General features: G+C 65.7%; 799 protein-coding genes, 23 pseudogenes and 1 riboswitch (2 of these 823 only partly in view). Of the genes and pseudogenes, 390 read left to right on the top strand and 432 right to left on the bottom strand.

Annotated elements, in window-relative coordinates; genetic code table 11:
- On the bottom strand, nucleotides 1-594 hold the 5' portion of the coding sequence (locus ACQPZ2_RS22470; protein ID WP_433520245.1) for a winged helix-turn-helix transcriptional regulator. Its footprint begins 30 nt before the window's first position; 594 of the gene's 624 nt are visible here — the first part of the coding sequence; it begins with the start codon at nucleotides 592-594; its stop codon lies beyond the left edge, outside the window.
- A gap of 68 nt (nucleotides 595-662) precedes the next feature.
- On the opposite strand from ACQPZ2_RS22470, the gene ACQPZ2_RS22465 reads away from it, so the two are divergent.
- Nucleotides 663-1,541 (top strand): alpha/beta fold hydrolase, encoded by an 879-nt coding sequence (locus ACQPZ2_RS22465; protein WP_433520244.1) that lies wholly within the window; start codon nucleotides 663-665, stop codon nucleotides 1,539-1,541.
- A complete protein-coding gene (locus ACQPZ2_RS22460; protein WP_433520243.1) occupies nucleotides 1,541-1,852 on the top strand; it encodes a hypothetical protein in 312 nt (103 codons plus the stop codon). The genes ACQPZ2_RS22465 and ACQPZ2_RS22460 overlap by 1 nt, the downstream gene beginning before the upstream one ends.
- Nucleotides 1,853-1,904: 52 nt before the next feature.
- Here the strand turns inward: ACQPZ2_RS22460 and ACQPZ2_RS22455 are convergent, their stop codons facing one another.
- The 12 genes and pseudogenes from ACQPZ2_RS22455 to ACQPZ2_RS22400 form a co-directional block, all read right to left on the bottom strand.
- Nucleotides 1,905-2,582 (bottom strand): nitroreductase family deazaflavin-dependent oxidoreductase, encoded by a 678-nt coding sequence (locus ACQPZ2_RS22455; RefSeq protein WP_433520242.1) that lies wholly within the window; start codon nucleotides 2,580-2,582, stop codon nucleotides 1,905-1,907.
- On the bottom strand, nucleotides 2,551-2,940 hold the full coding sequence (locus ACQPZ2_RS22450; protein WP_433520241.1) for a hypothetical protein: 390 nt from the start codon (nucleotides 2,938-2,940) through the stop codon (nucleotides 2,551-2,553). The genes ACQPZ2_RS22455 and ACQPZ2_RS22450 overlap by 32 nt, the downstream gene beginning before the upstream one ends.
- Nucleotides 2,941-3,085: 145 nt before the next feature.
- Entirely contained in the window at nucleotides 3,086-4,222 is a 1,137-nt protein-coding gene (locus tag ACQPZ2_RS22445) for an Mrp/NBP35 family ATP-binding protein (protein WP_433520240.1), read from the bottom strand.
- 63 nt (nucleotides 4,223-4,285) lie between these two features.
- Nucleotides 4,286-5,668, bottom strand: coding sequence for an FAD-dependent oxidoreductase (locus ACQPZ2_RS22440; RefSeq protein WP_433520239.1), 1,383 nt, complete (start codon nucleotides 5,666-5,668; stop codon nucleotides 4,286-4,288).
- A complete protein-coding gene (gene fdxA / locus ACQPZ2_RS22435) occupies nucleotides 5,665-6,000 on the bottom strand; it encodes a ferredoxin (RefSeq protein ID WP_433520238.1) in 336 nt (111 codons plus the stop codon). The genes ACQPZ2_RS22440 and fdxA overlap by 4 nt, the downstream gene beginning before the upstream one ends.
- Nucleotides 5,997-6,764: an ABC transporter ATP-binding protein gene (locus ACQPZ2_RS22430; RefSeq protein ID WP_433520237.1), complete on the bottom strand. Its 768-nt coding sequence runs from the start codon at nucleotides 6,762-6,764 to the stop codon at nucleotides 5,997-5,999. The genes fdxA and ACQPZ2_RS22430 overlap by 4 nt, the downstream gene beginning before the upstream one ends.
- A complete protein-coding gene (locus ACQPZ2_RS22425) occupies nucleotides 6,761-7,633 on the bottom strand; it encodes an ABC transporter permease (protein ID WP_433520236.1) in 873 nt (290 codons plus the stop codon). Before ACQPZ2_RS22425 ends, ACQPZ2_RS22430 begins: the two co-directional genes overlap by 4 nt.
- Nucleotides 7,634-7,667: 34 nt before the next feature.
- On the bottom strand, nucleotides 7,668-9,098 hold the full coding sequence (locus ACQPZ2_RS22420) for an ABC transporter substrate-binding protein (protein ID WP_433520235.1): 1,431 nt from the start codon (nucleotides 9,096-9,098) through the stop codon (nucleotides 7,668-7,670).
- A gap of 21 nt (nucleotides 9,099-9,119) precedes the next feature.
- A complete protein-coding gene (locus tag ACQPZ2_RS22415; protein WP_433520234.1) occupies nucleotides 9,120-9,347 on the bottom strand; it encodes a 4Fe-4S dicluster domain-containing protein in 228 nt (75 codons plus the stop codon).
- A pseudogene (locus tag ACQPZ2_RS22410) lies at nucleotides 9,347-12,012 on the bottom strand (fumarate reductase/succinate dehydrogenase flavoprotein subunit). The gene ACQPZ2_RS22415 and the pseudogene ACQPZ2_RS22410 overlap by 1 nt, the downstream one beginning before the upstream one ends.
- A gap of 12 nt (nucleotides 12,013-12,024) precedes the next feature.
- The gene (locus tag ACQPZ2_RS22405) at nucleotides 12,025-12,879 is read right to left on the bottom strand and encodes a GntR family transcriptional regulator (protein WP_433520233.1); all 855 of its coding nucleotides are present in this window, start codon (nucleotides 12,877-12,879) and stop codon (nucleotides 12,025-12,027) included.
- Between the two features lie 122 nt (nucleotides 12,880-13,001).
- Nucleotides 13,002-13,931 (bottom strand): LysR family transcriptional regulator, encoded by a 930-nt coding sequence (locus ACQPZ2_RS22400; RefSeq protein ID WP_433520232.1) that lies wholly within the window; start codon nucleotides 13,929-13,931, stop codon nucleotides 13,002-13,004.
- 58 nt (nucleotides 13,932-13,989) lie between these two features.
- Here ACQPZ2_RS22400 and ACQPZ2_RS22395 point away from each other — a divergent pair, with 58 nt between their 5' ends.
- Nucleotides 13,990-15,045 carry a YeiH family protein gene (locus tag ACQPZ2_RS22395; RefSeq protein WP_433520231.1) on the top strand — a complete coding sequence of 352 codons (1,056 nt, stop codon included), beginning with the start codon at nucleotides 13,990-13,992 and terminating at the stop codon, nucleotides 15,043-15,045.
- 507 nt (nucleotides 15,046-15,552) lie between these two features.
- On the opposite strand, the gene ACQPZ2_RS22390 is transcribed toward ACQPZ2_RS22395, so the two are convergent.
- The 5 genes from ACQPZ2_RS22390 to ACQPZ2_RS22370 all read right to left on the bottom strand — a co-directional run bounded on the left by ACQPZ2_RS22390 (nucleotide 15,553) and on the right by ACQPZ2_RS22370 (nucleotide 21,140).
- Nucleotides 15,553-16,080 (bottom strand): hypothetical protein, encoded by a 528-nt coding sequence (locus ACQPZ2_RS22390; RefSeq protein ID WP_433520230.1) that lies wholly within the window; start codon nucleotides 16,078-16,080, stop codon nucleotides 15,553-15,555.
- Between the two features lie 89 nt (nucleotides 16,081-16,169).
- Entirely contained in the window at nucleotides 16,170-17,402 is a 1,233-nt protein-coding gene (locus ACQPZ2_RS22385) for a sensor histidine kinase (RefSeq protein WP_433520229.1), read from the bottom strand.
- The gene (locus tag ACQPZ2_RS22380) at nucleotides 17,399-18,073 is read right to left on the bottom strand and encodes a response regulator transcription factor (protein WP_433520228.1); all 675 of its coding nucleotides are present in this window, start codon (nucleotides 18,071-18,073) and stop codon (nucleotides 17,399-17,401) included. The genes ACQPZ2_RS22385 and ACQPZ2_RS22380 overlap by 4 nt, the downstream gene beginning before the upstream one ends.
- A gap of 700 nt (nucleotides 18,074-18,773) precedes the next feature.
- On the bottom strand, nucleotides 18,774-20,612 hold the full coding sequence (locus ACQPZ2_RS22375; protein ID WP_433527493.1) for an AMP-dependent synthetase/ligase: 1,839 nt from the start codon (nucleotides 20,610-20,612) through the stop codon (nucleotides 18,774-18,776).
- A 300-nt stretch (nucleotides 20,613-20,912) separates the two neighbouring features.
- A complete protein-coding gene (locus ACQPZ2_RS22370; RefSeq protein WP_433520227.1) occupies nucleotides 20,913-21,140 on the bottom strand; it encodes a hypothetical protein in 228 nt (75 codons plus the stop codon).
- A gap of 323 nt (nucleotides 21,141-21,463) precedes the next feature.
- On the opposite strand from ACQPZ2_RS22370, the gene ACQPZ2_RS22365 reads away from it, so the two are divergent.
- From ACQPZ2_RS22365 to ACQPZ2_RS22320, 10 genes are all read left to right on the top strand, one after another.
- A complete protein-coding gene (locus tag ACQPZ2_RS22365; RefSeq protein WP_433520226.1) occupies nucleotides 21,464-22,888 on the top strand; it encodes a wax ester/triacylglycerol synthase domain-containing protein in 1,425 nt (474 codons plus the stop codon).
- A gap of 283 nt (nucleotides 22,889-23,171) precedes the next feature.
- Nucleotides 23,172-24,293, top strand: a complete 1,122-nt coding sequence (locus tag ACQPZ2_RS22360; RefSeq protein ID WP_433520225.1) for a 4Fe-4S dicluster domain-containing protein — start codon at nucleotides 23,172-23,174, stop codon at nucleotides 24,291-24,293.
- Nucleotides 24,280-24,792: a Crp/Fnr family transcriptional regulator gene (locus ACQPZ2_RS22355; RefSeq protein ID WP_433520224.1), complete on the top strand. Its 513-nt coding sequence runs from the start codon at nucleotides 24,280-24,282 to the stop codon at nucleotides 24,790-24,792. The genes ACQPZ2_RS22360 and ACQPZ2_RS22355 overlap by 14 nt, the downstream gene beginning before the upstream one ends.
- On the top strand, nucleotides 24,789-25,664 hold the full coding sequence (locus ACQPZ2_RS22350; RefSeq protein ID WP_433520223.1) for an FAD/NAD(P)-binding protein: 876 nt from the start codon (nucleotides 24,789-24,791) through the stop codon (nucleotides 25,662-25,664). The genes ACQPZ2_RS22355 and ACQPZ2_RS22350 overlap by 4 nt, the downstream gene beginning before the upstream one ends.
- The gene (locus ACQPZ2_RS22345; RefSeq protein WP_433520222.1) at nucleotides 25,664-26,452 is read left to right on the top strand and encodes an oxidoreductase; all 789 of its coding nucleotides are present in this window, start codon (nucleotides 25,664-25,666) and stop codon (nucleotides 26,450-26,452) included. Before ACQPZ2_RS22350 ends, ACQPZ2_RS22345 begins: the two co-directional genes overlap by 1 nt.
- Nucleotides 26,436-27,728 carry a Ni/Fe hydrogenase subunit alpha gene (locus ACQPZ2_RS22340; RefSeq protein ID WP_433520221.1) on the top strand — a complete coding sequence of 431 codons (1,293 nt, stop codon included), beginning with the start codon at nucleotides 26,436-26,438 and terminating at the stop codon, nucleotides 27,726-27,728. The genes ACQPZ2_RS22345 and ACQPZ2_RS22340 overlap by 17 nt, the downstream gene beginning before the upstream one ends.
- Before the next feature lie 2 nt (nucleotides 27,729-27,730).
- Nucleotides 27,731-28,219: a hydrogenase maturation protease gene (locus tag ACQPZ2_RS22335; protein WP_433527492.1), complete on the top strand. Its 489-nt coding sequence runs from the start codon at nucleotides 27,731-27,733 to the stop codon at nucleotides 28,217-28,219.
- Between the two features lie 292 nt (nucleotides 28,220-28,511).
- The gene (locus ACQPZ2_RS22330; protein ID WP_433520220.1) at nucleotides 28,512-30,812 is read left to right on the top strand and encodes a nitric-oxide reductase large subunit; all 2,301 of its coding nucleotides are present in this window, start codon (nucleotides 28,512-28,514) and stop codon (nucleotides 30,810-30,812) included.
- Nucleotides 30,809-31,360: a hypothetical protein gene (locus ACQPZ2_RS22325; protein WP_433520219.1), complete on the top strand. Its 552-nt coding sequence runs from the start codon at nucleotides 30,809-30,811 to the stop codon at nucleotides 31,358-31,360. The genes ACQPZ2_RS22330 and ACQPZ2_RS22325 overlap by 4 nt, the downstream gene beginning before the upstream one ends.
- Nucleotides 31,357-32,109, top strand: a complete 753-nt coding sequence (locus ACQPZ2_RS22320; RefSeq protein WP_433520218.1) for a slipin family protein — start codon at nucleotides 31,357-31,359, stop codon at nucleotides 32,107-32,109. The genes ACQPZ2_RS22325 and ACQPZ2_RS22320 overlap by 4 nt, the downstream gene beginning before the upstream one ends.
- Nucleotides 32,110-32,160: 51 nt before the next feature.
- Here the strand turns inward: ACQPZ2_RS22320 and otsB are convergent, their stop codons facing one another.
- Both otsB and ACQPZ2_RS22310 read right to left on the bottom strand, forming a co-directional pair.
- The gene (gene otsB, locus ACQPZ2_RS22315; RefSeq protein WP_433520217.1) at nucleotides 32,161-36,165 is read right to left on the bottom strand and encodes a trehalose-phosphatase; all 4,005 of its coding nucleotides are present in this window, start codon (nucleotides 36,163-36,165) and stop codon (nucleotides 32,161-32,163) included.
- A gap of 325 nt (nucleotides 36,166-36,490) precedes the next feature.
- Nucleotides 36,491-36,748, bottom strand: coding sequence for a hypothetical protein (locus tag ACQPZ2_RS22310; protein ID WP_433520216.1), 258 nt, complete (start codon nucleotides 36,746-36,748; stop codon nucleotides 36,491-36,493).
- Nucleotides 36,749-37,090: 342 nt separating this feature from the next.
- Here ACQPZ2_RS22310 and ACQPZ2_RS22305 point away from each other — a divergent pair, with 342 nt between their 5' ends.
- The 10 genes from ACQPZ2_RS22305 (at nucleotide 37,091) to ACQPZ2_RS22260 (ending at nucleotide 47,579) form a co-directional block, all read left to right on the top strand.
- Nucleotides 37,091-38,062, top strand: a complete 972-nt coding sequence (locus ACQPZ2_RS22305) for an Acg family FMN-binding oxidoreductase (protein ID WP_433520215.1) — start codon at nucleotides 37,091-37,093, stop codon at nucleotides 38,060-38,062.
- Nucleotides 38,063-38,086: 24 nt separating this feature from the next.
- Complete coding sequence (locus tag ACQPZ2_RS22300; RefSeq protein WP_433520214.1) at nucleotides 38,087-38,977, top strand: ABC transporter ATP-binding protein; 891 nt, start codon at nucleotides 38,087-38,089, stop codon at nucleotides 38,975-38,977.
- 6 nt (nucleotides 38,978-38,983) lie between these two features.
- A complete protein-coding gene (locus ACQPZ2_RS22295; RefSeq protein WP_433520213.1) occupies nucleotides 38,984-39,778 on the top strand; it encodes an ABC transporter permease subunit in 795 nt (264 codons plus the stop codon).
- A 201-nt stretch (nucleotides 39,779-39,979) separates the two neighbouring features.
- Nucleotides 39,980-40,603, top strand: a complete 624-nt coding sequence (locus ACQPZ2_RS22290) for a hypothetical protein (protein ID WP_433520212.1) — start codon at nucleotides 39,980-39,982, stop codon at nucleotides 40,601-40,603.
- Between the two features lie 19 nt (nucleotides 40,604-40,622).
- Nucleotides 40,623-40,922, top strand: a complete 300-nt coding sequence (locus tag ACQPZ2_RS22285) for a DUF1918 domain-containing protein (protein WP_433520211.1) — start codon at nucleotides 40,623-40,625, stop codon at nucleotides 40,920-40,922.
- Nucleotides 40,923-40,927: 5 nt separating this feature from the next.
- Complete coding sequence (locus ACQPZ2_RS22280; protein ID WP_433520210.1) at nucleotides 40,928-41,527, top strand: Rv1733c family protein; 600 nt, start codon at nucleotides 40,928-40,930, stop codon at nucleotides 41,525-41,527.
- Between the two features lie 21 nt (nucleotides 41,528-41,548).
- Nucleotides 41,549-42,952, top strand: a complete 1,404-nt coding sequence (locus ACQPZ2_RS22275) for a wax ester/triacylglycerol synthase family O-acyltransferase (RefSeq protein ID WP_433520209.1) — start codon at nucleotides 41,549-41,551, stop codon at nucleotides 42,950-42,952.
- 134 nt (nucleotides 42,953-43,086) lie between these two features.
- Nucleotides 43,087-43,716, top strand: a complete 630-nt coding sequence (gene prs, locus ACQPZ2_RS22270; RefSeq protein WP_433520208.1) for a ribose-phosphate diphosphokinase — start codon at nucleotides 43,087-43,089, stop codon at nucleotides 43,714-43,716.
- A gap of 141 nt (nucleotides 43,717-43,857) precedes the next feature.
- Nucleotides 43,858-46,644, top strand: coding sequence for a cation-translocating P-type ATPase (locus tag ACQPZ2_RS22265; RefSeq protein WP_433520207.1), 2,787 nt, complete (start codon nucleotides 43,858-43,860; stop codon nucleotides 46,642-46,644).
- 455 nt (nucleotides 46,645-47,099) lie between these two features.
- On the top strand, nucleotides 47,100-47,579 hold the full coding sequence (locus tag ACQPZ2_RS22260) for a nitroreductase family deazaflavin-dependent oxidoreductase (RefSeq protein ID WP_433520206.1): 480 nt from the start codon (nucleotides 47,100-47,102) through the stop codon (nucleotides 47,577-47,579).
- A 374-nt stretch (nucleotides 47,580-47,953) separates the two neighbouring features.
- Here the strand turns inward: ACQPZ2_RS22260 and ACQPZ2_RS22255 are convergent.
- From ACQPZ2_RS22255 to ACQPZ2_RS22240, 4 genes and pseudogenes are all read right to left on the bottom strand, one after another.
- Nucleotides 47,954-48,388: pseudogene (locus tag ACQPZ2_RS22255) on the bottom strand (Hsp20/alpha crystallin family protein); the annotation flags it as partial.
- A 60-nt stretch (nucleotides 48,389-48,448) separates the two neighbouring features.
- Nucleotides 48,449-49,474, bottom strand: coding sequence for a 1-phosphofructokinase family hexose kinase (locus ACQPZ2_RS22250; protein ID WP_433520205.1), 1,026 nt, complete (start codon nucleotides 49,472-49,474; stop codon nucleotides 48,449-48,451).
- A gap of 320 nt (nucleotides 49,475-49,794) precedes the next feature.
- On the bottom strand, nucleotides 49,795-50,274 hold the full coding sequence (locus ACQPZ2_RS22245) for a hypothetical protein (RefSeq protein WP_433520204.1): 480 nt from the start codon (nucleotides 50,272-50,274) through the stop codon (nucleotides 49,795-49,797).
- A complete protein-coding gene (locus ACQPZ2_RS22240) occupies nucleotides 50,219-50,419 on the bottom strand; it encodes a DUF2933 domain-containing protein (RefSeq protein WP_433520203.1) in 201 nt (66 codons plus the stop codon). The genes ACQPZ2_RS22245 and ACQPZ2_RS22240 overlap by 56 nt, the downstream gene beginning before the upstream one ends.
- A gap of 78 nt (nucleotides 50,420-50,497) precedes the next feature.
- Between ACQPZ2_RS22240 and ACQPZ2_RS22235 the strand changes: the two genes are divergently transcribed.
- Nucleotides 50,498-50,710: a hypothetical protein gene (locus ACQPZ2_RS22235; protein WP_433520202.1), complete on the top strand. Its 213-nt coding sequence runs from the start codon at nucleotides 50,498-50,500 to the stop codon at nucleotides 50,708-50,710.
- A gap of 125 nt (nucleotides 50,711-50,835) precedes the next feature.
- Here the strand turns inward: ACQPZ2_RS22235 and ACQPZ2_RS22230 are convergent, their stop codons facing one another.
- Nucleotides 50,836-51,279, bottom strand: coding sequence for a pyridoxamine 5'-phosphate oxidase family protein (locus ACQPZ2_RS22230; RefSeq protein ID WP_433520201.1), 444 nt, complete (start codon nucleotides 51,277-51,279; stop codon nucleotides 50,836-50,838).
- Nucleotides 51,276-52,043, bottom strand: coding sequence for a sigma 54 modulation/S30EA ribosomal C-terminal domain-containing protein (locus ACQPZ2_RS22225; RefSeq protein WP_433520200.1), 768 nt, complete (start codon nucleotides 52,041-52,043; stop codon nucleotides 51,276-51,278). Before ACQPZ2_RS22225 ends, ACQPZ2_RS22230 begins: the two co-directional genes overlap by 4 nt.
- Nucleotides 52,044-52,284: 241 nt before the next feature.
- Here ACQPZ2_RS22225 and ACQPZ2_RS22220 point away from each other — a divergent pair, with 241 nt between their 5' ends.
- Complete coding sequence (locus ACQPZ2_RS22220; RefSeq protein ID WP_433520199.1) at nucleotides 52,285-52,737, top strand: CBS domain-containing protein; 453 nt, start codon at nucleotides 52,285-52,287, stop codon at nucleotides 52,735-52,737.
- 98 nt (nucleotides 52,738-52,835) lie between these two features.
- Here the strand turns inward: ACQPZ2_RS22220 and ACQPZ2_RS22215 are convergent.
- Nucleotides 52,836-53,201, bottom strand: a pseudogene (locus ACQPZ2_RS22215) (DUF4389 domain-containing protein); the annotation flags it as partial.
- A gap of 310 nt (nucleotides 53,202-53,511) precedes the next feature.
- Here ACQPZ2_RS22215 and ACQPZ2_RS22210 point away from each other — a divergent pair.
- Together ACQPZ2_RS22210 and ACQPZ2_RS22205 are read left to right on the top strand one after the other, a co-directional pair.
- Nucleotides 53,512-54,366: a universal stress protein gene (locus ACQPZ2_RS22210; RefSeq protein ID WP_433520198.1), complete on the top strand. Its 855-nt coding sequence runs from the start codon at nucleotides 53,512-53,514 to the stop codon at nucleotides 54,364-54,366.
- Between the two features lie 120 nt (nucleotides 54,367-54,486).
- Entirely contained in the window at nucleotides 54,487-54,750 is a 264-nt protein-coding gene (locus ACQPZ2_RS22205) for a hypothetical protein (protein ID WP_433520197.1), read from the top strand.
- 109 nt (nucleotides 54,751-54,859) lie between these two features.
- Here the strand turns inward: ACQPZ2_RS22205 and ACQPZ2_RS22200 are convergent, their stop codons facing one another.
- Together ACQPZ2_RS22200 and ACQPZ2_RS22195 are read right to left on the bottom strand one after the other, a co-directional pair.
- Nucleotides 54,860-56,323, bottom strand: coding sequence for a multicopper oxidase family protein (locus tag ACQPZ2_RS22200; RefSeq protein ID WP_433527491.1), 1,464 nt, complete (start codon nucleotides 56,321-56,323; stop codon nucleotides 54,860-54,862).
- 69 nt (nucleotides 56,324-56,392) lie between these two features.
- Nucleotides 56,393-56,644 (bottom strand): annotated as a pseudogene (locus tag ACQPZ2_RS22195) (Tn3 family transposase); the annotation flags it as partial.
- A gap of 106 nt (nucleotides 56,645-56,750) precedes the next feature.
- On the opposite strand from ACQPZ2_RS22195, the gene ACQPZ2_RS22190 reads away from it, so the two are divergent.
- A complete protein-coding gene (locus ACQPZ2_RS22190; protein WP_433520196.1) occupies nucleotides 56,751-57,755 on the top strand; it encodes an Acg family FMN-binding oxidoreductase in 1,005 nt (334 codons plus the stop codon).
- Between the two features lie 154 nt (nucleotides 57,756-57,909).
- Here ACQPZ2_RS22190 and ACQPZ2_RS22185 read toward each other — a convergent pair whose 3' ends face one another.
- Nucleotides 57,910-58,176 carry an SHOCT domain-containing protein gene (locus ACQPZ2_RS22185; RefSeq protein WP_433520195.1) on the bottom strand — a complete coding sequence of 89 codons (267 nt, stop codon included), beginning with the start codon at nucleotides 58,174-58,176 and terminating at the stop codon, nucleotides 57,910-57,912.
- Nucleotides 58,177-58,418: 242 nt separating this feature from the next.
- On the opposite strand from ACQPZ2_RS22185, the gene ACQPZ2_RS22180 reads away from it, so the two are divergent.
- On the top strand, nucleotides 58,419-59,411 hold the full coding sequence (locus ACQPZ2_RS22180) for an Acg family FMN-binding oxidoreductase (protein ID WP_433520194.1): 993 nt from the start codon (nucleotides 58,419-58,421) through the stop codon (nucleotides 59,409-59,411).
- Nucleotides 59,412-59,548: 137 nt separating this feature from the next.
- Here ACQPZ2_RS22180 and ACQPZ2_RS22175 read toward each other — a convergent pair whose 3' ends face one another.
- From ACQPZ2_RS22175 to acsA, 5 genes are read right to left on the bottom strand one after another with little or no spacing between them, the layout of a single operon-like run.
- Nucleotides 59,549-59,803, bottom strand: coding sequence for a phosphopantetheine-binding protein (locus ACQPZ2_RS22175; RefSeq protein ID WP_433520193.1), 255 nt, complete (start codon nucleotides 59,801-59,803; stop codon nucleotides 59,549-59,551).
- A gap of 23 nt (nucleotides 59,804-59,826) precedes the next feature.
- Nucleotides 59,827-61,818, bottom strand: coding sequence for a 2-oxo acid dehydrogenase subunit E2 (locus tag ACQPZ2_RS22170; RefSeq protein ID WP_433520192.1), 1,992 nt, complete (start codon nucleotides 61,816-61,818; stop codon nucleotides 59,827-59,829).
- Entirely contained in the window at nucleotides 61,819-62,787 is a 969-nt protein-coding gene (locus ACQPZ2_RS22165) for an alpha-ketoacid dehydrogenase subunit beta (protein ID WP_433520191.1), read from the bottom strand. It abuts the gene before it with no gap.
- Entirely contained in the window at nucleotides 62,784-63,761 is a 978-nt protein-coding gene (pdhA, locus tag ACQPZ2_RS22160; RefSeq protein ID WP_433520190.1) for a pyruvate dehydrogenase (acetyl-transferring) E1 component subunit alpha, read from the bottom strand. The genes ACQPZ2_RS22165 and pdhA (ACQPZ2_RS22160) overlap by 4 nt, the downstream gene beginning before the upstream one ends.
- Nucleotides 63,758-65,572, bottom strand: coding sequence for an acetate--CoA ligase (acsA, locus tag ACQPZ2_RS22155; protein WP_433520189.1), 1,815 nt, complete (start codon nucleotides 65,570-65,572; stop codon nucleotides 63,758-63,760). The genes pdhA (ACQPZ2_RS22160) and acsA overlap by 4 nt, the downstream gene beginning before the upstream one ends.
- A 252-nt stretch (nucleotides 65,573-65,824) precedes the next feature.
- On the opposite strand from acsA, the gene ACQPZ2_RS22150 reads away from it, so the two are divergent.
- The 5 genes from ACQPZ2_RS22150 (at nucleotide 65,825) to ppsA (ending at nucleotide 72,685) form a co-directional block, all read left to right on the top strand.
- The gene (locus tag ACQPZ2_RS22150) at nucleotides 65,825-66,490 is read left to right on the top strand and encodes a DUF2267 domain-containing protein (protein WP_433520188.1); all 666 of its coding nucleotides are present in this window, start codon (nucleotides 65,825-65,827) and stop codon (nucleotides 66,488-66,490) included.
- A gap of 1 nt (nucleotide 66,491) precedes the next feature.
- Nucleotides 66,492-67,658: a site-2 protease family protein gene (locus ACQPZ2_RS22145; RefSeq protein WP_433520187.1), complete on the top strand. Its 1,167-nt coding sequence runs from the start codon at nucleotides 66,492-66,494 to the stop codon at nucleotides 67,656-67,658.
- A gap of 45 nt (nucleotides 67,659-67,703) precedes the next feature.
- Nucleotides 67,704-69,731, top strand: a complete 2,028-nt coding sequence (locus ACQPZ2_RS22140) for an erythromycin esterase family protein (protein ID WP_433520186.1) — start codon at nucleotides 67,704-67,706, stop codon at nucleotides 69,729-69,731.
- Nucleotides 69,732-69,811: 80 nt separating this feature from the next.
- Nucleotides 69,812-70,366, top strand: coding sequence for a flavodoxin domain-containing protein (locus ACQPZ2_RS22135; protein WP_433520185.1), 555 nt, complete (start codon nucleotides 69,812-69,814; stop codon nucleotides 70,364-70,366).
- A 21-nt stretch (nucleotides 70,367-70,387) separates the two neighbouring features.
- Complete coding sequence (gene ppsA / locus ACQPZ2_RS22130) at nucleotides 70,388-72,685, top strand: phosphoenolpyruvate synthase (protein WP_433520184.1); 2,298 nt, start codon at nucleotides 70,388-70,390, stop codon at nucleotides 72,683-72,685.
- A gap of 248 nt (nucleotides 72,686-72,933) precedes the next feature.
- Here the strand turns inward: ppsA and ACQPZ2_RS22125 are convergent, their stop codons facing one another.
- The 3 genes from ACQPZ2_RS22125 to ACQPZ2_RS22115 form a co-directional block, all read right to left on the bottom strand.
- Nucleotides 72,934-73,812 carry a universal stress protein gene (locus tag ACQPZ2_RS22125; RefSeq protein ID WP_433520183.1) on the bottom strand — a complete coding sequence of 293 codons (879 nt, stop codon included), beginning with the start codon at nucleotides 73,810-73,812 and terminating at the stop codon, nucleotides 72,934-72,936.
- Between the two features lie 48 nt (nucleotides 73,813-73,860).
- Nucleotides 73,861-74,481 (bottom strand): Rv1733c family protein, encoded by a 621-nt coding sequence (locus tag ACQPZ2_RS22120; protein WP_433520182.1) that lies wholly within the window; start codon nucleotides 74,479-74,481, stop codon nucleotides 73,861-73,863.
- A gap of 78 nt (nucleotides 74,482-74,559) precedes the next feature.
- A complete protein-coding gene (locus ACQPZ2_RS22115) occupies nucleotides 74,560-76,263 on the bottom strand; it encodes a SulP family inorganic anion transporter (protein WP_433520181.1) in 1,704 nt (567 codons plus the stop codon).
- A gap of 137 nt (nucleotides 76,264-76,400) precedes the next feature.
- Between ACQPZ2_RS22115 and ACQPZ2_RS22110 the strand changes: the two genes are divergently transcribed.
- Nucleotides 76,401-76,928, top strand: a complete 528-nt coding sequence (locus tag ACQPZ2_RS22110) for a flavodoxin family protein (protein WP_433520180.1) — start codon at nucleotides 76,401-76,403, stop codon at nucleotides 76,926-76,928.
- A gap of 16 nt (nucleotides 76,929-76,944) precedes the next feature.
- Nucleotides 76,945-77,856, top strand: a complete 912-nt coding sequence (locus ACQPZ2_RS22105) for a DUF302 domain-containing protein (protein ID WP_433520179.1) — start codon at nucleotides 76,945-76,947, stop codon at nucleotides 77,854-77,856.
- Nucleotides 77,857-77,905: 49 nt separating this feature from the next.
- Here ACQPZ2_RS22105 and ACQPZ2_RS22100 read toward each other — a convergent pair whose 3' ends face one another.
- Entirely contained in the window at nucleotides 77,906-78,904 is a 999-nt protein-coding gene (locus ACQPZ2_RS22100; RefSeq protein WP_433520178.1) for an Acg family FMN-binding oxidoreductase, read from the bottom strand.
- Between the two features lie 226 nt (nucleotides 78,905-79,130).
- Here ACQPZ2_RS22100 and ACQPZ2_RS22095 point away from each other — a divergent pair, with 226 nt between their 5' ends.
- The 14 genes from ACQPZ2_RS22095 (at nucleotide 79,131) to ACQPZ2_RS22030 (ending at nucleotide 90,685) form a co-directional block, all read left to right on the top strand.
- Nucleotides 79,131-79,895: an SDR family NAD(P)-dependent oxidoreductase gene (locus ACQPZ2_RS22095; protein WP_433520177.1), complete on the top strand. Its 765-nt coding sequence runs from the start codon at nucleotides 79,131-79,133 to the stop codon at nucleotides 79,893-79,895.
- On the top strand, nucleotides 79,892-81,415 hold the full coding sequence (locus ACQPZ2_RS22090) for an AAA family ATPase (protein ID WP_433527295.1): 1,524 nt from the start codon (nucleotides 79,892-79,894) through the stop codon (nucleotides 81,413-81,415). The genes ACQPZ2_RS22095 and ACQPZ2_RS22090 overlap by 4 nt, the downstream gene beginning before the upstream one ends.
- A gap of 26 nt (nucleotides 81,416-81,441) precedes the next feature.
- Nucleotides 81,442-82,092, top strand: a complete 651-nt coding sequence (locus ACQPZ2_RS22085; protein ID WP_433527294.1) for a response regulator — start codon at nucleotides 81,442-81,444, stop codon at nucleotides 82,090-82,092.
- A 59-nt stretch (nucleotides 82,093-82,151) separates the two neighbouring features.
- On the top strand, nucleotides 82,152-83,876 hold the full coding sequence (locus ACQPZ2_RS22080) for a GAF domain-containing protein (protein WP_433527293.1): 1,725 nt from the start codon (nucleotides 82,152-82,154) through the stop codon (nucleotides 83,874-83,876).
- A 128-nt stretch (nucleotides 83,877-84,004) separates the two neighbouring features.
- Entirely contained in the window at nucleotides 84,005-84,922 is a 918-nt protein-coding gene (locus ACQPZ2_RS22075) for a universal stress protein (protein ID WP_433527292.1), read from the top strand.
- Between the two features lie 39 nt (nucleotides 84,923-84,961).
- Nucleotides 84,962-85,840: a universal stress protein gene (locus ACQPZ2_RS22070; RefSeq protein WP_433527291.1), complete on the top strand. Its 879-nt coding sequence runs from the start codon at nucleotides 84,962-84,964 to the stop codon at nucleotides 85,838-85,840.
- 15 nt (nucleotides 85,841-85,855) lie between these two features.
- Nucleotides 85,856-86,776 carry a universal stress protein gene (locus ACQPZ2_RS22065; protein ID WP_433527290.1) on the top strand — a complete coding sequence of 307 codons (921 nt, stop codon included), beginning with the start codon at nucleotides 85,856-85,858 and terminating at the stop codon, nucleotides 86,774-86,776.
- A 129-nt stretch (nucleotides 86,777-86,905) separates the two neighbouring features.
- A complete protein-coding gene (locus tag ACQPZ2_RS22060; protein WP_433527289.1) occupies nucleotides 86,906-87,211 on the top strand; it encodes a hypothetical protein in 306 nt (101 codons plus the stop codon).
- A 701-nt stretch (nucleotides 87,212-87,912) separates the two neighbouring features.
- Nucleotides 87,913-88,131 carry a hypothetical protein gene (locus tag ACQPZ2_RS22055; protein WP_433527288.1) on the top strand — a complete coding sequence of 73 codons (219 nt, stop codon included), beginning with the start codon at nucleotides 87,913-87,915 and terminating at the stop codon, nucleotides 88,129-88,131.
- 44 nt (nucleotides 88,132-88,175) lie between these two features.
- A complete protein-coding gene (locus tag ACQPZ2_RS22050; protein ID WP_433527287.1) occupies nucleotides 88,176-88,325 on the top strand; it encodes a GNAT family N-acetyltransferase in 150 nt (49 codons plus the stop codon).
- A gap of 143 nt (nucleotides 88,326-88,468) precedes the next feature.
- Nucleotides 88,469-88,864 (top strand): carboxymuconolactone decarboxylase family protein, encoded by a 396-nt coding sequence (locus tag ACQPZ2_RS22045; protein WP_433527286.1) that lies wholly within the window; start codon nucleotides 88,469-88,471, stop codon nucleotides 88,862-88,864.
- Between the two features lie 70 nt (nucleotides 88,865-88,934).
- Nucleotides 88,935-89,849 carry a universal stress protein gene (locus tag ACQPZ2_RS22040; RefSeq protein WP_433527285.1) on the top strand — a complete coding sequence of 305 codons (915 nt, stop codon included), beginning with the start codon at nucleotides 88,935-88,937 and terminating at the stop codon, nucleotides 89,847-89,849.
- A 68-nt stretch (nucleotides 89,850-89,917) separates the two neighbouring features.
- A complete protein-coding gene (locus ACQPZ2_RS22035; protein ID WP_433527284.1) occupies nucleotides 89,918-90,100 on the top strand; it encodes a hypothetical protein in 183 nt (60 codons plus the stop codon).
- A 225-nt stretch (nucleotides 90,101-90,325) separates the two neighbouring features.
- On the top strand, nucleotides 90,326-90,685 hold the full coding sequence (locus ACQPZ2_RS22030; protein WP_433527283.1) for an ArsR/SmtB family transcription factor: 360 nt from the start codon (nucleotides 90,326-90,328) through the stop codon (nucleotides 90,683-90,685).
- A 189-nt stretch (nucleotides 90,686-90,874) separates the two neighbouring features.
- Here ACQPZ2_RS22030 and ACQPZ2_RS22025 read toward each other — a convergent pair whose 3' ends face one another.
- The 3 genes from ACQPZ2_RS22025 to ACQPZ2_RS22015 form a co-directional block, all read right to left on the bottom strand.
- Nucleotides 90,875-91,381 carry a hypothetical protein gene (locus ACQPZ2_RS22025; protein ID WP_433527282.1) on the bottom strand — a complete coding sequence of 169 codons (507 nt, stop codon included), beginning with the start codon at nucleotides 91,379-91,381 and terminating at the stop codon, nucleotides 90,875-90,877.
- 161 nt (nucleotides 91,382-91,542) lie between these two features.
- Complete coding sequence (locus ACQPZ2_RS22020; RefSeq protein WP_433527281.1) at nucleotides 91,543-93,240, bottom strand: SulP family inorganic anion transporter; 1,698 nt, start codon at nucleotides 93,238-93,240, stop codon at nucleotides 91,543-91,545.
- 2 nt (nucleotides 93,241-93,242) lie between these two features.
- A complete protein-coding gene (locus tag ACQPZ2_RS22015; RefSeq protein ID WP_433527280.1) occupies nucleotides 93,243-95,075 on the bottom strand; it encodes a phosphoenolpyruvate carboxykinase (GTP) in 1,833 nt (610 codons plus the stop codon).
- A 261-nt stretch (nucleotides 95,076-95,336) separates the two neighbouring features.
- Between ACQPZ2_RS22015 and ACQPZ2_RS22010 the strand changes: the two genes are divergently transcribed.
- The 7 genes and pseudogenes from ACQPZ2_RS22010 to ACQPZ2_RS21980 form a co-directional block, all read left to right on the top strand.
- Nucleotides 95,337-95,717, top strand: coding sequence for a DUF5313 family protein (locus ACQPZ2_RS22010; protein WP_433527279.1), 381 nt, complete (start codon nucleotides 95,337-95,339; stop codon nucleotides 95,715-95,717).
- A 262-nt stretch (nucleotides 95,718-95,979) separates the two neighbouring features.
- A complete protein-coding gene (locus tag ACQPZ2_RS22005) occupies nucleotides 95,980-96,387 on the top strand; it encodes a DUF302 domain-containing protein (protein WP_433527278.1) in 408 nt (135 codons plus the stop codon).
- Nucleotides 96,388-96,698: 311 nt separating this feature from the next.
- On the top strand, nucleotides 96,699-99,047 hold the full coding sequence (locus ACQPZ2_RS22000; RefSeq protein ID WP_433527277.1) for a heavy metal translocating P-type ATPase: 2,349 nt from the start codon (nucleotides 96,699-96,701) through the stop codon (nucleotides 99,045-99,047).
- A gap of 635 nt (nucleotides 99,048-99,682) precedes the next feature.
- Nucleotides 99,683-101,005, top strand: a complete 1,323-nt coding sequence (locus tag ACQPZ2_RS21995; protein WP_433527276.1) for a TetR/AcrR family transcriptional regulator — start codon at nucleotides 99,683-99,685, stop codon at nucleotides 101,003-101,005.
- Complete coding sequence (locus ACQPZ2_RS21990; protein WP_433527275.1) at nucleotides 101,005-101,943, top strand: SDR family NAD(P)-dependent oxidoreductase; 939 nt, start codon at nucleotides 101,005-101,007, stop codon at nucleotides 101,941-101,943. The genes ACQPZ2_RS21995 and ACQPZ2_RS21990 overlap by 1 nt, the downstream gene beginning before the upstream one ends.
- A complete protein-coding gene (locus ACQPZ2_RS21985) occupies nucleotides 101,933-103,564 on the top strand; it encodes an AMP-binding protein (protein WP_433527274.1) in 1,632 nt (543 codons plus the stop codon). Before ACQPZ2_RS21990 ends, ACQPZ2_RS21985 begins: the two co-directional genes overlap by 11 nt.
- A 24-nt stretch (nucleotides 103,565-103,588) precedes the next feature.
- Nucleotides 103,589-103,930 (top strand): annotated as a pseudogene (locus ACQPZ2_RS21980) (FAD-dependent oxidoreductase); the annotation flags it as partial.
- 314 nt (nucleotides 103,931-104,244) lie between these two features.
- On the opposite strand, the gene ACQPZ2_RS21975 reads toward ACQPZ2_RS21980, so the two are convergent.
- Nucleotides 104,245-104,685 carry a hypothetical protein gene (locus tag ACQPZ2_RS21975; RefSeq protein WP_433527273.1) on the bottom strand — a complete coding sequence of 147 codons (441 nt, stop codon included), beginning with the start codon at nucleotides 104,683-104,685 and terminating at the stop codon, nucleotides 104,245-104,247.
- A gap of 225 nt (nucleotides 104,686-104,910) precedes the next feature.
- On the opposite strand from ACQPZ2_RS21975, the pseudogene ACQPZ2_RS21970 reads away from it, so the two are divergent.
- A pseudogene (locus tag ACQPZ2_RS21970) lies at nucleotides 104,911-105,045 on the top strand (site-specific integrase); the annotation flags it as partial.
- A gap of 40 nt (nucleotides 105,046-105,085) precedes the next feature.
- On the opposite strand, the gene ACQPZ2_RS21965 reads toward ACQPZ2_RS21970, so the two are convergent.
- Nucleotides 105,086-106,822, bottom strand: coding sequence for an aminotransferase class V-fold PLP-dependent enzyme (locus tag ACQPZ2_RS21965; protein ID WP_433527272.1), 1,737 nt, complete (start codon nucleotides 106,820-106,822; stop codon nucleotides 105,086-105,088).
- Between the two features lie 294 nt (nucleotides 106,823-107,116).
- Nucleotides 107,117-108,115 carry a helix-turn-helix transcriptional regulator gene (locus tag ACQPZ2_RS21960; protein ID WP_433527271.1) on the bottom strand — a complete coding sequence of 333 codons (999 nt, stop codon included), beginning with the start codon at nucleotides 108,113-108,115 and terminating at the stop codon, nucleotides 107,117-107,119.
- Nucleotides 108,116-108,228: 113 nt separating this feature from the next.
- Between ACQPZ2_RS21960 and ACQPZ2_RS21955 the strand changes: the two genes are divergently transcribed.
- On the top strand, nucleotides 108,229-108,696 hold the full coding sequence (locus ACQPZ2_RS21955) for a VOC family protein (protein WP_433527270.1): 468 nt from the start codon (nucleotides 108,229-108,231) through the stop codon (nucleotides 108,694-108,696).
- 1,113 nt (nucleotides 108,697-109,809) lie between these two features.
- Here ACQPZ2_RS21955 and ACQPZ2_RS21950 read toward each other — a convergent pair.
- Together ACQPZ2_RS21950 and ACQPZ2_RS21945 are read right to left on the bottom strand one after the other, a co-directional pair.
- A complete protein-coding gene (locus ACQPZ2_RS21950; RefSeq protein ID WP_433527269.1) occupies nucleotides 109,810-110,196 on the bottom strand; it encodes a hypothetical protein in 387 nt (128 codons plus the stop codon).
- A gap of 168 nt (nucleotides 110,197-110,364) precedes the next feature.
- Nucleotides 110,365-111,630, bottom strand: a complete 1,266-nt coding sequence (locus tag ACQPZ2_RS21945; RefSeq protein ID WP_433527268.1) for a PucR family transcriptional regulator — start codon at nucleotides 111,628-111,630, stop codon at nucleotides 110,365-110,367.
- A 236-nt stretch (nucleotides 111,631-111,866) separates the two neighbouring features.
- On the opposite strand from ACQPZ2_RS21945, the pseudogene ACQPZ2_RS21940 reads away from it, so the two are divergent.
- Nucleotides 111,867-112,973 (top strand): annotated as a pseudogene (locus ACQPZ2_RS21940) (IS3 family transposase); the annotation flags it as partial.
- Between the two features lie 246 nt (nucleotides 112,974-113,219).
- Nucleotides 113,220-113,597: a hypothetical protein gene (locus ACQPZ2_RS21935; protein WP_433527267.1), complete on the top strand. Its 378-nt coding sequence runs from the start codon at nucleotides 113,220-113,222 to the stop codon at nucleotides 113,595-113,597.
- Between the two features lie 329 nt (nucleotides 113,598-113,926).
- On the opposite strand, the gene ACQPZ2_RS21930 is transcribed toward ACQPZ2_RS21935, so the two are convergent.
- Nucleotides 113,927-114,283, bottom strand: a complete 357-nt coding sequence (locus tag ACQPZ2_RS21930) for a serine hydrolase (RefSeq protein ID WP_433527490.1) — start codon at nucleotides 114,281-114,283, stop codon at nucleotides 113,927-113,929.
- A gap of 264 nt (nucleotides 114,284-114,547) precedes the next feature.
- On the opposite strand from ACQPZ2_RS21930, the gene ACQPZ2_RS21925 reads away from it, so the two are divergent.
- From ACQPZ2_RS21925 to ACQPZ2_RS21915, 3 genes are all read left to right on the top strand, one after another.
- A complete protein-coding gene (locus ACQPZ2_RS21925) occupies nucleotides 114,548-116,542 on the top strand; it encodes a polyprenyl synthetase family protein (protein ID WP_433527266.1) in 1,995 nt (664 codons plus the stop codon).
- A 573-nt stretch (nucleotides 116,543-117,115) separates the two neighbouring features.
- Nucleotides 117,116-117,712, top strand: coding sequence for an ATP-binding cassette domain-containing protein (locus ACQPZ2_RS21920; RefSeq protein WP_433527265.1), 597 nt, complete (start codon nucleotides 117,116-117,118; stop codon nucleotides 117,710-117,712).
- A gap of 5 nt (nucleotides 117,713-117,717) precedes the next feature.
- Nucleotides 117,718-118,521: a hypothetical protein gene (locus ACQPZ2_RS21915; protein ID WP_433527264.1), complete on the top strand. Its 804-nt coding sequence runs from the start codon at nucleotides 117,718-117,720 to the stop codon at nucleotides 118,519-118,521.
- 1,047 nt (nucleotides 118,522-119,568) lie between these two features.
- Here the strand turns inward: ACQPZ2_RS21915 and ACQPZ2_RS21910 are convergent.
- From ACQPZ2_RS21910 to ACQPZ2_RS21890, 5 genes are all read right to left on the bottom strand, one after another.
- Nucleotides 119,569-119,895, bottom strand: a complete 327-nt coding sequence (locus ACQPZ2_RS21910; RefSeq protein WP_433527263.1) for a hypothetical protein — start codon at nucleotides 119,893-119,895, stop codon at nucleotides 119,569-119,571.
- A gap of 466 nt (nucleotides 119,896-120,361) precedes the next feature.
- Nucleotides 120,362-122,920, bottom strand: a complete 2,559-nt coding sequence (locus tag ACQPZ2_RS21905) for an AAA family ATPase (RefSeq protein WP_433527262.1) — start codon at nucleotides 122,918-122,920, stop codon at nucleotides 120,362-120,364.
- A 511-nt stretch (nucleotides 122,921-123,431) separates the two neighbouring features.
- Nucleotides 123,432-125,726, bottom strand: coding sequence for a hypothetical protein (locus ACQPZ2_RS21900; RefSeq protein ID WP_433527261.1), 2,295 nt, complete (start codon nucleotides 125,724-125,726; stop codon nucleotides 123,432-123,434).
- Between the two features lie 59 nt (nucleotides 125,727-125,785).
- Nucleotides 125,786-127,372, bottom strand: coding sequence for a sulfatase-like hydrolase/transferase (locus tag ACQPZ2_RS21895; protein ID WP_433527260.1), 1,587 nt, complete (start codon nucleotides 127,370-127,372; stop codon nucleotides 125,786-125,788).
- A 60-nt stretch (nucleotides 127,373-127,432) separates the two neighbouring features.
- The gene (locus ACQPZ2_RS21890) at nucleotides 127,433-128,371 is read right to left on the bottom strand and encodes a haloalkane dehalogenase (protein WP_433527259.1); all 939 of its coding nucleotides are present in this window, start codon (nucleotides 128,369-128,371) and stop codon (nucleotides 127,433-127,435) included.
- A gap of 68 nt (nucleotides 128,372-128,439) precedes the next feature.
- Here ACQPZ2_RS21890 and ACQPZ2_RS21885 point away from each other — a divergent pair, with 68 nt between their 5' ends.
- From ACQPZ2_RS21885 to ACQPZ2_RS21870, 4 genes are all read left to right on the top strand, one after another.
- Nucleotides 128,440-129,039: a TetR/AcrR family transcriptional regulator gene (locus tag ACQPZ2_RS21885; protein ID WP_433527258.1), complete on the top strand. Its 600-nt coding sequence runs from the start codon at nucleotides 128,440-128,442 to the stop codon at nucleotides 129,037-129,039.
- A 345-nt stretch (nucleotides 129,040-129,384) separates the two neighbouring features.
- Complete coding sequence (phoU, locus tag ACQPZ2_RS21880) at nucleotides 129,385-130,053, top strand: phosphate signaling complex protein PhoU (protein WP_433527257.1); 669 nt, start codon at nucleotides 129,385-129,387, stop codon at nucleotides 130,051-130,053.
- Nucleotides 130,054-130,257: 204 nt separating this feature from the next.
- Nucleotides 130,258-130,935: a phosphodiesterase gene (locus ACQPZ2_RS21875; RefSeq protein WP_433527256.1), complete on the top strand. Its 678-nt coding sequence runs from the start codon at nucleotides 130,258-130,260 to the stop codon at nucleotides 130,933-130,935.
- A gap of 108 nt (nucleotides 130,936-131,043) precedes the next feature.
- On the top strand, nucleotides 131,044-132,273 hold the full coding sequence (locus ACQPZ2_RS21870) for an NAD(P)/FAD-dependent oxidoreductase (protein WP_433527489.1): 1,230 nt from the start codon (nucleotides 131,044-131,046) through the stop codon (nucleotides 132,271-132,273).
- A gap of 158 nt (nucleotides 132,274-132,431) precedes the next feature.
- Here ACQPZ2_RS21870 and ACQPZ2_RS21865 read toward each other — a convergent pair whose 3' ends face one another.
- The 4 genes from ACQPZ2_RS21865 to ACQPZ2_RS21850 are packed head-to-tail and all read right to left on the bottom strand — an operon-like array spanning nucleotide 132,432 to nucleotide 133,791.
- Nucleotides 132,432-132,836, bottom strand: a complete 405-nt coding sequence (locus ACQPZ2_RS21865) for a DUF302 domain-containing protein (protein ID WP_433527488.1) — start codon at nucleotides 132,834-132,836, stop codon at nucleotides 132,432-132,434.
- Between the two features lie 2 nt (nucleotides 132,837-132,838).
- The gene (locus tag ACQPZ2_RS21860; RefSeq protein WP_433527255.1) at nucleotides 132,839-133,126 is read right to left on the bottom strand and encodes a YgaP family membrane protein; all 288 of its coding nucleotides are present in this window, start codon (nucleotides 133,124-133,126) and stop codon (nucleotides 132,839-132,841) included.
- 35 nt (nucleotides 133,127-133,161) lie between these two features.
- Nucleotides 133,162-133,428 carry a metal-sensing transcriptional repressor gene (locus ACQPZ2_RS21855; protein ID WP_433527254.1) on the bottom strand — a complete coding sequence of 89 codons (267 nt, stop codon included), beginning with the start codon at nucleotides 133,426-133,428 and terminating at the stop codon, nucleotides 133,162-133,164.
- Nucleotides 133,429-133,467: 39 nt separating this feature from the next.
- Nucleotides 133,468-133,791 carry a hypothetical protein gene (locus tag ACQPZ2_RS21850; protein ID WP_433527735.1) on the bottom strand — a complete coding sequence of 108 codons (324 nt, stop codon included), beginning with the start codon at nucleotides 133,789-133,791 and terminating at the stop codon, nucleotides 133,468-133,470.
- A gap of 382 nt (nucleotides 133,792-134,173) precedes the next feature.
- Between ACQPZ2_RS21850 and ACQPZ2_RS21845 the strand changes: the two genes are divergently transcribed.
- Entirely contained in the window at nucleotides 134,174-135,040 is an 867-nt protein-coding gene (locus tag ACQPZ2_RS21845; protein WP_433527253.1) for an SAM-dependent methyltransferase, read from the top strand.
- Between the two features lie 222 nt (nucleotides 135,041-135,262).
- A complete protein-coding gene (locus tag ACQPZ2_RS21840) occupies nucleotides 135,263-136,456 on the top strand; it encodes an Ig-like domain-containing protein (protein ID WP_433527252.1) in 1,194 nt (397 codons plus the stop codon).
- 47 nt (nucleotides 136,457-136,503) lie between these two features.
- On the opposite strand, the gene ACQPZ2_RS21835 is transcribed toward ACQPZ2_RS21840, so the two are convergent.
- Together ACQPZ2_RS21835 and ACQPZ2_RS21830 are read right to left on the bottom strand one after the other, a co-directional pair.
- Nucleotides 136,504-136,761, bottom strand: coding sequence for a hypothetical protein (locus ACQPZ2_RS21835; RefSeq protein WP_433527251.1), 258 nt, complete (start codon nucleotides 136,759-136,761; stop codon nucleotides 136,504-136,506).
- A 170-nt stretch (nucleotides 136,762-136,931) separates the two neighbouring features.
- Nucleotides 136,932-138,104 carry an alpha/beta hydrolase family protein gene (locus ACQPZ2_RS21830; RefSeq protein ID WP_433527250.1) on the bottom strand — a complete coding sequence of 391 codons (1,173 nt, stop codon included), beginning with the start codon at nucleotides 138,102-138,104 and terminating at the stop codon, nucleotides 136,932-136,934.
- A gap of 114 nt (nucleotides 138,105-138,218) precedes the next feature.
- Here ACQPZ2_RS21830 and ACQPZ2_RS21825 point away from each other — a divergent pair, with 114 nt between their 5' ends.
- The 3 genes and pseudogenes from ACQPZ2_RS21825 to ACQPZ2_RS21815 all read left to right on the top strand — a co-directional run bounded on the left by ACQPZ2_RS21825 (nucleotide 138,219) and on the right by ACQPZ2_RS21815 (nucleotide 141,283).
- Entirely contained in the window at nucleotides 138,219-138,998 is a 780-nt protein-coding gene (locus ACQPZ2_RS21825; RefSeq protein ID WP_433527249.1) for an enoyl-CoA hydratase-related protein, read from the top strand.
- Nucleotides 138,999-139,343: 345 nt separating this feature from the next.
- Nucleotides 139,344-139,615, top strand: a pseudogene (locus tag ACQPZ2_RS21820) (LLM class F420-dependent oxidoreductase); the annotation flags it as partial.
- A gap of 222 nt (nucleotides 139,616-139,837) precedes the next feature.
- Nucleotides 139,838-141,283, top strand: a complete 1,446-nt coding sequence (locus tag ACQPZ2_RS21815) for a M6 family metalloprotease domain-containing protein (RefSeq protein ID WP_433527248.1) — start codon at nucleotides 139,838-139,840, stop codon at nucleotides 141,281-141,283.
- Nucleotides 141,284-141,287: 4 nt separating this feature from the next.
- Here ACQPZ2_RS21815 and ACQPZ2_RS21810 read toward each other — a convergent pair whose 3' ends face one another.
- Together ACQPZ2_RS21810 and ACQPZ2_RS21805 are read right to left on the bottom strand one after the other, a co-directional pair.
- The gene (locus ACQPZ2_RS21810; protein WP_433527247.1) at nucleotides 141,288-142,172 is read right to left on the bottom strand and encodes a DUF4231 domain-containing protein; all 885 of its coding nucleotides are present in this window, start codon (nucleotides 142,170-142,172) and stop codon (nucleotides 141,288-141,290) included.
- Nucleotides 142,169-146,341: a TIR domain-containing protein gene (locus ACQPZ2_RS21805; RefSeq protein WP_433527246.1), complete on the bottom strand. Its 4,173-nt coding sequence runs from the start codon at nucleotides 146,339-146,341 to the stop codon at nucleotides 142,169-142,171. The genes ACQPZ2_RS21810 and ACQPZ2_RS21805 overlap by 4 nt, the downstream gene beginning before the upstream one ends.
- A gap of 143 nt (nucleotides 146,342-146,484) precedes the next feature.
- Here ACQPZ2_RS21805 and ACQPZ2_RS21800 point away from each other — a divergent pair, with 143 nt between their 5' ends.
- Together ACQPZ2_RS21800 and ACQPZ2_RS21795 are read left to right on the top strand one after the other, a co-directional pair.
- Complete coding sequence (locus tag ACQPZ2_RS21800; protein WP_433527245.1) at nucleotides 146,485-146,646, top strand: hypothetical protein; 162 nt, start codon at nucleotides 146,485-146,487, stop codon at nucleotides 146,644-146,646.
- A 38-nt stretch (nucleotides 146,647-146,684) separates the two neighbouring features.
- The gene (locus ACQPZ2_RS21795; RefSeq protein ID WP_433527244.1) at nucleotides 146,685-147,167 is read left to right on the top strand and encodes a hypothetical protein; all 483 of its coding nucleotides are present in this window, start codon (nucleotides 146,685-146,687) and stop codon (nucleotides 147,165-147,167) included.
- 66 nt (nucleotides 147,168-147,233) lie between these two features.
- Here the strand turns inward: ACQPZ2_RS21795 and ACQPZ2_RS21790 are convergent, their stop codons facing one another.
- A complete protein-coding gene (locus ACQPZ2_RS21790; RefSeq protein WP_433527243.1) occupies nucleotides 147,234-149,447 on the bottom strand; it encodes a glycoside hydrolase domain-containing protein in 2,214 nt (737 codons plus the stop codon).
- A 237-nt stretch (nucleotides 149,448-149,684) separates the two neighbouring features.
- Between ACQPZ2_RS21790 and ACQPZ2_RS21785 the strand changes: the two genes are divergently transcribed.
- Nucleotides 149,685-150,821, top strand: coding sequence for a helix-turn-helix transcriptional regulator (locus tag ACQPZ2_RS21785; RefSeq protein WP_433527242.1), 1,137 nt, complete (start codon nucleotides 149,685-149,687; stop codon nucleotides 150,819-150,821).
- On the opposite strand, the gene ACQPZ2_RS21780 is transcribed toward ACQPZ2_RS21785, so the two are convergent.
- The 3 genes from ACQPZ2_RS21780 to ACQPZ2_RS21770 form a co-directional block, all read right to left on the bottom strand.
- Nucleotides 150,818-151,858, bottom strand: a complete 1,041-nt coding sequence (locus tag ACQPZ2_RS21780; RefSeq protein WP_433527241.1) for a fatty acid desaturase family protein — start codon at nucleotides 151,856-151,858, stop codon at nucleotides 150,818-150,820. The genes ACQPZ2_RS21785 and ACQPZ2_RS21780 overlap by 4 nt on opposite strands.
- Nucleotides 151,859-151,969: 111 nt before the next feature.
- On the bottom strand, nucleotides 151,970-153,349 hold the full coding sequence (locus ACQPZ2_RS21775; protein WP_433527240.1) for an aldehyde dehydrogenase family protein: 1,380 nt from the start codon (nucleotides 153,347-153,349) through the stop codon (nucleotides 151,970-151,972).
- Nucleotides 153,349-154,440, bottom strand: coding sequence for a phenazine antibiotic biosynthesis protein (locus ACQPZ2_RS21770; RefSeq protein WP_433527239.1), 1,092 nt, complete (start codon nucleotides 154,438-154,440; stop codon nucleotides 153,349-153,351). The genes ACQPZ2_RS21775 and ACQPZ2_RS21770 overlap by 1 nt, the downstream gene beginning before the upstream one ends.
- Before the next feature lie 414 nt (nucleotides 154,441-154,854).
- On the opposite strand from ACQPZ2_RS21770, the gene ACQPZ2_RS21765 reads away from it, so the two are divergent.
- On the top strand, nucleotides 154,855-155,805 hold the full coding sequence (locus ACQPZ2_RS21765; RefSeq protein WP_433527238.1) for an FkbM family methyltransferase: 951 nt from the start codon (nucleotides 154,855-154,857) through the stop codon (nucleotides 155,803-155,805).
- 38 nt (nucleotides 155,806-155,843) lie between these two features.
- On the opposite strand, the gene ACQPZ2_RS21760 is transcribed toward ACQPZ2_RS21765, so the two are convergent.
- From ACQPZ2_RS21760 to ACQPZ2_RS21750, 3 genes are all read right to left on the bottom strand, one after another.
- On the bottom strand, nucleotides 155,844-156,128 hold the full coding sequence (locus ACQPZ2_RS21760) for a GNAT family N-acetyltransferase (RefSeq protein ID WP_433527237.1): 285 nt from the start codon (nucleotides 156,126-156,128) through the stop codon (nucleotides 155,844-155,846).
- A gap of 243 nt (nucleotides 156,129-156,371) precedes the next feature.
- Nucleotides 156,372-157,082: a cation transporter gene (locus tag ACQPZ2_RS21755; RefSeq protein ID WP_433527236.1), complete on the bottom strand. Its 711-nt coding sequence runs from the start codon at nucleotides 157,080-157,082 to the stop codon at nucleotides 156,372-156,374.
- Nucleotides 157,082-157,411 carry an ArsR/SmtB family transcription factor gene (locus ACQPZ2_RS21750; protein ID WP_433527487.1) on the bottom strand — a complete coding sequence of 110 codons (330 nt, stop codon included), beginning with the start codon at nucleotides 157,409-157,411 and terminating at the stop codon, nucleotides 157,082-157,084. Before ACQPZ2_RS21750 ends, ACQPZ2_RS21755 begins: the two co-directional genes overlap by 1 nt.
- Before the next feature lie 594 nt (nucleotides 157,412-158,005).
- Between ACQPZ2_RS21750 and ACQPZ2_RS21745 the strand changes: the two genes are divergently transcribed.
- The gene (locus tag ACQPZ2_RS21745; protein ID WP_433527235.1) at nucleotides 158,006-158,170 is read left to right on the top strand and encodes a hypothetical protein; all 165 of its coding nucleotides are present in this window, start codon (nucleotides 158,006-158,008) and stop codon (nucleotides 158,168-158,170) included.
- 45 nt (nucleotides 158,171-158,215) lie between these two features.
- Here the strand turns inward: ACQPZ2_RS21745 and ACQPZ2_RS21740 are convergent, their stop codons facing one another.
- From ACQPZ2_RS21740 to ACQPZ2_RS21730, 3 genes and pseudogenes are all read right to left on the bottom strand, one after another.
- Nucleotides 158,216-159,160 carry a formylglycine-generating enzyme family protein gene (locus ACQPZ2_RS21740; protein ID WP_433527234.1) on the bottom strand — a complete coding sequence of 315 codons (945 nt, stop codon included), beginning with the start codon at nucleotides 159,158-159,160 and terminating at the stop codon, nucleotides 158,216-158,218.
- A 12-nt stretch (nucleotides 159,161-159,172) separates the two neighbouring features.
- A complete protein-coding gene (locus ACQPZ2_RS21735) occupies nucleotides 159,173-161,524 on the bottom strand; it encodes a sulfatase-like hydrolase/transferase (protein WP_433527486.1) in 2,352 nt (783 codons plus the stop codon).
- Nucleotides 161,525-161,910: 386 nt separating this feature from the next.
- A pseudogene (locus ACQPZ2_RS21730) lies at nucleotides 161,911-163,118 on the bottom strand (FAD-dependent monooxygenase).
- On the opposite strand from ACQPZ2_RS21730, the gene ACQPZ2_RS21725 reads away from it, so the two are divergent.
- Nucleotides 163,050-163,445 (top strand): TetR/AcrR family transcriptional regulator C-terminal domain-containing protein, encoded by a 396-nt coding sequence (locus ACQPZ2_RS21725; protein ID WP_433527233.1) that lies wholly within the window; start codon nucleotides 163,050-163,052, stop codon nucleotides 163,443-163,445. The pseudogene ACQPZ2_RS21730 and the gene ACQPZ2_RS21725 sit on opposite strands and share 69 nt — an antisense overlap.
- A 36-nt stretch (nucleotides 163,446-163,481) precedes the next feature.
- Here the strand turns inward: ACQPZ2_RS21725 and ACQPZ2_RS21720 are convergent, their stop codons facing one another.
- Complete coding sequence (locus ACQPZ2_RS21720) at nucleotides 163,482-163,691, bottom strand: TOBE domain-containing protein (protein ID WP_433527232.1); 210 nt, start codon at nucleotides 163,689-163,691, stop codon at nucleotides 163,482-163,484.
- Nucleotides 163,692-164,057: 366 nt separating this feature from the next.
- Between ACQPZ2_RS21720 and ACQPZ2_RS21715 the strand changes: the two genes are divergently transcribed.
- Nucleotides 164,058-164,291: a hypothetical protein gene (locus tag ACQPZ2_RS21715; RefSeq protein ID WP_433527231.1), complete on the top strand. Its 234-nt coding sequence runs from the start codon at nucleotides 164,058-164,060 to the stop codon at nucleotides 164,289-164,291.
- A 2-nt stretch (nucleotides 164,292-164,293) separates the two neighbouring features.
- Here the strand turns inward: ACQPZ2_RS21715 and ACQPZ2_RS21710 are convergent, their stop codons facing one another.
- The 3 genes from ACQPZ2_RS21710 to ACQPZ2_RS21700 form a co-directional block, all read right to left on the bottom strand.
- Complete coding sequence (locus ACQPZ2_RS21710; protein WP_433527230.1) at nucleotides 164,294-165,124, bottom strand: mycofactocin-coupled SDR family oxidoreductase; 831 nt, start codon at nucleotides 165,122-165,124, stop codon at nucleotides 164,294-164,296.
- A gap of 99 nt (nucleotides 165,125-165,223) precedes the next feature.
- Complete coding sequence (locus ACQPZ2_RS21705; RefSeq protein ID WP_433527485.1) at nucleotides 165,224-165,631, bottom strand: TIGR03668 family PPOX class F420-dependent oxidoreductase; 408 nt, start codon at nucleotides 165,629-165,631, stop codon at nucleotides 165,224-165,226.
- Between the two features lie 57 nt (nucleotides 165,632-165,688).
- Nucleotides 165,689-166,288: a hypothetical protein gene (locus ACQPZ2_RS21700; RefSeq protein ID WP_433527229.1), complete on the bottom strand. Its 600-nt coding sequence runs from the start codon at nucleotides 166,286-166,288 to the stop codon at nucleotides 165,689-165,691.
- Between the two features lie 198 nt (nucleotides 166,289-166,486).
- Between ACQPZ2_RS21700 and ACQPZ2_RS21695 the strand changes: the two genes are divergently transcribed.
- Nucleotides 166,487-167,146, top strand: coding sequence for an RraA family protein (locus ACQPZ2_RS21695; RefSeq protein WP_433527228.1), 660 nt, complete (start codon nucleotides 166,487-166,489; stop codon nucleotides 167,144-167,146).
- A gap of 29 nt (nucleotides 167,147-167,175) precedes the next feature.
- On the opposite strand, the gene ACQPZ2_RS21690 is transcribed toward ACQPZ2_RS21695, so the two are convergent.
- Nucleotides 167,176-167,676 (bottom strand): DUF1992 domain-containing protein, encoded by a 501-nt coding sequence (locus ACQPZ2_RS21690; protein ID WP_433527227.1) that lies wholly within the window; start codon nucleotides 167,674-167,676, stop codon nucleotides 167,176-167,178.
- A 58-nt stretch (nucleotides 167,677-167,734) separates the two neighbouring features.
- Between ACQPZ2_RS21690 and ACQPZ2_RS21685 the strand changes: the two genes are divergently transcribed.
- From ACQPZ2_RS21685 to ACQPZ2_RS21645, 9 genes are all read left to right on the top strand, one after another.
- A complete protein-coding gene (locus ACQPZ2_RS21685; protein WP_433527226.1) occupies nucleotides 167,735-168,664 on the top strand; it encodes a BadF/BadG/BcrA/BcrD ATPase family protein in 930 nt (309 codons plus the stop codon).
- A gap of 63 nt (nucleotides 168,665-168,727) precedes the next feature.
- The gene (locus tag ACQPZ2_RS21680) at nucleotides 168,728-170,257 is read left to right on the top strand and encodes a sodium:solute symporter (RefSeq protein WP_433527225.1); all 1,530 of its coding nucleotides are present in this window, start codon (nucleotides 168,728-168,730) and stop codon (nucleotides 170,255-170,257) included.
- The gene (locus ACQPZ2_RS21675; protein WP_433527224.1) at nucleotides 170,257-171,417 is read left to right on the top strand and encodes an anhydro-N-acetylmuramic acid kinase; all 1,161 of its coding nucleotides are present in this window, start codon (nucleotides 170,257-170,259) and stop codon (nucleotides 171,415-171,417) included. The genes ACQPZ2_RS21680 and ACQPZ2_RS21675 overlap by 1 nt, the downstream gene beginning before the upstream one ends.
- A gap of 3 nt (nucleotides 171,418-171,420) precedes the next feature.
- Nucleotides 171,421-172,284, top strand: coding sequence for a MurR/RpiR family transcriptional regulator (locus ACQPZ2_RS21670; RefSeq protein WP_063045086.1), 864 nt, complete (start codon nucleotides 171,421-171,423; stop codon nucleotides 172,282-172,284).
- A gap of 16 nt (nucleotides 172,285-172,300) precedes the next feature.
- Nucleotides 172,301-173,197: an N-acetylmuramic acid 6-phosphate etherase gene (murQ, locus tag ACQPZ2_RS21665; RefSeq protein ID WP_433527223.1), complete on the top strand. Its 897-nt coding sequence runs from the start codon at nucleotides 172,301-172,303 to the stop codon at nucleotides 173,195-173,197.
- A gap of 94 nt (nucleotides 173,198-173,291) precedes the next feature.
- On the top strand, nucleotides 173,292-173,729 hold the full coding sequence (locus tag ACQPZ2_RS21660) for a nuclear transport factor 2 family protein (protein WP_433527222.1): 438 nt from the start codon (nucleotides 173,292-173,294) through the stop codon (nucleotides 173,727-173,729).
- Between the two features lie 109 nt (nucleotides 173,730-173,838).
- Nucleotides 173,839-174,633: a transposase gene (locus tag ACQPZ2_RS21655; protein ID WP_433527221.1), complete on the top strand. Its 795-nt coding sequence runs from the start codon at nucleotides 173,839-173,841 to the stop codon at nucleotides 174,631-174,633.
- Nucleotides 174,566-174,964, top strand: coding sequence for an RNA-guided endonuclease InsQ/TnpB family protein (locus ACQPZ2_RS21650; RefSeq protein ID WP_433527220.1), 399 nt, complete (start codon nucleotides 174,566-174,568; stop codon nucleotides 174,962-174,964). The genes ACQPZ2_RS21655 and ACQPZ2_RS21650 overlap by 68 nt, the downstream gene beginning before the upstream one ends.
- Before the next feature lie 62 nt (nucleotides 174,965-175,026).
- Nucleotides 175,027-175,356: a nitroreductase family deazaflavin-dependent oxidoreductase gene (locus ACQPZ2_RS21645; RefSeq protein WP_433527219.1), complete on the top strand. Its 330-nt coding sequence runs from the start codon at nucleotides 175,027-175,029 to the stop codon at nucleotides 175,354-175,356.
- Nucleotides 175,357-175,399: 43 nt separating this feature from the next.
- On the opposite strand, the gene ACQPZ2_RS21640 is transcribed toward ACQPZ2_RS21645, so the two are convergent.
- Complete coding sequence (locus ACQPZ2_RS21640) at nucleotides 175,400-176,917, bottom strand: FAD-dependent monooxygenase (protein ID WP_433527218.1); 1,518 nt, start codon at nucleotides 176,915-176,917, stop codon at nucleotides 175,400-175,402.
- A gap of 146 nt (nucleotides 176,918-177,063) precedes the next feature.
- Here ACQPZ2_RS21640 and ACQPZ2_RS21635 point away from each other — a divergent pair, with 146 nt between their 5' ends.
- Nucleotides 177,064-178,554: a carboxylesterase/lipase family protein gene (locus tag ACQPZ2_RS21635; RefSeq protein ID WP_433527217.1), complete on the top strand. Its 1,491-nt coding sequence runs from the start codon at nucleotides 177,064-177,066 to the stop codon at nucleotides 178,552-178,554.
- A 43-nt stretch (nucleotides 178,555-178,597) separates the two neighbouring features.
- Here ACQPZ2_RS21635 and ACQPZ2_RS21630 read toward each other — a convergent pair whose 3' ends face one another.
- Complete coding sequence (locus ACQPZ2_RS21630) at nucleotides 178,598-179,485, bottom strand: LysR family transcriptional regulator (RefSeq protein ID WP_433527216.1); 888 nt, start codon at nucleotides 179,483-179,485, stop codon at nucleotides 178,598-178,600.
- A gap of 72 nt (nucleotides 179,486-179,557) precedes the next feature.
- Between ACQPZ2_RS21630 and dapA the strand changes: the two genes are divergently transcribed.
- The gene (gene dapA, locus ACQPZ2_RS21625) at nucleotides 179,558-180,451 is read left to right on the top strand and encodes a 4-hydroxy-tetrahydrodipicolinate synthase (protein ID WP_433527215.1); all 894 of its coding nucleotides are present in this window, start codon (nucleotides 179,558-179,560) and stop codon (nucleotides 180,449-180,451) included.
- A gap of 55 nt (nucleotides 180,452-180,506) precedes the next feature.
- On the opposite strand, the gene ACQPZ2_RS21620 is transcribed toward dapA, so the two are convergent.
- Together ACQPZ2_RS21620 and ACQPZ2_RS21615 are read right to left on the bottom strand one after the other, a co-directional pair.
- Nucleotides 180,507-181,109 carry an AAA family ATPase gene (locus tag ACQPZ2_RS21620; protein ID WP_433527214.1) on the bottom strand — a complete coding sequence of 201 codons (603 nt, stop codon included), beginning with the start codon at nucleotides 181,107-181,109 and terminating at the stop codon, nucleotides 180,507-180,509.
- Between the two features lie 19 nt (nucleotides 181,110-181,128).
- On the bottom strand, nucleotides 181,129-182,331 hold the full coding sequence (locus ACQPZ2_RS21615; RefSeq protein ID WP_433527213.1) for a DUF418 domain-containing protein: 1,203 nt from the start codon (nucleotides 182,329-182,331) through the stop codon (nucleotides 181,129-181,131).
- Nucleotides 182,332-182,437: 106 nt separating this feature from the next.
- On the opposite strand from ACQPZ2_RS21615, the gene ACQPZ2_RS21610 reads away from it, so the two are divergent.
- Nucleotides 182,438-183,190 carry a TetR/AcrR family transcriptional regulator gene (locus ACQPZ2_RS21610; RefSeq protein ID WP_433527212.1) on the top strand — a complete coding sequence of 251 codons (753 nt, stop codon included), beginning with the start codon at nucleotides 182,438-182,440 and terminating at the stop codon, nucleotides 183,188-183,190.
- 3 nt (nucleotides 183,191-183,193) lie between these two features.
- On the opposite strand, the gene ACQPZ2_RS21605 is transcribed toward ACQPZ2_RS21610, so the two are convergent.
- Nucleotides 183,194-183,997, bottom strand: coding sequence for an aldose 1-epimerase (locus ACQPZ2_RS21605; RefSeq protein WP_433527211.1), 804 nt, complete (start codon nucleotides 183,995-183,997; stop codon nucleotides 183,194-183,196).
- Between the two features lie 191 nt (nucleotides 183,998-184,188).
- Here ACQPZ2_RS21605 and ACQPZ2_RS21600 point away from each other — a divergent pair, with 191 nt between their 5' ends.
- Both ACQPZ2_RS21600 and ACQPZ2_RS21595 read left to right on the top strand, forming a co-directional pair.
- Nucleotides 184,189-184,698: a GtrA family protein gene (locus ACQPZ2_RS21600; RefSeq protein ID WP_040690789.1), complete on the top strand. Its 510-nt coding sequence runs from the start codon at nucleotides 184,189-184,191 to the stop codon at nucleotides 184,696-184,698.
- Nucleotides 184,699-184,755: 57 nt separating this feature from the next.
- Nucleotides 184,756-185,676 (top strand): LLM class flavin-dependent oxidoreductase, encoded by a 921-nt coding sequence (locus tag ACQPZ2_RS21595; protein ID WP_433527210.1) that lies wholly within the window; start codon nucleotides 184,756-184,758, stop codon nucleotides 185,674-185,676.
- A gap of 3 nt (nucleotides 185,677-185,679) precedes the next feature.
- Here ACQPZ2_RS21595 and ACQPZ2_RS21590 read toward each other — a convergent pair whose 3' ends face one another.
- A complete protein-coding gene (locus ACQPZ2_RS21590; protein WP_433527484.1) occupies nucleotides 185,680-186,069 on the bottom strand; it encodes a VOC family protein in 390 nt (129 codons plus the stop codon).
- Nucleotides 186,069-186,359 carry an ArsR/SmtB family transcription factor gene (locus ACQPZ2_RS21585; protein WP_433527483.1) on the bottom strand — a complete coding sequence of 97 codons (291 nt, stop codon included), beginning with the start codon at nucleotides 186,357-186,359 and terminating at the stop codon, nucleotides 186,069-186,071. Before ACQPZ2_RS21585 ends, ACQPZ2_RS21590 begins: the two co-directional genes overlap by 1 nt.
- An 87-nt stretch (nucleotides 186,360-186,446) precedes the next feature.
- On the opposite strand from ACQPZ2_RS21585, the gene ACQPZ2_RS21580 reads away from it, so the two are divergent.
- Nucleotides 186,447-187,133, top strand: a complete 687-nt coding sequence (locus tag ACQPZ2_RS21580; RefSeq protein WP_433527209.1) for a hypothetical protein — start codon at nucleotides 186,447-186,449, stop codon at nucleotides 187,131-187,133.
- Between the two features lie 224 nt (nucleotides 187,134-187,357).
- Here ACQPZ2_RS21580 and ACQPZ2_RS21575 read toward each other — a convergent pair.
- The 4 genes from ACQPZ2_RS21575 to ACQPZ2_RS21560 form a co-directional block, all read right to left on the bottom strand.
- Nucleotides 187,358-188,184, bottom strand: a protein-coding gene (locus ACQPZ2_RS21575; protein WP_433520531.1) for an IS5 family transposase whose coding sequence is annotated in 2 segments (ribosomal slippage) — nucleotides 187,358-187,834 and nucleotides 187,837-188,184 — 825 coding nt in all. Because the reading frame shifts where the segments join, the coding sequence is not laid out codon by codon here.
- A 99-nt stretch (nucleotides 188,185-188,283) separates the two neighbouring features.
- Complete coding sequence (locus ACQPZ2_RS21570) at nucleotides 188,284-188,769, bottom strand: carboxymuconolactone decarboxylase family protein (RefSeq protein WP_433527208.1); 486 nt, start codon at nucleotides 188,767-188,769, stop codon at nucleotides 188,284-188,286.
- The gene (locus ACQPZ2_RS21565; protein WP_433527207.1) at nucleotides 188,766-189,845 is read right to left on the bottom strand and encodes an NAD(P)H-dependent amine dehydrogenase family protein; all 1,080 of its coding nucleotides are present in this window, start codon (nucleotides 189,843-189,845) and stop codon (nucleotides 188,766-188,768) included. Before ACQPZ2_RS21565 ends, ACQPZ2_RS21570 begins: the two co-directional genes overlap by 4 nt.
- Before the next feature lie 77 nt (nucleotides 189,846-189,922).
- Complete coding sequence (locus ACQPZ2_RS21560; RefSeq protein WP_433527206.1) at nucleotides 189,923-190,351, bottom strand: MarR family winged helix-turn-helix transcriptional regulator; 429 nt, start codon at nucleotides 190,349-190,351, stop codon at nucleotides 189,923-189,925.
- Between the two features lie 72 nt (nucleotides 190,352-190,423).
- Between ACQPZ2_RS21560 and ACQPZ2_RS21555 the strand changes: the two genes are divergently transcribed.
- The 3 genes from ACQPZ2_RS21555 (at nucleotide 190,424) to ACQPZ2_RS21545 (ending at nucleotide 193,745) form a co-directional block, all read left to right on the top strand.
- Nucleotides 190,424-191,461, top strand: a complete 1,038-nt coding sequence (locus tag ACQPZ2_RS21555; RefSeq protein ID WP_433527205.1) for a hypothetical protein — start codon at nucleotides 190,424-190,426, stop codon at nucleotides 191,459-191,461.
- Between the two features lie 444 nt (nucleotides 191,462-191,905).
- A complete protein-coding gene (locus ACQPZ2_RS21550) occupies nucleotides 191,906-192,415 on the top strand; it encodes a hemerythrin domain-containing protein (RefSeq protein WP_433527204.1) in 510 nt (169 codons plus the stop codon).
- 91 nt (nucleotides 192,416-192,506) lie between these two features.
- Nucleotides 192,507-193,745 (top strand): hypothetical protein, encoded by a 1,239-nt coding sequence (locus ACQPZ2_RS21545; RefSeq protein WP_433527203.1) that lies wholly within the window; start codon nucleotides 192,507-192,509, stop codon nucleotides 193,743-193,745.
- Here the strand turns inward: ACQPZ2_RS21545 and ACQPZ2_RS21540 are convergent.
- Nucleotides 193,724-194,107 carry an NADAR family protein gene (locus ACQPZ2_RS21540; protein WP_433527202.1) on the bottom strand — a complete coding sequence of 128 codons (384 nt, stop codon included), beginning with the start codon at nucleotides 194,105-194,107 and terminating at the stop codon, nucleotides 193,724-193,726. The two genes, ACQPZ2_RS21545 and ACQPZ2_RS21540, sit on opposite strands and share 22 nt — an antisense overlap.
- A 66-nt stretch (nucleotides 194,108-194,173) precedes the next feature.
- On the opposite strand from ACQPZ2_RS21540, the gene erm reads away from it, so the two are divergent.
- From erm to ACQPZ2_RS21520, 4 genes are all read left to right on the top strand, one after another.
- Nucleotides 194,174-194,974, top strand: a complete 801-nt coding sequence (erm, locus tag ACQPZ2_RS21535; RefSeq protein ID WP_433527201.1) for a 23S ribosomal RNA methyltransferase Erm — start codon at nucleotides 194,174-194,176, stop codon at nucleotides 194,972-194,974.
- A gap of 57 nt (nucleotides 194,975-195,031) precedes the next feature.
- A complete protein-coding gene (locus ACQPZ2_RS21530; RefSeq protein ID WP_433527200.1) occupies nucleotides 195,032-197,281 on the top strand; it encodes a serine/threonine-protein kinase in 2,250 nt (749 codons plus the stop codon).
- Between the two features lie 167 nt (nucleotides 197,282-197,448).
- Nucleotides 197,449-197,670, top strand: coding sequence for a hypothetical protein (locus tag ACQPZ2_RS21525; RefSeq protein ID WP_063045065.1), 222 nt, complete (start codon nucleotides 197,449-197,451; stop codon nucleotides 197,668-197,670).
- Nucleotides 197,670-198,893: a hypothetical protein gene (locus ACQPZ2_RS21520; protein WP_433527199.1), complete on the top strand. Its 1,224-nt coding sequence runs from the start codon at nucleotides 197,670-197,672 to the stop codon at nucleotides 198,891-198,893. The genes ACQPZ2_RS21525 and ACQPZ2_RS21520 overlap by 1 nt, the downstream gene beginning before the upstream one ends.
- Before the next feature lie 73 nt (nucleotides 198,894-198,966).
- Here the strand turns inward: ACQPZ2_RS21520 and thpD are convergent, their stop codons facing one another.
- The 11 genes from thpD to ACQPZ2_RS21465 form a co-directional block, all read right to left on the bottom strand.
- The gene (thpD, locus tag ACQPZ2_RS21515) at nucleotides 198,967-199,842 is read right to left on the bottom strand and encodes an ectoine hydroxylase (RefSeq protein WP_433527198.1); all 876 of its coding nucleotides are present in this window, start codon (nucleotides 199,840-199,842) and stop codon (nucleotides 198,967-198,969) included.
- Nucleotides 199,843-199,850: 8 nt separating this feature from the next.
- Nucleotides 199,851-200,249 carry an ectoine synthase gene (locus tag ACQPZ2_RS21510; RefSeq protein WP_040690649.1) on the bottom strand — a complete coding sequence of 133 codons (399 nt, stop codon included), beginning with the start codon at nucleotides 200,247-200,249 and terminating at the stop codon, nucleotides 199,851-199,853.
- Nucleotide 200,250: 1 nt separating this feature from the next.
- Nucleotides 200,251-201,519 (bottom strand): diaminobutyrate--2-oxoglutarate transaminase, encoded by a 1,269-nt coding sequence (gene ectB / locus ACQPZ2_RS21505; protein ID WP_433527197.1) that lies wholly within the window; start codon nucleotides 201,517-201,519, stop codon nucleotides 200,251-200,253.
- The gene (gene ectA / locus ACQPZ2_RS21500) at nucleotides 201,516-202,100 is read right to left on the bottom strand and encodes a diaminobutyrate acetyltransferase (protein ID WP_433527196.1); all 585 of its coding nucleotides are present in this window, start codon (nucleotides 202,098-202,100) and stop codon (nucleotides 201,516-201,518) included. Before ectA ends, ectB begins: the two co-directional genes overlap by 4 nt.
- Before the next feature lie 149 nt (nucleotides 202,101-202,249).
- Nucleotides 202,250-202,960 (bottom strand): response regulator, encoded by a 711-nt coding sequence (locus ACQPZ2_RS21495; RefSeq protein WP_433527195.1) that lies wholly within the window; start codon nucleotides 202,958-202,960, stop codon nucleotides 202,250-202,252.
- Nucleotides 202,961-203,192: 232 nt separating this feature from the next.
- A complete protein-coding gene (locus ACQPZ2_RS21490) occupies nucleotides 203,193-203,591 on the bottom strand; it encodes a hypothetical protein (RefSeq protein WP_433527194.1) in 399 nt (132 codons plus the stop codon).
- A gap of 126 nt (nucleotides 203,592-203,717) precedes the next feature.
- Entirely contained in the window at nucleotides 203,718-204,503 is a 786-nt protein-coding gene (locus ACQPZ2_RS21485) for an RNA polymerase sigma factor SigF (RefSeq protein WP_327099227.1), read from the bottom strand.
- Nucleotides 204,493-204,984 (bottom strand): anti-sigma factor, encoded by a 492-nt coding sequence (locus ACQPZ2_RS21480; protein WP_433527193.1) that lies wholly within the window; start codon nucleotides 204,982-204,984, stop codon nucleotides 204,493-204,495. The genes ACQPZ2_RS21485 and ACQPZ2_RS21480 overlap by 11 nt, the downstream gene beginning before the upstream one ends.
- A gap of 55 nt (nucleotides 204,985-205,039) precedes the next feature.
- Complete coding sequence (locus tag ACQPZ2_RS21475) at nucleotides 205,040-205,720, bottom strand: PAS and ANTAR domain-containing protein (protein ID WP_433527482.1); 681 nt, start codon at nucleotides 205,718-205,720, stop codon at nucleotides 205,040-205,042.
- Nucleotides 205,721-205,791: 71 nt separating this feature from the next.
- On the bottom strand, nucleotides 205,792-206,190 hold the full coding sequence (locus ACQPZ2_RS21470) for an STAS domain-containing protein (RefSeq protein ID WP_063045702.1): 399 nt from the start codon (nucleotides 206,188-206,190) through the stop codon (nucleotides 205,792-205,794).
- A 223-nt stretch (nucleotides 206,191-206,413) separates the two neighbouring features.
- Nucleotides 206,414-206,944 (bottom strand): DUF6328 family protein, encoded by a 531-nt coding sequence (locus ACQPZ2_RS21465; protein WP_433527192.1) that lies wholly within the window; start codon nucleotides 206,942-206,944, stop codon nucleotides 206,414-206,416.
- 167 nt (nucleotides 206,945-207,111) lie between these two features.
- Between ACQPZ2_RS21465 and ACQPZ2_RS21460 the strand changes: the two genes are divergently transcribed.
- Entirely contained in the window at nucleotides 207,112-207,444 is a 333-nt protein-coding gene (locus ACQPZ2_RS21460) for a hypothetical protein (protein ID WP_433527191.1), read from the top strand.
- A 78-nt stretch (nucleotides 207,445-207,522) separates the two neighbouring features.
- Here ACQPZ2_RS21460 and mbp1 read toward each other — a convergent pair whose 3' ends face one another.
- The gene (mbp1, locus tag ACQPZ2_RS21455; protein ID WP_433527190.1) at nucleotides 207,523-207,768 is read right to left on the bottom strand and encodes a microaggregate-binding protein 1; all 246 of its coding nucleotides are present in this window, start codon (nucleotides 207,766-207,768) and stop codon (nucleotides 207,523-207,525) included.
- A gap of 157 nt (nucleotides 207,769-207,925) precedes the next feature.
- Between mbp1 and ACQPZ2_RS21450 the strand changes: the two genes are divergently transcribed.
- The 3 genes from ACQPZ2_RS21450 (at nucleotide 207,926) to ACQPZ2_RS21440 (ending at nucleotide 213,940) form a co-directional block, all read left to right on the top strand.
- A complete protein-coding gene (locus tag ACQPZ2_RS21450) occupies nucleotides 207,926-209,443 on the top strand; it encodes an FAD-dependent oxidoreductase (RefSeq protein ID WP_433527189.1) in 1,518 nt (505 codons plus the stop codon).
- 467 nt (nucleotides 209,444-209,910) lie between these two features.
- Nucleotides 209,911-210,756 (top strand): alpha/beta fold hydrolase, encoded by an 846-nt coding sequence (locus tag ACQPZ2_RS21445; RefSeq protein WP_433527188.1) that lies wholly within the window; start codon nucleotides 209,911-209,913, stop codon nucleotides 210,754-210,756.
- Nucleotides 210,757-211,126: 370 nt separating this feature from the next.
- On the top strand, nucleotides 211,127-213,940 hold the full coding sequence (locus ACQPZ2_RS21440) for an aminotransferase class I/II-fold pyridoxal phosphate-dependent enzyme (protein WP_433527187.1): 2,814 nt from the start codon (nucleotides 211,127-211,129) through the stop codon (nucleotides 213,938-213,940).
- Nucleotides 213,941-213,989: 49 nt separating this feature from the next.
- On the opposite strand, the gene ACQPZ2_RS21435 is transcribed toward ACQPZ2_RS21440, so the two are convergent.
- Nucleotides 213,990-214,652 carry an ESX secretion-associated protein EspG gene (locus ACQPZ2_RS21435; RefSeq protein WP_433527186.1) on the bottom strand — a complete coding sequence of 221 codons (663 nt, stop codon included), beginning with the start codon at nucleotides 214,650-214,652 and terminating at the stop codon, nucleotides 213,990-213,992.
- A 21-nt stretch (nucleotides 214,653-214,673) separates the two neighbouring features.
- Between ACQPZ2_RS21435 and ACQPZ2_RS21430 the strand changes: the two genes are divergently transcribed.
- A complete protein-coding gene (locus ACQPZ2_RS21430) occupies nucleotides 214,674-215,030 on the top strand; it encodes a DUF2871 family protein (protein ID WP_433527185.1) in 357 nt (118 codons plus the stop codon).
- A 448-nt stretch (nucleotides 215,031-215,478) separates the two neighbouring features.
- Here ACQPZ2_RS21430 and ACQPZ2_RS21425 read toward each other — a convergent pair whose 3' ends face one another.
- Nucleotides 215,479-215,808 carry a hypothetical protein gene (locus ACQPZ2_RS21425; RefSeq protein WP_433527184.1) on the bottom strand — a complete coding sequence of 110 codons (330 nt, stop codon included), beginning with the start codon at nucleotides 215,806-215,808 and terminating at the stop codon, nucleotides 215,479-215,481.
- Nucleotides 215,808-216,083, bottom strand: a complete 276-nt coding sequence (locus ACQPZ2_RS21420) for a hypothetical protein (RefSeq protein ID WP_397054089.1) — start codon at nucleotides 216,081-216,083, stop codon at nucleotides 215,808-215,810. Before ACQPZ2_RS21420 ends, ACQPZ2_RS21425 begins: the two co-directional genes overlap by 1 nt.
- On the opposite strand from ACQPZ2_RS21420, the gene ACQPZ2_RS21415 reads away from it, so the two are divergent.
- Both ACQPZ2_RS21415 and ACQPZ2_RS21410 read left to right on the top strand, forming a co-directional pair.
- Nucleotides 216,082-216,432: an ArsR/SmtB family transcription factor gene (locus ACQPZ2_RS21415; protein ID WP_433527183.1), complete on the top strand. Its 351-nt coding sequence runs from the start codon at nucleotides 216,082-216,084 to the stop codon at nucleotides 216,430-216,432. The genes ACQPZ2_RS21420 and ACQPZ2_RS21415 overlap by 2 nt on opposite strands.
- Nucleotides 216,433-216,456: 24 nt before the next feature.
- Nucleotides 216,457-216,903 carry an SRPBCC family protein gene (locus tag ACQPZ2_RS21410; protein ID WP_433527182.1) on the top strand — a complete coding sequence of 149 codons (447 nt, stop codon included), beginning with the start codon at nucleotides 216,457-216,459 and terminating at the stop codon, nucleotides 216,901-216,903.
- Nucleotides 216,904-217,116: 213 nt separating this feature from the next.
- Here ACQPZ2_RS21410 and infA read toward each other — a convergent pair whose 3' ends face one another.
- The 10 genes from infA to ACQPZ2_RS21360 all read right to left on the bottom strand — a co-directional run bounded on the left by infA (nucleotide 217,117) and on the right by ACQPZ2_RS21360 (nucleotide 228,381).
- Complete coding sequence (infA, locus tag ACQPZ2_RS21405; protein WP_433527181.1) at nucleotides 217,117-217,350, bottom strand: translation initiation factor IF-1; 234 nt, start codon at nucleotides 217,348-217,350, stop codon at nucleotides 217,117-217,119.
- Nucleotides 217,347-218,147 (bottom strand): N-acetyltransferase family protein, encoded by an 801-nt coding sequence (locus tag ACQPZ2_RS21400; protein ID WP_433527180.1) that lies wholly within the window; start codon nucleotides 218,145-218,147, stop codon nucleotides 217,347-217,349. The genes infA and ACQPZ2_RS21400 overlap by 4 nt, the downstream gene beginning before the upstream one ends.
- 386 nt (nucleotides 218,148-218,533) lie before the next feature.
- On the bottom strand, nucleotides 218,534-219,205 hold the full coding sequence (locus tag ACQPZ2_RS21395; protein ID WP_433527179.1) for an FHA domain-containing protein: 672 nt from the start codon (nucleotides 219,203-219,205) through the stop codon (nucleotides 218,534-218,536).
- A complete protein-coding gene (locus ACQPZ2_RS21390) occupies nucleotides 219,205-220,491 on the bottom strand; it encodes a vWA domain-containing protein (RefSeq protein WP_433527178.1) in 1,287 nt (428 codons plus the stop codon). The genes ACQPZ2_RS21395 and ACQPZ2_RS21390 overlap by 1 nt, the downstream gene beginning before the upstream one ends.
- A complete protein-coding gene (locus ACQPZ2_RS21385) occupies nucleotides 220,488-221,552 on the bottom strand; it encodes a PP2C family protein-serine/threonine phosphatase (protein ID WP_433527177.1) in 1,065 nt (354 codons plus the stop codon). Before ACQPZ2_RS21385 ends, ACQPZ2_RS21390 begins: the two co-directional genes overlap by 4 nt.
- Complete coding sequence (locus tag ACQPZ2_RS21380; protein WP_433527176.1) at nucleotides 221,549-223,972, bottom strand: tetratricopeptide repeat protein; 2,424 nt, start codon at nucleotides 223,970-223,972, stop codon at nucleotides 221,549-221,551. Before ACQPZ2_RS21380 ends, ACQPZ2_RS21385 begins: the two co-directional genes overlap by 4 nt.
- Entirely contained in the window at nucleotides 223,969-225,147 is a 1,179-nt protein-coding gene (locus ACQPZ2_RS21375) for a hypothetical protein (protein ID WP_433527175.1), read from the bottom strand. Before ACQPZ2_RS21375 ends, ACQPZ2_RS21380 begins: the two co-directional genes overlap by 4 nt.
- A 4-nt stretch (nucleotides 225,148-225,151) precedes the next feature.
- On the bottom strand, nucleotides 225,152-226,141 hold the full coding sequence (locus ACQPZ2_RS21370; protein WP_433527174.1) for a glutamate ABC transporter substrate-binding protein: 990 nt from the start codon (nucleotides 226,139-226,141) through the stop codon (nucleotides 225,152-225,154).
- A complete protein-coding gene (locus tag ACQPZ2_RS21365) occupies nucleotides 226,138-227,412 on the bottom strand; it encodes a hypothetical protein (protein WP_433527173.1) in 1,275 nt (424 codons plus the stop codon). Before ACQPZ2_RS21365 ends, ACQPZ2_RS21370 begins: the two co-directional genes overlap by 4 nt.
- A gap of 99 nt (nucleotides 227,413-227,511) precedes the next feature.
- On the bottom strand, nucleotides 227,512-228,381 hold the full coding sequence (locus tag ACQPZ2_RS21360) for an IclR family transcriptional regulator (protein ID WP_433527172.1): 870 nt from the start codon (nucleotides 228,379-228,381) through the stop codon (nucleotides 227,512-227,514).
- A 406-nt stretch (nucleotides 228,382-228,787) separates the two neighbouring features.
- Here ACQPZ2_RS21360 and ACQPZ2_RS21355 point away from each other — a divergent pair, with 406 nt between their 5' ends.
- Genes ACQPZ2_RS21355 through ACQPZ2_RS21325 form a run of 7 tightly spaced genes read left to right on the top strand, consistent with a single transcriptional unit; the run spans nucleotide 228,788 to nucleotide 235,616 of the window.
- The gene (locus tag ACQPZ2_RS21355; RefSeq protein WP_433527171.1) at nucleotides 228,788-229,306 is read left to right on the top strand and encodes a hypothetical protein; all 519 of its coding nucleotides are present in this window, start codon (nucleotides 228,788-228,790) and stop codon (nucleotides 229,304-229,306) included.
- Nucleotides 229,307-229,318: 12 nt separating this feature from the next.
- Nucleotides 229,319-230,053: a vWA domain-containing protein gene (locus ACQPZ2_RS21350; RefSeq protein WP_433527170.1), complete on the top strand. Its 735-nt coding sequence runs from the start codon at nucleotides 229,319-229,321 to the stop codon at nucleotides 230,051-230,053.
- Nucleotides 230,054-230,059: 6 nt separating this feature from the next.
- The gene (locus tag ACQPZ2_RS21345) at nucleotides 230,060-231,529 is read left to right on the top strand and encodes a protein phosphatase 2C domain-containing protein (protein WP_433527169.1); all 1,470 of its coding nucleotides are present in this window, start codon (nucleotides 230,060-230,062) and stop codon (nucleotides 231,527-231,529) included.
- Between the two features lie 9 nt (nucleotides 231,530-231,538).
- Nucleotides 231,539-232,627, top strand: coding sequence for a hypothetical protein (locus ACQPZ2_RS21340; protein WP_433527168.1), 1,089 nt, complete (start codon nucleotides 231,539-231,541; stop codon nucleotides 232,625-232,627).
- A 14-nt stretch (nucleotides 232,628-232,641) separates the two neighbouring features.
- The gene (locus ACQPZ2_RS21335; protein WP_433527167.1) at nucleotides 232,642-235,107 is read left to right on the top strand and encodes an ATP-binding cassette domain-containing protein; all 2,466 of its coding nucleotides are present in this window, start codon (nucleotides 232,642-232,644) and stop codon (nucleotides 235,105-235,107) included.
- Between the two features lie 9 nt (nucleotides 235,108-235,116).
- Complete coding sequence (locus tag ACQPZ2_RS21330; RefSeq protein ID WP_433527166.1) at nucleotides 235,117-235,377, top strand: hypothetical protein; 261 nt, start codon at nucleotides 235,117-235,119, stop codon at nucleotides 235,375-235,377.
- A 50-nt stretch (nucleotides 235,378-235,427) separates the two neighbouring features.
- The gene (locus ACQPZ2_RS21325; RefSeq protein WP_433527165.1) at nucleotides 235,428-235,616 is read left to right on the top strand and encodes a hypothetical protein; all 189 of its coding nucleotides are present in this window, start codon (nucleotides 235,428-235,430) and stop codon (nucleotides 235,614-235,616) included.
- A gap of 18 nt (nucleotides 235,617-235,634) precedes the next feature.
- Here the strand turns inward: ACQPZ2_RS21325 and ACQPZ2_RS21320 are convergent, their stop codons facing one another.
- Complete coding sequence (locus ACQPZ2_RS21320) at nucleotides 235,635-236,969, bottom strand: serine/threonine-protein kinase (RefSeq protein WP_433527164.1); 1,335 nt, start codon at nucleotides 236,967-236,969, stop codon at nucleotides 235,635-235,637.
- A gap of 123 nt (nucleotides 236,970-237,092) precedes the next feature.
- On the opposite strand from ACQPZ2_RS21320, the gene ACQPZ2_RS21315 reads away from it, so the two are divergent.
- Nucleotides 237,093-237,815 (top strand): CAP domain-containing protein, encoded by a 723-nt coding sequence (locus tag ACQPZ2_RS21315; RefSeq protein ID WP_433527163.1) that lies wholly within the window; start codon nucleotides 237,093-237,095, stop codon nucleotides 237,813-237,815.
- Nucleotides 237,816-237,820: 5 nt separating this feature from the next.
- Here ACQPZ2_RS21315 and ACQPZ2_RS21310 read toward each other — a convergent pair whose 3' ends face one another.
- Nucleotides 237,821-238,204, bottom strand: coding sequence for a winged helix-turn-helix transcriptional regulator (locus ACQPZ2_RS21310; RefSeq protein ID WP_433527162.1), 384 nt, complete (start codon nucleotides 238,202-238,204; stop codon nucleotides 237,821-237,823).
- A gap of 77 nt (nucleotides 238,205-238,281) precedes the next feature.
- On the opposite strand from ACQPZ2_RS21310, the gene ACQPZ2_RS21305 reads away from it, so the two are divergent.
- Nucleotides 238,282-239,100, top strand: coding sequence for an NAD(P)H-binding protein (locus ACQPZ2_RS21305; RefSeq protein WP_433527161.1), 819 nt, complete (start codon nucleotides 238,282-238,284; stop codon nucleotides 239,098-239,100).
- 138 nt (nucleotides 239,101-239,238) lie between these two features.
- On the opposite strand, the gene ACQPZ2_RS21300 is transcribed toward ACQPZ2_RS21305, so the two are convergent.
- Nucleotides 239,239-240,099, bottom strand: coding sequence for an SDR family oxidoreductase (locus ACQPZ2_RS21300; protein WP_433527160.1), 861 nt, complete (start codon nucleotides 240,097-240,099; stop codon nucleotides 239,239-239,241).
- A gap of 531 nt (nucleotides 240,100-240,630) precedes the next feature.
- On the opposite strand from ACQPZ2_RS21300, the gene ACQPZ2_RS21295 reads away from it, so the two are divergent.
- On the top strand, nucleotides 240,631-242,010 hold the full coding sequence (locus ACQPZ2_RS21295; RefSeq protein ID WP_433527159.1) for a bifunctional lysylphosphatidylglycerol flippase/synthetase MprF: 1,380 nt from the start codon (nucleotides 240,631-240,633) through the stop codon (nucleotides 242,008-242,010).
- Here the strand turns inward: ACQPZ2_RS21295 and ACQPZ2_RS21290 are convergent.
- From ACQPZ2_RS21290 to ACQPZ2_RS21275, 4 genes are read right to left on the bottom strand one after another with little or no spacing between them, the layout of a single operon-like run.
- A complete protein-coding gene (locus tag ACQPZ2_RS21290; RefSeq protein ID WP_433527158.1) occupies nucleotides 242,007-242,651 on the bottom strand; it encodes a pentapeptide repeat-containing protein in 645 nt (214 codons plus the stop codon). The two genes, ACQPZ2_RS21295 and ACQPZ2_RS21290, sit on opposite strands and share 4 nt — an antisense overlap.
- Nucleotides 242,652-242,707: 56 nt before the next feature.
- Nucleotides 242,708-243,091 carry an NYN domain-containing protein gene (locus tag ACQPZ2_RS21285; protein WP_433527157.1) on the bottom strand — a complete coding sequence of 128 codons (384 nt, stop codon included), beginning with the start codon at nucleotides 243,089-243,091 and terminating at the stop codon, nucleotides 242,708-242,710.
- Nucleotides 243,084-244,328 (bottom strand): RNA polymerase sigma factor, encoded by a 1,245-nt coding sequence (locus ACQPZ2_RS21280; protein ID WP_433527156.1) that lies wholly within the window; start codon nucleotides 244,326-244,328, stop codon nucleotides 243,084-243,086. The genes ACQPZ2_RS21285 and ACQPZ2_RS21280 overlap by 8 nt, the downstream gene beginning before the upstream one ends.
- A 10-nt stretch (nucleotides 244,329-244,338) precedes the next feature.
- Complete coding sequence (locus ACQPZ2_RS21275) at nucleotides 244,339-244,743, bottom strand: YciI family protein (RefSeq protein WP_245721211.1); 405 nt, start codon at nucleotides 244,741-244,743, stop codon at nucleotides 244,339-244,341.
- A gap of 209 nt (nucleotides 244,744-244,952) precedes the next feature.
- On the opposite strand from ACQPZ2_RS21275, the gene ACQPZ2_RS21270 reads away from it, so the two are divergent.
- Nucleotides 244,953-246,119 (top strand): serine hydrolase domain-containing protein, encoded by a 1,167-nt coding sequence (locus ACQPZ2_RS21270; protein WP_433527155.1) that lies wholly within the window; start codon nucleotides 244,953-244,955, stop codon nucleotides 246,117-246,119.
- 21 nt (nucleotides 246,120-246,140) lie between these two features.
- Here ACQPZ2_RS21270 and ACQPZ2_RS21265 read toward each other — a convergent pair whose 3' ends face one another.
- A complete protein-coding gene (locus ACQPZ2_RS21265; protein WP_433527481.1) occupies nucleotides 246,141-249,404 on the bottom strand; it encodes a carboxyl transferase domain-containing protein in 3,264 nt (1,087 codons plus the stop codon).
- 49 nt (nucleotides 249,405-249,453) lie between these two features.
- Between ACQPZ2_RS21265 and ACQPZ2_RS21260 the strand changes: the two genes are divergently transcribed.
- From ACQPZ2_RS21260 to ACQPZ2_RS21250, 3 genes are all read left to right on the top strand, one after another.
- The gene (locus ACQPZ2_RS21260) at nucleotides 249,454-250,065 is read left to right on the top strand and encodes a TetR/AcrR family transcriptional regulator (protein WP_433527154.1); all 612 of its coding nucleotides are present in this window, start codon (nucleotides 249,454-249,456) and stop codon (nucleotides 250,063-250,065) included.
- 140 nt (nucleotides 250,066-250,205) lie between these two features.
- Nucleotides 250,206-250,487 (top strand): YdeI/OmpD-associated family protein, encoded by a 282-nt coding sequence (locus tag ACQPZ2_RS21255; RefSeq protein ID WP_433527153.1) that lies wholly within the window; start codon nucleotides 250,206-250,208, stop codon nucleotides 250,485-250,487.
- A 226-nt stretch (nucleotides 250,488-250,713) separates the two neighbouring features.
- A complete protein-coding gene (locus tag ACQPZ2_RS21250; RefSeq protein WP_433527152.1) occupies nucleotides 250,714-251,145 on the top strand; it encodes a nitroreductase/quinone reductase family protein in 432 nt (143 codons plus the stop codon).
- Between the two features lie 91 nt (nucleotides 251,146-251,236).
- Here ACQPZ2_RS21250 and ACQPZ2_RS21245 read toward each other — a convergent pair whose 3' ends face one another.
- On the bottom strand, nucleotides 251,237-251,362 hold the full coding sequence (locus ACQPZ2_RS21245; RefSeq protein ID WP_433527151.1) for a hypothetical protein: 126 nt from the start codon (nucleotides 251,360-251,362) through the stop codon (nucleotides 251,237-251,239).
- Nucleotides 251,363-251,368: 6 nt separating this feature from the next.
- Nucleotides 251,369-252,055, bottom strand: coding sequence for a TetR/AcrR family transcriptional regulator (locus ACQPZ2_RS21240; RefSeq protein WP_433527150.1), 687 nt, complete (start codon nucleotides 252,053-252,055; stop codon nucleotides 251,369-251,371).
- A gap of 35 nt (nucleotides 252,056-252,090) precedes the next feature.
- Here ACQPZ2_RS21240 and ACQPZ2_RS21235 point away from each other — a divergent pair, with 35 nt between their 5' ends.
- The 4 genes from ACQPZ2_RS21235 to ACQPZ2_RS21220 all read left to right on the top strand — a co-directional run bounded on the left by ACQPZ2_RS21235 (nucleotide 252,091) and on the right by ACQPZ2_RS21220 (nucleotide 257,355).
- Complete coding sequence (locus ACQPZ2_RS21235; protein ID WP_433527149.1) at nucleotides 252,091-253,464, top strand: FAD-dependent monooxygenase; 1,374 nt, start codon at nucleotides 252,091-252,093, stop codon at nucleotides 253,462-253,464.
- 420 nt (nucleotides 253,465-253,884) lie between these two features.
- Nucleotides 253,885-254,442 carry an ArsR/SmtB family transcription factor gene (locus tag ACQPZ2_RS21230; RefSeq protein ID WP_433527148.1) on the top strand — a complete coding sequence of 186 codons (558 nt, stop codon included), beginning with the start codon at nucleotides 253,885-253,887 and terminating at the stop codon, nucleotides 254,440-254,442.
- A gap of 35 nt (nucleotides 254,443-254,477) precedes the next feature.
- Nucleotides 254,478-255,932, top strand: coding sequence for an alpha/beta hydrolase family protein (locus ACQPZ2_RS21225; protein WP_433527147.1), 1,455 nt, complete (start codon nucleotides 254,478-254,480; stop codon nucleotides 255,930-255,932).
- A gap of 460 nt (nucleotides 255,933-256,392) precedes the next feature.
- Entirely contained in the window at nucleotides 256,393-257,355 is a 963-nt protein-coding gene (locus ACQPZ2_RS21220) for an NADP-dependent oxidoreductase (RefSeq protein WP_433527146.1), read from the top strand.
- Between the two features lie 23 nt (nucleotides 257,356-257,378).
- Here the strand turns inward: ACQPZ2_RS21220 and ACQPZ2_RS21215 are convergent, their stop codons facing one another.
- A complete protein-coding gene (locus tag ACQPZ2_RS21215) occupies nucleotides 257,379-258,890 on the bottom strand; it encodes a flavin-containing monooxygenase (RefSeq protein ID WP_433527145.1) in 1,512 nt (503 codons plus the stop codon).
- A gap of 365 nt (nucleotides 258,891-259,255) precedes the next feature.
- Between ACQPZ2_RS21215 and ACQPZ2_RS21210 the strand changes: the two genes are divergently transcribed.
- The 3 genes from ACQPZ2_RS21210 (at nucleotide 259,256) to ACQPZ2_RS21200 (ending at nucleotide 262,382) form a co-directional block, all read left to right on the top strand.
- Complete coding sequence (locus tag ACQPZ2_RS21210; protein WP_433527144.1) at nucleotides 259,256-260,680, top strand: APC family permease; 1,425 nt, start codon at nucleotides 259,256-259,258, stop codon at nucleotides 260,678-260,680.
- A gap of 139 nt (nucleotides 260,681-260,819) precedes the next feature.
- A complete protein-coding gene (locus ACQPZ2_RS21205; RefSeq protein WP_433527143.1) occupies nucleotides 260,820-261,233 on the top strand; it encodes a YybH family protein in 414 nt (137 codons plus the stop codon).
- 108 nt (nucleotides 261,234-261,341) lie between these two features.
- Nucleotides 261,342-262,382, top strand: coding sequence for a crotonase/enoyl-CoA hydratase family protein (locus ACQPZ2_RS21200; RefSeq protein WP_433527142.1), 1,041 nt, complete (start codon nucleotides 261,342-261,344; stop codon nucleotides 262,380-262,382).
- A 5-nt stretch (nucleotides 262,383-262,387) separates the two neighbouring features.
- On the opposite strand, the gene ACQPZ2_RS21195 is transcribed toward ACQPZ2_RS21200, so the two are convergent.
- The gene (locus ACQPZ2_RS21195; protein ID WP_433527141.1) at nucleotides 262,388-262,801 is read right to left on the bottom strand and encodes a hypothetical protein; all 414 of its coding nucleotides are present in this window, start codon (nucleotides 262,799-262,801) and stop codon (nucleotides 262,388-262,390) included.
- Between the two features lie 44 nt (nucleotides 262,802-262,845).
- Here ACQPZ2_RS21195 and ACQPZ2_RS21190 point away from each other — a divergent pair, with 44 nt between their 5' ends.
- The gene (locus ACQPZ2_RS21190) at nucleotides 262,846-264,036 is read left to right on the top strand and encodes an RNA-guided endonuclease InsQ/TnpB family protein (RefSeq protein ID WP_433527140.1); all 1,191 of its coding nucleotides are present in this window, start codon (nucleotides 262,846-262,848) and stop codon (nucleotides 264,034-264,036) included.
- A 74-nt stretch (nucleotides 264,037-264,110) separates the two neighbouring features.
- Nucleotides 264,111-265,235 (top strand): BTAD domain-containing putative transcriptional regulator, encoded by a 1,125-nt coding sequence (locus ACQPZ2_RS21185; protein ID WP_433527139.1) that lies wholly within the window; start codon nucleotides 264,111-264,113, stop codon nucleotides 265,233-265,235.
- Here the strand turns inward: ACQPZ2_RS21185 and ACQPZ2_RS21180 are convergent.
- Nucleotides 265,232-267,325, bottom strand: a complete 2,094-nt coding sequence (locus ACQPZ2_RS21180; protein ID WP_433527138.1) for a serine/threonine-protein kinase — start codon at nucleotides 267,323-267,325, stop codon at nucleotides 265,232-265,234. The genes ACQPZ2_RS21185 and ACQPZ2_RS21180 overlap by 4 nt on opposite strands.
- Before the next feature lie 176 nt (nucleotides 267,326-267,501).
- Here ACQPZ2_RS21180 and ACQPZ2_RS21175 point away from each other — a divergent pair, with 176 nt between their 5' ends.
- A complete protein-coding gene (locus ACQPZ2_RS21175; protein ID WP_433527137.1) occupies nucleotides 267,502-268,101 on the top strand; it encodes an HAD family hydrolase in 600 nt (199 codons plus the stop codon).
- Here the strand turns inward: ACQPZ2_RS21175 and ACQPZ2_RS21170 are convergent.
- Nucleotides 268,098-268,745, bottom strand: coding sequence for a TetR/AcrR family transcriptional regulator (locus tag ACQPZ2_RS21170; RefSeq protein WP_433527136.1), 648 nt, complete (start codon nucleotides 268,743-268,745; stop codon nucleotides 268,098-268,100). The genes ACQPZ2_RS21175 and ACQPZ2_RS21170 overlap by 4 nt on opposite strands.
- Nucleotides 268,746-268,874: 129 nt before the next feature.
- Between ACQPZ2_RS21170 and ACQPZ2_RS21165 the strand changes: the two genes are divergently transcribed.
- A complete protein-coding gene (locus tag ACQPZ2_RS21165) occupies nucleotides 268,875-270,026 on the top strand; it encodes an acyl-CoA dehydrogenase family protein (protein WP_433527135.1) in 1,152 nt (383 codons plus the stop codon).
- 14 nt (nucleotides 270,027-270,040) lie between these two features.
- Here the strand turns inward: ACQPZ2_RS21165 and ACQPZ2_RS21160 are convergent, their stop codons facing one another.
- Nucleotides 270,041-271,249, bottom strand: a complete 1,209-nt coding sequence (locus ACQPZ2_RS21160; protein WP_433527134.1) for an RNA-guided endonuclease InsQ/TnpB family protein — start codon at nucleotides 271,247-271,249, stop codon at nucleotides 270,041-270,043.
- Nucleotides 271,250-271,428: 179 nt separating this feature from the next.
- Between ACQPZ2_RS21160 and fabG the strand changes: the two genes are divergently transcribed.
- Complete coding sequence (fabG, locus tag ACQPZ2_RS21155; RefSeq protein ID WP_433527133.1) at nucleotides 271,429-272,181, top strand: 3-oxoacyl-ACP reductase FabG; 753 nt, start codon at nucleotides 271,429-271,431, stop codon at nucleotides 272,179-272,181.
- 138 nt (nucleotides 272,182-272,319) lie between these two features.
- Here the strand turns inward: fabG and ACQPZ2_RS21150 are convergent, their stop codons facing one another.
- Nucleotides 272,320-273,039 carry an SDR family oxidoreductase gene (locus tag ACQPZ2_RS21150; RefSeq protein ID WP_433527132.1) on the bottom strand — a complete coding sequence of 240 codons (720 nt, stop codon included), beginning with the start codon at nucleotides 273,037-273,039 and terminating at the stop codon, nucleotides 272,320-272,322.
- A gap of 248 nt (nucleotides 273,040-273,287) precedes the next feature.
- Between ACQPZ2_RS21150 and ACQPZ2_RS21145 the strand changes: the two genes are divergently transcribed.
- From ACQPZ2_RS21145 to ACQPZ2_RS21135, 3 genes are all read left to right on the top strand, one after another.
- Entirely contained in the window at nucleotides 273,288-274,526 is a 1,239-nt protein-coding gene (locus tag ACQPZ2_RS21145) for an IS110 family transposase (RefSeq protein ID WP_433527131.1), read from the top strand.
- 134 nt (nucleotides 274,527-274,660) lie between these two features.
- Nucleotides 274,661-275,509, top strand: coding sequence for a helix-turn-helix transcriptional regulator (locus tag ACQPZ2_RS21140; protein ID WP_433527130.1), 849 nt, complete (start codon nucleotides 274,661-274,663; stop codon nucleotides 275,507-275,509).
- Nucleotides 275,510-275,762: 253 nt separating this feature from the next.
- Nucleotides 275,763-276,338, top strand: coding sequence for a dihydrofolate reductase family protein (locus tag ACQPZ2_RS21135; RefSeq protein WP_433527129.1), 576 nt, complete (start codon nucleotides 275,763-275,765; stop codon nucleotides 276,336-276,338).
- Here ACQPZ2_RS21135 and ACQPZ2_RS21130 read toward each other — a convergent pair.
- The 3 genes from ACQPZ2_RS21130 to ACQPZ2_RS21120 all read right to left on the bottom strand — a co-directional run bounded on the left by ACQPZ2_RS21130 (nucleotide 276,320) and on the right by ACQPZ2_RS21120 (nucleotide 278,332).
- Nucleotides 276,320-276,946, bottom strand: a complete 627-nt coding sequence (locus ACQPZ2_RS21130) for a helix-turn-helix domain-containing protein (RefSeq protein WP_433527128.1) — start codon at nucleotides 276,944-276,946, stop codon at nucleotides 276,320-276,322. The two genes, ACQPZ2_RS21135 and ACQPZ2_RS21130, sit on opposite strands and share 19 nt — an antisense overlap.
- A gap of 258 nt (nucleotides 276,947-277,204) precedes the next feature.
- Nucleotides 277,205-277,861, bottom strand: coding sequence for a hypothetical protein (locus tag ACQPZ2_RS21125; protein WP_433527127.1), 657 nt, complete (start codon nucleotides 277,859-277,861; stop codon nucleotides 277,205-277,207).
- Between the two features lie 60 nt (nucleotides 277,862-277,921).
- On the bottom strand, nucleotides 277,922-278,332 hold the full coding sequence (locus ACQPZ2_RS21120) for a winged helix-turn-helix transcriptional regulator (protein ID WP_433527126.1): 411 nt from the start codon (nucleotides 278,330-278,332) through the stop codon (nucleotides 277,922-277,924).
- Between the two features lie 81 nt (nucleotides 278,333-278,413).
- Here ACQPZ2_RS21120 and ACQPZ2_RS21115 point away from each other — a divergent pair, with 81 nt between their 5' ends.
- Nucleotides 278,414-279,322, top strand: a complete 909-nt coding sequence (locus tag ACQPZ2_RS21115; RefSeq protein WP_433527125.1) for an NmrA family NAD(P)-binding protein — start codon at nucleotides 278,414-278,416, stop codon at nucleotides 279,320-279,322.
- A gap of 480 nt (nucleotides 279,323-279,802) precedes the next feature.
- Nucleotides 279,803-280,417 carry an arginase family protein gene (locus tag ACQPZ2_RS21110; protein ID WP_433527124.1) on the top strand — a complete coding sequence of 205 codons (615 nt, stop codon included), beginning with the start codon at nucleotides 279,803-279,805 and terminating at the stop codon, nucleotides 280,415-280,417.
- A 3-nt stretch (nucleotides 280,418-280,420) separates the two neighbouring features.
- Here ACQPZ2_RS21110 and ACQPZ2_RS21105 read toward each other — a convergent pair whose 3' ends face one another.
- From ACQPZ2_RS21105 to ACQPZ2_RS21095, 3 genes are all read right to left on the bottom strand, one after another.
- Nucleotides 280,421-282,706, bottom strand: a complete 2,286-nt coding sequence (locus tag ACQPZ2_RS21105; protein ID WP_433527123.1) for an ATP-binding cassette domain-containing protein — start codon at nucleotides 282,704-282,706, stop codon at nucleotides 280,421-280,423.
- Nucleotides 282,707-282,891: 185 nt separating this feature from the next.
- Nucleotides 282,892-283,128, bottom strand: a complete 237-nt coding sequence (locus tag ACQPZ2_RS21100) for a hypothetical protein (protein ID WP_433527122.1) — start codon at nucleotides 283,126-283,128, stop codon at nucleotides 282,892-282,894.
- Nucleotides 283,125-283,475, bottom strand: a complete 351-nt coding sequence (locus ACQPZ2_RS21095) for a hypothetical protein (protein WP_433527121.1) — start codon at nucleotides 283,473-283,475, stop codon at nucleotides 283,125-283,127. Before ACQPZ2_RS21095 ends, ACQPZ2_RS21100 begins: the two co-directional genes overlap by 4 nt.
- 155 nt (nucleotides 283,476-283,630) lie before the next feature.
- Between ACQPZ2_RS21095 and ACQPZ2_RS21090 the strand changes: the two genes are divergently transcribed.
- Both ACQPZ2_RS21090 and ACQPZ2_RS21085 read left to right on the top strand, forming a co-directional pair.
- Nucleotides 283,631-284,539, top strand: a complete 909-nt coding sequence (locus tag ACQPZ2_RS21090; RefSeq protein ID WP_433527120.1) for a helix-turn-helix domain-containing protein — start codon at nucleotides 283,631-283,633, stop codon at nucleotides 284,537-284,539.
- On the top strand, nucleotides 284,529-284,744 hold the full coding sequence (locus ACQPZ2_RS21085) for a DUF397 domain-containing protein (RefSeq protein ID WP_387283371.1): 216 nt from the start codon (nucleotides 284,529-284,531) through the stop codon (nucleotides 284,742-284,744). The genes ACQPZ2_RS21090 and ACQPZ2_RS21085 overlap by 11 nt, the downstream gene beginning before the upstream one ends.
- Nucleotides 284,745-284,820: 76 nt before the next feature.
- On the opposite strand, the gene ACQPZ2_RS21080 is transcribed toward ACQPZ2_RS21085, so the two are convergent.
- The 4 genes from ACQPZ2_RS21080 to ACQPZ2_RS21065 form a co-directional block, all read right to left on the bottom strand.
- Nucleotides 284,821-285,135, bottom strand: coding sequence for a hypothetical protein (locus tag ACQPZ2_RS21080; protein ID WP_433527119.1), 315 nt, complete (start codon nucleotides 285,133-285,135; stop codon nucleotides 284,821-284,823).
- A gap of 70 nt (nucleotides 285,136-285,205) precedes the next feature.
- Nucleotides 285,206-286,399: an alkaline phosphatase family protein gene (locus ACQPZ2_RS21075; protein WP_433527118.1), complete on the bottom strand. Its 1,194-nt coding sequence runs from the start codon at nucleotides 286,397-286,399 to the stop codon at nucleotides 285,206-285,208.
- Between the two features lie 13 nt (nucleotides 286,400-286,412).
- Complete coding sequence (locus tag ACQPZ2_RS21070; RefSeq protein WP_433527117.1) at nucleotides 286,413-286,724, bottom strand: nuclear transport factor 2 family protein; 312 nt, start codon at nucleotides 286,722-286,724, stop codon at nucleotides 286,413-286,415.
- A gap of 85 nt (nucleotides 286,725-286,809) precedes the next feature.
- A complete protein-coding gene (locus tag ACQPZ2_RS21065) occupies nucleotides 286,810-287,424 on the bottom strand; it encodes a TetR/AcrR family transcriptional regulator (RefSeq protein WP_063047713.1) in 615 nt (204 codons plus the stop codon).
- A 111-nt stretch (nucleotides 287,425-287,535) separates the two neighbouring features.
- Here ACQPZ2_RS21065 and ACQPZ2_RS21060 point away from each other — a divergent pair, with 111 nt between their 5' ends.
- Genes ACQPZ2_RS21060 through ACQPZ2_RS21050 form a run of 3 tightly spaced genes read left to right on the top strand, consistent with a single transcriptional unit; the run spans nucleotide 287,536 to nucleotide 289,724 of the window.
- Complete coding sequence (locus ACQPZ2_RS21060; RefSeq protein WP_433527116.1) at nucleotides 287,536-288,585, top strand: NAD-dependent epimerase/dehydratase family protein; 1,050 nt, start codon at nucleotides 287,536-287,538, stop codon at nucleotides 288,583-288,585.
- A 9-nt stretch (nucleotides 288,586-288,594) separates the two neighbouring features.
- Nucleotides 288,595-288,810, top strand: a complete 216-nt coding sequence (locus tag ACQPZ2_RS21055) for a hypothetical protein (protein ID WP_433527115.1) — start codon at nucleotides 288,595-288,597, stop codon at nucleotides 288,808-288,810.
- Between the two features lie 26 nt (nucleotides 288,811-288,836).
- A complete protein-coding gene (locus ACQPZ2_RS21050; protein ID WP_433527114.1) occupies nucleotides 288,837-289,724 on the top strand; it encodes a TIGR03621 family F420-dependent LLM class oxidoreductase in 888 nt (295 codons plus the stop codon).
- A 22-nt stretch (nucleotides 289,725-289,746) separates the two neighbouring features.
- Here the strand turns inward: ACQPZ2_RS21050 and ACQPZ2_RS21045 are convergent, their stop codons facing one another.
- Nucleotides 289,747-290,172 carry an MmcQ/YjbR family DNA-binding protein gene (locus tag ACQPZ2_RS21045; protein ID WP_433527113.1) on the bottom strand — a complete coding sequence of 142 codons (426 nt, stop codon included), beginning with the start codon at nucleotides 290,170-290,172 and terminating at the stop codon, nucleotides 289,747-289,749.
- A gap of 146 nt (nucleotides 290,173-290,318) precedes the next feature.
- Here ACQPZ2_RS21045 and ACQPZ2_RS21040 point away from each other — a divergent pair, with 146 nt between their 5' ends.
- The 3 genes from ACQPZ2_RS21040 (at nucleotide 290,319) to ACQPZ2_RS21030 (ending at nucleotide 293,550) form a co-directional block, all read left to right on the top strand.
- Nucleotides 290,319-291,539 carry a transcriptional regulator gene (locus tag ACQPZ2_RS21040; RefSeq protein WP_433527112.1) on the top strand — a complete coding sequence of 407 codons (1,221 nt, stop codon included), beginning with the start codon at nucleotides 290,319-290,321 and terminating at the stop codon, nucleotides 291,537-291,539.
- Nucleotides 291,540-291,628: 89 nt separating this feature from the next.
- Nucleotides 291,629-293,146 (top strand): acetaldehyde dehydrogenase ExaC, encoded by a 1,518-nt coding sequence (gene exaC, locus ACQPZ2_RS21035; RefSeq protein ID WP_433527111.1) that lies wholly within the window; start codon nucleotides 291,629-291,631, stop codon nucleotides 293,144-293,146.
- Nucleotides 293,146-293,550, top strand: coding sequence for a DUF779 domain-containing protein (locus tag ACQPZ2_RS21030; RefSeq protein ID WP_040690510.1), 405 nt, complete (start codon nucleotides 293,146-293,148; stop codon nucleotides 293,548-293,550). The genes exaC and ACQPZ2_RS21030 overlap by 1 nt, the downstream gene beginning before the upstream one ends.
- A 150-nt stretch (nucleotides 293,551-293,700) precedes the next feature.
- On the opposite strand, the gene ACQPZ2_RS21025 is transcribed toward ACQPZ2_RS21030, so the two are convergent.
- Nucleotides 293,701-295,254, bottom strand: a complete 1,554-nt coding sequence (locus tag ACQPZ2_RS21025) for a succinic semialdehyde dehydrogenase (protein WP_433527110.1) — start codon at nucleotides 295,252-295,254, stop codon at nucleotides 293,701-293,703.
- A 174-nt stretch (nucleotides 295,255-295,428) separates the two neighbouring features.
- Between ACQPZ2_RS21025 and ACQPZ2_RS21020 the strand changes: the two genes are divergently transcribed.
- Nucleotides 295,429-295,797 (top strand): DoxX family protein, encoded by a 369-nt coding sequence (locus ACQPZ2_RS21020; protein ID WP_433527109.1) that lies wholly within the window; start codon nucleotides 295,429-295,431, stop codon nucleotides 295,795-295,797.
- Nucleotides 295,798-295,866: 69 nt separating this feature from the next.
- Here ACQPZ2_RS21020 and ACQPZ2_RS21015 read toward each other — a convergent pair whose 3' ends face one another.
- Nucleotides 295,867-296,457 (bottom strand): GNAT family N-acetyltransferase, encoded by a 591-nt coding sequence (locus ACQPZ2_RS21015; RefSeq protein ID WP_433527108.1) that lies wholly within the window; start codon nucleotides 296,455-296,457, stop codon nucleotides 295,867-295,869.
- 104 nt (nucleotides 296,458-296,561) lie between these two features.
- Complete coding sequence (locus ACQPZ2_RS21010; protein WP_433527107.1) at nucleotides 296,562-296,780, bottom strand: hypothetical protein; 219 nt, start codon at nucleotides 296,778-296,780, stop codon at nucleotides 296,562-296,564.
- Between the two features lie 124 nt (nucleotides 296,781-296,904).
- Between ACQPZ2_RS21010 and ACQPZ2_RS21005 the strand changes: the two genes are divergently transcribed.
- From ACQPZ2_RS21005 to ACQPZ2_RS20990, 4 genes are read left to right on the top strand one after another with little or no spacing between them, the layout of a single operon-like run.
- Nucleotides 296,905-299,370 (top strand): sensor histidine kinase, encoded by a 2,466-nt coding sequence (locus ACQPZ2_RS21005; RefSeq protein WP_433527106.1) that lies wholly within the window; start codon nucleotides 296,905-296,907, stop codon nucleotides 299,368-299,370.
- A complete protein-coding gene (locus tag ACQPZ2_RS21000; protein ID WP_040690503.1) occupies nucleotides 299,348-299,743 on the top strand; it encodes a roadblock/LC7 domain-containing protein in 396 nt (131 codons plus the stop codon). The genes ACQPZ2_RS21005 and ACQPZ2_RS21000 overlap by 23 nt, the downstream gene beginning before the upstream one ends.
- A complete protein-coding gene (locus ACQPZ2_RS20995; RefSeq protein WP_433527105.1) occupies nucleotides 299,740-300,114 on the top strand; it encodes a DUF742 domain-containing protein in 375 nt (124 codons plus the stop codon). The genes ACQPZ2_RS21000 and ACQPZ2_RS20995 overlap by 4 nt, the downstream gene beginning before the upstream one ends.
- Complete coding sequence (locus tag ACQPZ2_RS20990; RefSeq protein ID WP_433527104.1) at nucleotides 300,095-300,703, top strand: GTP-binding protein; 609 nt, start codon at nucleotides 300,095-300,097, stop codon at nucleotides 300,701-300,703. The genes ACQPZ2_RS20995 and ACQPZ2_RS20990 overlap by 20 nt, the downstream gene beginning before the upstream one ends.
- A gap of 17 nt (nucleotides 300,704-300,720) precedes the next feature.
- Here the strand turns inward: ACQPZ2_RS20990 and ACQPZ2_RS20985 are convergent, their stop codons facing one another.
- The 9 genes from ACQPZ2_RS20985 to ACQPZ2_RS20945 form a co-directional block, all read right to left on the bottom strand.
- Nucleotides 300,721-301,008 (bottom strand): hypothetical protein, encoded by a 288-nt coding sequence (locus ACQPZ2_RS20985; protein WP_433527103.1) that lies wholly within the window; start codon nucleotides 301,006-301,008, stop codon nucleotides 300,721-300,723.
- Nucleotides 301,009-301,112: 104 nt separating this feature from the next.
- Entirely contained in the window at nucleotides 301,113-301,610 is a 498-nt protein-coding gene (locus tag ACQPZ2_RS20980; RefSeq protein ID WP_433527102.1) for a hypothetical protein, read from the bottom strand.
- A gap of 39 nt (nucleotides 301,611-301,649) precedes the next feature.
- A complete protein-coding gene (locus tag ACQPZ2_RS20975) occupies nucleotides 301,650-302,066 on the bottom strand; it encodes an NUDIX hydrolase (protein ID WP_433527101.1) in 417 nt (138 codons plus the stop codon).
- 25 nt (nucleotides 302,067-302,091) lie between these two features.
- The gene (locus ACQPZ2_RS20970) at nucleotides 302,092-302,583 is read right to left on the bottom strand and encodes a winged helix-turn-helix transcriptional regulator (RefSeq protein WP_433527100.1); all 492 of its coding nucleotides are present in this window, start codon (nucleotides 302,581-302,583) and stop codon (nucleotides 302,092-302,094) included.
- A gap of 217 nt (nucleotides 302,584-302,800) precedes the next feature.
- Nucleotides 302,801-303,361 carry a GNAT family N-acetyltransferase gene (locus tag ACQPZ2_RS20965; protein ID WP_433527099.1) on the bottom strand — a complete coding sequence of 187 codons (561 nt, stop codon included), beginning with the start codon at nucleotides 303,359-303,361 and terminating at the stop codon, nucleotides 302,801-302,803.
- A 145-nt stretch (nucleotides 303,362-303,506) separates the two neighbouring features.
- Complete coding sequence (locus ACQPZ2_RS20960; protein WP_433527098.1) at nucleotides 303,507-304,619, bottom strand: winged helix DNA-binding domain-containing protein; 1,113 nt, start codon at nucleotides 304,617-304,619, stop codon at nucleotides 303,507-303,509.
- A 70-nt stretch (nucleotides 304,620-304,689) separates the two neighbouring features.
- On the bottom strand, nucleotides 304,690-305,637 hold the full coding sequence (locus tag ACQPZ2_RS20955) for a M56 family metallopeptidase (RefSeq protein WP_433527097.1): 948 nt from the start codon (nucleotides 305,635-305,637) through the stop codon (nucleotides 304,690-304,692).
- Nucleotides 305,634-306,014 carry a BlaI/MecI/CopY family transcriptional regulator gene (locus ACQPZ2_RS20950; RefSeq protein ID WP_040690485.1) on the bottom strand — a complete coding sequence of 127 codons (381 nt, stop codon included), beginning with the start codon at nucleotides 306,012-306,014 and terminating at the stop codon, nucleotides 305,634-305,636. Before ACQPZ2_RS20950 ends, ACQPZ2_RS20955 begins: the two co-directional genes overlap by 4 nt.
- Nucleotides 306,015-306,088: 74 nt before the next feature.
- On the bottom strand, nucleotides 306,089-306,223 hold the full coding sequence (locus tag ACQPZ2_RS20945) for a BBE domain-containing protein (RefSeq protein WP_433527096.1): 135 nt from the start codon (nucleotides 306,221-306,223) through the stop codon (nucleotides 306,089-306,091).
- A 320-nt stretch (nucleotides 306,224-306,543) separates the two neighbouring features.
- Here ACQPZ2_RS20945 and ACQPZ2_RS20940 point away from each other — a divergent pair, with 320 nt between their 5' ends.
- A complete protein-coding gene (locus tag ACQPZ2_RS20940) occupies nucleotides 306,544-307,761 on the top strand; it encodes a metallophosphoesterase (protein WP_433527095.1) in 1,218 nt (405 codons plus the stop codon).
- A gap of 39 nt (nucleotides 307,762-307,800) precedes the next feature.
- On the opposite strand, the gene katG is transcribed toward ACQPZ2_RS20940, so the two are convergent.
- Both katG and ACQPZ2_RS20930 read right to left on the bottom strand, forming a co-directional pair.
- Nucleotides 307,801-310,032, bottom strand: coding sequence for a catalase/peroxidase HPI (gene katG, locus ACQPZ2_RS20935; RefSeq protein ID WP_433527094.1), 2,232 nt, complete (start codon nucleotides 310,030-310,032; stop codon nucleotides 307,801-307,803).
- Between the two features lie 45 nt (nucleotides 310,033-310,077).
- Nucleotides 310,078-310,482 carry a Fur family transcriptional regulator gene (locus ACQPZ2_RS20930; protein WP_433527480.1) on the bottom strand — a complete coding sequence of 135 codons (405 nt, stop codon included), beginning with the start codon at nucleotides 310,480-310,482 and terminating at the stop codon, nucleotides 310,078-310,080.
- 398 nt (nucleotides 310,483-310,880) lie between these two features.
- On the opposite strand from ACQPZ2_RS20930, the gene ACQPZ2_RS20925 reads away from it, so the two are divergent.
- Nucleotides 310,881-311,261: an LLM class flavin-dependent oxidoreductase gene (locus ACQPZ2_RS20925; protein ID WP_433527093.1), complete on the top strand. Its 381-nt coding sequence runs from the start codon at nucleotides 310,881-310,883 to the stop codon at nucleotides 311,259-311,261.
- A 55-nt stretch (nucleotides 311,262-311,316) separates the two neighbouring features.
- On the top strand, nucleotides 311,317-311,688 hold the full coding sequence (locus tag ACQPZ2_RS20920; RefSeq protein WP_433527092.1) for a hypothetical protein: 372 nt from the start codon (nucleotides 311,317-311,319) through the stop codon (nucleotides 311,686-311,688).
- 410 nt (nucleotides 311,689-312,098) lie between these two features.
- On the opposite strand, the gene ACQPZ2_RS20915 is transcribed toward ACQPZ2_RS20920, so the two are convergent.
- On the bottom strand, nucleotides 312,099-312,833 hold the full coding sequence (locus ACQPZ2_RS20915) for a dienelactone hydrolase family protein (RefSeq protein ID WP_433527091.1): 735 nt from the start codon (nucleotides 312,831-312,833) through the stop codon (nucleotides 312,099-312,101).
- Nucleotides 312,834-313,094: 261 nt separating this feature from the next.
- On the opposite strand from ACQPZ2_RS20915, the gene ACQPZ2_RS20910 reads away from it, so the two are divergent.
- From ACQPZ2_RS20910 to ACQPZ2_RS20890, 5 genes are all read left to right on the top strand, one after another.
- Nucleotides 313,095-313,646, top strand: a complete 552-nt coding sequence (locus ACQPZ2_RS20910; protein ID WP_433527090.1) for a dihydrofolate reductase family protein — start codon at nucleotides 313,095-313,097, stop codon at nucleotides 313,644-313,646.
- A 249-nt stretch (nucleotides 313,647-313,895) separates the two neighbouring features.
- Nucleotides 313,896-314,657, top strand: a complete 762-nt coding sequence (locus tag ACQPZ2_RS20905; protein ID WP_433527089.1) for an SDR family NAD(P)-dependent oxidoreductase — start codon at nucleotides 313,896-313,898, stop codon at nucleotides 314,655-314,657.
- Nucleotides 314,658-314,679: 22 nt separating this feature from the next.
- Complete coding sequence (locus ACQPZ2_RS20900; protein ID WP_433527088.1) at nucleotides 314,680-315,600, top strand: AraC family transcriptional regulator N-terminal domain-containing protein; 921 nt, start codon at nucleotides 314,680-314,682, stop codon at nucleotides 315,598-315,600.
- 55 nt (nucleotides 315,601-315,655) lie between these two features.
- The gene (locus ACQPZ2_RS20895; protein WP_433527087.1) at nucleotides 315,656-316,348 is read left to right on the top strand and encodes a type 1 glutamine amidotransferase domain-containing protein; all 693 of its coding nucleotides are present in this window, start codon (nucleotides 315,656-315,658) and stop codon (nucleotides 316,346-316,348) included.
- A gap of 13 nt (nucleotides 316,349-316,361) precedes the next feature.
- Nucleotides 316,362-316,748 carry a PPOX class F420-dependent oxidoreductase gene (locus tag ACQPZ2_RS20890; RefSeq protein ID WP_433527086.1) on the top strand — a complete coding sequence of 129 codons (387 nt, stop codon included), beginning with the start codon at nucleotides 316,362-316,364 and terminating at the stop codon, nucleotides 316,746-316,748.
- A 158-nt stretch (nucleotides 316,749-316,906) separates the two neighbouring features.
- Here ACQPZ2_RS20890 and ACQPZ2_RS20885 read toward each other — a convergent pair whose 3' ends face one another.
- Entirely contained in the window at nucleotides 316,907-317,035 is a 129-nt protein-coding gene (locus ACQPZ2_RS20885) for a hypothetical protein (protein ID WP_433527085.1), read from the bottom strand.
- Nucleotides 317,036-317,128: 93 nt separating this feature from the next.
- On the opposite strand from ACQPZ2_RS20885, the gene dinB reads away from it, so the two are divergent.
- Together dinB and ACQPZ2_RS20875 are read left to right on the top strand one after the other, a co-directional pair.
- Nucleotides 317,129-318,382, top strand: coding sequence for a DNA polymerase IV (gene dinB, locus ACQPZ2_RS20880; RefSeq protein ID WP_433527084.1), 1,254 nt, complete (start codon nucleotides 317,129-317,131; stop codon nucleotides 318,380-318,382).
- Between the two features lie 121 nt (nucleotides 318,383-318,503).
- The gene (locus tag ACQPZ2_RS20875; RefSeq protein WP_433527083.1) at nucleotides 318,504-318,881 is read left to right on the top strand and encodes a PLD nuclease N-terminal domain-containing protein; all 378 of its coding nucleotides are present in this window, start codon (nucleotides 318,504-318,506) and stop codon (nucleotides 318,879-318,881) included.
- Between the two features lie 162 nt (nucleotides 318,882-319,043).
- Here ACQPZ2_RS20875 and ACQPZ2_RS20870 read toward each other — a convergent pair whose 3' ends face one another.
- From ACQPZ2_RS20870 to ACQPZ2_RS20835, 8 genes are all read right to left on the bottom strand, one after another.
- Complete coding sequence (locus ACQPZ2_RS20870) at nucleotides 319,044-320,615, bottom strand: IS1182 family transposase (protein ID WP_433526439.1); 1,572 nt, start codon at nucleotides 320,613-320,615, stop codon at nucleotides 319,044-319,046.
- A gap of 74 nt (nucleotides 320,616-320,689) precedes the next feature.
- Nucleotides 320,690-321,271 (bottom strand): Uma2 family endonuclease, encoded by a 582-nt coding sequence (locus tag ACQPZ2_RS20865; protein WP_433527082.1) that lies wholly within the window; start codon nucleotides 321,269-321,271, stop codon nucleotides 320,690-320,692.
- 101 nt (nucleotides 321,272-321,372) lie between these two features.
- Nucleotides 321,373-322,539, bottom strand: coding sequence for a thiolase family protein (locus ACQPZ2_RS20860; protein ID WP_433527081.1), 1,167 nt, complete (start codon nucleotides 322,537-322,539; stop codon nucleotides 321,373-321,375).
- Nucleotides 322,540-322,660: 121 nt separating this feature from the next.
- A complete protein-coding gene (locus ACQPZ2_RS20855) occupies nucleotides 322,661-323,539 on the bottom strand; it encodes a phosphoribulokinase (RefSeq protein WP_433527080.1) in 879 nt (292 codons plus the stop codon).
- 107 nt (nucleotides 323,540-323,646) lie between these two features.
- On the bottom strand, nucleotides 323,647-324,711 hold the full coding sequence (locus tag ACQPZ2_RS20850) for a class 1 fructose-bisphosphatase (protein WP_433527079.1): 1,065 nt from the start codon (nucleotides 324,709-324,711) through the stop codon (nucleotides 323,647-323,649).
- 15 nt (nucleotides 324,712-324,726) lie between these two features.
- A complete protein-coding gene (locus ACQPZ2_RS20845) occupies nucleotides 324,727-325,668 on the bottom strand; it encodes an AAA family ATPase (protein ID WP_433527078.1) in 942 nt (313 codons plus the stop codon).
- Between the two features lie 70 nt (nucleotides 325,669-325,738).
- Nucleotides 325,739-326,161, bottom strand: coding sequence for a ribulose bisphosphate carboxylase small subunit (locus tag ACQPZ2_RS20840; RefSeq protein WP_433527077.1), 423 nt, complete (start codon nucleotides 326,159-326,161; stop codon nucleotides 325,739-325,741).
- 17 nt (nucleotides 326,162-326,178) lie between these two features.
- The gene (locus tag ACQPZ2_RS20835; protein ID WP_063046110.1) at nucleotides 326,179-327,621 is read right to left on the bottom strand and encodes a form I ribulose bisphosphate carboxylase large subunit; all 1,443 of its coding nucleotides are present in this window, start codon (nucleotides 327,619-327,621) and stop codon (nucleotides 326,179-326,181) included.
- A 236-nt stretch (nucleotides 327,622-327,857) separates the two neighbouring features.
- Here ACQPZ2_RS20835 and ACQPZ2_RS20830 point away from each other — a divergent pair, with 236 nt between their 5' ends.
- From ACQPZ2_RS20830 to ACQPZ2_RS20815, 4 genes are all read left to right on the top strand, one after another.
- On the top strand, nucleotides 327,858-328,724 hold the full coding sequence (locus tag ACQPZ2_RS20830) for a LysR family transcriptional regulator (RefSeq protein ID WP_433527479.1): 867 nt from the start codon (nucleotides 327,858-327,860) through the stop codon (nucleotides 328,722-328,724).
- A 270-nt stretch (nucleotides 328,725-328,994) separates the two neighbouring features.
- Complete coding sequence (locus ACQPZ2_RS20825) at nucleotides 328,995-329,852, top strand: class I SAM-dependent methyltransferase (RefSeq protein WP_433527076.1); 858 nt, start codon at nucleotides 328,995-328,997, stop codon at nucleotides 329,850-329,852.
- Nucleotides 329,853-330,082: 230 nt separating this feature from the next.
- Entirely contained in the window at nucleotides 330,083-330,478 is a 396-nt protein-coding gene (locus ACQPZ2_RS20820) for a tautomerase family protein (protein ID WP_433527075.1), read from the top strand.
- A 68-nt stretch (nucleotides 330,479-330,546) separates the two neighbouring features.
- Entirely contained in the window at nucleotides 330,547-331,395 is an 849-nt protein-coding gene (locus tag ACQPZ2_RS20815) for a LysR family transcriptional regulator (protein ID WP_433527074.1), read from the top strand.
- A gap of 6 nt (nucleotides 331,396-331,401) precedes the next feature.
- On the opposite strand, the gene ACQPZ2_RS20810 is transcribed toward ACQPZ2_RS20815, so the two are convergent.
- Genes ACQPZ2_RS20810 through ACQPZ2_RS20800 form a run of 3 tightly spaced genes read right to left on the bottom strand, consistent with a single transcriptional unit; the run spans nucleotide 331,402 to nucleotide 334,802 of the window.
- A complete protein-coding gene (locus ACQPZ2_RS20810) occupies nucleotides 331,402-332,817 on the bottom strand; it encodes a hypothetical protein (protein WP_433527073.1) in 1,416 nt (471 codons plus the stop codon).
- Nucleotides 332,814-333,257: a hypothetical protein gene (locus ACQPZ2_RS20805; protein ID WP_433527072.1), complete on the bottom strand. Its 444-nt coding sequence runs from the start codon at nucleotides 333,255-333,257 to the stop codon at nucleotides 332,814-332,816. The genes ACQPZ2_RS20810 and ACQPZ2_RS20805 overlap by 4 nt, the downstream gene beginning before the upstream one ends.
- A 3-nt stretch (nucleotides 333,258-333,260) precedes the next feature.
- Entirely contained in the window at nucleotides 333,261-334,802 is a 1,542-nt protein-coding gene (locus ACQPZ2_RS20800) for a hypothetical protein (RefSeq protein WP_433527071.1), read from the bottom strand.
- A gap of 115 nt (nucleotides 334,803-334,917) precedes the next feature.
- On the opposite strand from ACQPZ2_RS20800, the gene ACQPZ2_RS20795 reads away from it, so the two are divergent.
- From ACQPZ2_RS20795 to nuoN, 14 genes are all read left to right on the top strand, one after another.
- Nucleotides 334,918-335,367 (top strand): Rv3143 family two-component system response regulator, encoded by a 450-nt coding sequence (locus ACQPZ2_RS20795; RefSeq protein WP_433527070.1) that lies wholly within the window; start codon nucleotides 334,918-334,920, stop codon nucleotides 335,365-335,367.
- Nucleotides 335,368-335,784: 417 nt separating this feature from the next.
- Nucleotides 335,785-336,153, top strand: coding sequence for an NADH-quinone oxidoreductase subunit A (locus tag ACQPZ2_RS20790; RefSeq protein WP_371856371.1), 369 nt, complete (start codon nucleotides 335,785-335,787; stop codon nucleotides 336,151-336,153).
- Nucleotides 336,154-336,230: 77 nt separating this feature from the next.
- The gene (locus ACQPZ2_RS20785; RefSeq protein ID WP_040690435.1) at nucleotides 336,231-336,785 is read left to right on the top strand and encodes a NuoB/complex I 20 kDa subunit family protein; all 555 of its coding nucleotides are present in this window, start codon (nucleotides 336,231-336,233) and stop codon (nucleotides 336,783-336,785) included.
- A complete protein-coding gene (locus tag ACQPZ2_RS20780; protein ID WP_433527069.1) occupies nucleotides 336,782-337,552 on the top strand; it encodes an NADH-quinone oxidoreductase subunit C in 771 nt (256 codons plus the stop codon). The genes ACQPZ2_RS20785 and ACQPZ2_RS20780 overlap by 4 nt, the downstream gene beginning before the upstream one ends.
- Nucleotides 337,552-338,886: an NADH-quinone oxidoreductase subunit D gene (locus ACQPZ2_RS20775; protein WP_433527068.1), complete on the top strand. Its 1,335-nt coding sequence runs from the start codon at nucleotides 337,552-337,554 to the stop codon at nucleotides 338,884-338,886. Before ACQPZ2_RS20780 ends, ACQPZ2_RS20775 begins: the two co-directional genes overlap by 1 nt.
- Nucleotides 338,883-339,590, top strand: a complete 708-nt coding sequence (nuoE, locus tag ACQPZ2_RS20770; protein ID WP_433527067.1) for an NADH-quinone oxidoreductase subunit NuoE — start codon at nucleotides 338,883-338,885, stop codon at nucleotides 339,588-339,590. Before ACQPZ2_RS20775 ends, nuoE begins: the two co-directional genes overlap by 4 nt.
- A complete protein-coding gene (gene nuoF, locus ACQPZ2_RS20765) occupies nucleotides 339,590-340,903 on the top strand; it encodes an NADH-quinone oxidoreductase subunit NuoF (RefSeq protein ID WP_433527066.1) in 1,314 nt (437 codons plus the stop codon). Before nuoE ends, nuoF begins: the two co-directional genes overlap by 1 nt.
- Nucleotides 340,900-343,422 (top strand): NADH-quinone oxidoreductase subunit G, encoded by a 2,523-nt coding sequence (locus ACQPZ2_RS20760; protein WP_433527065.1) that lies wholly within the window; start codon nucleotides 340,900-340,902, stop codon nucleotides 343,420-343,422. The genes nuoF and ACQPZ2_RS20760 overlap by 4 nt, the downstream gene beginning before the upstream one ends.
- The gene (gene nuoH, locus ACQPZ2_RS20755) at nucleotides 343,415-345,223 is read left to right on the top strand and encodes an NADH-quinone oxidoreductase subunit NuoH (protein ID WP_433527064.1); all 1,809 of its coding nucleotides are present in this window, start codon (nucleotides 343,415-343,417) and stop codon (nucleotides 345,221-345,223) included. Before ACQPZ2_RS20760 ends, nuoH begins: the two co-directional genes overlap by 8 nt.
- Nucleotides 345,220-346,089: an NADH-quinone oxidoreductase subunit J gene (locus tag ACQPZ2_RS20750; RefSeq protein WP_433527063.1), complete on the top strand. Its 870-nt coding sequence runs from the start codon at nucleotides 345,220-345,222 to the stop codon at nucleotides 346,087-346,089. Before nuoH ends, ACQPZ2_RS20750 begins: the two co-directional genes overlap by 4 nt.
- Complete coding sequence (gene nuoK / locus ACQPZ2_RS20745; RefSeq protein WP_062982135.1) at nucleotides 346,086-346,385, top strand: NADH-quinone oxidoreductase subunit NuoK; 300 nt, start codon at nucleotides 346,086-346,088, stop codon at nucleotides 346,383-346,385. The genes ACQPZ2_RS20750 and nuoK overlap by 4 nt, the downstream gene beginning before the upstream one ends.
- 1 nt (nucleotide 346,386) lies before the next feature.
- Entirely contained in the window at nucleotides 346,387-348,273 is a 1,887-nt protein-coding gene (gene nuoL / locus ACQPZ2_RS20740) for an NADH-quinone oxidoreductase subunit L (RefSeq protein ID WP_433527062.1), read from the top strand.
- Entirely contained in the window at nucleotides 348,270-349,889 is a 1,620-nt protein-coding gene (locus tag ACQPZ2_RS20735; RefSeq protein ID WP_433527061.1) for an NADH-quinone oxidoreductase subunit M, read from the top strand. Before nuoL ends, ACQPZ2_RS20735 begins: the two co-directional genes overlap by 4 nt.
- Nucleotides 349,886-351,496 (top strand): NADH-quinone oxidoreductase subunit NuoN, encoded by a 1,611-nt coding sequence (gene nuoN / locus ACQPZ2_RS20730; protein ID WP_433527060.1) that lies wholly within the window; start codon nucleotides 349,886-349,888, stop codon nucleotides 351,494-351,496. The genes ACQPZ2_RS20735 and nuoN overlap by 4 nt, the downstream gene beginning before the upstream one ends.
- A gap of 49 nt (nucleotides 351,497-351,545) precedes the next feature.
- Here nuoN and ACQPZ2_RS20725 read toward each other — a convergent pair whose 3' ends face one another.
- The 3 genes from ACQPZ2_RS20725 to ACQPZ2_RS20715 all read right to left on the bottom strand — a co-directional run bounded on the left by ACQPZ2_RS20725 (nucleotide 351,546) and on the right by ACQPZ2_RS20715 (nucleotide 353,284).
- Complete coding sequence (locus ACQPZ2_RS20725; protein WP_433527059.1) at nucleotides 351,546-352,109, bottom strand: GNAT family N-acetyltransferase; 564 nt, start codon at nucleotides 352,107-352,109, stop codon at nucleotides 351,546-351,548.
- A 16-nt stretch (nucleotides 352,110-352,125) separates the two neighbouring features.
- Nucleotides 352,126-352,863 (bottom strand): SDR family NAD(P)-dependent oxidoreductase, encoded by a 738-nt coding sequence (locus ACQPZ2_RS20720; protein WP_433527058.1) that lies wholly within the window; start codon nucleotides 352,861-352,863, stop codon nucleotides 352,126-352,128.
- Between the two features lie 100 nt (nucleotides 352,864-352,963).
- Nucleotides 352,964-353,284 carry a cupin domain-containing protein gene (locus ACQPZ2_RS20715; protein ID WP_063046121.1) on the bottom strand — a complete coding sequence of 107 codons (321 nt, stop codon included), beginning with the start codon at nucleotides 353,282-353,284 and terminating at the stop codon, nucleotides 352,964-352,966.
- 64 nt (nucleotides 353,285-353,348) lie between these two features.
- Between ACQPZ2_RS20715 and ACQPZ2_RS20710 the strand changes: the two genes are divergently transcribed.
- Nucleotides 353,349-354,758, top strand: coding sequence for a PLP-dependent aminotransferase family protein (locus ACQPZ2_RS20710; RefSeq protein WP_433527057.1), 1,410 nt, complete (start codon nucleotides 353,349-353,351; stop codon nucleotides 354,756-354,758).
- Between the two features lie 133 nt (nucleotides 354,759-354,891).
- Here the strand turns inward: ACQPZ2_RS20710 and ACQPZ2_RS20705 are convergent, their stop codons facing one another.
- Nucleotides 354,892-355,722, bottom strand: coding sequence for an alpha/beta fold hydrolase (locus ACQPZ2_RS20705; protein WP_433527056.1), 831 nt, complete (start codon nucleotides 355,720-355,722; stop codon nucleotides 354,892-354,894).
- 115 nt (nucleotides 355,723-355,837) lie between these two features.
- Between ACQPZ2_RS20705 and ACQPZ2_RS20700 the strand changes: the two genes are divergently transcribed.
- The 3 genes from ACQPZ2_RS20700 to ACQPZ2_RS20690 all read left to right on the top strand — a co-directional run bounded on the left by ACQPZ2_RS20700 (nucleotide 355,838) and on the right by ACQPZ2_RS20690 (nucleotide 357,760).
- Entirely contained in the window at nucleotides 355,838-356,158 is a 321-nt protein-coding gene (locus ACQPZ2_RS20700) for a DUF3887 domain-containing protein (RefSeq protein ID WP_433527055.1), read from the top strand.
- A gap of 175 nt (nucleotides 356,159-356,333) precedes the next feature.
- The gene (locus ACQPZ2_RS20695) at nucleotides 356,334-356,921 is read left to right on the top strand and encodes a TetR/AcrR family transcriptional regulator (protein ID WP_433527054.1); all 588 of its coding nucleotides are present in this window, start codon (nucleotides 356,334-356,336) and stop codon (nucleotides 356,919-356,921) included.
- Nucleotides 356,921-357,760 (top strand): alpha/beta fold hydrolase, encoded by an 840-nt coding sequence (locus ACQPZ2_RS20690; RefSeq protein WP_433527053.1) that lies wholly within the window; start codon nucleotides 356,921-356,923, stop codon nucleotides 357,758-357,760. The genes ACQPZ2_RS20695 and ACQPZ2_RS20690 overlap by 1 nt, the downstream gene beginning before the upstream one ends.
- Nucleotides 357,761-357,845: 85 nt before the next feature.
- Here ACQPZ2_RS20690 and ACQPZ2_RS20685 read toward each other — a convergent pair whose 3' ends face one another.
- The 8 genes from ACQPZ2_RS20685 to ACQPZ2_RS20650 all read right to left on the bottom strand — a co-directional run bounded on the left by ACQPZ2_RS20685 (nucleotide 357,846) and on the right by ACQPZ2_RS20650 (nucleotide 365,922).
- Nucleotides 357,846-359,060: a DUF418 domain-containing protein gene (locus ACQPZ2_RS20685; RefSeq protein WP_433527052.1), complete on the bottom strand. Its 1,215-nt coding sequence runs from the start codon at nucleotides 359,058-359,060 to the stop codon at nucleotides 357,846-357,848.
- A 102-nt stretch (nucleotides 359,061-359,162) separates the two neighbouring features.
- Nucleotides 359,163-359,942, bottom strand: coding sequence for a hypothetical protein (locus ACQPZ2_RS20680; RefSeq protein WP_433527051.1), 780 nt, complete (start codon nucleotides 359,940-359,942; stop codon nucleotides 359,163-359,165).
- 291 nt (nucleotides 359,943-360,233) lie between these two features.
- Nucleotides 360,234-361,622, bottom strand: a complete 1,389-nt coding sequence (locus tag ACQPZ2_RS20675) for a three-helix bundle dimerization domain-containing protein (RefSeq protein ID WP_433527050.1) — start codon at nucleotides 361,620-361,622, stop codon at nucleotides 360,234-360,236.
- A 285-nt stretch (nucleotides 361,623-361,907) separates the two neighbouring features.
- Entirely contained in the window at nucleotides 361,908-362,387 is a 480-nt protein-coding gene (locus tag ACQPZ2_RS20670) for a DUF4158 domain-containing protein (protein WP_433527049.1), read from the bottom strand.
- A 50-nt stretch (nucleotides 362,388-362,437) separates the two neighbouring features.
- Nucleotides 362,438-363,856 carry a S8 family serine peptidase gene (locus ACQPZ2_RS20665; RefSeq protein WP_433527048.1) on the bottom strand — a complete coding sequence of 473 codons (1,419 nt, stop codon included), beginning with the start codon at nucleotides 363,854-363,856 and terminating at the stop codon, nucleotides 362,438-362,440.
- 70 nt (nucleotides 363,857-363,926) lie between these two features.
- Nucleotides 363,927-364,523: an HdeD family acid-resistance protein gene (locus ACQPZ2_RS20660; RefSeq protein ID WP_433527047.1), complete on the bottom strand. Its 597-nt coding sequence runs from the start codon at nucleotides 364,521-364,523 to the stop codon at nucleotides 363,927-363,929.
- 62 nt (nucleotides 364,524-364,585) lie between these two features.
- Entirely contained in the window at nucleotides 364,586-365,284 is a 699-nt protein-coding gene (locus ACQPZ2_RS20655; RefSeq protein ID WP_433527046.1) for a hypothetical protein, read from the bottom strand.
- Nucleotides 365,281-365,922, bottom strand: a complete 642-nt coding sequence (locus tag ACQPZ2_RS20650; RefSeq protein ID WP_433527045.1) for a maltokinase N-terminal cap-like domain-containing protein — start codon at nucleotides 365,920-365,922, stop codon at nucleotides 365,281-365,283. Before ACQPZ2_RS20650 ends, ACQPZ2_RS20655 begins: the two co-directional genes overlap by 4 nt.
- Nucleotides 365,923-366,116: 194 nt before the next feature.
- Here ACQPZ2_RS20650 and ACQPZ2_RS20645 point away from each other — a divergent pair, with 194 nt between their 5' ends.
- From ACQPZ2_RS20645 to ACQPZ2_RS20635, 3 genes are all read left to right on the top strand, one after another.
- Nucleotides 366,117-366,614 (top strand): pyridoxamine 5'-phosphate oxidase family protein, encoded by a 498-nt coding sequence (locus ACQPZ2_RS20645; RefSeq protein WP_433527044.1) that lies wholly within the window; start codon nucleotides 366,117-366,119, stop codon nucleotides 366,612-366,614.
- A 122-nt stretch (nucleotides 366,615-366,736) separates the two neighbouring features.
- Entirely contained in the window at nucleotides 366,737-367,144 is a 408-nt protein-coding gene (locus tag ACQPZ2_RS20640) for a YciI family protein (RefSeq protein WP_433527043.1), read from the top strand.
- A 6-nt stretch (nucleotides 367,145-367,150) separates the two neighbouring features.
- Nucleotides 367,151-368,341, top strand: a complete 1,191-nt coding sequence (locus tag ACQPZ2_RS20635) for an RNA polymerase sigma factor (protein ID WP_433527042.1) — start codon at nucleotides 367,151-367,153, stop codon at nucleotides 368,339-368,341.
- Between the two features lie 126 nt (nucleotides 368,342-368,467).
- Here the strand turns inward: ACQPZ2_RS20635 and ACQPZ2_RS20630 are convergent, their stop codons facing one another.
- Entirely contained in the window at nucleotides 368,468-369,400 is a 933-nt protein-coding gene (locus ACQPZ2_RS20630) for a hypothetical protein (RefSeq protein ID WP_433527041.1), read from the bottom strand.
- 438 nt (nucleotides 369,401-369,838) lie between these two features.
- Here ACQPZ2_RS20630 and ACQPZ2_RS20625 point away from each other — a divergent pair, with 438 nt between their 5' ends.
- Nucleotides 369,839-370,027: a hypothetical protein gene (locus ACQPZ2_RS20625; protein WP_433527040.1), complete on the top strand. Its 189-nt coding sequence runs from the start codon at nucleotides 369,839-369,841 to the stop codon at nucleotides 370,025-370,027.
- A 373-nt stretch (nucleotides 370,028-370,400) separates the two neighbouring features.
- Here ACQPZ2_RS20625 and ACQPZ2_RS20620 read toward each other — a convergent pair whose 3' ends face one another.
- The gene (locus ACQPZ2_RS20620) at nucleotides 370,401-370,724 is read right to left on the bottom strand and encodes a winged helix-turn-helix transcriptional regulator (protein WP_433527039.1); all 324 of its coding nucleotides are present in this window, start codon (nucleotides 370,722-370,724) and stop codon (nucleotides 370,401-370,403) included.
- Between the two features lie 75 nt (nucleotides 370,725-370,799).
- On the opposite strand from ACQPZ2_RS20620, the gene ACQPZ2_RS20615 reads away from it, so the two are divergent.
- Nucleotides 370,800-371,399 (top strand): carboxymuconolactone decarboxylase family protein, encoded by a 600-nt coding sequence (locus ACQPZ2_RS20615; protein ID WP_433527038.1) that lies wholly within the window; start codon nucleotides 370,800-370,802, stop codon nucleotides 371,397-371,399.
- On the opposite strand, the gene ACQPZ2_RS20610 is transcribed toward ACQPZ2_RS20615, so the two are convergent.
- Both ACQPZ2_RS20610 and ACQPZ2_RS20605 read right to left on the bottom strand, forming a co-directional pair.
- On the bottom strand, nucleotides 371,396-371,722 hold the full coding sequence (locus ACQPZ2_RS20610; RefSeq protein WP_433527734.1) for a hypothetical protein: 327 nt from the start codon (nucleotides 371,720-371,722) through the stop codon (nucleotides 371,396-371,398). The two genes, ACQPZ2_RS20615 and ACQPZ2_RS20610, sit on opposite strands and share 4 nt — an antisense overlap.
- Before the next feature lie 18 nt (nucleotides 371,723-371,740).
- Nucleotides 371,741-372,716 (bottom strand): annotated as a pseudogene (locus ACQPZ2_RS20605) (helix-turn-helix transcriptional regulator).
- Nucleotides 372,717-372,778: 62 nt separating this feature from the next.
- Between ACQPZ2_RS20605 and ACQPZ2_RS20600 the strand changes: the two are divergent.
- The 4 genes from ACQPZ2_RS20600 to rox all read left to right on the top strand — a co-directional run bounded on the left by ACQPZ2_RS20600 (nucleotide 372,779) and on the right by rox (nucleotide 376,056).
- Nucleotides 372,779-373,366 (top strand): DinB family protein, encoded by a 588-nt coding sequence (locus ACQPZ2_RS20600; RefSeq protein WP_433527037.1) that lies wholly within the window; start codon nucleotides 372,779-372,781, stop codon nucleotides 373,364-373,366.
- Nucleotides 373,363-373,824 carry a VOC family protein gene (locus ACQPZ2_RS20595; RefSeq protein WP_433527036.1) on the top strand — a complete coding sequence of 154 codons (462 nt, stop codon included), beginning with the start codon at nucleotides 373,363-373,365 and terminating at the stop codon, nucleotides 373,822-373,824. The genes ACQPZ2_RS20600 and ACQPZ2_RS20595 overlap by 4 nt, the downstream gene beginning before the upstream one ends.
- Before the next feature lie 131 nt (nucleotides 373,825-373,955).
- The gene (locus tag ACQPZ2_RS20590; protein WP_433527035.1) at nucleotides 373,956-374,234 is read left to right on the top strand and encodes a TetR/AcrR family transcriptional regulator C-terminal domain-containing protein; all 279 of its coding nucleotides are present in this window, start codon (nucleotides 373,956-373,958) and stop codon (nucleotides 374,232-374,234) included.
- Nucleotides 374,235-374,628: 394 nt separating this feature from the next.
- On the top strand, nucleotides 374,629-376,056 hold the full coding sequence (gene rox, locus ACQPZ2_RS20585) for a rifampin monooxygenase (RefSeq protein ID WP_433527034.1): 1,428 nt from the start codon (nucleotides 374,629-374,631) through the stop codon (nucleotides 376,054-376,056).
- Nucleotides 376,057-376,251: 195 nt separating this feature from the next.
- Here the strand turns inward: rox and ACQPZ2_RS20580 are convergent, their stop codons facing one another.
- Complete coding sequence (locus tag ACQPZ2_RS20580) at nucleotides 376,252-377,430, bottom strand: NAD(P)/FAD-dependent oxidoreductase (RefSeq protein WP_433527033.1); 1,179 nt, start codon at nucleotides 377,428-377,430, stop codon at nucleotides 376,252-376,254.
- Between the two features lie 81 nt (nucleotides 377,431-377,511).
- A complete protein-coding gene (gene sigJ / locus ACQPZ2_RS20575) occupies nucleotides 377,512-378,456 on the bottom strand; it encodes an RNA polymerase sigma factor SigJ (protein ID WP_433527032.1) in 945 nt (314 codons plus the stop codon).
- Between the two features lie 106 nt (nucleotides 378,457-378,562).
- On the opposite strand from sigJ, the gene ACQPZ2_RS20570 reads away from it, so the two are divergent.
- The 5 genes from ACQPZ2_RS20570 to ACQPZ2_RS20550 all read left to right on the top strand — a co-directional run bounded on the left by ACQPZ2_RS20570 (nucleotide 378,563) and on the right by ACQPZ2_RS20550 (nucleotide 381,928).
- Nucleotides 378,563-379,210 carry an ABC transporter ATP-binding protein gene (locus ACQPZ2_RS20570; protein ID WP_433527031.1) on the top strand — a complete coding sequence of 216 codons (648 nt, stop codon included), beginning with the start codon at nucleotides 378,563-378,565 and terminating at the stop codon, nucleotides 379,208-379,210.
- Nucleotides 379,207-379,983 (top strand): ABC transporter permease, encoded by a 777-nt coding sequence (locus tag ACQPZ2_RS20565; RefSeq protein ID WP_433527030.1) that lies wholly within the window; start codon nucleotides 379,207-379,209, stop codon nucleotides 379,981-379,983. The genes ACQPZ2_RS20570 and ACQPZ2_RS20565 overlap by 4 nt, the downstream gene beginning before the upstream one ends.
- Nucleotides 379,984-380,078: 95 nt before the next feature.
- Complete coding sequence (locus ACQPZ2_RS20560) at nucleotides 380,079-381,305, top strand: site-specific integrase (protein WP_433527029.1); 1,227 nt, start codon at nucleotides 380,079-380,081, stop codon at nucleotides 381,303-381,305.
- A 204-nt stretch (nucleotides 381,306-381,509) separates the two neighbouring features.
- Nucleotides 381,510-381,683 (top strand): hypothetical protein, encoded by a 174-nt coding sequence (locus tag ACQPZ2_RS20555; RefSeq protein ID WP_433527028.1) that lies wholly within the window; start codon nucleotides 381,510-381,512, stop codon nucleotides 381,681-381,683.
- A gap of 14 nt (nucleotides 381,684-381,697) precedes the next feature.
- Complete coding sequence (locus ACQPZ2_RS20550) at nucleotides 381,698-381,928, top strand: hypothetical protein (RefSeq protein ID WP_433527027.1); 231 nt, start codon at nucleotides 381,698-381,700, stop codon at nucleotides 381,926-381,928.
- A 14-nt stretch (nucleotides 381,929-381,942) separates the two neighbouring features.
- On the opposite strand, the gene ACQPZ2_RS20545 is transcribed toward ACQPZ2_RS20550, so the two are convergent.
- On the bottom strand, nucleotides 381,943-382,806 hold the full coding sequence (locus ACQPZ2_RS20545) for a class I SAM-dependent methyltransferase (protein ID WP_433527026.1): 864 nt from the start codon (nucleotides 382,804-382,806) through the stop codon (nucleotides 381,943-381,945).
- Nucleotides 382,807-383,177: 371 nt separating this feature from the next.
- Here ACQPZ2_RS20545 and ACQPZ2_RS20540 point away from each other — a divergent pair, with 371 nt between their 5' ends.
- The 4 genes from ACQPZ2_RS20540 (at nucleotide 383,178) to ACQPZ2_RS20525 (ending at nucleotide 385,861) form a co-directional block, all read left to right on the top strand.
- Nucleotides 383,178-384,626 (top strand): amidase, encoded by a 1,449-nt coding sequence (locus ACQPZ2_RS20540; protein ID WP_433527025.1) that lies wholly within the window; start codon nucleotides 383,178-383,180, stop codon nucleotides 384,624-384,626.
- Nucleotides 384,627-384,817: 191 nt separating this feature from the next.
- A complete protein-coding gene (locus ACQPZ2_RS20535) occupies nucleotides 384,818-384,982 on the top strand; it encodes a hypothetical protein (protein WP_433527024.1) in 165 nt (54 codons plus the stop codon).
- Nucleotides 384,983-385,056: 74 nt separating this feature from the next.
- Nucleotides 385,057-385,224 carry a DUF6183 family protein gene (locus ACQPZ2_RS20530; protein WP_433527478.1) on the top strand — a complete coding sequence of 56 codons (168 nt, stop codon included), beginning with the start codon at nucleotides 385,057-385,059 and terminating at the stop codon, nucleotides 385,222-385,224.
- Between the two features lie 43 nt (nucleotides 385,225-385,267).
- Nucleotides 385,268-385,861, top strand: a complete 594-nt coding sequence (locus ACQPZ2_RS20525; RefSeq protein WP_433527023.1) for a DUF402 domain-containing protein — start codon at nucleotides 385,268-385,270, stop codon at nucleotides 385,859-385,861.
- A gap of 6 nt (nucleotides 385,862-385,867) precedes the next feature.
- On the opposite strand, the gene ACQPZ2_RS20520 is transcribed toward ACQPZ2_RS20525, so the two are convergent.
- Nucleotides 385,868-387,259: an amidase gene (locus tag ACQPZ2_RS20520; RefSeq protein ID WP_433527022.1), complete on the bottom strand. Its 1,392-nt coding sequence runs from the start codon at nucleotides 387,257-387,259 to the stop codon at nucleotides 385,868-385,870.
- 121 nt (nucleotides 387,260-387,380) lie between these two features.
- Here ACQPZ2_RS20520 and ACQPZ2_RS20515 point away from each other — a divergent pair, with 121 nt between their 5' ends.
- Both ACQPZ2_RS20515 and ACQPZ2_RS20510 read left to right on the top strand, forming a co-directional pair.
- On the top strand, nucleotides 387,381-388,019 hold the full coding sequence (locus ACQPZ2_RS20515) for an MspA family porin (protein ID WP_433527021.1): 639 nt from the start codon (nucleotides 387,381-387,383) through the stop codon (nucleotides 388,017-388,019).
- Nucleotides 388,016-388,330, top strand: a complete 315-nt coding sequence (locus ACQPZ2_RS20510; protein WP_433527020.1) for a hypothetical protein — start codon at nucleotides 388,016-388,018, stop codon at nucleotides 388,328-388,330. Before ACQPZ2_RS20515 ends, ACQPZ2_RS20510 begins: the two co-directional genes overlap by 4 nt.
- 2 nt (nucleotides 388,331-388,332) lie before the next feature.
- On the opposite strand, the gene ACQPZ2_RS20505 is transcribed toward ACQPZ2_RS20510, so the two are convergent.
- Entirely contained in the window at nucleotides 388,333-388,809 is a 477-nt protein-coding gene (locus ACQPZ2_RS20505; RefSeq protein WP_433527019.1) for a nitroreductase family deazaflavin-dependent oxidoreductase, read from the bottom strand.
- Nucleotides 388,810-388,885: 76 nt separating this feature from the next.
- Entirely contained in the window at nucleotides 388,886-391,168 is a 2,283-nt protein-coding gene (locus tag ACQPZ2_RS20500) for a molybdopterin-dependent oxidoreductase (protein WP_433527018.1), read from the bottom strand.
- A gap of 94 nt (nucleotides 391,169-391,262) precedes the next feature.
- On the opposite strand from ACQPZ2_RS20500, the gene ACQPZ2_RS20495 reads away from it, so the two are divergent.
- A complete protein-coding gene (locus ACQPZ2_RS20495; protein ID WP_157124454.1) occupies nucleotides 391,263-391,442 on the top strand; it encodes a hypothetical protein in 180 nt (59 codons plus the stop codon).
- Between the two features lie 141 nt (nucleotides 391,443-391,583).
- On the opposite strand, the gene ACQPZ2_RS20490 is transcribed toward ACQPZ2_RS20495, so the two are convergent.
- Nucleotides 391,584-391,913: a rhodanese-like domain-containing protein gene (locus ACQPZ2_RS20490; RefSeq protein WP_433527017.1), complete on the bottom strand. Its 330-nt coding sequence runs from the start codon at nucleotides 391,911-391,913 to the stop codon at nucleotides 391,584-391,586.
- 92 nt (nucleotides 391,914-392,005) lie between these two features.
- Here ACQPZ2_RS20490 and ACQPZ2_RS20485 point away from each other — a divergent pair, with 92 nt between their 5' ends.
- The 3 genes and pseudogenes from ACQPZ2_RS20485 (at nucleotide 392,006) to ACQPZ2_RS20475 (ending at nucleotide 395,928) form a co-directional block, all read left to right on the top strand.
- On the top strand, nucleotides 392,006-392,479 hold the full coding sequence (locus ACQPZ2_RS20485; protein WP_433527016.1) for a MarR family winged helix-turn-helix transcriptional regulator: 474 nt from the start codon (nucleotides 392,006-392,008) through the stop codon (nucleotides 392,477-392,479).
- Between the two features lie 239 nt (nucleotides 392,480-392,718).
- Nucleotides 392,719-395,152: pseudogene (locus ACQPZ2_RS20480) on the top strand (MMPL family transporter).
- Nucleotides 395,104-395,928, top strand: coding sequence for a class I SAM-dependent methyltransferase (locus ACQPZ2_RS20475; protein ID WP_433527015.1), 825 nt, complete (start codon nucleotides 395,104-395,106; stop codon nucleotides 395,926-395,928). The pseudogene ACQPZ2_RS20480 and the gene ACQPZ2_RS20475 overlap by 49 nt, the downstream one beginning before the upstream one ends.
- Here ACQPZ2_RS20475 and ACQPZ2_RS20470 read toward each other — a convergent pair.
- Nucleotides 395,895-396,605 (bottom strand): SDR family oxidoreductase, encoded by a 711-nt coding sequence (locus tag ACQPZ2_RS20470; protein ID WP_433527014.1) that lies wholly within the window; start codon nucleotides 396,603-396,605, stop codon nucleotides 395,895-395,897. The genes ACQPZ2_RS20475 and ACQPZ2_RS20470 overlap by 34 nt on opposite strands.
- A gap of 498 nt (nucleotides 396,606-397,103) precedes the next feature.
- Between ACQPZ2_RS20470 and ACQPZ2_RS20465 the strand changes: the two genes are divergently transcribed.
- Entirely contained in the window at nucleotides 397,104-398,426 is a 1,323-nt protein-coding gene (locus ACQPZ2_RS20465) for a family 1 glycosylhydrolase (protein WP_433527013.1), read from the top strand.
- Nucleotides 398,427-398,470: 44 nt separating this feature from the next.
- Here the strand turns inward: ACQPZ2_RS20465 and ACQPZ2_RS20460 are convergent, their stop codons facing one another.
- From ACQPZ2_RS20460 to ACQPZ2_RS20435, 6 genes are all read right to left on the bottom strand, one after another.
- Entirely contained in the window at nucleotides 398,471-399,400 is a 930-nt protein-coding gene (locus tag ACQPZ2_RS20460) for a TauD/TfdA dioxygenase family protein (protein ID WP_433527012.1), read from the bottom strand.
- Nucleotides 399,401-399,509: 109 nt separating this feature from the next.
- Nucleotides 399,510-400,856 (bottom strand): LLM class flavin-dependent oxidoreductase, encoded by a 1,347-nt coding sequence (locus ACQPZ2_RS20455; protein ID WP_433527011.1) that lies wholly within the window; start codon nucleotides 400,854-400,856, stop codon nucleotides 399,510-399,512.
- Between the two features lie 8 nt (nucleotides 400,857-400,864).
- Nucleotides 400,865-401,734, bottom strand: a complete 870-nt coding sequence (locus ACQPZ2_RS20450; RefSeq protein WP_433527010.1) for an ABC transporter permease — start codon at nucleotides 401,732-401,734, stop codon at nucleotides 400,865-400,867.
- Entirely contained in the window at nucleotides 401,727-402,566 is an 840-nt protein-coding gene (locus ACQPZ2_RS20445; protein ID WP_433527009.1) for an ABC transporter ATP-binding protein, read from the bottom strand. The genes ACQPZ2_RS20450 and ACQPZ2_RS20445 overlap by 8 nt, the downstream gene beginning before the upstream one ends.
- Nucleotides 402,563-403,648, bottom strand: coding sequence for an ABC transporter substrate-binding protein (locus ACQPZ2_RS20440; RefSeq protein WP_433527008.1), 1,086 nt, complete (start codon nucleotides 403,646-403,648; stop codon nucleotides 402,563-402,565). Before ACQPZ2_RS20440 ends, ACQPZ2_RS20445 begins: the two co-directional genes overlap by 4 nt.
- Before the next feature lie 305 nt (nucleotides 403,649-403,953).
- Nucleotides 403,954-404,718 (bottom strand): IclR family transcriptional regulator, encoded by a 765-nt coding sequence (locus ACQPZ2_RS20435; protein ID WP_433527007.1) that lies wholly within the window; start codon nucleotides 404,716-404,718, stop codon nucleotides 403,954-403,956.
- 251 nt (nucleotides 404,719-404,969) lie between these two features.
- Here ACQPZ2_RS20435 and ACQPZ2_RS20430 point away from each other — a divergent pair, with 251 nt between their 5' ends.
- Both ACQPZ2_RS20430 and ACQPZ2_RS20425 read left to right on the top strand, forming a co-directional pair.
- Complete coding sequence (locus ACQPZ2_RS20430) at nucleotides 404,970-406,544, top strand: FAD-binding protein (RefSeq protein ID WP_433527006.1); 1,575 nt, start codon at nucleotides 404,970-404,972, stop codon at nucleotides 406,542-406,544.
- Entirely contained in the window at nucleotides 406,541-406,879 is a 339-nt protein-coding gene (locus tag ACQPZ2_RS20425; RefSeq protein ID WP_433527005.1) for a 4Fe-4S dicluster domain-containing protein, read from the top strand. The genes ACQPZ2_RS20430 and ACQPZ2_RS20425 overlap by 4 nt, the downstream gene beginning before the upstream one ends.
- Here the strand turns inward: ACQPZ2_RS20425 and ACQPZ2_RS20420 are convergent.
- A complete protein-coding gene (locus tag ACQPZ2_RS20420) occupies nucleotides 406,876-407,574 on the bottom strand; it encodes a TetR/AcrR family transcriptional regulator (protein ID WP_433527477.1) in 699 nt (232 codons plus the stop codon). The genes ACQPZ2_RS20425 and ACQPZ2_RS20420 overlap by 4 nt on opposite strands.
- A 130-nt stretch (nucleotides 407,575-407,704) precedes the next feature.
- On the opposite strand from ACQPZ2_RS20420, the gene ACQPZ2_RS20415 reads away from it, so the two are divergent.
- Both ACQPZ2_RS20415 and ACQPZ2_RS20410 read left to right on the top strand, forming a co-directional pair.
- On the top strand, nucleotides 407,705-408,634 hold the full coding sequence (locus ACQPZ2_RS20415) for an NAD-dependent epimerase/dehydratase family protein (RefSeq protein ID WP_433527004.1): 930 nt from the start codon (nucleotides 407,705-407,707) through the stop codon (nucleotides 408,632-408,634).
- Between the two features lie 63 nt (nucleotides 408,635-408,697).
- Nucleotides 408,698-410,422, top strand: a complete 1,725-nt coding sequence (locus ACQPZ2_RS20410) for a GMC oxidoreductase (protein ID WP_433527003.1) — start codon at nucleotides 408,698-408,700, stop codon at nucleotides 410,420-410,422.
- Nucleotides 410,423-410,429: 7 nt separating this feature from the next.
- Here ACQPZ2_RS20410 and ACQPZ2_RS20405 read toward each other — a convergent pair whose 3' ends face one another.
- Both ACQPZ2_RS20405 and ACQPZ2_RS20400 read right to left on the bottom strand, forming a co-directional pair.
- Nucleotides 410,430-410,669: a hypothetical protein gene (locus ACQPZ2_RS20405; protein WP_433527002.1), complete on the bottom strand. Its 240-nt coding sequence runs from the start codon at nucleotides 410,667-410,669 to the stop codon at nucleotides 410,430-410,432.
- 34 nt (nucleotides 410,670-410,703) lie between these two features.
- Nucleotides 410,704-415,410: an FHA domain-containing protein gene (locus ACQPZ2_RS20400; protein ID WP_433527001.1), complete on the bottom strand. Its 4,707-nt coding sequence runs from the start codon at nucleotides 415,408-415,410 to the stop codon at nucleotides 410,704-410,706.
- 189 nt (nucleotides 415,411-415,599) lie between these two features.
- On the opposite strand from ACQPZ2_RS20400, the gene ACQPZ2_RS20395 reads away from it, so the two are divergent.
- Together ACQPZ2_RS20395 and ACQPZ2_RS20390 are read left to right on the top strand one after the other, a co-directional pair.
- Nucleotides 415,600-417,183 (top strand): hypothetical protein, encoded by a 1,584-nt coding sequence (locus ACQPZ2_RS20395; protein WP_433527000.1) that lies wholly within the window; start codon nucleotides 415,600-415,602, stop codon nucleotides 417,181-417,183.
- 199 nt (nucleotides 417,184-417,382) lie between these two features.
- Entirely contained in the window at nucleotides 417,383-418,324 is a 942-nt protein-coding gene (locus ACQPZ2_RS20390) for an acyl-ACP desaturase (RefSeq protein WP_433526999.1), read from the top strand.
- A 97-nt stretch (nucleotides 418,325-418,421) separates the two neighbouring features.
- Here the strand turns inward: ACQPZ2_RS20390 and ACQPZ2_RS20385 are convergent, their stop codons facing one another.
- Together ACQPZ2_RS20385 and ACQPZ2_RS20380 are read right to left on the bottom strand one after the other, a co-directional pair.
- Nucleotides 418,422-418,958 carry a DoxX family protein gene (locus ACQPZ2_RS20385; RefSeq protein ID WP_433526998.1) on the bottom strand — a complete coding sequence of 179 codons (537 nt, stop codon included), beginning with the start codon at nucleotides 418,956-418,958 and terminating at the stop codon, nucleotides 418,422-418,424.
- 25 nt (nucleotides 418,959-418,983) lie between these two features.
- Nucleotides 418,984-419,748, bottom strand: a complete 765-nt coding sequence (locus tag ACQPZ2_RS20380; protein WP_433526997.1) for a dioxygenase family protein — start codon at nucleotides 419,746-419,748, stop codon at nucleotides 418,984-418,986.
- A 90-nt stretch (nucleotides 419,749-419,838) separates the two neighbouring features.
- Here ACQPZ2_RS20380 and ACQPZ2_RS20375 point away from each other — a divergent pair, with 90 nt between their 5' ends.
- Together ACQPZ2_RS20375 and ACQPZ2_RS20370 are read left to right on the top strand one after the other, a co-directional pair.
- Nucleotides 419,839-420,288, top strand: a complete 450-nt coding sequence (locus tag ACQPZ2_RS20375; RefSeq protein WP_433526996.1) for a MarR family winged helix-turn-helix transcriptional regulator — start codon at nucleotides 419,839-419,841, stop codon at nucleotides 420,286-420,288.
- A 483-nt stretch (nucleotides 420,289-420,771) separates the two neighbouring features.
- Nucleotides 420,772-421,251, top strand: coding sequence for a hypothetical protein (locus ACQPZ2_RS20370; RefSeq protein WP_433526995.1), 480 nt, complete (start codon nucleotides 420,772-420,774; stop codon nucleotides 421,249-421,251).
- 6 nt (nucleotides 421,252-421,257) lie between these two features.
- On the opposite strand, the gene ACQPZ2_RS20365 is transcribed toward ACQPZ2_RS20370, so the two are convergent.
- Nucleotides 421,258-423,492, bottom strand: a complete 2,235-nt coding sequence (locus tag ACQPZ2_RS20365; RefSeq protein WP_433526994.1) for an MMPL family transporter — start codon at nucleotides 423,490-423,492, stop codon at nucleotides 421,258-421,260.
- A 336-nt stretch (nucleotides 423,493-423,828) separates the two neighbouring features.
- On the opposite strand from ACQPZ2_RS20365, the gene ACQPZ2_RS20360 reads away from it, so the two are divergent.
- Nucleotides 423,829-430,242 carry a type I polyketide synthase gene (locus ACQPZ2_RS20360; RefSeq protein ID WP_433526993.1) on the top strand — a complete coding sequence of 2,138 codons (6,414 nt, stop codon included), beginning with the start codon at nucleotides 423,829-423,831 and terminating at the stop codon, nucleotides 430,240-430,242.
- A gap of 30 nt (nucleotides 430,243-430,272) precedes the next feature.
- Nucleotides 430,273-431,664 carry a condensation domain-containing protein gene (locus ACQPZ2_RS20355; protein WP_433526992.1) on the top strand — a complete coding sequence of 464 codons (1,392 nt, stop codon included), beginning with the start codon at nucleotides 430,273-430,275 and terminating at the stop codon, nucleotides 431,662-431,664.
- Here the strand turns inward: ACQPZ2_RS20355 and ACQPZ2_RS20350 are convergent.
- Together ACQPZ2_RS20350 and ACQPZ2_RS20345 are read right to left on the bottom strand one after the other, a co-directional pair.
- On the bottom strand, nucleotides 431,657-432,340 hold the full coding sequence (locus tag ACQPZ2_RS20350; RefSeq protein WP_433526991.1) for a hypothetical protein: 684 nt from the start codon (nucleotides 432,338-432,340) through the stop codon (nucleotides 431,657-431,659). The two genes, ACQPZ2_RS20355 and ACQPZ2_RS20350, sit on opposite strands and share 8 nt — an antisense overlap.
- Before the next feature lie 142 nt (nucleotides 432,341-432,482).
- Nucleotides 432,483-433,547, bottom strand: a complete 1,065-nt coding sequence (locus tag ACQPZ2_RS20345; RefSeq protein WP_433526990.1) for an alpha/beta hydrolase — start codon at nucleotides 433,545-433,547, stop codon at nucleotides 432,483-432,485.
- Nucleotides 433,548-433,962: 415 nt separating this feature from the next.
- On the opposite strand from ACQPZ2_RS20345, the gene ACQPZ2_RS20340 reads away from it, so the two are divergent.
- Nucleotides 433,963-435,081 carry a TetR/AcrR family transcriptional regulator gene (locus ACQPZ2_RS20340; RefSeq protein WP_433526989.1) on the top strand — a complete coding sequence of 373 codons (1,119 nt, stop codon included), beginning with the start codon at nucleotides 433,963-433,965 and terminating at the stop codon, nucleotides 435,079-435,081.
- On the opposite strand, the gene ACQPZ2_RS20335 is transcribed toward ACQPZ2_RS20340, so the two are convergent.
- On the bottom strand, nucleotides 435,058-436,185 hold the full coding sequence (locus ACQPZ2_RS20335; RefSeq protein WP_433526988.1) for a TetR/AcrR family transcriptional regulator: 1,128 nt from the start codon (nucleotides 436,183-436,185) through the stop codon (nucleotides 435,058-435,060). The two genes, ACQPZ2_RS20340 and ACQPZ2_RS20335, sit on opposite strands and share 24 nt — an antisense overlap.
- A gap of 74 nt (nucleotides 436,186-436,259) precedes the next feature.
- Between ACQPZ2_RS20335 and ACQPZ2_RS20330 the strand changes: the two genes are divergently transcribed.
- From ACQPZ2_RS20330 to ACQPZ2_RS20315, 4 genes are all read left to right on the top strand, one after another.
- The gene (locus ACQPZ2_RS20330; protein WP_433526987.1) at nucleotides 436,260-437,312 is read left to right on the top strand and encodes a polyprenyl synthetase family protein; all 1,053 of its coding nucleotides are present in this window, start codon (nucleotides 436,260-436,262) and stop codon (nucleotides 437,310-437,312) included.
- A complete protein-coding gene (locus ACQPZ2_RS20325) occupies nucleotides 437,309-438,688 on the top strand; it encodes a cytochrome P450 (RefSeq protein WP_433526986.1) in 1,380 nt (459 codons plus the stop codon). Before ACQPZ2_RS20330 ends, ACQPZ2_RS20325 begins: the two co-directional genes overlap by 4 nt.
- 2 nt (nucleotides 438,689-438,690) lie before the next feature.
- Nucleotides 438,691-439,599 carry a UbiA family prenyltransferase gene (locus ACQPZ2_RS20320; RefSeq protein WP_433526985.1) on the top strand — a complete coding sequence of 303 codons (909 nt, stop codon included), beginning with the start codon at nucleotides 438,691-438,693 and terminating at the stop codon, nucleotides 439,597-439,599.
- A 457-nt stretch (nucleotides 439,600-440,056) separates the two neighbouring features.
- Nucleotides 440,057-442,150 (top strand): AMP-binding protein, encoded by a 2,094-nt coding sequence (locus ACQPZ2_RS20315; protein ID WP_433527476.1) that lies wholly within the window; start codon nucleotides 440,057-440,059, stop codon nucleotides 442,148-442,150.
- 2 nt (nucleotides 442,151-442,152) lie between these two features.
- On the opposite strand, the gene ACQPZ2_RS20310 is transcribed toward ACQPZ2_RS20315, so the two are convergent.
- Nucleotides 442,153-443,574 carry an MFS transporter gene (locus ACQPZ2_RS20310; RefSeq protein WP_433526984.1) on the bottom strand — a complete coding sequence of 474 codons (1,422 nt, stop codon included), beginning with the start codon at nucleotides 443,572-443,574 and terminating at the stop codon, nucleotides 442,153-442,155.
- A gap of 155 nt (nucleotides 443,575-443,729) precedes the next feature.
- Nucleotides 443,730-445,622, bottom strand: coding sequence for a hypothetical protein (locus ACQPZ2_RS20305; RefSeq protein WP_433526983.1), 1,893 nt, complete (start codon nucleotides 445,620-445,622; stop codon nucleotides 443,730-443,732).
- An 889-nt stretch (nucleotides 445,623-446,511) separates the two neighbouring features.
- On the opposite strand from ACQPZ2_RS20305, the gene ACQPZ2_RS20300 reads away from it, so the two are divergent.
- Nucleotides 446,512-446,871 (top strand): hypothetical protein, encoded by a 360-nt coding sequence (locus ACQPZ2_RS20300; RefSeq protein ID WP_433526982.1) that lies wholly within the window; start codon nucleotides 446,512-446,514, stop codon nucleotides 446,869-446,871.
- Nucleotides 446,872-447,014: 143 nt separating this feature from the next.
- On the opposite strand, the gene ACQPZ2_RS20295 is transcribed toward ACQPZ2_RS20300, so the two are convergent.
- Nucleotides 447,015-448,151, bottom strand: a complete 1,137-nt coding sequence (locus ACQPZ2_RS20295) for an esterase/lipase family protein (protein WP_433526981.1) — start codon at nucleotides 448,149-448,151, stop codon at nucleotides 447,015-447,017.
- Nucleotides 448,152-448,402: 251 nt separating this feature from the next.
- Between ACQPZ2_RS20295 and ACQPZ2_RS20290 the strand changes: the two genes are divergently transcribed.
- A complete protein-coding gene (locus tag ACQPZ2_RS20290; RefSeq protein ID WP_433526980.1) occupies nucleotides 448,403-449,638 on the top strand; it encodes a PucR family transcriptional regulator in 1,236 nt (411 codons plus the stop codon).
- Nucleotides 449,639-449,643: 5 nt separating this feature from the next.
- Here the strand turns inward: ACQPZ2_RS20290 and ACQPZ2_RS20285 are convergent, their stop codons facing one another.
- Nucleotides 449,644-450,321: a FadR/GntR family transcriptional regulator gene (locus ACQPZ2_RS20285; protein ID WP_433526979.1), complete on the bottom strand. Its 678-nt coding sequence runs from the start codon at nucleotides 450,319-450,321 to the stop codon at nucleotides 449,644-449,646.
- 111 nt (nucleotides 450,322-450,432) lie between these two features.
- On the opposite strand from ACQPZ2_RS20285, the gene ACQPZ2_RS20280 reads away from it, so the two are divergent.
- From ACQPZ2_RS20280 to ACQPZ2_RS20260, 5 genes are all read left to right on the top strand, one after another.
- Nucleotides 450,433-451,896 carry an amino acid permease gene (locus tag ACQPZ2_RS20280; RefSeq protein WP_433526978.1) on the top strand — a complete coding sequence of 488 codons (1,464 nt, stop codon included), beginning with the start codon at nucleotides 450,433-450,435 and terminating at the stop codon, nucleotides 451,894-451,896.
- Nucleotides 451,893-452,945: an asparaginase domain-containing protein gene (locus ACQPZ2_RS20275; protein WP_433526977.1), complete on the top strand. Its 1,053-nt coding sequence runs from the start codon at nucleotides 451,893-451,895 to the stop codon at nucleotides 452,943-452,945. Before ACQPZ2_RS20280 ends, ACQPZ2_RS20275 begins: the two co-directional genes overlap by 4 nt.
- A gap of 11 nt (nucleotides 452,946-452,956) precedes the next feature.
- A complete protein-coding gene (locus ACQPZ2_RS20270; RefSeq protein WP_433526976.1) occupies nucleotides 452,957-454,384 on the top strand; it encodes an aspartate ammonia-lyase in 1,428 nt (475 codons plus the stop codon).
- Between the two features lie 647 nt (nucleotides 454,385-455,031).
- Nucleotides 455,032-455,946 (top strand): undecaprenyl-diphosphate phosphatase, encoded by a 915-nt coding sequence (locus ACQPZ2_RS20265; protein WP_433527475.1) that lies wholly within the window; start codon nucleotides 455,032-455,034, stop codon nucleotides 455,944-455,946.
- Nucleotides 455,947-455,979: 33 nt separating this feature from the next.
- Nucleotides 455,980-456,882: an alpha/beta fold hydrolase gene (locus ACQPZ2_RS20260; RefSeq protein WP_433526975.1), complete on the top strand. Its 903-nt coding sequence runs from the start codon at nucleotides 455,980-455,982 to the stop codon at nucleotides 456,880-456,882.
- Nucleotides 456,883-456,885: 3 nt separating this feature from the next.
- Here the strand turns inward: ACQPZ2_RS20260 and ACQPZ2_RS20255 are convergent, their stop codons facing one another.
- The 5 genes from ACQPZ2_RS20255 to ACQPZ2_RS20235 form a co-directional block, all read right to left on the bottom strand.
- Nucleotides 456,886-457,911: an ABC transporter substrate-binding protein gene (locus ACQPZ2_RS20255; RefSeq protein ID WP_433526974.1), complete on the bottom strand. Its 1,026-nt coding sequence runs from the start codon at nucleotides 457,909-457,911 to the stop codon at nucleotides 456,886-456,888.
- Nucleotides 457,908-458,141, bottom strand: a complete 234-nt coding sequence (locus ACQPZ2_RS20250) for a hypothetical protein (protein ID WP_433526973.1) — start codon at nucleotides 458,139-458,141, stop codon at nucleotides 457,908-457,910. Before ACQPZ2_RS20250 ends, ACQPZ2_RS20255 begins: the two co-directional genes overlap by 4 nt.
- A 322-nt stretch (nucleotides 458,142-458,463) precedes the next feature.
- Nucleotides 458,464-459,369: a serine/threonine-protein kinase gene (locus tag ACQPZ2_RS20245; RefSeq protein ID WP_433526972.1), complete on the bottom strand. Its 906-nt coding sequence runs from the start codon at nucleotides 459,367-459,369 to the stop codon at nucleotides 458,464-458,466.
- A 70-nt stretch (nucleotides 459,370-459,439) separates the two neighbouring features.
- Nucleotides 459,440-460,120: a PAS and ANTAR domain-containing protein gene (locus ACQPZ2_RS20240; RefSeq protein WP_433526971.1), complete on the bottom strand. Its 681-nt coding sequence runs from the start codon at nucleotides 460,118-460,120 to the stop codon at nucleotides 459,440-459,442.
- A gap of 72 nt (nucleotides 460,121-460,192) precedes the next feature.
- Nucleotides 460,193-461,233 (bottom strand): PucR family transcriptional regulator, encoded by a 1,041-nt coding sequence (locus ACQPZ2_RS20235; RefSeq protein WP_433526970.1) that lies wholly within the window; start codon nucleotides 461,231-461,233, stop codon nucleotides 460,193-460,195.
- 95 nt (nucleotides 461,234-461,328) lie between these two features.
- On the opposite strand from ACQPZ2_RS20235, the gene ACQPZ2_RS20230 reads away from it, so the two are divergent.
- Nucleotides 461,329-462,225, top strand: a complete 897-nt coding sequence (locus ACQPZ2_RS20230) for an alpha/beta hydrolase (RefSeq protein ID WP_433526969.1) — start codon at nucleotides 461,329-461,331, stop codon at nucleotides 462,223-462,225.
- 14 nt (nucleotides 462,226-462,239) lie between these two features.
- On the opposite strand, the gene ACQPZ2_RS20225 is transcribed toward ACQPZ2_RS20230, so the two are convergent.
- On the bottom strand, nucleotides 462,240-463,595 hold the full coding sequence (locus ACQPZ2_RS20225) for an NAD(P)/FAD-dependent oxidoreductase (RefSeq protein ID WP_433526968.1): 1,356 nt from the start codon (nucleotides 463,593-463,595) through the stop codon (nucleotides 462,240-462,242).
- Nucleotides 463,596-463,712: 117 nt separating this feature from the next.
- The gene (locus ACQPZ2_RS20220) at nucleotides 463,713-464,528 is read right to left on the bottom strand and encodes a ParA family protein (RefSeq protein WP_373864778.1); all 816 of its coding nucleotides are present in this window, start codon (nucleotides 464,526-464,528) and stop codon (nucleotides 463,713-463,715) included.
- Nucleotides 464,529-464,874: 346 nt separating this feature from the next.
- Between ACQPZ2_RS20220 and ACQPZ2_RS20215 the strand changes: the two genes are divergently transcribed.
- On the top strand, nucleotides 464,875-465,210 hold the full coding sequence (locus tag ACQPZ2_RS20215; RefSeq protein ID WP_433526967.1) for a histone-like nucleoid-structuring protein Lsr2: 336 nt from the start codon (nucleotides 464,875-464,877) through the stop codon (nucleotides 465,208-465,210).
- A 33-nt stretch (nucleotides 465,211-465,243) separates the two neighbouring features.
- Here ACQPZ2_RS20215 and ACQPZ2_RS20210 read toward each other — a convergent pair whose 3' ends face one another.
- From ACQPZ2_RS20210 to ACQPZ2_RS20200, 3 genes are read right to left on the bottom strand one after another with little or no spacing between them, the layout of a single operon-like run.
- Nucleotides 465,244-466,068: an FAS1-like dehydratase domain-containing protein gene (locus ACQPZ2_RS20210; protein ID WP_433526966.1), complete on the bottom strand. Its 825-nt coding sequence runs from the start codon at nucleotides 466,066-466,068 to the stop codon at nucleotides 465,244-465,246.
- Entirely contained in the window at nucleotides 466,065-467,228 is a 1,164-nt protein-coding gene (locus tag ACQPZ2_RS20205) for a CaiB/BaiF CoA transferase family protein (RefSeq protein ID WP_433526965.1), read from the bottom strand. The genes ACQPZ2_RS20210 and ACQPZ2_RS20205 overlap by 4 nt, the downstream gene beginning before the upstream one ends.
- A 34-nt stretch (nucleotides 467,229-467,262) precedes the next feature.
- A complete protein-coding gene (locus tag ACQPZ2_RS20200; protein ID WP_063043512.1) occupies nucleotides 467,263-468,417 on the bottom strand; it encodes an acyl-CoA dehydrogenase family protein in 1,155 nt (384 codons plus the stop codon).
- Nucleotides 468,418-468,540: 123 nt separating this feature from the next.
- Between ACQPZ2_RS20200 and ACQPZ2_RS20195 the strand changes: the two genes are divergently transcribed.
- Nucleotides 468,541-469,491 carry a LysR family transcriptional regulator gene (locus tag ACQPZ2_RS20195; RefSeq protein WP_433526964.1) on the top strand — a complete coding sequence of 317 codons (951 nt, stop codon included), beginning with the start codon at nucleotides 468,541-468,543 and terminating at the stop codon, nucleotides 469,489-469,491.
- A 165-nt stretch (nucleotides 469,492-469,656) separates the two neighbouring features.
- Entirely contained in the window at nucleotides 469,657-471,135 is a 1,479-nt protein-coding gene (locus ACQPZ2_RS20190; RefSeq protein ID WP_433526963.1) for an aldehyde dehydrogenase, read from the top strand.
- A gap of 185 nt (nucleotides 471,136-471,320) precedes the next feature.
- Here ACQPZ2_RS20190 and ACQPZ2_RS20185 read toward each other — a convergent pair whose 3' ends face one another.
- A complete protein-coding gene (locus ACQPZ2_RS20185; RefSeq protein ID WP_433526962.1) occupies nucleotides 471,321-472,787 on the bottom strand; it encodes an MDR family MFS transporter in 1,467 nt (488 codons plus the stop codon).
- 206 nt (nucleotides 472,788-472,993) lie between these two features.
- Here ACQPZ2_RS20185 and ACQPZ2_RS20180 point away from each other — a divergent pair, with 206 nt between their 5' ends.
- Both ACQPZ2_RS20180 and ACQPZ2_RS20175 read left to right on the top strand, forming a co-directional pair.
- The gene (locus ACQPZ2_RS20180; protein ID WP_433526961.1) at nucleotides 472,994-474,049 is read left to right on the top strand and encodes an alpha/beta hydrolase family esterase; all 1,056 of its coding nucleotides are present in this window, start codon (nucleotides 472,994-472,996) and stop codon (nucleotides 474,047-474,049) included.
- 178 nt (nucleotides 474,050-474,227) lie between these two features.
- Nucleotides 474,228-475,031 (top strand): hypothetical protein, encoded by an 804-nt coding sequence (locus ACQPZ2_RS20175; protein WP_433527733.1) that lies wholly within the window; start codon nucleotides 474,228-474,230, stop codon nucleotides 475,029-475,031.
- Between the two features lie 131 nt (nucleotides 475,032-475,162).
- Here the strand turns inward: ACQPZ2_RS20175 and ACQPZ2_RS20170 are convergent.
- From ACQPZ2_RS20170 to ACQPZ2_RS20155, 4 genes and pseudogenes are all read right to left on the bottom strand, one after another.
- Nucleotides 475,163-475,243, bottom strand: a pseudogene (locus tag ACQPZ2_RS20170) (ABC transporter permease); the annotation flags it as partial.
- Between the two features lie 275 nt (nucleotides 475,244-475,518).
- On the bottom strand, nucleotides 475,519-476,064 hold the full coding sequence (locus ACQPZ2_RS20165) for a hypothetical protein (RefSeq protein WP_433526960.1): 546 nt from the start codon (nucleotides 476,062-476,064) through the stop codon (nucleotides 475,519-475,521).
- Between the two features lie 219 nt (nucleotides 476,065-476,283).
- Nucleotides 476,284-476,682, bottom strand: coding sequence for a hypothetical protein (locus ACQPZ2_RS20160; protein ID WP_433526959.1), 399 nt, complete (start codon nucleotides 476,680-476,682; stop codon nucleotides 476,284-476,286).
- 2 nt (nucleotides 476,683-476,684) lie between these two features.
- Complete coding sequence (locus ACQPZ2_RS20155; RefSeq protein ID WP_433526958.1) at nucleotides 476,685-477,107, bottom strand: phage holin family protein; 423 nt, start codon at nucleotides 477,105-477,107, stop codon at nucleotides 476,685-476,687.
- A 502-nt stretch (nucleotides 477,108-477,609) separates the two neighbouring features.
- Here ACQPZ2_RS20155 and ACQPZ2_RS20150 point away from each other — a divergent pair.
- From ACQPZ2_RS20150 to ACQPZ2_RS20135, 4 genes and pseudogenes are all read left to right on the top strand, one after another.
- Nucleotides 477,610-477,732 carry a hypothetical protein gene (locus ACQPZ2_RS20150; protein WP_281006183.1) on the top strand — a complete coding sequence of 41 codons (123 nt, stop codon included), beginning with the start codon at nucleotides 477,610-477,612 and terminating at the stop codon, nucleotides 477,730-477,732.
- An 18-nt stretch (nucleotides 477,733-477,750) separates the two neighbouring features.
- Nucleotides 477,751-478,863 carry a HesA/MoeB/ThiF family protein gene (locus tag ACQPZ2_RS20145; RefSeq protein WP_433526957.1) on the top strand — a complete coding sequence of 371 codons (1,113 nt, stop codon included), beginning with the start codon at nucleotides 477,751-477,753 and terminating at the stop codon, nucleotides 478,861-478,863.
- Nucleotides 478,845-480,083 carry a site-2 protease family protein gene (locus tag ACQPZ2_RS20140; protein WP_433526956.1) on the top strand — a complete coding sequence of 413 codons (1,239 nt, stop codon included), beginning with the start codon at nucleotides 478,845-478,847 and terminating at the stop codon, nucleotides 480,081-480,083. Before ACQPZ2_RS20145 ends, ACQPZ2_RS20140 begins: the two co-directional genes overlap by 19 nt.
- 16 nt (nucleotides 480,084-480,099) lie before the next feature.
- Nucleotides 480,100-480,375 (top strand): annotated as a pseudogene (locus tag ACQPZ2_RS20135) (helix-turn-helix domain-containing protein); the annotation flags it as partial.
- A gap of 102 nt (nucleotides 480,376-480,477) precedes the next feature.
- Here the strand turns inward: ACQPZ2_RS20135 and ACQPZ2_RS20130 are convergent.
- Nucleotides 480,478-480,813: a winged helix-turn-helix transcriptional regulator gene (locus tag ACQPZ2_RS20130; RefSeq protein ID WP_433527474.1), complete on the bottom strand. Its 336-nt coding sequence runs from the start codon at nucleotides 480,811-480,813 to the stop codon at nucleotides 480,478-480,480.
- Nucleotides 480,814-480,987: 174 nt separating this feature from the next.
- Between ACQPZ2_RS20130 and ACQPZ2_RS20125 the strand changes: the two genes are divergently transcribed.
- Together ACQPZ2_RS20125 and ACQPZ2_RS20120 are read left to right on the top strand one after the other, a co-directional pair.
- The gene (locus tag ACQPZ2_RS20125; protein WP_433526955.1) at nucleotides 480,988-481,713 is read left to right on the top strand and encodes a DsbA family oxidoreductase; all 726 of its coding nucleotides are present in this window, start codon (nucleotides 480,988-480,990) and stop codon (nucleotides 481,711-481,713) included.
- A gap of 55 nt (nucleotides 481,714-481,768) precedes the next feature.
- Nucleotides 481,769-482,500, top strand: coding sequence for an SDR family NAD(P)-dependent oxidoreductase (locus ACQPZ2_RS20120; protein ID WP_433526954.1), 732 nt, complete (start codon nucleotides 481,769-481,771; stop codon nucleotides 482,498-482,500).
- Nucleotides 482,501-482,631: 131 nt separating this feature from the next.
- Here ACQPZ2_RS20120 and ACQPZ2_RS20115 read toward each other — a convergent pair whose 3' ends face one another.
- Nucleotides 482,632-483,117 (bottom strand): hypothetical protein, encoded by a 486-nt coding sequence (locus tag ACQPZ2_RS20115; RefSeq protein WP_433526953.1) that lies wholly within the window; start codon nucleotides 483,115-483,117, stop codon nucleotides 482,632-482,634.
- 291 nt (nucleotides 483,118-483,408) lie between these two features.
- Nucleotides 483,409-483,759, bottom strand: a complete 351-nt coding sequence (locus tag ACQPZ2_RS20110; RefSeq protein ID WP_433526952.1) for a histone-like nucleoid-structuring protein Lsr2 — start codon at nucleotides 483,757-483,759, stop codon at nucleotides 483,409-483,411.
- 673 nt (nucleotides 483,760-484,432) lie between these two features.
- Here ACQPZ2_RS20110 and ACQPZ2_RS20105 point away from each other — a divergent pair.
- Nucleotides 484,433-485,881, top strand: coding sequence for an aldehyde dehydrogenase family protein (locus ACQPZ2_RS20105; protein WP_433526951.1), 1,449 nt, complete (start codon nucleotides 484,433-484,435; stop codon nucleotides 485,879-485,881).
- 231 nt (nucleotides 485,882-486,112) lie between these two features.
- Here ACQPZ2_RS20105 and ACQPZ2_RS20100 read toward each other — a convergent pair whose 3' ends face one another.
- From ACQPZ2_RS20100 to ACQPZ2_RS20035, 14 genes are all read right to left on the bottom strand, one after another.
- Nucleotides 486,113-487,117 (bottom strand): LacI family DNA-binding transcriptional regulator, encoded by a 1,005-nt coding sequence (locus ACQPZ2_RS20100; protein WP_433526950.1) that lies wholly within the window; start codon nucleotides 487,115-487,117, stop codon nucleotides 486,113-486,115.
- 28 nt (nucleotides 487,118-487,145) lie between these two features.
- Nucleotides 487,146-488,147 carry an NAD-dependent epimerase/dehydratase family protein gene (locus ACQPZ2_RS20095; protein ID WP_433526949.1) on the bottom strand — a complete coding sequence of 334 codons (1,002 nt, stop codon included), beginning with the start codon at nucleotides 488,145-488,147 and terminating at the stop codon, nucleotides 487,146-487,148.
- Nucleotides 488,148-488,161: 14 nt separating this feature from the next.
- Nucleotides 488,162-488,998, bottom strand: coding sequence for a mycofactocin-coupled SDR family oxidoreductase (locus ACQPZ2_RS20090; protein WP_433526948.1), 837 nt, complete (start codon nucleotides 488,996-488,998; stop codon nucleotides 488,162-488,164).
- Nucleotides 488,999-489,030: 32 nt separating this feature from the next.
- The gene (locus ACQPZ2_RS20085; protein WP_433526947.1) at nucleotides 489,031-490,233 is read right to left on the bottom strand and encodes a cytochrome P450; all 1,203 of its coding nucleotides are present in this window, start codon (nucleotides 490,231-490,233) and stop codon (nucleotides 489,031-489,033) included.
- Nucleotides 490,234-490,299: 66 nt separating this feature from the next.
- The gene (locus ACQPZ2_RS20080; RefSeq protein WP_433526946.1) at nucleotides 490,300-491,016 is read right to left on the bottom strand and encodes a hypothetical protein; all 717 of its coding nucleotides are present in this window, start codon (nucleotides 491,014-491,016) and stop codon (nucleotides 490,300-490,302) included.
- Nucleotides 491,017-491,054: 38 nt separating this feature from the next.
- A complete protein-coding gene (locus ACQPZ2_RS20075) occupies nucleotides 491,055-492,317 on the bottom strand; it encodes an MlaD family protein (RefSeq protein ID WP_433526945.1) in 1,263 nt (420 codons plus the stop codon).
- On the bottom strand, nucleotides 492,314-493,435 hold the full coding sequence (locus ACQPZ2_RS20070; protein WP_433526944.1) for an MlaD family protein: 1,122 nt from the start codon (nucleotides 493,433-493,435) through the stop codon (nucleotides 492,314-492,316). Before ACQPZ2_RS20070 ends, ACQPZ2_RS20075 begins: the two co-directional genes overlap by 4 nt.
- A gap of 16 nt (nucleotides 493,436-493,451) precedes the next feature.
- Entirely contained in the window at nucleotides 493,452-494,567 is a 1,116-nt protein-coding gene (locus ACQPZ2_RS20065; RefSeq protein WP_433526943.1) for an MCE family protein, read from the bottom strand.
- A complete protein-coding gene (locus ACQPZ2_RS20060) occupies nucleotides 494,564-495,616 on the bottom strand; it encodes an MCE family protein (RefSeq protein WP_433526942.1) in 1,053 nt (350 codons plus the stop codon). Before ACQPZ2_RS20060 ends, ACQPZ2_RS20065 begins: the two co-directional genes overlap by 4 nt.
- Nucleotides 495,617-495,623: 7 nt before the next feature.
- On the bottom strand, nucleotides 495,624-496,661 hold the full coding sequence (locus ACQPZ2_RS20055) for an MCE family protein (protein ID WP_433526941.1): 1,038 nt from the start codon (nucleotides 496,659-496,661) through the stop codon (nucleotides 495,624-495,626).
- Complete coding sequence (locus ACQPZ2_RS20050) at nucleotides 496,658-497,965, bottom strand: MlaD family protein (protein WP_433526940.1); 1,308 nt, start codon at nucleotides 497,963-497,965, stop codon at nucleotides 496,658-496,660. The genes ACQPZ2_RS20055 and ACQPZ2_RS20050 overlap by 4 nt, the downstream gene beginning before the upstream one ends.
- A gap of 3 nt (nucleotides 497,966-497,968) precedes the next feature.
- Nucleotides 497,969-498,823 (bottom strand): ABC transporter permease, encoded by an 855-nt coding sequence (locus tag ACQPZ2_RS20045; protein ID WP_433527473.1) that lies wholly within the window; start codon nucleotides 498,821-498,823, stop codon nucleotides 497,969-497,971.
- Entirely contained in the window at nucleotides 498,823-499,680 is an 858-nt protein-coding gene (locus ACQPZ2_RS20040; protein WP_433526939.1) for an MlaE family ABC transporter permease, read from the bottom strand. The genes ACQPZ2_RS20045 and ACQPZ2_RS20040 overlap by 1 nt, the downstream gene beginning before the upstream one ends.
- 26 nt (nucleotides 499,681-499,706) lie before the next feature.
- Nucleotides 499,707-500,141, bottom strand: coding sequence for a nuclear transport factor 2 family protein (locus ACQPZ2_RS20035; protein ID WP_433526938.1), 435 nt, complete (start codon nucleotides 500,139-500,141; stop codon nucleotides 499,707-499,709).
- 116 nt (nucleotides 500,142-500,257) lie between these two features.
- Between ACQPZ2_RS20035 and ACQPZ2_RS20030 the strand changes: the two genes are divergently transcribed.
- Nucleotides 500,258-501,124: a helix-turn-helix domain-containing protein gene (locus ACQPZ2_RS20030; protein ID WP_433526937.1), complete on the top strand. Its 867-nt coding sequence runs from the start codon at nucleotides 500,258-500,260 to the stop codon at nucleotides 501,122-501,124.
- A gap of 16 nt (nucleotides 501,125-501,140) precedes the next feature.
- Here ACQPZ2_RS20030 and ACQPZ2_RS20025 read toward each other — a convergent pair whose 3' ends face one another.
- Nucleotides 501,141-501,689 carry a nuclear transport factor 2 family protein gene (locus ACQPZ2_RS20025; protein WP_433526936.1) on the bottom strand — a complete coding sequence of 183 codons (549 nt, stop codon included), beginning with the start codon at nucleotides 501,687-501,689 and terminating at the stop codon, nucleotides 501,141-501,143.
- Entirely contained in the window at nucleotides 501,686-502,099 is a 414-nt protein-coding gene (locus ACQPZ2_RS20020) for a nuclear transport factor 2 family protein (protein WP_433526935.1), read from the bottom strand. The genes ACQPZ2_RS20025 and ACQPZ2_RS20020 overlap by 4 nt, the downstream gene beginning before the upstream one ends.
- A gap of 367 nt (nucleotides 502,100-502,466) precedes the next feature.
- Between ACQPZ2_RS20020 and ACQPZ2_RS20015 the strand changes: the two genes are divergently transcribed.
- The 4 genes from ACQPZ2_RS20015 (at nucleotide 502,467) to ACQPZ2_RS20000 (ending at nucleotide 505,799) form a co-directional block, all read left to right on the top strand.
- A complete protein-coding gene (locus ACQPZ2_RS20015; RefSeq protein ID WP_433526934.1) occupies nucleotides 502,467-502,976 on the top strand; it encodes a nuclear transport factor 2 family protein in 510 nt (169 codons plus the stop codon).
- Entirely contained in the window at nucleotides 502,943-504,070 is a 1,128-nt protein-coding gene (locus ACQPZ2_RS20010; protein ID WP_433526933.1) for an NAD(P)H-dependent amine dehydrogenase family protein, read from the top strand. Before ACQPZ2_RS20015 ends, ACQPZ2_RS20010 begins: the two co-directional genes overlap by 34 nt.
- Before the next feature lie 326 nt (nucleotides 504,071-504,396).
- Nucleotides 504,397-504,807 carry a nuclear transport factor 2 family protein gene (locus tag ACQPZ2_RS20005; protein WP_433526932.1) on the top strand — a complete coding sequence of 137 codons (411 nt, stop codon included), beginning with the start codon at nucleotides 504,397-504,399 and terminating at the stop codon, nucleotides 504,805-504,807.
- A 92-nt stretch (nucleotides 504,808-504,899) separates the two neighbouring features.
- Nucleotides 504,900-505,799 (top strand): glycoside hydrolase, encoded by a 900-nt coding sequence (locus ACQPZ2_RS20000; RefSeq protein ID WP_433526931.1) that lies wholly within the window; start codon nucleotides 504,900-504,902, stop codon nucleotides 505,797-505,799.
- A gap of 27 nt (nucleotides 505,800-505,826) precedes the next feature.
- Here ACQPZ2_RS20000 and ACQPZ2_RS19995 read toward each other — a convergent pair whose 3' ends face one another.
- The 4 genes from ACQPZ2_RS19995 to ACQPZ2_RS19980 are packed head-to-tail and all read right to left on the bottom strand — an operon-like array spanning nucleotide 505,827 to nucleotide 509,905.
- Nucleotides 505,827-506,621 carry an MBL fold metallo-hydrolase gene (locus tag ACQPZ2_RS19995; RefSeq protein WP_433526930.1) on the bottom strand — a complete coding sequence of 265 codons (795 nt, stop codon included), beginning with the start codon at nucleotides 506,619-506,621 and terminating at the stop codon, nucleotides 505,827-505,829.
- Nucleotides 506,618-508,207 carry a zinc-binding dehydrogenase gene (locus ACQPZ2_RS19990; RefSeq protein WP_433526929.1) on the bottom strand — a complete coding sequence of 530 codons (1,590 nt, stop codon included), beginning with the start codon at nucleotides 508,205-508,207 and terminating at the stop codon, nucleotides 506,618-506,620. The genes ACQPZ2_RS19995 and ACQPZ2_RS19990 overlap by 4 nt, the downstream gene beginning before the upstream one ends.
- Before the next feature lie 20 nt (nucleotides 508,208-508,227).
- Nucleotides 508,228-508,788: an ester cyclase gene (locus tag ACQPZ2_RS19985; protein ID WP_433526928.1), complete on the bottom strand. Its 561-nt coding sequence runs from the start codon at nucleotides 508,786-508,788 to the stop codon at nucleotides 508,228-508,230.
- 16 nt (nucleotides 508,789-508,804) lie between these two features.
- Nucleotides 508,805-509,905, bottom strand: a complete 1,101-nt coding sequence (locus ACQPZ2_RS19980) for a hypothetical protein (RefSeq protein ID WP_433526927.1) — start codon at nucleotides 509,903-509,905, stop codon at nucleotides 508,805-508,807.
- Between the two features lie 84 nt (nucleotides 509,906-509,989).
- Between ACQPZ2_RS19980 and ACQPZ2_RS19975 the strand changes: the two genes are divergently transcribed.
- The 3 genes from ACQPZ2_RS19975 to ACQPZ2_RS19965 all read left to right on the top strand — a co-directional run bounded on the left by ACQPZ2_RS19975 (nucleotide 509,990) and on the right by ACQPZ2_RS19965 (nucleotide 515,321).
- Nucleotides 509,990-510,688: a TetR/AcrR family transcriptional regulator gene (locus tag ACQPZ2_RS19975; RefSeq protein ID WP_433526926.1), complete on the top strand. Its 699-nt coding sequence runs from the start codon at nucleotides 509,990-509,992 to the stop codon at nucleotides 510,686-510,688.
- 115 nt (nucleotides 510,689-510,803) lie between these two features.
- Nucleotides 510,804-514,217 carry a protein kinase domain-containing protein gene (locus ACQPZ2_RS19970; RefSeq protein ID WP_433526925.1) on the top strand — a complete coding sequence of 1,138 codons (3,414 nt, stop codon included), beginning with the start codon at nucleotides 510,804-510,806 and terminating at the stop codon, nucleotides 514,215-514,217.
- A 255-nt stretch (nucleotides 514,218-514,472) separates the two neighbouring features.
- Nucleotides 514,473-515,321 (top strand): alpha/beta fold hydrolase, encoded by an 849-nt coding sequence (locus ACQPZ2_RS19965; protein ID WP_433526924.1) that lies wholly within the window; start codon nucleotides 514,473-514,475, stop codon nucleotides 515,319-515,321.
- 316 nt (nucleotides 515,322-515,637) lie between these two features.
- On the opposite strand, the gene ACQPZ2_RS19960 is transcribed toward ACQPZ2_RS19965, so the two are convergent.
- Nucleotides 515,638-516,546, bottom strand: a complete 909-nt coding sequence (locus ACQPZ2_RS19960) for an alpha/beta fold hydrolase (protein ID WP_433526923.1) — start codon at nucleotides 516,544-516,546, stop codon at nucleotides 515,638-515,640.
- Nucleotides 516,546-516,974, bottom strand: a complete 429-nt coding sequence (locus ACQPZ2_RS19955) for a hypothetical protein (RefSeq protein ID WP_433526922.1) — start codon at nucleotides 516,972-516,974, stop codon at nucleotides 516,546-516,548. Before ACQPZ2_RS19955 ends, ACQPZ2_RS19960 begins: the two co-directional genes overlap by 1 nt.
- Before the next feature lie 132 nt (nucleotides 516,975-517,106).
- Between ACQPZ2_RS19955 and ACQPZ2_RS19950 the strand changes: the two genes are divergently transcribed.
- Both ACQPZ2_RS19950 and ACQPZ2_RS19945 read left to right on the top strand, forming a co-directional pair.
- Nucleotides 517,107-519,821: an ATP-binding protein gene (locus ACQPZ2_RS19950; protein WP_433526921.1), complete on the top strand. Its 2,715-nt coding sequence runs from the start codon at nucleotides 517,107-517,109 to the stop codon at nucleotides 519,819-519,821.
- A 130-nt stretch (nucleotides 519,822-519,951) separates the two neighbouring features.
- On the top strand, nucleotides 519,952-521,001 hold the full coding sequence (locus ACQPZ2_RS19945; RefSeq protein ID WP_433526920.1) for an alpha/beta fold hydrolase: 1,050 nt from the start codon (nucleotides 519,952-519,954) through the stop codon (nucleotides 520,999-521,001).
- A 49-nt stretch (nucleotides 521,002-521,050) separates the two neighbouring features.
- Here the strand turns inward: ACQPZ2_RS19945 and ACQPZ2_RS19940 are convergent, their stop codons facing one another.
- The gene (locus ACQPZ2_RS19940) at nucleotides 521,051-522,640 is read right to left on the bottom strand and encodes an ABC-F family ATP-binding cassette domain-containing protein (RefSeq protein ID WP_433526919.1); all 1,590 of its coding nucleotides are present in this window, start codon (nucleotides 522,638-522,640) and stop codon (nucleotides 521,051-521,053) included.
- A 323-nt stretch (nucleotides 522,641-522,963) separates the two neighbouring features.
- On the opposite strand from ACQPZ2_RS19940, the gene ACQPZ2_RS19935 reads away from it, so the two are divergent.
- On the top strand, nucleotides 522,964-524,067 hold the full coding sequence (locus tag ACQPZ2_RS19935; RefSeq protein ID WP_433526918.1) for a CapA family protein: 1,104 nt from the start codon (nucleotides 522,964-522,966) through the stop codon (nucleotides 524,065-524,067).
- Here the strand turns inward: ACQPZ2_RS19935 and ACQPZ2_RS19930 are convergent.
- A pseudogene (locus ACQPZ2_RS19930) lies at nucleotides 524,048-524,701 on the bottom strand (dienelactone hydrolase family protein); the annotation flags it as partial. The gene ACQPZ2_RS19935 and the pseudogene ACQPZ2_RS19930 overlap by 20 nt on opposite strands.
- 56 nt (nucleotides 524,702-524,757) lie before the next feature.
- Nucleotides 524,758-525,138 carry a hypothetical protein gene (locus tag ACQPZ2_RS19925; protein ID WP_433526917.1) on the bottom strand — a complete coding sequence of 127 codons (381 nt, stop codon included), beginning with the start codon at nucleotides 525,136-525,138 and terminating at the stop codon, nucleotides 524,758-524,760.
- 2 nt (nucleotides 525,139-525,140) lie between these two features.
- Here ACQPZ2_RS19925 and ACQPZ2_RS19920 point away from each other — a divergent pair, with 2 nt between their 5' ends.
- Nucleotides 525,141-526,325: an NAD(P)/FAD-dependent oxidoreductase gene (locus tag ACQPZ2_RS19920; RefSeq protein WP_433526916.1), complete on the top strand. Its 1,185-nt coding sequence runs from the start codon at nucleotides 525,141-525,143 to the stop codon at nucleotides 526,323-526,325.
- Here ACQPZ2_RS19920 and ACQPZ2_RS19915 read toward each other — a convergent pair.
- The 3 genes from ACQPZ2_RS19915 to ACQPZ2_RS19905 all read right to left on the bottom strand — a co-directional run bounded on the left by ACQPZ2_RS19915 (nucleotide 526,298) and on the right by ACQPZ2_RS19905 (nucleotide 533,730).
- Nucleotides 526,298-527,362, bottom strand: coding sequence for a sulfite oxidase (locus ACQPZ2_RS19915; RefSeq protein ID WP_433526915.1), 1,065 nt, complete (start codon nucleotides 527,360-527,362; stop codon nucleotides 526,298-526,300). The genes ACQPZ2_RS19920 and ACQPZ2_RS19915 overlap by 28 nt on opposite strands.
- A gap of 77 nt (nucleotides 527,363-527,439) precedes the next feature.
- Nucleotides 527,440-528,081, bottom strand: coding sequence for a cutinase family protein (locus ACQPZ2_RS19910; RefSeq protein WP_433526914.1), 642 nt, complete (start codon nucleotides 528,079-528,081; stop codon nucleotides 527,440-527,442).
- 186 nt (nucleotides 528,082-528,267) lie between these two features.
- A complete protein-coding gene (locus ACQPZ2_RS19905) occupies nucleotides 528,268-533,730 on the bottom strand; it encodes a carboxyl transferase domain-containing protein (RefSeq protein ID WP_433526913.1) in 5,463 nt (1,820 codons plus the stop codon).
- Nucleotides 533,731-534,069: 339 nt separating this feature from the next.
- Here ACQPZ2_RS19905 and ACQPZ2_RS19900 point away from each other — a divergent pair, with 339 nt between their 5' ends.
- The gene (locus ACQPZ2_RS19900; protein WP_433526912.1) at nucleotides 534,070-534,441 is read left to right on the top strand and encodes a hypothetical protein; all 372 of its coding nucleotides are present in this window, start codon (nucleotides 534,070-534,072) and stop codon (nucleotides 534,439-534,441) included.
- Nucleotides 534,442-534,782: 341 nt separating this feature from the next.
- Here the strand turns inward: ACQPZ2_RS19900 and ACQPZ2_RS19895 are convergent, their stop codons facing one another.
- Nucleotides 534,783-535,553: a transposase gene (locus tag ACQPZ2_RS19895; protein ID WP_433526911.1), complete on the bottom strand. Its 771-nt coding sequence runs from the start codon at nucleotides 535,551-535,553 to the stop codon at nucleotides 534,783-534,785.
- Nucleotides 535,554-535,581: 28 nt separating this feature from the next.
- Between ACQPZ2_RS19895 and ACQPZ2_RS19890 the strand changes: the two are divergent.
- A pseudogene (locus ACQPZ2_RS19890) lies at nucleotides 535,582-535,722 on the top strand (transposase); the annotation flags it as partial.
- A 128-nt stretch (nucleotides 535,723-535,850) separates the two neighbouring features.
- Here ACQPZ2_RS19890 and ACQPZ2_RS19885 read toward each other — a convergent pair.
- Nucleotides 535,851-537,188, bottom strand: coding sequence for a lipase family protein (locus ACQPZ2_RS19885; protein ID WP_433527472.1), 1,338 nt, complete (start codon nucleotides 537,186-537,188; stop codon nucleotides 535,851-535,853).
- A gap of 393 nt (nucleotides 537,189-537,581) precedes the next feature.
- Here ACQPZ2_RS19885 and ACQPZ2_RS19880 point away from each other — a divergent pair, with 393 nt between their 5' ends.
- The 14 genes from ACQPZ2_RS19880 (at nucleotide 537,582) to ACQPZ2_RS19815 (ending at nucleotide 550,693) form a co-directional block, all read left to right on the top strand.
- Nucleotides 537,582-537,890, top strand: coding sequence for a DUF1330 domain-containing protein (locus ACQPZ2_RS19880; protein WP_063043584.1), 309 nt, complete (start codon nucleotides 537,582-537,584; stop codon nucleotides 537,888-537,890).
- Complete coding sequence (locus ACQPZ2_RS19875; RefSeq protein ID WP_433526910.1) at nucleotides 537,883-538,848, top strand: LLM class flavin-dependent oxidoreductase; 966 nt, start codon at nucleotides 537,883-537,885, stop codon at nucleotides 538,846-538,848. The genes ACQPZ2_RS19880 and ACQPZ2_RS19875 overlap by 8 nt, the downstream gene beginning before the upstream one ends.
- An 18-nt stretch (nucleotides 538,849-538,866) precedes the next feature.
- Nucleotides 538,867-539,403, top strand: coding sequence for a VOC family protein (locus tag ACQPZ2_RS19870; RefSeq protein WP_433526909.1), 537 nt, complete (start codon nucleotides 538,867-538,869; stop codon nucleotides 539,401-539,403).
- A 24-nt stretch (nucleotides 539,404-539,427) separates the two neighbouring features.
- Nucleotides 539,428-540,243 (top strand): sugar phosphate isomerase/epimerase family protein, encoded by an 816-nt coding sequence (locus tag ACQPZ2_RS19865; protein ID WP_433526908.1) that lies wholly within the window; start codon nucleotides 539,428-539,430, stop codon nucleotides 540,241-540,243.
- Between the two features lie 217 nt (nucleotides 540,244-540,460).
- Nucleotides 540,461-542,032: an LVIVD repeat-containing protein gene (locus ACQPZ2_RS19860; RefSeq protein WP_433526907.1), complete on the top strand. Its 1,572-nt coding sequence runs from the start codon at nucleotides 540,461-540,463 to the stop codon at nucleotides 542,030-542,032.
- Entirely contained in the window at nucleotides 542,029-542,676 is a 648-nt protein-coding gene (locus tag ACQPZ2_RS19855; protein WP_433526906.1) for a DUF305 domain-containing protein, read from the top strand. The genes ACQPZ2_RS19860 and ACQPZ2_RS19855 overlap by 4 nt, the downstream gene beginning before the upstream one ends.
- A gap of 152 nt (nucleotides 542,677-542,828) precedes the next feature.
- The gene (locus tag ACQPZ2_RS19850; protein WP_433526905.1) at nucleotides 542,829-543,572 is read left to right on the top strand and encodes a hypothetical protein; all 744 of its coding nucleotides are present in this window, start codon (nucleotides 542,829-542,831) and stop codon (nucleotides 543,570-543,572) included.
- Nucleotides 543,569-544,318, top strand: a complete 750-nt coding sequence (locus ACQPZ2_RS19845) for a hypothetical protein (protein ID WP_433526904.1) — start codon at nucleotides 543,569-543,571, stop codon at nucleotides 544,316-544,318. The genes ACQPZ2_RS19850 and ACQPZ2_RS19845 overlap by 4 nt, the downstream gene beginning before the upstream one ends.
- A 31-nt stretch (nucleotides 544,319-544,349) precedes the next feature.
- Nucleotides 544,350-544,958, top strand: coding sequence for a cytochrome c oxidase subunit 3 (locus ACQPZ2_RS19840; protein ID WP_433526903.1), 609 nt, complete (start codon nucleotides 544,350-544,352; stop codon nucleotides 544,956-544,958).
- 4 nt (nucleotides 544,959-544,962) lie between these two features.
- Nucleotides 544,963-545,238: a cytochrome C oxidase subunit IV family protein gene (locus tag ACQPZ2_RS19835; RefSeq protein ID WP_433526902.1), complete on the top strand. Its 276-nt coding sequence runs from the start codon at nucleotides 544,963-544,965 to the stop codon at nucleotides 545,236-545,238.
- Nucleotides 545,239-545,493: 255 nt separating this feature from the next.
- Nucleotides 545,494-546,471: a DUF4344 domain-containing metallopeptidase gene (locus ACQPZ2_RS19830; RefSeq protein ID WP_433526901.1), complete on the top strand. Its 978-nt coding sequence runs from the start codon at nucleotides 545,494-545,496 to the stop codon at nucleotides 546,469-546,471.
- Between the two features lie 30 nt (nucleotides 546,472-546,501).
- Entirely contained in the window at nucleotides 546,502-547,293 is a 792-nt protein-coding gene (locus ACQPZ2_RS19825; protein WP_433526900.1) for a hypothetical protein, read from the top strand.
- Nucleotides 547,294-547,295: 2 nt separating this feature from the next.
- Nucleotides 547,296-549,137, top strand: a complete 1,842-nt coding sequence (locus tag ACQPZ2_RS19820) for a dynamin family protein (protein WP_433526899.1) — start codon at nucleotides 547,296-547,298, stop codon at nucleotides 549,135-549,137.
- A 134-nt stretch (nucleotides 549,138-549,271) separates the two neighbouring features.
- Nucleotides 549,272-550,693 (top strand): Hsp70 family protein, encoded by a 1,422-nt coding sequence (locus ACQPZ2_RS19815; protein ID WP_433526898.1) that lies wholly within the window; start codon nucleotides 549,272-549,274, stop codon nucleotides 550,691-550,693.
- 6 nt (nucleotides 550,694-550,699) lie between these two features.
- Here the strand turns inward: ACQPZ2_RS19815 and ACQPZ2_RS19810 are convergent, their stop codons facing one another.
- Nucleotides 550,700-552,178, bottom strand: coding sequence for a dynamin family protein (locus tag ACQPZ2_RS19810; RefSeq protein WP_433526897.1), 1,479 nt, complete (start codon nucleotides 552,176-552,178; stop codon nucleotides 550,700-550,702).
- Nucleotides 552,179-552,725: 547 nt separating this feature from the next.
- On the opposite strand from ACQPZ2_RS19810, the gene ACQPZ2_RS19805 reads away from it, so the two are divergent.
- A complete protein-coding gene (locus ACQPZ2_RS19805; RefSeq protein WP_433526896.1) occupies nucleotides 552,726-553,388 on the top strand; it encodes a S1 family peptidase in 663 nt (220 codons plus the stop codon).
- A gap of 21 nt (nucleotides 553,389-553,409) precedes the next feature.
- Here the strand turns inward: ACQPZ2_RS19805 and ACQPZ2_RS19800 are convergent, their stop codons facing one another.
- From ACQPZ2_RS19800 to ACQPZ2_RS19735, 14 genes are all read right to left on the bottom strand, one after another.
- Entirely contained in the window at nucleotides 553,410-554,102 is a 693-nt protein-coding gene (locus ACQPZ2_RS19800) for an FHA domain-containing protein (RefSeq protein ID WP_433526895.1), read from the bottom strand.
- A 254-nt stretch (nucleotides 554,103-554,356) separates the two neighbouring features.
- Nucleotides 554,357-555,988 (bottom strand): tetratricopeptide repeat protein, encoded by a 1,632-nt coding sequence (locus ACQPZ2_RS19795; RefSeq protein WP_433526894.1) that lies wholly within the window; start codon nucleotides 555,986-555,988, stop codon nucleotides 554,357-554,359.
- A complete protein-coding gene (locus ACQPZ2_RS19790; RefSeq protein WP_433526893.1) occupies nucleotides 555,985-557,805 on the bottom strand; it encodes a hypothetical protein in 1,821 nt (606 codons plus the stop codon). Before ACQPZ2_RS19790 ends, ACQPZ2_RS19795 begins: the two co-directional genes overlap by 4 nt.
- Entirely contained in the window at nucleotides 557,802-559,094 is a 1,293-nt protein-coding gene (locus ACQPZ2_RS19785; protein WP_433526892.1) for an ABC transporter substrate-binding protein, read from the bottom strand. Before ACQPZ2_RS19785 ends, ACQPZ2_RS19790 begins: the two co-directional genes overlap by 4 nt.
- A 52-nt stretch (nucleotides 559,095-559,146) precedes the next feature.
- A complete protein-coding gene (locus ACQPZ2_RS19780) occupies nucleotides 559,147-559,437 on the bottom strand; it encodes a gas vesicle protein K (RefSeq protein WP_433526891.1) in 291 nt (96 codons plus the stop codon).
- Nucleotides 559,430-559,666 (bottom strand): gas vesicle protein, encoded by a 237-nt coding sequence (locus ACQPZ2_RS19775; protein ID WP_433526890.1) that lies wholly within the window; start codon nucleotides 559,664-559,666, stop codon nucleotides 559,430-559,432. The genes ACQPZ2_RS19780 and ACQPZ2_RS19775 overlap by 8 nt, the downstream gene beginning before the upstream one ends.
- On the bottom strand, nucleotides 559,663-560,457 hold the full coding sequence (locus tag ACQPZ2_RS19770) for a GvpL/GvpF family gas vesicle protein (protein ID WP_433526889.1): 795 nt from the start codon (nucleotides 560,455-560,457) through the stop codon (nucleotides 559,663-559,665). The genes ACQPZ2_RS19775 and ACQPZ2_RS19770 overlap by 4 nt, the downstream gene beginning before the upstream one ends.
- Complete coding sequence (locus tag ACQPZ2_RS19765) at nucleotides 560,450-560,842, bottom strand: gas vesicle protein (RefSeq protein WP_433526888.1); 393 nt, start codon at nucleotides 560,840-560,842, stop codon at nucleotides 560,450-560,452. Before ACQPZ2_RS19765 ends, ACQPZ2_RS19770 begins: the two co-directional genes overlap by 8 nt.
- Nucleotides 560,839-561,165: a gas vesicle protein gene (locus tag ACQPZ2_RS19760; RefSeq protein WP_433526887.1), complete on the bottom strand. Its 327-nt coding sequence runs from the start codon at nucleotides 561,163-561,165 to the stop codon at nucleotides 560,839-560,841. The genes ACQPZ2_RS19765 and ACQPZ2_RS19760 overlap by 4 nt, the downstream gene beginning before the upstream one ends.
- 14 nt (nucleotides 561,166-561,179) lie before the next feature.
- Nucleotides 561,180-561,437, bottom strand: coding sequence for a gas vesicle protein GvpG (locus ACQPZ2_RS19755; protein WP_433526886.1), 258 nt, complete (start codon nucleotides 561,435-561,437; stop codon nucleotides 561,180-561,182).
- A gap of 3 nt (nucleotides 561,438-561,440) precedes the next feature.
- Complete coding sequence (locus ACQPZ2_RS19750; protein ID WP_433526885.1) at nucleotides 561,441-562,199, bottom strand: GvpL/GvpF family gas vesicle protein; 759 nt, start codon at nucleotides 562,197-562,199, stop codon at nucleotides 561,441-561,443.
- Complete coding sequence (gene gvpJ / locus ACQPZ2_RS19745; protein ID WP_433526884.1) at nucleotides 562,199-562,603, bottom strand: gas vesicle protein GvpJ; 405 nt, start codon at nucleotides 562,601-562,603, stop codon at nucleotides 562,199-562,201. The genes ACQPZ2_RS19750 and gvpJ overlap by 1 nt, the downstream gene beginning before the upstream one ends.
- Entirely contained in the window at nucleotides 562,600-563,745 is a 1,146-nt protein-coding gene (locus ACQPZ2_RS19740; protein WP_433526883.1) for an SRPBCC family protein, read from the bottom strand. Before ACQPZ2_RS19740 ends, gvpJ begins: the two co-directional genes overlap by 4 nt.
- A 5-nt stretch (nucleotides 563,746-563,750) precedes the next feature.
- Entirely contained in the window at nucleotides 563,751-564,395 is a 645-nt protein-coding gene (locus ACQPZ2_RS19735; protein ID WP_433526882.1) for a hypothetical protein, read from the bottom strand.
- Nucleotides 564,396-565,054: 659 nt separating this feature from the next.
- On the opposite strand from ACQPZ2_RS19735, the gene ACQPZ2_RS19730 reads away from it, so the two are divergent.
- From ACQPZ2_RS19730 to ACQPZ2_RS19705, 6 genes are all read left to right on the top strand, one after another.
- On the top strand, nucleotides 565,055-566,254 hold the full coding sequence (locus ACQPZ2_RS19730; RefSeq protein ID WP_433526881.1) for a PucR family transcriptional regulator: 1,200 nt from the start codon (nucleotides 565,055-565,057) through the stop codon (nucleotides 566,252-566,254).
- A 155-nt stretch (nucleotides 566,255-566,409) separates the two neighbouring features.
- On the top strand, nucleotides 566,410-567,864 hold the full coding sequence (gene lpdA / locus ACQPZ2_RS19725; RefSeq protein ID WP_433526880.1) for a dihydrolipoyl dehydrogenase: 1,455 nt from the start codon (nucleotides 566,410-566,412) through the stop codon (nucleotides 567,862-567,864).
- A gap of 9 nt (nucleotides 567,865-567,873) precedes the next feature.
- Nucleotides 567,874-568,941, top strand: a complete 1,068-nt coding sequence (gene pdhA, locus ACQPZ2_RS19720) for a pyruvate dehydrogenase (acetyl-transferring) E1 component subunit alpha (protein WP_433526879.1) — start codon at nucleotides 567,874-567,876, stop codon at nucleotides 568,939-568,941.
- Nucleotides 568,942-568,981: 40 nt separating this feature from the next.
- Nucleotides 568,982-569,965, top strand: a complete 984-nt coding sequence (locus tag ACQPZ2_RS19715; RefSeq protein WP_433526878.1) for an alpha-ketoacid dehydrogenase subunit beta — start codon at nucleotides 568,982-568,984, stop codon at nucleotides 569,963-569,965.
- 11 nt (nucleotides 569,966-569,976) lie between these two features.
- Nucleotides 569,977-571,245 carry a dihydrolipoamide acetyltransferase family protein gene (locus tag ACQPZ2_RS19710; protein ID WP_433526877.1) on the top strand — a complete coding sequence of 423 codons (1,269 nt, stop codon included), beginning with the start codon at nucleotides 569,977-569,979 and terminating at the stop codon, nucleotides 571,243-571,245.
- A gap of 94 nt (nucleotides 571,246-571,339) precedes the next feature.
- Nucleotides 571,340-572,248: a bile acid:sodium symporter family protein gene (locus tag ACQPZ2_RS19705; protein ID WP_433526876.1), complete on the top strand. Its 909-nt coding sequence runs from the start codon at nucleotides 571,340-571,342 to the stop codon at nucleotides 572,246-572,248.
- Here ACQPZ2_RS19705 and ACQPZ2_RS19700 read toward each other — a convergent pair.
- From ACQPZ2_RS19700 to ACQPZ2_RS19685, 4 genes are all read right to left on the bottom strand, one after another.
- Nucleotides 572,226-572,657 (bottom strand): MarR family winged helix-turn-helix transcriptional regulator, encoded by a 432-nt coding sequence (locus tag ACQPZ2_RS19700; protein ID WP_433526875.1) that lies wholly within the window; start codon nucleotides 572,655-572,657, stop codon nucleotides 572,226-572,228. The two genes, ACQPZ2_RS19705 and ACQPZ2_RS19700, sit on opposite strands and share 23 nt — an antisense overlap.
- Before the next feature lie 44 nt (nucleotides 572,658-572,701).
- Nucleotides 572,702-574,330 (bottom strand): MDR family MFS transporter, encoded by a 1,629-nt coding sequence (locus ACQPZ2_RS19695; protein WP_433526874.1) that lies wholly within the window; start codon nucleotides 574,328-574,330, stop codon nucleotides 572,702-572,704.
- Nucleotides 574,331-574,474: 144 nt separating this feature from the next.
- Complete coding sequence (locus tag ACQPZ2_RS19690) at nucleotides 574,475-574,975, bottom strand: hypothetical protein (protein ID WP_433526873.1); 501 nt, start codon at nucleotides 574,973-574,975, stop codon at nucleotides 574,475-574,477.
- Nucleotides 574,976-575,524: 549 nt separating this feature from the next.
- Nucleotides 575,525-576,652, bottom strand: a complete 1,128-nt coding sequence (locus ACQPZ2_RS19685) for a hypothetical protein (protein ID WP_433526872.1) — start codon at nucleotides 576,650-576,652, stop codon at nucleotides 575,525-575,527.
- A gap of 590 nt (nucleotides 576,653-577,242) precedes the next feature.
- On the opposite strand from ACQPZ2_RS19685, the gene ACQPZ2_RS19680 reads away from it, so the two are divergent.
- Nucleotides 577,243-578,667, top strand: a complete 1,425-nt coding sequence (locus ACQPZ2_RS19680) for a CHAD domain-containing protein (protein WP_433526871.1) — start codon at nucleotides 577,243-577,245, stop codon at nucleotides 578,665-578,667.
- Nucleotides 578,668-578,675: 8 nt separating this feature from the next.
- Here ACQPZ2_RS19680 and ACQPZ2_RS19675 read toward each other — a convergent pair whose 3' ends face one another.
- A complete protein-coding gene (locus tag ACQPZ2_RS19675) occupies nucleotides 578,676-581,969 on the bottom strand; it encodes a protein kinase domain-containing protein (RefSeq protein ID WP_433526870.1) in 3,294 nt (1,097 codons plus the stop codon).
- A 251-nt stretch (nucleotides 581,970-582,220) separates the two neighbouring features.
- Here ACQPZ2_RS19675 and ACQPZ2_RS19670 point away from each other — a divergent pair, with 251 nt between their 5' ends.
- Nucleotides 582,221-584,476, top strand: coding sequence for a serine/threonine-protein kinase (locus ACQPZ2_RS19670; protein ID WP_433526869.1), 2,256 nt, complete (start codon nucleotides 582,221-582,223; stop codon nucleotides 584,474-584,476).
- A 47-nt stretch (nucleotides 584,477-584,523) separates the two neighbouring features.
- A complete protein-coding gene (locus ACQPZ2_RS19665; RefSeq protein WP_433526868.1) occupies nucleotides 584,524-585,426 on the top strand; it encodes a class I SAM-dependent methyltransferase in 903 nt (300 codons plus the stop codon).
- A 21-nt stretch (nucleotides 585,427-585,447) separates the two neighbouring features.
- Here the strand turns inward: ACQPZ2_RS19665 and ACQPZ2_RS19660 are convergent, their stop codons facing one another.
- Nucleotides 585,448-587,604: an acyltransferase family protein gene (locus ACQPZ2_RS19660; protein ID WP_433526867.1), complete on the bottom strand. Its 2,157-nt coding sequence runs from the start codon at nucleotides 587,602-587,604 to the stop codon at nucleotides 585,448-585,450.
- Between the two features lie 218 nt (nucleotides 587,605-587,822).
- Here ACQPZ2_RS19660 and ACQPZ2_RS19655 point away from each other — a divergent pair, with 218 nt between their 5' ends.
- Together ACQPZ2_RS19655 and ACQPZ2_RS19650 are read left to right on the top strand one after the other, a co-directional pair.
- Nucleotides 587,823-588,233 (top strand): hypothetical protein, encoded by a 411-nt coding sequence (locus tag ACQPZ2_RS19655; protein WP_433526866.1) that lies wholly within the window; start codon nucleotides 587,823-587,825, stop codon nucleotides 588,231-588,233.
- A gap of 205 nt (nucleotides 588,234-588,438) precedes the next feature.
- Nucleotides 588,439-604,959: an amino acid adenylation domain-containing protein gene (locus ACQPZ2_RS19650; RefSeq protein WP_433526865.1), complete on the top strand. Its 16,521-nt coding sequence runs from the start codon at nucleotides 588,439-588,441 to the stop codon at nucleotides 604,957-604,959.
- Nucleotides 604,960-604,977: 18 nt separating this feature from the next.
- On the opposite strand, the gene ACQPZ2_RS19645 is transcribed toward ACQPZ2_RS19650, so the two are convergent.
- The gene (locus ACQPZ2_RS19645) at nucleotides 604,978-605,625 is read right to left on the bottom strand and encodes a TetR/AcrR family transcriptional regulator (protein ID WP_433526864.1); all 648 of its coding nucleotides are present in this window, start codon (nucleotides 605,623-605,625) and stop codon (nucleotides 604,978-604,980) included.
- Nucleotides 605,626-605,774: 149 nt separating this feature from the next.
- On the opposite strand from ACQPZ2_RS19645, the gene ACQPZ2_RS19640 reads away from it, so the two are divergent.
- The gene (locus ACQPZ2_RS19640) at nucleotides 605,775-606,440 is read left to right on the top strand and encodes an SRPBCC family protein (RefSeq protein ID WP_433526863.1); all 666 of its coding nucleotides are present in this window, start codon (nucleotides 605,775-605,777) and stop codon (nucleotides 606,438-606,440) included.
- 17 nt (nucleotides 606,441-606,457) lie between these two features.
- On the opposite strand, the gene ACQPZ2_RS19635 is transcribed toward ACQPZ2_RS19640, so the two are convergent.
- Nucleotides 606,458-607,063 (bottom strand): helix-turn-helix domain-containing protein, encoded by a 606-nt coding sequence (locus ACQPZ2_RS19635; protein WP_433526862.1) that lies wholly within the window; start codon nucleotides 607,061-607,063, stop codon nucleotides 606,458-606,460.
- 87 nt (nucleotides 607,064-607,150) lie between these two features.
- On the opposite strand from ACQPZ2_RS19635, the gene ACQPZ2_RS19630 reads away from it, so the two are divergent.
- Entirely contained in the window at nucleotides 607,151-607,651 is a 501-nt protein-coding gene (locus ACQPZ2_RS19630; RefSeq protein ID WP_433526861.1) for a DinB family protein, read from the top strand.
- A gap of 24 nt (nucleotides 607,652-607,675) precedes the next feature.
- Nucleotides 607,676-608,704: an alpha/beta fold hydrolase gene (locus ACQPZ2_RS19625; protein ID WP_433526860.1), complete on the top strand. Its 1,029-nt coding sequence runs from the start codon at nucleotides 607,676-607,678 to the stop codon at nucleotides 608,702-608,704.
- Here ACQPZ2_RS19625 and ACQPZ2_RS19620 read toward each other — a convergent pair.
- From ACQPZ2_RS19620 to ACQPZ2_RS19580, 9 genes are read right to left on the bottom strand one after another with little or no spacing between them, the layout of a single operon-like run.
- The gene (locus tag ACQPZ2_RS19620; protein ID WP_433526859.1) at nucleotides 608,670-616,286 is read right to left on the bottom strand and encodes an amino acid adenylation domain-containing protein; all 7,617 of its coding nucleotides are present in this window, start codon (nucleotides 616,284-616,286) and stop codon (nucleotides 608,670-608,672) included. The genes ACQPZ2_RS19625 and ACQPZ2_RS19620 overlap by 35 nt on opposite strands.
- A complete protein-coding gene (locus ACQPZ2_RS19615; RefSeq protein ID WP_433526858.1) occupies nucleotides 616,283-626,665 on the bottom strand; it encodes an amino acid adenylation domain-containing protein in 10,383 nt (3,460 codons plus the stop codon). The genes ACQPZ2_RS19620 and ACQPZ2_RS19615 overlap by 4 nt, the downstream gene beginning before the upstream one ends.
- Complete coding sequence (locus tag ACQPZ2_RS19610) at nucleotides 626,652-627,497, bottom strand: 3-hydroxyacyl-CoA dehydrogenase family protein (protein ID WP_433526857.1); 846 nt, start codon at nucleotides 627,495-627,497, stop codon at nucleotides 626,652-626,654. The genes ACQPZ2_RS19615 and ACQPZ2_RS19610 overlap by 14 nt, the downstream gene beginning before the upstream one ends.
- Nucleotides 627,494-631,801 (bottom strand): condensation domain-containing protein, encoded by a 4,308-nt coding sequence (locus ACQPZ2_RS19605; RefSeq protein ID WP_433526856.1) that lies wholly within the window; start codon nucleotides 631,799-631,801, stop codon nucleotides 627,494-627,496. Before ACQPZ2_RS19605 ends, ACQPZ2_RS19610 begins: the two co-directional genes overlap by 4 nt.
- 14 nt (nucleotides 631,802-631,815) lie before the next feature.
- Entirely contained in the window at nucleotides 631,816-633,672 is a 1,857-nt protein-coding gene (locus tag ACQPZ2_RS19600) for a non-ribosomal peptide synthetase (protein ID WP_433526855.1), read from the bottom strand.
- The gene (locus ACQPZ2_RS19595) at nucleotides 633,669-634,694 is read right to left on the bottom strand and encodes an HAD-IIIC family phosphatase (protein ID WP_433526854.1); all 1,026 of its coding nucleotides are present in this window, start codon (nucleotides 634,692-634,694) and stop codon (nucleotides 633,669-633,671) included. The genes ACQPZ2_RS19600 and ACQPZ2_RS19595 overlap by 4 nt, the downstream gene beginning before the upstream one ends.
- A 3-nt stretch (nucleotides 634,695-634,697) precedes the next feature.
- On the bottom strand, nucleotides 634,698-635,681 hold the full coding sequence (locus ACQPZ2_RS19590; protein WP_433526853.1) for a 3-oxoacyl-ACP synthase: 984 nt from the start codon (nucleotides 635,679-635,681) through the stop codon (nucleotides 634,698-634,700).
- Complete coding sequence (locus ACQPZ2_RS19585) at nucleotides 635,675-636,772, bottom strand: acyl-CoA dehydrogenase family protein (protein ID WP_433526852.1); 1,098 nt, start codon at nucleotides 636,770-636,772, stop codon at nucleotides 635,675-635,677. Before ACQPZ2_RS19585 ends, ACQPZ2_RS19590 begins: the two co-directional genes overlap by 7 nt.
- Nucleotides 636,769-637,047, bottom strand: a complete 279-nt coding sequence (locus tag ACQPZ2_RS19580) for an acyl carrier protein (protein ID WP_433526851.1) — start codon at nucleotides 637,045-637,047, stop codon at nucleotides 636,769-636,771. Before ACQPZ2_RS19580 ends, ACQPZ2_RS19585 begins: the two co-directional genes overlap by 4 nt.
- 173 nt (nucleotides 637,048-637,220) lie before the next feature.
- Here ACQPZ2_RS19580 and ACQPZ2_RS19575 point away from each other — a divergent pair, with 173 nt between their 5' ends.
- A complete protein-coding gene (locus ACQPZ2_RS19575; protein WP_433526850.1) occupies nucleotides 637,221-638,288 on the top strand; it encodes a serine hydrolase domain-containing protein in 1,068 nt (355 codons plus the stop codon).
- Nucleotides 638,289-638,350: 62 nt separating this feature from the next.
- Here ACQPZ2_RS19575 and ACQPZ2_RS19570 read toward each other — a convergent pair whose 3' ends face one another.
- The 13 genes from ACQPZ2_RS19570 to ACQPZ2_RS19510 form a co-directional block, all read right to left on the bottom strand.
- Nucleotides 638,351-638,773, bottom strand: a complete 423-nt coding sequence (locus tag ACQPZ2_RS19570) for a tautomerase family protein (RefSeq protein WP_063040003.1) — start codon at nucleotides 638,771-638,773, stop codon at nucleotides 638,351-638,353.
- 28 nt (nucleotides 638,774-638,801) lie between these two features.
- Complete coding sequence (locus ACQPZ2_RS19565) at nucleotides 638,802-639,503, bottom strand: SDR family oxidoreductase (RefSeq protein ID WP_433526849.1); 702 nt, start codon at nucleotides 639,501-639,503, stop codon at nucleotides 638,802-638,804.
- 213 nt (nucleotides 639,504-639,716) lie between these two features.
- On the bottom strand, nucleotides 639,717-639,938 hold the full coding sequence (locus ACQPZ2_RS19560) for a hypothetical protein (protein ID WP_063040008.1): 222 nt from the start codon (nucleotides 639,936-639,938) through the stop codon (nucleotides 639,717-639,719).
- 141 nt (nucleotides 639,939-640,079) lie between these two features.
- Entirely contained in the window at nucleotides 640,080-640,886 is an 807-nt protein-coding gene (locus tag ACQPZ2_RS19555) for an alpha/beta fold hydrolase (RefSeq protein ID WP_433526848.1), read from the bottom strand.
- Between the two features lie 39 nt (nucleotides 640,887-640,925).
- A complete protein-coding gene (locus ACQPZ2_RS19550) occupies nucleotides 640,926-642,134 on the bottom strand; it encodes a cytochrome P450 (RefSeq protein WP_433526847.1) in 1,209 nt (402 codons plus the stop codon).
- Nucleotides 642,135-642,139: 5 nt separating this feature from the next.
- Nucleotides 642,140-642,595, bottom strand: a complete 456-nt coding sequence (locus ACQPZ2_RS19545; RefSeq protein WP_063040011.1) for a PaaI family thioesterase — start codon at nucleotides 642,593-642,595, stop codon at nucleotides 642,140-642,142.
- Nucleotides 642,596-642,599: 4 nt separating this feature from the next.
- Nucleotides 642,600-644,330: a fatty acyl-AMP ligase gene (locus tag ACQPZ2_RS19540; RefSeq protein ID WP_433526846.1), complete on the bottom strand. Its 1,731-nt coding sequence runs from the start codon at nucleotides 644,328-644,330 to the stop codon at nucleotides 642,600-642,602.
- 8 nt (nucleotides 644,331-644,338) lie between these two features.
- A complete protein-coding gene (locus ACQPZ2_RS19535) occupies nucleotides 644,339-645,076 on the bottom strand; it encodes a thioesterase II family protein (RefSeq protein ID WP_433526845.1) in 738 nt (245 codons plus the stop codon).
- Nucleotides 645,073-646,332 carry a cytochrome P450 gene (locus ACQPZ2_RS19530; protein WP_433526844.1) on the bottom strand — a complete coding sequence of 420 codons (1,260 nt, stop codon included), beginning with the start codon at nucleotides 646,330-646,332 and terminating at the stop codon, nucleotides 645,073-645,075. The genes ACQPZ2_RS19535 and ACQPZ2_RS19530 overlap by 4 nt, the downstream gene beginning before the upstream one ends.
- On the bottom strand, nucleotides 646,329-647,228 hold the full coding sequence (locus ACQPZ2_RS19525) for a class I SAM-dependent methyltransferase (RefSeq protein ID WP_433526843.1): 900 nt from the start codon (nucleotides 647,226-647,228) through the stop codon (nucleotides 646,329-646,331). The genes ACQPZ2_RS19530 and ACQPZ2_RS19525 overlap by 4 nt, the downstream gene beginning before the upstream one ends.
- 2 nt (nucleotides 647,229-647,230) lie before the next feature.
- Nucleotides 647,231-647,488, bottom strand: a complete 258-nt coding sequence (locus tag ACQPZ2_RS19520) for an acyl carrier protein (protein WP_051182551.1) — start codon at nucleotides 647,486-647,488, stop codon at nucleotides 647,231-647,233.
- A gap of 12 nt (nucleotides 647,489-647,500) precedes the next feature.
- Nucleotides 647,501-648,478: an acyl-CoA desaturase gene (locus ACQPZ2_RS19515; RefSeq protein WP_433526842.1), complete on the bottom strand. Its 978-nt coding sequence runs from the start codon at nucleotides 648,476-648,478 to the stop codon at nucleotides 647,501-647,503.
- Nucleotides 648,479-648,620: 142 nt separating this feature from the next.
- Nucleotides 648,621-648,974, bottom strand: a complete 354-nt coding sequence (locus ACQPZ2_RS19510) for a hypothetical protein (RefSeq protein ID WP_433526841.1) — start codon at nucleotides 648,972-648,974, stop codon at nucleotides 648,621-648,623.
- A gap of 57 nt (nucleotides 648,975-649,031) precedes the next feature.
- On the opposite strand from ACQPZ2_RS19510, the gene ACQPZ2_RS19505 reads away from it, so the two are divergent.
- On the top strand, nucleotides 649,032-649,517 hold the full coding sequence (locus ACQPZ2_RS19505) for a cytochrome P450 (protein WP_433526840.1): 486 nt from the start codon (nucleotides 649,032-649,034) through the stop codon (nucleotides 649,515-649,517).
- 84 nt (nucleotides 649,518-649,601) lie between these two features.
- Here ACQPZ2_RS19505 and ACQPZ2_RS19500 read toward each other — a convergent pair whose 3' ends face one another.
- Nucleotides 649,602-651,005, bottom strand: coding sequence for a cellulase family glycosylhydrolase (locus ACQPZ2_RS19500; protein ID WP_433526839.1), 1,404 nt, complete (start codon nucleotides 651,003-651,005; stop codon nucleotides 649,602-649,604).
- Between the two features lie 564 nt (nucleotides 651,006-651,569).
- Here ACQPZ2_RS19500 and ACQPZ2_RS19495 point away from each other — a divergent pair.
- Together ACQPZ2_RS19495 and ACQPZ2_RS19490 are read left to right on the top strand one after the other, a co-directional pair.
- On the top strand, nucleotides 651,570-652,556 hold the full coding sequence (locus ACQPZ2_RS19495) for a hypothetical protein (protein ID WP_433526838.1): 987 nt from the start codon (nucleotides 651,570-651,572) through the stop codon (nucleotides 652,554-652,556).
- Between the two features lie 151 nt (nucleotides 652,557-652,707).
- Nucleotides 652,708-654,072, top strand: a complete 1,365-nt coding sequence (locus tag ACQPZ2_RS19490; protein ID WP_433526837.1) for a flavin monoamine oxidase family protein — start codon at nucleotides 652,708-652,710, stop codon at nucleotides 654,070-654,072.
- A gap of 197 nt (nucleotides 654,073-654,269) precedes the next feature.
- On the opposite strand, the gene ACQPZ2_RS19485 is transcribed toward ACQPZ2_RS19490, so the two are convergent.
- A complete protein-coding gene (locus tag ACQPZ2_RS19485; protein WP_433526836.1) occupies nucleotides 654,270-654,689 on the bottom strand; it encodes a hypothetical protein in 420 nt (139 codons plus the stop codon).
- A 340-nt stretch (nucleotides 654,690-655,029) separates the two neighbouring features.
- On the opposite strand from ACQPZ2_RS19485, the gene ACQPZ2_RS19480 reads away from it, so the two are divergent.
- From ACQPZ2_RS19480 to ACQPZ2_RS19470, 3 genes are all read left to right on the top strand, one after another.
- Nucleotides 655,030-655,434, top strand: a complete 405-nt coding sequence (locus ACQPZ2_RS19480) for a hypothetical protein (protein WP_433526835.1) — start codon at nucleotides 655,030-655,032, stop codon at nucleotides 655,432-655,434.
- Between the two features lie 153 nt (nucleotides 655,435-655,587).
- Nucleotides 655,588-658,404, top strand: a complete 2,817-nt coding sequence (locus ACQPZ2_RS19475) for a TIR domain-containing protein (RefSeq protein WP_433526834.1) — start codon at nucleotides 655,588-655,590, stop codon at nucleotides 658,402-658,404.
- Between the two features lie 117 nt (nucleotides 658,405-658,521).
- Nucleotides 658,522-659,040, top strand: coding sequence for a RipA family octameric membrane protein (locus ACQPZ2_RS19470; protein ID WP_433526833.1), 519 nt, complete (start codon nucleotides 658,522-658,524; stop codon nucleotides 659,038-659,040).
- 73 nt (nucleotides 659,041-659,113) lie between these two features.
- On the opposite strand, the gene ACQPZ2_RS19465 is transcribed toward ACQPZ2_RS19470, so the two are convergent.
- Genes ACQPZ2_RS19465 through ACQPZ2_RS19455 form a run of 3 tightly spaced genes read right to left on the bottom strand, consistent with a single transcriptional unit; the run spans nucleotide 659,114 to nucleotide 662,193 of the window.
- Nucleotides 659,114-659,884, bottom strand: coding sequence for an MBL fold metallo-hydrolase (locus ACQPZ2_RS19465; protein ID WP_433526832.1), 771 nt, complete (start codon nucleotides 659,882-659,884; stop codon nucleotides 659,114-659,116).
- A 12-nt stretch (nucleotides 659,885-659,896) separates the two neighbouring features.
- Nucleotides 659,897-660,853 carry a fumarylacetoacetate hydrolase family protein gene (locus ACQPZ2_RS19460; protein WP_433526831.1) on the bottom strand — a complete coding sequence of 319 codons (957 nt, stop codon included), beginning with the start codon at nucleotides 660,851-660,853 and terminating at the stop codon, nucleotides 659,897-659,899.
- Complete coding sequence (locus ACQPZ2_RS19455; RefSeq protein ID WP_433526830.1) at nucleotides 660,850-662,193, bottom strand: alpha/beta hydrolase family protein; 1,344 nt, start codon at nucleotides 662,191-662,193, stop codon at nucleotides 660,850-660,852. The genes ACQPZ2_RS19460 and ACQPZ2_RS19455 overlap by 4 nt, the downstream gene beginning before the upstream one ends.
- Nucleotides 662,194-662,298: 105 nt before the next feature.
- On the opposite strand from ACQPZ2_RS19455, the gene ACQPZ2_RS19450 reads away from it, so the two are divergent.
- Nucleotides 662,299-662,901, top strand: coding sequence for a TetR/AcrR family transcriptional regulator (locus ACQPZ2_RS19450; protein ID WP_433526829.1), 603 nt, complete (start codon nucleotides 662,299-662,301; stop codon nucleotides 662,899-662,901).
- 146 nt (nucleotides 662,902-663,047) lie between these two features.
- Here ACQPZ2_RS19450 and ACQPZ2_RS19445 read toward each other — a convergent pair whose 3' ends face one another.
- Nucleotides 663,048-663,203 (bottom strand): DUF6131 family protein, encoded by a 156-nt coding sequence (locus ACQPZ2_RS19445; RefSeq protein WP_433526828.1) that lies wholly within the window; start codon nucleotides 663,201-663,203, stop codon nucleotides 663,048-663,050.
- Nucleotides 663,204-663,363: 160 nt separating this feature from the next.
- Entirely contained in the window at nucleotides 663,364-664,419 is a 1,056-nt protein-coding gene (locus ACQPZ2_RS19440) for an endonuclease/exonuclease/phosphatase family protein (RefSeq protein ID WP_433526827.1), read from the bottom strand.
- A gap of 231 nt (nucleotides 664,420-664,650) precedes the next feature.
- Between ACQPZ2_RS19440 and ACQPZ2_RS19435 the strand changes: the two genes are divergently transcribed.
- Entirely contained in the window at nucleotides 664,651-666,489 is a 1,839-nt protein-coding gene (locus ACQPZ2_RS19435; protein WP_433526826.1) for a S8 family peptidase, read from the top strand.
- Between the two features lie 25 nt (nucleotides 666,490-666,514).
- Entirely contained in the window at nucleotides 666,515-667,873 is a 1,359-nt protein-coding gene (locus ACQPZ2_RS19430) for a serine-threonine protein kinase (RefSeq protein ID WP_433526825.1), read from the top strand.
- A gap of 172 nt (nucleotides 667,874-668,045) precedes the next feature.
- Here ACQPZ2_RS19430 and frdD read toward each other — a convergent pair whose 3' ends face one another.
- The 8 genes from frdD to ACQPZ2_RS19390 all read right to left on the bottom strand — a co-directional run bounded on the left by frdD (nucleotide 668,046) and on the right by ACQPZ2_RS19390 (nucleotide 675,780).
- On the bottom strand, nucleotides 668,046-668,399 hold the full coding sequence (frdD, locus tag ACQPZ2_RS19425; RefSeq protein ID WP_433526824.1) for a fumarate reductase subunit FrdD: 354 nt from the start codon (nucleotides 668,397-668,399) through the stop codon (nucleotides 668,046-668,048).
- The gene (locus tag ACQPZ2_RS19420) at nucleotides 668,396-668,788 is read right to left on the bottom strand and encodes a fumarate reductase subunit C (protein WP_433526823.1); all 393 of its coding nucleotides are present in this window, start codon (nucleotides 668,786-668,788) and stop codon (nucleotides 668,396-668,398) included. Before ACQPZ2_RS19420 ends, frdD begins: the two co-directional genes overlap by 4 nt.
- Nucleotides 668,785-669,528: a succinate dehydrogenase iron-sulfur subunit gene (sdhB, locus tag ACQPZ2_RS19415; RefSeq protein ID WP_433526822.1), complete on the bottom strand. Its 744-nt coding sequence runs from the start codon at nucleotides 669,526-669,528 to the stop codon at nucleotides 668,785-668,787. The genes ACQPZ2_RS19420 and sdhB overlap by 4 nt, the downstream gene beginning before the upstream one ends.
- Before the next feature lie 5 nt (nucleotides 669,529-669,533).
- A complete protein-coding gene (gene frdA / locus ACQPZ2_RS19410; RefSeq protein WP_433526821.1) occupies nucleotides 669,534-671,276 on the bottom strand; it encodes a fumarate reductase (quinol) flavoprotein subunit in 1,743 nt (580 codons plus the stop codon).
- A gap of 23 nt (nucleotides 671,277-671,299) precedes the next feature.
- A complete protein-coding gene (locus ACQPZ2_RS19405) occupies nucleotides 671,300-671,533 on the bottom strand; it encodes a hypothetical protein (RefSeq protein ID WP_433526820.1) in 234 nt (77 codons plus the stop codon).
- Between the two features lie 733 nt (nucleotides 671,534-672,266).
- The gene (locus ACQPZ2_RS19400) at nucleotides 672,267-673,985 is read right to left on the bottom strand and encodes a CocE/NonD family hydrolase (protein WP_433526819.1); all 1,719 of its coding nucleotides are present in this window, start codon (nucleotides 673,983-673,985) and stop codon (nucleotides 672,267-672,269) included.
- A gap of 280 nt (nucleotides 673,986-674,265) precedes the next feature.
- On the bottom strand, nucleotides 674,266-674,883 hold the full coding sequence (locus ACQPZ2_RS19395; protein WP_433526818.1) for a TetR family transcriptional regulator: 618 nt from the start codon (nucleotides 674,881-674,883) through the stop codon (nucleotides 674,266-674,268).
- A gap of 168 nt (nucleotides 674,884-675,051) precedes the next feature.
- Complete coding sequence (locus tag ACQPZ2_RS19390) at nucleotides 675,052-675,780, bottom strand: IclR family transcriptional regulator (protein WP_433527471.1); 729 nt, start codon at nucleotides 675,778-675,780, stop codon at nucleotides 675,052-675,054.
- A 240-nt stretch (nucleotides 675,781-676,020) separates the two neighbouring features.
- Here ACQPZ2_RS19390 and ACQPZ2_RS19385 point away from each other — a divergent pair, with 240 nt between their 5' ends.
- Entirely contained in the window at nucleotides 676,021-676,911 is an 891-nt protein-coding gene (locus ACQPZ2_RS19385) for a fumarylacetoacetate hydrolase family protein (protein WP_433526817.1), read from the top strand.
- Complete coding sequence (locus tag ACQPZ2_RS19380; protein WP_433526816.1) at nucleotides 676,908-677,672, top strand: IclR family transcriptional regulator; 765 nt, start codon at nucleotides 676,908-676,910, stop codon at nucleotides 677,670-677,672. Before ACQPZ2_RS19385 ends, ACQPZ2_RS19380 begins: the two co-directional genes overlap by 4 nt.
- A 134-nt stretch (nucleotides 677,673-677,806) precedes the next feature.
- On the opposite strand, the gene ACQPZ2_RS19375 is transcribed toward ACQPZ2_RS19380, so the two are convergent.
- Together ACQPZ2_RS19375 and ACQPZ2_RS19370 are read right to left on the bottom strand one after the other, a co-directional pair.
- Entirely contained in the window at nucleotides 677,807-677,956 is a 150-nt protein-coding gene (locus tag ACQPZ2_RS19375) for an SDR family NAD(P)-dependent oxidoreductase (protein WP_433526815.1), read from the bottom strand.
- Nucleotides 677,953-678,300, bottom strand: a complete 348-nt coding sequence (locus ACQPZ2_RS19370; protein WP_433526814.1) for a nuclear transport factor 2 family protein — start codon at nucleotides 678,298-678,300, stop codon at nucleotides 677,953-677,955. Before ACQPZ2_RS19370 ends, ACQPZ2_RS19375 begins: the two co-directional genes overlap by 4 nt.
- Before the next feature lie 177 nt (nucleotides 678,301-678,477).
- Here ACQPZ2_RS19370 and ACQPZ2_RS19365 point away from each other — a divergent pair, with 177 nt between their 5' ends.
- Nucleotides 678,478-679,155, top strand: a complete 678-nt coding sequence (locus ACQPZ2_RS19365) for a class II aldolase/adducin family protein (RefSeq protein ID WP_433526813.1) — start codon at nucleotides 678,478-678,480, stop codon at nucleotides 679,153-679,155.
- A 31-nt stretch (nucleotides 679,156-679,186) separates the two neighbouring features.
- On the opposite strand, the gene ACQPZ2_RS19360 is transcribed toward ACQPZ2_RS19365, so the two are convergent.
- Both ACQPZ2_RS19360 and ACQPZ2_RS19355 read right to left on the bottom strand, forming a co-directional pair.
- Nucleotides 679,187-679,666, bottom strand: coding sequence for an SRPBCC family protein (locus ACQPZ2_RS19360; protein WP_433526812.1), 480 nt, complete (start codon nucleotides 679,664-679,666; stop codon nucleotides 679,187-679,189).
- On the bottom strand, nucleotides 679,663-680,556 hold the full coding sequence (locus ACQPZ2_RS19355) for an NAD(P)-dependent oxidoreductase (protein ID WP_433526811.1): 894 nt from the start codon (nucleotides 680,554-680,556) through the stop codon (nucleotides 679,663-679,665). The genes ACQPZ2_RS19360 and ACQPZ2_RS19355 overlap by 4 nt, the downstream gene beginning before the upstream one ends.
- A gap of 134 nt (nucleotides 680,557-680,690) precedes the next feature.
- Between ACQPZ2_RS19355 and ACQPZ2_RS19350 the strand changes: the two genes are divergently transcribed.
- Complete coding sequence (locus ACQPZ2_RS19350; protein ID WP_433526810.1) at nucleotides 680,691-681,434, top strand: GntR family transcriptional regulator; 744 nt, start codon at nucleotides 680,691-680,693, stop codon at nucleotides 681,432-681,434.
- 16 nt (nucleotides 681,435-681,450) lie between these two features.
- Here ACQPZ2_RS19350 and ACQPZ2_RS19345 read toward each other — a convergent pair whose 3' ends face one another.
- The 4 genes from ACQPZ2_RS19345 to ACQPZ2_RS19330 form a co-directional block, all read right to left on the bottom strand.
- Nucleotides 681,451-683,091: a long-chain fatty acid--CoA ligase gene (locus tag ACQPZ2_RS19345; RefSeq protein WP_433526809.1), complete on the bottom strand. Its 1,641-nt coding sequence runs from the start codon at nucleotides 683,089-683,091 to the stop codon at nucleotides 681,451-681,453.
- 424 nt (nucleotides 683,092-683,515) lie between these two features.
- Nucleotides 683,516-684,364, bottom strand: a complete 849-nt coding sequence (locus ACQPZ2_RS19340; RefSeq protein WP_433526808.1) for an alpha/beta fold hydrolase — start codon at nucleotides 684,362-684,364, stop codon at nucleotides 683,516-683,518.
- Entirely contained in the window at nucleotides 684,361-685,275 is a 915-nt protein-coding gene (locus ACQPZ2_RS19335) for a VOC family protein (RefSeq protein WP_433526807.1), read from the bottom strand. The genes ACQPZ2_RS19340 and ACQPZ2_RS19335 overlap by 4 nt, the downstream gene beginning before the upstream one ends.
- A 39-nt stretch (nucleotides 685,276-685,314) precedes the next feature.
- Entirely contained in the window at nucleotides 685,315-685,857 is a 543-nt protein-coding gene (locus ACQPZ2_RS19330; RefSeq protein WP_433526806.1) for a VOC family protein, read from the bottom strand.
- A gap of 190 nt (nucleotides 685,858-686,047) precedes the next feature.
- Here ACQPZ2_RS19330 and ACQPZ2_RS19325 point away from each other — a divergent pair, with 190 nt between their 5' ends.
- Nucleotides 686,048-686,443 (top strand): YciI family protein, encoded by a 396-nt coding sequence (locus ACQPZ2_RS19325; RefSeq protein ID WP_433526805.1) that lies wholly within the window; start codon nucleotides 686,048-686,050, stop codon nucleotides 686,441-686,443.
- A 23-nt stretch (nucleotides 686,444-686,466) separates the two neighbouring features.
- Here the strand turns inward: ACQPZ2_RS19325 and dmpG are convergent, their stop codons facing one another.
- Genes dmpG through ACQPZ2_RS19310 form a run of 3 tightly spaced genes read right to left on the bottom strand, consistent with a single transcriptional unit; the run spans nucleotide 686,467 to nucleotide 689,296 of the window.
- Complete coding sequence (gene dmpG / locus ACQPZ2_RS19320; RefSeq protein ID WP_433526804.1) at nucleotides 686,467-687,483, bottom strand: 4-hydroxy-2-oxovalerate aldolase; 1,017 nt, start codon at nucleotides 687,481-687,483, stop codon at nucleotides 686,467-686,469.
- Nucleotides 687,480-688,439, bottom strand: a complete 960-nt coding sequence (locus ACQPZ2_RS19315) for an acetaldehyde dehydrogenase (acetylating) (protein WP_433526803.1) — start codon at nucleotides 688,437-688,439, stop codon at nucleotides 687,480-687,482. Before ACQPZ2_RS19315 ends, dmpG begins: the two co-directional genes overlap by 4 nt.
- The gene (locus tag ACQPZ2_RS19310; protein ID WP_433527470.1) at nucleotides 688,436-689,296 is read right to left on the bottom strand and encodes a 2-keto-4-pentenoate hydratase; all 861 of its coding nucleotides are present in this window, start codon (nucleotides 689,294-689,296) and stop codon (nucleotides 688,436-688,438) included. Before ACQPZ2_RS19310 ends, ACQPZ2_RS19315 begins: the two co-directional genes overlap by 4 nt.
- A gap of 276 nt (nucleotides 689,297-689,572) precedes the next feature.
- Here ACQPZ2_RS19310 and ACQPZ2_RS19305 point away from each other — a divergent pair, with 276 nt between their 5' ends.
- On the top strand, nucleotides 689,573-690,346 hold the full coding sequence (locus ACQPZ2_RS19305) for a TIGR03084 family metal-binding protein (RefSeq protein ID WP_433526802.1): 774 nt from the start codon (nucleotides 689,573-689,575) through the stop codon (nucleotides 690,344-690,346).
- Nucleotides 690,347-690,482: 136 nt separating this feature from the next.
- Here the strand turns inward: ACQPZ2_RS19305 and ACQPZ2_RS19300 are convergent, their stop codons facing one another.
- Nucleotides 690,483-691,889, bottom strand: a complete 1,407-nt coding sequence (locus ACQPZ2_RS19300) for a selenium-binding protein SBP56-related protein (protein ID WP_433526801.1) — start codon at nucleotides 691,887-691,889, stop codon at nucleotides 690,483-690,485.
- A 543-nt stretch (nucleotides 691,890-692,432) separates the two neighbouring features.
- Between ACQPZ2_RS19300 and ACQPZ2_RS19295 the strand changes: the two genes are divergently transcribed.
- Nucleotides 692,433-692,642, top strand: a complete 210-nt coding sequence (locus ACQPZ2_RS19295) for a hypothetical protein (protein ID WP_433526800.1) — start codon at nucleotides 692,433-692,435, stop codon at nucleotides 692,640-692,642.
- 346 nt (nucleotides 692,643-692,988) lie between these two features.
- On the opposite strand, the gene ACQPZ2_RS19290 is transcribed toward ACQPZ2_RS19295, so the two are convergent.
- From ACQPZ2_RS19290 to ACQPZ2_RS19275, 4 genes and pseudogenes are all read right to left on the bottom strand, one after another.
- Nucleotides 692,989-693,966, bottom strand: a complete 978-nt coding sequence (locus tag ACQPZ2_RS19290; RefSeq protein ID WP_433526799.1) for a hypothetical protein — start codon at nucleotides 693,964-693,966, stop codon at nucleotides 692,989-692,991.
- A 458-nt stretch (nucleotides 693,967-694,424) separates the two neighbouring features.
- A complete protein-coding gene (locus tag ACQPZ2_RS19285; RefSeq protein ID WP_433526798.1) occupies nucleotides 694,425-695,174 on the bottom strand; it encodes a hypothetical protein in 750 nt (249 codons plus the stop codon).
- A 5-nt stretch (nucleotides 695,175-695,179) separates the two neighbouring features.
- A pseudogene (locus ACQPZ2_RS19280) lies at nucleotides 695,180-695,536 on the bottom strand (peroxiredoxin).
- Between the two features lie 96 nt (nucleotides 695,537-695,632).
- On the bottom strand, nucleotides 695,633-697,204 hold the full coding sequence (locus ACQPZ2_RS19275; protein ID WP_433526797.1) for an HD domain-containing phosphohydrolase: 1,572 nt from the start codon (nucleotides 697,202-697,204) through the stop codon (nucleotides 695,633-695,635).
- A 396-nt stretch (nucleotides 697,205-697,600) separates the two neighbouring features.
- On the opposite strand from ACQPZ2_RS19275, the gene ACQPZ2_RS19270 reads away from it, so the two are divergent.
- Nucleotides 697,601-698,020 carry a hypothetical protein gene (locus ACQPZ2_RS19270; RefSeq protein ID WP_433526796.1) on the top strand — a complete coding sequence of 140 codons (420 nt, stop codon included), beginning with the start codon at nucleotides 697,601-697,603 and terminating at the stop codon, nucleotides 698,018-698,020.
- A gap of 709 nt (nucleotides 698,021-698,729) precedes the next feature.
- On the opposite strand, the gene ACQPZ2_RS19265 is transcribed toward ACQPZ2_RS19270, so the two are convergent.
- Nucleotides 698,730-699,344: a hypothetical protein gene (locus tag ACQPZ2_RS19265; RefSeq protein WP_433526795.1), complete on the bottom strand. Its 615-nt coding sequence runs from the start codon at nucleotides 699,342-699,344 to the stop codon at nucleotides 698,730-698,732.
- 919 nt (nucleotides 699,345-700,263) lie between these two features.
- A complete protein-coding gene (locus ACQPZ2_RS19260; RefSeq protein WP_433526794.1) occupies nucleotides 700,264-700,503 on the bottom strand; it encodes a hypothetical protein in 240 nt (79 codons plus the stop codon).
- Here ACQPZ2_RS19260 and ACQPZ2_RS19255 point away from each other — a divergent pair.
- The 3 genes and pseudogenes from ACQPZ2_RS19255 to ACQPZ2_RS19245 all read left to right on the top strand — a co-directional run.
- Nucleotides 700,396-700,815: a transposase gene (locus tag ACQPZ2_RS19255; RefSeq protein WP_433527469.1), complete on the top strand. Its 420-nt coding sequence runs from the start codon at nucleotides 700,396-700,398 to the stop codon at nucleotides 700,813-700,815. The genes ACQPZ2_RS19260 and ACQPZ2_RS19255 overlap by 108 nt on opposite strands.
- 262 nt (nucleotides 700,816-701,077) lie before the next feature.
- Entirely contained in the window at nucleotides 701,078-701,971 is an 894-nt protein-coding gene (locus tag ACQPZ2_RS19250; RefSeq protein WP_433521608.1) for a class I SAM-dependent methyltransferase, read from the top strand.
- Nucleotides 701,972-702,000: 29 nt separating this feature from the next.
- A pseudogene (locus tag ACQPZ2_RS19245) lies at nucleotides 702,001-702,870 on the top strand (phytanoyl-CoA dioxygenase family protein); the annotation flags it as partial.
- 523 nt (nucleotides 702,871-703,393) lie between these two features.
- On the opposite strand, the gene ACQPZ2_RS19240 reads toward ACQPZ2_RS19245, so the two are convergent.
- The 3 genes from ACQPZ2_RS19240 to ACQPZ2_RS19230 form a co-directional block, all read right to left on the bottom strand.
- A complete protein-coding gene (locus tag ACQPZ2_RS19240; RefSeq protein ID WP_433526793.1) occupies nucleotides 703,394-704,518 on the bottom strand; it encodes an MAB_1171c family putative transporter in 1,125 nt (374 codons plus the stop codon).
- A gap of 23 nt (nucleotides 704,519-704,541) precedes the next feature.
- Nucleotides 704,542-704,913 (bottom strand): hypothetical protein, encoded by a 372-nt coding sequence (locus ACQPZ2_RS19235; protein WP_433526792.1) that lies wholly within the window; start codon nucleotides 704,911-704,913, stop codon nucleotides 704,542-704,544.
- 164 nt (nucleotides 704,914-705,077) lie between these two features.
- A complete protein-coding gene (locus ACQPZ2_RS19230; RefSeq protein ID WP_433526788.1) occupies nucleotides 705,078-705,506 on the bottom strand; it encodes a helix-turn-helix domain-containing protein in 429 nt (142 codons plus the stop codon).
- A gap of 785 nt (nucleotides 705,507-706,291) precedes the next feature.
- Here ACQPZ2_RS19230 and ACQPZ2_RS19225 point away from each other — a divergent pair.
- From ACQPZ2_RS19225 to ACQPZ2_RS19215, 3 genes are all read left to right on the top strand, one after another.
- On the top strand, nucleotides 706,292-707,023 hold the full coding sequence (locus ACQPZ2_RS19225) for a tryptophan 2,3-dioxygenase family protein (protein ID WP_433526791.1): 732 nt from the start codon (nucleotides 706,292-706,294) through the stop codon (nucleotides 707,021-707,023).
- A 122-nt stretch (nucleotides 707,024-707,145) separates the two neighbouring features.
- Nucleotides 707,146-708,147 (top strand): aminotransferase class V-fold PLP-dependent enzyme, encoded by a 1,002-nt coding sequence (locus tag ACQPZ2_RS19220; RefSeq protein WP_433526790.1) that lies wholly within the window; start codon nucleotides 707,146-707,148, stop codon nucleotides 708,145-708,147.
- Between the two features lie 532 nt (nucleotides 708,148-708,679).
- Complete coding sequence (locus tag ACQPZ2_RS19215) at nucleotides 708,680-709,435, top strand: hypothetical protein (RefSeq protein WP_433526789.1); 756 nt, start codon at nucleotides 708,680-708,682, stop codon at nucleotides 709,433-709,435.
- Between the two features lie 67 nt (nucleotides 709,436-709,502).
- On the opposite strand, the gene ACQPZ2_RS19210 is transcribed toward ACQPZ2_RS19215, so the two are convergent.
- On the bottom strand, nucleotides 709,503-709,931 hold the full coding sequence (locus tag ACQPZ2_RS19210; protein WP_433526788.1) for a helix-turn-helix domain-containing protein: 429 nt from the start codon (nucleotides 709,929-709,931) through the stop codon (nucleotides 709,503-709,505).
- A 260-nt stretch (nucleotides 709,932-710,191) separates the two neighbouring features.
- Here ACQPZ2_RS19210 and ACQPZ2_RS19205 point away from each other — a divergent pair, with 260 nt between their 5' ends.
- The 3 genes from ACQPZ2_RS19205 to ACQPZ2_RS19195 are packed head-to-tail and all read left to right on the top strand — an operon-like array spanning nucleotide 710,192 to nucleotide 738,257.
- Nucleotides 710,192-711,589 (top strand): hypothetical protein, encoded by a 1,398-nt coding sequence (locus ACQPZ2_RS19205; protein ID WP_433526787.1) that lies wholly within the window; start codon nucleotides 710,192-710,194, stop codon nucleotides 711,587-711,589.
- 16 nt (nucleotides 711,590-711,605) lie between these two features.
- Entirely contained in the window at nucleotides 711,606-713,183 is a 1,578-nt protein-coding gene (locus ACQPZ2_RS19200; RefSeq protein ID WP_433526786.1) for a hypothetical protein, read from the top strand.
- 9 nt (nucleotides 713,184-713,192) lie between these two features.
- On the top strand, nucleotides 713,193-738,257 hold the full coding sequence (locus ACQPZ2_RS19195) for a helix-turn-helix domain-containing protein (protein ID WP_433526785.1): 25,065 nt from the start codon (nucleotides 713,193-713,195) through the stop codon (nucleotides 738,255-738,257).
- A 406-nt stretch (nucleotides 738,258-738,663) separates the two neighbouring features.
- Here ACQPZ2_RS19195 and ACQPZ2_RS19190 read toward each other — a convergent pair whose 3' ends face one another.
- Nucleotides 738,664-739,080 (bottom strand): hypothetical protein, encoded by a 417-nt coding sequence (locus tag ACQPZ2_RS19190; RefSeq protein ID WP_433526784.1) that lies wholly within the window; start codon nucleotides 739,078-739,080, stop codon nucleotides 738,664-738,666.
- 1,056 nt (nucleotides 739,081-740,136) lie between these two features.
- Between ACQPZ2_RS19190 and ACQPZ2_RS19185 the strand changes: the two genes are divergently transcribed.
- The 4 genes from ACQPZ2_RS19185 (at nucleotide 740,137) to ACQPZ2_RS19170 (ending at nucleotide 746,513) form a co-directional block, all read left to right on the top strand.
- Nucleotides 740,137-740,529 (top strand): hypothetical protein, encoded by a 393-nt coding sequence (locus tag ACQPZ2_RS19185; protein WP_433526783.1) that lies wholly within the window; start codon nucleotides 740,137-740,139, stop codon nucleotides 740,527-740,529.
- Between the two features lie 13 nt (nucleotides 740,530-740,542).
- Nucleotides 740,543-743,158: an ATP-binding protein gene (locus tag ACQPZ2_RS19180; RefSeq protein ID WP_433526782.1), complete on the top strand. Its 2,616-nt coding sequence runs from the start codon at nucleotides 740,543-740,545 to the stop codon at nucleotides 743,156-743,158.
- 659 nt (nucleotides 743,159-743,817) lie between these two features.
- The gene (locus ACQPZ2_RS19175; RefSeq protein ID WP_433526781.1) at nucleotides 743,818-746,103 is read left to right on the top strand and encodes a DUF4328 domain-containing protein; all 2,286 of its coding nucleotides are present in this window, start codon (nucleotides 743,818-743,820) and stop codon (nucleotides 746,101-746,103) included.
- A gap of 173 nt (nucleotides 746,104-746,276) precedes the next feature.
- The gene (locus tag ACQPZ2_RS19170; RefSeq protein WP_433526780.1) at nucleotides 746,277-746,513 is read left to right on the top strand and encodes a hypothetical protein; all 237 of its coding nucleotides are present in this window, start codon (nucleotides 746,277-746,279) and stop codon (nucleotides 746,511-746,513) included.
- Nucleotides 746,514-746,715: 202 nt separating this feature from the next.
- On the opposite strand, the gene ACQPZ2_RS19165 is transcribed toward ACQPZ2_RS19170, so the two are convergent.
- From ACQPZ2_RS19165 to ACQPZ2_RS19155, 3 genes are read right to left on the bottom strand one after another with little or no spacing between them, the layout of a single operon-like run.
- A complete protein-coding gene (locus tag ACQPZ2_RS19165; RefSeq protein WP_433526779.1) occupies nucleotides 746,716-747,123 on the bottom strand; it encodes an FAD-dependent oxidoreductase in 408 nt (135 codons plus the stop codon).
- Nucleotides 747,120-748,358 (bottom strand): MFS transporter, encoded by a 1,239-nt coding sequence (locus ACQPZ2_RS19160; protein WP_433526778.1) that lies wholly within the window; start codon nucleotides 748,356-748,358, stop codon nucleotides 747,120-747,122. Before ACQPZ2_RS19160 ends, ACQPZ2_RS19165 begins: the two co-directional genes overlap by 4 nt.
- 4 nt (nucleotides 748,359-748,362) lie before the next feature.
- The gene (locus tag ACQPZ2_RS19155; RefSeq protein ID WP_433526777.1) at nucleotides 748,363-749,721 is read right to left on the bottom strand and encodes an FAD-dependent oxidoreductase; all 1,359 of its coding nucleotides are present in this window, start codon (nucleotides 749,719-749,721) and stop codon (nucleotides 748,363-748,365) included.
- A 101-nt stretch (nucleotides 749,722-749,822) separates the two neighbouring features.
- On the opposite strand from ACQPZ2_RS19155, the gene ACQPZ2_RS19150 reads away from it, so the two are divergent.
- Nucleotides 749,823-750,689 (top strand): metalloregulator ArsR/SmtB family transcription factor, encoded by an 867-nt coding sequence (locus ACQPZ2_RS19150; protein WP_433526776.1) that lies wholly within the window; start codon nucleotides 749,823-749,825, stop codon nucleotides 750,687-750,689.
- A gap of 10 nt (nucleotides 750,690-750,699) precedes the next feature.
- Here the strand turns inward: ACQPZ2_RS19150 and ACQPZ2_RS19145 are convergent, their stop codons facing one another.
- From ACQPZ2_RS19145 to ACQPZ2_RS19120, 6 genes are all read right to left on the bottom strand, one after another.
- Nucleotides 750,700-751,236 (bottom strand): DinB family protein, encoded by a 537-nt coding sequence (locus tag ACQPZ2_RS19145; protein ID WP_433526775.1) that lies wholly within the window; start codon nucleotides 751,234-751,236, stop codon nucleotides 750,700-750,702.
- A gap of 535 nt (nucleotides 751,237-751,771) precedes the next feature.
- Complete coding sequence (locus tag ACQPZ2_RS19140) at nucleotides 751,772-752,425, bottom strand: sigma factor-like helix-turn-helix DNA-binding protein (protein WP_433526774.1); 654 nt, start codon at nucleotides 752,423-752,425, stop codon at nucleotides 751,772-751,774.
- A gap of 6 nt (nucleotides 752,426-752,431) precedes the next feature.
- On the bottom strand, nucleotides 752,432-753,838 hold the full coding sequence (locus ACQPZ2_RS19135) for a wax ester/triacylglycerol synthase family O-acyltransferase (RefSeq protein WP_433526773.1): 1,407 nt from the start codon (nucleotides 753,836-753,838) through the stop codon (nucleotides 752,432-752,434).
- 23 nt (nucleotides 753,839-753,861) lie between these two features.
- Nucleotides 753,862-754,236 carry a hypothetical protein gene (locus tag ACQPZ2_RS19130; RefSeq protein WP_433526772.1) on the bottom strand — a complete coding sequence of 125 codons (375 nt, stop codon included), beginning with the start codon at nucleotides 754,234-754,236 and terminating at the stop codon, nucleotides 753,862-753,864.
- Between the two features lie 49 nt (nucleotides 754,237-754,285).
- Nucleotides 754,286-754,459 carry a hypothetical protein gene (locus ACQPZ2_RS19125; protein WP_433526771.1) on the bottom strand — a complete coding sequence of 58 codons (174 nt, stop codon included), beginning with the start codon at nucleotides 754,457-754,459 and terminating at the stop codon, nucleotides 754,286-754,288.
- A gap of 116 nt (nucleotides 754,460-754,575) precedes the next feature.
- Nucleotides 754,576-754,842: a hypothetical protein gene (locus tag ACQPZ2_RS19120; protein WP_433526770.1), complete on the bottom strand. Its 267-nt coding sequence runs from the start codon at nucleotides 754,840-754,842 to the stop codon at nucleotides 754,576-754,578.
- A 222-nt stretch (nucleotides 754,843-755,064) separates the two neighbouring features.
- Here ACQPZ2_RS19120 and ACQPZ2_RS19115 point away from each other — a divergent pair.
- From ACQPZ2_RS19115 to ACQPZ2_RS19095, 5 genes and pseudogenes are all read left to right on the top strand, one after another.
- Nucleotides 755,065-755,367, top strand: a pseudogene (locus ACQPZ2_RS19115) (sulfatase/phosphatase domain-containing protein); the annotation flags it as partial.
- A gap of 65 nt (nucleotides 755,368-755,432) precedes the next feature.
- Nucleotides 755,433-756,785 (top strand): cytochrome P450, encoded by a 1,353-nt coding sequence (locus ACQPZ2_RS19110; protein WP_433526769.1) that lies wholly within the window; start codon nucleotides 755,433-755,435, stop codon nucleotides 756,783-756,785.
- Between the two features lie 48 nt (nucleotides 756,786-756,833).
- Nucleotides 756,834-758,078, top strand: coding sequence for a cytochrome P450 (locus tag ACQPZ2_RS19105; RefSeq protein ID WP_433526768.1), 1,245 nt, complete (start codon nucleotides 756,834-756,836; stop codon nucleotides 758,076-758,078).
- Nucleotides 758,079-758,122: 44 nt separating this feature from the next.
- The gene (locus tag ACQPZ2_RS19100) at nucleotides 758,123-758,257 is read left to right on the top strand and encodes a hypothetical protein (RefSeq protein WP_433526767.1); all 135 of its coding nucleotides are present in this window, start codon (nucleotides 758,123-758,125) and stop codon (nucleotides 758,255-758,257) included.
- Nucleotides 758,257-759,051: pseudogene (locus ACQPZ2_RS19095) on the top strand (glycosyltransferase family 4 protein); the annotation flags it as partial. The gene ACQPZ2_RS19100 and the pseudogene ACQPZ2_RS19095, both read left to right, overlap by 1 nt.
- A gap of 256 nt (nucleotides 759,052-759,307) precedes the next feature.
- Here ACQPZ2_RS19095 and ACQPZ2_RS19090 read toward each other — a convergent pair.
- Both ACQPZ2_RS19090 and ACQPZ2_RS19085 read right to left on the bottom strand, forming a co-directional pair.
- Complete coding sequence (locus tag ACQPZ2_RS19090) at nucleotides 759,308-759,718, bottom strand: IS3 family transposase (RefSeq protein ID WP_433526766.1); 411 nt, start codon at nucleotides 759,716-759,718, stop codon at nucleotides 759,308-759,310.
- A gap of 14 nt (nucleotides 759,719-759,732) precedes the next feature.
- A complete protein-coding gene (locus ACQPZ2_RS19085; protein WP_433526765.1) occupies nucleotides 759,733-760,089 on the bottom strand; it encodes a transposase in 357 nt (118 codons plus the stop codon).
- Nucleotides 760,090-760,347: 258 nt separating this feature from the next.
- On the opposite strand from ACQPZ2_RS19085, the gene ACQPZ2_RS19080 reads away from it, so the two are divergent.
- Nucleotides 760,348-760,566 carry a hypothetical protein gene (locus ACQPZ2_RS19080; RefSeq protein WP_433526764.1) on the top strand — a complete coding sequence of 73 codons (219 nt, stop codon included), beginning with the start codon at nucleotides 760,348-760,350 and terminating at the stop codon, nucleotides 760,564-760,566.
- 287 nt (nucleotides 760,567-760,853) lie between these two features.
- Nucleotides 760,854-762,044, top strand: a complete 1,191-nt coding sequence (locus ACQPZ2_RS19075) for an IS110 family transposase (protein ID WP_433526763.1) — start codon at nucleotides 760,854-760,856, stop codon at nucleotides 762,042-762,044.
- A gap of 766 nt (nucleotides 762,045-762,810) precedes the next feature.
- Here ACQPZ2_RS19075 and ACQPZ2_RS19070 read toward each other — a convergent pair.
- The 7 genes from ACQPZ2_RS19070 to ACQPZ2_RS19040 all read right to left on the bottom strand — a co-directional run bounded on the left by ACQPZ2_RS19070 (nucleotide 762,811) and on the right by ACQPZ2_RS19040 (nucleotide 770,248).
- A complete protein-coding gene (locus tag ACQPZ2_RS19070) occupies nucleotides 762,811-763,626 on the bottom strand; it encodes an ATP-binding protein (RefSeq protein WP_433526762.1) in 816 nt (271 codons plus the stop codon).
- Nucleotides 763,623-765,170: an IS21 family transposase gene (gene istA, locus ACQPZ2_RS19065; RefSeq protein WP_433526761.1), complete on the bottom strand. Its 1,548-nt coding sequence runs from the start codon at nucleotides 765,168-765,170 to the stop codon at nucleotides 763,623-763,625. The genes ACQPZ2_RS19070 and istA overlap by 4 nt, the downstream gene beginning before the upstream one ends.
- Nucleotides 765,171-765,246: 76 nt before the next feature.
- Nucleotides 765,247-765,702: a hypothetical protein gene (locus ACQPZ2_RS19060; protein WP_433527468.1), complete on the bottom strand. Its 456-nt coding sequence runs from the start codon at nucleotides 765,700-765,702 to the stop codon at nucleotides 765,247-765,249.
- 82 nt (nucleotides 765,703-765,784) lie between these two features.
- The gene (locus ACQPZ2_RS19055) at nucleotides 765,785-766,690 is read right to left on the bottom strand and encodes an IS3 family transposase (RefSeq protein WP_433527467.1); all 906 of its coding nucleotides are present in this window, start codon (nucleotides 766,688-766,690) and stop codon (nucleotides 765,785-765,787) included.
- An 81-nt stretch (nucleotides 766,691-766,771) separates the two neighbouring features.
- Entirely contained in the window at nucleotides 766,772-768,016 is a 1,245-nt protein-coding gene (ltrA, locus tag ACQPZ2_RS19050; protein WP_433523351.1) for a group II intron reverse transcriptase/maturase, read from the bottom strand.
- Nucleotides 768,017-768,585: 569 nt separating this feature from the next.
- The gene (locus ACQPZ2_RS19045) at nucleotides 768,586-768,894 is read right to left on the bottom strand and encodes a transposase (protein WP_433523352.1); all 309 of its coding nucleotides are present in this window, start codon (nucleotides 768,892-768,894) and stop codon (nucleotides 768,586-768,588) included.
- A gap of 79 nt (nucleotides 768,895-768,973) precedes the next feature.
- Entirely contained in the window at nucleotides 768,974-770,248 is a 1,275-nt protein-coding gene (locus tag ACQPZ2_RS19040; RefSeq protein ID WP_433526760.1) for an AlbA family DNA-binding domain-containing protein, read from the bottom strand.
- An 857-nt stretch (nucleotides 770,249-771,105) separates the two neighbouring features.
- Between ACQPZ2_RS19040 and ACQPZ2_RS19035 the strand changes: the two genes are divergently transcribed.
- Nucleotides 771,106-772,197: an IS630 family transposase gene (locus tag ACQPZ2_RS19035; protein ID WP_433520296.1), complete on the top strand. Its 1,092-nt coding sequence runs from the start codon at nucleotides 771,106-771,108 to the stop codon at nucleotides 772,195-772,197.
- Nucleotides 772,198-772,199: 2 nt separating this feature from the next.
- On the opposite strand, the gene ACQPZ2_RS19030 is transcribed toward ACQPZ2_RS19035, so the two are convergent.
- Nucleotides 772,200-772,751 (bottom strand): hypothetical protein, encoded by a 552-nt coding sequence (locus ACQPZ2_RS19030; RefSeq protein ID WP_433526759.1) that lies wholly within the window; start codon nucleotides 772,749-772,751, stop codon nucleotides 772,200-772,202.
- A 1,560-nt stretch (nucleotides 772,752-774,311) separates the two neighbouring features.
- Nucleotides 774,312-776,354 (bottom strand): pentapeptide repeat-containing protein, encoded by a 2,043-nt coding sequence (locus ACQPZ2_RS19025; protein ID WP_433526758.1) that lies wholly within the window; start codon nucleotides 776,352-776,354, stop codon nucleotides 774,312-774,314.
- Between the two features lie 194 nt (nucleotides 776,355-776,548).
- Here ACQPZ2_RS19025 and ACQPZ2_RS19020 point away from each other — a divergent pair, with 194 nt between their 5' ends.
- Together ACQPZ2_RS19020 and ACQPZ2_RS19015 are read left to right on the top strand one after the other, a co-directional pair.
- Nucleotides 776,549-777,319, top strand: coding sequence for a reverse transcriptase domain-containing protein (locus tag ACQPZ2_RS19020; RefSeq protein WP_433526757.1), 771 nt, complete (start codon nucleotides 776,549-776,551; stop codon nucleotides 777,317-777,319).
- Nucleotides 777,320-777,419: 100 nt separating this feature from the next.
- Nucleotides 777,420-778,802 carry an IS1380 family transposase gene (locus tag ACQPZ2_RS19015; protein ID WP_433526756.1) on the top strand — a complete coding sequence of 461 codons (1,383 nt, stop codon included), beginning with the start codon at nucleotides 777,420-777,422 and terminating at the stop codon, nucleotides 778,800-778,802.
- A gap of 223 nt (nucleotides 778,803-779,025) precedes the next feature.
- Here the strand turns inward: ACQPZ2_RS19015 and ACQPZ2_RS19010 are convergent, their stop codons facing one another.
- From ACQPZ2_RS19010 to ACQPZ2_RS18995, 4 genes and pseudogenes are all read right to left on the bottom strand, one after another.
- The gene (locus tag ACQPZ2_RS19010) at nucleotides 779,026-780,603 is read right to left on the bottom strand and encodes a recombinase family protein (protein ID WP_433526755.1); all 1,578 of its coding nucleotides are present in this window, start codon (nucleotides 780,601-780,603) and stop codon (nucleotides 779,026-779,028) included.
- A 44-nt stretch (nucleotides 780,604-780,647) separates the two neighbouring features.
- Nucleotides 780,648-780,839 (bottom strand): annotated as a pseudogene (locus ACQPZ2_RS19005) (transcriptional regulator); the annotation flags it as partial.
- A 426-nt stretch (nucleotides 780,840-781,265) separates the two neighbouring features.
- Nucleotides 781,266-781,991, bottom strand: coding sequence for a GNAT family N-acetyltransferase (locus ACQPZ2_RS19000; RefSeq protein ID WP_433526754.1), 726 nt, complete (start codon nucleotides 781,989-781,991; stop codon nucleotides 781,266-781,268).
- Between the two features lie 466 nt (nucleotides 781,992-782,457).
- Nucleotides 782,458-782,928, bottom strand: a complete 471-nt coding sequence (locus tag ACQPZ2_RS18995) for a nucleoside deaminase (protein ID WP_433526753.1) — start codon at nucleotides 782,926-782,928, stop codon at nucleotides 782,458-782,460.
- 165 nt (nucleotides 782,929-783,093) lie between these two features.
- On the opposite strand from ACQPZ2_RS18995, the gene cynR reads away from it, so the two are divergent.
- The 3 genes from cynR (at nucleotide 783,094) to ACQPZ2_RS18980 (ending at nucleotide 785,200) form a co-directional block, all read left to right on the top strand.
- The gene (cynR, locus tag ACQPZ2_RS18990) at nucleotides 783,094-783,990 is read left to right on the top strand and encodes a transcriptional regulator CynR (RefSeq protein WP_433526752.1); all 897 of its coding nucleotides are present in this window, start codon (nucleotides 783,094-783,096) and stop codon (nucleotides 783,988-783,990) included.
- Between the two features lie 129 nt (nucleotides 783,991-784,119).
- Complete coding sequence (cynS, locus tag ACQPZ2_RS18985; protein ID WP_433526751.1) at nucleotides 784,120-784,590, top strand: cyanase; 471 nt, start codon at nucleotides 784,120-784,122, stop codon at nucleotides 784,588-784,590.
- Between the two features lie 82 nt (nucleotides 784,591-784,672).
- Entirely contained in the window at nucleotides 784,673-785,200 is a 528-nt protein-coding gene (locus ACQPZ2_RS18980) for a DUF4822 domain-containing protein (protein ID WP_433526750.1), read from the top strand.
- 136 nt (nucleotides 785,201-785,336) lie between these two features.
- Here the strand turns inward: ACQPZ2_RS18980 and ACQPZ2_RS18975 are convergent, their stop codons facing one another.
- Both ACQPZ2_RS18975 and ACQPZ2_RS18970 read right to left on the bottom strand, forming a co-directional pair.
- The gene (locus ACQPZ2_RS18975; RefSeq protein WP_433526749.1) at nucleotides 785,337-785,516 is read right to left on the bottom strand and encodes a hypothetical protein; all 180 of its coding nucleotides are present in this window, start codon (nucleotides 785,514-785,516) and stop codon (nucleotides 785,337-785,339) included.
- A gap of 271 nt (nucleotides 785,517-785,787) precedes the next feature.
- Nucleotides 785,788-786,465 carry a hypothetical protein gene (locus tag ACQPZ2_RS18970; RefSeq protein ID WP_433526748.1) on the bottom strand — a complete coding sequence of 226 codons (678 nt, stop codon included), beginning with the start codon at nucleotides 786,463-786,465 and terminating at the stop codon, nucleotides 785,788-785,790.
- A gap of 410 nt (nucleotides 786,466-786,875) precedes the next feature.
- Here ACQPZ2_RS18970 and ACQPZ2_RS18965 point away from each other — a divergent pair, with 410 nt between their 5' ends.
- Together ACQPZ2_RS18965 and ACQPZ2_RS18960 are read left to right on the top strand one after the other, a co-directional pair.
- The gene (locus ACQPZ2_RS18965; RefSeq protein ID WP_433526747.1) at nucleotides 786,876-787,700 is read left to right on the top strand and encodes an alpha/beta fold hydrolase; all 825 of its coding nucleotides are present in this window, start codon (nucleotides 786,876-786,878) and stop codon (nucleotides 787,698-787,700) included.
- Nucleotides 787,697-788,239: a TetR/AcrR family transcriptional regulator gene (locus ACQPZ2_RS18960; protein WP_433526746.1), complete on the top strand. Its 543-nt coding sequence runs from the start codon at nucleotides 787,697-787,699 to the stop codon at nucleotides 788,237-788,239. The genes ACQPZ2_RS18965 and ACQPZ2_RS18960 overlap by 4 nt, the downstream gene beginning before the upstream one ends.
- 481 nt (nucleotides 788,240-788,720) lie before the next feature.
- Here the strand turns inward: ACQPZ2_RS18960 and ACQPZ2_RS18955 are convergent, their stop codons facing one another.
- The 8 genes and pseudogenes from ACQPZ2_RS18955 to ACQPZ2_RS18920 all read right to left on the bottom strand — a co-directional run bounded on the left by ACQPZ2_RS18955 (nucleotide 788,721) and on the right by ACQPZ2_RS18920 (nucleotide 795,483).
- The gene (locus ACQPZ2_RS18955; protein WP_433526745.1) at nucleotides 788,721-789,347 is read right to left on the bottom strand and encodes a TetR/AcrR family transcriptional regulator; all 627 of its coding nucleotides are present in this window, start codon (nucleotides 789,345-789,347) and stop codon (nucleotides 788,721-788,723) included.
- 15 nt (nucleotides 789,348-789,362) lie between these two features.
- Entirely contained in the window at nucleotides 789,363-790,364 is a 1,002-nt protein-coding gene (locus tag ACQPZ2_RS18950) for an NADP-dependent oxidoreductase (RefSeq protein ID WP_433526744.1), read from the bottom strand.
- A 33-nt stretch (nucleotides 790,365-790,397) separates the two neighbouring features.
- Nucleotides 790,398-790,721 carry a putative quinol monooxygenase gene (locus tag ACQPZ2_RS18945; protein ID WP_433526743.1) on the bottom strand — a complete coding sequence of 108 codons (324 nt, stop codon included), beginning with the start codon at nucleotides 790,719-790,721 and terminating at the stop codon, nucleotides 790,398-790,400.
- A 31-nt stretch (nucleotides 790,722-790,752) separates the two neighbouring features.
- The gene (locus ACQPZ2_RS18940) at nucleotides 790,753-791,871 is read right to left on the bottom strand and encodes an acyl-CoA dehydrogenase family protein (RefSeq protein ID WP_433526742.1); all 1,119 of its coding nucleotides are present in this window, start codon (nucleotides 791,869-791,871) and stop codon (nucleotides 790,753-790,755) included.
- Nucleotides 791,868-793,055, bottom strand: a complete 1,188-nt coding sequence (locus ACQPZ2_RS18935; RefSeq protein WP_433526741.1) for an acyl-CoA dehydrogenase family protein — start codon at nucleotides 793,053-793,055, stop codon at nucleotides 791,868-791,870. Before ACQPZ2_RS18935 ends, ACQPZ2_RS18940 begins: the two co-directional genes overlap by 4 nt.
- A 152-nt stretch (nucleotides 793,056-793,207) precedes the next feature.
- Nucleotides 793,208-793,474 (bottom strand): annotated as a pseudogene (locus ACQPZ2_RS18930) (alcohol dehydrogenase catalytic domain-containing protein); the annotation flags it as partial.
- Between the two features lie 10 nt (nucleotides 793,475-793,484).
- Complete coding sequence (locus ACQPZ2_RS18925) at nucleotides 793,485-794,240, bottom strand: SDR family oxidoreductase (protein ID WP_433527466.1); 756 nt, start codon at nucleotides 794,238-794,240, stop codon at nucleotides 793,485-793,487.
- A gap of 25 nt (nucleotides 794,241-794,265) precedes the next feature.
- Nucleotides 794,266-795,483 (bottom strand): acetyl-CoA C-acetyltransferase, encoded by a 1,218-nt coding sequence (locus ACQPZ2_RS18920; protein ID WP_433526740.1) that lies wholly within the window; start codon nucleotides 795,481-795,483, stop codon nucleotides 794,266-794,268.
- A gap of 488 nt (nucleotides 795,484-795,971) precedes the next feature.
- On the opposite strand from ACQPZ2_RS18920, the gene ACQPZ2_RS18915 reads away from it, so the two are divergent.
- From ACQPZ2_RS18915 to ACQPZ2_RS18900, 4 genes and pseudogenes are all read left to right on the top strand, one after another.
- On the top strand, nucleotides 795,972-796,895 hold the full coding sequence (locus tag ACQPZ2_RS18915) for an alpha/beta fold hydrolase (protein ID WP_433526739.1): 924 nt from the start codon (nucleotides 795,972-795,974) through the stop codon (nucleotides 796,893-796,895).
- 133 nt (nucleotides 796,896-797,028) lie between these two features.
- Nucleotides 797,029-797,727: pseudogene (locus ACQPZ2_RS18910) on the top strand (hypothetical protein).
- A 183-nt stretch (nucleotides 797,728-797,910) separates the two neighbouring features.
- On the top strand, nucleotides 797,911-798,591 hold the full coding sequence (locus ACQPZ2_RS18905; protein WP_433526738.1) for a TetR/AcrR family transcriptional regulator: 681 nt from the start codon (nucleotides 797,911-797,913) through the stop codon (nucleotides 798,589-798,591).
- 270 nt (nucleotides 798,592-798,861) lie between these two features.
- Complete coding sequence (locus ACQPZ2_RS18900) at nucleotides 798,862-799,521, top strand: TetR/AcrR family transcriptional regulator (protein WP_433526737.1); 660 nt, start codon at nucleotides 798,862-798,864, stop codon at nucleotides 799,519-799,521.
- Here the strand turns inward: ACQPZ2_RS18900 and ACQPZ2_RS18895 are convergent.
- Together ACQPZ2_RS18895 and ACQPZ2_RS18890 are read right to left on the bottom strand one after the other, a co-directional pair.
- A complete protein-coding gene (locus ACQPZ2_RS18895) occupies nucleotides 799,518-800,471 on the bottom strand; it encodes a hypothetical protein (protein ID WP_433526736.1) in 954 nt (317 codons plus the stop codon). The two genes, ACQPZ2_RS18900 and ACQPZ2_RS18895, sit on opposite strands and share 4 nt — an antisense overlap.
- Nucleotides 800,472-800,898: 427 nt before the next feature.
- Nucleotides 800,899-802,248, bottom strand: coding sequence for an MFS transporter (locus tag ACQPZ2_RS18890; protein ID WP_433526735.1), 1,350 nt, complete (start codon nucleotides 802,246-802,248; stop codon nucleotides 800,899-800,901).
- Between the two features lie 279 nt (nucleotides 802,249-802,527).
- Here ACQPZ2_RS18890 and ACQPZ2_RS18885 point away from each other — a divergent pair, with 279 nt between their 5' ends.
- Together ACQPZ2_RS18885 and ACQPZ2_RS18880 are read left to right on the top strand one after the other, a co-directional pair.
- Nucleotides 802,528-802,731 carry a hypothetical protein gene (locus ACQPZ2_RS18885; protein ID WP_433526734.1) on the top strand — a complete coding sequence of 68 codons (204 nt, stop codon included), beginning with the start codon at nucleotides 802,528-802,530 and terminating at the stop codon, nucleotides 802,729-802,731.
- A 309-nt stretch (nucleotides 802,732-803,040) separates the two neighbouring features.
- The gene (locus tag ACQPZ2_RS18880) at nucleotides 803,041-804,591 is read left to right on the top strand and encodes an alpha/beta fold hydrolase (protein WP_433527465.1); all 1,551 of its coding nucleotides are present in this window, start codon (nucleotides 803,041-803,043) and stop codon (nucleotides 804,589-804,591) included.
- Between the two features lie 174 nt (nucleotides 804,592-804,765).
- Here ACQPZ2_RS18880 and ACQPZ2_RS18875 read toward each other — a convergent pair whose 3' ends face one another.
- Nucleotides 804,766-805,320 carry a hemerythrin domain-containing protein gene (locus ACQPZ2_RS18875; protein WP_433526733.1) on the bottom strand — a complete coding sequence of 185 codons (555 nt, stop codon included), beginning with the start codon at nucleotides 805,318-805,320 and terminating at the stop codon, nucleotides 804,766-804,768.
- 120 nt (nucleotides 805,321-805,440) lie between these two features.
- Between ACQPZ2_RS18875 and ACQPZ2_RS18870 the strand changes: the two are divergent.
- Nucleotides 805,441-806,681: pseudogene (locus ACQPZ2_RS18870) on the top strand (aminotransferase class I/II-fold pyridoxal phosphate-dependent enzyme).
- Nucleotides 806,682-806,689: 8 nt separating this feature from the next.
- On the opposite strand, the gene ACQPZ2_RS18865 reads toward ACQPZ2_RS18870, so the two are convergent.
- Entirely contained in the window at nucleotides 806,690-808,156 is a 1,467-nt protein-coding gene (locus ACQPZ2_RS18865) for a bifunctional phosphatase PAP2/diacylglycerol kinase family protein (RefSeq protein WP_433526732.1), read from the bottom strand.
- Nucleotides 808,157-808,340: 184 nt separating this feature from the next.
- On the opposite strand from ACQPZ2_RS18865, the gene ACQPZ2_RS18860 reads away from it, so the two are divergent.
- Genes ACQPZ2_RS18860 through ACQPZ2_RS18850 form a run of 3 tightly spaced genes read left to right on the top strand, consistent with a single transcriptional unit; the run spans nucleotide 808,341 to nucleotide 811,336 of the window.
- Nucleotides 808,341-809,816 carry a flavin-containing monooxygenase gene (locus ACQPZ2_RS18860; RefSeq protein WP_433526731.1) on the top strand — a complete coding sequence of 492 codons (1,476 nt, stop codon included), beginning with the start codon at nucleotides 808,341-808,343 and terminating at the stop codon, nucleotides 809,814-809,816.
- A complete protein-coding gene (locus ACQPZ2_RS18855) occupies nucleotides 809,813-810,700 on the top strand; it encodes an SDR family oxidoreductase (protein WP_433526730.1) in 888 nt (295 codons plus the stop codon). The genes ACQPZ2_RS18860 and ACQPZ2_RS18855 overlap by 4 nt, the downstream gene beginning before the upstream one ends.
- 12 nt (nucleotides 810,701-810,712) lie before the next feature.
- Nucleotides 810,713-811,336 carry a TetR/AcrR family transcriptional regulator gene (locus ACQPZ2_RS18850; RefSeq protein WP_433526729.1) on the top strand — a complete coding sequence of 208 codons (624 nt, stop codon included), beginning with the start codon at nucleotides 810,713-810,715 and terminating at the stop codon, nucleotides 811,334-811,336.
- On the opposite strand, the gene car is transcribed toward ACQPZ2_RS18850, so the two are convergent.
- Nucleotides 811,337-814,816 carry a carboxylic acid reductase gene (car, locus tag ACQPZ2_RS18845; protein WP_433526728.1) on the bottom strand — a complete coding sequence of 1,160 codons (3,480 nt, stop codon included), beginning with the start codon at nucleotides 814,814-814,816 and terminating at the stop codon, nucleotides 811,337-811,339.
- Nucleotides 814,817-814,982: 166 nt separating this feature from the next.
- Between car and def the strand changes: the two genes are divergently transcribed.
- Nucleotides 814,983-815,606 (top strand): peptide deformylase, encoded by a 624-nt coding sequence (def, locus tag ACQPZ2_RS18840; protein ID WP_433526727.1) that lies wholly within the window; start codon nucleotides 814,983-814,985, stop codon nucleotides 815,604-815,606.
- Between the two features lie 121 nt (nucleotides 815,607-815,727).
- Here def and ACQPZ2_RS18835 read toward each other — a convergent pair whose 3' ends face one another.
- Nucleotides 815,728-816,243: a hypothetical protein gene (locus ACQPZ2_RS18835; protein ID WP_433526726.1), complete on the bottom strand. Its 516-nt coding sequence runs from the start codon at nucleotides 816,241-816,243 to the stop codon at nucleotides 815,728-815,730.
- Between the two features lie 106 nt (nucleotides 816,244-816,349).
- Here ACQPZ2_RS18835 and ACQPZ2_RS18830 point away from each other — a divergent pair, with 106 nt between their 5' ends.
- The gene (locus ACQPZ2_RS18830; protein WP_433526725.1) at nucleotides 816,350-817,015 is read left to right on the top strand and encodes an RNA polymerase sigma factor; all 666 of its coding nucleotides are present in this window, start codon (nucleotides 816,350-816,352) and stop codon (nucleotides 817,013-817,015) included.
- 27 nt (nucleotides 817,016-817,042) lie between these two features.
- On the opposite strand, the gene ACQPZ2_RS18825 is transcribed toward ACQPZ2_RS18830, so the two are convergent.
- Nucleotides 817,043-821,200, bottom strand: coding sequence for a trypsin-like peptidase domain-containing protein (locus ACQPZ2_RS18825; RefSeq protein ID WP_433526724.1), 4,158 nt, complete (start codon nucleotides 821,198-821,200; stop codon nucleotides 817,043-817,045).
- A gap of 192 nt (nucleotides 821,201-821,392) precedes the next feature.
- On the opposite strand from ACQPZ2_RS18825, the gene ACQPZ2_RS18820 reads away from it, so the two are divergent.
- The 5 genes from ACQPZ2_RS18820 (at nucleotide 821,393) to ACQPZ2_RS18800 (ending at nucleotide 827,707) form a co-directional block, all read left to right on the top strand.
- On the top strand, nucleotides 821,393-822,844 hold the full coding sequence (locus tag ACQPZ2_RS18820) for an MFS transporter (RefSeq protein WP_433526723.1): 1,452 nt from the start codon (nucleotides 821,393-821,395) through the stop codon (nucleotides 822,842-822,844).
- 133 nt (nucleotides 822,845-822,977) lie between these two features.
- Nucleotides 822,978-824,045 (top strand): LLM class flavin-dependent oxidoreductase, encoded by a 1,068-nt coding sequence (locus ACQPZ2_RS18815; protein WP_433526722.1) that lies wholly within the window; start codon nucleotides 822,978-822,980, stop codon nucleotides 824,043-824,045.
- Nucleotides 824,045-825,409: an NtaA/DmoA family FMN-dependent monooxygenase gene (locus ACQPZ2_RS18810; protein WP_433526721.1), complete on the top strand. Its 1,365-nt coding sequence runs from the start codon at nucleotides 824,045-824,047 to the stop codon at nucleotides 825,407-825,409. The genes ACQPZ2_RS18815 and ACQPZ2_RS18810 overlap by 1 nt, the downstream gene beginning before the upstream one ends.
- Nucleotides 825,410-825,512: 103 nt before the next feature.
- On the top strand, nucleotides 825,513-827,111 hold the full coding sequence (locus ACQPZ2_RS18805; protein WP_433526720.1) for a GMC family oxidoreductase: 1,599 nt from the start codon (nucleotides 825,513-825,515) through the stop codon (nucleotides 827,109-827,111).
- Between the two features lie 437 nt (nucleotides 827,112-827,548).
- On the top strand, nucleotides 827,549-827,707 hold the full coding sequence (locus tag ACQPZ2_RS18800) for a hypothetical protein (protein WP_433526719.1): 159 nt from the start codon (nucleotides 827,549-827,551) through the stop codon (nucleotides 827,705-827,707).
- Between the two features lie 246 nt (nucleotides 827,708-827,953).
- Here ACQPZ2_RS18800 and ACQPZ2_RS18795 read toward each other — a convergent pair whose 3' ends face one another.
- Nucleotides 827,954-828,301, bottom strand: a complete 348-nt coding sequence (locus ACQPZ2_RS18795; protein WP_433526718.1) for a DoxX family protein — start codon at nucleotides 828,299-828,301, stop codon at nucleotides 827,954-827,956.
- Nucleotides 828,302-828,404: 103 nt separating this feature from the next.
- Here ACQPZ2_RS18795 and ACQPZ2_RS18790 point away from each other — a divergent pair, with 103 nt between their 5' ends.
- A complete protein-coding gene (locus tag ACQPZ2_RS18790) occupies nucleotides 828,405-829,295 on the top strand; it encodes a sigma-70 family RNA polymerase sigma factor (protein WP_433526717.1) in 891 nt (296 codons plus the stop codon).
- A gap of 242 nt (nucleotides 829,296-829,537) precedes the next feature.
- On the opposite strand, the gene ilvD is transcribed toward ACQPZ2_RS18790, so the two are convergent.
- On the bottom strand, nucleotides 829,538-831,244 hold the full coding sequence (ilvD, locus tag ACQPZ2_RS18785; protein WP_433526716.1) for a dihydroxy-acid dehydratase: 1,707 nt from the start codon (nucleotides 831,242-831,244) through the stop codon (nucleotides 829,538-829,540).
- Between the two features lie 57 nt (nucleotides 831,245-831,301).
- Nucleotides 831,302-831,715, bottom strand: coding sequence for a MarR family winged helix-turn-helix transcriptional regulator (locus ACQPZ2_RS18780; RefSeq protein WP_433526715.1), 414 nt, complete (start codon nucleotides 831,713-831,715; stop codon nucleotides 831,302-831,304).
- A 73-nt stretch (nucleotides 831,716-831,788) separates the two neighbouring features.
- On the opposite strand from ACQPZ2_RS18780, the gene ACQPZ2_RS18775 reads away from it, so the two are divergent.
- Nucleotides 831,789-832,550 (top strand): alpha/beta fold hydrolase, encoded by a 762-nt coding sequence (locus ACQPZ2_RS18775; protein ID WP_433526714.1) that lies wholly within the window; start codon nucleotides 831,789-831,791, stop codon nucleotides 832,548-832,550.
- A gap of 8 nt (nucleotides 832,551-832,558) precedes the next feature.
- Here the strand turns inward: ACQPZ2_RS18775 and ACQPZ2_RS18770 are convergent, their stop codons facing one another.
- From ACQPZ2_RS18770 to ACQPZ2_RS18705, 14 genes are all read right to left on the bottom strand, one after another.
- The gene (locus tag ACQPZ2_RS18770; protein ID WP_433526713.1) at nucleotides 832,559-833,737 is read right to left on the bottom strand and encodes an MFS transporter; all 1,179 of its coding nucleotides are present in this window, start codon (nucleotides 833,735-833,737) and stop codon (nucleotides 832,559-832,561) included.
- Nucleotides 833,738-833,925: 188 nt separating this feature from the next.
- Nucleotides 833,926-834,399 (bottom strand): HAD-IIIC family phosphatase, encoded by a 474-nt coding sequence (locus ACQPZ2_RS18765; protein ID WP_433526712.1) that lies wholly within the window; start codon nucleotides 834,397-834,399, stop codon nucleotides 833,926-833,928.
- A 166-nt stretch (nucleotides 834,400-834,565) separates the two neighbouring features.
- A complete protein-coding gene (locus tag ACQPZ2_RS18760) occupies nucleotides 834,566-835,342 on the bottom strand; it encodes an SDR family NAD(P)-dependent oxidoreductase (protein WP_433526711.1) in 777 nt (258 codons plus the stop codon).
- A complete protein-coding gene (locus ACQPZ2_RS18755) occupies nucleotides 835,339-836,271 on the bottom strand; it encodes a diacylglycerol/lipid kinase family protein (protein ID WP_433526710.1) in 933 nt (310 codons plus the stop codon). Before ACQPZ2_RS18755 ends, ACQPZ2_RS18760 begins: the two co-directional genes overlap by 4 nt.
- A complete protein-coding gene (locus ACQPZ2_RS18750; protein ID WP_433526709.1) occupies nucleotides 836,256-836,978 on the bottom strand; it encodes an HAD family hydrolase in 723 nt (240 codons plus the stop codon). Before ACQPZ2_RS18750 ends, ACQPZ2_RS18755 begins: the two co-directional genes overlap by 16 nt.
- On the bottom strand, nucleotides 836,975-838,372 hold the full coding sequence (locus ACQPZ2_RS18745) for a nucleotidyltransferase domain-containing protein (protein WP_433526708.1): 1,398 nt from the start codon (nucleotides 838,370-838,372) through the stop codon (nucleotides 836,975-836,977). The genes ACQPZ2_RS18750 and ACQPZ2_RS18745 overlap by 4 nt, the downstream gene beginning before the upstream one ends.
- Nucleotide 838,373: 1 nt before the next feature.
- The gene (locus tag ACQPZ2_RS18740) at nucleotides 838,374-839,696 is read right to left on the bottom strand and encodes an aminotransferase class I/II-fold pyridoxal phosphate-dependent enzyme (RefSeq protein WP_433526707.1); all 1,323 of its coding nucleotides are present in this window, start codon (nucleotides 839,694-839,696) and stop codon (nucleotides 838,374-838,376) included.
- A complete protein-coding gene (locus tag ACQPZ2_RS18735) occupies nucleotides 839,693-842,416 on the bottom strand; it encodes a PEP/pyruvate-binding domain-containing protein (protein ID WP_433526706.1) in 2,724 nt (907 codons plus the stop codon). The genes ACQPZ2_RS18740 and ACQPZ2_RS18735 overlap by 4 nt, the downstream gene beginning before the upstream one ends.
- Nucleotides 842,413-843,816 carry a cytochrome P450 gene (locus tag ACQPZ2_RS18730; RefSeq protein WP_433526705.1) on the bottom strand — a complete coding sequence of 468 codons (1,404 nt, stop codon included), beginning with the start codon at nucleotides 843,814-843,816 and terminating at the stop codon, nucleotides 842,413-842,415. Before ACQPZ2_RS18730 ends, ACQPZ2_RS18735 begins: the two co-directional genes overlap by 4 nt.
- Nucleotides 843,813-845,528: a fatty acyl-AMP ligase gene (locus ACQPZ2_RS18725; protein ID WP_433526704.1), complete on the bottom strand. Its 1,716-nt coding sequence runs from the start codon at nucleotides 845,526-845,528 to the stop codon at nucleotides 843,813-843,815. The genes ACQPZ2_RS18730 and ACQPZ2_RS18725 overlap by 4 nt, the downstream gene beginning before the upstream one ends.
- Complete coding sequence (locus ACQPZ2_RS18720) at nucleotides 845,525-845,779, bottom strand: acyl carrier protein (protein WP_357479644.1); 255 nt, start codon at nucleotides 845,777-845,779, stop codon at nucleotides 845,525-845,527. The genes ACQPZ2_RS18725 and ACQPZ2_RS18720 overlap by 4 nt, the downstream gene beginning before the upstream one ends.
- A complete protein-coding gene (locus tag ACQPZ2_RS18715) occupies nucleotides 845,776-846,615 on the bottom strand; it encodes a hypothetical protein (RefSeq protein WP_433526703.1) in 840 nt (279 codons plus the stop codon). The genes ACQPZ2_RS18720 and ACQPZ2_RS18715 overlap by 4 nt, the downstream gene beginning before the upstream one ends.
- A complete protein-coding gene (locus tag ACQPZ2_RS18710) occupies nucleotides 846,612-852,644 on the bottom strand; it encodes an aminotransferase class III-fold pyridoxal phosphate-dependent enzyme (protein WP_433526702.1) in 6,033 nt (2,010 codons plus the stop codon). Before ACQPZ2_RS18710 ends, ACQPZ2_RS18715 begins: the two co-directional genes overlap by 4 nt.
- 3 nt (nucleotides 852,645-852,647) lie before the next feature.
- Nucleotides 852,648-852,911, bottom strand: coding sequence for an acyl carrier protein (locus tag ACQPZ2_RS18705; protein WP_433526701.1), 264 nt, complete (start codon nucleotides 852,909-852,911; stop codon nucleotides 852,648-852,650).
- An 828-nt stretch (nucleotides 852,912-853,739) separates the two neighbouring features.
- Here ACQPZ2_RS18705 and ACQPZ2_RS18700 point away from each other — a divergent pair.
- Nucleotides 853,740-854,957 (top strand): PucR family transcriptional regulator, encoded by a 1,218-nt coding sequence (locus ACQPZ2_RS18700; protein ID WP_433526700.1) that lies wholly within the window; start codon nucleotides 853,740-853,742, stop codon nucleotides 854,955-854,957.
- A 60-nt stretch (nucleotides 854,958-855,017) separates the two neighbouring features.
- On the opposite strand, the gene ACQPZ2_RS18695 is transcribed toward ACQPZ2_RS18700, so the two are convergent.
- The 6 genes from ACQPZ2_RS18695 to ACQPZ2_RS18670 form a co-directional block, all read right to left on the bottom strand.
- Nucleotides 855,018-855,974, bottom strand: a complete 957-nt coding sequence (locus tag ACQPZ2_RS18695; protein ID WP_433526699.1) for an alpha/beta hydrolase — start codon at nucleotides 855,972-855,974, stop codon at nucleotides 855,018-855,020.
- A 350-nt stretch (nucleotides 855,975-856,324) separates the two neighbouring features.
- Nucleotides 856,325-856,837: a DoxX family protein gene (locus tag ACQPZ2_RS18690; protein WP_433526698.1), complete on the bottom strand. Its 513-nt coding sequence runs from the start codon at nucleotides 856,835-856,837 to the stop codon at nucleotides 856,325-856,327.
- Entirely contained in the window at nucleotides 856,838-857,290 is a 453-nt protein-coding gene (locus ACQPZ2_RS18685) for an ABA4-like family protein (RefSeq protein WP_433526697.1), read from the bottom strand. It lies immediately after the preceding gene.
- Nucleotides 857,287-858,243 carry a hypothetical protein gene (locus tag ACQPZ2_RS18680; RefSeq protein ID WP_433526696.1) on the bottom strand — a complete coding sequence of 319 codons (957 nt, stop codon included), beginning with the start codon at nucleotides 858,241-858,243 and terminating at the stop codon, nucleotides 857,287-857,289. The genes ACQPZ2_RS18685 and ACQPZ2_RS18680 overlap by 4 nt, the downstream gene beginning before the upstream one ends.
- 24 nt (nucleotides 858,244-858,267) lie before the next feature.
- Nucleotides 858,268-859,482 (bottom strand): carboxylesterase/lipase family protein, encoded by a 1,215-nt coding sequence (locus tag ACQPZ2_RS18675; RefSeq protein WP_433526695.1) that lies wholly within the window; start codon nucleotides 859,480-859,482, stop codon nucleotides 858,268-858,270.
- Complete coding sequence (locus ACQPZ2_RS18670) at nucleotides 859,479-860,360, bottom strand: VOC family protein (RefSeq protein ID WP_433526694.1); 882 nt, start codon at nucleotides 860,358-860,360, stop codon at nucleotides 859,479-859,481. The genes ACQPZ2_RS18675 and ACQPZ2_RS18670 overlap by 4 nt, the downstream gene beginning before the upstream one ends.
- A gap of 85 nt (nucleotides 860,361-860,445) precedes the next feature.
- On the opposite strand from ACQPZ2_RS18670, the gene ACQPZ2_RS18665 reads away from it, so the two are divergent.
- Nucleotides 860,446-861,399 (top strand): AsnC family transcriptional regulator, encoded by a 954-nt coding sequence (locus tag ACQPZ2_RS18665; RefSeq protein ID WP_433526693.1) that lies wholly within the window; start codon nucleotides 860,446-860,448, stop codon nucleotides 861,397-861,399.
- Between the two features lie 18 nt (nucleotides 861,400-861,417).
- Here ACQPZ2_RS18665 and ACQPZ2_RS18660 read toward each other — a convergent pair whose 3' ends face one another.
- The gene (locus ACQPZ2_RS18660; RefSeq protein WP_433526692.1) at nucleotides 861,418-862,218 is read right to left on the bottom strand and encodes a VOC family protein; all 801 of its coding nucleotides are present in this window, start codon (nucleotides 862,216-862,218) and stop codon (nucleotides 861,418-861,420) included.
- 217 nt (nucleotides 862,219-862,435) lie between these two features.
- Nucleotides 862,436-863,644 carry an esterase/lipase family protein gene (locus tag ACQPZ2_RS18655; protein ID WP_433526691.1) on the bottom strand — a complete coding sequence of 403 codons (1,209 nt, stop codon included), beginning with the start codon at nucleotides 863,642-863,644 and terminating at the stop codon, nucleotides 862,436-862,438.
- A gap of 337 nt (nucleotides 863,645-863,981) precedes the next feature.
- Between ACQPZ2_RS18655 and ACQPZ2_RS18650 the strand changes: the two genes are divergently transcribed.
- Both ACQPZ2_RS18650 and ACQPZ2_RS18645 read left to right on the top strand, forming a co-directional pair.
- Nucleotides 863,982-864,632, top strand: coding sequence for a YdcF family protein (locus ACQPZ2_RS18650; protein ID WP_433526690.1), 651 nt, complete (start codon nucleotides 863,982-863,984; stop codon nucleotides 864,630-864,632).
- Between the two features lie 32 nt (nucleotides 864,633-864,664).
- A complete protein-coding gene (locus ACQPZ2_RS18645; RefSeq protein WP_433526689.1) occupies nucleotides 864,665-865,774 on the top strand; it encodes a fused (3R)-hydroxyacyl-ACP dehydratase subunits HadA/HadB in 1,110 nt (369 codons plus the stop codon).
- On the opposite strand, the gene ACQPZ2_RS18640 is transcribed toward ACQPZ2_RS18645, so the two are convergent.
- Nucleotides 865,678-866,709, bottom strand: a complete 1,032-nt coding sequence (locus ACQPZ2_RS18640) for an LLM class flavin-dependent oxidoreductase (RefSeq protein WP_433526688.1) — start codon at nucleotides 866,707-866,709, stop codon at nucleotides 865,678-865,680. The two genes, ACQPZ2_RS18645 and ACQPZ2_RS18640, sit on opposite strands and share 97 nt — an antisense overlap.
- A 53-nt stretch (nucleotides 866,710-866,762) precedes the next feature.
- Between ACQPZ2_RS18640 and ACQPZ2_RS18635 the strand changes: the two genes are divergently transcribed.
- Entirely contained in the window at nucleotides 866,763-869,600 is a 2,838-nt protein-coding gene (locus ACQPZ2_RS18635; RefSeq protein ID WP_433526687.1) for a discoidin domain-containing protein, read from the top strand.
- A gap of 71 nt (nucleotides 869,601-869,671) precedes the next feature.
- Complete coding sequence (locus ACQPZ2_RS18630) at nucleotides 869,672-870,148, top strand: hypothetical protein (protein WP_433526686.1); 477 nt, start codon at nucleotides 869,672-869,674, stop codon at nucleotides 870,146-870,148.
- Here ACQPZ2_RS18630 and ACQPZ2_RS18625 read toward each other — a convergent pair.
- Genes ACQPZ2_RS18625 through ACQPZ2_RS18610 form a run of 4 tightly spaced genes read right to left on the bottom strand, consistent with a single transcriptional unit; the run spans nucleotide 870,145 to nucleotide 873,319 of the window.
- Nucleotides 870,145-870,279 (bottom strand): hypothetical protein, encoded by a 135-nt coding sequence (locus ACQPZ2_RS18625; RefSeq protein WP_433526685.1) that lies wholly within the window; start codon nucleotides 870,277-870,279, stop codon nucleotides 870,145-870,147. The genes ACQPZ2_RS18630 and ACQPZ2_RS18625 overlap by 4 nt on opposite strands.
- A gap of 53 nt (nucleotides 870,280-870,332) precedes the next feature.
- A complete protein-coding gene (locus ACQPZ2_RS18620) occupies nucleotides 870,333-871,355 on the bottom strand; it encodes an alpha/beta hydrolase (protein WP_433526684.1) in 1,023 nt (340 codons plus the stop codon).
- A complete protein-coding gene (locus tag ACQPZ2_RS18615) occupies nucleotides 871,352-872,302 on the bottom strand; it encodes an acyl-ACP desaturase (RefSeq protein WP_433526683.1) in 951 nt (316 codons plus the stop codon). Before ACQPZ2_RS18615 ends, ACQPZ2_RS18620 begins: the two co-directional genes overlap by 4 nt.
- 45 nt (nucleotides 872,303-872,347) lie before the next feature.
- Nucleotides 872,348-873,319 (bottom strand): transcriptional regulator, encoded by a 972-nt coding sequence (locus tag ACQPZ2_RS18610; protein WP_433526682.1) that lies wholly within the window; start codon nucleotides 873,317-873,319, stop codon nucleotides 872,348-872,350.
- 403 nt (nucleotides 873,320-873,722) lie between these two features.
- Here ACQPZ2_RS18610 and ACQPZ2_RS18605 point away from each other — a divergent pair, with 403 nt between their 5' ends.
- Complete coding sequence (locus ACQPZ2_RS18605; protein WP_433526681.1) at nucleotides 873,723-875,273, top strand: acyl-CoA carboxylase subunit beta; 1,551 nt, start codon at nucleotides 873,723-873,725, stop codon at nucleotides 875,271-875,273.
- Nucleotides 875,274-875,479: 206 nt separating this feature from the next.
- Here ACQPZ2_RS18605 and ACQPZ2_RS18600 read toward each other — a convergent pair whose 3' ends face one another.
- From ACQPZ2_RS18600 to ACQPZ2_RS18570, 7 genes are all read right to left on the bottom strand, one after another.
- Nucleotides 875,480-876,088 (bottom strand): Rv1733c family protein, encoded by a 609-nt coding sequence (locus ACQPZ2_RS18600; RefSeq protein ID WP_433526680.1) that lies wholly within the window; start codon nucleotides 876,086-876,088, stop codon nucleotides 875,480-875,482.
- Nucleotides 876,085-876,732, bottom strand: coding sequence for a TetR/AcrR family transcriptional regulator (locus ACQPZ2_RS18595; RefSeq protein ID WP_433526679.1), 648 nt, complete (start codon nucleotides 876,730-876,732; stop codon nucleotides 876,085-876,087). Before ACQPZ2_RS18595 ends, ACQPZ2_RS18600 begins: the two co-directional genes overlap by 4 nt.
- Before the next feature lie 55 nt (nucleotides 876,733-876,787).
- Nucleotides 876,788-877,630: an SAM-dependent methyltransferase gene (locus ACQPZ2_RS18590; protein WP_433526678.1), complete on the bottom strand. Its 843-nt coding sequence runs from the start codon at nucleotides 877,628-877,630 to the stop codon at nucleotides 876,788-876,790.
- Between the two features lie 136 nt (nucleotides 877,631-877,766).
- Nucleotides 877,767-878,708 (bottom strand): helix-turn-helix domain-containing protein, encoded by a 942-nt coding sequence (locus tag ACQPZ2_RS18585; RefSeq protein ID WP_433526677.1) that lies wholly within the window; start codon nucleotides 878,706-878,708, stop codon nucleotides 877,767-877,769.
- Nucleotides 878,709-878,810: 102 nt separating this feature from the next.
- Nucleotides 878,811-879,836: a fused (3R)-hydroxyacyl-ACP dehydratase subunits HadA/HadB gene (locus ACQPZ2_RS18580; protein ID WP_433526676.1), complete on the bottom strand. Its 1,026-nt coding sequence runs from the start codon at nucleotides 879,834-879,836 to the stop codon at nucleotides 878,811-878,813.
- A gap of 97 nt (nucleotides 879,837-879,933) precedes the next feature.
- Nucleotides 879,934-881,337 (bottom strand): lipase family protein, encoded by a 1,404-nt coding sequence (locus tag ACQPZ2_RS18575; RefSeq protein ID WP_433527464.1) that lies wholly within the window; start codon nucleotides 881,335-881,337, stop codon nucleotides 879,934-879,936.
- 230 nt (nucleotides 881,338-881,567) lie between these two features.
- Entirely contained in the window at nucleotides 881,568-882,746 is a 1,179-nt protein-coding gene (locus ACQPZ2_RS18570; RefSeq protein WP_433527463.1) for a lipase family protein, read from the bottom strand.
- 355 nt (nucleotides 882,747-883,101) lie between these two features.
- Here ACQPZ2_RS18570 and ACQPZ2_RS18565 point away from each other — a divergent pair, with 355 nt between their 5' ends.
- The 5 genes from ACQPZ2_RS18565 (at nucleotide 883,102) to ACQPZ2_RS18545 (ending at nucleotide 885,621) form a co-directional block, all read left to right on the top strand.
- Nucleotides 883,102-883,368, top strand: coding sequence for a hypothetical protein (locus ACQPZ2_RS18565; protein ID WP_433526675.1), 267 nt, complete (start codon nucleotides 883,102-883,104; stop codon nucleotides 883,366-883,368).
- A gap of 131 nt (nucleotides 883,369-883,499) precedes the next feature.
- Nucleotides 883,500-884,000: a DUF2599 domain-containing protein gene (locus ACQPZ2_RS18560; RefSeq protein WP_433526674.1), complete on the top strand. Its 501-nt coding sequence runs from the start codon at nucleotides 883,500-883,502 to the stop codon at nucleotides 883,998-884,000.
- 50 nt (nucleotides 884,001-884,050) lie between these two features.
- Nucleotides 884,051-884,746: an SDR family oxidoreductase gene (locus ACQPZ2_RS18555; protein WP_433526673.1), complete on the top strand. Its 696-nt coding sequence runs from the start codon at nucleotides 884,051-884,053 to the stop codon at nucleotides 884,744-884,746.
- A gap of 32 nt (nucleotides 884,747-884,778) precedes the next feature.
- Nucleotides 884,779-885,081, top strand: coding sequence for a putative quinol monooxygenase (locus tag ACQPZ2_RS18550; RefSeq protein ID WP_040700936.1), 303 nt, complete (start codon nucleotides 884,779-884,781; stop codon nucleotides 885,079-885,081).
- 312 nt (nucleotides 885,082-885,393) lie between these two features.
- A complete protein-coding gene (locus tag ACQPZ2_RS18545) occupies nucleotides 885,394-885,621 on the top strand; it encodes a hypothetical protein (RefSeq protein ID WP_063040265.1) in 228 nt (75 codons plus the stop codon).
- Nucleotides 885,622-885,674: 53 nt separating this feature from the next.
- Here the strand turns inward: ACQPZ2_RS18545 and ACQPZ2_RS18540 are convergent, their stop codons facing one another.
- The gene (locus ACQPZ2_RS18540) at nucleotides 885,675-886,313 is read right to left on the bottom strand and encodes a TetR family transcriptional regulator (RefSeq protein WP_433526672.1); all 639 of its coding nucleotides are present in this window, start codon (nucleotides 886,311-886,313) and stop codon (nucleotides 885,675-885,677) included.
- 54 nt (nucleotides 886,314-886,367) lie between these two features.
- Here ACQPZ2_RS18540 and ACQPZ2_RS18535 point away from each other — a divergent pair, with 54 nt between their 5' ends.
- Nucleotides 886,368-887,036, top strand: a complete 669-nt coding sequence (locus ACQPZ2_RS18535) for a class II aldolase/adducin family protein (protein ID WP_433526671.1) — start codon at nucleotides 886,368-886,370, stop codon at nucleotides 887,034-887,036.
- Nucleotides 887,033-887,980: a carbohydrate kinase family protein gene (locus tag ACQPZ2_RS18530; RefSeq protein ID WP_433526670.1), complete on the top strand. Its 948-nt coding sequence runs from the start codon at nucleotides 887,033-887,035 to the stop codon at nucleotides 887,978-887,980. The genes ACQPZ2_RS18535 and ACQPZ2_RS18530 overlap by 4 nt, the downstream gene beginning before the upstream one ends.
- Before the next feature lie 6 nt (nucleotides 887,981-887,986).
- Here ACQPZ2_RS18530 and ACQPZ2_RS18525 read toward each other — a convergent pair whose 3' ends face one another.
- Together ACQPZ2_RS18525 and ACQPZ2_RS18520 are read right to left on the bottom strand one after the other, a co-directional pair.
- On the bottom strand, nucleotides 887,987-888,874 hold the full coding sequence (locus ACQPZ2_RS18525) for a helix-turn-helix domain-containing protein (protein ID WP_063040232.1): 888 nt from the start codon (nucleotides 888,872-888,874) through the stop codon (nucleotides 887,987-887,989).
- An 88-nt stretch (nucleotides 888,875-888,962) separates the two neighbouring features.
- Nucleotides 888,963-889,187, bottom strand: coding sequence for a DUF397 domain-containing protein (locus ACQPZ2_RS18520; protein ID WP_433526669.1), 225 nt, complete (start codon nucleotides 889,185-889,187; stop codon nucleotides 888,963-888,965).
- A 363-nt stretch (nucleotides 889,188-889,550) separates the two neighbouring features.
- Here ACQPZ2_RS18520 and ACQPZ2_RS18515 point away from each other — a divergent pair, with 363 nt between their 5' ends.
- The 11 genes from ACQPZ2_RS18515 (at nucleotide 889,551) to ACQPZ2_RS18465 (ending at nucleotide 900,955) form a co-directional block, all read left to right on the top strand.
- A complete protein-coding gene (locus tag ACQPZ2_RS18515; RefSeq protein WP_433526668.1) occupies nucleotides 889,551-890,348 on the top strand; it encodes an SAM-dependent methyltransferase in 798 nt (265 codons plus the stop codon).
- Between the two features lie 202 nt (nucleotides 890,349-890,550).
- Entirely contained in the window at nucleotides 890,551-890,787 is a 237-nt protein-coding gene (locus ACQPZ2_RS18510) for a hypothetical protein (protein WP_433526667.1), read from the top strand.
- A 191-nt stretch (nucleotides 890,788-890,978) separates the two neighbouring features.
- Nucleotides 890,979-891,176: a hypothetical protein gene (locus ACQPZ2_RS18505; protein ID WP_433526666.1), complete on the top strand. Its 198-nt coding sequence runs from the start codon at nucleotides 890,979-890,981 to the stop codon at nucleotides 891,174-891,176.
- A 450-nt stretch (nucleotides 891,177-891,626) separates the two neighbouring features.
- Nucleotides 891,627-892,886, top strand: a complete 1,260-nt coding sequence (locus ACQPZ2_RS18500) for a PucR family transcriptional regulator (RefSeq protein ID WP_433526665.1) — start codon at nucleotides 891,627-891,629, stop codon at nucleotides 892,884-892,886.
- An 84-nt stretch (nucleotides 892,887-892,970) separates the two neighbouring features.
- On the top strand, nucleotides 892,971-893,405 hold the full coding sequence (locus ACQPZ2_RS18495; protein ID WP_063040240.1) for a CBS domain-containing protein: 435 nt from the start codon (nucleotides 892,971-892,973) through the stop codon (nucleotides 893,403-893,405).
- Between the two features lie 139 nt (nucleotides 893,406-893,544).
- Nucleotides 893,545-894,843 carry an aminotransferase class V-fold PLP-dependent enzyme gene (locus tag ACQPZ2_RS18490; protein ID WP_433526664.1) on the top strand — a complete coding sequence of 433 codons (1,299 nt, stop codon included), beginning with the start codon at nucleotides 893,545-893,547 and terminating at the stop codon, nucleotides 894,841-894,843.
- Nucleotides 894,840-896,132: a heavy-metal-associated domain-containing protein gene (locus ACQPZ2_RS18485; RefSeq protein ID WP_433526663.1), complete on the top strand. Its 1,293-nt coding sequence runs from the start codon at nucleotides 894,840-894,842 to the stop codon at nucleotides 896,130-896,132. Before ACQPZ2_RS18490 ends, ACQPZ2_RS18485 begins: the two co-directional genes overlap by 4 nt.
- Entirely contained in the window at nucleotides 896,129-897,724 is a 1,596-nt protein-coding gene (locus tag ACQPZ2_RS18480) for a decarboxylase (RefSeq protein WP_433526662.1), read from the top strand. The genes ACQPZ2_RS18485 and ACQPZ2_RS18480 overlap by 4 nt, the downstream gene beginning before the upstream one ends.
- Nucleotides 897,724-899,043 carry a pyridoxal-phosphate dependent enzyme gene (locus tag ACQPZ2_RS18475; RefSeq protein WP_433526661.1) on the top strand — a complete coding sequence of 440 codons (1,320 nt, stop codon included), beginning with the start codon at nucleotides 897,724-897,726 and terminating at the stop codon, nucleotides 899,041-899,043. The genes ACQPZ2_RS18480 and ACQPZ2_RS18475 overlap by 1 nt, the downstream gene beginning before the upstream one ends.
- Before the next feature lie 61 nt (nucleotides 899,044-899,104).
- Nucleotides 899,105-899,731: a TetR/AcrR family transcriptional regulator gene (locus ACQPZ2_RS18470; protein ID WP_063040269.1), complete on the top strand. Its 627-nt coding sequence runs from the start codon at nucleotides 899,105-899,107 to the stop codon at nucleotides 899,729-899,731.
- Nucleotides 899,732-899,829: 98 nt separating this feature from the next.
- Nucleotides 899,830-900,001: riboswitch (M-box (ykoK) riboswitch) on the top strand.
- Nucleotides 900,002-900,235: 234 nt separating this feature from the next.
- On the top strand, nucleotides 900,236-900,955 hold the full coding sequence (locus ACQPZ2_RS18465; RefSeq protein WP_433526660.1) for an MgtC/SapB family protein: 720 nt from the start codon (nucleotides 900,236-900,238) through the stop codon (nucleotides 900,953-900,955).
- 73 nt (nucleotides 900,956-901,028) lie between these two features.
- Here the strand turns inward: ACQPZ2_RS18465 and ACQPZ2_RS18460 are convergent, their stop codons facing one another.
- Together ACQPZ2_RS18460 and ACQPZ2_RS18455 are read right to left on the bottom strand one after the other, a co-directional pair.
- A complete protein-coding gene (locus ACQPZ2_RS18460) occupies nucleotides 901,029-902,144 on the bottom strand; it encodes a BTAD domain-containing putative transcriptional regulator (RefSeq protein WP_433526659.1) in 1,116 nt (371 codons plus the stop codon).
- Nucleotides 902,145-902,210: 66 nt separating this feature from the next.
- Entirely contained in the window at nucleotides 902,211-905,147 is a 2,937-nt protein-coding gene (locus tag ACQPZ2_RS18455; RefSeq protein ID WP_433526658.1) for a tetratricopeptide repeat protein, read from the bottom strand.
- Nucleotides 905,148-905,267: 120 nt separating this feature from the next.
- Between ACQPZ2_RS18455 and ACQPZ2_RS18450 the strand changes: the two genes are divergently transcribed.
- From ACQPZ2_RS18450 to ACQPZ2_RS18435, 4 genes are all read left to right on the top strand, one after another.
- Nucleotides 905,268-906,188 carry a hypothetical protein gene (locus ACQPZ2_RS18450; RefSeq protein ID WP_433526657.1) on the top strand — a complete coding sequence of 307 codons (921 nt, stop codon included), beginning with the start codon at nucleotides 905,268-905,270 and terminating at the stop codon, nucleotides 906,186-906,188.
- 65 nt (nucleotides 906,189-906,253) lie between these two features.
- Entirely contained in the window at nucleotides 906,254-906,487 is a 234-nt protein-coding gene (locus ACQPZ2_RS18445) for a hypothetical protein (RefSeq protein WP_433526656.1), read from the top strand.
- 37 nt (nucleotides 906,488-906,524) lie between these two features.
- Complete coding sequence (locus tag ACQPZ2_RS18440) at nucleotides 906,525-907,625, top strand: SPFH domain-containing protein (RefSeq protein WP_433526655.1); 1,101 nt, start codon at nucleotides 906,525-906,527, stop codon at nucleotides 907,623-907,625.
- 31 nt (nucleotides 907,626-907,656) lie between these two features.
- On the top strand, nucleotides 907,657-908,055 hold the full coding sequence (locus ACQPZ2_RS18435) for a cold-shock protein (RefSeq protein WP_433526654.1): 399 nt from the start codon (nucleotides 907,657-907,659) through the stop codon (nucleotides 908,053-908,055).
- Between the two features lie 809 nt (nucleotides 908,056-908,864).
- On the opposite strand, the gene ACQPZ2_RS18430 is transcribed toward ACQPZ2_RS18435, so the two are convergent.
- The 4 genes from ACQPZ2_RS18430 to ACQPZ2_RS18415 all read right to left on the bottom strand — a co-directional run bounded on the left by ACQPZ2_RS18430 (nucleotide 908,865) and on the right by ACQPZ2_RS18415 (nucleotide 912,833).
- Complete coding sequence (locus ACQPZ2_RS18430; RefSeq protein WP_433526653.1) at nucleotides 908,865-909,839, bottom strand: carbohydrate kinase family protein; 975 nt, start codon at nucleotides 909,837-909,839, stop codon at nucleotides 908,865-908,867.
- Entirely contained in the window at nucleotides 909,826-910,668 is an 843-nt protein-coding gene (locus ACQPZ2_RS18425) for an ATP-binding cassette domain-containing protein (RefSeq protein ID WP_433526652.1), read from the bottom strand. Before ACQPZ2_RS18425 ends, ACQPZ2_RS18430 begins: the two co-directional genes overlap by 14 nt.
- Nucleotides 910,665-911,663: an ABC transporter permease gene (locus ACQPZ2_RS18420; RefSeq protein ID WP_433526651.1), complete on the bottom strand. Its 999-nt coding sequence runs from the start codon at nucleotides 911,661-911,663 to the stop codon at nucleotides 910,665-910,667. Before ACQPZ2_RS18420 ends, ACQPZ2_RS18425 begins: the two co-directional genes overlap by 4 nt.
- A gap of 141 nt (nucleotides 911,664-911,804) precedes the next feature.
- A complete protein-coding gene (locus ACQPZ2_RS18415) occupies nucleotides 911,805-912,833 on the bottom strand; it encodes a sugar ABC transporter substrate-binding protein (protein ID WP_433526650.1) in 1,029 nt (342 codons plus the stop codon).
- A 134-nt stretch (nucleotides 912,834-912,967) separates the two neighbouring features.
- Between ACQPZ2_RS18415 and ACQPZ2_RS18410 the strand changes: the two genes are divergently transcribed.
- The 3 genes from ACQPZ2_RS18410 to ligD all read left to right on the top strand — a co-directional run bounded on the left by ACQPZ2_RS18410 (nucleotide 912,968) and on the right by ligD (nucleotide 916,403).
- The gene (locus tag ACQPZ2_RS18410) at nucleotides 912,968-914,029 is read left to right on the top strand and encodes a LacI family DNA-binding transcriptional regulator (protein ID WP_433526649.1); all 1,062 of its coding nucleotides are present in this window, start codon (nucleotides 912,968-912,970) and stop codon (nucleotides 914,027-914,029) included.
- Between the two features lie 278 nt (nucleotides 914,030-914,307).
- A complete protein-coding gene (locus ACQPZ2_RS18405) occupies nucleotides 914,308-915,393 on the top strand; it encodes an ATP-dependent DNA ligase (protein WP_433526648.1) in 1,086 nt (361 codons plus the stop codon).
- On the top strand, nucleotides 915,393-916,403 hold the full coding sequence (ligD, locus tag ACQPZ2_RS18400; protein WP_433527462.1) for a non-homologous end-joining DNA ligase: 1,011 nt from the start codon (nucleotides 915,393-915,395) through the stop codon (nucleotides 916,401-916,403). Before ACQPZ2_RS18405 ends, ligD begins: the two co-directional genes overlap by 1 nt.
- Before the next feature lie 11 nt (nucleotides 916,404-916,414).
- On the opposite strand, the gene ACQPZ2_RS18395 is transcribed toward ligD, so the two are convergent.
- The gene (locus tag ACQPZ2_RS18395) at nucleotides 916,415-917,176 is read right to left on the bottom strand and encodes a DUF4190 domain-containing protein (protein WP_433526647.1); all 762 of its coding nucleotides are present in this window, start codon (nucleotides 917,174-917,176) and stop codon (nucleotides 916,415-916,417) included.
- 313 nt (nucleotides 917,177-917,489) lie between these two features.
- Here ACQPZ2_RS18395 and ACQPZ2_RS18390 point away from each other — a divergent pair, with 313 nt between their 5' ends.
- Nucleotides 917,490-917,858, top strand: a complete 369-nt coding sequence (locus ACQPZ2_RS18390; RefSeq protein WP_063040290.1) for a hypothetical protein — start codon at nucleotides 917,490-917,492, stop codon at nucleotides 917,856-917,858.
- A gap of 14 nt (nucleotides 917,859-917,872) precedes the next feature.
- Here ACQPZ2_RS18390 and ACQPZ2_RS18385 read toward each other — a convergent pair whose 3' ends face one another.
- From ACQPZ2_RS18385 to ACQPZ2_RS18375, 3 genes are all read right to left on the bottom strand, one after another.
- Nucleotides 917,873-918,544: a TetR/AcrR family transcriptional regulator gene (locus ACQPZ2_RS18385; protein ID WP_433526646.1), complete on the bottom strand. Its 672-nt coding sequence runs from the start codon at nucleotides 918,542-918,544 to the stop codon at nucleotides 917,873-917,875.
- The gene (locus ACQPZ2_RS18380) at nucleotides 918,528-919,673 is read right to left on the bottom strand and encodes an acyl-CoA dehydrogenase family protein (RefSeq protein ID WP_433526645.1); all 1,146 of its coding nucleotides are present in this window, start codon (nucleotides 919,671-919,673) and stop codon (nucleotides 918,528-918,530) included. The genes ACQPZ2_RS18385 and ACQPZ2_RS18380 overlap by 17 nt, the downstream gene beginning before the upstream one ends.
- A 133-nt stretch (nucleotides 919,674-919,806) precedes the next feature.
- Nucleotides 919,807-920,511 (bottom strand): TetR/AcrR family transcriptional regulator, encoded by a 705-nt coding sequence (locus ACQPZ2_RS18375; RefSeq protein ID WP_433526644.1) that lies wholly within the window; start codon nucleotides 920,509-920,511, stop codon nucleotides 919,807-919,809.
- Nucleotides 920,512-920,693: 182 nt separating this feature from the next.
- Here ACQPZ2_RS18375 and ACQPZ2_RS18370 point away from each other — a divergent pair, with 182 nt between their 5' ends.
- Nucleotides 920,694-921,629, top strand: a complete 936-nt coding sequence (locus ACQPZ2_RS18370) for an alpha/beta fold hydrolase (protein WP_433526643.1) — start codon at nucleotides 920,694-920,696, stop codon at nucleotides 921,627-921,629.
- A gap of 61 nt (nucleotides 921,630-921,690) precedes the next feature.
- On the top strand, nucleotides 921,691-922,746 hold the 5' portion of the coding sequence (locus tag ACQPZ2_RS18365) for a hypothetical protein (RefSeq protein WP_433526642.1). The gene runs 279 nt beyond the window's last position; the window shows 1,056 of its 1,335 coding nt (coding positions 1-1,056); its start codon is at nucleotides 921,691-921,693; the stop codon falls past the right edge of the window.

The raw sequence follows: 922,746 nt of genomic DNA, 5'->3' as shown, positions 1-922,746 counted from the left end.
CTCGTCACCTTCGATGTCGATGAGCGCACGGACGTCGTCGAGGTCGAGCATGCCTGCCGCCAGACCAAGAACGATCGCGGCCTCCGCGCGCACGACAGCATCGAGAACTCGACCATCGTGCGGGCTGACATCCAGGCCCGACCCGATCGCCCGCACCTGAAACAGCTGTCCGTCGATCGCAACGCCGACCGTCGACGACCGATCTGCCTTCACCCTGCTGGCCAGCAGCGCGGGCAGAGCCACGGCGAGCCACTCGGGGCGGAAGCGGTCGCCGACGGAGCCACGCACCATCAGCGGTGTCGACCATCGGATGAGCCCTTCGATCGGCTCCCGCAACTGGGCACCCCATTCGGTGAGTGCATAGGTCACAGCGTTGCCCTCTTCGGCCAGCCGTCGTTCGACGACGTCGGCGGCCTCGAGGTCGCGCAGCCGGTCGGTGAGGAGATTGGTGGCCACGCCAGGGAGTCCATCGAGCAGTTCGCGGTAGCGGGCGGGGGCCACCAGGAGCTGGCGGACGATGAGCAGATTCCACCGGTCGCCCACCACATCGAGCGCCCGGGCAAGACCGCAGTACTGGCCGTAACTTCGACTCATCTCCACCTACTTGACTTTCTAAAGTTCACGTGACTATATCAAGTTTAGTCGCGAAGTGAGGTGTAGTCATGACCAAAACGGAAAGACCGGCATGGGTCGACGATGAGCTGTTCCCGTTCCAGAGCAGGTTCGTCACCATCGACGGGCACACGATCCACTACGTCGACGAAGGTTCGGGGCCCACACTGCTATTCCTGCACGGCAACCCGACCTGGTCATTTGTCTATCGCGACGTGATTCGCACCTTGCGAGACGAATTCCGTTGCATCGCAGTCGACTACCCCGGCTTCGGCCTGTCCTCGGCCCGACCGGACTATCGCTATCTGCCCGAGGAACACATCCAAGTCGTCACTTCCTTCGTGGATGCCCTGGCATTGAGCGAGGTCACTCTCGTGGCTCACGATTGGGGCGGCCCCATCGGCCTCGCCACCGTCGGGCAGCGGCCCGCCGTATTCGAGCGTCTGGTGCTGACCAACACGTGGGGCTGGCCGATGAATGGTGATCCGAAGGCGCACATCGCATCTCACGTGATGGGCGGCCCAGTGGGGCGCCTGCTGATCAGGCAACTCAACCTGTTCGTCAATGCGACGATTCCCATCGGGCACCGGTTGCGGAAGCCGACCGCCGAGGAGATGGGCCACTACCGCAAGGCGCTCGCCACGCCCGATCGGCGCGAAGCGACCGCCGTGCTGCCTCGGCGTATTACCGCCAGCCGCGCCCTTCTCGCCGATATCGAAGCCAACCTTCCCACCCTCGCGTCACTCCCGACGCTCATCATCTGGGGCAACGCCGACGTCGTGTTCGGGGATAACGAGCGTCGGCGATGGGAGCAGCTGTTCTCCGATCATCACACCGTGATCGTCGACGGCGGTGGCCACTTCGTACAGTCCGACGCACCTGAGAAGTTCGCGGCCGCGATCCGCGACTGGCGGTCGAAGCAACTCTGATGGGCCGCAAGGCAGGGATCCTTGTATCGGTCTATGTCGCGGTGCTCGCCATCAACCTCGACGTCACGATCGTCAATGTCGCGCTGCCCCAGCATTGCGGGCGAACTCCACGCAGGCACCCCTTGGACTGCAACAGCTACAACCTCGCGTTCAGCGCATTGGTGCCAGCGGCAGGAAGCCTCTCGGATCGCCACGGACGACGACCGGCACTGCTGGTCGGGATCCTCGGATTCGCCGCCACCAGCGCGGTAGGAGCCATGGTCGACAGCACTGGTGCGGCGAAGCTCGAGCGGTTCGGTCACGCATTGTGAAGCAGGTGATCTCGAATGCACCGAACGCCGATGCCGTGGCTAGGGGCACAAGCTATCCGGTGACCAGTCGAACCATCGGGAGGGTATTCACCGGTGTGCCCGTGGCCGCTTCGATAGCGCCGCGCAACATGGTCCACGCCTTGGGATGATGGTCGATGTAGCGTTCGAGCGCCAGCGCGGATTCATCGGCTGTCATCGGTGTCGCGATCGCGGACACCTTGCGGCGGAATCCGATGGAGATCCGCACATGCGGGTTCGCGGTGATATTGCGGTACCACTGGGCGCCGACGCCGAATCCGGAGACCACAACGTACGTAGCGGATTCGGGATGATCGACCACCTCCAAGGTGACGTATCGGCGAACGCCGGTCCGTCGTCCTGTGTGCTCCAACATCAACAGCCGCGATCCGAACAGGAATCCGAGGCCGACCCGGTAGCGGATTATCGGTGCTCGGACCACCCATCGGGTCGCCTGCGCACGGGCACGCCCGCCGCGCGCAGGGCGCCGCTCGGCGAGCACGAGCCTGGTGATCAACACGTATTCCGCGACAGCCGCGGCCACGAGGAACAGCGCGGGGAAGGCGATCGCGAGTTCGGAGAAGCCACTGAGATCCTCGTGCAGGGCCGCGTTGGAGGGCTGATCGGCCCTGGTCTGCACGTCGAGGGCCCCGGTGTCGCACAGCAGCCGGGTGACCTGGTCACGCTCGGATGCCGTTGCCCCGGAATTCATTTCGACGAGGGTCTGATCGGGGCCGGGACGTCCGGACAAGCGCGTCACCTCGTTCTGGGGCGCAGAACGCGACCGCGAAGCCGTGCGGGTCGCCGAGCACTTCCTGGCGGCTGCGGGCTGGCCACAGGTGCTCCGATGACCAGGCGATGCCCGACACCGTGACGGTATGCCAGCTCGTACCGTCGAAGGTGCGCACCTGGCTGCCCGCGTGCAGGCCGAATGTCTGTGCCGCGTGATGCTCGACAACCACCTCGTCCGGATCGGGCAATCTCCCTGCGGCCAGGCTGATCTCGTTCACGCCCGCGGGCCCGATCAGGCCCACGATCCTGCCCAGCAGTTTCGTGCCGCCGATCGACATCGCCGTATGGGCTTGGGTGCGTACGGCGACGCGCGCCACACCGGGCGCGCGACGAGCGGCGCCCTACCTATGGGCCGGAGCGCGAATTGGCGGGCGTCTCATAGCGGGCGCGCCGGGAGGACCACCGGCTGGCCACGCGGTGTTGTCAGCTGGGCGCCATGGCCAGCCGTAAACCGACAATATCGCGGGGTCTGTGGGCCAACGACATCGCTATCGTGCGAAAAGCATTCGCCGCGTCGGTATTCGGATCGGCTTGCACGATCGGGGTGCCGAGGTCGCCGGTGGTGCACACTGCCGGATCGAACGGGATCTGGCCGAGCAGAGGACAGCTTGCGCCGAGGATCTCGGTGAGCCGTTCGGCGACCATGGCCCCACCGCCCGTGCCGAAGAGCGCCAGGCGTGCGCCATCCGGCGCGTCGAACCAGGACATATTCTCCACGACGCCGACGACCCGTTGTCTGGTCTGCGCCGCTACCGCGCCCGCTCGTTCGGCGATCCGGGCCGCCGTCTGCTGAGGTGTCGTGACGACCACCAGTTCCGCGGTGGGCAGGAGTTGTGCGAGCGAGATCGCGATATCGCCCGTACCGGGCGGCAGGTCGACCAGCAGGATGTCGAGATCGCCCCAGTAGACGTCGGCCAGGAACTGCTGCAGTGCGCGGTGCAGCATCGGGCCGCGCCAGACGACGGGCTCGTTGCCTTCGACGAACATACCGATCGATATCACCTTCACCCCATTCGCGATGGGTGGCATCAGCATGCGATCCACCTGGGTGGGACGAGCCGCCAAGCCGAGCATGGCAGGGATGGAGTGGCCGTGGATATCCGCGTCGAGGACGCCGACGCGGAGGCCGCGGTCGGCCATGGCGACAGCGAGATTGACTGTGACACTGGATTTTCCGACGCCCCCCTTGCCTGATATGACGCAATAGACGTGGGTGAGCGAACCGGGCCGAGCAAAGGGAATCGTCGGTTCGTCGCCGCGCACCTTCTTGCGCAACATGGTTCGCTGCTCGTCGGTCATGACACCGAATTCGACGGTGACCGCGCCGGCGCCCGGAATGTCGAGCACGGCATCTCGGACCTCGCGCGATATCCGGTCACGCAGTGGGCAGGCCGCGACAGTGAGCCGGATCTCGACGGTCACCCGGTTGTCGGTGTCGATGGTGAGATCGCCGACCATGTCGAGTTCGGTAATGGGACGGTGGATTTCGGGATCCTCGACCAGGCTCAACGCCTGCAGGATTCGCTCGGTGGTCAGTGGCTGGATCGATGTGGACGGCATAGCGCGACCTGGCTTTCATAATGAACACAATTCGGCAGCAGGACAATTCGGCGCTGGAGCGGTTCAGCGGCGTCCGAGACCGACGTGGAGCATGTCGGCGCGCTCCACAACCTTGACGCGCTCGCGCCCCTCGAGCTCGCCGAGGGCACGCTCATGCGCGTCGAGCCGGTACCAGCCCTGCCATGTCGTGAAGCTGATCGACTTGGACCGGAGGAACTCGACGACCGATGAGGGATCGGGATCGGTTGCTCCCGAGAGGTTCTCGCGATCATCAAGCAGGCACGCCACAGTCTCGTTGGCGTCACCTTTGGTGTGCCCGATCAGCCCGATCGGGCCGCGTTTGATCCAACCGGTGACATACACTCCGGACAGATGACGCGCGGTTTCGGCGGCATCCTGGTTGATCAGCACGCGCCCACCCTCGTTCGGTACCACGCCCGCCCGGTCGTCGAACGGCAACTCGGGGAGGCACTGCGAGAGGTAGCCGACGGCACGGTAAACAGCCTGGACGTGCCATTCCTTGAATACGCCTGTGCCTTCGACATTTCCGGTGCCGTCGAGCCGGGTGCGCTCGGTGCGCAGGCCGACGACCTTGCCGTCCGCCCCGAGGATCTCGGCGGGTGATTCGAAGAAATGCAGGAACAGCTTGTGCGGCCGGTCGCCGATATCGCGGATCGCCCACTGCTCCACCGTATTCGCCACCATGTCCACCTGTTTCGACTGTCGCCGGGCGGTCTCGGAACCCGCGTCGTAGTCGATGTCCTCGGGATCGACGATGACCTCGATGGTCGGCGAATGGTCGAGTTCACGTAGTTCCAGGGGGGTGAACTTGGCCTGGGCCGGTCCACGCCGTCCGAAGACGTGCACCTCGACGGCCTTGTTGGCCTTCAACCCGTGGTAGACGTTCGGCGGGATTTCGGTCGGCAGCAGTTCCCCGGCCGTCTTGGCGAGTATTCGCGCCACGTCCAGCGCCACATTCCCGACGCCGAGGACGGCGACTTTCTCAGCCTCCAGCGGCCAGTCCCGCGGCACATCCGGATGTCCGTCGTACCATGACACGAAGTCCGCCGCACCATAGGAGCCGTTCAGATCGATACCGGGAAGATCGGGCGCGCGATCGGTATCGGCCCCGGTCGCGAAGATCACGGCGTCGTAGAAGATCCGGAGGTCATCGAGGGTGACGTCGATGCCGTAGTCGACATTGCCGAACAGTCGAACCTGCGGCTTGTCGAGCACCTGGTGCAGAGCGGTGACGATGCCCTTGATCCGGGGGTGGTCCGGGGCGACGCCGTAGCGGATCAGCCCGAACGGTGCGGGCATGCGTTCGAAAAGGTCGATCGAGACGTCCGTATCCGACACCGACTTCATCAACGCGTCTGCGGCGTAGATACCGGCCGGTCCCGCGCCCACAATCGCCACGCGCAGTGGTCGTTTCGAACCGCTCATGGCTGATATGCCTGCACGAATGTCGTGTCGATGCCCACCGTGCCGAGTTTCGCCGCGCTCCCCGGCGATCCCAGCGCGGCGACACGGCCCGGCAGCGGCTCATCGAAGAACCTGGCGTTCTCGTCGATGAACGGCCGCTGCTCGACGGGTATGTCGGCATCGAGATAGATCGCCTCGACGGGGCAAACTGGTTCGCACGCACCGCAATCCACACATTCGGTGGGTTGGATATAGGCCATGCGCCCGCCGGTGTAGATGCAGTCGACCGGGCATTCCTCCACGCACGCCCGATCCATCACATCGACGCAGGCCGCGCCGATGACGAAAGTCATGATGCCTCCTCGGTATTCGCGGCGGCCAGTTCGGCGCATTCGCCGAGTGCCGCCAGGATTTCGTATCGCCTGCGGGCGAATTCGGGTTCGAATCGCGCACCGGGCGCGCGCGGGTTGTCGATCGTGACGATCCGTTGGATCCGCGCGGGGCGCGGGGTCAGCAGCACGATCCGGTCGGCGAGCAGCAATGCCTCGTCGACATCGTGGGTGACGAACAGGACAGTGGTGCGGTGCCGCTGCCACACCGAAATCAGCAGCCGCTGCATATCAGCTCGGGTCTGCGCGTCCAATGCCCCGAAGGGTTCGTCCATGAGCAGTACCCGTGGTTGGGTGGCCAGGGTGCGGGCCAATTGAACCCGCTGACGCATACCGCCGGATAACGCGCCGGGCAGGTGTTCGCCGAAACCATCGAGCCCCACCTGGTCAAGTAATTCGAGTGCTTCGGCGCGTCGTCGGCCGCGCTTCACCCCGCGCAGCTTCAAGGCGAATTCGACGTTCTTCCGAGCCGTACGCCACGGCAACAGTGCGTCCTCCTGAAAGACCATCGCGCATCGTTCGCCACTGCCGCCGTCCACCTCCGCGGTGCCGCCGACCGGCTGCAATAATCCGGCCATGGCCCGCAGGATGGTGGATTTACCGCATCCCGACGGGCCGAGCAGGACCACGATTTCGCCGCCGTCTATGTCGAGATCCACTTCGGCGGTGAGTATTTCGTCGTAGGCGATGCACAGTCCGCGCATGCGCACCGCCGCGCCCGCGTTCATCGCGCCGCCCTGGGCAGCCAACGGTTGACCCGGCGTCCGGTCATTTCGACCAGCCACGCCGTGGCCCAGCCGAGCAGTCCGATCGACAGCATGCCGACCACGACCCCCGGATAGTCGAGCAGGCCGTAAGACTGCCAGGTGAAGTATCCGATACCGAACTGTCCGGAAATCATCTCGGCGCTGATCACACAGATCCAGGCGACGCCCATCGCCACCGACAAACCGGAGAAGATGCCGGGTAGCGCACCGGGTAGGGCGATTCGGAACAGGATCTCCCACTGACCCGCGCCGAGGGTATGCGCGGCTTCCTCCCATACTCTCGGCAGCGCGTGCATGGCGTGGATCGTGCTGACCGCCACCGGGAAGAACGCCGCGAAGAAGGTGATGAACACGATCCCCTGTTCCCCCGTCGGAAACAGCAGAATCGCCAACGGCACCAGCGCGATCGCCGGAATCGGCCGGAATACCTCCAACAGCGGCCGGATCAACGCACTGACCAACCGCGAACGACCGATCGCCATACCGATCAGCACGCCGGCCACGGTCGCGAGTCCGAATCCGATCAGGATCCGGCGCATGCTGGAGATGATGTTGCTGTAGTAGGACCGGGTGCCCAGCTGGATCCGGAAGGAGTCGTAAACCTCTGCCGGGGTGGGGATCTTATCGAAGCGTAGCCAGAAAACCACGTGATTGGCAGTGAGCAGATACCACAGCAGTACCAGCGCGGCCAGCGGCACCATGGTCAGCGCTGCCGTACGCAGCCGCTCCTGGCGCCGACCGTAGCCGTACCAGCGGCGATACCGCGCTGCGCTGGTGATGTCGGAAGGTGTTGTCGGGATGAGGGATATCGGTTCCGCGGATACCGTCATGTCGAGCCTCCTGGTCTCGTGTTCGTGCTCGCTGCTATCGAGCGAGCAACGCCGCCTGGTAGTCGATGACGGCACTACCGGGATGGGCGTTGGCATAGGACTTGGCATCGGCCGCGATCGCGAACGGCCGCAGCCGTTCATCGGGCTCGACCGCCGGATCGCGCACCCAGGTGGCGGTGGCCGCGAAGATGCGGACGCCCGATGCGGTGTCGGGCACGTAGGCGGCGCGGGTTTCGCTGCCACGCTGGGCGATCAGGCGGAGCAGACAGGCTGGGGTCTTGGCGACCGCGGTGGCGTGCTCGCCCCTGAACCACACCTCCGACGCGGTCGCCGGGTTGTCGACGGCACCGCCGCAGACGGTGTCGGTACCGACCAGCGGGCTCGGTGCGGTCGTCGAAGCGCGCTGGGTGTCATAGTCCGCCCCGTACAGCGCCCGCACATAGGTGTCGTTGACGAACTCGCCGAGATCCAGATCAGCAAGGGCGCCGAGTCCCTTCAGGAACGGCAGCAGCGTGCCGAGCGCGTCGACCTCTTGTGACTTGATGGTGGGGTCGAAACTCACCAGCCCGTTGGGACCGTTGTAGAGGTAGACCACCTCCGCCGGTATCCCGGTGATCTCGGCGACGCGCTGCGCGGCGGCCAGCGGATTGTGGTTGAGATAGTCGGAGGTTTCGCGCTGGGCCGCCAGGAAGGCGTTGACGATATCCGGATTGTCCGTATCGAAGCGTTTGTTCGCGACCACCGCGTGGAAGGTCGGGATATTGGCGTTGCCTCCGTCATAGAGCAGTCGCGCCTTGCCGTCGAAGACGAGCTTCTGCGGCCAGGGCACGAATTGCGCCAACGCCGATACCTGGTCGCCCTGCAGTGCCGATGCTCCGACCGCGGGGTCCTGGCCGAGCAGCTTCACATCGTCCAAGGTCAGTCCCGCACCGGACAGACCGGTGGCGAGCATGCCGTGCGCGGCCGAACCGACGCTGGTCGAGACGACCTTGCCGCGCAGATCAGCCAGGGTGGCGGCGGGTGAATTCACTGGCACGACAATCTGATTCAGCGAACCGCGGAGGTTATAGCCGGTCACTGCGATCAGCTCGGACCTGATGTCGTCGTGGCCGCGGGTCTTCGATCCGTTGACGAGGATGGGTGCATCACCCATCGAGCCGATATCCACTTGGCCGGCGAGCATCTGCGCGGTCAGTGGCGGTCCGGCGGCGAAGTCCTTCCATTCGACCTTGTAGGTCACCCCTTTCGGCTTCCCGAGTTCGGCCAGCTTCGCTTCGAAGGTGCCCCGATCGCGCAGCAGCGTGCCCGCGGTGACGGTATTGATCGTCTTGGACTGGTAACCGATACTGATCGTGACGGTCTTGCCGTCATTCGCCGAGCCGCAGCCCGCGATGACCGTCGCGGCGGTCGCGACGCCGAGCAACAGTGCGACCGAACGCTGGATCTTCCCGCGTGGTGTCCTCATTGTGATGTCCTCCGCCCGCGGTCAGCGCAGCAAATAGGGGATGTTGACGGTCACGGCCCCGACCGGGCAGCGCGCCGCACACGGGCCGCAGTACCAGCATTCGTCGACGTGCATGTACGCCTTGCCGGAGTCGGGGTGGATCGCGAGTGAATCCAGCGGGCACATATCGACGCACAGCGTGCAGCCGTCGATACATTTGACTTGATCGATGGTGACGGGCACGTCGATTCGAGTGTTGACCTGGGCCATCAGATTTCCTTTCCAGAGTTGGCAATGCCGATGCGGGCGAAGGCGCGGACATCGGCGTCCGGGTCTTCCATGGCCGAGCGCAGCGCAGTGGCGACCTCGGGCCGTTCGGCGATCCGCTCGGCGAGCGCGCGCACGGCGGCCTTGCGGACATCGAGGTTGTCGTCGGTAACCACCGAGATCAGGTGCGGTGCGGCGATTTCCGGATCGGCGACGGCAAGTGCGATCGCCGCGCCCTGGCGGACCTGCCAGGCGGGATCGCCGATGCCAGCGGCGGCGATGGCCGCCGCCTCGTCACCGCAGCCGGTTTGCGCCAATCCGGTCAGCGCGGCGGCGCGGACCAATGGGTCGGTATCGCGGGCCAATCCGATCAGGGTGCTGGCGCCTCGTGGATCTCCCACTGCCGCTATACCTTTGGCGACTGCGATGCGGACCAGCTGGGCCGGGTCCGCGGCGGCCGCGTCGAGTTCACACAATGCGTCCACCGAGGTCAGTCCGCCGACGACGGTCCGACGCACTTCGGCATTCGGATCAGCGAACCACCCGAACAGTTCGGCCGCGTCGCTGCGACGGTGCCGCCACAGCGCCTCGATCGCCGCCGACCGCACCGCGGGTTCGGCAGCGAATACGCAATCACGCAGTGCCGCATCGAATTCCGCGCCGGGAACGAGTACCTCGAGCAGTTCGGTCAGCAAGCCGATGGCAGCGTGACGCACCGTCACGTCGGAATCGGACAACCCCGCCGCGATCAACGGCGAGGCCTGCTCCCACTCCTCGGTGGTCTCACTGAGCACCGAGAGTGCGGTACGCCTGACCTCCGGATCCGGGTCGGTGAGAAAGGGTTGCAGCTCTTCGAGTTCGGGCCACTCGTCGGCCATGTCCATCAGCCGCAACAGTCGCGTACTCATCTGCCGCCCCAGGCGTCGACCAGTACCGGAGCGGCTACATCGGCGACACCGTCCGGGCGGACGAAACCCGGCACCGGCACGATGTACGGCGCGACCGGCCGGGTGGTGAACTCCATCGCGCCGGACGCACCACGGAACAAGTTGAGATGGCAGAACCATTCGGCGTCATCGCGCTGCGGCCAGTCGGCGCGCTGATGGTAGAGACCCCACCGGCTTTCGGTGCGCCGCAGCGAGGCACGCGCGGCCATCTCGGCGCAATCGCGGATGAACGTCACCTCCGCACAGCGCATCAACTCGTGCGGCGTGTGTGCACCCATCTGCGCGATATCGCCATGCATGCGTTCGAACGACTCCAGGCCGAGGGTCAGATACCGCTGTGCCTTGGGCGGTTGCAGATAGTCGTTCACGAAGCGGCGGAGCTTGTATTCGACCTGCTGTTGCGGCGGCCCGTCCGGATTGCTCAGCGGCCGGTAGATGAGCGCGTGCGCGGCCTCGATCTGATCCTCGGGCAACTCCGGACGCACCGCGCCCCTGGCGTATTCGCTCGCACTCTGACCCGCGATATCGCCGAAGACGAAGGCCCCGATCATGTAGTTGTGTGGGACCAGCGCCATATCCCCGGCCGCGTACAGCCCAGGCACCGTCGTCGCGGCATACTCGTCCACCCATACCCCGGAAGCGGAATGTCCACTGCACAAACCGATCTCGGAAATGTGCATTTCGATATCGCTGGTCCGATAGTCGGTGCCGCGCCCGGCGTGGAAGGTGCCTCGGGTCGGGCGCTCGGTGGTGTGCAGGATCCCCTCGATCTGCTGGATCGTGGCATCCGGCAGATGGCTGAGCTTCAGATAGATGGGCCCGCGCGCACTGTCGAGTTCACGCTTGACCTCGGACATCATCTGCCCGGACCAGTAGTCGCAATCCACGAAACGGTTGCCCTCGGCATTGACCTGATAGCCGCCGAAGGGATTCGCGACGTACGCGCAGGCCGGGCCGTTGTAATCCTTGATCAGCGGATTGATCTGGAAGCATTCGATACCGGACAGTTCCGCACCCGCGTGATAGGCCATCGCGTAACCGTCGCCGGCATTGGTCGGATTCTCGTAGGTGCCGTATAAATAGCCGCTCGCGGGCAGGCCGAGCCTGCCGCAGGCGCCGGTGGCGAGGACAACGGAGCCCGCCGAGATCGTGACGAATTCACCGGTGCGCGTATCGAATCCGACCGCACCGACCGCGCGCCCACCGACCGTGAGCACCCGAACCGGCATCACTCGATTGCTGATCGTCACCTTGGCACGCACGTCGCGGGCGCGCAGCGTGCGGTAAAGCACCTTCTTCACATCGCGCCCCTCCGGCATCGGCAGCACATAACTGCCGGAGCGATGTACCTTGCGCACGGCGTATTCACCGTGCTCGTCCTTCTCGAACTTGACTCCATAGCTCTCCAGCCGCTGCACCATCGCGAAGCCGCGCGTGGCGGTCTGATAGACGGTGCGCTGGTTGACAATTCCGTCGTTCGCAACCGTGATGTCGGCGACATAGTCCTCGGGGCTGGCCTTGCCGGGGACCACCGCGTTGTTCACGCCGTCCATCCCCATGGCCAGCGCGCCGGAGTGACGCACATGCGCCTTCTCCAGCAGCAGGACATTCACGCCCTGTTTGGCCGCGGTGAGTGCGGCCATCGTGCCTGCGGTGCCGCCGCCGACAACGAGGACGTCGCAGGTCAACTCCCGGCGCTGCGCGACAGGTGGGATATCCATGGGCATCGGAGATCAACCCCTTTCGTTCGGTTCTGTCACACCGCGATTCGGTGTGACCGGGATGCGGTGCAGTCGGCCCGACAGCGAGAAGCGGTCACCGCGATAGCGGACGTATTCGAGGTCGATGGGCCGACCGGAGTCGGTGTAGGTGAGCCGTTCCAGGAACAGCAGCGGCGAGCCGGGCCGGACCTCGAGGAGTTCGGCGACGGTCGGGTCGGCCGCGACGGCTTCGATAGAGACCGCCGCGGAGCCGAGCGGCAGACCGAGTTCGGCTTCCAGCAAACCGAATACGTCACATCCGGTCAGGTCCAGATCCAGCAGCGGCGCACCGACATCGGCGGTCAGGTAAGAGGCGTCCAGGGATAGTGGGGCGCCGTCGAGGTAGCGAATTCGCTCCAACGCCACCACCGGTGTCGCCGGTTCGAGCTCGAGCCGCTCGGCCACGATCGGCGTCGCGGGCACGACCTCGGCGAGCAGTACCCGGTTGACGACGCGATCGCTGCCGGTTTCGAACGTCTCGGCCAGACCGCGCAACCGGTCCAGCCCCTGCACCGCCTTATCCGAGACGACGAAGGTGCCCGCGCCGGGAACCCGGTCGACCAAACCCTCATCGCGCAGCAACGCCAATGCGTCGCGCACGATATTGCGGCTGGTGGCGAAGTCCGCAGCCAACTGCGCCTCCGCGGGTAACGGACGATTGCCGTAGACGCCGCTCCGGATGCGCGCCCGCAGAATGTCGCTGATGCGGCGCGCCGGTGCCGAACGCCTACCGGCGCTGTTGCGCGTGACCGACGAATCACCGCCGGCGATGCGCCGATGCGGGATGCTCGCCTGGGGCTGATGCCCCGAGTACGTTCTGCCTGTCATGGCGCAAATGCTGGAAACGGATGATTACGCGCGATGCTCCCCGCGATTACCAGGTGGTTACGCCAGTTAGCGTCCGCGACGCAAGCGTGTCACCTGCGCAAATGCCGGCCGATCGCGGTGTATCACCAGCCGGTCGAGGTGACCGATCCCATCCGCACGGCACATTCGACCAGAATCTCGGCCGGGCCCGCGGGCGGAGTCCGGCGGCGCCAGATGGCGCGAAACTTGCGGGTCAAGATCACCGGGGGCGCCAGCTGGACCTCCACGAGCGCACCCGTCGACAAGGCGGGCGCGGCGATCAACCGGCTCAGCACCGCAGGCGCGACACCACTGCACGCGGCCGCAGTGATCGCCACCGCGGAGCCGAGTTCCGCCGCCGGCGCCGCCGGTTGACCTGCCGTGCTGAGTATTTCCCAGACGGTCTCCCTGGTCCCCGATCCCTGTTCACGCCACAGCAGCGCCGTGCCAGCGAGCTCACGCAGGGTCACCGGTCCGCGGCGCAGCGCCCACGGATGTTTCGGCGCGACGACCACCACCAAGTCATCCGCTCCGAGCACCCGACTGCCGAGACCGTGCGGCGGATGCGGCCCCTCCACGAAGCCGAGGTCCGCCTCGCCGTCGCGGACCAGTGCCACGACCTGCCGGGTGTTCTCCACCTCGAGCGCCACCAGCACATCCGGACACGCGGCACGCAACGCATTGAGCCACTGCGGAATCCGATGATCGGCGATCGTCTTCGAAGCCGCGACGCGCAGCCGCGGAACATCGATGGCCTGCAACGCGGCCATACCCGCGACCAGGGACCGGGCGGCAGCAAGCACCGGCAGGGCGTGACCGATGACAACCCGGCCCGCGTCGGTCGGTACCGAACCGGTCGGACCGCGGTCGAGCAATCGCACCCGCGCGCGGCGTTCCAGCGCGCTGATCCGCATACTCGCGGCAGGTTGGGTGATGCCGTGGCGTCGTGCGGCCGCCCCGAGACTGCCCAGCTCCGCAACGGAGACCAGCAGGTCGAGTACGTCCAGATCGGGCGTTCCCGGCGGCAAGGTCATTGCCCGATTATGAGCGGATCATCGGGTCGCGGCATGTCCAGACCCATCAGCATCGCTGATGAGCTGCTTCCGGATCGTGGTCTACCGGCAGGGCAACCGGGCCGTGATGGTGAGGAATATGACCTGGTTACGCCGAAATCTTCCCGGGATCCTGCTCGCCGCCGCGGTCGCCGGTGCCGCCACGGGGGCGGGCCGGGTGTTCCCGATGGTGGGCGCGCCGATCATCGCCTTGTTCGGCGGAGCCGTGATCGGTGCCCTCCGACGTCGATCGGTGATGGACACCGGGATGTTCGCGCCCGGTCTCGCACTGATACGTCAACGATTGCTCGGCATCGCGATCGTGCTGCTCGGTCTCGGGTTGCCCGTGGGGTCGGTGCTCACCGTGGGACGGCAGACCGCCACAGTGTTGGTCGGCACACTGATCGTCGGAGCAGTCGCCGCACTCGTCGTCGGCAGAATGCTTGCGCTGGACCGTGACTCGGCGACGCTGGTCGCAGTCGGGACGACGATCTGCGGCGCGTCCGCGATCGCCGCAGCCACCGCGGTCATCAAGCCGGACAAAGAGCGGGTCGCATACGCACTCGGCACGATCTTCGTCTTCAATATCGTTGCGGTACTCATGTATCCGCCTCTCGGGCGGTTGCTCGGATTGTCCCAAGAGGCATTCGGTCTCTGGGCGGGTACCGCCATCAACGACACCTCGTCGGTATTGGCGGCAGGCGTGATATTCGGCTCAGCGGCAGCGCATTTCGCGGTGATCGTCAAACTCGTCCGCAGTCTCATGATCGTCCCGATGTGCTTGGGCCTGCATCTCACCCGCCGCAGCTCAGGCAGCGCGAAAACCCCACTCCTGCAGAGCTTCCCGCTCTTTGTGGTGCTGTTCCTCGCCGCATCGGTCATCTCCGGTCTCGGCATCGTGCCTCGCTCCTGGACCGCACCACTCGGGCAGCTCAGTGCCTGGCTCGTCGCCGCCGTCCTCGCCGCGATCGGTCCATCCCTCACCTGGCGACAGCTCCGCACCGCCGGCGCACGACCACTACTGTTCGGCGGCACTCTCGCCGTGATACTGGCGGTCAGTAGTCTCGCACTCCTGACCGCCACCGGCTGGCGTTGATCCCGCCGATCAACCTTCACACGGCCTACGCACCGTAGGAAACCGCCGCTTCGTGCGTACCCGGCTCGGTCACCGGGTGATGACGTCGCCCAGTCTCGGCAGCCGGCGCAGCGGGTTGTGGTATTCGTCTTCCACGCCGTGTTCATCGCCGACTTCTTCTTCTCCACCGAACAGCCGCAGCGGCGAAGAGGATCCGAGCGTTACGGACTCGCGGCAGGCCGATGGATCACCAGCGCATCCGTCCCGATGCCCGGTGGCCTCGCTCGGATTTCATCGGCTACCCCATTGCGCTCCGCGATCTGCGTGGCCGGTCGGAAAAGATCTACAGCGTGGCCGCCTGTCTTGCGCGGCGCCGTCGCGCGTTCGATAACAGTGACGTCGAATCCGCACCGGTTGAGCCAGTAAACCGTCAGCGTTTCCTGGCCGAATACCCGCCGACGGTTCTTCCACTCGGTTAGGAGCATGGTGCAAATTGGGGCGGCAATCAGTACGGCGGTCGAGAACGGGCTATTTGTCCGGCGTCGAGGGGGCGGCTGTGCCGACCCGGTCGTGCCAGGCCGCTTTCGCGCCGCTGTCGCCGATGCGATAGACCTGTACTACCGAGCCGCCCGCCACCACCACGGCAAGCACAGCCAGCGCAGCAGCAACGACCTTGTTCGCGACCACTGTGTCGGCCCGTCGGGTCCGCGACCTCATCCAGTCGATGGCGCGCTCGCTGTGCACTGCCCACCAGACGAGCGACAGCACAAATACCGCCAGTGACCACAGCAGCATCTCGTCGCCCAAATGAGCATGGATGCGCACCAGCGGATCGCGGCTGGTGTGATGCTCCAGCCACTCCCCCGAATGGCTGGTCAGCGGCACCGACACCAATGTGACGAAGGCCGTCAACGGGGTGAGGATGCCGAGCCGCCGCCGCGCGGCGGGCCACAGCACACACGAAACCACCAGCAGTGCGGTCACCGGCACCATCACCACGACGATGTGAACGAGCAGAACGTGGGCGGGTAGCCCGTTGATCGTTGTCGGCCCCACGGCGACTCAACTCCTCGGTAGTGGCACTCGGTCGAGCGGAGTGTATGGACCGATTCTTGGAGCATTCTTGGAACAGACACCGCGACATCTCAATTCGTCGCGGTGGGAAGATGCAGGGTGAAGGCCGCACCGCGGCTGGGTGCGCCGTCGACGGAGATGCGCCCATGATGTGCCTCGACGACCTCACGGACCAGCGCCAGACCGATCCCGTGTGGGCGGGCGCCCGCGCTGTGCCCGTCGCCGTGGGCGAACCGCAAGAACAGTCGATCGACATCCTGCGGATCGAGTCCGACACCGGTGTCCGATACCGTGACGTCGATCCGGTCGGCAGCTCGAGCGACGCGCAATGTGATTGTGCCACCAGGATTTTCATGGCTGAGCGCATTGTCGACCAAGGCGAGGATCGCGCGCCGCAGTGCCGGGCGAGCGCCCTCGACGATCAGCTTGTCCGTCGGCGGCCCGCTGGTGACCTCGACGGCGATATCGCGGTCCGCGGCGTAGTCGCCGACACTGTCGCGCACCTCGTGACACAGCCGCAGCAGGTCGATGTGTTCAGCGCGGCCCGGTTCGTGCTGCGTGGAAGCCGCCAGCAGCAGATCGTCGACGATATCTGCGAGGGCACGGGTATCGGAGACCAGAGCGCGCAGCTGTGCGGTCAACGTCTCGTCGACCCGGTCGCGCTCGGCCCGCCGAGCGAGTAGTTGCGCACGGGTGTGCAGCACAGTCAACGGCGCCCGTAGTTCGTGGGAGGCGTCGGCGACGAAACGGCGTTGCAGCCCCAATGCGGCAGCCAGCGGGCGGATTGCACGCCGCGAGAGCAGCACGGCCACTCCGGCCGCAGCGGCCAGACCGGCCGCCTCGGCGGCCAGCAACGCCATCAGCAGCCGCAGCCGACCCTCCTGCCAGGGTGTCAGATCCACCAGCACCGCGATTCTGCGACCGGAACTGTCGGCCACCAGCGCCCGATAGTCCACACCGTCAGAACGCAAATTCCGATATCCGGCGGAAGCCGCCACAGCGGACGCGGTCGGTGTGGGCGCGTGATCACTCACCATGACCGCACCCTCGCGGTCGCGGATGGCGATGGCCATGCCGGGCGGCGGATCATCGACGTCGTCGACACGCGCGACCACCTGCGCCAGCTGAGTGTCGATCTGATCTTGCTGAATGTTCAGGTCGACGAGGTAAAGCACCACACCGACCAGCGCTAACACCACGCCGAGCGCCAGCGCACACTGCACCGCGGCCGTGCGCGTGGTGCGGCGCAGCACCGTCGACTCGGTGGGTATCGCGGCGGGGCGGCCCCGGCGGCGGATCCTCACTGTGTCCCGAGCCGATAGCCGATCCCGCGCACGGTGTCGATCACGTCGCGGCCGAGTTTGCGGCGCAGGTAATGCACGTAGGTGTCCACCGTCCCGACGGTATCGGCGCGGTCGAAAACGAACTCGAGCAGTTGGGACCGGGTGAACACCTGCCGCGGTGACCGGGCCAGGACCGCGAGTAGCGCGCACTCACGCGCGGACAGGACCACTTCGTCGCGCCCACCCACCACCGAGCGCGCCGAAAGATCCAACGTCCGAGCACCGATCGGCAACGACACCGTTGCCGCCCGGTGGCGACGGTGCAGTGCGCGCACTCGTGCCAGCAACTCCGGGATTTCGAACGGCTTGACCAAGTAGTCCTCGGCCCCGGCGTCGAGACCCTCGACCCGGTCGGCAAGGGCTCCACGGGCGGTCAGCACCAATGCGGGCGTGACGACGGCGCGGTCCCGCAGTGCCCGCAGTAGGTCCAAACCCTCCACGACGGGCAGCCCTCGGTCGATGATCATCACCTCGAATTGCTGGGTAAGCCCGCAGTGCAGTCCGCTCTGACCGTCCACGGCGGTCTGCACCCGATAGCCCTCCTCGACGAGCAGCGACGCCACCATCTCGGCCAGTCGGCGGTCGTCTTCGACCAGCAGCACCCGCGGGGCGGCGGTCTCGGAACTCGACATACCGACCAGCGTGCCACCGAATGTCGCCAGTCGTTTGCCTCGCGGTGATTGCTCACTGAATTCCCAGAGGCTGGCACCGTGACATCCTCGATAAGCCTGATCAGTGCCTGCGCGCCGAATGTGTAGGTCTGCGGCTGTATCGGCCAATCCCAATAGCGAGCGATGGCTGCCGCACCGGAGAGCAGAACTACGACAGTGCCGGTCGGCTGCCCAGTCCGACACAGCGTGCCCAACGGTGGCGGCCATGTCGTGGCCTCACAGGGTGCGGACTCGGAATCAGGTTGATCGGCGTGGGCTGCACCGAGTGCTGAACACAGCACAGCGATGACGGCTCCGATCAGCGCGATAACCCCGGTTCTGGCACGGGATTTCGCTTGGCGTTGATCATTGTCGATGCCCGCTGTCGTCGACAAGAGCATCGACACCCGCAGGTCGGCGCCCATACCCAGTACGCGGCGAGAATCACAACTGTCCACCAGAGGCTCACCGCGGTATCCCTTACCGGCGCCCGGTGCCGAGATGCCGCGTTCCAGGCTCACCCCGAACGCATCCTCGGTACGGTCGAGCGACTCCGGGATGCCGAGGCTGTCCGACCCGAGTTCGTGTTCCAACTCGCTGTCGCGCATCGCGTGCGGCGAGGTCCACAGTGCCGCTCGGCCACGAGATCCCGGAAGCCCGCGGCCGTAGGCAGCGGTCGACGTCAGTGATAGAGGGCGTCGATGCTGTCGGCGAGGTTCTCGACGACTATCTTGCGGCGCAGTTTCATACTCGGTGTGAGATCACCGGCCTCGACGGACAGTTCGTGGTCGATGATGTCGAATTTCTTGATCTGTTCCCAGCGATTGAGTTGGGCGTTCAGGTGGTCGACGTAGGCGGCGATCACGTCGTGGGTCTTCTCGTGCCGCGCGATTTCGGCGAGCGGTTTGTCTGCCAGACCGTGTTTGCCAGCCCATTCGGTGACGCTCTGGGCGTCGAGGCCGACCAGCGCGACGCAATAGGGTCGTGTCTCGCCGTAAACGATGAATTCCGATGCGTAGGGACATATTCCCTTGAACGTGGCGGCAATCGCGGAGGGCGCGACGTACTTGCCCTGCGAGGTCTTGAACAAGTCCTTCTTGCGGTCGGTGATGTGCAGGAATCCTTCCGGGTCGATCTCGCCGATGTCGCCGGTGCGGAACCAGCCGTCCACGTCCAGAGCCTCGGCGGTGGCATCGGGGCGGTCGTGATAGCCACTCATCACGCCCGGACTTCTGAGCAGGATTTCGCCGTCCTCGGCGATCTCGACCTCGGTGCCGGGGAACGGCTTGCCGACGGTTCCGAACCGGTATGCACCGGGGCGGTTGATGAACGAGGCGGCGGCGGTCTCGGTCAGGCCGTAGCCTTCGAGCACGATGATGCCGATCGCGTCGAACCACTGCGCGACATCGCGGTCTAAGGGGGCCGCTGCCGAAACGAAGTACCGCAGCCGACCACCGAAGCGTTCACGAACTTTGGAAAGCACCAGCCTGTCGGCGATTTCGTGCTGCAAGGACACCAGCAACGACGGTTGCTTGCCGGTCTGCCTGGCACGCGAGACCTTCAGGCCGACCCCGACCGCCCAGTCGAAGAGCTTCTTCTTGATCCCGCCTTCTTCGGCCATGATGCCCTCGATACGGGCATGCGCCTTTTCGAAGATGCGCGGGGCGGCCGCCACGATGGTGGGGTGCAGTATCGCCATGTTGTCCACGATCTTGTCCACCCGGCCGTCGATCGCCGTGGGAAAGCCGATCAGCGGTGACAATGCCAGCATCACCTTGCCGAACGCGTGGGACAGCGGCAGCCACAGAAAGTTCAGGTCGTCTGGGCTGAGAACGTTCAGGGCTTCGATCGCTGCGGCGCTGTAGGTCCATGCGGAATGCGGCAGCCGAACCCCCTTCGGGGTGCCGGTCGTGCCGGAGGTGTACATGATGCTGCCTAGATGCTCGGGCCGGATGCCGCGGACGCGGTCGGCGATCGCGTCGGGGAATTCGGCGAGCAGTCCGCGTCCGCGCTCTTCGAGGTCGTCGAGTGCGATCACCCAGTTCCCGTCGCCCTGGCCATCGAAGATCACCACCTGCTGCACGTCGGGCAAATCGGCGCGATGCTCGATCAACTTGTCGACCTGGTCCTGATTCTCGGCAACCACGATGCGGCTGCCCGAGTTGGCGATGATGAACGCGACGCCGGGGGCGTTGGTGGTGGGGTACACGGTGGTGGTGGCCGCACCGGCGCACATTACGGCGAAGTCGGCGAGCACCCATTCGTACCGCGTCGACGACACGAGCGCGACCCGGTCTTCGGCCTGGATTCCCAGTGCTATCAGCCCGGCTGCGAGGATGTCGACGCGATCACCGAACTGCTTCCAGGACACGCTGGTCCAGCCCTCGCCGTCAGGGATTCGGAACGCCTCCGCGTCTGGAGTCGCGGCGATGCGGTCGACCAGCATCTGGGCAACCGAGGGTGCCCGGTGCTCGATCTTGCCGAGATCGGGAGGTTCCTCGGATTCCCGGAGGAACGTCATCATTTGATCCTACGAACCCCCGGTCGATCGCTGGGGTTTTCGGACGAGAAAGATGGGCGCGAAGACTCGTCGCGGGGTCGCCGGCCTGGTTGCGCGCCAGCGTGAATAGCGCCTCGCCTCCAACGTGAAGTGCAGGCTGAGGACCGCGTCGAGCCGTAGAGGGTGGCTCGCGGATCGTCGATCCGGTCGGCACGGATCCCGTGGGGTGCGTCGTCTACGTGGCGGTAGATCCGGTCGACGAGGCGTTCGATCTCGGTGTGCTCGCGGCTCATCGTCATCATCGCCTCCTGGGTCGCGCAGTTAGTCGACCAGCACCGGATACAGCTGCGACTCCTCGGCATATTCGTGCGGCAGTATGTGCTCGACGAGAAGATCGAGTCCGCGGCGGACTGCCGCATCGGTGCTCGGGCCGGGGCTAGGGTACAGCGCATCGGCCTCTTGTCGAACCGAGGCGCGTACGGTCTGCAGGCGGTCGTGCTCCCACGCGAAGCGAGCGATCAGGGGGTCGATCCAGCAGTGCGGCGCCACGATGAATCCGCAGGGCCTGCAACCGCATGAGCACCCCGAAGGCGGCGGCGATCATCGCCGCCAGCGACGGGCCGAGGCGCACGGCCGAACAGCGCATTCCTGTAGCCGGTGATTCCTCGCCTGGCACCCGAGGATGGGGACGAAGGGCCTCGCCATAAGGGTCTTCGTGATCGGTTGCCTTCGGCCGGGACCGAGGAGGCTTAGTAGGTACGGATACCGCCGAGCATTTCGCCCTTCCGGCTCGCGAGATCGAACGCAGGCTGCTCGGCATATAGAGGTCTTAGAAGAGGCATGACGTACTACGGCGAAGACGGCAGCAGGTAATGGGCGCACGCGAAACCCACATGTCGCAGTCGGATCTGTTCTCGTGGAACATGGAGCGAGATCCGGCCCTGCGTTCGACCATCGTCTCGGTTCTGATCCTCGATACCGATCCGGACTGGGATCGTTTGGTGGAGACCATCGATCGCGGCACCCGCCTGGTGCCGCGGTTGCGGCATCGGCTGGTCACCGCGCCGTTCGGCCTCGCCCCGCCCAGGTGGGCGCTCGATCCGGGCTTCGACCTGTCCTGGCACTTGCGACGCGCCGCGCTGCCGGAACCGGCGACCATGTCCGCGGTACTCGAATTCGCGCGCACCGAGGCGATGACCGCCTTCGATCCGGCTCGTCCACTGTGGCGCTCGACGTTGCTCAGCGGCTTATCAGATGGAGGATGCGCGCTGGTGATGACAGTGCACCACAGCCTCACCGATGGTATCGGCGGCATTCAGATCGCCACCGCGCTGCTCGATCTCGATCGTGCGGGCACCGATCGCGGCCATCCGCCCGAGCCGCTGTACGACCATAACGGCGCGCTGCGCGATATCGTGGCATGGAACTGGTCGGTCGGCTCGGATCTCCTCCGCGGCAGTATCCGGGCAACGCCGCACACCGCGTGGCGAGCTGCCACTCATCCCGCGCGGGCGGTACGTGAGGGCGCCGCGCTCGCGACCTCGCTGGTCCGCCTGGCCAAGCCTGTTACCGCGACGCTGTCGCCGGTGATGATCGAACGCAGTCTCGGTCGCCGACTGGCGGTGTTGGATGCACCCGTCGAACAAATGCGTGGCGCCGCGCGGGCTGTGGGCTGCACGATGAACGATGCATTCCTGACCGCGGTGATCATCGGACTGCGCAAATATCACGAGCGGCACGGGGCGAAGGTCGACCATTTGCGGCTGACCATGCCGATCAGTCTTCGGACGGCTGATGATCCGCTCGGCGGCAACCGGATCACACTCGCTCGTTTCGCGTTGCCGGTCGATCTCGCCGAGACCGAAGACTTGATGCGCGCCGTGGACGCCACGGTCGACGGTTGGCGCCGTGAGCCGGCCGTACCGCTGTCCGGTGCTGTCGCCGCGGCGTTCAATCGGCTGCCGGTCGGCGTGGTCACCGAGATGCTCAAGCATGTCGACTTTGTCGCCTCCAACGTCCCGGGTTCCCCGGTGCCCCTCTTTATCGCCGGGGCGTGCATCGATCGTATGTACGCGTTCGGCCCCACCATCGGCACGGCCGTCAACGTGACATTGACCTCGCACACTGGAACCTGCTACGTCGCGATCAACGCGGACACCGCCGCGATCCCCGACCTCGCGACCCTGACCGAATGCCTCGCCGAAGGCTTCGCTACCGTGCTCCGCCTCGGCGGCGAGCGTGCACCACAAACCGCCGCCGATGCCATCGTCGAAGCATCTCGATCGACATCGGTCTGATCGGTTCCCGAGGGATCAGACAACGCGGCGTGCCGAGCCAGCCGACCGAATCTCCTGGGTACCGACGAAAGACCCTGGGGCATAAGAAATCCGGGCCCGATAACGTAGCGGTGCGAAGAGTCACCGGCCTACCGCGCAGCGACCCCGGGCAGCAGCCTGTAGACCGAGGACGGCCGCGAGGGCGGCGGAGGGCGGCGCGAGTAGTGACCTTCGGCCCTCGTCGCACCGGCATCCGCTTACAAGACTCGACATCGTAGGAATACTGCGATCAGCAGGAGGCCTCATGAAGCCTGGCGACACCGTGGTGATCGACCGCGCAGGACTGGACCGCCTCGTGGATGTGCTGCACGAGGCGCGGTATCGAGTGATCGGTCCGCAGGAACGTGACGGTGCGATCGTGCTGGACGATCTTGCGTCCGGAGCACAGTTGCCCGCAGGGTGGAGCGTGGATACCGAGCCCGGACGGTATCGGCTGCGGCGCCGCGATGATGCGGCTGTGTTCGCGCATTCGGCCGGGCCCGGCTCGTGGAAGCAGTTCCTGCATCCGCCACACCGCAAGGTGTGGGAGACGGGGCCTGACCTGAATGTGCAACGCGCCGAAGACTCCGCGCAACGGTTCGCGTTCCTCGGCGTACGTGGGTGTGATCTCGCCGCGATCGCGATCCTGAGCCGCGTACTCGGCGGTGGAGCCTATCCCGACACCGGATACACCGGTCGCCGCGCGGGCCTATTCGTGGTCGCGGTGAACTGCACCGAGCCCGGCGGGGTGTGCTTCTGCGTCTCGATGGGCACAGGGCCCGGCGTCTCCAAAGGATATGATCTCGCGCTCACCGAAACGATCGACGACGCCGGACACCGGTTCCTGGTCGACATCGGCAGCGAGGCCGGAGCAGATGTGCTCGCACACCTCACCACGCGTCCCGCCGAAACCACTGACGTCACCACCGCCCGCACGGCGGTCGACGCCGCTGCCGGACGGATGGGACGGTCGATGCCGAACGCCGACCTGCCCACCGTGCTTCGTGAATCCCACGAGTCGCCGCAGTGGCAGGACGTGGCATCTCGGTGCCTCACCTGTGGCAACTGCACGATGGTATGTCCCACCTGTTTCTGCACCTCCACCGAGGACGTCACCGATCTGACCGGCGAGCACGCCGAACGCTGGGAACGCTGGGTGTCCTGCTTCGAACTGGATTACTCCTACCAGCACGGCGGCAGCGTCCGGAAGTCCGGCGAGAGCCGATACCGGCAGTGGCTCACCCACAAACTCGGCACCTGGCACGACCAATTCGGCAGCTCCGGCTGCGTCGGCTGCGGACGCTGCATCGCCTGGTGCCCGGCCGGGATCGACATCACCGCCGAAATGGCGGCGCTCGCCGAAGGGGGTGCCAGTGACCACGGTTGACGAACTGGCACAGTTCGCACAGCTGGCGTCACTGACCGACACCGAACTCGCCGTACTCGCCGCCGCCGGTCGCGACGTCACCTACCCCGCCGGGCGGCAGCTGATCACCGAGGGACAACCGGCCGACCGGTGCTGGCTGATCCGCCACGGCCGGGTCGGGCTAGACGCACATGTCCCGGGCCGCGGCGATATCGTCGTCCAAACCCTGGGCAGTGGAGACCTGCTGGGCTGGTCGTGGCTGGTGCCGCCATACCGGTGGCAATTCAGCGCACACACAGTCGAATCGGTACTCGCGATCGAATTCGATTCCGCTCGACTGACCGAACTCGCCGACCTGGACCCGGTATTCGGCCGCGCACTGAACCGCATGCTGCTCGAGACTGTGCTGGAACGCCTGCAAGCCACCCGGGCGCGGCTGCTCGATCTGTACCGCAATCCCGGCGATACCTCCACGCCCTGGCCACTGAGCGGCACCGGCGACAGAGGAAGCAGGCGATGAGCCAGCACGGCGCCGCTACGAGCGCCACGATCGCGCGGGGTACACCGGCACCGGGCGACACCATGCTGCCCTACCGGGTCCTCGACCGTATCCCGCAGAACCGTGACACCGTGACTCTCCTGCTCGAACCGGTTCACCAGGCGGCGCAACGGTTTCGGGCGGGGCAGTTCATGATGCTCTACAGCTTCGGCATCGGCGAGATCGCGATATCGATCAGCGGCAGCCCCGCCGCCGACGACGATATTCTCGAGCACACGGTCCGGGCCGTGGGGGCGGTCAGCAAGGCCCTGCACGACACTGCGGTCGGCGGGTTGATCGGCGTACGTGGACCGTTCGGCACAGGCTGGGATCCGGAATCCGCGTCCGGGCGCGATCTGGTCATCGTCGGTGGCGGTGTCGGGTTGGCGCCGCTGCGATCGGTCGTCCTGGCGGCGATCACCGCCCGCGACCGCTATCGCCGGGTCGTGTTGATCACCGGCGCCCGCACTCCCACCGACATCCTGTTCCGCGGCGACCAAGACCATTGGGCCGCAACCGGTTCCGTCGAGCTGCTGCAGACAGTCGATCATCCCGCGCCCGGCTGGACCGGCCCGGTCGGCTTCGTCACCGAACCGCTGAGCAAACTGAGGCTGGATCCTGATCGCACGACGGCGTTTCTGTGCGGTCCCGAACCGATGATGCGGTTCTGCGCGCAAACCTTGCTGCGCAAGGGACTCGCCGCCACCGATATCCGGGTTGCGCTGGAACGCAACATGCAGTGCGGGACCGCTCGCTGCGGGCACTGCCAGCTGGGACCACTGCTGCTGTGCAGGGACGGCCCGGTCGTCGATTACGCGACGGCCCAACCGCTGCTATCCATCCGGGAGCTGTGATGAACACTTCCCAGACGAAGACCCCGACCTTGGCGGTGTGGAAATTCACCTCCTGCGATGGCTGCCAGCTCACCCTGCTCGACTGCGAGGACGAACTGCTGAGCCTCGCCGGACGCCTGCGCATCGTGCATTTCACCGAGGCGACCAGCACCGTCGAACCCGGACCCTACGACGTATCGCTGGTCGAAGGATCGATTACCACACCGGAGGAACAGCGCCGCATCACCGAGATCCGGGCGCAATCACGGATTCTCGTCACCATCGGTGCCTGCGCAACACACGGCGGCATCCAGGCACTGCGCAACTTCGCCGACGTCACCGAGTTCACCTCCGTGGTGTATGCCAGCCCGCAATACATTTCGACACTCGCCACCTCGACACCGATCTCGGCGCACGTGCCGGTGGATTTCGAGCTGCGCGGCTGCCCGATCGACCGTCGCCAACTGCTGGACACGCTGTGCGCCTTCCTCGCCGGACGCAAACCCGACCTGCCGAACACCAGCGTCTGCACCGAATGCAAGCGCCGCGGCACCACATGTGTGACCGTCGCACACGGCATTCCGTGCCTCGGCCCGGTCACCCAGGCCGGGTGTGGTGCGCTGTGCCCGGCATATCACCGCGGCTGCTACGGCTGCTTCGGCCCGATGGCGACTCCGAATATCCGTGCGCTGCTACCGATTCTCAGTGTCAATGGCATGTCGACCGACGATATCGACCGAGTGTTCCACACTGTCGCGGCGGCCGCCCCGGCCTTCGCGGACAGGAACCCCGATGAGTCATCGCAGTAGGCAGTTGCGGGTCAGCTCGCTCGCCCGCGTGGAGGGCGAAGGCGCGCTGCGCATCGTTGTTTCCGACGGTGCCGTCAAGCGGGCCGAACTGAACATCTACGAGCCGCCCCGCTTCTTCGAGGCGTTCCTGCGCGGTCGCGCCTACACCGAACCGCCCGACATCACCGCTCGCATCTGCGGCATCTGCCCGGTCGCCTACCAGACCAGCGCTTGCAACGCCATCGAGCAGCTGTGCGGCGTCGAGCTCGACCCGCCCCTTGCGCGGCTGCGCCGACTGCTGTACTGCGGCGAGTGGATCTCCAGCCATTCCCTACACATCTACCTGCTGCACCTACCCGATTTCCTGGGCTATCCCGATGCCATCACCCTCGCCGCCGATCACCGTGAGCTCGTCGAACAGGGCCTGGCGGTGAAAAAGGCCGGCAACGCTGTGCTCGAACTGATCGGCGGCCGATCCATCCATCCGATCAACGTGCGAGTCGGCGGCTTCTACTCCGTTCCGTCCCCCACCGACTTCGCGCCACTGGCCGAACAGTTGCGCCGTGCACTGGATTACGCCGTGCACACCGCACGCTGGGCTGGTGGCCTCGAATTTCCGGACGTGGAGCTGAACCACGACCTGCTCGCCGTCTCGGACCCACACCGGTATGCGATCGAATCCGGAGATATCCACAGCAGTACCGGACTGGCATTCTCCACAGCCGAATTCCCCGACCACATCGCCGAAGATCAGGTTCCGCACTCGACCGCCCTGCACGCGACCCTCGATGGCCGCCGCTACCTCACCGGACCGCTGGCCCGGTACACGCTCAACTCCACCCTGCTGTCGCCGATGGCCAGTCAGGTTGCCACCGAGATCGGACTGGGCAGTGAATGCCGCAACCCGTTCCGTAGCATCCTGGTTCGCGCCGTCGAGGTCGTCTATGCCATCGACGAGGCGCTACGACTGATCCAAGACTACGAAACACCCTCGCGCGCAGCGGTTCACGTCACTCCTCGGGCGGGTACCGGCCACGGTGTGAGTGAAGCACCACGGGGTCTGCTATATCACCGCTACGACGTCGACGCCGATGGAATCATCGGCTCCGCCGACATAGTTCCGCCCACCTCGCAGAACCAGGCCGCCATCGAAGACGACCTGCGGCGAGTCGTCACAGATCACCTCGACCTCGACGACGCGGCGCTCACCGCACTGTGCGAACGCACCATCCGAAACTACGACCCATGCATCTCGTGCTCGGCACACTTCCTCACACTCGACGTGGTGCGCCGGTGACCATGCCGCAGGCCGTCGTCATCGGCGTCGGCAACGAGTATCGCAGCGACGATGGCATCGGCCCCTGGGTGGCCCGAGACATCGAAAAGCTCAGGCTGCCAGGGGTTCTCGTCACCATATGCGACGGCGAACCGACCGGGCTGCTCGACGCGTGGGCCGGAGCCGACCTCGCCGTCGTGGTGGACGCAGTGCTGTGCGAGCCCTGCACACCGGGCCGGGTCTGGCGCACCACCGTCGATGCCCTGCGCGGCGTCACCACTGCCACCAGTTCCCACGCCCTCGGCATCCCAGATGCCCTGCCGCTGGGCCAGGTACTCGGACGAGTCCCCCGCGAACTCGTCGTGATCGCGGTGGAAGCGGCATGCCTCGACCTCGGCGTGGGGCTGTCCGAACCCGTCGCGGCCGCACGCCCGCACGTGGTGCAGGCGGTGCTGGCGGAACTGTCGCGCGTCCGGATTCCAACCGGCGTTCGGTCCTTCGATTTGCGCTGACAACAACCATCCACTGTCCTCCGACCGCCCGTGTCGGGACCACGCAACCGGCCGCCTGACCGGCGAACATTCACGGGCAACGCACCCCGATTCATCGGGGCATCGGTAGCGCGTGCCCGGTTGTCCGCAATGCCGCCTTCCCCGCGTGTCGATAACCGCCGATCCTCGTCGCTCCGACAAGGATGGGCCGTGGCGATAAAGGAGACCGGTCCGAAGAGCGGCTCCCCCGGTCGCCCCGGTTCGGCGGGTTCTGCGATTCACACGTGTTCGATGCGAGGACGGAGGATCGAGGGTGGGCCGACAATCCGAGCGGCAACTGCTCGTCGGCAAGGGATGGATCCAGGCGTGCGCACTCGTCGCGGTGTTCGGATTCTTCGTGATGGGACTGCTCGCCTTCCGCACCTACGAGGGCGGGCCGCCGATCCCGGAGCGGGTGCAGAGCCCCACCGGTGAGGTGTTGTTCACTGCCGACGACATCAAGCACGGCCAGCAGATCTTCCTGGCGGCCGGGCTGATGCAATACGGCTCGATCCTCGGGCACGGGGCATGGCTGGGACCCGACTACACCGCCGACTACCTGCGTCGCGCCGCCGATATCGCCCGCGAGGGCGCCTTCGGCGCGCAGGACGATGCGAGAGTGATCGCGGACTTCCAGGCCAACCGCTACGACAAGACCACCGGGGTGCTGGAGTACAGCGCCGCACAGACCCGGGCATTCGATCAGCTGGTCGGCCACTACGGCGAACTGTTCGGCCGCACCGACACGAAGATCGGTCTGCGGCCCGAGGTCGTGACCGATCCGAAGCACATCCACGACATGACCGCGTTCTTCTCCTGGACGGCCTGGATGTCGGCGGCACATCGGCCCGGAGTGGACTACTCCTACACCAACTCCTGGCCGTCCGAACCGCGAGTTGGAAACCAACCGACCGCGAATGTGGTTGTGTGGAGTGTTGTTTCGCTGATCGCGTTGCTGGGTGGCATCGGTGTACTGTTCGCGGCATTCGGGCGCTGGGGTGACCGGATCGGCTGGAAGGGCCGCGAGGCCGCGACACTGTCTTTCCATGAGCCAGGCGAGATCGCCCTGACACCCGGGCAGCGTTCCACCCGTTGGTATTTCGCGGTGATGGTGGTGCTGTTCGGTGCGCAGGCGTTGCTGGGTGCGGCATCCGAACATTACCGTGCGAACGTCACCGACTTCTTCGGGCTCGATCTCGCGAAAGTGCTGCCCTACAACCTGACCCGCACCTGGCATCTGCAGCTGGCCCTGTTCTGGGTGGTGGCGGCCTTCCTGGCCGCGGGAATCTTCCTGGCGCCGTTGATCGCCCGGCGCGAACCGCGCGGACAGGGCAAACTGTCCTACGTCCTGCTAGGCGCGGTCGCGGTCGTGGTGTTCGGCAGTCTGATCGGTGAGGCGCTGAGCATCCATGGCAAGGTGTCGTTCGGGAACTTCTTCGCCAGCCAGCAGTTCACCTTCCTGGATCTGGCCCGGTTCTGGCAGATACTGCTCGTGGTCGGCCTGGCGGTGTGGGTGGTGATCCTGTGGCGTGGGTTACGCGGGCGGCTCGTCAACGAATCCCTGGGCAATATGCCGTGGTTGTTCTTCCTTGCCGCGCTTGCCATTCCGGCGGTCTACGCCGTCGGCTTGCTGGCGCGGCCCGGTGACAACTTCACCCATACCGAGTTCTGGCGGTTCTGGGTGGTGCACCTGTGGGTGGAGGATTTCCTGGAGCTGTTCACCACGGTGATGGTCGCCTACATGTTCGTGCTGCTCGGGGTGGTGCGCGAACGGGTCGGCGTACTGGTCATCTATCTCGACATCATCCTGTACTCGGCTGGCGGTGTGATCGGCACCATGCACCACATGTACTTCAACGGAACTCCGGTGGAGCACATGGCACTCGGCGCGGTCTTCTCCGCCCTCGAGGTGGTGCCGCTGACCTTCCTCACCATCGAAGCGTGGAGCTTCCTGCAACTGGGGTCCCGGCAAGAGGCACGCTCGGCCACCGCATTCCCGCACCGGTGGGCAGTGATGTTCCTGGTCGCCGTCGGCTTCTGGAACTTCCTGGGCGCGGGCGTCTTCGGCTTTCTGATCAACCTGCCGATCGTGTCCTATTACGAGATCGGCACCACGCTCACCGCCAATCACTCACACGCCGCGATGATGGGCGTGTACGGGATGCTCGCCTGCGCGTTCGCGCTGTTCTGTGTGCGGTACATGATCCCGGCGGACAAATGGCCGGACCGACTGGCGAAGATCTCGTTCTGGTCGCTCAACATCGGGCTGGCGTGGATGGTGTTCGCGACCATGCTGCCGATCGGCATCCTGCAGCTGTACAAGGCCGTCGACAGCGGCTACTTCGAGGCCCGCGAACTGACTTATCTGCAAAACCACGCCAATTCGGTGCTGGAATGGTTACGCATGCCTGGCGACATCGTATTCATCCTCGGCGGCATCGCACCCTTGGTTTGGATCATGTGGCTGGCCGTCAAATACCGCGGACGCGGGGGCACGGCCCCCGCCGAGGAAGCGGTCGCGGCGTCGACCTCGGAGATTCCCGCGGCAGAGCTGGCCGAGGTGAGCGGGGAATGAGCCTCGGACCTGCCGTGGAGACCATCCTGATGGGTGGTTACGCGATCGCCCTCACCGTCGGCGCGTTCGGACTGGATCTGCTTGCGCGCCATGTCCATCGGCGCGCGGACCGGCATCGCACCGCCGGGTTCCGGTACCTGCCCGAGCACGACTGTTGGGTGTGCCCAGCGAACCAGCAGCTGTGGCCGCACACTGTCGACGACCAGGCCCGGCTGATCCGCTACCGCGGCCGTCCGGCGGTGTGCAATGCGTGCCCCGAGAAATACGATTGCACCACCTCGTCATCAGGCCGAGAGATCACGAAAGCCGTTGATCCGTGGCCTCATTCGGAGGCCGGACGGTTCCACCGCGGGATCGCCCTGGTCCTTGTGGTGCTCGCCGCGTTGTTCGTTGTGATCGCCGCGGTCCGGCATCCCGGTGATCTGCCGGTGCTGATTCCGGTCGCGGTGCTGTGGGCGGGCGCGGGCTGGGTGCTCACCGGCCACTTCCGCCACACCCCGGCCGAGTTCCCAGCAACGGTTGCCGACATCGAGAGGAGTCCTTGGTGACCACCGCCGTCATCGTCGCCGGTACCGCCATCGCGCTCGCCATCGCTGCATCGACGATCCGGATACTGCGGGAATACGAACGCGCCGTGGTGTTTCGGCTCGGCCGCCTGCGCCCGCTGCGCGGTCCGGGTCTGGTGGGACTGATCCCGTTCATCGACCGCATGGTGCGCGTGGATCTGCGCACCGTCGCCCTCACCATCCCGCCGCAGGAAGCGATCACCCGCGACAATGTGCCCGTCCGTGTGAATGCCGTTGCCTACTTCCGGGTGATCGACCCGGTGCGCAGCGTCGTGGAGGTGGAGAACCACGCCGTCGCCACATCCCAGATCGCACAAACCACACTGCGTTCGGTCCTGGGCCGCGAGGACCTCGACACCCTGCTGTCCGAACGCGATCAGCTCAACACCAACCTGCAGAAGATCATCGACGAGCAGACCGAGCCGTGGGGTGTGAAGGTCGGCCTCGTCGAAATCAAGGACGTCGAGATCCCGGAGGCCATGCAGCGCGCCATCGCCCGTCAGGCCGAGGCCGAACGCGAACGCCGCGCCCGTGTCATCCACTCCCGCGGCGAAGTCCAGGCCGCCGAAAACACCCGCGAGGCTGCCCAGATCCTCTCGGGCACCCCCGGCGCCCTGCAACTCCGCTACCTCCAAGCCCTCGGCGAACTCGGCCCCGAGGGCCGCTCCACTGTCGTGTTCCCCATGCCGATAGACCTCGCCGAACCGCTGACCCGCCTCCTCGGGCAATGAGCTCCGCTGATGACGAGAAACCAAAGCACCTTCGACTCTCTGCTTTCGGGGCTACCGACTGTCGTTGCCGTAGAGGCGGGGCCGTGCCGATTTCCGCTCCACTCGAAAGGTCCATCCGGGCGGGAGCTGCTCGATGTGGCCTCGGCATTCGATTTCGATCGGCGATAGCTCACCCGGCTCGGACCGCACTTGCACGCCGTCGCCGCTGATCCGGATGGTCAGCCGGTGGCCACGGTAGCTGATCGGGAACTCCAGCGAACCAAGGGATTCCGGCCAGTGTGGCGTGAATATCAAACGACCGCTGCGGATTTCCAGCCCGGTCAGGCACCGCTGCACCAGATCGATACTGCCCGCCATCGCACCCAGGTGGATACCTTCGGCGGTCGTTCCACCCTGGATGTCCCCGATATCGGATTCCAGGACACTGACGAAGAACTCCATGGCGCGGTCACGGTTGGCACGGGCCAGCACCCAGGTATGCACGACGCTGCTCAAGGTCGACCCGTGTGAGGTGCGGGCCAGGTAATAGTCGATGGTGCGTGGGATCATCTCCCCGGGCAGGTCGTATCCGAGTCGTTGCAGCAGTTCCCGGAGTTCGTCGGAGGACAGCAGATAGAACAGCATCAGGACGTCGGCCTGCTTCGCGGCCTGGTACCGGTTGACGTCGTCGCCCTCGGCCTCGAGGATCCGGTCCAGCCGACGGATGTCACCGTAGCGCTCCCGGTAGCGGTCCCAATCCAGTTCGGCCAGTTGGTCGTAGCCTTCGAATTGGCTGATGACACCGTCGTGGAACGGCACATACATGCGGCGGCTGACCTCGGCCCAGTGCGCCGGCTCCGAGGCTGCGACGCCGAGGGTCTCCATCAGTTCGGCGCGATCACGCGGCGCGAGCAGCTCCAATGCGTCGAGCGCCCGCAGAATCACCCATACCGCCATGACGTTGGTGTAGGCGTTGTCGTCTATCCCGTCGTGCGGAGTTGCCGGATAGCCGGAGTGGAATTCGTCCGGGCCGATCACGCCACGAATGCGGTAGCGGTCGCGCTCGGCGTCGTAGGTGGCGATACTCGCCCAGAACCGGGCGATCTCCACCAGCATTTCGGTGCCGTATTCGGTGAGGAATTCGCGGTCGCCGGTCGCCTGATAGTAGTGCCAGACGTTGTAGGCGATCGCGATGCCGATGTGGCGGGCCCGTTGGCTTGGGTCGGGGTTCCAACGTCCGGACCGGGGGTTGAGATGCAGCTGCTGGCTTTCCTCACGGCCGTCGCTGCCGGACTGCCACGGGAACATCGCACCTGCCCAACCGTTTTCAGTCGCGGCGCGGCGTGCTTCGGCCAATCGCCGGTAGCGGTAGCGCAACAGCGATCGGGTCAGGGCAGGAAAGCGCAGATTCAATACCGGGAATACGAACAGCTCATCCCAGAAAACATGTCCGCGATACGCCTCCCCGTGCAGGCCTCGCGCCGGGACACCCACGTCGAGGTCGGCGGTGTTGGGTGAGAGTGTCTGCAGCAGATGCAGCAGATGCAGACGCAGTATGCGCATCGCGTTCTCGCGGTCTTGGAGATCGATACGCAACCTGTCCCACAGGTGTTCCCATGCCGCGGCATGCCTGCGGAGCAGATCCGTGAACCCGGGCTGGCAGCTCAGCCAGCGGGCGGCTTCCTCTTCCGGAGTGGAGGTTGCGTGGTCGCGCCCGGTGAAGACGGTGACGACCTTCTCCAGGATCACCGCTGCTCCGGCGGTCATCTGCACGTCGATATCGTGTCCGATCATGCCGTCCTGGTCGAGGAGTTGTCCTGTGCCGGTGATCGTTTCCCCGTCCCGCAGAATTCTGTTGCGGGCCGCCATCGCCATCGGAATCCGGGATCGGCTGGTCTGCACGACGAGCAGCACCGAATCCGTGGACAGTTTCCTAGCCCGCACCGCAGTGAGATGGTCACCGGACAGGGCCCGATAGCGTCCCACCAACGAGTTCTGTACGGCGCCGTCGAGCGCCGAGCGGATCACCAGCCGTCCTGACCAGTTCTCGGCGACGATCGTCGTCTCCAAGGCGCATACGTGCGGCCGGTGCATTGCGGCGAACCGCCGCTGGGTGACTTCCGTGATCCGGTCCGCGGTGTCGCGGAATCGGAACCGGCGGGTGAGCACCGCTCGGCGAAGATCGAGTTCCTGCCGGTAGGACAGCAATTCGGCGGTGTCGATGTCGAACCATTCGCCGTCCTCGATCCGGAACGATACCGGCAGCCAGTTCGGCAGGTTCACCAAGCTCTCGTTGTCGACCGTGCGCCCCGAGAGCTTGTCGCTGCGACGGTCGTAGATTCCAGCCACGTAAGTGCCGGGATAGTGGTGCTCACCGGCCCGCGACTCGGGTGCGGCACCGCGCGTGGCGATATAGCCGTTGCCCACCGTGCACAATGCTTCGCGCAATTTCTCGGTGTGCGGGTCGTACCCGTCGAAGACGAGTGCCCAGGCATCAGGTGCCTCCGAATCGGTTTTGCGGCCCAGCGCCCTCGCCATACGGTCGAGGAGTTCGCGGACTCGACCGGGACCGTCCACCCCGAATCGTGCCGCCGTGCGTCGGTCCCCGTCCTCGCTGTGACGCACCACGATTGCGATGCCGTGCGAGGCGACGGCATCGAACCCGTCCTCGTCGGTGAGATCGTCGCCGAGGTAGATCGGCAGTTCCGGGCCCGGCAGATGGTCCAGGATCCAGTCCAGGGCCCGGCCCTTGTCCCAGTCCACATCCGGGCGCAACTCGCTGACCTTGCGGCCGTTCGTCACTCGCAGCCCGCCCTGCTGCGCGACCGCGTGCACCGCACCGATCGCTCGGGCGACGACCTCGGGCGCGGCGTTGCGATAGTGCATCGCGACGGCGAATCGCTTGTGCTCCACCCGAACTCCGGGAACATCGCCGACCCGGCGGCCGAGTTCCGTTGCCGCGGCAGCGATCGCCTTTTCCGCGGACGGGGCTGCATCGTGTACGTGATAGCTGCCATCGGGAGCGACCAGTTCGAAGCCGTGACTTCCCGCATACCAGATTCCCGGCAACCCCACCCGCTTTCGCATATCAGTCAGATCGCGGCCGCTGACGATCGCCACCGGGCATACGCCGGCGAGTGCGGTGATCGCCGCGGCGGCTCCGTCGACCAGGGCGGCGGTATCCGGGTCCGGAACGATCTCGGCGACCGTACCGTCGAAATCCATCAGTACGGCCACGTTCTCGGTATCGAGCAGAGCGGAGATCCGGGGCCAGGACTCCAGCGCACCCGCCACCTCCGACATACGCCGGAATCCGGCACGCACGCGAACCTCGGCCAGATCGGTGACCACCACATCAGCGCCATGAGAACGCAACTGATCGGCATGCCCGGTCCGGTCGATACCGATCACCAAGGCGAACCCGCCGCGGCGACCGGCGGTGACTCCCGCTTCGGCGTCCTCGACGACGACGGTCCGGCTCGGATCCGCACCCAGCCGGCGCGCCGCCTCGACCAGCATCGCCGGATCGGGTTTGCCGGCCAGCCGCAGCTCTTCGGCGACGATCCCATCGACGCGCACCGCGAACAGATCCCCCACACCGGCGGCCTCGAGCACTTGGGCACAGTGACAGCTGGCCGAGAAGATCGCCGTACCGAACCCCGCATCACGCAACTCACGCACGAGCGCGACCGTGGACTCGAAAACCGGGACTCCGTCGCGGGCCAGCCGATCCTGAAACAAATGATCCTTCCTCCTGCCCAGACCGCAGATGGTGGCGGCATTCTCCGGATCGGACGGATCACCCCAGGGCAGCAAAATCCCGCGTGACGCAAGGAAATCCACCACCCCGCCGTAGCGCGGTTTGCCGTCCACGAAACGCTGGTAATCCGCGTCGGTGAACGATGATCGGTCCTGCCCCGGCCCGGCGGGGAATTCGGCGAGAAACGCGTCGAACAGTTCGGTCCACGCGGCGGCATGCATCGACGCGCTGTCGGTGACTACCCCGTCCATATCGAAGATCACCGCGTCGTGCTTGCGTATGTCGATCACCGGCGCGGCCTGTCCGCTTGCTCTCACCTCTTCAGACTGGGGCGATCGGTCCCCTTGATCAAGGGCCGGAAGTCCCGGCGGGCGACCGCTTGTGATCGCGGCGGGCTGGCGCACCGTCATCGCCCGGATGCCCGAACCGACCGCCGCATCCAGCTGGTTTCCGGAATGCGCCGCACGCAGACGGCGCATTCTTGCGCGAGTTCACTCCTCGTCCACCGGGACGGGCCGCTGCGCGTGCCCGGCGCCATTGCGGCATCAGCCGCGACAGCGATGACGCCCGTCGAACGCATTGCACACCGGATCAGCATCCGAGTTGGTATCGACGCCGTGGCTGCAGGGATCGACACCGGCATTAGGAAGTCGTTGCGGCGGAATGGAGCGGACTCCATCGGCGGAACGCACCCGAAGCCGTCACGAGCCGCCACCACGCCAACCGCTCGGCGAGCTCGGGCAACCAACTCGCAGGCGCATTGCAGAGATCGTGGCGCGCGCGGGCAGCGGCGGCGTGCAGAACGTCGGCGGAAACCGCGGGAAAGTCGCGTCGGAGGTGCTCGATCGCATCGGCGACAACGACGTCGGGCGTAGCTCTATCCGATCTCACCGATGTCATCTCGTACCCTCTTGCCGACTCGTTCGTGGATGACTTTGTCGACCGACAGTATTTGCTCCATCGTGGCGGGGGCAGGGCCACTGGTCCCGCTGTGGTGGGCCGATGGGCACTACGACCCGGGGTTGGCTGGGAGAGGCCGAAAGACCTGGTCGCTGGACCTAATTCCCCTATTCGGCGACCAGGTACGCGACAGAGAGTGGGAGCACAAGCTGTCCGATCGAAGGAGCCGTCATGGACTGGCCCACCGCGACTGTCATTGTCGCCATCGTCATCGCGTTGATGATCATCGTGACCACCTATCTGTCCGCCAAGAAGTCATAGCCACTGAACAAGGACAAGGCAATGGCCCAAACGCATCCCGATCCCGAGACAGTGCGATCCGCGCTAGCGCTGGCCGTGCGCGCGCCGTCGATACACAACACCCAGCCGTGGCAGTGGCGCGTCGGCGACCGCACGGTGCACCTATACGCCGACGAGAGTCGACAGCTGACACTGACCGATCCGGACCGGCGCGATCTGCTGCTCAGCTGCGGGGCGGCACTGCATCACTTCCGGGTGGCGGCGCGCTCGTTCGGTTGGCACGCCGTGGTGCATCGGTTCCCGAATCCGGCCGAGCCGCAACACCTCGCATCCATCGAATTCACCACGACTATCCCCGCCGCCGACGTCATCACGGTGGCCAGGGCAATAACCCGTCGCCGTACCGATCGGCGACGCGTCACCTCATGGGAGGTCCCGCCCACACATACCAGCCACATCATCGAGGCGGGGGCCGCGGAGGGCGCGCTGGTCCATGAGATCGCCGGCGGTGGCACCCGGACGCGGCTGGTGCAGGCCTTCCACGAGGCCGCTCGCCTGCATCGCGACGACGCGAGGTACCAGACCGAACTCGCGCTGTGGAGCGGGCGCCATGTCACGCCGGAAGGCGTACCCGCCCGCAGCGCTGTCGCCGCGACGGATCCACTGACCCGCGAATTCCGCAGTCCCGAGCTGACCGAGGCGGTGACCCACGATCTCGATGACCGCGGCGTGCTGCTGTTGGTGCACACCACCGCCGACGATCCACTGTCCCGGTTGCGCGCGGGCGAGGCCACCAGCGCGGTGCTGTTGGCCGCCACCACCTTCGGTTTGGCCACCTGCCCGCTCACCGAACCGCTGGAACTGCCGGGCACTCGCGACCTGGTGCGCACCGATGTCCTGTCCGACAGCGGTTTCCCACAGTTGATCGTTCGAATCGGCTGGGCCTCGACCAGTGCCGCGCAGGTACCACTCACCCCGCGACGCCCACTCGATGACGTGGTGCGCCCGCTGTAGGCGGGCCCGATCGACGAGGTACCAATGCCACCAACCATTCGAACCGCAGGGTTGACCAAGCGCTATGGCAAAAAATCGGCGCTGGTGGACCTGAACCTCGAAGTCCCGGCCGGAGTCGTCTTCGGCTACCTGGGACCCAACGGCGCGGGTAAGACCACCACCATCCGGATATTGGCGGGTCTGCTGCGACCGACGCGTGGAACGGCCGCGATCTGCGGTGCGGACACCGCACGGAACCGGGCCGCGGCACAACGCCGGATCGGCTATCTCCCTGGCGAATTCGTCGCCTACCCGGATCTCACGGGCGAGCAGTATCTGAGCTATCTCGCGAACCTGCGCGGCGGGGTCGACCTCAAGGTGCGTGTCCGGCTCGCCGAACGCCTCGGATTGGATACCTCGACGCGGATCGGTGCGATGTCGCACGGCAACCGGCAGAAGGTCGGGATCGTGCAGGCGTTCATGGCCGAACCCGAACTACTCGTCCTCGACGAACCGACCGCGGGCCTGGATCCGCTGGTCCAGCACGAATTCCATACGCTGCTGCGCGAGGTCAGAGACGAAGGACGCACGGTCTTCCTGTCCTCGCATATGCTCTCGGAGGTCCAGGAAGTGGCCGATACCGTCGGCATCCTGCGACAAGGGCGGCTGGTGGAGGTGCGCTCGATCGCCGAACTCACCGCACGGCCGCTGCGTCGGCTGGATCTCATATTCGCGGGCACGCCGCCGGATCTGGATGTATTGCGCCACATCGATGGAGTGCGGGCGGTGCACGCCAACACCAAGGCGGTACACGTCGAACTCGAAGGGTCGACCGCACGATTACTACAGGCGGTCGCACCGTATGAGGTCACCGACATCATCAGTCGCGAACCTGATCTCGAAGAGGTCTTCCTCGCCTACTACGGACAGGATTGAGTCACCATGCTGGGTACGGTGTTCACGAAGTGCCTGCGCGATCAGCGGCGCGCACTGCTCGGCTGGAGCATCGGCATCGTCGCGCTGGTGGTACTGGAATCGGCTATCTGGCCATCGTTTTCGAATATGTCCGGTGTGCAGGAGTTCTTGAAGAACTACCCGGAGCCAATGCGCAAACTGTTCAACCTCGACCAATTCTTCACCGGCGCCGGATTTCTGAACGGCGAACTGTTCAGCATGCTGCTGCCGATCCTGTTCCTGGTGTTCGCCATCGGGCGCGGTGCGCGTGGCGTCGCCGGTGAAGAAGAACGTGGGACGCTGGAAGTGCTTCTGGTGAACGGGGTTTCACCGATTCGGTTGGCGCTCGAACAGGCAGCCGTGGTGATCGCGTCGGTGGGAACGCTCGCCACCGTGCTGTTCGGTTCGATCGTGGTGTCCTCGGCGATCTTCGGTCTCGGTGTGTCGATCGGCGCCGCCGCCACCGGGGCGCTGTCGATGGCGCTGCTCGGCATCGAGTTCGGTTTGATCGCCGCCGCGGTCGGCGCGGCGACAGGTCGGCGGATCATGGCATCGGTCGCCGCGGCGGTGCTCGCGGTCGCGGCCTATGTGCTGTACATGACGAGCAAGCTGGTCGCGGCGGTACAACCGTACGGACCGTGGTCACCGTTCCATCAGGCGATCGAGGGCGGCCCGCTCGGCGCCGGTCTGCCGTCGGCGTACATGTGGCTCGCGCTCGGAGGAATCGCGTGCCTGCTGGTCGCGTTGCCGATCTTCGATCGCCGCGATATCTCCAGCGCGTAAGCACCCTACCCGGCCGGACGCCGGGTAGGGGTGTGTGCCGCAGCAGCCGCACTACCAAGGGCCAAGGGCCGTCGCTGGTAGACCCCGGATCGTGCGGTCCCGGTTCCGGGACCGGCGGCGCAATTCTCAGGGGCCAACGGCTGCGCAGTTAGTGCCATTCGGTCCTGCCGCCGCACCACGCGCTGGCGTGACGATTGACACATGACGACCAGCGCGACTCGATACCGGGCACCGGGATTCGGCGCATCGGTGATGTTGTCGGCACTGCATTCCCCGCTTGTCAACGGACTGCGGCACAACCTGTGCGAGCTGCGATATCAGGCCCGGCGTTCGGGTCGTCCTATCGCCTTACCCGTGTCCTATGCCCGCATGGACCACACGGTGATCGTCCGGGTCGGTCGCCCCGAGTCGAAGACGTGGTGGCGCAACTTCCGCACACCTCGGCCGCTTTCGATATGGCTCGACGGCCAGTGGTATCGCGGAACCGGGCATGTGACACAACTGGATTCGCTGGAACGCGAGGAAGCGGCAGCGATCTATCAGGCGGCATTTCCTCGCGCGGAGGTATCGACGACCGATCCGATCGTGGTGATCGAGTTGTCTGGTACGCGCGAGCCGATGGTCGGCGCCATCTCGGAACTGCGCACGGAACCGCGGGGATTGTGGCGGTACTGGTTCACCAGCCCGCTGTGGCGGCCCGGACAGTCCACGACGCTCGTCGTGCTGATCGGCATCGCCGGTGGCCTGTTGATGGCCGCGACAATGGCCGCCGTCACCGGCTACTTCCTCATCCACATCCTGCGCACCCCACGCACGACAGCCTGAACTATTCGGAGGTCCGGTCATGCACGCACAACCAGGAGACTGGCTGATCGTCGAGGGCGGTGGCGACCACGGCCCGACTCGGCGCGGCCTCATCGAGGAGGTGCAATCGCCCGATGGCTCGCCACCGTACCTGGTGCATTGGTCCGATACCGGGCATCGCGCGCTGACCTTCCCGGGGCCCGACGCCTATGTACTGAGCAGCGCGCAACTACGCGAGCAGGAACTGCGCGCTGCGGCGCGCTTCACAGCACTGCCGCATGAGTTATCGCACCCGGGCTCGTTAACCGAGCCGGACACCAGGACGCAGGGTACGAGGTGATCGCTATGTCGGAGTACCCGTCCGTGTCGACCCGTTTGTGGCGGCGGCGGCCGTGGCGCACCAGTTCGCTGATGCGGGCATCGGATCGGGTGGAGGCGCTGGTGTGGCTGTTCGCGATCATTGTCATGCTCGTCGCGGTGCCGGTCGCGGGTGCGGCCGGCACCGCAGGTTACACCGCGGCCGCGAGCCGGATCCGGGTCGAGAATGCCACGAAAGTCGCTGTGCCCGCGACGATCACGACGAAACCGGAGCGGATCGTGACGGTGGACGCCTATGGGTCGACTACCGAACGGTTCGACGCGACCGTGCGTTGGGATCAGAACGGCCGCTCCGGGACGACGACCACCGAGGTTCCCGACAAGTCCGCAACGGGCGATGAGGTGCGGGTGTGGCTCGACCGCGGTGGCAATGTCACCACACCACCAGTTCGTGCCATCAATGCGGCCAGCAGCGGTATCGGCATCGGCCTGACGATTCTCGTCACCGTCTGGAGTTGCGCAGTGCTCCTGGGCTACGGGACCGGCGGGCTGCTGCGTGCGGGCCGCTACGCGGCGCTGGACCGGGAGTGGCGCGGGATGAGCCGCCCGGTCGGACAGGATTCGTGACGACCGAGATAGGTGCCCATCATGACCGAATTACGTCCACTGGATTCGGGATTCATCGAACTAGAGGATTCCGACCGGCACATCAGTCTCGGCATCGGTGCGGTCGCGATCATTTCCGGTGTGGCGCCGAAGCGAGCCGAATTCACCGAGGCGCTGGCTGAGCGGCTCGCGCACAACACCCGCCTACGGCAGCGGGTCCGGCGCGCGCCGCTGGATCTCGTTGCACCGGTGTGGGAGGACGATCCGAATTTCGAGGTGGCGCGTCATATCCGGTGGGCCGCGCTGCCCGAGCCGGGCGATGAGCAGACGTTGTTCGAGCTGATCGCGACCGAACTCGCGGAGCGGCTCGACCGGGACCACCCGCTGTGGCAGTGCACTGTGGTCGAGCATCTGGCCGACGACCGCTGGGCGCTGATTGTGCGGGCACACCACAGTCTCGTCGACGGCGTCTCGGGGATCTCGCTGCTCGAGAGCTTCTGCGATCTGAGCCCCGAGGACGGACCGACCCGCAAGCCACCGCAGAATCACGAAACCCGCACTGCGGCAGATTGGTTCGGGTTGGCGGTCAAGGGCTTGCGCATGCCGCTGGCGGCGCCGCGCTTCGTGGTCAGCACGCTGCGCAGCCTCGCACCGGTCGTGCTGGCGACCATCACCCCGGCCGCCGGTTCCTCGCTCAACGGCCCCATCGGGCTCCAGCGCCGCTATGTCGCCGTGCGCACGTCGCTGTCCGACGTACGCGAGGTCGGCTCGGCATTCGGTGTAACCGTCAACGACATCGTGCTCGCCGCGGTCGCCGCGGCCTACCGCAGTCTGCTCTTGCGCCGGGGCGAGGAACCCACCGGCGATAAGCTGCGCATACTGGTACCGGTATCGATGCGTCCGACGGACGCGAAATACGTACTCGACAACCGAGTTTCGGCGATGCTGCCGCACCTGCCGATCGATATCGCCGACCCGGTCGAACGACTCGGCCGAATCCATGACCGGATGACCACACACAAGTCCAGCGGCGCGGCCCAGGCCGAAAACTCGCTGCTGTCGATGGCCGGGCGGCTCCCGTTCGCCCCGGTCGCGTGGACCGTCCGGCTGGCGGCGCATTTCCCGCAGCGCGGCGTCGGCGCGCTCGCGACCAACGTCGCAGGCCCGCGGCGCGAACTGACCGTGCACGGTGCAAAGGTGCTGGAGCTGCTGCCATGCGTGCCGATAGCGATGCGGCTGCGCACCGCTATCGCCATCCTCAGCTACGGCGACCACTTGGCCTTCGGCATCACCGGCGACTACGACACCACACCCGATATCGACGTGATAGCCGACGGGATCCGGGAAGGGATTGCCGAGCTGGTGGCCCATGCTCACTCGATGCGCCGGAACGGAACCTTCCCGCTTGCGATGTGCAGCGACCGAGATGTATCCACCCGTGGCTGATCATTGCTCGCGAATGCAACACACCAGGGACTGTGGCCCAGCACGTGCGTCGGGTCGTATGCGGGGACCAACGGCTCTCCAGCAGGCGACGACCGGATCTGATATTCCCCACCCACGCGTCGGAAGCTGAAGACATGACCGCACTGCGTATCGTGTCCGGAAGTGCCAACCCGGAGTTGGCCGCCGCGGTCGCCGATCGGTTGGACGTGGACTCCCTCGAATGTGTGCTGGAACGATTTCCCGACGGTGAGATCTGCCCGGTCGTCGACCATGTCTGCGGCAGCGATGTCCACGTCGGACAACCGACGGCCCCACCAGTCAACGACCACCTCGTCGAGTTGTTGCGGCTACTCGATGCGTGTCGGCCGGAACGCGCCGAACGGGTGACCGCCGTGGCCCCGTATTTCGGCTATGCGCGCCAGGATCGGCGTACCCGGTCGGGTCAGGCGCTCGGCCTGCGAGTGGTGGTGGAAGCCATCGCGCGGGCGGGCGCGGATCGGCTGGTCGTCGTCGACCCACATACCGAGGCGTTGGAGGCGATATCGCCAGTGCCCGTCGAAATATTGACCGCGGTGCCGCTGGTGCCCCCGGCCGCGACCTGGCTACGCGCACTACCGCTGCGCCGCGTCATCGTCACCGACACTGTCGCACAACACGATTCGGCCGCACCGTTCGAAGTGCGCTCGGTCGCAGCGCTGTTGGCCGACGCGATCGCCCGAATGCACCACAACCAGCCGCTGCGGGAGTTGCTCGCCCATACATGAGATCGACCGAAGGAGCCGTTATGCGCTGGTATGACCACGATCTCGGTGGGCCTCGGATCCGAGGGCAAACGGCGGCGGACAGACCATCGGGTCGCTCCGACAGGACGGCCGAAGCTGGTTGCGACGACAGTGGGGTGTGCCGTGCCGGAAAATGTTGGTAACGACGACGGCGCCACCAGCGGCGGTGTAGAGGTCGAGCCGGGTGTTCGGTTGGATCCGACCGAGCGGGTGGATCTGCTGTTGCGTGATCTGCGCAGTTCCCGGTCGGGGTTGACTGCCCGGGAAGCCCAGCGGCGGTTGATCCACGTCGGACCGAACCTGCTGCAACGACGACGTGGCCGGAGATGGCCGCGGGAGCTGGCGCGGCAGTTCACCCATCCGCTGGCGCTGTTGCTGTGGGCCGCGGCGGGGTTGGCGTGGGCGGTGGGCATCGTGCCGGTGGCGATCGCGATCGTGGTGGTGATCGTGATCAACGCCGCGTTCGCGTTCGTGCAGGAACAACACGCCGAGAAGGCGGTAGAGGCGCTGGCCGCGTATTTGCCGATGCGGGCAACGGTGCTGCGGGACGGGACCGTCGGCGACATCGCGGCCACTCAGCTGGTGCCCGGCGACGTGCTCGTGGTCAGCGAAGGCGACCGGATCTCGGCGGATGCCCGCCTGCTCGACGGCGGTATCGAGGTGGATTTGTCCGCGCTGACCGGGGAATCGATGCCGGAATTTCGTGCAGCCGAGCTGGTCGACACCGATGTCTCGCTGCTGCAGGCCCGGGATCTGGTGTTCAGCGGCACGACCTGCACCGAGGGCGAAGCCCGCGCGGTCGTCTACGGCACCGGCATGCACACCGAGCTGGGCCGCATCGCGGCACTGTCGGAGCGAGTGGAGCGTGAGGAGAGTCCCCTCGAGCACCAGGTGCGGCGGGTGGCCTGGCTGATCGCCGGGGTGTCGGTGCTGCTCGGCGCGGCGTTCATCCCGGTGGCGACCCTGGCCGCGGGACTGTCGTTCCTCAACGCGGTCGTCTTCGCTGTCGGCTTGCTGGTCGGAAATGTACCCGAGGGATTGTTGCCGGTGATCACGTTGGCGCTGGCGATCGGGGTGCGTGACCTGGCGCGTCGCGGCGCGGTCGTGAAACGGCTCAGCGCGGTGGAAACCCTCGGTTCCACCGACGTGATCTGCACCGACAAGACCGGCACGCTCACCGAGAACACGATGCGGGCAACCCTGGTCCGCACCGCTACCGGAACCCACGATATGACCGCGACTCTGCCGCCGTCCGTGGACGTAACCCTTGCTCGCTTGGCCGCCGCGATGACCGCCTGCAACAACGCCCACAGCACCGCCGCCGGGCAAGCCGCGGCCGGTGATCCGACCGAGATCGCGCTGATCGATGCCGCGGCAGCACTCGGTGCCCAGTTGGATCCGGACGTGCGGCAGCGGCAGCGGCGTCAGCAGTTCCACTTCGATCCGGGCCGCAAGCGCATGTCCACCCTCGACCAGGACGACACCGGCCGCCTGTGGGTTCACGCCAAAGGCGCCCCGGAAACGATGCTGCCACTGTGTGCCACTGAACTCGGGCCGTATGCCGACCAGCAACCGCTCACCCCAGCGCGTCGGCACATGCTGGGCCAACAGGTCGATGGTCTGGCCCGTCGAGGCTTGCGTGTACTCGCCGTCGCCGACCTCGGCATCGAACCAGGCACACCGCTACCGCAGAACAGCGAGCAGGCCGAGCGGGACATGACTCTGCTCGGGCTGGTGGCGATGGCCGACCCGCCGCGGCGGGAGGTCGCCGACGCTGTCGCTGCCTGCCACACCGCTGGCATCCGCATCATCGTCATCACCGGCGACCACGGCCTCACCGCAGCTGCCGTGGCTGCCCAGGTCGGCATCACCCGCGGTCAGCCCGTCGTCGTGACCGGTGCAGAGCTGGACCGGATGAGCGAGTTCGACCTCGACAAGCTTCTCGACAGCGACGCCGAGCTGATCTTCGCCCGCTCCGCACCAGAAGCGAAACTCCGCATTGCCGACGCCCTGCGCGACACCGGGCACGTCGTGGCGATGACCGGCGACGGCGTCAACGACGCTCCCGCGTTGCGACGCGCCGATATCGGCATCGCCATGGGCCGCTCCGGCACCGACGTCGCGCGGGAAGCCTCGACCATGGTGCTCACCGACGACAACTTCGCCACCATCACCGCCGCCGTGCAGGCCGGGCGCCGCGTCTACGACAACATCCGCAAATTCATCTTCTACATCTTCGCCCACGCCACCCCCGAAATCACGCCGTTCCTGGTGTTCGCGCTCACCGGCGGCGCCGTCCCACTGCCGCTGACCGTGCTGCAACTGCTCGCCATCGACGTCGGCACCGAAACCCTGCCCGCCCTCGCGCTCGGCCGCGAACCCGCCGAACCCGGCATCATGCGCAAACCACCTCGATCCCGCAACGAACCGGTTATCCGCACCCCCATGCTGCTCCGCGCCTGGCTGTTCCTCGGCGTCATCTGCGCGGCACTGGCAATGGCCGGATTCTTCTACGTGCTCATGCGGGCAGGATGGCATCCCGGCGACGCCACCGGCTCCGGACAACCACTACACCACGCCTACCAGCAGGCCACCACCATGACCTTCCTCGGTTTGGTCATGGGACAGATCGGTACCGCCTTCGCCGCCCGCACCGAACACGCATCCCTCCGCTCGATCGGCGTCCTCTCCAACCCCCTGCTGCTGTGGGGCATCGCTTTCGAACTCGCCCTTACCGCCGCCATCATCTACCTGCCGCTCCTGCAAACCGCCCTCGGTACCGCCTCCCTCACCCCCGGCATGCTCGCCTTCACCGCCCCCTATCCGATCATCGTCTGGGGCGCCGACGAACTGCGCCGATGGCTGCTGCGAAACAAGAACCGACCCAACCACACTGCCGTCGGCGCATAGCCACACAAGGCGGGAGTGGCACCGCAGCAGCACCGACCGAGTCTTCAACCGCGACAACGCATCCTCGGCGAGCCACTCCTGCGCCCACCGGCAGCCACACGCACTGTGCAGGGCGGCCAGGCGCTCGATGAAACGTCTGGGCGGACTTCCTGCCCCACATCTCGCCGAAGTCGCCATGCTCGCCGCGTTCCTCTACCGCCCACCGATCACCCACCTTCTCGACCGGACCGCCGCCGGCGCGCTCGTCACACTGTTAGCGGTCCCTGCGCTCCTGCTGGCTGACACAATCTACAAGTGCTTTTCGCGAGGACATTCCCCCGCGTTCGGCAGTGACTACTGTGGCGGGTCGTGGTGCCGGAAGACCCTCGTGGACAAGGCCTTTCAGCCCTGGACGGCATTTGTCGAATGGGGCAGGTTGAGGGTGTACCGATATCGCGACACCCGAGGAGTGCGTCATGCGCGGTTATGGCAATTATTTGCGGTGGCTGTATCGCGGGGGTCGGCCGAATCTATTCGCTCGATGGCAGAATCGTTTGTCGGCATGGGTTTTCGCGGCAGGTATCGCACCTCGGCGGGTTGCCTCACTCGGTATCCGTGGGCGGCGCAGCGGGCAGCTGGTCTGGTTCCCGATTGTGCTGACGGACTTCGACGGAGAACGCTACGTGGTGTCCATGCTCGGGAAGAACGTGAACTGGGTGCGCAACCTTACCGCCGCCGACGGACATGCCGAGTTGCGCCACGGAGTCCGTGAGCTCGTGCGTCTCACCGAGGTAGAGCCCGATCGGCGTGCGCCGATCCTGCGGAACTACCTGCGGGTCGCACCCGGGGCCCGTCCCCACATTCCGGTCACCCAGGACGCGCCGGTGGCCGATTACGAGCGGATTGCCTCGGACTATCCGGTGTTCCGTGTCGAATCCGAGCCCGCGCGCCACTGACCTGCGAGCCAGTCGACTCTTTTCGGGCCTCTGCAACCGCACTGCGAGTCTCGAAGGAGCAGATCCACCCGTCGGCCATTTTGCTGAGGGCGAACGGCCAGCGCGCGGGCGCTCTGCTCAGGGGTGGCAAAGAGTTGGCGGCGGTCAGCGCTGCCCGCGTTCGCGCCGCGCCGCGGTTTCGGCGGCCCAGCGCACCGCGAGGTCCGCGCCCTCGGTGCCGTCGACGCCGACGACCACCATTGCCGAGGCCACCCTGTGCGGGTCGGTGGTGCTCGGATTGTTGCTGTTGGGCATGGATTTCGCGCCTCTCCGGTGCGGATGGATCGGGCAGATCCGGGGCAGCCGTCGAGCGACCACCCCGGATCCGGTTGTCGCTGGGACGATTTGATCGCTATGTGTTTTTCGGCGGGCACCGCGACCTCGGCGACGGGCACCGAAATGGTGAGTATGCCCTTGTCGTAGGACGCGGCGATATCGTCTTCCTCGGCACCCGCGGGGAGTGCGACCGAGCGGACGAACGAGCCATAGCTGAACTCCGAACGTCCCGTGGTCTCCTGCCGTTCACTGCGCTCGGCCTTGATGGTGAGTACGCCGTCGCGGACCGTGACGGTGACGTCCTTATCCGGATCCAGGCCCGGCATTTCGGCGCGCACCAGGTATTTGCCGTCGGCGATCTCGTCCTCGACGCGCAGCAGACGGCCCTCCACGAACGGGCGTACGTTCTCGATGGTCGGGAAACCGGCCAGCCAGTCGGTCAGTTCGGGAAACAGCGAGTGCGTGCGGCGATGTACCGGAAGCATACTCCTGATTAGCTCCATTTTCGTTGGGAGACTGACACTTTCGATTCGACCACCACCCGATGCGCCGGACTAGGGACCCCGGTCCCCATCGGCACGGGCCGTTTGTCGTCGCTGCCCGGGCGCAAAGACAGGTGGCGTGGCGATCTCACGCATCACCGTCTGGGTGCGGACCTCGGCGACGAGCGCGTCGACGGTCGAGCGCTGGAACACCTCGGTACCCGGCAGCAACACCGTGGCGGCAGCGGCAGCCACGCCGTATTCGCAGGCACGCAGACACGAATCCCCTTCGGTTAGCCGATAGGTCAGCGCGCCGATCAGGCTGTCGCCCGCGCAGGCGTCGCTGCGCGGCGGCAGCGGTGGTGGTGGCGCCGAAAGCTGGTGGTGCGCTTCGTGATCGGAATAGACCGCGCCGAGCGCGCCGACGGTGGTGACGGCGTGGTCGGCCGCGCCGAGGCCGAGCAGGTGATCGTTGGCGGCACGGGCCGCCGGGAACCCGTCGATCGGCCTGCCCACCAGTGCGGCCGCCTCCTGCCGATCCAGCCGGATCAAAAATACACGTTCTCGCAGTACCGCCTGCAGTTGCGCGCCCGCGATATCCAACACGATCCGGGTGCCGTACGGCCGCAGCCGGCGTACTACCTCGGCACAGAAGTCCTCGGGCAGTCCGGGCGGCACACTGCCGGAAAAGGCCAAATATGAAAAGTGCTGTGCCGCATCGAGAATAGCGTCCATGCAGCGTCCGGTCTCGGCCGCCGTCAGGGGGGTGCCCGCGGGCACGATGTGGAAGCTGTGGCCGGTCTGTGCCTCGCCGACCACGAAGGACTCCCTGGTTTCGGCATCCACCACGATGCGCCGGTGCGCCATCCCCTCTTCGTCGAGCAGCCGATCGAGCCGTGCGCCGACCTCTCGCCCGCAGGTGTGCAGCGCCAGAGCAGTACCACCGAGTCGGGCGACACACCGCGCCACATTGATACCGCCGCCACCGCCCTGCACCGAGCACAGCCGAGCGCGGTTCTTGCCCTCGCTGATCAGCCGATCCGCCTCCAAGGCCAGGTCTACGGTCGGATTCAGCGTGACGGTCAATATCGCTGGCACAGGGTTCCCTTCGTAATCGGAGTGGCTCGACGTGTCGGATCCGCGTAGAACGTGGCGGAGCCGGCCACCGTGGCCGTGGGCAGGTGCGTGTCAGCGGCGACGGCGCGCATATCCGTCCGTCGAATCACGGCGTGGTCGTCGATCGCCATACGCGGTTCGTCCGCCGCCTGCACGGCACCGGCGAGTGGACTCGCCCGCGCCGTGATCCGATCTCGCGGTTGGCCGTCCATGCCGCCTCGCTTCTGCCCGGGAATCGGTGACCGGCTCCGACTCCAACTGTGCCCGGGGTGGCAGCGTCGTCGACAGAGCCGGGATGCCCCCTATCCCAGGGACGTTGGTCCCGGGATTGGGTTGTCCGTGAGAGCCCACCGCGGCCACGGCACAGGTTGTCGGACCCGATGGTCTTCGCGCCGAGCGCTCGCTGCGGCCGGCGCGCAGGAGACCGACACCGCCACGCAGGCGAGTGCCGTGCCAGCGGCGGTGGCCAGCACCCAGCCGCGCATTCCGAGCCTGGTCAACAGCGAGCGCAATGCCACGGCCTGGAAACCGCCGAGCACGGTCCCGGCGATGGCACCGGCGATCGGCAGCGCCGCCGTCACATCGGGCAGCGTCGCCGAGACCAGCGCGGGCAGCGCGAAACCGAGGCTCCCGCCGAGCGGCCACCGACCGCGAACAGCACCGCCGAGCAGCAGGCCGACCGATCCCGAGATCAGCAGCGGCAGGCGGCCGGTCTTGACCCATCGCTCAGATCGAACCGCGGTTGTGCCGGGAACTCGGATCGGGCGGCTTGATGCCGCCACGCTGATCCTGACCATCCGTCATCAGCATCACCACCAGCGGACACGACAGCAGCACCAACGCCACCATCGGAACTCCGACCACGGCGAGGCCGACGATCACCACGGCCAATGCGAGTGCGTACCACCGAAGATGCCGACTGTGCACGGGGATCGCCCTGTCTCTCGGAATAGCTCGACTCTCCGCTCTCGCACCAGTGGCTGGAACGGGAGGAGGGCGCACGAAATGGCTCCGAAGGGCCTGCACTCGACCATCGAAGGTCCCTACCGCTGCCGATGCCGGTATCGCAGGATCGACTCCATCACAACACCATTGGCCGTGCTCGCACCGGACTCGGTCCCGCAGAAAGGAATCGACGAGATGAACCCCATGCAGATGTTCTGTCGCTGGATGTGCACTCTGATGGGCGGTTGCCCGATGATGGGCGGCATGATGTGACATCTGGATCCCAGGGGTGCCTCAACCCGCAGCGAGATGCCCTGGTGCCGAAGCTGGTCAGATGGCGGTTGTCCAAGCCGGACTGCGCACCCGTCCGTGGATTTCACCGTTCGGCAGGGCGGCGACTACGCAGCCTTGTCGACGAGCCGGATGCCGGTGACGATCGACGGCTCGATCTCGATAACCGTATTCATGACGTGGTCGACCCACGGGTGCAGCAAACTCTCGTAACGGGCGATGCGCTCGGGATCGGTGACCGGGCGCGCGAGCCCGGTCACCACGACCGACCAGCCAGTGCGCTGGTGCGGGTCGATCTCGTCGGCCTCGTAGGCGACCACCACATCGGAATTGCCGCGCACCGCAGAGGTGAGCCTGGATGTGAGGCGCGTGCGCACGATGATGCGGCCGTCCTCCTCGACGAAATGGTTGACCGGGCGGATCGCCGGTAATGCGTTGCGGCTGAAAACCACTCGACCGATCGGGACGGTCGCGAGCAGGGTCAATGCCACCGCGCGATCGAGTTGGACGATCGCGCGCGCGGAGTGGCCGTCGACGGCGAAGCCGGTCACGATCGAGCGCTCTGCGCCGCAGGCAGCACGATCGCCAACGCCCCGTCGTACCGGCGATACAGCAACCGCCCTCGTCTACTGCTCGGATCGGTGAAAAACAGGAACGGCAGGCCGTACCGGCACAGCCGGGCCGCGGCCTCAGCCTCGGTCAGGCGCGGCGTGGGATGCGGATTCATGGTGAGCGGCGATGCCGAAGCCGACTCGGGCGGCTGCTGCCGATGCTGTCGGGACAGGCGAACCCCCAGCGGGCCAGCCCAGTAGACGATCGCGTCCTCGCCGGTCTCCGCGTCGGTGTAGAGGTAGGCGTCATAGTCCATCGCATCCATCGCCCGTACCGCCTCGTCCGGGGTTCCGGTCAGCAATGCGCAGTGCTTTCGACGCACGATCGGCTTTTCGTCGGTCGGCCCCGCCAACGGCGGACGCGCCGGATCGGGCCAATATCTGAGCACCGCTTCGGCATTGAGCCGCGAGAGCTGGCGGTCGAGCCGGTCGGCGAGGAAGGTGGCGATGAATTCGCCGGGACCGGGAACCTGGACTCGCACAGGAACATTCCCGAACACTACATTCGCCTGTGCCAGGGTCGGCCCTTCCCCGCACGGCGGGCCGGTGAGCCGCACTCGCGCCGGTACATCGGCATGCTGACAGCGCAGCGCTCTATCGATCGCCCGTATCGTACGGTTGATGAGAACGGGATCTACCGCACCTTCGATGGTGCACTCCCCTTCCGCGGATTTCCTGGTCGACCACAGCTCGGTTGTACTCATTCGGCAACCCCTTCTCCGCAGCCCTGCCACACACAACCCAGGCAGTGTGATCCGGACGCGGCGGCGCCGAACAGGGCAGAAGGTCCCATGAATCGAGGACGTTGGGGCAATCACACCCGTGGCGCGGGCCGCCACCACCGTCGAATCCTCGGCCACAGTGACTTTCGGCCCTCGCTACCCCGTCACGACCAGTCGATGATGAGTGCCACCAGCGCACGACCAATACGACAAGGAGCCAGCTATGACTACCGCACAGGCCATCATGCAGCCCGATGTCGCGAGCATTACGGTCCGCGACACCATGGAGACCGCGGCGCAGCGAATGCGTCAGCTCGATGTCGGCGCATTGCCGATCTGCGACGGTGAGGGACATCCGGTCGGCATCGTCACCGACCGCGACATCGTCGTCAAATGCATCGCCGCCGGGGCAAATCCGCGCAAGACCACCGCAGGCGAAATGGCCCAGGGCGACGACCTGCTCACCGTCGATACCAGCACCGACATCGACGCCGCGCTTACTCTGATGGAGCAGCATCAGATCCGACGACTTCCGGTGACCGAGGCGGGCAAGCTGGTCGGCATCATCACCGAGGCCGACCTGTCCCGGCGTCTTCCCGAGTCCACCGTCGGTGAATTCGTGGAAGCGGTATGCGCACAACATCTTCCGGCGGCCACCGCCGAGGGCTCGCAATAGCGTCACCGGTGACACAACGCGGTAATCGCCGAGAATCGACCGCTACCTGCGTCTCCCGTCTGCTACGCCGACGCGCTCCTGACGAACGGGGCGCGATGGTAGTCGATCTGCAGGTCCGCGGGATAGTCGGTGGATTGCAAGCTGAACGGCGGGTATTTATCGGTGCCGAGTGCCGCGAAGGCGTAGAAGTGTACGCGCCACGTCCAGCGCAGTACGCCGACATTGAAGTCGAACAGCGAGCGCGAAAACCGGCCGGTGAACAGGATGGAGAACCCGGCGACCACGGTCAGCACGACGAACGCTATCCACAAAAAGAACAGCACGATGTAATGCGGTATCGCGAGAATCCATTTCAACAGCCACAGCCAGCGCGATAAGGGTTCGTCGAGATCGCCACGAACACGCACTGGATAAACGGGTTCGACATGCTCGGGATTTATGATCGGCTCCTCACCGGGGCACAACGCAATCCGCGTATCGCAAAAGACGCGCACGCAGTCGTCCACTAAGCATCGCGACAATCGGCAGTCCGCCAGTGGGCCGAAATGACCGCCATCTCAGGGGCATTGGACCCCTCTCGATTGCTTGCGGCAGCGCCGGTACCGCCCGGGCGCCCGTCCGGGCGGGGTAGTCGGCTCCGTGCTTCGGTTGACCGATGACCTCGCCATTGAGCACCAATGCCCCTACCGCGAGGGACCTCCGAGGACGAGGGTGGGATGTATTGGTAGTCGCTGTGACGCAACCGGAAGATCTCGCGGCAAGGAGTGCGGATCGATGAGTACCAGGGCCGATCGCACCTCGATCGTCGTCGGCGTGGACGATTCGCCGACGGCCCTCAACGCCGCACGCTGGGCCGCATATCTGGCCGGTGCCATGCACTCACCGCTGTTGCTCACCTATGCGCAACAGCGTTCAGCCACGTCCGCACAGCAGTTGGCCGAGTATATCCATGCGCCACAGTCCGCCGACGCTGCCCACGCGAGCCTCGAGCGCGCACGCCAGCTCGTGTACACCTGCGATCCGGAGCTGACCGTCAATGCGGTACGCCCCGAGGGCCCGCCCGCCGACGCGCTCGTGGCATTGAGCGCGCACGCCCGCATCGTCGTGGTCGGTGCACGGACCGCCTACGGGGACCGGTTGGTAGGCCCCACCACCATGCAGGTCGCACAGCACGCGCACTGCCCGGTCGGGGTCTGGCGCGGCGCGAACGGCAAGCCTATTCCGCGCGGTAAGCCGGTGGCGGTCGGTATCGACGGCACCGAACTCAGCATTCCGGCCATCGACCACGCCTTCGAAATCGCCTCCGCGCTCGAGGTGCCCCTGACCGCCGTGCACTGCTGGCCCTCACGCATCGAACCGGTGGGCCACCATCTCGAGCACGGTGAGCAGCAGCGCGCGCTGCTGGCCGAGTCACTGGCAGGCTGGCGCACGGAGTATCCGGATGTCGAGGTCATCGAGGTGCCGGTCCCTGGCTCGGCTCGCTCGGTGTTGAACGAGATGGCGCGAGATGTGCAGTTGCTGGTCGTCGGCAGTCACGGTCACCCCACCGCCACAGCGCTGCTGTTCGGGTCGACCAGCCGAGACCTGCTCCACCGAACCACATGCCCGGTGCTCGTCTGCCGGAGCTGAACCGGGGAGCCGAACCGCGGGGCCACAAGATAATCGCCATCACCCGCAGAATCCGTCAGTCATCCCGCACGGCCCGCCGCGGCTGGCTGGCGGTCGGGTCGCTGCGCCTGATCGGCCCGGGTGCCGTTCTCACTGATCAACTACTGCGCTGGTCTGTCCTCGGTCCGGCTCGTGCCCTACCTGGCCGCCACCATCGCCGAGGTCCTGCCCGGCACGATCGCGGTCGTCGCGCTAGCTGACGCCCTTACCGGGCACACCAGTCCCGCCTTGATCGCGGTCACCGTGGCCTGTGCCGCGATCGGAGTAACCGGACTGCTGGTCGACGCCCGCCTCGGCGTCGGCGAACCCGAAACGAACCCACCAACGACACAGCTCCCGGCGTGATACCGGAGGCAGACCCACCACGGCGCGAGACAGGTGGTGGACGGAACCTCCTGCCGCGCATCACCTTCCAGACGACCAGCGGTCCTGCCCAGCTCCACGGCAGGACGGCTCAAGCCGTCCGCAGCAATGTCATGAACCCGTAGTCCATGTGCAGCTGCTGATGACAGTGCAGCAGCGACAATCCGGGCTGATCGGCGACGACATCGATGTCCATCTCCTGATAGCCACCCAGCATCACCACATCCTTGCGCAACCCGGCGACGGGTGTGCCGGCGATGCGGGTGACCTCGAAGGTGTTGCGGTGCAGATGAATCGGGTGAATATCGTCGGTCGCGTTGCGCAACCGCAACCGGTACCGGCGGCCCCGAGCCAGGTCGAAAGCGGGTGTGCCGGTGTTCATGTCGAAAGCGGTGCCGTTGAGGGTCCACAGGTTGTACCCGTCGCGGTCGGCGCTGCGTTTCTCGATCAGCAGCTCGATCTGTTCGTCCGGCGCCGCCGCGGTCGCGCCGGATCGGGTGAATAGCCGATAGTCCCACGTGAACGGCGGCGGCGGAGCCCAGTGCGGGTCACCGGCGCGGCCGGCGTATTCGACGACGATGCCCATGCCGTTGCCGCGATCATCGTCGGAGAGGTCACCGAGCACCCATACGCCCGGGGTGGTCATCTCCACCACCGCCGAAATCCGCTCGGCGGTGCCGAGCCACAACACCGGAACCCGCGCCGGGTTCGGCACGGGGTTGCCGTCCAACGCCAGCACGGTAAAAGTGTGACCGGGCAATGCGAGGCTGCGGTTCTCGGTCGCGCTGCCGTTGACCACATGTAGCAGCACTCGCTCCCCCTCGCGGACCCGGATCGGGTCGCCGTGGCCGAGCATGCGGCCATTGATGGTGAAGGTGTCGTAGCCGACCTCGTAGCCGTGCGGTTTGCCCGACGCGAGCGAGGCCGCCATCGCCGCCTCACCGTTGTCCCGCAACTCCGCAACCGGCTCCCCGGCCAAGAATTCGGCATCCATATCCCCACCCTGGCTCAGCGACGGCCCGAACTCCTTGAGGGTAAGAAACACCTCCTGGTCGTAGGCGCCGGGATTGTGCTTCGGCTCGATGTAGACGGGTCCGACCTGCCCGTTGTACTGGCCCAGGTTCAAGTCCGCGCCGGCGACTAGATGGGTGTGATAGAAGCGCAATCCCGATGGGCCCGGTGTGAACGACAATCGCCGCATCCCGTGCGCGGGAATGAACGGGGTGCCTTCCTCGGCCGAACCGTCCACCTCCACCGGCACCGTCTGCCCGTGCCAATGCAACTGCTCAGGTGTGCCGGTGTCGTTGTGGACGTCCACTACCACCGGTGTGCCCTCGGTAAACCGCAACAGCGGGCCCGGGAACTGCCCGTCGTACAGCTTGGTCGACACCCCCCGCCCCGGCGCCACCTCCACTTGCCCCCGCCCGATATGCAGTGTGTAATCGGCTTCCGCGGATGATGGCGACCGGCCGCACCCCGCCGTCAGGGCAGCCGCACCACCGGCAACCACCGCCGAGCCGGCCATTCCGAGGAACTCGCGCCGATTCACCCGCATCACCCGCAGACACCTTCCCCGGATATCGGAGGCAGCTATCGCACCACGATATCGTTGTCCATCGGGGCAGAACAGAGTGTCGTGCACCCGTAACGGCCGGTAGCCGACAAGGCCGAACGGGGCCGAGTTCGGCATTCATGTCGACCTCGTTGGCGCCGAAGACGTCGATGTTCTCGCTGCGTGTCGGCGAGATGTGGGCCAGCTCCTCGTCATCGGTGCGGCGGCCCTGCCGTCGCAACTGCTGGACGGTCAATCTTCCCTTGTCGTCCAGGCGATCACCGCATTCGTAGCCAAGTCCAGGCACCACGCCTGCTCTGTCTGGGACTAGGGCCCGTCCGGATCATCCCGTCGGCGGGTGACCATGGACCTTCGAGAACGGTCGCAAGTCCCGTATCGTGCCGCTGCGTGCGGGACGACACTCGACGGTATGACCGATACCAGCGCTTCTCCCGTACTTTCGGTGCCGGACCACCAGACGGTGCTGTCGGCCATGCGGTTGGCCGCCCGGGCACCGTCGCTGCACAACAGCCAGCCGTGGCGCTGGGTGTTCGACGGGGTCGGATTGCATTTGTACCGCGACGCCGACCGCCTCCTGGCCTCGGCCGATCCACTCGGCAGACAGTTGGTGATCAGCTGTGGCGCGATGCTGCACCATGTGCGCACCGCATTCGCCGCCATGGGCTGGCACACCGATACCACCCGGTTGCCCGTTTCCGATCGCACCGACTATCTGGCGGTCATCGGGTTCCGGCCGTGGCCCGAGCCCCCGGCCGGCGTGCTGGCCCGGGCTCGCGCCATCGATCGGCGCCGCACCGACCGACTGCCGATGTTCGCACCGACGGATCTTTCACAGTTCTTGCACACCGCGCGAATGCTGGTGACCCCCCACGACATCGAGCTCGATCTCCTCGACGACAGCGCCCGTGCGAAGCTCGCGGCGGCATCCGACCACGCCACTGCGGTCCGCCGCTACGACATGGAATACCAGACCGAATTGCATTGGTGGGCGGGGCATTCCGGCGACCCCGAAGGCGTCCCGCGTGAGGCCCTGGCCTCGGATGCCGAATTCGCCCGCGTCAGTGTAGGGCGCACCTTTCCGTCGGCGCCGCATTCGGCCCGCCGCGGCGATCTCGAGGACCGCGCGCGACTGTTGGTGCTCAGCTCGCCTCGTGAGTCCGCCACGGCGTGGTTGCACACCGGCGAAGCGCTCTCGGCTGTGCTCCTGGAGTGCACGACCGCCGGTCTGGCGAGTTGCTCGATGACCCACATCACCGAAATGCCTTCGGCCCGAAAGATTATCGCGGCTATGCTCCCCCATCCCGGTATCCCTCAGGTGATCATCCGGGTCGGCACCGTACCCGACGATGAACCCGAAACCGCACCGACACCGCGCCGCCCGCTGACCGACTTCCTGACGATGCGACACGAATAGGCCGATCACACCAGCCGCGCCGAAACGGATCCACGGCGCTGGCTGCGCCGCAGTACCTCTTCGAGATGCTGGACGGTGATATCGGCGGATCCACGACCTGGACACACTGGGTGACGGGCCGCAAACCTGCCGAAATCCACCGCTGCGGACAACATTACGAATGTCCCGCTGTCAGGTGGCGACGCAGCGTCGCTAGCCGATCTGTGTATTCCTTCTCGTCGATCTCGCCGCGCGCGAACCGTTCGGCCAGTAACTGTTCGGCCACCAGCTCGCGCCGGTTCATCGATGACGGATCGGGTCGCATAGCGAGGCGAACCAGAATCACGAAGCCTGCGATGAGCAGCCCCCAGAACAGCACCATTCCGATGCTCATCCACGCATACCCCCACCCATCGAGATCGTGGTCGTACCAGTACATCATCTCGGCATCTCCTCAGCTCACAACTGATGCCACCGACCATTTCGCCAGCTCACATCAAACTGTGCCCCACCCCCGCCACCAGCAGCAGAGCCGATCGCCCCCTCCAGCAGGTACAAACGACCTCGACGCTCATCGCTGTCAGCGCATGGTGATCACCCGACCGAGTGCGGGTGACTATCGGCCCTGGGATCGGTGCGCAATGCCTGTCGCGCCGACGGTCGCGGTGGAGTGAGAGTCAGGGTATGAATGCAAGCGACCATGGGAGCACACCCGATCTGCGGACCGTGCGAATGGCACTGATGCTCGCCTGCCGAGCCCCATCTGTGCACAACACCCAGCCATGGCGCTGGGTGTACGACGGGACGCGCCTGAATCTCTACCGCGACACCAGCCGACTGTTGCGCTCGGCCGACCCACAAGGCAGACAGTTGGTGATCAGCTGCGGCGCGGTGCTCGACCACGCGCGCCTGGCCTTTGTGTCGATGGGCTGGTTCGCCGATGTCATCCGGCTCCCCGACCCCGATGTGCTCGATCACTTGGCCATGCTCGAGTTCCGCCCGTGGCCCGGCGCGCTGAATACCACGGCGGCTCGCGTGCGCGCCATCCACCGCCGCTACACCGACCGATTGCCGATGCTGGCACCGGAAGGTTGGTTCGATGTATTCGACGCTGCGCGCGAACTGGCGAGACCACATCATGTTTCCGTCGATGAGATCGCCGAAACCAGCCGGCCCCGGTTGGCCGCGGCCACCGAACACGCCGCCGCATTGCGCCGGTACGACATGCCGTATCAGACCGAATTACATTGGTGGACCGGGCATTCGGATGTTGAGCAGGGTGTCCCTGCTGCCGCGCTGGTATCGGATGCCGAGGCGGCCAGGGTGGACGTCGGGCGCGGCTTCCCGCCCGCACCGTATTCGGTTCGCCGCGCCGCGATCGAGGATCGGTCCCGGCTGATAGTGCTCAGCACCCTCGGTGAGACGCCCGCGCACTGGTTGCATACCGGTGAGGCATTGTCGGAAGTACTGCTCGAATGCACCGCACGCGGCCTGGCCACCTGCTCGCTGACCCACATCACCGAACTCGCCACCAGCCGTTCGGTTATCGCTGACCTGATCCCGCATCCTAACCTGCCGCAAGTGCTGATCCGTATCGGCGTGGCACCCGAGGACACTGAACCCGCCTCTACACCACGACGTCCGCTCGATGAGGTACTCGAGCTCCGCACCGGTTGAGTCTTACCGTTGATCTCGCTGAGCGCGAAGTGTAGATGCGCGAAGTAGCGAATCGCGCGTCGTGGTCGGCCCACACGTGAGGCATCATCAGGATGGCTGCACGACTGGTCGGTGCGGCTTACCTCTATTGCTGAGCGCTAATCGGCTGCAGTCAGGAACTCCACGCAGGAGTCGATCGATGCCAGCCGTGGGTAGTCGGATTCATCGATGCGTACTCCGGTTGCGCGATTGAGCTTTTCGACGAAGCTGAGGAAGTCGAGGGAGTCGAGGTCCAGTGCGGTACGCAGGGGTTCGGTGCGCGCCAGCGCCGCAAGTTCCGCATCGGAGGCGAAGCCGCGCAGCGCGGTTCGGATGACGGTATCCGCGTCGTCGCGAGACAGGGTGTGGGACATGGTCGTTCACGACCTTTCGTGGTTCACAGTTGTTCCGGATGCTGCAGCAGTTCGGCGATGGTGTTGAGAAATCGCGCGCCGACCGCGCCGTCGCTGGCCCGGTGATCGGCCGCCAGCGTGGTGGTCACCTGTGGCCGTACGCCGAGCAATCCGCCGACCGCGCAGGGGCGTTCGATGGCCGCGCCGAAGCCGACGATCGCCACCTGCGGTGGCGGGATCACGCCGAACACCGATTCCACGCCGAGCTCACCGAGATTGGTCACGGTAATGCTGGCCGGGGCGGTATCCGAGGAGCGCAGCCGACCGGACCTGGCCCGGGTGACCGCTTCGCGCAGCCGGACCATCAACTCCGGTAGGGGCGTCGTGTCCGCGTGTGCCAGGGTGGGCGCGATGATGCCACCGCCGCGCAGCGAAACGATCATGCCGAGATCGACGGTGTCGGCCGGACGGAAGCCATCGTCGATCCAGTGCCCGTTCATCGCGGGTACGGTGCGTGCGGCCAGTGCGACCGCACGTAAGAGCAAGACCGCGAGCACGATTCGATCCGGCACCGGCGCGGCCTTGTTGATCTCGCGCAGCCATTCGGTGGCGGCGGCGACGTCGATGGTGGTCGATAAGTAGTAGTGCGGGATGGTCTGTTTCGAGCGGGTCATGGCCGCCGCGATGGCCAGGCGCATCGCCGCCGGATCGTGCTGTGGCGAGGCAACCTGTGCCGGTTCACGTCGGGTCACCGCGCCGTCCGGCGGGACCTGCTCGTGTCCAGGCATTTTCGTGGCGGGCTCGTGCACATCGAGTTCTTGCGACGCCCGGACATCCGCTGCCCGGACCGCTCCGCCTGGACCGCCGCCGTGCACCACCGACAGATCCACGCCGAGCTCCTGGGCCAGCCTTCTGGCATATCCTGACGCCGGCACCCGGCCGGGCGCGACAGCGGCATCGGCGCGGGTTGTCGATTGCGCGCCAGGGGTTTCCGCCACCCTCCTACCGGTCTCCGCCGCCGCGCGCTCACTGCCGGGCGGGAATACCGGCCGCACGCCAACGGCTTCCGCCGCAGAGTCCTCGATGCTCGATACGGTTGGTGGCCGCGCGCCGCCGGTTTCCGGCGCCACACCCGCACCGTGAGGATGAGATACCGGCGGCACGCCGACGGCTCCCGCGGCCACACCACCGCTGTCAGACGAGGACGCCGGCCGTGCGCCAACGGATCGCGTCGCGGAGTCGTCGACGTCTGGGACGGTTCTCCGCTGCGTGCCAGCGGTTTTCGTACCCGCAGCGCGGGTGGTATCGAGGCGGGCGGCGATAACGCGCTCCACGTCGGCGCGAACGATACGGCCGTCGGGTCCTGACCCTTGGACGGCGGCCAGGTCGATACCGGCTTCCTGGGCCAAGCGCCGAACCAATGGGGTCGCGTGCACGTCGGAACCCGCGGATGCCAATGCGGCCGCGCGTCGACCGCCGGTCTTGGCTGACTTGTCCGCCGAGCGCCGAGTGCGCTTGGTTTTCGACCGAGCGCGCGACCGGAGTTTGCCGACACCCAGCGGCGGTTGCACCGCACCGGACTCCAGCGGAACCGGTTGGGCCGCAGCCGCCTCCCCCACCGTCGACCCGACCGGAACCGGTTGGGCCGCCGCCGCTTCCATCACAGTCGGCTCGATCGAGGCCGATTCTGCCGCAGCCGCTGCCACCGCGCTCGACTCGACTACAAACGGTTGTGCCGCACCGGCTTCGGCCGCAATCGATTCGACCGGCATCGGTTCAACCGAAGCAATCGCGCTGGCGCCGTTCGGCTCGATCGTGGCAAGCACGGTGCCGACCGGAACGGTGGCACCCTCCGGCACCAGGAGCTTACCGATCGTGCCATCGTCGAAGCATTCGACTTCGATTGCCGCCTTGGCCGTATCGACCTCGGCCACGATATCGCCGACGTGCACGACGTCGCCGGGATGCACCCGCCAGGTGAGCAGGGTGCCTTCCTCCATATCCGCGCCGAGAGAGGGCATCCGGAATTCGGTCATTCAGCTCACCACCCGGCGCGCCGCCGCGACCACATCGGCGGCCTGTGGCAGCGCCGCCTCCTCCAGATGTTTGGCGTAGGGAACCGGCACCTCGGCGGTGCATACCCGCTGTATCGGAGCGTCGAGCTCGTAGTAGCCGTATTCGGCTGCGCGCGCGGCGATTTCGGCGGCGATACCCACGCTGCGCCAGCCCTCGTCGACTACGACGAGACGATGGGTGCGCGTCACCGAGTCGAGCAGCGTCTGCTCATCCAGTGGGCGCAGTGTGCGCAGATCGATGACCTCGGCCTCGATACCGTCGGTGACCAGCGCGCCCGCGGCCGCCTGCGCCACTCGCAGCGTGCCACCATAGGCCACGAGGGTCACGTCGGTGCCCACACGCCGGATCACCGCGTGATCGATATCGATCGTGTGCGCGTCGGCGGGCAGCTCCGATTCGGCGTTGTACAGCGCGAAGGGCTCGAAGATCAGCACCGGATCCGGATCCTGCAGCGCGGGCCAGAGCATGCCGCGGGCGTCTTCGACCGTGGCGGCCGAGAGCACACGCAGACCGGGGATATGCGCGTAGAACGCCTCCAAGCTGTGTGAATGCTGGGCGCCGAGCTGCCGCCCCGCGCCGGTGGCCATCCGGATCACCAGCGGCACCGATAGCTGTCCGCCGGACATATGCCGCAGTGTCGCGGCATTGTTGAGGATCTGATCCAGCGCGAGCAGACTGAAGTTGACGGTCATGATTTCGACGATCGGGCGCATCCCGCCGAGCGCGGCGCCGATGCCCGCGCCGACGAAGGCCGACTCGCTCAGCGGCGTATCACGGATCCGGTCCGGCCCGAATTCGTCGAGCAGACCGCGGCTCACGCCGAAACAACCTCCGTACGCGCCGACATCCTCACCCATGAGGAAGACCCGATCATCGCGAATCAACGCCTCGCGCAACGCTTCTCGCATCGCGTCCCGATAGGTCGTCATGTCTGCTCCGTGTACACGTAGCGGGTGAGCTCACCCACCGGTTCGAACGGGGCGTTCTCGGCAGCGGCGATGGCGGCATCGACTTCGGCATCGGCGTCGGCGCGCAGCACGTCCAGTCCGTCTTCGGGCAGTTCCCCGGACGCGCGCAGCCCTGCGAACAGCCGGGGGATCGGGTCGTGTTCCTGCCACCCCGCGATCTCGGCTTTGTCGCGGTAGCGGTCCGCGTCGTACATCGAGTGCGCGCGGAACCGGTAGGTCCGCAACTCCAAAAAGCACGGACCGCCACCACCGCGAATCGACTCCACCGCGCGACGCGCCCCATCGACAACGGCGAGCGCGTCCATGCCATCGACCGGCCAGGCGGCCATGCCGTAGGACGAGGCGCGCAGCGCCAGATCGGTCGCCGCGTGCTCGCGGGCCAGCGCAGTCCCCATCGCGTACTGGTTGTTCTCGCAGGCGAACAGCACCGGAAGTCGCCACAGCGCGGCCAGATTCAGGCATTCGTGGAATTCGCCCTCGGCCACCGCGCCATCGCCGAACAGGCATACCGTCACGATCGGCCGCTCCCGCATGGCGTCGGCCAGGGCCAGCCCGACCGCGATCGGCAACCCGCCGCCGACGATGGCATTGCCGCCGTAGAAGCGCCGTTCGGCATCGAACAAGTGCATCGACCCGCCGTGCCCACGGCTGCAACCCGTTGCGCGACCGTACATTTCGGACAGCAGCGCGTCCATCGGGAGACCGCGGGCCATGGCGTGCCCATGTTCGCGATAGGTCGATACCACCGCGTCATCGGGACCGATCGCGGCGAGTACCCCGGCCGCCACCGCCTCCTCACCGATGTACAGGTGCAGGAACCCGCGGATCGACCCGGCACTGTAGAGCTGGACACAGCGCTCTTCGAAGCGGCGGATTCGTACCATCTGCCGCAGCAGCTCGATGCGTTCGTCCTTGTCCAGGGTGGATCCAGTCATGACGGGCCCTCCAATGTCGAGGTGTCGCCTTCGGGTAGGCCGAGTTCGCGAGCCTTCAGCAGTCGGCGCATCACCTTGCCGCTGCGCGTGTGCGGCAGACCCTCGGTGAATTCGATCTGTTTGGGCGCCACCGCGCCGAGCGCCTTGCGGCCGAACACGGTCAGCTCGGCAAGTAGCTCCTCCGACGCCTGATACCCCGGACGCAGCAGCACGAATGCCTTCACCAACTCCCCCGCGACCGGGTCCGGTGTGCCGATGACACCGGCCTCCGCGACCGCGGGATGCCGCATCAGCGCGCTTTCCACCTCGAACGGACCGACCAGGTGCCCGGCGGACTTGATGACGTCGTCGGCGCGGCCGACGAACCAGTAGTAGCCATCGGCGTCACGGCGGGCCAGATCACCGCTGAGATACCAGCTGCCCGCGAAACACCGCGCGTAGCGCTCGGATTCGCCCCAATACGCGCGGAACATCGACGGCCAGCCGGGGCGCAGGGCCAGCTCGCCGACTTCCCCGGGCTCGGCGGGTCTTACCGCGCCGTCGACGACCGCCGCGCGACCGTCCGGTCCGCGCCGCAGCGTCGTCGCTTCGATACCGGGTAGCGGTCGCCCCATGGACCCCGGACGCACCTGCGCGGCGGCCAGATTGGCGATCATGATCGCGCCGGTCTCGGTCTGCCACCAGTTGTCGTGTACCGGTCGACCGAGTACCCGTTCGCTCCAGACCACGACCTCCGGATTCAGTGGCTCCCCCACGCTGGTGATGAATCGCAGCGCCGACAGATCGGTTTCTTCGGGCAGCCGGTCCCCGTAGCGCATGAGCATGCGCAGCGCGGTCGGCGCGGTATACCACACCGAAACCTGCTGAGTGGTGAGAATGTCGTACCAGCGGCGGGCGTCGAATTCCGCTTCGTCGCTGATCACGGTGGCGCCGAGGCACAGCGGGGCGATCACGCCATAGGACATACCGGTCACCCAGCCCGGATCGGCGGTACACCAGAAGATGTCTCCAGCACGCAGATCCAGTGCATAGCGCGCGGTGACCCGGTGCGCGAGCACCGCGCCGTGCACATGCAAGGCGCCCTTGGGTTTTCCCGTCGTGCCGCTGGTGAAGTGCATCAACGCCGCATCGTCGGCGTAGGTGCGCACGATTGGGAACTCGGCGTCGGCGACGGCCATCGCGGCGGCCAGGTCGTCGGCGAACATTTCGCCGGTTTCGCCGAGGCCGTCGGTGATCAGCACGGTGCGCAGCGCGGGGACGGCGTCGCGTATCGGCGCGACCTTCTTTCGGTACAGCGCCGTCGAGGTCACCAAGGCCGCCGCTGCGCTGATCTCCAACCGCTGGCGCACCGGTTCCGGACCGAAGGCCGAGAACAGCGGGGAAACCACGCACCCGGCCTTCAATGCGCCCAGCACCGCGATATACAGCTCGGGTGTACGCCCGAGCAGGACGCAGACGCGTTCGCCGCGACGTATCCCCATTCCGCGCAGCACGTTGGCGAATCGGTTGGTCGCCACGGCGAGGTCGGCGTAGGTCAGGACGACCTCGCCGCCCGTGGCGGGCAACCACCGCAACGCGGGCCTATCCGCAGCCGGACCCTCGGCATGCCGGTCCACTGCTTCGTAGGCGATGTTCAGCCCGCCGTGCGGTAGCCCAGCGAGTTCGGATCGCGCCTTCTCCCAGGAGAATTCGCGGCACGTTCGGTCGTAGTCGATGAGGTTGGCCCGCGCCTGTTCGGCCTGCGGCTTGTCGATCGGTGTCCAGCCGAACGCGCCGCCCGTCGTTGCGCCGACCGGGGCCGTATCCGTCATATCGCCATCGTCGCGGTCCCAGACTCCGCATGGCAGAGTCCCCCGACCCGGACCTGGTGCGAAACGTCCACCAAGCAGGGGACTTCCGGCCCTCGCCCGCCAGCGCAACCACACTGCCGCGATATCGGGCAATCGGCGATCCGAAAGCGGGACCATCGGCACGCCCGAGAGCACCCTTCGACCCTTGGCCAGCGGCAATGCACGTCGCAGGCTGGGGCGTACAAGACCAGGGAAGAACCCAGGAGGCCAGCCATGCCACACCACGACGATCCACTCGCGCCCGCCGTGCAGACCGCCCACGATTGGCTGCGCGCCGTCGCCGACGGTCTCGATACCGACGACCATGCCTTCGCCTACCGGGCACTGCGCGCCTGGCTGCACACCGTGCGCGACCGCATCAATGTCAGCAGCTCGGCACACCTGGCCGCGCAACTTCCCGAAATACTGCGCGGGGCGTACTACGAAGGGTGGGTGCCCACCCACGTGCCGGTCCGGCATGGCCTCGCCGAATTCATCCGGCAGTTCGCCCGCGAGGCAGGCATCGACGAGGACGAGGTCGGCCCGGTCGCCGGTGCGGTCACCGCGACGCTGTCGGAGCTGTTCTCCCCCGGCCAGTTGAACCGGATCTTCGCTGTCCTGCCGATGCACCTGTACGGCGTGCTGTGCGGCGCGAGACCAGCGGTCGACGAGTCGCTGATCGAGTGGCAACCAGGCGCCGGGGCCGACGAGGTCGGACCGGTCGCCAACCTCGGGAACCGTATCCAGGCACTCGGTGATGCCGTCGCTGTGCTGGCACGCGGACTCGAGCGACTTCCCGCCGACAAACCCGGCGACGACCGGTCGACCCAGGCGGCCCAGCAGGCCCACCGCATTCTGCTCGCCGAAGGTCTGGTCGGCGCCGACGCGCGGGAGCGCTGACATGGTGCATGCGACGATTCCGCTGGGGCGGCTGGCGGGCATCCGCATCGGGGCGCACTGGTCGGCGCTGGTCACCCTCGGCCTGTTCACCTATCTGCTCGGCCGCGCGCTCGCCGACGCCGATGGGAACTCGCTGGGAGTCTGGCTGGTCGCCGCGGTCGGCGCGGTCGGCCTGTTCGTCTCTCTGCTGAGCCACGAGTTGGCGCATTCGATCATCGCGCGCCGCAGCGGCACCCGGGTCGATGCGGTCGTGTTGTGGCTACTGGGCGGGGTATCCGAACTCGGCGACGAGCCGAAGGATCCACGCTCGGATCTGCGGATCGCAGTGGCCGGACCGCTCACCAGTCTCGTGCTCGGCGTCGCGCTGTTCGGGGTCGCCGATGTGGTCGCGGCGGTGCTCAGCGGGGCGGTGCCGCAGATGCTCGCCTGGCTGGCCGCGATGAATCTCATTCTGGCCGTATTCAATCTGCTGCCGGGCGCACCGCTGGACGGTGGCCGTGTGCTGCGCGCACTGATCTGGCGACACACCGGAGATCGGTTGCGCGCCAGCACCGTGGCCGCACGCAACGGCCGGGTTCTCGGGCTGGCGCTGCTGATCCTCGGCGGTGTGGAGCTGCTACTGGTGGGCAACGGTGGCGGACTCTGGCTGATGCTGCTCGGTTGGTTCCTGTTCTCGGCCGCCAATGTCGAACTGTCCGCCGCCGGGCTGCGACATCGGCTGGGCGAGGTCCGGGTACGCGATGTCATGACCGAACGCCCGCTGTCGGTTCCCGCTACTTGGTCTGTCGGCGACCTGCTGCGCTCCCAGATCGTGCATTCCGATCACCGGGTGTTCCCGGTGATCGACCCGGCGGGGCGGCCGGTCGGTGAGCTCGCCTGGTCCGATCTCGCGGCATTGCCCGCTGCGGCCCGCGACACCACCGCGGTGCGCAGCCTCGCACGCCCGTTGCCGTCGAAGGCCCGGGTATCCGGTGACGAACTGCTGTCCACCGTGGCATCCCAAGTCGTACTGCGACCCGATTTCGACGTCATCGCGGTGATCGATCCACCTGGTCGACTCGTCGGCGTGGTCACCGCGACGGATCTGACGCTGGCCGTCCAGCGCAGCGCACTCGGCCTGCCCGCACACCGGCCGGAACGGTACCAGCCACCGAATACCACACTCTGACAGGACAATTCGGCCCATATAGGGCCAGCTGATGGGAGGCTTGCGATGAGCCATACACCAGTGCAGCACGAACCGCCGCGACCGATCTTCCGGGATCGGCACGAGGCAGGCCGAGCGCTGGCCGGTCTGCTCGAAGACTATCGCGGCGATCCTGATGTCCTGGTGCTCGGACTGCCGCGCGGCGGGGTACCGGTCGCGTGGGAGGTCGCAGCGGCACTCGGCGCGCCGATGGACACCCTGGTCGTGCGCAAACTCGGCGCACCGGGTCATCCGGAATTCGCGATCGGCGCCCTGTCCACCGGCGGTCGCATCGTGCTCAACGACGATATGGTGCGCGCGCTGCAGCTGACCGCGGATCAGGTGCGCGGCGTCGCCCGCGACGAGGCTGCGGAGATGGCCCGGCGAGAAACCGCCTATCGCGCCGACCGCGGCCCGATCGAGGTGGCCGGGCGGACGGTGATCCTGGTGGACGACGGATTGGCCACCGGCGCCAGCATGTTCGCCGCCATCGAGGCGATCCGCGCGGGTGAACCGAAGCGGATCGTGGTCGCGGTCCCCGCCGCACCGGAGTCGACCTGCCGAGAACTCGGCGCATCGATCGACGAAATGGTCTGCGCGACCATGCCGACCCCGTTCCGCGCGGTCGGCGAATGGTTCTGGGACTTCACCCAGGTCACCGACGAACAGGTACGCACCCTGCTCGCCATCTCGACCACCGGCACCGCCGTCCCGCGCATCGACGCCGCGGCGACCATCCGAGCCGCAGCCATCGACGCACCCGACGGCATCCCACCCACACACGTGCTCGAAGAACTGATCGGCGACGCCCGATTCGTGCTGATCGGCGAGAGTTCGCACGGCACAAAGGAGTTCTACCGAGCCAGGGCGGCGATCACGCGCTGGCTGATCGAGGAGAAGGGCTTCACCGCCGTCGTCGCCGAAGCTGACTGGCCCGATGCCTACCGAGTGAACCGGTACGTGCACGGGCGCGGCACCGACACCACCGCCGAACAGGCGCTGCGCGGATTCGAGCGCTTCCCGGCCTGGATGTGGCGCAATACCGAGGTCCGCGAATTCATCATCTGGCTGCGCGCATACAACGCCGGGCAACAGCACGACAACCAGCTGGAAACCGGGTTCTACGGTCTGGACCTCTACAGCCTGCATCGATCGATGCAGGAGGTGGTGAACTACCTCGACCGCGTCGATCCGAAAGCAGCGCAGCGCGCCAGAATTCGCTACGCCTGCTTCGACCATGTCGCGGGTGACGATGCCCAGGCATACGGTTTCGCCGCCGCGTTCGGCGCGGGCAGATCCTGTGAGGCCCAAGTGATCCGGCAACTGCTGGAATTGCAGCGCGTCGCGATCGCCGGAGGCGAGGTCGAACCCGTCGCCGCCGACGAACTCTTCGATGCGCTGCGCAATGCCTGGTCGGTGCGCGATGCCGAGGCCTACTACCGGGCCATGTTCGGCGACCGGGTGTCCTCCTGGAATCTGCGCGACAAACACATGGCCGACACCCTCGACGCACTCGCCGACCACCTCGGCCGGTCCGACGAACCCTTGACCGCTCGAATCGTGGTGTGGGCGCACAACTCTCATGTCGGCGATGCCCGCGCCACCGAAATGGGTAGCGAAGGTCAACTCACCCTGGGCCAGCTGATGCGCGAACGCCACGGTGATGCCTGTCGTCTCATCGGCTTCAGTACGTGCTCGGGAACGGTCACCGCTGCCGAGGATTGGGGCGGACCGGACCGCCGCGAAAACGTTCGTCCCGCATTGCCTTCCAGTATCGAAGAACTGCTCCACGACACCGGCAACCCGGAATTCCTACTCCACACGGACCTTTCGGGCGAGGCCGGAGAGCTACTGCATCAACCTCGGTTACAGCGCGCGATCGGCGTGGTCTACCGGCCCGGCACCGAGCGACAGAGCCACTACTTCCACACCCGGCTCGCCGACCAGTTCGACGCGCTCATCCACATCGACCACACCACCGCACTGGAACCGTTGGAGCCGACCAGTGAGTGGATCGCGGGCACCACACCCGAGACGTATCCATCCGGACTGTGACCGGCCATGGGCCATTGGTCCCAGCACTGCGGGCACCACGCCTCTGCCCGGCAAGCACCATCCGGCGCGACGCTATCGGTATGGAAGCGAATACAACCCGCATCGCGGTCCTCTACGCGACCGCAGAAGGATCGACCCGCGATATCGCCGAATTCATCGCCGACGCGCTCGCCGCGCGCGGCGCCTCGATCGAGCTGAGCGATATCGAGCATGCGCCGGAACTGTCCGGTTTCGATGCCATCATCCTCGGCAGTGCGGTGCACAATATGCAACTGCTCCCGGCGATGACGTCCTATGTGAATACCCACCATGACCAACTGGTGCAGGCCAAAGTCTGGCTGTTCAGTATCGGGCTCGGTCCGGCGCTGCGCGGTCCCATCGGGCGGCGGATAGGCCGCATCGTGCCGAAGAAGATCGCGGCGCTGCGTGATTCGATCGCACCGCGCGGCTATCACGCCTTCGCCGGGCACTACGAGCGTGCGGGCGTCTCGCTGCAAGCGCGCACGCTATACCGGCTGATGGGTGGTGGTCGCTACGGCGATCTGCGCGATTGGGAGGCCATTCTGGCCTGGACCACCGGTATCGCCCAGTCGCTCGGCTTGCCGCAGGCCAACTCCACGCCGATCCATCCGTAACGCAAACACATGGGAGCCGACATGGGCGACTACGTCGCTGTCTTCGACGAGCTTCGGCTCGCCGACGCGGACTGGGCCGGGGGCAAGGGCGCCAACCTGGGCGAACTGGTCGCGGCGGGTCTACCGGTGCCGCCCGGATTCGTCATCCTGCGCAACTGCTATGAGCAGGTGATCTCCGACGGGCCGAATGGCGCCGAACTCGACCGTCTGCACGCCGAGGCGCTCGACGCGAGCGCCGACGGTGCTCGGGTAGCCGAATTGTGCCGCCGGATGCGCGACCTCGTACATCACACCGCGCTCGACAACACGGTGCGCACCATCATCCTGGCCGGATACCACGCACTCGGTGACGACGTCGCGGTGGCGGTGCGTTCGTCCGCCGTGGGCGAGGACAGCGCCACCTCGTCCTTCGCCGGAATGAATCTCTCACGCACCAACGTGCACGGCGACGAGAATGTGATCGAGGCCGTAATCGACTGCTGGGCTTCACTGTTCACCCCGCGCGTGGTGACCTATCGAGCACGGCGCGGACTGCGCCGGCGACCGGCGATGGCCGTGGTGGTACAGCGCATGGTGAGCACACGACGGTCCGGGGTGGCCTTCACCGCCGATCCGGCGACCGGACGACGCGACCGAGTGGTGATCGACGCGGCCCGCGGTCAGGGCGAGGTCGTCGTCTCCGGCGCGACCGAACCGGATAGCTACATCCTCGACGCGGACGGACCCACTCTGCTCGAAACCCACAGCGGGCACCAGAGCTTCGCCATCGTGGCCGGACCGGACGGCGACCGGCAGGTCGAATTGACCGAAGCCGAAGCCGAAGCGCCGGTCCTCGACGAGCAGCAGGTCGTCGAGGTGGCCCGGCTCGCGCTGACCGTGCAGAAACATCACGGTACGCCCCAGGACGTCGAGTGGGCCTACGACGAGGACACACTGTGGCTGGTGCAGGCACGTCCGATCACCACACTTCCCGACTACCCGGCGGGTCCGACCACGGTGGGGCAGATGCCTCAGCGGGTACTGGTGCGGGGTCTGGCCGCCGCGCCTGGACAGGCGAGCGGCGCGGTCCGCGTCCTCACCTCACCCGCACAGGGCCAAGCACTGCGCGACGGCGAGGTGCTGGTGGCGCCGATGACCAATCCGGACTGGCTACCCACCATCACCCGCGCCGCGGCGGTCGTCACCGACAGCGGCGGGATGACCTGTCACGCCGCGATCGTTGCGCGCGAGCTCGGTGTCCCGTGCGTGGTCGGCACCCGCACGGCCACCACAGCGTTGGCCGACGCAACAGTGGTCACCGTGGATGGCCGGACGGGCGAAGTCCGCGCGGGACAAGCGGAATCGAGCACAACCACGATTGCCACCGATTCCGCGCCCACCGTCGCGTCGTCGGAACCGACGGCCACCCGCATCTACGTGAACCTCGCACTGCCCGAAGCCGCCGAGCGGGTCGCCGCATCCGATGTCGACGGCGTCGGCCTGCTGCGCGCGGAGACACTGCTCACCGAGGCGCTCGGCGGACGACATCCGCGCGATCTCATCGCCCGCGGCGAGGAACAGGCCTTCGTGACCCGAATGGCCGAGTCACTGCACCACATCACCGCCGCGTTTGCGCCGCGACCGGTCATCTACCGGGCAATCGACATGCGCAGCAACGAATTCCGTGCATTGACCGGCGGAACCCGATACGAGCCGATCGAACACAATCCGATGATCGGCTACCGTGGCTGCTACCGCTACATACGCGAACCCGAACTGTTCAACCTCGAACTCGCCGCACTGGCTCGGGTCCGCGAACGAACCCCCAGCCTGCACTTGATGATTCCGTTCGTGCGCACCCGCTGGGAACTGGCGGCCTGCCTGGAACTCATCGACGCCAGCCCACTCGGCCGCCAGCGCGGACTGCACCGCTGGGTCATGGCCGAAGTGCCCTCGGTGGTGCACTGGCTGCCCGAATACATCGGCCTCGGCATCGACGGTGTCTCCATCGGCAGCAACGACCTCACCCAACTGATGCTCGGTGTCGACCGCGACTCCGAACAATGCGCCGAGTTGTTCGACGAATCCGATCCCGCGGTACTCGATGCCATCACCCGCATCGTCTCGACCGCCCGCCGCCTCGGCATTACCTCGTCGCTGTGCGGACAGGCACCGTCCAACCGCCCCGAATTCGCCGAACACCTTGTCCGCATGGGCATTACGTCCATCTCTGTCACCCCGGATGCCGTACCGGCCGCCCGCCGCGCGGTCGCGGCCGCCGAACGCCGTCTCCTGCTCGACCGGGCGCTCGGCGAGCCCTGTCCGGCGATACCGCGCTGACAACACAGTGGTTGCCCTGGCATCTCGCTGCCAGGGCAACCACTGTGCGTCACAGAACAGCACGTCCGCAGTGCACCTCGCTTCCCCGGACCGCCTCGTACACCCCGCGCGATTCCATTTCGTGAGCACAACAACAGTTTCGCCGCATATCGCGATCTCGCGCCCTGCCCAATTCGCGTCGCACCCACCGACGCGCAAGCTTCGGCGCGGGACTGGATTCGGACACCCGCGCCTCGGATGAAAGCTGCTCAGGTCTTGCGCACCACGATCATCGGGCACTCCACTGTATGCAACAAGGCGTTGCTGGTGGAACCGAGCAGCATGCTCGCGAATCCGCCGCGGCCGTGGCTGCCGACCACGAGCAGTTGCGCATTCAACGACTCTTCGAGCAGCGCCCGAACGGGACGGTCCAGCTTCAGGATTCGAATCACTGGCACGTCCGGGTACCGATCGCGATAGCCGGCCATGTTCTCGGCCAGCAGTGTCTGCTCGGACTCGCGCGCGGCCTCCCAGCCCGAATGCGGCAGATCGATCCCGCTGGCATCGCTCCAGGTGTGCAGCGCCGTCAGCCCGACCTTGCGCCGTGACGCCTCCTCGAACGCCAGCTCGATGGCGGGCACACTGTTGTCCGAACCATCGACACCGACCAGGACTGGTTTGCTCACCGAGACCGGATCCAGCGCCGAATTCCCGTGAATCACCGCGACCGGACAGCGCGCGTGGTGGGTGACCGCGGAGCTGACGGACCCGAGCAGTCCGCGCTGGAACGCGCCGACGCCGCGGCTACCGACCACCAGCATCCTCGCCTGCGCCGAGCGCATGATCAGCGTCGGCGTGATCGACGCGAAGATCACCTCGGTCGCCAAGTCCAGCTCCTCCCCCGGTGTGGCCTGATGTGCGACCCGGGCCGCTTCGGTGACGATCCGCTCGCCGTCGCGCTGCAACCACTCCACGTCCGCTTCGCTCAAGGCCTTGTCGGGACCGAAGTCCGGCATCGCCAAAGAGGTGAGAATGCGCAGCGGACACTGGTGCAGCACGGCATCGACCGCTGCCCAGGCGACCGCCTGATACGAACTCGCCGAGCCGTCTACTGCCGCGATGATCTGTGGACCTGCGGAGTTGCCCATCGTCGCTCCCTTTCCGATATGACCGACAGCGCCGGTCACTGTCCGGGGTCACCGTGCTACGGCAACCTCATTGCCGGTCCTCTTTGATCGGACCGTTGAATTGACGCCACTGCCGGTCCCAGCCCACCCATGACGACGCCCGAGCAGCCATACGGCACCCTGCATCAGCAGCCACGCGATGACCCAGGCGCCGTTCAGCACCACGACGCCGACGCCGATCCCGGTCAGCACGGCGGCGCCGGGACGCCGTGGCGCGGCCGTCGGAGTCCCATCCGATCCCAGCCACACCCGCACGTGATCCCCGGGTGCCGCATGGATCGGCACGCGCATCGTCGCGGTGCCGGGGCGACCATCGTTGGTCCACCGCACCCGCGCCTCGAGCAGATGCGACGGCGACCGCTCGGGTTCGTCGGTGATCACGGCGCTCACTGCGGATTTCGCCGCATCCTCGGTATGGATTCGGGCTGCGGTGTCGGTATACGCCGTGGTTCCCAATGCCCCGGCAATCGGGATCGCGGCGACTACCGCGAGTGCAACCAGGAGCCGCAGCGCGGCCTCGATTCGATCCGACGGCCGAAGCAGGGGATTCGGGCTCCACGGGCGTAGCCACCACAGCCGTCGTCTCAGTGACCACGCGGCATGGATCGGGAACGCCGAGTCCTGCGACATCGCCGATCACCTTCTTCCGGTGGCATTTGCACTGAGTCGAGCATCGCGCGTGGGCACGAGCGCGGGCAGAGACGAAGGTCACCGCTCCCAGGGGTCCACCGACCTCGCTTTTCGGTATGCCTCGACTGCGGTCGGCAAGGTCGGGTAGAGATGCTGCGCGCCGATCTTCGCGGTCAGCCCGGCCGCATCCAGATCGTCGCGCAGATCGGCTTTGACACGCGCCATGGCGAAGACGATGCCGCGAGCAGCCAGCTCCGCGCGCACCTGCTCGACCGCGTCGAGCGCGGTGAGATCGACCTCCACATTGGCCTCGGCATTGAGCACGAACCAGCGCACCGGCGTAGCTCCGCGTTCGTCCCACTCGTCGACCGCGGCCAGCGCCCGCTGCCGGAAGTCCTCCGCATTGGCGAAGCACAGCGGCGCGTCGTAGCGATAGATCACTAGTCCAGGAACCGGTTTCGCGTCCGAATAGTCATCGACGTCGTGCATCCCCGCCAACCCCGGAACGAATCCGAGGATGGCATCGTGGGCCCGCGCTACACGGCGCAACAGGTCGAAGATCGATAGGGCGATCGCCACCAGCACTCCGTAGAGCACACCCAGTGCCAGCACCGCGACAACCGTGCCGAGCGCCAAAACGAGTTCACTGCGCCGAAATCGAGCGATTCGCCGGAATTCGGGCACGTCGATCAGGCGCAGTGCGGCGTAGATGACCAACGCGCCGAGCGCTGCCGTCGGGAAACCGGCGAGGACACCGCGTGCCCCGAGCAGTACTGTCAGCACGCTACCCAGCGCCACAACCGAATACAGCTGTGTACGCGCGCCCATGGCGTCCGCGATCGTGGTGCGGCTACCACTGCAGCTCACCGGAAATCCGTGCAGCACACCGGATGCGAGATTGGTCGCGCCGAGTGCGGCGAGTTCGGTATTCACGGCGACGTGCCCGCCGTGCCGGGCCGCGAAAGCGCGCGCGGTCAAGGCATTGTCGGAGAAACCGACCACGGCGATGCCGACCGCGGGCAAAACCAATTGGGCGATATCGGCGGCCGCAACCCCGGCGAAGCCTGGTGCAGGCAGCCCCGCCGGAACCGATCCGACGACCTCGATGCCGTAGCGCCGCATCGAGAAGACCGTCACCACACCGGTGGCGAGCAGCACCGCGAGCAACGGCCCCGGCACGCGAGGTGCCCGCCAAGCGAGCAACAGCAGCACACTCAGCACCGACACGGCGAGCACCAGTGTCTGCCAGTGCCACCGCCCTGCGTGCGTGGCGAGCGAATGCAACTGCGCGAGAATGGATTCCCCCTTGACCGGAACCCCGGTCACGCGGCCGAGCTGGCCGACGATCATGATCACCGCCGTACCCGCCAGATATCCGACGAGCACCGGTCTCGACAGCAGATCGGCGAGTACACCGAGCCGCGCCGCCGCTCCCGCCAGACACAGCGCTCCCACCAATAGGGCGAGTATCGCCGCCAATGCCGCGTACCGGTCCGGATCACCGGCCGCCAGCGGTGCCAGCGCCACCGCGGTCATCAGCGCCGTGGTCGACTCCGGGCCGACCGACAGCCGCCGGGAAGTGCCGAGCAGAACGTATACCGCCATCGGCCCGATCGACGCCCACAACCCGACGACCGGTGCCAGCCCAGCCACGGTCGCATAGGCCATCACCTGCGGCACCAGATAGGCGGCGACCGTGACACCGGCCAGGACATCGGTGCGCAGTCGGGTCCGGTCGTAGCCATCGAACTGCCGCAGGCCCGGGAGTAGACGCGCCAGCATATGGCCAGCATCGCACGGTTCGGCCATCGGACGCCGATGGCCGAAAGTCCCTGGGCATGGGTCGGTTCGGCACTGTGCGGGCGCACTGCGCGGTCGTAGCGTCGAATCGAAGCAGTTTCACGGTTGAGGAGACCGAGATGCGAGTCCGAGTCGTCTACGAGTCGATGTTCGGCAATACCGCCGCCGTCGCCAACACCATTGCGGCGGCACTGGGCAAATACGGTGAGGTGGAGGTGTTGGATGTGGCGACAGCTGCCCAACGCCCCGAGCCGACGGTAGACCTGCTGGTAGTCGGCGCTCCCACGCATGCCTTCGGCATGAGCCGGGCACGCACGCGGAGCGACGCGGCCGGCCGGACGGAGGCGCCGATCACGATCGATATCGGCATGCGGGAGTGGCTGGACGCGGCTCTGCCGGTGCCGCCGGGCTCCCGGGCCGCGGCATTTTGCACCAAGGCCGCGAAACCCTCCTGGCTACCCGGTTCGGCCGCGCGCGGCGCCGGAAAACGGTTGCGGCGCTTGGGCTATGAGCTGATCGACGCGCCGACCGACTTCCGCGTCGACGGCACGCTCGGCCCGCTCACCGCGGGTGAGTTGGAGCGGGCGCGGGCTTGGGCGGATCACCTCGCCCACACCGAGCTCGACCACATCGCGCACCGGTCCTGAGTGCCGAGCAGCAGCGATGTCGTATCGGGTCGCGGTCACCGAATCGAGTCCGACCACCCTGCTCGAGCTGCGTCGCACGGTGCGTGCCGCGCATGCGGGCGACGACATCGACGCGGGCATGCGGGCACTCTACGAGTTGGCCGCCCGCACCGGACTCGCACCGGCCGGACCCCCGTCGACGACGTACCTCGGCATGTTCGGACCGGACGCGACCACAGAGGTCGACTTCGGCCTCCCGGTGACCGACGCAATCCTCGACGGCACCGCCGAACGCATCGGTCTACGCCATCTCGAGCCGACCCTATTCGCCAGCACCAGACACCGCGGCGACTACCGCTGTATCGGCGATGCCTACCGTGCGCTCGACGACTGGATCAGTTCCTCCAACTATCAACCGATCGGACCCTCCACCGAGGTGTACCTGGTGGCGCCGGACGCAGCGGTACGGCCCAGCGATCTCGTGACCGAGATCCGCAGACCGGTCACCGCCGCCCTCGCGGTCCGCCTGCCCGCGCTGTTCGCCGACGCCGTCTTGGAGCTTCGAAAGGCATTGGCCGAAAAGGGATTCGGCATCATAACCGAGATCGATGTGCGTGCCACAATGCGGATGAAGCTCGGTGTGCAGATGGACGAGTACCTGATTCTCGGTGCCTGCAACCCGGTCCTCGCTCACCGTGCGCTGACCGCTGATCCTCGGGTCGGCTTGCTGCTGCCGTGCAATGTGGTGGTGCGCGCCGCGGATGACGACACGACCCTCGTCGAGGCGGCCGACCCTGAGTTGCTGGTGCGCGGTGCGGTGCTGCACCGCACCGACGAACCCGAACTGCACGCGGTCGCCCGGGACGCCAGGGAGCGCTTGGCGGCGGCTTTGGAGACCGCCGGAAAACGGCTGGAGATCGTCGAAAAGCGTGCACCCGATACGCGATAGCCCGATGATTCGGGAGCGGACTGTACTCGTCGCAACAGGCCGCGATCGTTCAGCAGGCGGTCGCCTCGCTGGTGCCGAAGGGCTCCGACAACACTTCCTCGACAGCTCGACGCGGCGTCATCGGCAGCGCATGGGAACTCGTCGGTGGCCAGCCGATCCTGATGAGAGCCTGTGGATAGCCGTAGTCGTCGAGGACCCCGGCCCGCACCCGATGACGCAGCGCCGGGATCTCGAGCGGTTCGGTCAGCACGCAGGTGGCCAGGCCGACATTGGTGGCTGTCAGCAAAACCGCGCTCAACGCCTCGCCCGCGCTCAGTCGCGAGCCTCGACCGTCGCCTGTGGTGGCGAGCACCAGCAGTTCGGCGAAGTCGGGTTCGTGCGCCTCGTCGACCAACCCCGGACCAGCGAATGCCGGTGGCGGCAGTTCGTCGTCGGCGCGAACTCGCGGGGTGTTCCTTGCGGGCACACCATCCGGTGTCGCGTGCCTGCCGCTCCACTCGGCCACTTCGAATCGAAACTCCTGATCCTCCGAATGCCGCTCGGCCGCCACCCGCAGGGCATCGACCAAACGCTCCCGCGACCGGTCACTGGCCTGCCGCACAACGGCCCCCAGCGTCGCGGCACGCTCGGTGACCAGTCCCAGGTACCCGGGCGGCACCGGCCATGAGCTGTAATGTCGGCGATCGGTCCGTCTGCGGGGGATCGCCGCACTCAGCGCGATGTCTTGGGGAGTCGGCCGATGCCGCACCAGTTCGATCGCTGCCAAGTGGTCGGGTTCGGCGGGGTTCGGCAGTCGATGTACCACCGCCGACCAGCCGAGCGCGGCGAAAGCGACCCGCAGATGATGCAGTGCCGCGCCGCAGCTCAACACCATGTCACGTTGATCGGGATCGGTCGATGGCAGCGCTCGCTCGGGATCCAGGCGCAGGTGGATGGAGCGATCGCCGATCCGCCACCGCCACGGTTGGGTGTTGTGTACCGACGGCGCCCGCACCGCGAGCGCGAGCGCCGCTTCCACGGTGTGATCATCGGGCAATCCGTGGTCCATTGTCGTCATCCTTTCTTCGCCCCGATCCACGCTGCCCCTGATGCACCGCCATCAGTAAGAGCACGACGACCCCTTCTGGCGGGACTTCGGATAACGATGCGAGGACGGTCCGGAAGTCCCGCCACATCAATGACCTTCGGCCATCACCTCGCGCCACCCATTGCGAAATCCTTAATGCAGCAGTGGGAGAAACCCCTATGTGCCTCACCTGATGGAGGTTGACACCATGTCCGAATTCCACGGCCGAAGCGCCGTCGTCACCGGCGGCGCGCACGGCATCGGCGCGGCCATCGCGCGAACCCTGGTCAAGTCCGGCCTACGCGTGGTCGTGGCCGATCTCCTCGATGCCGAGGGTGCGGCGACGGCCGAATCCCTCGGCCCGACAGCGATATTCCGACACCTCGACGTCATCGACGAATGCGGCTGGCGGCAGGTGCTCGACGATGCCGAAGCGTATTTCGGGCCACTCGCCGTGCTCGTGAACAATGCGGGGATTGTCGACTTCGGCGGTATCGAGTCCGAATCCCCTGCGTTGTTCCGTCATGTCGTGGACGTCAACCTGTACGGCGCGTGGCTCGGCATGCATCTGGCTGCCCCGCGGCTACGCGCCAATGGCGACGGCGTCATCGTCAACATCTCCTCGACGGCCGGCCTGGTGGGCTATTCCGGGATCGCCGGATATGTAGCAAGCAAATGGGGTCTGCGTGGACTGACCAAGGCCGCCGCGCTCGAACTCGGCGACGCCGGAGTCCGGGTCTGCTCGGTGCACCCCGGCCCGATACACACCCCGATGACCGCCGGCATCGACGAGAGCATCGCCGCAGGACAACCGCTTCCGCGTTTCGGTGAGCCGGAGGAGGTCGCGGCGATGGTCGGCTTCATCGTGAACGAGGCCAGCTTCTCGACCGGTTCGGAATTCGTCACCGACGGTGGCGCCACCGCGGGCATGACACTCGTCGAACCCCCGCAGGCGCACGGAACTTGGCAATGACCGCCGCCGCCCAACTGCGCGAAACCCACACCGGCGTGGTAGTGCTCTGCGGGGACCGAGCGTACAAAACCAAGAAGCCGATCGCCACCGACTTCCTGGACTTCAGCACAGCACCGCTGCGCGAGCACGCCTGTGCCCGCGAGGTCGAGTTGAACCGGCGACTGGCGCCGGATGTCTATCTCGGCGTCGCACACCTCACCGATCCGACCGGCGGTCCCGACGAACCGGTAATCGTCATGCGGCGGATGCCCGAAGACCGGCGCCTGTCCAATGTGCTCGCCGATCCCCTCGTGCGCCGATCGGAGCTGTCCGCACTGGTCCAAGTGCTCACCCTGTTCCACCACACAGCACGGCGCGGACCCGAGATCGATCGGGCCGCAACGCCGGAGCAACTGCGCGAGCGCTGGCGTGCATTACTGCACCCGCTCGCGGAACAATCAGCCGACCTCATGAATCCGACAGGGCTCGCGCGCATCGATGAACTCGCGATGCGCTACATCGAGGGCCGAAAGCCATTGCTAGCGCAGCGGATTGCCGATGGCCACATCGTCGACGGGCACGGCGACCTGCTCGCGGAGGATATCTTCGATCTCGCCGACGGCTTCCGGGTACTCGACTGTCTGGACTTCGACGATCAACTCCGCTACGTCGATTGTCTCGACGACATCGCCTTTCTGGCAATGGATCTCGAATTCCTCGGCCACCGCGAGCTAGGCGATCGACTACTCGACGAATACCTCAGAGCCACCGCGGATCCGGCACCCACCTCATTACGCGATCACTACATCGCCTATCGCGCCCTGGTCCGCGCGAAGGTCGACGTCATTTGCTTCGGACAGGGCGACACCGCCGCCCGCGAACGCGCGCAACGGCATCTGCAGATCGCCGCGCACCATCTGGAACAGGCGGCGGTGCGGCTCGTTGTTGTCGGCGGTCTGCCCGGTACCGGAAAATCAACCGTGGCCGCCGAACTCGCCGCCACCACCGCCGCGATCGTCATCTCCAGCGATCATGTGCGCAGGCAGCTATTGACCGGACAGGAGCCGACCGGTCCGGTCGGCACCTACGCCACCGGCGCGTATGCCCCGGAAGGCAAGGCCCGCGTCTACGCCGAGATGCTCGCCCAGGCTCGGGTACTGCTGGCATCTGGTGTATCGGTCATTCTGGACGCGAGCTGGATAGACGCGGCCGAACGCAGTCGCGCGGCAGCGCTGGCCGAAGAGGCACACGCCGACCTGGTGGCACTGCAGTGCGTCTGTCCCCGTGCGTTGGCCAGTCGCCGGATTCGGCAGCGCGCGGCCTGCGAATCCGATGCCACGCCGGATATCGCCGACGCCATGGCTGCCGCGGCATCGGTCTGGCCGGATGCGATAGGCCTCGACACCGCCTTGCCGTTGGACCAGACTGCGGCTGCGGCCGTTCGTGCCTGGCAGCGAAGCGGACCGGTGACAGCAAGGGACTTCGGTCACGACTCCGGGGCCTGTCTCCGCGCCGTCGAGCGCGATCGCTCAGTAGGCTGAAGGACCCGGGAGAGAGGTGTTTGTTGATGATCAGCGTCTTCTTGGTCGATGACCATCAGATCGTGCGTCGCGGTGTGAAGGATCTGATCGATTCCGAGCCCGATCTCGAGGTCGTCGGCGAGGCGGGCACGGTGTCGCAGGCATTGGCGCGCATTCCCGCGCTGCGCCCGCAGGTCGCGGTTCTGGACGTGCGCCTGCCCGATGGCAATGGCATCGAATTGTGTCGTGAACTGCTGAATCAGCATCCTGAGCTGCGGTGTCTGATACTTACCTCGTTCACCGACGAGCAGGCCATGCTCGACGCCATCCTGGCCGGGGCCAGCGGGTATGTGGTCAAGGACATCGACACCATCGAACTGGTCGAGGCCATTCGCGAAGTCGGCGCGGGCAAGTCGCTACTGGACAACCGCGCGGCCGCGGCCCTCATGGCAAAGCTGCGCGAGGAAGCCGAGGCCAAAACCGGGCCGCTGGCCGGCCTCACCGAACAGGAACGGACCCTGCTCGATCTGCTCGGTGAAGGACTGACGAACCGGCAGATCGCGAGCCGGATGTTCCTCGCGGAAAAAACCGTGAAGAACTACGTCTCCCGGCTGCTGACCAAACTCGGGGTAGAACGCCGCACCCAGGCCGCGGTGCTGGCCTCCAAACTCAACGTACCCACCAAGTGGCAGGAGTGAGCAACGTGCGGTTTCGTTCGGTGTGACACTGGGTATGCAGTCCGGGCAGAATATTGATCATGGAAGGCGAGTCGACTGTCTCCGGTGAGACCCCGGTGATGGAAACATTGTCTCAACTGCGGCTTCGTGAACTGCTCGGCGAAGTCCAAGACCGGATCGCCAAAATCGTCGGCGTCCGCGACCAGATGGACCGCTTGATCGAGGCCATGCTGGTCGTCACCGCCGGATTGGACCTGGACAACACGCTGCGCTCGATCGTGCACACCGCCATCGAGTTGGTCGACGCCGGATACGGCGCGCTCGGCGTGCGCGAAACCGACAGCAACGAGCTCGCCGAATTCGTCTACGAGGGCATCGACGACCGCACCCGGATCATGATCGGCGATCTGCCACGCGGTCACGGTGTCCTCGGCCTGCTCATCGAACAACCGAAACCCATTCGGCTGCCAGATCTTTCGAAGCATCCCTCATCGGTCGGCTTCCCCGCCCACCACCCGCCGATGCATACCTTCCTCGGCGTACCGGTAAAGGTACGCGACGAGGTCTTCGGCAACCTGTACCTGACCGAGAAGGCCGGTGGGCAGGAATTCACCGACGACGACGAGGTCGTGGTGCAGGCACTCGCCGCCGCAGCCGGTATCGCCATCGCCAACGCCCGCCTCTACGAGCAGTCCAGGATCCGCCAGCAATGGCTGGAGGCCAACCGCGATGTGGCCACCGAACTGCTCGCCGGCGGCGAACCAGGCACCGCACTCGAACTCGTCGCTGACCGCGCCTTGACACTCACCCAGTCGGCGTGCACCTTCCTCGCGCTCCCCGAAGATCCCGAAACCCCCTGTGAAGAAGTCACCGAACTGGTCGTGGTCGCCGCCGCGGGCGCCAGCGCCGAAGACCTCATCGGCGAACGCATCCCCATTGACGAATCGCATTCCGGCGAAGCGTTCCGCAAGGGACAGATCATCGCGGTCGACGAACTGAACTTCCCCATCTTCGACGAGCCATCCAAATTCGGCCCGGCACTCAATCTGCCGCTACGCGCCGAGGACTCGGTCATCGGTGTACTCGCGACTGTGCGGCCCGCCGGCACACAGCCACTCGATGCGGCCGGGCAAGCGATGATGGCCGCCTTCTCCGACCAAGCCGCACTCGCACTGCAGCAGGCGAACAGTCAGCGCCGGATGCGCGAACTCGACGTACTCTCCGACCGCGACCGCATCGCGCGCGATCTACACGACCATGTCATCCAGCGCCTGTTCGCGGTCGGTCTCTCGCTGCAGAGCACCGCCCAACGCGCCCGTGCACCCGAAATCAAATCCCGGCTCACCGAAACCATCCAGGACATCCAGTCGATCGTGCAGGAAATCCGGCAGTCGATCTTCGATCTGCACAACAGCACTGCCGATGACCCGACGCTACGTAAACGCCTGCACGGCATCATCGCCGACATGATCGGCGAAAGTGGGCTGCGCACCACGATTCGCCTCGCCGGACCGGTCTCGGTACTGGCACCACCGCTATCCGAAGACGTCGAGGCCGTACTGCGCGAAGCGGTGAGCAATGCCGTGCGGCATGCGTCGGCGACGACCGTGTCGGTCCATCTCACGGTGCGCGATGACGTCACCATCGAGGTTACCGACGACGGTATCGGCCTGCCCGACAACGTCGATCGGATGAGCGGATTGGCGAATCTGGCGACACGCGCCGAACGGGCGGGCGGCAGCTTCAGCGTCGCGAAGGGTGAGCACGGGGGCACGATACTGCGCTGGTCGGCACCGTTGCCCTGAGCGGCGTCACCCCCTTGGCATCAGCTGTCTTAGGGCCCTGCGGTTCGTGACCAATGCCAGACGTGCCGGCTCCCTCGGATTCCTAACCTACGGATAACCGATCTGTGGAATCCGAAGGGACACTGCCCATGACCACCCAAAACCACGATGATCCACACCGGCTGGCGTCGGCCGAAATAGTGGTCGGAACCGACGGCTCGGAGGCAGCCGATCTCGCCGTCCGATGGGCCGCCGAAACCGCCTCTCAGCGGGGCCGCCGCCTGCGCATCGTGCACGGTCTAGATGCCGCCGCGGCCGGGACCGTCTACGGGATCTACGACGTGATCATGCCACCGGTGATCGACGCGATCCGCCGCGAAGGCACAGACACGCTGCACACTGCACGCCGACTCGCCCATCAGGTCGATCCGGACCTGACCGTGGAAACCGAACTCTCCGACGCCAATCCGGCGCACCTGTTGATCGCTCTGTCCGAGACGGCGCATTTCGTCGCGATCGGCGCGACGGGTTCCGGCGGCACCCTCAGCCACCTCGGGTCGACGCTGCTCGCAGTCGCCAGCCACGGCCGCGGCGCGATCGTGGTGGTGCGCGATACCGGCACCGAACAGCAGACCCGACGCATCGGCCCGGTCGTGGTCGGCGTCGACGGCGGCCCGGTCAGCACGGCCGCGGTCGGAGCCGCGTTCGCCGAAGCCAGCGAACGCAGAACCCAACTCGTCGCCGTCCACGCTCGGAGCGACCTGTACTACGACCGCTTCGCCGGACTCCCCTACACCATCTCCGACCGAGACGCTGAGACCGCGGGACAGGCGATCCTGGCCGAGCAGCTCGCGGGCTGGCAAGACAAGTACCCCGACGTCCAGGTCATCCGCAAGGTGTACCTGTCGGGGCCACGGCAGGCACTACGCGAATGGTCGCGGTCTGCGCAGCTGCTCGTCGTCGGCAGCCGGGGTCGCGGAGGATTCCGCGGGCTGCTGCTCGGCTCCACCGGCAACACGCTGGTGCAGACCGCGCACTGCGCGGTCATGGTCGTCCACCCGGAGTAAACACCCTATTCCCGTCGCGCAGAAGGATTACGAAATCCCATGTCCGCCAAAGCCATCAATCCCCCCGTGCTCGTCGGTATCGACGGTTCCGAAGCCGCCGCCGAGGCAGTGCGCTGGGCCGCGGTCGATGCCGTCCATCACTGTGCGCCCCTGCATATCGTCTACGGCATCGGCGCACCGATGGACTTCGGTCCCGGAATCGCTTTCAACCAAATCGATTACGACGCCTATCGAGCGGCCGGTGCGGCGGCCGTCGCAGCCGCCAGAGAATTCGCAACCGCGGCAGCCGCAGCCGTCGGCGACCTGGACATCGTCACCTTCGTGGTCGAGGCGCCGCCGATCCCGGTTCTGCTCGACCGCTCCACCGACGCCCGCCTGCTGGTCGTTGGCACCCGCGGGCTCGGCGCCTTCCGCCGTGGCCTGCTGGGCTCGGTGAGCACCGCCGTCGCTCGGCACGCGCACTGCCCGGTCGCGGTCATCCCCGAACCCGAAAACTACACACCGGATCGGCTGCTGGGGCCAGTGCTGGTAGGCGTCGACGGCTCGGCGAGCAGCAGCCGCGCCATCGAGATCGCCTTCGACGAGGCCGACCGTCGCGAGGTCGCGGTGCGCGCGGTGCTCACTTGGTCCGAATTCAACCGCTATATCTCCCGCGCCGATATGCAGAAGCAAGCCGAGGAGCTGCTGTCGGAAAGCCTGGCCGGTTATGCGGAGAAGTATCCCGACCTCGAAGTGCAGCGCGTGGTCGTCGAGGACCGACCAGCCAGACGCCTACTCGCGGAATCCGCGGACACTCAGCTGATCGTCGTCGGCAGCCACGGCCGCGGCGGCTTCGCGGGCATGACCCTCGGCTCGGTCAGCCAGGCCGTCCTCCACGCCACCGACTGTCCCCTCATCATCGCCCGTCCACAAAACTGACCGAAGGGCATCGACATGATCACTCACCCCGATGACAATCCACACCAACTGGCATCGGCCGCGGTGGTGGTGGGAACCGACGGGTCGACAACCAGCGACGCCGCCGTTCGATGGGCCGCGCAAACGGCGGCTCGGAAGCAACGGCGGCTGCTGATCGTGCACTGCCTCGACCTCCTCGGTACCCGCGCGGTCCTGGGGAGCTACGACGCGATGGAGCCCTCGGTCATCGCGACGATGCATGCAGACGGTGAGCGCATCCTCGCCAAGGCTGGTGAACTGGCTCATGACGTGGACCCGGAGCTGACCGCCACCACTGAACTCTCCGAAGCGAATCCCGCCGAATTGTTGATCGAACTCTCGCAAACCGCGGACCTTGTCGTGCTGGGCGCCACACCTGGTGCCGGTACACTCGCTCACCTCGGGTCGACATTGCTCGCGGTGGCCGGCCACGGGCATGGCGCTACGGTCGTCGTACGCGGCGCCGACGCGGGGCAACCCGCGCATCCGAGCGGTCCGGTCGTGGTCGGCGTGGACGGCAGCCCGGTCGGTGAGGCCGCCATCGCCGCGGCATTCGCGGAGGCATCCGAGCGCGACGCCGAACTTGTTGCCGTGCATGCCTGGAGCGACCTGAACGTCGGGGCGTTCGCCGGAAGCACCTATCTCGAGATCCCCATCGTCGACCTCGAGATCGCTGAACACGCGCTGTTGGCGGAGCGGCTCGCGGGCTGGCAGGAGAAGTATCCCGACGTCACCGTGACCCGCAAAGTCTCCGTCCTCGGACCGCGCGAACTGCTCGGCAAATGGTCGGAGTTCGCCCAGCTGATCGTGGTCGGCAGCCGTGGACGCGGCGGATTCCGTGGCCTGCTGCTGGGATCGACCAGCAATTGGCTTGTGCAGCATGCCGATTGCCCGGTCATGGTCGTCCATCCGAGCTGACCTTCGGCCTCCCCCTCCGGGACCGAAGCCCCTGCCCGCCCACCCCATCCGACGGGCATGGTGATCATCGGGCCGCGGACAACCGCCCATCCGCGGCCCACCCCACAATCGGAGATCGAGGGAATCATCATGAGCAGCGCGACATTCGACGCACCCTTCCACACCAAGCCCGGCGAGAGCCTGGCCGACCCCTTCAATATCCCGGGCATCGTCCTGTTCGCGCTCGGAGTGGTCGGCCTGGCATCGACACTCACCGCTGCGGCCTACGGTTTCGCCGGTTGGACGAAAATCGGCGCTCTCACCACCGCACTGTTGTTTCTCACCAGCATTTCGCTGTTCCTACTCGAACACGAACGGCTGCGCCGCCTGGCCACGCACCGTGCGGTGACCGAGCCCGCAACGGATCCCACGACTGGGGAGATCGCAGGACTGTAAGACCCTTCCTAGGGTGCCGCGCCGACCGCCAGCCCGATCAGCGTGACGACCTTCGCCAATTCCAAACCGACAGACCAGAAGTGGGCGCGCGAGCGGGGCAACTGCGGCGACCTGCCCACTCACCCATATCACCGAACTGCCCGCCAGCCGCGGCGTCATCGCGAAGCTGCTACCGCACGCCGTGGTTCCTCAGGTTCTCATCCGGATCGGCACGGCACCGGACAAGCAGGTGCCCCCGCCCACGCCGCGGCGCCCACTCCCCGACGTTTCACCGAACGCCACGGCTGACCGATACATGGGCACATAAAGGAGTTTCCGATGGACAACATCGACTGTCAGATCTGCCAACTCTCCCCTGAGGTCCGGTGGTCGCCCTCGGACGCCGCGCCGCCATCCCGGTCGAGATTCCCGCCGCCGAGCGGCCCACGGTGATCCTCGCCTACCTCGTCCGAGTCCGACGCACCGGACGATCGTGGGGTACCCGCCCGCGAAGCGCGGTACCACTTCGGCACCGACCCGTCACCCGCCGACCTGTCCCCGAATCATCGACCGAAACCCGGTGTTCCGCATCGACTTTCCGGAAATCAGCCGGGACAGAATCCGTGCCGCATAAGGACTTTCGCCCCTCGCGCAAATTATTCGGCGCGGCCGATCACGGGGCGATCACCACACACGCGCAAGCAGCGATCAGGAGGCCAGTAATGACCACGGTGAGCACCCATGTCGCCATTCGCGAACTCGGTCCCGACGACACGAACGCACTGCGAGAACTACATGCCGGACTCGACGAGCAGGACAGCTATTTCCGGTTCTTCGCACCCCTGCCCAAAAACCTCGGCAAGGTCGGCGCGGCTATAGCCAAGAACGACCCGGCGCACTGCGCCGTGGGCGCATTCATCGACGGCCGACCGGTGGGGTAACCAATTTCGTCCCACTCGCACAGCCCTGAACGGCCGAGGTCGCGATGGTCGTCGCCCACGACGAACAAGCCCACGGTATCGGCACCGATCTGCTACACCGACTCGCCGACCTGGCTCGCGAGCGCGGCATCGAACGATTCGTCGCCGATGTCCTACCGGCGAACGGCATCGTCCGGTTCGCCATCCAGCTCTGACCCGCACGAATAGGGCCCGCATTCGCCGGATCCCGGCACACAGCGGTCGACCAAAGCCACGTCCGAACGGGACTAAAGACTGCATCGCCCACCGGTCGACCAGTGGATCGTTGACTCGTCAGGACAGACCGGAGGGAGCGAATATGGCCAGCTACGGTGCGACGGTCCGCGACGAGTTACGTGTGCCGACTCGCGTGCTGCGACACGCGATTCCGGGTGTGTATGCAGGCTACAAGCAGTTGCATGACGCCACGCTCGCCGCGGGAATGCTGGACGCGAAGACCAAAGAGTTGATCGCCTTGGCGATCGCGGTGAGCAAGGAATGCGATGGATGTATCGCCGCGCACGCCCATGCCGCGGTCCAGCACGGTGCCACCCCGGCGGAGGCGGCCGAGGCGATCGGGGTCACCTTTTTGATGAATGGTGGCCCTGCGACCGTGTACGGCGCCCGGGCCTATGCCGCAGTCACCGAGTTCTATGCCGACAGCACCGGCGACGGCGTGGCGCGACCGATCGCACCTGACGCGCATGCCGACTGACCGTCGGCGTGGATTCAGATAACCAGCGGAGCCAGTGACGCCAGGCGGAAGCACTCGAAGGACAACTGAGATGACCGAGAACGTGAATACGCACCGGCTGGCGTCGGCGAAGGTGGTCGTCGGCGTGGACGGCACGGTCGCGTCGAATCTAGCTGTTCGGTGGGCCGCCCGGACCGCCGCGCCGCGCGGGCGGACACTGTTGATCACGCACGGCATGGATCTGCGTGCCGTGGCCGCCGATTTCGATGCGAGCGCCCTTCCAGTTCACATGCTCATGGACGAAACCCGCATGCGCGGTGCTGATTTCGTCGCCAAGGCCGAGCGGATCGCACGTGCCGAAGCTCCCGAGTCGACTGTTTCGACGGAGGTATCCGAGGCACATCCCGTCGAGCTATTGATCCGGCACTCACGCACCGCACACTTGGTGGCCATGGGGGTGACACCCGGATTCGGCGCCGCCGCGCATCTCGGATCGACTCTGTCTGCCGTGGTCGCGCACGGCCACGGCAGCGTTGTGGTCGTGCGCACCGCCGACCCGCGTGAACAGCTACCGGCCGACGGTCCGGTGGTGGTCGGTGTCGACGGCAGCCAGGCCGGTGAAGCCGCGATCGCCACCGCCTTCGCCGAGGCATCCGACCGGGGGACCAGCCTGGTCGCGGTGCACGGCCACCACGACCTCTTCATCGATACCTTCGCCGGGTATCCCTTCTTCGACGCACCCATCAAGACCATGGAAAACACGCAGCGCGAACTGCTGGCCGACCGCCTGCACGGATGGCAGGAGAAGTACCCGAATGTCGAGGTCCGTCACAAAATCTACGACCTGCATATCCGGCAGCATCTGCTGGAGTGGACCAGGACCGCACAGCTCATCGTGGTCGGCAGTCGTGGTCGCGGCGGATTCCGCGGGCTCCTACTGGGCTCCACGAGCAATGCCCTTGTGCAACACGCATATTGCCCGGTCATGGTCGTGCACCAGGACTAGACCGACCCGAAAACGAGGACAAGCTGTGGGGCACCAGCCCAGATACTGAGCGCTGGGAGGTCTACACCGTGCTCGCCGACAGCGAAACCTTCGGCACTGCACCGCGACTCGCCACCGGCGAGACGGTCGATGACGAGCATGCGGTGGCGGTGTGCTGCGGCACCGCCGAGGATGCCGCCGCCGAGGGGGCGTGCCGCGCCGGTGATGCCAAGAAGGATGCCGCCGCCTCCGGCGCATCCTGCTGCCGCTGACCCCGTTGTGTCACGGTCCTTCCGACAGCGCCGACCTTCCCATCTACAAACCGGCGGGAGTTCCCGAATCAGATAGGTCTGCCAAAGACCCCTCCGACCTCGCCTAGGCTGGCAATAGAGCATCGCGCCCGGCGCGGAATGGTCTTCATTCGGGTTGATGAGGCAAGTTGCTAAGATTAGAAAGTAATCTCGGCATTTGTCGGTATCCGGAGAGTGGAGGACATCATGGGGGATGCGCGCCAGCCGCTCTATCGGATGAAGGCAGACTTCTTCAAGACGCTCGGGCATCCGGCGCGCATTCGGGTGTTGGAGCTACTCAGCGAGCGTGATTACGCGGTGTCAGAGATGTTGCCTGAGGTCGGTATCGAACCGGCGAATTTGTCGCAGCAGTTGGCGATCTTGCGTCGCACCGGGCTGGTGACTGCTCGACGGGAGGGGTTGTCGGTTTCCTACGCGTTGACCTCGCCGCAGGTCGCGGAACTGTTGACGGTGGCGCGGGCCATCCTGACCGGGGTGGTGGCCGGCCAGGCCGAATTGCTCGAGGAGCTATCCGAACCCACCTTGGTCAGCGAATCCACGGGGTGACCTCGCAGCACGGTGAGCATTTCGGCGGGCGCCGTCGGTCCGGTGTGTCGAAGGGCACGTGGGATCCGGCCGCCTGGACCGAGCCGAATCACAACGGCTCGACGCGATCCTCGATGCCACTCCACCGCTGGCCGCGCTCGAGCTAGGCGGTCTTGAACTGGAGAAATGGATGGCTTGAAGGCGTTCCGGTCATGCCATGTCGGCGGGAGCCGGCGGAAGTAGTGGTGGGAGGTAAGGCCACCACGTCGGGTGGTCACGCACCAGATCACGCAGCGCAGGGCTGCTGCGCAGCGTAGAGCAGCAGTAGTGGTCCCAAGGCTCGGCGCTGTTGCTGTCAGGGATCTGCTTGTGCGTGTGTATGCCGCTGGACATGACATCGGCTAGCAATTCGGCGATGGTGAGTATTTCGTCCCGCTCGTCCTGCTGCTCGGGCAACGGTTCATCGCCATAGAAGTATCGACGTGAGCCGGGTCGCTCGAGCATCAGCAGGTGCACCTCACGCACAGCACTCAGCACCGTGTTATTCGCGGAGACCGCGGCCATCGCGTTGCTGATCTTGGTTTGCTCGGCCCCCACACGAGTCTGCTCGGCGACAGCACTGGTCTGCTTGGCCAGGTAGATAACCGACACTGTGGTCGCCACCAGTGCGAGCGCGGCTACGAAAGCGGCCACCGCTTCGGCCGATATCTCCCCCATGTCATTTCCCCCTGCGTTGGTGGGTGAAAAGTGTTGCAGCCCTGAGGATATCAAATCCAACGAGGACGCAGATCAGGTCACTCGATGCTCGGCGGTGGCGTGGTCGACCACCTGCGGCGACATCTGTCACACGGCTGGCAGCGCCGCCCCGAACGCAGCCCTCAGCGGACGAGTGTCTCGGTGTCCTCATGATCGGGAGTCTCAGCAGCCCAGTGGCGTGCGAGGGGCTTTGCGCGGCTCACGGGCACGAAGTGGCGGGCATGATCGATAGCCTCACGGGTGTTGGCGAACAACGCATCCTCGCCTGCGGCGGGTAGGGCTCCGATGGCGCAGAGGCGGTGGTGGTGGTCGGGGCGCAGCCCCGACAGCAGCACGGTGATGTGGCGGTGTTCGAGTTTGCCGATGGCGTCTTTGAGCACCAGCGCACCGGTGGAGTCGAGAGCGGTGATCTTCGACATGCGCAGGATGACGACCTTGACGTCGGCGACCTCGGCCAGTTCGAGGAGAAATCGGTGTGCGGCGGCGAAGAACAAGGGTCCTTCGATGCGGTAGGCGACGATATGGTCGTGCAGGAGGTCGTGTTCCTCGGCGAGGTGGTCGGTGTCTTCGAGTGGCACCTGTTCCAGACGGGCTTCGCGGGCCACCGACCGCAGGGCGAGCACGATCGCGAATCCGACGCCGACCGCGACTGCGGTGACGAGGTCGAGTGCGACGGTGACGCCGAAGGTCACGACCATGATGATCGCGTCGCCGCGTGAGGCCCGTGCGATGGCGGTCAACGACGCGCTTTCGACCATCCGCATCGTTGTTGCCAGCAGCACACCCGCGAGCGCGGCCAAGGGGATGTCGGCGACCAGTGACGCACCGAGGTAGACGATCCCCGTGAGGATCACCGCGTGGGTGAGCGCGGCCAGGCGGGTGCGACCACCGGAGCGCACGTTGACCGCGGTGCGGGCGATCGCGCCGGTGGCCGGGACACCGCCGAACAGCGGTGCCGCGATGTTGGCCAGGCCCTGGCCGAACAGTTCGCGGTCCGGGTTGTGCCGGGTACCGACACACATGGAATCCGCAGCGGTCGCCGACAGCAACGACTCCAAGGCGGCCAATGCCGCCACCGCCAGCGCGGGCGCCAGCAGCGACCCGAGTTGGTCGGGGTGCACGAAGCCCAGCGACGGCGCGGGCAATCCCGACGGGATGGACCCGATCAAGGACAGGTCCAGATCGAATACACGGGTGATCACCGTTGCGATGGCGACCGCGACCAACGCGAACGGCAGCTTGGGCAGATACCGGCCGCCGATCAGGATGACCACGGCGACACCCAGTGCCGTCGCGGGAGTCGCCAGGCTCGGTTCCCCCGCGAAACGGCGCACGGCGTCTAAGGCCGATTGCCATACCTTGTCGCCCTCGGCGTCGGCGATCCCCAGCGCGGCCGGGAACTGTTGCAGCGCAATGACGACCGCGATACCGGCGGTGAATCCCTCGATCACCGGGGCGGGCATGTACCGCACTGCGCGCCCGACGCCTGCGACGGCGAGCACCATGAGCATGATCCCGGCCATCAGCCCGACCGTGAGCACGCCGCTCGCGCCGTGCGCATGCACGATCGGGACCAGCACGACCGTCATTGCGCCGGTCGGTCCCGACACCTGGAACCGTGAGCCGCCGAACACCGCGGCCAGCGTGCCCGCGATGACTGCCGTCGCCAGACCCGCTGCCGCGCCCAGTCCGGAGCTGATCCCGAATCCGAGCGCGAGCGGCAATGCCACCAAGGCGACGATCAGACCTGCGAGGAGGTCCGCGCCCGGGGCGCGGACCGCGGGCCTCCATTCCGACCAGGTGGGAAGTAGCGCCCTCATCCTCAGTGGGCACCGAGCAGGCGCAATTTCAGCGCTGCCAGTTGCTCGCGCAGTTCCTCGGGCAGCCTGTTGCCGCCGATGGTGGCGTACCACTCATCGATCGAGCGCGTCTCGGCCACCCATTCCTCGATGTCGACCGCGAGGGCGGCCTCGACCATGTCGCGGGCGGCCTCGCCGAGCCCGGACAGGTCGAGCGCATCGGCGGTGGGAACATGACCGATCGGGGTCCATTGCGCGGGCGCGGTGCCCTCGATCCGCTGCAGCGCCCACTTCAGCACGCGGGCGTTGTCACCGAATCCGGGCCACAGGAATTTGCCGTCCGTGTCGCGGCGGAACCAGTTGACCTGGAAGATCTTCGGCAGTTTCGCGGCATCCGCGCCCGCGTCGAGCGACAGCCAGTGCGCGAAGTAGTCCCCGACGTGGTAGCCGAGGAACGGCAGCATCGCCATCGGGTCACGTCGCACGACACCGACCTTCCCCGCGGCCGCGGCCGTGGTCTCCGAGGACAGCACCGACGCGGTGAACACCCCGTGCTGCCAGTCGAACGATTCGGTGACCAGCGGGATCGTGGACGCGCGGCGGCCGCCGAAGAAGATCGCCGAAATCGGCACACCGGTCGGGTCGTTCCATTCCGGGGCCACCGACGGGCACTGCTCGATCGGGGTGCAGTAGCGCGAATTCGGGTGCGCGGCAGTGGTTCCCGATTCGGGGGTCCAGTCTCGGCCGTGCCAGTCGATCAAATGGGTGGGCGGGAGATCGGTCAAACCCTCCCACCACACGTCACCGTTGTCGGTGCGCGCGGTGTTGGTGAAGATCGAGTTACCGATATCGATGGTCGCGATCGCGTTCGGGTTGGTCTTCGCCCCGGTACCGGGTGCGACACCGAAGAACCCGGCCTCCGGATTGACCGCGTACAACCGGCCGTCGGCACCGAAACGCATCCACGCGATGTCATCACCGATAGTCTCGGCCTGCCAACCCGGCAGCGCCGGCTCCAGCATCGCCAGGTTCGTCTTACCGCACGAGGACGGGAACGCCGCCGCGATGTAATGCGTCTTGCCTTGCGGGGCGGTCAGTTTCAGGATCAGCATGTGCTCGGCCAGCCACCCCTCGTCGCGGCCGAGTACCGAGGCGATCCGCAGCGCGAAGCACTTCTTGCCCAGCAGCGCGTTGCCGCCGTAGCCCGAGCCGTAGCTCCAGATGGTGCGCGATTCCGGGAAATGCGCGATGTATTTGTTCTTGTCGCACGGCCACGCCACATCGGGCTCCCCTACACCCAGGGGCGCGCCGACCGAGTGCAGGCATTGCACGAATTCGACACCGTCGGTGAGCTTGTTCCACACCGCCGCGCCGGAGCGGGTCATGATCTGCATCGAGACCGCCACATACTCCGAATCGGTGATCTGCACACCATATTTCGGCTCGGCGGCATCCAACGGGCCCATACAGAACGCGATCACATACATCGTCCGGCCCGCCATGGCGCCGCGATAATGCTCGGTCATCACCGTGCGCATATCGACCGGATCGACCCAGTTGTTCGTCGGGCCCGCGTCGCTTTGGTTCTCGGAGCAGATGAACGTGCGGTCCTCCACCCGCGCCACATCCTCGGGATCCGATACACACCAGAACGAATTCGGCTTGCGATCCAGGCGCACGAAAGTGCCCTTGGCCACCAACTCCCCCGTCAACCGGTCCCACTCGGCCCGCGAGCCGTCACACCAGACGATCCGCGCAGGTGCCGTCAGCTCAGCAACCTCGCGCACCCACTCGGTGATGCCGGGATGATCGGTCGGGGCCGCCACGGCCAGGGAGGATGCGGCGCTATCGGTCACAGCTGCTCTCCTTCAAAACTTGCTAGGTATCTAGTTTAGAAATCACGCAATCAGTCGGCCAGCAGCGGGAAGGCGACAATGCTCACTACCGCGCGGGTCTCAGCACATCGTGAAGACGCCGGCCTTCATCCGATGCAGCGGCGAACCCGATCTCGGGCGCCCGCGAACCAACCTCCCACCCTGTGTGACATGGGCACCGATCACCGATCTCGTAATTGCGCACTTTAGCAAACAGCACACCTCGCGAGGGATACTGGCCCGATGAACCAGCGGACCACGCCGACGCTGCCTCAGCGGATCGGCTACATCTTCGGCCACACCCTGCCCACGCCGATGTCGGAATGGGTACGCAACGACCTCACCGGGCCAGGTGCCACACGGCGTTACCTGATGCGCTTCCTCATCCCGGTCATCCCGCCCCTCATGCTGTTCCTACTGATCCCGGGCCCGAAATGGATGGGCGTGGCGATGATGGCGCTGCTGTATCTGCCGCTGATCTACTTCACCGCCGCCCTGATGTACGTCTACCGACGCAGCCGCCTGATCAAGCACGGCCTCGACCCCGCACTGGCCGACGCCGATTCCCGCCGCCGCTCCGAAGCAGCCCGTCTCGACTACGAACGCCGCCACGGCCGCGCCTGACATCCAGGCATCCGCGCTCTCGATATTTCTCGAGTTCGCAATCAATTATGGAGGTGAATGAGATGCGGGTGACACCGCTCAGTCGACTGAGTAGGTGGTTCCTGGGAGGCACGAACTGCTCGCTGCTGTGCCCAACCTCGGCGCCGGCAGCGGATGCCACGTCCTGCCCACGATGCGAAATCTACGCACTTCGGCGAACTGCCATACGGCGACATGAACACCCGGCTCGCCTTGGCCGACTCGCTTCCTGAAGGCACCCAACATGAACCTAGGACTGTCCACCACACTGCACACCAGCTTCGACGACGCCTGTACCCGAAACGCTCTGTCGCAACAAGGATTCGGAGTCCTCACCGAGATCGATATGCGCGCCACACTCGAAACCGAACTGGGCGAGACCATGGAGGACTACCTCATCCTCGGCGCCTGCAATCCACCGCTGGCCCACCAAGCCGTCGGCATCGACCGCCAAATCGGGCTGCTACTGCCCTGCAATGTCATCGTGCGCCGGGATCCCACCTCTGATAAGGGCATTATCGTCGGGGCGATGAACCCGCAGCTGATGGTCCAAGTCACCGACGAACCAGCACTGCAACCCATCGCCGCGCAAGCCAGCGCCAAACTCCGACCCGCCATCGATTCGCTCGACCACACAGCCTCCGCGTACTGATCAGGCGCCACTCCGCGCGGCTGTCGTCCTGTCACACGACCACCGGGTATCCGAGGGGCTGGCTGATGCTGCGGAGACGAGCACCCTCTGCGCTCGACCCCATCGACGAGCGCCGAGCATCGCCCGGGCGCGCTGATCGGGTCAGCGTCGGCTCGGGCACGCGCCGACTCGCGCCACCGTTCATCGTCGGATAAGTCTCGACAGCTATCCAAGGGCACCCATGGTGGAGGATTCCGGCCCTGCCACACACACCGTGAGAGGCGGTGAACTGGTGTCGGATCGGTATACGACGGTCGAGACAGAGGTGCGCGATGGTGCGGGCGAGTACGCAACAGCGGTCGTGGACGCGTTGGATAGAGCCGGGCCTGGTCGTGATCACCGTGGCCGCGCTGCTACTCGGTGTGTTCACGTGGGCGGTTGGGGCGCGCGATCTGGCGGACGGGTTCTGGATCGCGGCGACAGTGGTCGCGATCGTACCGGCGGTGTGGTGGATGATTGCCACCTTGGTGAGAGGGCGGGCCGGTGTCGATCTGATCGCGGTGTTGTCGCTGGCGGGCACGCTGCTGGTGCACGAATATCTGGCCGGTGCGCTGATTGCGGTGATGCTGGCGACGGGACGCGCGCTGGACGCCGCGGCGCAACGACGAGCGTCGCGGGATCTGCGGTCGCTGCTGGAGCATGCGCCGCGCTCGGCACGCCGACGCGTCGGCGCCGAGGTGAGCGTGGTCGCGTTGGACGAGGTGGCCGTCGATGATGTGCTGGTCGTGGCTCCCGGTGAGGTGGTGCCGGTCGACGGCCGTATCCTGAATTCCGTTGCGGTGCTGGATGAGTCGGTGCTGACCGGAGAACCACTGCAGGTCGAACGGGGCATCGGGGAACCGGTGCGCAGCGGTGTGGTGAACTCTGGCGCGGCGTTCGAGATCCGTGCGTCCGCGACCGCAGCGGGCAGCACCTACGCCGGGATCGTGCGCTTGGCCCAGCAAGCCGGCGCGCAGAACGCACCGGTCGTGCGACTCGCCGACCGGTTCGCGACCTGGTTCCTCCCGCTCACCCTGCTCGTTGCGGCCGCGGCATGGCTTGCCACCGGGTCATTGGTCCGCGCGGTCGCCGTGCTCGTCGTGGCCACCCCTTGCCCACTGTTGCTGGCCGCACCAGTAGCCATCGTGTCCGGGCTCTCGCGCGCCGCCCGTCAGGGCGTGGTGATCCGCAGCGGCGGCGCGCTGGAAAACCTCGGCCACGCAACCACTCTCGTCATGGACAAGACCGGGACCCTCACCGCTGGCCGACCCGTCGTGATCGAAGTGATCGCGGCGCCCGGCCAAGATGGCGCCGAGGCCCTGCGGCTGGCAGCCTCGGTCGACCAACTGTCGCCGCACGTGCTCGCCGAAGCGATCGTCACCGAAGCCCTGACCCGCGGCTCGAGCCTCGTGCTACCCACCGACGTCGTGGAACAACCTGGTCGCGGCGTCACCGGCACCGTCGCGAGCCACCGCGTCGAGGTCGGCAAACTCCCCGCTGCACGCACCGAAAGCCCTTGGGCACGAACGGTCGTCAATCGCGCGAGCCTGGACTCGGCGGCGATCGCGTGGATCGCCGTCGACGACGCACTCGCCGCGGCGGTCCTGCTGCGCGACCCGCTACGCAGGCACGCGCCCCGGACGGTGCGAAGATTGCGCCAGGCGGGACTGAACCGCCTGGTCATGCTGACCGGCGATCGCCTCGAACCGGCTCGCGAAGTCGCGACCGTGCTCGGATTGGACCAGGTGTACGCAGGGCAGAGCCCAGCCGACAAGGTCGCCGCAGTACGCGACGAACGCGAACACGCGGTCACCGTCATGGTCGGCGACGGCGTCAACGACGCACCCGCACTCGCCGCGGCCACCGTCGGCGTCGCGATGGGAGCGCGAGGATCCAGCGCATCATCGGAAGCCGCCGACATCGTACTCACCACCGACCGGCTCGACCGGCTCGCCGACGCCATGGACACAGCCCGCTGGTCGCGTCGCATCGCCGTGCAAAGCGCCGTGGCCGGGATGGCGCTGTCCCTCGCGGCGATGATCGTCGCTGCCCTCGGCTGGCTACCACCAGCGGCCGGAGCGCTGCTACAAGAAGGAATCGACATCGCCGTCATCCTCAACGCACTGCGCGCGGTTCGCGGCAACCCAGCTTTGCGCGTCGAGGTATCCGCCGACACTGATGCCCTGCTGCACCGTTTCGCCGACGAACACGACACCCTGCGCGACCCCCTAGTCATGCTGCGCACCGCCGCCGACCGACTCGCCGAGCACGCCGACATCACCGCGCTCGACGCGGTCGACAGCGCGTACCAGTTCCTCGTCGGCGAACTGCTCCCCCACGAACAAGCCGAGGAAGCGCAGCTCTACCCAGCGCTGGCCCGCCCACTCGGCAGCACCGAAGCCACCGCCACCATGAGCCGCACCCACGCCGAAATCCAACGACTCACCACCCGCATCGGCACCCACCTACACCTGGCCCACACCATGGGCCACTTCACCCCCGAACAAACCGACGACCTGCTCGCCTGCCTATACGGCCTGCACGCCCTGCTGCAACTGCACTTCCTGCAAGAAGAGGAGAACTACTTCACCCTCGCCGACGACGACCGACGCCCGGCTCGAGCCGCACCTGGAGCTCAGTGAAGCGTCGTAATCGAGCTGATCTGAATGCCGCGGCCAGCTCCTGCTCGGGGTGGCTGTCGACCTTGCCGAACACAATGTGCTGGAAGACGCTACCGTGCACAACCTTTCGGCCACTGCCCCGTTGGAGAAGCCGCTGCGGATAGATGTCGACGACACCGAAGCCCGCCGCCTCGCTGGAGAACTTTTCAGGTCCGTTTCGACCAGGCGTGCGCCGGTCAGGCCCGCGGTGCAGGCCCCGACTACAGCTGGAAATCGGCTTCGACCACCAGATAGTCGTAGGTCGTCCCCGGTCGATATCGGACATGCGCCGCGGAAGGCACGAACCTGCGGCAACCGCACCAGAACCGTCACGCCACCGCTATTTGCCGATGACCAGCAGTTTTCGGTGTTACAGGAGGTTGGCGTACTGGTCGATACCCCCGACCGGTGTCAACACCGCGGCCGCGACGGCTGCCACCACTCGGCACAGAAGATTCATCACGCAACTTCCTGGCTCTCATCTGCGGCAGGCCCCGGTTGCCCGACGCCGACGACAGCTGCGACAGTTGTTCGGAGACTAGCAGACTTCAGATACAGAATGTATATAAATTGAGAACATCTGTAACCATTCGTTCCGGGAGGTCAATGTGACGCGTTTGACGAGGTCAGAGAGCCGCGAGCAGACGCGATCGGCAATCGTGACCACGGCCAGGGAGCTGTTCCTATCCGAAGGCTTCGGCACCGTGCCCCTGGAACGGATCGCCGAGGCGGCCGGATACACGCGCGGCGCGGTGTACTCGAACTTCGGCGACAAGGCCGAACTGGGTGTGGCCGTGCTCGAAGGCATCCATGCCGAGCGGCTGCGCGCGGCTGTCGCGGCCATTTCGGGCGCGACCACACCGGGCGAGCGGATCACCGATCTGCGGGAATGGTCCGCGAGCACACTCGCGGACCCGGCCGCGACAGTGCTCGAATGCGAGGTCGTCGCAGCCCTTCGTCACCGCGGCGACCTGCGGCGACGCTTCGCGACGATAGTGCGTCGGGCGCGGTCGGACTTCGCCGCCGCGCTGCGGGCGATCCCCACGGCCGATGGCGTTGCCGCGTCGCCGGAGCGACTGACGAACACGGTGTTCGCATTGGTGATCGGAGTCGGCGTGCAACGGGCCGTCGACCCGGAGTTCTCCACCGAGGCGATCGACGACGCCCTGGCTGCGGTCGACGAGAGCACGGGATCACAACACCAGTTCTTGAATCTCGTTCAAAAAGATGGTTATGCTGACCGCGTGGCTGAAGTTGAACAAGATTCAGAAACTCGGCCGCGGGGTTCGTCGGCGAATCGACGCGGACAGCAGTCGCGTGCCGCGATCCTGTCCGCTGCCCGCTCGGCTTTCTCGGCCAAACGCTTCGAGGAGGTATCGATCGCCGAGATCGCCGCGGCCGCGGGTGTGGCGGCGGGGTCGATCGGCTACCACTTCGGCGGCAAATACGAGCTGTACCTGGCGGTGCACGAGGCGGTCTTCGAAGATTTCTGGGACCGGTTGCAGGAACTGCGCGGAGATCCGCTCGATCGAATGGTGCGCGGTTTCGATATCTATCTGGATTTCGTTCAACAGCACGGCATTTCGCTCGTCATGACCACTCGCAGCGGGGCCGACGAGCGCCTCACCGCCCAGCACGAACAGCACCGGGACCGGTTGATCGGTGCGCTGCTCACCGAAATCGTCTCCGCCGGTTACGACCCGAGCCTGCGCATCGCGATCGACGGCTGGCTGTCGTTCGTGGAGGGCGCCACCGCCCGCTGGCTCGGCGAACCCGACCCCAACCGCGACCAGCTCCGGAGTTTGGTGCTCGCCGCCGGATTCGCCACCTTACAGACCGCCTTGGCCCTCAATCCGGCCATCACCCCCACATCCCGAACCATAGCGGCCCTGCTCGAAATCGACTACGCCAGTCGACCCGTACGAAAAGAGAGCACTTAGTGGAAACCGTCCACCGACCGTCCAACGCCCTCGCCGCGGGCCCGATCGGCCGCGCCGCGGCCTGGCTCATCGGCCCGCGCGGAATCTCCGATCCGCGGCGGCTGCGCCACGAAGTCGACGGCAAGATCGCCGTCATCACCGGAGCCTCGCACGGCCTCGGCGCCGAAACGGCTCGGCTGCTGGCCGCCGCCGGAGCCACCGTCGTGCTGGGTGCGCGCTCGGCCGATCAGCTCGACGCGGTGGCCGCCGACATCACCGCCGTGGGCGGCAATGCGGTCGCGATCCGGCTGGATCTGGCCGATCCGGAATCGATCACCGCCTTCGCCGAGGAAATTCTCACGCGTTTCGGGCACGTGGACTACCTGATCCACAATGCGGGCAAGTCGTTGCGCCGCTCGATCCACCTGTCCTACGACCGACCCAAGGACCTGGCCGCCACCTCCACCGCCAACTATCTGGGCCCAATCAGACTCACTCTGGCGCTATTGCCGAGCATGCGGGCTCGCGGCAGCGGCCACATCGTGAATGTCTCCACGGTCGGCATTCTGTTTCCCACGCCGCCCAAATGGGGCTTCTATCTGTCATCCAAAGCCGCCTTCGACGTGTGGATGCGGGCGGTGGGTATGGAGGCCCGGCCCGACGGCGTCACCCTCACCACCATCTACGCCGGTCTCATGCACACCCGGATGAGCGCGCCCAGCCGATGGATGTCCGCGCTGCCCGGCCAGACTCCAGCCGAAGCCGCAACCGGGGTGGCCCGCGCGGTAATCACCAAGCCGCGCATCATGATTCCCGCCTATGGCTACCTGACCTCGGTGCTGGTGCCGTTCCTGCGGGTACCGCTCGAGATCGTGTTCACCGCCGCCTACAAGCGACTCGGCGACACCGACGCAGCCCTGCGCGCGGTGAACGGGAAGGGGACGGGCGATGCCGCGTAATCCCGTCACCCGCTGGGCCGCTGCCCTACCAGCTGTCGCGTCCTCGGGCGCGCTGCGCCCGGTGGGTCCGACGGCCGCGCGCGCGATAGCGCGCGGCTACCACGCCTACGGCCGGTCGCTCGGCCTGATCATCACCATCACCGCCGCACGCCATCCGGATCGGATCGCACTCGTCGATGAAACCGGCGCGGTCACCTATCGCGAACTCATGCGACGCTCCGAAGCGATCGCGGCCGCCCTGCACCACCTCGCCCCGGAGCTCCGCTCACTGGGCATCCTGTGCCGCAATCATCGCGGATTCGTCGAAGCTGTGATCGCGGGCAGCCGACTCGGCTGCGAACTGGTCTTCCTCAACACCGAGCTCCCCATCGCCCAGCTGACCCGCATCCTGGAACGCCACGCCCCCGACGCGCTCGTCCACGACGACGAATACCTCGCCGCGGTCACCGAAACCGGCTACCCTGGCATCCGCGTGCGCGCCTGGTGCGAACCGGGCACCGAATCCGATCTCCTGACCTTGGATCAGCTTGCGCACCAACGATATCCGGTCCCACCACCGGTTCGACAACCCGCGCGGATCACACTGCTCACCTCCGGTACCTCCGGTATGGCCAAGGGCGTGGGCAAACAGGCCGGACTGCGCCCCGTGCTCGAGGCCGCGGTTTCGCTCGCGACCGCCAGCCGTATGAACCACAGGGATGTGGCGATCGTCGCGCCGCCGTTCTTCCACGGCTTCGGCCTCGGCGCGCTCGCCGGTCAACTCGCGCTGGGCGCGACCGCCGTCACCCGGCGCCGATTCGATCCCGAACTCGCTCTCGCCGATATCCAGCGCCACCGCGCGACCGTATTCATCGGCGTCCCAGTGATGCTCCAACGTCTGACCGCACTGTCCGCGGACATCCGCCGCGGTTACAACGTGTCGTCGCTGCGCCTGGCGATGACAGGTGCGGCCCCCATCTCCCCGAACACCATCTCGCAGTTCATGCGCGAGTTCGGACCAGTGCTCATCAACGGCTACGGATCCACCGAAGCGGGCGTTGTCGCCATCGCCACCTCCAGCGATCTCGAATATTCACCGAAAACCGTGGGACGGCCCATCATCGGCGTCTCCGTACGGATTCTGCGCGCCGACCGCACCCACGCCCCGGTCGGCGAAACCGGCACCATATTCGTCCGAGGCGGTCTCGGCTTCACCGGCTACACCGCCGACCCGACCGGCTCAGCGCCTGCCAAGGAGGTGCTCGACGGTTACGTCAACACCGGCGACATGGGCCACCTCGACGAACAGGGCCGCCTCTACATCGACAGCCGCGACGACGAAATGATCATCTCCGGCGGCGAGAACATCTACCCCCGCGAAGTCGAGAACGCGCTCGCCGAACACCCCGCCGTCGCCGACGTCACCGTTGTCGGCGTGCCCGACCCCGAATACGGGCAGGTGCTGCGCGCATACCTCGTCACTACCTCGGCCGAGCTGGCAGACGAGGACCTCAAACGACACGTTCGCGCCCGCCTCGAACGCTACAAGGTGCCCAAGCAATTCGTCCGCCTTACCGAAATCCCCCGCAATCCCAGCGGAAAAGTGCTGCGGCACAAGCTCGATGAACACGCCGCTTCCTGACAACGACGACAGGACCAGATTCACATGACAACCCGCGATCCAGAAATCCTCATCATCGGTGCGGGAGTGGCCGGTATCGCCACCGCGGTCACTTTGCAACGAGCCGGGTTTCACCGATTCACCATCCTCGAGAAGGGATCCGACGTCGGCGGAGTCTGGCACTGGAACCGCTATCCCGGACTGACCTGCGACGTACCGTCGAACCTCTACCAGTTCTCCTTCGCCCCGAAACCGAACTGGCCCAGAATGTTCGCCACCGGAGCGCAGATCCAGCACTACCACCGCGACGTGGTGCGGCGCTTCGGCCTGGAAGAGCACGTCGAGCTGAACGCCGAAGTCGTTGCCGCCGAATTCGTTTCGGACGACCGCAAAACCATGACCGCGCTACTGGCCTCGCCGGACGAACAGGACTTCATCACCACTCGCTGAACCTCCCACATGCCCATATCGCCTGCCACGGCACGTCGTCGGTCCCACTGTCGCCGCTGATGGCATCCACCTGGTCCAGCACCCGGCCGAACCCACAACACGTGGGGCATCGGATGATCGAGCAGGCGCTGGCGTCGGCGTGGCCGCCGCAACGCAAGACGTATCCGAAGCCGCCTGGTACAGCGACGTGATCGCGTGCAATGGCCTGGCACCGAATCCCTGACGCGGCGACAGCTGGCGGCTCTGAGGGGCTACTCGGTGGGGTAGCTGTGGACGCCCTGGGCGCCGAAGACCGTCACGCGGGCGAAGTAGTTGCCGGGGGCGTCAGCGAACGGGCGGGGGTCATCCAGCATGAGCACTGCCGGGCTGTCGATGAACCGGCCTGCGGCGCAGCTCGGCGTGCAGTCGTTCCGATGCTGGGTGCCATAACCGACGGCGTGGGCGCCACTCCACAGCTGCCAGGTGATGTCGATGATCATGTTGTTCCCGTCGGCGCAGGTAAGGGTCAGCGAGGGAGGTTCGACGGCATGGGGTCCCCCACAGTCGGAGACCAGCGCGGGCGGCACGTCCGGGGTGTCGGACATCGAGGCCGAAGCGGACGGGGCCAGGAGAACCCCCGCGCCCGCGGCTGCGGTAACGGTAGCGGCGGCGATGATCGCCGCCCGGATGATCGTGCGCTCATGATTGCTCATCGACGTCAGTCCTCTCGGCCGGAGTGTCGGCCTTGTGGTGGTCATGGCTCTACTCATCGTGCCCGTGGCTTCGCTGGTGAATCTCGGCGCGGTTTGCTGATGGATGTGGACAGGCAATGCGTTTGCTGCTCGACTACGACCTAATGTAGTGGATGCGCTGGCCTCCATCCGACGCGCCGATGCGCCCCGCTCGAGTCCATTCGAACGCAGGAGATCTCGGCGCGCAGCGTCGCCCGCCTGGTCGCCGATGTGGGCCTGCGGATCAACGCGGCCCGCATGCTCGATCTGGACGATGTGCGCTGGGAGCTGGGCCGGTTCGGGAAGCTGAATGTGCGTCACGGCAAGGGATCTCGCCGCAAGGTCCGAGCGCGGCCAGCGGAAGAGCGGCGGCCTCGCCACCTCATTGCGGATTGGGCATCAGGCATTGCGGAGGTAGCGGAAACCAGCGCAGCGCTTCGAAGTGCGATGGGAGGCCGGTGAGACCATCGGGGACCCTCTCGGGGCGGGCCTCGAACAGGGCGCGCGCCTCGTGTAAGTGTTCGGCCAATGCGGCCTCGTCGAGGGTCTCGTCGTCCGTCGAGTAGTGCAGAGTGCCAGCACTGTCGTAGAAGAGATCTGTCAGGCGCAACGGGGGCTGGTGAGTCCCCCCACGGTGGCGCCACAGGCCGGTGTCCGGACTGAAGATGTAGTCGGTGAGGAGACGGTGGCCGAATGAGGCCAGTAACTCCACGGCCTCGATCAGATAGTCGCGCACGGTGTCGGAAATGAAGTAGTTGAAGTTGATCCGCGTCCAGCCGGGTTTGATGCCCTCGCAACCCAAGGCGATTTCGTCTCGGTAGGCGCGCGAATTCTGCGGATCAATGGCCAGGAGCCGATGCCCGTACGGGCCTGCGCAGGAGCAGCCGCCGCGAGCTTGGATGCCGAACAAGTCGTTGAGCAGGGCTACGACGTAGTTGTGGTGCAGGTAGCGATCCACGCCTGAACGGACTCGGAAGGACACGATGGACAGTCGTCGGGCATGTGGGTGGCCCAGGATTTCGATGTTCGGGTGATCGCGCCACCGGGCAAAGGCATGACGCCATAGCCGCTGTTCCCGTTGCTCGATGAGGTCGGTACCGACGGCGTCTTTGAGCGCGAAGACCAGCCCGGCGCGGATCGACTCGATGATCGCCGGGGTTCCGCCCTCTTCCCGGGCAACAGGATCATCGAGGTATCGGTGCCCGATCGGGTCCACGAACGCCACCGTGCCCCCTCCCGGCACGGTGGGCACGGCGTTGCGCACCAACTCACGACGGACCACGAGGACGCCAGGAGTCTGGGGCCCGCCGACGAACTTGTGCGGCGAGAGAAAGATCGCATCCTTATGGTCGCCACGACCAGGAGCGCTCTCCCGCACCCGGATCGGAACATAGGGACCGGCAGCAGCGAAGTCCCAGAAGGACAACGCGCCGTGCTCATGAAGCAGGGTGGCGATCCGATCGGTGTCCGACAAGACGCCGGTGACGTTGGAGGCGGCAGAGAAGCTACCGATACGCAGAGGTCGGTCCGCGTAGTGGATCAGCCGGTGCGCGAGTTGTCCCTGGTCGATGTGACCGCCAGCGTCTTCGTCGATCACCACCAGGTCGGCGATCGACTCCCGCCATGGCAACTCGTTGGAGTGGTGTTCGTAGGGGCCGATGAACACCACCGGCCGCTGCGAATCGGGTACCCGCCCACCCCACTGGTAGCGCGCGGCCAGCCCTGAAGGTACGCGGAGCTCGAGAATGCCAACCAATTTGTTCACCGCCGCCGTTGCCCCGGACCCGCAGAAGATCACCAGGTCGTTCTCGGTGCCGCCAACCGCGTCGTGGATGATCTGGCGTGCGTCCTGCCGCAGCAGCGAGGTCTGCAATCCGGTACCGGAGCTTTCGGTGTGGGTGTTGGCGTATCGCGGTAAGACTTGCCTGCGGATGAAGTCCTCGAGAAAATCCAGCGACCGCCCGGAAGCGGTGTAGTCGGCGTAGGTGATCCGGCGCCGGCCATAGGGTCCGTCCAAGACCTCGCCTTCACCGATAACCCCTTGCCGAACCCGCTCGAGCAAGGGTGAGGTGGGGACCGGCGCCGCCCAGACGCCCGCGCTCCCGGTCACCGTATCCATGCGGTCCCTTCCTTCCGCCGCGGCTAGCCAGCACCCCGGATACAGCCAGCGTGCTCCTGGGCCATGCGCCGCGCCAGGGCCATTGGTCTTCTAGGACACGCGAGCCGAAGAAGTGGCCCAGCGGCGGGAAGGTTCTTCGACGAATTCGCCACCGTAACGATCTCATCGAGGACCCTGGATGCCCTCGAATGCGGGCCGCTACCGCCCGCCGCGCGGAGAGATCCACCACCAACTGAGTAGGTACCTCTCAGCCGTGGCGGCTTCCACGAACAGCGGATACCACGCCGCGGAGGATCAGCTCAGTCCGGCCGCGCGGCCTGCGCGACCGGAGAGGCCGGCGAACGCGTCGCGTAATGACTGCGGGCCGATGACCTCGATCTCGGCGTCGAACCGTGCCAAGGTTGCGGCGAGGGCTGCCCAGGACCAGGAACCGGCGAGCAGTCTGGTTCGGGTGGGGGTGAGTTCCTCGACGATGCCGTCGCCGGCGAACGGGATCACCTGTGCGGCAGGGATATCCAGGATCACCTCACCGCGGCACGGCCAGATGTTCACGGTTTCGGAACCCTTGAATCGGGCCGAGAGGAAGGCGGCGACATCACCGCCCGGCACCGTCCGGGGTGTGAAGCGCGGTCCGTTGGGGACACGGAGGGTCATGCGGTCGGCGCGGTAGATCCGCCAGTCCCCGCGCTCCGGATTCCATCCGATGATGTACCAGCGTCCGTTCCGGACGACGAGGTGGTGGGGCTGCACCCGCCGCGGAGGCCGGAGACCGGCGTCGTCCGTCCGCCCCGGAGACTCGTAGTCGAACCGCACCTCCTCGCCAGATCGAATGGCAGCGCTGAGGGCGAATAGCACGTGGGTATCGGCTTGGGGATCGGCCCCTCGCTCAGCGGATTCGACCGCGCTGATCTCGAGGGCGTCGACGCGCTGCCGCAAGCGGGACGGCAGGACCTGACGGACGGTAGCGAGGGCCCGCGCGGCGGACTCTTCGATACCCGCACCCGTCCCGGCCGCGATCCGCAACGCCACCGCCAGCGCGACCGCCTGATCGTCGTCGAACAGCAGCGGCGGCAGTTCGCTGCCCGCCTCCAGTCGATAACCACCCTCCGGTCCCTTGACCGCCCGGACGGGGTAACCGAGCCCGCGGAGGCGATCGACGTCGCGCCGCACCGTGCGTTCACTGACACCGAGCCGCCGAGCGAGCACAACCCCTGGCCAATCGCGGCGGACCTGGAGCATCGACAGCAGCGAGAGCAGGCGGCGGGAGGTCGCCGTCGAAGAAGCGTTCGGCATGTCGGCCAGACTGCCATGAGAAGCGGACATTCCCTGACCGCTACCGATGCCAGAGTTGCGCTCGTCGCCGGAACCCTCCAGCGCGAACCAATTTCCGAAGGGACTGGATCACCATGTCGGTAAACGCTGTTGCCCACCTGAACTTCCACGGACAGGCCCGTGCGGCCCTGGAGTTCTACCAGTCGGTGTTCGGCGGTCGGATCACCGTCGCCACCTACGGCGACTTCGGGATGCCCGCCGGGTTGCCCGACGCCGCCAAGGTGGTGTTCGGACAGGTCATCGCGGACAACGGCTTCCGGGTCATGGCCTACGACGTGCCCGGCGAGAACGAACCGGCCGCACCGGCCGCTCCCACGACCCGCCGCGAGAACGGCACCACCCTCACCTCGGAGCCGTTCTTCCTGTCGGTCCGCGGCGAGACCACCGACGAGGTCGGCGCGCTGTGGGAACGTCTCGCGGACGGTGCGACGGTCATCGAGGAATTCGGCCCGGCGCAGTGGGCACCCGCCTCCGGAATGCTGTGCGATCGCTTCGGCATCACCTGGATCCTCGACGTCGCGGCCGAGTACACCCCGGCCTGAGCGTCCGCACTGCTCGGGGTGCGAGCGGAATCCGGTCGCACCCCGGCTCCACCGTCCGGCGCGACACTCGACACAGGAGACACCCCACAACGCGCGGAAGATCTTGGTATCAGCCGATTTCGACGGCGCCGTCACAGCTGCGGCAGTTCCCCATTACCAAGCCCGCGACGACTGCACCGGCTACAAACCCGCCCTCACCCCCGGCCAGGTCCAGCAGCTACGTGTGCAGCCGCCGCCCAGGAGAGGAACGCAACGGTAACAGCGAGCGTGCGAGAGCGCAGACAACCTTCGCCAACCCACTCCCCCGCCAATTTTCATCGAACTGCACACGCACGGCGCCGAACTGCTGCGCCTGATCCTGGGGGCGTATTCGACCTGAGCGCGGGCGTTCCTGAACACGACACCACTGCACCCGGTCGACCGGGCCGCTATCGGCTCGGCGAACTGGGAGCGAATCCATACTCGGATCCACCGCCGACCCGATGGGTGTGGTTCGCGGGATTCCGCTGCGTCAACCGGGCACGGTCAAGATCATCACCGGCCCAGTCGCAGCAGCGGCCGGATGCCGTGGCCGAGTGCGGTGCGTTCTTATGTGCTGGTGGTTGCGCTGTGCGGATCGACTACTCTGATCCCATCTGTCCTACTGGATGATCAGTGCCTGGGTTTAGCCAAGAAGCGACGGCTTTCCAATCGGCAGAATTCATTCTTGTATGAGGGCTCTCCCCGGCGCAGCGTGTGTGTAGGCGCTCGCATCCTTCGATTGTCGATAGCGACTCTTTCCCACATAGACGGCAATGAATGTAATCCATTAGGTGAACCGGTTTCATCTGGTCAGGCTTCGAGCGCGGATGCTTAAAGGGTCTTGATACTACCGGCTTCTGTGGTCGACTCAGGGAACTATGACGACGGCCCGTTTCGAGGTCCACGCCATTGTGGGCCGTCATCGGCGGCGTTGCCGGACGGCGGGGCTCGAGCACCCACACCTGAAACGGGCATTCCGGAAGAATTAGATCGGCATGCGGTTCTGATCGGTTTGTCATGCGCGCGGCCTGCAAAGGCCCAAGGCTGAGCTCCATCGGATGCGCACGCAGGAGCGGGCGCGGGGTTTCAAGATCACGTCCATCGCCATTGTCGACACTGCCGTTGCGGCGGAATGAGTTTGGTCCAGAAGTCGTGGCGCACCGCATCCCACAATTTGTTCATTTTCGGAAGCAGTTCTCGTGCTTGTGCGAGGTCCGGAAAGTCCTCGGGGCCGAAGGATACAATCGGCGTGGCGCCGGATACGTCGTGGACAGCGACGATGGAGATCAGGTCTTCCTGAAACAGCCGCCATGTCGCGCGCAATCCGTCGGCTTCGGTTCGTCGCATATCATCCATATTTTCGTTCCAACTCGTCGATTTCTTTCCTAAGCGTTTTCGACCGTTGTCGATGCCGACCTCCTGCTGATTCTGATTGCACGAGTACTGTCGGTCGCGTCGTGTGCGTGCATGGGTGAGCAAACCCGAACATGCCCCTGAATTCGCAACTCTTAGGCGTATCGCGTCGTGTGAAGTCTTTGATCGGAAGCACCTGGTGGCGCTCTCCAGCGCGGGCACCGCGGTGCTACGGAGGCAACGGCGGACGCTGATCGACTGGAGTAATTCCGCACCCGCTCGACCGCACTCGACTCACCTGCGGTAGGTGCGGGCGATCAATGCCGAACGCAGGTACCACAGCCCGCTCGCCTGGGTGGGATCGAACCTAGTGAGCTGACCGATCCGCTTGAGCCGGTAGTCCACGGTGTTGGTGTGTACGTGCAGTAGCCGCGCAGTGCGCTGGCGGTTCAGGTTGTGCGTGATATGGACCCGCAGGGTCTCCAGCAGTTCTGGATGCTCGTCGAGTGGATCGAGCAGCGACCCGAGATAGTCGCGGGCGGGGCCGGGGCGGGTGAGCTGGTATTCCAGGGCCAGATCGTCGAAGTGATACAGGCCCGGCACCGACCGCAACCGGGTGACCATGTCGAGCAGTTGGTGGGCTTGATCGGCCGCGGTGGGCACGGTGTCGGTGGGGGCGGTGACCACCGCGGCGGTGATGGGCACGCGGGCCGCCCGCGACAGATGCCCGACCAGTTCGTTCAGGGTGTCCTCGGCGATGTGGCCGGCAGGGAGGAGCAGGGTGCCGCCGTCGACCGACAGCAGCGATAGCACGGTGTCGCCGCAGCGGGTGGCCAGCTCCGCCTGCACGCGCCGGAGTTTGCGGCGGGCAACGACTTTCGCGTCCAGCATCGGGTTGGACTCGTCCGGGTGGGGCGGAATGGCGAGGGCTAGTACGCGATAGCGGTCGGAGATTTCGATGCCACATTCGCGGGCCATGGTGGAGGTGGGGTGCCCCCCGAGCAGCGCCGAGGCGAGCGTGTGCACCGCAGTGTGGTGCTCCGACACGACCGCGCGCAGTTCACGCACATAGGCCACCGACACCGCCGTGGTCATGGTGTCGAGCATTTCGACGACGAGTTTGGCGCTGTCGAGGATGCTTTGGTAGTCGGCGAGGCTGAGCATCGGCTCGGTCTCGGCCGAGCCGGAAGCCCGCTGCTGGGCCAAAACGGTGGACACCACCAGGTCGAAGCCGATCTTGAAGCCCTCGTGGATGGCGTGGTGAATGGTATCGATGGGCACGCCTTCGCGAGCCCATTGCGCCGCGGCGTCTTCGAGCTGCCCGGTCTTCTCTGGAATGTTGCTGCCGTCCAGCATGCTGACGGCCAATTCCAGGCACACGCGGGTGATGATCGTGATGTCTCCGTGGATCGCGTCCCCGGGCAAGGTGCCGCAGGGGGCGACGGTTTCGACAAAATGCCCGACCATCTGCCGTGACAAGGCACGCACGTCTTTCAACGGCCACGATATGGGCCGACCGGATACTGTGAGTCCTTGCCGGAGTGGAGCGGCGACAGACATGATCGAACTTCCTTCCATCCCCGTTAACTGCACTATTGCACCAGCGTAACCAGAACAAGATTCGTGAGAACCGTTTACTCCGAGTTACGTGATATTTCGGCAGGAGCGGTCAGCAAGCCATAGTGATAGTTCACAAAGGCGGACGGCTGAGTTGCGACCGGCCGGTCCCCCAGTGAATGAGACCGCCCGGCATTGGAGTCCTGTTTGCCCTGGTGAGGGCAGGGACACCGAGGGACATGGCAGGGCGTAAGCGGCATTCCGCGGAGGGCATCGTGCGGAAGCTGCGCCGTGCCGACGAGTTGGCCGCTGCCGGGCAGACGGGTGAGCAGATCGCTGCTGATCTGGGGGTTTCGGCGACGTTGTACAGCTGGCGCCGCCAGTACGGCGGTGTGGACACCGACGCCGCGAAGGCGCTCGAGGAACTGCGGAAGCAGAACGCGAGGTTGAAGCCGCTGCAGGCGGACGCGGAGCTGCGGAGGGACGCGCTGCGGGAGATCGCGACTGGAAAATCTCAGGCCCGGCCAGCGAGCCGCGGGCTGTTGACATGCTCAAACAGGTAATGGGCATGTCGGAACGGTTCGCATGCAAGGTGGTTGGGCTGCGCCGGTCCACGTATCGGCAACTGCCTGCCCGCGCAGACCCCCGCCGATCCGGATGCCGGGCTGCGGGTCCGGCTGCGTTCCTACGCGGTGAAACATCAAGGGCACGGGTTCCGGCGTGCGTGGGCGGCGCTGCGGTTCGACGAGGGCTCGCAGGTGAACGGGAAGAGGGTGCACCGGCTGTGGCGGGAGGAAGATTTGCAGGTGCGGGCGCACTCGCCACGCAAGCGGGCGGGTGGCTCGACTACGCCGCTGTTCGATGCGGATTCGCCGAAGGTGGTGTGGGCGTTGGGCTTTCAGCTCGACTCCACCGTCGATGGGCGGGCGAAGATCGCTTCGATGATCGACGAGCACACCCGCGAATCGCTGCTTCACCTGGTGGAGCGCTCGATCACCGCCGAGCGGCTGGTGGCCGAGTTCCAGAAGGTGTTCACCGCGCACGGTGGGCCACCGAAGGTGCTGCGGATGGACAACGGTCCTGAAATGATTTCGGCTGCGCTGCAACAGTTCTGCGCCGACGGTGCGGGCATCGTCTACATCGCGCCCGGCACGCCGTGGAACATCGGCCATGTCGAATCGTTCAACCGGCGGTTGCGCAGCGAGTGCCTCAACCGCAACCACTGGGCGAGCCTTCTCGGGGCCCGGGTCGTCATCGGCGACTTCAAGGAGGAACACCATCGGCGGCATCGGCATTCGACGCTGGGCTACCTGACCCCGGCCGAGTACGCTGCCCCGCAGCCACACCCACGACCCCGTGGCTTGCGGCGTCAACTGAATCCGAATCGAATCAACCTCGGACTCCGACGCCGGGTGGTCGCCTTATTGGGGACTGGTCGCCGTGACCAATCCTTTGCGGGATAAACATCGGCAAGGATTATTCACAACGGAGTTGTCGGCCGACAGGGCCCATAACCGAAATAAGTGAGTCGGGCGGAATTGTTGGAGGCCGAATCGTACTGTGTCATCACCAAATCTTGTGGAGGGAGTGCCATGAGCATGGACCCAAGCGAGCAACGCCGAACCGGCCACCAACACAGAGCGGACCGTGATTGTCCGACAGATCACGGTGCCAACGCGGTACTCAAAGCTGCTCTCGAATTAGCGCTCGTCCTGGTGGACGCCGCCGCAAGGGCTTCGCCATGGGATCGGCTTTCCCGTGCCGCACAAGCATGCGCCGAGGCCGGTATTCCCCTCGAGACGGTCTGCGCAATGGTAGGCGATGACATCGAGAAGATCTCGATGTCACTGAACGTCAATTTCACAGCCACTACGACGACGCCGATCGCTGCGAGCGACGACGACCCGCTGCGCTCCTTTGCCGAGTCATTGAGGTCCACGATCGTGGGTGCCTATTCCGGTACCCCATAACTATCCGCGATGACGCCGAGTCAAAATGCCACCGCATGCCACTCGCGTTGCACGCCAGCAGATCGTCCATCGCAATACCCACCCGATCTGGGCGAAGAACGGTGATACCAGTCGATGTCACCGACCGGCACCTCGACGTCGAGACGCGACGTCGAAGTCGCAGCCGTGCTCCGGGCGCACCGGCGCTCGAGGGCAGAGGCGTTCGCACGTGCCATCACCCCGCGCCCTGCATGCCGACTACTTACTGCACCAGGGCTTTTCGGCCTGCACAGATACCCCATTCGTCGGTGCGACGTGGCGGGTACGCCCGGAGGAACCCTGCGCGGCTGTCAGGTGGTCAGTGCGTCGTAGGCGGCGATGAGGATGCTGAGGGCTCGCATATTGTCGTCGGTGCACTGCATCTGGTTCATCACGTAGGACACGGTCATGTGGTGCTCGACATCGACGAGCACCAGGGAGCCGCCCCATCCGCCCCACGAGCAGGTGCGGCCCTCGAGGCGGTAGCCCATGCCCCAGCGGATCGGTCGTTGCAGGACACGATCGCGGCCGTGGAACTGTTCTTCGAATACGCGGTCACAACCGGCCTGTGACAGCAGGCGAACACCGCCGAGGCTGCCGCCGCAGGCGAGTATCGATTGGACCGCGGCGACCGAGCGTGCGTTGCCGTGACCGTTGATGGCCGGGATCTCCGCGCGCCGCCACGCCGCGGAATGCGTAGCGGCGCAACGTCACCGTCCCGGCCGCTGTTGCCAGTGCCCGGGTATGTCGGGCTCGAGCGGCGGCCTGCGGCGGGCAGGCGTTCACCGTGGGCTGCTGATGGGCAGCCGACGCCGACGCTGTGATGGTGGCGTCAAAATTGGTTGATACCAACATCTTCCGTGTGATGTGGTGTCAAACTTCGCTGGGTCAGCGTTGTAGATGACCGATGTCACCAGTCAGGAGATGTGTGCATGCCACCTGAGATCGATTCTGCTGTCTTCCCTCATCTGGATGCGGACCTGGACCGTGTCCGTGATGTTCTCGGGCCCGTGCAGTTTCGGGGCAGGCCTGAGCTGACCGCGCTGACCGACGAGGGGCCGGATACGTCTCGTCGCCTGGTGCGTCCGACGTTGACGTTGCTGTCGTACTACCTGCTCACCGATCCGGCGGCACCGGCCGGTGACCGGGCGGTGCGCGCCGCTGCCGCGGTGGAGTTGCTGCATCTGGGGTCGCTGTATCACGACGACGTGATCGATCACGCGGATCAGCGTCGTGGCCGTCCCAGCGCAAACGCGGTGTGGGGTTCGCATATGGCGGTATTGGCGGGCGACTGTGTGACGTCCTCGGGTACGCGCATGCTGGCCGAACTCGGCCAGCGTGAAGTTTCCGCGGCGGCGATCGTTAGTGAGCAGATGTGTGCGGGCATGGTGATCGAGGCCGCCGATGAGTATGTGGCTTCGCGAAGTGAGCAGTCCTATCTGGAGGCGATCGGCGGAAAGACGGCGGCGTTGCTGTCGTTGGCGTGCCGGGTGGGTGCGATGCAGGCCGACTGTTCCGATGAGCACGAAGAGGCGCTGGCCGAGTTCGGTCGATACTTCGGGTTGGCCTACCAGTTGTGTGATGACATCCTCGATTTGACCTCGACCGCCGAAGAAATGGGCAAGCCGGTCAACACCGATCTGTTCGAGGGCATCTACACCTTGCCCGTGATCCGCGCAACTGCCCGCGACCGCGGTCTTGCTCGCCTGCTGGGCAGGCGGATGACGCGGGAGCAAACCGCGCGTGCCCGTGAGCTCGTGATCGCCTCCGGTGCCGTGGACGAAGCACAGGCGGTCGCCGAGGAGTTCGTGGCCTTGGCCGATGGTCGGCTTGCCACCGTGGCCGTCGACCCGCGCGTCCGCCACGCGATCACCGCTTATACCCGGTCCGTTCTCGACCGGCGGTCTCACCGCCCGATGGCCTCCGAACCCTCGACGCCGCCACAGGCCGGCAGTCACCTGCTCTCGCCGCAGGCCATGTCCTGGCTGAGGAACTGGATGGCCGACACCGGCCTTATCGCCTCCCCGGCCGAGTTCGACCATCACCGATGGGCAGGAGCGTTCGGGTTCCCGATACAGCTCGCAACGACGGTGGAGACCGCCCGTGAAATGGCCTGCGTCGCCATGGCCGTGCTGGTCCTTGTGTGGGATGACTTGTTCGAGGATCCGCAGTTGAGCGATCCGGAAGCTGTCACCGCGCTGCGGCGCGGGATGGTGGCTGTGCTGCGCCAGGATCCGCAGGCTCCGTGGCGGTCCGGCGCGATTGCGAAGGCGTGGGCGAGTGTGTGGCCACGCCTGCGCGAAGGCCGCACCATCGCTTGGCAGGAGCGGTTCCTCGACAACGTCGAAGACTGGTTCGAAGCCTGCGAACGCGAAGCGCACCATCGCATCGACGGCTACATTCCCACCACGGCTGACTACCTGCCACTGCGGATATCGACCTTTGGGGTCGACACCGCCCTTGCCTGTCTGGAGGTGTTCCGAGACCTCGAACTGCCCTCGACGCTGCGGAGACACCCCGTGATCCGCCGCCTCGAGGAACTTCTCTGCTGGGTGACGGCCGCAGAGAACGACCTGGCGGGGCTGGATCGGGACGAGGCCGATCATGTCCCCTACAACCTGGTCAGGGCGATCTGTCACGAGACCGGATGCAGCCGCGACGAAGCCGTCGAGCAGGTGCGGCACCAGCTGACCGAGAAACGCGCCCAGATCGAGGCGGTGAGTCGCTACATCCCCGCGCTCCTTCGCATGATTCCCGGTCTATCCGGTCGGCGCAAAGAGTACATCTCGATCTACGAGGACGGCAGGGACATGGCGTTCTGGCTGCATCAGTCCGACAGGTACACGCCGACCTCCGCTTCCGCAGCGCCGGACTTGGAACGCTTGCGCCATGAGCTCTACCACTACCGGGTTCCCGCTGTGCCGTAAACCCGCAACCCAACACACCTTCCCTGCTCCGCCCGATCCCCGGTCCTCGTCGATCCGGACCAGCGTGCCGAGTCGAGGACCGGGTATCCGCTCGCGACAAGCGTGGACACTTACAAGACGCGTCCTGGCTGCCGGGAAACCCGGCACCCGAGTGTCGTTCACCGCGAGTGAAGGTCCGTGTCGCTGCTCATACCGTTGAGAGGCGGCACGAAAGTCACAGCGGCAAAAGGCATTTGGATGTCGGTGCGCAACTGATCGGTCGGTAATCCAGTGGGACGCCCAATATTCGGCAGGGCTCTGTCCGGCGGCCGGTGGACAATTCGCATCCAGGCCAGCCGCTGGTGACCCGCCTGAACCGCGGCAGTTCGCGTCGCCTCTGTCCGGCGGGGGGTACCTGGCCTGCACGTCCGCAGCGCTTCGCCGAGTCGAACTGCTCATCGAAGGCAAGGGTGGCGGCGGTGGCGTTTCCAGTACATGGATTCGCGAATTGGCTGTTCTGGCATGTGTTTTCGTGGCGTATGGGTAGCATTCGAGCGGTGGTCGGGCGACTACATCGGCGGGTAAGGGGTGTTGATGGAAGTACAGGACCTCCACCATTCATACGGCAGGCGGTCGGTGCTGCGTGGCATCGATTTCGCGCTATCTCCGGGGATGCTGGTGGGCATCGTCGGTGAGAACGGAACGGGCAAGTCGACGCTGTTGAAGGTTCTCTCGGGAGAGTTGCGTCCGCACCAGGGGGTGGTCCGCCACCGTGGGCGCTTCGGTTACTGTCCGCAGCAGGTGATCTTGAACGATGCGTTCACGGTTCGCCAGCACCTGAATTTCTTCGCCGCGGCCTACGCGGTCCCGGATCTGCGGCGGGCCGAGGAGACCATGGAGATTCTGCGTTTCTCCGAATACGCCGAAGAGCGGGTCGCGACGCTGAGCGGCGGCACCCGCCAGAAACTCAACCTGACGCTGGCGGTGATGCACGACCCGCAGGTTCTGCTACTCGACGAGCCGTATCAGGGTTTCGACTGGGAAACGTATCTGCGTTTCTGGGATCTGGTCGCGCAGTTCCGTGACACCGGTGGCTCGGTTCTGGTCGTGTCGCATCTGGCCTACGACACCGACCGGCTCGATCAGGTGTGGCGATTGCGCGACGGCGTCCTGCAGGGCAGAGAGGAATAGGCCGGATGAGTGAGAATGTACGGCTGTTCGTGACAGCCACACGCTACGGCCTGATCGAGCATGCGCGTAACCGGTTCGCCATGCTGTTGGTCGCTGTCTTCATCCCCCTATTCGTCACGCTGGCGGGCCTGATCATCACAGACACACAGGTACCGTTCCGGCTTCGAGACACCGATATCGTCGTGCACGCCAACGGCAATGAGCTCGCCCAGATCTCCGGCGCCCTGACCGCGGTCTGTCTGATCATCGGGTTCATGATGTTCGCGGCGACTTTCAGCAGCGGCGCATTCGACCGGCGTTTGTGTATGGCCGGATTTCCCCGGGTCGCTTTGGGTTTGGCGAAAATCGCTTGTCTGGTGGTGGCCGCGGTGGCGGTCAGCGCCTACGCCACCGTGGCCATCTGCTTTTCTTGGTCGCCGCACCAGCCGATCCTGCTCGCCGCGGCGCTTTTCTGCGACGCGATGACCTACGGGGCACTCGGTGTCGTGTTCGGCACGCTGCTGCGCCGAGAGGTGGAGGGCATGTTCGCGATCGCGATGATCAGCTGCTTCGACATGGTCGTGCAGAACCCCATCGCCAGTATCGGAGCGGACAGTGATTTCGTGCGCTTGCTGCCCTCCTACGGTGCCATGCAAGCTTCGACCACGGCCGGTTTCTCCGACAGCACACCATTCACCGGATTGGCCGTGCAACTGGCCTGGTTCAGCGCGAGCGTCCTGGTCGGGCTGGTCGCTTTCCATCTGCGCACCCGCTCGGCTCTTGGTCCCACCATGCCGATCGGCGTGCCCGGACAGTCGGCGAAGCATTGATCGGTCTCTCCGCACGACCATCTGGTGAATGGTTCGGTACAACCCTCTTCGCCCGGCAACGTGGGACTTGGTAGTGCAACTGCACTCGTACGCTTCGTTGCTGTTAGACCTCGTCGCCAAACAAACGGGCCCCTCCAGCCGCCCGTCTCATACAAATGAAGCAGATTCGCCAGCTTCCGCAGATCAACGAGACTGCCTCAGCATCAACGAAATTCGGACAGCCGCTTCGCCGACGTGTTTGCCCAACGGCCAGTCTCGGCGGTGCCGACAACTGCTCGCGGTCGACGCCACGACGATGCTTCGTCAGCATGGTCTGATGAACGTCTTCCGTGTCGCTGGGGCGGGTGGCCGTTCGCGGTCGGATCCGCGCCAGCGCGGAGTCGGTGGGTCTCGTCTTGTTGTTGTGCGGCGAGGCGGCCAGAGCTTCGGTTTGGTCGATGAGTTTCTCGACAGATATCAGATCCGTCGTCAACTCATCCGACAGACCGTCATACGTGATTATGTGCTCCACCCGCGTTGGTTCATGCGTTCGAAGTAGGCGGCGGCGGCCTGTATTTCGTCCTCTGTCATCGCTTTTGGGAGCTGTGACGCTGGGTCGACCTGTCCAAATGCTTCGCCGATCGCCTTGGTCCCGGCTTGGACGCGTGGGTCGTCGGTGAGCGGGCGGATGGCCTTCTCGACCTTTGCTGCCGTGTCCTGTTCGGCGTGGGCCCCGGGCCTCGATGGCGGCGAGGTGGCGCTCGAGCCGGGCGCCGACGCAGGAGCGCGCGCCTCGACATCGAACGCACCTGCGCCCCGTCCTGTGGACTTACGCGTCGGTCGAGGCCACACGCACCATTGTCGCCACGGGCGTCACTACCCTGGTCGACGCCGAGCGTCAGCGTCGTTGGGCAGCAGACCCGTGAAGAACTGTCCCAGCCCACGCATCACGACGCACGGCAGGCAGGCGATCGTCGGTCAGGTGCGGTTGGACATCGAACGAAACGCGCGCCGCGCGCGGGAACGAACGGCGGCAAAATCTAGCCGCCCCAGCGGCCAGGCAGTGGTTCAAACCTCGACTTCGTGCACTGCGGCGCCGGCTCGGACGTCGAGAACCGCCAGCAGCACCATCCGGCATACGGCCATTTCCGACATGTGCCCGCGCAGGGTTATCACCACGTGGGCTGCGGCTCGCCGGCATTCCTGGACGAGGTCGACGAATGCTGGGGGCAGCGTCCCGATCTGGGGTGAGGGTTCATGGAATACCGTAGCCAGCTCGTAGCCGAGCGACCTGGCGGTGTTCCGCAGCCGGTCTTCACTCGAATCCGAGTCGCTGGCACCGAGTAGATCGTCGCGCAGATATCCGTATGCAAGAGGCAATAGAGCAGTTGTCATGGGTGATTCGGTTCCGGTCGGAGTCGGCCCAGCCACCGGAGATTGTGTCTCGGTGCGCCGGTTGGATCTGCTATCGCTGTGCGGCCTGCGCGCACGTACCCGTTTACTGTTGACTCGACGTAGCGGTCGAGCTCGGCTGCGATCCGGCTGCTTGGCTGTGAAGTTCGGCGCCGCATCCCTGCACGACAACCACCCTGCGTCAGTGACAACAACCCCACATCCGTGACATACCTAAGGCATACCGATGCCGCAACCTGAGCAAGCCGGGATCCGATGGTGTCGGTGGCAGGGGAAGATGATCACCGCGCGCATCTCGAACGGCCACTTTGTCGGTGCCCTTGGTTTTAACCGAGTCAGGGAGTACGAAGGGATGCTAGCCGTGCTGAGAGTCGTCGTTTGCCTTGGTCAGGGGAGTCTGCCGATGCTGGCGATTGTAGGCAGGCATCATGCAACGACAGTTCTGCGGTCAGCGCGGTCGTCGGGTGGTTTCGCCTCGGACCCGGTCTGCGAATTCCTTGGGAATGTGCGCGGTGATGTCTCTACGTGAGGTGATGTCCAGTTTATTGAAAATCGCCGCGATCTGGGTGTCGACAGTTCGGGACGACTTGCCATGACGGGTGGCAATGGCGGTGTTGGTCCACCCGGCCGCGGCCAGGATCGCAACCTGTTGTTCGGTGCGAGACAGTTCGTCCCAGTGCGAGGCGGGGGCCTCGTCCGCTGAAGCCTCGGTGGTCAGAGTGCCCATTGCCAGCCGTTGCACTTCGTTTCGTTCCGGACGCAGACGCATGCCTCGGGATTCTGCCGCGGCGAAGGCATCGGGCCCCAGCACTCGACGGGCGACAGCGATGGCTTTTTCGGATTCGTCGAGCAGAGGGCCCGACGCCTTGATGTCGATGCCGAGTTTGCCCCGTAGGGTCGCGGTGCCGCCGACCAGGTAGGCGATTTCGGTGGCCAGGGCAACCAGCTTCTTGCGGTCGGGTTTTCCGGCGACGATCGAGTCGGTGATGATTTGCGCCAATGACCAGGTCCGGTACTGCACCAACCACACCGCGGCCCATTGCTCGTTGGTGGCGAGGTGATATGCCAGCGAGGATCGTTCGAGGGCCAGTGCTTCGGTGGGGTTGCCGTGTCGGGTCAAGGCGGCCGACCTGGTGAGTTCGGCGCAAGCCTTTTCCCATGGAATTCCGGAGACGTTCGCGCGATCGAGGTACCGCTGCGTGATCTCTTGGGCCTGCTGCGCGGTTCCCAGCATGCCTGCGGCCAGGGCAGCGAACAGCTCGTTCATCGAGGCAGCGCCGTGGTCGCCGTAGGCCTCGAATTTATCCCGGGATCGGCTCAGGACGGTGATGGCGCGGGCGTCACGGCACGCGAATATCAGCTCCGCCCCCCACGCGAATTCGACTGGAGCGGGCAGGCCGATGTCGGTCTCGGCGGTATCTCGCCAGTTCCGCCTGGTGTCTGGGTCGGGAATGCAGGCGGCGACGCAGTCCTCGAGCATCTGTTCGGCGTCCTCGATGGTGCCTTGGAGCGTGGCGAGCCACGCGATGGTGGCCATGGCCCCGATCTGGAGTTCAATGGGTTGCGGGGTCGCTGTCCGGGTGGCGTCCAGACAGCGCAGGGTCCATTGGCGTATTTCACGTACCGAGCCGCTGGTGAAGCACACCTGCAGGGTGATCAGCCCTAGACAGATCTCCAGACCGTCTCCGGCTCGGCCCGGGGTGGTGATGCTGGTTTCGATCGCGGTGAGGGTGTTGGCCCAGACCGTCCGAGCCCAGTCCACCAGGGCTTGCCCTTCGGGACTGAACCAGTTGGCCGCGGCGTAGGCGATCTTGTCGTGGTAGTAGCGGCAGTGCCGCTGGGCCAGCCGGGCGGGTTCGTCCACCGCGTCGGTGGAGCGCTGGTGCAGTCGCTGCTGGGCGAATACCCGCAGGCTCTCCACCAGGGAATATCGCACTGCTGTTGCCGTCCTGTGCGTCGTGACCAACGACTGATCGACAAGGCGCTCGAGCAGGCCCTCGATCTCTGGCCGGGTCAGTGTCGCTTGCGTGTCGCTGGCTTCATCGTCGCAGCAGATTGTCTCGATTGCGTCCAACTCGGCACCCACATCGGGTGCGGCCTCTGCCGTGTCGTCGGGATTGGTGTCGTAGCCGGCGGCGAACACCGACAGGCGGTCGAAGAGCAGACGTTCCTTGTCGCTGCACAGCTCGTAGGACCAGGAGATGACATCGACGACTCCTCGATGGCGGGGGTCGACGCCCACGCGTGGGCCGTGCGACCAGCTCATTCGAGTGTCATCGGCATGGCCGGTGAGCCCGTGCAGAATGGCGGCCAGCGGTTGGCGAAGCAGGCGTGCGGCCGCCAATTGGATATAGAGGGGATGGTTGTTGACGCGGTGGCAGATCTCGGCGGCGGTGGCGGTCTGGTCGTCGCCGGTGACAGGATGTTCGGTGAGCTCGGCGCGATGCCGAAACAGGGCCAGGGCTTCGCGCTGCGATAGCGGCGGAACAGTGATTACGTGTTCGTCGATCCAGCCGACGGGTTCGCGGCTGGTGGCCACGATAGTCAGCCCCGGTACCGTGTCGATGAGGTCGGCGATCAGGGGCCCGACGCCGGAGACTACGTGCTCGCAGTTGTCCAGCACCAGAACCGTGCGCGGGGCACGCCCGGCGGAGTCGGTTCGAGTGAGGGTGTCGATCAAGGCATCCCACGCCGATCGCCCGGAGAAATCCGCCTCGATCACCGCGTGGGCAACTTCTTCTGCGACCGCGGTCGTATCCGAACCTGGAGTCAGTCGGGCCAATCGCACCCACCAGGCTCGTGTCTTCTTGGCTTCGGCCTTGCCGTAACGGCGCAACGCTTCGATGGCCAGACGAGTCTTCCCGATCCCACCCGGACCGGTGAGGGTGATCAATCGAGCCGGACCCAGCAGTAGGGTGCTGATTTTCTCCAGCTCGCGGTCTCTTCCGACAAAGCTATGGGTAGTGGTCGGTAGGCTGTCCACGCCTTCCCGACGCCTGACATCCATACAAGAGAATTGTAGTCCCCGCAAGCAGGCAGGCCCTTGTTGAGCAGACCTGGATCGCCCCACGTCCAGCGGTTATTGCTCCCGTGGGGACGCGGCGTTTTCCGGTGGCTCCCCCGCTGTTTCGCCGTCACCGGCAGTGGCGCTGCGTAACCCGACGCCACATCACCGCAAGCCCACCAAACCGGAGACAACACCGTCGAAGTCGCACTCGTAGTCATCCGGCCTCTGCCAGTGAATCGTCCTCGAGCCGGGCACCGAGTGCACGGCCTTCACCCCCACGGATGCGCGAGATCGCTGCCATCCAACTGACAGACCAGCCCACGCCGATGGCGCCCGACCATGGCTGCTGGGGCGGCAACGACCCCGTGGTCGCAATCCTCACAACGACAACGCAGTTCGGGGATTTTTGACGACGCACCTACCCCGATGACGACGGCAGCGGACTTACCGCGATGACGGTCGAGAAGAACACCGCCCAACTGTTCGAGCGAAGCGGACTCGCGAATTGTGGTCAGCAGGCTGATCGGGTGGGTATTTGCAGCGGTTGTGTCGAGGTGACGGTTTTCGGGCCTGCGGGGGTGTCGAAGGTTATCGGGTCGCCGGAGGTGAGGGTGAGCGTCGTGGTGTCCGAGGTGATGCGGACGGTGACGGTGCCGGTGCCCACCGAGAGCCCGTGGATGGTCATGCCGTGTGGGAATCCGTTGGGCAGCATGGGGTTCAGTCGCGGATTCGTATCGGTCCAGCGCAAACCGGTCGGGGCGTAGAGCAGTCCCTGCAGGAAACCGGCCGCGCCGGTAACGAAGATCCAGGCCGCCTGGCCGAGTACGTTGGCGCCGGAACGGTCACCGCGGGCTTCGGACTGGAAGTTGTAGGGACCGCGTACGTATGGCCGCACCGACTGGTCCAGGTAGTACTGGGTAAGGCAGGGGTCGTATTCGGCGCTGAGGATCGCGCCGACGGCATTACTCATGTTCGGGCCGTCGGGGTCGGTCCGGTCGAAGTAGTAGTGCAGGGTGTCGACCGGCGAGTACCCGGGTGCGGTGTAGGAGAACGGGTAGCTGAGCAGGACGGTATCCGCCTGCTTGATCGGTGCGCCCGCGTACCCGAGGTATTCGGCGGGTACGCCGGGGGCGGTGTCGGGTGGCATGGCCATGTTGGCGGCGATGTCGGCCCAGCGTGGGTCGACCGGCAGCCCCGCCAACCCCGCGGCCTGGGCAGCGATGCGCATCGTGTTCATCACGCCGCCGTTGGTGAGAGCGTTGTCGATCGACAGGGTGACGTATTCGTCGGCTCCGGCCGCGGGCACGTAATGGTATTTGCCGTCGGGCATTTTCGGGCCTACCCGGGCGGTGAGATAGTCGGCGATCGCGGTGATCACCGGGGCACCGTTGCTGTGCAGCCATTCCAGATCGCCGGTAGCGGTGTAGTACTGCCACTGAGCCAGGGCGATTTCGTTGTGCAGGTGTTCCTCGGTGAGCCCGCACACCCATGGTGAGGCGCATCGCTGGGCAGGGCCGTCGTTCCACGGATACAACGCACCCGGGAGCCCGTAACCGCGAGCGTTGGCCCGCGCGGACGGCAGGGCCTGGCTACGGAAGTCGACTATCGTGCGCGCCAGGTCCGGGTACAGCGCCAGCAGTGTCGGGAAGATCCAGGTGTCGGCATCCCAGAACGTTATGCCGCCGTAGTCGTCGGACGACAGTCCCGCGGGCTGCACGGACCACCGGTCGCCCGCACGGACGCTGGCCAGCACCGAATACATCGCCGCGCGAATCCACCGGGTGTAGTCGTCGCGCCCGTCGATCTCGATCCCCTTCTGCCACAACTGGTCCCACGCGTCGGCATGCGCGCCGTGTGCGGTGTTGTAGCCCTCCGTACGGCCGGACTCGGCCGCGGTGGTGGCAGCGGCCTGCGGATCGGGACCGTAGTCGGTCGACGAGATCCCCACGTACTTGGTGAAGGTGTAACTGCCCCCCTCGGTCACCGGGGTGGTGTAGCGGATCCCGGAGGTGGCGGGCAGCGCTGCGGCCACAGTGTGCTGTGGTGTATCGACGGCCGAAACCACGAACGCGGTGTCCGGCGAGCCGTCCGCGCGCACCCCTGCGACACTCTGCTGGCGGGCCGGATCGGCGAAGGCGGTCACCGGGGACGTCCGCCGCGTGGCAGCGGTGTCGATCAGATCGGTGACATCGAGATCTCCGGAGAAGTCCGGGGCGAGGGTCAACCGCTGCACCGCCAGATCGGGTCGCGAGCGGGACACGAACGTGTCGTAACGCAACCGTATCCGATGCTCGGGATCCGGGGTCCAGGTGACTTGCGTCGTCGCCGTGGCGGTCCGGTAATCCAGCGTCTGCCGGTAGTCGTTTATGGCCGCCGGATCCACGTCGGCTCGATATTGCTGACCGGCGACCCCGACGGTGAGCCCTGACCAGGCCGGTAACGCCGCGATCACCTGCGTGTACTGCGGCGAGGGACCCCCTTCGGCATAGAAACCCGCCAGATACGTGCCGGTATACCGAGGCTGCTGCAATGGAAACGCGGTACGTGCCGTGTCGCCGTAATCGTGATACCCACCGCCGCTGGGGGGCAGCATCGTGCCGATCCGCCCATTGCCCAGATATGGGGCGGCTCGAAAATCGTTCGGCGCGAACATATCCGAAGTGGCCGACCACTCCGCATCCGCGCCGTCGTTCGCGCCTCCCGTACTGGGCACCAGGGTCACCGGGACTACCACGCCGGCCAGTACGACCAACACCATCCACAGCCACCCACCCCGCGCCCGCACGGCGCTCCCGATCCAGGTCACGCCGCCCATCCTCAGAACCGGGCACGCGTCGGTCAACGCGACACGCACAAGTAGGTGGGCTACTTCGCGCCGATGCCGTCGCGGAGGAAGTCGCTGAGCTGTTCGCCGAACGGCTCGGCGATCTGGGTGTTGTAGTCGTTCCAGCCCTCTTGCTGTGCCTGCTGCAGGTAGTCGGGCAGCGGTCGGTGCAGCTCTTCGCTGACGGCTCGGTCGTGCAGCCGGCTCATCGCGTCGCGCAGGCTCCCGCCCACCGCGGCGGAGTTGTTCAGTTCGAGTTCACCGTCGCGGGTCGAGTAGTCGTAGAGCTCGTACTCCTCCTCGAGCGCCGGATCGATCTCCGCGGAGCCCTGCACCCAGTGCGAGTAGCGGACGAACTTCGCGTCGGCGGTCCGTACGGCCACCACATGGCCGGGTGCGTTGCGGTCGAACAGCACCGCGGCTTCCTCGATGGAGTGTTCGTCGGTGGTGTGCACGATCCAGGGCCGCCCCGGCGCGCCCGAGTCGCGGCAGACCGCGGCGATATCGTGTCTGCTTGCCAGATGGGCGTAGCGCTCCTCGCCGCGCCAGCCGTTGCCGCCGGTGCCGATGGTCAGCAGCAGTGGAGCAAGGTCGATGCTGGAGGTGAGCTGGGTGCGGGTGCCGGCTGCCGGAGTGAGGTCACCGCGCGGGTCGTAGACGAACAGCGGCACCCGGATGGCCTCGTCGTAGGCCCCGCCGCCCTTGCCGTGCAAGCCGTGGGAGCCTGCGTAGTCACCGTGATCGGAGGTGAATACCACCACGGTATTGGCCGCCACCTCCGGACGGGTCGCCAATTCCGTCAGTACCCGGCCGATCTGGATATCCACCTGCTGCTGGAACCACAGGTAGAGATTGAGCAGGTCGATCCACTCCTGGTCGGCATCGGGCGTGCCGTACGGCGCGACGCCGAAGGTCGCCGCCGACACCTGCACCAAGGCCATCTGCAGACGAGGCTTGCGCGAGAGTTGTTCGAGGGTTTCGTGATTGGCGGGCAGTGTGTCGATCCAGCGCGGAATGTTGTTGAACGCCGAGGTGCGCCGGGTCCAGCGCGGCCACCACTGGACATCGTGCGGGTTGACCAGCGACACCGTCGTACACCAGGGGCCTTGGCCCGCATCGGTATCGAACCAGTCGACGAACTGGTCGACGATCCGGCCGTCCATCTGCAGGCCCTGCTCGGGCGTCCCGTTGGGCGAAGGGTAGGTGCCGCCATCGAAGCCGTGACGCTCCAACCCGCCCGGCGTCGTGTCGGCGTCGTGGCCCAAATGCCATTTGCCCCACCACGAGGTGCGGTAGCCCTGTTCGCGCAGCATCGAGCCCCAGGTCGGGAAGCTCGGCGACAGCCGCGAGGTCGAGGTCGACAAACAGCCGGTCTGATGTGAGTACAGGCCGGTCACCAGCGCGCCGCGAGAGGGCGTGCAGTCGTTGGCGGCGGTGTAGTGCTGTTCGAACGAGACCGACTTGGACCGCAACCCGGCGATGTTCGGAAGGATGGTGTCGAGCACGGGCTGGTCCGGAAACCACATGGGGGCCCGCATCTCGTCGACGATGACGACGAGAATATTCGGCTTGTCGGGGTGAATGTCCATGCGCGGCCGGGCGGATGCGCTCGGGCTCCCGACGGTCATGGCAGCGGTCGCCGCCGCTCCGCTACCGAAGAACCCACGCCTGCTGATCGACACTGTGTCCTACTGCCTTTCGGTCGGGTGCTGAGAGGAATCGTCCATGAAGTGGTTCACCACCGACGCGAGCCGAGGACCGTTGTCCTCCTGCAGAAAATGTCCCGCGCCCTCGATCACCGTGTGCGGTTGACCGGACGCCCCGGGAATCTTGCGCTGGAAGATCTTCTCGCCACCGGCTGTGATCGGGTCGCCATCGGAGAAGGCCGTGAGAAACGGTTTGTCGAAGCGGGCCAGCTGCTCCCAGGCCCGGCGGTTCGCCGCGGCGGCCGGGTCGTCGGGCCGGGCCGGGACCAGGAGAGGGAAGGCACGGGCACCGGCCTTGTAGCTCTCATCGGGAAACGGGGCGTCGTAGGCGGCCACTGCCTCGGGGGAAAGCTTTGCCCGGCAACCATTTTCGACAATGGTCCCGACCGGCAACCGCGGCGTCTCCTGTGAGAACCGCTGCCAGGCGAGAAAGGCGTCGCTCAGCGTTGCCGTTCCGTCGGGAAGTCCGGTGTTGGCCGCGACCACCCGGGCGAAGCGATCGGGATGTTCGGCGACGAGCCGCAGCCCGATCAGTCCGCCCCAGTCCTGGCAGACGAGCGTGATGGACGCGAGATCCAGGTGGTCGAAGAGCACTTCTCGCAGCCATTCGACATGGCGGGAATACGTATAGTCAGCTCGGTCGACGGGCTTGTCGCTGCGGCCGAAGCCGACCAGATCCGGCGCGACACACCGCCGGCCCGCCGCGACGAGCACCGGAATCATGCTGCGGTACAGGAAACTCCAGGACGGCTCGCCGTGCAGCAGTACGACGACCTCGCCATCTCGCGGACCCTCGTCGAGGTAGTGCACGCGCAGGCGGGTGTCGCCGCCGTCACCGGCCGCGACTTCGACATAGTGCGGCGGGAACGGAAAGTCGGGCAGGGCTGAGAACCGTTCCTCAGGCGTACGCAGTGCGTGCATAGTCCTGACACTAAATGTTATTGCATCATGAGTGCAAGTACCGCCGCGGCTTGTTAGGATGAATCCCGATGGATGGACGCACCGCTCGGGCGGCAAGGAACCGTCAGGCGGTACTCGATGCCGTGCTGGCGCTCACGGAGGAAGGCGATCTGCAACCGACCGCACGAGCCGTGGCCGAGCGAGCCGGGGTCGCGACCAGGTCGGTGTTCCATCACTTCACCGATCTCGAGTCGATGTATGCCGCCGCCGCCCAGACGCAAATGGAGCGACACTGGTTTCCCCTGCTCCGTCCGGTGATCGGCGATCCGGGTCATCGCGTCGAGACCCTGGTCGAGCTGCGAGCCGAACTGTACGAGCGCATTTCGGGCACCCGCCGCGCCGCCGTGCTGCGCGAGCACGAATCCGCCGTCCTCGCCGAACGTTTGCAGGAAAGCCGCGCCGCCCTGCGCGCCCACCTGCGCGCCAACCTCCCCGAACTGGAGTGCCTCGACCGCCCCGCCCGCGAGGCCGCCTACGCCGCCGCTTCATGGGAGACCTGGGAGGTATTCCGTCGCCATCAAGGCCTCTCCGCGGATGCCGCGCGAGCCGCCGTCGGCGCTACCCTCACCGCACTGCTCGCACCCGCACCGACCGTCATCGATGGAACCGCCACCGCGGTCACCGGCTGACCGTGGTGCGGACTCTTCGACACCAGAAACGCACGCGCGGAACGGGATCCGGGTCGCTGGATGAGACCTCGAAGACGAGCACCTCGCGCGACCGCGGCCCGCAACACAACATCAACCCAGCGATGGCGCGATCACGCCGGGGTCACAGGCTCGCGAGCATCCGCGTCGCCTCGGCGGGCGGGCGAAGTCGTACTGACCGTGGCCTCCGATTGCAAACGGGGACAATGCCCTGGCTCGATTTCCCGCGAGTTTTTCGCCTCGGCTGTCCGGGTCCAGTTTTCGGATTGTTTTGTTCGGCCGTGGCACTCGACGGTGGTCGTGGTGGGCGATGGGTGAAGATGAGGGATGCGGACTCGCTTCCACGAGAACCTCGACCAGCTGGCCGCCCAGTTGCAGGCGATGTGTCAGCGTGACCGGACCGCGATCGCGACCGCCACAAACGCGCTGCTGCGCGCTGATCTCGAGCTCGCCGAGCAAGCCATCGACATCTGCCGCGACCTCGACACCCAGCGCGATCATTGTGAGCACGGTGCGGTGACACTGCTGGCGTTGCAGGCCCCGGTCGCGGGCGAGCTGCGACAGGTGGTCACCGCGATCCAACTTGTCGGTGACCTCGCTCGGATGGGCGTGTTGTCCGAACACATCGCCAACATCGCGCGCCGCAGACACCCCGACTGCGCGATCCCCGAATCGGTGCAACCGATCGTGGCCCGCATGGGGGCGGCCGCTATCGCGATGGCGACCAGTGCCGTCGCGGTGCTGGGGTCCGGTGACCCGGGCGACGCCGCCGCACTCGACAGCCAGGACGACACGATGGACCGACTGCATCACGACCTGATGGCAGCGGTGCTCGGTGAGGACTGGGCTGACGGGACGACCACCGCGGTCGATCTGACCCTGCTGGGCCGCTACTACGAACGGTTCGCCGACCACGCCGTGCAGGTCGGCCGTCGCACGATCTTCATGGCGACCGGCGAGTTACCCGACGACTGGCCCTCACCCGGCGGCGAATAACAGGCGGCATGCAGTCTCCCTTTGCGAGGGCTTTACCGAGACATCTCCACGATCGGGCGCCCGAGGGCATGACCGCGGTAGGCCTGACCTGAAAGGGCTCAGTCGTTCGCGGGCCCGATTTCTGGACGGGCCTCCTGCCGTTTATCCCGGCTTGCTCGGGGCAACCGGGAGACGACACGTCGTCTACCCCGGAGAGGATTCGCCATGGTTGATGTACCTGCCACCGTCGTGCGAAGCGCATTCGCTGCCGGCGCCCGGCTCCGGCACGCGCGGGTCTTCCATCCCAACGGGGTGTACCTGTCGGGCCGGTTGCACGCCGCAGACGAATTCGAGCCCCTGTTCGGCAGCGGTGAACGCGCCGTCATCGCCCGCCTGTCCAAGGGCACCGGCCTGCCCGGACCGGCGCCGGACGTGCTCGGCTTCGCGTTCCGCGTCCTCGACCACGACGACAACCCGTGGGACTTCGCGCTCGCGACCACGGGCCGCAGCATCGTCGGCCGGTTCGTGATCACCGTTGCGACCGGCTGGGCACGCGCCAGGTACGGCGGCCTGATGCCGTACCGCTTCGGCAATTCGATGCCGACCTGGGTGTTCGCCGAACCCGATGCGGCGCAACCGAAAACGGCGTCCATCGGCGCACTCGAAGAGCACCTGCTCGAACACGAAGTGCACTTCGACCTGGTCGGCAGCCCCATCACCGGCCCAACCCACAAACTCGCCGAGATCACCCTGCGCTCGGCCCAGGGTGCCGAGCACCGGACCGACTACTTCGACCCGATGCTCAACCACCCCGCCGAGGTCGAAATGGTCCCGAAGGCGGTGCGGCAACTGCGCGAGTTCGCCTACGCGGGTAGCCGCCAGGGGCGGGGCGAGGCGGATTGACCTTTCTTCGGCGTCAGCGAGCCGCTGCTCGGCCAGTGCCCGCTGAATATCGCCGTCGACGTCGTGCGGCTGTCCGACTATTAGAATCACGATGTGCAGCGCGCTGCGGTGACCGATCCTTCGCGTGTGGTGGTTCTCGGGTCCGGGTTTGCGGGTCTGTGGGCGGCGCTCGCGGCGGCCCGGCGGCTGGACGAGTTCGGTGTGACGGTCGGAACCGTCGATGTCACGGTGATCAGTTCCACGCCGTACCACGACATCCGCGTGCGCGACTATGAGACCGATCTGAGCACGTCCCGCATCCCACTGAGCGCTCTTCTCGATCCGGTCGGAATCAAGCACATCCTCGGCGAAGTGACGGCGATCGACGCGCTGGCGCGGGTAGTGGAATCCACCGCGGGCGCTCACAGCTACGACCGGCTGGTGCTCGCGTTGGGCAGCCAGGTGGTCAAGCCCGATATCCCTGGCCTGCGGGAGTTCGGCTTCGACATCGACACCCATGACGCAGCGATCAGACTGCAAGCCCACCTGTGTCGGCTCGCCGAGGGCCCCGCTGACCCGGCGGCCGCGACAGTAGTCGTCGTCGGGGCAGGTTTGACGGGGATCGAAGAGGCGACCGGGCTGCCCGCGATGCTCGCCGACGTCTTCGCGAGACGTGCCGTCGCACCGCGGGTCATCCTGATCGACCGCAACCCGCTCGTCGGCTCGGACATGGGCGCATCGGCGCGACCGGTCATCGAGGCGGCGCTGGCCGACGCCGGGATCGAGACCAAGTTGGGCGTCGGGGTCGTCGCCATCGACGAGCGCGGCGTGATGTTCTCCTCGGGTGAAGTGGTGGCCGCCGCCACCGTCGTCTGGTGTGCCGGCATGCGGGCCAACCCGCTGACCGCGGACTTCGGGGTCGACCGTGACCGGCTGGGGCGACTCCCCGTCGACGACTATTTGCGGGTATGCGGTGTGCCCGGGGTATTCGCCGCCGGTGATGTCGCCGCCGCACGAATGGACGACGAGCATATGTCGGTGATGTCCTGCCAGCACAGCCGCCCGATGGGCCGATGGGCCGGTTACAACGTCATCGGCGATCTTCTGGGCAAACCCATCAAGCCGTTGCGGATCCCTTGGTATGTAACGGTTCTCGATTTGGGACCGGCAGGCGCGGTGTATACCGAGGGCTGGGATCGCCGCGTGGTCGCGTGCGGCGAGGAGGCCAAAGTCACCAAGCGCGCCATCAACACCCGGCGTATCTATCCTCCGTTGAGCCGCGACCGCGACGCATTGCTGGCCGCCGCCGCGCCCGAACTGCAGGCCGCGCCCGAGCGCGGACCTGAGTCCACTCATTGACTACCAGCGGCGGTGGCTGCCGCAGTGGACTTTTCACCAGTTTGCGATCGACAGAGCCTTTGCCGCAGTCAGTCACGCCCCAGCCAGTGCCCGCAAGATGTGAACCCTGCGTTCGGCGGCCGTGACTGCGAGGGCCTTGCCGCCTGACCGCGGTGGCGTCATCGGTCGCCCAGAGCGTCGATGGCGGCCCGGAGTTTGGTGGCGGCCTCCGCCGCGATCGGTTCCAGGTCCGGTTCGGCCGTAACCTGAACCATCACTTCGGGATCCATGGCTTCGACGATGACGGTGGAGTCATCGGCCGGGTCGCGACGGACGATGACATTGCAGGGCAATAGCAATCCGATCCGGCGGTCGACGCCGACCGCGCCGTGGGCCAGCGACGGATTGCAGGCGCCGAGGATGCGGTAGTCCTCCATGTCCTCGCCGAGTTTGGCCTTCAGTGTCGCGGTCATGTCGATCTCGGTCAGGACACCGAAACCCTGTTCGGCCAGAGCGACACGAGTCCGCTCGACGGCATCGTCGAACCGGTCGGTGCGCACTGTGGTGGAGATGGCCAGGTTCATGTTCACCCGTACTTCCTGTCGACAATGATCGGGGCTGCGGTCGGCGGTCTGGTTCGGGTCACGGCGCAGCCGGCCGTGGCGGGCAACCCCAGCCGCCGTAACAACAGGGTCATCGGGCACCAGCCCGCGACGCCGTACAGCAGCAGATTCGCGCCCACGAGCCCGGTGAAGACCAGCCACCAGGCCGACCACACCGCGGCCAGAGCCACGCTGATCACAATGAAGGTCCCCGCCAGCAGCGGTACCACGCGGGCGATCGACCAGCCCTGGTGGCGAGGTAGGTTCGTCATGATCAGTCCTTCGAATCCGTTGTGCGTACTAGCGTTCAGGCGAGAGTGAAGAAAAGCCTCTCCAATCTGTCTTCGCTCATCGGTTCGGTGCTCTCCCCGGTCAGGCATTCACGCAGACCGGTCGCGACGAACTCGAATCCGTCCCGATCCAGTGCCCGCGACACGTCCGCGGGTTGGATGACAACCTCTTTGCAGTCGCGCCCCGCTCGATCACTCCACCGAGCTGCTCCTGCGCGACGCAACCGGTTGAGCACCGCGTGACAGCCTCTTCGTTGCCACCATGCCTGTTGTTCTTTCGCCATCTAAGAGTATACCCCCTGGGGTATGTCAGCGCTGTGACGTCACACATACACGAAGCTGATCGACGGCAGCACTCCGAGGGCGATCGCTCTGTCGCCACGGTCGCTCAGGTATTCGCGGTAAATCCGCCGGACGACCTGGGGCGGGTTCGTCGAGGACCTCCTGACCGGGTGATTCCGTGCCCACGCGGGCAGGATCGCCGAGGGAAAACCGTTCGCGCTCACCAATTCGGCATCACCGCGCTTGTCATTGACCCGCAGCGCTTTCACCGTCACCGCGCCGCGGCCATGCCCCCGGCGTGGTGCCCGTTGCGCACCTCGGCCGCGCAGGCGTACCGTCGCTACCTCCATTCCCGAGCGTGGCAAATCTCCTACAGCACTGGGGATTCCGACCGAGCGACGCCTCCCCGAGCTGATCGCACTCGGCTCGGGGCGAGGGCCTCCGCAATTTCGGCCTGGCCCGGCATCGACGACTTTCCACTGCCACCGGGTACATCAATGTCTCCGGCCTTATCGGGTACTCAGATGGCGTTCTCCAATCGATATCGGCAGCGGTAGTGGGCCTCGTCGTGGTTCCACGTGCCTTGCTGCGCCCGCCAGCGCTTCACCGCGCCCCCATCAGAGGATTTCACCCGCTACTGGGTCTCTGATGGAGTAAATCCCGCCGTGGTAGTCGGTTCATGGAGGATTTCCGTTGTCGCGGTGCGCTGGAATGACCGGGCTCGCCACGATCGCTACGTTGGCGAGCATGCGCACCGATGGAGATTCCTGGGACATCAATACCAGCGTGGGATCTACGGCGTTGTTCGTCGCGGCTGCTCGCGCGCTGGGCGGCCGCGCGGCCGACGCGCTGGCGAAGGACCCGCTCGCCGAGCTTTTCGTGCGGGCCGCGGGCGGGGAGTGGGCCGACCTGCTCGACGGTCGAGTGCCTGCCCATCCGTTGCTGACCCCCGAGTTCGGCATTCAGTTCCAGCAGCATCAGGTCGCCCGCACCCGGTATTTCGACGACTACCTCCACGCTGCCGCGGCCGTCGGTATCCGGCAGGTGGTCATCCTCGCGGCCGGCCTCGACGCCCGCGCGTACCGGTTGCCGTGGCCCGACGGCACCGTCGTCTACGAGCTGGACCGGCCGCAGGTGCTGGAGTTCAAGCGCGAAACTCTCGCGCAGGCTGGTCGCCAACCGATCGCCGAGCGCCATGACGTGCCGGTGGACCTGCGTGAGGACTGGCCGAAAGCGTTGTGCGACAGCGGCTTCGACCCCGCCCTGCCGACCGCGTGGCTGGTGGAGGGGCTGCTGATCTATCTGTCGTCGGCTGCGCAGGATCAGCTGTTCGATGCCATCGTCTCGCTCAGCGCGCCCGGCAGCCGAGTCGCGATCGAGCAGATGGATCCGCTGCCCGCCGAGGCCGTTGCCGAGATGGCCGAGCACGACGACGCGGGCTCGGACTGGGTGGGGTTGATCTACAACGACCCCCGCGGTGAGGTCACCGAGTGGTTCACCGACCGCGGTTGGACCGGTGAGCGTGTCTACCTCACCGACTACATTCGCAGCGTCGGCCGCACTCCGGCCGCCGAACGGTCATTGATCAGCCTGGTCACCGTCGTGCGGCCCTGAGCTGGCTTTTCGGCTGACCCTTGCGCGTCACCGGACCATGACCGTCCAGGTTTCGCGGACCGCCGATGACCGAGTTACGAGCACCCGGATCCGATCGAGGAACGGTATCGGTTGAGCGACGGATCGGTGGAGATCCTGGTCGTCGGTGTCACAGCCGACGCGTAGCTGCCGCATGCTGACGGACAGAGGTCGGCCCAGCACCCCGGAGAAGGGAGATGCACGGTGGCATTGGGACGTCGTCGGTTGCTGATAGGTTTCGGCGGTGCGGGTGGCCTCGCCCTGGCAGGATGCGGGTGGGTGCGAGACCCCGCACCGCCACCCAAACCCGCAACGATCGGATTCGATCCACCACCCGGCACCCACGATGTCGATGCGCGCAGCCCGGGCACGATCACAGTCACCGACGGGACGCTGCGGTCGGTCGAATGGATCGATGAAACGGGCAGATCACTGCCGGGCGCATCGGCACCCGATCTTCGAACCTGGACCAGTGCCGAACCACTCGGCTACGGACACACCTACACCGCGAAAGCCGTGGCGCACGGCGAATCGGGCGACATCACCGCGACGTCGACCTGCACCACGGTGCGACCGCAACAGCTGGTCGACGTCTCTCTGCGCTCCGCCAATCTCGTCGATCTGGCCGAAAACGACACCTACGGAGTAGGTTTCGTGCTCGTCGCACATTTCGACGAACCCGTCGATCGGGCGGCCGTGGAACACCACATGAAGGTGACCACCGAGCCGGCCGTGACCGGTGCCTGGTACTGGCTCGACGATCAGAACGCACACTGGCGGCCGGAGCACTATTATGTACCGGGAACCAGGATCACGATCGCGGCCGAACTCTTCGGCGTCGCGCTCGGCGAGGGCCGCTACGGCCTGCGCAATCAACGGGTTTCGGTGATCATCGGGCCCGCACACGTCGCGATCGCCGATGACGACACCAAACAGATCGAGGTCTTCGACAACGGAAACCTGGTGCGCACCATGCCCACATCGATGGGCAAGGGCGGCACCACCGTCGTCGGTGGCAGAGCCATGTCGTTCTGGACCCGCCCGGGCATCTACACCGTGCTCGACAGAAACGACCCGGTGATCATGGACTCCGCCAGCTACGGCCTGCCCGCCAACTCCGGGGGCTACCGCACCAGCATCAACCATGCGGTCCGCATCAGCCACGACGGAATCTTCGTGCACGAATTGGCCGCAACCATGTGGGCCCAGGGCAACACCAACGTCTCACACGGCTGCCTCAACATCTCCCCCAACGACGCCGCATGGTTCTACGACTTCGTCATCCCCGGCGACGTGGTCGAGGTCCGCAACACCGGTGGCGACCCCCTCGATATCTGGCAGAACGGCGACTGGAGCATCGCGTGGTCCGACTGGCTTCGCGGTGGAGCCCCCACATGACACGAACTAGAAAAAGGGGTTGATCCCCCGCGAACCTGTCGTGACCGTCACAGGGTCGTTGCCGCGGGCTGGACCGGACTCCATCGGCGGAACCCACCCGAAGCCGTTTCGAGCCGCCACCACGCCAACCGCTCGGCGAGCTCTGGCAACCAACTGGCCGGCGCATCGCAGAGATCGTGTCGCGCGCGGTCGGCGGCGGCGTGCAGAACGTCTGCGGCGACCGCGGGAAAGTCGTGTCGGAGGTGTTCGATCGCATCGGCGACAACGACGTCTGGCTTGGCTCTATCCGATCTCACCAATGTCATCTCGTACCCTTCTTGCCGGCTTGTTCGTGGATGACTTTGTCCGACGACAGTAATTTGCGCGATCGTGGCGGAGACAGGGCCACTGGTCCCACGCTCGTGGGCCGATAGGCACTGCTGCGGCGGCGTCGACGAAGTGGTCCGCAAAGCCACCACCAGGGACGAGCGTGGACTCACGGGTTACCGATGGCCGGGCCGGATCGAATACGGTCCACGAACTGCTCGATGGCGGTCCACATCTGGGGGCTGAGTTGCGTGTGCTGTCCGGTGCCGACGACGCTGTGGAAGTCGACGCCGTGAGCGGCGAGTTGGGCGGCGAGGAGGCCGTGCAGCGGGGACGGGACGGTGGTGTCGGTGATGTTGATGCACAACAGGATCGGGGCGTTGTAGCCACTCGCAGGAACGGTCATGTAGGCGTCGGTGGCAGCGGGCATGGGCGCGACGGACAGGGGCTTCGCCAGCAACTCGCCGATGCTGAGGCCGCGGACGCGGTCGATGATCTGGGGTGTGCACATCGCGCCGACACTGTCGAGCACGGACCGGCCTTCGAGGGTGAGGTATTCGTCGACGTTCACCCCGGGTCGGGCAGCGCGCAGCCCGGCCAAGATGCTGACGAACAGGTCCATGAAACCGTCCGCGATGACGGACGGAATGGGAGTACCCGGTCCGAAAAGCGGTAGAAGCTTCTCCACATCGGACTCGGGGTCGATCGCGATGGTGCCACGGAAGTCCAGGTCCGGCGCATCGGTGGCCTGCAGGTGGCCGGTGCCGAGCGCGGCCTGCCCGCCCTGCGACGTGCCCATGACCGCCCACATCCGCGACAGTTCCGGGTGGGCGGCACGGGCGGCGCGCACGAGGTCGATCGTGGCCGTCGCCTCGGTGTCGATCGCCAGGTATGGATGCGGTCCGGTGTCGAAGCGGCCGAGGCCCAGGTAATCGGGTGCAACCACGGCGAATCCCTGCGACGCCAGGTACTGGAGCAGCGCGTCTTCATCTCCCGCGATCGTCTGGGCGGGGTGCTCGAGCGGATCGGACTGGCCACCGCAGCCCGGTCCGAGTCCACTGGTGCCGTGGTCGTAGGCCATGATCGGCCAACCGGACGGCGGCGGGGCACCGGCCGGGACATACAGCGCTCCGCTGGCGGGCTGTGTCGTCCGGTTCGAGCCGCGCATCCAGTACTCGATCACCGAGCCATCGGCATCGGACATTCCGCGCGTACCGTCCGGTAGCGGGTACTCCGCAATCACGGTTCCTGGGATTTCCGCATACGCCGGGGCGATAGGCATCAGGAGTGTGGACAACATGACCGCCGCCGCCGCTCGTTTACCCGCATGGACAACTCGCATCGAACACCTCAATCCGGTCCGACACCGTCACATTCGCGAACGAGGCTATAGATCAGAACGTGACAACTCGCTTCAACACGCTGCTCAGCGGAAATCAGGATCTACGGTGGAGATATGACCGCCTTGGAGTATCGGCATCTGCTGGTCGCGCGCGACGGCGACACGGTGCGCATCACCATGAACCGTCCGGAGCGACGCAACGCGCTGTCAGGCGAGCATCTGGCCGAACTGCTCGCCTCCTTCCGGGCCGCCGGCGAGACCGACGCCACCGGGATAGTGCTCGGGGCGCACGGTCCGGTGTTCTCCGCGGGACATGATTTCGCCGACGTTGCCGCCCGCGACCTGCTCGGCGTGCGGGAGCTGCTCACACTGTGCACCGAGCTCATGTCGACCATCGAGTCGGTGCCGCAGGTGGTGATCGCCCGGGTGCACGGTCTGGCCACGGCCGCCGGCTGCCAGCTGGTGGCCTCATGCGATCTGGCCGTCGCCGCCGAATCGGCCGGGTTCGCGCTCCCCGGCGGCAAGGGGGGCTGGTTCTGCCACACCCCCGCGGTGCCGGTGGCGCGCGCCGTCGGCCGTAAACGCCTGATGGAACTGGCCCTCACCGGCGACCCGATCGATGCCCGCACCGCCGAACAATGGGGCCTGATCAACCGAGCGGTACCGGACACCGAGCTGGACACCGCAGTCGACGACTTGCTCGCCCGCGCCACCCGGGGCAGCCGGGCAAGCAAAGCACTCGGCAAACGCACTCTCTACAGCCAACTCGACCGCCCTGAAGCAGATGCCTACGCCCTCGCGCTGGAAGTCATGGCGGCCGCCGCCCAGCTTCCCGGCGCCCGCGAAGGGATGGCGGCCTTTCTGGCGAAACGCCCGCCCGTCTGGCGCGATTAGCGCCCACCGGGGTTGCCTACAGTGCGGATGTCGAACGGCAGGTGCAGGGCGTTCCCGAGGTCGCTGTGGTGTCGTAGACCGCGGCCGAGTCATGGTGGTCGGCGTGCGGCACTGCTCGGCGCGGACGTGGCTGTGGCGGTTACCGGGGTGGGCGGCCCCGATCCCCAGGACGGTGAACCGCGGGATCGGTATGGCTGGCGGTCCACGCCGAGGATGGGAGCTGGGCGCGGCATGAGCTCTTCGATGGCGAACCCGAAGACGTGCTGAGGCGGACGGTTGAAGTCGCGCTCGACATGGTGTGCGAGGCGATAGGCACAGCCTCGAGCTGATCGCGACCGATAACTGGGCGGTAGACGGGTAGCCCACCGATATCCACCGCCGAGCCGAGGAGCGACAGTGACCCGATTCGGATACACACTGATGACCGAGCAGTCGCCGAGACGATCCCGTGCGGCCCCGATCTCGACGCCATAGTGGCAGCGGTGCGGCCCTACCAGGATGCCGGTTTCACCGACATCGCTGTCGTCGAAATCGGCGACGAACAGCAGGACCGGTTCCTTGCCGAGGCGGCCGAACCGCTACTGGCGAAACTGCGTGCGGCCGATAGCGATTCGTGAACGTCCCGAACGCCGTCACCCGCCGCCGCCCGGGACCGTAGAGCAATCTATCTGCGCACGCGTACCGGTGAGAACGCAATCAGGTAGTTGACCACCCGTGACGCGCTCGCACGGATAGCGCACGCTCGAACCTGCTCCGGTTTTCATCCGAGGAGCCCATCCGCGTCGTCGGGGAACATCGCCGCGGACACAGCATTTGTCCACAGACGCAAGGTCACAATCATGAGAATCACTCTGTCCCCGCTCCCCCGCCACACTTGCGAAGCGGCACCGTGTCTGGTGCCGCTGTCCCCGCAGGCGTTCAGCCAGCTCTACCTGCATTATCTCGAACTCCTGAACACAAGTCGGCTACCCGCGACGATGACCTTCGAGCAGTACTACGAATACTGGCGGTCCGGTCGGCGCGGCGAAAATCTCGTCGGTCTCGACGACGGCGCGACCCGGCTCGAACCGGGCAAAAGCAAGGAACTGATCACCCGGCCCGACGTACAGCTCAAAGGAGTAATCCAGACGATCGTGCTGCTCGTCGATTTTCCCGACAAAGCGCACGATCCTGTGCACGGCCCCGGCTACTACGAGGCAATGCTGTTCAGCGAGGACACCTTCCCGTCCGGGAGCATGCGCGACTTCTACCGCAAGGTCAGCGGCTTCGACGCGGCGGCTGATACCGGTATCGACATCCAGGGCGCCGTACACGGCTGGTTCCGGATGCCGCATCCGCTGTCGTTCTACACCGACGGCAACTCCGGAACCGGCAACAGCTTTCCCCGCAACTCGGCGGGCATGGCCCGGGACGCCGTCAAGGCAGCCCTTGCCGAAGGTGTCGACTTCGGTCCCTATGACGTACTCGGCGAGAAGATCGTCACCGCGCTGTTCATCGTCCACGCTGGGCGCGGCGCGGAAGAAACCAGATCTGTCGACGATATCTGGAGCCTGAAATGGGCGATCCCGGGCAACGGTGAAAAGGTGGAGACAGATCTCTCCGTCACGACATTTCTCACCGTGCCCGAGGACTGCAATATGGGTGTCTGCGCCCATGAATGGGGCCACCTCGCCGCCCGCTGGGCCGACTACTACGACACCACCCAGTCCGCGAACTTCCAGTCGGCAGGCCTCGGCGACTATTGCCTGATGGCTGGCGGTAGCTGGGGCAATCACGGCATCACCCCGGTCTTTCCCAACGGCATGCTCCGCGCGTTCCACGGTTGGTTACAGCCTCGCGTCGTCACCAAGACGACGAAGAGCATCACGCTCGAACCTGCCGCGCAAGGCGGCGGCATGGTTTTCATTCGGAACGCCGAACGGATGCGTCGCGAAAGTCAGTACATCGCCGTGGAATACCGTCGCAAGACCGGTCAGGACGCATTCCTGCCCGACCAAGGTGTCGCGATCTACGTGGTCGATGAAGAGATCGCTGATGTCAACGACGAGGACGCGCTCGCGATCGAGCTGATGCAAGCCGACGGCAAACGGGACCTGGCCGCGATATTCCGCGGTGGGAACCGTGGAGACGCCAACGACCTGTATCCCTCCGGTGACAACACGACCATCGGCAAGACCACCACCCCGGCCCTGAACATGCCCGGCGGAAAGTGGTCCGGCATCACGATCGCCGTCAAGGGCACACCCGGCGACGACCGGATGGCCATCGACGTCACCATGACCTGAACGGTCAGCGGGCGTCGGCCCACTTTGCCAGCCAGCTTTCGTTTTCGATGGAGATGGCGTTCTCACAGTCGTCGACGAATTGCGACCATCGCGCTGGATCGGTCGGAGATCCCGCTGTTCGCCAGTGGTCGAGCAGTCGCTGCAGCCGGTTCGCGGTCGCGAGATAGCTGACGACCAAGAAGTCGTATCGCTTGCTTGCGAGGAAGGTGACGAGCGAACCGCTGAGTGTGGTCAGGACGGCGATCCATGGTGCGATTCGGGTGGCGGCGTCGGCGCTTACCGCGGTATCGACCGACGCCGCGATCGTGGCGACAAGGCCAAGTACGATGGCGACCCGACGCAGGAATTGTGCTCGCGCGCAATACCGTAGCGCGGACGGGCGGTAGTAGTTGGTGATCTGGCCTTCCACGCGTTTACTCACATACTGCTCTGGTGTCAGCGGCCCGGGTGCGGGTCCCGGGGTCGGCGCCTCGTCGAGGAAGCACAGGAGATCCTCGGCTGCCTGTTCGAGCTCTTCGACCTCGGCCCGAAGCTGCGCGACCGTTCCCGGAATCGCGCGGAACCTGAAGATCTGGTGCCGCATTCCCTCCGATACCGCCCGTGCGCGGGTCCACCGCCGGACCGCTTCCGAGGACAGGAATTGGGCTCCCACGAAGGTGGCACCTGCCAGCGCGGCCGCACCGGTGGCCGCGACGATGCGCGAGGGCAGCCCGGCCTGCCCTAGCACCGTAGCCGTCGATGCGGCCGCGATCGCTCCCCAACAGCTCAGGCACAGCACCGTCAACCGCAGCCGGTCGATCCGCAGTTTCATCCGGGTGGCCGCATGAGACCAGCGAATCCGCTTCTCCCACAGGGCATTCACCAGCTCGTCATCGGAAGCCACTGTCATTTGCCCGCCTCACCGGAGATCGGCAGATTCGGGCATAGTTTCTGGTAGGGGATTTCCGGCGAGACCCAGGAGTTCCAGCGTTCCCGGCTCATGTTGTAGGTCATCTTGTCGCACAAGATGTCTTCTGATGCGGTCGGAATGGGCCAAACGCGGATCGTTCCGTCGAAGCTCGTCGATACGACCTCCCTGCCGTCGGGGCTGAACTCCACATGCGTTACCGGTTGAACATGTCCCATGAGGGCGGACCCGATCTGGCGGCCCTGCTGTACATCCCACAAACGCACGGTGCTGTCCCCACCTCCGGTGACGATAGTCAGGCCGTCGGGGCTGAACGCGAGGTCGAGTACCCAGGCGTCGGTCCGGATAGGATTGCCGATCGGATCTCCGGTCTGTGCGTTCCACAGCCGTACTGTCCTGTCCTGGTATGCGACGGCAAGGGTGCGGCCGTCGCGACTGAATTCGATATCGTCGACCCAGCCGTGACCCTCCAGGACCTTACCGACCTGCTGGCCCGAGTTCGGGTCCCAGAGCCGGACATTCCAGTCCTTGCCGCCGGTGGCGAAGTGCCGACCGTCGGGACTGAAGTTGAAGGTCGCCAACGCTGGGTGTCGAATGGGAATCCCGATCTGCTGCATAGTGTCGATATCGCGTATCTGGATATCGGAACCGTTGTACGTCGCGAGCTTTCGGTCGGCGACAGCGAGTGTCAGGTTCTCGGTGTCCGGCGGTATGGCGATCGAGTTCCCGACCGGAGCGCCGCTGGCCAGGTCCCAGTGTCGCAGCGCGGTTGTACTAGCTGTGACGATCTGCGTGCCGTCGAGGCTGAAGTCCCACGCGGTCATCTGCTCGATCGGATTCATCGGAGCCACGCTTTCACCAGTTCGGGCATCCCACCGTCGCATCGTCTCGTCGACACCACTGGATACGACCCGAGTTCCATCTCGGCTGAATCCTGCGGCGATAACGCCTCCGTCGTGCCCGCGGAGAACCTGTCCGCCACCGAGGTTCCATTCGCGCAGCGTTTGGTCGAAGCCACCGGAAACGAGACGCTGCCCGTCGGGGTGAAAGGCGACCGCACTGACCGCGAATTCGTGGCCCGCCAACGGTTCTCCGACCGGCTGTCCGGTCGCGGCATCCCACACTCGCACGGTCTTGTCGTCGCTTGCCGAGGCGAGCCGGGTGCCGTCACGGCTGAACACCACTCGCTCCACAGCGGCGGTGTGGCCGCGCAGTGGCTCGCCGATCTGCTGGCGGGTGCGGGCATCCCACAACCGAATCGTGGTCTCGCTGCTACCCGCTGCGATTCGGGCGCCATCCTGGCTGAACGCGACACCGCTGACCTGTGCTCCGGGGACCCGCATCAGCTCGCCGATCTGCTGGTGGGACTCGATATCCCACAGTCGAACCGTGCCATCGAGACTTGCTGACGCGACCATGTCATCGATGCCGACCGCGACGCCCGTCACCTCTTTCTCGTGTCCGCGCATCGGCTCGCCGATCGGTTGGCGGGACTCGGTATCCCATACCCGCAGCGTCTTGTCCGAACCGCCCGATACGATTCGGCGGCCGTCCCGGCTGAACGCGACGCTGGTGACCTGTGATTCGTGTCCGGCCATCGGCTCGCCGATCGGTTGGCGGGACTCGGCATCCCACAGCCGCAACGTTTTGTCGAAGCCTGCGGTCACGATACGTTTGCCGTCAGGACTGAACGCGACCTGCGATACCTCGAGCTTGTGCCCGGTCATGAACTCACCGATGGGCTTCCAGGTCTCGGCGTCCCACAGTTGAATGCTGTCACCATGACTGGATACGATGCGCTTGCCGTCGGGGCTGAACGCGAGGCTGCGGACGTAGCCACCATCAGTGGGGATGATCTTGCGCAGGCTGCGTAGCTGACTCACTGCACTGAGCAATGAGAAATCGCCGTTGTTGCGATTCGGAAAACTGCGGGCGGCCAGCACACTCTGCATGGCGAGAACATCGTCGTTGACGCCCGGATACGAACCGGACAGCATCATTTGCGAATTCGCGATCAACGCCAACGCCGTCGCATCCCTGCTGCGCGCGGTCGCCTCTTTCTCCGCTCTCGACGCTTTGAGGAATAAGAACCCCGCGGCCAACGCCGCGACTACCGCCAACGCCAAAGCCACCCGCAGGATTCGCGAGCGCCGCCGCAGCACCCGGGTGTACTCCTGCGCCTTCTCCTTGGCCTGAGTTTCCGCCGCCGCCAACGCTTCCGCGGATTCCTGACGCTCCCGCGCCGCTTGCAGGTCGGCCTCGGTGCGCTCATCCTCACGCCGCCGCGAGGCGAGCAGGAACGCTCGCGTCGGGTTGAGCCGTTCCCGGAAACCCGGTTCGGCGGCGAGGGATTCGGCATCGTCGAGCCGGGTGCCGGTGAGCAGCCATTCGTCGCTGCGCGCGTTGGCCGTCCAGGCATGCGCCGCCCGTTCCAACTCGTCGGCGCCCTTCAGGTCGGTGGCCTGTTCGCGCAGCCACCCGGCGAGCGTATCCCATTGGCGCAGTAGACTTTCCAGCGCGACTTCGACAATAGTCTCGCCGTCGCGCTCGTCGCGGACGAGCAGGCGCTTGGCGATGAACGCCTCCAGTAGCGGGTGGCTCTCCGACGGCAGATCGAACCAGCGCGCCGCGCGGCGCATCGGTTGGTCGTTATCCGGATTGATCGTCGCCAGCCACGGCACGAATGCGGACCGCAGCACCGCCAATTGCCGTTGCCTGACTTGGGAATCCACGGCGAGTATCTCGTCGATCTCGCACTGCACGATGCGGCTCAGCCCACCCATCGCGTCGTACTCCGCCAGCGTGATCTCCGCGTCGCCATAGTCCTGGTAGAGCCGGGCCAGGGTGAGCGAGAGCAGCGGTAGCGTATCCGCCCCGCGCGACCAGTCGTCGAGCAGTCGGTCGACCAGGTCGGGTGCGAACGAGAGGTTGCTCCCGGCTTCCCGTGCCCGACGAGCGGGCCCGCAGATCACCTCTTTGAATTGGGCCTGCGGCATGGGTTTCAGATCGTCGAACGGGCGAACCTCCAGGGCAGCCAACTGCGGCGCGGTCTGCAGCGGTTCGTACCGGTCGGAGCGAATTGTCGCCATCGCGATCATGGGCAGCGCGTCGTCCGCGCCGAGTAGGTCGGCAAGTACGCCGAGGAAGGCGCCCGCCTGCTCACCCGCGTCGACGCCGAATAGCTCCTCGGCCTGGTCGAGCGGCAACACGAGTGTGGGTGCCACGTCATCGGTCGCATCGATAATGCGATCCTCGGCGGCCTGCTGCGCTTCGGTCAGCCACATGCGCACCCGTGCGGCATCACGAATTCCCTCCTTGATCGCACCGAGGCTCGGTGCGTGCAACCCCACGCTGTCGCGTAGGTCGTGAATCGAATGCGCGAATCCGCTGCCGCCGGTGAGCGCGTTGCGTTGCGGTCGGACGATGCCCATCGGCAGGAAATGCCGGTCATCGCGATGGAGGCGCGGCAGCATGCCCGCCCGCAGGAACGACGATTTACCGACGCCCGACGGCCCGAGTATGACGAACATTCGACCATCGCCGGAATTGCGCATTCCCCGTATCGCATTCAGCGCGCGGCCGATCTGTGTGTCGCGCCCGAAATAGACGGCGGCGTCTACCTGTTCCAGCGGCTGCCAGCCACGATATGGTGCGCGGTCCGGTTCCTCCGGCGGCGGCCAGGCAAAGGTGTCCGCCCCGATTCCGGCTGCACGCAAGCCGTCCCGGAGTCGCAACAGGCCATCGGTGCTGAATTGCACTGGTGGCGACTCACCGTCCACGGCGATCTCCGTTTTCGGACCGTCACCGAACAGGTCGCAGCGTTGCCATTCGCTGGTGATATCTCGGCCGGTCAAAGGCTGCAACCTCGCCGCAAAGATCGGCTTGTTCAGATCCTCGGCGTGGCGGTATTCGACCTTGCATTCGCGCGATGCGTCCCAATTATCGGAGACCAGACAGATAACCGCCTCGCACCGATCGCTCGCGCGGCGCAGCGCGTCTTTCCACCGCACGCCCACCGGAATTCCGGTCTGCCGGTCCAGATCGAGGAATATCTCGCCGGCGAGGCCGGGATCGGCCTCGGTCAACCATGCCTTGAGTGCGATCGCTGCACGATCGTCCCGGCTGGAGTGACTCAGAAAGACCCTGGACATCGCGCTAAACCACCGTGCATATACCCCGATGGAAGCGCGTGCCGTATACCGAAAGCGTCATGCGAAAATCCTGCGCTCGAACAAACCGCCGCACGCGAGTATCGCCCTACTCGATACCGCCGCAGTCCGTCACACTGGCATCCGTGAAGCGGAGCCTGCTATTCACGGCCGCGGTGCTGATCGTCGGGCTGGCGATCGAGTACGGTCGCGCCGACGGCCATTCGGGCGTGGCGGTGATGCTCGCGGTGGCCGCGGCAGTCTTGCTGCTCGATGTGGTCATCCGTCTGGGGCGCCGCTCGCAGTGATGTCGAAGCAGGCTGGAATCGACTTATGAGGAGGGCTAGTGACGAACAACGGGGTTCGCCGGGCTACCGGCGTGCGTGCCAAGCTGGGTTTCGTCGGTGCGATGGTGAGTGCGCTGGTGCTGGGGCAGCACACGGTCGCCAGCGCCGCGGAGACGACCACGTTCCAGCTCCCGCTCGTGAAGATTTCCCAAACATGGGGTATTCCAACGCAATTCAGCATCTACTTGACGGCGACCATCGGCGACCAACCCGGAGTCACCACCTTCGGTGTCGCCAATCCCGGCCCCTTCGGCGGTAGCACCATGCTCGACTCCCACGCCCGGATCCAGTGGTCGAACCTGACGACCGGAGCAGTCGGTGTGGTCGACGTGGCGGATCGGGAAACTGCGCAGCAGCCCTGCGCCTGCGCCCCGGCGCCGGTGCCGGTGTTCACCGGAGCAGGCCAGATCGTCGCGCTCGCCACCGCAGGCGGTCTCGCCATCACCATTTCCTCGGGATTCGGTAGGTTCACGGCTCTTTGAGCCCGACCGGGCCGGTAATCGCTTTCGGCGATTACCAGCCCGGTCGATGGATGGAATCCGGACGTTTCAGGGACCATCGGGCAACGGCTCTTCATTTCCGTTGACCGACCGAAGAGCGAGGGTCTGTTTCGGTGTCCAATAGATCCGGCCGTTTTCGAACTCCTGGTAGCTCCCGGTGTCGAAGGGGATTTCGTCGGATGTCGGCCAGCCGAGGGGTCCGTTCTCGAATCCGCTCCGATTCCATCGGTCACGGATTTCACCGTGCACCCAATACACCGGCCGGCCGTTGCGGTGGTAGAGCGCCCCGTTCTGGAAACCCTCCACCTCGCCCCATTCCACGTCCTTCGGATCGCGCAGCACTGTGTTGTCGGTTATCGGATACCCCAAAGGCCCTGCTTCCCAACCAGTTTCGGCAAACTTGTCGAACAACGACGACGGGATCGGATGTGCACCGGTGGAGGGATGCCAGTAGACGTATCCATTCTTGAATTGAGCGAATCGACCGACGCCGTCGGCTGTCTTCATTTCGCCGTTGGTACCGAGCCGCGGCCCCAGCCATGGCGAAGCCGCCGCCTTGGCATCGATTTCTCCGGACGGCGCGGCACCGGAGAACTCTCGGACGTGGCCTTCGAAAACGTCCCACGGGAAGTTCGGGCCGACATCGGTATGGGTGCCGATCCCCAGGCATTCCGTCACATATTTGTGGTCGGAGATGCCGTCGCGCCGCGTATATGGCGGAGCGATGACATCGGTGGCGAAGCCGTACTTCTTCGCGTCCTGAACAGCCAGCCAGGCGGCTATCCGGAGGTCTTCGTCGATGGCCATCCATTCGTCCCTCGACCATGCCGCGCGGCTGCCCGCGAAGCAGAGATTGATCGTCTGCGCGTTGGCATCCAGGACCGACCACGACGCGTAGTTCGTATCGACGACATCGCAGACGATTCCATTGCGCAGCGTGTAGTGATACGAGGCGCCGTTGGCCGAGTTGTTGAGGTACGCCGCCAGCGATTCGGCCGTGCCGTCGCCTTCCTGGGTATGCAGCAAGAAGTTCGTGATGCGAGCCCCCCAGCGCTCCGATCGGGAGTTTCCCATTCTGTCCAATTCGGTGAAAACGGGGGCGTTCACAGCGTGTTCTCCTTGTGCCTGAGTGCGTTGGATGGACCACTGCCCGAAGTCGGTAGCCAAGATGTCGTTGACGTCGACCGAGCTACCGTCGATGACGGGGCCGGGATTGGATGCGGTATCGATGACGCGCTGATAGAGGACGGCCTCGGGTGTGTCGAGCCGATTGCCGGACCACGCGCGCGTCTGCCAGGCCCAGAACCGGCCTTCGGAAGTCCGGCCGAGTACACCGTCTTGGATGGCCCAGGCGCATACCTTGGACGAGCCGTAGACTCCGGTCCACTCCCGCCCGATCGCGTCGTTGACGCCACGGAAAAAGTTGACCGCCTCGTCGTTCCATTGGTCCAGTGAAATGTCCTCGTCCACCGCGAAGAAGATCGGGCACTGGTCGTGCCCGCCGGCGGCGGTGTGGATTTCCCTGGCCTGAAGGCCCATCCGATGCCCGCCGTCGTAGCCTGTGGTCCAGTCCGAAGGCGCCTGCGGATTGCCGGGCTTGCCGTACTGCCATATCGAAACGATGTCGAGCCCGGCTGCCTGCACACTGTCGGCATATTCCCTGGTCACCGGCTTGGCGCCGAAACTGGATCCGGGTCTGCTCGGCGACACGTAGACCATGACAGCACTGTGTCCGGCTGCCTTGATGGCGGCGGGATCGATGAAACGCGCGGCGAAATCAATTGCGGTGGACATGCGGGGAACTCCATTGGTCGAGGGTGGCGGGTCTGCGGCTTCGGCCAGCAGCGGCAGCGGGTCGAGCCGGTCCGACCCGGGAGGCACCCAGACATGCCGATGCCACTCGAGGTGCAGGTGCGGGGCGACGCCGCCGTTGGATGCGGAATCGGGGTTGATGCGGGCGATCCGCTGCCCGGCCTCGACCCGGTCATCGACCGCGACTTCGCGAATCACGTGTCCGTACACGGTCGTGCCGCCGCCTTCTTCGGCGGGATGGTCCAGGACGACCCAGCCGGCCGGGTCGGGTCCGCCGAACCCGGAGGCCGGACCCGCGAATACCACCGTGCCGGCTTGGACCGCGTAGACGGGTAATCCCCCGCTGCCGCCCGGCCAGCCGAGATCGACACCCCAGTGGAAACCGTCGTCGCGGGGACCGAATCGAGAAGTGACGATGCGGCCACGCGCCAAGGGCCAGTACCTGGTCATGTCGTTCCCCTCCGAGAAGTCGTAGCCGACCGGCTGCGAAGCAGTTGCCCAAACGAGTAGAGCAGGGCTCGTGGCGCGGTTCGTCATCCAAACCGATGAAAAAGCGGTCCCCGTCGACGACATTCGGGACAATGGAATCGAGTGTCGGACTACTCGTGTGAAGCACCTCCCGAAGACCTATGATCCACCCCAGGATGATTGCCGTTTCTCTTGTGTCGCAGGTCATTTCATATGCCGATGACAGTCGAGAGGTTCTCCGCGATCGTCGCGCGAATCAACCGTGCGGCGCTGCATCCGGCTGACTGGCCGCAGGCGGTGCACGATATCGTCACGGCGCTGGGCGCGCACCGCGGCGGCTTGGTCGTCTCGGCATCGGGTAGCCGGCGGATGACCGCCTGTTCACTCGGTGCGGACGATCTGCGCCACAGCTACAACACCCGATACTGGCGTATCGATCCGATCGCGAATGCGCTCGAACATCAACCCGCCGGTGTCATTACGACGTGCGAAGAGCTGCTCGGGCCGGACTACCTGCACCGGCATCCGTTCTTCTGCGACTGGATGGTGCCGCACCGGCTGGGCAACGGGATACTCACACTCCTCACCAGTGGCGCCAGCACCTCCTGGATCGGGGTGTATCCCGATGGGAGCCGCAATCTCGACCGACCACAGGCGACATCGACAATGCGCCTGCTGCTCCCGCATCTGCGCAACGCGCTGAACGTGCAGTCCTGTTTGACGGACGCACGCAACGAATACGGCCTGGCGATCGCCGTGCTCGACGCGCATCGGAACGGGCTGGTGATCGTGTCCAGTTGTGGCGCTATCAGCTATGCGAACCCGGCGGCATTGTCGATCCTGGAATCGCGCGACGGCCTCGGCATAGGACGCCGCGGGCACCTCGAATCATCGGACAGCCGAACAGCAGTCGGGATGCGCGCCATGATCGATTCGGCAGTCCGCAAGTATGGGCCCTACGTCGGCGGGCGCACCCTCGTTCCCCGGGACAGCGGTCGCAGCTCGTACGCACTGCTGGTGTTACCGCTGGATCCGAAGGTCAGCCGCCCGGAGGAGTGCACATCGGCGGCGCTCGTCGTCATCGTCGACCCGGATCACGAAATTCCGGGAGGACCGAAGGCGCTGCGGCAACTGTACGGGTTGACCGGAGCCGAAGCGCGCGTTGCGGCGGCGGCATTACGCGGCGAAGGCCTGCGGTCGATCGCGGAAGAACTGGCGGTATCGGCCAACACCGTGCGCACACATCTGCAACGCGTCTTCGAGAAGACCGGTACGCATCGACAGGCCGAACTGGTTCGGGTGCTGACTGCTGTGCTGTCCGGAACCGGTCAGTTCGTCGAACACCGCGAGGACTAGGCCGCGCCGGCGGACCGACCAACCGTGTGCAGGTGACGCAGCGCCTGGCTGTATGAGCCCAGAAGGCTGGTCTGGCAATAGGGAACACCGATTTCGGCGCAGAACGCGGCGACCAGCGGTTGGGCTCGGCGCAGGTTGGACCGGGGCATGGACGGGAAAAGATGGTGCTCGATCTGGTAGTTCAGGCCACCGAGGGCGGTATCGGTCAGCCACCCGCCACGGACATTGCGGGATGTGAGCACTTGACGGCGCAGGAAGTCGGTTGAACCAGGAGTCGGCAGTACGGCCATCCCTTTGTGGTTGGGCGCGAAGGTGCACCCCATGTAGAACCCGAACAAGCCTTGCTGCACCGCGATGAAGACAATTGCCTTAGCCGGAGACAGCACGAGGAACACCGCAGACAGATATAAGGCCACGTGGGCGCCCAGCAGCACGGCCTCCCGGCCCCAGTACGGTGTCGATCGCCGCACAAGGGCTCGAACACTGGCGGTGTGCAGGCTGCCCGCCTCGAGGAACAGCATCGGGAAAAACAGCCATGCCTGGTACCGGAATATCAGCCGCCGGATGCCACGGCCGGCCCGCGCCCGCACACTGGAATGCGCCAGCACGCCCATGATGTCGGGGTCGGCGCCCTCGGTGTTGGGGTTCGCGTGGTGGCGATTGTGATTGCCGACCCACCAGCCGATGCTCAACCCGATGCCGAGATTTCCGCAGATCATGCCGAACAGCTGGTTGGCCCGCCGGGTGCGAAAGATCTGCTGATGCCCGGCATCGTGGCCGAGGAAGGCGAACTGAGCGAAGACCACGGCCAGAAACACCGCCGTGCCCATCTGCCACCACGAGTCGCCGATGAGAACGAACGCCGTCCATCCCGCAGCCAGCGCCGCCACCGTGACCGCGATCCGCCAGCCGTAGTACCGCAACCGCCGGTTCAGCAGTCCCGCTTGTCGCACTCGGCGAGACAGCCTGGCGTAGTCGCTGCCCCGGTCCGCTGTCCGGTCGGGCTCGACACGCGGGTCGGTCTGGGTCAATGTCACGTGTTGGGCCCCTATCGATACATCATCGGCTGCGAAGGTTATCTGCAAACCTACCGGTGTCAACCGAACAACAGCCCCACACAGCCCGAACGCTCGGGGTCGATGTGGCAGTCAGACTCCGGAACGGATCATGCCTTTGGTACGCATCAGGAATTCGGCGAGATAGCTGTCGTGGGGTACGCCCGGGCGCAGCCAGGTGGTCGGGTTGTCGCCGAGGTACAGGTTGGTGATCGTCGGCTCGTCGAGGAGCGCTTCGATCAGCTGCCGTCGCTGGGTCATCGCGGTCAATACCAGTGAGTTCTTCAGCGGCGCAACGCCATCCGACGCCGACCACGGGCCGACCCAGACACAGGGGAACGGCAGTTCGACATTGAGTTGTGCCGCGGTGCTGTCCGCGACGAGGTGTACGGAGGGACGCAGGACCGCACCACCGGTATCGAGTTCGTCGACGATGGTGTCACCGCCGAGGATCGGGTGCGCGTCGCCCGCTACCTTGTGCAGGTAGGCGTCGATCGCCACCACGGCCTCGGTGGGCTGCACGGTCAGGATCGCGGCCGGATCGTCGGCGGGCAGGCTCGGAATCCGATCGAGCACTTCGGCCAGCGCTCGGGCCAGGGGTGCGGGGTCGCCCTCGACGAGCACCGCGGTCGCGCACGTGCATGCGGTGCCGCCGAGATGGCTCACCGAGTCGGCGATCAACTCGATATGGTCGCGCCAATCCACATCCGAGGTGACCAGGATCTTGGACCGTCCGGGGCCCTGAGTCAGCACTCGGGGGTTGGCGGCGTACTTGTCGACCACGTCGTCCCCGCCATAGACGATCGAGAAGTCCGCTTCGGCCAAGATGACGTCGGCGGCCGCGTAGTCGGTCGGGAGCAACGTGACGACGTCCGGCGGGAACCCGGCCGCACGTAAGGCGCTGACCAAGCGGAAAGCCGTGAACGGTTCTCGGGTGGACGGTCGTACCGCGACCTTGTATCCCAGCGTGAGCGCCTCGGGCCAAAGTCCGTGCACCGCAGGCGTATTGCCCGCCGCGTGCACAGCGAACAGGTCTCCTTTGCGAGTCCAGACGGCCGAGCCCGCGCTGGTCTGTGGATCGTGCCAGTCGCGCACGGCTCCTCTGGGCATGGCGAGCCCGACGGTTGCGGGCTGCTCGCGCAGCACGTCGGCGACCCAGTGCACCGCCTGATGCACGACGGCCAGCGGCACACCGGAGGTGACCGAGACCAGACGTGTGTAATCGCTGGGGTCCAGACCGTCGATGACGCCGTGCAGGAAGAGGTCGGCGGCGCGCTGCAGGGCCGACGAGCGCGCGGTCGCGGGCATGATCGGTGCTTTGCGCATTGCCGCCATGGTGCGCCGCACGTAAAGGGGCGGGACCTGACTGATCTCACCGATCTGGTCGCCGGACACGGTGATCAGCGGCTTGCGGGCGTGTGCGCGGTAGGCGCCGCCCGGGCCGAGCGCGTCGATCTGGATGAACTCGCTCATCAGTACACCCCCTCGATGACCTCGACGTCGTCGAAGGTTCGCACCGGTCCGACGTCGGCGACCGAACAACCGAGTGTGCCCGCGGGCGGCTCGGCCTTCAGTGCGATGTCGCGTTCCAGGTTGTTCGGCAGTAGTGCGTATTTGGTGAGATGGTTCATCACGACCTGTCCGCGCTCGCCGTCGTTCACGTCGGCGCCGGTTGCCGCGTCGACGACTCGGAACGCGATATAGGGGCTGGGTGTGTCGAATACCGCCAGCCCGTCCGGCCGCTCCTCGTCACGTTCGCGCGACATGCCCAGGATTGTGGTACTGCCGTAGAGACCTTTGAGTGGAATGCCGGGAAAGATGTCGTGGCGGAACATATTCCGTGAATCCGCATCCATATGGGCACCGCTCCAGCAGATGAATCGGATCTTCTCGCGCACGAGATCGACCAATTGATCGCGCTGCGCGATCCGTTCGAGGATCGGCGGTGTGGTGATGAGTATGCCGACCGATTGTGTCGCCAGTAGGTGGGCTGCCTGGTCGACGATGTGATCGGCGTAGCGTTCGGTGTCGGCCGTGTCGCCCCGGCCGATCATCTGCTTGATCCACCGTGGATCGAGATCCACGGTGAACTTCACACCGTTGTGCCTGCGTGCCCGGCGCTCGGCGAACTCTCCGAACATATGCGGCCCACTCGGCGTCACCGCGAGCACATTCGCGTCGCCGATTCCGGTGTAGTGGTGCTCGTCCCAGCCCAGCGCGAAGTCCATCCACCGGTCGAACATCACGAAACGCTTCGGATCGCCGGTGGTGCCGCCACTTTCGTAGATCCCGGCGATGACTCGATCCGCACCGGTCAGCCCGCGCGGAATCATATCCTCGACGGGCACCGCGCGGAATTCGTTGACGACATTGGGAAAAAGGCTCAGATCGCTGAAGGTCCGCACATCGGTGAGCGGATCGAAATCGAGGGTCTTCGCTCGCCGCAGCCAGAACGGGCTGCCCGTATCTTCGCTGAAATGCCAATGCACGAGGGCGCGGATATAGTCGTCCGCGTTGGTTGCCGCGAGTTCGCGACGGGAGAGGTCCAAAATTTCAGGGAGCACTCAGCGGCCTCCAGATAAAGCCCGAATCGGGGCATTTCGCTCGAATGGGGCAATCCTCCCGTGCCTGACGGCGGCCAAACCGGCGACCGACCCGGTTCGATCCCCCGATCGAAACCACCTGTCGGGCTTGCAGGGATCACCACGGATGCCACAGAGGCGACGCGTGGTCCAACGCAGTCGGAATCGCGTCTCCTGCAACAGTTTTGACCTGGGGTTCGCCACCTGGTCATTGCCTGCGCTGCCGTCACGACCGGACACCCGATCGTCGCCATAGGCACACGCGAGGCTCACACCGGTCCGCCGATGACCGACAGGCCGAAACGGTCACGGACGGCACCGGCCCTGAATCGACCAGGCAGGCACTGTCGCGAAATCGCTCGACGATCCCGCGCGACCGCCGATACCGTCACGGCGGTGAATAATCCTGTCTCGACTCCTCCCCCGTGGCAACAGAGCGTGCTCAGACCACCGCCCTGGCCGCCGCTGCTCGTCGCCGCCCGCTGGTGGGTTCGATACGGTCCCGGAATCGCCGTCAAGCAGAGGTTGCTGCGGGAATGGCTCGACGTCGGTCTCCAGCAGAGACCACGGCCACCCAAAACAGTGCGCACCCGATACGGCCAGCGGTTCCTGGTCCCGACGACCAGCGACTTCATTGCCCGCGCGATTTACCTTCACGGCTGCTGGGAGGCTTGCATTTCCAGGCTCGTCGCCTCATCTCTGCGGCGAGGCGACGGATTCATCGACATCGGATCCGCCAGCGGGTGGTATGCGGTGCTCGCGGCACGACTCGTCGGCCCCACCGGACATGTCGTCGCGATCGAGCCCGCGGCACACGAACAGCTGCTAGCGAACCTGGCGCTCAACAACGTCGGCAACGTCCGCGTCGTCCAAGCCGCCGTCACCATCGAACCGGGCACGGTGACTCTCTACACCCCGCACGCGAACATTGGCGCCACCACAACGATCCGCCCCGACACCTACCAGTCCACGGTCACCGTTCCCGGCCTGCCACTGGCCCACATGCTGCACCCGGGCGACCTGGAGAACGCCCGAATCATCAAAGTAGATGTCGAAGGCGCCGAAGGCACAGTCCTCACCCAGCTCGCCGCCTCGATTCCGCGGCTGCGCAAGGACTGCGAAATTATCGTCGAAGTGACTCCCCACTGGCTCGACATCGCCGGTCACGACGTGGGAACGATTCTGAAACCGTTCATGGACAACGGTTTTCACACGTATCGGATCCAGAACTCCTACGCGCCGGAGGATATTCCGGGCATGCTGCGACACCCACTCCCGCCCGCGCCGGCCACCGGGCCCTTGCCCCGGCAGATCGATCTACTACTCACTCGCGCCGCCGAAAGCTGAGTTCCGCCGATCACGCCCGGTGCTCAGTTGGCCATGGCTCACACGGACGACGAGGATCGTCGCGGTGCCACCCCGGTCGGCCGGTAGTAGACAGTACCGCAGAATCGCGTCCTTGCCCCAGGTGCCGACTTGCTGATCGCCCATGCGCGGCTCGAGGTTGGTGTGGCATCTTCCCAATTGCGGGCGGTGCGGTCGAGGTAGTCCTCGGCGTCTTTGCGGCCATAGGGGCGTGGCACAGTCGTGTAGCGCAGCATCTCGACATCGCGGCACTGCTCGACCATGGCGTCGAGATCCTCCTGTCGATGCGCGCGGAGCGTGACCATGCCGTCAGTGCGGGCGGGAACATCGTCTGGGTATCGGAAGGCCATGGCAACAGGACAGCGGCAACAACCGTGCAAGGCAATCGAATTCGGCGGGCCACCGGGTCGCGGGCGGGATCGGTTTCGGCCACATCCAGCAGGCGCTCGACCGCAGCGTCACAGCCGGTTTCCTCCCCGACCGGTGCGGAGAACCTCTGCACCCACCGACGAATAGCGCAGGATGGAATATGCGCTCACCGCCAGTTCCTAGTGGCACCCGCAGTCGGGGCTGCCGGGCTGGGCGGCGTCGATGCTGAATTGAGGTGTGGGACAGCAGGTGTCGCCGCGCCAGGCATTGACGCCTTCCTTGACCGCGATGGCGGCGATGACGAGGGCTGCGATCGGGTCGGCCCAGGACCAGCCGAACAGGCTGTTGAGCAGCAACCCGACGAGCAGGACCGCCGAAAGGTAGGTGCAGAGCAAGGTCTGTTTCGAGTCGGCGACGGCGGAGGCGGAGCCGAGTTCGCGCCCCGCGCGGCGCTGAGCCCAAGACAGCACCGGCATGACTACCAAACTTGTTGCGGCCAAACCGATTCCGATCGGGGAATGCCGGGTTTCGCCGATGCCGAGCAGGCCGCCAACCGAGTCGGCGGTGACATAGAGCCCGAGGGCGAAGAAGGACAGCGCGATGATCCGCAGTGCGGTCTTCTCGCGCTTGCGCGGATCGCGACCGGCGAATTGCCAGGCGAGCGCCGCGGCCGAGGACACCTCGATCACCGAGTCGAGTCCGAATCCGATCAACGCGGTCGAGGAGACACGGGTGCCCTCGGTGAGGGCGATGCCCGCCTCGATCACGTTGTAGGAGATGGTCGCGACGACGAACCAGCGGATCCGCCGCGACAGCACCGCATTCCGCTGCGACGAACCCGAGAGCGCCACCACCGACGGAACCGACGGCATGCCCAATGATTGCGACATCAGCAGCACTCCTCGTTGTCGGCGGCCGGGCAGCAGGCCGGATCTACCGCGAGAACCAGGCCTAGGAGATCGTCGAGGGCGTGTCGGATGCGGCGATCAGCTAATTCGTAGCGGCTGCGCCGCCCCTCGGGAACCGCCACGACCAGGCCACAGCCGCGCAGACAGGCCAGATGGTTGGACAGGATCTGCCGCGAAACCCCGATCCGGTCGGCCAACTCCGACGGATAGGCCGAACCGGTGCGCAGGCTCAGCAGGATCTGGGTACGGGTCGGATCCGACAACGCGTGACCGAAGCGGGCCAGCGCGTCACGATGCAGCAAGGTCTCCACCATCCATACGATACAGATTTTGATGTATTCACAAAAGGCTGAACTGTTGTCTGCGGTGTCGCCAGCCGATCGCCGACCACGCACACAAGCCGAACCGGTCGTGTCCGTGAACGCCTGAATCGCAGAATCTGTCGAAGGAGATAGCCGAGTGGGCGTGAGAAGTTACGCCTGACCGGCCATTAATAGGATAGTTATCTTCTAAATGTTCTCGTTCCCGCTGATTCGCCGGATAGCCAGCGGTAAGCTGTGCTCGACGCCTTTCAGCGGTACCAGGAGGTGTCCTGTCCGGTTCGGTCGATGGCGCAGCCGTCGGCCAGCCGGAATACGCACTCCGGTCGGGGGTAAATCGTGCGCGCTTCACCGAGCAACGAATCGGGTAACAGCAGCCGATTCGGCAGGTGACATTCACAACCGAATCCAGCGGCTCGGCAGCGTGGCCGAGCATGCGGACGTCACAAGAGCTCGGTCCTGGCCGACATCACCGAATCCAGTCGCCCACGTCTAACAGACCACGGGCACGCATCAGCCCAACAGGGCCACCACGGAGATGTCGAGAGCAATTCCTCGATTCAGCATTCAGTTGAAGGATTCAAAATGTCCAAGAAAATAGTGAAGACCGCTGCCGCGACTGTTATGGCCCTGCCCCTGCTCGTCCTGGCAGCTCCCGCAGCTTCTGCCGATTCGCCGTCGTCCTACGCGACTCCGGCCGGATCGGTCGCGATATGTTTCCCGCTCGGTAGTGTCGTCTGGTGCATCTGAGACCGCGGCTCCCTCGAACCGGGCTAGCCGGTCGAGGACACAATTTCACGCTTCCGGTGCGTCGCGCACGACGCACCGGAAGCCGATGTGGCACGTAGCGGTGTCCTCGGTCTGCCCCTGCCGGGCGGCGGGCCGGTACCTGAGGCAGTAGTCGGCCGCGCACAGATACGATCCGCCCTTGATGACGCGGCGCGGAAAGCGTTGCGCCGCTGTTGGTTCGGGGGCGGCCACCTGCGGGTTGCGTGGGGCACAGCAGGTCGGTGTCGGGTGCTCGGGGCGGAAGAAGTCCACGGTCCATTCCCACACGTTCCCGGTCATATCGTGCAGACCGTAGCCGTTCGGTGAATAGGTGCCGACCGTCGTGGTGCCCGGTCTCCCGGTCTGTCCTCGGCCGGGGTGGAATTGCCACGGAAACGCGCCGACCCAGATGTTGGCCATACGACGGCCGGTGGGTTCGAACTCGTCTCCCCAGGCGTAGATGGCCCCATCGAGTCCGCCACGGGCGGCGTACTCCCATTCGGCCTCGGTCGGCAGCTGTTTGCCGACCCAGGCCGCGTATGCCGCCGCATCCTCGAAGGCGACCTGGGTGACCGGGTGGCGGTCGAGTCCGTCGAGTGTGCTGCCGGGCCCGCGCGGATGGCGCCAGCACGCGCCCGGCACATACCGCCACCATCGGCGCCAGTCGTCCAATGACACTGGTCCCCTGGTGGGCTGGAATACCAGTGCGCCCGGAATCAGGTTCTCCGGCTCGGTGTCCGGATAGTCTTCGGCCGCGGGACTACGTTCGGCGACGGTGACGTATCCGGTCTGCTTCACGAAGCGCCGGAACGCGGCATTGGTCACCGGGTGCGGGTCGATCCAGAACTGATCGACCCGCACCCGGTGCACCGGACGCTCCTCGGGGAAGAAGTCCTCCGATCCCATTGCGAAGCTGCCGCCGGATATACGGACCATGCCTCGCCGGATATTGTCACGGATCGCGGTAGCCATGGAACCCCTGCCTCAATCGCGCGAAAATGCTGCAGCCGCTGCCATTTCCAGGTCCTGGTAGGGCTTACCGCTCACGTCCTCGATGACCTGGTGCATGGTTCCCCCGGTGAACGGGAACGGTGAGCGGTAGCTCGCGGATACGGACTGGCCGCTGTCGCGGCCGACGCGGATGCCTTCTCCGACACCGGAGAAGACGATGGGCTGGGTCCGCATGTCCTCCAGTGAGCCGACCGGGTTCTCATCGATGTACAGGACGGCCTCACCAGTGGGTGTGAAGTTGTCGGGGCGGGTGCCGCGGCGTTCGTACCGGATCCCGAGGATGTGGTCGCCCAGCGGTACCGTTCGATCGGAGATGATGGTCTGCTCTTCCTCACCGAGGAAGTTGTAGGTGTAACAAAGGTGGCCGTCCTTGACGTACAGGGTGTGTCCACCGAGTCGGCCGCCGTGGGCGAAAAGCACCCCCTCGGCATCAGAACTGTCGATCGTCGTCTCCGCGAGCAGGGCGAACGACCTTCCCTGAATCTCCAGCGCCGCACCGGGTCCCACCTCCGCGACGTCCGGATAGTAGACGGCACTGTCCCGCTGCGAGCCGTACGTCGGTCGTTGGCGGGTCATCATGGAGATGACATCGAGATCGTTGAGCGGCATACCGTTGTACTTCTCGGCCTCCGAGAACCACAGCGCCTTCAGCTCCTCCAGCTTCTCGGGATGAACCTCGGCCAGGTCGTGCATCTGGCTGCGGTCCTGCTCGATGTGGAACAGTTCCCAGCGGTCCTGGTCGAAATGTCCCCAGCCGGACGGGCATGCCGCGTGAACGGTGTCGGCGAACCACCCACGATGCCAGATTCCGCGCGTGCCGAGCATCGAGTAGAACTGCGTGTGCTTGCCGACGTCCGCGTTCGCGTCATCGAACAGCGCCCGGAAACTGATCCCTTCCAAGGGACGCTGCCGCACGTTCTTCACCGTGTCCGGCGGTGTGATGCCGAGCAGGTCGTAGACGGTCGGGGTGATATCGCAGACATTGAGGTACTGGTGGCGCACCTCGCCACGGGCCGCCACCCCGGCGGGCCACGACATGAGGCACGGGTCGGCGATGCCGCCTTCGTGCGAGGCATAGCGCTTGTACAGCTTGTACGGGGTGTTGAACGCCATCGCCCACCCGATGCTGTAGTGGGGGTAGGTGGTCGGCGAACCCAGCTCGTCGAGCTTGGTCAGGCTGTCCTCGACGGTGTCGATGTAGCCGTTGAAGAACTTCATTTCGTTGGCGGTGCCGTTCGGACCGCCCTCGCCGCTGGCGCCGTTGTCGGAGAAGGCGACGATGATGGTGTTGTCCAGTTGGCCGCTTTCTTCGAGATAGTCCAGCAGTCGGCCGATCTGGGCGTCGGTGTAGGACAGGAATCCGGCGAACACCTCCGCCTGCCGTCGGAACAGCCGCTTCTCGTCCTCCGACAGCGAATCCCACGCTCGCACCGTGTCCAGCATCGGCCACGGCTTGCCGTCGGCACTGGTGACATTCGCATACGGGTTCATCGGCGACAGCTCGGTGTTCTCCGGCACCAGACCCATGCGCTTCTGGTTCTCCAGCACGATCTCGCGATACTTCTCATAGCCCATGTCGAACCGGCCGCGGTATTTGTCCGCCCATTCCCGCGGCACGTGGTGCGGCGCATGCCCGCATCCCGGGCACAGGTAGGTGAACCACGGCTTGTCGGGGGCGACCACCTTCGAGTCGCGGATGAACTCGATCGCCTTGTCCGCCAGATCCTTCGACAGGTGATATCCGTCTTCCGGTGGGTACGGCTGCGAGGTCGGGTGGTTGTCGTACACCAGATTCGGATACCACTGGTCGGCCTCGCCACCGAGGAAACCGTAGAACCGCTCGAACCCACGCCCCAGCGGCCAATGCCGCTTGGACGCGGCCATATTCTCCTCTTCCAGTGGTGTCATATGCCATTTGCCGACCGCGTATGTGTTCCACCCGCGCTCGGCGAGGACCTCCGAGCACAGCGCGGTCTCGGCCGGTATCCGACCACACATACTGGGGAACCCATCGGTGAACTCCTCGATGGTCGCCATACCGACCGAGGTCGCATTCCGGCCGGTCATCAAGGAGGCACGAGTGGGCGAGCACAGGGCGGTGGTGTGGAACTGAGTGAACTGCACACCGCGATCAGCGATTCGCTTCATATTCGGCATCTCGACCAGACCGCCGTAGCAGTCCCAGGTTCCGATCCCGATGTCGTCCCACACCAGATACAGCACATTCGGCGCGCCCCGTGGTGCCGTCGGTTCCGCGTAAGGCCCCCAATCGGGGACCGAATCACGTATGTCGAGCGCGACCTTCCCCTCGAACTTCCTGGCCATCATCCACCTCCGGTGCGAGAGCTGCTCGTTTGCCATTCGTCCTGCTGTCCGGGCTCCTGACCTCATGCCGAGTTCACGCGCGAATGCCGATCGGTGCGGCTGTCGTGTTGGGATGTGCCTTCCCAGCTCCGGCGATACCGCGGAGACGGGGTCGGATATTCGATTCGACGTGTGGTGGACGTGCTCTCCCGGACATGATGTCGGGAAGTTCGCTGATCAACGTCTTCCGTACAGAGAGTACGGCGGCCAACCGCGATGTGTCACGAGTTCGGCAGGGGCGACCGAGTTCGGAACGGGTTGAGTTTGTACGTGGTCACCGGCGGCGTCGAGTGAAACCTTCTCGCCCATGAGTTCGACTCTGACTCAGTGTGCCCTGAATCTGTGGGCTACATCGCCCGGATCCGGGGGCTCTCCCGAAACGCGAAACTTGCGGCGTGCACGGCTCGACTGCGCAGGACGGCGGATTCTTCGTCTGCCGAGTGTGCGTCCTGCTCGTGGCCGGGTTGGATGAACCAACCCCGAGGGGCGCGCGCGAGGTCCTGGCTCAGGGTGATCATGTCCGCGATCCGAGCGTGGTATCGACGAAACGCGTGCTGGTGATCACCGGGGTTGGATATGAGCTCGTCGGCGAGCACGGTGGCACCGACTATCGCCACAGTTGTTCCCATGCCGGACAGCAGCGACGGGCTGTACGCGGCAGCGCCGACGAGGGCTACCCGACCGCGGTACGGTTCGCCGGTCATCACCTGGCTGATCGGATCGAAGTAGAAGCCGTCGCAGCCGTTCATGGCTTCGAGAAGTTCGCTGGTTCGCCAGCCCATATCGGCGAAAACCTGTGCCACCCACTGTCGCTGAGCGACGGTGTCCGCGCGATCGTAAGTGATGGGAGGCGAGTCGAAGAACAGGCCGACGACGATCTCGCGGTTCTGGTGCACGCTGTAGCATCCGACTGTGCGGCCGGGGCGATTCAGCAGAAGTCCCGAGTAATCGAGGTCGAGGAAGTTGTCGGTCGTGAAATGCGCCTGATAGCAGCCCAAGTGGTGGACGAAGTCGCTTTCCTCCCCGAACGTCAGCGCCCGGGTGCGTGAGTGCAGTCCGTCTGCGCCGACGACGAGATCGAAGTCCTCGCGCGCCCCGCTCTCGAACGTGACCGTGACAGCACTGCCGTTGTCTTCGATTGCTACCACGCAATCACCGAACCGGTAATCGATTCCGTACTGTGCCGCGGCGAACAACACGGCGTTGAGTTCTGTTCGCAGTACTTCGATGTCACCGCTGATCACCTCGGGGGCATCGTGACGATGCGCTCCCCGGTCGGATCGATGCGGTGGAACTCGCCCAACTGGGTCGCCCGAGCTCGGAGTTCGTCGAGGACGCCCATGTCGGCGGCGATGTCCACGGCGGGTCCGCGCAGATCAACGGCGTTTCCGCCACTGCGCAGACTTGCTGATCGTTCGACCACGGTGGGATGCAGTCCGGCACACTCCAGCCAGTACGCCAGGACAGTGTCCGCGATGACAGCGGTGTGGGTGCGGCGGGTACCGACCGGCTCCTCGAGTTGGCACACCGACTGCGCTCGGCGCTGTTGCCGCATCGAGACGGTGGTCGAGTTTTCGCGGGCACGTTTGTCCGCCAGTCGAATACGTTGGCATTCGGCGAAGCGGCGATCTGTGCCGCGCTCGCCTCGGGTGTGCCCGATAGTGAAGCGGCGTTGGCGGCGTTCTCGGTGCAGTACTACGTCTTGGGCTTCGTGATCGAAGAACAGGCCGCTAAGGAAAACGCCGACCGCGGTGAAGATCGAGGTGAGGTCGACGCAGAGCGGTTCCCGCGTGTCGCGGCAGGATCGCGGACCCTGCGAAATACACCACGCGACGTCCAGTTCGCCTACGGACTGGATCGACTCGTGGCGTCGCTGCGCTGACGTGGGCCAGCGCAGTGCGGGTGCCACGGGTGAGGTTCAGTCGACGCCGAGCGCGACTTCGGTGGATTTGACGAGGACGGTGACTCGGGAGCCGTCGCTGAGCTCGAGGTCGTCGGCGGCGTCGCGGGTGATGGACGACGTGATTTCGTCGCCGCCGGCCAGCCGGACGCGGACGACGGCCATCGCTTCGCCGCGGGTGACCGAGACGACTGTTCCATCGAGTTGGTTACGTGTGGATAGTCGCATGTCAGTGATCCTACGCAGTGCGGGCGCCGATTCATCGGATGTTCGTCCACGCCGCACGGGGTTGGGTTTGCCCACGAAAATGCACTGGTCGTGCCGATGCGAATTCTGCGCCGAGGTGGCATCCGACGGGGGTGCTCATCCCCCGTCATCCGGCTATCGGTGGCGGCGGTGGTTCGAATGGTAGGACATCATGCGGACAACGCGGTGGCTTGGGACGCCGCACACGGTCCGATCGAGTGCGTCGGCGACGTCTGGATTCGCGTGGGCGGATGAGTAGGGGGATGAGTACTTCGGCGGATTCGGGTGCGGCGGTGCGGAAATAGTGTTGGTGGCATCGGTTCTCGAAGTGTCGGAAGGACATCGACGATGACAAATCCCGGATTCTCGTCTTGGCAGGCGAGTCAGAATGCGAATCGGAACGTGGCCCGGCATATGGATTGGGCGCGCCAGTCCACGGCGGATGCGCACCGGCTGTCGCGCCGCTATTCCGCCCCGCGTGGTTGGCGTATCGCGAATGTGATTGCGGCGCTGGTGGTTATCGGGGTGCTCATTGTCGCGGCACCGTTCGTGCTGGCGATTCTCAACACGGTCGGGTTCTAGCCTCAGGTGGTGCCCGCGCTCATGCCGCCGGAGATGGTGATCGCTTCGCCGTTGAAGTGGCGTCCGGATTCGCCGACCAAAAGCAGGATCGCTTGGGAAACCTCTTGCGGCACAATGAGGTCGCCATTCGGCGGACCGGCGGCGAACATCGCCTCCACGTCCTCGAGGGTTGGATTCTCGATATCGGGCACCATCGCCGAATACATCGCCGGGTTCATGATCATATCGGTGCGCACACCGGCCGGTAGAACCGCGTTCACGGTGATGCCGTGCGGAATTACTTCGTGTGCAAGCGATTTCACCAAGCCGATGACACCCCATTTCGCCGCCGCGTAGTGGCCGGAGTTCGCCGCTCCCATGCGGCCGACGATGGACGAGGTGGCGACGATTCTGCCCCACCGGCGTTCGATCATATGCGGCAAGACCGCGCGGAAACTGTGGAAGACGCCGGTGAGGTTGACATCGATCATGTCCTGCCACATCTGTTCGTCCATCTCGGCGACGGCCGCCCCGGAGGCGATACCCGCATTGGCGAGCAGGATGTCGATCCGACCGAACTCGGCGATGGCTCGTTCGGCCAACCCGTCCATCGCCGAGCGGCTGCGCACATCGGCCTGCACCGCGACGCAACGCCGCCCGGTCTCCTCGACGAGTTTGACGGTCTGGTCGAGATCGTCTTCGGAACTCAGCGGATACGGCACACTGTCGATAGGTTCGCTGATGTCACACAGCACGATGTCGGCGCCTTCGGCCGCCAAAGTGACCGCATGCGAACGCCCTTGACCGCGAGCGCCGCCGGTGATCACCGCGACCCTGCCCTCCAACTGCCCCACGCGGGTCCCCTTTCGACTGGTCTGCCCATGCTGTCACGACCAGTAGCATCCGTGCATTCGAAATAGGAGTTGCGACAGCCGCGGACCACGCCGCGAAGGTCAGCTCGCGGACCAGCCCGACCAGCGGGTGACGTCGACGGCGAGCACCGGACCGGGTGGCGGCTGGGTGCGGTAGACGGGATAGCGTGCGGTCAGCAGGTCCAGGGCCTGCTGGGCTTCGGAGTCATCGAGGATTCGTGCGGTGCCGTCGGCCCTCGCCCACCACAGGTGTGTCCAGTCGTCGCTGTAGCGGTCGGCGAGTACGGCTACGGCGGGGTTGGCGGCGATATTCGCCAGGCGGCGTAAGGCGGTTGTCGTCTTGGGTTTCGCGTCGACGGCGCTGTAGATGGTGTCGTCGGTGACCGCGAATACGATCGGCACGATGTGTGGGCGCAGGTCGGTGGATACGGTGGCGAGTCTGGCTACCGGTTCTGCCATGAACCGTGCCCGCGCCACTTTCGCACTCAGTCGCACCGCACCTCCACATTACGATCGGCAACGGCCCCATTCTCACCTGTTCGGCGACTAGACGCGGACGAACAGCGGCCGCGCGGGGTCCACGGGTATCGGTATGGCAGGGCCGATTCCGAACAAGATGAACACCGCGGGCTCCGGGCTGTCGTGCAAAGTGCCGTCGTAGTGTGGCGTACCCGCTGTGCGCGTGGCGAATTCGCCAGGGTACATGGGCAGAGTCGCGGTCAGGTCGATGGTGGCGCCCGCACCGACGGTCCAGATGCCCGAGAGCATGACCGCGTGGCGGTCGAAGGTGTAGGCATGCGGGGCGCTCATCCAGCCGGGGTGCCAGCGGGCATAGCTCGCGTAGAAGCCGGGGGCTCGATAGGAACCGAGCACGTCGGCGGTTTCGAAGCTCTGCGGTGGTGCACCGGGCGCGGGCTGCCAGTTCAGGTCGGCCATGCCGTGAATCGTGGTGCCCGGACCCGGGGACCGGTCTTGGATGGCCGGGAACTCGACGGTCGACGGCACAGCCGCGTCACCGTTCGAGCCCTTCCAGACCACGGGCAGCGCCAGCCCCAGCGCGGGTAGCGCCAGGGCGATTCTGCGGCGCATTTCGCGCGCCGTTTCGTCCTCGGCCTCGGCCAGGTATCGGTTGTCTTCCACGCGCATGACCTCCTGGACGTCATCGCAGCAGGGCAAACCGAATTCTTGACGCAGCATACGGTGGTGTGCCAATAGTTTGCTGGATATCCGGCAAGATCAACTCGCCCCGCCCCGCCCATCGCATGGTCACGATTGGTCCGCGCGCTGTTCGACCGTACGATGCGAATTGATCCCGTCATTCGAGTTACGAAGGGGACGTCATCGATGCCGACCGACCAGCTCGTCCAGAAGTTCCGGGCCGTCGATACGACCGCGATCTGCGATGCCGATAAGTCGATTCGGGTGCTGGACAGCGCCATTCGCCTTCGTTCGGCTCAGCCGCGGATCCTCGGTCCCGCCTTCACTGTGCGCTGTCGCGGCGACTTCCTCGCCGTGCTGCGCGCCGTCGAGACCGCCGCACCCGGCGACGTCATTGTCGTCGATGGCGGTGGTGCCGAAATCGCGCTCGCCGGAGAACTATTCGCGCGCGGCGCGCTGGTGCGCAATCTCGGCGGCATCATCGTGGACGGCGGGTATCGCGATATCGGCTATGTCCGAGATTGTGCGCTGCCGGTGTACAGCCGCTTCGTCACGCCCATGGCGGGCACCACCGCACAGCTCGGCGAGCTGCAGATTCCGGTGACCTGCGGTGGCGTCGAGGTATCCCCGGGTGACCTGATCCTCGCCGACCAGGAAGGCGTCATCGTCGTCGAACCCGACCGCATCGACTGGCTCCTCGATGCGGCGGCAGCGGTCAAGGACGCGGAGGCCGAACTGGTCGCGCTGCTCGATACCGGATCGACACTCAGCGATGGTCTCAACCTCGCCGAGCACACCGCGGCCCTGAATCGCGGTGAACCGTCGACACTGCGCTTTCTGTCCTGACCCCCGAAACGCCTTGCACTGCAGGTAGATCAGCGTGGACGGCGGCGCAGGATCCGGTGCCACCACCGAGGTTCGGCAGGCGCGGGCCGAGTGCTCGACACGCTCGACTCGGGCTGTGCCACTCGACGTGTGGTCACACGGTCGGCGCGCCACTGCGTGACGATCTCCTCGGTGTTCACCGGTCCGACCGGTACAAACGGCCCGTGCGGCATTCGCAACCACTCGACGACGCGCTCGTTCAGCTCCGATACCGTTTTGCGGACCTCGCGTTCGGAGGTCATATCCCGCACCGTTTCCGGAAGTTCCTCGATATCGCGACGCAATATGAGGGACGGCGGCAGCAGGCCGTCGCCACGCACGCCCTCGCGGCGCAGGTAGCTCTGCAACCACCAGTTCTCGTCGTCGACGGAGCTCGGGATCGGTTTGCCCGTGCCACGGAGGTTCTCGAATTCGCCGCGTTCGGTGGCCTCGCGGACCTGTTTGTCGATCCACGATTCGAAGGTGACACCGAGGGGTTTCCGCTCGGTCATGGCAACAGCTTCGACGGAACGTCCATAACCCCAGTCTACGGACGGTAAAGATATTCCCATGACCAGCCATGTCCTCGCGATCGATCTCGGCAAGACCGGATGTCGCGGTTCGCTGCGCATCGATGGAGGGCAGGTGGGATATGCGGAAGCGCCGGGCGCGCCGGGGCTGGCGGACAGTGCGGGTGTCGATGCGGCGGAGCGAGCGATCCGCGCGGTGATCGATCAGATCGTGGCGCTACCGGCAACGTTCACGCTCTCGGTGGGTGCGGCGGGCGCCGCATCGGCACCGGACGCAGCCGAGGCGCTCGGTCGGAGGCTGGCCGAGGTTCCCGGCGCTGCCGCGGTCGCCGTGACTTCCGACGCCGTCACCGCACATGCCGGGGCGCTGGGCGGATCGCCCGGAGTCGTGCTGGCAATCGGAACCGGAGCCGTCGCGACGGCCGTCGACGAGGCGGGCCGGTTCACTCGGGTCGACGGCTGGGGGCCGCAACTCGGCGATGAGGGCGGTGGCGGCTGGATCGGACTCGAAGGTCTGCGTGCCGCGTTGCGCGCCCATGACGGCCGCGGCCCACGCACCATCCTGACCGAGCGGGTCCGTGAACACTACGGCATCGAACTGGACGCATTGCCGAAATACCTTGGCGAACAAGATAATCCAGCTCTTGTCGCCGCCGAATTTGCGCCCGTCGTCGCGGCTGCCGTCGACGATACCGCCGCCGCGATCATGGCGGCCGCCGCACGTGCACTCGCTCGCACCGTCCTTGCCGTGATCGAACGATCCGGAATTCGCCCACCGGTCCCCTATGCCATCACCGGCGGCCTGGCCAAGCTCGGCGCACCACTCCTCGAGCAGCTCGACAACCAGATCGTGCACGCGATCGACCGTCGCGATCCGCTCGGCGACCCGATCGACGGTGCCGCGCTACTCGCCCTCGACCCGACCACCGCGCTCGAAGCGCTGGTCACTCGAATCTCTGACACTTATTGACAGAGACCTCGTTACATCTGACACTTAGTTGCATTCAGTCCATCGCGTCACCGGGGAGCTGCGTTGAACGCACTCGATCTCGCCGTCATCGTCGTCTATCTCGTCACCGTCGCGTGGATCGGCCTGCGGTTGTCCGGAAAACAGAAGTCCAGCAGCGACTATTTCGTCGGTGAGGGCCGAATGCCGTGGTGGACGGTGTGTTTCTCGGTGGTGGCCACCGAAACCAGTGTGCTCACCGTCATCTCGATTCCGGGCGGAGCGTACACCGATCAGGCCTTCGGAAACGTCGAACTGGCCATCGGGTACATCATCGGACGCACGGTCGTGGCGATCGTGCTGATCCCGCTCTACAAGCGCGGTGGGTTCGTCAGCGCATATCAGTACCTCGAGCTGCGCTTCGGTCGCTATCTGCAGGGCGTGGCCGCGGTGACCTTCGTGTTCACCCGGCTGCTCGCCGAGGGCGTGCGACTGTTCGCCTCCGCCATTCCGATCAAGTTGCTGCTCAGCGAATTAGGACTCGACTTCGGCTACGACGCGATCATCGTGGCGCTGACGCTGCTCACCGTCGTGTACACCTACCTGGGTGGCATCAAGGCGGTGATCTGGACCGATGCACTACAGATGGGCCTCTACCTCACCGGCGCGCTCATCGCGATCTGCGTGCTCACCGGCCACGTCGGCACGTCCGGCTGGTCGGATGCGTTGCATGCGGGCAAGTTCGGTGTCTTCGATACCGATTTCGGTCTTGCCCACATTCTCACCAGCACCTTTGCCCTCCCGACCGCGATCATCGGTGGGGCGATCTTCGCGATGGCCTCGCACGGCTCGGATCAACTGATCGTGCAGCGCATTCTGGCGACGCGGTCACTGCGCGACAGTCAGAAGGCGATGATCGGTTCGGGCATCTTCGTGGCCATCCAGTTCGCCGCATTCTCCCTGGTCGGTGCGCTGCTGTGGTCCTACAATAGCGGCAAGTCGGCCAAGGAACTCGGATTGGCCAGCGCGGACAGCCTGTATCCCAACTTCATTCTGCACGGGTTGCCGGTGGTGGTCTCCGGACTGCTGGTCGCCGGAATCCTCGGCGCGGCAATGGGTTCGCTGTCCTCGGCGTTGAATTCCATGGCCAATTCGACGGTCGCCGATATCATTCGCAGCTTCTCCCGGCGCACGCTCACCGATCACACGCTGCTGCGCCTTGCGCGCGTGATGACACTGGTGTGGGCGGCGCTGATGGCGGCGTTCGCGATGGGTTTCAGCGCGACGACGGGCAATGTATACCTGACGGCGCTCACCATCGCGGGGTACACCTACGGTGCGCTGCTCGGTGCTTTCCTGCTCGGGCGACTGGTCGCGCGCGCCAACCAGTTCGACGCGATCGTCGCCTTCATCGCCACGGTGATCGTGATGACGTTCGTGGTGCGGGTGGTCAAGATCGATGTGACCGTCGCGGGGAAGGTGGTCGAAAAGGGTATCGCGGCACAGTGGTTGGTGCCGATCGGCGTGCTCGTCACCTTGATCGTCGGCGCAATCGCAAGCCTGTTCCATCCGGCGTCCGCACCGGATGAGCCGGAACCCGTTGCGGCGGTGGCGTAGTGCGCGTCATCGGGTTGATGTCGGGGACCTCGCACGATGCGATCGATGCCATCGGCGCGGATATCGCAACTCGGGACGCGACGATTCAGGTACATCTCGTCGGACAGCTCAGCCGACCGTATTCGGATGAACTGCGTTCAGAACTCATCGCCGCCTTGCCACCCGGTGCCATAGATATGGCCACCGTGTGCCGTCTGGATACCGCGATCGGCCAAGCCTTCGCGGATGCCGCCGATGCGGCACGGCACGAGTTCTTCAGCGGCACAGCTGATCTCGTCGCCTCACATGGGCAGACTGTCTACCACTGGGTGAACGACGGCGCGGTGAAAGGCACGCTGCAACTGGGGCAGCCTGCGTGGATCGCCGAGCGCACCGGGTTGCCGGTCGTCAGCGACTTTCGTTCGCGCGATATCGCCGCGGGCGGGCAGGGCGCACCGCTGGTGGGGCTGTTCGACCTGCTGTGGCTGGCGGGGCGTCCCGAACGCGCGGCCGCGCTGAACATCGGCGGAATCGCGAATGTCACGGTCACCGGCGACAAACCGGCCGCCTTCGACACCGGCCCCGGCAATGCCCTCATCGATGCGGCCGTCGAACTGTGCACCGGCGGTGCCGAGCATTTCGACCGCGCCGGAGTACGGGCCGCCCGCGGCGACATCGATACCGAACTGCTGGAAACCCTTCTCGCGGAACCCTATTACCGCGCACCGGAACCCAAGACCACCGGGAAGGAGCAGTTCAACCGCACCTACCTGGAGCGCGTGTTGGACGGCCGTTCGGCCTCCCCCGACGATATTGTCGCCACTGTGACCGCGCTGACCGCCCGCACCATTACCGATGCCCTCGCACCGCTGCGCCCGACCGAGGTCATCGCATCGGGCGGTGGGACACACAATCCCACCCTGATGGCAATGCTCGGTGCACATCTCGGTACCACGAAGTTGCGCACGTCCGACGAACTCGGCCTACCGTCGGCGGCGAAGGAGGCAACCGCATTCGCGGTGCTCGGCTTCCTCACCGCGCACGGTCTGGCGGGTAGCCGTCCCGCCTGTACGGGAGCGAGTCGCGCGGCGGTGCTCGGTTCGATCACCCCTGGTGCGGACGGATTCGCGCTGCCCAGTGCGCCGACCGCCATGCCCCGACGACTCACGGTGACGAGGTGAACCATGCCCGAGGTTGATGACGTACGGACTCGCCTGCTGGCGGCACTGCCACGACTCACCCCGACCGCACTGCGCGTCGCGCAGGTGATCCGGCACGACCCGGCCGCCGCCGCACAGCTCACCGTGAGCCAACTCGCCGACCGGTCGGCGACCAGCACCTCCGCGGTCGTCCGGCTGGCGAAAACCCTCGGCTACGAAGGCTATCCGCAGCTGCGACTCGCAATGGCCGCGGTCGGCGGCGATGACAGCTCGCCGGTATTCGCCACCGATATCGACGCTGACGACGCATTGTCGAAGGTGCTGCACAAACTCACCGCCTTCGAAACCGAGGGCATGATGGCGACCGCCGAACTCGCCGATCCGGCGACCATGGAGGCCGTCGTCGACGCACTGGTGGACGCGCGACGGGTGCACCTGGTGGGTATCGGCGCGTCCGGACTCGTCGCGATGGATATGGCGCAGAAGCTGACCCGCATCGGAATGTGGTGCGGCGCGTGCACGTCCGAGGATGACGCGCTGGTTCAGGCCAGCCTGCTCCAGGCCGGTGATGTAACCGTCGCGTTCTCGCATTCGGGCGAAACCGCCGCGATCGTCGAGGCCGTGCGCCGGGCCGCCGACGCGGGCGTGACCACGGTCGCCGTGACGGCGGGAGCGCGATCCGGACTTGCGAATGCCGCCGCGCACACGGTGCTCGTGGCCGGACGCGAGGACGGATTCCGTTCCGCGGCCATGGCGAGTCGCATGAGTCAGCTCCTCATCGTCGACGCACTGTATGTCGGCGTCCTGCAACGCACGCCGTCGGCGGCCAGGGCGCTGCGGCGAACTTACGAGGCGGTTGCCGATCGCCGAACCAAGGAGGCCGAATGAATCACCCGGTGCCGCGGTGACCGAAATCGGTTCGCTGACCACCGAAGCGTCGAATCCGCACACCACCGCGCTGGATTCGATGCCGATCGACGAGCTGCTGCGCACCATGAACGCCGAGGATGCGGGTTTGGCTTCCGCTGTGGCGCAGGTGATTCCGGAGATCGTGCGGGCGGTCGAGCTGATCGTCGCGGCGCGTCGGCGCGGCGGTCGACTGATCTACATCGGCGCGGGCACCAGTGGCCGCCTCGGAGTGCTCGACGCGGTCGAATGCCCACCGACCTTCGGCACCGATCCCGGCGAGGTCCTCGGCATAATCGCGGGCGGACCGGAAGCCTTCCTTCGGGCCGTAGAAGGTGCCGAGGACGATCCCACGCTGGCCGTCGCCGACCTGTCCGCCGTCGCACTCACCGGTGACGATGTCGTCGTCGCACTGGCCGCCAGTGGCCGAACCCCCTACGCCGTCGGTGCGCTGCGGTATGGCCGCTCGGTCGGTGCCGCGACGGTCGCGATCTCGTGCAACCGCAACGCCGAAGCCAGCGCACACGCCGATGTCGGCATCGAAATCGACACGGGCCCTGAGGTTTTGACCGGCTCCACCCGGTTGAAGGCGGGCACGGCACAGAAGATGGTGTGCAATATGCTCTCCACCGCCGCCATGGTGCGGGCGGGCAAGGTCTACGGCAACCTGATGGTGGATGTGAAGCCCACCAATGCCAAACTCGTCGACCGTGCCCGTCGCATCATCGCCGAGGCGACGGGAGCCGACCCCGCCACCGCCGCGGCACTACTGGACGCAGCGGATGGTCACGTGAAAACCGCCATCGTCATGCGCCTGGCCGGAGTCGACGCGTCGGCGGCCCGGGCACTGCTCCACGATGCGGACGGGCAGGTGCGCGACGCGGTGCGGCACTGATATTCCGTTCGCCGAATCCGCATGCGGCCAACCGCTACCCTGACCCACAGTTCCGCGCCCCGGCGGAACGATGTGTCGGCAATTCGGAGGCGCGATGCTGTCCCTGCAGGAGATTTCCGACCGCTTGGAGATCGAGGACCTCATGGTCCGGTACTCACATGCGGTCGACACCCGACAGTGGGATCTGCTCGACGAGATTTTCACCGCGGATGCGCATATCGACTATTCGGCCATGGGCGGCGCGGTCGGTGATCTCGAATCCACCAAGAAGTTCCTCGCGACCGTGATGCCGAACTTCCTTGCGTTCCAACATCTGATCAGCAATTCGTCCATCACCGTCGACGGTGACAGCGCCACCGGGCGCACCATGTGTCACAACCCGATGCTGGTCGCGACCGGCGAAGGCCAGCAGAGTCTGATGCTGTGCGGGCTCTGGTATCACGACACCTTCGTCCGCGTCGACGGCCGATGGCGGATCAAGCAGCGTGTCGAGGAGAAGAGCTTCATGTTCGTCGCGCCGGGCACCGCCTGAATACGAATGGGGGCTCCCGGATTCGGGAGCCTCGATCGGCTATTAGTGTGTGGGGGTGAAGCTTGTCGTGCAGGTGAAGCTGCTCCCGGATGCGGCGGCCGCGTCCGCATTGTGGGAGACGCTGAAGCTGTGCAACCGGGTGGCCAATCATGTTTCTCGTGCCGCGTTCGACACCGGCATCATCGGCAAGCAGCCTCTGCAACGGCTCACGTACGCGGGCATCAAGAAGCTCGGAGTGTCCGCACAGCCGGCCCTGCATTGCATCCGCAAAGCCGCCGGGGCCTACACCACCCTGCGAGCGAACCTGGCGGCAGGGAACTACGGCCCGGCCGGGTCGAAACGCCGCGAACGTGTTGAAGCTGAACCGATCCGGTTCCGCAAGGACGCGGCGCAACCATTCGACGATCGCTGCCTGTCCTGGCAGCTCGACGCCCGCACCGTATCCATCTGGACCGTAAACGGGCGGGTCAAGGACATATCGTTCGCCTGCTCCCCGCAACAGGCGAAGATGCTCACCGATTACCGATGCGGCGAGTCCGACCTCGTGTATCGGGGCGGGCACTGGTACCTGTACGCGACCTGCGAGGTCCCCGAAGCTGAACCCATCACCCCGGCTGGCGGGTTCCTCGGGGTGGATCTGGGCATCGCAAACATCGCCACCACCAGCGACGGCGCTCGCTACGCCGGGAAACACCTGCACCAGGTCCGGCACCGCAACCGGCGCATCCGCCAACGCCTGCAACGGAAGGGAACGAAATCCGCGAAGCGGTTGCTGCGTAAGGTTTCCGGCCGCGAGAAGCGGTTTGCCGCCGACACCAACCACCGTGTTTTCCAAGATGATCGTGACCGAGGCTCAACGCACCTCGCGCGGTATCGCCCTCGAAGACCTGGGCGGCATCCGTGAGAGGGTACGGCTACGCAAGCCCCAGCGGGTCACGCTGCACTCCTGGAGTTTCGCGCAACTGGGCACCTACATCGCCTACAAGGCGAAACGCGCCGGGATCCCCGTCACCTACGTCGACCCGAGGTATACCTCCCAGCAATGCTCAGGGTGCGGGCATGCGTCGAAGAAGAACCGGCCGAACCAAGCCACTTTCCTATGCACGTCGTGCGGTTTCGCTGAACACGCTGACGTGAACGCAGCCCGCAACATCGCCGCACGCGGTGTCGCGGGCTGGGCAGTGAGTCACGCTGCCGACGACGCGGCCGAGCCCACGCCAGCCAGGTGTGGGTGAGAGCTGCAAGCTCGGCCCTTACGGACCGAGAAGTTGACTGCGCAGGTGATCGCGGTGCGGCGATGGTGCTGATCACGACGACGGGCGCCAAATCCGGCCGCCAGGTCACCAGCCCGCTGGTCTACCTCCCGGACGGCGAGCGGATCGTGCTCATCGCCTCGAACGGCGGTGCGGACAAGCATCCGGCCTGGTACCACAACCTGCGCGCGAATCCGGAATTCACCGTGGAACTCGGCACCGAGAGCTATCCGGCGAAAGCCGAGGTGGTGACGGGTGCCGAACGCGACGAACTGTATGCGCGGATGGTCGAGATCATGCCGGGATTCGGTGAGTACCAAGCGAAGACCTCCCGGGTGATTCCGGTTGTGGCGGTGTATCGCCAAGAGGCCTGATGCTGCCGGTCCGGTCGATGGTGACCGGACCGGCACCAGCCGATCAGGATTTGTCGCCGAACCAGCGGCGCAGCGCTTCGCCAAGTCCATCGCGCTCGCCGGAATCCGCGGCCCAGGCGACGTAGCCGTCCGGTCGGATCAGCATCGCGGAAAGATCTCGTGGTGCAACGGGTTTCGCGGTCACCACGCGCACTCGATCCGACCACGGTGCGGTGATCGTCCGCAGCTCAGCGGAATCGGCCAGATCCAGCAGGATTGCCCGGCCATCTGCGCAATGCGCACCGAGCCGACTGCCGTCGGACAGTTCGATATCCGGCGCGACCGCGCCGATCAAGTGGTGGTCACCGCCGAGGTCGTAGCGGTGCAGCACACCGGCGATCCTCTTGAAGATCGCGGTGCTGCCGTCGCGGGTGCCGAGCAGATCGGTCACTACCTCGCGTAATGCCTTGCTGCGCTGGTCGAGTCGCATCAGCGCGACCTGTGCGCGGGTCCACTTCAGCACCCATGCGCCGACAGGATGCCGTTCGGCGGTGTAGGTGTCGAGCAGGGTTTCGCTCGCATCGCCGCGCACCACTGCCGCCAATTTCCAGCCGAGGTTGACCGCATCGCCGATGCCGAGATTGAGGCCCTGCCCGCCGAACGGCGAATGCACATGGGCCGCATCGCCGGCGAGCAGCACCCGGCCCTTGCGATAGTCGGTGACCTGCCGGGTGTTGTCGGTGAACCGAGTTGCCGAATGCACGGCGGTGATCTCGACCGGCACGCCCGACACCGCGCGGAGGCTGGCCTGCAATTCGACCGCGGTGACCGGCGTTGTCCGATCGGCGGGCGGCCCGTCGAGTTCCACGGTCACGATCCGGCCCGGTATCGGACCATTGGTATAGATCCCGGTCTGGGTGGTGTTCCAACCCGGCCGCACGCTCTCCGCGCCGATCATGTCGACGACCCCCTGATGGCCGGTGATCTCAGGGTCCAGTCCCGGGAAGTCGAATCCGCCTAGCTTGCGGACTGTGCTGTGGCCGCCATCGCAGCCGACGAGCCAATTCGCGCGGACGGTGCTGTCACCGAGGTGGACGGTGACAGCGGTTCCGCTTTCGTTGAAATCGGTCAACGCCGCACCGCGCCTGATCTCGATCCCGAGTTCGGTGGCGCGCCTGGTCAGGATCGCCTCTATGGCCTGCTGGGCCACCAGCACCGCCTCGGCGCCGGGGCCGAGTTCGGCGAAAACCGGGTCGTCGAAATCGATTTCGTCCGCGCGGAGCACGATGCCCGCGAAATGCCCGGCGATCGGCAGGCGTTGGCCCGAGGCCTTCGGGACCATGCCCGCTGCGCGGATGCGCTGGACCGTCGCGTGCTGCTGCTCGAGCAGGTCGGGCAGCATGCCACGACGGTAGAAGGCCTGCGCCGTCGGCACATTGATCGCACCGGCCTTGATGGTCACATCGGGTTCGGTCAGCCGCTCGACCACCAGCACTTCGGTGCCGCCGAGGCGAAGTTCGCAGGCCAGCATCAGTCCGACCGGTCCGGCACCGGCGACGATCACATCGAATGTCTCGTTCATGAACTCGACTCTGCCGATGGGCGGTTGCGGCGGGCTTACGTCGCCTTGCACGCGCCTTGCATCGCGCCGGAAGTTCTGCGAGGTGCTCGAAACTGTGGTCCGGGGCCGGGTACTGCGTAGAGAATCGAGTCGAGCGAAGGAGACTCATGGAACCGATTGTTTCCGTCACCGGCGGCAAGATTCGCGGCCGGACGACCGCCGGGGTCAGTGCATTTCTCGGAGTGCCGTACGCCGCGGCACCGGTCGGGGCAGCGCGCTTCCGGCTGCCGGAGCGGGTGCCGGAGTGGCAGGGGGTTCGTGATGCGCTCACCCACGGCGCGACTTGCGTGCAGAGCCCCTATCCTCCGCCGATCCACGCTCTGATCGGCAGTGACGGGATACCGGGCGATGAATACCTGAATGTCAATGTGTGGACACCGGATGCGGGCGGTGCCGGACTGCCGGTCATGGTGTGGATCCATGGCGGCGCATTCACCCGGGGTTCCAATGCCAGGGCGATCTACGACGGTGCGGCGTTCGCGCGCGACGGGGTCGTGCTGGTCTCGATCAACTACCGGCTCGGCATATCCGGCTTCGCGGCGGTGCCGGATGCACCGCTCAACCGTGGATTACACGATCAACTGTTCGCGCTGCGATGGGTGCAGGAGAACATCGCGGCCTTCGGTGGGGATCCGGACCGGGTCACCGTATTCGGTGAGTCGGCGGGCGGAATGAGTGTGGCGACGCTGATGGCCTCGCCGCTTTCGCGCGGGTTGTTCCGGCAGGCGATCATGCAGAGCGGCAACGGATCCGCCGCGGTGGCCGTCGAGGACGCGCGCAAACTCGCCGGAGAATTGGCCACGAGTGTCGGAGTCAGCCCCACTGCGGCGGATTTCGGTGAACTCGGGCCCGATGAGTTGCGCGCGGCGCAGGACGCGCTCGCGCTCGCGCTGATGAACGATCCGGATCCGGCGCGATGGGGATCGTCGATCATCGCCAACGGGATGGGGATCATGAGTCTGCTTCCGGTGATCGATGGTGAGGTCGTCGAAGGTCAACCCGTCAAAGTGCTTGCCGCACAACCGGAGCGGGCTGTCCCGCTCATTGCGGGTTGCACCGCCGAGGAGTTCCGGTTCTTCACGGTTCCGACCGGTATCGCCGCCGGGATCACTGCGGACACTTTGCCTTTCGTTCTTACCCGCTATGGACTCGATCCCGCGCTCGGGGATATCTATGGTGCGAATCGTCCGGGGGCCGCGGCGGCGGATGTCTTCGCCGCGATCATTACCGATCGGGCCTTCCGCTCGGACACCCTGCGGATCGCACAGTCGAACGCCGCCGCGGGTGCGCCGAGCTTCGCCTATGAGTTCGCGTGGTCATCCGGCATCGAGGGACTGGGTGCCTGTCACGTCTTGGAGGTGCCGTTCGTCTTCGACGCGCTCGCGGGCGCGCACACCTTGACCGGCCCCAATCCGCCGCAGCCGCTCGCGGATGAGATCCATTCGGCGTGGGTGGCTTTCGCCGAGTCCGGTGATCCGGGGTGGGCGCGCTTCGAGGAGGATTCGCGGCGGGTGCAGATCTTCGACAGTCCGGAGTCGCGTGTCGTGAGTGATCCGCGCGGGGACGAATTGGCGGCGCTTCGGAAGTCGGTCGCTTAGAGGTGGGGCTGGTGGCGGGCTCGAGCAATGCGGCCACTGGCTCCTACTTGTCGAGTGCGCTGGAAACCGTTGTGGCGGAGGCGCGTAGGGCGGCGCGGGCCGCGACTACTGCCGGGTGTCGGCCGGTGCCGCGCCGGTAGGCCAAGTGGGTCTTGCGTCGGGTGGGTAAGGCGGTGAGCACCACGTTGGGTGGCGGGGTGAGTGCGCCGAGTCCGGGGACGAGGGCGACACCCTGGCCTGCTGCGACCAGCGCGAGGACGGTACTGAAATCGTCCACGTGATGGCGGACCCGCGGGGTGAATCCGGCTGCCTGGCAGGCCCGGATCGCCATGGTGTGACAGAGCGTGCCGGGGGTGCCGACGATCCAGGAGGCGTCGCGGTGGTCTTCGAGCGGTGTGGCGTTCGGGGCGGCCAGGTAGATGGTCTCCTCGAGGAGCGGCTCGGTGTCCAGGGCGGGATCGGGTTCGGCGGGTACATAGTCGTACTCCTGGACCAGCGCGATGTCCAGGGTGTCCGTGCGCAGTGCGTCCGGGACGGTGGCCGGATCCAGTTCTGTCACAAGCAATTCCAGTCGCGGATGGTCGCGGCTCAGTGCGACCGATGCCGGGGACAGAATTGTGGCGACCGCCGTCGGGAACGCGCCGATGCGCAGCGTTCCGGTGAGCGCCGCGCGGGAGGCGGCGAGGTCGGCGGTGGCCTGTTCGAGGGCCGCGAGGATCGTCTCCGCGTGTTCGACCAGGGTGAGTGCGGCGGGGGTGAGAGTGACGCGTCGCCCGGTCCGCTCGAGCAGCGGTACACCTGCCTCCCGCTCCAGCGCGGTCAACTGCTGGGAGACCGCCGACGGTGTGTAGCTCATCGCCTCCGCGACCGCAGCGATCGTCTTGCGATGAGCCAGTTCGCGCAGCAGGCGCAGCTTTCGAACATCGAGCATCAGTTCAGCTTATGCTCAACGGAAGAAACGTGAACTGGACCTGAAGTATTGCCGCGGGTCAGTCTGGAAACCATGACGCTCACCGGCCTCTTCGTCCCTCTGATCACGCCATTCGCCGCCAACGGTGACCTGGCCACCGACGCACTGGCGGGCCTGGCCCACGAGGTACTCGACGGCGGCACAACCGGCATCGTCGCTCTCGGCACCACCGCCGAAACCGCCACCCTGACCCCTGCAGAACGCCATCGCGTCCTCGATATCTGCGGCTCCGTCTGCCGAGAACGTAACGCCCCCTTGATCGCCGGAGCGGGCACGAATTCCACCGCGGATTCGGCCGAGGCACTCGCCGCCCTCGGGTCCACTGTCACCGCCGCACTCACCGTCGTCCCCTACTACACCCGGCCCTCGGAAGCGGGCGTGCTTGCCCACTTCCGGCGCTTGGCCGCAACCAGTCCGGTCCCCCTCGTCGTCTACAACATCCCGTACCGCACCGGCCGCACCCTCGGCCCCGACACCCTCCACGAACTCGCCCGCATCCCGAACATCATCGGCTTCAAACACGCCGTCGGCGGCATCGACGACACCACAACCACTTTCATGGCCACCCTCCCGCCCGACGTCACTGTCCTGGCCGGTGACGACCTGCACGCCGCCCCGCTGCTGGCCCTCGGCGCTCCCGGCGCCATCCTCGCCAGCGCCCACCTGGCCACCTCCGCCTTCGCCACCCTGATCCATCTCTGGCGCAACGGCCCCATCCAAGAAGCCCGCACCCTCTCCCACCGACTCACCCTTCTCTCCGCAGCTCTGTTCGCCGAACCCAACCCGGTAGTCATCAAATCCGCCCTGGCCGCCCAAGGCCGCATCCCCACCCCCACCGTGCGCCTCCCCCTCCTCCCCGCCACTCCCGAAACAACCTCCGCCGCCCTCGAAGCCCTGAACCAACTTTCCGCGACTGTCTCCGCCTGACCCGCTAATCCCTCAGCGCACCAAGCGGATTCACGACCCCGCGACTACGGCCCGCTCAGTCGAGTTCCTCCGTGCATCCCTGACCACCTGCAGGCAGCTGCGCTGACGCCGTCGGAAGAACTGGAGCCGCGGTCGTTTCGATCTCGGCGGCGAGGCTGATGATATCGGTCGGCCTCGTGGTGTCGACATGGATAACTGGGGTCAGTTCCAACGGTCGACCATGCGTGGCCCAGGTGTCCCAATCGCGCTCGAGGCGAAGCCCGTCGTTGTGCACTGCGGCCCGCTGCCGCTGTGCATACCTGTTCCGCGCCGTGTCCGCGGAAGCGTCACACCAGAGCTCGACCACGCGATCGGCGCCGACTCGGTGAATCCCCGCTCGCGCGAACTCGAGGTCGCGCGGGCGGAACCACCATGAGTCGATCACCGCCGTCTGCGGTGCCGCCGCGGCCATCGCCCAGACAGCCTCCATCGCGATCGCACCGAGCGACGGCACCGCATCGGGCCGGGAAATACATTCCGCCAAGGCTTCTTTCACAATGTCCTTGGAGAGCAGTTGCGCATCCAGTTCGCGGGCGAGCGGTGCCGCCAGGGTCGACTTACCCGAGCCGGGCAGCCCGTTGACCAGCACCAGGAGTTTGTCCTTCGCTCGTTGCGTCACCCCGACATTCTTGCTGGCCTCATGGTTGATTCGGCACCGGCTCGGACGGGGTTTTGCGCCAGGCGGGGCGGTGGGCGTTGGTGATCCAGCGGAGGGTCCATTCGGCGGGGCCGTAGCGGAACCAGTGGAGCCATATTGCGCTCAGGGCTAACTGGAGGGTGAAAATGAGCAGGGCTGTGGACATGGTCGCGAGCGGGGAGAACGTGCCGGCGGCGGCTAGGCCTATGCCGGTGTAGATCAGTAGGCCGATTACCGACTGGGCGAGGTAGTTGGTCAGGGCTATGCGGCCCGCGGGGGCCAGGGCTGTGCGGGCGAAGGACATGCGGGGGCTGTGCATTGCTCGGAGCAGGGTTGCGACATACGCGGCGGTGAGGAATGGGGCGGTGGCGACGCTGATTGCTACCGGGAGGGTGTGGCCGGTGCCGCCGCCGATGGTGAACAGGATGCTGCCTGCGAGGCCGATGGGGAAGCCGATGAGTTGGATTCGGCGCAGGACCGGTTCGTCACCGTGTACGTGGGCGAGCAGTTTGCGGCGGCCCGCGACCAAGCCGAGTAGGAACATGGCCAGAGCGGTCGGTCCCTGCAGTGTAAGAGCTTGCAGGACAAGGAGTCCGAGGCCGTCGAGGTGTTCGCCGATGATGTCGCCCCAGCCGCCGAGCATGGCCTGGGTGGCGTGCTCGGCATTGATTTGCGCCTCGGCGGTTGAGGGCAGCAGGGCCGACGCATCCATGAATACAGTGGCGAGCAGCAGGCTCGCCACGACCAAGCCGTACAGAATTGCCGCGACGCGCAATGCGGTTCGGTCGCTCACCCGCCGCATCCAGAACAACACCGAACACGCGACCGCGTAGGTTGTGAGTACGTCGCCCGCGTACAGGAACACGATGTGCAGCACACCGAGGACGAACAGGCCTCCGATGCGACGCAGCATCCGCGGTTCGAAGGCCGCTTGCGCGGCAGTCGCCGATTCCATCTGCAGGGTGAAGCTGTAGCCGAACAGGAACGAGAACAGCAGATAGAACTTCATATCGACGAACACCTCGGACAGTGCGCGCACGGCATCGTCGAGGGTGGAGGTGTAGTCGGGGTCGATCACCAGATTCCCGGGATAACCCGAGGCCATGAAGGTGATATTGACGATGAAGATGCCCAACAGAGCGAAGCCGCGCAGGGCGTCGACGTCGTGCACCCGGGATCTGGAGGCGACCAGCTGATCGGTCATCGGCATGCTCCGCAAATCGATAGTATCCAAGGGATACTATCCAACATATACTATCTCTCGGGCTAATATCCGCCAAAAGCATCGGCGATCCCGAGGAGGTAAGGCCATGGCCGACGAGGCGGTGCCCGCCGACCTGGGCAGGCTCTGGCGACTCCCGACACCCGCACGACTTGGCCGACCGGCGGAACTGGACGTCGACCGGGTCGTACGCGCCGCGGTGGAGCTCGCCGATCGCTCCGGTCTGGCCGCGGTCACGCTGCTGAAGGTCGCGCAGACACTGGGTTTCACGAAAATGGCGCTGTACCGCCACGTCGGTTCCAAGGACGAACTCTTCGAGCTGATGGCCGATTTCGCCATCGGCCCGGCACCGGATCTCGGCACCGTGCGCCCCGAGTGGCGGGCCGGGCTGCGGCAGTGGGCACATGCGATGCGTGCGGTCTACGCCGGGCATCCGTGGTTGCCGCAGTTACCGATCTCCGGGCCGCCACGCGGTCCGAACACGATCGGCTGGGTGGATGCCGCGCTACGCACACTCGCCGACACCGGACTCGACTGGGCCACCAAGGTCGGCATCCTGATGCTGGTGAGCGGGCATGTGCGGCAAGCGAGTCTGCTCACTCAGCAGGTCACCGAAGCTCGGCGCGGCACGGGGCTCGACGAGGTGCAGGCCAATCGGAACTACCGCCGCACGCTGGCTGTTCTCGTCGACCCGGACCGCTTCCCCGAGGCGGCCGCACTGTTCGCCAGTCCGCTGTTCGAATCACCGCCGGATGGGGATACCGATGCCGCCGACCAGGACTTCGTATTCGCGCTGGAATTGATCCTCGACGGCGTGGCCGCCGAGATCGATGGCGCATAGAACTCAGTCGAGCAGACGCCAGGCCCAAGTGGTGGACAGTTCCAACGGGTCGCTCGCGGTGACCGACCGCGGATGGGTGTTGATGCCGTTGGGCGGACCGGATTGTGGCTCGACACAGGCGGCTTCGGGTTGCTGGTCGAAGACGACGACCCATTCGGCGGGACTGGTGATGGTCAGCTGCAGGGCATCGGGCCAGGTCAGGGTGACAGTGGTGCCATCGGGCATGCCGAAACAGTCGTCCCAGGGTCCGGGCTGCGGCGCAAGGCGGCGTCCGGTCGGCAGATAGTCGGGGCCGCGCTCCTCCTGCCAGGCCGGGGTGAAGTCGAGCTCGATGTCCTTGCCGGAGCCCAGATTTCGCAAGAACCACGGATGCCAACCGACCTGCGCCGGAAACGGTTCGCCCGCTGTTTCGACCCGCATGGTGAGGGTGATCGAGTGCTCGGAGAGCTGGAACTCCTGGGTGACTCGCCCACGATACGGCCACGGGTCGGTGAGCTCGCAGCTCAGCGCGGCGGTGGATTCGGTGGTGCTGAGGACATGCCAGGCCCTATCGCGCGCGGTGCCGTGGATAGCGTGCGGATCGGCGTTGATCGGCATCTGATGCAACGTGCCGCCATACCCGAACTGTCCCGATCCCATCCGACCACACCAGGGCGCCATCGGAAACGCGCCGTACCGCGCACCCTGTCGCAACAGTTCCAGCGCACCGACCCGCAAACTGGTCAGCCGCCCGCCATTCTCCGGCGCGATGCTCACCTGCACGTTTCCTGCGGTCAGCACAACACTGGAATTACCTGCATCGGTCATGAGCGCTCCTCCTCCGATTGTGGGTCCGGTAAGACACAGTGCCATGACCCGCCCGGTCACGCCGACCGATGCGGCGCGCCCGAATACCGGAGGTGACTTACCTGGCGCGACGGGCGCGGGCATGCTTGGGTTAGAGCGGCATCGGCGGTCGGAAACGTGAGGTGACGGATTTGCTCGATATAGTGCGGGGCGTGTCCTTCGTCCAGCTTGCGCTCGACCGGATTCCGGAGCCGTACCGGTCGTACCTGATCCAGCGGCGTGAGCTGCTCAAGTTCGCCGTCGTGGGTGGGATCACCTGGTTCATCGACACCGGGATCGTCTATGCGCTGAAGTTGACGGTGCTCGGCGAGAAGCCGCTCACCGCGCGCGTGCTCGGTGTGCTGATCGCGACGATCGTGTCGTATGTGCTCAATCGGGAGTGGTCGTTCCGGACCAGGGGCGGCCGGGAGCGGCACCACGAGGCGGCGCTGTTCTTCGCGATCAGTGCGCTCGGTATCGGTGTCACGCTGTTGCCGCAGGCGGTCGCGCTGTATGTGCTCGATATCCGGGTGCCGCACGTCAGTCCGGTCACCCAGGCCGTCTCGAACTTCATTACCGGCCAGATTCTGGGCGTGCTGCTCGCAATGGCGTTCCGGTACTGGGCGTTTCGGCGGTACGCCTTCCCCGACGATCTCGTCCAATCGGAGCTCGAACCGCGGTAGGTCGCTTACCTGTGAGGTAATTGCCCCGAATCGGCGACGGGGGCGAAGATCGCCGGTATGATACAGATCGGCCTGCTGCTGCCCAGCCGCGAAACCTCGATGACCGGCGAACACGATGCCGCCGGATTGGTCCGGTTCGCGCGCGCGGCCGAGGATGCCGGGTTCGATTCGGTGTGGATCGGCGATTCCCCGCTGGCACGAACCCGAGTCGATCCGCTGCCGCTGCTCGCCGCCGTCGCCGCGACTACCGCGCACGTCCAGCTCGGCACCGCTGCACTCACCGCGACATTGCGCCATCCACTGCTCGGCGCCCACACCGCCGCCACCGTCGACCAACTCAGCAGCGGCCGGTTGGTCCTCGGTCTCGGCGCCGGATTCCCACTACCCGAGAGCCGGGACGAATTCGCCTCCGTCGGTGTGCCTTTCGACCAGCGCGTCGGGCGACTCGACGAAACGGTCGCCATCTGGCGCCGGAGTTGGTCCGGTGGAACCGAATTCGACGGCCGCTACTGGCAACTCGCCGATCTCACCCGCACCCTCCCCGCCGCGAGCCCGGACGGTCCCCCGCTATGGCTGGCGGGCAGTGACACACCTCGAGTGCTCGAACGGGTGGCCCGGCACTACGACGGCTGGCTGCCGTTCCTACCGGACCCGGACGCCTACGCCCGCGCATGGCACACCCTGCGCGAAAAGACCACCCGCAGCATCACCCCCGCCCTCTACGCCACCATCAACATCAACCCGGACACCGCCACCGCGCGCACCGAACTCGACGGCTACGTCCGCCGGTACTACCGCCGCTCCCTGGACGAAATGTCCACGATCCAAGCCTATTTCGGCGGTTCCGCCCAGGAATGCGTCCATTGGCTCGGAAGGTACCGCGATGCGGGCGCGCAGCATCTGGTGCTGCGCATCGGCTCACTGCAGGCCCGTCGCCAGCTGGATCTGCTCGCGGACGCACTACTCCCAACGGCTTGAGTTTCAGCTCTTCAGCTGGGCGATCTGAATCAGGTTGCCGCAGGTGTCGTCGAGTACCGCGGTGACAACAGGCCCCTGATCGAGCGGTTCCTGAGTGAATCGCACGCCGAGCCCGCGCAACCGCTGATACTCGGCGTACAGATCGTCCACCGCGAACGACGTGAACGGAATTCCGTCCTCGACCAGCGCCTCCTTGAACGGCCGGACCGCCGGATGGCCATCGGGCTCCAGCAGAAGTTCGACGCCGTCCGGTTCCTGTTGCGACACGACCGTCAGCCAGCGCGCCTCGCCGAGCGGAACCTCGGTCTTCTTCACGAAGCCGAGCACCTCGGTGTAGAAGCGCAATGCTTTGTCCTGATCGTCGACCAGAACGCTGGTGATATTGATGCGGATCATGGGTCCTCCTGGAGCCAGCGGTGGGTGAGCCGCCGCAGTGGTTCTCGGTTCAGATGGTGGAATTTGTATCGGCCGTCCCGGTGCGTGGTCACCAGCCCGGCGTCCGCCAGCACATCCAGATGCTGCGAAATCGCCTGCCTGCTCGAAGTGAGCTGATGGCCCATGGTGAGCCGTGCGCAGAGCTCGAACAATGTCTGGCCGTCGCGATCGGCCAGTTCGTCGAGGATCGCCCGACGCGTGGGATCGGCCAGCGCCTTGAAGACATCGCCGCTCACACCCCTCACTATAGGCAAGTAGCCACTTGCCTATCAAGTGGAGTTCAGATCGGAAAACAGGGCGGGCGAATGTGTCGGGGGCCGAGTTAAATTGGGTTGATGAGCTATGAGTTCGTGGTGCTGCCCGCGGGCGCGGCGGCATCGCCGGGGGACGTACTTCCTTATTTTCGATCCAGACGCGGGCAACCCGCCGATGACCACCTCTACCAGACCGTCATCGCCGGACTACACGGCTGGAACAGCCGAATTCCGGCCGCAGCCCGGCATGCCAGGCTGCGGATCGAAGCGGCCGGAGATTCGGTGCGGGTGACCGCCGCCGACAGTGTGGACCGCCGCAGGACTCGCGGCTCCGCCATGGACTACGCCGCGCCGCGGGTACGCGAACTCATCGAGGCCCTCATCGCGGGTTTCGCATATGAAATCTACGATGCGCGAACCAACACCTTGACCAGCCCCGAAATGCGCCGCTACGCCTCGATCGATATCGGCGGTGAGCGCAAATTTTCCTCACTCACCCAGCGTGAAGTCTTCGACTGGGTCCGCCAACTTCATCTGCTGGCCGCCACCCCGTTCCTGATCGCCGAAAAGCGAAACGACGCAAAGAGTTTCATCCGGGCCAAGCGCAACTTTCCGATCGACTACACCCTCGAAATCCACCACCCGGTCCGCGACCAACGCCTCCGCGCCACAGTGACCGATGGCGCTACCGTCGCCCAGCTCATCTGGGACTGGGCCTGCGACGAGTGGAGCCGGCTGGACGGCATCGCTTGGGCACCGTTGGACTGAATCTATCAGCGCCACTGAATAATTCGTGCTGCCGCCGCTCGCCGGTTACGGTCCTCCTCCGTCGGATCCTCGGCCATGCCGCGGATGCGTTCCCGCACCTCCGAAATCCGATCACGTGCGTGGACGACGCCGAGGGCGCGGGTTTCGGACTCGCAGTCGTCGAGGCATTCGATCGCGCTGTGCTCGGCTCGGCGGACGACATGGCACGACCCTAAGAGCGTGTCTCACGTCGCTGTTTTCCCGGCTTTCGCGAGTTTCTTGTAGCAGGTCAGTGTGGCGGCGAGGGTGAGGAAGCCGAGGTAGTGGGTGGCCTTGCGGTCGTATCGGATCGAGAGCCGGTGGTAGCCGAACAGCCAGGCGATCGACCGTTCGATGACCCAACGGTGGCGGCCGAGTTTCTTGCTGGATTCGATGCCCTTGCGAGCGATGCGGACGGTAATTCCCCTGTCTCGCACCCATTTTCGTAGTTCGACATGGTCGTATGCCTTGTCGGCGTGCAGTTTGGTGGGTTTGCGTCGCCGCGGTCCGCGTCGGGACTTGATCGCGGGGACGGCTTTGACGAGAGGTTTGAGCGCGTCGGCGTCGTTGGTGTTGGCGGCCGATATCGCCACCGACAGCGGCAGGCCGGCACGGTCGGACATCACGTGGATCTTCGAGCCGGCCTTGCCCCGGTCGACGGGGTTCGGGCCGGTCATGGATCCCCTTTTTTCGCCCTGACCGATGCCCCGTCCAGGACCGCGCGTGACCAGTCGATCAAGCCTTGGCTGCCCAGTTCGTCGAGGACCGCCCGATGCAGGCGCCGCCACAGACCGGCCTCGGTCCACGCCGTGAACCGGCGATGCGCGGTGGGCACCGTGACCCCGAACGACGGTGGCAGATACCGCCAAGCGCATCCGCTGGTCAGCACGAACACTATCGCGGTGAACACCGCCCGATCATCCATCGGCGCGGTACCCCCACCCTGCGGGCGCGCCTCGAACCGCGGAATCAGCGGTTCAGTCAACGCCCACAACTCATCCGGCACCAGGCGCCGCGAAAGTTCGTCCACCACAACATGATCACAGGATCAGACCCAGATCCACGTGAGACACGCTCTAAGACGCCACGGCCGCGCCGGATACCTATTTATCTCTGGGACAAAGACATTCGCCTACGACGAATGCCCGGGCAATACACATACCGCGTCGAGCCCGAGCACATGATTGAGTCGCCCGAAGGCCAGCCACGATCCGATGCTCATACTCAATTCGACGATTTCGGTCTGGCTGTACTGCGCGCGCATCCGATCCCAGAACTCGTCATCGAGATTGTGGTGATCGGTGGCGTAGCGTTCGGCGTATTCGGCGGCCAGCCGGGTGCGTTCGTCGAACAACTCGGTCGTGCGCCAGTTGGTCACCGCGTCCGCGAACTCCGGCTCCACCTTCCGACCGTCGCGTTCGGTGCGCCAATCCAGGCAGAAGATGCAGCCGTTGACCTGGGCGATCTTCAGTCGTGCCGCCTCGAATTCGCGCAGTCCGAGGGTCGAATGCGAATACACCGACAGCGAGAAGTTCGAGGCGGCCACGCCGATGCCGGGCACCATCTCGCCCCATACGTAACCGATCGGGTCCTTGCCCTCGGGGATGTCGATGATCATGGATGCTTCCTTCCGAGCTTGCCGACTGCGGGACGCAGTGGGATATCGAGTGCGTCATAGAGTCCGGGTTCGGCGGCGACGAGCCAGTCGATGGCATTCACCAATCGCCCGACCGCGGTGGCATTGCCGCCCGCGGAACGGTTTCCGTCCTCGTCGGCGGCCTCGATGGTGATTTCGATGCGCGGGTGGCCCTCGATGAGCACGCGGTGCGCGCCCTCGCCGTCCGGCGGCGTCGGCCAGTCCGGTGCGCAGGACGGGTGAATCCGGGTGACATGCTCGATGACGATGCGCGGCTCGCCCTCGACGATCCCCTGCACCTCGAATCGCAACGCGCCCTGCGTACCCGACGCGAACTCACCCATGCGCTCGGTGGTCACTGTGGCGTCCAGCGCGCGACGGTCCAGGGTTTCGCGGATCTCCTCGAGTTCGACGCCGAGCGCCCGCGCCATCAACCGAATCTGCCCGCCCCACACCATCGTCGGGATGCCCGGCGCCACCATCGGCGGCAGATAGTCCATCGGCTGGCCCATACCGACCAGATAGCGCACCGAATCGGGCTGGTCGTAGGTGGTGTAGTCGAAGATCTCCTGGCAGCGGATCGCATCCACGGTGCTGCCGAGTCCGCTCATGAGCAGCGGCAGCACATCATTGCCCCAGCCGGGATCGACACCGGAGACGAACAGCGACCCGCCGCCCCGCGCGATCGCCGCCAGCACCGGATCGCGCATTTCGGGTGGGGCGCTGTGCGGATCGTAGAGTGCGTAGAGCGCCGGGGTGACGACGACCGCGCCGGACTCGACGGCGCGGACGATGTCGGCGAGCGCGTCATCGGGGCGGATATCACCGGAAGCCGCGTACACGACAGCCCGGGGTCCGGCGGCCAGGGCCGCCTCGATATCGGCGGCCGCCGGAACGTCGAGGTCGTAGTCGAGCCCCGCGAGCCGACCCGCGTCGCGGCCGACCTTATCCGGGTTGTGGACGACCACGCCCATGAGTTCCAGCGCCGGGTGCGCGTCGACTGCGCGGATGGCCGCGCGGCCGACATTACCGGTGCCCCAGACAATCGTGGGGATCATCGAGTGAGCGTAGCAAGCGCTTGGTTCGGTGACTGCGATTATGGGAATTACGCAGTGGGGCTGGGGAATTCGCGCGGCTATTTTGCGGTGTTGTAGCGGATCAGATAGTCGGCGAACCGCCCGATGTCGGCGTCATCCCACGCCGTCAAGCGCTCGGCGAACTCCTGATGGCGCCGCCGCTCGGCCGCCCCCGCGACCCGCCGCCCCTCCGGAGTGGGCCGCAGGATGTGGTTGCGGCGGTTCTCCGGATCGACCTCGCGGGTCAGATAGCCCAAGCGCTCCAGCGCGCCCACCTGCCGACTGACCGTGGATTTGTCGAGCACGAAGTGGTCCGCGAGATCGGTCGCCTGACAGCCGTCGCGCTCGATGACCAGATCCAGAATGCTCGACGCCACCAGCGACAACTCCGGATGCAACTCCGAGGCGCGGCCGCGGGCGCGCCGGGCGAAGGCGGTCAGTTCGCGCTGGATGACGTGGATCGCCGCGGTGCGCGGTTCGGTGGCCATGGTTGCACTATACATCAGTTGTATGATACAACAACAATAGTTGTATTTACCAACTATTAGGAGTTGACCTTCATGCGCTCGAACCAGCTACGGCATGTCGCCGGACATCTGCTGACCCCACTGCTGATGTGTCTCGGCATGGCCTTGGCCTATCTGGGCGCGTTCCATCAGCCCGAGCCGAACCATCTGAAGGTGGCCGTGGTCGGCACATCCGCGCGGGACATGGTGCTGGCGCAGACCATGAAGGACAAGGCCGGTGACGCGCTCGAGGTCGTCACGTTGCCCACCCGCGACGACGCCATCGCGCGGTTGCGCGACCGCACCCTCTCCGGCGCGTACATTCCAGACGCGCAACATCCCGAACTGCTTGTGGCCAAGGCCAATTCCGACACCACGGCGATGGCGGTCGAGTTGGTGTTCCGACAGGTCGCCGGGACGCAGGGCGTGCCGATGACGGTCACCGATATCACCCGCACTGCCAGTGGCGACCCCACCGGACAGGGTCTGTTCTTCCTGCTGGTCGCCCTGAGCATCGGCTCCTATGGCAGCGTCGCCGCGATAGGTGCGGCGGGCGCCGGACTGTCTATGCGGGTGCGCGCGGTGATCGGCCTGGCGACCTCGCTGGTCGTCAGCATCATCGGAATCGGAGTGGCCGCGCCGGTCTTCCATATCGTCGACCACGATTACGCGGCGATCTGGGCGATGGGCTGGCTGTACTCGGCGGGCATCATCACCGCCGGTATCGGACTACATACCTTCCTGAAGCGCTGGACCACGCTCGCGCTGATGGTGCTGTTCGTGATGCTCAACTTCACCACCTCCGGCGGCATCTACCGCCCCGAACTGCAGAACGGCTTCTTCGGTTCGCTGCACGCCTTCTGGAACGGCGCGGGCTTCGTGGAGGGTGCCCGCAGCCTGCTGTACTTCGACGCGGGTGCGGGTTTCGCCGGCCGCATCGCGAGCCTGTTCGTGTGGCTGGCCCTCGGCGCGGTACTGCTGGTGGCGGCCGCGCGACACGAACGCCGCAACTCTCCCGCGCCCGCCGCTTCCGTCCGTGCACAGCGACCCGACGAGGCCGAAGAGGAGATGGAAGAGGCGGTCGGCGTCTGACACCTGAGCGTTCGATTCGACCCACGTCTCGTGGGTCGAATCTTTCGCGGTCGCGTCGCATCGCGGTCCGGGACCGGGTACGATGATCGCATTGCCGCTCTGGCGTTCGAATTCCGCAGAACTCGATTTATATGTAACCGTGAGTTACATATAAATGCGTGACGATCGCGGGATCGGGCATGAACTGCAATTTCGCATGGCGCGCAACGTCTTCGAACACACCGAGTTGCTCGGCAGCCCCTATCAGGTGCAAGATCGTGGATGTGTCGCGTGGCGGCGCCGGGTGGACGGCGATCGGCATGGAGGCGCCGTGATCGAGGAGTCCGCCGTGCGTCCACATTCGCGCTCGCACTGAGGTCGAGCGGGGCATCGAGGCCCCATGCATTCCAGCACCCTTCGCGGAGCCGCACGGCCCGTGCGTCTTCCTCGAACGAGAGACGATCCATGGCATCAACGGACCTCGACGCAAACCGGGCGCGCGCCCTCGGACAGGAACTGGTGGCGATACATGACTGGCTGCGAACCGAACTCACGCGAATACGCGTGAACGTCGCTGCCTATGCGGCAGGTTCCGAGCTGCGGCCGACGCAACTTCGCGCGCACTGCGCCGCGCTGACCCGGCACCACACCGGCGAGGACACCGCAGCGTTCCCGGCACTCGCGGGCCAATTCCCCGAACTGGCCCCGGTATTGGCCGAACTGCGCACCGACCACCAACTGGTCGCCGATATCCTGCGCAGGCTGACCGAACTACTCGACTCGATCGGGCCGGACAATGCCGATACCGTACGGCGCGAACTCGATGGATTGGCCGCCATCCTGGAATCACACTTCCGCTGGGAGGAACGCAGGCTCGTGCAGGCTTTCGACGAGCTCGAAATGGGTACCAGGACGGGCGAGGAACTTCTCGGCGGCACGGTCGCGGTGGATCGCATGCGGTCCGCTCGGGACTGAAGCCGCCACCAGATCAGAAGCAGGTACGGTATTACCGGCCGGACCGCGTAGACAGGGGCGAGGAAGCATCGGTGAAAGGTCGGGGCGCGATATGAATCAACCGTATTCGCACTGGTATGCCCAGAATTCGCCGGAGAACCTACCGCTGGCCGCCCACTACCGATCCGCCGACCCGATCACCTGGAACGGCAGCCTGATCTACCCGATGTACACCGAACAGGTCGGATCCGCGCCGATCCTGGTCACCATGAAGCTGCTGTCCGCGGCACCGCCCGCGGGTCTGCGCGGACATGGAATCGGGCTGTCGGTGGTCGACGGGCACATCGGCATCGATGGCAGACGCCTGGCCGGGGTCGACGTATGGAGCGACGCCCTCGCCGACGGCGTCACCTTCGAGGTGGTCCCGACCGATCCGGGCGCACTGTTCTCGCTGACCCCGGTCTGGGTCGACGGGTTCGGCGCACAGAAATCCTGGTCGGGCAATTACGGCATCCTCATCGAGCAACCACCGACCGGCCGAATCATCCTCTGGTGCAGCGTCGGCGAGGGCCCGCCGAATTTCGCCAACCTGGTGATCGAGGTGGAAGCCGCCAGTTTGCCCGCCAACTCCGCCCCGGCGCCTGCCGCCGCGCCCCAAGCGCCACCACCCGCGGAACCGCGACCGGACACATCCGCTCAGCCGACGCCACCGACTCAGCCACAGCGCGCCGTATCCGTTGCCCCCGAGCAGCCTCGACTCCTCGAGCCGCAGCCGACACCCCCTGACCTCGAATTGGTGCGGTTCCCGGAACCACTGCAAACGACATTCGCCCACCCCGAGCTCCCGGCGGCCGAGCAGACCACACCGTTGCAACCCGCGCGCGCCCGGTTGGCGGAACCGGCAGTAGCCGAGCAGGTTCCGGTGATGCAGGAACAGGCAGCGGATACCGACCACGCCCCGCTCCCGGAACCACCGAAGCCCGAGCCATCCAAATCGCAGGAGCGCACCAAGGATGGCGAACGCGGCTATCGCGCCGCCCTCTACGATCTCGGCGTCGCCATGTTCGGCCGCGGCGAGGAAGAACAAGCCTGCGGTCTGTGGGCACAGGCTGCCGAGGCCGGGCACGCCGGCGCGGCCTACGACCTCGGCGTCGTTCTGTTCAATCGTGGTGAACTCGGCGCTGCCGAGCGCTGGTGGCGCACCGCGGCCGAGCGTCGCGAATCACGCGCCATGACCGAACTCGCCGAGCTGCTCGAACGTCAGGGCAATCATGCCGAAGCCGAGATCTGGCGCGCCTGCATCGCCGAGGAAAAGACCGACGAACACGATCAATCGGTGAATTCGGCCTGAGTGGCAGCAGGATTCGCCGCCGGTCCGATCCCCCACACCCGGTCGACCGAACTGGCCTCGACGAGCACTCGGCTTCGGGTGCTGAGCAGGTACTGCGTCAGTTCTCCGTGCTGACCGAATTTCGCAGCTCCCCGGCCCTGGCGCCGGGCGCGATAAATCAGTCGCGGACAGGTCCCGGGTGCTCTAGGTTTGCCGGTATGGCAGGCAGTCCTGGCTTGAACGGAGCGTGCGTGGTCGCCGCGTACTACGTGCGGCCCCGCGCGGCAGCCCGGCCTCTGCCCGCGCACTGCGCTGTTCCCGATCCTCGATCGGTCTGATCGATTTCTCCAGTTCTGATCGAACTGAGATGGGCTGCGCCCCATAGTGTTCCGGCACGGTCCGGGCGAATCACAGGTTCCTGATTCGACCACTCCGTTCGGAGGACATCCATGTCCCGCAATCGTTCGCTGCCGAATGCCCGGATCCGCTCCGGCAGCACCCGCAAGCAGCTGTCACAGAATTTCCTCACCGATACCGGCATCGCGGCGAGGCTGGTACGCGCGGCCGGTGTCGGCACCGATGACCTCGTCGTGGAGATCGGTCCCGGCGACGGGATGCTCACCAGGCATCTGCTGAGCACTGCGCGCCACATCCTGGCCTACGAAAAGGACCGCCATTACGCTGAGAGGCTGCGTGCACGCTATGCAAGCGACCGCCGAATTCAAGTGCACCATGCGGATATTCGCGATATCACCGCGCCCCGCGACCCATTCACGGTCGTCGCCAATATCCCGTTCGCCGCGAGCACCGATATATTGCGCTGGTGTCTCGCGGCATCGAGGCTCAGCTCGGCGACATTACTGACCCAACGCGAGTTCGCCCGCAAATACGCCGGGGACTACGGCCGCTGGACCAAACTCGCCATCACCCAATGGCCCACCATCACAATGGAATTGGGCATCCGAGTCGAACGCCACCACTTCCGCCCGATACCACGGGTCGATGCCGCCGTCCTGCGGCTGCGCCGACGCGAACAACCACTGCTCGCACGAAAGGAACTCCGCGGCTACCACCAACTCGTGGAATTCGGCTTCTCCGGCCTCGGCGGTTCCCTGGCGGCCACGCTGCGCCGGGTTCATCCGACCAACGAGGTTCGCGCGGCCTGCACCGTGGCCGGAATCGCCCTCGACGAACCCGTCGGCCTCGTCTCGCCGGACCGCTGGCTCACCCTCTACCAGGCATTGAGCTAGCAAATCAGTTGCCCAACTCGGCCGCCATCGGGGTATCGGCGGAGCTACGATGCGCAGATGGCGCACCCCGCTCCGCCGGTTCCGGGGGCGACGGTCGCTCCGGACCGCTCGCCGAGCGGTCCGCGCGGCACCGGGGTCGCCGAGGTCGTCGAGCGATTCGCGCAGGCCTGGCGGGCGGCCGATACGCCTCCGGATCTGCCCGCCTACCTACCGGACTCCCCCGCCATCCGCCGGGTGTCGCTGATCGAGCTGATCAAGGTCGACTTGGCGAACCGGTGGATGCGCGGCACCGAGCCGAAGCGCCTCGCTCAATACGTCGACGACCTGCCGGAGTTGCGCACCTGGCCGCTGCCGCCGGATCTCATCTACGAGGAATTCCACGTCCGCAGGCGCGCGGGCAGTTCGGTGGATGTCGAGGAATACACCGCGGCCTATCCCGAACAGGCCGAGCAACTCTCGGAGATGCTGGCTACCGACGATTACCGCAGCACTCTACTGGCTGTGTACGCCGATCCGCTGAACCTCGACGAGATCGATGTCGGCCAGCAGATCGACGACTTCGACCTGATGACCAGGCTGGGTCGTGGCGCGTTCGCGCGAGTGTTCCTGGCCAGACAGCGCTCCATGCAGCGGCTCGTCGCGGTGAAGATCTCCCAGGACAAGAGCGCCGAACCACAGACCTTGGCCCAGCTCGATCACGACTACATCGTGCGGGTCTTCGACCAGCGGGTCCTGGAGAGTCGCCGCCTGCGCCTGCTGTACATGCAGTACGTGCCGGGCGGGACCCTGTTCACTGTGCTCGAGCGGGTGCGCAACACACCGGCGGCCGAACGCTCGGGCGCACTGCTGGTCGATGTCATCGACTCCGTACTCGCCGACAAAGGCGAGATCCGCCCCAGCGAATCCCCCGTGCGCGCCGAACTGGCCGAACTGTCCTGGCCGGAGACCATTGCCTGGCTCGGGCGCAGACTGGCCCAGGCACTGGACTACGCCGGACGGTGCGGAGTGCTGCACCGCGATATCAAACCGGCCAATGTGCTGCTGACCGCCGAGGGCATCCCGAAACTCGCCGATTTCAATATCAGCTTCAGCGGCAATGTCTCCGGTGACAGCCCGGTCGCCTACTTCGGCGGCTCGCTGGCCTATATGTCACCAGAGCAGCTGGCCGCCGTGCACCCGGACAAACCGACGACAGCCGCGGATCTCGATACCCGCAGCGACCTCTACGCGCTGGCCGTCATGCTGTGGGAATTGCTCACCGGCCGTAAGCCTTTCGATGACGACAAGGTGACAGGCGGCGATCGCACCGCACTCGATGGCATGTTGGACCGCCGCTCCGGCAGTCCGCGATCGCTGCCCTATCAGGATCTTCCGGCCGATTGCCCGGCCGCGCTGCGCCGCGCATTGGTCCGCGCCCTCGATCCGGATCCGGACAAGCGGTGGGCGCGCGGAGCGGATATGGCCCAGCAATTCGATGTCTGCCTGGACGCGCGCGCCCGCGACCTGGTCGACCCGCCGCCGCACAGTTGGCGATTGCGCGCCCGAGTGCTCATGCACCCCATCATGGCGCTGGCCATCGGCGGGCCGAATGCGCTGGCAATCCTGTACAGCTACAACCACAATCGCACGCTCATCATCGCCAAACTGGACGAGCAGGCGCAGCTGCGCTTCGACCAGATCGCCGTGGCCGCCTACGGCATCTGCTTCCTGATCGGGATCATCGTGACCAATGTGCTGCTGGTCGATCTGTGGTCCATTTCGCGCGGGCTACGCAAGGGCAAGTCCTACGACGCGCCGACGCTGGCGAGCGCCCGCAGTGCGGCCCTGCAACTCGGTCGCCGAAATGTGTTGACCTGCTTCGCATTATGGGTATTGGCCGGTGTCGTCGTCCCGGTATCGGTGCAGGTCTCCGGCAATCACCTCACCGCCGAGGCCTATGTGCACTTCTTCATCACCCAGATCGTTTGCGGCGCGATCGCCATGGCCTACCCGTATTTCCTGGTCAGCTTCTATGCGGTGCGCAGCATCTACCCGATGTTCCTGCCGCACGGCGGACTCGGCGCCGCCGACGGTGTCCAATTGCGCCGACTGGACCGCAGCAGCACCTACTTCCTCGCCATCGCCGCCGCGGTACCGCTGCTCGGCGTCGCGGGCGCGACGTTCATTCCCGCCGAGGATATTCCGGCGGTCATCGTGCCCCTGCGTGTGCTGTGTGTGGGCAGCGCGCTGGCATTCGTCGCCATCTACTGGTTGTTCCGGATGCTCGAACAGGACCTCGCCGCTCTGGAACGTATTGTCACCCGCTGATCAGCCCGGCTGGATCAGCAGGTCGAGAGCCCGGTGATTGCCAGACGATTGTCTTGCGGCGCGTCCGGCGCGAACCGAGTCACGCGGGCCGGGTGGCACTGCACAATGTGATCTGGAAGTGCCTCGTGCACTGTCATTGCGCGAGGACTGGGGAACCGGGAGCGAATATGACCGCCAGAGCAGATCTCGAACAAGAACTGGGCGGCACCGTCGCGGCCCTCGATCAACTCTCCGAGGCGGAATCCGCAGAACTGCTGACCTTGTTCCGCGACGCCCGCAGGGCCGAGACGGCCGGACTCACCGAGGCCGTCGACGGACTGCTCGGTGCACTGCCCTGGCCGCTGAGCACCGCGGCGAAGAAGGTCATGTTCGGGAACCGGCTCGGCTGATGACGGACCTGGTGACCAGGGCGCAGCTGGTCCTGCTGGCCCGCACGCTGCATGTCCCCGCCGAACGCCTGGCCCACTTGGAGAAACTCGGCGCCGAGCAGCTGCACGAACTGCAACAACGCATGGCGCGCGCACTTTTCGACGACCACTCCGCGACCTTCGGGCGGCTCAGCAAGCTGGTGCCGATAATTCCGCTGAGCATTTCGATACCGCTGGTACAGCGAGTCGTGCCGCCGATGATGGGCGGACGCGCCGCGGGTGCGGTCGGCATCGAACATCCCAAGAAGGCCGCGGAAGCCCTCGGGATGCTGGATCCGAAATATGCCGCCGATTGCGCGCCGTACATCGACCCGCATATCGTCGGCCGGCTCGCCGAGGTCGCGCCGCCGGAACCGGTCGTGCAGGTGGCCAACGAGCTGATGCGCCGCAAGGACTATGTCACCGCCGGTCCGTTCCTCGGCTTCGCGACGACGCAACTGGTTCGTGCCATCGAGGCGGGCGTGCCCGACGACGAGGGCCTGATCTTCTCGGCCGCCTACGCCTACTCCGGCCCGAATATCAGCGCGATCGTGCGCCAACTGCTATCCGGGCCGCTGGATCGGATACCGCATATTCTCGAAACCGTCCTAGCCGGTTCCATCGAGCTGCGTCTGGCGGCGGTATCGGTCTTCGCCCGCTGCGACGAAGATGTGATCGAGGCGCTCGGCGACATCCTGCTCGATATCGGCCCGCCCGAAGCCATTACCGAACTCGCCGCCACCTTCATCGAGCACGGCGCGATCCACGACATGCTCCGCTTCACCGCATACCTGAGCCCATCGGCGCTGGACACCTTGGCGGCCAACTCGATCACCGCGGATCCAGCGGCGACGGCGGCGCTGGTCGCCGCGCTCGCGGGGCAGAGCGATCCGATACTGTGGCGCGGCCTGCTCGACCTGGTCGAGCGCACCGATGCCGAGATCCAACGCCGAATCGGCACACAACTATTGGAGTTGCCCGAATCAACTCTGACCGCGGTACCCGGCATCGCGACCAAGGGACGGTTGTGGTCGACGCTGCTGCGGATCCTCGCTGTGGCCGATACCGACACTCTGGTCCACCTCGGCGAGTTGTGGGCCGAGCTGCCCGCCGACGACCGCACGGACATCCAGGGTCGCGCCCGCGATCTCGGGCTCGCTACGCGCCTGGCGACACTTACCGTCACATTGGACATCTACGGCTGATGCAACCGAATGTCCTACGTGCGCAACCGATCTCGGGTGATGCGACCCGAGACCGGTTGCGTGCGTAGGCGGATCAAACCGGCGTGAAGTCCCGGCTCGCGATATACGTCGGTCGCGGGGCCAGCGCGGCGAACGGCTCCACCAGCGTGTTCTCCACACTGTTGAACACCAGGAAGATATTCGACCGCGGGAACGGCGTGATGTTGTTCGACGAACCGTGCATGATATTCGAATCGAACAGCAGGGCCGATCCGGCGCTGCCGGTGAACTGGGTGATGCCGTACCGGTTCGCCAGCGCATTGATATCCGCGTGTGTCGGTACGCCGATCTCCTGCTCCTGCAACGACTCCCGATAATGCTCGGCCGGAGTGCTGCCGGTACACGGCACGAAGGTGCGGTGCGAGCCCGGCATCACCATGAGGCTGCCGTTGATCGGGTAGTTATTGGTCAGTGCGATGGACAGGCTGACCGCACGTGGTGCGGGCATACCGTCCTCGGCATGCCAGGTCTCGAAATCCGAATGCCAGTAGAAGCCGGTGCCGCGGAAGCCGGGCATGTAGTTCACCCGGCTCTGATGGATGTAGACGTCCGAGCCGAGCACCTGCCTGGCCAATCCGGCCACCCGGGATTCGCGCACCAGATCGGCGATCGCGCCGCTGAGCCGGTGCACCTCGAAGACCGAACGCACCCGGTTCGAGGACTTCTCCACGATCACCCGGTCGTCGCCCTGCAGCGCCGGATCACCGGCGAGACGGTCGATTTCGGCACTGAACTCCGCGACCTCGGCGGGTGTCAACAGCTCTTCGACGATCCCGAAACCATTGGCATCGAAAGAGGCCAGTTCCTCGGAATCGACCGCGCCCCACACTGTGGGATCGGTCCGGTCCCGGTGCTCGCCTGCCGTGACCAGCCGAGTCGGGTAGCGATCGTCGGTCTGCACCAACGTCATTGCGCCTCCTATCCGCTTACCTGGGCCGCGACGAGCGGATAGACGCCGTCGCTGTCGTGGACCTCCTGCCCGGTGACCGGCGGGTTGAACACGCACATCATCCGCATATCGGTACGTACCTCCAAGCGGTGGCGCTCGTGTCCGTCGAGCAGGTACATCGAGCCGGGCGCCAATTCGTAGCTGACGCCGTGGTCCAGATCCGTCAGCGTGCCCTCACCTTCGATGAGCCACACCGCCTCCACGTGGTAGCGGTAGTGGAACTCGTGCACGGTCCCGGCCTCGATGCTGGTCTCGTGGAAGGAGAAACCGACGCCGTCGCCGCCGAGCACGATGCGCTTACTGCGCCAGCCCTGCCCCGCGACATCGCGTTCGGTGCCGGTGATCTCCGCGGTGCTGCGCACGATCATCTCAACGCTCCTGTCCGCAAACGGTGCCGATCGCGCCGGTCAGCACTCGCAGACCATGCTCGACCTCCTCATCGGTGACCGTCAATGGCGGCAGCAATTTCACCACTTCGTCCAGCGAACCGGAGGTCTCCACCAGCAGCCCGCGCTCGAAGGCGACCTGGCAGACCTTGCCGGCCTGGGAGGGATCGTCGAAGACCACACCGTGCACCAGTCCGCGACCCCGCGTCGAAATGCCCGGGAAGTACTCGGCCGCCTGGGTGAGGGCCGCACCGATCCGTTGCCCCTTGGCCTCGGTCGAGGCCTGCAGGGTGCCGTCGGACCAGAAGTGCTCGAGCGCGGCCTGTGCGGTGATGAAGGCCGGGTTGTTACCGCGGAAGGTGCCGTTGTGCTCACCCGGGGCCCAGACGTCGTGCTCCGGTTTGAACAGCACCAGCGCCAGCGGCAAACCGTAGCCGCCGATGGATTTCGAGAGCGTCACGATATCGGGGGTGATACCGGCGATCTCGAAGGAGAAGAACGGTCCGGTCCGGCCGCAGCCCATCTGCACATCGTCGACGATCAGCAGAATGCCACGCGCGGTGCACAATTCGGACAGATGCCGCAGCCATTCCGGCCGCGCGATATTCACGCCGCCCTCACCCTGCACCGTCTCCACGATCACCGCCGCGGGCCGGTCGAAACCGGACGAAGTGTCGTCGAGCACCCGCTCCATCCACTGGAAGTCGGCAGTCGTGTTGTCGAAGTAGCCGTCATAGGGCATATGCGCGGCATGCACCAGCGGCACACCGGCGCCGGCCCGCTTGGCGGCATTGCCGGTCACCGACAGCGCACCCAGCGACATGCCGTGGAAGGCGTTGGTGAAGCTGATGATCGTCTCGCGGCCGGTGACCTTGCGGGCCAGCTTCAGCGCGGCCTCGACGGCATTCGCGCCGGTCGGGCCGGGGAACTGGACCTTGTAATCCAGGCCGCGCGGTGTGAAGACGGTATCGCGCAAGGTTTCCAGCAGTCCGCGTTTGGCCACCGTCGACATATCCAGGCCGTGGGTGATGCCGTCACCGGCGATGTAGTCCAGCAGCGGCTGCTTGAGCACCGGATTGTTGTGGCCGTAGTTCAACGCACCCGCTCCGGCGAAGAAGTCGAGGTACTCCTTCCCGTCCTCGGCGCGCAACCAACTCCCGGACGCGGTGGTGAACACCGTCGGCCACGCGCGGCAATAGCCACGGACATTGGATTCGAGTTCCTCGAAAATGGTCGTCTCGGCGGTAATCATCGTCGATCCTCCTGCTTTCGGGCGGTGGGGGCGATCAAATAGAGGTCTTCGGCAGCGTGGCTGTCCGGGAAGAGTTCGGAATCGAACAGGGGGTGTTTGGTCAGCTCGGCCGACCGGCGACGTGCCACCGAGGCGAACATCGCGATCGAGGCCGGATTGTCCGGTGCGATCGTGGTCTCCAGTGTCGAAACACCGGCGCCGGCCACGGTGTCGAGCAGCGTGTCCAGCAGCGCCGCGCCGAGGCCGCGGCCGCGCTGTTCGTGCTCGACCGCGACTTGCCACACGAACACCGTCTGCGGCGCCTGCGGGCGCAGGTAGCCGATCACGAATCCGACGACCCGGCCACCGACTTCGGCAACCACCGAGGTGCTCGCGAAATCACGACACCACAGCAGGTAGGCGTAGCTGGAATTGGTGTCGAGAACCTGCGAATCCTTGGCGATACGCCAGATCTGGGCCGCGTCACCGACTCTCGGCGGGCGCAGCACCGACTGCGTGTGCGGTCCGGAAATCGGTACGGCCGAAGGGTATTCGGTGACCGACGGTTCGATCGTCTTGGTGGACAAGGTGTGCAGTGACATACGTCTCCCTGGTCGGGTCTGCAGTACTTATCCAGGCTTACGAAGCAACTTTGAGGTGAACCTGTCGAACTCTTTGCGGTTGTATTACGAAAAGATCACAACCGCAGGCAGCGTCATACTTCGGTGCCACTGCGGCGTTCGTCACAGGCTCAGCGCTGCAGATCGAGTCGGTAGCCGAGACCTCGCACGGTGACCACGATGCGCGGCTCTGAGGCGTCGAGCTCGATTTTGGTGCGCAGGCGGCGCATATGGACATCGACGATCCGCTCATCGCCGAAAAAGCCGTCATCCCATACTCTTTCGAGTAGGACGGTGCGGCTGAGCACCCGTCCCGGCGATTCCGCGAGTTCGCAGAGCAATTTGAATTCGGTGATGGTGAGCCGGATTTCGTCTTCGCCGCGGCGTACCGCGCCACCGTCGCGATCCAGCACCAGTTGTCCGTCAGGGTGCGCGTCGAGTACGGCCTCGCGCGGCGCTTCGCGCTCCATGGTCAGACGTGCGCGGCGGCGCAGCGCCCGCATGCGCGCGGAGATCTCCTTGATCTCGAACGGCTTGGTGACGTAGTCGTCGGCTCCCGCCTCGAGTGCGGCCACCACATCATGGGTGTCATCGCGCGAGCTGACCACGATGATCGGCACGTCGTGCTCGCGGCGGATCTCCCTGATGCAATCGAAGCCGTCCATATCGCCGAGCATCAGCTCGACGATCATCACATCGGGGGCGCCATTGCTGCGCAGATAGGTCAGCGCGTCCTCGGCCTCATGCGCCTCGGCAACGTCGTAACCCTCGTCCTCCATGGCCGTGCGCAGTGCGCCACGGACCACTTCGTCGTCGTCAACGATCATCAGGTTTGCGGTCAAGCCCTCATCCCTTGCAGCCACGCGGACGCGACGCGACGCGGAGACTCGCGTACCCAGAACCGACGCGAAAGTCCGCACTTCGAGCACCTTTGCCAACTGCTTGAATACCCGAACCGACCAATTGGTAAACGGCAGGTCACGGGCAGTCGGTTAGCGTCCGGCTACTCCACCCTGCGCATGAAGACCCGATTTGGGCAAATTGCACGTGACATGCGACACATTTCGGCCAGTGTCACCATTCGTCCCGATGGGACTGTTCGAGACGGTTGAAGTTGCTCGGTCCGCCGTCGGCCCTGCTGTCCTGATAGCGGAACATCAGCCGACGCGCGTCGAAGGTGGCGAACCATTCGTCCCAGCCCACCGCGCGCAGCACCGCGCCGCCGTACCCGGGGAAATCGAAGCGCAGGACGCCGAGGCGACCGTCGTACTCACTGCCGGGCATGGTGGCCGGTCGCGCACCGCGCTGCTCGGCCCACCGCCGGATCACTTCATGATTGCGGGTGACGAGGAAGCGGCCGGGCTGCTGCGGGCCCTCGCCGCGAACGACTGATTCCGGCGGTTTCTTCAGCGACCTGAAAGCCCCCGGTCCGGCATACGGATCTCGGGTGGCCGGTCGTCGCTGATCGTTCATGACGACCTCCTTGCGCGTCGGCATCAATAGTCCGGTTCCTCTTCGCGTACCCGCGTGCAACGCCGGGCAAACAGTGGATCCGATCACTACGAAACGCATTGCGCGACAATGTATTCCCACCGTCGATCAGTCGCGTAGCGCGGCGTCGCGTAACTTCCCGAGCGTTCTGGACAGTATGCGCGAGACATGCATCTGCGAAACGCCGAGCTGTTCGGCGATCTGGGACTGGGTCATGGACTCGAAAAAGCGCATGACCAGCACCTCGCGTTCCCGGTCGGGCAGTTCCTCGATCAGCGGCCGGACCGCCAGATAGTCCTCGACATACTGGTAGCTGGGCTCATCTTCACCGAGACTGTCCAGCAGCGGTTGCGGCGCGTTCTCGATGTCGTCGCCGGCCACCGCGTCGATCGAACTCGACTGATAGGCATTGCCCGCGATGAGCGCCTGGGTGACCTCGACCAGATCCACATCCAGCTCCGCGGCGATCTCGCGCGCCTTGGGCAACCGGCCCAGCCGCTGCGATAAGGCCTCGATGGTCGGACCGATGCTGAGCTGGATCTCCTTGGTGCGCCGCGGCACCCGCACGGCCCAGGTGTTGTCCCGGAAATGCCTGCGCACTTCGCCCATGATCGTCGGCACCGCGAACGACAGGAACGACGAACCGCGCGACACATCGAAGCGGTCGACGGCCTGCACCAGACCCAATCGGGCCACCTGCAACAGATCGTCGAAGTTCTCGCCGCGCCCGGAGAATTTGCGCGCAATATGTTCGGCCAGCGGCAGGCACCGGCCGATCAGCTCCTCGCGCAACAGTTCTCGACGGTGGTCGGCCGGGTCGATGGCGGCGATCTTTTCGAAGAGCGGCTCGATATTGTCGTAACTGTCGCGGTGCGCTCTCGAATCAGCCGCCATCACCACTCCGTGCCCAGCTGAAGTCGACGACAGTCGGATATCCGGAGACCACGCTGTCGAACGGCTCCTGCGCCGCCGAGATCGACTGTGTCAGCGTGCGGACGATATGCCAGCCGAATCCGGCCTGGCCGACCACCTTTTCCGACACCGCGACCGCGGCCACGCGCACGAACATCTCGTGATCGTTGTAGGTGAAATCGCAGTCCAGGTTCGAGCCCGGTGTTGCCTCCAGAATCAACGAGGTGGCCACCTCGTCGAGCGCGAGCCGGATGTCGACCACTTCATCGATCGCGAAATCCGCGATGAGCGCGACGGTTTCGGCGAGCGCGCGCAGCATGGTCAGCTGCTCCAACTCGGCGGGGATACGCACCCCGATTGTCGTCGTCTTCTCCGCCGCGGACTGGGAACTCCACTCCCCCATGCCCATCACCACCTCTTTTCCTCCGAGCCGACCGGAACCTGCCTTCGAGTCGGGGGCCATTCGCGACTTACCCGGCCGGTCACCATCGAAACATCGCAACCGGTGTGGATTCGACTCAGTCGGCCTCGATCCGTTCATGCGCAGTCAACAGCAGATGGTCGAACCGCGTGCGCAGTTCGGCCATCGAATCGGTCAGTGTGCCGAGATCGGCGACCAACCGGGCGGCCAGTTCCCGCAGTTTGATATTGGTCTCCTGGGAACGCCAGCTCAGCACCCGGAACGCCTGTTCAGCGTTGACACCGTAGGCCAGCATCAACGCGCCCTTGGCCTGTTCGATCACCGCCCGTGCCGCATACAGCTCGGGCAGCGCGTCGTCGAGGGTCTCCTGCTGCCGCTCCTCGAGCGCGTCGGTGACATCGATGTAGTACCCCGACGTCCCGATCACCGTTTCCGCCTCGTCGAGCATCTGATCGGCCACCACGATCACGTGGTGCACGCGGCCGGTCGTGTCGATGATCCGGTGCCGGCTGGAGAATGGCTGCGCGTTCTCGATGGAGTTGGCCAGCGTGTCGGCGACCTGCGCGCGATCCTCCGGATGTTTATGCGACAGCAGCAGTTCGGTGGTCGGTGTCACCGTCCCCGGCTCGTATCCATGCAATGCCGCCACCTCGTCGGACCATTCCCACCGCTGGTCGGCAAACCAGAAGTAGAAAGTGCCGACGCTCTGCGTCTTCCCCATGCCGATGACCCGGCCCAACGCCTTCGCCTGCTCCGGCGAAACCGATCCACGCTCCATCACAGCGCAAGTATGGATTGTGATCATGCCCGGTGCCGGGATATCGACCCGACCAGGGACTTAAGGCCTCATCATGTGTCGAGCGCGGCGCGCATGGTCGGGAAATCGCAACACACGGCGCGTACTCCGGTAATGGCGAGCACCCGGTCGATCTCGCGGCGACCCGAGACGATACGCACATCGGGGCCGCCGTGCGCGGCCCGCTGGGTGATCGCTCCGATGGTGGCCGCGACCCGAATACTCAGGAATTTGGTAGCGCGCAGATCGAGGACAACCGCATGGCATCGGGTCGTGACGGCGTGTTCGAGCATCGCGCGGAACTCCGGGAGTGCGGCCGCATCGAGTTCACCTTCGGCGCGCACCACCACACACTGTTTACGGCGATCGACGCGTTGCGCCCAGAACCGGTTGCGTGGTCGTTCACCGGCCGGGTGCTGCCCGTTTGAACGGTGCTGAAGAACGGCAGACATGTAAACCTCCCAGAGGGGATTCCGGTCCTGCACGGCAGGATCGGATCGGCGGGAGGGCGGCGGTATCGGCGGTAGGTAGGACGCTTAGGTTGTCGCCACGCTGGGTCAGGTGTCACTACGCGCTCCCGCTGGCCGAGTCCTGCGTAAGTCTGTCGCTACGTCGGACCCAGGGTCGGCTGTAGTCTCAACCTCGTCCTAGTCTGGCACGTCGGCTCGGTCCGATTCAACCATCGGAATCGTCACGGCCGTCGCGCCAGCGCCACGGCGCTACCACCCAGGCCGCCGCGAACAGCAGCGCGACCACCACGGCCGCCATCGCACCGGCGGTGGTCCCCGCGACGTCAGCCATCACCAGAGTCGTCGCACCGGTCAGCGCGAGGCCGAGCAGCGCGATCCCTGCCATCGCACAGCGGTGGGCCGCGGACACGACATTGCCCAACCGATGGCGCCGGAACAGGATCCGATGCCACGACACCGGCGCGACCAGGAACACCGTCGCACCCATCGCCGCGGAGACAGTACCCAGATACAGCAGTCGCATCAGATGTGACAAGGTGGTGAATCCGGCCTGGAACGGGAGGATCAGCAGGGCGCTGATCAAGAACTGCACACCGGTCTGCACGACGCGCAGTTCCTGCACCAGATTGGACCAATTGCGGTCCAGCCGTTGGGTTTCGGTCTCGTGCCTGGCGTGGCTATCCCATTCCTGATCATCTTTGATCACGGCTGGGTCATCGCTCTTCGATGTCGCCATGGCTGCTCCCGGGTTCGCGCTCTATGTTCGCGGCGTACCCGCGCCGGGCCCGCATACACCCCGCGATCGTTGATCGCAGCGCCGCCGATTCGGTGTTCGACGGGCGGGTATGCGGATGATGACGCCGATGCGCTCGGCGGCATCGTTTCGAGGAGGAGCGATCCATCATGAGAAACACCGGAACCCGCCGGGGTCGCATCGCCGCGGTGGTCGCCGCGGCCGCGCTGGCCTTCTTGACGAGCGGCTGCGAGGAGGCCCAGAAGGCGGTGAACAAGGGCGGTGACACGCCCTGCAGCGAATTCGTCGCGCAGGACAAGGGTAAACAGCGCATCACGGTGACCAAATTCCTCGAGCAGGAGCGTAACGGCAATGCGCCGGCGACCAATGATCAGACCGTCGACGCCACGATCGCCGCAATCGAATTGATGTGCCGGGCACAGGCCAATCCGGACACCCCTATCCGCAAAGCGGACTTGACCGGCATCCTGGTGCCGAAGTAATCGGGTGCCGAAAGTAATGGGTTGCCGGACATATTGTCCGGCAACCCATTACTTGTCATACGCAGCGATTATCGATAATCACTGCCCCTGCTGGTAAGCGCGCTGGCGCTGTTCGTCGAGCTTGGCTTCGGCACGCTGCTTCTCGGCAGCCGCTTCCTTACTGGCTGCTGCACGCTGTGATTCCGCCTTGTCCTGCTGGGCTTTGCCTTCACCCCGCAGGTCGTCGTTTCCGAAGACTGCGCCAGCGGCCTCCTTGATCTTGCCCTTGGCGTCTTCGACGACGCCTTCGACACCTTCGCGGGGACCACTCTTGTGCTCGGACACGATATCTACCTCCGAATTATCGGTTTTCAGGTGGACATTCGCCGCATACCCGGGATCTGCCCCCTGAATCCGAACTCCGCGTTTTCATCGTGGATTCCGGAAGTTCGTGCCGCATATCGGGATGTTTCGGCGGTGTGGCAGCGGTTATCGCCGGAGCATGAGGTCCCTGTGGTTGAACGATGCCGAGGTGCCTGCGCGACTGCGGCTCACGCCGGGGCTGCGGTTCGACACCGTTGTGATCGGCGCCGGGCTCACCGGCCTGGTGACGGCCCTGTTGCTGGCCGAGAGCGGTGTCGACGTGGCGGTGCTGGAGAGTAAGCGAGTCGGGGCGGGCACCACCGGCGCCAGTACGGCGAAGGTCAGTCTGCTGCAAGGGATCCGAGCGCAGCGGATCCGCGGTCGCCACGGCGATCGAGCGGTGACCGACTATGTCGAGGCCAATCGCGAGGGGCAGCAGTGGCTGTTGCGTTACTGCGCGGAGCATTCGGTGCCCGTCCAGCGCGTCCCGGCACTCACTTATGCTCAGTCCAAGGCTGAAATATCCGCTGTGCGAAGGGAATACGAGGCGACACGGGCCGCCGGGCTGGCCACCACGCTCGTCGAGGAGCTGGATGTGCCGTTCCCTGTGCACAGTGCGGTCCGGCTCGATAACCAGGCTCAACTCGATCCGATGGCACTGCTTGCCAGTTTGGCCGCCGATATCGAATCGCGCGGTGCGCCGATCTTCGAATCCACCCGGGCCAAAGGCGTGCACAGCGGCGAGCACGATCAGTTGGTGATCGAAACCGAGCACGGCGATCTGGTCGCGCGCACGATCATCCTGGCGACCGGCACACCGATACTGGATCGCGGCGGCTTCTTCGCCCGGCTTACTGCCGAGCGCTCCTATCTGAGCGCCTTCCGGGTCGCCGAGCCGATCCCGCACGAAATGTTCATCAGCGCGGGCGAGCCCACTCGGTCGCTGCGGTACTCGCCGGGACCTGATGGCGCCGAGCTGCTGCTGGTCGGCGGCAACGGCCACGTGGTCGGGCGCACGGATGCGGCGGGCCGCCGGGTCGATGGGTTGATCGCTTGGACACAGCGGTGTTTCCCCACCGCTGAATCGCTGCAGAGCTGGTCCGCGCAGGACTACCACCCCGTAGACGAACTGCCGTACGTCGGTCCGCTGCTGCCTGGGCAGAATCACATCCTGCTCGCCACCGGCTACGCCAAATGGGGTTTGACGAACGGTGTCGCCGCGGCCTTGGCGCTCGCGGGTCGGATCAATGGCAAACCAGCGCAGTGGGCCGATACCTTCGCAAGCTGGCGTCCGGGTGAGCTGAAGTCGATACCCGCTGCGGTATTCGCCAATACCTCTGTGGCCCAACAGCTTTCCTTCGGCTGGTTGCGCATGCTCGGCACCGGCCTCGGTGCGGCGCCCGCCGAGGGCAGCGGCCGCGTCGAACGCCACGGGCTGCGACCGACCGCCGTATGCACTGTCGACGGTGCCACCACCGAGGTTTCCGCGGTCTGTCCGCATCTGAACGGCATCGTGCGCTGGAACGATGCGGAGCAATCCTGGGATTGCCCGCTGCACGGCTCCCGGTTCGCCGCCGACGGCACGCTGCTCGAAGGTCCGGCAACCGACTCGCTGACGCTGATTTCCGGCCCGTTCCCCTTGCGTCGAATCCCCTGATTCGAGACGTGGGCCTGGTTGGTTCGCGATCGCCTCCGGTCAGCAGGTTTTCGGAGTCCGGCGGTCCGCATCAGATATCCGATCGGCCGACATACCTTCGGGCCGAACGCATCTCGGTGATCGCCTCGCCGAGCGCGCTCGAGCCCGCCGTCGATTGTCGGGTGCCTCGGCGTCATCCGAGTTGGGTCTGTGCGGCACCACGGTTCGCGCAGCCCGGACCGGTGAGCCTTCGATCACATCTGGACAGAATCGGCGACTCCCGGCATATGCCCGAACCCCGATCCGGCGAATCTCGGCAAGTCGCGAAGGGGTATCTCGTGTTGCCCTATGATTGCTCTCGTTGCGATCCACACGGCCGGATCTAGCCCGGCGATGGTGAACGATCTCTGATCGACCGATGATTTCACATCGACCAGCATTGCTTGCTGCTTGTTTGCCAAACTCGGTCACAACTTCGGGAGGTTGTCATGCACGATGCGCGCGACCAGTTCGCTGATCTGTCCGAGGTCAGGATGTGCTTCCGTGACGAGGGTGATCCGTCGGGGGAACCGCTGCTGATGATCATGGGGCTCAGCTCTCAGCTGATCCACTGGCCCCAGGAAATCGTCGACCACCTCGGTGCGCGCGGCTACCGGGTGATCCGTCCCGACAACCGTGACAGCGGTCTGACCGAGTGGAAGACCACCCCGAGCCAGTACTACCTGCGGGCGATTGCCCGCGACGCTGTCGAACTGCTCGACTATCTCGATATCGAGCAGGCGCACGTCGTCGGCGCTTCTATGGGTGGGATGGTCGCCCAGCTACTCGCGATCGAGCACACCCCGCGGGTGCGGTCGTTGTGTTCGATCATGAGCACACCACACTTTCTCATCGGCATGGCCGGTGGGGACGTGCTCGAGGAACTGCTGAAACCGATGCCGACCGATCGTGAGGACGCGATCGAGCAGATCACCGACCTCTACACGCTCATCGGCTCGAAGACCTACGCCGACCGTGAGAGCCGCCGCGCGCTCGCGACCCAGGCCTACGACCGCGCGCGGCACCCCGACGGCGCGGCACGCCAGGTGACCGCCGCCGTGATCGCTCCCGACCGCAGGAGTCGCCTCCAGCGGCTGCAGTTGCCCGCGCTGGTCATTCACGGTGCCGAAGACACGCTCATCAAGATCGCCGGGGGCGAGGCCACCCACGCCGCGATCCCCAATTCGACCTACCTGCCGTTCGACGCGATGGGCCACGACTTCCCCGAGCCGCTGTTCGAGCAGATCGTCACGGCCATCGCCGCAAACGCGGCCCGGCGTCCCGCGGTCGTGTGACGCCCCGCCGCACCCCGGAATTCCTTTGGGCTGAGGTGCGACACGCCACGCAATGAAGACGTCGTAGTCGGCGCTCGATAGCTGACACGCGATGGACGGCGGAAAGTGACCGTGTCCGGGCCGGGTCGACCGGTCCGGCAGTCACGATCCGCCGTCCGTATCGCGGTAAATTACCGACGCGGCCGCGCCCACCAGGGAACCGGCGGATCAATTCGGAACGAATTCGGCCTCCGACCTGAAACCGCGGCATCCTGACGGTTAGCTGGGAAATTGATCGCCGGCGGGGGACAATATTTGCAGGGATGATTCCCGGTGACCGTTCATATTCGACAAATCACCTCGCCTACCGATCGAGGGCGAAACTGACGATATGCACCGAAACGGCGAGCGCCCGAAAGGGCTCAGTGTCTCCGCGTTGGCGGCGGTAGCGAACCCGTCGTACTCGCGAATCGACACATGGAATCTGCTCGACGACGCGTGCCGTCGGCTCGCCGATGTCAACCGTGCCGGGCTGGACACCACCCACGAAGCGGCCCGGGTGCGGCGGCTCCTCGATCGTCTCGGCGCCTACGAGCGGTACTGGCTGTACCCAGGCGCGGCGAGGCTGGCGGCGTTCCGTGGATATCTCGCCGACCTGGCAACGGTGCGGCTCACCGAGGAGGTGTCGCTGGCTGTTCGCCTGCTCTCCGAGTACGGCGACGGTACAGCTGTGTTCGACACGTCCGCGCCGTTGGCCGATCAGGAACTCGTGGCGCGGGCCAAACAGCAGCAGTTCTTCACCGTCCTACTCGGAGACGATTCCCCGCCCGAGGCTCCCGAGAGCCTGGCGGAGAGCGTGCGCGCGCTTCGCGACCCGTCCGACGATGTGCAGTTCGAGCTGCTCGTCGTGTCGAGCATCGAGGACGCCATCACCGCGGTCGCGTTGAACGGCGAGATTCAGGCGGCGATCATCCGGCATGACCTGCCGCTTCGTTCACACGACCGGGTGCCGTTGATGACCACATTGCTCGGCGTCAACGACGACGTGGGCGTCACCGAGCGCACCCAGAACTGGGTCGAATGTGGCGAGTGGATCAGGCAGCTGCGGCCTCATATCGATCTGTACCTACTTACCGACGAATCGATCGCCGCGGAGAGCGAAGACGAGCCGAACGTCTACGACCGCACGTTCTATCGGCTCAACGATGTCACCGACCTGTACAGCACGGTGCTCGCCGGCTTCCGGAGCCGGTTCGCCACACCGTTTTTCGACGCCCTGCGTGCCTATGCGGCCGCGCCGGTCGGCCAATTCCACGCCCTTCCCGTCGCGCGTGGCGCCAGCATCTTCAACTCCAAGTCGCTGCGGGATATGGGCGAGTTCTACGGCCGCAACATCTTCATGGCCGAGACGTCGTCCACCTCCGGCGGGCTGGACTCACTACTGGACCCGCACGGCACGATCAGGGTGGCGATGGACAAAGCCGCGAAGACCTGGTGTGCCAACCAGACATACTTCGTCACCAACGGAACTTCCACCGCGAACAAGATCGTCGTGCAGGCCCTGACCCGGCCGGGCGATATCGTTCTGATCGACCGCAATTGCCATAAGTCGCACCACTACGGCCTGGTGCTCGCCGGGGCGTACCCGAGGTACCTGGACGCCTACCCGCTCGAGCCGTTCGCGATCTACGGAGCCGTGTCCCTGCACACCATCAAGAAGGCCCTGCTGGACCTCGAGGCGGCCGGGCAACTGGACCGAGTGCGCATGTTGTTGCTCACCAACTGCACTTTCGACGGTGTCGTCTACAATCCACGGCGCGTGATGGAGGAGGTCTTGGCGATCAAGCCGGACATTTGCTTCCTGTGGGACGAGGCGTGGTACGCGTTCGCCACCGCGGTGCCGTGGGCACGGCAGCGGACCGCGATGGTTGCCGCCGAGCAACTCGAATCGACATTGTCCTCACCCGGGTACGCCGCGGAGTACCGCAGGTGGCGTGCGTCTATGCAGGGAGTCGACCGTGCCGAGTGGAGCAACCGCCGGCTGCTTCCGGACCCCGGGCGCGCGCGTGTACGCGTGTACGCGACGCATTCCACGCACAAGTCGCTGTCGGCGCTTCGGCAGGCGTCGATGATCCATGTCCGCGACCAGGATTTCAAAGCTCTCGTCCGAGAGTCGTTCGGTGAGGCGTTTTTGACCCACACCTCGACCTCGCCGAACCAGCAACTGCTGGCGTCGTTGGACTTGGCGCGTCGGCAGGTCGACATCGAGGGCTTCCAGCTGGTCCGGAACGTCTACGACATGGCGCTGGTCTTCCGTCACCGCGTCCGCAAAGACCGGCTGATCGGCAAATGGTTCCGCATCCTCGACGAGGACGACTTGGTGCCCGACGAGTTCCGGCCCTCGGAAGTCAGCTCGTACCGACAGGTCAGGCAGGGTGGCTTGGCAGAGTGGAACGAGGCGTGGCGGTCCGATCAGTTCGTGCTCGACCCGACTCGGGTCACCCTGTTCATCGGCAAGACCGGCATGAACGGGTTCGAATTCCGCGAGAAGATCCTGATGGACCGGTTCGGTATCCAGATCAACAAGACCTCGATCAACAGTGTGCTCTTGATCTTCACGATCGGCGTGACCTGGTCTAGCGTGCACTACCTGCTCGACGTGCTGCGTCGGGTGGCTACCGACTTCGAGCGCAGCCGGGGCGCGGGCGGTAAGGCCGATCACGCCCTGCAACAGCGCCGGGTCGACGAGATCACCAAGGATCTACCGGCGCTGCCCGACTTCAGCGAGTTCGACAGCGTGTTTCGTCCCGACGGCGCCAGCGTGTTCGGCGACATGCGATCGGCCTTCTACGCCGGGTATGAGGAGTCCGACCGCGAACACATCCTGCTCGGCGACGCCGGGCGACGGATCGCCAAGGGGAAGACCCTGGTGTCCACCACCTTCGTCGTCCCGTACCCGCCCGGCTTCCCGGTGCTGGTACCGGGTCAGGTGCTGTCGAGAGAGATCCTGTATTTCCTGGCCGAGCTCGACGTCAAGGAAATTCACGGCTACAACCCCGACCTCGGGCTGTCGGTCTTCACCGAGGCCGCGCTCGCACGGCTGGCCGCGACTCGGCACGCAATTGCCACGGCGTCCGGTGATGGGCCGCAGGCAGCGACAGCGCTGGAGTCAGCTCGCGCGGTGGATCGGATGCAGTCGCGATAGCGCGCGCCGAGCTGGTCACCGCGTTTGGCGAGAATCCGGCGCGATCGGATCACCAGTTGTCGGGGTCGTCGCCACGGAGTCGTTTCAGGGCCAATTCGATCCAGGTTTCGAAGAAATTGGTGAGATCGCCGGTGGTGGCAGGCCGGACGGTGATGTGTTCGCGGGTTTGCTGCTGAACGTATCGGCCATCGCCTTCGGTATCGAACCATCCGAGGGCGTACCAGGGAGCCGGGCGGCTGTGCAGGTATCCGGCGAGCAGGCCGGCGACGCCCGCGCCTGAGCGGTGCTGAGTGAGACGATCGAAACGTTCCAGCGGACTGTTGCGGCCATGGCCGTGTCCGTTATTGCTGGAACCCAGGTCCTCCACGTGGAAGGTGCCCGGTTTGGCGCTGCCCGGAAGAACTGGGGGCAGGATGGCGGCCAAGCGTGCCGCTAGTTGTTCGGTGCGGAACAGCCGACAGCGGATAGGGCTGTCGACACCGCCCGTGGCGGTCTGGGTGAGCATCACCGCGTGATAGGGAGTCCGGGCACCGAGGACGCGGTATTCGCGGGGTTCGCCCTTGCCGAGAACCGTTGAGTCACCGGCGATTTCGATGCGCAGCTCGGAGGTGGTGAGGGTGTGCAGGGCGAGGTTGATCTGCTCGGTTTCCTCGACGCCGTAGCGGGCGCACACGGCGGCCCGATGCGTGGCGACCTCGTCGTTGGTGGCCAAACGGCTGACATACCGCAGCGGGTGCGGGAACCGGTCGTTCGCGTCGCTTTACCACAGCGCCGCGAAATCGTCCGGCTCCACCTGCTGGCGTTGGGAACACTGTTCTTCCTGATCGTCCTGGTGCTCGAACACCAACTCGCCCTGTCGAAAGCCCGCGCCTATCGCTGGTTCTTCGCCGTCTACAACGCCGGTGTCCTCTGGATGGTGGCGTGCATGACCATCATCGGTGCCCGGACTGTCCTCGAGTACGGCGAATACAAGCCGCTGTCGCACTTGGCCGGCGGCGGTCACATCCTTCTGACGATCGGATTCGTGCTGTTCTTCCTCACCGTGCATCAGGCCATCACAGCTCGCCGAGAAGAGGTGGTCCCCGCCTGACCTCCGGCAGTGCAGGACCGTCCGGTACCGTGCGCCGCGCCAGGCGATCGGTTCCGAGCCACCCATATCGCCGACCTCCGCGACGGTCGTCGGCCGTAGCCGCCGATTCTGATCGACCGGCGGGTCCTCGACGGGCGCGGGTGGCACGACGCTCTGGACACAACTCACGACCGAGCGAACTGACCAGCCTCATCGGCCCCGACACTTCCCGCACCCACTGACCGGCAGCTACGCTATATCCGCCCGAATTCGGCCGATACTACGGCGCCCCCAGGCAGCGGCCTGCGTCCGCCCGGTCTCGGTAGTCGGGGCTTTCCGCGAGCCTGATCAGCCCGGCTACCACCGCGCCTCGCACCTCGTTGCTCATGGGCGCATTCTGCTGCGACCACAACGGAAGGTCCATCGGCTTCCCGCCGACGACCGAGATACCCGCAAGGGGCGCACCAACTCAGCTCGCGCGGTGGATGGGATGCAGCCGCGATAGTGCGCGCACGGCATCGGCGCGCGAAATGAGCTGGTCGCCATCGAGTTCGGCGATGGCCGCCTCCATCCATTCCCGGATCAGCGTCGACAGGCCGATACCGCGGTTGTCGGCGAGTTGCTTGACCCGGGTGTGCAGCTCCAGCGGCATACGGATGGAGCTCGTCACCATGATGTCGTCACCGGGAGCGAGTGGTGGCGGCGCCTTTTCCGGCGGGACCGGTTCGTCGCTGAAGGCCAGCCGATCCATGAACGACGCCACTTCGTCCGGGGTGGACGGGAAATCCTTTTCACGCATCACCGGTTCTCCTGTTCCCACTCCTCGAACATTTTCAGTTCGTCGGCGCGCATTTCCCGGGCGCCGATGATCAGCCAGGTCCACTGGTCCTGTTGGCGCGTCGCCACGATCAGCGGCCGCCCGGTACCGGTGCGACCCCAGACCGACAACACCGTCACGTGCCCGTCATCGGCGATCCGCGGCCAGCGCCGTGCTCCTTCGAGGACTTGGCGTACCTCCCGGGGTCCGATGCCGATCAGGTGCGCGAACGCCCAGTCCGGCCACTCGAACCCCATGAGCACATACTACGCGCATAGTAACCGACCGATAGGTCCTAATTTCTTCGCGGCACTGGCCAGTCCGGTTCGGCGCGAGGTATTGCGGCTGCTGCGCGAGAGCGGACCGCAGCCGGTGACCGATCTGGCCGCGCATTTCGAGATGGCGCGGCCGAGCTTCTCCGAACACCTGCGGGTGCTGCGGGAGGCCGAGTTGGTCAGTGAGAACAAGGTGGGGCGGCAACGGCTGTATCGGCTCGAGGCGGCCCCGCTGTACGAAATCCAGGAATGGTTGCACCCGTTCGAGCAGTTCTGGCGCGAGAAGTTGGCCGGGCTGCGTGAACTGCTGGACACCATGGAACAGAAGTAACGATGACCGACGACCACCATTCACGTGGACGAATTCCTGGCGCACCCGCCGGCGAAGGTGTGGCGTGCGCTGACCGAGCCCGAGTTGCTCGCGCGGTGGTTCATGCCGTCCGACTTCCGGCTCGAGGTCGGGCATCGTTACACCATCGATGCGAAAGCCGTTCCGGCGATCGGCTTTTCCGGTGCGATCGCGGCCGAGGTGCTGGCCTTCGAATCGGAGCGGATGCTGCGCGTCGGCTGGCGCGACGTCGACCCGAATGCCGAGCACGGCGCCGACTGGACGATCACCTGGACGCTCGAGGCCGAGGGCAAGAGCACCCGATTGTTCTTGGAACACGCCGGATTCGATCCGGACCATCCGCTCCAGCAGAAGGCCCGCATGATCATGGACGCCGGCTGGCGCACCCATGTCATGCGGCGCATCGGCGAGGTGTTACGAGAGTTGGAGTCGTCGCCGAACCCCGGGCGCTGAGTCGCGCCGCATTTCCCTGCCGGCGCAATCCGCGACCGGGTGGGCAACTGTTCGATCTCGGCGAAGTGCAGCACGGCTGAACGCCGGATGCACCGTTCGGTGTCCGCCACTGCGACAACGGCCGAGATGGTATCGGCGACCGTCATCGAACCGGTCGCCGATACCATGGCCATCAAGACAGCGACGTCGATTCGGCCGTGTCCTGGTCCTCCGTTACGTCCTGTACCGGAACAGGATTCGACCGCGGGTGAGGTCATACGGGCTGAGCTCCACGAGCACCCGATCCTGCGGCAATATCTTGATGTAGTTCTTCCGTATCTTCCCGCTGATATGTGCGAGTATCTTGTGCCCGTTCGCGAGTTCCACTGTGAAAGTGGCGTTGCGCAGACACTCGACGACGGTGCCTTCGATTTCGATGCCCCTGCCGTTCTTCGCCGTGGTCGTCATCGCAGCACCAACTCCAGGTTGCTGCCTGCGCGGCGGCTGCTGCCGATGCCGTCGAACAGCGCTACCGCGGCGGTGTTGGTGTCGTTCACATACGCCGATACCGTTTCGATCCCCGATTGGTGCAGCGAGCGAAGTACCGGGGCGAGCAGTGCTCGGGCGACACCTCGGCGGCGTTGGTCGGCTCGAACGACGATGAGTTCGATACGTGCGTGCCGACGTCGGGATGCGACTCGGAGCAGTCCGACATACTCATCGGACCGGGTTGCGACCGCATACTGCGCCGGATCGACCGGGACGATCCCGTCCGGGCGGGTAACTATCTCGGCGGGCATGGAGTCCCAGCCGACGGTGGCGTCGATTTCGGCACGGATCCTGGTGTAGGCCTCGAGGAGCGGTACTACTTGTGCCGCGCCGACCGGCAGTATCGTCACGCCCTCGACGGCCGGTACCGAGTCCAGCCCGGTGTCGTGCTGGTCTGTGGATACGAGGTATTCCCACTCACGGCGGCGGGTTGTGAAACCGGTCCGCTCCCAAGCAGATCTCAGGTCCACGTCGACCTCATCGACCACCGTGTAGAGCGGCTTCGAAAGCTCCGGCAGCATCGCACCAGCGAGTTGGTCGAAGACCGTGTCGTGCCATGAGTCGATGCTGAGGAAGCTTCGACCGTCGGGCCGCCGCGAAGTGTTGCCGCGGCCGACCACTCGGTCGTCGGCCACCGCGTGCCATTGCGTCTGTGCAACGCGTGTGATCACTACGGTGGGCTCACCCATACCCGCAGTGAAATTCATAGAATTCATCGGTTGTCGCCTTTCGGGATTGCCTTGTTGCTCAGGCGCTCCCGGCGACAGCTACATCGTTCGCCCGACCGTGACGACGAGAGGGAGCCCCCACATCGATACAGTGTTCATGGGTCTCACCTCCTCGCTTGATGCCACGGTGGCCCGAAGGCTATCAGTTCGAACATCATCTTGCCCAACTCTTTTCCGCCGACCGACTCGACTACCGGTGCCCTGCTCGAGCAGGGCATCGACACCAGCCCGGCCGGGCGGTTCCTGTTCCACGTCATCGCCGCGCTGGACGAGACGACTGCGGACCTGATCAGCGAGGCAAACGCCGCGTCACCGTCGCCCGATCAGCGAACCCCTCACGGCTGTGAGCTGGCGAGGAGGGGTGCAGTATTCGCTCAGAGGTTTTCCGCGGTCACGATGATTGTGGTCCAACCGCCCAGGTGAATGCGGTCACCGCTCTGGAGCGGGACGGGCACCTTGCCGGGGATCAGGTCTTCGCTGCCATTGAGGCTGGTGCCGTTGGTGGAGCCGAGGTCGGTGATGGTTATGCCGGTTTCGGCGAGGCGGAGGATCGCGTGGGCGCGGGAGACTCCTGCGTCGGCGGGGGCGATGCCCAGATCGATCTCGGGTTGCAGCCCCTGGGAGACGCTGTGTTTGCCGATCAGGATGTCGGTGCCGCGCAGGGTGATTCGGCGCTCGGGGTAGAACGCCGGGAATTCGACCTGGTCGGCGTCGGGGCCCTTGCGGGCCTGCACGCGGTCGTAGAACTCACGATCGGCGGTGATCGTGGCGACCCATGTCACGACAGCGGCCGCGCTCGCGACCTCGGCGGCGGAAACCGCGGTGGCGGTGACGATTTCGGTCGGCGCGGCCGCACGCGGCTCCGGCGTCGGCAGCGCCGAATCGGCGCCGCAGACTTCACAGAAGCGGCCAGTGCTCGGTGACCCGCACGACGGGCACAGCGCGGCCGCGGTCGTCGGTGCGGGCGCGCCGATCGGTGAACCGCAGACATCGCAGTAATCCGTCGCGACGGACTGATGCCCGTCCGGACAGGTGGCAATCGCCATCACCCCTCCTTGCGTACCCGCGCCGTCTTGGTCGAGCGTGCGTCCAACGCCATTTCGTCCGCGGCCTCGACCCTGGCGCGCAACCGCACCGTGCCATTGCGCTCGTCCACCTCGACCACACCGCGCAACAGCTTCGCGGTGCCCTCGTTCCCGGATTCGGCGGCGAGCTCGACCGCGCGCCGCAGCTTCGCCGTCGCGGTCTCCGCATCACCGTTTTTACGCGCGCTCAACCCCTCCTGCACGACCTGGGCGAGTTCGGCCTGTCCGGTGTAATGCGCAACGCGCCTGCTGATCCGGGCCGAGAGCTCGGTCTCGGTGGTCCACACCGCACGCACCAATCCCTGACCGACCACCTCCTCGCCTGCGACCACACTGATCCGGGCCGCGAGCTTCTCCCGTCCGGGTGCGGCGGGCTCGACCCGCACCTGCACGTGGTAGTCGCGGTCCTCCGCACCCCACGCGCCGAGCGGGTACTCCCCCAGCTGCGGTCCGGCATCGGTGCGTCGCGCGGTCAGATCCTCGATGGTCGGCGCGACCTGCTTGACGAACTGGATGGTGGCGCCCGCCGGTGTCCACACCCGCAGGGTGAGTTCCGGAATCGCCTTGGCCATCGACGTCTGCGTCATGGCGGCGAAGTCCGCGGCCAGATTCGCCGGATCCGCGACGATATCGACCGTGCCGTGCAGCGCCGAGGCGATGGTGCGCAATTCATCCACCTGCCAGTCGGTGCCGACGCCGCGGCAGTCACAGGTGAAGATTCCCTCGGACTGTTTGATCTCGGCGGCCAGTGCCGCTGGTTCCTCGTGTTCGTTCTTGCCGTCGGTGAGCAGAATGGCGTGCACCATGGCATCCGGATGTTTCTTGGCCAGCTGCCGGGTGAGTCCTAGCCAGGTGCCCATGGCGGTGCCGCCGTTGGGCCGCAATTTGTCCAGTGCGCGGCGGGCCGCGGCCCTGGTATCGCGGTTGACGGGCACCGATGGCTTGTCGCCCGGATAGGTCAGCCGCGCCATCGACGTGCCCTCGATGATCGCGAACCGGGTGCCGTCCTTCAATACATCGAGTGCGGCCAGGGTGGCTCGGCGCGCACCCTCGAACTTCTTGCCGGTGGCCATCGATCCGGAGCAGTCGATGATCAGCACCTCCAGTCGCTCCGGTTCCGGTCCGGCGGCCACGAAATCCGCGCCGGTCTCCACGGTCACCACCGCGTCGACCGTGTCCGCGCCCTCGGCCAGGTATTCGTTCTGGTCTATCGCTACCGAAATACCGTTATTCGCAATGGAACTCACTGTGCTACTCCTGCATCGACCGATGGCCCGATCGGCACCAGCGCGACGGTGATGTTGTCGCTCCCCCCGGACCGTAGTGCAAATTCGACAAGCGCCCGCGCCGCCTCCTCGCGCGGTAACCCGCTTACCATCCGTGCCAACGCCGCAGGATCGGACACGTAGTTCCAGAGTCCGTCACTGCACAGCAACAGCACCCCGGGACCCGTGGTGTGAAAGGTCTTCACACATCGGTCCGACCACGCCTTGTCCTCGCTGTCGGCCCCGAGCCAGCGCAGCAAGGTATGCGCCCGCGGATCCCGCATCGCGGACTGCTCGTCCATGGCACCTGCATCGACGAGCGCCTGCGCCCACGAGTCGTCGACGGTCAGCCGCGTCGACGGCAAATTCCCGCCCGCGATCGGCTCGATGCCGACGCCCTGCAACCAATATGCCCGGCTGTCACCGACATTCGCGACGGTGATCTCCACGCCGTCGCCGCCGTATCCGCGCACGATGGCCGAAACGTAGGTGCATGATGGAGCGTGACCGTCGTGCGTCGCGATATCGCGGACGGCTTGCGACGCGGCCGTGAGCCCGGCCATGACCACCGCCGTGCCCGAGCGGGCTTCGGCCAATGCGGTGAGGCAGGCATCGACGCCCGCACGCGCCGCCGCGCCCGAGGCCGCCTGCGGATCATCGGAGGTGGAGACGCCGTCGCTGACCGCGATCACCGAGACGACCGGGCGCTTGGCCCCGTCTTCCAATACCGCCGCCGCGACCGCATCCTCGTTGCGCGCGTGTGCGATACCGCGATCGGTCATGACATACACCGCGCCGAGATCGGCCTCGAATCGATCCGGCTGCGGCCGCAATTGACCGCAGCCGCCGCAGTAACCGTCGGCGTCGTATCGGGTGCCGCCACAACCCTCACACGTCGGCGCCGCATCCGGATCCGGCCGCGGCAGCGCGATTCTGCGCGCGCCGAGTTCGCGGCCGCAGGCCTCACAGAACCGGTCGGCCACCCCGACCCGCGCCGCGCACTCCGGGCACCGCGGCTGCACCGCGGTATCAGGTCCGGTCATAGGTTCGTCCTCGGCCGGATCGCATTGGCACGATCCACCAGCTCGAATCGGGCCCACATATCTTCGGTTTCGCGGGCGAGGTCGCGATAGCAGCGCTCCAAACCGGTTCGTACTCCGTCCTGATCGAGGTTGGCGCCGAGCAGCGCCCCATCTGTCGTCGGTGCTTTTCCCGTGCGCAGCCAGTTCAATGCGGCGTCCAGCACGCGCATTCGCACCTGTGCGCCACGGCTTTTCGATTCGATTCGCAATGCCTCGACCCGTCCGCCCGCATCGCGCAGCAGCGTTTCCGACAGTTCATCGGGTGTGCGGTCGGCCAGCATGGTCTCCACCGCCGTCAGCCGCGCCTCGGTGTAGAGCGCCGATGCCGAATCCATCTGGTCGAGTACGGCGACCGCGCCGTCGCGATCGCCGTCCGCGTTGCGCAGCCGGGCCAGTCCGAAGGCGGCGCTGGCGAAGCCGTGGTCGGTGCGCCAGACCGTGTCGTAGTAGCGCGCGGCCTGTTGCCGATCCGACTGCGCGCCCGCGAGTTCGGCGACGGCCGCCAGTGCGAGCTTCGGCGCTGCCTCACCGGGCAATGCGGCGTACACGGCATCGAATTCGGCATGTGCCGCAACCGTATTGCCCACGAGCAGCTCGGCTTGACCGCGATACCAGGCCAGCCGCCAGTCACCGGGCAGGGTGTCGGCGAGTTCGTCGAGTCGGCGCAGCGCGTCGGCCGGATCGCCGACCTCCAGCGCGGCGCGGACCAGCCGCAATGGAATCTCCACGGACGCACCGCGGGTCGTGAGCACCGATCGCAGTCCCGCGTCGAAGGCCGGTTCCAGTTCGGCGGGGGACGTTCCGCCGGTGGTGGCCAGCAGCGCCGCACCGCTGTCGTTCGGATCGACCAGCGGAACAGGCAGTGCCGCAACGATACTCGCTGGCTTCGGTGCTTCCTGAATGCCGAATACGCCACGCGGCGGCCCGAAGTAGGCCGACATTCCGGGACGCGGCACACCGTCATCGATGCTCAGCACCTCGCGCAGCACGCCGGTCAGCTGATCGGCCATCTCCTCCATCGAGGAGAAACGCGCCTCTGGATCGGCCTCGGTGGCGCGCAGGATGAATCGGTGCAGCGAATCGTATTTCGCCAGTAGCGGTTCGGCGTCCGGATCGGGCAGTGCGCCGAAGTGTCCACCCTGCTGCGGCACATTCATCAGCAATACCGCGAGAGTGCGTCCGACGGTGTAGACCTCGGTCGCCACGGTCGGCCCGCTTTGAGAAATTTCGGGGTCCTGATAGCCGATGGTGCCGTAAATAGGGCTGTCCTGATCGTCCATGGCGATCACCGCGCCCATATCGATGAGCTTGAGCTGCTCATCGGTCTGCATCACATTGTCCGGCTTGAAATCGCAGTACGCCAGGCCGAGCGAATGCAGATAGCCGAGCGCGGGCAGCATCTCCAGAATGTAGGCGATGGCCTGCGGTGGCGGCAGATAGCTGCCCTCGGCGTCGCGGCGGGCGCGCAGGATCTGTTTGAGCGACGTCCCGCCGACGTACTCCACGACGATGTAGCCGACCGCGACACCGTCGGCGCCGCGGTGCTCGACGAAGTTGTAGATCTTGACGATGCTGGGATGTTCGACCTCGGCGAGGAATCGCTTTTCGGCGACCGCCGCCGCCATCGCGTCCAGATCGCCGGAATTGAGTAGACCTTTCAGCACCACCCAGCGGTTGGCGACATTGCGGTCGGTGGCCAGATAGATCCAGCCGAGCCCGCCGTGCGCCAAGCAGCCGACCACGTCGTACTGTCCGCCGACCAGATCGCCCTTGCTCAGCTTCGGTGTGAACGAGAACCGGGTGCCGCAGTTGGGACAGAAGCCCTCGGTGCGGCCGGGCGTACCGTCATGGCCGCGGCCGACCGGTCGTTCACATTTGCCGCAGAACCGCTTTCCCTCGGCGACCTGCGGATCGGCCAGGACCGCGGTGGCCGGGTCGATGCGCGGGATCCGCGGCACTTCCACCATGCCCGCGCCGAGCCGACCGCGAGCGCTGGATTTCGACGAGGACCGGCCGGTGCGCACCGAACGTCCGGAGGCGCGGGTGCTTCCCGAGCGGGCCGACAGTGCGGAAGTTCCGGAATTTCCGGCCGGAGCTGTGCCGCAAGCATCGCAGTAGCCGTCGACGATGTTTCCGCCGCAGCCCGGCTCGGCACAGATAGCCTGCCGCGATTCAGCCGGAGCCGTGCCGCAGGCGTCGCAATATCCACCGGCAATGGTTCCAGTGCAGCCCGGTTCGGCACAGGCCAGGGCCTCGCTCGAAACCTCATGCGGGATAGGGATTTCCGCCGAAACAGTGGTCGCCTCGGCAGGTGCGGTGCCGCACACCGCGCAGTATCCGTCTTCGATCGTGCCGCCGCAGCCCGGCTCATTACAGGTCATCTGCCCCGCCCCGATTTCTCCCCGATGATCTGCTGGAAGTCGGCGACCGCCCGGGTAACGGCCGCCAGATCGCACGGTCGCCGCGCGAGCAGACCCGCCGCGATCTGATTGGAGGCCAGGACATCTCGGTCCTCGCTGACGCCGAGGCGAGCCGCCTTCGCCTGGTAGGCGGCCAGTCGTCCGCGCAACTCGCCACGCCGATCGAGCAGGCCCTGAGCCAATTCCTGCACGGTGGCCGCTCCCGCGGCCGCGTCCGCGATTTGCGTGCGCAACCGGACCAACTCCGCTGCCGCACCCGATTTCGCGGACAACGCATCGAGTTCGGCTTCGAGCGCGGCGGTGTTGTCCTCGTACACCGGCAACGGGCCCGCCAGGATCTTCACCTCGACTTGTGTCCGTGCCTCCGCCGCGCGGGCTCGGGTGGCCCGCAGCACCGCCAAGCGCCTGCGCGTTTCGGCGACCGCCTCGGCCCAATCCGCAACGACCGCATCGAGTTCGGCGAGGATGGTGGCCACCTGCCGCAACTCCCCCGACAACTCCGCTATGCGCGCATCGATCTCCGGCACCGTCAACGCGAGTGGATCGGTCGCCGATCGGCTCAGCAATTCGGCGATGCCGTCGCCGATCGCGCGCAACTGCGTGGTCTCGCCCCCGGCCGCACCTGCTTTGTCCAGGGTGTCCTGCAGTGGCGCGAGGCCCGACATCACCCTCGTGTTCACCGCATCGATCGCGTCGAGGAATTCGGCGATTTCCGGGAAGGTGGCCCGCATGCGATCAACGGTATCGGCGAGTCCGACGAACAGAACCTCTTCGGCGGGTCCGGTGAGCGAACGTTGCGCCATCGGTATCGGCGTGCGCGCGGCCTCGTAGGGACGCCCACGCAGCAGCCGGGTGAGTTCGGCGCGCTCACCGTCGTCGAGGCGCGCCCGAGTGCCGCGCACCTTGCGCGCCGATTCCAGGATGATCTGCAGACGGCTGTAGTCCTCCCACATCAGCGCGAGCGCGGCGCGGACCGGCAGCCAGCGCTGTTCGGTCACACCGGTCGGCGGATACCGCTGCAGCAGCGTGTGGCCCGGATGTTTGTCCAGTTCCAGCAGAGTGGCCGTGATGGCATCGAATTCGATTGTGCGGGTGGTCAATTCGGCGTCGATTTCGGCGAGAGTGAGTAGCTGCATGGTTTCACTCTTTGTAGCGGAGGTCCGGTGGACCCGGCGACGGGCCGAGGGCGCTGAGCCTGGCGTTGTAGAGCTGCTGCCAGGTGCCGTCGCCGCGGATGCGTTCCAGCACGCCGTTGACGAAGCGGACCAGATCCGGATGCCCCTGCGCGATGCCGACCGCGTATGCGCCGGTGCCGATCACCTCGCCGACGATCTCCAGATTCCGGTCCTGGGCCACCAGACCGACCAGGATCGGATCGTCGCCGCTGATCGCGTCCACGTGCCCCTGTTGCAGCGCGGCCAGACAGTCGGTCCAATTCGACGCGCCAAGGACGACGGGTCGCTTGGGCAGGCTGAACAGCGGCCCGGGTGAGGTGGTGCCTCGGGTGACGCACACCCGCTTACCACCCAGATCCGCGCCCGTACGGATGCCGGAGTTGCGGATGGCCAGAAGGCGTTGCGTCGCACGGTAATAGATCCCGGAGAAGTCGACATCGCGACGCCGCTCACAGGTCGCCGAGAAGGTGCGCACGATCAGGTCGACCTGCTTGTTCTGCAGGGCCGGTATCCGCTCGGCCGCGGTGACCGAACGCAATTCGATCCGGTCCGGATCACCGAAAAGGGATCGGGCGATCTCGCGCGCGATATCGATGTCGAAGCCCTCGAGCTGTCCGGTGCTGGGATTGCGGAAGCCGAACAGGTAGGTGTTCTGATCCACCCCGACCCGCAGTTTGCCATTGGCGACGATGGCCGCCATGGCCGAGCCCGACGGCATCGCACCGGGACTCGGCAACGGCCCGGGACGCAGGGTGGCCTCCGGATCGCAATTGCCGCCGGATTCGGTCTGCGGTGGCGTAGTGATCTCGACGAGGTCGGGCTTGGGGTTGACCGCGGCCACATTCGTGGCGGCCGGGGCCTGGATGCCGGAGCCGCATGCGGTGACCAGCGCGGTCACCGCGACCAGTGCCATCCATCCGAAACCGGCCCGCCGCAGGATGATTCGCCGTCTCACAAGAACTCCTTCAGCCGTGGCCACAGGCCGGTGACGGTCGAGGCCGCGGCGCCGAACATCAGTACCAGTGTCCCCGCGGGGCTGAGCGTCAACGTCGCACCCGCCGAGTCGACGCCGTCGCGCAACGCACCACGTTCCTGGATGAGGTTGTCGCGCAACTGCTGGTCGAGATGGGCGAACAGCGTCGCCGAGGTGTCCGGACCGGTGCCGATGGCCTGTGCCACGGCCGCTGGATAGTTCGCCGCCTCGTAGGCCTCACGCTGTTTGGCATGTCCGGCAGTCCAGCCCAGCACGCTCCGCGAGGCCGCGGAATCGGACCCGGTTACCCTCGCCAACCGATCCGCCAGATCGGTGGTGTGCTTGCGGTAATCGGTTTCGCTCGTGGTGATATCGCCGCGGGTGATCAACTCCAGGGTTTCGTCGGTGCGTGCTTGCTGGGCCAGGATCCTGGCCTGGGTCAGGGTTTCGAAGCGGCTGGTCGCCCCGGATTTGCCGGTATCGAGTGCGGCCGCGGCGATGATCGTCGCGGCGACCACCCAGAACAGCGCGAGGGCGGTCGCCCCCGCGGCGACCGCGAGGCCGAGGTTCATCCGGCGATTGGTGCGCCGCAGCAGGACGAAAGTGCCACCGCCACAACCGATGAGAACCATCATCAGCAGCACGACGGTCGTCCACGGCAGCCCGCCGATATCGTGCTGATCCTGGCGCACCGCTGCCATGCGATCCTTGCTCAGCATTTCGGCGTTGGGCAGCAAGGAATTCTGCATCAGCAGTGAGGCCTCGCGCAGATACGACGAACCGACGGGGAACCCCTGCCGGTTGTTCGCCCGTGCCGTTTCGACCAGGCCGGTGTAGGCGGGCAGGTCGGCGGCGATCTTGGCGACGATATTCCTGGTCTGCTGATCGGCGGCCCCGGCGGTCGCCTCCGCGAGTGCGGAGGCCGCCTCGGCGAGCGCCTGCTGATACTGCCCGCGCACCTGTGGTGATTCGATGCCGCCGGACAGGAAGGCGGTGGCCGCGGACGCGTCAGCGGCCGACAGTGCGACGTACAGGGTTTGCGCGGCGTAGGCCAGCGGTTCGGTGTGCTCCAGCACGGTATCGCGCCGCGCGATCTTGCCGCTCAATTGATCGGCCGAAGTCAACCCGGCAAGCAGACACAACACCACGGTGACGACGGCGACCGCGCCGATGGCACCCGGAGTCGTCCCGGCGAAGCGCCGTAACCACGCACCCCCGTTGCGCATGGTCGCCGGTAGGCGAATCTCCAACACCGTCCCCCTTCATCTACCCGGCCGGTGTTCCCGATCGCGATAGTACGGGAGGGAATTCGGGTTTGCTGCCCATCGCCTCGGGGGCATCGGAATCCGAGGTCAGTCCGAGGTCACATCGAGCAGCGATGCGAGGTTCGGCGTCCAGCGCGGGTACTGGGTGAAGATCTCCCCGAAGGACTTCATCGGTTTGCCGAGCGGCAGGCCCGCCGAGCTGTCTTCGCGCAGCTCGTGCTGCAGCGACTCCACCGAGCGCATCAAGCCGGTGTGCAGACTGCGTTGTTCGATAACGGCACTGCGGCCGGTGATCCCGATCGCGCCGATGAGCGCACCCGAGCCGTCGCGCACGGCCGATGCCACACAGCTCCATCCGACCAGGGTTTGCTCGCGCTCGTGCACGAATCCGGTATCGCGGGCCTCGTCGAGCAATGCCCGCAGTTTCCGCGAATCGGTGACCGAATATTGGGTCAGCGGCGCCCAACCCCTGGCGAAGATCTGTTCGGCCTGTTCGTCGTGTGCGGCGATCTGCAGTCGTCCCGCCGCGGTGAGGACCATACTGGGCCCGAACGAGGCCAGGCTCGGCCAGTTCTGCCGCTTCATCACCGCGGCGTAGTTGCGGCCGAACGCCGAACCGTTGAGGGTCAGCTCCCCGCCGTACAGGCTTGCGCACCAGACGATTTCGCCGCGTGTGCGCAGATACAGGTCCTGGATGTAGGGCTGCGCGGTGAGCACGAAACCGTGCTGCTGGGCCGCGCGCAGACCGTGGTAGATCAGCAACGTACCCGCGCGGTAACCGTCCTTGGTCAGTTCGAGCATGCCGCGTCGGGCCAGATCGTTGGCGATGCGACGGACGGTGGGTTTCGGAATGCCGGTGCGCTTGGTCAAGGTGGCCAGCGAGACGGGATCCCGGGAATCGGCGACCGCCTCGATAATCGCGACGGCACGCCCGATCACGGTTTTGTCATCGGGCATATCGCACCGCCGAGGCGACCGGAGCACAGCGGCGACACATCATGTCGACCTTCTCGGGAAGTGGAAACCGGCCGCGCGAGAAATGCGCGGTCGCGACGAGTGTGCGACCGCATCGCCACGGGTGTCAAACCGACACCTCGTTGGACGGCCGTTGGTTATTCGTTGGTCGGTGCCGCGACTCTCAGGGGGCCCGAAACGTACCGACCCGTGTTCGGTACCGACCCCCAACGCACCCCTGACCAACCCTTCAGCGTCGCATCCCGAGGCGACCGTAATCAATGCACACCCAGCCGATTTCGATGAACGTGTCACTCAGTGATACGGCGGGGATGTTTCCGCACCGGATTTGCCGGACGCTGATTCCAGGTCCCGTCCACCGGGCTTGGCGAGCAGGAAAGTGAACCCAGTGAAGTACCTACTCACCGCCGTTCTCGCGGTGGTCGCGGCGGCCGCGGTCTTCTTCGCGGTCGGCAGGTCGAATCTCGATATCCACCTACCGCAGGTGGATCAGGCTTCGAATCAGGATCAGCCCACCGGCAAAGGCACCGGATCCTCTGGCGGAAACGGTGATTCGAACGGAAACAACAATTCCGGTTCCACCGGACCCACGGGCCCGACCGGTCCCACCGGAACGTCGGACAAGACCAAGAAGCACACCGTCGTCTTCGACGTGACCGGCAACGGCAAGGTCCGCGATCTGAGCTGGAGTGACGGCGCCAGCAGTTATCTCGGTGCGGGCGCCACGACACTGCCCTATTCGCACACCCTGGTCAGCAACCGGACCGGCGGATTCGTCGTCTTCGTCGAGGGCACACCCGATCCCGCCGGTGCGGCCCGCTGCAAGATCACCGTCGACGGCAAGGTCGTCGCCGACCAACAGGCCACCGCTCGCGGAATGTATTGCCGCGCAGAAATTTCCAACTAATCGGAGCCAGGAATGCGTGAGGATACTCGTTTCCAACTCACCCAGGCCGGAGTGAGCGCCAGCCGGGTGTTCCCGTTCTATGTCGTCTGCGATGTCTCCCGGTCGATGTGGGATCCCGCGTGGACCAACCAGAAGATCACGCCGCTCGAGACCGTGGAGCAGGCGCTGCCGGATATGCTCAATGTGCTGGAGGAAGATCCGACCACCTATGACACCGCACATCTTTCGGTCGTTGCTTTCGGAGATTCCGCCGTCGCGGTGTTGCCACTGACTCCGCTGCGCATCGATCCGTCCATTCCGGCGCTGCCACGCCAGGGCGCGACCGACTACGCGGACGTATTCCGCTATCTGGACCGGCAATTGCGCTCCGACCACAAGCGCTTCGCCAGCGCCCGGCTGGACACCTACACGCCGGTGATCTTCTTCCTCACCGACGGAAATCCCCAGGTGCGCGGCAAATTCCAGCCCGACGAGGTCTGGGTGCCGGTACGCGCCGGATTGGAGGCGCCCGGCCACCCGTTCCGCCCGGTGGTGGTGGCCCTCGGCATCGGTGATGTGCGCGAGGACACGGTACGGCAGTTGCGCTCCCGCAATCCGGTCGGCGTCGCCTGTGTCGCCCAGGGCAGTGTGGCGCCGGGAGATCTGTTGCGCGCCATCATCAACAGCATCAAGTTCTCGATCAGCAGCAGTGTCGGGCAGGGCAGGTTCCTGTTCCGTACGCCCCTCGGTATGCGGGAACTGGACTGAATAGCCATGACGCTGGATACGTTTCGCCGCCGACCCATTCTGCTGGTGGCCGGGATCGCACTGCTGGGTGCGCTGCTGTCGATCATTGTGCAACTGCTGGGTGACAGCGGGAACGACCGCTGGACGACGGATAGGGTCGCCGATCGGGTCCTGGCCGAAGGCACCGGCGGCTGCCCACCGGCGGCCGCTGAGCCGCAAACCGCTGTGGCCGTGCTGAATTCGCCGGTACGAGCGCAAATCGAAAACAAGGCGGGCGATACCTGCGCGTTGATCTCGGGTGCTCCCATCAAATTCCCACCGGAGTTCAAGGCGCCGTCGACACGGCAGATGGTGCGAGATGTCGACGGTAACGAAGTGAGCGTCCGCCCCCTCAACAAGACGGGTGATCTGCTGATGGTTTCGATCGCCGAACCCGCGCACGAGCGGTCAGGATTGTGGTGGCTACCTGCGGCCCTCATCTGTTTCCTTGCCGCGACGGCCACCGGCGCGGCGGTCCTGCTGGTGCGCCCCCGAGCTGATGTCCCCGCCCCCGAACGCGGCGAGGAGACCACGCGCCGAGAGCATGTCGAGCACACCGAGTCCGCCCGCCCGGTGGAACTGCCCGCACTGACCACCTCGGGCGTGAGCGGACTCACGGTCGACCGCGGCCGCAGCGGCCGTTACGACGTGTATGCCGCGACGCAGGTGGGACTTTCGCACGCGAAGGACGGCAACACTCGTGAGGACGCCTACGCCATCGGCGGTGATCCCGATCGCGGCTGGGTCTACCTCGCGGTCGCCGACGGGCTCGGTTCGGCCGCTAATTCCCATGCCGCCGCGCAGCGTGCGACCCGCACCTGCCTGACGCTGCTGCACCGGTGTGCGAGCTCGCTCGATCGCATCGGCTATCCGTCCACCTGGGAGCCGCTCGCAGCGGAGATCACCGCGAAGGTCGCCGCCCAACTCGACGCGGGGTCGGTCGACGAACTGGCCGCTGAGCTCGATTACCGCAGCCCGAACGGCGCGGGCGACAACAAGCGCACCTCGATCCCGGCCTGCACCTTGGCCTTCGCCGCACTCGGCCCGGTATCGGCGGACGGCTATCCGCTGGCCTGGGCGACCGTCGGCGACTGCGATCTGCTGCTGATGGATCTGAATTCCGGTGCCACCAAATGGCTTACCCAGCACGCCACCAAGCGCGGAATGATCAGCAATGTCACGCCGTCGCTGCCGCGTGATGCCGATCGCGTGATCGCCGGATTCACGTTCGTGCCGGCGAATCTGATGGTGGTGCTGGCCAGCGACGGCATGGCCGATGCGATCCGGCTGGTGCCCGAACAATTCGCCACGCTGCTGCCGCAGATCGCCGGGCCGCGACCCGCCGAGCATGTTTTCGGTCAGCTCGTCGGATTCGACCTGCCCGGTCTGCACGATGACCGCACCATCGTCGCGGCCTGGCCGACACGCGGGCGCGGGCCCGCCCGGGAAAGACGGTAGGTGGGGGCAATGACAATGCCGGGGTGGTCGGCAGCTGGTCGTACCGAGTACCGCGTGGACGAACTGCGCATCGTGGGCGACTTTCCGTTGGGTGAGGGCGGTTCCGCACAGGTGTGGCGTTGTACGACACCGGACGAGGTGTCGGTCGCCTTCAAGCGCTATGACCGGGATACGGTGCGCCAGTTGGAGCCGGAGGTACTGCGTGAGTTGGTCGGCTGGCCGCACCGGCTGGATCAGGACGACCGGAAGCGGATGCTGGAGCTGTGTGCGTGGCCGCATGCCGTGGTCGTCGAAGATCGAACGGTGGTAGGCATTCTCATGCCGCTGGCACCGCGCAAGTTCTTCTTCGAATCGCACAGCGGGCCGCAGCCGCGCGCCTTCACCCGGGTCGCGGTCCGGGTGTCGGATGCGCAGAAGCGCGGGCACACCTATTTCGACTTCCCGCACAAGATCGCACGGCTCGGGCAGTTGCTGGTGGATCTGCAGTTCCTGCACGATAACGACATCGTTGTCGGGGATCTGCAGCCCAACAACATTCTGACCACCGACGCGCGCCCGGTCGACGGTATCGTCTCGGCGCACAATTACTTCCTGGACTGCGATTCCTTCCTCATCGGCGGTCGCGGGGCGACCCCGCGCCTGGATCCGCTGCCGTGGCGGCCGCCGTATCCGGTGCAGCAGTTCACCGCGACCACCGATCTGTTCAAATTCGCCCTGTTGATGATTCGTTGCCTCGCCGAGGATCTGGCCGCGAATCAGCTCGACTATCGGCAGTATGCCCAGTTGCTGCCCAGCGGGGATTTCCAGAAGGTCGACCGGCTGCTGACCACCCCACACCCGGATCTGACCTCATCCGACCTGCGGGCGCTTGCGCTGGCTTGGCAGTCGGTGGTGCGACCGGACGGACGGCTGTATCGGCGGACCGACTTCGCGCTGCGCGAACCCTGGAACGAGCACACGCGCGCCGCGCACTTCGCCGGGTTCGCAGTACCCACGCCGACGAATAGTGCACCGTCCCGACGTATTTCACCCATTGTGATCGTCGCGTGGATCGCGCTGTTCATCGTGCTGCTCACCATCGTTATCGCGCTCGCCTGATCAGGAACGAACCGATGCCCGAACCCGCACTCCTGCTCACTACCGGTGCGATCCGCCACCGGATCTCCGGGCGTACCCATTCCCTCGGCTCCGGATCCGGCGCCGATATTTCGGTCAGCGACGACGGCCCGGCAGGCCAGTGGCTTCGGTTCCGGCATGTCAACGGATGGGCCATCCGCGCCGTGGATCCGACGATCGAGGCGACCCTCGATGACGTGCCGATCGGCCCACGGAACTGGACGGCGATCGAAGGTGCGGGGGTCCACGAACTACGAATCGTGGTGCGCGGTCGGATATTTCGCCTCGTAGTGGCGAATGCGGACGATAATGCGAATGTCACGCCGCCGACCGTTGTCGGTCGGGCGGGGCAGGAACCGCGGCCATCGGCCCCGGCGGGACCAGCACAATCGAAACGCACGCCACCGCAGCCGCCTCCTCGGCGAGGGCGCGTCGTCAATGGCGCCGACCGGACGATCATCGATGCGCCGACGCAATCACCGCCGGTTGTCGATCGGACTCCCCCGCGACAATCCGTCCCGTCATCCCCCGGACGCCCGGGATCCTGGTCGGTGCCGAGCGATCGGGTGCTCGCGATCGGCCGCGAGGGCGGTGACGCGGAAATCGCCCTGCCTGGACTGGATCTGGCGCATCGGCATGCGACAGTGCGCTGGACCGGGCGCGCTGTGGAGCTGCGCGGACTCGCCGCCAATGCGCGTCCGTTCGTCGGCGGCAAGCCCGTACTGCACGCTCGGTTGCGGGTGGGCGAGCAATTCATGGTGGCGCACCACGTCTTCGAAGTGTCGGGCCCGGCGCAGCTGACATTGGTGCCCGCCGCCGTGATCGCGCGGGAACCGCTGCTGCGCTTCGATGGGGTGAGCCTGCGGTATCGGGGTCGCACCGAACCCACCTTGCGCGATCTGACCTTCGAACTCGGACGCGGTGAGGTCCTCGCCGTGATCGGACCGTCCGGGGCCGGGAAGTCCACCATGTGTGCGGGGCTGCTCGGGGAGGTCGCGCTGGCAGCGGGCTCCTTGCGGCTGGGGCAAGTCGACCTGGTCGCCTCCCGCATGCAGGCCAGTCATCTGGTTTCCTTTGTGCCGCAACAGCCCGCGATGTTCGGCGATCTCGCGGTGCGCGACGCACTGCTGTGGGTTGCGGGCCTGCGCACGGCCAGCGATACCACCCGAACCGAGCGGGCGGCCCGGGTCGACACCGTGATCGCCGAGATGGAACTTGCGGGGGAGGTCGGCAAGCGGATCGACACGCTGTCGGGCGGTCAGCGCAAGCGCGTCTCGACGGCCATGGAATTGCTGAGCGATCCGCAGTTGCTGGTCCTGGACGAGCCGACCTCCGGCCTGGACGAGGGTTTGGACCGCGCCATGATGCAGCGGTTGCGGGTGGTCGCCGAAACCGGTTGCGCGGTCATTGTCGTCACGCACTCGATGGTCAACGTCGACTGTGCTGACAAGGTGCTCGCGGTGACCGGACGCGGGCGACTCGGCTTCTTCGGACCACCCCGAGAGTTGTTGGGCGCCTTCGGTGTCGACAGTTATGCGGAGGTGATGGATCGGTTGCGCGCCGACCGGCAGGCCGGGCAGCCCGCCGTACCCTCGAGTCCGCAACCGGCCGAGCATGCGGTGCCCGCACCGATGCGTGGTTCCCTGCATCGGCATCTGCCGCGACTGATCGGCCGGGAATGGGCCCGTCAGCGCAATGGATTCCGAACGCTCGCGCTGGGTTCGGCGGCGGGCATCGGCTTGACCGCTATGCTCGGCGCGGCCGCCTCCGACGACGGGCTGGGTGGTGATCCGCGTGCGATCAGTTCGGTCATGATCGCCTTGATCGTCTGTCTCACCTTCTTCTCGATGGCGCAATCCTTCGCCGCCATCGTCGACGATCGTGTCGTCATCGAACGCGAAGCGCGCTGGGGCATTTCGGCGGCCTCGGTGGTGTTGGCGCGCGCGATCACCTGCACACCGCTCGCGGTGCTGCTGGGTGTGGCATCGACCATCGGATATCTGCGCATCAAGTCTGGACCCACAGACCCGGTGCTGCCGCAGCCCTACGGTCTGCTGCTGTTCGCGATTGCGCTGCCACTGGCCGCGATGGCGCTCGGACTGCTGGTGTCGGCATGTTCGAAATCATTGCGCCAGGCGGTTTTCGTGCTGATGGGCGTGCTGGCGCTGCAGGTGGTGATGACCGGGCTCGCACCGCCGTTCGACGGCACGCCCGGTGCGGTACTGCGGACCTTCGCCTTTGCCGCGCCGTCGCGGTGGGCGGCGGCCGGGATCGGTGCCGATATCGGACTCACCGATGGGGCCGATCCCCCACAGGGGCAGCAGAAGCCGTTCGCCGATTTGATCTGGACCCATGATCTGCATCATGTCGCGACGGCCGCGGCGGTGCTCGTCGTGATCGCGGTCGTCGCCACCGCATTGACCATTCGGGTGCTGCGGCGGCAGCTGATGGCCCTGAAATAGGAGCTGGGTATGACATCACGAATCCGCTTGCTGCTGAGCGTGTTTGCTCTGGTGAGTCTCGGTGTGGCCGGATGCTCGTCCGCCGCACCGCGTCAGGTCCAGCCGGAGCCGGGCGCAACGCGTCCGACGACAGTGCGTAACGGACGGATTCCGGGCGGGACCATTACATTGCGAACGAATCAACGGGTCATCTTCGAACCGAATTCGCTGCGGTACTGCACGACCGATGGTGCCGGATTCAAGTTGCACACCGGGGAACCGTATGGCTGAGCGGAATCTCATCCCTGGAATTCGGTACGCAGGAGGGTGCGGAGTTGTCGGTGACCTACCGGCCGTTGCCCGCGAAAGGCGGTGGCACCCAGATCTTTCCTGGTGCCGCGAATGTGCAACCCGGTTCCGGCCGCATGTCTTCGGTCTGTGAATTCTTCGTCGCGAATCTGAGCCAGCGATATATGCCCGGCGATCTGATCGGTATCACCTTCGATTCGGAGACCGAATTACATAACTGATCCGCGTGCGGTGAATCATCACTGCAGTGTGCTGAGCCGGAATGCGATCACGAGCGCCGCGACTGATATCACGATGGCAATCCAGCCGAGCCGGATCCAGCGTGCGGCCGATGCGGGCGGTGCGACGAATGCGCGTCGGGCATGAATTCGTTCGCTGAATCCGCGCATGATCGCGACCGGCCCCAGTACGAGGCCGAATCCGGAGAGCGACAGAAGAGTTATGACCACGACCATTGGTGTTCGGGGATCCGGATCGTGTTCGGGGACCGGCGGACCTGGCGGCACCTGGTTGACGACAGGCCGATCGGCTGGGGTAACCACAATATTGCGCGGCGACGTGGAGCGTCTACGTTGTGGCTCGGTGGACCGCACCAGCCTTTCCTCGGCCGCGACGAGTTCGGTGACCTCATTCGATGCGGGCACACCGTCATGCCTGTGCGCGGTGACCTCGTCGGCCGCGGTGATCGCGTGCGCCTCTTCGTTCGGTGCGGTGACCTCGTCGGCCGGTTCCGCAACAGTTTGTTTGCGCCGGTTGCTCCGCTCATCCTTGGCTTGTGCCGCAAGGAAATCCACCAATTCACGGGCTGTCGGCCGGGCATCGGGATCCTTGGTCATCGCCGCGAGGACCATGCGCCGGTAGCGGCCGGGCACGTCGGTGAGATCCGGATCGTCCCGAATGATCCGCGCTATCACCGCCGCCTGGGTATCGGCGTGGAACGGTGGCCGACCGGTTGCCGCGAAGGCGACCAGCGCGCCCCAGGCGAAGATATCCGCGGGCGGTCCTACCTCCTGGTTGCCGAGCATTTCCGGCGGCATCCACGCGAGTGTCCCGATGATGCGCCCCGGTTCGGTGAGGCGGGTGGCATCGACAATCCGGGCGATACCGAAATCGATGACCCGTGGGCCGTCCCACGTCAGAATGATGTTGTCCGGCTTCAAATCCCGATGAATGACATCCGCGCCGTGTATGCACTCGAGTGCTTCGGCCAGCCCGCTCGCGAAATCGTAGAGCTGTGCCGACGACATCGCGCCGCGTTCCCGAATGGCCTCTGCCATCGACTCCCCGGATACGAAAGAATTTGCCAGCCACGGCCGCTCCGCTTCGATATCGGCGTCCACCACCTCCGCGATGCGTCGTCCGTGTACACGCTGAGCCGCGGTCACCTCCTGCCGAAATCTGGCCCGGAACTCGGGATCCCGCGCCAATTGGGTATGCGGCATCTTTATCGCGACCACGGTGCCGTCCGGGCCGAATCCCTGGAATACGACACCCATTCCACCCTCGCCGAGGCGGCCGTGTAACACGAACGTACCGATAGCCGTCGGATCATCCGGCAACAATGGTCTCAGCATTCTCCCTCGCCGATTACGCTGAGCTGTCGTAGTTTTCGGAGTTTAGCACTGTCCGAGGGTATTGTCCGACCACATTGGTTCCCCGTTGGTGTTTCATTGGTCGCCGCCGCGAATCTCATGGGCATGAGCCCATCGAAACACCCGATCCGCCGACCCGCCGCAGCCTTGCTGGCCGCCATCGCGGGCCTGACGATCGCAGTACTCCCACTCACCGAACTGCCCACGGCCGCAGCGGCTCCCGACTGCGCACACGCCGATGATCCGGTAATCCCTCCGGACAAGGCGCCATCCGGCAACTCCGGCTCACGCAGCCGCCTGCGGGATCTGTTCCCCGACCTCGCCTACCGCCACGAGATCGAAAAGGCGGTCCTGTGCCTGACCAATGCCGAACGCACCCAACGCGGCATCCCCGCCCTCGAATGGAACATGCTTCTCGTCGACTCGGCGGAAAAGTACGGCACCGAAGCCGACCGCCTCAACTGGTGGGTCGGCAGCACCAAGCAGGAAACGGTGAAATGGCACATCCACCCCGAGACCCCGCGCACCACCGCCGACGATAGTCAGGAGGCGACGGTGCAGGTCGGCAAGCGCATCGCCGCCGCCCAACCCTGCGCCCCCGGTAAGACTTTGGCGCACTGGGCAGAGAACACCGCCTGGGGCACCGGCAACCGATCCACCGCCCGCGCCATCGTGGACGCCTGGATGCACTCCGACACCCACCGAGCCAACATCCTCGACAAAGACTCGACGTTGCTCGGCCCAGGCGCGGTCTATGGCCTCGCCCAACCCGGCACAGCCCCCGACCAGGCAGGTCTGTACGTCCAGCACTTCGCCTCGTGCAAATGATCGCCTTACCGCTGCTTCGCGTCGTAGTCCAGCCGTGCCTGTTCGACTTTGTCCAGGTTGACCGACCATTCGGCGAGCGACGCGAACAGCGGTGCCAGGCTGCGTCCGAGATCGCTGATCTCGTACTCCACCCGGGGCGGTACCTCGGGGTAGTAGGTGCGCACGACGATCCCGTCGCGTTCGAGTTGGCGTAGCCGCTGTGTCAGCACCTTGGGCGTGATCGTGACGATGCGGCGTTCCAGTTCACCGAATCGTTGTCTCCCGAACTCGTTCAGTGTCCACAGGATCGGGGTGGTCCACCGACTGAAGACGATGTCGACCACCGGAGTGATCGGGCACGCGAGTTCCGGCGGGGGCTCGATTGTGGTCTCGGCCACTTCCACCGTCACTTTCCTCTAGGTACCTACTACCCCCACGACAGTACCGTGACCGGGTCCGCAGCGAAATCGGCGACAGGAGAACGGAAATGATCGTGGTGACGGGAGCGACCGGGAATGTCGGGCGACCGCTCGTGCAGGCCCTCGTCGACGCAGGCGAGGAAGTGACGGCCGTCTCCAGGAGCATGATCGAAGTGCCTGCGCGAGTCCGGTCGCACCAGGCTGATCTGGCCGAGCCCGCGACCCTGGAACCCGCTCTCGCGGGAGCCGAGGCGGTGTTCCTCTTGACCTCCCCCGACTTCATGGCGAACGGCAATCTCGGTGACGTCGTGCACGTGGTGCGAGCGGCCGGGATCCAGCGGGTCGTGTTGCTGTCCTCGCAAGGTGTCGGCACACAACGTCATTCATCGAGACTGGAAGATGTCGTCGAGCAGTCGGGTCTGGACTGGACGATGTTGCGCCCGGGCAACTTCAACTCCAACTCGCTGCAGTGGGCCGATTCGGTGCGCACCCGGCGAGTGGTCGAAGCGCCGTTCGGCGACGTCGCGGTCCCGGCCATCGCCCCTGCAGACATCGCCGAGGTCGCTGCCGTCGCGCTGCGCGAGCCGGGCCACGGCGGCAACATCTACACCCTGACCGGTCCGGTTCCGATCTCCCCCCGACAGCAGGCCGCGGCAATCGGGGACGCCATCGGCGAGCCGGTACGGTTCATCGAGCAGAGCCGCACCGACGCCCGGAACCAAATGCTGGAATATCTGCCCGAGCCGGTCGTGGAGGCGACTCTCGGCGCCCTCGGCTCCCCATCGGCCGCAGAGCAACAAGTAAGCCCCGATGTCGAGCGACTCCTCGGCCGCCCACCCCGCACCTTCGCCGCGTGGGCCGCACGCAACGCCGCAGCCTTCAAATAGCGCTGCCCCCCAACATATTTGGTCAAGGGATCACCATGCGCCGGTGGCGGCATCGGCCGAGAAGGCCAACACCAGCGCATGGTGATCTGGGTCCAACTATTCCCCGCGGCGGGCAGCGGTTCGGCTAGCTGCGGTCGGTTACGCCTCGGTCGGCGCGGGTGTCTTGTCGATATAGCGGCTCATCGCCCAGTTCAACCCGCGCATCGCGAGGTTGTAGGACGGCGGGAAGTAGCGCTGCGCGAGATAGCCGATCCGGATATCCGGGGAGGTGAAGACCATGTACTTATTGCGCTCGACCCCGCGCACGATCGATCGGGCCGCCTGCTCCGGTGTAACCGCATGCCGCATGAACAGCGAAACCGCCTGCTGCACCGCGGCACCCTGCCGATCGATGCCCGCGATATCGACGCTGTCCACCATCGGTGTCGCCATCGCGCCGGGGCAGACCAGGCTGACACCGATCCGGTGCTGCCGCAGATCGAAGCGCAGCACCTCCGAAACGCCGCGCAATCCGAACTTTCCCGCACTGTAGGGCGCATGCCAGGGGAGCCCGAAGAGACCTGCGGCCGAGGCCACATTGACCAGATGTCCACCTCGCCCGGCCTCGATCATGCGCGGCACGAACTCCTCGATCACATGGATCGGGCCCATCAGATCGATATCGATGGTGCGCCGCCACTGCGAGTGCGTGAGCCGATCGACGGTCCCCCAGGTGGCAATGCCTGCCACATTCATCACGATATCGACACTGTCCACCTCGGCGTGCGCCTTCGCGGCCAGCGCCACCACGGCGTCGTGATCGCTGACGTCGGCGGGCGCGGCCAGGTGCACGACGCCACCCCGCGCGCGCACTTCATCGGCGGTGTTCTGCAGTCCGGCATCATCGATATCGGTCAGGACCACCGATGCGCCCTTGGCGACAACCGCCAGCGCGGTACTGCGCCCCAATCCACTCGCCGCTCCGGTGATCAGGCAGCTCTTACCGTGGAACTTCGTCATGAACCAAACGATAGACAATTACGAACACTGTTGTCTATAGATCCGATAGTCGTCCCGGACGCAATATTCGGACACTGGTCCATCAGATACCGAGATGCGATTGATACACGGCTCGCTGAACGATAGCTGTCGACCACGAATCGTGCTCATCTCCGACCCGACGGAGCGTCGCCGCCGTTCACACACACCGGAATCGCGGCGATATACAAGCGGTGAGGCTGATGTCAAGGCATCGATACCAGGGCCGATGGTCGGGAATATGGCCACGAAAAGGCCCTTGTCCGGGTGCACTGTGGTGCCATACTCGATTGGAGTGGCCAGCGGCGCACTCGCCCCGGTCCGATCGATACCGACGCACCAGCCTCAGCATGGCATGGTTGCCGGGCGAACACTCGCGGACTCCAATGATCTTGGTGCGCCAGGAATGTTCGAGCACTCATCCCATGTTCCCAATATTGTTGCGTGTACAGGATTATCGGGAGGACCTCATGGGGAACCTGTTCGGACCCACCGGCCTAGTGGGGGGCAGACGTGGCTGAGGGACGCGAAACGACGGCACGGAATTCCACGCTCGCCGGGTACCGCGATGCCTCGATCACCACCACACCGGCCGTCCGGCCGGTGATCTCCATCGCCCTGTTGCTGATGAGTGTCGCGCTGGTCTACGAGGCCGGTCGCGCCGCCCCCGGACAGGACCACGGCTGGTTCATCGCCGTGTCGATCGCCGGACTCTTCGTGGTGCGCGGCTTGCATCTGCGCCGCCCGATCACCCTGCCGCATTTCACCATCGCGGTTTTCGTGCTCGCGGCGGCCAATGCCGCCTATCGCGCTTCGCATCCGGGCTTCGGATTCGTCTTCCTGGCCGCGACCGGATTCATCCTGATGCTGCCGCAGTCGAGTCGGCCCCAGCCCGAGCAGCTGTACCGGGTCGCCGAACTCGTCGGCCGAACCCACCGCGATCCCCTCGCCGCCTTCGCGCTGCATTCCTCGAAGTCCTACTACTTCAACGCGAATTCGACTGCGGCGATCGGCTATCGAGCCCGCTTCGGGATCGCGGTGGTCGCCGGTGATCCGATCGGCGATCGCGCCGACTTCCCGGCACTGCTCACGGACTTCTCCGAGTTCGCGGCGAATCACGGCTGGCGGGTCGCAGTGCTCGGTGCAAGTCCGGATATGGCCGAGATGTGGCGGCATCGGGCGATCGAGCATCGGGGATTGCGCGCGATTCCGGTCGGCCGCGATGTGATCATCGATGTCGGGACATTCGCCATGGTCGGGCGTTCCTTCCGCAATCTGCGCCAGGGCGTGAGCCGCACCCGGAATTTCGGCGTGACCACCGAGGTCATCCATGAAACCGACCTCACCGAACCATTGCGGGCCGAACTACTGGATATCGTCGACGAGTGGCGTACCGGTCGGCAGAATCGCGGCTTCTCGATGATCCTCGACCATCTGTTGGACGGTCGGAATCCCGGCATGCTGCTGGTGCTGGCCCGCGATGAGAACGGGCGCGTGGCGGGCTTCCAGCGCTACGGCGTCTCCGGGCGGGGCCGCGAGCTGAGCCTGGATGTGCCATGGCGGCGCAAGGATGCCCCGAACGGGCTGGACGAGCGGATGATCATCGATCTCGTCGACCACGCCCGTACCCAGGGGATCGAACGGATCTCGCTGGCATTCGCCCCTTTCCCGGAACTATTCGCCGAGAAGGAACGGTCGCGGACCGGGAAGCTGATCTATGCGCTCGTGCACCTGGGCGATCCGTTGATCCGGCTGGAATCGCTGTACCGATTCCTGCGCAAATTCCGAGCGATGTCGGATCAGCGCTTCGTGCTGATCCGCTGGCGCGAGGTGCTGCTGGCCGCCGCGGCCTTGCTCACGTTGGAGTTCGTGCCGCACCGCAAGCAGTACTAGTCACGGACGGTAATGCCGATCGCCTTGGCGAATTCGGGTGCCAGATCGATCAGTTGCAGCGGGGTGATGGTTGCCCCGCGCAGGGCATCGAGGCCCTCGGCCACATCGAGGTGCGCCGCACCGCGCAGGTCGACCTGTTGCAGTCGGGCACGGTTGATCAGCAAGCCCTCCACGGTGGTGCCGGGGAAGGTGACCTTGGTCAGCTCGGCATCACCGAAGTCGGTGTGGCGCAGCACGCAATCGATGAATTGCACCTCGCGCAGTTTGGTCTTGCGGAAGTTCACGGAGTCGAATTTGCAGCCCTCGAAGCGCACTCGACGCAAGTTGGCACCGCCCGCATCGACGCCCGACAGCGCACCGGCGATCAATTCGACGTCCTGCCAGGAGGTATCGGACAGGTCGGTGCCGACCCAGCGCACGTTGCGCTGCCAGACATCGGTGAAGCGGGAGAACCGCAGGCTGCCGCGGTTGATCGCGAGCGAGGTGAAGACGGTTTCGGAGAACCTGGAATTGCCTGCCTCGATGTCATCGAGGTCGTCGCCGGTGACGTGCACACAGTCGTAGTCGCCCTCGGGTTCGAGATCGCTCTCCAGCGGCGTGAGATAGCGCGCGTAGGGCAATTCCTCGAGTTCGTTGGGCACAGTTGACCTCCGGGTTCGGCGACGGTCTTCCTTCTCTACCAGTCGGATCCGACAGGTCAGGGGTCGATGCGGTCCAGCAGCCAGCGTGGGCCGACCGATTCGGCGCCGAGGGCTTGGATTCGCTCGCGGAGTCCACGATCGGCGGTTACGACGGTGATCCTGTCCTCCGCGGTGGCCGCGGCTACGACGTCGACGATCGCGTCGTCTCCCGAACCGTCCGCAAGCACCACGCGCACGCCTTCGAATCCCTCCGATCCCGCGGCCTTCGCCGCACCCTCCAGTACGACGACCACTTCGGCGGGTTGTAGGAGATGCAGCGTGCTCAACCGCATGAGCAGTCGCCGAGCCGCACCCGCACGGTCGCGCCACCAGCCATCGGGACGTGAGCCAACGACGTTGGCGGCATCGACGACGATCAGCATCGCTTCCTTTCTACTCATCGGTGCTGAGGCGGGCGGCGCGGGTGTGCAGGTAGCGCTGTTGCGGAAGGCTCATAGTCTGTTGTGCGGCAAGCAGATATGCCTCGCGGGCACCGGCCCGGTCCCCCGTCGATTCCAGCAGATGGGCGCGGACCGCTGCCAGGCGGTGATCCCCCGCCAACTTGCCGCCGTCGGCCAGATCGTCGACGAGCTTCAACCCGGCCAGTGGTCCGCGAGTCATGGCTACGGCCACGGCGTGGTTGAGAGCGATGAGCGGATTGTCTACCAGGGCCAGCAGGCGTTCATAGAGCAGCATGATCTGCGGCCAATCGGTGGCCTGGTAGGTCGGCGCCTCATCGTGCAGCGCCGCGATGGCGGCTTGTAGTTGATACGGACCGGGTACGCCGTTGGGGAGCGCCTCGGTGATCAGCGCGATGCCTTCGGTAATGGCTTCGGAGTGCCAGAGTGAACGGTTCTGGTCTTGCATCGGAATGAGTTCGCCGGTGGGTCCGGTGCGGGCGGGTCGGCGGGCATCGGTGAGCAGCATCAGCGCGAGCAGGCCGGTGACTTCGGCGTCGGCGGGCAGCAGGCGGTGCAGCAGACGGGTCAGGCGGATGGCCTCGGCGGACAGTTCGACGCGGTGCAGGCTCGGTCCGGAGGTGCTGGCATAGCCCTCGGTGAAGATCAGATACAGCACGTGCAGCACGGCGGCCAGGCGCGCGTCACGGTGGGCGACGGCGGGTGGGGCGAAGCCGGTACCGCTGTCCTTGATCGTCTGCTTGGCGCGGCCGATGCGTTTGGTCATGGTCGCCTCGGACACCAGGAAGGCGCGAGCTATTTCGGTGGTGCTCAGGCCGCCGACCGCGCGCAGCGTCAGCGCCACCTGTGCGGTGGGCGAGAGCGACGGGTGACAGCACAGGAACAGCAGGACGAGGGTGTCGTCGGAGTCGGTGGGGTCGCGGTCGGCGGGCGGGGTGAGCCAGTCCTCGGGCAGTGCCCAGCGGGCCACGGTGTCCTCGCGCCTGCGGCGGGCCTGTTCGTTGCGGAGCAGGTCGGTCAGACGGCGCGAGGCGACGGTGATCAGCCAGGCGCGCGGGTTGTCCGGAATGCCGGCTTCGGGCCAGTGGGTCGCCGCGGCGAGCAGTGCCTCCTGCACCGCGTCCTCCGCGGTGTCGAAATGACCGTAGCGCCGAACCAGCGCGGCGAGGACCTGCGGCGCGCAGGTGCGCAGCAGGTCCTCGACCTCGGTATCCGACATCGGAAGGGGCTCAGCCGAATTCGGGAGCGGACTCCGCGATGGGCCGGACATCGGCGTAGGCCGTATCGGCGATGTGCGGCGGGGCCGGGCATTTGCTGAGTTCGGCCGCGATTTCGGTCGCGCGGTCGAAGCTCTCGCATTCGACGATCCAGTATCCGGCGAGCACCTCCTGCGTTTCGGCGTAGGGACCGTCGGTCACGAACGGTGCACCGTTCTTGGTGGTGATGCGACGGGTGTGCACCGGTTCGACCAGACCGCGCGTCTCGACCAGTTCCCCGGATTCCGCCAACTTCTTGTTGAGGTTGCCCATGAACTCGGCCATGGCCGCGAAATCCTCGGCACTCCACGCGGGTTTGCCGGTGTCCTTGCCGACCATGCCGTCGTAGTCCTGCTGCGAGCCGTAGCTCAGGATCATGTATTTCACGACAACTCCTCCGCTCCGGCGGCGCCCCGGTGGCGCCGCTCATCAGGTACGTCGCAGCCGCTGACCATTCTCGGACATGTCCGCCGAAAAAACTTCCGACCGCAGCAGTTGGTCCGCCAGCACGAATAGCGCCACCCGAGCTGCCAGCGGGTATGTCTACGGTCGCCGTAGGCGGCGGAGCGCGTGACATGCTGGGGGACATGGTGATCGATGGAGTTGTCGCGTCCGGGTTCGAGGCGGTGCGAGAGGTATTCGCGGCGAATTTCGCCGAGCGGGGAGATGTCGGAGCGGCGGTCGCGGTGTATCGAGATGGCCGATCGGTGGTGGATTTGTGGGGTGGACTCGCCGATCCGGAAGGTGAGCGGCCGTGGGAGCGCGACACGCTGCAGCTGGTCTACTCGGCGACCAAGGGTGTCACCGCGACGGTCGCGCATCTGCTCGCCCAGCGTGGCGAGCTCGACCTGGACGCGCCGGTCGCGCAGTACTGGCCGGAATTCGCCGCGGCGGGTAAGAGCGATATCCCGGTGCGCTGGTTGCTGACCCATCAGGCGGGGCTGGCTGCGCTGGATAAGCCGGTACCCCTGGCGGAGGCGCTGGCCTGGAGGCCGATGGTGGAGGCGCTCGCCGCGCAGACCCCGAACTGGCCGCCCGGCACCGCGCACGGATACCACGGGCGGACCTTTGCCTGGCTTGTCGGTGAGGTCATCCAGCGCGCGACCGGACGCACCGTCGGGCGGATTCTGGCCGAGGATATCGCCGAACCGTTCGGTGTCGACTTCTTCATCGGTTTGCCCGAGTCCGAACGGCATCGCGTCAGCCGACTCGTGTTCGCGCCCAAGATCGATCTGGCGACGGTTCCGGACGAATTCGTCCCGGAGGAATTCCGGCCGATGGTCGTCGCGATGCGTGATCCGGAGGCGCTGGTCAACCGCGCCTTCGAAGTCACCGATCCGGCCGATATCGATTTCAACGATCCCGCGGTGCATGCCGCCGAGATTCCGTCGAGCAACGGCATCGGCACCGCGCGCGGCCTCGCCCGGCTCTACGCGGCAACCATCGGCGAGGTCGACGGCGCCCGCCTGCTGACCCCCGAAACTCTCGCCGCCGCAACCCGCGAACAAGCCGCTGGGACCGACCGCGTCATGATGTTGCCCGACCGCTACGCCTCCGGATACATGCTCCCCACCGAAGGTTTCGCACTGGGCGGCCCCGAGTCCTTCGGGCATCCGGGCCGTGGCGGCTCCCTCGCCTTCGCCGATCCGGACACCGGCATCGCCTTCGCCTACGTCACCAACTACATCATCGAAGGCGCTCCGGACCTGCGTGCCCGCAATCTGGTCGACGCGGTAACCAACGCCATCGCCTAGACGGCGCGCCGGCCGCTCGGTTCAGCGCAGGGTGCGGATCCAACGGCGGGTGTCGGCCGGGTCGATGACGTCGTCGAGTTCCAGGACGGTGGCAGCGGTCAGGGCCTTGCCGTTGGCGTAGGCGAGCTGGACGAGGTTGTCGAAGGCCTCTTGGCGTTTATCGAGGTCTTCGATGGCCGCGAGTTCCTTGGCGAAGCCGAGCCGGACCGCGCCCTCCAGGCCCATACCGCCGATTTCGCCGGTGGGCCAGGCGATTACGAAGCGCGGGGCACGGAAGGAGCCCGCGGCCATGGCCTGCGCGCCGAGACCGTAGCCCTTGCGGATGATGACGGTGCCCAGTGGAACGGCCAGCGCGGCGGAGTCGATGAACAGCTTGCTGAACTTGGTGACGGTCGCTTCCTTCTCCGCCTCCGGACCGACCATGAAACCCGGTGTGTCGCAGAGGGATACGATCGGCAGGCCGTGGGCGTCGCAGAGTCGCAGGAATGCGCTGAGCTTGTCGGCGGCGGGGGCATCGATCGCACCGCCGAGGTGGTGGCAGTCGTTGGCGATGAGGCCGAAGGGGCGGCCTTCGACGCGAATGAGAGCGGTGACCACACCGACGCCCCAGTCCCGGCGCAGTTCCAGGACCGAGTCGACGTCGGCTACAGCGGCGATGACTTCGCGGATATCGAAAGCGCGCAGCCGATTCTCGGGCACCACGTGGCGGGCGAAGCGCGGATCCGGTGCCGTCCAATCCTGCAGCGGCCCTTGGAAATACGAGAGATAACGACGGGCGGCGGCGACTGCGTCCGCTTCGCCGGCGGCAACGATGTGCACGACACCGTTGCGGCGTTGGACATCGATGGGGCCGATGTCCTCGGGCGCGTAGACGCCGAGCCCGCCGCCCTCGATCATCGCCGGACCGCCCATGCCGATATTGGCATCCGGGGTCGCGATGACCACATCACACATACCGAGCAGCGCCGCATTTCCCGCGAAGCAGCGTCCGGAGACGATGCCTACCAACGGGACTCGACCCGACAGTGCGCCCATCGCTCGAAAGGTGGTCACGTCGAGGCCCGAGATGCCCGAATAGTCGGTATCCCCCGGTCGCCCGCCGCCGCCCTCGGTGAAGAACACCACGGGTATGCGCTGTTCGTATGCGAGTTCGAGCATGCGATCGGTTTTGGCGTGATTGCGCATGCCCTGGGTGCCGGCCAGCACGGTGTAGTCGTAGGACATGACCAGTGCGCGAGCGGCTTCCGCGCCGAATCGGTCGGCGTTGATGGTGGCGATGCCGCCGATCAGCCCGTCCGCGGGTGTGTTGGCGATCAGATCTTCGGGGCTGCGGCGTAGTCGCTGTGCGGCGACGGCAAGCGCGCCGTATTCGAGAAAGCTGTCCTGGTCGACGAGGTCGGCGATGTTCTCCCGGGCGGTACGGCGGCCCAGCCCATGCCTTTTCGCGACGGCGGCCGGACGGCCGGTATCGAGTCCGATTCGATGCCGCTCGCGTACTTCGCTCAGATCAGCACGGATCGCATCCAGGTCGACAGCCTCGATCTCGGCGGCCGGACCGTCATGATCGGTCGCGACCCAAGTCAATAGCAATGCATGCGGATCGACCGTGGCGCCCGGTGTCACCAGGTGGCGCGATACCCGCAGCGGCCGCTCTGCCCGCAGCACGTGCTGCATCTTCATTGCCTCGAGTACAACGACTTCCGCACCGGCCGGGACAACGCTGCCCGGCTCCGCCAAGCTCACGACGGTACCGCCCATCGGCGATCGCATGCCCTGCTCATCGTCTTCGAGCCTTACCTGGAGATCGGCTGCTGCCGCCGGGTTTCGACGCTCGGCGAGCTGATGCGCCGGACCTTCCGAGCCGACCGTGCACGGGGCCGCAGCAGATGCGTAATCGCCTGCCCGACCGACAAGTTCGCCGATACCGTCCTCGAACCACGAAGTGGAAACACTGGTCCCATCTGCGAGCTGATCCAACACCGCACGCAGCAAACTCGTGTTGGTATCGACACCGGCAATCACGGTTTCCGCCAACGCATCCGAACACCGCCGCACCGCAGCCGAGAACGTCGGCCCCTGTGCGATAACCTTCGCCAGCAACGAATCGAACTGCGCCCCCTGCCGCATGCCCGTGCACGCCGCGGTATCCACCCGAACGCCCACCCCGGTCGGCGCGGCGAATCCGGTCAGCACACCGGTGCTCGGCAGAACCTCCCCACCCGCCGTGACCATCTCGGCATTGACGCGCGCCTGCACCGCGAACCCGCGCACACAGCCATTCGCTCGAACAGCACGACCCGTCGTATCCGGCACAAGGTCACCGAGAGCGAGGTCGTGCAGGGCAGCGCCACGGGCCAGGTCGAGTTGGACTGCCACCAGGTCCACCCCGGTTACCGCCTCGGTGACGGTGTGTTCGACCTGGAGGCGCGGGTTGACCTCGAGGAACCAGGCGTCGGTCGCGGTGACCAGGAATTCGACGGTGATCACGCCGCGGCAGGAGACCGATTCGGCTATGCGGATGGCGTTGTGATGGAGTCGTTCGCGCAGGGCGGCAGGCAGATTCGGGGCCGGGGCGATTTCGACGAGTTTCTGGTGGCGGCGTTGGATGCTGCAGTCGCGGTCGCCGAGGGTTGTGGCTCGATGCCCGTCCGCGATGACCTGGATCTCGATATGGCGCGCGTCGGTGGCCAGTGCTTCGGCGTATACGGTGTCGTCGCCGAAACCGGCACGGGCTTCGGCTCGGCAGCGCTCGAGTGATTCGGCGAGTGTGTCCGCAGTGTGGACCGCACGCATGCCACGCCCGCCGCCACCCGCTGCGGCCTTCAGCATCACACCGTTCGGGTGGTCGGCGAAGAACGCGGAAATTTCCGCCAGGTCCGCGCCGACGGACGTTGCCGGCAGGACCGCGACTCCGACCTCTCGTGCGGCGTCGCGCGCCGAGAGCTTATTGCCGAAAATGCGCAGCACCGCGGGTGACGGCCCGACGAATACCAGACCGGCGGCCGCGCATGCTGCCGCGAAATCGGCACTCTCACTGAGGAATCCGTAGCCGGGATGCACCAGTGCATCGGCACCGGCCCCCTTGGCCGCGGCGACTACAGCCGCGATGTCGAGATACGCGGCGGCACCGATGCCCGGCAGTTGGACCGCGTCATCAGCCAGACGCACCGGCAGGGCCGTCGCCTCCGCACCGGTATAGAGCGCAAGAGTGGAGTAATTCCGCTCGCGTGCCGTCCGGATCACCCGGACCGCCACCTCACCCCTGTTCGCCACCACCACATGCATGCCGACAGTGTGCTTTGACATTGACGTCAATGTCAACGACGATGATTCCATGACACAGGCAGGCTGGTCGGTGCGTGCGGCGCGGGAACGATCCGATACCGACCGCCATCGCGCGTTGCTCGATGCCGCCGCCGACGTCTTCGCCGAGCGCGGCTACGACAAGACCACCGTCGCCGATATCACCACCGCCGCAGGCGTTTCCCGCGCGACGATGTATGTCTACTTCGCTTCCAAGGACGAAATCTTCCTCGCCCTCGCCGCCCGGGTCCGCGACGATTTCCTCGATGCCCAGGAACCCGATATCGATACCGACGATCCCCGAGTGATGCTGGCTGCCACCATCGATGCCTTCGCCGCCGCGGTCCGCACAGCAGGACCCATGCTGCGCCTCATCGATGAACGCGGTGCCGTCGACGACCGAGTCGCCATCCTCGCCCAGGAAATCGCCGAACGCCCCATCCGCCGCTTCACCCGCTACCTCGAACGCCTCCACACCGCAGGCCGCATCTCCCCCACCGTCCCGCCGCGCATCATCGCCGAAACCATCGGCTACGCCCTGACCCGCGGCACCCTCACCCGCGCAGACGCCACCCCACGCGCCCGCGCCACCTACCTGGCTCACATGCAGACGGTCGCCGAAACCCTCTTGTCCCCAACCTGATTCACCCCGATCCCGGATGCGCCGTCGCCACCGATCGGACCCACAGCTCTCGCGGCGATCCCCGGAAGAATTGTTGCCGAAACGCGCTGGAGCTCAACCCGACCCACATGGATCGACTCGCGCGACCAGGTTCAACGGCAATGGGGTCCGGACTGGTAACGACCCGTATTCAACCGGTCTGTATTCCCCTGATCGCCTGTATTGATCGCGACCGGTTTCCGAGACGGGGTCCGCCGCTGGCGAAACTGGCGGCCAATCCCGCCGCAGCCGCGACGTTCGACCAGTTGGACGCAGCCAACCGCTACCGACTCAACGCCGTCGCACGCGCGACGACCCGGGACCGCAAGCTGGCCGAGTACGTCGACGTGCTCGCTCGCGGCGAATCCCTCCATCCCCGCAAGCTCCGGAAGGATCGCCGGTGACCGTCCCCGCTCGGCTCGCCGCCGGAGGGCACAGCGACCGGGTGGTCGTTGATGCCGCATCGGCGTCTGGTGCCTCTTTCCGCCAGTCCAGGCTGTCGTGTATATCCAATACAGCGAAACGAACGGCCTGGTTGCCTTGAACCGCGTTCGGCCACGGTCTGCGGGCATTTCGATTCGTCCTGGCCGAGCTCGCCGCCGCGACCGAACCTCGACGCAGGAGACTCTGATGCCACCCAACCTGGCTCTGAAGGCAATGAACATCGCGCACCGCGGCCTGCTGCGGGCCACCGGTGGGAAAATGGGCAACTCCTTCAGCGGCATGCCGTCGCTGGAGCTGACCACGATCGGACGGAAGTCGGGACGAACCCACACAGTGATGCTTACCGCGCCGCTGGTCGACGGTGACACGATCGTGGTGGTGGCATCCCGCGGTGGAGATCCGATCCATCCGGCGTGGTATCTGAATCTTCGAGACCGGCCCGAGGTCGAAGTGTCATTCCGCAGCGGACCTCTCCGACCTATGATCGCCCGGACCGCGACTGCGGAAGAACGCGCCGAGCTGTGGCCGAGAGTGATCGCGGGATACAACGGCTACGCCGACTATCAGCGTCGCACGACCCGCGAAATTCCGTTGGTCCTGCTGGCCCCAAGGGACTGAACGGATCACTTGTGGTGACTATTGCCAGCATCTCGAAGACGCGGGTGCCGGCAAATCCGGCATGTGGGGTCCAGTTGAGCGAAGACTGGCGTTAGCGAGTGCCGGTGACGAAACCCGTTGCTATGGCGGTTGATTCGCCGGATTGGCGGGTGGCGGCGAGCGTGTGGTGGTTGCGTGTCGGGTTGTGCGTGATGAGGGCGGGGCCGGGTACGGCCATTCGTGATCACTGTGTCGTTTGCTGAGAGTCCGCGATCCCGGTGAGGATGCGGCGCAAGCCGTAGGAGAACTGTTCGGCCGGGCTCAGGTCGGCGGACTCGATGAAGCGTGAGACCCGGGGGTAGGCGCCGCTCTCGATGACCTTGCGCATGTAGGGTGCGACGGTGGCGCGCCACTGGTCCTCGGTCTGACCGGTGCGCCGCTGGGTCTCTTTCTCGGCGAACTCGCGCATGACCGCGCCGCGCACGTAGTCCCTGATCAGCCCGACGGCCGAGGCCGCGTCGGCGATGTCGGAGGTCAGCGGGGCGGCCGCGGTGAGGGCGTGCTCCAGGCCGCGCAGCCAGTTGGGGCCGAGCGATGGTCGGGTGGCCAGCAGCGGGGCGAGCCAGGTGTGCCGTAGCCACAGTTCGCGCTCGTGGTGGGCGTACGCCTCGAGGTCGGCGCGCCAGTCTCCCGTCAGCGGCACGTGGTCGGCCTGCACCGCATCGGCCATGAGATCGAGCAGGTCATCGCGGCTGTCCACATAGCGGTAGAGCGAGGTCGTGCCGGTCGACAGCTCGGCGGCGACGCGGCGCATCGACAGCGCGTCGAGCCCCTCGGCGTCGGCGATGGCGACGGACGCGTCCACAATGCGCTCCACGCTCAGGGCCTGCCTTTTCGACCGGTACGGGTCACGCTCCCAGACAATCGACATGGACAGGAGTCTACCGGAGTGGATACAGTGTGCCCATGAACGGGCACACTGTATCCACTGATGTTTTGATCGCCGGCGGCGGATCCGTCGGACTGATGCTCGCGGTGCTGTTGCGCCACCACGGCGTCGAGCCGCTGGTCGTCGAAGAGAAGCCGGAGCCCTCGCCCCACCCCAGGGCCACCGGCATCGGGTCGCGGTCAGTGGAGATCCTGCGCGAGGTCGGCTTGGATCGTGCGGTCAACGAGGCCGCGGTCGACTTGCGGGCGGGGAAGATCAGAGGGCGCACGCTCGCCGAGGCCGACTTCACCGAAGGTGTGGAGTGGAAGACGAAAACCGCGGACGAGCTCACCTACACACCGGCCAGGATCCGCGGCACGTGCGGACAGAACTGGCTCGACCGTGTATTGATCACCAAGGCCGGTGACGTGGAGTTCGGCGTGGCGCTCGACTCGTTCGAGCAGGACTCCGGTGGTGTCACGGCGACCCTGTCCGACGGGCGTGTCGTGCGGGCGCGCTATCTGGTGGCGGCCGACGGGGTGCGCAGCCGGGTCCGGCAGATCCTCGGCATCGGCCTCACCGGTCCCGGTGCGATCGGTCAGGAGACCACGAGCATCCTGTTCGACGCTGATCTGCGTCCGCGCAAGCCGTTCGCAATGTGCAATACCGAGCATCCAGACGCGACCGGCCTGCTGGTGACCGTCGACGGTGAACGCGAGTGGGTCTTCCTCACCACCCTCGACACGGAGCCGACTCCCGACCTCATCCGCACCGTGCTCGGCGACCCGTCGATCGAGGTAAAGATCCGCAGCGTACTGAAGTTCCGGGGACGCGGCCAGGTGGCCGATAGGCTCTCGGTCGGGCGAGTCTTCCTGGTAGGCGACGCGGCGCACGCCATCCCCCCACTGGGCGCGTTCGGGTTGAACACCGGCATCGCCGACGCACACAATCTGGCGTGGAAGCTCGCGCACGTACTGCGCGGTGAGGCCGGAGCCGAGCTGCTGGAGACTTATCACGCGGAACGCCATCCGGTGGCCCTCATGACGATGGAGCAGGCGCGCCTGCGGTTCAACGATCCGTCCCTGCACTGGGGCAAGGACATGGCGCAGGCGCGCAAAGCAGCGGGGGCGATCAACGCGCCGGTGGTGCACATGGGCTACCGGTACGGCGGCGCGGAGCTCCCCTCCACCGAGGACGTCGCCCTCGATCTCGACGGGTCGCCGGGATCCCGCCTGCCACACATGTGGGTGTCCGACGGGGTGTCCACGCTGGATCTCGTCGGATCGCGGTGGTGCGTGCTCACGGCCGATCCCGGTGTGGAGGCCGACGTTCCGGTGCACGTCGTGGACGGCTGGCCGTACGGGACGGTGCTGGTCCGCCCCGACGGGTTCGTGAGCCGTTCGTACCGCTAGCACGCCCTGCACAGTCACAGCCCGCGCGGTTCGAAGCGGCTGACTCGTATCTACGGAAGATCATAGGAGCTGGTCCCCGAAGGGCCTGGCGCGAGAGTGGTCAGTTCTCGATGGCCGCCTGGACACCGCCCTGCTCGGCCACGACCCCGATCCCGACCGTTTACGCACGCTGCGTGAAGAACTCGACAAGGTCGACTGCCGGATCCGCGTCGAAGTTCGGGCAGGCCAGCGGTTCTAGAGCTGATCCAGATCGGAAGCGGCGTCGCTACGTCACCGATCGTCTTCGCGGCGTTCCCGGCGCGGTCGGCAAGGTTGAAGATCTGCCGGAACTTCTCGGCCGGATTCGAGTCGTCGCCCAGTCGTGTCGATAGTGTGCAAAGAGTCCTTGCAAACACTCTTTGTAAACCCTATGCTCAGGGCGTGGCCGATCAGTCTGTCCCCCGGACGATTACCGATGTCGCCGTCCTGCGACTGCTTGCGCACCCGCTGCGCCGCCGTATCGAGGAGCAACTGCGCCGTGGGCCCGTGAACGCGACCTCACTGGCGCAAGCGCTCGGCGAAAGCACCGGGCTCACCAGCTATCACCTGCGGCAACTGGCCAAACACGGCTTCATCGAGGAAGTTCCGGAACTGGCCAGCGGAAAGGAACGCTGGTGGCGCACGGTACCCGGCGATCGCCGCTACCCCGCCTACACCGAACAAACCGACGACATGCGCGCGGCCACCGCCGACATGACCCGGCACAACCTCGCCGAATTGGTCGAACTCTACGAAACCTTCGAACGGGAGGCCCCCGGGCTGGGCACATGGGCCGATGCATTCCTGTTCTCCCGCGCCACGATTCGCGTCGATCTGAAACAGCTGCGGGAATTCTTCGAGGAATACATCCAGCTCGTCCAGCGCTACGGCGCGCCGTCGGACTCCGACGACGACCGGAAGACCGTGCTGCTGCGCCTGTTCGGCTTCCCTGAAATCTGAATCCGCACATCTGAACCCGTGCCGAGGGGCCACCTATGCACCACACTCGATCGCCACGACGCGGCCGGTTCGCCGCCTCCTGCCTGCTCGCCCTGATCCTGCTGGGCGTGCCGCTCCTCGCGGCGCGGCCGGCCACGGCCGCCCCCGCGCTCGACTGCAGCGGTGTCACCTGCACCGATGTCACCTTCGCGGGTGGTGGCGGGCTCACACTGCAAGGCACCGTCATCGCCCCGGCCACACCGCATTCCGACTCGCCCGGCATCGTACTGGTAGGCGGTTCGGGACCGGGGCCGCGCGCCGAATACCTATACGAGGCGCGGGCTTTCGCCGCGGCGGGCATCACCACGCTCATCTACGACAAACGAACGACCGGCTACTCGTTCGGCCATCGCGATTTCTCCCTGCTGGCCGATGATGCCCTGAGCGCGGTCGAAACCCTGTGCCGCACACCGGGAGTGCGCGCGGACCGAGTCGGGTTGTGGGGCTTCAGCGAGGGTGGCTGGGTTGCGCCGCTCGCGGCCTCCCGCTCCGCTGACGTCGGATTCCTCGTCACACTCGGCGCCTCCGGCCGCACCCCGCTGCGCTCGCAGACCTGGCGCCTCGCCACTGCCCTGCGCCACCGCGTGGACGCCGGACCGCTCGCCGACACCGTCACCGGACCGGCCGCCCGTCTGCTCGAGGAGACCGGGTTGTTCCCCGCGGCGGACTTCGACCCGCTGCCCGCGCTGCGCGCCGTGCGGATTCCCGTCCTCGCCCTCTGGGGAGAGCACGACGTGCAGACCCCGTCGGCGGAAAGCGCCGCGGTGCTGAGGGATACGCTCACGGCCGCGCCGTCGGTAACGATTCGCTTCCTCACCGGTTCGGCCCACAACGGCCGCTCGACCACCGACGGATTCGACCGACTCGGGCCCGCGCCCGGTCCGAAGGCGCCGCGCGGCGCCTTCGCACCCGGCTATTTCGACACCGTGACCGGCTGGGTGCATCAAGTCGCGAACGGCAACCCACCCGCCTCGTCTGCCGACGCCCCGCCCCGCCAGGCGGTGATCAGCACCGATCCCGGGCACGGCAGGTGGACGTCTGCGTGGACACAGCTGACGGTCCTGACAGTGGTGCTGGTCGGCTTCGTCGGCTATCTGCTGATGTCGGTCTCCGACCGCCGGATGCGCCATACCCGCGATCCCCGACGGCCCGCGCGCCTGCTGGCGTCGGCCGGGTTGCTCTCGGTGTTCGCAACGGTCATCTACGTGGTGTCGATCCTCGCCTTGAATGCGCGAACCCTCGGCCCGATCGCCCTGTCCCGCCCGATCGTGTGGCTGGCCCTGCAACTGCTGGCGTTCATCCCTGTGGGTCTGCTGGTCGTCACCGGTATCGCGAGTGTTCGCACCTGGGCAGCGCTGATCGGGCGGAGTCGGATCGCACTAGGCGTCCTGTTCGCAACCGGGTGTCTGTGGCTCGCCTGGGCGGCCACTTGGGGATTGTTCGCCCTGTGAAAACCGTTGTCGCGCCACGGGCTATCCCGCGACGCTGATCGCCGGGAACCCGCAACCGGGCCGGTTCGCCGTCCGCGAACAATCGTGTCGCCATGAATCCCAACCTCCGGTAGGCCGACCAAACCCATCGGCAACCGAGCCGACCACCAACCGCCTTGATCTGTAGCACGCGAGCCCATCAGACGGCGGCCCCCTACCGCGCGCTGTCGGTGTCCATCAACGCATCCAACACGCGTAGAAGGTCGAGATCTAGATCCTCTGCCGTAGCCGTGCCCATTCTTGCGTTCAGAACAACTATGCCTTACCAATATTGCACTGGAAATCATGTCTTGGTGGATCAATACTGATCTCAGGAGTTCTCGGCAGCGGATGCGCCGCTCTCGACGAGACAACCGATCGGTCGCGCCGCCCATTCGCCGGGCAGTGCCGACTGCCACCCCACCAGGACAGGAGCTCAGTCATGCCCAGAATCGTGCGTCCGACCGCCTACGGCACACCCGATGTGCTCGCCGTGACCGAGGTGCCTACTCCGTGCGCGGCCGCCGACGGCGTGGTCGTCGAGGTCCGGGCCGCGGGGGTCAATCCGATCGACTGGAAGCTCTACAGCGGGGCTTTCCACGCCGTGGACGACGACCACAAGGACGCCGCCGGGGTGGCCGCCTCGATGCCCTCGATCGGTCTGGAGTGCGCGGGCGTCGTCACCGAGGTAGGTGCGGATGTGACCGGTGTGCAGGTCGGAGACGAGGTCATCGTGTACCCCGTGACGGCCGCCTATGCCGACTACGTCACGGCCCCGGCCACCTCGATTTTCACCAAACCCGCCGAGATCGGGTGGGCCCAGGCAGGGTCGCTGATGCTGACCGGCACCACCGCCGTCCACGCACTGCATGCCGCCGGGGTGGGTGCCGGCGACACGGTACTCGTCCACGGCGGGGCCGGCGGCGTCGGCCTGATGGGCGTGCAACTGGCCACCGCTCAGGGTGCGACGGTGATCGCCACCGCCGCCGAACGCAACCACGCACTGTTGCACGAACTCGGCGGCATCCCTGTCGTTTACGGCCCCGGACTCGCCGACCGGGTGCGCGCCGCCGCGCCGCAGGGCATCACCGCCGCAGTCGACTTCGCCGGTACCGACGAGGCCCTCGACGTCTCGCTGCAGCTGGTGGCCGACCGCACCCGGATCGCCTCGATCGCCGGGTCGCCACGACGCGCCGAAGCAGGCATCAAGCTGCTCGGCTATGGGCCGGGGCAGGACGCGGGCACCGAAGTCCGCGGCGCCGCGCGCGGTGGGCTCGTCGAGCGCGCCGGGTCCGGCGCGCTGCGCGTCATCGTCGATACCACCTTCCCGCTCGCCGAAGCCGCGAAGGCCCACGAGGTCGGCATCGCCGGACACGCACCCGGCAAGCTCGTGCTGATCCCCTGACCGGGGTCCTCGGCCAGCCGCGGCTAGGCGATCCGCTTGCGCGCCTGGCCTCTCGACTTGCGGCCGGGCCGGGCGGCAGCACCGTCGAAGGTGAGTACCCCGTCCTCCAACGGCGCCTTGCGTAGTAGCGCGCGGTCGCGGAAGTAGTTGTTGATGACCTGCCAGGGGCCGCGGGCCCCCTGGCGGGGCATGACGCCGTCGCCGCGTTGGATGTAGCCGGAGGTCAGGGCGCCGCCCATGAGTGATTGATCGGAGCGGTCGGCATCTTCGGCGATCGCGACCACCTTGGTGTAGCCGTTGGCCTTCATGTGGTTGAGTAGGCGGCAGAAGTATTCGGCGGCCAGATCCGCCTTCAGCGTCCACGACGCGTTCGTGTAGCCGAGCACCAGCATCGCGTTGGGGATGCCGTCGAGCAGGGTGCCCTTGTAGACCACGTGCTCACGGGTCGACACCGGCTCGCCGTCCACATCGAGTGCCGCGCCGCCGAGGATCTGCACGGTGAGACCGGTTGCGCTGATGACGATATCGGCGGGGAGTTCTTCCCCGGATGCGAGCCGAATGCCGGTTTCGGTGAAGCGGTCGATGTGATCGGTGGCGATCGATGCCTTACCGCTGCGCAGGACCTTGAACAGGTCGCCGTTCGGGACGACGCACAGCCGCTGGTCCCACGGGTTGTACGAGGGCGTGAAGTGCCGCATATCGATCTGCTTGCCGAGTTGCATCCGCACCGCGGCGAGCAGCAGCTTCTTCGACAGCTCGGGATTGGTGCGCGAGAGCTGGAAGCTGGCGCGCTGCAAGGCGATATTGCGTGCTCGGCCAGCCCGATAGGCGATCTTCTCCGGCACCCGCGCGTACTTCATGCCGACGGCGACCGGGTCATCGGCGGGCAGTGCGGTGATGTAGGTGGGCGAGCGCTGCAGCATGGTGATGTGCGCGGTGTCGTCGGCCATCGCTGGAACCAGCGTGATCGCGGTCGCGCCGCTGCCGATCACCACGACGCGTTTGCCGCGGTAGTCCAGATCTTCCGGCCAGTGCTGTGGGTGCACGATCTGCCCGCGGAACTCCGCCTCGCCCGGAAACCGCGGGCGATATCCGTTGTCGTAGTCGTAGTAGCCGGTGCAGCCGACGAGGAAGTTGCTGGTGTAGATCTCGGTCTCGCCGGTCTGCTCGTCGAGCGCCTCGACGGTCCACAGCTCGGCTTCGCTCGACCAGCTGGCCTTGGTCATCTTGCGCCCGAACCGAATGTGCTCGGTGACGCCGTATTCGGCGGCGGTGTCCTCGATGTACTGGCGGATGTGCGGTCCGTCGGCGAGCACCTTGGTGCCGATCCACGGACGGAAGCCGAAGCCGAAGGTCAACATGTCGGAGTCGGAGCGGATGCCCGGGTACCGGAACAGATCCCAGGTCCCGCCGATGGCGGTACGGCGTTCCAGGATCGTATAGCTGCGTCCGGTCTGCTCGCGGGTGAGATGGCACGCCATCCCGATGCCGGACAGGCCCGCGCCGATGATCAGTACGTCGACATGCCGCGTCATTGAGGTAATCCGTTTCGTTCTGCTCTCACCCGAGCACCCTTGCCCGACCGTCCCCCAAGATTACCTGTTATCTCCAGTAACGTCTAGCCGCCGCCTTCGGGAATGCGCCGGCGGCGGGCTTCTCTCGATGTTTGCCGCCACGGCTACATGGTGATCAACCGTCCAAGTGTCGCTTGCCCAGCGATTGCGGCGTGGTGTCTTGCGTGCGTTGCAGCGGTGCGCGCGGCGCGCAGCTGCACGCCACGCATTCGCGGCTATGGATTGCTTGCTGATCGCCCCGGCGTCGACCTCGCCAACTCCGCCGACCACAATGGATAGCCGACTCCGCCGGTCGGCCGGAGCCAGAGCATGCATCGAGGGAGTTCATGACCAGCCCAACCCGGTGGCGCCGCCGCCTGCCCGACACCGCGACGAGCCCCGCAACAGGGGTGCCGACCCTGAAGCGCAGTCTGGGGCGGATCGACCTCACGGCCATGGGTGTGGGCACGATCGTCGGGGCGGGCATCTTCGTCATCACCGGTGTCGCGGCTGCCGAGAAGGCCGGGCCGTCGATTGTGCTGTCGTTCCTGCTGGCCGGAACCGTCTGTGCGCTGGTCGCGCTCTGCTACAGCGAACTCGCGGCCATGGTGCCGGTCTCCGGCAGTGCCTATACCTACACCTACGCCACCCTCGGCGAAGGTCCGGCGTTCCTGGTCGGCTGGAATCTGCTGCTCGAATTCGTCATCGCGGGCGCGGCTGTGGCGATCGGCTGGTCCGGCAGCGTCGTCTCGGCGCTGGACTCCATGTTCGGCATCACATTGCCCACCGCGATCACGGCGGGCCCGTCCGAGGGCGGCATCGTCAACCTGCCCGCCGTGCTCATCATCGGCGTCATCGTCGCGGTCCTGGTCGGCGAGGTGACGCTGACGGCCCGGATCACCAAGGCGCTGGTCGCGGTGACGATCGGCGTGCTGATCCTGGTCGTCGCGATCGGCACACCGCACATCGATATCGGCAACTGGACCCCGTTCGCGCCGTTCGGATTCGATGGCATCGTCGGCGGCGCCGCGATCGCCTTCTTCGCCTTCCTCGGCTTCGACGTCGTCGCCGCATCCGCCGAAGAGGCGCGCAACCCCCGCCGCGATATCCCGTTCGCGATCATCGGCACGGTCCTGATCGCTACCCTGCTGTACGCACTGGTCAGCGCCGTGCTCACGGGCATCGCACCGTTCGCCACCCTGAACAACGCCTCGCCGATCGCGACCGCCTTCGGCAATCTGCACGTCGGCTGGATCGGCAATGTCATCGTGATCGCCTCGATCATCGCGCTCACGAAGGGCCTTTTGCTGATCGTCTACGCACAGGTGCGGCTGATGTTCGCGATGTGCCGCGACCGTCTGCTGCCGCGCGGTCTCGCCGAAACCGGTAAGCGGGCCACTCCGGTCCGGCTGACGCTGCTGCTGGGCGTCGTCTGCGCGACCATTGCCGGTCTGCTGCCGATCGATATCGTCGTGGAATTGGTGAATATCGGCGCGTTGTCCGCTTTCGCCGTTGTTTGCGTCGGAGTGCTGGTGCTGCGAAAGCTGGAGCCGAATCGGGAACGGCCGTTCCGCACCCCATTGGTGCCGCTGGTGCCGATTCTCGCGCTGATCGGCTGCGTACTGCTGGCAACCACCTTGGACGGGCTGACCTGGGTGCGTTTCGCGGTTTGGGTGCTCGTCGGCATTGCGGTCTACCTGGGCTACGGCCGTAAACGCTCCACTCTCGCCGCCCCGACCATAACTGACTCAACGGTTTCTGCCGAGCGGTAACCGGCGCGAAATTCGCCATTGGGATCTTGCACGAATGCATTCCGAGTCATTGCGTCCGCGTGGTGAATTCGGCACGCTCTCTGGGTAGGAGCCACGGCGCACACCCCGGCGGCCGGGCCGGAGAGGACGACGACCCGATATGTCCGATGACGAGAAGCAGATCCGAATCCTGATCGAGCGATGGGCGGCGGCGGTGCATACCGGCGACTTGGCCGGTGTAGTCACCGATCACGCCGACGATATCGTGATGTTCGATGTGCCCCCGCCGAATGAAGGTGTGCGCGGTATCGACGCCTATCGGGAGACCTGGCCCGGCTTCTTCGAATGGCAGGCATCGGGTGCGACATTCGACATCGTTTCGCTGGAGGTAGAGGCGGGCGCAGACGTGGCATTCGCGCATGCGCTGCTGCTGTGCGGCACCGCGGAGGATTTCGCCCGCGATCCGGCCAAGCGCCTGCGGATCACCTTCGGCCTGCGCAAACAGTACGGACGCTGGGTCGTGGTGCACGAACACCACTCCTTCCCCGACGACACCGTGGCACCCGAGGCCTGAGCTCGAGCCGGTTCGCTACGGTGGCATCGAGCGCAACGATGCAGCGACCGCCGGTGGCGTGGTGCACCGTTGCCGCGAATACGGCATCGAGTGCACCGGGAGTTCCACGTGAATCAGCCTGATAGCGAAGCCTTTTCGAACCATGCGGGCACCCGCCCCGCGGCCTGGTACGAGAACTGGACAGAGGTGCCCGATTCGCCGTGGCGGGATCGGCCCGAGCCCGCTGGCGAACGCGAGTACCGCACGCTCACCTATGAGCGCGACGGGCGCATCGCGCGCATCACCTTCAACCGCCCGGAGAAGGGCAATACGATCACCCCGGACACCCCGGTCGATCTCGCCCATGCGGTCGAGCGGGCCGATCTGGATCCGCGGGTGCACGTCATCCTGGTATCCGGGCGCGGCAAGGGTTTCTGCGGCGGCTACGACCTGGATATGTTCGCCGAACAGGGCAGCCACGGTGTCGACGGTTCGATCGACACCACCGGCACCGTGGCCGATCCGGTGGTGCAGGCGGTCAATCACAATCCCTGGGGCACTTGGGATCCGATGATCGACTACGCCATGATGAGCCGGTTCAACCGCGGTTTCGCCAGCCTGATGAACGCGAACAAGCCGACGGTCGCGAAACTGCATGGTTTCGCCATCGCGGGCGGCACCGATATCGCGCTCTACTCCGACCAGATCATCTGCGCCGACGACACCAAAATCGGCTACCCGCCCACCCGCGTATGGGGTATTCCGGCGGCGGGCATGTGGGCCCATCGCCTCGGCGATCAGCGCGCCAAGCGGCTGCTGTTCACCGGTGACTGCATCAGCGGGAAGCAGGCCGAAGAGTGGGGCCTCGCGGTCGAATCGTGTCCGGCCGATGAACTCGACGAGCGTGCCGAGGCATTGGTGGCACGCATCGCGCGCATGCCGATCAACCAGCTGATGATGGCCAAACTGGCGCTCAATTCGGCGCTGCATTCGCAGGGCGTGACGAATTCCGCGATGATCAGCACGGTATTCGACGGGATCTCCCGGCACACGCGCGAGGGTTACGCCTTCCAACTGCGTTCGGCCACCGTCGGTTTCCGCGAGGCCGTGCGCGAACGCGACGAACCGTACGGCGACTACAAGCGCGCCCAGTTCCGCGCCGAGGAATAACACGCTCAGCGTGTATAGCGGTGCTTCACCCCGATCGGGAAGTAGTCCGGATCGCCGGTGGGGCGCAGCTCGACATGCGGCAGGTGACGTTCGGGCGGAACGTAATGCGCGTATTCGCTATTGCGGCGCAGCAATTCGTCGCGAATCGATTCGGCGACGCGTCGGGTGCGTTCGGGGGTATTCGGTTCATCGGGGACCAATTCCACCGTGACGCGCAGCGTCCGATCGTGATCGGCGTTCTCCCACACCTCCAGCACGAACTTGCCGGTCACCCATTCGCTGACTCCCGGCTGTTCGAGCCCGATCGTCACCGTCTCCGGAAAGACATTCGCCCCGAATATCGATACCGCGTGCAGTCGCCCGAAGATATATACGAGCGACAGTTCGGGCCAGTTTCCGGCACAGAGCGGACCAGCCACGACGACACGCCCTTCAGCGAGTTGGCGAGCTTAAACTGTCGAGCATGTTGACGGGTCGGCGGTATCGGGTGGTATTCACGCCCGAACAGGCCAGGTTCGCCGAGCTCATCGGTGATACCTGCCGGGCAGTGTGGAACACCGCGTTGGAGCAACGCCGCGAATACCGACGGCGTGACGCCTGGATCAATTACAACCAGCAGGCCAAAGAACTCGCCGACGCCAAGACCGAACATGCATGGCTGACGACCGCGCCGGGGCACTGCCTTCAGCAAACCCTGATGGATCTGGAGAAGGCGTGCAAGACGCACGGTACCTGGCGGGTTCGGTGGCGGTCTTCGCGTCGCTGGGCTCCGTCGTTCCGGTTCCCCGAAGGCGGCAAGATCACTGTCGAGCGCCTGGGCCGCAGGTGGGGGCGATGCAAGCTGCCGAAGCTCGGATGGGTGCGGTTCCGCTGGTCCCGTGCACTCGGTGGCGCTGTCCGCTCGGCCACAATCAGCCGGGACGGAAAACGCTGGTATGTGTCATTCCTGGTCGAGGACGGCGAGGTAACACCGAATCAGCATCCGTCCGCGTCGGCGGTGGGTGTGGATCGCGGTATCGCAGTTGCTGTCGCCTGCTCGGACGGCGACATGTTCGACCGCGCCTTCACCACGCCGGGTGAGGCGAAGCGGTATCGCCGGTTGCAGCAGCAACTCGCACGCCAGAAGAAAGGTTCCGCCAACCGCAAGAAGACGATCACCGCGATGCGGGCTGTCCGCAGGCGGGAGCGGGACCGACGAGCAGACTTCAACAACCAGACCGCCCAAGTACTGGCCGCCAAGCATGGCTTGGTCGTGCTCGAACAGCTGCGCACCCGCAACATGACCGCCTCAGCGAAGGGCACAGCCGCTGAACCCGGCAAGCAGGTGCGCCAGAAGGCTGGGCTCAACCGAGCCATCCTTACGAAGGGCTGGCATCAGTTCGAGCTAGCCCTGGCGAATGTCGCCCGCTACACGGGCATCAAGATTGTGAAGATCCCGGCCGCGTACACATCGCAAACGTGTTCAAGCTGCCGCGACGTGAATCCCAAGAGCCGTGAGAGCCAAGCGGTGTATCGGTGTGTCACATGCGGTCACAGTGAGAACGCGGATGTGAACGCGGCCAAGAACATCCTCGCCGCAGGACTTGCGGTGACAGCCTGTGAAGACCTCGGCACTAGCCGGTCCGTGAAGCAGGAACCCCTAACCGTTGCCTAGCAACAGGTTAGGAATCCCCGTCCTTCAGGGCGAGGAGGACGTCAAAGGCATTTCGAGAACGGGAGGACTGGGGGATGTCGGATATGCGGGCGGGTTTCGGGGTGCTCGGGCCGGTGCAGTTGACGATCGACGGGGTCGCGCAACCGCTCGGTGGTGTGAAACAGCGTGCGGTATTGGCGTATCTGGTGGTCAATGCGAACCGGCCGGTGTCGACGGAGGCGCTGGCGCAGGCGGTATGGGAGGAGAATCCGCCGCCGGATATCCGGATCAGCCTGCACACCATCGTGTCGAATCTGCGAAAGCCGTTGCGGGATGCCGGACTCGACGCGCGCACGATCCTTTCGCGCGCAGGGACGGGCTACCGGATCACGGTGCCCGCGGACAGCTGTGATGTCCAGCGGTTCCGTACGCGCAAGGAATCCGGATTGCGGGCCATGGCCGCGGGACGGTTCTCGGTGGCCGGTGAGGTGCTTTCCAGCGCGCTCGCGCAGTGGCGCGGCACCGCGCTGGCGGACCTGCAGGGCCTCGGTTTCGCCGATGCCTTCGCCACCGCCCTCGACGACGAACGGATCGGTGTCATCGAAGCCCGCGCCCAAGCCGAGATCGCGCAGGGCCGGGCCGACGGCGTCATCGCCGAGCTGGCCGAATTGGCCGACAGGTATCCACTGCGCGAACCGCTGTGGGAGCAGCTGATCACCGCGCTGTACGTGAGCGGTCGGCAGAGCGACGCACTCGAGGCGCTGCGCCGATTGCGGGTGACCCTCGCCGATGAACTCGGCATCGATCCGGTGGCCTCGATTCGCGAACTCGAGGCCAAGATGCTGCGCCAGGAACCGCTCACCCCGCCCGCCGATGCCGTCGCATCGGCACTGCGGGCCACTACCGTCGTCGATCTGATAGCGCCCGGATCCCAAGCGTACCTGCGGGATTCGACCGGGCAGACGTTCCCGATCACCGGCCCGTTCACCCGCATCGGCCGACTGCCCGATAACGACATCGTGCTCGACGACGGCAAGGTAAGCCGCCATCACGCGGTGATCGTCAGCAATGGGCTGACGTGTGTGCTGAAGGATCTACTGTCCTCCAACGGTGTGTTCGTCGGCGGGGTTCGGGTCATCGACGGCGCCGCGCTCACCGATGGTGTGACGATCCGTATCGGCGATACCGAATTCACCTTCGGCGTCATGCCGCACAACTAGGTGATGTGCTTATCGAACCAGTCCCGCAGTTGGGCTTCGGTTTTCGGTCCGGGGAGCGGGTTTTCCGGCACCAGTGTGCAGAACTGGGTGATCAGGTGGGCATCGGAGTGCACGGCGATCAGGCAGGTCCGGGTGCCGATATCCGGATCGTTGTCCAGGAAGCAGAAGAATCGGCCGACATCCTTGCCCCCGCTGCGCCACACCTCGTCGGCGCCCCCGCCACCGCAGGCGTGTCCGCCGAGCACCCCGACGTCGGCCCGGTACAAGGTGTCTGCGGACTGGGCGTCCGGGAATCCGAAGAACAGTGCGGACGGATAGTCGGGCGGGGTACTGCATACGATGGCGGCGTTCACCGTGCCGCCGGGCGGCGGCACGTGCCGACAGTTCGCCGGACCGAAGGCATTGCCGAGATGCCCGAGGAGGACGCGGTCCTCGGGGGTGAAAAAGTCCGGGTCACGGGCGGCTTCGGCGGTCAGGAACTGGCTGGCGGCGAACTTGGACAGGTAGTCGCGCAGCGGCTGGTCGCTCGGCGACGGCCAGATGAAGAACGCCAGCGCGAGCTGGGGCTCATCGGTCAGCAGCAGGGATGGTTTCGGCACGTTGGGGTCGTCGGCGCGGTTGGCGAGGCACGCCTTCCGGCCGATCTCCTTGCCCTCGTACATCACCGGGCCGTCTGCCCCGGCGGGGTCGCCGGGGCAGTTGGTGGTCTGGAAGGTGCGGATCAGGAGGTTGTAGTAGTCGCGTAGTGCGTCGAGATTGCGGAACCGCATGTATCGGACCGCCGACTCGCTGGCCGCAGGGTTGTCCGGGCAGAAGATGACCGCGACGGTGGTGGAGGTATCGGGCTGCTCGTGCTGGCAGGTAGATCGTTTGCGGCCGGTCTGGGCGACGATCTTCAGCAAATCGATATCGGCGTCGCGCAGTGCGGTGGCGTCGGCGACCGCGGTGCCCTTTCGATCGCCGAGCATGGTCCAGGCCCCGTATCCGGCCCCGGCGGCGATCACAGCGGCGAGTGCCAGGACCAGCGCGGTCAGCCTGCGGTGTCGGCGGCGCGGTTCGGCCACCGTGACACCCTGTGTATCCCTTGTCTCGGCTTCGGGCTGCTCCGTACCGGGTTTCCGGGCAACGGATAACAGATCGTCACTGGTCGCGGTATCGGGCGAGCTGCCTTGTCCGGCTTCACGATTCGAGGTTCGTTCATCGTGCACCCCGATCGCGGACAACGCCGTGCGCCCCTCGGTGACCGCACCGGCACTCGTCAGCGCCGCCTCCGCCGCATACGCGAGGTCCCCCGCCGCCCGGTAACGTTCGCGCACGTTTTTGGCCATACCGTGCTCGATGACGGTATCGAGCGCGGGCGACACATCCGGCCGGTTCGTGCTCGGTCGCGGCACCGGACCGAACAGATGCGCGCTGATGATCTCGGCGTCGGTGGTGCCCGCATACGGCCGTGCGCCGGTGAGGCATTCGTAGAGCACGCACGCCAGCGAGTAGACATCGACCGCGGGCGTGGTGTGCTCGGAACGGAACCGTTCCGGCGCCATGTAGCTGAATGAACCGATCACCGCACCGTGGGTCGTCAACCCCTGATCGGCATCGGAATGCGCGATACCGAAGTCGACCAGATAGGCGAAACCTTCCGGCGTGAGGAGAATATTGTCCGGTTTGACGTCACGATGGACGAGTCCTTCGGCGTGCGCGGCATCCAATGCCGACGCGATCTGCCGGATCACCGCCACTGCCTGCCGCGCAGGCATCGGCCCCTTGCTTTCCAATACCGACGGCAGGCTGACACCGTCCACCAGGCGCATGTCGATATACAGGTGGCCGTCGATCTCGCCGTAATCGTGAATCGGGATGACATGCGGTTCGCGCAGTCGCGCGGCGGCGTCGGCCTCGCGCTGGAACCGCTCGCGGTACCCCTCGTCCTGCGCAAGCCGTTCGAGGAGCACCTTGATCGCCACGCTGCGGCGCTTGCGCATGTCGTAGGCCTCGTAGACCTCGCCCATGCCTCCGCGCCCGAGCAGCCGATCCAACCGGTAGTGCCCGAATATCGAGCCCACGGTCGGTGGCTGGCGCTGGCTCGTCATCTCGTCCTCCGCGATGCAGACCGGAGCCCTTCGCTGTCGGTCAACTGTAAGGTCGGCGACCTGCTTTTCGCGCCGCCTGCGGAAATGTTCCCCCTGATTGATCTTCGTCGTGCCCTGTTTGGTTAACCGCTGGTCCTGTCGCGCGGCTGATCGAGCGTCGACGATAGGGTCATGGAGTGACCTGGACCGTCGGCTTCGACCTCGATATGACGCTGATCGATTCCCGGCCGGGTGTGTGCAAGGCGATCGAGCAGTTGGCCACGGAGTTCGGTCTGCCGTTGCGTAGTGCCGAACTGGCCGACCGGCTCGGGCCGCCGCTGGCGATGCTGCTGGCAGACGCCGGTGCGCCCGAGGAGCTCATTCCGGCACTGGTGACCCGCTATCGCGAGATCTATCCATCGATCGTGCCCTACATTCCGGCCATGCCCGGTGCCGATGCCGCATTGGATGCCGTCCGTGCGCGCGGCGGGCGGGTGCTCATCGTGACCGGCAAACACGAACCACTGGCCCGGCTGCACGTCGCCGAACTCGGGTGGCGGATCGATGAGGTGGTCGGTGATCTGTGGTCGGACGGTAAGGCGGCGGCGTTGCGCGAGCACGGCGCGGACCTGTTCGTCGGCGATCACGAGGGCGATATGCGCGGGGCGCGGGCGGCGGACGTCTTTGCGCTCGGGGTCACCACCGGCCCCTGCGATGCCGACGAATTGCGCACGGCGGGAGCGGATTTCGTCCTCGGTGAGCTGACCGAATTCCCGGACTGGCTGGCCGCGCGCTAGCACCCGCCCGCCGCACCCTCCAGCGTCTCGAACCGCAACGACAACCCGTCCAGCAACGCGCGCAACCCGGTTTCGAAGGCGGCGTCATCGATATCGCGCTGCCGCCCCGACAGCAGATGCGCCTCGTCCAGATGCGGATAATTTCCGCGATAGACCGCCGCGTCCTCCGGGAACCCGCCCGCGAACGACCCCAGCGTCGACCCGGTGACGAAGAACCGCATGAGCGCACCCACCTGGGTGGCCTCGCGGCGCGGCCAGCCCGCCGCCACCAGACCCCCGAAGACCGCATCGGCCTGCCGCAACGCATTCGGCCGTCGACCCATGCCCTGATTCAGGGCGGGCACCACCTTCGGATGCGCCGCCAGGGCCGCCCGATACGACCTGGCCCAATCGCGCAGTGCCACCCGCCAATCCGAGATATCGGTGAACATGGACAGATCGATCTGGCCGAGTACGGCATCGACCATCGCGTCCAGCAGGTCGTCCTTGGTGGCCACATGGTTGTAGAGCGATGGGCCCTGCACGCCGAGTTCGGTGGCGAGTCGGCGCATCGAAACCGCCTCCAGACCTTCGGCATCCACCAGATCCAGCGCGGCCGACACGATGCGATCGCGGCTGAGCAAGGGGTGGCGGGGTCTTCCCACGAAAACCTCCTGGTCGATCAATCCAGTGTCACACGGCGGATACCCACACCATCAAACTTGCATCGCTAGTTTATCGACAGTTAGCATACGGGAAACTTCCGCTGTTAGTTTTCTTGCCCCGGAGTCGTGATGAACCTGGAACTGTCCGACGAACAGGCCGCCGCCAAGCGGCTTGCCGCCGAATTCGTCGACCGCGAGATCGCGCCGCATGCGACGGAGTGGGACCGGACCGAATCCGTCGATACCGCGATCGTGGCCGAACTGGGTGAAGTCGGTTTCCTCGGTCTGACCATTCCCGAGGAGTACGGCGGCAGCGGCGGCGACCATCTCACCTACTGTCTGGTACTCGAGGAACTCGGGCGCGGTGACTCCGCAGTACGCGGAATCGTCTCGGTCTCTTTGGGTTTGGTCGCCAAGTCGATCGATCACTACGGCACCGAGGAGCAGAAGCGCACCTGGCTGCCGCGCCTGACCTCGGGTGCCACACTCGGTTGCTTCGGCCTCACCGAGCCGGGGACCGGTTCGGATGCGGCACAATTGCGCACCCGCGCGGTTCGCGACGGTGACGACTGGGTGTTGTCCGGGACCAAGATGTTCATCACCAACGGCACCTGGGCCGACGTCGCCCTCGTTTTTGCCCGCACCGGCGGCGAAGGGCATCGCGGCATCACCGCGTTCCTGGTGCCGACCGACTCCCCCGGCTTCACCGCCCGCGCCATCCACGGCAAGCTGGGACTGCGCGGGCAGGCCACCGCCGAACTTGTCCTCGACGGCGTCCGGGTCCCCGACAGCGCCCGATTGCACGATGCGGGCAAGGGCTTCACTGTCGCGATGGCGGCGCTGGCCAAGGGCAGGATGTCGGTGGCCGCCGGTTGTGTCGGCATCGCACAGGCCTGCCTGGACGCCGCGGTCGGATATGCCACCGAGCGCGAACAATTCGGCAAGCCGATCGCCGGGCATCAGCTGGTGCAGGAGCTGCTCGCCGATATCGCCCTCGATGTGGACGCGGCCCGGCTACTGGTGTGGCGGGTGGCCGATCTGATCGACCGTGGTGCCGAATTCGCCGTCGAGTCGTCGAAGGCCAAACTGTTCGCGAGTGAGGCCGCGGTGCGGGCCGCCGATCGGGCGCTGCAGGTCTTCGGCGGTTATGGCTATATCGACGAATTCCCGGTCGGCAAATATCTGCGCGACGCCAAGGTGATGACCCTGTACGAGGGCACGAGCCAGATCCAGAAGCTACTGATCGGTCGTGCGCTGACCGGAGTCAGCGCATTCTGTTGACTTCCTCCTCACACCTACAGGCGGGGGATTCCAACCTTCACAGGTCGGGTTTCCTGCTTCACCGGCGACTGCCGCGCCGACGACTGCCGGTTCGGTCTTGCACCGCCTCCACAGGCAGCGACCGCCAGCCCGGCGGCCAAAATGTTCCTCGCGGCGTTGATGTCGCGATCATGGGTCACACCGCACCGGCACACCCATTCCCGTACATCCAGCCCCATAGCATCGTTCAGCAATCCACACCCCGAGCAGGTTTTGCTCGACGGGAACCACCGGTCCACGGCGATCACCTCACGCCCGTACCAGGCGGCTTTATATTCCAGCATGGAACGCAATTGCGACCACGAGGCATCGGAGATCGCACGCGCCAGACGGTGATTGCCCAGCATCCCCGCCACGTTCAGATCCTCGATCACGATCGTTTGGTTCTCACGAACGAGACGAGTACTGAGTTTGTGCAGATAGTCTCTGCGACGGTCGGTGATACGGGCGTGGATACGCGCCACCTTCCGGCGAGCCTTCTGCCGGTTGCGCGACCCCTTGCTCTTGCGGGCAAGGGATCGTTGAGCTTTCACCAGCCGCGCGTGTTCTCGCCGCTGATGTTTTGGGTTGGTGATCTTCTCACCGGTCGACAACGCCAGCAGCGAGGTGATCCCGGCATCGACACCAACGACGCTATCGGTGCGCGGGTGATGAGTTACCACGGTCTCGGTGAGCACCGACACGAACCAGCGGCCCGCACTGTCACGAGACACCGTGACCGTGGACGGTTCCGCGCCCTCCGGCAACGGCCGAGACCACACGATATTCACTGGATCGGCCATCTTCGCGAGAGTAAGTTGCCCGTCACGATATGTGAACGCCGACCGCGTGTACTCCGCCGACGCCCGAGAGTTCTTCCTCGACTTGAAACGCGGATAGCGCGCCCGCTTGTCGAAGAAACTGGCGAACGCACGCTGCAGATGCCGCAGCGCCTGCTGCAACGGCACCGACGACACCTCCCCCAAGAACTTCAGATCATCGGTTTTCTTCCACGCAGTCAGCATCGCGGAAGTTTCGTTGTAGTTGACGCGACGCTGCTCGCTGTACCACGCGGTGGTCCTGGCTTCGAGTGCCTTGTTGTAAACCAGGCGAACACATCCGAACGTGCGCACAAGCTCCCGCTCCTGCTGCTCGGTCGGATAGAAGCGGTACTTGTACGCCCGCTTCACCAGCGTCTCCCCCATGCCTCACCCATTAACAAGTTAGGTCGTGAAACAGTGAAACTCTCTGCATCAGCATCGTTTTCGGAACCGGTAATGCCGGGCATGAATTCGACACGCTTATTCCCCACGGTCGAAGCCGGTCGTCTTCACGCTACAGCCCTGTGATGACCGCCGTATCAAACTCCCGAGGAGGACGTCCGATGACCAGATTCACCGACCGGGTCGCCGTGGTCACCGGCGCGGCACAGGGTATCGGCGCGGCCACCGCGCAGCTGCTCGCCGCCCAGGGCGCACAGGTCGCGGTGCTCGACCGCAATGCACCCGAGGACACTGCCGAGCAAATCGTCGCGGCGGGCGGCGCGGCCCGCAGTTATGTCTGCGATGTCACCGACCGCGCCTCGGTGGAATCCGTATTCGCCGATATCGCAACCGATCTCGGCGGTCCGCACATTCTGGTCAATAATGCGGGCATCACCCGCGACGATCTGTTCTTCCGGCTCTCCGAGGACGACTGGAATGCGGTGCTCTCGGTCAATCTGACCGGTGTTTTCCACTGCACCCAGGTGGCCCAGGAGTACATGGTCGCCCAGCGCTACGGCAAGATCGTCTCGCTGTCGAGCCGCTCGGCGCTCGGCAACCGCGGTCAGGCGAATTACGCCGCCGCGAAGGCGGGCATCCAGGGCCTGACCGCGACGCTGGCCATCGAGCTCGGGCCCTACAACATCAATGTCAATGCCGTCGCGCCCGGCTACATCGCCACCGCGATGACAGCCGCGACCGCGAACCGGGTCGGGGTGACGGCCGAAGACCATCAGAAGGCGGTGGCCGAGCGGACACCCCTGGGCCGCGTGGGACAGCCCGAGGAGGTTGCCGCGGTGATCGCTTTTCTGGCCAGTGATGAGGCGTCCTATGTCAGCGGGCAGACGCTGTATGTCAATGGTGGGGCCCGCTGAAGGCTTCAATTAAGACCGAAGGGTTCGGACAGATGGAGTCGGTTCGCGCACTCGAAAGCGAGAACCGACGTATGGCGTCAGGCCCGAGGATCTGCCATGAGCACGAGCACGGAGGCGCCTCGGGTCCCGGCCCAGTGTTCACCAGGGAACCGCGCCGAAACGGTTGAAGAATCCCCCAGTGGGTCCGTCAGGTCCGATCGTCGCCAAGTGCACGATGGCGTCGGTGCCTTCGGTGACCGTTTGATGCCCTGCGTTCCCGTTCAGATCCGTTGCGGTGTAGCCGGGATCGGCGGCATTGACCCGCATCTGCGGCAGTTCGCGGGAGTACTGCGTGGTGATCATGTTCAGTGCGGTCTTCGAGGAGGGATAGACCAGCCCGAGGATCTGCGATTCGATCCGGCTCGGATCGGAGGTGATGGCGATCGAACCGATGCCGCTGGACACCATCACGATGCGTGGGTTGGTGGCCGCGCGCAGCAGCGGGAGAAAGGCGTGGGTCACCTGCACGGGCCCGAAAACGTTGGTCTCGAAGACATTTCGGAAATCCGCGGCCACGGTATCGGCGGGTGTGGCGCGCGTACCGCCGATACCCGCATTGTTGATCAGAACATCCAGGTGCGGCGTCCGGCCCGCGATGGTCTGGGCGGCGGCCGCGATCGATTCGACGGACGTCACATCCAACTGGACGAACTCGACGTCCAAACCCTGTTCGGCGAGTTCGAACGCGGCCGCCTTGCCCCGCTCCGCGTCGCGGGCACCGAGGAATACCCGCCAGCCGAGTTCGGCCAGCCGCCGGACCGTTTCGCGGCCGATTCCCTTGTTCGCCCCGGTCACCAGGGCCGTTGTCGTGTTGGTCACTAGTGGACCCTCTTTCTTGCAGACGCCAATACGGCGTGTGTGGTAAGAACCAGGCGGAAGCCGGGGTGACGGCCTGTGTTGGTCGCCCTTCAAGGGCCTTCATGACACTGCCGCCCCCGGCTTCCCTGAAACCGTGAAGCGATGACAAAGGGACGCGCCGTAGAGCGCCGGTTAGTGACCACTCCGCTGTCGGTTTCCTCGCCTCCGCCTGGTTCCTGCCTCGAGATGCGAACAGGAAGGCGACGTAGTTGTCGCAACAAGACGGACCGTTGTTCTTCATCGGGATCGACTGGGCCGCAACCGAACACGCCGTATGCGTGCTCGACCAGACCGGACGAAAGATCGCCGCCTTCACCATCGAGCACACCGCCGCCGGGTTCACCCGGCTGGCCGCCCGGCTGGACAAACTCGGCCACGCCCAGCGGGTGCCGGTCGCGGTCGAACGCCCGGACGGGAGGCTGGTGGACGCCTTGCTCGCGGCCGGACACCCAGTGCTGCCGGTCAAGCCGACCGCGATCAAGACCTGGCGCGAGTCCGAGGTCCTCTCGGGTGCGAAGTCCGACCCCGGCGATGCCGAGGTGATCGCCGACTACCTGCGCGTGCGTATCCACCGGCTGCGCCCCGCCGCACCAATGTCTGGTCATACCAAGGCAATCCGCACCGTGACCCGCACCCGCGGCGACCTGGTGCAAGCCCGGGTCGCTGCGACCAACCAGCTCGCCGCGCTGCTGGACGCGCACTGGCCCGGAGCCAAAGCCATCTTCGCCAACATCGAGTCCGCCATCGCGCTGGCGTTCCTGACCAGATACCCCACCGCCGCCTCTGCGGCATCGCTGACCGAGAAGCGGATCGCCGCGTTCTGCGCCGAACAGGGCTACTCGGGCAAGAAACCCGCCGCCGTGCTGCTGGCCCGGCTGCGCTCGGCCCCGACCGGCGCGAGCGACCCCGCGCTCACCGAGGGCGTGCGTGACGCGGTGCTGGCCCAGGTCAGCGTGCTGAGCGCGCTCAACACCGCGATCAAGGCCCTGGACCGCTCCATCACCGAGAAGATGGACAACCATCCCGACGGCGCACTGTTCCGGTCCTTTCCCCGCGCCGGCACGATCAACGCCGCGCAGATCCTGGCCGAATGGGGTGACGCCCGTGAGGTATTCGACAACCCCGACGCGATCGCCGCGCTGGCCGGAATCACCCCGGTCACCAAAGCCTCGGGCAAACAACGCGGAGTGTCGTTCCGCTGGGCCTGCAACAAACGCCTGCGCGCCGCGATCACCACCTTCGCCGCGAACAGCCGCTTCTCCAGCCCCTGGGCCGCAGACATCTACCACCGTGCCCGCGCCTCGGGCAAGGATCACCCCCACGCCACCCGCGTCCTGGCCCGAGCCTGGATCCGGGTCATGTGGCGCTGCTGGCACAACGGCACGACCTACGACCCAGCCCTGCACGGCGGTGCCCGCGAGCGCGTCGAACAACAGGCCGCAACCTGACTTCGAACCTGAGGTTGACACAAGGGGTGTCATGACTCGACCTTGGCCCGCCACCCGAATCTCGCTCCAGGGCTGACAACTCCTGGGACCGGCAGTACCACCCCGGGGTCCGTGCCCTGCGGCATCATCGAGGCATGGATCGCGCCGAACTCGCCAAGCTGCTGCGGCAGACCCGGGCCCGGGTGCGGCCGCGCGATGTCGGGCTGCCCAGCGGTTCGCGCCGCCAGGTGCCGGGGCTGCGGCGCGAGGAGGTCGCGCAACTGGCCGGTGTCAGCGTCGACTATGTGGTCCGGCTCGAACAGGGACGCGGACCGCGACCGTCGGTGGCGGTGCTCGGCGCGCTCGCCCGCGCCCTACGGCTCGCGGATCCCGAACGCGATCTGCTGTTCCGGCTGGCCGGTTCCGCGCCACCGCAGGAAGGCCGCATCAACATGGTGGTGCGACCGAGCGTGCTGCGGCTGCTGGACCGGATGGCGGATCTGCCCGCACTGGTGATCTCCGCGAAAGCCGATGTGCTGGCCTGGAATCCGATGGCGGCGGCATTGCTCGGGGATTTCTCCGCGTGGTCGCCCGCCCGGCGCAACATCATCTGGCAATCCTTCCTCGGGACCGAACCCTCCCGCGTGGTCTTCACCCCCGCCGAGGCCGAGGCGGCCGCCGAATCCTGGGTCAGCTCTCTGCGCAGCGCGAAGGCGGCCTATCCCGACGATCCGGACCTGGCTCGGCTCATCGCCGAACTACGCTCGCGCAGTACGCGATTCGACCGACTGTGGCGCGAAGGAAGCACCGGCAACTGGCGCAGCGCCACCAAGACCATCGATCATCCCGAGGTCGGGCGGTTGGTCCTGGATTGCGACGCCCTGTTCGTCCCCGACAGCGACCAGGCGGTGGTCGTGTACTCCGCGGCACCCGACACCCCCGCCGCCTCGGCGCTCGAACTGCTCCGCATTACGGGGACGCAGCAGCTGAGCGGGCAGCGATAGCGCGTGGCCGCTCATCACGCGCAGTATCGACTCGGCGGGTCGAGAAGCCCTCTCCCACACAGCTTTTGAACCCCTGCCCAAAGAGGCATACGCATCTCTCCTGTGACAGGACATCCCGGACGCCAATCGGTTTGTCGATGAGTATTGGTCGATGGGCCAGAAGCCGTGGTGTCGGTTTCGTACAAGACAGCAGATGCGGTTGTTCATAGGCTGACCGCAGGCAAAATCCAATGCTCATACGCAGGAGGAATTGATGACACGCGAACTCGTCTACACGGGCTTCATGTCGCTGGACGGCGTCGTGGACTCGCCAGGCGGCAAAGCCGAGGGGCACCGCAGTGGTGGCTGGGTGATGGACACCGAGTTCGTGCCCGAGGCGTACTCGCTCAAGGGGGAGGAACTCGCCGACACGACTGCGTTGATGTTCGGCCGCCGCAGTTACGAGGCCTTCGCCCCGATCTGGCGCGATTCGGACGATCACGCGGCATACAAGGACCTGCCCAAGTTCGCGGTCTCTTCCAGCCTGACCGATGACGCTCTGATCGACGGGTGGGGCTCGGTCACGATCCTGCGATCGGAAGACGACGTCGCGAAGCTGAAGCAGACCGACGGCGGCGCGATCTACATTCACGGCAGTGCCGAGCTGGCCCGGCGCCTCGCGGACGCCGACCTGATCGACCGGTACAACCTGCTCGTGTTCCCAGTGCTGCTGGGGGCAGGTAAGAGCCTGTTCGGCCGGTCGGACCGCGACAAGCAGACGTTGCGGCTGCGGGAGTCGGCGACCTACTCCAACGGTGTGGCCAAGCTCGTCTACGACGTCGTGCACTGAGCGGCATCGAGCGCGATCGCGCCACCGGTCTGGGCGCGCAGCTGCTGGGCCGTCCGCCCGACGTACCGGCGCAGCGCGCGGGCGAGATGGGGTTCGTCGTAGTACCCGAGCTTGTCGACGACGTCGCCTGGAGTCTCACCCGAGATCAGCAGGAGTGCGGCGGCGCGGGCACGTCCGATCTGCCGGACGGCACCCTGTGTAAGCCCCGTCGCCGCCCGGAAACGACGCTCGAGCGTCCGCTCGGTTACTGCTGGCATCGAACCCCGTAGTGTTGCCGCGACGAGGGGGTCGCGGACCACGACTTCCTGCCGGACGAGCCGGTCGACGAGCGCCTCAGCGTCGTCCGGCCGCGGGATCTCCCAGTGGGCACCATCGAGCCAGAAGGTCCGGCCGGTCACATCGGGCAGCACGATCCCACCGTCGACCAGCGACGACGTTGCCAGGGTACGCAGGGAAGCCCCGACCACGAACTGGATACCGACGAAGCCCGCACCTTCGGGCACAGGTGCGGTACCGGTGCGGCTCTCCGGACCTGTTATCACCGCATGGGGCCGCCCCTCCTGCTCCCAGAACACCAGCCCCCAGGTCTCGGTCGCGACCGAAGTCATCGCCGAGACCTGCTCGCTGCGGCATGTCCACACGGACTCCACCCACGGCGAATGCGACGCTCGCGTCTCGAAAAGCAGTCCCACCGCCGGGATCCTACGCCGAACCAAGTCGAGCCCGGGTCAGCGACGGCCGGCTGCCCCGGACCCCAGAGAACCTCGAACAACTCGAACATCGAGTCCGCGGCCGGATTGGGAATGAGCATCGACGGATTCGATATCGTCACAAACCGGTGCGACTTGCCGTCGGGATGTCCGGTGCTATCCGGAGAACTCGTCGGCGAGGGTGTTCCAGAACATGAGTTCGTAGTTCTGGAAGAGTCTGGCGTACAAGTGTGCGTCGTTCGGATTCAAGCGTCCGCTGTCGATTCCGGCCTGGATCGCGGCGTGGGCCCGCTGCTCGGCTTCGGGGGTGTCGGCGGCGAAGAAGTCGAAGAATGCGCAGGCGGGGTCGTCGAATTCGTAGTGTGCGCGCATGCCTTCGGCGACGGCGCGGCAGTAGCGGCCGAATGCGGCGACATTCGCGTAGATACCTGCCGCGGCGGCGGAAGGCTCGGCGTTCAGCGCCAACCAGGCGACATAGGCCGGGTAGGCCTGGCAACCCGCTCTGGGTAGCTCCATGCCCTGGTCGGGCCCGGCCGCCGCCACGAGCGCCTCCAACAGCGCGAGTGCCTGCCGCTCGCCCGGTGGGAGGCCGTCGAGGAACGCTTTGACGTGTGGTTCGTCCGTCCGCGCCGCCAAGGCATGGAAGCTGCGCCAATCGCTGCTGACGATGCGCTGTTCCTCGGCGGCGATCGCGGCGAAGACCGCGCGTGGTGCTTTGCCCACCGAGATGAGCGGAACCATGCGGTTGTCGTCGTCGTGCGGGGCCAGCTCGGCCTGGATCCCGTCGAGCAGGTCACGAGCGGTGAGGGTCATCGGAACCTCCCTGTGGGGATGCTTCCATTCAAGCGCTGTTGCCCCGCGCGCGACAGGTGTTCAGTCGGCGTGCTCGGCATCCCAGTGTCGGCGGGCGTCGGAGATGCGGTCCTTGTGATCGCGCGACCAGTCGGCAAGTGCGCCGATGGCCTCGGCCAGGCTCTGGCCGGTTTCGGTGAGCCGGTATTCGACCTGCGGTGGAATCGTCGGATACGCGATGCGCTCGAGCATGCCGTCGCGGCACAGCCGCTTGGTGGTCAGTGTCAGCATCCGCTGTGAGATCCCGGGAATCGCGCGCTCCAATTCGCGGAAACGCCGCACTCCTTTGCTCAATTCGACGATCACCAACACTGTCCACCGATCCCCGAGCCGGTCGAGCACATCGCGGATGCCGCAGTCGTCCTGGCCACAGGGCCCGTCGGGAATAGTGCCCGTGACCTGCGCGGTGACCGCCGTGTTCGTGACCGACATGAAAGTGCCTCCTTATGCCGCGCGCCGCGGCCGCCGATGCTGGGGACGAATTCAGCAACTACAACAATCGGGAGCGTTGCGATGATCCTGGTAACCGGCATCTCCGGATCCCTCGGCGGCCTCGTCCACCGCGGCCTGTCCACCCTCGACGAACTGACAGTAGCGGCGGGCAGCCGCTCCGGTGACGACACCACTACGCGCCGAATCGATTTCGACGATCCGGCAACGCTGTCCGCGGGACTGCGGGATGTCGATGTCCTGGTACTGATTTCGGCCGGATATGCCGAAGACGATGTGGTCTTGGCCCGACACGGCGCGGTGATCGACGCCGCCGCGGCCGCCGGGGTCCGGCACGTGATCTACACCAGCCTCGCGGGTTCCGGCGATTTGATGACCATTGCCCTGCCGCATCGGTGGACCGAAACCCGGCTGGCCGCAGCACCATTCGATGTGACGGTCCTCCGTAACGGCCTCTACGCGCAGGTGCCGGTCGGTCTCGCTGTCGCCGGTGCGGCCGCCTCGGCCGAATCCGGGGTATTCGCCGCTCCATTCGGCACCGGCCGGATTTCGGTGGTGGCGCGCGAGGATCTGGCCGAGGTGGCCGTGCGGGTGGCCGCCGAAACCGAGCGCGATCTGGCCGCGGGGCGGCGGAGCAGGCATGCGGGCAAGGTGTACGAGCTGGAGGGTGTGACCGCGGTCGGTGGCGTCGATATCGCCGAGATCCTCAGCGAATCCCTCGGTCGCCCGGTGCGATACACGCCCGTCTCGCTCGGCGAAATGCGGAATATGTTGCAGGACAGTGGATTGGAGCCGTATCAGATCACGCACACACTCTCGTTGTTCGCCAATCTCGGTGCCGGACTCCTCGAAGCGTCGAGCACCGACTTGCTCGAACTGCTGCCGAGTGCACCGCGCGATGTCCGGGAACTCATCACCGGCGCGGTGCAGGCGGGCGGGTTTCAGTCGGTATCGGTGAACGCGGCGGGCTGAGCAAGCCGCAGCGGTGAACTACGCCAGCTCCGCCGCGCCGCCGATGCCCGTTGCGGCGGGGGCCCGACTGCTCGGCCTACGTCTATTTCGTCAATGCCTGCGGCCCGGTCGCCGAGGCACCAGACGGCAGCCTGGCCTGGGCCTGAGGCGTCGATCTCGCCGACGGCGAACGATCCGCCGTCACCGGCCTGCGTACACCGAAATTCCCGAGCACCCACTCGGCCTCGCCGGGACCCGCCCATGTCGTCCTCTCGGTGTGCACGGACCGAGGCGACCCCTCCGCGCCGGGCGGACGCACGCTCCCCCGGCCCTGGTGACTCCCAATTCGGTGGCCGCGCGCTTCGGCCCCGAATAGGCTCGGTAGATGCGCTTGCTCGTGCCGTACCACCTCGATGAATACCGGCCGGAGATCGATGCTCCGATCACCCCGGATGCGGTGGTCACGCCGAGCTGCCGGATGTCGACGATCCCTGGGCGCGGATGGCCGTGCTCTATGACGCGGTGGCGGATCGGGTCGCGGAATCCGCGATTCGCGGTGAACGTGCGATCGTCGCGTCCGGTGATTGCACGACGGCGCTCGGCACGGTGGCCGGATTGCAAAGGGCCGGACTGGATCCCGCGCTCGTCTGGTTCGACGCGCACGGTGACGTGCAAACTCTCGATACCTCCGCGTCCGGCTACCTCGGTGGCTTCCCGCTGCGCATGCTCGTCGGCTACGGCCGTCATCTCATAGCCGACCGAATCGGCTTGCGCGACATCCCCGAAGACCGCGCCGTCCTGGTCGGCGGCCGCGACCTCGACCCGCCGGAGGTCGAATATCTGCGCACCGCGCAGATCCGGCACCGCCCGGTCGGTGACATAGGCGACCTCCCGGACGGCCCGCTCTACCTTCACATCGATTTCGACGTGGTCACCCCGGATGACCTCCCGGGCCTGCTCTTCCCCGCGCCCGACGGCCCGACCCTGGCCGAGGTCTCAGCCGCCGTACGAGCCGTTCTCGCCACCGGTCGGGTAGCCGCCTTCGGTCTGGCCTGCACGTGGCGCGACGACGTCACCGCCGCCGCCCACGTCCGCCCCCTCGTCGACTCCGCCTGATCCCTACCCGGCGGCCTTGTACTTGCGCAGATATTCGCCGGTCAGGGAGGTCGGGTGGGTCAGCAATTCGGCGGGGGTTCCGGTGAAGACGATTTCGCCGCCGTCCTTGCCGCCGTCGGGGCCGAGATCGATCACCCAGTCGGAGTGGGCCACCACGTCGAGGTTGTGTTCGATCACCACCACCGTATTGCCGCGGTCGACCAAGCCGTCCATCAGGGCGAGCAGGGTGTCCACATCCGACATGTGCAGGCCGGTGGTCGGTTCGTCGAGGACGTAGACGGTGCCGGTGTTCTGGAGTTGGGTCGCCAGTTTGATCCGTTGGCGTTCACCGCCGGACAGGGTGCTCATAGCTTGGCCGAGGCTGAGATAGTCCAGGCCCACTTCGTTCATCGTGCGCAGCTTCGTGGACAGTGCCTTTTCGGTGAAGAAACCGAGGGCTTCCTCGGCCGACATTGCCAGCACATCGGCAATCGACTTGTCGCGCAAGGTCAGTGCCAGCACCTCGTCGGAGAACCGTCGTCCGTCACAGGCATCGCAGTGCGTGGTCACCGGGTCCATGTAGGCGACTTCGGTGATGATCACGCCGCGACCCTCGCACTGTTTACAGGCTCCGGTCGAGTTGAAACTGAACAGGCCGGGTGACTCCCCCGTCGCCTTGGCGAACAGCTTCCTGATCGGGTCCATCAGGCCCAGATACGTTGCAGGCGTGGACCGTGACGATGCCCCGATCGCCGACTGGTCGACGAAGATCGCATCCGGATGCTCCCGGACGAACACATCGCGGATGAGACTGCTCTTACCCGAACCGGCGACGCCGGTGATCGAGGTGAGAACGCCGGTCGGCACCGCGACGGTCACATCTTTCAGATTGTGCACGTTCGCATGCTCGATCAGCAACGCGCCGTTCGACTTACGGAAGGTCTCCTTCACCGTGAACGGCCTGCGCAGTCCCGCACCCGTCGGCGTATCCGCGGTGCGCAGTTCGGCGAAGCTGCCCTCGAACACCACCTGCCCGCCGTGCAGACCGGCACGCGGCCCGACATCGACGATATGGTCGGCGATCTGGATGACATCCGGATCGTGCTCGACCACCAGCACGGTATTGCCTTTGTCCCGCAATGCCTTCAGCAGGTTGTTCAACCGGCCGACATCGCGCGGATGCAATCCGACGCTCGGTTCGTCGAACACATAGGTCATCCCGATCAGCGTGCTCGACAGATGTTTGATCATCTCGAGCCGCTGCCCCTCACCGCCGGACAGCGTCGAGGTCGGCCGATCCAGGCTCAGATAACCGAGTCCGATATCGGTCACCCGCTGCAGCGCGGTCCGGATCGCGGCGGCCAGTCCGAGTGCGGCCGGATCGGTGATCTCATCGAGTACCGCCATCAGATCGGTGATCTGCAGTCCGGACCAGTCGGCGATATTGCGGCCACCGATCTTCGTCGCCAATGCCGCTTCGTTGAGCCGAGCACCACGACAGGTGGCGCAGACACCCTCGGTGAGGAATTTCTGCATCTGTTCGCGCGTCTTCTCGCTGAGCGTGGAGGTGTCGCGCTGCAACCGGGTGCGGGTGAATTTGGCAGCCAGCCCTTCGTAATTCGCCTTCCAGGTGCCCTTGGCGAAGGTCAGTTCCACCTTGCCGCCGGTGCCGTAGAGCAGGTCGGTGAACTCGTCCTCCGTGTATTCGGCCAGTTTCTTATCCGGATCGAAGCGCCCGGATTTGCCGTACATCTGCCACTCGCCGCTGTCCACCGCATAACCGGGCAGCAGAATCGCGCCCTCGTTCAGCGATTTGCTCCGGTCGACCAGCCGATCCGGATCGGCCCGCACCGTGACCCCGAGACCATCGCAGTCCGGGCACATGCCCTGCGGCACATTGAACGAGTAGTTGTAGACGAATCCGGCTGAGGGCGAACCGAATCTGGCGAACATCGCCCGCACCATCGAGTAGATATCGGTCATCGTCCCGACGGTCGAGCGCGGCCCGCCGCCGACGGGCTGCTGGTCGATGATGACCGGAGCCGTCAGGTTCTCGATCGACTCGGCGTGCGGCCGCTCATAACGCGGCAGGAAGTTGAGGATGAACGCGGGGAATGTCGCATACAGCTGACGCTGCGACTCGACGGCAATGGTGTCGAAGACGATCGACGATTTGCCCGACCCGGAGACGCCGGTAAAGACGGTGATCTTGTTCTTGGGGATCTCCAACGACACATTGCGCAGATTGTGCTCACTGGCACCGAGCACGCGGATGACATCCGTGGCGACGACGGAATCGGCAAAAGGCATGTCGCCCACCATGCCATGCGGCACCGACAAAATGCCCGGCGGAATGTGATGTAGATCACATCAATGCATTATATGCATATGACGACTTTTGTGCCGTGACCAGCGCTTTCTTCGGTTGCCGCCGGGAAGGTCCAACAGCTCGCCGGATTCCGTTGACGCGCTTGAATTTCGCCCTCCGTCTCATCTCATGAGCCGAGGAAAAGGCGTTCGCACGGAAGGCGCGGATAGCGACTGGTGTCGCCGAGATCGATGGTGACCGCGTCGACGTAGTGCTGCCTCTGGTGCTCACGCGTGAACATCAGCGCGGCGGTAAGGCAAGCGGCATAGTCGAGGCGCACGCCGTGCAGGAAGACGCTGAGGTGTATGTCCGGCTCGTTGGGTCGAGGCGAAACATCGTCGGGATCTCGAGGTTTCGGGCTCACGATTCCTCGATGTCGCGAACATCGGTGGGCTGGATGGTGATTGCGTCGGCCTGGTCGAGATCGGGGTCCGAATCGGAAATCCATCCGTCTTCGTCGACCAGCAGCAACGACCCGTCCGCACCCTCGAATATCGGACGGCCGTCGATGGGAGCGAGGTCGAGTTTCTGCCGTGTCTCCCTGTGGAAGTCGTCGAGCAGGCGACGCACGGATGGAGCTATCGCCGGGCCAGCCCACTCCCGAACTGCGAGCGCGACCTGCTCGACCAACTCGGGCGGTGCGCCGCTGTACGCGACCGGTGGCCCGGTGAATGGATCTCGTTGTGGAAGCTCTCGTTTCGGCATGGACATGCCGCAAAGGGTCTGCCAAGTGCCATCGTCCGGACAGGCGCAATTGCGAACTGGCGAAACTCGAGTGAAAGCGCAGTACTCCTTCCGCTGACACAGTTACGCTCCTTCCGCCGCGGAAGGAAGCTGCACCGCAAGCCGGAAGGGGATCGCAAGGGGTGACCGAAAACGATGACGGACCAGAGGACAACGGAACCACCTTGCCGCGTAGGCAACTGGGTCGTTTACTGCGAGAAGCACGGACGCGGGCGGGCCTGAGCTTGGAGGCCGCCGCGCGGACACTCGGCTGGGGTAACGCAACGATTAGCAGACTGGAGAACGGCCGCAACAAAACTGTAAGGGCGACAGATCTTGACGCCCTGGGCGGACTATACGGGGCTGATGCGGAAGACCTCGCGGCGTGGAAGGAACTGGCAGGGCAGGCCCCGGTCCGGTCCTGGCTGCGAACCTACAGCGACGTACTGAGTCCGAATTTCAACACGTACGTCGAACTTGAATCCGCCGCAAGCGAATTGGCTATATTTCAGCCGCTTATCATCCCCGGCCTGCTCCAAACCAACGACTACGCGCAGGCCATGAACCGAGCCTTGCAACCGCAAGTCTCGGAGGCGGATTTGGAGCGCTTGGCAGCCGTTCGGGCTCGACGTCAGCATCTGCTCACGCGGCCCCGGAACCCATGCAAACTCACGGCCGTGATTCATGAGAACGCGCTGCGGACAATCATTGGCAATCCGCAGGTGATGGCTGACCAGTGCCGACATACGGCGGACATGAGTACGCTCGACAACATCGAGCTACGCATACTCAGGCAAGAGGCTGGCTTGCCAATTGGCAGGCTGGTCACCCCGTTCATTGTGATTACCTTCCCGAAGGACGCACAAGGCAAACCGGTGGAACCGTCTGTCATCTACGCAGAGAGCTACACGGGGGATGCGTATCTCGAGAAGCGCGACGACGTGCAACGCTGTCGACATACGTTCCGTACGCTGGTTGGGGCGACGATGGATGCTCGGTCGAGCCGTGTCCTATTGAGAGAGATAGCAAGGAGTTACAGCGGTGAACGCTGAAGTCGACCTGACGGGGGCGAAGTGGTTCAAATCACGCCACAGTTCGGGGGGCACAGGCGAATGCGTGGAGGTCGCACACCTTGACGGAGGCATGGTCGGAGTGCGGGACTCCAAGAACCCGACCGGCCCCGCGCTGGTATTCACGCCCGGCGAGTGGGACGCCTTCACCGCTGGCGTCACCGACGGCGAGTTCGACCGGGCATAGTCCCGAAATCACAAAGCGGCCCTAAGTTTCGGTTTGCTGAGGGCCGCTTTGCGTGTCCGCGTTCCGCGTATTCGAACTACTTGTTGAGGAAAATGCCTGCGATATCGGCTTTTTTGATCGGGGTGTCCTGATTGACCTGCGCACCGCACAGCAAATCCACCTGAATCATCGTGGCATCTACCGCCGTGCCCGCGGGCTCGTGATCATTGTTGGTCTGCTGCTTGATGAACTTGGTGATCGTCGTGCGCTTGGTGTCCTGATCCTGTTTGACGTAATCCCGGCAGGTGGTGTCGCCACCCTGGTTGAGCGCCCGCTCGATATCGGAGCAACCGGCCAGCAGTGCCGCGATCGCCGCGACCCCGAGTCCGGTCCGTAAGAGCGTGGCGTTCATAGAGATCCTCCTGGCGCTTCGGCGGGCAACCATGCCCGCGACGACGCCAACAGCCTAGGGCACTGGACGGTTACGGCCGGAACGTGCACAGCGGCACATTCATCTCCGCGGGCGTCAGCGAACCATGGTGGCCGATCAGCATGGATTCCAGCGGTTCGGCACCTGTGCGTACGACGCCGCGCAGACCACGGGCCGCCACCACGAGATCACCGATGCGCTCGGCGATATGCCGTGCCACGGTGGGGCCGAACCAGCCGCGGTCGATCGCCTCGGCGCGAGAGATGACATCGAAGTCGGTGCCGAGGTATTCCTGCCAGGTCGCCGCCACATCGGCGGTCGCGCCGTCGACGGTGAAGACATGGCGGGCGCGCGGCTCGCCGCCGAGCAGGCGTACACCCTCGCGCAGTAGCTCGGTCTTGTCGAAGTCGACGCGGTCGGTGAGTTCCACCATGCCGTGGTCGGCGGTCACGACGAGCGCGGCATCGGGTGGCAGATGTTCGGCGATGGTCGCGGCCAGCCGGTCGACGTGCGCGAGCTCCAAAAGCCAAGCGTCCGAGGATGGTCCGCGCACGTGACCAGTCGTGTCGAGGTTGCCGTGGTAGGCGTAGACCAGCGAGCGTGGGCCCGCGCGCAATGCGGTGGCGACGCCGTCGACGAAATCGCCGACGGAAACATAGGGCCGGAATTCGCAGCCGCGTAGCACCGCCCTGGTCAGCCCCGAACCCGCCTGCAGTCGCGGCGCAACCTGGGCCACCGCGATACCGTCGGCGGCGGCGCGCTCGAAAACCGTGGCGGTGGGCTGGAATTGCTCCGGCACCAGATCCTGCAGCAGGTCGATCTTCGGTCCCGCGCCGTGCAGCCGCCACGTCAGCGCATTCACCAGCCGGTCGTAACCGGGCACGTGTATCAGGTATCCGGTGAACCCGTGTTCGCCGGGCGGCACACCGACGCCGAGTGAGCTCAGACTGACCGTCGTCGTGCTCGGGAAGCCCGCCGTCAGTGTGCGCTGTGCCAGCGCCGACAGGAACGGCGCCACAGCGGAATTCGCGGCGAGTGCATCCGCGCCGAGGCCGTCGATCAGCAGCACACAGATCCGGTCGGCGGCGAACTCTAGGCCGAGCCGGTCGACCTCGCCGGGCACGCCGAACCCGGCGAGGATGGAGGGGAACAGATCAGCGAGAGAGCCCGTGCCGTAATCAGGGATTACTGCGTCGCGAAGCGACTCCGTGGGGGGTGGTGGTCGGGTGGCGGGCGGGCTGAACACGAACTCAGGCTACTCAGGCCTGGCCTGTCTCGAATCGACTGATTTTGCCGTCGCGGACCACGAAGCGCCACGCGGTGCGCATCGAACCCCAGCGGGAATTCGTGTAGTCGGCAACCAGTTCGGTGCCGTTGTCGCCGATCGTTTCGACATTCATGCGCCCATTGCTGCCGAAGATCTCGGAGTCGGTCCACTGGACGAGGTTGCGCTCCACACCGTCATCGGACATGGTCGCGTCGTCGGTGAGGATGGCATAGAAGCGGTCCTGATCGCTGTCGTTGAGCGCGGTGACGAATTCCTGGACCGTGGGATCGAGCTGCTGTGTCATCGGAACATCCCTCTCGAAGAGTGCGGGAGCATCGGAGGAGCAAACGTTCGGCTTCACTCTAGTGGCGGCTGCGCTCGCGCGGGTGTCACGCGCCGGGGCCGACCAGCGCGGTGAAGGTGCGCATGATGTCCTCGACCAGCGTGGGCGCGGTGGTGCCGAGTTGAATGCTGCGCTTTTCGAGCTGACCGTCCAGCCACAGCGAGGCCATGCCGTGCGCCAGGCTCCACCACATGACGGCCAGAGTGTCGGCTTTATCGGCGGGCAGCAATCCGGCGGCGACGGCTTCGGCGATGGTGTCGGCGAGGACATCGAAGGCCGCGTCGCCCGCGGCCGCCGCATCCGGATGCTTATCGGGTTGCGAGAGTTCCGGGCGGAACATGAGACGGAAGTAGCCGGGATTTTCCTGGGAGAACCGCACATAGGTCTCGGCCAGTGCGGTCAACGCTTGCAGCGGTGTGTCGTCGGCGGCGCGCGCGTCGGCCAAGTCGCTGCCGAGCTGTCGGAATCCCTGGGTCGACAGGGCGGCGAGCAGGGCCGAGCGATCAGCGAAATGGTGGTACGGCGCGCCGGTGCTCACGCCCGCCTCGCGGGCCACCCGCCGCAGGCTCACCGCGCCGAGGCCCTCGGTTTCGATCAGCCGCAGGCAGGCGGCGAGGAGCGTGTCGCGCAGCGCGCCGTGGTGGTAACTGGTCCGCGTCACCAATCGAGCGTATTCGACGCCTGCTGGACAGCCTAACTATGCGGTGCTTAGATTATCTGAGCGGCGCTCAGATGGGCTGGCCGCATTCCCTCCTTCGAAGCGGGTAAGCATATGGCCTCACGGGTACTCGTCACCGGCGCAACAGGATTCGTCGCCGGACACGTCATCGCCGAACTGCTCGAGCACGGATATGCCGTGCGTGGCACGGTTCGCGACCTCGGAAAAGCGGATAAACGGGCACATCTGGTGGCGCTTGCGGATCGGCTCGGCGGCGAGTTGGAGTTCGTCGCGGCCGATCTCGACGATGATGCGGGGTGGGCGGCGGCCGTTTCGGGCTGCACCTCCGTGCTGCACGTGGCATCGCCGTTTCCGGCGACGCCACCGGACGACGAACAGGAATTGATCGATACCGCGGTCGACGGGACATTGCGGGTTTTGCGAGCGTGTGCCGACGGCGGCATCCAGCGGGTCGTGCTCACCTCCTCGATCGCCGCGATCACCTACGGTCACGAGACCGATGCGATGCGCACCGAGGCCGATTGGTCGGTGGTCGAACGCAGTGCGGCCTATCAGAAGAGCAAGACGCTGGCCGAACGGGCGGCATGGGATTTCGCCGCGAAGTCGGATCTCGAGCTGGTGGTGGTGAACCCCGGAATGGTGTTGGGGCCATTGCAATCCGCGGCGACGAGCACATCGCACGAACCGGTGCGCCGACTCCTCGCCCGTGATGCGCCGGGTTCACCGCGAGTGGGGTGGGCGGTGGTCGATGTCCGGGATCTCGCGGTGGCGCATCGGCTGGCGCTGGAGACTCCCGGAGCGGTCGGGAATCGGTATATCTGCGCGGGCGAACATGTCTGGATGGCGGATATGGGACGGACCTTGGCCGAGGAGTTCGGGCCGCGTGGATACCGGGTACCGACACGGGTGATCCCGAATATTCTCGTGCGGACGATTGCCTTGTTCGACAAGGGGATTCGATTGACGGTGCCGACGTTGGGTCGAACCGAGCAGCTCAGCTCCGAAAAGGCGCGGCGTGAGCTCGGCTGGTCGATGCGGCCGGTGCGGGAGACTGTCCTGGATACCGCGGAGAGTTTGATCGAATTCGGCGTCGTGCCACGGGCTGCCGGTGCGACGCCGCGCCGGACAGCGGTGAATGCGTAGGGCCGGACCATGCTGATCGCGACACTCGTCATCGGCACCATCGGGTTGGTGCGACGCTGGTTGGGCAGGCGGACACCGGAAACGAAATCCGATGCGCCGCAATGGCGAAATGCGGTGCGGCGGATCATCGAGTCGGCCAGGTTGCGGCGACCGGGCCCGGTATCGGTGGCGGTGGTGACCTTGGCCGGGACGATTTGGGTGGGACTGGCGCTCGCGCCGTGCTGATCGGTTCGGCCTGGTAGAACGGGAAGGTGACGGCTGCGCGAGGCAAGTTCCGGTTCGGTGTCACTCTGCTCGGTCCCGCTTCGCGGGCGGAGTGGATACGAAAGTGTCGCAGGGCCGAGGAACTCGGGTACGACGTGATCGGTGTGGCCGACCATCTGGGGTTGCCCGCACCGTTTCCGGCAATGATTCTCGCGGCCGAGGCGACCGAGCGGGTTCGGCTGACGACATTCGTGTTGAATACGCCGTTCTACAACGCGACTCTCTTGGCGCGCGAGGCCGCGACGGCCGACCAACTCACCGATGGACGCGTGGAGTTGGGACTCGGGGCCGGATACGTCCGGGAGGAATTCGAAACGGCCGGAATCACTTTCGAGAGCGCGGGCAAGCGGGTCGAGCAGTTGGCGGCGACCGCGGCGACATTGCGGCGGTTGTTCGCCGATCCCGAGTATCAGCCCCGGCCCACGCACCCTTCGGGTCCGCCGCTGGTCATCGCCGGTTGGGGCGATCGGCTGCTGCGGGTCGCGGCCGAATATGCCGATATCGTCGCGCTGCCCGGTGCCGCTCCGGCGTACAACGGTGGACCGCTGCAGTTCGTCGGACCCGCCGCCACCGATGCGCGGATGGTGTATCTGCGGGAGTTGCTCGGGTCACGGGCCGAGGATGTCGAGCTGAATATCCTGCTGCAGCGCGTAGTTCCACCGGAGGAACGGTCGGCCGCATTGGATCTGTATGGGCCGCATCTGCCCACCGATGTCGCCGACCGGCCAGAGGAGTTGCCCGCATTGCTGATCGGCACGCCGAAGGAAATGGCGCGGCAGTTGGAAGAGCGCAGGGAACGGTTCGGATTCAGCTACGTCTCGGTGCTCGAGAGCAGCATGGAGCCGATGAGCGCGGTCATCGAACTGCTGCGCTGAATGCGGGACACACCACGGCAGGTCAGTCCGCGACATTGTGCGCGGCCAGCCAGTCGGCCGCCCGCTTACGGGAGGCCCTGCTCAGCCAAGCGTCCTGGATGACCTCGGCCAATTCCTGCTTGCCGAGTTCACCGATATGGCTGCCGCGCACCAGGACCGACAGATGTCCGTCGAAATGCGGGGTGGTGAAGAACGGCGAATCCGGATCCTGCACCAGCGCGAGTTTGTCCGACTCCGAGGGCACCCAGATCACGATCACATCGGTATAGCGGTCACCGGTGTCCGGGTCGAACGCGTCGGGTCGCGGATTGCGGAAGAAGACGAAGGATTTGCCGCCGACCTGGTACACCGCATTGCCGTGCGGACCGTCCACCCGATTGACGAACGGCATGCCGGTGGCCAGTTCGTGCACGTCGGCCACCTTGGCTCGTCGCGAAACTCTCGCCATATCAGCAGCGTAGACCGTGATCGCATATCGGAGTTGAACCTTCAATGGAGGACGGTCGGTTTGCCGTCGAACCCTCGACTCGAGCTAATGCGTACGCCATCATGAGATAGCGAATGTGAGCTCACACTGACGATGGGGTTATCGAGGTGGCACAATTCCGCACCCTCACCCAACAACGGGCCGCACTGGAGAAAGAATGGGCGCGTTGGGCGACGGCTCCGAGTAGCACGCTCGGCATACCCGCGGGTTCGACCTCGCTACGCAACGAGGTCGCCGAGTCCTGGCAGCGGTCGCTGACGACCGTCGATCCGAGTTGTACCGAGGCGCCCGGCCTGGACAACATCCGCGATCGCTGGACCGAATCGCCACTGCGCCAACCGATTACCGAGCTGGCCGGTGACCTGCGCGAGATCTCCGAGGACTCCGGCTATCTCGCGGTCGTCACCGATGCCTCAGGCACTATCCTCTGGTCCTGCGGCGATCGCACGTTGCGCCGCCAAGCCGAGGCAGTGAACTTCGCGCCCGGCGGCTGCTGGGACGAAAGCCATATGGGCACCAACGGATTGTCGCTCGCCCTGCACAGCGACCGCCCGACCACCGTCTTCTCCGCCGAACATCTGGTCGCCGCGCTGCACGGCTGGGTCTGCTATTCCGCGCCGATCCACGCACCCGACGGCCGCCAGGTCGGTGTGCTCGATCTGTCCAGTTCCTGGGAGCGTTCGCATCCGATGGTGCTGACCTCGGTCCGCGCGCTGGTCACCGCGGTCGAGACGATGTTGCGGGCGGCGGCGCCGACACCGGCGCGCGGCGTGCGGCTCGAATGTCTGGGCGGCGCACGGCTGGTCCGCGACGGCAGGCCGGTGCCATTGCCGCCGCGTCATCTGGAAATCCTGGCGCTGCTCGCGCTGGAGCCCGACGGTTTCACTCCGGAACAACTGCAGGCCGCGGTCTACGGCGACCGTCCGGTCTCTTCCAGTACGCTCAAGGCCGATGTATCGCATCTGCGGCGCACCACCGGTGGTGAGATCAGCAACCGCCGCTACATGCTCACCGGCCCGGTCTCCTGCGATGCGGTCGATCTGCTCGCCGCGATCCAGGCGGGCGACACCACCTCGGCGGTCTGGCTCTATCGCGGACCGCTGCTGCCCGGTTCGGACACCCCGGGTGTGCTGCAGTGGCGCAACCATCTCGATGTCGGGGTGCGCGCGGCGGTACTGGCGAGCGACCGCGCCGAGCACGCCGTGGCCTTCGGCGAGCGCTCCCCCGGCGATATCGAGGTGCACGAGCACGCGCTGCGGTTGCTGCCCGCCGACGATATGCGCCGGGCGGTGGTCGTCGCCCGGTTGTACACCGCGCTGCGCTCCTGAGTCACCCCTGTAACAACGGCACCAACCTCGCACCAACCTTCTCCGGACATAGTGGCCCGGCAGGCAAGATTCGCGAGGAGCGTCCACAGATGATCTACGCCAAACCGGGGTCCGCCACCGGCATCGTCACCTATGCCAGTCGTTACGACAACTTCATCGGTGGTGACTGGGCGGCTCCGATCGAGGGCAGGTACTTCGAGAACCCGTCCCCGGTCGACGGCGAAACCTTCTGCTCGGTGGCGCGCTCCTCCGCGGCTGACATCGATATGGCTCTCGAAGCCGCGCACCTCGCCACCGGGAAATGGGCCGCCACCTCGCCCGCCGAGCGCGCGAATATCCTCAGCAAGATCGCCGACCGGATCGAGCACAGCCTCGAACCCCTCGCCATCGCCGAAACCTGGGACAACGGCAAACCCGTTCGCGAAACCCTCGCCGCCGACCTGCCTTTGGCGGTTGATCACTTCCGCTACTTCGCCGGTGCCATCCGCGCCCAGGAGGGCAGCATCGCCGAAATCGATGTCGATACCATCGCCTACCACTTCCACGAACCGCTCGGGGTGGTCGGTCAGATCATCCCGTGGAACTTCCCGATTCTGATGGCCGCGTGGAAGCTGGCCCCGGCGCTGGCGGCGGGCAACTGCGTGGTGCTCAAACCCGCCGAGCAGACCCCGGCATCGATTCTGCTGGTGATCGAGCTCATCGCCGATCTTCTGCCGCCGGGAGTTCTCAACGTGGTCAACGGTTTCGGTGTCGAGGCGGGTAAGCCGCTGGCGGCGAGTCCGCGCGTGGCCAAGGTCGCCTTCACCGGTGAGACCACCACCGGACGGCTGATCATGCAGTACGCGAGCGAGAACATCATCCCGGTCAGTCTGGAGTTGGGCGGTAAGAGCCCCAATATCTTCCTGCCCGATGTCATGGCCGCCGACGACGAATTACTGGACAAGGCCGTCGAGGGTTTCGTAATGTTCGCGCTCAACCAGGGCGAGGTGTGCACGTGTCCCTCGCGCGCACTGATCCATTCGTCGATCTACGACGAATTCCTGACCCGCTGCATCGAGCGGACCAGAGCTATCAGGGGCGGTAATCCGCTCGACGACACCACCATGATCGGAGCCCAAGCCAGTAACGACCAATTCGAAAAGATCCTGTCCTATATCGATATCGGCAGGCGGGAAGGCGCCCGTGTGCTCACCGGCGGGGAAGCACGCAAGGTGGACGGACTGCCGGGTGGTTACTACATCCAGCCGACGATTTTCGAGGGCACCAATACTATGCGGATCTTCCAGGAGGAGATCTTCGGCCCGGTGGTGGCGGTAACCAGGTTCGACACCGTCGAAGAGGCGACCATGATCGCCAACGACACCCTCTACGGCCTCGGCGCCGGGGTGTGGACCAGGGATATCACCACGGCTTACCGGATGGGCCGAGCAATCAAGGCAGGGCGAGTATGGACCAACTGTTTCCACGTGTACCCCGCACACGCCGCCTTCGGCGGGTACAAGAAGTCCGGCATCGGCCGGGAAAACCACAAAATGATGCTCGAGCACTACCAGCAGACCAAGAATCTGCTGGTCAGTTATTCACCGACAAAACTCGGATTCTTCTGATGCATGGCAGAGTAGCCCGCGTCGCGATCACCGAGCGGGCGCGAGAAGTGTTGCGCCGGTTGATAGAACAGCACGGACCGGTGCTGTTCCACCAATCCGGCGGCTGCTGCGACGGCAGTTCACCGATGTGTTTCGGGGTGCGCGAATTCCGCGTCGGCGGCGCGGACGTGCTGCTGGGCAGGCTGCCGTGGCATACCGAATTCTGGATCAGCGGAGACCAATTCGAACTGTGGAAGCACACCCACCTCACCGTGGATGTGGTGACCGGGCGCGGCAGCGGATTCTCGCTGGAGGCGCCCGAGGGCGTGCGGTTCATCATCAGATCGCGATTGCTGACCGATGAGGAGACGGCGGTGTTGGCTGCGGGACCACCACCGAGGACGGGAGCCGATCGGATGAGTTGACTGCCGAAAAGGCAGTCGCCGGTGCCTGATTCACGCCCGCGGGTGCGTCCGCGGGCGGCCGACGGGTGATCGGCCCGGGGGTCCGCAGCCCTGGGCCGACACCACGAAGCCCCGCCGTCCCGCTGCAGACCGGGACGGCGGGGTCCGGTCTTATCGGCCCGGCAGGAAACGGAAGGCGCGGGTGAGCGTCATCAGCAGCCGCTGCCATTTGTCCTGCGAAATCACCGGCGGCGCATCGAGATTCATGAATCGCGTGACGACAACGGTCTGCGGTTCGGTGAACTTCAGCAGCCCGTCGGGGCCGTGCCTGCGCCCGACACCGGAGATTCCCATACCGCCCATCGGGGCGGCGGTGGTGCCCCAGGCCGGGGCGTAACCCTCGTCGACGCAGACGGTGCCCGCGTGCAGCCGCTCGGCGATCCGCTCCCCCGCGTCCTTGCTCGCCGCCCAGACACTCGCGTTCAGGCCGTATTCGGTGTCGTTGGCCAGGCCGATCGCCTCCTCGGCACTATCGACCGGGTAGATCGAGACAAGCGGGCCGAAGGTTTCGTTGCGGCCGCATTCCATCTCGTCGGTGACATCGGCGAGCACAGTGGGTTCGAAGAACAGCGGTCCCAGATCCGGGCGCGGCTTGCCGCCCGCGAGCACCTGGGCGCCCTTGGAGGTCGCGTCGGCGACATGCTTGGAGACGGTCTCCAATTGCGCCTCGGAGATGAGGCTGCCGATATCGGCCGAATAGTCATAGGCCGCACCGAGTTTCGCGGCCTGCACGGCGGCGACGAACTTCTCGGTGAACTCCGCGGCGACCGCCTTCTCCACATACAGCCGTTCGATCGAAATACACAGCTGACCGGCATTGGAGAAGCAGGCGCGCACCGCTGCCTTGGCGGCCTTGTCGAGCTTCGCGCCGCGGGTGACGATCATCGGGTTCTTGCCGCCGAGTTCGGCGGAGAAGCCGATGAGCCTGCGCCCGCACTGTTCGGCCAGGGTGCGACCGGTCGCCGAGGAGCCGGTGAACATCAGGTAGTCGCAGTTGTCCACGATGGCGGTTCCGACCACGGTGCCTGGTCCGGGGACGACGGCGAGCAGGTCGCGCGGCAGTCCGGCCTGGTAGAGCAGTTCGGCGCTGGCCAGTGCGGAGAACGGGGTCTGGCTATCGGGTTTGACGATCACCGCATTGCCCGCGAGCAGCGCAGGGATCGAATCGCCGATGGACAGCAGCATCGGATAGTTCCACGGCGCGACCACACCGACGACGCCCTTGGGGTGGTGGCGCACGGTCGCCCGGTTGAGCACCGGGAAGGCGCCGGGCACGCGGTGCGCGTCGAGCAGATCGGGTGCGACCCTGGCGAAATAGCGGGCCGCGAACATCAGGCCCATGATCTCTTCCTGGGCGGCCCAGCGCGCTTTACCGGTTTCGGCCTGGATCACGTCCATCAGGAATTCGCGCTGTTCGACGACCAATTCGCGGTATCGCTCGAGTACCGCGGCACGATCCTTGGCCGAGCGCACGGCCCATCGGGCCTGGGCGGCCCTGGCCTTGTCGAGTGCGGCGGCCACATCATCGGCGGTGCCCACGGGTACGCTGCCGAGTGCGGTGCCGGTGAAGGTTTCGGCGATGGTTTTGCGCGCACGGGCGTCCGGATCAGCGATCGCGGCAAGCGCACTCAGGCGGTCGAAGACTTCGGCATTCGGCGCGGGCATCGGTGCCTCCTACTTGTGAGTAACCCCGGGATACACACAACATACGCCGCCTGCGGTAGCCATAGCAGCCACTACCCGGGTTTAGCGGATGACAATGCCTTTTCAGCCGAAGCTGTCACGTTCGCGAAAGCTGATTTGTCTCATGGGCACCTGAACCCGATCGAGGGAGGAATCATGAATATCGCGCTGTGGATCGGACAGATCGTGCTGGCCGTCGTGTTCACCGCATCCGGGATCGCGAAAGCCACGCAATCCAAGGAGAAGTTGGTCGAGATGGGCCAGACGGGTGTCGCGGTGTTCCCGAAGCCGGTGGTGCGCTTGACCGCCTACGCCGAATTGCTCGGTGTCATCGGCATTATCGTGCCGTGGTGGACCGGGATCGCGCCGGTGCTCACCCCATTGGCGGCAGTCGGTTTCGCGGTGGTGATGATCGGTGCGATCAGCTCGCACATCCGTCTGCGCGAACCGCGCAATATCGCGATCACCACGACGATCCTGGTCATTGCTGTACTGGTCGCCATCGGCCGTTTCGCGGGCTTGTGACCGCGTGATACACCCCGTACCGGCCCCCGGATCTGCCGGTCCAGTCCGGTATACCGCGTCACTTGCCGTTCAGGCTTTGAACGAGTGCAGGCTGGCCAGGCACAGGGTTTGGTCGGCGTCGAACCATTCGAAGGTGCTGACCGGCTGGAATCCCAGGCGGGTCGCCAGTCTGAGCGAGCGTTTGTTGGCAGTCTGGGTCGCGATGAGGACCGGCTGGTCCGGGAGTTCGTCAGCGGCGGCGCGCAATGCGGCGGCGGCGGCCTCGAACGCCAGTCCCGCGCCCCAGGCGGCGCGCCGCATCAGGTAACCCAGTTCCAGTTCCTCGCCGTCGTCGGTGACGTGGCCGGGATGGTCGGCGGCGCGCCGTTTGAGCTCGAATGTTCCGATGAGGTCGTCGGTGGTCCTGTCGGCGATGACGAAGTGGCCGGGAGTGGCGGTCGCGTTGGCTGTGCCGCCGATCGCGTCGAGGCGTTGCTCGACATCCTCCCGCAGCCGCGGGACCCCGATATAGGCCCAGACCTCCGGATCGGTCTGTAGCTCGATGATCCTTTCCCGATCAGCGTCGCGCGCCTTGCGCAGCAGGACCCGCTCCGTTTCGATCCGGACGGCGGACAGCATCGGCAACTGGTTCATACGGCCCTCCCCTTGCTGGACATTCATCCATCAGATCATGTCACCGCCGCACGGCCGCCTTCGAAGATGCGGTCGATGCGTCTTCTCGGCGCAACGGGCCAGGACCGGTTCTGGTTCCTGCGGACGAACTCTCACGTGGCGCGCTGGGCGCGGTCGTCATCGCCGATACTCGCGGTTCGAGCAATTCCTTTGCCGTCGTGGACTTCTTGGAATGACGCGGATCGGCGTTCATCGTCGCCGTCTATTGCTTCGACGGCGCACCGGTCTACACCGTCGACGAAGTCCGCGACGCCCTGGACCTCGACGACCACGTTCCGGTACGCCCGAAACCGCGAGTGCTGCAAGAACACCCTGCTGACGCTGGTTCAGCACCTCATCGAACGGAGCAGCGCAAGTGCTACAGGTGTGTCAACTCGAGTCCCGCTCAGCGGGACGTGAGCAACGAAATGGTCACAACTGGTTTAGATTATGGCGATGTTCAGAGCGAGGCTCGGGGTCCGAACGCGGATTCTGGCGATCGCGCTCGTGCCGAGCCTGACTCTGCTCGTGGTCGGCGTGGGCGCGGCGGGATATCTGGTTGCCGAGGGAAATAAAGCCAAGGACTGGGCGTCGCAGAATCAGCAGGCGATACCGTCGACCCGCGAATTGCTGGAAGCGGTCCAGGGCGAACGTCAGCTTACGGTGGCCGCGCTGACCGGCGACGATACGGCCACCCCCGCGCTCGGTGTGGCCCGGATGCGCCTCGACGGCGCGCTGAAGGGCCTGATCGATGCCTCCGCCGGACTACGGGCGGTGGACGATTCGAAGATCGGCGACAACGCCGCGAACTTCATGACACTGTCGACGTCGATGAGCCAGGTCCGCACGCTCACTGATGCCGGGACGCTCCCGGTCGCCGACGCCTATAACTTCTACAACCGACTGCTCGACATCATCACCTTCGGCACCGAACTCGCCGAACAGTCCGCGCCGGATGCCGAGATCGGTGTGCATATCGCCGACGGTATGCGGATCTTTCTGGTGGCCGAAGCGATGTCGCGCAGCACCGCACTCGCGGGCATGATCGTCAATGCGAACGGGCCGACCCCCATTCCGGCGGAGGAGTTCCTGCGCCAGATCGGCTTCTATCACGCCGAGGCCGCCAATCTGGCCGGGGAACTGGATCCGAAGCAGCAGGAGAGCCTGCACACGTTGATGGCGAGCCAGGCCTGGCAGCAGCTCAGCGCCATGGAAAACGCGCTGGCCCAACGCACTACGACGGCGACGAGCACCACCTCCGGCTCATCGAGCTCATCCAGTTCGTCCAGCTCGTCGAGCAGCGGCACCAAACAGCCGACGCCGCCCGCCCTGCCGTTGAGCACCCAGGAGTGGCACAGCGCGGCCACCGAGGTGAACCGCGGGCTGATCGATGTGTGGATCGCCCAGAACAAGTACTCACAGAAGTTGGCCGAGGACAAGGCCGCCGATGCCACCGCGCGATCCGCGTGGGCAGGCGGCGGCGTTGTCGTGGTCAGCCTGCTGGCGTTCTTGATCGCGATCGTGCTGGCCAACCGAGTCATCAACCGGCTCAAGCGGCTTCGCGGTGAGACCCTCGCCCTTGCCGACGAGCGGCTGCCCGAGCTGATGCGCAGGCTCGGCGAGGGCGAGCTGATCGATCCGGAGGCCGAATCCGCGGAACTGGATTACGGTGACGATGAGATCGGCCAGGTGGCAAAGGCATTCGAGCACGCGCATGCCGCGGCCGTGGCGGGCGCGGTGAACGAAGCCCGTACCCGTGAGGGTGTGAAGGCGGTTTTCTTGAATATCGCGCACCGCAGCCAGATGGTGGTGCACCGGCAGTTGGAAATTCTCGACAAGGCCGAGGACCGGCAGGAGGATCCGGCCCTGTTGGACACCCTGTTCCGGCTCGATCACCTGGCCACCCGCGAACGCCGCAATGCCGAGAATCTGATCATTCTCGGTGGTGGTCAGCCGGGTCGGCAGTGGCGCAACCCGGTGCCGTTGATCGATCTGGTGCGCAGTGCGGTCGGCGAAACTCTGGACTATGCCAGGGTGCGGGTGTCGCGACTGCCCGAAACCCATGTGCTCGGCACCGTCGTGGCCGACCTTATCCACCTGCTCGCCGAGCTCGTGGACAATGCGACCTCCTTCTCGCCGCCGCAGTCGCGGGTCGAGGTGAGCGGCAATGTGGTCGGCAAGGGTGTGGTCACCGAGATCAGTGATCAGGGCATGGGCATGACCGAGTCCGAGATCGCCCGGGTCAACGAGATGTTGCGCAATCCACCGGATTTCGGTGTCGCGGCGTTGTCTTCGGACTCCCGGCTCGGACTGTTCGTGGTCGCGCAGCTGGCCGCGCGGCACGGGGTTTCGATTCGGCTCTCGGAGTCCGATTACGGCGGCATCCGCGCCATCGTGCTCATCCCGTCTGCCCTGCTGGCCAATGAAGCACCCGCTCTGACAACGGATTCCGAACCGCTGGAGTCGGCGCGTCGGCGACGGCATCCGGTTCCCTTCGTCGACTCCACCCCCTACGGTGGTGCGGAAACCGAGTCCGCGGTGCTCACCGCGCCGCCGGTGGCGCCACCTGCCATCGAGGCACCGGCGCCGCGACCCTTGTTCGAGGCGCCGCAGCCGACCGCGGCGGATACCAGGCCCGCGCTGCCGCGCCGGAACCGGCAGGCCAGCATCGCACCGCAATTGGCGCAGCCGTCCCCGGCGGAGCCCGAAGCGGAGCAGCCGCCGGAGCGGGAGCGCTCGGCGGAGCAGGCCCGAGACCTCATGTCCGCCATCGAGAACGGGACCAGGCAGGGCCGCCGCGCCGTTCCCGATGCCGTGCTGCCCGAAGTGGCGGCCGCCGAGCAATTCGGCACCTATCAGGGACCGAGTGGTAAACACTCCGATGAACAGGAAGGCAACGGTGACTTCTTCCAGCCCCGGTGATCTCAACTGGCTCCTCGACGACCTCGTCGACCGACTGGCCGGTGTCCGGTACGCGGTGGTCCTGTCCACCGACGGCCTGCTCCTCGGCCGCTCCACCACGATGACCCGCGAAGACGCCGAACACTTCGCCGCCATGTCCTCCACCCTCTACGGCCTCGCCCGCAGCGCCGGAAGCCGCTTCGACGGCGGCGGGGTCCGCCAAGCCGTCATCGAACTCGACCGCGCGGTGTTGTTCGTGACCTCCGCGGGCGACAACGCCTGCCTGGCACTACAAGCAGCCGAATCGGCCAACCTCGGCATGGTGGCCTACGAAATGAACGTCACCGTCCAACGTGTCGGCACCTACCTATCCACCCCAGCGCGTTTGCCATGACACACGGCGGTGGGCAATGGTTCGACGACGAGGCCGGTCCGCTGGTCCGGCCCTATGCGGTCACCCGCGGGCGGGTGATGGGGGCAGGCCATGACCTGGACATGCTCACCGTGGTCGTCATGGCCGATCCGCCGCCCACCCTGCGGCGGACCGATCCGGAATACGCGGATATCGTACGACTGTGCCGTGCACCGCAGTCGGTCGCCGAGGTGGCGGCGTATCTGAAACTTCCCTTGGCAGTGACCAAGATTCTCGTCGGCGATCTGATCGGCGAGGGCCACTTGATCTTCCGGGCTCCGGTGCAGCCGGACGCGGGTCCCGGCGATCTCAACATATTGCGAGCGGTACTGGATGGCATCCGAAAGCTTTGATCCGACCCGGTCGGCTGCGACACCGCAGCTGGCGGCTTCGGTCAAAATTCTCATCGCCGGTGGATTCGGCGTCGGCAAAACAACCATGGTCTCCTCGATCAGCGAGGTCGCACCACTACGCACCGAAGAACTGATCACCGAAGTCAGCACCGGAATCGACGACCTATCCGGCGTCGAACAAAAAACCACCACCACAGTCGCACTCGACTTCGGCCGCATCACCATCGACCAAGACCTCGTCCTCTACCTCTTCGGCACACCCGGCCAAGACCGATTCTGGTTCCTCTGGGACGAACTCTCACGCGGCGCACTCGGCGCCATCGTCATCGCCGACACCCGACGACTCGACAACTCCTTCGCCGCCGTCGACTTCTTCGAACGACGCGGACTCCCATTCCTCGTCGCCGTCAACTGCTTCGACGGCGCACCCGTCTACACCATCAACGAAGTCCGCGACGCACTCGACCTCGACAACCACATCCCCGTCATGCTGTGCGACGCCCGCGACCGCACCTCCTGCAAAGACGTACTACTCAACCTGGTCCAGCACCTCATCGAACGAGCCGGGCGGGCTCCCGTCGCCACCTGATCGCGGCTACCGGTATTTCAGCCTGATGCTGATGTGGTGGCCGGTGACGCCGTCGACTTCCAGTCGTCGAGGCAGCCGACGAGGCGGCGTTCGGTGTGTTCACCGAGCGCCGGTTCAAGGGTGACGAGCCAAGTGCACGCACGCTCCACCGGCCCCGCCACGATCCGCACATGATTCACGGTGCTCGCGCATTCCTTCCACGGGGTCGGCGCCGGATCCTCATCGGGGTCGGTATCGTGGGTCTCGGCGTCGAAACGGACTGCGGCACGGGTGTTCTCGGCATCGCGGTCGGTATGGAACTTCATGCTCGAAGCCAACACCATGACTCGGCGACCGCGGTCACAGTGAGCACGGTTGAGTGGACCCAGTTCGGTACCGATGCGGGCTACTTTGAAAAGTTGTGCCGCATTCAGGCTTGATGCAACCACGAGACGAAGAGCAGCGCGCCACCGACGGCCAGCAGCAGCGATACCGGAATCGGCCACCAGGGACCGTGCCGACCGAGCAACAGGCGAGTCAGGCGCACCTGCACCGCACCGAGTCCGGCCAGCGCCAGTCCCCATACGGGTAGTAGCCCGACCCCGAGCAATGCGTGTACCGCCCAGGCCCCCGCCAGCGTCGGACCGCCCCACGAGTGCTCGAGATCGTTGTCCGCGATGAGCGGATAGAAGATTCCGCGCACCGCCGCGATGGTTGCCAGGAAGGCGAGAAACCAGGTCGACAGCCCGACCACACCAGCCAGCACCGAATGCGCGACCGCACGCACTGCCAGGGAATCTCGCGGCGCGATGAAAATGCCCAGCAACCGGCGCGGAACCCGAAACCGGCTCGCTATGGGGCCGAGACCGATCACCGGCGCAACCAACGCATATGCGGCCCAACGCAACAGTGAGCGAACCGTGGTCATGCCATCGACCGTATCCCGCGTGGCGGATGCGCGGGCACCTCAGGCCAGTCGGCCCGCATCGACCAGGTCGTCGAACAGCAGTTGATCGACCGGCGGCACCAGCGCGCGATCCGCATAGCAGAACCAGGCGACCTCTTCGATCTCACTGCTGGCCGCAAGGGTGCCGCGGTAGTCGGCGATGTAGCAGCTCATCCGTACGACCACATCGCTGACCGGTCCGTGCAGTGCGGCCTCGTAGGTTCCGACGTGGGCGACGGTTTCCGGGAGCAGCGCGACGGTCAGTTCCTCTTCGATCTCACGCAGCAGCGTCTGCATGTCCGACTCCGCGCCTTCGCGTTTGCCGCCCGGAATGTAGAAGATGTCCTTGCCCTTCGGGCGCGCGCACAGGATGCGGCCGTCTTCGATGCGCACCCATGCGACCGTGTCGATCAGCTTCTGCTCTCGCCTATCCGCCACCGCCGCAGCCTAATGGACGCATCGGTCAGTGGGCGTGCTGGAGGTCGGCGGGCAGGATGGAGCGCCCGCCGGCCGCGCCGGGACCATCGACGGGGCTCAGGTCCTGCCCGCGTACCCGCTCGCCGCATTCGGCGCAGACCGGTTCGATCACCGTGGTCTTACCGCAGGATTCGTGCACGGCCCGCACCGGCGGACCGTCGGGCGCGGCCCACTCGTCACCCCATTGCCGCATGGCATTGACGACCTGCCACAGTGAGCGGCCCTTGGGGGTCAGCCGGTAGTCGTAGCGGACCGGATTCTCCTGATACGGCACCTTGACCATGATGTCGTGCGCGACAAGGTGTTCCAGGCGCTGGGTGAGCACATTGCGGGCGATGCCGAGGCGTGCGCGGAGGTCGTCGAAGCGGGTCACCCCGAAGAGTGCGTCGCGCACGATCAGCAGCGTCCACCATTCGCCGACCACCTCCAGACACTGGGCGACCGAGCAGTTCATCTCGTCGAAACTGGTCCTGCGCATGAGCCTCAGCATAGTTGGTTGCTTCAAAGAACTCACTGAAATCCGACCGGCCGCCGGGCCACTGCCGCTGCCCGGCGCCGACGAGGCCCGGATGTGCGCGTGGACCTCGTTGGTCCCGGAACTGCCGATCGATGCCGCGACCCTCGCGGTGCCGCCCGGCTTCCTCTTCCCCACCCTGACCAGGCCGGTCGCGGAGGGAGCCCGCCACAGTATGCGCTCAGGCTCTGTAGGTATATAGGCGGGCAGTCGCCAGGGTCTGCTCCTCGCCGAAGGCTTCGAAGGTGCTGATCGGCTGGAAACCAAGGCGGGCAGCGAGTTTCAGCGAGCGCTGGTTGGCTGTCTGAGTGATGATCAGGACCGGCTGGTCCGGGAGCTCGGCGGCAGCTGCGTGTAGTGCGGCTGTCGCCGCTTCGAATGCCAGACCCGCGCCCCAGGAATCACGGCGCAGGAGATAAGTCAGTTCCAGTTCTTCGCCATCGTCGGTGAGGTGGCCGGGCTGGTCGGCGGATCGGCGGTTGAGCATGAGCGTTCCGATGAGACGGTTCGTCTTCCTGTCCGCGATGACGTACACACCCGGATTTGCCGTCACATTGGCGGTGCCGACGGCGTCGAGGTACCGCTCGACAGCATCGCGGGGGCGCGGGCCTCCCAGATATGTCCGAACCTCCGGATCGGTCTGCAACTCGATGAACCCCTCGCGGTCGCCGTCATGCGCCTTACGCAGCAGGAGACGATCCGCGGTGATTTCGGAGGTGGACAGTGTTGACAGCGGGCTCATCCGGCCATTCTGGCTGAATCCCCGCGTCCCCCTACGCATAGCAGCGTCGGACATAGTTGGCCGGATGATCACTATGCGCTGGTGTTGTGGACCTCTCGCTTGCCGACGCCGCCACCCACGCATGGTGACCATGACCAAGTGGTCGCTACGCCACGTGGACGGTGAATCCCGGGTGGCCCATGGCCGCGGCGACGTGGTCGGCGGCGGCCCCGAGGTCGCGGCTCGGGGGTAGTGAGCCATCGAAAGTGGTGACGGATAGAACGTCGGTGGTGGTCTCCCAGGTGCCCGCGATACGGCCGTCGATGACCACGACGGGAGAGATCCAGCCCGCTGCCCGGCTCACCCGCGCGCGATGTTCGGTGGGGAGCAGGTTGGTGTCGCCGGTACCCGGTCCGAGGACGTATTGGTCGAAGGCGCCCAGCAGGTGTACCGAGTTGCCGGTCGGTTTCGTGGCGGCCAGTTCGTCGGCGTGTTCGGTGAGTATGTAGGCGCGCAGGCCCGCGATATCGACCTCGGTGAGTGCGTCCCCGAGTTCGGAGAACCACCGGCGCACCGTCGTTTTCTTCAGGCTGTTGCGGCTGAGCCAGGCGTCGAAGGTTTCCGGGGTCGCCGGGCCGTACGCGCCGAGGTAGCCGGTAATGGCCAACGGTGCGGCGGCATCGGGTTCGGGTAGGCCGCGCCAACCGTTGATCAGATGGGCCGGGCTGGTGAACGTGACCCGATTACCTTGCGCGGGACCGTGACACAGTGCCCCCTGCCAGGCCAGCGGCTTGAGCAGCGCACCCCAGCCGGAGCGCAATTCCTCGCCGAGCCGATGGAATGCGGGTTCGGCGACCAGCGCTTCGACCAGTTCGTCCCGGCTGAGCACGATGCCATCGAGCACCTGCGCCACCGCATCGGCCAGCGCCGCGACCTCCACCGGCGACGCCCCGAAGGTGCGCTGCCAAGCGGGCTTTTCCCAGGTCCGGGCGGAGCCGATCAATGAGAGGATTGCGGCAGCCATATCAGGAGCGAGAGCGTGCAATGTTCCGCGCATGGCCCAGGTCTTCATCAGTGTGCCCGCCGCCAATTCCGGTAGTAGCGCACCGGGATCGGGTTTACTGCGCCGCAGCGCCACCGCGAGGTCCGCGGCCGCGGTCACCTGAGCCTGCACACCGCACAGCCGCTCGACGATCTGGGCGACCCCGACATCATCGGGTGACGCGACGAATTGCCTGCGCAGCCGCCAAGCGAAAACCTGATCCCAGGTGACGTGCACCTATGCCCCTCCTCTGTTCTGCCGACCGACCGGGACCCAACCCCTTACCGGGTCCGGTGCAGTACCGGATTCATCCCAGCACTGTGCTGCAGAACAGTACTCCGACCGCGATCTCGAGAAGACCCACTACGGTCGCCGCCATCACGGCGAGCAATGCGGTCCGGTTCGTCGCGCGACGCACCGCGCCGACCGGTGCGACCAAGCGCTCGGCCCGATCCAGCACGGCGGTGGCCGCGGCGCTCAACGCGCCCGCCGGGAGCGGTTCGGTCGCGCCGACGATCGCGAGCAGGCCCCCGAGCAGCGGCTCCCGGCCGTGTGTGCGCGCCGCGGTATCGTCGGCGCACATCTCGAGCAGTCGGCCGATTTCGTGCACCCCGTCCGTCACCAGACGCATCCCGGGCAGCGTGATCGCGATGCCGCGCAGAAATCGGAGCAGTCCGGCATGCCGCTCGCTCAGATGTGCGTGCTCGTGGGCGAGCACCGCCGCGAGCTGCTTCTCGGTCAGCGCGTCGACGGCCGCGCTGGTGACGACGATGGTGTCGGGCCGTCCGGCCACGCAATAAGCTTGGCGCTCCGGCGAATCCAGCACGACCGCGCCGACGCCGGGCACGCGACGACCGACCATACGAACGGCTCGTCCGTGTGCGATGGTTTTGCGTCGCATGTGCAGCATCGCCTGTGCGGCGTGCGCCAGGATGCCGAGGAGCGCGACGGCGACCAGCGCCGCGCAGGTCAGAATGCCCAATTGGATCAGCAGGCCACCGTGCAGGCGCATCGGTGTGGCCAGCGCGTTATAGCAGTCGCGCAGCGTATCGGTGGGATGCCAGTAGGTGGCGAATTCGACGATCAGCATGGCGGCCGCGATGACCCACGCACCCAGTGCCCCCGCGATCGCGACCAGCCAGGCGAGCACCCCGAGCCGGGGCGCGACGCCGCGCCGGGTCAGTCTGCGCAGCACGGTCGGGCCGAAGGTGGCCACCAAGCTGCCGTAGATCATCAGGCTGACGGCTACGTTCACGGCGCCTCTGGGGTTTTGCGTGAGGTCAGCCGACGCAGCGCGGCACGCAGTCCGGCGGACTCCTCCTCACTGATCCGATCGACGAAATGGCTGAGCACCAGATCCGAGCGCCCACCGGAACCGAGCGCCTCGAGCATGAGCCGCGCGCTGTGTTCCTCGCGGGTCAGCGTCGGCCAATATCGATATGCCTTGCCCGCGCGTTCGCGCGCCAACCAGCCCTTGCGGTGCAGATTGTCCATGGTCGACATGACCGTGGTGTAGGCAATACCGCGCTCGGCGGCCAGTTCGTCGAAGATTTCGCGAACCGTTGTGGTCTCCGCGTCCCGATCCCAAATGCGGTCCATGATCACCGCCTCCAAATCCCCGAATCCACGCACGATGCCGTCTCCCTCATCAACTACTGGACATCTATGACGTCTCAGAGTAGCTGGCTCGGCTGATTGCTACGTAGTCATACCGTAGATTCGCTCGATAGCGGCACGCTCTGCTCGAAGCTGAACACGTTATGCGGGTCGTCTCGGGCCTTCATCTGACGTAGCCGTTCGCAGTTGGCGCCGTAGTACTCGCGCTCCCAATCGGTGGTCATAAAGTCACGTCACGCTCGAAGATGCTCACGTGTCCGGGCTCGGTCTCGAGCGCTTCGCGATCGACTATCAGCAGGGCGAGGAAAAAAACAACCCACCGACCACGATCAGGTCCGGGGCGAACGCCGCCGAGGGCGCCACCAGCACAAAAAGCGCGAGGACCGACCACACCAGCGCGACGATGGCGACGGGCAGCTCGAAACGACCGAGGTCGAACGCGCCCTTTCGGCGATCGACTCTGGCACCACTTGCGCAGCGGCACACAGCGAACCCCGCAATGCACTACGCGCACCTTCTCCTCGATCGGACATAGAGTGCTGCCGTGGACGTGGTGGTCGCTGTGGGAATCGTCGTCGGCGCGGTAGTCGTCGTTTTCGGAGTAGTCGGCGTGCACTGGTATCTGTGGCGGCGGCTCGTGCGGGATACGACCGAGCGCGGATCGATCGCCCGCCGGGCAGGGACCGGGGTGATCATTGCCGGGACAGCGCTGTTGATCGGCGCAGTCGCATCCGAATCGGCCGGAGTTCCGTTCCTGCTCACCCGGATCATCGCTTGGCCCGGCTATATGTGGGGCGCGCTGTTCCTCTATCTCGTGCTCTGGCTGGTGGTGGGCGAGCTGGTCCGGCCGCTTTTCCGGCGCTGGATCGCGCGCTCGTCCGTGGAGGCGGTCGAGGTTCCGGAAATCGGGGGCGCGTTGCAAGGCCGTCCCACGCCGGTTTCGCGGCGGCTCTTCGTATCTCGTTCGGTGGGCGCTGCGGCGACTCTGGCGGCGGTGTCCACAGTCGGATACGGCACCCACAGCGTGCTGGCCGGGCCGCGGGTGAAACAGTTGACGGTGCCGCTGGCCAATCTGCCACGCGCCGCGCACGGCTTCCGGATCACCGTGGTCAGCGATATTCATCTCGGTCCGATTCTGGGCCGGGGATTCGCCGAGCGAGTGGTCGAGACGATCAACGGCACACAACCCGATCTCGTTGCCGTGGTCGGCGATCTGGTCGACGGCAGCGTCGAGCACCTGCGCTCGGCGGTCGAGCCGCTGTCGCGGTTGCACGCACGTCACGGCGCCTATTTCGTCACCGGCAACCACGAGTACTTCTCCGGTGCCGAGCAGTGGATCGACCATGTGCGGGAACTCGGACTGCGGCTGCTGGCGAACAGCCGCACCGAGCTGCCGTACTTCGACCTCGCCGGTGTCAACGATATTCAGGGTGGGCGCATCGGGCAGGGGCCGGATTTCGCCGCCGCGCTCGGCGACCGCGACCTCGCGCGTACCGCGGTGCTGCTGGCACATCAGCCGGTGCAGATCCACGATGCGGTCGAGTTCGGAGTGGATCTGCAACTGTCCGGCCACACCCACGGCGGTCAGCTTTGGCCCGGCAATTTCCTTGCGAGCCTTGCCAATCCGACCGTCGCGGGCCTGGAACGCTACGGTGACACCCAGCTCTACGTCACCCGCGGCGCGGGCGCATGGGGACCTCCGGTGCGCGTCGGCGCCCCCTCCGATATCACCGTGATCGAGCTGGCATCGACGCAGGCATGACGCGCTACGTGCCGCCCACCACCGCCGACCCAGACGAGATCAGGCGAGGTCGAACCGGTCGTTGTCGACCACCTTGACCCACGCGGCGACGAAGTCGTTCACAAACCTCTCTGCCGCATCCTGCTGCGCATAAACCTCGGCTATCGCGCGCAGCACCGAATGCGAACCGAAGACGAGGTCATTGGCGGTGGCCGTCCACTTGGGCTGGCCGGAGGACCGGTCGAAACCTTCGTAGACATTCTCCGTGGACTCGGAGGCCTTCCATTCCGTGCGCATGTCGAGCATGTTGACGAAGAAGTCATTCGTCAGCGTGCCCGGACGCTCGGTGAGCACACCGTGCTTGCTGCCGCTGTAATTGGCGCCCAGGGCGCGCAGGCCGCCGACCAGTACTGTCATCTCCGGAGCCGTCACGTCGAGCATGTACGCGCGGTCGAGCAGCAGACGCTCCAGCGGAGCCTTCTCGCCGGACCGCACGTAGTTGCGGAACCCGTCCGCCCGCGGTTCGAGCACCGCGAACGACTCCACATCGGTGTTGTCCTGTGTGGCGTCGGTCCGGCCGGGTGTGAACGGCACCGCGATGTCGTGGCCGGCGTCCTTGGCCGCCTTCTCGACCGCCGCCGACCCGGCGAGGACGATCAGGTCGGCCAGCGAGACCTTCTTGCCGCCGACGGCCGAATCGTTGAACTCCTGCTGGATCTGCTCGAGCACGGGAAGTACCTTCGCCAACTCGACGGGTTCGTTGACCTCCCAATCCTTTTGGGGCTCGAGCCGAATCCGGGCGCCGTTGGCACCGCCGCGCTTGTCGGTGCTGCGGTAGCTCGCCGCCGCCGCCCAAGCGGTCTTGACCAGCTGGGTGACGGAGAGGCCGGAGTCGAGGACCTTGCGCCCTAGCGCCGCGATGTCCTGTTCATCGATCAGTTCGTGATCGACGGCCGGAACCGGGTCCTGCCACAGCTGCGGCTCGGGAACCCATGGCCCGAGATAGCGGCTGAGCGGGCCCATATCACGGTGCAGCAGCTTGTACCACGCCTTGGCGAACGCCTCGGACAGTTCCTCGGGGTGATCCAGCCAGCGGCGGGTGATCTCCCGATAGATCGGATCTTCCCGCAGAGACAAGTCCGTGGTCAGCATGGTCGGGGTTCGGGCAGGCCCGCCGAATGGATCCGGAATGGCGCCCTCCCCCGCACCGTCCTTCGGCTTCCACTGCCACGCCCCGGCCGGACTCTTGGTCAGATCCCACTCGTAGCCGTACAGATTCTGCAGGAAGCCGTTGTCCCACTTGGTCGGAGTGGCGGTCCAGACGACTTCGAGACCGCTGGTGATGGCGTCCTTGCCCTTACCGGTACCGAAGGAACTCTTCCAGCCCAGGCCCTGCTGCTCGAGCGGGGCCGCTTCGGGTTCGGGACCGACCAGGTCGGCATCGCCGGCCCCGTGGGTCTTGCCGAAACTGTGGCCGCCGACGATCAGTGCGGCGGTCTCCTCGTCGTTCATCGCCATCCGGCCGAACGTTTCTCGGATGTCCCGCGCGGCGGCCACCGGATCCGGGCGGCCGTTGGGCCCTTCCGGATTCACATAGATCAGGCCCATCTGGACAGCGCCGAAAGGCTTCGCCAGATCTCGGTCACCGCTGTAGCGTTCATCGCCGAGCCAGGTGTCCTCCGGGCCCCAGTACACCTCTTCCGGCTCCCAGATATCCGGGCGGCCGAAACCGAAGCCGAAGGTCTGGAAACCCATCGATTCGAGAGCGACATTGCCGGCGAAAACCAATAGGTCAGCCCAGGAGATCTTGTTGCCGTGCTTCTGCTTGACCGGCCACAGCAGCCGACGCGCCTTGTCCAGACTGGCGTTGTCCGGCCAGCTGTTGAGCGGCGCGAAGCGCTGGGCGCCCTGACCGCCGCCGCCGCGCCCGTCGGCTATCCGGTACGTGCCCGCCGCATGCCAGCTCATCCGGATGAACAGGCCACCGTAGTTGCCGTAGTCCGCGGGCCACCAGTCCTGCGAGTCGGTCAGGACCGCGGCGACATCGGCCTTCAGAGCGTCGACATCGAGCTTCCTGAACTCTTCGGCGTAATCGAAATCATCGCCCAGCGGGTTGGACTTGGACGAATGTGCGTGCAGCATCGAGACATCGATCTGCTCGGGCCACCAATCCATGTTGGTGCGGGGGCGATGGTCGGTCTTCGGAGTCGGGGACGGGATGGCCGGGTTCTCGCTCTCGCTCGCGCTTCGAGTTCCGGTCTCAGGAGCAGGTGGGCGGCTGTCGGATGTCATGACATTCCTTCCTGAATGGGTAAGCGGGCTGCGGTCGAGATGTGATCAATCGGCGTGGGACGCGGCGCAATCGGGACACATGCCCCAGTAGATGACCTCGGCCTCGTCGATGGCGAAGCCGCGGTCGTCGGCCGCGCTCAAGCACGGGGCCTCACCGACCGCACAGTCGACATCGGCGATCGATCCGCACCCCCGGCATACGAGGTGATGGTGATTGTCACCGACCCTTGTTTCGTACCGCGCGACCGAGCCGGACGGTTGAATGCATCGAAGCAGGCCTGCGGTGGTGAGCACGCGCAACGAGTCGTACACCGCCTGGTGGGACACCGCTGACAGGCGAGATCGCACGGCGCGGATGATCGAATCCGTGTCGGCGTGTGGATGGTCGTGCACCGCACTCAATACCGCGATACGCGGAGCAGTCACGCGAAGCGAAACTCCCCGCAGCATCTGCTGGAATTCCGTGGCCGTGGACACGCCCAGGAGTCTCGTCCGCTTTCTGGAACGAGTCAAGCATCGCCGCGTCGTCGGGAGTGCCAGCAACTTTGACGCACTACAGGGCGCTGTCTTGGGTCAACCTGGCAGGCTGCGGTCGCCGGTTCGGTTGCCAGCGTGCGGCGCTCGGTGCGTGCGGTGTTCGTTCGCGATCCAGCCGCCCGGGTGGGCCGAATGCGCACTCATGCCGAGTTCGGGACGCTCGCCGGGAGCATGTACACGATCTCGGCCGCACCGATGAATTCCGGGTGGATCCGTCGTCTCTGTCTCTGGATATGCCGAGGGAGATGATCATGGACCTCCCCCGGGTGGGCTGGCAGGTGATCTCGCCGACCACAGAGAGGAATCCAGTCATGACGAGACCGTTTCGTTTCGGGGTCGTTGCCCCGCTCAGAACCGACCTGGCGACGTGGCGGGATCGCGTGCGCCGCATCGCCGACAGCGGCTACTCGACGCTGCTGGTGCCCGACTTCCCGCAGCTGCAACCGGCGCCCGGTCCCATGCTGGCCACCGTCGCGGCCATGACCGAGCTGCGCGTGGGCACATGGGTGTATGCCTCTCCGCTACGCCCGGCCTGGCTGACGGCGTGGGAAGCGCACTCGCTGTCGCTACTGACCGACGGTCGCTTCGAGATGGGCATCGGCCACCGGCAGACCGGGAATCGAGGACGAGCTCCGCGACAAGGGACTGCCCGGCGTACCGCCGCCGAACGAGCGGCTGGCACAGGTACGTGAGACCGTCGAGGCGCTGCGAGATCTCGACGGCCCCGACCGTCACACGCCTGTGGCGATGGCCGTACTGGGGCCGAAGGCCCGGGCGCTGGCGGCCGAGGTCGCGGATACGGTCACCTTCGCGCTGGGGGATCAGCCTCGGGCCGAAGTCGCGCGGCTGGCACGCGACTTCCGCACCAGCGGGGACCTCGAGCTCGCGCTCGCCGTGCCGGTTATCGGTGACGCTGTCGCGCCGCACATGGCGCGCCCCGACACCGACCCTGCTGCGCTTCGCGCGGCGGACGCATTGACCGTACTTCCGGATGACCCGGCGGCCGCCGCCGAGGAAATCCAGCGGCGACGGGAGGAGATCGGCTTCTCCTACTTCGTCTTCGGCGCCGACTTCGCCGACAGGTTCGCTCCGGTCGTCGCCGAGCTCGCTGGACGGTAGTCGAGCGGCGAGGGATGACGGGCGGCGGAACCCGCCGGTCTCGAGAGCCGACGCAACGCGGGCGTATTCGGGTCCCGCGCCGAAGCCGGGCTGCCGACGAACGGCCCGCTCTGACGGTACGGCTCGAATACGCTCGTTCATCGGTGAGTCCCGACGGCGGTCGGAACGAGCCGGATGCCGCATCGGCGAAAACTGACGCCATGATGGGGCTCGACAGTCGTCCGTGGCCGTTCCGAAATCCTGAGAAGCGCCACCGCGACCGGCCGGTACCGCCGATGGACGGTACCGGCCGGTCTGGGCGGTTGCGCATCTGCTGGCCACCGCCATCGAGGAGGGCCGGGACCTGTCCTCGATGAGCGGCATTCCGGCCGACAGCTCCTATCGTCTGCTGCCGGCCTGACGGCCCGGCCTCACTTCGGGTGCCGGGCGAAGAACCGGTTCCCCTCCTCCCCCGCGAACTGCGGGACGCCGGTGTGCCCGCCCATATTGGCGTGCAGCGTCTTCTCCTTGGAGCCGAAGGCGTCGAACAGGTCCAGGGCCATCTGCCGGTCGTTTCCCTCGTCGTCCCACTGCAGCAGGACATGCAGCGGAATGGTGACCTGCCGGGCCTCCTCGAATATGGCGCGCGGCACGAAACTCCCGGCGAACAGAACGGCGGCCGAGATGCGCGGCTCGACCACCGCCAGTCTGGTGCCGATGGAGATCACCCCGCCCGAATACCCGACCGGGCCGCCGATCTCGGGCCGCGCGAGAAGGGCGTCCAGGGCCGCCTGCCATTCCGGGACCGCCTGGTCGACCAGTGGGAGGATGAGCCGGTCGACGATGTCGTCGGTGACCGGCTCCCCGGCCTGCAGCGCCCGGTGCAGGTCGGCGCGGGCCTGATCGACGGCGGCGGAACGGGGCCGCTCACCGCTACCGGGAAGCTCAATGGAGGCCGCAGCGTAGCCCTCCGCCACGGCGTACCGGGCCCTCGCCAACAATCGCGGGTACATCGTCTGCAGTCCGGCGGCGGAGTGGCCGAGCAGGATCAGCGGCAGCGATGCGGACGCGGATGCGGGTGTCCACAGGATGCCGGGGATCTCGCCGAGGGTGAATGCGCGCTCGAGCACGCTGTCATCGAGGCGCTGTTCGGAAGTGAAGTGCATGGTCGTGTCTTCTTTCGGGAGTGCTGTCGAACGGCGCTCCCGGACGACCTATCGCCCGACCGTGACCCCAGAGGGGAGCACCCATGTAAATGCTGCGTTCACGGGTACCACCTCCTCGTTCTCTCGCACGGTCTCCGGAAAAGTAGCAGTGGCCGCCGTCGTCCGCCAACGGGTTTTTCCGGAGGCTCCCATGGCCGGATGCCACGAAGTCACTCGCCTGATGTCCGATGAGTTTCGAGCGCGTAGGACGTCTACCCGGTCATGAGGAAACTGATCTACGGGTTCAGCGTGTCCCTGGACGGCTACATCAACGACCGCGACGGCAGCATCGACTGGACCAACCCGGACGAGGAACTGCACCAATTCCACAACGACCGCTACCGCGACCTCGAGGTCTCGCTGCACGGCCGTCGCCTCTACGAACTGATGGCCGAGTACTGGCCACACGTGCCCGAGAACGCGTCGGGCATCGAGCGTGAGTTCGGCAGGCTCTGGACCGAGAAGCCGAAGGTCGTCTTCTCCCGGACGCTCACCGAGGTCCACTGGAACAGCACGCTGATCAGCGAGAACGCGGTCGAGGAGGTCCGCAGGCTCAAGGCCGGAGGCGACGGCGTCATCGAGGTCGGTGGCGCGAGCCTCGCGGCCGCGCTGATGCCACACGGGCTCATCGACGAGTACCAGCTGTTCCTCGCGCCCGTGGTGCTCGGCGGCGGCACACCACTGTTCCCATTGCTGGACAAGCGCATCCAGCTCCGATTGGCCGAGACGAGGCACTTCAACACCGTGGTGATGCTGCGCTACCTCGCCGACTGAGGTTCCGTTCAACCGCAGCAGCCCCGCCACCGGACACACCCTAAATGTGTTTCTTTGCGTCCCGAAGTATCGAGCCTGCCGTCGGTGACCGCGAGGGGGAGCTGTGAGTCGGGCATCGGAAAAGGGCGAGGATTGTGCAAGAGTGAGCGAGTATCTTTCTAACGATTTCGCAGGTCAGCTTGTTTGAATGGTTCGTCCCTGTTCGTCACTCCCTGCAGTGCCGTGGACGTTCATCGAAAGGCTGGAACCATGACCGCTCGTCTCGAGGGAACCGTCGCCCTGATCACCGGTGCCTCCAGCGGTATCGGCCGCGCCACCGCCACGGAGCTCGCCCGCGAAGGCGCGGCCGTGGCCTTGGTCGGCCGCCGTAAAGAGCGGCTCGCCGACCTCGCCGCAGAAATCACCGACGTCGGCGGGCAGGCCCTGGTGGTGCCCGCCGACATCACCGACGCCCAAGCCGCCGCGGAAGCGGTGGAACGCACCGTCGAAGGCCTGGGTCGTCTGGATACCCTGGTCAACAATGCGGGTCTGATGCTGCTCGGACCCGCTCCCGGCGCGGACTTGAACGACTGGCGTCGCATGATCGACATCAATCTCATGGGCCTGATGTACTGCGCGCACGCCGCGATTCCGCATCTGGTCCAGGCGGCTGCCCAGGGACCGCGCCAGGTGGCCGACATCGTGAATATCGGCTCGCTGGCCGGTCGTGGCGCGTTCGCCATGTCCGCGGCGTATTGCGCGACGAAGTTCGGCGTCGGCGCGTTCAGTGAGGCGTTGCGCCAGGAGTTGGCGCGTCAACATGTTCGGGTATCGGTCATCGAGCCCGGTAGCGTCGATACCGAACTGCGCGAACATAATTCGGCTGCCGTCAAGCAGCAGCTCGCCGCGGCTTTCGGCGACATCGAGCGCTTGCAGGCCGGTGACATCGCCGATTCGGTGAGCTACATCGTGACCCGCCCGCGGCACGTGGCCATCGCCGAACTCCTCGTGCGCCCCACCGAGCAGATCTGAGCATCAGTCGGGGTTCATGATCATGTCAGCGAATCGATCCGCGACCATGCTCCTCGAGGAGCTCTGCGAGCTGCTGGCCCGCCACGCCCGCGACGACACGACCACCGCGATCGCGGATCTGCTGATCGGCCGGGAAGAGGCGGACATGCCGCCATTGCCGTCCATGCCCTGGACGCACATGACGCTGATCGCCCAGGGCGCAAAACATCTCGCGTACGGCGAGCAGATACACGACTACCGCGCGGGGCAGTGCCTGGTGGCATCGGTCGCCGTGCCCCTCAAGTGCCAGTTCATCGAAGCCACCCCGGAACGGCCGGTCTTGGGTTTGTGCCTGCGTATACATCCTGCCGAGGTCGCCGAGATGATAGTGCAAGCTCCTCGTGGCGCTGTGCCCGACAACGATGACATCGCCACGCCCGCAGTCGTTTTCGCCGACGCGTCCGCCGAACTTCTCGACGCCACCGTGCGGTTGGTGCGCCTGCTCGACGAGCCACGCGACCGGGAGGTGCTGACTCCCCTCGTCAAACGGGAGATCCTGTGGCGCTTGATAACCGGCGAGTACGGCCCGACGGTCCGCCAGATCGGTCTCAGCGACCCCCGATTCTCCCCGATCGCCGAAGCGGTGCAGTGGATTCGGCGTCACTATCGTGAGCCGTTCCGGGTCGATGAGCTTGCGGAGCGCATCGGCATGAGCCCCTCGGCCCTCCATCGGAACTTCCAGGCCGTCACCCGAACCACGCCCATCCAGTTCCAGAAGACGATCCGACTTCACGAGGCCCGCCTCCTGCTGGCGGCGAACCCCACCGACGTAGCCCGAATCGGATACCTCGTGGGATACGACAGCCCCTCTCAATTCAGCAGGGAGTACCGCCGCCTCTTCGGCGCGCCGCCCAGCCAAGACGCAGTCCGGTTCGAGGCACCACGGACCGGCGAAACGGGTTAGCCGTCCTATCGAACAACAGGCCTGAACCGTCATCGAGACGAAACGGAGAACTCATATGAACACCAAGGTCCTGGCAGTCGTGACGAACCAGCCCACCTACGGTACGGACACCCATCACACGGGGCTGTGGCTCAGCGAACTGGTGCACTTCTACGACGCGCTCACCAAAGCCGGATTCGAAGTCGACATCGTCAGCCCCGCGGGCGGCCGGGTTCCCCTCGACCCACGCAGCACCTCGCCGATCGGCCTCGACAAGATCGCGCGCGGCTATCGGGACGATCCGGAGTTCATGGCCCGACTCGACGACACGCAGAGCATCGAAGACGTGGATCCGGCCGACTACGCCGCGATCTTCTACACCGGTGGCCACGGTGTGATGTGGGACTTCCCGGACAACGTCGCACTCCAGGACGCGTCGCGCCAGATCTACGAGAACGGCGGAATCGTCTCCTCGGTATGCCACGGTGCATGCGGATTGCTCAACATCACGCTTTCCGACGGGACACTGCTCGTGGAGGGTCGCACCCTCACCGGATTCGCAACCGTCGAAGAACGCATCGCGATGGTCAAGAACCGAGTGCCGTTCTTGCTCGAAGACGAATTGCGCAGCCGCGGCGCCCACTATGTCAAAGGGCGAATCCCGATGACATCGTTCGTCACGGCAGACGGTCGGCTCATCACCGGGCAGAACCCTTACTCGACCAAGGAAGTCTCCGAGCAGATCGTCCACGCCCTGCGGGCAGCGTGACCAGGAGCGAGTCATGACATGGAGCGAGATCGCCGCTGGCAAATACGCGATGCTGACCACGTACAAGAAGGACGGGAGCCCGGTCGGGTCACCGGTATGGCTGGCTCCCCGAGACGGCCGAATCGTGGTGGCCGCCAACGCCGATAGCTGGAAGATCAAGCGCATCCGGCGCAACCCGAACGTGACGCTGCAGCTCTGCAATGCTAGGGGCACAACCATGCGAGGCGATGTGGTCGACGGCCACGCCGAGATCATCGACGCTCCCGGGACCCAGCAGGCGCGGGCGTTGATCCGCAAGAAGTACGGAATTGTGGGCGCACTCGTCGCCTGGTCAGGCAAGCTCCGGCGCACGGACAATACCGTCGGCATCTCCATCACACCCGCCACGCCGCGGGCCTAGCGCCGCACCGGATGCTCACAGCCGGTATACGCCGCGCCGGGTGCCCGAGCGCCGAGCGCCTGGTGCGGGCTTCATCGTGTTGTGGCCGCGATCGGCTCGAACCGTTCCGCCACAGTGCAGGCCACGGCCCGCGCGACGGCTCGCCGTCGCACAACCGGCTAGCCGTCGCCGATAAGTGCGTTCGGGAACGCTGGCAGCCCCGCAGCGCTCGTCTCGCCCACCAGCACCGACAGCACAACACGCACCTTGTCCTCGACCGGGATCCCCGATCGCCGTGATCTCGCCACCGAACGGCTCCTTCCTGGTTATGGGGCTCGGAGCGTAAACCGCACAACCCCGCCAGAAAGTTCGACTCACTGAATGCGGATCTATGCGAACATATGTTCGTGTCCGAGTTCGTCCGCCCAACGAGTGCGCCGCGTTCTCGACGGCCGCGGATCGAGGCGCGGGCCGAGGCGTCGATCCTGCATGCGGATCTCGACTCGTTCTATGCCTCGGTGGAACAGCGCGATAATCCGCGATTGCGGGGGCGGCCGGTGATCGTCGGTGGCGGGGTCGTGCTGGCCGCCAGCTATGAGGCCAAGGCGTTCGGGGTGCGCACGCCGATGAATGGTGGTGCGGCGCTGCGGCTTTGCCCGCATGCGATTGTGGTGCCGCCGCGCATGTCGGCCTATGCCGAGGCGAGCAAGGCCGTCTTCGAGGTCTTCCACAACACGACGCCGGTGGTCGAGGGCATTTCGATCGATGAGGCGTTTCTCGACGTGGGTGGGCTGCGTCGGATCGCGGGCGAACCCGTCGAAATCGGGCGGCGGTTGCGGGATGCCGTGCGCGAGCAGGTCGGGCTGCCGATTTCGGTCGGTATCGCGCGGACGAAATTCCTGGCGAAGGTGGCGAGTGCGGTCGCCAAACCAGATGGTTTGCGCCTGGTGCCGCCGGAACTCGAACTCGATTTCCTGCATCCGCTGCCGGTCGAACGGCTATGGGGCGTCGGCGAGGTCACCTCCCGCACCCTGCACGAACACGGCATCACCCGGATCGGGCAGCTCGCCGAACTCGGTGAATCACCGTTGCGTGCCATCCTCGGACCCGCCGCCGCCCGGCACCTGTACGCACTGTCCTGGGCGCGCGACCCGCGTCGCGTCGAAACCGGCGTCCGCCGCCGCTCCATCGGCGCGCAACGCGCACTCGGTCGTCGGCACCGTCCACCCGACGAGATCGAGGCCTACCTGCACGGCCTCACCGACCGCCTCGGCCGCCGATTGCGCGCGGCCGACCGGGTGGCCCGAACCGTAGTGCTGCGCATGCGTTTCGACGATTTCACCCGCGCCACCCGCTCGCACACCCTGTCCGAGGCCACCGATCACACCGAAACCATCCTCTACGCCGCGCGCACCTTGCTCAGCACCGCGATGCCCATGATCCAGGAGCGCGGCCTCACCCTCATCGGCCTGGCACTGACCAACCTCGACAACGCCGACGCCGTCCAACTCACCCTGCCGGTGGAACCCCGCGCCACCAATACTCTCGATGCCACCCTCGACGACCTGCGCCGCCGCTTCGGTTCGGCCGCCGTCACCCGCGCCGCCCTCATCGGTCGCGGCGAAGGCCTCTCGGTTCCGCTGCTGCCGGACTGATGCACTCGAACGCGGCATGTATCCTCCATGCAGGCCGGTTCGGCGGGGGGTGACCATCGAACTTTCGGAAACCACGGATGAGCAGGCCATAGCTGTTTGCCGTGCGCCCGAGGAGATTTCGATGCCATACGCAGTACTCGGTCTGATCACATTGGCCCTGTGGGTCTACTGCCTGGTCGACATCATCACCTGCCCCGATGCGGGCATTCGGAATCTGCCGAAGCTGGCATGGCTCGTCGTCGTCATCCTGGTGCCGACCGTGGGCGCGCTGTTATGGCTGTTCGCGGGCCGCCCACTGCACGAACGCGGCCCGCGTTCCACCACCCGTTACGCCGAATACGACCGCCCCGGCCGCTACGTCCCGCAGAATCCGGACGACGACGAAGCTTTCCTGCGCGGCCTGCGTGAACGCGCTGAATCCCAGCGCCGCGAGGCCCGCCGCCAAGAGGAAGAGCGTCGGCGCGACCTGGACCAGCGGCGCGAACAGGGCGAGCTCTAGGAGACTGCTGAATAAGGCTGTTTGAGGGGTGTCCGCGCTTCGCGCGGACACCCTTCGATTTTGGTTGGTTGTTGGATTCGGCGCGGTCGGTGGTGCGCTGGTGGCGGGGTGGGGTTGGCCTCGACTGGTCGGAGGCTGCGGGTCGAGCTCGGTCTGGGTTGGTCAGGCGATTGCCCAGGTGTTGTCGATGCGGTCGAGGCCGAGGTTGAGCAGCCGCCGCAGGTTCAGGGCGGCGATGCGAGTGTGCAGCCATTGGTTGTTGGCGGCGATGCCGCGGTAGCGCAGTTTGCGGCAGCGTCCTTTGGGGCCGATGAGCCAGGAGATCGAGCGTTCCACCATGGGGCGGTGTTTGCGGTAGGCGGCGACGAGGTCGGGGTCTTCGCGCCAGTTTTGGCGTGCTCGCCGCAGCAGGTTGTCGTGCTGGTGCAGGTTCAGGGTGCGCCCGTCTTTGCTGGTCGTGCATCGCCTGCGCAGCGGGCAGTCTCGACAGGCCACCCCGAAGACGACCCTGTGTTTGGCGGTGATCGAGCGGGTGACGCCGTTCGGGCAGGTCGCGGTGCGGGCGTGGTGGTCGACGGTGAAGTCGTCGAGGGTGAACCCGCCTTTGACGGCCGAGCGCAAGGGGAACGGTTTGATGATCGCGGTGTGACCGCGTCCGGCCAGCTCGGCGCGCATGTCTGCGCTACCATAAGCGGTGTCGCCCAACACATCTCGCGAACCGTCCTCGCTGGAGAGCAGATCCAGGCCGACGACCGATTCGTGGTTGTCGCTGCCGTTTCCCTTGGACAGCCGACCGTCGGTGAACAGCCCCGTGTCGGGTTCGACCGCGACGTGGGCTTTGTAACCGTCCTGGCGTTTGTGCACGGTTTTGTGGATGTGGCGGGCGTCGGGATCAACGACCGAGATCACGCGATCGGTGGCGACCTTGCGGGCGATGCGCCAGCGTCCGTCGGTGCCGTCGGAGCCCTCGGCGGGTTCGACGTCTTGGCCGGCGATCAGCGCCAGCAACGCCAACGCTTGGGCCGCCTTGTCGCGGGCGTCGTCGTCGAATTCCTTGTCCGCCAACGCATTAACGACCACAATCGCGTCGTTGACCAGCGCCGACACCAACGCTTCCCGTGCCGTTGCGTCGTCCCAGGCGATCACCGGTTTGCCGGGATCGTCGTAGTCGTGGGCATCGCAGTCGGCGGCGATTACCGCTGCCGCGCCGGGTACTTCACGACGCACCCGACGGATCGCGGCGATCAACTGGGTCACCGTGTCCTGGGTGGCGACCGCGTCGTCGAGTACCACCGAATCCAACGCCCGTCGTGTCTTTCCTTTCAGCACACCGGTTTCGGCGACCACCGCGCGGACCGCGTCGAAGATCCGGTTCGGATTGCTCGACTTCGCCAACCGTCGCCGCCAGTAGGTCAACGTCGACGGATCGAACCCCTCATCGTCCAACGCCAACCCGCAGGCGACCTTCCACCGCAGGTCACACCGCAACGCCTGCACCGTTTCCCGATCCGACAAATCATGCAGGGCCTGCAGCAACAGCACCGACGCCGCGACCTCGCACGCCAGACTCGGCCTGCCGGTCCTGCTCGGGAACAGGTCCTCGAACATTCCAGCCGGGAAAACCTCCCGGCGATGCTCGGCCAGGAACGCGAACACACTGCCCGCCGGCACCAGATGCCCCACCAGTGCCGCGGCATCCATCAACTGCGGATCCGACCCACCCTCACCTTGCACCCCACCATCCTCGTCGACCCGGCCCTCCGGGCCGGGTCAACACACCGAGTTATTCAGCAGTCTCCTAGACCTTCCTAGCCGTCGAGTTCGGCAAACGGAATGCTCACGGCGAACGGCCTTTCCAGGATGACGATTTCCTGGTGGGTCTCGGCCAATCGGTACACTCGTGCGGCCCAGTCGAGCCGGTATTCCTGAATCATCTTTACGTAGAGGTTGGCGTCGAGATGGACGACGAGATAGACAGGGATGCCTTCGTAGGCATATTCGGCGAGCTTGTCGACGGTATCGGTGTACACCGATCCGGGGGAAACGACTTCGACAACCAGGAGGGCGTCTCCGGTCGTCACCTTCGTCCCGCGCTCGACGCAGCGGTAAACAGTTACATCGGGACGCCGAAACGAGAAGCCTTGATCGCGATTTCGTCGCTTGGCGAAGTGCAGGTCGATGTCCGTCGAAACTCTGGTGCACGGATCCGTGGGTTTGGCCCCTTCGAGCTTGTTCGCCAAACGACGCGCAACATCACTGCGCTCGGCCGAGCCGCTCTGGCACCGGATTATGTTGCCGTCGATCACCTCGATCAGCTTGCGGAGATCATCGGGTAGTTGGTCGTACTCCGCCTCCGAGATCTCTAATGCCCCAGGGTCGTCGGCCCACACCGGAAGTACGGTCACAGGCTGCCTCACTCGCGACGGGTCATCCGATCGCCGGTCATGGTACGCGGCAGCACAGCACGATCGTCGCAACCATCGATGCCGCGTCAGAGGCGTTCTATGATGGTGGCGTTGGCGAGGCCGCCTGCTTCGCACATGGTCATCAGGCCGTAGCGGCCTTCGGACTGCTCGAGGTGGTTGACCAGGGTGGCGAGGATGCGGGTGCCGGAGGCGCCCAGGGGGTGACCGAGCGCGATGGCACCGCCGCGGGGGTTCAGTTTGGCGGGGTCGGCGTTGAGGTCGTGCTGCCAGACAAGCGGTACGGGGGCGAAGGCTTCGTTCACTTCGTAGGCATCGACGTCATCGATGGTCAGCCCGACGCGCGCGAGGACTTTGCGGGTCGCGGGGATCACGGCGGTGAGCATGAGCACCGGGTCGTCGCCGGTGACCGCGAAGGAGTGGAAGCGGGCACGCGGACGCAGACCGAGGGTATTCGCCTTTTCCTCGCTCATGATCAGGGCGGCCGATGCGCCATCGGTGAGCGGGGATGAATTGCCCGGGGTGATAGACCATTCGATTTCCGGGAAGCGCGCCCCGAGATCGTCGTCGGCGAAGGCGGGGCGAAGTCCGGCCAGACCTTCGGCGGTGGTGCTCGGGCGGATGGTCTCATCGGCGGTGAGCGTGCCCGCGGGGACGAGTTCGTTGTCGAACCCCCCAGCCGCGGCGGTTTCAGCGGCCAACCGGTGTGAGCGGGCGGCGAAGGCGTCCAGGGTCTCACGGTCCAGTTTCCAGCGCCGGGTGATGATTTCGGCCGAAATACCCTGTCCGATAAGACCTTCCGGGAAGCGATGGGCCAGCGGACCGCGATTGGCGTCCTTCCCCTGGGCGTTGGAGAACATCGGAACCCGGCTCATCGACTCCACACCGCAAGCGATCGCGATGTCGTAGGCCCCGGCGATCACACCCTGCGCCGCGAAATGCGCGGCCTGCTGGCTGGACCCACATTGCCGATCGACGGTGGTTGCGGGCACGGACTCCGGGAACCCGGCGGCCAGCACGGCGGTGCGCGAAATATTGAACGCCTGCTCACCACTCTGGGTGACGCAACCGCCGATCACATCATCGACCAGTACCGGATCCAGGCCATTGCGCTGGACCAGGGTCCGCAGCACATCGGCCAGCAGTGTCGCCGGATGCACATCTGATAGTCCACCACCGGGTTTACCCTTACCGGAGGGTGTGCGAACAACGTCGACGATAACCGCGGATGTCATGACGGCTCCCTACTGTTTCTGCGATCGCCCATGCGAATGACGATTAACTTATGACACTGTACGCCGCCACGCCTCGCTCCCGCGACCCCCGGTGGGCGAGCACCTCGAACCGCTACACCGATCAGCGAGAACGCTTGGGGCGCTTATCCATCAACCGCAGGATCAGCGGGGTGAAGATGAGTTGCATGGCCAGATCCATTTTGCCGCCGGGGACGACGATGCAGTTGGGGCGGGACATGAAGGAGTCGTGCAGCATGGACAGCAGATAGGGGAAGTCGATGACCTTGGGGTCGGCGAAGCGGATGACGACGAAACTTTCGTCGGCGGTGGGGATGGTGCGGGCGATGAAGGGGTTCGAGGTGTCCACGGTGGGGACGCGCTGGAAGTTGACGTAGGTGTGGGAGAACTGGGGGCAGATGTATTTCACGTAATCTGGCATGCGGCGCAGGATCGTATCGATTACGGCCTCACTGGAATAGCCGCGTTCGGTCTTGTCCCGGATCACCTTCTGGATCCATTCGAGGTTGACGATCGGCACCACCCCGACCAGCAGATCCGCGTATTGCGCGACATTCACCGAATCGGTGACGGCGGCGCCGTGTAATCCCTCGTAGAACAGCAGATCGCTGCCCGGCGTCAGATCCTCCCACGGCGTAAAGGTGCCCGCGGGTTGCCCATAGGGTTTGGCTTCCAACTCGTCGTGCAGATATTTCCGCACCGAACCGACGCCGGTCTCACCGTAGTCGCGAAACAGCGTCTCCAGCTCTTTCAACAGATTCGCGTCCTCACCGAAATGCGAGAAGGTGCGATTGTGGCTCTGCTCCGCCTCGGCCATCGCGAGCTTCATCTCGTTGCGGTCGTAGCGATGGAACGAATCCCCCTCCACGATCGCCGCATTGATGCCTTCACGACGGAATACCTCCTGAAAGGTCCGGGTGACACTGGTCGTGCCCGCACCGGATGAGCCGGTAATGGCGACGACAGGATGTTTGACCGACATGACACCTCCTTGATTGCCGGACTGTGTTCGATTTGCGATGCTCCCGGTGCCCTCCGTGGTTACGCTGCGCTACCGCCTCCGGGCCCTTCGCTCGCACCGCGGGGATTTCAGCGTCCGGCCGGACGGAACAGCGACCGCGACCCGAACAGTGAACTGTCGAAGCTGGGCCCTTCCTCGGGCTCGCTGTGGTAGCGCTCGATCCGCGCGACCTCATTGCGCGAACCGAAGATCAGCGGCACCTGCTGATGCACCTGCTCCGGCACGGCCTCCAGCACGCGATCACCGCCGGTGGTCGCCCAGCCCCCGGCCTGTTCGACGATGTAGGCGATCGGATTCGCGCCGTACAGCAACGACACCCGCCCCGGCCGCCGGGTGTCGTATGGATAGAGGTAGACCCCGCCGCGGGTGAGGATGTGGAAGGTATCGGCGACCAATGACGCGACCCAGCGCATATTGAAGTCCCGCCCCCGTGGCCCGTCCACGCCGTCGAGACATTCGTGGACATACCGCCGCACCGGCCGCTCCCAGAACCGCTCATTGGCGGCATTGATCGCGAAACCCGAAGTATCTTCCGGGATTCGCATCCGCGGATGGGTCAATACGAAGGCACCGATCTCCCGATCCAGAGTGAATCCGTCGACGCCACTGCCCGTGGTGAGCACCAGCATGGTCGCCGGCCCGTACAGCGTGAATCCCGCACAGACCTGCCGCACCCCCGGCTGCAGGAAGTCCGCGGTAGTCGGCGCCGCGTTGTCCGGTGCCCGCAGCACGCTGAAAATCGTTCCGACAGGCAGATTTACATCGATATTCGAGGATCCGTCCAACGGATCGAAGGCCAGCAGATATTTGCCGCGCCGGTGCACGTCGGGCACCGGATGGATATCGGTCATCTGCTCCGATAACAGCGCCGACAGATGCCCCGTCCATTGGGTCTCGGCCACCATGATGTCATTGGCGATGGCGTCGAGTTTGCGGTGCACCGTCGGCGGCAGGTTATCGGGTTCGGAGGCGCCCAGCGAGCCGACGATGGCACCCCTGGTCACCTGGTTGGCGATGATTTTCGTCGCGGTCGCGACGACATTCACCAGAGCGGAGAATTCACCGGACGATCCGGGATGCCGGTGCTCCTCCTCGATCGTGTATCGGGTGAGGGTCTTCAGTCCTTCTGGCATGAGTTCTCGATCTCGTCACGCGGGGGCCCTTGCGGTCGGCCCATCCGGCTGCTGTCCTGTCCCGAATACACTGCTGCCGTATACATCTCGGTCGGTCAGCGTGATCAGGTCGGTCTTGGTGAGCGGTCGCCGCAGCTCGACCAGCCGTTTGGCCTGCCGTAACCGGCAGCGGTCCAGGGCATTGCGCACACTGCGCGCATTGGAGAATCGGGGGCGGCTCATTCGCAGCGTGAGATATTCGCCGAAGGCTGCGTATCCGGTGTCGTCGAACCGGAAGTTGTCCCGTGCCACCATGATTTCGGCGATGCGCACCAACTCGGTGTGGGTGTAGTCGCTGAATTCCAGATGATGGGCCACCCGCGAGGACAGTCCCGGATTCGCCGAGAAGAACTTGTCCATCCGGTCCGGATAGCCCGCGAAGATCACCACCAGGCTGGTGCGCTCGCTCTCCATCTCCTGCAGCAGGATTTCGATGACTTCCTGTCCGTAATCGCGTTCGTTCTCCGGGCGGAACAGGTAGTAGGCCTCGTCGATGAACAGCACTCCCCCGGCCGCCTTGGCCAGGGCCTCCTTGGTTTTGGGTGCGGTGTGTCCGATGAACTGGCCGACCAGATCGTCACGAGTTACCGTGTGCACCTTGGGTTTACGGATATAGCCGAGCGCGTGCAGCATCTCGGCCATCCGCAGGGCGACGGTGGTCTTGCCGGTGCCGGGGCCGCCGGTGAAACTCATATGCATGGTCGGCCGGGAGGCCTGCAGGCCGAAGCGCTGCCTGGCCCGATCGATCAGCAGCAGCGCCGCGATCTCGCGCACCCGCCGCTTCACATTCGCCAAACCGACGAGTTCGTCATCGAGCCTGGTCAGTACGTCCGCGACGTCATTTCCCGCGATATCGGTGGACAGATCCAGCACCGCATCCTCGGCCAGCAACTCCTCCGGCGGTGCGTCCGCCGGCACCGCCCGCACCGGCCTGCCGTCGTCCGCACCCGGCCGGTGCAATCGGAAACCGCTTGCTGCGCTCGACCTTTCAGCCGCCATACCGGGTACCCGGCCTTTCGTCGGTGGCATACGAATGCAGACCGTAGGTCTGGCGCCGGTCCGGTCCCTCGGTGCGAGTCAACACGAATCCGGGCTCGTCGACGGGACGCTGCACCAGAAAACTCAATGCGGTGGTCTGCCTGCCGTAGCGGGCGTCGTAGGCGAGAACCCGAATGTAGTGCCGCGGGAAGGTATTGCGGCATGCGTCGATCTCGGCGAGCACACCGTCGGGCTCGTCGAGATCGAACAGCGGCAACCCCCACATCTCCCAATAGGCGTTGCGGGGGTGCGGATCATCGGTGTATTCGATGGACACCGGCCAGTTGTTGAGCAGGGAGTAACGCACCTGAGCCGCGATCTCGGCGTCGGTGAGTTCGGGCAGATACGAGAAGGTTCCGTGGCGCAGATACATGTGCGGAGTCCTGTCGTTCAGTGGCTGGCCGTCGGCACGGCATCCGGCGCGTCGGTGGAGGTGTAGTCGAAGGTGACATCGCCCCAGGTCGAGAGCGCGACATCGAGCGGGCGGCAGTTCTCGGCGGCCTTGCGCAGCACATCCGGACCTTCCTTCAGCAAATCGCGCCCCTCGTTTCGGGCCTTCACGACTGCCTCCAACGCCACCCGATTCGCCTCAGCGCCTGCCGCTATACCGAGCGGATGTCCGATGGTGCCGCCGCCGAATTGCAAGACCACGTCATCGCCGAAAAGGTCTAGCAACTGGTGCATCTGACCGGCGTGGATGCCACCGGAGGCCACCGGCATGACACCGCCGAGGCTGGCCCAATACTGATCGAAGAAGATGCCGTTGCCCGGGTTGGTGGGAATGTGGTTCTCCCGCAACGTGTCGTAGAAGCCCCTGGTGGTCGCCGGATCGCCCTCGAGCTTACCGACCACGGTGCCCGCGTGCAGGTGATCGACTCCGATCAGCCGGCACCATTTGGCCAGTACCCGGAAGCTCACGCCGTGCGTCTTCTGCCGCGTGTAGGTGGAGTGCCCGGCCCGATGCAGATGCAGCAGCACGCCGTTACGCCGCGCCCAGTGCGACATCGACTGCATGGCGGTGAATCCCACCGTCAGGTCCATCATGATCACGACGCTGCCCAGCTGTTTGGCGAACTCGGCGCGCTCGTACATATCCTCCATGGTCGCCGCGGTGACATTGAGGTAGTGGCCTTTGATCTCACCGGTTTCGGCCGTGGCGCGGTTGACGCCCTCCATGGCGAACAGATACCGGTCGCGCCATCGCATGAACGGCTGGGAGTTGATGTTCTCGTCGTCCTTGGTGAAATCCAGGCCGCCCTTGCACGCCTCGTAGACCACCCGGCCGTAATTCCGCGCGGACAGACCGAGTTTCGGCTTCACCGTCGCACCCAGCAGCGGCCTGCCGTATTTGTTCAGGTACTCGCGTTCCATCACGGTGCCGTGCGGCGGGCCCTGGAAGGTTTTGACGTAGGCCACCGGAATCCGCATGTCCTCCAGGCGCAGTGCCAGCAACGGCTTGAAGCCGAAGACATTGCCGATGATCGAGGAGGTGAGGTTGGTGATCGAGCCCTCTTCGAAGAGGTCGAGATCGTAGGCGATATAGGCGAAGTACTCGCCGGGGCGGCCGGGAACCTCATCGATGCGGTAGCACTTGGCCTGGTAGCGGTCGTGCGCGGTGAGACGGTCGGTCCACACGACAGTCCATGTGGCAGTGGATGATTCGCCCGCCACGGCGGCCGCGGCTTCGATCGGATCCACACCCTTCTGCGGGGTCACCCGGAAGACGGCGAGGACATCGGTATCTTTGGGTACGTAATCCGGGGCGTAGTAACCCATCGAGGCGTAGGAGTGGACACCCGGATCCCAGCGGTTGGGTTCGGTTTCGTCGGTCATCATTGCTCCGCTCGGTTTTGCGGGTGATCCGCGCTCGGGAACTGTTGCGCGAGGCTCCCGCGCCCGGATATCGAGCAGGACACCTCGGCTCGGGTGTTGTGCGGGATGCTGCGCCTGAGACGTGGGGTGAACGCCTACTGAGTTCAAGGATGACGGCGTTGTCGATGACAAACAATTTGATTGTTCCTCGGAATACTCAACGGATTCATTGAGTTTGATACCGTCGATTCGTGGGCATGGTGAGTGCGGCAAGGATGGAAACATTCCTGGCCGTGTCTCGGCAGGGCAGCATCCGCCGCGCCGCCACCCAGCTGCACATCACCGAGGCCGCCGTCTCCGCCGCGGTCGCGCACATCGAAAAGCAGCTCGGGGCAAAGCTCATCGCGAAGGCCGGGCGCGGTATCGCGCTCACCGAGGCCGGGCGCATCTACTCCGAATACTGCCGCACCATCCTCGGCCTGATGAAGGAGGCCAATGCCGCGGTGCGCCGGGCCGAAACCGGCAGGCTGCGGATCGGTGTGGTCGCCACCGCGGGTGAGTATGTGCTGCTGGGGCCGCTGGCGTCATTCCGGAATCGCTATCCGGATATCGAACTGAGCCTGTCGGTGCATCCGCGCGATGTGCTGTTCCTCGAATTGCACCACCACGAAACGGATCTCGTCATCGCGGGCCGCCCACCGCGCGACACCGGGCTGGTCATCCGAGCCCGTCGCCCCAGTCAGCTCGTGGTCGTCGGCGCGCCGGACTGTCCCGATCCGCTGCACAGCACCTGGCTGCTACGCGGTCGCGGCTCCGGAACCCGCGACGCCACCCTCAGCCTCATCGACCGCCTCGAAATCTCCCCGCCCACCCTCACCCTGGGCAGCCACGGTGCGGTACTGGCCGCCGCCCGTGAAGGCTTGGGCGTGACCCTCATTCACACCGACGCTCTGGCCCAAGACCTGGAATCAGGTCTGCTGCAAGTACTTCCGGTCGACGGCACCCCCATGGACCGTCCATGGCACGCCGTCACCACTCGCACCCCCACCCCCACGACCCGCCTCTTCCTAGCCCACATCCTCGATCCAGCCGAAGTAGGCCCCCACGCTTTCCACCCCGGCTAGAAACCCCGGGCGGTGGAGCCCGGGGGGCACGACACCCGGACTCCACCCGACTGGCGATCGAATCGATCGCGCAGGTGATCGGCGATGAATTCGCCATTGGGTTGATTGTGGACCGAATAGCCGCTCAGCAGCACGTTTCGCTGTTACGAACCCGTGAAATATCCCGTTCCACGTGACCCGATTCCCGCCTGAATTCTATCGGATGGCATCACCACGCCACCGGTGCACCCTGTCCCGAAAGGCAGGCACCGCTGTGCCAGACTGGCGCGCATGGCTGGTGGGGAAGCGTTGATTTCGAATGTGTCCGATACCGCGCGCTGGGTCGCCACCTACCGCGCAATGGAGACCGCGCGCGAAGATGCGCTGTTCCACGATCCGCTCGCCGAGCGTCTGGCAGGCGAGCGCGGATATGCCATGGTTGCGGCCGCATCGCGGATAATGCGCAACGGCTGGCCGGTCGTCACCCGAACCAGAATCATCGATGACCTGATCGCGACCGCCATCGCCGAGGGCTGCGACCGTGTGCTGAATCTTGCCGCCGGACTCGACACCCGCCCCTACCGCCTGGGCTTGTCCGCCGATTTCGTCTGGGTGGAGGCCGATCTGCCCGCACTCACCGCGGAGAAGGAGGCCGCTCTCGCGGATGAGAAGCCGCATTGCACCCTGATCCGCCGGGGTGTCGACCTGGCCGATCCGGCCGCGCTGGCGAAGTTCCTCGACTGGGCCCTCGGCCCGCTCGGTCCCGAAAACGCCCACGCCACAAAAACTTTGGTGCTCACCGAGGGTCTGCTGATGTACCTCGATGAGGAGACGGTCCGCACCATCGCCGCCGCCCTGTCCATGCCGCAGATCCGCTGGTGGGTCATGGACGTCACTGTGTCGATGAATCACCTGCGCTCGAGTTCGATGTTCGAGAACGCGCCACTCAAATTCGAACCCGGCAACGGCATCGCCTACTTCGAAGATCTCGGCTGGCTCCCCCGTGAAGTCGAACATCTCCTCGTGCACGCCCGCAAGCTCCACCGCGCACCCTGGTACCTGCGCCCGTTCACCTATCTCCCCCAGCCCAACCCACGCAAACCCGGCCGCAACCCCTGGTCCGGCATCGTCCGCTTCGAGCGTGACTAGTGCAGTTACGCGCCTCATTCCGGACCGCACGGGGTTCCGAGTGACATCTCGTGGCTGACGGGCAACGCGCCGCGAGCTATGCACCGGGGGCATAGACGCAGCCGCAACGGCATTTCCGCCAGCTCTGTCGGCTCCCTAGTGTCTAGATAGGACCTGGATCAGGCCGTTTTCGACGACACCGGCGCGACTCGATCCAGCTGCCGCGACTACCACTCGATAGGAGCTCTGCCATGCCCCTCGTACGTATCGATATGATCCGTGGCCGTCGGCCCGAGGATGTCCGGGCCATCGCGGACGCCGTCCAGCAATCCCTCATCGACGTCCTGAAGATTCCCGAACGCGACCGGTTCCAGATCATCACCCAGCACGACGCGGACGAGATCATCGCCCTCGATGCCGGGCTCGGCTTCCAACGCACTCAGGGCACCGTGATCATCCACATTTTCACCCAGCGCGGCCGCAGCACCGAGGAGAAGCAACGCCTGTACAAGACATTGGCGGGCCAACTCGGTGTGGACGGCAAGGACCTGTTCATCAGCTACTTCGAAAACGGACCCGACGACTGGTCGTTCGGCGACGGCCGCGCCCAGTACGTCGAGGGTGACCTGCCGATTCCGGGACACTGACAGTCCACACGGAAGTTCGTCGTGGAGCTGTCCGACCTGCGGACTTGTAGTGTCTATGCTCGTCAGGCGTGGACATCGAGCTGCGTCACCTCCGCGCTTTTGCTGCCGTCGCCCAACGGCGATCCTTCACTCACGCGGCCGAAGCGCTGTTCATCACCCAGCCTGCGCTGAGCCGCACGGTCGCGCAGCTGGAAACCCTGTTACAGGTGCAACTCCTGGACCGCAGTTCGCGGCACGTCGAATTGACCAGCGCGGGTAGGGAATTCCAGCAACACGCGGAGCGCGCTCTCGCGGCGGTGGAGCAGGCGGTGGCAGTCGCCCGGCAGCATCTGCGGGTGCGCCTCGGTTTCAGCTGGCTGCTGCCAGACCCCTGGGCACAGCGTACGATCGCCGAGTTCGAGCAGGCCACCGAGGCCGAGGTGACACTTGTCCGCTGTGACAACCCGCAGGTCGCCGTCACACAGGGCAGCGTCGACATCGCAGTGGTGCGCGGAAAGGTGACCGCGCGGGGAGCCCATACCGTGCATCTGTTCGACGAGATGCGCGTAGCCGCCTGCTCGACTCGATCCCCGCTGGCCGGGCGCGAGCGACTGGAGTGGACCGAGCTGGCCGACTGGCCGCTGGTCGTCAATATCGTCAGCGGCACCACCGGCCCCACCTCATGGGCGCGGGAGCATCGGCCCCGGACCGTCGTGGAAACGACCAATTACGACGAGTGGTTGGAGACCGTCGCCGCCGACCGCGGCATCGGGGTCGTCCCCGAGACCGCGGCACGCCGCAGCAACCACCCCGCCGTTCAGTTCCTCCCCCTGTCCGGAGCCCCGACCGTCCCGGTATACCTTGTCTTCCTCCCGACAGCCGCAACGGCCCTGCTTCGGCAGTTCATCGAAACGGGCGTGGCAGCCGCCCGCCGATAAGGCGTTTCAGAACTGGCTGTGCTGGGAGTCGAAGGTGAGGATGCGGCCGCCGAGCAGGATCTGGGCACCCGCGGCGAGGGTGGTCAGCTGGTTCGGCATGGCGCGGAGCCATTCCTGGTGGCCGGGCATCCGGATGTAGGTGCCGTTGGCCGACCCCTGGTCGACCACCGCGACATCCCATTCGACGAGCCGAACCTCCATATGCGCACGCGACATCGCGCCCGAGCTGTCCGGCAACCGGATCGGCCGCGCACCGCGCCGCACCGCCTCGGCAAGTTCGGGTTCCCGCCCGAGGACGATGTCGTTATCGAGTACGAACGACGTCCCGTCATCGAGCATGAGCAACCCCAGCGGTGGCCGCACTCCTTCGGTCAACACGCAGGTCAACTGATCCATCCGAATCCCACACACCGCGCAGAACGACACCCGCGGATCGTTCAGATGCTGCCGCGAACACATGAACCCCCGAACAACAGCCCTACCGCTCCCGGCCACCCCCTTTTCCAACTGCTTCGGCGGCGCTCCCGCCACACCGTTCTCAGACTGCGCACCCTTCTGCAGGCCGACTCGTCGCCGCTCCCCGACGCTCGACACCGCATTCCTCGGCGGCAGTTTTCCCATGCCCATCGCGGACGCGCGCTCCCATGGTGCCGCCTTCCCCGCCGAGCCGCCCCCGATCGGCGGGCGCACCGCACCGCCTTCCGGCTGTGGCTCGACCTCGCCTTCCGACCCGACCGTCACCGGATCGATGACTTCGACCGGCTGCCTCGGAAATTCGCGCCGTTCGACCTCCGGCGCTGCGCTCACACCTTCCGCCGATGCCACGACCTGAAGCACCCCATCCGGCACCGACTCGATGTCAAGAGATCTCCGCACCGCCGGTGCACGAGCCGACACAGGCACCCCCAACCACAACACCGCCCCGGCACCGGGCACCGTTCCCTCACCCAGTCCCGCGATACCGCGACCCGGTAGCGCCGACTCGGTCATCCCGTCCTCGTCCACGAACAGCCCGATCCCGATCTCGGGTGCCGGGATCACCACGCGATCGACCGTGAATCCGGCATCCTTGCCGCGCAATACTTCTGTGCGATCCGAACTCTCCAGCACCGCGGTCACACCGCCGTGCAGAAATAACGCCACCCCCGTCGCGCCAGGGGTGATCACCCCGAATTCGACTTGGTCCTCGTCGCCCAGGCTCATCAACCAGGTCGTGGCAAGTCGTGCAAACATGCGTCCGCTGCGCGGTATCTCCGAGGCACCCGCATCTCGCACCAGCTCGAGCAACGCCGACATCGTCTGCGCCGCGGACGATTCGGCATCGGCCGCAATATCCGAACGGTGCGCGACCACGAGCACGACGCCGCCACTGTTCGCGATCAGATGCGTACCACCCGGCAGCACCTCGAGCTGCCGACTCACAGGAATCGCCCACCCTGGAACCGCCAGCGATGGAACACCACGCGCATCGGCCCGTTCACCACGAGCCAGAACACGACCCACGTCACGATGAACTGGATGAGGAATGCCGTCAGCGACGGATGCAGCGCGCGCGGCAGCACAATGGTCGTATGGTCTACGAGGACCCACATCAGCGCCGCCTCGTTGATCACCGTCCAGAAGCCGAACAGCGTGGGCCAGTCCTTCTCCCACCGGAATTGCTGCAGAAAATGGTAGAGCAATTCCCACAGTACGCCGACGAGCACGGTCGCCAGCAGCACCGACAACGTCACCCGATAGGCATCGCCGAGCGACAGCGATCCAGTCGGCAAGACGGGCGTAATGATCACCGCCACCAGCAAACCGACAACGCCGAGCACGAGTATGCGGGTCTGAATCCGCCCGTTCAGAGTAAGCAGCATCGATCAGATCTTCTTGTTCGTCGCCCACAACCACCATTGCCGAGTCGACCGCAGCGGCCCCATCCGCTGGCAGAAACCCAGCGCCGCAAGATCGTCCGCGATCTCCTGCGCCGCGATCTGCAACCCCAGGAAGGTGTCCACTCCCGGAAACGGTCCACCCAGCGTCGCACTACCTGATGCATAGATGCGTCCGCTGCCACTTCGCGTGCCGATCAACTCGAAGGTGGTCGCCACATCCATGCGCCCCACCGGATTACGACCGGCACCGGCATGATCCAGCAGATCCGCCAGTAACCGATGTTCGCGCACGTCGGCCTCCAACCCGGTGCAGTCGATTATGTAATCGGCCGAAATGTCGAAAGGCTGGGTAGGCGGCGGAAACGGCAGCGCCGCCGTGGGATCCGGCACGATCGTGGTGATCACCCCGCCCTGCCCCCGCACGGGCCGCAGATCGCGCGCACTGCCCGCCATCACCTGATACCACCCCTCCTTACGCCCGCGCCGCAGCTGCTCCTGCCAATTCGAGCGCACCGGCGTGTTGGTCCCGCCCATCTCCTGGTAGGCCTGCGCGCGCTGTTCCCCTTGCAGCGTGCGCATTTTCGCCTTGAGCTGGCCGCCCCATACCGACTTCGGATAGTTGAATCCCTGATAAGACCATCCGTCGCCGCCCTTGCGTCGACTGAAAATATTCGGTCCGTGCGCGGCGGCCACATAGTGCCGAAACAGATGCAGGATCTGGGTATTCAGCCGCAGTTTGTCCCGGTCATCGATGAGCCGTTGCAACACCCGGCTGGCCACGATCCCGCTGCCGCGGATCATCACCTTTCCCGGCCTGCGCTGCAGTGCCTGATACACGTGCTCATGCGGTTCATACGCATTGACCACGCGCGTCGGATCCCGGTACTTCTCCCGATATTCCTGCAGATCCCGCAACAACTTCAGCCCCGGATAACCCACGCCCACATGGACGTACGTGCTGCGAAACGCGATCCGCTTGGTCGGAGCCGCACCGGCGGGCGGGGTGAGGACGCTGAAATACCCGCCGCCATAGCGTTTGCGCACCATGCGCACATGCCCTTTATGCAACGAACCCGCGTATCCGATCCGATGGAACTCCCGTTCCATCGCGACGAACGCCTGCCCCGCCCTCGGCGTGTAGTAATTGCTGAAGATCGGCTCGGTGAACACATTCCACAGCGGTCGGATCGTTTTCTCCGCCAGCGCCTCGCGCACCGCATACGACGGAAAGCCCCAGATATTGTCCGGCATCGACGCCGAGTCGCTGCGCAATCGCTCCCCGCGTGGAATCTGCGACACCCGCGTCAGATATTCATAGGACGACCACGGCACCTCCTGCGGCCCGAGCACCGCCATCGCCGCCGCCGCGACGCCGTAGATCCGCAGGGTGTCATAGGTGACGAAGGATCCGATCCCGCTGCCGATGGTCACGAACGGAACATCCACCACCGGAATGCCCGCCCGGGCCACCATCTCGTCGGTCCACGCGTCGGTTTCGACGAGTTCGCGCGTGATATCTCCCCGCATTTTCGGGATGCTACCGGCCGGAACTCAGCAACCGCTTTCGATTACCTTGCCACCGCACGCATTCCGCACCGCCGACCGGCGACAGCGCGACGCGCGCGGAGCAATCTGCGCCAACATGCCACGCCGCACCCCCGCCCCGACGTACCATCCGTGCGTGGCCGACGCGATTCGTTCCACCCCACTGCGGGTCCTGGTCTACAGCAACGACGCCGATACCCGGCGTCAAGTAATGCTGGCACTGGGCACACACCCGCACCCCGAGCTGCCCACCTTCGAATACCTCGAGGTGGCGACCGCGCCCGTGGTCATCGAGCAGATGGATGCGGGCGGTATCGACCTGGCCATCCTGGACGGGGAATCCGCTCCGGCGGGTGGGCTCGGTATCGCCAAACAGCTCAAGGACGAGATCGCTCAGTGCCCACCGGTTCTGGTGCTCACCGGCCGCCCCGACGATGCCTGGCTCGCGAACTGGTCGCGCGCCGAGGCCGCCGTGGCCCATCCGATCGATCCGATCCGGCTCACCGAGGCCGTCGTCACGGTTTTGCACAACCGACCGGCAGCCTGACCTCATCGTCCCCATCCGTCACATCGTGCCCGCGCCCCCAGGGCGCGAGCACTTCGATGTCACGTGACAGTGCTATCACTTAGCGATCCGACGGGCCGGATTACCCCCGATTCAGTCATAAATAGCAGTCCCGTTTTCGATCAAAGACCCCAATCGAATAAACGGTCGAACCGCCGAGTCGGTTGTAGGCTGTGCCGTAGCTCACATGAGCGCGGGCCTCGATATGACAGACCCGCGCAGTGCGAGCAGGCCATGAGGCGAGTCTGACCGAGGCGGACAACGACGTCAGCCCGCCTCGGAAGCTGCCGTCATGATTCCGGCGCCGACCATCACATCCCCGGGCCGCAGTCGGGGTACATGACGCCCAACCGCCAGCTACAGCTCGCAAGGAGGGGAAGTGCAGTCGTGAATATCGAGATGCCCACTCTGGTCCTCGGCGCGGTCGCCGCCGCGTTCGCGGTGTTCTCCGTCATCCTCTCGGCCCTCGTCGGCCCCAAGCGCTACAACCGGGCCAAACAGGAGGCCTACGAGTGCGGCATCGAACCGACACCGCACGCCGTCGCGGGTGGGCCGGGAAACGTTACCGGACAGCGCTTTCCGGTGAAGTACTACCTCACCGCCATGCTGTTCATCATCTTCGATATCGAGATCGTGTTCCTCTACCCGTGGGCTGTCCACTTCGATGCGCTCGGTCTCTTCGGTCTCGCCGCGATGGCGCTGTTCATCTTCAACGTCTCGGTGGCCTACGCCTACGAATGGCGCCGCGGCGGTCTCAGCTGGGACTGATCGCCCATACGCACTGGCCCACAAGGCGTTTCGCCGCGTCGGGCCGTACGCACAGTGGAAGTGAGAGTTAGTCGAACATGGGTCTCGAGGAAAAACTGCCCAGCGGCTTTCTGCTGAGCACGGTAGAAGATTTCGCCGGATATCTGCGCAAGGGCTCGCTGTGGCCGGCCACCTTCGGGCTGGCCTGTTGCGCCATCGAGATGATGGCCACCGGCGCAGGACGTTTCGATATCGCCCGCTTCGGAATGGAGGCGTTCCGCGCCTCACCGCGGCAGGCCGATCTGATGATCGTCGCGGGCCGGGTCAGCCAGAAGATGGCGCCGGTGCTGCGTCAGGTATACGACCAGATGACCGAACCGAAATGGGTGCTGGCCATGGGCGTTTGCGCGTCCTCGGGCGGCATGTTCAACAACTACGCCATCGTGCAGGGTGTGGACCACGTGGTCCCGGTCGATATCTATCTGCCCGGCTGCCCGCCGCGGCCGGAGATGCTGTTGAACGCGATCCTGACACTGCACGCGAAGATCCAGCAGATGCCGCTCGGCGTCAACCGCGAGGAGGCCATCCGTGCCGCCGAAGCGGCGGCGCTGGCGTCCACGCCGACCATCCGGATGGAGGGTCTGCTGCGATGACCTTCGACTCCCCCGAAAATACCGAAACCGGGACGCCGCACGATTTCGTCGACGCCGCGGCCACCGCGGGTCCGGAAGGCACACCGCCGGAAGCGGATTCGCCGTCGGCCGAGGTGATCGGCGTGCGCCGCGGCATGTTCGGAGTCACCGGCTCCGGCGACACCTCCGGTTACGGCCGTCTGGTCCGTCCGGTGATGCTGCCCGGCAGCACCCCGGCACCATATGGCGGTTACTTCGACGAGCTCGTCACCGAATTGCATGCCGCACTCGGCGCGGTCGGCACGAGCTGGGAGACCGTCATCGAGAAGGTGATCGTCTTCCGCGGCGAACTCACCCTGCACGTGCGGCGCGAACATCTGGTGGCGGTCGCCAAGGCGTTACGCGACTACGCCGCACTGCGTTTCGAGCTCTGCCTCGGCGTCAACGGGGTGCACTACCCGGACGACGCGGGCCGCGAATTGCACGCGGTCTATCACCTCATGTCCATCACCCACAACCGGCGCCTGCGCGTCGAGGTCTCCGCACCGGACGCCGACCCGCATATTCCGTCGCTGTTCAGCGTGTACCCGACCACCGACTGGCATGAGCGGGAAACCTACGACTTCTTCGGCATCATCTTCGACGGCCACCCATCGCTGACACGCATCACCATGCCCGACGACTGGCGTGGCCACCCCCAGCGCAAGGACTACCCGCTCGGCGGGATCCCGGTCGAGTACAAGGGCGCGCGTATCCCGCCGCCCGACGAGCGGAGGGCGTACAAGTAATGAACGACATCGACACCCGGCCCGGCGTCCACAACGACACCGGGCCCGAACCCGCTGTGGTCACGGTGGCGGGCCTGGACTGGGACGCGGTCACCGAAACCCTCGACGGTGCTGGTGAGGAACGCATCGTCGTCAATATGGGTCCGCAGCATCCGTCCACGCACGGCGTACTGCGGCTGATCCTGGAAATCGAGGGCGAGACGGTCACCGAGGCCCGCTGCGGCATCGGCTATCTACACACCGGCATCGAGAAGAATCTCGAATTCCGGAACTGGGCGCAGGGCACCACCTTCGTCACCCGGATGGACTATCTGTCCCCGTTCTTCAACGAAACGGCGTACTGCCTCGGCGTCGAGCGGCTGCTCGATATCGAGGACCAGATTCCCGAACGCGCCACCATCGTGCGCGTCATGCTCATGGAGCTCAATCGGATCTCCTCCCACCTGGTCGCGCTGGCGACCGGTGGAATGGAACTGGGCGCTCTCACCCCGATGTTGTTCGGCTTCCGGGAACGCGAACTGATCCTGGATGTCTTCGAGACCATCACCGGACTGCGCATGAATCACGCGTACATCCGGCCCGGCGGTCTGGCCCAGGATCTGCCCGACGACGGGGTCACCAAGGTCCGTGAGCTGCTGAAGCTGTTGCCCAAGCGGCTGCGCGATATGGATCATCTGCTCACCCAGAACCCGATCTGGAAGGCACGCACCCAGAACATCGGCTACCTGGATCTCGCGGGCTGCATGGCACTCGGCATCACCGGTCCGGTGCTGCGTTCGACGGGTCTGCCGCACGATCTGCGCAAGGCAGCGCCGTATTGCGGTTACCAGAACTACGAATTCGATGTGCCCACGACCACCGGCTGTGACTGCTACGGCCGCTACTGGATTCGGGTCGCGGAGATGAAGGAGTCGCTCAAGATCGTCGAGCAATGCCTGGACAAATTGCGGCCGGGTCCGGTGATGGTGGACGACAAGAAGCTCGCCTGGCCCGCCGATCTGCAGCTGGGTCCGGACGGGCTCGGCAACTCCCCCAAGCACATCGGCCGCATCATGGGCACGTCCATGGAGGGGCTCATCCACCACTTCAAACTCGTCACCGAGGGCATTCGGGTCCCGGCGGGGCAGGTGTACGTGGCGGTGGAGTCGCCGCGTGGCGAACTCGGTGTGCACATGGTCAGCGACGGCGGCACCCGACCGTATCGGGTGCACTATCGCGACCCCTCGTTTACGAATCTGCAAGCGGTGGCAGCGATGTGCGAGGGCGGGATGGTCGCCGATGTCATCGCCTCCGTCGCCAGCATCGACCCGGTGATGGGCGGAGTTGACCGATGACCGAGATCCTGTTGAAGCTGTCCACCCGGCCGCAGCCTTTCTTGCCGTTCGTGCGCGAGCGATTGGAAGTCGACGCCGAGGAGATCATCGCCCGCTATCCGGAGCCGCGCTCGGCGCTGCTGCCGCTGCTGCATCTGGTGCAGGCCGAGGAGGGCTGCGTCACCGGAACCGGCATCGAGTTCTGTGCCGAACAGCTGGGCTTGACCGGTGCGGAGGTCACCGCGGTAGCGACCTTCTATTCGATGTACCGGCGCACTCCCACCGGCGACTACCACGTCGGCGTCTGCACCAACACGCTCTGCGCGGTGATGGGTGGCGATGCAATTCTCGAATCCCTGCAGCGCCGACTCGGCATCGGGCACGGCGAGACCTCGGCGGACGGGTCGATCACCCTCGAGCACATCGAGTGCAATGCCGCCTGCGATTTCGCGCCGGTGGTGATGGTCAATTGGGAGTTCTTCGACAACCAGACCCCGGAATCGGCTGCCGCACTGGTGGATTCGCTGCGCCGCGGCGAGCAGGTGACACCGACGCGCGGCGCGCCCCTCTGCACGTTCAAGCAGACCGCGCGCATCCTCGCGGGCTTCCCGGACGAGCGCCCCGGGGTGCTCGACGGTGCGGCGGGAGAGGCGACGCTGGCCGGTCTGCGGGTTGCGCAGGAACAGAATATGCAAGCGCCGGAACCGAATTCGGAGGGCGTGTGATGACACTGACTCCTGTACTCACCCGGTATTGGGACGACCCGCAGTCGTGGACCATCGAGCACTACCGTGGCCACGACGGCTATCAGGCCATCCGCAAGGCCTTGCGGATGGAACCCGATGAGGTCATTCAGACCATCAAGGACGCCGGTCTGCGCGGCCGCGGCGGAGCGGGCTTCCCGACCGGGATGAAATGGAGCTTCATCCCGCAGGGCACAGGCCCGGACGGCGTCACCAAACCGCACTATCTCGTGGTCAATGCCGATGAGTCGGAACCCGGTACCTGCAAGGACATTCCGCTCATGCTGGCCACCCCGCACACCCTCATCGAGGGCGTCATCATCGCGGCGTACGCGATTCGGGCGGCACACGCGTTCATCTATGTGCGCGGTGAGGTCGTGCCGGTGCTGCGGCGGCTGCAGGCCGCGGTCGCGCAGGCGTACGCGGCCGGATTCCTCGGGAAGAACATTCTCGGGTCCGGCTACGACCTGGAACTCATCGTGCACGCCGGTGCCGGTGCCTACATCTGCGGTGAGGAAACCGCGCTGCTGGATTCACTGGAGGGGCGGCGCGGTCAGCCTCGACTGCGGCCACCGTTCCCGGCCGTCGCGGGTCTGTATGCCTGCCCGACGGTGGTCAACAATGTGGAATCCATTGCGAGCGTGCCGCCCATCATCCTGAACGGCACGGCCTGGTTCCGGTCCATGGGCAGTGAGAAGTCACCTGGCTTCACGCTGTACTCGCTGTCGGGCCACGTCGCCCGGCCGGGGCAATACGAAGCGCCACTGGGCATTACGCTGCGCGAACTGCTCGGCTATGCCGGTGGTGTGCGCGCCGGACATCAGGTGAAGTTCTGGACGCCGGGTGGTTCGTCGACGCCGCTGTTCACCGACGAGCACCTCGACGTGCCACTGGACTACGAGGGTGTGGCCGGAGCGGGATCCATGTTGGGCACCAAGGCATTACAGATCTTCGACGACACCACCTGTGTGGTGCGTGCGGTGCTGCGCTGGACCGAGTTCTACGCCCACGAATCCTGTGGCAAATGCACACCCTGCCGCGAGGGCACCTACTGGCTCGTCCAACTGCTGAAGCGGATCGAGGCGGGCCGCGGCACCGAGTCGGATCTGGAGAAGCTCCTCGATATCAGCGACACCATCAACGGCAAATCGTTCTGCGCACTCGGCGACGGTGCGGCCAGCCCGATCATCTCCTCGCTGCAGTACTTCCGTGAGGAATACGTCGACCATCTGCGGCTCGACGGCTGCCCGTTCGATCCCGCGCGATCCACCGCCTGGGCCGAAGGAGTCAAATGAGTACAGCATCGCGCAGCGATTCCGTGGGGGGTGGCGGCCGGGTGACGGGTGGGCCCGCCACCGTGAATACCAATACCAGCGGACTCGTACCCGCTGATCTGGTCACCGTCACCATCGATGACACGCAGGTGAGTGTGCCCGCGGGCACCCTGCTGATCCGGGCCGCCGAACTCATCGGCATCCAGATCCCGCGCTTCTGCGACCACCCGCTGCTGGACCCGGTCGGCGCGTGCCGTCAGTGTCTGGTCGAGGTGGAGGGCCAGCGCAAGCCGGTCGCGTCCTGCACCATGGCCGTCGCCGACGGCATGATCGTGCGCACCCAGCTGACCTCGCCGCCCACCGCCAAGGCCCAGGAGGGGGTGATGGAGCTGCTGCTCATCAATCACCCCCTCGACTGTCCGGTCTGCGATAAGGGCGGTGAATGCCCGCTGCAGAACCAGGCGATGTCCAGCGGTCGGTCCGAAACCCGGTTCGACGGCGTGAAACGCACCTACCCCAAGCCGATTCCGCTGTCCACGGCCGTTCTACTGGACCGGGAACGCTGCGTGCTGTGCGCCCGCTGCACCCGTTTCTCGCAGCAGGTCGCCGGGGATCCGTTCATCGAACTCATGGATCGCGGTGCGCTCGAACAAGTCGGCACCGCACAAGCCGAACCATTCGACTCCTACTTCTCCGGCAACACCGTGCAGATCTGCCCGGTGGGTGCGCTCACCGGCACCAGCTACCGGTTCCGGGCCCGTCCCTTCGATCTGGTCTCCAGCCCGAGCGTCTGCGAGCACTGCGCATCGGGCTGCGCACAGCGCACCGACCATCGGCGCGGAAAAGTGTTGCGCCGCTTGGCGGGTGACGATCCGCAGGTCAACGAGGAGTGGAACTGCGACAAGGGCCGGTGGGCATTCACCTACGCGACCGAACGTGACCGGCTCACCACACCATTGGTGCGTGGCTGGGACGGAAATCTCGCCCCCGCGTCCTGGTCGGAGGCGTTGGCCGCCGCCGCGGAGGGCTTGGCGTCGGCCTTCGGCAATGCGGGCGTGCTGGTCGGTGGTCGCGTCACCGAAGAAGACGCCTACGCCTACGCCAAATTCGCCCGAGTTGCCTTGGGCACCAATGACATCGACTTCCGCACCCGAGCGCATTCGGCCGAAGAGGCGGACTTCCTCGCCGCCCGTATCGCCGGACAGGGCGTCACCGTCGACTACGACGCCCTGGAGAACGCACCGGTCGTAGTGCTGGCCGGACTCGAGCCGGAAGAGGAGTCGCCGATCATCTATCTGCGGCTGCGCAAGGCGGCGCGCAAGCGCCGTCTGCCGATCTTCTCGCTCGCCGCTTACTCCTCGCGTGGGCTGGATCGGATGTCGGGCACGCTGTTGCAAGCCGTTCCCGGGGCCGAACCGCATCTGCTCGATGCCATGCGCACCGGCGAGACGGACGACGCCGCTTTGGCGACGGCCGCACAGCTGTTGCGTCAGCCGGGTGCGGTGGTGCTGGTCGGTGAGCGGATGGCCGGAATCCCCGGCGCACTGTCCGCGGCCGTCCGGCTCGCCGAAGAAACCGGTGCCGCCTTGGCCTGGGTGCCGCGGCGCGCCGGTGAACGCGGTGCGGTCGAGGCTGGTGCGCTGCCCGGCCTGCTGCCCGGTGGCCGACCGGTCGTGGATCCCCGTGCGCGCCAAGAGGTTCGCACGATCTGGAATGTCGCGGAGCTGCCGGTCACCGCCGGTCGCGATACCGCGGCCATTCTGGAGGCCGCGCCGACCTTGGGCGCACTGGTCATCGGCGGCGTCGAGATCACCGACATGCCGGACCCCAGGGCGGCGCTCGAGGCCATCGACGCCGCTCGGTTCGTGGTCAGCCTGGAGTTGCGGCACAGCGCGGTCACCGAACGCGCCGATGTCGTCTTCCCGGTGGCCTCGGCAATGCAGAAATCCGGCACCTTCCGCACCTGGGAGGGCAGGCCGCGGCAATTCGATGCGGCACTCGGCGATTCGATGGTGCGCCGCGAACCCGCACCACTGTCGGATCAGCGAGTGCTGCAGGCCATCGCGACCGAGATGACGGTGGCGCTCGGCCTTCCCGATACCGAATCCGCGCGCGCCGAACTCGCCGAACTCGGCGCCTGGGACGGGCCACCGGTGCCCGCGCCCGCGCATCGCCCGCATCCGGTGACCCAACCCAATCCCGGCACGGCCATCCTGTCCGGCTGGCGCATGCTGCTGGATCAGGGCCGCATGCAGGACGGCGAGCCGAACCTGGCGGGTGTGGCGCGGCCGCCGGTGGTGCGGCTGTCCCCCGTCACCGCTGCCGAAATCGGTGCCGCCGATGACGATCCGATCATCGTCGCCACCGATCGCGGCGCCATCACGCTGCCACTGCTGATCACCGATCTGCCCGACCGGGTGGTGTGGCTGCCGCTGAACTCGCCGGGCTGCTCGGTCAACGAACAGCTCGCCACCCAGCCGGGCGGTGTGGTGCAGCTGCACCGCGCCGACGAGAGGATGAAGGAACACCGTCATGAGTGATCTCTCTCTTTTCGGCCACGACCCGCTGTGGCTCGTCATCGGGAAATCCCTGGCGATCTTCGCCTTCCTGCTGCTCACGCCGATGATGGCGGTGTATCTGGAGCGCAAGATCGTGGCCTGGATGCAGATGCGCGTCGGCCCGAACCGGGTCGGCCCCAAGGGCACGCTGCAAGCCGTCGCCGACGGCGTGAAGATGGCGCTGAAGGAAGATATCGTCCCGGCCATCGTCGACAAGCCGATTTTCATTCTGGCGCCGGTCATTTCGGTGGTGCCCGCGTTCATGGCGTTCGCGGTCATCCCGATCGGGCCGGAAGTTTCGATCCTCGGCCACCGGACCGCACTGCAGCTCACCGATCTGCCGGTCGCGGTGCTCTACATCCTGGCCATCACCTCGATCGGCGTGTACGGCATCGTGCTGGCGGGTTGGTCGTCGGGTTCGACATATCCGCTGCTGGGCGGGTTGCGCTCGACCGCGCAGGTGATCTCCTACGAGATCGCGATGGCGCTGTGCTTCGCGACGGTGTTCCTGCTCGGCGGCACCATGGCCACCTCCGGGATCGTGAAGGCGCAGGAAGGCACCTGGTACGTCTTCCTGCTGCTGCCGTCGTTCCTGATCTACTGCGTGTCGATGGTCGGTGAGACCAACCGTGCGCCGTTCGACCTGCCCGAGGCCGAGGGCGAGCTGGTCGGCGGCTTTCACACCGAATACTCCTCGCTCAAATTCGCCATGTTCATGATGGCCGAATACATCAATATGGCAACGGTTTCCGCGCTCGCCACCACGCTGTTCCTCGGTGGCTGGCACGCACCGTTCCCGATCAACCTGTGGGACGGCGCGAATTCCGGTTGGTGGCCCGCGCTGTGGTTCATCGCCAAGATGTGGACGTTCCTGTTCGTCTTCATCTGGTTGCGCGGCACGCTGCCCCGCCTGCGCTACGACCAGTTCATGAATCTCGGCTGGAAGCTGCTGATTCCGACGTCGCTGCTGTGGGTGATGCTGGTCGCCACCGCACGGGTGCTGCAGAACGAGGGCTACAGGATCCAGACGCCGCTGCTGGTGATCAGCGGAATCATCATTTCCGGACTGATCGTGCTGATGTTCCTGCGGGCCGGACGCAGACAGAGCGCGCCGCCGACAGCCGAGGAACCCGCCTCGATGGAATCGGGCACCGCGGTCTTCCTCGGCTTCCCGACGCCACCGCTGCCGGATCCATCGACGCGGCGCCCGGAACCCGAGGCGGGGCTGCTGGAACCGTTGAAAGGCTTCGCGGTCACCTTCCTGACCATGTTCAAGAAGCCCAATACCGAGTCCTATCCGGAACAGAAGGTGCCGACCGCGCCCCGCTATCACGGCCGCCACCAGCTCAATCGGCATCCGGATGGTCTGGAGAAGTGCATCGGCTGCGAGTTGTGCGCGTGGGCCTGCCCCGCGGATGCGATCTACGTCGAGGGCGCCGATAACACCGAGACCGAACGCTTTTCGCCCGGCGAACGCTACGGACAGGTCTACCAGATCAACTATCTGCGCTGCATCGGCTGCGGATTGTGCATCGAGGCATGCCCGACCAGGGCACTGACCATGACCAACGAGTACGAGATGGCCGATGACAATCGCGCCGATCTGATCTACGAGAAGGACCGGCTGCTCGCCCCGCTGCAGCCCGGTATGACCGCACCGCCGCACGCGATGTATCCCGGGGCGACGGAAGGCGATTACTACCGCGGCAACGTCCCCGGCGGTGAAAGCGGTTCCGATACCAGGAAGCCCGCCGCCGCGGGCGCGGAAGGAGGCGTGCGGTGACCGAATTCATTCTGGCCGCCGAGCCACTGACCCATACGTCCATCGGCGAGGCCGTCCAATTCTGGATCCTCGGCCCACTCGCCGTGATCGGCGCCCTCGGCATGGTTTTCGCGGGCAAGGCCGTGCACTCGGCGATCTGCCTGGCCGCCACCATGATCGTGCTCGCGACCTTCTATATGGCACAGGACGCGCTGTTCCTCGGCGTCGTGCAGATCGTCGTCTACACCGGCGCGGTCATGATGCTGTTCCTGTTCGTGCTCATGCTGGTCGGCGTCGACTCCCCCGAATCGCTCGGGGAAACACTGCGCGGGCAGCGGCTCGCCGCGGCCGCGGTCGGACTCGGCTTCGGACTGCTACTGATCAGCGGTATCGCCAACGGCATCCGCAACTCCGGAATCACCTATCCGGCAAAGGGATTCGCATATCAAGACGTGATCGGCCAGCTCGCCGAACTGATCTTCGTCCGCTATGTGTGGGCCTTCGAACTCACCGGCGCACTGCTCATCACCGCCACCATCGGCGCGATGATCCTGGCGCACCGGGAGAATTTCGGGCCGCGTCTGGATCAGCGGGAGCTCTCCCGCCGCCGCTTCCGCGCCACTTACGACCCGGCCCGGCCCTCCGATCGCGCCACCCCGCTGCCGACGCCCGGTGTGTACGCCAGGCACAACGCGGTCGATATTCCGGCGCGACTGCCGGACGGATCCTTCGAGGAGTTGTCGGTCAGCACCATCCTGCGGCATCGCCGCACCCGGGCGCTCACCGAGGCGGCGGTCATCTCGGTCGGCACGACCCCGGCCTTCGCCTCGGAGGTCGAGGAGCCCGAAACCCCCGCCCGCGAGGCAGACGAGGAAGGCAAGCGGTGAATCCTGAGAACTACCTGTTCCTGTCCGCCCTGCTGTTCACCATCGGCGCGGCCGGTGTGCTGCTGCGGCGCAACGCCATTGTGGTGTTCATGTGCATCGAGCTGATGCTCAATGCGGTCAATCTCGCCTTCGTCACCTTCGCCAGGCTGCATTCGAATCTGGACGGTCAGGTGTTCGCGTTCTTCACCATGGTGGTGGCCGCGGCCGAAGTCGTCGTGGGACTGGCCATCATCATGACCATCTTCCGCACCCGCCGTTCGACCTCGGTCGACGACGCCAACCTGCTGAAGTTCTGACGTGGATACCGCAACGCTCTGGGTGCTGCCCGCACTGCCGCTGGCCGGTGCCGTCGTGCTGCTGCTGATCGGACGCTACAGCGATAGGTGGGGGCATCTGCTCGGCTGTGCCACCGCGCTGGCCTCGTTCGGCTTCGCCGTCGTCGCGTTCTTCCACATGCTCGACCGTGCTGATGCCGCCCGCGCAATCCACAAGGACTTTTTCAGCTGGGTCCCCGTCGACGGATTGCAGGTGGACTTCAGCCTCCAATTGGACCAGCTGTCGGTGTGTTTCGCGCTGCTGATCACCGGCGTCGGATCGCTGATCCACATCTATTCCGTCGGCTATATGAACCACGATCCGGGACGGCGGCGGTTCTTCGCCTACCTGAATCTGTTCCTGGCGGCCATGCTGCTGCTGGTGTTGGCGGACAACTACCTCGTCCTGTACCTCGGCTGGGAAGGCGTCGGTCTGGCCTCCTACCTGCTGATCGGTTTCTGGTACCACAAGCCGACCGCGGCGACCGCGGCCAAGAAGGCGTTCGTGGTCAACCGGGTCGGTGATATGGGGCTGGCGATCGCCATGTTCACCATGTTCGCGACCTTCGGCTCGATCGACTTCGGCTCGGTGTTCGCGACCGCGCCGCAGGCGGGCGAGGGCACACTGACAGCGATCGGGTTATTGCTGCTGCTGGCGGCATGCGGTAAGTCCGCGCAGGTCCCGCTGCAGTCCTGGCTCGGTGACGCCATGGAAGGTCCGACACCGGTCTCCGCGCTCATCCACGCGGCCACCATGGTGACGGCGGGTGTGTATCTGATCGCGCGCTCCGGGCCGATCTTCGATCTCGCGCCCAACGCACGGCTCGGAGTCGTGCTCGTGGGTGCGGTGACGCTGCTGTTCGGTGCCATCGTCGGTTGCGCGAAGGACGACATCAAGAAGGCACTCGCGGCGTCCACCATGAGCCAGATCGGATACATGGTGCTCGCCGCAGGCCTCGGCCCGGCCGGATACGCGTTCGCCATCATGCATCTGCTCACCCACGGCTTCTTCAAGGCCGGGCTGTTCCTCGGTGCCGGATCGGTCATGCACGCGATGGACGACGAGACCGACATGCGCCGCTATGGCGGACTGCGAAAACTGCTGCCGGTCACCTACGTCACCTTCGGGCTCGGCTATCTGGCGATCATCGGAGTGCCGCCGTTCGCCGGATTCTTCTCCAAGGATCGGATCATCGAGGCGGCGTTCAACCAAGGCGGCGCCAGCGGTTTGGCACTGGGTGCGGTCACGCTGTTCGGTGCCGGGCTGACCGCGTTCTACATGACGCGCGTGATGATGCTGACGTTCTTCGGCGAGCGTCGCTGGAAGCCGGACACCCACCCGCACGAGGCACCCGCGGTGATGACCGGCCCGATGATTCTGCTCGCGATCGGTTCGGTGGCCGCGGGTGGGCTGTTCGTCTTCGGGTCGTCGCTGCAGAACTGGCTCGAACCGGTGGTCGGGGCGCATCACGGCGAGGAGGTCGTGCCCGCGGGCGTGGTGACCGTCCTGGCGCTGCTGGTGGTCGCCGTCGGAATCGGCTTGGCCTACAACCAGTTCGCACAGCGCGAGATTCCCGAGACCGCACCGGAAGCGGTATCGGCGTTGACGATCGCGGCTCGCAAGGATCTCTACGGCGACGCGGTCAACGAGGGCGTATTCATGCGTCCCGGTGCGTATCTGACCCGGTCGCTGGTCTTCCTCGACAATCGCGGCATCGACGGCATCGTCAACGGGACCGCCGCGCTGATCGGCGGACTGTCCGGGCGAATCCGGAAAGTGCAGTCCGGCTTCGTCCGGTCGTATGCCCTGTCCATGTTCACCGGCGCGGCACTGGTGGCCGCCGCCCTGCTGGCAGTGAGGCTCTGGTGAGTGACTTTCCCTGGTTGACCACACTGTGGTTGTTGCCGGTTGTCGGCGCGGTGGTGGTGCTGCTGTTGCCCGCGTCGCAGCGCACCCTGGCACGCGGGCTGGCATTCGTTGTCGCATCGGCGGTGCTGGTGCTCGGCATCGTATTGGCCGTGCGCTTCGAACCCGGTGGGGCGCAATATCAGTTCGTCGAATCGCACGAGTGGATTCCGGCCTTCGGCGCGGGCTACACGCTCGGGCTGGACGGGATCGCGCTGGTGCTGGTGCTGCTCACCGCGGCGCTGGTACCCCTGCTGATCCTGGCCGGGTGGAACGATGAGCGCGAGGTCGGCAGCGGGCGGCGGGTGTCGCACACTTATGTCGCGTTGACGTTGCTCGTCGAGGCGATGGTGCTGATTTCCTTTGTCTCCCTCGACATTCTGCTGTTCTACGTGTTCTTCGAGGCGATGCTCGTCCCGATGTACTTCCTCATCGGCGGCTTCGGGCCGCGCAGTGCCGATCTCGCCCACCGCCAGCAGCGCTCGCGGGCGGCGGTGAAATTCTTGCTGTACAACCTGTTCGGCGGTCTGATCATGTTGGCCGCGGTGATCGGGTTGTATGTGCTCACCGCGCGGCAGGGCCTCGGATCCGGATCGTCGGGCACCTTCGATTTCCGCACCGTGGTGGCGGCGGCCAATGCCGGACAGCTCGGTGCCGGTCCGGCGGTGCTCAATGCGCTGTTCCTCGGGTTCATGTTCGCCTTCGCGGTGAAGGCGCCGCTGTGGCCGTTGCACACCTGGCTGCCGGATGCGGCGGTGGCGGCGACGCCGTCGAGTGCGGTGTTGATGATGGCGGTGGTCGACAAGGTCGGCACCTTCGGCATGTTGCGCTACTGCCTGCTGCTGTTCCCGGATGCCTCGGGAACCTATGCGCCCCTGGTGATCACGCTCGCGGTGATCGGCATCATCTACGGCGCGCTGCTGGCCATCGGACAGACCGATGTGATGCGGCTGATCGCCTACACCTCGATCTCGCACTTCGGATTCATCATTCTGGGCATCTTCGCGATGACCAGTCAGGGGCAGACCGGGGCCACGCTCTACATGGTCAATCACGGCATCTCGACCGCGGCGCTGTTCCTGATCGCGGGATTCCTGGTGTCGCGCAGGGGCACTCGGGTCATCGCCGCCTATGGCGGGGTGCAGAAGGTGGCGCCGGTGCTGGCGGGCACCTTCTTCATCGCCGGTCTCGCCACCCTGTCACTGCCGGGACTGGCACCCTTCATCAGCGAATTCCTGGTCCTGCTCGGCACATTCAGCCGGTACGGATTCGCGGCGGTGATCGCGACCGGTGCGCTGGTATTGGCCGCGCTGTATGTGCTGTGGATGTACCAGCGGATGATGACCGGACCGGTCAAGGAGGGCAACGAGCGCCTCTATGACCTGGTGCCGCGTGAGTTGGCGGTGGTGGTGCCGTTGATCGCGGCGCTGCTGTTCCTCGGTATCTATCCGAAACCGGTGCTGGACTTCATCAATCCCGCGGTCGGTCAGACGCTTACCACCATCGGCGTCCATGATCCCGCGCCGAAGACGCCCGCGATCCCCGCAGCGGGGGCCGATCACGGAGGTGCCCACAAATGAGCAGTCTGCTCGCGGCGAGTATGCCCGCACCGAGCATCGAATACGCCAAGTTGTCGCCGATGCTGATCGTGTTCGGGGTGGCGGTGGTCGGGGTACTCGTCGAGGCGTTCGCGCCTCGCCACCACCGGTATGCCATCCAGGTACCGCTCGGGCTGGCCGGGTTGGTCGCGGCGCTGGTCGCGGTGCTGCGGTTGTCCGGAACCAAGGCGACCGTGATGGTCGGCGCGGTGGCGATCGACGGTGTCACGCTGTTCTTGCAGGGCACGATTCTGGTCGTGTCGATTCTGGCGCTGCTGTTCATGGCCGAACGCGGTGCCGAGCCGCGGCCGCTGGTGCGTTCCGGTCCCGGGACGTGGAGTGTTGCCGCGGCTGCCGTCGGGGGTGGGGTGGACGCGTTCACCCCGCAGGCCTCCGCGGTACCCGGTAGCGCGGGTGAAATGGCGGCGGTCCGTGCGGGTGTCGCGACCACCGAGGTGTTCCCGCTGACCATGCTCGCGATCGGTGGGCTGCTGCTGTTTCCGGCGTCGAATGATCTGCTGACCATGTTCGTGGCGTTGGAGGTGTTGTCGCTGCCGCTGTATCTGCTGTGCGGGCTGGCACGGCGCAAGCGGTTGCTCTCGCAGGAAGCCGCGCTGAAATACTTTCTGCTCGGGGCGTTTTCGTCCGCGTTCTTCCTCTACGGCGTTGCGCTGCTGTACGGGCAGGCGGGGACGGTCAAGCTCGGTGGGATCGCCGATGCGATAACCCAGCATCCGCAGAACACCACCCTCGCGTTGCTCGGTGTGGCAATGCTGGCGGTGGGGCTGCTGTTCAAGATCGGCGCGGTGCCGTTCCAGTCCTGGGTGCCGGACGTGTATCAGGGCGCGCCCAGTTCGGTTACCGGATTCATGGCCGCGGCCACGAAAATCGCCGCAGTCGGCGCGCTGCTGCGGGTGCTGCAGATCGCCGTGCCCGGTCTGCGGGACGACTGGCGTCCGGTGCTCGCCGCCATCGCCATCGCGACCATGGTGATCGGCGCGGTCATGGCGATCACCCAGACCGACGTCAAACGCATGCTCGCCTACTCCTCGGTCGCGCATGCCGGATTCATCCTGACCGGTCTGGTTGCCGCGAACGAGGCTGGTACCTCGGCGATCCTGTTCTATCTGTTGGCGTACGGCCTTGGCACCCTCGGTGCGTTCGCGGTCGTCAGCTTGGTCCGCGATGCCGACGGTGACGAGGCCACCGCGATGTCACAGTGGGCCGGCCTCGGCCGCCGCTCCCCCTGGCTGGCAACGGTTTTCGCCCTGTTCCTGCTCTCGTTCGCGGGCCTGCCGCTCACCGGTGGCTTCGTCGCCAAGTTCGCGGTCTTCCAAGCCGCCGCCTCCGGCGGCGCCGGCTACCTGGTGATCGTGGGTGTCATCTCCAGCGCCATCGCCGCCTTCTTCTACATCCGCGTCATCGTCCTGATGTTCTTCACCGACCCGCCCACCGACGCCCCGACCGTCGCGGCACCATTCCTCACCACCGCAGTCGTCGCATTCACCACGGGCGCCACCGTCCTGCTCGGCATCATCCCGCAAATGCTGCTCGACTTGTCCGACCGCGCATCAACTTTCGTCCGCTGATTCCCGCACGACATCGCCGCACCCCACTCGGGTGCGGCGATGTCGCGTTTCAGGATGTGCCCGAGTCACGTGTGGCGGCGTAGAGGAGCATGTCTCGTCGGGTGCCGCCGAACTCCTCATAGCTGTGTAGCAGACCTTCGCGGAGGTATCCGCCGGATTCCGCGACGCGGATCGAACCGGTGTTCCACGGCTCGATATAGAGCTCGATGCGGTGCAGAGTGGGGATGGTCCAGGCAAAAGTTGTCAGGGCTTGTAATGCGGCCCCAGCGAATCCACGGCCACGATGTGCCGGAGAGACCGAATAGCCAACTGCCGCTCGGCCTCTCGTGAGGTTTTGCAGCCAAAGACCGATCCCGCCGACAGCGTTGCCGGTTTCAGTGTCGGCTATGGCGAAGGAGAAACCGATTCCTTCGGCGTGCCTGCCTCGTTGACGGTGCACCCAGTCCAGCGCCTCGGTAGCGGTCGGGAAAGCGGGCAAGCTCCCGATCAACGGAATGTACGGGTCCGCGCCCATCTCGATCGCGAGGTGGGCGTCGGCTTCGGTGTACTCCCGCAGGATGATCGGGCCGCGGGTCGGTGGCGTGTTGGGCCACGGTGGTAGCTGCTGTGTCATGTGTCCCCCTATCGGATCAGTGCAGGTATGAGGCTCCGTTGACATTCAGGATCGCACCGGAGCTCCATATTGCTTCCGGCGAGGCGAGATAGCGCACGGCGGAGGCGATTTCCTCGGGTTGGGCGACGCGGTCGAAGGGGCTCTGAGCGCGGACCTCGTCGGTGACGCGGGACGCGACGCGTTCGGTCGCTACAAAGCCCGGTGCCACCGAGGCAACCGCGATTCCGTAGGGAGCCAGATACACCGCGAGCGATTGGCCCAGCGCGTGGACGGCGGCCTTCGTGGCACCGTAGGCGGGATAGTCGGGTTCACCGCGGAATGCGCCGCGGGAGCCGAGATTGATGATGCGACCGGGCACCTCGTTATCGATCATGTGGCGTGCGGCGCAATAGGAGACATTGGCCGTGCCGAAAAGGTTGACGTCCATGGTCTTGCGCCACACCTGCTGCCATTCCGCGTACGAGGTTTTCGCGAGTGGGTGCGGAAGGTTCACCGCCGCATTGTTGACCAGCACGTGCAGGGTCCCGAGCCCCTCGACTGCCGCCGCGACGATCGCTTCGGCCGCTTCCGGCGAACCGATATCGCCTTCGACGAGGACATGCCCGTCACCCGGTAACCGCCGCAACGTCTCCTCGGCATCGGCGCGCCCGGAGGAGTAATGCACCGCCACCCGGTCGCCGTTCTCGGCGAATGCCACCGCAACCGCCCGCCCGATCCCCCGCGAAGCCCCCGTCACCAACACACCACGACTCATCCCCTCACCCTGCCACGAACATTTCGCTGCTCTCATGTGTGGGGCGAGGTATCGCAACGGGCTCGGAGCCGGATGAGCTTGCGTCCGGCCCCGATCGTGCTCAGTTGCCGTACTGTTCGGTTTCGGGACGTTCGATCATGATCCCGTGAGCCGGTTCCTCGGCCACCGGCCGATGCTCGACTCCGCGCGGAACGACGAAAATCTCACCGGGACCGAGCGTCACCGGCTCGCGGTCCCGCAGTTCGATGCGGAAGGTGCCGTTCCAGCACAGAAATAGCTCGTCCTCGTCGTGATGGTGCCAGGGGAATGTGCCGTGGAAGCGAGCGATGCGGACCACGGCGTCGTTGGCGATGGCCAGGTCCCTCGGCTGCCATGGTCCGGTCAGGTCGTCGATGACATCGGTGATGGAGATCTTGCTCATGACTTCATCCTCGCGACGACAGGGGTCGCGACCCTAGAGCCAATCGGGCAGAATTGGTTTGCGTATGAAGCCAATTGAACTCGCCGACCGGCTCGGCCGCTGGTCCGCCGACCGCGGGCCGCTCTATTTGCTGTTGGCCGGGCGATTGCGGACGCTGATCGACGACGGTGAACTGCGGCCGGGTATGCCGTTGCCGCCCGACCGCGCGCTCGCGAAAGTACTTGCGGTAGGGCGCAGTACGGTCGTGGCCGCCTACGACCTGCTCAGCGTGGAGGGCCGGGTGGTGCGCAGGCAGGGCAGCGGCACCCGGGTCGCGGGACCCGCGGCAGCTCCGGCGCGCGAGACCACCCATTCCCCGGCGTTCCTGCAGTTGCTCGAACCGGACGCCGATGTCATCGCGCTCGCCTGCGCCGCCCCCGGGACACCGCCGCCCGAGGTGGCCCAAGCGTATCGGCACATCGTGCCCGAACTCGCCGCGGTCGAGGGCGATATAGGTTATCGGCCGACCGGACATCCGCTGTTGCGCAACGCGATCGCCGATCGATACCGGGCACGCGGCGTGCCGACCGATCCGGAACAGATTCTCGTCACCGGTGGCGGGCAGCAGGCGCTGTCGCTGCTCGCCCGCGCACTGCTGCGGTCCGGCGACCGGGTCCTGGTGGAAGCACCGACGTATCCCGGTGCGCTGGAGGCTTTTCGGGAGGTCGCGGCGATCCCGCAGGCAGGTCCGGTGGGTCTCGGCGCGGTGCCCCCGGCGGCGCTCGCGTATGTCGTGGCGACCTACCAGAACCCCACGGGCGCGGTGCTTCCCACGCTGGCCCGGCGGAGACTGGTCGAGTCGGCGAGAACGGCAGGGGTGCCGCTGATCGACGACGAGGTGCTGACCGATCTCGGATTTCCGGGCACCGATGCGCCACCACCGCCGCTGGCGGCCCTGGACGAGTCGGTGATATCCGTCGGTTCGCTCAGCAAGATCGTCTGGGGCGGACTGCGTGTCGGCTGGGTGCGTGCACCGATCCCGGTCATCGCCAGGTTGGCCCGGCTGCGCGCCGTGCACGATCTCGGCGGCAGTATCCCAGCGCAGTTGGCCGCCGCCTGGCTGCTGCGTGACCTCGACCGGTTGCGCGAGCGAATCACGCAGCAGCGCAAGGAAAGCCACGACGTTCTGGTGACCGAGCTGGGCGAGCGCCTGCCGGAATGGGAGGTCCCTCCGGTGTCCGGCGGCCAGACACTGTGGATCCGGCTATCCCGCGGGGATGGCACCTCGTTCGCTCAGCGAGCCCTGCGACACGGCGTCGCGATCCTGCCCGGCGCCGGTCTCGACGCCTCTGGCGGCAGCAGCGATTACGTCCGAATCAGCTTTGTCGCCGATCCCGACAGCCTGCGCGAGGCCGCACGCCGCTTGACTGAGGCATGGCGGACCTACGAACCTCCTCCACAGCCCGCCCCGGCGTCACCGACACTGGCTGTTTAGCAGGCCCGGTCCGAGGCGTGAACATCGTCTCAGCGTGGAAACATCACTGTGCGTGCGAGATACGGTGCTGGCCGGGCCCCGGTCCCGCACAGCCTGACCTGAGGCTTTAGATGTGACCGCGAGTATGCCCGTGTTAAATGGCACCTCCGAGGACCTCACGCAATCGCACGGCGAAACCGGTTGGGTCCTCGACGAATCCGGTGTGTCCGCCGGGAAATACGGTCGGAGTCACCCCGATGGCTTCGCCGAGTGCCCGCGACGTGCGATCACAGTGCTGGCCGGTCGATTCGGAGCCGATACCGATTACGATGCGGGCCGGAGTCGATTGCAGCACAGCGATATTCGGCTCCCACGTGATGGTGCCGCGCAGCTCGTGATCGAACCAGTAGCGCTCGCTGGCCAGCTGGCGCGGGTCACGCTCACCGCCGAACACCTGCTGTAGCACCGGTTCGGGCATCATGATGTTCGCGTTGGCCATGAACTTGCGCCACGCGCCGAGCGCATCGCCGCTGCGGTAGGTGGCGATCACGTCATCGGTTCCGGCGCGCACCTGGTCGCGATCGTCGAGGAGTTCACCCAGCGGCGGTTCATGGGCGATCACGGTGGTGACCAGGTCCGGCTGGGATTGGACCAGGGCCGCTGCACTCACAGCGCCACCGCTCGAGCCGAATACCACCGCGGGGCCGATGCCGAGGTGGGTGATGAGGCAGGCGAGGTCGTCGGCGCGCAGCTGCGGTGTCGAGTCCTGCTCCGGGTCGTCGAGGACGCTGCCCTGATGGCCGCGCGGGTCGGTGGTGAGCACGGTGCGGTCGGTGGCGAGCAGCTCCGCCAGCGGAGCGAAGGCCGCCGCATCCATCGGTGCGCCGACCAATACGACCAGCGGTCCGGTACCGCGCACCTCGTAGTGCAGCCGCGCCCCGGGCACGTCCAGGCTGTGCGTGGTGGCGGTCGAAGTCGGGGTCATCAAGATCTCCTCGAACAAGTAGTCATGGATCTGCCGAGAATGTTGACCGGACCGGCGGCACGAATTAATCGGTCCGCCACCAACTTTTATTTCGAAGATTGCTGGAGATTTCCCTGTGCTGGATTGGCCGGGCGCCCTGCAAACCTTGGATGCCATCGTGCGCGCGGACTTCACCGCGGCCACCTCCCATTTCGATGACGCGATGAAGAAAAAGCTGCCCCCGGACAATCTCGCGTCGAGCTGGACGACCTATCAAAAGGAGTTCGGCCGCTACCAATCGCACGGGGATCAGCAAGACGTCACGCGGGGCGATCTCACCGTGGTGACCGTGCCCCTGAGCATGGAGCGAAAGCCCGGCGAGTTCCGAGTGTCCATGCACAAGGACGCCACCATCGCGGGCCTGTTCTTCCTCGAGGCCGGGGCTCCCATCCCCTAGCAGCGCTGAACAGCACGCGGTGAAACTGCACCTCGAGCACCGCGCAGTCCGCGATAGCCGAATCGTGACTTCACCGATACGGAACCCCACACCCGAGCACTGGCACTCCACCACTTGCAGAACCTACGGCTATTAGGTTATAAACTAGACACCCTAGTTGAATGGAGGAGGTGCGATGTCGCCACGGGCCGGGTTGACCGCCGAGCGGATCACGCTCGCGGCGGCGGAACTCGCCGACGAGGTCGGTTTCGACAACATCACCGTCGCCGCGCTGGCCAGGAAGTTCGGCGTCAAGGACGCGAGCTTGTACTCGCACATCAAGAACCTCGCAGACCTGCGCAACCGGGTGGCCATGCTGGCAAGCGACGAGAAGACCGACCGCATCGCCGCGGCGGTTGCCGGGCGCGCGGGACGGGATGCGCTCGCGGCATTTGCCGACGAATGGCGCCGCTATGCCCTGGAACATCCCGGCCGCTATGGCGCCACCCAGATGCCGATGGACCCCGCCGTCGCCGCCGAATGGCGCGGTGGCTGGCGGGCCATCGATCTGACCTACGGGATGCTGCGTGCCTATGGCCTCGACGAACCCGATATCACCGACGCGGTTCGCCTGTTGCGCAGCACTTTTCACGGTTATGCCAACCTGGAGGCGAGCGGCGGTTTCGGCCACGCCCGCTCCACCGCCACCTCCTGGGACCGCATTATCGACGCCCTGCACATCACTCTCACCCACTGGCCGACCGACGAGAAAGCGAAATCGTAGTGAGATCCGAAACCTTGGAAGTGCCCGGCGCCACCCTGTATTTCGAGGTGCGTGGCACCGGCCCGGTGCTGCTCCTGCTGCCGGGCAGCGGCGGCGACGCCGGGATCTTCGACCCGATCGCCGATGCCCTCGCCGAGCACTTCACTGTTGTGGCCGCCGATCCGCGCGGGTATTCACGCAGCGTTCTGGACGCTCCCGAACCCGTGGATCAGCGGATGGACGTGCTCAGCGACGACGCGCACCGTCTGCTCGAACACCTCACGCCCGCAGGCGAATTCGCCTACGTCGCCGGTATCAGCGGTGGCGCGGTCGTTGCGCTCGACCTACTCGCCCGCCATCCGGAACGGCTGCGCCTGGTCGTCGCCCACGAACCGCCGTGCTTCGCGGTCCTGCCCGATGCGGACGTGCACCGGGCCATGGTCGATGAGGTCGTAGAACTCGCCCGGGAGCATGGACCCGCCGTCGCGGGCGGGCGCTTCATGCAGGCGGTCGGCGTCACCTCGAAGCCGCTGCCCAACGCGACCGAGGTCCCGGCCCGCACCGCCGAAATGCTCGGCCGTCTCATGGGCAATTCGTCGCTGATGTTCGCTCATGAACTGCGCGCGGTCACCGATTACCGGCCCGATACGGCCGCACTCGCTGCTGTCGTGGACCGCCTCGTGCTGGCTGCGGGTCGGGAGACCCGTGGTCAACTCCCTTATCGGACCGCGGAAACCCTTGCGACCGAGTTGGACCGACCGCTGGTCGAGTTCCCCGGTGGGCACAGTGGCGTGCGGGAAACTCCGACCGAATTCGCCCGTGCTCTCTTGGAGGCGCTGACGGTCACTGCTGATCGCTGACCCACGCGTCCGCGGCACGCGGGTGTTGCAAACGATGCTGAACGTGCACTACTCGTAGCGCACGGCGGACAACGAAAGTGCACGCTCAGCCTCGTCGAACCCGCTGCACCGGAACGTATTCCGACCGCCGCCAACGCGGAACCGACAGATACGTCGCAGCGCGCAGCACCCATTCGACCGGCCCATACGCATGAGCGCGCAACCACCGGTGACTGAATGCGAGCTGCGCGCCATAGGTCACCAACGCGATCCCGATCACGCCCGCCGGTGGCACATCATCGGCCAGGGCGAACCCGTAGCCGGTGTAGATCACCATCAACACCACCGACTGCATGATGTAGTTGGAGGCCGCCATCCGACCAGCAGGGGCGAGCAGCGCCGTATACCGTCCGGTGCGGGCTGATCGGGTCAACATGATGATCCCCGCGATGTACGCGAACGTCATCAGCGGGTTGGCCACTTCTTGGATCCCGTCCCAGTACGACGGCGGTTCCAGCCAACCCATCCCGTACGAGAATGTCACCGCCGATACCGGAAGTCCGACCGCCAACCCGCCGATGAACACCCGAGGGGCCCAGCGACGCAACGTCTCCTCTTCGGTGAACAGTTTGCGCTTACCGGCCGCCATTCCGATCAGGAACATGCCGAGCGCCGGTACGCCCTGGGTGATCCAGATGAGGATGATCCACAGCGGCGCCTCGGACACCTGCATCGTGAAGGTATCGCCGAAGCCACCCGTGTAGCCCTCGTGCATTGCCACCACATCGAGTACCTCGGCGACCTCGGCAATTCCACCGGACCCGGGCAGAAACGCCCATATCGACCACGCGAGATACAGCACCGTCCCGCCGATGACCGCGACCCGCGGCCGCAGCCACCGCAGCAGTATCAGAAACAGGCACAGAAACGCGTACAGCGTCAGAATGTCGCCGATCCACAGCAGAAAGACATGCGCCGACCCGATCACCATCAGCGCGGCGCAGCGCCGCAGCAGCCGCGGGTTCGCCGACACACCGGCCCGCTGCGCCGCCGCGATCTGCAGGGTGAACGAATAGCCGAACAGGAATGCGAACAGCAGATAGAACCGGCCGCTGAACAGCGCCTCCACCACCGCGTTCACGAGATGGTCGAATGGACCGTCGAAACCGAGTCGCGGATCGTCAGCGGTGCCGCCGAACGACCAGAGCAGCGTGGCAACAGCGACGTTCACGATGAGGATTCCGAAAAGCGCGAATCCCCGCAATATGTCGACTTCGGCTATCCGCAGTGATGTGGTTGCGGGCACGACCGATTCGGACATGATCCGAAAATAAACGGCCGCACCGCGAGCGGTCGTCCTCCCACCGACCGATTCGCGCCCCGATCGGGTCCGCCCCGAACAGCTACCTCCGGCGTATTGACATCACACCAGGTCGGCGACTTCCAAGTAGAGCTGCCGCTCGATGGCGATGTCGACGAGGAAGCCTTGCTGGCCCCCCACGGTATCGGTCGCGTGGAACGCCGCGACCGCGATCTCGCCGACCCGCAATCGCTGACCGGCGAAATCGCGCTGCCCCAGGATGATCGGCTGCGCGTGGTCGAACACCAACTCGGTGACATCGACGGACAGCGGGGCGCCGAGCAGGTCGGTAACAGTGCCGGGGATGAGCCGGGCCGAGACGATTTGATCGAAGCTCGGCCGCCGCACGATCCGGTGCGCCACATACATTTTGCCCTGCCTGCCGAAGCACAGATGGGTCAGCAGTTCCGCAGTGCGCAGGGGATGCGGATCGAGCTTTGTGAAGGACACGATGTTGCGCACGGTGGCCACGACGTCACGTGCGATCACGATGCCGCCGCGCTCGAGGTGGCCGCGAACAAGGTTGCCCCGGAACGTGGTTCGCGGATGCTCCGCGCGTGGATCGATGTCGGCGAGTGCGAGGTCCGCCGGTTCGAAGGCGTGGCCGCCGCGGAATCCGGTGCGTCGATCGGCGCCGAGCGCCCGGCTGCCGCGCTCGTCCAACTCGATATCGAGCAGCACCTGAAAGTCGAACGGCGAGAAGAACATCGGCCGATGCGAGAAACAGCAGTCGGTGCCGGTCCCGAAGACCACCATCCCGTGTGTCCCGACCGTCGGCGCCGACCGATATGGACCCGCATATCTGGCCGTATATCTCGCCGTCCTGGTGAACATCCCGCTCATGAGGACGCTCCTTTCCTCTTCCCCTCCCCTAGCCTGGCCCGAGAACATCCCCGTGCCACGAGTGTCCGGCTACTCGAATCCCCGATCCCCCGCTACTCGGCCTCCCCGGATCCGATATGCCCGCTTTGTGCTCCACGATCCTCCGATCGCGCCGTCTCGGCAATCGGTCATGACCTGGACATACGGGTCGCCGGTAGATGCCCTGGCGAAAAGGCGGCGCAGACCGGCTCAGCACAGAGGCATGCCGCGGCCCTGAGGGCTGCGGTGATGCCCGGTGCCGTGGCCGCGACGTCAGTTGTAGGACTTGGTGACGCTGTCGATCAGGTGTTCGAGGGTGTCGATCGTGGGTGTGTCGATCACATCGATCACGTCGCCGGGCACCGAGACGTGGTTGTCGGCGGTGACCTTGGCGAATTGGCTGGGGTCGCTGGTGCGGAAACCGTGTTCGGCGGCGAGGCGCTGCAGGTCCGGATCGGTGGCCAGCAGGCGGCCGATGCGATCGCCGGGCGCTGTGAGGGGCACCAGGGTGTGCTGGGAGACCACGGTCGGGGACGGGTAGGTCAGCACCATGCCGGGTTTGATCTGGCCGCGCACGGTCGCCTCGACGAACTGGGCCTCGTAGATCCAGACCATGGGTGTCGGGCCCATGCCCGCCGCGAGGTACTCGCGGAACGGGCCGTCGGTGGAGTTCTCGGTGTAGCCCTGGCGCACGAACAGCCGCGACACCGTGGGCAGCACGGCCTGCTCGGCGGCCGGGCCCTGCACGATGGTGTTGTCATTGGCGACATGGCTCGCGATGGCCAGGTACATGGCGGCGGAGTTGGAGGTCCGCGGGTCCGTCGTGGAGACCAGGATGTTCTTGTGCACCGGGTAGACGGTGTTGTCCCGGAGTTTGTCCCATTCGACGTCGTTGCGCACGAGTTCGAGGTACCGGGCCATATCGAAGGTCGGGACCGGGCCCGGACGCACCACACCTGCCGCGGTCAGCAGATCGGCGATGGGCTGGAAGGTCGCGATTGCCATGGGCGAGGAGAACGGCGTGTACTTCGTGCTGATATTGCGCGCCCGCTGAATCCGTTCCGCCGCAGGCGCACTCGACGGAAACGCGAAGTCGTACTTCCCGAGATCGATGGAGGTCGCGATCTGCCGCGAGCCGGCCGGATCGACCTCCGCTTTGACACCCTTGCTGGCCAAGGCTTCCACGACGCGCGGGTCTTCGAAAAAGGCCATCTTCTCCGAGCCGACGACACCGTGCACCGTGGTCAGCGCTGCTGTCGCACCGGCCGGAGCGGGCTGGTCGGGCTGTCGCACTGCGAAGCCGACCACCAGTGCGAGCACGACGACCACAGCCGCTGCCGCGAGTGCCATGAGCCGTTTGTCGGCGACCAGCTTGCCGCCGGACGCCACGATTCGACTGATCCCCCGCGCCGGATCCGGCCGCTGACTCGGGTTCGGTTGCACGGCAACGCTTTCGGACTCGGCCCCTGTTGTCGACGCCGCCAGTTCCCGGCGCGCGATCCGCTCGATCAGAATCGGGACGAATTCCCGCACCGGATGGCCTTCGAATCGCAGCCGCGCCGTGCCCACCACGCTCTGGACCTGATCGGCCGGGTAGTCGTCGACCAAGCGGTCGGTCAACCGCTGAATCGCCTGCTCTTCGCGGACAGTAACGACACCCACCACAGTCTCCTCGGCGTCACATCGATCTCCGGTCGCGACAGCACCCAGCCCCTGCCCGCGCCGCCGAACCCTACCGAAATTTTCGGTCCGCATTACATCGGCGAAACCCCCCATTACTGGCGGGTGAAGCCCACTTCGACTGTGCCCGTACACATCTGCGGTGACCGCTACGCGCAGCGTCCACCCAGGTCAGGGTAGGAATAGCAGCCCCAATGCCACTTCGTCGATGGTCCGCGTCGCCCCCCGCACCGGTCGCCCGATCGCGTTGAAAGTTCAACGGGCCATTCACCTTTCGCCACCCAACGTTGTCCACACGTTTCCCCGGCTCGCGCGTCGCGAGGATGACAGCAAGCCGTTCACGAACAGGCAGGCGGATGTCGCGGTCGGCGACGGCAATGGTGTCGACCCCGGTACAGGCCGCTGGTCAGCAGGACAGGGGCGCCGTTTCTCGACACTCCGGTCGAGGATCGGGCGAACTCGCAGCACTGTGCCCAGGGATGCCGGTGACCCGGGCCAGCTGCCCACACAACCAGTGCGGACAGCTGTCGAGTCATATCTCGGTGCGCAGCCTCGCGAAGTACGCACAGGTCTCCGACGAAAGGCTGCGGCGCTATCGAGCCGGCAGCGACCCGGCCGCGCGTGGTCGGGCGGGTGACGGACCGTCACCACCTGAAGCGCGAAACCCAACCGGTTGTAATCCCCACGCCGACCCTCGACCAGCTTCCGGTCCTCGCCATCGAGGTAGCAGAACCGCTCCAGCTCCACCGGCGAGCTATCCGGCGGGTATGAGTGATGCTGAGCGGTGCGTCCACTGGTTAGGGTGCGATCATGGCCTGGATGTCGGGCAGGTTGCCGATCCGCTGGGTCACGGGGCGACCCGGGACGTCGACTTGGGGGGAACCGGTTGCGCGGAGCCGGGCCCGTACCTCCGCCGGTGTCTTGCGGCCGGTGGCCGCGGCGGCCAAGCCTTGGTAGCTGGCGACGGAGCCGACGACGATCGGGGATGCGCTGGAGGTTCCGCTGAAAGTGTCTGTGTACCAGTAGTCTTCGTCGGCGCCGCCCTGCAGGTCGCCGTATCCGGTGGTGGTGACTTCGAGGCCCCAGCCCTGGGCATCCACGCGGGATCCGTAGTTGGAGAAGGCGAGTCGCGAGCGTGCGGGTCCGTGGTCGCGGCCGTGGAATCCGGGTGGCGGGGCGCCCGCGCCGACCAGGATGGCGCCGGAGTCGGCGGCGCCCCCGCGGAACGGGTTGCGCCATGAGGTCGGGAAGTCGGCGGGTCGGGTGTCGTACAGGGAGCTGTCGAGGTCTTCCGAACCGTTGCCTGCCGCGCCCACCACGATGACGCCACGTCCGATCGCGTATCGGATGGCTGCCCAGTCGTCGGGCCACCATTCGATCGCGATGTATCCGGCCTGATCTTCACGGTTCTGGAAGTTGTTGCGGGGTCCGGGCCGGTGCAGTTCGAGCAGAATGATGTCGCCCGCGCTCAGTGCGTCGGCCGCGGTGCGGATGGCGGCCGCGGAGCCCGCGTCGAATACCGAGACCGCGCGGATGGCGGCATCGGCGGCAATGCCGGTGATGCCGAAGGTGTTCACATCACCGCTGATCTCCCCGGCCACCGCGGTGCCGTGATTGCGCCAGCCCGCATCCGCCGACGGGGCACCGCCGATCACGCCGCCCTGGTTCGCCAGCAGGTCTTCGTGGGTGAACCGCCAGGCGCCCTCCACGTCGACAATGCGCACGCCCGCGCCGCGACCGCCGGGTCGGGTCCAGGCCCAGCGTGCGTTCACACCTTGTGGCGCGGCGTCCAGATAACCCTGTCGGGCTTCGAAATTCGGTGTCACGGGCGGCGCGTCCTCGAGCCGACGTGCCGCGATATCGGCCAGCACGACCGGTGGCGCGATCGGCGGTTCCGCGGGCGGTTTGACGTAGGCCGCCTCGACCGCGTCATCGGCGCGCAGTCGGTCCGCGAGCGCCTCGAGTTCATCGCCGACCCCGCGCACGGCAAAGTAGTTCAGGTACTCCGCGCCCACATCCTCTCGAGCGGTGCCCGCGATCCGCTGCGGCAGACGATTGGGCGGCCCGAAGATGCGTACCGGCGCACCGCCTTCCGGCAGCAACTCGACCAGCCGCGATTGTGCCGCGAGACTCTCGCGCACCGCATGGGGATCGATGCCCGCTCGGGCACCGTGGGTGACGACGATCAGTTCCGAACCACTATCGGTGCGTGCCATGATCGACAGTTAACCCGTCCCATGATCATCACGCCAGAGCGATCGCACGCCAACTCGGATGTGCGCCAGCTCAGTTCGGCGCCGCCGGAATGCGCCTGGCCGCCCCGACCGGGTCGACCTCCCCGCGTCCGCGCGCGACCGTGAGAACCTCCAGCATGCCGATCACGATCGCGCAGCCACCTGCCGCCATGCCGAGTACGTTCAGCGAGTCGAACGGCAGCGCGATCATGATGAATCCCACCATCATGGTCAGCAGCCCGAATATCTCTTGCCAGCCACCCTCGGGCAACTCGTCGGCCCAGACCGCAACGGTCGCCTGTGCGATTCCGCGTACGGCCCAGCCGAGGCCGATCCACACCGCGAGCAGCAGGATCGAATTCGCGCTGTGGAACGCCATCACGGCCAATGCCAAAGAGGTGACGCCGCTGAAGAATACGAACATCCGCAGTGCCGCCCCGAGCCGGGCGCCTAGCGCGATGATCAGCTGTATCGCACCGCTCGATAGTAGGTATAAGCCGAACAACAACTCCGCCATCCGCTCGGTCTTGTCCGGCCACACGGCTATCAGCACTCCGAGAACCACCGAGCCGATACCCGCGACCAATACCGCCAGCCGCGCCCCGTCGGCAAGCGAACCCCCAAGACCCGCACTCTCGTTTTCGGGCATTGCTCCATACTATGGGCCCTGGACGCGGATAACCGGGTGTTTGCTTTCGGGTCGCGATATTTCTACGCCGACTGAGCGTGTCGTGGTGCATCGCGCCGGTGTGTCAGTGTTCCGATACCGCAGGCGAGGACCGTTCCGGCCACCAGCATCAGCGGCACGTGTCGGGCGAGCAGGTTCTCGCGCAACGGGTCTCGCAGCAGCAGCCAGCCCGCGACGATCATCACGAATCCCTCGCAGAGCACCGCGACCAGCGCGGCTTCGACCATCGGCCGCCATGCCCGACGGTTCCGCTCGACGAGCCAACCGCCGAACCCGAGCAGCGCACAGCCGAATCCGATGAGCGACGCACCGATCGCGGTGCCGAAATCCGCCGGCGGCGCGTCGACGGTTTCGGCGCGGATGTCGTTCCAGCGCACCGCGACGACTCGATCGCGCCAAATCTCCAGTTCGACAGCCGATCCGGGTGTCGCTGCGGCGAGGATCGTGTTGCCGGAAGGGAAGTCGAGGTGCCGCTCGATGCCGGTCTCGACTTCGAGTCGGTAGGTCGCCGACCGCGTCACACCCCCGTGGACGACGGCAGCAGTGACGCGGGCTGGGTTCAGAGCGTGGTCTTCGCGCTCGTAGGCCGACCGGTCGCCCGCGGTCCGCGTCGCGTCCACGACTCCGATGGTGGTGGCCGCGAGCGCGATCAGCCCGAATGCGAGCAGTAGTCGAGGACGTATGGCCGTCCAGGACGACCACCGCTGCTCGGGTGCGGTCATCCGCTGATCGCCAGGACCACACCGCGCACGGTGGAACCGCCGACCTGCCATGGCACGGATACTCGGACGGCATCCGTCTGGCCGGAAGCCGGAGTGGCGGGCTCGGGACGCAGTACCCGCTCGATCCGAACGCTTCGACCACTGCCGACGGCGATGGCGGTGTGCGTCGGTGTATCAACGGCGGATCCGAATTGCGTTGCAGTGAAAGGGAACTCACCGACAGAGACAACGGAGGGATCCGGTGTGTCACTCATGCCCTGCGCTTGCGGCTGCGCCTGCCCGGCCAGCAGCGCGACGATCTGAGCGATCGCCACCGGATCCCGGGTCGCGTCGTAGATCCAGCGCTGTCCGAGCACACCGTGCATCGAGGTGCCGACAAGAGCGTCATCGGCACCGTCGAGTGGTGCGCCGCGGTAGGTCAACGGCACGTGGTAGGCGATGGATTCGGGTCCAGCGTCATCGTTCACGAGCACGAATTCGATGCCGACCGCACCCGCCGGATCGTCGAGCCGGAAGCCACCGGCCTTGCTCAGCCGCGGCGCGGGCCCGCCGTCTCGACACCACGGCCGAGTCGGCAACCAGGCGGTAAGCAGTTCGAGCTTGCTGGGCGACATGGTCGTGCGGTGAATAACAGCCATGGGCCACCCTATCCTTCAACGGCGAGTGGAGGTTTCACGCGGCGTGGAGTGTGGGCGCACCGAAGGCAGACCCAGGACCCGGAATTCAGCATGGTTCCGAGTGTCGAGAATGTGGCGCCGACTCCGTCCCAGGGACACCAGCGGCCCGATGGGCCGCTGGGTCGACCGAGAAGACGACAATCAGAGGGGTAGCCATGCAACCGAACGAGATCACCGAAGTTCTGAACCGACCGATCAGCCGAGAACTGCTGGCTCGCGACCTGACCCGTTTGGCCTACGTCGCCAAGGACGGCACACCACGCAATGTCCCGATCGCGTTCACCTGGAATGGTTCGCAGATCGTCATGTGCACTTCGAAGAACGCCCCGAAGCTCCCGGCCCTGCGTGAGAACCCGATGGTTGCCATGACGATCGACACCGAAGTCCACCCGCCCAAGATCTTGCTCATCCGCGGCCGGGCCGAGTTGGACCTCGTCGATGGCATCCCGGACGAGTATCTCCAGATGAACGGCAGCTACGAGATGACGCCCGAGCAACGGGTTCACTGGGAGGCGGAAGTACGTTCGCTCTACGACGGCATGGTCCGGATCGTCGTGACCCCGACGTGGGCGAAGCTGATCGACTTCGAGACGACTCTGCCGAGCGCGGTCGAGGAGCTGGTACATCAGCGTGACGAGCGTCAGCGCGCCTGAGCGCAGTTTTCGGAGTCCGCCAGAAAATTTCGCGGTGGGATGTCGAGAATCCGCCTGCCGCTCCGTCCCCCGAAGTGAACACGGCCAGAATGGGCCGTACCGTACCGAGGAGAGAACACACGATGGCCAAATACCTGTTGCTCAAGCACTATCGAGGTGCGCCGGCGTCGGTCAACGACGTGCCGATGGACCAGTGGACGCCGGAGGAGGTTTCGGCCCACGTGCAGTACATGCAGGACTTCGCCGCGCGGCTCGAGGCCACCGGCGAGTTCGTCGACGAACGTGCCCTCGCCCCGGAGGGGACGTTCGTCCGCTACGACGGCGAGGGGCGACCGCCGGTCACCGACGGCCCGTTCGTGGAAACCAAGGACCTGATCGCCGGTTGGATGGTGATCGATGTCGAGACCTACGAGCGGGCGCTCGAGCTGGCCGGTGAGTTGTCCGCGGCGCCGGGTGCGGGTGGGAAGCCGATCCACGAGTGGCTCGAGTTGCGCCCGTTCCTGACCGCGTGTGCGACCATCACGGAGTGACGGACGGTGGATGAGGCCCTGCTGCGGTCCCTCACCCCCACGGTGATCGGGATTCTCGTCCGTCGCGGAGCCGACTTCGCGGCGGCCGAGGATGCCGTGCAGGACGCACTGGTCGAAGCGGTGCGGGTGTGGCCGGATGATCCACCGCGGGATCCCAAGGGCTGGTTGGTCACCGTGGCCTGGCGCAAGTTCCTCGACGCTGCCCGCGCCGATACCTCCAGGCAGCGGCGCGAGGCGCTCATCGAGGCCGAGCCTGTGCCCGGCCCGGGCGCGGCGGTGGACGACACGTTGCAGCTGTACTTCCTGTGCGCCCACTCGTCGTTGACACCGGCTTCGGCCGTCGCGCTCACGCTGCGTGCGGTCGGTGGCCTGACCACGCGTCAGATCGCGCAGGCCTACCTCGTGCCGGAGGCGACCATGGCTCAGCGGATCAGCAGGGCCAAGCGGACCGTCTCGGGCGTCCGGTTCAATCAGCCCGGTGATATCGCCACGGTGCTGCGCGTGCTCTACCTGGTCTTCAACGAAGGCTATTCCGGTGATGTCGATCTCGCCGCCGAAGCGATCCGGCTGACTCGCCAGCTGGCGGCCAAGACCCACCATGAGGAGGTCGCGGGCCTGCTCGCGCTGATGCTGCTGCACCACGCGCGGCGCCCGGCACGGATCGGCCCCGACGGCAGGCTCGTACCTCTTGCCGAGCAGGACCGCAGTCTGTGGAACACCCGACTGATCACCGAGGGCGTCGAGGTGCTCCAGGCAGCCCTCACGCGCGACCGTCTAGGCGAGTTCCAGGCCCAAGCCGCCATCGCCGCGCTGCACGCCGATGCCCCGGCGGCCGAGGAAACCGACTGGGTGCAGATCGTCGAGTGGTACGACGAACTGGTGCGCCTCACCGACAGCCCGGTGGCCCGCCTCAACCGGGCCGTCGCGGTCGGTGAGGCCAACGGCCCGCGGGCCGGCTCGGCCGCCTTGGCCGCCTTGGCCGAGCTCGATCCGGCCCTGCCCCGCTACGCCGCCGTCGCGGCGTACCTGCACGAACGTGCCGGTGACCCGGTGACCGCGGCACGGCTCTACAGCGAAGCTGCCCGCTCGGCGTCCAGCCTCCTCGAACGCGATCACCTCACGCGACAGGCCGCACGGCTCAATGCGCAGTTGCGCAGTACAGGCCAGGATTGCGTCCGCCGACCCGCACCAGATTGAGTAGCTCATGGGCCTGATCGGCGTCGTCGGGTTGAGCGGGGTGCGTGAATCGGAAAACCGGTCGATCCGAATCGGCACCTGGACGACAAGGACAAGGGTGCCCGGCCCTGACAACGGTGACTGCCCCTATCCAGGAGCGCCGTCGGACGGAGATCCGGTTCGGCTCTGGCGGGATTCGGCGACCATATGGTCGAGCTGGCGTTCGGCGCGTTCGGCGCGGGCCAGGGTTTGGGCGCGGGCGTCGTCCAGCGTGGCCAACCGTTCCGCCGCTTCGCGCCGTGCCTGCTCGAGCGCGGTCGCCGATTCGGCGCGCACCGCAGCGACCTCCGCACGTGCCGCGCGGCGCACCTCGACGAGTTCGTTGCGCGTGCGATCCAGTTCCTCGCGCAGTCGGTTCAGTTCCTCGCGCGCCTCCGCGACGGCCTGATTGCGTTCTGCCACGGCCTGTTCGGCGCGTTCGATGGCGCGCTCGGCATCGGCCGCACGCTGCACCGCCAGATCGCGTTCGGCACCGGCCGCGGTGATCTGTTGGGCGGACTCGCGGCGGATCTGTTCGATGTCGGTCGTCGCCTTCCGGCGCGCCAGTTCCACATCCTCGGTGGCCTGCTGCCGCGCGCGTTCCACATCGTCGGCCGCGTCGCGGCGGATGGTGCGGATTTCGGCATCGGCCTCGCTGCGTGCCGCGAAGACATCGTCGGCGGCCTGTTTGGTGACCCGTTCGACCTCCCGAAACGCATCCGACCGCGCCGTATCCGCTTCGGCCACCAGTGATTCCGCATGTTCGGCGGCGCCGGCCGCATCGTCGGCGGCCGATTCCGCGGCCGCGCGCGCCTCCTCCGCTTCGCGTCGCGCCTGATCCGCGGCGACTGTGGCGACCTCGGCCTCGGCGATGCGCCGTGCCGCATCGGCCTGCACAGCCTGCACCTGCGCCTCGGCGATCGCCGGATCGGCAAGTGCGGACAGCTCGGCCACCGCCGCATTCAGCGTGTTCCCCAATTGATCGGCCAGTCCACGGAATTGGGTGAGCAGCTCATCCGCGCGCAGCCGAGCCACTGTCACCGGACCTTGTTGCGTCACAGTGACGGTAGCCGCCGACGTCTGCGACTCCTGTTGCTGCCGTTGACGTTCTCGCCAAGCGCGCCACCGGGTGTGCTCCGGTTGATCACAGTATTCCGAGGGCCGCCCCGGCCCACCCCCGCGCGTAATCGGTCGAGCACATCCGGGGTAGTTGCAAACGTTGGACACCGCAGAATCGTAGCGTTTGTTTCGTCGACTCCAACGTATTCGCACGAAACGAAATCTGTGTCGCCCCAGATCTTTCGGTTAACCAACTCGCCGGATCTGACCTCCGATAAGTGAACATTATCGGGGGCCAGACGTCCTGAGACTCTCGCAATCCGTCTGCCAGAGTTTCGTTTTCGTTTGGTTTGTGCATACGAAACGAATTGCCAACGGAACCGATGAAAAACTGGGTACCCCCGTCCACTTCGCGAACGGGTGAGTCGGATTCTCGAACGAGGTGGTGCCGGTGCCGGGCACGAGACAGCGAGCCAGCTGCTGACCACGCCCCCGAGCGCACTCATGCTGCCCGAGGACCTGAACGTCGAACCGGGCGAGCGGATCGCGATCAACGCCGCCAAAGGCGCGGTGGGCCTGACCAGAACGGCGTCCACGTGCTCAACCTGATCCGCGGCCAGACAGCCGCGAAGACGTTGCGGGTCTTCAGACGACTGACGCGAGCAGGCCGCTTGCCACCGACGCAGCACGATCGCGCGCCATGGATCAGGTCGGCGGAAGTCCGCCGACGATCTGCTCGGCCCGCGCGCTGAGCTGATATCTTTCGGCGCGCCCTCCGGTCAGCCGATGGTCATCAACCCCGGCCTGATGATCTTCGAACAAGCCGTGCTGAAGGGCTTTTGAGGTTCCAAGCGCGCCGAGGTAATCGGCGCAACCGAACGCCGCCGCCTCATCGGCGAGCTGATCGGCCTGACCGGCACGCGGCGTTTTGCAGCTCGAGGTCGAGGCGAGCTATCCGCCTGACTGCCCGAACTATTCGGAACTATTGCGATTCGGCCCACTCGGTTGCCCAGGCATCGAGTGGGCCGAGTGCGCCGCGCAGGCCCGCGCCGAGCGGGGTGAGCGCGTAGCCGTCATCGGTGGCCGTGATCAGCCCTGCGCCAGCGAGTTCACCCAAGCGCTGGTAGAGCACGCTCGAAGACAATCCCTGACACCGGGCCAGCAGAGCGCGGGCCCTGACCGGCCCGTCGCGCAGTTCCCACACGATGCGCAGCGTCCAACGACGGCCGAGTAGATCCAGCGCGGCCATGAGCGGCCGACCGGTGGTCGAGCCGCGGACCGGGTGGCCTGGGCGGGGGACGTCCATCGCACTCCCTTGTGTTTCGATTATCGAAACACTAGCATTCGAGGTGTTTCTATTTCCGAAACACATGGAGCTGGAATGTCCAGAATCGACCCTCTGGAACCGCCTTACACCGACGCGGCCGGCGAACTGCTGGCCCGCATGATGCCCTCGGGCGCCCCACCCATCGCGCTGTTCCGGCTCTTCGCCCGCAACCTGCCGATGGCGACGGCCATGCACGGCTGGGGCAGTTATGAACTGGGCCAAGAACTCTCGCTGAGCATGCGCGAACGCGAATTGGTCATCGACCGCACCTGCGCCCGCTGCGGCTGCGAGTACGAATGGGGTGTGCACATCGCGGTATTCGCCGCCAGGGCGCGCATCACCGCCGAAGAGCAGACCTCCCTGACCCACGGCAGCCCCGAAGATCCCTGCTGGACAACCGAATCCGAGCGGCTGTTGCTACGGGCCGTGGACGCCCTGCACGATCATGGCGATATCGACGATGTGCTGTGGGCCCGCCTCGCGGCCGAGTTCGACGAGCAGCGGCTGCTGGATCTGCTGCTGCTGTGCGGCTGGTACCACGCGATCAGCTTCACCGCCCGCGTGACGCGACTGCCGTCCGAACCCGGCACACCACGCTTCGCCGACGTGCTCCCGCACACCGAAAGCGTTGGGGCACCGGCTGATCGCGGCTAGCCGAGCAGTTCGTCGAGATAGCACCAGCGCCAGGATCCGTCCGGCTCCACGCTGCGTACGACCGGATGGCCGGTGCCGTCGAAGTGCTTGGTGGCGTGATGCCCGGAGGCGTTCGGTTCAGGCGCCGGGATGGCCGGGCTCGCGCACGCCCGTCGCTTCGCGCAGGTGTTCGTGATGCCTGCCCTGGCCGCAAATGCCGTAATGCCTGGACGACAGCGCATTACGGGCTCGCGGTCGAGCAGATTCGCCGCGCGGACCACCGCATCGACGACGAGGTCCGCGCGCACATCTCGCCCGCCCACGATGAGAAAATCAACACCCATCTCGGCGATGGTCGCGGCTCATGAGTCCTCCATGTCCGGCATCGTGGCACCGGCCGACAGCAGTCGCTGCGCCAGCGCGTGACAGCGCCTACCGAGCTCTGGCGGGTCCAGTACCTCGAAGTCGTGCCCCAGTAGGAGTATGTGCATGAGCACGGCGTCGAGGTTTTCGGCGCCGCTGAGTACCTCGCAGCGCTCGGTTCCTCGCGGTCGTACGACGGCCGCCGACGCTGGAATCTGCGCACGCACGGTCTCGGCCGAGGCGTGTACCAGGAAGCGCGCCTGGTGCGGGTAGACCCGGCTCGCCACACTCTCCTGCACGTACGTCGCCGCGTCGGGCGCCGGGCGCGGGCGGAAGCGCCAGGTCCGTGCCGACACCTCGGTCATCTTGTCGACGCGGAAGCTGCGCCAGTCGTCGCGATCGAGGTCGTAGGCGAGCAGGTACCACCGCCGATCGGAGGCGACCAGACGGTAGGGCTCCACTTGTCGCCGTCGTACCTCGCTCCCGGACGGGTAGTCGAAGCCGGCCTCGACCTCGTCGCGGCAGGCTCTGGCCAGCATCATGAGCACCTCCGGGTCGACCGGCGTGCGGCCGCCGCCGAAGGATTCGACGGAGCCGGAGAGCGCGCGCACCTCATGCCGCAACCGGGTGGGCAGCACACGGTCGAGCTTGGTCAGCGCCCGCAGTGCTGCGTCGCCTGCGCCGGCGATCGCACCCGCGCCGACGAGTAGCGAGACCGCGGTGACGATCGCCTCCTGGTCGTCGAGCAGTAGCGGCGGCAGGTCCTGCCCCGCGCCGAGCTGGTAGCCGCCGCCGACACCCTGGCTGGCATGCACCGGATAGCCGAGCGTGCGCAGTCGCTCGACATCGCGCCGTACCGTGCGCGGCGTGACCCCGAGCCGGTCGGCGAGTTCGGGGGCCGGTCCAGACCTGGCGTTGCTGTAGCAGCCCGAGCAGGGTGAGCACCCGCTCCGTCGTACCCCGCTCCACATCCATGTCGCCCACCCTGTCAGAGATAGCGGACCGATTCTGTCCGCTAGACGTGTCAGGGTAGCTCCATGGATGCAGACGAACTCGACTGGAACCGGTCGCTGTGCGAGCAGTGGGAGTTCCATTGGAACCATCAGATCCGAGCCAGGCTCGACGGCCTCACCGACGACGAGTACTTCTGGTCGCCGGTGCCGGACGCGTGGAGCGTGCGGCCACGCGGCACCTCGACGGCGCCCGTGCAGGTCGGTGCCGGGGACTTCACGATCGACTACGCTCTCCCCCAACCGGTCCCCGCGGCCTTCACCACGATTGCCTGGCGACTTGGTCATGTCATCGTGGGTGTACTCGCGGCGCGCAACGCGTCGCATTTCGGCGCACCGGCGGCGTCGTACGAGACCTGGGACTACGCGCCCGGTGCGGCCACTGCGCTCGACCAACTCGAGGCCCAGCTCGACGTCTGGCTGGCCGGGGTGCGTGGCCTCGGCGAGGCCGGGCTCCGGGTCCCGGTCGGCGCGAAGGAGCCCTTCCCCGAGTTGCCCATGGCCGACCTGGTGCTGCACATCCACCGCGAGCTGATCCATCACCTGTCCGAGGTCTGCCTGCTGCGCGACCTCTACCTGCACACGAAGTCCGCCACGAACGGAGCAACCCGATGAGCCGCCACATCCAGATCACCTTCGACGCCCACGACCCGAAGGCACTGTCCACCTTCTGGCGCGACGTACTTGGCTACGTCCACCCCGGCCCGCCCGGAGTCGACCTGCCCGCGGATGCCGACCCGCTGGCCGCATGGGAGGAGTTCCTCGTTCGTATCGGTGTACCGCCGGAGCAGCGCAACACGAGATCGGCCATCGAGGACCCGCACGGGCACGGCCCACGACTGTTCTTCCAGCAGGTGCCGGAGGACAAAGTCGCCAAGAACCGCGTCCACCTGGACGTCCGTGCGGCTCCCGGACTACAGGGTGAGGAACGGATGGCGGCGCTCGAGGCCGAGTGCGACCGGCTCCTCGCGCTGGGGGCGGCACGGGTACGTCGCGAAGAGCCCGGTCCCCCGATGAGCGCCGGCCACATCGTGATGACCGACCCCGAGGGCAACGAGTTCTGTCTGGACTGACCCGGCTCGGCTGACCAACATCGGGGCGCGGTGGCGCGCGCCACCGAATTCCGTTGTCTTCCACACCGTTTCGATCCGAACCCAGGTGGCTTGGTCGCAATGTGCTGAATGCTGTTGAGAGTCGATCGGATGTGGACACCGTCATGCCGGTGGTCGACGCGGTCAATGCGTACGTGATCGGCACGGTGCGCCGGGAGATCACCGAGCGGCGCGCCGAGCGGGCCACCGGGATGGACAAGAGGCAGTGGCAGGCCTCCTTCGGGCCTTATCTGGAGCGGACCTTCGCAACTGGCCGATTCCCCGCGCTGTCCACGGTCATACGCGACGGCGCCCACCTGGACGCCGACCAAACCTTCCGCACCGGCCCCGACTTCCTCCTCGACGGCATCCAAGCCCGCATCTCGAGCTGACACGCAGCCGAGGGACCAGGCGATGACCGCGTTGGGGCAGCGGCGCGAGCAGTGGCTGGCCGAACGGGTCCGCCGTGACGTTGGATCAGACCGGTGCCTTCGGTGACGATGAGCAGTTGACCGAGGGGCACGGCGGTGCGAGCGCCGGGGCGAAACGGACACTGTCGAGACGACAAAAGATGGGCAAGGAGGTTACTCACTCCTTATCCCTTTCAACATATATCGCGCCCCGGGTCTTGCGGCAAGCCCCCGGTCGTACTGCAGAATCTCCAGCCGAAGCCAGTACCTGCGGAAATGAGGGCAGTGCGGGTGGGCCTCGCAGGTCGTCGGACCGCTCGTGGCGCGACGGCACAGAGCGGCAGACCCAAATGCAACTTGCCGAAAGAGGGGTTCCATGATTGATGTGATCGTTGCCGGCGGCGGACCGACCGGCGTCATGCTGGCCGGTGAGTTGCGGTTGCACAGCGTGCACGTGGTCGTGCTGGAGAAGGACGCGGAGCCAACCAAGATAGAGCGCTCGCTGGGCCTGCACGCGCGCAGCGTCGAGGTGATGGACCAGCGCGGACTACTGGAGCGGTTCCTCGCGCTCGGCCGGCAGTACCCGCTCGGTGGCTTCTTCGCCGGCATCATCAAGCCCTCCCCGGACCGGCTGGACACCGCGCATCCGTACACTCTCGGCATCCCGCAGACCAGCACCGACCGCCTGCTGACCGAGCACGCCACCGAGCTCGGCGCCGAGATCCGGCGCGGCTGTGAACTGGTCGGGCTGAGCCAGGACGAGGACGGAGTGACCGTCGAGGTGGCCGATGGCACGCAACTGCGCTCTCGCTACCTCGTCGGCTGCGACGGCGGCCGCAGCACGGTGCGCAAGCTGCTCGGCGTCGGTTTCCCCGGCGAGCCCGCGAGGAAGGAGTGGCTGCTGGGTGAGGTGGAGTTGACCGCGTCGCCGGAGACGGTGGCGGCCGTGGTGGCCCAAGCCCGTGAGACCCACAAGGGATTCGGCGTCGGGCCCATCGGCGACGGGGTGTACCGCGCCGTCGCGCCCGCCGCCGCATTGGCCGAAAACCATACGGTCCCGCCGACCCTGGACGAGCTCAAGCAACAGATCCGGGAGGTCGCCGGCACCGACTTCGGCATGCATTCGCCGCGCTGGCTCTCCCGGTTCGGCGACGCCACCCGACTGGCCGAGCGGTACCGGGTCGGTCGGGTGCTGTTGGCCGGCGACGCGGCGCACATTCACCCGCCGATGGGCGGGCAGGGACTCAACCTCGGCATCCAGGACGCGTTCAACCTCGGCTGGAAGCTGGCCGCCGAGGTCGACGGCTGGGCACCGGAGGGGCTGCTGGACAGCTACCAGACCGAACGGCACCCGGTAGCCGCCGAGGTACTGGACAACACCCGCGCGCAAGTCGAGCTGACGTCCCTCGAGCCGGGTCCCCGGGCAGCGCGGCGGCTGATGTCCGAGCTGATGGACTTCGAGGAGGTGACTCGGTACCTGATCGAGAAGATCACCGCGATCGGGGTCCGCTACGACTTCGGCGGGGGGCATGAACTGCTCGGTCGGCGGCTGCGGGATGTGAAACTGAATCGGGGACGCCTCTACGAGCTGATGCGCGGCGGCCGCGGACTGCTGCTCGACCAGACCGGCCGGCTCTCGGTGGCAGGCTGGGCGGATCGGATCGACCACGTCGTCGATGTCAGCGAGGAACTGGAGGTGCCCGCGGTGCTGCTGCGCCCGGACGGGCATGTGGCGTGGGTCGGTGACGATCAGCAGGATCTGATCGGCGTGCTGCCGAAGTGGTTCGGCGCTGGCGTCAGCTGAGCGAACAGTTGTGGGCCGGAAGGCTTCATTGCCCACGGTCCACGCCGGGCTGGATCCTCGTGCACCACCCGCAGGCGCCGGGCTGCCGTCGAATGAAGCCCTGCCGCACCAACATTCGCGCCGCCAACCGAAGCCACCGGTCCGTGGTCATGCGGACTGGCGGCTTCGGGCTCGAACTGCGGTCGGATGGCGGCGTCACCGGGTGACGAACTGGGGCTCCACGTCACCGATCGCCATGAGGTGGCGCCGACGGCTGGGCAGCATCATGGTCGGGCGGGCGATGCTCCAGGCCGCGGACGCGCAGATGAGCTCCTTGATGCGGGCGCCCATCCGGCCCGTGGCCACCTTGGACGTGGGCTGATCATCGGGAGTCACCTTCTGGACGATGCCATCGCGGCGGCCGAGACTGATGCACTGGCTGGCGTAGCCGATCGGGGCGTCGGGAACCTTGCGGCCGGTCAAGCGCGCGGCGATGGCGTCGGCGCCCTGCCATGCCATCGGGGTTGCGGTGGCGCAGCCCATCCGTAGCGGTTTGCCGCCGACCCCTTCGGCGTACGCGGCGTCGCCGACGGCGTACACGTCCGGATGCGAGACCGAGCGCAGTGTGGCGTCGACGACGATTCGTCCGGAGTCGGACACCGCCAGGGTGGTCGCGGCCGCGATCGGGTGCACAGCGAAACCCGCTGTCCACACGGTCATTTGGGCCGGGATGTGCTGGCCCGACCTCGTGACCACACCGTTCTCGGTGACCCGCGTGACATCGGCGTGCTCGTGGACGGTGATGCCGAACCGCTCGAAAGCGCCGCGCAGATGGCGCTGGGCCTTCTCGTCGAGCCAGTCGCCGACGCCGCCGCGCGCGGCGATCGCGACCCCGAGGTCCGGACGTGCCTCGGCGATTTCGGCGGCCACTTCGATGCTGGTCAGACCGCCGCCCACGATCAGCACGGTCTCGCCCGGCCGCAACTCGTTCAGACGTGCCCGCAGCCGCAGCGCCGCCTGCTTGCCTGCCACGTTGTAGGCGTGCTCGGCGACACCGGGGACGCCATAGTCGGCGATGGTGCTGCCGAGGGCGTACACGAGGGTGTCGTAGCCGATGTTCTCGCCGGTCAGGTCGACGGTTTTGCGGTCCGCATCGACCGCGGTGACCCGCGCGATCCGAACCTGCACGCCGGTGCCCGCGAAGACGTCGCGCAGTGCGCGGACGGGGAGATCCTGCCCGCTCGCGAGCTGGTGCATGCGCACCCGTTCGACGAATTCGGGGTCGGCATTGACCAGGGTGATCTCGACGTCGTCGCGATGCAGCCGCTTGGCGAGGCGTCCGGCGGTGATGGCTCCGGCGTATCCGGCTCCGAGGACGACGATGCGGTGCTTCATGGTGTTACTCCTGTCTCGGTGGGTTCGCTTCCTGAACCGGACAGCGGCACGAACGCTGACAGGAGTTGACTGTGATGTGGGTCACCAGGATTCGAGGAGGGGTGCTCCGTGTTCGGAAGTCGCCCACTGCCGGGTGGCACGGTCGAGCTTTTCCGGATTGGCCTGGCCGTAAATGGCCGCGATGCCATCGGAGGTCACCTGCAGGGACACGATGCCGACGACTCGGTCACCGACCACCATCACCAGCGCGGGCCCGCCGTTGGCGATTGCGGCGAACATGGCGGGCCTGCCGCCCAGCATGTTCCGTTTGGCAGCGGTCGGCTTGACGGCCAGACGCAGGAACCGCACGACGCGCGTCGCTCCGACGAGCGGCCTGGAGAGGGTCGGGATGAAGCCGCCGCCGTCGCCGATGCTGATGGCGTCCTCGGTCAGCAGGCTGATCAGCGTCTCGGTCCGGCCGCTGACCGCCGCGGCGAGGAACTCCTCGACGATCCTGCGGGCCGCGGTCTCGTCGACCTCCACACGAGCCCGGTCGGTGGCCAGATGCTGCTTGGCGCGCCGATAGATCTGCTGGCAGTTCGACTCGGTGATATCGAGTATCTCGGCAATCTCGTTGTGCGCGTACCCGAATGCCTCGCGAAGCACGTACACCACGCGCTCCTTGGCCGAGAGCCGCTCCATCAGCGTGAGCATCGCGATCGACACCGATTCACGCTGCTCGACGGTATCGGCCGGGCCGAGCATCCGGTCCCCGGCGAATACGGGTTCGGGCAACCACTGGCCCACATACGTCTCCCGCCTGGCCCGCGCCGAGGTGAGCTGGTTGAGACACAGATTGGTGAGTACCTTGGTCAGCCACGCCTCGGGCGTCTCGACATAGTCGCGGTCGGCGGCCTGCCAGCGCAGAAACGTCTCCTGCACGGCGTCCTCGGCATCACCGGCCGACCCCAGCAGCCGGTAGGCGATCGCCTCCAAACGGCCCCTGGTGCTCTCGAACAGATCGACCTCATGCGTACCGAGCGACATCCGCCCATCGTCGGGCATGTGCGCAGGCCGCGTCCACTCGCCCCGTGATCGGCCGGTTTTCCGGCCCCGTCCGGAAACACTCGCGCAGATAGGGAAAGGTGGGACGGTGCCGAACATCAGTCTGGATCGGGTCAGTGCGAGCCACGGTGAAACGTCGATACTCACCGACGTCTCCGTGACGTTTCCGGGAGGTCGGTGCACCGCGGTGGTCGGGCCGAGCGGGACCGGCAAAACCACGCTGCTGCGGCTGCTCAACCGGCTCGACGAGCCGACCGGCGGCACGATTCTGCTCGATGACATGCCGATCAACCGGTTTCCCGCGCCGGACCTGCGCCGCCGCGTCGGGTTGGTGCCACAGCGGCCGACACTGCTCACCGATATCGTCGCCGACGAGATCCGTGTCGGCCGTGCCGATCTCGCATCCGATCGCATCGACATGCTGCTCGCTCGGGTGGGCTTACCGGACTTCCGTGAACGGCGCTGTCTCGAACTGTCCGGCGGTCAAGCGCAGCGGGTGTGCCTGGCGCGGGCGCTGGCCGTCGAACCCGAGGTGCTGTTACTCGACGAACCGACCTCCGCACTGGACGCGGAATCCGCCGCTGCGGTGGCAACTCTCATTCGCGAGCACACCACCTCCGGCGGCGGAGTCATCCTGGTCAGCCACGACACCGCCTTCGTGACCGATGTGGCCGACGACACCCGGACACTGCAACACGGGCACCTGTCTCCCCGCGATGAACGGAAATCCCAGTGACAGAACAGCTTTCCGTACCCGGGTGGCCGGGTGTGGCGACCTCGCTGGTGCTCGTCGCACTGGCCGCCGCGATCGCCTACCGTCAGCACTTGCATCTGACCCGCGAGCTGCTCATCGCCGCCACCCGCGCCGGAGCCCAGTTGGCCGCGGTCGGCGCCATCTTGCTGATCCTGTTCCGGCACACCGGGTTACCGGGTGCGCTGGCCTGGGTCGTCTTGATGGTGCTGATCGCCGGGCAGGTGGCGGGCCGACGTGGCCGGGGTGTGCCGCGTGCGCGCCGAGCCGCGACCATCGGGGTCGGCACCGGGTCGGCCATCACCCTCGGCGCTCTCATTGTGCTCGGTGTGATTTCCACGCAGGCTCGCGTGGTCGTCCCGGTCGGCGGCATGATCGTCTCGGCCGCCATGCAGGCCACCGGTATCGCACTGCGCCGACTGCACGAGGACGCGCGCAATGCGCGTCCCGCCATCGAAGCCCGCCTGTGCCTGGGCCTTTCGGCGCGCGAGGCTTTCCTGCCGCACCGCCGGTCCGCATTGCGCACCGCACTGATCCCTACGATCGACGCGACGAAGGTCGTCGGGCTCATCAGCCTGCCCGGCGCCATGACCGGCCTCATCCTCGCCGGTGTCGATCCGCTCACCGCTATCCGCTACCAGATCGTGGTCATGTACATGCTGCTCGCAGCCACCGCTCTGGCCGCGCTAACCACGGCACGGGTCGCCGAGTCCTATCTGTTCGACGATGCCCAGCGACTGGTGCCACTTCCCGATTGACCCCTGTGGCGACCACACCGGAATCTCCGAGTCGATGCGGCGGCTCGGAACTCTCCGGGGCGCATAGTGTTGTCGTCGAAGGTAGGCCGGGCCAGGTGGATGGGAGCGAGCGGGTGGGCGATGTGGTGGTCGCGGTGCCGGAGTCGGTGCGCACCGAGTTGCGGCGCGGCGTGCGCAGTGTGCTGGTCGATACCGTGGCGCTGCGGTTGGTGCGAGAACGGTTCGACGATGAGCAGGCCGGGGCGTTGCGGCGCTATCTGGAGGCGTCGCAGTCGGCGAATACGTTGCGGGCGTACCGAACCGATTGGATCGGCTGGGCCGGATGGTGTGCGGCCGAGGGGCGGCAGGCGCTGCCCGCGGATCCGCTCGACGTCGCGGTATATCTGGCGGCGGCAGCGGATGCGTTGCGTCACAGTGACGATGGTTCGCAGCGGTGGGCATTCAGTGCGGCCACGCTCGAGCGCAAGTCGGCGGCGATCGCGGCGGTGCACGCCGCCAACGGATTACCGTCGCCCACGCGCTCCGATGTCGTTCGACTGACGTTGCGCGGTATCCGCCGGACCCGCCGCACGCAGCCCAAACGCAAACGCCCCGTACTGTTGCACACCCTCGAACAACTGCTCGCAGGGCTCCCGGAGCCGGGCTGGCCCACCGAGCCCGCACGCCGCCGCGACGCGCTGGCACTGCTCGTCGGATTCGCGGGGGCATTGCGCCGCAGCGAACTCGCCGGATTGCGGATCGCCGATGTGCGCGTCGATCTCGACCACGGCACCGGTGAACCGCTGCTGCTCGTGCAACTTCCGACCACCAAAACCGACCCGACCGGAATTGCGGAACAGCGCGTGGCACTCCCCCGCGGCCGGCACCCGCACACCTGCCCGGTCTGCGCCTTCGCCGATTGGATCCAGTTGCTCGAGGTGCATCGCGAGCCCGGCGATATCCGCGCCTGGCTCGCCGAGACAACGTCCCCATCTCCGGACATCCACCGCTGCCACGGCTACCAGGGCACCGCGCTCGCCGAAAACGACACCCTCCCACTGTTTCCCACCATTACCCGCCACGGCGGCATCGGCACCGACGCCATGTCCGGCCGCGCCATCGCCGAACTCGTCAAACGCTATGCCGCACGCGCCGGACTCGACCCCGACCTCTTCTCCGGGCACTCACTGCGCGCCGGATTCGCCACCCAAGCCGCCCTCGGCGGTGCCAGCGACCGCGAAATCATGCGCCAGGGCCGCTGGTCCAACCCGCGCACCGTGCACAATTACATTCGCACCGCAAACCCATTGGAAGACAACGCCGTCACCAAACTCGGTCTTTAGACCAGTAACTAGGATGAATTGCATTAATGCAACACTGCACATTCTCGCAATGAGGCCTGCGACGCAGGTTGCGAGCAATTGCCACCCCTAGCGGGCCGCCGCGAATATCGCACTCTACCTGGATGATTCCAGCGTTCCGCGAACAAGACGCAACAATATTGCGTTGATACAACACCATGGAGAGGGCTGATCTGCCAGCAGCGGATGCGGTTCCTCGAGGACGCCACGATCCGGCCCCGGCTCGCCCTCATCCGCCGGTTCGGTGCGTTCACGAATTCGTATCCGTGGCAATGGGAACCGGTCGATACCCACCTGCGGGATGAGCGGGACCGGGGCGGCATGCCCGATCACCGTCTCGACCGCGCGGGTACGAGCTGACGATCACGTTGTTCATGCAGTACGCGACCGACACTCGTTACCCGCAGCCCGCGGTCTGCCGGGAGCGGTTCGGATCGGTGCCGCAGCAGGTGTTCCACGACGGCAACTCGATCGTGCATGTCGCCGACCTCGAGGACCAGCCCGGTCGGCGGCCGCTGACCCATGACGAGGTCCAGGCGTTGTTCGACGCCGCTGACGCGGCCGCAAGGGCGCGTTACCCGCGCTTCGCGATGCGGCGTTGCTGAGTGGCAGGCAATCCTCAGCGGCTCGCGCGCAGTATGCGGATCGCGCGCAGTGCGCGGGGCGGTTCGCCTCCGAATCTTGCGGATCCGTCGAGGTAGCCGGTGACGAGGTCGGGGGCGGAGTGGTCTTCGAGGTCGGTGAAGCCGAGGGTGCGCAGCTGTGCGGCGATGTCGTCGGGCGTGAAGTAGCTGAACACGGGTTCGCCGACGCCGGCGAGTCGATCAGCACGTTGCTGCTGGTGGGCTCGGTCCTCGTCGCTGTTCGCGGGCTGCAGGTAGTCGAAGACCACCTCGACCGGCTGGGCCTGACCAGCGATGTATTCGAGAGTGGCGTGGGCGGCGTTCGGAGTCAGATAGAAGACGACGCCGAGCCACACGAATACGGCCGGGTCGGTCCGTTCGAATCCGCTGGATTCCAATCCCGCTGCCAGCGTTTGGGTTTCGAAATCGACCGGCACGAAGGTCAACGTCTCAGGGTGGTCGATTCCGGCGGTAGTAAGGCGTTCGCGTTTCCACGCTTGGGTGGCGGGGTGGTCGACCTCGAAGACACGCAAGTCCGGGAGCGGATTGCGATAGGCGAAGGTGTCCAGGCCTGCGCCGAGGATCACGACCTGCCGCACACCAGCGGCGATGGCCGCGGCCACGGCGTCCTCGGCGAAGCGCGCGCGTGCGGCGAAGAACAGTCGGCGGAACCGATCGCTTGCCCCGGCACCGAGGTGATCGGTTGTCGACGTGCCCAATTCGGCCAGTTCCTCTGCGGTGACGCCGAGCAGACGTGCCGCCAGGGGGTCGGTGAAGATCTGTGGTCGGTCAGCGATCTGGTGATAGGCGCGGGCGTACGCGGTGATGAGCGCTGTCCGGCTGGGTCCGTCGTTATCCATATTCAAGAACCTACTTGCGAATGTGGCGTGTGCTCTATGAACTCACTCACGCTCACTCCGCAAAGGAGCACGCGAACACGATCGGTAACACTGATTACGGCCCCGCACCGATCTCGCCGCACGTCGCCATGACCACCGGCCGGTCGAACAGCCTGCGGCCGGAGGGAACACGATAGCCAACGTGACATCTATCCCGTTGTGCGAAACGGCATTTCATGGCCTGCGCCAATCGAGTCGGCTCTGCCGACACCGTGACCTGGGATATGACAGAACGAGTGCGTCAATTCGAACTGAAGGTCACCCGTTCGACTTTCCCGTTTGCGCGAATCGGCATTCTATGTCCGCTACGGCAGACCGATACCGTCGAATTCATGGAGTGGAATTTTCGGTCGGCCGAAGAGCTCGCAGCTGCGTTGCGTGCCGGTGAGGTGACCTCGGTGGAACTGACCGACGAGGCGATCGCTCGTATCGAGCGGGACGACAAGGTGATCAACGCGATCTGTGTGCCGGACTTCGACCGTGCGCGTGCCGCTGCGCGCAGTGCCGACGAGGCGCGTGCCCGCGGCGAGGATCGGCCGCTGCTCGGCATTCCGGTGACGGTCAAGGAGTCCTACAACATGGCCGGGCTGCCCACGACGTGGGGCATACCGCAGCAGCGGAACTATGTGCCTGCCGAGGACGCGGTGCAGGTGTCGCGACTGAAGGCCGCGGGCGCGGTGGTGCTCGGCAAGACCAATGTGCCGTTGATGCTGCGAGATATCCAGAGCTTCAACGAGATCTACGGCACCACCAACAACCCGTGGGATCACGGCCGCACGTCGGGTGGTTCCTCGGGCGGTTCGGCGGCGGCCCTTGCGTCCGGATTCGGCGCGCTGTCCATCGGTTCCGACCTCGCCGGTTCGCTGCGCACCCCCGCGCATTTCTGCGGTGTCTACGCGCACAAGCCGACACTCGGGCTGGCGCCGACCCGCGGCATGGTCGCGCCGCCCGCGCCGGCCTTGCCCCTCGACCTCGACCTCGCCGTCGTCGGCCCGATGGCGCGCACCGCCCGCGACCTCACACTGCTGCTCGACGTCATGGCAGGACCGGACCCACTGACCCACGGCGTCGCCTACGACGTCGCACTGCCGCCCGCGCGCCACGAGCGGCTGTCGGACTTCCGTGTCCTGATCATCGAGGACCATCCGCTCATTGCGACCGGATCGGCGGTGCGGGCGGGCGTGAACCGGGTCGCCGAGGCGCTCGTCGACGAGGGCGTCCGCGTCGAACGGCACAGTCGGCTGCTGCCCGATCCGACCGAAGCGGCGACGCTCTACATGCTGCTGATGCTGTCGAACGCCGCCACGAGCCTTTCCGTCGACGTGTACGAACAGCTGCAGACCCATGCCGCCACTCTGAGCGCGGACGACCGGAGTCTCGATGCGGCGCGGCTGCGCGGCATGGTGCTCAGCCACCGCGACTGGGTCGAGGCGAACAACCGTCGCGAACTGCACCGCCGAGGCTGGCGGCAGCTCTTCGCCGAGTTCGATGCCGTGGTGTGCCCCATCACGCCCACTCCCGCCTTCCCGCACGACCACAACGGAGGTCTGGAGAACCGGCACATCGACATCGACGGCGTCGAGTACCCGTACCTCGACCAGCTCGTCTGGGCCGGTGTGGCCACCATGCCCGGCCTGCCTGCCACCGCCATACCGGCGGGCCGGTCCCCCGAGGGCCTGCCGGTGGGAGTGCAGCTCATCGGTCCGATGTTCGAGGACCGCACCCCGCTGCGGCTGGCCGAACTGCTCGAGCAGAAGATCGGCGGCTTCCAGGCACCGTAGTGCGCGCACCGAATCAGACCAGTGCGTCGGCGTCGGTGCCGCCGCCAGGCCTGCGCACTCGAGTTCGAGAGGCCACTCTGGTGACGACACCGACGAGCCCTCTTGTACCGAGCCAGGACCGAATACTGCACGATTCCGATACCGCTACGTCACCAGTCGAGAGGGGCGGATCGGCGGCTGGGCTGCTGCCGATGCGCGCAATTACTGGTAAGGCAGCATCAAGCAGTCGACGGCACCACGCCGCCGCGGATGAAGGCGTCGGCGGGGACGGCCACACGCTGGCGGGCGTGGATGCGGAGATGGTGCGGATCGTGCGGACGCTGCCCAACTTGTCGAATGTCAGCGAGATTCGGTGACTCGCCGATCGCCGGTTGGCGCACGGCGATAGCGATTTCTTGGTCGAACTCGCGGTTGCGGTCGCCGAGGCCTCATTCTCGAATCGGCCGCCACGGTTGAGCGACAAGCGAACTGCTGCGAGTGGTACAGCTTCGAGACCGATACCCGCTGGTTCGAACAGGTCGCCTGGGATATCGCCGTCCTGGCCCTCGCCCCCGACCGCATCAGCTCGGCGATCCTCGCCGCTACCGATACCGACTGAATCACCGACACCTCGCGCAAGGCGCGCAGACTAGACTGGCACGGTGACGCCTTTCGCGGTGGGTCGGACGATTGTGGTGCGGGACATGATCTTTGGGCGGGCATTCACCGAGTGGCCGCAGCAGGTGGTGGCGGATAGCGGCGACGAGCTGCGGGCGTTGCTGACGCCGGGGACGAAGGGCGCGGGGCCGGAGCTGTGGATCAGGTCGATGCGGGAGGACGATCGGGGCGCGCGGGGGCGCTTGCTGGAGGCGTATGCGCGGCGGGAGTGGGAGATGGGGATGTGGGTGTGGCAGCGCACCACGCGGCTGGCCATCATGTACGCCGATCGTCATTTCGCGATTGTCCCGACGTGGAATGAGCAAGGTGAATTCCTGTGGTGGTACGTCAATTTCCAGTTGCCGTTCACCCGGACCGCCGACGGCGTCGACACCAGTGATCTGCATCTGGATCTCATTGTCGAACCGGATCTGAGCTATCGCTGGAAGGACGAGGACGAATACGCACTCGCCATTCGGCTGGGGTTGGTGCCCGAGCAGTGGCAGCGCGCGATCGAGGGCGCGTGTGAAGAGGCCTTGGATATGGTGGCGCGCCGGGTAGGGCCCTTCGGCGAGGATTGGCGAGCGATTCCCGGGTAGCAGAGGTCAGTCCTGGATGCGCCGCCACGGACGTTCGGATTCGAGGGCGAAGGCGATTTCGAGCAGCGTGCGTTCATCGCCGTGGGCGGCGGAGAATTGCATGCCGATCGGGAGTCCTTCGACGGAGGCGCCCAAGGGCAGCGAGATCGCGGGTGTGCCTGCGACATTGTTCAACGGGGTGAAGGCGACCCAGGAGATCAGGCGCGCGAACAGCTCGTCGAAGGGGACGGTCGGGTTCAGGTGGCCGAGCCGCGGAGTGGTGTGGACCAGGACCGGCGAGAGGATCAGTTCGTGGTCGCGGAACATGTCCGCGTAGGCGCGGCGCACTTGCGAAAGGCGGTAGAGGATGGCCGGTGTGCGTGCCATGGACTTGCGATACCGCGCTCCGAGTCCGTGCGTGAACGCATCCAGATCGCCCGGCTGGAACCGCGGATCGATCGCGAATTTCCCACCCGCCTCGATCAGGAACGCCAAAAGTCCCCAGTAGGTGCTGAAGTCGTCGACGAAGCGTTGCGAGACCGGCAGTGCGATCGGAAGCACCTCATGACCCATCTTCTCCAGCAGCGCGACGGTGTCGTCGAGTACGGTCCGGGTCTGCGGGCACGTTTCGGTACCGGTGATGGAATCGGCGATCACCCCGATCCGCAGCCGTCGCCGCGCCGGCCCCTCGACCAGACCGACCGGCGGCAACTTCGGATTGCGCCAATGACGTTCGGCCGCGGCGAAATACGCCGCGGTATCGCGCACCGATCGGGTGAGCACACCTTCGGAAACCAGATTGATCGGCATCGACCGCGCCTGCGGACCATCGATATGCCGCCCTCGGCTCGGCTTCAACCCGACCAGACCGCAACACGCGGCCGGAATTCGAATCGACCCGCCACCGTCATTGCCGTGCGCGATCGGCACAACACCCGCGGCCACCAATGCGGCCGCACCACCCGATGACGCGCCCGGCGAATAGTCCGTATGCCAGGGATTGCGTGTCGGTTCGGCCGCGGCGAATTCGGTGCTCGCGTTCAAACCGAACTCCGGTAGCCGGCTCTTGCCCAGCACCGACATCCCGGTGCTCAGAAACTGTTTCGCATACGGCCCGTCTTCGGCGGCGGGCCGCCCGACGAACGCCGCGGTGCCGTGATTGGTCGGCAGACCGCGCACATCGGTGTTGTCCTTGACATACGTCGGCACACCGAACAGCGGCGCATCCGGATCACCCTCCGACAGCGCGGATTCCGCCGAGACCACGAGGGCGCGCAGTGTCGGCTCGACCCGAGCGGCCCGCGCTCGCGCCGCCTCGGCGAGCTCGGCTGCGCTGATTTCGCCTCGACGCACCAGTTTCGCAATCGTCACCGCATCGTGGTCGGCAAGCGCATCGTCACTGAAGGCATGGAATCTCATATCCGGATTCTGCGCGCTGTGATACCGACCACGCACCGTTTTGGACGAGCGACCTGTCGACGGAGGTTCCGTACGGCGTCGGATATCGTTCGACTGCAACGTAAGCGAGGAGATCGACAATATGAATAGTTCGACCGGCGTCCCGCTATGCCTACTGGCCGCGGGGGTGCTGAGTTTCGTTCCAGCACAATCGGCTTCGGCTGATGCACTGCCGGATCAGTCCCGCGCGGTCACCACCGAGGACGGCTGGCAACTCACGGTGACGAAAACCGCCGAAAACCTCGATCGGGTTCCCAATCTTGCCGAGACCGCTTTCAGTCGAGAGGGCTTCGTCAGTGTGCGCGCGGCCGCCGATATCACCGGCGCGGGCACTGTATCGGTCAACTCGGGCACACTCACGCTGGGTTACCAAATCGGTTGCCAGATCGATGTTTCCAATGGCATCTCGCTCGGGCTCGCGGCGTCGGTCGGACCGAATGTCAATGTCATGGTCGCGCCGACTCCCGGTCTGAGCGTCGGTGTCGGGGCCGCGGCACTGCCCAGCGTATCCACCACCTTCAAACCGGGCACGATCACCACCATCCCGTTCGGCACCAAAGCCCTTGCCGGACCGCATGGTTCGATCACCACCGATCAGGTGCAGATCAAAATCGATGCCTGCATGGGGCCGGTCAGCCTGCGCTCGTATGTTATCGCGACCATTTCCACCGACACCGCCGACAATTCGGTCGCGGTGTACGGCGATCCGATCTGGTTGTGATCGCCATATCCCTCGCATCCCGCCGAGCCGTCCTGGTCGCGGCCGGAGTCCTGATGATCGCCACGAGCGCGCTGTCTGTCACCCATGCGGCCCCGATCGTGCCCGCCACCTGCGGCGAATCCGATGCTCCCGACTGCACCGAACCGACCCCCGACAAGACTCGGGTCATCGTTCCCGCACCGGCCGCACCGCCACTGCTCACACCGGCGCTACCGCCGCCACCTGCCAAGCCGGGTTCGCCCGCCGCCGCCTTGACCCCACCAGCGCCGGTCCCGCATCCGGGCGCGCCGATCGTGCCTGCCGCGGAGTGAATTCAGCTGCGGCGCAACTCGAAAATGCGGAAGATCCGCCCGCCGGACAGTTCACATTCCATTTCGTAGCCCGGCCAGAACTCCACCGCCAGATCCCAGGCCCGTTTGCGGTCCATCCCGGTGACCTCGCTGACGGTCACCTCGAACCGCTCGCCTTTCAGCCCGACAATGGCGGTGTCGGCGGACCGCAGGTTTGCCGACCACACCGGATGCTCGGGGCTGCCCCAGTTGGAGCCCACCAGCAGCAAGTCGTCACCGCGCGGCACGTACAGCAGCGACGTGGTGCGCGGGATCCCGGTTTTACGGCCCGCGACGGTCAGCTCGATCGACGGCAATCCCGCCAGATCGAGCACACCACGCCGACCATGGCTGACCCGCCGCACAAACCGTTCCAGCCGCATCACTATCGGCGCCGTGCGCATGACCCAGCGTTTCTGCGCGATCCGGCGAGCTACCGCGGGCAGCGGATTCGACACCATAATTCGAAATCCTGACAGAAATCCGACACCGGACCACAGCCCGGACGCCACGTTGAGACCAGCCTCACCCGCGCCATCACGAAATGCCCTCGACCGTGGCCGGTGGCCGAACAACGACCACATCCGGTAGCTCACCCTCGTAGGACTCGATCTCGACGAGCGCCAATTGTCCCGCGCAGCTCTGACTCAGGGTCGCTGCGGGACGGTCCGCGGTGAGCACATTCGGGTTGCCGTGCCGACAGAAGGTGGGGTCGGCCGGATCAGGGTCGTACCAGGCGCCCGTCGACAGCTGCGCGACCTGCGGCCGGACCGCGTCGTCGACGACCAGCCCGGCGAGGCAGCTTCCGCGATCGTTGAAGATCCGCACGATATCCCCATCCCGCAGACCTCGTGCCGCGGCATCGTCGGGATGTAGCCGCACCGGTTCTCGCCCACCGATTTTCACCGACTGACTGTGCGCGCCGACATCGAGCTGACTGTGCAGTTTGGTGCGCGGTTGATTCGCGACGAGTTGCAGCGGGAATCGTGTCGCGGCACCCAGCCATTCCTCCGGTTCCAACCAGACCGGGTGGCCCGGAGTATCGGCATATCCGAATCCGTCGATCGTTTCGGAAAAGATCTCGATCTTGCCGCTGGGAGTGGTGAGCGGGAAGAGCTCCGGATCCGCGCGGAAATCTGCGAACAGCACCTGCTCTGGATCGGGCACCTCGACCGTGAACGACTCGCTGTCCCAGAATTCGTCGAACTCCGGCACCGTCGGATCGTCGAGTCCGGCGCGCCATTGCTCGTACAGGTGCCGCAACCATTCCCCGACAGTGCGCCCCTCGGTGAATTCCTTACCGACACCGATACTTTCGGCCAGTTCGGCGAAGATTGCGTAGTCGTCACGGGAGGCACCGTGCGGCCGGGTGAGTGCTTTCATCGGGAAGAACTCGCGATCGTTCTGCCCCGAGCCGAAATCATCGCGTTCGATGCTCATAGTCGCCGGGAGGACGACATCGGCGTGGCGCGCGGTGGCGGTCCAGAACGCATCGTGCACGACCACCGTCTGCGGCCGGGTGAACGCCGAGTGCAGCCGGGCCAGATCCTGGTGGTGGTGAAAGGGGTTCCCGCCGCACCAGTACACCAACTTGATATCCGGATAAACCAACTGCGAACCGTTGAAATCGAAGGGCTCCCCTGGATTCAGCAGCATATCGGCGATTCTGGCAACTGGAATGAATGTCGAAACACCGTTGCCGCCCTGCGGAAACCTCGGCACCGACTGCCCGCGCGCCGGATCACCGACATGCGCGCACGATCCGTAACCGTGCCCGAATCCCCCACCTGGCAGACCGATCTGGCCCAGCATCGCCGCAAGCACCACCCCGAGCCAGAGCGGTTGCACACCGTGCTCGGCACGCTGCAACGACCAGCTCACATTGATCATCGTGCGCGCCCCAGCCATCTCCCGTGCCAGCGACCGGATCCGCCCGGCCGGCAACCCGGTGATCCGTTCGGCCCACGCGGGATCCTTGACGACGCCATCGGTTTCGCCACGCACATAACCGATGAACCGCTCGTACCCAACCGTGTACCGATGCAGAAAGTCGCTGTCCGCCAACTCCTCCGCATCCAATACCTGGGCCAGCGCCAGCATCAGCGCCGCATCGCTACCTGGCCGCAGTGCGATCCACTCGGCCGCGGCCTCCGCCGGAATGTCATCGCGCAGTGGGCTGATGGATACGAATCGGCAGCCGCGCGCCCGCGCGGCCGCAATCCATGTTCTGGTGTTGTGCCGCGACACACCACCCGGCGAGACCGCGGAGTTCTTCGGCGACAGCCCACCGAAGGCCACCACCAACTCCGTGTTCTCGACGAGCACGCTCTTCGCGGTCGCGTGCCCCTCGAACAGCCCCATCGAGCCGATCACATGCGGCAACAACACCTGTGAGGTTCCCAGACTGTAGCTGTGCACACTCCGGACATAACCGCCGAGACAGTTCAGAAACCGATGCACCTGACTCTGCGCGTGATGAAACCGCCCCGCACTCGACCACCCATACGATCCGCCGTACACCGACTCCGCGCCGTACTCGCCGTACACCCGATTCAACTCACCGGACACCAACTCCACCGCGGTGTCCCACGACACCGGGACAAACGACTCATCGCCGCGCCCCGGTGCACCCGGCCCGTGCGCCAACCACCCCTGTCGCACATAAGGCTGATCGATCCGCGTCGGATGATGTTGTGCCGAGGCCACATTCTCGATCAATGCCGTCGGTTCCGGATCCCCGTGCCACGGACGCACTGCGGTCAACCGCTGCCCATCGCTCTCGGCTTCGAACACTCCCCAGTGCGTCAGATGCGCGGCCATCACTCCACGGTAGCCCGGCCCACCGACAGGTTCACCTTGTTATGAACGCCGCGCTGGTTCGCGGCTTCTGCCCGCCCGGCAATCTCAGATGCAGATGCTGAAGCTGAAGAAGGGACCCAGCGGGACGTTGAAGCAGAAAGCGACCGAACCGAACGCAGGTGTAACCGGTTCCGCCGATGCCGCGGGAGCGGCGAGAGCGCCAACAGATACGGTGATGGCGATCGCGGCGATCGCCGAGGCAATTCTGGTGGTCATTACAACGTTTCCTGACTGATCGACGATGATGATGCCCCCGACCAGAAATCGTTACGTCTACGATCATCCGCTGATCCCCTGGCGGGCACAAGACTGCGCATCGACTCGTCGATCGAACCGTGGTCGGGCGGTGCACCGCCCGACCACGATCCGGCCGAACTCAGGATTCGGATTCGATCGGCAGGCCTGCTTCGGTCCAGTCCTGGATGCCGCCGCGGTAGGCACGGACGTTCGTATATCCGAGGGCGCGCAGCTTGACCGCGACGACCTCGCTGTTCTGGCAGGCGTTGTTCGAGCAGTAGGTCACGATGGGTGCGTGCTGGTCCGGAAGCAAACGCGCAGCTCGGGATTCCACATCAGCCTCGACCAAGGTGAGCGCGCCCGGCAGATGCGCTTTCTCGTAGTAGCCCGCACCGAGTGTGTCCAGGACCGTCACCGTACCGGCCTCGATCGCGGCGGCCAGTTCGTCACGGGCGATGACTGTGGTCATGAGATTTCCTTCCTGATGGCATACACAAATTATATGTGCGTGCGCACGCTATTATATGCGTGCGGATGCACGCAAGTGGTTAGAATCGGCCCGTGACGCAACCGGAGAAGCATCGCGAGGCAGCCGGCAGCGCATGGTCGGCACTGCTGCGGGTGCACGCGAACCTGGTCCCACGCTTGGATGCCGAGCTGCGGAGGAACTTCGGACTCCCACTCGCGTGGTATGACGTCCTGCTCGAACTCGACGGCGTCGAACCGCTGCGCATGACCGATCTCGGTGAACGCGTCGTACTCAGCCGCACTCGGGTCAGCAGGCTCGTCACCGAGATGGCCGCCGCGGGTCTGGTCGCGCGCGAATCCAATCCCGACGACGGCCGATCCGCATTCGTCGCCATCACCGACGCGGGCCGGGAGCGTCTGCGCGCGGCCGCGCCCGGCTATCTCGCGGGCATCGAGCGATGCTTCGCCGACAAGCTCGATCCGGACGAATTGCACGCGCTCGCCGCGACTCTCGGCAAGATCCTTGGCCCGACCGATCTCGCCATCACGCCCCCGCGGACTTCATAAGCCGCAAGTCCGCATCGACTGCCAGTCGGCACGAATCAAACACTCTGGCAGTCAATGCAATCCGCGTCACATCCGCGCAGAAGTCGGCATCATTTCTGAAACACTGACACTTCACACCGGCCTGTACGTTTGATTACAGGCACATCGAGCGTGCACCCCCGGAAAGGATGCAGCCCCTTGGCGATCGGCGCGGCAGAGCAAGCAGCACACCAACCTTCCCGTCGGCAAGGAGCGCGCTGATGTTCACGCGCTGGGGGGAACTCGTCTACCGGCTGCGCTTCGCCGTACTCGCCGTCGTGGTGGGCGCGCTCCTTGCAGTCGGTGCATACGGCTTCGGACTCGAGGACCACCTCAGCTCAGGCGGTATGGACGATCCCACTTCCGAATCCGCTCAGGCCGCACGCCTCGCCGACGCCGCATTCGGACGCAATCACGACTTCGACGTCGTTGTGCTCTACACCGCACCGGACGGAAAGACCGTCGACGACCCGGAATTCAGCCAACCGATCATCGACAATCTCAACAGCCTGCCGCACAAGTATCCGAACGAAATCACCGGCGTCAACGCGTCCTACTGGCGCGTCGACGGCGCGAAGATCAGCGGCGCGAAGGCGGCCACCGAAGACAAGAAGCGCGCCGTGGCCGCGATCGCCATCGCGGGCGATAACGACACCGACTCCGTGCGCAACTTCCGGAAAGTCAAGGACGCCTTCGCAATACCCGGCATCGACGTGCAGGTCAGTGGCCTGCAAGCGGTGGCGGGCACACTCAACGACACGATGGCCGACGATGTGCACCGCATGGAAGTCCTGGCCATCCCGGCCGTCGCGGTGCTGCTGTTCTTCATCTTCGGCGGTCTCGTCGCGGCCGCCCTGCCGCTGCTCGTCGGTGGACTCACCGTGCTCGGCGCCTCCGGCATCATCATGTTCCTGACCCGCTTCACCGAGGTCAATTCCTTTGTCTCCTCGGTGCTCTCGATGATCGGCCTCGGCCTGGCCATCGACTACGGCCTGTTCATCGTGAGCCGATTCCGCGAGGAACTGACCGCGGGCTACGACACCCGCGCCGCAGTGCGCCGCACCGTCGTCACCGCCGGACGCACCGTCGTGTTCTCGGCGACCATGATCATCGCGAGCCTCGGCAGCATGCTGCTGTTCCCCCAGGGCTTCCTCAAATCCATGGCCTACGGCGCCATCGCGACCGTCCTGCTGGCCGCATTCACCGCCATCACCATCCTGCCCGCCAGCCTGGCCGTCCTCGGTCCGCGCGTGGATATGCTGGGGTTCAACCGGTTCCGAAGAACCAAGACCGCCGAACAAATCGAGGGCGGTTTCTGGGGCAAGACCACACGCTGGGTGATGCAGCGACCACTCACCGTCGCGATCCCACTGGTCATCGTGCTCTCCCTGCTGATCATCCCGGTCAAGAACCTCATCTTCGGCGGCTTCAGCGAGCGATATCTGCCACCCGACAACCCGACTCGCGTCGCACAGGAACAGATCGACACCTTCTTCCCACAGCGCCGATCCGATCCCATCGAACTCGTCTTCGTCGCCGACAACAGCACGCCGGTCGGCGAGGCCTGGCGCGCGGCTGGACACGCCCCCGGGTTGGCCAGTCAGTTCGAGATGCCGTCCAAATCCTCGACCCGCGACAACGTGTACCGCTCCAAGGCAACACTGGTGAACCCGAACGAAGGCGGGGAAACCATCGAATACCTCCGCAAGATGGAACCCCCCGACGGCGTCAGCATGTACGTCGGCGGCATTCCTGCCATGCAGAAGGACAGCATCGACGCACTGCTCTACCGCATCCCGATCATGATCGCGCTGGTCCTGTTCGTGACCACGCTGCTGATGTTCCTCACCTTCGGCTCGCTGGTGCTGCCGATCAAGGCCGCACTGATGAGCGCGCTCGGCCTCGGCTCCACCCTCGGCATCCTGACGTGGATCTTCGTCGACGGCCACGCCGCAGGACTATTGAACTTCACCCCGCAGCCGATCCAGTCGAATGTGCTCGTGCTGATCATCGCGATCATCTACGGCCTGTCCACCGATTACGAAGTCTTCCTGCTCTCCCGCATGGTCGAGGCCAGGGCCAAAGGCGCGAGCACCAGCGACGCGGTGCACACCGGCACCGCACACACCGGCCGCATCATCACCGCCGCAGCGTTGATCCTGCTCGTGGTGACCGGCGCGTTCGCCTTCTCCGATCTGGTGATGATGCAGTACATCGCCTACGGCATGATCGCCGCACTATTCATTGATGCGACCGTGCTGCGCATGCTGCTGGTACCCGCAGTCATGAAACTGCTCGGCGACGACTGCTGGTGGGCGCCGGCCTGGATGAAGCGTGTCCAGGAGAAAATCGGGCTCGGCGAATCTATTCTGGACGATGAACGCCCGGGCACCGAGGATATGCACGAGCCGATCGAGACCACACCGATCACGCCGCGGCTCCCCACCGTCACCGCTGGACGGTCGAACGGTTCGTAGTCGCCCCCACCAAAGGGAACTCCGCGCGCCGCCTCGGGAGGTACGCTCACCGCCGGAGAGCCCGCGGACCCGATCGCCGAACCGGCGACCTGGTCAACCACCGGCCAACTGGACCGAAGGACGACCGCGATGTGCAGCTACCGTCTCGATGCCGAATACGCCGATCCGACACCGTTGAAGGTGCGGATCGATACCCACGAGCGCTATTCGGAGCGTCCCGACGACCCCACCGCGAATGTGCTGACCGCGCTGGAACTCACCGGAGCCGAACATCTAGCCGATATCGGCTGCGGCGACGCCCGGTTCCTCGCCCACCTCGCCGACACCGGTCACCGGGGTCCGCTGGTCGGTATCGACACCTCTCCCGCAATGGTCGCCGCCGCCAATGCCGTACCCGGGGTCCGCGGCGTATTCGGCAGTGCCGACCGGATCCCGTTCGACGACAACAGCTTCGATGCGCTCACCGCACGACATATGCTGTACCACCTCGCGAATCCGCTGGCCGCGCTCAGGGAATTCCGGCGCACGACCAAACCCGGCGGGACGGTTGCCGTGGTCGTCAATCATCCCGGAACCTACCCGTACACCACCGAACTCGTGGCCGCGCATGCCGCGACCTACGGCCTCGGCGTGGGCGAGGCAATGACCGTCGACTCCGACACCTTGCCGGAGCTGATGTCCGAGGTTTTCGGCGAGGTGCGGATCCATCGATCGGATAATGCGCTCATCTTCGATACTCCGGATCCACTGGTGCGCTTCGCCGAGGCGCTGTTCACGTTCTACGGCGTCACGCCGAATCACCCACGACGGCAGGCGATTCTGAACGATCTGCGCGAGGACGTCCAGGATTGGTTCACCCACCATCCGGGGCAGACGTGGCGCGATCCCAAGGGGTACATCGTCGCCACGGCCGTCGTCGATCACCAGGGCAGCGCACCTTCGGCATCGACGTAGCTCCCGGTCGGCCCATCCGGGCGCAGCTGCGCCATGCGCACGATGATCTCGGCACCTTGCTCGACCGTCTGGGTGCCGGTATTCCCGTTGAGATCGGTCTTGGTGAAACCGGGCTCCACCGCATTGATCTGGATATCAGGGAACGCCTTCGCGTACTGCACGGTGAGCATGTTGACCACCGTCTTCGACGCCGGATATGCGACGCCCGGGTAGGCGTATGCCGGGCTGCCCGGGGTCGAGACCCTGGTCAGCGACGCAAGACCGCTGCTGACATTGACTATGACCGGCGCCGCCGAGCGCCGCAGCAGCGGCAGGAAGGCGTGCAGGACGCGTACCGTGCCGAAAACGTTCGTGTCGAAGGTCTTTCGCATCACATCCGCGGTGAGGTCCGCAGCGCCGATGACGTCGCTCCGGTCGGTCATCTCTGCCTGGATACCGGCATTGTTCACCAGGACATCCAGACCGCCGTCGGCCGCGATGGTCTGCACTGCGGCCGCGACAGACGCATCGTCGGTGATATCGAGCTGAACTGCCCGCGCGCCCAACTCCTCGGCCGCCTGACGACCGCGTTCGGCGTCGCGGCTGCCGAGGTAGACGGTGTGGCCCGCCGCGACGAGTTGGCGGGCGGTCTCGAAGCCGAGACCCTTGTTCGCTCCGGTGATCAATATTGCTGCCATGCCAACCCACGCTAGGTTTTAGAGCGCGCTCGAAGTCAAGGACCTTCCTGGTGGCGCAACATAGCCCGGTCTCTCCTCTCCTCTGGGTCTGCTTTGGTAGCTGGGTGCTGAGCGTTGTTTGGTAGGTGATTTGTGGTGGGGTTCGGAAGATGAGATTACATATATAGATGCGCATATCTACGTACCAAAATGTAATATTGGTCTTGTGATCGCCCTCACTCCTTCAACCCCACCTTCGCATCCAGGACGCCGACATGAACCGATTCCCCTGTGCCTCAATTTGTTTCCCACCGCCCCACCCTGCACACCCCAACACCTCGCTCCCCCAGCTAGGTTCACCAGGGCAAGTGTTGCTGTTGAGGCCGGTGCACAACACCGATAACCGCATCCTCCCCGCTAGAAGACGACCGACCAGTTACTCTCGTCGCGTGGTCCCGCCCGACCCGACCTGCGCCGGAGGTCCACAGCGCCCGTCACCGCCCAGGAAGCAGGAGTTCGATGCGATCGCTGCGTAGCCGCCATATCTTGATCACGCTGGTAGTCGGCACCGCCGCCGTAATAGCCGGTGGTCCAACGCCCGCGATGGCGCAGCCCGCACCGCCTGCGCAGGTGCGGCCGCTCGGCTCGGACTTTCTCTGGGGCGTGGCCGCGTCGGGATATCAGTCCGAAGGGTATGCGCCGGATAGCAATTGGTCCCGGTACGTGGCCGCGGGCAAGACGGACGACCCCTATCTGGAGTCCGTCGACTTCTACCACCGCTACCGCTCCGACATCGATTTGGCCGCGCAGCTCGGGGTCAAGGTCTATCGAATCGGCATCGAGTGGGCGCGTGTGCAGCCGCGGCCGGGCGAATGGGATGAGGCCGGACTTCGCTTCTACGACAATGTGATCGCCGCGATCAGGGCTGCCGGGATGCGCCCGATGCTCACCATCGATCACTGGGTGTATCCGGGCTGGGAGGTCGACCGCGGCGGCTGGTCGAATCCGAATATCGTCGAGGACTGGCTCGCCAACGCGCGCACCGTCGTCGACCGGTATGCCGCGGCCGACCCGCTGTGGGTCACCTTCAACGAACCCGCGGCCTACATCATGAACGAGACCTCGCACGGCGGCCTCTCCCCCACTGCCATTCCGATGATGCAGGACCGAATCGCCCAGGCGCACAATGCCGTCTACGACTACATCCACACCGTGCAGCCGGGCGCGATGGTCACCAGCAACGTCGCCTACATTCCGGCCGGTGAGGATGCGGTCAACGGCTCGTTCATCAATGCGGTCGCCGCGAAACTCGACTACATCGGCATCGATTACTACTACGGCGCATCCCCCGATACCGTTACCGAGCTGAGCTTCAGCCAGTTGTGGAACAACCCTTTGGAGCCCGAGGGCATTTACTATGCCCTGCAACACTATTCACGAAAATTTCCGGGCCGCCCGCTCTACATCGTCGAGAACGGCATGCCCACCGAAAACGGCATGCCCCGATCCGATGGCTACACCCGCGCCGACGACCTCCGCGACACCGTCTACTGGCTGCAGCGCGCCAAGGCCGACGGCATGAACCTCATCGGCTACAACTATTGGAGCCTCACCGACAACTACGAATGGGGTTCCTACACACCGCGTTTCGGCCTCTACACGGTCGACGTCCGCACCGACCCGGCCCTCACCCGCAAGCCCACCGACGCAGTACCCGCTTACACCGCCATCACCCACCAGGGCGGCGTCACCCCCGACTACCGCCCGACCCGCGCCCCCAAACCCTGCTCCTTCGTCGACGCCGCAGCGAGTTGCGCGGACCCGGTCACCGTCCCCCGCTAGCCGGATCAAGGGTCGACACCCGTGGGTGCCGACCCCAACCCATGTCAGGATCCGGTGAACTGATCGCCCGAGATCGAGCGCGACTGCTCACCATCGACGCCGACCGGGATGTCGCCCTCGAGTGTGGTGCGGTACAGCACGCGGGTGACATCGAGGTGGTTGAGGTCGCCCGGGGCCAGGTGGGCGGTGGCGCGGTTGTCCCAGAATGCCAAGCTGCCCTTTTCCCAACGGAATCGGACGGTGTAGGCCGGGTTCGACAGTTCGTCGAACAGCAGCTGGAGTACGGCGTCGCTCTGAGCCGGGCTCAGACCGACGATGTGGGTGGTGAAGCCGGGGTTGACGAAGAGCACCTTCTCGCCGGTCACCGGGTGCACGCGCACGACCGGATGTTCGGTCACCAGCGGGGCATCGGCGACCTTCTTGGCGTAGTCGCTTTCCTCGTTCCATGCCGGACGGCTGCCGCCGAACCGGTGCACGGCCCGCAGCCCCTCGACGAAGTCGCGCAGCGACTCGGGCAGGTTCGCGTAGGCGGCGGCGAGATTCGTCCAGCTGGTGTCTCCACCCCGCTCCGGCGCGATCTCGGCCCGCAGCAGTGAGGCGGCAGGCGGATTGATCAGTGCGGAGACATCGGTGTGCCAGTGGTTGGTGTAGGTGAATTTCTTGATGCCGAAACGCTTTTCGTAGAGTCGGCTGTCGACGGCCAGAATTTCGGGGAACTCGGTCGGCGCGTCATCGTCGTAGGGGTGTGACGGCGTTACGGCACCGAATCGCCGGGAGAAGGCGATGTGTTCGGCGTGACCGATGTGCTGGTCGCGGAAGAACAGCACCTTGTATTCGTAGAGGGCCGCGGTGATGTCGGCGACCTCCTGATCGGTGAGTTCGGCCCGCAGGTCGACGCCCGCGATCTCGGCGCCGATATGTCCGGCGACGGGCGTGATCCGGAGGGTGGTGGTGGGCTCGCTGACAGTGGTCATGGTCGTACCTTCTTCGGCAATGGATGGGGATGGTCGGCGGAGCTCGGGCGACAACCGCTGCTGCCCATTCGCATGAAGTCGACGGCGCGCCGCCTGATCAGTCGGAGACTCATGCGCCGATTTCGGTTCGTACCTGGGTGAATTGGCTTTCCACCGGTGCCAGCCCGTAGTGCCCGCGCAGCGTCGTCGCGGTGTAGTCGGTGCGGAACAGGCCGCGCTCCTGCAGGATCGGGACCACCCGGTCCACGAAGTCCTCGAGACCGCCCGGCAGATACGGCGGCATGATGTTGAAGCCGTCGGCGGCGCCGTTCTCGAACCAGGACTGCAGTTCGTCGGCGATATCGGTGGGTGTGCCCGCGAAGGTCCGGTGCCCACGCCCGCCGCCCAGTTTGCCGATGAGCTGGCGCACCGTGAGGTTCTCGCGCTCGGCGAGTTCCTTGACCAGTGTGAATCTGCTCTTTCCGCCCTCGATTTCGCTCTCCGCGGGCAGCGGCGGCAACGGTGCGTCGAGTGCGTGTTCGGTGAGATCGACACCGAGCAGCGCGGACAGTTGCCGCAGTGCGTAATCCGGTGAGATGAGGTCGGTGAATTCCTGTTCGAGGGCCAGCGCTGCTTCGCGGGTGTCGGCGATGAACGGCACCAGACCGGGCAGCACCTTCAGTTCATCGGCCGAGCGACCGTACTTCGCCAGCCGCGCCTTCAGATCGCGATAGAACGCTTGCCCCTCCGCGAGCGAGCGCTGTGCGGTGAACACGGCCTCGGCGTAGCGCGCGGCGAAATCCTTACCGCTCTCCGACGATCCGGCCTGTACGAGCAGCGGCCGCCCCTGTGGGCTGCGCGGCGAATTCAGCGGGCCGCGCACCCGGAACCGATCGCTGGCGTACTCGATGGTGTGCACCTTGTCCGGGTCGGCGAAGATGCCCTCGTCCGGATCGAGCACGATCGCCGAGGACTCCCAGCTGTCCCAGAGCCGCACGGTGACATCCACGAACTCCTGTGCCCGCTCGTAGCGTCTGGCATGTTCGGGAATCGCGTCGAAGCCGAAGTTGAAGGCCTCGTCCTCGTTGCCCGAGGTGACGATATTCCAGCCCGCTCGACCGCTGCTGATGTGATCGAGGGAGGCGAATTTGCGGGCCAGGTTGAACGGTTCGTTGTAGGTGGTCGACGCCGTCGCGATGAGCCCGACCCGTTCGGTCGCCGCGGCGATCGCGGCGAGCAAGGTGACCGGCTCGAATACGGCGAGGGTATTGCGCTTGATCCGCGGTCCGACAGCCAATCCGTCGGCGAAGAAGACCGAATCGAGTTTGCCGCGTTCGGCGATCCGGCCGAGCTCCTGGAAGTGCCGCACATCCAGTACCCGGCGCTCCTCGGTCCGGGGATGGCGCCAGGCCGCCTCGTGATGACCGACGCCCATCAGGAAGGCGTTGAGGTGGAACTGCTTGCGAGGTAACGACATCGGAGTCCTTAGCGGGAGGGCTCGGCGCGCCACCGGGACAGGCGGCGTTCGAGAGCGACGAGTAGGCCGTTGAAACTCAGCCCGAGCAGCGAGATGGCGATGATGCCCGCATACATGTTCGGGATCTGGAAGTTCTGCTGGGCCGCGGTGATCAGATAGCCGAGTCCGGCACGGGCGCCGACCATTTCGGCGGCGATGAGCACCAGGATCGAGGACGCCGCTGCCATGCGCACGCCGGTGAAGATCGATGGCACCGCAGCGGGCAGGATCACCTTCTGGAACAGCCGAATCGGCGAGAAGCCGAGCGAAACGGCGGACTTGATCAGCAGCGGGTCCACGGTGCGCACACCGGTGATGGTGTTCAACAGGATCGGGAAGAAGCTCGCGTACACCACGAGTGCGATCTTGGAGGTCTCCCCGATGCCCAGGATCAGGATGAACACGGGCAACAGCGCGAGTGCCGCGGTGTTACGGAACAATTCCAGGATCGGGTTCAAAAAGTCGGCCACCGGTCGATACCAGGCAATGGCGACGCCGACCGGAATAGCCACCGCGAGCGCGAGCGAGAACCCGGTCGCCGACCGGGCCAGGCTGGTCGAGACGTGCTCCCACATCTCACCGCTGCGCACCAGATCGATGAAGGCCTGCGCGACGGTGGAAAACGGCGGCAGGAAGACCTCGTCCACCAAACCGAGCCGCGGCGCCGCCTCCCACACCGCGACCAGCAGACCGATGGCGAAGGTGGGCTTGAAGATGCGCCACGCCAGCAACGCGACCGCCCGCAATATCCGCGACAGGTCGACTGTCGGCGCGGCCTCCGCCCGACTGCGGACGACGACCGGCCGTGACTTCTCGACGACTTGTACTGCGCTAGACATGAACCGGCTTCCTCTCGGTGCTCGTGGTCGACAGCGACTCGCGTTCGAGTCCCTGCGCCCGGGTGACTTCGCTCTGCAACTGCGACCAGATCTGGTGCCGTGCCTCCCGGAAGGGTTCGCTGGAACGCACATCCGCACCGGAGTTCCGGTCGATATCGATATCGATCACCGCCTTCACCCGCCCAGGGCGTGAGGTCAGCACGGCGACTCGCTGACCGAGGTAGACGGCTTCGTCGATGCCGTGGGTGATGAACAGAATCGTCTTGCCGGTGGCCCGCCAGATCCGTAACAGCTCGTCCTGCAACGACTCCCGGGTCTGGGCGTCGAGTGCGGCGAACGGCTCGTCCATCAGCAGCACCTCCGGATCGAAGGCGAGGCTGCGGGCGATGGCGACTCGCTGTTTCATGCCGCCGGACAGCTCATGTGGATATCGGTCGCCGAATCCGGCCAGGCCCACCAGTTCCAGGTATTCGTCGGCAATCTTCCGGCGTTCCCGACGCCGGACACCCTTCGCCTCCAAACCGAATTCGATATTTGCCCGGGCGGTGCGCCACGGCAGCAGCGCGTACTGCTGGAAGACGATGCCGCGGTCGAGACCAGGCCCGCTGATCGGCTTGCCGTCCAACAGGATTCGCCCGGCACTCGGCTTGCTGAGCCCGCCGAGCAGATCGAGCAGCGTCGACTTCCCGGAACCGCTCGGCCCGACGAGTACCAGGAACTCGCCGTCGCGCAGTTCCAGCGAAATGTCCTCGATCGCGGTGAACTCCTCGTTCGACCCACGGACCGGGAACTGTTTGCGCACTCCGGTGAGTGCGAGTTTGACCTGACTCATTTCGCCGCGACCACCTCTCCGGTCGGCCCGGTGGTCGGACCGTAGGTCCCGTTGGCGTACGGGTTGTCCTTGTTGGTGTACAGATCCTTCGCCGTCAGCTTTCCGGCAGGCACATCACCGTTGCGGACCAGCCAATCGATCCAGATCTGCAGTTCCTTCTCCGCGATCACCGCACCGGGGACCGGCAGGCCTGGGCTGCGCCAGAATTTCAGCAGATCGGTGTTCTCATTGCGTCCGCGCTTGTTGATGATCGAGGCGTAGCGCGCGACCACCTCGTCACGCGGGGTCACCTGCAGCCAGCGCGTCGCCCGCGCGGTCCCCTGGACGAAGTCCTTGACCGCCTCCGGGTTCTGAGCGATGTAGTCCTTGCGGAAAACATAAGTGCCGTAGTCGAATTGACCGAACAGGTCCTTATCGGTGTAGAGCGCGTGGATTCCGCCGCGCCCGACCGCGCTCTCCCGGAAGACCCCGCCCAGCGCGCCGACATCGATCTGCCCCTTGCGCAGGGCGTCCTCGGTATTGGCAGGCGGCACCACGATCAACTCGACCTGTTTGATCTCCTGGTCGGTCAGGCCCTGCTGGTGCAGCCATTCGCGGGTGATGAATTCATGGTGTGCGCCAAGGGTATTGATGCCGACCTTCTTGCCGATCAGATCCCGTGGCGAGTTGATGCCCGAATCGTCACGAACGAAGTAACCGGTGAACGACTGCGCATCCGCGCCGTACGAGCTGAGCACCGATGTGACGGGCGCGCCGCCCGCGGCCAACTTGACGACCGCGCCGTTGAAGGCGCTGCCGAACTCGATCTGACGGGTCGCGGCAGCCTGGATATTCGCCGGTCCGCTGGTGGTGTCACCCTCCCAGTGCAGCGCGATCTTGCTGAAGTAACCGAGATCGTCCGCCAGTTCGTAGGCCGAGACCTGGCCGGTCGATCCCTGGTAGCGCAGTACGGCCTTACCGTCGGCATTGGTGCCCGGCCCGGATTTGCCGCAGCCGGCGAGCACCGCGACCGCGGTGGGAATGGTGAGTACGGCGGCCACCGCACGGACGAACCGTGGCCGGGTTTTCTGGGACAACGTCATGGGGGTTCTTTCACGGAATGCGCACTGCCGCAGCGCTATAGGGCACACCACAACGGCAGGTAAAGCGCGGAGGATTACCTGATTCGACCAATGCGGCGACCCAATTTCGGCGACCGCGGATTCAGGCGCGACAGACTCCATGGGGCAAGCGCATGAAATCCACCGTGCGACGGCGGATCAGCGCAATGGATTCGATCATGTCAACGACCTTCGTGGGATTCGGATAGAAGCGGCGACCCCGCGGCTTTGTGTCCATGGTGGGGTCGCCCGCCATGGACGACAATGCCGATTTCACATTGTGAAAATCACCGTGAGTACAACTCCACCGGCGCATCGGTGATAGCGGCGGTGGACTGGAACAGTGGCCCGATCCGGCCCGCGATCTGCCGCATAGCAGGCACGATGCCGCGCACCAGTTCCTCGTTCAGCCGCGCGGAACGGGCCTGTACGCCGAGCGCACCCCACACCTGCTTATCCGGGCCGAGGACCGGCACCGCCACCGAGCGGACCGGATCCTCGCGCTCGATGAGCTCTACGGCGAAACCGCTGCGCCGCACGCGATCCAGATCCGTCAGCGGCGCTGGCCGTCGATCGAGTCCGTCGACGACGGGCGAGAAGGCCAGCAGTGCCTGGCCGACGGCACTGGACCGCAGCGGCTGGCGGGCCTGCGGCAACTGGTTGGGGCAGAAGTACACCGGCGGCCGCGCCTGAAAGACCGTGACCGCGTCTCGGTCGTCGGCGATGCTCAGGCTGACAGTGATCTTGATGCCCGCGGCCAGCGCATACAGGTGCGGTGCGGCCGCGTCGATGCCCAGCCGCGACAGAGCGGGCCGGGCCAGCGAGGCGAGCCCGTGCCCGATGCGATAGCGATCGGTCGCCGGATCCTGTTCCAGCAACCGACCCCGCACCAATGCCTGGGCCAGCCGGTAAGTAGTGCTGACCGGAAGTCCGGCCCGATGCGCCAATTCGCTCACCGACAGTTCGGGATCGTCGCCCTCGAAGCAGTTCAGTACGTGAATCGCGCGGTCGACCGCTTGGGCACCCGAACGGGGTTGATCGGCGGCTGTCATGGTTCCTCCTGATATTTCTACCGATCGGGATGTGGCCAGAACTATCGCCGGATGATCCGGGCGCGGCAATGGTTCTGCGCCCGCTGCGCCGATTCCTCGCGCAAGAATGTCGGCAGCGTCAAAATCGCGCTGATTCGAAGGGTTTTGCGATTCCGACGACGCGCACAGAATCGAATTCCCCGCGCTGACCCCGCATTCCGCCGACGATTGCCGCTTTCTCGCCGCAATCCCGACGTATCAGGAGCAGACGCATGAGTGAACTCTGGCAGACCAGCACCGATGTACTGGTGATCGGCGGCGGTCCGGCCGCCGCATGGGCGGCCATCAACGCCCGGGAGGCCGGCGCCGAGGTGACCTTGGTCGACAAGGGCTACTGCGGAACCAGCGGCGCTACAGCACCTTCCGGCACCGGCGTCTGGTACGTCGCCCCGGAGGCGACCGCCCGTGCGAATGCCAAGGCCAGCCGGGAGGCGCTCGGCGGCCATCTCGCCGATCACTATTGGATGGATCGGGTCCTCGACCAGACCTACACCAACATGAATCGGCTTGCGGTGGAAGGCAAGTACCCGTTCCCGACCGATCCGGCGACCGGTGAGCAGCTGCGCACCGGGGTGCAGGGCCCGGAGTACATGCGCCGGATGCGCGCGTGGGTCAAGCGGATCGGCGTCCGGATCCTCGACCATTCACCGGCTCTCGAACTGCTCGTCGACGATGCGGGCACGGTCCGCGGTGCGGCCGGATACCAGCGTCAACTCGACCGTGACTACCGCATATCGGCGGGTGCGGTGGTGCTGGCCAGTGGCGGGTGTGCATTCCTGTCGCGCGCGTTGGGCACCGATGTCGATACCGGTGACGGCGTGCTGATGGCCGCCGAGGTGGGCGCGCGCTTCTCCGGGATGGAATTCTCCAATGCCTACGCGATCGTGCCGAAGGGGTCGACCATCACCAAGACCGCCTACTACGGGTACGCGACGTTCTTCCACGAGGACGGACAGGTACTCGAGGGTGCGGGCTCCGCGAAAGGCCGATCGGTGATCGCCCGAACCCTGTTGTCGGAGAAGGTATTCGCCCAACTCGACCGCGCCGATCGGACGGTGCAGGCGCAGATGCGGCTCGGGCAGCCCAACTTCTTTCTGCAGTTCGATCGGCGCGGTATCAATCCGTTCACCGATCGTTTCGAGGTCGATCTGCTCGCCGAGGGTACGGTGCGCGGCACCGGAGGTATCGATATCGTGGACGACGACTGCGCGACCACTGTGCCCGGTCTGTTCGCAGCGGGCGATGCGGCGACCAGGGAACGCATCTGCGGTGGTTTCACCGGTGGTGGCAGCCACAATTCGGCATGGGCGATGTCGTCGGGGAGTTGGGCCGGTGCGGGTGCGGCAAGGTTCGCCCTCGGCTCGTCTCGGCCCGACGACGCCGCGCTGCGCGGCGCGGGACGAACCGGCTTGCGGCCCAGCGACTCCCCCACGCTCGATGCCGCCGAGGTTGTCGAGGCCGCGCAGGCCGAGCTGATTCCGTTCCAGAAGAACTACCTGCGCCACGGCGAGCGACTACGGCCCGCACTCGACGCACTGGACACGCTCTGGGAACGCGCAGGGACGGAGCTCGGTGGCCGCACCGGTGACGATCGCATCCGGGCCAGACAGGCCGCCGCCATCACCGCGGTCGGTCGGCTCATGTACGAATCGACTCTGGCGCGCACCGAGACTCGCGGTATGAGCAAGCGCGCAGACCACCCGGAACAGGATCCGGCGCAGCGCCATCACATTCTGTCCGGCGGCCTCGACGCTGTGTGGACCGAGACCGCCGAGGTCGCGTCATGATCGAAGTCGTACTCGCCGAGGCCTGCATCGGCTGCGATAAATGTGTGGACGCCTGCCCGACCAACGTATTCGACCGCACCGAATCCGGAATTCCGGTCATCGCAAGGCAATCCGACTGTCAGACCTGCTTCATGTGCGAGGCCTACTGCCCCACCGACGCCCTCTATGTCGACCCCGAATCGACCCCACTGCCTCCCGGCAGCCCAATCGCACAGGACCAGATCGGCCGCTACCGCGAGAAAATCGGCTGGGGCAAAGGCCGAACCGCGGGCAGCCTGCTCGCCATCGGCCCCCGACTCCCGCACGGCACACCCCTGCCTCGCCTGCGGCACTAACCGCGGTAGCCGAGTTGTTCGAGGAGACCGTCGAGTTGGAGTTCGAATAGTTCGGCACGGTCTGTGAAGGTGTCGGTGCCGTACTGATCGAAGACATCGAAGGTTACGGCACCGAAGAGGCCGACCCACATGGTGATGCCGCGGGCGACGAGCCAGTCCGGAAGGTCGTGGTCGAATGCGGCCCTGATATTCGCGAAATTGGCTGCGAGCGCGGATGATAACGGGCGCTTCTCGACCGGAGCGGTGAGCTTGTCTTCGCGGTAGGCGCGGGCGAAGAGGGTTTGCATGGTCGCGATGACCCGCGTACCTGGGACGGTGGTTTCCTCGGCGGGGGCGGCGTAGCCCGGCACCGGTGTGCCGAACAAGAGTCCGTAGCGGGCCGGTTCGGCCAGCGCCCAGCCGCGGACGGTACGGCCGACGATGCGCAGGCCCTCGATCGGATCGTCGGGGGCATCGGCCAGCGCCGCATCGACCGCGTCGCCGAGTGCGTTGTAGCCGTCGATCACCAGTAGCGTGAGCAGTTCATCGCGGCTGCGCACATAGCGGTATACCGCCGACGAAACCACACCGAGATCGCGGGCGACCGCGCGCAGCGAGAGGGCGGCCGCGCCATCGGTGGCCAGATGTTCGCGGCCGATCCGGACGATATCGTTCATGGTCTGGGCCCTGGCACGGGCACGTGGTGTCGTCGCCATATCGATCACCATGCGCGCTCCTGAGAGCGATGTCAACTAATGCGAGCACTGCTCTTGACTTCGTTCGGCGCCGACTGCATGCTTGTGCACAACAGAGAGCATCGCTCGCCAAAATAGACTAGGACGCACCATGCCGGAGCTGCACATCGTCACCGGAGCCGGGCCCACCGGAACCACCATCGCCGAGCAATTGGCCGCGGCGGGCAAACAGGTCCGGGTGCTCACTCGTTCCGGGAGCGGTCCCGATCATCCACTCGTCGAGCGACGCAAGGTCGATGTGACACTGCCCGAACAGCTTTCGGGCGAATTCGATGGCGCGACGGCTGTTTACCACTGCCTGGGCGGCTCGGAATATACGGCGAAGGCCTGGCGCGCGGAGCTGCCGCCGGCCGAGCGCACCGTGCTCGACGAGGCCGAAAAAGCTGGCGTGGTAGTGGTTTTCGCGGAAAACATCTACTCCTACGGCAAGGTCGACGGTCCGATTACCGAAGACCTGCCCCGCAATGCCGATTTCGGCAAACCCAGCGTCCGCACCCAGTTGGTGCGCGCCCGCGAGGCGCACGCCGCCGCGACAGCGAGCGTCGCCGCCGCGGACTTCCTCGGCCCATATGTGCGGGCGTCGCTGGCCGGGGAGCAGGTCTTCGTCCCGATCCTCACCAGCAAGCGGGTGCAGGCATTCGGCAAGCTGAACCTGCCGCACTCCTATACCTATATGCCCGACCTCGCCGCCGCCATGATCCGCGCGGCCGCCGACGAATCGGTCTGGAATTCCTTCCTGCACGCCCCGACCGCGCCGCCGATCACCCAGCAGCAACTCTTCGACGCGATCGCCGCCGCCGCGGGCCTCGCGGCCCCCAAGGTGTTCGCGGCACCGGCCGCCCTGCTGCGCATGATGGGACTCATCAATGCGACGATGCGCGAGCTCGCGGAGATGAGCTACCAGGTCACGCGGTCGTTCGTGCTGGACTCGTCCGCCAGCGAGCAGCGCCTCGGCCTGCATCCGACGCCGATCGACGAGGCCATCGCGGCCACCGTCGCCTGGTGGCAGACCCAGCTCTGAGTCTTTACTACTCGGTAGTAGTGTTACCGGTGTCACTGGCGACACGGATCGAGGAGCACCACAATGGACCAGCGAGAAACGGATTTCGACGTACTCGTGGTCGGTTCGGGATTCGGCGGCAGCGTCACCGCGCTGCGGCTGATCGAGAAGGGCTATCGGGTCGGTGTGCTCGAGGCCGGTCGACGCTATACCGATGACGAGCTGCCCGAAACCAGCTGGGACCTGCGCAAATTCCTATGGGCGCCCAAGCTCGGCTGCTATGGCATCCAGCGCATCCACCCGCTGCGCAACGTGTTGATCCTCGGCGGTGCGGGTGTCGGCGGCGGTTCGCTCAACTACGCCAATACGCTCTACGTGCCGCCGGAGCCCTTCTTCCAGGACCAGCAGTGGCGCGATATCACCGACTGGCGCGCCGAACTCACCCCGTATTACGAGCGCGCGAAGACGATGCTCGGCGTGGTGCAGAACCCGCATCTGACACCGGCGGACGAGGTGTTCAAGAAGGTCGCCGACGATATGGGCTGTGGCGAGACCTTCGTGCAGACCCCGGTCGGCGTCTTCTTCGGCGAGCCGGGAAAGACTGTGGCGGATCCGTACTTCGGCGGTGTCGGACCCGACCGCACCGGCTGCCTCGAATGCGGTGAATGCATGACCGGCTGCCGCCACGGCGCGAAGAACACCCTGGTGAAGAATTACCTGTATCTCGCGGAAAAGGCTGGCGCGCAGGTGATTCCGATGACAACGGTGACCTCGATCCGCCCGCTGCCCGACGGCACCTGGGATGTCTGCACCGAACGCACCGGCGCATGGTTCCGCAAGCGCCCGCAGACCTACACCGCGGGCCAGGTCGTACTCGCCGCAGGCACGCTCGGTACCCAGAAATTGTTGCACGCCATGCGGGATCGGGGCGTGCTCCCCGAGTTGTCCGACCGACTCGGCCAACTCACACGCACCAACTCCGAATCCATTGTGGGCGCGGCGACCCGCACAGTGAATCCGGACGTCGACTTCACCCGTGGCGTCGCGATCACGTCATCGATCCACCCGACCCACGACACCCATATCGAGCCGGTGCGCTACGGCAAGGGCTCGAATGCGATGGGGCTGTTGCAGACCCTGATGGTCGACGGCGGCGGCCGGATGCCGCGCTGGCTGCGCTTCCTCGGTCTGGTCGTGCGAAACCCGTTCACGCTCATCAGTTTCCTGAGCGTGAAGAACTGGAGTGAGCGCACCATCATCTCGCTGGTGATGCAGCACCTCGACAATTCGATCACCACCTATACCAAGCGCACCCTGTTCGGCCGCAAGCTCACCAGCAAACAGGGCCACGGCCAACCCAATCCGACCTGGATTCCGGCGGGCAACGAGGTGACCCGCAAGGTAGCGGAGGAAATCGGCGGCGTCGCGGGCGGCAGCTGGGGCGAAGTCTTCAACATCCCGCTCACCGCCCATTTCCTCGGCGGCGCACCTATCGGCGCGGACCGCGACACCGGCGTAATCGACGCCTACCACCGAGTTTTCGGCTACCCGACGCTCAGCGTCGTCGATGGCGCCGCCGTCTCCGCGAACCTCGGCGTCAACCCGTCGCTCACCATCACCGCCCAAGCCGAACGCTGCGCCGCCTATTGGCCCAACAATGGCGAACAGGACCTGCGTCCCACGCAGGGCGTTGCCTACCAGCAGATCCAGCCCATCGCTCCCAATAGCCCCGTCGTCCCAGCCGACGCCCCGGCCGCCCTGGTCCTGCCGATAGTCGAAATCCGCACCCACAAGTCCGCCGCCAGTTAGGGCGGGTTTACCGGTCGTCGAGATCCGCTGCGTCCAAACCTGTTTCACGCAGGATGCGGGCCAGCGTATCGGGGTCGATGGCAGACTCGGCTGGGTCATCCACCTCGTCGGCATCCGCCTCGGCCCGGTTCGCCGTGGCGGCAGCGAGCAGTTCGTCGTATCCCGGATCGCCGGGATGGAACTGTTCGTAGCCGTCGAAACTGCCGCCGTCGTCGGTCCGGCCGCCGACGCGTCGAACGATCGTCACGCCATCCCCGGCAAGGATCGGACGGCCGACGGCTTCATGCGAGGACTCGGGCAAAGTATTCCTCCAACTTCTTCGCGATACGTTTGTTACCGCAGGCGAACTTGCGTAGTTGCTTCATGTTCTTGGGTCCGCCCGCCACCCATGCCGAGAAGGCATCGGCGAACCCCTCGCGCGGTGTATCCGCATAGTTATCCCAATCGGGGTGCTTTCCGATCGTCGCCAGCATCTCCGCATGCAGATCCTTCCACTCCTTGCCATCGCTGAGCCAGCGCCCACCGGTTCCGTACGCCGCGTCCGCGGCGTGGCCGAATTCGTGCCACGCCACCGCCCCGGGGAAGTAGTCTTTGCCGTAGGTGGAGTCGATGTAGATGCGGCGTGACCCGCCCGAATACAGACCCGCGACGTTGTTCCAGTTGACATGGTCGTTCGGGCCATCGGGATTGTCTCGAACGACCTGCTCGAGGCCGGGCATTTCCTTGACCGGTTTCTTGCCGATGACAACGGCGCCATCGGGCGAGGCGTTGATGTGATCGCTCACCCGCTGGAATACGTGATCGGGTATCACCGCCAGATCCTTCACCACCTGCTTGCTCTCCGGCCTCGAGTCGATGACGTTGAGGAACGGGCCACCCTCGGCCGGAGCGAAGCCGACGGTGAATTCATATGCGTCCCCCGCCAATGCCACATGATCGCCCGGTTGCAGGGTGACCTTCGTGCCGGATTTGATCCTGTCGCCGTTGATGTAGGTGCCGTTCGACGAAGCCTCGTCGCGGATCCAGACCCGGCCCGAAGGGTGAACACCGATGCTGGCATGACTGTGAGAGATGAAGTCGTATCGCCGAAGATTGGTGGGCACTTGCGAGTTGCTTCGCCCGAGCAGTACCGGCTCGCCGCCGCGCACGAGATCGAACGACAGCTCGCCGTGCGGGCTGTTGAGTTTGACCTCCTTTTGGTTTACGCGGGGCTGATGGAAGCCATCGCCACCGAATTGCGCCGCGCCGACCCAGTCGCCCATCTTGATTGCGTCGCCCGGCTTGACCGCGACGGGTCCAGCGTCCGGGTCGAGTTTTCTGTTGTTGACCCAGGTTCCGTTTTCGGAGTGCTCGTCGCGCAGCCACAGGTTCCCATATTCGTCACGGAAGAGCGTGGCGTGGTGCCGAGCAACCGAGTGGCCGGACAGCTGGTCCGCCAGCGGCGAATCGTGCCTGGTGCCGAGCTTCACCTCCTCACCCCGCCGCAGCGTGAGCGCCGGAGCGTCGGCGTTATCGGACAGCCGAACGGCCAGTGGTGATCCCTCCCCCACCTGCACCCTCGCGGATTTCTCACCGAAGGTCACCTTGTCGTCGTCGGCAAGGTACCGCTTCTCGTTGGGTGGGATTGTTTCGTCATTGACTTTGGTACCGGCGTAGCCCCTCGGCGCCGAGTCGCGCACCCACATTCGACCATCGAGGTCACGTCCGACGGTGACTTCATGACCACCCACGGGCTTTCCGTCCCGCCAGAGCATGGCGTGCCCGTTGAGCTCGCCGATGTTGATGATCCGCTCCTGACCGGGTTCCAAGTGAATCGGACGACGCTGCTCGTCCGGCGGGAAATGCAGGACAGCCGGCCGGAGATCGGTGGCGTCACCGACTCCGATTTGCGCCCTGCCGACGAAATCCGGGCCGAGCCGGACGTTGTCACCTTCGGTCAGGGTGATCTTCTGGTTCGGCGCGACCCGGTCCCCGTTGACCCAGACCCCGCCCGATCCTTCGTGATCTCGAATCCAGAGCCGCCCGTCGTGATCCAGCCCGAGCGTGGCGTGCCGTGCGTCGACCCCCGAGACGCCTTGCAGTTGCGGCGCGAAGGGCGAGTTTTCGTCGGTGCCGACCACCACCGGGTGTCCAGGTTCGAGCCGCACCGGGGCCGCATTCGGGCCAGTGCCGATCAGCACCCGCACCGGGTCCGCAGCGACCGCCCCGTCCGCTGGCACGAACTGCGCTTCACCGTGATAGTTGGCGAGCCGAACGGCGTCGCCCGGCCGGAGGGTGCGCTGCTCACCCTCGGCGAGCCGGTCGCCGTTCACCCATGTGCCGTTGGTGGAGTTGACGTCCTGAATCCACACTCGGCCGTTCTCGTCCATGCCGACGGTCACGTGGTGTGCCGATAAATAGTCGCGTCCGGGCGTATCCGGATGCAAGATGCTGCGGCCGATATCGATTGTCCGGCCACGATGCAGCCGGAACGGCGGGCCATCCTCACCGAACAATCGCACCTCGGCCATTTGGCGCTCGAAGGTGATCCCGACTTCGAAGTCGCGGCCGAGCATGAGGTCCTGGCCGTCGTAGATGCGAACCCACTCTTTACCGAGCACCTGCTTGCCGTCGACGAAGGTACCGTTCAACGAACTCTCGTCGCGGATCAAGACATGGCCTTTATCGTCCACCCTGATGGTGACGTGCCGCCGTGATACACGGTCGCCGACCATGTCATCGAGCACCGCGCCCGTACCGCGCCCCAGGACGTATTCCTGTCCCGGCATCAGCCGGAGCGGAACCCTGGCGCCGTTCTCTCCGGTGAACACGACGTCGACGTAGCCACCATCCGGGTGGTGGTAATGCGCGGTGTAACCGCCACCCGGCGGTGGCATCGGCCTGGGCAGGTTCAGACCATCGTTCGACGGTCGCTCATCCGTGTCGAGCCGCGGCTGCGGTTGTGTCGGCGGACCGTCATAGGACTCGTCGCGGGTGATCGGCTCCCCATACGGTCGCTCGCCGTCCGGCACGGCCGCATCGCGATCCTCGCGGACTGGTGGTCGCTCAGGTTTCACCTGCGCGTCCGCCACCACATCATCCCCCGTGCGGTTCGAAGGTGTTCCAGGGCGCCCCGGGGGCTCCGGAAGCGGCGCGGGCCGGTCCCCGCGCGGGGGCGCCGATACGTTCCTGGCGCCGTCGCCCGACCGTCGCCCATTGGATTCCGGTGCGCGAACGGGTGATTCGCCCGCAGGCGGCATCGCTCCTGGCGGCACGGCGGCACGGCGGGGACCACCGCTGTCCACGGCGTGCTGTTCGAGCAGGTCGAGACGATGCAACATCGCGTCGTGCCAGCCCCGTCGACCGGCTGCCATGAATGCGGGATGCAGTTCTTCGATTCGCTGTCTGATCTCGTGCACCTCGGCGCGCGTCAGATCGTGGTCGAGCCAGACGATTTCATTACCGAGGCCGTATTCCTGGAATTGCTTCGCGAAGGGACTGATCACCTTCGCGTCCACGCCGCCCTCGAAAGCGCGGCTGTTATCGATCGCCCACACATCTCCGGTCCGGTCGACCATCCAGTTCCGGTCGACAATCCAGTTTTCGGAATTGCGGTCCGGCATAGCGATCAAGAGGTCCAGCACTCCCAGACGTTGTCCGCTGGAGGTTCCGAAAAACCGTCTTTCGGCGTCCCAGTCACGCGGATACGCGTCTTGCCCGGTCTTGCCGGGTACCACTTCCATGTACACGTGGTCACCGACGACGTGCACCGCAGGCACCCGCGCCCCAACGGCGTCGCCGACCAGCGAGACCAAGAATTCCGCGTGCGCGTGCCGACGGTTCGACACCACCTTGTGAATAACCTCGGTGCCATCGCCGAAGATGAGGCGCTCCACTACTTTTGCCGAGTTCCCGACGGTGCTCGTGCGCCTGATCGTCTCGACCCGCGGTGTTTCGCCGGAGCGCAGCAGATCGTCGACGTGTGTGGCGAACGCCCGCTGCCGCAGCGCGAGTTGAGAGGTGCCGTTCTCGCGGCGGAATGCGTTGCGGCCCGCCTGGTGCACGCGCAGTGAGCTGGTCGCCGCGCCGAGGAAACCGCCCGCGAATCCGGTGATGGCGGCCGCGCGTACGATTTCGAATACATCACCGATGCTGTGAATGTCCTTGTAATGCAAGACCACCGAGGGCAGAGCGCCGACGATGCCGCCGCCGAGACCGCCTGCGCCGCCGATCAGCACGGTGCCGCCCATATGCATCGCGAGTCGACCCGCGGTTGTGGTGGCTCTCCCGCTCAGTCCGTCCAGCACGCGCGGTGCGACTCTGCGTCCGACCTCGGCGCCGGCCGCGCCGCCCAAGGCTCCGCCGACCGCCAATTCCACCATTGATCCGACGTCGAATTCATCGCGGACGCCGTCGATGAGGTCCCAGACCTGTGCGCCCGCGCTGGTCAGCGCACCGGTCAGGCCACCGATCGCGGCCGCATGGACGGCACCGTGCAACGCGGCTCGCTGGGCCTGACCGGCGGCCGCGTGCTCGCCCACCTCGGTAGTGAATCGCGCGGCAAATACGCGCATCTCTTCCTCGGCCTCGAGCCGATCGGCCAGTGCCTTGGCGCCGCCGCCCTGGAAGAAGAGCAACATGTCGAAGGCAAGCTGTGCGCCGAGTGCGATACCCGTGGCGACTAGGAGGTGCTGTACCTGCACGGTGGAGTCGGCTACGTCATAGCACTGCTGTCCCATGCTTTTGCACACGGCGGCCTTGTCGCGCATGGCCTGCAGGACAGTGCGGTGCCGTTCGGCCATTCCGGTCCTGGTCTCGCCGCCGACGGCTTGTTCGGTGCGTGGCGCCTCGGCCTCGTATCGGTCGGCCGAAGCGGTGATCTCGTGGTGGGCCAGCATGTACGCGTCCCCGTTGCGGCGCATGCCACCGGCCTCTGTCTTCGGCCAATGCCCGAGGACCAGGTCCCGCACGGCGGAAGGCACCTCCACCAGTAGGCCACTTGCATCCATCCCGACCTCCCGGCACCCTCCATATGCCCGCCTCGCCAATCTTGATATGCCCAGACGAACCGATATTCCCACAGCAGGGAATAGAGCGAGCGAAAACTTAACGGCAAATGGAAATATCCCCAGCATCGAGGCAGGTGCGGCCGCGAGTATCGGTCACACGGAACTGCCGAGGACTTAGGGAGAACGGGTGTGGCCGAACAGTTTTACGCCGACCCGGCGGCCCTGCGAGCCCGAGCGCCCGAACACGAACGCATCGCCGCGGATGTCGCGGCAACCGTGCAGACGTTGCGCAATGCCCTGTCCGCCGAAGGCGCGCCGTGGGGCGACGACGACGCAGGACGCGCATTCGCGCAGTCCTATCTGCCCGAACACAAGCAGACCATGGACGACCTCGACAGCCTCGTCGAGGTTCTGCGACAGTCCGGCGGCGATCTGCGCCAGCTCGCGAACAATCTCGAGGACATCGACCTGCTCGGTGCACGCTCGGTCGGCAACGCGGGCAACGAAACTCAGAACGACGCAGGACCGACAGCAGTCGGCAACGGCACGGACGCGCATTCGACCGACAACAACGCCGGAACCGAACCGAACGCGACGCAGCCGCCCACCGCACCGGCCTTCGCGCCGAACGCAGTGCAACCGATAGATCAGACTCCAGCTGCAGTCAGAAGGCCCACGGGAACACGTTCGACAGACATCGGCACACCCGCCGCCGACGGTGCGTCGTCGAGCCCACAGCGGTCGGACGACACGTCGGGAAGCCGCCCCGACCGCGATCAACCCGGCAGCGATCAATCCGGTACGGATCAACCCGCTACCGGCAGCGCGGGATCGCCTGCCGCGGGTGTGCAGCCAGTTGCGCAGGCAGATGTCGGGCGCACACGTCCCGCCGCGGGCTCGCGGGCCGTCGCGGGCGGTTCGCCTGCTGCAGGGGGCACGCCGTGGTCCAAAACGGGTGGGCCCGGAACGCCGTGGTCGAAGCCGACGACACGGCCGCCGCGCGTCAGTGCTCCGGACGCCGGAAGGCAGGATGCTCCGCCACGCATACCGGGCAGGCCCGCACCCGCCCGCGCTACCGGGAAGGGCGACGATCCGAATCGTAAGATCGCGCAACCGAACTCCGGCGAATCACTTGCGGAGCGCCTGGCCAGGGAACTGGCCGAGCGGTACGGCGTTCAGGCGTTCGGCTTCGATACACCCGGCGTACCCGACGTAGTGCTGACCGAGATCGTCGACGCCGTCGACACCGTGCTGCCGCAGTATCCGCAGGTCGACCTGCAAGCGATCGGCATCGATGAGCTGCCCGACGGCGAACCGACACGGCTGGAATGGGATTCGGCGTCGCACACCTCGCGCATCGTGCTGGCAGCGCACGCCGCGACCGATCCCGAGCAGGCCGGGCGTACCGCGGCAGCGGGCTCCGCACAGCGTCCGGTGTATGCCTCCATTGTGTGTGAACTCGGCGCTGCCCTCGACGCGGCTGGCGGCTTCCGCGCTCGATCCACCGCACAACGTGAACTCCTGACGGCCTATCTGCCGCAGGCTCGCGAGGACCGAGGTTCGTTGAACCGCACCGTATCCGGCTTCCGAACCTGGCGCGCGCAGTTGAGCGCCCGAAGCTTCCACCGCGAACAACTCGACCCCGCCACCGCTCTGGCAGAGGCATTCACCGATGTGGTGCTGAACGCCAGCCGAGCCACACCGCCCGCACAGGTGCTGCACAGCCTCCTGGTCCGCACCGCGGGATCGGATCAGGCGAGCATGAGTCGATGAAGCTAATTTGGGGCAATCGTCCGTTTTCTGTGGGACCCCATTCTCGTTATGGTCGACCGCTCGGTTGAGGGAAGTGGGTCTGGTGCGCACTGAATCGAGCGTGCTCGTTTAGGGTGTGGGGGCGGCTCAGCCGCATAGTCAGTAATGCGTGAACAGCGGTACGTTCCGTGGTTGGTTCCACCGAATCGAAAGGCGCTGCATGACAGAGGACTTGACGCAACTTGAACTGCTGACGGAGCTGGAACCGGTTGTCGGTGCCAATATCGACCGGCATCTGGCCACAGTCAAGGACTGGTATCCGCACGATTATGTGCCCTGGGACGAGGCCCGCAACTTTGCAGCAATGGGTGGGCAGGATTGGGATCCCGCGCAGTCACGGCTCTCGGAAGTCGCCAAAGTCGCGATGATCACGAATCTGCTCACCGAAGACAATTTGCCGTCCTACCACCGCGTGATCTCCGACAACTTCACCAACGACGGTGCTTGGGGCACCTGGGTCGGTCGCTGGACCGCCGAGGAAGACCGCCACGCCATCGCCATGCGCGACTACCTCGTATGCACCCGCGCTGTCGATCCCGTCGCCCTGGAGAACGACCGGATGGTGCATTTGACGCGCGGCGTGCACGCGCCGGAGAACTTCGGCGGTGTACTCGATCAGGTCGCGTACGTGACTTTCCAGGAGTTGGCTACCCGAATCAGTCACCGCACCACCGCACGAGTCTGCGACGACCCGATCGCGGATCGGATGTTGCAACGCATCGCGGCCGACGAGAATCTGCACATGATGTTCTATCGCAACATCACCGGCGCCGCCTTCGACATCGCACCTGACCAGACGATCGAGGCGGTGACCAAGATCGTGAAAACGTTTTCCATGCCCGGCACCGGAATGCCGAACTGGCGTCGCAATGGCGTGCTGATGGTCAAGCACGGGATCTACGACCTGCGCCAGCATCTGGACGAGGTCGTATTGCCGGTCCTGCGGATCTGGAAAGTCTTCAACCGCACGGACTTCACCGCACGCGGCGAACGCAGCCGCGAAGAACTCGGCGAGTACCTCGAGAAACTCACTCGCGACGTCATGAAGTTCGAAGAACAGCGCGACCGCATCCTCGCCCGCGAGGCGGCGCGCGTCGGGTAGCGCACCGCTGGATGTCACAGTCGCGCAGAAACATTCACGCGACTGTGACATCCGGCGCCCGACAGTCTGCCTAGCAGGTCTACCCGGACTGATCGCGTCAGTTGCGGACGATCAGGACCGCGCCCGCAACCACCAAGGCCAGCACGATGGCGGCAAGGCCGAAGACGAGGCGGTGGTTGCGCAGCGCCGGAATCACGCGGTCGACGGCGTAGCGGCCCGGACCGGTAAGGGCGAGCGATGCGGCGGCCAGGGTGAGGAGCAGTTCGTACTCGATGCCCTTCGGCGCGAAGAACCCGCCGCCCCATTTGACAGCGATCGCATTGAGCAGGGTCCCGACCAGCGCCGCGGCGGCGAGCGGAGTGAGCAGGCCGACAGCGAGGGCTAGTCCGCCGAGTGTTTCACTCAGTCCGGCGACCACGGCCATCGCCTTGCCCGACGGGTAGCCGCTCATCGTGAAGAATGCGCCGGTGCCATCAATGCCGCCACCGTTGAACCAGCCGAACAGTTTCTGCGCGCCGTGTGCGGCGATAGTGAGTCCGACGGCCAGCCGCAGGACGAGTAGACCGAGGTCGTAAGTGTGTGTGGGCGTTGCGGTTTCGGTGTTCGCGGCGGGGGCGGTGATGGTCGCGGTCATGGGATGCCTTTCGTTGTGGGGCGGATCAGCCGAGCTGTATGGAGCGCCGCGCCATGCCCAGCCAGAAGCCATCGATGACGGTGCGTTGGTCGGTGAAATCGTCGCCACTTGCACCGAGGGCGACGAACAGCGGTGCGAAATGGTCGGTGCGCGGATGCGCGAGATGTGCCGCGGGGGCCTTGTTTTCGAAGTCGAGCAGGGCGTCGAGATCGTGAGCGGCGAGGGTTTCGCGGCCCCAATCGTCGAATTCCGCGGTGAAGCCGTAGACGTGCTCGTCATCGGCGGTGATGGCGCGCAGGTTATGGGTGAAGAAACCACTGCCGACGATCAGCACGCCCTCCTCGCGCAGCGGCGCGAGCCGACGGCCCACTTCCAACAGCCGCTGCGGATCCAGCGTCGGCATCGACAGCTGCAATACCGGGACATCGGCCTCGGGATACATCTCCTTCAGCGGCACGTAGGCCCCGTGGTCCAGCCCACGATCCGGCACATCGACGACACCGCCACCGAGCAGTCTGCGCACCGTGTCCGCCAGTTCCGGCGCGCCCGGTGCGGCGTATCGCACGTGGTAGTAGCGCTCCGGAAAGCCGCCGAAGTCATAGACCAGCGGCACCGTCGTGGTGGCGCCGAGCGCGATCGGCGCAGCCTCCCAGTGCGCGGAAATCATCAGAATCGCCGTGGGACGTGGCAATTCGCGCGACCATGCGGCCAGCTCACCGGGCCACCGCGGGTGATCGGCCAGCGGCGGTGCGCCGTGTGAGAGGTAGAGCACCGGCATCTGTCCGGCCATCGCCGCCCTCCATCCAACTAGTTCACATTTGAACGCGAACCGACTATAGCCTGTTGTTCAAATTTGAACAACACCGGTAGGATGGTTGTCGTGGCTGACGCGAAATGGCTGAGCGAGCGGGAGATGCGCACCTGGCAGGGTTTCCTGGCGGCGGGGGCGCTCGTCGGCCGACAGGTCGAACAGCACCTCAAACACGAGGGGCTTTCGCACACCCAGTACGAGGTCCTGGTCCGCCTCGCCGCGGCTCCCGAGGGCCAACTGCGCATGACCGAATTGGCCGATGCCCTCTACACCTCGAAAAGCGGTCTGAACTACCAGGTCACCCAAATGGAGAAGGCCGGGCTGGTACGCCGCGCAGCGTGCCCCACCGATGTCCGCGGCGTCATCGCCAACCTCACTGCAGCGGGCCGCGACCGCCTCGAGCAGATCGCCCCCGGGCACGTCGAAACGGTGCGCCGTGTCCTCATCGATGTGCTCACCCCCGAACAGCAGGAGGCCATCGCCACCGGCCTCGGCGAGGTCGCGCGCCGACTCGACTGACCGGCACCGGATGGGACGGACGCGCGATCTCCCGGTGCCGCACCAGCGTTCAAGACGTCCGGCGCCTTCGAGTCCGAGACCGTGACATCGCTGATCGCGCTTCTGTCAGGAGGAAGCGCGGGCCACCCCTGCCGCCCACTCGTCCGAATAGACCACCTTGCACTGCGGCGATCTTCCAGCAATCGATGTGTCAGCGCATGGAATCCGGAGATACCAGGCGCGATCCAGCCTCCACCGCAACCTGTTTCGCACATGTCAGGACTCCACGGGCAATTCCGTGGTTTGCCCGCATGACTCGGCATGCGGGTACGACCAAAGGAGGACAGCGGCCGCTACCTCGGGGTGATGTCACCGGCACTGGGAACGCCGCACAATCAGGGCCGTAAGAAATCTGTTGGGAAACTCTAAGCCCGAACAGATTTGATGCCCAGGTACGGATGTGACGCTGATGGTCGCAGATTTGAGCCGAGAACGGAGAAGATAGTGCCGACGACGTTTCCGAGTTCCGTCACCGAGGCCACATCGGATACGGTGCAGGACTGCCGCCGACGTGGTTGGACGGTCGCGGAAACGACCAATGGTGTCTGCCTGATCACCGATGCGCAGATTTCGGCCATCGAACTCACCGGGGCATTGGCCGCCACCGTGCGCCGGTACCTTCGCGCCAACAACCTGTCCGGTCCGGTGATCGAAATCCCAGGCCCGCAGCGCCGCGAGATCCACCTCGTCGTCGGCGCGGCCAAGGCGGCCATGGCGATCGGCGCATTGCGCGGAGTCGGCGCGATCGTGCACACCGACGGTGCGAGCATCCCGCTCCCGCCGACCCGCCTGTCGGCCGGTTCGGCCTGCTGGGGCATTTCCCCGAGTGAGGCTCGCTGGGTTCCGCCGGTAGTCGCGATCGCCGCCGCCGTCCGGGCCGCCGAATCCGGTCGCAAGCGGCAGGTCGCCGATCTGGCGAGCTGAGCAGCGTCAGACCGAGGTCGGGTCCGATTCCGATCGACGGGTCGTCGGCATCACATCCGCGCAGTCGGGAACTGGTTCGCGGACAACGACCTTCCGCTGGATGCGCCGCAGCCACGCCGGGGCCCACCAGCACGCGTCACCGAGCAGCTTCATGGTCGCGGGGACCAGCAGCATGCGCAGCACGGTGGCATCGATGAACAGCGCGGTGACCATGCCGAGGGCGATGTACTGCATCATCACTAGATCGGACAGGGCGAAGACGCCGGTCACCACTATCAAGATCAGCGCGGCGGCGGAGATGACCCGGCCCGTGCGCGCGACTCCGGTGCGGACCGCCTCGGTCGTGGACGCGCCCGCGCGGCGCGCCTCGACGATGCGGGCGAGCAGGAACACCTCGTAATCGGTGGACAGACCGTAGATCACCGACACGATCAGCATCAGCACCAGCGACATGATCGGCTGCGGCGTGAAGCCCAGCAGTCCGGCCCCGTGACCCTCGACGAAGATCCAGGTCAGCACGCCGATGGTGGCCCCGAGGCCGAGCAAGTTCAGTACAGCTGCTTTGAGCGGCAACACGATTGAGCCGAAAGTCAGGAACAGCAGTGCGGAGGTGGCGATGAACACGAGCGCGAGCATCAGCGGCAGCCGGTGCAGCAGCGCGTCGATGCTGTCGCGCTGCGCTGCCGGTTCGCCGCCGACCATCACCGTTGTCCCCTTCGGCAGTTCCATGGAGCGCAGGTAGTCGATGGCCGCGTCGGCGTCCGCGGAGCCGGCCAGCACCGTCTCGGTGGTGTAGACGAACGGTTGCGCCGGGCGCTGGGTGGGTTTGGGGAACGGTGCCGCGAGGCCGGGGGCCTGATCTGCGTGCGTGACCACCGTCTCGATATCCGGGCTGTTGTAGGTGATCATGACCAGGTAGATCGGATCGATCCGGCGCAAGGGGAAGATCTCGTCGAAGTTCTGCTGCGCCGATCGAGTCGGGTGGTCCGGCGGTAGAAACCGCTCGGTGATGCCACCGAATACCAGATGCTGCACCGGCGCGATGAGCAGTAGCAGTCCGGCGAAGACCGGAATCGCCACGGCCAGTGGTCTTTTCATCACGCCTGCGGCGACGCGGCCCCAGAAATTGTCCCGCACCTCGTCGGCGGACCCGGTCTTACGGAACCAGTCGAGTCCGAGCAGGTCCACCCGGTGACCGAGCACGGCGAGTAGCGCGGGCAACAACGTGACGGCGGTCAGGGCGGCGAGTGCGATAGTGACGATGGCACCGTAGGCGAACGATCTCAGAAACCCCTGCGGGAACAGCAGGATGCCGCCTGCCGCCGCGACCACGATGGTCGCGGAGAACACCACCGTGCGGCCCGCGGTCGATACCGCCCGCCGCACCGCCACCGGTACCTCGTGGCCATCGGCGAGTTCGTCGCGGAATCGGCTCACGATGAACAGCCCGTAGTCGATGGCCAGGCCGAGGCCGATCATCGAAACCACCGGGGAGACAAACGAATTCACCTCGGTGATGGTGGTGATGGCGCGAATGATCCCCCAGGCCGCGAGCACAGTGAGCCCGCCGACGATCAGCGGGAGCGCGGCGGCGACAACCCCGCCGAAGAGGAAGAACAGCAACACCGCGACAGCCGGGACGGCGAACACCTCCATCCGCGCCTGATCGTGGACCATGGTGTCGTTGAGTGCGCCAGCGACCGGCTGCCCACCGGCGACCTCCATATCGATGCCCGGGATATCGAAACCGTCCGCGACCTTGCGGAAGTTTCGCATCAACTCGGTCTCGTCGTGGCCCTTGACGGCAATGGAAGCGAAGGCGTGCTTGCGGTCCTCGGAGCCGAACAGATCCGGCACCGCCACGCCGGTTTCGGTGGGCCAGTACGTTCCGTAGATCTTCCCGATTTCATTCGGGAAGCGCCGCGGCAGCTCATCGAGATTGTCGACGATCACCTCGGCGAATGCCGGATCATCGATCGTCTCCCCCTCGGGCGCGTGAAACAGCAGGATGACGTCACCGCTGTGATCGCGCCCGAATACTTCGTCGCGCAGTCGCGCCGCCTGTGCGGATTCCGAGTTCGGATCGTCCCATCCGCTCGAACTCAGATCATCGCCGAGTCCGAGTCCATACGCACCCAGTCCCAGCATTGCGACCACTATCACGCCGACCACCGTGAATCGTCGCCGAACGATGATATCTGCCCATTGCGTGAAATCGGCGAACAATCGCCTCCTCCTCATGCGTGCGTGAATCGGCCGACCGGGCCGACCGGCTGGATCGTAGCAATGCCGACGCCACGCACACAGGAATCGATATGGATTCCGACAGCCCACAAGAAACCGGGTGCTCCGATTGTGAGTTGAGCCGAAAGACCTGGTGGCACAGGGTTATTCGGTGCCCGAGTTGGGTTACTTCACAGTCCACGGCGCGCTTATTCGACGTAATCTCCAGAATGTCACGGACCCACGCCGACACCTCGATAGACTCGGGCCCGGTTTGTCCACTGTGTTGGACTTCGTTATGCATATCGCCTATTCACGCGGCGATGACGAGTAGCCGTATTCGGGAGGAACTGCGTGTCGGATATCGCTATTGTTGGTATCGGCTGTCGATATGCGGGCGGAATAGATTCGCCCGATACATTCTGGGAATTCGTCGTCGGTAAACGCGACGGTGTTGTCGAGATTCCGCGGGACCGGTGGGATTACCGCCGGTACTACGATCCGGATCCACGCACGCCGGGCCGCAGTTATACCAAGCACGGCGCCTTCATGACGATCGATCCATGGGAGTTCGACCCGGACTTCTTCGGCATCTCGCCGCGCGAGGCGACTGTGCTGGATCCACAGCAGCGCCTGATGCTGGAGGTGACCTGGGAAGCCCTCGACGACGCAGGCATGGCGGGCCGGGCGGCCGGTGCACCGGTCGGCGTGTACGTCGGCGGGTTCGTGGTGGACCAGTCGGTGATCGGCGTGGTGGGTCCGGCGCTGTTCCACACCGATATGCACACACCGGCCAGCGCGTCCTACACCATGCTGTCCAATCGAATCGCCTACGCGCTCAACCTGACCGGTCCAGCACTCACCGTCGATACGGCGTGCTCGTCGTCGCTGGTCGCCTTCCATCTGGCCTGCCAGGCACTCGACAACGGCGACTGCACGGTCGCGTTGGCCGGCGGCGTGAATGTGATGCTGCAGCCGGAAACCTTCGTGCTGATGTGCAAGGGCAGCTTCCTGGCCGCCGACGGCCGCTGCAAATCCTTCGATGCCGCCGCGGACGGTTACGGCCGCGGCGAGGGCGCGGGCATGGTGGTGCTGAAGAAGCTCGACGACGCGGTGCGCGACGGTGATCGCATCTACGCGGTGGTCAAGGCCACGGGCTCCAATCAGGACGGGCGCACGACGGCCATCACCGTGCCGAACGCCGATTCCCAAGAGGCACTCGCACGTTCGGTGCGCACCCGCGCCGGTCTGTCCCCGGACGACATCACCTACGTGGAGGCCCACGGCACCGGAACCCTGGTCGGGGACCCGGTCGAATTGCGCGCACTGGGTCGCGCCTTCGGTGCTCCGGCGGGACGTTCGAGCATTCTCGGCGTCGGTTCGGTCAAGGCGACACTCGGTCATACCGAGGCCGCGGCCGGCGTCGCGAGTGTGATCAAGGCGGCGTTGGCGATTCGGCATCGCACGATTCCGCCACAGGGCTGGCTGGACAAGGCCAATCCGGATATCCCGTTCGACGAGCTGGGCTTGCGCGTGCAGGTGGACGCCGAACCGCTGGCGCCGGATGCCGCTCCGATGACGATCGCGGTCAATGGTTTCGGATACGGCGGCACCAACGCGCACGCGATCCTGCAGGAGTACCGGGCGGAACGGGTGCCGCCCAAACCGGGACGCCATCATGGCATCCTGCCCATTTCGGCCCGCAGCACCGGTGCTGCCCGGGCCCTCGCCGGGCGCTTCGCCGACCTGATCAGCGCGGGTGCAGATCCGGATCACCTGGCCGAGGCCGCGTGGACGCGGTCGGCTCACCATCACTACCGTACCGGCGTCCTCCTCGGCGAAACCGAAGGCCTGGTCAGGGATCTGCGCCAGTTCGCAGCGGGCGAAGGCCGGGACGCGCTGCGCACCGTTGTCTCCCGCAACGACGAGCCGGTATTCGTTTTCTCCGGTATGGGCCCGCAGTGGTGGGGTATGGCGCGCGAATTGCTTTCCGCCGGTGGCGTATTCGCAGAGACTGCAGCGCGGATCGATGCGGAGTTCCGCGCGGTCTCGGGTTGGTCGATTATCGAGGAGTTGCTCCGGGCCGAGGAGGAGTCGCGTGTGACCAGCACCGAGGTGGCGCAACCGGCCAACTTCCTGGTGCAGGTCGCTCTGGTGGATGAACTTGCGCGATTCGGGATTTCGCCCGCCGCCGTGGTCGGTCACAGTGTGGGCGAAGTGTCGGCGGCGTATGTGAGCGGGATGCTGACGCTGCCGGAGGCCGTCCGGGTCGCCTATCACCGAGCCCGATTGCAGGCGAGCACCGCCGGATCGGGCGGCATGCTCGCGGTCGGGTTGACGCACGAGCGCGCCCGCGAACTCGTCGGCGACGATCCGCGCGTAGATATCGCCGCGATCAACAGCGGGAACTCCCTCACCCTGTCCGGCGATGTCGAGCGGCTCGACGAGATCGCCGAAAAACTCACCGAAGACGCGGCTTTCGCGCGTCGGCTGCGTGTGGAGGTGCCCTATCACAGCCGATTGATGGATCCGATCCTGGACGAGCTGCGTACCGAACTCGCGGATCTGTCGCCGCAGCCGCCGCGCGTACCGCTGTATTCCACCGTGACCGGTGACCTCGTCACCAACGCCGACTGGGATGCCGAATACTGGTGTGCGAATGTCCGGCAGCCGGTGCGGTTCTTCGATGCCATCACCAAGGTGATCGCCGCGGGCAGTCGGGTATTCCTGGAGGTCGGGCCGCATCCTGTGCTGTCGGGCAATATTCGAGAGGCGCTGCTGGACGCGGATGGACACGGCACCACAGTTGCGACGCTCGATCGTAAGCAACCGGATTCCGCGAGCATCCGTCGCACGCTGATCGGTCTCTACGGGGCCGGTGTGTTGAATCAGGAGGTGCTGTTCCCGGCCGACCGGCCGGCCGCCGCACACGTGCCGCTCCCCCGCTATCCGTGGCAGCGGACTCGGTTGCATTCGACGCTACCACTTTTCGAGCAGGCCAGGCTCGGTACTCCGGACAGCTACGCCATGCTCGGCGATCCGGATGTGGAGGGCCGCTCGGACTGGCTGTTGCAGGTAGGTTCGGAATTGCTGCCCTGGCTGGCCGACCACGTTGTCAACGGGGTGCGGGTCATGCCTGGCGCGGCGTATCTGGATGCCGCGCTCAGTGCGACGGCGACGCGGCTGGGTGTCAAACGAGTTGCGCTGGAACAGGTTCGGTTCGTCGCGCCACTGATCATGGGCGCACCGGATGTGCCGCTGATGGCATTGAGCGTCGAAGAGTCCAGCGGGCGGTTCCTGATCAGATCGCGCAATGCCACCGGGACGGCGTGGACCGCACACTCGTTCGGCCGGACGCTGACCGGCAGCCACGCGCCGACGAAAGCGACCGTTCCCCCTATCGATGTCGGTATTGATGTCGAACCGGAGATGTTCTACTCCGGCCTTGCGGCCGCGGGCCTGCAGTACGGCCCAGCCTTCCGGCGCGTGACCTCGGTGCGGGTCGGCAAGGACGCCGTGGTCGCTACGGTCGACGGCACGATTGCCGCGAACTCCGGACATCTCGCGCATCCCGCGGTGGTCGATGCCGCGATGCAGACCGCGGCGCTGCTGTTCGCCGACGAGCGGATCGACGAGGGCATCATGGTGCCCGTCGGGGTGGCGGCGGTTCGGTTGCTCGCGCCGATTCCCGACCAGGTCACGGTCGTCGCGCGCCGCGATCCGCGGGCGCGGCTGCGCGCCGATGTGGATCTGCTCGACGGCGAGGAGAATCTGGTGCTGCGGTTGACCGGACTGCAGATCGGTGCGTTGAAGCCGGGCGACGATCCACTGCACCGCATGGCCGATTTCTATTACGCCGACACCATGGAACAGCGCGATCCCATCGATCCGGCCGCATTGGGCGATACCGGTCCGGTTGCCATGGTGGTCGTCGCGCTCGGAAAGAGCAGCCGCGCCGAGCGATTGGCGGCAGCGATCCCGGAATCGAGGCTCTACCTGGTCGATCCGGCCGAGCCGGTGCCGACGGCGGAATTGGTCGCGCACCTGCATGCCGCTCGGACGGCGGAAGTGCAGCGACTGCACGTCTGTGTGGTCGTCGGTACCGTCGAGGACGATCTCGCGGACCTGTGGACGCTGCAGCGGATCGCGGTCGCCGTGCACGAATTCGCCAACCCACGGTCGTCCGACGACACGCCGCAGACGGTCTTCGGCGACAGTTCGGCCCACGTCACCCTGGTGACCGAGCGCGCATTCACATTGCCGGACAGCGCGATCGCGCCGGATTCCCGACAGGCCGCGCTGGCCGGGGCGCGACGGGTGCTGCTGAACGAGCAGACACCATTGCGGTGGCGGCTCATCGATGTCGAGCCCGATACCACCATCGCCGAGCTGCTCGCGGAATTGGCTGTGCCCGGAGCGTTTTCGCACGACAACGTCGATGAGGTGCTGCTGCGCGACGGCAAACGCTGGGTGCCCGTGGTGACCAAACCGCTGTCGGAGCGTCTCGAGGTGCTCGATACCCCAGAGCCGCTCACCGATTCGGAGGCCAATTTCGAGCTCGAACTCCCCCGAACCCGGCTGCTGTCGGCGCTGGCCTGGCGGCAGTGCCCGCGCCAGGAACCGGGTCCCGAGCAGGTCGAGGTCCGCATGCGGGTCATCGGGCTCAATTACAAGGATCCACTCAAGGTCATCGGCCTGCTCGGCGAAAGAGAGCTGGCACCAACGTATTTCGGCACCGTGCCCGGTATGGAGGGCGTCGGTACCGTAGTGCGGGTCGGCGCCGAGGTAGCGGGCATATCCGTCGGCGACCTGGTGGCCGTCGCGGCCAGGGGCATGATGCGACGCTTCGCGATCGTCGATCGGCACTTGGCCATTCCGCTACCACCCGATGCCGACCCCGGATACTGCACCAGCACCATCGCCTTCGGCACCGCCGAATACGCACTGCTGGATCTGGCCCGATTGGAGCCAGGTGAGACGGTGCTCATCCACGGAGCCGCCGGTGGCGTCGGGACGGCCGCCATTCAGGTCGCCAAGGCGCTGGGTGCGCGGATCATCGGTACGGCGAGTTCTGATGAGCGGCGGGCACATATCCTCGCCCTGGGCGCCGATCACGCGGTGAACTCACGGTCGCTCGACTTCGTCGACGATGTGCTGGCCCTGACCGACGGCAAGGGTGCCGAGGTGGTGCTCAGCAGCGCGCCCGGCGAGATCCTGCGCCAGAACTTCACTGCCGTCGCCGAATTCGGGCGCATCGTCGAGGTCGGTAAGGCCGATATCTACACCGGCGGGCTGCTGGAGCTGGCCAATTTCGACAAGAACGTGGCCTACTACTCGATGGATCTGGATCGCCTCGTGGCGGTCTGTCCGCAGCGGCTGGCAAAGCTGCTGCAGCGAGTGTACGAGAAGGTCCTCGCGGAGATCTATCGGCCGCTGCCGTACCAGATGTTCGAGACCGAGGAGGTAGGCAAGGCGTTCGAGGAAGTCCTTCGATCGACGCGGCTGGCCCGGATCGCACTGCGCATGGATTCGCCGGAGCCGCCCGTCCGGCCGTACCTGCCCGAGATCGAGATACACTCCGACGCAGCATATCTCGTTACCGGCGGCTTCGGCGGATTCGGGATGGCGACCGGTCGCTGGCTGGTACTGCGCGGCGCGCGCCGACTGATTCTGCTCGGGCGGGGCGGTGCGAGTACCGAGGAGGCGCGTCGGCAGCTCGAGGCTTGGCGCACGGTCGGCATCGAGGTGATCGAGGAACTGGTCGATGTGACCGACGCCGACGCGGTCGCCGATGTGGTGGCCCGTGCCCATAGCGTCGAGCACCCGCTGCGCGGCATCTTCCACGCGGCAGGCTCGGTGGCCGATAACCGCCTCGAACAGATGGAACACGAACAACTCGCCAAGGTGTACCTGCCGAAGGTGCACGGTGCGCGCGCCCTGCATCGTGCGGTCACCGAGGCTGGTATCCGGCTGGATATGTTCGTGCTGTACTCCTCCGGCGGCTCGATGTACGGGATCTACGGCCAGTACAACTACTGCGCGGCCAATGTGGCGGTCGAGGCGCTGGCCGAAGAGTGGTCCAGGGCCGGCGAGCGGGCGCTGTGTATCGGCTGGGGCCACCTTTCGGGGGCGACCGGCGGGATGGCCGCCGACGAAACGGCCGTCAAATACCTCGACCTGGTCGGCTTCGGACCGATCGATATGGCCGATGCCACCGCCTATTTGGAGCAGACACTGCGCTTGGGCGAAACGCGGGCGGCGATCATCCCCACCGACTGGGCCAAGCTCACCGGTACCTTCCCGCAGCTGACCCGCACCGGTCGGACCATCGAACTGGCCAAGGCCTCGGCCAAGGACACCTCCGAATTGGCCCAGCTGCGGTCCGAACTCGTCGAGATGGACGAAACCAAACGCGGACAGTTCATCGCACGCAAGATGGCCGAGGAACTCGCCGTGGTCATGGGCCTGCCGGTGGATTCGATCGATATGACGGTGCCGGTGCCCGAACTCGGACTGGACTCGCTGATGGCGGTGGAACTGGGCGCCCGCGTCACCAAAGCCCTCGGCATCGACCTGATGTCGCTGCAGATGGGGCGATCGTTCAGCCTGGACCAAGCCGGTCCGAAGGTGGCCGAGTTGATTCTGACCGCCGAACCCGGTCAGCCACAACCGATTCCAGATCTGTCGGCGACCGATAGGGCAACAAACGACACCGCGGCAGCGAACGGATCGAGCGCCGCGGCACCGATCGCCGTCCCGCAGCACTGACCACCCTTATCGACGAATCGAGGTATCGCTGTGGTCGATTTCGGGCTCATCGATGAATGGAACCCGGCCCCTGGTCGGCTGGTCACCTGGGTTGCCGCACCGGAATCGCTGGGGCGGGCCGCGCAGGCGCCCGTCCATCCGGCGCCGCCGTCGCATCAGCAGGAGCAGTATCTGCGCCTGGCCGATCGGCACGCCGCCGCCGACTTCCGTTACTCCGGATTGTGTCTGGTCACGGCCGAGATACCGATGGGTGATCTCGACCGGGATGCGATGACGCGCGTCATCAACGCTTTCCTTCTGCGCCACGACACCTTTCGGACGTGGTTCGCCATCGATCCCGATGGAACGGTGCGGCGGCACCTCGTCGCCCCGGATGTAGTCGACTTCGTGCCGATAGACTACGGCCGCCTCGATGACGCCGAAGCCATCCGCGAACATGTGCAGAAGACGACACCCGGTCCGTTCCAATGGGATTGCTTCACCTTCGGCGTCATCGAGCACGGTGAGTCGACCACGGTCTACTTGGCCGTCGACCATCTGCACACCGACGGGCTCGGACAATACCTGTCCTGTTTCGACCTGGCCCACCTCTACGCCCAGCAGGTCTGGTCGGCTGTCGAGGACTTGCCTCCGGCAGCAAGCTATCTCGACTACTGCGTCATGGAACGCCGGTACACCGCCGCGATGACCCTCGCTTCGCACGGCGTTCGAAAATGGCTCGAGCTGATCCGCGGCAATGACGGCGAATTGCCATCCTTCCCATTGGGTCTCGGTAAGCGAACCGATGGCTACAACCGCAGTGCCCACCGCAGTATCACTGTGATGGACGAGGACGACGCACGGCGGTTCGAAAAGATCTGCCGTGCCAACGATGCCGAATTCGTCGGTGGCGTCTTCGCCGCGGCGGCACTGGCCGAACGCGAACTCGTCGACAGCGATTACTACTTCGGCATGACACCGATCAGCACCCGCACGTCCCCGGCGGAACGCGCCTCGGTCGGCTGGTATGTATCCCTCGTTCCGGTGGCCTTCCCGATCGGCACCACCAGCTTCGCCCGCGCCGTGACCATTGCGCAGCGGGCCTATGAGAACGGTATTCGGCTGGCACCCATGTCGATTCACCGTGTGCTGGAGCTACTCCCGGCCGATACCGATATCAAAGCACGGCCAGGCTGGTCGACTCCGATGATCTCGTATGTGGACGCGCGCGAATTCGTCGGGCACGAATTCTTCGGCGAGGTACACGGGGGCGTGTACGCCAATCGCGCTGCGTCCGAAGAGGTTCTGGTGTGGATCAACCGGCTGCCGACAGGCACGTCGTTGAGCGTCATCTATCCCGATACCCCGGTGGCGCACGAATCGGTGGATCGCTATGTGTCCGCGATGCAGGCGGTATTCGCGTCGGTCGTCGGTACTACGTGACCAACTCCATCAGTCCGCGTGGATCGGATGGCATCGCCTCGATCGGGAAGCTGAACCGCACCAGCCGGTGCGGCGGGGCCGCGTCGAAGTGTGCGATGCATGACGGTATGAGACCTCCGATCACCTTGTCCAAGAAGCTGTTCACGTGTGCGAAGCCGGGCCGCAGGTGAACGGGCCAACTGCTCAGGCGTCCGGCGGGCACATCGACGATCGTCTGCTTCGCCACCCGCGCCGCCAGCGGCCAATGCACCGAGAAAGCCAGCCACAGATCCAGGGATTCCACCGCGCCCTCGGTGAAATCCAGCCCGCGTAGCAGCGTCAGACCACCGATGAGCGGCATGATATTCGACGGGAACGGCGCTGTGCCGCTGCCGAATTGCAGGTGCGTGGTGTCGACGAAATGCGCCTCCTCGCGCGAGACCACCGTATTGCCGGAGCGCGTTTCGGCGCGATAGTCTTCCGCGCGCAGCCAGCCGTCGACTCGTCGGAAGCGCTGTTCGATCCGGATCGTCGGATCCCCGTCACCCGGCCGCATTTCGACCATCGAGCGATAGCCGCCGCCCTCGTGCGCCACCACACTGGTCATCTCGAATCGGTGCGGCTGATCCGCGATACCGACGGTGTACACGGATTTCTCGCCATCGGAAATCCCGGGATCACGGAACGCGGTGCGCACAAGTCCTCCTGTCGGCGACGCTGTACAGGGTATTCAAATCGCTTGCGGCAGTTGCCGATGAGTGAAATCGATATCCCTGCGACTATTCACAAAATATCCTGACCGCAGACAGTGGTCCGGACAACTCCCGCCACCGCTCTATTCATTGCCACAGCGCCGCACCGAGCACCGGCCACGAATTGTGCAGGTCCTCCTGCCAATACTCCCAGGAATGCGTGCCGGTGGGCCGGAAATCGACGGTGGCCGGAATATCCAACTCCCGGAGCCGGTCGCGCAGTTGTTCGGTGCAGACCGCGGTAATGGCATCCAACGCACCACCGATGAGCAGTTGGTCCAGGAGTTTCACCGGATTCGCGTCGATACCCGGTCCGTCCAGGGTGTCGAGCGGTCCCGGCTGCCCGGTGCCGGTGGATACGTAGATGGTCGTACCACGCAACTGATCGGCATGTAGATAGGGATCGTTGGCGGCCCATGCCGGATCGGTGGGCGGTCCCCACATATTGAGCGGATTGCCGCGACGAGCGGTCACAATGGCATTCACCATCGCCTGTCCCGGCAGGTCACTGGTGCGCACGCAACCGCTGTAGGAACCGATGGCACGGTAGAGCCCGGGTGCCGCGATGGCGAGTCGGAATACCGCCGAACTCGCCATCGAAAGTCCCGCAATCGCATTCGCACCGGTACCGCGAAATGCCGAGTCGACGATCGACGGCAGTTCCCCGGTGAGAAAGGTGCTCCAGCGCTGTCTGCCGATCACCGGATCGTCCACCTGCCAATCGGCGAAGAAGGTGCCACCGCCGCCGACCGGCATCACCACGGTGACCTGCTTATCGGCGAAGAATCGCTCGACATCGGTCTTGGTGAGCCAATTGCTGCCGTCACTCCAGACCCCGGTATCGGTGCCGCCGTCGACGCCATTGAGCAGATACAAGACGGGTGCCGGTTTCGAATTGTCCACCGCAGGAAGGACTTCGATGGGAACGGTCCGCCCCATCGCCTCGGAATACACGGTCAGATCGAGTACTCGCCCCGGACCTTGCGCCGCGGCGAGCATTCGTGACCCATCGGGTGCCTGCCGCACGGCCGCCGAGCCACGCACCGGAATCGGCGCATCCGAGTCCCCTGCGGAATCCGCGAGCGATATACCGCCCGAACATGCGAGGACGGCGGCCGCACACAGCGCGGCCGAACGCAGGCCACAGCACACCTCGCACCTCCGATCAGCAAGCGGCGCTGTTCGGCCCGAACGTAAGCCGGGATCGCGTTGCCGCGGATCCGCTCGGCCAGAATTTGGGTGATCTCGTCAGTCGCCGCCGAACCATCTGGTATCCACCACAAATGTGGCGCGAACCGGAATCCCCCTTGGCGGGCACCCTGTGCCCGGGTGCCGTCTGACCATCCCCTCCGCGGTCAGACGGCGGCAACTGACGCGCGAGGACATCGACAGTCGAGATGTTGTTACCATTTGGATGATAGACGCATCCGAATGTGCATGACAACGCCGAACAGGGCACGATCGCCGCGCCACCAGCTACATCTCGGCCATTCGTAGCGCCGCGCGCGAGTATCGAACCGGTACGCTGCGCGGTGCCGCAGGAAGCAAGGGAACAGCGAAGGGACCGATGGTTCGTCTGACGAGGGCACAGCAGCAGGACGCCACCCGCAGAAAGGTGTTGGCCGCGGCCAAGTCCGAGTTCGCGCAGCGCGGATTCCGCGGCGCGACGGTCGACGGCATCGCCGAGCGCGCCGATATGACGCGGGGAGCGGTCTATTCCAATTTTCCGGGCAAGCGGGCGCTATATCTCGCGGTGCTCGCACACGAAGCCGAACAGGCTCCCGCGCCCGCGGGCGGCGCGAAGTCCGACACACCGGCCGCCGCGCTCGGCGCGTTCGCCAGCACCTGGCTCGAACAACTGCCGCAGTCGAGCCAGTATGAATACGGCGAGGACGAGCAGTTCACCTCCCCCGCGCTCAGCGTCGATTTCGTACCCGAAGTCCTGATGAGCGAACAGATCCGGCGGCCGTTCGCACAGCTGCTCGCGCTCGACGCGCTGCTGCTCGCCGTATCGCTGCGGGCAATCAGCCAGCCGACGTCCGCGCCGCTGGAAAGTTTTGTCGCCAGTGCCGAATCCGTGCTGACGATCCTGTACGGGACGACCCAGCTGTCCTACGTCGCGCCCGAATTCACCGATCCGGCACGGGCCATCGCGCTGTGCGAACAGGTGGCACTACTCGGCGGGGTGAAGACGCCGAGCCCGCCGTCCCCGACCGACGCGCGCGTCACTCGGGTCGACGAGCCTTGGGAACCGCCGAGCTGCATCGATCGCATCCGCGCCGACTCGGCCCGGCTCGACTGCGACGGCCTGATCGCCGTCGTCGGCATGCACCGGATCGCCACCATCGAAGCGGCGCTCTCGATCTGGCCCGAGCACACCGACATCACGCTGGCGCTGGTGAGCGATCGTCCCGCGGAACTCGCACCACTCGCGCGGCTGGCGATCGCGGATATCTGCCGGTCACTGCGCCATGCGTTTCCGGCGGCGGCGCTACCCCGGCTACAGGTGATCGTCGATGATGCCGGAACACTCGCGGCCGCATGCGGATTCGACCGGGTCGACGACAGTTCCGAGTTCGCGGTCCTCGTCGAGAACGGCCGCATCACGACGCGGGCCGAGGGACGGGGCGCAGGCATGGCTGCCGCGACCGAATACTCGAGTTCATCGGCTCCGGACCGAGCGTGAGTCTTCGAGGGTGCCGAGCGTTTTCGCCAGCGCCTGACAGGCACCCGCGCCCGTCGCCCGCGCCACCACCCGTTCGCCGTCGACGAAGACCGCACTCTCGGTGTCGTCATCGACGGTGACGACACCGCACGCCCGGGCGAGTTCGCCGGATTCGTCGAGCACCACCTGCATGCCGGGAACCGCGGGGCACGGAAACGCGGCACGCAGCGACCGGCTGATATCGCTGACCGCGAGGCGAGCCAGCTGTGCCACCTCCGTGCCGTCGGCCGTGGCCATCGCGATCGTGGTGCGACCTCCGCTGGGCTGGTCACGCAGGATATCCGCGACGGCGCCGAGCTTGTTCATCCCGAGTACGGCAACCACGTTCGCACCCGCGAGATCCGCGGCCACCGTGTGGACCAGGTCGCGGCACGGTGGTGGCGTCCAAGGCTCGTCGACGCCCGTCACCGCGACGGTGTCCGCCGTCGCCCGCGTGGTGTCGTCGATCCGGTGCTGCACCATCTGCTCGCATGCGGCGATCACTTTCAGCCGGTCCACGAATTCCGGTGCGACGAAAGACAATTGGGTCGCACCATAGAGCAAGGTGATCACCGATTCGGCGATACCGAGCCACCGGCCGGGCAGTACGGACCCACCACTGCTGTCCAGGCCCGCCAGCGCGAGGCCGAGGAGGATGGCATCCAGTTTGATCAGCTGCACGAACGAGCCGCGCAGACATTCATCGGCGACGAGTTCGGGAATGAGGTCGTGCGCCAGCATCGGTGAGTGAAGTTGCGAGACCCCGGCCACCGGATAGTTTGCCGAACCGGGGAGCCGGTCGACCCAGGTCCGGGCGAACCGGCCGATGGCCGCCACCGGGGTCCGCGCCGGGCGACCATCCAGCAGATCCGGCGCCCCCTCGGCCTCCGCAGCCAGCACCGCCAGGTACAACGACCGCTTACCAGCGAAGTTGGAGTACACCGCGCCGCGTGTGAGCTCCGCGCGCTCAGCGATGTCATCCACCGTCGCGCCGCGAAAACCGCGTTCGGCGAATTCCGCCTTGGCCGCCGCTAGGACCCGGTCGCGATTGCGTTGCTGCAATGCGGCTCTGCTCTGACGACTCATCGGTTCTCCACCAACCGTTCTGTTCGTTTACAGATGCGCATACCATCCAAATGTTGATACCATCTCAATGCTACGTGCGACTGAGTACGAGCGAGGCGGGCATCGAAGGACGGGTAGTGGGCATCACCAGGTACGAATCCGGGTCGCGAACCGCGGCCACGGTGCTCGACGAGGCCAAGCGTCTGGTCGAGCCCGCATACCGCTCCTCCCTGGACCGCATTGCCCCACCGATCAGAATGATCGTCGGCTACCACGCCGGTTGGCTGGACGCCACGGGGCGGCCGAGCAAACAGGTCGGCAAATCGATCCGTCCGGCGCTGGTGCTCGCATCCGCCAAAGCCGTAGCGTCCGCGGAGCCACCGCAGGGTGTTACCGAGGCCGTCGCGGTCGAGCTCGTGCACGATTTCTCGCTGCTGCACGACGACCTGACCGACGGCGACGAGCAGCGACGCAACCGCCGATCGGCTTGGTCGGTCTATGGCGAACGCGGCGCACAGCTCGCGGGAGATGCGCTACTGGCCATGGCGATCAACGAGATGGTCGGCCGCCCCGGCATCACGCTGCTGTCGAAAGCCCTCGACGCGTTGTGCAACGAAAAATCCGCGGATATCGAGTCCGAACACCGCGAAACCGTCGACGAATCCCTCGCCGTGATCGAGTCGAAAACCGCGGCGCTGTTGTCCTGCGCCTGCGAGATGGGTGCGATCGCCGGTGGCGCCGACCAGGAACAAGCCAGAGCGCTGGCCGAATTCGGACATCATCTCGGCATCGCATTCCAATTGATCGATGACATGCTCGGCATCTGGGGCAATCCGAGCGTGACCGGTAAGCCGCTCTACCCCGACCTCGCCAACCGCAAGAAATCCCCGCCGATCGCGCGCGCACTGGATTCGACCGGGCCCACCGCGGATGCGCTGCGCGAGTTGTATCGAGATGTCGGCCGAGATACCGAAACGCTGCACCGCATCGCCTGCCTGATCGAACTCACCGGAGCTCGCGAGTGGGCCGAACGCGAGGCCCAGCGGGAGCTCGATGCCGCGTTGGACTGCCTCACCAGCGTGTCCGCCGACGATGCCACCGAGGATCTTCGACTACTCGCCGCGATGATGACCAGCAGGTCCGCATGAAAAACCCGATCGAGTCGATCCCGCTAGCTCCGAATACAGTACCGATTCTCGGCCACGGCATTCGTTTTCTCACCGACCCGATCGGATTTCTATCCTCACTCCCCACGCACGGCCGCCTGAGCCGAGTCCAATTGGGCCCGCTGCCGGTCGTGGTGGTCTGCGATCCCGAGTTGGCCCGGGTGGTACTCCTCGACGACCGCACCTTCGATCGCGGTGGACCACTCTACGATCGCTCCCGCGAAGTCGCGGGCGACGGTATCGGAACCTGCCCGCACAGCAGGCACCGCCGACAGCGCCGCCTGAGCCAGCCCGCCTTCCAACCGGGACGTATGCCCGGATACTCCGAGGCCATGGTCGACTCGATCGAAGACGTGATCGGGTCCTGGCAGGAGGGGCAGCAAATCCAGCTCGGCGCGGAAATGTCGAAACTCACTGTCCGAGTGGCAGTTCGGACAATGTTCTCCTCGTCGTTTCCGGAGACCTCGGTGCAGCAGGTCGCCGACGATTTCACGACGATCGCCGGGAGCATATTCCGGCGGATGGTGCTGCCACCGGCCGTCAATCGACTGCCTACACCGGCCAACCGGCGCTACTACCAGGCTCGGAACCGGCTGCGGGCGGTGGCCGCCGAACTCATCGACCAGCGGCGCGCCGACAATCGCGACCACGGTGATCTGCTGTCCTCCCTCATGCGTGCCCGCGATCCCGACTCCACCGGCGCGCAGGTCGCGATGAGCGACGAGGAACTCATCGACCAGGTATTCACCTTTCTGTTCGCGGGTGCGGAAACCACCGCGAGCACCTTGACCTGGGCGCTGTATCTGCTCGGACGAAATCCGGAGCTACGAAGGCAGGTTCAGCACGAGGTCGATACCGTGCTGAGCGATAGCACCGCCCGCTACCAGGACCTGGCGAATCTGCCGGTCGTCAATCGGGTGGTGACCGAAACGCTGCGGTTGTATCCGGCCGGCTGGCTGCTCACCCGGGTGGTTTCGGCGGATACCATCCTCGACGGCGTTCCGCTTCCGGCGGGCACGACCGTCGCGGTCAGTCCGCACGTCATTCATCGGCGCGATGAAATCTATGATCGGGCAGGTGAATTCGTGCCGGATCGGTGGATCGGCGCGGAGCCGGACCGAACGCTGTTCATATCCTTCGGCGCCGGTGCGCGACGCTGCATAGGTGACCAGTTCGGACTGGTCGAGGCCAGCTTGGCATTGGCGACGATCGCGGCACGCTGGCGCGTCGATCCACTGTCGACTCGGCCCGTGCCCGTATCGCTCGCACATCTGCCCGCACCGACGAAACTCGGTATGCGGGTGTGGCGTCGAGATCCAGTGACCGTCGATGCATCCGCATCGGAGCCGGGTAGATAGTTATGGCCGCACCCCCCGAAGCGGCCGCGCGCCGCAGGGTCGGCGTGCTGACCAGCGGCCTACTGCGTGAGTTCCACATCTGCTGGTCGTTCAGCGCAGGCGACCTTACGGCGACCGTTGTACCCGCGACGACCTTCGCCGTCGCCGCATGGGCGAGCACCCGTGCGGGTGTCGTTGCACTACCGCTGGTGTTGGCCGAATGTCTGGTCTATTTCTGGCTTTACATCTACACGTTCAACCTTTCCAACCAGCTGACCGGCATCGAAGAGGATCGCCACAACAAGCCGCACCGGCCGCTCGTCGTCGGACTCGTCACCCCGCAGGGCGCCAAGTGGCGGCTGCTCTGGGTCACTGCCGCCTTCCTCGCGCTGGGTGCCGTGCTGCAGGTCCTGGAATGGACGGTGCTCTGGATCGTGGCGTGGGCCTTCCACAATCACTTCGGCGGTGCCCGCGCACTGTGGGGTAAGAATGCCGCCATGGTCGCGGGTACGATCGCCCAACTCGCGGCCGCCTGGCAAATCGTGACTCCCCTGACCCCGGCGGCCTGGACCTGGATCGCGGCGATCGCCATACCCCTGGGTGTGCTGGTATCCCTGCAAGATCTGCGCGATATCGACGGTGATGTGGCGGTCGGAAGACGCACCGCCGCAGTGGTTTTCGGCGAGTCGGCCTGCCGCCGGTTCTTGGCGGCGGCATTCGTGATCTATCCGGTTGCCATGCATTTCCTCGTCTATCGGGGCGCACCGCTCCCCGCGGCACTGCTCGGAGTGGCCGCGGCGCTGCTGGCCTTCGTCATCGCCTACCGCGTGCTCCGTCGGCGCGATCGCCGCGCCGACCACACCACCTACCTGCTCTATACCTACTGGTACTGCCTGACTCTGGCCAGCGCGGTCCTCGCTTTCGGAAGGTAATCCTCGGCAGGACGCGCCCACGCAGATCCGGGGAGGGATCGGATTACCCGAACCGGATGAGCGCGGCCTGCCCTCGAACACCGCCACGCCAGCGGCACCGACTGCGGCCTCGGTGTCGCGCCTGCGAGTATTCGAGACACGGTGTCGGCGACGGTGCCCGGTGATCACCATGTATTCCCAGCTTAGGTTTGCCTGACCATTTGGGCAATCCTATTGGAGCACAACATTATTGGCCTGCGTGTGCATTGTGATCGATCCCAGGGCGGGTGCGCGAGGCCCGGCGGGGTGGATTCCGGCGATTATTGGGGTCATTCACATGGGTCCCGGTCGCCGGTTGGGCGCGAACCCAACTTCGCAGTGAATGGTGGGCAACACGGGTGGGGCCTCGCATACTTGCGTTCATAGGGGTTTCCCGCCGACCCGAGCTGTTCGAACCGGCCGACGAGAAGTGCATGAGTTGGTTACCGACATCATCGATGTGGGCGCGGAATTCGCGATCGCCCGGCGAGCGCTCTGGGATCTGCTGCTCGAACCACAGACCTATCCGCGCTTATTCGCCGGCATCGGCGCCTGCGAACGCGTGGAATCCCGTACCGACAACGGCATTCTGGAACTGCGGGTCGGCACCCCGGAATCCGGAATCCGCACGCACCAGGTGCGGTTCCGGGTGTGTCGCTGGTACGAGAGCTTCGAATTGGAGTGCCTGGGCACCGGCAGTTTCGCCTCAATCCGCCTGCGCGGTGACGACGAGCGCACCAAGATCGTCATCACCCTGTTCGCACCGGGCCGGATGCATCCGCTGCTGCCGGAGCAATCCAATGCCGCAGTGGTGGCGTGGGTCGACAGCGGATTGCGGCACGCGGTCGACGTGATTCGCGGCGCGCACACCTCGGTCGCGGTCAATGCCGAGAATTCACCGCTGCGGCGGCAGGTGGGTGTGGCCAGGCAGATCATGAGTACCGGTGTCGCGCGGCCCACCAACCCCGCGACCAGCATCAAACAGGTTCGCTCCCTGGCGAAGTGGGGTTTCAATCTGGCGGGCGGATACGCGGCGGGAGCCGCGCATTCGCCGGATCGGATCGCTGTCGTCGACGACTCCGGCACCCGCACCTTCGCTCAGATGCATGAACGCACGAACGCGCTGGCGGGGGCCATGGCCACCCTGGGGCTCGCGTCCGGAGACGCGGTGGGCTTGCTGTCGCGCAACCATGCGGGCATGATCGAAACCATGGTCGCCGCCGGGAAACTCGGCGTCGACGTCGCGCTGTTGAATGCGGGGCTGTCCGGGCGGCGCATCGAGGAAATCGTGCAGCGCCACCGGCTTTCGGCGCTGTTCGTCGACGGTGATCTGGAACAGCTGGTTCGCTACCTGCATACCGATCTGCCGCGGTTCAATACCGACGGTCGCCCGCCGGCACCGGGGCGATCCACCATCGACGACCTGATCGCCATGGGGCAGTCCGAATTTCGCATCCCGACACAGCCCGGCAGGCTGATCGTGCTGACCTCGGGAACCAGCGGCACACCGAAGGGCGCGCGCCGCCCCCATCCGAAGGGTTTCGGCACCATCGCAGCCCTGCTGTCGCGGATTCCGCTCGCAATGGATGCGGCGATGCTGATCCCGGCCCCGCTGTTCCACACCTGGGGTCTGGCCGGGCTGCAGCTCAGCACGGCACTGCGGGCAACTGTCGTATTGCCGGAGCGGTTCGACGCGCAGGACTGTCTGCGGCTGGTCGCCGAACACCAGGTCGAGAGCATGATCGTGGTGCCGACCATGGTGAATCGCATCCTCGATCTGCCCACCGCCGTGCGTGCTCGCTACGACACATCCAGTCTGCGCACCGTGATCAGCTGCGGCGCACCGCTGGCCGGGACGACCGTGCTGCGATTCATGGACACCTACGGCGAGATCCTCTACAACGTCTACGGTTCCACCGAGGTGTCCTGGGCCACCATCGCGACTCCGGATGATCTGCGCACCGCACCGACCACTGCGGGCCGACCGCCGCTCGGCACCAGGGTCGCGGTGCTCGGTCCGGATCAGCGTCCGGTTCCGATCGGCGTCACCGGGCATATCTTCGTCGGCAACCACATGCTGTTCGACGGCTACGTCAATTCGGCGCCACCCGCCGAGGCCGACGGCATGCTCGACACCGGCGACCTCGGCTATCTCGATGTCGCGGGTCGAATGTTCATTGCCGGACGCGACGACGAGATGATCATCTCGGGTGGTGAGAATGTGTTCCCGCGTCCGGTCGAGGAGGCCCTTGCGCATCTGCCACAGGTCAGTGAGGTCGCCGTGGTCGGCGTGCCGGATACCGAGTTCGGGCAGCGTCTGGCGGCTTTCGTGGTGAAACGCGAAGGCGCGGGGCTGGATTCGGATATGATCCGGTCCTACATTCGCAATCGGCTCAGCCGTTTCTCCGTTCCGCGCGATGTCACGTTCCTCAACGCACTCCCCCGGGGCGAAACCGGGAAGATTCTCAAGCGGCTGCTCATCGGATCCGAGCCCGGCGAACCGTCTCCACTGGGCACCACCGGCTCGGCCTGACCTTATGTGGGTTCCCGCGACGGTGCGGGCAACGCCAGGGTCGGCACCGCCATCGCGATGGCGATGACCGCGATGGCCGCCAGCATGACAATGCTGCCGTCCAGGGTGTGGGTGCGAAAGAACACGACGCTGAGCAGTGCGAGCCCGACCGCATTGCCGATCTGCTCGATGGTGGGCAGTTGCCCGGACGCTTCGGCCATCTGGCGCTGGTCCAAACCCGCCAGCATCAGCGGTTGCACTTGCACACCGAACAGGCCGACCCCGAATCCGGCGATGAAGACCGGGCCGAGCGCCAACGCGAGATTCACCTCGCCCGCGGTGAGCCGCAGATATGTCGCGCCGATCGCCACGCAGCAGCCATACATCGCAATTCCGAATGCGAGTGCCTTTACCCCCCAACGCTTTACCAGCAGCATAGAGGCGAGGGCGCCGGTACCCGCGCCGAGTGCGAATGGTGTCATCGCCACACCGGTGCGCAGTGCGGACCAATGCAATTCGTCCTGCAGGGTGATCGATACGGTGAAGACGAATGCGGTGAACAAGCCGAAGAAGCTCGCCACCAGCGCAGCACCGATGGCGAAGCCGCGATCGGCGAACAGATCCAAGCGCACCAGTGGACTGCCGCCGCGTCGAGCCAGCCTGCGCTCGTAGCCGAAGAACACCGCACCCAGCGCGAAGGCCGCGGCGACTACACCGAAAGGCCATGGCCGCCAACCATTCTGCTGAACGTCGGCGAGAGCGGCGAGTAAGGCGAACAGGCCCACGGTGGACAATGCCACCCCGCCCAGGTCGAGGCGATCGCGTTCCGGTGGCCTACCGAGGTGCAGGTATTTGAAGGCGAGCACGAAGGCGAGCACGCCGACGGGCAGATTCATCAGGAATATCGAATGCCAACCGAGTCCGCCGATATCGGCGGTGACCAGCGCACCGCCGAGGATCGGCCCGAGCATTCCGGCGAATCCGGCGGTCGCACCGTAGAGCGCGAAGACCTGTTGATGTCGATTCGGCGGGAAGCTCGCGATGAGGATGGCAATGGTCTGTGCCGCCATCCCGGCGCCCGCGACCCCCTGGGCGATTCTTGCGATTACCAATTCGGTTGCGCTCGAGGATATTCCGCACCACACCGAGGCCGCAGTGAATGCCGTGACCGAGATCAGGAATACGGTGCGGCGGCCGACGATGGCACCGATGCGCGCCGCGGTCAGCAGCGTGCACGCGAAGGCCAGCGAATACCCGGAGACCACCAGCACCTGCGCCGACTGTGAGGCCCGCAGGTCCGCGCTGAGATTCGGCAGTGCGGTATTGACGATGGTCACGTCGATCATCTGCATGAAAACCGCGATGAGGCACCCGCTGAAGGCGAGCCACGCTCCGAATTCACCGCCCGCCCGCTCGTCGGATCGTTGTGTTCCGATCTCCGTCACTGCTGATCCTCCCGAAGGCGGGCAATCGAACGCGATGACGGTAACGAACAATCCGGTGGCTACCGCAGGTCAGCGATAAAAGACTCCGCCAACACACAAGCCAGCAGTCATCCATCTTGTGAACCGGCCCAAGTCGAGGATCGGCCCTGGCCCGATCAGGCCGACAGGTCGGTCGACTCGGCTCGCGCCATCTTCACCAGCATGTCGTGCAACTCCTTCGCCAACTTCCCCGCACGATCCCCGTGCAGCGCGAAATCGGTGAACGCATCGAGCAGGGCGAGGCTCGGATCCAGCGGGTTGTAGGTGAGATCCGCACTGCCACGCAGTGATTCGGTAATCAGTCGGCGTTGCGCCTCGTGCCGGGCCCGAAAGTCCCCCGCGACATCGAGCGCACAACCGAACTCACGCACAACCGCCGCATACACCGGCCGATCGGCATTGCGCCGCCGCCGCAACCACCGGCGCGCCCGCGCACTCCCGGCCGCCGGGACCAAGGTCGCCAAGGCACCCCCATCGAGCACCATCCAGATCGCTGACGCATCCGATTGCGGCAATGGTGCAGACGCCCCACGCACAGGGGGCGCGCTATCGTCCGGATCGGTAATCCGTATGCCGCGCAAGGCAATCGGATACCGGGTGAGCATGTCGTCCACCGCTGCCGTGACCTCCCGGACAACATACTTGTCGACATTCGGCCCATCGAATCCGACGATGTCCAGACCATGCTGCGCCGCCAACTCGACAGCGGTCACGGGCGTCGCCGAATCGACGGAATTCGCACGGGAGCCCGGCATCTCGATGTCAGGATATGTCGGAAGTCGTGCTGTCTCGGATTCCTGAAAATGGATCGGCAGCGGTACAGCCTCCGACCGCGGTTCCGCCGCGAGCGGCCACACCACCTCGGGCTCTCGCACATAGACCGGCAGCGGCGCCGACTCGGGTTGTCGCACGTAGACCGGCAGCGATGCCGCGTCGGGCTCCTGTACGTCCGCCGGTACCGACACTGCCTCCGGCCCCCGGACATCGGCCGGTAGCGGCCCTGCCGTTGGCTCGGTAGCAACTGCTGACGACGGCACCACCTCGGGCGCTCCAGAATCCACCAGCGGACGTGCCATCTCGGGTTCTGACATGTGGGCCGGTAACGGCAGTGCCTCAGGCTCCGCTGGCAACGACACCGCCCCGGGCGCCTCGATTTCCACCGGCGTACGTCCCGGCTCGGGGACCGAAACGTCAACTGGCAGCGGCACTTCGTCCGGCCCAATGACGTCCATCTGCAACGATAGAGCCTCGGGTTCGCGAACATCCGCTGGTAGTGCGTCCGCACCGGGCTCCGCGACATCCTCCGGTAGCGCCACGGCCTCGGGCGCCGCAACATCCGCCGACAGCGGCACAGCCCCGCCGCGCGCCTCAGTATCCGCCGACGGTCGTCCCAATTCTGGTTCCCGAGCGCAGACCGCCAGTGGCAGTTCCTCGACCTTGCCCGGTAGCTCTGGAATCCCAGCCTCCCGAACGTCCGCCGGGAGCGGCATCGCTGCGCGCCCGGCAGCATTCGGCGGCAAGGGCAGGCCCTCGGGCATCCCCACTGCCATCGGCACGAGTTCCGCGATATCCACCGACAACGGCGGAGAATTCGGCGGCCGAACACCCGTCGTCGGCGAAACTGCCGTCGGCGCTTGAACATCCGTCGACGGTTGAATCGCCTCAGGGCGCGCGATCTCGCCGAGCGGGCCACTCGGTACCGACACAGCTTCTGGTTCCCGAGCATCTCCCGGTGACGCAGCGACCGCGTCCGCCAGGAACGGCACAGCCGCAGGTGCCTCGATATCGTTCACGGGCGCGGGTACCGACTCGCGTTCCGAACCTTCCACCGGTAGCGACAGGGTTTCGGGGTCGCGAACCTCCGCCGGTAGTGCGTCCGCCGCAGGTGCCGCAACATCGGCCGGTAGCGGCGCTGCCTCCAACTCGCGATCATCGGCCGGTAGCGCCTCAACCACTGGCTCTTCGGCATCAGTCGGCGACGGCACCCGATCCGGCGCTCCGACATCCACCGGCGGGCGTACCGTCTCAGGTTCCGAAACATCAGTCGGCCGCGGACCTGCCTCCGGCTCCCGAACGTCCGCCGGTAGCGCCTCAACCACTGGCACTGCGGCATCAGTCGGCGACGGCACCCGATCCGGCGCTCCGACATCCACCGGCGGGCGTACCGTCTCAGGCTCCGAAACATCAGTCGGCCGCGGACCTGCCTCCGGCTCCCGAACGTCCGCCGGTAGCGCCGCGGCCGCGGGCTCGGCAGCGTTCGGCATCAGCGACGTACCGTCCGGCTCGCCGACATCCACAAGCTGCGGGCGTGCCGTCTCGAGTTCTCGAACATCGTCTGGCAGAGGTGGAGTTGGGCGGGCCTCGACATCCACCGCGACGGGCTCCGCAACATTCGCCGCCGGCAGACGAACTGGCGGCCGGATATTCACCGGTGGCGAAACCGCCCTCGGCGCTTGAACATCCGGCGACGGACGAATCGCCTCCGGGTTCGCGGTCTCGCGCAGTGAACCAGTCGGTGCCGATGCGGCGAGTTCGGGGCCCGTGTGGACCGTGGTGGGTTGTCGGGGCAGGGTTCGCGGGGTTATCGGTGGGGCTGGGGCTGCGACCGGGATCGGTTCCGGTGCATGGGATGTGGCGGGCTCGGTGGGTGTGTTCGGTCTCGCCGGGCGCGGACGGACCGTGCGTTGTGACCACGGGGTGTCCACTCTGCGACGGGACCACGGAGTTGGTGCGGGCTCGCGTACGAGTGGACGGTGCCGACTTGCGGTGGGTTGGTCTGTCGCCGATCGACCTGACACAGTTTCCGGCCGCATTGCCGCAGACGCGACATCCGACTGCACCGCAACAGGAGAAACGTCCGACTGCACCGCAACAGACGCAACATTCGACTGTGCTGTCGTGAAGGCTACGTCCGACCGCGCATCTCCGGATGCATCGACCGCACGCGCCTTCGCAGATGCCGCGCCCGACTGCACTCCCACGGGTGCGCCGTCCGACAGCACCGCAGCATATGCCGCGCCCGACTGCACCTCCCCGGATGCCGCATCCGAACGCACCTCTTCGGACACCGCAACCGACTCCACCTCCGCGAATTCGATCGCAGCCTTCAGCTCGACGACAGTTCGGTTGGCTTCGGCGATGAGCCGTTCCAACCTCGTCACCATCGCCCGCAGTTCGCCCGGATCGAACCGCGACCGCTGCATCACCGAGGTCTCCTGCCGTGTCGTTACCGCGGTCAGGTGCAACCGGGTGTGCTGACCGGTAACCACGGCCCGATTCGCATGGCCCCGAGTACGGACAGTGGCACGGTCAATTTTCACTCAGGTCGTCAAACCTCCCGAGATTGGGAAGTCCACACCTTGCCCGGCTCGGCCGCTTCGGGCAGGGTTCATCGGTCGAACTCAGAGGCCGCCGCCACCTCCGATCAACCATGGGTTGAAGCTGCAGTCCAGATTCGAATGGTGCGCGGGATCCAGGGCCTCGAGCGCGATGGAGGCCGAACGCGGTGAATACATCATGGTCAGGTGGTCGGACAGATCCTGTTCGCAGCCGTCCTGCAGCGTGATGTTGTCGACCGTGGCATCCGGCCCGGCCTGCAGGAAGGTCCAGTTGTAGGGGTTGGTGACCTCGTCGTACCGCGACCCGACGACCGTGTAATCGACACCCGGCACGGTATCGCCGTTCGCGTTGAGCCGCGCATAGAACGAAGACCCCACCGCCTGTTCGATATTCGACAGCCCGACGATCGGCTCGTAGAAACCGAGGATATTCACGCCGAGGTTATTGATGGCCCGCCCGAGCAACGCGATGCCCATCAAGGACGTGCCGTGGTGGGTGGCACCGAAAGTGACCAGCTTGCCGACCTTATCGGCGCCCCCGTCGAATTTCAGATACTGATTCGCCACCGTCCCACCCTGCGAGTGGCCGACGATATCTACCTTCTCCGCCCCCGTGGCCGCGCGCACCCGCTCCACGAAATCCGCCAGCTGGCGCGAGGATTCGGCCATCGGCCCGACCCCGTAGCGACCGGGCAGCATCGCACCGATCCCACCGCCCTCCATCAGCCCGGATCGCCCGAAATTGAAGGCGAATACGCAGAATCCCGCCCGCGCCAACTGCGGCGAGAGATAGGCAAACGTGTCGAAGGCATTGAGCCAGGTGCCGTGTAACAGCACCACCGGGTTCGGATGTTCGGCACTCGGCTTGCAGTCCCACCGGTTCGCACCCGCCGGCGCGGCATCCGGGTGCGCGAGACCGTACGCGAAAGCCGCGAGGGCCGCGGTCATTTCGGGCCCTTCACCGACGGTATTGGATGCGATGCTCTTCGCCCAGCCCGATCCACTTCCGGTATCCACGATCGCCTGTGGTTGCCGCCCGTCCGGAGCCGGGGCAAGCCCCGCGTTGATCTGTTCGACGAGGAATTGCTGATCGGATTCGGCGGGCTCCGCGCCCGCCGCACCGATTCCGAGCCCATGCGCCACAGACAGTCCAGCGATGAGGGCGGCACCCGCGAAGGCGCGGCAGCCCCGTTGCTTCATTGCAAACATTTCGTACTTCCCATTCCGATCGGTTCCGCCCCACGCCGGTCGCTATGCCACACGTCACAGATCGCACGAAATGTGATGGCCGCCATTGTGATTACGCGGTATTCGAAATCTAGAACGGTCATTAGCTGACGTCACTACACGCCATGACGAATAACTCCGCACCGGTTTGTCGTCGACGACAAAGTTCTGGTTGATAAAACCGAAACGTTGAACCGCCCACTGTCGTCGGCAACAATCGGCGCATGGCAATCGCTACGACCTCGGCCATCCGAGACGCTCCATTGGTGACCCGGCTACTGACCCGGTGGCCGCAGATCTCCGAGCGCATGCTCGCCGAGGGCCTCGGCGCGACCCCGCCCGCGACCGATCTGCCCGAGGGCCATTTCACCGCCGAGGTGCTGCCCGCCATCTACGCCTGCGGCCGCGCCGTACTGCACGCCATCGGCGAAGACCGCGAATTCACCGGCGCCGAGGTCGCGACCTTCGTGGCACCGGTCGCCGAGCGGCATGCCGAAGACCGCTTCCCGCTGTCGATCCTGATCGAGGCAATCCACGGTTCGGCGCAATCGGTGCTCGCCGAAGCCGCCGCACTCGCGACGCCCGAAGAAATGGCCGATCTGGTCCAGGTCGGCTCCCGTCTGCTCGATCTGCTCAAGCACATCAATATCATCGTCGTCGAGACCTACACGGCGGTCGAACAATCCATCTACAACGCCGAGCGGGAAGCCCGCCGCGAACTGTGTTCGGCACTGCTGCGCGGCCAACCCGCCGATGAACAGGCCGCCCGCGCCGACACCCCGCTCAGCGATCGCTACACGGTGCTCGGCATCCATATCGATTCCGACGACCAACCCACCTCCGTCGCCGATCTGCTGGCCCGGCGACGGATACGGATCCTGCACCGCACCCTCGACACGATAAGCAATGGCACCGCGCTGGTGACCTTCGACGGATCCACCGGAATCGCCCTGCTCCCAAGGTATTCCGACGACCCCGAGTCGACCCGTTACGCCGGGCTGGCGGCCGAACTGGCCGAACAATTCGGCGCGTCGGCGCATCTGGCCGAATGCCCGGCGGTCCCGCGCGCCGAACTGCCCGAAGCCGCGGCGGAGGTCGCCGAACTCGCAACGCTCGCACGCCTGCTCGGCCGCCCGACCGGAACATACCGACTCGACGACCTGCTGCTCGAATACCAGCTCACCCGACCGGGCCACGCCCGCGACCGGCTGGCCGAACGGATCACCCCACTGCTGAGCAACCCGCATCTCCTCGAGGCGTTGGAGGCACACCTGCGCCACGGCTCCGACCGTAAAGCCGCGGCGGCACGACTTCATGTGCACCCCAACACCTTCAGCTATCGACTGCGCCGCATCGCCGAACTCACCGGTGTCGATCCCGCCGATCCGAACAACTCACGCCTGCTCGCCGCATCACTCACGATCCAGCGCACACACCAGCCGTCCGAACCGCGACGGTAGGCCGCTCAGGCGCCGATGCGGGCGACGGTTTCGGCGACTCGCTCCAGATGATCGGTCATCGCCGCACGCGCGGCCTCCGGCGTACCGGCCTCGATGGCCCGCACGATGGCCTCGTGCTCGCGGTCGGAATCGGTGCGGCGGTCCTGCGTCAGATTCAAGAACTCCGATTGCAGGTCCAGCGCGCGGCGAGTGTCGGCCACCATGGCGGTCAGCATCGTATTGCCGCTCGCGGCCGCGATCGCGGTGTGCAATTCGCCGTCGTAGCGCACCCATTCGTGCGCATCCGGGGCCGCCGCGAGCTTGTCCAGGATCTCGAACAGCTGCCGCACCTGCTCCGGCGTGCCGCGCTCGGCGGCGAATCCGGCGGCCGGTATTTCGACGAGCCTGCGCGCCTCGATCAGGTCACCCGCGCCGACCCCCGCGAAGGTCGGCTGGGTATCGGCATTCTTGGAGACGATGAAAGTGCCTCGGCCGGTGTGGGTTTCGGTGAGTCCGAGGATGGCACAGGCATGTAGCGCCTCGCGGACCACCGGCCGGCTCACCCCGAACTGCTTGGCCAGCGCCAACTCCGCGGGCAGCCGATCGCCCACCGCGTAATCGTCGCTCTGGATGAGGCTCTTCAGCCGGCGAAAGACCGCTTCGGTGGCGCCGATGCGCTGCACGTACCCTTCCTCGACCGTCACGCGACCCAGTATGGCATTGACAGCCGCTGTGACCCCCATTACAGTCAACCTGTCTTACAGCCTGACAGCCTTACTTCTTCGGGGCTAGATCCGGCCCATGGAAGGTTTTCGATGCAACATCACGACCAACAGTCGACCGCCACCACCACGCCCGCACCGCGGATCGATATCGGGGACCTCGGCTACCAGAAGCGGCTACGCAAGCGCCATATGCAGATGATCGCGATCGGCGGATCGATCGGCACCGGACTGTTCCTCGGCGCCAGCGGCCGGATGGCGCTCGCCGGACCGTCCCTCGCCCTCGTCTACATCGTGTGCGGAATCTTCACGTTCATGGTCGTGCGCGCACTCGGCGAACTGGTCATGTACCGGCCTTCGTCCGGGGCGTTCGTGTCCTATGCCCGCGAATTCCTCGGTGAGCGCGGCGCGTACTCGGTGGGCTGGCTCTACTTCCTGAACTGGTCGACGACCCTCGTCGCCGACATCACGGCGGTCGCGCTCTACGCGCACTTCTGGTCGTTCTTCGTGCCCGTGCCGCAGTGGGTGCTGGCGCTCATCGCGCTGACGGTCGTCGTCGCACTCAATGTGATGTCGGTGCGACTGTTCGGCGAACTCGAATTCTGGTTCGCGCTGGTCAAGGTCGGGACCATCGTCGTATTCATGCTGCTGGCCATCGGATTCATCGTCACCGGCACCTCGGTCGGTGGGCACGACCCCGGCATTTCGACGATCACCGATCACGGCGGACTGTTCCCCCGCGGCCTCGCACCCATGCTCACCATCGCGCTCGGCGTGGTGTTCGCCTTCGGCGGTACCGAGATGATCGGCGTCGCCGCGGGCGAAGCCGACAATCCCAGACTGGTGGTGCCGCGCGCGGTGAACTCCATCATGTGGCGGATCATCCTGTTCTACGCGGGCTCGGTCATCCTGTTCACACTGTTACTGCCGTGGACGGCCTACTCCCCCAGCGAAAGTCCGTTCGTCACGGTGATGAGTTCGATCGGCATACCGCACGCCGCCGACGTCATGAATCTGGTGGTGCTCACCGCCGCGATGTCGAGTCTGAATGCCGGGCTCTACGCGACCGGTCGCACCCTGCGCTCCATGGCAGTGGCCGGTGCGGCACCACGTTTCGCCCAGCGCATGAACCGCAATGGCGCACCGTACGGCGGCATTCTGATCACGAGCGTGGTCGGTATCGCGGGCGTGGTGCTCAATCTGGTCATGCCGCAGAAGGCCTTCGAGATCGTGCTGAATCTGGCCGGACTCGGCATCGTCGGCACCTGGGCGTCGATCATGATCTGTCACTGGATCTTCGTGCGCCGAGCCGAGCAGGGGCACTACCGCAGGCCCGCCTTCCGGCTGCCCTTCGCGCCGGTGCTCAATACCCTCACCCTCGGCTTCCTGCTCGCCGTCATTCTGCTGATGTTCTTCGACGACGAGATCGGGCGCATCACGCTGGCGGCATTCCTGCTGGTCGTCGTCACGATGGTGGTGGGTTGGTTCCGAGTGCGAGGTCGGCTGGATCCGGACGTGCTCGCTCCGATGTCGGAAACCGGATCGGAGACCGCGTGACTTCGATCGCCACGCTGCCGCACCGTCTTTCACAGATCAGTGTCGATATCCTCTACACCGGTGGCACATTCGGGATGGTCGATCACGGTGACGGCCTGCGACCCCGCCGGGGTCTGGGCAGTGAAATCGCGGACACCATTGCACGATTCGAGCGCGAGAACGGCATCGCGGTTCGGTTCGACTACACCGAACTCGAGCAGGTCATCGATAGTGCCGATGCCGGGCCCGATACCGCCCGCCGGATCGCCGCACGAGTCCGGTCCGGTGTAGCGCAGCGGCAACCGGATGGTGTCGTCGTTGTGCACGGCACCGACACGATGGCCTACGTGGGCGCTCGGATGGCATTCGAGCTGCGCGGTATCGAGGTGCCCGTCGTGCTGACAGGAGCGCAGATCCCGCTGGGTCTTCCCGGCAGTGACGCGCGGAGCAACCTGGCGCTTGCGCTGAACGGCATTGCCGCCCAGGCAGTCTCGGGAACATTCATCGCCTTCGGCGAGTCGCTGCATCCAACCGTGCGGGCCAGTAAACGCGCCTGCGACGACTACGACGGATTCACCACGGTCCGGGAGTACGCACCGCCGCCCGCACCACCGCGACTGCCCGAGACGCGTCCGCGCATCGATGGCTCACCCGTCGGCCTGTTCACCGTGTTTCCCGGAATGCATCCGGACCTGCTCGATACGGCACTGCGCCACTACTGGGGCGGACTCGTACTCGAGTGCTACGGCTCAGGCACACTGCCACTGCACGGTTCGGCAACAGTCGAGGCCATCCGCGCGGCCACCGCACGGGGAACGCCGGTAGTCGTCATCACGCACTGTGACAGCGGCACAGTCGATCTCGACCGCTATCAACCCGGCCGGGCCGTGCGCGATGCCGACGCCATCGGCGGCGGCGATATGACCAGGGAGGCCGCACTCGCGAAACTCGGCTACCTGGTCGACCTCGGCCTGTCCGGCAGCGAGCTGCGCCGCTGGATGACGACGAATCTGCTCGGCGAACTCTCGAATCACCGTGCGACACAGCCGTTCCCGCACACATCCAACTGAACAGGAATCCGATGACCGAAAGCACTCGTACCGAACGCGATTCCCTCGGCACCCGCGCGGTACCGCGCGAGGCCTACTGGGGCGTCCACACTGCTCGCGCGCTGGACAATTTCGCCATTACGGGCGACCGCATCGGCAATTACCCGGCCCTGATCACCGCACTCGCCGCGGTCAAACAGGCCGCCTGCCGGGCCAACCGGGACCTCGGCCTGCTCGATTCGCGCCGTGCCGACGCAATCGATGCGGCCTGCGACGAGATCCGCGGGGGCGCACTGCACGACCAGTTCCCCATCGATCCCGTGCAGGGCGGGGCCGGTACCTCGACGAATATGAATGCCAACGAGGTCATCGCCAATCGGGCGCTGGAGTTGCTCGGCCACGACCGCGGCGGCTATACCGAACTGGACCCGCTCGACCATGTGAATCTGGGTCAGTCCACCAACGACGTCTACCCGACCGCGGTGAAACTCGCGATCGTGCACCACATCCACGATCTGGTCGCCGCACTGGGTCGGCTGGCAACCGAATTCGACGGCAAGGCAAGCGAATTCGCTGACGTCATCAAGATGGGCCGCACCCAGCTCCAGGATGCCGTACCGATGACGCTCGGTCAGGAGTTCGGCACCTTCGCGATCATGGTGCGCGAGGACTGCGCGCGCCTCGACGAGGGCACCGCACTGTTGCGCGAATGCAATCTCGGCGGTACCGCGATCGGCACCGGTATCAACGGCCATCCGGATTACCCGGCGCTGGCCTGCACTCATCTCGCCGATATCACACGGATTCCGGTGACCTCGGCCGCCGATCTCATCGAAGCCACCCAGGACTGCGGCGCGTTCGTCCAGATCTCCGGCATCGTCAAGCGCGTGGCGGTCAAACTGTCCAAGATCTGCAACGACCTGCGGCTCATGTCCTCGGGACCGACGACAGGTCTGGGAGAAATCTCGCTTCCCCCAGTGCAAGCCGGATCATCGATCATGCCCGGCAAGGTCAATCCGGTCATCCCGGAGGTCGTCAATCAGGTCGCATTCGCGGCTGTCGGCAACGATATGACCGTCACCATGGCCGCCGAGGCGGGCCAGCTCCAGCTCAACGCCTTCGAGCCGATCATCGCCTACAGCCTGCTCCGCAGCACCGCCCACCTCACCGCCGCCATCGATGCCCTGGCAACCAGATGCGTCGCGGGCATCACCCCCCACCGCGACCATCTGGAACAGGGTGTCCGCCGCTCCATCGGCATCGTCACCGCCCTCACCCCCCACATCGGCTACGCCGCCAGCGCCCGAATCGCCAAGCAGGCCTTGCACACCGGCCGCCCCGTCGACGAAATCGCCACCGAGCTCGGCCTGCTGCCCGCCGAAACCGTGAAATCCCTACTGGCGCCGCACCGCCTCGCCGGACTGCCCACCCCGGCAACCGAACCTACTGCGGCGCAGTAGTCACCATGCATGCGGGCCGTGCACCGCTTGCATCAGCAGAGGTCCAGCCTCGGTCGGTCGGGCGCTCCATCGATCTACACTTCGGCTTCGAACACGCCGGACTCGCCGACATCGGCGTGGCGACATAGAACTACGGGCTGCGTGGGCTAACATGGCAGCGCTGTGCGACGTGGCGGCGTTTGCGCAGCGAACGGGGAAGGAACCCGCTCGGCAACACACTGTGTTGCCGAGCGGGTCAAAAAATGCCCCGCCGAATTGCCGCTGTTGCCCCTCCCGGAACCCCACCGCGCTGGACGAGACCGGCGCATCCTCGCGCGCATCGCGGCACGAAATCGAAACCCTAACTGCCCGAGGACACCTCGTTCCACGAGCTGGTGGACGAAGTTCGCTCGATACTCGCCGACGAATTGCTGGGCACCCCAGACCTTTCCGTACATGATCTCGCCAGTGGAACGCGGCCATCACCCCACAGCGGACTTCAGTCGTGCCCACCGACGGAGGAACACCGCGAATCCGGGGAATGCCGCAGGACGATGTCGCACCGTAGTCCACCCCCGAAACATGCTGCGGGAACCAGTATTCGGACAAATCGGCGTGTGCTACTCCCAGCCGGAAGGACTGTCGCGCACGTGCAAGAATCGTCCGCGATGATCACCTATCTCGAAGCGACTGTCATCGGTGCGGTGCAGGGGGTCACCGAGCTGTTTCCGATCTCCAGCCTCGGTCACTCCGTGCTGATCGCCGCATGGGTGGGCGGTGATTGGCGGAAGTTGCTGGTCCAGAACGAGTCCGGCGCGGGCAATCCCTATCTCGCATTCGTGGTCGCGCTACACGTGGCGACAGCCGTGGCGTTGCTCGGGTATTACTGGCGCGACTGGTGCGCGATAGTCGCCGGTTTCGTCACGACGCTGCGCACCAGGCGGCTCGATACCGTTCCGCAGCGATTGGCGTGGCTGATCGTGATCGCCTCCACGCCGGTCGCCATCCTCGGCCCGCTGCTCGTCCATCCGCTGCACGCACTGTTCGAGGGGCCCATCGATGCCGCCGTCTTCCTGACTCTCAATGGCGTGGTATTGGTGATCGGTGAGGGGCTGCGCCGGCGCAACGAGCCGACGCTGGCGGAATACGGGCGACGTTTCGCCCTCACCGCCGCATCACATCCGGCCCGCCAATCCGACCGGCCGCTGGCCGCCCTCGGGAAGCGCGACGCCGTAGGCATCGGATTCGCGCAAGCCGGCGCCCTGCTGACCGGGTTCAGCCGCGCGGGCCTCACCATGGTCGGGGGATTGTGGCGCGGTCTCGAACACACTCACGCGGCCAAATTCGCCTTCCTGCTTGCTACTCCGGCAATCCTGGGTGCCGGGATCGTGGAATTGCCGGAACTGTTCGGACCGGAGACCGCCGGCATTCGGGGGCCGATACTCGTCGGCGCAGTCGTGTCCGGGGCCTCGTCCTGGCTGGCCGTGCGCTACCTGGAGCGGCACTTCCAAACTCGCACCCTGCTACCGTTCGCAACGTACTCACTGATCGTCGGACTGCTCTCGATCATCCACTTCAGCTGAATCCATCTTCGACAAACAGGGTTTCGTGCTCAGATGACAACACCGGACTATGACGAATTCGGACTGTTCGCCGAGAACGCGGCCGAGGCCGGGCTGCCCTGGTCCGGTCCGCCCCAGGTGCAGCGGTTCTCGATCGACATCGGGTCCGGTCGCCACATCAGTGGACTGCGCTGGGGTGACGGCGAACCTGAGTTGGTGCTCGTGCACGGTGGCGCGCAGAACGCGCACACCTGGGACACCGTGGCGCTGGCGCTGAACCGCCCACTCGTCGCGCTCGACCTGCCCGGCCACGGCCATTCCGACTGGTGGCCCGACCATCTGTACACACCGCACCTGCTGGCCGACGCGGTCGCCACCGCGGTTGATACCGTGGCGCCGCAGGCGACGGCGGTCGTCGGCATGTCCCTCGGTGGACTGACCGCAGTGCGACTGGCCGCGCGCCGCCCGGACCTGGTGCGCCGCCTGATCATCGTCGACGTTACCCCTGGCACCGGCAATAACCCGAACAAGACCGCGGCGATAGTCGCATTCGTCAACGGCCCCACCGACTTCGGATCCTTCGACGAGATCCTGGAGCGCACCGTCGCGCACAATCCGAGCCGGTCGGTCCAGTCGCTGCGACGCGGAGTCCTGCACAACGCACGCCCACGCGACGACGGCCGCTGGATCTGGCGCTACGACCGACTCCGCCCCACCGCCGACGGGTCGGTCGACTTCAGCCCACTGTGGGACGACGTATCCGCCGTACAAGCACCACTACTTCTCGTGCGCGGCGCACGCTCACCAGTTGTCGACGACGCCGACGTCGCGGAACTGCTCCGCCGCCGCCCCGGCGCGCGGGTCGCGGTCGTCGACGGCGCCGGACACTCGGTCCAGGGGGACCGGCCCCTCGAGCTCGCGGCGCTCATCCGCGACTTCGCCTTCCCTGCCGAATGATCGCTATGACTTCGGCGCGTTCGGATTGAACCTATTGGTGAAGAACTTCGACGGCTCGAAGGCGCCGGTGATCCCGCCGGTATCCCGCAACCAACTCTCCCAGCGCAGGAAATCGGTGTCGGCGATGACCCCGCTGGGCGCGGGCACTCCGACCGACTGCCAGAACTTCACCGACGAAGCATCCTCGCCCGGACGTTGCCGCTTCTCGATGATCTGAGTGAACCTGGCGATGACTTCATCGCGTGGTGTGGTCTTCTGCCATTCGATCGCCTTGGCGACTCCGCTCACGAATGCCTCGACGCTGGCCGGGTTCCTGGCGAGGAAGTCATTGCGAAAGACGTACTGACCGCCGTTGAACGGACCGAATTCCTCGTAGTCGGTGAATACCGCACGAAGTCCGCCGTTCGCGATCGCCCGCTGCTGGAACTGTCCGCCCAAGGCGGCGACGTCGACCTGTCCGCGCCGGAGGGCGTCCTCGGTATTCGGCGGCGGCAAGACCACCAACTGAACCGATCTGATCTGTTCCTCGTCGTAACCGCTCTTCTTCAGCGCATCGTGGATATCCGCCTCGGATTGGCCGCCCAGCGTGTTCACGCCGATCTTCTTGCTCAGCAGGTCTTTCGGCGTCGTGATCGGACTGTTCTCGGGAACGTAGAACCCCGTGAACGTCTTGTCGTCGGAGCCGTAGTAGTTCAGCACCGCGGTAATCGGCGCACCGGCGTGGGCCAGCTTCGCCACCGCACCACCGAAAGCGCCACCGAAGTCGACCTGGCCGGTCGCCGCCGACTGGATATCCTGCGGACCACTGATCGTGTTTCCCTGCCAGTCCAGCTTCACCTTGCCTTCGAAAAAGCCGAGATCCTCGGCGAGTTCCGGAATCGTGACCTGCGACGCCCAGCCCTGATAGCGAAACAGCGGAACCCTACCGGATTTACGAACATCGCCACCACCACACGCGCTCAACACCACTGCGGCGGTTACGGCAACTACCGCGCCTATGAAGAGCCTGCTACGCACTCTCGCACTCATTGTGCGGCCACCTTTCGTTCGATCCGATTGGGCCAGGGGATGTAGACGGGGATGTATCGCCCCATGACGAAGGCGCCGACTGCTGATGCGGCGCCGATGGTCAGGACCGCGACAGCCAGCGGATCGATCGCCGCCAATCCACTGATCGCCAGCAGACCGGCGAAAAGCGGCGGTTGCCGGATCGTTCCGGCATCCGGGTCTGCGGGTCCGGAAGCCGGGCCATCAGCCATCCGGCCACCGCGATCGCAAGCAATTGGACGACGAGTCCGCCGCGTGTACCGATTCCGGTGATCGCGCGGAACCGCCGAATAGCGACATTGCCCGCGCTGTGCGTTCAACCGATATCTCATCTTGTCGGCAGGTCGTCATACTTTTCGATAACCCGCATTTCTCTCGGTGGGCGACTCGCCGGAATACCGCTACGCCGGGCGAATATTTCGACTCACTTTGCGGACGCATGCGGAAATAGGCAATGCCTTTTCCACATCGTGAAAATCACGGTGATTCGAATTCGGCCCTGCCGTGTCGGGCATTTCGCTGCCGCCGATATCGCTACCGGCGTAGCGCCGATCGGGTGAATGCCGCGTTCAAACGCTTCAGCAAGGGGCTGCCCGGACGGGTCTCGTGGAGGGCCTCGGTGAGTAGGGCGATGGGTTCGGTGCAGGTGGTGTAGCGGGCGTTCGGATCCTTTGCGAGCGAACGGTGCACGATCGAGTCGACCTCGGGTGGGATCCAGTGTCGGCGTGCGGAGATATCGGGCGGCGGATCGTGCAGGTGGGCCTGTGCGGTGGCCATCAGATTTCCGCGCGGGAACGGCGGGCGGCCGGTGAGCAGTTCGATGGCCGTGGAGATCAGTGCGTACTGGTCCGTCGCCGGGCACACAGCGCCTGCCTGCAGCAGCTCGGGGGCGGCGTACGGCACCGAGACGACGACGAAACCATTTGTGGCCAGGGGTGGTTCGGGCCGGTGCAGCCATCGGGCCTGGTCGAAATCCGAAAGTTTCACCGTCGCTGGGTCATCCGTGCCCACCAACAGATTCGCCGGTTTGACGTCGAGATGGACGATGTCGTTGGCGTGCACGAAATCCAAACCCGCCGCGACCCGAGTCAGCACATGCAGCACCCGCCGCAGGTCCGGCTGCCGGTGCGGCATCGGCACCAATATCGCCCCTGTTGTACCTGCCACGTACTCGTGCGCCGACCACAGCCTGCCGTCGGTTTCACCGTGCGTGTACATCCGCACGATATTGGGATGCCGCAGCACGGAGAGGATGTCGAACTCGTGCACGAATCGCGCACGCGCCTCGGGTGACCGACTGTCCTCGGGACCCAGAACCTTCAGCGAAACCGCCCGCGCCCGTTCCGGGTCCTCGGCCAGATACACATCACTGCTACCGCCATGACCAAGCCGAGCCTGCACAACGAATCCAGCAAACCGGTCATTCGGTTCCAGTACCACCGCCACACCGTAGTTCGCCGACGCCCGGCATCGACGGCGCAACCTCTCGCTGCTGGGAAATCGGGGGCGGTCAGTCCTTGGGGATGCGTTCGTGGAGGGTCAGCAGAACGTGATCGAAGGTGGCGAGGGTCGCGGGTTCGGGCGCTGGAACGGTGGCCAGTTCGGCGATCAGTTGTTCGGCCAGCACGCGCAGCTTGACATTGGTTTCCTGCGAGCGCCAGACCAGCACCTTGAAAGCCTGCTCGGCACTGATCCCGTACAGCCGCATCAGCACCCCCTTGGCTTGTTCGATCACCGCACGCGCTTCGATCAGTTCCGGCAAACGCACCTCGAGCGCTTCACGTTCGGCTTCGGCGAGGGTGGCGCTCAGGTCGATATAGAAACCGGTCGTGCCCACCGGTTGGCCGTCGTCGTCGAGAATGCGGTCGGCGACCACCATGACATTGTGTTCGATACCGGAGGTGTCGATGAACCGGTGGCGGCTCGAGAACGGCTCGCCGCGGTCGACGGAACGGGCGATGCGTTCGGCGACGTGTTCGCGGTCGTCAGGATGTTTGTGGGCAAGTAGCAGTTCGGTGGTCGGCTCGATTTCCCCAGGCCGGTAACCGTGCATCCGGTACACCTCCGGCGACCACTCCCAGCGGCGGCTGGCGAACCAGAAGCGAAAACTACCGACCGCGGACCGCGCACCCGGCTGTCCGGGCGACGCGCCCGCGGTATCGGCGATCGGAGAACCGGGCGACGACGTCACCCACCAATTATCGCCCTTTGCGCCGCCGCTCACCCGTCTGGGACGACGGATTTCTTGCCGGAAAGCCGCTGGTCAAGCTCGCTCAGCGAGCAGCCGCCACGCCGTGAGCGCGAGCCTGGCCCGCAAGAGCCCGGTGGGCTCGGCGAGTTCGATACCCGTCATCTTTTCGATCTGTTCGAGGCGACGGGCGACGCTGCTGTGGTGCAGGTGCAGCAGTTCGGCCGCCCGGCGCAGCGAGCCGGTTGCGCAGTAGGCGTCGAGCGTCTCCAGATCCTCCGGAGTACTTGCCATTCGGGCGATCGCGGCCACATCGGCATTTCCACGCGCAGCCTCCTGGGGTACCTGTGCGAGCAATGCCAGCGCCCCGAGGTCGTCGTAGCGGACGATCGGGCTACGCGCGGTGGCGAAGCGCAGGGCGGTGCGGGCTTCCCGCCAGGACCGGTCGGGGCGATCGGCGGCGCCGATGCCGGCGCGTACGCCTGCCGGAAACCGGGCCGGATCCACAGTGGTGGCCAGGATGACGCCCACGTCCGCCAGCGCCGCCGCCTTCACCGGGCGGGCTGGGCAGATCAGGGCGCCGACCCGGTCGAGCGGAAGCTGACACCGAACGGCCACGACGCGCACCGGCAGGTCGACGGCAAAACCCAAGAGCCGCAATGCCCGAGCCCTGGCCGCCTCATCGCTGTCGTCGCTGATCACCAGCTCGACCAGCGCCGGATCTGCCATGGTGGTACGTGCCGGGCCGTATCGCTCGACGACCGCCGCCGCGGCGATGGCGAGCCGCTCCAACAGCAGTTCGTCGAGCGAGCGGGAGATGTCGGTGCGTTCCAGCCAGACCGTGCCGATCTCCTCCTCGTCGAGGATGATCGGCCCATTGGTGGACGCGGACGGCGGCGGACCCGTCACTTCCCGCCCATCCGGTGCGAATCGGATCACTCGTCCCGTGCCGTGCAGTCGAATCCCGGTCACGCACTCGGCCAGGACCGCCGAGGCCCGAGTCAGCGCCGGGAGATCCACCCGTCGGCGCATCAGGGTGTCGTAGAACATCACGACACGCAGCGCGCCTTCCGCTTCCACATCCAACTGCGACAATCGGACCACCAATGCATCCATGCCTGGAGGATATGCGGCGCTCGTCGCGGAGCAGGGCCGGAACGCCCGACGGTTGGCGGATGAACTCCGAGCGACCGATCGGAAGGATAACTGTCATGGATCCCGAACTCGAACCATTCCTCTCGCTGTTCCCGCCGTCCGACCTTTCCGACCCTGCCACCGCGCGTAAACAGCTCGCCGCGCTGGCCGCCGCGATACCGGTTACCGATACCGCGAACTTGGACATCGAAAACCGCACGGTCCCAGCCGATCCCGATGTGCCGGTGCGGATCTATCGTCCACACCAGTCCCAGGGAGCCATCGTGTGGCTGCACGGCGGCGGATTCGTGATGGGTGATCTCGACACCGAACATCCGTGGGCCACGATGCTCGCCAACGGCTCCGGCGCGACGGTGATCTCGGTGGCCTACCGACTGGCCCCCGAAAATCCGTTCCCCGCCGCACACGATGACATCTACGCGGTGCTGAAGTGGACTGCCGAGCACGCAACCGAACTCGGCATCGACCCGACGCGCATCGCGATCGGCGGCCACAGCGCGGGCGCGGGTCTCGCGGCCGCGGTGGCGTTGCGGGCGCGCGACGAGCAAGGGCCGCCGATCCGTTTCCAATTGCTGCACCAGGCCGGACTCGACGACCGGCAGCAGACGTGGTCGCAGCGGAATTTCACCGATACGCCGTTCGTGACTCGCGACAAGGTCGCGCAAATGTGGGGGCACTACCTGGGCTCCACGCCCGCCACGCCGTACGCGGCCCCGGCGCGGGCGGCCGATCTGTCGGGCCTGCCACCCGCTTACATCGCCGCCGCGGAGTTCTGCCCGAATCGCGACGAAGACATCGACTACGCACTGCGCCTGATGGCGGCCGGGGTGTCGGTCGAGTTGCACCAATGGCGCGGCACGTTCCATGGCTCCCAGGCGATCCTGTCCGCGGAGGTATCACAGCGGCAGAACGCCGAACTGGCGGGAGTTCTGCGCCGCGCTTTGGCCGAGTGAATCGCACGATCGGCCTACGCGGTACGGCGTCCTCGAAGACGAGGCAATCCCATCGTCGCGGCGGCGACACGTGGATCGAACATGTGCAGTGGGGATTTCGTCATATTCAGCACATCGAGGAATTTCGCCGCGGTCGCCGGATCGTCCGCCGCTGCCCGGAACATCCTGTTCAAGCCTGCATGCGCAAGTGATTTCACCCCTGGTGAGCCGAGCTCGACAGGAGGCATTGTCATATCGCTGACCTTTGTCAGCCACCATGGGGTGCGCAGCATGCGGCCGACGCGGCGATAGTAGCGGCGTGGCAGACCGTCGGTCCCCTGCTGGAGTACCTCATCCAGGAGATCCGCCGCAATGGCCGCGACAGTCATTCCGCTGCCGTAGATCGGATTGAAACTGCACACCGCATCGCCGATCGAAAGTATTCCGCCCGGAATACGATTCAGCAGTTCGTACCGGCGCCATATCGCCGTGCGGAACCGGTAGGTCGCTACGGCGTCGACAGGTATCGCACGGCGAATTACGGTAGCGACATCGTCGGGTGCGCACTCGGCGGCGTAATCCAGCAGTGCGTCCGGACTCGCCGGTGGGTGATTTTCCTTCCCGACGCCGAACGCCGAGAGCACCCACGAATCCCCCTCCTGTGCGGCGAACCCGAACCCGCGCGGTCGGCTCGGCATCGGTCCCACCAGGACGATCCGATCGCCGCCGACGGCATCCAGCGGCAGTCGGAAATGGCAAGTGGCATAGCCGATATCGACGGGCACCTGATCTTCGCGTGGCCGCGGGTACCCCAGCGACTCGAGCCAGGCACCGGTCCGTGAACCCCGCCCCATCGCGTCGACCACCAGATCGGCATGGACAGGCACCGGTTCGCCGCCGGTCTCCCGGCGCATCACCCGCACTCCGCCGACGCCGGTCTCGGAGGCGACCAACTCGGCTACGACGGCGTCGTCCCATATCGTCACATTCGGCAGCGCCGATACCCGGGCACGCACATGCGATTCCAGAAATGGCCGGCTGGCGGCAACGGACGCTCTGCCCAATTCGGCGCGATACAGGACGTTTCCGAAGAAGATCGCGCGGAAATCGTCGAATGCGCTGACGGCCTTCGCGCCATCGGTGATCAGCTCGGCGATCAGGCCGGGAAACCGGGACTCGGCGATATCGGCGGCGCGCATCAGCAGGCCGTGGGAATGTTGCGATTGCGGAGTGCCGCGGCGTTTGGTTTCCGCGTCCGACAAACGATCTCGCTCGACGACGGTCACCGCCGCATAGTGGTCAGCCAGAATACGGGCCGCGAACAGACCCGCGATCCCGCCACCGAGTACGACCGCATGGTCCCCGGCCCGGCGGTTACCCCTTCGACTCACCGGGTCCTCCTCGTCGGTGTGACGGCGCCGACGACATCCCGAAGTTCGGTCGATCGCGGGCAGGGCACGGCGACCCTACCCCGACGCGGCGTGGTCGCGCATGTCGTAGAGGTGGCGTCAACGGCCGGATCGGTGGATGACCTCGCGGGCCAGGGCCCGATATTGCTCGGCGCCAGCGGATCGAGGCGCCCAGGTGGTGATGGGTTCACCGGCAACGCTGGCGTCGGGGAAGCGGACCGTCCGCGAGATCACCGTGTCGTAGACCTGGTCGCCGAAGACCTCGGCAACCCGGGTCAGTACTTGACGCGAATGCAGCAGGCGCTGGTCGAACATCGTGACCACGATGCCGAACAGGCTCAGGCCCGGATTCAGCCGGTCCCGGACCTTGTCCATGGTGTCGGTGAGCAGCGCTACCCCGCGCAGCGAGAAGAACTCGCACTCCATCGGGACGATCACGCCGTCCGCGCAGGCCAGCGCGTTCACCGTGAGCAGGCTCAAGGATGGCTGACAGTCGATGAGTATGTAGTCGTAGCGGTCCCGAATCGGGTCGAGTACCCGCCGCAGCGAATGTTCCCGGCCGACCTCGTTCACCAACCGTATCTCCGCCGCGGACAGATCGATATTGCTCGGCAGGAGATCGACATTGTCGACGTGAGTCCTGATCAGTACCTCGTCGATCAGCTTTCCCGATCCCCCGAGCAAGTCGTATACCGTGCACGGCAGGTCATTCAGTACGGCACCCAACCCGGCGGACAACGCGCCCTGTGGATCGAGGTCGACCAGCAGCACCCGCCGCCCGCATTCGGCCAGCGCAGCGCCCAGATTGATGGTCGAGGTGGTCTTGCCGACACCGCCTTTCTGATTGCACAGGGCAATGACCTGTGCTTCAGTGCGGGGCACCGAGTGTTCGGATGCATTGACCGCACTCACGATTCGCAAACGCTTCGGCTCGTCCGTACCCCTGAGCCACTCCGTTTGCCGGGCAGATCAACTCGCCACAGGTAGTTTGCCAACATGTCGCCAGGTTAGCCCTTCATCCCCGACGCTGAACAACAAACCCCACATGAGTCCTTGCTCATCACCAATCAGGGCCCAGATCGCTGACAATTCACTGAACCGACCGCTTGGTCGAAACCGTCTCGCCGGGAATGAATCCCAGGAACCGCACACCTCCGGGTTCGATTCGGGGCAGCTTCGATCGTCGTGCGGCCGGTCGTTATGATCACGATCCTCTGCTTACGATCCTCTGCCCGCTGTCCACCCACGAAAAGGAATGCCCATGGCACGCAAGGTCGTTGTGACGCTCGTCGATGACTTCGACGGCAAATCCGCTGCCGAGGAAACAGTGGCCTTCGGCCTCGACGGCGTCGAATACGAGATCGACCTATCCACCGTCAACGCCGGCCAGCTGCGCGGCATCTTCGAGCCCTGGGCCTCGAGCGCTCGCAGAATCGGTCGTGCGGCCCGGGGTAAGGGCCACACCTCGCGCACGGCCAACGACCGCGCCCGCACCGTCGCCATCCGCGACTGGGCCCGCGCCAAAGGCATCGCGGTGTCCGCCCGCGGACGGATTTCAGCAGAAGTAGCCCAGGCATACGAGAAGGCCAACGCCTGATCGCTGTGCGGCCCGGCGCTGACCACCACGTCGTCAGTCGGCGGGATGCAATGTCGCGGTAGCGGTTTGCCGTCCGAAACCGTCCCGCGCGACGGTCGCGATCGCACCGTCGCGCGGGGCCGCCGAGACGACCAGCCCTTGGTGGTCGAACAGAGGCGACCGCAGCCGATAGTCGAATACCTGGTCACCGGTGTAGCCGCGGGCACGGGCGGCCTCGGCCATGGCCAGCGCCTGCAACGGTCCGTGTACGAGCAGACCGGGATAGCCCTCGACATCGCGGGCGTAGTCGCGGTCGTAGTGGATGCGGTGGCCGTTGTAGGTGAGCGCGGAGAACCGGAACAGCAGGGTCGGGGAGGTGTCGATGGCCCATTCGTCTTCGGCAGGAGGGACTTTCGCGTCCAGGCCTGGTTCCGGTTCGCTGGACCGTTCGCTCGCCTCGACGGCGTCGCGGTAGACGATATCCTGCCGTTCGTCCACGACGATCCGATCGCCCTGCAGGACCTGGTGGCCGACAACGACGAAGGTCAACGCGCCGCTGCGCCCTTGCTTCTCGTGTGTGGACAGCACCGTCGTTCGTTTCGTCGCCGGTTCGCCGCACACCAGCGCACCCCGGGTGCGCACCTGCCCTCCGGCCCACATCCGGCGTCGTCCAGGCCCCGGCGGCGCCGGAACGGTATTGCGAATCGGATGACCATCGGGTCCCAGATCCGCCTGTGCGGGGCGTTCGAGCAAGTAGATCCAGTGCCACAGCAGCGGAAGTCCCTTGTCGAGATCCGGCAGTGGCACACCGAGCAGCCCGCTCAGCGCCTCGGCTGGACCGGGCACCAGCAATTCGGTGCGTTCGACGACCTCGCTCATGCCAGCGACTCCTTCGAAACATGATCTGCCGGTGCGAATTCCGCGCGCAGGGCGGCGTTGTGCTCCCCCACCCGAGGTACCGCACCCATCGCCGGTTCCCAGCCGCCCACCACCGGCGGCAGCATGGCCTGCATTACCCCACCGGGTGTATCCACCGGCCGCCAACGATCGCGGGCCGCGAGCTGCGGGTGCTCGGTGAACTCGGCCGGTGTGCGCAACCGCGCATTCGCGATACCGGCCTGTTCCAGCAGCTCGATCACCTCATCGGTGCCGAATGCGGCAAATGCCTGCTCCAGCAGCACGGTCAACTCGCCGTCGTGTGCCACCCGATCGGTATTGGTCGCGAACCGCGGATCCTCGATCAGGTCGGTACGTCCCAGCACCGCGTCACACAGTGCAGTCCACTCGCGCTCGTTCTGGATACCGAGGAATACGGTGCCGTCGGCGGTACGGAACGGACCGTACGGAGAGATCGATGGATGTTTCGCCGCGGTGCGGCGCGGTGGTTCGTCGCCGTAGCGGGAGAAATAGGCGGGCTGGCTCATCCACTCCCCGAGCGCATCGATCATCGCGACATGCAGACTCGCGCCGTCACCGGTGCGCGCCCGGTCGTAGAGCGCGGTGAGGATGCCGCTGTAGGCATACATACCGGTGGCGATATCGGCGATCGAGAAGCCCGCTTTGGCGGGCACTTCCGGTGTGCCCGTCGACATCACGAGCCCGGTCTCGCATTGCAGCAACAGGTCGTAGGCCTTCTTCGACCGATACGGACCGTCGGGGCCGTAGCCGGAGATCGAGCAGTGGATCAGCTCGGGCCGGGTCGCGCGCAGCGTTTCGGCGTCGAGTCCGAGCCGTTCGGCGGCGCCGGGGACCAGGTTCTGCACGAACACATCGGCCCGGGCGATCATCGCATCGAGCAGCCGACGGTCGGCTGGATCCTTGACGTCGAGTTCGACGCTCTCCTTGCCTCGATTGAGCCACACGAAATAGCTCGACTCTCCGTGGACGGTTCGGTCGTAGCGTCGGGCGAAATCGCCGCCACCAGGGCGTTCTATCTTGATCACGCGGGCACCGAGATCGGCGAGCTGGCGGGTCGCGAACGGTGCGGCAACGGCCTGTTCGACCGCGACGACGGTGATGTCTTCGAGAGGACGGCGCATGCGGTGCCTTCCGGGAAAGTCGGTGCCGGACAACTCAGTTGATCCGATTACGGCTGATCAGCTGGCGGGCGATCACACCGCGCTGAATCTCATTGGTGCCCTCACCGACGATCATCAGTGGCGCGTCCCGGAAGTAGCGTTCCACATCGAATTCGGTGGAATACCCGTAGCCACCGTGCACGCGCACGGCATTGAGCGCGATCTCCATGGCGGTCTCGGAGGCGAACAGTTTCGCCATACCGGCCTCCATATCGGCGCGCTCGCCCGAGTCGTAGCGGCGCGCCGCGTACTGCACCAACTGGCGCGCGGCGGTCAATTTCGTCGCCATATCGGCGAGATAATTGCCGACGGACTGGTGCTGCCAGATGGGTTTGCCGAAGCTTTCCCGTTGCTGGGCGTAGCGAATCGAATCCTCCAGTGCGGCTCGACCAACGCCGAGCGCGCGCGATGCCACCTGGATCCGCCCAACCTCCAGCCCGCGCATCATCTGTGCGAAGCCCGCGCCCTCGACCCCGCCGAGCAGCGCCGATGCGGGCACCCGCAGATCGTCGAAGGTCAGCTCACAGCTCTCGACCCCCTTGTAGCCGAGTTTGGGAAGATCCCGCGACACCGTGAATCCGGGCCCCTTCTCCACCAGCAGAATGCTGATCCCCCGATGCGCGGGTTCCGCGGCCGGATCGGTCTTGCACAGCAGGGCGACCAGATCAGACCGGCGGGCATTGCTGATCCAGGTCTTGGACCCGTTGACAATGTATTCCTCGCCGACCCGGCGGGCCGTCGTGCGCATGGCCTGCAGATCCGATCCACCGCCCGGTTCGGTCAGCGCCATGGTCGCGCGCAGTTCGCCGGTCGCCATCCGCGGCAGGTAACGGTCCTTCTGCTCCTGAGTTCCGTAGTCCAGCAACAGTTTTGCGACCACGGTGTGACCGCCCATCGCCCCCGCAAGGCTCATCCAGCCGCGCGAGAGCTCCTCGGTGACGGCGGCGTAGCACGGTGTGGACACCTTGGCCTCGCCCCACGGTTCCGGGATGGCCAGCCCGTAGATCCCGAGCTGTTTCATCTGGTCGATCAGCTTCTCCGGGTAGGTGTTCGTATGGTCGAGCTCCTGCGCGACCGGTTTGACCTCCCGGTCCACGAAGTCACGCACCACCGCGACGATCGCGGTTTCTTCCTCATTGAGCTCGTGCACGACGACTTCCTCTCGCCCCTCGGCAATACACCTCGCACTATCATCATGCGAGCTAATACAGGCCTGGGTAAAATGCCGAGTTCTGATACCACTATGCCGGGTCGCGATGCGCAGGAGGAGCGGATGGACTTCAAGCAGTTGAAGGCCATGGTCACGGTCGCCGAGGTCGGCAGCGTCACCAAGGCCGCGGAGTTGCTGCACCTCGTCCAACCGGCCGTCACCCGGCAGATACGGATGCTCGAGCAGGAACTCGGTGTCGCGCTGTTCGAGCGCACCCGGCAGGGAATGCGCCCGACCGAGGCCGGGACGGTCATGGTCGAGCGGGCGCGGCGGGCCCTGCACGAGCTGGACCGTGCCCGCGCCGAACTCCGCCCGGCACCCGGTGTCGTCACCGGCGTGGTCACCGTCGGCCTGCTGGAGAGCGCCGCCGACCTGTTGGCCGAACCACTCGTATCGGCGCTCGCCCACCATCATCCCGGCATCGAATTGCGCGTTCTCACCGGCTATTCCGGACATCTGCAGCGCTGGCTCGACGACGGCGACCTCGATCTGAGCCTGCTGTACAACCTCACCAGCACCCCGTCGCTCAATGTCGAACCGCTTGCGCGGGAACGGCTCTGGGTGGTCGCGCCACCGAGCGACAACTTGCATGCCGACCGTCCTGTCACCTTGGCCGAGGTCGCGACCCATCCGATGGTGATGCCCGCGCCGGGGCATGCGCTGCGTGCCCTCATCGACGGCGCCTCCGCGCGGACGCAGGTGAATTTCGACGTGACCGTACAGACCAATTCACTGCGCATGCAGAAACTGCTGGTGCTCGGCGGGCACGGCTGGACGATCCTGCCCGGCGTCGGCATTGCCGATGATGTCGCCAGCGGAACGCTCAGCGCCGCACCCCTGTGCGAGCCCGAGGTCTGGCGACTGATCGTCCTCGGCATACCGCGCACCGGCCGCGTCCCCGCTGCCGCCGAAGTCGTTGCGGCCGAACTCATCCGGCAGGTGCGCACGGCGGTAGCGGAGGGGCGCTGGCCCTCGGCCCGACTCGTCGACCGCAGCGAAACCGCGGCGGATTGACCAGATCGATTGCCGTCGAACGGTTCGGGTCGAACAGACGCCCATCGCGTCACGGACCAGCCTCATATGCCGTCCGGAAATACGGGCATCAATTCTTTTTATTTTTCAACTGTCTTCATCATCACTCATGATCGGTCGCAGAGTCTTCCGATACCGAGGTTCGCCATGCAGCAGTATCCGATGTTCATCGACGGGCATGACCATCAGCCGATCGGCGACGAGTGGTTCCCCACCGACAACCCGTATCTCGGCGAACCATGGGCCCGAATCGCCAAGGGCGGCGCCGAGGATGTCGACGCCGCGGTACAGGCCGCCCACCGGGCCTGCACCTCCGGTCCATGGCCGGAACTCACCGCGAGTGCTCGCGGCGCACTGCTGCGCCGCCTCGGCGACACCCTCGCCGAGCATGCGCACCGGCTGGCCGAGCTCGAAGTCCGCGACAACGGCAAGCTATTCGCCGAAATGTATGGCCAGCTCAGCTATCTGCCGCAGTGGTTCTACTACTACGGCGGACTCGCCGACAAGATCGAGGGGACGGTGCTGCCGCTGGACAAGAAGGGCTACTTCGCCTACACGCGCCAAGAGCCCGTCGGTGTCGTCGGCATCATCACGCCGTGGAATTCACCGCTGATGTTGCTGACCTGGAAGCTGGCCCCAGCCCTTGCCGCAGGCTGCACAGTGGTGATCAAACCGTCGGAATTCACCTCCGCCTCCACGATCGAGCTGGTCCGGCTGTTCCATGCGGCGGGATTGCCGCCGGGCGTGCTCAATGTGGTGACCGGCTTCGGCGCCGACGTCGGTACCGCCCTCGTCGAGCATCCGCTGGTCCGCAAGATCACCTTCACCGGATCCGATTTCACCGGGCGCGCAATCAACGAGGCCGCGGCCCGCGACCTCAAGCACGTGAGTCTCGAACTGGGTGGTAAATCCCCGAATATCGTCTTCGCCGACGCCGATCTCGACGCCGCCGTCAACGGAGTCGTTTCCGGCATTTTCGCCGCCACCGGCCAGACCTGTATCGCCGGATCGCGACTGCTGGTCCAGGACAGCATTCACGACGAATTCGTCGCGCGCGTCGTGGAACTCGCGCGCACGGCTCGCATGGGCGACCCCATGTCCGAGCACACCCAGGTCGGCCCGATCACCACACCGGCGCAGTACACGAAGGTGCTGGACTATCTGCGCATCGCCGAAAAGGAAGGCGCCACACTGGCTTTGGGTGGAACGCCCGCGACGCGCCCGGAATGCGGCAACGGCTGGTTCATCGAACCGACCATCTTCACCGGCGTCGACAATCGGATGCGCATCGCCCAAGAAGAAGTCTTCGGACCGGTGCTCGCCGTCATTCCGTTCGGCGCCGAGGACGATGCGGTCGCCCTGGCCAACGATGTCCGCTTCGGCCTCGGTGCGGGCGTCTGGACCAGTGATATCGGCCGTGCACTACGCATGGCCGAGCGCATTCGCTCCGGCACCGTGTGGGTGAACACCTATCGCGCCGTCAGTTTCATGGCGCCGTTCGGCGGATTCAAGGATTCCGGCATCGGCCGGGAAAACGGAATAGACGCCATCCGGGAGTACCTCGAAACCAAGACGGTCTGGATCAATTCCGGTGCGCCCGTCGGAAATCCATTCGTGATCCGCTGATCCCGCATACCGTCAGGAATCGAGTCGCGTCGCGAGCAGTTGGGCCAGGTGTCGACCATGCGATCGGTCGGATCCGCGAGCTGAGTGCGGTAAGACCTGGTCCGCCATCGTCGGCTGAATCCCAGCGGGCCGAGAATGACGAAAACCCTGGCGCGCACATGCAGCCAGGGGTTTTCGCCGTCTGGTCAGCTCTTGACCAGTTCGGGGATCGCGGTGTCGAGTTCCTCTGCCTCCGCGGGGGCGGCCGCCGCCCGGCTCGGCAGCAGCACAGCCATGGCGATCACGACCAGTGCCAGTGCGGCGGAGACCAGGAAGGCCAGGCGCATGCCGTCGAGGTGGGCCGTGACGGGGTCGGTGCCGTCGGCGACGAGTCCGGTGCCGCGGGCCGACATCACTGTCACCACCAAGGCGGTGCCGAACGCCGCGGCGACCTGCTGCAGTGTGCCCAGCATCGAGCTGCCGTGCGAGTACAGGTGCTGTGGAAGCGCGCCGAGCCCGAGGGTGAAGACCGGGGTGAAGGCGGCGGCCAGCGACACCATCAGCAGGATGTGCAGTGCCAGCAGCTGCCAGTACGGCATGGACATCGAGATCTGGGTGAATCCGGCCAGCGCCGCGGCGATCCCGACCGAGCCGGGAATGACCAGTACGCGTCCACCGAAGCGGTCGAACAGGCGACCGACCGTCGGTCCGAGCAGACCCATCGCCAGCCCACCCGGCATCACCAGCAGGCCGGTCTGCAAGGGGCTCAGGCCACGCAGATTCTGCAGATACAGCGGCAGCAGGATCATCGAGCCGAGCATCGCCATGAACGCGACCGACATCAGCACCAGCGCCTTCGTGTAGGTGCCGGAAAGCAGGACCCGCAGATCCAGCAGCGGGGTGCCGGTGCGCTGCAGGCGCAGCTGACGGAAGACGAAGACGGCGATGAGGGCCGAACCCGCCGCGACGATCAGGGCCGGGCTGGTGAGGTTGTCGCTCTCGAACCGGCTGAGCCCGAATACCAGCCCGCCGAATCCGAGCGCGGCGAGCACCACGCTGACCGAGTCGATCGCCCCGGCCTGCGGTTCACCGACATTCTCCAGCCGACGCAGACCCAGCCATGTGACGACCGCGGTGATCGGCAGGACCAGCACGAAAAGCCAACGCCACGAACCGATCTGCAGCACCATCCCGGAGACTACCGGGCCGAGCGCGGGCGCCACCGAAATGGCAAGGGTGACATTGCCCATCACCCGGCCGCGGTCCTGCTCGGGCACCACGGTCATGAGTGTGGTCATCAGCAGCGGCATCATTACCGCGGTACCGCCGGCCTGAATGACCCGTCCGAGCAGCAGCACCGCGAACGACGGCGCGACGGCCGCCAGCGCGGTCCCCGCCAGGAAGACCCCCATCGCCACGGCATAGGCCCGCCTGGTCGACACCCGCTGCAGGAACCAGCCGGTAGTCGGGATGACGGCGGCCATCGTCAACATGAACGCGGTGGACACCCACTGCGCCGCCCGCTCGGTGACCTCGAGGTCGGCCATCAGCCGCGGGATCGCGTTGATCATGATGGTTTCGTTCAGGATCACGACGAAGGTCGCGAGTACCAGTACCCGGATGACTGTCGGCGTCCGCCCTCCCGAGGCGGGGGCGGAAAGTTCGGCTGACATCGGGTGTACCTCCAGGGCGTCTCGACAGGAATAGGTGTGGCGCGTTACCGATCCTCGGATCTCGCCACAGTGGTAGAGACGGGACCGGCGGCTCGAATTCATCGGCACGCGACAGTATTGCGGTCGCCACCGACAAGTTCGGCCGCACGTGCCACCCATCGGCACAACCGCCCCATCGAAGGCACGGCGATGAGAACATACCTCTCATGATGAAGAACGATCCTTCCAACGCAGCGCGAACGGCGCACCGCTGGATATGGACAAGCACCGCAACGGCGTTCGTCACGGCGGTGACGCTCGTGTGCGGCGGCAACACGGCAGCAGCCGAGCAGCCGCACCCAGACGATCCGGTGGCTTCCGCAGGATGCGCCTTACCCGCACCCGCTCCGGGAACATCCACCGGGCAGTTCGCGGCGGCGGGAAAATCGGGTAGCTACGTACAGGACATTCCCGCAGGGATATCACCGCTACCTGTGGTCTTCGATATCCACGGGTACCTCGAGCCCGCCCAGATCGAACACGTCGCCACCGGTGTCGGCCAATTCGGAATCGAGCACGGATTCGCGACGATCACCCCGCAACTCGACGAACCCGGTTGGCCGCGCTGGGATTTCAGCGAGAACAGCGCCGATGTCGCCTATCTGTCGGAACTGCTGACGCATGTGGAATCGACACTGTGCGTCGATTCGCGGCGAGTGTTCGTCACCGGACTGTCGATGGGTGGCTTCACCACTTCGTCGCTGGCATGTCAGCTCGCGGACCGGATCGCGGCTGTCGCACCGGTGGCCGGGCTGCAGGACTTCGCCTGGTGCCATCCGGCGCGTCCGATACCCGTCATCGCGTTCCATGGGACAGCCGACCCGTTCGTCGCCTACACCGGCGGATCCGGGCCCAACGCCCAGTTGCTGCCGTCGGCCGACGGTTCGGGTTCGGCGGCCGGGCGGGGCGGCACCAAGCCGAGCGGCGTCGATGGTCCGGGACCGGCGAGCATCCCGGCGCAGGCGGCCGCCTGGGCGCACCGCAACGGCTGCGGGCCCGAGCCGGAAGAGCGCCGGATTGCCAGCGACGTCACCATGTTCCGCTACCCGTGCCCCGAAAACAGCGCCGTCGAGCTTTACGCGCTGCTGGGCGGCGGCCACACCTGGCCGGGCTCGCCGCCGATCGCCCCCGAACCACTGGTCGGCGCTACCGCATCGCTCAACGCCAATCAGATCATGTGGGATTTCTTCCAGGCCCATCCGCATACCGGCGCCCTCCGGTGAGCGCGGCATCCCCAGCAGTACCAGCGACCGCGGGTCCCGCGCGCAACCAGCACGAATAACGATCTCGCCGATCTGATCGAGGGTGCTGTCCGCGCCGACGCGCCGGGCTCAGCGGCGTATCTCGACGGCTTCGGAGAACAGCCCGATTCGCGGCACCTTCATGAAGTACCGTCAGGCCATGTCCGAGGACTGTGTGGAGCGAGCCGAAGTAGCGCAATCCAACACCTACACCTGGGAGGTTGTCGGGAGCGGTCCGACCGGGAAATCCCTGGTCGACTCCGGTGACGGCGAATTCGGCATTCCCGATGACTGCACCGGCCGCACCTGCACCAACCACGTCGAGGTCGGCACCGCGGTGTTCGACCGGGTCGTCGCAGACATCATGATCGAATACCGAAACGCGGTCCTGGACGCCCGCCTCGAGGACGAACCCGACCCGGACCGGCCGCTGGAGCAGGTCACCATCCGGGTCTGCGATGGTAATGGCGTCGACATGCTTTCGGCGACAGCCGTATTGACCTATCCCGTCGTCACCGTCGCGGACACCGAGACCTACCGTAAGCAAGTGGCGCTGGCCGAGAAACGGGAACGGCGACGACGTGAACGCCGCGATAAAGCCATCACCGCGGGAACCTGCGCCCCACGGTCGGGGCCCGCCGACCCCCGACTGGCCGGGCTCATCCTCAACCTGCGGGTCGAAGCCGACACCGTGCGCGAGGAAGTCCCGGATGCCGACCACTGCCGAGAACAATTGGCATTGGCCCAGAACACCGTACAAGCCGCTACCGAGGCGGCCGCTCGTGCGCGAATAAGCGGCACGCAAGGTGAGTTCGAACATGCCCACGCCTTTATCCAGCGCTGGACACCACGCATAAACCGCTGGGCCGCATTCCTCGAACTGACCACCGAGGCCTATGCCGACGCCGACGCCGTCGACGCCCTCGCCGACCGCATAAGCCTGCAACCCCCGGTCGACAATTAGCTGTGCGACCAGCTTCTCGCTCTTCAGCCAGTCGTAGGCGACGTCGGCGGGATCCTCACCATCGATATCGACGCGGCCGTTGTCCGGCGGACAGCAGCAGCGGGTCGGCACCGCTCGCACGCTCGCTGCGGACCGACTATCGCCGCGCGGAATCCGGTGCCCGACCAGTTGGTGAACAAGACGAGCAGACCGACCGCGGGCGCGACCTGGCCGAGTTCGTGCTGGATCGCGATCGGACTGTCCTGCAGGCGAACCCGATCCGGCTATGCCGTTCGTGGCGGAATTCGTCGGATCCGGCGCGAAGCCGGTCGTCACCTCGAAGAGCTTCACCGAGGGCCTATTACTCAGTGCCCCGTGTGCCGGAGCAGCCAAAACCCCGCGAGGTGCATGCGGGAAATATCAGGGGTGGGCCGATAGACGCGAGTCCCTGTGTGCCGCTGCTGTTCGGTAGCGGCACACAGGGACTCGATGTGCTCGTGCTGCGGAATCAGGGGGTGGAGTAGCCGATCAGGGCCCCGATGCCCGCGCCGATCGGGATGGTGACGAGGGCACCGACACCCCCGAGGAAGAAGCCGATCACCGCGCCGATCCCGGCGCCGATGAGCGCGCCGATCCCGGCGTTGTACTGCTTGCGGGCGATCGTGTCGGAGGCCTCATCGATTGCCTGCGCGGTCCGCGTGCTGTCGGATTGCGCTGTGAGGGTGAGGGTTCGGCCGTCGTTGGCGATCTCCGGCGTCAGGGCGACGGTCCCGGCCGCGGTCTGCAGCCCCAGCGGAATCGAGGTCACCGCATTGCCTACAGCGTCGGTGAGGGTGATCGAAAGCGCATCGGCGGCCACGGTGAACCGTCCGGCCTCGACGGTGGTGCTGACTCCTCGGCGGTCTGCTGTCGGTGCGGTGATGAAGTTGATGCCGTGATCGGACGCCTGCACGGTGATGTCGGTTGCTACCGGCTGGGCCTGCACGGCGCCTGCGGTAATGCCGGTCGCACCGATCGCGAGCAGGGCGGTGGCGGCGAACTTGGTGGCGCTCATAGTTTTCCCCACATTTCATCGGCTGTCGCGCGCCGACACGTGCCTGAAAGCCCGTGCCGGGCCACGTGATTCAGTCGACCACATCTGTGATCGAAAAGTAATAGTACCGTCCGGGAGCAACCCCCGCGGGCTGCTCCTCGGACAGTCCCGGTGCCGAACATGTTGCCGCCCAACATCTCCGGCAGCGCGACGGGTCAACAGATGGTGCGGGTTCGCAGGTCACTGCCGATGACGACGGCGGCGCGGTAGCCTCTTATTGCCCAGGTTGCGACGGTCGCGCAGTATGAGCCAGGTCACCAAGGCCGCGACCACGGCGGTCACTACGGCGGCGACAGGCACCGGGCGACTGCGCGTCACGGCGGCGAACTGGACGGCGCGGTCCTGCGTAGCGGCGCCGGCTTTCGCGCGCTTCTCCCGCACAGCTTCGGCCGCATGATGAACTTTGGCGCGGGCATTGTCCACGGTGTGATGTAGTTCTGCCTCGGCTCTGCCCTTCACATCGAGCTTGTCGGTCAGTTCCGCCATGGTCTGTCCCAGCTCTTGCCTGGTCAGGTCACGATCGGCGCGCAGCAGTTCCGCCTCGGGCGATCCGACCGAGGGCTTGCTCTCATCACTCATCGCTATCCTCCGCTCCTGATCACATGGATGTCTTGCTGTACGCCGGTGATCGCCTCCCGCGGGACCGGCGGGACCGCCTTCTGCAGGTCCTTCTTGCCGATGGCAGCCAGCGCGCCGCCGACGAGGAGCAGTACCGCTCCGACAATCAGCGCGGCGGCCCAGCCCGACAGCGGACCCGCGAGGGCGATGATCACCGCCACGATGACGGCGGCACCGCCGTAGCACGCCGCGAGCGCCCCGGCACCGGTCATAACCGCGCCGCGCCCCAGACGTTTGCCTTTGCTTTGCACTTCGAGTTCCGCGAGCTTGATCTCGTCCCGGATCAGGCGGCCCATTTGCTCGGTCGCATCGTTGACGAGCTCGGCAACCGACCGTGTCTCCGTCGGCGACGTCTCGATATACGACCCGGTGGGTGTTTCGGTCATGGCGATTCCTAGGTATTCGGGGAACAGCTCCAGATATGTCCGAGTTGGCCCGCTTTGCGAGTTTCAAACCCGCGAGCGCCAGATCGTCCGAGTGGTGGGGCCACGATGCCGGATGCGGGCACCAGAATGGTTCCACCGCGGCGCAGATCCGCGCCGGTATCGGCTCGCCGCAGAGCACGGCACCACACGGCTCGATCAGGTGGTCTGCGGTAACCACGGCTCGACCGTTTCGGGTGGCCTACACAGCCCCAAATGCCGAAATCTCTTCCCACCCTTGGGATTACCGTCGTTGACATCTACGCACCGAGCGGCGAACCATCGAATCGTCAGTCACCCGTCTCGGGTGTGCACGTATCCGATGATGCGGAGTGCGGTCATGGCGAAAGCAGTCGACAAGACCCCCGTTCGTCCGGCGGTCGACCGGTACGCGGCTATCACGATCCGCTTCGCTCGATGAGCGGTGACCAACTCCGTCGTCCGATTTTCGATGGAAGGATTTCCGATGAAGAACGAGCGCGAGAAGGCGCCTGCTGAATCCACGGCCGAGAAGCGCGCGGCCATTGTGATCCGGCCGCTGGACAAGAAGGAGACCACCGGCGACAGCGGTGGTAATGGCGGCAATTAGCAGTGCCCGGTAGGCCGGATGCGCGCTGAACAGATGCTGCGGCCACGGATCAAACCGGAACACGGTCGGTATGTCACGATCGACGGCAATATCAGGATCGGTGCCACGGTCCACGGCCTCGGAGTGGAAATCGAAGATCCGGATGGCTGGGTACGGGTTCTGATCGGCGCACTGGATGGCACCAGATCACCCGACGAGATAGTCGACGTGGTGCTGTCCGATTATCCGGGAGTGCCCGCGGCCGACGCGATGCAACAGTTGTCGGACGCGGGTTTCCTGGAAGATGCCGGTGCTCCGATGCCGGTCGAATTGTCCGAGCGGGAGTTGGAGCGCTATTCGCGCGGTGTGGCGTTCTTGCGGTGGATCGACCGGACGGCTCGGGTCAGCGCTTGGGACGTTCAACTTCGACTGCGCCGATCCCGCGTTCTGCTCATCGGTGTCGGTGGAACCGGCGGGATCGTGGCGCAGGGCCTGGTTGCCTCCGGTGTCGGGCAGCTGCATTGCGTCGACGCCGACATAGTGGAGCTTTCCAACCTCAATCGCCAGATCCTGTTCCGCGAGCACGATATCGGCAGATCGAAGGTCGACGCCGCGGTCCAGCAGTTGCGCGCGCTCAACTCCGATGTGCGGGTCACGGGCGAACGGCGGCGGATAACAGAGCAGCCCGACCTGGCCGAACTGCTCGAACCCGGGTACGACCTACTCGCCCTGTGCGCTGACCAGCCGCGCACGATCCGCCGATGGGCCAACCGGGCGTGCCTGGCCGCCGGTGTGCCCTGGGTGGTCGGCGGCTACCACGGCCCGACCGTGTCGGGCAGCCTGCACGGCCCCGGGCAGAGTGCCTGCTGGGAATGCCTGCACGATCACCGAGCCGAACAGGCGGATATGCGGCTGACTCCGGAGACGACGCTGGAAAGCCTTGCGCCACAACTGCCCTGGCATCCGGTCAACATCGTATCGGCGACCCTCACCGGCACTCTCCTCACGCATTTCGCGCTTGCGACGCTGACCGGTGCCCCGCCGATCGAACCGGGGTTCCGATACGACGTGAATCTGGTCCGTCTGGATGCGTCGGTGCCCGACCGCATTACCTCTCGGCCGGATTGCCCAGCATGCGGCAGCTCGCCGTGACCGACGCGCACACGGCGGTCACCCCGCGACCCGACAGTCGGATCCGACTGCACGACTTGGCGATTCGGCCCGATCGCGACGAGTGGATCGTGGGGCGGTTCGAGACTCGGCAGTTCGTGGCCCTGCCGAGGGCGGGGGTGACCGCACTCGAGTTGCTGCGAGCCGGTCACACCATCGAACAGGCAGTTGAGCGACTGGCCTGCGCCGAGGGGCGCGAGTTCGATGTGCTGTCCTTTGTCGAGGCACTGATGGAGCTCGAGTTCGTGGCCGAGGTCGACGGACGGCCGGTGCCGTGCACCCCGCCGCGACCGGCATCGTTTCCGCGGATACGCCCCGAGCATGTGCGGTTCGCGCTGAGCCCGGTCTTTCCAGTGCTGTTCGCCATTCTCATGGTTGCCGCAGTCGCGACACTCGTCGAACGCCCCGACCTGCTGCCGAGTTTCCATAACCTGCTCTGGAGTCCCGGTGGCAGCATCGTGCTCGCGCTCAGCGTCACCGCGGGCTGGTCACTGGTATTCGTCCACGAGCTGGCACATTTCGTCGTCGCACGGGCGACCGGCGTGCACGCCCGGATCGGACTGGGTACGCGCCTGCAGTTCCTGGTGGCGGAAACCGATATCAGCGGAATCGAACTCGCACCACGGCGACATCGACTCACCGCCTATCTGGCCGGTATGTCGACGAACTTCTCGGTCGCGGCCGCCGCCGTGCTGTTCGCCGCTGTGACCGCCCAGGCCGCGACGCCGCACCGGATTCTGGCCGCGGTCGTCGTGATCGCGTTGCTGCCCTTGCCGTTTCAGTTCATGGTGTTCATGCGCACGGACATCTATTTCGTGCTGCAGGACCTCACCGCATGCCGCGACCTGTACGGCGACGGCATCGCATATGCGCGCTATCTCGGAAACCGGCTGCGGCCTATCATCTTTCGCCGATCCGACGCGCCAGAAGATCCCAGCCTCTGCCTGCCATCGCACGAACGCCGCGCGGTACGCGTCTACAGCATCGTCCTCGTTCTCGGAACCGTGCTGTGCCTGACCGCGATGGTGACCGTCACCCTCCCCGCCGATCTCACCTTGATCTACCGCGCCATAGACAGACTCGGTCCGAGCCAGCCGGTAGCAACCAACCTCGACAGCGTGGTCGTGCTACTCATCCTCGGCACCCTCCACGCTGTATGGGGCCTGACCTGGTGGCGACGGCATCGCGCGAAGCGCCAGTAAGGACACGCCTACACCAATACGGGGATCCTGCCGGTGTCGCGCAATCGGTGAGTTTCTTGCGTCGCGGCGGGCCCGGATCACCCCCGAACGGGTCGGATTACCGGTCTACGACGCCGCCAAGCGCCGGGCGCCCGGGCTACGGCGTCAAGAGGTCGCCACGCTGGCCGGACTCTCGGTCGACTACTACACCCAGATCGAACGCGGCAAGGTCCGCGGTGTCTCCGAATCCGTGCTCGACGCGATCGCCCGTGCCCTGCAACTCGACGAGGCCGAACGCTCCCACCTGTTCGACCGGCAGCCCCGCCCCCGATCAAACGCTGCGCAACCCCTGATACCCCGGCCGTGACGAGCGTGACGTCGTAGCGGACCGGCAGCGCATCGCCCGCCCTGGCTCTCAGGACGCGGCTGCGGTGGCGCGGGCCCGGTTTTCCCGGATCTCGTCGTGGTGGTCGGAGGCCCAGGTGATCAGGGACGTGACGATCTCGAGCAGGCTGCGGCTGAGTGGCGTGAGAGCGTATTCCACGCGCGGCGGCACCTCGGCATAGGCGGTTCTGGTCACGAGTCCGTCCTGCTGCAGCTGACGCAATGTGAGGGTGAGCATGCGCTGGGATATGCCGGGAACGTCGTGCTGTAGGTCGGTGTAGCGCCGGGGCCCGGCGTCCAGGACGGCGATCACCAGCATGCTCCACTTGTCCCCGACACGGTCCAGTACCTGCCGGATGAACTCCATCTGCTCTGCGGGAATTCCAGCGCACGGCCCGCGGCCTGCGGCAACGCTCGATCGGGCGGTGACCTCCATGGCGCACATTCCTCTCCGGCACAGACATCGATGTGCCTTTTGTACGACCTTCAATACTGGCCCATTATGGCGCTACGCACAAACAGTAGGAATTGGAGGCGCGTCATGAGGATAGAGATCTGGGCCGAGGTCACCTGCCCTTGGTGCGGTCTGGGCAACCATCGCCTGAATCGGGCGGTCGAGCAGTTCGAGCACGGCGACGAGGTGGAGGTGATCCACCGTTCGTTCCCGCTGAGCGACGGGTTCCCCACCGACCGCACTATCGGCGTGCGCGAAGCCCTGCGGCACAAGCACGGCATGACCGGCGAGCGACTGGAGACGATGACGCGCCGGATCGAGGCGATCGCCGACCAGGACGGGCTGAGCCCCTACATCGTGCTGAACAACCAAGTCGGCAACACGCGGCTGGCCCACGAATTCCTCGCCTACGCCTCGGACGAAGGCAAGAACCGCGCCGCGTGGGATGCGATCTTCCAGGCGTATTTCGGTGAGGCCCGGCCGATCTTCGGCCTCGATGTCCTGCTCGAACTCGCCGAGAAGCTCGGCCTGGAGCGTGAGCAGACCCGGCGTGCGCTCAGCGAATGCCGGTTCCAGCAGCAGGTGCACGACGAGGCACGCGACGCTCAGCGACTGGGAGCCACCGGCGCGCCGTTCATCGTTCTCGACGGCCGGTATGCCCTGTCCGGAGCCCAGGACACGGCAACGCTGCTCGAGGTCCTGCGCAAGCTCTGGAACGAAACCCATCCGCGCTTTTCGGAGACCGGCGGTGCCGCAGCGATTTGCGGCTCGGACAGCTGCGCACCCCCCGCTGGTCAGCCCACCAACGCCTGACCACTCACCCCCGCCCGGCCCATCACGCGCCTGGCCCATTCAAAGGAGTAGCTCTATGTCCAAAGTGATTGCCATCTTCGGAGCCGGTACCGGTCTCGGCGTGTCCGTCGCCCACCGCTTCGGGCGCGAAGGCTTCCGCGTCGCTCTCGTCGCGCGCCGCAAGGACCGCCTGGACGCGCTGGTCGAGCAGCTCGCCGGTAAGGGCATCGAGGCGGCCGCCTTCTCCGCCGATCTGTCCGAGCCCGCCGAGGTGCCCGCACTGGTCGCGGCCATACACGCGCGCTTCGGTCGCATCGACGTCATCGAATACGGGCCGATCGGCGGCGAGCAGGGCTTCACCCCGGCCGCCCAGCTCGACGCGATCACCCTGCAGGGACTGATCCCGCTGCTGTTGCTCACCCCGGTGGAGGTGGTCCGTGCCGTGCTGCCGGAATGGACCGAGCGCGGCGACGGCGCGTTCCTGCTGACCCACGGCTATTCGGCGGCGCAGCCGATGCCCCACCTCAGCGGTGTCGGCCCGGTGATGTCCGCCGCCCGCAACTACCTGTACTCCCTCAACGGTGAGCTCGCCGACACCGGCATCTACGCAGGCACCCTCTCCATCGGGGCGATGATCGCCCGCAGTGAGGCAGCCGCCGCGGTGGGGGCCGATTCGGACTCGCTTGCGGCCTTCCCTGTTGTCGACCCCGACGACCTCGCGGAGCACTACTGGGACATGTACACCAAACGCGACCGCGTCGAGCAGATCTATCCCGAATCCCTTGCCCCGCAAACCATCGCAGGGTAACCCGGCACGGTATCGACTCGGCCGAGATCCCGGGGCGTAGGTTCCAGCGTGGCCGGGCCATCTGAATCACGAAGTGCCCGTATCGGATTGCCGCGCCGACCGATCCTCGGGGGTTGCCTGCCGTTGGCCGATCAGCTCGTTCCTTTGCGCCCCACGAGATGAAAGACGCGACTGAGTTGGCGGTACGGGTCTCGTCGGCTGGCTTCGAGTTCGACTGCGGCCGTGGCCGCTACCTGCTTGGAATCGCCGGGGCCAACTCGGCTCCACTGAACTCGAGCCAGTCGACGAACAGCCATACCCCATACCAGCCGCACTGGCTCCACGCCCCGGCTCTGTACGAGCCCGCTGATGTCTTCCACGGTGTCGTCTCGACCCGGCAGACCCAGCACCAACATCACGTCGTAACCGGCTCGAGCCAGCGGAAGCGATTGACGGCCCGCACCGCCGCCGACATCGAGCACAGCTGCCGACGGCGCCGGTAGACGCTCGAGCAGCTGCTGGTGCATTACATAGATGCGCACGCGCCCCTGCACGGAAGCGTAAGCATCATCGGCAAATTGGTCGACCAGACCGGCCCAGATGTCATCACCCATCTTGTGCGGGCGCGGCTCGCACACCTGTGGGACACGGTCGCCGATACGACAGGACTCGACCCGGTGACGGTCAAGTCGTTCCTCGCCTTCGGCATGCTGCTCAACAACATACTCGTATCCAGGCAAGCCTGTTCGAGCACATTACCACGGACACCAATCGATGAAATCGGCCAACTTATTCGATTTTTCGGTAGATCTCTTCGACCACCTATTCCCGCCGTTGGGCTGCGACCATCGAATTCGAGATATGCAACCTCATGCTCGCTCCCCCTCGAATACAAGCGGTCGACGAAAATAGCAGGCCTTCGGAGACAGTTACTTACCGGCCGCGTTGTAAGCAGCGACGATATCGGCGGAGATCCGGCCGCGCGCCGATACATTGTGCCCATTTTTGCGGGCCCATTCGCGGATAGCGAACGATTGGTCCCGATCCACGGTGGACCGAAAGTCTTTGCCGCCGCCTCTGGCCTTGGACCTGACCTTCAGCCGCCCGGTCTTGCGGGCCTTCTCCGTCCAAGGATCCAGGTCGGCACGCAGCTTTTCGGCATTCTTTTTCGACAGATCGATCTCATAGGTAACACCGTCGAGGGAGAACAGAACGGTCTCATCAGCTTTCGACGTGCCATCCAAATCGTCGACCATGGTAACGGTCACCTTCTTCGCCATGCCAGCCCTCCATGTGTGAGCATTTCTTCGACAAGCTGATGGTATCTGCCCACTCTATCCAAGATTGCCGCGCGATATGCCGGTACACGAGCACGGCGGAGCAGGCGACGATCATCGGAATCGCTCGATAAATGCGAGCCACTTATTATGTCGCCAGAACCACCGCGACACGGAGTTCCCGCTTCGCGGCACTCGCCGCGCCGCCTCGGATTGTGGTGTCGAAGGCAGCTCCGCGCTGCGGCTCGCGCATCAGAGCGAATGCGGCAACGCCATACCAACGAGGGCGCCCGCGATCAGGAACGGACAGCGGAGTCCGAACCTGCCGCGAGTCCGGTCACTGAGGTGACCGACCAACACCGAACGCGACACCGCCGCGATGCAGTCCACACCGACGATGTCGCCGAGGTACTCGGTGTGCGCCAGTGCGAGCCGCGCAACCGCGGTCGACAGGTACTGGACCTGTTCTAGTTAAGCGCTTAAGCTCAGCCACAACGACCATGGATCCTTCGCCTCGGGACGCAGGGCCAGCCTCGAACCAACTGTCGGCGCTGCCCCAAGTCCTGCGGGCGGCAGGCGACCAGATCTTTCCTGTGCTGCACAGCGCAGGGTTCTCCACAACTGAAGGCATCGCGCTTCTCCGTGTCGGAGCGGCTCGGCGAAAGGATGAGGGACATTGAGTAACACCATCGACATCGATCCTGTGGTCGAAAGCCCGAGCTCGGGAATCATTCCGGTCTTCGACCCGTCCACCGAGGAGCTGATCGCGGAGGTCGTCGATTCCGACCAGGCGACCGTTGACGCTGCGGTGGCCCGGGCACGCGAAACATTCGAGTCGGGTGTGTGGCGCAAGCTGCCCGCCGCGCACCGCGCGGAGGTGCTCTTCCGCGCCGCGGACATCATCCGGGCCCGCACCGACGAGCTCGCCGAGATCGAGGCCCGCGACAACGGCATGAACGCGATGGCCGCGCGCCAGATCATCAAGGTGTCGCTCGAGATGCTGGTGTACTACGCCGGCTGGGTCGGCAAGATCCACGGCGAGTCGAGCAATCTCGTATCCGACGGACTACTCGGACACTTCGAGAACTACCACACCTTCACTCAGCTCGAGCCGGTCGGCGTCGTCGGCCTCATCATCCCTTGGAACGGCCCGTTCTTCGTCGCGATGCTCAAGGTCGCGCCCGCCCTCGCGGCGGGCTGCAGCGCTGTCCTCAAACCCGCCGAGGAGACGCCACTCACCGCGCTGAAACTGGAGGAGATCTTCCGCGAGGCGGGCCTGCCCGACGGTGTCCTCAATGTCATCACCGGCTACGGTGAGACCGCTGGTGCGGCGCTCACCGCGCACCCGGACGTCGACAAGATCGCGTTCACCGGGTCGACGGAGGTCGGGCGGCTGATCGTCAAGGCGGCCGCAGGCAACCTCAAGCGCCTGACCCTCGAACTCGGCGGCAAATCACCGCTGATCATGTTCGACGACGCCAATCTGGACAAAGCAATCATGGGGGCCGGCATGGGCCTGCTCGCCGGGTCGGGCCAGAACTGCTCCTGCACCTCGCGCATCTACGTTCAGCGCGGCATCTACGAACAGGTCGTCGACGGACTCGCCGCCTTCGCCAAGATGCTGCCGATGGGCGGCAGCGATGATCCCAACTCGGTCCTCGGGCCGCTGATCAGCGAGAAGCAGCGCCAGCGCGTGGAAGGCATCGTGAACGACGGTGTGGCCGGCGGCGCGCAGGTGGTAACCGGCGGCAAGGTAATGGACCGGCGCGGCTACTTCTACGAGGCGACGATCGTCACCGGCACCACCCCCGACATGCGTCTCATCCGCGAGGAAATCTTCGGGCCGGTCGGCTCGGTAATCCCGTTCGACGACGAGGACGAGGTGATCGCCGCCGCGAACGACACCGACTACGGGCTCGCCGGCTCCATCTGGACCGAAAACCTCGGCCGTGCACACCGCGTCGTGAACGAGCTCCGCGCCGGCCAGATCTGGGTGAACACCGCCCTCGCGGCGGACCCCTCGATGCCGATCTGCGGCCACAAACAGTCGGGCTGGGGCGGCGAGCGCGGCAAGAAGGGCATCGAGTCCTACTTCAACATCAAGTCGGTCTACATCAGCCACTGAGCGGGTCGACCGGGATTGTCGGCGGCAACGGCGTTTCCGCGCACTGGGGATGAAGCCGGTAGAGGTGACTGCACCGGATTCACGGGCGATCGATCACCGTCGATCGGGGACGGCCGGCCTCACCAACCGACCGTCACCCACAGATTAAGCGCTTAACCACGCGCTGTCCAGAACCTACATCGAGGCGACCCCGCCGCGAGAATTTCCGATAGGCGATGTTCGGAGCGCGGTCTAAGTCGAGGCGCGCACGACGAGCCGGGCGATGTCCGTGGGCTCGGGAACCGATGGCACCGGATACCCCAGTTCGGTGAGGACTGCCGCGATCGCGGCGTTGGCGACCGCGGTGGGATCGAACTCCACGGTGGTCAAAGGCGGTGAGCTGAACGCTCCCATGGGGTTTGCGTCCACGCCGATGACGGCGAGGTCGTCGGGGCAGCGGAGTCCGGCTTCGTGGATGCCGAACAGCACCAGGCCCGCGATCTCGTCGCTCTGCGCACAAACAGCGGTGACCCCGTCGCGCACCCACCCGGCCACCATGGCCGCGACATTGTCCGGGGTGACCTCGCCGACGCTGATGGACGGCAGATCCTGCAGGCGTGCCGCTCGGTCGACGCCCGCGAACCAATAGTCGCCCAGGGCACGCCATTTCGCGATTCCGGTATAGGCGAAGGCGATCTTGCGGTGGCCACGCGAGACCAGATGCCCGACCCGCAACGTGCCGACCGACAACAGCGGGTCCCCGAGCGCGGGCAGCAGTCCGATCTCGATATGCGGCACCTTCGCCGCGCGCACCGCGGTGCGTACGCGAGCGCTCAGCGGAAACATGCTGACGACCGCGGTCGGATCGAGATTGCCGATGGCATCGACAACCTGCTGATCGTCTTCGGTCTGGAAGATCTGCACCTGCAACAACCCGTGGCGGGCGAGTTCGGTGGTCATCCGATTACCGGCCTCGATCGGCATGTCACCGACCGCTACCCGAGGCACCACGTACAGCACCACGCCACCCTTGCCGCGTGCCAGATTCCGCGCGGCGACATTCGGCCGATACCCCAACTGTTCGGCAGCGGCGTACACCGCTTCCCGGGTTCGCGCCGAAATCCGCTTGCCCTCGACATTGTTCAGGACATAGCTGACCGTCGCGGTCGAAACATTCGCCAGCCGCGCCACATCGGCGTTCGTCGGCCGCGCGACCCTGTCCTCGACGCTCGATGCGTCATTCTCACGAGCGGCCATGGCCTCATGATGGCACGCCGCGCCTCGCTCATCCCGGTCGCCATCCCCGTCTGCGGTGCTCGAAGAACTCCGCGGCGCGACGGATCGAATCCTCCACCGGTTCGGGCTTCCAGCCGAGTTCGCGTTCAGCCTTGCCGTGGTCGAGCGGCGACATCAGCTCGGCCATGCGCAAACCGACCGCGGCGAATGGGAGGTCGCGGTTCACCAAACGGGCGGTGAGGTCATTGCCGCGGGCAGCGAGGTAGAGCATTCCCAGGGGCAAGCCGATGCGCGGTGCGCGGACTCCCACAGCATCAGCGGCGATCGCGTGGACCTCGCGGCTGCTCATGTAGCGGTCGGAAATGATGTACCGCTCGCCGGGGCGGCCGCGGGCGCCCGCGAGGACCATCGCCCGCGCGGCGTCCTCGATCCCGACCACCTCCGAGGAGAAGTCGAAATAGCAGGGGAATCGCCCGGCGGCGACCCGGGCGATCACCGAACCGTGCGGCGTCGGCGCCCAGTCGCCGGGGCCATAGGTCGTGGAGATGCACATGGCGACTGCCGGGAGGGACCTTTCCCTGACGTAGCGCATCACGAGATCCTCGGCCGCGACTCTGGCCGCGATGTACGGACCGCCGTCGTCCCAATTGTGCGGGTCGTCCTCGGTGACCGGGCGCTGGTTGCTGATGGCCAGCGTTCCGGCGGTACTGGTGAAGACGAATTTGTCCGGTCCGGCCGCGACAGCGGCGTCCAGCACATGCCGCAAACCCTCGACATTGGTGCGGAACAGTGGCGTCGGATCGCGCAACCACATCCGCGCGTCCACGACACAGTAGTAGACGACGTCGCATCCGTTCATCGCCGAACGCAGCGCTGCGTCGTCGAAGACGTCACCGTAAACGCGTTCGACATCGAGATCGTCGATCCCCAGCGTCGAACTGGTGGGGCGCAGCATCACCCGCACGTCCGCACCGTCGGTCGCCAACCGCCGGGTCACATGGCTTCCCAAGAACCCGCTGGCCCCGATGACCAGCTTCTTCGACTGTGTCATGGCCGCCGACATACCTATTTCAGCATGCTGCCCGCGTCGATCGGCAAAGGTACGCCGGTCACGTAGCGGGACTCGTCCGATGCCAGGTAGAGCACCGCATTGCTGATGTCGATCGGATCCACCCACGGCACCGGCAAGGTGTGGAACATCTGGCAGATCGGCTCGAGATCCTTCGGGCCCGGATTCTCCAGGTCGGGACGGAACAGCTTGAAAGTTCCCTCGTTCAGCAACATATCTGTGCTGACGTGGGTGGGGTGTACCGAGTTGACCCGGATCGAGTGCTGCCCCAACTCGACGGCGAAGGTTCGCATGAGACCGACCACACCGTGCTTGGCCGCGACGTAGTGTCCGACATGCGGGTAGGCCTTGAGACCGCCGACCGAGCTGGTGAGGATGACCGAGCCGCCACGACCGGCCGCGATCATATGCGGCGCACCAGCTTTCACGGTTTTCCAGACGCCACCGAGGTTGACGCCGATCATGTCGTCCCAGAGGTTTTCCTCGAGATCGACCAGCAGACCACCCTCGTTGCCGATGCCCGCGTTCGCGATGATGATGTCCAGTCGGCCCAACTGCTCGACGCCACTGTCCACCGCCGCCTTCAGCGCCACGTAGTCCCGCACGTCGACCTCGGCAGTGACAATGCGCCGACCTTCGGCCTTGACGAGATCGGCGGTGGTCGCGAGATCTTCCGGTGTCGGCATCGGGAACGGTACGTTGTCGAGCTGTTTGCAGACGTCGACGGCGATGATGTCGGCGCCTTCTTGCGCCAGCCGCACGGCGTGGCTGCGACCCTGGCCGCGTGCCGCGCCGGTGATGAATGCGACCTTTCCTTCGACTCGTCCGGTCATGACTACCTCTATTCGTTGTGTTGATTCGTTGATCAGGAAGTAAAGGCGGGCAACGTTTCCCAGCCGCGGACGGTCGAGGTGGGCGACAGCTTGGTATTGGCCGTGTCGACCTCCCACTCGGGGAAGCGCGCCAAGATCTCCTCCAGCGCGATCCGCCCTTCCAACCGGGCCAAGGCCGACCCCATGCAGTAGTGCGTGCCCACGCTGAAGGTCAGGTGTTGGCGGGTGTCGCGATGGATGTCGAAAACGTCACCGTCCGGCGGGAATTGACGGGGGTCGCGGTTGGCCGCACCGATGAGCATCATCATGACGCTGCCCTCCGGAACCGTCCGGCCGTGCAGTTCGACATCCCGGGTCACATAGCGCGCGACATGCGGTGCGGGTGGTTCGAACCTGAGCAACTCCTCCACCGCGTTCGGAATGAGCCGCGGATTCTCGACCAGCGCACGCCGTTGGTCGGGATGTTCGGCGAGCACCTTGCCCGCCCAACCGATCAGCCGCGTCGTGGTCTCGTTACCGGCGCCGGACACCACATTGACGTAGATCAGCAACTCCTCGCGGGTCAGTCGCCGCACGGTTCCGGTCTCGTCCTCGAATTCCACATTGAGCAGCTCGGTCATGATGTCGTCGGACGGGTGCTCCGCACGCCAATCGATATACGCGGCGAAGATGTCGCCGGTGGCAAGTCCCTCGGAGGCGGCCTTCATCGGCTGCCCCTCCTCGGTCCGCATTTGATCGTTCGCGAAGTCTCGGATGGCTTCCTGGTCCTCCTCGGGAATGCCGAGCAGCATGCCGATCGTGCGCATCGGCATCTGTGCGCCGATATCGGCGATGAAATCCAGCCGACCGGTGCCGACCAGCGGATCGAGGCTGCGGACGCAGAATTGACGAATCTTGTCCTCGAGTTCCCGGATCTTGCGCGGAGTGAACATGCGGGACAAGAGCTTTCGGTGAATATCGTGGACCGGTGGATCCTCGAAGATCAGAATTCCGGGCGGCATCTCGATTCCAGCCTTGATCAGTTCGAGGATGGCTCCGCGTGCGGAACTGTAGGTGCCCGTGTCGAGCAGGCCCGCATTCACATCGGCCCACCGGCTGATCGCATAGAAGTCGTGCTGCTCGTTGTAATAGATGGGCAGCTCTTCGCGGAGCCGCTTGAACATCGGGTAGGGATCGGCATTGAGTCCGACATCGTAGGGGTCGTAGTAGATATCGCTGATCGCACTGGTGGTCACGGAGATTCACCTCTCCTTCTCGAATTTCGGTATCGGGCTTTTTAGTTGGGTAGCTGGGCCGATCGCCTACGGCAGCTCGACTTTGCTGGTCAACCATCGACCGTCGACGCGGTCCATGGTCATCAAGATGCGGTTGCGGTCGATGCGTGGCGTCGGGTTGGTCACGTTGGTGATCTCGGCGTCGACGAACAGCATGATCACGGCATGGTTCTCGGAAGCGGACTGCACACTCGCGACGACGACGTGTCCCTTGCTGACCGACTTGGCCTGCAGCAGCATCGGTTTCAGCTGATCGGCCGACTTGCTGTACATACTCTTGAATTCCCCGGTCGCCCCGTTCAGGACGGTCGCGAAATCGGCGTCGATATGTGAGGAGTCGATGCTGGTCAGGGCCGTCGCATAGTCCTGGGCGGCTGTCAATGCTTCGGTGCCCGCGGCTTCGCGATCATTGCGGGTCTCGAGTTTCCAACCGAACACCGCCGCGAGTATGACCGACACCACGACGAGCAGCAGCAGGATCCCGGTCAGTGGTCGCGGCAGCCACCGGCGCCATGAGCGGCCGGATTTCCCGGTGTCCTCGCCCGCGCCCGCGACTGCGCCGTCCACCGCGGCGTCGACGTCCACCGCGGCGTCCGACGCTTCCGCGCCGACGGTCGGCGACGCCGAATCATCGTGGCTCACATCGGGATTCGTGGCCGACACCTGATCGGACGCCGCACCATCGCCCTCGGGCGAGACCGAGTGGTCGGCCTTGTCCACTGCCATCACCGAGCTCTTGTTCATCCTTGTCTCCTGTTCGCAATCGTCATTCCCCCGGTGCGCTATCCCCCTTGCACGAATGGACCGCCGTACGTCTGCGGAACGGAGTACGGCCCGGTCGGTGTCGGGTCCGCGCGCTGCTGCGGATCCACGCCGGGCGGGATGGTCGCCGTCTTGTCGCCGGGCGGCCGGGGCGCGTTCGCCGCGCCGCGCGGCATCAGCGTCGGATCGGGATTCGTACACCGCGCGTGCAGATACGGTTCCGGGGAATCCGGAATGGTGCCTGGGAGGCGCGGCAGGTCGTAGTCGCACGAGTACTTCGGGTAGGGATTCACGATGGCCCACACACCTCCGTCGTGCAGGGCCGAGACGATGGCATCAAGCGTCGAACCCGTGCGCTGTTGCGGGAAGAAGAATTCCTGTAGCGCGGGCATGTGCAGGTAGGCCATCTGTGACGTGGTGGTCAGGTTGCCGAGCAGCTGCACCATGGTCGGCGAGTTGTCGGCGATGATCTTGTCCACCGCGGTGAGCGCACCGGGTGTGTTGTCGACCAGGGTCTGGTAACCACCGGTCATCGATCCGACGCCCGCCATCGTCTGTGACAGGTTGGCGGCGGTCGCCTGCAGCCCCGGAGCCAGGTCGCCCAGCGTGGTGAGCACCGACTTACTGTTGTGCAAGAGCGAAACTGTCTGCGGCAGAACCGAATCCAGGGTCGACAGCAGGAACATACCGCCGTCGACGATGGCGGCCAGTTTCTCGGGAGCTGCCGAACTCGCACCGAGTTCGCGCACTATCGCCTCGATCTGGGCCGGATCCAGCTGCGCCAGCGTGCCGCTCATGCTGGCGAGCATCGTGGCCAGCGTGACCGGTGTGGAGGTGTGCTCTCGACCGACGATGTCGCCGTCGGACAGATACGGGCCGTTCTCGGAAGAGGGCAGGAAGTCCAGATATTGTTCGCCTGCCGCCGACAACGAGGCGACCCGAACCTCGCCCGTACGCGGGATCCGCACGCCGGAGCCGATTTCGGCAACAGCGACGACCTTATCGCCGTCGACGTCCACCGACCGCACGCGTCCTACCCGGACGCCGCGCAGTGTGACGTCCTGATCGGGCAACAGGCCGCCGGATTGGGTCAGTTCGACCCGCACCCGGTACTGCGACCGGAACGGATCGAGTTGCAGGGAGCCCAACAGCAGGTACCCGAGACCCAGGACCAGTACAAGCAGTAGGCCGAGACACGAGGTCAGCAGGCGGTGGCGCGACATCTGCCGCGCCGTGTACACCAGTGCCCGCGCGGGCGGTTCCAGAATTACGGCTGTGTTCATCGGCCCGGCTCGACTTTTTCTCGCAAGCGGTTGAGGGTGTATTCCAGCGACCCGATGAAATTCACCCAATCGGTCGCGTCCGGCATTCTCGAGCCGGCATCGGCCGGAGTATTCGGATCCGGCAGCGCACCGATCGCGAGCCGGGCGACGTCGACATTCACGTGCGCCGACGACGCACTCGTCACCTTCATGATCAGCGGAATCAGCCCGATGAGTGCGTCGAGGTTCGCGTCGGGATTGTTCGCCGCGGTGTTCATGCCGTCGGCCAGCACATTGACCGATTCGATCAGGCTGCGGTCGTTCGTGCCGTTCACCGAGGGGTATCGGGCGATCTGCTGGGTGATCCGGTTCACCTGCCCGACCAGATCGATGATGCCGCGGGTGTTGTCGCCGATGACCTGCAGAGCCGGTCCGGCCGCGCCGAGCACGTCGCTGACGTCGGCCCGCTGCGTGGCGATCGTCGCGCTCAGATCGCCGGTCGCCGCGAGGATTTCACGGATCCGGTCGGACCGGGCCGCGAGGTTGTTCACCAATTGTCTGGTCTGTTCGATCATTTCGGCCAGCCGGTCACCGCGCCCGCCCACGGCCGCCCCGAGGCTGTTGGCCAAGCTGGCGATGTTCTCGATGGCGCCACCGTTGACGAACAGGGCGGCTCTGGTGAGCACCTCCTCGATGGTGGCCGCAGCCGAGGTCGACTGCAGCGGAATGCGCGCGCCGTCACCCAGATCGGGAGCTGCGGGATCCGGTGTGGCGGGCGGAGTGAGTGCGACGAAGACGTCACCCATCGGTGTGGCCGAACGCAATTCGGCGGTGGTCCCCGCGGGCAACCGCACACCCGATTCGATCCGCATCACGACCACGGCTGTGTAGTTTTCGGCCTGCATCGACTCGACCTCACCGATATCGGCGCCGCCCCGCCGGACCTTCGCTTTGGCAGGCAAGTTGAGCGCGTTGGCGAAGGTGGCCGTCAACGAATAGCCGTCGCCGCCGATGCCCGGCGCCGGTAACGGGAGTTTGTCCAGGGTCACCGAACACCCGGTGGCCGAGCAGGCAGCGGTCGATACCGCCACCACCGCGGTGATGCGGAGCAGGCGTTGTCGCGAACCGAATTTCGTCATAATCGAGTCATCTCTGCTATTTCGGCGGTGCGCCCGCCATGACCGCGAGCATCTGGCCGATACCGAAGTCGGGACCCATATCGCGCGCGGTTCCGGTCGCACAGCCGAGCTCCTTCAGCCCCAACAGGTTGCAAACCGTCTTCAGCATCTGGCCGTCGAGGAAGAACTTGTTCAAATCGATCGTGGCGCGCAGTGCGCCGACATTCTGGTCGATCGCGTTGTACGCGTTGTCCGTCACCAGCGGAAAGACGTCGAGAAATTCGGCCAGGTTATCGTTGTAGTCGGCCATGGATTTGGTGATCGTGTTCGAATTCGAAGCCAGCGCCCGCAGATTGCCTTGGTTGCGCTGCAACAGATCGGTCATCGCGATAATGATCTGATTGAGTTTCGCCCCGGTGTCCCCGGCTCCGAGGTGCTGATCGGCGAGGATATCGCTGAGCGTCCGCACACCGGAACCGAACTCGCGCAATGCCTGATCGTTGCGGGACGCGGCCGCGGTCAAGGCATCGAGATTCTGGACGACCGAGGTCACCGCGGCACGGGTCGCGGCCCCGTTGTCCGGACCGAGCTGCATTGCGCGCGACAGTTCGCTCATCGCGTCGCGCAGATTGTTCCCATTGCCTGCCACGATCTGCGAGCCGACGTCGAGCAGACCGCCCACCGGTCCCTGGCCTTTACCGTCGCCACTCAGAGAGGTGGACAGCTTGTCGGCCATCGCCAGCAGGCTGTCGAATTCCACCGGGGTCCTGGTGCGATCGGTGGTCAGGACAGCGTGGTCGGGCAGCGCCGGACCGTCGCGATATACCGGCGTGAGTTCTACATGCCGGTCGGTCAGCACCGAGTCCGACACGACTACCGCCTGGGCGTCGGCCGGAACCTTGACCCATTTGTCGATATCCATGGTGACCTCGACGTGCGTCGCCCGCGCCTGGATGTCGACGACTTTCCCGACCCGCATACCGAGCACCGAGACGGCATTGCCGGTGTACAAGCCGTTCGCATTCGCGAACTGCGCGGTAATCGTGATCGCGGTATCGGTCAGTCCGCCGATCGGGCCACTGGAACATCCGGCGACCACGGCGCCGAAAAGCGCGACGGCCGCCAGCTTCGCTCCTCGGATCACGCTATTCATTTGCAGTCCTGGAAATACGGTTGCTGGTTCACTTGTTTCGCGTATCCACTCAGTGCGCACATGAAGGAATCGATGAAGGCGCCGTCGGGCGCGTTGGCCGCCAGTTCCTGACCGGACCCCGAGGCGTTCGCGAACAACCGCCACGGCACCGGCAGGATCTGCAGGATGTTGCGCAACAGGTCGTCGTGGCCAGCGATCATTGCCGTCATCTGCGTCAGATCGGTGATCAGTTGCTGGATTTCGGGACCGTCGTCGACCGCGATGGGCTTCAGCTGTTGGACCAGCGTGGTGGCGGCCTTCAGCAATCCTTCGATAGCCTGCCGCCGAGAAATGATCTCCTCCAGCACATTTCGGCCCTGACCGACCATCGCCGCCAGTTCGGTCTGCTGTCCGTGCAGCACCTCCAGTACCTGATCGGTACTGTTCAGCAGCGAGCCGATCTGGGTGCGCCGATCGGCGATCACCGAGGACAGCGACCTGATGTTGCCGAGAACTGCGGGCATCAAGGCAGGCGTACCGCGCAGTTGCTCGGTCAAGGCATTCATCGTCTGCGCGACCCGATCGGCATCGATGCCGCTGAAGGTCGTGGTGGCGTTCTGCAGCGCGGTTTGCAGGTCGTAGGGCACCTCGGTACGAGACAGTGCGATCGAATTGCCGCTCAGGTGCCCCGACCCGGCGGGACGGAGTTCGACATAGCGCGACCCGAGCAGCGTCGTCAGTTTGATGGCGGCCCCGGTATCGGATCCCAGCGGCAAGCCGCGGCGCAGCTTCATGGTCACCACCACGCGGTCCCCGGCCAGCCGCGTCCCGGTCACGGTGCCGACCTGGATACCGGCGAGGGTCACCGCATCGCCGGAGCCCAGACCTGCGGCCTGCGCGAAATCGGCCCGATAGGTCTGCTCACCGAGGTGCAGCGAATTCACGAATACCGTCACCCCAACGACCACCGCGACAACGGTGACCGCGACCAGGCCGATCCCCAGTTTGCTGCGGTCCTCGAGCGGGCGGCCGCGCATCCGCCGCCACACAGTTTTCAGTCGTCGTATCATCGCTGCCTCACCTGCAGATCGCCGAGTTCTCGGCCTTGCCGCCGGGGGTGCTCGCACCGAGAATCGCCGCGAGCAGCGGATCGAATCCGGGCAGCATGCTCACCCGCACATCACAGGCGTAGGCATCCACATATGCGCCGTTGTCGGTAACGCGGGCCATTCCCTTCAGCAGGAACGGCAAATTGAAACCCAGCTCGGCGAACTTCTGCTTGTTGTCCATGAAGTGCTGGGCGAATCCTGGTTGCCGATCGACGAACGCATTGATCGAGGGACTGGCACCTTGCACCACTGTCGCGGCGCGGCCCAGCACACCGGAGATCGAATCGACCTGCTCGAACAGCACATCACGCTGCTGCGCCAGCGCATCGAAGATGCTGCGCGTCTGCTGCAGCACCGTCTTCAGATTGCCGCTCTGCTTCGACATGTCGGTCAGTACCGCACCGAGATTGTCGATCACCTGGCCCAGAATCTGGTCGGGTCCCGCGAATGCCTGTGCGAGCGAGGCGGTTTCGGCGATCAAAGTGGTGATCGCGCCATCGTCGCCCTGCAGTGCCCGGACCACCGCGGCACTGATGTTGTCGACCTGTTGCGGATCGAGCACGCTGAACAGCGGCTCGAATCCGTTGAGCAGCTTCGAGATATCGAACGACGGCTCGGTGTGCTCGACCGGGATCTGCCCGCCCGGCGGCAAGACCTTCGGATCACCGAATTCACGCAGCGACAGTCCGACATACCGCTGCCCGATGAGATTCTGATAGGTGACCGACGCTGCTGTGTTGCCGTACAGCACCTGGCCGCGCTGGACCTCGAAGGTCACCCGCGCGCGGGTGCCGTCGAGTTCGACGGCTTTTACTCGGCCGACTCGCACCCCGGCCATGCGCACGTCGTCGCGCGCATGCAGTCCCGATACGTCGGTGAAGATCGCGGAGTACGTGTCGGTCTGCCCGCTGACGTTGCGTGACAGCGTCACATACATCGTCCAGGTCAGCGCGATCGAGACCACCAGGAACAGGATCAGGCCGAGCAATGGTTTGCGGTAGCTCATCGAGGCTCTCCCGTCGGGGCATCCGGTGCCGGGGTGAGCTGCACGTCGTTGCCCCGGAGCAGTGGGCCGAACAGGATGTCGGCTGCGGTGTTGGGCTCGCTGCCGAGAATCGACGCGATCTGCTGCTGCTCCTGCCCGCTACCGATCGGACCCACATTTCCCCCGATCGGAGACGAATAACTCGTCGGCGCAGCCGCATTCGGCCCGATGATGGTGGGCCCGCCGATCGCGGCCGTACGGCAACTCGGCCCCTCGAGATCGCCGTAGCGCGGGCAGTCGGCGCGTGTGTACTGCCGATGCGGCGTCAGCTCGAGGATGACCTTGGCCGTGACATTCTGATCCGCGGTGTCCCACAGCCCGAGGAACGTCCGGGCCAGCCGGGTCTGCGAGGTGGTCATCTGGACGAAATTGCGACTCCCCACCGCGATGGTGCCGACGACCGGGGACAGCTTCGCGGTCATGTCGGTGATCGTGTCCGTGTTGTTCTCCAATGCGGCGCCGATCGTTGCGGAGGTGCTCAGACCACCCGTCAGCAACGTCGCCAGCTGGTCTTTGCGCTCTGCCACCGCACGCATCGGACCCACCGCGTTGTGGACGGCGCTCATCAGGTCGGGCGCCGAGTTCCGAAGTCCGGCAAGCGCATCCGACAGCGCGCCGAGTGTCGAAGCGGTCCCGTCCGGAGCCATCGCCGCATTGAATGCCTCCGAGATCCGGGTCAGTTCGGCTCCGGCCCGAATCGCCTCGGCGCCACGGCCGCTGGTGGCGCGTTCGACGACGGCCAGGACCCCGAACGCCGGATCCGATTCCGAACGCCCTGCGGCGGCGGCGATTCGGCTCAGCGCGGTCAAGGATGTCTGCAGCCGGACCGTATCCAGGCTCTGGTCCTCAGGAATGCGCGCGCCCGCGGCAAGCGGTGCGCTCGCGCCCTGGTAGACCAATTGGACCGACGGCACCGCGAATACGTTGCTCGGCACGACACGTGCGGTCACGGTTGCCGGAATCCCTTGCACATACTCGGGTTTCAGATCGATCCGCACATTGTTCGGACCGCCATCGCTCGACGGCGTCACGCTGTCGACCTGACCGACCAGAACGCCCTGATACTTCACATCCGATTTCGCCGGTAGGCCGTCGCCCACATTGACCAGCACCGCTGTGACGCGAACGGTCTGCCGGAATACGCCTTGCGATCTCGCGATCATCAGGACCGCGGCGGCCGCGAGGACGAGGAGCAAGGCGATCCCCCGCAGGAGCAGCTGCCAGTCGGGCAGCACCTTGCCGTCGGATTCGAATGCAATAGACATCTGCTACCCACTGATTCTCGCGCCGGCGTCGAAGCCCCACAGGGCCATCGTCATCAGCAGATTCACGAAGATCATCGCGGTGATACTCGCGCGCATGGCACGACCCGCTGCCACTCCGACGCCTTGAGGTCCGCCCGAGGCGTAGAAGCCGAAATAACACTGGATCGTCGTGGTGAGGACGACGAACACGAGCGCCTTCGACAGGGAATAGACAATGTCGGTGCCGCCGAGCACCAGGCGGAAATAGTGTTCGTAGGTACCCGGCGACTGTCCGCCGGACAAACCGACAACGATTTCGACCGACAGGTAGCTGACCGCCAGACAGGCCAGATACAGCGGAACCATCGCCACGATCGAGGCCAGCATCCGCGTGGTGACCAGGTACGGGATGGGGCGAATCGCGATCGCGTCAAGTGCGTCGATCTCCTCGGCGATGCGCATGGACCCCAACTGTGCGGTGAAGCGGCACCCCGCCTGCGCGCAGAAGGCGATCGAGGCCATGATCGGCGCCAACTCACGGGTCGCCGCTGTCGAGGCGATCATCCCGGTGGCCGGGCCCATCCCCAGCAGTTTCAGCGCGCTGAAGCCCTCCACGCCGACGATGGCTCCCGCCGCGGCGCCGAGTACGAGAATGACCTGCCCGGTTCCGCCGCCGACGACAACCGAGCCGTTCCCCCACGTCACATTCGACAGAATTCTGAGGAACTCCGCGCGATAGTGCCGCAGTACCACCGGAATTCCGCCGAGCACACGGACGAAGAAGGTGGCCATATACCCGAGCCGCATGACCGGAACCGACACCGCGGTCCCGGCGACAAGGACGGGCCGGATACCTGGCGGGTAGTAGCGCGACGCCATCACAGTGACGTCCTCGGGAACAGCAGCGTGTACAACTCGGTGAACCCGGCATTCACCAGCATCAGCAGCACGATGGAGGCGACCACGGCGGCATTGACAGAGTTCGCGACCCCGCCGGGACCGCCCTTGGTGCTCAACCCTTTCTGACACGAGACAACCGTGACGATCACCGCGAAAACTACGGCCTTGAACATCGCCAGGTAGAGATCGCCGACCCGAGCGAAGGAGGAGAACGTGGCCAGAAAGCTGCCCGGGGTACCACCCTGGACATAGACGTTGAACAGATAGCCCGCCACGAATCCGACAAAGCAGCTCAGACCGGTCAGCCCCAGGGCCACTACGACTCCCGCGGCCAACCGCGGCACCACCAGCATCCGCAGCGGCGAAACACCCATGACCTCCATCGCATCGATCTCCTCGCGGATCGTTCGCGCACCGAGATCCGAGCAAATGGCCGACCCCACGGCCGCGGCCAGCAGGATCGCCGTGACCATCGGCGCGGCCTGCCGGATCACCGCCAAACCACCGGCAGCCCCGGCCAACGAGGTCGCGCCGACCTGACCGGCCAGCAGACCGAACTGGATCGACATCGTCGCGCTGATCGGGATCGCCACCGCGATGGTCGGCACGTACGCGGTCTTGGCCATGAACACCGCTTGCCGCACGAATTCTCCGAACGGAAACCGGCCGCGCGCGATATCGACGAACAGGTACTGAATGGCCCGGACACCCAGGACGACCTGCCCGCCGACGGTCTCCAGGGACGCACCGGGATGACGGCGCAGATATCCACCCGCCCACAGCTTGATCTCACCGACCGAGGACCGCTGTCCGATCTCGTTCGAAGTCACCGGCATCGTTGCCCGCGCCATCATGTGTGCCTCTATCCGTCTGTACTGCTGGACTGTTCGGTGATCAGGCGAGTCAAGGTGAGCGAGGCGAGTTTCCAGTCACCGCTACGACGCACCCAGCGTTCGTGGTAGTGCCCGTATCCGGTCAGCGCCGACCCGTCGGCCCACACGACACGGTCCTGCATGGCCCAGATGACGTGGGCCTCGTCGCCGTCGACATCGATCAGCGGCGTGTGGACCTGGTGGGCGGTGCGAGCGCCGGTAAGCGCGGTACGGATCATCGCGACGGCGTTGTCTCGCCCGGTGATGATGGGGACACCGCTGTTGCTGTGGCTGACGTCCAGTTCGATGTCCGGGGTCATCAAGTCGGTGAGGGCTGCCCAGTCCTGGGTGTCGACGGCCAGGCAATAACGCGCTTTTGCCTGCGTCAGTTCGTGGACGGTGATGAGAATGTCCGGTGTGGCCATGGTGTTTCCCTCGGTTTGCTTCGCGAGTCACCCTCAGGTAGCGTTATCGAATAGTCGATAGTCTCTATCAGATATTCGATGTGTTGACCGTAGGGCAGAGCGTGAAGGGAGTCAAGATGCGTGGTGCGATATCGGCACCGACCGCGCGTGTCGTCGATGTCGTGGAGTTACTCGCGCGTCGCGACAACGTGCGTCTCCGATACAGCGACATCGCGCGCGAGTTGGACATGACCCTGGCCACCACGCATGCGATCTTGAAGACCCTGTGTGATCGCGGGTGGGTCACCCGCGATCCGGCTGGGAAGGCCTACGCGCTCGGACCCGGGCTCGCCGTCGTGGCAGCGGCGGTGAACACGCGCCCGTTCGTCGAGGCCGCGCGGGCGGCCGCGGTCGAGCTTACGGCCGAATTCGGTTATGCCGCATCGGTAACCGAGAGGGTCGCAGACTCGTTGGTGATCACCGCGTTCGAGGGCGGCGAGCGACCATGGCCGGGTGATCGCATCCCCTACGCGCCGCCGTTCGGTGCGGTGTTCGCGGCCTGGGACACCGCCGAGGACCGCCGCGCCTGGATCCAGCGGGCCGCGTCCACGAATACCGCGATAGCCGAGCGCTTGAACGAGGCGCTGAACCGGATTCGCGGCCGCGGATTCGATGTGGACTACACCTCACCCGCTATCGGCCAAGCCGCGAGCCTCATCGGCACGCTCGACACCGGCACGATCGCCCTTCCGTCGAATATTCAGGAGACCCTCGACCAGTTACGCGTGGAATTCACCACGCTCGGATTTCCGGACGTCACTTCCGCCCAGCCCCACCCGGTATCCGCCATCACCGCACCAGTGCTCGACCCGCAAGGACATGCGGCACTGCTGCTCTCGGTCCACCCCCTCGGCGAACTCCCGCCGCAACAGACCGAGACCATCGGCCAGCACCTGATCCGGATAACGACCGCGATCACCGGCGTCGCCCGGGACGAGACCTGACCGGGCGACGCGGTCCTCACATGCCGAACAGCTTTTCCTCCGCGAGCGGGTCGAGGTAGACCCGAGTGAGTTCGGAGCTTTTGATGCGCCAGCGGTCACCGTCGAGTGCGTAGGTTTCGTGGTAATGCCCGAATCCGATGACTCGGATGTTGCCGGGAAAGATCAACAGATCCTGCAGCGCCCACACCCCGGTCGCGATACTCGGTGACTGCACCTCGATTTCGGGCATATGCCCCTGATGGACGGTACGGGCAGCGCCGATGGTCAGCTTCAGATAGGCGATGAAGGCGTCCGCGCCGGTCGTGACGATTCCGGCCGAGCCGGTCGTGTCGATCACGACGTCGGGCGTTACCTGTTGCTCGAGCAGATCCCAGTCCTTGGTATCCACCGCCCGGAAATAGCGCGCCTTGACTTGTTTGATCGCGTAGACAGCCGCGACCGCCGCCGCGGGATCCGGCGGCGTCTCGTCGCCCGGGGCCGCAGATACACGTCCCGACACCGCTGCAGCCAGGCCGAAGGCGGCCGCCCCGGTCCCGATCATGAAGGTTCGCCGCGTGTGTGTCATGACGGATCCGCCTGCAGGCGAGTCGATTTCATGCCCGTGATCACCCACCGGCCGTTACGAATGCCATAGGTGTCGTGATCGTGGCCGAACGACAGCAAGCGTTTGCCGTCCGGCTCGACCAGCAGCACCTGCACCGCCCACGTTCCGGCCGCCGCACCCGCGGCGGTGATCTCGATTTCGGGCATGTGCCCGTGATGGACCGTCACCGCGTCGCCGTAATCACGTTGCAGCGCAGCCACATAATTCGACGCGCCCGTGACACGGGTACCACCCAGCGCTGTCGTCTCCACATCGATGTCGTCGGCGAGGACGGAGCCGACTGCCGCCCAGTCCTTGGTGTCGAGGCCGCGGCAATAACGCGCCTTGAGCGATTCGATCGCGTTGATCGCCTGCAATGTATCCGGATCCACCGCTGTTCCCACTCTTCCTGTTGTCGACGATCGCGACTGCGGCACCGTCGTGAAGAAATTCCAGCGGCAGAGCATGCAACGATCTCTATCGACTATTCGATATATTGCATCGAATAGTTGACAGGACCTTAGGCTGGCCGATGAAAACGCGTCAAGCCCAAGGGCTCGCCACTCCCACCCGGGACGGCGACTCACGGCCGAGGAAACCCTCAGCGCCACCCCCGCTTGACGCACATTCACCACCAGCCTAAGATTTTGTCATCTATTCGATAATTTTCATCGACTATTCGATAGTATGCGTGGCCTCCCGCTGGAATTCCTTCACGACGACACGGCAGGTCGCGATGGTCGACAACCAGGAAGGCGAGTGGAAACCGCGGTGGATCCGCAGACATTGCAGGCGATCAACGTGATCGAATCGCTCAAAGCGCGTTATTTCCGCACTCTCGACACCAAGGATTGGTCCGCGTTCGGCACCGCCCTCGCCGACGACGTCGATGTGGATGCGACAGCGCTGGGTGGTGACCGTGTCCGGGGAGCGTCGAACCACGTTGCGGCGCTGCAAACCGATTACGGCGACCGGGTAACAGTCCATCACGGACACATGCCGGAAATCGAGGTGCACACACCCGCCGCCGCGACCGGAGTGTGGGCGCTGCAGGATCTCCTGATCTGGCCCGACAACATCCGAGGCGGCGGATTCGGCCACTACCACGAGACCTACACACTCGACGGTGACCGATGGCGCATCAGCAGCACCACACTCACTCGGCTCTACCTCGACCCGACCGCGGCGCAGAGACTGTTTCGGAGTAGCCAACGATATCGGTGGAGCATCGGCCGATGGGCTGCATCCTTCCGTCGGCGTCGGCCATGACACCGGCCGCCAGCCACCGAGACGAAACGAATCCCTTGCCGCACACCACAATCGAGCAAACGGCGCGGCGGTACCGGGTGGTCCAGTGGGCCACCGGGAATGTCGGCCGATCTGCTCTGCGCGCCCTCATCGGCCATCCGACCCTCACGCTGGTCGGGGTCCACACCCACAGTCCGGACAAAGTCGGCACCGATGCGGGCCGCCTGTGCCAATTGCCGACGGACACCGGGATAGCCGCCACCGGCGATATCGACGAAATCATCGAGTTGGGTGCCGACTGCGTGGTGTACACACCGCGCGTCTTCGACATCGACACCGTCTGCCGACTGCTGGCCACCGGCGCGAATATCGTGACCACCCACGGCATGTTCCATCATCCGGCCAGCATGGATCATGCCCTGTACGCACGCGTGGAGGCGGCATGCTGGTCCGGTGGAGCCTCGATCCACAGCACCGGTCACAGTCCCGGCTTCATCACCGAAACCATGCCCATCGCCCTCGGCTCGATCCAACGACGCCTGGACCGCATGCTGATCGACGAATACACCGACCTCACCCACTCCGAAACACCATGGACGCTGCTCGGCATGGGCTTCGGCACGAGCCGAGCGACATTCGAGCCGCACCGCCTGACCCAGGCCCGCCGCGCAATCGGCCCATCACTGCGCTCGGCCGCGGATGCTTTCGGCCCGCCACTCGACGCGATCGAGGTCCGCGGCGAACTCGCCACCGCGAACCGGGACGTCCAGGTCGGCGCCGCCGTGTTTCGCAAGGGAACCGTTGTCGCACAACGGATTACAGTCTCAGGGACACGCTGCGGCCAACCGCTGCTGCAGTTCCGCTCGACCCGCTACTGCAGCGCCGACATCAGCACCGACTGGTCACTACGCCCGACCGGATGGCATATCTCGGTCGAGGGTGACACGCCCCTCGAGGTCGACCTGCGGCCCGGGGAAGCGTCGGTCCAGGCGAATGCGGCATCACCGGCCTACGCCGCCAACCGCGCCGTCAACACCATCGCCCACCTCTGTGCGGCGGCACCGGGCATCCGCACCGCCATCGACCTGCCACCCATTGCCGCGGCACTGTGGTGAGGAGCTGCGGTCCAGGCTGGTCAGGCCCTGATCGCTCAGCGATGCCAGCGCAGTGGAGATCTTGCTGTGGCGATATCGCCGCGTCGAGTCGGACATGTCGACAGGTTCCCGGGATGCGGCACGACCCCACCGTACGGGAGACTCGACGCTCATTCCTCGAATGGCCGCAGCCGAGACACGCTGCGGCTCAACACATCCCGCCGTCCCGCTGATCGCAGGGCCATGCGCGGGCGTGATCCACGACATCTCCATTTCATTGGCGCAACCAATGAAAAATTGTATAGTTGGCATTGCCAATGTTGGCACTACCAATGAAAGAGGAAGTCATGCCCACGGATACTCTGATCGCCGACCGTATCGAAATCGCCGACCTGTTCACCCGCTTCGCACGCCTGCTCGACGAGGTGCGGTACGAGGACGTCGACACCGTCTTCACCGAGGATGTGGAGGTCCACTCGCCGCGAATCCAGGTCCGCGGCATCGACAAGGTCGCCGACTTCCTGCGGCAGTCTCAGGTCGAGGGCGAACTCACTCAGCACACGACCACCGATCTGCTGGTGCAGGTCGACGGCGACCGGGCGGCGGCCTCGGCGAACTCGCTCGTGTACTACTACCGCGACGGCCAACCGCCCCACCAGACCGGCGGCCTGCGACTGGCCGGCACCGCGGTGCGGACGTCGGCAGGCTGGCGACTCCGCGAGGCGCGCATCATGCTCGCCTGGATGCGCAAGGATTGATCTCAAAGGGCTGACAGGTCTTGCCTTTAGGCCCACCGATACCACTCGGCGTGTCGACAAATATTCAGACGACTGAACGGCACAATCAGCGCATGCTGCTCAGCCGAAGATCGTTGCTGACGTTGGCCGCGGCGCTGCCAGCCGCCGGGCACGCCGCGGCGGCGCAGCGACCGCGTTCGGTGCCGCGGTACACCATGACCGCATTCACCAATGACAGCGAAACCGATCTGTACGTCTACGAATCCGACGATGCGATCACCTTCCGGCAACTGTCCGGGCCCGCCTACCGGCCACCGACAGGCCTGCTGCGCGATCCCAGCGTCTTTCGCAATATCGATGGCTACTACTACCTCACCTACACCACCGGCTGGGAAGGGCGAACCATCGGTTTCGCCTACAGCGCGGACCGGCTGAACTGGAGTCATCTCTACGACATCACGGTGCCGCTACCGGGCGTGACATCGACCTGGGCACCGGAGTGGTTCATCGACACGGACCGAAGCATCAATGTCATCGTGTCGCTCTCCGACGGCTATCGGTTCACACCGCACCTGATCACCGCGGACTCGAAACTGCGCTCATGGAGTGTGCCGAGACCGATGATCGGACTGGCCCAGCCCGACAACACCTCCTACGGCTATATCGACACCACCGTGGTCCGCGCCGACCGGCGCTACTACGCGTTCACCAAGAACGAATCCACCAAATACATCGAACTCGCCGTCGCCGACCGCCTGCCCGGCCCGTACACCTTTGTGGCGACCGACGATTGGGCCGGTTGGGGCGCTCCCGTCGAAGGACAATGTGTCATCGCACTCCCCGACGGTGGCTGGCGCATCTACTTCGACGCCTACACCGACCACCAATACTTCTACAGCGACTGCTACGACGACTTCCGAACGTGGACAACACCTCTCGAACTTCCCGAGATATCAGGCACGGTCCGCCATTTCACGGTCTACCCGGAGTTCATCGAACAGCCCGATAGTTGATCTCCACCCAGCGCCGGGAAAGCCGTGTCACGCACGCCCGGTGGCACGGTCGAGCAGATGCGGGTCGTGCGCGTTGACGAGCAGAAGGTCCGGCTCGGCGGTCGCCCACAACTGAGCCAGCCGTTGATGATTGGCCCGGACCTGCTTCCAGTCGTGGGCAATGACGCGTTCCATCGCGGTGATCGCTTTGGGTGCGGTACCGGTCCCGTCGAGCTGGCCGTGGTGATAGAAGGAATCTCCGACGTGCAGGATCCACCGGTCACCGGCATCGACTGCGACGGCGGCGTGACCACGGCTGTGGCCGGGCAGATTGATCAGCACGATCCCGGCCCCGATATCGGTGAGCTCCTCGGCTCCCGGAAACCCGCGCCACGACTCGCCCGCCGACGGTTCGTGTTCGACGAGCACCGGACGGTGGGCACGCTGCGCCGCGCGGTAACGCTGCCGTTCGATCAAGGTCCGTGGATGCTGGGCCGCGAACGCTTCGGCGCCGGTGAGATGCACTCGAGCCCACGGGAAGTCGGCGAGACCGCCGGTGTGGTCGGCGTCGAAGTGGGTGAGCACGATGTGCCGGACATCGGCTGGGTCGTAGCCGAGCCGCCGGACCTGGTTGATGGCGGCTTCGTGCGGGTCGAAGACCGGCCGGACGTAGCAGCGGGCGGGACCGAAGCGCTCGCCAGGCGCCTCGGCATCGCGTAGGCCCAGGCCCGAATCGATCAGTACCAGACCACTATCGGTCTCGACGAGCAGGACGTGGCAGACCAACCCACCGGGTGTGGCGGGTGGTCGCATCGTGCCGCAGTTGAGGTGGTGGACTTTCATCCGAGTGCCGCTTTCATCTCTTCCATCGCCGCGGGGTCGCCGCTGAGCAGAGCGGGATCGATGACCTGAATCGGGTTGGTGCCGTCCCAGTTCGCCGCGGCGAGCTCGATGAGGTCGAAGACGAACTTCTTGCTGCCGCCGAGATCGGAGATCTCGATGACGGTGCCGGGGTGATGTTCGGTCTCGAGGTAGGCGAAACGTCCTGTCGGGCCGCCGATCTCGCCTTCCTGGCCGACGGTGAACCCGGCGGCGAGCGCGCGGTCGTAGAGGTCCTGGTAGTTCTCACTCCAGTAGGCGACGTGCTGCAGGCCTTCGTTGCCCGCGTCGAGGAAGTCCTTGTACATCGACGGTTCGTCGTCGACCGGCTGGATGAGCTCGATCTGGATCGTGCCGCTGTTGGCGACCGCGACATTCATCGCCATGGCCGACGGCCGACCCCGATAGGTGAAATTCCCCGGCTGGATGCCTTCGAGGTAGAACCAGGGGCCGATGCCGCAGTCGACGAATCCCCGCATCGATGCCTCGATGTCGCGCACCACATAGCCGAGCTGTCGAATGGTGCCGAACATGTTCGCCTTCGGCGTGGGTGCGGGTACTGGGCCGGTGTGCGCATCGGCGAAGGACAACACGATCTTGCCGACCGCGGCATTCTCGCGGAGCCGCTGCGCCGCCTGGTCCGCCTGATCGGGCGAGTAGACACCATCGAGACGTGGCGTGACCTTACCGGCGGCGACGGCGGGCAGTGCCCGAGGTGTCAGAGCGGCGACGACGTCGGCCAGCTCGGATCTGGTGCGGATGCTGAAGGTGGTCCCCAGCAGCCGCTGGCGGCGGAATGCGATGGTGTCGAGATCGAGGCTGGTCGCGGCACCCGCGAGTCGTCCGATGCTGACGATCGTGCCTCCGACGGCGGTGGCGGCGGGCAGGTCCGCGAACAATTCACCGCCGACATGATCGAGGGTGATGTCGACGCCGTCGCCGTTCGTCGCGGCCGAAACCGCGGCGCTCAAGTGCTCGGCGGAAGTGTCGACGGTGACGTCGGCGCCGGCCGCGGTGAGTGCGGACCGCTTGTTCTCGCTAGTGGTGGTGGCGATGACGGTGCTCGCCCCCAGCGCCTTGGCCAGTTGGATGCCGATCAGACCGATCGCGCTGGTGCCGCCGACGATCAAGACGCTCTTGCCTTCGGTGAAGCCGGCTTGGCTGACCAGCGCGTCGTGTTCGGTGATCAGCCCGACCGGCAGAGTTGCCGCCGCCTCGAAGCTCAGCTTCTCCGGGATCGGCACGACCAGTCGCGGATCGCACAGCGCGTAGTCGGCGAAGGCACCGATGGTGATGCCCATGACGCGCGTGCCCGCCGGTAGATGCGGTGCCAGCGGACTGGAGATTTCCACGACTCCGGCGACTTCCATGCCCGCGGTGTACTCGCCTGCCTGCTGGGAGTTGGCGGTGTAGGTGCCGTCGAGGGCGTAGAGGTCGGCCCGGTTGAGACCGGCGGCCATGACTTGGATGCGGATCGCACCGAGCTGACTCGGCGCGTCGATGTCGCGGAGCTGCCAGTTCGGGCCGACGCCGCCGATGAGTGCGCGCATGCGCGAGATTCCTTTCATAATCAAGCCGAGAGGTCGGCCGGTGCGGTGTCGACGAGCAGCCGATTCGGATTGCTCGACACGGCGAGCAATCCGCGCAGTGCGCGCAAGACCAGCGGCCACTTACGTGGGTCGCGCAGGTTCACGCCGCTGATGAGCTGTTTGAGCATCGATAGCGTGTCGAAGTAGATCCGCTCGATGATCAGGTTCTCGTTGTCGTCGAATACGAAGTACGCCGTCATCCGGGTGCGATGCCGGGAGCCGGTGGGCGGAATGCCGCCGAGCGGCCCCAAATGTGTTCCGAGTAGCCAGAATTCGACAATGACGGCGTCGGCGCTGTGCCGCAGCGCGATGATCTCGTGGTCCTGATCGGGAAACGCGACGCGGGTGTCGTGGTAGTAGTCGCGGACCTCGGAGTCACCGTCGTGGACGGTGAGCGTGGGAATGATCTCGTAATGCGGATGCGGGAACGTGGCCAGCACGTCGTCCCAGTCCTGGCGCACCTCGTCGTGGAAGTGATCGAGGACGAGTTTCTCGCGGGCGCGCAGCACCTCGACGGGTGGCACCGCAAAGCGGTCGGTCATGAAAACTCCTGCGGGATCAGTGATGTGTGATGCGGCCGTGGGTGAACGTCGGCGCTGTTCCAGGGTTCGTCCATGCGCCGGTCAACTCGCTGGACGGGAAGAACTGGAGAAAACGCGAGTCGGTCTGGCTGCGATCGGCCAGCGTCTTCTCGAACACGACCGAGTTGTATTGATCGGCGGTGGTTTCGATGGTGTTGGCATTGAGCACGATCTCCTGCCCCCACTCCCCCGCCCAGCGCGCCACTCCGGGCAGCCGCGAGTGCTCCGGCGTGAGGCATTCGGCGGCGATCACGTTCTCGCTGCTCACCCAGATGCCGGTCGAGGTATTCAGCACCAGGCTCTGGTTGCCGAAGACATGGCCCGGTGTCTTCACGACCGCGACACCCGGGCCGAGAATCACCGAGCCGTCTATGGGCAGGAAAGCATCCGGTGCGACATGGCGGTATGTGTCGGGCTGGTACCAGGGCTTTTGCAGCGGGTGCAGGTCTGCCATCGCGGCCAGTTCGTCCCGCTGCACGATCACCTTGGCGTTGGGGAACACCGGTTTCGGCTGCATGCCGAGGTCGGTCTGATGCACCGTCGTGCCGATCCAGCGGCGCAGGTCCTGGGTGTGCAGGTGGTCGAACATCAGGTAGTCGACCTCGGCCGGGTCGACGCCGAGCCTCGACAGGTGGTCGGTGACGGTGCCGTGCTCGATCACCATCCGCCGCGCCACGATGTCCGGAGTGCGGCGGGCGAGCTTGTCGAAATACGGTGTGTAGCGCCCGAGTTCGACGTCACTGGGCTCGAACAGCAGCACCCGCGGCGTCCCGTCGCTCTCGCGCCAGCGGATCACCAGCATCCGGTTCGTGATCGCGAGGAACGGGGCCAGCGCACGGGATGCGCGGAACAGGCCGAACCGCGTCGGGTAGGGCAGCGTGACGAGGTCGCACGTCACCACGCTGTCGGGCACACCGGTGCTCGCGAACTCAGCACGGAAGACCTCGGCCTGACTCCGCGCAGCGGTCAGCCGCGCACCCGGCCCACCGTCGATCTTCGACAGGTCGGCCAGGCACTCCACACGCGAGCCGATGCTCGCCAGGTCCAGCGCGTCACCTTGTCGCCATGGCAGTTGCATATACACCTCGAGTCATTAATCCCACGGCGTGGGAATAATTCGTAGATTAAACCCACGGCGTGGAAATATGCAAGAGTGGGGGGCATGCAGGCCACGACCGACGCAGCATCGACCCAGCCGCCTCGCCGCGGACGGCCACCGAAAGCGCAGGCGCAGCTGTCGCGCGCGGCGATACGAGACGCCGCACTCGCGGTGATCGACGCCGAGGGCATCGCCGCGGTGAGCATGCGATCCGTCAGCCGCACGCTCGGCGTGGACGCCAAAAGCCTCTATCACCACGTCGACGGCAAAGACGACCTGCTCGACACCGTCGCCGAACACCTCCTCGAGCAACTCCGGATGCCGGAGTCGACGGACTCGATCGAAGCCGACCTGCGTGCGCTGGCATACGAATTCCGGCGCGTCACTCTTGCGCACCCGGAAGCGGCAACCCTGGTACTGACGCGTCAGCTCTCATCGTTGGCCGGACTCGCCCCGATCGAAGCCGCCCTCACCGTGCTCCGCCGAACCGGACGAACCCCCGAAGAAGCAGTCCACCTACTTCGCACCCTCCTGGCCACCCTGGTCGGAACACTGCTCCGCGAAGTCTCCGCCGGACCGACATTCGGCACCAGCGACGCCGACGGAATCGCCGAACGCGAACACGCGCTAGCAGCATCCGGGCTGCCACAGGTCACCCTGGCCGCACCCCACTTGGCGCGCTTCGACCGCGATCGCGAGTTCGAATACGCAGTCGATCTCATCGTCCAGGTCATCACTTCGCACCGCGGCGCCGTCGACTGACACCGTCGATGTCGACCTTGGCGAACGCCCGCTTACCGCCCGTCCGCAACGGCGCTATCGTTGATGCACAGGTCGGGGTGGATACTCCGGCTCGGAGGTGCCGGGCGAATATTCGATGGACGAGCTCGACGAGGCCGCGACACAGCGAGACCTCCCCAGCGGAATCGCGGCGGAACTAGCGGCGGCCGGATTCGGCGACGCAACCGAAATCGGCCACGGCGGCTTCGGCGTGGTGTATTGCTGCTACGAATACGCACTCGAACGCCACGTCGCGGTCAAATTGCTCAGGTCCGAGGTCAGTGGCGACGAGCGCGAGCAATTCCTCCGGGAACAGCGTGCATTAGGGCGGCTGTTCGGACACCCCGACATCCTCCAGGTGTTGCAGGTCGACATCACCGCCACCGGCCGCCCCTATATCGTCATGCCGTTCTACGCCTGCGGCTCACTGGAGACCGTGCTGCGGGATTCGGGACCGCTGCGCTGGCCGGAGGTGCTTTCGATCGGCGTCAAGATGGCCGCAGCGCTGGCGGCCGCCCATGCGATCGGCATCGTGCATCGCGACGTGAAGCCCGGCAATATTCTGCTCACCGATTACGGTGAACCCCAGCTCGCCGACTTCGGCATCGCACAATTCGGCGACGGCACCACCTCATCCCTGCGCACCGTCCAGGGCACGCCCGCGTTCACCGCACCCGAGGTGCTCGGCGGGGCGACGCCCAACCCGATCTCGGATATCTACGGCCTGGGCGCTACCTTGCACTGCCTGCTGGCCGGGCGAGCCGCATTCGCACGTCGCACCGGTGAACTACTGGAAGTGCAACTTGCCCGGATCGCCACCGCCGCCGCACCCACTCTGCGCGATCAGCACATCCCCACTGCGGTGTGCGCGGCTATCGAGGCAGCCATGGCGGCGAAGCCGGCCGACCGGCCGACGTCGGCGATCGAGTTCGGGGAAATGCTGCGGCGGGTCCAACATGAGACCGGCCAGGCGGTGGATGCTCTGGCACTGCCCCCCACGGCCATCGAATCCGGTTCGGCCACAGCGGTTCCCGCGGCCTCGCATACCCCGGATGTGGCGACACCGCCCCCGCCGCCCAGCACGGCAACGAAATTCCGTCCACCTGCCGCACCCCATACGATGATCGCGCGCACGCGACTGCTTGCGCTATTGCGTGGCGGCGGCGACCGGCGCCTGACGCTGATCCACGGACCGGCCGGATTCGGCAAGACCACCCTGGCTCTGCAATGGGCCACAGCGCTGGCGGCCGAGGACGTCCCGGTGGCATGGCTGACAGCCGACCCTGACGACGACAATATTGCCTGGTTCCTCTCCCACCTGGTCGAGGCCATCCGCCGCATCGCTCCAGAGCTGGCGCGTGAACTCGGCACGCTACTGGATGAACGATCTTCCGACACTGCAAGATACGTGCTGTCCGCGCTGATCGACGAAATCCACTCGGGTGGACAGGCCATGGTGCTCGTGATCGATGACTGGCACCGGGTGCACGGCGAAACCACATGTGCCGCACTGGATTACCTGCTCGAGCACGGCTGCCATCACCTGCGGCTGGTCATCGCCAGCCGGACCCGGGCGTGTCTGCCGCTGAGTCGCATGCTGGTGCGCGACGAACTGGTCGAAATCGACGTCGCGGAACTGCGTTTCGATCCTCACGAAACGGGTGCTTTCCTGGTCGACTCCGCTGGGCTGTCGTTGTCCACCGACGATGTGCACCGCCTGCAGGAAACGACCGAAGGCTGGCCTGCCGCACTGCAATTGGCTTCGCTGTCGTTACGCGGCCACGATCATCCCGCCGCATTCATCGACAAGCTGACCGGCCGCCACCGGGCACTTGCCGACTACCTCGCCGAGAACGTGCTCGACTCACTCGAGCCGCCGCTACTGGAATTCCTGCTGGCCACGGCGATCACGGAGCGAGTGTGCGCCGATCTCGCGGTCCGGCTGACGGACCGATCCGACAGCCAGGAACTACTCGAAGAGATCGCCGACCGAAATCTGTTCCTACGCCGACTCGACGAAGAGGGCGAGTGGTTCCAATACCACCACCTGTTCGCCGATTATCTGCGACGTCGACTTGTCCGCCGTGATCCGGCACGCCTGACACAACTGCACCGCCGTGCGGCCGAATGGTGCGATGAACACGAGATCGTCACCGCCGCAGTCGATCACGCACTGGCCGCCGACGATCCGGACTACGCCGCGGATCTGGTCGAACGGCGGGCAATGGACCTCATCGAAGGCTCCCGTATGGCGACGTTCCTCGGCTTGCTCAGAAAGCTGCCGCAACGCTTGGCGGAGTCGCGACCGAGGCTACAGATCTGCCGAGCCTGGGCCAACGTCGGACTGCAGCGCTCTGAACAGGTTCGGCTGGCGCTGGAGCAAGTCGACGCCGCACTGGCCGCCGGTGCGGCAACCGGTACCGAGGCCACCAAACTGCGGATCGAGGCGGAAACGATCACGGGCGCGGCACAATTCGTCACCGACCGATTCGATGGTCTGCCAGACCTCCTGGCTCGGCATCTCGAGGACGCCGACACCCCGTTCACCGCCACGAACGCGGCGAATCTCGCGTCCATCGATGCACTCAACCGTTTCGACTTCACCGGGGCCCGTCGCTGGCAGCAATGGGCAGCCCCATACCACCGTCGCAGCAAGGGTGCGTTCGGGGTGATGTACGGCAGGTGCGTCGCCGGTCTCGCAGCACTCGAACAGCTCGACATCGCCGCCGCCGAAGAGCATTTCGATGCCGCCATCACCCGCACGCGTCGCGGCCGCTCGCAAACCTACGGTTCACGGATGTCCGGCGCCCTACTCGGCTCCATACGCTACGAGCAGAACCGCCTCGACGAAGCCGAGCAACTACTCGATTCGAGCGCTGATCTCGGCCGCCACGGCGGCGCGGTGTGGTTCCTGCTCGCCAGTTTCGGCACCGGCGCACGCATCAAAGCAATACGCGGCGACCTCGCCGCGGCCGAACAACGCCTGACCGAGGGTGCGGCAATCGCCGAGAACGAGTCACTGCCGCGCTTGGCCGCTCGCATGGTGAACGAACGCATCCGGCTCGGTCTGCCGATTCCGCCCGAGACCCGCGAAGCACTGCGTCGGCTGCCGCCATACCGCAAGCAAGACACAACGATTCACGCTGGCATCGCCGAATTGGAACAAGACTCCGCGATCCGGCTGCTGCTTGCCGACCACTTGGCTGATCAAGCCTGCGACCGCGCCGACCAGATGGTGCGCGAGATCGAAACTCAGCATCGCCCAAGAGCATTCGTCCAAGCGCAACTGTTGCGCGCGGCCTGCCTGTGGGCCGCCGGACGCCGCCGGAACGCCGAGGAGGCCGCGCTGCCCGCGTTGGTGCTGTGCGCTGAACGAGGCCTCGTCCGAACCGTTGCCGATGCCGCACCTCCCATTTCGGAGATCCTGACCGAACTGGAACACGACGACGCACCACCGATGGTGCTGGAACTGCTTCAAGCCGCCGCGAACTCGTCGGCCTCGAGCCGATGAGCCTAGATCACAGCGCCCTGCGGACGTCCGGCCGAGTGCCGGATATCGCCCGCGAGGTCGGTGACCCGACTCGAACAATCAACTGGGCCACGTGGCGAGAAGTTGAAGGCAGCCAACGCTGAATCTTCACGTAGGTCACCGGTCCGGTAGCGGACTACGTCGCGGGCAGCGTCAGGTGACGGATGTGTTGCCGGTACCCGGCGGCCGACAGTGGGGTTGTACATCTCGCATTCACTTGCTCGGAGGACGAATCCCATGGTCGACAACGGACGCGACCGCATGCGGCGGCGCGTAGCGCGGTCCGTGACGGCACTTGCCGCCGGTATTGCCGGTGGCGGTCTCGCCGTCGCGTGCACCGCGAGCACCACCCATGCCGGTCCAACCGAGGACGCGCCGAAACCGACCATCATTCTGGAACACGGCGCCTTCGCCGACGGATCCAGCTGGAACGATGTGATCGAAAGACTGCGCAAGGACGGCTATCCCGTGGTCGCCGCCGCCAACCCGCTGCGCGGACCCACCGGCGATGCCAGCACGCTGCGCAGCCTCATCGGCCGTGTCGACGGTCCCGTCGTGCTCGTCGGGCATTCCTACGGCGGATCCGTCATCAGCGCGGCAGGTGCCGGGAACGACAAGGTCGAGGCGCTCGTGTATGTGGCCGCATTCCTGCCCGCACCCGGTGAGACCGCACTCGAACTGACCAACCGGTACCCCGGCTCCACCTTGCCCAGCACCCTGAATCCGGTGCCGTACACCACCTTCGACGGCACGACCGGTACCGACCTCTACATCCAGCAGGACAAGTTCCGCGACCAGTTCGCCGCCGACGTTCCAGCCGAGCGCGCGGCCCTCATGGCGGCCGGTCAGCGGCCCATCGCGCAGGCCGCGCTCGAAGAAAAGGCCACCGCGGCCGCCTGGAACGAGAAACCCAGCTGGGATGTCATCACCACCCAGGATCTGAACATCCCCGTCGAAGCACAGCGATTCATGGCCGACCGCGCGCATGCGCACGTCACCGAAGTCGCCGCATCGCATTCCGTGGCCGTCTCCCACCCCGACGTGGTCGCCGAGGTGATCGAACAGGCCGCCGCGGCCACCCGCTGACCCGAAACGCCAACCGCCACATCGCGGTCACCGGACCGCTCGATGCCCGACGGCACAGCGGGACCGCCGATCTCGTCGCCGTCCCGCAGGTGGTGTTCACCGATCCGGAGATCGCGGCACGAATGTGCCCCACCGCCCGGGAGGCCGGTGGGGCACATTGCTTGGGAACGCTAGCTCGCGAGATCCCACATGTCAGGCCCCCACCCCTGCAGCAGCGCTGTCTCGGCCCATATCCACAGTGCCACGGGCCCCATGAAAACTATTGCTGGTCCGAATTTTTCGGTCCCTCGATCCATGCGACGGCGAAGCATGCCGATCACCCCTCGCGCCCGGTGACGAATTCCCGGACGGCGTCGGCGAAGCGTTCGGGTTCCTCCAGATGCCCCAGGTGCCCACTGCGTTCCAGAACCAGCAGTCGCGAATCGGGGATCAGTTCATGCAGTTCCCGTGCCCAGCGCGGTCCGCAGATGACATCGAGGCGGCCCACGATGACCAATGCCGGTACGGTCGCGTTCGGCAAATCGTCGCGGTCGTCGACGAGGTCCGGAGACAGATCCGCGTCGAGACCCGAAATGTAGGTCGCCCGAAGCGCTTCCCGCACAGGAGCCCACCGCCGCTCGTCGCCCCAGTAGTCGGCGATATAGGACGGCAGCACCCCGCGTGCCATGGCGAGGGTCTGCTCATCGCTCGAAATGTCCTGCATCGCGGTGAATGCCGCGAGTACATCGGCCAGTTCGGGCCGGTCGGCATGTGCGGCGGCGAACTCCTGGATCCGGCGCATCGCCTCGGCACCGTGCTCCGGGCCGGTGACCGGAGCGCCCTCGTACAAGATGACGCCCGCGACCCCGGCCGGGCGGTGCAGCGCGTGGTAGGCGACCACGAACGCCCCGTGTGAGTGGCCCAGCAGATATACCTCGGGAACGCCGAGGTGCTCGATCAGCCGTTGCAGCGCGCGGCTGTGGCGTTCCCGGGTGTAGCCGTGCGGATGCGTCGGCAGGCGGCCGGATTCGCCGGTGCCGATCGCCTCGACGTACACCATGGTCAGGTGCTGCTCCAGCGCGGGCATGCGCAGGTACTCCCAGTGGATCCCGGGCCCGCCGGGATGGGCGAGGCAGACGGGTCCGCTGCCGTACACGTGATAGCGCTGGGCGAGGCCGTCGGAATCGAAGGTGTGGACGCCGGGTGCCAGCCGTGCGGTGTCCGGAGTCGCGTGTGGTGCGGACATCACGCGGCCCGCAGCGGGCCGCTGAAGGATTTGCGCAGCGAGGACGGGCCGACCAGCGGCAGCAGCGCCGCCAGGATCTTGCCCTTCAGCGCCCGCGGGGTCCGGGTCAGTTCGACATCGACACGGGTGCCGTCCGGTTCTGGCGTGGCGCGGAAGACCCATCCGCCGCCCACACCGAATAATTTGGAGTCCAGCGTGGTGATGGTGACCGTGTCGCCGATGGGGTCCCATTCGTAGCGGGCGCGCTCCCAGGCGGCGGCGGTGCCTTCGGTGACCTCGGCCCAGGTGTCGCCGCGATCGTGGACGACGAAGTGGTCGGCGTCGATGGTCGGCCAGACCTCGGGACGGCTGGACCCGAAGTCGGTGAGCACGCGCACGACCTCGGCGGGAGACAGGGTGGACAGGAGATGAAAGCGGACCGTAGCCATGGAACAACCCTCGCCGCCATGGACCGGGTGCCGAATCTGTCAGATGACGCTGACGTTGACGTATTCCCCGCTTCGGTAGGGTCGCGGCGGGGCCCGGATGTCGAGCGAGTCCCGGAGAAGGAGTACCGCACGATGCCGATGTTCGGACGAGACGCCGAGCTGAAAGACCTGGGCGCGCTGGTGGACGGTCCCGGCGACCGGAGCGGGATCCTGATCGAAGGGGAACCCGGCATCGGGAAGTCGGCGCTCGTCGAGGCGGCGATCGCTGCCTCGGCCGTCGCTGGGCTTCGGGTGCTGCGGACTGCCGGTGTCGAAGCCGAACAGAGCCTCCCCTACGCCGGACTGCATCGACTGCTGTACCCGCTGCGCCGGGGATTCGACGCCCTCCCGGCACGCCAATTCGACGCGCTGGCAATGGCTTTGGGCATGTCGGACACCACCGCCGAGCCGAGCCCCTACCTGGTGGGCCTCGCCGCGCTGACCTTGCTGGCCGACGAGGCGGCCAACCGGCCGCTGCTGATCGTCGCCGAGGACGTGCACTGGCTCGATTCCGCGAGCGCTGAAGTGCTCGCCTTCCTCGCCCGCCGCATCGACACCGAACCCATTGCCGTGATCAGCACCCTTCGCGACGGGATGGCGACACCGCTGTGCGACGCGGGATTGACCGACATGCCGCTCGGGCCGATATCCGACGACGATGCGACGGCGCTGCTCGACAGCCTCGCCCCGGAACTTCCCGAGCCGATCCGCCTGCGGGTGCTCGCCGAGGCACAGGGCAACCCACTCGCCTTGAACGAACTGCCGACGGCGGTAGCGGATCTCACGGAACTCCCCCCGGCACTGCCGCTGACCGCACGGCTCGAACGCGCCTTCGCCGCGCGAGGCGCGGCACTGCCCGCAAGCAGTCGATCCGCGCTGCTCGTCGCCGCGCTCAACGACGGCGACTCGATCACCGAAACACTGTCTGCCACCGGGGTCCTCCTGGGATCGACCGTGGGACCCGAAATACTCACACCCGCGATCGAGGCCAATCTGATCGACATCGCTTCCAGCACAGTGTCATTCCGGCATTCGCTCATACGGTCGGCGCTGGCGGCGACGGCGACGGCCGACGAACGCCGCCGCGCCCACCTCGCGCTCGCCGAGATCCTCGGCGAGCTACCGGATCGCCGGGTCCGGCATCGCGCGGCGGGCAGCGTGGGCCCGGACGAGCAAGTGGCCGCCGAACTCGAAGCCACCGCCGAAAGGGCGCGACACCGCGGCGGCGCGGTCGTGGCGCTGGAACGGGCCGCGGCCCTCAGCGACAGCCCGGGCCGACGGGCGGATCGTCTGCTGCGGGCGGCCGAACTGGCCGTCGATTCAGGTCGCCGCGATACCGCCGAACGACTCGTGGACACCGCGCGCACACTGCCCCTGACCCCCGGACAGCAGGCCACCGCGAACTGGATACTCAGCGGATTCGATGACGGTGTACGCGAAAGCCCGTCGCGGATAGCCGAATTGGCTGCCCTGGCCGCGTCCGTGGCGGCCGACGGGTACCCCGATGCCGCGATGCGGATCCTGTGGGGTGCGGCCATGCGGTGTTTCTGGTCCGAACCCGGCCCCGATACCCGCCGCGCGCTGCTCGTTGTCGCCGACGCGCTCCCTATCCCAGACGGCGATCCGCGCATGGTCGCGGTCAACGCGTATGTGGCTCCGTTCGAACGCGGCGACCGGGTCATGGGCCACCTCCGCGCACTGGCCTCGACCACCGGGCGCGACCCAGAGGTCGACCGCTTCCTCGGGAGCGCGGCACTCCAGGTGGGCGCCTTCGACCTGGCCGCGCATTTCTCCGCCGCCGCCGCGCCCAGCCTGCGTGCCGCCGGACGGCTGGGGCTACTGCCCCGCGCGCTCACGGTCCAGGCATGGAGCCTGGCCCGGCTCGGTGACCTCGCCACCGCCGCGCCCGTCGCGGCCGAGGCCGCTGCCCTCGCCCGCGAAACCGGCCAGCCGTTCATGCAGGGGCTGGCCACCGCCGTCCAGGCGGAAATCGCCGCCCTACACGGGGACTACCCGCGGGCGGTGGAACTCACGGCGGAGGCCGAGCGGGTCGGGCTCGCCGCCGGTGCACGACCCGTACTGGCCACCGTTCAGCTCACTCGCGGGCTCATCGCACTCGGCGAGGGCCGGTTCGACGACGCGTGCACCGACCTCAGCCGGATCCACGATCCGCGCGACCCGACCCACGCACCGGCGTTGCGCGCGTATTTCCTCGCCGAACACGCCGAGGCCGCGGTCCGGGCCGGACAGACCGACGCCCTGCGGGAACTGCTGCGTGACCTGGAATCGGCGGCCGCGGCCGCCCCGTCGCCCGCATTGCAGATCGGAATGCGTTACGCACGAGCCGTTCTCGCCGCCGACGCGGCCGAGGAGCACTTCGAGACCGCGCTCGCGGCGGACCTCATCGGCTGGCCCGCCGAACGCGCCCGCCTGCACCTCGCCTACGGAGAATGGCTGCGTCGACAGCGCCGGGTCGTCGAATCCCGGACCCATTTGCGCACGGCCAGAGAGACTTTCGACGCCCTCGGATTCACCGCCTGGAGTGAACGCGCACGCCTGGAGTTGCGCAGCGCCGGTGAATCCAGCCCGAACCGCAGCCCGGACGCCCGTGAACAGCTCACCCCGCACGAGCTCAGCATCGCGCAGCTCGCCGCCCAGGGGCTGACCAACCGGGAAATCGGGCAGCGGCTGTATCTGTCGCATCGGACCGTCAGCACCCATCTGCACCGCATCTTCCCGAAGCTGGGGATCAGTTCGCGCGGCGATCTCGCGGCACTGCTGCCGACCGAAGACGAAGCGTCTCGGTAAACCGTCATCGCGTACGTCATCCGACGGTCGTGGCAGCACCGGCGCGTTGCCTAGCGTCAGTCGAGTGGGCGGATCTCGGCTCGGACCTCGCCGCCACACCAGCCAAGACGACAGCGACGCGGGAGTGCAGATGGACATCAGCAGACGACTTTTCGGTGGGGCGCTGGCGGCGGGCGCCGCGAGCCTGGCCGCGGCCTCGCTGAGCGCCTGCGCCACCGACTCCACCACCGCTTCGGTGACCAGCACGGCGGCCACCCCGGGCCTGCGGGCAGGCTCGGGCGCCAGTACCGCACTGGGCCCGATCAAGCAGATCGACGCCGGTGTCCTCAATGTCGGTTACGCCGAATTCGGGCCCAGCACAGGCCAACCGGTCATCCTGCTGCACGGGTGGCCCTACGACGCCTACAGTTACGCCGATGTCGGGCCGCTGCTGGCCGCCGCTGGTTACCGGGTGATCGTCCCGTTCCTGCGCGGTTACGGCACGACCACCTTTCTGTCCGCGCAGACTGTCCGCACCGGTCAGCAATCGGCTATCGCGCGCGACATCGTCGACTTCATGGACGCCCTGCACATCGACAAGGCCATCCTCGGCGGATTCGACTGGGGCGCACGGACGGTCGACATCATCGCCGCGCTCTGGCCGCAACGCTGCAAGGCGATCGTCGCGGTGAGCGGATACCTCGTCACCCAGCAGGCCGCCCAGCAGCAGCCGCTGTCACCGGAAGCCGAACTCGGCTGGTGGTACCAGTACTACTTCGCCACCGAACGTGGACGCCTCGGCTACAGCCGCAACCGGCACGACTTCAACAAACTCATCTGGCAGCGCGCGTCCCCGCTGTGGAACTTCGACGACGCCACCTACGACCGCAGCGCCGCCGCCTTCGACAATCCCGACCACGTCGACATCGTCATCCACAACTACCGGTGGCGACTGAGCCTGGCGCCGGGCGAACCGCAATACGACGCCTATGAGCAGCAACTCGCCACCGGACCGGCAATAACCGTGCCCGCCATCACCATCGCCAGCGACTTCGACGGCGCGGCCAAGGACGGAAAACCGTACCGCGCCAAGTTCACCGGCAGGTACGAGCATCGCGTCCTGGATGGCATCGGGCACAACGTCCCTCAAGAAGCCCCGCACCCGTTCGCCCAGGCGATCATCGACGCCGACCACCTCTGACACCACCCCGTTGCGGCGGCCTCGACGAACGACGAGGCCGCCGCAGCGCTTACAGCGAGCCGCGCGTTCGGATGCTGCCGTCGGACGCGAGCTCGATGACGGTGTCGATGCCGAGCCGTCGCAGGAACGGGTAGTCATGGCTGACGACCAGGAGCGCACCGCGATAGGCGGCCAGTGCCTCGACGAGCTGCTCGACGCTACCGATATCGAGGTTGTTGGTCGGCTCGTCGAGGATCAGCAACTGCGCCGGAGGATCGGCAAGGAGCAAGCGCGCCAGGGAAACTCGGAAGCGCTCACCACCCGACAAGGTCGACACCGGACGCTCGACGCTGCTGCCGCGCAGCAGTAGCCGGGCCAGTTGATTGCGGATCGTGGCCGACGGGATGGTCGAGGCCACCGAATGGACGTTGTCGAGCGCGCTGGTCTGTTCGTCCAGATCATCCAGGCGTTGCGGGAGATATCCGACGCGGTCGGTGAGCAGCGTGCCACGCTCCGGATGCCGACCGTGGAGCAGGTTCTCGAGCAGTGTCGACTTCCCCGCGCCGTTGGGACCGACCAGGGCGACCCGTTCCGGGCCTTGGATGACGACGCTTCGGTCGCCGTCGCTCAGTTCCGCGATGCGCCGACTGCGCGGCACATCGGGGTCGGGCAGTTCGAGATGAATATGCTCCTCGCGGCGGACACGCGCTGCGGCGGAATCCAGGACATCCTGGGCCGCAAGGACTTTCGCGTCGAGCGCGGTGCGCATCGCCCCTGCCGAGGCTTGCGCCTTGCTGGCGCGGTTGCCCGCCAGAATCCGGGGAATGCCGCCATTCTGTTGGGTCGCTCGGCCCGTGCGCTCGCGCCTGGCGAGCTTCGTCTCGGCCTCGATACGCTGTCGCTTCTCGACCTTCAACGCCTGCTCGGCGGTGCGTGCCGCCTGCGCGGCCGCCGCCTGTTCCTGCTCGACGTATCGCTTCCACTCGCTGTAGGGACCGCCGAACACCTCCATGGTGGTGCCGTGCAGTTCCGCGGTCGCATCCATATGCTCGAGCAACTCGAGATCGTGGCTCACCACTACGAGGGTGCCCGGCCACGAGTCCACGAATTCGGCCAGCCTGGTGCGGGTTTGGCGATCGAGGTTGTTCGTGGGCTCGTCGAGCAAGGTGATCGGGGTGCGCTGGATCCGCAGCCCGGTAATCGCGACGAGGACGGCCTGACCGCCCGAGATCTCGCCTACCTTGCGATCGAGATCGGCCGCGCTGAAACCGATTTCGTGCAGGGCCTCATCGGCGCGGGCTTCGATGTCCCAGTCGTCGCCGATGGTCTCAAAGTGTTGGTCACCCGTGTCGCCGACCTCGATCGCGCGTAGCGCCGCGAGTTTGTCCGCGATACCGAGCAAGCCCGCGATGGTGTCGTCGCGGCCGAGGGTCAGCGTCTGCGGCAGGTAACCGACGTCGCCGACGGATTCGATCCGGCCGGACGTCGGTGTCAGAATTCCGGCGATCAAGCGCAACAGCGTCGATTTACCTGCGCCGTTACGGCCGACCAGACCGGTGCGACCGCTGGTGAATGCGCCGTTGACGCCGGAAAGCGCGAGGGTTCCGTCGGGCCATTCGAACGACAGGGTCCGCAATGTGATGGCCGATTGCGTGGACATGGTTCGGTCGACTCCTCCTGCTCGCGAGAGCGAGCGGCCGCGAAGTATCGCGCCGAGGTCGCTGTGACCATGGGCGCGAAGGGGTTTCGGTACTTTGCGGATGCTGACGAAGGGCACGGCGCCACGGTCGTGAACAGGGTCACCGACGCGGCACTACAGCCAGAGCCGAGTCACACGGGAAAAATCTCTCGAGGATGAGATGAGTGTGCGATCAGGTGAGGCCGCCTTCGACAGGGCGGCTAGAGTCTGTCGACCTCGATGAGCACGTGGACACGTTACCAAGAAGGCGCAACACCGCGCGCGGACATGATCGACAATGGGGTATGGCGACGGTGCTGCTGGGCGGCGACGTCATGGTGGGCCGCGGTGTGGATCAGATTCTCCCGCACCCCGGTGATCCGACGCTGCGCGAACGGTGCGTCGAGGATGCGCGGACGTATGCGGAACTGGCGGAGCAGACGAACGGTGAATTCGACCGTCCCGTGGATTTCGGCCACCCATGGGGCGACGTCCTGGCGATTCTTGCTCAGCTCGCCCCGCAGGTACGACTGATCAATCTGGAAACCGCGATTACGGCCGACGGCGCGTTCGCACCGCTCAAAGGCATCCACTACCGCATGAACCCGGACAATGTGCCGGTATTGACCGCGATCGCGCCGGTCGTGTGCGCGCTGGCCAATAATCACATTCTCGATTTCGGTATTCGCGGGCTGGCCGACACGGTGGAAACACTCGATACCGCGGGCATCCGGCGCGCCGGGGCGGGCGCGGATCTCGACGATGCCAGGGTCCCGGCGATATCGGAACTCGACGACGGGCGACGAGTGGTAGTCGTCTCGGTCGGTGCGGGATCGAGTGGGGTTCCGCAACATTGGGCGGCTCGCCGTGATCGGCCGGGGCTGTGGTGGATCGGCGAAACACCGAATATTCGTGCCGCCGACGAGGTGGCGGCAGAAGTGCTGGCGCACAAGCGCAATGGCGATATCGCGATCGTCTCCGTACATTGGGGGCCCAATTGGGGTTACGGGGTGCCGGTGAGTGAACGGCAGTTCGCGCATCGGTTGCTCGACGCCGGAATCGACCTTGTGCACGGGCATTCCGCGCACCATCCGCGGCCGATCGAGATCTACCGAGGCAAACCGATTCTGTACGGATGCGGTGATGTCATCGATGACTACGAAGGTATCCGCGGCTATGAGCGTTATCGCCCGGAGCTTCGCTTGCTATATCTGGTGTCCATCGATCCCGGCGTGCTGGAAACGCGAATGATTCCACTGCGGATCCGGCGCATGCGCCTGGAATCGGCCACCCGCAACGAATCTCGATGGCTGTGCGAGACGATCGAGCACATCAGTCGCGACTTCGGCACCCGGGTCGCACTGCGGCCCGACGACCTACCGGTGGTGTTCAAGACCGCACAACACTGAGGTGGCGGCGGAACCAGTCGCGGGCCAGATCCGCCACCTGCTCGAGCGCACCGGGCTCCTCGAACAGGTGCGTCGCACCGGGGACGACGTCGATCTCACTCGGACACGGCATCCGCAGTTGGGCCTCGCGATTGAGCTCGAGCACCTGTCTGTCGTTGCCGCCGACGATCAGGAGCGTCGGCGGGCGGACGTGTGCCAGCCGCGGACCGGCCAGGTCGGGGCGTCCGCCACGGGAGACGACGGCCGCGATTTCGGCGCCGGGTTCGGTGGCCGCCCACAATGCGGCACCGGCACCCGTGCTCGCCCCGAAATATCCGGTCGGAAGCCCGCCCAGAACCGCCCGCGTCCGAAGTCCGCGAGTCACCGCGACGAGACGCTCGGCGAGCAACTCGATATCGAAGACCCGGGCACGGTCACCTTCCTCGGCCGCGGTCAGCAGATCGACGAGCATGGTCGCGAGTCCCGCCCGATTCAACACATCGGCGACCAGCCGATTTCGCGGACTGTGCCGACCGCTACCACTGCCGTGCGCGAAGACGACCAGACCGGTGGAGTTCTGTGGGACGGCCAGTATCCCCGTCAGTCGGATGGACTCCGACGACATGATGACTTCTTCTGTCCGCGTCAGGGGATCGGATGCGGAGGGCGACATCGAACACCTCCTGGTATCCGGACTACCCGCCCGGCCGGTCATGCGCAAGCCGAGATGAGGCCGGGGCTCCGTCGAACGCGCGAGTCGACACACAACCAGTACGACGCCGGACGGCTGCTGGTTGCGGGCCAATAGCTCACACCGATCCGGATCACGGCGGGGTGGTCGAGATTGCCGTCGATCCAGCTCCGGTCGCCTGCCATGAGTCTGGCGAAGGCGGCCTTCGCCGTCTGCGGCGAAACGGCGCAACAGCAATTGCTGCAAGTATGCGCGCCGGTGAAATCCGGGTTCCATTCGGCCACAGTGGCGCGCACAATGGAAAACGCGATCAACACGCTCGGGAACGACGGGCTATCGGGGAACCTCGCCACAACACGCGATTCCACACCAGCACCATCTCCCAAGGTGAAAGCGTTCAACTATGTCCATACCCGCGAATGTTCGAACGCCGACGGTGCTCATTCTGGGGGCCGGATTCGGCGGACTGGAATTGGCGGCTTGCCTGTCCGAGTCGCTGCCCGGCGAGGTTCGGGTCGTACTCGTCGACCGCAACGACGGGTTCACGTTCGGCTTCTCCAAGCTGGAGATCCTGTTTCGCGACCGGACCCCGGAATCCCTGCGCGTCAGCTATCGCGACCTGGCCCTTCCCGGAGTCGAGTTCCGGCAGGAGCAGGTCACTTCGATCGACCCGCAGACCCGCCGCGTAGTCACCGACCGCACCAGTTACGACCCGGGCTTTCTGGTTGTCGCTTTGGGCGCCGATTACGACCCGGCCGCTACCCCGGGTTTCGTAGCGGACGGTCACGAGTACTACTCGATCCAGGGAGCTTGCCGACTGCGTGATCGGCTGGCCCATTTCGACGGTGGCACTGTTCTCATCTCGGTGTTGAGCGTTCCGTTCAAGTGCCCGCCCGCGCCCTACGAAGGCGCGATGCTGCTGCACGAACTGCTGACCCGTCGCGGCATCCGCGACCGCACCCGCATGCACGTGCTGACGCCGATGGACTCACCGATCCCGGTCTCCGCGGACACCTCCGCGGCGCTTGTCGACGCGCTCGCACAACGTGGCATCGACTACTCTCCGGGGCGGCGGGTCCACGCGCTCGACCCGGAGAACCATATCGCGCAGACCCGCACCGGTGACCTCGCCTACGACCTGTTCATCGGCATCCCGACCCATTGCGTCCCGCCCGTCGTCGAGGCATCCGGGCTGACCGTCGACGGCGCCGATGGTTGGATTCACGTCGACCCGCGAAGCCTCGCCACCCCGTATCCGGGCGTCTACGCCATCGGTGACTGCGCGGACGCGCCGGTGCCGCGCGCCGGGGTGTTCGCAGAGAATGCCGCCCGCACGGTTGCCGCGCATATCGCCGCGCAATTACACGGAACACCCGCGCCCGGAAAGTATCTCGGCCAGGGCTCCTGTTACATCGAATTCGGCGACGGTCTCGTCGGCAAGGTCGACGCCGACTTCCTTTCCGGGCCGAAGCCGGTCGCGCCGTTCGTCACACCCTCGACCGAATTGGCCACCGAGAAGGCGGAATTCGCCGCCACGCGTATTCGGCGCTGGTTTACCGATCAACGGACAGTTACCGGGAACTCCTGAATCAGGTTGTTTCCCATGCCCTGTCGGTTCCAGAATTGCTCGGCCGGTTGCACATTCCCATCCGCATCGGTGGCGCGGCAGCTCAGTCGATACTCGCCCGGTCGCGCCTCCCAGGTGTAACTCCAACTGCGCCAGGCGAATTCGGCGGCACAGCTATCCAATTGGGCGTCCCGCCAGACACCGTCGACGCCGACTTCCACTCGCACCACGGGCGAGGTTCCGCACCACGCACGGCCGCGGAGGAGGACCGCACCGGCGTCGACCGTGCGTCGCCGACTCGGGAAATCGGGAAGGCCAGGCGGAATCATCAACGCACGCACCTTGATTCGCGACACCGGTACCCCCGGATCGTCGACATCGCGTTGGTAGTGATAGGCCACCGCCTGTTGGAGCCCGGTGAAGGGCCGGTCGACGACTTCGATATTCCGCAACCATTTGACGCTCGTCATCCCGTACCAGCCGGGCACGAGCAGTCGCAATGGGAAGCCGTGCTGCGGCGGGAGCGGCGCGCCGTTCATTTCGTAGGCGAGCAGAATCTCGGGTCTGCGGCATTCGCCCATGCTCAGGGAGCGTTGATAGTTGTGCTCCACATTGTCCTGGAATCCGCGATCGGCCCCGGTGAATACGACCTCGACCGCCTCGTCGCGGATACCGCAGTCGTCGAGAATCCCACCGAGTGCGGTGCCCGTCCATGCCGCCGTGCCGATCGCCTCGAGACCCCACGGTGTGCTGACATTGCGCGGGTCCATCCCCGTGCGTCCGTTACCCGCGCATTCGAGCGTGACCGGAATCGTCGTCGCCGGTCGCGACCTGATGTCGTCCAGCGACAACTCCAGTTCGCGCTCGACATTCCCGGTAACCCGCAGTCGCCACGACGATGCGTCGATCTCGGGGATGTCGAAATGAATCAGCAGGTAGTGCATGCCGATGGGCGTGATGTCGTACCGCATGCCCTCGAGTTGCATGCCGTGGTTGCGCGTCGCAAGCGCGAGCTCGTCGAACCGGACGCCCTGCGCGCGCGAGACGAGTTCGGTCATCGGCTCGGGCTGATTCTGATCGAGATGGACAGGCTGTCGGGGTCAGTATAGGACTGCCCGGTCGGGTCCGACAGGAGCTACAAATGCGCTGCGCTGAATCCCACTGCGGCACCGACGAAATCACCGTAGCGGGCGTGCGCCCCGGGGTCGGCTCCCCCGCCACAGACCGGGTCACCGGCCGCGCAGAATTCGGCGGTGCGGTCGGAGTACCGGTCGGGAACGCTCCACCCGATCGAGCGCAACGGGTCACCGAAGAGCAGAACGACGGCCACGCGATCGACGAGATGGCCGGGCAGTTGCGTCACCCCTGGCAGCCCGGCGACGATACCGGTGCCGAGCGCGCCATGCACCACGCCCGCCCCCAGCGAGTAGCCGACAAGTATGAACTGTTCATCCGGGCAGACTGCGGCTCGATATGCGACATGGGCGACCAGATCGGCGCTACCCGCGCTCACATCCGTCAGATTCGCGGGGTAGTTCACCGAATACGCACGCACGCTCATCGGTAATGTCCGCCGCATCGCGTCGTACAGCGGATCACCGACGAAAGTTCCGAGGTACCCCGGTTCCTGGGTGCCCCTTGCCACCACCAGATCTACCGCAGCGCACGACTGTGCCGCGGCATGCGGACCGAGCACGGCACTCGCCGCGATCAGCAAGACCGCGAATGCCGATGCCATCGGCCACTTTTTGAACAGAACCACCTTTCGGTCGCCCATTTCCTCACCTCTCACGCCGTTGTGAGAAGTGCTTCCTCAGCCCTCACGTCATTGTGAGGCGTCGAGTGACACTTGTCAGAGACAAGTCTCAATGTACTCCGCTATGCGGCACATGGACGACGACAGTCGGCCGACTCGGGAGCGATATCGCTCCCGAGTCGGCCGACTGTTTCAGCACTCGGACGGTCAGCCGGGCAGACCCGCCTCGATGGCTTCGATGATGCGGGGGCGCAGTTCGGCGGCACGGATGATGGCGTCGACCGAACCGACCTCGACGGCGCGCTGAATGTTGTGCACGCGGTCGAATTCCGACGCGACCTCGCCGAGTTTCTCCGTGCGAACCGACGACCTGACCTCGTCGCGTTCCGCCGTCAGAGCCGCACGGTCGGCGCCGAGCGCGTTCGCGGCACGTGCCTCGAGATCGCGCACGCGCTGATCGGCTGCCGTACGGGCGTCGACCTCACCGGAGAACACCACTGCTGCCGCGGGAGCGCCGCCGAGCACCGAGGCGAACGAGCCTTCCAGCGCGAGCACGGTCATGCTCGGGTTGAGCAGCTTCGAGAACACCACGAACGCGCCGCCGTGATAGCGCGAGATCACGCAGAACACGATGGGGCCCTGGAAGTTCACGATCGCGCGGCCGATCTCGGCGCCGTACTCGAGCTGCAACTTCCGCATCGATTCCGGCGAGCCGTCGAAGCCCGACAGGTTCGCCAGCACCACGAGCGGCCGATTGCCGCTGGCCCCGTTGATCGCCCGCGCAGCCTTCTTCGAGGACTGCGGGAACAACGTGCCCGCCGTGTAGGTGTCCGGCCCGTCGGTGGACGGGTAGCCGCGGCGCGGCACTCCCCTGGACTCGATGCCGAGCAGGCACACCGGAATACCGCCGAGCCGCGCGTCCTGCACCACGGCCGTCTCGGCATCGGCCATCCCCGCCCAGCGTTCCAGCACCGGGTGGTCCTGATCGGCCACCGCCCGCATCACGGTCCGGATGTCGAACGGCTTCTTGCGGTCCGGGTTCGCCGTGGCGGAGAAGATCTCGCCGACCGTGGTGAAGTCGCTGCCCGCCACGACATGCGGGAAGTCGGAGACGTCGCGATCGATGGGGTCGCTGGTCCGCGACCGCCGCGGCGACTGCTCACCGGGCGCCACATAGGTGTGGTCGTAGTGCGACATCAGCACGTCCCGCGCGGCGTGCAGGTTCGGCGCCCAGTACTGCGCCTGCCCGTTCGGACCCATCACCCGGTCGTAGCCGCCGATACCGAAGTTGTCCTCGGCCGACACACCACCGGAGAAGTCCAGCGCCTGCTTGCCGGTGAGCACCATCGCCGAGTCCGGCGTCATCACCAGGATGCCCTTGGTGTGCATGAGCATGGTGGCTTCGGCGTTCCAGTACGGCTGCGCGCCGACGTTGATGCCCGAAACCACGATGTTGATCTCGCCGCCGTCCTGGGTGAATTCGACGATCCGCTTGAGCGCCGCCGCCACCCAGTCCATGTTCTCGGTGCCGGACTGCATCGAGATCCGGGCGCCGGAGGACAGCGCGTACCACTCCAGCGGCACCTGCATCTGTTCGGCCAGGTCCATCGCGGCGATCACGCGACGGCACTCCGGTTCCGAGAGCGCGCCGAGCGATTTCGTCGGGTCACCGAGCAGCACCACCCTGGTGATGCCGTCCGGATACTGCTCGGTCGGCGTGGTGACCACACCCGCGACGATCGCGGCTTTGTTGCGTCCCTTGGGCCGGTCGACCGGCACGAGCGTGTGATCGGCGTCGAGGTCGTACTCGGCGAACTCACCGAGCAGACCGGTCAGTTCGTACGGGTACACGGTGTTGCGGCTACTGGCCCGCAGCACCTTCTGCCGGTACTCGTCGATCGGCTCGACCACCTCGTCGGACCGCTCACCGATGGTCACCTCGGTACCACCGGTGGCGTCGAAGGCGATGCGCACGGCGACCTTGATCAACTCACCGGACTTCCGGTCCTGGTGCCGTGCGATGAGCAGGATCTCCTCCAGCCCAGCACCCGCGGTCGTCGGCCGCACCCGGTCGATGATCGTCTCCAACTCGGCGCGGGTCATCTCGACCGGTGGCCAGATGTACATCACGATGCGGTTGGTGTGGAACCGTTTGGCCGATGGCCGCTGCGACTGCGCCCGGCGGATCGAGTCGAGGCAGGTGGCGATGGTGCTCTCGGCCGTCGGCAGCGCCAGCAGCCGACCGTCGTGCTCGCGCAGCGCGGTCAGGTCACGCACCTGCGCGAATGCGACGAGGCGCTCGTCGGACGCGTTGTCCTTCGCGATGCACCGGAACAGGTAGATCTCCTCGTCCGAGGACGGGAGCCGGGTGAGGTCGAACTTGCGCAGCCGCTTCATCTGCATCCGCTCCGCGATGTACGGATGCAGGCCGCGGATCAACCGCTCCTCGGCCATGCCGGTGGCGGACGGGCGGAAGGTGAAGTGATGGTGCATCACCGCACCGCCGCTGCCCGCGACGGTCGCGGTGATCCGGTGGATCTGGTTCGGCAACGGCCGTGTACCGAGCACTTCCTGCAGCGCTGCCGCCATCGCATCGAAATCCTCCGGCTGCTTTTCCCAGCTCAGGTAGATATCGACCTCGATGGACGCGGCCACGGTCGCCAGTTCGGTGAGACCGCGCAGCACGGTGTCGAGCGCGTCGAAACTCACCGCCGCCGATACCAGGCTCAGGCCCCGGCGCTCGGCGATCACGAAGGTGCACCCGCCTGCCTCGTGGGTGTGCACCCCGGCCAGACCCTTGTTTCCGTAGTACCGACGGGTGAGCACCTCGAGCATGGCGGTGTTGTCGGCCTTGCCGCGCACCAACCGCTGACCGAGCAGCCGCACCAGCGGCTCGGTGCTGCGCACCATCTCGGAGATGCGCTCGGCGCGATCGGGCGTTTCCTGGTACGCGTCGAGATGGCTCAGCTGTTTCCGAACATTGGTGTAGACGCGGGCGCGGTTGCGCCGCAACAGCGGCTGGCCGAACCAGGAGTACACCAGACCGCGGGTGAGGTCGGCGATCACGGGGAAGCGCACCTGCGTCGCGGCCACCAGCCGCTCCAGCGCCAGACCGACCGGCTCGCGCAGCGCCCGGTCCGGCACCGGCTCACCCAGCCACTCGCGCAGCAAGGTGGTGATGACCGTGACGGTGTCGGACGGCCGTTGCTGGGCGAGGAAGATCCGGAAGACGGCGGCTTCGAGCTCCGGGGAACGATCCAGTTCGGTGACGCCGTAATGCCCGAGCGCCTTGGCCAGCTTGGCCTGGTACGACTCCGGCAGCCCGGCCCGCTCGACATCGAGGCTCTGCAGGTAGGTGTGGAAGTACTCGCGGGCGCTGTGGACGTGGCCTTGGACGCCGTCCTCGTCCCAGGACCGGTTGTGGCTCAGTTCGGACAGGTCCGAGAACACCTGCACGAGTTCGATCTCGTCGGCGAGAGGCCTGCGGTTGTCCGCGATGGCCGCCCGGCGCACGGCGAGGTAGTGGTCCAGCACGCGGCGCTCGTTGTGCGGGTCGACGTCGAAGCCGAGCAGCAAGCTGCGCAGGTCCTGCAGGCTGCGGGCGATGCCCTCGTGCGGCCGGTCCGGTGCGGGCTCGTCCGGCAGGTCCAGTTCGACCGACGCGACTTCTTCGGCGTCCGCGGCCTCGTCGTCCTCGACGAGCGGCTCCAGCCGCAGCAGCGGCGCGCCGGTCTCGACCTGGGTGCCGACGGTAACAGCGCATTCCTTCAACCGAGCCCGGAACGGCGCGCGCAGCACCGTTTCCATCTTCATGCTCTCGAGTACCAGCACCGGTGCACCCGCCTCGACCTCGGCACCGACCTGCAGCGGCGTGGCAACGACCAGCGCGGGGGCGGGCGAGCGGACGACGCCACCCTCGTCACGGCTGATCCGATGCGTCACACCGTCGACATCGACCAGATGGATCGGCCCATGCGTGCCGGTGATCACGCGGTGCCGGGTGCCGTTGACCACGATCTGCCCGGTGTGGCGGTCGAAACGTTCGAGATCGACGTCGGCGGCACGCATTTCGCCGCCCGCCTCGATGCCGATGCGGAACCGGTGCGCACCGATCCGTGCCACGCGCACCCGGTAGCCGACGCCGCGCAACTTGAGGTCGTGCGGCCGACCGCTCTCGTGCTGCACCTGGGGACGGCCGCCGGCCGCCGTGGAGAGCAGCCGGTGCCGCTCGACGCGCTCGTCCTCTTCATAGGCATCGATGGCGGCGACGGCCACCGCGACCGCCGAGTGGCGATGCGATACCAGGCGCCCCTCGGCGCGAACACGGTCGATCCAGCCGGTGTCGGCGCTCGCGTCGATCACCTCGGGCTGGTTCAGCAGGTCGAGTACGAAGCTCTTGTTCGTCGCGCCGCCCTCGATGACGACCCGGGTCTGCGCCACTGCCCGGCGCAGCCGGCCCAGCGCTTCGTCGCGGTTCCGACCGTAGGCGATGATCTTGGCGATCATCGAGTCGAAGTCGGCGGGAATCGTATCGCCCTCGCTGACGCCGGTGTCGACTCGAATGCCCGGCCCGGCGGGCAGATCCAGCCGGGCGATGCGGCCCGGAGCGGGCGCGAAGTCGCGGTCCGGATCCTCCGCGTTGAGCCGGGCCTCGATCGCGTGCCCACGCTCGGCCGGTGGCTCGCCCTCGAGCTTGCCGCCCGATGCCACCAGCAGCTGGGCCCGAACCAGGTCGAAACCGGTGGTGTACTCGGTGATCGGGTGTTCGACCTGCAGTCGGGTATTGACCTCGAGGAATGCGAACAGCTCGTCACCGGGGTGGTACAGGAACTCCACGGTCGCGGCGCCGCGATACTCGACCGCGATCGCCAACCGCTCGGCCGACGCCTTGAGCTCGGCCGCCTGCTCGGGGCGCAGCACCGGCGACGCCGACTCCTCGATGACCTTCTGATTGCGCCGCTGCACCGAGCAGTCGCGGACGCCGAGCGCCCACGCGGCGCCTCGGCCGTCGGCGATCACCTGGACCTCGACGTGCCGGGCGCCGGTCACCAGCCGTTCCAGGAAGACCACGCCGCTGCCGAACGCACGCGCGGCTTCCTGACGGGTGCGCTCGTAGGCATCGACGAGCTCGGCGTCGTTCGTGATGACCCGGATACCCCGGCCGCCACCACCGGCGGTCGCCTTCAACATCAGCGGGTAGCCGATCTCGGCGGCGGCCGCGAGGGCGGCGTCCACGGTCTCGACAGCACCGCGGCTCCACGGCGCGACCGGCACGCCGACTTCCTCCGCGATCAGCTTCGCACCGATCTTGTCACCGAGCTTGCGCATGGCCTCCGGACTGGGGCCGATGAAGGTGACGCCGATCTGCTCGCACAGCTCGGCGAATGCCGGATCCTCGGCGACGAAACCCCAACCGACCCACGCGGCATCGGCCTTGGTCGTCAGCAGAGCGAGCTCGAGCGCCTTCAGATCCAGATACGGGCGCGCGGACGCCGGGCCGAGGTCATAGGCGATGTCGGCCTCGCGCACGAATGTCGCGTTCCGGTCGACATCGGTGTGCAAAGCGACGGTTTCTATCGGTCGCCCGGTCTCCGCGGCCAGATCTCGGACGGCATGGATGAGGCGCATAGCGGCCTCTCCCCGGTTCACGATGGCGATGCGGCTGAACACGCGCCAACTCCTTCCACTCCACAGCACTGGCCCGGTCGGGCGACGGTTTGCGACTGCCGGTCCGGCGTAGTTTGCACTCCTACTGCGCCCAAGTACACAGCGTCAGCTGGTTACCCGCGCGTATCGTGCGAAATTCCTCATTTATGTCTACGACACTAGTGGCGGAATTCCTCGGTCGGCAGGATTCCAGTACCGTACCCGTGATCGAGTCGTAGCCCAGTCGCGTATCGATCAAAGCAATCAATCGAGAGGCAGCGTCGATTCGCGCCCGACCATCGTCAGATGCGTTGACCTGCAATCATTCTCTCGGATTCGAGCGCAGTGTGGGAGGTGATCTGTGTGGGCGACATTCTCGATGTACTGCACGCGCGCTGCGCCGAGGTCGCGGGCGAGGCGATCCTCTCCGGCGAGGAGCACCCGACCCTCACCCTGACCACACGTGAGGTGGCCGACCTGCTCAACCATGTGGCCGACCTGCGCCGCCGCTACCACGACATCGACCTCGCCTACCGCGATCTCGACCAGCGCTACTCCGTGCTCCGCCGAGCGACCGGCGATGCTACGGCGTCATTGGATCGGATCCGTGCCACGCTGGCGCAGCGAACCGCGCACCCGGAAGCGCTTACGCGCCAGGCCTGCACGATCGCCCGTTTCGCTGCCGAGAACCTCGAGGCCGCGAGCATGGACCCCGAGACGACGCCGGGCCCGTGATGCGGTTGTCGGGCGCGCGGGCACACCCGGCCGCATCCTGCGAACGGTGAACGACGGCGCGGGCACTGCGATGAGCGTGGTGATGATCGCGAAGTGAGCGAGCGTTTCACAACCATCCCAACAAGCTGAAAACAGTGAGAGCCACCGCGTCGAATCCGAGAATCGCGCCGACGACGACCGCCTTGGTGCGCATTGGTCGGCAGATCGTGCACCCAGAACAGGCCGCGAAAAACGGCAATGGATCACATACCACGTCAACTTCTCGGCCTTGAAGGTCCGAGCTTGCAGCTCTTACCCGCGCCTGGCTGGCGTGGGGTCGGCCGCGTCGTCGGCAGCGTGACTCACTGCCCGACGCGGTGGTTGGTGTCGGCGGCGAACCGCTTCTCGCGGCCGGAGATCTTACGCAACAGCCGCTTCGCTGACTTCGTTCCTTTCCGTTGCAGGCGTTGGCGTAATCGCCGGTTACGGTGCCGGACCTGATTCAAGTGCTTCCCGGCGTGAACGGCGCCGTCGCTGGTAGTGGCAATGTTGGCGATGCCCAGATCCACCCCGAGGAATCCGCCGCTCGGGTCGGAGAGCTCCGGTTCGGGAATGTCGCAGGTCGCGTACAGGTACCAGTTCCCGCCCCGATACACGAGGTCGGATTCTCCGTGCCGGTAATCGGTGAGCATCTTCGCCTGTTGCGGGGAGCAGGCGAACGGAATGTTCCTGACGCGGCCGTTGACGGTCCAGATGGATACGGTGCGGGCGTCGAGCTGCCACGACAGGCAGCGATCGTCGAACGGTTGCGCCGCGTCCTTGCGGAACCGGATCGGTTCAGCTTCAACACGTTCGCGGCGTTCCGACCCGGCCGGGCCGTAGTTCCCGGCCGCCATGTTCGCTCGCAGTGTGGCGTAGGCCCCGGCGGTTTTGCGGATGCAATGCAGCGCGGGCTGCGCCGACACGCCGAGTTGCTTGACGGCGGCGTAGGTGAGCCGTTGCAGGGCCTGCTTACCGGTGGTGTCGGTGGTGAACGCGGCGCGGGAGACATGGTTAGCGGCCTGGTTGCACAGCGTCAGCGTCTCCCGCAGCGCGGACGCGGTCGCCGCGTCGGGCAGCAGTTCGACCTGCACAACCAGCTTCACCCCAACACACTAACAACGGCAAGAGGTTCCCGACCATGGTCGGAAATTCTTGTGGGGCGGGGATTTCCGGTCGCCGTCGTATTTCCCGGCATCATGCGGCGGCGCACCGCTGTCAGTGATCACGCAGTACCTCGACCAGCAGAACGACCGAACTTGATCCGGTCCGCAATTCCCGCCGCGCGGGCGTTATCGGTAACCGGCCAGCCTCTCTTCCGATGACCGAAAACCTCTAAAACATCGTGACATTCATTGCCGAATCTGTCAGCTGCGCCACGGCGCGCCGCATCAGTCCATGGTGCATCCCGTCACTGGTATTCCGTTCAACCGGTCGACGAGATAGCCGATGGCGTTATTGGTTCCATAGCCGTCGATCAGCTCCGGACCGAAGTGGTTCGGGATGGTGGCCCCGGGGAGGATGGGCGGCAGCTCGTTGGTGCGGAAGGTGACGGTCGCGCCGTGGCCGCACCAGTCGGTCGCCAGTTGCCTGGCCTGGCCGTAGGGGACGGTGTCGTCATTGCGGCCGCTGGTGATGAATACCGGACTGGTCGGCGTCAGTGAGCCGATCCGCAGTCGGTCCAGAATGCCGGCGACCTCCGGAATCTCGCGCAGATGATCGGACAACGGGCGGTGGTCGACAGTGAGGTCGGCTGACCGCATGAACGGGTGCCGGACAATGACGTCGGCGATGCACTCATCGGCCAACTCGCGCAGCAGAGCCCTGCCACCGGGCGTGGTGCGCGCGTCCAGTTGCGGCTGCAGGTCCGGGTGGCGGGCGACGACGCCGTTGACGGCGAATCCGGTCACGCCGCTGATGAGCACTCCGTCGACCTGCCGCAATATTTCGGAGAGGTCCGCTGTCGGCGCGCCGGCCCAGGTGCCCTTCAGGTTCAATTCGGGGGCGTAGCCGGACTGCATCTCGGCGGCCGCGGCAGTCGCCCCGCCGCCCTGCGAATACCCCCAGAAAGCCAGTGGGGTATCGGTTCCGCTGCCGGAGAGGGCATTCGCGGCGCGGGCGCCGTCGAGGACGGCGTGCGCCTCCTCGATGCGGTTGACGTAGGTGTGAGTTCCGGGTGTGCCCATGCCGATGTAGTCGGTGACGAAAACACGCGCGCCCAAAGAATTCCATGCGAGCGCCGCGAGCGCTTCCTGGTTGGCGGACAGCGTCGGCGGCGTGACGCTTGCATAGACCCCTGTGGCGAAGGCCAGCGACATCGCGCACTGATCGCCCTGGCCCGTGGTGCCGGGGGCGATGATGACGGTCGGCCGCGGGCCGGACCCGCGCCAGGGCTGGCCGGCGTCGATGAAGATGCCGGTAACAGCCACCGGGACGTCGTCCTCGGTGCGCGTGGTGTACATGACCTGTTTCGCCGGGATGGGCCATTTGCCCTCGTCGGTCGGCTGCGCCAGGTACACCGAGGTATCGACCGTCTTGATAACGGCTCCACGCATCGCATCGAATTGTGCCGGGGGAACGTAGAAATCGTTCACCGGGTCGGCCGAGACCGATCCCGCTCCGGCGCAGGCAACCGCGGCGGCCAGGCTCAGCGTGCTCACGGCGGCTATCACATGCCGAAGCATGTTCACCGGCCGCGTCGATGCGGACCAGTGCCGTTGTCCTGACATCATTCTTCTTTCTCTGCGAACCTCCCACGCGCACCGATCGCGTGGGTACATGCGGTAAAAGGAGTTGTGCCCCATACGAATCGGACGCGGCAGATCGCGTCGATGATGTCGACGCCTCGACCTGAGTCGCGGTCCGGGCGAGCGCTGCACGAGTTGCGTGCGTCGTCGAAGCTTTCGAGTAACCCGGTTATTGGCGATAGCTAAGTTATCACAGCTTCTTCATCGACTCCGATTGCCCATGGTGGCCTCTTTCCACTCAGCGGAAGTCGATCGGAGATGGGCCGTCCATCCGTTGGTATGAAGGTTGCGGGCCAGCCGGTCTATGCAGCTTTCGCCCGGAGGGGCGCACAGCAGCGCCGCCTACTGATCACAGATGATCGAAGGGATGAACTGATGCCGAAGGGATACGTGATCCTGACCGAAGCAATTCGGGATCCGGCGGGTTTGGCCGCCTACGAGCGCGCCGCCGCACCGTCGATGATGGAGAGCGGCGCGGTGCCGCTGGTCGTCGATGGCAATCCGCAAGTCCTCGAAGGTTCCTGGCACGGTGATCGAACCATCGTGATGGAGTTCGCATCGGTGGAGGCGGCACGCGCCTGGTACGAGTCGGAAGGCTACGGGCGGGCCAAGCCGCTGCGCCAGGCCGCCGCCGACAGCAACGCGGTCATAGTCGCAGGTTTCGAAATGCCGCCGCATGAGTGAGATCGAACTGTCCTGCGCGTTGCCGCCGGGTCCGGAATTCGCGGATCTGGCGGCACTGGCGGAATCCCTCGGCTATGCCCGGGTATGGATCTACGGTTCCGCGCCGCTGTGGGAGGACCCGTTCGTTCATCTGGCGCTGGCGGCGCAGCGGACCAGCCGGATCGGTCTCGGCACCGCCGTGCTGATTCCGACCGAGCGTTCGGAAATGGCGATGGCGAGTGCGATCGCGACCATCACACGCCTGTCCAGCGGCCGATTCCGCGCGTGTTTCGGTACCGGATTCACCGCCAGATTGGCGATGGGCCAGCGCCCGATGACCTTGCGCGCCCTGGCGGAATACGTCACAGCCGTACGTACCCTGCTCGCGGGCGAGACCGCTGTCATCGACGGTCAACCGGCCCGGATGCTGCATACCACCGGACTGGCCGCGCCGCGCCCGATCGATACGCCGTTGTGGCTGAGCGCCTTCGGCCCGCGCGGCGCCGAGTTGGCGACCTCGGTGGCCGACGGTGTCATCGGACCGGTCCATCCCATCTTGCCCACCGCCATCACCGTCTCCGGCACGGTGCTAGAGACCGGCGAAGACCGCGGATCGAGCCGAGTGCGCGAGGCGATCGGGCCGTGCCGGGTCGTCGACTGGCACGTCGCCTATGCCGCCGGTGGTGCGAATGCTGTCGACGCGATGCCCGGTGGGAGCGCGTGGCGCGAGGTACTCGAATCCGGGACACCTGAAGACGAGCGGCGTCCGCGGGCATTCGAGGGTCACTTCACTCACCTTTCCGACCGCGATCGTCTGTTGCTCGACCACATCGATGTCGCCACGATGGTGGGTGAGCGCTCGGAAATCGCTGCGGCAGTGGCGAACCTGGACGCGGCGGGATACCGCGAGGTCGTGTACATGCCGACCGGTCCCGATGTCGTCCGCGAACTGCGGGCCTTCGCATCGGTCGAGCACTGAGGAAACGGAGCAACTTTCGTGCCAGTCCAGCGCCTGAACCACGCCGTCCTGTTCGTCTCCGATGTGGAGCGCTCGGCCACGTTCTACCGCGAGGTCCTCGGCTTCCGACAGATCGGCGCAATTCCGGGTGGAGTCTTCCTGCAGGCGGCCGGTTCGGCCAACGACCACGACCTGGGTCTGTTCCGATCCACCGAACCGGCCGCGACACACCGCACCGGACGAGTCGGGCTGTACCACCTGGCCTGGGAGGTGGACACGCTGCGCGAGTTGGGGCGGGTCAAGGATGCACTGCGGGCGGCGGACGCCCTGACCGGAGCGTCGAACCATGCGGTCACCAAGTCGCTGTACGGAGCCGACCCCGACGGCATCGAATTCGAAGTGTGCTGGTTGGTGCCGGATGCCGCGATCGAGCAAGAATTGCGAGGTATGACCGCACCGACCATGCCGCTCGACCTCGCGTCGGAGATCACCCGATACGGTGCGGATACGCCCGGCGGCCAGCGTACGGATCACGCGGTCTGGCAGCGCTTCCTCGCGGGTGATACTGCCGACTAGCCAGCGCTTCGAACGGGGAATCGCATGCAGCGCATCGGCATAGAACATCTCAGCGTCTTCGGCCTGCCACGGATCGAATTCGTCGACCTGGCAGCGGATCTGGGCGTCCAGAACATATCGACGTCACTGCAGAGCACGAGTAACAGCCCGCTCGGCTATCCGCACTTTTCACTCTCGACCGACACGAAGCTGCGCCGTGAGATGGGCGCCGCCCTGCGGAACCGCGGTGTCACGATTTCACTGGGCGAGGGTTTCATCGTCCGACCGGGAGTCGAGGCACGCGACCGCGCACCGGAGATCGCGGCGCTGCACGAACTGGGCGGGCGGCGAATAAATGTGGTCAGTCTGGATCCGGACCTCGGGCGGACATTCGATCAGTTCGCGATCATGACGGAAATGGCCGCGCAGGCAGGTATCGAGACCACCACCGAATTCGCGCCCGCACTGACGGTCGCCGATCTACCGACGGCCCTGGCGGCCGTGCGACACGTCGGACATCCCGACTTCCGGTTGCTGATCGACACGATGCATCTGATCCGATCCGGTGCCACCCCGGGTGACCTGGCCGCACTGGATCCGAATCTGATTGGCTACGTTCAGATCTGCGACGTTCCTCGCCATCCGTCCATCCCGGATTACCTGACGGAATCGATGACGGAGCGGCTGGCACCTGGCGTCGGCGAGCTGCCGCTGTCGGAAATCCTCTCCGCGATTCCGCCCGGCATCGTGGTCAGTCTCGAGATTCCGCAACTGACCGAGGCGCGCAGCGGCGTCGGTCATGCCGACCGGATCCGGCCTGCCATCGAAGCAACTCGCGCGCTGCTGGATCAGCTGGGGTAAGCGATCCGCCACAGCGCAGGTCTTGACTCCGGATAGCGCCTCGCGCACACTACCGAGTAGTAACCGGACAGCACAGTCCGGATTGCGAGATCGCACAGCCGCCACCATGGCAGTCGCATCTCAATGGATTTCCGCAGCCGCCCATCGACGGACCACCAGCCCCGCGGCCGACCGGAACCACCGACCCGAAAGGCAACCCTCTTCCGCGAGGGCCACCATGACATCATCGTTGCTCCCCCTGGCTCGGCGTTCCCTGGTGACGGTCGCGGCCACGGCACTGCTGCTGCCGACCGGAACCCTTGCCGCCCAACCGCAGTCGGACATAACCGGCACTGTTCAAGAGATCTCCGGGCTCACCGATATCGCCGTCGCCCGCGCCGAGTGCGGCCCCGGCTCCGACCCGGAATCCGGATACCAGGGTGACGTACCCGCCGCCGACCGGAACAACGGCCGCAGCACCCTCGGCTACCGCTGCAATATGTCGCAGCTCGGCAATTACGCAGGGCGCGGCGGCGGCATCTCCTCGGTCAGCTTCGACCACTGCGTCTACGTCGGCACCTTCTTCCCGGGCAACCTACTCGGGACCGAACAAGGTGTGCAGGTGCTCGACGTCTCCGATCCCACCGCACCGGTGCTGACCGAAACGTTGAACGAACCGGCGATGCTGGCGGGAACCTGGGAAAGCTTGAAGGTCAACGAGACTCGTAAGCTGCTGGTCGGTGCGGGCGCGCCGTTCCTGACCGGCGCGGGTCTGCTGTCGGTCTACGACATCTCCGATTGCGCACACCCTCGGCTGCTCAACCCGGGCACCGGGACCAGTTTGAACATGCCAATGCCGATCACCGCACACGAGGGCGGTTTCTCCCCCGACGGCAACACCTACTGGAGCTCGGGCGTCGCCCCGGGCCTGGTCAGCGCGGTCGATCTCACCGATCCGGCCGATCCGCGCGTCATCTGGCAGAACCTGCCCGGATTATCCATGCACGGCTTCGGATTCAGCCCCGACGGCAACACCATGTATCTCGCCAACAACTTCGGCGGGCTCATGGTCCTCGACATCAGCGCCGTCCAGCGCCGCGATCCGAATCCGCAAGTGCGCCAATTGGCCAACATCACTTGGACCGACGGTTGGGCCACCCAGCACCATATCCCGGTCACATATCAAGGCACACCATATGTCTTCACCACCAATGAGGCCGGATCCGGCGGCGTGAAGCTGTTCGACGTCTCCGACGCAACGAATCCGCGCCTGCGCAACACCATCAAACTCGAGATCGATCTGCCCCAGAACCAGGACATCGCAATGGCTTCCGCCGCGGGCGGCTCGCTGTTCGCCTACGACGCGCACTACTGCGCCGCCGATCGGCCTGCCGATCCCACCGCACTGGCCTGCAGTTGGACCTCTTCCGGCATCCGCGTATTCGACGTCCGCGACCCGCTCGACATCCGCGAGATCGCCTACTACAACCCGCCCGCGCACACCGGACACAACACCGAGCTGACGAACTCGCCGCACGCACTCGCCTCGATCATCGGGCCACCGCTGCTCGCGTCACCGACGGTGGTCCAGACCATATTGCAGGGCCAGTTCGATCTATCCGAGGCCACCGGTCCGCGCACCGGCATGCTCGCCTTCGGCGATCTCTCCTCGGACTGGTGCTTCTCCGCGCCCGAATGGCGCGGCAACCAGTTGTGGACGACCTGCGCCGATAACGGATTCCTTGCGCTGCAACTGGATTCGAGTGTCTACACCCCGCCTGCCGACCAGCATTCGACCATGGGCTCATGACCCGGCGGACCTGGATCAGGAGTGTCGCGCTGGTCGGCCTGGCCGTGCTGCTGCTGGCGGTCGGTGCGGCCATCCGACCGCTGCTGATAGCCGATGACAAGCCCGCACCGCCCGTCCTCAGCAGTACCGAGATCGGCTTCGCACAGGATATGGTCGCGCATCACAGCCAGGCACTGGTCATGACGCAGCGACTCGACACCGGAGTCGATCCGGCGGTACGGGCGCTGGCACAACAGATTTCGGATGCCCAGCGCACCGAGATCGGAATGTTGCTGGGCTGGCTGCGGCTGGCCCGCGTGGTCACGATCAATCCGCACCCGATGGCCTGGATGCACACCGACCGAACGAACCTCACCCAGCATCAGCACGCGACCGGCACTGCCGCCGCGACCGGCGACCTCATGCCCGGCATGGCGACCCAGGCCGAACTCGACGCGCTGGCGGCGGCGCGCGGTGCCGACGCGGGAGCGCTGTTCCTGCAACTCATGCAGCGCCACCATGCCGGTGGCATCCAGATGGCCCAGGCAGCCGATCGCCAATTGTCCAGCGGCATCGTCAAACAGGCGGCACGCGACATGATCGACACCCAGAGCAGAGAGGTCGGCCTGATGATGCTGTTGACGCGGCGCGGCACCCCGAGCTGACCGACCATGGTCAGTGCGAATCGAATTACCGAATTTGGAGAATTAAGTTATCCGATCGGCTAGCCTCAGGCACGATCGGCCGGGAGATCCGGGCCGGACCGCCGCGTCGCTCGGATCGACCAGGTTGCAAGACATTTCGAATCAAGGGCGTTATGCAGACCATCGCTGAACCGGAACCAACCCCCGCCGCCACCACAGTGACAGCACAGCGGATCGGTCTATGGCTCCTGCCGGGTTTCGGAGCCGTGCTGCTGATCGCGTTCTTGGCATTTCCCGGGTTCTTCCCGCCCATGTCACCGGAGCTGACCGCCGACCAGGTGGCCGATTTCTACCGGCAGCACACCGCGATGATCCGGTTCAGCATGATCACTTACAACCTCTGCGGGATCATGCTGATCCCGTTCTTCACGGTGATCGTCGTCCAGATGAAGCGCATGGCAACGCCGAGTCAGGTACTCGCCTACAGCTACCTGGCCGCAGTGGTCACCGGCGCGACACTGTTCGCGATCGCCGATATCTTCTGGCTCGTCGCGGCGTTCCGGGCCGAACGCGACCCGCAGCTCGTCCAACTGTTGAACGACCTGGCCTGGCTGACATTCACCGCACCGGTCGGCATGCTCGTCGCCGAGGGAGTCTGCCTGGCGCTGGCCATCTACCTCGACCGCCAGCCTCGGCCGATCTTCCCGCGCTGGGTGGCACATTTCAGCCTGATCGTCGCCCTCGCGATGACGCCGTCGGCCTGCTCGGTCATCTTCCGCAGCGGCCCGCTGGCCTGGAACGGCGTGGTGTCGTTCTGGCTGCGGATCGTCGCCTTCGGCCTCTACCTCGCCGTGATGTTCTTCGTCGTCCGTGCTGCCGTCGCGCGCCAAGCCGCCGAACAAGGGGCCGCGCGATGACCACCGCGGGTACGGCACCGGCCGCGATCGCCCCGAGCAGTACCCGAAACCGCAAGACCGACCTGTGGATCTGCTGGTGGTCGATACCGATCTTCTACAACATATTCGGGCTGATCTTCGTCCCACTCACCCGGGTGATGCCACCACCGCGACCCGATATCACCACCGCGCAGATCGTCGAATTCTTTCAGGATCACTCGCTGACCATACGAATCGGTTTCGCGCTGCTGATGGCGGTCATCGGGTTCACCGGACTGGCCAACGGCTTGATCGCCTACCAGATGAGGCGGATGTCGGTCAGCCCGGTATTCGCCTACGCCTATATCGCCGCACTGGCCGTCGGCGCGATCCCGGGGTGCTTATTCGCCGCATTCGCCTTCCTGGCGGCCACCTTCCGGCCCGACCGCGACCCACAGCTGGTCGCCATGCTGTACGACGTCGGCCTGCTGTCGTTCGTCGGCTCATTGGGCTGCTTCGCCACCCAATGCATGGTGCTGGCCCTGGCGATCTTCCTCGACCACAACGGCATTTTCCCCAAATGGCTTGCCTACATATCGATTTGGATGATCGTCACCGAAATCCTCGCCGCCCCGGTGTGGGTTTTCCGATCGGGCACGCTGGCATGGAACGGCGCCATCAGTTTCTGGCTGGGCACTGCGATATTCGTCGGTTGGGAGATATCCATGATCGTCCTGCTCTACCGGGCGATCAAGAATCAGCCTGCCGATGAACAGGTGCAGGACTGACCCGGCGCGATATCGAACAGGACCACACGCCATGACGGATACCGACCGAACCACCGACGACGGGTCCGCCGTCGGCAGCCTCGACCGACGGCCGAGCACACACCTGCCCGGCGACATCGACATGTGGATCTTCGTGCTCGGCGACCTGATCATCTTCGGGATCTATTTCCTCATCTTCCTGGTCGACCGCGACCGGCACCGCGACCTCTTCCTGGAATCCCAGCAACACCTCAGCCTGAACATCGGATTCGTGAACACGCTGGTGCTGATCACCAGCTCCTGGCTCATCGCACGAGCCGTAATCGCCGCGCGCGCAGGTGATCTCGACCGGTCACGGCAGCTGGTCATCTCCGGCGGCGCCTGCGGGGTGCTGTTCATCCTGATCAAGGCATACGAATGGACCGTGGAAGTCGGACGAGGAATGACGTTCCCGCACAACGACTTTTTCATGTACTACTACATGCTGACCGGCATCCACGTATTCCACGTCGGGCTCGGGCTCGTATTCCTGGCCGTCGTCTACGTCCAACTCCGCAAACCGCACCGCCGGATATCGCTGGTCGAGGCCGGAGCCGTCTATTGGCACATGGTGGACCTGCTCTGGCTCATCATCTTCGCCCTCGTATACGTGATGAGGTGACGCGATGAATCCGACAGCCGCCGCACGGATCACCTACGTCTGGGCGATCCTGTGCGTGATCACCCTGCTCTCATGGTTGCTGGGCCACACCGACCACACCGCCCGGCCGACCGCCGACACATCGATCACAGTCGCCGTGTTGACCATGGCAGTCATCAAGGGGCGACTCGTCATCCAGTACTTCATGGAAGTACGCACCGGTCCGCGGTGGCTGCGCCTTTTCAGCGATATCTGGCTGCTCACCTTCTGGGCTGCGGCGCTGGCCATATACCTGTACTGACCGGGACATCGGCGCGGCGAGCGCACCGAAGCGGTCATTTGGTTACACGGCAGCAATGCCGCTTCCGCCTGTCGGCGCGATCGAGAAATCTAGGATAAGCGGCTCAACGACTTACCGATGACCTCGGCGAACACACCGGGCCGAGACGGCGCTTCAACGATGCGAAGAAAACTCAACATGCCGAACACACGAGCTTGCTACCATTTAGCAATCATCGCGTAGCGGGCGCCCTGCGACTTGGAGAGGCGTATTGCAATGATTCCCAAATGGTGTCGATGGGCCGGGGCTGTGGCCATACTGGCCGCGGCGACCACGGCATGTTCATCGGACAAAGACAGCAAGCCGGCGTCGCAGGCAACGACAAGCGCCGCAACTACGAGCAAGGTCGCGGACACCGGAAAGTTCGTGCCCAAGTACGAGCGAGCGATGGCTTCGGACCTTGCCAAAGAAGGCAAGCAGGCCATTCAAGACAACAAGGTCCTCGAAGAGCTTACCGATGCCCTCGGGGCGATGTACAAGCTACCCAAGGACATTCCTGTCATCGCCAAGGAATGTGGCGAGTTCAACGCGTACTGGGACCCGAAGAACCAGTCGTTGACCCTCTGTTACGAGATGTTCGCGGTCGCCGAGCGATATGCGAAGCTGCAGGCTGCGGAACCTGCGAATACAAATGTTATGGGAACTACTGACATTTTCAACCTTTACTTCGACGGCGTAACTCGCATGATCACCTTCCACGAGTCCGCACACATGGCGATCAACCTGTATTCACTGCCCGCGACAGGACGCGAAGAGGACTCCGCGGACCAACTCGGCGCCCTGGTCCTATTGACCATCCCCGGTCGCCTCGGTGCCGGTAGCGTAGCCGCGGCGTCCGACTTCTGGATGGATATCTCCGACGATCCCGCAAGTCTCGATGCGCGCTCCTTCGCCGACGAACACTCGCTCAACCAGGTACGCGCCTACAACCTGGTGTGTTGGGCCTATGGCTCCCAACCCAACGTGCTCGACATACTCGTGAACAAACCGGGCGAGCCAGAGAAAAGGGGCTTCCTGCCGTATCAGCGCGCCGCCACGTGTCCCGACGAATACAACAGAATGAAGGCCGCGTGGCAGACCCTGCTGAATCCTTACATCAAGACCGGCCTCGGCGCCCCCGCCACAGCCAGCGGTACCCCGAGTGCGACCCCTTCTGCTACGACTCAAACGCAATCAACCACTCCTACACGCTAGGCGAGTCGTCTTCCCGCTGTCGCTACGACAATGGACGCGGTTGACGTCGCAGGCAGCCACAGCGTTCACCTTCGGGGCGAATGCCTGCCTCCAAGGGTGTGGGTTTGCTCCACCTCAGGTGTCTATTTCCTGTCGTCGTATGCCCGGACCATAGATCACGAGCCATTGGTACCGGGAAGTCCAGACGTGGATCGGCCCATCCACTATTCGACGACAGAGACCCATGGAGGGCGAAAATTGTCACAGGAAAACCCATTCGAAGACATCATGAACCAGCTCGGCGGAGCCGCGGGTTGCGGTGGCGCCACGACGGATCCGCAGGATACGACGACACAGCTGAGCCAGGGATTCGACGACATCATGAATCAGCTGGGCGGGATTCCCGGTCTCGAACAGCCGCAGGGGCCGATTGAAATTCCCGGCCTCGAGCTGCCGGTTGACCAGCAACCGGCGGATCAGCAGCAAGCACCCGCAGATCAGCAACAGCCCGTCGATCAGCAGGCACCTGTCGACCAGCAAGCACCCGCCGACCAGCAACCGATCGACCTGCAGTTCCCCATGGACCAACAGCCACCCGCCGACCAGCAACAGCCCGTCGATCAGCAAGCACCCGTCGACCAGCAACAGCCCGTCGACCAGCAGGCACCCATGGATCAGCAACCGATCGACGATATGTCCATCGACGACGGCCTGCCGCCCGATGACGTCTACAACACGGGATCCGACGGCCTCGGCATGGGCGCTGGGACGGAAGACATGTTTTCCGAGGGGCCCCTGGCCGATATCGGTGACACCATCGCCGACGCCATGGACATGTTCTGAGCATGCGAGCCGATCAACTACCGACGGGCAAATCGGCCGCTGCCGTTCCGCCCCTGTTCGATTGGTTGATCCGACTCGCACAGTCGGCGGACCGGGAAGACCTGCTCGGCACCCTCCAATCCATGCGACGCCGATCCGCCGACGCTGCCATGCGGGTCGCCGTTGTCGGATTGCGTCAGCAGGGCAAGAGCCAGCTGATCAACGCCCTGCTGAACGAGCAGGTCTGCGTAGTCGGTGACCGTCGAGCCACCTCGGTGGTCACCGTCGTCCGGCACGCCGACGAACCGGTCGCGCAGCTCGTCGTCGAGATGCCGCACGCCGAAACTCCCGTCGCGGCCGCACTGCCATTCGGTGAGTTGCAATCCGATCTGGCGAAGTCCGCGCATGCACGAGGCGGCCAGGTGGTGTGCGCGGAAGTCGGCATCGATACCGCGACGCTGCCGAATGGTCTGGCCCTCATCGACACTCCAGGTGTCGGCGGCATCGGCCAGCGGCATGTCCCGCGAGTATTGAACGAGGTGGCGCTGGCGGACGCCGTCATCATCGTCACCGACGCCAGCCAAGAGTTCACCGAACCCGAATTTCGGTTCGTGCAGCAGGTGATCGGCCTGTGCCCGGCGGCCGTCATCGCGTTGACCAAGGTCGACATCTACCCCGAATGGCGCCGAATCGCGGACGCCGACAGGCGTCACCTCGCCGATGCCGGGGTCGGCTGCCGAATCATTCCGGTTTCGTCGACGCTGCGCGGCCACGCGGTGCGCCTGCGCGACAAGGAACTCAATGCCGAATCCGGCTATCCCGACCTGCTCGCGTTCCTGCGCACCGAGGGTCTCGCCGACATCGCAACCAAGCGGCGCCTCCGCATAGCGCGGGATATCGAGTCTGTCGCGCACCATCTGACCGTGCCGTTCGAGGCGGAATTGAATGCCTTGCGGGACCCAGGATTCCAGCAGCGAATGGCCGAGGAGTTGAAGGCGCGCAAGGAAATATCGAACGCGCAGGCGAAGTCGGCGCGGTCGTGGCAGCAGGTATTGACCGACGGTGTCGCGGACCTCAATTCCGAGATCGACCACGACCTTCGGGAACGGCTGCGCAGCATCAACAAGCACATCGAGTCCGAGCTCGCGGACGGCGATCCGGACAAGAAATGGCCGGTACTGACCGAGTGGGTGCAGGAAGAGGTGAGCGCCGCGGTCGGCGACAATTTCGTCTGGGCATACCAATCCGCTCAGGCACTGGCCGAGCGGGTGGCGGCATCGTTCGCGGTGGATGGCGACGGCGTCGATCTTCCGGTGCTCGAGGCCATCTGCGAGGGCGACCTGATCGACCCACGGCTGCAGATCGGTGAGCTGCGCGATATGAAGGTTTCGCTGGCAGACCGCGGCCTGACCGCGGTTCGCAGTGGCTACAGCGGCGCGATGATGATCGGCATGGGCGCCACCATGGTCGGCGCGGCGATGATGAACCCGATCACGATCGGAGCCGGGGTCGTGATCGGCGTGAAGGCCTACCAGCAGGACCGCGCCGGACGACTGGCCCGCCGCCGCAACATCGCTCAGCTCACACTCCGAAAGTACGTCGACGACGTGTCCTTCCAGGTGCACAAGCTCTCCCGTGACCGCCTCCGGAATATGCAGCGGGAGCTGCGCGATCACTTCAAGGAATCTGCCGAGCAAGCCTTGGCGTCACTGCAGAGTTCGATGAAGGCAGCACAGGACGCAGCAGGCATGGAGCGGGTCGCGCGGGAAAAACGTGCGGCCGAGGTCGAGCAGAATTTGGCCGCGCTGGCCAGAGTTCGCGAAGGCGCTGCCCGGCTGCGGGCCGTGCAGTCGCAGCGAACGTAGCCGATTCCACCTTGGGTGAGCGAACCTCACCCCATGCGGGGTCCGGTTCACCACTTGGGGATATGGCCGACGATCCGTCTGTGCAGGAGATTTATAAGCGCAAATCCCCAGCGACCATCCATCGAGAGGTGTGCATGTCCGGCAGTCTTGGCATCAAGATCGGCACGGCCGATTTCGTCACCGCAGCTGACGCGGCGTCCGGAGGTTCCGAGCGGCGCGCCCCACGTCCCCAGACGACCCAGCACCAGGCGACGTTGATCATGCCCCAGGGCATGGCGCCGACGCTGTCTCCGATCGGCAGCGGTACCCGTCCGGCGCACATGGGCCTGGTGGTCACCGGGTTCGTGGACCGCGTCGGCGACCCGATCGATCTCGTCGCCGCCGACGGTTCCGCCCATCGGCCGGAAAAGCTCGTCGCCAGCGCCGTCCAGTACCTGACGCGGTATTCGGCCGGTGTGTTCGCCGGGCCTCCCACCATCGCGGCGACGTACCCCAGCTACTGGCAGCCACAGGGCGTGCAGGCGCTGCGCGAGGCGCTCGACCGGATGGACATGGCCGGTGTGGCACTCGTCGACGAGGTCGGATCGATTCTCGCTCGGGTCGAGTCGACGCGTGGGCTGCCTTCGGACGGCGCCGTTGTGGTGTACGACCTCGGCGGCAACGGCCTCAGCGTCTCGATGGCCCGCGGTACCGAACAGATCGGCAGAACTGTCCGGAGCACGGAATTCGGTGGCAAGCACATCGATGACGCCATCTTGCGGCACGTTCTCCGAGGCCTGGCCGGGGAACTCGGAGACATCGATCTCGCGGCCCCCGCCATGCTGGCGCCACTGAACGAACTGCGGCTGCGCGGCCGGCAGGCCAAGGAGACGCTTTCCACCGAAACCGCCGCGGTGATCGAGGTGGAGCTGGGACCCGTGCGTCACGACGTGCGACTTGTCCGCTCCGAGCTCGAGGATCTGATCAGAGAGCAGGTTGTCGAGTCCGCCGGACTTGTCCGAGAAGCCCTGCGCACCAACGACATCGATGCCGGGGATGTACGAGCGGTAGTGCTGGCAGGTGGGTCGTCGGCAACCCCACTCGTCGCCGAGGTGTTGTCCGCGGAGTTGCACGTTCCGGTAATAGCCGAACCCGATCCCGGCCTTACCTCGGCGAATGGCGCTGCTCTGCTGGCGCGTTCTTCGGTAAGTGCCGCCCCATCGGCACCGGTGCCGCCGCCATCGATGCCGATACCCGCTACCCCGCCGCAAGCCCCGGAACCGCCTCGGTCCGACGAGCCGGTCGCGAGCACGCCGCCGGTGGCCATCGCATCCGCGGATCCGGTGGCGCCGGAATCAACCGGAGGTCGCAAAAAGGTCGGCAGTCGACGTCGTAGACAAGCACTTCTCGCAGCGGCGGCGATTGCCACGCTTGCCGCGGTGACCATCGGAATTGTTACGCACACCGCACCGAAGACGGAGCCGCAGCCCGCGGTAACCGAGCAGGTTACCGACACGCCTTCACCTGCTGCGACAACCACCACGCAACTCCCGTACCCGACCAGGCATGTTTCATAAGCGGTTCTATCGAACGCCTCGCCGCAACTCGCTCAGCACACCCTCGGCGCTGCGGGCCGCCACAATGCAGGCATTGGCGGTGAACTGATCCGCCAGTGGGTGTTCGGCCCGGGATCGCCATCGTCTGATCTCCGCCAATGCGACGTCCTGGCCCACGCCCGCGACCGCGAACGGTTCGATTCCCAAGCGTTCGGCCGGTCCGGTCCCGTGACCGCCGATCACCCGTTGCAGATCGGTGAGTTCTTGTTCGGACAACACTGTCTCGGTCGAGCGGAGCCGACTGAGGAGTCGGAGTTCTTCGAAGCCGTGCACATTCGCGAGCAGCGTCGCGACTTCCCGGCCGAGCGGTGCGGCCTGCGCGGCCGGTTCGACGCCGAATATCTGCCGCAGCATCAGCAGCGCGGTATGTGCCTTCAATTCGTCCGCCCGCTGGCCGAACTGAATGTCGATGATGCGCTCGAGTTCGCCGATGCCGCTGCGTGCGATCAATTCGTCGACCAGAGCCGCCGAATCGCTGGTCCCGGACCGTAATCGATTCAGTGCCATGCCGATTCCGAATGGCCCCAGACGTCTGACGAGGTGCTGTCGCGCCACGGAATCAATCGGCAGATAGTCGGCTCGCTGGAATCGGTCGGCCGAGAGCATGGCCAATTCCAGGTCGGCCGGTGCGACCGTGGCAAGCTGACGAAGAGCCACGAACTCGCTCTGTCGAAGTGTTTTCGCGGTAAAGGCGAGCAAACCCGCAACCGGTACGGCTGCCTGGCACAGACCCGTCGTTTCCAATTCGCGCGTGAAGTCTTTGGCGGCCGCGCGGGCGGAGTGCATCGCGTCCGGACGGCCCGCGCCGAGTTCGTCTGCCCGCGAGAGAACACCGACGATTCCGAGCGGACCGGCGTTGCCGCCGACGTGCTCGCCGATCTGACGAATCAGTGCGAGGTCGGAATCGTCGAGCGAACGAAACAGATAGACCACCGCATCGGCTCCGGCAGAGCCGGTGTCCGGAGTCAGCAACCGCAGTGTGCGCGCGGACACCTCCCTCGACAATGACGTGGTTCCGGGTGTGTCGATGATCGTGGTGCGTGCGAGGCGGGGCACCGGCCAGTCGACGTCGATTCGATCGACCTGCGCGGCCATAAGCTTGCCGAGGTCGAATGTCAGACCACCCTCGGCTCGCTGTATCGGTACATACTCGGCCCGGCCGCCCGCGAGCCGGGCGACGACCGTCGGCGTGGCACCGTGCCGGTACCAGGTCACGACGCGGGTGCATTCGGTGGCGTCGGTCGGGGCGATATCTTGGCCGACCAGGGCGTTGAGCAGTGTCGACTTTCCGGCTTTGACGGCACCGGCCAATGCGAGCCGCAGCGGTTCGTGCAGCCGTCGCGCGCCCTCTTCGAGGCGGTCGGTAGCGGCACGGTTACCGGAATAGACGCGACGGGCGGCCTCGATGATTCTGTCGACCCTGGCGATCGGCGCCGCGGTGTTCATATCGGCGCTCGGGTAACCCGCGTGGTTTCACCCATACCGAACATCATCGCGCCACCGAATCCGCAGCGCGTGCCTAACACTTCTTTATCTGCGATGACGTGCTCCGACGGACCGAGGCGGCGGCTCGCGTCAGCGAGGTGTGAGTGTTTCCAACCCGGGGGATGATGATCTTCCGCGCACTCTACGAGAAGAGTTGGTGGTGTTCATCTGCGGGAAGCCTTCGACGGATGAGGGCGTCCCTGAAGCTCAGTTGAAGGAAACCATCATGAACAGCACCAAGATTCGCGCAGCCGTAGCAGCGGCAGCGCTCGCGCCGATGCTTGCTCTCGGGTCAGGCGTTGCTACCGCCGCTCCCGCCCCGGCCGCTCCCCCGGCGCCTGTCCAAGTGGCACCGGCCTCCGAACAACTCCCGCCGCAGGTCGAACCTGCCATTTTGTGGTGGAACCCATTCCTGTGGTGGGTCTGCTTCGTACCGCCGATCTTCCCCTTCGGTACGGGCATCTGCCTCGCATAACCCGATAGTTGCAGCTCAGCGATTGGATCGGACATGTTCAGGAAGCTCGCGAGGGCTGCGGCTGTGCTCGCAGCATGCGCAGCGTCGGCCGGGGTGCAAGTAGGCACTGCGCATGCCGCGGACCCGTCGGTACTTGGCGGCGGTTCCGGCATTATCGTCGACGACCAGGGCGTCTGCACGCTCACCACGATCGGGCACGATGTCGCGGGTCGGCTGGTCGGGCTCACCGCAGGCCATTGCGGTGACGCGGGTACCACGGTGGTAGCCGAAGCCAACCGGGACGCAGGCGTCGTGGGCACCTTCGCATACGCGAACAGCGATATGGACTACGCCGTCATCGTGTTCGATCCGGACAAGGTCGTACCCGTGAACCGCGTGGGCAATACGACGATTACCGGATTGGGCGGTCCGGCGCAGTTCCCGGACGTCGCGTGCAAGGAGGGCTATACCACGGGCCAGACCTGTGGACTGGCCTACGGAGATGTGTATCAAACCAACACTTGGACCTGGACGCAGATCTGCGTCCTTCCGGGTGACTCCGGCGGCCCGGTCGTGGTCGGCACGACGCTCGTAGGCATGGTGAACGGATACCTGAGGGTGCCGTGTCTGGGGCCGCAACTCGGCGCGAATATTGCCGCCATCATGGACGACGTCGATGCGCGCGGTGGGATCGGAGCGGGTTTCCGCCCGATCTAGCTGTATCACCGCACATTCCAGCTATCGCCCGTGGTGATTGACGATCACGCCGCTGTCGAGTGCGCGCTCGACCAGAAACATGCGTTTTTTGTTCGGTGGGAAGGATTCGACGTCGAATATTTTGAACAGCGCCCGCATGTGGGTCTTCACCGTGGCGACGCTCAGACAGAGATCGTGCGCGATCTGCCAGTTCGATGCGGGGTAGGTGAAGCCGGTCTCAGCGTCGTACGGGCGACATAGCGCCTCGAGAATCAGATACTGAGCGTCGGTCAACGCGGTCCGGGCCGGCAGACCGGTCTGGGCGATCGTTCGTTCATCCGCGGATGGGTGCCCGTCTGTGAAGATGAATACCGATTTCCCGAGCCGGATCGTATCGCCGGACTCGAGTTTGCGATATCCGCCGACGCGCTCGCCGTTGACGAAGGTCCCGTTTGTCGACAGCCCGTTATCGATGACGACCCAGCAGTCGCTCACCCGCTTGATTATGGCGTGCAGACGCGAGACGGTCGCGTCGGCGGCCACGGTGATGTCGGCTGCCTCCGAGCGTCCGATTGTCATCCCGTTTGTGTCGTGATCGAGTGGAATCTCGCGCCAATTTCCATAGCCGATCCGCTGGGACAGCGTGCCACCACCGGCTGACCGATGCCGCGCATGCTCGCCTGCGTCTGGATACGGTCCGTGACGCAGTGCCTGTTGTCCGTATGACGTGGACATGATGCGTCTTTCCCGATCCGAGGTACGTCATGAACTGCGGGCACCGATTTATAGGATCAGAATGCGCCCTCCGAGCCGCCTACTGTAAGAATTCAACTAATTTGGTATACGGAGTGGGGGTTTGATCGTTCCCGAGGCCTCATTTTGGTAAATATTCCGGAATACCAATACGGCGCACCGGTGTCGGGGTTGATCGTTCGGTCGCAACTCTTCCAGGAGGGACGCCAACTGCCGAGCACGCGTCGGTGACCCGGCTATTGCGGATCCGGGGCGGGCAGCGGCCAGCGATCCACGGTGTGCAGTGTCGAACCGGCTTGGCGCGCATAGTGTTCGGCGTGCAGGGCGGCGGGGTGCAGGCGGCGGGCGGCGGCCAGCCAGCCACCGGCCTGCCGGAGAACTTCGGCGCGGGTGAGCGCAGGGTTGTTACCCAGCAGCAGACCACCGTGTTCGGGGGCGATTACGACGGCCGATCCGAGGTGTTGCAGGCAGCGGCCGATACCGAGATCGTCTTCGAGCCCGCGGTAGGCGGTGAGAGCGCGTTGCCAATGCCGAAGGGCCCGGCGGGGTTCACCGCGGGTCCACCAGAGGACGCCGAGTGTTTCGCGTGTCTGGGCACGGCCATCGGGGTCGCGACCGTCGCGGGTCAAGGATTCGGCCAATTCCAGGCGGTCCTGGGCAGCGTCCAGCCGACCCTGATGTAAGTGGACGACGGCCAGGTTGATCAGCGCGCACACCACTGCGGCCAGATCCGCACGCGGCAGCAACCACCAGGCGGCTTCCAGTTGTTCGGCCGACTCGGACAGCACGGTCGGACTCGGCGGAGCGGTTTCGAGTCGATGCAGCGCGGTGTAGTGCGACCAGCGCGCGGACAGACTGGTGGACAGGGCGCGTGGCCGATATTTCGGCGGCCGTCGACGTAGTCTGCCCGCCCGGAGCGCGGCCAGCTCGCTACGCAGCGGGAAATCGTCGGTGTCGGTGAATTCGCACAGCGCCTGCGCTACGCCGTAGGCATTCTCGGGTAGGCCCTTCCGGGCATACCAGACGTCGAGGGCGTCCGCGATTCTGGCGAGTTCGTGTACCGCCGCGGTCGGAAGCCGCGTTCCCGGATCCGGGAAGAGCGTGCGCAGATACTCTCCTTCCGCTTCGAACCAGCGTCGCGCCCCCTTGGCGAAACGAACCGTTTCCAAGGCGATCGCCCAGCGGCTGGCCCGGTCCGCGTAGTAGTGCAACAGTGCGGACAGCGCCGCCCGCCAATGTGGTCCGCGGACGACCTCCGCGGTGAGTGGCAGCCGCGGGACCTTGCGCAGGCAATATCGGTCGGCGCCGAGATAGTCGACGACTCCGCGCACCTCGAGGTCGGCCAGCAATAGGGTCGCGGTGCGCCCGTCGGGCGCGGAATCCGGGGGCAACCGGGTCGGCGCCTCGAGGATCGCAGACAGCACCGCGAGCAGAGCGGCTGTCTCGAATTCCTGAACCGGCAGTTCGCGCAAGGCCGCGAGGATGGGATCGTGATCGAGTTCGGAAAGCTGCCGCGGCGGATCAGGACAGTTTCTGGCGTCGACGAAGCGTACCGGCTCGCCCGGTTCGACGAGTTCCGCGATCAGGGCGAGTTCCCTTTCGGTGCGCACTCTTTCGCGAAAGCTGTCGATGCGTCGGTAAGCCACATATGCACCGGCGCCCAGCACGGCGACGATGGCGAGTCCGCGCAGCAACCCGCCGATCACCTTGACGACATCGCTGTCGCCGAGCGAGTTGACCACGATATTGCGACCGAGTTCGAGTACCAGCGCCCACGCGACGACCTCCGCGGTGCCGAGCACGCCTTCCCAGATCGACGAGCGCGGCGTGCTCTCCTGCGGCGCCTCGTATCCGCGTGGCGCCGTCACGACAGCGTCCCGCCGGTCAGTCCCGGTACCAGCCAGCGCCGCCACGTGGCAAGCAACAGCAGCACGGGCAGCACGGCCGACAACAGCGACCCGGCTGCCAATTCCGCGGCGTTCTCGTTGAATTGCCGTGCCTCGCCCCACAGCAGCAGCGACCAGGGGCTGGCACCCGCGCCGTTCATCATCAGACCGATGAAGAAGTCGTTCCACACCTGGATGAATTCCAGTACCGCGACCGCCACCACGGCTGGGCCCGCCGATGCCAGCAGCCGCCGCGTCACGGTTCCCGGACTGGCCAGCCCGTGCAACGCCGCATCGGCCGGAGTGTCCGGCGGGGCCAGCATCGCACCGCGCAGAATCAGGATCGCGATCGGCAATCCCGCGGCGGCGTGCACGAAGATCAACGGAATCCTGGTGCCGGACAGGTTGAACGTGTCGATGAACCTATCGAGGGAACCGAGGTAGCTCTGCGCGGGCAGCACCGACAGGACGACCAGGGAGACCACCGCGATCCGCGAGATCACACCCTCTTGACGCCCCGCGGCCAGTCGATGCGCCACCGGAAGTGCGGCCGCCACCACGACGATCGTCGCCAACCCGGCCACCAGCAACGTCGTCTGCCATGCCGCACGGAAGGATTCGTCGCGCCACATGCCGGTGAGTGCGGAAAGCCCGAATCCCTTGGGGCCGTTCAGGCAAACGGCGATCAGCACCAGGATCGGCACCAACGCGAACAGCGACACCGCGGCGATCCCGATCGCGCGCATCGGACCGATGCGGCGACTGGCATCCACCGGCGGCGAAACCGCCGCGTAGGTCTGCCCGCCGCGCTGCCCGCGCACGCCGGTCCGCGGCAGCCAGGCCACGAAGCCGACCAGCACCGCCAACGGCAACGCGTACGCCGCGGCGACACCCGCGCCGGGATCGCCGTCGGTGGCCAGTCGCCACCACTGCACGGTCGCACTGTCGAGCTGATACTGCATCGAACCGGGTACCCCGATCAGCACCACATCGAAGACCCTTGCCGCGGCCACCGCGACGACCAATCCGAGGATGAGCAGGATCGGACGCACCAGCTCCAGCAGTCGCAGCAGCGGGAAACGCTTTCCCTGCCCGTGCAGATAGCCCGACCGCACCGGATCCGCCTCGATGGCACGGATATCGGCACGCAACAAGCCGGTCAGGAAGCCCAGCCAGGTCCACAGAAACGCCGAACCGAGCATCAGCGCGAACCAGATCCGGTACCCGCCAACGCTTTCGATGCCGAACCGAGCGGCGAGATATTGGAAGATTATCCGGAAGGCGACACCCGAGACGAATGCCGAGATACCGAACGGCACGATCAACGGCGCCCACAACCTGCGCGAATCGCGTGACAGCCAGGCGATGCCGACGGCGACGAGCAGCAGGACCAGACCGAAGACGACCCACAGTATGGTCAGCAGGTACGCCCATCGTCCGTCCCCAGCCAGGGCGTCGGCGAGCGACCAGAGCCCCAGCGCGATGAGCACGGCGCAAACCGCCAGCACCGACCGGAGTGCCCGGCTCGGCGATCCACGCCTGCGGATCAGGGTGAAGGCAACGGCACCACAGGCAACCAGCATGCAGGAGAACACGATTCGCGGACGCGCGGGCACCGCGATCGCCACCGTCCACACCGCGGGCGCCACCAGCAATGCCGCGATCAACCCGACCGCCAGCAGACCCGCCCAACCGAGCCAGCGATGCGGCCGCCCGCCCGGTATGAGTGGGCCGCGCATCCGGCGAGTCGCGAGCTCGATGCGCAATCCGTTGGCACGGAAGTCGGCGACACCCGTCATCGGCGGCTCCGCTCGAATCCGTCCAGTGCGGCGATCGCGCGATCGATCGCGGCATCCGGCCGCTCGGCGGCACCGTCACCGATCGCGACGAGAAAGTCGGTCAGTATGCGCCACAACCCGTTACGGCCGCCTACCGCTCCCAGTTGATCGGACAGATCGAACGCGCTCCACGGGCTCTGCGAACGCGCGATCGGTTCCAGCAGTGCCGAATAGCGCACGGTGGTACGGGTATTCGGGGCGATGAAGCCGCCGTCGCCCTGAATCCAGGGCAGCGGCGCCTCCGGCGCGGCGAGCGCCGCCAACACCTCATCGGCGCGCGAGCCTGCGTATCCGGTCACCACCATGACGTCGCCGCCCACAATCCGTGGCCGTTCACCACCGAGGCCGGTGACCGGGAACGGTGCGATGCCGACCACCTCCTCCGGCCGTCGCCCTGAGGCTCGAAGGCTTTCGCGGACAACGGGTTCGGCGAAATCCGGGGCGATCACCATGGCGGCGCGGCGGTGCTCGAACACCTCTCGAATCGCGTCCGGGAACTGACGGGTCAACGCCACCGCGACGCCACCGGCGATGGCATGCCGTCGGCCCCACAGCCGGGCGAGATTTCCGAACGTCGCGCGCACGGCAGGCCGGTCCCAGACGCGATCCTGCGTGGGGGTCGTCAAATCGTCGTAGGTGCGCGGCGATTCGGCGCGCAGCACATTCTCGAAGACATCGGTCAGTACCCAGCCGTCCGCCGCGGCGAGGGCCAGCAAACGGATCGGTGTGCCCGCCAGCACCTCGATCCGGTCGACCCAATCCGCGATCGTCCAATCGGCGGGGTCGCCGAGATGGTACTTGTCGACGGTCTGCCGGTCGTACCAGACCAGCGACTTGTCGGCGGCCTTGAACGGCACCCCGTACGGTCTTCCGTTGTGGTACAACAGCTGTCGCCACAACTCGGGATACCGCGCCCCTTGGTCGTCGGTCCACAGCGCATCGGGAACCGGCCGGAGCTTACCGTCGTCGACCAGTGCGCGAACCTGACCGGCCTGCGGCAGCAGCACGATATCCGGCGCCGACTTCCCGCCCGCGCTGAACGCGGTACCGACCTCGTCGCCCATCGGAATCACATCCACCGATCGCGCGAACGGCATCGGCGCCAGCACCTTCCGGAAGGCGGCCAGCTCCGCCCCGCTCCACGACACGCCGATCCGGATCGACGCCGAATCGCCCCACAACAGCTGCGGCGCACACGCGGCCAACGGCAGCACCCAACCCGCTTGCAGCAAAGCTCTTCTCGTCCCCATGCTCCCCCAACAGAGCGATGATGGTGTCGCCGAGGATTATTGCATCACACTGCTAGTCGGGAAGAAGCTTTCCCAAGGGACCCAGGTCGATATTGAGATCTTCTGGGGTGAGGCCGAAATGGTCGCGCAGTTCCTCCATGCGTTGTTCGAGCAGCATCAGGGTGGTGCCGATGCGTTCGATCTGGGTCTCCGTCAGCTCGCCGTCGTCCACGCGCCGCAGTGCCTGCCGTTCCATCAGTTGCCGCAGCAGCTCCACCAGTGTGAGCACCAGCGTGACAAGTCCGCGCTCGACGGACTCGGGGTCGGTATCGATGCGCGGTGGAATGCCACCGAATTCAGCCATCTCGGGGCGGTTCCAGTTCAGGGTGTGCCGCTGTGGACTCGATCGAGGAGGCGGACAGCGTACTGATGGATGAGACGAGGGCCCGCAGCGAGATCGCGACCAGGTCTACGTCCGCGATGGCCAGCCTGATGTCGCCGGTGATGATTACCCCATTGGCCAGCACTCGATCCAAGAGATCGACGAGCGCGACCCGGCGCTCGCCGTCGACGCTCTGGTCGGCGGGTCTCATATCGGCTCCTGCTCCACACCCGCGAAGGAGTACGGCGGCCAAGGACCGGTGATTTCGAGCCGGATACCGGGCAATTCCTTGCCGAGTTCGTCCACGGTCGCGGCGAAGTCACCGGCGTCATCGTCATCGACCAGATAGGTACCGTTGAGCACCATCCAGTCGCGGCGTCCGCTCAGCGCCGGATCCGTCGCTGCTTGGCGGCGCCCCGCCGCGGAGTGACGAACCAAACGCGCGTGGATCTCCTCGGCCCGCTCTGCCGCGTCGCGCTCCACAGTTTCCTGTGCCGACAGTTCCGCGCGGCGACGGGCCAGATAGGCTGTGCCCCTGCCCTTTCCGCTCCCCGTGCTCGCGGCCCCGGCATCGGCCACCGCGGCGGTGAGGGCGGCGCGGTCGGTGTATGCCTTCACGCCCCACTCGGTGCGGCCGGTCACCAGGGTCAGGGCTGCGGTGAAGTCCGCATGCCTCGCGTCGAGCAACTCACGCACGCGGTCGTCATCGAGAAAGACAGTGGCCAGGCGCAGCGGGACGGTCGGGCCGCGGCGCACCAATGCCGATACGACGGCATCGTGCGCCCGTGCCGTCGCCGCGAGCCAGTCCAGATCCTCCAAGTTCCGGCGTAGGGCCTGCTCCCCGAATACCGCGAGCGGCACCGATCCCACGAACGCCGCCAGCACATCCGAGACCACCGTGCGTATCGGCTCGCCCGAGACGCCGGTGATCGAGCCCAGCCCCGCCGCGGCGTCGGTGGCGCGAGTCACCGCGTACAGCCAGACGCCGACCTCGTCAGTCACGCCGCCTCGATTCCTTGGCCTCGCGGCGGCCTTCGAGAGATTGCGGGACCCCTCGTGCGGCTTCGAGTTCGGCGATGCGGTCGCGCAGTTCCCGGTTCTCCAGTTCGAGGTCGTGATCCTGCCGCTCGAGAGTGCGGGCCTTGCTGTTGAGCCAGGGGTCGGTCTCCCACCAGTCGATGCCGACCGCCTTGGCCGTCTCCAAGGACGCGATGACCAACCGCAACTTGATCGTGAGCAGTTCGATGTCGAGCAGATTCACCTGAATGTCGCCCGCGATCACCAAACCCTTGTCGAGCACCCGTTCGAGGATGTCGGCGAGATTCGTCGACTGATGTCCGCCACCGTACGGCTGCGGTACCGACGACTCGCCTCCGACCACCGTCATCGTCGGTTTCTTTCGCCGATATCGGTGCTGCCGCGGTGGTAGCGCTTGATTCTGCGGTAGGCCAGCAGATTTCCGTCCAGATCGAGTTCGAGCTCGTAGAGGGCCAGCATGTCCCCCGATGAGGGGATACGGCGATCCTCGAGCACCTCCATCTCGACCAGCCATCCGTCCTCGATCGGCTCCATGGAGGTGACTCCCTCCACGTGCTTCGAGGTCAGTTCCACGAGGATCTCGATTGCCGCGGCCGAGGCCTGCGCCGCGGTGATGGGGGGCGGTTCGTCCGACGCCGAGTCGACATCCTCGGGGTTTTCTGGAGTGGTCATGCGTGCCACGCGAATCACTCCTTCCGGTTGGTCGCCTTCGTGCCGCCTGCGGGCCGGAGCCTGCGATCGAGCACGGCCCGCTGCGCTTGTTTCCGCTCTTCTTCGGACAGGCGACCGGCTGTCGCGGCCGCATCGATCTCCTCGAGTTCGCGTCGCACTGTCGCGGGATCCTGTAGCTGCTGCTCAACCTGATCCTGGATCAATTCGCCCAGCCAGATCACGCCGCGCACCGGGGCGAGGGGCAATGAGAAGATCGCTGAGACCAGACCCATGGTTCAGCTCTCGGGTGCCTGCTTCATCACGAAGTCATAGGCCGCCATCGGTCCGAGCAGAGTCAGTTCGACGCGGTCGTCCCAGTCCCTGGCAAGCCGGCCCAGCACATCCTCGAGATCGCCTTGCCGACCGCTGTCGAGCAGAACCGCGATGTGCACCGCGTCCTCCTCATGGGTGGGCTGGCGCTGGTTGACGAGCGGATCGAACTCCTCGAGTTCGGAAATCACCCGGCGCGTGTCCTCGGCGCGTTTGGCTTCGATCGCCTGATTGATCATTTCGCCCAGTGCGATTCGGGCATCGCGGGTGGCGTCTTCGGGTTTGTCGTGGATCTCCTCGCGTAGCCGGGCGACTTCGGCGTTCTCGTCGACGAGTTCACGCAGCACGGCATTCTCGACGTAGCGTCCCTTGATCACGAACTGCGCACGGCCCTCCAGTTCCTGCAGCGCGGCGCGGAACTCGTCCTCGTGTTCGCCGAGCAACTCGTTCTCCACCGCCTCCTCATCGGTCATTACCGCGCCGAAGCGCAGCGGCAGCACCGGGACCACAGCCGCCGACTCGTCCAGCAGCTTGGCGTGCGCGGCAAGGTCATCGGGCTCGCCGAGCGGGTGATCGGTGGCGATGTCACTGACCAGCGCGGCGATCTCGCCGTGCCGCACCACCGCGACATCGCTCGGGGGATCGCCGATACCACTGGCATGCGGCTGCGGCTCCACATCGGCGGGCACGATGCCGTAGACGTATATGGCGTGGGCGGTAGCCATCATTCCTCCCTGCGCCGCGAGGACCGGGGTGCCGTTTGGCGCTTGTCCTCGACGTCGTCGAGGAAGCTCTTGACTTTCTCGCCCGCCGCCTCGAGCGCACCCTTCGTCTTGTGCTTGCTCGCGCCTTCGGTGACGTCGCCGACGATATCGGTCAAGCCCTTGGGTTCACTGGTGGAAATTTCGAGCCGGTTGACCGCCTCGGCAAAGCGCAGATACGTGTCGACGCTGGCCACCACGACTCGGGCGTCGATGGTCACCAGTTCGATGCCGACCAACGACACGCGCGCGAACGCGTCGATAACCAGTCCTTTGTCCAGAATCGTGTCGACAACGTCGGCAAGGCTGGAGGAATTCGGGCGCGCCATTGTGCCGGTTCCGCCACCACCCGCGGGTTCGATGGTCATGCTCGTGCTCCGCTCCTGCTCGACCGGCGGGCCGCTGTGGTGCGGCGCTTAGTGCCCGACCGACGGCGAGGCGGCGCGGGCTGCTTGCCCTCGTCTTGCTCCTCCTCGTCGAACTCGTCGGATTCGTCTTCGGGTCCGAGTTCCTCTTGTTCTTGATCTTCGTTGTCCGCGGTACCGGCTTCGGCGTTCTCCTCTTCCTCCTCCTCGCGCCGTGCGGTCTCGTCGTCCTTGACGACCTTGCTGTCGTGGATCTCGCCGTGCCAGCCCACGATGTCATCCGGATGCAGCACGGCCTCCGTCATGACGTGCCGCTCGAATTGCTTGAGTTCCAGACGACACCGGCGACCGGCCGCGCGCCACAAATTGGCCGTCTTCTCGAAGACCCCGTTGGGTTGGTACTCGAGCACCACGAGGATGCGAGTGAGACCCGGCGTGATCTCGTGAAAGCTCACCGCGCCGTCGATATACCCCTTGGCGCCTGACGAACGCCAGACGATTCGTTCGTAGGGCACCTGCTCGAGGATCGTGGATTTCCAAGTCCGCCTGGACCAGAACACCTTGCCGGTCCAGGTGAGTTTCTCGTCGGAGTCCTGCTCGACCTGCTCGATCTTCTTCGTGAACTTCGGAAAGTCCGAGAACTGGGTCCACTGGTCGTAGGCCAGCTCGATCGGAACGCCGAGATCGAGCTGCTCGACGATATTGGTCGGTTTGCGCTTCTTGCCGCCCCCTTTACCCTTGCCGCCGGTTATCGACTCCTTGACCGTTTCGAAGTTGTCGCGGACGGAGTGCTTCAACTTGCCCATGCCCGCACTCATCGCCGCTTGCAGCGGCGATGCGCCTTGGCTGAGTTTTTCCACTCCCGTTATCGCGGAAAGTAGATTTCCCCCGCCGTCTTCAGCGTAGTGATTCAGCCGGTCGGCGGTCTTCGATACCGTGCCCGAGAGCCCGGAGGCCGCGCGTGCGGCCAGGGTTGCGGTGAGATTCTGCACCGATTCCTGCAGGGGGCTGGTCGGAACAGCTTGTTGGGCCTTCCTCTGGATAGTCGATCCCGCCCCGGTCGCGGCCTTGGTGGCCCGGCCAGCGGAGGAGGCGGCCTTCTTGCCGACTCCGGCCGTCGTATCACGCAATGTCTTGGCCGCCATCGGCCTCATCTCCTCGTGCGTCGCACGGGCGCTTCGTCGGCTTCATCGGCATCGACGCGACTGCGGCGTCGGCGGGCCGAGGGAGGCTTACGCTCGCCGGAGCCGGGTGCCCGGTCCGAAGTCCGGGAGCCCGTCCGACGTGTTGCCGTCCGCGTCCGGCGGGCCAGCGGCCGCGCGCTGGTCCGCTCGGAGTCGTCGTATTCGTCTCGGGTTCGACCGGAATCGTCCTCGTCGTACTCGTCCTCGGCGCCTTCGTCGTCCTCGGCCGGTTCTTCCTCGGCCAGTTCGTCCTCGAGCAGTTCATCCTCGTCCGAATCCGGCTCGTCCGACTCGGCTCGGTCACGCTCCGATTCGGGTATCGCACCCTGCTGCAACCGGGCGTTGAGCGCGTCGATGCGGTTGCTCGCGGCGGTAACCGCGGCCGAGCGCACAGCGCCTATCAACTCACCCTTGACGGTATCGGTGAGCTGGGTCAGCTCCGGCGATGATTTGAGCAACGATGTCCCGCGCTCGAGCAGATCCCCTGGCGTTCCCCCCGACCGCCTCGCCATTGCCGCACCCGCCAGCGCCAACGCCAACCGCATCTTGCGCGTGCGCCCCAGCACGTACCCGATGCCCACCCCTATGGCAATTCTTACTCCACCTTTCACGGCTCACTCCTTGCTCGCCTCGATACCCAAACGCATCAGCGAAGCCCGGACGTCCGAGATACGACGCCCCAGAGTGGGATAGATCGGGACGCAGAATATTTGGCAAACTTCAGCGTATTCCTGGTTACCGGATAGGTCTATGGGTGCGGCCAGCGAGAAGCGGTCCAGGTGGATGTCAGTGCTGCCCGAAGCAGGACCGTCGATAGTGCACCGGCGTTGTTCCGGTTGATTCGCTTCTGGTGACGCCGCTGGATCAACCCGGCCCTGACAGGCACCGCGGCAGCCCCGACCACGACCAGCGCCAGGTCCAGGTCCAGTGCATCAAGGTCGACCGTCGCCGATGAACTCCGCCTCGATCACTCCGACGCCAGCCGCTTGGTCCGCGATGCCGTCGCCACTGGTTAACCTCACCTGCGCCGACTCCGCTAACGACCGGCGACGAGTGGAACCGAAACTCACCGACAACGGTCGAGACCTGCTCGCCGGATCCGGCGCCTTGCAATGGCGATGCTTCGATCAACTCAACGCGTCGCAACCGCCGCCGCTTACCTGCAGCGCCTGGCCGACGAGATCACGACCTGCCCTGAGCCGGTCGACGAAATCTCTTGGGACGGTGTCGCATATCCACGCCGCAACGGCACTGAGTAGCGTCGACTGGTATGGCTACACCCCAGCATCCGGTCGCTACGGCGGGTACACGGAAGTTGGCCGCGGCCTGCCGGGCGGAGATTCCAGTGCTGACCCGGCGGTTGCTGTCGGCGATTTTCACCGATAACCCGGAGTGGACGGATTACACCTCGGTGCCGCGCAAGGAGTTGCGAGAAGGCTGTCGGCAATATCTGACCCGGATCTTGGATCTGCTGGGCGGGGCGGCGACCGATCCCGAACACGATGATGTGGCCGCGGCGATAGGCAGGCATCGCGCTGCGCAGGCGGTGCCGTTGGAGGCGATGTTGCGCACGTTCCGCCTCGGCGGCGGGATCGTCTGGGAGGCGTTGCTGGACAAGGCCGAGGCGATCGACGCGCGGGAGGTCCGCGAGGCGGGTACCGCGATGTGGACGGTGATCGATGGGATGTCCTCGGCGTTGGTCACGTCGTATCGCAATGCCGAACTCGAACAGGTGCGCCACGACGAACGCCGCAGGCACGCGCTGATCGAGGATCTGCTCGCCGGGCGCGCGCACGATGCGACGTTCGCCGCGCGGGCGGCGCGCGAGCTGAACTTGCCCGCCCAGGGTGCCTATCTGGTGGTCGCGGTCCGCGGCGGTGAGGGACGGCCGTTGCGCGCGGGTGCCGAAACCGCGTTGGGCGCGTTGGGGATTCGGTCGGTATGGCATGACCGGGTGGATGCCACGATCGGCCTGGTGTCGCTGGCCCGTCACGACAGCGCTAGCGTGCTGGCTCATCTCCGTCTTCAGATACGCGGACTGGCTGGTGCCTCCCCCGCTGTCGCGGGACTCGCGGATGTCGATACCGCGCACGCGCTCGCTCTCGTCGCGATGCAGACAATGCCCTGGGACGCAACGGGATTGGTCGCCTTGGACGAGCGTTATCCGGAAGCGCTGCTGGTCCGCTCGCCGGACCTGACCGAACTGCTGGTCACCCGAGCCCTTGGCCCGGTGCTGGCGCTCCCGGTCAAAGAGCGTGACTCGCTGCTGCACACCCTTGCGGTGTGGCTGGCGGAGAACTGCTCGGCCGCCAATGCCGCGCCGCTGCTGCATTGCCACCGCAACACCGTGATCAACCGGCTGCAACGCATCTCGACCCTGCTCGGTCGTCCGCTCGACGGACAACGCTCCTATCTGGAGCTCTCGCTCGCGCTCGCGGCGCTGCGACTCGGCGAGTCAGAGTATCGATAGACATCCGTGGAATTGTGCTCAGCGCCCATTTTCGAGACCGATTTCCTGGGCTTCGGAGTGATTGTCTGTGCGCTGGGTGGTGACCAGACTCGTCGATGATGACTCGCGCCATACCCGTGCCGAGTCGAAATCGTTCGAGACGAGGAGCACCACGAGTGCCGGACTTCGATCTGTTGGTGGTCGGCGGCGGCCCCGGCGGTTATGTGGCCGCCATCCGCGCGGCCCAGCACGGCTTGACGGTCGCCTTGGTGGAGAAGGAACGGCCAGGCGGGGTCTGCCTGAACTGGGGCTGCATTCCGACCAAGGCGATGCTGCGATCCGCGGAGGTTTTCCAGACTGTCAGCGCCGCAGCGGATTTCGGTGTCCACGCCGACAATGTGCGATTCGACTTCGCCGCTGTGCGCCAGCGCAAGGACGGCATCGTCAAGGAGCTCACCGACGGTGTCGCGGGTTTGCTCGCGGCCAACGGCGTGACGGTCATCGAGGGCCATGCCCGGTTCATCGATCCCACCACCGTCGAGGTGCACGAGGTGGGTTCCTCCCCCGTCGGTCCGCAAGGCCCGCGCTACGCCGCCGCCCCGACCACGCCGATCCGGCGGGTCAGTGCGCGCGATGTGATCATCGCGACCGGCTCGGTGCCCGCTCGGCTGCCGATTCCCGGTGCCGACCTGCCCGGCGTGATCACCTCCGACGGCGCGTTCGGGTTGACCGAGGTGCCCGAGCGGCTGGTGGTCATCGGCGGCAGCGCGGTCGGCGCCGAATGGGCCAGTCTGTTCGCCACCTTCGGCGCCGAGGTCACGATCGTCGAAATGCAGGACCGGCTCGTTCCCGCGGAGGACGCCGACATCGGGACCGCGCTGGGCCGCTCCTTCGGTAAGCGCGGCATTGCGGTGCTCACCGGATCGACAGTGAAATCCATTGCACGAGAGTCGAATCGGACACTGCGAGTGGCCGTCGGCGGCTCACAGGAGCGCGAGGTCGATGCCGACGTGGTGCTGGTCGGTGTCGGTCGGCGTCCCAACACCGCCGACCTCGGCTTGGACATTGCCGCGATCGCCACCGACGACCGCGGATTCATCACCGTCGACGAGCAATTGCGAACCGGTACCGCGCACGTGTACGCCATCGGCGACGTCACCGGTCGGGCGCTGCTCGCCCACGTAGCCTCCCACCAAGGCCTCACCGCCGCCGACGTGATCGCCGGACATCAGGCACATATCGATTACACGGTGATCCCCGCGGCCACCTTCACTCATCCGGAGATCGCCAGCGTCGGACTCACCGAGGCCGCCGCCCGCGCCGCCGGGCACGAGGTGATCACCGCGCGCTTCCCGTTCGCGGCCCTCGGTCGAGCCAAAACCTTCGGGGAGACCGAGGGATTCGTGAAAATTGTCGCCGGGCAACAGCATCAGGAAATCCTCGGTGTGCACATCATCGGGCCCTCGGCCAGCGACCTGATCACCGAAGGCGCGCTGGCGATTTCGCTCGAGGCGACGCTCGACGAACTGGCCGACACCATCCACGCCCACCCGACCCTCGGCGAGATCGGCATGGAGGCGGCGCTGGCCGGACTCGGACTGCCCGTACACATCGCGCCACGCAAACGCTGAGGAGCCACCGTGACCACGACCGCCGCACCCCGTAAAACCACGTCGAAGGCCGCGGCCCGCAAGGCATTCGCGGGTACCGATCCCGATACCCTGCGTGGCTACTTCCGCGACATGCTGTTCGTGCGCCGCTTCGAAGAGCGCACCGCCCAGGGCTATACCCAGGCCAAGATCGGCGGCTACTGCCATCTCAATCTCGGCGAGGAAGCCACCGTCGTCGGAGTCGCCGCGGCGATGCGCCCGACCGACTACCTGTTCACCAACTACCGCGAACACGGCTACGCGATCGCCAAAGGCATCGAACCCGGCCGGGTGATGGCCGAGCTGTACGGCCGATCCACCGGCACCTCCAAGGGGTGGGGCGGCTCGATGCATATGTTCGACACCGCGACCCGGCTGCTCGGCGGATACGGGATCGTGGGCGGCCAATTGCCATTGGCCGTCGGCGCCGCACTGGCGATCGACTACCGCGGCGGCGACGATGTGGTGGTCTGCCAAATGGGTGACGGCACAACCAATATCGGGGCATTCCACGAATCGCTGAATATCGCGGCACTGTGGCATCTGCCCGTGGTGTTCCTGGTGATCAACAACCAGACCGGCATGGGCACCACCGTCGAACAGTCCTCCGCCGAACCCGACCTCTACAAACGGGCCAGCGCGTACCGGATGCGCGGCGAACGAGTCGATGGGACCGATGTTCTCGCGGTGCGGGATATCGCCACCGAGCTGGTGGAAGCCGCCCGCCGGGAGGGAAAACCAGCCCTGCTCGAGGCCGTCAGCCACCGACTCAAGGGGCATTCGGTGGTCGACCCGGCGAAATACCGCAGCGCCGAGGCGGTTTCGACCGCGCGTGAATCCGATCCGGTCGCGCGGCTACAGCGCGAGCTGATCGCCGCCGGTTTCCTCGACGAGGACACCGTGGCCGCTATCGAAGCCGAGGTGCGCGAGGGAGTCGACGCCGCCGTGGCCTTCGCCGACGCCAGTCCACACCCGGAGCCGGCGAGCCTGTTCGACTACACCTACGCCACCCCGGTGGCCGGTGAATCCCGACGGCTGCCAGCCGATCCGCTGTTCTGAAACACTTCCCGCGACCGCTGAGGACACCACCGTGCCTGTCATGACCTATCGCGAAGCGCTGCGCGAAACCCTGCGCGAGGAGATGCGTCGCGATGACGACGTCCTGCTCATCGGAGAAGAGATCGGCATCTTCGAAGGCTCCTACAAGATCACCGCGGGACTGCTCGCCGAATTCGGCGAAAAGCGAGTGCGCGATACCCCGATCGCCGAGGAAGGATTCGTCGGTGCGGCCATCGGCGCGGCCATGCTCGGCCTGCGCCCCGTCGTGGAACTCATGACGATCAACTTCTCCTTGCTGGCGCTGGACCAGATCGTCAATCACGCCGCCAAGATCTACGGCATGTTCGGCGGACAGACCAGCGTGCCGATGGTCATCCGCACTCCCGGTGGCGGCGGCCAGCAGCTGGGCGCCACCCACTCGCAGAACATCGAGCTGTACTACGCGTTCGTGCCCGGACTCAAGGTCGTCGCCCCCAGCACTCCGGCCGACGCTCGGGCACTGCTGCGCGCCGCGATCGAGGACGACGACCCAGTGCTGTTCCTGGAGAACCTCGCTCTCTACAACACCAAAGGCGAAGTGCCCGAGGATCTTCCGCCCGTCGCGATCGGCAAGGCAGCGATTACGCGTCCGGGGACCGATATCACCCTGATCGGCTACTCGCGCATGGCGACGATCGCCACCCAGGTCGCCGAACGCCTGGCCACCGAAGGGATCTCGGCCGAGGTCATCGACCTGCGCAGCCTGCGGCCCTTGGACCGCGACACCATTGTCAGCTCGGTACGCAAGACCGGCTGCGCCGTGGTCGCCGAAGACGACTGGCTCACCTACGGCATCGGCGCGGAAATCGCCGCTTCCATCTCCGACGGCGCCTTCGACTACCTCGACGCACCGGTCCGGCGAGTCGCCGCCGCGGAAGTGCCGCTGCCCTACGCCAAAACTCTCGAACAGATCGCGCTGCCGTCCGCCGAATCCCTGTACACCGCCGCCGCGCAAACACTCGCGGCCGTCGGCCGACGCCGCTGAGAGGACTTCACATGCCCGACATCATCATGCCCCGCCTGTCCGACACCATGGAGGAAGGCGTCGTCGTCGCCTGGCTCAAGCAGGTCGGCGACAAGGTCAGCCGCGGCGATATCCTCGCCGAAATCGAGACCGACAAAGCGCTGATGGAACTCGAAGCCTACGAGGACGGCATTCTCGAACAGATTCTGTTCGAACCGGGCTCGCGGGTCCCGATCGGCAATACGATCGCGCTGATCGGCGATGGAACCGGGTCCGCGGCGGGCGGCTCTGCCGGACCGAACTCTGCTGCCGAAAGCGATGTGGCATCGAGTGATACGGCGAAGGAACATGTAGTCCCGCCGGGACGCGGTGGTGCGCAAGATAATCCGATCGACGCCGCCGGAACTGTTTCCGCGGCGACAGAGACCCGAACTCACAAGAAGTCCTCACCACTGGCCCGCAAGATCGCCCGCGAACTCGACGTCGACCTCGCCACCGTAACCGGCACGGGCCCCGGCGGACGAGTCACTCGCAATGATGTCGAATCCGCTTACCGCACTAGCGAATCCACTCCTGCCGCACCGCCGGCAGCATCCGTGACCGCCTCGGGCGACTACGACGAGATCCCGCTCAGCACCATCCAGCAGGTCTCGGCCAAACGCCTCACCGAAAGCAAACAGCAAGCCCCGCACATCTACTTGACCAGCGCAATCGACGTCACAGACCTCCTCGCCTTCCGCGCCGAGATCAACCGCACCCTCGAACAAGCAGGCAAAACCAAGGTCAGCGTCAACGACCTACTCGTCAAAGCGGTCGCCACCGCACTGCGCACCGACCCGGCCGTCAACGTCTCCATCGCCGACGACAAACTCCTGCGGCACCGTGGAATTCACCTCGGCATCGCCGTCGCCACCCCCGCCGGACTACTCGTTCCCGTCGTCCGCGACGCCGACCGCAAGAGCGTCTCCGAAATCGCCACCGAAACCCGCGACAAAGCCGAACGCGCCCGCGACCGCAAACTCCGCGCCGACGAAATGAGCGGCGGCACCTTCACCATCTCCAACCTCGGCATGTTCGGCATCGAACAATTCACCGCCGTCATCAACCCGCCGGAATCCGCCATCCTCGCTGTCGGCGCGGCCAAAGACGAACTACACCTCGACGGCTCCCAGATCGTCACCCGCAGCATCTTGCGCGTCACCCTCTCCGCCGACCACCGCGCAATCGACGGCGCCACCGCCGCACGATTCCTCCAACAGTTGACCGAACTCCTGGAACACCCCTTGCGCATCATCGCCTGACCGGTCGATCTCGCTGAACGGAAGGACGAGACCACCGCACCGCCCCAGCCGGATACGGTTTCCGCGTCCACTCCAACGCGACGGAGGAACACCGGTGAACTCACCGCTCGTATCACTGGCTCTGCCACTGGCTTTGGCCGTGATCATGTTCGGGCTGGGGCTCTCGCTCAGCGTCGACGATTTCACCCGCATCGCGCGCCAACCCAGGACGGTCGCTATCGCGCTGGTGTGTCAGCTGCTCGTCCTTCCGGCGATCGCGTTCGGTCTGGTCCTGCTCTTCGATCTACCGCCAACCCTTGCCGTCGGCATGCTGCTGCTCGCGTCATCGCCGGGCGGTACCACGGCCAACCTGCTCAGTCACCTGTTCGGCGGTGATGTCGCACTCAATGTGTCCCTCACGGCCGTCAATTCGATGATCGCGGTTGTCACCGCACCCCTGATCACGAACTTCGCGATCGACTATTTCGAACCCGAAGCCGGTGCGAGCGGACTGGGCCTGCAGTTCGGCAAGGTGATCCAAGTGTTCGCGATGATCCTGATCCCGGTCATCGTCGGCATGCTGGTGCGACGGGTATCCACCGACTTCGCCGACCGGATGAACCGGCCGGTACGCATCGGCTCGGCGCTGACCCTGGTATTCGTCATCGCCGCAAGCGTGATCAGCGGTGCGGCCGACCTGCCGGGATATCTCCTCGACGTCGGCGCGGTCACCTTTGTCTTCTGCCTGATCAGCTTGACCGTGGGCTACTTCGTTCCGCGATGGCTCGGCGTCGACATCCGCCAAGCGATAGCTTGCTCGATGGAAATCGGTATCCACAACAGCGCCATCGCCATCACCATCGCCATCAGCGTTCTGGACAGCACCGAAATAAGTGTGCCCGCAGGGGTTTACGGCGGAATCATGCTCCCGGTCGCGGGCGCTGTCGGTTGGCTCATCACCCGGCGACACGCCGCGGTGCGGACCGAAGAGGGTGACGGTCTCAGTCGCCGAATTCCGCATTGAGGCGGTGCAGGAGTTCGGCGAGTGTGGCCAGGTCGGATTCGGGCCAGCTCGACAGTCGTTCGTGCAGCACTCGGCGGCGGGCGGCGCGGGTCGCGTCCAGCCGCTGTTTGCCGAGCGCGGTCAGTGCGAGCAGCTGGGCGCGACCGTCGTCCGGATCTTGCTGCCGGTCGATCAGTCCGAGCTCCTCGAGTGCCGAAAGTTGGCGTCCGGTGGTGGCTTTCCCGATGCGGAAGTAGCTGGCCAGGTCGCTGGGACGGCTGGGCCCGACGGCGTCGAGCCGCATCAGGAAGGCGTAGGCGGCGGGTTCGAGACCGGGATGGACGCGTTCCGCGGACTCGAACGAGGTTCTGCGGCTGCGCCGCACCGCCACAATGAGCTGTTCCTCGATCTCGTCGATCGTGTCGTTCACCGTCTTACCCACCTCCACAGCGCCGCGTGAAGCATACGGGTTACTCAGGAGTGGCCGACTTTACCCTCGGTCCGTGGTCCTGCCGCTTCGACTATGGGGTCCGGGGCATTTGTGGTGCGGAGCGGGACCTCTCGGATGAACAGGACAGCGACCAGCGCGAGCACGGCCAGCGGCGCGGTGCAGAGGAAGGCATCGGCGACGCCGTGTCCATAGGCGTCTTCCACTACCGAGCGGACCGGGGCCGACAGCGCGGACAAGCTCGGCAGGCTGCTACCCGAATGAACGCCGCTGCCGGGGATCCCCAGCCGGGCCAAGCCGGTTTCTGTGTAGTGGGTGATGCTGTTCGCCATGACCGCACCCAGTGCGGCAACACCGATCGCACCGCCGAGGGATCGCATGAACGCGACGGTCGCACTGGCCGCGCCGATTTCGTGGATGCGCACTTGATTCTGTACGGCGAGTACCAAGTTCTGCATGGTCATGCCGACTCCGGCGCCGACGCAGAACATGTAGACGGCCAGCAGTCCGTAAGGGGTGTCGGCGCGGGCGGTGCCCAACGAGGTGACACCGACCACCATGAGCACACTGCCGATGACCAGGACGATCTTCCACCGACCGGTCCGGGAAATCAGGCGTCCCGACACGATCGACACGATGGCAAGGCCGAAGATCATCGGCAGGGTGAGCAGGCCCGCCTCGGTCGGTGACGCATCCCGGGCAAGTTGGAAGTACTGGCTCAGGAAGGTGGTCCCGGCGTACATCGCCACACCCGCGACCAAGGAGCCCACGACCGCCAGCACGATGGTGCGATTGCCGAACAGGTACAGCGGGATGATCGGCTCGCTCGTCTTCGACTCCGTCAGCAGCAACAGCGCGACCAAAACCACTGCGCCGCCGATCATCACGCCGGTCTGCCAGGACAGCCAGGCGTATTTGTCGCCAGCGAACGAGATCCAGATCAGCAGCAGCGAGGTGGCGGCGGCCACGAGCAGCGCTCCGAGCCAGTCCACCGAAGTCTGCCGTTTGACCATCGGCAGGCGCATCGTCTTCTGGAGTACGACCAATGCGACCGCCGCGACCGGGATGCCGATGAAGAAGCACCACCGCCAGCCCAGCCACGAAGTATCCACGATGGCACCGCCCACCAGCGGCCCCACCACGGTGCCGACGGCGAAGAGACCGCTCATGTAACCGCCGTAGCGACCGCGTTCGCGGGGCGAGATCATGACCGCCATGATGGTCTGGGTCAGCGCCGTCATACCGCCCGCGCCGACACCTTGAATCGCCCGCGCCGCGATCAGCTCTCCCACATTGGCAGCCAGACCCGCGATGATCGAGCCCACGACGAAGATGACCAGGCTTATCTGCACGAGAAGTTTCTTGTCGACCAGATCCGACAGTTTTCCCCAAATCGGCGTGGTCACCGTCATCGCGAGCAGGGTCGCGGTGATCACCCAGCTGTAGGCGGTCTGGCCCGCATGCAGATCGGAGATGATCGTCGGCAGCGCGTTCGCGACGATGGTCGAGGACAGGATCGCGACGAACATGCCGGTCAGCAGTCCGGTCAGCGTTTCCATGATCTGACGGTGTGTCATCGGAGCGCCGGGCTCGGCGTGCTTGTTCAGGTCCGGCGTGGCGTTCTGCTGGTCCGCGTCCTGCAAATTCTGCGACAAGGCAGGCCTCACTCTCTCGTGGCGCTGATGCGCGCGGCACCGGATTGCCCGCTGAGTGGACGTCACCGCGGACCCCGTAGATAGTTGCTCGGGGCTACCATATCAGACTAGTTGCCCAAGGCAACTAGTCGAGGACGGGACCAGCTACGACAGGAGACGTCCGGCCGCGTCCACGACGGGCGTTTCAGCTGTTGCACGCCGGGAGAAATGGTCCGCACCGTGCAGCCACGGTTTGGTTGTGCTCAAGAAGATCGAGGTGTTGAGGACCATCAGCAGCAGGCACAGCGGGGGAACCGCGCCGATGATCGCTTTGGCGGACAGCGAAAGCTCGCCGGGATCCGTTGCGTTGAACGCGTTTCCGAGGACCCCGGCGGCGACACCACTCAGCAGGAGAACCCCGAAGTACAGCCGGATGATTCCAGTCCGATACGGCAACGTTCCGACCATCACGTAGCAGTAGGCGATCTGAAAGACCGTGAGGCCGACCACGATCGGCCACAGCCACGCGATGGTCGACGGTGTTCCGGCCAACCGTGCCAGATGATGTGCGAACGCGAAGGAGGCGACCGCCGCCACCGCAATCAGGATCGAGGCGGATACGACAGCGACTCTGTTGACCGAGAGTCGCTCAGTCCATGGGTTCATCCGTTCCTCCGAGTTGAGAAGACTTGAGAATGGCTGGAATCCGTCGCCGCGGACATCGAAGAGCAACAGCTGGCGAAGACGGCGGCGACCGATGGGGCTCGTTGCCCCGCGATCCCCATGTTGAATCGAGCGATATCAGCTGGGGCAGTGGGCAATCCAGGTTCGCGAGCGGCTGGCGCAGATCGCACCGAGCGTCGCCTTCCTGCCTGGCTCTGGGTGTCGTGCCGTCGAGCAAGTCGCGTGCCCGGCCGGACGTGCCTGCTTACCTGTGCTCGGCCGATAGCCGCGCGCGTTGGATTTTCAATGCTTCTACCGCCGTGCGGGTCTGGCGTAGTTCGGCGGTTTCGGCGACACGAGCGACGATCGCACTGGTCACGACGGGCCCCTTCGGGTCTTGTCTCTCCTCGGTGCAGCTTTGGCTCGCACAGTATGCCCTCGGCATCACACCGACACGCGGAATACCGACATTCGTCGGCCACCGGACTGATTGCCGCAAGTTGCGGGCTCATGGCTCTGACAGCCTGGCCCGCAACCTGTTCGGCTGTTCGATCAGGACTTCTTGTACAGCTTGTAGATGGCTTCGTTGTAGGTCGTCATCATTTTCGCGGCCTTGGCAAGTCCGCCGAGCGGGTCCTTGGTCTGGACCGAGCCGGATTGTTCGCTGGCCGCGTCGGCCGCGGCCGCGGCGAACCACAGGATGTTCTCGAGGTCCGCGGGCGGAATTTCAGCGAAGTCGGTGACGATGTCCTCGAAAACGAGCGGCGACTCGACGACCGTCTTGACGAACGATTCGGTCGCCCTGATTGTCAGCGGCACATCGGCGCCGATGAGTGTTCCGTCCAAAACCGTACAGCCCACGAACTTTCCGGCCGAGTCGATACATCCCTTGAACGGATTGCGGAACAGCACCGGATCGAGATCCACCGGGTGGCAGGCCAGGAAGTGTTCTTCGCCCGGTGTCGCGACGAGCACGTATTCCGTCTCGTACAGGCTGATGCCACGGTCGAGTGCGGGCATGGCGGACACGCCCTTGTCGCGCAGGCTGGCGATATCTATGCAAAGCAGATACGGCGCCCTGTTGATGATGTTCAGGACATTCTTGTCGCCGCCCGCCGATGCGGCGGTACCGATGAGTGCGCCGATGTTGCGGCAGAACGATGAGGTTCGCACGTGCGGGCTCTTCTTCTCGTTCCCGCTGCTGTGCGCACCGATGATCTTGATGATTTCCGAGATGGCCGTCTCGGCACCGATCGAAATCTTCTCCTCGTACGGCGTCGCACTGAAGCGCCAGATGTAGTGGCGGTCAGGGTCATCGAATTCGGTGTAATGCCGCCAGCCGTGCGTTTTCGTGTAGTCCATCCAATCCTTATGGGAGCGCCACAGATCCGTGAGCCCGCCCGCGAGTACCGCTCGGCCGCTGTCGTGCAACCACTTCAGGTGCCGTTCGGCAGCAGGCGAGAAAGTGGATGCGGCAGCGGGTTGTTGTACTACCGACGCTGTCGTCGGCTGTGCCGGAACCTCCGTCTGCGCCTCCTTCTCGGGCTTCTTGGCACGGACGACAATCTTGAACTTCGATTTCGGTTGCTGGTGCTGGATCAGCTGCCCCGCAGCGGGTTTCGGTGGCTGACCGGATGTCGTCACCGCGTTCTCCGTCGACTCCGGAAATGAATGGGTCATGACTGCTCCTCCGATGAAGTCCGGCACCGCGGGGCGCACTCTCGCCCCCGAGCCAGGATCGCACCCGGACGCCGTCGACTCACCGAATTCGCGACCGATGTTTTTCCGGTTCTTCACACCGAAGATCAACTGCCGCAGCCGATTTCGTGGACAAGCGAAGTCGACCCGCTCGTGTCGCCGCCAGCTCCAGGATCGCGATATCACCCAGACCGTCACCGGCGATCGGTGTTCGACGCATGCCTGAGCACCGCCCCGTGCGATGGTGGTCGCCGCGTCGGAGTTGTCCGAAAGCGATGGGTTCCGGTCGACGATAGTGACCGCGATCGACGACCGGGTAGGCGTGTCGGCGGAGAGGAGCATTCGGTACAAGGCCGTGTTCGACTTCGTGATCGCAGGCGATGATCGGTAACGGTCCACGAGCAGCCCGAGCAGAAGGGCGATGCGCGCCGAACCCGACGTGCACCGCAAGATCGAGATTTTCATCCACGGTCCGGCACCGCGGTCGAGACCGGCCGAATACGCGACGAGATCGATCTCGATGAGGGCGATGCCGACTGTTTCACGTGCGGTGCGCCGGGAACGCCCAATTCATGGAGGAAGTACTGGAACGTGAAAGCAAATGGGAGGTCGACGGGGTCTTTTCTCTTCCGGCATTGGACAACCTCGTCTCCGACAGTCGTATCGAAAAGACGTCGGTCGAATTGACCAGCACCTATTTCGATACAGCCGAGCGAGATCTGCTCGCTCACAATCTCACCCTGCGCCGCCGGGAAGGTGCCGACGAATCCGGTTGGCAGTTGAAAGTTCCGCACCCGAGCGGTCGCACCGAATTGCACGCGCCGCTCTCGGAGGAACTGCCGCCCGAGTTCATCGAGCTGGTCACCGGCGCGGCACTGGGTAAACCACTGCACGCGATCACCACGATTCACACGCTGCGCAATCGCCACCGTGTACTCGGGCCGGACGGCGAATTGATAGTCGAAGTCGACGACGACATCGTCGATACGACACCAGCTGACGGAAGTTCCGTTGCCTGGCACGAGATCGAGGTCGAACTCGGCCCGCGGATCGACGCTGTACCCGAGGCGCTGGTGGACAGTCTTGCCGAGGCGGGCGCACGCAGGTCGGAGTTTCCCTCCAAGCTGTCTCACGTGCTGCCCGCGCAGCCGAGGCCGGTCACGGACACTGCGGCGGAGCGCGCCGTCTATGAATACATGGCCGCGCAGATCGACATGATTTTCGCTGGTGACGTCGCTTTGCGCCGCGGCCGGGAACCGATCCACGACACCCGTGTCGCGACGCGACGCCTGCGCAGCACCCTGCGCGTGTTCAAAAGGCTGTTCGACCGCACCGCCATCGGTGCTGTCGAAGACGAATTGAAGTGGTATGCAGGGTTGCTCGGCGATGTGCGCGACTGCCACGTCCAACATCGCCGTCTGGCCGACCAGGTGCACAAACTGCCGCCCGAACTCGTCCTGGGCCCGGTCGCCGCGCGCATCGACGCGACGATCCTGGCCCGACAGGTGCCCAGCCGCAACGCACTCGCCGAGGCCATGGACTCGACTCGCTATCTGCAATTGCTCGCGACCCTGCATGCCTGGCAATCGCACCCGCCGTTCGACAGGCGACTTCGCAAACGTGAACTCGCGAAGCGGGCTCGCAAAGCCACGGCCAAAGCCGATAACCGGCTCGCGACCGCCCTACACGACCAACAACACGCGTCGTTGCACCGCGCCCGCAAGGCCGCCAAACGAGCCCGCTACGCCGCCGAACTACTGGAGCCCGCGGGAAAACGCAAGCAAACGAAGTCGAACATCAAGTACTACAAGAAGATTCAAAGAGTGCTCGGCGACTACAACGACGGCATCGTATCGTCGCAATTCCTGTGGCGCACCGCGACAACCGCAGGCACCGCAGCGGGCGAGAACGGCTTCACCTTCGGCCTGCTGTACGCGAACGAAATGCACGCCGCCGACGATGCTCGGCATAAGGCCGCCGAAATCGCCACGAGGTGACTGTGCGGTCAAGGAGTCGCTTGCCGACCTTCGTCCACGATCCAGGCCGCGATCTGCGCGCGGGAGGTGAATCCGAGTTTGCTCAGGATGTGTTCGATATGTCCTTCGGCAGTGCGTTGCGAGATCACCAATTTCGCCGCGATTTGCTTATTGGTGAGGCCTTGGGCAACGAGATCGGCGACCTGCTGCTCGCGTTTGGTCAATTGCAGTCCGGCGACGGCGGGCGTGACGACTGGTGCTTCTCCTAGTGCGTACGCCACCGCGGCGTTCATTCCCATGGATTGGCCGCGCCGGAATGCCGCATCGAATCCTCGGTCACCAAGCGCGCGACGCACCGTGCGCTCGCATTCGTCGTGCGCCCGGGATAGCTCCGGGAAAAAGATCGAAAAGCCAGAGGCGGACCGCAACAGATATTCCACGGCGCCCATCAGGACAGCCGCGCGCTCACCATCACGATCGGCCGCGATCCAGGCCAGCCCCGCGAGATCGAGGGCCGTGACGAGAGGGCTGCGCGCGTACCGACTGACCCGCAGCGATTCCTGCAGCAAATGCTGTGCGTCCGACCACTCGCCTTGCTGCCATACGACAATGCCCTTCGCCCCCAGCGCGGTCGAGCGAAACAGCGATTCACCGCACGCCTCGGTGACGGAAAGAATCTGCTCATGACACTCGACCGCCCGCCGCTTATCCCCGTGCACAGCGTGTGCCCAACCGAGATACACCAACGCCGCAACATAACGGTGTCCCCGCCGATTCGAGCTGAACAGTTCGACGGCACGCTCGAAGCAGGGGATCGCGCGATCGGGTTCATTCCGAAACAGCGCCAGGGAGCCCTCGGCCTCGGCGATCAGTGCCTCGTTCATGGGACTGGGATCCTGGTCGGCCAGTGCGCGCGCTTCTTCGAGTAACACAGCTGCCGACTGAAGATCCCGCTGCATCGCGGCGGCGGTACTGCTGTCATGAAGCGCCCTGACGCGGACGGGTATCGACTGCGCGGCGGGGTGGGCAAGGGCGCGGGTGAGCCAACGTCTGCCCTCACCGTACAGACCCCGAAAGCCCCAGAACCCGGCAGCCAACGCGCTGGCGGTGCGTAGCCCGGCTTCAGCCGATTCCGCACTGTCCTCGGACAGGCAGAACTCGAGCGCATCCCGTAGGTTGGGGTGCTCGCGTTCGAGCCGGGTCAGCCAGTAGGGCTGCTGGTCGCTGATCCACTCGGCCTCGGCATCCAGCGCCAACCGCTCGTACCAGTCACGGTGTGCTCGACGCAGCTCCTGGTATTCGCCGGACTCTTGTAGCGTCTCCCGACCATAGTCACGCATGGTCTCCAGCATCCGGAAGCGCACGTCGTCACCGAGCGTCTCCCGGTTCACGATCGACTTGTCCACCAGGGAGGACAACGCATCCAGCAATCTCTCCCGCTCCAGGTCCGCACCGCACACCCCTTCGGCGGCATCGAGTTCGAAGCCCCCGGTGAACACCGACAGCCGGGCCCACAGCCGCTGCTCGTCCGGTGTACACAACTGGTAGCTCCAATCGATACACCACCGCAACGTCTGCTGCCGCTTCGGCGCGGTACGGCTGCCACGGGTCAGCAGCGCGTATCGGTCGGTGAGCCGCGCCAGGATCTGCTCCGGCGACATGGTGCGCATCCGCGCCGCGGCGAGTTCGATCGCCAGCGGCAACCCGTCCAGCCGGGCACAGATCCCGGCCACCGCGGCCTTGTTGTCATCGGTGAGTTCGAAGCCGGGGACAACCGCCGCCGCACGTTCGGCGAACAACGTCAACGCGTCGTATTTGGGCAGTCCACGCAACGACGGTCCACTGTCGCCGCCCGGAGCGGTCAGCGGCAGCACGCGCAACACCGCTTCCCCCGCGATGTCGAGCGGCTCGCGGCTGGTGACCAGAATCCGCAGGCCCGGACACGCCAGCAACAGTGTTTCGACCAGTTCCGCCAACGCCTCCACAACCTGCTCGCCATTGTCCACAACGAGCAACATTTCCCGGGAACACAGGAACTCGACCAGCACGTCCCGCATCGGTCGGGCCGAATCGTCACGCATGCCCAGCGTGGCCGCCACGACGCCGATCAGCAGTGCCGGGTCGCGCACATCGGCTAGTTCGACCACCCACACCCCATCGGCGAAATCGCGTCGAGCATTCGCCGCGGCCCGCAACGCGAGGCGGGTCTTGCCGACACCGCCGATCCCGGCCAACGTCACCAGCCGCGACACCGCCAGCAGGTTCTTGATCTCCGACACCTCGGCACGGCGGCCGACGAAACTGGTCAGCTCCAGCGGCAGCTCACCGGTGTTGGCGCGACCCCCCGTTGTCTGCGGCGCAGCCCATGTCTGCGACGGCGGCGTGTGCTCGCGCGACCCGCCCTCCGGTGTCCGCAGCGCCATCTCGCCCACCTGATATCCGTGACGCCGCTGTACCTGCCGGATGGCCTCACCTACCGCAGTCGCCGACGGTCGCTGCTGCGGATCCCGGTTCATCGCCGATTCCACCACCGCCGCCACGTCATCGGGAACGCCACCCTCACGCAAGTCCGGCACCGGCTGACTGGTGATCCGCAAAAACTGCGCCACCACCTGCTCACCACTACGCCGCTCGAACGCCGCATGCCCGGTCAACGCACAAAACAACGTCGCACCCAGCCCATAAACATCCGCCGCCGGTGTCGCGGCCTCACCACCGAGCACCTCCGGCGCGGTGAACGCCGGGGACCCGGTCAAAATGCCCGTCGCCGTCTCGAACCCGCCCGACATGCGCGCGATACCGAAATCGATCAACGCCGGCTCACCGTAATCGGTCAGCAGAATATTGCCCGGCTTCACATCGCGATGCACGATACCCAGCCGGTGCGCACTCTCGAGCGCACCCGCGATCTTCACCCCGACCCACAACACGGTGTCCACCGGCACCGGGCCCCGCCGACGAACCCACGCATCCAACGAATCCAGCGGGAAATACGGCATCACCAGATAAGGATGGCCGCCCGCGGTGACACCGACCTGCAACACCGTGACAATGTTCGGATGCGCGGTCAGCCGGCCCATCGCCTGCTGCTCGCGGAAGAACCGCTCCCGATTGTCCTCGTCCAGCTGATCGGTCAGCACCTTCACCGCAACCGTGCGATCCAACGCCACCTGTCTACAGCGATACACCACCCCGAAACCACCGCGGCCGATCTCCTCAGCGTCCTCGAACCCGCACGCACTCAACTCCGCCGCGACGGGCATGCTCACGTCACGTTGGGTCCGCGGCGCATCATCGCCGACCATCAGCGGCGTGCGATCCACTCGGCATATGCACCGATACCGGGCACCATCTGCTCACCCTTCCGACAATGCCCAGCGTATCGCCAACAAAGGTGAGCGGTCCGCCGGTTCGCATCGCCAGTTCCCGAGGGCCCGGTTCACCGAACGAGGTCGGGGGTGGACAAATGGGCACAAGGGCGAAAGGCTGTTGGTGAAGTGCCAGCTACTCGCCGGAGGGGTCCGATACCCCCTCGGTGCGGGGCCCGGGCTCGACCACTTCGAAGCGAGCGACGATGGATCAGAACCTCGGCGCGAGCACACCCGGCGCCGGTGTCGCCCGCGCGACGGCAACGCAGACCGCGTTGACGACCCTGGTTGCCCAGTTCGCCGGGGACTGGAAAGCATCGAGCGAACCGCCCGATCTGTCGGCGCACCTGCCCGTCGAGCCCGCGCTGCGGCGGACCACGTTGATCGAGCTGATCAAAGTGGATCTGCACGAACGGTGGCAGCGCAGCGACGACGCGCTGCGCCTTGCCGACTATCGCGAACAGTTCCCGGAATTGGGCGCTGCCCCGTTGCCGCCGGATCTCATCTATGAGGAGATCAGTGCTCGCAGCTGCCGCAACGACGTCGACCTCAGTGAGTACGAGCACGACTATCCGGCCCAAATGGCCTGCATCACCGAGACTTTCGATGTCGGCGGCCTGCGCAGCACGCTGCTGGCCGACCCAAGGGCACTCGATGCCCTCGAGGCCATCGGTACGGGCGCCTCCGTCGACGATTTCGATCTGCTGCTGCCACTGGGCCGTGGCGCCTTCGCGCGCGTATTCCTGGCTCGGCAGCGATCGATGAGCCGGCTGGTGGCAGTGAAGATCTCCCGCGACCGCGGCACCGAACCGCAGACACTGGCCCAGCTCGACCACGACTACATCGTCCGAGTCTTCGATCAGCGTCAGCTCGCCGAACAGCATCTGAAGCTGATGTACATGCAGTACGTACCCGGCGGCACCCTGCTGGGTGTGCTGCGGCAGCTGCACAGCACCCCACCGGTACGACGCAGCGGCAAGCTGCTGCTGCAGGCCATCGACGCCGCCACCATGAGCGGCGGCGTGCTCGAGCCGCAGCACTCGCCCGCGCGCGCGGAACTGGAACAGCTGACCTGGCCGGAGACCGTAGCCTGGTTGGGCGCTCGGCTGGCGACCGCGCTCGATTACGCCAATCACCATGGCGTGCTGCACCGCGACATCAAACCCGCGAATGTGCTGCTGACCGCCGACGGCCAGCCCAAACTGGCCGACTTCAACATCAGCTTCAGCCGCCATCTGCCCGGCGCGAACCCCGTCGCCTACTTCGGCGGCTCCCTGGCCTACATGTCCCCCGAACAACTCGAGGCCTGCCACCCCACCCTGGCCACCACTGCCGCCGATCTCGATACCCGCAGCGACCTGTACTCGCTGGCTGTGGTCCTGTGGGAACTGCTCACCGGACGGCGACCGTTCGACGACGGGTTCGGAGCAGGCGAATCGGAGCAATCGCTGCAGGCGATGATCGATCGACGCCGACGGCTCGTCGATGCGAACCTGGAGGCCGATCTGCCCCCGGACTGCCCGGCCCTACTGCGTCACGCACTACTCACCTGCCTTGCGCCCGACCCCGCCGACCGCTACCCCGGCGGCGCCGAACTGGCCCAGCAGCTGGAATTGAGCCAGGACCGGGCCGCCCGCGACCTGGTCGACCCGCCCGCACACAGCCTGCGGGCACGGTTACGCATGCGGCCGATCCCGGTGGTGATTCCGGCAAGCATGTTCGGCCAGGTCGCCGCGGGACTGTATCTTTCGGCGCACAACGTCCGGCTGATCCAACTCCAACTGGGCTCCGAGGCTGCCGGGAGGCTGACCCACCTGGGGTATGTGGTGATAGCGATCTCCTATCCGGTCGCCATCGCCGGCCTGCTGTACTGGTGCCGCAACGTCTTTCTGGTGCCCGATGGCCTGCGCCGGGGCAAGCAATTCGACGAGGCCACCCTCGCCCGGGCGCGCGCCGACACCCTGGCCTGCGGCGACCGGATCGCGGCAGTCGCGTTTATCGGATGGATCCTGGCCATGGGTATCTTCGCGGTGAAGCTGCTGTCGCTGGGGCCGATACCGGCCGGGCTGCTGGCGAATCTGATTGCCTCGAGCCTCGTCGCGGCCGCGGTGGCGGTCGTGTACACGTACTTTCCGGCCACCTTTTTCGTCTTGCGCTGGTACTACCCGGGATTGGTCGCCGCCGGTCACATCTCCCCCGACGACGCCCCCCGGCTGCATCGGCTGATCCGGCGCAGCCGCGTGTATCTCGGTGTGGCAGCATCGGTTCCGCTGATCGGCGTGTCGCTGGGGCTGATATTCCTGACGCCGCATCAGCAGCACACGGTGATCGGCTCGATAGTTGCCCTCTGTATCGGTGGGCTCGTCGCGTTCGCCGTCGCGCTGCGCACCTTCTATGCCCTGCAATCGGATCTGGCGGCCCTCGAGCGCATCCTGAACCCGCGTTACCGTACCCACACCTGACCGCTGAACAACCTGCCATTGATCGCTGACACCATGGGGTGATATTTATGCGAACGGACGGAGACAGCTGGGACATCGTGACGAGCGTGGGTCTGACCGCTCTGGGCGTCGCCACGTTTCGCGCACTCGAGACGCTCGATCCCGAGCCGATGATCCACGACGACTATGCGGCGTGGTTCGTCGAGGCCGCGGGTGAACCGCACTTTCTGCAGATACTGGAGCAACCGGCGTCGGCGGGCGCGGGCGGATTGTTCGGGCGGTTCATGGGAGTTCGGACAAGGTTCTTCGACGAGTTCTTCGCCGCGGCGTGGCAGCAGGGTATGCGGCAGGCGGTGATCCTGGCATCCGGTCTGGATGCGCGGGCCTATCGACTCGATTGGCCCGCGGGCATGGTCGTCTTCGAGATCGATCAGCCTCGTGTGCTGGAGTTCAAGGACCGGGTGCTCGCCCAGCACGGCGCCGTGGCCAAGACCGATCGGCGCGCACTGGCGGTCGATCTGCGCGACGACTGGCCCGCCGCGCTCACCACCGCGGGCTTCGATCCGGGGCGGCCCGCGGCCTGGTCGGCCGAGGGGCTGTTGCCGTTCCTGCCGGGTTCGGCACATGACGCATTGTTCGAACGCATCGACGCCCTGTCCGTACCCGGCAGCTGCGTGGCCGCCGACGACTTCGGCCGCGGCATGGATCAGCGCCACTTCGATATGGAGGAAAAGTTCTTCGGCCCCAACCCGTTCGGCAACTTGAACGTGCACGACCTGTGGTACGACGATGCCCGTGCCGATCCCGGGGACTGGCTGTCCCGGCACGACTGGTCGGTCCACCGGGTCAGCCCCTTCGATCTGGCCGCCACCTACGGCCGCCCGATCACCGACTTGCCCACCGACCTGCCTGCCGAACTGCTCGACCGGCTGCAGCAGGCGGCCTACGTATCCGCCGAGAAGCACCGGTGAACCCTGACCTGCGTGGCCGGCTCAGCCGTTGGCGAGTGCGCGGTCGGCGAGTGCGGCGATGATCGGTCCGAGTGTTCTGGCGTAACTGACGGTGAGGTGGTTGTCGTCGCGGTACACCAGGTTGTCGCCGATGATGAGGGGGCAGCTGGCGGCAGTACAGAACAGCGAGGTCAGATCGGCGTACTGACCGCCGCCGGTGGTAGCTGCCGCCCGCTCAGCCGTCATACCCGCGTCGTCGACCGCGTCCGGCCGCAGCGGCGTGCATGCCGCGGCATTGTCGATATGTTCGGACAGGCACGCGGGCACGGTGGTGTGCGGATCGGGGATCGACCCGAGAACCAGGACCGCCGCCCCGGTCGCTCGCAGCTGGCCGACCAGGCGGTTCAGGCTGTCGATCCAGGCCTGGTCGTAAGAGACGAAGCCGAAGTCGGCACCGTAGCGCCGGGACATGCTCACCACGATCAAGCGGGGGCGTTCGGCCTGCAACCTGGCCAAGATCTGGCCGCGCCACTGCTCGCATTCGGTGTACTCCCGGCCCAGATAAGGGCTGGTGATGGGCAAGCCGAGCAACGGACAGGTGACCTTGGCCATGGTTTCCAGCCGCCAGTGCCGCTGCGCGGCGATCGACTCGAACGCCGGATGCCACATCGCGGCGTGTGAATCGCCGACCAGGGCCACTGTCGTAGCCGAGTCCGGATCACCGGAGGCGCACTCGGCCTGTCCCACGTCACGCCACGATCGCACGCAGCCGTCGACGAACACGCTCGCCTTGTCGCCGGGCGCGTCGGCCAGCGAGGGGGTGAGATTCGAAGGGACAGTATGGATTTCGGCCGCCGCGGCGACTGCGGCCTGCGTCTGCGCGGTCAGCTGCCGGACCGCCGCGTCGTACGCGTCCGCGCCGGAGGTGGCCGGTGTGGCGAGCGTGAGCGCCGCGGCCGCCGCGCCGCGGCCGACCGGGACGGGAGTGAGCACGAGCAGCATCAGTGCGACACCGCCGGCGACCGCGGTGATCACGCCGCCACAGACGAGGCTGCGTGCGGTCGACCCTCGCAACGGGGCGGCGAAGCGAACCGGATTCTCGACCAGCCACAACGTGAGCATGGCGAGTCCGCCTGCCATCATGACCGCGCCCATCGAGCCACCCCGTCCGAGTTGGTGGCCGAGCACGTACGGCGCCAGCAGCAATACCGGCCAGTGCCACAGATACCAGGAGTACGACACGCGGCCGATCGCCCGCATTACCGACACCGCCAGTCCGCGGCCGACCCCGAATCGTGTTTCCGCACAGCCCGATACGATCACCAGGGCGGAACCGAGAACGGGCAGCAGGGCCGTGGTGCCCGGATACGGTGTCTTCGCGTTCAGCTGGGTACACGCAGCAGCGATCAGGGTCAGACCGATCCATCCGGCTGGGGCGGCGACCGATTTCGGCAACCGGGACCACGCACCGGCCGACAGCGCGATCATGCCGCCTGCCCCCAGCTCCCAGGCCCGCGTCGGCAGCGAGAAGAACGCCCACGGCGGCAGCGTGTGGGTCCAGGTCAGCGAGATCGCGAAAGAGAGCGCGGCGACAATCGCAAGCACGACCAGGTACGGGAGGACAGCGGCCGATCCGATTCCGCGCCGCCGCGCGAACCACGCCGTGCCGGCTATCAGTGCGGGCCACAACAGATAGAACTGCTCCTCCACACCGAGCGACCAGAAGTGCTGAAACGGCGACGGAAGCGTGTCGGCGGCAAGGTAGTCGGTGCCGTGCAGCGCAAGCCGATAGTTCCCCGCGTACAAGGCGCTGGCGATCCCATCGCCCAGGACCTGGCGAGCCTGCAGCGGCGGCAGCAGTACCGCCGCGCCGATCGCCGTCGCAACCACCACGACACCGGCTGCGGGCAGCAGGCGGCGGGCCCGCGCGCCGTAAAATCGGAGCAACCCGACGGTATCGGCGGAAGCCGCTTCCCGCCAAAGGATTCCGGTGACGAGGAATCCGGAAATGACGAAAAAGACGTCGACACCGATGAATCCGCCCCCGAGCCCGGGCGTGTTCGCATGAAAAAGCACAACGGCGAGTACGGCGACTGCTCGTAACCCCTCGATGTCGGGCCGAAATCTCCCGCGCGGTGTCGCATCGGGCGCCTGATCAATCCCCCGATTTATCAATCCGCCGCTCGCCGCCACCGTCATGCGCGGCATTGTTATCGGTATCGCTGGCTAAGTCACGGCAACTCACCGCGCGCCGAGCGCCCGACCTCGATCTTTCGGCACCACAGGCAGATCGGGTTCGGCATCGGGATTTCACTGTGCGCCGAGCGCGCGGTCGTCTTCGACGCTACTGTGGTCCAGCCCACAATCATGGCCGACTACCGCGCGGCGGAAGCGCGGTCCATCCAGGGAAGGCAGCCGTGTCGCGAACGATTCTCTACCCATCCGACGAGTTGATCCGCACCGTGACCGCCACCTTGCTCGGAGCCAACGAGCAGTCGGACTCGACACCCCTCTTTTTCGGCCTCACCCTGGCGGGTCCGGATCAGATCGGTGTTCTCACGCTGCCGACATCGGCTGATCCGCCGTTCCAGGATCTGGCGACGCTGGTCTTCTCGCGGGCGCCCCGTAAGACGCTGTGGGGGTTCGGATTCCACGCGGAAGCGACCCTGATGCGGACCGCCGACGCACGGGGAAATCTCTGGTCGGCATCGCGGAAGCGCCCCGGCGCCGATGTCGTGGAAACATTCCGGTCGGCCGATCACGGTGTGCCGGACGATCCGATCGATCGAGAGCTGTGGGTCGCCGCACTGGCTCTCGCAGCGCTCTGAGCAAACGGTGAGCGCCCTCCACCGGATGTGACCCGTGTGACGTCATGACACTGGTGCCTGTGATTTGATAGGGCACAAATACTCCAAAATCGATACCTTCTCGCTTTGTTCGACACTGGTCCGCCAACGGTGTGCCGGGATCCGGCCGGGTTCGTGGGTTTCGGCAAGACCTGTGGGCTCGACGCGAGAGGACTGTAGTACTCGAATGGATAGGGTTCGTCGCACTGTTCGGGGTCGAATTCGCCGCAGATCGAGTAGTCCGCTCTTCCTGCAGTTATTGGGGGCCGCGGTCGAATCCGCGGCCGGCTCGATCGCGATTCGCTACAACCCGACCGGCGAATCCGCTGATCAGCGCGAACTCACCTATACGGAGCTCGACGAGTCGTCATCGCGACTGGCACGGGAACTGATCGAGCGGGGCGTGGGCCCCGGCGACGTCGTTGCCGTCGGCTTCACTCGCTCGATCGAATCCGTACTGGCCGTATGGGCCATCGCCAAGACCGGTGCGGCCTACGTGCCGGTCGACCCCACCCTTCCGCCGGAGCGCAGCGAATACATCGTCGCCGACTCCCGGGCGGTGCTGGGGCTCACCGATTCGACGCATCGCTCGCGATTCGGCACCGAGATCTACTGGCTCGACATCGATGATCCGCTGCACCGGGAGCGGATCGCGGCACGACCCGCACATCCGATCTCCTATGTCGACCGGGTGGGCACACCAACCGAACAGCATCCGGCCTATGTCATCTACACCTCCGGCTCCACCGGTCGCCCGAAGGGCGTTGTGGTGACTCACGCAGGTATTGCGATGCTGGTGAACGCTCAGCGGGAGCGCTACGCGGTCGATGGCGACTCGCGGGTGCTGCACGTCTGTTCGCCGAACTTCGACGTATCGGTGCTCGAGCTGCTGCTGGCCTTCAGTTCCGGCGCGACACTCGTGGTGGCCCCGCCGACGGTGTTCGGCGGCGCCGAGCTGGCCGACCTGCTACGTCGCGAGCGCGTCACGCACATGCTGATCACGCCCGCGGCGCTGGAATCGGTCGATCCGGTCGGACTCGACACGCTGCGGGTCGTGGTCGTCGCGGGTGATGCGTTCGGCCCACGGCTGGTCGAGCGGTGGGCGGTCGCCGGACGGTCTTTCTACAACGCTTACGGGCCCACCGAGGCCACCGTTCTCGCTACCGGTAGCGCCGAGCTGGTGCCCGGTCAGCCGATCACCATCGGTGCCGCCCTGCCGGGTGTCGGTGCGGTGGTGCTCGATTCGCGGTTGCGGCCGGTACCCGCCGAAGTGATCGGCGAGCTCTACCTTTCCGGTCCCGCGCTCGCGCAGGGCTACCTGGGGCGGGCGGCGCTCACGGCGGAACGATTCGTGGCGAATCCGTTCGGCGGGGAAGCCGGCAACCCGGGCGCGCGAATGTACCGGACCGGCGATCTGGTGCGGCGCCGCGTGGCCGATGGCGCGATCGAATATCTGGGACGCTCGGATTTCCAGGTCAAGATCCGCGGCTTCCGTATCGAGCCAGGTGAGATCGACGCCGCACTGACCGGTCACCCAGATATCGAATATGCCGCGACGCTCGGCAAGGTCGCGCCCTCCGGCGCGACCGTACTGGTCTCCTATGTGCTGGCGCGCAACGGCATTTCTCTCGATGCCGGAGAACTCCTGCGCTTCGCCGGAACCGCATTGCCCGGTCATATGGTGCCGTCCGCGATCGTCGCGCTCGACGCGATCCCCTTGTCCGCCAACGGAAAGCTCGATCGGCAGGCGTTGCCCGAGCCGGTGTTCGAGGCGACGGTGTCGCGGGCCCCGGTGGGCGCCGTCGAATCTCGGCTCGCCGAGTTGTATGCCCAAGTGCTCGGTGTGCGGGTGGGGGCGGAGGACTCGTTCTTCGCCGCCGGTGGAGACAGCATCCTATCGATCCAATTGGTCTCGCGGGCCCGCGCGGCAGGGATAGTGTTCACCCCCCAGGATGTGTTCGAGCAGCGCACCGTGGCCGGGTTGGCGCGGGTCGCGGTAGTCGGTGCCGAACCCACGCCAACGCTCGCGGAGTTGCCCGGCGGCGGTATCGGGGAGATTCCGCTGACACCGGTGCTGGCCGCCCACCTCGTCGGGGGGCGGTCGTTCGGCCGGTTCACCCAGCACATGGCGCTTGCCCTACCCGAGCACATCGACCGGGCGGGTTTGGTGGCCACGCTCGCCGCGGTGCTGGACCACCACGACATGCTGCGCGCACGGCTGTGGTCTGCCGACGAGCGATGGCAGCTGCACACTCTGCCGCCGGGTGCGGTAGACGCGGACGCGCTGCTCACTCGTATCGACGTGCCCGCCGGACTGGACATCGATGAGTTGTGCGGGACCGCCGGTGCGGCAATGGATTCCGCCCTCGACACGCTCGACCCGGCATCGGCCCGGATGATCGCCTGCACCTGGCTTTCTCGACCGGACGGCCGGGACGCGCTGATCATCGCCGCGCATCACTATGTGATCGACGGCGTGTCATGGCGAATTCTGATCTCGGACTTGGTGACCGCATGGGCGCAACGCGACGGGGGGCACCGGATCGACCTGCCTGGTGTCGGCACGTCGTTCCGGCGGTGGGCGCACGGTCTGGTCGAGGCGGCGACCGCCGCGGACCGTACCAGCGAATTGCCGTACTGGCGGCAGGTTCTGACCGTCGCTGATCCCCTGATGGGCGCGCGGGAACTCGACCCGGTCATCGATACAGCGGCCACGGTGCGGCATTTCACCGTCACGGTGCCTGCCGAGGTCACCCATGCGGTGTTGACCGAGTTGCCGAGGCTGTATCGGAGCGGAGTCAACGACGGTCTGCTCGCGGCATTGGCGCTCGCGGTGCGCTCGTGGCGGGCGAAAAGAGGGGTCGATGCCGCGGCCACGCGAATCCGGCTCGAGGGACACGGTCGTGAGGAAACCGCCGTCGCCGGTGCCGACCTGAACCGCACTGTCGGCTGGTTCACCAGCATGTATCCGGTGGCGCTCGATCTGTCCGGCATCGACGCCGATGCCGCATGGAACACCGCCGACGCGACCGCGGCGATGCTCAAGACGGTGAAGGAGCAGCTGCTCGCGGTGCCGGACAAGGGCATCGGTTTCGGCGTGCTCCGTCAGCTGAACACCGATACCGCAGGCGAACTCGACGGTGCGCTGGGCCAGATCGGTTTCAACTATCTCGGTCGGATTTCCGCAGGCGACGTGCCGGAGGGGCTGACGGACCACAGTTGGCTGCCGACCGCCGACTGGGGCGCCCCGGAAGCCGACCAGGATCGGGCGATGCCCGCGGCCGCCGTGGTGGATATCAACGCGATCGTCACCGACACCGACGCGGGCGCGCAGATGAGTGCGTCGTTCGCGTACGCGTCCGAGATCCTCGACGAGGCCTCCGTGCGGGAGCTGGCCGAGTACTGGGTGGCCGCACTGACCATGCTTGCCGGACATGCACACGATCCGGCGGCCGGTGGCCTGACTCCGGCGGATGTCCCGCTAGTGCGGACCTCCCAGGGTGAACTCGATATCTGGCAGCGGGAGCACCCCGGTCTGGTCGATGTCCTGCCGCTGTCGCCCCTGCAGCTCGGATTGCTTTTCCTGACACAGCTTTCCGACGATGCGGCGGATCCCTATCTGCTGCAGTTGGCGGTGGAGTTGTCCGGCGTGATCGATCTGGATCGCCTTCGGCGGGCGGCGCAAGCGATGTTGGATCGGCATGCGATCCTGCGGGCCGCGTTCAGAACTTCGGTCGAGGGCGCCCCGGTCCAGATCGTCGCGGAGGGTCTCGAGGTCCCGTGGCGGATCGTCGACACCTCGGACACCGATCCGGCGTCGCTCCTGGCGGACGAGGCACGCCTCGGGTTCGATCCGACGGTGGCGCCGCTGCTGCGATTCACGGTGTATCGCACGAACTCCGGACGCGTACATCTGGTGTTGACCGCACATCACATCCTGTTGGATGGCTGGTCGATGCCGTTGCTGATGAAGGAACTACTGGTTTCCTATGCGGCCGACGGTGATTCGACGCCCCTGCCGCGAGTCCGGCCGTATCGGCACTATCTCGCCTGGTTGGCGCGCTACGACCGGGACGCCACCCTGCGGACGTGGCGCGCGGCGCTGGCAGATCCGACGCCGACTCGGCTGGCCGCGGCCCTGCCGCCGCCCACGACGCCCGCCGACGGCCACGGAGTTTGCGCCGCCGACCTGTCCCCTGTCGAGACAGCGGAGCTGCTGAGGTTCGCCGCCGCAACCGAGGTCACCGTCAATACGGTGGTCCAGGCGGCGTGGGGTCTGGTGCTCGCGGCGTGTGCCGGAGGCGACGATGTCGTGTTCGGCGCGGTGGTTTCCGGGCGGCCGCCGCAGGTCGACGGGGTCGACGAAATGGTCGGCCTGTTCGCCAATACCGTCCCGGTTCGGGTTCGGTTCGACTCCGATGCGCCGGTGCGGCAGCTGCTGATTCGGCTGCAGTCCGAACAGGTTTCGTTGCTCGACTCGCATCACATCGGGCTGACCGATATTCAGCGCGCAGCTGGTGCGGGCGAGTTGTTCGATTCTCTCGTGGCCTTCGAGTCGTATCCGGTCGACACCGATGGTTTGCGGCAGGCCCACGCGACGATCGACGGGCTGGAAGTCGTCGATCTCCAAGGTCGCAACTTCACGCATTATCCGGTGGCTGTCGTGGTCGAGTTGGGCACTCAGCTGCATGTACAGGTGCAGTACCGGCGCGACATGATCACCACCGCCGCCGCCCAGGCGCTCGCCGCGCGGTTGCGGGTCCTGATCGGTGAATTCGTTGTGACGCCCGAGCGCACGCCAGCGGAAATCGATCGGTTCTTCGATGATCGCGGCGACCTGATCTCGCAGACGCGCTACTGGCGCACCGCGCTCCAGGGCCTGCCGGATGAGCTGAACCTGCCCGCGGATCGCCCACGTCCTGCGATCCCCTCCCTCGCGGACTCGTGCGTCGAGTTCGAGATCGATGCGGATCTGTACCACCGGCTACCGCAAGTCGCGCACGACACCACGGTGTTCACCGTCCTGCACGCGACCTTCGCGGTGCTGCTTGCGCGACTATCGGGGACCGATGACATCGCGATCGGCACCCCCGCCGAAACCGGCGGATCGGTCGACACGGTCGTCCTGCGTACCAGGGTGCCGGGTGAAATCTCCTTCGACGATCTGCTCGCGCAGGCGAAAGACACTGCCCTACAGGCATTCACACGAGCAGAACTGCCCTTCGACCAGTTGGTGGCACTGCTGGATCCGGTTCGGTCGGACGCACGTCACCCCCTGGTACAGGTGATGTTGTCCGCGGGTGATCGGACTCCCATCGCACGCGGCCCGTTCGATCTGTCCCTGCACATTCGGGAGAACCGAGACCGCGCCCGCATCGTCGCGAACCTGTCCTTCGCGCCCGATCTGTTCGACCGGCGCACCGTGGAGATCTTCGCCGAGCGATTCCTCCGGCTGCTGGCCGCCGCGGTGCACCGCCCTGGGGACCCGATCGGTGACCTGCCGTTTCTCAGCGACGGCGAACTCGCCCTGCTGACGCGGGTCCACGACAATGACATGCGGGCGCCCCGGTTGCTGCCTGATCTGCTGACTCGTGGCGTCGCGTTGGGCCGGGACCGGATTGCGGTGCGATACCAGGGTCGATCGATCAGTTACGGCGAACTCGACGACCAATCGTCTCGGTTGGCGAGAGTCCTGATCGATCGAGGTGTCGGTCCAGAACTACCGGTCGCGGTGTCACTGCCCCGTTCCTACGAGATGGTGCTGGCCGCCGTCGCGATCGCCAAGGCCGGTGGTGCGCACCTGCCGGTCGACCCGGCCCATCCCGCGCATCGGATGCGGCACATGTTGACCGATTCCGGTGCGGCCCTGGGCATTACCGCGTCCGACCAGGTCGATCGGCTACCCGATGCGGTGGATTGGCTGGTGCTGGATGCACCGGCGACGGCGGTGTTGTGCGCAAACAAGTCCGCCGACACGATCACCGACGCCGAGCGGATCGCGCCGTTACGGACACAACATCCGGCATACGTGATCTACACCTCGGGCTCGACGGGCCTGCCCAAGGGGGTCGCCGTAACCCATGGCGGGTTGAGCGATCTGGTCGATCACTCGGTCGGCCAGTACCGTCTCGAGCCGCACCACCGGTACCTGCATATCTGTTCGCCGAGTTTCGATCCGTCGGTGATGGAATGGATGTGCGCGTTCTCGGTGGGGGCGACGTTGGTGGTCGTGCCGTCGGATGTCATGGGTGGACCGGAACTCGGCGAGTTGCTGCGGAGCGAGGGGGTGACGCACACGATCATCACCCCGGCGGTGCTCGGCACGGTCGATCCGGTCGGTGTTGACCGGATGGAAGTGCTGTTCGTGGGTGGGGATGTGCTGACCCCGGAGCTGTTGGCCAAGTGGCAGCCGGGCCGCCGGTTGTTCAACGCGTACGGTCCGACCGAGGCGACCGTGATGGCGTCGAATGTGGAACTGGTTGCGGGGCAGCACATCACGATCGGTAAGCCGATTCTGGGTAGTTCGGCGTACGTGCTGGATTCGCGGTTGAATCCGGTACCGCCCGGCGTTACGGGTGAGCTGTATCTGGCGGGCACCGCGTTGGCTCGTGGCTACTGGAACCGCGCCGGGTTGTCCGCGCAGCGGTTTGTCGCCAATCCCTGGGGTGAGCCGGGTTCGCGGATGTATCGCACGGGCGACCTCGTGCGCTGGTACGCGGCACCGGAGCAGCGAGCGGGAAATCTCGCCGTTGCGTCGGCGGATTGGCAGCTCGACTATGTCGGTCGCGCTGACTTCCAGGTGAAGGTCCGTGGTTTCCGAATCGAGCTGGGCGAGATCGATACCGTGCTCGGCCGACATGCCGATATCGATTTCGTTGTCACGCTTGGTCGCGAGATGCCCGGTGGTGCAACGGCATTGGTGTCATATGTGCGGGCGGCGCCGGGGCGGGTGGTGGATCCGGCCGGGCTGCGGGAGTATGCGGCCGGGATCCTGCCGTCGCATATGGTGCCCGCGGCGATTATGGTCCTGGACCGGGTTCCGTTGACTTCGAACGGAAAGCTGGACCGTAATGCGTTGCCGGAGCCGGTGTTCCCGACGGCGGTGTCGCGGGCTCCGGTCGGCGCGGTGGAGTCGCGGCTCGCCGAACTCTTCGCGCAGGTGCTGGGTATGGAGCGGGTCGGGGTGGACGATTCGTTCTTCGCGGTCGGCGGTGACAGCATCATGTCGATCCAGTTGGTGTCGCGGGCCAAGGCGGCGGGGATGGTGTTCACCGCGCGGGATGTGTTCGAGCAGAAGACAGTCGCGAGGTTGGCTCGTGTTGCCGTGGTCGGTGCGGAGTCGGCGGCGGTTCTCGCGGAGTTGCCCGGCGGCGGTGTCGGCGCGGTTCCGTTGACTCCGGTACTCGCCTGGTTCCTCGCCAACGGTTCGTTCGGCCGATTCGCGCAGAGCATGGTGCTCGGATTGCCGGAGGCGATCGATCGCGCGGGTGTGGTGGCCACTGTCGGCGCGGTGCTCGATCATCATGATGTGCTGCGCTCGCGCGTGTGGCAGGCGGACGGCTCGTGGCGGTTCGAGGTGTTGGCGCGTAACACCATCGAGGCCGACGCGCTGGTCGCCGAGGTCGAGGTGCCCGCGGGTGTCGACGAGGCCGAGCTGAATCGAATTGCCAACGCGGCCATGGATTCCGCGTTGGCGACGCTGGATCCCGCTGCGGGCCGGATGATCGCGTGCACGTGGCTGCGCAGACCCGATGCGCGCGATGTTGTCGCCGTCGCGGTCCATCACTACGCGATCGATGGCGTGTCGTGGCGCATTCTCATTCCGGATCTGGTGCTCGCGTGGGCACAGCGCAGCGCCGGGCAGCCGGTGGCTTTGCCCGCCGTCGGCACCTCCTTGCGGCGATGGGCGCACGCCTTGGTGGAAGCGGCCGCCACACCGGAGCGTGCCGAGGAACTCGGCTATTGGCAGCGGGTGCTGGCCACGCCTGATCCACTGTTCGGCACGCGTGCGCTGGACCCGGTCGCCGATACTTTCCAAACCCGGGGTGTGTTCGATATCCGGGTTCCGGTCGAGGTAGCCGACGCTGTGCTCACCAAGGTTCCCGCGCTGTACCAAGGTGGCGCCAACGACAGTCTGCTCGCCGCGCTCGCGATGGCGGTGCGTTCCTGGCGGGCGCGGCGCGGCATCGATACTCCGGTCACTCGGCTGCGGCTCGAGGGGCACGGTCGCGAGGAAGACGCGGTGCCCGGCGCTGACCTGACTCGCACCGTGGGTTGGTTCACCAGCATCAGTCCGGTGGCCATCGACCTGTCCGGAATCGACACCGAAGCCGCCCTCGCCGGTGGCGAGGCGACCGCCGCGGTGCTGAAATCGGTGAAGGAGCAACTGCTTTCGGTGCCGGATCGAGGCATCGGTTTCGGCCTGCTTCGGCATCTGAATCCGGGCACCGCCGATGCGCTGGCCGGTGATCTCGGGCAGATCGCTTTCAACTACCTCGGCCGTGTCTCCGCGGGTGCGGTGCCCGACGGCCTCTCGGACTGGCTTCCGACCGGAGAACTGGGAACCATTGCCGCAGAGCCGAATCCGGACCTGCCGTTGTCCGCGGTGATCGACATCAACACGATCGTCAGCGATACCGCGGATGGCCCGCGGATGGTGGCGTCGTTCACCTTCGCCGCCGCGATCATCGACGAGGCGGCGGTGCGGGAGCTGGCCGAGGACTGGCTGGCCGCGCTCACCGCGATTGCCGACCACACGAAGGATCCGGCCGCCGGCGGTCTGACCCCGTCGGATGTGCCGCTGGTGCGGGTTTCTCAGGTCGAGTTGGACCAGTGGCGGCGGAACCATCCCGGACTGTCGGATGTGCTGCCACTGTCACCGCTGCAGAACTCGCTGCGGGTGCTCATCGAGCTACTGGACGGTTCGATCGACGCCTACATAATCCAGCTGGCGGCGACGCTGACGGGCGAGCTGGACATGGTCCGGTTGCGCCGAGCCGCGCAGACCATTCTGGACCGGCACGCGAACCTGCGATCGGCCTTCGTACCCACGGCCGACGGGACGTCGGTGCAGCTGGTCATGGACGGGGTCGAGATGCCGTGGCAGGTTGTCGACGGCGTATCCGAGGCCGAGCTGCCCGAACTGCTGGTCGCCGAGCGGCGACGCGGATTCGATCCAGCGGTGGCGCCGCTGCTGCGATTCACGGTGTACACCAACGACTCCGGGCACTCGGGGACAGCGGACGGCGGGGTGGGTAGGCACAGCCATCTCGTATTGACCGGACACCACATCCTGCTCGACGGCTGGTCGATGCCGCTGTTGATGAAGGAGCTGCTGGTCCTGTACGCGACCGGCGGCGACACGTCACCGCTCGCACCGATCCGGCCCTACCGCGACTACCTGCGGTGGCTCGCCCGGCAAGACCGGGAGGCCGCGGTACGCGCCTGGTCGGACGTGTTGACCGGCGCCACCGCGACCATGCTCGCCCCTGAACTGGCGTGGCCCGCGGCGACCGGCGACGGGTTCGGCGTCTGTGAATTCGATCTGTCGACCGCGCAGACCGCGGCGCTCACGGCGCATGCGGCTACGGCCGAGGTCACCGCCAATACGGTGATACAGGCGGCGTGGGGTCTGGTCATCGCCGGTAGCACCGGACGCGACGATGTCGTCTTCGGCGCGACGGTCTCGGGCAGACCGCCGCAACTCGACGGTATCGGCGACATGATCGGCCTGTTCGTGGATGCCATCCCGGTACGGATCCGGTTCGATCGAGACACGACAGTGCGGGCCCTGCTGGCGGGTTTGCAGGGCGAGCAAGCGTCGCTGTTGGACCATCACCACCTCGGACTCGGCGCGATCCAACGCATCGCCGGACTGACCTCACCCGCCGCGCCGACTCCGCAAGCTCCATCGGCTGGCGTCCCCCATGACGAGCTGTTCGACACGATGCTGGTCTTCGAGTCCTACCCGGTCGACGCCGAGGGGCTGCAGCAGGCGGGCGGCGCCATCGACGGGTTGCGGATCGAGCAGATGCGCGGGGCCGACTTCACGCACTATCCGATTACCGTTGTGGTCTTCCTGGATACCCGGACGCTGGTGCAGGTGAAGTACCGGCGCGATGTCGTCGCCGACGAGACGGCACAGGCCGTGGCCGATCGGCTGCGCCGCGTCCTCGGTGATCTGCCCGCGACACCGGACCGTGCCGCGGCCGATATCGCGCTGCTGTGCGACACCGAATCGGACGACCCGATCACCAGGTCTCGCTACTGGCGCACCGCATTGGCGGGCCTGCCCGATCGGCTGGAGCTGCCGACGGACCGGCCACGCACGGCGCTGCGGTCCGATGTCCGTGGGCGGGTGGAGTTCTCGGTACCCAACGAGGTACACCTGGGTCTCCGGCAGCTCGCGCACACGGCGGGCGTGACATGGACCGCGGTGGTGCACACGGCATTGGCGGTAGTGCTCGCGCGACTATCAGGCTCCGACGACATCGCGATCGGCACCCCGACGCCAGGCGGCCGCCGTGCCGAGTTGGTGTTGCGTACCCGCGTGGATCGAGCCGCGCGCTTCGCCGACCTCCTACCGGAGGCACACCAGCGTGAACTGCAAGCGTGCACGCACGCGGGTATTCCGTTCGACGAGTTGGTCGATCTGTTGGGAGCGCGGCGGTCGCCGGATCGGCATCCCCTGTTCCAGGTGGCTCTGTCGTTCCAGAGTCCGCCGGATGCGGTCGGGGATCTGGCATTGGCGATCTCGCCCCCGAATGGCGATTCGGACCGGATGCGCGGCGAGATGTCTTTCGCGCGTGATCTTTTCGACGACGGTACGGCGGAGATATTCGCCCGGCGGTTCCTTCGGGTGCTGGCGGCGGTCGTGGACGAGCCCGCGACACGGGTGCGCGAATTGCCGCTGTTGGTCGGCGACGAGTACGGGTGGCTGACCCGGATGGGCGGCGGCGCCCCGGCTACCGTCGGGATGCTGCCGGATCTGCTGACCCGGGGAGCCGGTTTCGGGCGTGATCGGGTCGCGGTGCGCGACGCGGGGCGGGCATACACCTACGGTGAACTCGACGAACTGTCGTCGCGTCTGGCGCGCGTACTGATCGATCGAGGTGTCGCGCCGGAGACGGTGGTGGCGCTGGCGATGCGACGTTCGTACGAGATGATCGCCGCGGTATGGGCGGTCGCCAAGGCGGGTGGCGCGTATCTGCCGGTCGATCCGAGCTATCCGGTGGACCGGGTGCGGCACATGGTGGCCGATTCCGGGGCGGTGGTGGGCATTACGCTCGCTGAGCACGCGAATCTACCCGACACGGTGGACTGGCTGATGTTCGACGATCCCGCGGTGCTCGCACGCTGCGCCGCCCACTCGGCGGCCGCGGTGACCGACGCGGACCGTCGTGCGCCGCTGCGGATGTCGCATCCGGCCTACGTGATCTACACGTCGGGTTCAACGGGATTGCCCAAGGGGGTCGCCGTCACCCACGCCGGGCTCGGTGGACTCGTCGGTCACACGGTCGACATGCTCGGACTCGAGCCGCAACATCGGATGCTGCACGTGTGTTCGCCGAGTTTCGACCAATCGGTCGAGGAGTGGTCCAGTGCGTTCTACAGCGGTGCCACCCTGGTGATCGCCGCACCGGATATCGTCGGCGGCACCGAACTTCGTGACCTGCTGCGTGGCGAACGGGTGACGCATACGATCATCACCCCGGCGCTGCTCGGCACTGTTGATCCCGCCGACCTGGACGACCTGGCGGTGGTGTCCGCAGGAGGCGAGGCCACCACTCCCGAACTCCTCGCCAGGTGGCAGCCGGGTCGCCGCTTCATCAACGGATACGGTCCGACCGAGGCGACGATCGGCGCCACCTATACGACTCTGCTTGCGGGACAACGGGTAACGATCGGCCGTCCGATACCCGGCGGGTGGGCGGCGGTGCTCGATGAGCGGTTGCACCCGGCGCCCGCGGGTGTCACCGGTGAGTTGTATCTGGCGGGCCCGGCACTCGCCCGCGGCTATCACGGGCGTTCCGGCTCGACGTCGGAACGTTTCGTCGCGAATCCGTGGGGTCGGCCGGGCGACCGGATGTACCGGACCGGCGATCTGGTCCGCTGGGTCGAGGTACCGAATGCCACGGCTACCGGTTGGGAATTGGAGTACCTGGGCCGCACGGACTTCCAGGTGAAGATCCGTGGCTTCCGCATCGAACTCGGGGAGATCGACGCGGTGCTCGCCGCGCACCCCGACGTGGACTACGCGGTGACCCTCGGGCGCGAAAACCCCAGCGGGGCCACGATTCTGGTGTCGTACGTAATGGGCCGATCGCTGGATCCGGATCAACTGGCGCGGTGGGCAGCGCGAAGCCTGCCGTCGCACATGGTTCCCGCGTCGGTCGTGGTGCTCGACGAGATCCCATTGACCGCGGTCGGCAAACTCGACCGAAATGCACTCCCCGAACCGCAGTTCGCGGCGCGCACCTACCGGGAACCGTCGACGGTGGCGGAACAGGCCGTGGCCGGTATCTTCGCCGAGGTACTCGGCATCGAGCGGGTCGGCGCAGACGACAATTTCTTCGAGCTGGGCGGCAATTCGCTGCTCGCCACGCGGGTGACCGCTCGCCTCGGCATGACCCTGGATGCCCGGGTTCCGGTGCGTGTGCTGTTCGCCGCGCCCACCGTCGCGGGTTGTGCGCGAGAGGTGGCTGAGCTCACCGGTACCGGGAGTCGCCGCGCCCCGGTAGCGGGCCCACGGCCGGAACGAATTCCGCTGTCGCCCGCACAGCAACGGATGTGGTTTCTCAACAGGTTCGATACCGAGTCGACCGCGTACAACATTCCTGTCGCGATCCGCCTGACCGGCGATCTGGATATCGCCGCGCTGGGGCAGGCCTTCACCGATGTCGTTGTGCGCCATGAGATCCTGCGAACCATATATCCGCAGCCAGGGGATGCGGCGGATCCGGTGCAGGTCGTCCTGCCTCCCGGTCACTCGGAAGTACCGCGGCTGGAGGTCCGGACCGTCGATGCCGCCGAGGTGGAATCGGCTGTGCTGGAACTGGTTTCGACGACGACCTTCGACGTGACCACTGAGGTGCCCGTCCGCGCCGTGCTGTTCCGGGTCGCGGACGCCGAATTCGTGCTGGCCATGGTCGTCGACCACATCGCGGGTGACGGCTACTCCGGTGGCCCGCTCACTCGTGATCTGGCGTCGGCATACGCGGCGCGCACGCTGGGCCAGGCCCCGGATTGGTCGCCGCTGGCCGTGCAGTACGCGGATTACACGCTGTGGCACCGTGCGCTGCTCGGCAGTGCGGACCAGCCGGGGTCGATGGCGGCCGAGCAGATCACCTACTGGCGGCGAGCCCTTGCCGACCTGCCGGATCAGCTGGAGTTGCCGACGGACCGGCCCCGGCCGGCGGTGCAGTCGTTCGCAGGCGGCCGAGTGGAGCTGCACATCGACGCGCGTGCGCATGCGGCGTTGGCGGGGCTGGCACGAGCCGAGGGCGCGACGCTGTTCATGGTTGTGCATACCGCGCTGGCGGTGTTGCTGGCTCGCTTGTCCGGCACCGGCGATATCGCGATCGGTACACCGATAGCGGGCCGGGGTGAGGCGGTGCTGGACGATCTGATCGGCATGTTCGTCAACACCCTGGTGTTCCGTACCCGGGTCGATGCGGATGCGGGTTTCACGGAGTTGCTTGCGCGGCAACGTGATACCGACGTCCAAGCCTTCGCCCATGCCGATGTGCCGTTCGAGCAATTGGTCGAAGTGCTCAATCCCGTGCGCTCGACGGCGCGTCATCCGCTGTTCCAGGTGGGGCTGTCGTTCCAGAATCTGGCCCCGGCCAGGATGGAGTTGCCGGGCTTGACCGTCACGGCGTTGGCACCGGATCGACAGCTGTCGCAGTTCGATCTGCATGTGATCATGGCCGACAGCTATGACGAGGACGGTGTGCCGACGGGTATCGGCGGCTTCTTCACCTACGCCGCGGATCTGTTCGACGAGTCGACGGTGCGGAGTTTCGTGGACCGGTTCGTGCGGGTCCTCGATGCCGTGATCGCGGATCCACAGGTTCCGGTCGGTGCCATCGATCTGCTCGCGACCGAAGAAAGCACACGGATCCTCACGGCGTGGAACGACACCGCACACCAGGTGAATACGGCCGCCACCTTGGCGTCGCTGCTCGACGAGACTGTCGCTGCCACACCGGAGTCCACGGCGCTCATCGCCGCCGACGGTACTCCGATCACCTACGGTGAGCTCGATGCACGCGTGAACAAGGTTGCGCGGTACTTGATTTCGTCGGGTGTGGGCCCGGAGTCGCGGGTGGCGTTGGCCATTCGGCGTTCGGCGGATCTGGTCGTCGCGATGTATGCCGTGAGCAAGGCCGGTGGGGTGTACGTGCCGGTCGATCCGGACCAACCCGCACAGCGGACCGACTACATGCTGGAGACGGCGGCACCGGCATGTGTGCTGACGAATGCCGATGCGGATTTCGGAACCTCCGCTGCGCCGGTGGTGCTGATGGATCGACTGGACCTGTCCTCGGTGGACGCGGCCCCGATCACCGACGCAGAGCGGATCGCGCCGTTGCGCGCCGAGCACGCGGCCTATGTGATCTTCACATCGGGGTCCACGGGTCGCCCGAAGGGGGTCGCGGTCACACACGGTGCGATTGTCAACCAGTTGCTCTGGAAGACAGCGCAATTCGGATTGACCGCCGATGACGCGGTGTTGCTGAAGACGGCGGCGACGTTCGATTTGTCGGTGTGGGAATTCTGGTCGGCCGCGGCGTGCGGCGGCCGACTGGTAATCGCCGCGCCGGACGGCCACCGCGACCCGGCATACCTGAACGAGCTGATGACCCGTGCGGGCGTGACCACGCTGCACACGGTGCCGTCGATGCTGGACGCATTGCTGACGGGGCGGCTGCCGGACTCGGTGCGCCAGGTGCTGGCGATCGGTGAGACCCTGCCTGCCGCGCTGGCGCGCCGATTCGCTGCGGCGGCGCCGGATGCGTCGCTGTACAACCTGTACGGTCCGACGGAGGCGGCGGTATCGATCACCAGCCATCAGGTGGGCAGGTTCGATGAACTAGCCGTGCCGATCGGCAGACCCGCGTGGAATAGTCAGGTGTACGTGCTGGATTCGCGCTTGCGCTCGGTTCCGGTCGGCGTCGCCGGTGAGTTGTACTTGGCCGGAGGACAGTTGGCACGCGGCTACTTCGGTCGCGCTGACCTGACGGCGGATCGTTTCGTCGCCAACCCGTTCCAGCCGGGTGCCCGGATGTATCGCACCGGTGATCTGGTGGCATGGAATACCGAGGGCGAGCTCGAGTATCGGGGCCGTACCGATTTCCAGGTGAAGATCCGTGGCTTCCGAATCGAACTCGGCGAGATCGACGCCGTACTGGCCGCCCACGCGGAAGTGGATTTCGCCGTCACGATCGGCAGGGAGAATTCCGCTGGGGCAACGGTTCTGGTGTCGTACGTGGTGGCCGCCGAGGAACGGGTGATCGATCCGGATCGGCTGATCCGCTGGGCCGCACGGACCCTGCCGTCGCATATGGTTCCCGCGGCGATCGTGGTACTCGACGACCTCCCGTTGACCCAGGTCGGCAAACTCGATCGCGCGGCGCTGCCCGAACCGGAGCTCGGGACCCGCGCCTTCCGCGCACCGACGACAGCGCTCGAGACCATGGTCTGCGAGATTTTCGCGGATGTACTGCGTCTGGATCGCATCGGATTGGATGACAACTTCTTCGAACTCGGCGGCAATTCACTGATCGCGACCAAGCTGACGGCTCGGTTGAGCGAGGCGATGGCCGAAACGATTCCGGTGATGTGGGCGTTCACCGCCCCCACCCCCGCGGGCATCGTCGCGGAGTTGCGTGCGCGCGGCGCAGCGGGAGCCGGTGCCGACGCGGCATTCGATGTGCTGTTGCCGCTGCGGGTTTCCGGCACCGCCGAGCCGCTGTTCTGCATCCATCCGATCGGAGGCATCGCGTGGTCGTTCGCCGGGCTGGTCGCCCATCTCGATGCGGATCGGCCCATTTACGGACTGCAGTCACCCGCGCTGAGTTCTGGTGACCCACTGCCGGATTCGATCGAGGATTGGGCGCGGCACTACGTCAAACACGTACGTGAGGTGCAACCGGAGGGCCCCTACCACCTGCTCGGCTGGTCACTCGGCGGTGTGCTCGCGCACGCCATGGCCGTCCAACTCCAGGACGAAGGCGCACAGGTGGCGCTGCTGGGCATGATGGACAGTCGACTACTCGACATCGGCGCCGGATCCAAACTCGCGGGGATCAAGGTTACGGTGCGAGAACTGCTCGGTGGACTACTCGGCGCTCGCGCCGCGGAATTCGGCTTGGACGAAACGGTGGAATTGTCCGAGCTGGCACAGCGATTGAGCACGCTTCCCGAGCCGTTCGCATCCTTCGGGGCCGCGCGGATCGAACGGGTCGTGGCCGCGGCGATCGACTCGGCGGCTCTCGACGCGGCATATCGTGCGCGGTCCTTCGATGGCGACCTCGTCTATTTCACTGCGGCCCACGACGATCCGACGGGTTCCGTCTACGCCGCGACCTGGACTGCCGCAGTGACCGGTACCGTGCACAACCACCCGGTGGCCACCACACACTGGCGGATGACCACCGATGCGGCGCTCCGGCGTATCGCGGAGGTCCTGCACGAGTGGTTGTGACACACTGCCGCGGCGTGGTCACTGTGTGATGAGAGTGTCGAGTTCGTCGGCGAACAGCAGGTCCGGGTCGAATTCCATTCCGGTGAAATGCCCAGCGAGTTCGAGGGAGAGGACGCCGTGCAGCCGGGTCCAGAAGGACACCGCTCGGTGCAGGGTTGTGGTCGGTACCGAGTGGTCGGCGGCCCATCGGCGATGGTGTTCGAGGTGGGTGTCGAACGGTGTCGTGCGTGGCTCCGGGGGCAGCGCGGAGAATGCCTCGATCAACATCGTCATGATCTCGTTCGAGATCTCGGTGGTGTCGTCGGGTGCGTGGTAGCCGGGGACGGGCGTGCCGTAGATCAGGAAGTATCGCTGCGGGTCGGCCAAGGCCCACTCCCGTAGCGCGTAGGCCAGTCGGGCCAGGTCGGCGCCGGAATCCCGGGCCGTGCGCAAGGTGTCGGCGAGGCTGCGGTAGGCGTCGCGAATGAGTTCGGTGATCAGTTCGTCGCGGCTGGCGAAGTACCGGTAGAGGGCCGGACCGCTCATACCCACCTGTTTGGCGATGGCGTTGAGCGACAGCGCGGACGCGCCCGCCGTGGCGATCTGCTGCCAGGCGCACTGCTTGATCTCCGCCCGCATCTGCACCCGATAGCGCTCCCGCGGGCTCTTCGCACCTGGGTTTGCCATGGACCGCTCCCTTCCCGGCTACACGCCACGCTCTTTGGTTAGAAGGTATCACTTTTGCTCTTGCTTCTCACAGCGCGGGCGTTATAACCTCTAACTATTGCAATAGATGCTCACCAATTCATGTGAGCCCGTCGCCGAGGAGCACAACCATGAACGACACTCGCCTGTCCAGCGCCCCGAAGGCGCACGCCGAGTCCGGCACCATCCGTCGCCGCGGACGGGCCACCCTGCTCGGGATCGCCTTGTCCGCCGCATTCCTGAGCGCCACCGTCACCTCTGCGCATGCCGACGGCCCTGCCGACTCGGCTCCGCTGACCTGCGAGGGTGCGGGCATCGACACGGCGGCGCCGATTCATTACCGGACCGAGGCCCTGATCAAAGCGCCGCTGGACGTGGTCTGGAATCTGCAGACCGATGTAGCACGCTGGTCGTCATGGCAGCAGCCGGTCACCAGCATCGAGCGTCTGGATTCGGGGCCGCTGCAAGCTGGTTCGCAGTTCCGATGGACCACTCCTGCCCCCGCCACCGCCACAACCCCCGCGACCACGCTGACTATCACCTCTACCGTCCAGCAGCTGCAACCCTCTCGGTGCATCCGCTGGAGCGGACCGGCGATCGGTGATGGGATGCGCATCGACGGCGGAATTCATGTCTGGACCTTCACCCCGGTGGACGGCGGCGTCCTGGTGCGCACCGAGGAGAACTGGAACGGAGCACAGGTCGAAGCGGACGTGCCGACCTCCACCCACTTTCTCGGTGCCGGTCTCGAAGCCTGGCTGGCCGACCTGCGGACCGCCGCAGAAACACAGCGCTGACGGTTATTTCGCCGAGTTCATCGCCTGCTACCGCCGTGCGACGACCGATGCGGGTCGGCGCGCACGTGCGCACGCATTCCTTGCGGGCCGAACAGGATCAGCAACTCGACTACTCCACCGTCGGCGCTGCCCAGCCAGTGCGGCAAGGACGTGTCGAACTCGGCGGCCTCCCCCGGCGGCAAGGTCATGTCGCGCTCGCCGAGCACCAGCCGCAGGCGACCGTTGAGCACGTACAGCCATTCGAAGCCTTCGTGAGTCTGCGGGGTCGGTTCGAGCGGTTCCGGCTCAGCGGGAATGATCATCTTGAACGCCTGTATCCCGCCCGGCCGCCGGGACAGCGGCACGAAGATCATCCCGGACCGCCGGATCGGCTTCAGGTGTATCCGCGGGTCGCCGGTGCGCGGAGCGCCGACGAGGTCGTCCAGCGGAATGTCGTAGGTGCGGGCGAGCGGCAGCAGCAACTCGAGGGTCGCCCTGCGCTGTCCGCTCTCCAGCCGGGACAGGGTGCTCTCCGATACACCGGTCGCCGCGGCGAGGTCGGCGAGGGTGATGCCGCGGTCGCGCCGCAGCGCACGCAGCCGCGGCCCCACCGCGTCGAGCACGTCGTCCGTTTCGCGATCCACGAGGCCATCTTGCCGGAACAGCAAGATCGCGTGCCAGATCGTAGTGCGCGTGGCGAGACTGGGCGCGTGCCGACCACAGGAGGCTCGATGAGCACCACCACGCGCCGCAAACGCCGCGGCGACACCCCGCCGCCCTCGACCGGAAGCGGCGAGACCGAAATCCTGCGCGGATTCCTCGACTACCTCCGGGCCGCGATCGCCGCGAAGGTCGAGGGCGCCCCCGAACCACAGGTGCGAACAGCCGCAGTGCCGTCGGGCACGAACCTGCTCGGGCTGCTCCAGCATCTGACCTTCGTCGAACGCTCGATGTTCCTCGGGGACAACATCATCGACTGGCAGGCGACGTTCCAGGCAGCACCAGCCGACAGCGTGGCCGATGTCGTCGCCCGCTACCGAGATGCGGTCGAGCGTGCCAACGAAATACTCGACGGCTGCACCGATCTCGGCGCACCGGTCCCTCGACGGCGGCCGGGCCGTCCCGCTCCCAGCCTCCGCTGGGCACTCACCCACATGATCGAGGAGACCGGCCGCCACGCGGGCCACGCGGACATCCTCCGCGAATTGATCGACGGCACGACCGGACGCTGACTTCTTCTCCCACGACAGGAACACATGATCACCGCAATCCGGCCGCTGACGCACCGCTACCTCCGCACCGCGTGCGCGGTCGCTACCGTCGCGCTCACCCTGCTGATCACGGTCGGCACCGCAGCCTGCGCCACGCCGACCTCCACCAATGTTGCCCCCTACGCTGTCGCCACCCAGGGAAATCCACAGTTCGAGAACACCTTTCGACACGAGTTCGCCGACATCGACGGCGTCCGTATGCACTACGTGACCGGCGGCAGCGGCACGCCGGTCGTGCTGATCCACGGCTGGCCGCAGACCTGGTACGGCTGGTGGCCGATCATGCCCGCACTCGCCGAGCACCACACCGTCTACGCCGTCGACCTTCCCGGCTTGGGTGACAGCACCGGCGCACCGACCGGCTACGACAAAGCCACTCTGGCACGGTATGTGCACACCCTGATCGCGGACCGGCTCGGAGTGCGCGACGCACGTGTCGTCGGGCACGATTTCGGCGCCGCGGTAGCATTCCAGTACGCGAGCCAATTCCCCGCCGACACCGCACGCCTCGGCTATCTCGACCTGCCGCTCCCAGGGCCCGCGATGGATGCGTCCACGTACCGCTCACTGAGCTGGCACATCGCCTTCCACTCCCAGCGGCGGATCCCTGAGGTGGTCGTCGGCGACGACGTCCGCGATTACCTGGCACTGTTCTACCCCCAGGTCTCGTTCGGCGGCACGGCATTCGGCGGCACCTCGGACGGGTCCCCGTTCACCGACGCCGAGATCAACGAATACGCACGCACTTACAGCCGCCCCCAGGCCCTGTCGGGCGGCTTCGAGCTCTACCGCGCCCTCGACAAGGATGTCCACGACACCGTGGCAGCAGCACCGACGCCAGTCCCCACCCTGCTCATGACCGCGCAGGGCCAACTCGACGCGGTCCGCGCCACAGTGGCCGCGCGCATGACGAACATCGTGCAGGCAGTCGACGTGCCGCACGCGGGGCACTGGCTCGTCGAGGAGAATCCGCAATTCGTCACCGCGGAGCTATTGCGTTTTCTCGAGGGATAGCCCCGCCATCAGGGGTGGCGCACATCGCCTCCAGCGCGGTGGTCATCGCGGCGACGATGGACTCGACCGTTGACTGATCCAAAAGTTCGGCGGCGTAGACCATCTCGCCGCGGATTCCGGCGCATTGTCCGTCGGGGTGGTATTCCTCCCGCAGGTTCAGCAGTAGCTCGAAAGGGGTTCGGCGCACCGGCACCGGCCGGTGCCGGATCCCGAATCCATCCGGGGCCGTGCCGATGTCGAATCCGCGCAGATAGGTCACCATCACCTGGAACAGCGGATGATGGGTCCGCGAGCGTGGCGGGTTCACCAGCGCGACAAGGCGATCGAAGGGAAACTCCTTGTTCTCGTACGCGCCGAGAACGCGCTCGCGGACCTGATGGACGAGTTCGCGATGAGTGGGCGCACCCGACAGGTCGAGGCGCACCACCGCGGTGTCGACCACGCACCCGACGACATCCTGCAGCCCTTTCGAATCGCGTCCGCTCAATGCCACCCCGATGGGCAGATCGGTGCTGGCGCCGTGAGCGTTCAGCGCTACCGCGAGTGCGGTGTGCACCAGCATGTAGGTGCTTACCCGGTAGTCGAGGGCAGTCCGGGCGAACCTGCGATGGGAGTCGGCGTCGACGAGAACGGGCACCGCCGCCGCCGTATTCGCCCGCCGATCGGCGCGCGGACGGTCGACGGGGAGCACCGGATGTTCCGGCATGCCGTCGAGCATGGTGCGCCAGTACCGCGTCTGCTGCTCGAGCACGTGGGTATCCGGGCCGAGCAGCCCCCGCAACCACACGGCGTAGTCCGCGAATTGCGTTGCCGGACCGGGCCATTGCGGTACGTGCCCGGCAGCTCGCGCCTGGTAGGCGGTCAGGAATTCACGCTGGAGAATGCCCATGGATTCACCGTCGCCAGCAATGTGATGGACCACCCCGAACAAGACATGATGCTCGCGACCCAACCGGTACAGGCGTGTTCGCATCGGCTGCTGCGCCGTCAGGTCGAACCCGCGCAGCATCTCGGATTCCATTGCCCGCTCGACACTGTCGATACCTTCGGCGTCGACGATGCGGAAATCGGGCTGCGCCGACCCGATCGGCAGAATCCGCTGCACCGGGCCGTCCACCGCATATGGCAGCACTGTGCGCAGGATTTCGTGCCGGGCGATCAGATCGCCGTTCGCCGCCTGAACCGCCGCCGCGTCGAGCGGTCCATAGATGTCGAGCGCGGTCGCGATCAGGTAGTCGGGTTGCTGCCCGCCGAGATAGTTCACCGTCCACAGACGCGACTGCGCGGGCGAGAGCGGGACCGGGTCGGTGCGTGGAACATGCGCGAAGCCCGGTCGTGCAGTCTCCGTGCCCAGCCCGCGCCGATCGAGCACCTGCTCCAGTGCGGCAATCGTCGGTGACTCGAACAGATCGCGCAGCGACACCTCGACGCCGAGTGCGGACCGGACAGCGGCGACAACGCGAATCGCGGACAGGGAGTTGCCGCCGAGTGCGAAGAAGTCGTCGGTGACTCCGACATCCCGGCCGCCGAGGGCCTGCTCGAAGGCTGCCGCGATGACCTGCTGACGCGGTGTTCGGACGGGAACGGGAGCAGCGCCGGGCGGCGCGGGGAGCGCGCCGATATCGACTTTGCCCGTGCTGGTCAACGGCAGTTCGTCGACCCGCACAATCACCGACGGCACCAGGTAGGAGGGCAAGCTCGCGGCCAGCCGGGTCCGCAGTGCCGCGGTGTCGACGCCGTCGCGCCCGACGACGTGCGCGACCAGAGACTGCCCGCTGCCGGCCCGCCGCAGCGTGACTATCGCCGCGGCAATGCCGGGCTCACGTCGAATCGCCGCTTCCACCTCCCCGGGTTCGACCCGGAATCCATTGATCTTCAACTGCCGGTCGGCCCGGCCGAGGAAATGCAGCAATCCGGCCGCGTCCCATCGGCCGAGGTCACCCGTGCGGTACATGCGGGCACCGGGTGATCCGTACGGGTCGGCCACGAACCGCTCCGCGGTGCGGGCCGCGGCCCGGTGATAGCCGTTGGCGAGTCCTGTACCGGACAGATAGATCTCTCCGGATACACCGGGAGGCACCGGCCGTAGCGCCGAATCGAGCACGGTGACACGAGTGTTGTCGGCCGGACGGCCGATCGGGACGGGCAGTTCGGGAGACGCGTCGTCGGGGATCGAGAAGGTCACCGCGAAGCTCGTCGCCTCGACCGGCCCGTACAGGTTCCGCACCCCAGGCGGTTCCTCGCCACGGCGCACGGCCACGGCGGCCCGCGGCGACAGCACGTCCCCGGCCACCGCGAGTTCCGACAGACGGCCGAGCTCGTCCGGAGCCTGCTCGGCCAGCAGGTGAAACAGGCCCGCCGACAACAGCATCGACGTGACACGTCCCGTGCGCAGCACCTGCGTGTAGTCATGGACATCGAGCACGCCTGGCCGCGCGAGCACCACGGTGCGACCGGTCAGCAGCGGCAGCCACAGCTCGTACACGACCATGTCCCACGTGTGCGGCAGGTGCATCAGCACGCGTTCGTGCCCGTCGCCGTGGCCGACGCGATCGCGTGCCCGCGCAACGATATTGCGGTGGGTCACCTCGACGCCCTTCGGCGCCCCGGTCGACCCGGATGTGAACATGAGCGTCGCGACCGCGTCGGCGGCGATGGAGCTGCCGAGGTCACTGTCGTCGTCGGTCGCCGCGGTCGCGCCGTCGAGATCGTCCAGCACCAAATCGGTTCGGGTAAAACGCAGCAGCCGCCGCACGTGTGCGGGCGGATAGCGGTCGCTGAGCGGCACGCACACCGACCCCAGTTTGTAAACGGCGAGAAAGGCGACCACGAGATCGACCGAGCGCGGCAGCGCGATGCCGATCGGAACCCCCGGTCCGGCGCCGCGGCCCCGCAGCCACCGGGCGACACGATTGGCACGGGCGTTCAATTCCGCGTAGGTGATCTCCACGCCGTCGGACCAGATCGCGACATGCTGCGGGCACTGTCGCACGACCGCCTCGAAACAGTCGGCGATGCTGGCGTTTTCGATATCGGTGCGCGTCCCGCGTCCGGCGGCCAGCAGCTCGAGCCGGCGCCCGGGCTCGAACAGGGCGACTCGCCCGACCAGCGACTGCTGTCGTTCGGCGAGCGCCTCGCAGGCGGCCAGGATCCGCGACCACAGGTCGTCCGCGTCGGCGAGGCAGTCGATGCGGGCGAGCTGCACACCGATCCGGAAGGTCAACTCGCCGCCGCCGGGGACGACGACCACCGTCAGCGGAAAGTGTGTTCCCCCACGGACTTCGACGGACTCGACCGAGAAGCCCGCGTCCGGGTCGTCGAGCAGATCGGTGTCGACGGGGAAGTTCTCGAAGACTAGCGAGGTGTCGAAAAGGTCGGTCTCCCCCGCTGCGGACGCGATGTCGGGCAGACCGAGATGGTCGTGCTCCATCAGTTCCGCGCGCCCGGTCTGGATCCGAGCGGCCAGGTCGAGCGGAGACTCCCCCGGAGCCAAGCGCACTCGCAGGGGCACGGTGTTCATGAGCAGCCCGACGACGTCTTCCATCTCGGCGCCCGCACGGCCGGATACGGTGATACCGAAGACGACGTCATCGCCGCCGGTCAGGTTCGACAGCACCATCGCCCACATGGCCTGCATCAGCGAGTTGAGCGTCAACCCGCGTTCGGCGGCCCGCTCGCGCAGCGCGGTGACCATGGCGTCCGGCATTCGGAACGTGTGGTCTTCCGGCCGCTGCCACGGCTGCCGATCAGCCCGCGCCACCTTGCTCGGTTCGGCGCCGACGAGCGCCTCCCCCCAAGCCCGGCGGGCACTGTCGCGGTCCTGCGCGGCGGACCATTCCAGAAACCGGCGGAACGGTGTCGCGGGCGGCAGCTCGATGCCGCGGTAGCCGATCAGCAACTCGCGCAACAGGATTCCCAGTGACCAGCCGTCGAGCAGCGCGTGATGGTGGGTGAGCACCAGAGTGGAGCGTCGCACCTCGGTGCGGATCAGGGTGACCGTGAGCAGCGGCGCCGCGAGCGGATCGATCGTGGTGTCCTCCGCGCACACCCGGTCGACGGCGCGCTGTCGCTCGTCGGCCGTCGACGCGACGAGATCAACTACCCGCCAAGGTAATCCGATGTCGTCGCGAATCTCGTACCGCAACTGCGCACTGTCGTCGGCGACGAAGGATCCCATCAGCTGCGGGTGCCGCGAGAGCACGGATTTCAGGGCGGTGCGCAGCCGATCTTCGTCGACCGCGCCATCCAGCCCGAGTGCACACTGGACGAGATAGGGATCCTCGCCGTCGGTTTCGTAGAGGGAGTGGAACAGCAGCCCGGACTGCAATGGCGTCGCGGGCAGGAACCGGCGGCCATCGCTGGTTGTGGCCGGGATGCTCGCGACCGCAGGCGCGGCGGTCGGCCGGGCAGTGCCGACTGTGCGCGCGAGCGCGCGTACGGTCTGGTGTTCGAATACGTCTCGCGGGGACATGGCCAGCCCGGCCGTCCGCACGCGATCCGCCAGCCGGACGGCCAGAATGCTGTCCCCACCGGAAGCGAAGAAGCCGTCGTCGATGCCGATGCCGTCATGTCCGAGCACGTCGACGAACAGCGCGTGCAGCCGCGCCTCGATGTCGGTGCGCGGTGGTGCACCGGCGGCGCGTGCGGCGCCGTTCGTGGCGATGGCACGCAGCCGTCGTTCGTCGATCTTGCCGTTGGGTGTCATCGGGATGGTGTCGACGGCAATGATCGCGGATGGAATCGCTTGCGCGGGAAGCAACTCGGCGACCCCGGCGCGCGCGATGTCGACGTCGACCCGGTCCCCCGTGACGAAGGCGACGAGCCTGCGGTCACCGGGTCGGTACTCGACGGTCAAGACCGCCGCCGCACGCACGGCCGGTTGTTCGCACAGGGCGGCCTCGACCTCGCCGGGCTCGATCCGGAAGCCACGCACCTTCACCTGCCGGTCGGCCCGGCCGAGATATTCGAGTGTGCCGGTGCCGGTCCAGCGCGCCATATCGCCGCTGCGATACATGACGGTGCCGGGCGGGCCGTACGGGTCGGCGGTGAAACGTGCCGCCGTGCGGCCGGGCTGGCGCAGATATCCCGCGGCAACGCCAGGTCCTGCGACGTAGAGCTCGCCCGGGATGCCCGGCGGACACGGGCACAGCGTGGCGTCGAGCACGTACACGGACTGGTCGGGTAGCGGTGTGCCGATGTCGCCCGCCGACGGGTTGGGCGGCAAGGACGTGCCGGTACTGAACACCGTCGTCTCGGTGATTCCGTACATATTGACCAGACGCGTCCGCGCCCGATCGCATCGCGACCACCAGGCGGCCAGCCGCCACGGCTCCACCGGTTCGCCGCCGAAGATCACGCAGCGCAGCGACAGCTCCTCGCTCGCGGCGGGCCTATCGGTCAGGGCGTCGACCAGCATCCCGAATGCGGACGGCGTCTGGTTCAGCACGGTAACCCGTTGCGCCACCAGCAGATCCAGGAAATCGCTCGGCGAGCGCGCCACCTCGGCGTCGACGACGACGAGCTTGCCGCCGTGGCACAGGGCACCCCAGATCTCCCACACCGAGAAGTCGAATGCGGTGGCGTGGAAAAGAGTCCACACGTCGTCGGCGCCGAACCCGAACCACGATTGTGCCGAGGCGAGCAGTCGTACCACGTTCGCGTGCGTGACCACCACACCCTTGGGACGATCGGTCGTGCCCGAGGTGTGGATGACGTAGGCAGGGTGCAGTGCGGTCGGGCGGACGGCGGGCTCGGCCGGTGTGACCGGTGGCCGGTCCCCGATTCGCAGGACGGGTACCGTCGAGACCGAATCCGGCAGGGCGACTCCCCCTCCGGTGACGATCAGCGCGGGGACCGCATCGGCGACGATGGCCCGCAGCCGCTGGTCCGGATAGCCGGGATCCAAAGGAATGTAGGCGGCGCCTGCTCGCAGCACAGCGAGCATGGCGACAATGAGGTCCAGGGATCGTGGCAGCGCGAGAGCCACGAATTCCCCTGCACCCACACCGTATCCGGCAACGAGCTCGGCCAATTTACGGCTGCGCCCGTCCAATTCGGCATAGGTGAGCGACTCGGCGCCGCAGACGACGGCGGTGGCGTCGCCGCGTGCGGTGACGGTCTGCTCGAACCAATCGACAAGCGTCTCCGGCAGTTCCGCGGCGGGGGCGGGTGGCGCTGGATCTTCTGGGAAGGATCGGAGTTCCGGCTCCGGCGGCGTACGAAACGCCGAGTCCGGCAGCGTTCGCGGAACAGGGCGCAGCAGGACTGCCAAGGCCTGGTCCGCCGGTGTTCGCAGGCGGCCGACCGGGAGATCTTCCGGGGCTGCGGCTATGGCGGCGATCGTCTCGGTTAGCCGTCGGTGGTGCGCGGCCAGGTCGTGCTCGGAATACCTGAGCGTGCTGGATTCCAGTACGAGAGGTAGGACCGGCTCGCCGTTGTCGTACACACCGATCGTCAGGTCGTCGGAGCGCCCGGCCGATAGATGGCGCAGGGTAGCGGTTTCGGTGCCGAAGCGCAGGTCCTTCTGCATGGGCAACACATTGATCGTGGGGCCGCCGACACCGCCCCCCACACCGCCCGCCCTGAGGTCGGCGAGCATGTCGGCCTGCTGGTAGCGCTGGTGGCGCAGGATGATCAGGGATTCGGCACGCACCGCTGCGACGAGTTCGCCGACGGAAGCGGACGGGTCGACCGGTATGCGCAGCGGGACGATATTCGCGGTGACCCCGAGCGCGGTGCGGGAGCGTTTCGCGGGCACGGCGAGGCCGAGCGTGACCATGCGCGCACCCGAATCCGCATGCAGCAGTATGGCGATCGCGGCGAACACCCAAGCGGGCCACGCGGTTCCCGACGTATCCGCACGGGCCCGGAGAGCATGCCACGCCGGTGCATCGAGGGCCCCGACGTGCCTGATGTACCGGGGCCCGTCGGTCGCCGCCGGGATCCCGGCGAACAGCGGCGCATCGTCCGGTCCCGGGGTCGCGAGCCGTTGCGCCCAGAACCGCCGATCGTCGGCGAACCGGGCGGAGGCGCGGTAGCGAAGATCCTCGGCCACGAGGGCTTCCACTCGGTCGAACACCGATTCCAGCACCGTCCGACCGGCGACGAGCGCGGTGTAGGCGTCGGCGACCCGTTTGACCATGGCGGCCGAGGCGGCGCCGTCGAGAACCGCGTGATGCGATTTGACGAACCACGCGGTGCCCTCGGCGCCGAGATCGATCAAATGGTGTTCGAACAGCGGGGCACGGGACAGGTCGAAGGGCCGGTCGAGCGCCGCGTACATGTAACGCACCGCCTCGCCGTGCGGGTCGGCCGCGTCGCGAAAACTATTGCGGTGCAGGGGCCAGTCAGCCACGTCCGCGAGGATCTGGACGACCTCGCCCTCGGCATCGGTGCCGAACCGCACCCGCATCGTCTCGGCTCCGGCGACGACGATGCGCAGCGCGCGCTCGAACGCCACCTCGTCGACCGTGCCGTGGATGTGCACGTACCCGCCGATCACGAACCGTCGCCCGGTGTCGTCGAATTGCTGGGCGACCCATACATGTTGCTGAGCTCTCGTCAGCGGCAGGCTCGACGTCATCGCAGCTCCTCGATGGCGGCATGCGGGTCTCGCACGAACGCGGCGAGCAGGTTCCGCAGTTCGATGCCGAGCGCGGCCACCTGTGTTTCGTCGAAAAGGTCACGCAGGTAACCGAATCGGATGGTCAGCGAGGTGCCTGGATCGATGGTGAGCGTCAGCGGATAGTGCGTGGCGTCGTGCAGTTCGACGCCGGTGCCGGTAACGCCGCCGACCGCGGCGGCCACCGCGGCGAGCTGCTCGGTATCGACCGGATAGGACTCGTACGCCAGAGCCGTGTCGAACAGTGTGTCCCGCAGTCCGGCGGCGGCGTGGATCTCGGTCAGGCCGAGGTGGTGGTGCTCGATCAGCTCCGCCTGCTCGGCCTGTACGGCACCCATGAGCGCCGCCGCGGGCATGTCCGCGGCGATGCGCACCCGCAACGGCACCGTGTTGATACACAGTCCGACAATCGATTCGACGCCGGGCAGCGCGGCCGGACGGCCCGAAACGATCGCGCCGAACACCACATCCGCGCGGCCGAGCCTGCGCCCCAGCAGGATTGCCCAGGCGACCTGGAGCACCGTATTGACCGTGATTCCGAGTTCCATCGCGGTCGCACCGAGTGCAGCGGTGGCATCCGGGTCGAGCGCCCAGCGGTATTCCGCTGTGGCGGCGGTGATTTCCCGGTTGCGGGTGGCCGGGGCGACCAGTGACGGCACGGGCACACCGTCCAGCGCCCGCCGCCATGCCGCCGCGGACGCGGTCGCGTCGCGGTCGTGGTTCCACGCGAGATAGGCGCGGAACGATCCTCCAGGCAGCGGCAGCGGATCGTCGGAGGCGTAGAGCGCCATGAGATCTCGCAGCACCAGGGGCACCGACCAGCCGTCGAGCAGAATGTGGTGGTATGTCGCGATCAATACGTATGCCGAGACCCCGACGCGGGCGAGAGTGAATTTCATCAGCGGCGGTCTGGCCGGGTCGAACCAGTGGGCGCGGTCTCGGGCGAGGAGTTCGGACAGTTCACCATCGGCGCGCAGATCCACTTCGCGCCACGGTAATTGGACGGTCTCCGGCACCACCTGCCGGGATGTGCCGGTGCTGTCGGCCACGAATGCCGCGCGCAGATTCGGATACCGCCGCAGTATTTCCCGCGCGGCCTGGTGCAGCCGATCGCCGTCGACCGCTCCGTCGATACGGAGTACCGCCTGCACGTTGTAGACGTCGACCGCGGTGCGACCGGACGGTAGCGGCTCGGCGAGCATGGCGTGCAGATACAGCCCCGGTTGCAGCGGCGCGAGGGGCCACACATCGGTGAGCCGTCCGTAGGCGCGCTCCCACCGGGCGATGTCGGCCCCGCTCACCCGGACCAGTGGGAAGTCCGAGGGAGTGTGCCCGCCCGCATGCGCGGTCCGGGCGTGGGCGGTGATCGCGACGAGCGCGTTCACCCACAGATCGGCCAGCTCCGACACCTCGGCGGCTTCGAGAAGTGTTTCGGGATAGGCGAATGCGGCACGGAGGCGGGAGCCGGTCACGATCGCGTTGATATCGATCGCGGCGGGCGCGGGCAGGTCGGGGTCCGGATCGGCCTGCGTCGTGCGGACTCCGGCACCGCGGTCGTCGACGCGTCCGAGGTAGTTGAAGCCGATCTGTCCGGGCATCGGTCCCGGCAGCAGTTCGGCGGTGTCGGGGTTCAAGTAGCGCAGCAGTCCGTAGCCGATCCCGCGATCGGGGATGGCGCGCAACTGTTCCTTGACCGCCTTGATCGCCGCCCCGGCCGCGTCGGTACCGGCCAGTGCTTCCGCGGTGTCGATATCGGTGAGGTCCAGCCGGACCGGGTAGAGCGATGTGCACCACCCCACTGTGCGGGACAGGTCCGCGCCGGGCGCGATCTGCTCTTCGCGGCCGTGGCCCTCCAGCCGCAGCAGCGCCACCGGTGCGTTCTCGCCGCGCCGTGCCCGCCATACCGTGAGAGCGATGACCAGCGCGGATATCAGGATCTCGTCGACTCCGGCGTGGAACAGGCCGGGTACGGTCCGCACGAGCGCCTCGGTGACCGTCTCGTCCACAGTGACATCCACCGTCGCGATGCGCGATGCGATATCGATACCGGGGTCCAACGGCCGGGACCCGAGCAGCGGATCCGGCGTCGCGCAGATGCGCCGCCACATACCGAGTTCGGCGATCCGACTCGGATCACATGCCGCGTCGACCAGGGCGTACGACCACCGGCGCATGGAGGTGCCGGGCGGATCCAGTTGCGGCGGTATCCCTTTCGCGCCCGGCTGCATGGCCGCGAGCAGGTCGGGAATGAGGATTCGCCATGACACACCATCCACGGCGATGTGGTGTGCGCACATGATCAGTCGGCCGGGCACGCCCGTGCGCACCGGCTCGAGCCAGACGAACTGCACCACGACGCCGGTCGCCGGGTCGAGGCGGTCCAGTGCGGCGTCGACCTCCGCGGCGGCGACCGCCTGCAGGGTGTCCGCGTCATCGATTTCGCACCGGCGCAACAACTCCGCCGGATCGACGGTTCCCGGCGGCGAGATCTCCAGCCGCCACTCGCCCGCACCGTCGCGGAACAGCCTGCTGCGCAGCATGTCGTGCTGGTCGACGACCGCCACAACGGCGGATGTCACGGCGTCGCGGTCGATCCCGAGGGGCAACTCGAGGATGAGGGTCTGGTTGACGCGACGGAAGGTGCCGCCACGTTCGGTCAACCAGCGCACGACGGGGGTGAGCGGCAGTTCGCCGACACCACCGCCGGGCAGTTCCGGCAGACGCGGCACCTCCGCGCCGGAATCCACGGTCCGTGCCGCTATGGCGATTCCGGCCACCGTGCGGTGCTCGAAGACGTCCCTCGGCGTGACGTGCAGGCCCTTGGCCCGCGCCCGAGAGGCGAGCTGAATCGAGGTGATGCTGTCTCCGCCGAGGGCGAAGAAGGAGTCGTCCACACCCGCCTGGTCGACGCCGAGCACCTCGGCGAACACCTCGGCTATCGCCCGTTCGGCGGCGGTGCGTGGCGCCTGCGCCGAGCGCGGCCGGAAGACCGGATCGGGCAGCGCCGCACGGTCCAGTTTGCCGTTGGAGGTCAGCGGCAACGTATCGATCGCGACGATGGCGGCGGGCCGCATATACATCGGAACCCGCTGCGCGACATGCGTTTCCAGTGCCGCAGAGTCGAGTATCGCATCCGCCGCGGGAACCGCGTACGCGACCAGCTGCGTCCCATCGGCGCGGGCCACGACGGCGGCCTGCGCCACCGATTCGTGTTCGAGCAGTGCGGCCTCGATCTCGGCCGGTTCGATCCGGTAGCCGCGGATCTTCACCTGTTCGTCCCCGCGCCCGAGGTATTCGAGGTGCCCGTCGGCGTTCCAGCGCGCCAGGTCGCCGGTGCGATACATGCGGGTGCCGGGCGCTGCGAACGGGTCGGCCACATAGCGGTCCGCGGTCGTCGCCGGGCGCGCGTGATAGCCGCGGGCGATCTGGTGCCCGGCGAGGTAGAGCTCGCCCGCCGCGCCGACCGGTGCCGGGCGCAGCCGCGAATCCAGCACGCGGACGGTCGTTCCCGGTAGGCCGCGACCGATGACACTGGCCCGCGCCGACCCGACGCGTTCGTGATCCAGCGCCAGGTGTGTGGCATGCACCGTCGCCTCGGTGATGCCGTACAGATTCGAGATCCGCGTCCCCGTGGCCGGGCGGGCGTCGTACCACGCACGCAGCCTGCGCAGATCGAGGGCCTCGCCGCCGAGCACGATGTGCCGCAGCGTGGGTCCGGTGGCAGCACTGTCGTTGTCGAGCAGCGTGTAGAACGCCGATGGTGTCTGGCTGAGCACCGTAATCCGTTCTCGCGCAAGCAGTTCACCGAACTCGGCGGGAGATCGCGTCAGGGCGGAGTCCACGATGACGAGCGTGCCGCCGGTCGCGAGCGCACCCCACATCTCCCATACCGAGAAGTCGAAGGCGTGGGAGTGGAACATCGTCCATACGTCGTTGTGGTCGACGTCCAGTAGCGAGCGGGTGGCGGCGAGCATCGCGACGACATTGCGGTGCGTCACGCACACGCCCTTCGGCCACCCCGTCGAACCGGAGGTGTACAGCACATAGGCGACGTTGTCCGGGTTCGGTGCCGCGGGCGCGATATCGGACGGCACCAGACCATCCGCACCGTCGAGGACAAGGCACGGCAGGTCATTCGTGGGCAGCGCTGCGCGGTCGGCCGCCGTCGTGACCATGCAGTCCGGATCGGTCTCGGCGAGCACGAATTCCATGCGCCGCACGGGATTGTCGAGGTCGAGCGGAATATAGCCAGCCCCGGACCGCAACACACCGAGCATCGCCACGATCAACTCGACCGAACGCGAAACGGCCACGGCGACCAGCGATTCGGGCCCGACCCCACGGGCCGTGAGGGCACGCGACAGCTCGGCGGAGGCATGGTCGAGCTCACGGTAGGTCAGTGCGCGGGACCCGTGCCGCACGGCGACGCCATCGGGTCGCGCGGCCGCCTGCGCCCGGAAGAGGTCGACGAGGGTGGCGTCGGGCACCTCTCCGGGCCGCTGCCAGCGCTCCAGCACCAGATTTCGTTCCGCCGCACCGAGCGGGTCGATACCGGCCACTGTGATATCCGGATTCTCGGCGATCGCCAGCAGCACCCGCACCAGGCGCTCGCCCAGCCGGGCCACGGTCGCCTCGTCGAGCAGGTCCGGACGCCAGCCCGCCAGGATGTGCAGTCGGTCGCGCTGCCGCACGGTCAGCGTCAGCGCGTAATGGGTTGCCTCCCGGGACCGCAATCCGGTGATGGTCATGTCGGCGCTCGTGGCGGCGTCCGCACGCAACCGCGCCGCATCGAACGGATAAGACTCGACCACCAATAGCGTGTCGAACAGGCCGCGCTCATCGACGTCGCCCTGCGAAACGATGTCGGGAAGCCCCACATGGTGATGCGCCGCCAGCTCGAACTGTTCGCGCTGCACCCGGCGCAGCAGCGATCGCACGGTTTCGTCCGGAGCCAGCCGAACCCGGACCGGCACGGTATTGATGAACAACCCGACCATGGATTCGACGCCCGCTAGGTGGGCGGGGCGACCCGATACGGTGGTGCCGAAAACCACATCCACCTGATCGGTCATGCGCGCCAGCAAGATTGCCCACGCGGCCTGCACGACGGTGTTCACTGTCACCTCGAGCTCGGTCGCGAGGCGGGAAAGCCGTTGTGTCCGTGTCTCGTCCAGCGTGATCTCGTGCTCCAGGGGCAATGTCGCCGGTGCGCGCACGGGCGCTTCGCCCGCCAGCAGCGTCGGCTCGGGCACATCGGACAGCGCCTGCGCCCATACCTGCCGGGATACCGACTTGTCCTGTCGGGCAAGCCATTCCACGTACCGGCGATAGGGGCGCGGCGGTTCGCCGGTGACACCGGCATATCCCGCGACGATCTCGCCGAGCAGCAGCGGTATGGACCAGCCGTCGAGCAGCAGGTGGTGATAGGTGACGACCAGCTGGGTGCGGCCCGCGCCGACGCGGGCCAGCAGGAAGCGCAGCAGCGGCGGCCGTTCGAGATCGAACGGCGTCGCGCGTTCGGTGTCGAGTACGCGATCGAGCGTCCCGGCCGATGCCTCGGCCAGGTCGACTTCGCGCCACGGCAGTGCCGCCTCTCCGGTGACGAGCTGGACGGGAGTCCCGTCCCGGTCGACGACGAAGGCGGCGCGCAGGTTCGGGTGCCGCTCCAGCACGGCCGCCGCGGCCGACCGCAGCCGGACCGCATCGACCGTGCCGTCCAGGGTCAGCACCAGCTGCACCGTGTAGACGTCCACCGCGCCGGGATCGAACATGGCATGGAACATCATTCCGGCCTGCAGCGGCGAGACCGGCCACACCTCGGTCAGCGCGGGATATCGCTGCTCCCACGTCTCGATATCACTCTGGGTGAGGGTGACCAGCGGGAAGTCGGACGGGGTGTACCCGCCGCGCGTGCGTGGATCCCGCGCGTGCCGGGCGACGGCGGCCAGCGCGTCGCGCCACAGTCGAATCAGCTCCCCGCCCGCCGCGTCGGTGAACAGCGTGCGCGCGTAGCCGACGCTGGTCCTGAGCCGGTTGCCGAGGACGATGGAATCCACTTCGATGGCGCCGAGCGCGCCGCGCCGCGCATCGGGCCGGATCGGCAGCATGGCGTACTCGGGTGCGGGCAGCCAGCCGATTCCGGACAGTTCCGCCGGGAGGTCGATACCGGTGATGTGTCCGAAGTAGTTGAACGAGATCTCCCCCGGCTCCTCGCGCGGCAGCGCCGCCGCCGTCTCCTCGTTCAGATATCTGAGCAGGCCGTACCCGAAACCATTGTGGGGTGTGGACCGCAGCTGTTCCTTGACGGCCTTGAGGGCGGCGCCCATGGCGGGGCCGCCGGTGAACGCGTCGTCGATATCCACCCCGGTCAGATCGAGTCGCGCAGGGACGATAGAAGTGAACCAGCCGGTGGTGCGGGACAGGTCCGCCCCCGCCACCGCGTCCTGCTCGCGTCCGTGGCCTTCGAGCCGCAGCAGCACCGACCGCTCACTTTCGCCGCGCCGCGACCGCCATCGGATGACGGCGAGCGCGAGCGCCGTCAACAGCGCATCCGCCACCCGAGCGCGGTAGCGGCCGGGTATCGCGGTGATGAGCGCGGCAGTGTCACGCTCGTCGAGTTCGATCGGGGTGTGCGCCACGTCCGCGGCGAAATCCCGGTGCGGGTCGAACGGCCGGTCACCGAACGAGGGATCCGGCCCATCGACGATCTCGCGCCAGACCGGCAGCTCCGCGACCCGGTCCTGGTGTCGCGCGGCGTCGACCAGCGCGTGCGCCCACGCCCGCATGGATGTTCCGACGCCGGGCAGCGCGGGTGTGGTTCCGGCCGAGACGGCCGCCCACGCGGAGACGAAGTCGGGCAGCAGGATTCGCCACGAGACGCCGTCGACGGCAATGTGGTGCGCGGCGATGATCAGCAGGCCGGGTGATCTGCGCGGCTCCGGGGTGAGCCAGACGAACCGCAGGACCGCGCCGGTCGCCGGGTCGATCCGGTCGACCGCGGCATTCAACTCGGCGGTGGCCAGCGCCGCGAGCTCGGCGCCGTCGAGATCCGCGTCGTGCACGACATGGTCGATCAACGAGTCGACGTCCACGCTGCCGGGTGGTGCGACAGTCAGATGCCACTCGCCCGTGGCATCGCGGTAGAGCCTCGACCGCAGCATGTCGTGGTGATCGACGACGGCGGAAATGGTGGAAACCAATGCGCCGCGCTCGATTCCGTCGGGCAGATCAACCGTGATCGACTGGCAGAAGCGGTCGAAGTTGCCGCCGCGCTCGACCAGAAAGCGAATCACCGGCGTGAGGGGCAGCTCCCCGACGCCACCGCCCGGCAGCTCGTCGAGCCGCGGTGTTTCACCCGCGCCGGCGGCCTCGGCGATGGCCGCCAGGCGTGCGACGGTGCGGTGCTCGTACACCTGCTGCGCCGTCACCGCGACGCCGCGCGCCCGTGCGCGGGACACCAGCAGGATCGACATGATGCTGTCGCCCCCGAGCGCGAAGAAGGACTCGTCGACGCCGATGCCGTCGCGCCCCAGCACCTCGGCGAACACGGCGGCGAGTTCGCGTTCCGCATCGGTGCCCGGCGCACGAAACGGCGTCGGCTCGAATACGGGCGCAGGCAGCGCTTTTCGATCTACCTTGCCGGAGCGGTTCATGGGTAGCTCGGTGAGCACGATGATCGACGCGGGCACCAGGTGTCGCGGAAGTACCTCGCTCAGCCGCTGTTGCACGACCGCCGGGTCGATATGGTGCCCGGCCGCGGCCGTGACGTAGGCGACCAGTCGATCGCCCGCCGCCCCGTGGTGGACGGCCGCGACCGCCTGTGCGACGGAATCCTGCCCGGCGAGGACCGCCTCGATCTCGCCGAGTTCGATCCGGATACCGCCCAGCTTCACCTGGAAATCACGGCGGCCGAGGAACTCCAGCTCCCCTGACCCGGTGCCGCGCACGATATCGCCGGTGCGGTACAGCCGCCGCCCCGGACTACCGAACGGGTCCGCGACGAACCGCGTTGCGGTGTGCCCGGCACGTGCGATGTAGCCGCGAGCGAGCGCGGTGCCGCCGAGATAGAGCTCGCCGGGTGCGCCTTCCGGGACCGGCCGCAGGCAGGCGTCCAGTACATACGCACGCGTATCCCAGGACGGCGCGCCGATCGGGACCGCGTCGATGTCGTCGGCGCCGACCTCGTGCCGAGTGACTGCGACGGTTGCCTCGGTCGGACCGTAGAGGTTGTCGTATCGGGCGCCCGGCGCGACGGCGGGCAGGTGCGCGGCGAGGCCGGGCGTCATCGCCTCACCCGCGACGAGTACGCGGCGCACACTCGCCGCTAGCGGTTCGGCTACCGCCCGCCGGTGTGCCGCGAGCGTAGACGGCGTGAATTGCACTGTGCTGACGGCATTCTCGGCGATCAGACGCACGAGCTCGACCGGATCCCGGTACGCGCCGGAGTCGTCGACGACGACTCGCGCGCCGACGGTGAAGGGCCACAGCACCTCCCATGCGGATACGTCGAACGACAGCGCGGTCTTGCGCAGCACGACATCGGTGTCGTCGAGTCCGTGCGTGTGCTGCATCCAGCCGAGGTGTGTGCAGAGGGCGGAGTGCGTGACGCCGACGCCCTTCGGCCGTCCGGTCGACCCCGATGTGAACAGCACGTACGCAAGGTTTTCCGGGCGGATCGGGGCGATCCGGTCGGCGTCGGTCACCGTGACTGGCGATTCGCCCGACAGGTCGAGTTCGTCGAGGTGCAGCACCCGGGTGTCCGGGGGCGCGTCGAATCCGTCGCGCCGGGTCGTCAGCACGCACACCGGCTGCGTGATATCGAGTAGGTAGGTGTGCCGATTGCGCGGGTGGTCGGGGTCCAGCGGCAGGTAGGCACCACCGGTCGCCAGTACCGCGTGTACCGCCACGATCTGCTCTGTCGAGGGCCCGATCGCCACTCCCACCATCTGCTCCGGTCCCACCCCGAGGCGAATCAGCCTGCGCGCCAATCGATTCGACGCATCGTGCAGCTCCGTGTACGACATGCGGCGTCCGGTGGCGACGAGCGCGACGGCATCCGGCGAGCGGGCAGCCTGGGCCGCGAGCAGGGCTGCCAGTGTCACCGGCGGGACTTCCGCAGTGGGACCCGCGAGGTATTCGATGTCATCGGGCCCGGTGAGACCGATGCGGCCGATCGGCGTGCCCGGCGCGTGGGCGAGCCGATCCAGCAACCGGACGATCCGGTCCCGGTGCACCCGATGCTCCTGTGCGGCAACGGCAATGCCCCAGCCACCCGCGGCACGGTCGTCCACGCACACGGTGAGCCCGTCCCCCGGCCCGAAGGAGGCGGTCACCGCGGCTCCGCCCAGCCGGTCCAGTGCCGCGCCGCCGAGCATGCGCACCGAGAGCGGCCAATGCCCGTGCACCGGCGATTCGGACCAGGGCTCATCGATGTCGGGGATGTACCGGTGTCGCCGCGACCGGCGCAGTTCCAGCCCCACCTGTTTGGCGATCGTGTCGAAGCTCGCGTGCTGCGGTACCGAAATCCGCAGCGGCACAATGTTTTCACCCTGGGCGACCGCGACCACGTACTCGCGTGTCATGGCCAGCCGGGATCCGTAGACGGCCAGCGCGGCCAGCACGACGGCGGCAGCGCCACCGCCGCAGGCTCGCGCGATCCTGGTGAGCTCGGTCGATGCCATCACCTCGCTCCACAGTCCCGCAGTCACGGGAGTCTGCCCACTGCCCGCCGGGATCGGTTGGGGCCGGGCCGCAGCGGCCAACGACCGCTCCCAGTAGGCGCGATCGGTGGCCCATGCGCCCGACTCGCGATATCGGCGTTCGTTCTCGAGCCGGTCCGCGACAAGGCCGAATGGCGCGCCCGCCGTCGGATCCGAGCGCACCCCGTCCAGAACCTCGCGCACCCTGGCGACGATCGCGAGCATTCCCGGTTCGTCGTTGATCAGGCGGTGGTAACGCTGGAACCAGCCGAGCCGGTCGTCCGCGAGCCGGAAGAGCACCTGCCGGTACAGCGGTCCCTGGGCGATATCCAGTGCGCGCGACCGTTCTTCGGCGATCCAGGACGACACGATCCGGTCCGGATCCCCGCCGACGGCATCGATCACCTCGGTCGGTACCGGCATGGTCTCATCGACCCGCACGGCGCCGGTATCGTCGCCGCGAAACACGCTGTGCAGCAGGTGACATTCCCCGATGACGGTATCGACGGCCACTCGCAATGCCCGCGTGTCCACCGGGCCGCTCAGCTCGAGATACAGGTCGACACAGCGATCACCGGCCGCGAGCACCGCGCGCTGCGCGTCGCTCGGTGCCCACGTGTGCATCGTCTCAGCGATAGTCATGGAACCCCCGTCCGGTCTTGCGCCCGAAGTGTCCGGCGTCGACGAGTGCCGCGAGTGCGGGCGGCACGCGGTAGTGGGACTCGCCGGTCTCACGTCGCAGCACCTCGATGGTGTCGGCCACGTTGTCCAGCCCGATCAGGTCGGCGGTGCGCAGCGGTCCCATCCGATGCCCGAGGCACTGCTCGAACAAGGCGTCCACCGTCGCGGCATCCGTTCCCGTATCCAGCGTTGCCGCGGCCTCCGCGATGCTCAGCATGAGTACGCGGTTCAGTACGAAACCGGGACGGTCGCCGACGACGATCGCCTCCTTGCCCAGCGCGGCGATCAGGTCGGTCGCCCGCGCCAGAGTGTGCGGCGCGGTCTGTGCGCCACGCACGACCTCGACCGCGGTGGTCAACGGCGCCGGGTTCATGAAGTGCAGACCCAGCACCCGATCCGGTCGTTCGGTCGCGGCAGCCAATCGGGCGATCGGGATGGCGGACGTACACGACGCGAGCACGGCGTCCGCGCGGCAGTGCCGGTCCAGTTCGCCGAACAGCTGCTCCTTCAGCGTGATCCGCTCGCTCGCGCACTCGATGACGAAGCCGACGGCGCTCAGCTCGTCGATCCGCTCCACCCACCGCACCCGCTGGCCGATGTCGGGCGCGGTCCGGCGATCACCACGCCCCAGCAGCAGCGCCAAACGCACCGATTCGTCGAGGCCGCGTCGCGCCCGCTCGGTGACGCTCCGATCGGGTTCGACGACCTCGACCTGATATCCCGCCTGCGCGAGGCACTGCGCGATACCGCTACCCATGGTGCCCGCCCCGATCACCGCGACAACGCCGTTCATCGGGCTACCTCCGTTCCCGCGATACTCCGCAGCGTGATATCCGGCACCGGATCGTGCGGCGTCTCCGGTAGGGCGCGCAGCAGCCGGACGAGATCTCCGAGCATGTCTCGCACCGTGGATTCATCGAATAGTTCTGTGGCATAAGCCAATTCGATGCGGTTGCAGTCTTCGGTCCGCACCAGGTCGAGCGTGAGCTCCGCCGTATCCGGGCGAGCGGCGCGGTAACGGATCGCCCCATCGCCGGTAGTCGCCGTCGGTGTTGCCAATGCCGCCGCGACCCGCGCGAGCAGTTCGGCCCCGGTCGGTTCGTCGGCGAGGTCGATGCGGGCCGCCCCGGTCGCGAGTCCCACCTCGACCTCGTCGGAACCCGAATACCAGGCCAGCAGCGCAATCCACGCGCCGAGCAGCTCCACATCGCCGGGCACGATGTCCAGCCGCTCACGAACCGCCGCGGTGGTGTACCGCATCGCGCCGGTGCCGCGCGGTCGGTCCGTCGGGATCTCCAGTGCCGCCGCCGGTTCCGGCGCCGTCGCGGTGGTCACGAGCTCGTCGATCGGACGGTCAGGGGCCGATCCCACCAGCTCCGCGAGGATTTCGAGATAGGCCGCGGCGAAACCCGCGGCGGTGCGCTGGGTGAACAGCTCGGTGCTGTACTCGAAACAGGCCAGCATGTCCTGGCCGTCGCTGCGATCGTAGGTGATCAGACTGAGGTCGAATTTCGCCGTGCCTGCGGGCAATCCGCCGAACGCGTTGTGTATCGAATGCTCCAGGTCGAAGAATTCCGTCTCGCCGTCGCCGAGGGGATTGCCCGTACCGGGAAGTTCCTGATGGACGTAGAGGACGTCGAAGATCGGGGTGCGGGACAGATCGCGTTGGTCGTCGAGTGCGTTGACGACCCGTTCGAAGGGGATCTCCTGATTCTCGAGCGCTCCCAGCACGATTGCGCGCACCCGCTCGAGCAGATCGGCCACCGTCGCGGGACCGGACAGGTTGGTGCGCAGGGCGACCGTGCTGTTGAAGAAGCCGATGAGCCCCTCGAGCTCGCGCCGGGTGCGGCCGGTGGTCGGCGTGCCGATCACGATGTCGCGTTGCCCGCTGCGGCGCGCGAGCAGGACGTACAGGCCGGTCAGCAGGACCACGAACAGCGACACCGACGCCCGCTTCGCCACCGTGCGCGAGCGCTCCAGCAGCTCTGCCGAAACCGTGAACGGCTCCAGATCGCCGACGAATGTCTTGCGCGGCGGCCGTGGAAAATCGGTGGGCAACTGCAGTTTCGGCGCATCGCGCAGCAGGTGCACCCAGTACTCGAGCTCGTGCTCGATGGCGCCCGACTCGAGCAGGTCGCGATGCCAGCGCGCGTAGTCGCGGTAGCGGATCGGCAGCGGTTCGAGCGCGGCAGCCCTGCCCTCCTGCCGGGCGGCATACAGCTCGGGGATCTCGCGGGCGAGGATGCCCGGGGTGGCGCCGTCGGTGACACAGTGATGGCAGGTCACCTGCAGCACATGTGCGTCCGGTGACAGCGTCACCAGCAGCACCCGGACCAGCGGGTCCCGGGCCAGGTCGAACGGTGTCAGGGCGGCCTGGCGAATCAACTCGCGCGCGGCGGCGGCGGGGTCGACCGCGTCGGAAACATCGGCGACACGGAAGAATTCGCCGAGCGACGGACGTACCCGGACCGCGGGCCGTCCGTCGATCTCGACGAGGTTGTAGCGCAGCGGTTCGTGCCGCTCGGCGAAATCCTCGAAGGTCCCCTTGACGGCCGCGATATCGATCGCACCCCGCAGCACATTCACCACCGGGTAGTTGTAGAGGGTGGTATCCGGAACGAGCTGGTGGTGGAACCACATTCGCTCCTGCCCGGCCGACATGACCAGCTCGTCGGTCCGCCTGATCGGCGACGGGCCCGGCTGGGCAACCGCCGGGACGGCCTCCGCACGCAGCAACTCGGCGAAGTCGGCGACCTTGGGCCGCTCGTAGACATCGAGCAGTTTCGGCCGGAATCCGTAGGTCTCGGCGACGCGCTCGACGAGTTGCACAGCGATGATCGAATTACCGCCGAGGTCGAAATAGTCGTCGTCCGGCCCGATTTCGGTCTCCGTGTGCAGGAGTTCGCGCAGCACCATACGCAGCCATTCCGTCGCATTCTCCGGTCGTTCCGCGGTGGACCGCGCAGCAGCGGGGACGCTGGCGGTCGCCGCCGCCGTTGGCAGCTCGACCCAGCAGCGGGAGCCGTGCAGCGGATGTCCCGGTAGCCGCACCTTGCGGCCGTCATCGGCATTTGCCCGCGACCAGTCGAGGTTCACCCCGCGTTCGTAGAGGCGGCCGAGAATACCGACCGGACCGCCCGAATCGGCTGTGCCGAAGAGGATCTCCGCATCGGGACGGCCCGACAGGTCTTCGGCGAGCAACCGGCCCAGCATGCCGTCCGGGCTGGGATCCACGAATACGACCGGCCCATCCCGCAACAGCGTGTCCGCCGCGGCGAGCAATCGAGACCTGTCCACGACGGGCGCCGCCGCGGCGGTGGCCAGTTCGTCGGGATCGACGCGCGCCGACGATCCGAGCAGGTACCGGGCCGCGAACTTCGACGCGCCCCCGCTCAGAATCGCGGCGAAACCGATCCCGCAGGCGCGCAACCGATCATGTATCGCGATCTGGCCCGCGAGCACTTCGGCGACGACTTCCGTCGCGGGCAGCTGATCGGGCAGCCGGGCGGGCTCGACCCCAGCGGGCGCCGCACCGGGCGAGAGAAGCAGCGCCACCCGCGGCGGGACCGGCTGCGCGCCGTCCGGATCGATCTCGGCACCGCGCCGCACGAGCTCATCGACGAAATCGCCGGTGTCCGTGGCCGATACCGCGACGCGATAGCCGTAATGCGTGCGGCCCCGACCGAGCGTGAACGCGACGTCGGCGAGATCGACTGCGCCGCCGCGCAACTCGGTCGCCAGCTCGCCGCACAGCTCGGCGAGCGCCGCCGGGGTCCGCGCCGAGATCCCGACCAGCCGGTGACCCGGCTCTCGCGGTCGTTCGACCACCCTATCGTCGGGCGCCTGTTGCACGACACAGTGCGCGTTCGCACCGCCGAGGCTGTACGAGCTGACTCCGGCCAGACGCGGCCCGTTCTCGGCGGACCACGGCCGCGGCCGGGTGAGCACGTCGATCCCGGCCGCGGCCAGATCGAAATCGCCGGTGGGACGGCGGAAATGCAGCGACGGATACAGGCGGCCCTCGGCGACCGTCAGCGCGGCCTTGACCAGCCCGGCGACTCCTGCGGCGTGATCGAGATGCCCGATATTGGTCTTGACCGATCCGATCGGCAGGGGCCGCGACCGTCCGGCGAAGACGGTGCGCAGGCCCTCGAGCTCGACCGCGTCGCCCAGCCGGGTGGCGGACCCATGTGCCTCGAGGTATCCGGCATCGCGCGGATCGGCACCGGCATTCGCCCAGGCTTTCGCGATCACTCGCGCCTGGGCGGCGGCGCTGGGAGTACTGATCGTCGCGGAGGCGTGCCCGTTGTGCAGCACCGCACTGCCCCGGATGACGGCGTAGACGGGCGCGCGATCGACGCGGGCACGGCCGAGCGTGGTCAGCAACAGGGCGGCGCCGCCCTCGCCGGGCACCGTGCCGTCGGCGTCGGCATCGAACGCCCGGCACTGTCCGCTGGGCGAGGCGATCTCCGTCATCGTCTGCGCGGTCCATTCCGGAGATCCGCCTGCGCGCACGCTGACTCCGCCCGCAAGCGCGTAATCCGCGTCACCACAACGCAACTCGCGACAGGCGTGGTGGACGGCGATGAGCGAGGCATTGCAACCGCTGTCGATCGCGTAGCACGGACCGGTCAGTCCGAGCAGGTGCGCGATGCGGGCCGTGACACCGAAGGGCAGGTTGCCCAGCATGCTGAGCGGGCCGGGATCGACCGCCATGGCGTGGTAGGTGGGCATCGGTGCGCTGAACACCACCGCGGTGGTGGCCTCGCGCAGGGTGGCGGGCGCGTATCCGGCGTCCTCGATTGCCCGGTGCGCCAGTTCGAGCGCGATGCGCTGTTGCGGATCCATCAGCGACGCTTCGCGTTTGGACAGCTCGAAGAAGGCGTAGTCGAAGGTGTGGATATCGGCCAGATGACCCATGGGAAGGTAGCCGACGGTGCGGTCCAATGCGGTCGCCGCCGCACGCGCGTCCGGCATCGGCCCGATCGAGTCCCGGCCGTCGGCGAGATTCGCGCGGAATTCGCCGACGTTCGAGGCGTCGGGAAAGCGCACTCCGATGCCGACGATCGCGATGTCGTCGTTGCTTGCTGTATTCACGGTTACGGTGTCCTTCACACCTCGAAAGCCAATGGCGTGCTGTCCGCCGGTTCGGACTCGATTCGAGTCGCCGGATCCGGCGAAAGCGCGGCCGCCTGTGCGGCCACGGTGTCGAGGTCGAACAGCATCCCCACCGAGATCGCACCCGGCCACCCGGCCTCGAGGCGCAGATGGAGTGCGACCACCCGATGGGAGTTGCCGCCTACGTCGAAAAAACGGTCCCCACGGTCGAATTCGTCGTGCAGGAGCACCTGGGACCAGATCTCGCCGATAGCCCGTTCGTGCTCGGTCCAGCCATCTCGTGACGGGGCCGTGCGCCGTTCGGGACGGGAGCGCAGCAGCGCGCGCAGCGCGGCTTCGTCGAGTTTGCTGCTTCCCGGTGCGATCGGCAGGGTGTCGACCGCCACGAACCGTTCCGGAACCGATTCGGGTGCAAAACGTTCCGCGCAGTATCGGGTCAGCGCAGGGGCGGTTGGCGTCGGTGCGGCGCCGGGCGCGGGCACCCAGAAGGCGGCCAGGTACACGGCATCGTCGGAGTCCGTCGCATCGAGCACGACCGCCTCGTACACGGCGGGATGTCCCTGCAGTACCGCCTCGACCGCGGTGCGTTCGACCCGCACCCCCCGGACCTTCACCTGGCTGTCGGCCCGCCCGTGGAATTCGATGTGGCCGCTTCCGTCGAGCCGCGCGAGGTCTCCGGTGCGGTACATGCGCCCGCCCGGCTCGGTCGAAAACGGGTCGGCCACGAATCGGGCCGCCGTCAGTCCGGGCCGTGCCGCATAACCGTCGGCGACCTGTCCACCTCCGAGGTACAGGTCGCCGCGTGTGCCCCAGCGGACCGGCCCCAGCGAGCGGTCGAGAATGTGCGCCGTCGTCCCGTCGGTCGGTGTGCCGATCGGCACGACGGGCTGCGGCGCCTCCGGTACGACGTGGCAGATGCAGGTGACGGTCGCCTCGGTCGGGCCGTACTCGTTGTGCAGGCTGGTCGCGGGCAGGGCCTCGCGGTGCTGCTCGACGAGGCGAACCGGTACCGGCTCGCCGCAGAGGGTGACGATCCGCAGCGTCGGCTTCAGCTCACCCAGTCGCGGCAGCAGCAGCCGGTAGAACGAGGGCGTCGCGACGAAATGCGATACGCCGTGGCGGACAGCGAGTTCGGCGACCGCGTCGACGTCGGGCAGCATCCGGGCGTCCGGGAGCACGCTGGTGCCGCCGACGGTGAGCGCCCAGGCCAGTGCCGAGAGAGAGCCGTCCCAGATCAGGCGCATCGCCGAGAATGTCACGAGTTCGCCGTCGGTGTACGGATAGTTCCGTGAGCCGATCAAGGTGGCGAGGTTGGCCCGGGACACGACGACCGCCTTCGGCTCACCCGTCGAGCCGGAGGTGGTGATGACGTACGCGGGCGCGCGCAGGGGCGGCTGGTCCGGCAGTGCCACCGCGGGTGGCTCGGTGTCCTCGCTGATATCGAGCACCGCTGCCGCCGTGCCCGTCACCAGCGCGGCCACCTCGTCACGCGCAGTGGCATCATCGCGCCCATCGACGATCAGCGCGGTGCAGGTCGCGACCGCCACCACCGAACGCACCGCCGACATGGGACGGCCCGGTTCGACCACGCACCACGCTGCGGCCGCGCGCAGAGCCGCGATCATGCCGATCACGGTGTCCAGGCTCTGCCGTTGGTACACCATGACCGTCTGTCCGGGCCGAACACCGGCGGCGACCAGCCTGCGTGCGAGATGCGCGGTGGCGGCGTCGAGTTCGCGGTAGGTGAGCGACCGGTCCCCCACCACGAGCGCGGTGCGGTCGGGTGCCCGCTGGGCCTGCTGGAGGATTCCCCGCAGCAGGTCCGAATCGCTATCCGATGCTGTGCTCATCCGATCACCTCGACATGGCCGGTTCCGCTGATGTCCTCCGGTGACACCGTGCAGCCGAGCAGCACACGGTCGCCGTCGGACTCGAGCACCTCGAATCCGGCGAACCTCAGGGTCACGAGCATCACCCGATTGACCGGGGTCGCAACGAATTCCGCGGCCGGCCGCCGACCGGCCGCGCGTGCACGCCGGACGATTTCCCGGATCAGCGCCGTGCCGGCTCCGCGTGACATGACCCGGCAGGACATGAGCAGCAGGAGCAGCACCGAGTCGGAGCCGCGGATCTCCGAGACCGCGAGCCCGATGGTGCCGTAGCCGCCGAATCGGTCGCGCAGGGATGCCACGAGCACCTCGTGGCGCGGTGACGCGCACAGCTCCCGCAGTTCGTCGATGTCGAAGGTGACCCCGGTGGTATTGAGCTGGTGCGTGCGGATGGTCAGCTCGTTGGCCCTTGCGAGGTCCGCCTCCGATGCCGTCCGCACGGTCATGACCAGACCCAGCGAGGTAAGGAAGTCCGCATCCGATCCGGCGAATTCGGCCTCGCCGACGCGGCGGGCCCGCTCCGCGCGATAGTACGACCGGCGGTGCCGCGCTTCGGATGTCACTGTCTCGGGCGTGAATTCGGGAAGGTTCGGCAGGTCGGGTATGCGACCGGCCGGATAGCACCGGACCTCCGGGCACGAGTTCGCCACCTCGGCCAGTTCGACCGGATCGTTGTCGACGAATGCCACGGTCTCGCGCCCGATATTCAGCGATTCGGCGATCCGCCGGATCGCCGCCGACTTCGGGCCCCAGCCGATCTCGACCGCCGAGAACAGGTCCTCGATACCGTGCCGACGCAAATGTGCTGTGGCGGCCGATAATTCGCCACGGCTCGCGACGGCGTGCAGGATTCCACGTTCGTCGAGGGTCCGGATCGCCCGCAGCACTTCGGGTTTCGGAGTCCCGCCGTCGGATTCGAGCACGACGCCGGGCCAGACAGTGTCGTCGAGATCCCAGACCAGGCACTTCACCGTTGCCGCCATGGCTCACGCCCTCCGCAGCAGGGCCGCGCTCCACGCGGCCACCGGGCTGCTGTTCAACAGCAGCGCATACTCACCGGAGGTGCGGGTGGCCGCCGCGGACTCCAGGTTGACCAGCATGTCCACCGAACCCAGATGGCCGTATGCCGCCAGATTGCCCCGGCACACCTCGTCGATCGTGGTATCGAGGGCCTCCTCCCAGAAGGCGAAGGCACCTCCCGACAGGTTCTGCATGAGGATCGGCCCTACCGAGCCGAGCCGGATGCCATTGCGTTGCAGCAACTCCGGAATGATGACGTCGAACCGCTTCTTGCTCTCGACCGCGAGCCGGAACGAGTAGGTGGATTCGTCGGAGCATTCCTCGGTCCACGCCGCCGACGGCGTGTCGCGGTAGTCGATTCGGAACAGGTCCGCGTATTTGCCGTCGCTGCGCAGGATCTGGTCGACGAACTCCCAGCGCCCGTCGCCGGAGGCGGTGACGAGCAGCGCGGCCGCGCCGTCGCCGAGCAGTGTCATGGGCGGGCGGTAGCGGTTGCGGGTCGGGGTCTTGGCCGCGGCGACGACGAGCACCGTGCGGTACCCGGCCTCGGCGCGAAGCAGCGCCGCGGCGAGGGTCAGCGCGGCGGAGACCGATACGCAGCCGAGGTCGCCCACGCCCGCCGTGAAGGCGCGGGTGGCGCCGATCCGGTGTTGCAGCCGTGTCGTTTCCGATGCGAGCAGGTACTGCGGCGCGCGTCCGGTGACGAGCAGCAGCGCGTCGATGTCGGTGGCTTCGAGCCCCGCCTCGGCCAGTGCCGACGTCGCCGCCGAGGCGGCCAGGTCCACCTCGGACAGCTCGCCCGCGGTGCAAACCGATTCGATGCCGAGTGCCAGCGCGTGTTCTCGTCGGTGCGCCGGAAGTTCATCCAGTTCGCCCAGGGTGGCCACCCGCGCGGAGGTGGCGGGGAACCACGTCGCCACGGGACCGAGCCGCACCGGCCCGTTCACCATCGCGCACCTCGCAGTACGTGCTCACCGATGGTCACCTCGGCGACCTCCTGTGCTCCCTCGATGATCTGCATGACCTTCGCGTCGCGGTAGAACCTGCCGACGCGGCTGTCCGGAGCGCACCCGGCCGCGCCGAGTACCTGCACTGCCCGTTCACTCACTACGGCCGCGGCGTGGGACGCCGCGTACTTCGCGGCGATCGTCGCGACGAGGGCGTGTGGAGATCCGGCGATCCGGTTGTCGGTCGCCCGTTCGCAGATGGCTTGTGCGCCTTCGGCATCCACCCAGCAGCGGCCGAGTGCCGCACGGATCACCTGGTGCTCGGCCAGCGCGGTACCGCCCTGGACGCGGGTGGCGGCGTGCGCGGCGGCGTCGGCGAGGCAGGCTCGCGCGATCCCGACACACCCCCACGCGAGGGTGAACCGCCCGTGGTCCAGGGCCGTGCCGACGACATGGGACAGGCCGAATCCCGGCGGTGCGATCAGCTGCGCGGCGGGTATGCGCACGCGATCGAACCGAATGTGCGCCACCCTGGCGCCACGCATGCCGAGCTGCCCCTCGACCGGCTGCACGGAAACGCCGGGACGGTCCCGCTCGACGAGCGCCGCGCACAGCCCACCGGCCGCCGTGCCGAGTACCAGGAAGACATCGGCGACCTGGCCGAACGTCACCCACAGCTTGTGCCCGGACACGATGCGGTCCGCACCGTCTGCCTCGAAAGTCGTTGTGACACCCGCCAAATCGGTCCCCGCCCCGGCCTCTGTCGCCGCCAGCGCGGCAACGACCTCGCCCGCGGTGAGCCCGGGCAGCCAGTCGCGGCGCTGTTCGGCGGTACCCCACCGATCCAGTGCGGCGGTGACCATGCCGTGCACCGTGACCAGCGATCGCAGACTCGTGCAGTATTCCCCGAGCGTCGCGGCGATCCGGCCGAGTTCACGCGCATCCAGACCGGCACCACCGAATGGCACCGGCCGATCTGCACCCAGCAGCCCGGTGCGGGCCGCGAGCGTGATCATCTCGTCGGGTAAGCCCGCGCGATCCCACTGCGCCGCATCGGATTCCGCGGCCGCCACCACCTTCTCGACATCGATCACGACGGCCCGTTTCCAGACCGCTTGCGCTCGACGTACGCGGCCGCGCGGGCCGCGGTGCGGAAGTTGTCCAGATCGAGGTCCTCGACCTCGACCGAGATCCCGTAGGTCTGCTCCACGTGCACGACGATCTCGAGTGCCCGCAGCGAGTTGACCAGTCCCAGCGCGAAAATGTCGTCGTCACTGCCCAATTCGGCGGCGGCGATCGAGCCGAAGTACGCCCGCAACTCCTCCGCCAACTCCGCATGGCGTGCCACGACCGGCTCCACCTGTTCCACGCGCACCCTCACCTCTCGACGTCATCCCGCTGGCGAACGGCCGTGCGCCCTCGCAGACCACGACAACATGGGCCGTGATCACCCGACAAGCCCCGGTTTCCACCGGCCACATCAAGGGGGGCGGCGGTGAAAATCGTTGGTGCCGCAGGGTGAACGCGGTCTACGGTGTGCCCGTGACTACCGATGTACGGGGTTCCTACGACGCGCGGTTCGTCGGTGTCGCCGAGGCACTCGCGGCATCGCTGGAGGCCGACGATGTCGGCGCGTCAGCGGCGGTGTACATCGACGGCGAACCCGTGGTCGACATCTGGGGTGGTTATGCCGACGCGGATCGCACCGTGATGTGGGAGGCGGACACCATCGTCAACGTCTGGTCGACGACCAAGACGATGGTGGCATTGTGCGCGCTCATACTGGCCGACCGTGGCGAACTCGATCTGAACGCGCCGGTCGCCAGGTACTGGCCGGAGTTCGCGGCGGCGGGCAAACACGATGTGCTGGTACGGCACCTACTCGGTCACACCGCGGGTCTGCCGGAATGGGACGACCCCGTCACGGCCGCCGACCTGTACTCCTGGCCGACGGTCACCGCGCGTCTCGCCGGACAGTCTCCCCGATGGGAACCGGGCACCGAAGGGGGTTACCACTCGATCACCTTCGGCTTCCTCGTCGGTGAGGTCATCGCCCGGGTGACCGGACGCAGCGTCGGCACATTCTTCGCCGAGGACGTGGCCGCGCCGTTGGGCGCGGACTTCCACATAGGACTATCCCCCGAGCACGACCATCGCGTTGCCGCGCTCGTTGCGGCGCCCGAGGGCGACCGCCCCGAGGGATTCTCGGTCGCGGTGTCCGACGCCGGCACCGCGGCGTGGCGGCGCGCGGAGATCCCGGCCATCAACGGTCACGGCAACGCACGCTCGGTCGCCGCGGTCCAATCGATACTCGCCTGCGGCGGCAGCCTCGGCGGTGTTCGCCTGCTGTCACAGGCCGGTTGTGACCGCGTATTCGAAGAACAGTTCCACGGCCGCGATCGTGTCCTGCAACGACCGATCCGCTGGGGCATGGGCTACCGCCTCGAGGGCCGCACCTGCTCGTGGGGCGGATGGGGCGGCTCCCTGGTGCTCGTCGATGTCGAGCACCACATGACCGTGTCCTACGTGATGAACCAGATGCAGTGCACCGACGACAATATGCGAGCCCTCAGCATCCTCATCGCCGCCTACGACGCACTGACCACCTGACGGCGCCGGCCCCGCAGAGCCGGGGCCATGGCACCGACTCCCGTCTTCCGGCCATTCCGGCTTCAGTACGGGATGGGCTTGTTCTCCTCGGCCCAGGCCTGCTCGATATCGCTGCCGATCGGCGGCGGGAAGAGCCCGGCGATCATCCAGGTGTCGCGGGCGACCTCGTTGATATTGAATTCGAGGTACAGGCCGCGGTCGTGCGTGTAGGGGGCCATGAGCATGTCGAGTCCGCGGGTCATGCGCTTTCGCATTTCGGGGTCGTCGAGTTGCCGGGCCAGGTGGTCGATGGTGATGCGCACCGAGGCGGCGGTGGGTTTGCCGCCGACGTAGAAGGAGTCGGCGGGGAGTTCGTGGAAGAGGGCCACGGCGTAGAACTCCGGGAGGCCGACGCGGGCATAGTAGGCGGTGATGTCCCGGGCGAAGTTTTGCTTGTCCTCGGGGGTGTAGGTGTTCGCGGGGTGGTAGATGTGCCAGAGCGGCATGGCGAATTCCTTTGGGCGAAGCGGTGTCTCAGCGACGGAAGGGCAGAACGAGGCTTTCGACGGGACCGGAGAGGGAGGCCTTCACCTGCCGGGTGAACTCATCGACGAGAACTTCGTTCGCCCCCTCTTCCAGACCATCGGCGACCGTGGCGGCGACCGTGGCGGGGCTGAGCTTCACGGCATCTATGGCCTTCACCATATCGGTCTCGGCGAAGGCGAGGTGGACACCGACGACCTGGGTGCCCTGCGCCGCCAGTTCGATGCGCAGAGAATTGGTCAGCGACCACAGGGCGGCCTTCGACGCACCGTAGGCCGCGGCTCCGGAGCTCCAGGACAGCACGGAATGGATATCCACCAGTGCGCCACCACCATTGGCGGCGAGGATGGGGGCGAAGGCCTGGGCGATGCGCAGGGGACCGAAGACGTTGGTCTCGAATGTTTCGACCACATCGGCCATTTCGGCATGCAGTAGCGGCGCTGGGCGCAGCACACCGGCATTGTTGATGACGATCTTCACATCGGTGGCCCGATCCGCAACGGCCGCAACCGAATCCGGGTCGGTAATCTCCAGTTCGAGCGGGACGATGCGAGCGTCGTCACCGGCCTCGGGCTTGCGGGCGGTGGCGTAGACCTTGGCCGCACCACGCGCCAGGAGTTCCGCGGTGAATGCTCGGCCGAGGCCGCGTTGCCCGCCGGTCACCAGGGCGATAGCACCTTCGATTCTGGTCATGTCTGCCTTCCTGATTCTTTCGCGTAGCTGACTATACAAAACTATAGCCAACATTCTGCCGATGCGACACCGCAGGACTCCAGCTCGGCATTCGACGGGGCGGCTCAGCGGCAGCGGGTGGCGCGAGCGCAGCTGAAGCACCCCTGCGATGCCCCGATATCGCCGACATTTTCGAATCGACACGAATGGGCGGATAGCGTCCGCGCGCGGATCTCAGCGCTCGTTCGAGCCCAGCTCCGGAAATCGGTCGAGCAACTGAGCCAGGCAGCGGCGCACCTCGCGCACTTCCCGATCCAGCAACCGGGCCTCGGTGGTCGCCCGCGGTGCCCCGCGCCGGGTCAGCTGAGTTCGCAGCATCGCATCCAGGGCAGCGGCCTCGGCTTCGAGCAATCGATAGAAGACGCGCGCCTGCGCCACATCGGATTCGTCACGCACTCGATGCTCGCGTCAGGCTGTCCGTCCCGACAGGTATCGAGCAGTTCGACATTCGTACATCTGACAGACACCCATGATTCATACTGTCCGGTGTCTGTCCGCTGGTCAATCGGTCGACTCATCGCCGGTAGTCAGGATCCGTCAATGGTTGCCGAGGAAATCCTGTAGCAGTGCCGTGATCGCCGTCGGCTGTTCCAAACTGCTGGTATGGCCACAATCGGCGACGGTGTGCAGTCGAGCGCCCGGGATCAACTCGGCGATGCGCTCGGATCGTGCGGGCGGCGTCGCTGTGTCGTCGGCGCCGACGGCGACGAGCGTCGGCACCGTGATGGCGGTGATCTCATGCTCGACCGACGCACGTTCGGCAACGCCGATTACCGCCTTGCGCACGGCCGCACGATCGCAGCGCCCTAGGCGGGCGGCCCACTTGTCGATCGCGGGTCTGTTGGCGGGGTTCGCGAGGAAACTCGGACCGAAAAGGTGGGGTTCGATCTTGCCGAGAATCGGTCGGGCGCCGAACAGTCGCAATGCCAGCGCCAGTCGCTTGTACTCGCCGATCTTGTTCGGATCCTCTGGCTCGGCGCTGCTGTCCAGCAACGTCAGTGTGCGCAGCAGCGCCGCGTGACGCGCCGCGATTCGCTGCCCGATGAAGCCGCCCATGGACAGACCGACCCAGTGCACCGGAGCAACCTCGAGGCGCCGGAGCACCACCACGGCGTCGCCGGTGAGGGTGTCCATGTCATAGCCGCGAGCAGTTGCCGGAGTCGCGCCCTGTCCTCGCCAGTCGATCGCGATGCAGCGGTAGTGCTCGCGCAAGACCTCGATCTGCGGCTGGAACATCCAGCCGCCGAACAGCAGTCCGTGGCCGAACACCACGGTAGCCGCCTCCGGCCGCCCGGTCGGGGCTCCGGTGTCGGTGTAGGCGATCGGTGCGCCCTCGATCGTCATTGTCGGCACGAGTCTGTCCGTCTCCCGAAAAACTTTGCGCTACACCGAGATCGATAGTTCGGCCGGGCCACGCACATTGATCCTGCCGTTCCAGCGCAGCTCCTCGATGACAGCCTCGGGGAAGCGCGCCACGAAGTGCGAGAAGGCGACTCGGGCCTCGAGCCGAACCAGCGCCGCACCCAGACAGCGGTGGATGCCCGCACCGAACGAGAGGTTCTGCTGCGCGTTCGGCCGGTCGAGGCGCAATTCGTCGCCGTCCGCGCCCCAGAACTCCGGATCGCGATTGGCGGCGGCGACACAGGCGAGCACCAAACTGCCGGGCGGGATCTCCGCGCCGCCGATGGACAGCGGTTCGACGGTGATCCGGCGCATCAGTTGCACCGGGGTGTCGTATCGGAGCAGTTCCGCGACGGCGTTGTCGGCCAGTCCCGGGTCTTCCCGTAGCCGTCGGGCCTGGTCCGGATGTCGCAGCAGGGCTGCGATCCCGCCCGCGAGGTGATTCACGGTCGTTTCGTGGCCCGCGATGTAGAGCAGCATGACCTGGGCGACCAGTTCGTCCTCGCTCAAGACATCGCCCTCGTGTTCAGCGGTTATCAGCCTGGTCAGCAGGTCGTCGGCGGGGGCGGCGCGCTTCCAGCGGACCAGTTCGCCGACCATCGCGAACAATTCCTGGTTGGCCGAGCGGACCTTGGCCTGCAGGTCCGGATCGGAAAGGGGTTCCAATGCCAGCACCAGAATCGCGGTGAGTTCGCGCAGCCGGGTGTGCTCGACTACCGGGACACCCAGCATCTCCGAGATGATTCCGAACGGCACCGGAAACGCCAGTTCCGCAACGACATCCGCGGTGCCCGCCTCGGCGATGCGGTCCAAGGCGGCGTCGACGAGTGCCTCGGCCCTCGGCTGCAACGCCTCGATCGCACGGGTCGTGAACGCCTTGGCGACGAGGCGGCGCAGGCGGGTGTGATCGGGCGGATCCCGGTCCAGCATGGATAGTCCGCGCATCATGCGGTTTTCTTTGCCGAGCTCGCTGCTGTCGCTCTTCCACGACGGCAGCCGGGTCAAGTACTGCTCGTCGACGGATTGCGCCGAGCGCTGCAGCCCGGCGACATCCTCGTACTTCGACACGATCCAGAACCCGAGCGGATGCTCGTGCGTGGGTGCGGTGCCGCGCAGCCGGGCATAGTGGGGATAGGGATCCGTGGCGAACCCCGCGGCGAACGGGTCGAACACGAATGCGTCGGAGGTCATGGCCACTACTCCCGGTCCGATTTGAACAGCTTCACGTTTCGCATGGTCACAAGCGCTGTGGCACAGAGTGTTTCGCTGTCGCCGTCGACCGAGTAGACATCTGCCGCGGCGATCGTGATGAGCGCGCCCGGCTTGATCACCCGGCCGCGGGCGACGACCTTCGGGCCCTTCGCCGGGGCGAGGATCTTCACCGTGTAGTCGATCGTCATGTTCACCCAGCCCGGCTGGAGCAGGGTCCCGGCCGCGGAACCGGCGGCGAAATCCGCCAGGGAGCCGAGCACGCCGCCCTGGAAGTACCCGTCGTGCTGGGTGAGTTCCTTGCGATGCGGCTGGACTATCTCGGCTTCGCCGGGAGCCACCCGCCCGAATTCGAAACCCAAATGCTGGGCAGCGGGCATGCTGAGCACCGCGCCCGTCACGGCCGCTTCGAAATCAGGGTTTTCCGCTTGCCAGATCTGCATGTGCTCAGCTCCTTGCTCGAAGTTGCGCGGTTTCTTCGCCGTGCGGTGACCAGGTCCCGAATCCGCCTGCCAGATATCGTTTTCTGGCTGCTGAACGCATGATCTTTCCACTGCTGGTCTTCTGCACCTGGCCAGCCGTGGTCAGCACCACCTCGCCGATGGCCAGTTCGTGCTCTTGGACGACCGCCGTCCTGATCGCGCCCACGATGTCGGGCACGTCGGCCTCCGGCGCGTACTCACGCTTGACCTCTTGCACCACGACGAGCTTCTCGCCGTCACGCCCGGGCACCGAGAACGCCGCACCACCGCCGATCCGCAGGGCGGGATGCGCGGCCTGAACGGTGTGTTCGATGTCGTGCGGGTAATAATTCCGCCCGCGAACGATGATGAGGTCCTCGAGCCGCCCCACTACATACAGCTCACCGTCCACCACTACACCGAGGTCACCGGTGCGCAGGTAGGTTCGTGCCGGATCGTCGGCGCATCGCGCGTGGAAGGTCTCGGCCGTCGCCCCGGGATTCTCCCAATAGCCCTGTGCGACATGCTCTCCCGACACCCAGATCTCGCCGATCCGTTCCGGCGGGCAGGGCTGCCCGGTTTCGGGATCCACGATGCGCAGTTCTTGCTCCGGAAGCACACGCCCCGAGCCGACAAGGGTGCGGGCCCGATCCGCCGCGGCATCGGCGTAGCGACCGCAGCCGAGTGCGTCGGGATCCACGTCGGACGTCAGCGGACCGCGCCCTTTCCGGCTGCCCGCGACGAGCAGGCTGGCCTCGGCGAGGCCGTAGCACGGATACAGCGCCCGAGCATCGAAACCGTACGGTGCGAAGGTTTTCGCGAACCGGGACAGCGTCTCGGCGCGGATCGGCTCGGCTCCGTTGAACGCCACCTGCCAGCTGCTCAGATCCAACTCGGGCAGCTCTCCCGCGGCACGCGCGACACAGGCGTCGAAAGCGAAGTTGGGGCCGCCGCTGGTGTGCGCGCGATACCGGGAGATGACCTCCAGCCACAGCAGCGGTCTGCGAATGAACGTCGTCGGCGACATCAGGATGCTGATCGCCCCCACATATAGCGGCTGCAGCACGTTGCCGATCAAACCTTGGTCGTGGAAGAAAGGCGCCCAGCCGACCACCGTCGAATCCCGATCGTGGCCGAACGCCTGCCGAATCATCTCCTCGTTCGCCATCAAGTTCCGATGCGTGACCATGACCCCTTTGGGCGCCGCGGTGGAACCGGACGTGTACTGCAGGAACGCGACAGCATCGAGCTCGGCGACGGCGGGCGTGCCGCCCGCCCCCGCCGCGGGCAACTCGTCAACGGCAAGCCAATGCCGGGCCGCGCAGATCGGCGCCAGCGCCGGCCGCAGCGTCGCGATCATCGCACCGAGCGTAAGCACCGCGACGGGCGCGCAGTCGGCGGTGACGGCTCGCGTCGCCTCCTGCACCTTGTCCCGGCGCGGCGGATTCAGCGGCACCGCGATGACGCCCGCGTAGAGGCAACCGAAGTACGCGACGATGAAATCCAGGCTCTGCGGGAACACCAGCAGGGCGCGGTCCCCCGGCGCGCATCGGGATTCGAGCTCCGCGGCCACCGCCAGCGCCCGGTCGTGCAATTCGTGGTAGGTCAATGTGGTTGTCTCCGAACCGTTCTCGTCCAAGAACACATACGCGGTCCGGTCCGGCTCGTCGACAGCGCGACGCTGGAGGATGTCGGGAAGCAGGATTGGGTGCGTCACGTCGGTCCTCACAACAGTGCGGCAGTCATCGCCGCCGCGATGGCCACCCGATGCCGATGGTGGAAGTAGTGGTCGCCGGAAAAACCGTGGGCCGCGAAGCCACCGCTGGTCAGCTCGTGCCATGCCGCGATCTCGGCCGGGTCGACCACCGGGTCCTCGGTGCCGTAGAACGCCGTGATCGGGCAGCCCAGCCTGGGCAGCGGCTGATGGTGGTATTCCTCGGAGAGTTCCAGGTCGGCGCGGGTCAGTGGTAGTGCGTAGCGCAGGAAGGCGACGCTGCGTCCCGCCGCACCCCATGCGTTCATCGCGGTGAGCGCCGCGGCGAAATCGTCCTCGGCCAGGTGGTGAATCGGGGTGCGGCTCGAAAACAATTGCGGCGCACGGCGACCGGAAACGAACAGGTGCATCGCAGGTTTGCCCGCCGCCGCGAGCGCGCGGGCCAGCTCGAACGCCACCAGCGCTCCCATGCTGTGGCCGTAGATCGCCACTCGCGCACCGCCCAACTGCCCGAGCTGCGGCATCAACCCGTCCACCGCGTCGCCGACGCGGCGCAGCGCCTGCTCGCCGGATAGATCCTCTCGGCCGGGGAGCTGGACCCGGACCGCGGCGATGTCCGGCGGGAACAGGCCCAGCCAACGGCTGAACGATGACGCGCCCGCACCAGCGTGGGGTATGCAGACCAGCTGTACGGGCGCCTCGGCGCGCTCCGGCCGCAGCCACGTCCTCGTCGATCGCAGGACGGTCATCGGACGCTCCGGAGTGTGATCGGTAGGTTTTTCAACCCACGAACAATGAAACTGTGGTCCTGCCACTCCAACTCGCCATCCTGTAGTTCCAGATCCTGCGAGTGCCGGTACAAGTATTCGAAGGCGATCTCCGCCTGCAGTTCGGCGAGCAGCCCACCCAGGCAACCGTGCATGCCGTGGCCGAAGGCGAGATGATCTCCGGCGGTGCGGGTCAGATCGAACTCGTCGGGTCGGTCGAAGACGGCAGGGTCACGATTGGCGGCGCCGAGGCACACCAGGACTTGGTCGCCTGCCGATATCCGTCTCCCATCGATGTCGGCGTCGCGGGTGGCCAGACGCTTGGTCAGCTGGAGCGGACAGTCATAGCGCAGCGCCTCCACGACGGCGGCCCTGACCAGCGTCGGCCTGCGCCGCAGCAGCGCGGCCTGATCCGGATGCCCCAGCAGTGCCAGCACACCGTTGCCGATCAAGGATTTCGTGGTCTCGTTGCCCGCGACGAAACACATGATGCAGACGAAGATCAGCTCCTCGTCGCTGAGCATGTCGCCACCCGTTGTACGCGCGGCGAGCAGCCGACTGATCAGGTCGGCGCCGGGCCGGGATCGGCGCTCGGCGAGCACCCCTTCCAGGGCGGTAACGAACTCTTCGACCACCGCACAGACGCGCGCGAAGTCCTCGGCCTTCATCAGCCCTGGCTCGAGCAGGAACCGAATGTCGTGGGTCCATGGGCCGACCCGTTCGCGCAAGTCCCCGGGGAGAGCCATCCATTCGCACAGCACCGTCACCGGCAATGGCGCGGCCAACTCGGTGATCACGTCCAGGCCGCCCGCTTTCCAGGCTCGCCGCATCAGATCCTCGGCGACCCGGGTGACCAGGGGGCGCAGGTCGGCGACCGCCCGGGCGGTGAACACGCGGTTCACCAGTCCGCGCAGCCGCGCATGGTCCGGATTGTCGGTGAACACCAACGACTTCCGACCCAGCCGCTCGATCCGCGCGACGTTGCGTTGCCCGAGTCGTCCGGCCTGTTCGCCGACCAGCTGCGGAATCAGTCCGGCACTGAACGAGCGGTCGTGCAGGACCCCGCGCACATCGCGGTGCCGGGTCAGCACCCACATCCCCAGTGTCTTGTGCACCGGCTGTGCCTCACGAAGCTCCCGGTAGAGCGGGTAAGGGTCGCGGCGGAACTCCGCGCTGAAGGGGTTGAACCGGACTCGTGGCCGAATCGGCTCGGCCTGATCGTGTGCTCGCACCGTCATCCGGCCCGCACTCCTCGGCCGAAGAATCCGTCGCCATAGGGTGCCAGCACCAGTCGCAGCAGGCTGATCTTGCCCATCCGGAAGCCGAGCGCGGAGAGCTTGAGGTAGCGCTCGTAGCGAGCGACCACCTCGGTACCGACGATCTCGGCGGCTTCCGCACGGTTCGCCCGAAGTCTGCGCGCCCATTCCTCGCAGGTCCATGCATAGTCGAGACGCCCATTGGTGAGAGAGCGGAACTCGAAGACGCCTTCGGCCGCAGCCGCGATCTCGGCGAGCGTCGGCAGGTCCGCGTCCGGGAAGATCTCCCGCTGCATGAACGTGCTCGCCCGCTCGCGTTCCATGTCGGCGTAGGCGATCGTCTGCAGCGAAAGCACGCCGTCGTCGTTCAGCCAGCTGCGGCAGCGAGTGAAGAACTCCCGGTACACCCGGATCTTCTCGGCGGGCGAATCATCCGGCCGGGCAAAGTGTTCGAATGCGCCGATCGAGATGATGCCGTCGAAACGGATGTCCGGCTCGTAGTGCACCCAGTTCTCCAGCCGCACTTCGACGCCTGGAAAGTCGCGCGCCCCCACGAACTCGGCCTGCTCGGCGCTGAGCGTGAGCCCGACCGACCGCGCGACCGCATGCTGCTCCGACAGGCGTTGCAGGATCGCGCCCCACCCGCACCCGATGTCCAGCACCGCCGCGGCGCTGTCGGCGCCGATCGCGTCCAGATGGAACCGCAATTTCCGTTCCTGAGCGGCTTCCAAGGTGTCGGTGTCGTTCTCGCGCATCGCGCAGGAGTAACTCAACGACGCATCGAGCCACAGCCGATAGAAGTCGTTGCCCGCGTCGTAGTGGTGCCGGATCGCGGCCGCCGCCGCATCAGCCCGATCGTCGCCGACAGTCGCGGACACGGCTACGCCACGCTCCGCCGGCTCTGCTCGTGCAGATAGCCGGCCACCGCGTTGATATTGGGGTTCTCGAAGAGATCCTCGGGCGCCAGATCGACGCCATAGCGAGCCTCGACTTCGATCAGCAACGCGACCGCGAGGGCGGAGTCGACTCCCATCCGGTCGAAGTCCGCGGCCGGGTCCACCGCTTCCGCCGGAATCTCGAGCAAATTTCCGAGATATTCCCTGCACCACAGGACGATGGCGTCTCTACTCGTGTCCACTGTGTGTATTCCTCACGCTGCGTTACCGGCGGGTTCAGAGTTTCCGGAAATACGTTTGGCGGCCATCCGCGGTGCGGACGGCATTTTCAGATCCGAGGCCAGCCCGAATATCTCGAGCAGTTCGATGAGCCAGAAACCGGGATCGAGCCGGTACCAGTCCAAACCGAAGGACGGCGACTCGGGGAAGGCGTGATGGTTGTTGTGCCACGACTCCCCCAACGTCACCAGGGCGAATATTCCGCCGTTGTGGCTGTTCTCCCGCGACGCGTAGCGGCGGGTACCGAACATGTGCAGGAAAGAATTGATCGCCCAGACGATGTGCTCGAGTACGAAGATCCGTACCAGACCGCCCCACAGCAGACCGCTCACCGCCCCGGTCCAGCTCAGCGAAACCAGCCCGCCGATCACGGTCGGGATGAGCAGCCCGAGCCCCACCCAGTAGTAGTAGAGGCGGGCGATCCGCACCAAGCCGCGATCCTTGATGAGGTCGGGAGCGTAGTGCACGACGTTCGGGTATTCGTGGCGGCGCATCCACAGGAAATGCGAATGCACAAGGCCCCGCAGCGTGCCGCGTAGACCGCCCCCGGAAAGGTTGGGCGAGTGCGGATCCCCTTCGCGATCGCTGTATTCGTGATGCCGCCGGTGCAGTGCCACCCAGGACACCACGCCGCCCTGTCCGGCCATCGAGCCGAATATCGCCAGCAGCCCGGCGACCCACGGCACCGCCTTGAACGTGCGATGGGTGAACAGCCGGTGATAGCCGACGGTCACGCCGAGCCCGGTCACCAGCCACATCGAGAACAGCAGCGCTAATTCGGTTACGCCGAATGGATGTACCGCGAGAAACGCGAATGCGCAGGCCGTGCCGACAATCGGCAGAATATCGAACAGCAGGAAATGCCGACGCTGCAGCCGATGAATGTATGGACTGCTGATCGTCTTTCTACGCGGCTCTGGCAAGTCGCCATTCGGATCATTATCTTCGGCCATCACTCGACTACACCTCATCGGTCCGAGACCCGTTTTCGCCAGCGGGACCCCTCGACCGTAACCTCGGCGACAGGACCACCATCGCAGGATTGAGGCCTGCCGATCGCAAGATCGAAATCGCTGATCGCGACCCGGTACCGAACTACTCCGAAGGCAGATCAATGCCACGACTGCGCCACAATATCCGCGCGACTGTCGCGGGCTTCAGCGATGTTTCGGGCGGGTCGACAAGATTGGCGACCCTCATGAACGTACGGGCGAGGGTGGGGTCGACGTGCGCGGCACGATGTGCACGCGTCACGTAGGAATTCAGCAAACGGATTCGAGGCGTGCGCCGCCCGACCACGCCCGGATGGTTCAGGTCGGCGCCGGTGGACATCCGCCATGCCACATCGACGTGGCGCGCCGCATCGGCATAAAACCGTGCAGGCAACTGGGCGGTGCCTTTTCGAAGGCATGCGCGCAGGGCGAGTGCCTGCTGCGCCGCGACGGTCATACCCTGCGCGTAGAGCGGATTGAAGCTGCACAGCGAGTCGCCGAGCGCGAGACCACGATGAACCTCGTCGCGACCGGCCTGCTCGCCCTCGCCCGCAACCCGGTCCAGCGCGAAATCCTGTGCACCGAACCGGAATTGAGCCGGATTGCGGTGGGAGAGTTCCTCCGCTTCGACACCCCGGTTCCCTTCCCGACCCGCGTCGCCATGGAGGACGTAGAGTTCGCCGACCGGACATTGCCGCGGGGAACGGGTCTGATCCTGCTCATCGGCTCGGCCAATCGTGACCCGGAAGCATTTCCGAATCCCGACGTGCTGGATGTGACCAGGTTCGCGGCGGACCGCAAGACACCACGCCATCTCGCCTTCAGCCACAGACCACATTTCTGCGTCGGCGCGCCCCTGGCCAGGCTGCAAGGCGAGGTGCTCTTCACCGAATTGATGCGCCGCGTCCCCGATTTCGACCTGCTCGACGATGCTCCGCCGTACCGGCTATCGGTGTCGATGCGCGGCCCACTGTCACTGCCGGTCCGAATGCCCGCCTGAATGTCGAGACTGCCCCAGCCCGTTCGGCCGCACTGGTTTTCACTCCGGTGGCATCGCCTCCGCCTCAGTCGGCCTCGGCGCCGATCACCGTCGCGTCACGGTCACCTCCACGGTGTCCTGTCCGGGGCTGGTGGTGAGTTGAAGTAGCTGGGCATCGGGTGGGGACACGACATCGGCGCCCTGGATTTCGACCTGGTAGCCGTTGGGGTAGTTGCTGGGCGGCAGATACACCTCGGTGCGGGTTCCAGGTGCGAACGGTTGACCGGAATCGGCGCGGCGGGCGCTGTATCGGATGGTGAACGTCCCGGTCGCGCTGTCGTAGTGCCACCGCTGCGGAGTGCCTGCTATTGCACGTGGATATGGCCGGACGATCGCCGGGTCCATCAAATTGGGCCCGGTCGGCGGCTCCTGAGGATGACCAGGCGTCTGGTCCTGCGGTTGGGACCAGAACAGCCAAGAGGCCATGTTGTCGTCGAATCTGTCGGTGAGACCAGTCAGCTTCGCCGAATCTTTGGTCGCGCCGAACTCGGTCACCAACCCGACAACGCCCTCGGCACCGGCACGATCCAATCCGTTGCTCACGCAGGTGTCGACCGGACCGGAGCAGTAGTCGTGAAAGCTCATCCCCGCGTTCGGATCGCCGGTCGGATTCGGCATCCAGTTCGGCGTTCCGAAGTCGTTGGTTACGGACGGCTCGTAGAACAGCAGGTGGTTCGGGTCGACTCGTCGGATGGCGTTCATCGCTTTTGCTTCGAACGGCGCGAGCACACCGCTCTCGAACTGGGGGCAGCCCTGGGGAAAGCACGTCGGGTATTCCCAACCGGGCCACGGCTCGTTGATCAGGTCGTAGCCCAGCACGTACGGCTCGTCCACGAAACGTTGCGCGACATGCGCCCACATGGCCGCATAGTGTTCCTGCAGCCCGACGCCATCGGCCGCAGCGTGGTCGTGCCAGAGGTTCGCCCACGTTTGGTTTTGCGCGGGGCTGGTGAAGTAGACCAGCGGAAAGCCCGGATTCGGCGGCAATGGGAACCCGTCGGTGAACGTCGCCCAGTCGGGGAACCCGCTCCAACTCGCGCCCACCGATTCGTTGAACCCGTCCTGATGGGAATCGACAAGGCTGTAGATGTTGTACCGGGCCAGCAACTGCTGGGTCTGCTCGAGCTGCGCGATGTAGTTGTCGTCGTACACTCCGGGCTGCGGCTCGACCGCATTCCATGCGAAACCCAGCCGCACCGCGTTGAAACCGTTCTCCGCCAGGAACCGAGCGTCGTTCTCACCGAAACCTCCCGCCGCGGGGAAGTACGGCGGGTACTTGTAGACCAGATTCACGCCGTGCACGGTGACCACCCGGCCTTGGTCGTCGGTGAGCCAGCGGCCCGCGTGTCCCAGTTCAGGGACCGCCGGTGTCGCCGCCGCCGGTGTGGTCAGTCCCAGCAGCAACATGACCAACCCGAGACACCGCGCTGTCGAGGACATGATGGTCATCGCGCAAACCTTTCGACGAGTATGCGCCGACGGCACTTCTACGGCGCTGACAACTGGAGAAGCGCTCCGATCACGGCAGCCCTCGGCGCCGGGGATCAATCCGTACAACGAGATGGTCCAGACCACGGCGCTGATGCAGAAAGGCTATCTACCGTCGGCCGGATTCGATCACGACACTCCGCTGCACGTCGACGACGTCACATGCCCCGACCATCGCCTCGGCGGGAACGCGACGCTCTTCCGCCGAGCCGATTCAGCTAAGTTATGCTGACAGTTTGCGGGCCTTCATCTCAGTGTCTGATCGATTTCTTGGCAATAACTGACCACCTCGTGATGGCAAACGAATGGGATTCAGATCAGCTGGTCATCGGGTTTTGAGCGGCAGCCGCCCGCCGGGCCCTGAAACCGTTTCGAGCATCGCCACAAGTTTGCGCAGCGGCCGACACCCGTCGACCAACGACGCAATGTGAGCAGGAAACCGGATGGCAATCGCTCGGCATTTCGCTGTCCGCGGCCGCACACCGGCACTAGATCGTCAACCTCACAACCACTAGGAGACCATCGATGCTGCTGTCCAGTTTTCGCCGCGCGTTCGCCATTCCGGTGACCTGCGTCCTCGCCGCGACCGGCACATACCTGGCCGCCGGCTGTGGCAGCCAGCCCGGCACCGACAGCACAGCCGACAACCATGCTTCGACTTCGACGCCCGCGTCACCGCAACGGCAGGCCTTCACCTTCGGCGTCGGCTACGGGCCGACCGTTGCCGCCGACCAGGCCGGACATCAATGGGCGCCCGCCGCCACCGCCGCAATCACCCCCGGGGTACAGACCTATACCCACGGCGCGGTCCAATGCACGGCGAACTATGTCTTCATCGATGACACCGGCCACGTGTACATCGGCCAGGCGGCCCACTGCGGCACCACGGGACTCGTCACCGAAACCGATGGCTGCACCGCCGGTAGCCTCCCCTTGGGAACCTCCGTGAGTTTCAACCGCAACGGCTCGCCGGTTTCCGGCGCGACGACCGCCGCCGGGCAGCTCGCGTACAGCAGTTGGCTGACCATGCAGGAAAATGGCGAGCAGGACCGAAATGCCTGCGCCTACAACGACTTGGCGCTGGTGAAGCTCGCGCCGGAGGACATCGGGAAAGTCAATCCGAGCCTGCCGCACTGGGGCGGCCCAGTCGGTATCAACACCAGTGGCACGAATGCCGGCGACCACCTCTACAGCTACTGGAACTCGATTCTGCGTGGCGGAATCACCGGCCTGTCCCCTCAGGTCGGTGAAAGCAAGATCGACGATGTCGCTGCCAGCGGCTGGACCCACGCTTTTGTCGCGACCATCCCCGGCATTCCGGGCGACAGCGGCAGTGCCTTCCTCGACAGCGACGGCTATGCACTCGGCACTCTGTCAACGCTCGCCATCTCGATTCCCATCGTCAACAACGTCGGTGACATCAGCCGCGAACTGGCCTACGCGCGAGCGTATTCCGGTATCTCGGGTCTGCGCCTGGTACTCGGGACCGAACCGTTCACGCCGAACCGTTGACAGGGCTTATCCTGCCTCGGGATTCGCTCTAGAATTGCTGAATATTCGACCTGATCGAAGGCGATGTGCACCCGTTGTGCCGAAGGTGCCGCGATCGTGCGCTGGTCATTCGGTGGCCGTGCGCAGAACTGCGATACGAGGACAGCTCGCCATGACAGATGTCGACTATTGCGTGATCGGTGCAGGCTTCGCGGGATTGACGGCCGCACTGCGGCTGAAACAGGCGGGTCGATCGGTAGCGGTGCTGGAAGCCCGCGACCGCCTGGGCGGGCGCACGTTCACCGAAGTGCGTACCGACGGGTCGTGGATCGATCGCGGTGGCGCGTGGGTAGGCCCGGGGCAGGATCGGATCCACGCATTGATGGACGAGTTCGGGGTACCGAGTTACCAGCAGTACACCGACGGTGAGGCCATCATAGTGGTCGACGGCAAGCAGCACCGCTACACGGGCACGATTCCGTGGACGATGAGCCCGTGGGCGGCGTTGAACCTCGGTGCGGCGTTGTTCGAGCTGGGACATATGTGCGAGTCGGTTCCCCTCGACGCGCCGTGGGCATCGAAGCAGGCAGACAGATTGGACCAGCTCAGCCTGGCGCAGTGGCTGGATGACCACGTGCTGTCCAGGCCCGCCCATGATCTGCTCGAGACCGCCGTCGCCGGCTGCTACACCTCGGCCGCCTCGGAGGTGTCATTACTGTTCGTGCTGTACCAGATGGCATCGGCGGGAGGGCCGAACTTCGTCCTCGGTGTCAAGGACGGCGCGCAGGATGCCCGGCCGGTCGGCGGTATGGGTGCGATCTACCGGCCGATGGCGGCCGAGATCGGCGACTCGATCCACCTGTCGCAGCCGGTTCGCCGGATAGAGCAGGACACCGCCGGTGTCACGGTGCGTGCGGAGGAGTTGACGGTGCGCGCACGTCGGGCGATCGTGGCGGTTCCCCTGGCCATCGCGAGTCACATTCTGTACGAGCCGATGCTGCCGGTCGATCGATCGTTTCTCCATCAGCGGATGCCGAGCGGCTCGATCATCAAGATTGCCGCCGTGTACGACGAGCCGTTCTGGCGGCGCGACGGATTGTCCGGGCAGTCGGCCGCACCGGGGTCACCCGCGACCATCACTATCGATGCCTGCACGGATACCGGACGACCCGGCATCCTCTGTGTCATCGTCGAGGGACCCATCGCGCGGCAGGTCGGACAACTCGACGAGGCCGCACGAAGGAGGGCGGTACTCGGCGCGCTGGTCGAGCGTTTCGGCGACACAGCCGGTTCCCCTGTCGACTACGTCGAGCACAACTGGACTGTCGAGCGCTACTCCGGCGGCGGAATGCTGAGTCACGCACCCACTGGTGTCCTCACCCAGTTCGGCCGTGCCCTGCGTGAGCCGTGCGACCGCGTCCACTGGGCCGGAACCGAGAGCTCTGCCGTCATGTGCGGTTGGGTCGACGGAGCCGTTCGCTCGGGAGAACGGGCGGCAAGCGAAGTGCTCGAGCAGGAGACCGCGACCGTGGTCTGAGAACGTTCCGCGCTCGTTCTGGAGACAGGTCCGGGCGGCGGTTCCCCGCTGGTGCGGGGCGCGACCCGGACGTGCGGTGCCGCAGTTGGGGATGCCGACTCCTGTTGCGGTGCAGTGCTTCTGCCATCGGTGATCTAGGCAAGGTTGCCCGATAACGGAAGGTTATCCGGCAACAGAGGCGGGAGTGCGCGCGCTGTTCACCCGGCGATGTGGGTCCACTCGCCGAATCCCGACATATCGGCGAGATTGACAAAGTTCCCGCTGCCATCGAGTTCGCCCGAAGCAGCCGTCCGGCTCGCACGGTTGTAAAAGAACAGCCGCCCATCCACGGGCACGATATGAGTCCAGTCGCCGAATCCGGACATATCGGCGAGATTCACGAAGTTTCCGCTGCCGTCGAGTTCGCCCGAAGCGGCCGTCCGACTCGCACGGTTGTAAAAGAACAGCCGCCCATCCACGGGCACGATATGAGTCCAGTGACCGAATCCGGACATATCGGCGAAGTTGATGAATTTTCCGCTGCCGTCGAGTTCGCCTGAAGCGGCCGTCCGGCTCGAGTCGTTGTAGAAGAACATGGTTGCCACCACCTGTTTGTTGGAGCTGTTTTGGGAGGTCACACCATGGTCGAAGGCGGCAGGTGATGCGCCTAGGGTAATGCGTTACCCGAAACTCGAAAGGGCCCCAGATGGAGGTGCGGCGTCCACGCCATAGCGAAACCGTGCTGTTCAATATCTGGTTTTCGACAAGTGCGAAAACCTCGGCCACGGCATCGACCGCCAGCTGAAAGCATGACCGGAGGTTTGTCGACAATCCCCGGAAGCTTTGTGACCGTAGAGCGGTTTTCCCCCCGCGCGAGCCCGAAGGCTGCACCATTGATACGCGCGGTGCGGCGAGTGCCGCGTTCTCTTCCCGATGTGTTCAGGATTCATACCCGCCACACAGGAGGAAACAAGATCCATGACAACTACCCGGAATTATCGGTGCACCACCCATGTCGCGACCGTCTTCGCAACAATGGCGACAGCCCTGGTCGTCACGGCTGCCCCCGCTCTCGCCGCCGCGACCATCGACATCTCCCGCGCCGGACCGACCATAGTTCAAGTCACCTACAGCTGCGATAACTCCGACGGAGTGACCAGCATTCAGGCGATGATGGGCGAACCCACCGCCGACGGCCCCGCCGCCCAAGGCACTCAGAACGCCGTCACCTGCGACAATACCCAACATGACGCGAGCATTCCGATGACAGAAGCCCCTGGCCAGCGCCCCCTGGAGTCGGGTCAAGTCCAGGTGCGAGTCGCACTCGTCGACCGCAACGACACCGTTGTATCCGGACAGGCGAAGCTATTCGCCATGCAATAAGGAATCCTCTCCCGAGTTTCGCGCGGCCGCTATTGGCATGGTCGGGGTCACCAACTTTTCGCGGATCCGAGTAGTGGCCTACCCGCGACCTGCGGATTCGCCTGCATCAGGCTGGGATGGTCTAGTCCATGCGTCTCGACCCGGGAGATGGTCATGTGTGCTCGAGTTGCGGAGGCTCCGGAGCAGCGGGCTCACGGGCAAGGGAAGTCGTTCGACTACGACGCCTTCATTTCCTATACCCACCATGATCGGCCGGTCGCCGCCGGGATCCAGAAAGGCCTACACCGCATCGGCCGACGGACCGGCCACCTGCACGCCCTGCGGGTATTCCGCGACGCCACCGACCTCACCGCCAGCCCAGACCTCTGGGGCAAGGTCACTGAAGCGATGGACCGCGCCCGCTACCTGATCGTGGTCCTCTCCCCATATGCGGCTGCCTCGAAATGGGTCAACAAGGAAGTCGTCCACTGGCTGCAGCGCCGCGGCCCGGACCAACTGCTGTTCGTCGTCACCGACGGACACCTGGCATGGGATGAGGGCACTGGAAGGTTCGACCCGGACCGATCCGACGTGGCCCTGCCCGTGCTGACGCAACCCGGCGTGCTGGCCACCGAACCGTTTTACGTCGACGTCACCAGCGATGCCCCCTGGGACCCGCGTACACCGATGTTCCGTGAGAAGCTCATCGACCTGGCCGCCCCGATCCACGGCAAACCCAAGTACCAGCTGGCCAGCGAAGACCTGCGCGAACAACGCCGCTTCCGGCGATTACGCCGCGCCGCGATTGCCAGCCTGATCCTGCTGACAGTCCTCGCGGTCGCCGCGGCAACGATCGCGGTCGTCAAGCAACGAGAGGCGGTACGCCAACAACAAGAGGCGGTACGCCAACGCAACGAGGCCGTCGCTCTTGCCCTTGCCACGGCCTCCCGCGACACCGCCCCCAGCAACGCCGCTCTCGCGCTCGCGCTCGCCGCCGAGAGCAGTCGAGCTACACCGGCCCCGCTGTGGCAGGCCACCAGCGCAGTGGTCAACGCCCGCATCGCCTTCGGTCAAAGCGCTGGGCAGCAAGTTCCCGGCCCGCTCACCGGCCACACCGACTGGGTGAACGACATTGCGTTCAGCCCGGACGGCACCCGGCTGGCCACCGCCAGCATGGACGGCACGGTGCGGATTTGGGACCCGGCGAGCGGTAGGCAGATCGGCGAACTGCTCGTCGGCGAACCCGACAGGGTGTACTCGGTAGCGTTCAGCGCCGACGGCACCCGGCTGGCCACCGCGGGGTCCGACAACATCATGCGATTGTGGGATCCAGCCACCGGTAGGCAGGTCGGTGAACCGCTCACCGGCCACACCGACAGGGTGACTGCGGTGGCGTTCAGCCCGAACGGCACTTTGCTGGCCTCCGCCAGCTGGGACGGCGCCGTCCGGCTATGGGACCCCGCGACCGGTGGGCAGATCGGCGAACCGATCAACGCCGACTCCGGCGCGGTGTCCGACGTGGCGTTCAGCCCCGACGGCACCCGCTTGGCCACCGCCGGCGCCGATCGGACTGTGCGGCTGTGGGACCCCGCGACCGGTGCGCAGGTCGGTCGCCAGCTCACCGGCCACACCGACTGGGTGGCCGACGTGGCGTTCAGTCCCGACGGCACCTTGTTGGCGTCCTCCGGCGGGGACAACACCGTGCGACTGTGGGACCCGGGCACGGGCCAACCAGTCGGCCAACCGCTCACCGGCCACACCCGCGAGGTGCACTCGGTAGCGTTCAGCCCGGACGGCACCCGGCTGGCGACCGCCAGCAACGACAGCACCGTGCGGCTGTGGAACGTCACCACCGGCCAACCGATCGGGCAACCGCTCACCGGCCATACCGGAGAGGTAAACGCGGTGGCGTTCAGCCCGGACGGCAGCCGACTCGCCACCGCCAGCAACGACAACACCGCGCGGCTATGGGACATCACCACTGGTGTGCCGGTCGGCCAACCGCTCACCGGCCACACCGACTGGGTGAACGATGTGGCGTTCAGCCCGGACGGCAGGCTGTTGGCTTCCGGCGGTCGGGATGGCACCGTGCGGCTCTGGGACCCGTCGACCGGTAGGCAGGTCGGCGAACCACTCACCGGCCACAACGGCGCGGTCGGTGCGGTGGCGTTCAGCCCGGACGGCACCCTCTTGGCCAGCGCCGGCGCCGACCACACCGTCCGGCTGTGGAACCCAATCACCAGGCAACCCACCGGCACTCCACTCACGGGCCATACCGACGGCGTGTTCGACGTGGCGTTCAGCCCGGACGGCAGCCGACTCGCCACCGCCAGCAACGACAGCACGGTGCGGCTGTGGGACCCCACTCATGGGCAGCCGCTCGACGAACCGCTCACCGGCCACAACGGCCCGGTGTACTCGGTGGCGTTCAGTCCGGACGGCGCTCGACTAGCCGCCGTCGGCGGCATTCACAACCCCGTGCGGCTGTGGGACCTCACCCCCGGCAAGCCGGTCGGCAGAGCCCTCACCGGTCATACCGATCTATTCATCGCGGTGACATTCAGCCCGGATGGCGCACTATTGGCCACTGCCGGCTCGGACCGCACCGTCCGGCTGTGGGCCCCTGCCTCGGGACAACTCACCGGCCCTCCACTCACCGGCCACACCGACGGTGTATTCGGTGTCGCGTTCAGCCCGGACGGAACGCTATTGGCCTCCTCGGGCGGGGACAACACCGTGCGGTTGTGGAATCCCACTGCCGGTAGGCCAATCGGCGCCCCGCTCATCGGCCACACCGACAGGGTGACTGCGGTGGCGTTCAGCCCGGACGGCACCCGGCTGGCCACTGCCGGCACCGACCACACCGTCCGGCTCTGGGACCTCTGGAACGTGGACAAGGCGTGTGAGCTCGCCACCCCGTACGTGACCCGAGCCCAACTACAGTCCTACATGCCATCGGGCTGGGAGACGGCATGCCGATATGCGGCATGAATCCAAGCCCATTGCCGACCGCGGAGGTCGGCGCAACTCGGCCCAGGAATCCTTGCCGACCGGCCCACCTGAATGGACGGATGGCAAACGGACACGCGACATTTCAGGAGGTGGACGGTGCTGAACGATCAGCGATCCGAGCTTCAGACCCGACTCTGGAACGATGCACCGCAAAGCCCTGAAGGCCGCGGCGCCGCCTATGAGAGCGCTGTGCTCGAACAGTACAGGCTCTACGTGGAAATGGCCGACAGGGTGAGCGCCCGGCGGGGTCTGACGAACACTTTCTTCCTGACGCTCAATAGTGGCATCTTCACCCTCGCCGCTGCCTTCGGGAAATCCCCGTCGCAAGACAAAGTGTGGTGGCTGGCGATCCCCCTGGCCGCTATCCTCGGCCAGTGTTTCGCCTGGTTCTACCTGGTCCGCAGCTACCGGCTCCTGAACACTGCCAAGTACCAGGTCGTGGGTGCCCTCGAGGAACGACTGCCCGCCTCCCCCTTCTGGCGAGCCGAATGGTGGGCCCTGGGCGAAGGCACGGACCGAGCGCGATACTGGCCCCTCTCCCACATCGAACAATGGATCCCGATCCTTTTCGCCCTCGCATACATCGCCGGGTTCCTGGCCGCTGTTCTCGCCTGAAACTGCTTCTGTCCCATGCACATACGAGATCGTGTCCGTTCGGAACCCACGACGGATCGTGACCACGTCCATGTCATCGCAACCGGCGTACCGGTCGTGCTCGGTGCCGGGCTGTACCCAGCGCACTCGCGAGTTGCGCCGCGTCGAAACCGATCGGCTGGCCGTGTCCGGGGACGAGTGTTCGGGCCGGTTGGATCCCCAGATGCTCAGCGCTGCCCCGGGTGAGGGTTTCGTCGTGGTTGAACACTGCTGGCAGTAGTTGTGGTCCGGTGTGCCGCAGGAGGGGGTGGCCGGTGACCAATGCGTCGCCGGAGAACAGGACTGCCTCGGATGGCATGAGGTAGGCGGTGTGACCGCTGGTGTGGCCTGGGGTCGGAACCGCGACGAGCCCACCGGGCAACGCAGCCAGGGCGTCCGCGCCGCCCGTGGTCGCCGAGGGGATGGCCATGCCGATATGGCCGTGGATCGCGCGCATGGTGTGGGCGACCCAGCGACGACCCCGGTGGGTGGTGAGTTGCTTGATCATTCCGACCGGGGTGATCTGTTGCAGGTATTCGCGTTTGGCGTGCCGGACTTCCTCGGTCCCGGTGTAGACCGGCATCCCCACCCGTTCGACGAGAGCGGGGATCGCGCCGATGTGATCGAGGTGGGCGTGGGTTAGCAGCACGGCAGCGATATCGGTGAGGTGATGGCCTATCTGGTGCACCGAGTCCAGCATGTCCTCGGTGTCGGCGGGGTATCCGGCGTCGATGACGGTGACACCGGAGCCGTCACTGACCAGTGCCCAATTGACATTCGTTCCGGCCACGACATAGACGGAGTCGGAAATCTGATCAATCTTCACAGGGCGCCTTTCTCAGAGCTGGATTCGGTGTTCGATGACGCCGATGCCGTCGATTTCCAGTCGCAGTTCGTCTCCGGGTGCGAGCCAGCGGCCCAGCTCCATCCCGCTACCGCCGGGCAGGGTGCCCGAGGACAGCAGTTCGCCGGGGTAGAGCTGCTCACTGCGCGACACGTGCGCGATCGCCTCGGCCATCGAGTACCGCATGGTGTGAGTTCCGGTGCGCGAGACCGTGTTTCCGTTGATGGCCACCGTCGCGGTCAACCGATCGAGTCGGTCGATGACCGCGTGCCCCGCGACGGCGGTCGCCGACATCGAGGTGGTGAAGTGTTTGGACCGTTGTGGCCCGAAGCCGGAACGCATTTCGGCCAATTGCACGTCGCGGGCCGAGAAGTCGTTGACCACAACGACCGCGGCGATTGCGGCGGCGGCTTGCCCGACGGTGGCGTCGCGCAAGGGTGCGCCGAGCACGACCCCGAGTTCGAGCTCGAAATCCAGTGCCCGACTGTAGGAAGGTGAGCAGATCGCAACCCCGGACGGGACGATCGTCAGCGCGTTGGACATGTAGTAGATCGGCTGGCGGTACCACAGTGCGTGCGGCCGGAACGGAGGAAAGGTGCGGTGGGTCAACGCCTCGTAGGCGCGACCGATCCGATAGCCGGCGGGCACGAAGCGCTTGGCCAGGCCGCGGGCGGCGTCGACGGCATGCTTTTCGAAGATCATGAAATCGCGGAAGGACGCCGGGCACACTGGTAGGACCGTGGCGCCGTCGGCCAAGCCCAGGATGTCGTAGCGGGCGATCTCGAAATCAGTGGTGAACGCCGACGGAATCGCGAAAGCACCTCTTGCGCTGCTGGATTCGTCGGCGGTGCGCCAGCCGTCGCCGCTGTCGATCTGCACGTCGATGCGGCGTTCGGTGCGATTGAGGATGCGCCGCAGCCGCGGCACCGGCGTCGTCGTGGAGTCGGTCATCGCGTAACCTCGACGGCGTCGTGGGCGACCAGGTGGTCGTGCAGGAATCGCGTGGCCAACGCCGACCAGTGCTGGGCGTTACCCATCGCGCAATGGTCGTCCTCGGCGTAGAGCACCAGTTGCGCGTTCGGGGCGCCGACGGCGAGATCGATCGAGTCCTGGGTACTCGCCAACGTGTCGCGGGCCCCGTTGATCACCAGCAGCGGTATCGCGATCTTGCGATAGTGCTGTGCGAGTGAGAGTTTCGCCAGCTTGCGCGACAGATCCGCGGTGCTCGAGGCACCAACGGTGTGACTCAGGGTCGACACCATGATCTCCGGCATCCCGATCGAGTTGAGCGCGCCGAAACTGCGGTGCGTGAGGGGCCCGTTGGAGACGGCCACCTTCAACCGGGGATCGACCGCTGCCATGCGGGTCGACCAGTAGGCGCCGAAGCTGAATCCCATCATGCCGATCCGGTCGGCATCCACACGCGGATCGGCGGCCAGGTAGTCGATGACCTCCGAATACACGCGCTCGGCGGCACTGGACAGTGGTTCGCGGTAGGAGTAGGTGCCGGGCATCTCCATCGCGAACATGCCCATACCCGTGTCCCGCTGGACCAGCAGCGGCAGCAGTACCTCGGCAAGCGTGCCCTCCAGGCCGTTGGTGAACAGCACTGTCGGCACCGATTCGGCCCCGATCGGAAGCATCAGGAAACCGCGCACGCGTTCGCCACCGTCGATCGGGATCCGCACCGCCTCGATGCTCACACCCATCGCGGGCGCGAGTGCGAGCAGCAGCACCTCACACAGGCGGTGGGATCGTTCGTAGGCACGCAACCGCTGCGGGCTCCAGCCCGGCCACGCGGCGACGAACTCGTACACCAGCGCTTTGATCAACCCGTCCAGCGCGACAGCGGCATCGGCCGCGGCAGGATGTTCGGCGCAGAACCGTTGCACCGCACCGGGATCTGCCACGGTGCCGCGGTCGGCGAGGATCGTCGCCGCGGGAGCGAGCAGTTCACCGAGGGAGCGCAGGTCGGTCGCGGAGGCCGGGTCGAGCAGCTGTTGTGCGTGGGGTCCACCCAGGCGTGAGAGTGCCGCGTCGGCGTGCGCCAGATGCTGCTCGGCGAAGCCTTTCCAGTAACCGGCCCATCGGGTGTCCTCGAAGGAGCGGCAACCGGCCAATTGCCCGCGGAACTCGTCGGTGGGTATCCCGCCCAAATGGGTGAACCGGTCGGCGAACAACCTGGGAAGGAACGGGGCTGCGCCCAGACGATGGGTCACGCGTTCAGTGGTGCGGGTCATCGCGCACGCGCTGACCACCATCCGTTTCGCCAAATCCAGCAACAACGTCATTGTGGTGTGCCCTCGCTCCATCTCACATTCGCGGAAGTTTCTGCTTTAGTGAGCGTAGGCACACCGGGCAATCAAAAGCAAGAAGTTCTGCTTTAGGATGGGAGTATGACCGAAGCCGAGAACGTCGCGCCGCAGCGCCGACCAGGAGGTCGCGCCGCGAAGGTCAGGGAAGCCGTCCATCGCGCCGTGCTCGACGCCGTCGCCGAGCACGGCGTCGCCAAGGTCGGCATACCCGATATCAGCCGCCGCGCCGGCGTGCGCGACAGCTCCATCTATCGGCGCTGGGGAACCCGCGAGAACTTGGTCCTCGACGTGATGCTCACCGCGAGCGAGCGCACTCTGCCGCTGCCCGACACCGGCACACTGCACGGCGACCTGACCGCGTTCGCCACCGCGCTCATCGCCTACCTCGATACCCCGTTGGGGAACGGCTTGGCCCGGGCACTCGCCTTCAACACCGACTCCGACGAGATCGCAGCAGCGCGAGACACCTTCTGGGACACGCGATATCACGCGAACGAGCTGATGATCAGCCGTGCCGTGGCCCGTGGCGAACTACCGAACGACACCGACGCCCGCGTCGCGATCGAACTACTCATAGCGCCGATCCACTTCCGCCACCTACTCACCCGCCAGCCAGCCGATGCCGAGTTCGTCGACCAACTCGCCACTCACGTGATCTGCGCGTTGCGACCTGGCGCCGGCTGAGCAGATCGCGAAGGATTTCGGAATTCCGAAGCCCGCCTGCATCGCGCGAGCCGACTTTCTTTGTGCGCGAGCATGTTCCGCGTCGGCTCGGGCGTCGGAGTCGACGCGAGTCATGGACGCTGCCGCTGTTTCTCGCGATCCTGGGATCAGTAGTAATGGCGTCTGCCGCCGACGGCGCGGCCAGTCGATCCCAATAGGAACAACACGAGCCCGATGATGAGAACCACGATTCCGATGGTCCACAGGATCGGGATGCTGAATATGAACCCAACGATAAGAAGAATGAGTCCGAGAATAATCATGGCCAGCTACCTCGTTTCGCTGCTGTATTCGAAGGGGCTGAGAAACCCTCCGGTGCTGGATCGTGTTTTGCGATCGGTCTTCTGGCGGATAACCCGCATTCCGACAGCCAAACAACGCTGCTGGAGAGACTTGGCGCGGAATCCAGAGAGGTAATGCCGTTCAGTCGGTGAGTTGGTATGTCGCGAGGATGCCTTTGTGGTCGCTGACCCACTGCGCCGGCGAGGCGACGAAGTTGTCCTCGGTTGTCTCTTGCAGTCGGGTACCGCGCACTATGGACCCGCGCGGGCCGATGATGCCGACGGCAGACAGACGCAGTGCGGCACCATGAGCGAAGATGTAGTCGACTCGGTCGCGTTCGTCGGCCTCAGGAGCCCACGCGAGGTCGGAGACATCCACATCGACGTTGTCCGAGGGCCAGGTGAGTCCGGGATGGGTGGCCGGGTCTGGATACATCGATCGGTAGGCATCGATGAAACCGGCTTCTTGCAGGCGTCGAGTGGTCTCCCACGCCGACACCACACCGTTGTGGTCGAACAACTGCGCGGTGGCGGGCGTCCAATCCAGCAGGGACGGCTCGTTCAGATCGCCACCCATGATGATCGAAGAGCCGTCGGCGATCTCGGCTTTCGCGTCGGCGAGAAAGTTGCTGATGACCTCTGGGCGGCCCGAGGCCGCGTTGATGCGCTGGATCACCGCGAGGTCGGTCACCGGGCCGTCGGGCAGCTTGTTCCACTCGTGCTCGGCGAACTCGCCCGGCGCCGGAACTCCGGGTCCGTACCCTCGGGACAGGTTGGAGGCGTACCAGCGATACTCCAGATGCGCGGAGTAGGCGGTGAGGCGCCTTCCGCCGATGTTCAACCGCGCCTTGACCATCCATTGCAGATCGGCGCTGTCCTGGACCGGAAACACCGACAGAATTCCCGTGTCGTGCGAGGCGATGGCATTGAACTCGCGCCCCCGCCGCACCAGTTCGGCCGCGACGGCCGTGGTCGCTTCGGTTGCCTCCGAAAGCAGCACGATCGAGGCCTGTGTCGAGATGATGAGATCGGTGATCAGCTGGATACCAGTGGAAATCTTGCTGCCGCTGTGCCACGTGTTCAATGCCAGCACCCGGATCTCGCGTGCCTCGGGTGCTGCGGCGGCGGAAATCTCCGAACCGGCCTCGAGCGCTCCATCCGCCCCTGCCCTTGCCGACTCCAAGTCGCTTCGCCTCATCAACCCATCATGGCCTCCATCGAAATTCCCCACATCGTGCCGGCGATCGGGCTCGAGTGAATTCCCAAGGTGCGTCCCCTTCGTTCCTGTGTCCGCTCACTCGATACGCATTCACAGCGAGCGGCTGCATCGCGAGAGTCGAGTAGCGAACTACCCGTGACCAGGTGCGATGGCGGATGGAAACTGACGATGAGCATTGTGATCCGAGAATGACGTGCGGGAGCCGGGGCCATGGGTGGTGACATCGACGTCTGGAAAGACAGGGTGCTGTCGGTCCTCGACACCGCGCCCGCGGGCAAGACGGTGAACCAGCAGAGGTTGCTGACGATGATCGCCGCGCGGTTTGCCGCCAAGTTCGAAGCAGGCGAACGTGATTCGATGGCCGGTGAGCCGATGTGGTGGGTCGCGGTCTCCGACGCGCTGGGCAAACTTCGTGACGACGGACTCGTCGTGCAGGGGTCACCGATCGAACTGACCGGGCTCGGCCGCAGCGAGGCACCCGACGCGATCGCGCGTGCGGCGGCCTATGTTCCGACGCGAGGGCAGATGACGGCAATCGGCGCGCCGGGCAGGTTGCCGGTCGCGGGTGTTATCGCTCCCCCGTTGCGCGCGCGTCTCGAGACTCGCAGATCGGGGCACGCCCGAGCGGCCGAGGCGGGTACCGCGTCACCTGCCGGGGCCGACGATCCGATCTCCGTCATGGTCGAGCTCAACTCGAGCTACGGCCGCGGCCTCAATGCCGCGTTCAACCGGCTCAAAGAGCTCTGGAAGCTCGTCGCGGCCGCCGGTACCCCCTACCGTCTCACCGACGAGTACGCAACGGGACGGTTGGCCCCAGACCAGATCGAGGGGCTGGTGTCCGCGGATGCCGTCGCGTCGGACATATCGGCGCGGGCAATGCAACGCATCTGGCCGGACTTCGAGATCCACGGTCAGATCGACCAGTCCTTTGTGACGATCAAAGCCGAAGCGGCCCAACGATCGTTCAACGCGTACGGCGAGGGAATCGTCTGGGCAGTCGTGGATTCCGGCATAGACCGCAACCATCCGCATTTCCTCACCAACGAAACCCTCAGCCATCCATCGGTGCGCGATCTGCATCGCACGTGCCCCGGAGACGGACCTCCCGTTCGTGACGGCGCTCTGCTCGACGAGGAGGGCCACGGCACCCATGTCGCCGGAATCATCGCCGGCGGACTGAATGGCTGGGCGAAAGAGGTTGTCGTCACCGAGAATCGGTACAACACCGCCGACGGCGCCGAGCTGCGCAGGCGCACGGTCGTCGAGCCCGCGCGCCTGTCCGGGATCGCGCCACGGGCGAGGCTCGTGAGTCTGAAGGTGCTCGGCGCGAAGGGCAACGAGACGGCGCGGGTCGGGCGCGTGATCCAAGCTCTTTCCTATGTGCGCAGGGTCAATGCGGCCAGCGACAACGCGCCCCGGATCCATGGCGTAAACCTCAGCCTCGGTTACGGATTCGACCCGGCGTGGTACGCGTGCGGGAGCAGCCCGCTGTGCATCGCGGTCGACAACCTCGTCCGCAGTGGCGTCATCGTCGTCGTCGCGGCGGGTAACTCGGCGTATGTCAGCCTCTTCGTCGAAGACCAGAACGCACCGACCCGGTTCAGCACCGGAATGACGATCAACGATCCGGGAAACGCCAAACGTGCGGTCACGGTCGGCTCGACGCACCGTGATGCGCCGCATACCTATGGAATCTCCTACTTCTCGTCGCGGGGGCCGACGGGCGACGGGCGGATGAAGCCGGCCCTGGTCGCTCCGGGCGAACGCATCACATCGGCTGCCGCGGGTGAGCTCGGCGCGGATGCCTTTCGATCGTTGGGGAGAAACGAGGAGGGCGCGGCGGTGTATATCGAGCAGAGCGGTACCAGCATGGCCGCTCCACATGTGTCGGGTGCCATCGCGGCGTTCCTGTCGGTCCGCCGCGAGTTCATCAGCGACCCCGAATCGGTCAAGCGGATCTTCGTCGAGTCGGCCACGCCGCTGGGCCGCGACCGTTATCTCGAAGGCGGCGGACTCGTCGACTTGATGCGCGCCCTTCAATCTGTCTGAACCTGCCGACGAAGGAGTAATAGAGATGCCGGAATTTGTTGGCGACAAGCCACTTTGGATCGTTTCGTTCGACAAGGACGGCGATGTCGATTCGGTCGACGCCGACGCACTTGTCGCGGGTGTACGCCAGCGGGAGCTCACCGACCTGATCGTGTTCTCGCACGGCTGGAACAACGATCGCAGCAAGGCGGTCGATCTGTACCAGCGGTGGTTCGGAAAACTGGACACGTTGCCGTCCGCCGCGACACGCCGGATCGGATACGCGGGCGTGGTTTGGCCGTCGGAGCGCTGGTCGGATGAACCGATCGGGGATTTCGCGCCCGCCGTGGCGCCCACCGGGGCCGCGGCCGCACGCCGCCGCGAGTCTGTTCCCGCTGGATCACCGACGCTCGACGCCGACACTCTGCAGATGTTGAAGGCGACCTTTCCGGACGGGGCGCAACAGCTCGATCGGATTGCCGAACTGCTGGGAACCGAAAGGCCGGACCCCGGCACCATCGACGAGCTGTTTCGACAAATGCGTGAGTTCAGCATCGCCACGTTCCCGGGAAACACCGACAGCGAAGGCCCGAAGGACAACGCCGACAGCGGGTTCCCCGCGATGCTCAGTACGAACAACGATGCGTCAGAGGTGTTCCGGGACTTCGCGATGGAGCTGATGAGATCGGGCGTCGACCTCGATTCGGCGCACGGTGGCGCTGCCGGAATCGGTGACATATTCGGGAAGGTGCTCCACGGCGCCAAAGAGGCGCTACGGACGCTGACCTACTGGCAGATGAAGAACCGCGCCGGTGTCGTCGGCGAGAACGGCCTGGGACCGCTGCTGGGACGGTTGCATCGGGAATTCCCGAGTTTGCGCATCGATCTGATCGGCCACAGCTTCGGCGCACGGGTCGTGTCGTATGCCCTGGCCGGACTGCCCGACGGCTTGGTCCCGTCCCCGGTGAAATCTGTCACGCTGCTGCAGGGTGCGTTCTCGAGCTTCGCTTTCGCGGACCCGTTGCCGTTCGATCGGAACCGACGTGGCGGTCTGGCCGGACGATCCAACCGGGTAGACGGGCCCGTTTCCGTCTGCTTCTCGAGCCACGACGGAGCATTGAACAATTTCTATCCACTTGCATCGAAAGTCGCCGGAGACAACGCCGCAGGAGCGCACGGTGACAATCCGTGGACGGCGATGGGAGCCGTCGGCGCGTTCGATGTGACTCGAGTCGAGCTACGGGGCGTCGGGGACGACTATCCGTTCACTGCGGGCGAACTGATCAATATCGATGCGTCCGGCACCGTAGCGAACGGCCAACCACCGTTCGGTGCGCACAGTGACATCGTGCACGAAAACCTCGCCTGGGTTGTCGTGAAAGCAAGCAAGCTCGACACGCCATAACCACGGACCCACAACCAGGGTCTACACCGGGTCGGGCAACTTCTCACCGTCCGGCGAGCACAACAACGGCGATCACCTGATCGTCATCGAGGATCCACGCGTCGCTGTCGACAATGACTGCCAGACACCTACATTGGACGCGGAGCCGGCAACCTCATTGCCGCACCACAAGCTAGACGCGCAGCAGAAGGTAGGCGGCCGTTCCCGAGCCGATGACGGCGACGCCGTAGCAGGCCACGATGATCAACGCGCTGAACCGCTTCAGCCGCAAGCCGTCGTACAGCATGTACCGGAAGCGGTGTGCCCAATGGAATAGAGCGAGCACACAGAGTCCGAAAAGGACCAGCCGGATGAGAGGATGGCGCAACACCGAGAGCAGGTATGCGTGGTCCGGCGCGGGAAGCCAACCCAGTGGGAAGGCGAGGCCGAACAGAAACAGCAGCACAGGTATGAGCAGTGCCGCGGCCATCCCGCCGGCGCTGAACATCAGCCACCCCAACGGTTCCAGGGACTTCCTTTTCGTCATCGCAGCACCACCAACAGCACGATCACCGTCAGCAGACCCCACAGCAGGTAGTGCAGCCCGAGGATCACGACCGGTGCGACGGGTCGGCTCCGTACACGCACCACCATCGCCTTGGGCGCGAGGTTGAACCAGGTGACGGTGTGCATGAGCACGAACAGCAGGGCGATCGTGTTCAGTGCGAGCACCCCCGGGCCGGAGCTCCAGTTCAGAAACCGCTGGTATTCCTCGCTTCCTGAACTCACCGCGTTGACCAGAAGCAGGAGGTACACCACGAACCAGGCGACGAACAAACTGCTGAGTTCGCGCAGCACGAAGATCAGGTACGAGCGGCGTCGTACCCACCAGAACCTGGAGATCGGCTTTCGGTACAACCGTGGTGTCGTGGTCATCGTGCCCGCCAGGGCATGAGGAAGTCGTGCAGCGATTGCGTGGCGGCGGTGAGCTTGTAGCGTTGGATCGCCCCAGCGGGGTCGACCCCCTTCGGGCAGGCGGTCGTGCACTCGCCGACAAAGGTGCAGGACCAAACTCCTTCCGCCGACGCGAGAACGTCGCGCCGATCTCCGGCTCCCTCATCACGCGAGTCGAGGTTGTAGCGTTGGGCGAGCGCGATCGCCGCCGGGCCGAGGAACACGGGATCGAGCGCGTAGACGGGACAGGCCGAGTAGCAGAGCATGCAGTTGATACACATGCTGTACTTCTTGTAGTCGTCCATTTCGAGCGGAGTTTGCAGGTACTCGCCGTCTTCGAGCAGCCCGTGTTCCTCCCTGATCAGCCATGGCTTGACCTCGGTCAGTTTGTGCATGAAGTCGCCGATCTCGATGACGAGATCCCGGATCACCGGGAAGTTGCGCAATGGTTCGACTCGCACCGGTCCCGGCGCATAGTCGGTCAGGAAGGTGGCGCAGCTCAGTTGTGGCTCGCCGTTGACGGTCATGCCGCAACTACCGCAGATACCCATCCGGCACGACCACCGGTACGACACCGTTCCGTCGAGGTAGTCCTTGATGTAGTTGAGGCCGTCGAGCACGGTCCAATCTCTGCGCAGCGGAACCTCATACGACTGCAGTACCGGTTCGTCGTCTCGATCCGGTCGGTAGCGCGCGACCTGCAGGGTTATCCGGTCCTCCATCGCCATCACCTCCCGTATACGCGTTCGCCAGGAGGCCAGCGGGTGATCGTTACCGGGAGGTGCGAGACTCGGCCCGATCCGTCCGGCTCCCGATGGATCACTGAATGGGCCAGGAAACGCTGGTCGTTTCTGGCGGGGAAATCGGTTCGTTGGTGCGCGCCCCGGGATTCCTCGCGCGCCAGCGCGCAAGCGATGATGCACTCCGCCACATCGAGCATGCACGACAACTCCAGCATCGCCACCAGCTCGGTGTTGAACGCCCGGCTGTGGTCATCGAGGCAAGCACTGCCGAACCGATCGCGAAGCTCGCGCAACTTGTCGGCGGCCGCTGCGAGGGAGTCGCCGTCGCGGTAGATGCCAGCACTGGTCTCCATCGTCTCCTGCATCTCGGTGCGGATGCGCGCGATGTGTTCGGATCCCTCGGCGTGGCGCGTGAGCTCCCGTTCCAGCCGGTCCTGTTCGGCGCGACCTCGCGCCATGACCGCCGACGTCCGGGCGGCCGTGGCCGAGCTCGCGTACTCGGCAGCGGCACGACCGGCTCGCGCACCGAAGACCAGCAACTCGGGCAGGGAGTTCGACCCGAGCCGGTTCGCGCCGTTGATACTGACGCAGGCAACCTCTCCAGCGGCGTACAGCCCTGCCAGCGGTGTCGCGCCGTGGATGTCGGTATGGACGCCGCCCATCATGTAGTGGACGACGGGACGTACCGGGATCAGCTCCCGGACCGGGTCGATGTTCTGGTATTTCGAGCACAGCTCGCGCACGAACGGCAGTTTCGTGTCGATGAGATCCGCACCGAGGTGGCGTATGTCGAGGTGCACGACGGGTCCATACGGTGTGTCGATGGTCCGGCCCTTGTCGAGTTCGTGCACGAAGGCCTGCGACAGCCGGTCGCGTGGCCCTAGTTCCATACTTCGCAACACCGGCACCGGTGATGGCGTCCCGAGGTCGTAATCCTGCAAGTAGCGGTAACCGTCCTTATTGAGCAGCCAGCCGCCTTCGGCGCGCGTTGCCTCGGTGATCAGGATGCCTGTGAACGGAAGGCCGGTCGGGTGGTACTGGACGAACTCCATGTCCTTGAGCGGCGCGCCTGCCCGGTAGGCCAGTGCCATACCGTCGCCGGTCTTGATATTGGCGTTGGTGGTGAACGGATACACCCGGCCGCAGCCACCGGTGCACACGATGACCGCGTTGGCGTGAATGGTCTCGATGCATCCGGTGGCCAGTTCTATGGCCACGATGCCGCCTACCTTGTCGTCGTCGACGAGCAATGTAGTCGCGAACCACTCGTCGTACCTGACGATGTCCCGATAGGACAGCGTGGTCTGGAACAGGGTGTGCAGCAAGTGAAAACCGGTCTTGTCGGCTGCGAACCAGGTGCGGAGGTTCTTCATGCCGCCGAACGCTCGTACCGCGATGTGTCCATCCGACCGGCGGCTCCATGGGCAGCCCCAATGCTCCAGTTGGAGCAGCTCCCGCGGTGCTTCCTCGACGAAGGCCTCGACAGCGTCTTGGTCACAGAGCCAATCGCTGCCGGAGACCGTGTCATATGCGTGCTCGTCGAGGGTGTCGTCGCGACCGGCGACCGCGGCGGCGCCACCCTCGGCGGAGACGGTGTGGCTGCGCATCGGATAGACCTTGGAAACGATCGCGATGCTCAACCGCGGGTTGTGTTCCGCGACGGCGATGGCCGCACGCAAACCCGCGCCGCCCCCGCCAACGATCACGACGTCGTGAAAAGCGGTCATGGTGCCACCCGGGGTGTGGTCGGTCAGCCCTCGAAGTCGGCGCTTTGCTCGTCCATCAGGACCTTGCCGTCATGGCGGACCGTTCTGATCCGAACGCTGCCGTCGTGGAATTCGTGCCGAATCCGGCGGCAGCCACAGTCGTAAGTCATATCGTCGATGACCAAGCCCGCGTCGTCGTCTTCGCGGTGACGAGCCCCGCCCCTCAGTTTCCCGCACGGGGCGCGTTCCTTGCTGAACTGCTCGGTGGCGCTGAGCATTTCCACCTCCCGGCAACCCGGTGGCACACCTGATTGACAGGTGCAGGCACATAAGTTTACGCGCATTGCGGCGAGGCCGCAGGAGGCATTTCGGCCTGCCGGACGCAGCTATCCGCCCCGTCAGCCGAATATCTTTGCGCGACAAGACTATCCAGGCTTGCCATGCCCGCCAACGAGGTAGCACATCATGAGCTTCAGATCGAGTTCGGTGCCAGGCTGAGCCGATCGCAGGTTTGCTGAGAGTGGGCCGAATGTTGAGCGCATCGAGGAGCGGCGACGGCACGGTCGGCCCTCGACCTCGATCCTCATCGAGGGACTCGTTGCCGCCTCGGGTATCGAAGCACCATCGCGAGTACCGGAAGGTGCCGTCGCATCAGTCATATTTGTTCATCGCCAGAGCCGCTGACAAGGCATGGGCTGCAATGCTTCGCGCATATCCTGATCTATTTGAATTGTTGCCAGTCCCAGTTCGTACACTGCCTGCGCGAAAGTGTGCGCTGCGACGGAGTCGGCGCGGTAATGCATCGGCGGCCAACCCGGGAATCGGACTGTGACATGGCATTGCATTACTTCGGTCCTACGGTGCGGTCAGGTGCGGAACTCTCCGTACTGCCATGATCGAGAAACCGGCATTTCCTCTGTCGCACACTGATACCCAGCCGTTGGCGGTGGCACAGCCTTGCCGCACGATTGTTTCCAGAACCAAGCGGCGCCGCCCGCGTATACGTCCCGTTCATTCGCCGTCCAGGATCGGAAGGAGCAGGCGTGAGCTGGAGTGCACCGTGTTGACGCCCGCCATGCCGACGGGGGCGTGACTGAACAGCAGCATGGGCCGGAAGTCCTTGCGATTGTCGTCGCTGGTGAGGATCAGCCGGATACGGTGCCCGCGCTGGAACCGGCGGGCGTTGGCAACCAGCGGGATGCGGTAGTCGACCGGCTCGCCCGCAGGGATAGGGATCCGCGCCCGCGCCGGAAGGACGGGCCGGCCCGTCGCACTCGCGCTCTCGTCGACGTGGCGCATACCGGCGCGCAGCCAGCCCTGGGTGATGTCGGTGGCCTTGCCGTCCGGGCCGACGTCTTGCAGGAGCAGGATCCATGCCGTGTCGGTCGCGCTGCTGGTGGCGGTGAGCCGTAGTTCGGGGTGGCCGACCATGTCGATGTCGCCGGGAAGGGGGTCGCTGGTCCAACTCAGCTGTGCGGGCATCGCGTTCGCGCCGTCGGTGGCGTAGCTGCGCTCGCCCGGCCGCTCGCCTGCCGTAAGGGAGCCGTCGGCGTTGAGGGCGAGGGCGGTGTGGGTGGCGGGCGGGGGCCAGGAATCGGCGGTGCGCCACTGTTCGGCCCCGGGCAGCCAGTAGCGGATGGCAGGGCCTTCGAGAATGCCGGTGTCTCGTCCCTTGAGCCAGTGGTCGAACCAGGCGAGGGCCTCGATGTGCATGCTTTCCCATGGCCAGGGCAGGCTGTAGTCCCCGAGCATGGCCATGCGCACGTGCGGGTTGTGGGCGAGTGCGTCCCAGGCTTCGAAGAGGCCGGTCAGATGGAGGGGGACGTTGGACCACTCGCCGCCGAGGTAGACGGGTATGTCGACATCGGCGAGCAGTCCGGTCACGTCACGCTCGTCCCACCACGCGTCGCGGGTTGGGTGATCGGTGGCCACCGCCTCGAGCAGGCCGTTCCATGGGTGGGCGGCGTGGCGGAAGCGGCTCACCTGCTCGAGGCGACGGTGTACCTGAACGGCGTCGCTCCGGCTGAACTGCCGGTGGATGGCGGGGATGGCGAGGAATCGGCGCAGGAGGCGGGACAGGCCCTTGCGGTAGAGGCGGTCGCCGTGGGCGGACAGTACACCCAGCGCATGGATCCAGGGGGTAATGAAGGCCTCGCTCAACAGGCCGTTGTGATAGGCGGCTTCCCGGACCTGGACAGTGACGTTGAAGGGGAACAGGGCCTCGAGGTGCGGCGGGCGCTGGGTGGCTGCCTCCAACTGGCTCATGGCGTAGTAGCTGATGCCGATCATGCCTACCCTCCCGTCACACCAGGGCTGCCCGGCGACCCACTCGACCAGGTCGAACAGGTCCTTGCGCTCCTGCTCGTCGAAGAAGGTGTAGACGCCGCCGGAGCCGACCGTGCCGCGGAGGTTGGCGATGACATGGGCGTAACCGCGCGGCACCCAGAAGTCGCTGGCACCGGCCTCGATGATGGCCGCGGGGGCGCCCAGGTCCTGGAGCTGGCGGGGGTAGGGGGCCGCCGCGATGAGGGCGGGGAACCTGCCCGCCGCGTCGGGCCGGTGAATGTCGGCCAAGAGCTGGGTGTCGTCGCGTACCGGGACGCGCACATTGTCCTCGCGGGTCGTCCGATAGAGGGCCGGGGACAGGTTGCGGTACTGACGACCGGTGGTCTGCGGTCCGTTGAGCCGACGCTGACCGGGCTCTACTCCAGCGGCCTTGATTCGGGTCATTGCACCTTCATTTCCACGTGTACAGAAATTAACTGTCCTCACCGTACGCGCACCCGCTCGTTGCGGACAAGGGTAATTTCTATATGCCGTGAAAATATGGCGAACCGGGGCCCCTGCCGTACGCGTCGGGGCCGTGAATGCCCGAGGGGAGCCGGGACCAATGCATCGTCCTCGCAGGTCATCCCATGGAGCGGGCAGGATTTGGGTACCGGCGACCGGCGGTCCGCTTACAAATAGGCGGCTTGACGGGCGGCGATCCGCCCCGGGCAGTCGGGTGCGGTCAGGCGTTCCCCGGGATGTCCCCGCCCATGGCGCCCGTGAGGTAGTGCTGCACAGTCGGCGCGATCAGGCGGACAACCTGCTCCGAGGGGATGTCGGCGATACGGTCGATCGCCCAGACGTACCGTGTCATCGCCAGACCCACGATCTGCGTGGAGACCAGATTTGCACGCAGTTCGGCCTCGTCGCGGGGAAGGCTCGCCGACACGACCTGCAGGACGAGCGCGGTGAAGACGGAGCGGAGGCGTTCCATGGCGAAGGGCTCGTGACTCGCCGCGAGGATGATCGAGCGCAGGACCTCCGAGGTGGCCGGGTCGTCCCACATACGCACCGCCGCCTCCACGAAGGCTCGGCCGCGCTCCTCCATCGGCATTTGGGCGGCCTCGGCGATGGCCTCACCGAAGGCGGCCGGTGGCTCCAGCGCCGCCTTCAGGAGTCCCGTCTTGTTGGAAAAGTAGTAGTTCACCAAGGTGGGATCCACATCGGCGGCCTGAGCTACCGATCGCAACGAGGTCCCGGCATAGCCCCGCTCGGCGAAGGACTTGCGGGCCGCCGTCAGGATGCGGTCCGCCTGCGCGCCACGTTCCCCACGCGGACCTCTTCCTGCTCGTGCCGCCATGCTCCGCTATCCCCCTCTGCCCGTTCCATAGGCGCGCGTGATGCCGCTGATGCCGTTTCAGCACCTGCTGAAACATTTTCAGCATACCGTGAAATTGCAACCAGCTGGGACGGAGGACCAAGCAAGACCGGCTGATATGGATTGAGCTGTCGCCGAACGGCGACGATGTCAATCCCGCTTCCGGAGTGCATCGCGCCGCGCCAGGGTCGCTGCGATGCCGTCCGCGGCGGCGCGCACCGACGCCGCGTGCTGCCGCGGGCGGAAACGGGTTACCGGACCGGTGACGCTGACCGCCGCGAGCACCCGCTCATCGGCGTCGAGCACAGGCGCGGCGACGCACACAATTCCTATCGCGGACTCCTCGAACTCGAAGGCAACCCCGCTCTCGACCACGTTATCGAGCTGTTTGCGGAGCGTCCCTCGTGCGGTGATCGTCCGTGGCGCCAGTCGCGGCAGCGGTTGCGCAAGGACCGCCTGCCGCACGTCCGCGGGAGCATGGGCCAGCAGCGCCTTGCCGATGGCGGTGGCGTGCAAGGGCATCCTGCCGCCCAGTTGCGAAGGCGAGCGCACCTGCCGGTGGCCACCTATCTTCGCGACGTACACCACCTCGTGACTCTCCAGGAGCCCTAGGTGCACCAACTCATGGGTGCGTTCGTAGAGGTCCTCCAGGAAGGGGGTGGCCACCTCGATCAGGCCGCGCTCGACCGAGGCCCGCATGCCGAGCTCGAAAAGGTGACCGCCCAGATGATAGGCACCGCCGACCCGATCCAGTAGGCGTGCCGACTCGAGATCGCCCAATATGCGGTGCAGCGTCGCCTTCGGCAGCAGGGTACGACGTTGCAACTCGGCGAAACCGACTCCGTGATCCTCTACAGCGAACGCATGCAGCACTGACATCACCTTGCCCAGCACTGTGTCCGGATCCGGCTCGGCACGCCTTGCGGAATCAGGCACTTCATGCCCCTCGATCAGCAGGCAACAGGCCACCAGTATCTCAGTCACGCCTTCCTTCGAGGTTGGCCTGCCCAGCAAATTTCGGCCTCCGGAACAGCGGGGCCGCCGAGCGAGCGAGCGTGCTTGACAACCACCGCGAAAGTGTGTGCACTTTAGGGAGTTCATCGATTCTTAAGGGGTTTCATGTCGTCGCAGCGTTGGTGTCTCGTCCAATTCGTCGAGAACAACCGGGCCGAGCCGAGCATTGGCGTGCTCGCGGACGGCAAAGTCGGTCGAGCGCCGCAGTCGCTGTCCGGTCGCACCCTCCTGGAAGTCTTCGACCGGTGGGAGGAGTTCACGCCACTACTCCAGAATCTCCAGCTCTCGGCACTCGAGGTCGTGCCCGACGCCGACCTGGTCGCCCCCCTCACCTACCCCCGCAAGATCCTCTGCGCCGGGGCGAACTACTACGGACACGCGCAGGAGATGGGCACACAGCGCCCGGACCCGGACGGCGAGCCGTTCTTCTTCCTCAAGCCACCGACAACGACAGTGGTGAGTGCGCACGACGACGTGCGGCTGCCGGACAACGCAGACGTGGACTGGGAGGCCGAGCTGGCCGTCGTCATCGGCACGGGCGGGCGCGATATCGACGAGCGAACAGCCCTCGAGCACGTCGCGGGCTACACCGTCGCCAACGACCTGTCCGCACGCGGACGGTTTCCGAGGAAGGATGCGGTTCTTCCGCCATTCGGCTGGGACTGGTTCCAGCACAAGGCATTCGACGGATCGTGCCCACTGGGCCCGGGAATCGTCCCCAGCTGGCAGATCGACGATCCGCATGACCTCACACTTCGGCTGACCGTCAACGGGGAGACCAAACAGGAAGCATCCACCGCCGACATGGTGATCACGGTGCCACGGCTGATCGCCGCCGCGAGCCGCGTTCTGACACTCGAGCCAGGTGACGTCATCCTGACCGGAACACCGGCCGGGGTGGGCATGCCGCACAAGACCTTCCTGCACGTCGGCGACCTGGTCGTCACCGAGATCGACGGGATCGGCCGACTGGAGAACAGAATGGTGGCGTCATGACCACGGCGACAATGCCGTCGCACGAGTCGGTCTCCTCAGCCGAGAACGTCCTCACACTCCTCATTGCTCTCCGCGAGAACGGCCGGATGCGAGTGGCCGAGGCCGCCGAACTGCTGTCGGTGACGCCTCCTACCGCACACCGGCTGCTATCCACCCTCAAGCGACACGACTTCGCTGAACAGGATCGGAAACGCGTCTACCTGCCGGGACCTCGGCTGGCGCAGTTGCCGTCGGGCGCCGAGCCACCGCACGACCTGGGCGTCCTGTCCCACCCCTATCTGGCGGCGCTATCGCGCAAGGTAGGCAACACAGCTTTTCTGGTGACGTTGCAGGGCAACGGCTGCCGCTTCATCGACGGCGTGGAGAGCAACCGCACGCTCCGAGTCGGCAGTCGGGTCGGACTCCTCCTCCCCGCGCACACCACGTCGGGTGGCAAGGTACTTCTGGCCCAGCTTCCGGACACCGAACTGGTCGCGCTATATCCCAACCGCCATGTCCGTATGCGCGATGGCTCGATGCGTGATCTCGGCACACTACGCCGCGAGCTCGGTGTCGTCCGCCGGAAGGGTTATGCCCTCAGCCTCGAGGAAAACGAGCAGCGCGTGAACGCCGTCGGCGTCCCGGTTTCCACCCGGTCGGGCAAGGTCATCGCCGCGGTCGTGCTTGCGTGCCCGTCGGTGAGCTCGAGCCGTCGGGGCCTCGTCGAGCTCGTGCCCGACGCCAGGGCGACCGCGACCGCGATCGCGGAGAACTTCCCCTGACAGCGGGACAGCATTGTTCACCAAGACGCCCACGTGCCCGAGCTCGCCCTCGACCTCGGCGGCGAATGCGCGCACGGACTCGGGCGAGGAAACGTCGCATCGGGCAGCGAACCCTCGGCCGCCCGCCTTCTCGATCAGCCCCGTACGGTCTCGTCCGCAGGGCCGACGTCGGCGACGGCAACCACATGTCCGTCCTCGGCCAGGCGCTCGGCGAACGCCTGCCCGATCCCGGCAGCGCCTCCGGTGACGACCGCGACGCGCCCCGTCGCGTTGCGCGTGGTCATGCGAACACCGGCGCCAAGTCGAAGAAGACCCGGTATTCGTCGATCAGGCCGCCGTCACCGACGGTCCAGATCGATACCACCGGGATCGAAACCTTTCGCCCATCCTTACGCGTGTACGTGACCGCTAGTTCGACGATCGTGTCCGTGCCCACGACCCACTCGTTGACGATGTCGTGTTGCATCCCACCGATCGCGCCGAAGAAGCCGGCACAGCCCGCCTCGACGGCATTGCGGCCTTCGAGAGGGGGGACATTGCCGAAGGTGATCTTGCCGTCGGGCGCGAAATACTCGGCAAAGCCCTTGGCGTCGAGAGAGTCGACCGCCTGTAATGCTGCGGTGGTCAAAGCGCTGGTCATGGTGGATCCTTTCGAGCGGATGTGCATACACATTGACCTTCGATAGTGATGCCGGTCACGTCGAATGCTCGGAAATTTCACCTAGCGGAACGAGTCCTCGGCAGGGCTACCGACTTTTGCTTTCAGCGTGGTGCCGCAGTCTCTGAGTGCATACAGTTACCTCTTGTGCGCTCCCCCACCATTCAGTCCCCCGATATCCAAGTTGCCGACGCTGCGCGAGCTTTGGCCGCGTTGGGGCTCGTCGACGCGTTCGGGCACGTGTCCGCCAGGGACGCCGACCACATGGTCATCACCCCCGCGGTCGATTTGGCGACCGTCGAGGCTTCGGGCTGCCTCCGCGTCCCATTGACCGCCACGGCACTGCCATCCGGGTGCCCGGCCGAGGCATGGGCCCACCTGGCCCTCTACCAGCGCTACCCTGCGACCGGAGCGATCGCTCGTGCGCAGCCGGCGGCATCGCTGGCCGTCGGCATGCGCACCGACCGCGTCGCCCCGACACATGGTCAGGCGTGCTGGCTCGGCGACTCCATTCCGGTGTATCCGTCCGCGCTGCTGGTCCGCGAGGCCGACCGAGGTCGCAGGCTGGCCGAGGCGATGGGGGCGTCGGACGCGATGATTCTGCGTGGCAACGGTGCGATCGCGATGGGCAGCGACCCGGCCACGGCAGTGGCCACCATGTCGGTGCTGGCGGCGGCATGCACCGTTTGGCTCCAGATGGGGGGCGAACCCGTCGCGCCCCTGTCGGCAGCGGAGATCCGCTCGTGGCAGGCCGTCAAGCCGGAGTTGCTGCCCCGGCTGGGAGCGCACCTGCTGCGTAAAGCGGCAGGTGGCCCGGCTCGCTGAGCCGGGCCACCTGCTGACGACGGTCGAGAAATCAGGTCGCGGACAATGCGATGGGTGCTTCTCCACGCGCGACGCGACGCATGGCATTGAGCGTGGCGCCGACGGCCGCTACGTAGTGGGTCGTGGTCTCCTCGGCGTACGCCGACTCCTCGGGCGAACCGCTCTGGGCGCCGGCGAGCACCAGCGCGAAGCTGAACCGGAGGAACAGGCCCCCCGCGTCCTCCTCGATGTCATTGGTGATCGTGCCGAGGACCGGACCCGAGAGGCGCGTGAACACCACCCGCCGCTGAGGCTGCATGGCGATCCGCTCGATGTAGCGGTCACCGAACACCTCGATCTCACGCTCGAAAGTCTCGTCGTCGAGACGAGCGGTGACCTCGCAGTGCGTCATGACCGGCACGAAGGGCAGCGCGTTGTTGGCCTTCATGACCAGTCCCTGCCACACGGCAGTCCGATCGAGAGTGGGCTCGCCCGGCTCGTTGACCGGGAGGCGGTGGGTGACGTAGATCATCTATTGACTCCTTGTGCGAGAGCGTCTTCGGTGGAAATTTGGTCGTGCACGCTGGCTATGTCGAGTTCACCCCAGCCATCGGCCATGGCCTGGTCGAATACCGCTTTGGCCGCCTCGAAAACCGGCCGACGCTCGCCGAGATCGTGCAGGTGCACCTCGATCTGATCGAGGATCTCGTGCAACGTCGCGATGGGCCCGGGGGCCGGCCGCCATGAACGGTGCGCCATGAGGGGACCTCGCTGCGCGAGCAGCGCCGAGCCAGCGATGGACGACTCCAGGGTGTGCTGGACCAGGTCCAGGTCCAGGTTGTTGCGGCGAGCCAGCACGATCGCTTCCGCCGCCGCGACCGTATGGGTCGCGACCAGCATGGAGGAGATGTACTTCAGGTGGGTGCCGGTGCCGAAGTCACCGGTTCTGACCCAGGGCCCCGAGATGGCGTCCAGGACATCGGCCACCCGATCGATCACCTCCACTGCTCCAGAGGCGAAGACGGTGGCCAGACGCGGGCCGACCATTGCGGGACTACCGCTGATCGGACAGTCGAGCATGGTGGCTCCGACGTGCTCGAGCTGACGCATCAGTTCGAGTTTGCCGGTGACCGGGATCGTACTCATCTCGATGTGGACCGTCCCGGGGCGCATCGTCGACAGCGTGCCCTCGGGCCCGAGGATGACGTGCTCGACGTCCTCCTCGGTCGGCAGGATCGACACGATGACCTCGCACGAGGCGGCCAGGTCCGCCGGTGACGACGCGAGAGTGCCTCCCGCGGCCTCGAGCTCGGGACACTCGACGCTGCGCCGGTATCCGACGACGTCGAAGCCGCGGCCCAGCAAGTTCTCGGCGATCGGCAGGCCCATCTTGCCCAGGCCGATCACCCCGATAGTTCTCACATTCGTCACATCCTCACGGGTTTTCGGGGGTGGACAGCTACGCAGACATCGCAGCCCATCAATACTGTATGCACTTTACTCGGCCGTCGCGAGAAAGAGAAGGAATATGTATACACATCGCTTAAGCTATGGCCATGAGTCGCAAAGTGCTCGTCCCGCACATCACCAAAGTGGACCTGCCCGAGGCGCGTCAGGCGATCCCGCACGTACACGCCTACCTGCGCGAGCGGATTCTCGACGGCACGCTGCGACCGGGGACGAAGCTCTCACAGGTATCGCTGGCCGAGCAGCTCGGCGTCAGCCGCACGCCGTTGCGCGAGGTGCTGCGGATGCTGCAAGAGGAAGGCCTGGTCCAGATCGAACCGAACCAGCGCACCCGCGTCTCCATACTCGACCCTCGTGAGCTCGACGAAATCTATGCGAGCCGAGTCGTGCTCGAGTCGCTGGCTGTGGCCATGACTGTCGGCAACTTCGACGCCGACGCCCGACAGCAGGCGGCTGAGCAGCTAGCGGCCATGCGAGTAGCCGCGGAGGCCGGTGATACCGAGCGCTGGTTCGTCATCCACTCGGCGTTCCATCGCACGATCACCTGCGGCGCCAGCGACACCATGCAGAAGCAGTTGCGGCAGCTGGCCGACCGGTGTGTCCGGTACATCCGGATATACCAGGGTGGCGAGCCGAACAGCTGGCACAAGGCCGGTGATCACGAGCACGCGCAGATTCTGTCCGCGCTGGAGGAGGGAACCAAAGCCGTGGCCCAAGCCCGCATGGCCAGCCACCTGGCCCACACCGCCCTCAAAGTATTGAGCGATACCTCGCCCGACTACCAGCCGACCGCCGTGCCGTTGGCACTGGAGATGGTCGGCGTCCCGGACTGACGGTGGGAAGACAGGCTCAGCCGAGCGTGGTGATGTCCAGGTCGCCGTCGGCGTACCGGCTGCGCAACCGCTTCTTGTCGAATTTGCCCACGCTGGTCTTGGGAACCTCTGCGATGAACGTCCAGCGTTCGGGCAGCTGCCACTTCGCGAACTTGTCGGCAAGGAATTCGCGCAGCTCTTCCGGCTTCGCCGCGGCGCCTTCGGCTAGCACGACGGCCACCAGAGGACGCTCGCCCCACTTCTCGTCCGGCACGCCGATCACGGCGGCCTCCGCGACCGATGGGTGGCCGATCACGGCGTTCTCCAGATCCACCGAAGAAATCCATTCACCGCCGGACTTGATCACATCCTTGGAGCGATCGACCAGAGTGAGATAGCCGTCCGGGCTGATCTTGCCGACGTCGCCGGTGCGCAGCCAGCCGTCGTCGAACTTCTCCGGGTCCACCGGAGTGCCGTCCGGCGAGTAGTAGGAACCGGTGATCCACGCGCCGCGCACTTCCAGCTCACCCAGCGACTCCCCGTCGTCGTTCGCAACCACGCCGTGGTCGCCGACCAGGCGCGCCCGCACGCCGGCCGGGAACCGGCCCTGGGTCACCCGGTAGGCCCACTTCTCTTCCTCGGTCACCGCGCTCGCGGGCGGATGGGCGACGCTGCCGAGCGGCGAGGTCTCGGTCATGCCCCACGCGTGCAGCACCCGCACGCTGTGTTTGTCCTCGAAGGCGCGCATCATCGTCGGTGGAACAGCCGAGCCGCCCACCACGACCGAGCGCAGATGCGTGACGTCCTGTGGCTCGGCCGCCAGCGCCGCCAGCACGCCGCCCCAGATGGTCGGCACCGCGGCGGCGAAGGACGGCTTCTGTGCGGCCATGCACTCCAGCAGCGGACCCGGCTGCAGAAACCGGTCCGGCATGAGCAGATTCGAGCCGGACATCAGCGCCGCGTACGGCAGGCCCCAGGCGTTCGCATGGAACAGCGGCACGATGGCCAGGATGGTGTCGGTTTCGAACAGGCCCATCCCGTTGTTCGCGCTGACCTGCATGGCGTGCAGCCAGTTGGAGCGGTGCGAGTACACCACGCCCTTCGGGTCGCCCGTGGTGCCGGAGGTGTAGCACATCGCGGCGGCGGACCGCTCGTCGATCACCGGGAAGTCGTAGGTGTCGGGCTGCGCGGCCAGCAGTTCGGAGTAGGAGTGCACCTCGACGCCCTCGGGCGCGGTGAGCGTCGCCGCGTCGCCATTGACCACGACGACGTGGCGGACCGTCTTCAGGTGCGGCAAGATCTGACCGAACAGCGGCACCAACGTGGCGTCCACCAACACCACTTGGTCTTCGGCGTGGTTGGCCACGTACACGACTTGTTCGGGGAACAACCGGATGTTCAGCGCATGCAGCACCGCCCCCATCGCGGGCACCGCGATGTAGGCGACCAAGTGCTCGTTGTTGTTCCACATAAAGGTGCCGACGCGATCGCCGACGCCAATTCCCAAGCTGCGCAACGCATGTGCCATGCGCGCCGATTCGGCGCCCAGCTCGCGGTAGGTCATCGTGCGTACGCCGGTACCGGTCCAGGTCGAGACGGTGGAATCGCCCATGAACGTCGATGCGTAGCGCAGCAACGTCGCCAGCGACAACGGCTCGTCCTGCATGGTGCTCAACATCGGAACTCCTTTTTCTTCGGTGACTTCCCCTCAGATGGCCGGTCCGTTTCGGCCACCTTCGGGTTTGGAATGTGATCCCGGAGAGCAACCCGATCCGCCGCAACCACTCGGGATATCGGAATCGGTTTGCGGCTGGTGGGCGCAGCGCAGGACAGCGCGCGCTCGGGGTCGGCCCAGACCGCGTTGTCGGCACAGCCGAGATGGCCGAAGGTGCACGTGGTGCCGGGACCGAATAGTGAACACCCGGCCGCACCCGAAACCGAATTTCTGTGGGATCAGACTCGATACGGGATTGCGGAACGAGCGCTGCGGCGATGGTGTCCGGCCGCAACGTACGCACGCCGTCGAGTTCGCCGCCACGGCGGAAGATCTCGTAGCGGCGGGTGAATTCCCGAGGGCCCAGCGAGCGCGGGGCTCAGCCAGGTCAGGCTTCGGACAGGAACGGTTCCACGACGCCGAGGAACTCGGCGGTTTTCTCGATCATGGTCCAGTGGCCGCAGTTGCCCAGCACGTGCAGCCGGACGTCGGGTAGCAGTTCCAACAACGCTCCGGAGGATTCCTTCCACGGCACCACCCGGTCGTCGCGCCCGTGGATCATCAAGGTCGGCTGCGCCACCTGCGCCAGCTCGGCCCCCGAGAGTGCCAGGTCATCGACCCAGCGCTGGCGCGGTTCGGGGAACATCGCGGCCCAGGATTCGGCGACAGCCGGCTCGGCACTGGCCCCGTAGCGCATCTGGACCAACTGATCGGTGATCAGCCCCCGATCGTAGGCGAACAGCCCGATGATCTCGCGCATGTTCTCCATCCCCGGCCGGTAGCTCCAGACCGTGTCGAGGCCCTGGGGCAGCGCCATCGCGACACCCATCGAGCCCATGAGGACGAGGCGGCGAACGGCTCGGGGGCGCTCGGCGGCGAGCGAAAGGGCGATTGCCCCGCCCATCGAGTTGCCGATGACGTCGAAGGTCTCGATGCCGAGTTCGTCCATCAGCGCGAGCGCGTGCCGGGTCCACGCCTGCCGACCCCACGTGCGCGGCTCGCCGGTGGCTGTGCCACCGAAGCCCAACTGGTCGGGGGCGATGACACGCCGGGTCTGCGACAGGGATGGCAGCACGGGACGCCAATTGGCCGCGGCGCTGACGCCAGGACCGGATCCGTGCAGGAGCAGCAGCGGCGGCTGTGCACGCTCGCCGCTCGGTTCGCCGGTATCGATGACGGCGGTGCGCACCCCATCGACCTCGATCGATGCGGTCAGCTGATCGCTGGTGACGGTCACTTGTCAGCTCCTCGTGGGGTGGAATGAGTTCCGGTCATCGGGGCCGGAGGTTGCGTCGAGACCCGCTTGACCGGGCCCAGCCACATATCGATCGACCCCGGTTCGTCCGGATCGAACGTGCGCGGTCGCCAGGCCGCGTCATCCTCGATGCGACGCACCCCGAACGAATACTCGTAGGTGAAACCCTCGGGGCCGAGGAAGTAGAGGAACACCGCTGTCGACTGTGGGTGGCGACCTGGACCCATTTCGATCTCGACCTCGTGCTCTTGCAGGAAGTGCCAGGAACGGAACACGTCGTCGATGGACTCGACCTGGAAGTTCATGTGGCACAGACCAGCGCTCTCGCCCTGGAATACGGCGAGCTTGTGGTGCACGGGATCGATCCGCATCAGGCACGCGGCGTCGCCGATCCAATCCGATACGCGGGCGTTGAAATGCCCGTTCCAGAACCGGTAGGCCTCGTGCACATCCGGGGCGTCGAGGCAGAGGTGCCCGAACTCCGTGATGCCGACCGGCCGAGTGAAGGCGACCGGGCGGGTGATCGTCTCCTGCTGGCTGACCAGCTCGATGCGATTGCCGAAGGGGTCGTCGAAGCCGATGAACTCGGCCACGCGCCGCGAACGAGCCTCCTGCTTCGACCCGCGCCGCACCGCGAAACCAGCCCGCTCGAGATCGCTCTCGGCCGCCTCCAGCGCATCCGAGTCGGCGACGGTGAACCCGGAGGCCAGCACCCCCGACACCCCCTCGACCAGAGCGAGACAGTGGTGACGGGAGTCGGCGCGAAGGTGTGCGACGCCCGGTTCCGTCTGGCCGGCGAGCTCGAGACCGACGATGCGAGTCGCGAAGTCGACGGCGGTCTGGAGATCGGCGACTCCTGACCGCACATAGGCGATGTCGGTCATCGTGATCATGGGTTTCCTCTCCTGTGGAACCTTGCCGAACGCGCGCTGTCAGGAGTCGATCGCGTCGGGGATGAGGTTCTTCACCAGCCCCGGCTGCAGATAGCCGGTCTCCCCGTACCGAGCGACCAGCGACGCGTTCTCGGCCAGCAGCTTCTCGATCGGTTCGGTGAGATCGATCGCCGCCAGGAATGGCTGGCGGGCGGGCAGCCCGGTCTGCCAGTACACCTCGCACCGGTTGCCCTCGGGATCGAAGAAGTAGATTCCGAATGCGTTGCCGTGCGTCACGATCATGTCGAAGTCGACATCGTGCTCGATGAATCTGCGGTGGAACTCGAGCAGTTCGGTCAGATGATTGACGCGGAACGAGACCTGCTGAATGAGCTTGGTGTCCTCGTCGGCGCGCGCCACCGTCCGGCCTTCGATGAGCTGGAACTCGTGGTGCTCGAAGTTCGGTCGAGCACTGAAGAACCGCATGCCCAGATTCAGATCCTCGTCGGTGACGGTTAGTCCGAGGACATCGCGGTAGAACGCAGTACTGGCCTCCAGGTCATTGCAGAAAACTCCGAAATGACCGAGTTCAGCGATCGGCATGGTGAACCTTCCTTCCTATGGGTGGCGGCCGGGTCATGTGGTGGTCGATGAATTGCGCCTCGAACGGCCCTGCTGAGAAGTCCGCATGTGGGTTACTCCTGTGCGCTATTTCGACCGTAATGTGTATGCACTTTCACTGTCAAGGTTGTTCGGATGTTGACGCTGGGCTCAGATTGCATACAGTTTTGGGATGAATTCATTGCCTCCAGCTACCGGACACGAAGCTCCGGATCTCACACGGCTCCTGGGCCGGGACTACTGGATGGTGACCTCGGCCCCGGTAGACGGGACGACCGCCGAGGACATCGCCGCCCTCGCTCCCGCGCACATCGCCTGGCTGCTGGACCTCGAGGAACGCCACCTCGTCTTCCTGTCGGGCCCTCTCGTCAGCGGCCCCGGCGTCGGCCCGGGATCGGGCGTCACGGTCTTACGCGCCTCCGACGAGGCCGAGGCAACCGCCATTGCCTCGGCGGACCCCTTCGTCACGGCGGGTCTGCGTACCTTCGTTGTTCATCAGTGGCGCCTCAACGAGGGCAGTGTCTCGATGCGCCTGTCACTCGGTCGCGGTACCTACGAATGGCAGTGAGCGAGTTGGGCATTCAGCCTTCCCTATGAGGTTCGGGCGGCCGACAGGTCCAAGGCGATGTCGATGATCATGTCCTCCTGTCCGCCGACGAGCCCGCGGCTGCCGACCTCGAGGAGGATGTCGCGCACATCGATGCCGTATCGCTCGGAGGCGGCTTCCGCGTGGCGCAGGAAACTCGAATACACGCCCGCATAGCCGAGCGTGAGGGTCTCGCGGTCCACGCGGACCGGGCGGTCCTGCAATGGCCGAACGAGGTCGTCGGCAGCGTCCTGAAGTGCGAAGAGGTCACATCCATGCTTCCAGCCGTACAGGTCGGCGACGGCGACGAGAGGCTCGATGGGACAGTTGCCTGCGCCCGCGCCGTGGCCCGCCAGCGATGCATCGACCCGCGTCACTCCCGCCTCGACCGCCACCACGGAGTTGGCAACCGCCAGCGACAGGTTCTCGTGCGCGTGAATGCCGATCTCCGTAGCCGGGCTCAGCGCGTCGCGATAGGCGCGAACGCGCTCGCGGACCCCGTCCATCGTCAGCCGTCCCCCGGAGTCGGTGACATACACGCAGTGTGCGCCATAGGACTCCATCAGCGCCGCCTGCTTCGCCAGCTCGACGGCCGGGGCCATGTGGCTCATCATCAGGAAGCCGGACACGTCCATGCCGAGTTCGCGGGCCATGGCGATGTGCTGCGCGGAGACGTCGGCCTCGGTGCAGTGCGTGGCAACGCGCACGGAACGCACGCCGAGGGAGTACGCCTGCTTCAGGTCATCGATGGTGCCGGTTCCCGGCAACAACAACGTGGTCAAGCGAGCATGCTCGATATTGGCGGCGGCGGCTTCGATCCACTCCCAGTCGGTGTTGGACCCGGGGCCGTAGTTCAGGGAGCCGCCGGCCAGGCCATCACCGTGCGCGACCTCGATGCCGTCGACACCGGCGGCATCGAGCGCGGCCACGATCGCGGCGACATTCTCCGGCGTGATGCGGTGCCGGACGGCGTGCATACCGTCGCGCAGCGTCACGTCCTGGATGAACAGATCGGCGGTCATCGGCTTTCTTCCTTCCGCTGGGCGATGCGCTCGGCCATCTGCACGGCGGCAGAGGTCATGATGTCGAGGTTTCCGGCGTAGGCAGGCAGGTAGTGGGCAGCGCCCTCGACCTCGAGGAACACCGACACCTGATGGGTCGGCACGGTGCCGATGCCCTCGCGCAGCAGCGTGTGTACCGGTTGGCCATCCGGGATCGGGCTGATCTGGACCGCCTGCTTGAGCCGGTACCCCGGCACATAGGCGGCCACATCGTCGACCATCTTCTGCACCGATGCGGTGATCTCGGCATGGACCGCCGCGTCGGGCGCTCGAACGAGACACAAGACGGTGTCGCGCATGATCAACGGCGGCTCGGCGGGGTTGAGGATGATGACGGCCTTACCGCGCTCCGCTCCCCCGACGCTGGTGATGGCAAGGGCAGTGGTCTCGGTGAACTCGTCGATGTTGGCGCGCGTGCCCGGGCCTGCTGACTTCGACGCGATGGATGCCACGATCTCCGCGTACGCGACCGGCACAACGCGCGCGACGGCCGCTACGACCGGGATCGTCGCCTGACCACCGCAGGTGACCATGTTCACGTTCGCGGCGTCGATGTGCTCCTCGATGTTGACCGCCGGAACCACGAACGGTCCGATCGCCGCCGGGGTGAGGTCGATGAGTCGCTTACCGTACGGCGCAAGTTCGGCCGCGTTGGCCTCGTGCGCCTTGGCCGACGTCGCGTCGAAGACTATCTCGATATCGTCGAATCCGGCCATGTCTATCAGGCCACCGACACCGTCGGCCGTGATGGGTACGCCGAAGCGGGCCGCGCGCGCCAGGCCGTCGGAGTCCGGATCGATGCCCACCATGGCGCCCATCTCCAGGTGCTTCGAGAGCCGCAGCACCTTGATCATCAGGTCGGTGCCGATATTCCCGGACCCGATGACGGCGACCTTGGTCTTGTCGTCACGGTTCATGCTGCCTCTCCTGCGTAGATGTTGGTGGCCTGGTTGGGGGTTGCGCCGCCTGCGAAGCGGGCCTGGACCACGCCCAAGCCGCTGATCTCTGCGGTGACGTGATCGCCGGCGACTACCGGTGCCATCGGGCCCAGCGCGCCCGAGAGGATGATCTGGCCGGCCCGTAGCGGATCGCCGAATTCTCGAGCGGTCCGGGCGAGCCAGCGCAGGGCTTCGAGCGGGTCGCCGAGGCAGGCGGAACCGGTGCCGGTGGACACTTCACGACCGTCGATCCGCATGCTCATGGTGACGTCGACCGGCCGGAACTCGTTGAGGTCGCGGCGTGCACTGCCGATCACGAACAGGCCGCTCGACGCGTTGTCGGCGACCGTGTCCCCGTAAGTGATGTCCCACCCGGCGATGCGGCTGTCGACGATCTCCAGGGCGGGCGCGGCGTACGCGACCGCGCGACCTACCGACTCGATATCGAGCGGTCCTTCGTCCAGGTCCCTGTTCAGGACGAACGCGATCTCCGCCTCGACCTTCGGCTGGAGCAGCCGGTCCATCGCCACGACCTGCTCTTCCGAGCACTGCATGTCCGCGAAGAGGACGCCGAAGTCCGGCCGGTCGACGCCGAGCTGGGCCTGCACTGCAGGTGAGGTCAAACCGATCTTCCGCCCGACCATGATGGCGCCGACAGCCAGCCGGGCGGCGGTCAGGCGCTCCTGGACGGCGTAGGCGGCGCCGACATCGGTGCTGCCGATCAGATCACGAACCGGCGCACAAGGCTGACGGTCCGCTGCTGCCCGAATCAGCCGGGCCGCGGCAGCCTCGACCACGTCGAGCCCGGATCCCGGGCTGTTGTTCACAAAGGACATGGAACACACCGTGTCCCACCGATGCGCAGCGTGGCGATGGTTGAGTTCCGGTGAGCCGAACTCGACCACAGGTCACCTACTGCACGGTCGACAGGTCGTTCCTGATTTCCGCACTCCCGTTCCAGGCATGACTCGATCCCCAACGCCACCAAAAACCTTGTGCCAGAACCAGTTCGACTCGCTGAAATCGAGCTCGGGTAGCCTGACCGGACCAGATCAACTACCCCTCCGAACGGGACAAGCCCGTTGCCGCCGATGCGTGTGAAGGTGATACCGATGCTGGACTACGGCCTCGACATATCCGGTGTAGAGCGCGACCTCGCTCTACCCGACTTGGTGGCTGAAGGAGATGAGCTCGACGCCCTGGTAGCAGCGCAGACCGACTGGTCCCTGCCCACGCCTGCAGCGGGGTGGACGATAGCCCACCAGATCGCGCACCTTGCCTCAGCTGATGCGAACGTTCTCATCGCTATACGGACCCCGGAGGCGTTCGATGCTGTGCTGAAGCAGGCAGAAGCCGCGGGCAGCCGATACGCTGACCTCGACGCCGCCGCGGGTGCAGCAAAACCACGATCAGTACTGCTGGAACAATGGCGCGCCGGTCGAACCGCAGTGGCGGCCGCGCTCCGTGAAGTTCCACTGGGCCACGGGTTTCCGTGGTACGGCTCGCAGCTGACCGCAGCGCTCATGGTGCCGCTTCGGCTGATGGAAACGTGGGCTCACGGGCAGGACATTTTCGATGCACTGGGTGTCTCGCGCCGTCCGACGAGTCGGCTCCAGCATGTGTCCTCGTTGGGAGTGATAGGACGAGAGCCGTCGTTCTATGCCGCCCAATTACCTACTCCGGCAGAGCCATTCCGTATCGAGCTGACCGGCCCCGACGGCCGAGCCTGGGCATGGGGCCCAGAAGATGCCGTGCAACGGGTTCAGGGCAGTGCCCTCGACTTCTGCCTTCGAGTCACCCAACGCAGGTCCCGAGCCGAGACCGACCTCACGGCGGTCGGCGAGGACGCGCAGAAGTGGCTCGATATCGCTCGAGTGTTCCTCTGACCGGACCGGCGTGCGGGTGGCGAAAGATCAACGTGCCGTGAAACATTCACGGTGTCGGCTGACAACCATGGGCTGTGCCAGGCGCACGGCGGCCCGGCGTACGCGGTCGAAATTCAGTGGTCCCGGCTCGACCCGGCTACCGGTAGCAGTAGGAGTCGGAGGAGGCGTCGCCGCCCTGGAGGCGCACCTGGTGCACCCGCAGACCTCGAAAGTCCTCGTCGTGTGGGAAGAACGACTCGTCAATGGTCATTCCGCCGTCGGGATCGGTGTGTATCACGGCCATCCAGGCACCGACCCCATCCGGGTAGAACTGGTCGTCCCACGCACTATAGAGCGAGTTGGTGAGGAAGACCCGCTGACCGTTACGGCTGATCTCGACCATCTGAGGACCGCCCGCAAGCGGCTGGTTCGGCGAGGCCGGGTGAGCGGTGCGGCCCACGATCCCGCCGAGCCGGACGGACCCGGTCTGTCGCGGGCTGGCCGGATCGCGCACGTCGAACTGCTTGAGCTCCCCGGTACCCCAGCACGAGACGTAGAGGTATGCGTCGTCGACCGACAGGTCGATGTCGCTGACCAGCGGCGGCACCGCGCCGAACGGTTTCAGCGCCGGCGGCAGCAGGTCGGGATCAGCCGGCTCGGCCGGGATGGTGATCACCTGGTCGGCCGCCCACACTCCACCGTCGCGGTGCCAACGCCACACGGAGGCCGACAAATCCTCGGTCGAGATCACCACGCCGACGAAACCCCAGGTGGCATCCGGATCGTGCGAAGGTCGCAGCTCGAGTGGCATCTGGTTGTGTTCTCCGAGATCGACCCGCTGCTGATGCCGACCGGCGGTGAGGTCCCAGAAGTGGATCGCGTGGCCGTACTTGTTGGCCAGGAGTAGATCTGGCTGCAGCCCGTCCTCGATCATGGCAGGGGTACCCCACTCGCTGCTGATCAGCGTGTTCTGGTTGAGATGCCACCAGGCGTCGTACGCGAGGTGTTGTGGCCCACGATCGGTCTCCCATTGCCGCAGCACATCGAACGTGTCGTGATCGAGCAGCGCGATCCCGCCCGGCCCGTCCGATCCGTCTGCCCCGCCGAGGCAGGTCATGAACACGCCGTCCGGCCCGCAGTGCAGCGTGTGCGGGCGGGAGTAGCTGGCCTTGGCCGCGAGCTCGGAGCTGTCCACGATCTTCGACAGGGTGGGCCGGCGTGGGTCGGGCTGGGTGTCGAACACGTACAGATGCGACGAGCGCAGACCCGGCACGATCAGGTACCGCCGAGCCAGCCCCGCCATGCGGTGGCCCTCGTGCTTCAGCGCGCTGCTGCAGGCGTTCCAGCCGAAATGGTGCAGCTCGTTGCCCAGGTGGGGCACCTCGGTCCAGCCCACCACCTTGCCGTAGCTGGCCGAGCCCGGATCCACATCGACTACTGACAACGCATCCGGCTTCTGTGCCGCCCGGTCGAACGCAACGACGTATGCGAGCCGCTCCGGTGCCGCGGCGGCCGCCTCCGCTGCGCTCCGATAGAAGGTCGGGTCCATGTCCGTGTGATTCATTTCCAGCCTCCTTCATGTCGATAGGCGCAGACCCACGCACCTCCCTCTCCGGCGGTTCCGGCGTGGGCCCCACCCCGCCGGTCGCGTGCCGTAATAGCGCGGGCAGACAGTAATCAGTCTCGGCCTTTCGACATAGATCCACCAGCTACCACCAGCAAAGGGGCAAAGCGTGTGGTAAGACGCCGTCCCAGGAAGTCCGGGTGGCGAGTTCGTTCCGAGCCACACCACGCCCACCGTTCAGCCGCACTTGTCCTGCACAAGATCCGACTTCGCGACTCCTCGTGAACCGATCAGGTTCGGCCGATGCGATCGGAGATCCTCAGCAACATTCCCGCATGTGCGACGAAAGGGCGGCGTACCAGCGATTTACTGGAATATCTTCCACTCTCGCTCTATGCATCGTTAACCGACTGTGCGTAAACTGTGACCAAGCTGAAATCAAAAAAGTTGCCGTCACCCTCGCCTCGGGCGCGATAGCCGTTTGCGCAGTTAGAAGCGCAGATTCAGAAAACAAGATCACTATAGTCACCAAAGGAGTTGGCCATGCACACCAAGGTCGAAGAAGCACTACATCAGGATTTCGATCGCTGGACCGAACTGGTCGACCGCGCCGCACACGCGGAGAACGAAGTCGACCGGGAGAAACCCGCCTTGGCTGCGACGGAGCTGGAAATGAAGTGGACCCGCACCGCCGCCGAGGACTGGCGAACACTGCACGACCACTGGTGCGAAGAAATGCGAACAAGTGCGTGAAGTCTGAAATACCGTCAGATTCGAGGCAGAGCGCCGAATCGAACTGAGCGGTCGCTACGAGCTCGAGGGGTTCCCCGTCCAATGCGCAGACGGGACCAGATCAGCCACACGCGTCAGGATCGAACCTCAGGGCAGGCCGACCCCGATGACTTTCCACGCGAACGCCCCGCACTACCGCCGCGTGAAACCGTTCCCGATGTTCCCCCCGGGGACGCTGCCGCTGCTCCTCTGACATTCCGCACCGATGATGCCGGGCGCCGTGGTCGGCGGCGCTGTGTGTCGCGCTACCAGCGACAGAGTGATCTTCACATCGCCGAAGCCGAAATCGTCTGGTGTATCGGTGGTTTCACTGAGTTCCCGCTCCCGGTTCGGCATCGGGTTTGTGCGAATCTTGCGCAGCCAGCTGCTGCCACACCACGTTCGCGGCGTGGAACACCTGGCAATCGGAGTGCACATGCAGGGTCGGCTCCAGATCGGTCCCGAGGGCTTCGAAAGCGCAAGCCTTGTACTCGACTTCGGTGAATTCCCCTGGCACGAAAAAGATCCCGGTGCGGGTGTCGGTGTCGACCGCGATCAGATACCGCAGGTACGCGCCGATGACCGGCTCGAGGTTCTGCCCCGCCGCGATCCGCGACGCCAGCACCCGCCTGCAGGTGGCGTACCGCTCGGTGAGCACGTATTCCTGCGCACCGGTCAGATCCAAGTGATAGGTGCGCCTGCCGGGGCCCTCGACGCGGTCGTGATGGTCGGTCAGGACCCACCCGTTGCCCGACCCCAGCTCCGTCGCCGTCCAACGCGCGTCACGACTGCGGTAGATCGCCGCGGCAAGCCACAACACGAGTGCGCAGTGGCGCGGGAAGCCCCCCTCGACCAGTACGCGTCGGCGCGCACGTGCCAGCGCGCCGAACAACAATGCCTCACCGGCGAATCCGGCCGTGGCATCGGGGTCCACGGCGAGAACATGGGCCTGGTCGCGCGCCAGCATCCACTGCTCGGCGCCGGACGGTTCGGTGACGGCACAAGCCTCGGCGGTGACGAGCGCGGCGACCGTGTCACACAACGGCGCGGCGGGCGCGCTGGAGAGAATCTCGTCGATGTCGGCGGGCACCTGCCGTATCCCCCACACCAGCGCGGCACGGTAGATCTGGCGCTGGGCGAGGGTGTCTGCGCCGGTGAGCTCACCAGCGAGGCTCCACACGAGCGCGGTGGCCTCGGCCGGAGAGCGTTCGGCGAGCGGGTCGTAGAAGGTAGCGACAGCCTGCTCGCGCAGCTGCCCGATCAGGTCGCCGCGGGCGGCGAAAGCGGCGGTGACGGATTCGGTCATGACGAGATGGCAGCTTCTTCCTGGTCGCATCGGAATTGTTGTGTGGCTGCGGGTTTCGTGTTCGACTGGGTCAGCCGGATCTGATTGCAGGGTGATGCCCAGAGCGGCAGGGGGCACATCAATCCAGGCGGCAACCATGATGGGCTCGCAGAATGCTCAGCAGCCGAGTTTCGCGCCACAGCCCGGCCACCGATAAGCACCCGCTGATCCGCACCCCCTGTCGCAACTGCTTCTCCCCCAGCGCATTCCGTATGGAACTTACCCTGAAACATCCTCCCGACGCGCAGCGCGGCCGTGTCAGGTGATGGCGGCCGTGGTTTTACCCCAGTCCTCGCCCGACCTCGAAGTGGAACTGCGCGAGGGGATCTCGTGCGACCTGCTCGCACATCGACTCGACTCTGTTTGCCAGGTCCGCGACATCGAGCTACCGGATGGACGTGCTCATGGGAGGCGCCTGACTATCGTGAGTGGGGATCGGATGTGAGATTGCCAGGGCCCGAAGCACTTTCGGTCGGGGCAAGGGCCTGCCACATCGCCTGGCCGATAGCGACCACGCCGCGGGCGGGCAGGGCGACGTCGCCTATGACCGGGTTCGCGTCCAGGCGTGCGGGATGCCCGAGGTCGCGGTCGTCGAGCACCGCCGTCGACTGCGTGATCAGGTACATCTGCTGGGGCATGAGGATTCCGACGTGGCCGCTCGGCATGACACCCGTCATGCTCAGCTGACCCATACCCAGTGCGGAGGCGATCATTTCCCGGGCACGCACCAGCGAACGCGACCGCCAGGTGGCAAGCGGCAGACGCCCTCCGACGGCGTTGAGCATATGCAGCGCCGCAGTCTCGTGTGCGGTCAGCGTCCAATCCAGCGCGGGCTCGTCGACGGTGATTCGCAGCGATGCCGGTCCGGTCCACGCCACTCGAATCGTGGCGAAACCGGTGTAGTCACACGCGGGACCGTAATAGCGAGGGCATGCGGTCTCGAGCCGGTCGCCGTCGACGAAGATCGACCATCGGCCGTCGGGGTCGCGGTGCCAGACGGTTTTGTATGGACCGAAGTCGTTTTCAGGAAAAACGCGCAAGGCGAGGATGTGGCCGCTGTCGAAGGGAAGGCCGAAAACGCCCCAGCCCTTGACATATTCGTGGCCGGGCCACGGCGCGTGGCCACGGTGTTCCGGCAGGTCGGTCAACTGGGATGCCAGATCTAACATGGTACTCACCTCCGGCGCCGCGCGCCTGAGTAGCTGAATGTGGTGGCCGGGACGTCGCCGATCCACGGCCGCGTCGGGATGGCGCGCCGCAGTTCGGCGTTGCTCGGCGTTGAAGCAGATAGGGCAGACGAAGTAGCGCCCACCAGCCGCCTCCTAGCGCTTGCACGGCGCAGTAAGCGGCGGACAACCGTCGCAGGCGACGCCGAGGGCGGTGCCTGCTAGCGCGCCGGAGGGCTTCCTTCGTCAGGAACATCAGGGCCTCGCGCCCCGTCTCGGCGGCGCAGACGGCCACCAGGAACACGACGAAGACCCTTCTCCGGGTCCTCCAGACCCGTGGTCGAGCTGATCACGGCTTTCGACATCGCGAAACCTCACTTCATGCACTGCCGCCGGACGACGGAACGGATCATGAAACGAACGCTAGGCGCGACGGCTGCGCGTGTCGTCGGGTGTTCTCCCTACGAATCGGTGGCCAGTGTGTCCAGCAAGCCGTGCTGAACCGCGTAGAGAGTGGCGGTCGCTCGGGTTGACGATCCGGTCTTGACGTAGATGCGTTCGATGTGGGTGCCCGCCGTTTTCGGGGTGATGCCCAAAGTGCGTGCGACGTGCCGGGTCGAGGCGCCCCGCGCGATCAGCACGAGGACCTCGAGCTCGCGCGGTGTCAGACCGTCCGGGCCGCGACGGTGGCGATGGCGCGGCTGTCCCGCTGCCCCGAGGACGGCGTCGACCGCCGCCGCGTCGAGTCGACCGCGGCGCACCTCGCCACGCAGTTCGGCCAGAATCTGCTTGGGTGGCAGGGCATCTCGATACGGCCGCGGCTCGGTCATGGCCCGATACGTATCGGCCGCCGCCAGCACGCGCGCCGACACCGGGATCGACAGTCCGGTCAGCCCGCGATGGGCACCGGAGCCGTCGAGGCGCTCGTACGCCAGGGCCGCGATAGCCCCGATGCGAGACAGCGCGGCGGGGCGGGCCAGCACCCGCTCGGTGTAGTACGAGTTCATCCGAAGCCGCTCGAGCTCGGTCACGCTCAGCGCTCCCGGCTTGTCCAGAATGGTGGCCGGAACACCGTGTAGTCCGATGTCGTGCAACAACGCCGCGCGACGTACCAAGGTGGTATCTGCTTCGGGGAACCCGGCGACGGCCGCAGCCCGACCGGCGAGATCGGCTACACCACGTGAATGCCCTGCTCGATAGGGCGAGCGCAGATCGGTGAAGTCGGCGATCACCTCGAGTGCCGAATCCAGTTCCGCGCCGGTGAGATTCCGCCGCAGCGCCGGATCGGCGGCAATGAGCTCGCCATAGTCCGGCTCGACTTCCGCATCCGCCAGCAGGTCGCGGGCCGAGGCACAGAACGCGTCCACCACGGCCGGATCGAACTGCGTCCCGCGGCGCGAACGGGCGACCTCGATCGCGGCATCGATTCCAGCACTACGGTGCAGCACCTCGACGACGTCGGCGAGATGGAACAGCCGCATACCGAGCCCGATTCGCTCCCCGGCGACACCACCCGGCACGCCCTTGCCGTCCCATCTCGCGAAGAACTGCCGCAGCGAGTCTCCGACAGCCGGGCCCAGCCCGAGCCGTTCCGCCATCGTCGACGTGGTGAGGCAGTGCGACATCAACCCCCGCTCGATATCGCGGCCGCCCTTCGCCGCGATAGTCACCGTCTTGCGCACCCGCTGCGCGAACGGTCCCGAGGACCCCGCGTGCGACAGGAAGAAGACCGCCCCGCTCGCACCGCGCAAATCCATTCTGTAACTGTCCGCGCGAAAAGCGATGTCATCGCCGAACCACGCGGCCACCTCGGGTGCGTCGGCCACACAACCGGTCCACGCCAAAACCGCGGTGTAGTACAGGTCGGACCGCTCCTCGGCGCTCAACCCGACCCGCTCGCCGAGCCGCGAAGCCAGCCGCCACGACCGCAGCACATGCGCCATCGGCTGGCCAAGGCCGAGATCCATCGCAAACGAGAACGCGGCCAGCAGCGCGGCCAGCGAAACACCCGAATCCCGAGCGTCACGCGTCATGCTGCGAGCATAGGCGCGTCCGTATTCGCAGCGGTTGACCCCTGGAAAGGATGCTCAGCTGCAGCATCGCCCTCGCCGGGCAGCGTCTGCTTTTTCGGCCGGGTCGAGCGCCCTGCGGACTTGCGATCGGGCGATCGAATCGAGTTCGTCCCAGCTCGCCACAGGCCCACCCTTATCAGGTCGACCTTGACCTGCACCGAGACGTTGCCGTCCTGCACACACACCACATAGGCCGGTTTGGCAATGAGGCTATCGGCGATTTCGGAGTGCCAACACCCCTGGCACCGACTCCCATGACCGCTCCCGAAGCCAGCCCCGTCCCGACGGTGGTGGTATCGGCGTGTTTCCAATGGTCGTAGCAGGACGACCACCACGCCGATGCAAAGCACCACCAGCATGACGACGCCAGCGACGATCAGCCCTGTCTTGCTGCCACCGGTCGGCACGGGTACGGCGGCGGCTGGCACCCGTGACCGGGTGGGCCGTATCCAGCGCCGGACCGAATCGGGTGCCGGTGCCGGTGACGGCATCCAGGCACCGGTGTCGGAGGCGCATCCGGGCGGACCGGCAGCCGAGCCTGCCGCGGCGCCGACGTTCAGGACGCCGACTTTGCGCACCAAAACCGCCAGCCGGGGTGACCTGCGCAGGGCCGTCCACGACGATCGTCTCACCGCCAAGGACGCCGACACGGCACAGCGCGCCGACCCGCCACCGAAAACCGTTGACCGTCAACGGTGTTCAGCGATCGTGAAGCGGTCCGGCGTTACCGGTAGCCTCGGAACATCCCGCAATTCGGCCGGGCGCGCAGTCGGCTGACTGCTCCTGATCACTTGTCCGACAGGGGCATCCGGCTGGAACGCAAGCCACCATATGCCGATGAGCGTGAGCAGCGCGGCGATTACCGTGGAAGCCCCCTTGACAGACCCTCGTGACATTGCTTTGTTTGGTGATACTTTTTCTGTATCGTCGGATAGATCTCATACTCGCTACGCATGGAGGGAGATATCGTGTCAAGGGCCGGAAACATCACCGCCGCAAGGGTTTGCGGAGGAATTCTCGGTACACTCGCGTGTCTGGTCGGGATGAGCACCGCGCACGCCGATGATGAACCCGGCCCGTTACTGGTCGGTGACACAGCGTATTTCGCTATGGGCAGTTGGAACTGCTCGATCGGTGCGGACGGCACAGTGGGCTGCGACCTCGCCGTCCCGGCTCCGTCCATGAATGTGCTGTACGCCGGAATGCAGGTGCCGATGCCGAATGTGCCAGCCGTCATTATCGACTCGACCATGTGGCCGGCACATCCTCAGTGGAACTCCAACGGCAGTCACACCGTGCCAGGCGGAAATCCGCCGCTGCCGCGTGTCACACCCGCGAATTACCACGACCCACAGTATTCGATCACATATGCCGGAGCGAATTGCCAAATCACCTATCAAGGTGCGGCAGTATGCACATCGATGGGGCATGGGTTCAGCCAATGGGGACCAGTGCCGCAAGGCTACTGATCCCCACGAATCACCGGCTACCGATACCAGACACCGGAATCCCAATCACCGTAGTCCCACACGTTGAAATCGTAGCGACCATGCGCACCCCCGAACAGATAGCCCCACCATCCTGCCGAGGTGTCGCAGATCTGGTCGTCGTGGTTGCACACCGTCAGCACCGGGAAGTCGCCGAACCAGTCGTCGACACCGGCCAGCGGATAACCGACGATCCCACTCCCGGGAGTCGACGACAGGCCACCCCAACCAGGGCCGGGGGCTCGCTTGGGATCCGACAGGAGAATAGCGTTGGCATTGCCGACGTCCTGGTGGGCGGTGACCCAGGCGTGGACTATGCCCGCGCCCTCGCTGTGCCCGATCAGCCTGACGTGGTCGTACGGACATTCGCTGCGATGCAGCCAGAACAAGCGGTCGAGTTCGTTCAGTCCCGACATCGGGTCGAGCGAATTGTAGCCGACAGGTTGATCCACAAAGGGGATGAACACCGACGATGTGTTGTCGCCGAGGCCGCCGATACCGATGGCCCAGTCGCCAATACAGTTGTCGGCGTGAGCCTTCGGCCCCATCTCGCTTGTGAAGGAAAGGATGATTGCCAACAGTAATGCGGCGAAGAGCGCCGTTGCTCTACGCATGGTCGTACTTCTTAATTTATCGTGCCTCCGGGTCCAGCCCGGCTTGTGTCGGGAGTACCCAGAAGTTGCTCGCGTTCTTGCTTTCTGGCGAAATAGTTACGTAGTCCGTCGATATATTGTCCGTAACGCAATGTCGGAGGCCATGATCCGCAAAGGGGATCCGCCCGCCCGAACGATACTCTTCGTTACCCGAGCTTCGCTGGTCGAACGTCCCGGAGACATGGCTGCGGGGAATGGTTGTCGCGGTGGACTTTTGATATGCCGTATCTGCAAGGTCGCCGCTGACCAGCCTTTCTGGTAAATCATCCAAGCCCTCGAACCGGGCCAGCTTCTCAGTTCGCCGCACTCACAGATTGACATGGCCACCCCCGAAATCGGCCATCGTCGGAACCCGAGACAGCTTGCGGTCAGTGAGATTTCCGCCGAACTCCTTTCCCCTTGGCGCGCTCGGTGGCCACCCCGCACGCCGACCCCGAAGTCATGCAGCACGCCCCGTGATCTACCAGGCGCACGGCCTGATCATCACCGTGCTCATCGCGGTCTGGCCCTACACCCGCCACCGCCTGGCCGGAATCTTGGCAATCCCCACTGTCGGGCCGCTGCGGCAGATGTCTCGTCCTGCCTTGTCTCCGTTACGCGTGGATCATCATTCGCCAGGCACCCCGTTCGGGGTGTCATTGCCGGGAGTTGTCCGTTCGGTCCGGAGGCCGGAATCGCCCCTGCCCATCACGATGGCCTGATCAGAAGCCTGCTCGACCGAAATCGGTTGTGGCTCCTTACAGGTTTGCCTCGTAGTGATTTCCACCCGCGCCGACGCCGGATACGACGTCCGCTCATCGACAGGAGACATCGCATTGTCCATCGTGGCAGATCACAACCGATTCGCCGTCGGTGTCGATACCCACGCCGCCACACACAGTTACGTGATCATCGAATGCCCCTCGGGGCGGGTCACCGATGAATCGAGGTTCCTGACCACCAGCGCCGCCCGCTCACCGCGGCGCAGATCGCGACCATCGCCAGCTGGCGCAGCCGCAACGAACCACTCGGAATCGCCACCGCGAGAACCGAAGCGATCCGACAGGCCCGCCGCATCGGTGACCTCGACCATCAGCTCGAAGACAATCGTCAACGGCTCGATGCGCTTCTCGGCGAGCACGCACCGGAACTACTCGCGCTGCCCGGTGTCGGCGCGGTCGTCGCCGCGGTCATCTTGACGGTCTGGTCGCACCCCGGCCGGATCAAGACCGAGGCCGCACTGGCCAAAATCGCTGGAACACGCCCGATCCCAGCATCATCGGGCAACATGGAGCGTCACCAGCTCAGTCGTGGCGGCGACCGCCGCCTCAACCGGGCGATCCACATCATCCTGGTCGTGCTCGCCCACGCCTTCCTCGCCGTCACCGACCCGAAAGCCCATGCGGGCTGGGCCGGATCACAGTCGCCGAAATCCGCCGTCTCCTGGCGGTGATCATGCACCCACCCGCACCCTCACCCTGGCCGACATGGTGAAATCCACTCCGGTGCATGCCATGTCAAATCGACTCAGGATGCTTGCCGGACCTGGCGTCAATTGGCTACGGTAGAACACGTTCGCCGAGAAGATCATTGGCAAATTTTGATCGGCCACTAGCGGGGAGGTTCCCGACATCGTCGTGGCCTACGGGCCATACCAGAGGTCGAGCGGTCTATCCGACTCGACTTCGCCGGAGGATTCGGAACGACAGGGCTCGATGATGGTATCAAAAATCAGTGAATACCAAGGCGCGTCACCGGATGCGGTCCGCCATCACTATGACATCGGAACCGAGTTCTATCGGCTGTGGCTCGACAGCAGCCTGACCTACTCGTGCGCATTATGGTCCGAGGGCGACGATCTCGACCACGCCCAGCAGCGCAAGCTCGACTATCTGATCGAGCGAGCCGACATCGCCGGCGCGCAGCGTGTGCTCGACATCGGGTGCGGCTGGGGCAGCCTGATGCGGCGGGTAGCCGACCGGAACTGGCAGGCCCGCGTCACCGGCCTCACTCTCAGCCGAGACCAATACGACTACGTCCGAACGCATTCCACAGATCGGATCGATGTCCGGCTCGAACACTGGAACACACATCGTCCGGACCGTACTTATGACGTCATATTCTGCGTCGGCGCACTCGAACACTTCGTGAAATTCGGACTGTCCCGGCGCGACCGCACCGCAGCCTATCGAGAGTTCTTCACGCACTGCTCCCGTATGCTCCGCCCGGGCGGCGGACTGGTCATCCAGACGATCGGCAAGGGCAACCGGCCGCTGGACCACAACGCGCTCAACGATGTGCGGTTCCTGGCGAACGAGATATTTCCGGAATCGGATCCACCGCGACTGTCCGAACTCGCCCATGCCGCGGAGAAACTTTTCGAAATCGGTTCGGTGGTCAACGATCGTCACGACTACTCGACCACGTGTGCGGAGTGGTTGCGCAGGCTCCGGTCACACCGCACCGACGCGCAACGGCTCGTCGGCGCCCGTATCACCGAGGCATACGAACGTTATCTGGAGGCGTCCATCCGGCAGTTCGACCGGGAACACCTTGTGCTCTATCGAATCTCGCTTCGCAAGGTGGCTGATTCGCCGTCCGAGGCGTGACCGGCCGCCAATCCAGCGAGGAGTCAGTCATGGACCCGGGACAGACGCCCCGCGTGAACGATGTCATCACCGAACTCGACGACCTACGTGTCGACCTGGCCGGCCGCCACCGGGCCACGGCCAGCGCGGGAGCGACGATCGACCCGGCGGTGGTCGATGCGGATATGCGCGCCCTCGACCGCGACGGGTACGTCATTTTGCCGGACCTGATCACACCCGCGGAATGCGAACGCATACGCGCGGCGAGCACGGCTCTGCTCGGCCCGCCCGGACGAAATACGTTCGAGGGCAAACAAACCCAGCGGGTGTACAGCCTGCTCGAGAAGACCCGCGCCTACGACCGGCTGCTCGACCATCCGCGCGTGCTTGCCCTGCTCGACCGGCTGTTCCTGCCGAACTACCTGCTCTCCCAGTTGCAGGTGATCAACATCCTCCCCGGTGAGCAGGCCCAGCTCCTGCACCACGACGACGGCTTCTATCCGATACCCAGGCCCCGCCCGCCGCTGAGCGCCGCGACGATGTGGGCCATAGACCCGTTCGCAGATCGCAACGGCGGCACGGTGATTCTGCCCGGCAGCCACCGATGGGATTCACGGCAGCCGACCGAATCCGACGCCCGGGTCAGCACGCGGATGCCTGCGGGCTCGTGCGTGTTCTATCTCGGAACCCTCTGGCACGGCGGCGGCGCGAACCAGACCGCCGCTCCTCGGCTCGCCGTGACCGCACAGTATTGCGAGCCGTGGCTGCGCCCTCAGGAGGCGTACACGCTGTCGACCAGCCGAGAAACCGCACGAACGGTGTCCGAGGACATCCGCCGCATGCTCGGCTACAGCATCCACCCGCCGTTCATGGGCGCTGTCGACGGCATGCATCCGAAGCGACTTCTCGAAAACCCCGATCCAGCAGTCCCACAGACAGGCGCGGCGACTTCTTCTCGAAAGACACCAACAGCAGCATCCGAATCACCCTTGTCGACGCGATCTCCCTCTCGCCGCTCGATGAAGCGCCCAACACGCTCCGAGAATGACTGCGGCAAGACGTCAGCGCCCAGGTCAGGCGCGCAGTAGAAATCGACACAGCTGTCGGCAGCGCGTAAAGGACGCTTGGCCGCGGCCAACACCTATCTGCGGGTGGCGTCCTGCTGCTGTGCCCTCGTCAGACGAACCACCAGTCCCTTCACTGTCCCTTGCTTCCTGCGGCACCGCGCAGCGTACTGACACGTATTGCTGACAAAGAGACGCTATTCCGGCTTCAAGTAGGCGAATCCCGCTGCGATTCCAAGGCCGTCTCGAATACCCACGGTTCGGGAATTCGTGCGACCCGCCGCGATCGGCTGCTGGTCTCGGCGGGTGTTATACACGACGATGCCGCCCACGGATCAAGTCTCGTTCGATGTCGTGGTCGGGCGTGCTCACTACGGCCTCAACTTGACGTCATCTCGGAAGATCGCAAGGCGCGGCCGACACGTCCGAGCCATCTGGCTTCGTCGAGCAGCGTGTCAGCGCCGGCGTGTTCAGCAGACAGGGTCATCGTCGTGTTGTGCCGAGGCGGTATGCCTGCCTGCTTCGCCTGGATCGCGGCCGCGATGACGGCCGCCTCGATCATTGGGCCGCGCTCCTGGTCCGGCAGGCCGAGCGCATCGGACCGTTCAACGGCCAGTCTCCGCACCTGCGGATCGGCATACCCGCGCAACGCCAGTTGCGCATCCCGAATGTCGATGACCCGGCGACAGAGCCGGAATTCGGCGTCCCGCAAAGGATTCCATTCGCGGCCGACAGGGAGGGCCACAGTGTTCGCCGCGCCGGTCGCGGATGCCAGGTGCCGGCTCAGCTCACCGAGTTGTCGTTCGGTTCGGTGGCATCGGTAAGCGTGGAGCAGCGATTCGAGAGCCTCACCACCTGGGGGAAGCGCCATGCCCGCGATGACGATGAGCAATCCGGTCACCGTGAGCAGCCCATCGACCACGGTATACATCGGCTGGGGTGTGTGGCCGAGATCGACTACGACGAGTGTGTAGCCGAGGAAGGCCAGACGCGCGATCACGACGATGCCGCCTATCGCGATGGCGCGGAATCCCCTGCGTAACCACGGCTTCGCAGTCAGCACGGCGTAGCGGAACCCGAACACTACCGCCGCGACTGCGCTGACACCGACGTAGCAGATGAACAGATACCGATACCGTGCACCGTCCGGAGACGCCGACGAGGACATGGCGAACAGCGAGACAACAGCGGCGACGACGACAACGAACCCCGCGTAGCACAGCCGCGCCCTGCGGCGAGCGATCTCGGCCCGTGTCGTGAGGTACACGAACCACACCTGGCTCGCGCACACCGCGAGCATCGCCGTGACATCACTCAGCAATATGCCGATTTTCGGAACATGTGTGTCGCGGTCGACGGCATCGGACTCGAGCCAGAGCGCCATGGTCGCGAGGATCGCGCCGGCGAACAGCGCACTCGCACGGTGCATCCCGTTGTCCGGATCTCGCGTGATGTCGCGAGCCTTGATGGCCAGGACAGTGAGGCAAGCGAACGCCGTGAGCAAGATGGGGAGAATCGGTTCGGAGGTCACAGTGAGTTGTCCAAGCGGTGGACTATGTCGGCGATCGCCGGATCGGCGGCGACGGTGACCGGCTGGCTCGAGCGGTGTGCGCGCTGAAGGAGCAACGTCGCCGTCATCTCCGCCTCGGCCTCCTGCTCGGTCGATCCGCATGATCTGGCGAGAACCTGTCCCTCGATCCGATCGGCGATGTGTACGAACAGGCAGTGCCGTCGGTCATCGCCGATCGGCTGACCCGTGTGACCGAGCAGTAGATGTGCGAGTTCGTGGAAGATGATCTGCTGGCGGTGAATCGGACTAGCGGACTCCTCGTAGATGACGGAATGACCGCGTTCGTCGGTGATCAGCAAGCCGAGTGGACTCGCTGGCGGCAAAGCCATCGGGATCAGTTCGATCCGTCTGCCCAAATGACTCTCCAGACGCTCGCACACTTCGCTGATACCGAAACGAGCCGGTAGCCAGAGCGTGTCGATTCGCCGTTCGCAGCGCTTCCGCAAATCAGTGGTTCGCATGGCAGTCCTTGGTCGGTCGAGTTCTTCGCGCGCTACTGGTCGCCGGGCGGGCCCGCGGGCAGTCGTTCCAATCGGCGGAAACGGTTGATCACGTCGGTAACCGCCGCCAAACTCTCAGCGGACAGACCCGCCGCCCGCAACGCCATATCACGCACCCCCGCATCCCGCATGGCAGCCAGCAAACCCAACTCGGCATCGACCTCACGACTGGTCTCATCATCGAAGAAGTACGCCGGAGGAACCCCGAAGAACCGAGCCAGCGCGCTCAAGTGCCGAAACGTCGGATTGTCTCGCTGACCGGTACGCAAGTACCAGACATACGAGCCCGACATCTTCACCCCTTGATCACGAGCGACCGCAGTGGCGACCTCCTCGTTGCTGAACTCACGACCATCAGGCCTGCGCACAACGTCGAACAGATGGGTCAATTTCGACGCCAACGTCGAGGCTGTTTCATCCACCGATCGCCTTTCCGTCAACTGGAATGGTCACGAACCATTATCCCTTGACGACCGTTGACAAGACATGCCACGCGTGGCAATAATCAGGTCCATCAACTGATGTGAAGAGAATTTGGTCATCATAGTCACACACGTTGACATGCTGGCGGATGCGTCAACTCATGGCGAGAGGACCGGCAGTGGGCAGGAGCCACACCGGAGGCCGATCGTCGGCGGGTCCTCGGTTCACCGCAACATCACTCGACACCGGCGCGAGGAGGCCACGGCCTGGCTGTCCACCGAACACAACACAGGCCGGCACCGCGGCAGGTGGTGGCCGACCGCGGTGCGATATCGCCGGTGTCGGTCGAAGTACTTACGGCTGGCATCACATGCGGGCGGGAGGTCCTAAGGAGATCATGTGGGTCGACCCTTGCGGGTCGATCCCGATGAGTTGCCCGCGTTAGAACTGGAGTCGCACCAGCGCGTCGAGGACCCGTCGAGAACTCCTCCGGTCCTTTGCCTGTGATACTCGGCGATCCCGCCTTCACCGGACCACCGAACCGTGTCGGCCGCTTACGAACACCGCCGGTTCTATTGGCTCTGATAGTGAATTTACCCGCAGCAGGAAGACCGGGTATCGAATTACGCGATAATCGGCTCCGATGCAAGAAGGATGACATGAATTTCAACCCCTTTCAGACGTATGGCGTGAATCCGATCGTATCCAAGCTATATCTTCGAGTTGTGCACACTATTCGAAGTAGGCGACGCATCGGCGCAGTGTGTCGCATCGAGGTGTTGCAATGAAGGATTACTCCCAGCAGATATTGAGTGGCGAGGGCGACAACGACTATGCCCGTTACATGCGTACCGATCGACTTCTGAATCTGCAGCGTCGCTCGGACGAAATGGTGCACCGTGACGAGTTACTATTCCAAATCGTCCATCAGTCGACCGAGTTGTGGCTCAAGCTGGCCTGCGCCGAGTTACGCAAGGCAGCCGACCATATCGACGATGCCGATCTGAACAGTGCAATCGCATTGTTGACCAGAGCATCTTTGGCAATGGGGCTCATCACCGACCAGTTGGAGATGATGCGCCATCTGTCACCTTGGGACTTCCAAACGATCCGTACCGTTCTCGGCCACGGTTCGGGATCCGACTCTCCGGGCTGGCTTTCGGTGCGGCGGGACAGCCGGACTATCGGTAAATCGTTCAGAGCACTCGTGCAGAATTGGGGCGTCGACCTTGCCGAAGTATATCGGGCCGAGCAGCAATCCGAAATCCACCGCCTCGCCGAGTCCCTGATCGAATGGGACGAGCGGGTTTCTTTGTGGCGGGTGCGGCACTTCAAGATCACCGCTCGGTTGATCGGACACCATGCCACCGGCACACAGGGCACGCCAGTCGCAATGCTGACCAAACTGATGTCGCACAGGTTCTTTCCTGAACTGTGGGAAATCAGAAGATTCCTTACGGATACCGGGCCGATGGCGCAAGCGGATGCCGAACCTATCCGGGAAGTTCGGAGATGAGTAGTCGGCCGACGTCTCCTGAGGCATTCCGATCTCATTTTCCGATGTTGCAACGCGCAGTACATCTGGCTACGTGCAGCCTTGCGGCTCGTTCGGTGGAGCTCGACGGTGCCGTGGGTCGGATGCTGGAGGACATGAATCGTGCCGGCCCGGCTTGGGAGGCATTCGAGAACCAGATCAGTGTGGCACGAAGTCGATTTGCGGCACTGATCGGTGCGCGGGTCGACCAAGTGGCGGTAGTTCCCAACGCATCGATCGGCGCCTTCCAGGTCGCCTCTACGCGGAGCTGGCAAACTCGCCCTCGCATCGTCACCACAACAGCTGAATTTCCGTCCATTGCCCATGTCTGGCGTGCCCAGAGGCAGTGCGGCGCCGAGGTTGTAGACGCCGGTCTCACCGTGGATAGCTTCACAGCGTTCATCGACCGAACAACCCGCTTGGTTTCGGTGCCTTTGATCAGTTATCAGCACGCCGTGCGGCTGCCGGTCGTCGAAGTGGTCCAGGCTGCGCACGCGGCCGGTGCTGAAGTCTTCGTTGATGCCTATCAGGCGGTTGGTGTGGATCCCGTGGACGTCGGAAGCCTCGGCTGCGATTTCCTCGTTGCGGGTACTTCGAAGTATTTACTCGGCTTGCCCGGCCTCGCTTTCCTCTACGCCCGTGCGCCCGAATATTCCGACCACATGCCGACTTTGACAGGCTGGTTCGGCCGAGTCGACCCGTATGCTTTCAACTCCTTCCAATTGGACTATCCGGCATCAGCGACTCGATTCGAAACCGGTACACCGGCCGTGCCTGCATGCTATGCCGCTGTGGCGGGGCTACAGCTTGTCGGTGAGCTGGATCTCGCACTTGTTCGCGATCATGTGCGGCGCCTGGGCGAAATGGCTCGCGAGCAATTGAGCGCACAAGGCGAGCGTGTGCGCGCCGTCCCGCTCGAGCTCCGTGGCGCACATATCGGGATTATCGACGCCGACCCTGCCGGACTCGGTCGGCAACTGGCCGGACATCACATCGCGGTCAGCCCACGTCACGACGTCGTAAGGGTGTCATTTCACTACTACAGCAATGTCGAGGACATCACCGCCCTATGCGCAGCCCTGCGCGACATCCGATGTGCGTTCTGAATTTTTCTTTTGCATCGACAGAAAGGCTCTGATGTCCACCGCTGAACTCATGTCGTGGCTATGCGTACCGGCCGCTGAGCGATTCCCCTACGAAGCAGTTCTTCGCGGGTATCACAGTGTCGGCAAGCACTTCGTGCCTGCCGACACATTGGAACTGCTCGACCAGGCCCGCGCGGTACTGCCCCGGCTCGGTGGTCCCTGGCCCCCGGTACGAGTCCTTGCCGCATTTCTGGACTGTGCGCTGGATAAACTGGACAACCGATATGATTACCCGACTTACTTGGCGCTGCGGCTGCTCGAGCTGCCCTCCATCGATGACCCGATAGAGCAGGCGCTGTTCGCCCGGTCTCGGTGTGATCGGCGGACGGTGCAACTTCTCGCGGATGTTCTAGCCTTCGAACTAGCCGCGATACAGGATCGAGCCACACTGCTGCCGACGATGCGTCCGCCACGGCATGTGGTCGAGAAGCGGATCCGGTACGGATTGCGTGCGATCCAGCCAGCGCTAGCGCGCCTGGGACTGGACCGCGGGTTGACCGACGCCGAGCCGGTCAACCGGGCGCAGCAAGTCTGCGCACTCGTGCACGCCGATATGTCCTTCGCGGAGCGGCGTGTGCTCGAGCTGAGTATCCTTCCGGTCTACACCATGCACGACGAGTACCTGTTTCTTCGGGTGCTGCAGACCTTCGAAACAACCTTCACGCTTCTGGCCATGCACCTGCGCGGTGCCGTGGCAGCACTGACGGTCAGCGACGTGAGCCGAGCGGTCTACTTCATCAGCAACTCGACGACTGCGCTGCGCGAGGCGGCGCCGATGTTCTCGATGCTTGCCACGATGCAGATCGAGTCCTTCCGGACGTTTCGTCAGTTCACCGAGGGCGCCAGCGCAATCCAGTCGCGAAGCTACAAGCTCGTCGAATCGCTGTGCCGGCACCCGGACACCGAGCGTGTCGACTCGCCCGCATACGATTCGGTGCCTGAGGTGCGCGACAGGGTTCTCGCCGGTCAGGAATGCACGCTCGACGATGCCTACACCGGTGCGAGCCGCTCGGGCGACATTGCCGGATCCGAACTGGCGCGGCTGGCAGAAGTGATGGCAAACTTCTCGGCCGCTCTGCTCCGCTGGCGCACCACTCATTATCGACTTGCAGTGCGCATGCTCGGCGGTGCCAGTGGCACGGGATATACCGAGGGCACCCCCTACTTGGCGGCCTCGCGCACGATTCCGGTTTTCACCACCGTCGAGTCCGTCGGCAATGTGGCGCCCGACAACCCGATTGTGGTCTGACACCTCGATCCACCGACACGAGGAAGGGTGGGCATGGCAGTCCTTGGTCGGTCGAGTTCTTCGCGCGCTACTGGTCGCCGGGCGGGCCCGCGGGCAGTCGTTCCAATCGGCGGAAACGGTTGATCACGTCGGTAACCGCCGCCAAACTCTCAGCGGACAGACCCGCCGCCCGCAACGCCATATCACGCACCCCCGCATCCCGCATGGCAGCCAGCAAACCCAACTCGGCATCGACCTCACGACTGGTCTCATCATCGAAGAAGTACGCCGGAGGAACCCCGAAGAACCGAGCCAGCGCGCTCAAGTGCCGAAACGTCGGATTGTCTCGCTGACCGGTACGCAAGTACCAGACATACGAGCCCGACATCTTCACCCCTTGATCACGAGCGACCGCAGTGGCGACCTCCTCGTTGCTGAACTCACGACCATCAGGCCTGCGCACAACGTCGAACAGATGGGTCAATTTCGACGCCAACGTCGAGGCTGTTTCATCCACCGATCGCCTTTCCGTCAACTGGAATGGTCACGAACCATTATCGCTTGACGACCGTTGACAGACAACGCCGGGCGTGATGCAATCAAGTTCATCAACTGATGTGAATGAACTTGGTCGTTATGATCACACATGTTGACATCGAATGGCGTCAAGCGTGGGCGGAATTCCGAAGAGAGGTCACGTGGGTCAACCGTTGTGGGGCGATCCCCCGATGTCTCAGGTCCTGGCGTATCCGTGTTCCGAACACGTCGGAGTGCGCGGTGACCAGTTCCGGGGGTGAGGATCTCGCGGCATTGGCAGATCGGATCGCGGACGGGCTGCGTCGGCTTGCCCCACCCGGGTGGCAACGGTTGGAGGCGTGGTTCGCGTTGACCGTGGTCGCCGAATCGGCGCTGTTGATGGTCGACGATGGCAGCCGGTCGATTCGGTGCCAGGTGTCGGATGCGGTGTGGGAGATGGTGCGTCGGCATCGGCGGCTGTCCGCGGGTCCGGAATCCGGGCCGTGGTGGCGGTTGCTCGTGCGCATCGACACGGACAGTGTCGAGATCGTTGCCGATCAAGGTTTGGACGAGCCGTTCCCCGGTGAGCAGTTGTTCGCACCGGATGCGTATCTGGCTGACGTGGAACACTACCCGCGCGGTCGGTTGCCGGTGTGGTTGGCGGCTTACCTCGGGCGCGGTGAACCCCAGTCGAGGCCGCCACAGGCTGCCGCGCACGGGATGCAGGCGGACCGGCGTGCGGGTCTGCGGGCGGTAGCCGTGGATGGCGAGCTGCCGGAGCTGGCGGTGTTGTGGGCCCGGTGGGCTGTACTGGCCGCGGCCTTCGTAGCGGTCGGCTCGAGGCGGGGGCCGCGGATCGGACCGTCGGTGGGCATCTTCGAAAGTGCGGGACACAGCGGCTCGACGTTGACGCTGCTGCCCGGTGACCGGGCGGTGCTGTCGGGCGGGGTGTGGAATGCGCCGGTCTTGGACGCCGCGTACAACGGGAGTGGCGTGATGCCGAAATTCTTTGTGGGAGCGCCGGATTGGGTGGCGGACCCGGTGCTCAATCCGCGTGCGATAACCGGGGTGCTTTCGTTTTGTTATTGGTGGGAGGCCGGTCGATGGTATCGGGGCGAATCCCCTCCGATACCGGAGTGCGCGCCGGCGTTGCCTGCGGTATGGACCGTCTCGACGACTGCGGGAGTCGTCGACAGCCTCCTGGGTGACCGGTCGGCTGGAAGTCCGGATGCCGCCGAACTGTTGGTGTTGGCGGCGCAAGCGGGTGCGGTGACTCGCGAGGCGATGGTGCACGTCGTCGGCGATGGCGACGGGATCGACAGCGATGGTGGACTGTTCCAGCTGATGCTCGCGGATCTGGTCGCCGATCATGTCGACGGGATTCGCGAAATGGATGCGCTCGATCTCGTCCGGGATCACATCCGTCAGCGGAGCTACGACACCACCGGATATTCGCTGTCGACGTTGCGGGCCGATCGCATCAGTGTGGGCTGGTTGGTGCGTTCGCCGGTGCCGAACGGCGAAATGGCCTTGGACCGTGCGGTTTTCTATGTCGCTGACGATGGCGTCGTCGAGCGCTCTACCTCTTCGGTGCCGCTGTCGGTGTTCGTCACCGAATTCGAGCGACGGTTCCGGATACGTAGCGGCGGCCGAGTCTGACCGACGAGGTGGGGACATGAACAGTGCAGTGCGGTTGGACCCGGACAGTCTGCGGAATCGAGGAGCGCGGCTGGCCGCACTCGGTGACCGGGTGGGGCAGACCTATGCAGGCTTGCGGGATTGCCTGGCACAGTCCGAAGGCAGCTGGGGCGACGACGATATCGGCCTCGCGTTCGCCAAGGAGTTCGAGCCACACGCCGAACAATTGCTGGCGAACGTGCTGGCAATAGCGGAAAGCCTGCACGGCACGGCTGCCGGAATCATCGACGCCGCAAGCCAATTCGAGGCACAGGACGCCTACCTTGCCAGTCGGGTCAGCACCGCAGCTGCGAACGTGGACCCGAATATCGCGGAGCCGACGCAGCGGCCGGACGGCGCAGGTGGCACGCCAGCGCTCGCCGGCCCGCATTCACCTGTGACATACGATCCCGCGGCGACAGCTCCTGCAGCAGGGGGCCAGCCCTATCTCACGGACCGGATGCAGCCCACCGAACGATCCGCGCCCGGCGGCCCGCGCTCACCGGACGCTGCCACGGCGCGATCCAGACCACAGGACGGTCCGCTCCGCCCGAATTCTTCGGATCGGATGGGCGAGGGGTCGAATCGGGCAGGCCGAGAGGACAGTGGCACACCCGGCAACCGTGCCGGGCAATCCGGTCGCCGACCCTCTCCGTCCCCCGGCTCGCCCGCTCCCTCCCCCGGGTCGCCCCCGTCCTCCTCGGTGTTGCCCCCGGCCGCCACGCGGAATGGGGCCCGGTTGCCGGTCACCGCGTCCGGAGCACGGCCAGCCGTCGACGTGGGGCGGCGAGACACCCCGTGGACCGGGCAACGGCCCCCGACACCCGGCTCGCCTGCGAGTGCCCAGCCGAGTTCCCCGAGCCCTCGGTACGGTTCGCCACCGCGATCGAACAAGCCCGCCGACGAACCGCAGCGCGAGCGTGATCGGCGTGGTCCCGCTGGGCGATCGGTTTCCGATCCCATGGTCGGGTGGCTGGCGCGGAGGTTGGCCGAGAACCACGGTGTGCGTGTGGCCGGCTTCGATACACCCGGCCTGCAGGTGTCGCCGGTGCGGGCGTTCGTGGCCGCGGTGGACCGGGTGCTCACCGACTACCCTGTGATCGCCCTGGATATTGTCGCGGTGGCAGAACTCGGTACCGAATCGGGCATGGTGCGGTGGAGTTCCGAACCGCGCGATTCCCGGGGCACAGCTCGCTCGATCACTCTCGACCAGCGGACCGCGCAGGAGGCGGAAAGCGATGCCGAGCCGGGCATCTACGCGGCCACGTTACGTGAATTCGGCCGGGCTCTCGATGGCGCCGGTGGCGGTCTGGCGGGCAGGCAGGCGCAACGCGTCCTGATCGCGGAGTACCTACGTCTGGAACCGGCACGCCACCGCACACTCGCCGATGTCGTGCGCGGTTACCAGCACTGGCGTGCCGAATTGGCCGGGGACGCCACCACCGCGGGCGGATTCGACGCGAACCGCGCCCTCGGCGCCGCGTTCGCCGATGTGGTGCAGCGCGGTGATGCGGCGGGCATCCCGGCGAAAACCCTGCACGCGGTGCTGGTCGCCGCGGCATCTCGGCGTGGGTAGGCGGTGCCGGTGGACGGCTCGCTGGTGCTGAATCCGGTAGTGGAGCTGCGGAACTCGTTCGAGGGTTTGCCTGCTGTGGTGCGGCGCCCGATACAGGTGGTGGTGTTCGGCGGAGAGCTGCCGCGTGCCGATATTTCCGGGATGCGTCGGATGGCCGCGGGGTTCCGCGCGCGGGCAGCTGCGCTCAGCAACGATTCGGAGGAAGCGAAAGAGTTACTGGCACAAGAGGATTCGGTCGGTGTGCTCGGCGACCGGCTGCGCGAGACGTTGCGTTTGCACGGGGATGGGACGGCAAGGCTCGGTGATGACGCGTTGGCACTGGCCGATCAGGCACAGGCCGCCGCCAACGATGCGGAGAAGACGCTGTGTGTGATGTTCGTCTTCGGGATCGAGTTGGCGTGGCGGATCTTCAGTGTGCTGTCCGGTGCCGCCGCGGCTGGTCCTGCCGGGGAAGTGGCGGCTGCTCCGGTGGTGGAGTCGATGCTGGTCGAGGGACGGGCCAGTGTCACGGCGATGCGTGCGGGCCTGGAGCAGGCGTTCAGGGCGGGTGCGAAGCGGACGGCGGCCCGGCTGTCGGCGCTGGGACCGCTCCGGTTGCCTGTCACGTTGGGTAAGGCCGCCGCGCTGCCGGTGGGTGTCGATGCGGGCACGCAGGCACTGCAGGTCGTGTCCGGTGATCGAACCCGCGCCATCATCGGATCCGATGGTGCGAATCCGACGGGTATCGATCTGGCATCGATCAAAGTTGCGGCCTTGTCGGGTGCGGGTGGTGCGGTGGGAGGCATGGTCGCGGGCCGGGTCGCGCCGAAGGTGGTTCCCCAAATCGAGGGCAGCCGGTTGGCGCTGGGGTTGGTCCATGGCACCGCGGGCGCAGTCACGGGTCTGAGTGCGGCGGCGTTGGTAACCGGTTGGCCGCAGCATTTCGATCAGGTGCTGGCACCGTTGCTCAACGGCGGTTTCGCTGGGGCCGTGCATGCGCATGCGGCCGCCCATCCGGGATCGGGTGCGCAGCCGAGGGCGGTGACCGACGGCGGTGGGGCTTTCACCCGGCCCGACCTCCCCGCAGCCGGACGCGGCGAAAACACCGCGGCGCTCCCACCGGTCGAGATATCCGCGGAATCGCAGCGAGCGTGGGAGGCCGCGAAGGCGGCGTGGGCGGCGGCTCCGGATACGGTGGCTGCCGAGGGCGAGCGGGCGGAGGTACCCGCGTCCGGCACGCACGGAAACACCGCGCCGGTCAAGTCCGGCGAATCGCGGTCGCCCGCGTTATCGGGCTCGACACCACACAATGAGGCGACCGGCCGTGCTCCGGTCACACCCGGCTCCGGGGCCGGGTCGGCGGGGCCCTCGGAGACTGGTGCGCCGGTATCGGGTCCGCAGCGGGGCGAATCGGTTCCCCGCACGAATGCGACAGCGCAACGATCGGTCGAGGCCGGTGAGGAAACGTCGCCGCCGTCGAAGGTTTCGACGAGCACCCCGACTCGTCAGGTCGGCTCCGGGTCCGAGACACCTGCCGTCGGTGAACACCGAGCACCAGAGAATCAGGAGTACGGCAACACCGGGAAGGTGAGTGCCGCGGCAGGTGAGCCTCCGGTAGCCGCGCACCCGGCCAACCGCACCGAAGGACCCGAAACACCTACCACCAACAGTGCACACCAAACCCCAGAGAACCACGAGCACAACAACACCGAAACGCGGAGTACTGCGGCAGACGAGACCCGCCACGAGACACCGAGTGCCGCCCGCCCGGCCACGGGCACCGGGGACGGACCCGACGCGCTTGCTGGTGAACATCGGTTGCCGGGAAATGAGGAGCACGCTTCCTCGGCGGAGCGGAGCGTCATGGCCGGTGAAACCGGCGACGGCGGATCAGCCGACCGGGGTGCGGATTCGGTCGACCGTGCCAGCCCGCCAGCGGCGAGCATCCGTGACCAGGCGGTCGAGTTGTTGGCCGATTTCCACGCCAGTTCCGGTGACCAGATTTCGGAGCAGCTGCGGCTGTGCAACCTGCCGGATGAGGTGTTGCGGGCCGGATTGTTCGACACCGACGCGCGGAAGTCGATGATCGCGACGACGGAGATCATTCGGCGCGGAATGGTCAGCGACGCCCTGCCAGGGGGGATGGTGTTGCGGGCAGAGCAGGCGGAGGGGGTGTATGCGCTGGCCAACCGTCCGGTCGAAATGAAGCCGGGCGAGGGCAAGTCGCTGATGTTCATGGCGGCGGCGATGCAGCGGGCAGTGCGGCACGGTGAGTGTCTGATGGTGACGACGACCGATGGGCTGGCCCACCGCGAATTCACCAAGTATCGACAGCTGCTGTCCAATTTCGGGATCGACGTGTTCCGTGCCGACCAGCAGCAGGGTTTCGGGCCGGTCACCGCCGGTCGGCCTGCGATCGTGGTGGCGACCGGCGAAACGGTCGGGCACCTGTGCAACGCTGGTCACCGGCCGCCGCGCCACGCGTTGATCGATGAGATGGACGGCATCATCGACCGAGGTGAGAGGCAGTTTCTCCGGTCGGAAGGGGCGGAGCAGGCCGCGCCGGAGGCGACGGCACGCGAGGTGTTCGCCGCGCACGATTTCCTCGCCGACGCGCTGGAGAAGGGTGCGTTGTCGCACCAGGATTTCGGTCTCACCCGGATCACCGAAGAAGTCGGCCTTTACCCGGACGGAGCCCCCGAGGTCCAGTTCTGGTACGACGGGCACGCGGAGCTGACCCCGGAGGGTCGGGCGAAAGTCGAGGCGCTGCCCGGCGGGAAACAGTGGCTGGACGGGCCGGGATCCGCACGGCTCGAGACGGCCGCTGCCGCCGAATTCACCACCCGCAATAAAACCCACTACGTGATGGATGCGGGCAAGATCGTCATCGTCGATCAGGGCGAACACGGGCTGCAACGCAACCCGGTGACCTCGAGCGAATCACGGTGGAGCGCCGAGCCGGGCAAAGCGAGCCTCGCCCAAGCCGTCGAGGCAAAAGAGATCCGCGCGGCCGAAGCCATCGGGATGAGCCCCGAGCAGCACCAGATCGTGGTGCGCGCGGATGCCGACTCGGCCAAGACCATCAACGCGGTCGAAATCTATCGCAAAGGCGAGTTCTTCGACGAAGTCACCGGCGCCTCGGGCACGCTCGCGGACCTCAACCCCGTGCTGGAGCAGATCTACGGTCTGGATCAAGCGCACCAGGTAGGGCGGTCCCAGACGCATCGGTTGATCGAGGGCGCCCCCGAGGTGGTGGCGAACACCCGCGTCAAGCTGGGCACCATCGCCGGCTACGCGCACCGGATGTGGGACGGAGGTCAGGGGCGGTTCCAGCAGATCTTGTGTCATCGCAACGACCTGGTCGACCGGCAGGTGGCGGCGTTGGTGCGTGAGGGCGTGCCCAGGGAGGCGATCGAGGCGGTCGACGCCGACCGGATCGCCGGGTGGGGCGCCGACTGGGAAGCCGAGTTGCAGAAGATCTTCGACGACGCCGGTGAGCAGGGCAAGATCCTGGTGATCAACCGGCAAGGCCAGCGCGGCGTCGACATCTCGGTGTCGGAGGCGGTGCAGGCCAAGGGCGGCATGCACGTGTGGATGACCGAAGTCCCCGAACAGTCCTACGTGCACGAGCAGGCCACGAACCGCACCGCCCGCAACGGTGCCCGCGGCTTTGCGCAGACGCTGGTGTCGCCGCAGGATGCGGTGATCCGCAATGCCATGCACCTGCATGGTGTACGCGAGGCGGTGGTCCACTACGACCAAGCCACCGCCGCTCATCGCACCGAGCCCACCCCAGAAAACCACGACAACCTGGTCGAGGCCGGCCACAAGCTCCGCTCGTTGGTACCCGAACTGCAAGCGCGTGCGCTACGCCACGCCACCGCCGACTTCCTCCGCAACTACGCGCACACCACCGCCAACCCGGCCGCTATCCTCGCCGCCGCCGAAACCGGGTCGTACACGGGACTGGCAGGCACCGTCCAACCCGACCAGGTGTCCGACCAGGCCACCCGACTGGCCGGGCTGCTCGGGATCCCCACACCGGCCGTTACCTCGGCTGCCGCCGTGCTCGACCACGACGATGCCGACGGCACGCACGCCGCTGTGCCGTCGACCTCGGCCGCGATACACGGGCTGCTGGAACAGGCAGGTCTACCGCCCGCCGCGGTGGAGGCGTTGCGGCAGCAGGTCGAGACGACCGCACCCGCGACGGTCGCGCAGCACGTGACTCTGCACGAACAGGCACTGGACCAGCTGGTAGAGCAGCGGGGTCGGCTCGCCGGCACACTCGGACCGACAATTGCGGATATCGACGGTGCCGAAGGCATGCGCACTGTCTATCCCATGCTGACCGAAGCCACTGACGACCTGGCGAAGGCGCTGGGTTATCCCGTCTCCGCCATCACCCCCGCCATCGCTCGCGACATCCTGGGTGAAGCGGTCGGCTACTACCTGCACGACGAGGGCACCCACCAGCCGGACGCCGCAGGCCACGTAACGTCCCGCGAGGACGCCGACCAGACATCGGTGAACCCTGTTCAGGTGGACTGGGTAGCCGAGAACCCGGTGGCCGAGGACATTCTCGCCGCAGCGTCGCGCTACCTGGCCACCGCTGCCCTGCTCGATTTGATCGTGGCCATCCACCGCCGCAGTCCGAACAGCTGTGTCAACAACGCCGTGACCGGCGTGCGGGTGCTGACCGGACGCACCATCGAGATGCCGTCCTACGAACTGGCCGGCCACGGCCGCGAAACTCTCACACGGGTGTTCGGCGCCCCACTCGCGAAAGCCGAATCGCTGGATCGCGTCGCCGAATCGCTGAAAGCCCGGCCGGGAGGCACTGCTGGCCTGGTCTACAAATGGAAAGACAGCGTCGCCGACACCAAGAACAAAAATGTCGCCGATGCCGAAACCCACATGGTGCTGGTGGTCAACGACAGCGAGCCGGGCCAGGCTCCGAACCTCGTCGTTGTCGATCTTGCGGCCTCCCGCAGCGGCGATACCAGCACCGACTACGGCCCGAAAGACCTGCGGAACCGTCGTGCGCTGCTGGACAAGGCCGTCCCGTTCGGCACCTGGCGGGAGGAACAAGAGCGGAAGTTCCTCCGGAAGCTCGGCGACGAGCAATCCTTCGAGACCATCGACCTCGACCGCAACGGCAATCCCCTCGCCACATTCAGCGCAGATGCGCCCGCTGCCGAAACCCTGCCCCGGTCCCAGCGAATCACGGTCGATGCGGAAATGGTGCAGGAGATCGACTCGATACTTCAGGGCCGGCCGACAAACCGTGACGGCACACCGGATCTGTCGTCGAGGGTCGAGGCGGGTATGTCCGACCAGTCGAGAATTCCCCGGGCGCCCGAACCCATCCGCGTCGGCAGCCGACCCCACGACACCCCCGACCCGGCCGAGCCCGCACACGAAACCGGGCGGGTACACGAGACGTCCCCGGCCGCGCCAGAAGCCCTTCACCTGGCCCTCGCCGTGGTCGACAGCTCCCAGAGCAGCCCCGACATCGCGCGGGACGCACAGTGTTTCGTGACGAAGTGCTACGAGGAATACCAACGGCAAGAGGAAGCGGCATTACCGGAACAGCGCCGAACCGCCCCTGTCGACGAACACGGGATGACATCGGAGGATGCCGAGCAGGCCGCCAGAGAATACGTGGGCAGCCCTGCGGCACGCCGTGTCATCGACCACGCCGCCGCTCGCAGAGCGACAGAACTCGTCAGCGATATGGCCCGCTATGCCGACCGGGTACAAATCAGCCTTCCTGGCAATCTCGCTGACCTGTATCGGGCAGGCGCGAACGCAGCGAATGCGCGGAGCCTGCAGCAGGCGTTCAGCTTGATCGACCAGGTCGAATCGAGTCCGGATATCGCGCAGGACGCGAAGCGATTCGTCATGTCGATTTACGAGGAATACCGGCAGCAAGCCGAGGACAACGACCAGCAGACGCACCGCAACGATCTGGTGAACCAGCACGGAATGACACTCGCGGAGGCCGAGCAGCAGGCCATGGCATACGTCGACGGCACCGCCGCTCGCACACGCACCGATACTGTCGCCGCCGACAACACCCGCCGGTTCATCCACAACATTCAAGCCAAGCGGACCAGGAAGAGCCGGCCCCTCCCCGTCATCCTCGCCTACCTCCACCGGGCGGCGGCGACCACAGCCAACGCGCGGCAACTAGCCCGCGGCATGCGGGTCGGCGCAGTCGATACTCGGGCAACGGGCAACGGAGACCGCGCAACCGATGATCAGGTCGGCAGCCGCCCGCACGACAGCAGCGCCGATCGCACGGGCACAGAGGACGCGCTGGGAGATCACCGGGGACCGTGGCACGAGTTCGCGGTGGCTATCCCGGAGCTGTTCACCGCCGATACGAGACGGTGGGCAGCACAAGGCAATAGCCCCGATTTCCGGTGGTTGACATCTCAACTGGGTCCGCTTGCCAGGCACTTCTCGGCGGTCGGCGAGGTCGCACTCCACCTTGCCGGCGACGAGCCGTTCGCCGATCTCCTGCCCTTGTGGCGTCGGTTCGTCGAACTCGGCGCCGAGTTCAAGAACCAGGGCTTCGGAAACTGGTACGCGCGCACCATGTATCAGCTGATGGAATGGCTGGTCGACTACGCGCTGGTCGGCGAGTATCGGAATTCCTACGAGGTTGTCGACAGCGTCAACGACCGCGGGGTCTACGTCGGTGTGTCGAGCGAGGTCAACCGCGCCGGAATCATGCGCAACCTCATCGTTACCGCCGAAGGCACGCCCCGTGGCGGGGTGATGTTCGCCGACGGGTGGGACGAGGTCGGCGACATCGTCCACGGAATCGAAGGATTCTGGGTCCAGAACAACATGATGCTCGGGGACAATCTCACCACGTTCAATGCGGGCATCCGGGAAAACCTGTCACCCGAGGACGCGGCGCGCGCGACGTTCACCGGAAAGATGGCGTACCGCAGAGGATTTACCGAGGTCGTCATCGGCGAGACGGATGGCGACCCGGGCTACTTCGAGAAAGCCGTGGTGACGTTCGTACGGCCCAGCCGCCTGTCCGAGATGCGCTGCCGCGTCGGCGGACGCCTCATGGGGATCAGCCTTCCGGAGATGTTGGATCGAGCGGGCTGGTCGTCCGAGATCGCTGACCTGCGCGACGAGGCTGCACGGACAAGCGCGGAGATAGACCGTCAGGCGTTCCGTTCGAGCTCTACCGAGAGGCCCGCCGACTGGTCGGGCAGGCGCGCGGAGGTCGCGACACGGATCGCGGAGGTCGAGCGGTTGGCCGAGTCGGTCGCGCAATGGTGGGCCGAACAGGACGCGCGCGACCACTCCGCCATCGCCACGGTCACCGCCGACGTGTTGCGCCGCAATCCCGGCGCGCGGCAGATGACACCGAACACCGTGCTGCTGCCCGGACACACTGTCGTCGTGATAGCCGAGGACGGCCGGCGCGACGACGCGGTGACCGACATGTTGCTGCACAACCTCGAGCTGCGCAGCGAGCTCCGCAGTACCGGCTACGCCATCCAACAACTGAAACCTATTGTCGAACATGATGATTCAGGCAACCCCCAGGTACGGTCGGAGCACCTGGGGACCGTCCACATCAACGCGAAGCGCCGAATCCCCGACGATCAGGACCGGGCGCGGCGTCGCAGGGACGAGCATGTTTACAGCCTGTTCCGATCGTTGATCACCGACGGGACAGACCGTGAGATCTCGTCCGCGGCATATCTGCGCATGAAATGGCCGCAGCGGGCGGCACTCGTGCGGCAACGGCATGACCTGACCTCGCAGCTGCGGGGAATACCGGCGCGGTGGCGCAACCGCGCCTGCCGCTACCGCCTCGCCCGGGAGTTGACGCGCCTGCGCGAGAGCCGGTTGAACCTGGACGACGCCGGACAGCTGCGACTGGATTACCTCGAGACCGTCGGCGCCTTGCTGGCCCGTGTTGACGAGCGCGCCGACCGGATGTCCAGACAACCGGAGGTGTATCTGTGGGCATTCGACCCGGACACGAGATACCTGGTGCTTATCGTGGGAGACCCGGATCTGGTGCTGGACGTCGATGACATCACCGATCAGCACATTGTCGATTCGGGCACCGTCGATCTGCTCGGCGCCGACGTCGACCGGGTCGTCGACGACTTCGCCTCGGACCAGCAGTTCGACCCGGGGCGACGCCTGGCCGACGTGATCTTCGTGTCCGGCGAAACCGACTCGGATGCCGAGCGTCGAAGGCTGGCAGACCTGACCGATATCACCGCCACGCGAACGTTCTATCAGGACACGGTGGCCGATTCCGCGACCGACGGCAGTGCTCTGGTCCGACTTCTGGAAGGCGACCGCAGCGACACCGTGTCCGAAATGCTGTGGCTGGTCACATATCTGATGCCGGACCACCCGGTGCGCCTCGTCGAGGCAACGGCGGGTTCTGAATTTCCTGTCGGCGTGCCCGGCGAAGAACTCGCGGCCCGGGTGGGCGCGGACTGGTCGGCGGTGTTCCGCAGGCCCGAAGACGTGGCGACGCATTTGGCAGGCAGACCGGGTACATTCGCCCTGCTGGCCGTCGAGAACCCGGCTCGTGACTACGGCAGCGGCGTGGATCTCGTGATGGTCCGCAACGATGGCGACGACCGTCTGGTGCAGATCGACCTGAACCAGGTCAACCCCGACAGCGTCGAGCCCGGTGACACTGCCCGAGCTGCGTTGACGCTGGATTGGCCGCGGTACCATCCCGCTGACTGGACCGGCAAGTGGGACAAGGGATTCGGGATCGTCCTCGGTCCCGATGGTCCCGAGGGTCCGCTGGTCGACGGCGAATCGACAGGTGTGCGTGGCGAGGATTTCCCGGACGGCCTGATCGGAGCGCGGCCGACGGAAGGGGGGTCGGGATCGGCGTACGAGCGCTACCGACATCGCACCAGGCAGTACCACGGCGTCGCGACCAACTGGCTGAACGCCGCATTCGGGGAGCCGTTGTCGACGGCCCTGCTGCGGCCGGGTTCGCCGGTGCTGCTGGAGTGGGCGACTCACCAGGTCGTCGATCGGCACCGGCTGGCCGAGTTGCTGCGGCTGCGGCCCGACGAGCTGGCCGCCGACTTGCCTCGACGGCGGGTGTGGGCACAGCTCAATGAGCGCCGCATGCTGGCGAATCCGACCGAACACGACCCGTACGTCGATGAGCTGATGGGGTGGACCAGCATCGGCGACGCGCACCGCCACGCACCCGGCGTGGTGCACTCGGCCGCGGAACGATTTGTGTTGAGCCGCAGGGTCTTGGAGAGCGCCGACCGCGTCGCGTTGCTTGCCTGGCGTCTCGGTTGCTTCGACGCGCTGTCGGGGCAGCTTCGTGCCGATGAACAGCGCAGCGCCATCATGCGACGCGACGAACCGGGCGACGGTGCGGCCACGGCCCGCAAGGCGTTGGCGAACCGCCTGGAGTCACTGACCGCGGAGCTGGAAGTCCATGAGGATGCTCTCGAGGCGATCGACACCGCCGGTCTTCAGAACGCCTGCGATTTTCAGGGGTTGGTGTGGTTCGACGTCCGTCCCGGCTCGACCAGCCGGACCCGGCTCGACAGCCTGCTCGCTGTGGCGACGGCGGAATTCGGTGCCGCCGTCGGTGGTGACCCGGCGCAGTTGAGCGAGTGGGAACTGAACGGTTATCGGAATTCCTCGGACAGGAACACCGCAAGATTAGCGAACGGCTTCGGCAACCTCACCACGATCGTCCGCGTCACCGACCAGGCTCACCACCACGAAACCAGGCTCGCTGCCCTCACCGGACAACTGGACAACGAACTCGCCCAGGTCTTCGGTGCGCCCCCGGACACCCTCGTCCCGCGCGCTCCCTCTGGCCAGGACGTCGTCGAGCTTCTCGCCCAGCGTTTTCCCGGTGTCCGGTCACCGGCCGCCGACGCGCTGGCCAGGCACGTCGATGCCACAGGAGTCGAGCGGTTCCTCATGGTCAAGGAGGTCTTCCGCGACGGGTGGCGGGGCGTGTGGCGGCCGCCGTCCGCACTCGAGGCGGTGGCGTTGGATGTGCGTGCCGCGGGTCCGTCGGCGATCACTGAATCCGGCATGGTGGCGGTCGATGCGTCCGAGCGGTCCGTTGCGGAAGTCGCCTGGAGGCACATCACCGATGTCCGCTGGCTGACCCGTGGCGAACTCCAAGTCGCAGCTGCCAATCGCATGGTGCACGGGTGGTTTCAGGAAAATTTCTCGTCGGCTCTGGGTGCGTTCGATCAGGTGATCCCGTCGACCGATGCCGAGGGGGAACTCGCGCGGTTCGGATCCCGGCTTTCGTTGAGCGCGGACGACATCGAAGTCCTCGTCCGCAGGCTGACCGGACGACCAGCCGACGAGCACACGCAGATAGTTACCTTCTTTCACCTGCTCGCGGACGAGGTCGAGCGCAGCAAGATACTGGCCGACCGGAACGCCGACCTGGGCGGCGGGGATCTGGTCGATGTGTACCTCGACAGGCAGCAGACTCAGATCAGTCTTGCCGCCAATCCCGAGATCCTGGACGTGATTTCGACTCCGATGGCGCCTGGCATCCTGCTCGCGATGGTGAACTCCATTCACTGGAGTGGTGACAGGATCGGCGCCGGAGTCGAATTCCTGGCGAGCCCCGAGATCGGCGACGCTTTGCGCAAGATCGACGCAAACAACTCTCATTTCGAACCCTATGCCTGCCGAGGGATATCAAAACGGGTTGCGGCCGATCTCGACGCCGTCGGACGGGAGTTGCGCCGAGTCGCGCAAATTCCGGCCGGTGCGGTGGATTTGCGTCTGCTCACGATGTTCGAAAGGTTTGTGACGAAGAATCCGCCCAGCCGAGATCGAGTCTGGGACGCGCTGGCCTCCCTCGACGATTTCTCCCCCGATTCGGTCCGGCGGAAGTTCGCGGACGTGTTTCTGCGAAACCGTCAAATCGCTAATATCCCGGACGATGTGCGGGCAGAAGTGACGTTCACCGCACAGCAGTTGCGTGCTGTGGAGGACCTCTACATCGGAGGTCCGAAGGGTCGCGAATTCACTTGTTATGTGGAGACGGTGGGTAAACTGCCGGTCGGCCAGCGGCCACCGACAATTCGCGCCGCAATGGAGTTCATCCGGGACGTGACGCCGGAGTTCGCCCGATACCTGCGCACCGTGCTGGCAAACGGTGCGGATGATACTGAGCGAAGTGCACTCGGCTTGCAGCGGTCGGGCGACGCGGTCCTCGGTGAGTTGAAGGATGTTGCGCGCACCTTTTTGGGCGAGGTAAAAGGGGCGGGTCTGTCGGCCGAGAGTCTGGCGAAGGTGCAGTCTTCGGACTTCCTCGCCCAGTTGCTGATCGACGTCACTCACTACAGCTCGGAGTCCGACGACATTGCGCAGCTGCGTGAAATGCTCCGCTACCACGAGCAGGCGAAGGCGGAAGGCGCCATCGCACCGATGCCCGAGGAATATCGTCCCAGCGATACGGTCGAAGTCGCCAAACTGCGGACCCGCGATAGCAAGTCGGGGCCACGATGGACCGAGGACTTGCTGACCCATTTCGCACGGCTGGCACAGAATCTGCAGACCGCGCGCTCGGCTTCGACCCTTGCGCGGCGGCCGATCACCCATCTGCTCGACAAGCTCGGCAACGATATTGCCGACCACATCGGTATCTTGGAGCACTCCATCGCTGTGGGCAGGCTCGGCGACGGTTCGCCCATGAATGACGTGGCGCGCCGGAACATGACAGCTCGCGCACAGGATTTGAAGAAACTCATCGCACCGAAGACCGATGCTACGACGCAATTTCCGGCGCTGCGTTCACTCGAGGATTTCGAGAACAATTTCCAGCGGTTGGCTCGGATTGGCGAGTTGCATGACGACCTGCGGGCAATTTGCTTTGCCTGGGCAATGCAAAAGCATCCGGAATGGGTCGATCGATTGCAACATATCGGGGCGGGCGAACCGACGCTGGAGGATATCATTCTCGTCCGGGAATTTGTGGAGCACATCACCAATCAAGAGGTGTTCGCACAGTATTTCGCACACCGGCAAGGCGCTCGAACTTTCCGGCGGATGACGAGCGTCGTGGCGCTGGACCAAGCGATTGCGCGCACCCAGGGCATCGGAGTCGCGAGCGAGACCACTCCGCTGCGGTTCGTTCCTACGCGGGGCCCGCTGCTCGAGCTTTCCGGGCATATTGCCAGTGCCTGTTGGGCGAATAAGCGGAATTCGATCGCCGAGATGATGCCGAATATGACAGCTGTCATCATGGTCCGGAACCCCGACAAACCAGCGCGCACCGCGCTGGCGGGCGCGGGCCTGCTCGTCGAGACCACCAGCGCATCCGGTGAGCCGCTCCTGCTCATCCGCGGCCTCAATCCGTTGGAGACGTACATCAACCACGTCTCCGTCACGGACTTCTACAATAAATTCACCGACTGGGCGCACCGAATCGCCGCAGCCCGAGGACGTCGCCTCGCGATCGTCATAGACGATCACTGCGGTGGCGCGGCAACAAATCGCCCAGCGCTCTACGAGTACCTGGCCGAAGTGCGCCCCGTACTGACTCCGATCCGGGTCGATCCTTCGGACACGATTTTCAACGGCTACGACGTCACCGAATGCGCATACCTCGTCGGCTCGACCAGTACGCGCGACCACCAGCAATACCGCCAGCCCGGTGGTCGCATCGGTAGTCGGCCATCGGAGAATCCACGCGGTCGCCCGGACGGGTGGATGTGGGAACGTGGTCTTTCGGGGGATGTAGCGTCGACAGACCGGAGCGCCGATTACCTGCTGAGCCCGGCTTCTCCGCCGTTACCCGCGGAGGTGATCGCTCGGGAGATCGATGAGGTGACCGAGATCCTCGGATCACGGGTGTCGCCGGAACAGCTCGCCGATCCCGAAATCCGCCGCGGGGTGCGGTTGGCGGCCGAGGGACTGTTCATCAACCGGAGGCTGTACGGCGGTCCGGACACCGGCCGCGTCGATGACATTCACGACGCCGCCGTCCACGACGCCACCGTCGAGCTGCGGGAGTCCGGCGCGGCGAACGGGCACGGTGACGGGGCGCGGAGCGCCGAGGACCTGCGCCACATCCTGAACAACGGCCTGCTTCAGGGCGCCGACCTCGGCGAAATCATGGCGGCGATGGTCGCGTACGCCTGGAGCGACCTCGCGGACGGCGGCGGGCGGCACGGCGGCAATCCGCAGCGCCGGGCCGCGGTGAAATCGGCGGAACTGCTGCACGCCCGTGCCCTGACACACGGCTGTGCCGCGAGTACCGCCCGGGTACTCGGATTCGCGGTGAGCGGCATCGGATCCGGTGCGCGGAGCGGGACCCAGACCATCGCGTCGCCCGCGGCCGTGGACGATCTGCGGCAGCGCTGGGGGGAGATCACCGGCGACGAGTTCGAGAAGGCGATGCGTGTTGCCCGGTGGGTGGCCGCCGCGGGCCTACAGACATTATCGGAGCCGGACGCGGTCGTTCAGTGGGTCCTATCCGATCGGGACGGCGAGGGCACCGATATTCCCGAACGCCAGGCCCTCATCGACCGCCTGCGTAACCGCGCCGGTTTCGCAGACCCCGACAGCGGATACCGGCCGCCGGACGGGTGGCTGCTGGCGAACCGGGACATGCGCCGCGACCACGCCGCGAAGGCACGGGAGATCGCCGACCGGCTGGCGAGCGACCCCGGCTATACACCGGCGGACGGCTATCGTGACTCCCGGCTGCACGCGGCCGAGATGCGCGAGGAGCACAGCGGTTTCCGCTGGCAGTTGGTCATCGGGCCGGGCGCCGACACATCGGACGCCGGCGCCCTCGCCGACGCCGTCGCCGCGCGACTGCCCGAATCGGGCGCTGCGTTGGCGCGCGCGGAAATCATCGATGCGGTGGCACGTCTCGCGGAACTCACCTTCCCCCGTGCCGGCGCTGATGCCGTGTTCGTCATGACCTCGGCCAAGGACGCCGACGGCCGGCGCCGATTGCTCGCCGAGTTGGACTACACCCGACCGGACGCTACTGATCCCGCTCCCGGTGTGACAGCGGAGGAATTGCGCCGCGAGCTGTCCGACGTGGACGGCCGCATTGATGTCGACACCGCCGATCCGCTGCCAGCGGGCCAGGTCCGGCACCGGGTTCGGCTCGACCTCACCAGGCAGCGGATTCTGGTGTGCTGCAGCGTTTGGGGCCGCGGCTGGACCGGTATGTCGACGGTGAACTGGGCCCTGTGCCAGGGGTTGGCGGCGGCCGGGCACGAGGTGATCGTCTCGGCCGACCAGATCGCGCGTGGTTCCCGGCTCTCGGATGTGCAGGTGTACCGCGACCGCGACCGTGTCCCTGCGCCGAATCGGTGGCAGCGGTTCCACGGAGGCCCCGACGATTTGCCGGAGTCGGTGGATCTGGTGATCGTGCACGCCGAGGACGACGGCCTCACAGCGGCACTGGAGGCCGAGACCCGGTACCCCGCCGCGAGACTCGTGAGTATCCACCACCTGACACCGATGCTGTGGGAAACCCTCATGCACAGTCCGGCAAACGGTCGCACCAAGGTCGCGGCCCGCATCTACTTGGCGCGGCGTGCACATCTGGTGACGGGCCTGGGACCGGTGCTGGCCACGGATGCGCTGTCGGCGGCGGTCATGGCGGGGCACGGCTCGGTGCATCAACTACAGCCGGGCCTGGAGATCGCCGAGCAGCCACCGGAGCCCGCACCCGGTGACGCGGCGTGGATCCTGCTGTTCGGCCGTGTGGACGACCATCTGAAAGGTGCGGCGGAGACCGCCGAGGTAGTGCAGCGCTTGCGCGCGCAGGGACGTGATGTGCGGCTGGTCGTGCGGGGCTATCCGAAACACACCGTCGAAGCCGCCCACGCCAAGTTGGCGAGGCTGGTGGGTGACCCGGATGCGGTCGAGGTGCGGCCATATACAGCGAGCCGTAGGAAGCTGCGCGACGATATCCGCGCGGCGACCATCGTGGTGATGCCGTCGCGTGCGGAGGGATTCGGCGGGGTGGCGACCGAGGCGATCGAGCAAGGTGTGCCGGTCGCTGTCTCGTCATCCAGCGGAGTAGGCCGTTTCCTTGCCGAACTGGTGGACTACCACGACCTGGCGGAACGGTTCAACCTGGTCGAACAACCTCTCGGTGCCCAAGTGTCGATCGATAACTGGACAGCGGGAATCGGCTCGCTACTCGATGACCTGCCCGGCGCGTGGACGGCGGCCCGCGGTTTGCAGGGACTTATGCGGCCGTACACCCGCGAAAACACTGCAAGGATGCTCGTACACGCCGCACGGAACACCGACGCGCATGCTCGCCCGGCGATCAAGCAGTCGCGGACCCAGGTTTCGTTCGAGTCCGGCAGTGTGGTTGCGCGCGGCGAAGAGGAAGATTACCTGCGAATACTCGCCGTGGCCGATGCGATGGAAACCGATCGCGCAGTGCGGGCGGCCATTATCAGCGGCGCGCCCATCGAGTTCGCACCCTCACGGGACCCACTGATGACCGGCGCGGCATCCGCCGATGACAGTGGCGGTACAAGATCCCCGGCCGAGGCCGGCGAACAATTCGGCAACCAACCGGCGACCGGCCGCAGCGAAGGTCCGGGTGGGCTGATCGGCAGCAAACCGTATGAAGAGCCTGATCGGCAAATGGATGCTTCGCGGGGCGCGTGGATCAAAGCCGAGCGGCTCGAGCGGGGGATGACGCAGAAACAGCTCGCGCAAGCGGCGGGCCTGGCGAATAGCGCGCTGTCTCTTATCGAGAGCGGGAAATCGAGGCCGCGGCTCAGCAACTTTCACCAGATCTGCCGGGCACTCGGGCTCGATGACGAGACGATGTCCGACGCTGTCCGGCGGTTCTATTCGGATATGCCGCAGAACACCGAGGTGGCTGCCCATACGTCGCTGGGCGACTGGGTGACGGCCCTTCGTAACAGCAAGGGCATGACCAGGGAGGGTCTCGCGCGGACGGTCGGATTAGTACCGACGAGCATCACGGCAATAGAGAGCGGCGTGAAACCGCTGCCTGGTCTGTTCTTGCGGATTGTGCGAGTTCTGGGAGTAGGAAAGGAAGCGCTGGCGGAGGCGGCTCGCAAGTTCTATGAGGACATCGAGTTCGACCTCGATCCCGCCGCGCACAACCCGAGGTTGCCCGGAAGCTGGATTGCGGCGGTGCGACATGACAGAGATATGTCTCAGGCCGAGCTGGCCATTGCCGCGGGCATACCGAAACAATCTGTCGGTCGAATCGAGCGTGGACAGAATCCGAACTCGATGGTCTTCTCGCAGCTCTGCCGGGCGCTGGGAGCTGCGTCGGAAGTAATTGCTGCCGCTGTTCGCCATTTCTATCGAGATGTCGATCCCGATATCGATCCCGCCACGTACGATCCCGCATTTCCTGGTAGTTGGCTGATGGCGCTGCGACACCATCGGGGCATGTCCAGGAGCGAGGTAGCGAGGGCGATCGGGTCCGGCTCGGACCTGGCTCATATCGAATCCGGAGGGAACAGGCCGGAATTCGCGCTGTTCCGGCGGATCTGCGACGTTCTGGATGCCGGTGACGACCTCCTACCGGTCGCCACCCACCAGTTCTATCCGGACCTCGACCTCGACCCCACCGCGTACGATCCCGCGCAGCCTGATGATTGGTCGACGGAATTCTATTCGGATATCAATCTCGATGCCGACCCCACCAGGCACGACCCTCGGTTGCCCGGAAACTGGATCAAGGCTTTGCGCAATAAAGCAGGCATGTCGCCGAACGAGCTCGCGCGCCGGACGCAGATGGGGCGTCATTCCATTTCCTCCATCGAAAATCACCAGTTTCGTCCACCGCTGAGCAAATTCCGGCAGATCTGTCAGGCGTTGGAAGTTCCCGATGACATGTTGCTGGAGGCTGTCGAGCGATTCTACGGTAGCGCTCTTTTCGGGCTGTCGGGTGATCGATATGAAGTAGATCTTTTCAATCGATATGTCGCGACCAGGGTGGGTTCGCCGGAGGAGACAAAGGTCCGAGACGAGATCCGCAAGCGGTTCATGTGGGTTCGGAACGCGTTGGCGCATCAACTGTCTCCGGATATCCGAGACGAGGCGGGGCAGGCAGCGTGGATGGGGATTCTCAGCGCGATCGACGAACACGTCCCCTCCGCATCCTTCACCCGCCATGCGTGGGCCCGGGGTAGCGAAGCAATTTCCCCGCATCTGAACAATCGCACCCTGCGGAAAGTCAGCGCGGTAAGAGCACAGATCGACCGGATGGTTGCCGCGGGCGAGGCTCTCGACAACACGGAGATTGCCCGCGCGACACGATTGAAAATGGCCGAAGTCATACTGGCGCGCCAAATTTTGAGGCAACCTTCCGCAGGGGCCGCCAGTACCGATTTCACGAACATGGTTCGTGGCGCCCTAGCTGACATGGCTGATCCTGATGCCGCGGAACGGTTGGTGATGCTACATCTGGTGGCGGGGGTGCCACTGGCTGATGTTGCTCAACGATTGACGTTGCCGGTCGCGACCGCGGGTGAGGTCTTCGCCGACGCCGTGGCGCGGCTGCGTGGGGTGTTCGACTCGGACAGACAAGGCGAGGTGTCCGCGGGCGAGCGGAGTTCGACCGCCCCTGGGGCCGAGGAGGCGGCGCAAGATCAGCCGCCGGTGCGAAGCAGTGATTCCGAGGCAAGCGACGGCGGCACGGGCGGACTGATCGGTAGCAGGCCGTTCGAGGACTCGCCTGGTCAGCGAGCGTTCGCCGGTCCCGGGTTCGACGAGCTGGCACGAGAAGGCCTGGAATCCGAAATTGCGGAACGGTTCGTGGTGGACGATGCGCCCGGGGTGCGGGTCGAGGAGGTGACCTTCCGCAACGGCTTGCGGGTATTGATGGAGACGTATGCCGATCCGATAGACGCGCTTGTGCAGGTGTTACAGACCAAGGTCGCCATCATGATGGGCGCTCCCGTCGCCCACGCGATGCTGAACTTGGAAGACGACCGCGTTTATCGGGAACTCACCCCCGGGTGGCCCGCGGACAGCATCGAGGTTGTGGACCCGGAAGTGCTGGACTCCGACTCGGCCCTGCGGCTCGGCTTGTTCGACGCGGTGACCGGAACGCACCGGACTGCGCGCGAGTGGAGTGTGGCCGACAACGAGGTGATGGGCGGACGTTCCCGATCCGACGTCGACGCCACCCAGACCGGAGTGTTCGCGTCGTTGTTCGTGCGGCATATCGACGGACGTGCGGTGTGGTTGGACCACGCCATGCCTACGTGGGAGGTCGCGGCCATCCGGGAGCAGGTATCGCACCTCGAAACGTGGATCTCGAATTTTCCGATGCCCGCGGCACACCGAGCGACGCTGCTCGATATCCACGCCGGGTACGAGGCAGCGCTGGCGCAGGTCGAGCGGCACGCCGTGCATACCGTCGGCGAGCAAACGCATCGCGCCGGGCTAGACGGGCAAGCGCAGGCCAAGGCACGCTTGGTCGAGGTGTTCACCCTGAACTATCCGCACGTCGCGGTGGTGGGGTTCGACCATCCGGATGTGCCCGCTCATGTCGTCGAGGAGATCCTGGGTGGGTTGGATGAGATGTTCACGAGGTTCCCGGACCGGACCAATATTCGCGAACTGCGGATCGATTACATCGACTGGGAGTCCACCGGCCCCAGAGTGCACAACTACACCGACCCCGCAGCGGGCCGGACCCTGAGTATGCGGTTCAGTCTGCGCGATGCGGCCAACCCGGCACGGACTGTCAAACGCGGAATCCGGTTTCTCGAATTCGGCTTGAATCCGGTCGGCGACAGACCGTTTCATCACAACGCCGTGCACGAGTTCGTTCATTCGATCGATGCCGTGGAGGGTCTGTCGAAGAACCTGCAACGGATGCTGTCGCAGACCTGGAGACAGCTGTCCAGTGATGGCCTGATCGAGGAGTCCTGGTCGACCTGGCTCACTCGACTGCCCAGGTATGCCTTCGTCAACGAAGCCAAGACGGTACTCAACGATGCGGAGGCGCTCGCTGTCGGGTTCGCTGAGGCGGACATTCACGGGGCGGCGGCCGGGTCGCCGCAGTGGGCGATCCATGAGTACGTGGCCACTGAGCGGCCCCCACGGGTCACGCCGGATCTCGAGGTCGACCTCCTGCCACATCATCCGGACTCGGGCGGACCCGGTGGGCTGATCGGTAGCAGGCCACATGAGGGTGATTCGCAGTCGGATGCCCAGCACGGATCCGCGGATGTCATCGCGAACGAGCAGGACCCGGCACCGCTGACACCGTGGACCACGGCGAGGATGGAGCCGGATCAGCCGCCTGCGCGAAGCAGCGATTCAGAGCCAGGCGAGGAAAGCCCGAACCCGGACGGGCTCCCGAGCAACCGACCGACGGCGAGCGAGCACGGTCTCGTCGGTAGCACACCGTTCGAGGATTCGCCTGGTGAGCGTGCGTTCGCCGGTCCCGGGTTCGAGGAATTGGTGCTGGCCGGCCTGGAATCCGGGATCGTGGAACGAGTCTTGGTGGAGGAAGCACCAGGTGTACGGATCGAGTTGGTGACGTGCCGCAACGGCTTGCAGGTGCTCGAGGAAACGTATGCCGCTCCGATGGAGGCACTCGTGCAGATACTGCAGGGGAAAGTCGCCGACATCATGAACGCTCCGGTCGCACATACGGTTCAGCCCAGGACCGGTGGCCCTGTCTATCGGGAAAACATCCCCGGGCGGCCCGACGACAGCATCGATGTCGTGGCCTCAGACATTCTGGACTCGCCCTCGGCTCTGCGGCTCGGCCTGTTCGACGCGGTGACCAGGACGTTCCGTACGCTGCGCGACTGGAGTGTGAGTCCGGACGGCACGGTGATGGGCGGACGCGCCCGATCCGACGTCGACGCCACGCCGACCGGTGTGTTCGCGGCGAAGTTCGTCGAGCGTATCGATGGCCGCGAGCGGTGGCTGGATCACGCGCTGCCGAAGTGGGCGGTTGCGCACATTCGCGAGCTGGTGACCAACCTCGAATCGTGGATCGACAGTCTCGAGGCCCCCAGGCCATATCTCGCTGAGTTGCTCGACATCTACAGCAAGTACTTGGCGGCGTTGGCGCAGATCGAACGACACGTCGTGCCGACCCCGGGCGAGATACGGCAGCGCGCGGGGCTCGATGCGCAAGCGTGGGCCAAGGCGCGGTTAGTCGAGACCTTCGCCCTGAAGTATCCGCAATTCACGATGGCTGGGTTCGACCATCCGGATGTGACCGCCGATGTCGTCGCGGAGATTCTCGGCGGGCTCGATGAGATGTTGAAAGAGTTTCCCAACCGGACCAACATCCGCGAACTGCGGATCGATTACGTCGGATACTGGGAGGCCGGCGCCATCGCATACCCCATGTGGGACCCTGTAGCGCGAGGTCGAACCAAGAAGATCGTATTCAGCCTGTACGACGCGGTCAGGCCGGAACAGTCTGTCGAACTCGGTATCCGGAATCTCGAACACGGGTTCAATCCGGTTGGTGACCGGCCTTTTCACTACGCCGCAGTGCACGAGTTCGTTCACGCGATGGATGTCCACGCGATCGAGGAACGCGGGTGGCGGCTCTCGGCGAACTTGTGGCGGGTGCTGGACAAGATCTGGGAACAGCTTTCGCAAGCTGGCCTGACCGAAGAGTCCAGGCAGACCTGGCTGGCTCGACTGCCGAGCTACGCCTTCACCGATGATGCCAAGACGGAACTCGACGACGTGGCGGCGCTCGCTGTCGGTTTTGCCGAAGCGTATATACATGGCGTGCCGGTCGGTACGCCGCAGTGGGCGATCCATGAGTACGTGAGCACCAAGCATCCGCCGCAGATCACACCGGATCTCGAGGTCGATCTTCCGCCACTCACTCCAGGGCCCGGAGCGGCCGGGCAGGATCAGCCGCCGGTTCGGAGCAGTGATCCCGAGGCGGGCGACAGCGGGCCGCGCGGATTGATCGGTAGCAGGCCGTTCGAGGATTCGCCTGGTGAGCGTGTGTTTGCCGGTCCCGGGTGGGAGGAGTTGGTGCTGGCGGGCCTGGAATCCGGTATCGAGGAACGGTTCGTGGTGGAGCATGAGCCAGGGGTGAGGATCGACGAGGTAACGTTCCGCAACGGCTTGCGGGTGCTCGCAGAGACGTATGCCGATCCGTTGCAAGCCGATATCCAGATGTTCCTGGCCAAGGTCGCCGCCACCATGGATGCTCCGCTCGCCTCCGCAATGCTGAACCTGGAAGACGGCCGCATATATCGGGAACTCACACCTCATGGGCAGCTCGGACACAGCTTCGATGTCTTGCCCTCGGAGGTTATGGAGTCGTCCTCGGCCGTAGTACTCGGCCTTTATGATGTTGCGACCAGGACGAATCGGGCTGGGCACGAATGGAGCGTGAGTCCGTACGACGAGATAGTGGGCGGGCGCGCCCGATCCGACGTCGACATTACGCCGGCCGGTGTATTCGCGGCGAGGTTCGTGGAGCGTATCGATGGCCGTGAAGTGTGGTTGGACAACGGCGTGCCCCGGTGGGCAGTCGAGGAAATTCGCGAGAAGGTGACCTACCTCGAATCGTGGATCGAAAGTTATCCGGCTCCCCAGAGATATCGAGATGTCCTACTCGACCTCCACGACGGGTGCTTGGCAGCGCTGGTACAGATCGAACGGCACGCCGAGTCCACCCCGTGGGAGATGTTGCATCGCGCGGGGCTCAGTGATGAATCGGGCAGTGACGACGCGGAGGCCAAAGCGGAGCTGGTCGAGGTGTTCAACCTGAAGTATCCGCACCTCACGATGTTCGGGTTCGACCATCCGCATGTGCACGCCCCTGCCATCGAGGAGATCCTCGGTGCGCTGGATGAAATGTTCACCAGGTTCCCGGACCGGACCAATATCCGGGAATTGCGGATCGATTACCTCGGCAATTCGAAAGCCAGCGCCAGAACTTCTTTTTATGCAGATCGCGTAGCAGCGTCGGGTCGAACCCTGAGGATTCAATTCAGCCTGAGCCATGTGGCCAATCCGAAATGGTTTGTCGAATACGGTATCCAGTCGCTCGAGCGCGGGTTCGATCCGATAGGCGACAGACCATTCCACCACGACGCCGTCCACGAATTCATCCACGCGATCGATGCCAAGGAGGGGCTCTCGGAGAACCTGCGGCAGGTGCTGGGGCAGACCTATTCACAGTTGTCGAGTCTCGGCCTGATCGACGAGCACTTGTGGACCTGGTTCGCTCGACTGCCGGGGTACGCCTTCGGCAATAAGGCCAAGACCGAATTCAATGACGCGGAGGCACTTGCTGTCGGGTTCACTGAGGCGCACCTCCACGATGCTGCTGTAGGTTCGCCGCAATGGGCGATCCATGAATACGTGACCACCGGCCTTGCGCCGGTGGTCACGCCGGATCTCGACGTCGATCTTCCGCCGTATGTAGATCGTCCGGATCCGGATGGGCTTATCGGTAGCAGACCACACGAACAGGGCGAGAACCCAGAGCGTCCCACACCGCGTGCGAAGACGCCCTGGTCGCGGGAGGTGATCGATGAACCACACCCCGACGACCAACTCCGCAAACGACGATCGGAACTGGTCCCCGAGCGACCCGCCGTCAACGCACCGGGCCTGGTCACACTCACCGCCTGCGAGACCGAAGTACTCGCTCAGGTGCGGCAAGGCATGACGCACAGCGAGATAGGGGCGGCACTCGATCTTTCCGTGCGTGATGTCCAGGCGCACCTGGCGAGTGTCCGCCGCAAACTCAGGAATCAGCGGGCACAGCTGGTGGCGGCGAGCCGTCCTGCCGACGTGCCGTCCACGGCATCCGAGTCCGACCGCTTCCGAGCAGCCATATATGCCGCCGTGACAAGCGCCGAGCAGCCGGATCCGCGCGAACTGCTGGCTGCGGCGAGCGCAGAGCAGATGGAACGCACTGTCAGACGGCTCAGCCCGGCTCATCTGGGAGCACTACGCCAGCTGCGCGCGGGAGCGAGTACTCCGGTGATTCGCAGCATGGCGCTCATCGCCGCTCGTCGATGGGTGACCGCTCTTGCGGCCGAACACAACCGGTCGGACGCTACGTTGGCCACAGCGCTGGCCGCGGCAAGTTCCGCCGACCTGCAAACGGCACTCGACCAGCTCACGGCCGCCGAACTCCAACTCCTGGTCAACCGGTTCGGACCGGCGACGTCGCCTGCCACCTTCGAACCCGATAATTCCGTGCGCGCCATGCGTGCGGTCGACATCATCCGGCACGTCGCGGGGCGGATCGCGACCCGCGCGGGAATGTCCGCGATAGCCGAAAACGGTAGCGACGACAGCGAATTCCTGCGCGGACAACATCTCGTGGAGAACGAAACGTATGCGGCGGACGAGTGTCTGGACGCTGTCTTGGACTGGATGGGACGACAGGACCCACCGGAGTCGGGCAACCGGTCCAAGGGCAACCCTCGAGGTTCCTCGGCAGCGACCGCGGATCGGCCCGACGGTCGACAACACCAAGACGGGACACCTGGTGACGACACAGGTGCAGGCGGCCCGATCGCCCACGGCAGCACCCATCCAGGCATTGCCTCGTCCGAGGAGCCAGGGGGTGCGGACGACAACAACGGCACCGGCTCCGTGTACGCGGACGCGGACGCGGACGCGGACGCGGAGCACCATTGGCGCTCGTTGCCTGTTGATCACGGTTTCGATGGTGAACAGCGGCGGCTGGCCCATGAGGCGTTACGCGGGGGTGGTCTCGGTGACGCGGATAGGTTGCAGCGTTGGGGGTATCGCTTGCCGGCGGACTCGGCGCGACGCCGTGCGACCGAGAACGGCCGGTGGTGGGAATCGCTGAGTGATCCCGCCGAACCGGGTGGGTTGAGTAGTGCGCAGCGGGCGCTGATCCAGGTGTATCCGCATCAGATCGGTAATGCCGACGGTCTTCCCGCTGTGGTCCGCGATCACGCCAACCGGTTGTCGATCCGCCGTGATCTGGATGAGTTCATCGCCCGCAAGCCGGTCGGCGTCGGAATGCTCGGCTGGGTGCGGACCGAACTCACCGACGCCGAGCGCAAGCAGTTCGGCAACTTGATCCACACCCGAAATCATTTGCGGGAGTTGGATCGGCAGGCCGCGGAGATGCCGGGCAGTCCGCCGGTGCACGTCCTGTCATACGACGCGACCGCTTTCGGTGGTAAAGGAAAGGTTGTCGCCGCGGTCGGTAATGTGGATACCGCGCACACGGTGAACTGGCATGTGCCCGGTACGAATACGACCTCTTCCTCGCTGGCATACCAGTTCAGGCCGCTGCGCAACCTGTATGAGGAGACACTGCGCGTCGATCCGTCACTGGAGTTGGCGTCGATCATCTGGATCGGATATGACGCACCGGCCGGACCCGTGAACACCGGTTATGTGAAAGCCGCCTTCCGACGCCGCGCACGCCTGGGCGGGCACCGGTTGCTGTGCGACATCATGGCATTCCACGCCATCAGAAGTCTCGCCGGAACCGCCACTCCCGACCAGCTCGAGATCGCGATCTTGCCGCACAGCTTCGGTACGGCCGTTTCAGCGAATGCCGGCGCCAACCGCGGATTCGCCGGCGTGGTCCGCCGGGTGATCCTCACGGCCTCGCCGGGAGCGTACCCGGTCCGTCATGCCGCGGAGTTCGGTATCGGCGCGGACAATGTATTCGTTGCCGCTTCGTGGCGCGATCTGGTGACCATGTTCGGCGCCGACGAGCCCGACGCGTTCAGCCGGTTCAACCCATGGCTCGGCCACGGCATTGATCCCGCCTCCGAAGCATTCGGCGCCCAACGAATCCCCGCCGAGTTCCCCGACTCATCCGACTACACCAGCATCGTGGATGTGCACCAAGGCTATCTGCTTCGCGACCCCGCGACCGGACAGCCCAGCGAAGCACTGGCCAACATCGCACGGATCACCGCCGGACGCGGCGACACCGTTATCCGGGTCGGCCATCGCCAACCGGGCCGCGGTGTATTCGCACGACCCGTCGACCCCGAACACGGACGATACGCAAACGGCAACGAGCAATACGCATCCGCGACGCCATCCTCGGATGGACCACCCAAGGCCACGCCGTGGACGCGGCGAAAGTGAGAGCCTGCGGCAACCCGACCAGAACGGTCACGCCACCGCTATTCGCCGATGACCAGCAGTCTTCGGTGCTGCAGGATGCTGGCGTACTGGTCGATACCCCTCCGGACATGAACCCCCACACCGCACCTCCGATAGCCGGCAACCACATGTCTCCAGAAGCCTCAGCCCCATTCTCCCCACCACTGAGCCGACGCCGAAACGCAATACGCCAGTGGGACAGTCGCCGCCGCTATGGGCAACACGCGGATACCTCAGCAGCGAGCAACGGTTGACCGGCAACGCCGAGGACGGCCGGGAGTGGACTGCCGAAGAACTGCCTACCTCGACAAGGTCCGGGAACAGCTGGCTGGACCTCTCGGAACGACAGCTCGCGATACTGCGCCACTGGTGGCACGGAGGCTACGCGTCAGACCGACCATGCGCCGCAAGTCATCCCAATCATGGTGTAGGTGTTGCAGCACTCGGGGGTCAAGAACACCCGACAAGCCACATTCCGCTCCCCCTTTACGAACCCCGGACACAACACCTCATACGACTTATTGTGCGCCAACACGTCATAACGCGGACTGAGCACCACACCCGGGAGCGGTTCCAGGTGGTCGAGAATCACCTGAAGTTCTTCTGGCAGCGCAGTTCCCGCATGCGCGGTCGGCACATCCGCCAACCGATACAAATGCGCCTTCTCCGCAGCATCCAACGACAACGTCCGCGCAACCGAATTCAACACCCGCACACTGACATTGATGTTTCGCCCCTGCTCGAGCCACGTGTACCACGGAAGGATAGCAATGAGCAACGTCGCCGCAGAAGCCTGAAGCCGCACCTCAGACCCAGTTTTCCCGGCGTAACACTGCCAAGTCCGATGTATAGATCACTTGACCGACACGAGCCTGGCGGAACCCGAGTCCTCTGCCGACAGGCTGGAATTGTCGATGCAGTCGGGATCTATGCCGCCTTCGCACAATCAGTCGCCCACGATTGGAGGTACATCCAGTGGGAACTCCTTTGGACGGAATTCGGTCTAGGAATCGCAATGTTCGTGTTCTTCTTGTGTTTCTGGGCTTCGGGTATGCGGCATCGCAACCGCGCCGAGGACGCAGCCAGAGAGGTCGTCGCGAATGCGGGAAAGACGCCACCCGAACAGGATCCGGCTACGCTGGACCCAGAGCCGGTGCCGCCGCCGCCCACAATACAGCAAATCCATGAAACCAGTCCGGTGCGACGATCGAACCAACGAGCACGATGGAGAATTCTCTCACGTTGCGACTTCGAAAGCTCATGTCGTCGATGAATAGTGCTGGCAAACAAAAAGGTTGACTGCGCTAGCAAGGTCGACGTATAGGCCGGATCATCCGAAATAGTGTCGCCCACCGGATTATCAGGCAGCAGCACATCAGAAATTCCGGGACCCCACCAGCTCTGGCCGCTGTTGCAGCAGGTCGGCGGATTCGTCCTCGCGGATCAGAGTGCTGGATCTGAGCCGCGGATGGGGGGCTGGCCCATGCCCCACTCCAAAGTCATGGCAGTGAGGGTACGCAAGCAGTTGCATCGCGGTTTGACGTTAATGAGTGCCGACTGTCCTGGTGGCGGTCCGAGCCCTGGAGGTTCACTTGACATCGAAACCCCTCCGCCGAAAGGACTTAGCGGGGGCTGTACGACTAGTGGGGGCTCGAGTGCTGACTGCTGGTGCACGCCAAAGCGAACCGGACAGTGGAACTTATTGTGGCTGTGGCCGTCTCAACCGCGCGCGGCTCGACGTGCTCGGCTGCGGCGACCGTTGCATGTCGTGTTGTCGGGGTGACGGAATCGACTACGACCGTGAGCGGGGAAGCCTTAGCCTTGAAGTCGGTCTCGGGCTGAAGGATTCAGGAGGCAGGTCATGATCGATCCGGTGTCACTGGGTATCGCGGCAGCGGCGCTGCTGGCATCGAAGTTCGGCGAACAACTCGCCCAGACCACGGCTGCCAGCAGCTTGCACGCCGTCACCCGGCTACGCGAATTGATTGCCAAAAAGTTCGGCAGCGATGAAAGTGAAACCCCCACTGCCCTAGCAGCTTTGGATCAGGATCCAACGCCGCAGAACCAGGTGGCCGCGGCCGAGGTGATCACCTCGGCCGTCCGGTCCGATCCCGGCTTCGCCGCCGACCTCCAACACCTTGTGGCCACCGCACGGCAGGACCGGACCGTCGAAGCATTCATTGCGAATGCCTGCGACAACGCCAAGCAGGTCAATATCCGGGGCGACAACACCGGCACCATCAATATCAACTGATCAAGGAATTCCGGTGCCCGAGTTCGAAGCCCGCGACCAAGCCCTGCAGGTGAACGTGGTCGGCGACAACACCGGCACCATCAACGCTGGCGTCCACCACCATGAGGCTGCGCCACCGCCGCGGCAGCCGATCACATCCAGCCTTCCCGCCGATTCGCGTACGGTCCTGGGGCGTGATCGGGAGCTGCGGCAGATTCTGGCTGCGGCCGATGGGGGCCGGGCGGTGTCGATTTACGCGATCGACGGTCTGGCCGGAGTCGGGAAGACGACGCTGGTCGTCCGCGCCGCACACGAACTGGCGACACGTTTCCCGGATGGGCAGTATTTCGTCGAGTTGCACGCACACACTCCGGGACGACAGGCTGCGGATCCGTCGGATGTATTGGCCGGGTTGTTGATCGAGTTGGGTTTGGATCCGCGGAACATTCCCGACACCCTCACCGGGCGTCGGGACTTGTGGCGTAACCGGCTGGCGACCAAGAAAGCACTGATCGTGCTCGACGATGTGGCCGATCGGGGGCAGATCGAGCCACTCGTCCCCAGTGGGCCCGACTGCCTGACTCTGGTTACAAGTCGACGGCGCTTGCTCTTGCTGAAGGATATGCAACCGCTGGCGCTGAGGGTTCTCGACGTGGACTCCGCCGCGGACCTGTTTCGCACAGTCGCCCATCGTGCCTCTCCTGGCGAAGGCGAGCGAGACGTGGCGCGGCGAATCGCCGAGTTGTGTGGATGTCTGCCGCTGGCGGTCGTGCTGGTGGCCGGGCGCATTGCACACCACCCGGACTGGACGACAGCTGAAATCACCGAGCTGGCCGAGGAATTCGACGCGGCGACGGACCGGCTGACTGAACTCGATGCTGGCGGCTCGGTCGTCCGCGCCGCGTTCGACCTGTCCTACCGAGAATTGCCACCCGAGCGGCGATTGCTGTTTCGCCGCTTGGGCCTGCACCCGGGCCCGGATCTTGACGCTTCCGCTACCGCGGCACTGGCCGGGGTCGATGTCACGACTGCACGGCGGGAATTGCAGGCTCTGTACAGCGACCACCTCCTCGACGAAACAGCGCGGGGCCGCTACCGCTTGCACGATCTGCTGCGTGTCTACGCCAGTACGCTCACCACCACAGATGCGGCGGATGACACCATCGACGCGGTGGATCGGCTACTGAACTACTACCAGCACACTGCCGCAGCCGCGGATGCGCGGCTGACACGCCAAACCCGACCCACCGCCAACACCATAGGTGGTGTCGAAGTGCCGGAATTCGGGGAGATGCGGGCATTGGCATGGATGCGCAGGGAACGCGCCAACCTGCTGGCCTGCCTGGAACACGCAACCGGCCGCGATCCTGGCCGGATGATCACCTTGACCGAAGTGGTGGCCGGATTATTGCAACGCGACGGACCCTGGCCGCTGGCGCGGGACTTGCACCAGCGCGCCGCCGATGCCAGCGCACACCTCGGTGACCGGCTCGCGCACGCCAACGCTCTTGGCGCCCTCGGCGACACATACTGGCGGACCGGGGCTTACGGGCAGGCCGCCGACTTGTACCAGCGGGCGCTCGGCCGCTACCGAGAAATCAGCAACCGCCTCGGCGAGGCCAACACCCTTGCCAGCCTTGGCAACCTACGCAAAGACACCGGGGACCATAGCGAGAGCGCCGCCCTTTACCGACAGGCACTTGGCCACTACCGAGAAATCGGCAACCGCCAAGGCGAAGCAAACAGCCTCGGCAACCTCGGTCTGGTATTCCTGCGGACCGCGGACCATGAGCAGGCTACCGACCTGCACCAACAGGCCCTGGCGGTGTACCGGGAGATCGGCAACCGCCTCGGCGAAGCCAACAGTCTCGGCAATCTGGGCCTCGTGCACATGCAGACCGGCGACTACGCCCAGGCCGCCGACTTACAACAGCAAGCTCTGGCCCTGCATCGCGAACTCGGCTACCGCCTCGGCGAAGCCAACGCCCTCAACAACCTCGGTTTCGTGTGCCAGCGGACCGGAGACCATGCGCAGGCCGCCGACCTACATGAGCGGGCCCTGATCCTGCATCGCGAACTCGGCAACCGCCTCGGCGAAGCCAACAGTCTCGGCAATCTGGGCCTCGTGCACATGCAGACCGGCGACTACGCGCAGGCCGCCGACTTACAACAGCAAGCTCTGGCCCTGCATCGCGAACTCGGCTACCGCCTCGGCGAAGCCAACGCCCTCAACAACCTCGGTTTCGTGTGCCAGCGGACCGGAGACCATGCGCGGGCCGCCGACTTGCACCAACAGGCCCTCGTCCTCTTCCGCGAGCTCGGGCACCGCTCCGGTGAAGCCGCGGCACTCAACGAAATCGGGACAGTGTTGCTCGCTGCCGGTGAACCGGCCAAGGCGTTGACCGCCTTCACCGATGCCGTCGGACTGGCCCGCGTCATCGGCAGCCAACGCGAACAGGCCCGCGCTCTCGACGGTTCCGCACGCAGCAGTGCCCGCCTCGGCGACACTTCCGCAGCCGTGACCGAGCTTCGCCGCGCCACCGAGATCTATCGCCGTCTCGGCGTACCCGAAGTCGATACCGCTTCCGCATATCTCGCCGAGCTGGAATCCCGTCTCCCACCAGACGGGCACGCGCGCGACATCCACTGACCGATCTGGCCATTCGAGCCGATCTCGAGTCGGATGGTTTGCCCGCACCGTATTCGGACTCGTGACCGAGGCGCCGGTGCGCCGCCGGGCGGCTGCATTTCAAAGGGATTCGCGCGGCGGGTGCCGGTGTCAAAGCGCGCAAAGTGCGGTTCACGCCGCACGGTCCAGCGGACGAGCTGATGTCCCAAACCTGTATCACACCGGATCCCCCGCCACCGACCACTCAGCGCCTGTCCGGACTGACCACACGAAATACGGGGCCGAGGGAATGCCCTTCTGTGGCTGCACGATCTGGCACGCAATGATCGGCGCCGCCAGCCGTTCTGTTTCGAATTAATGGTCGAGATATGTTCCACCCCAGGCGCATTCCCATTCGTGGGCATATACCGAGGACTCGGGAGTAGGTTACTGCAGTGCGAGTGAACGGCCTCGCGCCCGGGTGCCCGAGGGAGTTGATTCACGCAGGCCGGACCGGAACCGATCGGTGGTGATGAGTGTTGCGCCCCAACGTTTTCCGGGTTCGGACGGTTAGTACAGGTGCCAGGTCCCGGCAATGTAGCGGTCGGATTCGGGCTGTCATCGCTGGTACCTGAAGGGACGCTTTCATGTCATTGCACCACCGTGCCCCGCTCGCGGGTGATGGAAGGACTGTGCGACCGATGCAGGCGTTCGGGCTCGCGGCGATCGTGCTGGTGGCGGGGACGGTCGTCATGCTTTCGGTCAGTGTGATCATCGACTGGATCGATCTCTCGGATTTCGAACGAAGCTGGCAAGACCACCAGCAGATGCCTGAGGAGTGGTCGTCGGACTCGTTGACCGGTGTTGTCGCGTCGTTATTGCTGCTGGGCGCGGGCATTGTCGTCATCGTGTGGCTGTGGCTCGCGCGCCGCAATGCGGAAGCGTTGTGCGCGGCCAGGCATCGGCTGGCTATCGGCTGGGTGATCGGTGGCTGGTTCTGCCCAGTGGTCAACCTCTGGTTCCCGCACATGATTTTGGCGGATGTGGTGCGTGCGAGTGATCCCCGCACCCCGGCGGACGCGCGGGATTTGCGGCGTCGTCCCACGGGTGTGCTGGTCACTGTGTGGTGGTTGGCGCTGATGGCCGGGTGGGTTCTCACTGCTGTGTCGGTGCGGTTGAGCGCTCCGCAGTTGCGGACGGAAAGGACCGACGACTATTTCGTCTACGCGTCCGGCCCGGCAGGCGGGCAGGGCCTGATAATCGTGGAGATATTCAGCGTCGGCGCGTTCGCCGTCGCGGCATTCTGCCTGAGCGCGTTGATCATCCAAGTTCAACAGTGGCAGGGAATCCGCGCGAGCAGCCGGGACTGTCGACGACCCGGCACCGGCACCGGCTCGGCGCCCGCGACACGCACACCTGCGACCATGCTGTGGCCGACCACGCACGTGGCCACCGCGACTTCGCCGACCACCCAGGCACCTCACCCAGGTCCCACACCATTGCTGGTCAAGTCGAGCACGCTCGCCGGGAGGTCCGCGCTGCCCGACCCACATACCCTCCCGATGCGCGACTCCGATCCCAGCGCGATCGGTCCGTACACACTCGTCGGCCGACTCGGCTCCGACGCCGTCGGCGACCGCTATCTCGGGCACACCACCGATATGACGAAGGTCGTACTCCGGACCGTGCACCACCACCACGCCACCGGCGCCGACGCACACGCGGAGCTCGCTCGCGTGTTCACCGCCGCGCGAATCGTGCACAGTGACTTCACGCCGACCGTACTGGACGCCGATGCCGATGCGCCTCAGCCGTGGATTGCGACCGCACACATTGCCGGGCCCTCGCTACACGAACTGGTCACCGACCGTGGACCGCTTCCACCAACGATGGTCGAGTCCATCGCCACGGGTGTGGCGCGCGCGTTGTCCGCCCTCCACAACGTGGGTCTGGTGCACGGCGCCCTAACGCCCTCGTCGGTCATCGTCACCGAATCCGGCACCCGCGTAGTCGATTTCGGTATCACCACGCCACCAGCAGAGCCGTCGGCATTCGCTGCGCCGGAACAGCTCGTCGGCGAAGCGGCTGGACGCGCATCCGATGTGTTCGCCATGGGCGGCGTACTGACCTATGCGCTCACCGGCCGGGCCCCGTTCGGAGACGCGAACCCCGCAACGCTGCTGCACCGAATGAGGACAGTGCCACCGGATCTCACCGGCATACCCGACAGCGGCCTCCGCTTCGTCATCACCGGCTGTCTCACCGGACACCCTGACGCCCGACTCACCACAGCGCAGGTACTCGGGCACCTCGAAGCCACGGGGGCACCACAGTCGAGACCAACCACCCCGACACAGCTGCCCCAAGAAACCCCCACGATCGCTGCCTATAACGACGGCGACTTCCCTTTCGACATCGTCATCGCTGTCTTAGCGATTCCCGCCAGCATCGTCGGCGGATTCGTTGTATTTCACTCGTCCGATGAATCCGCTCGATCCGCAGCCAATCCCGCGCGATCCGCAGGTGCCGCGATGTCGACAACTGCCGCACCGGAGACGTGGGGCGATGTGCAGTGGATCGCCGACCTGTTCCCGAACCTGCTCCCCACCAATCCCTCGCCTTCCATGTCGGGACAAATCCCGTCGGCAGCGGATGGATACCAGGGGATCAATTGCCCGCATTCCTCCGCCGACCAGACCATGGTCATTTGCCCCGTGGAGCGATCCGTCCGCAATCCCTCCGTCCAAATTTACTGCAGCCAGGGTCGGCAATACGGGGTTCCGCCTGGGCATGGAGACGTTTTCCTTGAAAGGCTGCCGCGGCAGACGGGGTCCGTGACCATCTGGCGCGCAGCCGAAAGCAGTACAAGCGCAGCCATTTCCCTGTCATTCGACGATTCGCGACGCAGCCAATGCACGATCTATTCCACCTGGAATAACCATAGCGAAGGTGAACTCGTCAATTGGTGGCGGGCAGCGCCTTTGTAACCCGCCGCCCTCCAACAGATTCGTGTAGGGGCTGTGCGGGATTGCTCGATGCCCTGTCCAGGTCGGCTCGGCAGGCTCGCGCATTCGAATTCAGCACCTCACGGTGCACAAGGAAAGCTCAGAGCGCGCCCGAGAACTCAGATGTCCTCGTTGGCGGTGCGGACCTTGATACTGTGAGGGCTCGTCTGATCGCCGTGGAGGATCTCGTGCACCATGTCATGCCGAAAATCATTGCCGCCGGAGCGATCTCACTGGCACTCGGTCTGCAGCCCGCGATCGCGGCGGCAGCCTCGGAAGAGACACCGCCGAACCCGCCCCCCGCCCAAACCCAGACGACAGCTCCTTTCGACCCCATCTGCCCCCTGTGCTTCCTGCGAGAACTGCTCGAGAGCGGCTCCGGCCGCCAGTAACATTCTCGCAGTGCATGTCTGAGTGCGCTGATGAGAACTCGGTGAGTAGTCGGCATGGTGACGCCTGGTAGACGGAGGGCTCAGCGACCTTTTCAGAAGACGAAGCCGCACAGTGCCACGAACGACCGCCGCCATGACGATGATCACGGTGGCCCGTCTGCGCGATCTCGCAGACGCGGGGTGCCCGCCGATGGACCCCGGATCAGCAGCAGACCGGGAGCGAATGACAACCCGTGGCGCGGTAAGTACCGCGGGTCCCGGTGTGGGTGTGGGCGGTGAACAGGTGTCCGTCGTAGGTGAGGATGTTGACGCGCTGGTGGGTGTGGATGTCGGCGTCGAGGGTTTTCGCGTAGTGACGTAGGTAGTCGATGACTTCGTCGCGGCGCGGGTAGCGGTCGGGGTCGCCGGGGAACGGAGGTCCGGGCAGGGCACTGTATCGGGCGGGCGAGAACAGGGTGAGGCTGTAGTAGGAGTAGTGCGGCCATTCCCCGACGGGTTCTGGTCCTGCTTCCAGCACAGCGACGGAGAGACCGCGTTTGCGCAGGTGGCGGGTGGCGGCCAGGCCTGATTGGCCGCCACCGATGACGAGGGAGTCGTAGTCGGTGGTCACTGTGGTGTCCTCGAGGTTCGGGTTGGTGGGGAGTGTCGGGGTACGGAGGCGAGCGCGACAGTCGCGGCGACCACGGCGATGGCGGCGAGGACGAGGTAGGTGTTGGCGTAGCTGCCGGTCCAGTTGGTGAGCGCGGTCCCCGCCCACGGCGCCAACGCCATGACGATGACCACCGGTGCTGACATGAGTCCGTTGAGGCGGCCGTAGTGGTTTGCGCCCCAACGTTCGGTGATCGCGGTGGCCTGGATGAGGGTCATGATCCCCCGCACGAGTCCAGCGCCGATCGAGACGCCGATCAGGACCGTGACGGTGGTGCCGAGTCCGAGTAGTGCCGTGGTGGCGGCGGTAGCGGTGAAGGCTGCGACGATTCGCGTGCGGGGTGTGGTGGCGGCGGCGAGTGGAAGATAGCCGATGCGGCCGAGGACCTGTCCGGCGCCGCCGAGGCCGAGGGTGAGCGCGGCGAGTGATGGGGAGAATCCGCGTTCGATCAGCAGCGGCACCAAGTTGAACACTGCGGCGAAGGCGGTGAACGCACCCAAGCTGGAGGCGATCACCAGCGCGAGGAACGCGGGACTGCGCGACACCGCATTGTGGTCGGCGTGGAAACTGTTGGCCGGAGCGGGTGGTTGCGGCCAGGGTCCGTGTAGCCCGATCCAGTGGGCAGGAATGGTCACCACAGCCAAGACTGCGGTGAGGATGAGATAGGTTGCGCGCCAATCGGTGTGCTGCACAAGCGCAGCGGTCAGTGGCGCGAAGACGGTGCTGGCGAGTCCGGCGGCGAGGGTGAGGATCATCAACGCTTTGACGTACCGGTTCCCGTACCAGCGGGTCAGGGCTGCGAATGCTGGTGGGTAGAGTACCGCGCCCATCGCGATCCCGGCGGCTATCCATCCGGTGTAGAACAACATCAGGTTCGGTGCGGTCGCCACGACGATCAGCGAGGCGATGGCGAGGATCGATCCGGTGGTCATGATGGTGCGGGGACCGATCCGGTCGATGATGCGCCCGACCGGGATTCCGGTGAGCGCGGCGGCGAGTTGGCTCAGGGAGAAGGCGGCGGTGATGATCGGTGCCGACCAGCCGGTGTCTTCGGTGATCGAGACCGATAGGACGGGGAACGTGTAGTAGAGGATGCCCCAGCTGGTGATCTCGGTCAGGCACAAGATCGTCAGGACCCGCCGCAGACCGGTAGCGGTGAGGCCGCCGGTCTGCGGCGCAACAGTGGTGTCGCTCAACGGGTTACCCTCGCGCGGGTGCGGCCGTGCCGAGGGTGATCAGTTGCTGTTGTGGTGCCCGACCGTAGCCTGCACCCCCGTTGTTCGCGGTGTCGGCGTCGGGGTCGTCGAAGACTCCAGCACCGCCGCAGACTCCGGTGTCGGGCAGGGTGAGTTCGACGCGATGGGCCGATTCCTGGTCACCGGCAATGGCGGCCGCGATGGAGCGGACCTGTTCGTAGCCGGTCATCGCCAGGAACGTGGGGGCGCGGCCGTAGCTTTTCATCCCGGCCAGGAACACATCCGGTTCCGGATGCGACAACTCACGCGCCCCGTGCGGGTAGACGGTGCCGCAAGAATGCACGTTCGGGTCGATCAACGGCGCAAGCTCGACCGGCGCTTGGAGCACCGGATCCAGGCCGAGGCGGATCTCCGACAGCCACGACAACTCCGGGCGGAACCCGGTCAACACCAGCACCCGATCCACATCCTCGATCCGGCGACCGGCATCCGACACCAGTGTGTACCGGCCGCCGTCGGTGGGTTGGATTGCGGCGGTGCGGAATCCGGTTACCACGGTGAGCAGACCGGCGTCGAGGGCTTGTTCGGCGCGCTGGCCGAGCGCGCCGCGGGCGGGTAGCTGATCAGTCTCGCCGCCACCGAAGGTGGACCCGACCTCCCCGCGGCGCAGCACCCATGTCAACCGTGTGCCCGGCGCGTTCTTCGCGACCTCGGCCAGTGCGATGATCGCGGTCAACGCCGAATGCCCACTCCCGGCGATCACGGTGTGCTTGCCCGCGTAGCGCGCGCGGACAGTGTCGTCATCGAGGTCGGGCACCCGGTAGTCGATCACCGCCGCGGCAGCGGTTTCCCCGAGCGCGGGCAGCCCTTCGCCGCCAAGCGGGTTGGGCGCGCCCCAGGTGCCGGAGGCGTCGATCACCGCTCGTGCCAGCACCCGGTCTTCGCTGCCGTCGCCGTACCGCAGGTGCACCGACAGGGGTTCGCTGTCGCGTCCGGCATTCACGACCCGGTCGCGCCCGCGGCGAGCCACGCCCACGACCTCGGTGTCGAGGACGACCACGTCCTCGCCGAGGGCTTTCGCCAGCGGCATCAGGTAATCGTTCACCCAGTCCTGACCGCTCGGGTAGGTGTTCTCGGCCGGGCCGCTCCAGCCGTTGGACTCGAGCAGGCGGCGCGCGGCCGGGGCGATGAGTTCGGCCCAGCGGGAGAACAGCCGCACGTGATTCCACTCGCCCACGGCCGCACCAGCGGTGGCGCCGCGTTCGAACACCAGCGGGTTCATTCCTCGTTCACGCAGTTCAGCAGCAGCGGCCAGGCCGATCGGCCCGGCTCCGACCACCACGACGGGGAGCTCGTTCACCATGAGAAATCCTTTCATCGACGGTCATCGATCAACTTGCACGGAACTCTATCGACGTCTGTCGATGAATGCAAGCATCGATGTTCGTCGATATAGTGGTGGTTATGACTTCGTTGGATATGCCGGTCGTGCGCAGCGCCGGTGCGGACCGGGTGGATGCACTGACGGTGGATGATGCGACCACCTACGCGCAGTGGTTCGCCTGCCTGGCCGATCCGACGCGGGTGCGGCTGCTGCATCAGGTCGCCGCCCGCCCAGCCGGGATCACCGTCGGTGAACTCGCCGAAGCACTAAGGATCGGGCAGCCCACGGTGTCGCATCACGTGCGCAAGCTCGCCGATGTGGGGTTCGTCAGCGTCCACAAGGACCGCACCTCCACCGTCGTGATGGTCAACCCCGCCTGCTGCACCGGGCTGCCCCACGCCGCCGACGCTGTCATGGGCGTGCTCACCCTGCGACCCTGCTGCCCGACGGATCTGCCTACCGACGTCACAGTCCGGCACATGCGCGCGGATGATTGGGAAGCGGTGCGCCGCATCTACGGCGACGGCGTCGCCACCCGCACGGCCACTCCCGCCACCGAGGTCCCCAGCCGGGACACCCTCGAGGCGCAATGGTTGCCCCAGCACCGGTGGGTGGCCGAGATCGGCGGCGAAGTCGTGGGCTGGGCCGCGCTCAGTCCCGCCTCCTGCGATGAAGGCTACGCGGGCGTGGCCGAGAGTTCGGTGTATGTGGCCGAGCAGATGCGCGGGCGTGGCGTCGGGAAAGCGCTGCTACACAAGCAGGTGATCGCGGCCGACGAAGCGGGGCTGTGGACGCTGCAGACATCGATCTTCCCGGACAACCGCGCCGGGATCGCCGTGCACCACTCCGCGGGCTACCGCACTGTCGGGGTGCGCGAACGCATCGCCCAGATCGACGGAAAGTGGCGCGACAGCGTGTTCCTCGAACGCCGCAGCCCGGCGCGCTGAGCCGGTGCGCTCACCGCGTTCCGGTGAGGGTGAGTTGGCGCCGGTGGTGGTCGTAATGGCGGCCGGGATAAGCGTAGATATCGGCGAGGGTCATATAGTCGGCGAAATAAGGATCCCACCGGGTCGGGTAGTGCATACCGCGCTGGAATTCGGTATAGCGCTCATGTGCCAGCGAGCGTTGCAATGAGCCGATCACCCGGTCGAGTTTCGCTCCCATCCGGTGGCGGTTGTAGACGCGAGCCGCCCAGCACGAGCCGTAGTAGTTGATCACATCGAACGGCGCTGTCGCGGCGTTGAGGACGACAGCGAACCCACGACCGACGCCATCGGGCAACCGCCCCAGCACGCGCAGAAGGACCAGCAGCCGTCGCACCACCATGTACCCGAACAGCATGTGGAACAGCAACTGTTCGTTGCTCCAGCGGGTCCCCGCCGACGCCTTGCCCCAGTCGTCCTCGCCCGCCAGCCCCAGCAGAGTGTGGAAATCGGCCCGCGCTCGCTCCAGATCGGCGGCGAGCACGCTTCGATCCGTCACCGGTTCTGGCATGGCGCCTCGATTCAGTGGCGAAAGATCTGCCGCCCGCGCGGCAGTCTCCATCGTCCACCCAATACTTCGGGCTTCACAACCGCCACCCGACCGGTGACCGCGCTCAGCGGCGGCCAGAGTTCGTTCGATCTCGGGTTGCCTCCCAGTACCTGGATGCAGAAGAGCCCCACGGCGGCCCCCGGTGCGTCCTTTCCTGTTCTCCTCCGTCTGTCCTGGTACCCGTCCCCACGAATCCAGGAGTCACCGTGACCAATCCGAATGAATTCCAGTCCCCGGCGACAGATCGGACGGACCCATCACCGCAGCCTGCGGCACCCATGTGTTGCAGCACCGAACAGCAGACCACGTGCTGCGACCACAGCGAAAAAACGACGTGCTGCGCTCCGGCGGCCACGGCAGGCGGCGGCTGCGGCTGCCAGTAGCCCCGACCAGATATAGGTGCGGTGCGAGCCTCGAGCGGCTCGCACCGCACCTTTGTCCGATGGTGGTGATCCCGCAGCTGACCGGCGGGGCGTTCCCGAACCGGTATGCCGGTCTACTGGTCGGATGGGGATGTGGCGCCGCAGCCGCAGCCGGTGTCGCCGCCGCAAGCTCCATCGCGGGGTCGGTAGTCGTGCACGTGGCCGGTGCGGTCCTGGCTGATCTGGCAGCAGGCATGCAATTGAGCTTTGAGGGCGGCGCGGCCGCGTTGCACGCGGGATTTCCTCCCCGACACCGAGATACCCGCCTCACCGGCAGCGGCGGTGTGCGTACGGGCGTCGAAGTCGACCATCTTCACCGCCGCGGCCTGCTCGGCGGGCAGCCCCGACAGCATCGGCACTCGACGAAGTTGACCGCGGGGCCCTCGAGCAGGATCTGTTGGCCGCCTGGTCCACTGACGATGTCGTTGCGGAAGGTCACGCCCGCGGCACGCAGGCGGTCGACCTCGGCGGCGATGTCTTCGACGATGAGGTGGATGCGGTTCCAGCCGCCAGGGGTTGGTGTGGCGCCGTCGGGCATGGGGCGGGCGACCGGAGCTGGTGGGGCCGGACAGCGGCACCCGCAGCCGTCCGCGCACGACATCGGCGAATGCGGGTGCGGCGTTGTGGCCGAGGGTGAATCGGAGGTGGGTGGTGTAGAAGTCGATGGCGGCGGTGACGTCGTCGACGATGTAGCGGACGATGGCAAGTTCGGTTGATGCGCTGGCCATGAGTGGTCACTCTGCCCGACCGCCCGTCTCAGACCTCGGGACCGATTGCGCGAAGTCGTCGAGGGCATTGCGCACCCCGCGGGCGAACACCTCCACGTCCGGGCAGCTGTCCTGGTCAGCGGCGGCAGTGAGGTTGAGCTGGCCGGCGTACGACAGGGCGGCGACGACGAGTGTCAGGTTGCCCATGGGCGGCAGTAGGGGGAAAACCTCCAGCAGCGGGGCGCCGGCGAGATACAGCCGCATCGGCGGGCCCGGGACGTTGCTCACGACCAGGTTCACTGACCGCTGCCGCGGAAACAGCCGATACCAGATGCGCTGGCCGGCGACGAATCTGAAGATCCCGCTGCCCGCCTCGGGGCGAGGCTTGTCCTTCCGTGCGGCTGTCTCTGCGGCGATCAACGTGAGCTGGCGCACCGGGTCCGGCTCACCGACCGGCAACGGCACCATCATCCATCCGGGCGTGTTGCCTTGCGCTTCCCCGGGCCGGGCTTCGTGGTGGGAGATGGTCACCATCGCGCGCTGGACGAGCCCTTGGACATCCTCGCCGCGGGTTGCCAGCAGCTGGCGCAGGCCGCCGGCAACCGCGGTCAGCACCACGTCGTTGACTGTGGCGTGATGGACATGGGCGACGTGTTTGATGGGGTCGAGACGGCCGCGGACGATGGTAAGTCGGCGCTTGGATCGTACGGGGTGGTTGAGGCTGGTTCGTGGGGCGGGCTTTTCGGTGAGTACCTCCCGCCAGGCCGGTAACGCGCGGCGCGCCAGGCGCAGTGTTCTGCCCGGATGGACAAGGCCCGACCACCCGAGCCCGAGTTCCTGTCGGCGGCGTCGCAGGTTATCGCGGAGCAGTTCACCTGTGGACGGGGTGGGTGTCGGGGTCCACGACGGTGCACCCGCGACGGGCGTGTCGGCGGACCGGTCGAGCAGTGCCCCGAAGGCGGCCATCGCGGCGGGGCCGTCGGCGAAGACGTGATGCAGCTTGAAGAAGGCGCCGACCCGTTGGTCCGGCAGGCCGGGCAGCAGCCACAGCTCCCACAGCGGCCGTGCGGGATCGAACGGTCGCCGGGCCAGCTGCTGGCATGCCTGCAGCAGCTGGTCCTGGTCACCGGGCGCGGCAAGCGCATGGACGTGGATGTGCTCAGCGAGGTCGAAGGAGGGGGCGTCGATCCACAGCGGCCAGCCCAGCCCGAGGCGAGGCCGGTACAGCAGCTGCCTGAAGCGAGGCACCAAGTGCATTCTCGGCTCGAGGTGTCGCCGGACCGCGTCGAGTCGGACGCTGCCGTCCTCCTCGAGCAGGCTTGTGCCGTCGAGGATGGCGAGCCCGCCGATGTCGGTGGACCAGCCGTAGTCGTCCCAGAGCAGCAGGAACAGGTCCGAAGCGGTCACCCGTTCCAGGAGACGGGTCTCGGCCATGACCTCACGTCCTTCCTGGTGGCCTAGACAGCCGCCGCGGTTCCGAGGCCTTGGAGGAAGGAGTAAACAGCGATTCCTCCGGCGTGCTTGTATGCGAGTTCCCTGAGCTCCTGGGAGACCTCACCGAAGGCGGTCATGCGGTGGTCGTACGCGTACTTCTCGAAGAGGACCGCCCGCGCCTCCAGGACATGTGTGTTGTGCTCGATCAGCCCTTGTCCGCTCGGGTACGCCTCGTGGACCTCGCACTCGGTGCCGTCCTCGCTGATGAACCAGTCGTAGCGCAGGGTCTGCGTGTCGTTCTCTCGGGTCAGCCGCATGATCTCGGCCGCTTGAATCTTGAACCCTTCCAGTTGACCTGGGCGGATCTTCAGGTGTGCGTGCAGTTCCAGATGTCCCATGACTCCTCCTGGCATTGACTACGGGTGCGGTCGTTATGACCGCGGGTGGCTAGACCGTTGCCGTCCGTTCGAGTCCCTGCAGGAACGAAGAGACGGCAGGTGTCGCCCCCATTCGCTCTTCGACGAGGTTGAGGAAGGTCTCCAAGACCTCGCCGTCGAGGGTCGCCTGGGGGGCGGACGCGTAGTCGCGCAAGAGGCGATCCGTCGCCTCCACGGTGTGCATCTGCTCGATCAGTCCGTGTTCGTCGGGGGAAACATCTCGTCCTCCTCGATGTAGCCGACGAAGCGGTGGGCGATATCCGAGAACGCGGCCAGTGGCGCGTGGCACGCCCGCATTACCTACGCTGGCAAGATGACGCCGGCGTCAGTCGCCTCGGGTGTCTCTCGTTCGATTTCGATCGAGTAGTCCGCGGCGAGCGCCGCGAACGCTCCGATCGCGGCCACGGTGGGCGCGAGCAGGAAGCCCACCACGCCTTCTCTGTCGATGTCTTCGCTTGCTGCGCCATTCCGTTCACCGCCTCCGCTGCTGTCGAGCAGACCACGTCCTCTCCGTTCCCGCGGCTCAGCCTCGATGTCCGGCTCATGGCCGGACCCCTTTTTCTTCACATCGTCGTCTTCGAGACCGCGTCGCGGCAGGGCCGAAGGTCCACCCCTCACCGGGCCGACCGGCCTGACTGCCGGGTCCCCCACAGCCCATTGCCACCGGGTGGGAACTTTCAGAAGAGGTGAGCCGAGCATCGCTTCTCCACCCAAGCCGGCGACACCACCGCCCGCAATCTCGAATCGTTCGAGGACTGGGGCGGCAGCGACACCTACCCGCATTACGCCTGGGGCTGGGCGTGGGCGGGCAACACGCCGCTGCGGCTGTGGAAGCGGTACACATGGCTCGGCGGCACCCGCGCCCCGCTGATCGTGCACTGGCCCGACGGCATCATCGCCCGCGGCGAGATCCGCTCCCAGATCGCACATGCCGTCGACCTGATGCCCACCATCCTCGATGCCTGCGGGGTGCCGCAACCGGACACGGTGGACGGCGTGGCGCAGGATCGGCTCGACGGCCGTTCCCTTTCCCGCAACGCGTCGCCTACCGGCCCGAGGCCGGACTCGTGCACACATTGCCGCGGACAGTGAACCATAGTACTGTCCAGACACATGTCCATCATGTGTCTGGACAGGTCTTCTGGGAAGGATTTCCAATGACGCTGGTCAAGCCACAGCGAGTGTCCGGAGGCGAGGACGAGCACGGGCACCTCGAAGAGTTCCGCACCGATCCCATCGCATTGATGCGGCGCGTGCGGACCGAGTGCGGAGATATCGGCTCGTTCGAACTAGCGGGGCGCGATGTGATCCTGCTGTCCGGATCCGAGGCCAATGAGTTCTTCTTCCGCGCCAGCGACGAGGACCTGGACCAGGGCGCGGCCTACCCGTTCATGAAGCCGATCTTCGGCGAGGGGGTCGTGTTCGACGCGTCGCCCGAACGTCGTAAGGAGATGCTGCACAACCAGGCCCTGCGCGCCGATCACATGCGCGGACATGCCGCGACCATCGCTCACGAAGTCGATCGGATGCTGGCGGGTTGGTCGGACAAGGGCGAGATCGACCTCCTCGAATTCTTCGCCGAGCTCACCATCTACACCTCGTCGGCATGCCTGATCGGCCTGAAGTTCCGCGAAGAGCTCGATTCGCGATTCGCGCACCTGTACCACGAGCTCGAACAAGGCACCGACGCCTTGGCCTATGTCGACCCCTACGCGCCGATCGAAAGCTTCACCCGGCGCGACGAGGCACGCGTCAAACTGGTCGAACTCGTCCAGACGATCATGGATGGGCGCGCGGCGAATCCGCCGACCGGCAAGGACGACCGTGACATGCTCGACATCCTCATGTCCGTCAAGGACGAGAATGGGGTGTTGCGGTTCTCGGCCAGCGAGATCACCGGCATCTTCATCTCGATGATGTTCGCTGGCCACCACACCACCTCGGGCACCGCGGCCTGGACCATCATCGAACTGCTGCGCCACCCCGAGACCTTGGCCACGGTGGTCGAGGAGCTGGACGCGCTGTACGCGGATGGCTCGGAGGTCAGCCACAACGCGCTTCGACAGATTCCCAATCTCGAAGCGACGCTGAAGGAAACGCTGCGACTGCATCCTCCGCTGATCATCCTCATGCGGATCGCCCGCGACGAGTTCGAAGTCTGCGGTAATCGGATCGTGCCCGGCGACATGGTCGCTGCTACACCCGCGATCTCGAATCGGATCGCCGAGGACTTCCCGGATCCGGACGCCTTCGATCCGAACCGCTATCTCGATCCGCGGCAAGACGACATCGCCAACCGCTGGACTTGGATCCCCTTCGGCGCGGGCCGGCACCGCTGCGTCGGCGCCCCCTTCGCCCTCATGCAGCTCAAGGCGATCTTCTCGATCCTGTTGCGGGACTGGGAATTCGAGCTGGCTCAGCCGTCCGATACGTACCGCAACGACCACTCGAAGATGGTTGTGCAGCTTCAGCAGCCGTGCCGTGTCCGTTACCGTCGGCGGCAACGGTAGCCCTCGATACTCCGGTCCACAAAAGACGTCGACCTTCAGGAGGTAGCCGTGCCAGCCCTGTCCATGCCCGCTGGATTCGATTTCACCGATCCGGCACTGTGGGGGACCCGAAACCCCGTCCAGGAATTCGCCGCGTTGCGCCGAAGCGCACCGGTCTGGTGGAACGCCCAAACCGACGAGCAGTCAGGCGGATTCCGCGACGGCGGCTATTGGGTGGTGACTAAACACGAGGACATCAAGGAGATCTCGCGCAAGCCGGAGCTGTTCTCCTCGCAGCAGAAGGGCTCCGTCATCCGGCTGCCGGGCGAAGTGACACTCGAGCAAATCGAGCTCACCGGCGCCCTGCTGCTGAACATGGATCCGCCCAAGCACACCAAGATCCGCCGCATTATCTCCAAGGGGTTCACTCCCAGGGCGGTCGAAGGGTTGCGCAATGCTCTCACCGAGCGGGCGGTCGCGATCGTGCACGCTGCCAAGAAGGAAGGCGGCGGCGATTTCGTCGAGCAGATCGCGTGTGAGCTTCCGCTGCAGGCCATCGCCGAGCTCATCGGTGTCCCGCAGGAAGACCGGCGTCAACTGTTCGACTGGTCCAACCAAATGCTCAACTACGACGACCCGGAGTACGCCGACACCACTACGACCACCACCTCGAACAACGCGTTCGTGGAAGTACTGAGCTACGCCTGGAACATGGCCGAGCAGCGACGCGCCATCCCGGTCGACGACATCGTCAGTCAGCTCGTGCACGCCGATATCGACGGCGACGCTCTCGGTTCGGACGAATTCGGATTCTTCGTCATTCTGCTCGCGGTCGCCGGCAACGAAACCACTCGCAACGCCATCACCCACGGCATGAAGGCGTTCGTCGACAATCCCGAGCAGTGGGAGTTGTTCAAGCAGCAGCGCCCTCGTACCGCGCCCGACGAAATCATTCGCTGGGCCAGCCCGGTGACCGTCTTCCAACGCACCGCGACCGAGGACACCGAGCTCGGCGGACAGCTCATCCGCAAAGGGCAGCGCGTCGGATTGTTCTACAGCTCAGCCAATTTCGATGAGGACGCCTTCGACCGGCCGTTCGAGTTCGATATCCTTCGCGACCCCAATCCGCATCTGGCGTTCGGCGGTACCGGCGCGCACTTCTGTGTCGGTGCGAATCTGGCGCGGCTGGAGATCGAATTGATGTTCAACGCCCTGGCCGACGCGATGCCGAACCTCTCCCAGATCGCCGAGCCCGAACGCCTGAGCTCGGGCTGGATCAATGGCATCAAGCACTGGCACGTCCGATACGACTAGACCGAACCGGTGCGAGCCATACATCAAGATAGACAGGCGAACTCATGAACGAAGCGGACCACATCGCCGCGGACGACCGCAGCGCGGCCGCGGACATCACGATCCGTTTGGCCTTGCGAGTTGTCGAGGTGTCCCTGCCGCCGACAACGTGCGCCAGACCACTGGGCCGGGCCGCGTGATGCGCATAGCTTTGCTGTCCTACCGGAGCAAGACCCACTGCGGAGGCCAAGGTGTATACGTTCGGTATCTGAGTCAGGGCTTGGCGGAGCTCGGCCACAGCGTCGAAGTTTTCTCCGGCCAGCCATACCCGGAGAACCTCGACGAACACGTGCGGCTGACCGAGGTGCCCAGCCTCGACCTTTATCGGGACGAGGACCCGTTTCGCACCCCGCATCCCCGCGAAATCCGAGACGGCATCGACCTGCCCGAAGTCGCGACCATGTGGACAGCCGGGTCCCCCGAGCCCCGCACGTTCAGCCTGCGCGCGGCAAAGCTTCTTGCCGCGCGGGCAGACGATTTCGATGTGGTGCACGACAACGAGTGCCTCGGGTACGGGCTGCTCGACATCACCCCGGAAACTGCGACAATCCATCATCCGATCACTCGCGATCGCGTGGTGGATCTCGCCGCCGCACCGTGGCGGCGGAAACCGTTCGTACACCGCTGGTACGGATTCCTCGCCATGCAGCAGCAGGTGGCGCGACAGATTCCGGACCTGATCACCGTGTCCTCCTCGTCGGCCGCCGACATTGTCGAGGACTTCGCGGTGTCACCGGATCAACTGCACACAGTGCCGCTGGGCGTGGACACCGCCTTGTTCAAACCAGGAAACCAGCCGCGGACCAAGGGCCGAATTGTCGCGGTGGCCAGCGCCGACAAGTCACTCAAAGGCGTCGATCATCTTCTGAAGGCTGTTGCGCGGCTGCGCCATACGCATGATGTCGAACTTCGGTTAGTCGCGAAATTGGAGCCGACGCCCGAACCGATCCCACCGACCGCCGGATCCTGCACGGCTACGCGGTCTGGCATCACCTGCGGCGGCTCCGGCAAAGACTCGGCGACAACCACACCACCCGCCTGCAAGATCTAAACCTGCGCTGCCATGTCACCGCTGCCGACAACTTCCTCACCTGGCTCACCGACCAAGGACTCACCCTGTGGACCTGCACACAGTCCGACCTCGAACGCTGGATCGCCGATCCCACGGTTAGCTACCGCGACGAAACCAGTCACTTCATCCGATGGGCGGTGAAACATCGCCATGCCCACGGCCTGACAAGCACTTTGGAGGATTGCCGGGCATAACGCAACGGAGCTCGTTGGTTCAGATAGTCGATGGTCTTGAACGTGCGCGGGCTGATTCCTTCGATCCCGAGATCGGCCATGATCGCGGCGACGGTGTTCTTCGACGCCCGCTCGCCCTCGGCTTGCAGGTCGGCGGTGATCCGCGGGGACCCGTAGGTACCGCGCGAAGCGCGGTGGTGGGCGAGGATCTTCACCTCCAGATCGCGGCGGCGCTGCAGTCGTGCCGACACCTCGGGTGAGGCACGGATCTGCAGAAACCGGTAGTAGCCAGAGATCGAGACACCGAGCAGTTCGGCCATCCGGTTCACATCGAAGCAAGCGCACTCTGGAGCCATGAGCTCGAACCTGCTTACTTTGGATGCTGTGCTGCAAAGTACGCCGATACTTTTTCCAGGAACGCGAGATCTTTCTCTCGCGCGGCGAGATCGGTTGCCTGCTCAGCGACTTTCGCTCGCAACCGCGCCAACTCCGCGCGATCGTCGACCGACAGTGGTTCGGTGCCACCACCGCCCGGATCACCACGACGAGTCCCGGCCCGCCCTGCGGCGGTCATGCGGCGGCGTTCCTCACGAACCCGCTTATGCAGCAGGTTCTCGTGCACATCCAGCTCACGCGCAACCTCACGCACCGGGCGACCGGAATCGATCACCAGATGCGCCGCCTCCACCCGATATTCAGGTGAATACGATCGACGCGGACGAGGCATGATGAACATCCTTCCAGGGACCCACGGTCCCGCTGTCTCGGATGTCCACTACTTCAGGGGAGCCCCACCCTGTCGACATCTAGCTTGAGTTTTAAACTTCGGGGTTGGTTCGGGTGACCCCTGCTTGATCTTGAAAATACGGTTTGCGGGTGAAGCCTGGCATCGCCGGCGTATCGAGTGGGGTCGATACCGATGAATTCCGGCGTGGCGGTCGGGTTGCGGGGTTGACGACGGTGGGCGTCGTCGAGGAGCGTGCCCGTGGCCAGAATATTGAAGGTGAAGCTGTACGCGGCGATCCGGCGTGATCTTCGCGCGGGAGTTGCCAAGCTGGAGATCCAGCGCCGCTACAAGATTGGGCAAACCACAATTCCATGCCAGCCATCCGAGCAGGTCGCCGAACATACGGGACGTGGAGCGTCGGTGATCACACACGAGAGCGCTGTGCGCCGTCACAACCAGGATCTGGAATTTCGTTAGGGCTTCCGCAGGTCAATGCGTGTGGCTAGCGCATGTGTCCCCCTCCGGACACAAACCCCGTTATCTTCTTCGCAGCCCTTGAACGAGGGCTACGGTCGCCAGGCCCGGTATGACTTCTTGCCCCTGTCGTTCGCATGATCCGGGGGGTGGTGTCGCCGGGGCTGGTGGCGTCGACGGACCGCTGATGGGGACAGGGCCGCTGGTAGGTCTCTTCATAACGTGGGTGCCGGGCGTCGATGCCTGATCGGCGACCGGTCCGGGTTTCGACGCGATGAAGGAACTGCGAAGTGGCACAGGCGTATGCCGTGTTCTGCGGGGTTGACGTTGGTAAAGGCGAACACCACGCGGTCGGTCTCGACACGGCGGGTAAGCGGTTGTTCGACAGAGCATTACCCAACGACGAGGCCCGGCTACGAGCGGTTTTCGACAAGCTCGCCGCGCACGGGCCGTTGTTGATCGTGGTCGATCAACCCAACACCATCGGCGCTCTGCCGGTGACCGTCGCCCGCGCCTGCGGTCACGACGTCGCCTACCTGCCGGGGCTGTCGATGCGCCGCATCGCCGATCTCTATCCCGGACAAGCCAAAACAGACGCCCGAGACGCCTACATCATCGCCGACGCCGCCCGCACCATGCCCCACACCCTGCGCCGCGTCGACACCGGCGACGAAGCCCTCACCGAACTCGGCGTCCTCGTCGGCTTCGACGACGACCTGGCGGGGGAAGCCACCCGCACCAGCAACCGCATCCGCGGACTGCTCACCAGCATCCACCCAGCCCTCGAACGTGTCCTGGGCCCACGCGTCACCCATCCAGCGGTGTTGGAGATCCTGTCCCGCTGCGGCGGGCCCGCCGGAATCCGAGCCGCCGGACGCCGCAAACTCACCACGATCGCGATCAAACACGCCCCCCGAATGGGTGCTCGGCTGGTCGAGGAAATCCTGGCCGCGCTGCCCGCACAGACAGTCACCGTTCCCGGCGCCAACGCCGCCGAGATCGTGCTGCCCAGACCGGCCGATTCCCTGAAAAATATTCTGTCGCAACGGAAATCCATCGCCGAGGATATCGAGAGGATGCTTGATGACCACCCTCTTTCCAAGGTCCTGACCTCGATGCCCGGCGTCGGAGTCAGGACAGGAGCCCGCATCCTGCTCGAAGTCGGCGACGGCTCCGCCTTCGCCACCGCCGGACACCTCGCCGCCTACACCGGCATCGCGCCGGTCACTCACCGCTCCGGCAGCTCCATCCGTGGTGAGCACCCCGCCCGATCAGGCAACCACAAACTCAAACGCGCCTTGTTCCTCTCCGCGTTCGCCGCCCTGCACGATCCAACAAGCCGCGCCTACTACACGCGAAAACGCGATGAGGGCAAGAAACACAACGCCGCTCTCATCTGCCTGGCCCGACGCCGCTGCGACGTCCTCTACGCCATGCTCAAGACCAAACAGCCCTACCGAATCCCCGATACAGCCGCTTGACGAAAACCATAGGGACACCCCCCACACCGCTCCCCCATAGCCGCTTCCCGCGACCGCCGCCCTGCCGAGGCCAACCTCGCAACCCGATAGCGGGAGCTGGGACCTAGAGGAGATGTCTCGGGATGCCCACAAGCTGTTCAGACGAAGCACCAACCATCATGCGATAAGAGTGATTCGGCTACACCTGCGCAGGATCGCGAAACCCTACCTCCTCAACGGTAATTCAAGATAGACACCGATCAGCGGCTGTCCAAGACAAACCATCTACCCTCCACACCCATGAACGGTGGCACCACCACCAGAAATAAGGTTTCATGAGTTCAGGGAGAATCAGCAGACGGGTTGCAAAGGCAGGCAACCACATGCTCACAGTAGCCCCAGCCCCATTCTCCCCACCGCTGCACCGAACCCGAATGCGCTACGCCAGTGCGACATTCGCCGCCACTACCGGCAACAAGCGGATACCTCAGCAGCGAGCAACCGTCGACCGACAACACCGAAGACGGCCACGAGTGGACCACCGATCATCACATCGACACGATCCGGTCCACGGCAGCTCACGCAACAAGGCTCCCGCTACCCCGCGGCAGCGTGATACTGCTCGCGATGCTCGATCCACGGCCGCTGACGCTGTTCCTCACTCATCGCCAACAACTCCCTGTCGCCTGCCAGCCTGAAGGGACCACCGGTTTGCCATGAGCATGGGACCGGGGTTGCGTCCGGTCGCGGGCCGTGTGTTGATCGTGGCCGACGACGGGGCTGCTGGTCAATCCGAGCGGCTGGGATGGGTCGGTTTGCCGCGGCGCGGCTTCTGCCGTTGCCGGTAGGACTCGCCCTCGACGACGAGTTCGTAGGCGGCTGATTGGAGCCGGTCCATCGCCGACTGCGCTAGGAGTGGGTCGGCCATCATGGTCAGGATCTCGGGTGGTTCCCGGTTGCTGGTGATGACGGTGGAGGCCTTGCGGTGGCGTTCGACGATGAGCTCGTAGAAGTCGCCTGTCTCGACCGCTTCGAGCCGGTGCAGGGCCAGGTCATCGAGGATGAGCAGGTCGACGCGGTGCAGTTTGCGCATCTCGTCTTCGTAGCTGCCGTCCAGCCGCGCGCCCCGCAACCGCTTGAACAGTTTGTCGGCGCGTTCGGTGTGAACGGTATGGTGGCGGCGGACGGCGATGTGTCCTAATGCGTTGGCCAGGAACGTCTTTCCGACCCCGACTGGCCCCATGACCAATACGTTGTAGGCGTCGGCGAGGAATCGTAGCGAGCATAGTTCGGCCCAGAGTTCGCGGTCGAAGGTGACCGCGGTCGAATCGTCCCACGCCTGCAACTGCATCTGCGGGTCCAGGTGGGCGGCGGTAGCGCGGCGTTGCTCGGATTCCCGGTCGCGGCGGGCGACCTCGTCGGCGAACAGCATCTCCAGGAAGTCGTGGTGCGGCAGCCGGTTCGACCGCGCCAGGGCGAGGCGCTCGGGGAGGGTGTCGAGCAGCTGGCCGAGCTTGAGCCGCCGCATCAGCGACTTCAGCTCCGGAGTGATCTCGATCGGTTTGACCGCCGGGGAGGCGGCGGGACGGCGGGTGGTGCTCATGACGGCCTCCTGACCGCGAAATCGGTGGTGGAACGGACGAACCGGGACGGGGCCGGCGGGGGTAGCAGCGTCAGCTGCTGGCCGGTGGTGCCGCGGGTAAGCATGCGGTCGATGACGCCGACGTCGACGACCTCGGCGTCCAGAGCGCGGCGGCAGGCATCGTCGACGGCGTCGGCGCCGTGGCGGCGCACCAGCCCGAGCAGCCGGTAGACCTGCCTCATCTTCGTCCAGGGCAGTGGATGCTCGAGCACCGCCGCCGCATAGGCGCCGACATGAGTGCCGTGGTCGAATGCTTTGCGTTGCAACGTATTCAGGTCCCGCATCGCATAGGCGCTCAGCTCGCTGGGCAGGTCCGCCGGATCGGTCTGCCGGCGGCCGGCTCCGACTCGGGGGTGGACCTTGATCAGCTCACCACGGAAGTAGAGCTTCACCGTCTGCGAGTCGATGCGGGCGGTCAACCGCTGCCCGACGAGATCACCGGGAATGCTGTAGAGAGCCTGGGAGATCTGAACATGCCGATCCGGCGCGACCTTCGGGTTCACCCAGATCGGGATGTCGAATGCGCCCTCGGGCAACGGTTTGAGCTTCGGATGCTCGTCGGTGGCGAACACTTCGGCCGGACGTAGGCGCGTGGTGCCGTGTATTCTCATCCCCGCGGTCTCGGCGCACCACCGCTGCGCGCGTTCCCGGCAGTCCTCGAGATCCCGGAATTGTTCTCCGGCAAAGAAATTCGACCGTGCATAAGGAACGCAACGTTCGACTCTCGGCTTGTCCTGCGGGCGGCGGATCCGCGCCGGATCGACCACGAACCCGCGGGATTCGGCGTACTCGCGGAACGAGTCGTTCAACCTCGGTTCGGTCGCGTTCGCGCGGTCGACGATGGCTTTCATGTTGTCCGGGATCGCGACGGCGAACACGCCGTCGAAGAACACCCAGGCGGCTTCGAACCCGGCGACGACGTCGTTGAGTGTCTCCCGGTAGGTCGGGAAGACGAACATGTGCCGCGAATACACCGCAGTGAAGATCAGCCCCTTCACCACCCGCCGACGGCCCTCGACATCGGTCAGCAGGCCGAGCCGGCCGAAGTCGACCTGTACTTCCGCGCCGGGTTCGCAGTCGGCTACCCGCACCGTCGCCCGACGCTTCCCGAAACCCAATTCTGTTGTGGCATAACGGTTCAACGTCCGATACGACACCATCACACCACGGCGGGCGAGCAGAATATGAATCTTCGTCAGGGTCAGGCCCTGATCCAGCCACGCCTTGATCTGCTCGGACTGACCGGCGAGACTCTCCCACACATCGCTCTTACCATTCGGTCGAGACCGACGAACCCCGGCGATCACCGCCGCCACCAGCTCATCGGTCAACTGCTCCACACCCTCGTCGCGGTCCACTCCGCACGACTGGGCTCGCTCGACATACCGGCGCACCGTCTTGCGGTCGGTGCCCGAGAGCCGGGCCACCTCCCGCAACCCGCGACCCTGCAGCCATAGCCGCAGCATCTCCCTGATCTCGATCACCGAAACCTCCCGGTAGCTCATCTGGCCAATACAGCGGCCGAGCGACCGGAAGCCCCGAAGCCACGCCGGGTGGTCCCATAACTGGCAAAACCGCTAGTCAGGTGGTCCCATCAGTGGCAAACGGGGTGGTCCCATGCTCATGGCAAAACCGGCTTCGAAGTGGTCCCTTCCTCCTGGCAGCCGACAACTCCCGCAACTTCACCCACGCCACCTCATCAACCGGGGTGTAGATCTGCATCCACGCATGAGGTAGCGCAGGCAGCGACATGCTCGTCAAGAACATCTCCAACTCCCCCACCGCCAAATTTCGGATCTGCTTCGTACGACTCGCCGGAACAGCAACATCATTACGAGCCCACAAAGACGCGAAAGCCTCACTCTCCGCACACAACTCGGAGACGAAATCCTCCCAACTCGGATCACCGAGATTCTTCACATACGAACCACGCAGATAACCGACCATGCGCCGCAAGTCATCCCAATTATGCTGATAGGTATTGCAGCACTCCGGAGTCAGGAACACCCGACGAGCCACATTCCGCTCCCCCTTCACAAAACCCGGACACAACACCTCATACGACTTATTGTGCGCCAACACGTCATAATGGAGTGTTCCCGGTTTCGTGGACACCGGGTCAAGCCGCGATCTGACTGATTTCCCTGTACCCTAACGAATATTCTTGTGGTGTCAAATAATTGAGCGAGGAATGCCTTCTCCGAGTGTTGTAATAGTTCTCGATCCAATCGAAGGTCTCTGTCCGCAACCGCGCCAGTGTCGGCCAAGGTCGAGTGTGCACCAGTTCCTTCTTGTAGGTCGCGAAGAACGATTCCGCGACTGCGTTGTCGAAGCATGATCCAGTGCGTCCGAGCGACCTACGAATCTTGTTCTTCCGACAGTATGAGGCGAATTCCTTGGACGTGTACTGGCTTCCGCGATCGGAATGGAAAATCACCCCTGCCGACGGTCGACGTCGCGCCAGGGCCATGTCCAAGGCATCGGTGATGAGGCTGGTGCGCATGTGATCGGCGATGGCCCACCCGACCACCGCTCGGTCATGCAGATCGATCACGGTGGCGATATAGGCCCATCCGGCCCAGGTTTTCACGTAGGTGATGTCGCCGCACCAGCGGCGATTGGCCGCTGCTGCGGTGAAATCACGCCCGAACAGATCCGGCGCGTCCACCGGTTTCGATCCACGGATCGTGGTGCGGCGGAACGATTTCGGGTGCCTGCCCTGCAGTCCGGCGGCCCGCATGAGCCGCCAGACCCGCTTGCGTGAGATCCGGTGACCGGCCACCCGCAGGGCGGCATGCACCCGCCGTACACCCGGATTACCATGCAGCGCTTGATGAATCGTGCGGATCAGTCGCGTCAACGCCGCATCGGAGCTGTCACGCTCGCTGGGACCGCGTCCCCGCCAGGCGTAATACCCCGACCGCGACACGTCCAACTCACGGCACATGAAATCGATGTCGAACTCACCCGAATCCGCCCAGCCCGCGATCGCGGCGAATTTCACCGCTGGTCTTTCGCGAACCAGGTCGCAAGTCGAGTGGCCCGGGGGAATTTCGCCCCCGGGCTCTCACAGAACCGTGCGTAACAGTCGCCCGTTACACGGCTCCTACCATCCAGTCGTCATGAAACCACGAGTGTATTGCCACTGCGCGAACAGGCGGGGATAACGCTGCCCCAACTGTTTCCACCACACATGAGCTTTCCTGAACCCGTGTATCTTCCGATATTTCTTCCGAGCCCACCGCATCAGATAGGTGTTGATGCGTCTGCACAAGGCATACAACTCCGACCGATAGAACCGACCGTAGTATTGCAGCCATCCCCGCACGATGGGATTGATCCACCGCGCGAGGTCACCAAGGGTCCAACTATTTCTCAGATGCAGCTTCCAGGAGCGGACTTCCCGGTTGATCGCCTTCTCTGCCGCCTTGCTGATCGCGGGCAGGAACGACGAGAACTTTCGCCCGTGCCGGTCCTGCGCACCCCGTATCCGGAACTCGTAACCCAGGAACGTAAACGACGTGTGCTCGTGAGAGCCATTGCGCCGCTTCCCATCCCGGCAGTAGACGATCTTCGTCTTGTCCGGATGCAAGCTCAGCCCGACTTCGGTCAAGCGACGACCGATCTTGTCGCGCACCATTTGCGCCTGCTTCAAGCTGGTGCAGTGCACTACAGCGTCATCGACATACCGTTCGAATGTCAGGTGCGGGAATTCCCGCGCCATCCACGCATCGAACGCGTAATGCATGAAAAGGTTCGCAAGAACGGGTGAAACTGCCGACCCTTGCGGGGTTCCGCGGTCCCGTTGTTCTAGCGTCCCGTCCGGGCGCTGCAACGGCGCACAAAGCCATCGTTGCACATACAACACCACCCAATCCTGGTCGGTGTTAGCCCGAACCGCTTTGACCATCAGGTCGTGATCCACGGTGTCGAAAAATTTCGCGATATCAAGGTCGATTACCCAATCGGATTTCCAGCACCGCTGTCGGCACGTCGCGACCGCGTCCAACGCCGAGCGTTTCGGCCGGTAACCATACGAGCCAGGATGGAATTTAGGTTCCACCCGTTTCTCCAACTCCATGGCCACCACCGTCTGCGCGACCCGGTCCGCGACCGTCGGCACACCCAGCACCCGCACTCCGCCACCAGATTTGGGGATCTCCACCGCCCGAACAGGCGGCGGAAAATACGTGCCCGACGACATCCGATTCCAGATCTTGTAAAGATTGTTCTTCAGATCCGACTCGAACACCGCCAGCGACACTCCATCCACACCGGCAGCACCCTTGTTCGCCCTCACTCGGCGAAACGCTTCGTGCACAGCCCATTTCGAAATTTCGAATGACTTCACCGACAACCTCGGCTGACTCACCCGGCTCCTCCCAGCCTTCGCTGGTTGACCACCGAGCCAACCCGGACAGTCCGGCCCCTTCGCTCCACGCCCATTACAGCCGCTTCACCACTACTACGAGCCGGTCCGCCAGCGCACCCCGCATCGGTACTCGACGGCTTGCAGTTTCTGCTGCTTGCCGCACTCCCTCTCACCACCGCATTCACGGCGGAAATATCGGGGCACGCCTTCCCACGTTCCATGCGAAAGCCGCAGACCAGGATCACGCCGCCTTCATGCCGGACACCACCTGGCCAGAAATCGGGCCACCCGCCAGGCTCATCCCGGTTCCAAAAAGAAGCCCCGGTTTCGATGTCACTTGATTTGCATAACGACACGTCGTCAGCGGTTCACTTTCGTTCGTCTTCCTGATCCCCATCTGACACCTCGAACGGGTGCCTTTTCCTCATCGCTCACCACGACGGTCTTCAGCCAACGCAGCATGAGGTGATTTGAAGCCTCCCACCCGACGGGCGGCTCCGAAGGGCCACAACCCCTTCATCATTCGCACAGCATCACATTCGGTCGATTTACCTACCTCGCTCGGCCTCCCGTGTTCGTGGCACACCTTTTTTTGCGAAGGCGACCTGCATCTTCAACTCCGCGTTCTCCGCACGCAACCGCTCCAACTCGGCCCGTTCCGAGTCGGAAATCGGCTTATCCCCGGAACCACCCGAAGCCCCGGACTCCTTCGCCTTCTTCACCCATTTCCTCAACGTCATCTCGTGCACGCCGATATTGCGTGCCACCTCGGCCACCGGCCGACCCTCACCCAAGACGAACGCCACCGCCTGGGCCTTGTACTCCTCGGTGAAATTACGCCGCGTCGAACCCAACACCAAACTCCCGTACTACCGGGCGGTCTCGACCCCTGTGTCCACCGAACCGGGAACGGTCCATATGACCCTACAAGTGGTCCTATATTGTCAGCTGAGCAGGTAGCCACGCCGCGATGGAATCCTGCTGCCAGTGAAGGGCGTTGGTTGCTGCGAGCTCGCCGTCGGCCCGCACGATGCATGTGTCGGCGACGGCGAACTGGCTAATGATATCGACAGCCAGCGCGTGAGCGGTCTGCACGACCGCGCGCGGAGATTCGGTCAGCTCGTCCAGGCTCGCGCTCACCCGGACCAGCTGAGGCTGCTCGGTCACAGGCACCGAATTTCTCACTTCCAGGTGCGAATCGGGAGTGCCGTTGCGGAACCGTGAGGCCGGGGCATACAGCGATGCTGGCTTGACGATCCGGACATTCACGTCAAAGGCGGGAATTCGCAGCTGCGCCAGTAGCTCGCAGTCACCACCGGCGCCCGATGCGGCCGCGTGATGGGCCAGCAGCGATACCATTGACAGAAGGCCCAGTTCGAGCCTGTCTTGCGCGAAGCCCGGGCGATCGGCCTTGGGATCATCGGGCTGGATCGCGTCGTCGGGGATTGCGGCGAAACCCGCTCCGTTGAGATGCAACTCCGTGTAGTCATCGTGTAGCACGGCGCGGGCGTCAGAGGTAGTGGTTACGACTGCACGCCGCAGCCCGGGGAATCCGTGGACCGCATCCTGGAAGATCATGGAAGGCAACGGCGGGACAGTGTCGACCCATCCCGAGACGTTTTCGGTGATTCGGGCGATGCTCGCCGAGCCCACCGAATGATGGGTGCCGAGGGCGCTGGGAAACAGCGACACCATCAGCCATCCCGTTCCAGCCGGTGTTCGGCGTTCGCCTTCCGCGCGTATCCGTTCCAGCGCGGCGGTACGTTCCTGGCGCGAGGTGAACCTGTCACGGTAACGACGCGCGATCTCCGGTTCGTGCAGATAGCGGGTCGTCTGTCCATCACGTATCGGGTAGCTGAGCAGGGTGCCGTCGCCGTTGTCGTTGCCACCCCGAACCACGGCGTGCGGTGCGTCCGGGCTGCGAGGTACCGCGACCACGTAGTAGCCGGTGTGCGTTTGCGGCGAGAGGGGAATCGGGATGATCCGTACGCCGGGCAGGAACGGCCGAATGGTGAACTGGCAAATCTTCTGCATCCGCTCGGTCTCGTCTGCGCTCAACTCGACCGGTGTCGAGGCGTAGGCCGCCGAATCGCGTTCGGCGACACCGAGGATCAGGATGCCGCCCTCCGCATTGGCGAGCCCTGCCACATCCTTGGCTAGTTCCTGCTTGTTCTCTGTCTTGGCTCCGTACAGGGTCTGCTTCCAGTCCAAGTCCTCGGCTTCGGGTACCCTCTTGTCGATCGCGTCGGTGATCTTTTCGGCATTCAACGCACCGACCGGGACACCGAACACAGCCGTCAGCCGCGGAAAAGTCTGCACGGCAACGCATTCTCCCACTTGATGTGTCGGTTGCCTGGCCACTGCCCGTGTCGTGCTCGCCTAGGGTCGAACTCCATCCATTAGACATGTCGGTTTATTGAGACCCGATCACGTTGTCGCAGTGGCTGATAGCGCTGCTCACTCGCCCGTTCCGTCGCCTTCCTTGCAAGGTGGAACCCGGACGGACTGCTGATCCGGACGCCGACGTCCAAATCCGCCGAATGGTCAGAGTCTGCCCGACAGCTGCTTTCGCATGCTCTGACAGATCCTCCGCTTTCAGGTGCGGTCATGATGACTGATGTTCTTGACGAGCATGTCGCTGCCTGCGTTGCCGCATGCGTGGATCCAGATCTGTACCCCGGTTGAGGTAGCGTGGGTGAAATTGGGTGAGTTGTTGGCGATGAGTGAGGAACAGCGGCAACGTCCGTGGATTGAGCACCGCGGGCAGTATCACGCCAGGGCGGGGTAGCGGGCGGTTCGTTGCGCGCGCTGTTGTGGACGGATCGTGTCGAGGTCATGATCCGCAGGCGCGAAGGCTCCTCGTTATGCCGTAGTGCACCAGCGCATAGCCTGTACCTGCACACTATCGGTGCCGACGGGTGCGGCAACTACCTCCACCCACTGGCCTGCCGCCGCGATACCCTAGCGATCGAGGCAACGCTCGCGGTGCCCGCCAAGTCCTAACGGCACTCTGACCCGTACCTAGTGTCCCGCGCCTGAGATCCGTTGAAGAATGGTAGGTTCGGCCGGTGGCGCGTGTGGGCAGGCCGGTGGCCGAGTTGATTCTGACTGACGATGAGCGCGAGACGCTGCAGCGGTGGGCACGTCGGGCGAAGTCGTCGCAAGCGCTGGCGCAGCGGTGCCGGATCGTATTGGGTTGCGCGGCAGGCAAATCCAATAAGGAAGTGGCCTCGGATCTGGGGATCTGGCCGCAGACGGTGGGCAAGTGGCGTAACCGGTTCGTGGCGCGGCGGCTGGAGGGACTGGTCGATGAGCCTCGCCCGGGTGCACCGCGCACGATCACCGATGAGCAGGTCGAGGCGGTGCTGGTGGCGACGCTGGAGCGGCAGCCGGTCGACGCCACGCACTGGTCGAGGGCGTCGATGTCCGAAGAGGTCGGGTTGAGCAAGTCCACGATCGGGCGGATCTGGAAAGCGTTCGAGCTCAAACCGCATCGGGTCGACGAGTTCAAGATCAGCAATGATCCACAGTTCATCGACAAGGTCCGCGATGTGGTCGGGCTGTATCTGGATCCGCCGGAGAGGGCGCTGGTGTTGTGTGTGGACGAGAAATCCCAGATCCAAGCGTTGGATCGGTCCGCGCCGGTACTGCCGATGATGCCGGGCATGCCCGAGCGGCGCACCCACGACTACATCCGTCACGGGATCACCACCTTGTTCGCCGCGTTGAACGTGGCCACCGGCGAGGTGATCGGGTCGATCCATCGCCGTCACCGCGCCGCCGAGTTCAAGAAGTTCCTCACCAAGCTCGACAAACAAGTCCCAGACGACCTCGACGTGCACCTGATCTGCGATAACTACAGCACTCACAAAGCCCCCATCGTCGCGAAATGGCTTGCCGCGCACCCGCGTTTCCACATGCACTTCACACCCACCTACTCGTCGTGGCTCAACGAGGTCGAACGCTGGTTCGGGCTGCTCACCGACAAGAAACTTCGCCGCAGCTCCCACCGGTCGGTCCAGGCCCTCGAACGCGACATCCGCGACTGGATCGTCCACTGGAACGAGAACCCGAAACCATTCACCTGGACCAAGACCGCCGATGAAATCCTGGATCGACTCGCCTCATATCTTCACCGAATTCCTGGCGCAGGACACTAGCCCTACCGTGCGGATACGGTTCCAAGCAGTCGGCCCTGCTCGACTTTCAACTGCGCAAAGCTGTGACGTGCATAGCTGAGAAGTTCCTCCGGCTGAAAGGCGACGACGGACCTGTGCTCGTCGTAATGCCCGTTCGCCCAGCGGCTGGCCGTGATCTCGTACCCGGACACGTGCGCGCACAGGTTGATCAGGACTGGCGGCATCTCCGGGTCGAGCAGGAGGTCGGCGTGGGACACGATCACATCACGCATGGCCTGGATGCTTGGAAGGAAGACTGTTGTCACCCACAGGCGCCACTCGGCGAGTTCTCCCTCTGTGGGCGGCATTTCGCCTTCGAAGATCGAGATATCTCTAGGGCGGCCATTACGTTCCACGAACGCATTGAAGACGCGCTTGTTGGCCTCGACCAGGGCCAGAAGCGGACCATACAACTCGGACAGTTGCTGGTTGACCCTCGATAACCGTTGCTTCCGCTGTTCCAGTCTTACGCCGTTGACGTACGTAGCCAGGTATCCCGTGAACGCCACACACACTGCGACCGCCGCTGCGACCATGGAAACTATGGTAACGAATCTATCTGCACTTCAACGGTTTTGACTCGCGCACTGCTCCACATGGCCCTGTCGACGTAGGCAAAGTTCTGTTGGTCGCCTCGTCGTCAGCGACAAAGGCGAGACCTCAGTCCGAGTCCCCAGGAGCGGCTCATAGTGTCGGCTGCTGGGCAGATGGCTGGCTCGCCGTCTGGTGGCCTTCCGCCACGCGGACCTCGGCCGAACGAACCACCCCCAATCCCGTCGAGGTCGAAACGGCCGATTGGTTGTGGTGCCTACGGTGGAGATTCTGTTTCGGGTGATGGTCGCATTTTGAATACTTGGGCCTCGAAGACCTGACTCGAGCCTCACCGCCCCGATGCCGGTCGCGAGGCAAGGCTGCGGTGCCGAATCGCCACGGCGGCAGTCGATTCCCGGTTGGTCTTCGCTGTCGATAAGCATGACTCTGTGGAGGTGGGTTAGCGACACGGGTCCGAGCGCCGGGAATCCGATGAGGGCCGCGAGCAGGACTATAGCGGGTCGGCGATCGGCGCGGCGTGATTCGTTACTGCGAAGCCGCTGTCTCGCCGCCAGCAGACCGTAGCTGTTAGCCATCCGTTTAGTGGACCCGGGGGGAGTGATAAATGGGGGCCGAGCACGCATGAGCCCGCTTCGCCGACATCTGCCTGTCTGAGTTGTTCACTGCCGCAATGCATGTCATCCAAACAGCGGCCATAGCTGGACCCGGAATTTCTGATGGTCGAAAAGGACGAGCGTGGCTCAGATCGGCCGCCGGGCATACGTATTCGGGGCTCCGTGTCGGGATATGTAGTAGGCCTCGTGTGCCTTCATGATCCGGTTCGCCAACTCTACCGTAGCGGTTGCAACTGTTGCGATCTCAGCCACGGTCCACGACTCTTCGCTGCCCGAAAACTTGTTGTACCGACTGCGCGTAACGTGGAAAGCGCGGTCCGAGCGATTCTTCACAGACGAGCGAGGCTTACACAACCTATGCGCATCGTCATCGCCCGCGTACTCGCATTCCGACCTCCACACACCATGAATGACGGTGTTGCGGTCGTTCCTGATGGGTGACACGGCCTTAAGGAGATCGCGGAGGCGCTCGACACGAGGGATGACTTCGGGTCCGTCGAACTCCAAACCGGGACTCTCGATACGTGAAGTCATCACAGCGATAGCGTTAGAAGCGAGCCAGTCCAGTGTCTGGCCTCCGAAGACCACTGAGCCGTGGCTGAGCCGTCCGCCTGAGTGTTCAGCCAAGACATAGCGCAGGACATCCTCCAATACCGCGCCTGCTGCAGCGACGCGCCCGATCGTTGTGAAAAGAGCGTCAGGAAGAGAGTCGTCGGTCATCCGTCGAGTGTCCAGCAGGACGAACATTTAGGCCAAGGAGATAGTGGGCATTGCTGGCAACGGACTGAATTGGGCACGCGTTGGGCAAAACAAATCAGGCTTTGGTGTGCTCATGTTGATCCGGGTCGGGTCACGCCGGCTCGGTGGCCTTCCAGACAATCCGGGATAGGTGACACCTCCCGCGTGCAGACGTACACACGCGGGTGGCAATCATGATATCGCCACAACAGGCGGCCAATCTGCTGGTTCGACATTCGCGGGTTTCCCTTGCCCTCCTTCGCTCCAATCGAACTCAGGAGAAGGCGGACCCCACTGCCGAGGCTCGGTGAAGACGACCTGTTCGGAGCCGAAGTCGGTAGCCAGGAAGCTGGTCTGGCTGGCAAATGCCGCCTTGCTGAACCCAGCGCCGCTCCTGAACACGGCCTCGCTGAACCCGACCGCAGGGCCGCTGAAAGTCGACTTGTCGAACATGGCGGGCCCGCTGAACTTCACGCTGTCGAACCGTGCAGCGCCGCCGAACGTTACCTCAACAAACCCGGCTGTGCCGCCGAATGTCACCCCGAAGAACCCGGCGGTGCCAGTGAACATCACATGGTCGAATCTTGTGTCGCCCAGGAACGTTGCTCTGCTGAATCCAGCGGTGATTCCGTTGAACGCCGCCCGGACAAACCTGGCGAGCCCGCCGAACGTCACCTCGCCGAAACCTGCGGCGAGGCCGTTAAATATCGCCTCGTCAAACCCGGCATCGTTGTTGAATGTCACGCCGTCGAACCCGGCGTCGCCGTTGAATGTCACACCGTCGAACCCAGCGAAGCCGTTGAACGTCGCCTCGTCGAAGCTGGCCCCGCCGCTAAATATGGCTTTGTCGAACTCGGCACTGCCGTTGAACGTCGTCTCGCCGAACCAGGCGCTGCCACTGAACGACACCTTGTCGAATCTGGCGGAGCTGTTGAATGTCGCCTTCACAAAAGAAGCGGCATCGGCGAACGTCGCCTTGCCGAAACGGGCATGGCCGCTGAACGCGGCTTCGTCGAACCCTGCAGCGTGCCTGAATGTCGCCTTGTCGAACCAGATGTCGCCGCAGTATGTGGTCAGCCCGAAAAGGGCGACGCCGCTGAACGTTACAGCGTTGAACGAGACGAGGCTGCTGAACTTCGCACCGCTGAAGAAGGCGGGGCCGCCGAATCTAACCTCGCTGAACCAGGCGGTGCTGCTGAACTGCGCCTCGCTGAACGAGGCACCGTCCCCGAAATCCGTCTCGGTGAACCGCGCGGTGCCGCTGAACACGGTCTCGCTGAAGTGGGCGGTGCCGCTGAATGTCGCGCCGCCGAACGCGGCGAGGCCGGTGAACGTCGCCGCTGTGAATCTGGCAGCGCCGCTGAACGTGACCTTGTCGAACTGCGCCTCGCCGCTGAATTTCGTCTCGCTGAACGAGGCGTCGTCCCCGAATGTCGCCGCACTGAACTGTGCCTCGCCGCTGAATGTTGCCCCGCCGAACGCGGCGTCGCCGCTGAATGTTGCCCCGCCGAACGCGGCGTCGCCGGTGAACGTCACACCCTCGAACCGCGCAGCGCCGCAGAATGCGGTGCGGCTGAGGTCGACGTCTTCGAGGTGGGCTGTACGAAAGTCGAAATTGCTTGTCGACCAGTGGTACTCGGCTTCCGATCGTAGGTGGTCGGCGATCACACGGACGATGGTGTTGCGGACCTCACGGTCGTTCTGCCGATACTCGAAATGCTGTTCGGTCTCCGGGCCGGATGGTTCCGCTGCCGGATATTTGCGGACGTCCTTAGTTTGGTGATTGCCCCCGAGGTCTGGAGTGTAGGGCAGACGCAGGTAGCCGCACAGCACATCGATGCACTGCTGGCGGCGCAGACCGTCAGATTCGTCGGCGACGCCGGCCATCGCGTACACCCCGGCGATGCGAACCGCGACATCGGTCGCGCCGAGTTGGGCGGCTGCGGCGCCGAAGCGCTCCACGAATCGGCTCTGTTCGACATCGCGCTGCCGCCGGTAAGCAATCACCAACGCGACAACACCACCAACCCCGGCGACGATGGTCAACGCGACTCGGGTGATATCGATCGGCGCCGCCTTCGCCTCACTAGTTGGGGTAATCCACCGTAGGAAGCTGTACGCCGCGAAGGCTACGGCCAGTCCGGCGACGAGCGCGATCCCGACCGCGGGGAACAATCGAATCCGTCCCGCGTGACGACCAATTGCCTTGTTGCGCTTACCCACCCACTTGAGCATTGGTCGATTGTGGCCGAAGCCTCGATACCCGACGACCGGCACCCCTTACTAAAACGGGAGTGAACATCAAAGTCTCCAACCAGTCCAGGACGGTTCCGATCTCCTTGCCTTGCACCACATCACGGCAACGACAGGCATACTGGCTTCTGCCAGCGGTGCCCAGCCGATCAACAGGAACGACTCGGTAAGGACTGATGAACCCTCTCAAACCATCGACGTTGAATGCCCTCGACTTCAAGAGTGCAGCTGTTGCGGAGGCGAAGACATGGCGGAATCTGCTCCCACCTGAACCCTGGCTCCCGCTGGTCGGCAGGTTCCCAACGAAGTTCGGGGACTATGCCCGCCACCGTCTCGAGGCGGGCGTTACTAACGCGCAGTCAGTAGTTATCCGTGCACGCAAACCCCATCAGCAGACGCGCCCTGTACCGGTCGTGGGCATACCAGAGCGAATCGCATACCGGGCGTTATGTGATCAGGCGCTTGCTAATAGAGCTCTTGCGGACCGCTCGCCCGCCGCCTATCAGGAGTTCATCGCCGCGCCCATCAACGCGGAATTCAAGGACAAGCGGATTTTCCGCGTCGCCGACGCGACTGCTCAGTACGTTATCGAGTCTGATGTAACGGCGTTCTACGAATATATCGATCATCGCCAATTACTCGATGAGCTTCAGCTGCGCACGTTCACGGTTGAAATTCCTCGAATTCTTATTGATCTGCTGGCCGAAGTGCAGGATCGACCATTTGGGCTACCCCAATTGCTCGATTCATCTGATGAACTCTCGGAGGTCTATGCGCGCATCATAGAACGTGAGCTGCAGCGACGTGGGGTTAATGTGTGGCGCTACAACGACGACTTTCGAATTACTGCGGCAAGCTACGATGAGGCTCAAGCGCACGTCGAGGCCCTTGCGAACGAGGCGAGCGCTGTCGGCTTGGTCCTTAACCCGGGGCTTTCACGGCGGTGAGGTTTTTGGGGTGCGCCGTTAACGAAGAATGGTGCTCTGAACTGCGATAATACGGCTTGTCTAAGGTCGTATTGGTTGCAGTTTCAGGAGCACCATTCAGGTGGGTAAGTGTAGTTGGTCGTATCCGCGGTTGGCTGCGGATGGGTCCGGTTCGGGTGTCGTGTCGCAGGCGGGGGCGGTGTTGCTGCTGCGGGCAGCGGAAAAGGTGGGGCTGACCACGGCGTTGTCGGATGCGTTGGCGCCGTGGCGGAAACCAGCCGCGACGCATGATCCGGGCAAGATCGTGCTGGATCTGGCGGTCGCGGTCGCGCTCGGCGGGGACTGCCTGGCCGATATCGCCATGCTGCGTGCCGAGCCCGCAGTGTTCGGGTCGGTGGCATCGGATCCGACCGTGTCACGGCTGCTGACGGTGCTGGCCAGGGATGCGCGGAAAGTCTTGTCCGCCATACGATCGGCACGGGCCAGAACCCGGTCCGTGGCGTGGGAGGCCGCCGGTGAGCATGCGCCCGATCGCGACATCGACGCCGAGCATCCGCTGATCATCGACTTGGATGCGACCCTGACGATCGCGCATTCGGACAAGGAACTGGCGGCACCGACGTTCAAGAAGACCTTCGGCCACCACCCGCTGGGTTCCTGGGTCGACCATGGACCCGAGGGCACCGGCGAACCGCTGGTCATCATGCTGCGCGCCGGTAACGCCGGAAGTAATACCGCCGCCGACCACAAGCAGGTCCTGGCCGCCGCGCTCGCTCAGCTGCCGTGGCGGCCAGGCTACCGGGTCGGGCGAAAGGTGCTGGTGCGCACCGATTCCGGTGGCGGCACCCACGAATTCCTCGACTACCTCACCCGCCGACACCTGCAATACTCGGTCGGGTTCGGATTCACCGAAACCACCGCCGCCGCAGTCGATCTCATCCCCGACCACGCGTGGACACCCGCCTACAACGCCGACGGGCAAGCCCGCGACGGAGCATGGGTCGCCGAGCTGACCGGGTTGATCGACCTCACCGAATGGCCGCCCGGGATGCGGGTCATCGTGCGCAAGGAACGACCGCATCCCGGCGCGCAGCTGCGGTTCACCGACCGTGATGGCCTGCGGTTGACCGCGTTCGCCACCAACACCCGCACAGGCCAGCTCCCGGATCTGGAACTACGCCACCGCCAGCGGGCCCGCTGCGAGGACCGCATCAGAAACGCCAAAGACACCGGCCTGACCAACCTCCCGCTCCACGGGTTCGACCAAAACCAAATCTGGTGCGAAATTATCTGCCTGGCAACCGAACTCACCGCCTGGATGCAGATGATCGCCTTCACCGACCATCCCGCCCGCCGCTGGGAACCCAAACGCCTACGCCTGCGCCTGTTCTCGACCGCAGCCCGGCTGGCCCGACACGCCCGCCGCACCCATCTCCGGTTCTCCGGGCACTGGCCCCATACCGGGCTGATCACCACCGCACTGGCCCGCCTGCAACCCGACTGACCAGCACGAATCAGCCCCACAACAAGGGAAGGACCACATCCCCGGGCCCGTGGAACCCGGCAGCCACCCGCTGACCGGGCCACCCCACCACGCCCAGCAGCCCGAAACCGGCCGCAAAACACCAATCCGAACCGCACAGGCCAGCACATCAACCGCGCGAAATATCCGGGCTAGTACCAGTATCAACGGCCCGACCCAATCAGTGATCCAAGACCGGAAGTGATCATGCGATGAGCCGTTCAACCTTGATTGTGTCCACACCGGCACCAGCAACCCAGCCATGGCGCTTTCCAGCTGCGGACAACAATGTCACCTTGACCAGTGAGCGGATGATGTCACGCTTCGCCTCCAGCGGTGTCACTTCAGGGTCGTGCCATTTAGCTCGCGCATCTGGCCCTGCCGCCGCGGCAACGTGTGGCATCGGCAACGTAGCCTGGGCGCGCCGCTCCGCAGCCTCGATCGACGGAAGCTTCTTCGCCTTGTACAACGCAATTTCCTTGGGAGACAGGTCCGCATCGATGGCATCGGTCAACCACCTCTCGTATGCGTCCCGCAATTCCCGCGCCTCCGCAAGCGCCGAGACTGCGTCCTCATCTGTGCGCGCCAGCGAACCGAGCAGCCCCGGATCCTCGAGCCGGCGAAGAACCAACTCTTCGACGAAAGCATCAACTAAGTCAGCCTTACGCGACACGCAGCTGTTCAACCTACATGTGTAATACCGATAGCCTTTGCGGTCGGAGGAACGGCGGTACACGCAAGCGGAGCCGCACTTCCAGCATCGAGGGATACCTGACATCAACCACCTGGGTGCGCTCCCTCGGAATGAGCCTCGCTGGGGGTCGTTGAGGATGAGCTTCAGCCGTTCATGCTCGTCCACTGAAATCAAGCCGTCCCAAGCGGCTTTGACCGTCAACCGGTTTCCATTCTCGTCGACATGCACACGCAACCCTGCCGCAGCTTCACTCATAAGCACGCGCTTCACCATGTCGCTGTCCCACCTGGTTCGCCATTCCTTCGGACACGGACACGTCCGCCGGTCCACCTTGCGCACAACCCGCCGACCGTCTTTGACCGAGCACCAATTGCAGGGAAAGGATTTGTCATGGCTAGGGATCAGCACACCTTCGCGACTCAGCCAACGGGCGATGCGATACGTCTTTTCCAGCTCTAAAGCACGTCTTGCCATTTCACGAAACACCGGTCCGTTCTCTGGACACTCGACACGCCCGACTGCCTTGCCCCGCCGATAAACAATCCGTAAACCAAAGCCTTCGGGCCCATGCGGCCTGCCCTCAGCAAAGTTCTGCGCCAGAGCCCGCATCGAATCGATACGGTTACGTTCAGGAGCGTGTTCGTCCTCAACAGCATCCTGCGCAACACGCTTCCGATCATCCGGATCGTTCATGTCGTAGAGCACGCCACCGTAGTACCAATACACGCCGAATTCAGCGCAGAGCTCCCGGAGCTCGGCCATGTCCCCGATCTTTCGATTCGCACGCGAAGAAGACCAATTAACCAAAACACCCCCAGACGCGTCGCCACGCTTAACCCGACGAGCTAACACCTCCAGTTCCTGACGCAACTCGTCACGCCCGGGACGCGCCTTCCGCGAATGCCGGGTCGCACCCACGGCCCCCTCATCAATCACCCTCCACACATCCCACCCGAATCGGGCGCACTCACCCCGTGCCCACGCGATCTGCTCCTTCGGGGAACGCTCATTCTTGTACTTGCCCGCCTTCGACACACGAGCCTGAACGACGGCCGCCAAACCGGGAAAATCCTTGGGACTCAGAGGCATAACCCCAGGCTAGGCAAGACATACCCCTTTCGGTACTAAACGCACGTGTACCACGTCACGCCTATCCCAGCTAATTGCGCGACCTCCTCGCGGCGTAGACCTGGCGTTCGCCTACGAGGTCCCGGAGGAAGCCCCACGTCCTCCGGTGAGATCCTGGCGCGACGTGACTTCAGGAATGCCCCCAGCTCGGAACGTCGAGCCTTGCGCACCGCCTGCACATCAACAACATCGGTCATGTGATGATCGTCCCGCACTTCATTAGCAGTATCCAGGTGCCACCAGTACCAGCATCCACGAAGCACCAAACGATCCCACCCACGACAGAACCTCACGCCGTCTCCGAACACGGTTGACGGCGGCCAGTGAATATGCCCCCGCAGGCAGCCATTTAGCGCCCCGCTGGTGGCCAGATACCTCCCCGCTGATTTGTCCGGGTTGCCGTGCCGATGGAACAAGGAACACCTCTGCATCTGCGGGCCGTGGGGAACCGGCAAGAGCCACTTTTGCCGCCTGCGAATGCCGAACCATGGCGGTCAGTTCGAACCCGCACCCCTCAGGGTCCGACGAGATCATGCCCAAGACCTTGGCCGCTGTTGTCTTGCCTTCTGCTGCCGAATTGTTTTGTTGACCAGCATGTTCGCGTTTTGGACCGGTGTATTCGACTACTGGATCCGGGTGTAGAGCAGTGTGCGGGGGCCAGGCTGGTAGCCGATGGCCTGGTACAGGCGTGCGGGTGCCGGGTAGACGTGGTCGCCGCGGGGCAGGACCACCGAGTGAGTTGCTCCGAGGGACCGGAATGCGTGCAGCAAAGCGATATTGACGGCCTTGGCCAGGCCCTTGCCGCGGACGGCGGGTGTGCAGGAGACCGGCTCGACCAGCCCCACTCGGTTGATTTCGTCGTACCAGCCCAACGCTGAGGCCACCCATCGGCCATCGGGCGCGACGACGACAAGGTCTGTCCGCTCGCGGTAGGGATAGGCGGCCATGACGTTTCGGTAGTTATCGGTGGTTATCCGGGAGCCGAAATCAGCCCAACCGGCGCGGTGGACCGCCGCCCGCCGCTCGGCGTCGTCGGAGGTGATGGCGGTGATCGCGAACCCGCCGGGCAGTAGCGGTGCTGGCAACTCCGTCAGGTCGTGGACGTGGCGGCGGAAGAACGGTCCGTTCATCTGCAGCGTGTAGCCGTGGCGGGTCAACGCCGCGCGTTCGTGGCGATCGGTCTCCATCACCAGGCAAGACAGGGTGGGACCAGGTGCCATGGTCTCGAACCAGTTCAGCAGGTGCGGCAACAGATCGGTCGCGGCCGGGTCGACGAGCAGTTCCAGGTGGCCGGGCAACTCGATCCATGCCCAGGCCGACACTGTGCTGCGTTCCTCCCATAGCGACACGCGGAATGCTTGCTGCGCATCGGGGATCGAGTGCCAGCCCCAGGCGATGTCGCCGATGTGGAACCGACTCTCGGGTGACCAGAGACGTTGGGTTGACGATTGCAGGAGAAGAAGATCCTCAGTCCCTTCGAAATCTCGTCGTATGGCCATGAGGTCCTTCTGCTTGTGCCGGTGGCCATATCCTCGAGCCGGGCCCCGACGGCGGGCAAGCCATTTTCAACTCCGGTCGAGCGCCGGTGGTGCGTCGAAATGGCCTAGCAGGTAGGTGAATCGGATCAGGTCCTCGCCCAGGCGCTGCGAGGTGAAAGGGGGCGTCGGCGAAGTGTCCAGGCTGGCGCGAGCGGTCTGGTCGGCAGCGAGACCAGTCGTGCAGTTGTTGCAGCAGTTGCCCGAGCTCGGTCGATCGCTGGCCGTCGGCGCCGAGTCGGGCCGGGATCGGTGCGTCCGCGCGAATCGTGCAGCCGGGCTATAGGTTTCCGCGGTGGCGGCGAAACGGCTCGAGGGCCTCGTCGCCGAGGTGAGGGCCCGAGACGGTGACGTCCGCGTCGCTGGCGCCGATGACGTCGGCGCACCGGAGGGCGAATCGCGGGTGTCCGCCGATAATTTCGGTGAAATCGGGTTCCGCGGCGGCGAAGACGACCCGCGTGATGCCGGTCCACACAATCGCCGCGCTGCACATGGGGCATGGCTCGCCACTGGCGTAGATCGTGGCGCCGACCAGGTCGGTGGAGGGTCCGGTCTCGGTCGCCCCCATGATGGCGGTGAGTTCGGCGTGAGCGGTGACCATGCCGGTCTCGGCAACCTGATTGCGTCCCGCGGCGATCACCGTGCCGTCGGCAGTCGCGATGACGGCGCCGAACGGGCGGTTGCCCCGCCGCCCCGCCTCCTCGGCGAGCGAGATCGCTTGCCGCAGAAGGTCATAGTCGGCACTAGTCATCGTGTCCCTCGATTCCGGTGATTTCGCGGGGCAGTCGGCGGCGCGCGGTGTAGATCGTCGGCGGTTTCCACTGACTGTGTGCTCGAATCCATGATGCCGAAAAGCGGTAATAGTGTCCAAGTTATAGATTCCATCACAACAATTGATCGGGCCTATAGTAGGGCGATGGAGCTGCGCCACATCAGGTACCTGCTCGCGGTCGCCGACCACGGAAACTTCACCCGCGCGGCCGAATCGCTGCACATCTCACAGCCGACGCTGTCGCAGCAGATCAAGCAGCTCGAGCATGCGCTGGGCGTGTTACTCCTGGACCGATCCGGCCGCACGGTGCGGCTGACCGACGTAGGCGAGGCCTACGCGCACCACGCGCGGCTGGCCCTGCGGGATCTCGGCACCGCTGAACGCGCGGTGCACGATGTGCAGGACCTGACTCGCGGGCAACTACGGGTGGCCATCACCCCGACCTTCACCGCGTATCTCATCGGACCGCTCGTGCACCGGTTCCGTTCCGCACACCCCGGTATCACGCTCACCGTCCAGGAGACGACCCAGGACTTGCTGGAGGCAGACCTGGTCGCAGACCGGCTCGATCTCGGCGTCGGGTTCATCGGCGCGCACGCCACGGGTATCGACGCCACCGCCCTGTTCACCGAGACGCTCGTACTTGTGGTCGGCCCGCGCCACCCACTCGCGGCGACGGGGCCACTGTCGGCTCGCCAACTCGCCCGCGAGCCCCTCGGCCTGCTCAACGTCAACTTCGCGACGCGGCTGCACATCGATGGATACTTCGCCGAGTGTGAAGTCGTGCCACACATTGCGATAGAAGCCAATTCGATCAGCGCACTGCTCGAGTTCGTCCGCCGCGGTTCAGTCGCCACCGTGCTGCCCGAGGCGATCACGCGCATGCATTCCGACCTGTATCCGGTGCCGCTGACCCCGCCCATGCCCACCCGCACCGTCGGGCTGTTGCGACGGAACACCGCGTACCACTCGGCTGCCGCCCGCGCGTTCACGGCGATCGTTCACGATATCGCGAAGGAGCACCGGCGCCGCGCCCATTGATGAAATCAATGATGGCGATGGAATACAAGCATTGGACGCTATATCACCAGGTCGTGCACGCTGATTTCGTCAGCCCCGAGGCCGGGCACCCGCCCAGCACGGCGGCGCACCGAAAGGAAGGCACGCACCATGGTGCACGCACAGTTCGACCCCGCGGCCCGGCAAGCGCTCGCCGCAGCCGCCGTCCAGGCCAAGATCGCCAAGAACCTGACCTGGCAACAGATCGCCGACGCCGCCGGATACTCGACCGCGTTCGTCACCGCCGCGATACTCGGCCAGCATCCGCTGCCGGAGCGGGCCGCCGTCGCCATCGCCACCCTGCTCGGCCTCGATGACGAAGCGATAACCCAACTACAGACCATCCCGACCCGCGGATCGATCCCCGGCGGGATCCCCACCGACCCAACGATCTACCGCTTCTACGAGATGCTGCAGGTCTACGGCACCACCCTCAAGGCACTGGTCCACGAGCAGTTCGGCGACGGCATCATCAGCGCCATCAACTTCAAGCTCGACGTGCGGAAGGTGCCCGACCCCGACGGTGGCGAACGCGCAGTGATCACCCTCGACGGCAAGTACCTGCCCACCAAGCCATTCTGACTGACCGCACATCATCCAGCGGCAGCCGCAATTCGCCACACTCCCGCATCTATCGTCATCCCGCGACTGACAGGAAGTGCTCATGACAAGGAAAGCGCTCGCGCAGAAAGTTGTACACGCGGTCGCGGCTCTCACCGCGGTCAGCCTGCTCGCCGCCTGCGGCAGCAGCAACAGCTCCAGCTCGACCGCGATGTCCACTCACGTCTCGTCCCCGACCTCCGCGGCGGTAGCGCCGTCCGCAGTACTGGCTGCCACCCCGTGGGAAACGACCGCCGCCAAGAACGCCCAGAGCGGATCAGTACACCTGACCGATGACAACGTCAAGAACTACGTCGGCTTCGCCTATTTCAAGTCGAACGGCACCTTCACCATGTTCAACCTCGACAATTCGCCGAAGATGCACGGCGACTGGTCGGTCTCGCCGGACGGCGAGACCCGCACCATTGTCGCGAAAAACGATGCGGGACAGGAACAATTCCGCCGAGTCGTCGATATCGTCACGCTCACCGACCAGGAATTCACCTACCGCGTCTACCCCGATCCCGCCGACAAGACCGCCTACTACGACATCATCCACACACCGACAACCCATCCGGAACCGGCCGGGTAGCCCGGCATCCACCGGGCTGGTTCTACCCTCGGCGAAAAACACGGCAACGACGGTTGGGTCTGTTCCAGTCGAGGCGTTCGCCGACCTGATTGTCGCGGGGATGGTCAGCCGACAAGACCGAATGGGCGCGGCGGCTTCACTTGCGGTGGCGTCCGGGGCGAGAAGGTAGTGACGAAGCAAGGGGCGGCAGTTGGGTTGTATCGGCCAGCGGGTCAACGCGTAGCGTCGCGATGAAATGGTCCACGGAGGTGAAGCCCGCGGCGTGGATATGTGAGAGGAGTTCCACTGCGGGGAACGTTGCATCGGTTCGCTTCATACTGGCTCCCTTGCCAGACTGATGGTGTTTGCACAGTGACAGGGACTCGATCTCCAGCCAGAGCCCTGTCCGTATACAGCGAACGGCGGCTACATGGGTGCGCCTGCCGCCTATGGTCTTCCGATTCACCGGAGCAAGCAGAATCGTAGCGAAGACATGGCTATCACGGAGCGGTTTACAGACTGGCTTCATGTCGGCGAATCAAGACCAAGGGCAAACTGGCGCAAACGCCCGGATACGGACACAGCGGCTGAGCTCGCCGAACAAGTGGTCACCCGGGCATCATGTCGGCGGGTAGGCCTTTTGCGCGCTCTGCTGCGGTGACGGCGATGACCGCGTGCCCTCGCATCCTCGTGTGCGAGCCGAGTGTCTTCGGGTTCATTGAAGTGCGTTCGGCGACTGTCCAAGGGTCGCACATCGGCCAGGTCTCGAGCTCCTCTGGCGAGGGGGCGAACGGCCAGTTGTCGCCTTCGGCTCGATGCGGCGGCCCGATCTCGGTGCGACCGTGGTCTCCTTGTGTGTAGAGCCTTGTCAGATCACCATTTTCGGACAACGCCCAGCCCTGGAACCCGTAGTCGAACCGGTACCAGCATGCGGTGCCGAACCGCCGACTGAGGTCGCACAGCAACACCCGTAACGATTCCGGTGATGTGTGTACAGGGGGATACCCGAAAACCAGTGTCCAGTCGTCCAGTTCGGGGCTGAAGTAGGTCACGTAGGCCCCGACACTCCACCACGCGTCCATTACCTCTATCCCGCGGCGCATGGTCACCGGCTTCGCGGCGACCATACCGAAGGCGTCCAGCAACGCATCTTGATCTCCTGTGGATACCGCGTACCACTCCCAGATTTCGACTGGTTCTGGCGTTTCGTCCGGATCCGAGGTTTCCTCGTGGAGCAATGCCTGGTCCCTTGGCCAGTCGGCACCGTTCATACTCGGTACCGGCATTGATGCGACTTCCTCACCTTACATTCGAACAGTGGCTGATGAATCGTCACGGGTCTGGCTACGAGCATTTGCTACTGCGCTGAGACGGCTCGGCGCTCTTCGGCCAGCAAAGGACCAACCGGTTGCAAACAGCTTGACCGACCGGTCGGTCATAGCTAGCCTGACGGTGTGGCTGTTCCATCTGCAGCGGCGACGTTCATCGAGAAACTTACGCACTACCAGGCGTTTTCCTGGCAGTACGGACATGTTCCAAGCCGGGCCGGGTCGGCTCCGTATCCCCGCGCACTACGACTTTCCCGCAACCGGCACACACGGCGGGTGGCACTGGGAACGCGAGCCCGGGCCGCACATATGAACACCATTGCCGCCCCGCACGCCGAATGACCTTGGGAGAAATTATGATTCACGCTGTGTCCACGCCGCTCGGCGAGGTATGTGTGCACATCACCGGACCGGACCCGGCGACGGCGCCGAATTTACTCTTGCTGCATGCTAATCCGGGGGATCATCGAGACTTCGATCCCATCACATCCGAACTCGCCGAGACGTATGCCATCGCGGCGGTGGACTGGCCGGGCTACGGCCGCTCCACCGTAAGCGACCCACAGTCGGTGACCGCCGACGGACTGGCCGACGTTGCAGAGATAGTCTGGGATGCACTGTCCACCAATGGTTTTCGCAACGCTACGGTTATCGGTAGCAGCGTCGGTGGTTACGCTGCCATCCGGCTGGCCCAACGCCGACCAGACGAGATGACTGGTCTGGTGCTCGTTCAGTCGGCAGGTTTCACGCCTGCCACGGCGATGACCCGCGCAGTCTCTCGCATTATGGGTAACCGACGGGTCGCGCGGGCGGTGGTCGGCCCGTCCGCGCGTGCCTATCTCGGCCCACTGCGTCGCGGCGGGGTGCGGGCCGTTTACGACCGGGCTCGGCGGATCGCTGCGGACCGGACCCGGTTGGACGTCTATCGCTCGGTGTGGCGCAGCTTCGCCGACCCGAACCTGGATCTGCGAGCCCAGGCACCACTGCTTGCGGGCGTACCCGCGCTGGTGGTGTGGGGCAAGTACGACCCGATCAACCCATGGCTACTCAACCGCCGCGGGATCACCCGGATACTGCCGCACGCTGATGTGGCGGTCCTGCCCACCCGGCACGAACCATTCTGCGAACAACCAGAACTGTTCCTCGAGGCGATAACCCCGTTCCTCCACCGACATGCTGGAATGGCGTCATGAGATCCGCCGAGCCCGGCCGACGTGCACTCTTAAAGGCCGGACAGTCGCTGCTGGCCGCCGAGGACCTGAGCCGCCTATCGGTCAACGCCATCGCCGCGCAAGCCAATATGGCCAAAGGCAGCTTCTACCAGCATTGGCGCAGCCGCAGCGACTACATCATCGCGCTACACCGCAGCTTTCACGACAACCTCGCCGAGTCTGTCACGGGGGCAGTCGCCGACACCGTGCCGGGGCAGCAGCGACTGGCGGTCGCGGTCGACACATACCTCGACGGCTGCCTGGCCGAACCGGCTACCAAGGCACTGTTGGTGCAGGCGCGCACCGAGGTGGGACTCGGTGACGAGGTGGCCATCCGCAATCGGCAGGCCGCCGAGACGATCACCGCGGATTTGGCTGCTATCGGCTGGTCCGACCCGGAGCCGATCGCCGCGTTGCTGGTGGCCGCGATCGCCGAGACCGCGCTGGCGGAACTCAGCACCGGCGCACGCCGCGAAGACCTTCGTTCGGGCGTGCTCCGACTGGCCACCGCGTCGAAGTGACGGCGCCGAGCCCTCGGTACAGCCCTGCGGACACCGCCACATACCGCGGTGCTCAGTGGGCGGTATGTCCGAACTCGGCGAACAACACACGACCGAGGTGATACTCGTCATCACTGAGGAGAATCCATTGGCGGCAAGCCACTTCTCGATGCGACCTGAACCGCACGTTCACGCCGCGTATCGCGAAAGGTCCGTTCAGCCTGGGTGCGTGGTGCGGATCAAATCCATGGCCGATCCCTGCCTGATCAGCGCTCGGCGGCTGGCTTCGACTGCTGGCCCACGTGGTCGGCAGCACATCGAGGTGCGGGTCCGAAGGCAGCATGTGTCTCGGTGGGAGCGGCGAACTTTCGCATGGCCACCGCCGCTGCGTTGGATCCGCTCATCCCGTGCGCTCCCGGCCCTGGTGGGACGGCGGCCGAGCAGATGAACATCCGGTCCGCAGGGTGATGCGTGGTCCGTTCTGCGGCGTCGCTCTGCATATTCACGATCGAGAGGGCCCGGGCGGACTCGACCTCCGACCGCCGACGATCCGTAGCGCAAGTTCCGCGTAATAGTCCCCGATGTCCTCCGGTGACCAGGCACCACCCTCGTGATACCAGCGCGCGATATCTATCCCCAGCGAAAGCAGGGCGGTCGAGGCCATGTGAGTATTCGAATTCTCGAACACCCCAGCGGCCACACCTCGCTCGATCAAGCTCCGGACCTCCCCTTCGATCGCGCGCCGGATTTCCTTGATCTCCTGTTGATGTTCTGGGCTCAGAGCGGCGAGCTCATAGTTGATGATCCGGGCCACGGTGTGGGCGCGTGCGTGATGGATCGTGAATTCCCGCATCGACGCGATCAGTTGGTCGGCGGGGTCTTGTGCCGAAGCGATGGCAGCGCGGATGCGTTCCAGGGTGTCCAGGTGACCGGTGTGCGAGATCTGGTAGAGCAACTCTTCCTTGGAGCGGTGGTACACGTAGATTGCCCCCGTACTCACCCCGGCGATCGATGTGATGTCGCGGGTCGTCGAGCCGTGGAAGCCGCGTTCAGCGAAGGCGACCACCGCCGCGTCGAGCAGCCGCGCTCGGGTCTGGTCCGCGCGCGAGAGGTCCTCTGTATCGGTCACCTGGACAGTATGGCTCTAGACAGCGAGGACGAGTTTGCCGGTGTTGGCACCGGTGAACAGCATGTTCAAGGTTTCACCGAAATCGGCGACACCGCCGTCCACGACATGCTCCCTGCTCTTGATCCTGCCCTCGACCAGCCAACCGGAGATCTCGGCGACCGCCTCACCGTAACGATCCGCATAGTCGAAAACGACGAAGCCCGTCATGGACGCCCGGGAAACCAGCAGCGACATATACCGCGAGGGTCCGGGCGGTAGCTTCTCCGCGTTGTATGCCGAGATCGCACCACAGATGACGACGCGGGCACCGCGCCGGAGATTGGCAAGCGCGGCATCGAGGATGTCACCGCCGACATTGTCGAAATAGACGTCGATTCCGTCTGGAGCGACCTCCCGCAGCCGCTGCAGGACGTTCTCCTGCCGATAGTCGATAGCCGCGTCGAAGCCGAGTTCGTCGGTCAGCATCCGGCATTTCTCGGCGCCGCCCGCGATCCCGATCACGTTCGCGCCCTTGATCTTTGCGATCTGACCGGCGATGCTGCCGACGGCACCCGCGGCCGCGGAAACCACCACCGTTTCTCCGGCCCGCAGCGCACCGACCTCGAGCAAACCGAAATAAGCTGTCATCCCTGGCATTCCGAGCGTGCCCAACCAGGTCGGTCCGCCCGCCGTGCTCAAATCGACTTTCTGCACTCCCCGGCCGTTATGGATCGCGTATTCGGTCACGCCGAAAATGCCGCTGACGGTGTCGCCGACGGCGAAGTCCGGATGCGTCGACTCGACAACGGTCGCGATATCCAGCGACCGCATGACCTCCCCGACTCCGACCGGCGGCACATACGATCGCACGTCGTTCAGCCAGCCGCGCATCGCCGGGTCGAGGGAGATGAAATCCACCTTGACCAGGATCTGTCCTGGGGAGAGCGTGGGCATCTCCTCGGTCGTCAGCTTCCATGTGCCCGCGTCGGGCAGCCCCGACGGCCGTTTCGCGAGCCGCACCTGCTGGGTTGTTGTCACGGTAATCTCCTCTTGTTCGCCGAACAGACAGGGTCAGACAGCGCCGATTTCCCGGTCGCCGGCCGGAAGCGGGTCGAAGACCAGGATGTCGGCCGGGCCGGTCAGTGCGTTGCCCAGCGCCTCCCCGATGTGGCGCAGTGCGGCGCTTCGACCGTGCGTATGCAGGGCCTCTTTCGACGCCCATTTCTCGATCATGACGAAATGGCCCGTTGTCCCCGTCTTCCGGTGCAACGCATACAGAAGGCAGCCCGGTTCGGCGTGCACTGCCGCGGCCGCGGCTGTAAGGGTCTTCTCGACGAGTTCCTCCTGCCCCGGCTTTGCAATCATGGTCGCTACCACCACATACGGATCGGCCACTGGTTACTCCTCTGCATTCGGTCGTTCTCGGTTACTGGGCAGATTCAGCCTTTTCCACTGGCAGACCGACGAGGTCCGCCAGCAGCCCACGATGGTGGCCGGGACTTCCCAGCCCGATCTGGTCGGCCTTGGCACGCTTGAGGTACAGGTGCGCCGGGTGCTCCCAGGTCATGCCGATCCCGCCGTGGAGTTGGATGGCCTCTTCGGCGGCCCGCACCGCGATATCGCTGCAATAGGACGCGGCGACGGCGGTGGCGATCACGCTGTCGGGGTCGCCCGCCGCGAATGTTCCCGCCGCATACCGCGCGGCGGCCGAGGCCGACTCGACCTCGACGTAGAGATCGGCGAGGCGATGCTTCAGCGCTTGGAATCCGCCGACTACCCGGCCGAACTGGCGTCGCAGCTTCAGATACTCGACGGTTGTCTCGAGGCACCAGGCCGCGACCCCCGCTTGCTCGGACGCCAGGAGTGCGGCGCCGATCGTCAAGCCGGATTGCAGTGCCGCCCAACCGGATTCGGCGGCAACGACGACCCGGCCGGGCACGGAGTCGACGATGACGTCGGCCACCGGACGGGTCATGTCCAGGGAGACCACCGGCTCGATCGCCGCAGCGGCGGCCGCCAACGCGTGCACCTCCGTACCGTTCACCGTCTGGACGGCGGCCAGCAGTACATCGGCGTCGAGCGCACCGGCGACGCTGGTGACGCGACCGGATACCCGGCCCTGCGCATCAGCCGTCAGGGTCGGGACCTGCGCCACCGACGCGGTGGAGAACGGCGTCAGCAGCGCTGCGCTGCATTCACCGTCGCCGAGTTGACCGACCAGCGCGGAGTTGCCCGCGAGCAGGACGGTCGCGGCGATCACGCTGCTGGTCAGAAACGGTACCGGTGCGACGAACCGCCCGAACTCCTCGAGTACGACAGCGGCGTCACGGGCCGTGCCGCCGGCCCCACCGCGGTCCTCGGGGATGAGCAGACCAGCGAGCCCGAGTTCGTCGGCGATCGATTTCCACAGCATCCGGGTCAGTGTCCGATCGCCTTCGTAGGCACGCACCACCGCGGACGGATCACATCGGGTGGTGAGCAGGTCACGCACCGCGCTCCGCAAGGAGGTCTCGACATCGGTGTCCAGCAGCAGGATGTCGCTCATCGGCTCAGGTCCTTCCAGGCGATGTCCTTGTCCGCGCGGGGTTCAGCGGGCAGGCCGAGGACCCGTTCGGCGATGATGTTGCGCAGGATTTCCGAGGTTCCGCCCTCGATCGAATTGCCCTTGGCCCGCAGGAAGCGGTAGCCGGCTCCCCGACCGGCGAAATCGACCCGGTCCGGGCGCACCATTGTCCAATCGTCGTATCGCAGGCCGTCCTCACCGCGCAATTCGACCTCCAATCCGGCAACCTGCTGGTTGACGCGGGCGAACGACAGCTTGACGGCGGATGTTTCGGGCCCGGGCTGGCCATCGGCCACCTGCTGACGCAGCCGCGTTGCCGCCAGCCGGGAGACCTCGGCATCCACCCACAATCGCAACAACCGGTGGTGCAGTTCGGGGGTGCGCTTTTCCGGGAATTCTCGCCAGAGGTCGGCGGCGACACCGAGTACTCCGCTCTCGCGAGGTAGCGCGCGCCCCCCGATCGAGACGCGCTCGTTGTTCAGAGTGGTGGTGGCGACTCGCCAGCCTTCCCCTTCCTTGCCCAGGCGGTGCGCATCTGGGATCCGCACGTCGGTGAGGAAGACTTCGTTGAATTCCGCTTCGCCGGTGATCTGCCGCAGCGGCCGGACCTCGACTCCGGGGGCGGTCATATCGCAGATGAAGTAGGTCAGCCCCGCATGCTTGGGCCGACTGGGATCGGTGCGCGCCACCAGGATTGCCAGCTGCGCCTTGTGCGCGACCGAGGTCCACACCTTCTGTCCGTTGACGACCCAGTCATCGCCGTCGCGCACTGCTCGAGTGGCGATCGCGGCCAAGTCCGAGCCGGCGCCCGGTTCGCTGAACAGCTGGCACCAGATCTCCTCCCCGCTCCACAGTGGACGCAGGAAGCGCTGCCGTTGTTCCGGGGTGCCGTGGGCGAGGATCGTCGGCGCGGCCATACCCAGGCCGATTCCGTTGATCGCCGCATTGTTGTCCGGAGATCCGGCCTGCTCGAACAGGGCGTCGACGAACGGTTGCAGTTCCCGGTCGACGGCCCGGCCACCGAGCCCGATCGGAAAGTGAACCCAGGCCAGACCAGCGTCGAACCTGGCTCGGTGACAGGTCACGGCATCGGTGGTGGCCGGATCGTGCTCCGCGAGTACGGCTTCCACCCCGCGGCGCAGATCATCACGAACCGCGTCGGTCATCTGTCATCCTCCTGATCGGCCATCACGGCACCAGCACCGCGACCGTCTCGGCCACACACGCGGGCTTGTCCGAGCCTTCGAGCTCCACGGCCACCCGACTCACCGCCGGCACCCGAATCCGCGGCGTAGAAGGCCTTTTCGGCACCGCCGACGACCCCGATCACCCGGGTTCCGGCGGCAATCCCGGCCACGTCGGTACCGACCGCCACCACTTCGCCACACAACTCGACGCCAGGCGTGAACGGCAACGGCGGCCGGATCTGATTGCGGCCCCGGCACATCAGTACATCGGGAAAGTTCGCCGCGGCACCGGCGACCCGCGCGACAACCTGTCTCGGACCGGGCTCAGGACGGTCCACGTCCTCGAGCCGGAGCACCGCGCCCGGCCCGCCCAGCTCGTGGACTCGCCATGCCTTCATCCGTGCCATGTCAGACCCCACCTGTCAAAGTGACGCCACCGTCCACGACCAGCAACTGCCCCGTCAGCCAGCTCGCATCATCGGAGAGCAGGAACGCCACCACACTGGCAATGTCCTCGGGCACGCCGAGCCGCTTCAGCGGGTAGGCAGCGGCGACCTCGTCCTCCCTGCCCTCGTAGAGAGCGGTGGCGAACTTCGTCTTCACCACCGCCGGGGCGACGGCGTTGACCCGCAGGTTCGGGCCCAGCTCGACCGCGAGTTCCTGGGTGATGTGCGTGAGCATCGCCTTGCTGGAACCGTAGAAGCCGATGCCCGGTGCGGGCTTGAGACCGGCGACCGACGACACGTTCACGATCGCGCCACCGTAGTCCTTCATCCAGGCCCGATACGTTTGCTGAACCCACGACAGCGAGGCCAGACAGTTGACCTCGACGATCTTGCGGGCCACCTCCAACGACAGATCGACCATCGGCCCGAAAGCCGGATTGATGCCGGTGTTGTTGACGAGGAGATCGGCGCTACCGAACGTCTCGATCGCCCGCTCGACGGTCTCGGACTGGTGGTCGACGTCATCGGCGCGACCCGCGACGGCCAGCGCCCGGTCGGGGCCGCCCAGTACGTTCACCGCTTCGTCGAGGGCGTCCTGTTTGCGGGCGGTGATCACGACCCTCGCCCCCTCGTCGACCAAGCGCTGCGCGATGCCGAGCCCGATGCCGCGACTGGCACCGGTGACTATCGCTGTCTTGCCTTCGAATCTGTTCAAAATAGGTCCTTTTCAAGAAGGTGTTCGGTTACGACAGGCGCTCGAGCACCATTGCCATGCCCTGACCGCCACCGACGCACATGGTTTCCAAACCGATCTGCTTGTCGTGGAACTGCAGGGAGTTGATGAGCGTGCTGGTGATGCGGGCGCCGGTCATGCCGAATGGGTGACCGACCGCGATCGAGCCGCCGTTGACGTTGAGCTTGTCGAATTCGACACCCAACTCCCGCGCCGAGGGAATGACCTGGGCGGCGAAGGCTTCGTTGATTTCGACCAGGTCGACATCGCCGATGGTCATCCCGGCACGAGCCAACGCCTGCTTGGACGCCTCCACCGGCCCCAGGCCCATGATTTCGGGAGACAGCGCGCTGACTCCGGTCGCAATGATCCGAGCCAGCGGCGTCAGACCCAACTCGGCGGCCTTGGTGTCGGACATGATCACGACCGCGGCCGCACCGTCGTTGAGTGGGCAGCAGTTGGCGGCCGTCACCGTCCCGTCGGGCCGGAATACCGGCTTCAGTTCGGCGACGTTCTCCAGGGTGACTCCGAGCCGCGGGCCATCGTCCTTCGAGACAACGCTGCCGTCGGGCAACGTGATCGCAGTGATGTCACGCTCCCAGAACCCGTTGGCGAGGGCGGCCTCGGCGAGGTTCTGGCTGCGCACACCGAAGGCGTCCTGTTCGGCACGGGTCACACCGCACAGCTGCGCCACGTTCTCGGCGGTCTGCCCCATCGCGATATAGACGTCGGGCAGCAGACCCTCCGTGCGCGGATCGGTCCAGATCTCCCCTCCCGCAGCGAATTTCGCGGTCCGGCCCACCGCGTCGGCGAACAGCGGGTTCTCGGTGTCGGGCAGGCCGTCGGCATTGCCCTTGACGTAGCGGCTCACGGTCTCCACACCGGCGGAGATGAAGACATCGCCCTCTCCGGCACGGATCGCATGCAGCGCCATCCGGGTTGTCTGCAAACTCGACGAGCAGTAGCGGTTGACCGTGGTGCCAGGCACCCGATCCAGGCCCGCCAGAATCGCAACCACTCGCCCGAGATTGAAGCCCGACTCACCGGCGGGCTGGCCACAACCGAGCATCAGATCGTGAATGTCGTTCGGACCGAGGGCCGGCACCTTCGCCAGCGCGGCCTGCACGATCTGCGCCGCCAAGTCGTCGGGTCGGAGGTCTCGCAACGCCCCCTTGCCAGCGCGACCGATCGGTGACCGGGCGACAGAGACGATGACGGCTTCGGGCATAACTGTGAACCTTTCACGCAAGTTACTGAGCGCTTGTTAACCTCTCTGCACCCTGCTGGACGAAAAGATGATGGTCAATACGTCACAGCCGATTCGGACTGTGACACATGGCACATTGCCGGGACGCGGCCCTGCTGGCGGACAGGTCGGAATACATGCCTCTACCCGCCTGTTCGCAACTCGATTCCGAATTCATATTCATCATTGGGAGTGGTCGGCGGCTCGCCGAGCATCCGGCACGGCAGGACGGTAGATGAAGTTGATCTCAGATTCAAGACTTGACGTAGGTCACAACTCGAGGTTGAGTTCAGTTTCAATTCGCCGGTCGAAAGGTCCACGCAAATCGGTCTCGGACCCGTCTGCGCGAGCTGGCCGGCCGCTGACGAAGGCAGTTGTGCAAGCCGATCTGGGTTTCCCGGCAGAGCTGGTTGCCCGGCACACAAGCGCACGGTGGCCGAAGCGCCGAGGCTCAGCCGGAGGAGAGGCAGATGAAGGTCGATCTGGCAGCGTGGGAAACACTCGAATCGCATCGGGTCGCGACCAACGGGATCGAACTACGGGTCGTCGAGCACGGGGCGGGGCCGCTGGTAGTCCTGTGCCACGGGTTTCCCGAACTCGGATTCTCGTGGCGCCATCAGGTTTTCGCGCTTGCCGACGCTGGATATCGCGTAATCGCCCCGGACATGCGCGGTTACGGCGGCAGCTCGCGGCCGTCCGCGATCGAGGACTACGACGTGCTGACGATCTGCGCCGACCTGGTGGGACTGTTGAACGCCGTCGGAGCGGATGATGCGGTGTTCATCGGACACGACTGGGGTGCCGCGGTGGTCTGGCAACTGGCCCTTGTGTATCCCGACCGTGTGCGTGCGGTGGCTGGACTGAGCGTTCCGCCGGCACCGCGCGCGCCGGTACCACCACTGGGGATTCTCCGTTCTCGGCTGGGAGATTCGTTCTACATGTCCTGGTTTCAGCAGCCGGGAGTCGCCGATGCCGCACTGGCACAAGACGTTCGATGGACTCTGCTCAACAACGAAACTCCCTCGCCGCAGGCTCTGGCACGGCGTCCGAGCGGAGAACCGCCGCGTCCCCCGTGGTTATCGGAGGACGAACTACAGGTGTTCGTCGACGCTTTCGAGCAGACGGGCTTCAGCGGAGGGCTGAACTACTACCGGAACATCGACCGGAATTGGGAGCTCACGGCTCCGCTCGACGGCCACGTCATCACCCAGCCGTCGCTTTTCCTGACCGGTTCCAACGATGCGGTTCGCTCGTTCATGCCGGCCGACAACTTGGCAGCGGTCCTCGCGGATCAGCGCGAACACATTGTGGTTGACGGCGCCGGTCATTGGATTCAGCAGGAGCGACCCGACGCGGTCAACGAGGCACTTGTGAAGTTCCTCGACTCCATTTGATGCGAATGGAGTAGAGCGCGATGAGCGGGAGCAGCCGCAGACGGTTTCGCCGACGGGACCGAATCGGATCGCACCCGTGCGTATTCGCAGTCTCTCGAACGTGAGGTTCGAGGCTCAAAGAAGAAGGAAACAGATGAGGAAAACGATTGCAGCAGCGACGCTGCTCGTCTCGGCGCTCGGCGTCACGGCCGGAACGGCATCGGCGGCACCGGCCGATGCCGGGGCGGTGGGCTACAAGGTATCGGCCGGAGAGCGATCGTCGGTGATCGATCTCGCTGCCGGCTCGATTACCGTCGAAGAGGGGTTGCTGAAGATCAAGGCGCCCGGCGGTGCAGTGCTGGCCGGTTCGGAATTTTCCTTCCGGGTGGATGACTACGTCTTCCCGATCGCCGCCGAAATCCGCGACCGCACCGCTACTTTGACGCCGCAGTTCGACCTCGAGCACGCTGTGTACAAGCCGGTGGCCCTGCCCTACGAAGACCAGGCTCCCTGGAAGACCCAGTACGACCGGGAACAGGCCGCTTGAGCGCGACTGTCCTCCACGATCCTCATGGGCGCGACGATCGGCACCACCGTCGGCGGCATCGGCGGCGCGGCAGTCGGTTGCGTGCTGGGCGGGATCGCCGGGGCGACCGTCGCTTCCGCGGCGATTGTCGGCTTGTTCGGAGCCTTCATTCCGGCAGCCGCCATCGGATGTATTGGAGGAATCGTCGCCCTCGGTGCGCTGGGGTCGTTGGCGGGCCAGCTTCTCGTCACCGCTCCGGTCGCGATCATGGCGGCTGTCCAGTACTTCACGACGATCAATCAGCCGGCGCCGTCGCCGACGAAGTAACGCCAACTCGCACATCGATCCTGTGCGGCCATCGCCCTGCCCAGTCGGTTCCAACCCCGGCTGGGCAGGGCCCTGGCTTTCACGGCCGACGCCGTGACCGCACGCCGCGGCGCCGAGTGCAGCCCGACAACGCGTGTGCGACGATCACTGGCGAGAATGCACGGCAGACAGGGAGGGTGGTTGATGGCCAGGACCGCCGACGACGAAGCGGCATCCGCGGAGATCCCCGCACTGGCCGATACCTCTGTCCTTCGGGAGCCTCCGCTTACGGCCCGCGGTTTACGAACGCGGGCAGCGCTGGTGGCCGCGGCCCGAGTCGTGTTCGAGCGCGACGGCTACCTCGATGCGCGGCTATCGGATATCTCGACCGAGGCGAAATGCTCCACCGGTAGCTTCTATACGTATTTTTCGAGCAAAGAAGAGATCCTGCAGGCGGTGCTCGAAGCGTCGCAGCACGAGATGATGCATCCGGGGATGCCGCGGCTGAGCGCCCACGAATCATCTCCGGTCGCGGTAGTCGAGGCGAGCAACCGTGCCTACTTCGAGGCGTACAAGCGAAACGCGAAATTGATGCTGATCCTCGATCAGGTGGCCGCGATCGATCCGAAGTTTCGCGAGATACGCCGACGCCGCGCCCGCGCGTTCGCCGACCGCAACGCTCGGTCCATCAGGGATTTACAGGAACGAGGCCTCGCCGACCGGGAACTCGATCCCCACACCGCGGCACGTGCGCTGTCGGGCATGGTCGGCCGGATGGCGTACTACGCGTTCGCCCTCGAAGAGCAGACCTCGCTCGACGATCTCGTTCGAACAGCTACGCGCCTGTGGGCCAATGCGCTGAAAATCGACGAGGCCGCTGGCTGAGTCGTCCCGGAATTCGTCGTTGCCATCGTCATCACCATGAACCCGATGGCGACCGAAGCCGAAATCGGTTATGTGTCCAATGATTCCACGGCATGGCTGGTCATCGCGTGGCACTAGGCGACAACATCGGCCGAGATCGAGGTCCGGACACCTCAGGCTGTAGTCGATCGGTGCGGCTACGCGTGGGCTCGGCGAGCTTGGAAGTGTCGGCGCCGATCGACTGGCGGAGTTGGTACGAAGTCGGTGGGCGCACCTGATATGAAGGTGTGAATGGGACGTAGGAACTTGCTGGAACCGACACTGACGACCTTGCCGCACGGGCCGCACGGTCTTGCTCGTGATCTGGTGACGGGGTCGCAGCGTCAGCGGCTGTTGTACGGGGTGACGGTCGTCGTCGCGGACCGCGGCTACCTTACCGCGACAGTCGCGGATATCGCTGCGACAGCGAAGGTTTCGCGGCGGACATTCTATCAGCACTTCCCGGACAAGGAAGCATGCTTCCTCGCCGCGGCCGAGACGGGTCGCGATCTGATGATCGATCATCTCGAGCAGGTAATTGCGCAGGTATTGTCCGAACCGGTGGAGCCGCTCGAAGCTCTCCGGCGCGGCATTCGGGAGTATCTCACCCTATTGCATGAGGAACCATCGTTCGCCCGCTCGTTCTATCTGGAGACCGCCGTGGCCGGATCGCGCGCGATCGAGTCGTTCGAACGATGCCAACGCTGGTTTGCCGGATTCATCCGATCGTGGCGTACAGCGGCAGGCTCCGTCGATCCATCGGTCCCCGATTCCGCGTATCTGGCGGTGACCGATGCGACCAACGAGGCCGTGCGCCGAACCCTCCGTGCCGGAGGTGATTTGCTCGAGCTCGAGGACAGCGTGATGTACATTCACCGCGCGCTGCTCGGGCTGGCAGTGCCTGCCGACTAGGACACGACTCTGTCGCCTGCCCCGGTGAGGTCGCAGGAAGCATCGTTGCTGGTGTTGCCACCTTCGGACACAATCCTCGCGAACACCTTCGCGCAGTTGGCCGAAGCGGTGTTCGCCATGATAGTGGAGTTCCGCAAGACGACGGTGCCCAATGGGGCATCAACCCGATCCGTCACCTGGTTCGGGAGGGTGTCGAGGTAGGCCGGCGCCACATTGACGCCGCTGCCACCGTCCGGGGCAGTGTTTCCGGTGATTGTGACGCGGTCGAAAGTCACCACGCCCCGGCCACGCACATCCACACCGCCGCCGCGACCGGCGAATCCACCAGGGCGGTACCACTCTCCGGGGTTGACCACGCGGTTGTCGGAGATCGTCGAGTCCGTGAAGGTGCAGGTGTTGTCACACCGCACACCGCCCGCCTCACCGGACGTATTGCCGGTGATAGTCGTATTTTTCGTCTGCAAGTCCGACCCCGGTACGTTGAAGATGCCACCGCCGTACCCGGCATTGTTACCCCGAACCATGACGTCGTCGAGTACGAGATTCGACGAATTGGCTATGCCGCCCCCTCCGGTGTCGTAGAACGGGATCTCGTGTTGGGCGGTGACTCCGCCGGTCACGGTCAATCCCGCCACTGTTACGGGCGCGGCAACACTGAGGACTCTGTCGATCCCGTTGGCGTCCAGCACTGTCCGGTCGCGCCCGGCGCCACGCAGCACCGTCGGCGCGGTGAGGTTCAGGTCACCCGTGGTCGCATCGGGGTTGCGTCCCTGCACTTTCTGCGGATCGGGCGGTATCGTCAACACGTATCGCCCGGTCGGCACCACGATCGTGCTGCCTGGACGTGCATTGGCCGTCTGCACCGCGGCGCGCAGTGTGCACGTGCCAGAGGTCGTGCGGCACAACCCGCTTCGGGGGTCGGCCACGATCCCGTCTGCTGTGGTGTCCACAGTTATCACCGCTGGAGCATCTCCACCAGGTGCGTTGTCCGCATCGGCCGCTCCGGGGAATCCGACTGCGGTTCCAACGATCAGGGCCGTGATTGCGACGGCGCTAGCCGCCGCAGCAGAGGTGTTCGTCGTCATGAAGTCTCTGATCCGATCATGGATTCGAAGTGGGGTACGCTCGCGTATAAGTAGGGAACGCAAGTGTTTACAACTTCTAGCAGAGTGACGACCCATCGGTGGCGTTTCCGGGAATCTTATTGGCAGTTGATGATTCGCTCACCTGGCATCTCCGGAACGACAGGCGGCGACTCCCGAGAAGCCACCCAGCGGCAGCGCGACGGCCAATCACACCCTGAGCGTCCAGGGCACCTGACCACAACCTTCGGAGCGGCGATGTCATCAGGCATCGCCGCTCCTCGATCGGTCAGGGCTACACGGCGACGGAGGCACTCTCGCCGGCCGTCGCGGATTGCTTGCGCGCCACCGTCTCCGGCAGTGCCCAGGTGCTGCCGAGCGTGCACAGCGCCATGATCATGACGAAGACAGAGACCGACGTGGTCGATCCGGTCGCCGCGAGCAGCGCGGTCATGAGGAATGGGGTGCCGCCACTGACCAGGATGGCCGCCAACTGGTAGGCCAGCGTGATGCCCGAGTAGCGGATTCGGGGCTCGAACAGTTCGGCGAGATACGCGGCGAGCGGGCCATACACCAGCCCGGAGCCGAGGCCGCTGCCGACCACGGTGGCGATCAGGATCGCACCGAGCGAGCCTGTCTCCACCAGCCAGAAGAAGGGAAATGCCCAGAGCGCCATGATCGCTGCGCCGGCGAGCATCAATGGGCGGCGACCGTAGCGGTCGGACAGCGAGCCGGCGAAATAGATCACGGGCACGCTGATGGCGGAGGAGATCAGCGAGATCATCAACAGGTCGTGGCGCTCCAGCCCGAGTTTCCGGACACCGTAATCGAGCACACCGGCGACGCTGATGTAGAAGATGGCGTTGCTTCCGAACAGCAGCCCGGCGCCGAGTACGACCCGCTTCGAATGCTTCTTCAACACTTCGACAATCGGGGCCTGCGTGACCGCGGTCGAGGCCTCGTCGGCACGGGCTCGCAGCCGACGGAACTCAGGGGAGTCTTCGATGCGCAGTTGAATGAACAGCACCACAAAGAACAGCACGGCGCTGACCAGGAAGGGGATTCGCCAACCCCAGTTCAGGAAGTCGCGACCCTTGACGAATTCGCTGACCAGGAGAAATGCGCCCGTGCCCATCATCAGGCCTAAGGGCACGCCCATCTGACCGAAGGTACCCGCCTGGCCCTTGCGGTTGGGCCTGGTGGTTTCGGTGAGCAGCAGGGTGACCCCACCCCACTGGCCGCCCACGGCAATGCCCTGCAGGAACCGTAAGGCTACGAGCAGAATCGGCGCGGCCACCCCGATCGAGTTGGCGGTGGGCAGCAGGCCGATCGCACAGGTGGATGCCGCGACGAGGATCAGGCATGAGACCAGTGCCGGCTTGCGGCCGAAGGTGTCGCCGACGTGCCCGAACACCAGTCCGCCGAGCGGGCGGGCGATAAAGCCCGCCCAGAATGTGCTGAAGGACAGCAGCGTGCCCATGAGCGGTGATGAGTTGGGAAAGAACAGCTTGCCGAATACCAGGGCAGCGGCCGTTCCGTAGATGAAAAAGTCGTACCATTCGATCGAACTGCCGACCAGGGCAGCACCCATGAGTCGCCGCAATTTCTTTCGATCCGGGCTGCCGGAATCCGAGTTCGGAGTCATACCTATCTCCAAGTTGAGAACGAACCTGATGTGACGCCAGTCACGATCAGTGCACTGATGTGATGCCAGTCACGATCAGTGCTCGCGAACGCTACTTGAGGTTGACGTCAGATTCAATAGTTTTGGAAACGACAGCACACCCGGCCGCCGCTGCCGCATCGGCGCGTCCCCTCCCCAGAGGATCGGCCCACGGCTCCCGGACAACGAAAACCCTTGTGATCAAGCTGATTTCATCTCACCCTCGGGAACAGGCGCGCACGCGCACAGGTTGGCCCAGGCATGACTCTCGGAATTGCGCTCGCTGCCTCGAATTCGGGCAACTACGTCGACCAGATCGTGACGCAGGCCCGCATGGTCGCCGAACTGGGCATCGGCTCGGTGTGGTTCGGACAGCGGATGGACTACGACTCCCCCACCCTCGCCGCCATCGTAGGCCGGGAGGTGCCGGGCCTTCATGTCGGCACCTCGTCGCACCGTCGCTGAGTACGACCGCGAGGACGACACGCAGATCCGTTGCGACACCGGCCTTCTGGGCGAGGAGCAGCCTGGATTCCGCGCATTCAGCCCAACGGCGCTTCATCGGCGACGCGTCGGATGCGACAGCATCGAAACCCATGATCACCGCCATCGAGCTACGGGTTGGACGCGTGCTGGATGGACTCGATGCGCGCCGAAATACTCCACTCTTCCTGGGTGGGTGTGGGCTACCACGACAGAACAGCCGTATCGGCTACGGTTCACGTCGCACCAACCTGCGTGATCCCTCATGTCGAGAGGTGAAGTCTGTTGTCGGTGAACCTGTTCTGGCGTTCGATGTCCGTAGTGGCGGTGTCCCTGCTGATGGCTGTGCCGGCGTACAGCCAGGCGGGCCCGGTGGACGACGCGCACCCGATAGCGTTGGACCGGTTCTATCACCAGCGGCTCGAGTGGAAACCTTGCGGCATCGAGAATGTCGACAAGGCCGGTGGCGAGTGCGCGGATGTACTGGTGCCGCTCGACTACGAGAATCCCGACGATCGAACGATGACCGTGGCGATTTCGCGGGTGAAGGCCGGCGATCCGGTGCAGCGACGGGGAATTCTGCTGGCCAATCCGGGCGGCCCCGGCGCGGAGGGGCTGGACAGTCTGGATCTGCTCGGTGATGTGCTCTCGCCGGAGGTCTTGGCGAGTTACGACCTGATCGGCATGGATCCGCGCGGGGTCGGCGAATCCGGTCGGAGTCCGCGGTGTGGGTGGCCGGTAGGTGAGATGATTCGGTCGGCGGGTCTGGATCCGCTGGGTTTCGTGCACGACACCGTTCAGTCCGCGGGGATGGCCGCGACCTGCCTGATTCGTGATCCGAACAAGCTGAGGCAGTTCACCACTCGCAACACCGCGCGTGACATAGACATTGTGCGAGGCGCCCTGGGTGAGGAGAAGGTCAACTTCTACGGCGTGTCCTATGGCACCTACCTCGGTGCCGTTTTCACGCAGATGTTCCCCGAGAGGAGTGACCGCGTCGTGCTCGATAGCTCGATCGACCCGGACCGGTATTGGGAGGGCTTGGTTCAGGATTGGGGTCCAGCAGACGAGATCGCGCTGGACGACTGGGCCGACTGGGTTTCCGGTCGGGATGACGAGTTCCGGCTCGGTGCGACTCCGCAGCAGGTGCGAGCGAAGATCGAGGAGCTCGTTCGAATCGCCGCACGCCAACCCATTGTCATCGATGGGTTTGCCATCGACGATCACTGGCTTCCGTTCGTCCTACACGGATTGCTGATGAACTTCCGGCTGAACGAAGCGATGGCCGCCACCGTGCGGGAGATCGCCGACGCCGCGGGCGGTCCGCCCACTACATCGCGAACACCCCGGCTTCGCGCCATCGTGGAGGCGCTGCGCGACAACGAGAACTCGGTGCTGGCGCAGATCGCCTGCGGCGATGTCGGGGCACCGATTGATCCGACCTGGTACTGGCGCAACATCGAAGAGACCCGCGCCACGCAGCCGGTGTTCGGCGCGCTGGCGAACAACATCCAGCCGTGCGCCTTCTGGCCTCGACCGGTCGAGCCTACGACTGTCGTCCGGAATTCGGTGCCCGCGCTCATCTTGCAGGCGACAGGAGATCCCCGAACTCCTTATGCCCACGGCGTCCGACTGCATCAGGACATGTCCGAGTCACGGATGGTGACGTTGCAGGATGTCCGTATCCACATGACATTCCGGCCCGAACTGAGCAACTGCGTGAACAACGCGATCAACACATACTTCAGCGTGGGGACCATGCCGGATACAGACATCACCTGCTACGCGGATGCAGAAGCCGCAGACCGGACGCGCGCCGCCTCCCTGCCGGGCACCACCTGAACCGTTTCGCTGAGCGGGGCGAATTGCCTTATCGGTGCTCGCCGTTTGGCTGTTTCCCGCCGCTCACGGCCTGTAGGCGGCCTGGGTGATCAGAAATCTTCGTGCAGGGCGCGATGCTGTCAGACAGCGATCACCCTGGACCCCGCTAGCGGTATCCAGGTGCCGGTAATAGCTTCAGTGCGAGCGCATGTCGCGAAGGACGTCCCGTGCTCGGTCGAATACGGCCAGCGGTGGGCTCATCACGAGGTTGGCCAGGCCGGTCTCGCCCGCATGAGGGTGCGGGCGGGTCGGGGCGAGTCTCTCGGCGGCGCGCACCATGCCGGCCCAGCGTTCGAGTTGGTTGACCGAGAACTGTTTGAGCAGGAACGGGAATTCCTCGGTCTCCTCGTGTGCGGCATGTGCGGAGACCTTATCGGCGAATACCGCGAGCTTCGCATCGAAATCCGGGTGGTCGACACCCATGTCGTACAGTTCGGCCAGTGCGTGCTTCACCGCGTTTTCCTCGGCCAATCTGGGGCCGATGATGTCATCGGCGCCGAAAGCCGCGCGCCGCGCCACCGCATGCACGACCTCCTCCTCGGCGGTTTCGTGTATCGCGAGTAGGCGCACCAGCTCGGTGAACAGTTCCCGCTTATCGTCCTGGCCCGATTTCAGCTTCTCGAGCAGGCGCCGGATCTGCTCGTGCTGGTCGGTCAGCAGATCGATCACATTCTGATCCAGCTTTCCCATCGTGCACCTCATTTCTGCGGCGGAGTACTACACATCTTCCTCCGAAGGCCGACCAGCGCGCCACGGGCAAACTCGCCACCGAGTTCGTTTGCTACCTGCGCCCCTGGGTAGGTCGGCACTGTGGACCATGCCGGAGCCCCTTTACTCGATGCGCTGGTCGAATACCGTGAGCTGGGCCGATATGGTTTCACCCCACCCGGCCACCGACAGGGCCGCGGCGCGGACGAACGCGTGCGGCGCATCCTCGGCGCCGAGACATTCGGTTCGGATGTTCTCGGCAATAGCGGACTCGACGACCGCCGGGCAAGCGGTGGCTACCTGGCGCGTGCGGAGGAGTTGATGGCCGACGCGGTCGGCGCCGACTACGCCTTCTTCTCGACCTGCGGTAGTTCGCTGTCGGTCAAGGCGGCGATGATGGCCGTCGCGGGAGGTTCACCGGGGCTGCTGGTGGCGCGCGACAGCCACAAGTCGATCGTCGCCGGTTTGATCTTCTCCGGTGTGCAGCCGCGCTGGATCTCCCCGCGCTGGGATGCCGCGCGGCACCTGTCCCATCCACCGTCGCCCGAGCAGATCCGCGAAACCTGGGAGCGCTTTCCGGATGCGTCGGGGGCCTTGATCGTCGGCCCGAGTCCGTACGGAACGTGCGCCGATATCCGGGGTATCGCCGAGGTGTGCCATGAGCGCGGTAAGCCGCTCATCGTGGATGAGGCGTGGGGCGCGTTCCACGACGAATTGCCCACGTGGGCAATGGATGCGGGCGCGGATGTCTGTGTGGTCAGTGTGCACAAGATGGGCAGCGGATTCGAGCAGGGTTCGGTCTTCCATCTGCATTGCTCGGCGCCGAGGCCTCGCACGACCTGGACCGGATGCAGGTCCTCATCGATGTCGGCGAGCTCGGGCTGTCCGGCTATCAGTGCGCCGACTGGCTTCGGGAGAACGCGCGCATCGATGTCGGACTGAGCGATCACCGCCGGATCACGGCGACACCGTCGATGGCCGATGACGAGTCGACCACCAGGCGGCTACTCGATGCACTGCTGTCGCTCAGCACGGCGGCCCCGGAAATCCCTGCGCCGGAACCGATTCGACTTCCCGAACCGCAAGACCTCGAACTCGATACCACGATGCTCCCCCGCGACGCGTTCTTCGGCGCCGTCGATACGGTCGAGATGAAGTCCGCTGCCGGGCGGATTGTCGCAGAGCAGCTCACGCCGTATCCGCCCGGCATACCGGTGGCGGCGCCCGGGGAGCGGCTGAACGAGGCCGTGATCGACTACCTGGTCACCGGGGTTCGCGCCGGAATGATGGTGCCGGATGCCGCCGACAGTTCGATGCGGACGGTCCGGGTGGTCGCGGACTGACGCGCCGATCAACTCGGCTCCGGTCGGCGGAACAGTGTCAGCGTCGCGGGGCGGCTGGTGAAGGAGAAGTCGTTGCCGCGGTGCTCGACCTCGCCGTCGGTGGCCAGCGCGACCGGGTCACCCTCGACGTGCACGGTCAGCCGGTCGGCGCGGCGGTTGACGTAGGTCGCGGAGCGGTCGAGAGTGCCGGTGAGGGTGGCCCAGATCAGGCGGGTTCGGGAAAACGGCAGGTCCGCGCGCAGATATCGGATATCGAGGGTGCCGTGACGCAGTGCCGGACGCGACATCGGGATCTGGTGGGCGGGGCGGTAGTGGCCGTTGCCGACGAACAGCATCCAGATGGCGGTGCGGGTGCCGTCGATGGTCGTCGGTAGCGGCTTGGCCCGAGACAGCACACGCACCATGGCTATTCCCGCGGCGGGCCATTTGCCCAGGCGCGGCTCCCAGTGTTCGCGGATGCGGACGAAGTCGGGATAGCCGCCCAGGCTTGCGGTATTGACGAAGGTTCGCGGCGCGAGTCCGTCGGATCGCACCTCGGCGGTATCGGTGCGGACCGCGTCGCCGGATTCCAGTGCGGCCAGGGTGTGCTCGGGGTGCTCGACCCCGGTGTCGCGGGCGAAATGGTTGAGGGTGCCACCGGCGAATACCGCCAGTGGCAGCCGATGTTCGACCGCCGCGGCCGCGACGGCCGAAACTGTTCCGTCGCCGCCGAATACGCCGAGTGCGGCGATATCGTGGCGGCGGGCGCGTTCGTCGAGCTGGGCGGTGAGGTCTTCGGTTACCGCCAAAACTTCAGCGGCTGGCAGGTTTTCGTGTAGTAACTGCAGTTGCTCCGAGCCGCCGCTGCCCGAATCCGTATTGATGACGAGCAGCAGCCCGAATCCGTTGTGCATAGCGGTGATTCGTTCACGCGGACCCAGCTCGGCGGGCTCATCGTCGCGCTGCGCCCACCAACGCCGGGTACCGAGGGCAATCGCACTGCCGAGTGCCGCGCCCGCGATCACATCGGAGGGCCAATGCACGCCGATGTGCACGCGTGAATAGCCGACGGCCGCCGCTATCGGCGCGACGACGACCGCGGCGGCCGGAGATTCGAGGGCGACACCGGTTGCGAAGGCCGCTGCGGAGGCGGAGTGGCCGGAGGGGAATGAGGAGGACACCGGCGGTGTCACCAGCCGTCGCACGAAGGGCACCGACTCGTCCGGCGGTCGGCGGCGTGGGAACAGCGGCTTCGCAATGCCGTTTGCCACCGAACTGGCCAGCGCGACCGAGAGGAGCCCGCGCACGGCCGCCCGTCGCGATGCTCGGCCGCCCATCGATATCAGCGCCGCCACGACCAGCCACAGGCGACTGTGGTCGGCGCTCATGCTCAATGTCCGCAGGAACCGATCGGCAGGGGTCGGCCGCACCCGCGCACTGCGCGCCACCAGCCACGCGTCCACGTGACGTGAGAGCTTCGGTGACTGCTTGCGCATGCCCACAAGGCTATCCGGCCAGGCGCGGTCAGCCACGGCAGTTCAGGCCGCAACCCTCGCTTCAGCCCGTTGAACTGCGATAACACCGATCAGCCCTTGACACAAGCCAACCATAAAGGAATCATGTGATTCCATTGGAATCAGATGATTCCAATGGGTGCGGGACTCGTTCGGAGGAGTGCAGATGGATCAGCCGACGACGCGACCCGACCATGTACCGATCGTTGTAATAGGTGCCGGGTTCGCGGGTATCGGATTGGCGGTGAAGCTGCGCGAGGCCGGTTTCCGCGACTTCGTCATCCTCGAGCGCGGCTCTGACCTCGGTGGCACCTGGAGCGCCAACACCTACCCCGGCTGTGCGTGCGACGTGCCTTCGATGCTGTATTCGTATTCCTTCGCCCCGAACCCGAATTGGTCCCGCCGCTACGGCACCCAGCCGGAGATCCTCGACTACTTGCGCGGGGTGGCGAACAAATACGATGTGCCGCAACATATTCGGTACGGCACCGAGGTGCTCCACGCCGCGTGGGACGAAGCCGGCGGACAGTGGTGCATCCGTACCGGGCAGGGGTCATTGACCGCCGACGTGCTTGTTTCGGCGATCGGTCCATTCAGCGAGGCACAGATCCCCCGCCTCCCCGGTATCGCGAATTTCACCGGCACTCAGTTCCATTCCCTGCACTGGGATCACGACCACGATCTGACCGGTGAGCGGGTTGCGGTGATCGGCACCGGTGCGTCCGCGGTGCAGTTCATTCCGGAGATCCAGCCCATGGTGCGACGGCTCACGGTTTTCCAGCGTTCCGCGCCGTGGATCGTCCCGCGCATGGATTGGGCGACCAGCACGGTCGAGCGCACACTCTTGCGTCGGATGCCGTTGCTGGGCAAGACGATCCGCGCCGCGTACTTCACGGGCATCGAGGGATTCGGGCTGGTCGGGTTCGTGGACAAGCGGTTCCGTCATCCATTCGAGGCACTGGGCCGATTGCAGCTGCGCCGCCAGGTTCCCGATCCGCGACTGCGCCGAAAGCTGACGCCCGACTACATGATCGGCTGCAAACGCGCGATCTTCTCCGACGCCTACTATCCCGCGCTGTCCAAGCCCAATGTCGAGGTGGAGACCGCCGGGATCGCCGAGGTCCGGCCGCGATCGATCGTCACCGTGGACGGCACCGAACACGAGGTCGACACGATCATCTGGGGCACCGGTTTCGGTGTGCCACCACGGATATTCGAGGCCATCCACGACACCGGGGGACGCACACTCGCACAGCTGTATCGCGAACGCCCGCGCAGCTATCTGGGCACCACCGTCACCGGATTTCCGAACTTCTTCACCACCCTCGGCCCGTTCGGCGCGGCCGGGAACCAGTCGGCGATCTTCATGATCGAGGCGCAGATCCGCTATCTCGTGGACGCGGTAAAGCATATGCGCGACAACGGACTTCGCCGTATCGAGGTACGACCGCAGGTGCAGCGGGACTTCGTCGAGGAGATGGAGCGGCGCAGCCGCGACACGGTATGGGTCACCGGTGGCTGTCGCAGCTACTATCAGACCGCCGACGGTCATCACAATGCCGGGCTGTATCCGAATTGGAGCTTCGAATACGCCAAGCGCACCATGCGATTCGATTCCGACGCCTACCTGATCGAGGCATGATGAACCTGCTGCGGCTGCTGCCGACCAATGACACCTTCGATGTGGCCGACAAGGTGGTGGTGATCACCGGCGCCGGACGCGGCATCGGTGCGGAACTGGCGCAAATCCTGCACCGCCGCCGCGCGCGGGTCGTCATGCTCGATCTCGACGAGGACAAGGTACGCACCGCCGCGTCCCGATTGGGGTCACGCGCGGTTCCACTGCGCGCCGATGTCGCCGACCGCGACAGCATGGTCGCCGCCACGGCGACGGTCCGTGACCGCTTCGGCCGGATCGATCTCGTGGTCGCCAATGCCGGTATCACCCCGACACCCGCCACCCTGCGCACGATGGACCCCGCAGATTTCGATCGGGTCATCGGAGTCAATCTGACCGGTGTCTTCAACACTGTTCGACCGACCCTCGACGATATCGTCGCCACCGGCGGCCACGTCGTCGTGGTCTCCTCCTGCGCGGCGTTCGCGCCCGGTATGGGCGGCTCCCCCTACATGATCAGCAAGGCCGGGGTCGAACAGCTCGGCCGCGCGTTGCGGGTCGAACTCGCCGCATCCGGCGCCACCGCCGGAGTCGCCTATTTCGGCATCGTCGACACCGCCATGACCCACCACACGCTCGACGACGACGAATTCGGCCGCGCGGCCGATGCCATGCTGCCCTGGCCGCTCAACCAGCGCATCAGCGCCGCTCAGGCCGCGCTGGCCGTCGCCGACGGCATCGCCCATCGCGCCCCGCGCATCATCGCCCCCCGCGTCTGGGAGCCCTATGCCCTGCTGCGCGGCGCCGTCAATGTGCTGATGGACCGGTACCTCAGCACCGACGAACAGCTGCGGGTCCTGCTCCGCAAGCTGGAACAACGCCCGCGCAGCGAGTCCAACCGCGCATGACATGATCCAACCGTGACTTCGTCAGCCACCACCTGGCGCGGCAGCACCATGGCCAGCCGCGCCGCCGAGCGACGCGAACAACTCGTGCGCGCCGGCTACGCGCTGCTCGGCGGAGAGGGCGCGGCGGCGACCACCATGCGGGCGGTGTGCCGTGCAGCGGGCCTGAGCCTGCGCTACTTCTACGAGAACTTCGCCGATCGCGAAGCCCTGCTCATCGAGATCTACGACCAGACCGCACACGGGCTCATCGACGCCGTCACCACGCGGCTGGCCGACGCACCCGACGACGAGACCGCCCGTACCCGTGCGGCTTTCGACGCGGCGGCACAGTATTTCGCGGACGATCCGCGCCGCGGCCGGATCATGTTCCGCGAAACCCTCGCCGATGACACCCTGCGGGCACGCGGCGCCGACGCACTCCCCGCCTTCGTCACGCTCGTCGCCGCGCAACTGGCACCGATGCAGGCCGCGCGCTTCACCGCCGCACCGGGCCGGATTCCGCTGCCGGTCAGTGCGATATCCGGCGCACTCGTCGCACTGTTCCTCGATTGGCTCGACGGCGATGTCGAGGCAAATCGCGACGCGGTGGTCGACTACGCCACTCAACTCACCATCACCGTTCTCGAGCTCACCTGACTACAGCAGTCCACGCAACCGCAGATCGCTGACGTACTTGTCGATGAGCGCGCGGGTCAGATGCGGAATGTCGTGCTCGACACCGATTTTCGCGGCTTGCACGGCAGCGGTGAAACCCTTTGCCGGGATGACGGCGCCACGGATCGGCCGACCGGGTCGGCTGTAGGCGTGCAGCAGCGGTAGCAGCGAGGCCTGGCGCTGTTTCTCGGGAAGCCCGCGCAGCGCGGTCTCGAATCGGCGCAACCATTCCTGATAGTCGTCGATCCGCCGGATCGGGTGGCCGGATTCGATGAGCCAGTCGACGAATTCGTCGAGGGAGATGCCGTCGTCATGAGGATTCAGGACATCGAAGCTGTGGAAATCTGTGCGCGCCGCGACGCCGACGGCGGTGATCGCCTCGGCGGTGAAATCGACGGGTAGACCGTCGTAGTGGGCACGTTGACGCTTGCCGTCGTCATCGGTCTCGTAGAACGAATACGGGGCGATGCCAGTGGCCACCAGACTGAGCAGCAGCCGGGTGAACATATCCGGAACGTTGAGCTGGCCAGCGTATCGACTGTGCGCCAGGATCATATCGGATCGGAAGACGGCGACCGGAAGTCCGCACAGGTCGTGCGCCTCCCGCAGCAGGACCTCCCCCGCCCATTTGCTGTTGCCGTAGCCGTTGGCGTAACTGTCGTCGATGGCACGCGTGGGGCTGATTTCGCGGATGTCACCGTCCTCCTCGAAGGACGATGGCTGAATCTGGGCGGCAACGGCCACAGTGGACAAATACGTGACGGGCTTGATCCGCGTGGTGATTGCCAGGCGGATGAGTTCCGCGGTACCGACGACATTGGGGCCGAACAGCTGGTCGTAGGGCAGGACATGGTTGACCAGCGCGGCGGGATGCACGATCAGATCGACGGTGTCGGCCAGCCGATGCCAGGTCGCATCGTCCAGGCCGAGATTCGGCTCGCCGATATCACCGGGCAGCACTTCGATGCGGCGGGCCGCCAGCTCGCGGTAGTGCCGCAGCAGGTCCGGATCACCGCTGTCGAAGGCATCGTCGAGCCGTTTCCGCGCTGCCGCGGCGTCTTTGCCGCGGATGATGCAGACGAGCGTGCCGTCCGTCTTCTCGAGTCGCTCGAGCCATTCCAGGCACAGGAAGCGGCCGAGGTAGCCGTTGGCACCGGTCAGCAGCACCGTCTGTGTCTCGGTCGTATGCGGGAGAGCCGTCGCGGCGGACAGTGTTTGCGCGTCGATGAACTTGTCCAGTGTCAGTTCATCGGCACGCGCGACGCCGCTGTGGGTATGGACCGCGGCGAAGGTGGGCCGGATCGCGCCGGCCCCCTGTGCCGAATCGATGTACTCCGCCAACTCGCGCAATCCGTTGGCCGGGCTGACGATAACGCCCACCGGCACATCGACGGCGAAGATGTCGCGGAGCAGATTCGAAAATGACAGCGCGGAGAGAGAATCGCCGCCGAGATCGGTGAAATGCGCATCCGGTCGCAGATCGGTTGTCGCACAACCGAGCAATGCCTGTGCGGCTCGGCTCACGGTTTCCAGAACCGGCAGGTCGGCGGCTTCGCGACGCAGTGCGAGCAGTTCGTTCGCCTGCCCTTCGGCCAGCTCGGTGTACAGCTGCTGCAGCCGCTCGCCGTAGCGTTCGATCAGCTTGGGACGCAACAACTTGCCGATACCGGAGAGCAGACCGTTTTCGGTGGTGAAACGTTCGGTTTCGATGAGGAAATCGCGCGGGATCTCGTACGACTGGAGATCGGCCTCGTTGGCGATGCGCTGCAGCGAATCACTCAGTGCCGCTTTTGGATCGGCGCTGCGAAGCGTCTCGTCGGTCGGGACGATCACCGCGAGGAGGTAGGCGCGCTCACTGCTGCCGTATACGAAGATCTGCTCGAGCAGCGGGCTGCTGGCATATACGGCTTCCAAGTGTGCGACCGCGACGAATTCGCCTTGGGAAAGCTTCAGCACATTATTGCGACGGTCGAGGTAGACGAGTTCATCTGGTCCGAGTTCGGCCACGACGTCACCGGTCCGGTAGAACCCGTCCGTGTCGAAGATTTCCGCGGTGACCTCGGGACGCTTGTAGTACCCGGGAATCATGGTGCTGGTCTTCAGCAGCAGCTCACCGCGCGGATGCGGCTGGTCGGTACCGAAATATCCCAGCTCCGGCACGTCCACCAGCTTGTAGTCGAGCACAGGTGGACGGTGGATCACATTGTCGACCATGATGGCGCCGCCCGCCTCGGTCGAACCGTAGCCATCGTGCAGGTCCATATCGATGACCGATTCCATGAATGTCTTCATCTCGGCGGCCAGTGGCGCACTGCCGACGATGGGTGATAGGAATCGGCCACCCAGGAAGTCCTCGCGCAGTTCGGTTTTCACCGAGCGGTCGAGTTCAGCACGATCGATGCCCGGTTCGGCGCGACGTTCCATTTCGCTCTGATAGCGCTGGAAGACCATATCGCACACACGTGGCACGAAGAACATCTCGGTCGGCCGGACGAGGCCGATATCCTCGAAAAGCGTCGATATATCGCTCTTGGCCGTGAAATACGCGGTGCCGCCGCGGGCCAGCACACCGTAGAGCGACATGCGTCCGGCCATATGGCTCATCGGCATATAGTTCAGACCGATTCCCCCGACCTCCGGCTGGGCCAACCACATCGCGGTTACCAACCGGCTGGTGTACATCGCGCCCTTGGGGGTTCCGGTGCTGCCGGAGGTGTAGATCAGCAGCTCCAGAGCGTCGTCGTCGGGTACGAACAGCGGCGAGGGCGGCAGGGTACGGCCGCGTTCGAGTACCGACTCCAGCGATTCCACCACTATCGGAGTGTTCGCCAGGCGGTCGCGGGCGGATTCGAATGCGTCGCGCTGGTCATCGTCCTCGGGGTGGTAATCGAAGACCACGAGGCGTTCCGGTGCCGGGCCCGCGAGCACGCATTCCACTGCGGTAGTGAGGTTTTCGGGGGTCGCGGCGAGGATGCTTGGTTCGGTCTCGGCAATGATCGCCGACACTTGCTTCGGTGCCGCACCTGCCTGCAGCGGCACGGCGACCGCGCCGAGATACAGACAGGCCAGATCGAGCGTGGTGTAGTCGCCGCTGGTGAAGCCGAGTGTCGCGATGAAGTCGCCCGCTTTGACGGGGTTGTCGGGATGGTGATGCCAGGCTGCGGCGATCGCGCCGACGCGCGCCCACAACTCGCCGTAAGTGATGGTGGCGAATTCAGGCAGCGGTCGCAGCGTGCGCCGCCCGGACTCGTCCGCGGTGGGTTCGAGGACCCGGTGCCCGAGCGCGGGGCGATCGGCATAGGCCGCCGCGACCGTCGCCACGATCTGTGATGGCCGCATTCCGGGTTCTCGGATCGCGGCGAAAGTCTCCGGTTTCGGTCGCGCGTTGCGAATGTCCGGATAGGTGGCGTACAGGTCGGCGATGCGATTCATGACCTGTTCCATCCGCGTATCAATAATCATGGCCAGCCTCCTTCGATCGCATGTCGACCGTCGGTTGTTCTGTTCAGATTGAAGACGCCTGTATCCAGTAACACGTTAGCCTGGCTAAATATTCCAGGGCGGTCCATATTCGACAACGGGCCTGGCCATATCATTGCGCCGCGCGGCGCTTTGCGATGCTGAAACCATGACGATCCCGCTTCCCGAGCTCGTCGAGACGCTGCTCGGTGGTCCACTCTCCATTGTCAGCGCGGGCGATCCGGTGCTGCGCACGCCCGCCGCGCGCTACGACGGACAGCTGACGCAGGCTCAATTGGACCGCTTGGCGCGGGCTATGCAGGAGACGATGCATGCCGCGCCGGGTGTCGGACTGGCCGCCCCGCAGGTCGGGATACCGCTGCGGCTGGCAGTGCTGGAGGATCCGGCCGAAGTGACCGACGAGGTGCGCGCGGTTCGCGAGCGGGTGCCGCTACCGTTCCGAGTTCTGGTCAACCCGACCTACGAACCCATCGGCGACGCCCACGCGGCATTCTTCGAGGGCTGCCTGAGCGTTCCGGGCTGGCAGGCCGTCGTCGCGCGCCACACCCGCGTGCGCCTGCGCGGCCAGGACGAACGCGGACGTGAGCTGGACGAGGAAGTCTCCGGCTGGCCCGCCCGCATCGTCCAGCACGAAACCGACCACCTCGACGGCACCCTCTACATCGATCGCGCCATCACCCGCTCCCTGACCTCCGCCCAGAACCTGATCGACCGTTGGCCCCAACCAACCCCTTCGTCCGCGGCCGAGGCCATGGGCTTCGACTTGCCCTGAGCTCGCGCCTCCTCGACGAGCTCATTTCGTCGAGCGCGACGTGCAATTCGCGCACCAGGGCGTCGCAACCTTGTGCGGCGTCGGTGTCGTCGAGCCACGGCCGCTGGAAGCATCGTTCGCCCTATGCTCGAGGCTGTGCGGGACGATAATCGAGCCAAAGCTTGGTCGCTGGAACCGCGACGAGGATGAGCGTGATAATCGCTGGTGTCTGGACGACAAGCGTGGCCAGTACCGAAGGACCGACTTTCAATCGGACCGTGCTGTCATCGCCGAAACCGGCAATTGCCATATACGCGAGCATGATCCAGCCGACCGAAATGTTGGTGATGCACGCTGCCAGCACAAGCGACCTGCCCTGGGGCCTTCTGCGGAACAGCTGGACCGCGCCCACGGCCAGCAGGACTCCGACAGCAAGCCCGAAGAGACCGATGAGGGCGATCGTCGGCTTGAACCAAGTTGGCCACTCGCCGTCGATGTCGGCATCGGCTGGAGTCGATCCGATCACCAAGACCGCGAGAATGACTCCGAACAGATGTGATGCGGCACCGAGGCAGGCCAACACACCTGACGTGAGAGCAGTGAAGCCCCGGGGCGGATTGCCGGAAAGCTGTTGAGGTGCTGCCGAATCAGGTTTCATACCCCCCTCAACCCCGGGAGGGGGCAAAAGGTTGTGCCGACTTCGAACCCAACCTTTTCGTGCACATTTCTGTTGTAGTCGAGTAGGACACGGAAGGGCGGTTCAGATGAGCACCACAGACGATGGCGACTGGGTTCGTGACGTTGCGCTCATCGCGCTGCTGGGCGCGGTGCTGCAGGACTGTGTGCGAGAACCGCTGTCATTTCTCGCGAGCGCTCCCCAGACGTCGGTCATTCGGATCGGGCGGGGCGGCGCTGATTCGGCGCGGCCGTTCGATGAACTGCTCATCGAGGCATACGAGTCGACCAAGGACATGCTGTTGGCTTCGGTGACAAAACAGGTCGGGAGCCGCACCGACGCGGAAGATATCGTCCAGACCGCGTTCATGCGCGTCTACGCCGCGCGTCCCGATATCTCCGACACCGAGGAATTGCGCCGCTACATCTGGACCGCCGCAAAGAATCTGACCCGCGACACGTGGCGACGAGCCGCGAACGAACGCGACCGTATCGATCCCGACGGCGAAACCCGGATCGCCCAGCTGGCAGACAGTGCCGGACTCGCCTTCGACGATGTGATCGCGTTGCGACACACACTGATCGCCGCGTTGAACACTGTCCCCGCGCGCGAGCGCCAAGCAGTAGTCGTGCGCGCCTTCGAGGGAAACACCTATGCCGAAACAGCCGCGATCATGGGCGTGGGAGACGGGACCGTGAAGGCCTACGTGCACGCGGCGCTCAAACGGCTCCGGGCGAACATCGAAGCAGCTTGATACACAAGCGAATTCAACGCTCGCGCATCAGCCACACGGCGGCTTGCTGTCGACGCCGCGCGGAAGCTTGTCGCGTTCGGCATCGGTGTAATCGCGATTGCTGATCGCGCACAGCCGTTCCTGAATATTGTTGCGGTCGAGGTTGATTCGGATCGGCCCCTGGTCGGACAGACCGATCAACGTCGTTCCGATCAGCTTCCAAACCATGGTGGACCCAGGCACGGTGAACTTCGTGCTGGTCCCTGTGCGCGTGTCCCACGCTTCGACTTCGGATTTCTTGCCGAGCACGACAAGACCATCCGGTGACCATCCAGCGACAACGGAGTCGGGCGGTACCGGCGGTATGTCCAGCTTCGCGGCTTCGCCAGTGGCGGTGTTCCAGCGGAACAACGAACCCGAGTCGTCCTGGACCAGCACATCGGCCTGCCCAGGATTCATATGGACACTCACCACACGTCTACCCTGCGGAACGAACGAGCGAACCAGCGCGCCGCTCTCGAGATTCCACACCTGCAGCGACACGGTGGCGACGTTGACAACAACAGAGTCTGTCGACGCGTAACCGACGAGGGTCGACGCTTTCGCGGAAGTCCGCAAATCCTCGAGGTTCTTGCTGAGCGGGACCTGACCGCCGATCTGTCGACCGTCGCCGATGCGCCAGCGCGTGATGGCTCCCGCGAACAACGCGGCCACTTCGTCGTCGTCGCGAATGGCGAAGGTTATGAAGGATCGATCTGCCGGATCCAAACCCGGGGGCGTCGGGAGCTGTATACGAGCTATCTCGTCGAAGGCGGGCATGAGCACAACGGCAGCTTTCGAAGAGCCGGTGAACATCAGGGCATGGCGCCCGTCGGGAGTGAAAGCCAGCATCGCGTGTGGCCACACCCGAAGGGTGAAACCGGGCAGGCTGTAGAGAAGCCGCACCGAATTCAGGTCGATGACCTCGAACGTCTCGCCGCGATCGCTCGCGGCATAACGGCCGTCGGGACTCCACAGGGACGTGACATCGTCGGGCGCGATCTCAGGCCAATCAGGGTTGAACTCTGCTGCCGCCCGGTATCGCTCGATGCCGCCACCCGTCGCGTAGATCAACTGCGGACCGGCCGAGGTGAGGTGTACCGCAGGGGCGCCCTCGTTGGAGCTGCGCCGAACCTGGACCTGATACACGAGTCCAGTCGCAAGGTGAACAAGCTTGGCGATCCCGAATGCATCCCTGCTTTCGCCGGAATATTCGATCGCGAATTGTCCTGTCCTGTCGAGTTGGAGCGATTGGCAGGTGCCGAGCCGCACCCTGCGAAGCTGCGCGCCGTCGGCGCCGCGGATGATCAGGGTCTTCGCGTCGTCGGCGCATTCGGTGGTCAGGCCGTCGGGTGTGACGTCGCGCCCTCGCCATTCACCAACTGGCCGACCGCTTCTCAGGTCGTAAATGACATGGTGTTCCTTGAAATCGACGTCCGTCTCCGAAAGCCACAGGGTTTGATTCCCGGAGTCGACCCGTGCGACCGTCCGTGTCGCCATGCCATCGGCCGGAATGTCCTGAAGCCGGCGAGGTTGTCCGGACAGGTCATATCTTTCGACCACATCGGGATCGCCGAAATAGGTGCCATAGTCCCGCTTCGGATCGACAGAAATGAACAACTGTCTGCCATCCTCGGAGAACCTTGCGACGAGCGCCTTACTTCCCACAACATCCGCACCGGTGGGCCGAACAGTGACGGGACCGGATCGAGTCGGCACGTCCCACAGCGCGATGCCGCCACGATTGTCGAGGACCGCCAGTTTGCCGCCATCAGGGCTCAGGCGTACGCCGATGACACTCGGCCCCGTGGCCACCCGCCACGGCGACGGCGGCCCGGTGAGAAATCCCGTCCAGACCGTGACATTGCCGTTCGATTCGGCAGTTGCCAAGACCGACGTATCGGCGCTGAAGTCCGCCGTCGTCACATTGGACCAAAGGTCGTTGTACGCGACCTCCAATGAGCCGAGCCGAACCTGTTCGAGCAGCTGACCCGCTCGAACGTCCGCATTGTCCGGAGCGAATCTTCCTGCGGCTTGCGCGAATTGGAGAGCCCTGGACGGATCGGTGTTACCGAGCACTTCGGATTGCTGAGCAAGGTTGATTCCCGCTTGCTCCCGCAATTGGGCCGTTCGGGCCTGGCTGGTCCGATAGGCGACGACTGCGGCGCTGGAGGCGACCAGGGCGAGTACGGCGACCACCGCGGTGACGGTCCACAATCGCCGCACCTCGCGTCGGCGGAGGCGGCGGGACGCGGCGATGTACTGCCGGTGCGCTGCAGGGATTTCAGGTTTGCGCTTGTCGACCCATTCGAGCGCATCCTCCAGCGTCTTGCCGTGCAACAGCGCGCCGTTGTCGTGCGCGGACAGCTCCCACTTCTGGCGGTCCTGCTCCAATCGCTGTTGCCAGGCACGGAAGTCGCGGTCGTCCTGCAGCCAGCCGCGCAGCCGCGACCAGTTGTCGATGAGGGCCTGGTGCGCCAGTTCCACGATGTCGGTTCCCCGCGCGTCCCGGCCGACGACGACCAGCCGGTCACGCGCCAATCGTCCAGCGACACTGCGCAGTTCGGGGAAATCACCCATCGACACCACGGACCGGACGAAACCCGCTCCACTGGACGCGGGTGCGGCAAGCAGCTTCAGTAGGCGCCGCACGTCGAATTCCTCGACCGGATCGGTGAACTGGGCCAGCACCTGCTCAGCGCGGTCGGTGAAGAAACCCGTTGCGCGGCCGACTTTTTCGTAATCATCGACGGTCAGAGATGCGCTGCCGCGCCGATCCCACAGTTGCGTCAGAGTCGACTCGAGCAGTGGCAGCGCACCCGGCTCGCCCACCGTGTCGTCGACTAGACGCTCGACCAGCGCGGGCTGCAGATCGACGCCAGGCGCACGGGCCGCGGGCCGCTGGATGGCGTCGCGGAGCTGGTCACGGCCCATCGGCGCCAGCGCCACCGTCGCCCCGTCGAGAAAGCTGGCGAGTTCCGCGTCGATCAGGTTGTTCAGCGCATCCCACCGCAACGTGAGCAGAATTCGGATGTGCCCCTCGGCATCGGCGCGGGTGAGCTCCATCAGCCATTGCAGCACCGCACGTGCCCGCTCCGGGGCGGTCGCGGCCAGATCCTCGAATTGATCCGCGAAGAGCACCAAGCCCTCCGGCGGCACGCGCTCGAGCAGTCGCGCCACCGAGTCGTCGACGGTACCCGACTCCCGCGCCGCCTGTTCCGCCAGCAGTGTCGAGAGCGCGCCGTCGTCCGGAAAATCGAATCGTGGCGCCACCGCCCGGACGACCGGCGTGGCCGCCTCGCCCGGCGACACCTCGCCGGCGAGCCGGAAGGTCGCGATCTGCCTCCCCTGCGCCCTGAGCCGGGGAATCACCCCGGCGCGGATGAGCGACGATTTGCCGGTGCCCGACGGTCCTGCCACCGCGACGAGCGGTCGCTGCCGCAGTGCTGCCGACACCCGCTCGATGTCGTCGTCTCGACCGTAGAAGTAGTCCGCGTGTTCCTCGTCGAACGGCTCCAGCCCACGATAGGGATTGGGGACGAATGAGGGGTCGATACCGAGCACGTCGGCAATCGGGATCATGAACGCTGTCCCGGTGTACCCACGCGGGTCGGCAACCGCCGCCATCCCCACTACCGCGTCTGTTCCGCTGTCCCACACCGGCGCACCGCTGAACCCCCGCGTGATCGGCTGACCGCCGACCCGCTGCAACTGCAGCCAGCCGGTGCCCTGCCGTTCCCGGAACTCACCCGACGCCCAGACGCCATCGGGCAACTCCGCCGGAAAGCCGAACATCCGGAACTCGCGCCCCCACGGGTCATTGGCACGCCAAAACGGCGGCGGCGCAACCGAATCGCTTATCGCATCGTCCAGCTCCAGGATCGCGATATCACCCCGACCGTCCTCGGCGATCGGTGACCACCGGCGCACCCGCGCACGCTGCGGCCCGGCCGACGACAGCAACGGAAAGTCAACCGCCACAACCGAGTCCGGCGGCTGCACGTCATTCGGATCGGCACCGGTCGCGTACGCGACCACGTGCGCGCACGTCGCGACGATGTTCGGGCCCACCAGGTACCCCGCGCCGACGACCTGACCCGTGGTCGTGCGGATCCGCGCATGCGCCGAGCCGAGTCGAGCGACAGCGCTCGAACCACCTGCAGTCATGGTCCACCTCTCTGTGCCCGAACGAACATATCCCGGCACAAGAGAGCTCGAGATCGAAAGCGATATCGTCGGTATACATCTCGCCGCGCTTCGACGGCCTCCGCTGCGGCCGCCGGTCGCTATCCAGGTGTTGCCAGTACCAGTGTTATCGGACTCCTGTTACTGGTGTCGGATCGGTTGCAAGCTCATGAGATGACTCAGACCTTGCAGCCGGGCAACGCTGCGGCCACGTCGGCCGTTGCGGGATCGGCAGTTCAACCCGCCGCGTTCGGTGCGCGGCGAACCATCGCGGTGCTCGCGGTGTTGCTCACCGGGCAGTTCATGGCGGTACTCGATGCCTCGATCGTGAATGTCGCCATTCCTTCTATTCGTACTTCGTTGCATACCAGTGGATCCGCGCTGCAGTTGATCGTCGCGGGGTATGTGATCGCCTATGCCGTGCTGCTCGTGACCGGTGCACGATTGGGTGATCGGTTCACTCAGCGCCATACCTTCATCACCGGGCTCGCGGTGTTCACCGTCGCATCGCTGGCCTGCGGGCTGGCGTGGAATGAGTTCTCACTCATCGTATTCCGGTTCCTGCAGGGTGCGGGCGCCGCGGCGATGATTCCGCAGATCATGACCATGATCCAGCGGAATTTCACCGGCAATGCCAGGGCCAAGGCGCTCAGCGCGTACTCGGCGATCATTTCCGGCGGTATGGTCGTCGGTCAGGTGGCGGGCGGTTTGATCGTCAATGCCGACCTTTTCGGGAGTAGCTGGCGCGGTGTATTCCTGGTGAATGTGCCGATCGGTGCGGCGCTTCTGCTGATTGCGCCGCGGGTATTGCCCACTGCCACCGCGCGATTCGATCGGAAACTCGATCTCGTGGGTCTGACCATGCTCACCGTCTCGGTGCTGCTGCTCGTGTTGCCGCTGGTGCTGGGGCATGAGCAGGACTGGCCGCTGTGGACATGGATCATGTTGGGTGCCAGCGTGATCGGTGTCGGAATGTTCGTGGCCATCGAGCGGGCGGTCGCGGCACGCGACGGTGAACCGCTGTTCGCGCAGCGGGTGCTGAAGTCGCCGGGCCTGGCGCTCACCGCGGGCACGCTGTTCACGATCATGGCGACCTTCGGTGGCTGGATGTTCGTCATGGCGATCCACCTGCAGAGCACCCTCGGCTATACCGCACTACACGCGGGTCTGCTGTTCATCCCCATGGGCGTGACCTTCGCACTGGCCAGTTTGAACTGGGAGCGCATCCCACATCGCCTGCACGCCATCATGATTCCGTTCGGCCTGGTGGTCGGCGCGGCCACCATGGTGGCGCTGGGCATGATGCTGCGCGACGGTGCCGACTTCGGTCCGCTGCCGCTGGTCGTCTTCGGGATCCAGGGCATCGGTTTCGGCCTGGCCTTCAGCCCGCTGATGACCCGCACCCTGGCCAGGATTCCGATGGCCCTTGCGGCCGATGCCAGCGGCATTCTGGTGACCAGTGTGCAGCTCGGCATCGTGGTCGGGATCGCCTGCTTCGGGTCGGTATTCCTCGGCCTCGCGGGCAGTACGGTGCTGTCGGCCGCACATGCGTTGGGCGGCACCGCCATTGCGGAGGGTGTCACGGTATTGGTTGCCGCGGCGCTGTCTGCGCGCGCAGTGCGGTAAGGGCAACCGATCCCGGATTCGCTCGAAAGCGAATCCGGGATCACCGCTAGCTTGCGATCGTCGGTGGTCCGGGTTCGGATCATCGCGACGCAAATCATGGCGGTGGCGGTCAAGTTTGACGATCGTCGTACCAATGAGCGGAAATGTCTTCGCGGTGGGCATCGAATTGGATGGCGAGGGATATCACCCGGCCGCGTGGCGGCGGGCCGCACATGCGCCCGATCAGTTGCTCACCGGCAATACACTACGCAAACGGGTGAGCGCGGCCGAGAATGCCGGTTTCACCCTCGCCACCTTCGACGATTCGATCCTGCCACCCGCAGGGCATCCGGCGGGGCGGATAGACGGGGTGACGCGGGCTTCGTACGTCGCGGCGACAACCAGCACCATCGGGCTGGTGGCCACGGTCGCGACCACTTACGCGGAGCCGTTCCACACATCGTCACAACTGGCCACGCTCGACTACGCCTCGCGTGGGCGAGGCGGGTGGATCGCCACGACCGACCCCGCGGCCGCCACCGCCTGGGGACGACCGCCGCACACAGCGGAAGCGGAACTCGCACGCGAACAACGGGATTCGATCGAGGTCGCGCGTCGGCTATGGGATTCGTGGGAAGACGACGCCGTGGTACGCGACTACGCGGCGAGCCGATTCCTGGACCGAGACAAGCTGCACTACGTCGACTTCAGCGGTGAAACGTTCTCGGTGAAGGGTCCGGCGATCGTGCCGCGGCCGCCGCAGGGGCAGGTGGTCGTCTTCGCACATGACACCGGTGCTGCCGACGTCATCCTGGTCACCGGAACCGACCTCGCTCAGACCCTCGCCGCTGCGGACCACGCACGAGCCACCGGCGCACTGGTGTTCGCGGAACTCGATGTCACCCTGGACATTCCGCACGCGAGGGCCGCCGAACGCCTCGCCGACCTGGGCAAGTACGCGGCCGCGAACCGCACCGAGCGCCTGGCGTTCTCGGGCTCCCCGGCCGAACTCGTGCGCCTCATCACCGAACTCGCTCACCATGTCGACGGCGTGCGCCTGCATCCCGCCGTTATCGACGAAGACCTCCCCGCGCTGGCGCGATACGTCCTGCCCGCCCTGTTCCGCGCCGGTGTCGCGCACCGCCCGGTGCCGGGTTCGACCCTGCGCGCCAATCTCGGCCTGGCACGGCCGATCAACCGTTATGCGAAGGATCAGCACTGATGTCCGAGGTTCCTTTCCCTGACGCTCAGGTTCATTTCGGCGTCTTCTTCCAGGGCGTCAATCACAGCACCATCTGGTCGGATTCGAGCAGCGGCTCGCAGATCGACTTCGAAACCTTTCGGCATATCGTCACCACGGCCGAGCGCGGACTCTTCGACGCATTCTTCCTCGGTGAGGGCCTGCGCCTGCGCGAGCAGAACGGAAAGCTGCTCGATACCGATATCGCCGGGCGTCCCGACGCCATTGCCCAGTTGGCGGCGCTGGCCGGGATCACCAGCCGGATCGGTCTGGTCGCCACCCAGAACACCACCTACAACGAACCCGCCGATCTCGCCCGCCGACTCGCGGGCCTGGATCTGCTGTCCGGCGGCCGTGCGGGCTGGAACGCGGTCACCACCGACAATGCCTGGACCGGTGCGAATTTCCGGCGCGGCGGCTTCCTCGACCACGCGCAGCGCTACGAGCGCGCGGGCGAATTCATTCGGACCGCCCGCGAGATCTGGGATGCCTGGGCCGACAATGCGATCGCGACCTCGCGCCACGATACCGATTGGGCCGCATCGGATTCGGTGCGGACGGTGGCCCGCGACAACGGGCACTTCCAAGTCTCGATCACGCCGACTCTGCCGCGTAGCGCCCAGGGCCATCCGGTGATCTTCCAGGCCGGTGATTCACCGGCGGGCCGCGACTTCGCAGCGGCCCATGCGGAGGTCATCTTCTCAAGGCACGGAACACATTTCGACGCCGCGCTCACATTCGCGAACGATATTCGGGCCCGCCTGGAACACGCGGGCCGACCGGCCGATGACATCAAGATCCTGCCCGGCACCCAGATCGTATTGGCGGAGCGGGAATCCGAGGTCGAGGAGAAGGCACGCTGGGTGCTGGAGGGCCAATTCACCGGACAGACCGCGCTTTCCCTGGTCGGGCAGGTGTGGGGTCGTGATCTGTCGGATCTCGATCCGGACGGTCCGCTGCCCGCGGACGACCCACAGCCCCGAGTGATTTCGGGCGAGCGCGGCGCACAGCGTGACGGTCAGGATCCGGTGGCGATCGCCCGACAGTGGCGGGCGCTGGCCGAAGCCAAGAATCTGTCGCTGCGCCAGGTCGCCATCGAGACCTCGCAGCGGTCCGGATTCGCCGGGACACCGACCCAGGTCGCCGACGAACTCACCCGCTGGGTCCGCCACGGCGCGACCCACGGGTTCAATATCTCGCCGTATTTGGTGCCGACCGGACTCGACGAGATCGTCGACTGGCTGATTCCGGAATTACAGGAGCGCGGGTCCTATCGCACCGCCTATACGGGCACCACCCTGCGCGAACATCTCGGTCTGCGACCGCCGCTGACCAGGCGCAGATAATCCGGTCCGATCCGCGAAACATGGCCGGTTTGTCAGGAAACCGAACCCGAGGCGGCGTCTTACTCGTATGTTTGCCATACGCAGTGCAGATCGGAGTGGGACAGTGCAAGCAGGGGTTACCGCGGATTATGTGATCGTCGGCTCCGGATCGGCTGGTGCGGTCCTGGCCAACCGGCTCAGCGACGATCCGGATGTGTCGGTGGTGGTGCTGGAAGCCGGACCGCCGGATAAGAACAAGTTCGCTCACATTCCGGCGGCATTCGCGAAGCTGTTCCGCTCGGAGGTGGATTGGGACTACCTCACCGAACCGCAGCCCGAGCTGAAGAATCGGCAGATCTACTGGCCGCGCGGCAAAATGTTCGGCGGATCGTCGTCGATGAACGCGATGATGTGGGTGCGCGGATTCCGTGCCGACTACGACGAGTGGGCATTGCTGGCCGGGGAGGAGTGGGGGTTCTCGGCGGCGGTCGAGCAGTTCCGCAAGATCGAGTCCGTCGAGAACGCCCAGTATCCGGATGAGGGCGCGACCGGGCCGCTGCATATTTCGCGGCAGCGCAGTCCGCGCGCTTTGACCGCGGCGTATTTGGCCGCGGTCGAGGAATCCGGATTCCTTGTGGAGCCACCGAACCGGCCGCAGCCGGAGGGATTCAGCGAGACCATGGTCACCCAGCGCGGCGGCAGGCGGTGGAGTACGGCCGACGGGTATCTGAAGCCCGCGATGCGCCGTGCGAATCTCACCGTCTATACCGAGGCGCTCGCGTCGCGGATCATCTTCGAAACCTCGCCGACCGGACGGCCGCGCGCGACCGGTGTGGAGTACCGCAAGGACGGCGTCACACAGACCGTGTCCGCCAGGCGCGAGGTGTTGCTCTGCGGTGGTGCGATCAATAGCCCGCAGCTGCTCATGCTCTCGGGAATCGGCGATGAGGACGAGCTGGCGCGCCATCACATTCCGCTTGTGCACCATGCGCCCGAGGTAGGCGCCAATCTGCAGGACCACCTGGTTGCGGCGCTCGGCTACGGCGTCGAATCCGATTCGCTGTTCACGGCGGAGAAGCCTCGTCAGCTGCTCGACTACCTGATCCGGCACCGCGGCATGCTCACCTCCAATGTCGGTGAGGCCTACGGTTTCATCCGCAGCAGGTCCGATCTCGAATTGCCCGATCTGGAGCTGATTTTCGCGCCCGCGCCGTTCTTCTACGAGGGTCTCGTGGATCCGACCGAGCACGGGGTCGTGCTGGCCACGGTGCTGTTGCGGCCGCACAGCCGCGGCCGGATCTCGCTGGGTTCCGGTGATCCCACCGCCAAACCGGTCATCGACCCACGCTATCTCTCCGATAGCGGTGGCGCGGACCGGGCCGCGATCATGTCTGGTTTACGCGTGTGCGCCGAACTGGCCGCGGCCCCGGCTCTGAAAGCGGCACTCGGGCCGCTGATCTACCCTCCGCAGGCTCCGGCCGAGCTCGAGGCCGCGATGGAATTGACACTGAACGGCTACTCGCACACCCTGTATCACCCGGTCGGCACCTGCCGGATGGGTACCGATGCGGGCAGTGTCGTCACGCCGCGACTGGAAGTGCGTGGGGTGCAAGGACTCCGCGTCGCGGACGCCTCGGTGATGCCGTTGCTTATCCGCGGGCACACACATGCGCCGAGCGTGTTCATCGGTGAACAGGCGGCGAAGTTCATCCAGCATGGTTAGCGTGCTGCCGTAGGCGAATGTGCTCGATCGGGCATGTCGCCGCTTGACTACGCAGAATGCGCCGGGCGGACAAGGGAATCCGTGGGCTTGTGCCTCTGCGCCGTAAAAATTGGGCCGAAATGGCATGCAGTGCAATATCGCATTGCATGCATTTGCGCATAATGTGCTGTACCGCAACGAATGTCAAAGCGCTCCGCCTGGCCGACTGGTATTGCGCCGCTGTGGCCTGCGTCGTGGATGCGCCGACGAACCGTGCCTCGGCAATGACCTTGTGCCCGAATGCGGTGATCGAAATTGCGACACGTTGGTCGCGCGAGGAGGCCACCGCGCGGAGCGGCTGTCAGGCATGGTGGCTATCGGTACGCCGTGTCGGCGATTGACGCGAGGGCCTGAGGCTGAGACCGGCGCAGGCGGTGGCCAGGACGAGGGCGGCGGCGATGATCATGCTCGACTTCGACACAATGACCATTGACGCCGCAAAGTCGCTGCGCCTCATGGCCTGCACCGCGAAACCAGACACACGCGACGCCGAGAACCTTGCTCTCCTCAACGCCTGGGCCGCCGCGGAAACAGCATCTCCGAACCCCCTGCAATGACGCGTGCGGCTGGCCTGTACACACCAGACATGCAGCCTCTCTTCGTCTAGGCGAATCGCGCAAACTCCTTCCCGGAGATCGCAGGCCCTATGGGGGGGCAGATCAGGCCGTCATGGCGGGCCCGAGCGCGGTTGACATGGTCGAGCGGCACCCGGCCGATACGCAGCGGCGGCCGACGAAAGCCGGCAGCGCGACCGCACCCAGTGGCGCGACTGGTGCTGTCGCACACACGGGCGCATTGCCGAGTCAGGCATAGACGAACAGGGCGAGGGAGGCTGCGGACAGGATCAGGTATGGCATGGGATAAACGATGTCGGAGTACCGCTTGGCTCGGATGATGGTGATTTCGGCGCCGAGGAAGTACAGGACCAGGCAGAGGGCGGCGGCGAGGCCGAGTGGCGGGATGGCCAGGCCGATCAGCAGGCCGAGGCCGCCGAGGGCCTTCAGGATGGCCAATGGGTTGAGAGTCCATTGTGGGAGGCCGTAGCCGAGCATGGTCTCGCGTACCTGATCCGCCTTGACGATATCGAAGCCGGTGGCGCCGAATGCGGCTACGGCGGCGAGGACGGTGACGACGACATATGCGACAGACATGGGAACTACCCTCCGGTCAGCTGGGTTCTGCGGGTCTGCGATCGTGGGTGGGACACCCGATCGCCCTGTCCACGTGACGGATGCCGAACCCGAAAGGTGACCCATGCACGCACAGGAATTGTTGGCGCGACGATTCGAGACGCACCGCGATCACCTGCACGCGGTCGCCTATCGGATGCTCGGATCGGCCGGTGAAGCCGAGGACGCGGTGCAGGAGGCCTGGCTGCGGCTGGACCGCTCCGACACCAGCGAGGTCGAGAATCTGGCCGGGTGGTTGACCACGGTGGTCTCGCGGATCTGTCTCGATATGCTGCGCTCGCGGACCGCCCGGCGCGAGGATCCGATCGATCGGATCGCCGAACTCGGCGACGCCGCCTACGACCGAGATCCGGAAAGCGAAGCAGTGCTGGTCGATTCGGTCGGGCGCGCGCTGCTGGTGGTGCTGGATACGCTCGGTCCCGATGAGCGGGTGGCGTTCGTGCTGCACGATATGTTCGCCGTCCCCTTCGATCAGATCGCGCCGATCGTCGGGCGCACCAGCGTCGCCACCAAGAAGCTCGCCAGCCGGGCCCGCGCGCGGGCGCACGGCGATGCGAGCGCTTCCACCGCCGAACTCGCGCAGCAGCGGCATGTCGTCGATGCCTTCCTCGCCGCCGCCCGCAGTGGTGATCTCGACGCACTGCTCGCGGTCCTCGCGCCCGATGTGGTGCGTACGGCCGATCCGGCCGCACTGCCCTCGGGTATGGCACCGGTCGCGCGGGGTGCGCAGGCGGTGGCCCGCGAGACCGTCATCCTGCGCCGCCGCTCTCAGGTCGCCACGCTCGCGCTGGTCGATGGAGCGGTCGGCATCATTGTCGCGCCGCGTGGCAAACTGCTACTCGCGCTTGCGGTTACGGTTACGGTCCGGGACGACCGGATCGCGGGCTACGAAGTGATCGCCGATCCGGCCCGCCTGCGGCACCTGGAGATCGCCGTCCTTCCCGAATTGCCCTGAGCCAGGGGAAATTCAGGCGTCGCGCGGCACGCCGCCACGCAGCTGACGAAGGCGACTTCAGCCGCAGACGACACCCAAGGACGCCGACCGACCAACTTCGAATACTCGGCGAGCGCGCCGCAAAGATTCCGAGGCCTCGGTACGACAGCTGGGCTTTTCGTGCAGGCGAGCCGAATGGTCGCTTACCGAACCACCATGTAACTCACCTCGGCGGCCGATCCGGCCAACGGACGACTCCTGCTTCAGTCGCAGACCGCACCGAAGGACGCCGAGCCGACCAACTTCGAGTATTTGGCGAGCACGCCGCGTGTGTAGCGCGACGGCAGCGGCTTCCAGCCTTCGCGGCGGCGGTCGAGTTCTTCGGGGGCGATGAGAAGGTCGAGGGTGCCTGCGGCGACGTCGAGGCGGATCTGGTCGCCGTCGTGGACGAAGGCGATCGGCCCGGCATCGACCGCTTCGGGAGCGACATGGCCGACACAGAGACCGGTCGTGCCGCCGGAGAAGCGTCCGTCGGTGAGCAGCAGCACGTCCTTGCCGAGGCCCGCGCCCTTGATGGCCGCGGTGATCGCGAGCATCTCGCGCATGCCGGGACCGCCCTTGGGACCCTCGTAGCGGATGACCACCACATCGCCCGCGGTGATCGTGCCGTCCTCCAGCGCGTCCATCGCCGCCCGCTCGCGATCGAAAACCCGTGCCGTACCGGTGAATACGTCGGAATCGAAACCTGCCGACTTGACCACCGCGCCGCCGGGCGCGAGCGATCCGGCGAGGATCGTGATACCACCGGTCGGGTGGATCGGAGATGCCATGGCCCGCACCACTTTTCCGTCGGGATCCGGCGGGGCGATGGTGGCGAGGTTCTCCGCGACCGTGCGCCCGGTGACGGTCAGGCAGTCGCCGTGTAGCAGTCCGGCATCGAGCAGCGCCTTCATCATCACCGGCACGCCGCCGATCCGGTCGACATCGGTCATCACATGCCGCCCGAAGGGCTTCACGTCGGCGAGGTGCGGCACCCGGCGGCCGATGCGCGCGAAGTCCTCGAGTGCCAGATCGACTTTCGCGTCGTGGGCGATCGCCAGCAGATGCAGTACGGCATTGGTGGAACCGCCGAATGCCATGACCACCGCGATCGCGTTCTCGAAGGCCTCCTTGGTGAGGATGTCGGCCGTCGTGATTCCCCGCCGCAGCAATTCCACCACCGCCTCACCGCTGCGCCGCGCGTAACCATCGCGGCGCCGATCGGTCGCGGGCGGTGCCGCGCTGCCGGGCAGCGACATACCCAATGCCTCGGCCGCGCTCGCCATGGTGTTGGCCGTGTACATGCCGCCACAGGCGCCCTCACCCGGACAGATGGCTCGCTCGATGGCGTCCACGTCCTCGCGACTCATCAAACCGCGCGAACAGGCGCCGACCGCCTCGAACGCGTCGATGATCGTCACTTCGCGCTCGCTGCCATCGCTGAGTTTCGCGATTCCGGGCAGGATCGAGCCCGCGTACAGGAACACACTCGCCAGGTTCAGCCGCGCCGCCGCCATCAGCATGCCGGGCAAGGATTTATCGCATCCGGCCAGCAGCACCGAACCGTCGAGCCGCTCGGCCTGCATGACGGTTTCCACGCTATCGGCGATCACCTCCCGCGATACCAGGGAGAAATGCATGCCCTCATGTCCCATGGAGATGCCGTCGGAGACCGAAATGGTCCCGAATTCCATCGGATACCCGCCGCCCGCGAACACCCCCTCTTTGCACGCCTTGGCGAGCCGATCCAGGGACAGATTGCACGGCGTGATCTCGTTCCACGAGGAGGCCACCCCGATCTGCGACTTCCCCCAGTCACCGTCGTCCATGCCCACCGCCCGCAACATGCCGCGCGCGGCCGTCTTCTCCAGACCATCGGTGACATCGCGACTACGTGGCTTGATATCGGGACCGTTCGGATCATTGACCATGGCCACATCATTCCCCGCCCGCATCCCCACCGCTGCCGACCACGCCGAACAGGGTGATTATCCGTGCGTGCCGATTCGCTGGAGCAGGTCGAGCAGGGTCGCGCGTTCGCCGACGGACAATGCGGCGAAGGATTCGGTCAATACCTCGTTCGCGACCCGATGACCGGCGCGCAGGACCTGCTCGCCCGCGACAGTCAACCGGTGTTCGATGGCGCGACCGCGACCGGGGCTGCGGTCGATGAGACCGCGTGTGACGAGCCGGTTGGCGAGGGTGCCGAAGGCCTGCTCGCTCTGGAATGTCTCCTCGGCCAAGGCGCGCGCGGTGGAACCGGGATTGCGGTCGATGGCGCGCAAGGCGTCCCACTGGGCGAGGGTGGTCCCTACGGTCGCGAGCCGATTGTCCAACGCACGGTGGTGGCGGTACTGCGCCTGTTTGACGGCGCGTCCAAGGGCTTGCAGATCACCAGGCATGGACATGACCCTAACAGTTTGACTAAGCTTGTTTATATCAACATATTTAGTCACTGGATCGAGGAGCTCGACGATGACCGCACACACCCAGCCGCAACCGCCACTCACCATCGCCGAATCAGGCAGCGGCCCAACAGTTCTCGTCCTGCACGGCGGCGCGGGGCCCGCCTCGGTGGCCGATATCGCCGAGCACCTGTCCCGCTCGTCTCATGTCATTGCGCCGACCCATCCGGGTTGGAATGGCACGCCGTTGGCATTCGACAGCATCGGTGATCTTTCACGCGCCTACCTGGACCTGCTCCACGATCGCGATCTGCAGGACGTTCTCGTCGTCGGCTCCTCGATCGGCGGCTGGATTGCCGCCGAAATGGCCGTCCGTGATCACGACCGCCGCATCGGCGGACTCGTGCTGATCGATGCGACCGGCGTTTGGTTCGACGACGATCCGATCACCGACTTCTTCGCTCTCGACGCCCGCGGCGTGGCCGAGCACTCGTACCACGACCCCGCGCGCTTCTACCAAGACCCCGTTGATATTCCCGCCGCGCAATCGGCTGTGCGCCAAGGGAATATGGCCGCACTACGGACCTACGCGGCCGACCCGTACATGCACAATCCCCGGCTGCTCCCCCAACTCGCCGCCGTCACCACCCCCACCCTTTTGCTCTGGGGCGAAAGCGATCGCATCGTCACCCCGGCCTACGGTGCGGCCTATGCCGCCGCCTTCGCCGACGCCCGCTTCGAAATCATCCGTGCGGCAGGGCATTTGCCCCACTTGGAACAGCCGGAGGCCACATTCCACCACATCGACGGATTCCTCCGGTCAGTGCGGTAGCGGATCGGTCACACGCGTCGACTCGACGTGCCGAGGCGAAGCCTGCTGGTTGCGAAGACGAGTAGCGCTATGAGTTGGACGGCAGCAGTAACGCTGACCACGGCGGTCAGGGACCGGGCGTAGAGCAGGCCGAGGAGCGCGGATCCGGCGAAGGCGGCCAGGCCCGCACCGGCGGCGAAAACACCGTAGGCGGTACCGCGGCGGCGCGCCGGGACCAAGTCGGCGACGGTCGCGCGAAGTGTCGATTCCTGGACGCCGAGCACCGCGCCCCAGAGCAGTGCGCCGATTACTGCGGGAATCGCATTGTCCTGAAAGGCAAGTGGCGGGATGAGGGCCGAAAGCAGGGGCACCACAAGGAGGATTCGGGCACCGATGCGGTCGTAGCACCAGCCGGTGAGCAGGGCGGCGAGGGCATCGACGACCATTGCCGCGGCATAGACCACCGGGACGACCGCCACGGGGACGAGTTCGCGAGTGGCGAGGTGGAAGGCAAGTAGGCCGAACCCGGCGAAGCCAGTGGTGGTTGCGGCAGCGAAGGCGAGGTAGGTCCAGAATTGCGACGGCAATCTTGTTGGTACCGTGCCGATTTCGGTCAGCGGCACCGTCAGTTCGTACGCGGCCGGATTCGGCACGCGCGCCCACAATCTCACCAAAACCACCAGGACGGCGACACCAGGTATCGCCAGTGCGAAGAACGCGGGACGGTAGTCACCTGCCGAAAGCAGAAGTATCCCCGCGACGACAAGCGGCCCGGCCAACGCGCCGATCTGATCCAGTGCCTCGTGCATCGCGAAACCACGACCGCGACCGACCGCCCCCGCCGCATGCGAAAGCAGCACATCTTTCGCGGGACTGCGCACCGCCTTGCCCGCCCGCTCCGCGATCACGAGTACCCCGGCCGACCACAACCCGGTCGCGAACCCGAGCAGCGGAACCGAGGCAACGGTCAGGGTGTAGCCGCCGAAGGCCAGCGGCCAGTACGCACGCGTCCGATCGGTCAGCGGACCGCTCACCAAACGACCGGCCAGCGCGAATGCTTCACCCGCACCGGTGATCACACCCACCAGAACAGCGCTCGCGCCGAGCGAGGCCAGATACGGACCGGTAACCGCCCGAGCGCCCTCATAGACGATATCGGCCAGCAGACTGACCACACCGAACCCGACGACGAACCGCCATGGACTCATCGCCGTCGCCCTGGGCCCGACCGCCGACACGCACAGAGAATAGCGACGATCCGCCGACCCAGCAGGCTTATGCACCCGAAGCCCGCAACGCGGCCGCATTCCCCGCTCGACCTACCAAGATCAGGTGGCACTGGTGGAGGGGTCTACTCGACCGATGCCGCCACAGCGTCCACCTGATCTTGATCCCGTTACCCCCGGACGCTCGCGAAACCCATGGGTGGCGTGGGCGAGGGGCCTGTGCGCAGTACCGGGCGGAAGTCGGGGAGGGCGGGGAGTACGTCGGCATTGCGGGCGGCGTAGCAGCGCACGCGTGGGAGTGCGCGGGTGACCTCCGCTCGCTCCACTGGTTCGGCGTCGATGAAACCGATGGTGTCCAGTTCCAGGCCGAGGGTGTGCGCGATCCGCAATAGCGACGCGGATTTGCGGCCCCAGCCGATCTCGACGGCCGAGAACATGTCGTAGAGACCGTGGCGGTAGAGCTTTTTGAGGGTGAGGTCGCGGTCGCTGCGGCTGGCTACGGCGTGCCAGATGCCGCGCTCGCTGAGCTTCAGCAGCGTGCGCAGGGCGGCGGGGCGTGGTGCGCTGCTGGTCGCGTCGCAGACGACACCATCCCAGAGGGTGCTGTCGAGTTCCCAGACAAGACATCTCAGAGCCGGTGCCATCGCCTGCCCCTATCGGTTGGTCATCGCTGCCTCTCCTGCCGTGTCGTCGGCAGATGGGCTACTGCGAAAACCATCCAGCGAACGGCACGTACCGGACAAGCCCCCGCTTTCTCGGGAGCCCGTGCGGCCGAGGTGATACTACCGGCACTGCCCGTGCATGCTCCTGTCAAAGGCCGTAGTAGCGGCGAACGAGCCGTTCGTAGATCCGAGCGGGCGTGAATCGCCGGGTCCAGAACGAGAGCCGAACGTCACTGCCGCACAGGTAGGTTTGACGCGGTTCGGGTGCTTCCAGGATTGTCCGCACCTTCCTGGCTACCACCTCCGCGGATTGTCCGTGCTCCAGATATCCGGTGACGCGCGACAGTACCGAAGTCCGATCCGGCGTATATGCCTCGATCGGATCGGCAACGCGCGCAGCCGAATCGATGATCGGGGTAACCGTCCACCCCGGCGCGAGGACCGAGACGTGGATGCCGAAGCCCAAGGTCTCCATCCGCATCGCCTCACCGAGACGTTCGACGGCCGCCTTGGTGGCCGAATACCAGCCGCCATAGGGCTCGGCGATCGCGCCCGCACCGGAGCTCACCACGATCACCCGGCCGTGGCCCTGCGCACGCATGATCGGCAGCACTTCGCGCAGCACGCGGTGAGTGCCGATCACATTGGTGTCGATAAGTGCGGCCGCCTCGTCCGGATCGGTCTCCTCCACCGAACCGACAATGCCGTACGCGGCGAAGGTGACCACCGCATCGATGCGGTGGTGCCGCGCGTGCACGGATTTCACCCAACTGCGCACCGCTTCGGTATCGCGGACGTCGACCGCGCGCACGCCATTACGCGCGAACTTGTCGCTGCCCTCGACCGCATAGCCGACGCGCGCAAGGTATTCGACGGTCGCCGCGCCCATGCCGTTGGCGGCCCCGGTCACCAGGACAACGGTCACAGCGCACACACCTGCAATACGCGCGGCAGCACTTCTAGTCGGGCCGATTCCACAATCGTGATCTCGCCATCCAGTTCGAGCGGTGCGGGTGCGGCGGGCCGCAGTTCCACCGCGGTGTCGCGACGGCAGGTGGCCAGCGCCGAACCCCGGAACTTGCCGCGGTAGAGACCTGCGATGAGCCCCAGAATCCGCGCCCGCCCGGCGGCTTCCCAGATATTCACGTCGAACATGCCGTCCGCACGGGTGACCGGTGTGTCGTAGTACATGCCACCGGCGAAGTGCACGCTCTTGAGCACTCCCACATTCGTGATCGGTGCGGTATGCACCCAGTCGGATCCGCGCAGTTGGACGGCCAGTGGCTCGTGGGTGGCGATATTGCTCAGCGCGGTCGCGATAATGGCCGCCTCGACATTGCGGGATTTCAGCCAGCCGATCAGCCCGCGCGCGTGGTTGAACGAATGATTACCCGCCGCAACGAGTCCCATGCTCGCATTGAGCAGGAAGTATCGGACTGTTCGGGTGCCGTCCGGAAGCAGTATGGTGGCCTTGCCGACGTCGACGAGCTCGGGTGTGCCGAGCCGGACCGGGATATCGGCGATGCTCGTTCGCCCCGGTTTGTGGAAGTCGTTGGAACTGCCGAGACCGATCGCGCCGAGTGCGACCGATTCCGCGCCCTGTCGCGGTCGGTCGGTCGCCGGATCCATGATCGCATTGAGGACCAGGTTGACCATGCCGTCGCCGCCCGCCGCCACGATCACCTCGGGTGGATCCGACTCGAGGCTCGCCAGGACCAGTTTCATGGCTTGTTCTGCGTCACTGGGCATTTCGACGGTGAAATCGGTATTCCGTTCGCGTAGCACGCCTTCTACCGGACGCCACCGCTGCAGCGCCGTCCCGGCATTGGACTGTGGATTCAGGACGACGAGCATGATTTCTCCTCGATACCCAGCCACTCGCGCAGCCGAGGCCAATCCCCCGTACTTACAAGGCCCGAATATTTCTGTGGAACAGCAGATTCCGGCACGTTCACGAGGAATACGGGGATCCCGAGAAGTGCCGCCGGTGCGTCGTTGGCGGCGTCGTTGCCGATCATCACGCACTCCCCCGGTTCCGCGCCGAGCCGGTCGAGCAGTTCGTGGTAGAACTCGATGCGTGGTTTCGAGCGGCGCATGTTCTCGCCGCTGGTGCGGAAGGTGAACACGGACGGGTCGTAGCCGCCCCAGCCGAGCCGGGTGGTGACGGTGCTGTCCGGCCACAGCGGGTTGGTCGCAACGACCTGTACCGTGCCCGCTTCCTGGAGCCGGGTCACCGTATCCAGTGCCCGAGGCTCCGGCGGAAAGCAACCACGCAGACGCGGAAAACCCGTCTCCGCCAGGCTCTTCAGTTGACTCGCCACCGCATCAGGTGCGACCCGCAGCCGCTCGGCGAGCAGTTGGACCATCAGGTCGGTGTTGGTGTGCTCGGTGTCGTTGGCTCGAACCTGCTTCAGCACGCCGGGCAGGACGCGCAGAAAACGATGCGGTGAGGTCAACTCGCGAAATGCCTGCGCGGCAGCCAGCGGCATCAGCGCCTTGAACCGGCGCCGATGCAACCGCACCAAGGTGCCGTCCAGGTCCCACAGCACTGTGCGCTTCATTCCTGGCTGTCCAGTACCGCTTGTAGATCGGCGCGGGTCAGGCCGAGCTGGGCCGCGTATTCGTCGATGCCGGGACGTCCAGCGGTACCTCTTCCGGCCCGGCTCGCCAGCTCCGAACCATAGGCGGCACCGAGATCGAAGACAGTCTTGGCCAGAGCCGCAGGAAACAGCCAGCGGCCGAGGTCGCGCTGGAAAACCCGAGTCAGCCGGTATGGGGCGGAGATTCGTGCGCCGAGATCGGACAGCGGCGCCGGGTCGCGCAGCGAACTCATCTTGCGCGCTTCGTCACCGGGCGCCAGCAGCAGATCCGACCACAGGCGGCCGAAGCGGTCACGCTTTTCGCTCGCGACGGCGGTCATATTGAATTCGGTGTAGGCCTTTTCGATGCGCGAGGTGTGGGTGGAGCGGCTGCGCAGCAGCGCATGGATATCGGCGGTTTTGCGCGCGGTGTCGTAGCGGGTGAAGCGGTTGATCTTCGGTGCGATCCAGTTGATCAAGGCCGCGAACTCCGGTTCGGGCACGAGCCGATCGGCCAGCGAGAGGGCGTGGTACATCAGGCTTTCGCTGCCCGCCTTGGCGATTTCACCGGCCAGCAGGTCGTAGTCGAGGTCATCGGCGTAGCGGGCCAGGTTCCAGATGTCGGCGAGTTCGCGTACACCGGTCTTGTAGTAGGGCAGGTGGATGCCGAGGTGGTGCAGGTTGTCCTCGTGCGACATCGCCCAGGCGGGTACACCGTAGAAGTCGATGCGCCGCACGCGCTTCCAGATCGCGGCGTAGTCGACGGTGTACGGAGCCAACGGGGTGATCAGGCCCCAGTGCGTGCCGACGACAAGGGACCCGTCGCGCGAGACGAACGACGGCAGGTGGTGTGAGCGTTCGGCGCGGACCTTCGGGGCCTTGCCCAGCAGTTCGGAGGTGGCGAAAAGTCCCAGCTCCCGGTAGATCTCGATGACGGTGTCGACCTGATCGAGTTCGACGAGGATATCCAGGTCGTTCATCCGCTTGTAGCGCGGGTCGTGGTAGATCTCCGCCGAGAACAACATGCCCTTGAGCACCACGCAGCGCACGCCGCGTTCGTCGAAGCGGCGCAACAGGTCCCTGGCACCGGCCAGGCGCCGATCGTTCACGGCGGCGATGTGATCGGTCACGCTCGCGAAATGTGCTCGCACCAGTTCGGGAACGAGGTCGTAGAGCTGCTCGGATTCCAACCGACGGTGCACTAGCGGGACGGTCGCATTGAGCTCGGCGAGTTCGAAAACCTCCATCCAGTCGGTGATCTCGTGGGCGAGTTTCGCCAATGCGGCGCGTTCGTCCTGACTCGGGTCGGCAAGTGCCGCGTGCACGAGCAGGCGTTCGGAAGCCGTGCCGCCCGCGGCGATTTCGGTTCCGGTCATATCAGCGGATCCCTTCTTCGGTCGGACCGATTTGCTCGGGATGGAAGGCGAAGCGGCGGGCCACGGCCGAAATCTTCGCCAGCGCGAAATCCAGCTGGTCGCGACTGAGCGTGGCCATCATGCTGACCCGCAGCCGCTGCTGTTCGCGTGGGACGGCCGGGAATTCGACGCCGTTGACGAACACGCCCTCGGCGTGCAGCGCCGCGACGACCTCGGCGACGGCGAGGCGCTGCGGCACCAAGATCGGGATGATCGCGGTCTGCGGATCGACCGCGAAGCCCATTCGACGCAGTTCGCGCACGAAGTAGTCGACATTGTCGTGTAATTGGCGGATCCGCTCCGGATGCTCATCGATGAAATCGATGGCGGCGAGTACCGAGGCGACGACCGCCGGGGCCAGCGAGGCCGAGAACATGTACGAGCGCGCGAAGAACCGCAGCGTGTCCACCAGATCCTTCGACCCGGCCACGAAACCGCCGGTGGTGGCGAACACCTTCGAGAAGGTGCCCATGTACAGCTCGACCGATCCGGCCCCCATGCCGAAATGTTCGGCGGTGCCGTGGCCGTGCGCGCCGAGCACACCGGTGCCGTGCGCGTCGTCGATGGCCAGCCAGGCTCCGAAGGAATCGCACAGCGCCCGAATCTCCGGCAGCGGTGCGATATCGCCGTCCATCGAGTACACGCCCTCGACGGCGACCACGATATTCGCGCCCGGATTGCGCCAGCGGATCTGCATGAGCCGGTGCCGTAGATGCCGAAGATCGTTGTGCTCGAAGGCCATCGAGCGGACCCGGCCGAGTTGGATGCCGTCATAGAGGCTGGCATGGCTCTGCTCGTCGTAGAGCAGAATGTCGCCCTTGCGCAACAGACCGGTCACCCAGCCCACATTGGCGGCGTAGCCGGAGGAGAACACCAGCGCGGATTCGCAGCCCTTGGTCTCGGCGAGGCGTTCTTCCAGCCGCCGGTGCACCGAAGTGGTGCCGTTCAGCAGTGGCGGTCCGCCATGGCCGACACCGAATTCGCGCACGGCCCGGACGGCCGCCTCGACGATCTCCGGTTCGTTGCCGAGGCCGAGGTAGTTGTTCGACCCCAACATGATCAGGTCGCGGACCGCGTCGCCGTCGGGATCGCGGACCTGTACGACCGGACCCGCCGCCCCGGTGATCTCACGGAGGACGAATCCGGTGCCGCGCGCGTTTTCGACATAGGGCCGGAATTCCTCGAAGCGCTGTTCGAAGGTGTGCGCGGCGGGATCGAGGTAGTGCTCGAGGCTGAAGTTCTCGCCGTGCGCGGTCTCGTGCGGTGCGGCTGCGGTGGATGTCATGAGCTGTGTTCCTGAACGATGGTTGCGGTTCCGGCCTTGCCGTCGAGGATCAGCACATCCCCGCTGGCGACCAGCCGGGTGACGCCCGCAACGCCGACGACGGTGGGAATGCCGAGTTCACGGCCGATAATGGCGGTATGGGAGAGTGGGCTGCCCTTCTCGCTGACCAATCCACCGGCGGCCACCATCAGGAAGACCCAACCGGGATCGGTACTGGCTGCGACGAGGATCTGACCGTCGACGACCACATCCGGTTCCGGAGTGGTCAACACCAGCGCCGGAGCTTCGACTCGGCCCGGCGCGCAACCGATTCCGTGTAGCACACTGCCGGAATCGCCAGCGGGAGCCGGATGGTCGAAGGCCGGATCGTTGATGCCGACGGCCGCGATTCCGGCCGTGACGATCCGCGACGGCAGTTGCTCGATGCGCCACCGCTCGTGATCGCTCTTGCGTGTGGCGACCGTGCGCGCCGCATCGGTATCGACAGCGGTCCCCCGGGTAAGGGCCGCGATCTCCTCGTAGGTGAGCCAGAAGATATCGCGCGGATCCTCGAGCAGTCCGGCCGCGTGCATCTGCCTGCCGTATTCCCGGAATACCCGTTTGACCAGGCCGAAGGAACGGCTGCGACCCAGCCGCATATTCTCGCGCTGTTTCACATGCTCGCGCGCCCGCCCGAGTGCGAACCGGAATGCCAACCGTTGCGGAAGCTTTCCACGGAACAGCCGCGCCGCGGTGCGCTCCGCGTCGCGGCGGATCTGCTTTTCGCGCGCCACCATTTCGTCGATGTTCTGACCGCCACGCAGGTAGTTGCGCAGCATAGGAACCAGTCGCTCCGGATGCTGGCCCAGCGGATCGGTTTCCAGCTTCAGCTCGTCGACGGTACGGTCGCCGAACAGGGCGATATGGCGCAGGCATGCACTGCGGAAATCGGCGAATTCGGGCTGTGCCAGGGTTTTCCACACTTCATGCGGTTCCAGTAGCCCCTTGAACAGCTCACGCAGCGCGGCATCCGCCCGGACCGTCGCGGTCAGTGCGAGCGCCGAGCGGACCGGGTCGACACTGTCGACACCTTCTTCGCCGCAGAACAATTCATTGCGCAAAGTGATGGCGGATGTCTCGGTGAGGCCTTCGCGTTCCAGCAGCAGACCCACGACGTGGAACATCTGCTGGGCCAGAAAGTCATTGAAGATCTGCACCGCGTAGGCGGGGACGAGTTCGTGCAGGCAGCGTTCCATCCATTCGAGCAGTGCTTCCGGATCCCGTTCCCGCTCCGGTGTTTCCGGGTCGAGCCGGTGGTCCAGATCGGCCGTGAAGGCCTGGAGTTCGGCGAAGAACGCGCGCAGCCGCCGCGGTAGCCGCAGCCAGCCAACCGTGATGATGGCGGCGATACGCAAGCGCAGCAGATACATCTTCACCCGTGCCTGCCCGCGTTTCGGCGCGGCGGGCCGCTGGTAGCGGTTCTCGATATTGAGTGCCGCCTCCCAGCCTTCGATGGCGAACTCCATGCCCGGGATCTGCAGGAACAGCCGGTACCAGTTGCTGATGTTGTAGTAGATGCGCCCGTGCGCGGTACCGACCAAATAGGGGTACAGGCTCGCGGCATTGCGGTCGACGATGGCGTCGGTTGCGCCGAAATCCTTGTGACAGGCCCGGAACACCTGCTCATAGGCATTCCGCAGGATCGAAAAGGTCAGCGGGCTGGAAAGACCGGGATAGGACTCGGCGACATTCACATTGTCGAAAATGGTTTCGCGGGCACCGGTCGCGGTGATCGGGCGGGCCTGGAGCAGGTACAGCATGCCCTCGGCGTCATATGCCCATTCGACATCCTGTGGCGCGTCGAAGGTCTCGGCCAATCCCGTTGCGGTATCGACGAGTTCGACTACCTGTGCGTCGGTGAGTGCCTGGCCGGTGACGGCGGTGATCTGCTCGATGACGGTGCCGGAACCATCGGCCGCAACCGCGACCCGGCTCTGCTTCTCGGCCACCGAGCGGGAAACGATCGTGCGCGCGGCGGTGTCGACGAAGTAGGTATCGCACTCCACGGTTCCGGCGACGACACCTTCGCCCAGGCCGAGGGCCGCCGAGACGACGGCCTCGCCCGGGTCGCCGGTCTGCGGGTTGCAGCTGAAGGCGACACCGGAGACCGCACTGTCGATCAGCACCTGAACCAGGACGGCACAGTCGATCTCGGTGTTGTCCAGTCCACGATGCGCTCGGTAGAAGAGCGACCGCTCCGAGTAGGCCGAGGCGAGCACCTCCAGCACCGCCGCCGATACGTCCGCCGGGGCGACGTTCAGCAGGGTGTCGAGTTGGCCCGCGAAGGAGTCCGTCGCCGAATCCTCACCGCTCACCGAGGAACGCACAGCCAGGCGAACAATGGATTGTGCTGTACGCGTGGCGATTTCGCGCACCTGCGCGCCCAGCTCGGTGTTGATATCCGCTGGGATCGGCTGAGCACGGATGATCGTACGGATCTCCCCCGACGCCGCCCGCAACGACGCCGGATCGGTGTGATCGAGCGAATCCAGCGCGTCGGCGATGGATCCGCGGATCGGTTCGAGGATGCGCGCACACGCGGCGGCACTCAGCACCACGAATGGTGGCACCCGATAGCCGACCGCTACAAGTCTGCCGAGATTCGCGGCCTTGGCGCCCACTTGCGGCGCCATCGTCGCATCGGCGGCCAGTGCGGTATCGCTGACGGTTGTTCCGGTCATTGCGCGGCCTCCTGCATGATCGTGGCCGACGGCACCGCGGGCGCACGCCGGGTGAGCCGAACGAGTACCGGATCGGGGGTATTGGAGATCTCCGGGTTCTCCCGCACCCGCATCCCGTTGACGAGTTCGATGTCATAGCGCGCCAACAACATTGCGATGCCCACCCGCACCTCCATCAGCGCCATGTGCTGGCCGACGCACAGATGCGCGCCCCAGCCGAACGGGAAGTAGCGGTATGGCGGGCGCGCCTTGGTCCGCTCCTTGGTGAACCGCTCCGGATCGAACGTCAGTGGTGAATCCCAGAATTCGGGGAAGCGGTGGTTCACGAACGGGCTGATCACCACGATCGCGCCCGGTTGCAGATCGAAGCGGTCGAAGCTGTCCGGTTCGACGGCGGTGCGGCTGAATGCCCACGCGGGTGGGTGCAGACGCATCGCCTCGTCGATCGCGCGCCCGGTCAGCTCCAGTGCGGGCAGCGCGCGGTCGACGCCGTCGGACAGCGCGAGTGCGATATCGATCTCGTCGCGTACCCGCGCGAGCACCGCCGGGTTGTGTGCCAGTTCGTAGATGGTCCACGCCATCGCGCCGCCGGTGGTCTCGTGTCCGGCCAGCAGGAAGGTGAGCACCTCGTGACGCAGTTGCGCGTCATCCATGGCGTGCCCGGCATCGTCGCGGGCCGCGAGCAATCGGGCCAGCAGGGTTGTCGCTTCGGCATCGGCTTCTCGGTGACGCTGGATGACGCTGTCCACCACGCGATGTAGCCGTTCGCGAACCCCCTGGAAGCGGCGATTGGCCGGGGTCGGCACATTCGGCGGGACTTGGACGGGTGCGGCCATATGCCGCATCACCCACGAAACACCCTCGCGCACATCGTCTTCGATCTGGGGCAGGACACCATCGATATCGGAGCCCATGACCGCGCGGCACACCACATCGGCCGCGAAACCCATCACCTCGGGAACCAGGTCGAAGGCCGTGCCCGTCGCGGCGTAGGCATCGAGGCGATCGAGCATCCGCTGTCCGCATTCGACCATGAGCGGAATCTCGGTGTCGACGTGACGGCGGGAGAATGCGGGTTTGATCAAGGCGCGCTGACGTTTCCAGAGTTCGCCGCCGCTGGTCAGGAGTCCGGGGCCGAGCAAGTAGTTCAGGCTCTGATAGCTGATCCCCTTCTCGTACTTGGCCGCATCGGTGACCAGCACCTGATTGATGTGCTCCGGCTCGACGAGCAGATGCATCTGCTGATGCACCAGCCGCAGCCGGACGCTGCCGCCATGAGCGACGGCCTGCTCGTAGAACAGCGCGAGCGGGTCGGCGCGGTAATCCGGATACGCACCCAGTGGATGTCGCAGCGCAGGACCGCTGAGCCTGCGGCCGCGGAACTTCGGCTGCACACTCATGCCGCGCCTCCGGCACCGACCAGATCGTCCTGGGCCAGGAAAAGCCGCCTGGCCTCGGCGCGCTGCACCTTGCCGCTGGTGGTCTTCGGAATGCTGCGCGGCGGCACCACCCGGACCCCGGCGGGCAGCACACCGGTGCGCTTGCTCACCGCGACCCGCACCGCTCGGCGCAACGCATCGTGTTCGGTCGCCTCCGCACCGGATTCGACAATGAGATGGAGTTCCTCCGACAGCCCTCGGGTATCGGCATGTCCGACGGCCGCGACACCACCGAGGCGCACACCCGTGACTTCCTGTGCGGCGAGCTCGAAATCGGTGGGCAGGTAGTTCGCGCCGCGGATGATGATCAGGTCCTTATGCCTGCCGGTGATGCGCAGCCTGCCGTCGCGCAGGTAGCCGATATCGCCGGTGTCCCACCAGCCGTCCCGAGTGGCGGCCGCGGTCTCTTCGGGCAGCCGGAAGTAACCGATGGTCATCGATGGGCCGCGGAATTGGATGCGGCCGACCACGTCCGAACCGCACACCGCGCCGTCCTCGTCGACGATGCGTACCTCGGTACCGGGCAGCGGTGCGCCGCAGTCGACGATGTGCATCACATCGAGGTCGTCTTCCGGAATATCCAGGGCCACACCGTTTCCAGTGAGCGCCCGGCGCGACACCGAGTCGTAGGCGACCGGCGCGTGCGGGCGATTCACGGTGACCGCGAGGGATGCCTCGGCCATGCCGTAGCAGGGCACCAACGCATCCTTCGGCAGTCCCCAGGCCGCGAACCGGTCGACGAAACTCTGCACGGTCGGCGGATGGATCGGCTCCGCGCCGCAGAACAGGAACCGCCAGCTCGACAGATCGATGCCGTCGAGTTCGGCGTCGGTAACCCGGGCGGCAGCATATCCGTATGCGAAATTCGGTGCCGCCGTGAATGTTCCGCGATACCGGCTGACCGTACGCAGCCAATCCCCCGGACTGCGCAGGAATCGGCTCGGCGGCATGAGCACCGCGTCGATGCCACGGAATACCGGCGTCAGGAATCCGCCGATCAGCCCCATATCGTGGTGCAGCGGCAGCCAGCCGACCCAGGTGTCGCCCGCGCCCATCGCGGCGGCCTGTGCGATCTGTTCGCAGTTGGCGGCCAGATTCGCGTGGGTGATCTGCACACCTTTCGGTGTTCCCGTCGAACCGGAGGTCGCCTGGATGAATGCCAGATCTCCCGGTTCGGGAAGTCTGGGCGCCAGCGTCGGCGCGTCCGGCGAACAGGCCCAGGCGTGCAGCACATCGCCATCGATGGCCGCCACGGTGTCCGGCAGTGCTCCCCCTGCGAGCACCGACCGCGTCGCGACGACCGCCGCGGGTTCCAGATAGCCGAGCAGCCGAGTGAACTTGTCGCGGAAGATATCCGCCGAACCGAACCCGCCCGGCGTCGCCACCGCGGTCGGCACCGCGCCGAGCACCAGCGCACCGAAGAACGCCGTGACGAACTCCGGGGAGGTGGGCAGACACAGCATCACCCGATCTCCAGGCTCGACCCCCTCGGCGGCCAGGGCGGCCGCGGTGCGTCCCGCAGCGGCCACGAGATCGTCGTGTCGCCAGGCGATTTCACCATCGGCATCGCCGCGCTCCGGAACGAAAATCGTGGACGGTGCCGATGCACCACGCTCGGCGTCGGCCAGTAGCGCATGCACGATCGTCGGATGCTGGGAAACCAATTCAGTCACTGCTCACCCCGCACGTATCGCACGATCTCGCCGACCGTATTCAACTGTGCCGCAGCGTCTTCCGGTATGACGATGCCGAATGCCTGCTCCAGCTGAATGGTCAGCTCGATCGCGGTCGGCGAATCCAATCCGTAGTCGATCAATTGCGCGGACGCGTCGATCTCGTCCGCCGAAACCCACAGCACCTCACCGACAATGGCGCGCACCCGCGCCTCGATCTCGGTCGCCGGGGTACCTGCCTGTGTACTCACCCGAGTAACTTCCCTTCCGTCACGCAGGCGCGGACCGACTCCTCGAGATCGACGCCGTCGCCGGTATCGATGCGGTGGAATCCCACTTCGGGGAAGGCCGCCGCGAGGGTGTCGCGCACCTGTAGATATCCGTCACGCAGGGCTCCGAGCCGCTCTGCTGTTTCGTGGGCCTCCTTCGGCCCGCTCCCCGAACGTTGCGCACAACGTGCCGCGGCCTGTTCCGGCGGTGCGTCCAGCCAGAGCACCGCGTCGGGCAGTGTCGTGCGAAAGCGGTCGGCGAAGCCGGGGACGGATTCGGTCACATCCCGGCGCACCAGATCCGCGATCTCCGACAGCAGCTCCCAGATATCCGGGGAACTGCCCAGACGCGTGGATTCCGACCGCTGCCAAGCGAGGATGTCGTCGAAGGTGCCCGGACGGTGGCGCTCCAGCACGGCCGCGATCTCCTCGGCGCGATCGTGACCGTTCCATTCCGGGCGGGCCAGCGCGACATACAACGGGCCGTAGACCAGCAATTCGATCAGCGGATGCCGTTCGAATACCAGCACATCCGGTGACCAGGTGGTCAGGAAGTGCCGCTCCACCGGACCGAACAGCGTCATCTGCAGATACATCGCGGTGGCCTTCATTTCCAGGCTGCCGATTCCATCGCATCCGACGCTGAATGCCTTGAGCTGCTCGGATAGGTCCGTCAGCGGCACATTGCGGGTGTTGTGGAAGTCCGGGCAGGTCATCGAAGCGAAAGAACCAGTGCCCGGCGCCAATTCGCGCAGCCGTGCCATGACCGAGGACTTGCCCGCACCGTCGATGCCGACAATCGCGACGCGACGGGTCACCGGTCGTCCTCCCGCAGCTGGGCGAGCACAGCCTTCGTGATATCGGCCGGTGTGCCGGTGCCGTCCAGGCGGATCCAGCCGAACTCCTCCGACAGAGCCTCCAGCGCATCGTGACTGCGCCGCTGGAAGGCCAGGAAGGTCTCCTCGTCGCCGTAGCCGCTCTCGTAGTCGCTGCGCAACTGCTTGCGCCCCAACGCATCCTGCGGACCGACTGCGAGATAGAAGGTGCGATCGGGTTCCGGAAAACCCGACGCCAGCTTGCGCAGCACCGCCGGATCGCCGCCGTGTGCGACCTCGGTGGCGAAGTACTTGTACCAGTACGCATTTGCCAGCAGGATGTCCGGGCCGCGTTCGGCGGCGAGGTCGAAGGACAGCTGCATGGCGTGGAACAGGAAGTGCGCGCGACTCAGCGGGGACAGCAGTTTCAGGTAGCCGTAGATCTCGGACGGACTGCGCCACGGCAGCTTTGAGGAGACCTTCGGATCCAGGAATGCGTCCCAAATGGTCACGGCGGCAACGCTTTGGCCCTGCGCCTCGAATTCCGCGGCGATGCGGGCCACCTGGGTCGTCTTACCCGATCCGTCGGCACCGGCGATGCAGATCAGGCGTTTGCGTGCGGTCAGTGGTTCATCCGTTCTGGCGGCCGCCGGGCGTGGGTGCTCCGGGGGCGGTTGCTTGGGTTCGGCGGGGCGTAATGGCACCGCAGGTTTCGGCGGGGCGGGCTCGTTCGGCTCACTGATCGGCAGCTCGTCGGGGACCGGCCGCTTGTCGGGGACCAGGCGCTCGTCAGGGACCAGGCGCTGACGTTCCCGCGACCACTCGGGATCTGCGACGACATCGAGTCCGTGCCCGTTGCCGGAACCGGACGGCGGCGCAACCGGCTCGGACGAGACCGCGGTCTCCAGCACGCTGATGACTCCCGCCCCGCCATCGACCCGGATCCGCTGACCCGAGCGGACCGCGGTCGTCGCACCCGCGACATTCAACACCGCCGGTATTCCGTACTCGCGCCCGATGACCGCCGCGTGCGAGAGCATCCCGCCCACCTCGGTCACCACCGCTGCTACCAGCCCGAGGGCAGGCGTCCACCCCGGATCGGTGAACCGGGTGACGAGGATGTCACCCTCGCGCAGCTGGTCGATATCGGCCAGTGAAGTGATCACCCGAGCGGTGCCCTCCGCAATACCTGGACTGCAACCCAGCCCGGTCAGATCGCCGTCGCCGATCTCGCGAACCGCGCCCACGGTGACACCACCACCCAGCTCATGCGGTGGCACGAGATCCCGGTAGCCCGCGTAAACCGCACGGCGATAAGCGATCTGCGGTGCGAGCGTCGAGATATCCACCCGCCCGGCCGCGAGATCACACAGCTCGTGGATCGACAGCTGGAACACATCATCGGCCTGCTCGAGCGTGCCCGCCGCAGCCAGGCGCACCCCGGCCTCCACGACATACGCGCGCACAATGGCATAGCACTGCGAGGAAAACTCCCGCATGCGTTCGCGCGCAACGAGGTACCGGCGCATCCGCTCGATCTGCTTATCCAATGCCTTGGCGTGTTTCACCCGCGCCAGCGGTTTGGCCCGCACCCGCGCGCGCACCGCGGCGAGTTCGTTTTCGTAGCGTTTGCGCTGATCCACCAGCGTCACATCGGGATCCGCGGGCGCGGTGCCGTGCTCGAGCATGACCGCGATCATCGAGCGCACCCGCTCGGGCGCCTCCGACCAGCGCGGGCTGGTGAGATCCAGTTCCGCGTCGGCGTGGAAGCCCTGCTCGTCGAGAAAGGCATCGAGCGCCTTCGCCCATTCGGGACTGTCCAGGCCGTGATCGCCTGCCACCCGGTGCAATTCGACGATGCCGCGCTGCAGCTGCATATGGCTGATATCGGCGAGCCCGCCCATCAGATCGATGGCCGAGGTGGTCCCGTCGGTCGCGGCATCCACCTTGTCGAGGAGTTGCTTGAAGTCGGTCTGGACGCTGGAGTTGTTGTAGATGGTGGTGAAGTAGGTGCGCTCGGTGGCGGCGTGGAAGGTGAGCAGGCAGTCCGCCAGATCCGCGACGAAGGTGGCCTCATCGGTGTGCGGCAGTTCGCGTACACGCTCGCGCCACACCGCGTATTTCGCGGGCCACTGCGCCGCGAACGCATCGACCGCCGCCAGTTGATCCTGGTAGCTCTTCTGCACGGCCAGCGCCGCGGGCAGCGCCCTGGCAATGGTCTTCGCATTCGTCGGAGTGCGGTGCGGACCATCGGACCCGTAGTCGTTGAGCACACCGAGGTCGTCGTCGAAATGCTGCTCGTCGAAGCCGGGAATGCGGAAGAAGCACTTCTTCACCGCGCTGACATTCCAGTAGGCGCGGCCATAGTACATGGCCATCCAGTCCGGTTCCGCGCCGCGTTCGGCGAGCTTCAACCGTTCGAAGAACTGCTGCATCGAGTACTGGAAGGCGTTGTCGTACAACGAGAACATCATCGGTGTGCAGACCCGCGCCGAGACGCCGCCGTCGCGCAGATCCGCGTCGGAGAACTGGTCGATATCGGTGCGCCAGCTGATCGCGGTAATGGCCCGCGCCTGTAGCAGCCACAGTTTCCCGTCGCCATCGATGGCCCATTCGATGTCCTGCGGGCGGTGCCGGTGCGCCTGCACCGCCAGCATGAGGGCGGCGAGTTCGGCTGTGGCGGTGGCATTCAGCTCGACATCCTCATCGCCCGCATCCCGCTCGACCACGGTGCCGTCGAACAGTCGCAGCGTGTACCTCGTCGGTGTGACATGTCCGGAGACGAGTCGTTCGCCGAGTCCCCGGCAGGCTTCGACGACGGCGTGGTCCTCGATGCCGGTGAGCGCGTCGAGGCTGAAACCGACACCCGCACAACGCGCGTCGACCATGCGCTGCACCAGAACGGCGACCGAAGCATTGGCCTCGTGATAGCCGCGCCGGGCCAGATAGGTGCGAACTCGCTCGTTGTGCACCGATTCTCGGCACTGCTCGATATGTTCGCGCAAGGCCGCGACATCGGTGATATCGAGGTACGACTCGTACTGACCGGCAAAACTCGCGTCGTCGAGGTCTTCGAGCACACCACTCGAACGCGCGGCGACCGGGAAGCCGCCCAGCGCTCGTACCCAGCCGGTCAGATCAGCATCGGATACCTCGGCCAGGTCGAGATCGGCCGTGACGACGAATCCGGGCGGCACCTCGAAGCCGGCCACGATCAATTCGTGCAGGGTGCCCGCCTTGCCACCGGCGCGGTCCGCTGCGAAATCGGCCGCGCCGAGGAACATCGGGGCAGGGGTTGCTGCGGTAGGAGATTCGGACACGGTTGGAGCTCCTGTCGGAAGCAGAACCGGGCGCACGTCGTGACGATCGGCCAGATCGCGGGCGGCGCGCACGCCTGCCGCGGTCAGGCCGCCGTAGGACGGACTCGCCGTGCGCGGTTCGAAACCGAGCAGAACGGTTTCGGCCATACACGCGTAGACGACCCCGGCGGGCAGCCCGGTTTCGGGAAACGGGGGTGTCTGGCCGAGCGGCAACGCCATGCGCCCACCCGAGACCAGGGTGATATTCGGTTGCTGGGACACCGCGGGATCCACATCGCCGGGGACCGCGAGATCGACCACGAGCACCGGATCGTCGTCGGCCAGCACGTCGGCGGTGATCACTGGCACTGCCGAATTCGTGGCGGTGAGGACGATGCGACAGGCACGCAGGGCGGTCAGATCCTCGCTGACCGTCACCGCACCGGGCAGACCCGCGGCCACCCGCTCGAGCCGGGACGCCGAGCCGGTGCGCCCGACCAGGGTCACCGAATCCGCGAGCGGTGCAAACAGTTCCGCCATCACCGCACCGATATTTCCGAGCGCCCCCAGGATGCCGATCCGGCGATGGCCCGGTTCGAGACGGGCGAGTTCGGTACGAACCACCTCGTAGGCGCAGGCCGCGGTAAGCGAATTGCCGGAGGTCACCTTCACGGTGTCCTCCACGACATCGCGCGAGGCATCGGTGACGATGGACGTGTACCCGCCGAGCCCGATTACGCTGGCGCCCAAAGCGATCGCCTGCTCCACCGCCTCCAGCACCAGATCGCGCAGCCAGGCGCGATGTCCGGCGCGCTGGCATTCGATGATCTGCTCGGCCGAAATCGGCACCGCGATCAGGCATACCTCGACCGTGGCGCCGGTCGGCGACGTGACGAGCTGTCTGGTCAGTTCGAACGGTTCGGCCACCCCGCGCAGCCGTTCGAACAGTGCGGCGAATTGGCCGTCGGACCATTCGGCCAGCTCCGGTGCGAATCTGCGCAGATCCGCGGCATCGGGCAGATTTGCCAGGAATACCACCCTGGTCGGGGCATTCCAATCGCGGGCGACCTCATGGGTGCGCCGCCGCGATGGTGATCGGCGTTCCGGCACCGGCCAATTCGTGGTGACCGGTGCGGCCAAGTGTGCGAGCAGCCGGACGTAGTCGCCGCGGTGCAGCACTGCGGCGAGATCGTCGAGCGCCGCCGTCAGTCGGTCCAGGTCCGCGTCGGCGAGGAAGGCCGAGGGCTGGACGCGCAGTGTGGTCGGCGCGGAAAGCGTTGGCAGCATCCGGATCCGGTGGACGTGCAGCAGATACCCCGCCACCACGTATCCGAACAGCTCCGGATCGCATATTTCGCGCAGCAGCGCGGATGTCGGTTCCGGTGGCGACAGTTCGATGCCCTGCAGCAGCCCGCGGCCCCGTACGGCGAGGATCTCCTTGGGCCACCGCCGTGCCACCGCGTCGAGCCGGGAACGCAGCAGCGCACCGGTATCGCAGATGCGGATCTGGTTGTCCCGCAGCAGGTCCAGTGCCGCGTCGGCGACCGCGCAGGACAGATCGTCATCGGCGAAGGTCGAGGTGTGGTATCGGCCGAAGTCGGCGATCGAGCGTTGCCGCTCCACCAGCAGGGCCGAGATCTTCACCAGCCCGCCGCCCAGCGATTTCGAGAGCAGGTAGTAGTCCGCGCTCACCTGCGACGGCGATGAGGCGAGGAAGGTTCCGGTACGGCCCATGCCCGACTGGATCTCGTCGAATACCAGGGCCGCCGTGTGCCGATCGGCCAACTCCCGCAATGCCCGCAGGGTCGCGGCCGGAACCTCGCGGACCCCGCCCTCACCCTGGATCGGCTCGGCGAATACCGCGGCGATCGGCGAAATCCTGGTCCATGACCGCACCGGCCGACCCGTGCCGTCGAAGGTGATCCGGCACACCCGACGCAGTTCATCGGCGAACGCATTCGTCACCGCGTCCGGTTCCCAGGTGTCGAGCCTGCGCCGCTCCGGACCGGGCACCACCAGGTCCGCGGGCGTATCGGCGTGCTCGGTCAGAGCGAACGCGCCGGCGGTCTTGCCGTGGAAGGCACCGGTCAGCGAGACGAAAACCGGTCCGCGCCGCCGCAATTCGCCGATCTCGCGCAGCGATTCGGTGAGCAGCTCCGCGACCGAGTCGCTGTCGTCGTCGGAGCCGTTGTCGCCCAAGGCAATCGGCCGAACATCGTGCAGGCTGTCGCGCCGAACCCGGCGCAGGGTACGCCGCAGTTCGGTCTCGAGATCGCCGAGGGCGCGGGCGTGCGCCACCGCCGCGTGCCGGATCGCCGCCTCCACCGCATCGGCGCCGGTGGACCCGAACGTCACCACGTACTCGCGCCCGCTCCCGGCGGCCACCGCTTCGGAAAGCCTTCGGGCAAGTCGCGCGGCCGCGGGCCGGACACTGCCCTGGGAGACGAATGGCGTCTGCTGATTCAGCCGAGCCGTCGCCACCCGCACCAGCGCCGGATGGTTGTGCCCGAACAGCGCCGCACCGAAACCGCCGACAAGATCCAATACCCGGCTCCCATCCGACCGGATCAGATAGTCACTTTCGGCACCCGCATACACGACATCCAGGTGGCACGCCCGTAGCAGCCGAGCCAGTCCGGGACGGTTGTGCCGGGCGAAATCATCGAATAATTCGTCTTCGGAAACAATGGCGGAGGAATTTATTTGTTCCGAAAACAGAACACCTGCCGACACGATCTATGCCCCAATACCAGAGTGCCGGTCGGCGGTAGACTTTGCGACCACACAGTCAATTACATCGCGCGCGGTGTACAGTGTGGCAGCCTCCGCATCGGAGATCTCGATCCCGAACGTTCGCTCGAGTTCTATGACGAGTTCCGCTGAGCGGACCGAGTCCAAGCCATAATCCAGCAACGGCGTATTCACATCGATCGACGGCACCTGTAATCCCCGCGAAAAGAGTTCGCACACCCGTGTACCGACATCGTTCAACCCGGTCATCGCACATCCTCCCGCGCGCTCGAACCTGCCGCGTCCGCTGCTCGCGCGACGCGGGTACAGAACATCGAATCCGTCGCGAAAACCATGAATCTTGGCTGATCAGTGCGGAATCCGGCGTCAGCCGAGACTGCGATCACTTGCCCTCCGATACGGCAATCAGGACTGTCACGTCCAATATCTCGTCTATGCGCACAACTGTTAGCAATCACAGCGGTGCATGCACACATCTGTACACCGATGATTTACGGCTGGCAATGTGAATAGCCTCGACTCAGAGCCGGTTCGAACCTTCAGCAACTATTTCGCTAATACAGCCCGCCCGTACGTGCGGAACTCGGCCGCACCCACCAGAAAGGGGGCGTGACGAAGTGGTGTCTGAGACAATTCATTCCGCAATTCGCGGTCACCGACAATTCGCCAATTCGGCCATCAGCGACGGCGCGGGATCATTTGTCAATAAATGCGCTGTTCATACCCGGTTCACTGAGCGGACAGCAGAGTTTCCGAACCGACCTATCGGTACTTTTGTTTTGCATCGAGCGCTAACACATTCCGCGTCGAATGCAAAGTCACGTAACGGCGTTTTTACCTCATGCGGCCGGGCATGCGCACTGCCCGAACTCTCGGCTAACTTCTGGTCCCAGCGACGGATGTGACGGCTCTCATTACCCGCCGGTAGCTCCTCTGAAGCACTGTGACCGGTCACAAGCGCCCGACCACCCGGATAGCGCACTCTCACAGAACCGAGCGAACCGGTCCACATGCCACCCCGGGCAGTTACTGTGAATGCTCCACACAGCTACACCCGTGGCCGAAAAGGAGTCGCCAATGTCCGTCGACCACTCGACCAGGCCGACCCTGACCCTATCGGGCAAGCCGATGTCGTCCCCGCTCAAGGACGTCCGCGCACTGTCCCGGCAGATGGTCGGCCACTTCGTGGACAACGTCATCCCGTGCGCGACGATGCCTGGGGAAGCCATTACCGGTGACTTCACGGCCAGCACCCGCGTCTGCCTCGAGATCGCGGTCAGCATGCTCGACGGCAAGGACATCCCGGAGAAGGTGCAGCGGCTCGAGGACCATGCCGCGGGCTGGGCCCGTGAGGGCGTGCCGATCGACACCATCCTGCATTCCATCCACGAGGGCTTCCAGATGGGCCTCGAACTGGTGGTTTCCAGTGCGACGATCAAGGACTACGACAATCTCGTCGACGGCGCCAAGATGGTCGTCGAACTGCTCGACAAGCTGACCTCGGCGATCTCGGTGGCCTACATCCGCGAGCTGCGTGCCGTCGTCAGCGAGCACCACACCGCCGTGCACACCCTCACCTCCGCACTGCTCGGCGGGCACAGCACTTCGACCATGGCGCGCGAATGCGGTATCGCCATCGCGGAGTCGTACGACGTTCTCGCCGTTGCCATTCCACCGCATCGCGACGAGCACAATCCGATGCTCGACGCCCAGGTGGTAGCCCGGCGCAAGTTGCGTCGGCTGCAGGCCGAACTCGCCACGCAATGCGGCGCGAGCGCACTGTCGCTGCTGAGTGTGGACGGCGGCACCGTGTTGATCCCCTCGGCCCAATTCGACAACGACAAGCTCGACGCCGTGGTAGCCAGGCTCTCGCACGCCGCACAGGTCGGCATTACGGCGACCATGGTCGTCGCCACGCCGGAACAGATTCCGAACGCCGCCGACCAGGCGCACGAACTTCTCGACATGGTGCAGCGGCTGCAGGCGGTGGCCGGGCTCTACCGCTTCGACGAACTCGCCCTCGAATACCAGCTCACCCGGCCGGGCCCGGGCCGCGAATACCTCGGTTCGCTGCTGGATCCGCTGGACGAACACCCCGAACTGCTGGAGACCCTGCAGCGCCACATCGGCAATAACCTCAACCGCCAGCGCACCGCCCGGGTGCTGCACGTGCACACCAATACCGTCGACTATCGACTCAAGCGCATCGGGCAACTCACCGGCTTCGATCCGTCACAGCCGTCCGGGCTCTGGTACCTGCGCTCCGCCTTGGTCGCGCGCACGTACCGCACCTGACACCGACGCACGCACCTGATAGGGAAGGCCCGCCGGAGATCGTCCGGCGGGCCTCCCCTATCAGGAGGGAATGCCGAGCCCCTCGGCCAGCACGGGCCACGAATCCTTCAGCGCCTCTTGCCAGTACCCCCACGAATGGGTGCCCGTCGGCTGGAAATCGTAAGTAGCGGGGATCCCCAGCTGATCCAGTTCGGTGCGCAGGTTCTGGGTGCACCAGTTCACCGCGGATTCGATGACACCGCCGATCACCAGCTGGTTGAAGAACCCGCGCGGCCCGGGCTGCATGTGACTGCCGTTGTAGCGGTCGTACATGCCAGGCACACCCGTCCCCGTCGAGATGAACAGATGGATGCCGCGCAACTGGTCGGCATGCAAGTATGGGTCGTTGGCCGCCCACATCGGATCATTCGGCGGCCCATACATATTCACCGTATCGCCCCCACCCCAGCCCTCCACCGCGAGCTTCACGAACTGCTGCCCGATCGGGTCACTGATCTGGGCGCAACCGCTGTAGGCCGCAACCGCCTGATACAGACCGGGTTTCGCGATCGGCAACTGCAAAACCGAGGTGCCCGAGGTGGACAGCCCCGCGATGGCATTGACGCCCGTGGTTCCGAGTTCGGCATCGATCAGCGGCGGCAACTCCTCGGTCAGGAACGTCTTCCATTTGTACAGACCAAGTTTCGGATCCGGCGCACGCCAATCGGTGTAGTAGCTCCACTTCCCACCCACCGGCTGCACCACATTCACATCCTTGTCGGCGAGGAACCTCAGCACATCGGTGTTCTTCTGCCAGGTCGCACTGTCCTGCCCACCTCCACCACCGTTCAGCAGATACAATGTCGGCCGCGGCGTCGACCGATCCGCCGGACGCAACACCTTCACCATGATGTCCTGCTGCATAGCAGCGGAATACACCCGCAACTGCACCGTCCGATCATCCTCGGCCCACGACCCGGTGATGGACGACGACGCATCCGCGTTCGCTACCGACGGCACCACAACTACAGCGAACACCGCAGCAAGCGCAGCGAACGCGTGCACCCAACGGCGGCAACGTATTTCACCCCTCGCGCGGCCCGAATCGGCAACCGGCGCAGTCGTTCGTCCGGCGGAACTTCGTTTCATCATTCACTTCCTCCAGAACCCTGGCGTTCGTCGACTCGCACGGTTTGTGCTCGTCAACGGCATAGAAACTGCGCCAACGTTAGAACCGGAGAAGAACGATGTTCCGCAGACATCGGCCGGATCTGGACACCTCACGAATGCCTCCGGCACCCCTAGGGATACGACACAACCCGCGATTCTCGGCATCCGATAGTGCCCTGGCCAGCACAAAGACCCATCGTTCAGTGTGACAACACCGGTCAGCGTTGCGTTGCCACGTCGACGAGTTCGGCACGGCTCCGGCTGTACCGCCCGGCCGCCCACAGCGCCACCGCGATGTAGAGCACCTGTTCGGGTATCCGAATCCACAGCGGGGATGCGGGCGCACCGTTGAACGGGATGTCGGATAGGGCGGCGTAGATGTTGGCGGGCAGCAGGGTGACGAACAGTGCGGCCAAGCCGATCCCGGCGGGTCGTCGGGTTCTGGTGAGGACGAGACCGAGCGCGCCGAGCAGTTCCAGCACACCGGTCAGGTACACCATGAAACTCGGGAACGGCACGAATGGCGGCACCATCGGCAGCAGATCACCGTGGGTGGGAGCGGGTCCGCTCGCGAGGCTGTCGGGAAGGAAATGCGTTGTGCCGGTGAGCACCAGCATCGCCGCGAGCGCATACGCCGCGCACGTCGGCCAACCGGTGAATCGAGTGGCCCCCAGTACACCCGACAGGCGCAGCCCGAACAGCACGATCAGGAGAAAGATCAGGATTTCCATTTATGTCTCCGCATGGGTGGGTTGGTTTGGTATCGGTCGGTATGCCGGGAGGAATCGGATGATCAGGTAGCCGAGTACGCCGAGCGGCGCGAACAAGATCGTGAACAGCAGTAGTGCGCTGATCAGCGCGGGATGGATGCCGCGTTCGCGGCTGTCGAAGTAGATCCAACGGCCGAGAAACAGATCGAATCCGACGAAGTGCGCCCACGCCGCGGCCGCACCCGCACTGCTGGCGAGAATTGTTTGCAGCCCAGGCAGATTCGGGCTGGCAAGAGCGGACAGGAACGGCCCGAACTCCGGTAGCACCAGCGTCGCGTAGATCAGCAGCGGCGCCGCGCAGATCAGTGGTGAGGCGACGATGGCCGGCGTTCGGTGCCAGCGCGGCGCCAGGATCATCAGTGCCCAGAAGGGCGCGGCCAGCCAGAAGGAAAGGTCGAATAGCGAACGGGTCATCGAGTCACGCCGATCGCGGTCAGCGGATCGGGTGACGGATGCGTGGACCGCGGTCGGCGCAGAATGATCATCGCGGCCGATCCGGTTGCGGCAGTGGCGATCAAGGCCAGTGCCAGCAGCGTCGGTGCGTCCGGATGCACCACGGATTGTCCGCGCAGCGCCTGCCAGGTCAACACTACGAGCAGACTGCCGAAGGTCGTTGCCGTGACAGTCACGAGCGCTGCTCTGGATCCGGCCGATTGCAAAGCAGGGATTCGGCGGGCACCGAATTCCAGGGCGATGACGACCAGCGGAAGCAGTTGCACCGCATGCATTCCGACAAAATGCGGGACGCGTAGATCACCACCGGCGGTGCTCCAGCCGAGAATCGGCAGGCCCGGTCCGCCGTCGGGGAGGCCGACAGTGTGCGCGCCTTGGATGGCGCTGCCGGTCTCGCGTTGGGCCGGAGTCGGCATCACCATGAGCATCCCCAGCGCCGCGCCGATCAGCGACAGTGCGGCGCCGTAGCGAATCGCGGCGTTGCGTGCGGGATCCGGCGTCGGGTTGCGGAACAGAACCAGCGATACGACCAGAGTCGCGACCCAGACCACGATTATGGACAGCCCCATGGTGTCCCACAGCGCCGCATTGAGCGGAGTTGTGAAGTTGAAGTGGCTGGTGGTGCCGCGCACGATCTGGGTCACGATGACGGCCAGTTCCACACCGAGGCCGACGGCCGCCACCGTGCCCGCCCACCAGGCGACCCGCCGCCAGCGGGTGAGCTGGGCGATCAGCCAGGCCCAGGTGACCGCGTAGATCAGCACCGAGAGCGCGAATTTCACCGCCTTGGCCCAGACCGGCAGTCCGGTGAGGACCCGATCGTCGACGATCAGGCCGCCGATCGAGAAGAGAACAAGCAGTGCCATCGCGGTGGCGAGCAGCATCAGTGGGCGATGCCATTGCAGAGCGTTCATGTCATGTCCTTCGGCAGGAACTCGTCAGGTGTTCATGTGGTGTTCGGTGGCGCAGGACCAGCCGGGGTCGCCGTGGCGGATGAAGCCGATCCAGCGCTCGCGCATGTCCTCGACCAGGGCCTGCGGTCGCTCGCCCATGAGCATCGGTGCGTGCGCCCACGCTGCCGCATTCCCGAGCAGGAACGGCAGTTCCAGGCAGTGACACGCGCCGAATGGGCTGGTTGCCGGATGCCAGTCGAACCGGTAGAGCCATGCGGTATTTCCCTGCGCGGCAAGGGTTTCCGCCAAACGCAAGGTAGGAGCACGGAACAGTTGGTGGGTCATGGTGTCGGCTGCGTCGTCGACCATCGCCGCCGCCTCGTCCTTGGTCGTTCCCAGCAGGACCTCGATACCCGCAGCAGCGACCGACCGCGCCAAGTCGTCGCTGACGAGAACACCGTCGGCGACCAGTTGATACGGCGGAGCCGCACCACCGACGCGCGCCGCGACCGCATACTGCGCCGAGAGCAGCTCGGCCACCGGAACATCGAATAATCGCCGCTGCTCATCCGGCGCAAGACCCAACTCGCTCAACAGCATTCGCCCGGCGGCGGCCGCGTCCTCGGGTGACGCGGGCGGTATCCCGGCAGGGGGGCTCTGCAGGATCGCACGACGGAAAAGTCCGGCGGTTCCGGTCGGCATCGCGAGTATCGAGAGCGCCCCGCCGGATTGCCCGGCAACGGTGACCTGCGCCGGATTCCCGCCGAACCCGGCGATGTTGTCCCGCACCCACTCCAGTGCGGCCATTTGGTCGAGCAATCCGAGATTGCCTTCGCTCACCCCGGGCAGGCACAGATATCCGAGAACACCGAGTCGATAGTTGATCGTCACGACCACGATGTCGCCGAGCTCGGCCAGCTCCGCACCGTCGTACCAGGCCAACCCGCCCGAGCCGCTGGTGAATCCGCCACCGTGCAGGAAAACCAGCACCGGATGACCGGACCCGGCCGGTGCCCAAACGTTCAGCGACAGACAGTCTTCGGCCTGGGCGACCGTGAACCGACCCATGACGCGCTCCAGCCGTGACGCCAACTGCGGTGCGGCCGGGCCGATCTCGACGCTGTCGCGGATGCCCGGCCATGACTCCGGAGCACGCGGCGCGCCGAACCGTTCGGCAGTCGCGAACGGAATACCGCGGAATGCGGCTACCGCACCGTCGGCACTCCCCCTGACCTTCCCCGCGGCAGTCTCGACGATCATGGCGCGACGAATGTCAGTCCGGCACCGCATGCGTCGCGCGCGGACACAAAGAACCCCGTCGCGGCGGTGCGAGTCGGCGTACCAGTGCTTTCCACAATCCGACGCGCGTGCTCGACATCATCGACCCGGATGGTCATCGCCGCGAAGTACGACGGCGCAGGCACCGGCTCACCGGGTAGCACCTGGTCGGCGTCCGACGCCCGAACGAATTCCAGTCGGACCTCTTTGTGCGCCAACACCGTCAACGAATTCTCGGTGGTCGGATCGACCGCGACGATGCGGCGGTAGCGGTCGACGATCTCGTCGAACTCGGTGTCGGCGGCCACGATCGTCACCGCCGCGATCCCGCGCGCCCCGTTCGGATGATCGAGATACCGTGGCTGGTGCACATATTCGCGGGTCAGGTGCTGGGAGATGCCGAGCAGACCCTCGGACGTGCTGCGCGGGTCGATGTGCACTGTGCGGGCGCGCATGGTCCGCACGCCGTCCTCGGTGTCCACGTCACGTTCCAGCTCGAGCACACCGGAAGCGGGGAGCCCGGCGTCGATGAGCCGCGTGCTGACCGCAGCGGCGTCGTCGGTCTCCAGATTGAGAATCCGGAATCCCTCCGGAAGCCGCTTCGCGTGCCACGGGTCGGGCGCGGCGGCATCGACGATGCCGAACAATTCGATGTACGAGCCGCCGAACACCGCGCATTCGTTGGCGGTGCACCCCAGAATCGCAGGTTCACCCGGCCGCTGGCTCATCAGGTGCCGCGACCGCGGCGTCAAGGTGAATCCGAAGGACCGGTATCTACTCGTCATCGCATCGAAGTCACTGCCCTTGAGACCGGTGTGGTGGATGGCTCCGATGTACTGCTGGCCCATGTCGTCGTTCATGCGAACGAGCCTGCTGGACCACAGCGTCGAAGACCGCTTATCGGGCGGTCGACGCCGTTTTCGGACATCTATCTACCCTGATCGGGTGGATTCGGACACCCTCGACGATCTCGACCTGCAACTGCTGCACGCACTACAGATCGACGGCCGCGCCGCATACAGCACAATCGCCCAGGTGCTGGGGGTTTCCTCGCGCACCGTGGCCCGTCGATACGGCCGTCTGCGCACCAGCGGACTCGTCCGAGTCACCGGCGTCGCAGCCCCGGGGCCGATCGCTACCGCCGAGTGGATCGTCCGAATCACGGTACGGGCCAGTGCCGCCGGCACGCTGGCGCGCGCCCTGGCCCAGCGACCGGACACCGCCTGGGTGACGGTGGTGGACAGCGGTACCGAAATCGTGTGCATCTTCCGCATTCCCGACGACGGCCCGGCACCGCTGGCCGGACTCGCCCGACATGGCGATGTCCTCGATATCTCCGCACACCGGCTCCTGCACCACTTCATGCAGCGCCGCTGGCGCGGCCGCACCTCAGCGCTGACCACCGCGCAAATCGAGGCACTGCGACCACCGGACACCGCCGCGACGCAGTCGCTATCGCTGACCGAGCTCGACCACCGGCTACTCGCCGCCCTTTCGCTCGACGGCCGTACCTCCTACCCCGACCTCGCCCGCCGCATCGGCTGGTCCGAGACAGCGATCCGGCGTCGACTCGACGAGCTTCGACGCGCCGGGATACTTCGGTTCAGTGTCGAAATCGACCCCGCCGCATTCGGTTTCACCGTCTCCTGCGTGATCTGGATGAGCGTAGTTCCGCATCAGCTCCAGACTGTGGCGACAGCCTTGGCTTCCGACTTCGAGGCAGCATTCATCGGCGCCACCACCGGCGAGCACAATCTGATCGCGATCGCGGTCTTCCGCAACTCGGCAGAGCTGTATGCCTACCTCACCGAACGGATCACCACACTGGACGGCATCGAACGCATGGAAACCACGCCGATCGCCGCCCACACCAAGCGCGACGCCCAAATATTTCGTTAGTCGTTCGGCAACGGTCGCTTACTGCGGCATCTCACCCACCCGCACGTTGGTGTCGATGATTCCGAATACCTCCCCTTGTGGCGCCGAGACCATCGCCATCCGGCCCGCGGGCGAGTCGGAGGCGGGCATCAGCACCGTCGCGCCGAGTTCGCCGGCCCGCGCCAACCCGGCGTCGACGTCGTCGAACTGGAACCAGGTCAGCCAGTAGCTGGGCATGGGTTCGCCGGGCATCACGGTGTCGTCGTTCATGCCGCCTGCGGGCTGTTCGCCGCCGCGCGGGGTGAACATCGCGTAGATCATGTTCTTGCCGTCGCCGACATCGGCGTAGGTGAAACCGAAGACATCGGCGTAGAACTTCTTCGCGGTGTCGAACTGCCGGGTGTGCAGTTCGTTCCAGCAGTAGGCGCCGTGTTCGTTGTGGACGGCGGCGCCGTTGTGCGCACGGGCCTGCCAGATGCCGAATGCCGCGCCGACGGTATCGACCCCGATGAACATGCGCCCGGCGTCGAGCACGTCGAAGGGTGGCATGACCACCTGACCGCCCGCCGCGCCCACCTTCTCGGCAATGGCGTCGGCATTATCGGCGGCGAGATAGGTCGTCCATACCGAGGGCATTCCCGCCTGCGGCTTGGGGCCGATCCCCGCGACAGCCTGCCCGCCCTTCATCCCCATCAGATATCCGCCTGCCTCGTCCCCGCCGCTCTCGATGGTCCAGCCGAACAGATCGGCGTAGAACTCGCTCGCCTTCACCGTGTCGTCGACCTGGCAGTCGACCCAACACGGGGTGCCCTCGGGCCAAGGTGTGCTCCGAACAGGCATCGGTATCTCCGTTCACTCGTCGGTTGCCTGCGGTCCCCGGCGGGACTACCGATCCCACCGGAGGTGATGCCGATCACACTGCCGTCTAGTAGTGAACCAGCATCTCCGGCGGGTGTCCCGGAGTTCGCTGAACGTTTACCGACACCGGGTCCGGACATCCGAATGCCCACCGGGCCGATCGTGTGGAATCGGCTCGGTGGGCATGCCTACTCGGGTGTCACAGCTTGCCGCCACCGCCGATCAACCATGGGTTGAAGGCGCATTCCAGATTCGGATGGCCGGACGGGTCGAGCGCGTTGAGCGCGATCGACAGGGCGCGCGGCGAGTACATGATCGTCAGATGGTCGGAGAGGTCCTGTTCGCAACCGTCCTGCAGGGTGATGTTGTGGACGGTCACGCCTGGCCCCGGCTTCAGGAAGGTCAGGTCGTAGGGGTTGGTGACCTCGTCGTAGCGAGTTCCGACCACGGTGTAGTCGACGCCGGGGACAGTGTCGCCATCGGCGTTGAGCTGGTTCACGAAATCCGAGCCGATGGTCTGCTGGATGCCCGCATGACCGACGAAGATCTCGATGAATCCGAGAATATCGATGCCGAAGTTATTGATGGCCCGGCCCAATGCGCCGATGCCGTCGAGGCTGGTGCCGTGGTGGGTGGCGCCGAAGGTGACCAGATTCTTCACCTTGGCGGCACCACCCTCGAACTTGGTGTACCAGTTGGCCATCGAACCGCCCTGGGAGTGGGCGACGATATCGACCTCGGACGCGCCGGTCGCGGCCAGCACTCGATCGACGAAGGCTGCGACCTGTTTCGCCGAATCCTGGATGTAACCGGTGCCCATCACACCGGGTAGCACCGAGCCGAGACCGCCGCCTTCCAGCAGGTTCGAGCGCCCGTAGTTGAAGGTGAAGACGCAGAAGCCCGCATCCTTCAGCGGCTGGCCCATATAGGCGAATCCGTTGTAGGCGTTCATCCACGTGCCGTGCAGTGCGATCACGGGGCGCGGATGTTCGGCGGTCGGCTTGCAGTTCCAGTCGTTGGTGCCGGGCGGTGCGACATCGGGATTGAGCAGGCCGTAGCCGAAGGCTGCCAGCCACGATGTCATCGGTGGCCCGTAACCGTGTGTGTCACTGGCGTATCCACCCGACGACCCGGAGCTGCTGCCGGAACCGCCGTAGCAATCACCGGAGCCATTGCCCGATCCCGCACCGCTGCCCGAGGTGCAGGCCGAACCCGAACTGCCCGCACTACCGGAATCGGCGACCGGCGCCGCCTTCCGCCCGGCGGCGATGTAGTCGGCCAGAGTCTGCTCCGTGGGCGCCGGATCGGGATTCGCATTGGCCGCGACCCCGGTCACACTCATGGCGAGCATCGAGACGCCCATCATCACCGCGGCGCTGACCGACCGACCGCATCTACTTCGTTTCATGACATGCCTTCCTGGAGAACGACAGCGTTCGAGTCGCAGCGCCGAGGTATGTCGGTCGACGGCGCTGAAACTGCGCCAACGCTAAAGCCCGATTTCGGTCAAACCCGTAGGACGGCAAGGCAACTGGATACCTCACCAATTGGCTTTGCCGCCGTTAGGGGTGCGGCACAATCACGGTTTTCCGGTGTCGCCGTGACGCGCACAATCCGCACGATCGAATTCGGTGAATTCTCCAGATCACCAACTGATCACGAGGAATTCGCAACGTTTGAGGCGACCATGGTTCCACGTTTTCCTGCCGTCGACGGCCACCCGACGGCTAATGAGTGGAGCTGCCATGTTCGATCCGATCGAATCCACCGTCCGCTTCGGCCGCGGCATCGCGCGGATGACCGCGGGGACCCTGCTCGGCGCCGCAGCGGTGGCGACGGCATTGCTGCACAGCCCGCCCGGGTTCGCGGATGCGGGCGGCTCGGCCGAGCAGCCGCAGGGGATGCTGTTCGGTTGGCCGCCAACCGAACCCGCACCGTCGGCGCGGGCGCTCGGGTTCCGCGGACCGCAGACCGCGATCGTGGTGCTCGGGTACGGACTGCTCCCCGACGGCGGAATGCGACCGGAGTTGATCAGTCGACTGCACGCCGGGTATGTGCAGGCCCTACTGGCTCCGCTGTCACCGATCATCGTGACCGGCGGTAATCCGCGAAACGGAGTCACCGAGGCGCAGGCGATGGCGGATTGGCTTATCGGGCACGGTATCCCGGCCGAGCGCGTCCATATCGAGGCCGAGGCGGTGTCGACTGCCCAGAATGCCGAACGTTCGGCTCGGATCATGCACGATATCGGCATGCGCGACGCCGTCGTGGTGACCTCCGCCGACCATATCGACCGGGCCGCAGCCCTTTTCGGCGATGCCGGAGTCCCCGTCGTCGCCACGGTCACTCCCGAAAAGGTACCGCCGCTCGTTTGGGAGTTCGGGCCGAGATCCTGAGCCGCACCACATTTCGCAACATAGGAGCAAACATGAACAAGAGCGCCGTCGATGCCGCTGCCGCCCCGGCCGACCAGGCCCGCGCATTACTCGACCACCGATATCGATCCGCCACCACCTACGAGGTCGGACGGGAAAAGATCCGTGAATTCGCCCGCGCGGTACAGGATTTCCACCCCGCACATTGGAATGAGGAGGCGGCCGCGCAGCTCGGCTTCGACGGCTTGATCGCCCCGCCCACGTTCGCCTCGATAATCCTGCTCCGGGTCCATCGCGAAATACTCGATACCCTCATCACCGGCTACGATTCGCACCGGATTCTGCACGCGGACCAAGTGCTCGATATCGGCAGGCCGCTGGTCGTCGGCGACCGGATCACCTGTGATGTCTATTTCGAATCATTCCGGCATTTCGCCGACTACGACGTGCTCGCGGTCAAGAGCGTATTGACAGATCAGCACGGTGAGGTGGTGCAGACCGGGTCGACGGCTCTGCTGGCGCGCACCGGGCCCGAGGAGGCGGGATTGGCAGAGCGGGTCAGCCGGATCGCCATGCACGCCCCCGATGCGCCGGGTACGCCCGGCGTCGTTGTTCCGGGCGGCGGCGACGGCATCGTGGCACCGATCTCGCCCCGCACACCACGCACCACGATCGATTTCGAATCCCTTTCGGTCGGTACCGAGTTGCCGGCCCGGGTCGTACATCTGTCGCGCGGTGATCTGGTCAATTATGCCGGGGTGACCGGTGATACCAATCCGGTGTTGTTCAGTGAGCAGGCCGCCAACGCGACCGGTCTGCCGACCGTCGTCGCCCCCGGCATGCTCAAACTCGGCCTGGCCGCCGGATACCTCGGTGGCTGGCTCGGTGATCCGGCAGCTGCCACCCGATTCCGCGCCCAGTTCGCGCATTACACACACTATCTGCACATTCCGCCGCTACAGGCCAGCGCCATCGAATTCCGTGGCCGGATAACCTCACTCGATCCGCATCGCCGCATGGCCACGGTCGCGGTGGACGCAAGGTCACACGGCCGCAGGCTTTTCGGCTACGCCGCGGCGGAAGTCCTTTTCCCGGAGCGGGATCGAAGTCCGGTCAACCGCGCGAGTCTGCGATGTGAGTCCAGCCGCGCGGCGCGGTCGTAAGTGCTGGTGTGGACCAGGATTTCGTCCGCGCCGGTGCGTGTGACCAAGGCTTCCAACGCCTCCGCGACCTCGTCCTCGGTGCCGTGGATATGGTCGCGCAGCGCCTCGTCGAAGAGGCGGCGTTCCCGCTCGGTCATCGTCATGAATTCGATCTCCGCGGGTGGAATCAGCACCGGAAACTCACCGCGCGTCCGGGAATACGCGTTCGACCACGCCTCGGGCAGCAACAGTCGATGGGCTTCCTCGGTCGAATCGGCGATCACCACCGCACCGGATACCACGACATACGGTTCGGATCCCCAGGGCGTCGGACGGAATTCCGCGCGATAGCGGTCGATCGCCTCGACCATGCGGTCCGTTCCGGCGATCGAGGCGATGACCAGCGGCAAGCCGAAACGCGCGGCCCGCTCCGCACCGGAGCCGGTCGCCAGTAGGAATGCGGGTATCCGCAACCCTTCCGCAGGCCAAGCGTGCACACCGGACTTGCCGCGGGTGAAGTATTCGAGAACATCGGTGAGCTGTTGATCGAAGTCGTCGGCATCGCTCTTGCCGTGTGCGAGCGCCCGTCGCACCCCATCGGTGAAACCCACCGAGCGCCCGAGACCCATATCGATCCGCCCCGGGTACAGCGATTCCAGGACACCGAATTGCTCGGCCACGACCAATGGCTGATGGTTCGGCAGCATCACCCCGCCGGTCCCGATTCGGATCCGCGAAGTCACCGCAGCGGCAGCCGCGGCCAGTACGGTTGGCGCCGAGCCCGCGACGCCGGGCACACTGTGGTGCTCCGAGACCCAGAACCGGTGATAGCCCCAATCCTCGGCCGAGCGCGCGAACTCCACGGTCTCCCGTAGTGCCTCCGGATGGCTCTGGCCGCGTCGGACGCGTGAGCGATCCAGAATCGAAAACCGCACCTCATCGAGTCCCGAAGTCATATCTGTGTCAACACCCCGGGCCCCGCCGCATTCCACCGCGCGGATCGCTGTGGATGGAACAATGGAAATCACACCTGCGTAACCCGGTAGCCGGTCCTGCGGTCGTCGACGCGTATCGCGGCTCGGCACGAAACGTCGAGCTCGACGTGGAGGCGCGAATGTCCCGGATCGGCCAGTTGTTCCGACGTGTGAGCCGTCGCACCACCATTCTGCTGGGTATCGCGCTAGCGGCGGTCATCATGTTGGCGGCAACAGCGGTGCTGGTCGCGGTGCGTGGCACCGATCGAGTTGCGAGCGGTGTGTGTCCGGATGACCCATCGGCGTCGGCTCCTGGCTGGGCACCGTCGAACGATCAGGTGGACGCGCCGATCGATGCACATCCGTTCGTCGGGAACGGCTATCTCGGATTGCGTGTGCCTCCGCGCGGCATGGGATACACCGCAACCGATGAGACGACCGGCTGGCCGCTCTACACGCCCGCATACGACGGCGCTTTCGTCGCCGGTCTTTATGCGCACACTCCGGGTGTAGCCGACAACCGCGAGGTCGCCGCGGCCATTCCGAACTGGTCCGGATTGCTGGTCGGGGTCGGCGAGCACACCTACTCGGCGACCACACCCGCTGATCAGATCTCGAACTTCACGCAAACACTGCACCTGCGCTGCGGACTGGTGCGGACCCGGCTGACCTGGAACGCGCCCGATGGCAAGGCCACCGATCTGGTCTACGACGTACTCACCGACCAGGCGGATCAGCATGTCGGCGCGGTGCACGTCACGGTGCTGCCGCACTGGTCGGGCGAGATGGTCGTCTCCGATCTCGTCGACGGCGCCGGTGCGCGTCGGGTCGGCCAGTCCGAGGTGGGCGCGCGCGATGACGACACCATTCGGGTCGGCTTCCGTGCCGACGGCACCGATGTCGGCGGCGATATCGTCTCTGTGCTGCGGCCGGGGGCGGGTATCGCTTCGAACGCGATTCAGCCGATGCCACCGGGCCGCGATCTCAGTGCGCGCCAGGATGTTCGGTTTCCGGTGCGCGACGGCGGCACGTATCAGTTGACGAAGTTCGTCGGCGTCGACACCACCCGCACCTCTCCCGATCCGGCGGCGACCGCGTTCGAGTCGGCACAGCGGGCCGTGCGGACGGGGTGGGCGAACCTGCTCTCGCAAACATCCGCGGCCTGGCGTGCGCGGTGGCGCGGTGACATCGAGGTGCCCGGTCAACCCGATGTGCAGACCTGGGCGCGCGGCGCGCTGTATTCGCTGTATTCGAGCACGAACTCCCAACAGGACAACAGCATTTCGCCGGTCGGGCTCAGCAGCGACAACTATGGCGGCGCGGTGTTCTGGGATGCGGATATCTGGATGTTCCCCGGATTGCTGCAGTTCGCACCGGAATTGGCGAAGTCGGTGGTGGACTACCGCTTTCGGACATTGCCCGCCGCCAAGGCCAACGCCCAGCGGCTCGGCTACCGCGGCGCCTTTTATCCGTGGACCAGTGCGAGCCATGGCGATCTCGACGAATGCCACAGCTGGGATCCGCCGCACTGCCTGACCCAGATCCATTTGCAAGGCGATGCGTCCTTGGCCGCCTGGCAGTACTTCGCGGCCACCGGCGATACCGGCTATCTGCGCGAACGCGGCTGGCCCGTGCTGCGCGCGCTCGCCGAATTCTGGGCCTCGCGGGTGACGCGCAACAACGACGGCAGCTACTCGATTCGCAATGTCGCGGGTCCCGACGAGTACAGCAACGGGGTGAACGACGCGGTCTACACCAATGCTGTCGCCGCCCTCGCCCTGCGCAATGCCACCCGCGCGGCGGAGATTCTGGGCGAACCGCACCGGCCCGAGTGGACCGCGATCGCCGATGGACTGCGCATGCCGTTCGATCGCAATAATCGGATCTTCGTCCAATTCGACGGCTACACAGGCACTCCCATCAAACAGGCCGACACCGTGCTACTGATCTATCCCCTGGACTGGCCGATGCCGCCGGATGTGGCAGCCAATGTGCTCGAATACTATTCGGAGCGAACCGATCCCGACGGTCCCGCGATGACCGATTCGGTGCACGCCATCGACGCGGCGATACTCGGCGTCCCGGGTTGCGCCACCGACACCTTCCTCGAGCGCGCCGCGCGCCCGTTCGTCCGCGCCCCCTTCGGCCAGTTCGCGGAGGCCCGCGGCGCCAAGGTCGGATCGAAGGACCCGCTCGCCGGCGCGCCCGCCTTCACATTCGTCACCGCGGCAGGCGGCTTCCTGCAGACCTTCACCAACGGCCTACTCGGCCTGCGCCTCGACACCGACGAAATCCGGATCGCCCCAACCCTTCCGCCCGAACTCCCCGACGGCCTCACCATCCGTGGAATCCACTGGCAGGGCCGAACTTTCGACGCCACCATAGGCCCCGACGAAACCGAACTCACCCTCACCGACGGCCAACCGCTGCAGATCCGAACCGATACCGAAACCCACCGCCTCGACAGCGAACTGACCGTCCCCACCCGCCGCCCCGATCGCAACCCGACCGACAACCTGGCCCGCTGCAAACCGGTCACCACCAGCTCCGACGAACCCGGCAAATACGCCGAAGCCGCCGTAGACGGCACCCCCGCCACCAGCTGGTCCCCCAACACTCCTACCGCCACCCTCACCGTCGACCTGGGCCAGGAAACCCACATCGCCCGAATCCTCCCGCACTGGACCGCGCCCACCCCAACCACATTCACCACCTCCCTCGACAATCAAACCTGGACCCCGATCGCCCCCGACCCAACCACCGGCACCCTCCTCAGCCCCCTCTCGGCCCGCTACGTCCGCCTGGAACTCACCACAACCCCGACTTCCCACCCCGCCCTCCGAGAACTCGAAATCACCGGCCCCCGAACCTGATCCGCACTCCTGGGCACTCCCGTCGGCTCCTGTGCACAATACGGGCACGTCACGGCGGGTCGAGTTCTAGCATGAAACGGGTGCGTCGGTTGCTTTCACTCTTGTTTCTCCCGCTCGCGGCCTGCGCCGACCCGACACCGACACCGAGCGCGACGACGGTTACGACCACGCAGTACGTCCGTACACCGGCGGATTGCACCAAGTTGGAGATCGCCGCGCTTGTTGTCGAGCCCGGGCACGGCTATATCTTCGGCACGCATGCCGAATGGCTGCCCAAGGGGCAGTTCGTTCGCGTTCGAGTGGCGATCACCAACGCCGACAACACATTCCATACGACCCGCACCACCGACTATCAACTCGACGACGCCGCGGGCACCGCGCATCCGGTCAGCAACGACGCCATGGCGATCAAACGTCAACCGACCGAGGTGACCATCGGTGCCGGGAACCGACTGGAACTCGATCTCTGGTACGACATTCCACTCGACACCACACCGAAGCTCCTGCGCGACAGCGCCTGTGCCACCACGACAACGCTTCCTGGTTAGGCCTCCATCTTCATATCGTCAGTCGCCGTCGGGTTTGCATCAGGGAGCGGCAGCCGGTGTCCGCGCAGCCGCGCGAGATAGACGCGCTGATCGAGCACCTGCTCCGGATACAGCCCGCGGTCCTCGGGCATACAACCGAACGAACGCCAAGGCAAGCCGTGCCGGCTCAGGAGTGCCGCGTGAATCAGTGTGGGTCGGGCAGGCCGAGCGCCGGTGCCAGCACGCGCCAGGCCCGCGGCAGCTGGGCCTCGAAATCGGGCCAGGTGTGCATGCCCGTCGGGGCGTAGTCGACGGTGGCCGGGATATTCAGCTCGGCCAATCGTGCCGCGAAGCGTTCGGTACACGAGCGCGCACCGGCCTCGAGGGCCAGACCCCCGCCCGCCGTCTTCAAGGCTTCGCCGAGGTCGGACGCGCGCGACACCGCGACGAGGTCGGCATCCGTCGGCAGACCGGTCGCCGCGGCCAGGTAGATCGAGGTGCCGCGCAGCTGCGGTGCACCGAGCAGGCTGTCGTGCGCACTCCACTCCGGCGAGCCGGGTGGACCCCAGAGGTTTTCGACATTGCCACCGCGCGACGCGACGGTGATCGTGGTGACCGCCCGACCGAGATCGTCTGCGGTGGAATAACATCCACTCATTCCAGCGACCGCACGGTAGCGCCCCGGATTCCGCTGGGCCAGCATCATGGCCGCCTGCGCGCCCATCGACACACCCGCGATCGCCCGCCGCCCATCGGTTTTCAGATACGACTCGATAATCGGCGGCAGCTCGGCGGTCAGAAAGGTTTCCCAGCGGTTGACCCCGAGGGTGGCGTCCCGCCACATCCAGTCGCTGTACATGCTCCCGGTGCCGCCGCTGGTCAACACCACATCGACCGGTTTATCCGCGAAGAACTCCGCCGCACGCCCCTTGGTCAGCCACCCCGAGACCGGCTCGCCGTCGACGCCATCGAGCAGATACAGCAGTGGACGCGGTCCGGAACCGCTGCCGTGCAACACATCCACTGTTATGACCCGGCGCATGGCGGCCGAGGCGATGGCGAAACGTTCGTGCCGCGGCCCGACCGTCTCGATGCTGATCGTCCCGGTCCGCGTCATGGCCGGATCGACGGCGGGCGGCCCGGCGGGCGGATCCGCGAGCGCGGGCACGGACGCCAGCGCGGCGATGAGGGCCATCGCCGCCGCGGTGCTCGGTGCTCGAAATCTCATGAGACGACGGCGGCCCGCTCTGTCTGTCTGGCCGCGGCCCGATCGCGCTGCTCCTCGAAACGTGTTGCCTTGACGGCCAATTCTTCGAGGTAGGCACCGAGCTCGTCGCGGGCGCGCTCACCGTCGTCGGACAGATCGGTGCGCTCGAAGACATTCCAGGCGCGCAACACCGGCCGCAGCACGACATCCAGATGCTGGCGCAAGTCGTAGATGCCGTTCTTGGCCAGTACCACCGCATTCCGGCGGAAGTTGGGCTGGGTGAGTCCGGGCATCTGGAACCGCGTGACGATATCGGTGACCGCACGCATGGCCTCGTCGGGTGCGAGGTCGAGAGCGGCGGCACTGAGGTTGCGGTAGAAGATCATATGCAGGTTCTCGTCGGCGGCAATCCGTTGCAGCATACGCTCGGCGATGGGCTCATTACAGGCGGCGCCGGTATTTCTGTGACTTATTCTGGTCGCCAGCTCCTGCAATGTTACATATGCGACCGAACGCAGGAACTGTGGTCCCTTCTCCGGTTTCGCGACACCGATCGTCATATGCGCCATTCTGGCCTGCTCCAGGGCCACCGGATCCACCGCACGAGTGACCACCAGATAATCGCGCATGACGATCGCATGACGGTTTTCCTCCGCGGTCCAGCGCCCGACCCAGGTACCCCAGACACCGTCCAGTGAGAACGACTCCGAGATCTCCCGGTGATAGGAGGGCAGATTGTCCTCGGTGAGCAGGTTGGTCACCATGGCGGTCCGCGCGACCTCCGACAGCAGCGATTGTTCCGGGTCCCAATCGATACCGCCCATCGCAGCAAAATTCCGGCCGTCGTCCCACGGCACATAATCGTGTGGGTGCCACGCCTTGGCCTTGCGCAGATGCTCGTCGAGATGACGTTCGGCGACGGGCTCCAGTTCGCGCAAAATGTCGAGATCGGTCAACGCGGTCGTCACACGTGCTCCTTTGTTCACCCCTGAATCGACGATAAGCGGGCTCGCTCAGGCCGTACGGGTGATTCGTCGATCATTGGGCGAGGTGACGACAGCCCGACGACCTGGCTGGAAACCGTCACAACCCGGCAGATCTGCCAGCCGATAGAGCCCCGGGGACCGGCCTTCGGCGAGAAGTCGGGCGAGCCGTTCCTGTGCCGAGCCGGCCAATTCGGGAATCCGTGCGGTCTCCCCGGAGGCCACCACCGCGGTCAGCGGTACCTCGGCGGCCTCGCTGACCAACTCGAGCACCTCTGGAGTGAGCGCGAGCGGTGTCATGGCGGATACCTCGTCGATCGGCACCAGGACCGTGCCGCCCTCATCCGACAGCAGCGACAGCGCCCGGGAACCGAGCGGCATCGCCAGCGCCGCCTGGACTCGGCGCAACTTGCGGCGGGCCGCGGACGGCGCACCCAGACCGCGTCTTCGCTCTTCCGGATGCGCGGGAATCGCGAGGGCGACGACCTGATAGGACGCGGCGACGCTGATACCGGAGCGACCGGCCAGGCGTGCGACGCCGTGCCCGCTGAGCAGCGCCGATACCAGAGTCTGCGCGGCGGTCTGCTGTTCGCGGGCGACCTGGCGGTGTTCGTCCAGATAGGCCGTTGACGTCGCCGTCGTCACCATTTCCAGCACGCGCACGATCAATCCGGCCGCGGCCGCCACCTGATCGGCATCCCCATCCGCTGCCTGTTCGGCGAGGAATTCCAGCCCCACGCGCACACCGTCGTGATAGGCGTCCAGCACAGTTTCCAGCGCCACGCCCTCGCGGGCCCACCGCGCGGCCGATCCGGTGATCACCGCAGGCTGCCCAGGGACCGGAGCCAACTGCGGTTCCAGCACTTGCGCAGCCTCCGCCAGACAGGTGCGCGTGATAGTACCGAGATCTCCGTGCCGCGCGCGGCGGGCCTGAAAAGTCAAATGTTCGACCAGTTTCGATTCCAGGCTCTTGCTGCCCGAACCAGCCTGTTTGCCTGCCATGACTCCGAAAGGTTAGTTGAGTTCGGACCGAAATCGCATACCCGGTTCGGTAATTAGGAAAGTCATCACACCGTGGCGACCAGCTTGGGCGAAATCACAAGCAGCGAAGCGATTCTCGGTCCAATATTTCCGGTCATTCGGATGACCGGATATAGTCGGCGAGACCGGGTGCTCCACGGGGACACTGACGCGGGTGCGACACTTCGGTGCGACGGCTGTAACGCCCGGCGACGATCCACCGACGGCACCGAGGACGGCACACCCAGCGAACCGGTGCGCTGTCCCATGACTAAAGTTGAGTCCCTGTGCTGCGGGTCCTACACCCGATAGCATCGAGCGCCTTGTACCGTTCCGGTGGACCCGGACAGTACAGGCGACTAGTTCGAAGGATGGCATACCCCATATGAGCGGAACGCGAGAAAAGCTCGAGGAACTCCGGGACATCCTGGAACTCGCCGAGGAACCCGCTGGCGAGACCGGCATCGCGAAACGCAAGAACAAGGGCATACCGAGTGCGCGCGAGCGCGTGCGCATGCTGCTGGACCAGGGCTCCTTCGTGGAAATGGGGGCGTTGGTGCGACAGCCGGGCAGCACCGACGGCATGTACGGCGACGGTGTGGTGACCGGCCGTGGCTATATCGACGGCAGGCCGGTCGTCGTCATCGCCCACGACCAGACCGTGCACGGCGGTTCGGTCGGCGAGATGTTCGGCCGAAAGGTCGCCGCCGCAATGGAATTCGCGCAGGAGAAGGCCTGCCCGGTGGTGTCGATCAACGATTCCGGCGGCGCCCGCATCCAGGAGGCAGTGACCTCGCTGGCCTGGTACGCGCTGATGTGCCGACGCCAGGAGGATCTGTCCGGCTTCGTCCCGATGATCGCGGTCATGCTCGGCAAATGTGCGGCCGGTTCGGTATATGGCCCGGTCAATATGGATGTGCTGGTCGCGACCGAGAAGTCGTACATGTTCGTCACCGGTCCGGAGGTGATCAAGAGCGTGACGGGCGAGGTGGTCAGCGCCGATGATCTCGGTGGCGCCGCTGCCCTGCAGGCCAATGGGACGGTGCACCATGTCGCCGCCGACGAGCAGGCCGCCTTCGACTGGGTCCGCAGCTATCTGAGCTACCTGCCGTCGAGCTGCCTCGAACAAGCTCCGGTGGTGAATCCGGGACTGGAACCCGAAACCACGGCACACGACCTCGAGCTGAACTCGATCATTCCGGATTCCGACCGGTCCGGTTACGACATGCACGAGGTGCTGCTGCGCATCTTCGACGACGGCGATTTCCACGAGATCAGCGCTGGTACCGCCCAGAACCTGATCACCGGATTCGCCAGGGTCGACGGTCGCAGTGTAGGCGTGGTCGCCAATCAACCACAGGTACTCGGCGGTGCGCTGGACGGACTGTGCTCGGATAAGGCGGCATACTTCATCCGGCTGTGCGACGCATTCGGCCTGCCGCTGATCTTCGTCGTCGACACCCCGGGTGTGCTGCCCGGTCTCGAAGAGGAACGCAACGGCGTCATCAAGCGCGGCGGGCGGTTCTTCCGCGCGGTCATCGAGGCCACGGTGCCGATCGTCTCGATCGTGACACGCAAGGCCTACGGCGGCGGCTACGCGGTGATGGGCTGCAAACCGCTGGGCGCGGATCTGGCGCTGGCCTGGCCGACGGCACAGATCGCGGTCATGGGCGCCGAGAGCATGGTCGGCATCATCGGCCGCAGGCAGTTGGAGGCGACCCCGCCCGACCAGCGCGCCACCGTGCGCCAGCAGATGATCGACTTCTACAACGCCACCGTCGCCACTCCGTGGACCGCGGCCGAACGCGGCTACATCGATGCCGTCGTCGAACCGTCGCAGACCCGGCTGGAGATCCGCAGGGCGCTGCGCCTGCTGCGTGAGAAGGGCGCGGTCAGGAAGCACAACCCGCGCAAGCACAGCCTCTTCCCGGTCTAGTCGTCGGCCCGTTTGTGTTGTGTCACAGCACAAACGGGTATCGGTCGTGTGATGTCAGATGTTCGTTCGCTCACCACGCGGCCCGATACCGCTGTGCCCTAACGTCATCCGTGCCCGACCCGTGTTCGCCGCACGACGGCCGGGTACGCGGCGCGCCCACCGAGAGTGTCCCTACCCACTCCGTGTGGGCGCGCCGCACTTGAAAACTAGGTCTGATCCGGACGCGTCCCGTGGTTGCCCCACATGCGTTCCACCGTGGCCCATTCGGTCTCCCACAACCGGGCCCTGCGCCGATCGAGTCCGCGGCGCAGCAGTGCGTAACCACAGCCGAAGCAGACCGCGATCCCGAAGACCATGCCGGCGGTGATCAGCAATGCCTTGCTCAGTGCCCGGGTGTCCGACGGCGGCTCGGTGACCTTGCCCGAGCCGTCGAGCCAAATCTTCACCGTGGCACCGACTTTCATCACTCCGGTGGCCTGGTAGTCGCTGGTATGCGTGACACCGTCGGCGTCGCGCCATTGCACCCGGGCCGGGGTGATGGGCGCGTAGAGCGGCGCTTTGCCGACCTCGAGCACGGTCGCGTCGACCTGGTGTAACTGCGCCGCTTCGACCCGCGCGATGCGGTCTTCGGTCTGGTAGATCCGGCCGCCGACCGCCATCGACAGCAGCGGAGCGATGATCAGGAACAACAGCGTGAGCACCGCGGCGACCACCAGTTGCAGGCGATCCTCGCGCCGGCGCATCGGATTTCGATCCAGACCGACCCGGCGGCAGGTGCGGCGGACAACGCTGGGTGACCCGGTTGCTGCGGTCATGACGATGACACCTCGCTCTGGAATTCAGCTGTCAGCCCGTTAAGGGTGTCGAAGAATGTGTCGATGAGATCGGGGAGTCCGTCGGTGTCCGAGCCCGCGCCCCAGACCTGTAGTGCGGCGATGAGCAGTCCGGTCCCGGCCGCGACGGCCGCCTCCGGACGCCGGTCCACCGCGGGATCGACATCGAGTCTGGCGGCGATGATCCGCACGGATTCGCGCTGCCCGTCGAGTCGGATGCGCTGATAGCCCGCGGCCAGTGTCGGTTCCGCCTCGAAGAGCTGGAACAGCGCCCAGCGCCGCGCGAGGCGCGCCGCCTTCGCACCGGTGTGTTCGGTGGCCAGCCAGTCGTGCAAGGCATTGCGGTAGGCGACCAGCGGCGACTCGCCCACCGGGCGGCGGCACAGCGCCTCGTTGAACAGGTGCACGTCCTGGTCGATTTCACCGAGTACGGCGTCCTCGATGGAGGAGAAGTGACGACTGAACGTCCGCCGGGTGACCCCGGCGCGCTCCGCGATGTCCTCGACGGCCACCGAACCCAACCCGCGCTCGTTGAGCAGGTCGAATGCGGCGCGCGACATTGCCGCGCGACTGCGGAGCGTGCGCAGCCGACGGCCGTCGAGGTCGACCTCGTCGTCGGTACCCATATCCGCAGTCTACGCCCTATTGTCCCACCGGGACATTAGTTCGGTGTGATTCGTATCAGGGCTTGCGCGCCAGCGCGGTGACGATGAGCTGCTCCCAGACGGTGAGCTCGCGCCCGGAGCCGCCGACCGACGCCGCATCACCGGCGGCCATGTCCGGTCGCCACTGCGCCGACGGGACGATATCGGGTTCGAGGACTTCGAGGTCGCCGAAGAGGTCGCGAATCTCCTCGGTATCGCGCCAGCGGCCGCGGCCGAAGGTGGCCTGCAGCTTCTGTTCGGCCGCGGTGGTCTCCGGATTGTGCCCGGATCGGAAGTGCGTGATCAATACGTGACTGCCGGAAGGAATCTGGTCGCTCCAGAACCGCACCACGGCGGCCGGATCCTCGTCGTCGTTGAAGTGGTGCAGGATCGAACTGAAGATGACGCCGACGGGCTGGTCGAAATCGATCAGCCGCGCGACATCCGGATGATCGCGGATCGATTTGGGATCGCGAGCGTCGGCCTGGATCACCGTGGTGTTCTTATCGGTAGCCAGCAGCGCGCGACCGTGCGCGAGCACGATCGGATCATTGTCGACGTAGACCACCCGGGTGTCGGCGGTGTGCCGTTTCGCGACCTGATGCACATTGTCGGCGGTCGGCAGACCGCTGCCGAAGTCGATGAACTGCCGCATCCCCGCGCGGGCCATATCGCGCACCCCGCGGATCAGCGCCTGCCTGCTGGTGAAGGCGATCGCCACCGAACCGGGCAGGTTCAGCTTGAAGTGATCACCGATCTCCTGGTCGACCAGGTAGTTGTCCTTACCGCCGAGCAGATAGTCATAGACCCTGGCGATACTCGGTTTGCTCTGATCGATCTCCCGATCGAGCCGGGTTGAGGGCGCAGTGTCATCGGTCATTGTCAACACCTTCGTCCACGGGACCTGTGCGGTTCCTATCGTATGAGACCCGGCATCACACCGTACGCACTTGACGAACCCGGCATGACAGCGCACCACGCCGAGTTCGATTGGCCCGCTTATCGTTTTCGGCGCATCACCGCGAATCGCCGGACGCCGCAGGGTGATCGAGCGTCTCCGGGTGCCGTTCGCACAGGGCGCGCAGCAATCCGGGGGTGTACTCGGGCGGCGCGGCATGCACCGACAGTTGATTGGCCACCGCGCGATACGCGTCGAGGTCGGCGGTCTTGTCCAGGTACAGCGCACTGGTGAGTTGCTGCAGATAGACGATGTCGGGGAGATCGGCTTCGGCGAAGCGCAACATGGTGAACGCACCGTCGGCCAACGCCGGACCGCCGACATGATCGGGCAGCACCTGCACGGTGATATGCGGCTCCTCGGCTATGCGCAGCAAATATTCGAGCTGGGCCCGCCATACCGTCGACCCGCCGATCGGTCGGCGCAGCGCGGCCTCCTCGACGATCAGCCACAGCTGCGGCGGATGCGGGCGACGGAAGATCTCTTGACGGCGCAACCGCAGCGCGACCCGCCGTGCGATCCCCTCCGCCGATTCGGCCGGATGCGCCATGGCCAGCAATGCCCGCGCATAGTCCGCGGTCTGCAGCAGTTCCGGCACCGCCCTCGGCTCATAGCCGCGGATCAGCTTGGCGGCCTGCTCTAGTCCGAGATAAGTGTCGAACCACTTCGGCAACCAATCGCTGTCGCGATGCCACCAGCCCGAGGCATTGGCCTGGCGTGCGAGCTCCCTGAACTCCTCGCGCTCATCCGGGTCGGTGACCCCGTAGAGCGTGAGCAGATCGAGTAGATCGCGTTCCCGGAAACCGGTGCGCCCCAATTCGAGTCGGCTGATCTTGGAATGCGAACCGCGGATCGCCTCGCCCGCATCTTCGCGGGAGATGTCACAGGTCTCGCGCAACCGTCGCATCCGGCTGCCGAGCATCATCCGCAGCACGGTCGGTCCACCGTCGGCGGCAGGGTTCTTGCCGGAAAATGAATGTCGCACTTCCGAAGCACGCATTCGATGAGTCTGCCATGAAGTAGCCGCGACTCTCTAGAACCAAAATGCCCTATTTCCACAAGTATTCGTACATCTGCAAGGACATTCCCCAATATCTTCGGTTCAGCGCAGCAGCACCTCCGCACTGGCCCGGCCGAACAGCTTGCGTCCGTCGGAGGTCGCGGTGAGCGCGATGGTCGCCGCACGGCGATCCGGATCCAATGCCTTGACCCGCCCGCGGAATTCGATCTCGCACTGCCGGGTCGCCGAGACCGGGGCGAATCCGGCGAACCGCACACCGTATTCGGTGATCGCGGCCGGATCGCCGAGCCAGTCGGTGAGATAACTCGCGCCGAGACCCATGGTCAGCAGACCGTGCGAGACCACACCGGGCAGCCCCGCGGCGACCGCGACATGCTCGCTGAAGTGGATCGGATTCGAATCACCCGATACCCCAGCGTAATTCACCAGATCACCGCGCGAGAGCGGTACGGCGCGGGCGGGCAGTTCGGTACCGACCCGGACCTCGTCGAACTCGATGCCGCACGGCACCCGCACCGGTGGCTCGTCCACACCCCCCTCGGGCAACATCTCGTCGAAGCATTCGACGACACCGCCGTCCAACGCATGCTCCGGTCGCCGGGTCGCGCCCTGCCGTTGGCTCAGCGCCTCGCCGCTCATGATGACGCCGTCGACCGCAGTGAGCAGTTCGGTGGCGACGTCGGCGCCGGTGTGGGCCACCACGGTGGTGTGCGCGGTCTGCAGCAATTCCTTGTACTGGTTGGTGAGCAGACTCCGGATGACCATGAAGTCCATGTCGCCGAACTGCCGGAACGATTCGACACAGGTGTCGCAGCGCAGTTGATCACCGGCGACGAGCGGCCGGTGCGCCCGGATACTCTGCTCGGTGTGCAGCACCTGGCTGATGTCGTAGCCGGTCAGCACCGAATCGAACATCTTGCGCTGGAGCAGCAGCCAGATGACCGAGGAGAAGGTGGGTGGTGCGATGAGTCCGTCGTAGCCGAGCTCCCATGCCGCCTCCTCGTAATAGTGCGCGGGATGGACGCCGCGAACCGCACGGGCGAATTCGCGGATCTTCTCCCGCCCGACCTCATAATGGTCGGACATCCGATAGTGGCGCCCCACCATCGCGCTAGCTTGTTCAGATCCACTCAAAACCGTCACGTGTCATAAATCGCACCCAGGGTGCCGGTTGCAACACTAATAGCTGACCGCCATAAATCTCTCAACATTCATCGGGTGCCGGCACCCCCTGCAGGCGCTGATCCAGCCAGATCATCGCGTCCGGATAGCCGAGCCCGCCTGCGATGATGTGTTCACCGAGGACACTGCGATACACCGCCGAGACACCGAGGCCGCACTGCTCCTGGTAGAGGTTGCGCGCGCCCTCGGCCGGAATCCAGAATTCCTGCTCACCGTTGTAGATGTAGAGCGGTGTCGCGGACTTCATGCCCGTCATGCGCGTCACGTCGTAGATCTCGGTGGCGACTTCGGAGTGCAGCGGATCCGGAATCTTGGCGGCGATATCGATCGGCAGCATCAACAACCCGACCGCACCGAATACGCTGCCGCACAGGTCTTTCAGCGGTGACGTCGCCGCCCACTGCGCCAGGTTGTTCATACTGGCCAGGATCTCCGGACGCTCCCGGCCGACGCCGAAGGTCGCGGCCAGGAAGACCCCCGAGGCGAGGTTGCCGTTCATGCTGCGCCCGAGGATTTCGTAGTCGGCGGGTACACCGCCGAGCGCGGCACCGACGATCGATCCGGCCAATTCCGGGGCGTAGCTGTCGATCAGCTTCACCGCCCCCTTGGTGGCGATGGCACCGCCGGAGTATCCGGTCATACCGAATCGGCTGTCGCCGAATTCGTCGGGGCGCAGTCCACGCACCGCGCGGATGGCATCGAGCACGGCATGTCCGGCGACGTAGGGCTCCGCGTAGGCCATCCACGGTCCCTCATGATCCGGAATCAGCACCGCGTATCCGCGCAGTGCGGCCAATTGGGTTGTCGGCGGCAGGAAGTCGGTGATGCTGGTATTGCGTGACCACCCGTGCGAGAAGGTGTAGCCGGGGGTGCAGTCCCGGCCCAGCGCATCGATCGGAAGGTTGTTCACCACAACCGGTCGGCTGCCCGGACCGGGCCATGCGGTGGCCGGAATGATCAATGTCGCGGTGGCATACGAGGCGGCGTCGCGCGAATCGGTGGTGCGGTATTTCAGCAGCAGCACCTGCCGAATGGGTACCAACACCAGCGGCGCGGCCGTCGCGCTGACATCGCGCACCTCCACGAGCTCGCCGGGCGCGTAATCGCTGAGATTCGCAGGCCACGCATCGAAGGCCGGATCACCGATGGCGCTCGGCGCCGAAGCCTGGCGCAGGGCGGCCAGCGCCGGGGACAGGGTGGTTGCCTCCTGCATGGGACCGGAGAAATGCGGCTCGACAGCGATCGGTGGCGGCGGGATGACGCTATCGATCCACTGCTGCAGATCCGGCAGTATCGAACCGCCATCGGCCGGAATCGGCAACGCGGGCAGGCCGGGAACCGCGGGCGGCGGTTCGGCCGACGCCTCCCCCATCGCGACCGGACACACGAGCAACAGCACGAAAACGATGACACGCAGGCACTTCATTGGCACACGCCCCAGGGTGCGACGTCGGGTTTCCCTGGCGCCCGGGTTTTTTGGTGCCTTCGACCCTCGAAATGCCCCTGAGTGCCGAGGCCAGAAAGTCAGGCTAACCGAGGGAACTCGCACGGATACCCCGCCGTGCCCGAGTTGTGTGTGTCACGTCGCCGAATCGCAACAATCCGAGCCGAATCCGCTTGTCCAGCAACACGGATCCGGCTCCGGTCACCGAATTCTCAACAGTTGCTGGGCGCTACCTCCCCTCGGAATCGCGCGTCCAGCCAATTCAGCGCCGCCGGAATGCCCAGGACCGCGGCGGTGAGATGGTCGGGTACCGGGATCTGCTCGGACTGCACCCGCGCCCCGGCCGCGCACCAGCGCTTATCGGTATTCACCACCGCATCGACGGGAATGAGTCCGTCGATCGGCGAATGCCATTCGAAGATCGGCGTTTTCGGCACGCCGTCGTAGAGTTCGAGGCTGTTCTCCTCGACCACCGCGCGTGCGGTGGCATCGTTGATCATCGAGGTCGACTTCGCGAAGTCCAGTGCCCCGCGCCCCGCGCCCGCGGCGAGAATGTCATTGGTGCAGCTATTGGCGATCGCGGTCCGTGCGGCTAGGCCGCGCTCGTTGAGTTGGTCGCTGAGCGGGAAGCGGTCGGGATACTCCCGCTCCAGGCCGAGTCCGGCCGCCAGGGCGAGCCCGAAGACCGGATGCGAGTTGAGGCCGAGGGTCTCCAGCATGGTCACCAGATTCATCGGCACACCGCCCATCGCGGCCCCGGCGATCTCCACGTCCGGCGCGTACTTCGGCGCCAGCGCGGCCGCCCATGCGGTAGCCATGCCGCCGCCGGAGTATCCGATCATCGAGACCGGGCTCTTGCGCACCTGCAATTCGGCGACCTGCTTCACCGCCCGGATGCCGTCGAGGGTGATCATGCCGCCCAATTTGGCCGCGCCGTAGGCGAAATTCGGACCGAGGTGGTCCGGCAGCGCGACACTCCAGCCGCGCGAGAGCAGCACATTCCAGCCCGGCGCCTCCCGGACGATGAGGTTCGGATCGCCGGTGTAGAGCACCCGCGATACCGAGCACTCGGCGCCGAGGCCATTGATGATGTGCTGATAGGAGAGCAAGGGGCCGTCGGGAGCGTGCGCCCTCGGAGTGAGCACCGTGGTGGTCGCCGCGATCGGCTGACCTTCGGAGCTGGTGGAACGGAAGCGCACGACGGTGACGGTGGTATCCGGGAAGATCGCCAGCGGGGGCATCACCCGCGTCGCGATCACATCACCGGGTTTCCTATCCGCCAGATCGGGCGGGGTCGCGTAAAAGGGGTCGGGATCAGGGGCGGGATACAGAGGTGTGGTGTGGGCGGCGCCTGCCGCCGCCGTCAGCACCATCAGCAGACCGATCGTCATGGCCAGCGACTGTTTGCCGGTCGCTCGAATCACGGCGCCGACTGCACGAATCGGTCTACGCAGGGCCTGTCTCATCGACGTATTGCCTCCGGGAGAGAGTTTGGTCCAACGTTGGGAACATAGTCGACGGTGATTGTCGCGAAGGCAAAGGGCAAGCGAAATGTTTTGAGAAATCACAACTCTCGGGCGCTCGAACCGTGGTCGGCGGTCCGGCGCCTTCGTGACTGTCTCCGATCGCGAGGTGTCGTGTCTGTGACATGTCCAGCTCATCGGCCGGACCATGTTCCGCGCCATGGTGGGCGACTTACCGTCACAACTGTCGACGCGGCAAGTCGGGTCGGAAGGAGACGGTGGCATGGACGGCACTGTGAAATCTGGAACGGATTCCCCCGAGCGAAACTCGGTGTATCCGATGGATATCCAGGATCCACCGACGCGCAGGGTCACCGTCTACTTCGACGGTCCGACCGCCGAGGACGCACTCGTGCTCGAGTACGCCGCTACCCGGACCGAGGCCTGGGAATTCACTTCGGCCGCGCTCAACGCCGGGCTCACCGTGACGGTGGACAGCAAGGTGCGACCGGGACTGCGCCGACTGCCGTGCCGCTCGCTGTGGCACTGACCGTGGCCGCGGCTTCGCTGCCGTAAACCGTCACTGCGGTAAAACACTGGGCGGCCACATCCCGGTATGGCTGTTGCGCCGCCGCACGATGACTACCCTCGGATGGTGGACATCATGCGGGAGGATCGACGTTGACCCAGCGGAATACCGAATGGGCACGATGGGGTGCGGTGCTGCTGTGCTGCGGCGCGCTGGTCCCGGCCGTCGCGGCGTGCGGCTCCGACGAGACACCGTCGGCCATAGCCACGACCACGACGACACCCACCGCCGCGGCCGCATCCACCACTGCCCTTGCCGCGCTGCCGAGCGTCGATCCCTACGCCGGTATGCCGCTCATCGACCACACCAGCTGGACCGAGGGCGTCGACGGTGCTCGCCTGAAGGTCTACCCCACCGAGGCCGGGCGGCGCGAAGCCTTCCCCGATACCGAGGAACGGGCGTGGCAGGAGGTGCTCACGTACTCCCCCGACGCCGATACGCCCGGTATGCGCGACCAGTTCGTCTGTCACTGGGTCTGGGCCCGCATGGTGCAGCCCAACAAGGAGAGCTGGAATCTGGAACCCTGGCGTCCGGCCGTGGGCTATCAGGCCACCGTCCAGGCATCGTGTAATCCCGGAGGACCCGAACGCTGACCATTTCGGGCGATCCGCAAGCAATCGCTACGGCCTGAAAGGACCCCTATATGCGCGTCGTCATCGCAGGCGGACACGGGAAGATCGCGCTACTGCTCGGCGAAATACTCAGCGAGCGCGGCGACGAGGTCGAGAGCCTGATCCGCAATGCCGACCATGCGGGCGAGGTCGCGGCCACCGGCGCACGACCGGTCGTCTTCGATCTCGAGCACAGTACGGTGGCCGAGCTCGCCGCCGTCGTGAAGGGCTCCGATGCGGTGATTTTCGCCGCGGGCGCCGGTGCGGGCAGCGGGGCGGCTCGCAAGTACACGGTGGACAAGGGCGGTTCGGTGCTGTTGTCCGATGCCGCCGAGGCGGCCGGTGTCCGGCGGTTCGTGCAGATCTCCACGATGGGCGCGGGTAAGCCGCCCGCCCCAGGCACCGATGAGGTCTGGGCCGCCTATATCGACGCCAAGACCCAGGCCGAGGACGATCTGCGCGCCCGCGATCTCGATTGGACGATCCTGCGCCCCGGCCGGCTGCTCGATACCGCCGCGACCGACCGGGTCTTGCTGAGCACGCCGCCACTGCCCTTCGGCAGCATCGCGCGGGCCGACGTCGCCGCCGTCCTCGCCGAAATTCTGCACGCGTCACAGACCACGCACACCACTTTGGAGCTCGTCGCAGGCGACATTTCGGTAACGCGCGCGGTCTCGGATATCGGTAGCCAGTCGGTCGCCGAAGGCGGTGCCACACTTACCGATTGATATTTTTCGCCGCTAGATTGGAGAACATAACCGTGTTCAGCCGTATCACTTCCCTGAAGCTGCGACCCGGATCCCGTGGCGAATTCCTCGATGTGGTCAGTCGCAGTGCCGCCGCATCGGTGCGCGAGGAACCCGGTTGCTTGCGATTCGATGTGTGCGCCGACCGGGTTGATCCGCACCGGTTTTTCCTCTACCAGGTCTATATCGACGAGGAGGCCGCCGAAGCGCACCGTTTCACCGAGCATTTCCTGGCCTGGCGCTGCGCGGCCGACCGATATGTGGAGCCGGGCACTCAGGTTCACTACAGCACCGATGTCGTGATCAATGCGAAATGATCGCGCCGAATTAGCCCCCGCATCCGCGCCGGTTCGCGGATGATTAGCAGGTGCGAAAACCCAACTGCGAAGGCACAATCGATCGTGCAGATGTGCTTGCAAATGAAAGGCACACCGACCTAAACTCAGTCCCGCAAGGCATTACAGGGGACAACCAGGGGAGGCCGCGTGGGTGAACCAAGGGCCGATGTCGCCAGGGGTTTGCTGCCGCCAGACGTCAGGGGCGTTCGAATGGACCAACCACTTCACGGCGGCCGGCTCGGAATCGCCGAAGCCGCACTGGCCGACCAGCCAGCGAACGGTATAACAACTATGAGCACACCGTCGACCCGAAGCGGACAGCGCAGTACCGCGTACTCGCGAGAAACCGCAGTCGCTTTCGTCATCGATGCCGTCGAGTCAACCGGTGCGGCCACTCGGCATGATTTCGATATCGACCGGATCGTCACCACCGCGCACGCGATGGCCGACGATTGGGACATCGAAACCCTACAACCGGCGACCTTCTGGCGCATCGCCTCCAGCTTCATCAAGCAGTGACCGGCAAGCACCGACCACTGCGTCCAATGATGTAGCAGCGCAACCGAATTGCGTTACGCCTCGGTCGGCGATGCCCACTGCGCCGTATAGGCCCGCAGTGCGACCTTGGCTTCGCGCAACAGATTCGGGTCGCCGTCGGGATCGGATCGGAACGCCTCCTGTAGGACGGCATCGCCCATGAGATGGGCAGCGCGGCAGGCGATATCGAGTCCTTCGATATCGGCGACGGCGCCCTGGGCAAGCATGACCTCCCGTAGCGTCACCGCCATCCGGCGTTTGTGCTCGCGATCGGCCGCCCGGGCGGCCTCGTTGAAATCCTTGCCGAACCACAGCGCACGGAAGCCGGGCTCGTCCCGGTAGACCTGGGCGAACGCGTCCACCAGCACGCCGATCGGATCGTCCCAGTGCTCGGCGCGCGCGAGCTCCAGCAGCAGGGCGGCCTTGGCCTCCAATTGCTCGATATACGCGGCGGCGAGGGTTTCGATGACGGCCTCGCGATCCGGAAGGTACTGGTACAGCGAGCCGACCGAAATCCGTGCCTCCGCAGCCACTCTGATCATGGTCAGCGCCTCGACGCCCTCCGTGGCGATCAGGCGGTCGGCCACCTCGAGCACCCGCGCCAACCGCTCCCGGCTGCGCGCCTGAATCGGCACGCGACGCAGGCCCGCCTCGGGTAGTGCACGGATGGGCAAGGATTACCTCCGAACGTAATGTGAATCATATTCAGGTTTGGGTAGAGTATCCGGATGACCACCATCGCACCAACCGAACGCGCTGAGGTAGCGACGGCCTGTCAGCGCCTGGCCGCACAGGGGCTGCTGATCGGCACCGCGGGCAATGTGAGCCTGCGTTGCGGTGACCTGATCGCCGTCACGGCCACCGGCGCGGTGCTGGCGGAGGTCATCGCCGACGATGTCACGGTGGTCGACCTGGCGGGTCAGGTGGTCGCGGGACGCTACGCGCCCACCTCCGAATTGGGTTTGCATCTCGATCTCTATCGCACCTATGCCACGCAGGCGGTGGTGCACACCCATGCGCCCAAGGCGACGGCCATCGCCTGTGTGCTCGACGAACTGCCGGTCATCCATTACCAGCAGCTGCTGCTCGGCGGTGCGACGAGGGTCGCCCCGTTCCATCCCTTCGGCACCGTCGAGCTCGCGGATTCGGTGCGAACGGCGTTGCGGGGCAAGCAGTCCGCGTTGCTGGCCAATCACGGCGCTGTCACCATCGGCGCATCGCTGGACCAGGCCGTCGAATCCGCGCTGCTGCTGGAATGGACCTGCGCGCTGTATCTGGACGCGATGACGATCGGCAGGCCGCGCGAACTCACCGAACAGCAGCAAGCCGCGGTCGTCGAGGTGGCACTGCGCACCGGATACGGCACCCGCAAACCGCTGGAGAAGGACACCGAATGAACGTAATCGCTTTGGGGGCACACGTTTTGGATATCCTCGTCCGCCCCGTCGCGACCATACCGGACGGGCAGCAGACCGCGCTGGTCGAGGACATCCGCATCACCGCGGCGGGTACGGCTGCGGGTACCGCGCTGACGCTGGCCAAACTCGGCGCGAGCGTGCGGACCGCGGGTGCGATCGGCGCGGACACCTCCGGCGATATCCTGCTCGGGCTGCTCGCCAAGGCCGGCATCGATACGAAACTGGTGGTGCGCAAGGAAGATCAGCCCACCTCGTCGTCGGTGCTGCCGGTCCGTCCCAATGGCGAGCGTCCCAGCCTGCATCTGTTGGGCGCCAACCCGTTCTACACCCTCGACGACGTCGATTGGGCCGCGATCGCCGCCGCCGACCATCTGCACCTCGGTGGTCCGGAACTGATCGGTGCGGCACATGCGGCGCGAATCCTGCGGCACGCCAAGGACAATGGTGTCAGCACCTCCGTCGATCTGATCGCGCCCGGCGCACTCGGTAGCCTCGACGCCATCGCCGAAGTCCTCCCGCATACCGACTACTTCCTCCCGAATGACGAACAGGTGCTCGGCTTCACCGGCACCACCGACCTGGTGGCCGGTTGCGAGGTGCTGAAGGACGCGGGCGCCTGCATCCTGGCGGTTACGCGGGGCGCCGACGGCACCCTGCTCGTCGGCCCCGACAACTATCAGGACATTCCCGCGTTCGCCGTCGACGTCGTCGACACCACCGGGTGCGGTGATGCCTTCTCCGCCGGTTTCATCCGTGCGATCGCACTGGGCCGGAATCTGCGTGCCGCCGCGATCTTCGGTAATGCGGTCGCCGCACTGGTCGCCCGCGGACTCGGCAGCGACCACGGCGATTTCGATCTCGCCGCGGTGGACGCGTTCGCAGCCGAAACACGCACTATCGACCCGGACAAACCGGGTCGATAGCGATATTCAGGCGTTCTTGGCGTATTCGGCGAGGATCTTCAGCGACTCGCCCGGGGCCTCGGCTTGCACACTCAGGCGGTCCATGACCGAGAGGTACAGCGCCAGATCCTGTTTCCGATCCAGGTACAGCGCACTGGTCAGATGTTCGAGATAGACGATGTCGGGCAGCTCGGTCTCGGCGAAACGCAAGATGCTGAACGAACTACCGGCAGCGGCGTGTTCGCCTGCCGAGTACGGCAGGACCTGCACCGTGACATTCGGGAGTTCCGCCAGCTCGATGAGGTGTTCCATCTGCTCGCGGTGCACCCGCGACCCACCGACCGGCCGATGCAGCGCGGCCTCGTCGATGATCGCCCAGATGATCGGCGGTTCGGCTCGGCGCAGCACCTCCTGCCGACGGATACGGACCTGCACGCGGCGGTCCATATCGGCGTCCTCGTACCCGAGTGACATTACGGCCCTGGCATATTCGGGCGTCTGCAGCAACCCGGGCACCAGGTGCGCCTCGTAGGTACGGATCTTGGTCGCGGCCTGCTCCAAGCCGAGATAGGTGCCGAACCAGGATGGCAGCAGATCGCTGTAGCGGTGCCACCAGCCTGGTTCGTTCGCCTGCCTGGCCAGATCCAGGAAACGCTCCCGCTCCTCGGCGTCGTTGACGCCGTAGAGGGTCAGCAGGTCGCGGATATCGCGTTCCTTGAATCCGGTGCGACCCAACTCGAGACGACTGATCTTGGCGTGTGAACCGCGGATGGCGTCACCTGCGGCCTCACGGGTGATGCCATTCTTCACCCGCAGGTCACGCAACTGCCCGCCCAGCGCGATCCGCAATACGGTCGGACCACGTTCCACTACAACCGATTGCACACGACCGTCGTCATCGGGTTCTGCGATCATCAAGTCATCTCCGATACTCGGGTTTGACCACAGTGTGTCACAAATACCACGTTTGAAAACACACCGCACCGATCGCCCATGTTACCGCTCAGCTAGTCAGGTCGTCGAACTCCCCGGCCTTCGCGCCGCGCACGAACGCGTCGATCTCCGGTCGAGTGTAGAACAGGATGCCACCTTCCGAGTCGCGTGAATTGCGAACGGCGATCGAACCATCCGACGCCTCGGCGACCTCGACGCAGTTACCGCCCGACGGACCGCTGAACGAGCTCTTGCGCCACGCGCCTTTGATCTTGGGTGTACCGGTGTCGAACATCTTCCCCACTCCTCGGCTGCTTCCAGTGTGAGATGTACGCTCGAGCGGCTTTGCAGATGTGCGCTCAAACGTTCTTGCATTTGCACCTACATCTGCAAGATAGCACGAAGCTCCCCTATGCGGCACAAAAGAATTCAGACCTGCCGGTCCCCTTCGTGACCCCTGTTCAACGCGTTACGCGAGCGCTGTACGCGGCTGCGCGCGACGCGCCCGAAATGCGTGATCGACTACTCGATCCCCCAGGTCGAGTCGATGCGAATCTTGTACTGTCACAGTGCACATCGGCCGTGCCAGCCAATCGCGACACCCGCCGCCTGAGCAGTCCGGTTCACCGTTTATCAGCTCGCCGAGGAGTCCACCCCCATGTCCGACGATCAAACCCCGCTCATCCGGACCGACATCCCGCATTCCGCGCGCATCTGGAACTACTGGATGGGCGGTAAGGATTATTACGAAATCGACCGTATCGCCGGTGATGCCGGCGTCGAGGTGGATCCGGACATCACCACCATGGCCGTGCAGTCGCGCCAGTTCCTCCTTCGCGCGGTGCGTTACCTGGCGGGCGAGGAGGGCATCCGCCAGTTCCTCGATATCGGCACCGGCCTGCCGACCATGCAGAACACCCACGAGGTCGCCCAGGGCGTCGCGCCCGACTCGAAGGTCGTCTATGTCGACAACGATCCACTGGTCCTCACCATGGCGCGGGCACTGCTCACCAGCACGACCCCCGAGGGCGTAACCACTTACGTCGATTGCGATTACCACGATCCGGAGCAGATCATCGCCGACGCCCGGAACGTGCTCAATTTCAATGAGCCGATCGGCGTGATGTTCATGGGCGTGCTCGGCCACGCCAAGTCCTACGACGAGTTGCTGCGTATCGTGCGCACGGTGCTCGCCGCGGTGCCGTCGGGCAGCTTCCTGGTCATGTGGGACGGCACCGACGACAGCAAGGAGTATGTGACGCTGTGTGAGAACTACACCGGCACCGGCGGCGTACCCTATATTCCCCGACCCCAGGCCGAAATCCGTGCCGTATTCGACGGTTTGGAACTGGTCGAGCCCGGATTCGTCTCGATCACCCAGTGGCGCACCGATGCCGCCGAGGTCGGCGAGATCCGGCCGATCTCCGCCTACGGCGCGGTCGCGCGCAAGCCCTGAAGCGCAAGCGGCACAACGGCGGTCATCGGCCACCCGGTCGACAACCGCCGTTCATATTTCTGTTGGTCGTTCGTGCAAATGTACTTGCATCTGTAAGTGCCGACGGCTTAAACTCGGAACCAGAATCGGGGAGGTACGCAGGGAGTTCGCGCCGGCGTCACCACATCCACCTCCCCATCCGCAGACGCGAGGGGCGGTCGAGATGAGTACGCCATTCCGAACTCCGCGCGGGGCCACGATCGCCGGCGGATCCGGGATCGACACCCTGCGGCAATGCCCGGCGCCGGAGTACGCGCCTCTCGATTGCGGTGTCGAACCGCGCGGCCTCACCTATCGGCAGGCCCGTGAGATCCTGCATCTGCACGAGGTGCACGGCCCGCAGTGCCGCCAGTGGCTTGCCGCCGCAGCCTACCTCTCTGCCGGACTCGACGACGAATAACGTTCGACCCCAACGGCTCCACCGACACGGCCCCAAATCGCTTCGCACGCAGCGATGTTCGTACGGATGTACTTGCATCTGTACGACACACCGCTCTAAACTCATGCGCGACAAGGGAGTTTCGCACTCGAGAGCCCGTGCCGCTGTCGCCACCGGGATCTCTCGGCGCCAGAGCCACAGGGGGCATTCGCATGAATCCACCACGCGCTGCCGGTCGACTCGGGATCGCCGATATCGCCGCGGCCTACGGCACCGAAGCATTGCAGCGGCGCATCGCCGAACTGCGCGCCAGCGGACAGCACTATGCCGCCATCGCGATCGAACGCGAAATCCGCAGCGGCGCAGTAGTAATCGATTCCGATCTGCGGAATCAGCAAGGCGCGGCCTAGATTCCTCCGCTGCCTCGCCCATGAACCGGGGTTGCGAGGCGCACAGAAGGTTCGGATGTTCCGCCGGGTCGAGCGCTTGCAGCGCAATGGAGACCGTACGCGGCGAGTACATCGTCGGCAGCTGATCGGGCATGTCCTGATGGCAGCCGTCGTGGAGGGTGACGTCGTGCACTGTCGCGTCCGGACGCGCGGCACGACGGCGCAGGCCGATCGCACGCAAACGCCGGCCCCGAGGCCAACGTTAAGTCGGCTGGTCATGGATTTTCGATAGCTCGCGCCGAGCGCTGGAGCTTCCCACCACGGCACATGGCCCGCATGTGGACAATGCACAACGTTGCCGCGCCGCAATAGATTTCGCGTAGTCTTCCCTGGTTCATAACCATTTCGTATAGTGATGCAACGATTCGGGCGCAGATCTATCACGTCCGATGTGGCACTGGAGCGACGCGTATGACTTTCTCCGCGCTGGATCTGTCCGTCGACCCGACGGACCCTGTCCTAGAGATCGGCGGCCAGCCCGCGTCGATTCCCCTACTCAATACCGACCGCGTCGCCTCGCGCATGGTCGGCTACTTCGCGACCTGTATGGCGCCGTGTCGCACGCTGCCCGGCGAGCAGCTACGCGGCGATGTCACCAAGCTGACCCGCAGCTGCCTGGCATTGGCCGCCGAAATGTTCGACAAGCGCACGGTTCCCGGCGAGGAACAGCTCGGCGAGGTCAGGGAGGCGGCGGCGCAATGGGCCCGCGAGGCGGTGCCGCTCGGCACCATCCTGCGCGCCTACCACGAGGGGCTGCGCATCGCGTTCGGGCTGGTGACCGCGCGCGCCAAGGCCGACGATATCGATGAATTGCTGGTCGCCACCGACCTCATGCTCGAACTCCTGGAGGCGATCACCGCGGCGGTTTCGGACGCCTACGTCGAGGAACAGCATCTCGTCGCGCGCGAACACCAGACCGCGACGCAGACGCTGGCTTCGGCGCTGCTGAGCGGTCGCGGCAGTTCCGCGCTCGCCCGCCAGGCCGGCATCCCGATCGCCGATTCGTACCAGGTGGTCGCGCTATCGATTCCCGAACATCCGGACGAGCGCGATCCACGCGTCGACAGCCATGTCGCCGCCCGCAGGAAACTGCGCCGCCTGCAATCGGAACTGGCCACCGCCTTCAAATCCCGGGTGCTCGCGCTGCTGAGCACCAAGGGCGGCACGCTACTGGTCCCGATCGAGGACGACGCACCGGTCCTGACCGCCGAAACACTGCGACTGCTTGCCGAATCCGCGGAGGTCGCGCTCACCGCGACGCTGGTCACCAGCGAGACCGATCAGATACCCGACGCCGCCGATCAGGCCCACGAACTACTCAATCTGGTGCGGGTCGGCGGACGCAATCCCGGCCTGTACCAGATGGCCGACCTGGCCGTGGAGTACCAGCTCACTCGGGGCGGCCCGGCCACTCGACGCATCGCGACCATCCTCGATCCGCTCGACGCCCATTCCGAACTGTTCGACACCATGCGCGCCTACCTGGGCAACGATATGAATCGCCAGCTCACAGCGCGCCAGCTCTATGTCCACCCGAATACCGTCGATTACCGCCTACGCCGCATCGCTCAGCTGACGTCGATCGATCTGGCCACCTCGGCAGGCATTTCACAGGCGGCCATCGCCCTGCTCGCGCGCGATCTGGACCGCAGCGTCGCCAGACGGCTGTAGATTGCAGCCTGATGCGGATTTGTGCTGGTCACGAGATCACAAAGGCGTCATCCTAGTAGTGCCGCGACCTCTGGATGGTGGATTATGCGAATAGCGGAGATCTTGCACAGGAAGGGCAGCGACGTGGCGACCGTCGCGCCCGAGACCACGGTACGGACCCTGCTCGGCACGCTCGCCGAGCACAATATCGGGGCGGTGGTGGTATCGCCGGACGGCAGCCGGATCGTCGGCATTGTCTCCGAGCGCGATGTGGTGCGCAGTCTGCACGCGCGCGGTGCCGCGCTGCTCGATACGCCCGTCGCGGAGATCATGACCGTCGATGTGCGCACCTGCGCACCCGACGATCTGGTCGACGGACTGCGCGGCACCATGACCGAGCACCGCGTCCGGCACCTGCCCGTGGTCCGTGACGGCCGCCTGATCGGCATCGTCAGCATCGGCGATGTGGTCAAGAGCGCGATCTCCGAACTGGCCACCGAACGTCAGCATCTGGTCGAGTACGTGCAGGGGCAGTACTGAACTGTCGCGGGTATCCACGACAGGACCCTTGGTAGCTGCGACTTGTCGAAAGACGTTGGCTACGAGAATCCTTCGAAGTCGTCACCGAAAGTGCGTATCGTTGGTGGCGTCCAGCGCGGTTCTCGGAGGGAGCGGCACCTTGCGGTCACCTGCGTCCGGGACGCACCTAGCCCGACCGGCCACCACCCGGTCCGCACCGCGGATTCCGCTGCCGTCGCCCCTCGCGACCGTGCGCGAACTCTTTCCGGCGCTGGCCGAATCCACCGAGATCTATCTGGACAGCGCGGCCACCACGCAGAAGCCGCTGCCGGTCATCGAGACCATCCACCGCTATCACACCTCGCGTACCGCCAACGCCGGTCGCGGAACCTACCCGTGGGCCACCGATCTCACCACGCGCTTGGCCCGGGTCCGGGATCGCATGGCGACCTTCATCGGCGCCGCATCGCCCACGGAGGTGGTCTTCACCGGCGGCGCGACCGCGGCGCTCAATGCCGTCGCATTGTCCTGGGGGCTGGCCGAACTCGATGACGGCGACGAAATCCTCTACAACCCAAGCGATCACGCCTCGAATGTGCATCCGTGGCACCATCTGCGCCAGGTGCTCGCGCGCTTCGGGCGGCGCATCGAACTGGTCCCCTACCGCGTGACCGAACTCGGCGAAGCCGATACCATCGACATCCTGGACAAGGTAGGGCCGCGCACCCGGCTGATCACCACCAGCCATCTGCACCACGTCTTCGGCGGACTCACCACGCTCGAGGAGTTGCGCGGCAAACTCGATCCCCGGATTCTGCTGTGCTTCGACTGCAGTCAGAGCGGTGGGCACATGCCGCTGGACGTGACCGAACTCGGCGCCGACTTCGCGATCTTCGCCGCGCACAAGATGTTCGGCGCACCCGGCACCGGAATCCTCTACTGCCACCGCAGAGTTCACGATCGGCTGCTGCCGTTCCTGCCCGGTGGCAATACCGGGGTCGACCTCACCGACGCCGGATTGACCTCGACCGGCATGCCGGAATTGCTCGAGGGCGGCACCCAGAACATTCCGGGCATCCTGGCTCTCGGTAGCGCGCTCGAGGTGCTGGAATCGCTGGATGTCGGTGTGATCGCCGCGCACAATCGCGAATTGACGCTGCGGCTCATCGACAATCTGCGGCCGGTGCCCGGGCTGGAATTCCTGCCCGGTCCGGCGCATGCGCCGTGCGCGATCGGCTACGGCATCGTGTCCTTCACGCTCGCAGGCATTTCCGCGACCGATCTCGGATTCGTATTGAGCGAGTTGGGTTTTCTGGTCCGCACCGGCTTACACTGCTCACCCCGAGCTGGCGACGACGCCACGGACTCGGTACGGGTCAGCACGCATATCTACAACACCGTCGAGGAGATCGACCGGTTCGCGACCTGCGTCAAGACGATTGCCGAGGAGGTCACATGAGAATGGACGACACCCCGCGCTATGACCGGCGGGCGGCGTCCCGGGTGCTGGCGGGCCTGGCCCAACCCGGATTGTTCACCACTGCGATCGCGGTCCCGTCGAGTCGACATATCGAATACACCTGCGCCGCACTGCGTCCCGAGCCCGACAGTCACCTCACCTATTCGCAGCGGTTGTACCTGCAGCAGTTCATGCGGCCGTGCCAGCCCGCGCAGGTCACCAGCGCGACGCACCGCATCGCCTGGACCGATAGCGACGGCGTCCCCAATACCGGGCACTTCCGCGCCGACGGCCTCGGCCCGCTGGTGCCCATCGCCATGCGCGAAACCGTGCTGGTTCTGTGGCACGCCCTGGCCTCGAATTCCGCACTGACACAACGGGTCGAGGACCTCGGCCCGCGCGAACACGCGGTGCTCGACGGCACCACGACCGATCACGATCCGATCGAAATCTTCCGCGTCGGCATCGAGGCCACCGGACGCGCACTGGCCCAGCACGCACTGCTGGCGCGGCAGACGCAATATCGCAGTGCGTCCGAATTCGCCAGGGGTATACACGATTCCGGTATCTTCTCGGCAGTCGCCACCCGCTGGTTCTGGGAACTGCAGGCCTCCACCTACCGGCGCGGCATGATCCCGGTGACGCTCGCCGCCCAACCGGATGGCACGGTGCGCTACACCGCCGACACGGTGGCGACACTGCGCGCGATGAAGGACGCCACCATCGAGGACGCGCACACGGTGATGCGGCGAGCGACCCGGGTCGAGGGACTGAGCGTCGAGGCGGCCATCGCGAGATACCACGACGATCTCGATCTCATCTCCCGCCAGTACGCGCTGCTGCCCGCCAATACCCGCCCCTCTTGCCTGGCCGCCATGCCCCATCACCTCGGCGGCGGGCACTACAACCTGTTGCCGCTGGTGGTGGACAAATTCGTCGAGATCTTCGACCAGCTCGCCGAGCGGATCCGGATCACCGAGGTCAGTGCGGAGCTGGACGAACTGACCGCCGACGCGTCTGCCAGCGCCGAGGATCGGATCTTCTATGTGCCGGATATGAGCTGTCAGCACTGTGTCCGCACGATCACCGGAGTGCTGGAGACGATAGGCATCAAGGTGATCGAGATCGATCTGCCCAGTAAACGGGTGGTCGCCGAATTCCGCAGTCCGCGCAATCGGGCCCGCGCCTTCGAGTCGATCCGCGACGGCGGCTACAACCCGGTGGCCGAGAAACCGGCGCGAACCGCATTGGCGTCCCCGCGGTCCCAGCCCACGGAAACCGCCGTATGACGGCACCGCTACCGGCGCTACCCGCGAAGATCCATCCGCTGGTGCGCGCATATCTCGATACCCGCGATGCCGTCGAGGAGACGCTGATTCGCTTCGGATCCCCAAGCCACCTGGTGTTCCCGCAGGTCTACACGGAGAACCTGAAGCGGTTGCGCGCCGTACTCGACAGCAGGGGCGCGCGCTACCGAATCTGCTACGCGCACAAGGTGAATCAATCCCGCGCCTTGGTGCGGACCGCAGAACATGCCGGTATCGCCATCGATGTCGCATCTGCGCAGGAGCTGGCCAGTGCCATCGGGGCCGGATTCGGCCCGATGCGGATCGAGGTGACCGGGCCGAAAGGTGAAGCGTTCCTGCGTGATCTGATCGACTGCGGCGTCACCATCAATGTCGACAATTTGTGGGAGCTGCGGCGGATCACCGAATTGGCCGGTGACCGCGCGAGAGTTCCGGTCCTGCTGCGGGTTTCCGGTTTCGACGAGACGGCAGTGAGCCGGTTCGGTGTGCCGCTGGCCCACATGGATCAAGCCCTGGATCTACTGTCGGCCAATCGTCGGCGAATCGCGTTCCTCGGCTTCGCTTTTCATATCGACTCCGGTGACGCCGCGGAACGCATCCGGGCCATCGACGCTTGCCTCGAGCTGGTCGAGCGCGCCTACGACCGCGGACTCGGCCCGTCGGTGCTGAATATCGGCGGCGGCTTCCGACAGGTGTTCACCGCCGATGCGGACCGCTTCGACGGGTATGTGCGGGCGCTGCGCGAATCGCTGCTCGGTCGTGGCGAATCGATGAGCTGGTCGAACAACACGTTCGGCTATCACGTGGATGACGGTGCGGTGCACGGGATTCCGATCTTCCACAAGTACGCGAACACGGTGCCCGCGACGGCGATGTTGAACGATCTACTCGGCGCGCCGCTGGAGCGGCACGGTGGCCGCACCGTGGCCCAGGTGGCCGGGGACAATATGCTCGATATCTGGTTGGAGCCGGGTAAGGCGCTGGTCGATCATGCGGGGGTGACAGTGTCACGGGTGGAGTTCGTCAAGGAACTCGCAGATGGCACGGTGCTGGTGAATCTCGATCTGAGCCGGGATCAGGTGACCCCAGCGGATCAGGAGGTCATGGTCGATCCGGTTATCCTGCCGAGTGTCGCGCATATGCCGAGCAGCGCTCCTGTCCGCAACACCATCCCTGGCGATGGCGTGACGCCGCTGCGCAGCGCCGCCGACACCATGCCGACCTTGCGTCCGGTGGTCGAATCCGGGCCGGTCGGTGTGTATTTCGCCGGACGCCTGTGCCTGGAGCGCGACCTGATCACCAATCACAAGGTGTGGCTGCCCGAGTGCCCACGCCAGGGCGATCTGGTGGTGTTCCCGAATACCGGCGCCTATCACATGGACCTGTCGGCGGCCTCGGCGTCGATGCACGCATTGCCCGCGAAACTCGCTGTCGTGCACCGCGCGGGCAGTTTTCAGGTCTATCGCGATACCGATTACGAACCGCTCATACCCGTCGGTCTACCGCCACCGCGCCGCACTCCCCCGCGCGGCCCCCGTCGTCCGCTACCGCGCCGACCCTCCGGAGCGCCGTAATGCGCTACGACCACATCACCGAGCTGATCGGCAGTACGCCGCTGCTGCGGCTGGATCCGGCCGTGCACGGCCTGGCCAATGTCGAGCTGTACGCGAAACTGGAGTCGCACAATCCCTTCGGCTCGGTCAAGGACCGGGTGGCCTGGGGCATGATCCGCGACGATCTCGACGAGATCCGCGCGAGCGCGCAGACACTCATCGAGGCATCGAGCGGCAATACCGCCAAGGCGCTGCGCATTCTCGGCGCGATACACGGCATCGGCCTGCGCGCGGTGACCAATCGGATCAAGGTCGCCGAGGTGCGAGAGCTGCTGCAGCTGTTCGGCACCGAGATCGTGGAGTTGCCCGGGCTGTCCGAATGTCCGGATCCGACCACACCGAACGATGTGTATTCGGTGATCGAGGCGACTATGGCCAAGGAGCCGGGGGCCTACTATCATGCCTCGCAATACACCAATGAGAAGAATATCGAGGCGCATCACCACGGCACCGGCCGCGAGATCCATGAGGATCTGGCCGCCGACGACATCACCCGCGTCGACTATCTGATCGGTGGGCTCGGCACCACCGGCTCCACCCGTGGGACCGCAACCTATCTGCGCAAGCACAACCCCGAATTGCGTTGTATCGCCGTGGTCTCCGATCGGTCGGACTTCATACCCGGTATCCGCTCGGAGAGCGAGATGTGGGATGTGGGGCTGTTCCAACCCGATTTCTACGACCGCATCGTCACTGTCGATTCCACCCGCGCGGTGGACGCCACACTCGCACTGGCCACCGGGTACGGCATCCTGGCCGGTCCGACCAGCGGCGCGAGCTATGCCGCTGCCCTGGAAACCCTTGGTGAGCAGGCACTTTCATCGCAAGAACCCGTTGTCGCCGTCTTTATCGTCTGTGATCGGCTCGAGCCGTACCTGTCCTATATCAAGAAGCGCAGACCGGGACTGTTCGACCGCGCAGATCGCCGCCGCGCACCCACCCCGGCCGAACTCGCGGCGACACCTGCCGTGTCTCCGCAGGAATTGGCCGAACTGGACCATACAGCCCGGCCCACCATCGTGGACACCCGCGGCGCGATGGCCTATCGCATCGGCCATGTGCCGGGCGCGATCAATATCCGCGACGACCAACTAGACGAGATGTTCACCCACGGCATTCCGTTCTCCCGATCGCGCCCGCTGATCTTCGTCTGTCCGGTCGGCGAACTATCGCTGCGCTTCGCCGCCATCGCCCGCCAGGACGGCTTCGACGCCAGCAGCCTCAGCGGCGGGATCGTCGCCTGGCGTGATGCCGGATTCGCACTCGAACGCGGCGGCTGATCCTCGATCGGTGTGGCCCAGCCCTGAGCCGGTCATTACCGCCAGGCATTAGTGTGGGCGGGTGCAAAAAGGCCAGGAATCAGCTGACGATGCCGGTCCTCGGATCTGGGGCGGTACGACGCTCACCGAACGTCGGGAGGCACGCCGCTCCGCGCTGCTCGAGGCCGCGCTCGACCTGATCGGAGAATCGGGCGCGGGCGGTGTCACCATGCGCGCGGTATGCCGACGTGCCAATCTCACCGACCGGTACTTCTATGAGAGCTTCGCCAGCCGCGACGAACTGCTCGATGTGCTCTACCGGCAGGTCGCCGACGAATTCCTGGAACCGATGACAGCGTTCGCCGCCGCCGATCCCTCCCGCGACCGCGTGCTGTCGGAGATCCTGGTCGACAAGGTGCTCGCCGACCCGCGCAAGTCCCGGCTGTTCCTGGTCGAACCGTACTCGAGTACCGGCCTCGGCCAAACCACCATCGCGGTCATGCCGGTCTTCACCAAGGTCCTGCAGGACCACCTGTTCGCTCATATCGATGATCCGGTGCGGCGCAGACTGGCCGCGCTCACCATGGCCAGCGGTAACGCGGGCATGTTCTCGGCGTGGTTGAACGGATCGCTGCGCGCCAGCCGCGAGCAGGTGATCGACCACTGCGTGGCCACGCTCGCCGCGTACCGTTCGCTCTACCAGTCCTGATTCGGACCGCATTCGGCTCCCGCGCAGCACGATTGGACGTTGCGCGGCTCACATCGGGTTGCCAGTCCGGCCATGCGGGTGTTTACTTGCCAACGCAAGGTGCCGATCGTTCGCTGAGGCTCCTTCACGGATATAGGCCAGCGACCCCGAACGTCGAGAGACGCCCCGGGTCAGGACAGATCTCCCCGGCCTAAGGGGTGATCCCGATTGGCTCCCGATATTGTCGGGTTCACGCCGTGAAGTGCCAAAGGTCTTACGAGGAAAGGCTTTGACCGGCGGTTTGTCGGATTCCTCTGACGTGCTCTGCGACGATGACACACGATGCCCGGCCGTGCCGCGCGTCCGATCGGAGGAAGGAGGTGAGCCGGATGTCCGGCGGTGATAGTCCCATACCCCTGTTAGCCGAATATTCACCTGGCGACACCTCCGCAGCGGCGCGCCGTGACGGGACCAGCCCGTAGCCCGCTGTTCGATGGTGCGCTTGACCTACTCAGGGAGTGCGTAATGTCAACGGTAGAGATGATCCTGCGGCTGCTGACCGGTGTCGGCTTGGGCGCGGTGATCGGATTCGAGCGGCAGTATCGGGCCAGGATGGCGGGCCTGCGCACCAATGCGCTCGTCGCGGCGGGTGCGACACTGTTCGTTCTGCTCTCGGCGCACGGCTTTCACGGCGGCGCCGCCGATCCGACCCGGGTGGCCGCCCAGATCGTCTCCGGTATCGGTTTCCTCGGCGCGGGTGTGATCATCCGCGACGGTTTGAATGTGCGCGGGCTCAATACCGCTGCGACACTGTGGTGTTCGGCCGCGGTCGGCGCGCTGGCCGGTGCGGGCATGTTCACCACCGCTGCCGCGGGCGCAGTTGCGGTCATGGTGGTCAATATCGCGCTGCGGGCCGCCGGACGTGCGGTCGACCGCCAGCCCGATTCTGCCGCCGAACAACCCGCGTCCTATGTGTTCGTCGCGGTGACCAACGATGAGCAGGAAGCCCACGTACGGGCACTGCTGGTTCAGGCGTTGACCCGCACCGACTTCCGACTGCTCTCGGTGGCCAGTGCGAATACCGATATCGCCGGCCGCGTCGAGGTGCGCGCCGAGCTCACCGGTGATCAGCGCGACGACCGGCAGATGGAATCGGCGGTGAGCCGACTCAGTCTGGAGCCGTCGGTGACCAGCGTCGGCTGGCATATCTCGGTCGACGACACCGCGGACGGAGCTCGAGCATGACAGTGCTGCGTCCCTTGTGCCGAGTTGTACGACTACGACACCGATCCCGGATCACCGCCGGTCCGGCCACAATTCAGATCAGCGTGAAGACGAATTCGAATTCGCCGATGCGGATCACCACGCCGTCGGTGAGCGTCACGCTGTCGATGATGCGCGCACCGTCGAGGTACACCCCGTTGGACGACCACAGATCCTTGATCACGAAGTTCAGCCCGTTGTCCACGATCACCGCATGCTGACGGCTGACCTTGCCGTGTTCGAGCACGATGTCGTTGTCGGGCAGCCGCCCGATGCGGGTCACCGATCCGGTGATCGGATAAACCTCACCCCGACGATCACGCAATTCGGCCCGTGCCCCGGCCGCGGCCTGCTCGACAATGGTGGTCGCCCGGGTCATCGTCACATCGGCGACCGCCCGGACGCTCAGCGGATCCTGGCGCAGGATCCGTGCCTCCAACTCCTGGATAGCCGGGCCGGGGTCGATGCCGAGTTCGTCGTCCAGTGTGGTCCGTAGTTGCCGGACCGCGCCGAGCGCGTCGGATTGCCGCCCGCTCAGATACAGCGCGGTGATCAGCTTCTCCCACAATGGTTCTCGCAACGGATGCGACCCGACGAGCAGTGCGAGCTCGGCCGCGACGGAGTCCGCGCGGCCGCGCGCGATATCGGCCGAGGCCCGCGCCTCGATGACACCGACCCGTTCATCGTCGAGCGCGGCCGCGTAGGCGTCGGCGAATCCGAGCCCGCGCAGATCCGACAGCACCGGGCCCCGCCACTGCTCCAGTGCGCTCGACAGCGCTTCGGCGGCCGCCGTGAATCGACCCGCCGCCAGCTCCCGCAGGCCAGCCTCCTTGCGTGCCCGGAACCGCTGCACATCACTTGCGCCATCGGCCACCGCAATGCGGTAACCGGTTCCGATCTGGGCAAGTACGCCGCGTGCGTCGAGTCCGGCAGCGCGCAGCGGTTTGCGCAGATTCGAGGTGATGGCGTGCAGGCTCACCCGCACATCCGACGGCGGACTCTGCTCCCACACCGCCTGCGCCAGGGCATCCACCGAGACCGGATGATTGGCATTGACCACCAGATACGCCAGTACCGCACGCTGTTTCGGCCCGCCGACCGGCTGCGCGACGCCATCGATCGACAGCTGCACCGGCCCGAGCACACCGAATTGCGCCCGCATTTCGGCCATCGTCGCACTCCTTACGACTGGGCCAGCCGCTGGCCCGCAAGAACATTAACCCCCGGCACGTCCCGGCTACCCGTCGGATCGGGCGCGCCAGTATTCCAGGTTGCTGCGGGTGAGCAGAGTGTGCGGATGGCCGGGTCCGAGTACCCGTATCTGATCGGCGAGCAGCGGCTCGAATTCGGTAATGGCGGCGCCGATATCGCCCGCCTCGCCATAGCAGCCCGCGAGGCAATTGCGGGTGTGCAGGGTATCGGGATGATCCGGCCCGAGAACGCGCAACTGATCCGTCAGCAGGGCGGCATATTCGGCAATGGCCCTGGTCGTTTCGCCGCTCTCCCGCCGCCAGCGCGCCATGCTGATGCGGGTGCGCAGGGTCTGGGCGTCATCCGGGCCGAGGATGCGGACCTGGTCGACGAGCAGCAGTTCGAATTCGGTGAAGGCGCGGGCCAACTCACCCGCCATGGCACGGGAACGCGCGAGATGCAGTCGGGTGCGCAGGGTTTGCGGGTCGACGGGACCGAGGATGCGCTCCTGATCGGTGATCAGCTGTTCGAATTCGATGACAGCGCGGCGCAGGCTGCCGCGTTCACTGCGCCAGTAGGCCAGGCTGTTTCGCGCGCGCAGCGTCCACGGATGGTCGGTGCCGAGGATGCGGGCGTGATCGATGACGAGCCGTTCGAAATCCGCTACCGTCCGCTCGAGCTGGCCCATATGACCGCGCCAATCCGCGATGTCGTAGCGGGTGGTGACGGTATCGAGATCATCCACGCCCAGTACCCGCGTCTGATCGCGGGCCAGCTCCTCCAATTCGGTGACGGCGGCATCGAATTCGCCGCTGCGGCCACGGCAGTTCGCGAGATGGTTGCGAACCAGTAGCGTGACGCGATGATCCGGCCCCATGGCGGCGGTGAAGCTCGGCAGCCAGGCCACCCACAGATCCCGATTGTCCACCACGCGTGTGGTTTCCAGCGATTCGAGATAGCCGAAGGCGGCCGCCGCGGCGCCGTAGGCCAAGTAGTGGCGCACCGCCGCACCACGGGCATAGTCGGCCACGCGCTCGGTGGTGCCCGCCTCGATGGCCGCGATCACCGCGCGGTGCGCATCCTCGCTGTGCACGCCGAGCCGGTCGCATTCATCGGCCAGTCCAGGCAGTAGAGCGGCGTGCGCGATGCCGAGCGATTCATCGGCCGTGCCGGGGCGGCTGCGCGTGACCAGCACCCCCAAACCCACTGTGAGATCGCGGATTCCGGCAATGCTCACCTCGGCCCCGAGTTCACGCATCGCCGCATCCAGCAGTTCCAGTGGCAGCACCGGACCGACACCTGCCGCGACGAGCACACCGAGCACCGCGCCGATCCCCCAGGCATCGGCGACATTCGGCGCGATATCCGGTCCATCGCCCGCCGCGGCCCGGATGGCCGCGCCGACCCGCAATGCCACCAGACCGTCGACGCCGATATCCTCGGCAACCACCCGATCGGTGACCTCGCTGGCGACCTCGGCCAGCAATCCGGCCAATAGCCAGCCCGCTGCGGCGGCAGGGGAATCGGCACGCGCCGTTGGTGTTTCGGCCAACCGCGCATCGATCCAGCCGACCCATTCCTGCTCGTCGATGGCGGCGCGCTCATATCCCGCCGATTCGACAATCGCGGCGATGTCCTCGGCCACCGGCTCGGCGACGACGATCCGATGCATATGCCGCAGTTCCGGATCGTTCTCGAAGCCGAGCCCCTCCCGGATGCCCACGATCACTCGGACGTGCGCGAGCTCCGGTCGTCGGGTCAACTCCGCCACGGCGGCCACCAGCAGTCGCTGGGTGCCCTGCTCCGGTTCGTTCAGTCCGTCCACGACGATGGTGACCCGGCGACCCCAACCGCCCAGGTCCGCCAACGGTTGTCGCACCTCGACATCGAATACATCGGGTGGGGTGACACTGTGCCGGGCCAGGCTCCGCGCCGCCGCGACCGCAGCCCGGAAGCCGGGCATCCGAGTGCTCAATTGCGCGGACAACTCGGCGGCGACCGCCTCGATGGAACTGCTGACCGTCAAAAATACCGCGGCCGTAATGTATTCGGGCGCGACCGGCAGCGTGTCGACCAGGCTCGGCCGGATGAGCATGGCCAGCAGTGTCGACTTGCCGACGCCGGGCGGTCCGATCACCCCGCGCAACCGGTAGCTGCCGGATCCGACGATATCGTCGAGCGTCTCGCGCACGGCCGGGGTCAGTAGCAGTCTGCGGGTGAGTTGATCGACGAAACCCGCTGCCGGACGGCCGGTTACGGCATCGCGGCGACGGGCGATATTCGGCACCAGCCACAGGCCGGGATCGCCGCCCTCGGCCGCCGATACCGTGCCCGAAGTGAACGACAGATGTTCCGGCTGCTGCCGGGTGCAGGCCGCGGCGATCGGATCGACCAGATCCGACGGCAGCAAGTTCTCCCCGCGCGCGGGCAGTCCGGCCGCGAAGGTGGACAGCAGCGTTCGGGTGAAGCATCCGGCATACGCCGGCCCGTCACCGGCGGCGACCAGCAGCTCCATCCGGCCCGCCGCCCGCGACAGCAGGTCGGTCCAGCGACGGGCCGCGCCGAGCACGCCCTGTTCGGTCTCACACGCGTCGACCAGGACGACCAGCCCGTCCAGGGACGATCGGTTCAGCCGCTCCCGAATCTCCTGTGTCAGATGGAACGCCGTATGCGAGTTCGGCACCGCGGGCGAATCATGGCCGAGCAGAAAGAAATCCTCCGCGCTGGTCGCGGTGCCATGGCCGACGAACCCGATCAGCAGCGTCGCCTGCTCCCGCGCGGCCGCGTCGAATGCCTCGTCCACCGCCGTAACCAGCTGTGCCACTGTCGGATTCAGTACCGGACCAGGTGCTTCCGTCGCCGCCCGCCAGCCGCCGGATCCGGTCAGTGTCCCGTACAGACCCGTGGCCAATTCACCGGTGAACCCCAGTTCCCCCAGTGCCGCGCACTCGGACCCGACCACCAGGGCGAGCCTGCCTCCCATATCAGCACCACCGTTCCCACCGTCGACTCCCCGGCGACCTCGACACCCCGACACGGGCCGCTTTGCGTGGTAGGAAGGTACCCGAACACACATCGGGGCAAGTGACAACGGGGGCGGCTGATGGCAGCGATCGTGTTGGTGCACGGGATCGCACAGGAGCAATACGGCGCGGATCTGCTGGAAGCGCAATGGCTTCCGGCGCTGGCCGCCGGGGTCCGCACGGCCGGGTACGGCGAACTCGCGGATCAGCTGTGGCGCGGCCAGCGCCCGGGCGTGATCGAAGTTCGAATGGCGTTCTACGGCAATGCCTTTCTCGATCCCGGCGCTCAAGGCGGCGGCGGACCGGTCGGTACCGAGGACGCCGAACTCACCGAGCAGATCGCCGAGGCGTGGTTGGCGACGGCGGCCGGGCAGGCGGCCGACCAACGCGATCGGCTGGAAGCGCAACGCTACCTGGACAATTCCGCGCTCGGCACCGAAGGCGCACAGGGCTTCGGCCGCAAGGCCAGACCTGCGGCGAATGCGCTGACCAAGCTGAAGTGGTTCGCGCCCTTCGGTTTCGGGATGGCGGGCAAATTCGTCAACCGGTCATTAGCCCAGGTCAGCAGATATCTGGCCGAGGACGCGGTGCGTGCCTTCGCGCAGCAACAGGTGCTCGACCTGATCGGTCCGGAGACCCGGCTCGTCATCGGACATTCGCTCGGCTCGGTTGTCGCCTATGAGGCACTGCATCGGACCGATCAGCCCGCGGCGCTGGTCACCCTGGGTTCGCCGCTGGCGCTGCAGACCATCATCTATCCGCTGCTGCGCCCGCAGCCGCCCACGGTGCCCACCACGCTGACCCGCTGGGACAATTTGGCCGATCGCGACGATATCGTCGCGGCGCATCTGGATCTGGCGCCCTATTTCCCGCCCGCACCGGAACGCGATGTGGTGCCGACGACCCATCCCGAACTCGACAATGGATCCAGTCCGCACGATGCCGCGCACTATCTCACCAAGAAATCGGTCGGGCGCATCATTGCCGAGTCCCTCTCGTAACCGGAGCCGTTCCGAATCGCGCGTACCCTGACAACTCTGGCACCGAGTGCGAGGAGTTCACCGCGATGACCGACCCCGTGCAAGGTTTGACGGGTACGCTCACCTCGCCGATCCGGGGCCCCGGAATGCTCGGCGAAGTATTGGTTGCGATTCGCGGGGGCACGGAGATATACATCGCGCGGGCGGCCGAGCCGATCTCGGCCGGTGAAACCGTCCTGATCATCGCGGTACGACCGGGCCGCATCGTCGACGTGGTGCCGTGGATTCCGCTGGAACCCGTCCCGGTCGAGGACATGTGACACCGCGACCGAAGTTATGAACTGCCAGGGAGGCACAGTGCTGGGTTATCACGTTCCAGATCCTGACGAGGCGATGCTGGTCAGCGGCGGTACGAGCAAGGACAACGCGCCCTTCGGCGTCGTCATCGGGCGCGGCAAATGGGTGATGCCGTTCTTCCGCAAGGTGAGCTATCTGTCGCTGGCCATGTTCGAGGCCGAGATCAAGGAACGCTGCGTCACCAAGCAGGCCATCCAGCTCGAGGTGCGCGCGGTGATCGCGTTCAAGGTCGCCAACGACACCCAGTCGATCGTCAATGCGGCCCAACGCTTTCTGTCCGAACAGGAGCGGGAGATGTCGGTGCTGACTGGCCGTATCTTCTCCGGGCACCTGCGCTCGATTGTCGGCTCGATGACGGTCGAGGAGATCATCCGCGAACGCCAGCGGCTGGCCGACGAGGTGCTGGTGGCCTCCAAGGTGGAGATGAGCAATATCGGCCTGTGGGTGGATTCGTTCCAGATCCAATCCATCGATGACGGCAATCTGGGGTACATCACCGCATTGGCCGCACCGCACAACGCGGCCGTGCAGCGCGATGCGCAGATCGCGCAATCACAGGCCGCGCAGCATGCCGCCGAGGCCGAACAGGAATCGCTGCGCCGCCGGGCCGAATATCAGCGTGAGACCGCCATTCTCCAGGCGCAGTATCAGCAGGATATCGATAAGGCCAATGCCGAAGCGGCACAGGCCGGTCCGCTGGCCGAGGCCAAGGCGATGCAGGAGGTGCTCACCGCGCAGGCCGAACAGGCACGCAAAGAGGCCGAGTTGCGTGAGCAGCAGTTGCAGGCCGAAGTCGTGAAACCCGCTCAGGCCGAAGCGGAACGGGTGCGCATCCTCGCCGAGGCCGAGGCCGATCGGACCCGGATCCAGGCCGAGGCGGCGGCCTCGAACAACCGGATCGCCTTGGACCAGTTGCTGATCGAGCAGCTGCCGGAAATCGTCAAGCAGGCCTCCAACGGGCTGGCGAACGCCAACCTGACGGTGCTCAACGGACCTGACGGTGTCGGCGAATTGGTCAACGGAATGGTCGGTCAGGGCCTCACTGTATTCAACTCGTTACAAAAGGCGCTTTCATCCAACGACGGGGATAATGCGGGCTAAAGTGGCCGAGTAGCGACGGCGCGAGGAGCGGGTGTTGGTGTCCATCGGGAAATTGGTGTCGTTCGACAGTTCGCGGGGATTCGGGTTCATTCGGCCCGACGATGGTGGCCCGGATGTGTTCGTTCATGTGAACGACATCGGACTGGACGAGGATGAACTGCGCCAGGGGCGGGTGTTCGAATTCGATGTGACCGAGGGTGATCGTGGTCCGAAGGCAATCAACCTCGCCGTGGTCGGCGGTCAACCACTACCACCCGCTCCTCGGCACAAAAAAGACAGATCCGGCTCCGGCCAACTGACCGTCACCGAACACAAACGCCTGATCACCGAGCTACTACTGGACGCGAGCCCCGCCCTCACCGCCGGTGAGATCCTCACCATCCGCGACCGCCTTACCGCCTTCGCCGATCAGCACGGCTGGCTGGAATAGCGGGGCATTACCAGGGATTTCCAAGTCGACCACTGATCTCGTGCGCACATGGGTAACTCCATGTACTCACACCGGATCAGCGTGCGATGGGTGTCGTTGTGAAGAGTTGGCAGCGGTGGGTGTCGTCGGTTCGGTGAGCCTCTGAGCTGCGGATACTTGAAATTCTGCCCAGTTCTGCCTGTGACATCGACTACTAGCGTTGGCGTGTGGGTGTCGTTGGGTGACGTCAGCCACTGAATGGCGGGCTTCGATGACAAGCCTCGACGGCTGGCCAGCAAACCATGCCGGACGTGACCGATCGGACAAGAGTGCAATTCTGCCATCGCATGGGCATCACCCCCTTGCAGTTGGCCCTATCGTGGGTTCGTGTCCTAGACGGGGCGTGTCGAACATGGGAACGGGGACGACCTGCTGCAGGGCGGCACATCGCCCTCAGCGTCGTCGAAGAAGGTGATGCGGAAGTCTGCTTCGGTTTGCTAGTTCGTAGTGGCTGCCGGTCGGCGAGGTGTGGCTCCACCGGTTTACTTGCACCGTTCGGCAGGGGCTGCTGCAGGATCAGGTGAAAGTGTGACCTGACCCGCCCGGCTGGATTCCGACTTGACCGCCCCACCCTTTTGGGCTCCGCCGCCACGCGTTTCGCGATCGTGCGTGGCACGGCTGCAGACCGGGTGATCTCCACCTTCGATCCCGAAACCCGGCACGGGCACAAACCTTGGCCCGTGGGTTCGATGGTCACCGTGACGATCACATCCGCGAAGGGACCTCGGTTCGGCCAGTTCACCCTATGGCTGGCCGAAACACCCGATCCGTCACCGACCTGTGACCAGCTCGGCGGCCGTCGGCGGGTCCGCTCCGCGGCGGCCGCAGGTCAGCGCTGCGACCAGGTTGGCCTCGTCGAGGATGGCGGTGAGGTCGTGTTTCGGGATGGCACGCAAGGCTTCTCGGTTTGCGGCGCCGAGCAGATGGTGAGTGCGCAGGCCGGCGAGGATGGCCGCCGTGAAAGCGTCTCCAGCGCCGACCGTGTCGATCACGTCGACGGGGCGGCCGGGGCGATGGATGGGGGTGGCGTCTGCGCCGGTGGCGGCGAGTGCGCCATCAGGGCCAAGTGTCACGATCACGAGAGCAGGGCCGCGGGCGGACCAGTCGGCGACCACCTCCTCGGGGCTACGGCCCGGGTGCAGCCAGGACAGATCCTCGGCGCTAGCCTTCACAATGTCGGCGCGGGTGAGCATGGCGTGTACTCGGTCCACGGTGTTGGCGCGAATCATCAACTGCGGGCGGAAATTCGGGTCGTAGCTGATGGTGGCGGTCGACCGGGCACGGTCCACCAGGCGGGTCAAGGCGTCGGCGCCAGGGGGCACGGTCAGCGCCAGGGAGCCTGTGTGCAGTGCCAGCACGCTGCCGTCGAGAGCGGTGGACAGTTCGGAGTCGGTCCACTGCCAGTCGGCCGTGCCGTCGACGCGAAAGTCGTAGTGCACCATACCATCCGGGTCGACATCGACGATCGCCAGTGAGGTCGGCTCGGTGGCATTCACAACATGATCGAGGGCGACCGCGTTGTCCCGCAGGTGGTTTCGGATGCGATGGCCCAGCGGGTCGCCGCCCAAGCGGGCCAGCATCCGCACCGGCACGCCCAGCCGGGCCAGGCCGACGGCCACGTTCGCGGGGCTGCCGCCGGGCACCGCCTGGAAGCGATCGGGGGCGTCGGCTGGCACCAGGTCCACCAACGCCTCCCCTGCGACCGCGATCAGGCCGAGCCCGGCCAGGGCCTCAGTGGTGGACACGGTTGTTGTCGACCTCCGCACCGGCCATCGCACCGGTCATGATCGCCACCGCATCGGACATGGAGAATTCGTGCGGGCGGATCACCGCGACCCGACGGCCGAGCCGCTGGATGTGCACCCGGTCGGCGATCTCGAACACGTTCGGCATGTTGTGGCTGATCACGACGACCGCCAAGCCGCGGTCTCGGACCTCGCGGATCAGATCCAGCACCATACCGGTCTCCTTGACACCCAGCGCTGCGGTGGGCTCGTCCATAATCACCACGTGCCGCGCGAAGGCCGCGCTGCGCGCGACCGCGACACCCTGGCGCTGGCCGCCGGACAGTGTCTCCACCGCTTGCTTCATAGATCGGATCCCGATCTTCAGATTCGTCATGTGCTGCTGCGATTCTCGCACCATGCGATCCTTGTCGATCATCCGGAGAACCGAGCCGAGGACGCCGCGGCGACGCAGTTCCCGGCCCAGAAACAGGTTGTCGGCGATATCGAGTGCTGGTGCTACTGCCAGATCCTGATAGACGGTCTCGATACCGGCCCGGCGGGCGTCGGTCGGGCGCCGGAAGCGCACCCGTTTGCCGTCGAGCAGGATCTCGCCCTCGTCCGGGATCAGCGCCCCGGACAGCGCCTTGATCAGCGAGGATTTCCCAGCGCCGTTGTCGCCGATGACCGCAAGGATCTCGTTCGGCAGCAGATCGAAATCCGCACCGTCGAGCGCGGTAACCTGACCGTAGCGTTTCACCAGGCCGTTTGCCTGCAGAACCGGCTGTATTGCGGTCTGAGCTTTGTCGTCTGCGGTGGTGGCATCGTCTGTGCTAACGGTCTCGCTCATTTCTGCCTCTTGCGGTTGAACTGGTCCACGGCCACCGCAGCGATCACCAGGATGCCGGTGATCAGCGTTTGGTAGATCGACGGCACCCCCGTCAGTTGTAGGCCGTTACGGATGATGCCGACAATGAGCGCGCCCAACAGCGTGCCGATCACGCTGCCACGGCCGCCGAACAGACTGGTGCCGCCGAGCACCACGGCGGTGATCGAGTCCAGATTGTCGGTCTGGCCGGCATTCGGGTCGCCGACGCCGGTGCGAGCCACCAGCAGCAGCGCCGCCAAGCCGTAGATCAGCCCCGCGACCGTGTAAACGGCGAGAAGCACACGGCGGGTGTCGATGCCGCTGAGCCGTGCCGCCTCCGGATTGTCACCGACGGCGTAGACGTGCCGCCCTGCCGCGGTCAGCCGCAGCACATACCAGGTGATCGCGAACAGCACCAGCATTGCCACCGACCCGTAGGTGATGTCGGTCTCGCCCAGCGGAAATGTCTTGTCGAAGAACGTGAGCGCGCCCGGCAGCCCCGAAATCGTCTGCTCGTCCGAGTAGATGTGGGTGAGCGCGAACGCGATGCCGTACGTGCCGAGAGTGACGATGAACGGCGGCAGCTTGATCAGGCTCACCAGCGTGCCGTTGAGCAACCCGAACGCGGCTGTCAGCGCCAGCCCGAGCAGAATCGCCAGCGGCACAGGCAAACCCGTGTCGACGGCCAGCTTGGTGATCGCGATATTGCCCAGCGCCATCACCGCACCGTTGGACAGATCGATACCGGCGGTGAGGATGATCAGCGTCTGGCCGATCGCCAGCGTGCCGACCACCATCACCTGCTGCACGATCAGCGAGAAGTTGTCACCGGCCAGGAAGCGGTCGGACTGGGCGGTGAAGTACACCACCGCGATCAGGATCGCGATCATCGGTCCGACGTTCGGCACCGACAGAATCCGGTTCAGCGCCGACTGTTTCGGCTCCGGCGGCGCGGGAGATGTTGCGGTTGCGGTCATGCGAATCCTCGCTCATCGACGAAATCAGGTGGACCGGGCCGGAGCGCACCCCGGGACGACGAAGGCCGTCACCGTCCCGGCATACGGCGCAGCGTCATTCGCCGTCCCGGCGAGCTTTCCCCGGCTGGGGCCTGGCGGTTCTCAGCCCCAGCAGTTGTCCAGGCCGTACTGCACGTCCTTGGAGTCGACGCCGGGCTGCGCCTTGGCGGTGATCAGCGTGACTCCGGTGTCGGTGTAGCCGCTGGTCTTGTTGCCGTTCTTGGCGTAATCGACGATCGCCTGCACGCCCGCACTGGCCATCTTCAGCGGGTACTGCTGCGAGGTCGCCGCGATCTTGCCGTCGCGGACCGCCTGCACGCCCGTGCACCCCCCGTCGACGGAGACGATCAGCGCCTGGTTCTCCTTGCCAGCGGTCTTGAGCGCGGTGTAGGCGCCCAGCGCGGACGGCTCGTTGATGGTGTAGATCAGGTTGATGTCCGGATCCTTCTGCAGGCAGGTCTCCATCGCCGCTTGCGACTTCGCCTGATCGCCCTGAGCGGGCTGCGCACATACCACGTTCGGAGCGGTGACGTACTGCGCCATGTCCTGAGTGGCCTGCGCGGCACCGTAACCGGACAGGAATCCGTTGTGCCGCAATACGCCGACGGTGACGCCGGGGTTCAGGTCGATCATCGCGATCTTCACCGGTTTGTCGCCCTGGACGACCTTGGCATAGTTGCCGATCAACTGGCCCGCGGTGAAATTATTGGTGGCGAACAGCGCGTCGACCGCGCTCTGCGGATCGGTCGGGGTGTCGAGGGCGATCACTTGGACACCCTTGGCACGGGCCTTTTCAACCGCCGGGACGATCGCCTTGGTATCACTGGCGGTGAGCAGGATGCCCTTGGCTCCCGCATTGACCATATTCTCGATCGCCGTCACCTGGCTGGCGTTGTCGCCGTCGAACTTGCCTGCGGCGGTGAGCAATTGCACGCCAGCGGCGTCGGCCTGTTTCTGGGCACCCTCCTTCATCTTCACGAAGAAGGGGTTGGTGTCGGTCTTGGTGATGAGCCCGACGATGATCTGCCCGTTGTTGCTATTGCTCGACCCCTTGCCGCAGGCCGCGGCGGAGAAGGCCAGGGAGGTGACCGCGAAACAGACGGCGGCGATGCGGACGACACGAGAGGACATCGGTGTGCTCCTGCAGGTACTACGTAGACAACGTTGTCAGAGACCATATAACGTGATCCACGCCACGTCTATACGCTTCTTCTAGGATATTTGACGGTTCTCGGATCGAATATGAGCGAACGGAGAGGGTTGCGATGTCAGCGTTGTCAGAGTCCCGGGCACCGCGCCGGGGCGCCACCATGCGCGATGTGGCAGCGCTGGCAAGGGTGAGTATCAAAACGGTGTCGCGCGTGGTCCGCGGCGAGGGCGGCGTTTCGCCGGAGCTGGCCGCGCGGGTCACCGACGCGGCAACCATGCTCGACTATCGGCACAACCTGGCGGCCAGCACATTGCGCGGGCACGGCCAGAAGACCGCCGCGATCGGTCTGGTACTGATGGATGTCGCGAACCCGTACGCCTCGGCGCTGCACCGGGCGGTCGAGGACTTCGCGCACAGCCGGGGCACCCTCGTCTTCGCGGTGAGCAGCGACGAGAACCCGGGCCGCCAGCGCGAGGTGCTCGACGCCCTGCTGTCCAGACGGGTGGACGGGCTGATCGTAATGCCGGTGGGTGCCGACCATAGCCCTCTGCTGCACGAGCAGCGCCTCGGTACCCCGGTCGTATTCGTGGACCGCATGCCGGCCACTACCGAAATCGACAGCGTCACTGTCGACAACCGCACCGGCTCCCGCCTTGCCGTCGAACACCTGGCCGCCGCGGGCCATCGCCGTATCGCCTATCTCGGTGACCTGCATACGATCTGGACCGCTGCCGAACGTTACTCCGGCTACATCGAGGGCCTCGCCCACACCGGAATTCCCCTCGATCCGGACCTGATCTGCGCCGACCTGCACTCCGTGGCGGCCGCCACGGCCGCCGCTGGGGCCCTGCTCGACCGCCCGGACCGGCCTACCGCCCTGTTCGGCGCCCAGAACCTGGTGACCGTCGGTGTGTTGCAAGCGATCCGGAAGCGTGGCTTGCAAAACCGGATTGCCGTAGTAGGTTTCGATGATCTGCCGCTGGCCGAACTGCTACAGCCGGCGCTCACCGCCATCACCCAGGACCCGGCGACGATCGGCCGCGTCGCCGCCGAAATCCTTTTCGCCCGCTTGGATGGTGACGACGGCCCCCCTCGCCACGAAGTGATACCCACTCGCCTGCTGGTCCGCGGTTCCGGCGAGATCTCTGCAGACCTTCGGTCACCTCACAGTCAATAGCCAGGACATGCTTCATATTCACTGCACAGCTGGTGTATATCGCCGACAAATATGCGATTTCATCCCAGCTCGAAGCGCACTTTGCTCATTCATCGCACACCGATGGGCATAAGCCCATCGGTGGATCGAGGTTTAGGGAGCACACTGGTAACTCACCGGGGACGAGCTGACGCAATCTCCCACGTTTCTGTCGGCCGCCGGCGCTACTCTCGAGGCACCTGAGTCCGGCCTAGAGAGCTCAGGGAGGCGGACCAGCCCGAACCCGAGGAGGAGATCGCGTGGACCTACCGGTCATGCCACCTGTCAGGCCGATGCTGGCGAAAACGGCACCCTCGGTGCCGCACGAGCCGGGCCTGAGTTACGAACCGAAATGGGACGGCTTTCGCTGCGTGGTGTTCCGCGACGGCGACGAAGTGGAACTCGGTTCCCGCAACGACCGCCCCCTCACCCGCTATTTTCCCGAGGTCGCCGAACTGCTGAAGGCGGCGTTGCCGGATAAATGCGTGGTGGACGGTGAAATCGTGGTGGTCACCGATGAGGGACTCGATTTCGACACCCTGCAGAACCGGTTGCATCCGGCAGCCTCGCGGGTCAACAAGTTGGCCAAGGAAACACCGGCCAGCTTCGTCGCCTTCGATCTACTCGCTCTCGGCGACAAGGATTTGACCGGTGAGCCGTTCGCCGAACGCCGACGGCTGCTGGAGACCATCCTCGATACCGAACTCGCCCGCGTGCACCTGACTCCGATCACCCAGGATCCCGCCGTCGCCGAGGACTGGTTCACCCGCTTCGAGGGTGCGGGTTTCGACGGCGTCATGGTCAAGTCCAACGAGCTGGCGTATCTGCAGGACAAGCGGGTGATGCTCAAGGTCAAACACGAGCGCACCGCGGACTGCGTGGTGGCCGGTTTCCGCTGGCACAAGGATGGCGAGGGCGTGGGTTCGCTGCTGCTCGGACTCTTCGACGACGAGGGCAATATGCATCATGTCGGAGTCGCGAGCAGTTTCACCGCGGCCAAGCGCAAGTCGCTGGTGGATGAGCTGAAACCGTTGCGGGAGAACGCATTGGCGAATCATCCGTGGCGGGAATGGGCCGATGCCGCGGCGCAGGCGAAGACCGACGGCAAGATGCCCGGCGGGGTGAGCCGATGGACCGGCGGTAAGGATCTGTCCTGGGAGGCGCTGCGTCCGGAGCTGGTCGCCGAGGTCCGCTACGAACATGTGCAGTCCGGCCGATTGCGGCACGGCGGCAGGCTGGTGCGTTTCCGGTCCGATCGCACACCGGAATCGTGTACCTACGCCCAACTCGACGAGGTCGCACCAGCCGAATTGAGTGCCATCTTCACCGAAGCTCAGGGGCAATGATGACCGAGTCGGTCGATATCGAGGCGGACGGCAGAACCGTCGCCATCAGCAATCCGAACAAGGTCTACTTCACCAAACGCGGTGAGACGAAACTCGATCTGGTGCGGTACTACCAGGCCGTGGCCGAACCGTTCCTGCAGGTGGTGCGCGATCGTCCGCTGCTGCTGGAGCGGTATCCCGATGGGGCGTCCGGCAAGTCGTGGTTCCAGAAGCGGGTGCCGAAATCCGCGCCGGATTGGCTGCACACCGTCGAGGTCGCCACGCCCAACGGCACCACCAGCGATGCCCTGGTCGCCCACGATCTCGCGCACATTCTGTGGGCGGTGAACCAGGGGTGCCTCGGCTTCCACGTCTGGCCCAATCACGTCGACGATCTCAATATCGCCGATGAGCTGCGCATCGACCTGGACCCCTCCCCTGGAATCACCTTCGACGATCTCAAACACGGCGCCGTGCTCACCCGTGAGCTGTTCACCGAGCTCGGCATCGACTGCCACATCAAGACCTCCGGCTCGCGTGGATTGCACATTTACGTTGCGCTGGAACCGAAATGGGACGGCTATCAGGTGCGCGCGGCCGCGGTCGCGCTGGCTCGCGAACTGGAGCGGCGGCATCCGGACGAGATCACCGCGCAGTGGTGGAAGGAGGAGCGCGGCAACCGCGTCTTCGTCGACTTCAACCAAAACGCCCCGCACAAAACGGTTTTCGGCGCGTGGTGTGTGCGACCGAAGGTCGGCGCGCAGGTCTCCACGCCGATCGCCTGGTCCGATCTGGATACCATTGTCCCCGAGGAATTGACGATTGCCACCGTGCCCGCACGCCTGGCCGAATCCGGTGACCCGTGGGCGGACCGGCCAGCCCAATCGATCGAGCCGCTGCTGAAGATGTCGGAGCGAGATATGGCAGCCGGGCTCATGGACGCACCGTGGCCGCCGCAATATCCCAAGATGCCGAACGAGCCGCCACGGGTACAGCCCAGCCGGGCCAAGAAGGCGGAAACGGAAGGCTAGCTACTGGGAGGCTATTCGGTCCAGAGCACCCACACCTTGCTCTCACACGTCACTGCGCGCCCGTCCGCGGTGCGGGCACTCTTCGTCGAACCGTCGCACTTGGTCCCCGGCTCCGCCACAGTGCCGCCGACGGTGTATGGACCGTTCCACTGGTAGACACCGCCGCTGGCCAGGCACAGCAGTGTGTTGCCGTCGGCCCCCGTGCCGATGCGGCCCGGCTCGGTGCACACCGCGCCCTTCTTCGGGGCCACCTGGCTCGTCGGCGCCGCGGCCGAGGTGGCCGGAGGTGTGACGACGGTCGGCGCCACCGAGGGCTGCGGGATGGCGGTCTGGGCGATGGTGGAGGGCAGCGCCGCACTCGATACGACCGGGGCCCGGTGCGCCCCGGACAACGCGTCGGAGAAATTGCCGCCCGACAGCACGACATATCCGGCGATACCGACCACCTCGATCACACCGAGCAGCAGTGCGCACACCGCCATCGTCTTGCCACGCGGATGGCTGAAGGCGATGAACCCGAAGACGATCGCGACCGGAAAGAGGCCGAGCAGCGCGGCCACCAACGCGACGATCGCATACGGGTTGACGATGGGCGGAACCTCGACCCGTAGGCGACCGGCCCGGGTAGGGCGTCGGGCCGGCGGCTCGGCTTCCGGCCAGCGGTCGTTGGGATCCGGATCCGGCCACCGGCCGATCGCTCCGGTCTCCGGCTCGTACTCCTCCGGCTGCGCCTCCGGCCAGCGCTCGCGCTCACGGTTATCCGTCCGTGCCATTCAGGTCCCTCTTCCACACCACCAAACCGCGCAGGAACCACGAACTGCCCGGACCCGCCCCGATACCGACAAAGGATAGGGGCCGACGGCCGCAACATCATCCGAAACGGCCGATCAATCGTCATCAAACCGTAATCGCGAACGCCACCATGTCAACTCGACCTCTACCCGGCACGGGGGCGACCGGACCCGGCGCGGTGCGGTTCGAGCCCAGGAGTAACAAACCGGCAAACACCACTCGCGCCGCGCGCCGTCGAGGTACATGCTGGTCTCGGGACCGATCCATGCGGTGACGTCGGCAGAGGAGGGATGCATGCGCGGTGAATCCGGTTCGAAAGGACAACAGGGGCGGCCGTGGCATTCCCATGCGGGCGATCTACTCGGTGACGACTACAACGTGCCCGGCATCATTCTGTGCGCGCTCGGCATCGTCGCCATGGCGTGCACACTCACCGCGGCCGGTTACGGCTTCATCGGCTGGACCCAGATCGGTGCGATGGTGACCGCCGCATTGTGGATCTCCGGAATCGGCGCACTGCTGGTCGAGCATCGCCGCGAGGAAGTGATCGAGCGAAAGTACGGTCGCAACGGGCACGCCCCGGGGCACGTGCGGCGCGTCCGCTACAGCGCCACCGAGCGCAGGATCGCGGCGGGTGAAAGGCCTTCGGAATTGCCGAAATAGCCCGCGTCGCAAGGTCAGCGCCCGGGATCCACCTTCGGCATGGTTTCGGTTACCAGTGTCATCAGCATGTCGGACAGCAGCGCGTGCACCTGCTCGCGGGTAAGCGCGCCGCGGGTGATCCATTCTCGACCCGCGACTTTCACCAGCCCACCGAATGCGCGGACCATGGCGCGCAGTTGCGCACTGTGCGCCGATTCCGCGCGCCCGACCATCAGCAGCATCCGCTCGGCGGCCGCGTCATCGGCCTGATCCAGGATCTGCTGCACCTCGGGATCGTCACCGACGCCCTCGTGACTGGTCACCTTGACCCAGGTGCTGCCGTGTTCGGAGATCACGTCCAGCAGCCAGTGCACACTCGCGTCGACGCGTTCGCGATCGGTGCCGGTCGGCGCGACCATATCGTCGAGGCGCGGCAGGGTGACCATCCGGCGCACGACCGCGAGGTACAGATCGCGCTTATTGCCGAAGTAATGGTTGATCAGCCCGCGTGCGACACCGGCCCGCTGCGCGAGTTCCGCGGTGGAGACCGCCGCGTAGGGCCGCTCGCCGAACATGTCGATCGCGCACTCCAGGATCTGTGCGCGTCGCTCGTCCGGTTCCAGCCTGCGCCTGCGCGGCTGCGCCTCGGTGTCGTTTCGAGCGACCCGCAAGCGATCGCTAGCGGCGACCTCAGAGTGACCTGGCAATGAGATCCTTCATAACCTCGTTGCTGCCCGCGAGGATGCGCAGCACGCGGGCACCGGTGTAGAGCTGGGAAATCGGATACTCCGTCATGTAGCCGTAGCCACCGAACAGTTGCAGGCAGCGATCGACCACAATACCGAGTTGGTCGGTCAGCCAGTACTTCGACATAGCAGCCGTGGGAATATCGAGTTCGCCGCGCAGATGTTTGCCGATGCAGTCGTCGAGGAAGATCCGGCTCACCTTGGCAATGGTCGCGCATTCGGCCATCTCGAATTTGGTGTTCTGCATCGCGAACAGCGGCTTACCGAAGGCCTCACGTCCCTTGGTGTAGTCGACGGTCAGCTGCACCGCCTTCTCCATCATGGCCACCGCGATAATGCCGGTGACCAGCCGCTCCTGGGCCAGCAGCTGCATCATCTGATAGAAGCCCTGGCCCTCGGCCTCGCCGAGCAGATTCGAGGCGGGCACACGCAGTCCGTCGAAGAACAGCTCCGCGGTGTCCTGGGCCTTGCCGCCGATCTTGTTCAGGATGCGGCCGCGTTTGAAGCCCGGGGTGTCGTCACCCACCTCGGCGAAGATCAGCGAAACGCCCGCCGCGCCCTTGGTCGGATCGGTCTTGACGGCGATGATGATGCCGTCGCAGAGCCAGCCGTTGGTGATGAAGATCTTCGACCCGGTGATGACGTATTCGTCACCCTCGCGGACCGCGCGGGTCTTGATGTTCTGCAGATCCGAACCGGTGCCCGGTTCGGTCATGCCGATGGAGAGCACCATCTCACCGGTCGCGGCCTTGGGCAGCACCCGCCGCTTGAGGTCTTCGGTGCCGAAGTGCTGGATATAGGGCGCGATGATCGAGGTGTGGACGGCCATGCCCATCGAGCCGTCGCCCGCGAAGGCCTGTTCCTCGATAATGGCGGCCTCGTGCGCGAAAGTGCCACCGCCGCCGCCGTATTCGGTCGGGGTCGCGGTGCAGAGCAGGCCGAGTTCGCCGGCCCGGTTGTAGAGGGCGCGGTCGGGATGTCCCTGCGCGACGAACTTTTCCTCGTGCGGGACGACTTCCTTCTCGAAGAAGTTCCTCGCCAGTTCCCGGACCGCCTCGACCTCGTCGTCACTCCATGCCGCGCGTGCCATCGCAGAAATCCTTTGCTCATCGCGCGGGCCTGTCGCACCCGCGTCTCGTCATCAGAGTGGCGCACTATTGGCATGATGTCAACAAAGTGGGCACATGGCAGGTCAGGGTGGGTTTACGAGGGCGGAATGCGGATCAGCCGGTCGGCCGCTGGGCCTGGTTGACGGCTGCGAGCGAGGTGTAGATCGGGATGTCCGGATCGGCTGAAATGCCCTGGCGGCGCAGGAATCCATCGATCAGACCCCAGACAAATTCGGTTGCCTGGTCGACGAATTCGGCGGTGCCGTCGGGACGGCGGGGATCCGCGTCACCCAGCCACAGGTCGGTGATCGCGACGACGACGCCGACGACCGCGCGGGCCAGATAGTCGATGCCGGTGGCATCGATCGGAATGGATTCGGCGATCCCGCGCGCTTGGCCCGCGACGCGGCTCGCGGCCGCGCGGCCGAGATCGAATTGCGGTACCGAACCGTCGGAGTGCTGGGTGACATGCGCCTGGCCGAGGAACCGAAAGACGTTGGGGTGCTGCAGAATACTGTCGGCGTAGCCGGTGAGCACGCGGCGCAGCGCGACCCGGGGCGGTTGCAGCATCAGCGTCAGATCGCTGCCCGCACCGGCGGCGACGGAACCGGCCATCCGGTCGCCGATTTCGGTGTAGAGATCGGTCTTATCGGCGAACTGGCGGTACAGGCGCGGTTTGGTGATCCGGGCCTCGCGGGCGATGTCGTCCATGCTCGGGCGCGGACCGTCTCGGTCGATGACCCGAATGGCGGCGTCGACGATCTCCTCGCGGGTGATCGTCCGCGGCGCTGATCTGGCAGATCTGTCCGAACGGGCCATGGTTCGGAGCATACATGTACCGGCGGTACGCCCAGTTGGCCCGGAAGTGCGCCGGCTTGGGGGTGACCGACCTCATAGCCGGTCGTGGTTTCAATCCATTGCTTCGGGTAATACGTACTGTCAGTATCGGATCACGTACCGGCGGTACACGCAGCCCCCAGCGCATCGATCGAGGCAAGCAGATGACCGAACAGCTCGACTCCCCCGACCCGACCGGCATCCAGCGCCCGCTCCGCCGGTTCACGGTGCCCGGCGCGAATGGCGAGCTGGCTGTCTTCGAGTGGGGCGATCGCGGCGCGGAACCGCTCGTCTTGGTGCACGGACTGTCCGATACCCATCTGGTCTGGTCGGCGGTGGCGACGCTGCTGGCCGACGGCTTCCGGGTCATCGCCTACGACGTGCGCGGGCACGGTGGATCGGCGAAACCCGGTGTGCCACAGGACTATCGACTCGATCACCTGGCCGAGGATTTCTTCGCGCTGATCGATGCGATCAGTCCGAAGCGACCGGTGCACGTCTGTGGACACGGCTGGGGTGCGGTGCAGGTGTGGGAGGCGGTCTGCGATCCGCGCGCCAATACCCGGATCGCCTCGTTCACCGCCGTCGCCGGTCCGAATCTCGATCACGTCGGCATGACACTGCGCAAACTGGCCGGTCAACCGCGCCGAGCGCTGGAGCTGATCGCCGACCGGAAATTCTGGCGGCACGGAGTCGCAACGGCCCAGACCGCGGCGCGACGGATCACCTATCCGCCGCGGGTGCGGACCTGGTTGATCGAACAGCTCGGCGGCGTCAGCCGGATGTACGCGCCGATCGCTCCGACCTGGCGCGCGGATCTGACCGCCGGAGCACGGATCGCCGTGACCAACCTGGCGCATCATCTGCTGCGGCCGCGTGAGCGCACCACCGCGGTGCCGGTGCAACTCGTCGTGGACACCACCGACGTGCTGGTGCCGCCGTTCCTCTACTACGGCAGCGCACGTTGGGTGGATCGACTGTGGCGCTGCCCGATTCCGGCCGATCACTGGCTGCCGGTGACCGAGCCGCTGCTCGTCGCCGAGGCCATCGCGAACTTCGTCGAGGATCTGCGCGCGGCGAACGCCAGCATCCCGCAGTGACCGCCCAGATCCCACCAGCGGTGAGTGGCCGGGAAATCGGACGGGGTGGTACTTTGCGCGCATGACCGGACCGGGGGAACAACAGAACCAGCCCAACGACGCATGGTGGGCGCAGGAACAGCCGCAGCAGCAGGGACCGCAGTATTCACAATCGGATCCGACGATGGTCGGGCAGCCGGGGTATCAGCTGCCGTCGCAGCCCGCGGTTCCGGTAGTGGGACCGCAAGGCCCAGCCGAGCAGCAGCCCGCCGATCCGACGATGGTGCGCCAGTCGTTCGATCAGCCGGGGGCCGCGCCCGCCGGATACGCATCGGGGACCGGATACCAGCAACCGGGATACCACCAGTCCTCGCCTGGATATCCGCAACAGGGGACACCGCAGGCCGCGCCTGGATTCCAGCAGGCCGGAGCACCACAGGCCACACCCGCCGGATACCCATCGGGGACCGGATACCAGCAACCGGGATACCACCAGTCCTCGCCTGGATATCCGCAACAGGGAACGCCGCAGGCCGCACCTGGATTCCAGCAGGGAGGGGCGCCACAAGCCACACCCGGATTCCCGCAAACCGGAGCATCACAGTCGACACCGGGATTCCCGCAGCCCGGGTTTCAGCAGCCCGGATTCGAGCAGCCCGCACCCGGATTCCCGCAGGGTGCACCGGGTTTCCAACAGCCCGGATATCAGCAACAGGCACCCGGATATCCGCAGCCGCCCAAATCCGGTGGCAAAGGCTGGCTTTGGGCACTCGGCGCGGTCGTCGTCACCTCCGCGGTATGGGCGGGCGCGATGTTCGCGATCGGCGCATTCGACGCGGGCAAGGCCGATATCAGCAAGGACGCCGATCTGCGCGGCTACAAGTACATCGCCAATCTCTGCGATATCACCGACACCTCGCCCTACACCAGTGCGGGTTTCACGCTGTCGAAGACCGACTCCTCGGGCGATACCTATCCGAAGCACGAGGGCTCCAAGCACGCCGCGGTCGATTCGATGGGGTGCGATGTCCGCTTCACGCCGTCCGGCTCGACGGAGAAGTACGACTACGCCGCCATCTACACCAGCGCGCAGGTGCACAAGCAGACGAATCCGGGACCGGAATTCACCGCGTCGTAC

It is taken from the genome of Nocardia pseudovaccinii, from assembly GCF_050942345.1.
Taxonomy (GTDB): Bacteria; Actinomycetota; Actinomycetes; order Mycobacteriales; family Mycobacteriaceae; genus Nocardia; species Nocardia pseudovaccinii.
Note: the sequence above shows the minus strand (reverse complement) of the source record. Positions and strands in the feature narration are given on the sequence as shown.

Excerpts from the sequence above, each read along its gene's own strand:
- ACQPZ2_RS22465 (WP_433520244.1), top strand. The coding sequence starts at position 663 with ATGACCAAAACGGAAAGACCGGCATGGGTCGACGATGAGCTGTTCCCG.
- ACQPZ2_RS22460 (WP_433520243.1), top strand. The coding sequence starts at position 1,541 with ATGGGCCGCAAGGCAGGGATCCTTGTATCGGTCTATGTCGCGGTGCTC.
- ACQPZ2_RS22455 (WP_433520242.1), bottom strand. The coding sequence starts at position 2,582 with ATGAATTCCGGGGCAACGGCATCCGAGCGTGACCAGGTCACCCGGCTG.
- ACQPZ2_RS22450 (WP_433520241.1), bottom strand. The coding sequence starts at position 2,940 with ATGTCGATCGGCGGCACGAAACTGCTGGGCAGGATCGTGGGCCTGATC.
- ACQPZ2_RS22445 (WP_433520240.1), bottom strand. The coding sequence starts at position 4,222 with ATGCCGTCCACATCGATCCAGCCACTGACCACCGAGCGAATCCTGCAG.
- ACQPZ2_RS22440 (WP_433520239.1), bottom strand. The coding sequence starts at position 5,668 with ATGAGCGGTTCGAAACGACCACTGCGCGTGGCGATTGTGGGCGCGGGA.
- fdxA (WP_433520238.1), bottom strand. The coding sequence starts at position 6,000 with ATGACTTTCGTCATCGGCGCGGCCTGCGTCGATGTGATGGATCGGGCG.
- ACQPZ2_RS22430 (WP_433520237.1), bottom strand. The coding sequence starts at position 6,764 with ATGAACGCGGGCGCGGCGGTGCGCATGCGCGGACTGTGCATCGCCTAC.
- ACQPZ2_RS22425 (WP_433520236.1), bottom strand. The coding sequence starts at position 7,633 with ATGACGGTATCCGCGGAACCGATATCCCTCATCCCGACAACACCTTCC.
- ACQPZ2_RS22420 (WP_433520235.1), bottom strand. The coding sequence starts at position 9,098 with ATGAGGACACCACGCGGGAAGATCCAGCGTTCGGTCGCACTGTTGCTC.
- ACQPZ2_RS22415 (WP_433520234.1), bottom strand. The coding sequence starts at position 9,347 with ATGGCCCAGGTCAACACTCGAATCGACGTGCCCGTCACCATCGATCAA.
- ACQPZ2_RS22405 (WP_433520233.1), bottom strand. The coding sequence starts at position 12,879 with ATGACAGGCAGAACGTACTCGGGGCATCAGCCCCAGGCGAGCATCCCG.
- ACQPZ2_RS22400 (WP_433520232.1), bottom strand. The coding sequence starts at position 13,931 with ATGACCTTGCCGCCGGGAACGCCCGATCTGGACGTACTCGACCTGCTG.
- ACQPZ2_RS22395 (WP_433520231.1), top strand. The coding sequence starts at position 13,990 with ATGAGCTGCTTCCGGATCGTGGTCTACCGGCAGGGCAACCGGGCCGTG.
- ACQPZ2_RS22380 (WP_433520228.1), bottom strand. The coding sequence starts at position 18,073 with ATGTCGAGTTCCGAGACCGCCGCCCCGCGGGTGCTGCTGGTCGAAGAC.
- ACQPZ2_RS22375 (WP_433527493.1), bottom strand. The coding sequence starts at position 20,612 with ATGACGTTCCTCCGGGAATCCGAGGAACCTCCCGATCTCGGCAAGATC.
- ACQPZ2_RS22365 (WP_433520226.1), top strand. The coding sequence starts at position 21,464 with ATGGGCGCACGCGAAACCCACATGTCGCAGTCGGATCTGTTCTCGTGG.
- ACQPZ2_RS22360 (WP_433520225.1), top strand. The coding sequence starts at position 23,172 with ATGAAGCCTGGCGACACCGTGGTGATCGACCGCGCAGGACTGGACCGC.
- ACQPZ2_RS22350 (WP_433520223.1), top strand. The coding sequence starts at position 24,789 with ATGAGCCAGCACGGCGCCGCTACGAGCGCCACGATCGCGCGGGGTACA.
- ACQPZ2_RS22345 (WP_433520222.1), top strand. The coding sequence starts at position 25,664 with ATGAACACTTCCCAGACGAAGACCCCGACCTTGGCGGTGTGGAAATTC.
- ACQPZ2_RS22340 (WP_433520221.1), top strand. The coding sequence starts at position 26,436 with ATGAGTCATCGCAGTAGGCAGTTGCGGGTCAGCTCGCTCGCCCGCGTG.
- ACQPZ2_RS22335 (WP_433527492.1), top strand. The coding sequence starts at position 27,731 with ATGCCGCAGGCCGTCGTCATCGGCGTCGGCAACGAGTATCGCAGCGAC.
- ACQPZ2_RS22325 (WP_433520219.1), top strand. The coding sequence starts at position 30,809 with ATGAGCCTCGGACCTGCCGTGGAGACCATCCTGATGGGTGGTTACGCG.
- ACQPZ2_RS22310 (WP_433520216.1), bottom strand. The coding sequence starts at position 36,748 with ATGACATCGGTGAGATCGGATAGAGCTACGCCCGACGTCGTTGTCGCC.
- ACQPZ2_RS22305 (WP_433520215.1), top strand. The coding sequence starts at position 37,091 with ATGGCCCAAACGCATCCCGATCCCGAGACAGTGCGATCCGCGCTAGCG.
- ACQPZ2_RS22300 (WP_433520214.1), top strand. The coding sequence starts at position 38,087 with ATGCCACCAACCATTCGAACCGCAGGGTTGACCAAGCGCTATGGCAAA.
- ACQPZ2_RS22295 (WP_433520213.1), top strand. The coding sequence starts at position 38,984 with ATGCTGGGTACGGTGTTCACGAAGTGCCTGCGCGATCAGCGGCGCGCA.
- ACQPZ2_RS22290 (WP_433520212.1), top strand. The coding sequence starts at position 39,980 with ATGACGACCAGCGCGACTCGATACCGGGCACCGGGATTCGGCGCATCG.
- ACQPZ2_RS22285 (WP_433520211.1), top strand. The coding sequence starts at position 40,623 with ATGCACGCACAACCAGGAGACTGGCTGATCGTCGAGGGCGGTGGCGAC.
- ACQPZ2_RS22280 (WP_433520210.1), top strand. The coding sequence starts at position 40,928 with ATGTCGGAGTACCCGTCCGTGTCGACCCGTTTGTGGCGGCGGCGGCCG.
- ACQPZ2_RS22275 (WP_433520209.1), top strand. The coding sequence starts at position 41,549 with ATGACCGAATTACGTCCACTGGATTCGGGATTCATCGAACTAGAGGAT.
- prs (WP_433520208.1), top strand. The coding sequence starts at position 43,087 with ATGACCGCACTGCGTATCGTGTCCGGAAGTGCCAACCCGGAGTTGGCC.
- ACQPZ2_RS22260 (WP_433520206.1), top strand. The coding sequence starts at position 47,100 with ATGCGCGGTTATGGCAATTATTTGCGGTGGCTGTATCGCGGGGGTCGG.
- ACQPZ2_RS22235 (WP_433520202.1), top strand. The coding sequence starts at position 50,498 with ATGGCTCCGAAGGGCCTGCACTCGACCATCGAAGGTCCCTACCGCTGC.
- ACQPZ2_RS22225 (WP_433520200.1), bottom strand. The coding sequence starts at position 52,043 with ATGAGTACAACCGAGCTGTGGTCGACCAGGAAATCCGCGGAAGGGGAG.
- ACQPZ2_RS22220 (WP_433520199.1), top strand. The coding sequence starts at position 52,285 with ATGACTACCGCACAGGCCATCATGCAGCCCGATGTCGCGAGCATTACG.
- ACQPZ2_RS22210 (WP_433520198.1), top strand. The coding sequence starts at position 53,512 with ATGAGTACCAGGGCCGATCGCACCTCGATCGTCGTCGGCGTGGACGAT.
- ACQPZ2_RS22200 (WP_433527491.1), bottom strand. The coding sequence starts at position 56,323 with ATGCGGGTGAATCGGCGCGAGTTCCTCGGAATGGCCGGCTCGGCGGTG.
- ACQPZ2_RS22190 (WP_433520196.1), top strand. The coding sequence starts at position 56,751 with ATGACCGATACCAGCGCTTCTCCCGTACTTTCGGTGCCGGACCACCAG.
- ACQPZ2_RS22185 (WP_433520195.1), bottom strand. The coding sequence starts at position 58,176 with ATGATGTACTGGTACGACCACGATCTCGATGGGTGGGGGTATGCGTGG.
- ACQPZ2_RS22180 (WP_433520194.1), top strand. The coding sequence starts at position 58,419 with ATGAATGCAAGCGACCATGGGAGCACACCCGATCTGCGGACCGTGCGA.
- ACQPZ2_RS22175 (WP_433520193.1), bottom strand. The coding sequence starts at position 59,803 with ATGTCCCACACCCTGTCTCGCGACGACGCGGATACCGTCATCCGAACC.
- ACQPZ2_RS22170 (WP_433520192.1), bottom strand. The coding sequence starts at position 61,818 with ATGACCGAATTCCGGATGCCCTCTCTCGGCGCGGATATGGAGGAAGGC.
- ACQPZ2_RS22165 (WP_433520191.1), bottom strand. The coding sequence starts at position 62,787 with ATGACGACCTATCGGGACGCGATGCGAGAAGCGTTGCGCGAGGCGTTG.
- pdhA (WP_433520190.1), bottom strand. The coding sequence starts at position 63,761 with ATGACTGGATCCACCCTGGACAAGGACGAACGCATCGAGCTGCTGCGG.
- acsA (WP_433520189.1), bottom strand. The coding sequence starts at position 65,572 with ATGACGGATACGGCCCCGGTCGGCGCAACGACGGGCGGCGCGTTCGGC.
- ACQPZ2_RS22150 (WP_433520188.1), top strand. The coding sequence starts at position 65,825 with ATGCCACACCACGACGATCCACTCGCGCCCGCCGTGCAGACCGCCCAC.
- ACQPZ2_RS22145 (WP_433520187.1), top strand. The coding sequence starts at position 66,492 with ATGGTGCATGCGACGATTCCGCTGGGGCGGCTGGCGGGCATCCGCATC.
- ACQPZ2_RS22140 (WP_433520186.1), top strand. The coding sequence starts at position 67,704 with ATGAGCCATACACCAGTGCAGCACGAACCGCCGCGACCGATCTTCCGG.
- ACQPZ2_RS22135 (WP_433520185.1), top strand. The coding sequence starts at position 69,812 with ATGGAAGCGAATACAACCCGCATCGCGGTCCTCTACGCGACCGCAGAA.
- ppsA (WP_433520184.1), top strand. The coding sequence starts at position 70,388 with ATGGGCGACTACGTCGCTGTCTTCGACGAGCTTCGGCTCGCCGACGCG.
- ACQPZ2_RS22125 (WP_433520183.1), bottom strand. The coding sequence starts at position 73,812 with ATGGGCAACTCCGCAGGTCCACAGATCATCGCGGCAGTAGACGGCTCG.
- ACQPZ2_RS22120 (WP_433520182.1), bottom strand. The coding sequence starts at position 74,481 with ATGTCGCAGGACTCGGCGTTCCCGATCCATGCCGCGTGGTCACTGAGA.
- ACQPZ2_RS22115 (WP_433520181.1), bottom strand. The coding sequence starts at position 76,263 with ATGCTGGCGCGTCTACTCCCGGGCCTGCGGCAGTTCGATGGCTACGAC.
- ACQPZ2_RS22110 (WP_433520180.1), top strand. The coding sequence starts at position 76,401 with ATGCGAGTCCGAGTCGTCTACGAGTCGATGTTCGGCAATACCGCCGCC.
- ACQPZ2_RS22105 (WP_433520179.1), top strand. The coding sequence starts at position 76,945 with ATGTCGTATCGGGTCGCGGTCACCGAATCGAGTCCGACCACCCTGCTC.
- ACQPZ2_RS22100 (WP_433520178.1), bottom strand. The coding sequence starts at position 78,904 with ATGGACCACGGATTGCCCGATGATCACACCGTGGAAGCGGCGCTCGCG.
- ACQPZ2_RS22095 (WP_433520177.1), top strand. The coding sequence starts at position 79,131 with ATGTCCGAATTCCACGGCCGAAGCGCCGTCGTCACCGGCGGCGCGCAC.
- ACQPZ2_RS22090 (WP_433527295.1), top strand. The coding sequence starts at position 79,892 with ATGACCGCCGCCGCCCAACTGCGCGAAACCCACACCGGCGTGGTAGTG.
- ACQPZ2_RS22085 (WP_433527294.1), top strand. The coding sequence starts at position 81,442 with ATGATCAGCGTCTTCTTGGTCGATGACCATCAGATCGTGCGTCGCGGT.
- ACQPZ2_RS22080 (WP_433527293.1), top strand. The coding sequence starts at position 82,152 with ATGGAAGGCGAGTCGACTGTCTCCGGTGAGACCCCGGTGATGGAAACA.
- ACQPZ2_RS22075 (WP_433527292.1), top strand. The coding sequence starts at position 84,005 with ATGACCACCCAAAACCACGATGATCCACACCGGCTGGCGTCGGCCGAA.
- ACQPZ2_RS22070 (WP_433527291.1), top strand. The coding sequence starts at position 84,962 with ATGTCCGCCAAAGCCATCAATCCCCCCGTGCTCGTCGGTATCGACGGT.
- ACQPZ2_RS22065 (WP_433527290.1), top strand. The coding sequence starts at position 85,856 with ATGATCACTCACCCCGATGACAATCCACACCAACTGGCATCGGCCGCG.
- ACQPZ2_RS22060 (WP_433527289.1), top strand. The coding sequence starts at position 86,906 with ATGAGCAGCGCGACATTCGACGCACCCTTCCACACCAAGCCCGGCGAG.
- ACQPZ2_RS22055 (WP_433527288.1), top strand. The coding sequence starts at position 87,913 with ATGACCACGGTGAGCACCCATGTCGCCATTCGCGAACTCGGTCCCGAC.
- ACQPZ2_RS22050 (WP_433527287.1), top strand. The coding sequence starts at position 88,176 with ATGGTCGTCGCCCACGACGAACAAGCCCACGGTATCGGCACCGATCTG.
- ACQPZ2_RS22045 (WP_433527286.1), top strand. The coding sequence starts at position 88,469 with ATGGCCAGCTACGGTGCGACGGTCCGCGACGAGTTACGTGTGCCGACT.
- ACQPZ2_RS22040 (WP_433527285.1), top strand. The coding sequence starts at position 88,935 with ATGACCGAGAACGTGAATACGCACCGGCTGGCGTCGGCGAAGGTGGTC.
- ACQPZ2_RS22030 (WP_433527283.1), top strand. The coding sequence starts at position 90,326 with ATGGGGGATGCGCGCCAGCCGCTCTATCGGATGAAGGCAGACTTCTTC.
- ACQPZ2_RS22025 (WP_433527282.1), bottom strand. The coding sequence starts at position 91,381 with ATGGGGGAGATATCGGCCGAAGCGGTGGCCGCTTTCGTAGCCGCGCTC.
- ACQPZ2_RS22020 (WP_433527281.1), bottom strand. The coding sequence starts at position 93,240 with ATGAGGGCGCTACTTCCCACCTGGTCGGAATGGAGGCCCGCGGTCCGC.
- ACQPZ2_RS22010 (WP_433527279.1), top strand. The coding sequence starts at position 95,337 with ATGAACCAGCGGACCACGCCGACGCTGCCTCAGCGGATCGGCTACATC.
- ACQPZ2_RS22005 (WP_433527278.1), top strand. The coding sequence starts at position 95,980 with ATGAACCTAGGACTGTCCACCACACTGCACACCAGCTTCGACGACGCC.
- ACQPZ2_RS22000 (WP_433527277.1), top strand. The coding sequence starts at position 96,699 with ATGGTGCGGGCGAGTACGCAACAGCGGTCGTGGACGCGTTGGATAGAG.
- ACQPZ2_RS21985 (WP_433527274.1), top strand. The coding sequence starts at position 101,933 with ATGCCGCGTAATCCCGTCACCCGCTGGGCCGCTGCCCTACCAGCTGTC.
- ACQPZ2_RS21975 (WP_433527273.1), bottom strand. The coding sequence starts at position 104,685 with ATGAGCAATCATGAGCGCACGATCATCCGGGCGGCGATCATCGCCGCC.
- ACQPZ2_RS21965 (WP_433527272.1), bottom strand. The coding sequence starts at position 106,822 with ATGGATACGGTGACCGGGAGCGCGGGCGTCTGGGCGGCGCCGGTCCCC.
- ACQPZ2_RS21960 (WP_433527271.1), bottom strand. The coding sequence starts at position 108,115 with ATGCCGAACGCTTCTTCGACGGCGACCTCCCGCCGCCTGCTCTCGCTG.
- ACQPZ2_RS21955 (WP_433527270.1), top strand. The coding sequence starts at position 108,229 with ATGTCGGTAAACGCTGTTGCCCACCTGAACTTCCACGGACAGGCCCGT.
- ACQPZ2_RS21945 (WP_433527268.1), bottom strand. The coding sequence starts at position 111,630 with ATGTCTGTCGCCGCTCCACTCCGGCAAGGACTCACAGTATCCGGTCGG.
- ACQPZ2_RS21935 (WP_433527267.1), top strand. The coding sequence starts at position 113,220 with ATGAGCATGGACCCAAGCGAGCAACGCCGAACCGGCCACCAACACAGA.
- ACQPZ2_RS21925 (WP_433527266.1), top strand. The coding sequence starts at position 114,548 with ATGCCACCTGAGATCGATTCTGCTGTCTTCCCTCATCTGGATGCGGAC.
- ACQPZ2_RS21920 (WP_433527265.1), top strand. The coding sequence starts at position 117,116 with ATGGAAGTACAGGACCTCCACCATTCATACGGCAGGCGGTCGGTGCTG.
- ACQPZ2_RS21915 (WP_433527264.1), top strand. The coding sequence starts at position 117,718 with ATGAGTGAGAATGTACGGCTGTTCGTGACAGCCACACGCTACGGCCTG.
- ACQPZ2_RS21910 (WP_433527263.1), bottom strand. The coding sequence starts at position 119,895 with ATGACAACTGCTCTATTGCCTCTTGCATACGGATATCTGCGCGACGAT.
- ACQPZ2_RS21905 (WP_433527262.1), bottom strand. The coding sequence starts at position 122,920 with ATGGATGTCAGGCGTCGGGAAGGCGTGGACAGCCTACCGACCACTACC.
- ACQPZ2_RS21895 (WP_433527260.1), bottom strand. The coding sequence starts at position 127,372 with ATGACCGTCGGGAGCCCGAGCGCATCCGCCCGGCCGCGCATGGACATT.
- ACQPZ2_RS21890 (WP_433527259.1), bottom strand. The coding sequence starts at position 128,371 with ATGCACGCACTGCGTACGCCTGAGGAACGGTTCTCAGCCCTGCCCGAC.
- ACQPZ2_RS21885 (WP_433527258.1), top strand. The coding sequence starts at position 128,440 with ATGGATGGACGCACCGCTCGGGCGGCAAGGAACCGTCAGGCGGTACTC.
- phoU (WP_433527257.1), top strand. The coding sequence starts at position 129,385 with ATGCGGACTCGCTTCCACGAGAACCTCGACCAGCTGGCCGCCCAGTTG.
- ACQPZ2_RS21875 (WP_433527256.1), top strand. The coding sequence starts at position 130,258 with ATGGTTGATGTACCTGCCACCGTCGTGCGAAGCGCATTCGCTGCCGGC.
- ACQPZ2_RS21865 (WP_433527488.1), bottom strand. The coding sequence starts at position 132,836 with ATGAACCTGGCCATCTCCACCACAGTGCGCACCGACCGGTTCGACGAT.
- ACQPZ2_RS21860 (WP_433527255.1), bottom strand. The coding sequence starts at position 133,126 with ATGACGAACCTACCTCGCCACCAGGGCTGGTCGATCGCCCGCGTGGTA.
- ACQPZ2_RS21855 (WP_433527254.1), bottom strand. The coding sequence starts at position 133,428 with ATGGCGAAAGAACAACAGGCATGGTGGCAACGAAGAGGCTGTCACGCG.
- ACQPZ2_RS21845 (WP_433527253.1), top strand. The coding sequence starts at position 134,174 with ATGCGCACCGATGGAGATTCCTGGGACATCAATACCAGCGTGGGATCT.
- ACQPZ2_RS21835 (WP_433527251.1), bottom strand. The coding sequence starts at position 136,761 with ATGACATTGGTGAGATCGGATAGAGCCAAGCCAGACGTCGTTGTCGCC.
- ACQPZ2_RS21830 (WP_433527250.1), bottom strand. The coding sequence starts at position 138,104 with ATGCGAGTTGTCCATGCGGGTAAACGAGCGGCGGCGGCGGTCATGTTG.
- ACQPZ2_RS21825 (WP_433527249.1), top strand. The coding sequence starts at position 138,219 with ATGACCGCCTTGGAGTATCGGCATCTGCTGGTCGCGCGCGACGGCGAC.
- ACQPZ2_RS21815 (WP_433527248.1), top strand. The coding sequence starts at position 139,838 with ATGAGAATCACTCTGTCCCCGCTCCCCCGCCACACTTGCGAAGCGGCA.
- ACQPZ2_RS21810 (WP_433527247.1), bottom strand. The coding sequence starts at position 142,172 with ATGACAGTGGCTTCCGATGACGAGCTGGTGAATGCCCTGTGGGAGAAG.
- ACQPZ2_RS21805 (WP_433527246.1), bottom strand. The coding sequence starts at position 146,341 with ATGTCCAGGGTCTTTCTGAGTCACTCCAGCCGGGACGATCGTGCAGCG.
- ACQPZ2_RS21790 (WP_433527243.1), bottom strand. The coding sequence starts at position 149,447 with ATGACCAGGTACTGGCCCTTGGCGCGTGGCCGCATCGTCACTTCTCGA.
- ACQPZ2_RS21785 (WP_433527242.1), top strand. The coding sequence starts at position 149,685 with ATGACAGTCGAGAGGTTCTCCGCGATCGTCGCGCGAATCAACCGTGCG.
- ACQPZ2_RS21775 (WP_433527240.1), bottom strand. The coding sequence starts at position 153,349 with ATGAGCGAGTTCATCCAGATCGACGCGCTCGGCCCGGGCGGCGCCTAC.
- ACQPZ2_RS21760 (WP_433527237.1), bottom strand. The coding sequence starts at position 156,128 with ATGGTCACGCTCCGCGCGCATCGACAGGAGGATCTCGACGCCATGGTC.
- ACQPZ2_RS21755 (WP_433527236.1), bottom strand. The coding sequence starts at position 157,082 with ATGTCGCAATCATTGGGCATGCCGTCGGTTCCGTCGGTGGTGGCGCTC.
- ACQPZ2_RS21745 (WP_433527235.1), top strand. The coding sequence starts at position 158,006 with ATGTCCAAGAAAATAGTGAAGACCGCTGCCGCGACTGTTATGGCCCTG.
- ACQPZ2_RS21740 (WP_433527234.1), bottom strand. The coding sequence starts at position 159,160 with ATGGCTACCGCGATCCGTGACAATATCCGGCGAGGCATGGTCCGTATA.
- ACQPZ2_RS21735 (WP_433527486.1), bottom strand. The coding sequence starts at position 161,524 with ATGGCCAGGAAGTTCGAGGGGAAGGTCGCGCTCGACATACGTGATTCG.
- ACQPZ2_RS21720 (WP_433527232.1), bottom strand. The coding sequence starts at position 163,691 with ATGCGACTATCCACACGTAACCAACTCGATGGAACAGTCGTCTCGGTC.
- ACQPZ2_RS21715 (WP_433527231.1), top strand. The coding sequence starts at position 164,058 with ATGACAAATCCCGGATTCTCGTCTTGGCAGGCGAGTCAGAATGCGAAT.
- ACQPZ2_RS21700 (WP_433527229.1), bottom strand. The coding sequence starts at position 166,288 with ATGCGCGTGGAAGACAACCGATACCTGGCCGAGGCCGAGGACGAAACG.
- ACQPZ2_RS21695 (WP_433527228.1), top strand. The coding sequence starts at position 166,487 with ATGCCGACCGACCAGCTCGTCCAGAAGTTCCGGGCCGTCGATACGACC.
- ACQPZ2_RS21690 (WP_433527227.1), bottom strand. The coding sequence starts at position 167,676 with ATGACCGAGCGGAAACCCCTCGGTGTCACCTTCGAATCGTGGATCGAC.
- ACQPZ2_RS21685 (WP_433527226.1), top strand. The coding sequence starts at position 167,735 with ATGACCAGCCATGTCCTCGCGATCGATCTCGGCAAGACCGGATGTCGC.
- ACQPZ2_RS21670 (WP_063045086.1), top strand. The coding sequence starts at position 171,421 with ATGCCCGAGGTTGATGACGTACGGACTCGCCTGCTGGCGGCACTGCCA.
- ACQPZ2_RS21660 (WP_433527222.1), top strand. The coding sequence starts at position 173,292 with ATGCTGTCCCTGCAGGAGATTTCCGACCGCTTGGAGATCGAGGACCTC.
- ACQPZ2_RS21650 (WP_433527220.1), top strand. The coding sequence starts at position 174,566 with ATGATCGTGACCGAGGCTCAACGCACCTCGCGCGGTATCGCCCTCGAA.
- ACQPZ2_RS21645 (WP_433527219.1), top strand. The coding sequence starts at position 175,027 with ATGGTGCTGATCACGACGACGGGCGCCAAATCCGGCCGCCAGGTCACC.
- ACQPZ2_RS21640 (WP_433527218.1), bottom strand. The coding sequence starts at position 176,917 with ATGAACGAGACATTCGATGTGATCGTCGCCGGTGCCGGACCGGTCGGA.
- ACQPZ2_RS21635 (WP_433527217.1), top strand. The coding sequence starts at position 177,064 with ATGGAACCGATTGTTTCCGTCACCGGCGGCAAGATTCGCGGCCGGACG.
- ACQPZ2_RS21630 (WP_433527216.1), bottom strand. The coding sequence starts at position 179,485 with ATGCTCGATGTTCGAAAGCTGCGCCTGCTGCGCGAACTGGCTCATCGC.
- dapA (WP_433527215.1), top strand. The coding sequence starts at position 179,558 with ATGACGCTCACCGGCCTCTTCGTCCCTCTGATCACGCCATTCGCCGCC.
- ACQPZ2_RS21615 (WP_433527213.1), bottom strand. The coding sequence starts at position 182,331 with ATGACCGATCAGCTGGTCGCCTCCAGATCCCGGGTGCACGACGTCGAC.
- ACQPZ2_RS21610 (WP_433527212.1), top strand. The coding sequence starts at position 182,438 with ATGGCCGACGAGGCGGTGCCCGCCGACCTGGGCAGGCTCTGGCGACTC.
- ACQPZ2_RS21605 (WP_433527211.1), bottom strand. The coding sequence starts at position 183,997 with ATGACCGATGCAGGTAATTCCAGTGTTGTGCTGACCGCAGGAAACGTG.
- ACQPZ2_RS21595 (WP_433527210.1), top strand. The coding sequence starts at position 184,756 with ATGATACAGATCGGCCTGCTGCTGCCCAGCCGCGAAACCTCGATGACC.
- ACQPZ2_RS21580 (WP_433527209.1), top strand. The coding sequence starts at position 186,447 with ATGAGCTATGAGTTCGTGGTGCTGCCCGCGGGCGCGGCGGCATCGCCG.
- ACQPZ2_RS21570 (WP_433527208.1), bottom strand. The coding sequence starts at position 188,769 with ATGATCATCGACATCCCCGAGGGCAAGGACCCGATCGGTTACGTATGG.
- ACQPZ2_RS21565 (WP_433527207.1), bottom strand. The coding sequence starts at position 189,845 with ATGATCCCCACGATTGTCTGGGGCACCGGTAATGTCGGCCGCGCGGCC.
- ACQPZ2_RS21560 (WP_433527206.1), bottom strand. The coding sequence starts at position 190,351 with ATGGCCACCGAACCGCGCACCGCGGCGATCCACGTCATCCAGCGCGAA.
- ACQPZ2_RS21555 (WP_433527205.1), top strand. The coding sequence starts at position 190,424 with ATGCGCTCGAACCAGCTACGGCATGTCGCCGGACATCTGCTGACCCCA.
- ACQPZ2_RS21550 (WP_433527204.1), top strand. The coding sequence starts at position 191,906 with ATGGCATCAACGGACCTCGACGCAAACCGGGCGCGCGCCCTCGGACAG.
- ACQPZ2_RS21545 (WP_433527203.1), top strand. The coding sequence starts at position 192,507 with ATGAATCAACCGTATTCGCACTGGTATGCCCAGAATTCGCCGGAGAAC.
- ACQPZ2_RS21540 (WP_433527202.1), bottom strand. The coding sequence starts at position 194,107 with ATGGGGCGCAGCCCATCTCAGTTCGATCAGAACTGGAGAAATCGATCA.
- erm (WP_433527201.1), top strand. The coding sequence starts at position 194,174 with ATGTCCCGCAATCGTTCGCTGCCGAATGCCCGGATCCGCTCCGGCAGC.
- ACQPZ2_RS21530 (WP_433527200.1), top strand. The coding sequence starts at position 195,032 with ATGGCGCACCCCGCTCCGCCGGTTCCGGGGGCGACGGTCGCTCCGGAC.
- ACQPZ2_RS21525 (WP_063045065.1), top strand. The coding sequence starts at position 197,449 with ATGACCGCCAGAGCAGATCTCGAACAAGAACTGGGCGGCACCGTCGCG.
- ACQPZ2_RS21520 (WP_433527199.1), top strand. The coding sequence starts at position 197,670 with ATGACGGACCTGGTGACCAGGGCGCAGCTGGTCCTGCTGGCCCGCACG.
- thpD (WP_433527198.1), bottom strand. The coding sequence starts at position 199,842 with ATGACGTTGGTGCAGACCGACGATCGCTACCCGACTCGGCTGGTCACG.
- ACQPZ2_RS21510 (WP_040690649.1), bottom strand. The coding sequence starts at position 200,249 with ATGATCGTGCGCAGCACCGCGGAGATCACCGGCACCGAACGCGATGTC.
- ectB (WP_433527197.1), bottom strand. The coding sequence starts at position 201,519 with ATGATTACCGCCGAGACGACCATTTTCGAGGAACTCGAATCCAATGTC.
- ectA (WP_433527196.1), bottom strand. The coding sequence starts at position 202,100 with ATGTCACTGCACACCTTGTCCACCAAGACGATCGAACCGTCGGTCACC.
- ACQPZ2_RS21490 (WP_433527194.1), bottom strand. The coding sequence starts at position 203,591 with ATGAACGATCAGCGACGACCGGCCACCCGAGATCCGTATGCCGGACCG.
- ACQPZ2_RS21485 (WP_327099227.1), bottom strand. The coding sequence starts at position 204,503 with ATGGCGGCTGATTCGAGAGCGCACCGCGACAGTTACGACAATATCGAG.
- ACQPZ2_RS21480 (WP_433527193.1), bottom strand. The coding sequence starts at position 204,984 with ATGGCCCCCGACTCGAAGGCAGGTTCCGGTCGGCTCGGAGGAAAAGAG.
- ACQPZ2_RS21475 (WP_433527482.1), bottom strand. The coding sequence starts at position 205,720 with ATGGAGCGTGGATCGGTTTCGCCGGAGCAGGCGAAGGCGTTGGGCCGG.
- ACQPZ2_RS21470 (WP_063045702.1), bottom strand. The coding sequence starts at position 206,190 with ATGTCTGCCGTTCTTCAGCACCGTTCAAACGGGCAGCACCCGGCCGGT.
- ACQPZ2_RS21465 (WP_433527192.1), bottom strand. The coding sequence starts at position 206,944 with ATGGCGACATCGAAGAGCGATGACCCAGCCGTGATCAAAGATGATCAG.
- ACQPZ2_RS21460 (WP_433527191.1), top strand. The coding sequence starts at position 207,112 with ATGAGAAACACCGGAACCCGCCGGGGTCGCATCGCCGCGGTGGTCGCC.
- ACQPZ2_RS21450 (WP_433527189.1), top strand. The coding sequence starts at position 207,926 with ATGAGGTCCCTGTGGTTGAACGATGCCGAGGTGCCTGCGCGACTGCGG.
- ACQPZ2_RS21445 (WP_433527188.1), top strand. The coding sequence starts at position 209,911 with ATGCACGATGCGCGCGACCAGTTCGCTGATCTGTCCGAGGTCAGGATG.
- ACQPZ2_RS21440 (WP_433527187.1), top strand. The coding sequence starts at position 211,127 with ATGCACCGAAACGGCGAGCGCCCGAAAGGGCTCAGTGTCTCCGCGTTG.
- ACQPZ2_RS21425 (WP_433527184.1), bottom strand. The coding sequence starts at position 215,808 with ATGCGTGAAAAGGATTTCCCGTCCACCCCGGACGAAGTGGCGTCGTTC.
- ACQPZ2_RS21415 (WP_433527183.1), top strand. The coding sequence starts at position 216,082 with ATGAGCACATACTACGCGCATAGTAACCGACCGATAGGTCCTAATTTC.
- ACQPZ2_RS21420 (WP_397054089.1), bottom strand. The coding sequence starts at position 216,083 with ATGGGGTTCGAGTGGCCGGACTGGGCGTTCGCGCACCTGATCGGCATC.
- infA (WP_433527181.1), bottom strand. The coding sequence starts at position 217,350 with ATGACGACCACGGCGAAGAACGGCAGGGGCATCGAAATCGAAGGCACC.
- ACQPZ2_RS21400 (WP_433527180.1), bottom strand. The coding sequence starts at position 218,147 with ATGAATTCTATGAATTTCACTGCGGGTATGGGTGAGCCCACCGTAGTG.
- ACQPZ2_RS21395 (WP_433527179.1), bottom strand. The coding sequence starts at position 219,205 with ATGGCGATTGCCACCTGTCCGGACGGGCATCAGTCCGTCGCGACGGAT.
- ACQPZ2_RS21385 (WP_433527177.1), bottom strand. The coding sequence starts at position 221,552 with ATGACCGGACCTGATACCGCGGTGCAGCCGCGGTGCCCGGAGTGCGCG.
- ACQPZ2_RS21380 (WP_433527176.1), bottom strand. The coding sequence starts at position 223,972 with ATGACCTGTAATGAGCCGGGCTGCGGCGGCACGATCGAAGACGGATAC.
- ACQPZ2_RS21375 (WP_433527175.1), bottom strand. The coding sequence starts at position 225,147 with ATGCAGCTACTCACTCTCGCCGAAATCGACGCCGAATTGACCACCCGC.
- ACQPZ2_RS21360 (WP_433527172.1), bottom strand. The coding sequence starts at position 228,381 with ATGCCCGATGACAAAACCGTGATCGGGCGTGCCGTCGCGATTATCGAG.
- ACQPZ2_RS21350 (WP_433527170.1), top strand. The coding sequence starts at position 229,319 with ATGCGTGAGGATACTCGTTTCCAACTCACCCAGGCCGGAGTGAGCGCC.
- ACQPZ2_RS21345 (WP_433527169.1), top strand. The coding sequence starts at position 230,060 with ATGACGCTGGATACGTTTCGCCGCCGACCCATTCTGCTGGTGGCCGGG.
- ACQPZ2_RS21340 (WP_433527168.1), top strand. The coding sequence starts at position 231,539 with ATGACAATGCCGGGGTGGTCGGCAGCTGGTCGTACCGAGTACCGCGTG.
- ACQPZ2_RS21335 (WP_433527167.1), top strand. The coding sequence starts at position 232,642 with ATGCCCGAACCCGCACTCCTGCTCACTACCGGTGCGATCCGCCACCGG.
- ACQPZ2_RS21330 (WP_433527166.1), top strand. The coding sequence starts at position 235,117 with ATGACATCACGAATCCGCTTGCTGCTGAGCGTGTTTGCTCTGGTGAGT.
- ACQPZ2_RS21320 (WP_433527164.1), bottom strand. The coding sequence starts at position 236,969 with ATGCTGAGACCATTGTTGCCGGATGATCCGACGGCTATCGGTACGTTC.
- ACQPZ2_RS21315 (WP_433527163.1), top strand. The coding sequence starts at position 237,093 with ATGAGCCCATCGAAACACCCGATCCGCCGACCCGCCGCAGCCTTGCTG.
- ACQPZ2_RS21305 (WP_433527161.1), top strand. The coding sequence starts at position 238,282 with ATGATCGTGGTGACGGGAGCGACCGGGAATGTCGGGCGACCGCTCGTG.
- ACQPZ2_RS21300 (WP_433527160.1), bottom strand. The coding sequence starts at position 240,099 with ATGACGAAGTTCCACGGTAAGAGCTGCCTGATCACCGGAGCGGCGAGT.
- ACQPZ2_RS21285 (WP_433527157.1), bottom strand. The coding sequence starts at position 243,091 with ATGAGTAGAAAGGAAGCGATGCTGATCGTCGTCGATGCCGCCAACGTC.
- ACQPZ2_RS21280 (WP_433527156.1), bottom strand. The coding sequence starts at position 244,328 with ATGTCGGATACCGAGGTCGAGGACCTGCTGCGCACCTGCGCGCCGCAG.
- ACQPZ2_RS21275 (WP_245721211.1), bottom strand. The coding sequence starts at position 244,743 with ATGATCCTGAGCTACGGCTCGCAGCAGGACTACGACGGCATGGTCGGC.
- ACQPZ2_RS21270 (WP_433527155.1), top strand. The coding sequence starts at position 244,953 with ATGGTGATCGATGGAGTTGTCGCGTCCGGGTTCGAGGCGGTGCGAGAG.
- ACQPZ2_RS21265 (WP_433527481.1), bottom strand. The coding sequence starts at position 249,404 with ATGCATGTGGTGGTGGCGAACAGGGGTGAGGTGGCGGTCCGGGTGATC.
- ACQPZ2_RS21260 (WP_433527154.1), top strand. The coding sequence starts at position 249,454 with ATGACACAGGCAGGCTGGTCGGTGCGTGCGGCGCGGGAACGATCCGAT.
- ACQPZ2_RS21255 (WP_433527153.1), top strand. The coding sequence starts at position 250,206 with ATGGGGTCCGGACTGGTAACGACCCGTATTCAACCGGTCTGTATTCCC.
- ACQPZ2_RS21250 (WP_433527152.1), top strand. The coding sequence starts at position 250,714 with ATGCCACCCAACCTGGCTCTGAAGGCAATGAACATCGCGCACCGCGGC.
- ACQPZ2_RS21245 (WP_433527151.1), bottom strand. The coding sequence starts at position 251,362 with ATGGCCGTACCCGGCCCCGCCCTCATCACGCACAACCCGACACGCAAC.
- ACQPZ2_RS21240 (WP_433527150.1), bottom strand. The coding sequence starts at position 252,055 with ATGTCGATTGTCTGGGAGCGTGACCCGTACCGGTCGAAAAGGCAGGCC.
- ACQPZ2_RS21235 (WP_433527149.1), top strand. The coding sequence starts at position 252,091 with ATGAACGGGCACACTGTATCCACTGATGTTTTGATCGCCGGCGGCGGA.
- ACQPZ2_RS21225 (WP_433527147.1), top strand. The coding sequence starts at position 254,478 with ATGCACCACACTCGATCGCCACGACGCGGCCGGTTCGCCGCCTCCTGC.
- ACQPZ2_RS21220 (WP_433527146.1), top strand. The coding sequence starts at position 256,393 with ATGCCCAGAATCGTGCGTCCGACCGCCTACGGCACACCCGATGTGCTC.
- ACQPZ2_RS21215 (WP_433527145.1), bottom strand. The coding sequence starts at position 258,890 with ATGACGCGGCATGTCGACGTACTGATCATCGGCGCGGGCCTGTCCGGC.
- ACQPZ2_RS21210 (WP_433527144.1), top strand. The coding sequence starts at position 259,256 with ATGACCAGCCCAACCCGGTGGCGCCGCCGCCTGCCCGACACCGCGACG.
- ACQPZ2_RS21205 (WP_433527143.1), top strand. The coding sequence starts at position 260,820 with ATGTCCGATGACGAGAAGCAGATCCGAATCCTGATCGAGCGATGGGCG.
- ACQPZ2_RS21190 (WP_433527140.1), top strand. The coding sequence starts at position 262,846 with ATGTTGACGGGTCGGCGGTATCGGGTGGTATTCACGCCCGAACAGGCC.
- ACQPZ2_RS21185 (WP_433527139.1), top strand. The coding sequence starts at position 264,111 with ATGTCGGATATGCGGGCGGGTTTCGGGGTGCTCGGGCCGGTGCAGTTG.
- ACQPZ2_RS21180 (WP_433527138.1), bottom strand. The coding sequence starts at position 267,325 with ATGACGAGCCAGCGCCAGCCACCGACCGTGGGCTCGATATTCGGGCAC.
- ACQPZ2_RS21165 (WP_433527135.1), top strand. The coding sequence starts at position 268,875 with ATGAACCTGGAACTGTCCGACGAACAGGCCGCCGCCAAGCGGCTTGCC.
- ACQPZ2_RS21160 (WP_433527134.1), bottom strand. The coding sequence starts at position 271,249 with ATGGGGGAGACGCTGGTGAAGCGGGCGTACAAGTACCGCTTCTATCCG.
- fabG (WP_433527133.1), top strand. The coding sequence starts at position 271,429 with ATGACCAGATTCACCGACCGGGTCGCCGTGGTCACCGGCGCGGCACAG.
- ACQPZ2_RS21140 (WP_433527130.1), top strand. The coding sequence starts at position 274,661 with ATGGATCGCGCCGAACTCGCCAAGCTGCTGCGGCAGACCCGGGCCCGG.
- ACQPZ2_RS21135 (WP_433527129.1), top strand. The coding sequence starts at position 275,763 with ATGACACGCGAACTCGTCTACACGGGCTTCATGTCGCTGGACGGCGTC.
- ACQPZ2_RS21130 (WP_433527128.1), bottom strand. The coding sequence starts at position 276,946 with ATGACTTCGGTCGCGACCGAGACCTGGGGGCTGGTGTTCTGGGAGCAG.
- ACQPZ2_RS21125 (WP_433527127.1), bottom strand. The coding sequence starts at position 277,861 with ATGACCCTCACCGCTCGTGACCTGCTCGACGGGATCCAGGCCGAGCTG.
- ACQPZ2_RS21120 (WP_433527126.1), bottom strand. The coding sequence starts at position 278,332 with ATGTCGGTCACGAACACGGCGGTCACCGCGCAGGTCACGGGCACTATT.
- ACQPZ2_RS21115 (WP_433527125.1), top strand. The coding sequence starts at position 278,414 with ATGATCCTGGTAACCGGCATCTCCGGATCCCTCGGCGGCCTCGTCCAC.
- ACQPZ2_RS21110 (WP_433527124.1), top strand. The coding sequence starts at position 279,803 with ATGGCCGTGCTCTATGACGCGGTGGCGGATCGGGTCGCGGAATCCGCG.
- ACQPZ2_RS21105 (WP_433527123.1), bottom strand. The coding sequence starts at position 282,706 with ATGCCTTTTGCCGATTCCGTCGTCGCCACGGATGTCATCCGCGTGCTC.
- ACQPZ2_RS21095 (WP_433527121.1), bottom strand. The coding sequence starts at position 283,475 with ATGTCCATGCCGAAACGAGAGCTTCCACAACGAGATCCATTCACCGGG.
- ACQPZ2_RS21080 (WP_433527119.1), bottom strand. The coding sequence starts at position 285,135 with ATGAACGCCACGCTCTTACGGACCGGACTCGGGGTCGCGGCGATCGCG.
- ACQPZ2_RS21070 (WP_433527117.1), bottom strand. The coding sequence starts at position 286,724 with ATGACACAGCAGCTCGATCCCACGGTCCAGGAATTCGTCACCGCGCTC.
- ACQPZ2_RS21060 (WP_433527116.1), top strand. The coding sequence starts at position 287,536 with ATGGCCTCACGGGTACTCGTCACCGGCGCAACAGGATTCGTCGCCGGA.
- ACQPZ2_RS21055 (WP_433527115.1), top strand. The coding sequence starts at position 288,595 with ATGCTGATCGCGACACTCGTCATCGGCACCATCGGGTTGGTGCGACGC.
- ACQPZ2_RS21045 (WP_433527113.1), bottom strand. The coding sequence starts at position 290,172 with ATGGCGAGAGTTTCGCGACGAGCCAAGGTGGCCGACGTGCACGAACTG.
- exaC (WP_433527111.1), top strand. The coding sequence starts at position 291,629 with ATGATCTACGCCAAACCGGGGTCCGCCACCGGCATCGTCACCTATGCC.
- ACQPZ2_RS21030 (WP_040690510.1), top strand. The coding sequence starts at position 293,146 with ATGCATGGCAGAGTAGCCCGCGTCGCGATCACCGAGCGGGCGCGAGAA.
- ACQPZ2_RS21025 (WP_433527110.1), bottom strand. The coding sequence starts at position 295,254 with ATGCCCGCGCCGAATGCCGAAGTCTTCGACCGCCTGAGTGCGCTTGCC.
- ACQPZ2_RS21020 (WP_433527109.1), top strand. The coding sequence starts at position 295,429 with ATGAATATCGCGCTGTGGATCGGACAGATCGTGCTGGCCGTCGTGTTC.
- ACQPZ2_RS21015 (WP_433527108.1), bottom strand. The coding sequence starts at position 296,457 with ATGAATGTCCAGCAAGGGGAGGGCCGTATGAACCAGTTGCCGATGCTG.
- ACQPZ2_RS21005 (WP_433527106.1), top strand. The coding sequence starts at position 296,905 with ATGTTCAGAGCGAGGCTCGGGGTCCGAACGCGGATTCTGGCGATCGCG.
- ACQPZ2_RS20995 (WP_433527105.1), top strand. The coding sequence starts at position 299,740 with ATGACACACGGCGGTGGGCAATGGTTCGACGACGAGGCCGGTCCGCTG.
- ACQPZ2_RS20990 (WP_433527104.1), top strand. The coding sequence starts at position 300,095 with ATGGCATCCGAAAGCTTTGATCCGACCCGGTCGGCTGCGACACCGCAG.
- ACQPZ2_RS20985 (WP_433527103.1), bottom strand. The coding sequence starts at position 301,008 with ATGAAGTTCCATACCGACCGCGATGCCGAGAACACCCGTGCCGCAGTC.
- ACQPZ2_RS20980 (WP_433527102.1), bottom strand. The coding sequence starts at position 301,610 with ATGACCACGGTTCGCTCACTGTTGCGTTGGGCCGCATATGCGTTGGTT.
- ACQPZ2_RS20970 (WP_433527100.1), bottom strand. The coding sequence starts at position 302,583 with ATGCGCAGGACCAGTTTCGACGAGATGAACTGCTCGGTCGCCCAGTGT.
- ACQPZ2_RS20965 (WP_433527099.1), bottom strand. The coding sequence starts at position 303,361 with ATGAGCCCGCTGTCAACACTGTCCACCTCCGAAATCACCGCGGATCGT.
- ACQPZ2_RS20945 (WP_433527096.1), bottom strand. The coding sequence starts at position 306,223 with ATGACCACCGATTGGGAGCGCGAGTACTACGGCGCCAACTGCGAACGG.
- katG (WP_433527094.1), bottom strand. The coding sequence starts at position 310,032 with ATGACATCCGACAGCCGCCCACCTGCTCCTGAGACCGGAACTCGAAGC.
- ACQPZ2_RS20930 (WP_433527480.1), bottom strand. The coding sequence starts at position 310,482 with ATGCTGCGGGGAGTTTCGCTTCGCGTGACTGCTCCGCGTATCGCGGTA.
- ACQPZ2_RS20925 (WP_433527093.1), top strand. The coding sequence starts at position 310,881 with ATGACGAGACCGTTTCGTTTCGGGGTCGTTGCCCCGCTCAGAACCGAC.
- ACQPZ2_RS20920 (WP_433527092.1), top strand. The coding sequence starts at position 311,317 with ATGGCCGTACTGGGGCCGAAGGCCCGGGCGCTGGCGGCCGAGGTCGCG.
- ACQPZ2_RS20915 (WP_433527091.1), bottom strand. The coding sequence starts at position 312,833 with ATGCACTTCACTTCCGAACAGCGCCTCGATGACAGCGTGCTCGAGCGC.
- ACQPZ2_RS20910 (WP_433527090.1), top strand. The coding sequence starts at position 313,095 with ATGAGGAAACTGATCTACGGGTTCAGCGTGTCCCTGGACGGCTACATC.
- ACQPZ2_RS20905 (WP_433527089.1), top strand. The coding sequence starts at position 313,896 with ATGACCGCTCGTCTCGAGGGAACCGTCGCCCTGATCACCGGTGCCTCC.
- ACQPZ2_RS20900 (WP_433527088.1), top strand. The coding sequence starts at position 314,680 with ATGTCAGCGAATCGATCCGCGACCATGCTCCTCGAGGAGCTCTGCGAG.
- ACQPZ2_RS20895 (WP_433527087.1), top strand. The coding sequence starts at position 315,656 with ATGAACACCAAGGTCCTGGCAGTCGTGACGAACCAGCCCACCTACGGT.
- ACQPZ2_RS20890 (WP_433527086.1), top strand. The coding sequence starts at position 316,362 with ATGACATGGAGCGAGATCGCCGCTGGCAAATACGCGATGCTGACCACG.
- dinB (WP_433527084.1), top strand. The coding sequence starts at position 317,129 with ATGTTCGTGTCCGAGTTCGTCCGCCCAACGAGTGCGCCGCGTTCTCGA.
- ACQPZ2_RS20875 (WP_433527083.1), top strand. The coding sequence starts at position 318,504 with ATGCCATACGCAGTACTCGGTCTGATCACATTGGCCCTGTGGGTCTAC.
- ACQPZ2_RS20860 (WP_433527081.1), bottom strand. The coding sequence starts at position 322,539 with ATGACATCCGCGGTTATCGTCGACGTTGTTCGCACACCCTCCGGTAAG.
- ACQPZ2_RS20855 (WP_433527080.1), bottom strand. The coding sequence starts at position 323,539 with ATGTCGGTCAAACATCCTGTCGTCGCCATTACCGGCTCATCCGGTGCG.
- ACQPZ2_RS20850 (WP_433527079.1), bottom strand. The coding sequence starts at position 324,711 with ATGCCAGAAGGACTGAAGACCCTCACCCGATACACGATCGAGGAGGAG.
- ACQPZ2_RS20840 (WP_433527077.1), bottom strand. The coding sequence starts at position 326,161 with ATGTATCTGCGCCACGGAACCTTCTCGTATCTGCCCGAACTCACCGAC.
- ACQPZ2_RS20835 (WP_063046110.1), bottom strand. The coding sequence starts at position 327,621 with ATGACCGACGAAACCGAACCCAACCGCTGGGATCCGGGTGTCCACTCC.
- ACQPZ2_RS20830 (WP_433527479.1), top strand. The coding sequence starts at position 327,858 with ATGGTGAGTGCGGCAAGGATGGAAACATTCCTGGCCGTGTCTCGGCAG.
- ACQPZ2_RS20825 (WP_433527076.1), top strand. The coding sequence starts at position 328,995 with ATGGCTGGTGGGGAAGCGTTGATTTCGAATGTGTCCGATACCGCGCGC.
- ACQPZ2_RS20820 (WP_433527075.1), top strand. The coding sequence starts at position 330,083 with ATGCCCCTCGTACGTATCGATATGATCCGTGGCCGTCGGCCCGAGGAT.
- ACQPZ2_RS20805 (WP_433527072.1), bottom strand. The coding sequence starts at position 333,257 with ATGCTGCTTACTCTGAACGGGCGGATTCAGACCCGCATACTCGTGCTC.
- ACQPZ2_RS20800 (WP_433527071.1), bottom strand. The coding sequence starts at position 334,802 with ATGCGGGGAGATATCACGCGCGAACTCGTCGAAACCGACGCGTGGACC.
- ACQPZ2_RS20795 (WP_433527070.1), top strand. The coding sequence starts at position 334,918 with ATGCCACGCCGCACCCCCGCCCCGACGTACCATCCGTGCGTGGCCGAC.
- ACQPZ2_RS20790 (WP_371856371.1), top strand. The coding sequence starts at position 335,785 with ATGCCCACTCTGGTCCTCGGCGCGGTCGCCGCCGCGTTCGCGGTGTTC.
- ACQPZ2_RS20785 (WP_040690435.1), top strand. The coding sequence starts at position 336,231 with ATGGGTCTCGAGGAAAAACTGCCCAGCGGCTTTCTGCTGAGCACGGTA.
- ACQPZ2_RS20780 (WP_433527069.1), top strand. The coding sequence starts at position 336,782 with ATGACCTTCGACTCCCCCGAAAATACCGAAACCGGGACGCCGCACGAT.
- ACQPZ2_RS20775 (WP_433527068.1), top strand. The coding sequence starts at position 337,552 with ATGAACGACATCGACACCCGGCCCGGCGTCCACAACGACACCGGGCCC.
- nuoE (WP_433527067.1), top strand. The coding sequence starts at position 338,883 with ATGACCGAGATCCTGTTGAAGCTGTCCACCCGGCCGCAGCCTTTCTTG.
- nuoF (WP_433527066.1), top strand. The coding sequence starts at position 339,590 with ATGACACTGACTCCTGTACTCACCCGGTATTGGGACGACCCGCAGTCG.
- ACQPZ2_RS20760 (WP_433527065.1), top strand. The coding sequence starts at position 340,900 with ATGAGTACAGCATCGCGCAGCGATTCCGTGGGGGGTGGCGGCCGGGTG.
- nuoH (WP_433527064.1), top strand. The coding sequence starts at position 343,415 with ATGAGTGATCTCTCTCTTTTCGGCCACGACCCGCTGTGGCTCGTCATC.
- nuoN (WP_433527060.1), top strand. The coding sequence starts at position 349,886 with ATGAGCAGTCTGCTCGCGGCGAGTATGCCCGCACCGAGCATCGAATAC.
- ACQPZ2_RS20725 (WP_433527059.1), bottom strand. The coding sequence starts at position 352,109 with ATGACACAGCAGCTACCACCGTGGCCCAACACGCCACCGACCCGCGGC.
- ACQPZ2_RS20720 (WP_433527058.1), bottom strand. The coding sequence starts at position 352,863 with ATGAGTCGTGGTGTGTTGGTGACGGGGGCTTCGCGGGGGATCGGGCGG.
- ACQPZ2_RS20715 (WP_063046121.1), bottom strand. The coding sequence starts at position 353,284 with ATGAGCAAGATCTCCATCACCGATGTCATCGACGACCTGACCGGACCA.
- ACQPZ2_RS20710 (WP_433527057.1), top strand. The coding sequence starts at position 353,349 with ATGAAGCCAATTGAACTCGCCGACCGGCTCGGCCGCTGGTCCGCCGAC.
- ACQPZ2_RS20705 (WP_433527056.1), bottom strand. The coding sequence starts at position 355,722 with ATGACCCCGACTTCGACCGCCACCACGCACAGCCTGGACGTGCCCGGG.
- ACQPZ2_RS20695 (WP_433527054.1), top strand. The coding sequence starts at position 356,334 with ATGTCGCCACGGGCCGGGTTGACCGCCGAGCGGATCACGCTCGCGGCG.
- ACQPZ2_RS20685 (WP_433527052.1), bottom strand. The coding sequence starts at position 359,060 with ATGTCCGAATCGGTCGTGCCCGCAACCACATCACTGCGGATAGCCGAA.
- ACQPZ2_RS20680 (WP_433527051.1), bottom strand. The coding sequence starts at position 359,942 with ATGAGCGGGATGTTCACCAGGACGGCGAGATATACGGCCAGATATGCG.
- ACQPZ2_RS20665 (WP_433527048.1), bottom strand. The coding sequence starts at position 363,856 with ATGGCACGCACCGATAGTGGTTCGGAACTGATCGTCGTCACCCACGGT.
- ACQPZ2_RS20660 (WP_433527047.1), bottom strand. The coding sequence starts at position 364,523 with ATGCCCGAAAACGAGAGTGCGGGTCTTGGGGGTTCGCTTGCCGACGGG.
- ACQPZ2_RS20655 (WP_433527046.1), bottom strand. The coding sequence starts at position 365,284 with ATGACCGCACCCGAGCAGCGGTGGTCGTCCTGGACGGCCATACGTCCT.
- ACQPZ2_RS20650 (WP_433527045.1), bottom strand. The coding sequence starts at position 365,922 with ATGGCTGTTATTCACCGCACGACCATGTCGCCCAGCAAGCTCGAACTG.
- ACQPZ2_RS20645 (WP_433527044.1), top strand. The coding sequence starts at position 366,117 with ATGCAACCGAACGAGATCACCGAAGTTCTGAACCGACCGATCAGCCGA.
- ACQPZ2_RS20640 (WP_433527043.1), top strand. The coding sequence starts at position 366,737 with ATGGCCAAATACCTGTTGCTCAAGCACTATCGAGGTGCGCCGGCGTCG.
- ACQPZ2_RS20620 (WP_433527039.1), bottom strand. The coding sequence starts at position 370,724 with ATGGACGTCCCCCGCCCAGGCCACCCGGTCCGCGGCTCGACCACCGGT.
- ACQPZ2_RS20615 (WP_433527038.1), top strand. The coding sequence starts at position 370,800 with ATGTCCAGAATCGACCCTCTGGAACCGCCTTACACCGACGCGGCCGGC.
- ACQPZ2_RS20610 (WP_433527734.1), bottom strand. The coding sequence starts at position 371,722 with ATGGGTGTTGATTTTCTCATCGTGGGCGGGCGAGATGTGCGCGCGGAC.
- ACQPZ2_RS20600 (WP_433527037.1), top strand. The coding sequence starts at position 372,779 with ATGGATGCAGACGAACTCGACTGGAACCGGTCGCTGTGCGAGCAGTGG.
- ACQPZ2_RS20595 (WP_433527036.1), top strand. The coding sequence starts at position 373,363 with ATGAGCCGCCACATCCAGATCACCTTCGACGCCCACGACCCGAAGGCA.
- rox (WP_433527034.1), top strand. The coding sequence starts at position 374,629 with ATGATTGATGTGATCGTTGCCGGCGGCGGACCGACCGGCGTCATGCTG.
- ACQPZ2_RS20580 (WP_433527033.1), bottom strand. The coding sequence starts at position 377,430 with ATGAAGCACCGCATCGTCGTCCTCGGAGCCGGATACGCCGGAGCCATC.
- sigJ (WP_433527032.1), bottom strand. The coding sequence starts at position 378,456 with ATGTCGCTCGGTACGCATGAGGTCGATCTGTTCGAGAGCACCAGGGGC.
- ACQPZ2_RS20555 (WP_433527028.1), top strand. The coding sequence starts at position 381,510 with ATGCGGTTCCTCGAGGACGCCACGATCCGGCCCCGGCTCGCCCTCATC.
- ACQPZ2_RS20550 (WP_433527027.1), top strand. The coding sequence starts at position 381,698 with ATGCAGTACGCGACCGACACTCGTTACCCGCAGCCCGCGGTCTGCCGG.
- ACQPZ2_RS20545 (WP_433527026.1), bottom strand. The coding sequence starts at position 382,806 with ATGGATAACGACGGACCCAGCCGGACAGCGCTCATCACCGCGTACGCC.
- ACQPZ2_RS20540 (WP_433527025.1), top strand. The coding sequence starts at position 383,178 with ATGGAGTGGAATTTTCGGTCGGCCGAAGAGCTCGCAGCTGCGTTGCGT.
- ACQPZ2_RS20535 (WP_433527024.1), top strand. The coding sequence starts at position 384,818 with ATGCGCGCAATTACTGGTAAGGCAGCATCAAGCAGTCGACGGCACCAC.
- ACQPZ2_RS20520 (WP_433527022.1), bottom strand. The coding sequence starts at position 387,259 with ATGAGATTCCATGCCTTCAGTGACGATGCGCTTGCCGACCACGATGCG.
- ACQPZ2_RS20515 (WP_433527021.1), top strand. The coding sequence starts at position 387,381 with ATGAATAGTTCGACCGGCGTCCCGCTATGCCTACTGGCCGCGGGGGTG.
- ACQPZ2_RS20505 (WP_433527019.1), bottom strand. The coding sequence starts at position 388,809 with ATGGTGTCGAATCCGCTGCCCGCGGTAGCTCGCCGGATCGCGCAGAAA.
- ACQPZ2_RS20500 (WP_433527018.1), bottom strand. The coding sequence starts at position 391,168 with ATGGCCGCGCATCTGACGCACTGGGGAGTGTTCGAAGCCGAGAGCGAT.
- ACQPZ2_RS20495 (WP_157124454.1), top strand. The coding sequence starts at position 391,263 with ATGCTGAAGCTGAAGAAGGGACCCAGCGGGACGTTGAAGCAGAAAGCG.
- ACQPZ2_RS20490 (WP_433527017.1), bottom strand. The coding sequence starts at position 391,913 with ATGACCACAGTCATCGCCCGTGACGAACTGGCCGCCGCGATCGAGGCC.
- ACQPZ2_RS20475 (WP_433527015.1), top strand. The coding sequence starts at position 395,104 with ATGTGCAGCTACCGTCTCGATGCCGAATACGCCGATCCGACACCGTTG.
- ACQPZ2_RS20470 (WP_433527014.1), bottom strand. The coding sequence starts at position 396,605 with ATGGCAGCAATATTGATCACCGGAGCGAACAAGGGTCTCGGCTTCGAG.
- ACQPZ2_RS20465 (WP_433527013.1), top strand. The coding sequence starts at position 397,104 with ATGCGATCGCTGCGTAGCCGCCATATCTTGATCACGCTGGTAGTCGGC.
- ACQPZ2_RS20460 (WP_433527012.1), bottom strand. The coding sequence starts at position 399,400 with ATGACCACTGTCAGCGAGCCCACCACCACCCTCCGGATCACGCCCGTC.
- ACQPZ2_RS20455 (WP_433527011.1), bottom strand. The coding sequence starts at position 400,856 with ATGTCGTTACCTCGCAAGCAGTTCCACCTCAACGCCTTCCTGATGGGC.
- ACQPZ2_RS20450 (WP_433527010.1), bottom strand. The coding sequence starts at position 401,734 with ATGTCTAGCGCAGTACAAGTCGTCGAGAAGTCACGGCCGGTCGTCGTC.
- ACQPZ2_RS20445 (WP_433527009.1), bottom strand. The coding sequence starts at position 402,566 with ATGAGTCAGGTCAAACTCGCACTCACCGGAGTGCGCAAACAGTTCCCG.
- ACQPZ2_RS20440 (WP_433527008.1), bottom strand. The coding sequence starts at position 403,648 with ATGACGTTGTCCCAGAAAACCCGGCCACGGTTCGTCCGTGCGGTGGCC.
- ACQPZ2_RS20435 (WP_433527007.1), bottom strand. The coding sequence starts at position 404,718 with ATGACAGCCGCCGATCAACCCCGTTCGGGTGCCCAAGCGGTCGACCGC.
- ACQPZ2_RS20430 (WP_433527006.1), top strand. The coding sequence starts at position 404,970 with ATGAGTGAACTCTGGCAGACCAGCACCGATGTACTGGTGATCGGCGGC.
- ACQPZ2_RS20425 (WP_433527005.1), top strand. The coding sequence starts at position 406,541 with ATGATCGAAGTCGTACTCGCCGAGGCCTGCATCGGCTGCGATAAATGT.
- ACQPZ2_RS20420 (WP_433527477.1), bottom strand. The coding sequence starts at position 407,574 with ATGGCGACGACACCACGTGCCCGTGCCAGGGCCCAGACCATGAACGAT.
- ACQPZ2_RS20415 (WP_433527004.1), top strand. The coding sequence starts at position 407,705 with ATGCCGGAGCTGCACATCGTCACCGGAGCCGGGCCCACCGGAACCACC.
- ACQPZ2_RS20410 (WP_433527003.1), top strand. The coding sequence starts at position 408,698 with ATGGACCAGCGAGAAACGGATTTCGACGTACTCGTGGTCGGTTCGGGA.
- ACQPZ2_RS20400 (WP_433527001.1), bottom strand. The coding sequence starts at position 415,410 with ATGGATGCAAGTGGCCTACTGGTGGAGGTGCCTTCCGCCGTGCGGGAC.
- ACQPZ2_RS20390 (WP_433526999.1), top strand. The coding sequence starts at position 417,383 with ATGACAGAGGACTTGACGCAACTTGAACTGCTGACGGAGCTGGAACCG.
- ACQPZ2_RS20385 (WP_433526998.1), bottom strand. The coding sequence starts at position 418,958 with ATGACCGCGACCATCACCGCCCCCGCCGCGAACACCGAAACCGCAACG.
- ACQPZ2_RS20380 (WP_433526997.1), bottom strand. The coding sequence starts at position 419,748 with ATGGCCGGACAGATGCCGGTGCTCTACCTCTCACACGGCGCACCGCCG.
- ACQPZ2_RS20365 (WP_433526994.1), bottom strand. The coding sequence starts at position 423,492 with ATGAGGAGGAGGCGATTGTTCGCCGATTTCACGCAATGGGCAGATATC.
- ACQPZ2_RS20340 (WP_433526989.1), top strand. The coding sequence starts at position 433,963 with ATGGTTCGTCTGACGAGGGCACAGCAGCAGGACGCCACCCGCAGAAAG.
- ACQPZ2_RS20335 (WP_433526988.1), bottom strand. The coding sequence starts at position 436,185 with ATGAGTCGTCAGAGCAGAGCCGCATTGCAGCAACGCAATCGCGACCGG.
- ACQPZ2_RS20325 (WP_433526986.1), top strand. The coding sequence starts at position 437,309 with ATGAAAAACCCGATCGAGTCGATCCCGCTAGCTCCGAATACAGTACCG.
- ACQPZ2_RS20320 (WP_433526985.1), top strand. The coding sequence starts at position 438,691 with ATGGCCGCACCCCCCGAAGCGGCCGCGCGCCGCAGGGTCGGCGTGCTG.
- ACQPZ2_RS20295 (WP_433526981.1), bottom strand. The coding sequence starts at position 448,151 with ATGAAGCAACGGGGCTGCCGCGCCTTCGCGGGTGCCGCCCTCATCGCT.
- ACQPZ2_RS20290 (WP_433526980.1), top strand. The coding sequence starts at position 448,403 with ATGGCAATCGCTACGACCTCGGCCATCCGAGACGCTCCATTGGTGACC.
- ACQPZ2_RS20280 (WP_433526978.1), top strand. The coding sequence starts at position 450,433 with ATGCAACATCACGACCAACAGTCGACCGCCACCACCACGCCCGCACCG.
- ACQPZ2_RS20270 (WP_433526976.1), top strand. The coding sequence starts at position 452,957 with ATGACCGAAAGCACTCGTACCGAACGCGATTCCCTCGGCACCCGCGCG.
- ACQPZ2_RS20265 (WP_433527475.1), top strand. The coding sequence starts at position 455,032 with ATGATCACCTATCTCGAAGCGACTGTCATCGGTGCGGTGCAGGGGGTC.
- ACQPZ2_RS20260 (WP_433526975.1), top strand. The coding sequence starts at position 455,980 with ATGACAACACCGGACTATGACGAATTCGGACTGTTCGCCGAGAACGCG.
- ACQPZ2_RS20255 (WP_433526974.1), bottom strand. The coding sequence starts at position 457,911 with ATGAGTGCGAGAGTGCGTAGCAGGCTCTTCATAGGCGCGGTAGTTGCC.
- ACQPZ2_RS20250 (WP_433526973.1), bottom strand. The coding sequence starts at position 458,141 with ATGGCTGATGGCCCGGCTTCCGGACCCGCAGACCCGGATGCCGGAACG.
- ACQPZ2_RS20235 (WP_433526970.1), bottom strand. The coding sequence starts at position 461,233 with ATGGATGCATTGGTGGTCCGATTGTCGCAGTTGGATGTGGAAGCGGAA.
- ACQPZ2_RS20230 (WP_433526969.1), top strand. The coding sequence starts at position 461,329 with ATGGATCCCGAACTCGAACCATTCCTCTCGCTGTTCCCGCCGTCCGAC.
- ACQPZ2_RS20215 (WP_433526967.1), top strand. The coding sequence starts at position 464,875 with ATGGCACGCAAGGTCGTTGTGACGCTCGTCGATGACTTCGACGGCAAA.
- ACQPZ2_RS20210 (WP_433526966.1), bottom strand. The coding sequence starts at position 466,068 with ATGAGCGAGGTCGTCGAACGCACCGAATTGCTGGTGCCCGGTCCAGCC.
- ACQPZ2_RS20205 (WP_433526965.1), bottom strand. The coding sequence starts at position 467,228 with ATGCGCCGTCCTCTCGAAGACATCACCGTCGTCGCGGTCGAACAGGCC.
- ACQPZ2_RS20195 (WP_433526964.1), top strand. The coding sequence starts at position 468,541 with ATGGACTTCAAGCAGTTGAAGGCCATGGTCACGGTCGCCGAGGTCGGC.
- ACQPZ2_RS20190 (WP_433526963.1), top strand. The coding sequence starts at position 469,657 with ATGCAGCAGTATCCGATGTTCATCGACGGGCATGACCATCAGCCGATC.
- ACQPZ2_RS20185 (WP_433526962.1), bottom strand. The coding sequence starts at position 472,787 with ATGTCAGCCGAACTTTCCGCCCCCGCCTCGGGAGGGCGGACGCCGACA.
- ACQPZ2_RS20180 (WP_433526961.1), top strand. The coding sequence starts at position 472,994 with ATGATGAAGAACGATCCTTCCAACGCAGCGCGAACGGCGCACCGCTGG.
- ACQPZ2_RS20175 (WP_433527733.1), top strand. The coding sequence starts at position 474,228 with ATGTCCGAGGACTGTGTGGAGCGAGCCGAAGTAGCGCAATCCAACACC.
- ACQPZ2_RS20165 (WP_433526960.1), bottom strand. The coding sequence starts at position 476,064 with ATGAGCGCCACCAAGTTCGCCGCCACCGCCCTGCTCGCGATCGGTGCG.
- ACQPZ2_RS20160 (WP_433526959.1), bottom strand. The coding sequence starts at position 476,682 with ATGAGTGATGAGAGCAAGCCCTCGGTCGGATCGCCCGAGGCGGAACTG.
- ACQPZ2_RS20155 (WP_433526958.1), bottom strand. The coding sequence starts at position 477,107 with ATGACCGAAACACCCACCGGGTCGTATATCGAGACGTCGCCGACGGAG.
- ACQPZ2_RS20150 (WP_281006183.1), top strand. The coding sequence starts at position 477,610 with ATGAAGAACGAGCGCGAGAAGGCGCCTGCTGAATCCACGGCCGAGAAG.
- ACQPZ2_RS20145 (WP_433526957.1), top strand. The coding sequence starts at position 477,751 with ATGCGCGCTGAACAGATGCTGCGGCCACGGATCAAACCGGAACACGGT.
- ACQPZ2_RS20140 (WP_433526956.1), top strand. The coding sequence starts at position 478,845 with ATGCGGCAGCTCGCCGTGACCGACGCGCACACGGCGGTCACCCCGCGA.
- ACQPZ2_RS20130 (WP_433527474.1), bottom strand. The coding sequence starts at position 480,813 with ATGGAGTTCATCCGGCAGGTACTGGACCGTGTCGGGGACAAGTGGAGC.
- ACQPZ2_RS20125 (WP_433526955.1), top strand. The coding sequence starts at position 480,988 with ATGAGGATAGAGATCTGGGCCGAGGTCACCTGCCCTTGGTGCGGTCTG.
- ACQPZ2_RS20120 (WP_433526954.1), top strand. The coding sequence starts at position 481,769 with ATGTCCAAAGTGATTGCCATCTTCGGAGCCGGTACCGGTCTCGGCGTG.
- ACQPZ2_RS20110 (WP_433526952.1), bottom strand. The coding sequence starts at position 483,759 with ATGGCGAAGAAGGTGACCGTTACCATGGTCGACGATTTGGATGGCACG.
- ACQPZ2_RS20100 (WP_433526950.1), bottom strand. The coding sequence starts at position 487,117 with ATGGCCGCTCGTGAGAATGACGCATCGAGCGTCGAGGACAGGGTCGCG.
- ACQPZ2_RS20095 (WP_433526949.1), bottom strand. The coding sequence starts at position 488,147 with ATGACACAGTCGAAGAAGCTGGTCATCGGGGCCAGCGGGTTCTTGGGA.
- ACQPZ2_RS20090 (WP_433526948.1), bottom strand. The coding sequence starts at position 488,998 with ATGACCGGACGAGTCGAAGGAAAGGTCGCATTCATCACCGGCGCGGCA.
- ACQPZ2_RS20080 (WP_433526946.1), bottom strand. The coding sequence starts at position 491,016 with ATGAACAAGAGCTCGGTGATGGCAGTGGACAAGGCCGACCACTCGGTC.
- ACQPZ2_RS20075 (WP_433526945.1), bottom strand. The coding sequence starts at position 492,317 with ATGAACACAGCCGTAATTCTGGAACCGCCCGCGCGGGCACTGGTGTAC.
- ACQPZ2_RS20070 (WP_433526944.1), bottom strand. The coding sequence starts at position 493,435 with ATGACGAAATTCGGTTCGCGACAACGCCTGCTCCGCATCACCGCGGTG.
- ACQPZ2_RS20065 (WP_433526943.1), bottom strand. The coding sequence starts at position 494,567 with ATGAATAGCGTGATCCGAGGAGCGAAGCTGGCGGCCGTCGCGCTTTTC.
- ACQPZ2_RS20060 (WP_433526942.1), bottom strand. The coding sequence starts at position 495,616 with ATGATACGACGACTGAAAACTGTGTGGCGGCGGATGCGCGGCCGCCCG.
- ACQPZ2_RS20055 (WP_433526941.1), bottom strand. The coding sequence starts at position 496,661 with ATGAGCTACCGCAAACCATTGCTCGGCCTGATCCTGTTCCTGGTGGTC.
- ACQPZ2_RS20050 (WP_433526940.1), bottom strand. The coding sequence starts at position 497,965 with ATGTCTATTGCATTCGAATCCGACGGCAAGGTGCTGCCCGACTGGCAG.
- ACQPZ2_RS20045 (WP_433527473.1), bottom strand. The coding sequence starts at position 498,823 with ATGGCGTCGCGCTACTACCCGCCAGGTATCCGGCCCGTCCTTGTCGCC.
- ACQPZ2_RS20040 (WP_433526939.1), bottom strand. The coding sequence starts at position 499,680 with ATGCCGGTGACTTCGAACGAGATCGGACAGCGGTCCTCGGTCGGTGAG.
- ACQPZ2_RS20035 (WP_433526938.1), bottom strand. The coding sequence starts at position 500,141 with ATGGCCACACCGGACATTCTCATCACCGTCCACGAACTGACGCAGGCA.
- ACQPZ2_RS20030 (WP_433526937.1), top strand. The coding sequence starts at position 500,258 with ATGCGTGGTGCGATATCGGCACCGACCGCGCGTGTCGTCGATGTCGTG.
- ACQPZ2_RS20025 (WP_433526936.1), bottom strand. The coding sequence starts at position 501,689 with ATGACACACACGCGGCGAACCTTCATGATCGGGACCGGGGCGGCCGCC.
- ACQPZ2_RS20010 (WP_433526933.1), top strand. The coding sequence starts at position 502,943 with ATGGGCTGCATCCTTCCGTCGGCGTCGGCCATGACACCGGCCGCCAGC.
- ACQPZ2_RS20005 (WP_433526932.1), top strand. The coding sequence starts at position 504,397 with ATGCCCACGGATACTCTGATCGCCGACCGTATCGAAATCGCCGACCTG.
- ACQPZ2_RS20000 (WP_433526931.1), top strand. The coding sequence starts at position 504,900 with ATGCTGCTCAGCCGAAGATCGTTGCTGACGTTGGCCGCGGCGCTGCCA.
- ACQPZ2_RS19995 (WP_433526930.1), bottom strand. The coding sequence starts at position 506,621 with ATGAAAGTCCACCACCTCAACTGCGGCACGATGCGACCACCCGCCACA.
- ACQPZ2_RS19990 (WP_433526929.1), bottom strand. The coding sequence starts at position 508,207 with ATGCGCGCACTCATCGGCGGCGTCGGCCCGAACTGGCAGCTCCGCGAC.
- ACQPZ2_RS19985 (WP_433526928.1), bottom strand. The coding sequence starts at position 508,788 with ATGACCGACCGCTTTGCGGTGCCACCCGTCGAGGTGCTGCGCGCCCGC.
- ACQPZ2_RS19980 (WP_433526927.1), bottom strand. The coding sequence starts at position 509,905 with ATGCAACTGCCATGGCGACAAGGTGACGCGCTGGACCTGGCGAGCATC.
- ACQPZ2_RS19975 (WP_433526926.1), top strand. The coding sequence starts at position 509,990 with ATGCAGGCCACGACCGACGCAGCATCGACCCAGCCGCCTCGCCGCGGA.
- ACQPZ2_RS19970 (WP_433526925.1), top strand. The coding sequence starts at position 510,804 with ATGGACGAGCTCGACGAGGCCGCGACACAGCGAGACCTCCCCAGCGGA.
- ACQPZ2_RS19965 (WP_433526924.1), top strand. The coding sequence starts at position 514,473 with ATGGTCGACAACGGACGCGACCGCATGCGGCGGCGCGTAGCGCGGTCC.
- ACQPZ2_RS19960 (WP_433526923.1), bottom strand. The coding sequence starts at position 516,546 with ATGTCCGCACCACACGCGACTCCGGACACCGCACGGCTGGCACCCGGC.
- ACQPZ2_RS19955 (WP_433526922.1), bottom strand. The coding sequence starts at position 516,974 with ATGGCTACGGTCCGCTTTCATCTCCTGTCCACCCTGTCTCCCGCCGAG.
- ACQPZ2_RS19950 (WP_433526921.1), top strand. The coding sequence starts at position 517,107 with ATGCCGATGTTCGGACGAGACGCCGAGCTGAAAGACCTGGGCGCGCTG.
- ACQPZ2_RS19945 (WP_433526920.1), top strand. The coding sequence starts at position 519,952 with ATGGACATCAGCAGACGACTTTTCGGTGGGGCGCTGGCGGCGGGCGCC.
- ACQPZ2_RS19940 (WP_433526919.1), bottom strand. The coding sequence starts at position 522,640 with ATGTCCACGCAATCGGCCATCACATTGCGGACCCTGTCGTTCGAATGG.
- ACQPZ2_RS19935 (WP_433526918.1), top strand. The coding sequence starts at position 522,964 with ATGGCGACGGTGCTGCTGGGCGGCGACGTCATGGTGGGCCGCGGTGTG.
- ACQPZ2_RS19920 (WP_433526916.1), top strand. The coding sequence starts at position 525,141 with ATGTCCATACCCGCGAATGTTCGAACGCCGACGGTGCTCATTCTGGGG.
- ACQPZ2_RS19915 (WP_433526915.1), bottom strand. The coding sequence starts at position 527,362 with ATGACCGAACTCGTCTCGCGCGCGCAGGGCGTCCGGTTCGACGAGCTC.
- ACQPZ2_RS19910 (WP_433526914.1), bottom strand. The coding sequence starts at position 528,081 with ATGGGCGACCGAAAGGTGGTTCTGTTCAAAAAGTGGCCGATGGCATCG.
- ACQPZ2_RS19885 (WP_433527472.1), bottom strand. The coding sequence starts at position 537,188 with ATGTCAGGACAACGGCACTGGTCCGCATCGACGCGGCCGGTGAACATG.
- ACQPZ2_RS19880 (WP_063043584.1), top strand. The coding sequence starts at position 537,582 with ATGCCGAAGGGATACGTGATCCTGACCGAAGCAATTCGGGATCCGGCG.
- ACQPZ2_RS19875 (WP_433526910.1), top strand. The coding sequence starts at position 537,883 with ATGAGTGAGATCGAACTGTCCTGCGCGTTGCCGCCGGGTCCGGAATTC.
- ACQPZ2_RS19865 (WP_433526908.1), top strand. The coding sequence starts at position 539,428 with ATGCAGCGCATCGGCATAGAACATCTCAGCGTCTTCGGCCTGCCACGG.
- ACQPZ2_RS19860 (WP_433526907.1), top strand. The coding sequence starts at position 540,461 with ATGACATCATCGTTGCTCCCCCTGGCTCGGCGTTCCCTGGTGACGGTC.
- ACQPZ2_RS19855 (WP_433526906.1), top strand. The coding sequence starts at position 542,029 with ATGACCCGGCGGACCTGGATCAGGAGTGTCGCGCTGGTCGGCCTGGCC.
- ACQPZ2_RS19850 (WP_433526905.1), top strand. The coding sequence starts at position 542,829 with ATGCAGACCATCGCTGAACCGGAACCAACCCCCGCCGCCACCACAGTG.
- ACQPZ2_RS19845 (WP_433526904.1), top strand. The coding sequence starts at position 543,569 with ATGACCACCGCGGGTACGGCACCGGCCGCGATCGCCCCGAGCAGTACC.
- ACQPZ2_RS19840 (WP_433526903.1), top strand. The coding sequence starts at position 544,350 with ATGACGGATACCGACCGAACCACCGACGACGGGTCCGCCGTCGGCAGC.
- ACQPZ2_RS19835 (WP_433526902.1), top strand. The coding sequence starts at position 544,963 with ATGAATCCGACAGCCGCCGCACGGATCACCTACGTCTGGGCGATCCTG.
- ACQPZ2_RS19830 (WP_433526901.1), top strand. The coding sequence starts at position 545,494 with ATGATTCCCAAATGGTGTCGATGGGCCGGGGCTGTGGCCATACTGGCC.
- ACQPZ2_RS19825 (WP_433526900.1), top strand. The coding sequence starts at position 546,502 with ATGGACGCGGTTGACGTCGCAGGCAGCCACAGCGTTCACCTTCGGGGC.
- ACQPZ2_RS19820 (WP_433526899.1), top strand. The coding sequence starts at position 547,296 with ATGCGAGCCGATCAACTACCGACGGGCAAATCGGCCGCTGCCGTTCCG.
- ACQPZ2_RS19815 (WP_433526898.1), top strand. The coding sequence starts at position 549,272 with ATGTCCGGCAGTCTTGGCATCAAGATCGGCACGGCCGATTTCGTCACC.
- ACQPZ2_RS19810 (WP_433526897.1), bottom strand. The coding sequence starts at position 552,178 with ATGAACACCGCGGCGCCGATCGCCAGGGTCGACAGAATCATCGAGGCC.
- ACQPZ2_RS19805 (WP_433526896.1), top strand. The coding sequence starts at position 552,726 with ATGTTCAGGAAGCTCGCGAGGGCTGCGGCTGTGCTCGCAGCATGCGCA.
- ACQPZ2_RS19800 (WP_433526895.1), bottom strand. The coding sequence starts at position 554,102 with ATGTCCACGTCATACGGACAACAGGCACTGCGTCACGGACCGTATCCA.
- ACQPZ2_RS19790 (WP_433526893.1), bottom strand. The coding sequence starts at position 557,805 with ATGACGGGTGTCGCCGACTTCCGTGCCAACGGATTGCGCATCGAGCTC.
- ACQPZ2_RS19785 (WP_433526892.1), bottom strand. The coding sequence starts at position 559,094 with ATGGGGACGAGAAGAGCTTTGCTGCAAGCGGGTTGGGTGCTGCCGTTG.
- ACQPZ2_RS19780 (WP_433526891.1), bottom strand. The coding sequence starts at position 559,437 with ATGGCTGAATTCGGTGGCATTCCACCGCGCATCGATACCGACCCCGAG.
- ACQPZ2_RS19775 (WP_433526890.1), bottom strand. The coding sequence starts at position 559,666 with ATGAGACCCGCCGACCAGAGCGTCGACGGCGAGCGCCGGGTCGCGCTC.
- ACQPZ2_RS19765 (WP_433526888.1), bottom strand. The coding sequence starts at position 560,842 with ATGACGGTGGTCGGAGGCGAGTCGTCGGTACCGCAGCCGTACGGTGGC.
- ACQPZ2_RS19760 (WP_433526887.1), bottom strand. The coding sequence starts at position 561,165 with ATGACCACTCCAGAAAACCCCGAGGATGTCGACTCGGCGTCGGACGAA.
- ACQPZ2_RS19755 (WP_433526886.1), bottom strand. The coding sequence starts at position 561,437 with ATGGGTCTGGTCTCAGCGATCTTCTCATTGCCCCTCGCCCCGGTGCGC.
- ACQPZ2_RS19750 (WP_433526885.1), bottom strand. The coding sequence starts at position 562,199 with ATGGCTACCGCCCACGCCATATACGTCTACGGCATCGTGCCCGCCGAT.
- gvpJ (WP_433526884.1), bottom strand. The coding sequence starts at position 562,603 with ATGACCATCGAACCCGCGGGTGGTGGCGGAACCGGCACAATGGCGCGC.
- ACQPZ2_RS19740 (WP_433526883.1), bottom strand. The coding sequence starts at position 563,745 with ATGGCGGCCAAGACATTGCGTGATACGACGGCCGGAGTCGGCAAGAAG.
- ACQPZ2_RS19730 (WP_433526881.1), top strand. The coding sequence starts at position 565,055 with ATGGCTACACCCCAGCATCCGGTCGCTACGGCGGGTACACGGAAGTTG.
- ACQPZ2_RS19715 (WP_433526878.1), top strand. The coding sequence starts at position 568,982 with ATGACCTATCGCGAAGCGCTGCGCGAAACCCTGCGCGAGGAGATGCGT.
- ACQPZ2_RS19710 (WP_433526877.1), top strand. The coding sequence starts at position 569,977 with ATGCCCGACATCATCATGCCCCGCCTGTCCGACACCATGGAGGAAGGC.
- ACQPZ2_RS19690 (WP_433526873.1), bottom strand. The coding sequence starts at position 574,975 with ATGAACCCATGGACTGAGCGACTCTCGGTCAACAGAGTCGCTGTCGTA.
- ACQPZ2_RS19685 (WP_433526872.1), bottom strand. The coding sequence starts at position 576,652 with ATGACCCATTCATTTCCGGAGTCGACGGAGAACGCGGTGACGACATCC.
- ACQPZ2_RS19680 (WP_433526871.1), top strand. The coding sequence starts at position 577,243 with ATGGAGGAAGTACTGGAACGTGAAAGCAAATGGGAGGTCGACGGGGTC.
- ACQPZ2_RS19670 (WP_433526869.1), top strand. The coding sequence starts at position 582,221 with ATGGATCAGAACCTCGGCGCGAGCACACCCGGCGCCGGTGTCGCCCGC.
- ACQPZ2_RS19665 (WP_433526868.1), top strand. The coding sequence starts at position 584,524 with ATGCGAACGGACGGAGACAGCTGGGACATCGTGACGAGCGTGGGTCTG.
- ACQPZ2_RS19660 (WP_433526867.1), bottom strand. The coding sequence starts at position 587,604 with ATGACGGTGGCGGCGAGCGGCGGATTGATAAATCGGGGGATTGATCAG.
- ACQPZ2_RS19650 (WP_433526865.1), top strand. The coding sequence starts at position 588,439 with ATGGATAGGGTTCGTCGCACTGTTCGGGGTCGAATTCGCCGCAGATCG.
- ACQPZ2_RS19645 (WP_433526864.1), bottom strand. The coding sequence starts at position 605,625 with ATGGCAAACCCAGGTGCGAAGAGCCCGCGGGAGCGCTATCGGGTGCAG.
- ACQPZ2_RS19640 (WP_433526863.1), top strand. The coding sequence starts at position 605,775 with ATGAACGACACTCGCCTGTCCAGCGCCCCGAAGGCGCACGCCGAGTCC.
- ACQPZ2_RS19630 (WP_433526861.1), top strand. The coding sequence starts at position 607,151 with ATGAGCACCACCACGCGCCGCAAACGCCGCGGCGACACCCCGCCGCCC.
- ACQPZ2_RS19625 (WP_433526860.1), top strand. The coding sequence starts at position 607,676 with ATGATCACCGCAATCCGGCCGCTGACGCACCGCTACCTCCGCACCGCG.
- ACQPZ2_RS19620 (WP_433526859.1), bottom strand. The coding sequence starts at position 616,286 with ATGACGTCGAGCCTGCCGCTGACGAGAGCTCAGCAACATGTATGGGTC.
- ACQPZ2_RS19615 (WP_433526858.1), bottom strand. The coding sequence starts at position 626,665 with ATGACTATCGCTGAGACGATGCACACGTGGGCACCGAGCGACGCGCAG.
- ACQPZ2_RS19610 (WP_433526857.1), bottom strand. The coding sequence starts at position 627,497 with ATGAACGGCGTTGTCGCGGTGATCGGGGCGGGCACCATGGGTAGCGGT.
- ACQPZ2_RS19600 (WP_433526855.1), bottom strand. The coding sequence starts at position 633,672 with ATGAGCACAGCATCGGATAGCGATTCGGACCTGCTGCGGGGAATCCTC.
- ACQPZ2_RS19595 (WP_433526854.1), bottom strand. The coding sequence starts at position 634,694 with ATGGCGGCAACGGTGAAGTGCCTGGTCTGGGATCTCGACGACACTGTC.
- ACQPZ2_RS19590 (WP_433526853.1), bottom strand. The coding sequence starts at position 635,681 with ATGGTGAACGGGCCGGTGCGGCTCGGTCCCGTGGCGACGTGGTTCCCC.
- ACQPZ2_RS19570 (WP_063040003.1), bottom strand. The coding sequence starts at position 638,773 with ATGCCGCTCTGGCACATCTACCACCCCGCGAACACCTACACCCCCGAG.
- ACQPZ2_RS19565 (WP_433526849.1), bottom strand. The coding sequence starts at position 639,503 with ATGACCAGAATCGAAGGTGCTATCGCCCTGGTGACCGGCGGGCAACGC.
- ACQPZ2_RS19555 (WP_433526848.1), bottom strand. The coding sequence starts at position 640,886 with ATGACGATCGAGGGCGCACCGATCGCCTACACCGACACCGGAGCCCCG.
- ACQPZ2_RS19550 (WP_433526847.1), bottom strand. The coding sequence starts at position 642,134 with ATGACCTCCGACGCATTCGTGTTCGACCCGTTCGCCGCGGGGTTCGCC.
- ACQPZ2_RS19545 (WP_063040011.1), bottom strand. The coding sequence starts at position 642,595 with ATGCAGATCTGGCAAGCGGAAAACCCTGATTTCGAAGCGGCCGTGACG.
- ACQPZ2_RS19535 (WP_433526845.1), bottom strand. The coding sequence starts at position 645,076 with ATGACCGTCCTGCGATCGACGAGGACGTGGCTGCGGCCGGAGCGCGCC.
- ACQPZ2_RS19530 (WP_433526844.1), bottom strand. The coding sequence starts at position 646,332 with ATGACGGTGCGAGCACACGATCAGGCCGAGCCGATTCGGCCACGAGTC.
- ACQPZ2_RS19515 (WP_433526842.1), bottom strand. The coding sequence starts at position 648,478 with ATGGCCGAAGATAATGATCCGAATGGCGACTTGCCAGAGCCGCGTAGA.
- ACQPZ2_RS19510 (WP_433526841.1), bottom strand. The coding sequence starts at position 648,974 with ATGACCGTCGCGGCGCAGCAGGCACTCGCCCTGCGCGCATGCCTTCGA.
- ACQPZ2_RS19505 (WP_433526840.1), top strand. The coding sequence starts at position 649,032 with ATGAACCTCGTCGCGACCGGCCTGCTCGCCCTCGCCCGCAACCCGGTC.
- ACQPZ2_RS19500 (WP_433526839.1), bottom strand. The coding sequence starts at position 651,005 with ATGACCATCATGTCCTCGACAGCGCGGTGTCTCGGGTTGGTCATGTTG.
- ACQPZ2_RS19495 (WP_433526838.1), top strand. The coding sequence starts at position 651,570 with ATGCTGCTGTCCAGTTTTCGCCGCGCGTTCGCCATTCCGGTGACCTGC.
- ACQPZ2_RS19490 (WP_433526837.1), top strand. The coding sequence starts at position 652,708 with ATGACAGATGTCGACTATTGCGTGATCGGTGCAGGCTTCGCGGGATTG.
- ACQPZ2_RS19480 (WP_433526835.1), top strand. The coding sequence starts at position 655,030 with ATGACAACTACCCGGAATTATCGGTGCACCACCCATGTCGCGACCGTC.
- ACQPZ2_RS19475 (WP_433526834.1), top strand. The coding sequence starts at position 655,588 with ATGTGTGCTCGAGTTGCGGAGGCTCCGGAGCAGCGGGCTCACGGGCAA.
- ACQPZ2_RS19460 (WP_433526831.1), bottom strand. The coding sequence starts at position 660,853 with ATGACCGACTCCACGACGACGCCGGTGCCGCGGCTGCGGCGCATCCTC.
- ACQPZ2_RS19455 (WP_433526830.1), bottom strand. The coding sequence starts at position 662,193 with ATGACGTTGTTGCTGGATTTGGCGAAACGGATGGTGGTCAGCGCGTGC.
- ACQPZ2_RS19450 (WP_433526829.1), top strand. The coding sequence starts at position 662,299 with ATGACCGAAGCCGAGAACGTCGCGCCGCAGCGCCGACCAGGAGGTCGC.
- ACQPZ2_RS19445 (WP_433526828.1), bottom strand. The coding sequence starts at position 663,203 with ATGATTATTCTCGGACTCATTCTTCTTATCGTTGGGTTCATATTCAGC.
- ACQPZ2_RS19440 (WP_433526827.1), bottom strand. The coding sequence starts at position 664,419 with ATGAGGCGAAGCGACTTGGAGTCGGCAAGGGCAGGGGCGGATGGAGCG.
- ACQPZ2_RS19435 (WP_433526826.1), top strand. The coding sequence starts at position 664,651 with ATGGGTGGTGACATCGACGTCTGGAAAGACAGGGTGCTGTCGGTCCTC.
- ACQPZ2_RS19430 (WP_433526825.1), top strand. The coding sequence starts at position 666,515 with ATGCCGGAATTTGTTGGCGACAAGCCACTTTGGATCGTTTCGTTCGAC.
- frdD (WP_433526824.1), bottom strand. The coding sequence starts at position 668,399 with ATGACGAAAAGGAAGTCCCTGGAACCGTTGGGGTGGCTGATGTTCAGC.
- ACQPZ2_RS19420 (WP_433526823.1), bottom strand. The coding sequence starts at position 668,788 with ATGACCACGACACCACGGTTGTACCGAAAGCCGATCTCCAGGTTCTGG.
- sdhB (WP_433526822.1), bottom strand. The coding sequence starts at position 669,528 with ATGGAGGACCGGATAACCCTGCAGGTCGCGCGCTACCGACCGGATCGA.
- frdA (WP_433526821.1), bottom strand. The coding sequence starts at position 671,276 with ATGACCGCTTTTCACGACGTCGTGATCGTTGGCGGGGGCGGCGCGGGT.
- ACQPZ2_RS19405 (WP_433526820.1), bottom strand. The coding sequence starts at position 671,533 with ATGCTCAGCGCCACCGAGCAGTTCAGCAAGGAACGCGCCCCGTGCGGG.
- ACQPZ2_RS19400 (WP_433526819.1), bottom strand. The coding sequence starts at position 673,985 with ATGACCCGAATCAAGGCCGCTGGAGTAGAGCCCGGTCAGCGTCGGCTC.
- ACQPZ2_RS19395 (WP_433526818.1), bottom strand. The coding sequence starts at position 674,883 with ATGGCGGCACGAGCAGGAAGAGGTCCGCGTGGGGAACGTGGCGCGCAG.
- ACQPZ2_RS19390 (WP_433527471.1), bottom strand. The coding sequence starts at position 675,780 with ATGTCAGTGCTGCATGCGTTCGCTGTAGAGGATCACGGAGTCGGTTTC.
- ACQPZ2_RS19385 (WP_433526817.1), top strand. The coding sequence starts at position 676,021 with ATGTCGTCGCAGCGTTGGTGTCTCGTCCAATTCGTCGAGAACAACCGG.
- ACQPZ2_RS19380 (WP_433526816.1), top strand. The coding sequence starts at position 676,908 with ATGACCACGGCGACAATGCCGTCGCACGAGTCGGTCTCCTCAGCCGAG.
- ACQPZ2_RS19375 (WP_433526815.1), bottom strand. The coding sequence starts at position 677,956 with ATGACCACGCGCAACGCGACGGGGCGCGTCGCGGTCGTCACCGGAGGC.
- ACQPZ2_RS19360 (WP_433526812.1), bottom strand. The coding sequence starts at position 679,666 with ATGATCTACGTCACCCACCGCCTCCCGGTCAACGAGCCGGGCGAGCCC.
- ACQPZ2_RS19350 (WP_433526810.1), top strand. The coding sequence starts at position 680,691 with ATGAGTCGCAAAGTGCTCGTCCCGCACATCACCAAAGTGGACCTGCCC.
- ACQPZ2_RS19345 (WP_433526809.1), bottom strand. The coding sequence starts at position 683,091 with ATGTTGAGCACCATGCAGGACGAGCCGTTGTCGCTGGCGACGTTGCTG.
- ACQPZ2_RS19335 (WP_433526807.1), bottom strand. The coding sequence starts at position 685,275 with ATGATCACGATGACCGACATCGCCTATGTGCGGTCAGGAGTCGCCGAT.
- ACQPZ2_RS19330 (WP_433526806.1), bottom strand. The coding sequence starts at position 685,857 with ATGCCGATCGCTGAACTCGGTCATTTCGGAGTTTTCTGCAATGACCTG.
- ACQPZ2_RS19325 (WP_433526805.1), top strand. The coding sequence starts at position 686,048 with ATGAATTCATTGCCTCCAGCTACCGGACACGAAGCTCCGGATCTCACA.
- dmpG (WP_433526804.1), bottom strand. The coding sequence starts at position 687,483 with ATGACCGCCGATCTGTTCATCCAGGACGTGACGCTGCGCGACGGTATG.
- ACQPZ2_RS19315 (WP_433526803.1), bottom strand. The coding sequence starts at position 688,439 with ATGAACCGTGACGACAAGACCAAGGTCGCCGTCATCGGGTCCGGGAAT.
- ACQPZ2_RS19310 (WP_433527470.1), bottom strand. The coding sequence starts at position 689,296 with ATGTCCTTTGTGAACAACAGCCCGGGATCCGGGCTCGACGTGGTCGAG.
- ACQPZ2_RS19305 (WP_433526802.1), top strand. The coding sequence starts at position 689,573 with ATGCTGGACTACGGCCTCGACATATCCGGTGTAGAGCGCGACCTCGCT.
- ACQPZ2_RS19300 (WP_433526801.1), bottom strand. The coding sequence starts at position 691,889 with ATGAATCACACGGACATGGACCCGACCTTCTATCGGAGCGCAGCGGAG.
- ACQPZ2_RS19295 (WP_433526800.1), top strand. The coding sequence starts at position 692,433 with ATGCACACCAAGGTCGAAGAAGCACTACATCAGGATTTCGATCGCTGG.
- ACQPZ2_RS19290 (WP_433526799.1), bottom strand. The coding sequence starts at position 693,966 with ATGACCGAATCCGTCACCGCCGCTTTCGCCGCCCGCGGCGACCTGATC.
- ACQPZ2_RS19285 (WP_433526798.1), bottom strand. The coding sequence starts at position 695,174 with ATGTTAGATCTGGCATCCCAGTTGACCGACCTGCCGGAACACCGTGGC.
- ACQPZ2_RS19275 (WP_433526797.1), bottom strand. The coding sequence starts at position 697,204 with ATGACGCGTGACGCTCGGGATTCGGGTGTTTCGCTGGCCGCGCTGCTG.
- ACQPZ2_RS19270 (WP_433526796.1), top strand. The coding sequence starts at position 697,601 with ATGACGACGCCAGCGACGATCAGCCCTGTCTTGCTGCCACCGGTCGGC.
- ACQPZ2_RS19265 (WP_433526795.1), bottom strand. The coding sequence starts at position 699,344 with ATGCGTAGAGCAACGGCGCTCTTCGCCGCATTACTGTTGGCAATCATC.
- ACQPZ2_RS19250 (WP_433521608.1), top strand. The coding sequence starts at position 701,078 with ATGATGGTATCAAAAATCAGTGAATACCAAGGCGCGTCACCGGATGCG.
- ACQPZ2_RS19235 (WP_433526792.1), bottom strand. The coding sequence starts at position 704,913 with ATGGCTTTGCCGCCAGCGAGTCCACTCGGCTTGCTGATCACCGACGAA.
- ACQPZ2_RS19225 (WP_433526791.1), top strand. The coding sequence starts at position 706,292 with ATGAAGGATTACTCCCAGCAGATATTGAGTGGCGAGGGCGACAACGAC.
- ACQPZ2_RS19220 (WP_433526790.1), top strand. The coding sequence starts at position 707,146 with ATGCTGGAGGACATGAATCGTGCCGGCCCGGCTTGGGAGGCATTCGAG.
- ACQPZ2_RS19200 (WP_433526786.1), top strand. The coding sequence starts at position 711,606 with ATGAACAGTGCAGTGCGGTTGGACCCGGACAGTCTGCGGAATCGAGGA.
- ACQPZ2_RS19185 (WP_433526783.1), top strand. The coding sequence starts at position 740,137 with ATGATCGATCCGGTGTCACTGGGTATCGCGGCAGCGGCGCTGCTGGCA.
- ACQPZ2_RS19175 (WP_433526781.1), top strand. The coding sequence starts at position 743,818 with ATGCAGGCGTTCGGGCTCGCGGCGATCGTGCTGGTGGCGGGGACGGTC.
- ACQPZ2_RS19155 (WP_433526777.1), bottom strand. The coding sequence starts at position 749,721 with ATGGTGAACGAGCTCCCCGTCGTGGTGGTCGGAGCCGGGCCGATCGGC.
- ACQPZ2_RS19150 (WP_433526776.1), top strand. The coding sequence starts at position 749,823 with ATGACTTCGTTGGATATGCCGGTCGTGCGCAGCGCCGGTGCGGACCGG.
- ACQPZ2_RS19145 (WP_433526775.1), bottom strand. The coding sequence starts at position 751,236 with ATGCCAGAACCGGTGACGGATCGAAGCGTGCTCGCCGCCGATCTGGAG.
- ACQPZ2_RS19140 (WP_433526774.1), bottom strand. The coding sequence starts at position 752,425 with ATGGCCAGCGCATCAACCGAACTTGCCATCGTCCGCTACATCGTCGAC.
- ACQPZ2_RS19135 (WP_433526773.1), bottom strand. The coding sequence starts at position 753,838 with ATGGCCGAGACCCGTCTCCTGGAACGGGTGACCGCTTCGGACCTGTTC.
- ACQPZ2_RS19130 (WP_433526772.1), bottom strand. The coding sequence starts at position 754,236 with ATGGGACATCTGGAACTGCACGCACACCTGAAGATCCGCCCAGGTCAA.
- ACQPZ2_RS19125 (WP_433526771.1), bottom strand. The coding sequence starts at position 754,459 with ATGCACACCGTGGAGGCGACGGATCGCCTCTTGCGCGACTACGCGTCC.
- ACQPZ2_RS19110 (WP_433526769.1), top strand. The coding sequence starts at position 755,433 with ATGACGCTGGTCAAGCCACAGCGAGTGTCCGGAGGCGAGGACGAGCAC.
- ACQPZ2_RS19100 (WP_433526767.1), top strand. The coding sequence starts at position 758,123 with ATGAACGAAGCGGACCACATCGCCGCGGACGACCGCAGCGCGGCCGCG.
- ACQPZ2_RS19090 (WP_433526766.1), bottom strand. The coding sequence starts at position 759,718 with ATGGCTCCAGAGTGCGCTTGCTTCGATGTGAACCGGATGGCCGAACTG.
- ACQPZ2_RS19085 (WP_433526765.1), bottom strand. The coding sequence starts at position 760,089 with ATGCCTCGTCCGCGTCGATCGTATTCACCTGAATATCGGGTGGAGGCG.
- ACQPZ2_RS19070 (WP_433526762.1), bottom strand. The coding sequence starts at position 763,626 with ATGAGCACCACCCGCCGTCCCGCCGCCTCCCCGGCGGTCAAACCGATC.
- istA (WP_433526761.1), bottom strand. The coding sequence starts at position 765,170 with ATGAGCTACCGGGAGGTTTCGGTGATCGAGATCAGGGAGATGCTGCGG.
- ACQPZ2_RS19030 (WP_433526759.1), bottom strand. The coding sequence starts at position 772,751 with ATGGTCGCAGCGGCGGTCGCAGTGTGTGTGGCGTTCACGGGATACCTG.
- ACQPZ2_RS19025 (WP_433526758.1), bottom strand. The coding sequence starts at position 776,354 with ATGCTCAAGTGGGTGGGTAAGCGCAACAAGGCAATTGGTCGTCACGCG.
- ACQPZ2_RS19020 (WP_433526757.1), top strand. The coding sequence starts at position 776,549 with ATGAACCCTCTCAAACCATCGACGTTGAATGCCCTCGACTTCAAGAGT.
- ACQPZ2_RS19010 (WP_433526755.1), bottom strand. The coding sequence starts at position 780,603 with ATGCCTCTGAGTCCCAAGGATTTTCCCGGTTTGGCGGCCGTCGTTCAG.
- ACQPZ2_RS18995 (WP_433526753.1), bottom strand. The coding sequence starts at position 782,928 with ATGACTAGTGCCGACTATGACCTTCTGCGGCAAGCGATCTCGCTCGCC.
- cynR (WP_433526752.1), top strand. The coding sequence starts at position 783,094 with ATGGAGCTGCGCCACATCAGGTACCTGCTCGCGGTCGCCGACCACGGA.
- cynS (WP_433526751.1), top strand. The coding sequence starts at position 784,120 with ATGGTGCACGCACAGTTCGACCCCGCGGCCCGGCAAGCGCTCGCCGCA.
- ACQPZ2_RS18980 (WP_433526750.1), top strand. The coding sequence starts at position 784,673 with ATGACAAGGAAAGCGCTCGCGCAGAAAGTTGTACACGCGGTCGCGGCT.
- ACQPZ2_RS18975 (WP_433526749.1), bottom strand. The coding sequence starts at position 785,516 with ATGAAGCGAACCGATGCAACGTTCCCCGCAGTGGAACTCCTCTCACAT.
- ACQPZ2_RS18970 (WP_433526748.1), bottom strand. The coding sequence starts at position 786,465 with ATGCCGGTACCGAGTATGAACGGTGCCGACTGGCCAAGGGACCAGGCA.
- ACQPZ2_RS18960 (WP_433526746.1), top strand. The coding sequence starts at position 787,697 with ATGAGATCCGCCGAGCCCGGCCGACGTGCACTCTTAAAGGCCGGACAG.
- ACQPZ2_RS18940 (WP_433526742.1), bottom strand. The coding sequence starts at position 791,871 with ATGAGCGACATCCTGCTGCTGGACACCGATGTCGAGACCTCCTTGCGG.
- ACQPZ2_RS18935 (WP_433526741.1), bottom strand. The coding sequence starts at position 793,055 with ATGACCGACGCGGTTCGTGATGATCTGCGCCGCGGGGTGGAAGCCGTA.
- ACQPZ2_RS18920 (WP_433526740.1), bottom strand. The coding sequence starts at position 795,483 with ATGCCCGAAGCCGTCATCGTCTCTGTCGCCCGGTCACCGATCGGTCGC.
- ACQPZ2_RS18915 (WP_433526739.1), top strand. The coding sequence starts at position 795,972 with ATGAAGGTCGATCTGGCAGCGTGGGAAACACTCGAATCGCATCGGGTC.
- ACQPZ2_RS18905 (WP_433526738.1), top strand. The coding sequence starts at position 797,911 with ATGGCCAGGACCGCCGACGACGAAGCGGCATCCGCGGAGATCCCCGCA.
- ACQPZ2_RS18900 (WP_433526737.1), top strand. The coding sequence starts at position 798,862 with ATGGGACGTAGGAACTTGCTGGAACCGACACTGACGACCTTGCCGCAC.
- ACQPZ2_RS18890 (WP_433526735.1), bottom strand. The coding sequence starts at position 802,248 with ATGACTCCGAACTCGGATTCCGGCAGCCCGGATCGAAAGAAATTGCGG.
- ACQPZ2_RS18885 (WP_433526734.1), top strand. The coding sequence starts at position 802,528 with ATGACTCTCGGAATTGCGCTCGCTGCCTCGAATTCGGGCAACTACGTC.
- ACQPZ2_RS18875 (WP_433526733.1), bottom strand. The coding sequence starts at position 805,320 with ATGGGAAAGCTGGATCAGAATGTGATCGATCTGCTGACCGACCAGCAC.
- ACQPZ2_RS18865 (WP_433526732.1), bottom strand. The coding sequence starts at position 808,156 with ATGCGCAAGCAGTCACCGAAGCTCTCACGTCACGTGGACGCGTGGCTG.
- ACQPZ2_RS18860 (WP_433526731.1), top strand. The coding sequence starts at position 808,341 with ATGGATCAGCCGACGACGCGACCCGACCATGTACCGATCGTTGTAATA.
- ACQPZ2_RS18855 (WP_433526730.1), top strand. The coding sequence starts at position 809,813 with ATGATGAACCTGCTGCGGCTGCTGCCGACCAATGACACCTTCGATGTG.
- car (WP_433526728.1), bottom strand. The coding sequence starts at position 814,816 with ATGATTATTGATACGCGGATGGAACAGGTCATGAATCGCATCGCCGAC.
- def (WP_433526727.1), top strand. The coding sequence starts at position 814,983 with ATGACGATCCCGCTTCCCGAGCTCGTCGAGACGCTGCTCGGTGGTCCA.
- ACQPZ2_RS18835 (WP_433526726.1), bottom strand. The coding sequence starts at position 816,243 with ATGAAACCTGATTCGGCAGCACCTCAACAGCTTTCCGGCAATCCGCCC.
- ACQPZ2_RS18830 (WP_433526725.1), top strand. The coding sequence starts at position 816,350 with ATGAGCACCACAGACGATGGCGACTGGGTTCGTGACGTTGCGCTCATC.
- ACQPZ2_RS18825 (WP_433526724.1), bottom strand. The coding sequence starts at position 821,200 with ATGACTGCAGGTGGTTCGAGCGCTGTCGCTCGACTCGGCTCGGCGCAT.
- ACQPZ2_RS18820 (WP_433526723.1), top strand. The coding sequence starts at position 821,393 with ATGACTCAGACCTTGCAGCCGGGCAACGCTGCGGCCACGTCGGCCGTT.
- ACQPZ2_RS18815 (WP_433526722.1), top strand. The coding sequence starts at position 822,978 with ATGAGCGGAAATGTCTTCGCGGTGGGCATCGAATTGGATGGCGAGGGA.
- ACQPZ2_RS18810 (WP_433526721.1), top strand. The coding sequence starts at position 824,045 with ATGTCCGAGGTTCCTTTCCCTGACGCTCAGGTTCATTTCGGCGTCTTC.
- ACQPZ2_RS18800 (WP_433526719.1), top strand. The coding sequence starts at position 827,549 with ATGATCATGCTCGACTTCGACACAATGACCATTGACGCCGCAAAGTCG.
- ACQPZ2_RS18795 (WP_433526718.1), bottom strand. The coding sequence starts at position 828,301 with ATGTCTGTCGCATATGTCGTCGTCACCGTCCTCGCCGCCGTAGCCGCA.
- ACQPZ2_RS18790 (WP_433526717.1), top strand. The coding sequence starts at position 828,405 with ATGCACGCACAGGAATTGTTGGCGCGACGATTCGAGACGCACCGCGAT.
- ilvD (WP_433526716.1), bottom strand. The coding sequence starts at position 831,244 with ATGGTCAATGATCCGAACGGTCCCGATATCAAGCCACGTAGTCGCGAT.
- ACQPZ2_RS18780 (WP_433526715.1), bottom strand. The coding sequence starts at position 831,715 with ATGCCTGGTGATCTGCAAGCCCTTGGACGCGCCGTCAAACAGGCGCAG.
- ACQPZ2_RS18775 (WP_433526714.1), top strand. The coding sequence starts at position 831,789 with ATGACCGCACACACCCAGCCGCAACCGCCACTCACCATCGCCGAATCA.
- ACQPZ2_RS18770 (WP_433526713.1), bottom strand. The coding sequence starts at position 833,737 with ATGAGTCCATGGCGGTTCGTCGTCGGGTTCGGTGTGGTCAGTCTGCTG.
- ACQPZ2_RS18765 (WP_433526712.1), bottom strand. The coding sequence starts at position 834,399 with ATGGCACCGGCTCTGAGATGTCTTGTCTGGGAACTCGACAGCACCCTC.
- ACQPZ2_RS18755 (WP_433526710.1), bottom strand. The coding sequence starts at position 836,271 with ATGCTCGTCGTCCTGAATCCACAGTCCAATGCCGGGACGGCGCTGCAG.
- ACQPZ2_RS18750 (WP_433526709.1), bottom strand. The coding sequence starts at position 836,978 with ATGAAGCGCACAGTGCTGTGGGACCTGGACGGCACCTTGGTGCGGTTG.
- ACQPZ2_RS18745 (WP_433526708.1), bottom strand. The coding sequence starts at position 838,372 with ATGACCGGAACCGAAATCGCCGCGGGCGGCACGGCTTCCGAACGCCTG.
- ACQPZ2_RS18740 (WP_433526707.1), bottom strand. The coding sequence starts at position 839,696 with ATGACATCCACCGCAGCCGCACCGCACGAGACCGCGCACGGCGAGAAC.
- ACQPZ2_RS18735 (WP_433526706.1), bottom strand. The coding sequence starts at position 842,416 with ATGACCGGAACAACCGTCAGCGATACCGCACTGGCCGCCGATGCGACG.
- ACQPZ2_RS18730 (WP_433526705.1), bottom strand. The coding sequence starts at position 843,816 with ATGAGTGTGCAGCCGAAGTTCCGCGGCCGCAGGCTCAGCGGTCCTGCG.
- ACQPZ2_RS18705 (WP_433526701.1), bottom strand. The coding sequence starts at position 852,911 with ATGACCGGGTTGAACGATGTCGGTACACGGGTGTGCGAACTCTTTTCG.
- ACQPZ2_RS18700 (WP_433526700.1), top strand. The coding sequence starts at position 853,740 with ATGTCCGTCGACCACTCGACCAGGCCGACCCTGACCCTATCGGGCAAG.
- ACQPZ2_RS18690 (WP_433526698.1), bottom strand. The coding sequence starts at position 856,837 with ATGGAAATCCTGATCTTTCTCCTGATCGTGCTGTTCGGGCTGCGCCTG.
- ACQPZ2_RS18685 (WP_433526697.1), bottom strand. The coding sequence starts at position 857,290 with ATGACCCGTTCGCTATTCGACCTTTCCTTCTGGCTGGCCGCGCCCTTC.
- ACQPZ2_RS18680 (WP_433526696.1), bottom strand. The coding sequence starts at position 858,243 with ATGAACGCTCTGCAATGGCATCGCCCACTGATGCTGCTCGCCACCGCG.
- ACQPZ2_RS18675 (WP_433526695.1), bottom strand. The coding sequence starts at position 859,482 with ATGATCGTCGAGACTGCCGCGGGGAAGGTCAGGGGGAGTGCCGACGGT.
- ACQPZ2_RS18670 (WP_433526694.1), bottom strand. The coding sequence starts at position 860,360 with ATGAACGACGACATGGGCCAGCAGTACATCGGAGCCATCCACCACACC.
- ACQPZ2_RS18660 (WP_433526692.1), bottom strand. The coding sequence starts at position 862,218 with ATGCCTGTTCGGAGCACACCTTGGCCCGAGGGCACCCCGTGTTGGGTC.
- ACQPZ2_RS18655 (WP_433526691.1), bottom strand. The coding sequence starts at position 863,644 with ATGAAACGAAGTAGATGCGGTCGGTCGGTCAGCGCCGCGGTGATGATG.
- ACQPZ2_RS18650 (WP_433526690.1), top strand. The coding sequence starts at position 863,982 with ATGTTCGATCCGATCGAATCCACCGTCCGCTTCGGCCGCGGCATCGCG.
- ACQPZ2_RS18645 (WP_433526689.1), top strand. The coding sequence starts at position 864,665 with ATGAACAAGAGCGCCGTCGATGCCGCTGCCGCCCCGGCCGACCAGGCC.
- ACQPZ2_RS18640 (WP_433526688.1), bottom strand. The coding sequence starts at position 866,709 with ATGACTTCGGGACTCGATGAGGTGCGGTTTTCGATTCTGGATCGCTCA.
- ACQPZ2_RS18635 (WP_433526687.1), top strand. The coding sequence starts at position 866,763 with ATGGAACAATGGAAATCACACCTGCGTAACCCGGTAGCCGGTCCTGCG.
- ACQPZ2_RS18630 (WP_433526686.1), top strand. The coding sequence starts at position 869,672 with ATGAAACGGGTGCGTCGGTTGCTTTCACTCTTGTTTCTCCCGCTCGCG.
- ACQPZ2_RS18625 (WP_433526685.1), bottom strand. The coding sequence starts at position 870,279 with ATGCCCGAGGACCGCGGGCTGTATCCGGAGCAGGTGCTCGATCAGCGC.
- ACQPZ2_RS18620 (WP_433526684.1), bottom strand. The coding sequence starts at position 871,355 with ATGAGATTTCGAGCACCGAGCACCGCGGCGGCGATGGCCCTCATCGCC.
- ACQPZ2_RS18610 (WP_433526682.1), bottom strand. The coding sequence starts at position 873,319 with ATGGCAGGCAAACAGGCTGGTTCGGGCAGCAAGAGCCTGGAATCGAAA.
- ACQPZ2_RS18605 (WP_433526681.1), top strand. The coding sequence starts at position 873,723 with ATGAGCGGAACGCGAGAAAAGCTCGAGGAACTCCGGGACATCCTGGAA.
- ACQPZ2_RS18600 (WP_433526680.1), bottom strand. The coding sequence starts at position 876,088 with ATGACCGCAGCAACCGGGTCACCCAGCGTTGTCCGCCGCACCTGCCGC.
- ACQPZ2_RS18595 (WP_433526679.1), bottom strand. The coding sequence starts at position 876,732 with ATGGGTACCGACGACGAGGTCGACCTCGACGGCCGTCGGCTGCGCACG.
- ACQPZ2_RS18590 (WP_433526678.1), bottom strand. The coding sequence starts at position 877,630 with ATGACCGATGACACTGCGCCCTCAACCCGGCTCGATCGGGAGATCGAT.
- ACQPZ2_RS18585 (WP_433526677.1), bottom strand. The coding sequence starts at position 878,708 with ATGCGTGCTTCGGAAGTGCGACATTCATTTTCCGGCAAGAACCCTGCC.
- ACQPZ2_RS18580 (WP_433526676.1), bottom strand. The coding sequence starts at position 879,836 with ATGGTGGGGCGCCACTATCGGATGTCCGACCATTATGAGGTCGGGCGG.
- ACQPZ2_RS18575 (WP_433527464.1), bottom strand. The coding sequence starts at position 881,337 with ATGAAGTGCCTGCGTGTCATCGTTTTCGTGCTGTTGCTCGTGTGTCCG.
- ACQPZ2_RS18570 (WP_433527463.1), bottom strand. The coding sequence starts at position 882,746 with ATGACGATCGGTCTGCTGATGGTGCTGACGGCGGCGGCAGGCGCCGCC.
- ACQPZ2_RS18565 (WP_433526675.1), top strand. The coding sequence starts at position 883,102 with ATGGACGGCACTGTGAAATCTGGAACGGATTCCCCCGAGCGAAACTCG.
- ACQPZ2_RS18555 (WP_433526673.1), top strand. The coding sequence starts at position 884,051 with ATGCGCGTCGTCATCGCAGGCGGACACGGGAAGATCGCGCTACTGCTC.
- ACQPZ2_RS18545 (WP_063040265.1), top strand. The coding sequence starts at position 885,394 with ATGAGCACACCGTCGACCCGAAGCGGACAGCGCAGTACCGCGTACTCG.
- ACQPZ2_RS18535 (WP_433526671.1), top strand. The coding sequence starts at position 886,368 with ATGACCACCATCGCACCAACCGAACGCGCTGAGGTAGCGACGGCCTGT.
- ACQPZ2_RS18530 (WP_433526670.1), top strand. The coding sequence starts at position 887,033 with ATGAACGTAATCGCTTTGGGGGCACACGTTTTGGATATCCTCGTCCGC.
- ACQPZ2_RS18525 (WP_063040232.1), bottom strand. The coding sequence starts at position 888,874 with ATGATCGCAGAACCCGATGACGACGGTCGTGTGCAATCGGTTGTAGTG.
- ACQPZ2_RS18520 (WP_433526669.1), bottom strand. The coding sequence starts at position 889,187 with ATGTTCGACACCGGTACACCCAAGATCAAAGGCGCGTGGCGCAAGAGC.
- ACQPZ2_RS18515 (WP_433526668.1), top strand. The coding sequence starts at position 889,551 with ATGTCCGACGATCAAACCCCGCTCATCCGGACCGACATCCCGCATTCC.
- ACQPZ2_RS18510 (WP_433526667.1), top strand. The coding sequence starts at position 890,551 with ATGAGTACGCCATTCCGAACTCCGCGCGGGGCCACGATCGCCGGCGGA.
- ACQPZ2_RS18505 (WP_433526666.1), top strand. The coding sequence starts at position 890,979 with ATGAATCCACCACGCGCTGCCGGTCGACTCGGGATCGCCGATATCGCC.
- ACQPZ2_RS18500 (WP_433526665.1), top strand. The coding sequence starts at position 891,627 with ATGACTTTCTCCGCGCTGGATCTGTCCGTCGACCCGACGGACCCTGTC.
- ACQPZ2_RS18495 (WP_063040240.1), top strand. The coding sequence starts at position 892,971 with ATGCGAATAGCGGAGATCTTGCACAGGAAGGGCAGCGACGTGGCGACC.
- ACQPZ2_RS18485 (WP_433526663.1), top strand. The coding sequence starts at position 894,840 with ATGAGAATGGACGACACCCCGCGCTATGACCGGCGGGCGGCGTCCCGG.
- ACQPZ2_RS18480 (WP_433526662.1), top strand. The coding sequence starts at position 896,129 with ATGACGGCACCGCTACCGGCGCTACCCGCGAAGATCCATCCGCTGGTG.
- ACQPZ2_RS18475 (WP_433526661.1), top strand. The coding sequence starts at position 897,724 with ATGCGCTACGACCACATCACCGAGCTGATCGGCAGTACGCCGCTGCTG.
- ACQPZ2_RS18465 (WP_433526660.1), top strand. The coding sequence starts at position 900,236 with ATGTCAACGGTAGAGATGATCCTGCGGCTGCTGACCGGTGTCGGCTTG.
- ACQPZ2_RS18460 (WP_433526659.1), bottom strand. The coding sequence starts at position 902,144 with ATGGCCGAAATGCGGGCGCAATTCGGTGTGCTCGGGCCGGTGCAGCTG.
- ACQPZ2_RS18455 (WP_433526658.1), bottom strand. The coding sequence starts at position 905,147 with ATGGGAGGCAGGCTCGCCCTGGTGGTCGGGTCCGAGTGCGCGGCACTG.
- ACQPZ2_RS18450 (WP_433526657.1), top strand. The coding sequence starts at position 905,268 with ATGGCAGCGATCGTGTTGGTGCACGGGATCGCACAGGAGCAATACGGC.
- ACQPZ2_RS18445 (WP_433526656.1), top strand. The coding sequence starts at position 906,254 with ATGACCGACCCCGTGCAAGGTTTGACGGGTACGCTCACCTCGCCGATC.
- ACQPZ2_RS18425 (WP_433526652.1), bottom strand. The coding sequence starts at position 910,668 with ATGAGCGAGACCGTTAGCACAGACGATGCCACCACCGCAGACGACAAA.
- ACQPZ2_RS18420 (WP_433526651.1), bottom strand. The coding sequence starts at position 911,663 with ATGACCGCAACCGCAACATCTCCCGCGCCGCCGGAGCCGAAACAGTCG.
- ACQPZ2_RS18415 (WP_433526650.1), bottom strand. The coding sequence starts at position 912,833 with ATGTCCTCTCGTGTCGTCCGCATCGCCGCCGTCTGTTTCGCGGTCACC.
- ACQPZ2_RS18410 (WP_433526649.1), top strand. The coding sequence starts at position 912,968 with ATGTCAGCGTTGTCAGAGTCCCGGGCACCGCGCCGGGGCGCCACCATG.
- ligD (WP_433527462.1), top strand. The coding sequence starts at position 915,393 with ATGACCGAGTCGGTCGATATCGAGGCGGACGGCAGAACCGTCGCCATC.
- ACQPZ2_RS18395 (WP_433526647.1), bottom strand. The coding sequence starts at position 917,176 with ATGGCACGGACGGATAACCGTGAGCGCGAGCGCTGGCCGGAGGCGCAG.
- ACQPZ2_RS18390 (WP_063040290.1), top strand. The coding sequence starts at position 917,490 with ATGCGCGGTGAATCCGGTTCGAAAGGACAACAGGGGCGGCCGTGGCAT.
- ACQPZ2_RS18380 (WP_433526645.1), bottom strand. The coding sequence starts at position 919,673 with ATGGCACGCGCGGCATGGAGTGACGACGAGGTCGAGGCGGTCCGGGAA.
- ACQPZ2_RS18375 (WP_433526644.1), bottom strand. The coding sequence starts at position 920,511 with ATGGCCCGTTCGGACAGATCTGCCAGATCAGCGCCGCGGACGATCACC.
- ACQPZ2_RS18370 (WP_433526643.1), top strand. The coding sequence starts at position 920,694 with ATGACCGAACAGCTCGACTCCCCCGACCCGACCGGCATCCAGCGCCCG.